The sequence below is a fragment of the Kiritimatiella glycovorans genome, from assembly GCF_001017655.1.
In the GTDB taxonomy this organism is placed as follows: domain Bacteria; phylum Verrucomicrobiota; class Kiritimatiellia; order Kiritimatiellales; family Kiritimatiellaceae; genus Kiritimatiella; species Kiritimatiella glycovorans.
The window spans coordinates 1,777,057-2,699,802 of record NZ_CP010904.1 but is presented as its reverse complement, the minus strand read 5'-3'; the positions used below and the strand labels follow the sequence as shown (position 1 = coordinate 2,699,802).

Genomic DNA, 922,746 nt, shown 5'->3' with positions numbered 1-922,746 from the left:
CGGGCATTCAGTTTTCCGTTTGGCGGTTACAACGCCGATACGCTGCATGCGCTGGAGGATGCGGGGTACCGCGTGATCAGCACCGGGATTCGCTTTACCCGAAAGCGCCGGATCTATAACCGCCTGGGGCGGCTGTTGCGCAGAAAGCACCTGGCGGGGCGCAACGTGGTCTATTTCGGCGCCGATGTGCCGGGGTACCGGTTCCGCGAATACCCCGTAGTGCTCAATCATACGGCGCGGCAGATCGATGAAGACCATGGCGAACAGAAGAGCGCGACGCGTCTGTACGACGAATGGCGGCGTCTCCCCTCCGGCATGGACCGGGTCGGTATTCTGACCCACCACCGCTTCACAGTGTGTTCGGATATGGATGAACTCGTCGCCTTTCTCGAACGCCTGCGTGAATCCGGACGCCGGTTCCATACGCTGAAGGAACTGAGTCATGCGTAAATGGATCATCTGCTGCGGCCCCGACTGGTACCGGCCCTCGGTGTCCAGTACGGAACAGCTCATGCAGCAGTTTCTCGATGACGGTTGGCGCGTGCTGTGGATCAACCCGATCGCATTCCGTTCTCCTTTCGGCGGGTCGTCGTCCTCCTCCTCCGTATCCGCGTGGCGCAAGATTCGCAATAAGCTGCGCACACACCTCAACTTTCTCCGGCATCCGAGTGCCCGGCTCTGGGTCTGCGTGCCCCTGTACATCCCCGCGTTCTCGCGACGCGGCGCGCGGATCAACCGTATGCTGATTCGGGGTCAGTTCCGCCTGCTGCGGCTGCTGTTCGGCATCAGGGTGAAACGCGCCGTGTTGTGGTGCACGCCGGGCGTCACTGCGCTCCCGCTGCTCGATCGTCCCTTTCGTGCCCGCGTCTACGAGGCCCACGATCTGCTCAGTGCATTCCGGACGGAGTCGGAATCCTTGCGCGCGCGGCTCCGCGATGCCGAGAAACAGTTGTGCATGGCGGCGGACGCCCGGTTTGCAGCTTCAGAACACATCCGGCAGGGGCTGCTCGAACTCGCGGAGCAACGGAAGGTCCATTTACTGCCGCACGGAGTCAACATCGATCGTTTCTCGCCGGAAGGCCCGGTCGCGGAGGCGGTAGAGCAGATCCGCCGCTCCGGGCGGCCCGTGGCCGGCTACTTTGGATCGCTGTCCGACGCCAACGATAAGGACGCCTTCCTCGCGCTGGCCGAGGACGGTTTTTCGGTCGTTGTGATCGGGAAAATTCTGGGGGACTACTCCGCGCTGGAAGCACATCCGCATATTCATTTTCCGGGTCCGGTCGCCTATGAAAGGCTTCCTGCATATGCCCGCGGATTCGACGTAGGGTTGCTGAACTGGCGCGCCGGGGAATGGATCACCAACTGCTTCCCCCTGAAGACGCTCGAATACCTGGCGCTCGGGCTTCCCGTGGTGGCCTGTCCCATTCCGATCGTCGAGAAGCGGTACGGGGACTGGGTCTACACCGCGCGATCGCCGCAGGAATTCGTCACGCAGGCGCGGCGCGCAATCGGCGAAGACGATGAAAAGCGAAGAGCGGCTCGCCGGGCGGCGGTGAAGGACCAGACCTGGGCCGCGCGATACGAAACCGTGAAGGAAGTGATCGATGAGCTGGCGATACCGGATCATTGATCTTGTCCGCCGGACCCGTTCGCTGGAGGGCTACCGGCGGCTCTGCGCAGGGGACGGATTGGGCGACTGGCGGTTGCGGCAAAGACGCGCCCTGGGCGAGCTGCTGGTATCACTGCAGAGGCACAACCCCTTTTACGGATCGCTGCTCCGGGGCGTTAAAGAGGCGACGCTGCGTGAGGAGCCGGAAGAGGCGCTGTATTCTCTCCCGGTCATGGACAAGACACGCGTGAGTGAACACCGGGATGAGCTGTACGCGCCGCCTTCGGGTTATCCGCCGCCGGCGCGCCGGCGCACGGGCGGGAGCACGGGCAGCCCTTTTGAGTATTACGTCGATGCCGATACCACCTGCAGGGCCCGGGCGTATCTGCTCTTCTGCTGGCATCGCTGTGCGGGATATGAACCCGGAGATCCCTACATAACGGTGGCAGGGCGCTCGCTGCAGGGCGAGGGAAGTTTCAGGCAGTCCGTGTATCGGTTCCTGCAGCATAATACCCTGGTTCAGGCCCATCGGATTGGCGAGGGTGCGTTGCCGCCCTCCCGCGCGCTCCGGCGCGCCCGGTTTATCTTCGCCTATCCCGGCGCGTTATGTGCGTTGCTCGAACAGGAACCCGGCCTGTCGAAGCAGATGGCTTCGTTAGGGGCCGTGTTTACGACCTCGGAACAGCTTCTTCCCGCCATGCGTCGCCAAATCGAATCGATGCTGAAGGTGCCCGTCTATGACATGTACGGCGCGAACGACGGAGGCCTCGTCTCGTGTGAGTGCGGAGAACATGCCGGATATCATTACGATCCGCTCAACACGTGGGTGGAGTCGCAGCGCACGGCGGAAGGGGAGAGTGAACTGCTGCTGACCTCGCTCAACACCCGGAGTTTTCCGCTCGTCCGTTACCGTGTGGGCGATGTGGCGGAAGTGCGGGACATGGACGACTGCCCCTGCGGCTTGCCCTGGCCCGGCATCGTGAACCTCAAGGGGCGCACACGGGATCTGATTCGCCTTCCGGACGGAAGCCGCGTGCACGGTTCGCTGCTGAATGCCGTCCTCGCCGATTTCCCGGAAGTGACGCGCTACCGTATTGTTCAGGAAAAATCCGGAAAACTGTCGGTGTATGTACGCATGACCCCCGACACCGGAGCCCGGGCGAGCGAACGACTGCGGAATAGCATACGGGAGGCGTGCGCAGGCCTTGAAGTCGAGATGCTTTCTTTTAAAGAACCGGGCGGTAGCGACGATAAATTCAGGGTGATTGAGAGCCATGCCGTTTAGTCTCTGCAGCGTGGGCGATGTAATGCTGGGTGAAAACACGCACCACTACCGGCGCGGTATCCCGTCGCGCTATAATGGTCGCTTCGACAAACTGATTGCGCCCGGGGTTCTTGACATCATCAACACCTCCGATCTTCTGCTGCTCAATTTCGAATGCAGCCTGATGCCCGACGAGCAGTGGCGGGCCGCCTCGCCGGAGGACTCGTGTTACCGCGCACCGCTCTCGGCGCTTCAGTTTTTCGGCCCGATCGAGGTCCCGATCGTGGCCAATGTCGCGAACAATCACTTCGCGCAGCACGGTCCGGCCGCCGCGCAATGGACGATCGAACGTCTTCGGGAACGCGGCATCCTCGTCGCGGGCGTGGATGGCGAATCCGTCGTGTCGGAAATTTGCGGCGTGCCGGTGCGCATCTGGGGAGCCTCACTGGTCCACGATCGGGTTTCGAGCGGGCCGGGGAACCGGACTGCAGCCGGAGATCTTCTGGTGCAGGTCAAAAAGGCCCCGGTCGCGGCTCCGAATGAATACCGGATCGTGAGTGTCCACTGGGGGAAGGAATATCGTCACCTGCCGGACCGCGAACAGAAAGATCTTTCACGGCAGCTGCACCGGAGCGGTGTAGATTTTATAGCGGGACATCATCCCCACGTAGTACAGCCGGTATCGGCTGAAAACGGGCGCGTCACGGTGTTCAGTCACGGCAATTTTCTCTTCGATCAGAATTTCTCGCGAACCACGACCCGCGGACTCATGATTCGCGGCGGACCCGGGGCGGAGACGGCTGTCTTCGAGACACGACAGCGACGGCACCGGGTCGATGCCCTGGAGCCATTTTCGATCGATGCTCTCGGGCGTCAGTGTGCGGCTGCGGACGATCCGCTGGAGCCGAATCGGATGAGGGTGCGGATGAAGCTCGAACTGCTGCGCAGCGGATATTGCTTTCACCCGGCAGTCATGCGATTTTTTCTCGGCCGGTTGTGGAAAAAGGGGAGAGGTCGGGCGAGAGGTCCGGGACGGGATTCGGGGGGCGTGCGATGACGGAAAAACGCGAAGAGACCAACTGGGACCATCATTACGGGAACGCCGCGCGGAGACTCGGCATACGACTGGGGCTCAAGGGAAATGTAGTCCTAAACGGTGTGATCGCGCACTACATTCGCTCCACGGCCCGGAAGCGCGGGTCCTGCCTGGAGATCGGTGCGGGTTCGGGTCGTCTTTCCGGGGCGTTGAGCAGGGACTTCGACGAGAGCACCATCCTGGACCGTTCAGCAGAGGCGCTTAGCATGGCGCGCCGGATGGCCCCCGCAAGCCGGGAGATCAGAGCCGACATCTTCGACTTCGACCCGGAACAGCGCTGGGATGCGGTTGTCAGTGTCGGACTTGCGGAACACTTCAAGCGCGAGATTATGCTTCGGCTTGTGGATCGGCATCTCGAGCTTTGCGTGCCGGGCGGAGACGTGTACATCGTAGTTCCCTCCTACAGCGAATCGCGCGCCACGGAGGTCAGTGAGCCTCATATGGTCGAACAGTACGGCTATCAGGACCCTGAAGCGGAATACGTGATCGGTGCACACCTTGAGGAAAAAGGGTATGACGTGCAGGCTTTTTACATGGACACGCTCCCGCGAGGCGGCGCCGGGGCTAAACTGTTGCGCGGTGTAAACCTGCTGTGCTGGAAGCTGACGCGGCTCAATCTTGAAAGACTGCGCGACCGTTCGTGGGGTCACTACCGGATGTTTCATGTACGAAAGGATCCCGAAGCATGAAGATCTGGATCGATCTCGATCACACGCCGCACGTTCCGCTGTTCAGGCCGATCATCCGGGAACTGGAGCGGCGCGGGATCGAGACGCTGGTTACCGCGCGGGACTTCGCCCAGACCGTGGCGTTGCTCGAGATGTGGGACATCCCCCACGTGACGATCGGGCGGCATGGAGGACGTCATAAGATCGGCAAGATCGTCAATCTCTTCGAGCGCTCCGCTCAGCTCATGGTGCACGCGAAAGGGAAGGGGATTGATCTCTCCGTCAGCCACGGGTCGCGGACGATGGTTACGGCCTGTCGCATGATGGGCCTCCCCGCCGTGACCATGATGGATTACGAATATACCGAAGTCGGCATCTACAACCTGTTCTCCAGATATATGCTGATCCCTGAATACATCCCGGAGGAGCGGCTGGCTCCCAACGGATTCCGGATGGAGAAAGTGGTGCGGTACGGAGGATACAAGGAACAGCTCTATCTCCCGCAGTTCACGCCGGATCCCGCCTTCCGGGAGAAAAACGGCGTCCCCGAAAATAAAATACTGGTCACGATCCGCCCCTCCGCCATGTATGCGAATTACCACGACCCGCGCAGCGAAAAGATCCTGTTGCGCGTGATCGAGCATGCCCTGGATCACGAAGATGTCTGGCCGCTTATCGTCAGCCGGATCGAACGCGATCGCAGGTTTATTCATGACCGTTTCGGCGACGGCGTCCATTTTCTTGAAAAGCCGGTAGACGGGTTGCAGCTGATCTGGAATTCGGACGTATTCATCAGCGGCGGCGGAACCATGAATCGTGAAGCGGGACTGCTCGGGGTTCCTGTTTATTCGATCTTCACCGGTCGCAAGCCTTACCTGGATGAGCACCTGGCCGAGCGGGGGCGGCTGACGTTTGTGGACGAGCCCGGGAAAGTGGATCGGGTCGAAATCCGTAAACGCGAAATTCCTGCGCATTTCAGCTATGAAGGACCCGACGTGGCGGGTGAGGTGGTGGATGTGCTTGCCGGATTGGCCGCAGGAAAGCGTCCGGATTGATTTCCCCCTTTCCATGAAGGCACCTGTTTTTGTGATCGGTCCCCCGCGCTCGGGGACCTCGCTCCTCGGCCAGATTCTCGGTCTCGCGCAGGATACGCGCTATCTCGGCGAGACCGGGATCTTCTCCCATATCTACTTTGCTTCGGCGCCGTGGGCGCGCAGCTTCCGCGAAGCGGCCGCTGCCGGTTTGCTGACCGGCCCGGCTTCGTGGGCGACGGGGCGGGCGAGGCACCTGCGCGACCGCGTGCGCCGTCGGGATCGGCTGGAGGAGCTGGCGCGAAACGTGATGCGCTTCTGCCGGGTTCCGGATGAGTACGATCTCATGCCGAAAAATCCCCTGCCTGACGCCGCAGGCGTGAGGTTGCGGGAAGGCGACGCGAAACGCATCAGCACCTGGGTTGCGGCCTGGCGCGAAGCGCTGGCCGAATCCCCCGGAGCGTTTGCGCGCGCGGTGTTCGCTTCCGCGCTCGAATGTACGGGCGACGAGCGCGTGGTGGAGAAAACACCCGCTCATGTCTGGTCGCTTCCGTTCATCAAGCACCATATTAATGAGACGCGCGTCGTTCTGATCCGACGCCGCGACACCCGCGCCGTATTGAGTTCGTACTACCTTCTGTGCAGCAGAAAGCGCAGCCCGGTGATACGGTTCGCGAAGAGGTATCGGACCATGATGGATCGCTGCAACGAATTCGCGGCTCTGCACCCGGAGGCGGTCAAGGTCATCTATGAAGATCTGCTGGCCGATCCTCCCGGTGAATCCGGACGGCTTTTCAGCGAACTGGGGATGCGGCCGGGTCCCGTATTTACGGGCAGGCTTAGCGAGATTCGACCCACCGCGTCAAAATATGATCAGCTGTCTTCCCGGGAAAAGGGCTGGATCGATACCCTGAGCGCGACCCTCAAATGATACGGTAGGCCCCTTTTTCTTGTCCTTCGCGGATTTGAACGGAAAACTGGAAGTACTATTTGAAATGCATATGAGTACGGGAGAGTCGAAATGAAAACAGCTTTAGTCTGCGGCGCCGGCGGGTTTATCGGCGGCCATATGGTGAAGCGCCTCAAGGATGAGGGTTATTGGGTCCGCGGCGTGGACATCAAACAGCATGAGTTCTGCGACCTGCCCGCCGACGATTTCGTGCAGGGCGATCTGCGCGATCCGGAGGTCGTGGCGCGGGTTATCGACGAGGGGATGGACGAGATCTACCAGTTTGCGGCGGATATGGGCGGCGCAGGCTTCGTCTTCTCGGGCGAGAACGACGCCACAATCATGCACAACTCCGCACTTTGCAATCTGAACGTGGTCCACGAGGCCGTCCGTAAGAAGGTCGGGAAGATCTTTTACTCCTCTTCCGCATGCGTGTATCCGGAGGATATCCAGATGGAGACGTCCAACCCCGGATTGAAGGAGTCGGATGTCTATCCCGCGAGGCCGGACTCCGAGTACGGCTGGGAAAAGCTGTTCTCCGAGCGCATGTATGCGGCCTATCACCGCAATTTCGGCCTGGAGATCCACATCGCCCGCTTTCACAACATCTTCGGACCCGAGGGAACGTGGACGGGCGGGCGCGAAAAGGCCCCCGCCGCGATGTGCCGCAAGGTCGCTGAAGCAGAAGAGGGTGGCGAAGTCGAAATCTGGGGCGACGGTGAACAGACCCGTTCGTTCCTCTATATCGATGAATGCATAGAAGGGGTACGCAGGCTCATGGAATCGGATGTCATGGGGCCGCTCAATATCGGCTCGGATGAAATGATCTCGATCAACGACCTCGCGCTCATGGCGGCGGAGATTGCCGGCAAGTCGATCAGACTCAAACACGTCCCCGGTCCGCTCGGTGTCCGCGGCCGCAATTCGGAAAACACGCGCATCGAACAGAAACTCGGCTGGCGCCCGGTGCAGCCCTTGCGAAAGGGCATGGAAAAGACGTACCGGTGGGTCGGGGAACAGGTGAGGGAGAGTTGAAGCGGATGCGCCGGTTTCGCGAGCCGGTAGGGCGTGATATCCGAGCGCGCCGCCGGAGATAGGGCGTGATCGGTCCGCCTTCAGCACTTTGCGCTTTCGGCGGACAGGCTTTCTGCTGCCCGGCAGAACCACCGCAGAAGGAAAAGAAGGCGGGAAGAAGGATCGTTTGTTTTTGGGTATTTCGTGCGGTTCGTGGTTGCTTCCGATCAGCGGCCTGAGCTTCCATAGCCGCGTGTGAGCGGTTTTTCAGCAGAAATGATGCATAATCAACCGAAGGAAAAGTGATGAGAAAAAAGATTCTGGTCACCGGCGGGCTCGGTTTTATCGGCTCGTATTTTGTAGAGGCGGCGCTGCAGGCCGGCTATTACGTGATCAATCTCGATAAGCGGACCTATGCGGCGCGTGATGATCTCGACTTCGACTCGCGCGATCATTACGAGTTCATCGAGGACGACATCAGCGAAATCAAGCACCTGCCGGTGAACATTGACTACATCATCAATTTCGCTGCGGAATCGCATGTCGACAACTCGATCATGGCGAACGAAGACTTTTTTCACAGCAATGTACGCGGGGTCTACAATCTGCTCGAGCTGGTCCGGTCCAAGGACGAGACCGACCGACCGAAGTTGATCCACGTCTCGACCGATGAGGTCTACGGCACCATTTTTGACGGATGCTTCTCCGAAGTCGACCCGCTGAATCCGTCCAATCCCTACTCCGCGACGAAGGCCGCCGCGGAACAGCTTATCCTCGGCTGGCGCAATACCTACGGGCTGCCGATCATGGTCTGCCGCACCTGCAACAACTACGGGTTCGGGCAGTACCCCGAGAAACTCCTGGCGAAGACGATCGAGTTCCTGCTCAGCGGGAAACCGATGACGATCCACGGCGACGGCAGTTACCGGCGCGAATGGCTCTACGCGGGCGATCACGCGAGGGCGATCCTGCTGCTCATGGAGAAGGGCGAGCTGGGTGAGGTCTACAACATTTCCTCGAACGAAGAACACTCCGTACTGGAAGCCGTACAGATCGTTCTCGATGAGATGGGCCACGACAAGGATTCGCTGGTCTATGTCGAAAACCGCGTCGGCCAGGACCGGCGCTATTCGGTGGACTGCAGCAAGATCCGCGCGCTGGGTTGGGAGCCGACCACCACCCTGCGCGAATATATGCCCGAGTATGTGAAGCTGTATAAGAAGTACCTCAAGGCCAAGGGGGAATGCTAGTGACGCGGCCGCTCTACCGCGTCCTCACGTTCCCGCGTCGTCGCAGTCGCGGCGGCGCATCGCTGGTTCAGTTCCAGCCGGGGGCGGGGCCGGATAACGCGCTCCCGTTCCGGATCGGCAAGGTGCTCTGGACCTCGGGCATGGATGCAAGCGACCACCGGGGCGGCCATGCTCATTTTGAGACCGAGGAAATCCTGGTCTGCCTTCGCGGCGGCTGTACCGTGATCCTCGATGACGGGAAAGGCGCGGAAGATAAGGTCCGGCTGGTCGGGGATCGCTCCACGGATTCGGGATCTGCCGAGGAAAGGGCCTCGCGCGTCGTCGCGAATGACGGGGAATCTATCCATGCCCTGCTGCTCTTCCCGCACATCTGGCGCACGCTGACAGAGTTCGCGCCCGATTCCCAGTTTCTGATTGTCGCGAACATGGAGTACGATGAGGCGGATTATATACGTGAACGCGACGAATTCGATCGTCAGGCCCGTGCGTGGGATCACCTCAGGGGATCCTCGTCGAAGGGAGCCGGCCATGCGTGACGTATATGTCCATCCTCATGCCTTATGTGAATCGGAACACATCGGAGAGGGAAGCTGCATCTGGGCGTTTGCCCACGTCATGGAAGGCGCGACCATAGGGCCCCGTTGCAATATCGGCGACCACGCATTCATCGAATCGGGAGCGAAGATCGGCGATGGCGTTACGATCAAGAACGGGGTCATGGTCTGGAAGGGTGTGGAGGTGGCCGATTCCGTCTTTATCGGGCCGGGGGTGGTATTTACCAACGATCTGTTTCCGCGGAGTCAGAGGATGCCTTCGCAGGAAGGATCCCGCCGCGATGAAGCGGACTGGCTTGTAAGGACCCGTGTGGAGGAAGGGGTTAGTATCGGCGCCAACGCTACGATCCTCCCCGGCATCGTCCTCGGCAGTTACTGCATGATCGGCGCCGGGAGTGTCGTCACAAAAGATATCGAACCCCATCGCCTGGTTACCGGGAATCCGGCATCTCCCGCGGGATACGTGGACTACGACGGCACGCGGTTAACGGAGGAAGACGGGCAGATCGTGAATCCGCAGAGCGGGATGCGATATCGGATCGAAAACGGCCGTTTGTGCCGGGTCTCCAGCTGAAGAGTACGCCACCGAAGGATTCAGCCCCGCCGGCTTCGGGGAGTCAGCCGTCCGCCTGCCCCGTGAGAATCACGAAAACGGTTCCGAAGATGATGTAGAGATCCATCAGCGGGTTCATGTTCCTCGAGTAGTAGAGGTCGTACAGGCAGGTCTGGTTGAATGAGGTATCGCGCTCGCGGCTGGCGTAGAGCTTCCACAATCCCGTGCACCCCGGTTTGATGTCGAAGCGACGTTTGTGCCACTCCTCATTTAAATTGAATTCATCCGGCGGGACGGGGCGCGGACCGACAAGGGACATGTCGCCCCTGATTACGTTGAAAAGCTGGGGGAGTTCGTCGATCGCCCACTTGCGGATGAAGCGTCCCACCGGGGTCACATAGGCCGTATTGACCACCTTGCTCTGCTGACCTTCGCCGTTCGCGATATACCGGGCGATATCATTCGCCCGCTGTTCGTCCTTATCCGCTCCCACGGCCATGGAGCGGAACTTGTAGAACTTGAAGGGCCTGCCGCCACTGCCGACGCGCTCGCGCACATAGAAGACCGGGCCGGGGGAGGTCACCTTGATCGCGATGGCCGTGCCGATCATGACCGGGGAAAGGATCAGCAGGCCGAGCGACGAGGCGACCACGTCAAACATACGCTTGTACCCGAAGTAAAGCGGATTGTCCGGGATGCTGCGTAAGCGCACGAACGGGATGTCGAAGAGCAGGTCGGCATTCAGTTTCTCATGCCAGACCGCCGATTTCGCCGAGTGGACATCCACCCAGCCGAACAGCCCCACGCATTCCTCGATCAGATCCATGAGCTGCTGATGCGTAAGGCCGGGTTCCGCGATTACTGCCCCCTCGATCTTGTGCAGATCGATCAGTTCGCGCAAATCAGCCACATCGCCCAGGCGGGGGATGTCCTTTAACGCCCGCTCCTCTTCCCCGCGTCCCGTAAGCTGGCCGAGGACCTCAATGGTCGAATACCGCCCCGCGTTCCATTTCCGGACGAAATCCTTTGCGAGCGGGCCGTCGCCGATGACCACGACCCGCCGCTGCAGCCCGGCTTTCGAGGCGTAGCGCAAAATGAGCGGAAACAGGATCAGCCGGTGCGCACTGAGCGCCAGCAGCAGCAGCACACCCCAGTTGAAGGTTACCAGACGGGACTCCAGAAAGATTGCGCTCTTAAATATGGATTTGAAGAGCACGTAGATGAGGATAAACACCACGGTGCTTTCGATGATCCCGAGCTGATGCCATCGCAGCGAGATCCACGTCTTGCGCTTGTAAAGGTTGAACGCACTGAAGAGGCCCAGCCCGAAGAAGGCGTAGAAGAAGACAAACGCCGCCTCGGGGACGATCTCGCCGTGAGCGAGATCGATGATGTTCATGCCGAAGGCGTAATGCCGGAACCGCAGGGCGACCCCAAAGGTGCCGACGATCAGGAGATAATCTATGAGCAGCAGATAACTCGCACTCCGGCCGTAACGTTTGAGCAGTTTTCTCATCTACGCGGTTTTCCCCTTGCCCCCGAAAACAGACCGGTGACCATAAGGGCGGATTTTTTAAAGTATATTAGCTCGCTGTGCAATGTTTGATTAAGGGTCGGGCCCTGAGGTCTGCCTTCTTCCTCCGCCCTGTGCGTCTTGGTAGGGCGGTTTCTCCGAAACCGCCGCAATCCGGACGGCTGCGGAGAGCCGTCCCTACCTTTCGCGCCTTGCGTCAATCTTTGGGAAATTTCTTCAGCCGGCACAACTGCAGCAAGGCCTCGACCGCGAAACGCGGGTTGTCGCGCAGATAGCGCGACCACAGCCGCGGATCGGTCAGTGCGCGGTGCAGCCACTGGAATCCGCTGTGTTTGATCCACTCCGGCGCGTCTTTTTTGACCCCGGCATGGACATCGAACGCGTACCCGACCGGGCAGATGATTCTCGCCGGGATGCGGCCCCGGTACTTCCCCATGAAGTAGAGCTGGCGCGGAGTGCTGATCCCCACCCAGAAGATATCCGTTCCGGCCTCGCGCACCCGCGCGAAAAGCCCCTCTTCTTCCTCTTCCGTCAGTTCGCGGAACGGAGGACAATACGTCCCGGCGATCTCGATGCCGGGATATCTCCGGCGCATCTCGTCGGCGAGCTGATCGGCCACGCCCGGCGCCGCGCCGTAGAAGAAGTGCCGCCATCCGCGTCCCGCGGAATACGCACAGACCTCATTCAAGAGGTCCGGCCCGTAGACCCGCCGGATGTTCCGGTAGCCGTGAAGCTTCCCCAGCCATACCAGCGGCATCCCGTCCGGCGTATTCAGGATCGAGGCGTTCAGAATTCGCCTCATCTCCGGGTTGCGCCGCGCCTCCATAATCCCCGCCACCCCCAGCGCACAGGCATAATCATGCCCCCCGCCGCGCTCGATCGCCTCCTCAAAGACTCTCAGCGCATCGCTCATATCGATCGCGTCCACGCCCACGCCCAGGACATCAAAACGCGGCGGCCGGCTCTGTTGTGTAGGCTTCATAAGCATTCAAGGGGGGGTCAGTACGCGCCGCGTTTCATCATCACCGCGGATACGGTGCGCGCGAGAACCACGAGATCCAGCCAGACCGACCAGTTGCGCACATAAAAAGTGTCGAGTTTCTCCATTTCCTCCAGGGCGGCCTCACTGCGCCCGGAGACCTGCCACAGCCCCGTGATTCCGGGCCGCACCCGGTAACGCGGGGCCAGCACCTCTTCCGAGAGCGAGGCGTGATGGTACTCGGGGAGCGGACGGGGGCCGACCAGGGCCATCTGCCCGGCCAGCACGTTCAAAAACTGCGGAAGCTCGTCCAGCGACCAGCGCCGGAGATAACGGCCCAGCGGCGTGATGCGCGGGTCTTCGCGCAGCTTGAAGTGTTCGTTCCATTCCTCGCGCAGGGCCGGATTCTCCTGCAGGGCCTGTTCGAGCCGCGCCTCGGCGTCGGACACCATCGTCTGCAGCTTGATCGCGCGGAACGGGCGGTTGAACCGCCCGCGGCGCAGTTGCAGATAGAACGGTTTGTGACGGTCCACCGCCAGCACGAGCAGCGCCGTCAGCACCGTCAGCGGAAGCCACAGCGGCAGCGTAATCAGTACGAACCCGTATTCGAATCCCAGCTTGATGGCGCGGGAACTGGATCGGAGCAGGTTGCTGGTGACTTCCAGCCCGATCAGGCCGCCGAAATTGCGCGGGACCACCCAGGAAAAGGCGTTCTCGTGGATCGCCGGCAGCAGGATGACCCGCCGGTAGCGGCTCAGCGTCTCGTCGACGAACGCCGTCAGCCGCCGTTCGGGGAAATGGGCCAGCGAGGCGATCGCCGTCCCGGCGGTCGCGGTCGATTCGTCCGTGCCGCCGAGCACCGGGATTCCCTTCAAACGCGAACCCCAGGCCAGATCGTCGGAAAAAATCGCCGTCGGCCGGTATCCGAGTTCCGGTTCCCGCTGCAGCGCGTCGATGATGCGCGGCACCGTATCGGCATTCCCGTACACGGCAGTCGCCGTGCCCCACCACCCCGGAATCGTCAGCAGCTTACGCATGCCGCAGCGAAGAAGAGGTATCAGCGCGGCGCTGGAGAGGTAGGAGGCGATGTAGACCACGCGGCTGGGCAGCACGTGTTCGCGGCTGAAGAAATAGGCGACACCGGCGAGCGCGAATACCGCCAGCAGCAGCAGTTCAATCCTCCGCAGCTCTTCGACCGGACCCAGCCCCCAGCCGGGTACGAGGCCGATAAGGATCGCCGCCGCCCACCAGGTGGGAATGATCATAAGGGAATAGCGTACCGAGATCGGCACCCCCTGCATGCAGAACAGGATGAGATTGCCGAGCAGGAGACCGATCAGAAGCACCAGCCCGTCGGAGAACATCAGGGAGAGGGCGTTTGTTGCGAGCCGTGCCCCTGAGGGCGCCCCGTCCGCCTGTGACCGATCCTCTCCGCGACACGCGTTCATGCGCCCTCCGTGGTTTCGCCGGAGGATTTTCCGCGCACCGCAGCGGCCACTTCGCTCACCTGTTCACGGGTCATCGTCGGGAACATCGGCAGCGAGAGCACCTCGTCCGCGGCCCGCTCCGCCTCCGGGAAGGCGCCTCTCTCATGCCCCAGGAACGCGAACGCCTTCTGCAGGTGGACGGGTACGGGGTAGTGAATGAGGCAGCCTATTCGGCACTCGCCGAGCCTGCGCATCAGTAAATCCCGTCTTTCACTGCGCAGCACATACAGATGGTAGACATGCCCTGCCGGTTTTTGTTCACGCGGCAGGATGAGGCCCTCCGCACCGGCCAGTTCTTCGGCATACCCCCGCGCCGCGTTCCGCCGCCCCTCATTCCAGGCGTCCAGTCGCGCGAGCTTCACGTTCAGCACCGCCGCCTGAAGGGTGTCGAGCCGGCTGTTTTCACCCAATTCCTCATGGTAGTACTTACGGCTCGATCCGTAATTTCGCAGCGTCTTCACCCGCTCGGCCAACGCGGCGTCGTCGGTCGTTACCATCCCGCCGTCGCCGAAGGCCCCGAGGTTCTTGCCCGGGTAGAAACTGAACGCCGCCGCGTCGCCGAGACCTCCCGCCCGCCTCCCGCCATAGGATGCGCCGTGCGCCTGCGCCGCGTCTTCGATCACCTTCAGCCCATGATGGCGTGCGAACGCGACGACCGGGTCCATGTCCGCCGTTTGACCGTAGAGATGCACGGGGATCACCGCCCGCGTACGCGAGGTTACCGCCGATGCCAGGGCCTCGGGATTGATCGTGAAGAAGTCCGGTTCGATGTCAACGAGTACAGGACGCGCACCCACCGCAGATACCGCCAGCGCCGTGGCGACGAAGGTGTGAGCCGGGACGAGCACTTCATCGCCGGGTCCGATCTCGTACGCCCGCAGAATGAGTTTCAGCGCGTCCAGCCCGGAGGCGACTCCGACCGCGTGTCGCGCGCCGCAGTAGTCGGCGAAGGCGGTCTCGAACCGTTCCAGTTCTTCGCCGAGGATAAAATCAGACGAGGCGCACACCGCTTCGATCCGACGCATCGCCTCCGGCATTACCTCGTCTGTCATGGCCCGGAGATCAAGAAACGGAACGCCCATACGAAGCTCCACGCGTGTTCATGTCGTTAAACGGTTTCGGACGCATTTTCGCTCTATCCTTCGGAAACAACCTATAAAGTTACGCCATAGGAGTCGATTCCGAAAAAACGCTTCGGGGTCGAAATCGGCATTCACCACAGAGATAGAGAATGCGATTCGTACTCGGAGCGGTGGGCAGGGCGCGATCTCCGAGCGCGCCGCAAATGGAAAACCGTGGGGAAAGATTGGGATTAACCATGAAGGGCATGAAGAGCAGAAGAGGGGAGGGAGAACAGAGCCACAAGGGGAACACAGAAGAAGGGAGAGAAAGAGCAATAGCCACAAAAGGGCACAAGGGGGACACAGAAGAGGGAGAGAAGGAAAAAAGGCAGGTGCGATGCCATATTCGGTCTGAATATGGCAATTCCGATGCCATAATTAGTTGCTAACTTGATCTACGGCGAATCCACGTCCGGTGCGATCGAGGTGAAGAACAGCCGACGTGTAGATCGCAGGGACCTCCGGGGCTTGAAGAGCTTTCGTGAAGATTACCCGGGGTGCGACACGATGTTGCTCTATCGGGGCAGCGAGCGCCTGCGCATCGACGATATCCTCTGCCTGCCCTGCAGTGATTTTCTCTCCGGACTTGAGCCCGATCGCGCCGTGTGCCCGTGATGCGGGATGAAAAAAACCGGGGGGAAAAATATGGGATCAACCATGAAGGCCATGAAGGCCATGAAGAGCATGAAGGGGTGAACATAATTCGTACTCGTACAAACGTTCGTAGTAGCGCCGCAAGCCTGCCCCCGGCAGGCCAGGCGCGTGAAGGTAACGGCCCTGGCCCTGCTTCGCAGGCCTGCGGGCCTACTACGAACGTAAGAGGGAACGCACCATTTCTTTGCCTGTGCTCTTCTCATTTATCTTTTGGGATCGCGCCTTCGGCGCTCCGAGTACGCGTACGAGTACGATATTCGCCCGGGTATCCCAATGTTGATCTCAGGAGATGGAAATCGAGGGGAAAGAGTGGGATTAACAAACCTTCTCCCGTCCCCTCCGGAGGTTACCGATAGATGTCTTTCCGGTGGCCGGCTTTTACCACGCAGACCACGAGCTTTCCGTCGTCGATCTCGTAAAGGATCCGATAGGCCCCGCAGCGCAGGCGGTATTTTTCATCGCCCGAAAGCTTCCGGGCCTGCGGGGGACGCGGATTCCCGCCCAGGGCGCGGATGGCTTCGACGATCCGCGTTGCATCCGCGGCAGGGATGCGCTTCAGATCTTTCGCGACGGACTTGCGGACAAAGATGTCATATTCTGCCATGACGCTTCAGATCCCTGACGAAATCTTCGAAACGGATGGCGGGTTCGTTCTTTCGCTCATCAAAGGCCGCAAGATCCGTGGCGTCTTCCGCGAGTTCCTCGCGCACGGCGTCGTTCACGAGTTTCGAGACCGAACAAGAGGTCTCGGCGGATTTCAGCCGCAGGGCCTTGTGCAGATCGCTGTCCAGATAAATGGTCGCTCGCCTGGCGGATGCAGTCATTGTTCACCTCCAATGGCAAAGTTAACGCTATGACGCTATAACGTCAAGACGCTGCGGCTTCGTGGTTCAGCTTCCGTGTGTATGGGATGTGGAAAGTGGGTTGTGGGAAGTAAGATTTAATCGGCAAAGACGGGTTCAGGGGTTTAGTTCCGTCTTGAATTCCGACATCGGCGCCATACCATGACGTTTATGGATCGTGTGTCTGACAGGGTTGTTCAGGAGATCACCTCCCGGCTTGTTTCCGCCGGGGTTGAAAAGGTCGTTTTGTTCGGAAGTCGGGCTCGAGGTGCCTCAGGTGAAGACAGTGATATTGATATTCTGGTAGTGACGACGGATGATTTTATCCCGCGCAACTATGATCAGAAGAGCGAGGTCTATTTAAGGGTAGCCAACAGAATAAAAGATATTCGGCGTAAATATCCTGTAGATATAATTGTTCACACGCGACCTATGCATAAAAGGTTTTTATCTATGAATAGCGTTTTCTGCGGGGATATACTTAGAGAGGGCAGGGTTCTTTATGAAAAAGACCACGCAGGCCTGGCTCGATGCCGCTCTGGATGATCTCAAGGTCATGCAGCAACTGGAGGGGCGGGCGGACCTAACCCATATGCTTGCTTTCCACGCTCAGCAATGTGTGGAGAAATCGTACAAGGCGTTGATGGAAGAGCGGGCTATATCTTTCAAAAAGACACACAGCATTGAACAGTTAACGGGCCTTATATTAGATAATAAATTGATGGATGTAGATGAAGAATCTGTTGTGCCCGCTTTGCTGGATCAGCTTTATATAGACGCACGTTATCCCGGTGACTTGGGGCTTCTGCCCGAGGGCAAGCCTTCAACGCACAAGGCGGAAGAGTTCAGAGCTTATGCCAGGTCCGTTTATGACGCAGTGAATAGATGCCTGGGTGCTTAATGGGTGCATGACCTTTCGCGCGGCTGTTTCTGCTGCCGGCGTTCGCCGTCGGCGTGTTTTTCGCTTCCAGTATGGTGTTTCGGGGCTGGTGCGCTGCGCGGACGACCGCGCGAAAGGCGCTCAAGAATTATCGCCACACCGATCCCCCCCCCCTTCTTCTGTGGTCCGCTTGTGCCTTTTTGTGGCCCCTGTGTCGTCAAGACGCTGCAGCCTGGCGATAGATCGCGCGGGTGCGCTCCGCGGCCTGCGCCCACGAAAACCGCTTCACGTTTTCGAGACCCGTTTCCCTGATCCGGCGGTAGTGCGCAGGATCCGTCATCAGCCGCTCCATCTCCGCCGCCGCAACGGCGGGATCGTTGTGATCCACGTAGACCGCCGCCGCTCCCCCTACCTCCCGCAGCACCGGGAGGCCGCTGCAGATCATCGGAAGCCCCAGCGACTGGGCCTCCAGTACGGGCAGACCGAACCCCTCACAGGCGGAAAACAGGAGCGCGGCATCGGATTCCGCGTAGATCTCACGTATCCCGGCATCGGCCTGGTATCCGAGGATCTCGATATCCTCCCGCGCGCGACTCGATTCGATACGCCGGCGCAACTGATCGTAGTAATCGCGGTCGTTTTCGAATCCCCGGAACAGCAGGCGCGGTTTGTCCGGCCCGGTGATGCTCTGATGCAGGTGTTCAAACGCGCGGAGAACCTTGTCCTGCCCCTTGTAGGGCATGAACTTGGCGACGCAGATGAACGTGAAGGGAGCGCCTTCCCGCGGACGGGGCAGGGGATCGGGGGCCGGCGCGCCGTGCGGCACGGTCCGGATGCGGTCGGCGGCCTTCGGGAAGAGGGTCCGGGCTTCTTCAGCCACCGCTTCGGAAACCGTGATGATCCGCGCGCCGGTCGCGAAACACCGCCGCTCCATGAGATCGAAGTACGCCCTGTTCAGCCGTTCCCGGAGGTGCGTCAGCGGAGGCGGCATTTCACGGAACAGGAAACGGTAGAAGAAATCGTGCACCGTCGTGACGCCCGCCGCCGGAGACCGCCAGGGCACTTCCGTCGCGAGCTTGTGCAGCACGTCGATCCGCTCATTGCGGCAGATGCGCGGGAGCCGGCGGTGCACCCAGTCGAGCCGCGGCAGGATGCCGGGCGGGAATTCGGGGACTTCAAGGATGTCGGTGCGGCCGGGGTCGGGAAGCAGCGGGCGCTGCTCCGGTCGCACAAGACAGAGGATCTCCATGTCCCCGGCGTCCGGAAGCGTGTCCAGCGCCTGCAGCAGCTCGCACGCATACGTCCAGATCCCGCTCCCCGTCCCGCCTTTACCCGGACGCATCGGGGCCAGATCGATCGCTACGCGCAGGTTGTCGCCCTTCATGTCGACACCCCCTCACGTCCCCGTTCAGGCCAGCGCCACGTTCCCGTGCGCGCCGTAATGCGTCGGCGTTCGTCCTCATCGTCGAGATAGATGGAATAGGTCAGGGGGAAGCGCTGCCGATAGCCGCCGCGCACGAACTTTTCGGTCCATTTCAGCGCGCGGATCGGTCCCGCGCACAGGCGAAGCGGCCGCGGATTATCGCGCTGCAGTGCGGCCAGCTCATCCCATGCCCTCGGGCTCAGCGACAGATTGTGTTCCCGCAGGAAAAACGCGGCGCGGTAGCCCGGGAGGTGGCGCGCCCGAAACCCGTGCTCAAGCGCCCGGAGCATGAATTTGTGGTCCGCCGTGCAGCGCATCCGGGGATCAAACTTCACCGCCTCAAAGACCCGCCGCCGGAAGAACAGCGCGCACGAGAGCGTGTAAAGATGTCCCGTGCGGAGGTAGAGACGACGCGGAGGCAGCGTCTTCCGCCATGCGAGCAATTCGCCGCCATCCTCCACAACGAGGTAATCGCCCGCGACAAGGTCGATGCCGGGATGTCGTTCAAAGAAGTCGTGCACGCCCCGCAGCGCTCCGGGAAGATACTGCTCGTCGCAGTTGAGCCACGCGAAGATCTCCCCCGTCGCGCGGCTGAACCCCCGGTTCAGCGCCTCGTACATCCCGCCGTCCGGTTCGGACACACCGAGCAGTCCGTGCTGAGACTTGAGCCATTCGGCAGTGCCGTCGGTCGATCCGCCGTCCTGCACGAGGTGCTCGAGTTCCACGCCTTCCTGATCCGCCACCGACACTCGGCATCGGCGCAGGTCTTCCAGCATGTTCATGCTCGGGGTGACGATCGAGAATTTCATCACATCCCTGTGTAGCGTCCCGGGGCGGAAAATTCGAGGGATTCCCGAACCCGGTAGATCTTTCCGAAGGGGTGCGAGGCGACCGGTTCGACCGCAGGGCGGAGCCTCTCCGCAAAACGCTTCAGCTTTGTGCTGCGACCGGGGAAGCGGATTCCCATCGATTCAGGAGGAGCGAACACATCCCCGTAAACATACGTATACCCTCCGGGCGGGGGAGCGGGATCGAAGGCGTCCTCCGCGAGGCGTTGCAGCGAGACGACGCGGGCCGGCGCGTGGTAGCGCAGGTAGAAGAAGAACACGGGATTGTCGGCCGTGAGGACCTTATCCTGCGAATCCGTGTTTTCCACGACCCACTCCGCCTTGCGTGCGTGGTAGTCCCCTTCGCCGCCGGCGATCCATGCCATCCCGCCGGTCCAGTTGTGCAGGGCGAGCAGAGCGATCAGGGCCGTTCTCGTCCCCCGGCGGCGCGGCGTGGCGGCGGGAAGCACCAGCCCGGCGGTCATCCACAGCGGCGGCAGGACGGCCGTCCAGAGTTCGGGGTTGCCCGGTTCGAAGACGCAGACCGCGCCGGAGGCGCCGGTGAGCCACAGGATGACCGCGCCCGCGGCGGCACGGCGGGGCGCGGACCACGGGGCGCCCGCCCCGCCCCGTTTGGAGCGCACCTCGGTGAGCAGGGCGAGTGTTGCCGCGACCGCGAGCGCGACCAGCGTACCCGCGGCGGCGAACCGCAGCCCCGCCGGTCCTGCGCGGCCCATGAAGATCTCCTCGCTCAGCGCGCGGTAGGGAAACATCCGTTCGATGGCCGAAGCCGCCCCGGGGAAGGCGAAGACGAAATTGCCCGCGACCAGGCTCTGGCCCGCGCCGACGATCCCCTTGAGCAGCGACGCCACCCGGAGGCCGCCTTCGGGCTGCCAGCTTCCGGCCGTGAAGAAGAGTCGGCCGGTCGCGGCCGTGGTTCCGTATACGGCGGCGATGCCCGCAGCCGACCCGAGCAGATGGATGAGCGCGCGGCGTGGTCGGCGCCGGAGCAGGTGGTATACGGGGAGGCAGACGAGTACCGCCCAGCCCTGCAGCACGTGAAGCGAGACCGCCAGGATCGAGAAGCCGACGGCGGCCGCCTGGAGGCGCGCCCCGCGTTCATCACGAACGGCGCAGCCGAACGCCGCCAGCGCGGCGAGCGAGGCCGGGACATACACCTCCGCCTCGCAGGCATACCGCCAGAATCCGTACGAGAACGTCAGCCCCGCCGCGGCGAACAGCGCCACGCCCGTGTCCCGCAGGCGGCGTACGACCAGAAACAGCGCCGCAACCGCCGCCGCGCCGCTCAGCAGGCTCACCGCCGCCATGACCGGATACGCATGCAGTTCTGTGGAGAAAGGCCGGATGAATCCCCGGAGCGCGCGCATGAGGGGGAGATAGAGGAGGTGAAACGAGTGAAACAGGGCCTCCCCGCCCCGTTCCACGTTCCACGCGTAGTCGTACGCGTCCTCCGCCTCCGTGTGGTTCTCGGGGAAGGTCAGCAGAAACAGCAGGAGCGTCGCGGCAAAAAGGATCCGCGCCTGAATAGAACCCCTCCGCCACCAGGGGCCTGATGCGTCTTCCGGCTTCATGAAGACGTGGTGTACCGCGATGCCGGGGCAAATTCGAGGGATATTTGATTCCGAACGGAACCTGAGAGACATGCGAACACCCCGGAAACGCATGCCCCGCGGCCCGGTGCCGGCCGCGCTTCCTTTTCTTTCTTCAGGCCTTCGCGTCATCCATAATGCCGGACCATGAACCCCATCAGAAACATCCTCTTCGATCTCGGAGGCGTGCTGATCGATATCCACCGGATGCGCGGGCTCCGGCGCCTGACCGCGCTGGGACTTCACGGCATGGTGGGCCTGGCGGGCGAGTTCGAGCGCGGGGTCATCGATGAGGCGCAGTTTCGCGATCGTGTACGGGAGGCGGCGGGGCGGGACCTCGGCGACCGGCAGATCGACACGGCCTGGAACGAGATCATCGGCGCGGTCCCGCCGGGGCACATCGCCATGCTCGACGAGTTGAAGGAGCGCGGATTCCGGCTCTTCCTGCTCAGCAATACGAATGCCATCCACTACCGCGAATGCGAGCGTACATTCCGGGCTGTGTCCGGCGGCGTCCCGATGAGCGGGTTCTTCGAACACATCTTCCTCTCGTATGAACTGGGAATGACCAAGCCCGATCCGGCGATCTTCCGCCACGTGGCCCGACGGGCCGCCATCGATCCCGGAGTAAGCCTGTTCATCGACGATGACGTGCGGAATACGATTGCGGCCGCGAAAGAGGGATTCCGGGTGCATCGCCACGATCCCGCGCAGGGCGCGCTCACGGTCGCGAACGTGTTGGGGGTGACGGAATAAAGCCACAAAGAGGCACAAGGGGACACAGAAGAGAGTGAGCGGGAAATCCAATCTGCTGACTTCCGAGGAGGTCAGAAAAGTTGTCGTAAGTCCTTGAGCGGCAAGGAGGGTGTTGCGGATTCGGGGGTCCCGATTCGGAAGTCAGGAGGAAGCGGTTCGATTACGTGTATCCGGGTAAGTGTTGCGGTGAAGAATGCGGTTAAGGGTTCGTGGAAGGGCGCAGTCCACACTTCAGCGGACCCTTCGTCGCCCACTTAACCGCCACCTTTACTCGGATACGCTTAATCGATCCGTCGTACTTCTGACACGGTCTTTTCAAATATGGTTCTTTGTAGATTTTTGTGGAACTACTGAAATCGTAGCGGCTGGATTAGAAATCCGCTCGCGTCACAACGTACGCGTACGAGTACGAATTATGTTCACCCCTTCATGCTCTTCTTGTCCTTCATGGTTAGTCCCATTCTCTCCCCCACGGTTCGGAATCAGCACCACAAAAGTATTGCAAATTTAACGCGACGCATTAATATTGCTCCATGTATTTAGCTCGTCATACGGAATCCTCTTTGCTGGAGGCGACCTCGCAGTTTCCGGCTGTGGCCCTTTCGGGCGTCCGTCAGGCGGGTAAATCCACGCTGCTGAAGCATCTTTTTCAGGCATCTTACGATTACGTGACGCTTGATGATACCACATTGCGCACGCAGGCGAGGCGCGATCCGGTTACCTTCCTGCGCAACTATGATCAGCCGCTTATTATTGACGAGGTACAGTACGCGCCGCAGCTTCTGCCCGAGATCAAGCGTCGCATCGATGAACACAACCGGACGGGACAATTCATTCTTTCCGGCTCGCAGCCCTTTCATCTGATCCGGAATCTTCAGGAGAGTCTGGCGGGGCGCGTGCTTCTAATGGAGCTGTTCCCGATGACCGTATGGGAGCGCTCAGGCCGGGGCAGCGCAAAGCACTGGCTCCCCATGCTGCTTGAAGAGGGGAGCCTGACCCGCGCCGATTTCAGCGAAACCGAAGACCTGAGGCGGCCCGAGGCCATGATCAGGCTCGGGGGGCTTCCAGGCCTTCTGGGGAAAAAGGAAAAGTTTGTCGGTCCCTTCTTCGAGAGTTACTTGCGGACCTACATCGAACGTGATCTTTCTCTGGCCGTCCAACTGGAGGATGCCTCCCGCATGATCGACTTCATGCGTTTGCTCGCCCCCCTGACCATGCGGGAAATCAACAAGAGCCGTCTCGGTCGTGACATTGGGATGTCGCCCCCCTCTGCGCAGCGGTGGCTTCAGTCACTGGAGACCGGAGGGGTCTGGCATAAACTGCCGGCCTATTCGGGGAATCAGATCAAGCGTATCGCGAAGAGAGCGAAGGGAACCCTCTTTGATACGGGGTTGATCTGTCACCTTCTTCAGGTCGTTTCGCGGGAGTCCCTCTTGACCCACCCCATGCTCGGGTTCCTGTTCGAGTCCGCCGTCTTCCTCGAGATGCGGGCGTTGGTTTCGTCGACGCTTTCAAATGTCCGCTTTTATCACTGGCGCAGCCAGCAACAGGAGGTGGATCTCGTCCTCGAATGCGGAGGCAAACTCTTTGCCTTCGAATGCAAATGGAATGCGCTTTTGCGAGGTGATGAGCACAGGGGGCTGCTCAGATTCCGCGAGACCTATGGCGACCGGGTGGCGTTTGCCGGGATTATCACGTCCACGGGCCACTTTGCGGAACTGGAGCACCACGTCTACCAGATTCCGTGGATACCGGCGGGCGGGTGAACCGGGCCACAACAAGGCCACAAAGAGGCACAAGGGGACACAGAAGGGGGGAGAGAATGGGATTTACCATGAAGGACATGAAGAGCATGAAGGTTGGTTCGGGGGGAATAGGAATCAGAATCGGGATCGGGATTCACCACCGAGACCACAGAGGATACCGGGTTCGGGATGGGAGACGACAAACGTTCGTAGTAGCGCCGTAAGCCTGCCCCCGGCAGGCCAGGCGCGTGAAGATAACGGCCCTGGTCCGCTGCGCGGGCCTGCGGGCCTGCTACGAGCGGGAGAGTGAACGCACGATCTCTTTGCCTGTGCTCTTCTCATTCATCTTTGTGCCCCCTTGTGCCCTTTAGTGGCCTTTGACGGGCTCCTCTTCTCTCTTGTCTGTACCGCCCGATGGCGGGTAAAAAGTGCGAATCGATGATGAACCGCGACAGTGAAAACAGCGAGGCCGGGGTCATTCGCGTGCTCACGGGGCTGGTATGGTGCCTGCTCGCGCTGCCCCCCCTGGGCGCGCCGGTGCTCTTCGGCGGATCCGACACGCATATCTGGTCGGTGGCGCCGTTCGTGATGGCGTCGATGCTGGGCGTCGCGCTGTTTTTTCTCTCGCGCCTGCGCCGGGATCCGGAGCAGATCGACGAGGTGTTCCGCGTCCCGCCCGCCGCAGTCGTGTGGACCGCGCTGTTCCTGGTCAGCGGCCTTTTCCTGTTCACCTCGCGCATCCCGTACGAGACGCAGATCGGCTATCTCCGCATCGGGACCTTTCTCGGGGCTTACTGGGCATGGACGAACCTGCTGCGTGATTTCCGGCGCGGACGCTGGATGCTATTCCTGCTGATGGCCGTGGCGGTTGGAATTTCCATCTATGGGATCGTGCAGGATGTAACCGACGGCAACATGGTCCTCTGGGAGGAGACGCAGTACGGCGAGCGCGCCAACGGGACCTACCGATGCCCGAATCACCTCGCGGATTACCTGAGCCTGCTGCTTCCCTTTGCGCTGGTGCTGCCTTTCCTCAGAGCGGCGGGCTGGCCGCTGCGCCTGCTCGCGCTGGGTGCGCTCGTGCCGTGTACGTGGGCCCTGCACCTCACGCAGTCGCGTGCGGGCTGGCTCGGCGCGATCACGGCGGTCGTCGCGACGCCGTGCTTCCTGATCCTCCGCCGGAGCTGGAAGGGATTCATCCTCGCCGCACTCCTCGCGCCTTTCCTCATGGGTGCGGGACTCTACGGGCTGTGGCAGGTCTCTCCCGAATTTCGAGAGCGCGGCGGAAAGGTTGTCGCCTACGCCACCGACCTCTATGAAGCCTGGCAGACTTCAAAAGAAGCGGAGGAGCATGTCGGCGATGCCGAAGGTTCGGACGAGGATATGCGTTCGATCGCCGCGGCGCTGGTGTCTCGCGAGCATGTATTTCGCCCCATGCTGATAGCCGACACCCTGCGGATGCATGCCGATCACCCCTGGGCGGGTCACGGTCTCCGCACGTATGAATGGATCATCCCGGACTATCGCCATTACTGGGATCGCGGGACGGGATCCCAGCCCAAGATGGCCCGCTTCGCGCACAGCGAGTACTTCAACCTGATCGCCGAGTGCGGCTGGATCGGTCTCGGGATCTTTCTCTTCGCGATCGTCTGGGGGTATGCCGCCTTCATCCGTCTCCTGCGCCGCGCGCCGCCCGGCGCGCCCGCCGCGCTGATCGCCGCGGCGCTGGCGATGCTCTCCGGCACGCTGGTCCATGCGATGTTCGATTTCAATTTCCAGATGTACGCCAATCCGCAGGTCATGGCCCTGCTCGCGGGCATCGCGGCGGGCCCCGCGCTCGCGCTCCGCCGCCGGAGCCTTCCGAAGCTGGAACGGCGCATCCTGCTCGCTGCGGGGATCGTCGCTTCGCTGATCGGACTCTTCTTCGCCCTCCAGTACGGCGTCTCGGGGCTGGTGCGCCATGCGGGTGATCGCGCGGCCCGGGCGCGGGAGTACGAGACGGCGGTGAAACACTACCGGACCGCGAGCACCATCTCACCCCGGAGCTGGCGCGCGCACTACGCGCTCGGAGAACTCTACCACGAACGGCGCACCTCCACGCTCGACCGCGGGCAGAAGCGTTACTGGGCGCAGTTCGAGCGCGACGCGCTGTTTGAAGCCCACAAGGACAACCCGCCGAACGCCGAGATTCTGATGGACCTCGGCCGCGTCCATGTCTTTCTCGGCAATAAACAGCGCGGCTTCGAATATATGGTGGAGGCCGCGGAGATCAAGCGCGTCGAAAACGAGCACTATTACAAGGAACTCGGCATGGAACTGAAAAAGGCGGGCCGCTACCGCGAGGCCCTCGAAGCGTTCCTCCGCGCCGCCGACGCCCGTCCCTCCCGCTCCATCCGGCGCAATATCAAGTGGCTCAGGGAAAGGACCGGGGAATAACCGCCGGCGGGAAAGATAGGGATTCACCATGAAGGTCATGAAGAGCATGAAGGGGTGAACATAATTCGTACTCGCACTCGTACTCGGAGCGCCGCAGGCGCGATCCCACTCCCCCGGTTCAAGGAACTCGAGTACGAATTATGTTCTCTCTGCATCCCGATTTCGACTTCGATTCGGATTTCGAAATCCCATCCGCCTCATCGGCGTAATCCGTGGTCGGAAACACAAGAAAGGTCTCTCGCCAAGGCGCAAAGATCGCAAAGATGAATGAGAAGAGCACAGGCAAAGAAATGGTGCGTTCTCTCTTGCGTTCGTAGTAGGCCCGCAGGCCTGCGAAGCAGGGCCAGGGCCGTTATCTTTCACGCGCCTGGCCTGCCGGGGGGGCAGGCGTGCGGCGCTACTACGAACGTTTGTCGTCTCCCCTCCCGACCCCGGCATCCTCTGTGACCGCTTCGGGTATCCGACCTCTTCCCTTGCAGTATCTCCGCTTTGATCCGAAAATGAGGGCAAAGGGAGATGAAGCATGAAACGCTGGATGATAGGGGTCATGGTGGCGAGCGGGATGTTCGCCGCCGCGGTTGCGGCTGAACCGATCGTGGTCGGCGGCAAGAATTTTACGGAGCAGTTCCTGCTGGCCGAGATGGCGGCGCTCCTGCTGGAGGACGCGGGGTACGAAGTGGATCTGCGGACGGGGGTCGGATCGTCGCTGGCGCGGAAGTCGCTGATCAACGGGGCCTTCGACCTCTACTACGAGTACTCGGGCACGGCCTACACGGTTTATTACAAGAAGAAGGACCGCTCGGTCATGACCGACCGCGAGCGGGTGCTGGAATGGGTCCGCAAGCATGACGCGAAGAAAGGGCTGGTCTGGCTCGATCCGCTCCCGTTCAACAACACCTATACGCTGATCATGCGCCGGGCGGAGGCGGAGGAGAAGGGGATCGACACGATTTCCGCCCTGGCCTCGCACGTGCAGAACCACCCGCAGGACCTGGCGTTCGGGATGAACAGCGAATTCTGGGAACGACCCGACGGATTCAAGCGGCTGATGAAAACCTGCGGGTTCCGCGTGCCCTACGGACAGATCCGGAAGATGTCCACCGGCCTCGTCTACAAGGCACTCCGCGACGGCCAGCTCGACGTGGCGATGGGGTTCGCCACGGACGGCCGCATCGCGGCGTTCGATTTCGTTACCCTGGAGGACGATTGCGATTTCTTCCCCGTGTATAACCCCGCGCCGGTGGTGCGCGAAGCGGCGCTGGAACAGTACGGCGGCATTCGCGAAGCCCTCGCCCCCCTTGCGGAGCATCTCGACACGGAGACCATCCGCGAACTCAATTCCGAGGTCGATATCCATCATCGCGACGAGCGCGCCGTGGCGCGGGAATGGATGACGAAAGAGGGGATTTTGCCGTGAGTGAGCTGTATCCGCTGAAATTCAGGCCGGTCTACAAGGACTACCTATGGGGGGGCGACCGCCTCGCCTCGCGATTCAACCGTGATCTGCCGGGCGGCCGCGCGGCGGAGTCGTGGGAGATCTCGGCGCATCCGGACGGCCTGAGCGTGGTCCGCGAGGGTCCGCTGGCGGGGCGCGGGCTGGACGAACTGGTCGCCGTGTACGGCCGCGACCTGCTGGGAAGCGCCGCGCCGGAGGACGGGTTCCCGCTGCTGATCAAGCTGATCGACGCCCGCGACGTGCTCAGCGTCCAGGTCCATCCCGATAACCGGAGCGCCGCGCGCTCGGGCGGCGACCCCAAGACGGAAATGTGGTATTTTTTCGAGGGCGATCGCGAGGCCGGCGTGTACTGCGGGCTGGCCCCCGGGACCGGACGCGAGAACTTCCTGGCCGCCGTGCGGGAACAACGGCTCGCCGACGTGCTGCGCCGCGTGCCCGCCGCCGCCGGCGAAGCCGTATGGGTCCCCGGCGGACGGGTACACGCCATCGGCCGCGGCTGCCTGCTGCTCGAGATTCAGCAGAACAGCAACACCACCTATCGCGTCTACGACTGGGACCGGGTGGGGCACGACGGCCGCCCGAGAGAGCTTCACCTCGAACAGGCGCTGGAGGTCATCGACTTCGGGGACGAAGACGATCCGCGCTGCACTTCGCGGCCCTTCACCGAACACGGCACCGCCGGCGACAGGATCTGCCGCTCGCCCTACTTCCGTCTCGACCGCTTCAGGCTCGACGCCGAGATCACGCTGCAGACGGACGGGACGACGTTTCACGCCTGGTTTCTTCCGGACGGGGAGGCCCGCGTGAGGACCGCCGGCGGGACGACGCGCTGGCACGGGGGCGAATCGCTGCTGATTCCCGCCTCGACGGGGACCTACACGATCCAGCCCCTCGAGGGGGGCGGTCAGGCTCTGAGGACCACGCTGCCCGGGGCGGAAGGGGATTGAGCGGGACGCATAATCCTGTATTCTGATCCCGATTCTTAACGGAACCGTCACGGGCCGAGAGGAGATTTCCGACCCATGCGTATCTGCATGTTTACAGACAGTTTTCTGCCGCGGGTGTCCGGCGTGAGTTTCGCCGTGATCAATCAGGCCAATGAGCTGGTCAAGCGCGGCCACGAAGTGACGATCTTCAGGCCGCGGCCGATGAAGGATGCCGGCGGAGATGCGCTCAACGAGATGCATCCCGAAGCGCGCATCCACGATCTCCCGATCAGCATCCCCACGCGCAAGTTTCCGGACCTGAACATCGCCGTACCCTCGTTTTTTCCGGCCTACCAGACCGTGCGCGAATTCCGTCCGGAACTGATTCATGTGCACACCGAGTGGGGCTGCGGCTGGGAGGGGCTTCTCCAGTCCCGGATCCGGAACGTCCCCGTGATCGGTACGTTCCACACCTTTTACGCCGAACCGGGATACCTGCGCCACTTCTACATGCCCGATACGAGGCTCACCAAGGAGATGATGTGGAAGTACTCGATCACCTTTTTCAATCGCTGCAACGCGGTGATCAGCCCCTCGCGCACGGTCAAGCGGTTCCTGATGCTCAAGGGCCTCAAGTGGGAGCCGACGGTGATTTCCAACGGCATCCGCGAACCCGAACTGCGCGCCGATGAAGAGATCGCCGCACTGAGAGAGCAATACGGGATCCGGGATACCTTCAACTTTATCTACATCGGAAGGGTCTCGGGTGAAAAGTCGCTCGATGTGGCCGTAGAGGCCTTCCGGCAGGTGTACCTGAAACATAAGCACGCCCGATTTGTGATTGTCGGCGACGGCAGCGCGAACCGGGAACTCGACCGGCTGATCCCGCGGGCCGGGATCGAATCCGCCGTCGTGCGCGTCGGACGCGTGACCCACGACCGGCTGATCGCCGATAATATCCCGCGGCTGGGCGATGCCTTCATCACCGCGAGCAAAACCGAGAACCAGCCGGTCAGTCTGCTGGAAGCGATGGCCTTCGGCCTGCCGATCATCGGCCCGCGCTCGCGAGGCATCCCGGAGCTGGTCGAACACGGCGTCAATGGATATCTGTTCCGTCCGGACGACGCGGGCCGGATGGCCGGACTGATGAACGCACTCGTCGAAGACCGCGCGCTGATGGATTCGATGCGGCAGGGCGCCGCGGAAAAGGTCCGGCCGCACGCGATTTCCAACGTCGCGGAGCGGCTGGAGACCATTTACCGGAACGCCATCGATACGGCCGATGCCTCCGGACGGACGGCGGCGAAGTGAAATCCGCCCGGAGAGATCCGGGTGCAACGGTCGAAGTCGGGGATACCGGCGTGAAAGAGGAACCTGAACGACGCAGGAGCTACCGGCCCGATTACTGGCGCATGCAGCGGGAACGCCTGCGGATCAGCGCGCCGCGGCCGCCCGAACCGCTCCGCCATACCAAGCGCGTCGATGAAGTGCTCGCGCCCGTACTCGGCGGGATGGGGCTCGAGGACGCCTTTCGCGTAAGCCGGCTGCACGAGGACTGGGCGGAAATCGCCGGCCGCCCCGTGGCGGATCATACCCGCCCCGGCCGCCTGGAGGGCGACCGCCTCGTAGTCTATGTCGACCACCCCATGTGGATGAGTGAGCTGTCGAGGTTCGGCAAGGGACCGCTGCTGGAAAAGGTGCGGCGTTACGTGAACGACGGGAGCGTGCAGGACCTCGTGCTGAAAATCGATCCGGGCAGACGCCCGGGTTCAACCTCCCCCTGAGCTGTGCGCAAACGCTACGCCAGCAGCTCGCGGAAGTATTCGATCGTCCGCTCCAGACCCGTGTCGAGGTCGACTTCCGGCTCCCAGTCCAGAAGCTCCTTCGCCAGCGAGATGTCGGGCCGGCGTTTCCGGGGATCGTCGGCGGGCAGGGGGTGCATCCGGATTTCCGATTTGGAGCCGACGGCGGCGATAATCTTCTCCGCGAGCGCGAGGATGGGGGTCTCGACGGGATTGCCGGCATTGACCGGCCCGGTGACTTCGTCCGGGGTGTCCATCAGCCGGATCATCGCCTCGACCAGGTCGTCCACGTAACAGAAAGAACGCGTCTGAGACCCGTCGCCGTAAATCGTGATCGGTTCGTGGTGCAGGGCCTGGACGATGAAATTGGAGACGACGCGCCCGTCCTGCGGGTGCATGCGCGGTCCGTAGGTGTTGAAGATGCGCAGGATCTTGATCGGCATCGAATATTCGCGGCGGTAGTCGAAGAACAGCGTCTCCGCACAGCGTTTGCCCTCGTCGTAGCATGCGCGCGGACCGACCGGGTTCACGTGGCCCCAGTAGGATTCGGTCTGGGGGTGAACCTGCGGATCGCCGTAGACCTCGCTGGTCGAGGCCTGAAGCACCCGGGCGCCGACGCGCTTGGCGAGACCCAGAACGTTGATCGCGCCGTGGACACTGGTCTTCGTCGTCTGCACGGGATCGAACTGATAGTGGATCGGCGAGGCGGGACAGGCCAGGTTGTAGATCTCGTCCGCTTCGAGGTAGAGGGGGAAGGTGATGTCATGGCGCATCAGCTCGAAGAGCGGGTGGTCCATGAGGTGCAGCACGTTGTCTTTACGCCCCGTGAATAAATTGTCCACGCAGAGTACGTCGTGCCCCTCGTTCAGCAGCCGCTCGCAGAGATGCGAGCCCAGAAAACCCGCCCCGCCGGTCACCACCACGCGTTTGCGGGTGAGTCTTTTCTCGCTCATGATCCGTGTCCCTTCGTATCAGCCCGCCCCCCGGCCGTCCGGTCCGGCCGGCAACGCGAGCCGGAATACCGTTCCCTCTTCCTCGGTCGACGTGAAATCCACTTCGCCCTTCAGGTACGACTCGGTGAGGAGCCTGATACTGTAGGTGCCCAGACCGCGGTTCAAGCCTTTCGTGGAGAAAGAGCGCTTGAAGACCCCGGCCTTGACCTCTTCGGACATGACGGCGGGGTTGCGCACGCTCCAGCAGACCCCGCCGCCGGGCGCCGCGGACAGTTCGACGCGTACGGCGTCCCCGGCGCCCGAGGCCTCCAGGGCGTTCTTGGACAGGTTGGTGAGGACCCGTCCCAGCAGCGAGGCGTCGGAGACGATCGCCGGAACGTCCTCCGCGAGCTGCAGATCGAACGTCTTGTCGGCGGCGGGTTCGCTCTGTGCGAGACGTCTGTGGACGCGGCGCGTCACCGCCCCCGGATCGAGCCGCGCGAACTCGGGCTCCAGCTCGCCCCGCTCGGCCGCGGTCAGCGTCTTGTAGGCGCGGATCTCCTCCAGCAGGTCGTCGGCGGATTCGCACAACAGGTGTGCCAGCTCCTCCAGTTCGGCGTCCTGCAGCGGCGACTCCGCCAGGGCCGCGGCCACGCCGCGCAACCCCCCGGCCGTGTTGAGGATGTCGTGGAAGAAGATGCGTTCGAGGACCCGGCGCCGGTGCTCATCGCTGATGTCGCGGGCCGAGAACAGCGTGAAGCGTTCGTCGTCGACCACCAGCGGGCTGGACCAGACCCGCAGATCGACGGCGACCTCTTCGCCGTTGCTGCGCCGCAGGAGATGACACTCCTCGACCGCCTCCGCGTTTTCGGCGTCGCACCGCGCCATCGAGCGCGCCGCGCCGCAGTAGCGGCAGAAGGAGGAGGTGCCGCACCCGTCCGGACCTTCGTCGCGGTGGATGCAGCCAAGGATCTCCCCGGGGCGCCGCCCCCGGAGGGCGTCGGGGTCCCCGACTTCATCCGCGAGAAAATCACGGAAGGCGCGGTTGGCGTGCAGACACTGGCGTCGGTCGTTGACCACCAGGATCATGTCCGGCACGGAGTCGAGCGCGCGCAGAAGACCGGGATGGTCGACCAGCCGCTCGCGCTGGTGCCGCCATTCGGCTTCCGCCAGGCGCTGGCGCGGCAGCGGTACGGGGGAACGTTCGACACCGTTTATCATTCCTCTTCGTCCTTTCCGCCGCCGTCCTCGAAATCGGGGCAGGTGTCCGTGGCCTCGACCTCCCGGCGGTGTTGTGCGCACCACTGGAGGAAGGGGTTCACGGTGTAGTGGGCGCAGTGACGGCATAACCGGCGGGTCTCGTCGCCGTCAAACACATCCGCCGCGGGCGAGCGGTCGGATTCGTCGAACAGTTCCGGGGTCTGCGGGGCGCTCTTGTAGGGGATTTGGCTCTCGTCCGCAAACAGGTGGCCGCAGGACGCGCAACTCAGCGCTTCGCCGGTCTTGCGCAGACCCTCGAAGCACGGTTCGCGCCGGAGCAGGGTTTCACGCCCGCAGGCGGGGCAGTTGATTTCCACCGCAGCCATGACGGATTCAATATAGCCTTCTGTCTTCTTGCTGACAAGGGGACGTCCTGTTACCGTCCGTCGCGGAGGTCAGCCGTGCCGAGAATATCCAACTGGGGCCGCTATCCGTCGGTCGAAGCCGCGATGCACGAGTTCGAGGACGCCGGGCAGCTCGCGGAGACGCTGTCGGGTCTGGACTCGGCGATTCCCCGCGGCAACGGGCGCTGCTACGGCGACTCCGCCCTCGCGCCCGCCATGATCTCCACCCTCCGCTACAACCGGCTGCTCTCCTTCGATGAAGCCACCGGTGAACTGCGCTGCCAGTCGGGCGTCCTGCTGTCCGACATCCTCGACGTCTTCGTGCCCCGCGGCTGGTTTCTGCCCGTCACGCCCGGCACCAAACGGATCACGGTCGGCGGCGCGATCGCCGCCGATGTTCACGGCAAGAGCCACCATGTCGACGGCAGTTTCAGCCGCCATGTGCGCGAACTGGAGATCATGCTTCCGGACGGTTCCGTGAAGCGCTGCTCGCGCAGCGAGAACGCCGATCTTTTCCGGCTGACCTGCGGCGGGATGGGGCTGACCGGGGTCATTCTCTCCGCCTCGTTCCGCCTGCGGCCGGTGGAATCGGCCTACATCCGCGAGGAGACGATCCGTGCTCCGAACCTGGCGGCGATCATGGACCTCTTCGAGGAATCATCCGGCTGGACGCACTCGGTCGCCTGGATCGACTGCCTGAGCACGGGAGCCCGCCTGGGGCGGAGCCTGATGATGCGCGGGGAACACGCCGGCGCCGCGGAACTGCCCACCGAGCGCGAACGGCGCGCACCGCTGTCGCTCAAACCGGGCCGCGAGATGAATGTGCCGTTCACCTTCCCGAATTTCGCCCTGAACCGGCTGACGATGAAGGCGTTCAATTTTGCCTATTACCATCGCATGATCGCCAACCGCCGGTTGCGGATCACTGATTATAACCGCTTTTTCTATCCGCTCGATGCCGTCCGCAACTGGAACCGCATCTACGGCTCGCGCGGCTTCACCCAGTACCAGTTCGTCCTGCCGAAGGCCGCGGGGCGCGCGGGACTGGAACGCATCCTGCACCGCATCGCGAAGAGCGGGATGGGCTCGTTCCTCGCCGTGCTGAAGCTTTTCGGCCCGCAGGACGACCCGCTTTCGTTCCCGATGGAGGGCTACACGCTGGCGCTCGATTTCGCGATCCGGCCCGCGCTGTTCCCGCTGCTCGACGAACTCGACGCCATGGTCGCGGAGTACGGCGGCCGGCTCTATCTCGCCAAGGATGCGCGCATGAGCCGCGCCATGTTCATGAAGACGTATCCCGCCGCGGCTTCGTACCGCCGGGCGCTCGCGATGCTCCACGAAGGGGGTACGCGGCTTGCGTCGCTGCAGTCGGACCGGATCGGGTTGACGGATTAAACACCGGAAGGCGGACACCATGAAGAACGTGCTGATCCTGGGGGCGACCTCCGACATCGCGCGGGCCCTCGCCCGCGCCTGTGCCGGGCGCGGATGCCGGCTGATGCTCGCCGCGCGCGACCCGGCGCGGCTGGAGGACGACGTGAAGGACCTGCGCATCCGCTCCGGCGCAGAGGTCGATGCCGTGCAGTTCGACGCCCTCGACCGCGAGGCGCATCCGGAATGGTACGCCGCGCTGCCCGTCGCGCCGGATACCGCAGTCTGCGTATTCGGCTGTCTCGGCGACGAGGACGCCGCGGAAAACGATCCCGCCGAGGCGCACAGGATCGTGGATACAAATTACGCCGGAGCCGTGTCGGTGCTGGACCGCGCCGCGGCGTCGATGAAAGAGGCCGGAACGGGAGCGATCGTCGGGATCAGCTCGGTGGCCGGTGACCGGGGGAGGGGCTCGAACGCCCACTACGGCAGCGCCAAGGCCGGATTCAGCGCCTACCTCTCCGGCCTCCGTAACCGCCTCTTCCCCGCCGGCGTGCGCGTGCTCACCGTGAAGCCCGGCTACGTGCGCACCCGGATGACCGCCGGAATGGACCTGCCCGATGCGCTTACCGCAGACCCGGACGACGTCGCCGACGCGGTGCTCAAAGCCCTCGACGGACGGCGCGACGTGATCTACGTGAAGTGGATCTGGAGGTGGATCATGCTCGTGATCCGGATGATCCCCGAGCCGGTGTTCAAGCGACTGAGACTGTAGGGGGGCAGAGGAAGCCTGACACCTGCGCAAGAATCCCTGCGGGGATCGGGATAGAGAACGTGTTTCGTAGTGACTCCCCGCCGGCGGGCATAAATATTCGCGTCAGTTCGCGGTTCAGGAAGAAGGAGAACCGCTGATGGGCGCTAATGAAATCGAATCACGCCCTGGTTCGGCTTGCGTCTCCCGGGCAGGGCGTGCTCTCCGAGCGCGCCGCTCTTTTGCGGACGGCCTTCTGCTGTACATCGGAACCGCCCCACCTTGCGTGCGCCAACAACCCGGCGACTCGGAAACCCATTACCGGACAACCGGATACCATCCGCGGTCCCTCACTCCGAAGTCCACGCCAGGTACAAGCCGATGAAAAACACCGCCAGCCCGAGCATGCTGTAGATAAACAGGTACGGGAAATACTCGGGGCCGAAGTACTCGGACATGAAGTTTCCCCCCATGCGCAGAGCGAAAAGGTAGGCCAGAATCAGTCCGAATCGGCTCGCCCGGAAGAGCAGACAGACCGTCATGCTGAGCACGAACGCGATGACGACTGCGGTCGACATCTCGAGGTGCGCGTAACGCACGAACGTGATGAAATCGTGCATTCTCGCCTCCTGTTTATTCGGTGCCGGTTCTTGGTCAGTCGGAGGGGCCGGTCGAGGCCTCGACGAGCCGCTGCCATTCCACGTCACTCATCAGACCCTTTTCCGAAACCAGTTCGGACATCGGGCGACCGGAGGCCACCGATTCGCGCACCAGTTCGCATACGCGGTCGTAGCCGAGCACCGGGTTGAGCACCGTCGCCAGCCCCGCGCTTTGCTCGAAATTGCGGCGGCAGACCGCCTCGTTGGCTTCAATGCCCCGGATGCAGCGGTCCGCCAGGGCCGTGCAGATCCGCCGGATGATGCGGGCTGAGGTTATGAGGTTGGCACCGACCAGCGGCATATGAGTGTTGAGTTCGAGCTGACCGGCGCCGCAGGCGAGCGATACGGCATGGTCCAGTCCCAGCACCTGCATGCAGGCCATGTTCGCGGCTTCGCAGATGCTGGGGTTCAGCTTGCCCGGCATGATCGAGGATCCCGGCTCCACGGCCGGCAGGGTGATCTCGCCCAGCCCGGTGCGGGGGCCCGAACTCAGCAGGCGCAGGTCGTTGACGATTTTCAGGAGGTCGTGCGCGAAGGCGCGCAGCGCGCCCGAGAACGCCCCCGCGTCGGTCAGGAACTGGGTCGCCTCCACGCCGTCTTCCGCGACCGCGAAATGCCCGCCGGTATCTTCGTTCAGCGCCGCCAGGATCTTCTCCCGGAAGGCGTGCGGGGTGTTGAGTCCCGTGCCGACCGCGTTGCCGCCGACGCCGAGTTCGCGCAGCGGTTCCGCCGCCGCGTCCAGCCTTCCGCGATCCTTGCGCACGGCGCGCGCCCAGGCCGCGAATTCCATGCCGAGCGTGATCGGCACCGCATCCTGCAGATGAGTGCGGCCGCTCTTCCTTACGCCCGCAAAGGCCCGGGCGCGTTCTTCGAGCGCCTCTTCGAGGTGCTCCGCTGCGCGGTCGAGCTCCGGAAGGCCCAGGACCACCGCCACGCGGATCGCGGAGGGGAAGACATTATTGGTGGACTGCCCCCGGTTGACGTCGTCGTTGGGATGGACGCGGTCGCGGTCGCCCGGCGCGCCGCCGAGTTCGATCGCCGCGAGGTTGGCGAGCACCTCGTTGAGGTTCATGTGCGAGGAGGTGCCGGAGCCCGCCTGGAAGACATCGACCGGAAACTGGTCGTCGTGCCCCCCCGCCAGCACGGCGTCGCAGGCCTTCTGGATCGCCTCCGCCGTGTCCTTTTCCAGAAGACCGAGACCGCGGTTGGCCCGGGCGCAGGCCCGTTTGATGCGCGCCATGGCATAGATCAGTTCGAGCGGCAGCTTCGCGCCGGCGGAACCGAAGTTTTCCATCGAACGCAGCGTATGGATGCCGAAGAGCGCATCGTCCGGCACCTCCCGGGTTCCTAAACCGTCTTTTTCCGTCCGCATGGGTATGCTTTAGCACGTTGCGGCGACGATGTGAAGGTGCGGGATATCGTTCGTAGTAGCGCCGCAAGCCTGCCCCGGCAGGCCAGGAGCGTGAAAGATAACGGCCCTGGCCCCGCTTCGCGGGTCTGCGGGCCTACTACGAACGCAAGAGAGAGCGCACGATCTCTTTGCCTCTGCTCTTCTCATTCATCTTTGCGATCTCTGCGCCTTGGCGAGAGTCATGTCTTGTGTATTTGTCAGCGGCGGCACTCCGTCCGCTGAAGTGACTTCAACCCGTTTTTCTCTCGCCAAGCCGCCAAGGTCGCCAGGTAATTTCTTCCTTCGAGGGAGCACGATCTCTTTGCCTACGCTATCCTCATCCATCTTTGCGATTCCGGCAGTTTCACAAAAATCCAGGAATAACCCTCCTTCAAGTCTTTCGCGCGTTGCGTTATAGTGCCCGCATCGAATGGAGCATCACATGAGTGGACGGCGAGGAAAGAGTACTCTGGGACTTTGGATCACGGTGGCGATGCTGGCCTTTTTTCTGCTGATGAGCGGCGCCGTGAACCTGGGGCTGCTGGCGGGGATGAGCGCGGGCGGAGGCGAATCGCTGACGGCGAAGTATCCCGTCGACCAGGAGCCTCGATTGCGCGAACGGTGGTCCTACGGCTACGGCGAGACCAAGGTCGCGCGTATTCCCCTCATGGGGCCGATCATGCGCGGGGGACAGGGGGGGCTGTTCGAAGCCGCGGGCATGGTCGAATCGGTGCTGGCGCAGATCAGGACGGCGCAGAACGACGGGGATGTGGAGGCGATCATCCTCGAGGTGGACTCACCGGGAGGCGCGGTTACCGCGAGCGACGAGCTGTACATGGCCCTGCGACGTTTCCGCGAAAGCACGCCGGAGAGAAAGGTCGTGATTTTCGTCCGCGACATGGCGGCTTCGGGCGCCTACTACGTGGCCATGGCCGGCGACCGTCTGATCGCCGAACCCACCTCGATCGTCGGCTCGGTCGGGGTCCTGTTCCAGAGTCTGAATGTGCGCGGCCTGTCCGAGAAGATCGGGGTGGAGGACGTGACGATCACCTCCGGCCGGCACAAGGATCTTTTGAACCCGTTCCGCGAGGTGCAGGAAGAGGACGTGGAGATCCTTCAAAAGCTGGTCGACGACGCCTACCGCCGCTTTGCGGGGATCGTCATGGAAGCGCGCGGATTCGAGAATCTCGACCTTCTCGACGGCCGCGTCTTTCCCGCGCGCACGGCGAAAGAGAACGGGCTGATCGACGAGATCGGCTACTGGGAGCACGCCGTGAACGCGGCCGCCGGACTGCTGGGCGCGGAGGAACTCTACGTGGTGCGTTACGAGATGCCGCGGGGGCTGGCGGCCCTGTTCGGCCGGATGGAGTCGCGGCTGGGCATCGACCGCCTGGCCCGGATCAGCTCCCCGCGGCTCTATTATCTCTGGAACCCTTAAACGAAGGAGCGAAGCGTGAAGCACATACGGGTGATGATTCAGGGAAGTCTCATAGCCGCCGCGGTCATTTCGCTGGCCGGGTGCCAGACCTGGGAGGCGTCGCCGGCTCCGGCGCCGCGAGCGAACTCGGAAGTGCATTCGGCGCGTTTCCGTGAGGACCTGCGCCTCATGGATGAGCGGGTCCGGCGTCTCGAAGGACAGATCGAGTCGCTCGAGATGGAGATGAACCGTCTCCGGCAGGATATGCAGACCACCGCGGGCACGGCTTCGGCTTCCACCCGACGGCGGATCGCTTCGCTGGAGTCCAGGATCGATCAGCTGGAGGCGGCTCGTGAGCGCGACCGGGAGGCGATCGTGAAGAACGTGAGCCGCGAGATGGAAACCATCCTCGAGAAGCAGCCGCAGAACGGGGGCGGCGGGACGGACGGCTACGGGTACGAGCACGAGGTGCAGAGCGGCGAGACGCTCTCGGCCATCGCGAAGGCATACGGCGTCACGGTCAAAAAAATCGTCGAGGCGAACAACCTCAGGAATCCCGACCGGCTGCAGGTCGGACAGAAGCTTTTTATCCCCGAGTGATCGGGGCGGGGAGGTGCGCCATGGTGGAAACCGCATCGACCATGATGGAGCTGGGCGAAGAGGCCCCCGGATTCAACCTTCCGGACGTGCGTACCGGCGAACAGGTTTCGCTGGAATCGTTCCGTGACTGCGAGGCGCTGCTGGTGATGTTCATCTGCCGGCACTGTCCCTTCGTCAAGCACGTCGAAGGCGGACTGGCCCGTATCGCGAAGGAGTACCGGCCGGAAGGACTCGGGGCGGTGGCGATCAGCGCCAACGATCCGGGCACGCACCCGGATGACCGCCCGGAAAGTCTCAAGGAACAGGCGGAAGAGCAGGGGTTCGATTTCCCCTATCTCTTCGACGAGACCCAGGAAACGGCGAAGGCGTACCGCGCCGCCTGCACGCCGGATCTCTACCTCTTCGACGCCGGACGGAAGCTGGTGTATCGCGGTCAGCTCGACGACAGCCGCCCCGGCAGCGGCAGGCCGGTGACCGGCAGCGACCTGCGCGAGGCGGTCGATGCCGTGCTCGAAGGACGTGAAGTACCCTCGAATCAGCGTCCTTCCACCGGCTGCAACATCAAGTGGAAGCCGGGCAACGAGCCGCCGTACTTCGGGTAGGGTGCGAATTACCTTGAACTCCGCACCGTTTCCTGAGTTCAACATGGGGACACTCGGGGGAATATCGTACTCGTACTCGTACTCAGCGAAGCGGTACTCGTGCTTGAATTCCTTGAATCGATGGATGGGATCGCGCCTTCGGCGCTCCGAGTACGCGTACGAGTACGAGTATATGTCCCCCCCTCAACCAACCTTCATGCTCTTCATGTCCTTCATCGTTCTCTCTCTCTCCTCCGATCTGCCGCATCCCACCTTTCCCGGGAACCCTTCCATAAAAATCCACGAATAACCCTTTTTTCCGCCGGGACACCCTGATTCAAAACTCACTTCAATGTTCACAGGGGGATTCGAGCGCTTCTTCGGGCAATGTTGAAGTCAGGTGGCGGCCTGGCGAGAGAAAAACAGATCCCGTTCGGATCCGCTTTCAGGGCATTTCAACCGGCACGTACTGTGCGCCGGTGCCGCGGTCGCCCATCCGTAACGGTGCCGACGTTCCTTTGCCTTTCTCGAAAGGCTCCTTGCGGAACGATTCGTACCACTCGTTAAAGGCCCGGTCGAACGCACGGGCGATCTCGGGGTGCTCGTCGACCACGTTCACCGTCTCGGTGCGATCGCGTCCCAGGTGGTGCAGTTCCCAGGGCTCACCGTCGACCGAGACCAGCTTCCAATCGCCGCGCCGCACGTAGCGGTGATCGACCATATACGCCATGGTCCGGTAGTCCGGGCGCGACTGTTTTCCGGCGCGCAGGGCGGCGGAGATGTCCTGGCCCTCGATGCCGGGCGGGCGGGCCGTGCCGCCCGCGAGCGCGTGAAAGGTCGGCAGAAAGTCGAGCACATGGACCGGCATGCGCGCGAGCGAACCCGCCTCGTAGCCCGCCTCCGGCCAGTGAAGAATCATCGGTCCGCAGATCCCGCCTTCGTGCATGTTGCGTTTGTACATCCGGAACGGGGTATTGGAGACGTGAGCCCACGCCGTCCCGAGCGACCAGTGTGAATCCGGGCCTCCCGGGAGAATTCCCGCTTCGACCATCCTGCGCGAGCCGCGGTCAAAGGGATTCGCGCCGTTGTCGCTTATAAACACGATCAGCGTGTTCTCCAGTTTGCGATTTTTTTCGAGCCACCGCAGGACGCGCCCGATCTGGCGGTCCATCCGGTCGATCATGGCGGCGTAGGTCGCCATGCGGCAGTCCTCCATGTCCTTCTGCCCATCGGTCAGTTCGTCCCAATGCGGGAGGTTTTCCGGCCATGCGGTCATGGCCGCGTCTTCGGGAATCAGCCCCATCTGCTTGATTCGCTCAAAGCGCCGCTGCTTGAAGTATTCCCACCCCGCGCGGTATACCCCGCGGTATTTTCCGATGTCCTCCTCCGGAACCTGCAGCGGGTCGTGCGGCGCATTGTAGGCGAGATACATGAAAAAAGGCTGTTCCGGAGTCTCGTGCTGTGCCTCATCGAGAAACCGGATCGCGTAGTCGGTAAAAGCGTCCGTCGTATAGAATCCCTCCGCGGGAACGGGGAATTTCGTTTTGCCCAGCTTGATGCGCCCCGATCCCGTATAGTAGTTGCAGGCGCCCTCTTCGATTCCGAAGAACCGCTCGAAGCCGCGGTCCGTCGGATTGCGCGACACGTGCCACTTCCCGGCCATCAGCGTGCGGTAGCCCTGTTCGCGCAGGAGGGCGGGAAGGAACGATTCGGCGCGCTCGCCGTAGCACCCGATCTCCGGCGTGTTGCGATGCCCGGTCATCAGCGCCGTACGCGTCGGTTCGCACTTGCCGTAATTATAGAACTGTGTAAAACGCACGCCGCGGTTCGCGAGACGGTCCAGATGGGGCGTGTCCACCTCGCCGCCGTAGCAGCCGAGGTCCGAGTACCCCATATCGTCGGCGATGATAAAAAGGATGTTCGGCCGGCGGGGTTCCTTCGCTCGTGCGGCCAGAGGGGCCGCCGCGAAAGCCGCCCCCGTCCTGAGAAAATCCCTCCGCGAAAACGACATGCTGCCCATCGTGACTCCCCGCCTTGATGATGATAAATTGTAACTACTCAGGTAGCCCCACCATGGCGCTACCACTGAAACAATCGTAGTCTACCCCCCCCCGAGCGCAACAGAAAAAAGTCGCGGTTTCTGCTGGACTCGGATCGCGTGGTCTTCTACGCTGCTGACCATGGCACAGGCTATGGTCATTCAGGGGCGGAAGATCACGGACGGCGAGATCGCCTTGATCCGGGATTTGATGGCAGAGCATCGGGACTGGGGGCGTACCCGCCTCAGCGGGGAACTGTGCCGCTGCTGGAACTGGCGCAACGCGCAGGGCCGTATCAAGGACATGGCGGCGCGCTCCCTGCTGTTGAAGCTGGAGCGGCGCGGATGCATCGAGTTGCCGGCGCGTCAACGCCCGTCTTCCAATCATTTCCGCAACCGGTGCGTGCCTGCCGTAGAACCTGCCGCCGAACCGATTCGCTCTGACCTGAGCGCATTGCGGCCCCTGTCGGCAGACCTTGTCGCCCCACGTTCGGATAACTCGCAGTTGTTCAAAGGGCTGCTGGGCCGATACCACTACTTGGGCCATCGCAACACGGTGGGCGAGAACCTGCGCTATCTGATCCGCGACCGGCACGGTCGGCTCGTGGCCTGTGCGCTGTTCGGTTCGGCGGCATGGAAATGCGCGGATCGGGATCGTTTCCTCGGCTGGGATCGGGCCTGCCGTGAACGCAATCTCCAGGCATTGACCAACAATACGCGTTTCCTGATCCTGCCCTGGGTCGAAGTCCCGCATCTGGCCAGCCACGTCCTCGGCCTCATTGCCCGGCGCATCCGGGATGACTGGCAGGGCAAGTACGCTCATCCCGTGCATGCCTTGGAAACGTTCGTGGACCGTTCCCGATTCAAAGGCACCTGCTACCGGGCCGCGAACTGGATGCGCCTGGGCGCAACGCAGGGGCGGACCCGCAACGATCGAGACCGCCGCATCCAGGCGCCGGTCAAGGACGTGTATCTGTATCCGCTCATCCCGGAGTTCCGGCGGGAGTTGTGCGCACCCGCCTGCTCCCGAACCGAAGGGAGGGCGGGCAGGTGATGACACGCCAAGAGGCCGAAGCGATCTACGACGCCGGCAAGGAAACCGTCGTGCGGGTACTGTTGATGATGGATGCGCGCATCCGTGCTCTGGAAGAACGCGTTCAGTCTCTTGAGAACCAACTCGCCAAAAACTCGCGCAACAGCAGCAAACCGCCCTCCAGCGACGGCTTCAAGAAACCTGCGCCCAAAAGCCTGCGCAAGAAGGGCAAGCGCAAGTCCGGCGGCCAGCCCGGCCATACCGGCCATACGCTCGCGATGGCCGACAAGCCCGAGCACACCGAAGTGCACCGTGTGAAGGAATGCGAACACTGCGGCCGCTCTCTAGCCGATCAATCCGTCGAGGGCATCGAAAAGCGTCAAGTCCATGACCTGCCACCCCTGCGGCTGATCGTCACCGAGCACCAGGCTGAAACCAAAACCTGCGCCTGCGGCCATCTGAACAAAGCCGCGTTCCCCGAAGGGGTCAACGCTCCGGTGCAATACGGCGAGGGGATCAAGGCTGCGGCCGTGTACCTGAAGAACTATAAATTGACAATATACGATACCAATCATTAACATAAACGACCGTTTGTGCTCAAGCTTTGATGGTTTAGCGGAGGTGCGTTTTAAGGGGAGTATCATGAAGAAGCGTGTTTTTCTGACCGCGCTGGCGGGAACTTGTGCCGTAGTGCTCACGGCCCGGGCGGGCGGCCGGGTCACGGAAGCGGACGGGATCGATCCGGCGGGTTTTGCCGATCCGCCGGTGACGGCGCGGGCGATGGTCTACTGGGACTGGATCAACGGCAACGTCAACCGCGCGGCGATCACGCGCGATCTCGAGCACATGAAGGCCGTCGGGCTGGGCGGAGGGCTGCTCTTTGACATCCCCAACCTGCACCAGCATGATCCCGGGTACGTTCGTCCCGGCCCGGTCGCGTTCATGAGTGAAGAGTGGCTCGACCTCGTCCACTTCGCCGCTGAAGAATCGCAGCGGCTCGGCCTCGACTTCGGGATCGTCCTGTGCTGCGCCTGGAACACCGGCGGGCCGTGGATCGGGCCTGAGGACAACAACCAGCTTAACGCCTCTGCGGAGATGCGCGTGTCCGGCCCGCGCAAAGGACCGCTGAAGCTGCCCGACGCCTCCGTCGATCCCCGTTATAAAGATATCGCCGTGGTCGCCTGGCCGACCCCGGATCGCATGGACCGGCTCATGCACCGTCATTCCCCGGAGATCCTGATCAACGGCGAACCCGGCGACGCTTCCATTTCCGGGAGGATGATGGACGGCAATCGTCATAACGCGGCTTCCGTTCCCGCCCCGGAACCGGAACGCCCCGTCACGGTGGAGTTCGTCTTTGACCGCCCGGTGACCGCGGACGGTCTCTATATTCAGGAGAACCCGCGTTTCGGTGTGCGCACAGGGCGGATTGAGGCACGCGTGGACGGTGCCTATAGTCCGGCGGCCAGGTTTTCAACCGACGGTTATTCGCCGGTAAAGGTTTCGTTCGAGCCCGTGACCGCGCGGCGGTTCCGGCTCGTCGTGACCGACGCGCAGCCGATTGCCGCCGCCCGCGGTGAGCTTCGCCTGTACGAGGTCCAGCTTCTGAAGCCGGGGAGCTGGTCTCCGGACGTGCCGGCGCCCCGCAATTTCGCGTTGAAGCGCGGTTATTTCAATGCCCGCGGCATGCACCGGGGAGGGGACCCGCTGCCCGCGCGGCACCTCGCGGCCACGCCCGCGGCCGGGCGTATTCCCGCGCTGGAGCCCCGGCGCACCACCCATCTGACCGCGCGGCTGAACGGCGACGATACGCTGGACTGGCGGGTGCCGGAGGGGGAATGGACGATTCTCCGTTTCGGCATGACGCCCGCGTATGCGCACACGTACAACGCCGGCGGCCGGGCGGGCAATGAAGGCGCGCTGGAAGCCGACAAGATGAGCGCGGCGGCGATTCGAAAACACTATGAGGCGATGGGCGAGGCGATCCTGCAGCACCTGAGTCCGCGCGGCCGCGAGGCGCTCGACTTCTTTCACGTCGACAGCTGGGAGCAGGAGGGCAACCTCTGGACCGGGGCCTTTCTCGACGAGTTCAGAAAGCGGCGCGGCTATGATTTGACGCCATATCTGCCCGTGCTTGAGGGCCGGATCGTCAAAGATGCCCTGACCACTGATCGCGTCCTTTGGGACTACCGCCGCACCATCGGTGATCTGCACATTCACAACCATTTCGCCGAACTCGCTGCCCTGTGTCACGAACACGGGATCAGACTTTCCGCTCAGTCCGGGCACTTTTTCCAGGCGAACATGGACACCATCGGGTCGGTTGCCCGGGCTGACTATCCCAGCGGCGAATTCTGGAACCGGGGACGCGAAAGTGCGGAGCCGGATCTCCGCAACACGGTCAGGGACGCGGCATCGGCCGCGAATGTCTATAACCGCGACTTCACGCTGATCGAATCCTATACCTGTAATCAGTGGCATCGGAACTGGATTTCGCCGCTCGACATGAAGAAGCAGGGTGACTACGCGTTCAGCGAGGGCGTGCGCCGGATGTTCATCCACGGCCTGTGGATGGATCCGGAGGTCGGCAACCGCCCGATCGGTTTTTCGTGGGGGCCTACCGGGATCGACGTCGGTCCGGACATTACCTGGATGCCGGACGGACGTCCGTTCTTTGACTACCTGGCCCGCTGCCAGTACCTGCTTCAGGCGGGCGTGGTCGACAACGACGTGCTCTACTTCTATGGCGACGGCTTTCCGAACATCACGCCCAGGCGCGACGAGCTTCCGCTGGCCCTGCCGACGGGCCGGGACTACGATGCCGCAGACGGGCGCGCGATTCGCGAACGCGCCCGCGTCGAAGACGGCATGATCATCATGCCGCATGGAGCGACGTATCGCGTACTCCTCCTGCCGCCGCGCGACACAATGCTCCCCGAAACGCTTGAAGCCGTGTACCGGCTGGTCCGCAGGGGCGCGATCGTCGTCGGCCCGAAACCGCTCCGCTCCCCCAGTCTCTCCGATCAGCCCCGGGCTGATGCCGTTATCCAGGAACTCACCGACCGGTTATGGGGGCCTGATCCCGAGCCCTCGGGGTCGAAGCGAACCGGCCGGGGGAGGGTTCACTGGGGCGTCGAGCTGGCGGCGGTCTTTGAAGAGCATGGCATCCCGCCCCAGGTGAAGATCCGGGGTGCCGGAGAGGCGGAAATCGCCCATGTCCATCGTCGCATGGGGGACGGGCGCGAGGTTTACTTCCTCGCCAACCGCAGCGGTCGCGGAGTCGAACTGGAGGCGGCCTTCCGCAATACCGGCGGGACGCCCTGCCGATGGGACCCCGGCACGGGTGCGCGTTTCCGGCTGCAATCCGTCGGCGAAGACGCGGTCCGTGTCGATTTGCCGCCCTGGGGCTCGACCTTTGTAGTCTTTGATCCGCATGCAGGCGAACTCCCGCGGGAACCTTCAACGTCGGTCGAGGACAGGATGGTGCTGAGCGGTCCGTGGCGGATCACGTTTCAGGAAAACCGCGGCGCACCGGCGGAGTACGTCTTCGATGAACTCAAGTCATGGACGGAGGCGAACAGGCCCGGGATCCGGTATTTCTCCGGTTACGGGACGTATCACAAGGAGTTCGAACTTGAAGACCCGGTGGACGGAAAGACCTATACGCTCGATCTGGGCGACGTCGGGGACGTAGCGCATGTGAAGCTCAACGGACACGATCTCGGTACGCGGTGGAAGCCGCCTTTTCGCGTGGACCTTACCGATGCCGTCCGGAACGGGAAAAACAGGCTGGAAATCGCCGTGGTGAACACCTGGATGAACCGGCTGGTCGGCGATGCGCAGTTCCCTCCCGACAAAGCCATCGTAAACACCTTCGTGCGCGGAGAGATTCCCGAGTCGGAATACGGCCTCGAGAAGTTCCCGTCCGGGTTGCTAGGACCGGTCGCCGTGGAGGTGCGGCGCGCGCAGAAGAACGCACCCCTCGAATACGGCATGGCCGATCCGAACGCATCTCTGACGCGGATGCCCGATTCGGTGCGCCCGCTCCTGGATACCTTCATGCGCGACCCGCAGGTCTGCGCCGGCCCCGACGGATGGTATTACATGACGGGTACGACCGAGGCCCCGGGAATGGATCCCTGGCATATCAACGACGGCATCCGGCTCTGGAAATCGCGCGATCTTAAACACTGGACGCCGATGGGGTTGGTCTGGGATCTGGACGAAGCCAGGGGGTGGCAGCGATTCTACTACGTCTACGATAAGGACGGCTCCACGCCGGGCCGACTCGTCGCGCCGGAAGATCTCACCGCAGAAATGCGCTCGACCCTCCGGGTCCGCCGCGCGGTCTGGGCGCCGGAGATCCATTACCTGAAAAGTCAGGGAACCTTTTTCCTCACCGCCTGCATCAATCACAACATCCACCTTCCCCGTGAACAGTGGGCCGGACACAAACACTGGGGTGCGACTTTCGTCCTGCGCAGCACGAGCGGGCGGGCGGACGGCCCCTACGTGGACCCGCATCCCTCCGCGCCGCTTACTGGCGGGATCGATTCCAGTCTGTTTGAAGACGACGACGGAACCGTGTACCTGGCCTGCCAGGGAAGCTCGATCGCGCGGTTCCGGGAGGATATGAGCGGATTGGCCGAAGGCCCGTGGGATCCGCGCGAGACGCCTTTCCCGCGCGAGGCCTACGCCGAAGGCGCGTTTCTGTTCAAGGCCCGCGACCGGTACCGCCTCGTAAAGACCTACTGGAGTTTCGCCGAAGGGGATCGCTTTACCTACGCCCAGCATCCGGCCCCGAAAAAATACAGTTACGATCCCCTGCTCGCCACCGCGGACTCGATTCGCGGTCCCTACGGTCCGCGTCACAACACCATTACGGGCGGGGGTCACGGTAATTTCTTCTGCGATCATCAGGGCCGGTGGTGGGCTTGCGTCTTTTTCAACCCCGCCAACAAACTCGCCGGGAATGAACGCTATGCCTGCCGTCCGGCGCTGGTGCGGATGCAATGGGTTGACGACCGGCTCGTTGTCGATCGCGAGGCCAACGACGCATTTTATGCCTCGAGAGAAGGTTTCCGGATTTCGGAATAATATGAGGATGCGGCCAGGGCACCTTGCGAAGGGTGGATGCGAACAGTGGTCATGCCCCGTCGTTGAGCACCTTCTCCGCCCAGGGCGCGAGTGTATCTTCGCATCCGCCGCGGACGATCCAGACGGTTACGGGCTCGCGACCCTGCGCCCCGGTCTTTTCGGTCGTAAGCCGCCCGGCGGCATAATCGAGGTAGTGCAGGCCTCCGTCGGGGGCGGGGGCGTAGCCCTTGATACGGTAGAGATCGTCCGCCCCGGTCTTCAGCGCTTCTTCGAGTGCGGCGGGATCGACGGGTTTTTCCGCGCGCACCTCGAACGTCGCGTAGTTCGGATCGCGGCACTTCGCGTATTCACCGTGAAACTCGAGAGCCGAGGCGGGCGACTCGAAGATCGGAATTTCCGCTCCGGTGCGGACGCAGCGTACGATCTCCGCCTGCGTGCCGGTTTCACGGACCGCATGTTCGACGGCGCGGAGCTGTTCTTCTTCGTGGAGGTCCGTCTTATTGACGAGTACCGTGTCCGCGGACTTCACTTGGGTGGTGATATTGGGGAGCGTCCTGACGAGCTTCAGGAAGGTGCCGGGATCGACGATGCTGATCACGCGGTGGAGTCTGTAGACGCGATCGAGCTTCGTCTCCGCCAGCATATCGCCGATCACTCCCGGGTCCGCCATCCCGCTCGCCTCAATAATCACGCCCTCTGTTTCGGGCCAGCGTTCGGGCACGTTTTTCAGCTGTCCGATGAACTCGGTCACCAGACAGCGGCAGAAGATGCTTCCGCCGGGGATGGACACCACGTCCGGGTTCTCCTCCGAGACCAGCGCGCCGTCGATATCGCGCGGGTTGAACTCATTCACGAGATAGACGAACCGCCGCTCCCCGTAGCGGCGGACCAGACTTTTCATGAACGTCGTCTTTCCCGCGCCGAGGAAGCCTGTGACGAGGCAGACCGGGATCATGAGTTCGGATCTCCTCCGTTTTTCGAAACGTAATTCTTGTCGACCGCCTTGTTTTCGATCGCTTCGACCAGCGTGTTGTGGTCGGGAATGATCGACGAGAACGCGATCTCGCCGTCGATACAGATCGTGGGGAGGTTTTTCACCCCCAGTCGCGCCATCATGCCGATCCCGTCGCGGACCATGATCTTGTGTTCATTCACATAGGTCTTCACGAACGCGTCGTCTGCCGCGCGTCGCACCGCGTCCATCATATACTGGCAGGGTGCGCACGAGGTCGAGTCGAGGGTGATGACATCGAGCGTCACCGCTTTCTGCGCGTCGTAATCGGGCAGTTCGATGTCGTCGTACGTTTCTTCCTCCTTTTCGCCCCGGGCCGCAAGCACCTTGCGCGCCACTTCGCGGGCGTACTCGTCGTGCACCATCTCCGCCACGGCCTGCAGGTTGGCCGGCGGGGTGTGGTACGGGAGGTCGCAGCCGGGCGAGAGCACGAAGCCGGTGCAGCCGCTGCGGTCCATGATGTTCAGGGTCTCCAGCTTCGCGTCGTCCTCGTCCCCGAGCAGCAGCACGGACGTAAGGCGGATATTCCCTCCGAACGCCTTGCCGTTCTTCTCCGCCAGCTCACGCAGGCGGGTCATATCGATCTGTTCGTCGACCGAGATGTGGTCCGCCTCCGTCCCGCACATCACGTCCAGGTTGCGGCTCACGTCGCCACAGACGAAGATCGAGGAGTACGATCCGCGTCCGCGGATATAGTCAAAGACCCGGTTCATGGCGGGGGTGACGAAGCCCGTGAAGTGTTCCGCCGAGATCTGGCTGGTCATGGGATCGACGACGGCGATCACGTCCGCCCCGTGGTCCAGATAGAAGCCCGCCGACTGAATCGCATAGTCCGCGCAGCGTTCGACCAGTTTGCGAACCTTGGCTTCGTCGTCGTACATATCAATAAAGATCTCGTTGCCCGCGAGGTGGAGGGCGAGCGTGAACGGGCCGCAAACCAGCCCGTAGAGGGCGGTTTCATCGCCGATCTCCTCCCTGAGCCGGTCCAGTGCGGCGAGGACGACCGGAAAGCGTCCGCCGTCCTCGCTCAGGTCCGGCAGGTCCTCCAGCGCCGTGCCGCCTTCGAGCGGATGGGTGGTGACCGACGGGGGGACATTGCTGTCCCAGTGCAGGTCGCAGCCCAGCACCTCCGCCTCGATCTGCAGGTCGAATGCCACGGGGATGCCGTCCGGGCGGTAGAGTTCGTTCGCCCTGCGGATCCCCTTTACGATCGAATCACTCGACTTCAGATAATCGTCCGCGCGTTCGCCGATCAGGTTCCCGCCGTGCACGCCCACGAAAGGCACCCACGCCGGCCGCTCCGTCGTCTCGCGCCCGAGCGCGCGCAACAGCACATCTTTTCCCTTCATCGCCTCGCTCCTCCGCCGTCTGACACGGCACTGGCTGCATCTCAGCCCGTAAACTAGGGCAGTCCGCGGCGCCTTTATAGAAGATTAGACAGTGAAAATATAAAAATGTTGCGATTAAGGGGTCGAAAAGTGGCGCGATACCTTGCGGGGAGCCGGCCGATATTAGGCGGATGCAGGGAGAAGTGTGCGAGGCCCGGCCGGATGAAAGGATTGTAGCTAAGTATGACGATATTGCGGAGAGGGGTCAGGGGGGTGCGGTCGGGTTCGGTTCGGGGACGGAAGTTCAGCGTCTCTTTTCAGGTTCGACGAGTGCGTAGGCGCTGTGGTTATGGATGCTTTCGGCATTTTCGCTTTCCACGCGGTACCAGTCGATGCGGGGGTCTTCTTTCAGGCGCACGCCCACGCCGCGGACGACATCTTCGACGAAGCGCGGGTTCCGGTAGGCCTGTTCGGTGACGGCTTTTTCGTCCTCGCGCTTCAGCAGCGAGTAGAGGGGGGCGCTGGCCTCGGATTCCGCGATTTCGATGAGGTCTTCGATCCACACCATGGCCTGGCTGCGGATCTGGATACGGATGGAGGAGCGCTGGTTGTGCGCGCCGTCCGTACTGATCGCTTTGGAGCAGGGGCAGAGGGTACAGACGGGGACGTCGACTTCGACGACCAGGTCGGGGGGGTGTTCCTCGCCGTTGGTATCCAGTGAGGCGATAAAGGCGCAGTCGTAATCCATCAGCGACACGGCGCCGGAGACCGGCGCCTGTTTTTCGATGAAGTAGGGGAACCGTATTTCGAGGTGGGCGGTGCGGGAGTCGAGGGTACGGATCATGGCGCGCAGGATGCCCTCGAGTTTATGGATCGAGATGCGGCCGTGGTACTGGTTGAGAATCTCCACGAACCGGGACATGTGCGTGCCTTTGAAATGGTGCGGCAGGTCCACGTACATATTCACGCGGGCCACGGTGTGCTGGGACTCGTACTGGCGATCCTTGACGATGATCGGGTAGCGCAGTCCCTTGATGCCCACCTTGCGGATGGGCATGTTGCGGAAGTCCGGAGAGTTCTGTGTGTCTTTCATATCGGCCGCGGTGCGGATTGGTGGGCCCATGCTAACGCACTCGGCGCGGTTGTCCAGCGGAAGAAAGGGGGGGAAGGGGGGAGAAAGAAAAGAGGTTAACCATGAAGGGGGGAAGGGCATGAAGGGAAAGGCAAGGGAAAGGCAAGAGATAGGCATATAGGAGAGGCTCAGGAGTTTAAGATTTGATTACAGGGAGAGGCTCTTGCAGAACCCTTCGCGTCGCCCGCCTGCGGCGGTCGCCACGAGGGGTTCTGTACGTGAACATGGCGCGCCCGCGTACGTTTCGGTGCGTTCGGACGTGTGAGGGTCCGAAAAAGGCTTTTTTGGGATTCTTCGCAGATTTTTGTGGTGGAGCCGTTCGGGGAAGAGGCGGGATGGAAGACGACAAACGTTCGTAGTAGCGCCGCACGCCTGCCCCTCGGCAGGCCGGGTGCGTGAACGTAACGGCCCTTTATGCCTTCGGCGGACAGGCTAAGCGCGCCGGTTTTGCGGACGGCCCGGAGGTCCGTCCCTACCCTCACGCATGGGTTCGGCTTGCACCTCTTGGGTAGGGCGCGATCCCACTCCCCCGATTCAAGGAATTCGAGTACGAGTACCGCTTCGCTGAGTACGAGTACGCGTACGTTGCGACGCAAGCCGTCAGGCGCCGCGCTGCGGGGTGTTTTGCAAGAGGCTCGGTTAATATTTCCGCCTCCTTTTCCCTCATCCTGTCAATTTTTTGCCTTTCCCTTCATGCCCTTCCCCCCTTCATGGTTAACCTCTTTCTTGTCCCCCTCTTTCTTCCCGTTTCTCTCTCCTCCTTTCCCTTCCATACAATTCTAACTACCCCCTAACTATCCCCTAACAGTCATCGTGTGCATTGTCTTTCGTTTTCATGAACGCAGCTGGATACGCCTTTCAGGGGGGGGGCACGATGGCAAACGGATGCCGTGCCACGACGAGCCGGGAGCGCCTCGGCGGCGCTGTTTTTGCGGCGTTCTCCCTTCCCTTCGATTTAACCCATATTTCAGACGGACCTAACTTTTTCTTAACGGGCATACGTGTGAATGCCCTGCGTCGTTCATCGCTGGCGGGCGGGGAACAGAAGGGAGGGCGGCCTGCCGGAGTTTGAATGACGAGCAATCGTGTCCTGCTGCACAGCAGGGCGGAGCAAGGCGGCGGGAGGTCCGTCGCCCGGTGGAGGAGAGCAGAGAACCGAAACCGAAAAAGAGAGGACGAGGAGTGAGTACGAAGAAACATATGATGACTGCGGCGGCGGCCCTGTTGCTGTCCGCGCCGGTCGTGTTGGCCGGGGAATGGGTCGGCTACAATGCCACCACGATTCCCGCCGGTGCCGACGTAATGGTCTCGGTGCCTTTCAGCCAGGACTATGCGTTGGAAACGACGGTCGACACGAAGACGGCGACGGGCGTGACGGTGTCCGACACGCTGACCGCTGGTGACTATGCGGATGATTATTACATCCGGATGACCAGCGGCACGGGCGAAGGCCTGTGGACCACGATCAGCGACAACGGGACGGATGGATTCACGATGGAAAACACGAACGTGCTGACGCATATCAGCGCGGGCGATGCATTCCAGGTGATCCCGCATCACACCGTGGCGTCGCTGTTCCCCGAAAGTCATTTCGGGATCAGTTACACGAACGACGTTTCGCTGAAGTTCTACAACAGCGCCACCGTGGGTGTGGACGACGCGCCTTCGGATACGGTGAGTTACGATGCATTCGGCGGAAACTGGAATACGCCCGCCACCATCGTGCCGCCGCTGACGCAGATGATCATCCGCAACGGTTCCGGCGAGGAGCTGACGTTTGCCTGTGCCGGCGATGTGCCGCAGGTGAAGGCGGCGTTCATCGTCGCGGCGGGTGTGGAAGACGACTACCACATCGGATCCGGCTTCCCGGTCGATGTAACGGCCGCCTCCGTTTCGGCGAACACCGGTCGTTCGCTGAAGCTGTATGACAACGGTGCGACGGGACAGAACAAACCGCCGGCGGAGTCGGTCAGCTACAACGCATTCACGGGCGACTGGAATACTCCGGGCAAGACGCTTGATGAGGGCGAAGGATTCGTCCTGCGCACGGGCTCGGGCGAAGTCGGCGGTCTGGTCACGGTCCAGAAACCCTACTGATGAATAACAAGGGAGATACGATCATTATGAAAAAGGTGCTTCTCACGCTTGCCGCGATCGGTCTTACGGCCGGGGCGGCGATGGCCGATGTCTCGTTTGCCGGGATCTCGGGCTATTACAACGACGTTGACGACAACAGGGTTGAGCTCGGCGATAAGTTCTGCGTTTTCATCGACATCGATGACGACGGGATCGACGGCGCCGGCCTGTCCAACTACGAAGACAACAACGCCACCTGGCTGAGCGTGCTCGCGACGGATACCTTCGAATGGGACTCCGACGACCTGCTCGTATGGGACGGCGCAATGGATGGTTCGGGCGATGGCGTTTTCGATCTGACCACGTCCAACGGCGGTTCGGACCCTCAGGTCGCGACGGGCGATATGCCCGCCGGCTACGATACGGGCGATCCTATGTACGTGCTGTATTTCCCCGGCCTGAGCGGTTCGGCCACTTCGCCGGGCAGCATCACGCAGGTGGGATACTACACGCAGGACGACTGGGATGCCCCCGTGGATCCCGGCGGAAGCGAGGACCTTAATGCCGTTGATTTCGACGGCCTGCAGAGCGCGATTGCTGTGCCCGAACCCGCGACGGGCGTGATCGCCATCGTCAGCGGTCTCGGTCTGGCATTTTTCCGCCGCCGTACAATGATGCGCAATCGGATGATTGGCTGAACAGAAGAAGAATAAGGAGATACTGAATATCATGAAGAGTAGTCTTAAAAAACTGAGCATCGCGGCGGCTGCCGCGGCTGCGCTGGGCTTCGGCCTGACGCAGGCGGACGCCGCCGACGTGGTGGTCGCCAGCGACATCACGACCAGTACGACCTGGACCTCGGACAACACGTACATCCTGTCGAATATCGTCTTCGTCGCGGACGGCGCGACGCTGACGATTGAAGAGGGTACCGTCATCCGCGGTCTGGACGACGACGAGACGGTCGGGGCGGACAACAATCCCGGCGCGCTCGTGATTGCGTCCGACTCGTACATCGAGGCGATGGGTACGGCGACGAACCCGATCGTATTCACCAACGAGGAAGATGACAACGTTCCGGGCGGGGCGAAGACCAGCCCGTTCTACAACGGGACCTCCGTGGCCGAAAACCAGATCTCCGAGGAATGGGGCGGAGTGATTGTGCTCGGCGACACGTATATCGCCAACGACACGGCCGGCGGCCCGGTTTCCAACCGGACCGAGCAGATCGAGGGGGTCACCGATCTGGAGGGTCAGTTCGGCGGCTGTGATGACGATGACTCCTCGGGTGAGATGCACTACGTCTCGATCCGCTACGGAGGATTCGGTCTCAAGGCCAATGAGGAAATCAACGGCCTGACGATGGGCGCGGTCGGCCGCGGCACCGAGCTGGATCATATCGAAGTGGTCAACAACGTGGATGACGGCTTTGAATGGTTTGGCGGCACGGTCAACTCGAAGTACCTCATCACCTACAACATCGGGGACGATGCCTTCGACAGCGACCGCGGATACCGCGGAAAGTCGCAGTTCGGCCTCGTGGTGAAGGGCGCCTGCAAACCCGGGCTGGCCGAATCCGGCGGCGGGGTTGCCAACCGCGCGTTCGAAATGGATGGCGGCAAGAGCCCGGACGAGTCGCAGCCCTACGCTCTGTCGCAGTGGCACAACTACACGCTGATCGGGCTGGGCGAGAACTCGGACGCCTCCTGGGGCGGCGGCTGGGCCGATGATACCGGCATCGAAATCCGGGATAACGGCCGCCCGCAGCTCTACAACTTCATCGTCATGGACATGGGCGGTGACGGCGTGGACATTGAGTACAGTTCGGAAGGGGCGAGCTCCGCGGACGGCTGGACGACCGTATGGTCGAACTACCCGGCGGCGGATTACAGCTCGGCGTGTCACTCGAATGACTCGTACTTCTACCGGACGCAGACGCAGGGGTACCAGACCGAGATCGCCGATTGCCTGTTCTACAATATCGGCAAGAGCGTCTCGACGGACAAAGGCGATGTGGATCTGCTGGACGCCTCCAAGCGTAACATCGTGCTCTCGCAGAGCCCGATCCGGAACATCGGCCGGAAGGCGCACCAGAGCTACGACACGGCCGGTAACACCATCATGGTCGTGACGAATCTGGATCCGCGCCCGACCTCGGTCGCGCTCGGCACCCCGCGTACAGCTCCGGCGGACGGGTTCTTCACGCCGGTCGACTACTACGGCGCCTTCAGTCCCAGCTATGACTGGACGAAGGGCGGCTGGTCGCTGGTCGGCAGCGAGATCATGGACACGCCCGCCAATCCGACCGCTCCGGCGAGCGCCACCTCGGAACTCACGTTCTCCACGTTCTTCCAGACGGAAGACGGGGTGGCCTACGTGGTGGAAGCCTCCACGGACGGCAACAGCTGGTACCCGGTCGGTACGGTGCTCGGCGACGGTTCGACGAAGGCCGTTACGGACCTGAGCGAGTTCGAAGAAGGCCTGCTGTATCGCGTCAGCGTTCAGTAAGGAATTCGGGAACCGCTTAACTCACGTCTGGTGGCGGGCCGGAAGGCCCGCCACCGGACTTTTATCTGAAACAGCCCGGTACGGAATAAAACCCATGGCGAAAAAAGACGGATGCCGCAGAAACAGATGTCTCGCAGGTCTGACCCTGCTCCTCCTTGCGGGTGCCGTCGCGGTGACCGGATGCCGCGACCGCGAACATAAGGCCGCCTCCTGTCAGCCGCCGCAGATCCCCGCCGAAGAACTTGAGGTTCTCGACTGGGGCTTCCGCTTCGCTACCGCCATACCGACCGTGCGCTCCTACCTCGTGACCCGGAGCGACGCACAGTACGAAGTGCTCAAAACCTACCTCCATCACGGACTGGCCGACGAAGTCGAATCGCGGCTTAAGGACGTCGGCAACTGGAGGCGCGGCCAACTCTACACCGATCTCGCCGCGCATTACGCCCGCGCGGGCCGCAGGGCGGCCGCGGAAAAAAATCTCGATCTCGCACGTCAGTTCCGCGATGCCATCGACGGGTGGCAGAAGACCCGCATCACGGCCCACATCGGACAAGTCCACAGCACGCTGGATCACACGGAAGAGGCGGGCCGCCTCGAGACCGACCTCCCCGAAGAGGAATCGATCCGCGTCACGAAACAGCGCATCGAGGACCTCGCGCAGCGCGAAGGCGTGCAGTCCGCCCTGGATCACATGAAGGCGCGCGAAGATACCGAGAGCTTTGAAGTGCGGCATGCCGTGGTCAAGGGCTACGCGGATCTCCTCGGCCATCCTGATGCATCCTCCGGCACGGAGGCCTTTTCCGAGATCACCAACCGCATCGAAGGCCTGATCGCCGAACTCCCCCCCCTGATGCGTCAGCAGAGCCTGCGCCGGATGGCGATGCGGGCGTTCGAAGGCGGTTCGGCTGAGGCGGGGCGGGCCGTGCTCGAACGCGCGGAAGAGGACCTGAAATCACTGCCCCTCAACGCACGGTTCGATATCCCGCTGCTCGTCGGACTGGCACAGGTCTGGAGCGAGGAGGCCGACAGCCCCGAGCGCGCCGCGGTCCTTATGGAGGACGCGGCCGAAATACTCGAACAGCAGGCGCAGAAGATCCGCCCGATCTATCGCATGGAGGCGATCACCGCACTGGCCGGAGGATTCGCCTCCATCGGCCGGGAAGATCGCGCCCGGGACTACTACGGGCGGGTGCTGGATCTCGCGGAGAAGCAGAACAACGGCCGCCCCCGGGCGCGTATCGTGGCCGAACTGTGCGCCTCGATGGGGCATTACCGGCTGACGCTGACGGAAGAATTTGAGGGCAGGCTGGAGCGGATGTTGGCAGGTCTGGGCGAGCCCTGGTGAGGGACACGAGCATGGGGCGCGGTTTTTTCAGTTTTATTATCACGGGCATTGTCCTCCTCGTCCTCGGCGGCGGGTTCGAGGTACGGGCCGCACCTTCCGGGGGGATTCGCGGCCGGGTGCTGGATCTCGAATTCGAGGTCCCGCTCGACGGGGTTCCAGTGCGCGTCTCGGAGACGGGCGCGGAGACGGAGACGGTCGACGGCGGACATTTCGTGTTCGAGAACCTGACCCCCGGCACGTACGCCCTCGTGTTTGACAAGGCCGGGTTCAAGCGGGTGATCGAAAGCGGTGTCGTCGTGACCCCCGGAACGCTGGCCGAGGTTTCCGTCTCCATGCCCGGAGAGTACGTGGACATGAACGAGATGGTGGTCCGTCCGCTGGAACTGGGCGGCAGCACCGAGATCGGCCTGCTCAACCTTCGCGCGGAGAACATCGGGATCATGGACGCCATCGGATCCGACCTGATGAGCAAGGCGGGTGCGGGCTCGGCCGCCGAGGCCGTCAAACTGGTCTCCGGCGCCTCGGTACAGGACGGCAAGTACGCCGTGATCCGCGGACTCTCCGACCGGTTCGTCAATACCCGCCTCAACGGCGTCGCCATGCCCACCGCCGACCCGGATGTCCGCGCGGTGCAGCTCGATCTTTTTCCCAGCGCGATGCTCGACAGCGTCCAGGTCCACAAGACCTTCACGCCCGACCTCCCGGCCAACACCTCGGGTGGAATGGTCGACATCGTCACGCGCTCGATTCCCGACGGGGAGATTTTCGAGGTCAAGGCGGGAACGGCCTATAACAGCCAGGCTACCGGGAACGACGACTTCCTCACCTACAGGAACGGGGGCGTGGATTACTGGGGGGTCGACGAGGGCAATCGTGAAAAGACGCTCGAATCCGGCGAGGTGCTGCCGCTCATCTCCAAGCCCCGCGGCGGTCATCCCAACTTCGACAATCCCGACCCGACCCCGGCGGAAGAGGAGCGGTTCAGACACAGCGACGCCCAGGTGCGCAGTTTTAACGATACGATCGGAACCTCCCGCGACACGGCGCCCGTGGACCACAGCTGGGAATTCACGTATGGCGACCGCCTGGACCTGGATTCCGGGGCTTCGTTCGGCTGGCTGGGTACGATGAATTACAAGAACAGCTTTTCCTACTTCGATGACGGGCAGGACAAATTTAAGGTCTCGAACGGCGGATTCACCGGATTCGAGATCCCCGTCGAATCGGGAGAGGGCAATGAGAGCCCCGATCCGGACCAATGGAAAATGCAGGAGGGCACCGAGACCGTGCGGTGGGGGGTCGGAGGCATGGTCGGGTTCGAGAAAGACGAGCATGAACTCACGCTCTCGTACCTGCGGACCCAGCACGCCGAAGATACCGCGAGTGTCCGCTGGGATGATGAAACCAATGAGAACCTCTACTGGCACAACCAGTCGCTGATCTATCGCGAGCGCAGCATGGACTCGCTTCAGCTCCGCGGCGAAAACCCGCTCACGTTTATGCCTCAGGGTTCCTTCCTCGGAGTCGAATGGATGGAACCCGTGATCGACTGGTCGCTGGCGGACAATGCTTCGGAGCAGAACGAGCCCGACCGCCGCTTTTTCCTCGCCGCCTATAACCCGAGCACCGGTCAGTGGGGCGGGCCGCGCAAGCCCAAGAACTTTGCCGAGCGCGCCTGGAGAAAGATCATTGAGGAAAACCGCTACGCCGACCTGAACCTGAGATGGCCGTTCCGGCTCGGACCGGAGCGTGAAGGGGAATTCAAGACCGGTCTCGCCTGGAACGACGTCGACCGGAGCTATACGCAGGACTCCTTTTACTACACGGCACCCAGTATTATGGGTGCTCGCACCCCGTATGCCGTGTATACCAACGCCACGTTCGACGATCTCTGGAGCGATGTCTTCCTTGAGGACATACGGCTGGGATATCCCCCGCCGTACGGGGAGGGACGGGAATACTCCCGTTTCTTCGGCTACGACTCCATGACCAACGAAGTCAACTGGATGATCAAAGAGTTCTCGGATGACGTGGACTACACGGGAACCATGGACGTTCACGCAAAGTACCTGATGGGCGAAATGCCCGTCACCCCGTGGCTCAAGGTGATCGGCGGCGCGCGCTGGGAACACACCGAACTGCACACGGAGGTGCACGCCGCGGACGGCAACGATCAGCAGGCCACCGTGCTCAACGTGCGGCTGGATCCGGAAACCCCGGACTTCGTTTCTCCCGATTCCATGAACACCACGCTCGATGAACTGGCGAACGCGGACATCGAGCAGCTGGATATTCTGCCCTCGCTCGGGTTCATCCTCGGCCCTTTTCACGACGTCAAACTGCGGGGGACCTGGAGCCGGACGATCGGCCGGCCGACCTTCAAGGAGATCACTCCCGTCTCGCAGCAGGAAAGCCTCAACGGGCAGCAGTTTGCGGGGAACCCCGGACTTGAGATCAGCCAGCTCGAGAACTACGACCTGCGGCTCGAGTGGCTTCCCTCCGACGGGCAGGTGCTGTCGGTAAGCGGCTTCTACAAGGACATCCAGGATCCGATCGACTACGCCCAGCGCCCCGCACAGGGCAGCACGCCGTATATCATCCCCTTCAACTTCGACGAAGGCGAAGTGCTCGGTGTGGAATTCGAGATCCGCCAGAACCTCGGCCGGTGGTTCGAGTGGCTGGAAGGGTTCTCGATTGGCGGGAACGCGACTTTTCTCGACGCCACCGTCGCGGTCCCCGACCGCGACGTGCGCAAGGTCACCGAATTGCTGGAGCTGCGCGGCAAGGATCCCGGCAAGTACGAGATCGACGAGCGCCCGATGAAGAACCAGCCGGAATATATCTTCAACGCCTACTTCCTGTTCGAGAACCGGCACACGGGCACGTCGGCGGGGATCTTCTGGAACCGCAAGGGAGATACGCTCATCGCCGGCGACGATGCGAACGGCGCCGACTACATTGCCAGCCTCGTACAGCTTCCGCACAACAGCATGAACATCAGCTTCAGCCAGAAATTCCGGGAGCACTGGAAGCTCTCGCTGAAGGCGGAAAACATTCTGAACCCGACGATCCGCGAAGTGTGGCGTTCGGATTACATTCCGGAGGATGCGGTAGCGACTTCGTACAGGGAAGGCGTGACGTATTCGCTGAGTCTGAGCCGGAAATGGTGAGCGGGAGAGAAACTTGAAAGACAGGATGAACGAAACAGGGAGGACACAGCTATGACACTTCGATCCCGGATAACGCCGCTCGTGGCCGCGGCGGCCCTGGCCATGCCGCTGTACGCCGGGCCGGACCCTGACATGGCCACGGCCCGACAGGCGCTCGATCAGTACGTCGAGACGCAGCGCCTGATCTCGGAGGAGAAGCAGGCATGGCGCGAGGCCGAGCAGATGCTCCATGAGCGCATCGAACTCGTGCAGGAGGAAATCGAGAGCCTGCGGAAGAAGATCGGGGAAGCGCGCTCGAACATCGGTCATGCCGACGAGAAACGCCGCGAACTGCAGGACGAAAACGAGACGCTGAAGCAGGCCACGGAGACCGTGCGCGGCCGCATCGGTCCGCTCGAGGCGCGAGTGCGCGAACTCGTCGTCCGGCTGCCCCAGCCCCTGCGGGATACCGTCAAGCCCCTCAGCCGTAAGATCCCGGACAACCCCGGCGATACCAGTCTCTCGCTGTCGCAGCGCTATCAGAACGTCGTCGGTCTGCTGAACGAGGTGAACAAGTTCAACCGCCGGATCGTCATCGCCAGCGAGGTGCGTCCGCTTCCCGACGGCGAACAGGCCGAAGTGGAAACGATGTACGTCGGCCTCGGGCAGGCCTGGTACGCCAACCTCGACGGTACGCGCGGCGGCGTCGGCCGCCCCGGTTCCGAAGGCTGGACCTGGGAGCCGGTCGGCGGGCTCGGGCCCGAGGTGAAGGAGGCCATCGCGATCTATCGCAATGAGAAGCCGGCGGTCTACAAGCCGCTTCCGGTGCATATCAGCGGAGGAGAAGCAAAATGAATAGGAGCAGGATGATCCGCACGGGAATCGGACTGGGCGCGGCGGCGCTGCTGTTCGCGGCGCGGCCGGCCGTCGCGGCGGAACAGGGGCCCGCGGAGGCGGCGACCGCGAAGCTGGAACAGAGCCAGCGCGAACTCGCGCAGCTCCGCAAAGAGATCATGGATCAGAAAATCCCGCTGAGCAGGGAGTTGAGCGGGCTGGAGGAGAACCTGCGCGCCGTCCGGGCGGAGTACGAGGACGTGCGCCGCACGCTCGACACGCGCAATCTCGACCTCAACAATCTCCGCGAGGAACTCAAAGCGAGGCGCGACGAGAAAAACTACCTCGCCAACCTCCTCGGCGAGTACGCGCGGAATTACGAGACGCAGCTTCATATCGCCGAACTTCAGCGCTACGAGGACGTGCTCGAGGATGCCCGGCTCGCGCCGGAAAACAGCAACCTCTCGCCCGGCGAGCAGTTCGCCGATCAGCTCGAGCTGGTGACCTCCTCCGTCGCGCGGCTGGAGTCCATGCTCGGCGGTACGCGCTATCCCGGCACCGCGGCCGGCGACGGCGGCCTGGTCGTCGAAGGGACGTTCGCCCAGGTCGGGCCCGCAGCCTACTTCAGCGCGGATGAAAGCGACCTCGCCGGCCTGGCCGAGCAGCGGCTCGGATCGATGCAGCCCACGGTGCTCGGGTTTGAAGATCCCGCCATGGTGGAGATGGCGAGAACGCTGGTCGAGAGCGGCAACGGACACATGCCCTTCGACCCGACGCAGGGGAACGCCCACAAGATCGAACAGACCAGACAGACGGTCTGGGAACACATCCGCAAGGGCGGCGTGGTCATGTTTCCGATCCTCGGCCTGGCCGCGGCGGCCCTGCTGGTCGCACTGGTCAAATGGGTGCAGCTCGCACGCGTGCCCGTGCCCGACGACCGGAAAATCGAGCCGCTGCTGCGCGCGCTCGGACGCCGCGACGTCGCCCAGGCCAAGGGGCAGCTCGCCAAAATCAGGGGCCCCGTGAGCGAAATGCTCGCGGCCGGCGTGGATCACCTGAACGAGTCGAAGGAACTGATCGAGGAAGTCATGTTCGAGAAGGTGCTTCAGGCCCGGCTCAAGCTGCATCGCGCACTTCCGTTCATAGCCGTGACCGCAGCCTGCGCCCCGCTGCTCGGGCTGCTCGGCACGGTGACCGGAATCATCAATACCTTCAAGCTCATCACCGTGTTCGGATCCGGCGACGTGAAGATGCTTTCCGGCGGGATTTCCGAGGCGCTGATCACGACCGAGTTCGGCCTGATCATCGCCATCCCCTCGCTGCTGCTGCACGCGTTTCTGGCCCGCAAGGCCAAAGGCATCGTGGACCGCATGGAGAAAGTGGCCGTCTCGGCGCTCAACCAGATCAGCCGCCGGAATACGGATGCATCGGCGCATGCCGAAGGAGGTGCCTCATGATGGAATTATGGGATAAAGCCGTCGAAATCTGGATCTCCGGAGGCTGGGCGATGATCGCCATCGCGGTGAACGCCTTCTTCCTCTTCGCCGTCGGACTGCACGTGAAGATGAAGCTGGCGAACAAGGGGTACCGGGAGGACGCCGGCCGCTTCTGGCGGCGCTACCACGACGGAAATCACAGGCGTCACGTGCCCGTGGCCGGCCTGCTGGAGTACGTGCTCGGCGCGGAGAACACCGAGGACATGCGGCATCACTTCGACGAATTCCGCAGCACGGAGATGCACCCCTTCCAGCGCGATCTTCAGGTGATCGGCGTATGCGTGGCCGCTTCGCCGCTGCTCGGACTGCTGGGCACGGTGACCGGCATGCTGACCACGTTCTTCGCGCTCTCGACCGGCGCCGGCGGCGACAAGACGATGGACATGGTCGCCGGGGGGATCTCCGAGGCGCTGATCACGACCGAAACCGGCTTGATCATCGCGCTCGCCGGACTGCTCTTCCAGTATCACCTCAACCGCGAGCACGAGCGCTACGATGCCTTTCTTGCTCACATCGAAACCATGTGCACCCAGGTGCTGCACCGGAAGCAGACGCAGCAGGCCGCGGTGACCGTCTGAAGATGAGTGATGCGCCCGCCAGAGTTTTAGCGGTCCTTCTCCCCGCGTTCTGCGCGGCGGGGACGGCGGAGGCGATCCATGACTGGGACCGGTACCGTCCGATCGTGGAGCGCGCGCCGTTCGGTGCCGCGGCGGCGGAAGGCGGAGAAGAAACCGGGCATGGAAAAGCGGTCATGGACGACCGGTTCGCAAAGCACCTGCGCATATGCACGTTGTATGAAGGCTTCGACGGCCGGCCGCAGGCCGGGCTGGTCGACAACACCAGCGATAAAAGCGTATGGCTCAAGCCGGGAGAACGTTACCAGGGGATCGAACTGACCGGGGTTGATGTGGCCGCCGGCACCGTGACGATGCGCAGGGACGGGAAGAAAGCCGTACTCAAGCTCAAGCCGCTGGACGCCCCCGCGACTCCGCACAGGCCACCGGAACCGGTCACCGCGGAAAAACGCGAAGAATCCGCAGCCCGCGTGGTGGTCAGCAATGCGAAGGTCGATCCCGAACGCTTTGGATTTGAAGAGGAAGTGAAAGAAGACAGTCGCCGCGGCCGCAGATCCGTGGTCGCAGGCCGCCGCCGCCCGAGGGTGCGGAAGAGAGACGAGGATCAGCCGGCCGGCGGTGCCGGAGGGAGTCTGCGCGAGCAGGCCGCCGCCGCCCGGCGGCTCGGCGGCGCGGCCGGCATGGGGTCGCCGATGGCGATGGCGCCCCCGAACGCCGGGAGCGGCGAGGCGGACGCGGGCCGGGCGCCGCGCCCGATCCATGAACGCCCCATTGAGTCGCGCACCGTGCATAACCCTGAAATCGAGGAACGTCTGAGAAACTGAATCGGGAGGACTGCTCATGAGCAGATTCAGATCATCCATGCGCGAGGATACGCAGGAGGCGGATGTCAACATCTCGCCGCTGATCGACTGTGTGTTCATCCTGCTGATCTTCTTTATCGTGACGACGACCTTCGTCGAGGAGACGGGGGTCGAAGTCGACAAGCCGCAGGCCGCCTCTTCCGTGAACCTCGAACGGAACAGCATCCTCATCGCCATCACCGGCAACGGCGAGGTCGTCTACGGCGGAAACCGGATCGGCCTCGGAGGTGTGCGCCCTCTGGTCAAGCGCATGCTCCAGAAAGAGGACGTCCCGGTCATCATTCAGGCCGACCGCGAGGTGCAGTCGGGCATCCTGGTGCGGGTGATCGACGAGGCGAAACTGGCGGGCGCGGAAAAGGTGAGCGTCGCCACGCGCAAGCAGAAGTCCTAGCAGCGGGGAGCAAGACACGGTGGTTCACGGATACCATAAGAAGCCGTCGGCGATGTGGACAAAGATGCTCCGCCCGCTGCTGCTCGTCGCGGGTGCGCTGCTCATTACGCTGGCCTATTTCATGATCCTGCCCGTGCTGCAGACGATCGGTCAGATGCAGCAGGACGACATGGAGCTGCGCACCGTGCAGACCGCCCAGCTCGAGCCTCCGCCTCCGCCTCCCCCCGAACCCGAGCAGGAGGAGCCGCCGGAAGAGCCCGAACCCGAACTGCAGCAGGAGTCGCAGCCGCTCGACCTCTCCCAGCTTGAGCTGGCGCTCAATCCGGGTATGGGCGGCGACTGGGGCGGCGATTTCGCCGTGAACCTCGATCTGGGCTCGGCGCAGAAAGCAGAGATGGACGCCATTTTCAGCATGGCCCAGCTCGATCAGCGCCCGCGCGTGCTCTACCAGCCTGCGCCGCGTTACCCCCCCGACCTGCGAAGCAAGGGGGTGGAGGGTACCGTTTACGTGATTTTCGTGGTCAACACGAGCGGCCGCGTGGAGCAGGCCAGGGTGCAGAAATCCACGCACCCCGCCTTCGAGGAGCCCGCGCTCAAGGCGGTCAAAAAATGGAAATTCGAGCCCGGAAAGCGCAAAGGCAAGCCCGTCCGGTTCAGGATGCGCGTCCCGATCAGTTTTGCGGCAGGATAAGATGCGGGAGGCTCTACATGAGGGAGGGAAGGACATGAAAAGTTTTCACCATGGCGCGGACGGCGTTCAGCGCAGACGGATCATGAAAAGCCAACAGCGGAGCAGGACGATGAAATATCTGGCGATGATGGTGACGATGCTTCTGGCGGGAAGCGCGATGGCGGCTGCAGAGGAGCCGCCGGAACTCAACCTCTGGAACGATCCCGGTTTCCGGCAGCGCTTCCTCGGTTCCTACGCGGTAAACCAGGAGACCGAGCCGCGTGTGAGCAGCGTGGAGCGCGAAAAGCTCGAGAAGGTTCTGGAGTTCATGAGCGCGGAAGAACCCGAAAAGGCGCGCGCCTTTCTCGAAAAGCAGACCGGAGAAGCCTCCACGGCGATGTTCGATTTTACGCTCGCCAACGTCTGCTTCCAGCTCGACGACCTCGGGGCCGCGGTTCGGCATTACGAGGCGGCCGTCGAAAAATTGCCGAGCTTCCTGCGCGCCCAGAAAAACCTCGGCATGATTTATGTCCGCAACGGCGAGTACGAAAAAGCCCTCAAGCCGCTGAGTGAGGCGATCGCCCTCGGCGCGGGCGACGGTCTGACCTTCGGGTTGCTGGGGTACGCCTATATGAGCGTCGGTGAACAGGTTCCCGCCGAGACGGCGTATCGCCGCGCCGTGCTGCTGCAGCCGGATACGGTCGACTGGAAGCTCGGACTGGCCCAGAGCCTGTTCAAACAGGAGAAGTACGAGGAGTCCGCCGCGCTGGCCTCCACCCTGATCGGGGACGATCCGGAGCGTAAGGACTTCTGGCTGCTGCAGGCCAATGCCTATCTGGGCATGAAACAGCCGCTGCAGGCCGCGCGCAATTTCGAGTATCTGCGCATGCGGAACGAGGCCGATGTACGCGCCCTCAATACGCTGGGCGATATCTATGTGAACGAGAAGATGCTCGCCGCCGCCGCGGAGGTCTACCTCCGCGCCCTCGAAAGCGAGCCCGGACAGCCGGTCGACCGGCCGCTGCGCAACGCCGAGGTGCTCGCAGCCCGCGGGGCGCTCGAAGAGTCGAAGCGGCTCATCGGACGCGTCCGCGAGGTGTACGGAAAAACCCTGGCGGACGAGAGGGCGACGCGCCTGCTCAAACTCGAGGCCCGCATCGCCGTGGCCGAAGGCCGGGGCGGGAAACAGGCGGAGATCCTCGAACAGGTCGTCGAACGCAACCCCACCGATGGCGACGCGCTGGTCCTGCTCGGCCGGCATTACGCCTCGGAAGACCAGGCCGAGAAGGCGATCTTTTATTTTGAGCGGGCTGAAAAACTGGAGGAATTCGAGGCCGAAGCCAAACTCCACCACGGACAGCTCCTGGTCCGGCAGTCCAGATTCGAAAAAGCCCTCCCGCTCCTGCGCCGCGCCCAGAGGCTGGATCCGCGCGAGGACGTCCAGCGCTATATCGAACAGGTCGAACGGATCGCGCGATCGAGGGGATAGGGGGTTCCGGACGCGGGCATGCACACGCCCCTTCGGCTTCCCGCCCTGAGTCCGCCGGTTAAAGCCCTGGACCAAGTTCACGATGGATCGTCCTCGCGGCGTCCACGGGTTCTTTGCCTGTGCTGTTCTCATCCATCTTTGCGGTCCCGGCGCCTTTGCGAGAGACCTTTCTTGTGTTTTCGACCACGGATTACACCGATCACACGGATGGGATCTCGAAATCCGGATCGAAGTCGAAATCGGGATTCAGAGAGAACATAATTCGTACTCGTACTCAGCGAAGCGGTACTCGTACTCGAGTTCCTCGAATCGGGGGAGGGGGATCGCGCCTTCGGCGCTCCGAGTACGAGTACGCGTATTGCCATAAAAACCCACGAATAACCGTTTTCGAAGGGACGTTTACACGGATGCGCTCCCATCCTATACTCCCGCGGATCAACACAGGGAGCACGCATGGAACTGGACGAACTCAGACAGCACGCCGACGCGTTCCGGGCGCGGCTTGAAGAGATGCAGGGCTACCTCGGACTCGAGGAGAAACGGAAGGAACTGGCCTCCGTCGAAGACGAGGCCGCACAGCCGGGGTTCTGGGACGACCCGGACCGCGCGCAGAAACGCATCGCCCACTCCAAGAGCCTGCGCAGCGTAATCGAGCCCTGCGACGCCCTCGCGCAGAAGCTGGAGGATGTCGATGTCATGCTCGAGCTGGCCGAAGGCGAGGACGAGGGCGAAGAGCGCCATACGGCATTGGCCGACGCCGAACGGCTGCTGCACGAACTGGAAACCTCGTTCCGCAAGCTCGAACTGCAGTCGCTGCTGAGCGGTCCGATGGATTCGAAGAACGCCTACGTCAGCATCCACGCCGGAGCGGGCGGCACGGAATCCTGCGACTGGGCCGACATGCTCTGCCGGATGTACATGCGCTATTTCGAGCGCCACGACTACAAGGTCCAGACCCTGCACTACCAGCCGGGCGACGAGGCGGGTCTCAAGGGCGCGACCCTGCTGGTCGAGGGACCCTACGCCTACGGTTACCTCAAGGCCGAGCGCGGCTGCCACCGGCTGGTCCGGATCAGCCCGTTCGACAGCGCCGGACGCCGGCACACCTCCTTCGCCGCGCTCGACGTGATGCCGGAGTTTGACGAGGACATTGACGTGGAGATCGAGGACAAGGATCTCCGCGTGGACACCTACCGCTCGAGCGGAGCCGGCGGCCAGCATGTGAACACCACCGACTCCGCCGTGCGGATCGTCCACGAACCCACCGGCACGGTCGTCCAGTGCCAGGCGGAACGGTCGCAGCACAAGAACCGCGCCGTCGCGATGAAGATGCTGAAGGCCAAACTCTACGAGATGGAGGAGGACCAGAAGCGCAAGGACATCGAGAAGCTCTACGGCCAGAAGGGCGAAATCGCCTGGGGCCACCAGATCCGCTCCTACGTCATGCAGCCCTACACGATGGTCAAGGACCACCGGACCCACGTGCAGGTGGGGAATGTCCAGGGCGTGCTCGACGGCGACCTCGACGAGTTCATCGAGGCGTACCTGAAAAAGAAACAGCAGGAATCGGCGTGAACATTCTCGAGGAGATCGTAGCGCATAAACGGCGCGAGATCGCGGAGCTGCGCGAACACGTCCCCGCGGAGACGATGCGCGAGCAGGCCGGGGCCGCGGATGCGCCCGCGCCGGACTGGACCGCTTCGCTCTGCGCCGAAGGGTTCGGGTTTATCGCCGAGATCAAACGCCGCTCGCCCTCCGCAGGCGTGATCCGTGCGGACTTCGATCCGGCCGCCCTCGCGCGCGCGTACGAAGACCGCGGCGCGCAGGCCGTATCCTGCCTCATGGACTACCGCTACTTCGGCGGGGGCGAGGACGATTTCGAGGCGGCGCGCAAGTCCACGCGCCTCCCCATGCTCTACAAGGAATTCGTGGTCGAGGACTGGCAGGTGTATCACGCGCGCATGTCGGGCGCCTCCGCCGTGCTGCTGATCGCCGCCGTGCTGGAGCCCGATGAACTGAACGGGATGGCGGAGCGCTGCCGGGCGTGCGGACTCGAGCCGCTGGTCGAGATCCACTCCGCGGAGGAGGCCGCCGCCGCGGTCGACAGCGGCGCGCGCTGGATCGGGATCAATAACCGCGATCTGCGCACCTTCGAGACCCGCATCGAAACCACGCTCCGGCTGCGGCCGGGGCTGCCGGATAATGCGCTGGTCGTCAGCGAGAGCGGAATCCGGTCCGCGCAGGATATCCGTACACTCCGGGAGGCCGATGTCGCCGGCGTCCTGGTCGGCGAGCACCTCCTGCGGCAGCCCGATCCCGGCGCCGCGCTGGCCGCGCTCCGGGAGGGTCTGCGCCCGTGACCTCCATGGACTGGATCGAATCCGGCCTGGAACGGCTGCGGACCGGTGGCCGCCTCCGGCGAACGCGCGTGTTTCCCGCCGCGGGCGGGAAACTGGAGCTGGACGGACGCGAGACGCTCAATTTCTCCTCGAACGACTACCTCGACCTGGCCCGCAACCCCCGCGTGATCGCCGCGGCACGGGAGGCCCTGGAACAGTACGGGGCGGGGGCCACGGCCTCGCGGCTGGTCTGCGGCACGCTCCCGCCGCATGAAACCCTGGAGCACCGGATCGCGGCCTGGAAGGGGCGCGAGGCCGCGCTGGTCTTCGGGAGCGGTTATGCGGCCAACGCGGGGATCCTTCCCCGGCTCGCGGGACGGGGCGATGTGGTGCTCGCCGACCGGCTCGCCCACGCCAGCCTGCTCGACGCCGCCGTGCTCAGCCGCGCCCGGCTCATCCGGTTCCGTCACAACGATCCGCAGGACCTCGAGCGCCGCCTGAAATCACTGCCGGGGAAGACCCGCCGCATCCTGGTCGTCACCGAATCCGTGTTCAGCATGGACGGCGATCTCGCCCCGCTGGAGGAACTCGCAGGCCTCGCCCATGCTCACGGGGCCATGCTGCTGGTCGACGAGGCCCACGCGTCGGGCGTATTCGGTGAACGCGGCCGCGGCCGCCTGGCGGATCAGAACGGGGCGGATGCGGTTACCGTGGACATGGGTACGCTCAGCAAGGCGCTCGCGAGCTGCGGCGGATTCGCGGCGTGCGACGCGAAGCTGCGCGAGTGGTTGGTGAACGGCTCGCGTTCATTCATCTACAGCACCGCCCCGCCGCCCGCCGCCATGGGCGCCGCGCTCGGCGCGCTGGACGTGGTCGAAGCGGACCCCGCGCCGGGGCCGGAACTGCTCCGTCGTGCGGATCTGTTCCGCGCCGCGCTCCGCGCGCAGGGGGTGGCGGTGAAGGATTCCGAAAGCCAGATCGTTCCCGTGATCGTCGGCGAGGACCGGGCGGCGGTCGGCCTTTCCGCCGCTCTGGAGAAAAAGGCGATCCTCGTTCCGGCCATCCGTCCGCCCACCGTGCCGGAGGGCACCGCGCGCCTCCGCTTCTCGCTCACCCTCGCCCATCAGGAGGACGACCTCCGGCGCGCGGCGGCGGTGTTGGGGGAGACGATGAGGCAGGATTCAAATCCGGACCGGGAGCGGGGTCGGACCGTCATGCCCTCCGACTCCGCACGCCGCATTCTCCTCCTGTCCGGGTGGGGTTATCCGGCGGCGGAACTTGACCCCCTGGCAAAGGCTCTGCGCGACACCGGTCATGAGGTGGTACTCTCCGGGCCGGAGGACCTGTGGGGCCGGGGCGGGGGCGGGAAGTCGGAACAGCCTTTCGTCGACGGCCTTGAGTCGCTGATCGCGGAGCAGGGTCCGTTCGAGCGGCATGCCGGCTGGTCGCTGGGTGCCATGCTGCTTCTCGAAAGGGCGGTGCGTGAAGATGGCCCCGCGGGCGGGCTCGTGCTCTGCGGCGTGACGCCCCGCTTCTGTTCGGGGCGCGGCTGGCCCTGCGGCGTTGCGTCTGCCGAGGTCCGGACGATGCAGCGTATGCTTCGGAGTGACCCCGAGCCGGTGCTGCGTGAATTCTACCGCCGCTCCGCCGCGCCGCGCGCCGCGGAGGGTGCGGAGGTCCGGATCGAAAAGGTGTTGAGTGCGGGGGTCGAAGTTCTGTCCGCCGGGCTCCGGTTCCTTCAGTCTTTTGATATCCTCCCCCTCCTCGCCGGGGTGCGCGGCCGGGTGCATCTGCTGCATGGATCGTGCGACGGCATCGTGCCCGTCGCAGCCGCGCGGCGGCTCGAGGCCGAGCTTCCGGCGGCGCGACTCGAAGAGATGCAGGGGGAAGGTCACGCCCTGCCCCTCTACTGTGTGGACGAGCTGAGCCGCAGGATCGCCTTATGAGCGGAAACGTGAGCAGAAGATTCTCCGCCGCCGCGGCCGCGTATGAATCGGGCGCCGCCGTGCAGGCGGAGGTCGCGCGCGAACTGGTGCGCTGGATGGAGCTGCCTGAAGAGGCCGACCGCGTGCTGGAGCTGGGGTGCGGGACCGGACTGCTTACGCGTCAGCTCTGTGCTCTGAACCCGCGGCCCGCCGTTCACGCCATCGATGCCTCCGCGGCCATGATCGACGTATGCCGGGCCAAGACGGCGGGCGGTCCGAAGCTTACGACCGAAGTTCGCGACATGCGGGTCTCTCTTCCGGAAGGGCCCTTCAGCCGCGCGGTCAGCAGTTCGGCGCTCCACTGGATTCCCGATCTCGCCGCGCTGTTCCGCGCCCTCGCGGCATGCCTGGAGGACGGAGCCCGCGTCACCTTCGCGCTCATGCTCGAGGGTACGCTCGAGGAGCTCTCCGCGGCGCGGTGTGCGGCGGCGCCCGGCGTGGAGCCCCCCGTGAGCCTGCCCTCCGAGGGCGGGGTCGGCCGGGCCCTTGCGGAGGCCGGCATGAACGCCGATCGCGTAAAGACTGAAACCCGCACCGTGTACTACCCCTGCGCGGAAGATCTCCTCCGTGACCTTCACGAGCGGGGCGTCACCGGATCGCCCTCCGCAAGACGGCGCGGACTGACCCGCGGCGAGCTGAGGAAGCTGAAAGAAATATATCGGCACAGACACGCCGGACCGGCGGGTCTGCCGGCGACCTACCGGGTCGGTTTTTTTGATACAGGGATGGTTTAATGCAGCCTGTATTTGCTTTTTGTTTTGACAGGTTGCGCAGGTGAGCATAGATTCGCCCATCCTTGAACTGCTTCTATTCGCGTTTCGGGACAACCTGAGGAGGGCGCAAAATGAAAATCGTTATCGGAAGGAGCCTCACGGCCCTGGGAATCGTCACAGCCCTCGTTCTGTCCTTCAGCAGCACTGCGGCCGAGGCGCAGGAGGTCGGATTTGAAATCGCGGAAGTGGAGGTTTTCCCCGACACCGCGCCCAAGACCCCGGATTACGACGTCAGTTCCGCCGGGTTGAATATCCGGGACGAAGCGAGGAAGACATGGTTCCGCATGGTGGTCGAATACGAAACCATGCCCGAGTGGATCGATGAGCTTACGTTCGATTACTATGTGCTGATGCGTCCTCCTGAGATGGAAGGCCGGCAGGAGAGCCCGCAGCCCGTGGTGTTCCACAAAAAAATTGATTATGTGTACATCTACCAGGGCGACGAGCATTTCAGCGAAGTCTTCATGCACCCCAATTCGCTCCGGCGTTTCTACGACGGCGATATACTCGAGTGGGCGGTGCTTGTGAGCTATAAGGGACGTGAGATCGCCGGGGAGAGCAGTCGCCAGGGTCAGGGCCGCTGGTGGGAACAGTTCTCCGTGCGTGAAGGGGTGCTCCGGAACCGTCTTGAGACGCCTTTTGCCTTTATCAACATTGAACAGTACGAAGAGATCAAGCCGGCGGCGCGGTAAACTGTAACGGTCGGGGACGAGACGGATGATGAAATCCAAACGCATTCTCGCGGTGGACATCGGAGCCGCAAGCGTCAAGCTGGCGGAATTTATACGTAGCGGGGAAGGCGGGATCCGGCTGCACCGGTTCGGCATGGCGCCCATCGATCCCGGAGCCGGGGAAGAGGCGAACCGCGAACTGCAGATCACCCGCACGCTCAAGAGCCTGATGAGCGAACACAGAATCGCCGCGGGCACGGCGGTGGTCAGCGTTGCCGGACAGTCGGTTTTTTCGCGTTTTGTAAGCTGCCCGCCGGTTGAACAGGACAAGATCCAGCAGATCGTCCAGTACGAGGCCGTCCAGAATGTGCCCTTCCCGATCGACGAGGTAGTCTGGGATTACCAGCTCGTCGAGCGTGGCGAGGAGGACGTCCGGGTCATGCTGGCCGCCATCAAGGCGGACATGGTCGAGGGCATTTCCTCGGCGGTGGAGCAGGCGGGGCTGGATCCCGACGTGCTCGACGTGGCGCCGATGGCGCTCTACAACGCCGCGCGCTACAACTACGGGCTGCCGGAAGAGAGCACGCTGGTGATCGACATCGGGGCCCGCTCGACCGATCTCGTGTTCATGGAGGCGGATCGCGCCTTTATCCGGAGCGTCCCCGTCGCGGGCCATACCATCACCCAGCAGATCGCGCGCGAACTCGAAGTGGAGAACGCCGAGGCCGAACAGCTCAAGCTTGCCCACGCAAAGCTGGGCGGTACGCAGGAGTCTTCCGGAGACGAGCAGGCGGCCAAAGTCCGGCAGTGCGTGCAGAATACGGCCAACCGGCTGCACATGGAAATCAACCGTTCGATCAATTTTTACCGTACTCAGCAGAACGGCAACCCCCCGAAGCGCATCATGCTGGCCGGGGGGACGGCCCGTATCGAGGGTCTCGCCGAGTTCCTGGGTCAGAAGCTCGGCGTCCCCGTCGAAAACCTCGACGCCCTCAAGGCGGTGGAGGTGGATTCCGGCATCGACTCCGCGCAGCTCGAAAGCGACCGGGGCGCGCTGAATGAGCTCGTCGGCCTGGCCTTGCGTAAGGTTCAGCCCTGCCCGCTGGAAATCAACCTTATGCCGGCGCGGCTGGTGCGCGAAAAGACGTTCCGCCGCAAGGAACCCGCACTCGTGGCGGCGCTTGCGCTGCTGGTGCTCACGGTCGCGGCCTGGGGCTACTACTTTTCCACGACCGCCAGCCTCAATCAGCAGGCGCTCGAAGGGGTGAGCGATCGCGTGCGGCATCTTGAGCAGATCGAAAAGAAACTCGAACTGCAGGAGCGACAGGCAGAAGTCCTCAAGCGCTATCAGTCGAGACTTCTGGGACTCGTGGGCCGTCGCGACACCTGGATGAACGTAATGAACCGTCTCGTCTCGGCGATCCCCGAGGGCATGTACGTCTTTAAGACGGAGTCGATGTTCGCCGACTCGGAACAGCAGGCGCAGGCCGGGGGACGCTCCCGCATGCGCGGCATGCCGCAGCCGCAGAATGGGGGCGGCGGGCTGATGGACCATCGGCAGCTTACGGGCGTGCGGATATCGGGCTTCGGCTACCTGGATAAGGTCGACGAAAATTCGGTGACCGAGTTCTGGAACCGGCTCAAGGCCATGGAGCCGTTCGGCGAGGGCACAAAAATCGTAAAGCAGCCCCTCCCCGGAACCTTCGCCCAGGAATACGTGATCGAGATCGCCTTCAAGGAGCCGTTTGAACTATGAAGTGGCGCAAACACATGCTGTTGATCGTGGGCGGCGGCATACTGGCCGTGCTCCTCATCGGGACGCTGGTCTACACCGTTCGCGAACAGGTAAAGGCTCTGCGTGTCGGCGGCGAACTCAAGCAGCAGCAGGAGCGCCTCCGGGAGCTGAATCGCCGGGACCCGTTCCCCAGCAAAGAGAACGTGGCGCAGATGAAGGAGAACGTAAATCAGCTTCAGGACCACATGGTTGATCTGATCGAGCTGATGCGGCGCGAGCAGCGGCCCAACGAGAATATCGCCCCCGTGGCCTTCGCCTCGCTGCTGGGCCGCACCCGTGAGCGGATGGTCGGATGGGCCGAGGACGCACGCGTTGCCGTCCCGGAGGATTTCAGTTTCGGGTTCAGCCGCTACGTGCAGGGGACCATTCCCCAGGATAAGTACGTCGACCGCCTCGTCAATCAGCTCTACGCCGTGGAGACGCTGTTCCATGTGCTCTGCGTGTCGGGAGTCCGTGAGGTCACCGACATCAAACGCGATGTTTTCGAACAGGCGCTCCGCGCGGCGGCGGAGCCGCGGACAGGCCGGCGCGGAAGCCGGGGGGGCGATCAGGGCCAGCCCGCCGAAGCGGGCTCGCTCGAGGCCAGCCATGTCGACCCCGACGACCTGTTTACCGCGGAGCGCGTCCAGATGTCGTTCAACACCAAGGAAGCGCCGATCTGGCGCATCCTGCACGCCTTGAGCCACAGCGACCGCTTCTCGGTGGTAAAGATCGTCAACACGGACACGCAGTCGGATATTCTCGATTTCGACCCCGAATCGGCCAAACAGGAGGCGGAGCAGGGGCAAGGCGGCGATTCGGGTTCGCAGGATCAGACGGTCGAGGCCGAAACCGAGGCAAGCCGGGAGGCGCGCAAGATCGCCGGTGACGAGACGATCACGGTCACTATGGTGGTGGATGTCTACCGGTTTGCGTCCAACATTGCCCTGAAGGAGAGCGAGTGAGGTCATGAAAGGGAACTTCGGCTGGATCGCGCGACATTATGAAAAAGCGGCCCTCGCGGCCGTCATTGTACTCCTGGCCGCTTCCGCGCTCTACGGCGTCATGCGTATCCGCGGCCTCCGGCAGGAGGTCCGGGCGGCCGCATGGGAAACGCCGCCGGCGGAGGTCAGTGCGGCGGCGGCGGTGTCCCAGCAGCGGATCCGGAACGCCATGGAGACCATGACGCGGGACGTGGAATTCAAGGAGAGCGGCCGGCCGCTGTTCACAAGCCGCACCCGAGTCCGCGCGGTCGGCTCAGGATATCCCATCCCCTATATGGCCGAAGTCTGCCCCTTTACCGGGGCCGAACAGCCGGCGCTGAAGGATCCCGAAAAAGTGGACATCGATGGCGACGGCATGCCGGATATGTATGAACGGGAAAACGGGTTCGACCCCACCGTGGCCGCCGACGCGACGCGTGACGCGGATAACGACGGCTTCACCAATTATGAGGAATACACCGCCGGCACCGACCCGCGGGACAGCAGCTCCTTCCCGCCGCCCGTGGCCAAGCTGCGGATGGTGCGCCGCATCGAAACCCCCTTCAAGTTCCTCTTCAAGTCTGTGACGCGCATCCCGGACGGGAGCAGGGTATTCGCACTCAACCTGCGGGAGGGCGGCCGGACGCACTTCGTTGAAATCGGGCAGAGCGTTGCCGGGATCGAGGTGAAACGGTACGACGAAGACAAACGTACGCTCTACCTCGAACAGGCCGAAAAGATGATCGCACTCGAACAGGGCAAGGAAATCAGTTCCTTCGAAGTCAAGGCGGGTATGATCTATCTGGTGGACAGCCGCAAGCTCGTGAAGCGCGTGGGCGAGACATTCACGCTCAAAGAAAAGCAGTATGAAGTCGTTGAAATCCGGGACGAAGAAGTCACCGTGAAGGCCGTGGAGACCGGGCGCAAGAGTACGGTGCCCAAGCTCACCGACGCGGAACGGCGGCGTCTGCTCACCGGGGAATAGGGAAGAGCTTCGCCGGCGGGGGGCCGGGGAGCGGTTCGTAGAAGAAAAGGGTCACTAGTGCAGAACAGTCGACCAGGGAGATAAAAATGGAACGGAAAACTGTTGCGGGAATCACGAGCGATGCCTATAACGCCCTTTTTGAGATGCGAACAAATTTGTCACGAAAACATAGGAGCAGCGCGATGTTCAGAAAACTGAGTATGATAGTCGTCGGTGTGATCACCATTGCGGGATTTCAGGCCGTGACGGCGCAGGAGACGATGGAGTCGATTTTTGAGGACCTCCCCGGCGGTGAGACTTCGTCCGAAGAAGAAGTGAAAGCGCCGGAAGCGAAGTTTGAGGTCGAAAAGCCGGCCGAGAAGGCCGAGCCTGAGGCCCCCGCAGTGAAAGCCGCACCGGAAAAGAAGAAAGCGGCAATGAAGGCTGAGAAGAGCGAAGCGGAAGCGAACGCTGCGGCGGAAGCCGAAGAAAAGGAAGCGGCCGAGCAAGCCCGCAAGAAGGCTGAAGAGTCCGAAAAGCGCGCCAAAAAGGAAAAGAAGGTCAAAGAGGTCAATGAACTCGATCAGATGATCGACCGTGGCCGGGACTATTTCAAGAAGGGAAAATTCGACCAGGCGCGCGTCATGTTCGAGACGGTCGTATCCAAAGACCCTTACAATAAGGAAGCTAACGAATACCTGCGCAAAATTGCGGATCGGCGCAATGCCTCCTACGAAGACAAGACCAGTGCGTCCCGGGCCGACATGCTCGCCGATGTCGAGAAGGCCTGGAACCCCCCTCTGCGCGAAGCGCTCCTTCCCAGAGAAGAGGAAGAGGAAGGGAAGGTTTCCGAAGAGGCGCAGAAAATCGAGCAGCTCCGACAGAAGCTCGAAGATATCATCATTCCCGAACTGGATTTCCGGGAAGCCAATATCAAGGACGTCGTAAACTTTCTCTCTGATATGTGTCAGCGGCAGGGCAAGCCCGTGAACTTTATTCTGCTCGGACTCGACAGCGCGAAGGCCCGGTCCCAGCAGGGTGGCGGAGATGACGAGGACGAATTCGGTTTCGGCGGCGGTGGCGGCGGCCAGCAGAGCGGCGGCGCTGAGGATATCACCGTCACGATCAGTCTGCGCGATATCTCCGTGCTTGATGCCCTCAAGTACATCACCGAAATGGCGGGCCTGAAGTACGAGGTCAATCCGAACGTGGTTACGATTACGCCCGTCGGCTACGTGGCGCGTGAAAAGCTCGAATTGCGCACGTACGATGTCATCCCCGCCATCGGCCAGGAAATGGAAGCCCAGGCGGGTGATGGCGAAGATACCGGCGGCGGCCGCGGCGGCGGCGGTGGCGGCTTCGAGCTGTTCGGCGAAACGACCGGCGGTGGTGGCGGCGGTGGCGGCGGCACCAGCGGCGCGATCGACGTAGCCGGTTTCTTCAGCGGGGTCGAATTCCCGCAGGGCGCGACAGCCGTGTACAGGCCGAAATTCAACACGCTGACGGTCCGCAACACGCCGCAGAACCTCGACATGATCGAAAAGCTGATCGAGCGTCTGACCCAGAAAGCGCGCGAACAGCTTTCCGCCCAGGTGGAAATCGAGGCCAAGTTCGTGGAAGTCAATGAAGGCGCGCTCTCCGAACTCGGGTTCGACTGGACCTTGAATGATGTCATTACCGCCGGCGGCGGAGACTACCAGATCGGAAGCGACGGTACGCCCGGCGACCCGACGGACGGCACGCCGCTCTTCAGCGATGGTCTTCGCAACAGCGGCGATCCTAATGCTCAGCTTCCCCAGGATTCCCCCTATCAGGACCAGACCGGCAGTCTGGTGCAGGATTTCTTCAGTACGGCTACCTCCGACTTCCTGATCTCAAAGATCGACGGGACGCAGGTGGATGTCCAGATTCGCGCGCTGGAGCAGAGCGGCGCCGCCGACCTGCTATCCGCGCCGAAGGTGACCACGAAGAGCGGCGAAGAGGCCACGATCAAGGTGGTTATCGTCCGCCGGTTCCCGATGGACTTCGATACCGAAGAGATCAGTGTCAGCGGCGAAGGCGCCGTGCAGGGCATCCCGCTCGCTTACATCGAGCCTACGGATTACGAGGATAAGGAACTCGGTTATATCCTCCGCGTCCGTCCCGATGTCGACACGGAGAGCAACACGATTAATCTGGAACTTGAGCCCCTGATCCGTGAGTACCTCGGCGAGGACGAACCCCGCACCGTGTACCCCGCCTTCCAGGACTCGGATCCGCTCACGGTCACGATGCCGGTATTCCGTGAACGCACCGTCACCACGCAGCTCTCCGTCGCCGACGGAAGCACGGTGGTCATGGGCGGACTGATCAATGAGTCCACCAGTTCCTTTGAGGACAAGGTCCCGCTGCTCGGCGATGTTCCCTACGTCGGGCGCTTCTTCCGGTCGGAAGGTGAGCGGAGCGAAAAGAAGAACCTGCTCATCTTCGTGACCGCGAACCGGGTCGACGCCTACGGGTACAAAACCCAGGATCGGCAGTCGGTTGAGCAGATGACGAAGTCGATGCAGCGGTAAATCGTAGACTCCCCGAAGCCCTGGCGGGCGGTCCTGCTGAACAGCAGGACCGCCCGTTTTTTTTCGCGCGAAGCGTGCGTATCAGATGGCCGGTTTTTATAGTGGCGGCTCTACGAGCCTCCTGTTCCTCCGTCAATCAGCGAGTCCCGGTGTTGAGAGATCATGGGATCGGCCTCAAATCGCCGACAAAGAACGCTAATTTTGAGAAGACGAAGGCGGAGAGGGAGACTTGTCGCTTGACGGGCGCTGAGATCGTTGTCCTGTGATGAAAGCATATACGAGACTGACTACAGTTGTCCCCGCGATTCCGCCTCCAACCCAGTCGTGACCCATGGTGGCAACAATTGCACCGGCAGTGATCCCGAACAGGCCTATGAGAAGGCCGAACAACTGGCTGCGTCCGCTCTGGGAAGTCTGACTCGTTACAATTATCCGTTCCATGTTGCGTCGATGGTCTGACTGTTTCTCGGCCATTGACATAATTCTGTCGGCCCCATTCGTGATATGCCGATTGTAGAGCGCTATATCTTCCGGTGGTGGTAGCGGACCGCGATGGCTCTTCATCACCATATGTGATGTGACGATGTGAAGCAGCTATACCCGCTGCTCCTTGGGCAAACCAGAGAGAATTTCTGGCGCTTCGATCTCGAGACGTGCAAGAACTTGGGAGCAAGGATCTTCTAAGTTCTCACCGTCTGCGGAAGACGAATCGTCAGCATCAACAGGCTGCGGCGGTTCTTCTCTCGGCTCTTCTGTCATCTAGAGCTTCCACTCAGCCATATTCATTATCGGCGAAAACCGGCTGGGAGAGACGACATGCAGGAGGAGAAATCGTTGCCGACAGCCTTCCAGTCAGAATGCAGGGCGGACATGTCGGTCAGCCTCCGGGGCGTCGATTGATCGAATCGGTAGTAATTGCCACCTACGGAAATTGCACTGCCGAATCCGGACAGCGTGTTTGATTGCGGCACGGAAAACCCCATATTATTAAAATCCATATCCATTTCGATCTTCCTTCTGCTGGCCCACAGCACAATTCCATATCCCAATGTATAGCTACGGAGCGCGCTTCAAAAAACCCCGACATGAATACAGACTCCCAGGGGAAACGGCAAGCAGAAAAAGTGGGGCATTCGCCGGTTGAGAAGTGTAATGTGAAATGCCGCAGGTATAGGAGAGAGCGTTCCATGCCGTGGTTCGCTATCCTTTGTGGTCTTACAACAGGACAACAGAGGAAGGAGACGGCATGGAACAGAATCAGAATAGCAGGAAGGGCAAGCACTTGACGAGGGTGGAGCGCATGGTGATTGAGCGGATGTCCCGTGGGGGGATCCCCCCACGGGACATCGCGGCCGCCTTGGAGCGTCACCCGCGTACGATCCAGCGTGAGCTCAAGCGCGGGACGGTGACCCACCGGGACTCGGAGTGGCGGGAATACCGGACCTACAGCAGCGATCGCGGCCAGGACCTCCATGATTACCACGCCACCGCAAGGGGGCCCGGTCTGAGGCTGGGCCGCAACTATGCGCTGGCCGAATTCATCCGTTGCCGCATTGTGGAACATAAGGAATCGCCCGATGTAGTCGCCTTTCGGATGCGTCAGGCCGGTCTGGAGGAGGTGGTGTGCACCAAGACGATCTATAACTACATCGATAAAGGCGTCATTTTCGGGCTCAGCAACGAGTCACTGTGGGAGAAGCGTAAGCGAGCCAAGCGGCGCAAACGCGGCGCTCGGCGGTTGGCGAAGCGGATTTCCAAAGGCAAAAGCATCGACCAGCGTCCCGAAGGAGCCGAGACGCGCGAGGAGTTCGGACACTGGGAGATGGACCTGGTGACCGGCCCCACGCGCGGGTCCAATGCCGCCCTATTGACCCTGGTGGAACGCAGACATCGGATCACGATCATTCGCAAGCTGCCTGATAAGAGCCAAGCCAGCGTGCTCAAAGTTCTCAGAGGGCTCGAGCGTGAACATGGCTCCCGCTGCTTCCGTCAGATTTTCAAGACCATCACGGTCGACAACGGCAGCGAGTTCCTGGACTTCGAAGCCTTAGAAGCCTCTTCCTTCTCGAAGCAACAGCGAACCCAGATCTTCTACGCCCACCCATACTCATCCTGGGAACGCGGATCGAACGAGAACGGCAACAGGATGATCAGACGGTTCGTGGCCAAGGGCCGGGATATCGCGCGCTTTACCAAGCAGAAAATCCGCGACATCGAGCTATGGATCAATAACTACCCGCGCCGGATCCTCGACTTCATGACCCCTCACGAACTCTTCACGAACGAACTCAAAACGATCTCATAAATGAAACAAGACCACTACATGCGGCATTTGGGTTTACAACCTACCGGGGCATTCGCCGGTCTCCTTCGCCATTTTCGAACGTGGCCATCTGCGGCGGCGACCAGCCGCCGTAGCATGAGGTCGTTGGAATCCGTGTCGATTCTCCCGCAGAGGTGCAGAGGGTCATTCTTCGAGACAGGGTGATTGGTCACTTCACATCCCGCAACCCACAACCTACAAAACACCAACCACATTTCACGCCCCACAACGCACAATCTTCAGGCGAGCGCGCCGCGGATCTTATCGGCGAGATCCGCCATCTCGGAGGGATCGCCGTAGCTCTTCGCATCCCAGTTCCAGTGATGCCCGTCATCGCTGTAGCGGGGGATCACATGGACGTGGATATGAAATACGGCCTGCCCGGAGCAGCGCCCGTTGTTCTGAATAATGTTGATTCCCTCGGCGCCGAGCGATTCGCGCTGCGCGGCGGCTATGCGCTTGGCCGACCGGAACAGCGCGGCGACGATCTCGTCCGGCGTATCTTCAATCGGGTCGTGGTGGACTTTGGGGATCACCAGTGTATGTCCCCTGATGATCGGGCCGATGTCCATAAAGGCGAGCAGCGCTTCGTCCTCCCAGACGATTTCCGCCGGGATCTCTCTCCGTACGATCCTGCAGAATATGCAGTCTTCCATGAGGGCCCTCCTGGGTCTAGTTGCTTGTTGGTGGTTGATGGGGGGTGGCGCCGGACTCCGGACTCCGGAGACGATGGGGTGGGGGCTGGTGGCGGAATTCGCGCACGAGCAGGCCCAGCAGGGCCAGCGCCAGAATCGTCGCGACCAGTTTCCGCTCGCGCGGTGTGAGTTCGAACCAGGGGCAGAGCGCGAGCCGCCACCATTTCAGCAGGAGAGTCATGCGGATATTAAACCATGAGGAGCGAAAGACCCGGAAGTGTGTTCATGATTAGAATCCGCTTCATGCTCTTCCTCCCTTCATGGTGAATTCCATTTTCGCAGCATCTCCCTCCTCAGGAGGCGGCGATGTTTACCAGCCTTCCGGGCACGACGATGACCTTGCGCACCGTCTTGCCCTCCGTCCACCGGGCCGTCTGGGGGTGATCCATGGCGACCTGCTCGATGGTTTCGCGCGGGGCGTCGGCATCGACCTCGAGCTGCCCGCGCACTTTCCCGTTCACCTGCAGCGCGAGCTGAATGCGGTCGCGCTTGAGCGCCTCGCGGTCCAGTGCGGGCCATTGCGCCGTCAGTACGCTCTCCCCGTGGCCGAGCTCCCGCCACAGCTCCTCGGCGATGTGCGGAGCGAAAGGCGAAATGAGCAGGATCACGTTTTCGATGGCATGACGATAGACCGCCTTCGCGGAATCGGTGCTGTCCGGCGCGATCTTGAGGTCGTCCGCGGCATTCATCAGCTCCATCACCTGGGCGACGGCGGTGTTGAAGTGGAACGCGCCGTCCAGATCGCGGGTGATCCGTTCGATGGTCTCGTGGACCTTGCGGTAGAGGTTACGTTCGGGCTCTTCCATCGCGTCGAGAGCGGGGAGGTCCGCCGGGCTGGAGTCGAGCAGGTCATGATGATCGTACACACGCCGCCAGAGCCGGTTCAGGAAACGGAAGGCGCCCTCCACCGCGTCGTCGCGCCATTCGGCCTCCTTTTCCGGCGGGCCGATGAACAGCGTATAGAGGCGGACGGTGTCCGCCCCGTATCTGCGGATGAGTTCGTCCGGGCTGACCACGTTCCCCTTCGACTTAGACATCTTGTAGAGCTTGCCGTCGACTTCGTTTTTACGGCAGATCATGCCCTGCGTGAACAGGTGCGCGAAAGGTTCGTCAAAGTCGAGGAGGCCGAGGTCGCCGAGCGCCTTGGTGAAAAAGCGGGCATACATGAGATGCAGGATCGCGTGTTCAATGCCGCCGATGTACTGGTCGACGGGAAGCCACTGGTTGCAGCGCTCCGTATCCACGGCCTTCTCCGCATCACCCGCGTTGAGGTAGCGCAGAAAATACCAGCTCGAATCGACGAAGGTGTCCATCGTATCGCTCTCCCGCCGCGCAGAGCGGCCGCATCGCGGGCAGGTTACGTTCATGAACGTATCGGACGTCTCCAGCGGCGATTCGCCGGCGGGACGGAATTCGACATCCTCCGGCAGCCGCACGGGAAGCTGATCGTCGGGCACGGGCACCGTGCCGCATGCATCGCAGTAGATGACCGGGATGGGGGCTCCCCAGTAACGCTGACGGCTGATCAGCCAGTCGCGCAGCCGGTAATGGATCGTGCCCCGGCCGAACCCGTGTGACTCGGCGTGGCGGATCATCGCCGGGATGGCCTCGCGGTTATCCATGCCGCTGAACGGACCGGATTCGACGCATACGCCGTCCCCGGTGTAGGCGTCGTCCATCGATCCCGGATCCGGCGTTTCGTCTTCCGGCCGGATGGAGACGCGGACGGGCAGGTCGTATTTGCGGGCGAAGGCCCAGTCGCGCGTGTCGTGCGCCGGCACCGCCATCACCGCTCCGGTGCCGTATTCCATCAGTACGTAATCGCCGACCCAGAGCGGGATGCGTTCTTCGTTATACGGATTCACGACGTAACGCCCGGTGAAGACGCCGTTTTTCTCGACCTCCTCCGAGGTGCGGTCGATCGCGCTCAGTTTGCGCGTATCGTTCACGAACGCGCGGACGTCGTCCGCCTCCGGAAGCCCGTCGATCAGCCTGTCCAGATCCGGATACTCGGGGGCGAGCACCATGTAGGTGCAGCCGTAGATCGTGTCGACGCGCGTGGTGAAGCAGGGGACGCTGCCGCACGGGTCGTTCCCGCCGTCTTCACGCGCGACCAGCGGGAACTCGATGCGCGCGCCCTCGCTGCGTCCGATCCAGTTTCGCTGCATGGTTTTAACCCGTTCCGGCCAGCCTTCCAGCTCGTCGAGATCTTCGAGGAGACGGTCGGCGTAATCGGTGATTTTGAAAAACCACTGCGAGAGCGCCTTCTGCTCGACCGCGCTCTCGCAGCGCTCGCAGCGGCCCTCCACGACCTGCTCGTTCGCCAGTACCGTGGCGCAGGACGGGCACCAGTTCACGTTGGCCCGCGCCTTGTAGGCCAGGCCGCGCTCGTAGAGGCGCAGGAAGATCCATTGCGTCCAGCGGTAATACTCCGGCTCGCAGGACGCCAGCTCGCGGTCCCAGTCGTAACAGCATCCCCACGAGTCGAGCTGACGCTTCATCACCTCGATATTGTTCATCGTGTTATCGCGCGGCGCGACGCCGGTCTTGATCGCCGCGTTTTCCGCCGGGAGTCCGAAGGCGTCCCAGCCCATCGGCGTGAAGACGTTGAACCCGCGCATCTTCTTGTAGCGCGCCACGGCATCGCCGATGATGTAGTTGCGTCCGTGTCCTACATGCAGCCGTCCCGAGGGGTACGGGAACATCATCAGGCAGTAGTACTTGTCCTCCGTGCGCTCGAGATCGGCATGGAACATCTTCTCGTCGTTCCAGAACTTCTGCCAGCGCGGCTCGATCTCGCTGAAGGGATATTTCGCTTTCACTTCCTTCGTCTCCTCATTCCTGAACATCATAAAGCGACCAGCATAAGCGATTTTGCGCGATTGCCAAGCGCGCGGGAGGAAGATTAGGGAGAAGGGTTGTTGGGTTGTTGAGTTGTTGGGGGAAGAGGCGGGAGTTTCCCTTTTGCGTATCGCCGATGCAGGGAATCTCCTACAGCCCTTTCCCCTCCCACCGTCCGGGCGGGCGGTCACGGCGTGAGCGGAGTACGCGAACCAAGGGGCCGAAGGCGCGCCGCAACTTACGCGCGAGGACTTTGAGGTAGCCGCGCTCGGTTTCGGTGTGGCCGCACAGGAGTACGGCCTTGCCGCGGCCCGTGGCGGCCAGCAGGTCGTGGTGCTTCATCTCACCGGTGATCAGGACATCCGCGTCGGCGTCGAGCAGCACGTCCGCACCCGCGCCGACGCAGATCGCGGCCGTGCGGCAGAGCGGATTAGCGGAGGGAGAGGCGATGTGGACGGCATCGATACCCAGGAAGTCCCGAAGCCGTGCGGCCAGGTCGCCGGGTCGTGTGCCGGATTCCAGCTCTATGCGGCGTCCCATGCCGTGGTCCGGGTCCGCCGCCGAGGGCCGCAGGACCTCGGCCGCGCCTTTCCCGATCCCCCCGGCCAGCCAGTCGTTTGTGCCGCCGCGGACGGCGTCGAGGGCGGTGTGCGGCGAGTAGAGCGCGACCTCGTGTTTCACCAGCGTCATCACCGCCGCGAGTTGCGGATCGCGCGCGTCCAGCCGATGCGTTCCGCCGAACAGGACGGGGTGATAGCTTACGACCGCCTGAGCCTCCTTCGCCACCGCCTCTTCCGCCACCTCGCGGGTGAGGTCGATCGTCAGCAGTACGGTGCTCACGTCGCGGGGCGATAAAGGCCGCAGCAGCAGCCCGGTGTGGTCCCACGGTTCCGCGAGTTCGGGCGGGGCGAGGCGCTCCATCGTCTCTATGAAAGATTGCAGTTCCATCGTCGCCAAGGCTAGGCCGTCCGCCGTTTCCGTGCAAGAAGGCAATCGAAATGCGACCGATGAACACGGACTTAACTTGAGAACGTCAGGGATCCTGCTAGAATACGACCCATCGAGCGTACGGCATCAAAACGAAAGGGGATGCGAAGATGAAGAAATGGAAATGTCAGGTCTGCGGGTACATCCACGACGGTGAAGAGCCGCCCGAAACGTGCCCGCGCTGCGGTGCGAAGAAGGAAAAGTTCGAAGAACTCGACGACGAGACTGCGAGTAAGATCGAGCGTGCACGCCACTCGAACGCGCAGCACGCCCGGCTGATCGATCTCGCCCGCCAGATCGAATACTGCTGCAACGACGGCATCGAGGATAATCTCGATCCGGGCTGCGTCGGCGTCTTTACGAAAACCCGCGAGATGTGCTGGGAAATGATGAAGATGTCGATGGCCGAAATCGAAGTGCACGTCGGCAAGAAGAAGTGGGGCTGACCGGACGACGCCGACCCTGTCCTGCGGGGGAGCACCCCCGCAGGAATCAGGGTCGCCCAAACTGGCAGAGATAATCTTACTCGTGCCCGGCTTTGTCACCGATCAGCCTTCATGCCTTTCCCTTCTTCACGGTTTATCTCTTTCCTTTTTCTGCTTCCCGCCCCTCTACATCCTGCTTCATCCTGCTTCGCCACTTTCCCCTTGCATTCATTCGTCCGGCGCTATATTAATATATCCGAATATACGGATATATGACGGAATCACTGGACATATTCAGGGCTTTGGCGGACGAGGCGCGTTTGCGCATGGTGCGGTCGCTGGGGATTGCGGAACTGTCGGTGGCGGAGTTGACCTCCGTACTCGACATGCCCCAATCGTCGGTGAGCCGACACCTTAAACCCTTGCGCGAGACGGGGATCGTTGAACTGCGCCGTGACGGGACTTCGAATTACTACCGGCGCGGGCCGCTGTTCGAAGACCAGGCCTTTGAGCAGTTCATGGGTCGGCGGCTGGCGGAGCTTGCCGGCGGCGAAGGCGACCGCGAGCGCATCCGCAGGGTTCTGGAGCAGCGGCGCAACCGCAGCCGCGAGTTTTTCGACCGGATCGCCGGACGCTACGAGACGCTCACCGAGCCCGGAGGCGGGTGGCGGGCGCTGGCCGCGGCTCTCGCCGTGGGATTCGAAGGATGTCGCGTGGCCGATCTCGGGTGCGGCGAGGGCGAACTGGCCCTGCTGCTGGCCCGGTTCGCGGAACGGGTCTACGCCGTCGATATGTCCCCTCAAATGCTGGAGGTCTTCCAGCAGCGTGCGCGCGAGCGCGGGGTGGAAGAGCGGATCTCCGGACGCATCGGCGACCTGGAGCATCTCCCGCTGGAGGACGGATCGCTCGATGCGGTGTTCGTGAGCCAGTCGCTGCATCATGCGGCGCGTCCGGACGCCGCGCTGGGGGAGGCCGCGCGCGTGTTGCGGGAAGACGGGAAGCTGGTGTTGCTCGAACTCGCCCGCCACGAACAGGAGTGGACCCGCGAGGAATGGGCCGACCAGTGGCTCGGATTCGAAGAAGACCAGCTGCGCGAGTGGTTCGCCGCCGCCGGCTTCGACACCGACCGCATGGAAAGAATTTCGGGGATGACCCCCGATATCGATGTCCTTCTCGCCGTTGCGCGGAAGGAACAGTCGCAGGAAACGGAGAACGGAACCTACAGGAGTACAGCTGAACATGGCTAAAAAAACGACCCGAAGCAGAAATACAAAAAGCGGCGACTACCACGTCGCCGATATCTCGCTGGCCGATTTCGGCCGGGAAGAGATGAAACTCGCCGAGCACGAGATGCCCGGACTGATGAACCTCCGGGAGAAGTACGGCGAAGAGAAGCCGCTCAAGGGCGCGCGCGTCATGGGTTCGCTGCACATGACCATCCAGACGGCCATGCTGATCGAGACCCTTCAGGCGCTCGGCGCGCAGATCCGCTGGGTGAGCTGTAACATCTACTCGACCCAGGACCACGCCGCCGCGGCGGTGGCCGCCACCGGCACGCCGGTTTTCGCCTACAAGGGCGAGACGCTGGAAGAATACTGGGCGTTCACGGACCGGGCCCTCGACTGGGGCAACGGACGCGGACCGAACATGATCGTCGACGACGGCGGCGACGCGACCCTCTTCATGCACCTCGGTTACAAGGCCGAGCAGAATCCGTCGATCCTCGACAGGAAGCCCGGAAGTGAAGAGGAAGAGGTCCTCTACAACCAGCTCAAAAAGGCGTTGAAGAAGGATCCGAACCGTTTCTCGCGCACCGCGAAGAATATCCGCGGCGTCAGCGAAGAGACGACCACCGGCGTCCACCGCCTCTACCAGATGCGCGACAAGGGCGAACTGCTCTTCCCCGCGTTCAACGTCAACGATTCGGTCACCAAGTCGAAGTTCGACAATCTCTACGGCTGCCGCCATTCGATGGTCGACGGCCTGATGCGGGCCACCGACGTGATGCTCTCGGGCAAGGTCGCCGTCGTGGCCGGCTACGGGGATGTCGGCAAGGGCAGCGCCCAGTCGCTCCGCGGCCAGGGTGCGCGCGTGATCGTGACCGAGATCGATCCCATCTGCGCCCTGCAGGCGGCCATGGAAGGCTTCGAGGTCATGCCGATGGACGAGGCCTCTCAGATCGGCGATATCTTCGTGACGGCCACCGGCTGCTGCGACGCGATCACCGAGCGCCATATGCGCAGGATGAAAGACATGGCGATCGTCTGCAACATCGGGCACTTCGACAGCGAGATCCAGGTGGCGAAGCTGAACAAGTACCAGTGGACGAACATCAAGCCGCAGGTCGACAAGATCACCTTCCCGAACAAGAAGAGCATTATCCTGCTCGCGCAGGGACGGCTGATGAACCTCGGCTGCGCCACGGGCCATCCGAGCTTCGTGATGTCCAACAGCTTCACGAACCAGGTGCTCGCCCAGATGGAACTGTACTGCAATCCCGGCAAGTATGAGCTGGATGTGTACACGCTCCCGAAACTGCTCGACGAGGAAGTCGCGCGGCTTCATATCGAGCGACTCGGCATTGAGACCGACAAGCTCAATAAGAAGCAGGCGAAGTACCTCGGCATCCCGCAGAACGGACCGTTCAAGCCGGCGCACTATCGGTACTGATCGTAGATAAGTTCGTAGTAGCGCCGCACGCCTGCCCCTCGGGCAGGCCAGGCGCGTGATATCGTTCGTAGTAGCGCCGTACGCCTGCCTCCGGCAGGCCAGGCACGTGAAAGATCACGGCCCTGGTCCCGCTGCGCGGGTCTGCGGGCCTACTGCGAACTTTTTCCGCTATCCGGAGTTCGCCGGTCAGGGAACGAATCCGTTCCACGCCCCGGCGTGCGACACGCTCCAGATCGTCCTCCCAGTCCGTGCGGTTGAAGGTCCTGGGCGACAGCGGGCCGCGGTAACCGATCCGGCGCAACCCTGAAGTTCATTTCCTGAGGCGATTCATGAAAACGTAATGTCGCACGGCGCACATATAAACGCACACTCGGATCGCAGCTTCAATAGATCGTCGTCCAGCGTGATCAGTTGTGCGCCGGTTCTGTGCGCCAGGAAGTGTCCCGTTGACTGTTGAAACTTGAAGGCGGTCTCCTGAGGAGCGTCCATGTTGGACGCTCGGGGCAAACCAACCCGAAAGGAGACCGCCATGAGTGACAATAGCGTCCTTGAAGCCCGTGGACAAGTTGAACCCAGCGATTCTCATTATGGCTTCACCCTTTTCGGTCGGGGTGGCACCCGACCCTCCCAGTGCCCGAAAATGCGTCGGATATCGACTCGGGAGGGACGGCTGCCACGCCGTCCGCGGTCGGAATGCGGCCATAATGAGAACTGCTGAGTTGAACCGTCTGCAGCAGGAGATGTTTTCCGTGACTGGCTGCGTGGTGAAATGCGAACCCTGATCGCCGATATTCTGGCTGAAGAGGTCACAGAACTGTGTGGTCCGGCCTACAAGCCGGCAGGGGACAGAGGCTGCCGACGTGCCGGCGGAACCCGCGTAGGACTTCGAATTGACGGTATTGATGAGGAGATCCGCAAGCCGCGTGTACGTCGCCATGAGGCAGACACATCGAAGGAGGTCAGGCTTAAAAGTTACGACGCGGTCAACAGGGCCGACGATCTTCGTGACCGTATCTTGCGTGCCACAGCTGCCGGAGTCAGTTCACGTGATCAGAAAACCTTGTATCCCGATTCAGCGCCCGGACGCAGCAGGGTTTCCCGCGCCTGGATTGTCGAGGGCCGACAGCGCATACAGAAGCTCCGTGACCCAGCAGTTCTCATTATGGCCGCATTCCGACCGCGGACGGCGTGGCAGCCGTCCCTCCCGAGTCGATATCCGACGCATTTTCGGGCACTGGGAGGGTCGGGTGCCACCCCGACCGAAAAGGGTGAAGCCATAATGAGAATCGCTGTCCGTGACCGCGACCTGAAGTCCGAGAGGTTCAGCGGTGGTCCCGGAAAACGGAGCCAGTGAGGGGCGGATAGACCGCATCGGGTTCTCCCGGTAAAAAGGAGACCGAAAGGAGAACCGATGAAGAAGCCGAGACGAAATCACAGCGCGCAGTTCAAGGCGCGTATCGCGATGGAAGCGTTGCGCGGCATCAAGACCGTGGCGGAGATCGCGGCGGAAAACAACGTGCATCCGACCATGGTGACTCGATGGAAGACGGAGCTCACAGAGGGCGCAGCCGATCTCTTTGAGCGCAAGAACGCGCCGGACCTAGAAAAGCGCGGGCTGGAAAAGAACTGCGAGCGGCTGGAGCGAAAAGTAGGTCAGCTGGTGATTGAGAAGGAGTGGATGGAAAAAAAATGCGTCGAGTTGGGGATCGATCCGTGAGGAAGGCTCTGGTGGATCCTTCTGATGCTCAACGCTCGCTGCGGCGCCAATGTGCTCTGCTGGGCGTCAACCGGAACCGGTTGACGCCGCCGGAGCCCAGGGCGACGATCACGGACTTACGGGTTATGAGGATGCTCGACGAACTTCATCTGCGTTTCCCGACGTTCGGCACGCGGGGGTTAAGGCGCTTGCTCAAGCGCGAACAGGGGTTGAACGTGGGGCGAAAGCGGCTTCGCCGGCTGATGAGGCTCGCGCATATCTCGGCTCTCCGCCCGCGGCCGCGGACCAGCGCACCGGGCAAGGGGCATCGCATCTATCCGTATTTGCTGCGTGGAGTGGCGGTTACGCGGCCGAATCAGGTCTGGTGCGCCGATATCACCTATATCCCGATGCCGAGAGGGTATTGCTACCTGGTGGCCGTGATGGACTGGTACAGCCGGAAAGTGCTCGGGTGGGAACTGAGCACCACGATGGATACCGCGTTCTGCCTGCGGGCCTTTCGATCGGCGGTGGCCACGGCCGGGCGGGCGCCGGAGATCATGAATACCGATCAAGGCTCGCAGTTCACGTCGACGGATTGGATCAGGGAGATGAAACAGCACGAGGGCTTAAAAATCAGCATGGATGGGACGGGCCGCTGGGTGGACAATGTGTTCATCGAGCGGCTGTGGTGGAGCCTGAAGTATGAGGATGTTTATCTGAAAAGCTATGAAACGCCCCGGGAAACCGGGCGCGGCGTGGGGGCGTGGCTGGAGCGCTACAATACCGAACGTCCGCATTCATCGATCGGGGATCGAACGCCCGATGAGGCGTACTTCGGAATCGAGGCGGAGTCGAAATGGAGAGCGGCATGAAGAGGCGAGTTGCCCACAGCCATGCGACCGTCTCCGACGAGTTCAATGACCCATTCTCGACGGCCGCAGGCTATGGACAACTCGCCGGAGTTGTGGCAGAACACTCGCAGGAAGCGGGAGCCCTGATGCTGACTTAAAGTTCGAAAAAACTGGCTCCGCTATCGGGACCACCGCTCAGGCGTCGGCTCCCGAAGCGGCTGAACGGTAGCGTTCTCTCCGGAACAACGGATCACCTGTTGACTCGAGTAGTATCGCCGTAGTACTATACTTCCGTGCCAAGGAAGATACGTGAGCTGATTCGGGACCTGAAGAAGGCTGGTTTCGTGGATCGCGGCGGCAAGGGTAGCCACCGCAACTTCACCCACGCCAAAGGGGCGAAGATAACGCTCAGCGGTGGCCTTTCGCATGATGCGAAGCGGTATCAGGAGCGAGATGTTGAGAGAGCAGTTCGCGAGGTGACAGAATGAAGACGAGTGATCGATACCTCAAGATTGTTGAGTGGTCGGAAGAAGACCAGTGCTACGTTGGGACGTGTCCGGGCCTCATGCTCGGTGGCATTCACGGAGATGAAGAGGCCAAGGTGTATCGCGAGCTCTGTCAGGTGGTCGAAGAGTGGATCGACATCTATGAGCAGGATGGTGAACCCCTGCCCGAGGCGACAGCAGGAAGAGAATACTCAGGGAAATTTGTTGTTCGCGTCGGCCAGGATCTGCACAAAGCCTTGGCCATCGGTGCCATGCGCCACGGAGAAAGCCTTAACGAGCACTGTGTGCATTTGCTGCGGGAGGAGAGAGCCCGGTATGGAGAGAACAAGCGGGCGCAACGTATTTCTGGAAGGGCGCGCCCTTCCAGAAAACGCTGACCCGCGACGTTCTGCTGATAGACCGGAGGATCTTCCATGAGACCGACATTCATCCTTTTGTGCTCGGTGTGTATCTTCGTCAATTGCGCGGTTGCCCAGGGCGGCTCCCGCCTGCGGAAAGGGTTTGAGCGGCTGGACGCCAACAAAGACGGTCAGCTGTCGGCGACTGAACTCAAAACCGTCCCACGGTTAGAATCGCGTCTGGAGGGGGCTGACCAAGACAACGACGGTTTGCTCAGCTTCCGGGAATTCGCCGGTGCGATCGCGCGATCCATGCGTCGTCCTGCGCAGCCCGAGGAAGCCGGGGGCGCCTTCGGAGCGGGCGATCGCATCCGGACCATTGACGTAGAAGGACAAGAACGCCGCTACCAAGTCCACGTTCCTCCTAATTACACGGCGGATCGAAAAACGCCAGTTGTAGTTGCATTTCACGGCGGCGGCGGCAATCCGCAGAGTATGATCCGACTTAGTGGTCTTAATGAGAAGGCGGATGACGCCGGATTCGTTGTCGTCTACCCGTTCGGCAGTGGGGCCGACCAAGACAAGAATCTGACGTTCAACGCCGGCAACGTCGGTGGGTATGCCAAGCGGAAGAAGATCGACGACGTGGGGTTCACAAAGGCTTTGCTCGGCGACCTGGAAGCAGTCGTGAATGTGGACAAGGAACGGGTCTTCGCAACTGGCATCTCCAACGGTGGGATGATGGCGTACCGGGTAGCGTCCGAACTGGCCGACCGGTTCGCCGCGATCGCTCCGGTCGGCGGGCCGATGGGCACCGCGGAGTGCAACCCGGCCTCGCCGGTATCGGTCATTCATTTCCACGGCACCGCCGACGAACTGGCTCCGTTTAACGGCGGGCGGGGAAAAGGCACTTCAAATGTTCCGGCATCCATGCGACCGGAGTTTTTTTCGGTGGAGCATTCGATCAACTGCTGGGTTGAAGCCAACGGCTGCGCAAAAGAACCAACCGTTACCCCAATGCCCGACACGACAGATGACGGCATGCGGGTGATCCGCAAGGTTTGGGGCGAAGGGAAGAACGGTTCAGAGGTGGTGTTGTATGAAATTGACGGCGGCGGCCACACCTGGCCCGGTATGGAACCGCCCGTTGCCATGCTTGGCGCATCCACCACAGATATCTCCGCCAATGACCTCATGTGGGATTTTTTCCAGAAGCATGCGAAGCGTGCGCACAAGGTCAAGAGCGCCGACGCTGTCCACACGGGGCTCACCGAGGAGGGATTGTCCGGCTCGGTCAACCCACGCGGCAATGTGCTGATGTATCACGGTCCGGGAGGTGCCATCTTTGAATTTGTGGAGTGGCGGCAAAACCAGCAGACGGGGTCTGAGCTGACCCGTCCAGAGCGCCTGTTCCAGCGACTCGATGCTGACAACGACGGCAAGGTCACCCAGGCCGAACCGGCCGCCGAGCCCGAGGCCGAAGCCGTCGAGGCCGAAGCTGCCGAACCGGAGCAGGACCCGACCGAAGACCGGCAAATTTGGACTGCCTTAACAGCGTCTCCTAGCGTGGAGCCGGCCGCAAACCGGTCGCCGGTGCCGGCGGCGCAGAAAAAGGAAGCCGCTCCCGAAAGCCTCGACCTACCCGCTTTGCTGGCGGCCGAAGCCCTGCAAACCAGCGTAGTGGTCAGTGATCTCGAAAAGGCCCGGCGTTTCTATGCCGAAGGCCTCGGACTGCGTTCGTTCGCCCAACCGCGGCGGATGCCGGACTCGTCCATGATGCACATCTACCGCGCCGGCGCATCCGCCATCAAGCTGCGGGTCTACGCCACGCCTCCGCCAAATCGCGGCCGAGCGGTGGCCGCGGTCAACGGCATCCGTTTTATCGGTGTGCCCGTTGCCGGCCTGACTCCGGTGCTGGACCAGCTGAAAAGACTCGGTTTTACCGTTGAACGGGAAAGCGAACGCGATGGCGCGCGCGTTGCGGTGGTCGCCGATCCGGACGGCAATCGCCTCGAGCTGATCGAGGCCGGCGAAGGCGCCACCAGACGCGGCATCGAACTCGGGCTCGTTGTCGATGATCTCGCGGCCGCCAAATCGTTCGCCGGCGATGTACTGGGCCTGACACCGCTGCCCGGGATCGAGTCGATCGTGCTGCCCGGGCAGAGGGAAGTGTGCTATGGGCTGGGGCAATCGGTCATCCGTTTCCTGGCGCCGCCGGGAGAACGCCAGACATTCGAGGGGCGCCCCGCCGACGCCATCGGCTTCCGCTACATCACGCATACCGTCCGGAATGTGACCGCGGTCTTCGAGGCCATGAAGGCCCACGGAATCAAACTCGCGGGAACCGGAAAGCCGGTCCGCTACCGGCAAAACGCTGTCCTCATGGCTTACGGACCCGGCGGTGGCATCTTCGAATTCGTGGGGCCGGAGAGGAAAAACACCGGGAGTGGGATGCCACCCGCCCTGCCGGACAACCGCATCGAAAGCCTCTTCCGCAATGCCGACCGGAACGGCGACGGGAAGCTCTCCGGCAACGAACTCACGCAGTTTCCCAGCCTCGCCAGGATACTCAGATTCGCGGACCGCGACCAGGATGGAGCTTTGTCGATCGAGGAGCTTCGCACGGTATCGGCACGCTGGCCCGGCAGGGAGGCTTCACCTGGCGGAACGTCCGAAGCCAAGCCTGCCCCCGCCGGTTCAGACAAACCCAAAGACGACGCGGACAAAGCCGCCAACAAGGCGCTGAACCTGAGGTATCACGCCATGGACTTCGACGGAGACGGCGTGGTAACCCAACGGGAATTCCCCAACCAAACCATCTTCAAGGTCTTCGACCAGGATCGCAGTGGGGAGATCACCCGGACGGAATTCGTCGCCAAGCTGGGGAAGAGCGCGGAGCGCGGGCCGATCACGCCGGAATCGGCGCTCGTTCCCATCGGCGAGCAGGTCGATTGGTTCACTTTCAAGAAGGACTACTTCCCCGGCACGCGCGACCCGAACGGGCAGCTTCTCGGCGGCACTGAACTGATGTGGCTCACCGCCCACGAGGGCAAGCTCTTCGCCGGCACCAGCATGTTGAAGAGCGATGTTACCGTGAAACCCTACCCCGGCTATCCCGGACCGCAGATTTTGCGCAAGGACCGCGGCGACGGGCCGTGGATCGCCGAGGAGTCCTTCGGCCGGGACCACCTGCGCATCAACTGCCTGGAAGTGCTGCGGTTCACCGAAGATCCTGACGGCAAACCGTTGCCGAAGCCGGTCTCGCTCCTGGCGGCCGGACTTTACGACATCCGCAGGGGAGAGAAGTGGCTCACCGTCGCGGTTCGCAATGACGAAACCGGCACGTGGACCCTTTCACGGATCGCGCCCCTTCCAGAGGATCAGCCCGGTTATGCAGGCATCCGGGACCTGATTGTGCACGACGGCGAGGTTTTCGCCGCCGCGGACTTCGGCGGCATCTATCGGGGCGTCTACGATCCGCAAGCACCAGGGCGGCTGCGCTGGACCCCGGAAAACGAGATGGCAGGTGGCCCGTATGGCCGTCCGCAGCGCATGGAAATTTGCGATGGCGTTCTCTACGCGGCTTTCGGTTACTCGAATCAACGGCAGCGGGGCAAGCAAGGCGGGCTGTTTCGGCGCATCTCCGGAGCGAAACCGCGCTGGGAACGGGTCTATTCCTGGTTTGAAAATGAGGGTCCGTTCGAATTCCTGATGCGCGGCCTGACCACGGTGACCGGAAGCGATGGCAAACCGGCGCTGCTTGGTGCCCTGGAGCGCCCGCCGCTACCGGTCATCCGGCGCATCGAACCCACGAACGAGTTCGCCGCCACGGACGAAATCAACTACGAGAACTACTTCGCGAACGTGTTCGATGCCTGGCCGAACGTCGGTGTCTTCATGACTGGCGCCGCGTTGAACCGGTTCACGCCGTTCACCCGCCCGGATGACGGCCGGGCGGTTTATCTGGTCACCACTTTCGTCATCCACCCGCGCAGTCCGCAGGCGGGCTCTAACGGCGCCTACTTCCTGGTGCGCAACGGTCCCGGTTCCTATGATTGGGGCGCGATCAACGATCCCGCGAACCAGCCCGATGGCGTCCGGCTTCAGGGGGTGCGCACCATTGAACCGTCGCCCTTTCCGGACGAAAAGGGTAAGGTCTGGTATTTCGGTGGTTTCGCCGCCGATTTCGCTTACGTGCGCGACACGGCCTGGATCTACAAGGGCACGCTGCAAAAAGGCGAGGAGTACAAGCCATGAAGGCGCTCCGGGCGGCTCAAATCATGGGCAATGAAATCTCCGCCGTGGCGGCAGGGTCGCCCTGTATGAAGGGGCTCGTCACCATGAAAGTAATCATCACCATCGGCTTGACCATCATACTTGCTTCCGTTCCCCCAATGCCTTCCCTGGAGACGCTATGAAGTCTGTCCTAGCACTCGTCTGTTTCGCGGCGATGCTGCAGCCTGGCCCGGTCTATGCCCAAGCCGCCGGTGATCGTCTCGACCGCGCCTTCAAACGTCTCGACTCCGACCGCAACGGCAGTTTGTCGCACGAGGAGGCGCCCCGCTTTGCCCCGGTTGCCGAACGCTTGGCGGGAGCCGATGCCGACGCAAACGGCGACGGCACAATCACCCCGGATGAAGCCCGCAGCTGGCGACGGGAGGAACGTCGCCAGAACCGGCCGGCGCCCGCGGCCATGAACGGTGCATTGCCAGAGACGGAGTCTGAGGTGACCCGTCAAGAACGCCTGTTCCAACGACTCGATGCTGACAACGACGGCAAGGTCACCCAGGCCGAAGCCGGTGGCCCAGATTGGTTCGACAGGCTCGATCGCAATGGCGACGGGGTTATCGAGCAGAACGAACTGCCGGGCAACAACGCGGGGCCGCGGAATCGCAGGACGGAAACGGAACGAAATGCGCCTGCGATGCCGCCGGAACCCCCGCACACCGCCCATCTCGATCTCCGCTACGACGAGATCGAGGGCGTCGACCCGAACCTGCTGAGCTTGGACCTCTACGTGCCGGAAGGCAAAACGACGCAAACGGGGCGCCCAGTTCTTGTCATGATTCATGGTGGCGGCTGGCGGGGAGGCGACAAGGCCAATCGAGCCATCGTCGGCGGCAAGATGCACCATTTCGTCAGTAACGGCTATATCTACGCCTCGATCAATTATCGCTTGTCGCCGCAAGGGCCGAACGACGCGGGCGTGCAGCATCCGGTTCACGCGCAGGACTGCGCCAAGGCGATAGCCTGGATTCACGATCACATCGATGACTATGGGGGTGATCCGGCTGGCATACATTTGATGGGGCACTCTGCCGGAGCGCACCTGGCCGGCCTGATCGGCACGAACGATCGCTTCCTCAAGGCCGAAGGCAAATCTCTGGCGATCCTCAAGAGCAACGTGTTGCTGGACACCGCCGCACTGGACATCGCGGGCTACCTCGAGGCGCAAGACGGCAAAGGCATGACGGCACTCTATCACAACGCTTTCACGGACAAACCGGCCAACTGGCGCGACGCCTCGCCCCGATTGCACGTAAAGCCTGACAAGCAGATTCCGCCCACCCTGATCTTCTACGGCGGCACGCGGATGCTCCTGAACCGCTTCGCGCCGGACTTCGCACGCGCGCTCCGGGAGGCTTGCACGCCGGCGCAAGCCATCGATGTCGCTCCGCTTGATCACGGTCAGATCAATGCCTTCATTGGCACGGTGGACGATCCGATGACAGCGCTGATCATGCGGCTGCACGCTGGCGACGATGCTTCGCGATTTCCCGCCCGGATCACCGCCTACGCTGCGGAACCGCCCGATCGTGAGGGCGCGGGGAGCCAAAATAGCGTGACCTTCGAACATAGTTATCTTGCGGGAACGCGCGATCCCGAGGGGCATTTCCTGGGCGGCACCGAGACCATGCATCTGGTTGCGCACGAAGGAAAATTGTTCGCCGGTCTCGGCTACTGGACCGATCAACCCGGCAGCGACCCACGGCCCGGCGCGCAGATCCTCCGCAAGGATGGGCCCGACCAATTGTGGCGCCTGGAACACAATTTCTCGGGGGCTCTTCGAATCAACGCGATGGACTCGGTGACCTTCTCGGTCGATCACCGTGGCGAGAAACTGGGATCGCCCGTTACCCTGCTCGTTGCCGACGCCGGGCTGATTCGTTCCCGGGGGTCGGGCGCGCTCGTGTGTTTCGTCAGAAACGACGGATCGGGCGGGTGGGACGAAAGCCGGATCGTGACGAATGCGAACCGGGCCTACATCCGCGCCTTCGGCTTTCACCGGGACGCGAAGACCGGCGTCGAATACCTGTTTGCGGGCACCGGCGCCGGCGAGGTCTACCGCGGCAGCTACGACGCTACCGTGCCCGGGCGCATCCGGTGGGAATCGACGCCGGAGTATGCGAACCCCGATTTTGATGACAGCCCGTTTAAGCGCTGCCAGGGTTTTGCCGTGGCCAACGGCCGGCTCTACGCCTCCGTGTCGCCGCGATTGTTGGTACGTCGCGACGGCCCCGAGCCGAGGTGGACGGCGGTCTTTCGCTGGAAACCGGAACAGCGGCCCGGCGCTGGCTTGCGCGGAATAACAGCCGTAGCCGCGCCCGACGGCACCCACGAGGTCATACTCGGCTCCAGAGAACAGGAAGGCCGCATCCTCCGCATCGACCCTGAAGATGGGCACAAGGTCACCGATGAACTCAACTCCCAGCAATTCCTCAAAGAGCAGCTCGGCAACTTCCGCGGCGGCAGGCTGGTCGCCTACAACCGCCTCGTTCCCGGCCGGCATCCGGTTACCGGCCAACCGATCCACTGGGTCACCGTGGCGGGAATCAAGCCCAACGACACCCGCGCCGCCTGGCTGCTGATTCGGCACGCCGACGCCACCTACGACACGGTCCGCGTGTTCGATCCGAACCTTGATCCGCATCCGCTGCTTGTCTCCACCCGCACCCTCGAGTTCGCGCCCTGGAATACCCGCGAATTCTACACCGGCGGCTACGACGGCGCGGCCAACGATCGCAAGAACCACAACACCGCCTGGATATTCAAAGGCATCATGAAATAGGAAACTGAACAAAATCATTCACCTTGTTGTCGTGTAGGCACCCCAAGAGGTGATTGTTGTCGTTCTGGCGATAGACAGGAGGAATCTTACATGAGACAGACATCCGTCCTTTTATGCTTGCTGTATTTCTTGGTCTGTTGTGCGGCCGCTCAGGACGGCTCCCGCCTGCGGCAAGGGTTTGAGCGGCTGGACGCCAACAAAGACGGTCAGCTATCGGCGACTGAACTCAAAACCGTTCCACGGTTAGAATCGCGTCTGGAGGGGGCTGACCAAGACAACGACGGTTTGCTCAGCTTCCGGGAATTCGCCGGTGCGATCGCGCGATCCATGCGTGGTCAAACGCAGCCCGGGGAAGCCGGGGGCACCTTCGGAGCGGGCGATCGCATCCGGACCATTGACGTAGAAGGACAAGAACGCCGCTACCAAGTCCACGTTCCTCCGAATTACACGGCGGATCGAAAAACGCCAGTTGTAGTCGCATTTCACGGCGGCGGCGGCAATCCGCAGAGTATGATCCGGCTGAGCGGGCTGAACGAAAAAGCAGACGAAGCCGGATTCGTTGTCGTCTACCCGTTCGGCAGTGGGACCGACAAAGACAAGAATCTGACGTTCAACGCCGGCAACGTCGGTGGGTATGCCAAGCGGAAGAAGATCGACGACGTGGGGTTCACAAAGGCTTTGCTCGGCGACCTGGAAGCAGTCGTGAATGTGGACAAGGAACGGGTCTTCGCAACCGGCATCTCCAACGGTGGGATGATGGCGTACCGGGTAGCGTCCGAACTGGCCGACCGGTTCGCCGCGATCGCTCCGGTCGGCGGGCCGATGGGGACCGAGACGTGCACCCCCTCCCGGCCAGTGTCGGTCATCCACTTCCACGGGACGGCGGACGAACTGGCTCCGTTTAACGGCGGGCGGGGAAAAGGCACTTCAAATGTTCCGGCATCCATGCGACCGGAGTTTTTTTCGGTGGAGCATTCGATCAACTGCTGGGTTGAAGCCAACGGCTGCGCAAAAGAACCAACCGTTACCCCAATGCCCGACACGGCAGATGACGGCATGCGGGTGATCCGCAAGGTTTGGGGCGAAGGGAAGAACGGTTCAGAGGTGGTGTTGTATGAAATTGACGGCGGCGGCCACACCTGGCCCGGTATGGAACCGCCCGTTGCCATGCTTGGTGAATCCACCACAGATATCTCCGCCAATGACCTCATGTGGGATTTTTTCCAGAAGCATGCACGCAAGGCCGACAGTCCACAGAGCAAGCAGAAGGCCCCCGAGAACGGCGCAATGGAACTGCTGCGCACTCCGGATGAACACTTCGCCAAGCTGTGCGGTTATCCATTTGAGCCGCATTATCTCTATGTGGATGATCCGAATCTGCCAGACGGCAACCGCCGAATCCGCATGCATTACGCGGTCTCCGGCCCGGCCAATCGGCCCACCTTGCTGATGCTCCACGGAAACCCGTCATGGTCGTATCTCTTTCGCAAGGTTGTACCGCTGATCAACGAAGCGGGTTATCGGACGATTATGATTGATTATGTCGGCCACGGGAAATCCGACAAACCGGCAACAGAGTCCGACTACACGTATGATCGCCACCTTGAGTGGATCCGGCAGGCGTTCAAGCAACTGGACGAAGACCCTGAACTCGCTCTCAAAGAAGTCGTTCTGTTCGGTCACGACTACGGCCATCCGCTGGGCGCGCGCCTGATGGCGGAGCATTACCCGGATCGTTTTGATGGATTCATCAATGGGAATGCGGGACTGAACCGAGGGCGATGGGGAATCGCAAAGCGCCATGATCGCTGGCGAAGTTTTGTCCGTTCGGTTCCTAAGGTTCCTATCGGCGCGGTGGTCTTCCGTAATGACGCCCGGCAGAACATGGGCTTGCCTCCCGGCACGAACGCCGAGAAAGGAGGCTACGACGCTCCTTATCCAACGGGGGACTATCAGGCTTCGATTCGCGCATTTCCTGAAATGGTCCCTGAAGATGCCACCTGGCCGGAAGCGAAGGCCAATCAGAAAGCCTGGGATTTCCTGACTTCCTCCTATGACAGGCCCTATCTGGTCATCTGGGAGAGCATGGACATGCCCGATGAGCGGAATCGGCGAGACGAATACATTTCAAGCATCCCAGGCGCATTTGGTCTGGAGCAACCGCAATTCAAGACGGGTCACTATTCACCTGAAGATGATCCCGAAGGAGTGGCCGGCGCCGTCATCCGGTTTCTCAACGATATCTACATTCCAAACCAATTCGATGAAATACGCCGCGCGACATTCACCGAAAACCTCGAAGGGTTTGCTTGTGAAGGCAATCACTGCTCCCTCGATCTTGAGAAAGAGGCGGTCAAAATGAAGCCAGGTTCCGAATTGGTACTTCGGGAACCGATAGACCTTTCCTCCAGCGAGGAAATGAAGATTGCATTTCGCTACCTGCCAGAGGGAGTGGCATCAGGCGGAACACTCTTCGTCGATCTTTGGTCGGATGGGGACTGGGTGAATCTGCGGAAATTCGAGCGAGGACACGGACCTGGCAGGGGAGATTTCAACAATCGCTCGACCGACTACGGATATATTCGGGTCGAACACAATCCTGAAACATTCTCGACTGATGCTCGGGTTCGCTTTCGCTTTGTCTGCGAAGACGAGAAGGCTGCGATCTTCATCAGGGAGGTCGGGATTTATAGAAAGACATGTCTGCACCCTACTGGTTTACTAAACCAGATTATTAATCAGGGGCGGTGTGGCCAGCAGTTCTCATTATGGCCGCATTCCGACCGCGGACGGCGTGGCAGCCGTCCCTCCCGAGTCGATATCCGACGCATTTTCGGGCACTGGGAGGGTCGGGTGCCACCCCGACCGAAAAGGGTGAAGCCATAATGAGAATCGCTGCGGTGTGGCAAGATAAATCCACGAATAATCGTCATTAAGCTTCCCCGAGACTCAGGTCGCCGGAGATATGCAGGCGCGATCCGTAGCGTTCGACGCTCAGGGTCTTTCCGGGGAAGCTCTGCGGAAGCTTCTTTTCGAGCCGCTCGCGGACTTCATCGAAGAGCTTCTCACGGAACTCGTCCGTGACGTCTTCCCGTGTGGCGGTGCGGATCTCGACCACGTACCCGGGGCCGCGGCCTGAGCTGTAGCCCGGCGAGAACTGCGCGCCGATGTTGAACAGTCCGTCGGCGGAGGGGTCCGAGGTCTCGCCCGCGCCGGGCCGGCCGGCATAGCGCCGGTAGCGGTCTCCGTACGTCTCTTCCAGCTCGGCGTCGATCTCGTCGAAGACGTCCTCGAGCCGCTGTTCCCACTCGGTGGCGCGGTGGTGTCGCATTTCAGCCCTCCAGCGAAAGAAGCATCGGTTCTTCCAGCGCATCGACGACCCATTTCAGGAAGCGGGCGCCGTCGGCGCCGTCGATGATCCGGTGGTCGTAGCTCAGGGAGAGCGGGAGCCGGAGCCGGGGCCGACAGAGATTCTCATCCCGTCCCATGCAGGGTTCCAGCGTGGCGCGGCCGACACCGAGAATCGCCACCTCCGGCGCGTTGATGATCGGCGTGAAAAAGGATCCGCCGATCCCCCCGATGTTCGTGAGCGTGAAGGTGCCGCCCTCCAGATCCTCGCGGCTCATCTTCCCCTCGCGCGCCTTCCGGGCCAGCTCCCCGGTCTCCACGGCGATCTGCTTGATGTTCTTCCGGTCCGCGTCGCGGAGCACCGGCACCAGCAGCCCGCGATCGGTGTCGACCGCGACGCCGATGTGGACGTAGTCCTTGTAGATGATTTCCTCGTTCGCGGGATCGATGCTGCAGTTCAGCCGCGGGAAGACCTTGAGCGCGCCCGCCAGCATCTTGATGAGGATGGCGGTCAGGGTGAGCTTGCCGCCCTCCTTCTCCACGTTCGGCTGAAACTTTTCACGGAGTTCCTCGAGCCGCGTGATCTCCGCGCGGTCGTGCTGCGTCACGTGGGGAATCGCAAACCACGCCGAGGTCAGATGCTCCATCGTCGCCTTGCGGGTCTGGCTCATCCGCTCGCGGCGGACCTCGCCCCAGCGGCTGAAGTCCGGAAGGGGCATGGCGTGGTGGAGCGAGGGGCGCGCGGGTGAAGGCCCGCCGCCGCGTTCGCGGTCCTCGAGCAGGGAGCGGGCGAAGTTCTTTACGTCCTCTTCGCTGATCCGCTCGTCGGGTTTGGAGGCGGGAACCTCATGGATGTCGACGCCCAGTTCACGGGCGAGCCGCCGCACCTTCGGCGACGCGGCTACCGCCTTGCCGGCCGCCCTCTTCTCCTGCTTTGCCGGTCCTTCAGGCGCTTCCCGTTTCGGCGGCGGCTCCGGTTCCTGTTCCTCTTCCGCCGACGCCTCCCCCGATCCCGACTCTGCCTCTAACTCTGCCTCTGCCTCTAACTCTGACTCTGATTCTGACTCTGACTCTAACTCTGATTCTGCCTCTGTCTCTGCCCCAGTTTCCGACTTCACCGACAGCACGACATCGCCGACCGAGACGGTCTGGCCTTCCTTGATATGGACCTCTTCGATCTCGCCTTCGACGGTGGAGGGGACCTCCATGCTCGCCTTGCCGGCCTCGATCTCCAGGACCGGCTGGTCCTTCGCAATCGTGTCGCCGGGGCTCACCATGACCTGTACGATGTCGCCGTTTTCAACATTTTCGCCCAGCTCGGGCAGCATCATCTTCGTACTCATTGTCTCACCGTCCGTTTTTCGTGATCTTCCGTGCTTGCGTTAAATTCGCGGTCATTCATTCACCGGGTTCGGTTTATCTCCGTCGACATTCCACTGTTTGCGGAGATCCTGCAGCCGTCCGGCCTTCATGGTCCCGGCCCGGACGAGTTCGGTCGCGGCGGTCCACGCAATGGCCGCGGCGTCCACCTCGAAGAACTCGCGCAGCGCCTCGCGTCCGTCGCTGCGTCCGAACCCGTCCGTGCCCAGCGGTACGATCTTCCGGGGCGTCCACGGCCCCAGCGACGCCGGCAGCGTTTTCAGATAGTCCGAGGCGCCGATAATCGGTCCGGCCGTCTCTTCCAGGCACTGCGTCACGTACGGTTTGCGCTTGCTCGCCTCCACCCCGGCCTTCCGGCTCTGTTGGCGCTCGCAGTCCTGTGCGTCCATGAGCAGGGCCTTCCAGCTCGTCACCGACCAGACCGTCGCGCGGACGCCGGCGTGTTCTCTGAGTTCATCTGCCGCCCTGCGCGCCTCATTGACGATCGCGCCGCTGGCGAGAAGCTGCACCTCGGGTCCGTCGTCCCCTTCGGGTTCCTGGAGCATGTACATCCCTTTCAGCACGCCTTCCTGCGCGCCCTCGGGCAGGGCCGCCTGGGGGTAGTTCTCATTGCCGAGGGTGATGTAGTAGAAGACCGGTTCGTTCTCGACGTACATCCGCCGCAGCCCGTCGCGGATGATCACCGCCAGTTCGCACGCGTAGGCCGGATCAAAGGCCGGCAGGTTGGGGATCGACAGGGCGTAGACGTGGCTCTGTCCGTCCTGGTGCTGCAGCCCCTCGCCCGGCAGCGACGTGCGCCCGGCGGTCGCGCCGAGCAGGAACCCCTTGCAGCGCGAATCCCCCGCCAGCCAAGCGAGATCGCCGACGCGCTGGAAGCCGAACATGGAGTAGAAGGCGAAGAACGGGATCATGTTGATCCCGTGGGTCGCGTAGGCGCTCCCCGCCGCGATGAACGACGACATGCCGCCCGCCTCGGTGATCCCCTCCTCGAGGATCTGCCCGTCCTTCACCTCCTTGTAGTACAGGAGGTTTTCCTTGTCCACCGGCTCGTAGAGCTGGCCGGGATGCGAGTAGATGCCGCACTGCCGGAAGAGCGCCTCCATCCCGAACGTGCGCGCCTCGTCCGGGACGATGGGGACGAGGTGGCGCCCGATATTCTTGTCGCGCAGCAGTTTCCCGAGCAGCCGCACGTAGACCATCGTGGTCGAGGCCGGCCGGTCGGTTCCGCCCAGGAATTCCTCGAACACGGAGTCGTCCGCCCCGCCCAGCGGCGGCGCGTCCTCCGTCCGCTGCGGAAGAAACCCGCCCAGTTCGTTCCGGCGTTCCATCAGGTAGCGGAGTTCGGGGCTGTCTTCGGGGGGGCGGTAAAAGGGTACGGTACTGAGCTGGTCGTCGGAGATCGGGATGCCGAAACGGTCGCGGAATTCGCGCAGCGCCTCCTCGTTCAGCTTTTTCTGGGCGTGTGTGATGTTCTGCCCCTCGCCCGCGCGTCCGAGCCCGTAGCCCTTGACCGTCTTGGCGATGATCACCGTCGGCGCGCCGGCATGCCCGGTCGCGGCGCGGTAGGCGGCGTAGACCTTTTCCGGGTCGTGCCCGCCGCGGCGCAGACGCCGGAGCTGATCGTCGGAGAGATGCTCGACCCGTTTCTCCAGCCGGGGGTCCGCCCCGAAGAAATCCTCACGGATGTACGCGCCGTCCTCGACCGTGTACTTCTGGAACCGGCCGTCGACCGTCTCGTTCATCCGCCTGACCAGTACGCCGTCCTCGTCGCGCTCGAGCAGCGGATCCCAGTCCGCGCCCCAGATGACCTTGATCACGTTCCAGCCCGCGCCGCGGAAGTCGGCCTCGAGTTCCTGGATGATCTTCCCGTTGCCGCGGACCGGCCCGTCGAGCCGCTGCAGGTTGCAGTTGATCACGAAGGTGAGGTTGTCGAGCTTCTCGCGCGCCGCCAGCGCGATGGCGCCGAGCGTCTCGGGCTCGTCGCATTCGCCGTCGCCGAGGAAGGCCCACACGCGCTGTCCGGCGGGTTTGCGCATCCCGCGGTCCTCCAGGTAGCGGATGAAGCGCGCCTGGTAGATGGCCGTGATCGGCCCGAGGCCCATCGACACGGTGGGAAACTGCCAGAAATCGGGCATCAGCCAGGGGTGCGGATACGAGGAGAGGCCGGGCTTTTCGTGCAGCTCGTGGCGGAAGTTGTCGATGTCGTCGACCGAGAGCCGCCCTTCGAGGAACGCGCGGGCGTAGTTGCCGGGGGAGGCGTGACCCTGGAAATAGACGAGGTCGCCGGGGAAGGTTTCGGTGCGTCCGCGGAAGAAATGGTTGAACCCGACCTCGTAGAGCGTGGCCATCGACTGATAGGTTGAGATGTGACCGCCGATCCCGTCCTCCTCGCGGTTGGCGCGCACGACCATCGCCATCGCGTTCCACCGGATCAGGCTCTTGATGCGGCGTTCCATCTCGCGGTCGCCGGGATAGCGCGGCTGCCGGCTGACGGGGATGGTGTTGATGTAGGGCGTGTTGGCCGAGTAGGGGAGGCGGACCTCGCGCTGGTGGGCGCGGACCTGCAGGTCGTGCAGGATGTCCTTCACGCGCTCCGGCCCGGACGTGTCGATCAGCTCGTCGAGCGCCTCCAGCCAGTCCTGCTTTTCGAGATCCTCTCGCGGTCGCGGGTCATCGTCCATAGCTGCCGTCTCCCCTTGCGGATGTGTACTGTGCTGCGCTTCGACGCCGGACAGTCTACCGGTAAAGACCGGCGAATAAAAGCCCGCGGACCTGCGGGCCGCAGCCGCGCCGCCAGCGTTCGAAGGGCCAAGGCGCGTGATATCGTTCGTAGTAGCGCCGTAAGCCTGCCCCCCGGCAGGCCAGGCGCGTTATAAGATCACGGCCCTGGCCCCGCTGCGCGGACCTGCGGGCATGATCGCATCATGGGGCCGACGGTCTCGCGCTCGATCAGTTCCGGGCGGACGAGCCGGTGAAGCCCGGAGGGGGTCTTGCCGGCCCTGCATTGCTCCAGCAGATCGAAGGCGATCTCGACATGGCGGTCGAGGTGAGGATTAACACCCGTGCGCGGCGGGTTGAACAATTCGCTGCGCGGCGTCCAGGCGTATTCCATAATTGACATATCGTCCGGTACGGATCGTCCCTTGGCCCGGCAGGCGGCGAGGGCGGCGGTGGCGAGTTCTTCCGTCAGGCACAGCAGGGCGGTGACAGAGTCCGATTCCGCGGCGCGAAGGTATTTTTTTAACCGGTTGAAGGTCTCGATCAGTGCATGTTTGGCGTACTGGCTGTCAAAGGCGATACAGTGTCGACGCATCTCGTCTTCATTCATTACATCGCACACCGCCTCACGCCACGTCTCGATCTGAACGGAGAGCACGGAGTGGGCCGGATCGATGTTCGGGGCGATGAGCGCGATCTTTTTGTGCCCGGCTTTCCTGAGATGGTCGACGGCCATCTTTACGCCCCGTCGGTCGTCGCAGGTGACCGTCGGCACCGGATCGCCCTCGATGCGCCCCGCGATCAGTGCGACGTGATCGCCGGCGTTGCGCACGGCCCGTTCGAGTCTGCCGTAAGGCGAGATCTCCTCCGGCCACCCGAAGATCATGGTGGGGTTGCCGACCTTCAGGGCCTCGAGCATCGGTTTTTCATCGTTCTCCATCACGCGGATGACCCGCACCCCGTAGTCGCGATCCTCCGCCTTCTGCAGCACCAGCCGGATCGTCTCCTCCGTGATCGAAAACGGTGCGGCCGAACAAAGTAACGTGAGGGTGCGCGCTTCCCGGTTGAGATCGTCGAGCACCGTCGTGCCCCGCTGTCCGTTGCGCCGGACCAGCCCCCGCTCTTCGAGGTCGGACAACGCCCGCCGTGCGGTCAGCCGCGCCACCCCGTACTCGGCGGCCAGGGCCCGTTCGGAGGGGAGGCGCTCCCCGGGCTTCAGCTTTCCGGCGCGGATCCTGCCGAGCAGTTCGGCGCTGATGACACGATGTTTGCTTTGAGTGCGGGTTCCCATGGGCTGAAAACCCTATGACGACCCCCGTCGCGAAAATCAAGCGGATTCCGGGCCGGAAAAAATATAGATAAAAAATCTGGACAGCCGCGTCCGGATGCATGTATGTCCTATGGTATAAGACCACGATGCGGGGATTGCCTTTGAATGGTGTGAGGGGAGACAGCAAACACAAGGAGGTACGAGAATGAAGAGGTTTTGCGTAATGGTTGCGCTGATCCTGTTTGCGGCGGGCGCGCAGGGGGGGGATAACTTCGTCTGGATCGGTAACGGCACACAGTGGACGAACGGGGCGAGCTGGAACCAGGGGGGATCGCTCCCCGGCGTGGGAGATAATGCGCTGTTTACCCAGGACGGTAAAGGCGGTTATCTCAACGACGACGTCGGCACGATTCTTAATATCCAGGTGGCGCGGGGGAAGGACGATCCACCGGCCAACAGCTTGACGATCAATTCGGGGGGCGCTGTTGAATGCGCAGCCAAAGTGTACGTCGGGTATGAGGGTGTCGGTACGCTGACCCTGGACGGGGGTTCCGTGGGTATGGGACAGGATCTCTTCATTGCGTCTGACTTGGACGCCGACGGTGTCGCAGAAGACGGATCGACGGTAAATCTCAACAGCGGTTCGTTGACGGTAGACCGGAATGCGTTCATCGGCCATCGCGGCCGGGGATATATGAAGGTAAGCGGCGGCTCGTTGACCCTGAACGGCGACGGCAATATGTGGCTGAGCGACTGCTCGTTTCAGGTGCTTGACGACGATGCTTCAATCCGCGTGAACAATGCGGTGTTTGCATGGGGCGATACGAACCATACCGGTTCCGCGGATGTCTCGTTCCGCCTCTCGGATTCGGCCGGGGTATCCACGATTTCGGCTCAAGGGCTCACCGTCCGGGACGATGGCGATGACATTGGTTTCACCATTGATGCCGGCGACGCGCCTGATGGTGCGTTCTCGGTAACGTTGTTTAAGACGACCAATGCCATTACGCTGGATGCGTTCAATGCGCTCACCGGTGTGCTCCAGACGGTGAATATTGAGGACTGGACGCTGAGCCGTGAGGCCTCGAATAAGGAACTGGAATTTTCGGGGACCGTCATTCCGGAGCCGGCGACGTTCGGTCTGCTCGGTCTGTTCGGCCTGCTGATGGTCCTGCGTCGCCGGATCATGGCCTGATCCGGGTCGTACGCGCTGAATGCCCCCTCCCCGCGAGGGCAGGGGGCTTTTTCAATTCACGCGCATGAGCGAGCTTCGGAGCGCGGTTGCATCGCCTTTTCAACCCGCGTTTTCCCCGGCGCGGACTGCTTCACGCCCCGCCGGAGGAAGCCCACGCCCGGAAAAGCGCGAAGGACACAGGGCGTGCCATGGATCGCATGCAAAAAACCGCGGATATAAACGCACGGGGAGACCGGATGCAATCGGAACGGACAACGGTTTGGCAGGGGGAGTGGATACGGTTCGGGTGGAATCCGACGGTGCCGTTGCTGAGGAGGGCCTTCGAGGCGCCGCGGACGCTCGCGCAGGCCCGCCTGCGCGCGACGGCGCTGGGGATCTGCGAATTGTGGCTCAACGGGGAACGCGTGACCGACGACCTGTTCCGCCCGGGGTGGAGCGATTACCGCAAGCGCGTCTATGTTCAGGAGTACGACCTCACCGGCCGCATCCGGCCGGGCACGAATGTCCTCGGCGCCGTGCTGGCCCCCGGCTGGTACGCGGGGTACATCGGGCCTTTCGAGGACAAGGGGTTTTACGGGCCCGAGGCCCTCTTCTCCTGCGAGCTGCACCTCACGGGCGCGGACGGCGCCACGGAGACGATCGTCTCCGATGAGTCCTGGATCGGGCGCGCGAGCCCTGTCCTTCGCGCCGACCTGCTGATGGGCGAGTGGTACGACGCGCGCGAGGAACCCGGGGACTGGAGCGCGTCGGAATACGAGCCCGAATTCGATCCCGGCATGCTCACCCCGCCGGGAAAGTGGGGCCCGGTCGCGGTGCGGGAGCCGCCCGCTACGGTCACAGTCGAGCCGTGTCCCGGCATTCCGGTGCGGGCGGTCGACGAACTCCCCGCGGTCGCAGTCCACGCCCTCCCGAACGGAGATCATGTTTTCGATTTGGGCCAGAACATGGTCGGGGCATGCCGGCTGAAACTCAACGTCCCGCGCGACACCGAACTCGTGCTGCGTCACGGCGAGATGCTCGAGGCGGACGGATCGGTGTACACGGATAATCTTCGGGCCGCGCGGGCGGAGGACCGCTACACCGCGAAGGGGGCGACGGACGAGACCTGGCAGCCGCGTTTCACCTTCCACGGCTTCCGGTATGTGCAGATTGCCGGTCTGCCCGTCGCGCCGCCGTGTGACACCGTGACAGGCGTCGTATTCTCCTCCGTTCATAACCGCACCGCGGAGTTTCAGTGCTCCGACCCGCGCGTGAACCGTCTCTTCGAAAACGCCTGGTGGGGGTTTCTCGGCAACTACCTCGAGGTGCCCACCGACTGCCCGCAGCGGGACGAACGGCTGGGCTGGACCGGCGACGCGCAGATCTTTATGAAGACCGCCACGTATCTCTCGGACGTGCGCGCGTTTTACGAAAAGTGGCTGCAGGACCTGCACGACGCCCAGCGTGCGGATGGCGCGTATCCGGATGTCGCGCCCGATCTCGAGCGGCTCGGCCACGGCCGGGCCGCGTGGGGTGATGCGGGGATTATCTGTCCGTACATGCTGTGGCGCACGTACGGGGAACTTCGCTTCGCCGAACGCTGGTGGGATGCGATGAATCGCTACATCGACTACCTGTTTACGCCCGGCAATACGCATAACGGCCCGAACGCATGGTCCTACGGAGACTGGCTGAACCTCGACAGCCCCACCCCCGACGAATACATCGGCAAGGCCTACCGCGCTTACGATGTGCGGCTGATGCGCGAGATGGCGCAGGCACTCGGGTACCACGACGACGAAGCGCGGCTCGCCGGGCAGGAGCGGAGGGCGCGCGACGACTTCAGGGAACGGTTTCTCGACGCGGACGGCCATCTCGCCGTCCGCACCCAGACCGCCGCGGCGCTGGCGGTCGCGTTCGACCTGCTCGAGGGTGACGCATGGCAAAGTGCGGCGAACGACCTCGCCGCCGATGTCGAGCAATGCGGCCACCTCACCACCGGATTTGTCGGTACGGGCCTTCTCTGTCCCGCCCTGACCCGCTCCGGGCGGCATGACCTCGCCGTGGAGCTGCTTTTGAGAGAGGACTATCCCTCGTGGCTCTATGAAGTGAAAAACGGGGCTACCACGATCTGGGAACGCTGGAACTCATGGTCGCACGAACACGGCTTCGGCGACGCGGCCATGAACTCGTTCAACCACTACGCCTTCGGGGCCGTCTGCGAGTGGATGATTGAATCGCTCGCCGGGCTTCAGCCCGCCGCGCCCGGGTTCGGCAGGCTGCGGGTCGTTCCGGGATGCACGCCGTCGCTCGACCGGGTGAAGCTCTCGTACGAATCGCCGCACGGTCTCATCGGCGTGGCGTGGGAACAGACCGACAGCGGATATCATCTCTTGATCGCGACGCCGGTTCCGGCGGAGGTTCACCTCCCGGACGGTGTTCAGGAGGTTGACCCGGGCGAGCACGATTTTGAGTTCGGGAGCTGACGGATACATGGAGGGAGATCGATGCCGGGTTTAAAAGGGGCGACCCCGATCAGGCGGGTGTGGTGCATGCTGGCCCTGGCGGGCGGGATCGCAGCCGCCGCGCGGGCGGCGGGCGGCGCACCCGCGCGGCGGCCGAATGTGCTGCTCATACTCACCGACGACCAGTCGCACCATCTCGGGATGCTCGACGTGCCCGGGCTGGAGACGCCGCACATGGACCGCGTCGCGCGCGCCGGCATGTTCTTTGCCCGCGCGTATTCCGCCGCCGCCTCCTGCGCTCCCTGCCGCAGCGCCCTCCTGACCGGCACGATGCCGCACACCAACGGCCACTGGCGCAATACCGAGGGGCCCACCCTCGACGATCCCGACGTGGCCTTCACGCGCCGGAGCCGCAAGGTCGATCCGGTCGGCGTGCACGAGCATATTCCCACGCTGATTGAAATCCTGAACGGGCGCGGGTACGTGACCGGGATCACCGACAAGTTTCATCTCAGTCCGCCCTGGAAATTCCCGTTCGATCACCGCTACCCGGTCGGGCTGACGCCGGAGGCCAGCGGCCGCGCGACCGCCCGTTTCCTGGAGGAGGCCGGCGACGCGCCCTTCTTCCTCATGGCGAACATACGCCATACCCACCGCCCCTTTCTTCAGCACGTCCGCGCCGCCGGGACGCCGCGCGTCGATCCGGGCGAGATCGAGATCCCGCCGAACTGGCCGGACACGCCGGCCATGCGCCGCGACTACGCCGCGTACCTGTCCTCCGTGCAGGCCGCCGACGCAGTCGCGGGTGCAGTGCTCGACGCGCTGCGCCGGTCGGGACGCGGCGGCGATACGCTGATCATCTTCAGCAGCGATCACGGCTTCTGCTACCACCGCGCCAAGGCCACGACCTACGACTGGGGCGTACACGTGCCGCTCGCGATCGCGGGTCCGGGCATTGCGCCGGGGCGGCGGACCGAAGAGCCGGTCGGTCATATCGATCTCGTCCCGACCCTCCTCGATTATGCGGGGATTCCCGTTCCGGAAGAGGTCCAGGGGCGTTCCCTGCGCCCGCTGTTGTCGGGACGCGCGCGGGAACTCGACCGGCGCTACGTCGTTTCCGAACATCATGCGCACGGCCCGCACCCCGATGAATACTATCCCACCCGCGGCATCACCGACGGACGCTGGCGGTATATCCGCAACCTGCGGCACGAAAAGACGCCCGGGTATCCGATGGAACGGTTTGTCGAGGATGCGGCGTTCCGCGACAGGCCCAAGGCCCTCGCGTGGATGCCCTGGGACGCTACGCCCGGCGGCCCCTGGGGGAACCGCGCCTTTGAGACCATCGTGAAGCACCGCGAGGAATATCCCGAACCCTACCGCCTTTTGAAGGCCGCTTTTTACCGTCCCCCGGAGGAACTCTACGATCTCAGGAACGATCCGTATGAAATGCACAACCTCGCGGACGATCCCGAATGCCGCGAGGTGCGGGATCGTTTCCGGAAGGCGCTGGACGCCTGGATGGAACGAACGGGAGATCATCCGAATCCGCATGACAAGATGCTGCAATGAAAAAACCTTAAAAGACTGCCGGTATTCGTAATGGTTCAATGTCCTGTTCCAGGGGTAAAACAGGAGGGAAGTGATGCTGAAAAAGATTATGGTGGCTGCGGGGGTTCTGGCCTGGATACCCATGGCCGGGGCTGCGGGCCGGTCCCTCTTTGATCCGCCCAACGTGGTCGTCTTTTTTACCGACGATCACGGGTACGCCGACCTCGGCGTTCACGGGCAGTGTGACGATGTGCGCACGCCGAACCTCGACCAACTCGCCCGCGACGGGGTGCGGTTCACCGACGGGTACGTCACCGCGCCGCAGTGTTCGCCCTCGCGTGCGGGACTGATGACCGGACGTTACCAGCAGCGGTTCGGTTTCGAGCACAACGCCGCCGGCCCGCTGCCGCTGGACGAAGTCACGCTCGCCGACCGGATGAGCAGAGCGGGATACCGTACCGGGATGATCGGCAAGTGGCATCTCGAGCCGAACTGGACGATGCGGGACTGGACCGCGCGCGTCCTGAACGAACCCGACCCGAAACCGGGCCTGCGCATCCCGTTCAGGAAGATACTTCCTTATTATCCGGGGGCACGCGGATTCGACGACTACTACAAGGGGGAACTCAAGCGGTACTGGGTCAATTACGGCCTCGACGGAGCCGAACGCGCGGACGACGGGGAATGGGTCAATAAGAAGGGCTACCGGCTCGAACTCCAGACCGAAGCCGCGCTGGAGTTCATCGACCGGAATCACGAGAATCCCTTCTTCCTCTACGTGGCCTACTTCGCCCCGCACGTTCCGCTCGAGGCGACGGAACAGTACCTCGCGCGCTTCCCGGGCGAGATGCCGGAGCGGCGGCGCTATGCGCTGGCGATGATCTCCGCCGTCGACGACGGCGTGGGGAAGGTGCGGGATAAACTGGCGGACCTCGGGATCGAACGCGATACGCTCATCTTTTTCATCAGCGACAACGGCGCGCCGCTGAAGATCGACATGAAGGACCTTCCCATCTCTTTCAGGGGCGGCGCGTGGGACGGGTCGATGAACACCCCCTGGACGGGGGAGAAGGGCACGATTATGGAGGGAGGCGTGCACGTCCCGTTCCTGGCCGCCTGGCCGGGCACGATCCCGTCCGGCCAGGTCTGCGAAGACCCGGTTATCTCGCTCGATGTGGCTCCCACCTGCCTGGCCGCCGCGGGCGAACCGGAGGCTGCGGAACTGGAGGGGGTCAACCTGCTCCCGCGCCTCAGGGGAGAGATCGATGCGCTGCCGGACCGCGAGCTGTACTGGAAGTTCTGGCGGCAGGCCGCCGTCCGGCGGGGACGCTGGAAATACCTGAGGCTGAGCGACGGCCGCGAATACCTCTTCGACCTGGAGAGCGATCAGCACGAACATCGCAACCTGATCCGGACCCACCCCGAGCGTGCCGCCGAACTGCGCGGGAAACTCGAGGACTGGGCCGCCGGGAACCGGCCCGCCGGCCTTCCCGACGAACCCCTCAACTCCCAGGAGGAGAAGTGGTACGCACACTATCTGGACTGAACATCCATGATCGTGGTGTCGAATTATGAAAATTAAGCCTGAAGTCAGATGGATAAGTCTCTGGCTGGTGCTGACCGCCGCGGCATGCCCCGGGGGCCGCATGGGCGGGGACGCAACCCGCTTCTCGTTCCGGGGCGCGCCGGGGGCGGACGCCTGGGTGAATACCTGCATCCGACGGTTCTTCACGAACCGGGTTGATGAGGGCGCGACCTATGCCCTCGAGTACCAGGCGATCGCCGACTCCTGGCTCCACGACGCCTTCATGGGTGGCCGCCTTATCCAGGAGCGCAAGCGCACGCGGCTGCTCGACACCCCCCTCAGTGTCGAGGGATACGTCTCCGCGCAGCAGCATATCTCGAGTTCGCAGGACGACGGCTGGCCGTTTCCCGTCTGGCCGCAGGTGCCCGGCGAAACCGGGTACGAGGGGACCACCTTCGGCTGGCATTTCTATGATCAGCCGCAGGAGTGGGAGATCGTGCTCCGCCATCATGTGAACCCGGCGCCGGGTTCCCCGCCGTTTCTGGGGAAAGGGGCTCGCGCGGCGTGGGAGCTGACGGACCTCGACGATCACGGACTGGATGCCGGCCGCCACGCCTGGACGCTCGCTCCGGCGGGCAAGCTCCCGACCCTGACCGGGCCGGAGGAGGTGAAACTCGATGCGTTCAATTGTCCGTATATCCAGATTCGCATGAAGGCCGCAGGCCTGCGGGACGCCTGCATGGATTGGCGGCGGGCGGGCGACGAAGACTGGAGCGCGTCGCGCCGCATGTACTTCCGGCCCGAGACGACCCCGCACAGCGCTACGACCGGCATGCGCCACGCCGAACTGCCGCTCCACCGGCACCCCGCCTGGACGGGCACGATCGAGCGCATCCGTTTCCGCTTCCCCGAAATCGCGCAGGACCGGCCGTTCTTCATCCGCTCGATCTTCACCCACTGGGACACGCGCCATCTGGTCAATAACGCCATCTACATCAAGGCCGCATGGGAACACTTCCGGTGGACCGGCGATCTCGATTTCCTGCGCGTCATGCTGCCTCGGATGCGGCGGGCGCTGCGGTTCATGATGGACGAGGGCCATGCGCGCGAGCTGAACCATATTCGCTGTACCTGGCCCGGACACGACGGACGTCCGGGGTTTACCGTGCATGACGACGGGTCCAAGACGCCCCACCCCGGCCACGGCAAGGGCGGCAGCTACTGGGATCTGCTCCCGTTCGGCTGGGACGACCTGTACACGACCACCCACTACTATGCCGCGCTGCGGGCCATGGCCGAACTCGAAGAGGCCGCCGATGCGCATCCCGGATGGGCGATCCCGGACGGCTTCGCGGCGTTCGACCCCGCCGCGCTGCGCACGCATGCGGCGGCGGTGAAGGAGACGGTCAACAGGAAATTCTGGGATCGCGAAGACGGGCGGTTCGTAGGGTGCATCGACCGCGACGGGGTGGCGCACGACTACGGGTTCACGTTCGTCAACCTCGAAGCGATCCATTACGGCATCGCCACTGAACCGCACGCGGAGCGGATCATGACCTGGATCGAAGGCGATCGGATCGTGGAAGGCGACACGGCGACCGGCGAAGACATCTACGCCTACCGCCTCGCCCCGCGCGCCACGACCCGGCGGAACATCGACTGGTACACCTTTTCGTGGTTCTCGCCCGAGGTCAATCCCTTCGGCGGACAGATCCAGGACGGGGGCGCCGTGCTGGGGTTCTCGTTTTACGACATCATGAGCCGTATCCGGACGCTCGGCGCCGACAACGCCTGGACGCGCCTGATGGAGATCCGCGCCTGGGATGAGGAGGTGCAGGCGTACGGCGGGTACCGGAAGTACTACGCCGAGGGCAGGGGAGGGACCACGCTGCAGGGCGGCGGCACCGCGGGCGGAATCGGCATCGACTTCGAATTCACCGAAAGCAGCATGCTCGCCGCCGTCGTCCCGCTCGGCTTCATGGGGCTGCAGCCCGACGGAGACACGCTGCACATCGAACCGCGGCTGCCCGAAGCCTGTCCGGCGATGCGCGTGCGCAACCTGCGTTACCGCGGGGTGCCCCTCGACATTACCGTCGCCCCCGGACGCGCCGCGGTTGAATTGCCTCGTCATCCCCCTAAACCGATCCGGATCACACTCGGGGAAACAACCAGAGTTTTGACGCAACCGGGAATCGCGCGGTTCAGCCGGTAGGGCGTCGCCGGGATGCCGGCGTAAAAAAAGGTTATTCGGAACCTAAAAAAAGGAGTGAGACGCATGATCAGGAAAATGCTGCTGTTTGTGTGTACGACGCTGTTCGCGCTGGCCGGCGAGGCCCGGGAGCGCATGAATGTCATCTTTATCCTGGCCGACGACCTCGGCTGGGCGGATACGACGCTGTACGGGCACACGGATCTGTACGAGACACCGAATCTCGAACGGCTCGCGAAGCGCGGGATGACCTTTACCCGCGCCTACACCGCCAGCCCGCTCTGTTCGCCGACCCGGGCCACGATCCTTACCGGACGTACGGCGGCGCGTACGGGGCTGACCGCGCCCTGCTGTCATAGCCCCGCAGTGCGCCTGGAACCGTCCGTGGTCGAGGCCGTCGAACCCGGCGACAAATCGCGCCACTGCGTATCCGTCAGTCGCCTCGACACCCGCCTGCCCACGCTCGGCAAACACCTCAAACAGGCGGGATACGCGACCGCGCACTTCGGGAAGTGGCATCTCGGCCACGAACCCTACAGCCCGCTCGAGCACGGGTTCGAGGTCGACATCCCCCACTGGCCCGGCCCGGGTCCGGCCGGGAGCTACGTCGCGCCGTGGAAGTATCCGGAGTTCGAGGCGAATCACCCGAAGGAGCACATCGAGGACCGCATGGCCGAAGAGGCCGTGGCCTGGATGAAGTCACTCCCCGACGATCAGCCGTTCTACATGAACTACTGGCAGTTCTCCGTGCACGCGCCCTTCGACGCCAAGCAGGAGCTGATCGAATACTACGAACGGAAGATCGAAGAGGAACTCGATCCGGACGACCCGCAGCGCTGCGCGACCTATGCCGCCATGGTCCATTCGCTCGACGACGCCGTCGGGACGCTGCTCGACGCCGTAGAAGAACGGGGGATCGCCGACCGGACCGCGTTCGTGTTTTTCTCGGACAACGGCGGGAACATGTACGACGTGGTCGAAGGCCGTCCTCCCACGAGCAACAAACCGCTCCGCGGCGGTAAGGCGACGGTCTTCGACGGCGGGATGCGCGTCCCCTGCATCGTCGCCTGGCCGGGACTGACGGAGCCGGGCAGCCGGACCGACGCCATGATCCAGAGCACCGACTTCTACCCCACGCTTCATCGTCTGCTCGATATGCCGCTTCCGGAGGGGTACGAGTTCGACGGCGTGGACTTCACGCCCGTGCTGCGCGGACGTTCGTTCGACCGCGGCCCGATCTTCGGCTATTTCCCCCACGATCCCAGGGTGCCCGACTGGCTGCCGCCGTCGATGACCGTGCACTACGATAACTGGAAACTGATCCGCACGTTCCATTTCGGCGAAGACGGGGGGCACGAGTACCGGCTCTACAATCTCGCCGAGGACATCGGCGAGACCCGCAACCTCGCCGAAGCCTATCCCGAAAAGGTTGCCCTGCTCGATCGCATGATGCAGCGGCATCTCGAGGAGGTGGATGCCGTAACGCCCGAACCGAACCCCGACTTCGATCCCGAACAGTTCGAGCCGGAGAAGATCGGGGTCGGGCGCGACCGCAGCAAGCCGAGGAAAACAACCGGCCCGAAGGCCGAAGGTCATCGCGCGGCGGGCGGCTGGAGGTCCAAAGGACGCACCGTCGGGCTCGAAGTCCTGGACGGCGCGCTGGTAATCCACTCCACCGCGGGCGACCCGTGGATCGAAACGAACATCGATCCGGAGGTCGACGGACCGGTATCCGTCTCGCTGGAAGTCCGCGCGGAAGAGCAGGGCGCCCTGATGGTCTTCGCCGGCTGGGATCACGCGCCCTATGTGCCCGGCAGCTACGAGGTCGCCGCCGTCCGCACCACCGACCGCTGGGTGCCGGTGCGGGTCGAGTTCGATAAGGCCGGCCCCCTGACCGCGCTGCGGATCGATCCGCCCGGCGCGGACGGCTCGACGCGTATCCGTTCCATTCGGGTGCATAACGATGACGGCTCGCTGCTGCGCGAATGGAATTTCGACGGCAAGAGGAAGAGACAATGAGTCCGCAGCGCGGGCCTGTCGCCAAAGGGCGGTGCTGAGGGCGCGTAAAAACCCATGATCATGAACAGCTGGGACCACAACCCGGGGGCTAGAGGAAAGGGTGCGCTGACGGAGGCGGGGCGCAGCGGCGTGGCCCTCGTAATGGTTCTCGGGTTTCTGGCGCTGTTGATGATTATGGCCGTGGCTTTTGCGATCTCAATGCGGACGGAACGGCTGGTCTCGAGGGCGGCGTTGCATGAGACGCAGACGAGCCTGATGCTGGATGCGGCAGCGAGCAGGACGATGTTCCTCGTCGACACGTTCATGAACGATGAAGATCAGTATTTTCCGGATTTCAGACTCGTGAGCGGGGACCCCGATGTATGGGGCGTATCGGGGACGGGTGCGGACAGGGTCATGATTCCGGATTGCTTTTATTACGATGAGTGGATCCCGTCGGATCTGTGGGATGCCGTGGATGAGCAGTCGGAACGGATGGGATGGACTTCCGTGACGGCGGGGGGGGAAGTCGTCGGACGCTGGGCCGGCCTGGTGATCAACAATTCAGGGCTTCTCGACGTGAACCGGATTTTCAGCTACGAGCGCACGAACGACGTCCAGCGGAAGAACCTGTATCTGAGCAAGGACCTGCTCGACGAGTTTCGTCAGGACGAGGATGAAGAGGATCTGGAAAAGGCGTTCGTCTACAACCGTGACAGGGCCGAAGACCGGTGGGTGCGGGCGGTCAATCTCGGCGAGGTGAACAGCTTTAATGCGGGGCTGTTCGATACGGCCGCACGCCATTTATTTACCTGTTCCTACTTTCCGGAGGAGACCTTTTCCTATGGGGATTCGGTGGACGTTCAGCCCCTGATCCTGAAGAACTGGTATACGGACGTTCGGTGGAATGGGTGGGACGTCCTGTACTCGGTCTGGCGGGATGACCAGCGGACGGAACTCCGGAACAGGCTCAGGCAGATGCTTGAGGACTACGTCGCGGAGGGCAACGAACTTACTTCCGTGGCGGATTCAGTCGAGTCGGTGCAGGAGTATATGGACCGCTTTCACTATATTAGGCCGCACGGCGCGCCGGACAGCCCCCTGGCCGACCGCTACGCCTATTTCTCGCAGGTGGATTCCAGCGAAAGCCCGATGCTCAACGAGATCGGCGTGCGGCGGACTGTAACCCGGGTGGTGGATAAATACACGGTGAAGTTCGAGGTAGACCTGGAGATGGTCATCCCGTATCTGGCCGTGGACAGGGATGAATGGGGTTACGCGGAGATGGGGGGGCGGGCTGCCGAGTTTCATGTGGACTGGCGTCCGGTCAACAATTCGGAGGGCTGGGATTTCGGAGACACCTCGAAAGACTTCGGGTACAAGAATTTCCGGTACCATCATCTCGACGAAGTCGGCGGTCCCGATGAGGCCTCCCGCCTCTATCACGCAAGCCTGGATTTTGTTTCGGACACCAAAACGCTCGCTGAGGCCCCCGCGGAGCTTCCGGGTCTGGAGATCGTGTGTGCCTATGTGCTTTGGCGACGGGACACCGGGGGGGCGATACAGAATTTTTTTTATGATGCCATTCCGTTTCGCAACGGGACGCTCGACACCGCCGTCGAGGTGTTATCACCCGGCAGCGGGGATGAGAGCGCCTTTTACGAATGTGTCGATCCCCGATTCAACCATCTCTGGAATGAATCGTGGAGGGAGGTGGATACGCCGTCACCCGGTGCAATGAACGAAGAGGCGCGCCGGCTCTACTCCGATCTGGCGGGGGGGAAAGACGGCCACTGGTCCATGCGGCGCGGCAGTCGAGTGAACGACAATGGGGCGGGGGAGATCCGTTATACCCGTTTTGAAAACATATCCGGGCTCGGGGGGGCGGCCTATGATGTGAATCGCCCCTGGGAGACCGTGCCGCTGGTCGGTGAACGCGCGATGCCGGTCTTTGAATACCTGCGCCTGTGTGAGGATGAAGGCCGCTACCATCGCCGGGTCACCAACGGCGTCGCGGTTCCCGATGATAAAGTCAGCCTGCTGACCCGTCGGGAAGGGGTGCTGGGCAGCGCCTTCTATAACCGGGGCGCGGATAGGGTTCAGGACGAGATGCGTCTGCCCCGGTTCGGCACCAACACGATCAGTGCGGCGGAGGCAAGGGCGCTCGCGCGTGTAATGATCAACCGCATCGCGGAGGCGGAGGAGCCCCCGGCGAACACCTTTGAGGCCTTGCGTCTCGTCTCTTACGAAGACCTCATCGAGGCCCTTCCCCCGGACAGTATCGCCCGCAATAAGCACTCCATCGACCGCCTGATAGGCCAGATCTATGATCTTCTCCACGTCCGGCAGAACCTGTTCACGGTCCTGCTCGGAGCGCAGAAAGTCGAAGACCGCAACGGGACCCCGGGAATCCAGTCCGAAGAGATCCTGGGTGAAAAGTGGGCCCTCGCGGTGATCTGGCGGGATCCTCTCAAGACCGACGAAGACGGGCACGTGGACGAGAACGGCCTGAATCGCATGAAGCCTCTGTTTTTCCATTGGCTGGATTCCTGACGGGAAGGGCAAGATGAAAAAAGCGATCACGATAGCGGTGTTGGCGGTTTCGAGCTGCGCTTTTGCCATGGCTAATTCGAACAATACCATGGTGCGCATCAATCAGAAGGTTCAGCGGCACAAGACCCGGCTCCCGCCCTTGAGCTATCGGGCCTTCAAGATCCTGACGATGCCCGGCGAGCAATTGAAAATCGCGGACCGTGTGGTGTCCGACGAGGTGACGGCCGGGATGCTCGGATTCCGCCCGGGGGAGAAAGTTATCGGCTGCAACAGCTTTCGCACCGGGGCGGTGCTCTATTCAAACTACGCGATCTATTTTATCGGTGAGAATAATTTCCGGGAGCACAGGGGCCTCGACCCGGCCCCTAAGGCCACGATGGAGAGCAGGGAGGCCTATGCGTTCCGCACGAAGTTTTACTGCGTCATGCCCCTGAGCTACATCCCCGAAACACGGTTCCGCGAGGTTCAAACCCCGTACGGGGAAGAGGGGGATCTCTCCTGGGAAATGCAGCTGCCTGACGGCCAAAAGATTATCCTGCCCTCCCGTACGATCAAGGTCTTCGCGGAGATGGTTGCGGACATCATCGAAAATCACGATTACTACGAACGCTACGTCGAAGAAGAAGAAAACAATCCGTGAAATGGGGCTTTTCTGAAGGACCGCATTCAAGCCCGAAGGGAAAACCGCAATGAAATCATTCGCTGTCAGTATCATGGCCTTTGGTGCCGTTGCCGCATCATCCATAGCGACTGCCGGGCCGGTCGAGCTGCAGACCGGGAGCCGCGTTTTTCCTATCAGGGCTTCCGCTACGCCTAGATCTCCGGCTTGAGCGGGAAACCGGAGGCGGGAGATTTCACGGGCTGGCTGGTGCGCAGCGATGTCCCGAGGATCGGCACCTTCGCCTGCTCCGATCCGCTCCTCAATCATTACTACGAAGTTTCCCTGCGCACGATCGAAGGCAACCTGCAGGGCTACCTCACCGATTGCCCCCATCGCGAGAAATGCCAGTGGACCGGCGACCTCCACGCCGTGGCCGAGGCGGCCTCCTACAACTTCGATCTCTCCAAATTCTTTCCCAAGGCCGCCCGCGACCTGCGGACGACCCTCGGCATTGTACACCCGCACCCGCAGAGCAGCCTGCCCCGCGACCCGAGGGCACCCGCCAACGTGGCGGGCGGCAGACGGCTGCCCCATCAGGCCCGGCCGGACTGGGGTGCCGCCACCGTCCTCGTCCCCCACACCGCCTGGCTTTTTTACGGAGACACCGGGATCGTCCGCGAAAACTGGCCGGTGATGGAGGGCTGGATGGCCTTCCTGCGCGAACACGCCGTGAAGGAGGGCATCATCGAGGAGGGCTATGGCGACTGGTGTCCCCCCGGCAGCAACTCCGAGATCGATACCCCGGTGGCTTTGACTTCGACCGCTCTCTATTACAAATCCCTCCATGCCATGCGCGATATGGCCAATGCTCTGGGCAAAAGTGGATCGGCGGAGACATACGCGCGGGAGGCCGAAAGGATCAAGGCCGCCTTTATCGACCGTTTTCACAACCGGCAGGCCGGTCACTTCGGCACCCAGACCGGCACCGCCATGGCCCTGCAACTCGGACTCTACCCGGAGGCTCGGCGCGCCCGCGTGGCGGACGGCCTCGTCCGCTTGATCATGGAAAAGGCGGACGGGCGCTACACCACCGGCATTTTCGGCCACCGCCCGCTGTATACCGTTCTCAACGACAACGGCAAGGCGGACGTCACCGCCCACCTCTGGCAGCAGACCGGATTTCCCTCGCTCCGTTTCCTGACCGAGAAGCACGGGCTGACCACCTGGCCGGAGGTGCCCTACGACTGGCCGGAAGGGGAGCGCTACCGCCGCAACTCCTTCAATCATCCCATGCACAGCGGCTTTGCCGCCGTGTTCCATGAAAGCCTCAGCGGCATCCGGCCCGATCCCGCTCAGCCCGGCTTCAGGCACTTTATCCTCCAGCCCTGCTTCCTGCCCGGGCTCGAGTGGGCCCGGGCCGACCACCGTTCGCCCTTCGGAACAATCTCCAGTCATTGGAAACGCGACGGCGGGCGAATCGTCTGGAACGTCACCGTTCCGGACGGTTGCTCCGCCTCCGTCCGCTTGCCGCAGGCCTCGGCGGTTCGCGTCAACGTTCAGCCCGCCCCCGCACCGTTCGTTGAATTAACAGCCGGAGACCATACCATCGAGTTGTTGTGAGCTTGGCACGCGGGCTCGAACCCGCGCCCGAATCATGACGGGCGAAACCGCAAGAGTGAAATACAAAATCCAGCGGAGCTGGCGACCGCTTATGTCCGCTAATAAACGCTTATGAATGAACTCCGCGAAACAACCTTTTTCTGACCGGATTCACGATACTGATGGCCCTCTGTCCGTTCGGGCCGTTCGGTTTGTGTGGTCCGGCGGCCGCGGCAAGTGGACAAGCCCTGCCGGCCGGCGATTACACCATTCCCGGCCACGTCCGGACGGTCGAGACACTGGAGCCGGAACGGGTCCTGCGGGACGCCACCCTGATACTCGACGGGTCAGCAGGAGGGAAAGGCCTCGGGTGAAGTGACCGCCGGAATTGCTCTGCCGCCGCGACATCGTCGATGACGAAATCAACGGTCGCCGCACCCCGATCGAACGGTACTGGAATCCCGGTGGAGATCAGATGTACCTGTTCTCCGAGGGCGTGCCGGTCGACTTCGAGCAAGTGCGCATACGATCGCTCCACGAGGGACTTGCCTCAGATGAACCCATGCGGAATTATAGATCCCGTTATTTTACCATCCCGTTATGAGGAGAAAACCGATGAAAGCCGCCTATATCGTATTGGCCGGATTGTGTGCAGTGACGCTGCGGGCCGATCTGGAAACCTCCGTGACGGTCGATTTCGCCGTGCCGCAGGAAGTGGTGTCCCAGTGCGGCATCCTGGAGGGCCGCGATGCGGACGATGCGAAGTATACGCCGCTGATTTCGGGCACGGAATGGGCGCGCAATTTTTCGTCGTACAACAGCCGTGTGCAGAAGATGCTTGATCTGGGGTGCACGGTCATGGTCCGGCTGGATGATTTCCCGCGCCGCAACGGCGGGTTGATGCCCTACGAGAACTGGGCGCTGTGGGAATCCTTTGTGCTGGACCAGGCGCAGACGTGGGGCACCAACGTGGTCTACGACGTCTGGAACGAGCCGAACCTGAGCATGTTCTGGCCCGGCACCGACGCGCAGTACTACGAGGCCTACCGCCGGGCGCATACGGTGATTAAAAATGAGCTGGGATCCAGCGCAAAAGTGAGCGGCCCGAGCGCCCACCGCTGGTACACGACCTACATCGAGGATTTTCTGGACTACTGCGTGGGCGAGGGCTTGACGGTCGAGGTGCTGCAATGGCACGAACTCAACGAGCGCGACGACGATATCCCGTCGATCCAGTCCCATCTCGAATATGCCCGCACCCACTGGAAAGACGATCCGGCCTATGCCTCGCTCGGCATCCGGCAGATTGTCCTCGGCGAAACCGTCGGCAATGACCGCACCTACCTGCCGGGTTCGACGCTGGGATATTTCCACTACGCGGAGCAGGGCGGCTCCGACGGGGCGTGCAGCTCGTGCTGGAACAGCGACTGCGAAAACGGCAGCATCAGCGGGCTGTTGAACGGCCCCAACGGCGACCCGCGCGCCGTCTGGTGGACCTTCAAGTCCTACGCCGACGGCGTTGCCGGGCGGGTGGAATCGACCACCCTCGATGAGCGGGTGGTTCCCCTCGGCAGCCGACAGGTTGCCGGTTCGCCCGGCACGGCCCAAGTGCTGCTCGGCTATTTCGAGTTCGGATCCACGCCGGATCGCGCCGACGTTACCCTCACCCTGAACAATCTCGATTCTGTCACGGGGTTTGAAGCGAACGGTGCCGTTTGTATCCAGGTCGAAACAATCCCGGATACGGGGAGCAGCAGTCTGTTGGAGCCGGTGTATGTCGGCGAGGCGACCGTAGACTTAACCGGCGGCAGCGCCGCGGTGCTGCTGCCGGATCTGGGGCTGGAGGAGGTCGCAGTCCTCACCCTCTCGCCCGCCGAGTCGACCTTCCGGCTGCACGTGACCGATCCCGATCCCGCCGCCTTTTCCTTTGCGTGGCCCTCGACGACGGGAGAGTTTTTCAACATCCATCGCAGCACGAATCTGGCGGAAGGGTTCCCCCCGCCGCCTCTGGACGAAAACCATCCTGCCGCAGCCGGTGACGAAACCGAATACAGTGATACCCGGCCCCCGCCCGGCTCCGCCGCCTTCTACCGGGTGGCGAAGACCTCGGGGGCCATTTTTGAGGACGGATTCGAAAGCGGAGTCCTCGACCCGCAAAAATGGACGACCGAGACCACGCTCGAAGGCCGGGTGCGCGTGAGCGATGAGTATCCCGGAACCGGCCGGTTCGGTGTGCTGCTCGACGACGAGGTGTACGGCAGCATCAAGTCGATTGCCGCCCTCATTACCGCTCCGCTGGACCTCACCGCGATTCCCACGCCGACGCTCTCGTTCCAGTGGAAGGATTTCAGCGACAACGCTGATCCCGAGGACGGGGTCTTCATCTCCACCGACGACGGCGCCACCTGGCAGCAGCTCTTCAGCTTCAACGACGGCCCCTCGGAATACACCTGGAAGGACATCCCCCTCGACGCCTACGCCGCCGAGAGCGCGGTGCGCATCAAATTCCAGTTTTACGACAACTATCCGATCCCGTCCGACGGCTTCGGCATCGACAGCATCTTCGTTGCCCCATCCGCCACGCGGATTTCGTGGCCGATTCTCCCGGCTCCGTGACCGGGGTTTCCCGGGATGCAGACTGCGGTGAAGCGCATCTGGCATGCCTGTTTCCTGACTTCCGAATCGGGATACCCGATCAATGGATCAGGTCGTAGAGCGGCTGTTGCAATGTTTTCGGGCCGAACATATCAAGGAATTGGCCGGGAAGTTCCACTACATGGGAGAAGGACATGCCGGCGGGGATACCATGCGGTTGGTGGAGGCCTATGGTGAATGGATGGCTTTGTTTCTCTGGGGGTCAGCGGCCTATCGGCTGAAGGATCGCGACGCCTATATTGGCTGGAGCGGCCCTCAACGCGCCCTGCGTCAGAAGCTGATTGTGCAGAATCGGCGTTTCACACTGCTGGTTGATCGTGGGGCGCATCCGAACCTGGCTTGAACTCATTCGCGGACACTGGGGGGGGTATCGAAAGCCGCAACCCCTGGCGCAAGGATGCCTGTCTGCTCGAAGACAAGACCCGCAGTCGAAACCCTGCCATCGTGGCATCGCTTGCCATGCTCAGAAATCTGGCGCTGTTCTTCTTCAATGAACAGCAAGCTCACTCCACCCTTACCGGATTCGTTGAGGGCGTCGCTGCCGACCCCTCCAAAGCTTACTCCATGCTCACGGCCCGTTCGTGACCACGCCGTGACAGGCCGTTTAAGACGGGTCGATTAAGCGTATCCGAGTAAAGGTGGCGGTTAAGTGGGCGACGAAGGGTCCGCTGAAGTGTGGACTGCGCCCTTCCACGAACCCTTAACCGCATTCTTCACCGCAACACTTACCCGGATACACGTAATCGAACCGCTTTCTCTGACTTCCGAATCGGGACCCCCGATCAATGGATCAGGTCGTAGAGCGGCTGTTGCTCGAATAGGGGTGACCCTAATGGGGCCGGCGCATCCGGTGCGCCCGGAGGACGCGCTTTGCCCTGAGTCCGATGAATGCTCAGGGACGCGCAGGAGGAGCGGCTATTGGAACAGGGCGTGAGCCGGGGTTTCGAAAAACTCCCGGACAGGCATTCCGCCGGTCCCGATCACCAGGGTCCGGTGTGGCGTGAATTGCGCGTTAAACTTTTTCAGCCCGTTCAGTGCATCTCGTTTCCGGCCGCTTTTGACTTCGATGGCGAGGTGCCGCTTTTCGCGGGTGAGAACAAAGTCGACTTCATCATTCCCGTGTCGCCAGTAAAAAAGGCCGAGCCCGTGTTCAAAGGCCATACGGGTTAAATGCGCCCCCACCGACGATTCGAAAAAATGTCCCCACCGGTCGGGGGTTTCCCGGACGGTTTCAAAGGGATCCGGATTCAATGCCGACATTAAGGCCGTGTTGTGTACCTGAAGTTTTGGGCTCGATCCGCGCGTACGGATCGTGTTTGCCGTGAATTTCTGCAGTCCGCAGAGCAGCCCCGCGGTATCCAGCAGTTCCAGATAGTGGGCGAGCGTAGTGGTGTTTCCGGCGTCCTGGAGCTGCCCCAGCAGTTTGGTGTAGGAGATCACCCTTCCGGAGTTGACGGCGCCGAGATGAAACAGTTGGCGAAGCAGGGCGGGTTTGTCGATGCGCGTCATGAGCAGGACGTCCTTCGTGATGGCCGGTTCGATGAGCGCATCGCGCACATATTGCTTCCAGCGCGATTCGTCGGAAAGCAGCTCCGCCGGCCCGGGATAGCCGCCGAAATAGATGTACTGATCCAGCGTGATGCCGAACGCCGAACGCATTTCTGAATACGACCAATGCGGAACGCGGATCAGTTCGAATCGTCCGGCGAGCGATTCCGACATTCCCTTCTGGAGTAGCAGGGCGGATGAGCCCAGCAACACCGGCTGAATGGCGCAACCGGTCCGCGAGTCCTCATCCCACATCTTTTTGACGGTTTCGCTCCAGTTGCTGATTTTTTGAATTTCATCCAGCACGAGCAGGATGGTCTGGTCGGGATGCCGTTGCGCCTTCAGCCGAGCCCGTTCCCATTGCTGGGCCACCCATAAGCGGTCTGCACGGGCCTCGGCATCGGCTGCGGCAAAAACGAACGATCGGTCCGTCGCCTCAAGGACCTGGCCGATGAGGGTCGTTTTCCCAACCTGACGCGGACCGAACAGGATCTGAATGAAACGGCGCGGACCCTGCAGCCTTTCCAGCAGGACGTCAAAATAGGCTCTTTTATATTTAATCTTCATGGTGAGTAAAATTACTCAATATAGTGAGTAAGTAAAGAATTATTCGGCGGTTCGGGATCTGACATTACAGTCGAAGGCGACCTTGGCGGCCTGGCGAGAGAAAAGTTGGTTCGAACCCGTCACTTCAGCGGACGAAGTACCGCCGTCGAGTCCAACCGTTCTCTGTGCCCTGGGGTGAAGCTCGGTTCCGATCCGGGTATACGTCCCGACAAGAAGGCTCTCGCGTCGCGAGAGCCGGATGTGATATGTCATCAGGGTCCGGAAGGAGAGGGGAATGTGAAGATGTTCTTGCGTCTGATCGGTATATTCGCGCTGGTGCTGATCGTGCTAATGGCGGCGGCGGTACTGTTCCTGAAATACGGCTTGACCGGTACCGTGCGCGACCGGGTGCTGCCCGAGGTGCAGCGGAAGACTCAGGCCGAGCTTTCGCTGGAGCATGCGGCGGTCGCCCCGCTGGCCGGGCGCATAACACTGGAAGAAGTAGCGGTCCGCAATCCGCCCGCCTTCGTCGGCGGCGATCTGCTGACGGTCGAACACGCCGAGGCCGCCGTCGAACTGTTTTCGTTCCTGGGCGATGATACCCGCCGCATTCACCGGGTGGTCCTCACGGATCTGCAGCTGAATCTCGTCCGCGACCGGGAGGGTCGCCTGAACGCGGTCGAGTTCATTCGGGACCTTCAGCAGGCGACGGCGGCAGGGAAGCCGGACACGCCGGCCCCGGAAGAGGAAGGGGAGGACGGGAAATCGGTCGGAGCGGCGTCCCCGCCGCTGGCGCTGGGTACGCTGGAAGCGGATGGCGCGGTGACCCTGGAAGACCGCGCGGGAACTAACCTCCCGCCCCTGGCCTTCGATTACCGGATACGCGGCCGGAACCTCTCGACCCGCCCGGCGAAGGAAACGCCCCCCGGCGAGATCTACCTCATGGGCGACCTCCGCGTCGGCGATAAGGTGTCCGAGGTCAATGTCAATGCGACCGTGGAGCCCCTCGTCGATCCCGCCGCACCGACCTTCAGTCTGGAGGGCCGGATCGCCGACCTCAGTCCCCAGTTGATCGACCGATGGCTGCCCCGGGCCGGTCTGAGTACGGCGCCCTTTACCGTCACCATGAAGGTTGCGGCGCAGGAGGGCGAGTTCGAGCCCGGCTCCACCCTGGGGCTGGAACTTGCGGACGTGTCGTTCAGCGGGAAGTTAACGGGAGGAACCCCGCTTCACCTCTCGAAGGTCCGGCTCGACCTGCCCGTGCGCGGGAGTGTGCGCAAGCCGGTCGTCGACTGGAAATCCTCGGTCCAGCGGCTCGTGCGAAATAATCTGCGGCAGATTACGACCGACACCGCGCGAAGCATTCTCGGTGATCGGATGGGTGACGCGAAGGACCTGGCCGACCGGTCCGGGCGCGGGGTGCTCGAGGGTATCCTCGGCCTCGCCCTCGGCACGAACCGAACCGTCGAGACCGGGCAGCAGACGAATGCGGCACCGTCCGCGGGCGGAGAATCCGAAGCGCGTACGAATACGTCTCCGGATCAGGCCGCCTCCGACGGATCGGGGACGCCCGCCACAGCCGAAGCGCCGGCAGGGGAGGGCCGGGAAGCGGAGCCGGAACCGGAGACGGTGGAAGAACAGTTGCTCCGCACAGTGCAGAAGACCGCGCAGGCGACCAATCGCGAGGAGGCGGTCAGGCAGGGGGTCCGGGATTCCCTGCAGTTCCTGCTTCGTAAGGCCGCCGATGACCGGCGCGAGCGGGAGTCCGGAACGCGCACGAATCGCACGGACGGCGAGGGGGGCGGCTGATGGCCACGGTGCCGGGGATTGCTCTGCTGCTGATCGCCGCCTATCTGCTCGGCGGCGTGCCGTTCGGTCTGCTGGTGGCCCGGCGGCGCGGGGTCGATCTCCGCGCCGCGGGCAGCGGCAATACCGGCGCGACCAACGTGTTCCGTTCCGTGGGACGGAAGTGGGGAGTGCTGACCTTTCTGCTCGATGCGCTGAAGGGATTTCTGCCCGCGTTCCTGTTCCCGCTGTGGACTGCCCAGTCGGGGGCATGGGGAATCATTTTCGGCGCGGCCGCCGTGCTCGGACATAATTTTTCGCCGTTTCTCGGGCTGCGCGGCGGCAAGGGGGTCGCGACGAGCGCCGGGGTACTGCTCGGCGCGGCGCCTGCGGCGATGCTGCTCGGACTGCTCGCATGGACCGCCCTGTTTTTCGGCTCGGGCTTCGTTTCGCTGGCCTCCATCGGCGCGGCCCTGACGGTGGCGCTGGCGGGGTGGTTCCTGTATGCCGGCAGCGGGCCGGCGCTGCCCGTACTGCTCACGCTGCTCGCGGCGCTCGCCGTGTGGCGTCATCGATCCAATATCGCCCGGCTGCGCAGCGGGACGGAACACCGCTTTCACCCGTGGCGGAGCCTGCGGAACAGGACCGCCGGACCGGAAGATTCGGGAGGCCGCTCTTGAAGGCCTGCGTAATCGGGGACGGCGGCTGGGGGACGGCCCTCGCCATGACGCTCGCGTCCAACGGTCACGACGTCACCGTCTGGGGACCGTTCGAAGAGAACCTCCGTGCCGTCCGCGAGAAGCGTGAAAACGTCACGTTCCTGCCCGGCGTTCCCGTCCCGCCCGAAATCCGGTGGACGTCGTCGCCCGGCGAGGCCGCGGCGGAGGCCGGGCTTGTCCTGGTGGTCGTACCCTCGCGCTATTACCGCGACGTGATCCTCCGTTTCCGGGAATGCCTTCCCCCGGGCAGCCTCGTGGTCAGCGCCACGAAAGGACTCGATGAGGAGACCTACAGCCGAATGACCCGGGTCGCGGCGGAACTGCTGGACGGCCGCTTTGTCGCCGCACTCTCCGGTCCCACGCACGCGGAGGAGGTGGCGCGCGGCTACCCCGCCGCCGCCGTGGTCGCCGGCGCGGACCACGCCGCGGTGGGGGCGATCCGCGATGCCTTCATGAACCGGCGCTTCCGGCTCTACACCAGCGAAGACGCGGCCGGCGTGGAATACGGCGGGGCGCTCAAAAACGTGATCGCGCTCGCCGCCGGGATCAACGACGGCATGGAACTCGGCGACAGCGCCAAGGCGGCGCTGATGACGCGCGGGCTGGTGGAGATCGCCCGCCTGGGCGAGGCGCTGGGGGCGCGTCGCGAGACCTTCGGCGGGTTGAGCGGAATGGGCGATCTGATCGTGACCTGCACCAGCCGGCACAGCCGGAACCGGGCAGTCGGCGAGCGGCTGGGCCGCGGGGAAAAGCTCTCCGAGGTCATGGGCGCCATGAAAATGGTCGCCGAGGGCGTGTGGACCTGCGGGGCGGCCGTCAGCCTCGCCCGAAGCCAGGGCATCGAGATGCCGGTCACGGAGGAAGTCCGGCGCATCGTGCACGAAGGCAAAGATCCGCGCCGGGCGATGGAAGATCTGATGGGGCGGGAGGCGAGGAATGAGTGAAGAGTTGAGTGGGAAACCTGAGACCTGAAACCTGAGTGAAGAGACCTGAGACCTGAGTAAGAAATGAGTGGGAGACCTGAGTGAAGGGGTCTCTTACTCAAGTTTCAGGTCTCAGGTCTCTCACTCAAAATACTCACCTCCCTCACGCCGCCGCCGCTTTTTCTCCGCCTGGTGTTTTTTGTTCTGAAGCATCCGTTCTTTGGCCCGGCGTGAGCGCCGCCGCTTCGCGCGGCGTATTTTTTCGATCTCCCTGCGTTTCTCGCTTTTTTCGCCCTTACGTTGTTCCTCGATCTTGCGGCAGAGTTCGCGGCGCGCGAAATACCGGTTGTCGGCGCGCGATCTGGACCGCTGGCAGCGGACTTCGATCCCGCTGGGGATATGGCGAAGCTGCACGCACGAGGAGGTCTTATTGATTTTCTGCCCTCCGCTTCCGGAGCCTTTAATGAAACTCTCCTCGAGGTCGCTCTCCTCGATACCGAGCGACGTCATCTCCCGCTGCAGGGCTTCCCGTTTGGCTGGACGTATCATGGGAATGAACGTATAACGAACCGCCCGATGTTTGAAGACTCCATTCTGATCACGGCGCTCGCGAGCGGATCCGGCCCCCGTGTTCCGGTCGTGGCGGGGTGCGTCTTCGGCATCCTCCTGCTGGCGGGGGTGCTTATCGACTTGTACTGGCTCCGCACCCGCAAGCATGCGGGGTTGAACGTGCGCTGGATGAACCGGAGGATGATCAACCGCGCCTGGCCGCTGCGCGGATTCCTCGGTCTCCTCCTGCTGCTGGCCGCGTGTCACGTGCTGGGCTGGATGGTCACCGTAGCCGCAGGCCGATGGGGCGGGGGGCTTTCCGAACCCGCGGCCGTGCTGGTGCAGAGCGTGTGCTTTCACGGCGCCGGGCTGCTGTTGATCGGCCTCTACATGGTCCGGAGCGGGCGGGGGCTGCAGGAGTGCTTCGGGATGGGGCCCGTCCGGCCGGACAAGGTGTTCCTGCGCGGCCTGCGCTACTATCTCGCCGCGATGCCCCTGATCTGGGCCGGCGGCCTCGCCTACCAGTTTCTGCTCCGCGCCGCGGGAACGCCGGTCAATCTGCAGCCGGTCGTCCACATCATCCGCGCCGCGGAACACCCGGGCTGGATGGCGTACTTTATTCTGCTCGCCGTGGTCGTGGGCCCCCTCTTCGAGGAGCTTTTCTTCCGCGGCATCGCTTTCCCCGCGGCGGCACGCTATCTGGGCGTGCCCTGGGCGATCGCCGCCGTCTCCGCCGCCTTTGCCCTGCTGCATATGCACGGGCCTACGCTGGTCCCGCTCTTTCTCGTTTCGGCGGCGTTCTGTCTGGGGTACTGGCGCACGGGCTCGCTCTGGGTCTCGATCGTCATGCACGCCTGCTTTAACGGAGTAAACCTGGTGCTGCTGCTGGGTTCCGGATGAATCCGGAAAGAAAAACACCATGGAGAACGACGGATGACGATCTCGAGCATGAAAAACGGGAGGCGACGGGATGGCAATTGCAGGCATTGATATTGGCGGGACCAAAACAGCGGCCGCGGTGGGCGACGAGCAGGGCACGCTTCTGGATGCCGTGCGGGTGCCGACCGACCCCGGGGACGGCGAGGATACCCTTCGCAGGCTCACGGAACTCATTGACCCCCTGATCCGCCGCCACGCGCCGGACGGGCTGAAGGCGGTCGGCGTCTCCGCGCCGGGCCCGCTCGACTGCCACGGGCAGCGGATGCTCACAAGCCCCAACATGGACTGGTCCGGGCTGCACCTCGGTTCACTGCTCAGGGAGCGCTTCGACGCGCCCGTCTACATGAACAACGACGCCAACGCCGCGGCGCTGGCGGAGTGGATGTTCGGCGCGTGCGCGGGAGCCGATCCGTTCATCTACCTGACCATGAGCACCGGCATCGGCGGAGGCATCATCTCCTCCGGCCGTATCCTGCAGGGAGTCAACGACAACGCCGGAGAGATCGGTCACATCACGCTGGAACTCGACGGTCTGCCCTGTTCCTGCGGGCTGAAAGGGTGTTTCGAGGCCTACTGCGGCGGGCGCGCCACGGCCGACCGGCTGCGCGCGGAGATCGTCGACCGCCATATCGATACGCTGATCCTCGAAGAGGCGGGCGGGGATCCGGCGCGCATCTCCATGCGCGAGTTTTCCGCGGCCGTGCGCCGCCGGGACCCGTACGCGCTCGAGCGGTGGGACGAGTACATGGAACGGATGGCCCAGGGCGTCGGTTCGATCCTGATGGCCTTCAACCCGGCCGCCGCCGTGCTGGGCACGATCGCCATGCATGAAGAGGATCTGGTGATGGACGACCTGCGGGCCAGGCTCAAGGCGTATACCTGGAAGCCCGTCTACGACGGGTGTCGGCTCGAGGTCACCCGCCTCGACCGGCTGGGTGAACGCGGCGCGCTGGCCGTGGCCCTGGCGGGCCTCTCCGGGACGCAGCATGTCTGAGCATCTTGCGGAACTCGAACTCGTGCTCGCGAGCGGTTCGCCCCGGCGGCGCCGTATGCTCAAACAGCTCGGCCTGAACTTCAGGGTCGCGGTTCCGGCGATCGACGAGGCGGCGCTCGCCGGAGAGGGGCCCGAAGCGCACGCCCTCCGGCTCGCCGCAGAGAAGGCGCGCGCGGTCGCGGCTCCAGGGAATGCGGTCGTGCTGGCGGCGGATACCGTGGTCGCTCACCGCGGAGATATCCTCGGCAAGCCCTCCGGCGGGCGGGAGGCCGCGGCGATGCTCCGCCGGCTCTCCGGCCGCACCCATCGCGTGATCACGGGCGTGTGTATCCTCGCCGGAGCACGCGAACAAACATTCTCCGTGTCTACGGAGGTCGAATTCAAAACCCTGACGGCGGCAGAGATCGAGCGCTATGTCCGCACCGGCGAGCCGATGGACAAGGCGGGGGCGTACGGCATTCAGGGCGGCGCGGCGCCGATGGTCCGCGCGATTCGCGGATCGTATACCAACGTCGTGGGCCTCCCGCTCTGCGAGGTCGTCGAAGGCCTCGAAGAGGCGCAGAAAAGGGACGGGCCACGAAAAGGCACAAAAGGGTTCTTCGCAGATTTTTGTGGTGGAGCCGTTCGGGGAAGAGGCGGGATGGAAGACGACAAACGTTCGTAGTAGCGCCGCACGCCTGCCCCTCGGCAGGCCGGGCGCGTGAGCGTAACGGCCCTTGTCCGCTGCGCGGACCTGCGGGCCTACTACGAACGTAAGAGAGAACGCACCATTTCTTTGCCTGTGCTCTTCTCATTCATCTTTGCGATTTCCGGGTGGGGCGCGATCTCTCCGCCTTCGGCCCTTTATGCCTTCGGCGGACAGGCTAAGCGCGCCGGTTTTGCGGATGGCTCGGAGGTCCGTCCCTACCTTCACATGAAGAGCATGAAGGTTGGTTGAGGGGGGGTGAACATAATTCGTACTCTTACTCGTACTCGTACTCGTACTCGGAGCGCCGAAGGCGCGATCCCCCTCCCCCGATTCAAGGAATTCGAGTACGAGTACCGCTTCGCTGAGTACGAGTACGCGTACGTTTTGACGCGAGCGGACTTGCCGCCGCTCACCATAAAAATTACGAAGAACTCACAAAAGGCAGCGATTCTCATTATGGCTTCACCCTTTTCGGTCGGGGTGGCACCCGACCCTCCCAATGCCCAAAAAGGCGTCGGATATCGACTCGGGAGGGACGGCTGCCACGCCGTCCGCGGTCGGAATGCGGCCATAATGAGAACTGCTGCACAAAAGGCTCAGAGGAGATAGAGAGCCACGAAAGGGCACAAAAGACTCAGAAGAAATGGAGAAATGCCGGGAGACGGGATCAGAGGTGACCGGCCCTGTTCCTCTTCTGCTCTCCTGAGTAGCCCTGTCCTATAGCTCTTCTGTGCTTTATGTGCCCTTTCGTGGCCGGTTTTGTCCCCCGTCTACATTTTTTGTGCCTTTTCGTGGCCGCGCTTTTACTCGCCCCTTTTTTATGTTCTCCTGAGGCCGTGGAAATGGATAGAGGACTGTACATTATAGGGACGCCGATCGGGAATCTGGACGATTTCTCGCCCCGCGGGTGCGAGGTGCTGGGGGCGGCGGACGTGGTCTTTGCCGAGGACACGCGGCGGGTGCGGAAACTGCTGTCACGCTTTGAGCTGAAGACCCCCGCCGTGAGCTGCCACCGGTTCAACGAGGCCTCCAGGGTCGAGGCGGTGCTGGGTCGCATTCGGGACGACGGCGAGGCCGTGGCGCTGGTCAGCGACTCCGGGATGCCTTCGGTCTCCGACCCGGGCGCGCGCGTGGTCCGCGCCTGCAGGGAGGCGGGCCTCTTCGTGACCTGCATCCCCGGGCCCACCGCCGTGAGCACGGCCCTGGCCCTGAGCGGGTTCGGCGACCGCGGACACGTGTTCGCGGGATTCCCGCCGCGCAAGCCCGCGAAGCGCCGGCGCGAGCTGGAACGCTGGAAGGATACGGAACTTCCGGTGGTGTTCTACGAATCGCCGTACCGGATCTTCTCGCTTCTCAAGGACGTGGCCGCGGTGTGCGGCGATCACCGCACGGTCTTTTTCGCCCGCGAACTGACCAAGCTCTACGAAGAGACCCGGCTCGCCGAAGCCGCGGAACTGCGCGACGCACTCGCAGACCGCAAGCTCAAGGGTGAGTGCGTACTCATCCTGGGGCCGGAAAATTCATGAGTCCGCGTACCGGCCCGACCGGCTTCCGGACCCCGTGAGCGGAAGGGGATCCGGCCGGGGAAAACGGGGCGGCGAACATTTTTAGTTGCCGATGCGCCGCGCCATGCTGTTAGTATGCGTCCCGGCGATAAGGCCTGCCCGGACGGCTCGTTTTATGAATTCCGAAACCGCGAAAAAAAATGACGAGATACTGGCGTGCGTGGAGGGCGACCAGGCGTGTGTCGAGGTGCGCGGCCGCGGGACGTTCAAGGTGAGCGGAAGCCTCAAGCGTTTCGTGGACAAGGAAGTACGTGAAGAAGGCGTGCGCCAGGTGCTGATCGATTTTTCGCACTGCGTGAGCATGGACAGCACGTTCATGGGTGTGCTCGCGGGGCTTTCACAGCGGCTCCGGGCGAACCGGGGCCACCTCATCCTCTTCAATCTGTCCCGGAAGAATCGCGAACTGCTCCATACCCTCGGCATCGATCGCGTCCTGGAGCTGGTCGAACCCGAACAGGTTCCTTCGCAGAGCTGTTCCATAGATTCGGGACGTCCCATTTATCTCAACGGCAACAACGAAGGCCGCGAGGAACAGGCCCGGATCATGCTGCGCGCGCACCGCACGCTGGCCGAGCTGAACGAGCAGAACCGCGACCGCTTCCGTAACGTCATAAAATTCCTCAGTGAAGACCTCGACCGGATGAATCATTCCGGATAGACCCCGCAGGGTACGGCGCCGGCACGCGAACAGGAAAAGCGAATGAACGCGGAACTTGTGTCCATCTGGTTTTATCGCGTGTTCTCCCCGCTTCTGCTCGCCGCTCTGCTCTTTCTCGCCTATCGCCTCTACCGGCATATCGCCCGCCTGCGCGGCCAGCGCGACGAACTGCTGCAGAGCAAGAACACCGTCTACGAATTTCTGCACGACATGGGCGACATGTTTTCGGATGCGGAGCGCTACGACATCCAGGAGATGATGGATAAGGCGCTCTACTACGCCACGCGCACCTGCAAGGCCCGGTCCGGGGCCGTCTACCTCCTGGACGAGGATCGCGACCTGCTGAAGGCCCGGGCACAGGCCGGGGTTTTTCCCCCGCTCCACGATGAACACGGCATGGAGGGGGGGCAGGCGATCCTCAAGTCGCGGCGCATCGAGGAGAGCGTCCAGTCCTATGCGTTCGCCCTGGGCGAGGGCCTCGTCGGAGATGTCGCCGTCCGGGGTCACAGCATCCTGCTCGAAGACGCCGAGCTGGACGAACGGGTGCCCCGGCACCGGATCGATTTTCTCCGTATCCATACCCTCATGGCCGTTCCGATGCGTTTCGGGCGCAAGACGGTGGGGGTGGTGGTGCTCGCGAATCGCGTCGACGGAGCCGCCTTCACCCGCGCCGATCTCGATCTGCTGCAGTCGCTCGCGGATCAGATCGCCATCCCCCTGCACTACATGGGACTGAACGAGCAGCTCGAACAGAAGCGGCAGCTCGATCGCGACCTCGACGTCGCCCACGAAATCCAGCGCATGCTGCTTCCGCAGCGCCTCCCCGATATACCCGGCGTGAAGCTCGCGGCCTTCAACCACCCGGCCCAGGTCATCGGGGGCGATTACTACGACTTCATCCGCATCGACGACCGGCACCTGGGCATCGTGATCGCCGATGTCTCCGGCAAAGGAATCGGCGGCGCGATGATCATGTCCATCTGCCGCAGCGTGCTGCGTGCGAAGGCTTCGCTCTACCTCTCTCCCGCGGAGACGCTGGCGGAGCTGAATCGCCTGGTCACCGCCGATCTCGCCGAAGACATGTTCGTGAGCATGCTCTACATGGTGCTGGACCTCGATACGCGCGAACTCGTGGTCGCACGCGCGGGCCACGAGCGGCCGCTCCTGCTCCGCAACGGCGAGAGCCGCTGGATCGACGGACCCGGCATCGCCATCGGATTGACCAACGCCGATATCTTCGAGACGGCGATCCGCGATGTGCGCGAGCAGCTCCAGCCCGGCGATCTGCTGACGGCGTACACCGACGGCATCACCGAGGCAATGGATTCCGAGGATAACGAGTGGGGTGTGGAACGGCTCGAAGAGGCCGTCCAGACCGCCGGTCCGAACGGCCCCGACGCCCTGCTCGAGAATATCCGTCAACGGTTACTCCGGTTCGTCGGGGATCGCCCCCAGAACGACGACATGACGCTGCTCGCGTTCAGGGTGGACTGAGGCTGAGCGTGAGCGCTGAACCCTGAGTAAGAAAGGCGTTCTCCGTACCAATGGATTTTGGTTATTCGTGACAAAAATCCAGAAGAACCAGAAAATAATTGAATCCCCCCTCCCTTAACCGGTCTAATGGCGGGTCCGCCGATACCGCCGGGGAACCGGCGCGGATTTAAACGCCCGGAGTGAGTCTATGACCGCTAAAAAGAAGACCTCATCGAAAAAGAAGAAAGACGCGGAAGAGGCCGTGCAGGAAGAGGCGCGCGCGGATGCCGGGCAGGCATCCGCTGCCGGGGAACCCGCCGCGGACGCCGCGGAACAGGGGGATGCGGCCGGGGCGCAGCAGAAGGAAGCCGAAGAGATGCGCGACCGCTATCTGCGGCTGCAGGCCGACTTCGAGAATTTCCGCAAACGCACCAACCGCGAGCGGGGCGAGATGGTTCGCCGGGCGAACGAGGACCTGCTCGGGGAGCTGCTCCCCGTGCTCGATCATTTTGAGATCGGGCTCAAGACCGCACGCGATCACCAGTCCGACGAAGCGGTCGTCGAAGGGTTCCAGCTCGTCTACGATCAGTTTCAGCAGACGCTCCGCAAGTTCGGCGTGGAGCCGGTCGACGCCGAAGGAGAAAAGTTCGACCCCGGCGTGCACGAGGCCATGAGCCACCTGCCCTCGCCGGATCACGAAGAGGGTCAGGTCACGCACCAGGTGCGGCGCGGCTACCGGCTCGCCGACCGCGTCATCCGGCCGGCCCAGGTGGTCGTCTCCAGCGGCCCCCCTGAAGAGAAGCCCGAAGAGGAACCGTAAAAGAACGATCGCGATACGACATGGCTGAGACCAAAAGAGATTATTACGAGATCCTCGGCATCGACCGCAACGCCTCCGCCGACGACATCAAGAAGGCGTACCGCAAGCTCGCGGTAAAGTATCACCCGGACAAGAACCCGGGCGACCATGAGGCGGAAGAGAAATTCAAAGAGGTCTCCGAGGCCTACGAGGTGTTGAGCGATCCGGAGAAGAAACGCCGCTACGATCAGTTCGGTCACCGCGCCTTCCAGCAGGGCGGCGGTCCCGGCGGCGCCGGCGGCTTCGGAGGATTCGACTTCGGGGGGATCGATCTCGAAGAGGCCCTGCGCACCTTCATGGGCGCGACCGGCGGCGGGGGAGGCGGCGGCATCTTCGAGGAGTTCTTCGGCGGCGGAGGCCGACGGCGGCGTCGACAGGAGGCCGCGCGGGGCGCCGACCTCCGGTACGACCTGGAAATCGATTTTGAGGAAGCCGTGCTGGGTTCGCGGCGCGATCTGAACCTGAGCCTCATGGATACCTGCGAGCACTGCCGGGGCGGGGGCGCCGAGCCGGGCAGCTCGCGCAAGCCGTGTCCCTCCTGCGGCGGCAGCGGTTTCGTGACCTCGGGCGGCGGACTGATCCAGTTCCGCCAGACCTGCCCTTCCTGCGGAGGAACGGGACAGGTGATCTCGAATCCCTGCCGCGAGTGCGGCGGGGCCGGGCGCGTGAAGACGAATAAGCAGGTCGACCTCCATATTCCGGCCGGCGTGGAGACCGGGTCGCGGCTGCGGCTGACCGGAAGGGGCGAGGGCGGGACCCACGGCGGCGGGTCGGGCGACCTGTACATCATTCTCCATGTGCGCGAGCACGAATTCTTCCGCCGGCACGGACAGGATATCTATTGCGACGTGCCGGTACCGTTCCATGTGGCGGCCCTCGGAGGGCAGATCGACGTCCCCACGATTCACGGCATGGGCAAGCTCAAGATCCCGGCCGGTACGCAGAGCGGCAAGGTCTTCCGGCTCAAAAACCGCGGGATCCAGGACCTGCGCGGGCACACCTACGGCGATCAGCACGTCCGCGTCTACATCGAGATCCCGGAAAAGACCGGGAAGGACCAGGAACGGCTTCTGCGTGAACTCGGCGATTCGATCAAACCCCAGCAGTTCACCGAAACCCGGCGCGTGCAGAAGATCGCCCGGCGCTTCTTCGAGCGTAAAGACAAACTCGAAAAGGGGTAACCGTGCCCATGCGTATTCACTGCTTCGCCGAACCCGCGGAGTGGGAAAAGGAGCGCTGCACCCTGCCGGACCGCGCCGCGCATCATCTGTCGACCGTGCTTCGCGTTCGACCGGGCACACGGGTGACGGTGTTCGACGGCGGGGGCCGCGCCGCGAAGGCGGAAGTGATCGAGAGTTCCGGATCTTCGGTGGTCCTCCGGGTGGGCGAACGCTGGACCGTGCCGCCGCCCGCCACGCGCATCACGCTCTACCTGGCCCTGCCGAAAGGCGCCGCCCTGGAACTCGTCCTGCAGAAAGCGGTCGAACTCGGAACGGCGCGGGTCGTGCCCTTCGAGGCGCGCCGCTCCGTGGCGCGCCTCAAACCGGAACAGCGCCGGCGGAAGACCGGCCGCTGGCGCACCATCGTGCGCAACGCGGCGGAACAGTGCGGGGCGTGCAGGCTGACGGACGTCGCCGAGCCGGCGGGATTCGAGTCGGCGCTCGAATCCGCGCGCGGCGAGGACCGGCTGCTGATCGGGGCGCTGGAGGAGGAGCGCCGCCCCCTCAGGGAAGTCCTGCGCGAGAGTCCGGCGCCGGAGTCCGTCGGACTGATGATCGGCCCGGAGGGTGATTTCACCGGCGAGGAAGTCCGCGCCGCGATCGAAGCAGGGGCGGTCCCGGTCTGTTTCGGCGATCGCATCCTGCGCACGGAGACCGCCGCGCTTTTCGGTCTCAGCGTCCTCGCCTATGAATTCCTTCACGGTTAGCAGTTCAAATAACACCCGCGGGTGTGGCATGGTTCGGCCATGAGCGCTGAGGGGCATCCCGAGGAATCTCCGCTGGCCGTGATCGCGGGCAGGGGCGCCTATCCGTTGCTGCTGGCGGAGTCGGCACGCAGACAGGGCGTGCCGCGCATCGTCGTCATGGCCTTCCGGGGAGAGACGCCGCGTCGCATCGAACGCTCAGCCGACGAGACCGTCTGGCTGCGCGTGGGCGAACTGGAAGCCCTGCTGGAAGCCCTCCGGTCCAGCGGGGTGAAACGCGCCGTGATGGCCGGACAGATCGCGCCCCGCAACCTCTTCCGCGTGCGCATGGACCGCCGGGCCCGCGAGCTGCTTCAAAGGCTCCCGGCCTGGAACGCCCATACGATCTTCGGTGCGGTCGTCGAAGAGCTGCGCGCCGCGGGCATCGAGGTCGAACCGGCCGCCCGCTACATGGAAGCGCACCTCGCCGGGCGGGGTACGCTGACCCGCCGCGCGCCCGGGGAACGGGAAGCCCGCGATATCGAGCTGGGATGGGAGGCGGCCGGCCGGATCGGCGAGCTGGACATCGGGCAGACCGTGGTCGTAAAGGACGGGACAATCCTCGCCGTCGAGGCGTTCGAGGGCACGAACCGTACGCTCCGGCGCGCGGGCAGACTGGGCGGGCGGGGCGCGGTCATGATCAAACGCGCCAAGCCGGGCCACGATATGCGGTTCGATATCCCGGTGCTCGGCGTGCGGACCATTCGCGTGCTCCGCAGGATACGGGCCGGGGCGGTGGCCCTCGAGGCCGGCCGCGCGATTATGCTGGAGAAGGAAAAAGTGTGCGCCGAAGCCGACAGGGCCGGTCTGGCGATCGTGGTTCGCTGAGGTTCCGGCGCGGGAGTCTGAAACGGGGATGCGGATTGAATCGCGGATGCGGGAGGGACCATGGATAAGGTGCGGGTGGGTGTGATCGGTGTGGGGAGCCTGGGACGCCATCACGCCCGGATCTATTCCGAAATGGACGAGGCCGAGCTGGTCGGAATCTGCGACGCCGACCGCGAAAGGGCCGCGGCCATGGCGGAGAAACTGGGCACTCAGGTTCTGGACGGAGTGGACGGGCTGGCGGAGGCCTGCGATGCCGTCAGCGTGGCCGTGCCCACGGACCTTCACCGGCAGGTGGCCGGACGCCTGATCGAACAGGGGTGCCATGTGCTGGTGGAGAAGCCGATCGCGGCCTCCACCTCGGAGGCCCGGGAACTCGTGCGCCTCTCCCAGCAGCACGGCGTCATGCTGCAGGTCGGCCACATCGAACGCTTCAACCCGGTGCTCGGATATCTCGAACAGCAGCTCGCCGAGACCCCGCCGCGGTTCATCGAAGCCCATCGACTCGCGCCGTATCCCCCCGCGCGCGAGGGCGCCGTGCCGCGCGGGACGGAGGTGAGCGTGGTGCTCGACCTGATGATCCACGACCTGGAGGTCATCCTGCACCTCGTCCGCTCTCCGCTCTCCGATCTGCGCGCCGTGGGGGTTCCGGTGCTGAGTCCCACCGAGGACATCTCCAACGCCCGGCTGGAATTTGAAAACGGTTGCGTTGCCAATGTCACCTCGAGCCGCATCAGTCCGGAGCAGATGCGTAAAATCCGTGTCTTTACGTCCGACAGTTATATTTCGCTCGATTATAAGAAGCAGGCAGGCGAGATCTACCGCCGCGGGGAAGGTCGGATCGAGCGCGAGTCCGTTCCCGTCGAAAAGGGCGACCAGCTGACGCGGGAACTGCGCGCCTTCACCGCATGCGTCGCCGCGCGCGGCCGCCCGCAGGTGAGCGGGGAGGAGGCCTACGAGGCGTTGAAGCTGGCGGTGCGGGTGATCGAAAGCGGACAGCGGACGGAGATGTCACGCGCCCAAACGGAGAGCCCTGATCGTGGCCGAGGATAACCTGCTGGTAGTGACCGGCGAAGAGTCGGGCGATATGCACGTCGGACGGGTGCTCAAGGCCCTCCGGCGGCGCGGTGCGGACTGGACGCTCTGGGGGGTCGGCGGTGAATCGTGCCGCGCCGAAGGGATGGAGTGTCTCTACGACGTCTCCGACATGGCGGTGCTGGGGATCTCGGAGGTGCTGGAACGACTCTCCTTCTTTCGCCGGGTCTTCCGGCACGTACTCGACGAGGTCGAGGCCCGCCGGCCGGAGGCCGCCCTGCTGGTCGACTACCCCGGCTTCAACCTGCGCCTCGCGCGGCAGCTCAAACGCCGCGGCGTGAAGGTCTTTTACTACATCTCCCCCCAGGTCTGGGCCTGGAATCGCGGACGTATCGGCCGGATGGCTGAAGCGATCGACCGGCTGATGGTCATCTTCCCTTTCGAACCCGACGTGTTTCGCGGAACGAGCCTGAATGTGGATTTCGTCGGGCACCCGTTCGTCGAGGAGATCTGCGAACACCGGCAGAGCCGTCCGGTTCCGATGCCGTGGCCCGGCGAGCGAAGAATCGCGCTCCTGCCGGGAAGCCGCCGGCAGGAGCTGCGCTACCTGCTGCCGGTGTTTCGTCAGACCGTGCTGCAGCTCCGCCGTCGCCGCCCCGAAACGGGATTCCTGATCTCCGTGCCCCGGTGGCAGCAGGAGACCGCGCAGCAGATCTGGGACGCGCTGGGAGGGGCGGTGCGCGGCGCCGAACTCGTGGCCGGCTCGACCCGCGAGGTGCTGCGCCAGGCCGACGCGGCCCTCGTGGCGTCCGGTACGGCGACGCTCGAGAGCGCCCTGTTCGAGTGCCCGACCGCCGTCGTCTACAAGACCCACTGGCTCAATTACCTGCTCGGCCGGATGCTCATCCGCGTGCCCTATCTCGGTATCGTCAACCTGGTCGCAGGCCGCGAGGTGTGTCCCGAATTCATCCAGAAAAAGGCCACCCCCGGCCGACTGTCCGAGGCGGTCGAACGACTGCTCGACGATGACGACCTGCGCGGCACCATGCGCGCGATCTTCAGGGAGATCTGGACGGTGCTCGACACCGCCTCGCTGCCCGAAGAAAACGTCGCACGGCTGATCATCCGGGACGTGGGCAGATGAAGAGGGGATTGGATATTGAGTGGGAGGGCTGAAACCTGAGACCTGAGTAAGAGGGGATCAGGGGTTGAGTGGGAGGGCTGAAACCTGAAACCTGAGTAAGAGGGGATCAGGGGTTGAGTGGGAGGGCTGAAACCTGAAACCTGAGTAAGAGGGGATCAGGGGTTGAGTGGGAGGGCTGAAACCTGAAACCTGAGTAAGAGGGGATCAGGGGTTGAGTGGGAGGGCTGAAACCTGAAACCTGAGTAAGAGGGGATCAGGGGTTGAGTGGGAGGGCTGAAACCTGAAACCTGAGTAAGAGGGGATTGGATATTGAGTGGGAGGGCTGAAACCTGAAACCTGAGTAAGAGGGGATCAGGGGTTGAGTGGGAGGGCTGAGACCTGAGACCCGAACGCTAGACGTTCCGCTTCAGCATTTCTTCCGCGAAGGAGTGCAGGACGGCGGTGTCGCGGTGACGGATCCGGCCCAGGGCGGCGAGCGCCGCGGCGGTGCGGGCCTCGGCGGCCTCGCGCGCCTCCGCCTTTCCGTGCACCTTGACGTAATCCGCCTGTTCGCCGTCGCGCTTCGTGTCGAGCAGGTCGTCTATGATCTGGAATGCAAGTCCGAGTTCGCATCCGTATTCGGAGAGCGCCTCGAGATCGTCGGCACGGGCCCCTCCGCACATGGCTCCGATGCGGACCGCCGCGCGGATCAGGGCCGCGGTCTTGTGCAGGTGGATGTAGTCGAGCTGCTCCGCGTCCGGCGGGGTCTCCGCGGCGGCCAGATCCCCGGCCTGTCCCCCGGCCACGCCGCGGCTCCCGCCCGCGGAGGCGAGTTCAGCGACGAGCCGGCCCGGTCCGCAGGGGTCCTGCGGCGCGCAGCCGGCGAGGACTTCGAAGGACAGGGTCTGCAGCGCGTCTCCCGCGAGCACCGCCAGCGCGGGGTCAAAGGCGCGATGGACCGTCGGCCGCCCCCGGCGCGTATCGTCGTCGTCCATGCAGGGAAGATCGTCGTGCACCAGCGTGTAGGTGTGAAAGAATTCAAGCGCGCAGGCGGCGTGGAGCGCGGTCCCGCCGACTTCGCCGTAGAGCTCCGCGGCCGCGAGGCAGAGCATCGGACGGAGGCGCTTTCCGCCGGGAAAAAGGGCGTGGCGCATCGCCCGGTGCAGGCGTCCGGGGCGGACGTCCTCCGCGGGAGCGAGGTGTTCGAGGGAACGCTCCAGTTCTTCGCGCCAACGCGCCATAAAGCGGTCGTGCGGAGCAGCCGCCGGATTCGGTGTGGTTTCTGCGTTCATGTCCCGGTCAGAATGTGCAAAAGTCAGGCCATGGTGTCCATTTCATTCGGGCGATACGGGAGATATAACACAACCATCGAAAGGAGCACGAGATGCAGCGCAATGCTTTCAAAATGAAACTGAAGCCGGGATGCGAGGCAGAGTACAAGAAGCGCCATGACGAGATCTGGCCGGAACTGGAAGCCGAGATCCGGCGGGCCGGGATCTCCGATTACAGTATTTTTCTGGACGAGGAGACGCTGACGCTCTTCGCCTTTCAGAAACTCTCCGACGATCATACGGCCGATGATCTCCCGCAGAAGGAGGTCGTGCGCAAGTGGTGGGACATGATGGCCGACCTGATGGAAACCGAGCCGGACAACGCGCCGGTCGTGACCCCGCTGCGCGAAATGTTTCATATGGACTGAAGACGGACGGAATTCATACTCGAGGGGGATGGGATGACATCGAGAGAGAGGGTGCTCACGGCGCTGAATCACGAGGAACCGGACCGCGTGCCGATCGATCTGGGCGGCAACCAGACCGGGATTCACAAGGACGCGTACCGCGATCTGATCGAGCACCTCGGGATCGACGACGAGGTTACGATCATGGATCCGGTGCAGCAGCTTGCGCGGCCCTGCGAGGAACTGTTGCAGGAGTTTCAGGTCGACACCCGCTACATCGCCGCCGGCGCGGCCTCCGACTTCGACGGAACCATCGAACGCAATGAGCGCGACGGCAAGGTGTGGCACGATCTCGTGGACGAGTTCGGGGTGCGCTGGTCCATGCCCGACGACGCGCCGCGTTACATGGACATCACGCATCATCCTCTCGCGGAGGCCACCCTCGACGACGTCCGCGATTATCCTTTCCCGAAAGGCGACGACCCGGGCCGGTTCGAGGGACTTCGCGAGCGCGCACTGACGCTGCGCAACGAGACCCCGTATGCCGTGGTGAGCGGCATCTCCGGCGTGGTGTACGAGACGTGCTGGTATCTGCGCGGGCTCGAGCAGTGGTTCTGCGACCTGATGACCGAGCCGGAGTTCTGCGAGGCGGTGATCGACCGGGTCTGTGACTTCTGGATGGATTTCTTCCGCGTGTTCTGCGACGAGGTCGGCGACGTGGTGGACGTGATCATGATCGGCGACGACCTGGCCGGCCAGTCGGGTCCGCTCTTCGACCCGAAGATCTATCGCAGCATCGTGAAGCCGCGTCAGCAGAAGGTGGCGCGGTACATCCGGGAACACGCTTCGGCGAAGCTGTGGTATCACACCTGCGGCGACTGCCGGGAGTACATTCCCGACCTGATCGAAAACGGCGTCCAGGCGCTCAACCCGGTCCAGATCAGCGCGCGCGGCATGGACCCCGAAAAGCTCAAGAGAGAGTGGGGCGACCGCATCACGTTCTGGGGAGGAGCCTGTGATTCGCAGCACGTGCTGCCCGTCGCCTCTTCCGAAGACGTCTACGAACACGTCCGCCATAACGTGGACATCTTCAAGCCCGGCGGCGGCTTCGTCTTCAACAACGTGCATAATATACAGGGCGGCGTCCCGCCGGAGAATATCGTGGCCCTCTACCGGGCTGCGCGGGACGGAGGGGCGTATTAGATCCCGCCGCGCGGCTTTGACTTGAACACCCCCTCCCGCAACGGGTCTAATGCGTCGGACCAAAGGGAGGGTGCACGATGTTTTTCTTCGATCCGCTGTACATGCTGTTTCTGCTGCCGGCCCTGGCCCTGGCCGGATTCGCGCAGTTCAAGACGCAGCACACGTTCAAGAAATACAGCCGGGTTCGGTCTTCGAGCGGCATGACCGGCGCCGAGGCCGCGAGGCGGATGCTGGACGCGCGGGGGCTGAACCAGGTGGAGATACGCCGCACGCGCGGTTTTCTCAGCGATCACTACAACCCCGCCAACCGCACGCTCAACCTCTCGCCGGACGTCGCCGATTCCGACTCGCTCTCCGCCGTCGGCGTGGCCTGTCATGAAGCCGGACACGCCCTGCAGCACGCCGCCCACTACGCGCCGCTGCAGTTCCGCACGGCCATGGTGCCGATGACCCAGCTCAGCAGTAACGCCGCCTATATCTTCATCCTGATCGGCATCTTCTTCGGAGCGATGTCGATGGCCAAAATCGGCATCGTCCTGTTCGCGGTGACGGTGCTGTTCTCGCTGATCACCCTGCCCGTCGAATGGGACGCCACCGCGCGCGCGAAACAGCAGATGGTGGCCGCCGGTGTCGTCTCGCCCTCCGAACGCGATCAGTCGGGGCGGGTGCTCAACGCCGCGTTCCTCACCTACCTCGCCGCCGCGGTCTCGGCGATCATGACACTGCTCTACTTCCTCGTGCGCACCGGCCTGCTGGGCGGCGACGAATAGCTCCGGCTAAAGCAGCACCCCGTCGGGCGAATCCTCGTCCGTCTTCCACCAGCGGCCCGGTTCGGTGGCGATGCGGTCGACGGGTTTGGTCGTCATCCGCTTGCCGCGTGCCCGGGCGCCCTTGCGGTCGAGCCCGGTCAGATCGAAGGCCTGCTGGTTGATCCGCTGTTTCTTCCGTTTGCGGTACTTTACGTAGATCCTGTCCGGCTCGCCCGGCTCGAACAGGATGACCTTCGCGCCTTCCGGGGCAAACCGGTAGTCGCGGTTCATGATCGCGCCTCCGACGGCAAAGCGCTTCACGTACGTGTTGTCCTCCTCGGTATACACCGCAGTGAAGACGGCCTCGCGATCGTACTTGCCGCAGTAGGAGAGCTGGTCGTCGACGAACAGCGTGTCCGGAGGCGGCATCACCCGGTAGCGGCCGTCGCCGAAGAAAATCATCAGTTTGTCGAGCGACGAACATTCCAGCACGGGGTCCCCCTTGACCTGGCTGCCGAGATACCCCTTTTCCGTGTCGAGATGGATCTTCAGTTCGCGCGAGGTAAGTTTGCGCACCTCGATCTCCTGGAACGTCGTCTCCTCCGCACGGCGGGGGAAGCGGGTCCGGTACTTCTTGATCAGGGCCTTGATATAGCGGACGGCGTAGGCCTTGAGGTTGCGGAGGTTCTTTTCGACCTCCGCCAGCTCCTTCGCCAGCTTCTCGATGTCCTGCTGGTTCTTTTCAATATCGAACCGCGAGATGCGCCGGATGCGGATCGCCAGCAGCATGTCGACGTCCTCGTCCGTCACGTCGCGCGTGAGCCGGTCGCGGAACGGCGTGAGCCCCTTGAACACCGCCTTGCGTACCGCGTCCCAGGTTGTGCACTCCTCGATCTTCTTGTAGAGGCGGTTTTCGATGAAGATCTGGGCGAGGGTTTTGGCGTGGATCTCCTCGGTCAGTTTATGCCGCCGCAGCTCGAGTTCCTGTTTGAGCAGGTCAAGCGTGCGGGACGTGTTCTCCCGGAGAATCTCCTCCGTATCCATTTCGCGCGGTCGCCGGTGATGGATCACCACCGGGCGGCACGAGAGCGAGACCTCCGCGTGAGTGAACGCGTACAGCGCCTTGATCGCGCGGTCCTGGTCCGCGCCCTGGTTCAGCACCAGCTCTACCTCGATCTTCTCCGAGGTGTAGTCGCTGATGCTGCGGACGGGGACCTTTTTCTTTTTCACGCCGTCTTCGATGGAGGAGATCAGCGATTCGGTGGTCTGGCCCGCCGGCAGTTCCGTGACCGCCAGACGTCCCTTGCCGCGTTTTTCGATGCGTGCCCGCAGCTTGAGTTTGCCGCGCCCCTTTTCGTATTCCGAGGCGTCCATCAGGCCGCCCGACTGAAAATCGGGCAGGAGGCGAATTGCGGCGGGGGACGATTTCTTCTCGTTGAGGATTTCGATCTGGGCCTCGAGCAGCTCGATGAAATTGTGCGACGGAATGCGGGTGGAGAGGCCCACCGCGATGCCCTCCGCGCCGAGCATCAGCAGCAGCGGGACTTTGGCCGGCAGCGTGACCGGTTCCTGTTTGCGTCCGTCGTAACTCGGCACAAATTCGGTCAGGTCCGGGTTGAAGACCTCCGCGCGCGCCAGCTCGGTCAGCCGGCACTCGATATAGCGGGGCGCCGCGGCGGGATCGCCGGTGAACGGATTCCCGAAGTTGCCCTGGCCCTCGATCAGGTATTCCTTGTTGACCAGCCCGACCAGCGCGTCGCCGATCGACATGTCGCCGTGCGGGTGGAACTGCATGGTGTGCCCCACGACGTTGGCGACCTTGATAAAGCGCCCGTCGTCCATCTGGTGCAGGGCGTGCATGATGCGCCGCTGGACCGGCTTGAGCCCGTCCATGAGATTCGGGATCGCGCGTTCGCAGATGACGTAGGAGGCGTACTGGAGAAAATTGAAATCGATCAGGTCCGTCAGGGGACCGTGGGGATGGTCCACGGGGATGTGATCGCGCGGCGGAGGTTTGCCGTTGCCGCCTGCGGAGCCGCCGGAGGATGCTACGGTTTCCGGCTTGGGCTTTGCCGCGGCGTGAGCGGAGGTTTTATTCCGCGCCGGCTTCCGCTTGGCCGTGCGTCCGGCGCTCTTTTTTTTCGACGCCTTCCGGGTCTTCTTTTTCTCGTCGCTGCTCATCGTGTCCGTTCGGCTTGGCTCTTCGGGGGTGTCTTCCGGCTGCACCGTCTTTCGCTCCGATTCCGTTTCGGAGGTCGGTCTGGCTTCCGGTTCCGGCTTTTCGGGTTCAGTCTCCGGTTCCGGGTCCGGTTCCGGCTCGGGTTCCGGGTCGGGCCGCCGCGGCGGTTTTTCCGGCCTGTTCTCCTCCGGTTTTCCGCTGAAGAACATTTCCTGCTGACCGCCGGGACTCATCGCAGCACCTCTTCGTCGATCACGAGGTGATTCATGATGTACTCGCGCCGGTCCGGCGTGTTGCGTCCCATGTAGAAACTCAGGGTCTCCGCGATCGAGTGCTCGCCCTTCATCCGAACCGGCGTCAGGCGCATGTCCTCGTTGATAAACCCCTTGAACTCGTCCGGCGAGATCTCGCCCAGACCCTTGAACCGGGTCACTTCGCACTGCCTGCCCAGTTCCTCCACCGCGCGGTCGCGCTCCTCCTCCGAGTAGCAGTAGAGGGTCTTCTTCTTCGTCCGCGCGCGGAAGAGCGGTGTCTCGAGAATCTCCAGATGCCCGTCCTGCACCAGTTCGGGGAAGAATCGGAGAAAGAAGGTGAGCATCAGGTTGCGGATGTGCAGGCCGTCGACATCCGCGTCCGTGGCGAGGATCACGTGCTGGTAGCGCAGGCGGTCGATCGATTCCTCGATGTCGAGGCTCTTCATCAGGTTGAAGATCTCCTCGTTTTTGTACAGGGCGTCTTTTTTCAGGTCGCAGACGTTGAGCGGCTTGCCCTTCAGCGTGTAGATCGCCTGGGTATGCACGTCGCGGCAGCTCACCAGCGAGCCGGCGGCGGACTGCCCCTCGGTGATGAAGATCATCGTGTCCGTGTGCTTTCCGGCGGTCTTGTCCAGGTGTTTCTTGCAGTCCTTGAGCTGCGGAACGCGAATCGAGATCGCCTTCGAACGCTCCCGGGCGAGTTTCTTAACGGCGTTGAGTTCCTTGCGGAATTTCTGCGTCTCGACGATCTTGTTGATCATCTTCTCCGCTTCGGGTTTGTTGCGGTGCAGGAGTTCCACCGCGCGCTGCTGGATCTCGTTGACCAGGTCGGAGCGGATTTCGGTGTTGCCGAGGCGGTTCTTGGTCTGCGACTCGAAGACGGGGTCCTGCAGGCGTACGGAGATCGCGCCCAGCATCCCCTCGCGTACGTCGTCGCCGGAATACCGGCCCTTCGAGTATTCGTTGACGGCGCGCAGGATCCCCTCGCGGAAGGCGCTCAGGTGTGTCCCGCCGCCCGTCGTGTACTGTCCGTTGACGAACGAGAAGTAGTCCTCGCTGAACCGGTTGGTGTGAGTGAAGGCGAACTCGAGTTTCTTGTCGCGGTAGTGCAGGGGGCCGTAGAGCTTCTCATACGAGGTTTCGTCCTCGATCAGATCGAGGATGCCGCCCTCCGATTCGATCCGCGCGCCGTTGTAGATGAGCTTGAGGCCCGCGTTGAGATACGCATAGAAGCGCAGGCGGCGTTCGAGGTGTTCTTCGCGGAAGGCGTAGGTTCCGAAGATCTCGGGGTCGGGGGTGAAGCGGATAAACGTGCCGTCCGGTTCATCCGTTTTACCCTTCTTTTCGTTGACCGGTTCACCGCGCTCGAAGTCGGCCTGGAAGAAGCGTCCCTCGCGGTGGCTGCGCACCGTGAATTCGGTGGAGAGGGCGTTGACCGCCTTGGTGCCCACGCCGTTCAGCCCCACGCTGAACTGGAATACGTCGTTGTTGTACTTCGCGCCGGTATTGATCCGCGAGACGCATTCGACGACCTTACCCAGCGGGATGCCGCGGCCGTAATCGCGGACCGATACCGTGGACTCCTCGATCGTCAAGTCGACCTTGCGGCCGTACCCCATGATGAACTCGTCGACCGCGTTGTCGAGGACCTCCTTGAGCAGGATGTAGATGCCGTCCTCGTAGTTCGAGCCGTCGCCGAGCCGCCCGATGTACATACCGGTGCGGGTACGGATATGCTCGAGCGAGGAGAGGGTCTTGACCTTGTCTTCGGTGTACTGGTGCGCCTGTTTCTTCGCCATCGTCGTTCCGGGTTCGCGCCCCGCGGACCGGGGCCGCAGGGCCGTTGAAAATGATCGGGGCAGGATATCAGGCGCTTCGCCTCCGCGCAAAGGAGAAAGGGAGGAAGACTGCCATCTTTGACAAGAGATGAGGACAAGAGAAGTTCTTCGTAAATTTACGAAGAACTGAAATTGTAGGATTGAGTGGGAGGCCTGAGACATTCTTGAGTGTGAGACCTGAGACCTGAAACCTGAGTAAGAGTGAGTGAGAAACCTGAGACCTGAAGCCTGAGTAAGAGTGAGTGAGAAGCCTGAGACCTGAAACTTGAGTAAGAGATCATCACTCAGATTTCTTACTCAGGTCTCAGGTCTCAGCCCTCCCACTCAGCTCTTCACTCCCACTCAGCTCTTCACTCAGGTCTCAAACTCTGACTCTCATGCTCCCTCCCCGATCCCCGCGAGATCGGGTACGGCGGAGAGAAGCTTTTTCGTATAGGCGTGGCGGGGGCGGTCGCAGACCTGGTCGGCGGTTCCGGTTTCCACGATTTCCCCGTCTTTCATGACGGCGATCCGCTCGCAGACGGCGCGCACCACGGCGAGGTCGTGGCTGATGAAGAGCATGGCGATGTCGCGTTCGGCGCGGATGCGGCGCAGGAGGTCCAGGATATTGGCCTGGACGGAGACGTCGAGGGCGGAGACGGGTTCGTCGGCGACGAGGAATACGGGGTCGAGTGCGAGGGCGCGGGCGATGCAGATGCGCTGTCGCTGCCCGCCGCTGAATTCATGCGGATAGCGGTCGGCGAACGCGGGTTCGAGGCCGACGTCGTCGAGCAGCTCGCGCACCCTGCGCCGGCGCGCCGGGTTGTCCGCGCCGAGTCCGTGAATATGGAGCACTTCCTCGATCGCGCGCCCCACCTTGAGCCTGGGATTCAGCGATCCGAAGGGGTCCTGGAAGATGATCTGGGCGCGACGGCGGAACGCTTTGAGGGCCGCCCCCCTCAGCCCGGTCACGGGGGAACCCTCGAAGAGCACTTCGCCGGAAGACGGATCTTCCAGTCTGAGCAGCGCACGTCCCAGTGAACTCTTACCGCATCCGCTCTCGCCGACCAGCCCCAGCGCCTCGCCGGGGGCGATCGCCAGATCGACGCCGCGAACGGCGCGGACCTTTTCCCGGCCCGTGCCGTAGGTGACCTCAAGCCCCCCGGTCTCCACCAGCGGGATCCTTCGGTCCTTACGCCCTGATGTATCCTCCATTGCGTTCATTCTCATTCTCCCGCCGGATGAAGACGGGGTATGGCGTCGATGAGCCGCCGGGTATACGCATCCCGGGGGTGCCGGAGCACTTCCCCCGTGGGCCCGTGCTCGACGATCCGGCCCGCGTTCATGACGTAGAGGCGTTCCGCGATGCCGGAGACCAGGCCGAAGTTATGGGTGATCAGCAGGATCGACATGCCCGTCTCCCCGCGCAGCCGGACGAGGAGTTTGAGGATCTCCTCCTGCACCGTGACGTCCAGCGCGGTGGTGGGTTCGTCGGCCACCAGCAGTTCGGGATCGCAGGCCAGCGCCATCGCGAGCATCGCGCGCTGCTGCATGCCGCCGCTCAGTTCGTGGGGGTAGGCGCGCCGCACACGGGACGGCAGCCGCACGCGTTCGAGCAGGCGTTCGATCTCGGGACGGACGGCCACGTCGCGCCGGTGAAGTTTTATCGCTTCGGCGATCTGCCATCCGATGCGGAAGACGGGATTGAGCGCCATGGCGGGTTCCTGGAAGATATAGGCGAGGCGGTTCCCCCGCATCCGGCTCAGTTCCCGTTCGTTGGTGTGTTCGAGCCGCTGATCGCCCAGGCGGATGCGCCCGGCCTCGACCCGTCCGGGCGGCGGAACGAGTCCGCCCAGGGCGAGGGCGGTGACGCTCTTCCCGCTCCCGCTTTCTCCGACGAGCGCGACGGTTTCGCCCCGTCCGACGGAGAAGGAAATCCCGTCCACCGCCCGGGTCGCTGCGCCAGCCTGCGAAAACGTCACGCGCAGGTCTTCGACCTCGAGCAGGGGGGTGCCGGCGGCCATCCGTTACATCTCCTCCGAGAGGAGCCCGGTCCAGGCCTCCCGCGCCTTGTGCAGGGCGCGGGCGCGGTGGGACACCCGGTTCTTTTCCGCGGCGTCGAGTTCCGCGAACGTGCGCGTGTCGCCCCGGAGTACGAACAGCGGGTCGTAACCGAATCCGCGCATCCCGCGCGGTTCCTCCGTGATGGCGCCTTCGCATGAACCCTCCACCGTGCGGACCGTGCCGTCGGGGTCCGCCAGCGCCATCACGGTGCGGAAACGGGCGGTGCGGTCCCCGGCGCCGGCGAGGGCGGCAAGCAGCTTGCGATTGTTGGCCTCGTAGTCCGCCTCCGGCCCGGCGTAGCGCGCCGACCATACGCCCGGCGCGCCGCCGAGGGCGTCGACCTCGAGTCCCGAGTCGTCGGCCAGAGCCCGCAGCCCCGTCCACCGCGCGATTTCGACGGCCTTCTTGATCGCGTTGCCCTCGAACGTATCGCGGTCCTCCTCCACCTCCGGGGCGTCGGGAAAGGCATCCAGGGCGACGATATCGAGACCGGGGCCATCGAAGATCGCCTCGATTTCTTCCCGCTTATGGGGATTGCGTGTCGCCAGTACGAGTTTCATCGGTAGAAGTGGCGGAGGGTGAGGGATTCGAACCCCCGAGGCGGGATCAACCGCCTACACGATTTCGAGTCGTGCGCAATCAACCGGACTCTGCCAACCCTCCTTTAAGTATGCAGCGCGGCGCAGTGTAGCGGAGCGCGGTCGGGGCGTCAATCGCCCGCCCCCCCCGTTCACGGTCATCTCCGTAAGGAAAAGAAGGCATCCCGATTTCCACGACTGCCACGATTTCCACGATCTCCGTAAGTAAAAGGAACCATCCCGATTTCCACGACTGCCACGATTTTCACGATCTCCGTAAGGAAAAGAAGGCATCCCGATTTCCACGACTGCCACGTTTTCCACGATCTCCGTAAGCAAAGAGACCATCCCGATTTCCATTGCCTCGGGGGGTGTCCGGCGCGATACTGCCGACCATGAAAATCGGAAGTCGCAAACTCGCGGTAATCACGGCGCTCCTCCTGGCGGGCGCCTTCGTCTCCACCGTTCCCGCGGAATGGTACGAAGTGGTCGATGTGAAGGCCTGGAATCGTGTAGTGCTGAAGCGGCAGGACGCGGATGCCTCGCCCGTCACGGTCCGCATCGGCAACCTGCGCTCGGATCGCTTCGATTCCGACGGCGAGAAGGTCTTTCTCACCGGGAAGGATCCGAACCGATTCACCGCGGCCGCCTTGAAGGGCGAGCTGGTGTGGGCGGAGCATTTCCGGGTGGACGACGGCGAAAAGGTCGCCGATCTCTATTTTTCCTACGAACAGGCGATGGAGACGTTCACGCAGTTCCACGTCACCGCCACCAACGCGGTGTCCCCCTCCGTGCGCAACACGGCGCGTGACGTCATGATGCGCATGCTCCAGCAGATCGTCGTACGCCGAGTCGACGAAGACGAGTTTCAGAAGACCTTTTTCACGTACGAGGCGCTGAACTGGTTCAAGAATACCGGCCAGTACCAGCCACCGAAGGTGCAGGAGGTCTTCGTCGACCTCATCAAAAGCTATCAGAACGCCGCCCCGCAGGATCAGAAGGAGCTCAAGGCCAAGATTCAGCACCTGATGGATAACTACGAGCTGTACCGCGACTTCCTGATGCCGGACGGCTAGCCGGCGCCGGCCGTGAACCACCGGCGTCAGATGATCTGCCGGTGGACCAGTTCGTAAAGCAGCCGGTCCGCCTCCGTGCGGGCCCGGTCGACGAATCCCTGGAAGTCCTCCGCTTCGCGCCCCGTCGGATCGGGCATGTCCAGGTCCCCGCCGTCCTCCTCCCCCCAGCCGTAATCGGCCAGCCGATACACTTTGCCGCCGTCCGTCTCCGGCCAGTTCGCCAGGATTTCGTCCCGCTGCCCGGCGCTCATCGTGAGCACGAGATCCGCCCACTTCAGGAGCCGGTCGGAGAGGGGGGTGGAGCGGTGACCGGTGAGCCGGAATCCTTCGCGGCGCGCGATGAACTGCACCACGGCGTGCGCGGAATTGCCCTCGGAGGCCTGGACGCCCGCCGAACGGAGTGCGATCTTTCGAAGGGCGCGGGGACGGTACCGGCGCAGGTAATGGATAAGATAGCCCTCGAAGAAGGCGCTGCGCGTCACGTTGTTCCGGCAGACGATCAGGATGTGAAAGCGGCGCTTAAAAGGAAACATGCTTTACTCTTCAACCTTTCTCATGGACATAATCTAGCCGCAGCGGCGGTTCGACGCAACCGCAACCCCGGCCCGCCAACACGAACCGGAAGGAGTGTCATGGAAACGTCCAAGGTGTTGAACCCCGTGCTGCCGGCCCCGGTGCTGAGGTGCGTGTGCGTGCCGTGAGTGAAAGCGGAGCCGGGATCGCTGAGCCGTGGGCCCGTATGCTGGTCCGCCGCCTGGTCCCGGAGGGCTCCGACCCCGCCGACTCGGAATATCGCACCCGCATCGGGTGGTGGGAAGGGGTGGTCAGCACCGTCTTCAGCGCGCTGTTGTGCCTGGTCAAGCTGATCTTCGGGTTCGCGGCCAACAGCGTGGCCCTGATCGCCGACGGGTTGAACAACCTTACCGACGTGGGAAGCAGTGTGGCCGTCGCCGCGGGGTTCCGCATGGCGCGTCGCCCCCGGGATCGCCGCCACCCTTTCGGCTACGGCCGCGCGGAGTACATCAGCGCCCTCGTCCTGGCGATCGCCTTTATCATCGTCGCCATTGAACTGGCCCGCGGCGGAATCCTGCGCCTGCTGCAGCCCGAGCCGATCCGCGTGACCCCGCAGGTGCTGGCGGTGGTGGTCGCGACCCTGGCCGTGAAGGCCTGGCTGGCGTGTTTTGCCCGGGCGCTCGCGCGCGTCACCCGGTCACGGGTCCTTGAAGCCGACGCCTGGAACCACGGATTCGATATCGCCAGCACCGCCCTTGCGCTGGTGGCGCTCGGCGGGGCGGTGGTCGGCTGGCCGGCTGTGGACGGCTGGGCGGCCATCGGCGTCTCGTTGTTCATCGCCGCCATCGGCGTACGCTACGCACGCGACGCCTTACGCGCACTGCTCGGCACGGCGCCCTCGGGGGAAGAACTGCTGGACCTGGAACACAAAATAAAGTCCGTGCAGGGTGTGCGCGATGCGCACGATATCGTGGTGCACAGCTACGGCGATATCGCCCTGGTCTCCTTCCATGTCGAGGTCTCCGGGGCGCTCACCGTCTACGAGGCCCACGAAATTGCGGAGCGGGCGGAGGAGGCGGTCGAAAGGACCGGTCGCCGCGCCGTGGCGCACGTCGATCCGGTCGACTTCCGCCATCCCGCCTACGAACCGGTGCGTGCGGCGCTGCAGGAGATCGTGGACGCCGACGACCGGCTGCGCGAGGTGCACGACATCCGGGTCAGCGGCGGGGAGGGCGATATGCGGCTCGCGTTTGATGTCGTCGTGCGCATCGAGATTCCGCCCGATCAATACGGCGCGGTGTTCGGCGAAGTCCGTGAGCGGGTGCGGGAAAAGCTCCCCGCCGTGAAAAAGGTCGAAATCGGCGTCGAACGGGAAATGGCCAGCGAACCGATGCGGAGGAAGAGTTATGATGTGTCGGGAGACGGGCCACAAAGAGATGCGGGGGATTCGCGGAAGAGCGGAAGGGAATAAAGGGGCCACAAAAAGGCACAGGGAAACACAGAAGAGAAACTCAGATCTCAGGTCTCTCACTCCCTCTTACTCAGGTTTCAGGTTTCAGGTCTCTCACTCCCTCAGGTCTCTCCCTCTTACTCAGGTCTCAGGTCTCAGGTTTCTCACTCCCTCTGACTCTGACTCTGATTCTGACTCTGACTTCTAATTCCCCCGCCCAACCCCTCACTTCCTTCTTCCGGCATCCCGTCTGCTTCCCACTTCCCGCGCCTGGCTCCGGTCGCCACGCGAAAACGCTTGATTTTCGGCAAGATTGTTGTATAACGCGCGGATTGATCGCGTGTCTGCAGGGCCGTTGACGGTCGGTGCATGTGCTCGAAGCCGCTTCCGGCGTCCCGTGTTGCGGGGCCGGAGGGGGCTGACTGTTTCCACGCTCAGTTTTTTGATGGGGTGAAACGCGGGTGCAGAGCGGGCCGGAGGCGGCGGGGAAGAACGAGGAACAGGGAAAGGAGAATAAACTATGCCTATGAGGCAGTGTTTAATTGCATTGATGACGATGATGGTCGCGGGTTCCGCACTCGCGGCGGATGCGCTCTACGCGGGCCCGGTGCGGGTTGGCGGAGCGGCGCGGGTGAACTACCAGTGGCGTGATTGGGACGACACCTACGAGGGCGGCGAGCTGACCATGGATACCGTCCGGCTGAATCTCGATCTCGACACGAACAACGTGATCGGATCGCTGGAATACCGCTACTACAACGGCGGCGTCGTGTTCACCGAAGGGCTTCAGGATTTCGACTGGAGCGACGGCTACAGCATGCTGCACCACGGCTGGCTGGGGTACCGCTTCAGCGACCAGTACCAGGTCCAGCTCGGCGTGCACCAGGTTCCCTTCGGGATCCAGCCGTACGCCTCGCACAACTGGTTCTTCCAGATGCCTTACTACGTGGGGCTGGAAGACGACTATGACACGGGGATCAAGAGCATCTACCAGAACGGTCCCTGGAACTTCAAGCTCGCATACTACATCGCCGATGAAGGGCACTGGACCGGCAATTCCGAAGATTCGGCCCGCTACTCCTACGACCTCGTCAACGAGGACTTCAACGGCAACCAGGAGAAGCACCAGGGTAATGCGCGTCTGACGTACACCATGGAGCACGGCTCCAATGCGACGACCGAGATCGGAGCCTCTCTGCAGGCCGGCAAGATTGAAGTCGACGTGGACGATGACGACGGTGACCGTTATGCGGGGTGCCTGCACCTCAACGGCGACTACGGCCGCTGGAACCTCCAGCTCGAGGCGATCCGTTACGAGTACAGCCTCGAAAACGCCAATGGCTACACGATGGGTCCGAGCACCTACGACAGCGGCAGCTACGTGATGATGGGCGCGTACGACGCCCCGTACCTGATCGCCTCGAAGGGGCAGATCTACTGCGCGGGTCTCGCCTACACGCTTCCGATCGCCTGGGACATGATCGATTCGCTGACCTTCTACGATGATTACAGTATTCTCGTGAAGGACGACGGGGCGTTTGAGGATTCCGAGCAGAACGTGCTCGGCTGCATGATCGCTTCCGGGCGCTGGTTCACCTACGTGGATGTGGCTTCGGGCCGTAATCAGCCGTGGCTTGGCGGCAACTGGGACAACGGACTGGCCTCCGGTGCGGGGACCACGGAAAACGAGTGGCAGACTCGTTTTAACGTTAACGTCGGATTCTACTTCTGAGTCCGGCCGCTTGAACGCGTCCCGCGCCGCCTCAGGGCGGGGCGGGACGTTATTCCCCCCAACAGGGAGGCGTGTATGGCGGGCGAAGCCTGCATTGAATGCAAAGGACTTTACAAGATCTTCGGTCACCGGGTCCCCGCGGCCAGAAAGCTCGTGGACAAAGGGGTCGCCAAGGAGGAAATCCTCAAGCGGACCGGATGCACCGTAGGCGTGAACAACGCCGAATTCACCATCAACAACGGCGAAGTTTTCGTCGTGATGGGTCTCTCCGGGAGCGGCAAATCCACGCTCCTGCGTTGTCTCAACCGGCTCATCGAGCCCAGCATGGGCTCCGTCATTCTCGACGGCGAGGATGTCCGCCAGGTTTCGAAAGAACGCCTGCGCGAGATCCGGCGCGTCAAGTACTCGATGGTCTTCCAGCACTTCGGGCTCCTGCCCCACCGCAACGTGACCGACAATGTCGGCTACGGCCTCGAAATCCGCGGTGTGCCGGAGGCGGACCGCAAGGACAAGGTGATGGACGCCATCCGCCAGGTCGGCCTCGAAGGCTACGAATCAAGCCCGGTGCAGTCGCTCAGCGGCGGTATGCAGCAGCGGGTCGGTCTGGCCCGGGCACTGGCCACCAATCCCGAAATCCTGCTCATGGATGAGGCGTTCAGCGCACTCGACCCGCTCATCCGCACGCAGATGCAGGACGAGCTGCTCGATATGCAGGCGGAGATGCACAAGACGGTGGTCTTCATTACCCACGATCTCGACGAGGCACTCAAGATCGGCGACCGGATTGCGATCATGAAGGACGGCGTGATCGTCCAGATCGGGACGCCGGAACAGATCATCACCCTGCCGGCGGACGAATACGTGCGGGCCTTTGTGGAAAACGTGGACCGCTCCAAGGTGATCACCGCGCGCACCATCATGCGCCGGCCCGATACGCTGGCACTGCATAAGGACGGTCCGCATCAGGCGATGCGCCATATGCGCCAGTCGGGTTTGTCGACGGTGTTCGTCACCGATCAGGACCGGAAACTGCAGGGGTATGTCAGGATCGACGAGGCCGTGGGCGCGTCGAAGGAAGGCAAGACGGACCTCAAGGAGATCCTCGTCAAGGACGTGAATACCGTCAAGCCGGACACCTCGATCGCCGACATGGTCGCGGACGCGTCCGGAAGCAGCATTCCCTTCGCCGTGGTCGGCGATGAGGGCCGCTTCCTGGGCATCGTCACCCGCGCCGATCTGCTGTCCGGCATCGCCGGAGAAGGAGGAGCGGAATGATCCCGTTTACGTTTCATCTGGGACCGTATTTTGAGAAAGGGGTCGACTGGCTGCTCGATAATTTCGAGGGTCTGTTCAACGGCCTCCGCGCGCTCATCGACGCCACGATCGGCTTCATGGAGATGCTGCTGAACCTGCCGCCGGCGCTCATCATGATCATCATTATCAGCGCCATCGCCTGGAAGGTGGGGAGCCGCAAAATGGCCATCTTCACGTTCCTCGGCCTGTTCCTGATCGCCCTCATGGAATTGTGGGCGGCGACGATGCAGTCACTGGCGCTGGTGCTGGCGGCGACGTTCTTCGCGCTGCTCATCGGTATCCCGCTGGGGATCGTCTGCGCCTGGAAGGACGGCGTGGAGCGCGTGGTGCGCCCGATTCTCGACTTCATGCAGACCATGCCGGCCTACGTGTATCTGATCCCGGCCATCCTGTTCTTCCAGCTCGGGAACGTCCCCGGCGCCGTGGCGACGGTGATCTTCGCGATGCCGCCGGCCGTGCGTCTGACCAACCTCGGTATTCGCCAGCTACCGTCCGACGTGATGGAGGCGGCGGAGTCGTTCGGGTCGACCCCGATGCAGCAGCTGGTCAAGGTTCAGCTCCCGATGGCGATGCCCAGCATCCTCGCGGGCGTGAACCAGACCATCATGCTGTCCCTGTCCATGGTGGTGATTGCCGCGATGATCGGGGCCGAAGGCCTCGGTAAAGAGGTATACAACGGCATCACCCGAATGGAAATCGGTCAGGGGTTCGAAGCGGGAATCGCGATTGTGATCCTCGCCATGATCCTCGACCGGATCACCTATTCCCTCGGCAGCGGCAGCACGTCCTGACCGTTCCCGTGGGAGCGCCTTCCCCGGAGGAGGGCGGAAAGAGAGCACACACAACCGCAAAAGGAGAATATTATGAAGCGTTTCATCAACGGTATGCTGATCGCGACGGTGTTCTGCGCCGCGCTCACGACGGCCACCGGATTCAAGTGGCCCTGGCAGAAGGACTCCGGTCCGGCCAAAAAAGAAGTCAACATCGGCTACGTGAACTGGGCCGAAGGGGTTGCCGTTGCGCACCTCGTGAAGTCGATCCTCGAGGACGACATGAACTACAAGGTGAACCTCACGATGGCCGACGTGGCCCCGATGTTCACCGCCGTGGCGAGCGGTTCGCAGGACGTCTTTGTGGAAACGTGGCTTCCGGTCACCCATAAATCGTACATGAAGAAGTACGGCGACGACATCCAGAAGGTCGGCTGCTGGTACGATTCGGCCCGCATCGGCCTCGTCGTTCCGCAGTACGTGAAGTGCGACTCGATCGCGGAGATGAACCAGTACAAGGCGCAGTTCGACGGCGAGATCATCGGAATCGATCCGGGCGCCGGCATCATGAAGACCACCGAGAAGGCGATCCCCGCCTACGATCTCGACTACAAGCTGGTCTCCTCGAGCGGCCCGGCGATGACGGCGTCGCTGAAACGCGCGGTCGACAAGAAAGAGTGGATCGCCGTGACGGGCTGGGCTCCGCACTGGAAGTTCGCCCGCTGGGACCTGAAGTTCCTGGACGATCCCGAAAAGGTCTACGGGGATGTCGAAACCGTCCAGGCGGTCGCCCGTCTCGGAATCGAGAAAGACCTGCCCGAGGTCTACGCGCTGTTCAAGGCGATGAAGTTCAACGATCAGCAGATCGGTACGCTGATGAACAAGCTGCGCAACAACAAGGAAAACAAACTCGAAGCCGCCCGCCAGTGGAAAGAGGAACACATGGACCTCGTCAACAGCTGGATCGGCGGATAAGTCCGTTCATAACACGGACGTCGATGAGGCGCGCTCTCCGGAGCGCGCCTCGTTTTTGGGTTCTTTTCTCCCGATCCCGCTTCCCGCCGAACGGGATATCCGCTTAAATGGCGCGCATGTCGACACGACTCACAGCACTGGCCAATCAGAAGGGCGGCGTGGGCAAGACCACGACCGCGGTCAATCTGTCCGCCTGTATCGCCGAACAGGGCAAACGGGTGCTGCTGGTGGATCTGGACCCGCAGGCCAACGCCACCAGCGGGCTGGGCGTCGAATCGACCCCCGGACAAAGCATCTACCGCGCACTGCTTGGCGAAACCGGCGCGCAGGAGGCGGTCCACGGCACGGGGATCGAAAACCTCGACCTGCTCCCCTCGGAACTCGACCTCGCGGGCGCGGAAGTGGATATCGCCCGCACGGAACGCTACCTGCACTGCCTTAAACGATGCCTCACCCCGCTGGTCGACGACCGCCGTTACGACTATATCTTTCTGGACTGCCCCCCCTCCCTCGGCATCCTCTTCATGAACGCGCTCGCCGCCGTGCAGCAGGTGATCGTGCCGATCCAGTGCGAATATTACGCCCTGGAGGGGCTGAGCGTGATCACCGACATCATCCGCCGCCTGGCGGACGGCGCCAATCCGGAGCTGCGACTGGACGGGATCGTGATGACGATGTTCGACGCGCGAACCAACCTCTCACGTCAGGTGGTCGAAGAGGTCCGCACACATTTCGGATCTAGCGTCTATGAGACGCTCATTCCGCGCAGCGTCCGCCTCAGCGAGGCGCCGAGCTACGGTCGGCCCGTGACGGACTACGATCCGCACAGTCCCGGCAGCGAAGCCTACCGTCGCCTGGCCGGTGAATTTCTGATGCGGCACACGCCCGGCACGGACATGACCACCCCCTGAGAGAGCGGGGAGGGGAAGGTTAATCCAAAAAGATATTGTCAACGCCACCCCAGTCGCTATCTTGGGGCATAAATCGGTGGACGCCGGCGGGCGCGTGGTGAAACTGGTAAACACGCGAGATTTAGGATCTCGTGCCGCTCAGGCCTGCGGGTTCGAGTCCCGCCGCGCCCACTAGAGGAACACGCTTTTTCTGCAGGGTGACAAGGGGATAGACCGGATGAATCGGGTGGATGGTCAGGTGGCTATGAAAGTCACCCCGAATTACAGTCTCTGGTGGCTGGCGCTGCTGATTCTCCTGCTGGGCGGTCTGGTGACCACCTATCTTGCTCAGGGTGTGCAGGAGGGGGATGCAACCAGCCGGCAGCCGGTTTGCCTCGCGGCGTGCGTGACCGCACTGCTCGCGGGTTTGTGTATGATCGCTTCCTTCGCGCCTTTCCTCTTCGGAGTGTTGCGCGGCCGGGACGGATTCTGAGAGGCGGAGTAATGAGAGACGCCCCATGCGTATGAACTCCGCCGGCAGCGGCAAAGTGGCCATGTTCCGGCTGCGGCCTAATTACGGGCTGCTGCTGTTCGCCCTCATCGTGCTCCTGCTGGGACTGTTCGGTTATGCCGAAATGCAGCGTGAGGCGGAGACGGGCAATATCGACGCTCAGGGGCGCGCGCGCCTGATCCTGGTGATTACCGTGATTATCTGCGGCATTTCCGTCATTGTCGCAACCGCCCGCCTCTGGTTCCGCCACCTGTGGGGCGAGGCCGACTCCCGCCTTTTCAGGCCCCGGAAGCCGCGTCGGTCTTCACTGTCGCACCGCAAACGCCCGCACCGCAGCCGCCGGCATCACCGTTCGCAGGGAGAAAGGGCGCAGGGGCGTGGAGAAGAGAGAGTTCGAAAACACGAGCAATGACTCCTGAGTTCCACATGGGGACACCCGGGGAAATATCGTACTCGTACTGTACCCGTGCGTGAAGGTAGGGACGGACCTCCGGGCCGTCCGCAAGCGATCGGCGCGCTTAGCCTGTCCGCCGAAGGCATAAAGGGCCGAAGGCGGAGAGATCGCGCCTTCGACGCTCCGGGTACACATCCTGTGGTGATCACTCCGACGGCGGGGCGGATTCCGGCCCGGATTCAAAGCAGCGCCCTTTTTCCTCTTTGCGGCAGCCCTCGTCGCAGCAGCGGTAGCAGATCTCGTTTTCCAGCGGCCGCCCCTCGAAGTAGTCGCGGATATTGCCGAGCGTCGTGTCGGCGATATTGGTGAGCGCCTCGCGTGTGAAAAAGGCCTGGTGCGAGGTGATCAGCACATTGGGAAAGGTCAGCAGGCGCGCGAGGACGTCGTCGTCCAGCCCCCGGACCGAGAAATCCTCGAAGAAGTACTGATCCTCTTCCTCGTAGACGTCCAGTCCGGCCGCGCCGACCTTGCGGTCTTTCAGGGCCTCGGTGAGTGCCGGGGCGTCGATCAGCCCGCCGCGGCCGGTATTGATGATCATGACCCCGTCGCGCATCTGCCCGATGGTATCGGCGTTGATCATGTGATGGTTGTCGGAGGTGAGGGGGCAGTGGAGCGTGATGAGGTGTGAGCGGCGGTACAGTTCCCCCATGTCCACGTAGGTCACGCCCGAGCGCTCCGCCCATTCGAGGTCGGGGTTTACGTCAAAGGCGAGCACCTCCATGCCGAACCCGCGCAAAAGCTGTGCCGCACAGCGGCCGATACTGCCGGTGCCCACCACGCCGGCGGTCTTGCCCGCCATGTCGAACCCGAGCAGTCCCTCGATCGCGAAATTCCCGTCGCGGGTCCGGTAATACGCGCGGTGAGTCTTGCGGTTCAGCGACAGGATGAGGGCCAGGGTGTGTTCCGCCACGGCATGCGGGGAATACGCCGGCACGCGTACGACGTGAATGCGTCCGAAAAAGGAGCGGAGGTCGACGTTGTTATACCCCGCGCAGCGCAGGGCCACCAGCCCGATCCCGCTGTCCGCCAGTGTGTCGGCCACCTCCGGCGAGAGGCGGTCGTTGACGAACGCACACACGGCGTCGTGCCCCTCCGCCAGGCGCGCGCTCTCCCCGGTCAGCCGATGGCCCAGAAACGTGAGCTCGTACCCGAAATTCCCGTTCGCGGCCTGGAAAAATTCGCGGTCGTACGATTTCGCGTCGAAGAACAGGATCGAGGGCGCGCTCATCGGGTTTTCACCGCCTCGGCGATCGACTCGCATACGTAATCGATATTGTCGGCCGTGAGTCCGGACACGTTGATCCGTCCGCTGCGCACGATGTAGATGCTCTTTTCGTCGCGGAGGAAGTCGACCTGTTCCCCGTTCAGCCCGCTGAACGAGAACATGCCCTGCTGCCGTTCGAAGTGATCGCATTCGAGCGGCACGTCGCGCGAGCGCAGACCGTCCGCGAGCTGACGGCGCATGGCGTGGATCCGCCGGCGCATCCCGGCCAGTTCCTCTTTCCACTGCGCGGCGAGGGTCGGGTCGTCGAGGATCGTGGTGACGATCCGCGCCCCGTGGGCGGGCGGGTTGGAGTAGAGCACGCGCGCCGTCTTCTTGAGGTGGCTCTCGGCGGTGGCGGCGTCGTCCGCGGTGTGGGCGGTCAGCGTCAGAGAGCCGGCCCGTTCGCAGTAGAGGCCGAAGTTCTTGGAGAACGAGCCGGCGATCAGACAGTCCGGCCCGGCCTCCGCCATCGCGCGGACCCCCCGCCGATCCGCCTCCAGTCCTTCCGCGAATCCCTGGTAGGCGAAATCGAGGAACGGGATCCACCCCTTTTCGCATGCCGCCGCGGCGAGCGCTTCCCACTGCTCGGGCGAAAGGTCTTCGCCGGTCGGATTGTGGCAGCAGACGTGCAGCAGAACGATGTCGTTCGCGGGCACGTCCTTCAGGGCGGCGAGCATCGCGTCGAAATCCAGCCTGCTGTTTTCGCGGTCGTAGTAGGGGTAGGATTGGATCTCGAATCCCGCTGCCGCAAAGATCCCGTGGTGGTTCGCCCAGGTGGGGTCGCTGACCCAGACGGTCGACGCGGAGCGGAACCGCTGCAGGAGGTCGGCCCCCAGCCGCAGGGCGCCGGTGCCGCCCGGGGCGTGTGCGGTCACCGCGCGTTCCGACATCGCCCCGGCGTTTTCGCCGAAGAGCAGCCCGCGGACCGCCTCGCCGTAGGCCTCGGACCCGGTGATGGGCAGGTAGGTCTTTTCCTCTCCGGCATCCAGAATGCGGCGCTCGGCCTCGCGCACCGATTCCAGTACCGGGGTCCGGCCGTTGTCGGCCTTGTAGATGCCTACGCCGAGATTGACTTTATTCGGGTTCCGGTCCTTTTTGAAGGCCTCGGTGAGTCCCAGGATGGCGTCCGGGGGCGCGGGGTCGATATTCTTCCACAGGCTCATCGTCTCATCCCTCTTTTTTGGGTGTTTCGTAGTACGCCTCGTACCAGGACCGGATGGTGTCTTTTTCCACGCGGATAATATTCAGTTCGCGTGCCGCGTTATCGGGCGAGTCGGAGGCGTGCGCGGCGTTGACCATGATATCGCGGCCGAACTCGCGCCGGACCGAGCCCGGTTCCGCCTTGTCGGGGTCGGTGGGGCCGAGGATCGAGCGGATGCGGTCGATCGCATGGCGTCCCTTGTAGACGATGGCCAGGCAGCGTTCCCTGCCCGGCAGCGAGCGGTCCTTCTCCGGCACGTCCGGAACCCACATGCCGGTCATGAACCGGATGATCCGGTAAAACTGGTCGTCGGCATAGAGGGGGCCGAGTTCATCGGCCAGCCGGCCGCGGACTTCGTCGGGGATCGTGAACCCGAGTTCATGTTCCACGGCGGAGGAGGCCAGCTCCGCGGCCTTTGAGCGCAGCTTTTCGCGCAGCACCTCGCGCACCGGTCCGTAGAATTCGAGGGCTTCGGACACCGTCATCCGGTGCACCTGTGCGCCTACGATTCTCAGACCGGAGCGCGAGAAGAGGTCGATGATGTTCCCGGGGCGGCTGCTGGGGAAGCGGAAGTTGTCGGGCTTGATGAGCACGAGCGTGGTCTGGACCTCGTCGCCCGCGTCGACGTCGCCGGCGCGTTCCTGAAGACCGCCGTCGCGCGCGCTGTATTCCGCCCAGAGGCCCAGCGTACGGGCGACCGACTCGCGGGAGGTCTCGATCATGACGGCGGGTTCGAGGTAGATCAGTTCGCCGGAGTCGTCGACCACGTAGTCCCCGTAGGTTGCGCGCACGGTTTCCGCGGAGCCGGTATCCTGCCGCAGACCGCCCGTGGCACGCCGGATCTTTCCGATGGCGTCTTCGCCGCGGAAGAGGAGCATCATCACCCGGTGCCCGCGCCCCGTCCTGGGGTCGGGCGTGTAGGCGTGTTCGACGTAATCGGCCAGGATCGGCCGACTGGCGGGATCGACGTCCTCGTTCTCCCTAAGCAGTGCGGCGTAGCGTTCCGCCAGCTCCTGCGACGGGCAGAAGATGCGGGCCGCCACCAGCTCGAGGCCCGTGAGGGTAATCAGGCGGGCGATCACCCCGCCGGTGCGCGACTTGCGCAGGGTGTACGGATTGATCAATGCAAATGCCAGTTCATCCGCCACGGGGCGTCTCCTTATCAAGCTTGACCTTGGTGTCGGCCGGGCCACGATGTAGGTTGGGGGGAACCTAAACGGAAAAGAGGCCCATGACAAATACCAATCCGTCCGAAACGAGGCGCGCATCGATTGTGCGTCGGCAGGCCGAAGTGCTCCGCGAAGTCATTGAACGCGCGGAGGATGAGGTGATCGACGGAGGCCGGCCGGCCGATACCATGCTGCGCGGGCTGTTCCGCTCGCGGCGCGAGCTGGGGTCGCGCGACCGGCGCCTGATCGGCGATACGGTCTTCGCCTTCTTCCGCTGGCGGGGGTGGACGCGCGAGCGGGGGCTCGATCCGGCGGCGAGCTGCGCGGTGGCGTGGAGGCTCGACGGCGAAGCCCCTCCGCCTCCCGTGGAGCGGTTTGCGGCGGAGTGCGGCAGCGACCCGGGCGGCCGGGTTGTGCCCGGGACGCTGGAGGAGCGGCGCGCGGCGCTGCAGGAGACCCTCCGGGCCAATCCCCCGCTGGACGTGACCGAGCTGGTGCCCGCCTGGGCGGGAGAGCAGCTGGGCCGCATCGCCCCGGAAGGGGTCGCGGAGATTATCGAATCGTTCCAGGACCGCCCGCCCACCTGGTTGCGGGTGCGCCCGAACCGCGCGGACCGGGTCCGGGAGGCCCTGGCCGCGCAGGGCATCGAGTTCGCCGAGGGGCCGTCGGAAGCTCTGGCGATCGAGGGCGGGTTCCATCTGGGCGAATTGCGTAAAAAGGCGGGCCGCACATTCGAGGTCCAGGATCTCGCCTCGCAGTGCGTCGGGGCGGTCTGCGATCCGCGGCCCGGAGAGGCCTGGTGGGACGTATGCGCAGGGGCCGGGGGCAAGGCGCTCCACCTCGCCGACCGGATGGAGGGGCAGGGCCGGGTGCTGGCCACCGATCGCAGGGAAGGGATCGTGCGCAACCTGAAACAGCGCGCCCGGGCGTCGGGGATGAAGTCCGTGCGGGCTGCCGTGCTCGACGCCGCCGCCCGTGTGCCGGAGGAGCGGTTCGACGGGGTGCTCATCGATGCGCCCTGTTCCGGTATGGGAACGTGGTCGCGCAATCCCGACGCGCGGTGGCGCACCGACGGATCGATGCCGGAACGCAAGCGGGAGATCCAGCGCGCGCTGCTGCAACGCGGCGCCGAAGCCCTCCGCCCCGGCGGCATCCTGGTCTATTCGGTATGCACGCTCACCTCGACCGAAACGATGGAGGTCGTGCAGGATCTGCTGGAGGCACGGGACGATCTCGCGCCCGAAGCCTTTCCCCATCCGCTCGGCGGCGGGAACACCGACGGCGCCGCCTGGGTCCTTCCGCAGGACGGCCCGTGCTCCGGGATGTTCATCGCCCGGCTGAGAAAAGAGAGTTTTTATGAGTAAGCGCCGGAAAAAAGCCGTCTTTGCGCTGACGGCGCTGGCTTTATCGGGCCTGCTCGGCGTCCATGCCGGAGAAACCGGGTCGACCCGGCGTTGCGGTTATGTCGGCCTCCGCCCGCTGCCCCGGTACGAGCGCGATCTGAAATCGAATCACGGCGGGTCCTGGGCGGGTCTGCCTACCTTTGACAAACAGACGGGACATTATCCCTTCGTCGCCGAACACCTGGATGTGGTCAAGGGCTGGCTGGACGGCGACTTCGAGACCCGGCGCGTCTTCTTCGAGTATTACTGGGGGCTCAGCCGGGCCCGCGACGATCTGGATCCGGAAAAGAACCACCTCGTGAAACAGATCCGGAAATGGGAATCCCGGGGTGGAGTGATCGAGCATATCCTGATCTGTCGCGAGTACAGGCTTGCCATCCATAGAGGGCATCCGGATGCGGAGCCGGGTCCGTTCAAAGAAGACACCCGGATTCTCTTTGCTGAAGACGTGGACGCTATCCGCGCCCTCTTCCGCCGCGCCCATGAACGGGGTCTGATCAGGCACGCCGACTATTCGCTCATCCAGATGGTGGAGCATCCCGTGTTTTTCGCCGCGAACCGGAAAGCGCAGCGCATCATAGATAAGATGGAGGGGGTTGCGTACGAAGCGCACCAGTTCAACCGGCACTGGCCGCTGGAGACCGGGTGGTCCGGGCCGGCGAAAGTGGTGCGGGGCGCCAGATGGACGCTCGCCCGCGACAAGGAATATATCTTCTACTTCGGTCCCGTAATCTGGAAGTCAGACCGGTACTACCCGTTTATCGAGCGGGACTGGCTCAAAAAGTACTGGGACGCCGGCCTGCCGAAGCATCATCCGCGCATGCACTATTATCTGAATACCTTCCCTCACGGCTCCGGTCGCGGGCGTCCGGTCGGTCCCGAATCCAACCCCCACTCCGTTCTGGGCTTTACGAAATGGCTCATCAGGGAAATCAAAATGAACCCGCAGTGAATCAGAGGTTATTCGTGGATCATTATGGAAGGGTTCCCGGGACAGGTGGGATGCGGGAGATCGCAGGGGGAGAGAGCATCGGATTCACCATGAAGGATATGAAGAGCATGAAGGGGTGAACATAATTCGTACTCGTACTCGTACGCGTACGCGTACTCGGAGCGCCGAAGGCGCGATCCCACTCCGCCTGTTCAAAAAAATCGAGTACGCGTACCGCTTCGCTGAGTACGAGTACGCGTACGTTGTGACGCGAGCGGATTTCTAATCCAGCCGCTACGATTTCAGTAGTTCTACAAAAATCCGGTTTTCCGCAGATTTTGCGGTGGAGCCGTTCGGGGAAGAGGCGGGATGGAAGACGACAAACGTTCGTAGTAGCGCCGTAAGCGCCCGAAGGGCCAAGGCGCGTGATATCGTTCGTAGTAGCGCCGCAAGCCTGCCCCCGGCAGGCCAGGCGCGTGAAGATAACGGCCCTGGCCCCGCTTCGCAGGCCTGCGGGCCTACTACAAACGTTAAGGACGCGCGTGAGATGAAACGTTCGTAGTAGCGCCGCAAGGGCCCGAAGGGCCAAGGCGCGTGAAAGATAACGGCCCTGGCCCCGCTTCGCGGACCTGCGGGCCTACTACGAACTTTTTCCGCTGCGCGGACCTGCGGGCCTACTACGAACGTAAGAGAGAACGCACCATTTCTTTGCCTGTGCTCTTCTCATTCATCTTTGCGATCTCTGCGCCTTGGCGAGAGACCTTTCTTGTGTTTTCGGCCACGGATTACACCGATGACACGGATGAAATCTCGAAATCCGAATCGAAGTCGAAATCGGGATTCAGAGAGAACATAATTCGTACGCGTACTCGGAGCGCCGAAGGCGCGATCCCATCCATCGATTCAAGGAATTCGAGTACGAGTACCCCTTCGCTGAGTACGAGTACGAGTACGATATTCCCCCGGGTGTCCCCATGTTGAACTCAGGAAGGAGATGGTCTTCCGGCTGAGTGCACGGGCGGAAACCAGCGCCTCCCGAACCCGATCTTCGCCGTAGAATGCCCAGGCGAGCATGACGTCCTTCAGCGTACCCCGTTCCATGATACGCGTAATCAGAAAGCGCCAAAACGAAGAACTACGAACCGCTGCTCTCTTTCCGCAGGATCTCCACGAAATCGCGGCACAATCCGTCCAGGACCTCCTCGTCGATGATCGTCGGCGGCATGAGGTAAAAGACATCGCCGAGCGGTCGCACGAGGATGTCCCGTTCGAGCAGCGCGGCGCGGATGCGGTCGGCGCGCGCGCGGCTGTCGGGCGCGGGTTCGAGTTCGGCCACGGCGATCATGCCGAGCGTGCGTACGTCGCGGACACCGGGCCGCCCCTCGAGTTCGCGAAAGTGTTCCGTCATCCGCGCCCCCCGTTTCGCGGCGCGGGCGGCGATATCCATTTCGCGGTAGATCTCCAGCGCCTCCAGCGCCACGGCGCAGGCGATGGGGTGCCCGCACCACGTGTGGCCGTGGTAGAACGTGCCGTCCTGCTCGCGTTCGTCATCGAACGTCGCAAAGAGTTCATCTTTGACCACCGTCGCGCTGATGGGCATGTAACCCGAGGAGAGCGCCTTGCCGAGGCAGACGATATCGGGGTCGATGCCGGCGTGCTCGAACGCGAAATTGCGTCCGGTCCGGCCGAACCCCATTGCGATCTCGTCGCTGATCATCACGATCCCGCGTTCGCGGCAGGCCTGAGCGAGATCGGCCAGGTACTGCGCCGGATACATCCGCATCCCGTTCGCGCCCTGGCAGAGCGGTTCGACGATCACCGCCGCGAGCGTGTCGCCGTGTTCCTCCATGAGGCGGCGGGTGGGCTCGAATCCCGCGCCGGTTTCGTAGTCGGGAAGCGGAACGCGCAGCTCGCGCGGGATCACCCCGTCGTAGGCGCGGTGGAACTGCTCGAGATAGCCCACCGAGAGCGCGCCGATCGTGTCGCCGTGATAGTCCTGCTCAATACTCATGAAGCGGGTCCGGCCCCGCGTGCCGCGGTTGTAGTGGTATTGCACCGCGATTTTCAGCGCCGCCTCACAGGCGCTCGCGCCGTCGGAGGCGAACATCACGTGGCGTTCCGGCGTGGGCATCCAGCGGGCGATTTCATCGGCCAGTTCGACGGCGCGCGGGTGGATCAGGTTGCCGAGGATGCTGTGCTGGAGCGTCTCCGACTGACGTCGCATCGCCTCGAGCAGACGCGGATGTCCGTGGCCCAGCGCGCACGCCCACCACGACGATACCGCATCCAGGTAGCGGCGTCCCTCGCGGTCGAACAGATAGACGCCCTCTCCGCGTTCGATGACCGGCAGCCCGGCGCGCTGGGCGGAAAACCGGGTATAGGGGTGCCAGAGATGTTGAAGGTCGAGCTGCTGAAGTTGTTCCGTATTCATGTGCGGCTTACTGTTTCTCCCGTTCGGAACGCGTATGAGATGAGGTAGAGCGACAGGAACCAGGCGATCACCAGTTCGCGCAACTCCGACTGGTCGTGCAGCTCGAAGAAGGCTCCCGGCAATACTTCCGCCACGTGAAGCAGCACGAGGTAGCCCGCCGCCGCCCAGCATAAACCCGGCGCGACCAGCCAGGGGACCAGATCCGGGCGCGGCAGACGCCGGAGCAGGTCTCTCTTCTTCCGGAGAGCGGCCGGGAGCAGCAGGCCGCCCACGACTATGAACACTTCCACAGCCGCGCGCGGCTTCTGATCCATCCATGAACTCATGTTATGAAGATTTGTTTCCGACTGATCGTTGACCGCGGCGAGGGGATCGGGCGTTCCCCAGCCGAAGTACCACTGCCCCCAGCTGGCCTCCTCGCCCGCGAAATATACGCATGCCAGGGTCCATGCCAGCAGCCAGAGACGCAACCCGCGCGAGGGGAGCCGGCTGCGGCGCCGGAGCAGCACGTACCCGGCCGTCAGGATGCCGGGGACGAGCACCAGCACCGTAAGATTTTCCGCCAGCCCTGTCATGCCGGGGTTGTCTTTCTGGAGGATCTGCCGGCAGAGCGCAGGATTCACGAGCGCCATCGCCGCGAAGAGGACCGCCCACGCGATCGTAATGAGGCTCGCCGACGACGTGGCCCATCGCGGAACCGTCCGCGGAGCGGTGACCGGGTGAGTGCTGGATGACGATGCGGTTCTTTCGGTCAAAGACATATTTTCAATGGGCCTGAATCCGAAGTCTTTAAGAAACTGTTTCGCGCAGTCGTACTGTTCCCTGTCCCCGACATCCTGCAGGGAATGGAGCCAGCGGAGGGAGTCGAACCCCCGACCAACTGATGACAAAAGGACGCTTTTAAAACTATAACTTCTTTATTCTGTTGCGTTTAGGCTATTTGCAAAAACCCCTGAAACAACCGGACACGCGCAGACGACCCCTGAACCGTAACAAAAACCGTAACAAAGGTCAGCACCTACTGCGAATTCCGTTCCGCACACCCGATCCCGCCCTCAAACCCATCCAGCCCGATCTGCCGCAAACGCATTCAGAATCAGGATGCGCAGGTTCCACCTTATTTTCAGCGATCCGTGGTCCAAAGATGGGGGTAACCCGTCTTTCGCTGTTCGCGGGCAAAACCGCCATTTTTATTCGAGTTCGACTCAAAGGTCTTCACTACATTTTTTGAATCGGCTGAATCGGGGTCTGAACCCCGTAAGCGGTTCAAAGAGAATGAGTAAGCGTGCGTTGGAATCGCTTGTTTTGTCTTAGGGGGTCAGTTAGGGCCCCAAAAACGGAGTTTTAAGCGCGAATTTCTGTTTCGTTTCGCGAGAGTCCGAAGGAGGTATGGTCGGGGAATGTGCGACGCTTCGTGAGGCGCGAGGAGCTTACAACATCTTTTCCGGCGATGGAATCGAGGCCCTAAGCGGCAGGAAACCGATTGCTGTGGGATGTAAGTCCTTCATAATGAAGAGTTAGAAAGGGTCAGACCCGCCACCCCAATGTGCGACGCTTCGTGAGGCGCGAGGAGCTTACAACATCTTTTCCGGCGATGGAATCGAGGCCCTAAGCGGCAGGAAACCGATTGCTGTGGGATGTAAGTCCTTCATAATGAAGAGTTAGAAAGGGTCAGACCCGCCACCCCAATCATATTTCTCCAGGACCCCCCTGAGCGCAGCACGCACAGTACCGGGGAGAACCCATTGAACCCCGGGTTCCTTCCGGTCCGGATGCTTTTCACGTGGTTGAAGGTCGACCGCATATACTTCGCTCATGTGCTTCGCATTATAACGATGCCGAGCAGATTGGCCAGCGCATAGTCTCGGCCGGGCCCTGCATCTGAAGAGCGCAAAGCCCCAAAACTGAATGGAGCCAGCGGAGGGAGTCGAACCCCCGACCAACTGATTACAAATCAGTCGCTCTGGCCACTGAGCTACGCTGGCCTGAAACCTGGAAGACCGCAGGCTATATAGAATCAAGGCGCTTGTCCAGACCGTGACCGCCGAGGCAGCAGTTCTCATTATGGCTGCATTCCGACCGCGGACGGCGTGGCAGCCGTCCCTCCCGAGTCGATTTCGAACGCATTTTCGGGCATTGGGAGGGTCGGGTGCCACCCCGACCGAAAAGGGTGAAGCCATAATGAGAATCGCTGACGCCGAGGGGAGTCGGATCCCTTTGTCTCTATATGCCGCATACGTTAAGTTAAATTAACGTCAAGTATTTTGTTTTTTTGTTGCATGCTGCGTTTTATTGTCTCTAACATGGCCTTGAGAATCGATGTGGCTATGGCGGTGAAGGGTCATTGCCACCGGACGGGTTGAGAGCAGGAAAGGGAGGAGATAGCGATGAAAAAAATGATGGGATGGGTTGTCGTATTATTCGCCCTCGTGGCCGTAACGGCTATGGGCGCGGATAAATATAACAACGTATGGACCGGCGATGCCGGCGACAACGACTGGAATAACGACGGGAACTGGTGGAATTCGGTGAGCAATAACGCTCTTGCCTTTTTGCGCGGCGATAATGTGGATGCGACGCCCTCGGTGACCAACGTGAATCTGTCTACGGCGGACACGGTGCTCGGAATGAGATTTCAGGAAACCACTTCTACCTCATCCTCGAATGTGTCGTATCGATTCGGCGGAGCTGAACTGACCCTCGACGGCAGCGGCACCGATGCTGGGCTCACCGAATTGATCAGCTGGACCGGAGGAGGAGCGGGGACCCAGACGTTTGAAAACTCGGTCGTGCTCAATACGATCAACAACGCCAACCATCAACACATCGCGAGTTCAGACGGCGGTGGGAATCTGGTTTTTGCGGGCGGTCTCGCGCAGGCAGGTTCCTCATCGAGCTTGGGGATTTACCTCTATGCCGGCGATGTCGAAATCAGCGGTGGCTATGACGGATCCTCGAAGTTGACCAAAATTCATGACAGAGCTGGTGCCGGCATATTGAAGTTCACGGGAACCGGTGCATGGAGTGGCGGCGGCACGGTGCAGGTTGGGACGGATGCCACGGTGTTGCTAGCCGGCGACAACACCGACAGCACCCGTTTCGCTCCGGGCATTCTTCATCTCTTAGGCGGGACACTCCGGCTTGGCAACGATGAACAGGTGGCGAACGGGATCAATGTAGCGTTTCGCGACGGCGACAGCGTGTTCGATCTCGACGGAAACACCGAGACGGTCGCCTCGATCGCCCCCTTTCAGATTGCAAATTTCGACTCCGCGACGATCATGATGGGCGACGGCGGCGTGTTGAATCTCGGCAATCAGACGTCGGGATCCATTCAGACCAACCTGACGATCATGGAGTGGAACAACGGGTCGGATCACATCTACGTGACCGGATCGATGAGTTCGAACGACCTGGCGTTGATCACGTTCGACGGATACGACTCGGGCGCGTTCATTAACGACAGCGACGAACTGCTGCCGACCGCCATTCCCGAGCCGGCCACGCTCGGTCTCTTCGGCGCGACGCTCGGCCTGTTCTACCTGCGTCGCCGGATGAGAGGATGACGCCGGTGACGGGTCAGCACGATTCGACCCGTTCGAAAAACCCGACCGGCTTTGCCGGCCGGGTTTTTCTTTTATGGCTCCTTCTCGCCGTCTCTCCGGCGGGGGCGGAGGTCACCCCCTACGTCACGGATGCGGACACGTTCGCGCTCTACCATCTCGACGAGCCGCCCGGAACGGCGAGCACGACGTCGGGCGTGGTGGCGGATTCCTCCGGAAACGGAAACGATCTGTTCACGACGCCCGCCTCGCCGTTCCTCGACTTCTTCGGTCCGGCGGGACTCGATGGCGCGGCGTCGCTCCAGACCGACCGGCAGTTCTACCGGACGAGCGGCGTGGACTTCAGTGCGTTCAACGAACAGTCGTTCACGCTCGAGTGCTGGATTCACGGGCACGACGAGAGCGACGGGTATCAGCGCGGATTGATGCGGCTTCAAGCCGACGGAGAGGCGATCCTCTTCGGCCTCCAGGGGGGCTCCCTGCGTTTCGGCGCCGTGGTCGGAGGAAACTATCGCGCGATCACCTCTGATACGTACGATTTCGACGAGGATCAGTGGTACCATCTCGCCGTGACCTATGAGGGAGACGGGGGCGGCGACGACAGCGTGGTGCGCTTCTATGTCGATCCCGCGTCCGAGTACGGCGAGCCGGGCCTGCGTGCGGGAACCCGCCTCGGCGGTGACCACTCGTATCGCGACCTCAACAGCTTCACCGGCGCGACCACGAACGAGATCCATGTCGGTTCATGGGACGGCTCGCAGTACTACCTCCGCGAACTCGACGAGGTGCGCATCTCCTCCGCCGCGCGCGACCGCTTTGCGCTAGCGACCGAGCCGCCCGGTGAACCCGGGATCTATGACGTGACCGATTACGGCGCGGCGCCCAATGATGACACCGACGACAGTGCGGCCTTCCAGGCGGCGCTCGACGGCGCGCTGGCGTACGGCGGCGGGATCGTGCACATCCCGGCGGGCGATTATCACGTCGGCACCTGCGCCTCCCGCCGGATGGATAGCTGCCGGCTCACATTGCGCGGTCAGGGAATCGGCGTGACCACGATTTATGCCACGGGCACGGGCGGCGTGTTCCGGGTCGTTTCCGACCGGCGCGGATCACAGATCACGGTGCGCGATATGACCGTACTCGCCGACCGCCCCGGCGCGGGGACGGCGTTCGACTTCTGGTCCGCACCCGGCGGCAATGTTCATGCCCGTGCCCTGATCATGGAGGCCGTCGATATTCGCAGTGCGGATCCGTCCGAGGATTATTTCGACATCGGGATCAATGCCTTCGGGGTCTGGCGCCCGCTGCTTCAGGGAGTGAATGTCGCCGGCCCCTACGGCCCCGGGGTCAGTACCAACCTCACCGACAGCTCGCCGTTGTTCGCGATGCAGAAGGGGATCGTCTACGACAACTGTTACGGTCCCGCAATGCAGGACTGTGAGGTCTACTCCGCGCACACCGGGATCTCCTGCGACAATTCCGATCCCGCCGGCGCGCCGGAAGGCGGGACGTATATCGGCTGTTCGGTAGAGAGCTGTCGCATCGGACTGCATATCTACGACAAAGGCCATGAACCGGGGCTGATGATCGATGGTTGCCGGTTCCGGTGCCGGGATACCGGGATTCTCATGGAGCACCGCAAGCTCTATCAGATTACGAGCTGCCAGTTTGTCGGAATGACCGGGAACAGCGCGTATCCGTACGTCGACCTCGACATGGATGAAACCTACTGGGGCATCATCTCCGACTGTGTGTTCGGTACCCCGACCCACGGGAACCGCACGATGATCCGTATGCGTAACGGGTGTTACGACACCCTGATCGTGGACAACCGGTTTGTGGAGCCCGAGGGCCAGGCGCTCGACATCGACGGTTCCTGCTTCCGGATCACCACTGCGGACAACGCGTTCGAGTAGGCGCGTCTCCCGTTCCTCTCACCGAGGTCTTCCTGAGTTCAACATCGGGACCCCCGGCTAAATATCATAATCGTACTCGTACTCAGCGAAGCGGTGCTCGTAGTCGATTTCCTGGACTGGAAAAAGGATCGCGCCTGCGGCGTTCCGAGTGCGCGTACGAGCGCGAATCATGTGTTCTGTGACCTGTGGTGAAGCCCGAGTCCGATCCCGATCGTGATTTTAAACATATCCGTGCTATCGGTGCCATCCGGTGCGCCAAGCAAAGCTTGGCTGTTTCTAACTGAATGAAAGGAGTCAGTCGTGTGAATTGATCGTTGCATATGTAGCCGACCCAGCGGTGATCGGGGGTAACCCCGGCGTCGAAGCCTGGGAAGGCGAACGCGCGAGCCGTAGCGAAAGCGAACTTGATTCAGCCTCGTTACACAAGCCGAGGGCGGCCAGCCTATCGGATATGATGAAGCCAGCACTTGTCGGGAAGGAACGGTCATATGCACCGGCAAGGCCCTCCGGGGTAACAAGAGACGGCGCGCGCAGAAAGAACAGCCAGGAACTTGGGAGGCCCGCCGTGATGTCGGGTAAGCCGACAAGCCCGTGGGGGAATCAATAACCTCGGGGGTGATCGCGTGCGGGAGTCGGAGAGGCTCGTAGTAGTGATGAAGCGGGGTAATGCCCGTGGAGCGAAGGGGTCTCGGCGGAAGACGAGCTGAGTAAGAAGCGCGGGGGACTGATTGGTGAAACCTATGACAGAAGAAGCGACGGAGTACTATCGCATTGACGACAGACTCTTGCCGCCGAAACTCGCCGCGCTGAGACAGAAGCTGAGTCAGAAGGCCAAACAGGAGAAGCGGTTTCGCTTCTACAGTCTCTATGGCCACATTGGCCGGGCCGACACTCTGCTGGCGGCATGGAAACATGTACGCGCTAACGGCGGAAAAGAAGGCCCCGATGGTGTGACCATCGAGGACATCGAACAGAGTCAAGGAGGAGTCGAAGCCTTCTTGGCGGATATTGAACGCAGCCTGAAGGATCGAACCTACCGTGCTGGAAAAGTGCGGCGGGTCTACATCCAGAAGGTGAACGGGAAACTCCGTCCCTTGGGAATACCCTCGGTGCGGGATCGGGTCGTGCAGACCGCTACGGTTCTGATATTGGAACCGATCTTTGAAGCTGACTTCAAGGACTGCTCCCATGGGTTCCGGCCTGAGCGCTCGGCGCATGATGCGTTGAAGGCGATTGGACAGGAGCTCCGGCAAGGGCGGTGTGCGGTGTATGATGCGGATCTGGCCGGCTATTTCGACAGTATTCCACACGACAAGCTCATCGCTTGTGTGCAGATGCGTGTCACCGACCGGTCCGTGCTGAAGCTGATCCGAATGTGGCTGAAAGCGCCGGTAGAGGAAACGGAGAAAGGCAAACCGCCGACCGTGAAGCGCAACGACAAGGGCACGCCGCAAGGCGGGGTCATTTCGCCGCTTCTGGCCAACATCTATCTGCACTGGTTCGATGCGGTGTTTTACCGCAAAGACGGACCGGCACGGTGGGCGAAGGCCAAACTGGTGAGGTACGCCGATGACTTCGTGGTCCTCGCCCGGTATATCGGTCCGCAACTCGAAGCGTTCATCGAAGCCAAGATAGAAGGGTGGCTCGGGCTGAAGATTAACCGGGAGAAAACCCGGATACTCGATGCTCGGGAACCGGGGCAGACGCTGGACTTTCTCGGATATAGCTTCCGCTATGACCGGGACCTCGGCGGACGCCCGTGCCGGTACTGGAACCTGACACCGTCGCGGAAAGCGCTCCAACGGGAACGTGATCGGCTTCGGGAGATGACCGGACCGGAACAATGCTTCAAACCTCTGCCGACGGTGATCGACGAACTCAACATGCAAATGCGAGGATGGGCAAACTACTTTTCGCTGGGTTATCCGCGTGTGGCATTCCGCCACGTCAATGGATACGTGCGACAGCGTCTCACGCGACATGCGAAACGACGCAGTCAGCGCGGCTACTGGCCCCCTGAAGGTATGAGCTACTACGCGCATTTCAAGAACATGGGACTGATCTACCTGTGAAACCATCCAACAAATGCCTTCCGCGAGAGCCGGATGCGGGAAATCCGCATGTCCGGTTCGACGAGGGGGAGGGCAGTCCGCGGTCATTGGCTCTAAGCCTCTCATCCCGTGGCTCCCTCTCTACTCTACTGGTCGAAAAATAGATTTCGAATTTGCGGCGCGCTCGGAGAGCACGCATCCCTCCGTTCTTCTCACCGATGTCTTTCCCTCCACCGGGCCGGGGTCGTGCCCACGCGACGGCGGAAAGCGGTGATGAAATACTTTTCGCTTCGGTAGCCGCAGGCGGAGGCGATGAAGGCGATCTTATACGAGGTCTTGCGCAGCAGCTTACAGGCGCGTTCGAGCCGGAGGCGGGTGAGGTATTCGATCGCCGACACGCCCATCTCGCGTCGACAGGCCCTGCGCAGCGTGTCGGGGCTGACCGCGAGATGCGCGGCGGCCTCCGTCACCCCTTCGCAGCGGTACTCGGTCTCTTCCATGACGCGCCGCACCTGTTCGGCGTAGGGGGGAGTGGATCGCCGTTCATCCGCAGGCATCATCCGGTCACGCAGGATCTCCCCGATCCGCATCAGGCGTGCGGCGAAGAAGAAGGGGTGATCGCGCCGACCCCCGTGCATACCGGAGAGCAGCTCATGCATCGGGTAGTAGATCTCCTCCGGCGCCCCCGGGCAGAAGGGTGCTTCCGGCGTGAACCCGCAGGCGCGCAGGAAGGGAACACATCCGTCGCCGCGAATCGAGAGAAAGAGATAGCGGAAGCGACCCTCGAGCATGAACAGACGATCCGCGAACACCGCCAGCAGATCACCGCGCTTCAGCGTGCGTGCGCCGAAACACTCCGCGCGCACGGCGTACGATCCCTCCAGAATGTAATGGAATCCGCTGTGCAGCGGGATTTTGACCCCCGGGGTCCACTCGCGGTCTGTGGATATCCCGACGTTGATGTATTCCAGATCGCGGAGTGGATCGGGCATGGCCATCCTCAACCCGGAGAGGGAGCCTCTGTCCTCGCGTTCAGCGCTCGCTCAACCGCCGCCGCCTGTTCGACCACCGCCGGGCCGTAGGTCAGGACTTCGTCCTGCGTATGTCGGATGGTCGGATACTGAACCGTCAGTGAAGCGATCGCGCGTCCGGCGACGCGGATCGGGGCCGCGAGCGCCATCACGTCCTCCTCGAACTCGCCCGGATTAAAGGCGAATCCCCGCTCGCGCACCTCTTCAAAGATCGCCTGCAGCGTCTTTTTCGAGGTCACGGTTCTGGACGTGATCTTGCGGAAGGAAGCCTGGTCTAAATAGCGATCCAGTTCGCGTTGCGGCAGATAGGCCAGGATGGCGCGTCCGGCGGCGGTCACGTGCATCGGGAATTCCGGGACAGGTTCGATCCCGATCCGCATCACGTGACGCGAGGTCAGGTGTTTGATGAAGATGACCGAGTGCGCCTTCGGATAGCCGAGCAACACGTTCTCGTTGAACCGGGCGTGCAGCTTTTTCATCGGCTCCTCCGCGCACGGGACGAGCCGGTGCACGAGGCCTTCGCCCGCGGTTCTAAACTGTTCGATCGCCTCGGGCGCGATGCAGTAGCGTTTGTTGACCGGATCGCGCAAGGCGACCCCGGATGCCACCAGCGTGTTGAGATAGAGCGTCACGTTCGAGGCCGGAAGCTCAAGCCGGTCCGCGATATCCTTCAGCCTCACGCCGCGCGGTTCCGCAGCGATGCACTCCAGAATACGTATTCCCTTCAGAAACGAGGGCAGTATTCTCATGTCACTCCCTTACCATCCGATGTTTTCAGGCACCTTTCAGGACGAATGCCCGCAACCTAATCCGTTTTGCCTTGTGATCCCACCTGAACCAATCTATAAAGGTTTCACTATATAGTTCAGCATTTGCATAAAATGCAAATATAAAACCCGCACTTCCTCTCAGGAAAGCGCGGATTGTGAGCATCCATATACTATGCGCGCAGAGCGCACTGCAAAAAAGGATTTCCGGTATGAAGCGCAGTATTTCAGCGGGCGGGCTCGGACTCCTGCTCCTGGCGACCGCCGTTGAAAGTGTAAGGGCGGACGCCGTGTTCGCGGGTTTCTACCGCGGCGGCGAGGCCCCGGAGGGGATCTACACCTTTACCGATCCGGAGCACCCGTTCGAGACCTCGAAGCGGGTGGGTGAATGGCCGTTCCCCGGGGTGAGCTGGCAGGGCCTCGGATTCGATGGCGATCACTACTTCGTGATCAATCGCGGCACGAGCTTCGGCGGGACGGGGCTGCACGAGTACGACGGGGCGACGTCACTCCCGCTGATCAGCGGGACGGACACCTACAGTGACTGGCACGGGATCGGGTATGCCCACGGGGTGTACTACGGCCTCTATCACGGCTCGAGTCTCGAAGGGCCCGGGCTCTATATCTTCTGCGATCCCGCCGACGCGGGCCGGACCTGCGTGCGTATCTGTACGAAGCAGACTTTTCCCGAATCGGTCTGGAGCGATGTGGGAACCGACGGCGAGACGCTTGTCTTCCAGCGTACGGATGCCGGGGGAGGGATGCCGGGGCTCTACACCTATGATCCGGAGGGGGACCGGTTCACAAGGATCAGCGGTGACGAGACCTATGAGGACTGGGAGGATATCGGACTCTACGATGCGGACGTCGCCCCGCTGCGCAACCGGACGGTCTATCTCGTGCTCTTCGGCGGACAGTCGAATGCCCTCGGATGGGGTTATCACCAGTACCTGCTCGATCGCGGCGATCCGCTCGCGGAGGTCCAGAACGATGTCTATCTGCTCTACGATATTGCCGGGACCGGATACCTGCCCGAAAACCACCTCATCAAACTCCAGTCGGGCACGGCGAACACCGTCGTCAAACCCCACGGCCACTATCCCGAATTGACCAACACCCCCATCTGCCGGTTCGGACCCGAGTTGAGCCTCGGCCGCGAGGTGCGCGACCGGATTTCGATTCCCGGTGTCGAGGTGGCGGTGACCAAGTTCGCGCACGGTGGAACCAGCCTCTACGATCCGGACGACTGGAAGGCGGACGGGACGGCCGATCGTTCCGCCGACGGCAACATCTACCGCATCTTTCAGGAGACCGCCTGGCGGGCGATTGCCGCGCTGCGTCACACCTATCCGCGGCACGACGTCGAGGTCCTCGGCATGGGCTGGGTCCAGGGGGAATCCGACGCGCTGGAGAACCGGGGCCAGGAGTATGCGCAGCACCTGACCGACTTCATTGCCGATGTGCGCGCCACCTTTGGATCCGACGTGACCTTCGCGCTCTCCAAACTCTCGCCCAACCAGGTCGCGGGCAGTACGGATACCAACCGCCTGGCGCAGTGGGACCTTGTCCTCGCCGCGCAGGAGTCCGTCACCGCCGCCGACCCCAACGCTGCAGCGACGTCGACGACGGGGGCGGTCTACTCCGTCTCCGCCGGATACGATGAGGGGAAACTGCATTTTACGAGCGGAGCCCTGCTGCAGATCGGTCGCGACCTGGGCGCGGCGATCGTCGCCACGAGCGGGATCGACACGGACGGCGACGGACTGCCCGACGCCTGGGAACACGGCTTTGCGCCCGGGACGGCCGGGCTGAGCCCCGAGGCCGATTTCGATGGCGACGGCGTGACGGACGGCGAAGAATACCGCACGGGCACGGATCCCGCCGATCCGGATGATCGGCTGCGGATCCGGCGCGACTCCGCCTCGACTGGATCATGGTAAGCCCTCGACGGGATCGAATACCGCGTGGCGGTCTCGACCGATCTCGTGAACTGGGCGGATACCGGTTGGTCCGTGCTCAGGCGCAGCGGGACGGGGCGGGAGACGATGGACTGGTCCCCGTATATGGAGAACCATCGGCGGGCTTTTTTTCGGGTGACGGTTGAGTGAGATTCGCTAAAGGCAGGGAGTGTGATGTTATGCTGATGAGGATATCGTTGCTTATAACAGGAGTCCTGCTCGCGGCCGTGCCGGGGGCGGCGGCCTTCGGGGCGGCGCTGACCGGGGCGCCGGGTGCGGTCATCGAGGTGCGGGGGGATTTCGATCCGGCGACCGGCGTCGCGGTCTTTGAGCCCGGGGCCGTGATTTTCACCGACCGCAACTACACGGTCGCCGAGTGTCCGGACAGGCTGCGGGGACTGAAATTTCTGCGCAATCCGATCAGCAGCGATTCGATCGTGGTGGCGGAAGACGGTCTCCTCTTTGCCCTGACCCCCGAGTCCGATGCGTACAACAGCGCGCGATACGAAGAACTGGAGGCGCGGGGATTTGCCCGAGTGGAGAATCCCGGACTCTTCCAGCTGTTCGGCGACATGAGCGCCAATCGGGTGCGCATTTACCGGAAGGCGGTGAAGGTCGGCGAACGCTATGATTTCTCCAAATGGACGGTGCTGCTCGGATTCCGGAGCGCCGTAGCCTGGCAGCGGCCCTCGTGGGAGGACAACCGCGGCGAAATGCTCTACAACGGCATCCGCCTTCCGGAGGAGTGGCCGCCTTCGTATGTCGATCCGAGATCGACCGATCCCATGCCGGTGCCGTACCTGGATCATCCGCCCGCGGTCGTAGCCATCGATCTCGGCCGCCAGTTGTTCGTCGACGATTTCCTGATCGAGGATACCGATCTCGAACGCACCTTCCACTATCCGGAAAAGTATGCCGGTAATCCCGTGCTCGAGCCGCAGAACGACCTCGAGGCCGGGCCGGGGAACGGTCTCGCCGTGGCCTCTCCGAAGAGCGGCGGGCTGTGGTGGAACCCGGAACGGGAGATCTTTGAACTGTGGTACGAGGCGGGCTGGCTGGGCACGGTCTGTTACGCGACCAGTACGAACGGGATCGACTGGCACCGGCCGGAGCTGGACATCCTGCCCGGCTATAATCAGGTGATTCCGATGGGACTCAGGCCGGATTCATGGACGGTGGTGCGCGACTGGTGGACGGACGACCCGGACGCGCGCTACAAGATCTTTGTCCGTGAACCCGGCGGCGGGATGGAGCTGGGTGCGATGTGTTTTACCTCGCCCGACGGGATTCATTGGGGCGAGTTCGATCGCAGCGGTCCGACCGGGGATCGCAGCACGATGTTCTACAATCCCTTCCGTAAAAAATGGGTCTTCAGTATACGTTCCGCCTTCCGCGGTCGGTCGCGGCACTACTGGGAGGCGGACCGGTTCATCGAGGGGAACGACTGGGATCAGGCGGAGTACCGCACCGGACTCAACTGGCAGCCGGGACAGCCGGTGGTGTGGGCCGGCGCGGACCGGCTCGATCCACCCGACCCGGAGGTCGGCATGACCCCCCAGCTCTATAATCTGGATGCCGTGGCTTACGAGAGCCTCATGCTCGGGTTCTTCCAGATCTGGCGCGGCCCGCATAATCATCAGTGTGAAGGCGCTCCGAAGATCACCGAGTTGAACTTCGCCTACAGCCGCGATGGATTTCATTGGCACCGGCCCGACCGTACGACCGCCATCAGGGCCGAACGCGAGGCGGGAAACTGGGATCGAGGGTATGTCCAGTCGCTCGGGAATATCTGCGTGGTGCGCGGCGATGAACTCTGGTTCTACTACACCGGGTTCGCGGGCAACGAGGATCGCGCCGGGGAGGGCGGCATGTACGATAACGGGGCGATGGGGATCGCGAAGCTGCGCCGCGACGGGTTTGTCTCGATGGACGCCGGGGAGGTCCCGGCCACCCTGACCACGCGACCGGTGCGGTTCGATGAGGGATGCCGTCTGTTCGTGAACGCCGACGTGCCGGAGGGTGATGTGCGCGCCGAAATCCTGGACGCCGGCGGAGAGCCCATCCCGCCGTTTACGCTTGCAAATAGTGAGGCGTTCCGGGGAGATGAGACCCTGCGCGAAATGACGTGGGCCGGAGCGGAAGATTTTCGCGCCCTGCGGGGCCAGGCCGTGCGCTTCCGGTTCACCGTGACGGACGGCGCGCTCTACGCCTTCTGGGTCAGTCCGGATGACGGCGGACGCAGCGACGGATTTCTCGCCGGGAGCGGCCCGGGCTATACCGGCCCGACCGATACGGTTGGCGCCGCCGGCCGGCCCTCCGATTGAGTCAGGCGGGACAGAGGGAGAGCGGCGCGCTCGGAGATCGCGCCCTACCCGGGAACGCAGGACAGGCTCACACGTGAAGGAAGGTAGGGACGGCTCTCCGAGCCGTCCGCCCAGCCGTCCGAAAAGCGACGCCCCGCCCCTTCATGATTCCGGATATGTGAACCTCGCGGGGAAATTGGGGCGGGATTCCGTTGAGTCCGGGGCGCGACTGATTCAGTCTCCCTGCATGTCGTTGAGTTGACGCAGCCATTGACCAGGGAGAGATCATGCGCATTTCAGGCCTTCTGTCCTTCGCTTTCATCCTCGCCGTCCTTGCGCCCGGAACACCGGCTCGCGCGCAGGAGGCCGCCTTTGAACGCCTTCCGGCGGGGTCGGTGAGGCCCTCCGGCTGGTTAAAAGCCCAGATCGTGCGCGATGTGGAATCCGGGTTCGCCGGACATATGGATGCCCTGACCGATCGCTTCGAGCTGGAGACCTTCGACAGCGATGCACGCGATTCACTGGATAAGCCGAAAATCGGTGCCCCGTGGTGGAATGCGGAGACGACGGGCAACTGGCTGGAGGGCTTCATCCGCATGGCGTGGCTCTCGGAGAATCCGGAGGCCATGGCCCGCGCGGAGCGCTATGTCGAATCGATCCTCGCCATGCAGGAGGAGGACGGGTATCTCTGCTGTTATCCGCCACATCAGCGGTATCCTTCGCCGATCCGCGGGCACTACGGCGAGCTCTGGGCGCAGACCTGTCTGCTCCGCGGTCTGCTGGCCTATCATGAGCTGACGGGACGCGAGGACGTCTTCCGGGCGGTCGAGAGGGCGGTGCGCCTTTCGATGGTGCAGTACGGTCCCGACCGCCCGTTGTGGAACAAAGCGATCGGGCGCGGGGGCCACGCCCACAGCCTGATGTTCGTGGATCTCTGCGAGGAACTCTATCGCCATACCGGCGATCGCGCGTACGTCAAGTTCGCTCAGTTCCTCTACGATAGCTACAACGAACGCGAGGATGTGTTTGAATACGACGTTCTGCTCCGCAACCTCGCCGACATGGATCAGCTCTTTAACGGGCACGGTGCCCATGTGATGGAGCACATCCGCGTGCCGTTCTTTCTTTATTACGCGACCGGCGATGAGCGGTACCGTGTCGCCGTCGAGAACTATATGCCCAAAACAGACCGCCACATCACCGCCGCCGGCGCGTGCATCGGCGACGAAGACATCCTGCAGCGCATGGCCAGCCCCTACATCGGCTGCGAGTACTGCACGATGCAGGAACTGCTCGGCAGTTTGCAGTCGATGATCCAGAAAACGGGCATCGCGGAATACGGCGACCGCATCGAGACCCTCGCGTTCAACGCCGCCGAGGGTGCGCGGCTCCCGGACGGAAGCGCCATTCAGTACCTGTCTACGGACAACCAGCACGAGGCTACGGCCGGGCGCGGTCACGGCGGACGTTTCAAATTCTCACCGACGCACGAGGACGTGGCGGTCTGCTGCGTGCCGAACGCGACCAAATTCTTTGCGTACTATGTCGACCGGCTCTGGATGAAGGACGCAAACGACGGCGGGCCCGTCGCGATTGCCTATGGCCCGTCGATTCTGACTACGGACGTCGACGGAGTGCCGGTGACGATCCGTCAGGAGACGGGTTACCCGTTCGAAGACACCGTGCGCTTCACGATCACGCCCAAACGCGCCGCGGAACTCACACTTCGTTTTCGCGATCCCGGCTGGTCGAAGGACACCGAAGTCGACGCGCCGCAGGGCACGCGCATCGCACGCGAACACGGGTATCTCGCCCTGACGCGGACGTGGAAAGCGGGCGACCGCGTCGCGCTCCGATTCCATCCGGACGTGGAGCGTCACACCATGCCCAACGGCGAGATCTACTGGCGCCGCGGCCCGCTGGTCTACGCGCTCGAGATTCCCGTCGGGGATAGGGTCGTGACCAAACAGTACGACGTCGAAGGATTCGCCGACTACGACGTGCACCCCGCCGAGGGGGGGCACTGGAATTACGCCGTCGATGAGGGATGCGGCGGATTCACGTTTGCACCCCGCGCCGTGACCGGCGAGGCCAATCCCTGGAAGACAGCCTCCGTCGCCCTCCGGGGGAAACTGCTCAACCGCGAGACCGAACGCATCGAAACAGTCGATCTAGTGCCCTTCGGGTGCACGCGGCTGCGCCGCACGGCGTTCACCGATATGGCTCCGATCCGCATGCTGCAGAGCGAGGGTAACCTGGCGCAGCGGGCGCGTGTGAAGGTTTCATCCCTTGCTGCGGGCCATGCCCCTGAAGCGCTGGTTGACGGGGTTGCCGAAGGCTGGCCGCAGAACCGCGAAGCGGAATGGGCGAGCAAGCACGGGACAACGGGCGAAAAGGTGGTGCTGATCTGGGAGGACCCCGTGGTCGTCGAAAACGTCTGGCTCTTCGACCGGCCGAACGTCGCGGACCATGTCAAAAATGCGTGGATCAATTTCAGCGACGGGTCGAGCAAGCTGGTTGAGGAACTGCCCAACGACGCCTCCGCGCCGTACAAGCTCAACTTCCCCGAAAAGACGATCACGTGGATGGAGGTGATCATTACCCGCGTCGGCCCGCGCACGCAGAACAGCGGGTTTTCCGAGATCGCCGTGTTCAGGGAGGAGCCGGAACTCGATCGCTGAGTTCCGGAGGTCGGCGGTTCGTGGAAGGGGCCGCGGTCCCGCTCCGCGGAAACTGCGGAACACCCGGAAAGGCGCGGAAACGGGTGTCCGCGCCATCCGAATGATCCGTGCTTATACCCCGCCGGGTCCCGGTGTCTTCTTTATCCCCTGCCCGCAAGCCGGGCGGTGACTTCGCGCTCGTAGGCGTCCCAGTCGAGCGCGGGGAGGCGTGCGACGCCGCTGCGGACGGCGGCTTCGGCGACGCCGCGTGCGACGGCGGGCACGACGCGCGGATCGAAGGGTTTGGGGATCACGTAGCGGCTGCCGAGCGGCGCGTCGCCGTCGAACATACCGGCGGCCGCGTCTTCCGGGTAGACGGCCGCGAGTTCTTCGCGGACGTCTCCGGGGACTTCCGCGCGGGCCAGATCCGCGAGGGCGCGGGCCGCCGCCCTCTTCATCTCCTCATTGATCGCCGAGGCGCGGACGTCGAGTGCGCCGCGGAAGATGCCCGGGAAGCCCAGTACGTTGTTCACCTGGTTCGGGTAGTCCGAGCGCCCGGTGCCGACCACCGCGGCCCCGGCCTCCCAGGCCGCGTCCGGCGTGATCTCGGGGTCCGGGTTGGCCATCGCGAAGACGATCGGCTCGTCGTTCATCGACCGGATCATGTCCCGGTCGACGCAGTCCGCGACGGAGAGGCCCATGAAAATGTCGGCGTCCTTCAACGCATCCGCCAGCGTGCGCGCGTCCGTTTCCGCCGCCAGCCGTTCCTTCTCCGGCGTCATTCCTTCTTCGCGTCCCCGGTAGATCACACCCTTCGAGTCGCAGAGGACGACGTTTTCGCGGCGCGCGCCCGCGGAAATGCAGAGATCGATGCAGGCCACGCCCGCGGCGCCCGCGCCGTTCACGACGAAGCGAGTCTCCTCGATTCTGCGGCCCGTGAGTTCTAGGCTGTTAAAGATGCCCGCCATGCAGATGATCGCCGTGCCGTGCTGGTCGTCGTGGAAAACGGGGATCGGCATCGTCTTTTTGAGCTGCCGTTCGACCTCGAAGCAGGCCGGCGCGCCGATGTCCTCGAGGTTGATCCCGCCGAAGGTCGGCTCCAGCCGTTCGACCGTCTCAATCAGCCGGTCGGGATCGGTGCGGTCGCCGCGGTGCACGCCCGAGAGACAGATCGGCAGCGCGTCGATATCGGCGAACCGCTTGAAGAGGACGGCCTTGCCCTCCATGACGGGCAGACCCGCATGCGGGCCGATGCGGCCGAGGCCGAGGACGGCCGTGCCGTCGCTGACCACGGCCACCGTATTCGCCTTGCCGGTATAGCGGTAGACGGCTTCGGGGTCGGCCTCGATCTCGCGGCAGGGCCACGCCACATGGGGGCTGTACGCGAGCGAGAGGTCCCGCTGGGTCGCGCACGGTTTGGTCGAACGTACCTCGAGCTTCCCGGGCCGCGGTTCGGAATGGTACTCCAGGCTGTCGCAACGGTTCTGATCCTGCTTCATGATGACTCCAGTCAAATCACAATTAAAACACTCAGCCTATACGGATTGGCTTGTGCTGACAAATGCCTCCTGCGAAATTCGGATCTCAGTGGTACAGAGGCTTCATCAGCTTACATGAAACGGAGGGCATCTATGAACAGACGCATGATCGCTACCCTAGCCGGCGCCTGGCTTGCACTTCAGTGTCATGCCGCGCCCAGGCCGGAGCGGCCGAACATGGTCCTGTTTGTCGTCGACGATCTCGGATGGAGGGATACCGGTGCGTACGGGAGCCGCTATTACGAGACCCCGACCATTGACCGCCTCGCGGAAGAGGGGGTGCGGTTTACCCGCGCCTATGCGGCGGCGGCGATGTGCAGTCCCACCCGTGCAGCGCTGATGACGGGCCGGAACCCTGCGCGCCTCCACCTCACCAACTGGATTCCCGGCTGGAATGCCGGGCGCGCGCTTCCGCTCCGCGAACCCGATTGGACGCCTTTTCTCAAGCTCGACGAAACCACCCTGGCCGAGGTCTTTCATGCGCACGGCTACGCGACCGGCCACATCGGCAAGTGGCACCTCGGCGACGGCGCTGCGCGGACCGCCGATCACCATGGGTTCGAGGTCAACGTCGGCGGGTACTGGGAGCCGGGCGGCGGCGGACGTCCCTACACGTATTTCTCGCCTTACCGGAATCCGATGCTGCCCGACGGGCCGGCGGGTGAATACCTGACCGATCGCCTCACCGACGAGGCCCTGGCGTTCATGGACGCTCACGCGCAGGAGCCGTTCTTCCTCCATCTGTCGCATTTCGCCGTCCATGCTCCCCTGCAGGGTAAACCGGAACTGGAGAGGAAGTACTACGCCAAGCCGCGTCTCGATCAGCGCGCGGGCGACCGGACCGCCCGTTATGCCGCGATGATCGAGAGCGTGGACGAAAGTCTTGCGCGCGTGCTGGCGAAGCTCGGTGAGCTGGGCCTCGCGGAAAAAACCGTGGTCGTCTTCACCTCCGACAACGGCGGTCTGCATCTCGCCACGAGCAACGCCCCGTTGCGCGCCGGCAAGGCGACCGCCTACGAGGGCGGCCTGCGCATCCCGCTCATATTTCGCGCGCCGGGGACGGTTCGTCCCGGGACCGTCTGCGACGAACCCGTCATTACCCACGATCTCTATCCGACCCTGCTCGGCCTGGCGGGTCTGGAGGATGCGAAGGGCCATGAAATCGACGGCTTGGATCTGACCCCCCTCCTGCGCGGGACCGGCGGGCTTGCACGTGAATCCCTGCACTGGCACTTCCCGCACTATCACCCCTACAGCCCCCCCTACAGCGTCATTCTTCGCGGGCGGTGGAAGCTGATTGAGTATCTGGAGGACAACGCGCTCGAGCTCTACGACCTCGAGAACGATCCGGGCGAGGAACACAACCTGGCGCGCTCGCACGCGGAGAAGGCCGAAGCGCTCCATCGCCGCCTCGCGGCGTGGCGTGAAGAGGTCGGCGCACAGATGCCGACGCCCGATCCCGCCTTCGATCCGGAACAGGGCGAGTCGGTGCCGGTCATGGGGTGCACGCCCGTACCGAAGCCGTCGCCCGATGTTTCGGGGTCAGCGCCCCGCCGGGAACGCCTCCTGAATCGCGGATGGACGTTCACCTACGGCGAGGGTCCGGAAACGGATGTGCTCAGCCGTTACGTCAAAGCCCGCCGGTTCAAGGGGACCTCCGCGGATGTCGGCTACGACGATTCGGACTGGCGCGCACTGGACCTCCCGCACGATTTCGTCGTGGAGGGCAGGATCGGAGCCGAACACAATTTCGTCCGCGGCGGGCTCCCTTACGGAGTGGGCTATTACCGCCGGACGTGGGTTCTTCCGGCGGAGGCTGAAGGACGCCGGATCGCACTTCGCTTCGACGGCGTCTACCGCAACGCCCAGATCTTCGTCAACGGCTTTCGCGTGCATGAGGAATTCAGCGGCTACACGCCCTTCGAGGTCGACATCAGCGATTTCGTCTTCTTCGGCGGGACCAATGCCGTGCTCGTGCGCGCTGATGCGTCGGTAAACGAGGGATGGTGGTACGAGGGCGGCGGAATCTACCGCGACGTGCACCTGATCGAAACCGATCCGGTCCACATCCCGATGGGCGGGATTTTCGTCCATGCGACGCCTGAGGAAGACGATACCTGGGCCCTGGACCTCCGCACCGAAGTCGCCAGCCGGCGGCATGAGGACGCGGAGGTCGCCGTGCGCTGGCGCATTCTCGATCCCGCCGGTGCCGAAGCCGGAATCGTGGAGGGCGCCGTTGTGGTGCCGGCGGGGGGAGACGCGGAGAAAGTCGCGAAAACGGAATTACATGCTCCGGTGCTCTGGGATCTGCGCGACCCGCGGCGCTATACGCTGATCACCTCGATCCACGATGCGAAGGGGCGTGTGCTGGATAAGGTGCGTACACGATTCGGGGTGCGCGATATCCGGTTCGACGCCGAGCGCGGGTGTTTTCTCAACGGCCGCCCGGTCAAACTCAAAGGCGCCTGCCTGCACCAGGATCACGCCGGGATCGGAATCGCCGTCGACCGCGCAGTGTGGCGCTATCGGCTCGAACGGCTGCAGTCGATGGGCTGTAACGCCGTGCGAATCCATCACTACCCGCCGCCGGATGTCGCCGAACTGGCCGACGAGATGGGGATGTTCCTGTACGCGGAAAACCGCATTCTCAGCTCGGCTTCGCAGTATCGCCACGATCTGGCCGTGCTGGTCCGCACCCTGCGCAATCACCCGAGCGTCCTGCTCTGGTGCGTCGGCAACGAGGAAAACCGGCCTTTCGGAACGGACCTCTTTCCGCAGCGGATTCTGAAGGAGCTGATGTTCGAGATCGACCGCCACGATCCGTATAGGCCGGTGATCGTAGCGCGCAACAACGGCGGGTTCGACTGGCCGTCGTTCCGGCTCGTGGATATCGCCGGATTCAACTATTTCTTCGATCAGATGGCCGCGTACGAACGTGACGGGCAACCGGTGCTTTCCGCGGAGAGCGGCAGCGCCGTAGCGACGCGCGGCGTCTATGCCGACGACCGCGAGCGCGGGCTTCTGGCCTCGTACGACCGCAAGGGGGTGGCCTGGGGCGACTCCTCGCAGCGCGTGATCGAGTTTGCCATGAGCCATCCGTTTGCCGGCGGTACGTTCATCTGGACCGGACTCGATTACCGGGGCGAACCGACCCCGTTCGGCTGGCCGAATGTCAGCTCTTCGTTCGGCGTGATGGATCTGTGCGGATTCCCCAAGGACGCCTTTTACCTGTATAAAGCCTGGTGGGATGACGAACCCGTGCTGCATCTGCTGCCGCACTGGACGTGGCCGGGCCGCGAAGGGGAGCCGATTCGCGTTTGCGCCTACTCGAATTCCGAAGAGGTCGAACTTTTCGTCAACGGCGAGTCCTGCGGCCGGAGAGCTGTGCCGCGGTACGGTTATCCCGAATGGGAGGTCGCCTACGCCCCCGGCGTGCTGGAGGCGGTCGGGTACCGGGATGGAGAAGAAGTGCGGCGCGAGCGCGTATCGACGGCGGGGGAGGCGACAAAGATCAATGCGCGCGCTTCAAAACTCAATCTTGCGGGCGATGGCCGGGATGCCGTGGTCGTCGAGCTGCGGATTTTCGATGAGGCCGGAACGGTGGTGCCGCGAGCCGATCACGAGTTGTTTTTCGAGACCTCGGGACCGATCGAGCTGATCGGCGTCGGCAACGGCGACCCGACACGCCACGCCTCCGACCAGATTCCGCGTTGCCGCGCCTTTCACGGCTGTGCACAGGTCATCCTCCGCAGCCGGGTCCACGACGGCGGGGAAGATGCCGAAGCCGTGCTGACGGTCGCCGCAGAAGGGCTCGCCACACGCCGCGTGCGGTTTCGCGTCCATCCGGGTGATCTGTCCGCCCGGGTGCCCGCGCACGTGACCGATACGCGCAACCTCTTTTTCCGCGCACGCGAAGCCCCGGGATCCGCTCCCGCGACGGGGCCGCAGACGATCGAGGAAATGATGAAGGAAACCGCCGGAATCGAGCAGATCGAACCGGAGTGACGGGGGGCATGTTGTCCCCGGCAGAGCGGCTGGAACGCCGGCTCCCGCTTTTTGCGTCGGGGTTACCTGCGGGCGAGCCAGACGGTCTGGCGCGGGGCGAGTTCGATTTCTTTGGCACTGCCGCTGAAGCGGGTTCCGCTGAGCAGATCGACGCAGGGCCGGGGGCCGTTGAGTTCCGGGACGGCGGGATCGAGCCGCACGGTAATCGTCCGGGCGGTGAGGTTGGACAGGGCGGCGACGGGCGGGCCCTTCCCGAAGGGACCGCGCACGAGTGCGAAGCATTCGGGGCCCAGATCCACGACGCGCTGCGGCGAGTCGGGGTGGAAGGCGGGCTGGCGGGCGCGCAGCTTGAGGCGACGGCGCAGTTCATCGAGCACGCGCGTGGTGCGTGAACGCGGGTCGGCAAGCCGTTCGGTGAGATCGTCCTCGTCCCAGCGATAGCGGTTGATGGTGCGCGCGCGCCCGGTGGCTTCGACGCCTTCGGTATAGTTGCGGGTGGCGGTGAAGCTGTGGAAATAGAGGGCCGGCACGCCGCGCAGGGCGAGCGGGAGGGTCTGCGCACAGAGAAAGGCCCGGATCTGGGCCTCTTCGTCGGGCCGGTCCGGGTCGCCGAGCGCGTCGTAGAGCGCGATGTTCAGTTCGTAGGGGCTGTCCGTACCGTCCTCCCGTCGGCGGGTGGATACGTGGCCGCCCAGCCGGCGGATGTCGTCGACCAGCAACGCGAGTTCGGCGTCGTCGAGCAGCCCCTGCAGCGGGCGGAGGCCGATTCCGTCGTGCGACGCCGTGAAATTGAAGAACGTCTGTCCCTCCGGCAGCTCGGGCAGACCCGCCGCCCAGGCGGTGAGGTGTTTCCCCGTCTCGCGGCGGAGGGCGTGGAGCAGGAGCGGCGGGAGGCTGAACTGGTAGACCATGTGCGCCTCGTCGCCGTCCCCGAAATACGAGAGGTTCTCCTCGTGCGGGACGTTCGTCTCCGTGAGGATCAGCGCTTCCGGTGCGACCATGTCGAGCAGGTCCCGGATCAGTTTGACGGTCGCGTGCGTCTGCGGGAGATGGATGCAGGGCGTGCCGGGCACTTTCCAGAGGTAGGCGATCGCGTCCAGGCGCAGGATGCGCGCGCCCTGCGAGAGGTAGAAGAGCACGAGGTCGAGGAATTCGAACAGGACGTCGGGGTTGGAGAAGTCGAGGTCGATCTGGTCTTCGCTGAAGGTGGTCCAGACATGCTTTTCTCCGTCCACGGTCTTTACCGGGTGCAGCAGGGGCTTGCTGCGCGGGCGGACCACGGCGCTCAGGTCGGCGTCCGGATCGCTCTCGATGAAGAACTCGCGAAGGGGCGCCACCCCGTTGCGGTAGTCGCGGAACCACTCGCTCTTCCGTGATACGTGGTTGAGCACCAGATCGAACATCAGTCCGTAGTCGCGGCCCAGGGCGCGGAGGTCTCCCCAGTCCCCGTGATCGCGGTGGACCGCGCGGTAATCGGTGATCGAAAAGCCGTCGTCGGAGGAATAGGGAAAGAACGGGAGGACGTGTACGGTGTCGATCGCTTCCCGCAGGTGGCGGTCGAGAAAGTGCTTCAGCGTTTTCAGCGGGGCTTCGTCGGCGCGCCGCACCGTGTCGGCGTACGTGATCAGCACGCTCGTGCGTTCGCTCCAGCGCTCCCGGGAGGCCGGGGGGATGCCGTAGCCCACGCCGTAACGCCCGACCATCGCCGCGATACGCTCCAGACAGTGGTCGGCGCGCGCCGGCCCGTAGAGGCGGTTGAATCGCTGCCGCATGCGCAGCATGGTCGCGGTGCACAGTGACTTGATCATGCGTCGTCCTCCGTGCCGGTGATGTTGGTGATCAGCATCCGCAGACAGCGGCGCAGTTCGGCGTAGCTGAAGAATCGCCGGGCGACGGCGTAGTTGTGTTCGACGACCTGCCGGCGGTAGTCGAGATCCTCGAGAAGCCGCTTAACTTCGCGCAGTACATGCCGCGTCAGGTAGCCCTCCATGGTCGGGACGCGAAACCCCTTGGGCTCGATATCGCGCGCGAAGATCGCGTAGCGGTTGATCAGGATCGGGAGTTTGAAATAGACGGCTTCGAGGAAGGCGTTGCCGAACCCTTCGTAGAGGCTGGGGTAGGTGACGAACTCGACGTGCGGATAGAGGTCCCAGAGCGTGTAGACCTTCTTGCCCTCCTCCGTGACATGACGCATCTCGCTGATGCGGGTCGAGATGAAGTGCAGGTCGACGCCCGCTTCGTGCGCCATCTCGGCAAGAATATGACGGTACTCGAAGCCCTCGTCGCCGGCTTCGTGCGAGATGATCAGTTTGCAGCGCGGATCTCCGAGCTGCTCGACGAGCTGGATGGCGTGTTCGATGCCCTTGCGCGGGACGATGCGCGTCGGCTGCAGGATAAGGATGTCCTCGTCCGAAAACCCGAGGTCCTGCCGGACGTTCTGCGTGAACTCGTCGGGTTCGGGGGGCGGACGCTCGAAGTCGAAGACGTTCGGGATGAGCTGCGAAGAAAGACCGCGCCGCCACGAAAGCTCTTCGCGCGCGGCCTGATTGATCACGACATGCTGGATCTGGGGGTCGCGCGGAGGGAAGACGGAATCGAGGTAGTCGGAGATGCAGTTGACCGAGAAGCGCATCCGTTCCCAGTAGAAGTCGTGGTGGTGGGCGACGGCGGGCATGCGCGTCTCGGCGAGAAATTCCGTGAGTGCGATACCCAGCGGCACGTGCATGGGTATGGTAAGCGCGTTCTCCGCGATCAGGACCTGAAGATCGAATCGTCGCCGGAAGTCGTAGAGCGTGGCTTTGAGATAGGCGGCCGCGTCGCGCAGCCGTTCACTGACCAGCGGATCACGTTCGGTGTGTCCCCAGAGCCTCGGCTCGAACCAGACCGTCTCCGGGTGCTCGAAGTGCGCCTCGGGCACGCAGTGGCTGACCGCCGGCTCGCGGTCGATCCGTCCCGCGTACCAGAAGATCCGGTGGCCGTAGGATTCGAGCACACGCGCCCACTTGGCGCTCTCGAGCGAAACGCCGTCGGTGCCGGCGAAGCGGGTGGACACGAATCCGACGTTGAGGTTCATGGCCGGAAGTATGAAGGATTGCGTAGAGGCGGGGAAGCGTTTTTGGGTCGGGGGGAGAGGGGGAACGTGAAAACGGCGCTGCGCGCCTCGGGGGAGGGGGACGTGGCAACGCTTCGCTCGTGCCAACGGCGCTGCGCGCCTCGGGGGAAACGGCCTTCGGCCTCGGGGGAACGTGAAAACGGCGCTGCGCGCCTCGAGGAAACGCTGCGCTCGAGGAAACGACATTTCCCCCGATTGCCACGAGGCCCGTAAGGGCCGTTGCCACGATCTCCCCCGATTGCCACGATCTTCCACGCTGCGCTCGAGGGAACGTGGAAACGGCGCTGCGCGCCTCGGGGCAACGGCGCTACGCGCCTCGAGGAAACGGCCTTCGGCCTCGAGGAAACGCTACGCTCGAGGGAACGACATTCCCCCCGCCTGCCACGAGGCCCTTGGGCCGTTGCCACGATGAGAAGAACGCTGCGCTCGTGGAAACGGCGCTACGCGCCTCGAGGAAACGGCCTTCGGCCTCGAGGGAACGTGGAAACGGCCTTCGGCCTCGGGACAACGCTGCGCTCGTGGAAACGGCCTTCGGCCTCGAGGAAACGGCCTTCGGCCTCGAGGAAACGCTGCGCTCGAGGAAACGACATTTCCCCCGATTGCCACGACTCTCCTCCCGACTGCCACGAGGCCCTTGGGCCGTTGCCACGATCTCCCCCGATTGCCACGATCTCCCACGCTGCGCTCGAGGGAACGTGGAAACGGCGCTGCGCGCCTCGGGGAAACGCTACGCTCGGGGCAACGACCTTCCCCCCGATTGCCACGAGGCCCGTAAGGGCCGTTGCCACGGTTTCCCCCCGATTGCCACGAATTTCTCCGCTCGTGCCAACGGCGCTGCGCGCCTCGGGGGAACGTGAAAACGGCGCTACGCGCCTCGAGGAAACGGCCTTCGGCCTCGAGGGAACGTGGAAACGGCCTTCGGCCTCGGGACAACGCTGCGCTCGTGGAAACGGCCTTCGGCCTCGAGGAAACGCTGCGCTCGAGGAAACGACATTTCCCCCGATTGCCACGACTCTCCTCCCGACTGCCACGAGGCCCTTGGGCCGTTGCCACGATCTCCCCCGATTGCCACGATCTTCCACGCTACGCTCGAGGGAACGTGGAAACGGCGCTGCGCGCCTCGGGGAAACGCTACGCTCGGGGCAACGACCTTCCCCCCGATTGCCACGAGGCCCGTAAGGGCCGTTGCCACGGTTTCCCCCCGATTGCCACGAATTTCTCCGCTCGTGCCAACGGCGCTGCGCGCCTCGGGGGAACGTGAAAACGGCGCTACGCGCCTCGAGGAAACGGCCTTCGGCCTCGAGGGAACGTGGAAACGGCCTTCGGCCTCGGGACAACGCTGCGCTCGTGGAAACGGCCTTCGGCCTCGAGGAAACGCTGCGCTCGAGGAAACGACATTTCCCCCGATTGCCACGACCTTCCCCCCGACTGCCACGAGGCCCTTGGGCCGTTGCCACGATTTCCCCCCGATTGCCACGGTTTTCCCCGACTGCCACGATCTCCCCCGATTTCCCCGATCACCCGAATTTCGCGCAGGACGGCTGTGGTCTCGATTCCGGCCGTTTCGCAGGGTTCTCTGCATCCCGTTCGAGTAGCAGGCTCAGGGCCTGTTCCCACCGGCTGTCGCGGGCGCGGGCGAGGGCGCCGGAGCGGAGCGTTTCGTAAAGCTCGCGATCGCGGAGCAGGGTGCGCATGGATTGCGCGAGGGCGTCCGGGGTGTGGGTGTCGACAATGATCCCGGAGTGGTGCGAGCCGACGATCTCCTGCGGCCCGCCGCAGTCGGATACGATCGCGGGCAGCCCGGAGGCGTGGGCTTCGAGCACGGCGTTGCCGAAGGTGTCGGTGCGGCTGGGGAACACAAAGGCGTCGGCGCTCGCGTAGGCGGCGGAGAGCCGGTCGCCGGTGAGCGTGCCGGTGAAGACGATGCGGGAGTCATGGTAGCGCCGGCGCAGTTCCCCGGCGAAGGGGCCGTCGCCGACGACGGCCAGGTCGGCGTCCGCGCCCTCGTCGCAGAGCATGCGGAAGGCCTCCAGCATGACATCCAGATTCTTCTCCCTGGAAACGCGTCCCACGTAGAGAAAAGTGAACCGGTCGCCGGTGTCCCATTCCCGCCAGAAATCCGGGTCGCGGCGTTCCGGGTTGAAATCGTGCAGATTGACGCCGCGGGGCAGCACCTTGAGCCGGTCGGCCTCGAAGCCGCCCTCCATCAGGGATCGACGGTACTGGTGCGTGGGCGCGTAGACAGCGGTCATCCCGCCGTAGAACCAGCGCATGTACTTCCAGGTGATCTCGCCCAGCGCGTCGTCCTCGGTCATGTTCCGCACGTACTGGGGGAAGTCCGTGTGGTAGATGCCGCGCACCGGGATGCCGAGCAGGCCCGCGGCCCACAGGGCGCACAGGCCCAGCGTTCCGGGCGTGGAGATGATGACTTCGTCGAAGCGCTGCTCTTCGAACCACGCGAGACATTCGAGGAACGGCGGAAAGCTGACGGACTGCGATTCGTATTCCGGGAGATCGACGGCCCCGACCGGCTTGAAGTTCTTCACCGGGAAGGCCGCATCCGGCGGATCGGCGAGGCAGGTCACCACGGTCAGCGATTCGTCCTGCCGGCAGGCGAGATCGGCGAGGGTGCGGATGGTGTGGCTGACGCCGTTCACGTCGGCGAACGTATCGGTGACCCAAGCCCTGCGTGCTCCCTGTGCGCGGGCCGGGTCGGTGACGGAGAAACGATCGGCGACGGCGCGCAGAAAGCCTTCGTCCTTGTGCTGCGAGGAGAAGGCGGTGAAGTAGGGGGCCAGTCCGAGCAGCACGGGCCCGAGCGAGGAGAGCGACTGCAGGCTGTCGATCAGGTTGCCCTGCCGGATCTTGTCCGCGAACTTGGTCATAAACCGGAAGGCGAGCTGCTGGCTGATCTCGCAGACGGCGTAGAAGTGAACATTGTCCTCGTGGCGCCGCCCCCCGCCCAGCCCGTCCGCCGAGGACCGGTCTTCGAGTACGCGGGTGAACTCGTCCACGATAAGCCGCTCGACCTCCCCGAGCTGCCGGCGACGGCGGCGGGTGAAGAAGCGCGTAACCCGGGCGGCGGCGACCTGCTTCCAGCCCCCGCCCGCGACGGGCGGCGGAGGGGCCTCGCCGGAGAGCCGGCGCAGCACGCTGCCGACCACCGAGTGGTCGTCGCCGCGGTCCGGCATGAAGCGCGAGCGGTAGTACGAGTAGGCGATCTTGTAGAGGCTGTTCGCCAGCCGGATGCTCGATCCGCCGCGCCCTCCGGGTTCGTGCTGCCCTTCACGCAGAAACTGAAGAAAATCGAAGACGTTGGACGCATGCGGCGTGACCGTGTGCGCGCCGGCGATATAGAGCCCGCTGTGGTCGTCGCTGCCGCCGGTGAAGACCTTGTTCCACGGTTCCAGCCCGACGGGCGTGATGCCGTGCCGGTCCGCCATGGCTTCCATGTCGGCGGGGGTCAGAGCGCGCAGGATCGCCGCGGCCAGATCGCAGGCGCGGGGGTCGCGCGAGCCGTTGATCGTCTCGAAACGGTCGAACAGCAGGATCAGCTTCTCGAACAGCTCTACGTCCAGCTTGTCGTTTACCCGGAAGAGCGGGTGGGCGACCGTATGCACTATGTTTTTGTGCCGCAGGAAATCGCGAAGCTCGTAGATGTTGGCGCGCAGTTCCCGGATCTCGCCGAAATCCCGCTCGGTAATGCCCGATACGACCATGTGAATCTTACATTCGTTTTCCGGGAAATAGGTCGTGATCTCGCTCGAAAGAAAGGTGCCCGGGAGGTCGGCGATCTCCAGCGCGCCGCGGATGCAGTTATGGTCGGTGAGGGTGACAAAGTCCATCCCCGCCGCACGGCAGCGGTCGTACACCGTCCGCGGCTCGGAAAAACTCTCCGGAGCCCCGATTCGTCGCAGAAACCACTCGCTCGGACGATCGGAGTAACGGCTGTGCACGTGGAGATCGGCGCGGCTGGCCGGTTGTGTAGCGTTCATGCTCCCTTCCCCCATATATGGCGGCATGGGTATTATCTGGAACATGAACGGTTAGAAGTAAGTCAGCGCCGGGTTAGCATAAGGTGAAAAGATCCCGGATGTGGTAATGATGAGTAAGATGTTGTGAAAGATCGCTGTCGGGTCGCATCCGAGCTCGATGTCGACGGCGAACCCGATAAGAACCCCGCAGGATCCGCCTCTTACGGCAATACGGTTTGTGGTGCCGTTTCGGGCTCGGCGTCGATTTCCGGTTCCGGGTTTGCATCCCCGGGCTGTTCCAGGAATTCCTTGGCGTTCAGTGCGTGGCGGCATTTCTGGAGTTGACTGTAGTAGTACTTGATCTGTTCCTCGTCTTTGGTCTGCATCCGGGCGAGGGTGAAGGCTTGGCGGGCGCTGGCCACGGCCTTTGTGTATTCCCCCTTCATCAGGCGCGCCTCCGCGAGCGTGCTCCAGACGTGGAAGTCGTCGGGCGCCTCCATCAGTGCCTTCAGCCCGTAACGGACGGCGCGATCCCCGTCGCGGACCTCAGGATCTTCGGCCGTGGCGTAGATCCACCCGAGATTGTTCATCAGGCGGTAGTCGTGCGGCCGCTCGGCGAGCAGTTCGCGGAACATGCGCTCCGCTTTCTCGTATTCCCCCGTTTCGGCGTATACGGTGGCAAGTCCGAACCGCGCGCTGAAACTGTCGGGCTGGAGTTCGAGCGCCGCGCGATACGCCTCCACGGCTTTCTCATTTTCCCCGCCCGACCGATACCGATGGCCTACGCGGAGCTTGATCTGGAACGGACTCAGTACGGGCTCGAATTCCTCTTCCCCTTCCGGGGCGGGTGCGGCGTCCGTGTCCGTGTCAGCGTCGGTTTCCTCCTCCCCGGGTTCGATCATCGGGCCGGCGGGCAGGGACTCTTCGGCTGAACTTTCCGGCGTCTCCCGGTCTTCAAGCAGTCCGGCGCGCGGTTCCACTTGCAGATCGGGCTCAGCCGGCTCTTCTTCCGACCCGAGGGGCGCATCCACCTCGTTCAGTACTTCTGTTTCAGCGTCCCGGGCGTACACCGTAAACACGGCGGCGAGCAGCAGCGCGGCAAAAATTCGGCTGTAGAGATTCATGGTTTTGTCTTCCCGGTTTCGCAGATGACCCGGACGGCATCCGGCACGGTTTCGACCTTTTCTATCCCCGCGGGAAGGTCGGTTTCAATGGGTAATTCATAGGTGGCCGCTTCGTCGATGCCGGAACAGTCGACGTAGAGTCGCATGCGTTCGGAGTTGAGGCTCTCGATACGCCCCCCGGACCCGCGCACCGACAGACGTGCCGTGGAGGGGTGTACGCTGAACGTGAAGCGGCCGTCGCCGCCGTGCAGAATATAGATCGGAATCCGTTCGAACGTGCGGGTCATGATCCGGTTGGCAATGGTGATCTGGACGCGCGCCCGGGCGGGTTCCAGTTCGGCATCCCACAGTCGTCCCGGCAGGACGACCGGCACATCGGTCGCGAAGGAGCTGACGTGCCCTCCCAGTTCAATCGGTTCAGTGCGGAGGTATTCGACCTGGTCGAGCCGCGAGCGGGGGCCGCGCACCGTGGCCGAGGCGGGTCGGCAGACGGTCTGTTCGACCGAGAGTCCCTCGGGCAGGTCGCCCTTCAGCCGGGGCTTGATCGGGAGCTGGCGCGTGATCTCGTGATCGAACTCGACGCTGACCCGTCCGGGTCTGACCTGTACGGGGCGGGCGTCGGAGGTGGTGACGATCTGGTCCGGTGTAATTTCGAGTTCGGCGCTCAGGTCTTCGGGGACTTTCTGCAGCCTGAAGCGCACCTCCACGAATCCCCCCGACAGCTCGCGAATGTCGGAACGCGAACCGCGGAACCGGATGTCCGCCGTTTCCGAGGAGCGGCGCAGCACCGACCACCCCGGCGGGACCTCGATCCGGATCGGAACGTCCGACACCCTCGTCTCGTAACTGGTGGCCTCCCGGACGCCCTGCCATGCCAAAAACGCCAGCAGCAGCGAGACCAGCTTCAGTCCGAAGTGGGGGATCCTCAGACGGCGCAATTTTTTAAGGCGTTCTTTCATCGGTGCGCCGGGATTCACTCCGTGCTGAATCCCGTTTCCTCCTCATCCTCATCAAACGCGAGATCCGACGCGGCGCTCGCGCGGAATCCGGCCCTGCGCCGCTGGCGCAGCAGCGAGTTCAGCACCCTGCGAAGCTGCGGTTCCTCCAGTCCCCTGCGCAGCCGGCCGTTGTACGCCACGGAGATCACGCCCGTCTCCTCGGAGACCACGAGCACCACGGTGTCGGTCTCCTCCGTCAGTCCGATCGCCGCCCGATGGCGCGTGCCCAGCTTGCGGCTGATCTCCTCGCGCTGGGAGAGCGGGAACAGGCAGGCCGCGGCCGCCAGCCGCCGTTCGGCGATCACCACTCCGCCGTCGTGCAGCGGGGTCTGCGGGAAAAAGATCGAGGCCAGCAGCTCAGGGGTCAGATGCGCATCCATGCGGATGCCGGTCTCCTGGATCGCCCGCGTCCCGATCTCGCGCTCAATCGCCATCAGGGCGCCGATCTTGCGGTCCGAGAGCATGGCCGCCGCCTGGATCACGGTGTCCACGACCTCGCGGTTCGAGCCCGTGTTCATAAAGGCGGACCGGCGGCCGAGCTGCGCCAGCGCGCGGCGGATCTCGGGCTGAAAGATGACCACCAGGGCCACGGCCAGATAGACCAGCATGCGCTGCACCAGCCAGTTGAGCACGTCGAGATCGAACAGGCGCGTCAGGAAGATCGTGGCGACGAAGAAGATGACGAGACCGGAGAGCACCGCCGCTCCGCGCGTACCCCGGAAAAAAAAGAGTATATAATAAATGGCTGCGGCGAGGATCAGGATTTCCACGATCCCGACCCACTCCGGCCACTGCAGATTCTCCAGCACCTTTCGCCCCGGTTTCCTGTTTCGCCTGTCCCGCCGCGGCGGGACTTACTCCTTGCCCTCGCGGGCCAGTGTAGCCCATATGCGGAGCGCATCGCAAGTTTCCCTGACGTCGTGCGTGCGGATAATGCGGGCGCCGCGGGCCGCGGCATGCAGCGCGACCGCGAGACCGCCCGCCATGCGCTCGCCGGCGGGGCGGTCGAGCAGGCGGCCGATGAAGCTCTTGCGCGACGCGCCGACGAGCACCGGCCGCCCGGACTCGACCAGCCGGGGCAGGGCGCGCAGCAGCGTGACGTTCTGTTCCGCGGTCTTTCCGAATCCGATTCCGGGGTCGACGGCGATTCGCGTCTCGGCAATGCCGGCTTCGCGCGCAGCGTGAACGCGCCGCTCGAGATGCGCACACACCTCCCCCGCCACGTCCGTGTAGCCGGTTTCGCGCTGCATCGTCTCCGGCGTGCCGCGCATGTGCATCAGCACGACCCCGGCCTCGAACTCCGCCGCCGTTGCGGCCATGGCGGGATCGTGCCGCAGCGCGGAGACGTCGTTGACGATGTGCGCGCCCGCGCCGAGTGCCTCTCGGGCGACCACCGCGGACCGCGTGTCGATGGAGATCAGGGCGTCCGTCGCGCGCGCCAGGGAACGGAGTACCGGCAGGGCGCGGCGGATCTGCTCATCGGCCGGGACCTCCCGCGCGCCCGGCCGCGTCGATTCGGCGCCGCAGTCGATGATCTCCGCGCCGTCCGCCGCCATTCGCAGCGCATGCTCCACCGCCGCGTCCGGGTCGAGATAGCGTCCGCCGTCGGAAAAGGAGTCGGGCGTGACATTGAGCACGCCCATCACCAGCGGCGGACCGTCCGTCCGCACCCGGCGACCGCGGCAGATCCATTCAGCGGGGGGGGTCATGGGGCCCTCCTTGAAAAAGGGCGCATTACCCGGGATGCCCGTCCCCGGGCTTGTCCGGGTCCTCGGACGTCGAGGGCTCCCCGGGCTCCTCGACGGGCTGCGTCTCTTCGTCCGAAGGCTCCTCCGCCGGCAGCTCGCCCTTTTCGATCAGCGTCTCGACCGTCTGGCCGTCCAGCGTCTCACGCTCGATCAGCGTCTCCGCGAGCGTGGAGAGTTTCTCGCGCTCCGCGGTGAGGATATCGATCGCGCGCTGCTGTGCCTCGTTCAGGATGCGCGAGATCTCGGCGTCGATCTCCCGGGCGGTCTTTTCGCTGTAGTTCTGGCTGCGGTTGATCTCGCGCCCGAGGAAGAGCACCTCCTCGTTGGCGCCGAAATTGCGGGGGCCGAGCGTCGAACTCATGCCGAATTCACAGACCATCGCCCGGGCGAGCTGCGTCGCGCGCGCGATGTCGTTCTGCCCGCCGGTGGTCACTTCGCCGAACACGATTTCCTCCGCCGCCCGTCCGCCCATCAGGCCGGTGAGCATACCCAGCAGGCGCTTGCGGCTCTCCGTGTAGCGGTCTTTCTCCGGGAGCTGCATCGTCGCGCCCAGCGCGCGCCCGCGCGGCAGGATGGTGACCTTGTGCAGCGGCTCCGTCTGGTCGGTGCGGTAGAGCACGATCGCATGGCCGGCTTCATGGTAGGCGGTCAGCCGCTTCTCCTCTTCGTCGAACACGTGACTGCGCCGCTCGCGCCCCCAGCATACCTTGTCGCGGGCCTCCTCCATGTCCTGCATCTCGACCGCCTCCGCGTCCCGGCGGGCCGCCAGCAGGGCGGCCTCGTTCACCAGGTTGGCGAGGTCTGCGCCGGAGAACCCCGGGGTTCCGCGCGCGACGAGCCGCAGATCGACGTCCGGGGAGAGATTGATTTTCTGCGTATGAATGGCGAGCACCTTGGTGCGCCCCTCGAGCTTGGGCAGATCGACCACCACCTGCCGGTCGAAGCGGCCCGGACGGAGCAGGGCGGGGTCGAGCACGTCCGGCCGGTTGGTGGCGGCGATGATGATCACGCCCTCCTGGGTGTCGAAGCCGTCCATCTCGGCCAGCAGCGCGTTCAGCGTCTGTTCGCGCTCGTCGTGCCCGCCGCCGATCCCGGAGAACCGGCTGCGCCCGACCGCATCGATCTCGTCGATGAAGATGATACACGGGGCGTTGCCCTTGCCCTGCTCGAACATGTCGCGGACCCGCGAGGCCCCCACGCCGACGAACATCTCGACGAAGTCGGAGCCGCTGATCGAGAAGAAAGGCACCTCGGCCTCGCCGGCGACGGCCTTCGCGAGCAGGGTCTTGCCCGTACCGGGCGGTCCGGAGAGCAGCACGCCCTTGGGAATCTTGCCGCCGAGCTTCTGGAATTTCTTCGGCGCACGGAGGAAGTCGATGACCTCCTTGAGTTCCTCCTTGGCCTCGTCCACGCCGGCGACATTATCGAAGGTGATGCTGACCCGCTCGCGCCCCAGCATCTTGGCCTTGCTCTTCCCGAAGCTCATGGCGCCTTTGCCGGCCATCTTGACCTGGCGGGCGAAGAGGAAGTAGAGCAGGCCGAGGACGAGGATAAACGGCAGGACGCCGGTCAGGATCTGGAAGATCAGCGGGTTCTGCTGCTCGTAGCGGAATTCCACCCCGTTCTCGCGCAGCCATGCGGGGTCGGGCACGTTTTCGGCGACGATCACATCGACGCGGAAGCGCTCCGGCTTGCCCGTGTCCGGGTCGGTACGCGTCAGTTCGCCGCGGATGTATTCCTGCCCGGAGACCTCCTGTACGATGACGCAGCGGGCAATCTCCCCGTCTTCCACCATCCTGACGAAGTCCGGGTAATACGAGAGCCGCTCGGCTTCTTCAAACCCCTTCGAAAAGACCTGGAAGAGCATCAGGAACATCGCGAGCAGCAGGAACCAGACCGCAAAACCCTTGAACGGGCTGCGGGGCCCCGCCTTCTTCTTGTTTCCTCCGCCGCCTCCGCCTTCCGGAGCCGGGGTCTTTTTGTCGGGATTATTGTTCATGACACTCCGTTTCCATCGCTGAATAATCGGGCCAGACTAGCAACAGGGCGGGGGTTTGACAAAGCATTCTCTTTCCTCAGCCGTCCTCTTCCGGCCCTTTGCGGTCGATGGAGAGCCACACGGCTTTCTGGCGCGGGTCGTGTAGTTTCCAGTTTTCGGCGATGCGAAAGCCCGGGATCCATACGATTTCGCCGCGGCATTCGACGAGCGGGATCTGCGTCCGCTCCTCGCGCGGGACCCTGGCGTCGGTGAAGATGTCCTGGAGCTTGCGCGTGCCGCCCGAGCCGAGCGGGCGCATGCGGTCGCCTTCACGGAAGGAGCGGACGGTCAGAGGGTGCCCGCCCACCGCCTTGCGGCTGATCGAGGCCCGCGCGGGGAATTCGCCGATGCGTCGGGCGCGGTCGCGCTGAATGCCGCGCCCGAAACGCGCCGCCACATGCAGCCCGGGACCGGGCAGCCAGGTCTCCCCCTCCACCTGGATCTCCGTCCGGAACCCGGCCCTGCGGCGCTCCCCGCGACGCGCGACGCGCAGTTTGCCGTACTGGTTGACGACCCGCAGCGTCCCTCTGAGCGGGACGGAGCGCGTGCCGCGGTCGTGGGCGCAGAGCGCATCGATGCGCTCGAGGGTCTCGAAGGACAGTGCGTCCACTTCGACTTCACATTCGTGCAGCCAGGCCTGCAGCATGCGGCGGCGGGCGGCGACCGGGTAGGCGCGCAGGCGTTCGGCCAGGAGCTGTCCGCGGCGCGGTGCGGTGACGGATTTCATGAGCCCGAGCGCCATGTCGGAGAGCCAGGCCTCTTCTTCGCGGAGGATGTCGAGACTGCGCAGGACGTTTTCCCGGAAGGCCGGATGGAGCCGTTGCTCGATCTCGGGCAGGATGCGGTGGCGAACCATGTTGCGCGGAATCTTCCGATCGCGGTTGGTGGTATCCTCGCGCCACGGGATGCGGTGTGCGTGCAGGACGGCGACCAGTTCCTCGCGCCGGACGTCGAGCAGCGGGCGGAGCAGCGTAAGCGCATCCTCGCGGTGTACGGGCCGCATGCCCGCCAGCCCGCGCAGTCCGGTCCCGCGGCTCAGTTTCAGCAGCACCGATTCCACCCGGTCGTCGGCGGTATGCCCGAGTGCGACGGCGTCGATCTCCAGCCGCCGGCCGGCGTCGGTGAAGAAATCCCGCCGCGCCCGCCGTGCGGCCATCTCGATGGAAAGGTTTTCGGATTCCGCAAGGGCGGGGACGTCGCGCCGCGCGCTGAAGCAGGGGATGCCGAGCCGCCAGGAGAGCGCCCGGACCAGGCGGAGATCCTGTTCCGCCCCGCGCGGCCGGATACCGTGATGGAGGTGCAGCGTGCAGAGGCGCAGGTCGAGCGGCGCGGCCAGAAAATGGAGGGCGTGGAGAAGGAAGACCGAGTCCGCTCCGCCCGATACGGCCAGCGCGATCGTGGCCCCGCGCCCCGCAAAACCGCTCTGCTTCAGGGAGGCGCGCACCTGATCGAAGACCTTCATGCGCGCTGCCCCGCACGTACGAGGCCGGCGTTCGACCAGCGGTGCTGGCCGGTGATCTCCTCGCCGACCCACGCCGGAAGGGACCCGACGGCCTCCTCGCCGGGCCTCGTCTCCAGTTCCGCGATCATGAGTCCCTCGTAAGCGCCGTGAAAGCAGTCCAATTCGATGATCCTGCCCGCGTGAGGCAGGCGGTAGCGCGTCTTATCGATCCACGGCGTCTCGCAGAGCCGTTCCAGCATCTCCCGCGCGTCGTCCGGCGGCAGCGGGTATTCGAATTCATGATGCGTGCCCGCCTCTCCCGGACACTTCAGCGCCAGGTACGCCCGGTCGCCGCCCGCCAGCCGTACCCGCCCGACGCCGCGGTCGAAATAGAAATATCCCTGCACCACGCGCTCGCCCGCCGTCCCCGCGAGGTCGGGCAGCCGCTCCACAAGAAATCTGCGTTCGTATTGCTCCATGATGCGGGGACACTCAGGTCTCAGGTTTCCCACTTTCTCTTACCAGGTCTCCCACTCTCTCTTGCCAGGTTTCCCACCCTCTCTTACTCAGGTCTCAGGTCTCAGGTTCCCCACTCTCTCTTACTCAGGTTTCAGGTCTCAGGTTTCACACTCTCTCTTACCAGGTTCCCCACTCTCTCTTACTCAGGTTTCAGGTCTCAGGTTTCACACTCTCTCTTACCAGGTTCCCCACTCTCTCTTACTCAGGTTTCAGGTCTCAGGTTTCACACTCTCTCTTACCAGGTTCCCCACTCTCTCTTACTCAGGTTTCAGGTCTCAGGTTTCACACTCTCTCTTACCAGGTTCCCCACCCTCTCTTACTCAGGTTTCAGGTCTCAGGTTTCACACTCTCTCTACTCTGACCCTGTTCCCCGCGTTCTCCATCCCCTTCCAGCCGTCGCACCACGTCTTCCTGCACATGCTCGAGTTCGGCGAGGCGGAGTTCGGGATCTTCCACGACGAAGGATTCGCCGGTTTTGCGATGTTCGTAGCAGCGCAGCTTGCGGCCTTCCTCTTCCCGCACCGCTTTTTCGACGAGCAGCTTTTTGCGCTCGAGCATAATCGCCAGTACGAAGATCGCCGCTTCGGCGCCCGCTTCCTCCTCCTCGATCAGTCGGCGGAGCAGGGATTCGGCGCTCTCGCGCCGCACCGGTTCGGGCTCGGGCGGGGGAGGGGGATGAAACACCGTCTTCCAGTGGCTGAAGGGGTCCGACGCATCGGGCGCCGGCGCGCACTGCGGGCAGTAATCGCGCCGCTCGTACCCTTCCGCGCCCCGGAACAGGCGGGTGTCCACCGTGTCGCCGTCCTCGAACGGCCGCTCACACGCCGCGCACTGCGGAGCGCGTTTCCGGATCGAATAAGCGGTATCGCCGGCCATGAGTATTCGTCTCCTGTTGAAAGAGGCCGACAGCCTACGAAATACCGGGCGGGGGCGAAAGGACGAAGCGCGGGCTCTTCGCCCGCCCCGTCAGCCCGTATCCGCGTACAGCGCGCGGTTTTTCCATACGACTTCGGCGCCCGAGGCCACGGCGGCGAGGACCGCGCCGTACCATGCGACCAGGGCCGGCAGGAGCAGGAGCTTCGGCGCCGGGGCGTGCGTCGGGGTCCACTCCGGAACGGCCAGCACGAGCATGAAGAGCGAGGCGGCGATCATCTGAAAGGTGGTTTTGAGCTTTCCGGACCAGGCGGCGGAGAGCAGTACGCCGCGCCCCGCGGCGAGCAGTCTCAGGCCGGTGATCAGGAATTCGCGCGCCAGCACGACGATCACCAGCCACGCCTCCACCATACCGTGCGGGATGAGGGCCACAAAGGCGCCGGCGACCAGCACCTTATCGGCGAGCGGATCCATGAGTTTGCCGAAGTCCGTAATCGACCCGGTCTTCCGGGCGATGGCCCCGTCGAGCCAGTCGGTGAGCGAAGCGGCGATAAAGAGGATCAGCGCGGCAGTGCGCGCCAGGGGGAAATCGAGGCTCAGCCCCGCCACCATGAAGGCGGTCATCACGAAGCGGGCGACCGTGAGCCGGTTGGGGAGGTTCATTCGGGAGCCTCCCCGCCTTCGCGCGTCCGGATGTCGGTCCGCACGGTGTCCGGTCCCTCGAGATAGACCTCGGGGGGCGGAGCGATCAGGTTCGATCCGCGTTCGGCAGGCAGGGCGGTCTCCGCCGGAATGCCCCGCGAAGCACCGCAACTCGAAAGGATCAGCAGCAGGAGGAGGACCAGCACGGCCGCGGCGGACGCGATGATGAGCGTGAGGCGGAGACGCGGGGTCAGCTTCTTCTTCGCAAAGCGTCCGAAACGGATGTTCGCCGGGAGGTTGCGGATCCAGGGGGGGAGCCTCCAGCGGCGGCCCGCGGACGGTTGCTCGGGGGTTTCCCGCGTTTCCGCGGGCTCCTCCCCGGCCCATTCCGCAAGCATCGCCTCCGGGTCCAGGCCCAGGTACTCCGAGTAGATCTTGATGAATCCTCTCGTGTACATGGGCGCGGCCATGCGTTTGAAATCGTCCTTTTCCAGGTCCTCCAGGATCTGGGGAAGGATCTTGGTCTTGTGCGCCGCCTCGGAGATCGTGACGCCTTTGGCCTCGCGAGCTTTTCTGAGTTGTGGACCGATCGTTGCCATAAACGTGTTATTCCGCGGGCGGGGTTTCCGCAGATTCCCTGTTCTGGGGGATTTCGCCGTCGAAATCGATCAGAATCTCCCTCGGACCGGTGTCCGAAGGCGGCCCGACCACGCCGCGTTCCTCGAGCTGGTCCATCAGGCGCGCGGCACGGTTGTACCCGATGCGCAGGCGGCGCTGGAGCGACGAGGTCGAGGCGCGCTTGGTCTGGCGGATGATCTCGATCGCCTGCTCGAGCACGTCGTCGTCCTTGCTCTCCTCTTCGCTCTCCAGTCCGGTGGGTGCGGAGGGGTTGTCGAGTTTCTTGTGGATCTCCTGCACGTATTCGGGCTGTCCCTGCCCGCGCCAGTGTTCCGTGATCTTCTCGATCTCCTCGTCGGTGGTGAAGGTCCCCTGGGCGCGCACCAGCCGGCTGGCGTCGGGCGGCGCGAAGAGCATGTCGCCGCGCCCGAGCAGTTTGTCGGCGCCGGAGGCGTCGATGATCGTGCGGCTGTCGACCTTCTGCGCGACCTGGAAGGCGATGCGCGCCGGGAAGTTGGCCTTGATCGTGCCGGTGATGACGTTTACGGAGGGGCGCTGGGTGGCGATGATCATGTGGATGCCCACCGCGCGCGAGAGCTGGGCGAGGCGGGCGATGCCGCCCTCGATCTCCGCCTGCGCGACCATCATCAGGTCGGCGAGTTCGTCGATCACGATGACGATGTACGGGAGCCGTTCGGGCAGTTCGGAGGTCTCGTCTTCGCCCTCCTCGAAGAGCTGGCCCTGCCGCACCTTCGGGCGCGCGTTGTATCCGGCGATATTCCGCACGCCCGCTTTCGAGAAGAGCTGGAAACGACGCTCCATCTCCTTGATCGCCCACCGGAGGCCGAAGATGACCTTCTTGGGGTCGGTGATGACCGGAACGACGAGGTGGGGGAGGTTCTGGTAGTGCTGGAATTCGACGATCTTGGGGTCGATCAGCATCAGCTTGAGTTCGTCCGGGGTGCGCGACATCAGCAGTCCGGCCAGCAGCGAATTCATGCAGACGGTTTTTCCGGAGCCCGTCGCGCCGGCGATCAGGATGTGGGGCATGTCGGCGAGGTCGGCGATCAGGTTCTTGCCGCTGACGTCTTTGCCGAGAATCAGGGGGAGCGCCGTCTTGGCCGAGCGGAAGGTTTTGGTCTCGACGAGCTGGCGCGCGACGACCATCGAGGTCTCGGGGTTGGGGATCTCGATGCCGACCACGTCCTTGCCCGGGACCGGCGCCTGAATGCGTACGGTGCGCGCCTTCAGCGCGCGGGCGATATCGTTGGAGAGCTGCGAGATGCGGCCGACGCGGACGCCGGGCGCGGGCCGGACTTCGTAGCGCGTGACCACCGGCCCGACCTCGGCGTTGGTGACCTGGGCCTGCACGTTGAATTCGGTCAGCGTGCTCTGGAGCACCTCCGACTCGCGGTCGGTGTCGGGGTTGCCGCCCCCGGCCTTTCCCGCGGCGGGCTGTTGAAGCAGGGTGAGGGGCGGGAGGGCATACTCGGAAGGGCCCTTCGACACCGGCCGCGGCTCGGGCTCGGGTTCGGGCTCCTCGCGGGGCGGCTCGGCGGGTTTCGCCGGCTTCTTTTTCCGCGGCTTCTTTTTGGGCGGCGATTCGCGCTCCCCGGACGCCGTGGGCGCGGCAGGGAAAAGACCCTCATCGTCTCCGCCGAAGGACGCAGGTTGCGGGTCTTCATCGACTTCCGGCGTCGCGGCCGCCTCGCGCCTGCGCTGCACCGCCGCCTGAACACGCGCCGCTGCGGCGGCGAGCCCGGCCTTGAGCGCGCCGCCCCACTTGCGCAGGTTGCGGAACAACGTTCCGGACCCGCGCAGGAGGGCGAGCGGATAGATGTCCGTGAGCCCCGCGAAACAGACGATCAGGCCCGCCGCGGCGAGAACCCCCGTCCCGGCCGCGCCGAACCACGCGCCGAGCGTGCGGTGGGCGATCGCCTGGCCCAGCACCCCGCCTGAGGAGGGAAGGTTCAGGCGGTCCACCAGCCCCGCCGCCATAGCGCCGCTCAGATCCAGCAGGGTCCCGAGACAGAGCAGCGCACCCAGCGCCCACGCGATCCGCGGCCACAGCCGGCGGTCCGAGCGTACGATGGCGAGCAGCCCGATCAGAAGGCAGGCTATCGGAATGCCGTAGCCCGCGAGACCGAAGAAGAGCATCCCCGTGTAGGCGAACCAGCCGCCGACCGGTCCGACCGCATTGTGCGCCGGACGCACCGGCGGCGACTGCAGCGCTGAAATGTCGCCGGGGTGATAAGTGATGAAGCTCAGACAGGCGATCAGGAACAGCGCGAGCCAGACGACCCCCGCGAGTTCGCGCGGACCCGAGCGGGCCTTCGGTGTGTTGTCCTTCCCCATGAGCGACAGGTTAGACATCCCGCGCCTGATGCGCAAGGGGAGAGGGAGAGGAAGGTCAGAGTAAGAGAGACGTAAGCCGGCCCGGGGGAGCGGAACCCCGGGCCCGGAGTACTGAGGCATCGCTTCACTCAGGGTTTACACTCAGAACGACCCTCCGCCCCTCCATCCGGAGCCGGTTCTCCGCGAGCCGCTGAAGGGCTTCGGGGTAGGCGGCATGCTCCTGCTCAAGGATGCGGGCGTGGAGGCTCTCCGGCGTGTCGTCGTCGTGTACCTCCACGGCGCGCTGCAGTATGATCGGTCCGGTATCCATGCCGGCGTCGACGAAATGGACGGTGCAGCCGGCGACCTTGGCGCCGTAGTCCAGTGCCTGTTTCCAGGCCTCCAGCCCGGGGAAGGCGGGGAGCAGGGCGGGGTGGATATTGACGATCCTGCGCGGATAGGCATCGAGCAGACCGGACTTGACGATACGCATGAACCCGGCCAGCGCGATCGTGTCGGCACCGTGCTCCGAGAGCAGTTCGATCGCCCGCTGCTGTGCTTCGCCGTCGAGCTTCGTTTTAAAGGGAGCGCAGTCGAGATGGACGGCGGGTATGCCGGCCGAGCGCGCCCGCTCCAGGATATACGCGTCCGGAACGTCGGAAATCACGCAGCGCAGGCGCGCGTCGAGACGGCCTGCACGAATGGCGTCGAGGATGCTCTGCAGGTTGCTTCCGCTTCCGGATCCGAATACGGCTAGGTTTAGCATGGGCGTCTCCCTGTGGCTGATGCGCTCCGCCATGCATACTCCCGCGAGGCCCGGTGATCAAGAACCCGTTTGGGCAAGAAAAGCGGGAGGGTCCCGGCGCCAGCAGTTCTCATTATGGCCGCATTCCGACCGCGGACGGCGTGGCAGCCGTCCCTCCCGAGTCGATATCCGACGCATTTTCGGGCACTGGGAGGGTCGGGTGCCACCCCGACCGAAAAGGGTGAAGCCATAATGAGAATCGCTGTCCCGGCGCGTCCGCCGCTTGACGCTTTCCGGCGTCTGACCTACCCTGATCGGCCGATGCAGAGGACGGGCGGTTAGCTCAGCTGGTTAGAGCGACTGGTTTACACCCAGTAGGTCACAGGTTCGAATCCTGTACCGCCCATGCAGATTTCGGAAATTCAAACAGACGGGTACTATGCAGTTGGCTGCAGCTCTGAGCCAACGACCTTGTCGGCCAGAAAACTCCAGTCTTGATTGTCCCGAACTTGGCGAGGATCCACAAACTGCTCGGAACGCTCTTTTCGGACATGCTCCATGACTTCCGCATGAATCGTGCAGGAATCAGAGTCTTTGAAGAACTCCCCAGGGTCTAGGCAGAAGCCATCCAATATCTCTTCTTTGTCACTCATATCACGCTTTCTCCCAGGTTGTGTCGATAAAGAGGGAACACCTCGCGTGCACGCTCAACGTTCTTCTCCTCTTTCTCCGCCGTCGAGAAATCACTGCCTACTCGCATGTACAGGAGGCCATCCTCTTCGTGGCCAGACGTTGATCAAACACTATTTCTGACACGCAAAAGCCCTTCTTGTACAGCCACAAGGGAACAATTTCAGCAGTTCTCATTATGGCCGCATTCCGACCGCGGACGGCGTGGCAGCCGTCCCTCCCGAGTCGATATCCGACGCATTTTCGGGCACTGGGAGGGTCGGGTGCCACCCCGACCGAAAAGGGTGAAGCCATAATGAGAATCGCTGGAACAATTTGCATCACCCAAATGAAATGCGGGAGTCTGAAGTTCACAATCAGAACGTCAATTTGATCTGGCTGTCCCTTATTGCCAGTTGCTTCGCGCGCCTTTCTTTTATCCATGGAGCGAAGCGACGATGGATCGATGCCGTGGAACGATGGTTGGTCGAGGGCGTGGATTGGGGTTCCGCTTGCGGGGAGTGGAGCGCTTCAGGAGCGGATAACGGCGGGCGCTGACCAAGGGGCGCGCAGAAGGCGGCGTTGCGGCGCGGCTTCGGAACGGGGCGGCCCGGTGAAGGGGCCAATCAAACGCACGCCACCCGTCTTGCAAACATTTCCAGTTCGGGGTCGCGCGCGCCCATGCCCAGCAGGATGGTGTCCCCGGCGCCGGGTCCGCCCGTCAGTTCCCCGATGCGGGCGTGGAGCGCTTCGTACGAGCCCGCAAATTCAGCCGGAACGCCGCGGGCGGCCAGCCGTTTCACGAAGTCGTCCGTCTTCAGCCGTCGGCGGGCCGTGCCGCCGGCGTAGAAGACGGGGAGGACCAGAAGCCGGTCATCGGGGCGGCAGACCTCCGCGAAGGTATCTTCCAGCGCTCCGGCCAGGTCGGCCAGCGGGCCGTAGCCGTGCGGGCGCCACCATCCGACCACCCGTCCACACCGTTCGCTCAGCGTCCGCCATGCCGAGCGGATTTTCAGAGGATTGTGGGCATAATCGTCGTAGACGGGAAGGCCGTTCCGCGTCCCGACGCGTTCGAGCCGTCGGGCGATGCCGCCGAAACATGCGAGGGCGTCGCGCACCGACTCCGCTGCGAATCCCATCGCCTCACAGAGCAGGATCGCGTTCACGGCGTTTTCGACGTTGTGCCGCCCCGGCTGCGGAAGGGTGTACTCCATGCCCCGCCAGGTGAAGGCCGTTCCCGCGCCGCGGGCGCGCGTTTCGATCGACGCCGCTTCCCGTGCGCCGTCCGTAACGAGCGTGCGCCGGGTTGCGGCTGCGAACCGGTCGAACAGCTCGCGGACCTCGTCGAGGTCGAAGTGATCGCGGCCGAGATTGGTGATCACGGCATGATCGGGGCTGAACTTGAGCAGCGAGCGATCGCTCTCGTCGGTCTCGACAATCCAGAGCGGCTCCGAGCCGGGCAGGAAATTTCCGAGCCGCCGCCCGTTTTCCGCGAGCATTTCGCCGCCGCAGTACACGTTCGGGCTGCGGCCCAGATGGCGGAAGATATGACCGAGCATGCCGGTCACCGTGGTCTTGCCCGCGGTTCCCGCCACGGCGACCAGCTCCGACCCGCGACAGAAGTCCGCGAGCAGTTCCGCGCGGCCGCGGACGGCGACGTCCAGGCGCCGCGCCGCCGTCCATTCCGGATTGTCCGCTTCGATCGCGGAGCTGATGACCAGCGCGTCGGTCTCCGGGGTTACGCCCGAACCGTCCTGCGGGAAGAGGCGTGCGCCTTCGGATTCGAGCGCCTGCAGCAGGGGCGTCCTCACGCCGCGGTCCCGTGTCCGGTCGGAGCCGCTGACGGCATGGCCCAGATGCAGGGCCGCGCGGGCCAGCGCGCTCATGCCGACCCCTCCGATTCCCGTGAAATGAAGCCTGCTCATAGTCCCTTCCGGTGTCTTTTCAGACTCATACCATTTATTTCCGGCGCGGCGCAGGGTATAAACGGGCTTACGGACCCAACATCCGGACGATGGAATGCGGAAGTCTTTTTCATTATTTCTCGCGCTGAGGTACCTGCGTCCGCGGAGGAGCTTCTTCTCTGCGGTCACGGTGATCTCCGTGCTGGGGGTGACGCTCGGATGCGCGGTGCTGATCGTCGTGTTGTCCGTGATGACGGGATTCGACGAGATGTGGCGGGACCGGATCCTGGATTTCAACGCCCATGTCTCGGTGTCCCGGTGGGGCGGCGAGATAGACGAGCCCGGCCCGCTCATGGAGCGGATTCGCGGGATCGAGGGCGTGACGGGGGCGGCCCCGGCGCTGGAAGGCGTGGTTTTTGTGCGCCATCGCGGCCGGGTCTTCACGCCGCTTCTGATGGGGGTGGACGCGGAACTCGAACCCGGCGTGAGCCGCATACCCGAGAGCGTGACCGCGGGCCGCTTTGATCCGGGCTACGGGGAGGCCGTGCTGGGCGCCGACCTGGCTTCGCGCCTCGGCGTGGGGGTCGGCGAGGTGCTGGTGGTGATCTCGCCGCAGAGCTTCGCGATGGAGGACGAGATCATGCTCCCGGTCGAGCTCACGGTCAGCGGCATCTTCGATGTCGGCATGTACCAGTTCGATGCCGGCTACATGCTCACCTCGCTCGCCACCGCGGGCGACCTCTACGGCGTCGAACGGGGGGTGCACCGCGTACGGGTGCGCACCCGCGACCCGTACCGCGCGCCGGAGGCCGCGGCGGAGATCGAGGAGACGCTGGGGGGGGCGTACTCCGCCGTTACCTGGATGGAACAGAACCGCCAGCTCTTTTCCGCGCTCAACGTGGAGAAGAACATGATGTTCTTTCTCCTCATTTTTATCACCATCGTCGCGGCCTTCGGCATCACCAACACCCTGATCACGCTGGCGGTGCAGAAGACCCACGAGATCGGCCTGCTCAAGGCGCTCGGATTTTCGGGCGGGCGCATCATGCGTATCTTCGTGTGGCTGGGGTGGATGGAGGGCGCGGCGGGTTCGCTGCTGGGGCTCGGACTCGGGTCGCTGATCCTCCGCTACCGGAACGGACTCCTGCGGGCGCTCTCCTCGCGGTTCCGGGTCGAACTGCTCCCCGAAGAACTCTACCAGCTCGCGGAGATCCCGGCCCGCACGGTCTGGACGGATGTGGTGGCGGTGGTGGCGCTCGTGATGGCGATCTGCACGCTCGCCGGGCTGCTGCCGGCCTGGCGCGCGGCGCGTCTCGATCCCGTGGAGGCGATCCGGTATGAATGAGACGCGGCAGGGGACCCCGGGGCACGGCGACGCGGTACTGCGGGCGGAGGGGCTCTCCCGGCTGTTTCGCGCGGGGTCGCGCACGCTGACGGTGCTCGACGGCGTGTCGCTCTCGGTGCAGGCCGGCGAGTCGCTGGCGATTACCGGTGCGAGCGGAGCGGGCAAGAGTACGCTGCTCTATCTGCTCGGCGGGCTGGACACCCCCTCCTCGGGCCGGGTCCTGTTCCGGGGTGCGGAGATCGGAGCGCTGAGCGCCGCGCGGCGGGCGCGCTTCCGCGCGCGGTCGCTGGGTTTCGTATTCCAGTCCTACCATCTCCTGCCCGAGATGAACGTGCTCGAAAACTGCATGCTTCCCGACCTCGCGCTGGAGCGGCCGGACCCCGCCCGGGCGCGCGAGCGGGCCGCGGAGCTTCTCGAGCGGGTGGGGCTGCAGGATCGGATGGATCACCGGCCCGCCGAACTCTCGGGCGGGGAGCGCCAGCGCGCCGCGGTCGCGAGGGCGCTGATCAATGAACCGGACATCCTGATGGCGGACGAGCCCACCGGCAATCTCGACTCCGGGGCGGGTCGCCGCGTGCTGGACCTGCTGCTCCAGCTCGCGGAAGAGCGGAACCGCACCCTGCTGCTGGTCACGCACGACCCCGCCGTGGCGGCGTACTGCGGCCGCAAACGGGTCTTGAAGGATGGTGTGCTGGAAGGATAACGTGGACGGTCAGGTGTTTCGGTCCCGGCGAGGAAAGGCGGACGGTATGCAGATTTACATGAACGGCGAGATGGTTCCGGAGCAGGAGGCGCGCGTCTCCGTGTTCGATCACGGGCTGCTGTACGGCGACGGGGTGTTCGAGGGCATCCGCGCCTACAACGGACGCGTGTTTCTGCTGCGCGAGCATGTCGACCGGCTCTATGATTCGGCGCGCGCCATCGCGCTGGAAATACCCATGACGCGGGAGGCGATGCGCGAGGCCGTGCTCGAGACCTGCCGCGCCAACGGCATCCGCGACGGCTACATCCGGCTGGTAGTGACGCGCGGGTGCGGCACCCTCGGGCTCAACCCCTACAACTGCGAAGACCCGCAGGTGATCATCATCGCCGCCGCCATCCAGCTCTATCCGAAGGAACTGTACGAGACCGGGCTCAAGATCGTGACCGTGGGCACGGCGCGCAATCACGTGGAGGCCATCAACCCGCGTATCAAGAGCCTCAATTATCTCAACAACGTCCTGGCCAAGATCGAGGCCATCAACGCCGGAGTGATGGAGTGCCTGATGCTGAATCCGCAGGGGTACGTGGCCGAGGCCTCCGGGGATAACGTCTTCGCCGTGCGCGACGGCGTGCTCGCCACCCCCCCCACGTGGTGCGGAGCGCTGGAGGGCATTACGCGCGGCAAGGTGATGGAGATGGCCCGCGAAACCGGGTATCCCGTCGAGGAGCGCGTGATGACGCGCTACGATCTCTACACGGCCGACGAAGTCTTTCTGACGGGTACGGCCGCCGAGCTTATTTCGGTGGTGGAAATCGACCGCCGCCGGATCGGGACGGGAGAGCCGGGGCCGGTCACCGGCGAACTGCTCGAGCGGTTCCAGCGGGTGATCGCGGACAGCGGCGATCCGATATGAAGTGTGAATTCTGTCATCAGAAGGAAGCGACGATCCACCTGACCCAGGTGGTGAACGGCGTCGTGAAGAAGATCCACATCTGCGAGTCCTGCGCGGAGAAGAAGGGCTGGGACGTGCAGAGCCCGATTTCGATCACCGACATCCTGTTCGGTCTGGGGCAGGGCGAATCGGCCGGCGGCGAAGAGGCGTCCCCTCCGGGCGGAGGCGAGGAACTGGAGCTGGCCTGTCCGGACTGCGGCATGCGGCGGTCCGACTTCAAGCGGATCGGCCGCCTCGGCTGTCCGCGGTGTTACGATACCTTCATGGGCGAAATCATGTCGCTGATCAACGCCATGCATCACAGCAATCAGCACGCCGGCAAGATCCCGGCGCGCGCCGGGGCGGCGGCCCGCAGGAACGCAAAGCTGGCCCGCCTGCAGAAGGAGATCGAACGGGCGGTGGCGCGCGAGGAATACGAGAAGGCGGCCGAGTTGCGCGACGAAGTGCGCGCGCTGGGTTCGCAAGAGGGGAGCGAAAGCGAATGAATCCGGAGGAACTGATCGGCCGCCGCGAGGGGTGGTTCGAGACGGGCCTCCGCGAGGGCCCCGTCATAAGCAGCCGGGCGCGCCTTGCGCGGAACCTGAAGGGGGAACGGTTCCCGGACTGGGCCGGGGAGAAGAACCGCGTCCGCCTATGGGGCGGTCTGCGCGAACTCTTTCTCAGCCATGAATGGATCGCCGGCGCGGCGGCGTGGGAGATGGGCGAGCTGGATGACGTCGACCGCGAACTGCTGTACGAGCGGCATCTCATCAGCCGGGAACAGGTGGCGCGCGCCGCGGGCAGCGGAGTGCTGATCAGCCCCGATGAAAGGACCTCGGTCATGATCAACGAGGAGGACCACCTGCGCATGCAGGTGATCCGCCCGGGGATCGCGCTTCACGAAGTGTGGCGCGAGGTCAATGAGCTCGACGACGGCGTGGAGGGCGAAGTCACCTATGCCTTTTCGCCGAAGCTCGGGTACCTTACGGCCTGCCCGTCGAACGTCGGCACCGGAATTCGCGTCAGTGTCATGCTCCATCTGCCCGGCCTCGTGTTGATGGAGGAGATGAACCCGGTGCTCAAAGGGGTCTCCCGCATCGGGCTGGCCGTGCGCGGCCTGTGGGGCGAAGGGACGGAGTCCGCCGGCCACATGTTCCAGATTTCCAACCAGATCACGCTCGGCAAGCGCGAAGAGGACATCGTCGACCATCTTGAACAGATTACGCTGGAGCTGGTCGAACACGAGGAAAACGCCCGCAAACGGCTTTTCGAGACCCGCGAGACGGTGCTCGAGGATCATATCGGCCGGGCCTACGGGATCCTTTCCCACGCCCGCATCCTGGGCTCCAAGGAGGCGCTGGATCTGCTGTCCGCCTTGCGGCTCGGTTGCGATCTGGGTATGATCGATTACGCGCGCCGCGAGCAGATCGACCGGCTTCTCGTGCATACGCAGCCGGCGCATCTGCAGCGGATCGAAAAGCAGACATTGCCCTCCGGCGAAAGGGACAGGGTACGCGCGGGGCTGATCCGGAGTATGCTGCGCGGAGAGGAACAGACATGAATAATTTTACCCCCAGAGCCCAGAAGGTACTGCAGGCCGCCCGCGCGGAAGCCGAGCGGTTCAACCACGGCTATGTCGGCACCGAACACATCCTGCTGGGACTGATCGGCCTCGACCAGGGCGTGGCGGTCAGCGTGCTGAAGTCGATGGGCGTCGAGCTGGAGACCCTCCGCATGGAGGTGGAAAAGGCCGTCGGCACGGGTCCGGAGATGAAGACGATCGGCAACATCCCCTTCACGCCGCGGGCGAAGAAGGTGCTGGCCCTCGCCGGACGCGAGGCGCAGTCGCTGGGGCATACGTACGTCGGCACCGAGCATATCCTGCTCGGCCTGCTGCGCGAGGGCGAGGGCGTGGCCGCGCGCGTGCTCGAGAGCCTCGGCATCGACCTCGAAGAGAGCCGCATGGCGGTGATGAAGGAACTCGACCCGAACTATGAGCCGGGCGACGAGGAGGAGGCGCCGGGTCCCGAACTCGGCACGGCGCGCAAGGAGAAGAAGGGCAAGTCGAAGACCCCCGCGTTGAACGCCTTCGGCCTCGACCTGACGGAAGAGGCCCGCAAGGGCGAACTCGATCCCGTGATCGGGCGCAAGGAGGAGATCGAGCGCGTCATCCAGATCCTCTGCCGCCGGACCAAGAACAACCCCGTACTGCTGGGCGAGGCGGGGGTCGGCAAGACGGCGATCGCGGAAGGTCTCGCCCAGAATATTGTCGAAGGCGAAGTGCCCGACCTGCTCACGAACCGCAAAGTCGTCAAGCTCGACCTGGCGCTCATGGTCGCGGGCACGAAGTACCGAGGTCAGTTCGAGGAGCGGATCAAGGCGGTGATGGATGAAATCCGCCGCATGGGCAATATCATCCTGTTCCTCGACGAACTGCATACCATCGTCGGCGCCGGCAGCGCCGAGGGCGCCATGGACGCGGCCAACATCATTAAACCCTCGCTCTCCCGCGGGGAGCTGCAGTGTATCGGGGCCACGACCCTCAAGGAGTACCGGCGGTTCGTCGAGAAGGACGCCGCGCTCGAACGCCGGTTCCAGTCGATCACGGTGAAAGAACCGACGATCGAGGAGACGGTGGAGATCCTGCGCGGGCTGCGCTCGAAGTACGAGGAGCACCACCACGCCCGGTTCTCGGACGAGGCGCTCAAGGCGGCCGCGGAACTCTCGGCCCGCTACCTCCCGGACCGCTTCCTGCCCGACAAGGCGATCGATCTGATCGACGAGGCCGGCGCGCGCGGCCGGATCACCACCATGACGCGGCCCCCGGAAATCAGGAAGCTGGAGGACGAGATCGAAGAGGCCCGGCGGAACAAGGATCAGGCGATCCAGGACCAGAATTTCGAAGAGGCGGCCTCCTGGCGCGACCGGGAGCGCGGCGCCAAGGAGAAGCTGGACGAGGTGGTCAACGAATGGCGCCGGGAGCGCGAGGAGAATACGATCTCGATCGACGACGAGGAGATCAAGGTGGTGGTCTCCAAGTGGACCGGGGTGCCCGTCGCCAAAATGGGCGAGGCGGAGATGAAGAAGCTCCTCGAGATGGAGGACACCCTCTCCCGCGTCGTCATCGGGCAGGACGAGGCCATCACCGCCATTGCCCGCTCACTGCGTCGTTCGCGCGCGGACCTCAAGGATCCCACGCGGCCGATCGGATCGTTCATCTTTCTCGGCCCCACGGGTGTGGGCAAGACGATGCTGGCGAAGGAGCTGGCCCGGTTCGTGTTCGACGACGAGGACGCGCTGATTCAGCTCGACATGTCGGAGTACATGGAAAAGTTCAACGTCTCGCGGCTGGTGGGTTCGCCCCCGGGCTACGTGGGCCACGAGGAGGGCGGACAGCTCACGGAAAGAGTCCGCCGCCGGCCGTATTCGGTGGTCCTCTTCGACGAGGTCGAAAAGGCCCACCCCGACGTGATGCATATGCTGCTTCAGATCCTCGAGGAAGGCCGTCTGACCGACAGCCTCGGGCGCAGCGTCGACTTCCGGAATACGGTGATCATCATGACGTCCAACCTCGGCGGCGAGCTGGTCAAAAAGGGCGGGGGCATGGGATTCGGCCAGATCTCGGGCGAGATGGATTACGCGAAGCTCAAGGACACGATGCTCTCCGAGGCGCGCAACGTCTTCAAACCGGAACTGATCAATCGTCTCGACGATATCGTGGTCTTCCGCAAGCTCAACCGCACGCACATCGAGCGGATTCTCGATAACGAGGTTGAGCGGGTGCGCACCCGCCTGGCGGGACGCAAGGTCGATCTGCGGCTGGCGGATTCGGCGAAGGAATACCTCATCGAAAAAGGGTTCGACCCGACCTATGGTGCGCGCCAGATGCGACGCACCGTGGAACGCGAGGTCGAGGACCGGCTGGCCGACGCCATCCTGCGCGGCAGGCTCGAGGACGCCGAGACGGTGGAAGCCCGCGCCGGGAAAGAGGGTATCGAGTTTGTTCCGGTGGGGTGAAGACGGGGCGGGGCTGAGCAAGAAACCTGAAACCTGAGTGGGAGAGCCCCGCCCCTCAACCGGCCTTCATGGTCTATTCCCCCTCGTAGTCCGCAAACTTCATCGACACGATGCGTGAGACGCCTTTCTGCGGCATGGTGACGCCGTAGATGGTGGAGGAGGCGGCGATCGTCTGCTTGTTGTGGGTGATGACGATAAACTGCGACGTTTCCAGGAATCCCTTCACGACCTTCACGAACCGGCCGATATTGGCGTCGTCGAGCGCCGCGTCCAGTTCGTCGAGCAGGCAGAAGGGGCTGGGCTTGACGAGGTAAAGCGCGAACAGCAGCGCCACGGCGGTCATGGTGCGCTCGCCCCCGGAGAGCAGCGAGATGCTCTGGAGTTTTTTGCCGGGGGGACGGGCGATGATCTCGATGCCGGATTCGAGTACGTCCTCTTCGTCGATCAGTACCAGCTTGGCGCTCCCGCCGCCGAAGAGCTGCTTGAAAGTCTGCTGGAAGTTCGCGTTCACCGCGTGGAAGGTCTCCGTGAACTTCTCGGTCGAGGTCTTGTTGATCTTCCGGATCAGCTCCATCATCTGTTCTTTGGACGAGGTCAGATCCTGCTGCTGCTGCTGCAGAAACGCGTAGCGCTCCTCGAGTTCGCGGTGTTCCTCGATGGCCACGAGGTTTACCGGCCCCATCGAATCGAGTTTGGCGCGCATCTCCGCGACTTCGGATTCAAGCGCCTCCTCGTTCGGTGTTTCTTCGGTGTCCCATTCCGGCGGGGGTTCTTCGTCCATCTGTTCCGCGGTGATATGCCAGTCGGAGGTGACCCGTTCGATCAGGTTGTCGAGTCGCATCTGCTTTTCGGCGCGCTGAAGGTCGTGTTTTGACCGCTGCTCCTGGATTTCCTCCAGCTTGCGTCCCAACTCCCGCTGCGCCTGCTCCACGCGCCGTGCCTCGGCCGCGATCCGTTCGCGCTCCTCCCTGGCCGTCTCCCATTCCCTGCGGCCGGACTCGATGAGTTCGCGCAGCTGCACCTGGCGTTCCTCTTCCGCGGTCACCTCCGATTCCAGCTTACGGGTCCGGTCTACATACTCGCGGCTCCCCTCCGTCCGGTTGCGGATGAGTTCCTCGAGTTCTCCGATGCGGGCCTCGAACTGGCGCACGCGTGCGCGGCACTGTTCGACATTCTGCCGCGCCTGCGCGTGGGCGATGCGCCGCTCGGTGGTCTCCTCCATGGCCCGTCCGCGCTCCTGTTCGATCTCATTGAGCGATTCGGAGGCGGCGCGGATGCGCTCCACGAGGTGTTCGCGGTCCGCCTCGCGTGCGCGCATGCGTTCCCGCAGGTCTGCGCGTTCGGCCTCGGCGGGCGTACTCTTCGACTGGAGCTGTTCCAGTTCGGCCTCGACCGTCTCGTGTCGGCGGCGCACTTCTTCGGCTTCGCGATCGATCACCTGTTTTTCGCCTTCCTGGACCGAAAGGCGGCGGCGGCTCTCTTCGAGGGTATGTTCGAGGCTTTTGAGACGTTCGCGCCCCGCGGACTCCTCCTCTTCCAGGCCGCGGATCGAGGTCTCGTGGCCGGCGATCGCCGTTCGGTGTTCCTCCCGTTCGCGCTCCAGCGATTCGCGCAGGTGGCGACGCGCCACGGGCGAGGCCTGGTCGTCACGCGGCATCCAGAGTTCGGCCTCGCCGCGGCCGGAGACCAGGCGCCCGTCGGAGGTCACCGCCACCGCCCCGGCGGGGAGGTCGCGGGGGCGGTCCGGCAGTTCGTCCACCAGCCGGATGCCGCGGAGCAGGCGCCGCAGCAGCGGCAGGGTGTGCGGTTCGCAGGTCACGCATTCGCTGAGCGGGCGGCCCGGCAGTCCGGGGGGTTCGGGCGGCGCCTCGGGGCCGTCGACGCAGAGCAGGCGGGCCGAACCGTGTTCGCCGCGGCGCAGCCAGCCGATCATCGCCGTCGCCGATTCCGGGTCGCGCACGACCAGTGCGTCGAGCCAGGGCCGCAGCGCGGCCTCGAGGGCGTGCTGAACCGCGGGGTCCGTACGGACGAAATCGGCCAGCGGGCCGAGCACCTCGCCGGGCGGTTCCGCGCCGTCGGGCGGGTGGAGCAGGGCGCGGCATCCCGCAGGGTAGTCCTCGCCGCCGGACTCCGCTTCCTGGATCATTTCGAGGCGGGCGTCGATGGCGGCACAGCGGGTCAGGGCCTCCTGTCGCCCGGCTTCGATTTGACTCCTCTGTTCGCGCCGCGTTTCCGCCTCCCGGCGGGCCTGTTCGAGTTCGGCTTCGGCCCTGCCGACCTCGTTGCGCAGGTGTTCGAGCGTCTGCGCCATCTCTTCGCGTCGCTCCCGGTGGGCCGCAAGGCTGCGCTCGTGCTCGCTCTTCTCGGCCGTCAGCCGCTCCCGGCGCATCGTCTCGCGCCGGTCCCGTTCTTCCAGTTCCTGGAGGTGGTTGCGCAGGCGCGTGGCCTCGCTCTCGCACTCCATGCTCTGGTTGCGGAGTTCGCCGAGCGTCTCGCGCTGACTCTCCAGCCGACGGTCGATCTCGGTCTGCCGGCCGCGCGCCGCTTCGAGTTGTCCGGTTTCGCTGCGTTCGGTTTCTTCCGCCCCGCCCAGTTCCCCTTTCGCCGTCTCCAGCGCTTTGCGGTGTTCTTCAAGCCGGTTTTGCGCGTCGTCGGATTCGCGGTTCTGCTGTTCGGCGAGCGACCGCAGTTCGGAAATTCTCTCCCGGTTCACCCGGACCGTTTCCAGCGAGCGCTCGAGGTCGTGGCGCGCCTTCAGGTAGGCGTCATTCCGTTCGGCCACCTGCTGTTCGGCCCGATCGAGCTGTTCCCGGAAGCCGGCGGACTGCTCCTCGAGTTTGCGCTGTTCTTCGTGTTTCGCCTCCAGCGCTCCGTCCAGTTCCTTCAATTTTTCGTGCAGCTCTTCCAGTTCGCGGGCCAGACGGTCCCGGCGGAGTCTGGAGAGGTGGATATCGCGCGCGCGCAGCTTCGTGCGCAGCTCCTGGTACCGGCGCGCCTTGCCCGCCTGGCGCTGCAGCGAGATGATCTGGCGTTTGACCTCGCGAATGACGTCGGCCAGCCGCATCAGGTTGGCCTCCGTGCGTTCGAGTTTGCGGAGGGCCTCCTTCTTGTCGTTCTTGAACCGCGTGATCCCGCTGGCCTCCTCGAAGACGGCGCGGCGGTCCTGGGGGCGCGAGCTCAGTACACGGTCGATCTTTCCCTGTTCGATGATCGAGTAGGCGTCCGTGCCGACGCCCGTATCCATGAACAGGCGCTGAAGATCCTTCAGTCGGCAGGGCTGCCTGTTGAGGAAGTACTGGCTTTCGCCCGAGCGGAAGACGCGCCGGGTCAGGCATACCTCATCGTACTCGAAATTCGGTTCCGTCCGGCAGTCACCGATCGTGAGGCTGACCTCCGCCATGTTCAGCGCCTTGTGGGAGTCGGTGCCGTTGAAGATGCAGTCCTCCATCGACTGTCCGCGCATCATGGTCGGGCGCTGCTCGCCGAGGACCCAGCGCACGGCGTCGGCCACGTTGCTCTTGCCGCAGCCGTTGGGGCCGACGACGGCCGTCATGCCGGGTTCGAAGTCGAGGTGGGTTTTTTCGGCGAAGCTTTTGAATCCGAACAGGTCGAGCGATTTCAGATACACGGGTCGTTATCCTCCGGAGTGCGGATCGGAAGGCCGGGGCGTGCGTGCGGTTCACGCATCGCCGAGCGCTTCTCTGATATAGTTGAGCATTTCAGCGAGGTCGAACGGTTTTCCGAAGGTCCGGTCGGCGCCCAGTTTTCGGGCGAGCACCAGGTAGTCCTGCGAATCGATGCGTCCCCCGCCCGAGATGGCGACGATCGTCATCTCCGGGTACATGCGGCGCATCTCGCGGATCGTCTCGATCCCCTCGCGATCCGGCATGATGATATCGGTGATGACCAGGTCGGGAGGGTTTTCCAGATAGATCTGTTCGGCCTCCGCGCCGGTGGAGGCGGTCAGGATGTTATAACCTTCCCTCGCCAGAAACTGTTCCAGCAGCCGCCGGATGTCGGGATCGTCGTCAATAATGAGTATGTTCCGCGCTTCGTCCCCCATGTATGCCCCCTTTACGCGTCTGCGTTTTTTCCCTCGTCCATGTGATCCGGCGGCCGCTCGGGAAGCAGCACGGTAACCGTGGTTCCGCGGCCCTCTTCGCTCTCGAATTCGATCCGCCCCCCGTGGCGGTCGATGACCTTTTTGGTGATGAACATGCCGAGTCCGGTTCCCTTCTGTACGCCCTTCTTGGTGGTCTTGAACGGCTCGAAAATCCACTCGAGCGTTTCGCGGGCGATTCCGCAGCCGGTGTCGGCGATCACGATCCGGATCTGTCCGTCGCCGTTGCGGCTGCAGTGGATGTCGACGTTCCTGACGTCGCGCCCCTGGAGCGACTGGACGCTGTTGTTGACGATGTTCTGCAGGGCCCGCTGAAGCTGGATATGGGCGGCACGGCAGGTGAGGTCGTCTTCGGGGGACTCGATCTCGAGCCGGATCGCGGCCTCGGGATCGACCGCCTGCGCGTTCTCGACCACATCGCGCAGCAGCCCGGGGATCGCCACCGGCTCGACCGAATCGTGCTCGCCGCGCCCCAGCATATGCCAGTCCTCGGCCAGCTTGGCGCAGTAGCGCGCATTTTTTTCGATCGCACCGAGATACTCGGAGAGATCCTGCGAGTCGCGTTCTGAATCGCCGGTGCTCAGTTCGCCGAGCTGGTGCATCATGAGCTGGACGTAGCCGAGGACGACCGTGAGCGGGTTGCGGATATCGTGCACCAGTTCGGCGGAGGCCACGCCGAGCGAGGCCATGTTGTCCTTCACGCCAATCTCGGACTGCAGTCGCTCGGTCAGCGACTCCAGCTCGTGTTCGGCACGGTTCCGGCGGCGGTTGAGCCGCGTATGCGCCACATTGGTGTCGACAATTTTTCTGATGTTGTTGATGTCGAAGGGTTTTTCCAGGTAGTCGTTGGCGCCGAGCCGGATCGCCTGCTGCGCGGTCTCGAGCGCCCCGTAGCCGGTGAGCATGATGACGGCCACTTCCGAGTCCCGTTCGCGGATCTCTTTGAGCGCCTCGATGCCGTTGCGGCCGGGCATGCGGATGTCGAGGATCACCAGGTCGGGGTTTTCCTCTTCGAATTTGCGCAGGCCCTCATCCACGTGATCGGCGGTGACGACCTCGTAAGGCCCCTTGAGAACCATCTTGAGGCTTTCCCGCGGTCCCTGCTCGTCGTCGATCACGAGCACTTTGCCCTGTGGTTCCCCGGTGGCCATGAATCCTCGTGCTCCCGCTGATCAGAAGGTGTAGGCGTAGGTCAGGCCGAGCAGATCGGAGTCGTACTCGTACTCACCTTCGTAGAGGGGGTTTTCCGTGTTGGTGTTCACGTCGCGTTCGTCGTAGAGGCTGTAGGCGTAGGCCAGATCGATCCGGTGCCCGCCCGCACGGTACCCGATGCCGGTGCTCAGGACGTGACGATCCTCCTCAAGGAAGAAAGGACTGTAGGTGTGGTCCGGGACGGGACTCTCTATGTAGGCGTACCCGAACCGGGCGGTCCAGTGGTCGTCGAGCGACCAGTCGGCGCCGAGTGCATAGGTGAACGTATCTTCCCAGTCGTAGTTGACCGGCAGGGAACCGTTGTTGCCGAGGTCGAACACGGCCTCGTCGTTACTGCTCCAGTTCAGCCACTCCACGTTGCATTCCAGGTTCATCCGGTCGGTCACGCGGACGCCATAGCCCAGCGCGAAAGTATCGGGGAACTGGATGTCGGTGGAAAAATCGCTGGAGGCGGCCGCGAAGTACCCGCCGGGCTGGAAATTGCCGACATGAAGGTCGCCGTCGTATTCGATCTGGAAGCGGGAGCGGTACGTAAAGGCCATGCGCTGGCGTTCCGTGATCAGCCAGGTCATGCCGGCATTCCCGCCCAGTCCCATGCCGTCGCTTTCAATTTCGCCGGTGCTGTCGGGACCGGTAAACGGCGGAGAGGGCAGATCGCTCCACGGCACGTTCTGGTCGAGGTCGAAGGTGGAGTACATGATGTTGACGCCCGCACCGAAGAAGAGGTTGTCATTCAATTTCCACGCGGCCGTGGGCGCGAAGTCGACCATTTTCATCTCCGCGCGGTAGAGTGACGGGGTCATGGGAGCGTAAAACGCATCCCGGTCCCACTCCACCGACTGCCCGTAGGGCGTGGAGATGCCGAGGCCGAAGACGAGGCCGCTCTCCGGCATCGGCCAGGCGGCGAACACGTTGGGCATCGCCTGCCACGGGTCCTCGGATTCGCGGGATCCCGCGAGGTTGTCGGGGTCGAAGTCGCCGTGAGCGCGGGCTATCGTGACGCCGCCCACCACTTCGGGGCGCTCCAGGAACATCAGGTTCGCCGGGTTGTAGAAGATCGCCGAGGCGTCGTCGACAAAAGCGCGGTTCGCGCCCCCCTTGCCGATCCCCTCCGCCGTCGGAGGAGGATTGCGGTAGCCGTCCCCGAAAGCGGACCCCGCCGCGATAAGCGCCGCGACACACAGCAGAACACGGACCATTCGGGGGGTCGTCGACCATCTGGACGCGTGCAAATAAAACATTGTACACCTCTCCCGGGTTGCTTAGGCTTCGGGCTTGACCGTTCCGACGGGGGTTTTGATAGCACAGGCGGGATGATACGGACAAGCCGTAAAATGTTTCCGCCAGGGGGCGGTGGTTTACGGTCCGGAGGCTTCGCTGCCTTTAGGGGAGAAGGGCTTGGTCGACGCGCGACGAGTCGTCATCACGGGAATAGGGGTTCTTGCGCCGAACGGTATCGGCGTCGAGGACTTCTGGTCCGCCCTCCTCGAAGGACGGAGCGGCATCGGGCCTATTTCATTGTTTGATGCATCCGAACATTTTGTGGGGATTGCCGGCGAGGTAGACGGATTTGATCCCCTGATTCATATTCCTTTTCCTGTTAAGCCGAAGCGCATGGGGCGTCACACGCAGTTTGCCCTTGCGGCGTCCTGCATGGCGATCAAGGACGCACGGGTCGGGGAATCGGCCGATCTCCAGAGCGGCTCGCTTCTTCCGATCTATGTGGGCGTAAGCACCAGTGCCATTGAGGTGATTGAGCAGGGTAAGGAACAGATGTCGCGCCGCGGCCCGAACAAGGTCAGTCCGCATATCGTCGGAGCTTGTCAGCCGCATGCCGTGGCTACTGCCATCTCCGAGCACATGGGGCTGAACACGCGCGCCATGACGGTTTCGACGGCGTGCGCAGCCGGGATGGACGCGCTCGCCGAGGCGGCGTCGGTCGTCCGGGAGGGGCGAAGCGACCTGGTCCTGGCCGGGGGGGTCGACGCCCCGATCAACCCGTTGACGGTTGCGTGTTTCGGCCGCACCCGCATGGTGCCCGGGGGGGTCGTGAATGCGGCCACGCGAAGCTGCCCGTTCGACCGGCGGCGGGAGGGTGGTGTGATGGCCGAGGGAGGAGCGTTTTTCGTGGTCGAGTCGCTCGTCCACGCCATGGCGCGGGGCGCGGAGCCGCGCCTGGAACTCCTGGGATGGGGAAGCCGGCTGGATCGCTCGGCGGAGGCCGTGGGGTCGGGGTTCGAGGACGCGATGCGCGAGGCCCTCGACGCCGCCGGGACCGCGCCACGGGACGTGCACTATATCTGCGCGCACGGCCCCAGCGACCCGGAGCTGGATCAGCGCGAAACGGAGGCCATCAAGGCGGTATACGGTCCATGGGCTTACCGGATACCGGTGAGTTCGATTAAAGGGGTCACGGGCAACCCTCTCGCGGCCGCGGGCCCGCTGGAGCTCGCCGCCTGCGCGGGGGTGTTTCGGGACGACCTTGTTCCCCCGACGGCGAATTACAGGGAGCCCGATCCCGCCTGCGATCTGGATTACGTGCCCCTGCGACCGCGTCGCTACCGCGCGGATTGTGCCATGCTCAACGTGCACGGCATGGGCGGTATTAACAGCTCCCTGGTGGTAAGCCGCGTGACCCGACCATGAACTTTTTTCACTTCTCCATTCTAAGTGCGACGATCACCGTTTTTGCCCTCGGGTTGCTGGTGTTTTTCACCAACAGCGGGCGCAGGGCGAATCGGCGCTACCTGCTTTTTTCGGTGATCATCGCGCTCTGGCTGTTTTGTCAGTGGATGGTGCTGAATGCGCAGGAGGCGGAGGATGCCGAATTCTGGATCCGTCAGGCCTCCCGGGTCTGCATTCTCGTGCCTACGGCCTTTTTCCTGCTGCGACTCTCGCTGCTCGACGAATCGGAAGGCTTCTGGCATAGCGTGCGCCGCTCCGGAATTTTCATCCTCGTCAACCTCCTGGCGGCCCTGCTCTGCGGAACCGACCTTTTCATCCGCGAGGTAGTGCTGACACGCGACACCGAATTGAACGTGGTGTTTGCCGAACCGCGTTACGGGCCGCTGTTCCACCTGTTTTCCCTGATGTATATCGCACTGGTGGCGGTGCTGATCCGGCACTTCATCCGGGATATCCGCAGCACGAAGTCGATCCGGCAGGTGGAACTCAAGTTCGTATGCCTGGGCGCCATCGTGGGGATCAGTACCGGGATCACGCTGGGAATTATCATACCCGCGATCAGTGGGAGTTCGAAAACCGCCCCGCTGGCACCCTACGGCGTAATTCTGCTCAATGTAATCATCGCCTACGGGATCGCCACCCACCGGATCATGGACGTGTCACACCTCCTGCAGCGGGCCTTGGGCTATATCGTGCTCTCCGCCTATCTCGCGGTGATCTTTCTCTTCTCGTGGTGGGTCGCCGACCTCCTCTTTACCGGCTGGTTCGCGATGCCGGATATCGTGGCCTGTTGCGTGGCGGCGGTGGTCACGGCCATTTTCGCTCCGCCCCTCAAGGACCGTGTTCACCGGATGACCGGTAAGCTCTTCGACGACGCCGGAAATATCGACACGGCGGAACTGATGCGGCGGGCCTCGGACCTGCTGCGGACGGTGTCCACACTGCCCTCGCTGCTGAACCAGGCGTCAGGGCTGGTGCTGAGGACCATGGATGCGGAGCGCGGCATGTTCCTCTTCCGCCAGCCGGACGGGTTCTACCGCCCCCCGCCCGAACTGAAGGAGGAGAACCCGCTCGAGCTGGCCGAGGATTCGCCGGTCGTGCGCGTGCTCTCCCAGCAGCGCAGACCGCTCGTTCCGGAGATCGAGGGACGGCTGCGCACCACGGAACAGCGCGCCGCGGCCTGCGCGGAGCTCCAGGCCCTCGGGATGGCGATCGGCATCGGCATCTACTCCAAGGGGTACCTGCGCGGGATGCTGCTGCTGGGGCCGCGACGATCGGAACGCATCTACGGCTCCCCCGAACAGAATGCCCTGCAGAGCCTCTGCAACCAGTTCGCGGTGGCGGTGGAAAACGCCCAGCTCTACACGGAGGTCCAGAACAGCAAGATCTACAACGACTTCCTGGTGGAACACCTGGTCACCGGCGTGGCGGCCACCGATTCGCGGGGCCGCGTGAGTATCTTCAACCGCGAGGCGGAACGGATCACCGGGGTCCCCTCGAGCGCCCTGCTCGGCTCGCCCTGCTCCGAACTGCCCGAACCCCTCAACGAGTTTATGGAGGAGACGCTGGCCACCGGGAAGGGGCGCCGCGACTGCGATACCCTCATACGCTCGACGGCGGACGAAGAATACCACCTGCGGCTCGGGGCCGCCGTGATTACCGGGCGCGGCGAAGCCCGGCTGGGCGGGCTGCTGGTCTTTCACGATGTGAGCGCCGTGCACCGCCTCCAGCAGCAGGTGCGCCGGTCGGACCGCCTGGCCAGCGCAGGTACGCTCGCCGCGGGCATGGCCCACGAAATCAAGAACCCGCTGGTGACCATCAAGACCTTCACCCAGCTCCTGCCGGAACGCTACGAGGACCCGGACTTCCGCCGCAATTTCTCGGAACTCGTAGGGCACGAGGTGGGCCGGATCGACAATACGGTCAATCAGCTGCTGCGCTTCGCCCGCCCCCAGCCCCCCCATCTGGTCCCGGTGCACCTGCAGGAGATCCTGCAGCGCGTGCAGAGCCTCGTCGCGGAAAACATGAAGCAGAAAGGCATCGAATCGCGCACCCGGTGGGAGGCTTCCAACGATCTGATCCGCGGCGACGCCTCGCTTCTCATTCAAGCCTTCCTCAATTTCTGCTTGAATGCGATCGAGGCTATGGAAAAAGGTGGGGTATTGAGCATGGAGACGCGCAACGAGCGGCGGGACGGACGGCCAGCGGTCCGCGTGGAAATCGCGGACACGGGGTGCGGTATACCCCGGGAGGATGTCCCGCGTATCTTTGACCCCTTCTTCACCGGAAAAGATGAGGGGACCGGACTCGGTCTTCCGGTGGCCCACGGGATCATCAAGGACCATCAAGGCGAGGTCGAGGTCCGCAGCGCGCAGGGCGAGGGAACCAGCTTCTTTATCTCGTTCGAAACTGTAAACGAGGGGGATCCGGATTCATGAAACAGCGCCCCTCCTGTTTTCTCTACTGCGCGCAGGACGAGGTCCGCGTGCGGGTGACCGGAAGCCTCCACGAGCTGGCGGAAGTCCGCGCCGCGGGCAGCGCCGCCGAACTGAGCCGCGCCCTCTACCGGACCCCACACCGCGTCGTGGTGCTCGACCTCCGCGCCCCCGAGGCGCTCGATGTGCTTCGCGAAATCCGCGAACGGCATCCCGATGCGCCGGTCATCACGCTCGGCGAGGCCCGCTCGGCGCCCGTGCGCGAGGCGCGCGAACTCGAGGTCTTCGCCGTTTCGCCGCTCGAGTTCGAGCCCTACGAATTCCGGCGGATCGTGGAGGATGCGCACCGCCGACTGGAGCTGCAGCGCGAAAATCGCGTATTGCGCGAAGAAATCCGCCGCCGCGAGACCCCGGCCGCCGGGCCCGGCCCGGAGGAGACCGCGCCCTCCTCGGATATCCTGCGCCACCTCTCGCGGGCGATGGGCGATTTCGAGAACCCTGCGGCTCTCTACGACAGTCTGATGGACGGGCTGGCGTCCGCCCTTAAGGTCACGCGCGCCGGCATCTTCTGCGCCCTGCGCGACGGAGGTACCTACTGCCTGCGCGGCGGCCACCGGTGTTCCGATCATCTGCGAAGCCTCCACTTCTCCGACCGCGACCGGTTTGTGCAGTGGCTGGACTGGAACGGGAGGGCCGTCCTGCGCTCTTCGCTCGAGACGATCGAAGACCCGATGGATCGCGAAATGGTCGCCGAGGCCCTCCACGAAATGGGCGCGGAGCTGATCATGCCGCTCTCGGGCCGGAGGAGAGTCAAAGGGTGGCTCTTCCTCGGCGCGCGGATCACCGGGCGGCCGTTCAGCGCCGAGGACCTGGAATACCTGTCCACCTGTACGGACCATATCGGCGCGACGGTCGATAACGCGCTCCAGCACGAGGACACCCGCATGCGCGAGGCGCTGGGCGAAACCCTGCTGGAGTCGATCCCCGCCGGGCTGATCGCCATCGGCGAGGACGGCGAAGTCCGCTGGTGCAACGGGGCGGCCCAGACCGCGCTGCGCGTCGAGGCCGGGAGCGTGTGCGGGATGCCGGTCGAAATCTTCGGCAGCCGGCTCTCCGATATCCTCCGCCGCGCGCTCGACGGCGAGGAGATCCACCACCCGGTCGAGTGGAGCGATCCGGCCACGCAGCGCCTCTTCTCGGCGGAGACCCGGCGGCTGCTCGACGACGGCCGTTGCGTCGGCGCCGTGGCGCTGATCAAGGACCTCACCGAAGAGCGCCGGCTCGAGGAGAAAGAGGAGCAGCTCGAGCGCGTCGCCTTCTGGAACGAACTCGCCGCCAGCATGTCGCACGAGATCCGTAATCCGCTGGTCGCGATCAAAACCTTCGCCCAGCTTCTCCCGGAGCGGTACGACGACCCCGAATTCCGCGATCAGTTCAGCCTCAACGTCGAACGGGAGGTCGACCGGCTCAACCAGATCATCGATCAGATCAACCATTTCGCCAGCCCCCCGAATCCGAAGTACGAGCCCTTCGCCCCGGGGCCCGTCGTGCAGACGGCCGTGCGGCGCGCCATGCAGGACCGTAACGCGGAAGGCCTGAGCCTGGACCTCTATGTGGACGACCATCTGCCCGTGCTCACCGGCGACGCCTCCGCGATGAGCGAATGTCTGCGCCACCTGGTCGTCAATGCCGTCGAGGCGGTGGAGTCGGGCCGGGACGCGCGCATCGGCGTGACGGCACGCCGGATGTCCGCCGGCGAGTCGGGCGAGTATGTCCTGGTTACGGTGCAGGACAACGGCGCCGGCATTCCCGAGGAACTCCGCGCCAAACTCTTCTCCCCCTTCTGCACGACCAAGGCCCGCGGTATGGGACTCGGCCTGCCCATCGCGAAAAGAATCGTCGTCGACCATAACGGTAAGATCGAGGTGGATTCCGGGCAGGAGGGAACGCGGGTGTCGGTCACGCTTCCGGTCGAGCGGGACGTCCCCGGATCAGACGGGAACCCGAAGACCGCCCCGGAAGACGCCCTCGCACGGGAGACCGGCTGAGGCGGCCGTACAATCGCCGCGGGAGGTGTCGCATGAATCGTTGGACCCGCTGGTGGCGGAAACTCACGGGTGCCGGACACAGGACCAGCCGCGGGTGGACGTCGGTCAAACCGGACTCCGCCCGGAAACGCGGCGGACTTCCCGCCGCGGGCGGGGGGGAGGCCTCCGGAGAGACGGACCGCCGGATGGCCGAGCTGGTGGAGTCGGTGCAGTCCCACCTGCGGCGCCAGCGCGAGTTCCAGGACCGCGTGGCGGAGAACCTCGACCGGATCCCGGCCGCGCTCGAATGTCTCGAACATATCCGCGGCCAGCTCGACGAGCGCAGGCGCAGCGAGGAGGCCATGGCCGCCCGGCTGCGGCGCTCGGAGCGGACCCTCAACCTGCTGGCGGTCCTCATCGTGGTCCTCGCCGTCATGGCCGCCGCAGGCTGGCTGGCGATGACCCGCACCCCCCCGCCGGAGCCGGCCGCGCGCCCTTCCGGAACCGCAGAGCCGTCGGCGACCCGACCGGTGGAACTGTTCGAGTCGTTTGAGGGCGTCACCAGTCCTCTGACCGCGGAAGAGGTGGAATACGCCCTCGATCTCGACCGTGAATCCCGCAGCGAAGGCCCGTGATCGTATCCTGCCCCGACGATTTGGAGCGGATTTTGACGTGGACACCGGTTCGGGGGGAAGGGAGTATCGCGCCGCGATGGAGCCGATGAGTCAGCGTAAAGCCGATCATGTGCGTATCGCGGCGGAAGAGGCCGCGGCGGACCGCAGTGCCGGTGCGTTCGCCGCCCTGCGCCTCGATCATCGCGCCCTGCCGGAACTGGACCTCGACGAGGTGGATCCGTCCTGCGAGTTCCTGGGACACCGCCTCTCGTTCCCGTTCATGATGGCTTCCATGACCGGCGGAGCGGACGGGCAGCTCCGCCGCATCAACCGGAACCTCGCCGCAGCGGCGCGCAGGGAACGGGTCGCCATGGCCGTCGGCTCCCAGCGCGTCATGTTCTCGGACCCGCAGGCGCGCGCGGCATTCGATCTGCGGCCGCTGGCCCCGGAGGTGCCCCTGATCGCCAACCTCGGCGCCGTGCAGCTCAGGCAGGGGATGGGGATCGAGGAATGCCGCGCAGCCGTGGACGTGCTCGCGGCCGACGGCCTCTACCTGCACCTCAATCCGCTTCAGGAAGCAGTGCAGCGCGAAGGCACCCCCACCTTCGGCGGACTGGCCTCCCGGATCGGGGCGGTCGCCGAGGCGCTCGACCGGCCCGTACTGGTCAAGGAGGTGGGGGCCGGTCTGCACCCCGACGACCTGCGTGCGCTCATCCCCGCAGGCGTCCGCTACTTCGATGCGGCCGGGGCCGGGGGCACCTCCTGGAGCTATGTGGAGAGTCGCCGCGGCGACGATGCCGAGCGCCGCGCGCGGGCCGCGGCCTTCGCCGACTGGGGCGTACCCGCGCCGCAGGCGCTGCGCCGCCTCTCTCCGCTTCGCTCGGAAGGCGCGACGCTGATCGGTTCCGGCGGCATCCGGTCCGGTGTCGATATCGCCCGGGCGATGATTCTCGGCGCTTCGCTGGGCAGCGCGGCGCGCCCGCTGCTGGCGCCCGCGATGGAGTCGGAGGACGCGGTCTGCGCGGTCATCCGACGCTACCGCGAGGAGTTCCGTCTGGCCCTCTTCCTGCTCGGCTGCCGCCGCCCGGAATATTTGATAGGACAGGAACAGTGGATTGTCGGAGACGGTGAATATGAAGCCGGTCCCCGCGGAGGCATACATCCGGCATGAATATCGGCATCGACAGCATCAGTTTCTACACCGCGCAGTACGCCTTCGATCTCGAGAAACTGGCGGAGGCGCGTTCGGTCGACCCGAAAAAGTACCTTCAGGGCCTCGGGCAGGAACGCATGAGCGTGGCGCCGCCGGATGAGGACGCCGTGACGCTCGGTGCCAGCGCGGCCCACCCGCTGCGGCGCGACGGGAAACTGGACGACATCGACCTGCTCCTGTTCGCCACGGAGAGCGGTGTGGACCAGTCGAAGGCGGGCGGCCTGTTCATCCACGGCCTGCTGGATCTTCCCTCCCGCTGCCGCGTCCTGGAAGTGAAACAGGCCTGCTACAGCGCGACCGCGGCGCTCCAGCTCGCCGCAGCCCACGTGCGGGGGAGCCCCGGCCGCAAGGCACTCGTGATCGCTTCCGATGTCGCGCGCTACGAGCTGGAAAACCCCGGCGAAGCCACCCAGGGGTGCGGGGCCGTCGCCTTTACGGTCGCGGCCGACCCCGCGGTTCTCGCCCTGGACCCCGAAGCGGGATATCATGCCGAGGACGTGATGGATTTCTGGCGGCCGAATTACCGCCGCGAGGCGCTGGTCGACGGCAAGTACTCCACGCGCGTCTATATCGACACGATGCTGCACTGCTGGCGGGACTACGCCGGTCAGAGCGGCCGCGGGCTGGAGGACTTCGAGCGGTTCTGCTACCACCTGCCGTTCAGCCGCATGGCCGAAAAGGCACAGGTCCGGCTCGCGCGCGCGCTGCATGCGGAGGCGGACGGGAAGCGGATCGAGGAGTGGCTGGAAGGCACGCGCGAGTACGCCCGCGTCACCGGAAACTGCTACGCGGCCTCGCTGTATGTCGCGCTGACCTCCCTGCTCGACGCCCCGGGAAAGGATCTCGCGCAGTGCCGCCTGGGCCTGTTCAGTTACGGTTCGGGATGCGTCGGCGAGTGGTTCAGCGGCGTCGTGCAGCCGGGCTACCGGCAGGCGCTCTACACGCAGCAGCACCGCGCCATGCTCGCGAACCGCGAACCGCTCACCTATCGCCAGTACGAGGATATCTACCACTTCCTGCTCCCCGAGGACGGTGCGGATCACGTGCTGCCGCAGTACCGCACCGGACCGTACCGCCTCGCCGGCATCAGCAACCATAAACGCACCTACGAGGCTGTGGATGAAGGTACGCCGAGCCTGTGATCACCGCCCCGTCCCAGCGATTCTCATGATGGCTTCACCCTTTTCGGTCGGGGTGGCACCCGACCCTCCCAATGCCCGAAAAGGCGTCGGATATCGACTCGGGAGGGACGGCTGCCACGCCGTCCGCGGTCGGAATGCCGCCATGATGAGAACAGCCGGCCCCGTCCGCGGCAACCTTGACATGCGGCGGGGTGCGGTTGAGGATGGGGCAGGGTGCCGCGGTCGCGGCATCGGGAGGAAACGATGAAAGCGGTGGCTCCCGGAAAACTGATCCTGAGCGGTGAACACGCCGTGGTCTACGGCGCGCCGGCGCTGGCGATGGCGATCGACCGCAGCGCACACTCCGTGCTGCTCCCGGGGCGCGGCGAGGGGGTGTCGTTCGACCTCCCCGGCGAGGGGGCCGGCGACTCTTTCACCCTGCTCGCGCTCGAAGATTTCAAGAGCCGCGTGATGAAGAACTACCGGTTGTTTCTGCGCGGAGATCTGGGTATCCGCGACGTGATCGCCAAACCCGTGGATCTCTTCAAGTACGCCTTCATCATGGTGCTCGACGGACTTCACTACCAGCTCGACAGCGGTCTGTGCCTGCAGGTCCGGTCCACCATCCCGATGGGCTGCGGACTGGGCTCGTCCGCCGCCACGGTGCTCAGCGAGATCCGCGCCCTCGGCCACTACTTCCGCGTGGAGTTCCGCCCGGACTGGTACTACGACTTCAGCCTCGAGGCGGAGCGCATGCAGCACGGGCGGCCCAGCGGTGTCGACAGCTATATCTCGCTCCACGGCGGCTGCGCCCGCTTCCGGGAGGGGCGCGCCGAATCCCGTCCGCTGCCGCGCATGCCGATGTATCTGGTCGAGACGGGGGTGCCGCAGAGCACCACCGGCGAATGCGTGGAGGCGGTGGCGCGGGAATTCGCTGCAAGTTCGATCTGGTCGGAGTTCGCCGGGATCACGGAGGAGGTCGACCGTGCCGTGCTCGACAACGATCCGCTGCGCCTCCGCGCCGGCGTCAGGGAGAACCACCGCAAGCTGGTGCGGCTGGGGGTCGTTCCCGAAAAGGTCGGACGGTTCGTCGATGCCGTCGAGGCCCGCGGCGGCGCGGCCAAGATCTGCGGCGCGGGCGCGGTGCGCGGCGAGGCCGGCGGCGTCGTGCTCGTGCTGGCCGACGAGGCCCCCGCGGAGCTGTGCCGGGAGTACGGCTACACGGTCTCGCCCGTGCGCGGCGATCCCCTGGGTACGCGGATGATCGGCTGATGGACCGGCGTTCCATCAGGGTCTCCGCGCCGGGCAGCCTCATGCTCTTCGGCGAACACGCCGTCCTCCACGGACGCCCGGCGCTGGCGGCGGCGATCGACCGACGCATCACCGTGTGTCTCCGCCCGCTCGATGAGGACGTGCTGCGGATCGTATCTTCGGCCGGCCGGTTCGAGGGGACGTGGCGCGACCTGCCGGAGCAGGGACCGCTGCGCTTTGTCGCGGCCGCCCTGCGCCCGTACGCTGAAGTATTCCGCGGCGGCCTCGCCGTCGATATCGAATCCGCCTGCCGCTCCGACGTGGGGTTCGGCACGTCCGCCGCGGTGACCGCCGCGCTTCACGGCGCGTGCCTCCGCCGGACGCGCCCGGAGGAAGCAGAGCGGCCGTGGCGCGCGGAAGTCTTCCGGCGGAGCGTGGACACCATTCGCGCAGTACAGGGCAGGGCGTCGGGGACGGATGCCGCGGCGAGCGTGTACGGCGGGCTGACCGCCGTGGGGCCCGGCGACGCCGCGCCGCGCCGGTTCGGAGTAACGCAGGCCCTGACCGCGGTGTACTGCGGGTACAAGCGGCCGACGCCGGAAGTGATCGCCGAGGTCGAGCGGCGCCGCGCCGCGGAGCCGGCGCGCGTGGAAGCCTGCTTCGATGCGATCGGCCGGACCGCCGCGGCGGCGGAAGCGGCGCTGCGCGAAAACCGGCCTGAGCGCATCGGGCCGCTGATGGACGAAGGACAGGAGGCCATGCGCGCGCTCGGGCTGGAGACGCCCGAACTCGCGGAGATTACGAAGACGCTTCGCGCGTCGCCGGGCATTTTCGGGGCCAAGATCTCGGGCTCGGGTCTCGGAGATTGCGCGGCAGGGTGGGGGCGGGCGGAACGGGCGCCGGATTTCCGCTTTCCGGTGTTCCGGTTGAAGGTGGATAATACGGGTGTGACCTGCACCCTGTCGTGAGGTCGGGAGGCGACGGCGAATACGATGCATCGGCGGGAATACGTACATGAGGTTCTGCGGGATGCCGCCCGCGCGGAGCAGCCGGAAGGACGGGCGTTCGCGCCGGTGAATATCGCGCTGTGTAAATACTGGGGCAAACGCGAGGAGGAACTGAACCTTCCGCAATGCTCCAGCCTGTCGATATCGCTCGGCCCGCTCGGAACCGAAACCGTCGTCCGCCGCGCGGACGCGGGGGCGACGGAGGACCGGGTGGAATTGAACGGCGCATGCGTGGACGCCTCGACGCCGTTCGCCCGCCGCCTGTGTGCTTTCCTCGATCTCTTCCGCCCGGACCCCGGGGCGCGGTTCGAGGTGAGCACGAAAAACAACGTACCGACCGCCGCCGGGCTGGCCTCCTCGGCTTCCGGGTTCGCCGCGCTCACACTCGCGCTCGACCGCCTCTTCGGGTGGAAGCTCGCCGGACCCCCGCTCTCGCAGCTCGCGCGTCTCGGCAGCGGCAGCGCGGCGCGCTCGGTGTATGACGGCTTCGTCCTGTGGCACGCGGGCCGCGATCCCGGAGGCGCGGACTGCCTGGCGGAACGGCTTCCCGAGGTATGGCCCGAACTGCGGGTCGGCATTCTGACTGTATGCGCGGAGGCGAAGGAGACCGGTTCGACCGGGGGAATGAACCGTACCGCGGCCACCTCCGTTCTGTTCCGTGAATGGGCGGAACGCTGCCGGGTCGACCTGCAGTTGCTGCGGGATGCGATTCGCGCCGGCGATTTTACCCGCTTCGGAGCGACGGCCGAGGCGAACGCGATGTCGATGCACGCCACGATGCTCGATGCGCGCCCGCCGCTGCTGTACTGGCGGGCGGAGACGGTGGCCGCGCTGCACGGGGTCCGGGAGCTGCGCGACGCCGGCACGGAGGTGTACGCCACCATCGACGCCGGCCCGAACGTCAAGCTGCTCTTCCGGGAGCGGGACGAGGCCGGCGTGCGCGGGCGGTTCCCGGACATGGACGTGATCGCCCCCTTCCGTCAGCCCCGAAACGACTCCTGCTCCCCGAGATAGCGCCAGCGTCCGGAAGGCAGGCGGCCGAGGCGGACCCGGCCGATCCGCACCCGTTTCAGGTTCAGCACTTCGAGGTCGACGAGACCGCACATCCGCCGGATCTGGCGTTTGCGGCCCTCGCGCAGGACGAAGCGCAGCGAGTCGCCCCGCAGCCTCTCAACCCGGGCGGGTTTCAGTTTACGCCCGTCCAGGCTGAGTCCATGGCGCAGCTTCTCCAGCGTCCCGTCCGTGACGCGGCCCTTCACGCGCACCCGGTATTCCTTGTCGACCTCCGAGTCGGCGCCGATCAGCCGTCTCGCGACCCGTCCGTCCTGCGTGAGCACCAGCAGGCCGTGCGAATCGACGTCCAGCCGGCCCGCGGGGGCGATTCCTTCCAGGTGGGCAGGCGAAAACTTCTGCGTCGAGGGATCGCATTTCCACCGGTTCGCGGGGTCGATCAGGGCGACGGCGGGCGGATATTTTCCTTCGGGCTGACCGGACACGTATCCGACCGGTTTGTTGAGCAGGATCGTCACGCGTGTTTCCTGCCTCGTCCGCGCCTCGGCCGCCAGTTCGATCCGGCTCTCCGGATCGATCTTCGTCCCGAGCCTGTTCACGCGTGCGCCGTCGACGAAGACCAGACCCTGTTCGATAAAACCGTCCGCTTCGCGGCGGGAGCAGAGTCCCCGGCGGGCCATGATTTTGGAGAGACGTTCCGGGTTCATGGGATCAGAAACATAACCTGCCCGATTGTATAAAATCGAGCGCAGACATCGGCACGGCGGGATTGACACTGAGCCGCCAATAGTTGAGGGTGGCCGTTTTCATTTGCGGGGCGAAAACCGCGGCCAGCAACGGACTATGAAATGCGACTCGACCCCCCGGCCATAATACAGGGCGGCATGGGTGCCGGTGTATCCCACTGGCGTCTGGCGCGTGCGGTCTGCCGGCGCGGACAGCTCGGCGTGGTCTCCGGCACGGGACTGGATCAGATCATGATCCGGCGGCTCGAGCTGGGCGATCCCGGCGGCCATGTGAGGCGGGCGCTGGAGCATTTTCCGCTCCGCTCCATCGCACGGCGGATTTTCGACACCTTCTACATCCCCGGCGGCAAGGAAGAGGACGCGCCGTTTTCGACGCCCGGAATGCACACGGTCGAGGGCAACCGGCCGATCCAGGCGTTGTGCATCGCCGCCAATTACGTGGAGGTCTGGCTGGCCCGCGAAGGCCACGGGCACCCGGTCGGAATCAATTATCTCGAAAAGATTCAGCTCCCGCACCTGCCGTCGCTGTACGGCGCCATGCTGGCCGGGGTCGGCGCGGTGATCGTGGGCGCCGGCATCCCGACTCAGTTTCCCGCCGCCATCGAGCGGCTCAGTCGCCATGAACCCGCGGAATACGTGGTGGATGTGGCGGGTTCGGGCCGCGGCGCGGAGGATGCGCGCATGAAGTTCGACCCGCGCGACTTTCAGGATCCGGATGCCGCGCCGCTCGCGCCGCTGAACCGGCCGGAGTTTGTGCCGATCGTCTCTTCCCATGCGCTCGCCAACATCCTGTTTCGCAAGGCGGGCAAAGACGCCATTTCGGGATTTATTCTCGAAGGGTCCCGGGCGGGCGGGCATAACGCGCCGCCGCGCGGGAAACTGCAATTGAGCGCGAACTCGGAACCGGTCTACGGTCCCCGCGACGTGATCGATCTCGATGCGGTCCGCGAAATCGGCCTCCCGTTCTGGCTCGCCGGATATTACGGCTCGCGGGAGGGCGTCCGGTCCGCGATCCGGGAGTCCGCCGCCGGGGTTCAGGTGGGCACGGCGTTCGCGCTGTGCCGCGAGTCGGGTATCGACCCCGGGTTCCGCCGCGCGCTCCTGGACAAGGCGCTGGCGGGCGAGGGCGAGATCTTTACCGATATCGCCGCTTCGCCGACGGGGTTCCCGTTCAAGGTCGCCGCGCTGGAGGGTACCCTCTCCGACCCGGAGGTCTACCGCCGCAGAAAACGGGTCTGCGATCTCGGATTTCTGCGCCGGCCCTACCGGCGCGAGAACGGTACGATCGGGTACCGGTGCCCCTCCGAACCGGTCGAAGCCTACACGGCCAAGGGCGGTCTCCGGGAGAAGACGGAGGGCCGCAAATGCCTCTGTAATGCACTGGTCGCGAATATCGGCATGCCCCAGCCCCTCGGCGGCGGGGAAGTGGAGCTGCCGCTGATTACGCTGGGCGATGATTTTTCCGGGGTAGCGCGGTTCTGCCCCGAAGGTGAACGGGATTATGGCGTCGATGACGTGTTGCGCGTGCTGCTCGGTTAGGGCATCGGTCCTTAATTCCGGCTGGGGCGTCTGGCGGGGGCTGTGCTAGATTGCGCGACGTGGGGGTGATCCGATGCGCGGCGTCATCTACAATTTTTCCGGGGAACTGGACGAGGTCTCGCACCTCTTCCCGAACGAACGCCTCGCCCGCCTCGCCGCGTCCCTCGAACGAGCCGGACATGAGGCGGTGGTGCTCGACCGCGCCAATTTCGCGGACCTGATTTCCCGGGGTGCCGACTTCATGCGCACACTCGGCTCGGTCGGCTTTTTTGATGACGATCCGGACCTCACGGCGGCGGCCGCCGCTGAAGCAGAGGCGGTGCTGGCCGAACGGCCGCAGATGGTCCTGATCAACCTCTGGCACGGAAGCGGATTCAAGTTCTCGCGGGAACTGGCGGCCGAACTGAAGCGGCGCGATCCCGCACTCCCGTTGTACGGCGTCGGCCAGAAGGTCGACTGGTTCCGCGAGCATATCCTCAACCTCCCCGGGAACCGTCTGGACGGACTGGTGACGGGGCTGGGATACGAAACCGTGCCGCGTCTGGCGGCGGGCGAGGATGCGGGTACGGTGCCCGGCATGATCACGGGCGGGGAGGAGGGCTTGATCATCAATCCCGCACCGGTCACCGAAGGCGGAGCTGTCCCGAAACCCTCCTATGACGGCCGTGTGTACCGGTCCATCGAAGAGAAGATCCCCGTGTTCTCGCTCGCGCTCTCCAATCTCGCCTGCCCGAACCGCTGCGCGTTCTGCGTCCGCCCCGAAAACTACGGGCGCACCCTGAGCCCCCGCCCGGCGGAGGCGGTGTTCGACGAACTGCGGTCGCTGCACGAACGGTTCGGAGCCACCCATTTCCGCGTCGAGGACTCGACGCCGCCGCCGAAGGCGCTGACCGCGCTGGCGCAGGCGATCAGGGAGTCGTCGCTGAAAGGAAAGGTGCGGCTGAGCGCGTTTTCGCGCGTCGATCAGAATGCCGAGGAGGATTTCGAGGCCATGAAGGATGCGGGGTTTATCTCGCTGTTCTTCGGCATGGAATCACTCGACGACGCCGTGCTCGCAAACCTGCGCAAGGGGTTCACCCCCGGTGAGGTGCGGGATACGGTCGAGCGTGCGCACGCGGCGGGCCTGTTCACGGTGGGGAGCTTCATCTGTCCCACGCCGGGGGAGACCCGCGAGAGTATGGAGCGTACCCTGGAGCGCATCGCGGAGATGCGCGACGTGCTCGATTCCGTCCTCAGTCTGCCGGCCGGGGTCTATCCGACCACCGCGTGGGGGCGTGATCCGGACGCCTTCGGCATTCGGCTCAGGGAGAACTATATCCAGGAACTGCTCACGTACCCGATCAAGTACGAGGTCCCGTTGCGCCACTGGAAGCCGTTCCCGTTCTCGTACGCCATGATGGGCCGCCCGGCGGAGGAGGTCGAATTCGGGGACATCGCCGCGGTGCAGGAGGAATTCGCCCGGCGGGTGCGCGAGGACCTCGGCATTCCACGCGTGCCCGACTATTATAGGCTCCTGGCCGACCGCGCCGGTCGCCCGCCGGAGGAGACGGCCATGCGGATCGTGAAAGGCATCATGACCCGGGACTACCGCGCCCTGAGGGATTTTCTGCGGATCGGCGCTCCGGCATGATTTATGGATGAACAGGGCAGCCCCGCGCCGGGCTGCCGGGACAGGGAGGAGAACCAGGATGGCCATGAAACATTTCTGTATGCCCGCGGACTTCAGGAAAGAGACGATCGATGCCTACGCGCGTCTCAACGAGCAGTACCCCGAATGCGCCGTGGTCGAGACCTACGGCAACGTCACCGTCGAGAATTGTTTCGGCTCGGGACGCGACCTCGACAAGCTGCCCGAAGTCGATCTCGAGACGCTGGCCGACTACGCCGCCTATTCACGCTCCAAAGGCATCGAGTTCGCGTACACGATCAACGCCCCGTACATGCAGAACCGCGAGTTTACGCCGGAGGGCGTGGCGGAGATCCGCCGCTTCCTCGGTAAGCTCCACGACGCCGGCATCCGCTGCCTGATCATCGCCATGCCCTCGCTGATGGAGGTGGTCCTGCGCAGCGGTTATGAGTTCGAGATCAAGGCCTCCGTCATCGCCCAGATCACGAACCCCAACAAGGCCATGATGTTCAAGAAGCTGGGGGTGAGCCGCCTGACGGTCGACGAGAGCATCACCCGTGAATTCAGCCGGCTGCGCCATATTAAAGAGACCTTCCACGGGCCGGTGGAGATCATCGTCAACTCGATCTGCCTGCAGGACTGTCATTTCAGACCCTTTCACTACAACCAGATCTCCGGCGACTCCGTGGACCGCGCGAATCCGGTGAGCTGCAATTACTTCACGGGCCGCTGCATGAAACGGCTGTTCGACGATCTGTCCAACTACTTCAAGGCCTCCTGGATCAGACCGGAGGATCTCCATTACTACACCGACGCCGGGATCGAGCACTTCAAGATCCAGGGGCGGCAGAGCGTGCTGAACGGCGATCCCGTGCGCGCGGTGGAGTGCTACTTCAACGAGCGCTACGACGGAGACCTCACCGACCTGATGTTCCTCTTTTCCCCGCGCGAGTTCTTTCCCTTCAAGGTCGATAACCGCGCCCTCGACGGATTCCTGAAGCCGTTTACCCGCAGCGACGATTTCTGCCCGCGCGACTGTACCCGCTGCGACTACTGCGAGAAGTATGCCCGCCGCATCTTCGGAGACCAGAACCCGGAACAGGTCGTGGCGATGATCCGCGAGAAGATCGGGGCGAGCGACCCGTTCACAAAGATGATGTCTTCGGCCGGAGAAGGGGAATGACGGCGCCGGCGATCGATGAACGGCGCGCGGTCGATAACCTGCTCAGCCTCCTTGCGGTCGAGGGATTGAGCGGACGCGAGACCCGGGTGGCGGAGAAGGTCGCGAATCTTCTGGTCGAGGCCGGGTGCCGGCCGGAATGGATCGCGCACGACAGCGCCCACCGCAAGGCCGGCGCCGGCTTTGAATGCGGCAATCTCATCGTCCGCCTTCCCGGAAAGAGGGGCCTCCCGCGGGTGATGTTCTCCGGGCACATGGACACCGTACCGCTGTGCCGCGGAGCGGAACCGGTGCGCCGGGGCGGGAGGATCGAATCGAAGGGCGAGACCGGCCTCGGCGCCGACAACCGGACGGCGGTCGCGGCGATCGTCACGGCGGCGCAGCACCTGCTCGGGCACGGTATCCCGCGCCGCCCGCTCACGCTGCTTTTCACCGTCGCGGAGGAAGTGGGGCTCTGCGGAGCGCGGTACGTGACGAAGAAAGACCTCGGCCATCCGTCGATGGGATTTAATCTCGACGGCGGCGACCCGGCCAAACTGATCGTCGGCGCGATCGGTGCGACGCGCTGGACCGCGGAGATACGCGGGCGGTCCTCACACGCCGGAGTGCATCCCGAACAGGGAATATCCGCCGGACTGATCGCGTCGCGCGCGGTGGCCGACCTGGCCGAACGCGGCTGGTTCGGCGCCATCGGGAAGAGCGGCGGCCGCGGCACCGCCAACGTGGGCAAGATGAACGGCGGGATGGCGAACAACCAGGTGATGGACCACATGACCGTGACCGGCGAGTGCCGGAGCCACAGCAGGAAGTTCCTGGCGCGGATCACCTCGGCGTGGCGCACGGCGTTCGAGCGCGCCGCCGTGAGCGTGAGGAACCACGAAGGGCAGTGCGGAAGTGTGTCGTTTGAGTTCGAGGACGACTACGAGGCCTTCCGCCTGAATAAATCCGCGCCCGTCGTCCGCGAGGCGCAGCGCGCGGCCGACGCTACGGGCCTGACCCCCGAGACCGTGATCATGGACGGCGGGCTCGACGCGAGCTTCTTTAATCAGCGCGGCATCCCGACCGTGACCCTCGGCGCCGGCGCCCACGCCATCCACACCACCGACGAATACGCGGACCTCGACGAATACCTCGCGGGCTGCCGCCTGCTGATGGAACTCGCCCGGGCGTAAGCGGCCCGTTCTGTGAGCGCGATCTCTCCTCTTGTCGTTCGATGACAAGGCACAGTCGGCGGTGTTCTGTACCGTAGAGCCATTCTCCGTTGCTCATGGGGCCATCGCCCGAAATGTTGAACCACGAAAATTCGCCGATTATTGTGGTGGAGCCGTTCGGGGAAGAGGCGGGAGGGGAGACGACAAACGTTCGTAGTAGCGCCGCACGCGCCCGAAGGGCCAGGCGCGTGAAGATAACGGCCCTGGCCCCGCGGCGCGGACCTGCGGGCCTACTACGAGCGCAAGAGAGAACGCACGATCTCTTTGCCTGTGCTCTTCTCATTCATCTTTGCGATCTCTGCGCCTTGGCGAGAGACCTTTCCTGTGTTTTCGACCACGGATTACACCGAGGACACGGATGGGAACTCGAAATCGGTATTCAGAGAGAACATAATTCGTACTCGAGTTCCTTGAACAAAGGGAGTGGGATCGCGCCTTCGGCGCTCCGAGTACGCGTACGAGTACGAGTAAGAGTACGAATTATGTTCACCCCTTCATGGCCTTCATGGTGAATCCCCTTGCGATCTTCCGCATCCCGTTTCCCGCGTTTCCCAGACCGGGAGCGTCGGATCAGCCGCCGAGCTTCTTTTTCAGGATCTCGATCACGGCGGGCGGGTTGGCCTTGCCCCGGCTGAGTTTCATGACCTGGCCCATGAGGAAGTTAATCGAGGCCTCCTTGCCGTTGCGGTAGTCTTCGGCCGGGCCGGGGTTTTCGGCGATGACCTGATCGGCCCACGGTTCGAGGGCCGAATCCTCGCTGACCTGCGCCATGCCGCGTTCCTCGACGATCGCGCGCGGATCGCCGCCCTCGCGGAAGAGAGTCTCGAAGACCTCTTTGGCCGCGCTGTGGCTGATCGTCTTTTCGTCGATCATCCGGATCAGTTCGGCGAGGTGTTCCGGGGTGACCGACGCGTCGCCGATCGTCCGGTCCTCTTCGGAGAGCAGGCGGAGCATCTCGCCCATGAGCCAGTTCGAGGCCGCCTTCGGCGCGGCCCCCGCCTCCAGTGCCGCGTCGAAGAAATCCGCCACGGCCTTGTCCGCCGCCAGCACCCCGGCGTCGTATTCGGGCAGCCCCAGCTCGGAGACGTAGCGTTCCCTGCGGTGGGCGGGAAGCTCGGGGAGGTCCGCGCGCCAGGCCTCGATACCCTCTTCGCTGAGTTGCACCGGCAGCAGGTCGGGCTCGGGGAAGTAGCGGTAGTCGTGGGCTTCCTCCTTGGTGCGCATCGCCGAAGTGGTCGCGCTGTCCGGGTCCCAGCGCCGCGTCTCCTGCCGGAGTGTGAGCCCGCGTCCGAGTTCGTCGATCTGGCGGCGGATCTCGTATTCGAGGGCGTTATGGACGCCCTTGAACGTGTTCATGTTCTTGATCTCGGCCTTGATGCCCAGTTTCGTCTCGCCCTGCGGGCGGACGCTGACATTGATGTCGCAGCGCATGTTGCCCTTCTCGAGGTCGCAGTCGCTGATCCCCCCGTACTGGAGAATCTGCTTCAGCCCGGTCAGAAAGGCCATCGCATCGTCCGGCGTCTGCATGCAGGGTTCGCTGACGATCTCCATCAGCGGGGTCCCCGCGCGGTTGAAATCGATCAGGCTGGCCGTCCCGACGTGGGTGTTCTTGGCGACGTCCTCCTCGAGGTGGATGCGCGTGAGCGGGAAACTGCGGTGTTCGCCGCCGACCTCCGCCTCCACGCGCCCGCCGAGGCAGAGCGGCAGGTCGTACTGCGAGATCTGGTAGTTCTTGGGCATGTCGGGATAGAAGTAGTTCTTCCGGTCCCACTTGCTGATGCGGTTGAGGGTGCAGTCGAGCATCAGCCCGGCGCGGCAGCAGAGTTCCACGGCGCGCGCGTTGAGCACCGGCAGCGCGCCGGGGTAGCCGAGGCAGACGGGGCAGACGTGCGTGTTCGGCGCGGCCTCCTCGTCGTGCACCCGGCAGCCGCAGAAGATCTTGGTCCGGGTCCTGAGCTGGACGTGCACCTCGAGTCCGATGACCGCCTCGTAGTTCATGCGGCACCTCCCGCAGCGTCCGTCCCGCCGAATCCGGGCGGCCGGCGGGTGTGCCATTCCGTGCTCTGCTCGTAGGCATGCCCGACCCGGAGGACCGTCTCCTCGCCGAGCTGCGGTCCCAGGATCTGCAGTCCGACCGGCAGGCCGGCGTCCGTGAATCCGCACGGGACCGAGAGTCCGCAGATGCCTGCCAGCGAGGCCGGCGTGGTCAGCACGTCGTCGAGATACATGGCGAGCGGATCGTCCGTCTTCTCCCCGATCCGGTAGGGCGGGGTGGGCGTGCACGGCGTCAGCAGCGCGTCGCACTGGCCGAAGGCGTCCCTGAAGTCCTCGCGCACCAGCGTGCGGGTTTTCTGCGCGCGCAGGTAATAGGCGTCGTAATACCCGCTGCTCAGCACGTAGGTGCCGAGGATGATCCGCCGCTTCACCTCGGGGCCGAAACCGGCGGCGCGCGTGCGCCGGTAGAGTTCGATCGGCGAGGCGCCTTCGACGCGGTTTCCGTAGCGGATGCCGTCGAAGCGCGCCAGGTTGGCCGAGGCCTCGGCCGGGGCGATGATGTAATAGGCCGAGATGGCGTAGCGGGTGCGGGGGAGGCTGACTTCGCGGATCTCCGCGCCGAGGGTGCGGCAGTGGTCGACCGCCGCGCGGACGGCGGACTCGATCTCGGGGTCGAGACCTTCGACAAAGTATTCGCGGGGCAGGCCGAGCGTCATGCCCTTGAGGTCCGTCCCGGACGCCAGGGCTTCCGTGTAGTCGGGGACGGGCGCGTCGAGCGAGGTCGTGTCGCGGGGATCGTGGCCGGCGATCGCCCCCAGCAGGAGCGCGGCGTCCTGGACGCTGCGGGTGACGGGTCCGACCTGGTCGAGCGAGGAGGCGAAGGCGGTCAGGCCGTAGCGCGAGACGCGGCCGTAGGTGGGTTTGAGTCCGACGCATCCGCAGAAGGCGGCCGGCTGGCGGATCGATCCGCCGGTGTCGGAGCCGAGCGAGGCGACGGCGAGGCCGCCCGCGACGCCCGCCGCGGAGCCGCCGCTCGATCCGCCCGGGACGCGCCCGGGGTCCCAGGGATTGCGCGTGGTCCGGAGCGCGGAGTTCTCCGTGCTCGAGCCCATCGCGAACTCGTCCATGTTCACGCGCCCGAGCAGGACCGCGCCCGCTTCGCGCAGCTTCGCCACGCAGGTCGCGTCGTAGGGGGCCGTGTAGCCCTCCAGGATCCGCGAACCGCAGGTGCACGCTTCGCCGCGCACGTTGAGCACGTCCTTGATCGCGACCGGCACGCCCAGCAGCGGGGCGGTCTCGCCCGCCGCCCGCCGTTCGTCCGCCGCCCGCGCCTGTTCGAGGACCCGTTCGCGGTCCACGCGCACATAGGCGCCGAGGCGCGCGTCGCCGCGCCCGATTGCGGCGAGCACGGCTTCTGCCGCCTCCGCCGCGCTGCAGTCGCCCGTGGCCAGACGGGTGCGCAGTTCCGACAGGGTGAGCGTGTGAAGATCCGCCATCAGCTGTTCTCCAGGATCTTGGGCACGCGCACCTGATCGCGGGTGGCGGCGGGGGCGTTGTCCAGCATGGCGCGCCGGTCGATCGACGGTGCGGGTTCATCCGCGCGCAGGACATTGTAGCGCGGGACCGCGTGCGCGGTGGGGTCGATGCCTTCGACGTCGAGTTCCTCGAGGTGGCGCACGTAGTCGATCACGCGGTCGAGCTGATCCTGAAAAACCGTTTGCTCTTCATCGGTCAGATCGATCCGCGCCAGCTCCGCGACGTAGGCGATGTCTATTTCGGAGTTGTTTCCGGGTCGGGACTTCATGTCGGTGCTTCCGTAAAGGATTCAAATCTCCGCCGTTCGAAAGGGGCGATACTAAGAATGCGCGCGGCGAAATCAAATGGAATTGTCCCGCTGATCGAGATAACCGAGCATGAACAGCGGCCGCTTGAGCCCGTCGGTGTCCCCGCCATGGGAGAGGATGATCTTGCGGCCGGTCTCGACTCCCTTGAACTGTTCTCTTCCCTTGCCCCTGCCTCCGATCTCGATCACGGTTTTTTTCCACGATGGGTCGTCTATGAGAAAGTCCGGGGTCTTTTTGCCGCGCGTGCTTTTGAGGTAGGCGAAGGATGTCTCCGTCTGCTCCATGGCCCCGGCGAAAAAATCCTCCCGGAGGCCGCCCAGGGCCTCGCGCCATGGGCGGAAGAGAAGGCGGTACGGGAGCGCCATCAGCACTTTGGGTTCGCGCAGGACATTGGTTCCCGCCGGGAATACCTGGTGCAGGATGAAGGCTTTTTCAAGAAGCTGCACGTACTGTCGGGCCTTGTACTTGGTGATCCCGGCATTCTTTGAAAGGGAGCTGTAGTTGATTCCGTCCACGGGAGATTTCCCGATAAATTCCAGCATGCTGCGAATCCGTCCCGGCTCATCGGTTTTCAGGCTTGCGACGGAGGGGATGTCTCTATTTAAGGAGGCCGCGATAGCGAGCGGGAGCGCGATCCGGATGGGGTGTCCCGATGGCATACTCAGGGGGGCGTGTTTCAATCGCGATCGCGGCCGGTCTCGTCTTCTCTCCATACCCTGGCGGGGCGGTCGGGGGCGGTGAGTTCCACGGCCACACGGGAGTGGCCGGCGTCGTCGAGGGCGCGGCGCATGTGTTTCGCCGCCTGTTCGGGGCGGTTGCATTCCGCGCTGAGGTGGGCGAGGTAGACCCGTTCCAGGCGGTCGTTTTCTCCCGCCACGCCGCTGATCAGTTCCGCAGCGGCCTCGTTGGAGAGATGGCCCTGGCGGCCGGCGATCCGTTTTTTCGTATGCCAGGGACGCTGGCTGTTCCGGAGGAGGAGGGGATCGTGATTCGATTCGCAGACGATCACCCGGCACTGCTTGAGGCGTTCGCGGATGAGGTGTGTGGCCACGCCGAGATCCGTGGCGATCCCGATGCGCGTCGCGCCGCTGGTGATCGTGAACCCCACCGGCTCGCGGGCGTCGTGGGAGACGGAGAACGGCTCGATCACGAGGTCGCCGATCCCGAAGGCGTGGCCGGTGGAAAAAAGGTTCCAGGGCAGTACCTTGTGTTCTCCGAGCCCTTCGAGCGTGCCGCGGTTCGTGAACAGGTCCATGCCGAAACGACGGTGCAGCACGCCTACGCTCTGGATGTGGTCGGCATGTTCATGGCTTACGCAGAGGGCCTGGATCGACGCGGGATCGATGCCCGCCTCCTCGAGCCCCTGAACGATGCGGCGTCCGCTGATCCCGGCGTCGATCAGCACGCGTGTCTGCTCCGTGCCCACGTAGAGGCAGTTGCCGGTGCTGCCGCTTGCGATGATGGAAAGTTCCAGCGCCATGGGTCTCCCCGCCGTCCGGTCCGACCGCGTGTATCGACGAACCGGGTCTTCATTAAGATTGTTCCCGGACCTTCTCTCTATTAACCTTTCGCCGGGATCCAATCAAATCGGAACTGATTTTCGCATGGCGCAGCAGGTTCTAACTCAGAGTCAGACTCAGCAGCTTCAACAGGTGCTCGCCCCCCACCTGCGCCAGTCGCTGGAGGTGCTGCAGGTTCCGGTGCTGGATCTTCGCGCCCTGATCCGCCGCGAGATGGAGCAGAACCCCACGCTCGAGGAGCCCCCCGCGGAGGAGACCGAGCAGGTCGAGGTGGAGCCGGGGACCAGCGATATCGAGCGGGAGCTGGAAGAAGATTTCGCCGACGAATTCGCGCAGCTCGCGCAGCTCGACGACGAGTGGCGCGACTACTTCCGCCAGAACCGGGCGGTGATGCCCTCGTCGCAGGACGCCGAGGAAAAGCGGCAGTATTTTCTGGATTCGGTGACCGAATCGCTTTCGCTGCAGGAACACCTGATGCACCAGCTCACGCTGTCCGATGTGGACGCATCGGAGCGCAAGGTCGGCGAGCTGCTGATCGGGAGCATCGACGACGACGGTTATCTCTCCAGCGATCCTGAGGAGTTCGAGAGGAATACCGGGGTGGCCTGCGACCGTCTGGAGCGCGTCCTGAAGGTGATCCAGGATTTCGATCCGCTCGGCGTGGGGGCGCGAACCGTACAGGAATGTCTCCTGATCCAGCTCGACCGGCTGGGGAAAAAGCCGGGCGATCCCGTATGGACGCTGGTGGAGCATCATCTCGATCTGCTGGGTGCACATAAGTATGACGAGATCGCCAGAACGATGGATATTTCTGCCGCGCGGGTCGACTCGCTGGCCCGCTTTATCTCCACGCTGGAACCCAGGCCGGGGAGGAAGTTCAGTTCCGAGCGCGCGGAATACGTCGTGCCGGAACTGAGCATTCAGAAGGTGGACGGCGAGTACGTGGTCCGGCAGAAGGACGAGTACATCCCTCCGGTCCGTATCAGCCGCTACTACCGGAAGCTGCTTGAAGATCCGTCGACCGCGCAGGACGTAAAAAAATACGTCCGCGAAAAGATCAGGGGCGGGATGCTGCTGATCAAGAGCATCGATCAGCGCCAGCAGACCCTCTACAAGATCGCGCTCGAGATCGTCCGCGTTCAGCGCGACTTTTTCGAACACGGCGTGTCGCACCTCAAGCCGCTGCGGATGTCGGACGTCGCCGCGAAACTGGGTGTGCACGAGACCACCGTGAGCCGCGCGACGTCGAACAAATACATCCAGACGCCGCTGGGGACCTACGAGATGAAATTCTTCTTCCGCACCGGCTACCGCCGCGCGGACGGGACGGAGGTCTCGAACGAGGGCGTGAAAGCCGCGCTCTCGCGCCTGGTGGAACAGGAGGACCCCGCCCGCCCGCTCTCCGACCAGGCCATAGCGGAGAAGCTCAGGGAGCAGGGTTTGGAAATCGCCCGCCGCACCGTCGCCAAATACCGCGAACAGCTCAACATCCTGCCCTCCAACCTTCGGCGCAAACGATAAGCCTTGCAGAAGAGTGCGAGCCGGAAGCCTGAGTGAGACCTGGTGTGCATCGCTATCGGGTTCGAGGTGGGGGCAGACCATGAAGCACATGAAGAGCATGAAGGTGGGTTGAGGGGAGTGCTGCCTCCTCCTGTGTGGGTCCATCCGGACCATCAAGTATTACCCGTCCCTCCGGGCGGGGTCAGAACCCGTCCGTGAACGTGCGCGCGATGATGGAGATCGACTTAATGATCCAGTAGAGGCCGAACAGCGCCGCCGGCAGGATGATAAGTACGGCGCATCCGATCCCTGAACCCGCGTCTCCTCCGGCCGGGGCGACGGGACGTGAATTGCTCCTCATGATTTTTTGTTCTGCTTTGCAATGCGCCGCTGATCTCTGCGCGTCTTGCGCGCCTCGTTCGCGACATAGAGGCTGAACCAGTCCATTGCGCCGTCTCCTTTCCTCAATATTCATATATATATAAAGATATGTGCTTGACACAGCCCATGCAATTCATATATTCATGAATAATGAATTCAAAATCCTGTCAGAGCATAGGAGAAAACGTGCGCGCGATCCGGAGGAGACGACACTTGAGCCAGGTCGAGTTCGCGCGCCGTCTCGACATGCGTCCGGGCCCGGTCAGCAATATCGAGCGCGGGCACAATCTTCCGTCGGCACCGGTGCTCTGTAATATGGCGGAGGTGCTGGATGTGCCGGTGGATGCGTTTTTTGAATCGGGGGGGGGCGCGAAGATGATGAGCGGCGAAGCTGCGGGAGGCCCTGGAGGGTATGTTGCGGCAGCTGCCGATGACTCTCTCGGGCCGGCGGCGGAATTGGTCAGGAGTGGAAGTGAAAGGGCAGAGATTGCGGACGAAACACTGAGAAAGCTTGGTCGACTTACGGACAGTGTGTTGGCGCTGGAAGACCTGGCGGGAGCTCGCAAGTCGGCAACCGTCCCGCTCCGGCTGCCCTTTGTTTTTTCCGTGGAAGGACTCAGGGAGCTGGCCGGTTCGGTGCGGCGAATACTTGGAGTGAGCGAGGCGGTAATTTTTGATTATCTGGAGCTTCTTGAAAACGCGGGGTTGCGCATTATTTTCTGTACGCTGGAGGAGGACGGAGGGCAGAGCTTTTCCTGTTACGATGCCGCCAATGCGAATGCAGTGATTTTTATACATTCCGAGCTGAATGCTGAGCGCCAGCTTTTTCTTCTGCTCTACGAGTTGGGGCGAATTTACTGTTTCACCCGGTTGCGCGATTTGAAGACGCCTTGTCAAGCTGATGAAGTTGTTGACAGACGCGGGAAACCGCTTAACGAGCATCGCGCAGCCCGATTCTTTGCAGGCCAGTTTTTGATGCCTGCTTCCGCAGTCCGGAATAGCGTGCACCAGCTTGCCATAAAGCCGCAGGAGTGGACGTATACCTTGCTGCTCCGACTCAAGCATCGATTTGGTGTTTCCGCCGAAAGTTTTCTGTATCGCCTTGGCGAGCTTGAACTGATCAGGCCAGAGTTGGAACGCGATATCAAGCATCGCATTGAGCTTCATTACCGCGAAACAGATTACTCGGAGCCCGACTCAAGCCAACGAATACTCACCCCCAATGGTCGTCTTGGCGATTTGCTTGTGCGTGCAAAAGAACGGTGTCCGGGTGCGGAAGAGATTTCGGTAATAGAGAGGACATTTAAATCTTTAGGGGTCACCTGCTGATTAATATTTTGATTTGGCGAAAAGCTGAAAACGCACGGGGGTAGTGATGTACCTTCTCAATACAATCGAAGCCGGGAGTACAGATGACTTCCGTAAAGACTTTTTACGCGATGAAAAGGCAGGGGAGTGGCTGCCCAGAGCAATCCATGTCGTGCAAGCAATAGCAGGAAACGAAATCGCGGCTGCTTCAAATGAGAGCTATCGGAGCGAAACATGTCTCGCTTCAGTGTGAGTGCCGGAAATGCGGATTCCGCAGGAAAGGCTGCCCGAAACTATCCTCTGGTTTTAGGGCGAGATTGGTACGCTAAATCTTCGACTGATGGCGGTGCCGGCATGTCATTATTTGATCACTGTGTAATCAGTGGTTACGTGGCGGCGCGTTGCTGCTCAAGGTTGGGGTTTGAGTTTTTCAGGAATACCTACCTCCCTTTTCTTGTCTCTCTTCATGACGTGGGCAAGGGGTCTCCCGGCTTTCTCAAGCATTGCTCTAATACGGCTCTGCAGGGGTTATGTCCCGCTCTAGCCGAAATGGATACAGAGGCTTCGGGGTGGACGAGAAATCATGCGGAAATCGGCGAGGCGGCTTTTCGGGCCTGGGCAAAGCAACGGGGTAAGTCCGAGAACTGGCTGGCGTGGGCTGAATCAATCGGCAGTCATCATGGGACCAGAAGCTATCCGCAGAACGAGGGGTGTGAAGTCTACGGTGGTCCGGGATGGGCTCGGGAACGAAAGAAATTTATCGACACGCTTTTTGGTCGCTTTGGGTCGCGATTGCCCGATGAACCGCCTCTTCCCGCACAGATCAAACTTCTTGCGGGCTTGACCTGTGTTTCGGACTGGATTGCCTCGAATGATACTTTTTTTCCCGAAAGGGGCGAGGTTGGGCGGGAGGATTTGAACCGGCGGGTAGAACAGGCCCTGGATGAATGTGGCTGGTCGGACTTTCGGCTGCGGTCAGATCTGGAATTTTCCGACGTATTTCCATTTTCACCTAATGCAATGCAGCGAGCTTTTATTGACTGCGTAGACGAGCGCGGTGCTTATGTGCTGGAAGCGCCGACGGGGTTAGGCAAAACGGAAGCCGCGTTATACGCGGCCTATAAACTAATGAGTACCGGAAAGAATAGGGGACTCTATTTCGGCTTGCCGACACGGTTGACCAGCTACCGGATTCATAAGCGGGTCCAGTCTTTTATGGGGCGGATTCTGGACGGTCACGGCTTTGTGAACCTTGCTCATGGTCATGCCTGGATGAATCTCGAGTCCAGAGCAATAGCCTTCAGGGCAGGGAAGAGCTGGTTTCATCCAAGCAAGCGTGCATTGCTCGCGCCGTTCGGGGTGGGAACAATTGATCAGGCGCTGATGAGTGTACTGCGGGTCAAACACCACTTCGTACGTACCTTCGGGCTGGCCGGCAAGGTGGTTATTCTTGATGAGGTCCACAGTTATGACTCTTATACCGGAACATTGTTCGACTGCCTCGTAGACGAGTTATTGAATATAGGGTGCTCGGTCATAATTCTCTCGGCAACGTTGACGGCCGAACGCCGCAAGGCCTTCAGGGTGGCAGGTTCGTCGACAGAGGCTTACCCGGTGGCATCTACTGCGCATCGCTCCTTTGTGTTGCCTGGAACTGAGGACAGATCCTTGGCCTTGCGATATCGCGGTTCCGAAAAGGATCAACTGGTTGCAGAGGCCGTAAAGGCGGCCGAGGCGAAAGCTTGTGTGCTTTGGATTGCCAATACGGTCGCACATGCCCAAGAGATTTTCCGAAAAATTAACGGAGAAAGGCGGGAAGATTCATTTGAGACGGGTTTGCTGCATTCTCGGTTTCCCGCATTTCGACGCGCCGAGCTCGAAGATAAATGGATGGAAGCTTTGGGTAAAAACGGTCCTCGTCCCCGAGGCTGTATACTGGTAGCCACGCAGGTTGTTGAGCAGAGCGTCGATATCGATGCCGATATGCTGGTCACAGAGCTGGCTCCTACGGATATGCTGTTACAGCGTATGGGGCGAATTTGTCGCCATGAGCGAAAGGAGCGCCCGGAGGGTTGCGGAAAGGTATGGATTTATGGTCCGAATATACTCGAGTGGGAGAAGGCTGAGGATTTCTGTGAAGATGTGGGTTCCAGTCGGTTTGTGTATGCTCCCTACATCCTGTGGAAGACGCTTGAGGTGTGGCTTTCAAAGTCCTCCGTATCGCTGCCTGGCGATGTGCGTGCTTTGCTGAAGCAAACCTACGACGACTCCGCTCTCTGTCCGGAGTGGGCTACGGAATTGAAAGGCGAACTGGACGAGAAGCGCCGAAAACTGGCTGAGGCAGCCCTCGGGGCCACCACGCTGTATTGCGGAGAGGACGATGAAAATCGAGCCCCGACCCGTTACAGTGAACGTCCGACCCTTCCGGCACTCATTCTGCGCCAATGCGATGATTTAGGGAACGCTGCCGATCTGACCCTGTGCAATGGCGAGAGAATCAAAGTACATTCAGGTGAGCGAGATTACGGTAAGGCCGTTCTCCTTCATCAAAGTATCGTGGCGCTTCCGGCCCGACACGGATTCAGACCGATGCCGCCTCCCTGGTTGAGATCGTTGGTATACGGTCCGCTTTGGGTGCTCATTCTTAAGAACGGCGAAGAAGACAACGTGGTAGTCGATTTGAGGGGAGCCGAAGTGCCGTGGGGATACCGCAGAGACGTAGGGGTATACAAGCGGCCGTGCAGAGGATCCGCGTTATCGTATTCGACCGAAATGGAGGATGAAAATGAATCTTATTACTGATCCCTGGATACCCATCATATTTGCAAACGGGCAGTCAGAAATGATTTCGCTGGATGCGCTTTACCGCGACGCTGAAAAGATTCATGACCTGGGTGTTAATCCCCCGCAGCGCATAGCATTAATGCGAATGCTTCTGTGCATTACTCAAGCGGCTTTAGCGGGACCGGAAGATGAACAGGAGTTGCGAACATGTCGTAATCGCATCAGATCCGAATCCCGTCATTATCTGTTCTCACGCGCTGGAATATTTGATCTGTACGGTCATCACCCATTTCTTCAAATACCCGGCTTGTCGGCAGACAGGGAAGCGTCACTAGATAAATTGTTCGAAACATCGATCGGTGAGAATCCCATATTTCTGGGACAAAGGGCTGAGGAGGGACGAAGGTTTACGGATGCGCAAAAGGCTTTGGCGTTGCTTGTATTCCAGAATTTCTCAGCGGGCGGAAAGATCGGGCAGTCGGTGTGGGCTGGTGTAAGAAGCTCTGAGTCTACGTTTGCCGCTCCATGCTTCAATAATCTTTACCTATATATCAGGGGTGAGAATTTACTTGGAACTCTCTGGCTTAATCTTTTACCGAAGTCGCAGATTTCCACGGAATGGGGAACGCCCGTATGGGAATTTATGCCGAAATCTCCAAATGATGACAAGGCGTTCTATAATGCCTATTCTTCTTATTTGGGGCGAACCACTCCGCTGACCAGGCTCGTTTTGCTTCATGGCGATGGTGAGGATACGTCCTGCATAATTGGTCCGGTCCCGAAAAAATATGTGTATTCAAATGAAGCAGGTTCTTTCCGGGATCCCTATGTGCCCATAAGATATTCAGCAAAAGGTTCTCATCGGTACATAAATGTCGAACCCTCGAAACACGTCTGGCGGGAGCTGGCAAGCATCTTGGCTCTTCACAATAAAACAGAAAGCTTGCCGCCATGTAACCTGCTCAATCTCGAGCATGCAGGAAACTCGACCGTCGATATCTGGTGCGGGGGGCTGGCGATGGGCGCACGCGCGGCTAAAATATACGACATGGCCGAATGGACCTTTTCGTTTCCCGCCTCATTCCTCGGGAAGGCGGCTCTTGCGAAATATGCCCAGGGAACGGCTCTTGCATCCAAAGGCGAAGCGACACTCAAAAAGGCGGTTCAAGGTAATAAGTACAGCTATGCAAAGATGCTAAACTCAAGTTCCAGGGGTTATTTTAAGACGGCGGCTCTGCGCTACTGGAGTGTTTTGGATTCGAAATATCAGATGCTTGTCTCTATCGCTTCGGCCAGTGAGCAAAATCTTGATGCATGGAAGAGGTTGCTGCATCACGCCATGCATTCCGCGTTTAAACAATCCTGTCCCCATGAAACACCACGTCAGATTCAGGCATACGCTCGAGCAATAAAATTATTGAAGCTTGAAGACCGTGAAGGGTGATCATGAGCGTTAGATATAAAAATTGTATCCGCAGATCATTTTCTTGCGTGAGCTATACTGACAAGACGCAAGGAAGGGCCTTGGATTGCAGGCTCCGGTATCCGCATTAATAAAGACCGACGGAAGGAGGGCATATGAAAACCGTGCAGGAGAAGTCTGAGGGTCTGATGAACTTTTTACGAAGCAACAGGAAGGATCGTGGACTTATGGCAGACCTGCGCTGCGGATTCAGTCGCGCAAAACAACATCGCGCATGGCCGCACATCGCAGGGTATTGTCAACTGGATGAGGATAAGAGCCGCACTCCTGTGCAAACGGTATGTGCCGCGTACGCCACGCACCCCGAGGAAGCAGTATACGGAAATATGGGGACAGTTATGCGTCAAATAGCGATTGGGATGAATGGTAAGGACGGTTTGTCTTCTTTTGAGGCAAGGTTTCGGCGTTTAATTTCCTGCCAGACTACGGAAGAGATATGCAACTGGATGGCCGGGTTTGTTCGTGCGGCAAAATCCAGCAATATACCCGTAAACTACAAACAGCTTTATTGTGATCTGTTTTGGTGGGAGGGCGAGTATCCGCCGAAGTTAAAATGGGCTTCGTCCTACTGGGGGGCAGAAGGAGGTCGGAAATGAGTGTCCTGACGCGTATTCGAATTGATTTTCGCACTGCGGTGCGGCTGCGAATCAAAGACAGTTATTCGTGGCACCGTGCCCTTTGGAAGGTCTTCCCTCAGAACGATACAAGGGATTTTCTGTATCGCGTAGATTCATGTGACGGCGGATTCAGGCTTTACCTGCTTTCTGAAAGCGTACCCCAAATTCCGGATTGGGGAGCGTGGGAGACGAAACGCGTTCCCGAGTCTTTTCTCGGCCGTCCCGTCTATAGGTTTCAGTTGTGCGCAAATCCGACTGTTAAGCGAAAGCGGGAGGGTCGCAAAAATGGTACACGCACTGCGATATATGAGGAATCCGAACTGAAGGCCTGGCTGAACAGAAAAGCAGAGCAGGGTGGGTTTGCTGTAAACTGGCCAGCTACGCAGATAGGCCCTCCGATTAATCAGCCTTTTATCAAAAAGGGACGCCGCGGTAATCACAAGCGTGTCGATTATCAGGGCTTACTGGCCGTTGAGAATCGAGAGCGATTTAAAGAATGTTTCAAAAAAGGCATAGGCAGTGCCAAGGCGTTCGGCTTCGGCCTGCTTGTGCTGGGTCCGGCGAACTAAACAATAAAGAGAAAAGGAGAATAGACATGAAGACGCTCGAACTTCACATCCTGCAATCATTCCCCGTGAGTTGTCTGAATCGCGACGACGTGGGAGCACCGAAGACAGCCGTTTTCGGCGGCGTACAGCGTGCCCGGGTCAGCTCGCAGTGCTGGAAGCGCGCCATTCGAATGATGGCAAAGGAAACTGCTTCGGAGTTCTTTGGAGGAGACCGGACTCGCTATATTATTCCGGCTCTCAAGGATGCACTTGTCAAAGAGGGATTTGACGAAGATGCCGCCGCGAAAGCGGCGGAAGACTTGGTGAAAGGCGGATTGGGTAAAAAGGATAAAAAACACGAGGGCGCGGTAAAGACGCTATTTTATATCACGCCCATGGAGGTTGAAGCGCTTGCGAGCGCCTACTGCAAAGAGCAGGACGTCAAAAAGAAGGTCAGGACGGCGATCCAGACCCTGAGAGGCCCGGTTCGTGACAAGGATGATACATCGATACCGGTTCATGACAAGGCTGATATATCGATATTTGGGCGAATGGTGGCCGACGATCATTCGCTTACACTGGAAGGCGCCGGTATGTTTAGTCACGCTATTTCTACGCACCGCGTAAGCAACGAGATCGATTTTTTCACAGCGGTCGACGATTGTAATCCGGAGGATATCGAAGGCGTCGGACACATGGGGGCGAATGAGTTTAATTCGGCCTGCTATTATCGCTATATGGCCTTGAACCTTGATCTCCTCAGAAGTGAGTCGCATCTGGGTTGTCTGGCGGATGAGGAGTTCAGTCAGGTTATAGAGTCCTTCATTCGGGCAGCGCTTCTCGCGGTTCCCCATGCGCGAAAGAATTCTATGATGGGCTTTAACCCCCCGGAGTGTGTGCTTGGCACCGTCAGGGAAGGTCAACCTGTCTCACTGGCAAACGCGTTTGAAAGAACCGTTGACGCCGGGGGGGACGGCTATATCGAAAACTCTGTGAAAAGGATGAAGGAAAAATTCGAGTGGATGCGGGATACCTATGGCTATGAACCTGTGACGGCGCTGTGGATTCCGGAGAAATCACTGGATAACTTCTGCAGGGGGCTGGTTGAGAATGTCTGATAAATGCCTGTTACTCTATCTGGATGCTCCCATGCAGGCTTGGGGGTATTCCAGCCGTTATAATCGAAGAGCAAGTGCAAGCTGGCCCGTCAAGAGCGGAATTGTCGGTATGCTCTGCGCTGCGTGCGGTATTGAGCGCGATGATGAAAACGGGATTGCCCGGCTTGCGGGATTGAGAATGAGGGTATACACCTTGAGGAATTCCGGAGAGCGTATGATTGATTATCATACGGTAGGTGGCGGATATGATTTGTCTAAGAATCCAGGGTGTTCTTTTTCGGGCAAAAGTGAGCAATCCATCGCAATTCTCACCGATCGGGAATATTTGCTGGACTGCAAGTTCGGGGTTTTGCTTTCCGGAAGTATCGCGACACTTCAGTTCTGCGAGAATGCTCTTCAAGATCCGAGATGGGGGATCTGGTTTGGTCGGAAATGTTGCCCGCCAGCCGCTCGTGTCTGTGAGGGTATTTTCAGTTCGCAGGAAGCAGCGGAAGCTCGTTTGCGCGAAATGGTTCCGGAAGGAGATACGGCAAATAGGTGGCGTGTGGTACGCGATGCAGATTCGTTCGAGGATGGATCAGTATCCCTTATGGATTGCCCCGTGAATTTTTTCGAGCGAGAATTTCGAACCCGTAGGGTTGCGGATGAAGTATTGGATTGATCCATGCCTATCTTTGAAAGACCCCCGAAAGAGACACTGGCTCCTTCGAAAGAACGCTGGACGCCGATCTATTTCGAGCATGGAAGAATAGAGGTGGATGACTCCAGCGTGAAGTGGATCGGAGCCGATCGTACGGTTTTGCGCGTGCCCGTTGCCACGGTGAGTGCAGTTTTGCTCGGCCCCGGAACATCCATTACTCATGCCGCGATAAAGGCATGCGCTGATTGTAATACGCCTGTATGCTGGGTGGGCGATGAGTCCATTCGTTTTTATGCTGCAGGGATCACGCCCACCCATGATAACAGTCGAGCCCGTCTCCAGAGTCGCCTTCATGCATCGAAATCTCGAAGCGCGGAAGTTGCAAGGCGCATGTTTAAAAAACGATTTCCCGATGTCGATTTAGAAGGCAAAAGCGTTCCTGAACTTCGCGGCATGGAGGGGCATCGAGTTCGTGCACTATATAAAAAAATGGGTGCCAGATACGGTATTTCCTGGAAAGGGCGTCAGTACAATCCCGACAACTGGGACGTGGCGGACAATATCAATAAAGCGGTCTCTGCTGCGAACGCAGGTCTCTACGCTTTAACCGCTTCTATCGTGTGTTCCATGGGATATCTCCCGAGCCTTGGATTTATACACACATCCGGGACTTGGCCGTTCATCTTCGATGTTGCGGATGTGTATAAGCCTGTGACTTCACTTCCGGCTGCTTTTTCTGCAGTCAGCAAACATCCGGAGGCCGGTAGCTCAGAAGTGCTGGCCGAACTTAAGAAGGAGATCGAAGCGAAGAAGCTTTTGCAATGCATCCCTCGCGACATAGAGGAATATATGCGATGACCGTAATCATATGCAACAACACGCCGGATCGCATTCGGGGGCATCTTAAGCGCTGGTTCATCGAGCCAAAACCAAACGTATTTGTGGGTTCAGTCAACATGAGAACCCGCGAAAAGACCATCCAGTATATTCGGCGTAATTCCCCAGGGCTGGGGATGCTCATTATCGCACCAGAAAGATCAAGCCAAGGGTTCAAAATCAGAACATTCGGAAAAACGTGTCGCAAAGAATGCCAGTACTCCGGCCTCTATCTAATCGCGGAAGAATGGAGTGATTCGCGAGATGATGATCTTTGAAAAACGAATATGTTGTGTAAATAGATAAACGGCGATACAAAATGTCGCTGTTCTCCCCACACGCGTGGGGATGATCCGAAACCCGACTTGTCCGCAGGCCCTCCCATGCCGTTCTCCCCACACGCGTGGGGATGATCCGTCACTTACAACACCACGGAAGCACGCTTTGAAGTTCTCCCCACACGCGTGGGGATGATCCGGAAAGAGACATGAATAAAAATAACACGGGCCAGTTCTCCCCACACGCGTGGGGATGATCCGTAAATTGTCGTGTCTGTCTGTAGTAATAAATAGTTCTCCCCACACGCGTGGGGATGATCCGACTTCAGCGTGCCCTGTTCCGCCCCCGCCTTTGTTCTCCCCACACGCGTGGGGATGATCCGCTCCACCCTTTCTTTGCGCACACGCGAGAGACGTTCTCCCCACACGCGTGGGGATGATCCGTTCTGCCATACCGTTCCGACGTGGCGCTTGGCGTTCTCCCCACACGCGTGGGGATGATCCGGGCAAGCACGTTTGCGAGAAGCCGCTGGCGATGTTCTCCCCACACGCGTGGGGATGATCCGGCTATGGACAACAACGTGCCGTTCATCTTTTAGTTCTCCCCACACGCGTGGGGATGATCCGCGCGCATCTGGATGTCTGTCGCTTTTAGAACAGTTCTCCCCACACGCGTGGGGATGATCCGATTTATCTTGAACGCATCGAGAATGTTGTGCAGTTCTCCCCACACGCGTGGGGATGATCCGAATGCTGGGTAGTCGATTAGGTCGCGGTCAACGTTCTCCCCACACGCGTGGGGATGATCCGCACCTTCGCCCGGTATGGTTTCGCCTGTCTCCGTTCTCCCCACACGCGTGGGGATGATCCGTTCCCTCTTAGACAGTGAGAGAAAAACCCACTGTTCTCCCCACACGCGTGGGGATGATCCGCTGCACCCGCCGACGGCCGCGTGATGTGTGTTGGTTCTCCCCACACGCGTGGGGATGATCCGTGTCTTAAACCCGATGCCTGCCTGCTTAGCAGGTTCTCCCCACACGCGTGGGGATGATCCGACATTGATTGGCAGTACGTCGGCGCGATGCTAGTTCTCCCCACACGCGTGGGGATGATCCGTGTTTACGGTCTATGGCGGACCGCAGGGTGTAGTTCTCCCCACACGCGTGGGGATGATCCGTCAGATGACCCTGTACACCGCGCCGCTGCCGAGTTCTCCCCACACGCGTGGGGATGATCCGGAGGACGGAGAGATGATGATGAGCACCACAACGTTCTCCCCACACGCGTGGGGATGATCCGGCAAACTCACCCTATCTGGAGCACTTGCAAACGTTCTCCCCACACGCGTGGGGATGATCCGTTCTTTACCAGCACTTCCGCGGATCTGATCTGGTTCTCCCCACACGCGTGGGGATGATCCGAGATCGAGTTCGACAGGGTTGCAATTCGATGCGTTCTCCCCACACGCGTGGGGATGATCCGGCGCAAAATGAAGGTGCGGAACATAGAGGGCAGTTCTCCCCACACGCGTGGGGATGATCCGCCAAGACCTTGGCAACCCAACGGCAAATTAGGGTTCTCCCCACACGCGTGGGGATGATCCGACAAAACATGGCGTCGTCGCAAGTCGCTGTTCGTTCTCCCCACACGCGTGGGGATGATCCGAGTGAGCATTGACGTTGGCCTCATGCTGCTCCGTTCTCCCCACACGCGTGGGGATGATGGTCGGCTTTTATTTCCCCAAGAAAACAACCCCCCGTTCTCCCCACACGCGTGGGGATGATCCGTTGGAACCGCAAGAAGCGACCGACCTGAAAGAGTTCTCCCCACACGCGTGGGGATGATCCGCATATACCGCGTTTCGTCGTAACAATTGTGGAGTTCTCCCCACACGCGTGGGGATGATCCGAACAATCGGGTTTATTCATTAAATCATGGTGGGTTCTCCCCACACGCGTGGGGATGATCCGTTTGTCGGTAATAGCGTTGCGCCTTGGCGTGGGTTCTCCCCACACGCGTGGGGATGATCCGAACCAAGTTCGACTTAACAATCCAATTGAGGAGTTCTCCCCACACGCGTGGGGATGATCCGATATTTGTTTTCCTTGTAACTTCCGAAAATATGTTCTCCCCACACGCGTGGGGATGATCCGTACAGCGACAACGCCGACAAAACCCTGTGGGAGTTCTCCCCACACGCGTGGGGATGATCCGACTTTACTTGGAATGACACCGCTTTTAGTTTCGTTCTCCCCACACGCGTGGGGATGATCCGTCACTGCGCGTGTCTTGTCGATTTCCGCTAGCGTTCTCCCCACACGCGTGGGGATGATCCTCTTCATGCAATCGGATAACCAACCAAAGAAAAGTTCTCCCCACACGCGTGGGGATGATCCTATATCCTCAGCCTCATGGCGCTAGCCGCGACCGTTCTCCCCACACGCGTGGGGATGATCCGTGCCGCTGTAGTGAAACGGGGTCTGACCCCCGTAAGCGGTTCAAATAGAATGAGTAATCGTGTGTTGAAATCGCTTGTTTGGTCTTAGGGGATCAATTACGGCCCTAAAAACGAAGTTCTAAGCGCGGGCGCGTTGACGACAAGGGGGGCAGGTGGCAAGGTTACGCCATGGTCCGCCCCCACCGCTTCTACCTTCCCGGTCACACCTGGCACCTGACGCACCGGTGTCACAAGCGCGAATTTCTGTTTCGTTTCGCGAGAGACCGACGGCGTTGGATGCACTGGTTGTTTGAGGCGAAAAAACGATATGGGCTTCAGGTGCTCAATTACGTGGTGACGTCAAATCACATCCATCTTCTGGTACACGGTTCCGGCAACCGGATGGCCATTCCCCGCGCGATGCAGCTTATGGCGGGCCGTGTGGCGCAGGAATATAACGCGCGTAAGCATCGCCAGGGAGCATTCTGGGAAGACCGCTATCACGCGACGGCCGTGGAAAATGGCACCCACTTGAGGCGCTGTATGACCTATATCGACCTGAATATGGTTCGGGCCGGAGTGGTCAGGCATCCCTCGGAATGGTCCTTTGGCGGGTACCATGAGCTTGAGCGCAGACCGAAGAGATACGGGCGAATTGACCGAAGCCTGCTGGTGCAACTGGCGGGGTTATCTAATCAAGAGGAACTGAGCGCCTGGCGAAGGGAGCGTGTGGATGCGGCAATCCGCGAACGAGGTTCGTTGCTGAGCCGTGAGTATTATTGGAGCGAAAAACTGGCGCTCGGAAGCCCTGCGTACATTGCGCGGGTAAAACGGGAGTTCGGGATCGATGTGGACGCCTGTCGTATAGAAGAGGCCGAGGAATGTGCGACGCTTCGTGAGGCGCGAGGAGCTTACGACATCTTTTCCGACGATGGAATTGAGGCCCTAAGCGCAGGAAACCGATTGAGGTGGGATGTAAGTCCTTCACAATGAAGATGTAGCGGGGGTCAGACCCGCAGAAGCATGTAGCGGGGGTCAGACCCGCAGAAGGTAAGTCCTTCACAATGAAGATGTAGCGGGGGTCAGGCCCGCAGAAGCACGTGTTCGGGGCCGTCGCATTCACATGCTCTTCAGGCCCGCTCGAGATTCCGCATGGCGAAGTCCCAGTTGATCAGCTTGTCGAGGACGGCGGCCACGTAGGCCCCGCGCCGGTTCTGGTAGTCGAGGTAGTAGGCGTGTTCCCACACGTCGATCGTCAGCAGCGGGGTCATGCCGCGGGCGAGCGGGGTGTCGGCGTTGGCCGTCTTGAGCACGTTAAGCGTGCCGTGGCCGTCGACCGCCAGCCAGGCCCACCCGCTGCCGAACTGCGATCCGGCCGCGTCCGCGAGCTTTTTGCAGCAGGCCTTCACGCCGCCGAAGACATCCTGCATCATCTTCTTCAGCTCGGCGGGCGGCTCACCGCCGCCTCCGGGTCTCATGCTGTTCCAGTAGAAGGCGTGGTTCCAGGCCTGAGCCGCGTTGTTGAACACCGCGGCGTATTCCGGGTTGTCGGCGGTCTGTACGACGAGCTGATCCAGCGGCATTCCGGCCCAGTCGGTGCCTTTGACCAGCTCGTTTACGTTGTTGACGTACCCGCGGTGATGCTTTCCGTAGTGGAAACTCAGGGTCCGTGAGGTGATCACGGGTTCGAGCGCGTTCTCGGAGTAGGGAAGGGGAGGCTGCCTGTACGGCGCTCCCGCAGCGGCGGCGGCAGGCCCGCCGGCCGCCAGCGCCGCCGTGGCGCCCGCCGCGCCGATGAAGCCGCGTCGGTGGATGGTGCCGGAACTATGCGTGGAATGTGCGGTCTTCATGAGGATCCCCTCCGGTTATGCTGGTCTCGTATGACTTGCGTGTTCATAGTCTAGCCGAAAATGAAGTGGAAGCAAAGCATGGAGCGCCGGCGATGAGACGCGCCCTGGTTCCGAATACGATCAGCGCGTTCAGGATCGGATTATCCCCGCTGCTGGCGGCGGCGGGGTTCGCGGAGGCGCGCGGATTTTTTCTCGTCCTGCTCGGCCTGCTGCTCGCGAGCGATTTCGCCGACGGCCTGTTCGCGCGCATGTGGCGCCTGCAGACCCGTCTCGGCGCGCACCTGGACACCTGCGGGGATGTCCTCATGGGTCTTTTCGGCGTCTGGGGGGCGGTGATGCTCTGGCCCGACCGGCTGCTGCGGGAGGCGCCGCCGATCCTCGCCGTCCTGGCCCTCGGACTCGTCTCCGGCGCGGTGGCGTACACGAAACACCGCCACCTGCCCGCGTACCACACCTGGAGCGCGAAACTCGGCACGGCCGCGGTCAGTGTCGGCGCGCTGATCCTCTTCGCGGGATGGACGCCGCTGGTCTTCCGGGCGGCGCTGGCGGTCATGATGGTCTCCGCGGTCGAGGAGACAGCGATCACCCTCGTGCTGCCCGAATGGCGCTCCGATGTCCATTCGATTTTCGATGCCTTCCGCGTGCGGGAGGCATCGCGCTGAGAGGCGGGAGGAAGAGATCACGCGGGATCGGGGTCGAACCCGATCCCGATAGCGCTCCCGATTTTGTCAAACTCAGATCTCAGGTTTCAGGTCTCCCACTCTCTCTTACTCTGATTCTGACTCTGACTCTGACTCTCGTCCTCCCGCCTCTTCCCGGGCGTTCCGGCGCGATCAGGCGGGTTTGCGGAAGGTGAAGATCCCCCAGGTGAGGTACCCGGCGTTCCCGCCGTCGACCCAGTGCCGGAGTCCCTTCTTCATGCGCTCGATGTAATCGTCGCTGACCTTGTCCTTCAACTCCGCTTCGCGCGACATCAGTTCTTTCAGGACCCGTCCGTAATGACGGGCGATCTGGTCGGCGTGTTCCTCGAACTCGACGAACTCCAGCCCCGCTTCTTCGCCGGCGCGCCGGTAGAAGCCGGGCGAGGCGAGCGACTCGAGGTGGATGCGGTCGTAGATCGGCTGCAGGACCCCATCCGGACAGTCGTCGGTCTGCATGGGGTCGGTGAAGACGAACTTCGCGCCGGGGTTGAGCACGCGCGCCGTTTCCCGCACCACGCCGGTGCGGTCGTCGGAATGCAGAATCGCGTCCTGCGACCACGCGCCGTCGAAGGACCCGTCGTCGAACGGGATGTTTGCGAAGTCGCCGTCGATCACATCGATCCGGTCCTCGCATCCCTGCTCGCGGTTCATCTGCCGGTCGCGCTCGTTCTCGACCTCCGAGATATTCAGGACCGCCGCCCGGCATCCGGTGGTGCGGACGAGATGGCGCATGGCGCCGCCGTAGCCGCCGCCGATATCGAGGATCGATGTGTGCTCATCGAGGCGGCCGAGTTTCCGGGCCATCTGCTCGACCGTCCTTCTGGACGCGTCGAAAATGGCCTCCTCGTCGTGCTGATACAGTCCGACGTGGATGTCCTCGCCTCCCCAGATGTGGAAGTAGAAGTTGTCCGCGTCGTTGCTGTTGTAATAGTCCCGGGCCGTGTTCACGGCCTGTGTATAGCTTTCCGTCATAAAGGTGAATCCTCCTCAGATCATGCCGCGGGGTCTCCGCTGTTTCCCGGAGCCGCCGCTTATTCGGCGTTCTTGGCGGCGACGTGGATGTAGAAGTCCGGCGACTCCTGCCGATGGGTCTCTTCGAAGTCGGCGTAGGTCGTGACCTTCTGGAAGCCGGCCTCCGCCATCAGGCGGCGGGTGTAGTCCTTGCGCAGCGGAAACATGTTCAGCGTATACTTCGAGCCGTCTTTGAACGAATAGCCGAAGCGGGCGAGGCCCTCGTCGACGTGATCCGGTTCGGCGACGACGTCCTCGCCGCAGTAGTAGAATTTGTGTTTGCAGGAGAACCCTTCGTCCAGAAGCTGATCGTAGTTCCGCTGGTCGAGGATGAGGATGCCGTCGTGGTTGAGCGCGGCATAGAATTCCGCCAGCGTTTTCCGCCGGTCCTGTTCCTCGAACAGGTGGGTGAACGAGTTGCCGAGGCAGATGATGGCGTCGAACGTGCCGGGCACGTCGCGGTTGAGCCAGCGCCAGTCCGCCTGGATGGTGCGCAGGATGTGGCCGCGCTTTTTGCCGTTCTCGAAGGCGGTCGCGAGCATCGCCGGACTGCCGTCGGCACTGATGACGTTGAATCCGGCCTCGATCATACGTACGGAGTGGAAGCCGGTTCCCGTGGCGACGTCCAGAATGTTTTGTGCGCCGTGTTCGCGCAGCGTCTGGATGAAGAAGTCGCCCTCGCTCTTCGCCCGGCCGTCCCAGTCGATGAGCTGGTCCCATTTTTCCGCGAATCCGGGGACGTATTCATTCTGGTACTGACCGGTCTCGCGGACCTGGACCGGATCTTCGGCGTAGTGCTGTTCTTTCTGTTGCGTCATACGCAGCCTCCTTTGAGGTGTTGTGCAGCGGGTGCGCCCTTTTCCGGCGGGCGTCCGCATGGCGTCTCGGCGGTCTCCCGTACGGGGAGATCCGCGCTGTGGAGGCGCTAAAGAACCAGATATCTGCGTAATGTCAAAGGTCGATCGGAAATAATCGGAAAGATTTTCAGGGATGGCGGGCCTTGCTCCGATGAGGTTTCTTCTCAGGAGAGGAAAAGGCAGGGACCGATTACGCGTACGAGTACGCACACGGCGGACGGTCTTCTGCTGTCCAGCAGAGTCCCTGCCTTCACGCATGGGTTCGACCTGCGTCTCTTGGGTAGGGCGCGATCTCCGGGTTCTTCGTGGATATTTGTGGAACTACTGAAATCGTAGCGGCTGGATTAGAAATCCGCCCGCGTCACAACGTACGCGTACTCGTACTCAGCGAAGCGGTACTCGTACTCGAATTCCTTGAACCGGGGGAGTGGGATCGCGCCTTCGGCGCTCCGAGTACGCGTACGAGTACGATATTCCCCCGGGGGTCCCAAGGTTGAACTCAGGGAATCGGGATTCACCCCACCGTCGATGACCGGGCCGGCTTCGCCGCGCAAAGCAAAGGCCCGGCGTCCCGTCCGGACACCGGGCCTTTGCGGAGCTTCGCCGCGGCCGCGGTTCAGCCGCCGTATTCGGCGTCCGCCTCGAGCATTTCCTCGATGCGGAGGAGCTGGTTGTACTTGGCGATGCGGTCGGAGCGGCTCAGGGAGCCGGTCTTGATCTGACCGGAGTTCGTCGCCACCGCGATATCCGAGATCGTGTGATCCTCGGTTTCGCCGGAGCGGTGCGAGACCACGGCGGTGTATCCCGCCTTGTGGGCCATGGCGATCGCGTCCAGCGTCTCGGTGAGTGTGCCGATCTGGTTGACCTTGATCAGGATCGAGTTGGCGCAGCCGGTTTCGATGCCCCTGGCGAGGTACTCGGTGTTCGTGACGAAGAGGTCGTCGCCGACCAGCTGGCAGCGGTCGCCGATCCGGTCGGTCAGGATCTTCCAGCCGTCCCAGTCGCCCTCGTCCATGCCGTCCTCGATCGAGTCGATCGGATACTTGCCGATCAGTTCCTCGAGGTAGTCGGTCATTTCCTCGGAGCTTTTCTTCTCGCCCTTGCCGGCCTTCTTGAAGTCGTAGACGCCGTCTTCGAAGAATTCCGAGGCGGCTACGTCGAGCGCGAGCGAGATATCGCCGCCCTCTTCCTTACGCCCCGGCTTGTACCCGGCGTCCTTGATCGCCTGGATAATCACGTCCAGCGCGTCTTCGACCCCGTCGAGCTGCGGGGCGAACCCGCCCTCGTCGCCCACGGCGGTCGAGAGCCCGCGGCCCTTGAGCACCTTTTTCAGGGCGTGAAACACCTCGGCACCCATCCGCAGGCCTTCGCGGAAGCTGGGGGCGCCGACGGGACGGATCATGAATTCCTGGAAGTCGATCGGGGCGTCGGAGTGCGCGCCGCCGTTGATGATGTTCATCATCGGCACGGGCATGACCTTCGCGTTGGTTCCGCCGATGTAGCGGAAGAGCGGGATGCCCTGCTCCTCGGCCGCCGCTTTGGCGACGGCCAGCGAGACGCCGAGGATCGCGTTGGCGCCGAGCTTGCCCTTGTTGGGGGTGCCGTCGATTTCCATCATCACGCGGTCGATCACCACCTGCTCCGCGGCCTCGTAGCCGAAGAGCTGGGGACCGAGGATGTCGTTGACGTTGTCCACGGCCTTCGTCACGCCCTTGCCGAGGTAGCGGCTCTTGTCGCCGTCGCGCAGCTCAAGCGCTTCGTTCTCTCCGGTCGACGCCCCGGACGGCACCGCCGCCTGACCGCAGGCACCGGATTCGAGTGTGACTTCCACCTCGACCGTAGGGTTACCGCGGGAATCCAGTATCTCCCGCGCCGTTACATCAATAATATCCGACATGATCCACTCTCCTTGTGCGTTTACAGGTTACACCGCGAAAAAACAGGGGAACTCTATCGGAGGGAACGGAGGGAGGGAAGGGAGAAAGAGGCTTCATCCTCATCTTCATCGTGCGCGCGCTACCAGTGAATCACGTACATGGCCTCCATCGAGTAGAGGCAGGCTTCTTCGGCGGTGATCCAGCGTTCGCGGTATTCGGGGCCGTAAGAGTCGGAGAAGGCGATCTCGCCGGTCTGCTCGTTGTATCCGATCACAAGACAGATGTGCCCGTACTCCGGTCGCCTGTTGCGCGGTTCGGCGTCCTCCGCCGCCTCGCGCCGGGATGTGAGCTGCCTGGCCCAGGCATCCCAATTCGTGACGTCGCGCCGGGCGACGGTGCGGTCGTGGGCGGTCTGCTGAAAATCCGGCGTCGCGTTCAGCACCCACATCAGGGGCAGGCCCTCGTCGATGTAACGTCGGATATCATCGATTTCGGGGTGCTTCGAGATGTCTTTCAGCCGCCGTCCGTTCTGGCTGACCAGTCGTTCGGCGCCTTCGATCATGGGTTCGAGCTGCGAGCCGCCGCCGGGGGCGGTTTCACCCGCCATGGCGAGGATGTACATATCGGCAGGGATGTGCATGTAGCGCAGGTAGCGCTCGAACGTCGCCGGCACACAGTACCCCTTCGGCCCCTGGTCGATCATCGGGATGTCGCGGATCACGACGTCGCCGTTCGACCGGCGCTCCACCCGTTCCGCCAGCCGCGCGCGGATCTCCTCGTCGCTGATCTTCTTCGCACGGCCCGCGCGATCGGCGACTTCGGGCGGGACCACGCGAAACGCGACGTATTCGCCTTCCTGGATCGAGAGCAGCAGGGCGTGTCCGTGCCAGTCCCAGCGCCACACCTTTTCCCGCGCGCGGTCGTCGCCGTAGCGGTCGCGTTCCGGTTCGCCCAGCAGCGATTGGAGCCGGCGCCGCGCGTTTTCGCCGCAGCGCTCCACTTCTTCTTCGATCCGCTCGCGCGCTTCATCGCCTGCCATCAGCAGGCGGTCGAAGGTGCTGTCGGAATCGATGCGCTCCGCGATGACATCGCCTTTGTTGACCAGTACGGCGGAGAGGCTGCGCAGGTGATGTTTATCTCCGTAGAGTGCGAGCGAGTAGACCGGCTCGCCACACAGTTCCCACTCGCCGGAAGGATAGGCCCGAAAACTCTCCTGGTACCCGGTTTTCGATTCGCGCGGCACCGAGAGCCGCTCCGCGGTCGCGGCCGTGGCATCGTCCCACAAGGAACGGTCTCGCCAGAGTTCCATCCCCAGCGTCGCATTGAGTTCTTCCCGGCCGGGGCCCGGGGCCGCCAGCCGCGACTCCAGGAATCGGCGGTCTTCGGCGCCGAAGGCGGAGAAGGGAATCGTCCGCGTGGCGCCGTCGGAAGAGCGCAGGGTCACGGTGCGGTCGGGCGCGACTTCGACAAGTTCGGCCTCGATGCGGTTCCCGCCGCGGTCGGTCCATGTGCGCGCGGAAAGAGACGCTCCCGGAAGGATCGTCGTCAGCAGCATCCACACTGCCAGCCATGCGCGCATGATGAAAACGTAGTTTCGGGGAGGTGTGGCGTCAAGGCCGTGCGCGGTACGGGAGTTCCGACGGAAATGTATCGTCAGCGGACCCCCCTATCCGTGAAACCCGGTCAATCCGTGGTGGTCCCCGTAGGGCATGGATCCATCATGTGTTCCAGGTCAGGCACGGGCGGGTGCTTAACGCGGGCTAATTTAGATTTTGTCTAAATAAGCCTTTATCAAAGATGAGTGTTCCGGTAGGGATAGACCTCCGGAACGAAGCGGGGGGTGGCGGACCTCCGGGGGGACGATTGAAGCGGCATTTCATTATCGCGATTGCGGGCAACCCGAACTCGGGCAAGACCACACTGTTCAATGCGCTGACGGGTTCGCGCCATCGGGTCGGGAACTGGCCGGGCGTGACGGTGGACCGTGTCGAGGGCTATTACGAGTGCGGCGGGTGCTCGGTGCGCGTGGTCGACTTGCCCGGGATCTATTCTTTTTCCGCCAGCTCGGTGGATGAGCACATCGCGCGGGAATACGTCCTGCGCGAAAAACCGGACGCCGTGATCAACATCGTCGACGCCACCAACCTCGAGCGGAACCTGTACCTCACCACCCAGCTCATCGAGATGCGGGTTCCGGTGGTGGTGGCGCTCAACAAGATGGACGAGGCCGGACGCAGCCGGCTGGAGATCGAGGTCGAGCACCTCGCCCGCCACCTGGATTCGCGCGTCGTGCCCACCGTCGCGCTGCGCGGCGAGGGACTGCACGACCTGCGGTCGGCGGCGGTGGAGACGGCCCGCGAGGCCCGCCCGCCTTCGGTGCACGTGCATTACGAGGACGCGGTGGAAGAGGGGGTCGCCGAGCTGGTTCCGCTCATCGAAGCGGAGGCCCGGGAACACGGAGCCGACGCGCGCTGGTGGGCCGTTAAACTCCTTGAAGGCGACGACGACGTGCGGAAGTGGTCTTCGGGCGGGGCGGAAGAGGTGCTCGAGCGTGTAAGGACGCACACCCGCCGCCACACGGGCGACGAAGCCGATATCGTGATCGCCGACGGTCGCTACGGGTTCATCCACGGTCTGGCGCGGGACGTGGTGAAGCGGCATGAACAGTGGCGCCGGGCGGTCTCCGATCACCTGGACGCCATCGTGCTCAACCGCGTGATCGGCGTCCCGATCTTCCTCGCCGTCATGTATCTCGTCTTCCTGTTCACCATCAAGGTCGGCGAACCGTTCATTCACTTCTTCGACCGTCTGTGCGGCGCGGTCTTCGTCGAGGCCCCGGCGGCGTGGATGAACTCCGCTGGCGCGCCGGAACTGCTCACCGCCGTGCTGACGGACGGGGTGGGCGGCGGACTGCAGATCCTGGCGACGTTTATCCCGCCGATTTTCTTTATCTTTCTCTGCCTCTCGCTGCTCGAGGAATCGGGTTACATGGCGCGTGCGGGGTTCGTCATGGACCGCTGGCTGCGCGTGATCGGACTGCCCGGCAAGGCCTTCATCCCGCTGCTGATCGGCTTCGGCTGCAACGTGCCGGGCATCCTCGCCACCCGCACGCTGGACCGGCGGCGCGACCGGATCATGACCGCGCTGATCAACCCGTTCATGTCCTGCGGCGGGCGGCTTCCGGTCTATACGCTGTTCGCGGTGGCGTTCTTCCCCGGCAACCCGGCGGGCGTCGTGTTCGCCCTCTACCTGACGGGCATCGCGCTCGCGGTCGTGACCGGTCTGCTGTTCAAGCGGACGATCTTTCGCGGCGAGGCAGGCACGTTCGTGATGGAACTGCCGCCGTATCACCTCCCCGCGATCGGCGGCGTCCTCCAGCACGCCTGGCGCAGGCTTCGCGATTTCATCGTGCGCGCGGGCCAGGTGATCCTGATCGTGGTGATCATACTCAGCGTGCTGAGTTATCTCCCCTCACCCGGCGCGGATGCGGAAGGGGCGGGCCCGCAGAACTCGCTGCTGAGCGAGACCGGCCGCGCGCTCACCCCCGTGTTCCGGCCGATGGGGATCCGCGACTAGAACTGGCCGGCCGTGGTCGGACTCTTCACGGGCATCTTCGCCAAGGAGACGGTGATTGCCAGTCTCGACGCCCTTTACGCGGCGCCGGCGGAAGAGGCCGCGGAAGGCGATGCCGAAGCGCCGCCCGCGGAGATCCTGCGGGCGGGGGCGTCCGGGGCGTGGGAGGGACTCGTTCAAGGCTTCCGCAATTTCGACGTCGACCTGGTCGATCTCCCGGCAACGGGAGAGGCCGCGCCGGAAGCCGCGGCGGAGTCGCTCGGCGTGCGCTCCGCGACGTTCAGGGCGATGAGGCAGCGGTTCGGCAGCAGGGCCGCCGCCTTCGCGTACATGCTCTTCGTCCTGATCTACGTGCCCTGCTGCGCCACCCTCGCCGCCATCCGGCGCGAGGCGGGCTGGAACTGGATGTGGTTCGAAGTGGTCTATCTCACCGGCCTGGCCTGGGTGACGGCCACGATCTTCTACCAGGTGTGCACCTTCGGCGCGCATCCCGTCGCCTCGTCCGCCTGGATCGCCGCCGCCGCGGCCCTCGCGGCGCTGTTCGCGTCGGCGCTGAAAAGGTTTGCCGACCGCCGCGAAAGGATGCGAGAAGGGGAGTCATGAGACGCGGACGGGGCTGGTTCAGACGAGGCCGGAGGCGCAGACTGCGGCGGTGCGATGCGCCGCAGCCTCTGGCGGCGTGCGAGCCCGGAACGCATGCGACGATCTGCTCGAATCCCGACCGCAAGACCCTCGAAATGGGTCTCTGCCGCGGCGCGCAGACGGAGGTGCTGCGCAACGATCCCGGAAACCCCAGCCTGCTGGTGCGCGTGGGCGACACGCGTTACGTGATTCCCAGGGATGTGGGGGAGCGGATGCAGGTTCGCACCGGGCACTGAGCCGGATTTCCGGCCGATGCCCCCGAATCGGGGCTTAGCGGAAGAGTTCCATGTTCCAGTGGCGTTAAATTTTGCGAGACATGACACTGTCTCGGTTCAGGAGGAAAACACCGCCACGTCGTCTCCCTCGAACTCCAGCCCGCAGCCCCATTGCGCCGCGATCCATTCGAACGTGGCATCGGCGAAGAAGCCGACGTGGGTGGGATCGTTTTTGTAGTGCCACGTCGCGAAGCGCTCGCGGTCGAGCACGCGCTTGGTCATCACCGCCAGCACCCCGCCGGGGCGCAGCATCCCGAACAGCCGCCCGAACTCCCGGCCGGGATGGTGGAGGTGTTCGACGACTTCCGTCGCGGTGATAAAATCATAGCGTCGCCGCAGGGCCTCCGGGTGATCGGCGAAAAAGGGGTCGTATGTCCGCATCGGGTGGCCCGCCTCCTCGAACATCAGCGCCAGCGTGGGGCCGGGACCGCAGCCGAAGTCGAGTCCCTCCGCGCCCGGCGCGACGCGGCGGAGGACGGGATCGAGGGTGCGGTGCAGAAAAGCCCGGTACCCCTCGTCGTAAGGGAGATTGCGGTGCTGCTCGTAGCGGCGCCGTTCCTCTTCGGGGGGGAGCACGTATCCGGGCGGGACGAAGACCAGTCGGCATTGCGGGCACTGGAGATATTCGCGGTCCCGGTCGCGATGGAATGCGATCGGCTCGCCTTTCCCGCAGAGGGGGCAGGAAGGAGGAGTTGTAAGAGGGATACCCATAACGCAACGTTCCTCAGGGTGGGGACGGATCTCCGAGCCGTCCGCCCGTTCGCCGGACTTTGGAATTCAATGCTCGAGCTTAATGTGATGTAATAACCGCCGTTTTCCAATGCGGATACTAAAGAAAAGGAATCCACATGAACAACCGTCGTCGTTTCCTGGGACAGCTCGCCACCACTTCAGCGCTCGCCCTGCCGACCGTCCGGGCCGCGGCGCCCGTGAAGGCGAAGCGGCCGAACCTGCTGTTCATCATGGCCGACGACATGGGCTTTTCAGACGCCGGCTGCTACGGCGGCGAGATTCACACGCCCCACCTCGACGCCCTCGCGTCGAACGGCGTGCGCTTCACGCAGGGCTACAACTGCGGCCGCTGCTGGCCGTCGCGCTCCTGCATGCTCAGCGGGTACTATCCGCAGCAGATCGGCATGGACGCGCTCCCGGGCGTGAAGCGTCATCAACCCCAGGAGTGGGCCCGCATGCTGCCCGAACGGCTCAAGCCCGCCGGGTACCGGAGCTTCATCAGCGGCAAATGGCACGCGTACGGACAGCCGAACGAGCAGGGGTTCGCCCGCTCGTACATCCTGAATGATCACAACCGTTTTTTCTCGCCCCGCGCCCACGCAGAGGACGGGCAGAACCTTCCGCCCGTCGAACCCGGCGACGATTATTACGCCACCACCTTTATTGCCGACAAGGCGATCGAGTACCTGCGTCAACACAAGCGCCAGGCCCCGGACCGGCCCTTCTTCGGCTACATCGCCTTCATCAGCCCGCACTTTCCGCTGCACGCGCCCCAGAAGGACATCGACCGCTACCGCGGGCGTTATGACACGGGCTGGGACCGCGTCCGCGAACAGCGCTACCGCCGCCAGCGCGAGGCGGGGATCGTGGACTGCCCGCTCTCGGAACGGATCGAAGATTTCGCCGCCCCGCACATGAAGCAGGAAAAACTGAAGAAGGTGTACGGCGAAGGTGAGACGCGTTACGCCGTCGCGTGGGATTCGCTTGAAGAGAATCAGCAGGCCTACCAGGCCGAAAAGATGGCGATTCATGCGGCGATGATCGATCGCATGGACCGCGAGATCGGGCGCATCCTCGATGAACTCAGGGCGCAGGGCGAATTCGAGAACACCTTTATCGTCTTCTGTTCCGACAACGGCGCCAGCGCCGAACTGCTCGAGCGCGGCGGCGGTCACGACCCGGAGGCCGTGCCGGGGTCGAAGGATACCTATCTCTGTCTCGGTCCGGGCTGGTCGACGGCCGCCAATACGCCGTTCAAGTATCATAAGATGATCGTCCACGAGGGCGGGATCGCGACGCCGTGGATCGTCCACTGGCCCGCCGGACTGGAGGCCGCGAACGAACTGCGCCATCAGCCCGTGCACCTGGTCGACATCCTCCCGACGTTTCTCGCGCTGGCCGGACTGGACGCCTCGAAGGCGCACGACGAAGGCGCGCCGGCTTTTCCGGGACGGAACTTCCTCCCGGCGCTGGAGGAGAACCGCCCGATCCCGCGCGATTATCTCTACTTCTCGCACTGGGGGAATGCGCTGCGTCAGGGCGACTGGAAGATCGTGCGGGGCGTGCCGCGCGATCACAAGGGGTTCAAACTCTACCACATGGCGGAAGACCGCAGTGAGACGACGGACCTCGCCGACCGGTATCCCGAACGGCTCAACTCGATGCGCCGCGCGTTCGAAAGTATTGAAGACGACTTCCGCAGACTGAACCGGAAGTGGCTGGGCGATGAGTGGAAGGCCGGGGGGAGCGAAAAACCCGGGTTGCGCGGGGTCGAACCCGACGCGCACGGAGTCTACCACTTCAGCGGCAGGGGCTACGCGCTCCTGGGCGAGGTGCCGGAGCTGAAGCCCGCCTCGGACTTCACCTGGTCGGTGGAGGCGTGGGTGGATAAAGACTGCGGGGGCGGGGCGGTGATCATGGGGAACCGCCACACGCCGGGCCCGCAGGCGAATGGCTTTATGAAAATCGTGCCGGACCGCGGCGTGCAGTTTCATGACGGGAAACGGATTGTTCGGCTCCCGCTGAGTGTTCCCAAAGAGCAATGGGCGCAAATCAGGGTGGTCAAGCAAGGCCCCGCCGTGGACGTATTTCTGAACGGCCGCAAGGTCGCTTCGGATGAAGTTCCCTTTACCATTCCCGCGCGCCCCTGTTATCTCGGGGGCGATCCGAACAGCGCGGAAATGATGAAGGGAAAAGTGCGGAATCCCCGCGTGAGCGAACGGAACCAGCAGGAGTGAATGATGGAGAAGACGCAGGCTTTTAATCCTTCCGCCATGGTGGAGTACCAGGAGGGTTCGGTCGTCAGCCGGACGATTGCTGAGAAGGATACCGGAACCGTGACGCTGTTCGCCTTTGCCGAAGGGCAGGGGCTCAGTGAGCACACGGCGCCGTTCGATGCGCTGGTCATGGTCCTCGACGGCCGCGCGGAGATTGCCGTGTCCGGAACGGATCACACCGTCCGCGCCGGTGAGATGCTGCGTATGCCGGCCAATGAACCCCACGCCCTGCGTGCGGATGAGCCGTTCAAGATGATGCTGATCATGATCCGGTCCTGAGGCCGGACGGAATAGGTCATGATTCGACAGGTGGAACAGGCGATACGCGACCGCGGCGCGGTGACGCGGGAGGAGCTGGCCCGCCGTTTCGACATGGATGCGCAGGCTTTGCAGCCGATGCTGGATCGGCTGGTGGAACGCGGCAGGATCCGGCGTTTGACGGGCGGCTGCGTTACGGGTGCCGCCCGCTGCCGCGACTGTCCGGTGTCGCGACGTCGACAAACCGTCTTTTACGGGGTTTGTAAAGACGCGGGAACGGAGAGTGAGCACGGTGACGTTAACGGCTGATTTTTTACGCGAGATGTGGGCGATCATGAATGAGATGTCGCCTTACCTCCTGTTCGGTTTTGTCTCGGCCGGGGTGCTCTCCGTACTGATTCGGCCTTCTATGGTCGAGCGGCATCTCGGGGGGCGGGGATGGAAGCCCGTGGTCCGGGCTTCGGTGCTGGGGGTGCCGATGCCTCTGTGCTCGTGCGGTGTCATTCCGGTGACCGCCGGTCTCCGGCGGCACGGCGCAAGCCGCGGCGCCTCGGTCTCCTTTCTGGCCTCCACCCCTCAGACGGGCGTGGACAGCATCGCGGTCAGCTACAGCCTGCTCGGCGGGGTGTTCACCCTGATCCGTGTCGTGGCCGCTTTCGCCGCCGGTATCTTCTGCGGGTTCGCCGTCGACTGGCGCCGACGCGACGAGCCGATGCAGTCCGGAGAGGAAACGCTGGGCGATGCGTCCGGCGGCGATGAGGATCATGCGGTTCCGCGCGGCGGGATGGCGGTCCGCGCACTGCGCTACGGGCTGGTGAGCCTTCCGCAGGAGATCGGGCGGGCCGTGCTTCTCGGTATCCTGATCTCGGCCGCGCTGGGCGTCCTGCTCCCGGAGAACCTGCTCGCCGGACGTTTCGGCACGGGTTTTACGGGCATGCTGGTGATGCTGGCCGTCGGCATACCCATCTATGTCTGCTCCACGGCCTCCGCGCCCGTCGCCATGGCCCTGATGCACGCCGGCGCTTCACCGGGCGCGGCGCTCGTATTTCTGATTGCCGGGCCGGGAACCAATGCCGCGACGGTGACGACGCTGTGGAAGACCATGGGCCCGCAGAGCCTGATCCGCTATCTCGCGGCGCTCACGCTGTGCGCCCTGGCTTTCGGCTGGCTGACGGATGCCCTGCCGCTGGGCGAGCTGATCCGTTCGGCGCTGGGCGAGCGCGAAAAGCATGCCGCCGCCTGGCGGACGGTCTGCTCCATCGCGCTGCTGGTGGTGCTGGCGCAGGGAGTGTTCCCCGGCACGATGGCGCGCCTGGGCTCGGCCCTGTCGTTCTCGCGCGACTCTTGATCGGCAGGATGCGAACGGCCTTTTGAAGAGTCGGAGGTTACGATGGAAAATGCCGACGCGGCCGGGATGTTTGAAGAGATTGCGGACCTGGTCGAGATTCAGGGCGGAAATCCGTTCCGCGTGCGGTCCTACCGCAACGCGGCCCGTACGATCAAAGACCTGTCCGGCAGGGTCGAGGATCTGGTGGAGCAGGGCGAGGATCTGAGCGAGCTTCCCCATATCGGCTCCAGCATCGCCGACAAGATCCGTGAGATGGTAGAGACGGGCACGTGCGCGAAACTGGAGGAACTGCGCGGGCAGGTTCCCGGACACCTGACGGATCTGCTCGACGTCCCGCGCCTCGGACCGAAGAAGGCGCAGAAGATCCACGAGGAACTGGGAGTGGACAATCTCGACGACCTGCGCCGTGCCTGCGAGCAACACCGCGTTCGCGGTCTCGAGGGCATGGGCGGGAAGACCGAGGCGCAGATCCTGAAGGGGCTGGATATGCTGGCGGCCTCGGAGGGACGCATTTTGCTGAAGGAGGCCTCGGAGCAGGCGGGCATGATCGGCCGTCTGCTGGACGGGGAGGAGACGGTGGACCGCTGGGAAGCGGCCGGGAGTTTCCGGCGCGGTTGTGAGAGCGTCGGCGACCTCGACATCCTGGTGCATTCCACCGACCGCGCCGCGACCACGGACCGCATTGTGGACAGCCTGCGGCCGGCGGAGGTGATCGGCCGCGGCGGGGAAAAAGTTTCGGTCCGGCTCTCCGGCGGGCTGCAGGTGGATTTCCGCTTTTTCGAGGAGGCGTCGTTCGGTTCGGCGCTGATGTACTTCACGGGTTCGAAGGCGCACAATATCCGTCTGCGCCGCCGCGCCCGGGAACATGACTGGAAACTGAGTGAATACGGCCTTTTTTCCGGCGACACGCGGCTTGCGGGTCGCAGCGAGGAGGCGGTTTACGGAAAACTGGGCCTGCCGTGGATCGCCCCCGAACTGCGCGAGGATCGCGGCGAAATCGAGGCTGCGGAAGAGGGCGGGCTGCCCGCGCTGATCGAACCGGACGACATCCGGGGCGACCTGCATGTGCACTCCACGGCGACCGACGGCGTGCACACCATCGAAGAGATGATCGAGGGCGCGCGAAAGCTGGGCTACGACTACCTGGCCTTCTGCGATCATTCGCAGGCCGTTCGCGTGGCCGGCGGTCTGGACGCGGAGGGCCTGAAGAGACATGCCGACGCCGTCCGCGAGGCGAACGATCGCTATGACGATATTCTCGTGCTGGCCGGTGTCGAAGTGGACATCCTCCCCGACGGTTCGCTCGATCTCGATGAAGAGCTTCTGGCCGGGCTCGACTGGGTGACGGCGAGCATCCATTACAACTTCAACCTCGATTCAGACAGGATGACGGAACGCCTGGTCCGGGCCCTCGGAAGCGGCGTCGTGCACGCGCTCGGACACCCGCTCGCCCGGCACATCGGGAAGCGGGAGCCGCTCGCGTACGACTTCGACCGCGTGGCCGCGGTCTGCGCGGAACACGGCGTGGCGATGGAGATCAACGCCCAGCCCGAGCGTCTCGATCTTCCCGACGAATACGCGCGACGCGCGCGTGAGGCGGGGGCGAAGCTGGTGATTGACACCGATGCGCACAGCACCGACGACTACGCATTCATGCGGTTCGGGGTCATGACCGCGCGGCGCGCGTGGCTTCGTAAACAGGACGTCGTCAATGCCGCGTCCCGCCGCGAGATGGAGAAGAGGGGAAGGTTACGTCCTCCACCGTGAACTTCGTCCTCGCACCGGACAGCGGACGGATCATGTCGAGATTTTTGACGATCCAGAGGTCGTCCCGGATTTTTTTGATGGTGGAGATGCGAAGCGAGCGCAGCAGTTTTTCGTTCCGGTCGTAATAGTTGACCTGCAGCAGCAGTCCGAGGTGGCTGTCGATCCAGACGCGCACCGTCTGTACTTCATCGTCCGGGTCCGGCGCGGCGAACTCGACCAGGGCCGCCTCGCGCCCGCGTTTCATGACTTTGCCCTGGTAGGTCCCCTCGCGCCACCACAGGAAGGCCAGCGTGAGATCGCTCCAGCTCACGTCGGTCTTCCCGATCGGCTCGAGCAGGTCGGGGGCCGATACCGGATCGGCTTCGGGGCGGGGGCGGAAGGTGTAGCGCGGGGAGGCGTCGCGGGGGTACTCCGCGCGAAGCTGTCCGAGGTATCGGCCGCGCTCGTCCAGCACGGCGCAGCAGGCCTCGCGTTCGCCCCAGTTCAGCAGCCAGTCGACTTTGTAGGTCGCGCGCGTGAAATGATTCGGCGCTTTCGCCCTGAGGGTGCCCTCCACGCGCATCGGCTCCCGGGGCAGGCGTGACCGCGCGAAGGCCAATACGTCTCCGGCCGATCCGAACTCGGCCGCGGCCGCGGTGAGCGCGCCCGCGAGGGCGGCCGCGAGGGCGGGAAGCGCGGTCCGCGGGCGAGGCCTCATTTCGAACCCCGTTTCTTCTGCGCGGAGGAGCGGGTTCCGCTCTCGCGCGATCCGGTTTCGCTCAACTCAAAGGCGTAGCGCAGGGCCTGATCCAGAGAGTTGACGAATTTGAACGTGATGCGGTCGCGCACCTCTTTCGGGATCTCCTCCAGATCCTTCCGGTTTCGCCCGGGCAGCATGACGTGGCGGATCCCGCCGCGCGACGCCGCAATGACCTTCTCCTTCACCCCGCCGACCGGCGTGATGCGGCCGCGCAGCGTGATTTCGCCGGTCACCGCAAGATCGGGCCGTATCGCCCGGCGCGTAAACAGCGAGGCCAGCGCGAGGAGCATCCCGATGCCCGCGGAGGGGCCGTCCTTCGGAATGGCGCCGGCGGGGACGTGAATATGGATGTCGTGCTTGTCGTCCGCTTCCGTATCCGCTCCGTAGCGCGCGCCGCGCGAGCGCAGGTAGCTGAGCGCCGCACGCGCCGACTCCTTCATCACGTCGCCGAGAGAGCCGGTGAGGATAAGGCGCCCTTCACCCGCCATGCGGGTCGCCTCGATAAACAGGAGTTCTCCTCCCACGGGGGTCCAGGCCAGGCCGGTGACCACGCCCGCGATGGCGCGTCGTTCGGCGGCGTCCTGCTCGTAGGGCGGCGGGCCGAGCAGGGGCTTGAGGCGCCGGGGGGCGATCGAGGCCGACCGCCTTTTGCCCTCCGCGCGGCGCCGAGCCGTCTTGCGGCACAGCGCCGCCAGGACGCGGTCCAGCTCGCGCACCCCCGCCTCGGCGGTGTAGCGGTCGATCAGCCGATCGAGCGCATCGGAGGCGAGATTGAGGTCGTCGGCGCGCAGGCCGTGGGCCTCGATCTGCCGCGGCAGAAGGTGGCGTCGCGCGATCTCCCGTTTCTCCAGGTGCGTGTAGCCCGGCAGGTGGAGCGTCTCCATGCGGTCGAGCAGCGCGTCGGGGATGGTGTCGGGCACGTTCGCCGTCGTGATGAAGAGTACGCGCGAGAGGTCGAAATCCAGGTCGAGGTAGTTGTCGCGGAAGGCGTGGTTCTGTTCCGGGTCGAGGACTTCGAGCAGCGCGTCGGACGGGTCGCCGCGGAAATCCGCGCCGACCTTGTCCACTTCATCGAGCATGAACACCGGGTTGCGCGTCCCGGCGCGTTTCAACCCCTGAATGATGCGGCCGGGCATCGCGCCGATATAGGTGCGACGGTGGCCCCGGATCTCCGCCTCGTCGTGGATGCCGCCGAGCGACATGCGCACGAACTTCCGCCCGAGCGCGGCGGCGACGGAGCGTCCCAGCGAGGTCTTGCCCACGCCGGGCGGGCCGACGAGGCACAGGATGGGGCCTTTCAGGTCGCGCTTCAGCTTCAGTACCGCGAGGTACTCCAGGATGCGATCCTTGATTTTCTTCATCCCGTAGTGGTCGCGGTCGAGGACGCGCGCTGCGGCGCGGAGATCGAGCCGGTCTTCGCTCTGCGTATTCCAGGGCACTTCGGCGATCCACTCCAGATAGGTGCGGATCACGCCGTACTCCGGAGAGGCCGTGGGGATGCGGGCGAGGCGGTTCTGCTCCTCATCCGCCGCCTTTTTCGCCTCTTCCGGAAGGTCGGCGGCCTCCAGTTTCTCCTTCAGCCGCTGCAGCTCGCGCTGGGCCGGCTCCTGTTCGCCGAGTTCGCTCTGGATAGCCTTGACCTGTTCGCGCAGGAAGTTCTCGCGCTGGGAGCGGGAAAACGTCTCGCTGACCTTGCGCTCGATCCGGTGTTCGACCTCGAGGACTTCGTGCTCGCGGTTGATCAGCCGTGTGAGCGCCTGCAGGCGGCCGCGCGGGTCGGCGTCGGCGAGCAGGTCCTGCCGCTCTTCCAGGGAGAGGTTGAGATGGGCGCCGATCAGGTCCGAGAGCCGACCCGGTTCCGGGGTGTTGAACGCCGCGACCTGAAGCTCGTCGGCCAGCGCGGGCGACATGGCGACCACTTCCTGGAAGCGCTGCGACACGTTGCGCGTGAGCGCCTCCAGTTCGACGTCGGACGGCGCCTCCAGGTCGGAGATCATGCGGTAATGGGAGAGGAGGTAAGGGCCGGACGGCACCAGCCTGGTCAGTTCGCAGCGGCTGAGTCCCCGCACCAGGACGTGGGTGGTGTGATCGGGAAACTGCAGCGTCTTGAGCACGTGGCCCACGCAGCCGATCGTATGCAGGTCGGCGGGATCGGGGGGCTGCGCGCCGGAGTCCGGATTGCGGCGCAGCGTGCCGATGAAGTGCCGGTGACCGGTGCGGATGTCCTCGATCAGTTTGCGGGTGCTTTCGTCCGCGACCATCATCGGCGCCGTCATGCCGGGGAAGAGCACGAAGTCGTCGAGCGGCAGCACGGGCAGGACCTCGGGCACGGTGTCCGAGACGACCGGCGGTGCGGCCGCGGGGTCCGCGCCGAGCGCGGGATCGTCGGCGAACTGGTCGGGAAGGGCATGGTGGTATGAATTCATCATGACGGTTCAGTCGCAGTCCCCGTACCCCTCCGGATGGGCTCGGTGCCAGTTCCAGGCGTCCGCCACGATCGACTGCAGGCCGGGATGTTCCGGGGTCCATCCCAGCTCCCGGCGCGCGCGCGAGGCGTCCGCCACCAGGCGGACACAGTCGCCGGGTCGCCGCGGCCGCACTTCGGCGGGAACAGGGTGGCCCGTGACGGCGCGGGCGGTCTCGATCACTTCCCGCACCGAATAGCCGCTGCCGTTGCCCAGGTTGAACGCGCCCCGGGTGCCGGGGTTCAGCGCGAGCAGGTGGGCGCGCGCCAGGTCGCGGATGTGAATGTAGTCGCGGATACAGGTGCCGTCCGGCGTATCGTAGTCGTCGCCGAAAATGAAGATCTTGTCGCGCCGGCCGAGCGGAACCTGCAGCACCAGCGGGATCAGGTGCGTCTCCGGTTCGTGGGCTTCGCCGAACTTTTCCGTGGCGCCGGCCGCATTGAAATAGCGCAGGAATACGGGTTCGATGCCGTGAATGGTTTCGGCCCATTCGAGCATGCGTTCAAACATGAGCTTCGATTCGCCGTAGACCGACTCCGGGCGCCGGGGGAGCGACTCGTCCATCGGGACCCGCTCCGGAGTGCCGTACACGGCGCAGGTGGAGGAGAAGATAATCTTCGACACGCCGGCTTCGAGCACGGCCTCGAGCAGATTCAGTCCGCCGGAGACGTTGTTCCGGAAAAAGGGCACCGGCTGTTTCATCGATTCTCCGACCTCGATGTAAGCCGCGAAATGCATGACCGCATCGGGACTGAACTCCATCATGGCGCCGCGGATTTCGTCCGCGCGGCGCAGATCGCCCTGCACGAACGCCGCCCGCTCGTCCACCGCCGCGCGGTGACCGCGCTCCCCGTTGTCGAAGACGCACACTTCGTGCCCTTCATCGCAGAGCAGCTGCGTCGTCACGCTTCCGATGTATCCGGCTCCGCCGGCGACCAGGACTTTCATAGGGACCTCTTCACTCCGCCAGGGTCAGTTCACTTACGGATTTCATGTCGTGTCGCATGAGATAGTCGCGAATGCCGGCGACGACCCGTTCCGCGGTGCCGGGGTCGGTGAAATTGGCGGTTCCGACGGCCACGGAACTCGCGCCGGCGATCAGCAGTTCCAGTGCGTCTTCGGGGCAGGTCACGCCTCCCATGCCCATGACGGGGATTGAGACGGCGCGGGAGGCGTCGTGAACGAGTTTGACGGCGACGGGATGGATCGCCGGTCCGGAAAGCCCGCCGTGGCGGTTGGAGAGCACGGGGCGCCGCGACTCGATATCGATGGCCATCGCGGGGAGGGTGTTCATCACCGAGATCGCGTCGGCGCCATGTTCCTGGGCGGCGCGGGCGAAGACCCCGATATCGGGCACGTGCGGGGCGAGCTTGGGCATCAGCGGTTTGCGGGTCTTCGGCCGCACGGCGTCGAGCACGGCGGCGAAGAGTTTGGGATCCGTGCCGAAGGCCACGCCGCCCGCCTTCACGTTGGGGCAGGAGACATTGAGTTCGAGCGCGTCGATGCCCTCCACGTCGTCGAGCTGTTCGGCGATGCGCCCGTATTCCTCCGCGTCGAGTCCCCATAGATTGACGATCACCGGCACCTGGTAGCGGTTGAGAAACGGCAGGTGGTCGCGCAGGAATCTTTCCACGCCCGGGCCGGGCAGGCCGATGGCGTTGAGCATGCCCGAGCGGACCTCGTGTGTGCGCGGCGGCGGGTTTCCGATCCAGGGGGTTTCGCGGAGGCCTTTGACGACGATGGCGCCGAGGTGATTGAGGTCGATGAGTTCCGCGTATTCCGAGCCGTACCCGAACGTTCCGGAAGCCACGGCGACGGGATTCGGCATTTCGAATCCGCCCATATCCACCCGCAGGTCGGGTTCTTTTCCGGCGGGATGGGTCATGCGGGGTTCTCCCAGAGGACGTCCTGTGCTTCGAATACGGGGCCTTCCCGGCAGCACCGCGCCCAGCGCCATCCCTCGGGGCGTGTGGTGTCGACCACCCGGATGACGCAGGTCTGGCAGGCGCCGACCCCGCAGGCCATGGTCCGGTCGAGCGAGACCCACGCGGGACAGGCGGAGGCGGCGGCGAGTCCGGCCACGGCGCGCATCATCCCGATCGGTCCGCAGGCGAAGATTTCGGAGGAGGCGGCCGATCCGGATTCGAGCGCATCGCGGAGGAGATCGGTGACCAGCCCTTTGCGGCCGGCGGAACCGTCTTCCGTCGCGGTGTGAACCGTCCACCCGAGCTGTTCGAACTCCCGGGCGGCGACCAGTTCGCGATCGGTGCGCCCGCCTAGAAAGACGTCGCCCGGAGCGGGTGCGCGCTCCGCGAGCCTATAAAGCGCGGCGCCGCCGTACCCGCCTCCGGCGAGCAGCGTGCGCCGATCCCCGGACGGGGACGGAAAGCCGTTGCCGAGGGGTCCGAGGAGATCCGCGATGCTTCCCGGTTCGAGCCGCCGCATCGCTTCGGTGCCGCGGCCCACCGGCTTGTACAGCAGATCCAGCCGCTCCCCGTCCGTGCGGAAGATGCTGAACGGCCGCCGAAGCACGGCGTCGTGGAGTTCGGGTATGCGCAGGTGGACGAACTGCCCCGGCGCGGCCCGCGCTGCGATTCCGGGCGCGCGCAGCCCCAGCAGACGATACGGGCTGTCGCCGTACGGCTCCTGCAGACAGACTTCTGTGTGCTCCTGTAACATGAGCGTGGCATTCTGCTTGGAAACGGCGCCGGGGTCAAATGCTGAAGTCGGCGGAGGGATGGGGACGGCGGGAGAGGCTTGTATATCCGGCACGCACGCAGTATAATCTCCGCTTTTCCAGTTCGTACAGGGAGAAGACGAATGAGCGAAGAGAATGCATGTGACGGATGTCCTTCGGCGGCGTCGGGCGAGTGCGACGGCGCGCAGGCCGATCCGCAGGAGATGGCGCTGAAATGCGCGATGGCGCGGATCCGGCACAAGGTGCTCGTGCTGTCGGGAAAGGGCGGAGTCGGCAAGAGCACCGTGGCGGCGAATCTCGCGGCCGCTCTCTCGAAAGACGAGCGCGTAGGGTTGCTGGACGCCGACCTCCACGGTCCGAGCGTGCCCCGGCTGTTCAATCTGTCCGGGTCGCAGGTCCTGGGTTCGGAGGGCCGTATTCTGCCCGTGCCGGTGACGCCGCTGCTGCATGTGATGTCGATCGGGTTCCTGCTCGAGGCCCCCGAGACCCCCGTGATCTGGCGCGGCCCGCGCAAGCTCGCCGCACTGCGGCAGTTTCTCTCGGAAGTGGACTGGGACGAGCGCGAATACCTGATCGTCGACTGCCCCCCGGGCACGGGGGATGAGCCGCTGGGGGTGATCCAGACGATCGGCGAGGTCAGCGGCGCGGTCATCGTCACCACCCCGCAGGAACTGGCGCTCGAGGACGTCCGCAAATCCGTTTCCTTCTGCCGGCAGCTCGAGACTCCGGTGCTCGGCGTGGTCGAGAACATGAGCGGTTTCGCCTGTCCGAACTGCGGGGAAGTCAGCCCGATCTTTGAACAGGGGGGCGGCGAGGAAATGGCGCAGCAGATGAATGTGCCGTTTCTCGGCCGCATCCCGATCGATCCCGGCGTCGTGCGCGCCTGCGATCGCGGGGAGCTGACGCGTTACCAGCAGTCCGCCGGCAGCGCTTCGGCCCGCGCGTTCGACGAGGTTCGCGAGGCGTTGAAGCGGAATCTGTCCTCCGCATCGTGAGGCCTGATGCCCCCGGCCTGTTCATCGACCTTTCTTCACTCAGGGAAGCGGAGGTCGAGGAGGCATCGAATACTGAATGTGAACGATGACTGAACATCGGCACCACTCCCATCATCACGAGCACGCGCATGACCGTGAAAGCGGTATCGGCGTGGCTTTTTTCCTGAACGCCGGGTTCACGGTTCTTGAAATTGCGGGAGGGTTGTGGACGAACAGCATGGCGATCCTCGCCGATGCGGTACACGATCTGGGCGACAGTTTCGCGCTGGCGTCGGCATGGTATTTCGAACGTCTTTCCGGCCGCGGGCGCGACCGCTACTATTCATACGGCTACCGCCGCTTTTCGCTGCTCGGCGCACTGATCAGCACCATTGTGCTGATTGCCGGGGGCATGGCGGTGCTCTGGCGCGCAGTTCCGCGCCTCCTCAATCCCGAGCCGGTGCACGCCGAAGGCATGATCGCATTCGCGGTGCTCGGCGTGATCGTCAACGGCCTGGCCGCTTTGCGGCTGCGCCGACAGAAGGGGATGAATGCGCGCGTCGTGCTGCTGCACCTGCTCGAAGACGTGCTCGGCTGGATCGCGGTGCTGTTGACGGCCGTCGTGCTCGTCTTCCGCGATATCCCCGTCCTCGACGCCGGCCTGTCGATCCTGATCACGATCTGGGTCCTGCGCCGGGTCTGGATCAATTTCCGGCGCATCCTGCAGGTTTTTCTGCAGGGCACCCCGGAGCATCTCGACCCGGTCGCGATCGAGTCGGAACTAACCGGCATTGAAGGAGTGCGCTCGCTGCATCATGTCCACCTCTGGTCGATGGACGGGGTCCGCCATATATTTACCGCCCACGTGGTCATCGATCCCTCGTTCAAGGGAGAGCGGCGGCGCGGTATCCGCGAGGAAGCGCGTGAAATACTCGACCGATATGAGATCTTCCATTCCACGCTCGAACTCGAGCCCGGCGACGAACCCTGCGGGATGGAGGATGTGCCCTGCGGCTCGCCGCGGAAGTAGCGCGCGCGGTACGCATGCGGCTTGATGCCCCGACGGCGTGCAATAAACGGCCACCCCCTGCGTTCTGTGCACCGGAAGAGAGCACGGACGGGCCGGCTCTCGACGGGTTCCCCTCAAACAGGAGGATGTACGATGAGGACGGGAGTAAAAATGCTGACGGCCGTATGCGCCGGACTGATCGCTACGGCGGCCACGGCGCAGGACTGGGATGGACCGCCCCGGGGCGGGCGGCGCGGAGAGGAAGGAGCGCGCGGCGATCGGGGCAAACAGGCGATGGACCGTTTTCGCCAGGTGGACCGCAACGGTGACGGTGTGCTGTCGCTCGAGGAATTCCGCGCCGTTCATAACCGGCGCCGGGCGAAAATCGAAGAGCGGCTGGGCGACCGGATCGATCCCGAGCGGATCGCGAAGATGCCTTCGTCCACGGAAATCTTCCGCCGGATTGACGCCGACGAGAGCGGGGGACTCGACCCGCGTGAAATGCATGGAGCCCATCGCCGGATGCGCGAGAAGATGCAGCAGCGACGGGCGCGGCGTGGCGGTCCGGACGGGGACCGCGACCGCGGCGGGCGGCGTCCGTGGGCCGAGTAGCCCCGTGGGCGAGCGTCATGAAAGGCGGCCCCTGCGGGGCCGCCTGAGTTCCACATCGGGACACGCAGGGAAATACCGTATTCGTGCTCGAGCCTTCACGCTCTTCATGTCCTTCATGGTAAATCCTGATCCGCATTTACGATGCAATCGTAAATCTCTCACTTAAATTCAGGCCGAATGAGCTTCACCGGGCCGGGGGTCTTCGTCAGAATGGCCGCATGAAACTGACCGGCAAAAAGGGCTTTATCTGCGACATGGACGGCGTGATCTATCACGGCGACCTGCTGCTCTCCGGGGCGCAGGATTTTCTGCAGGCGCTGAAGGACCGCGGCAGGCATTACCTCTTCCTCACCAACAGCAGCCAGCGATCGCCGCGCGAGCTGAGCGAGAAACTCCGTCGGCTGGGACTCGACGTCGACGCGGAACACTTCTACACGAGCGCGATGGCGACGGCCGCTTTCCTGGCGTCGCAGTGCGAGGGCGGGTCGTGCTACGTGATCGGCGAGCCGGGACTCACGAATGCCCTTTACGACGCGGGGTTTTCGATCGATGAGGTCTGTCCCGATTACGTCGTGGTCGGCGAGACGGGCAGCTACAATTACGAGCGCGTGCGCCACGCGGCTTCGCTCGTGCTGAAGGGCGCACGGCTGATCGGAACCAATCCCGACGTCACCGGTCCGGCCGAGGGCGGCCTCGTACCCGCCACCGGGTCGCTGATTGCGCCGATCGAGATGACCTCCGGCCGCAAAGCCTATTTCACGGGCAAGCCCAATCCGCTGATGATGCGCAGCGCGCTGAAAAAACTCGGCTGCCGGCGGGAGGAGACGGCCATCGTCGGCGACCGCATGGACACCGACATCATCGCCGGCATCGAGGCCGGCATCGAAACGGTCCTCGTCCTCAGCGGCGTAAGCTCCCGTGAAGACCTGCAGAACTATCCCTACCGCCCGGGCCATGTGCTCGAGGGGGTGGGGGATATTTTCGGTCCTGAAGCCTGACCCGGCCGGCTTCGTTCTTCCCCCCCCGGTTGTCCTTCGTATTCTTCGGTGCGCCAAGCAAAGCTTGGCTGTTTCTAACTGAATGAAAGGAGTCACCCATTAGAGGTTCCGGTCAAACACAAAAGTCCCCTTCGTGCCGCTGATCAAGCGGCTTCCCTTCATGCCTTGTTTTGATCGGATTCAACCGTCGCCTCAACCGTTGCGTTCCGTACCGTGGTTTTCGTTTGCGGTTGTTTCAGTCACCCATCTGGTTTTTAGGTGAGGGCGAATCTTTTCCAGATCCATGGCCGCCACCCGTTCTCGTATTGGAGCCAGAAAACCGTTTGTTCCCGCTCGTTGCCTATTCAGTCACCGTGGTTCATCTGCACGCAGACTTCCAGACCCTTGAAGGCTGACGACAGGACAGACCGCAAAAGCTGAAGCGATGCCGCCGGTTCCAATCAGTCCGCTGATTTAAGCAGACCCCTAGCCGGTTCCCGGCAGCATCGGGTTTTAAAACAACATTCCCATTACATATTCCTCCCCGTTCATGACATGCCAAACGGCTTTGGACAATTTTGCCGCCAAGGCCTTCTTCGCCACAATCGCGTTGCGCTTTTTCTTCTTCCGGTCATACCAGGATTGAATCTCCGGATAAAAGCGCGGAGCGAAGCTCGCGGCTTCAACGAAAGCCCATGCGAGAAACGGATTGCCGTTGCGCTTATTGTTCTCACCTTTCTTCCTGCTGTTGGAACTTCGCTCACTTTTGACGGCGCGGCAGTAGGAGGCGTAGCATCCCGCGTTCGGGAAGCGGGCGAAGTTGCCGCTTTCAAGCACGATGGTCATCCCAAGCGCCTTCCCGATGCCCGGCACGGTCTGAACCTGTTCAAACGATGGGTTGGGCTCAATAAACCCCAGCACCGCTGATTCGATCTGTCCGGCCAGCCGCTCACTGCACTGGACCGCCTCAAGCAACGTGCGGAGTTGAAGCTGTACGAACGGATCAAGGCCCGTCGCCTCGACATCCGCCTGCGTCCACTGCTGAAGAGCACGCGATCCCGGCGCCTTGAATCCGTAACGCTCCAGCAGGCTTTGCAGGCTGAGCATAACCTGGGTGCGCCGCCTGACAAACAGCTGTCGGCGTCGAAGCGCGTCGCGAATCGAACGAACCTCCTTCGGATAAATGTAGCTCTCCGGGAAAATATCCAATCGGAGCAGTTCGGCCAGCCAACGAGCATCCGATGCGTCATCGGCATGTTTCAACCCCTTGTACTGTTTCATCTTCGCCGGATTCCCCAATCGCACGTCCCGGTTCTGCTCACGCAAGCCGTCCACCAGCCAGTACCAGTTGAACGTGGACTCAATCCCCATCGCCTGAACCTGCGGCCAGTAGGGATCCATCGCCTCATTGACTGCATCGAGCGTGGTTCGTACCCGCCGCCGGAAGACTTCCGTGCCTTCCCGGTCGCAAATCGAGAGAAAAACATTGTTTCCATGCAGGTCGGCTCCTGCGTACAATTCCTTTGCGCTGGTCGTTTGCATATCCGGTACTCCTTTCGTTTTTGCTTAAACAAAGAGTACGTTGCATTCGACCAGCGTCTATTTCAAAGAACCTCTATATGGTTATCATCCCAAATTAGGCCGTTTAAGACGGATCGATTAAGCGTATCCGAGTAAAGGTGGCGGTTAAGTGGGCGACGAAGGGTCCGCTGAAGTGTGGACTGCGCCCTTCCACGAACCCTTAACCGCATTCTTCACCGCAACACTTACCCGGATACACGTAATCGAACCGCTTTCTCGAGCCCTTTATCCTGTCCGTCATAGTAGACCGGCACTCCTGACTTCCGAATCGGGACCCCCGCAGAACTATCCCTACCGCCCGGGCCATGTGCTCGAGGGGGTGGGGGATATTTTCGGTCCTGAAGCCTGACCCGGCCGGCTTCGTTCTTCCCCCCCCGGTTGTCCTTCGTATCCTTCGTGGTGAGTCCCGATTCTTCATCCGCATCCGTGCCGGCGGTTCCCAACCCGAACCCGGCATCCTCTGTGGCCTCAGTGGTGAATCCCGATTTCGATTTTTACTGATTTTTACTCAGTAATCCTTGCAGATGAAGGCAAAAAGTGCCATCATAGCAGGCATGAAAAAGAGGCATAAAATCCAGTATACGATTCGCGATGTGCCTCCGGAGGTGGACCGGCGTCTGCGGGCGCAGGCCGTCCGGGAAGGGCGCAGCCTGAATTATGTGGCGGTGGAGGCTCTGTCGGCGTCGGCGGGGGTGGGCGAGGAGCCGATCGAACACCATGATCTTGATGCGGTGTCGGGGAGCTGGGTGGAAGATCCCGCGTTTGACGAGGCCCTGAAGGCGTTCGAGCAGATCGATGAGGACCTGTGGAGATGAACCTTTTAATCGACACGAACCGATACTGTGATTTCTGTTCCGGAGATCGGGAGGCCCTGCAGGTGGTGCGGCGCGCCCGAAATATATTCATGCCGCTGATTGTGCTGGCCGAACTGAGGGCCGGGTTTCTCTGCGGGACGCTCGCACGCCGCAACGAGCGGGGGCTGACGACGTTTCTCAACTCGGAACGGGTCGCCGTGTTGAGGCCGGATGAAGATACCAGTCATCACTACGGACGCATTTTCGCGCAGCTGCGCATGCTCGGAAGACCGATCCCGACGCACGATATCTGGATCGCGGCGCTGGCCGTGCAGCACGACCTGATCCTCTACTCCCGCGACGACCACTTTTCGCTGCTGCCCCAGATCGTCAGGGTGTGAGAAGACGTCATCGCGTTGCGGTTCCGCCGCGGCGCCGCATCAGTTCCTCGCGCACCCGCCGCCGCGCGCGGCCGCGTTCCAGCAGTCCCGCGGGCATCTCGTCGCCCCTGCTCAGTACGACCGGAACGATGTCCCTCTGCATCTGGTCCATCTCGTGCAGGGCCTCGCCGAGATTGCGCCCCGATTCGACCGTCGTGTCCGCCGCACCCGCCACGTCGCCGATCAGGAGCCAGTCCAGGCATCCCGGTTCGCAGAGTGCCTCCTTCAGCCCGTGAAAGGTCATCAGCCCCTCGAGATTCCCGTTGCGACCGATGACCGGACACGCCGAGGCATCGGTTTCGGCGAACAGGTCGTAGGCGCGCCGGAGGGGCACGTGCGAGGGCAGGGGCTCCATGTCGGTGTTCATGACATCGGCCACCGTCATGGCGTCCATGACGTCCTCCTCCGTCACATTGCGGCCGGTCTCGTCCGCGCGCTGCACGGCCCACCTCGTCACGGGCGGGCCGACGAGCTGAACGATCAGGGTCGTGGCCGTGACCGTGAAAATAATCATATCTCCGACATTCATCCCGTTGCCCAGCGGAATGCCGGAGAGGTGGTGGCCGGCCATGATCGAGAGTCCCACCGCCACGCCGCCCTGCGCGAAGATGGCCGATCCGAGGCCGTTGCGTACGACGGGTTCCGCGCCGGACAGGGTTCCCCCGAGCCAGGCGCCGGCCATCTTGCCGATGCTGCGGGCGATGACATAGACGGCGGCGAGCGCCCAGATCCAGAGGGGCATCGCGGCGAGCCCCAGTCTCGCGCCGACCAGCACGAAGAAGAGGATATAGACCGGGGCGCTGAAGGCACGCACCGCATGGAACAGTTCGCGTGAACGGTGCGGGACGAGATGGATCAGCGTGACCCCCGTCGCCATGGCGGCCAGGACGACATCGAGTTTCAGCGTCAGCGAAATCCCGACCGCGAGCATCAGGACCGCCAGGGTCAGGGCCAGGGTCCGGTCTTTCTGCACCCCGGCGCGGATACCGCGGCTCAGACCCCAGCCCGCCGCGACGCCGAGCACCACGGCGCCCCCGAGTTCGACGACCGTGTGCACGACCTGCGGCCAGATCGATCCTCCGTGTCGCGTCAGGATGCGTGCAACCCCCGTGCCCAGCCCGTACAGGGTCATCGCCAGCGCATCATCCAGGGCCACGATCGCGATGATCGCGGTCGTCAGCGCCCCCGCCGCGCGGTATTCCCAGAGCACATCCATCGTCGAGGCCGGGTCCGTCGCCGAAGCAATCGCTCCGAAGACCACCCCCGAGGAGACCGAAACCATCATATCGCCGGTAATCAGGTAGACCAGCAGTCCGCACGGCACCCCCACCAGTGCGAAGGCCAGCAGGCCTTCGCCGAGGAGGATCGCGACGAATTGCTTGCCGTACTTGCGGAAGATGTCCGCGTGCAGCTCGCCCCCGACCAGAAATCCGATAATTCCCAGCGCGAACATGTTGAACGGCTCCAGCGTCTCCTGTGCCGCGCCGTCCACCAGCCGCAGACCGCTGCGGCCGATGACGAGTCCGATCACGATGTAGCCGACCACCTGCGGCATGCGCAACCTGCGGAACAGCGCCGCGCCCGCCAGCCCCGCGAGCACCGCCAGGCCCAGCGTCGACAGCACCTCAAGGTCGAGCGCACCCATCAGCCCTCTCCCTTGAGCAGTCGACAGACTTCCTCGGGCGACCCCGCGCGGCAAATGCGTTCGCGTGCCTCGCCGTGCTTGAGTACTGAACTGATCGCCCCGAGCGTTCGTATGTATCCGGCGTGCTGATCGCGGTGCGCCGCCACCATGCAGACGATCCTCACCGGCGCGCCGTCGAGCGATTCGTAATCCGGAATCCCGTCCGGACAGACCGCCACGGCCATCACCAGATCGCTGACGCCGGCGATGCGCACGTGCGGCACCCCGACCTCGAACCCTATGCCCGTGCTCATCATCTCCTCGCGCCGGAAAATCGCCTTCTCCAGCTCGTCCCCGTCCCGGATTTCCGGGGCCGTCGAAAGCACTTCAACCAGCGTCTCGAGCACCCCCTGTTTGGTGTCCGCATCAGGGAAAATCACCCGTTCCGACGTCAACACCCCGCCCAGACCCGAACGCCTCGCAGAACCCGCGCTCTCCTCCGATGCAGACCCCAGTCGGCGGTTTACCCAGTCCTCGATATCCGCACGCCTGAACCTCCACGCCGTGCCCAGCTTCCCGCCCGGCAACACCCCCTTCTGCGCCCAGTCATACACCGTCCGTTCCGATACGCGCAGATATTCAGCCACTTCCTCCAAAGTCATAATATTGTGAGGCATAATCATCTCCTGCTTAAATAAGGACGAAGATGCAATGAATGTAAATATATGTCAACATCAAGTAAAAAAAGATAAAACTGAAGCTTGAGCAGGAGAGCCTCTTGCAAAACCCCGCGCAGTGCGCCGCCTAACGGCTTGCGTCGCGGCCATGAAGAGCATGAAGGGGTGAACATAATTCGTACTCTTACTCGTACTCGTACTCGGAGCGCCGAAGGCGCGATCCCACTCCCCCTGTTCAAGGAACTCGAGTACGAATTATGTCTGTGAATCCCGATTTAGAGTTCCCATCCGTGTCATCGGTAATCCGTGGTCGAAAACACAAGAAAGGTCTCTCGCCAAGGCGCAAAGATCGCAAAGATGGATGAGAAGAGCACAGGCAAAGCAATCGTGCGTTCTCTCTTACGTTCGTAGTAGGCCCGCAGGTCCGCGCAGCGGGGCCAGGGCCGTTATCTTTCACGCGCCTTGCCTGCGGGGCAGGCGTGCGGCGCTACTACGAACGGTGTCACGCGCCTTGGCCCTTCGGGCGCTTCCAGCTTCTCGCTCACGCTCACTTCCTTTCCCTCAGGCTTTCCTCCAGTCGCAGCCGGTGGCGGTCGTCGAACAGTCTGCGGGCGGTGAGGTGGACGGCGGCGAGGGCGCCGAATCCCGTCCCGGAGGCGATGAGGAACATGATGAGGATCTGGTATTTGACGGCCTCGACGGGCGGGGTTCCGCCGAGGATCTGACCGGTCATCATTCCGGGCAGGCTAACGAGGCCTGCCGCGGCCATGGAGTTCATGATGGGAATGATGCCGGTGCGGACGCTTTCCCGGCGGATGTCGCCGACGGCCTCGTCGCGGGTGTGTCCCAGCGCGAGCCGCGCTTCGATCGCTTCGCGCTGTTCGACGACCGAGCGGGTGAGGTGGTTCATGCCCAGTGCGATGCTGTTCATGGTGTTGCCCAGCAGCATGCCGAGCATCGGGATCGCGTATTGCGGGCGATACCACGGTTCCGCCTGTACGATGACCGTCAGGGCGAGCACCGTGACGGCGAACGACGAGATGAACATGGCGGTCAGTCCGATGCCGTAGCCCCAGGGTCCGCGCAGTTTGCGTTTCTGGCGGGCGATGACCTCCCGACCCGCGGCGAGCAGCATGATCGTCGCCATCAGCAGGACCCAGCCGGGCGCGGCGTAGGCGAAGAGGGCCTTGAGCACGAGTCCGACGAGCAGGAGCTGGATCACGGTGCGCCCGGCGGCGATCAGCAGGGTGCCGTGCACGTTCAGTTGCAGGGCGCGACTGCAGGCGGCCAGGGCGAGGACGAGGCCGGCGGCGAGCATCAGGTCGAGCGGACTGAGGGCGATCACGCTCATCCTTTGCCCCCTTCCGTATGCAGCTTGCCTGCGCGCAGCTGATACCGGCGCGCCCCCAGTCGTTCGGCCTGTTCCGCGGTATGCGTCACCCAGAGTACCGGCGCCCCGGTGCCGCGGGCGTACTCGCGGACGAGACGTTCGACTTTTCCCGTACTCACGGGGTCGAGCCCCGCCGTGGGTTCGTCGAGCAGCAGGGCCTGCGGGCGATTGCGGAGTACGCGGAACAGGGCCAGCCGCTGGCGTTCACCGGTGGACAGGGGGGGCACGGGGGATTCAAGGATCGCGTCGTCGAACCCCAGTTCCGCCAGCGCGTGCCGGTCGAACCGGTTTTCGAGGGGCGGCCGGGGCAGGTGCGCGCCCACCGTGTCCGCCCACCAGCGGCTCTCGGCGGGGAGGAACGCGACGCGTCTGCGCCAGGCGGGGCCCTCGATCTCATGGCGTGCCATATCGCCGAGCCGAACCTCGCCGCCTTCCGGCGGGTCGAGATCGGCGATCGCCCGCAGCAGGGTGGTTTTGCCGCTTCCCGAGGCGCCGGAGAGCGTGACGCACTCACCGCCGCGCAGTGTGAGTTCGAGCGGTCCGCCGCAGACCCACTCGAGGGCTTGCAGATACAGCGTCGACATAAACCAAAGCCCTCCCGCTCTGTTAGTCCACCACGATTCGAATTCGCGTTCCAGTTTTTTAAGCAGTCGAGCGTGACGATCGTTTTGCAGCGCGTCACCATGGTCGGATGCACGTCGTTTTCCGCTGCGATCTCGTCTCAGCTTCTTTGTCGGCTCTCCTTTCGGTCTCCTTTCTCGAGCGGACGACCCGCCTGAGCCACGCCGGCGTAGCGCTCCAGGCGGATGTTCGGCGCCCTCATCGCCCGAGAATGACGTCAATTCCGTTGATGACGGCAGTCACATGCCGGGGCGCCAGTTTCCCAACTCGCTCTGCGATTTGGCTGCGGTCTAAGGCAACGATCAAGGAGACCTTCGCAACGGAGTCCTTCGGGAGCCCCGTCGCCGACGACTTCAGCAACACATTGCCGGGAGCTGAGGCCCATTTGGTGTCGCTTGTGAGGGGGACGCAGACAACCGTGCCGATTCGGCTTCGATTGATGGCATCGCATTGGACCACCAAGACCGGGCGGCTGAAACCCGGGCCTGAGCCCGTTGGCTCGTCCAGTTCTGCCCAGCACACATCGCCTTGGCTGACTACCATTCGGAACGCCGCAACGTCTGCCGTGCGGCCCTCCGGGTGAATTCGTCAGGTTCTGCCCCGACCTCCTCCAGAACGGTGTTCATGGAGGAGGTGATTTTGTCGTCCTCGTGCTGGACGACGAAATCGGCCAGCGCTCGCGCGTACAACTGACTGCGCGACGTGTGCAGGCGGCGGGCAAGCCGCTCTCCCTGCTCGAATACGTCATCCGGAATAGATACTGCGGCTTTCATACCCGTAGTATTACCTCTGAATGCGATGGCGTCAACTCGCTTTCCTGCCGCCGAACGGCTGCGCTAAGGCGCGCGGTTTACCGCGTCGCCTTCAGCTCCTTGTTGGCCACGATTTTCCCCGGGTTCCTCACAAATTCATCCGCATTTAATACAGCTCGTACCGGCCGAGCACGCCTTCCAGTCCGCCGTTATTCAAATCCTGTCTCCACTCCGGTTTGAGGCCGATCTTCCTGAGCAGCCGGCGGTCCCCGGCGTATATCAGGGCCGTACAGCCCGTGCAGCGCTGCTTGAGGAAATCGCCCAGTTCCTTCATGCGCTGCTCGGCATCCTCGCGTTCGCCGAGGCGGACGCCGTAGGGGGGGTTGATCACGATCAGGCTGTCCCGGATCCGCTCGATCGACCGGAAGTCGCGCACCTCCCAGCTCGCCCGGTTGCGGCATCCGGGCAGGCGATCGAAATTCTCGCGGGCGGCCGACACGGCTTTCGGATCGAGGTCCGAGCCGCGGATCAGACCGGGCGGGAGCGGACGCATGGCGCCGTCCGCATGGGCCTTCACATTTTTCCATGCGCGCGGGTCGAAGTCGGGCAGCGACTCGAATCCCCATCGTTTACGGAGGAAACCGGCCGGAATCCGGCTGCAGTGCATGGCCGCTTCACAGAGGAGCGTACCCGAACCGCACATGAGATCGACCAGCGGTTGTTCGCCGTCCCACCCGGACAGGCGGATCGCCGCCGCCGCGAGTGTTTCGGCCATCGGGGCCTGTACGCGGGCGATCCGGTATCCGCGCTTGTGCAGGGATCCGCCGGAGGTGTCGAGACTGATCGTGGCGTGGTTATTCTTCACGAAGAGGTGGATGCCCACGTCGGGGTTGCGGACATCCACCCGGGGGCGGCGGCCGGTTTCATCGCGGAAATAATCGCACAGGGCGTCCTTGACCTTGAGCGCGGCGTAGTTCGAGTTCTTCAGGCCGGGGGTGTCCGCGGTGATCGCCTGCACGGCGAACGACCGGTCGGGATCCATCAGCGCGCTCCACTCGAGGCCTCTGACCCTGCGGTAGAGGTAGCGGTCGCTGTGACAGTCGAAGCCCGCCAGGGGCGCGAGCACGCGGACGACCGTCCGGGCCTCGTAGTTCATGCGATAGAGGGTGGTCAGGTCCGACGCCACATGCATGCCGCGGTAGGCCGGTTTGATCTCGCGCGCGCCGAGTTCGGTCAGTTCGCCGCGCGCGACTTCGTCGAACCCTCCGGCGATCTGCACAAAAAAACGCTGCGTCTGCTGATACAGGAACATGGACGCCGCCGGCGGGTTCAGCGCGAATCGACGCGCGCTTTGAGCTTGTAGTACCCCGAGGAATGCTCCTGGCGGGCCGTGTCGATGAAGACCCCGCCGGGAACGTCGTTCGACAGCAGCACGAAGCTGTCCGTCAGATTTTGCGCCCAGTACACGTCGTAGCGCCGCCCCGGTATTTCGTCCCAGCACAGTCCGCGGCGGTTGCCGCCTGGCGGCCGTGTGTGAAAGGGCTGACGCCGGTCCGGGCGGACGCCGGCGATGAAGGCCTGGCGGAAGGTGAGCCCTCCGTTCGAGGACAGGGCGCCGGGGTTGCAGTTCGTGACGCCGCCGGAGAACTTCTGTTCCCACCAGTCGGGGAGCCCGTCCCCGTCCCGGTCCGGGGCGTCGGCCGGCGCCCTTTGCCGGTCGGAGACGTTGATGTTATCCACGTAAAGCGATCCGCCGTTTTCGCTCCCCACCCTGAGTGCGTCTACGTGCCGGTGGGATGAGTAGAGCGGAAGCCCGGCGGCGATGTTGGTCCCGTTCATGCTCAGGTTCCAGATCAGGTCCTCGTAGTCACAGAACAGATCGAAGCGCGTCCATTCGCCCAGGGGCATCCTGGCGTCGAGTTTCAGGGGGGTGGTGTTGCTGTAGACGACGAGACAGCGGTTGGTATCGACGAAAAAAGCCGCGCTCGTGTTTGCGTCGGTCACCCCGGCATGATCGGCGGGCAGTGTGTCGATTCGGGCATGAAAACGGAGCCATAACGTTGAACCGGCGCTGGAAAGCGCATGCGCAGCCGAGGAATCCTCGATTCTCAGCGCCTGACTCCCGCCCGCCGACACGGTCGACTGCACTTCGGCGATGCCCGAATTCGTGGCGATCCAGCCGCCCTGGCCGTGGACCGGGCCGTTCGTCATCCCGCCGGCGGGTTCGAACGTCTCATCCAGAATCGTCGCGGCCGCCGCGCCTCCGCACAGGACCGCGAGCACCGCTGGAATGATTACGTAAATCCGCATCGTTGTACCCTCTCATGCCCGGCGTTACGGCGCAACTCGAATTCAGGCGAAAACCGCGAATTGAGCGGGTCGCCCTTGTTTCCTGTATAGAGAACCGCGAATAGAGGTGAATGGGCGCGAATGTCATCAAAATATCGTACTCGTACCCGAAATCCTGTAAACACCGGACCCGTATTGCGTAGATGGGGCATTCGGACCGGGAAGTTCGAAGTGCGGTGTCCGGTCAACTCAGGGTTCACGCTCAATGATTTTTCTACGGAACATATTGCTGGTCGGATGCGGCGGGTTTGCGGGGGCGGTGTTGCGTTACCTGGCTGCGGTGTGGGTGCAGCAGTGGGCGCAGGGCACCCGTTTCCCGGTCGGGACGCTGGCGGTGAACGTGACCGGCTGCCTGGTCATCGGACTGCTCGGCGGCTGGGCGGACCACATCGAGGCCTTCCGGGCGGAGACGCGCCTGGTAGTATTCATCGGCGTGCTCGGTGGATTCACCACGTTTTCATCGTTCGGTTACGAGACTATGGTCCTTCTGCGCGACGGATTCGCCGTCGCGGCCCTCGCCAACGCAGGGCTGCAGTTGTCGCTGGGGATGCTGGCGGTATGGGCGGGCTACACCGCCGCAAGCCTGCTGTGAGGTGATCAGGAAGCCCCGCAATCTCGCAATCGACGCTTCCGCCGGTCAGGGTTCATATTTCATCGGACAGTCCTCCGCGGCTTCTTCTTGCCGGGGCGCAGTGGAATAGGGTATGCGAGAGTCGGTCATGCGAGACGACCCATGATGATACACACGGCATTATTCCGGCTTTCCGCCCCGGTTTTTGTCCTCCTCGCCGCAGGTGCGGCGGCGAGGACGCTTCATGTCGACCCCGCCGGCGGCGCGTACCGCACACCGGCCGCGGCGGCGGCGGAAGCGTCGGCGGGCGATGTGATCGAACTCGCGCCCGGCGTCTACGGGAGCGGGGCCCAGACGGCGGAGGACGGGATTCGCTCCCGCGTCCGGATCCCCGCCGGCGTCACGCTGCGGTCACGGGAGGGCGCGGAGGTCACGGTGATCGACGGAGCGCGGGAGGTTCGGGGCGTCCGGATGATGAGCGGTTCAAGGCTCATCGGAATCACCGTCAGGAACGGCACCGCGTCCGCCGGCCCCGAGGCCCCGGTCACGGCCCGAAGCGGCGGCGGCGTCTACGCCGCGGAGGACGCGCGCATCCTCGACTGCGTGATCGTCTCGAATGCGGCGGGCATGTACGGCGGCGGCATCTACGGCGGCGGAATCGAGCGCACGATCCTGAGAGACAATCACGCCAGACGCGGCGGCGGCGCGGCCTATGCCGAACTCATAAACTCGGTGCTGTACGCGAACAGGGCGGAGCACTTCGGCGGCGGCGCGTATCGCTGCGACGGCGTGCACTGCACGGTGGCCGGAAACATCGCGGAGTTCGGCGCGGGCGGGGTGTTCGAGGGCACCTGGGAGAATTCGATTGTGATGTACAATCGGGGAGCGCACGGGTCGCGCAACAGCCTCTGGGCGGCGTTCGTCTATTCCTGCAGCGATCCGCTTCCGCGCGGAAAGGGCAACATCGATGAAGCGCCCGGATTCCTCGACCCCGCGCAGCGCGATTACCGGCTCATCTACCCCTCGCCCTGTATAGACCGCGGGGCCTTCCGGGATCGGGTCATGGAAGATTGTAACGGTACCCCGCGCCCTCTGGACGGCAATAACGACGGGGTTGCCGATCACGATATGGGGGCGTATGAATATCTGCACCCCAGCGCGGATACGGATAACGACGGCGTTCGCGACCGGGTGGAATGGGGGGCGGAACAGTGAAGCCATGGATTTTCGACGCGGCGGCGGTCCTGATCCTGCTGATCTTTATCGTCCGGGGGTTGAGGCTGGGCGGTCTCGCGGCGCTGCTGCGGTTCGGCGCCCCGGTCGCCGGGATCGCCGCCGCGCTCTGTTTCGCGGGCCCCGTTGCGGCGGCGATCCACGACCGGGCGGGCTTTGCGGCGTGGTGGGTCCCGGTCGTGACGAGCCTGGCCCTGTTCATGGTGGTTCTCGTGGTGTTCGGGGCGGCCTCGAACAGCCTGCGGCCTCAGAGCGGGGCGAAGAAGCGGGGCCGCGGATCGTCGATCCGTTTCCTGAACCGGCTCCTGGGCGCGGCGGCGGGACTGGTCGTCGGAGCCCTGTTCGTGGTCGCCGTGTTCTGGATGACGGATGCCTTTCGCGGCGCGCTTCAGGCGGGCGAGTGGCCCGCGTTCCACCGCTCGCGCGCGCGGGCCTGGTCGAGCGAGGGAGTGCGGCGTGGCGTCTACGCGGCGGTCCGGCCGCGCGTCGGACGCGAGCGTATGGCGGTCGGGGTCGCGGGACTCCTGTCCGAACCGGGCCGCACCTGCGAGACCTGGCGTCGACTCTGGCGCGACGAAGACGTGCAGCGGCTGATCCAGAGCGAGCGCTTTGCGCGCGATCTTTTCTCCGGGCGTTCGGCCCGTATCGCCACGAATCCCGAGCTGCATGCCCTGCTCCGCAACGAAGAGGCCGTAGCCGACCTGGAGGCGCTCGGAATCCTGCCCGGGCGGATGGCCTCCCCGCTGCACAGGCAGGCGCTGGCCGCTGCGCTCGCGCAGCGAGGCGAGGCGTTGCGGAGCGAGCTGGATTCGAAGGGATACGAGTCGTTCCGTATGAGATGGGCGCGGTGGCTCGACGGGGAGATCGGCTTTACGAAAATCGCGGTCGATCCCCGCTTCTGGAAACTCACGCGCATCTTTTTTAACGGAGGATAATGTGGCGGCGGAGCGTGAGCAAGGGGCGTTCATCCCGCCCCTGTATGTCGATCTCGACGGGACCCTGATCCGGAGCGACGTCTTTCTCGAGGCCGGGCTCCAGTTTCTCAGCCGACGTCCGTCCGGAATCGCGGAACTGGGGCGCCGTGCCCGTGCGGGCCGCCCCGGTTTGAAGCGCTGGCTCGCGGAGGTGGCCGAGCTCGATGTGGACGCGCTTCCCTGGCAGACAGAGTTCATCGCGTGGCTGCGGGCGGAAAAGAAGCGCGGGCGGCGCCTGGTGCTCGCCACGGCCGCCGACGGGCGGATCGCGCACGCGGTGGCGGATCATCTCGGTTGTTTCGACGCTGTGTTGGCCAGCGACGGCGAGGTCAACCTCAAGGGCGCGGCCAAGCGCGACCGCATTCTCGAGCACTGCGGCGGCGGTCCTTTTGCGTACGCCGGCGACAGCAATGCGGACCGTCCGGTATGGAAGGCGGCGGCGGAACGGATCGCGGTCCGGCCGTCCCCGGGACTGGGCCGCTGGCTGCGGCGGCACAGTGCGCGCGTCTTTGCCGAGGAGACGGTCCCGCGTCCGAGTCGTTCCTGGCCGAGGGCACTGCGCGTCTTCCAGTGGATGAAGAACCTCCTCGTTTTCGCGCCGATGATCCTCGCGCACCGGCTGGGCGATCCCGCGCTTTACCTCGCCGGCATTACGGCCTTCATCTCGTTCAGCCTGCTGGCCTCGTCCGTCTACGTCATGAACGACCTGGCCGACCTGGAAGCCGACCGCCGACATCCCCGCAAGCGCCGCCGGCCATTCGCCTCCGGGGCGCTCAATCCGGGCTGGGGGCTGCTCGCCGCGCCGCTCCTGCTTCTGGGGGCGCTGCTGACCGCCCTCGCGCTGCCGCCCGCCTTCGCGGGATGGGCGGGGCTCTACGTCGTGCTCAACCTCGCCTACTCTTGGGGGTTCAAGCGCATCTTTCTGCTCGATGTCCTTACCCTGGCGGTCTTCTATACGCTGCGGTTCGCCGCGGGGAGCGCGGCCACCGGGGTGCCCTGTTCGCTGTGGTTCGTCGCCTTTTCACTGGCGGGATTCATGAGCCTCGCGTTTGTCAAACGCTACGCCGAACTGCGCGAGGTGAAGGAGGCGAACACGCACGACCGGGTGAAGGGCCGGGGGTACCGCGTCCGCGATCTGGGTCTGCTGCTGGGGTGCGGGGTGGCGATGGGTGCGGCCGCGGTCGGCGTGTTCTGCGCCTACCTGGCCAGTGCCCAGGTTTCGACGCTGTACGCGCGGCCCTTTGTGCTCTGGGGCGTGGCGGCCCTGATGGTGGGCTGGCTGGGCCGCATCTGGCTGCTGGCGAAACGCGGCGTGCTGCGCGACGACCCCGTGGAGTTCGCCCTGACCGATCGCGTAACCTGGGTCCTCGCCGCCCTCGCCGCCGCGCTCGTGCTGATCGCGGCCTAGGGATCCCGCCTTCTTTATCCCGCTGCGCGTGAGGGTAGGGATTCTGCTGTACAGCAGAAGTCCGTCCGATTCCTGAGTTCCACATGGGGACACCCGGGGGAAAATCGTACTCGTACTCGTACTCGTACTCGTACTCAGCGAAGCGGTACTCGTACTCGAATTCCTTGAATCGGGGGAGTGGAATCGCGCCTTCGGCGCTCCGAGTACGAGTGCGAGTACGAGTACGAATTATGTTCACCCCTTCATGCTCTTCATGTCCTTTTTTATCCCCTCCGAATCTCCCGCATCCCACCTTTCCCGGGAACCCTTCCATAAAAATCCACGAATAACCTTTTTTCCGCCGGGACACCCTGATTCAAAACTCACTTCAATGTTCACAGGTATCGATTTCGACTTCGATTTCGATTTCGACTTCGGGTTCATTTCCGTATCTTCTTCACCAGAACCCGGAACCCGGTATTGAAAAGGAGAGAAGATCGTATGAAACCGACACTGGTGATTATGGCCGCGGGCATGGGCAGCCGCTACGGCGGGCTGAAACAGGTCGACCCGATGGGTCCGAACGGGGAGATCGTGCTGGATTATTCGGTCTACGACGCGATCCGCGCCGGGTTCGGCAAGGTCGTGTTCATCATTCGACGCGATATCGAAAAACCCTTCAAGGAACATATTGGCGATAAACTCGCGGAGAAGATCCCGGTGGAATACGTGTTCCAGTCGTTGGAGGACCTTCCCGATCCCTACGCGGTGCCGGAAGGGCGCGAGAAGCCCTGGGGCACCGGCCAGGCCGTGCTGTGCTGCCGCGAGGTGGTGTCCGAGCCGTTCGCGGTCATCAACGCCGACGACTACTACGGGCGGCAGGGGTTCGAGCTGCTGGCGGAGGAACTCGGCGGCATGGACCCCGAATCGGGCGACAGCTGCATGGTCGGGTTCCGCATTCGCAATACGCTCTCGCCGAACGGGCCGGTTACGCGCGGGGTGTGCGAGGTAGAGGACGGCTTTCTGAGGCGCGTGGTGGAGACCTTCAAGATCGAAGAGGACGAACAGGGGCGCGTTCACAGCACCGAGGAAGGTCAGGTCCGGGAGCTCTCCGGCGATGAGATCGCCTCGATGAATATGTGGGGGTTCACGCCGCAGATTTTCACGGTGCTGGAGGATAAGTTCAAAACGTTTCTCGGGGAACACGGGCAGGAGATGAAATCGGAGTATCTGATCCCCACCGTGGTGGATGAGATGATCCGCGAAGGGCTGACGCGCGTAAAGGTGATGCGGTCGGAGGACGAGTGGTTCGGGGTCACCTATCCCGAGGACAAACCCACGGTCCAGAAGGAGATCGCGCAGCTCGTCGACGAAGGCCGCTATCCCTCGCCGCTGTGGTCATGAAGATCGCCACCTTCAACGTGAACTCGATCCGCACCCGGCTGCCGATCGTGCTGGACTGGCTGAAGGAGCACGAGCCGGACGTGCTGGCCGTGCAGGAGACGAAGACCCCCGACGACCAGTTTCCGGCCGGAGAGATCGAAGCCGCCGGATACCGCGTCGGGTATCGCGGCTTCAAGGGCGGGGCGGGCGTGGCCGTCATCTCGCGCGACGAGCCCGAAGAGGTCCGGTTCGGGTTCGACGACGGCGGACCCGCTGACGAGGACCGGTTGATCGAAGCCCGCTGGCCGGGCCTGACGCTGATCAACACCTACGTTCCGCAGGGACGGTCCATCGACCACGAGATGTATGCCTACAAGCTGGAGTGGCTGGGCCGGCTCAGGCGCTACCTCGCGCGCCGGCACGATTCTGAAGAGCCTCTGATCTGGGTCGGCGATTTGAATGTCGCGCGCGGCCCGAACGACGTCGCGAAGCCGGAGAATAAAAAGAAGCACGTCTGTTATCATGAGGACGTACGCGCGGCGTTTGAGGAGGTGCTGGAATTCGGGTTCGAGGATGTCTTCCGCCGGCACCACCCGGACGAAAAGCTGTTCTCGTTCTACGACTACCGCGTGAAGGACGCGCTGGGGACCAACCGCGGCTGGCGCGTCGATTATATTCTGGCGACGGAACCCCTGGCCGAGCGGTGCACCGGTTGCGCCATCGATCTCGAACCGCGGCGGCGGGAGCGCCCGTCGGACCATACCGTGGTCCATGCCGATTTTGACTGTCCCCCCGGGAGGACAGGGGGATAGAGGGACGGGGATCACCATGAAGGACATGAAGAGCATGAAGGGGTGAACATAATTCGTACTCTTACTCGTACGCGTACTCGGAGCGCCGGAGGCGCGTATACCGTTCGTAGTAGCGCCGCATGCCTGCCCCCCGGCAGGCCAGGCGCGCGAAGATAACGGCCCTGGCCCTGCTTCGCAGGCCTGCGGGCCTACTACGAACTTTTTCCGCTGCGCGGACCTGCGGGCCTACTACGAACGTAAGAGAGCGCGCACGATCTCTTTGTCTGTGCTCTTCTCATTCATCTTTGCAGCCCCGCGCTTTTCGCTCGCCTTTTCCCCCGGCTGGGCTATCTTCTCCGCTCATTTTATGTACCCGAGCACGGAATCCATGCCTATGAACGAATTAAGAAATATCGCGATCATCGCCCATGTCGACCACGGCAAGACGACGCTGGTCGACCAGATCATGCGCCAGGTGCGGTTGTTCCGCGAAAACGAACAGGTACGCGAGTGTTTCCTGGACAGCAACGACCTCGAGCGCGAGCGCGGGATCACGATCCTGTCCAAGAACATCAGCGTTCGCTACGAGGGCGTGAAGATCAACCTGATCGACACCCCCGGCCACAGCGACTTCGGCGGCCAGGTCGAGCGCGTCCTCAAACTCGCCGACGGCGTACTGCTGCTCGTCGATGCCGCGGACGGTCCGATGCCGCAGACGCGGTTCGTGCTGAAGAAGGCACTGGAGCTGGACCTCCAGCCGATTGTCGTGATCAATAAGATCGACAAGCCCGACGCGCGTCCCGACGTGGTGCTCGAGCGGGTCTTCGATCTCTTCGTGGAGCTGGATGCCAGTAACGAGCAGCTCGACTTCCCGCACTATTACGCCAGCGGGCGCGACGGCTGGGCGGCGCAGGAGCTCGAGGACGCACGCGAGAGTCTGAGGCCGCTGCTGGACGGGGTGATTGGGAAGATCCCCGCCCCCGAGGTGCACGAGGGGCCGGTTCAGTTTCAGGTGGCGTCGATCGACTACAACTCGTTCGTCGGTCGTATCGGCATCGGCCGGGTCTATCGCGGGACGCTGCGTACCGGCATGCCGCTGACGCTCATCCGCCGCAACGGCGATACCGAGCCGGCGCAGCTCAAGCAGCTCCTGAGTTTCGAGGGACTTGAGCGGCGCGAAACCGAACGGGTCCCCTGCGGCGAACTGTGCGCGGTGGTGGGGATGGAGGATATCGACATCGGCGACACGGTGGCCGACGCGGAGCATCCGGAGTCGCTGCCGTTCGTGGAGGTCGACGAACCGACGGTGGCGGCGTGTTTCGGGATTAACGACTCCCCGTTTTTCGGCCGCGACGGCACCTACGTGACCAGCCGCCACCTGCGTGAGCGGCTAATGACGGAGGTGCAGAAGGATGTGGCGCTGCGGGTGCGGCCGCTCGCGGACGACCGGTTTGAGGTGTCCGGCCGCGGGACGCTGCACCTGTCGATTCTGATCGAAAACATGCGGCGCGAGGGGTACGAGATGAGCGTCTCGCGCCCGGAGGTGATCTGGCACGAACGCGACGGCGTGCGGGAGGAGCCGTTCGAGGTGCTCACCGTGGACGTGCCTTCAGAGCTGTCCGGAAAGATTATCGAGCAGGCGGGATCGCGGCGCGGCGAGATGGTGGCGATGGAACCGGCCGGGGCGCGGGTTCTGCTGACCTTCCACATCCCGACGCGGGGATGCATCGGGCTTCGCAGCCGCCTGCTCACCGCCTCGAGCGGCGAGGCGATCATTGCGCACCGCTTCTCGCACTACGCCCCGTACGCCGGCGAGGTCCCGCTGCGCAACAGCGGCGTGCTGATCAGCATGCAGAACGGTCCGGCCGTGTCGTTCGCCCTCGACGCGCTCCAGTCCCGGGGCGAGTTTTTTGTCGAAGCCGGCGAGGAGTGCTACGAGGGGATGATCGTCGGCGAGCACTGCCTGGAGACGGACCTGATCGTCAACGTCCAGAAAACAAAAAAACTGACCAACGTCCGCGCCGCCGGATCGGATCGCAATATGAAAATCGCCCCGCCGCGCAGGCTCAGCCTCGAGGAATCACTCGAGTACATCGCGGCGGACGAATTGCTCGAGGTTACCCCGAAGGCGATCCGGATGCGTAAGAAGCTGCTGAAGGAACACGAACGCAAACGCGCCGTCTCGCGCTGACGGGAGCAGGGCACCATGCCTCTTGCGGCTATTAACGTGCGTTTTATAACGTGCGTTATAAACGGGAGGTAACGGTGAGTGCTTTGACGCCCACGCAGTTGAGGAAGGATCTTTACGCCCAGCTTGACTACGCCCTTAAGGGGGTGCCTGTGCACATTCACACACGGCGGGGCAATGAGGCCGTGTGCGTCGCTCGCCCCGGCCCTCGCGCTACGGCGCCGTCACTTTCAGGCGGTAGAAGACGCGGTTGAATTCATGGTCCGGCGTCACCGATATTTCCTCCCCCGTGCCGGGCATGTTCGTATCGAGCGGCGACCACGAGACCGGCAGCCGGTTGGTGGTGTAGAGCAGGCCGTAGTTCCGGTCGGACACGCTGTTGAAGTGCAGCTCGCATCCGGACGGGCTGTGTCCCGGGACGATGCGCAGGACCAGCTTCGAGGCCTGATCGCGGGGGTCGGTTCCGGCGACATATTCATGCCAGTTGTCGCGTCCGTCGTCGTCGGAGTCGACGGACTCCCCTGCGAGGCCGTTTTCGATCTCCTCCTCGCTGAAATGCGTCTGCTTCCAGGAGCGGGGCAGCAGGTCGTCGGTCAGCGTCCGGATCAGTCCGGCCCCGTCGAGTTGCGGCGCGATATTCGGTGCGCCGGATCCAGAACCGCCCCAGACCCCCGGAGCGGCCCAGGTTTCGCCGCCGTCGAACGAGACGGCGTGCACCGCGGCCGTCCCGCTGAACGCAAGATTGAAGCGTGCGCCGGAATCCACCGATACGGTGAGGTCGCGGTTTATCCGGTTGGTGGAGATCGTGAGCGTACCCTCTTCGATGCGGGTTGCGCCACTGAGATCGAGACCGCTCTGCACGAGCATTTCGCCGCCGCCGGTCTTGCGGAACGTGCCCTGCTCGCCGGGCTTGTCCGTGAGTATCACTTCCGGAAGCACGGTCAGATTCTGTCCGGCGGACACGTCGACGATATGCGAGCCGGTTCCCGCGAAGTAGACGTTTCCCGCATAGCCCGGGGCCTTCCAGACGTAATTGCGGTCGCGGCTCGCCCAGGTGCCCCCGTTGAATTCCAGGCAGGACGTATCGCCGCGTAAGTACAGAGTGAAAGAACAGGTGCCGCCGTCGAGGATATAGCATCCCGCACCGTTATTGTTCCCTGCCATGAGCGACCAGTCGGTGTTGTCGCAGTACACCGTCCCGCCCGTCTGGCGGAATTCGACGCGATTGGCGGGGTTGTTCGCCATGCTCAGGCCGATGGTCACCGACGTCCGGATCTCTCCGGATTCATGGGTGTAGTACGAAGTGCCCCCGTAGGTGGAGACATCGAACCCGCGGCCGGTGAAGCTGTGAAACTCCAGAATATCCGCGGCCCCGCCCGCGTCGTGGTTGTATACCCTCAGGTGGGCCCCGCCCATGTCGATGGCCCCGAAGCCGTCCTTGACCGTGAGCGAGCCGTCGGTGGTGTCCCAGTTCTCGACATAGAGTCCGAGCGAGTTGTTTTCGGTTTCGGGGGTCTCCTTTTCGACGACCAGGTCGGCGATCCGGACCGCGTTGGTGATCCGCAGCACGGGACGGTTGCTGCTGTAGGTCCAGACGGCGCCGGCTTCCGGGGGAGGCACGGCCCCTTCGACCCAGTTGGTGGAGATGTCCCAGTACCCGCCCGCCCGGGGATTTTTCCAGTGGTAGTAGGGATCGACCATCTCCAGCGTTCCGGAGCCCGTGAAGCGGGGGTGGGTGCTGTCGAAGCCGCCTGTCGAAGTCCAGTTTTGGCCGCCGTCGAAAGAGACGCGCCGCACCGAGGCCGTGCCGGGGTAGTCCAGGTCGACGGTTCCCTCTTCGTCGACGATCAGACTCAGCATCGGGTTCAGCGCCCGGGTCTGGAGGGCGAGGGTTCCCGCCTCGACCCGGACGGTTCCGGAGAGGTCGAGGACCGTACCCTCCGCGAGACGCAGCGTGCCGTCCCCGTTTTTGAGAAAACTCCCGGCGGCACGGGGGTTGTCCTCCATGCGGACCACGGGATTCACGGTCAGGGTCCGCCCGGCGCGGACCGAGATTTCACGCGTACCCTCTCCGGCGAATTGTACGGTGCCGGTCGCACTGGCGACCCCGCCCCAGATCACATCCCGGTCGCCGCTGTCCACGCGCCCGGCATTGAATTCAAAGACCCCGTTTGTATTTCCGAACGACAGGCCGCTCGAAAGAATCCCGTGGTCCAGAATGAACCGGCCCGGCTGGTTGGCGTTTCCGATCAGCAGCGGATAGTCCCGGTGGCCGACGAAGACCTGTCCGCCGGTCTGGCGGAAGACCGCCTCGTTCGTCGTCGGGCCGGAGGCATCGCCGAGGGTCAGATCGAGCTGCATGCCCAGGTAGCCATCCTCGTGCGTGTAGTAGCTGTTTCCGCCCGGAACGGCACCGAGCGTGAAGGAGTCGAGATCGATGGTCGCGGCCTCCACTACGGAGGCGGCCGCGTTGGAGTCGGCGTTGGCCACATAGAGCTGTGCCCCGTACCAGTCATCGACGTGCATATTGATGAGCCCCTCGCCGTCGTCGACCGTAAGCGAGCCGGCATAGGTTCCGTAACGGAGCACTCGCAACCCGCCGTGGCGGTTGTCGTAAAGGTTCGTGGTGGAGCGTTCGGCCCGGATCTGAAATGTTTCCACGGGGGTAGTGACCGAGAGGGCGGGATCCCCGTCGTCGTATCGCCAGAGCACCGAGGAGGACGCGTCGGGTGTCGCGGCGGGGTTCCAGTTTTCCGCTTCGTTCCATTCTCCGCCCGCGGCGGGATCGTTCCACTCCACCGTGGCTGCATGTTTAAGCGGCATGTGCAGGACGAGGACTTCCGGCACGTTGAGTCGCGCCGTGACCCGGTACTCGTCGCCGTCCTCCACGATGCTGATGTTGCCCCTTTCGGAGACCGGGCGGAGTGTCAGCGAGTGCTGCCAGAAGCGTTCGTAGCGAGCGCGGTTTTCACCGACATAGCTTTCGCCCTCCCGCGCGCCGTCGTCCCGGGCCATCTCCCGCACCGAGCCGCAGTACTGGGGGCGGGTCTGGAAGTACGAGGTCAGCAGGCCCTGGTCGCGCAGGTCGCGGTGGATTTCATCGTGAAGCGCGGTGTCGCGGTTCAGTGCGACGAAGCGCATGCGGTCGGTGTCCAGCGACGCGTGGTTGTTCGGAATCCGGAACGTGACGTCTTCCGCCGTGTACTGCGAAGGATTGGTGTTGTAGGCCGAGAGAATGAGGAAGGCTTCGCTTCCCTTTCGGACGTAGAAACCCAGGTGATCGGTCCCGACCGAGCTGGACCCGGTGGGATAGAGCGTCCATGAATCGCCTCCCCGTGCGTGCTCGAAGATGGAATAGAGCCAGGCGTCGCCGATCAGAAACCCCTGCAGGACATTGTCCTGGTCGCGGAACTTGTCGAGCATCCACCAGTGCCAGAGCTTATCGAGTCCCCGTGCGCGCAGCCGCATGATCATCTGGGCCGTCATTGCGCCGCCGAGCGCTCCGGGTTCCTGGTGACTGTTGTTCAGGATGCCGAACTCGTGAATCTCGCGCGAAGGCGGGGGCATGGCGGGATAGCGGCTCTCGAATTCATCCCAGACCTCGAAGAGACCGCTGAGGCGGCTTGCGGTGGACTGGCCCGGACTGTAGTACGTCGAGGACGAGGCCCAGTCGAAAGGCGCGGCGGGATCCTTTTCCTGAGGGATGAGCAGCGAGTTGACGTTGTGGTCGCCGCCGTGGGTATCCATCTGGGAGACGCTCGGTGAATAGAAGTTGTACGGTCCGAAGCTCGCCTCAGGGAGGACGTTGGAGACGCCGCGCCAGCAGCTGTTGTAGAAATCCATGAATTCCGCTTCCGTCCCGTGGAATCGATCGAGCGCGTGGAATTCGGTCCCCGTGCGGAAGCGCAGGCCGGCGGTGTTTTCCGCTCCGATGAGGTCGACGAAATTGGAGCAGAACGTGGTCACGAAATCCGTCCAGTCCCCGAAGTCGCGCGGGACGCCGACCTGACCGTAGGGCCCCGTACGGGGTTCGTCAGTGAAATCCCACGGGATGTTGTCGAAGACGACCGTAAAGTTCGTGTAGCCGTTGTCGAGATAGGGACTCAGCCGGTCCTCCAGCAGGTCGGAGCGGAACAGGTAGTCGCCGGCCGCATTGGTGTAGACCAGGTCAAGGGCCCGAACGACCGGGTCGCTGTCGCCGCCGGTGAACCCGCCCAGAATGCGCACGAGGCTCAGGTGATCAGCGAACATGTTCTCTTCGGGGTAGGGACGCTTAGGGTAGGGGAAGTCGTTGTTCCTTATGAGATGATCGGGCACGACCTCCAGCCCCTGACCGCCGGAATGGAAGTCATTGCCGTTGTAGCCGCCGAGTGCCGCGCTGTAGCGCCAGAACGGTTCGAAGGTGCCGATATCCGTGTAGTCCTCCTGCGCCGGCGCGACGGTCGCGGCGCAGACGGCCAGCCATAAGATCCGTATCCATCGGTTTTTCATCAGGCCCCCAGCGTGTGGTGGACATGGTCGGAAACAATCCCGACATGGTAAGGGAAACAGGACGAAACACAATCTTCTTTCGCGTTTGCTTTTTTTGCGCAAGGCACGCTGTTCTGATCCGCGCCATCTGTGATGGTATGAGTTTTGTCGATGGTTGGAAAATGCAGGGTTGCGAAGTATCGTTCGAGCCTGTGGGCATTGGTTAAACCGACGGCCCGTCAGCCGGAAGCCGATTGAAGTCGAATCATCGCGTTTTTGCGGCGCGGAATTCACTGATCGCGTTCCATGCGTCCCCGGCGGTATCGCAGAACGTGACCAGGTCGAGGTCCTGAGGATCGATGAGCCCGCAGTCCGCGAGGTAGTCCCAGTCGACCACCCGTCGCCAGAAGTCGGTGCCGAAAAGGATGACGGGCAGCGGGGGTATTTTTCCGGTCTGGACGAGGGTCAGCACCTCGAAGAGTTCATCGAACGTCCCGAATCCACCGGGGAAGATGGTCACGGCGCGGGCGCGGGCCAGGAAGTGCATTTTGCGGATGCTGAAGTAGTGGAAGCAGAAGACGAGGTCTTCGCTCACATAGCGGTTGGGTTCCTGTTCGCGGGGGATGGTGATATTGAGTGCGATCGACTTGCCGCCCGCTTCGCTCGCGCCGCGGTTGCCGGCCTCCATGATTCCGCCCCCGCCGCCGGTGATGATCACGTACTCGCGGCGGTCTTCGATCTGGCACGTACTGCTGGCGATGCGGGCCAGCTTGCGGGCTTCGTCGTAGAACGGCGCGAATTCGGCGATCTTTTCATGTTTCTTTTCATCGTACTCCTCGGGAGAGGGGATGCGCGCGCTGCCGAAGAGCACGATCGTCGACTCGATGTTCTGTTCCTGCATGGTCACTTCCGGGTGCAGGAATTCGAGCTGCAGCCGGATCGGCCGACAGGGGTCGCTCTTCATAAACGGGATGTTCTCGTAGGCTTTGGGCGGGTTGTTCATGGCGGATCCTTTCAGATGTGGGCGACTCATCCTGAATTCCCCTCTCTCCGGAAGGCGGTCGGGCTTCTGCCCATGGCCCTGCTGAAGGCCCGCGAGAAGTTGTGGACGTTCGCGAATCCCAGCGTGTGGGCGATTTCGGATACGTTCAAGCTTGAATAGATCAGGTAGTCGCAGGCCGCGCGCATCCTGACTTCCAGCTGAAAGGTGCGCGGGCTGCGGCCGCAGTGGGCGCGGAACAGCCTCCGGAAATGGGATGGACTCAGCCGTGCACGCCTCGCGAGGGCCTCGACCCGCAACGGTTCGCGGAAACCGCGCTGGATGTGATCCATGGCCTCTTCCACAGCACGAGCGTGCCGCGCGTCCAGAAGAGGGGAGTCCGCCCGGCGTTCGTGCAGCAGGTGACCGATGAGCTGGGTCATCAGCCCGGAAACCCGCAGACCGCAGACCTGGACCTGATTGTACTCCAGCACGACCCGCCTCAGAATGTCCTCCACGATGGCGGTGTTTCTGCAGCGAAGCCGTCCGCACCAGTGGCCGATCACGGGATCCTCCACGGGAGGATGAACCCGCTCGCGCCAGGGCGAGAGATCCGCGACGCCCCCCGGCAGGTTGGCGCTCCAATGACTCCGGGCAGGATCATATTCGAGGTCGAAATGCGTGTACTGGAGCCGCGTGCCCGGAGGCGGACCCCGCATGGCGTGCGGCGTGTCCGGAGGCACCCACACCAGGTCGCCGGCGCGCGCAGTGAACCGACGGTCCCCGAGCTTGAAACGGATCTCGCCTTCGAGCACATGGATCAGCAGAAAGTCGAAAAGACGCCGCGTGCCAATCCGCCACGCAGGACGGAAGCCCTCGTGCGCCTGACGCACATAAGGCCTGAACCGACTCAGCCGCTCCTGCTCGGCCGCAGCGGGCGGACGGTGCGGACGTCCTCCGGGTATCTCCGGGGTAGTACCGTTCATCATGATCATTTATGATACATATTTGAGTGGTTATGCTAAATACATACGTGGTTATTATCAGCGATTCTCATTATGGCTTCACCCTTTTCGGTCGGGGTGGCACCCGACCCTCCCAATGCCCGAAAAGGCGTCGGATATCGACTCGGGAGGGACGGCTGCCACGCCGTCCGCGGTCGGAATGCGGCCATAATGAGAACGGCTGGGTTATTATGGGATAAAAGATTGGTAATGATAAAAAGGAGAGGGTTGATGAATCATACGTTTGAACCGGATTACCGTCATCTGGTAGACGCGGCGTACAACCGTGAGGCGGCGCGGCTTCCGCTTTATGAGCACGGATTCAGTGTCGAAGTGATGGAAGCGATTTTGGGCAGGGAGGTCGGCGCGCTTTTTGAGGGGGACCTCGCCGACAAGACGGAGGGCTTCCGGCGGATGGCGGAGTTCGCGAGGATGCACGGGTACGACGTGGTTCCGTTCGAGTGCAACGTGGTCAGGATCGTGCAGGATGGACGCGGTCTCTGCGGGCTGGAGGGGCCGCTGTTTGAGTCGAAGAGGGACATCGACGCCTATCCCTGGGACGAAAAGCCCGCGGAGTTCATCAATCGGTTCAGCGGATATTACGACGCCCTGCGCGCGGCGTTGCCGGAAGGGATGAAGGCGGTCGGCGGCGTGGGCAACGGCATCTTCGAGGCGGCGCAGGATTTCGTGCCTTTTGAAAAGCTCGCCTATCTGCAGGTCGACGATCCGGAGGCTTACGAAGCGCTCTGGCAGCGGGTCGGCGACCTGCAGTTCACGCTGTGGTCGTGGCTGCTCGAAAACCATGCCGACAGCTTCGCCGTCTGCCGGTTCGGCGACGATCTCGGATTCCGGTCCGCGACGCTGCTGCAGCCGGAAGAAATCCGCAAACACGTCATTCCCCAGTACAAAAGGCTCATCGATCTGGTCCATTCGAAGAACAAGCCATTCCTGCTGCACTCCTGCGGGAAGATCTACGAGGTGATGGATGACCTGATCGGGAACGCGGGCATTGACGCCAAACACTCCAACGAGGATGCCATCGACCGCTTCGATGTCTGGGTCGAGCGTTACGGCGACCGGATCGGCAATTTCGGGGGGGTGGAGATGAACGTCCTGTGCCTGCGCACGCCGGACGAGATCAGGGATTACGTACGCGCAGTTCTGGAGCGGACGGCGACGGGACACGGCGGCGTCGCCCTGGGTTCCGGCAACCAGATCTCCTCCTATGTGCCGCCCGAGGGATTTATTGCAATGACTGAAACGGTGCGCGAATGGAGAGGAGAAGGGTGAGGCCGGGGCGGAGTCAGAGTCAGAGTTAGAGTCAGAGTCAGACTTAGAGTTAGAATGAGAGTAAGAAGCAGAGTTGGAGTCAGAGTGAAGGCGGCGGACTGCCGGCCGGTCGGTCATGAGCGGAGGATTGAATGGCGGGAGCGACGGGACTCGAACCCGCAACAACCAGATCGACAGTCTGGGACTCTAACCAATTGAGCTACGCCCCCGTCGTCAGAGTGAACGACGCAGGGTACTTAAAGCCGTACTGTTTGCAAGAGAAAAAAACTCACTCCCGGATCTGGCCTTTGCCGGTGATCACGTACTTGTAGGTAGTCAGTTCCTCGAGCCCCATGGGACCGCGGGCGTGAAGTTTATCGGTGCTGATGCCGATCTCCGCACCCATGCCGAACTCCCCGCCGTCGGTGAAGCGGGTGGATGCGTTCACGTACACCGTGGAGGAGTCGACTTCTGCGAGAAACGTTTTCCGCGCTGCGTCCGAATTCGTGATGATTGCATCGGAATGGCTGGATCCGTAACGGTTGATGTGTGCCACCGCCGCCTCGACGTCGTCGACCACGGCGACCGACAGGATCATATCGAGATACTCCTCGGACCAGTCCTCTTCCGAAGCCGCGGCGATATCGGAAAGGATGCCGCACGCCGTTTCATCGCCCCGGAGTTCCACGCCCCGAGCCTGCATCCGCTCCGCGATACGCGGCAGGAAGGTCGGCGCGAGGTCTTTATGGACCAGCAGCGTTTCCATCGCATTGCAGACCCCCGGACGCTGACACTTCGCGTTTTCGCAGATGCTCAATGCCATTTCGGGGTCGGCTTCCGCATCCACGTAGGTATGGCAGATCCCCTTGTAATGCTTGATCACCGGGACCCGGGCCATCTCCGTGACCGCGCGGATCAGCGCTTCGCCGCCGCGCGGAATGACCAGGTCCAGGCAGTCGTCGAGCTGCACCAGTTCGCGCACGGCGTCCCGGTCGGTCGTCTGGATGAGCTGCACGGCCCCGGGCGGCAGGCCCTTTTTCTGGCCGCCCTCCTGGAGTGCGGCGGCGATGGCCCGGTTGGAGTGGATCGACTCCTTGCCTCCGCGCAGGACCACGGCGTTCGAGGTCTTGATGCACAGGCCGGCGGCGTCGGCGGTCACGTTCGGGCGGGACTCGTAGATGATGCCGATCACCCCGATCGGAACCCGGATTTTCCTGATCTCGAGGCCGTTGGGACGAATCCAGCGCGAGATCTTGGACCCCACGGGATCTTTGAGCGCCGCCACGTTGGTCAGACCGTTGACCATGCCGTCGAAGCGCTTGTCGGTGAGTTCGAGGCGGTCGAGCATGGCAGAGGAGAGTTGCCTTTCCTTCCCCTCATCCAGGTCGCGCCGGTTGGCTTCGGCGATCTCCTCCCGGCGGTTCGCCAGTTCGTCGGCCATCGCCTCGAGGATGACGTTTTTCCGCCGGGCGGTGAGTTTGGCCAGCTGGCGCGAGGCCGCCACGGCGGCATCCCCCACAGCGCGGATTTCTTCATGCAGGCTCATAATGCCGCTCCTCCCCCCGATCCAGAACCACCATATGGTCGCGATGGATCGCTTCGTTGTAATAACTCGACCCCAGCGCCTCGGCGATCTGCGCCGTCTTCATGCCCTTGACCCGTTCCAGGTTCTCGCTGCCGTATTCCACCAGGCCCCGGGCGATCAGCGCCCCCTCCCGATCGACCACGTTCACCATCGCGCCGACGGGAAACCGCCCCTCGACCCGCAGGATGCCGATCGGCAGCAGGCTTCGGCCGCCGGTGCGGATCGCCTTCGCCGCGCCCTCATCGACCACGATCCGGCCCTGGGCGCGGTTGAAAAAGGCGATCCACCGTTTACGTTTCGACAGCGTCGCCTTGCGGGGCAGCAGCAGGGTTCCGACATCCTCGCCCGCGAAGATGCGCGTCACCGTGTCGCGCCGCCGTCCGTCCGCAATGATCACCGGGATGCCGTTATGCGCCGCCTGCTCGGCGGCGCGGAGCTTGGAGGCCATGCCGCCGGTAGAGAGTCCGTCGCCCGTGCCGCCGGCCAGCGAGAGGATGTTCTCGTCCACGGCCTCGACCGCACGCACCCGGCGCGTCTTCCCGTCGGCTCGCGGCTCGCGAAGCCCGTTCGTCGTGGTCAGCAGGATCAGTACGTCGGCGTCGATCAGAATCGCCACCAGCGCCGCCAGCAGATCGTTGTCGCCGAACTTGATTTCTTCGTTCGAGACCACGTCGTTTTCGTTGACGACCGGAACGATGCCGTGATGGAGAAGCTGAAGCAGCGTGCTGCGCGCGTTGAGGTGCCGTTCGCGATCCTTGAGTCCGTCGTGGGTGAGCAGGATCTGCCCGACCCGGCAGCGGCGGCGGGCGAAACTCTTCTCATACAGGCTCATGAGCCGGGTCTGCCCCACGGCCGCGGCCATCTGAAGTTCGGGGAGCGATTCCGGCCGGGTCTTCAATCCAAGCGCCTCGATCCCGGCCCCGATGGCGCCGGAGGAGACGCCGACGACCTCGCGCCCCTCGCGCCGGAGCGCCGCGAGCTGCGAAACCAGCGTGTCGATCCTCCGGCTGTCCGGCCGCCCGCTGCGCTGAACCAGCGTACGCGTGCCGGCCTTGACGACCACGCGCCGCGCTCCGGCGACCAGGTGCATCCTCTGTTCATCGCGCTTCATGGTGGGGTTCCGGGTCAAGTTTTCGTTCGTCATTACGGCGACAGGTCTGCTATCACATTCCGACAGCATTGTCGAGCCGCGCACCCGCGGCCCCGGAAGGAGGAATGGCGACCATGGACGAACTGCTGCGCCTGTTACAGGAAAATGCGCTGGAGACCCCCGAGAATCTCGCGCAGATGCTGGACACGAACGAAGAGGATGTCCGGCAGAGAATCGCGGATTATGAGCAACGCGGGATCATTCGCGGCTATCAGGCCGTGATCGACGAAGACCGGCTGGACGTCGATGTAGTGACCGCCGTGATCGAGGTCAAGATCACCCCCCAGCGTGAGCACGGATTCAACGAGATCGCGGAACGGATCAGCCGCTTCCCGGAGGTGCAGTCGCTGTTCCTGATGTCCGGGGCCTTCGACCTGCTCCTGTTCGTCACGGGCCGCACGCTGCATGAGGTCGCGCTGTTCGTGAGCGACAAGCTGGCCACCATCGAGGGGATCAACTCCACCGCGACCCACTTCATGTTGAAGACGTATAAGCAGAACGGTGTATTAATGCATTCCGAGGACGAGTATGAACGACTCCAGGTCTCCCCGTGATCGGGTGGGGCGGGTCGTGCGCGACCTGCCCCGCTCCGGCATCCGCGATTTCTTCGAGCTGGTTGCCGCCCGCGACAACGTGATCAGTCTCGGCGTGGGCGAGCCCGATTTCGCCACGCCCTGGCGTGTGCGCGAGGCCACCATCTTCGCGCTCGAACACGGGGCGACGAGCTACAGCTCGAATCTCGGTCTTCCGCAGCTGCGCCGCGCGATATCGTCGTACGTGAAACGGCGTACCGGCGTGGAGTACGACCCGAAGACCGAAATCCTGGTGACGGTCGGCGTCAGCGAGGCGCTCGACCTGGCGATGCGCGCTCTGCTGGAGCCGGGCGATGAGGCCCTCTACCACGAGCCCTCCTACGTCTCCTACAATCCCGTCATCCGGCTGGCCGGCGGCACGCCCGTCGCCGTGGAAACCGGAAGCGAACACGGGTTCCGCGTGACCCGCGCCCGACTCGAGGAATGTACCGGTGAACGGACGCGGCTGCTGCTGCTCAACTATCCGAACAATCCGACCGGCGCCGCCCTGGAGCCCGCGGATGTGGCGGAGATCGCGGCGTTCGCCCGCGAACGCGATCTGCTGGTGCTCAGCGACGAGATTTACGGTGAGCTGACCTATGATCGCGATCACTGTTCGCTGATCTCGCAGCCCGGAATGAAAGAGCGCACGGTCTATCTGCACGGCATGTCGAAGGCGTGGTCGATGACCGGCTACCGGCTCGGCTTCGCCTGCGCGCCGGCGGAATTGATCGAGGCCATGATGAAAATCCATCAGTACACGATGCTCTGCGCCCCGACCCCCAGCCAGAAGGGCGCCATCGAGGCGCTGGAGAACGGTGATGAGGATGTGGAATCCATGCGCGCGGAATACCGTCGCCGCCGGAATGTGATGCACTCCCGCTTCGAGGCGATGGGGCTGCCGTGCATGAGGCCCGACGGCGCTTTCTACATGATGCCGTGGATCGGCGATACGGGTATGACGTCGAAGGAATTCGCGGTGCGCCTGCTGGAGGAAAAGGACGTCGCCGTGGTCCCCGGCACGGCCTTCGGCGAATGCGGCGAGGGGTACGTACGCTGCTGTTTCGCCGCTTCCATGGACCACATCCGGGCGGCGCTGGAACGGATCGAGGCGTTTCTCGCTTCTGAAAAAGTTTCTCAATAGTGAGGCGCCCACCGATCGGATGCGCCCTCCCGAGCGCAGCCGTTCGTAAATGACCGGTATACTCATGTTTCCGGTGTTCGCGTCGGCTTCGGCATATGATCTGCTCCTCTCATGATTGGGCGTGCGCGCGTTCAGGAAGGAGATCGTATCCGTAATGGTCGGGACGCTGACCAGAAGGTTGCTGCTGTACCAGTTTCTCGTGGCGCTGATGGCCATGCTGCTCATCGGTGCATGGGTTTTTCTGGCCTCGCCGGACGGTGTCGAGGCCGGCACCGGCACGGCGGAGCTGAGGCAGTGGATGCAGGAGGGCATCCCGGCCGTCGTCTTTCTGCGGCGGGGTTCGCTGGTGCTCTTTACGGGTGCGGTCGTCTTCGCGGTCACCGGTGCCGTGTCCTGGTTCATGCTTCGCCAGATCACCGCGCCCGTCCATGAACTGGCGCGTGTGGCCGGGGAGGTCGCCTGCGGCAACTGGGACACGCATGCGGATGTGGAGCGGGAGGACGAATTGGGTGCCATGGCCGAGGCGCTCAATCTGATGATCTCCCAGCGCCGCGAGTGGGAGCGGCGTATCGAGGAGAGCCGCAGGTGGTTTCGGCTGCTTTTCGACCGCTCACCGGAGCCGATTCTCGTGCAGGACCCCGCCGGCCGGATCCGGGAGGCCAATCCCGCGGCCTGCGCGCTTTGCGGCAGGACGGCGGAGCAGCTGGTCGGCCGCACCCTGTTTGATTTCGTGCCCGTGTGTGAGCGCGGCGCGGTCGCCCGTCGGTTCAAGGAGTGGTTCGACGGATCGCTGCAGTGGATGGAAATGAAGATAAACAACGCCTCGGGTACGTCGATCGCCGTGGAGGTGAGCGGCACCGTCATCCGCCATCAGGGCGAAGAGGCCGTCGTCCTGCACATGCGCGACATCAGTATGCGCAAGCAGGCTGAAGAGGATATGCGCACGGCCAAGGAGCGGGCCGAGAAGGCGAACCGCCTGCAGCAGGACTTCCTGGCGAACATGAGCCACGAGGTGCGTACGCCGATGAACGCTTTGATCGGCCTCACCGATATGCTCGAACGCACCGAATTGAGCGAAGAACAGCATGAATACGTACACCTCCTCCAGGACTCCGGACAGAACCTTCTGGACCTGTTCACCGATATCCTCGAGCTGTCGAAACTGCAGAGCGGCCAGGTTCAGATCCGGCGGGAGGAAGTCAACCTGCGCGAAACCGTGTGCACGGTACTCGCCGGTTTCCGCGAGCGCAGCGCGGGCAAGGACGTGCGGCTTCGCTGGCGCTACGCGGAGGATATGCCGGAATGGTTCGGGTGCGACTCCGGCGCGCTCACGCTCATCCTGCGCCATCTCCTGCAGAACGCCGTCAAATTCACGGATTCCGGCGAGATCGCGGTAAGTGTCGATGCCGCGGGAGGGCTCCCGGAAACGTCCGGAAAAACCGCAGTGCAGATCCGCGTCAAAGATACCGGCATCGGCATTCCCGCCCGGCAGCGGGAGGAGATCTTCCACTGCTTTTCGCAGGGCGACAGTTCCTCCACGCGCGCGCACGGCGGAGCCGGCATCGGCCTCGCCATCTGCCAGCAGCTCGCAGAACTGATGGCAGGCCAGATACGCCTCGAAAGCCGGGAGGCCGAGGGATCGGTTTTCACCGTCCGGCTCCCCCTCGAACCGCTGACGGATGTCCCCGGAACCTCCGGAGTCGAACCTCCGGCGAGCCGGTTGAACGGTTGATGAAATCGCTTGCTTGCATCTCGCTCGCCTAATCGGGATGCTGACGGGGATATGACGATCGCAAAAATAGTCAGCGGCGGGCAGACCGGGGCCGATCAGGGGGCACTGGAGGCCGCGCTGTATTGCTCGCTGCCCCACGGAGGCTGGGTCCCCGCCGGGCGCAAGACGGAGAAGGGAGGACGGGTCCCGGATCGGTTCGACCGGATGCGGGAGATGAAGTCCGGGGTCTATGCCGCGCGGACGGAGGCCAACGTGGTCGATTCCGACGCCACCCTGGTCTTCACCTTCGGCAAACCCTCCGGCGGAAGTCTGAAAACCCTCGACCTCGCGGACGCTCACCGAAAACCCCGGCTCCATATCAATCTCCGGCAGACGGAGCGGAAAGCCGCCGTCCGGCAGGTCAAACGATGGTTCGACGGACCGTCCGGCGCGGAGGGGCCGCCCGCGGAGTGCGTTCTGAATGTGGCCGGCCCGCGCGAGTCGACCGCACCCGGAATCCAGCAGTCGGTCATGATCCTCATGATCGACATCGTCAATGCGGTCAACGGATTCTGCGCCTATCCCCCCAGCGCTGCACTGCCCGGGATGCTCCGCAGCCGGTGATTCCGCGAGGTAGATCCGCATCCGTGCGGTCGGCGTAATCCGTGGTCGTCCCCCAGCCCGAACCCGGTATCCTCTGTGGTATCTGTGGGTTACGCGGAACACAGGTCCGGGCGGCGTGCGGCGCCGGTCTCGTCCGGGCGGCAAACCGCGGTGTTGCGCGGTGCGGCCTGCAGCGATCCGGGGTCTTCTTTCGCGCGCCGCGCCAGCGCGCGCATGACGTCGATGAACCGATCCAGCGTGGGACGGTTTTCCGTCTCCGTCGGTTCGAACATCATTGCCTCCTCGACAATCAGCGGGAAATAGACGGTGGGCGGATGAATGCCGGCCTCGATCAGACCCTTGGCGATGTCCGTGGCGTGAACGCCGTTCGCGGCCTGTCTCGAAGCGGAAAGCACGAACTCGTGCATGCAGGGATGATCGAAGGGAAGCTCGTAGTCGTCCTTCAACGCCTGCCGCAGGTAGTTGGCATTCAGTACCGCCGCCTCGCTCACCGCACGCAGTCCGTCGCCGCCGAGCAGCTCGATATACGCCAGCGCCTTGAGGCAGACCCCGAACTGACCGTAGAAGGGGGCGACGGGGCCGATGGATTTCCCGCCGGCGTCTTCCAGTCGTATTTGCCCGTCTCCGCAGCGCACGGGGCGCGGTCCCGGCAGAAACGGCTCCAGCCGTCCGTTCACGCCGACGGGACCCGCGCCCGGCCCCCCGCCTCCGTGCGGAGTTCCGAAGGTCTTGTGGAGGTTGACGTGCACCACGTCGATGCCCGCATCGCCGGGGCGGAAGCGTCCGAGCACCGCGTTGAGATTCGCCCCGTCGTAGTAGACCAGCGCCCCCTGCTCGTGCGCACAGGCCACGACCTCCCGGATATGGGCGTGGAAAATGCCCAGCGTGTTCGGATTCGTGAGCATGACCGCCGCCGTGCGTTCGCTGAGGTGTTGCTTCAGGGCGGCGAGGTCCAGCATACCGGTCGAGGGATCGGTGGGGATCGATACGACCTCGAGTCCGGCGGTCGCGGCGCTGGAGGGATTGGTTCCGTGTGATTCGTCGGGAATCAGCACTTCGGTGCGCTTGGCATCGCCCCGGGCGTGGTGATAAGCGGCGACCAGCAGCATGCCGGTCAGTTCCCCGTGCGCCCCCGCCAGGGGCTGCAGGGTATAGGCGCCCATGCCCGTAATTTCGCACAGGCGTTCTTCGAGCGAGGCCAGGACCTCGAGCGCACCCTGGGCGTAGGGTCCGCCTCCGGCAACCTTTGCGAGGAGCGGGTGGAGTCCGGCGAATCCGGGCCGGCGGGCGATCGCTTCGAGCACCTTGGCGTTGTATTTCATCGTGCACGAGCCCAGCGGGTAGAAGCCGCTGTCGACACCGAAATTACGGGTGGACAGCTCGTGAAAGTGGCGCGCGATTTCGGGCTCGGAGAGTTCGCAGAGATGCGCGTCCTCCGCCCGTCTCAGGCTGTCCGGAATGGCGGGCTCGTCGGGGACGTCGCACGGGGGCGGGTTCACGCCGCGCGCGCCGCGCCGGCATTTGTCGAAGATCAGGTTCACAGCAGGTCCTCCAGGTGGGCGGCCAGCAGATCGATGTCCTGCTTCGACCGCTTTTCGGTGACGGCGACGAGCAGCCGGCGGGGATGTTCCGGGTCGTAGAGCTTCAGCGGAACGCCGGCGATGACTCCGCGGGCGGCCAGGGCTTCGACCGCCTCCCCGGCGTCGCGGGGAAGCCCGATCGCGAATTCGTGGAAGAAGGGTTCCGGCGTGACGGTTTCGATGCCGTCGATCGCCGTCAGCCGGCGGTGCGCATACCGCGCGCGCCGGTGGCAGAGCAGGGCGGTCTGTTTCAGTCCTTCCCGGCCCAGGAGGCTGAGATAGAGGTGCGCCCGCAGCGCACAGTGCGCCTGGTTGGTGCAGATGTTCGACGTCGCCTTCCGGCGGCGGATGTGCTGTTCGCGGGCCTGAAGCGTGAGGACGAAGCAGTCGCGCCCGTCTCGGTCGGTCGTGCGCCCCGCGAGCCTGCCCGGCATGTGGCGCACGAGCTTTTGGCGCGCGGCCATGAAGCCCAGGGACGGGCCTCCGAACGACAGCGGATTGCCGAGGCCCTGACCTTCCCCGACGGCGATGTCGGCCCCGGTTTCGCCCGGGGTCTTGAGGAGGGTGAGCGCATGGGGGTTGACCGACTGGATGAGCAGGACTTTGTGTTCCCGGCACCGGGCCGCGATGTCGGAATGATCGTCGATCGCCCCGTAGAAATTCGGGTTCTGCACCACGACCGCCGCGGTGTCGCCGTCCACGCGCGCCATCAGGGCCTCGCGGTCGGCCGGACCGGGATGCGCCGGCAGGACGTCCCATTCCACTCCGAGCCGTTCGGCGTGCGTGCGGACCATCCGCACATGCTGCGGGTGAACGCCGCCGTCGACCACGATCCGGTTGCGTTTCCCCTTGCGGAGAGCGATCCGGCAGGCCTCGAAGAGCGCCGTCCCGCCGTCGTAGAGCGAGGCATTGGCCGCGTCCATGCCGGTGAGCCGGCAGATATGCGTCTGGTATTCGTAGATCGCCTGCAGCGTACCCTGCGAGAGTTCGGGCTGATACGGGGTGTACGCGGTGAGGAATTCGCTGCGGGAGGACAGCTCGTCCACCGCGGCCGGGATGTAGTGATCGTAATATCCCGCGCCCATGAACGAGGGCGGGGTTTGTTCGCCGGCGGCCGCCAGCCCGGCGAACGCCCCGGCGATCTCCTGCTCGGATTTTCCCTCGGGAAGGTTCCACGAGGCCGGACGGAGCGATTCGGGGATCGCCGCGAACAGGGCGTCCGCGGACTCAAGCCCGCAGGCCTCCAGCATCGCCGCGCGATCATCGTCGGTATGAGGTATATAATTCATAGATACAATCCGCTCAGAGTGACTCGACGTAGGCCGCGTATTCCCCGGCGTTCATCAGCTCCGCGGAGCCGGCATCAAAATCCGTGAGCGTGAAGATCCATCCTTCCTCGAACGGGGACTCATTGAGTTTTTCGGGGGCGTCCTCCAGGGCCTGGTTCACCTCGCCCACGGTGCCGGAGACCGGGGCGTAGAGTTCGCCGGCGGCCTTGACGGATTCGATCTCGCCGCACTCGTCCCCCGCGCTTACGGATGTTCCGGGTTCCGGGAGTTCGACGAACGTTACATCCCCGAGCGCCTGCTGGGCGTGATCGGTGATGCCGACGCGCGCGAGGCCGTCTTCGGTCCGGACCCACTCGTGACTCTTCGTGTACTTTCTGTCTTCGGGTGCCATAGGGATCTCCTTACGGGTTGGTGTCCGACGGAACGGGTGATTCCCCCGCGCTCAGGCCGGTGCCGTTTCGAGGAACCGCTGCAGGGGCTGGCGAGCGGTGCCGCCGCGGTAGAACGGCGTGTCGCACCGCTCGGCAGCGATTGTCTTCCGCCCGGCGTCCAGCTTGAATGCCGAGTGCCCGTCCGCGGCGCGACGGTCGATGTAGGCCAGGGCGACCGCGTTTCCGACGGAAGGGGCGAACGAGCCGCTGGTCACGGTCCCGACCTGTGCTCCGCGTGTGTCGAGCACGGCGGACCCTTCGCGCGCCGCGCGGCGGCCGTCGAGTTCGAGGCCGCAGAGGACGCGGGAGGGGGTGCGCTTCCGGATGGCGTCCGCGCCGATGAACGCTTTCGAGTCGTCGATCGCGAAATGGAATCCGCTCTCCCCGGCGTTGCGTTCTTCCGTGAGTTCGTGGCCGTAGAGCGGCAGTCCGGCTTCGAGGCGCAGTGTATCGCGCGCTCCGAGCCCCGAGGGTTCGGCGCCCTGCCGGAGGCAGGCGTTCCAGAGCCGGGGGGCCGCTTCGGAGTCGATATAAAATTCGAAACCGACCTCCCCGGTGTACCCCGTCCGGCTGACGAGCAGTTCATGTTCCCGGAAATGCGTGCGGGTGAAGGAGAAAAAACTGAGCGAGTTCGGTGCGGGATCGAGCAGCGCGCAGGCGATGCGCGGCGCGTCCGGTCCCTGCAGGTCGATCTTCGCGGTGGAGTCGGAGCGGTCCTTCACCTGCGTCTCCGCCGCGGTGTGGCCGCGGATCCATTCGAGGTCGCGCACGCGGGTTCCGGCATTGACGACCAGCATGAACGCTTCGTTGCCGAACCGGTACACGATCAGGTCGTCGAGCACGCCGCCGTCGGGGCGGCACATCAGCCCGTACCGGCAGCGGCCCGGCTTGAGCGACGAGATGCGGCAGCTCAGCAGGCGCTCCAGATCCGCGATCGCCGCGGGGCCTTCGATCATGATCTCGCCCATATGGCTCGTATCGAACAGTGCGGCGCCTTCGCGCGCCGCGCGGTGCTCGGCCAGGATGCCTTCGTAGGTGACCGGCAGCAGATAGCCGCCGAACGGCGTCATGCGCGCGTCCGCTTCGACATGGCAGTCGTAGAGCGGGGTGAGCTTTTCTGTGCGCGTCGAGATCATGCGGTCACCCTTTCGTAGCTCCGCAGCCCCAGCGATTCACAGATGTTCGCGGAGGCGTACGAATTGTTCAGCGTGTAGAGATGGATGCCCGCCACCCCCTGGTGCAGCAGGTCGCGGATCTGCTCCGTGGCCCAGTGGATGCCCACGTTGCGCACGTACTCGCCGCCTTCCGCCCACTGCAGGCTTCGGAGCAGCGGGGCCGGCACGCGCGAACCGGCGGCCAGTTCGGCCATCTTTTCGAGATTCTTGTGCGAAGTGATCGGCATGATCCCGGCAATGATCGGCACGTCGATGCCTGCGAGACTGCAGCGCTCGCTGAAATCGTAGAAATCACGGTTTTCGAAGAAGAGCTGTGTGATGATGAAATCAGCGCCGCATTCGACCTTCTCCTTGAGATGCTCGATTTCGCGGAGCCGGTTCGGGGTCTCGGGGTGACCTTCGACGAACCCGGCCACACCCACGCTCATCTCCGGGTGGCGTTCCTTGATGAACGACACGAGATCGGAGGCGTGATCGAAGCCGTTCTCCGGCGTGACTACGGGCTCGTCCGCGTCGTTCGGCGCGTCGCCGCGCAGGGCCAGGATATTCTGCACGCCGTTGGCCGCATAGTTGTCTAGGATCTCTGCGATCTCGTCGCGCGTGGAGCCCACGCAGGTCAGGTGGGCGAGCACCGTGAGATCGGTGTCGTGCTGCAGCCGCGTCACCAGCTCGTGCGTGTGGGAGCGGGTCGATCCGCCCGCGCCGTAGGTCACGCTCACGTACGCCGGGTGCAGCGGCACCAGGCTGGAGATGTTCAGGAACAGATTGTCCCATCCCCGCTCCGTCTTCGGCGGAAAGAACTCAAAACTTATCGCCGTGCTCGTCTCGTCCAGTATGTCTCGTATCAACATGATTTCACTCCCGGGTTTCGGGGCAGGGGTGGTCGGTAAAGATGTTCGCCGACTCCTCCATCTCTTGCTCTGATTCTGATTCCGCCTCTTACTCTGCCTCTGCCTCTGACTCTGATTCTGACTCTGGTTCTGATTCTGGTTCTGCCTCTTCTTCCCTCTTTCCCATCTTACTCAGGTCTCAAGTTTCAGGTTTCCCACTCAGGCAGGTTTCCCTCCCTCAAATTTCCCCTTCCCTCGCCGCGGTAATGAACTGCATCCCGAAGTCGTCCTGACCGGTAAGCAGGTCGCGGGCGAGGCGGAAGGGCGTTCCTTCCGGATCGAGCGCGTCCAGCGCGCCGGAGTTGATGTGCGCCGGGTCCACGATGCCGCCGTCGGCGCCCGCCTCCACGCACAGCCGGGCGAACACGGTGTTCACCAGCCTGCGTTTCGGCAGACCGAAGGAGACGTTGCTGAACCCGCCGGTGATATGGATCTCCGTTCCGAAGCGTTTCCGTGCGCCCCGGATTGCCTCGAGCACGGCCGGCCCGTGGCCCGCGTCGGTGGCCACCGGCATCACGAGCGGGTCGAGATGAATGCGTTCATCCCCGATGCCCCTGTCGTGAAGCGCCCGCACCAGGTTCTCAAAATTATTCAGCCGGTCTTCCGCGGTTTCCGGCATCGTCTCGCTCCCGGCGGCCGAAGCCACCACCTCCGCGCCCGTCTCCGCGGCCAGGTCCGCCGCATCCATCCGCTCAAGCGAGACGGAGTTGAGCATCGGCCGCGCCCGGTCTTCGTCGCAGGCGCCGAGCCCTGCGCGCAGCACACTTTCGCTCGATGAATCGATCGCCAGCGGAAGGCCGGAGGCCTCCTGCGCGATTCCGCACAGCCAGACCATCGCCTCGCGCCGCTCTCCGTCGTCAGAGGCGTATTCGTCGACATTGAGATCGAGAAAATGCGCGCCGTCCGCTTCCTGGGACTGTGCCAGCCGGCGCAGATAATCGACGCCCAGCCCGGCCGCCTCTCCGGCACCGCGCATCCCCTGCGCGATGGCCACCGCACACTGCCGCACCCTTCCGCGCTGCCACAGATCCCCCTCCGTCACTCCCGCCGGGATCGGCAGCAAACGCTCCCCGTCCCCGCCGCGGTAACGAATATAGTGGTCTTCTCCGTCTTTCTTTACGAATTTTCCGTCCGTGCGGTACACCCGCGTGCAGTGCAGCTTCTCGCCGATCAATATCAGCGCATCACGCCCCCCGGTCCCCGATGTCTTCTGTTCCGCCACTTAAAAACCTCCTGTGCAGCAATATATGATTATGCGGCAATATAGTTTCATATAAAATAGAAGTGCTAAAGATGTAACTATATTGCCGAATATAGAGATCTTGGCAACAGGAAAAAGGGGATAATTTTAGTTCTTCGTAAATTTTTATGGTGAGCGGCGGCAAGTCCGCTCGCGTCACATCGCACTCTTACTCGTACTCAGCGAAGCGGTACTCGTACTCGAATTCCTTGAATCGGGGGAGTGGGATCGCACCTTCGGCGCTCCGAGTACGCGTACGAGTACGAGTACGGATTTCGTTTCCCCCCCCTTCAACCAACCTTCATGCTCTTCATGTCCTTCATGGTCTCTCCCCCTCCGATTCTCCTGCATCCCGCCTTTCCCGGGAACCCTTCCATAAAATCCACGAATAACCCTAAAAATCCGGCAGATCCTTTTTTTTCGCCGGGTCAAGGGTCCAATAGAGGTCTGACTTGCGATTAAGATTGGTGTGCGGTCCGCAATTTGGTGAAATAAGGGCCATGCACGAGCGCAAACCCATGCAGGGGCGGCCGGTCGTAATCGGCGAGGTGTTATTCGACTGTTTCCCGGACGGGACGGAGGTTCTGGGCGGCGCGCCTTTCAACGTGGCGTGGCATCTGGCCGGGCTGGGGCTGGAGCCTCTGCTCATCAGCCGGGTCGGCGCGGATGAGCGCGGGCGGCGTATTGAAAGCGCCATGCGCGAGTGGGGAATGGATCTTTCCGGGATCCAGCGCGACGACATCGCTCCGACCGGGGAGGTGCGCATCACCCTCGATCCGGACGGCGGGCACAGCTTTGAAATCCTTCCCGATCAGGCCTATGACGCGATCGACTGGGGTCGCGCGGTCGGCGACGCGGCCGGAGCGGGGGCCGCGCTCTGTTGCGCGGGGAGTCTCATACGGCGGTACGGGCACAACGCGCGAGGACTCGACCGTCTCCTCGAAGAGGCCGGTGCGCCGCTGTTTCTCGATGTCAATCTGCGCGCGCCCTGGTGGGACCGGTCCTCGGTGCGTCAGCAGGTTGCGGAAGCCCGCTGGGTCAAGCTCAACGACGAGGAGATCGGGGTGCTCGGCGACCGCGGGACGGAGTCACCGGAGGACATGGAGGCGGAGGCGCGCGCGTGGATCGACCGCTTCGGGCTCGAGGCCGTGATCCTGACGCGCGGCGGCGAGGGGTCGTCGCTTGTGACGGCCTCCGGGGTCAGCCGGTGCCCGGGTTCGGGCAACGAGGGGCTCGTAGATACGGTCGGGGCGGGGGACGGATTCAGCGCGATGGTGATCGAGGGTCTTATGCGCGGGCGCAGTGCATCGGATTTACAGCGCCGGGCGGCGGAGTTCGCTTCGAAGATCTGCCGCATACGGGGCGCGACGGTTTCGGATACGGGTTTGTATGCCGGACTGGAGGAGTGACTTGAGCGCGAAGCAATCGGACGGCGGGCTCTACATCGTCATGCTGAGCGTCCACGGTCTGATCCGCGGACACGATCTGGAACTCGGACGCGATCCCGATACGGGCGGGCAGGTGACGTATGTCGTCGAACTGGTGCGCGCCCTCGCGAAGCATCCGGAGGTGGGCCGCGTCGACCTCTTCACGCGGCAGGTCGCGGACAAGCGTGTCGGGGACGAGTATGCGCAGCCCGAGGAGGAGCTTTCGGAGTGTGCCCGTATCGTGCGCATCCCCTGCGGTCCGCGCCGCTACCTGCGCAAAGAGAACCTCTGGCCCTATCTGCCGGTCTTTGTCGATCACGCCCTCGGTCATTTCCGCCGGATGGGGCGACTGCCGGATGTCGTCCACGGTCATTACGCGGACGCGGGGTATGCGGGTTCGCAGCTCGCGCGTCTGCTCGGGGTGCCGTTTGTGTTCACCGGTCATTCGCTGGGCCGCATCAAGCGGCGCCGGCTGCTCGAGCAGGGCGCCGATCCCGAGCAGATCGACCGCAAGTACCGTTTTATCGAGCGTATCGAGGCCGAGGAGACCGCACTCGACACGGCTGCGCTGGTCTGCGCCAGCACCCGGCAGGAGGTGAGCGAGCAGTACGAGGAGTACGATTTCTACCGGCCGGACACGATGGAGGTGATCCCCCCCGGCGTCGATCTGAGCCGGTTCCGGGCTCCGGAGGAAAACTTCCGCTGCCGCATGGAGGGAGAGGTGGAGCGGTTTCTCCGCGATCCGGAAAAACCGGTGATCCTGGCGATGGCGCGTCCCGATGAGCGCAAGAACATCGAGACCCTGGTGCGCGCGTACGGAGAAAACGAAGCGCTGCGTGAACAGGCGAACCTCCTGCTGATCCTCGGAAACCGCGAGGACATCCGCAAATTCCCCGCGGCTCAGCGCAAGGTGCTGTTCCAGATCCTCTACCTGATCGATTACTATGATCTGTACGGCCACGTCGCCTTTCCCAAGCAGCACGATGCGGAGGACGTGCCGAATATCTACCGGATGGCGGCACGGCGGCGCGGCGTGTTCGTCAATCCCGCCTGGACGGAACCCTTCGGGCTTACCCTGATTGAAGCGTCCGCGAGCGGGCTGCCGATCGTGGCGACCAACGACGGCGGTCCGCGCGACATTATCGCCGCCTGCCGGAACGGGGTGCTGATCGATCCCTTCGACCCCGACGCGCTGAGCGAAGCCCTGCTGGAGGCGATCGGCGAACGGCGGCAATGGGAGACGTGGTCGAAAAACGGGATCAAGGGTTCGCGGGAGACCTTTTCGTGGGAGAGCCACGTGGAGCACTACCTGGCCGAGGTCCGTTCGCTGGTCAAGGGCGAGGGCAGGCGCGGCAGGATCTCGCTCCGCCGCCGGAGCCGTCTGCCGACGATCGACCGCGTGCTGATCACCGATGTGGATAACACGCTCACCGGCGACGAGGAAGGGTGCCTTGAACTGGTGCGCCTGCTGCATGATGCGGGCGATTACGTGGGGTTCGGGATCGCCACGGGACGTACCCGTAAAAGCGCGCTCAAGCTCCTCAAGGAGATCGGCGCGCCGACGCCGGATATCCTGATCACCTCCGCCGGATGCAACATCTACTACGGCGAGGACCTGCGCCCCGACCGCTCATGGCACCACCACATCGACCACTACTGGAACCCGGATCTCGTGCGCGCAATACTGGATGAACTGCCCGGAATCTATCCGCAGAAAAAAGGCGAGCAGGGGCGCTACAAGGTCAGCTACACGCTCGATCCTGAAAAAGGCCCCTCACTCAAGGAGCTTCGAGGTTTGCTCCGCCAGCGCAGGCTGCGCGTAAAGGTGATCTTTTCACTCGGGATGTACCTTGATATACTGCCGATCCGCGCGTCGACGGGTCTGGCGATTCGTTATCTCGCCCTGAAGTGGGGTCTGCCGCCGGAGCGGTTGCTCGTAGCCGGGGATTCGGGGAATGATGAGGAGATGCTGCGCGGGGAGACGCTGGGCGTCGTGGTCGGCAATTACAGTCCGGAACTCGAGGGTCTGCGCGGCGCGCCCCGAATCTATTTCGCCGAGGCCTCTCACGCACGGGGAATTATCGAAGGCCTGGAACACTACAGGTTCCTGGAGGAAATCGTCATACCGGAAGAAGAAGGGGATACGAATGTTTGATGAACTCAAGGCGTATGTGGAGCAGCATCGCCATCTGGTCTACCAGTGGCTCAAGCACCTGTTGAGTCTCGAAAAGTCGCACCTGCTCCGCACGGAGCTGATCGACGGTTTCGACGAGGTGACCGGCTCGGAGAGTATGCACGAGCTGCGGGGGACCCCGCTGCACGACATGCTGGTCGATGCGCAGGAGGCGGTGGCCCGCGAGGGGTGGCTCTATCTCGCCATCCGGCCCGCGATCGCGGAGTGGCATTACCTGCGGCTCCAGGTCGACAGCGTCATCTGCGAAGAGATCGGCGTGCGCGAGTTCCTCCAGTTCAAGGAGCGACTGGTCGAACCCCGCGAGGAAGAGGATCAGTGGGCCCTTGAACTCGACCTGTCCCCCTTCGAACGCGGATTTCCCCGCATGAAGGAAGTCTCGTCGATCGGGCACGGCGTGGAGTTTCTCAACCGCCAGCTCTCCTTCAGCCTGTTCAAGGAACACCGCGAACGGCTGCTCGATTTCCTGAAGCTTCACCAGTACAGCGGCGTTCAGCTCATGCTCAACCAGCAGGTCTCTTCGCTGGAGCAGCTCCAGAAGGCCGTCCGGCAGACCCGCCGTTTCCTTAAATGGGAGCACGACGATGCCGAGTGGGCTGATTTTGTCGACCGGCTTCCGGTGAAAGTCTTTGAACCCGGCTGGGGCCGTACGGCGAAGCAGGTCCACGAGATGATGGGACTGCTGCTCGAAATCCTCGAATCGCCGGCGCCGGACACGCTGGCGGAGTTTCTCAGCCGGGTGCCGATGGTCTCGCGCCTCGCGATCCTCAGCCCCCACGGCTATTTCGGCCAGTCCGGCGTACTGGGGCTGCCCGATACGGGCGGGCAGGTGGTGTATATTCTGGACCAGGTGCGCGCGCTCGAAAAACAGATGCGCCACGATCTCCATGAGCAGGGGCTGGACGTGGAACCCCGCATTCTCGTGATCACGCGCCTCATCCCTGAGGCCGGCGATACCACCTGCGATCAGCGGCTCGAGCCGATCATCGGGACCGAGAACGCGGCGATCCTCCGCGTCCCGTTCCGGACTTCGAACGGGGAGATCGTGCAGGAGTGGATCTCGCGGTTCGATATCTGGCCGTACCTCGAGCGGTTCGCCACCGACGCCGGGCGCGAAATGGCTTCGGAGTTCGGCGGGAAACCGGACCTGATCATCGGCAACTACTCCGACGGAAACCTGGTCGCCTCACTCCTGAGCCGGCGGCTGGGCGTTACCCAGTGCAACATCGCCCACGCGCTGGAGAAGACGAAATACCTCTATTCCGCGCTCCACTGGCGCGAACACGAGGAGAACTACCACTTCTCCTGCCAGTTCACCGCGGACCTGATCGCGATGAACACCGCCGACTTCATCATCACGTCGACGTTTCAGGAAATCGCCGGCACGGAGGAGGGTACGGGCCAGTACGAGAGCTATCACGCGTTCCCGATGCCCGGCCTCTACCGCGTGCTGAGCGGGGTCAACGTCTTCGATCCGCGCTTCAATATCGTGTCGCCCGGCGCCGATGAGGACGTCTACTTTCCCTATACGGAAAAGAAGCGCCGGCTGACCCGGCTTCACGATGAGATCGAAACCCTGATCTACGGGGAATCCGGAAACGGCGCGCGCGGCGAGCTGGCCGACCGCGATAAGCCGATCATCTTCGCCATGGCCCGGCTGGACCGGATCAAAAATGTGCCGGGACTCGTCGAGTGGTATGCCCGCAACGAGGACCTGCAGAAGGAGGCCAACCTCTTCCTCGTGTCGGGCAATGTGGACCCCGGTCACACGCCGGATCGCGAACAGGGCGATGAGAGCCGGCATATGCACCGGCTGTTCGACGAGTTCGAGCTGGATGACCGCGTACGGTGGGTCAACGCGATGTCGGACAAGAATTTCAACGGTGAACTGTACCGCTACGTCGCCGACCGGCGCGGAGTCTTCGTCCAGCCGGCGCGCTTCGAGGCGTTCGGCCTGACCGTGATCGAGGCGATGACGTCCGGCCTGCCCGTGTTCGCGACCTGCTACGGCGGCCCGCTCGAGATCATCGAACACGGACACTCGGGATTCCATATCGATCCCAACCACGGCGAGGCGTCGTCGCACCTCATGGCGGATTTCTTCCGTAAATGCCGCGAAGAGCCCGGGCACTGGGACACGCTCTCAAAAGGCGCCATCAAGCGGGTGGAGGAGGCCTACACCTGGTCGCTCTACGCCTCGAAGATGCTCTCGTTCGCGCGCATCTACGGGTTCTGGAAGTACATCACCCACCTCGAGCACGAGGAGACGTGCCGCTACCTGGAGATGTTCTACGGCCTGATGTACCGCCGGCTCGCAGAACAGATCGAGCCGCACCCGCCGGAAGAGGTGCCCGACACGGCCTGACCGCCTGAATTATCGAACCTCGCCGGTGGCCGCCCACTCGGTACCGCGCCGGAGCAGCCGGCCGAAGCCTTCGTTGCGCATGGGGTGCGCGTTGTGGCCGAGCAGCAGGACGAAGTTCCGGCCTGCGCCGAAGTCGTTGACCATCGCCGAGGGTTCCCATTCGCCCGTGCCGCGCTGATCCTTTGAGGAATAGGCCTCGGTCAGCACCGTCACGCCGGGCTGGACGCCGGGCCGGTGCCACAGCTCGTCCTTTGTGGTGAACCCCTCCATCCCGCGGGTGACGGGGTGGTCCGGGTTGGCGATCCTGACCTCGAATTCATGCACCGGACCGTGCCCGGTCTGGCCGCGCTTCCAGGTGGCGCCGTAGAGCTTCTGGAATTCGGGGTCGTCGTAGAAACTGGACGATCCGGCATGCACCACCACATGCCCGCCGCCCTCGCGCACGAAATCGAGGTAGGCCCGTTGGGTCGGCCCGGGCCAGTCCGTGACCTTCGCGCGCGGTCCCCAGCCGTTCCAGTGACTGATCAGTACGTCGTACGGCTCGAAGTCGCCGGGCTCGAGATCCTGCGGCCGGAGGGTCACGTCGACAGCGAAGATCCCGCCGGACTTCAGGATGTCGAGCAGCACCGGCAGGGAGGCTTCCCACTGGTGATTGTTCTGACCGCTCACCAGCAGGACCTTCACGCGTGCGCCGTCGGGCGCGAACGCCGTCTCAACGACCGGTCCGGGGTCGCCGCCGCCGATCAGCCGGGCGATGAACGACCAGCGCCCCCCGATCTGCACCACCTTGACCCGCAGCTCGTTCGCCCCTTTCTTCAGCGCCAGCGGGACTTCGTCCTGTCCGAAACGGCAGGCGCGCGACACGTCGACCTCGTGCACCAGCTCCCCGTTCAGCCAGACCTTCACCCCGTCGTCGCTGCCCAGCGAAAGCGTGGCGGCCCCGGCCTCATCGCGCTCGATGACGGTTCTGAGATACACGGCGCGGTTATGGCCGGGCATGGAGTTCATGAAGTTGATCATGTAGGGGTTGGCGCGGTCCATGTCCCGGTCGGTCACGGGGCGCCACTGCGTGTTGCCCGCTTCCTTCTCAGGGGCGAAGGCCGTATCGAACTCGTCGCCGCCGGCCTCGTAGGGTCCCGACAGCTCCCAGTCGAGCCATCGCCCGCGCCGCTTCCCTTCGATCTCCTCCACGGCGAGGGTGGCCTCGGGGATCTCGAGTTTTTTCAGCGCGGCCTGCAGCATCTGTTTCTCCTGTTCGCGTTCGACCGCTTCGAGGGCCTTCATCGCGGCGTCGACGGCCATGCGCTTCTCGGCGCCCGTCTCGCACCGTCCCATCAGACGGGTCATGGCGCGTACGGCCGGGACCTGGTCGCGGAGCTCCGAGTACGGGGCGGTCACGATCTCGCTCAGCACCGGCAGGGCATTGGGCCGCGGCCAGGCGTGCAGCACCTTCAGCGCCGGTTCGCGGACCTCGGCTTCGGCGGAGCGGGCGGCTTCGGCGACGGGCTTCAGGGCCGCGTCCGTGCCGGTACGCATCAGTGCCTGGAACAGGAGCGCCTTGCGGCGGGGTGTGGAGGCGTCGGAGAGCAGCGGCGTGAGCATCTCCGCGAAGCGGTTCTTGTCGTGTGCGGCGTCGATCACGGCAATCAGGGCCCGAAGCGCGTCCTGCGCGGCGGAGGCATGATCCGTCCCGACCATGAATCCGGCGATGCGGGAGACATCTTTTGAGGTCGCCGCCTGCTTGAGGGCGTCGGCCGCCGCGCGCGCGATGGCGTCATCGCCGTCGGCGGCGTAGTCGAGCAGGGCGGGGACATCGAGTTGCCGACGTCCGGCCAGTACGGTGATCGCGCGGGCGCGCTCGTCCGGAGTTCCGTCCTCCAGCTTGCGCTTCAGGGCGGCGTCGACGCCGGGGGCGTCCATGCGCATCAGGGCCTCGTTCAGTTCCGCGCCGTCCGGCAGGGCCAGGAGCCGATCGAGGTGCCCGGCGCCGCCGATGGCGCACAGGGTGACGGCCGCGGCGTTACGCAGTTTTTCGTCGTCCGTGGAAAGCAGCTTTGCCACGGCCCCGGCTTCTTCGGCGGTCCCTTCGTCGCGAAGGGCTGTGAGGGCCTGGATCTGCAGGGTGGGGGCGAGGCGGTCGAGCGCATTACCGACCCGCGAGATCAGTTCGGCGTCTCCGGTCTGCGCGGCGGCCTCAATCACCGCCATGCGCAGTGCGTCGGGACCGGACGCCAGCGCCTTGCGTGCCTCGCCGCCCATGGCCGCGGGGCGGGTACGGAGGGCGCCGAGCAGGGCGATCGCCCGCACGTGTTCGGGTTCATCCGCGCCGTAAAGCCCGGTATAGACTCGCGCCGCAACGCGGGTTTCGCCGGCAGCCTCCATGCGCCCTGCGCCGTCGAACAGCGCGTCGGTCAGGGTTGCCCGGCGCGTTTCCCCGGCGGTTTTCCGGGCTTTTAAAAGTGCATGGAGCGCATCCATGGTGCCGGTTCGCGCCAGCCCCTTAGCCGCGGCCTCGAACACGCGCGGGTCTTTATGGCGGAGGTATGGCGCGAGGACGCCCGTCGTGCCCGGTTCCGCGCGGCATCCGATCGCGAAGACGAGTCCCGCGACCCGGCGCGCGTCCCCGCCCTCCTTCAGAGCCTCGCGCAAGGCTCGATCCGCCTCCGGCGAGGGATTGACGGCGAGCGCCTGGCGCGCGGCCTCGCGGAGGTGCCGGTCCGAGTGATCCATCAGGGCGGCGAGGGTCGATACCGATTCCCCGCGCCCGAAGCGCGCCAGCGTCCGCACCAGTTCGGTTGCGGCGGGTACCGGGGGACGCTGCTGGAGCGCCGCGCAGATATTCTCGCAATAGGCTTCGCGCTCCGCCTCCGCTCCGGGCCGCGCGGCATGCGCGGCCTCTTCCAGCAGGGTGTGGCGGGCCTGCTGCCGGGTGTCGAGGTCCTCCGACGCGAGTTGCGGGAGCAGTTCGTTCACCGAGGCCTCGAGAGGGGCAAGGCCGAGGGCGAATGACAGGACAAACAGGATGGCGGGAATCAGGCGGGTTTTCACAGTCGAGTCCTCCGGTTCATAATTAAATCCTCAGAAGTTCGAAGTTCAGAGCGTGTACGGCGCGCGCCGCGGACGGGCCATCCATCGCGAGGCCTCGCGGTTGCCGAGAATCGCCTCCCGGTCCGGGTCCCACTTCAGCGTGCGGCCGAGCCGCTCGCTGATCGCGCTCAGGTGACAGATCGTCGCCGTGCGGTGTCCGATCTCCACGTCGGCGATCGGATGGCGGCGGCTCCGTACGCACTCGAGGAAATTCTCCCGGTGGTTATCGGAGACGTACAGGTGTTCATCCGAGGGGGACAGCGGGAGCGTGGCCAGGTGCGCCGGTTCGGTGATCAGGACGTCCCGGCGGCTGACGGCCACGACGCCGTCCTCGCCGATGAAGTGGATCATCTGGCCGGAGGGGGCGGGATGATCGCGCAGCACCGTCGTTCCGTCGGCGTACCGGAATCCCTGGTGCTCGGAGCCTTCATGCCCGACCGGGAAGAAGAATTCGGGTCCGGAGTACTGCATGCCCAGCGCCCACTGAATGATGTCGTAATGATGCGCGCCCCAGTCGCCGTTCTTGCGGCTGCCGTAGTCCCAGAACCGCCGCCAGCCACGGCTGAAGCTGCCGCTGACCCGTTCGGGATGGTAAGGGTGCCACGGGGCGCGGCCCAGCCAGCGGTCGTAGTCGAATCCCTCGGGCACGGGTTGTTCGGGCAGGGCGAGGGGGGGCGGGAACGTTCCCAGCCGCGCGTAGATGGTGTGGACTTTGCCGATCCAACCGTTGCGCACGATCTCCGCCGCCCTGCGGAAGGCCGTATTCGACCGTTGCTGACTGCCGACCTGCAGCACGCGCCCGTAGCGGCGCACGGCGTCGGAGAGCATGCGGCCTTCGCGGATGGTCAGCGACATCGGCTTCTCGCAGTACACGTCCTGGCCCGATCGCACAGCGGCCATGGCGATGGGTACATGCCAGTGATCGGGGGTCATCACGAAACAGGCGTCGATGTCGTCCCGCTCCACGATCCGCTCGTATTCGTTGTACGCATCCACGCCGCGCCAGGTGCCTGAGGGCCGGTTCTGCGCGTAACGGCTTTCCGCCGCGGTTTTTTTGTCCTCGCGCTTTGTACGGTCGACGTCGCATACGGCCGCGATCTGCACGCCGGGATGGTTCAACATGCTGCCGAAGTGGCCGCGGGAGATCTTGCCCAGCCCGATCAGGCCGAGCACGATTCGCTCGCTTGGCGGAACGATGCCGTTCAGGCCCAGGGCGGACGACGGGATGACGTAGGGTGCGGCGGCGGTCGAGGCGGCGGCGAGGGTGGATCGGCGCAGAAATCCGCGCCGCGAAACGCTTGAAGGTCGATCATTCATCGCTGGCCTTCTCCTGTGTACAGTTAGTATCCGAAGATGATGCCACGATAGTTTCGCAATATCCGCTCCGTCTTGTATGAGATGCCTTTTTTCTTGTAAAAAATCGGCAGGGGTTGCTTTGGGAAAATAGCGGGATATCGCGCCCCTCCTATTTGGTGGAACGACTGGAATCTTAGTGGCTGGACCGGAAATCCGCTCGCGTCCCATCGTACCCGATTTCTTGAATTGCAAAAAGGGAACTACCGGGACCCTGGTGGCTGGAACGGTCCGGCAGGATATCCTTTAAGGGCGCGATTGCTCCTTCCAGGAAGTGTCCCGTTGACTGTTGAAACTTGAAGGCGGTCTCCTGAGCGTCCATGTTGGACGCTCGGGGCAAACCAACCCGAAAGGAGACCGCCATGAGTGACAATAGCGTCCTTGAAGCCCTTGGACAAGTTGAACCGTCTGCAGCAGGAGATGTTTTCCGTGACTGGCTGCGTGGTGAAATGCGAACCCTGATCGCCGATATTCTGGCTGAAGAGGTCACAGAACTGTGTGGTCCGGCCTACAAGCCGGCAGGGGACAGAGGCTGCCGACGTGCCGGCGGAACCCGCGTAGGACTTCGAATTGACGGTATTGATGAGGAGATCCGCAAGCCGCGTGTACGTCGCCATGAGGCAGACACATCGAAGGAGGTCAGGCTTAAAAGTTACGACGCGGTCAACAGGGCCGACGACCTTCGTGACCGTATCTTGCGTGCCACAGCTGCCGGAGTCAGTTCACGTGATCAGAAAACCTTGTATCCCGATTCAGCGCCCGGACGCAGCAGGGTTTCCCGCGCCTGGATTGTCGAGGGCCGACAGCGCATACAGAAGCTCCGTGACCGCGACCTGAAGTCCGAGAGGTTCTTCTGCATGCTGCTGGACGGCATTGTACTGTCCGAGGATCTCAGCGCCATTGTGGGGCTGGGCATTACGCTGGACGGCCGCAAAGTTATGCTGGATTTTGAAATAGGCGCACAGGAATCGACAGAAGTGTGTGACGCATTGCTCGACCGCAGCCGTTCTCATTATGGCCGCATTCCGACCGCGGACGGCGTGGCAGCCGTCCCTCCCGAGTCGATATCCGACGCATTTTCGGGCACTGGGAGGGTCGGGTGCCACCCCGACCGAAAAGGGTGAAGCCATAATGAGAATCGCTGGCTCGACCGGCTTGTCCACCGCGGTCTTGAGTTCGAGGGCGATCCGTTGGCGGTTCTCGACGGTTCTCGGGCACTTCATAACAGCGTCTTGAAGCATTTTCCGCGAGCGCGCATTCAACGATGCCTGGTGCATAAGGAACGAAATATTAAGCGTTGTCTCTCCAGGCGTCATCACGGCAGCGTGAGCGACGTTTTCAAGCGTCTCCGCTCCGTGGAAGGCGAAGAAGCCGGACGTGAAGCACTCGCCGATCTGGAACGCTTTCTGAGCCGGCACAGCCACAAGGCCCTGGAATCCCTGCACGAGGCCGGTGAGGAGCTCATTACGGTTCACAAGCTGAATGCGCCGTCCACTCTACACACCACGTTGACGAACACAAACTGCATCGAGAACCCGTTCCGAAACACACGCGCAAAAATCGGGCGGGTGAAGCGTTGGCGCGCAGAGACGGATCAGGCGGAACGCTGGCTGGCCTATTCGCTTCTGAGGGCCGAGAAAGGGTTCCGTCGAATCAAAGGCTATCGTCAGATCCCGGTGCTTTTGAAATCCCTGGGCTGGCCATCGGAAGCTGTTGAGGCGTCGCTCCGCTCCGCCCTTGGCCCTCCGGGCCATCCCGCCTCCGGCGGGAACGGGCTCCACTCCACGACGCCTCACCCCCAGGCAGAGAGCGAAGCGAACTGCCGAACAGGGACTGGACAAGAGAATGACAAGGAACTACATCGAAATGAAGACCGAGACCGCCAACGAGTTTCAACAGGATTCGGGACATCCCCGTCGGAATACGCGGCATGCTTTACGAACCTCGACGTCCTGCTGCAGGTGCTCGGCACGGGGCGTCGGATAGGTGCCTTTGAACTCGGGTTCTTTCGTTCCGAAGGAGACGGACTGTATCGCATAGGCCAGACGGGAGTACGGGCGTCCAAAGAGAGCAGGCTCTATATCTACCCGGACGAGGAGAACCGCATCGTCTACATCCTGAGGATTGGCACCAAAGAAACGCAACAGAACGACATCAACGAGGCAAAAAAGACCATCGGGAGAATCAGGGCCTCTGAATAGTTAAGAGGAAGCACAATGAGCACGAAGTACCAATCGGCGTCTGAGGCGGCGGCCTTCCTGGCTGATGACCCCGAAGCGAAGGAGCGGATCGACCTGGAGACCGCACGTCGCACGCTTGTAACAGCGCTCGTCCGTGAGCGAGTGCGGAAGGGGCTGTCCCAGAAAGATATCGCACAGGCGATGCGCTGTGATTCGAGCAAGATCTCAAGGATCGAGGCGGGGAACGATCTGTCGCTGAAGTGGGGCGATATCATCGGGTATCTCGCCGCGATGAAGATGAATGTGAGTCTTGTGATGGACGACGCGACGCTGCCCGCGGCGGCGCGAATCAAGCAGTGTGTGTTCCGCACCCATGAGTTGCTTGAGGACCTCGTTCAACTGGCCAGGGAGGTCGATGGCGACACCGAGATCACGGACAAGATCCATCAGTTCTACGGCGAGGTGCTCTTCAATTTCGCGATTAAGTTTGGCAGCAGCTACGAGCAGTTGAAATCGGTTCTGGCGATTCCGGAATCGGAGACTCTTCAGGCGCTTTTCGCTGACGACCAGGAATCGAGGCAACGGAACAAAAGGGCGAAAGCGGCCGGCGAGAAGAATCTGAAGGCCTGCTCCTGACGCGCCCCGCGTGCCTGCGATGGCATCCTGTCGCCTTTGCGGAGGTTCCTCTGTACTCTCCCCCTCCACAAATCTCTTCGATAATCCGACCCGTTCGGAGCCGCGGGGGACGTGGGGTGATCTGACGGCGCAGCAGCAGTAAGTTGTGTCCGAGTCCGGGGGCCCGTTTCGCGGCGGTCTGCCCCCGCAAGGCGTGATTCGGGCTAATTCGGCTGCCGTGAGTTCAGCACTCGCTTCCCCTTGTGTACCCGTCCGGGGCTGCGATGAATCGGGGCGTGCCGGCACGGTCGTGAGATACGAGCCGACCAAAAGGGTGGATCCGAATCAACGTGTACCATGTCGGCCGCCGCCCCACCCTGAAACAGCTCCGTGCCCAGAAGGTTGGCGAAAGAACCAAAATAACTGTGAATCAGCACAGCGAAAAGACTGCTTATCCCCAAAGGACCGATTGATGCCGGCCGGAAAATAAGACGCCCCCTTCGATGAAGAGGGCGTCATGGAGGCCCGCAGGCCTTTACCTTCCGGACTAAAGTCCTTGCTGTAATTAAGCAAAATCAATAGCCGATCAGATACGTTGACAGTCTGTATATCTTTGCTATGATACGAGGTCAACTCGAAAATATAGGATATGTCATGAGTGATTCGTCATATGTTCTTGGTCTGGACCTCGGAACCAATTCAATTGGCTGGGCATGCGTCCGATTAAACAAGGGAAAACCTGATGGGCTGCTCGCGCAAGGAGTTCGCATCTTTGAAGCCGGTCTGGAAATTGATGCGTATGGCCGGGGCACCCCGCTGAATACAGAACGACGAAATGCCCGGCAACGTCGCCGCCTGCATGACCGGCGCAAACGCAGAATTCTTAAAGTGCGCCGCATCCTTCAAGAGGCTGGAATGCTTCCGGCCAACAAACCCGATCATAAAGATGCCGAATGGAAAATGCTGCTTGCCAGAAATCCTTATCGTCTTCGTGCGAAAGCACTGGATGAACAAATAGATCTTAAGGAGATCGGCCTATGCATTTATCAGTTTGCTCATCGCAGGGGGTTCCTTTCAAACAGCAAAATACTCAAGAAAGATGATGACCGCGGCAAACTGAAAGATGCGACAAAGGCTTTTGCAGAAGATATGGAGCAAAAAGGAGCCCGGACGTGGGGCGAATACCTAAGCCATCTTGACCCGCACGAGCAGAGAATCCGCACCAACTACACATTAAGGGAATGGTATACCTCCGAATTCGACCTCATTTGGGAAAAACAGCAAAGCTTCTACCCTCATGTGTTGACCGATGACCTTTACAAACGTGTCAAAGAGGCCCTGTTTTATCAGCGCCCGCTCAAATCGCAGGCGCATCTGCTCGGGCAATGCGAGCTGGAACCCGGTCGGAAACGTGCTCCCTTTGCGCTGCTTATGGCGCAGGAATTCCGCCTGCTTCAATCGCTCAACCATTTGAGAGTGGTTTCTTCCACCGGAGACGAGCGCCTATTAACAGACGAAGAGCGAAAGCAGGCACTTGCCCTGCTCCGCAGCCGTGGCAACCAGAAGTTCACAACGTTGCGCAAGGTACTGAATCTGAGAGGAACCAAATTTAACCTGGAACGCGGCGGCGAAAAAACCATTCAAGGGAATAATACCGCAGCCGCTCTCGGCAACCTGTTCGGGGAGGCCTGGGATCATTTTTCTTCTGAACAGAAAAATCAAATTGTTGAGGACCGTCTGACCATCGGCGACACAGATGCCCTCATTCGACGCATGAAAAAAACATGGGGTCTGGACAGTGTAACGGCTGAAATGTTCAGCGAGACTGAACTTGAAGACGGATATTGCGGGTTTTCACGAAAAGCACTCGAAAAACTGCTGCCTCTGCTGGAACGGGGGCATGCCCTCATGGAAGCCGTTCAAGCGGCTTATCCGGATTATCAGAAGAATCTTCCGCGTACAGACACCCTGCCTCCACTGGAAAATCTGCGTAATCCGATTGTCCAGCGAACCCTTTCTGAACTTCGCAGGGTTGTAAACGCCATCATCAAGGAATACGGGAAATCAGACAAAATCCGTATTGAACTTGCCCGCGACATGAAACAAACCGCTAAAAACCGCGAGAAATCATGGGACAGAATGCGCGTACGTGAACGCCAGCGCAAAGAGGCGGCAAAAAAAATTCTGGAAGAAACCGGAAATCCTGCGCCCCGCCGTCACGAAATTGAAAAAGTGTTGCTAGCGGAAGAATGCAATTGGGAATGTCCGTATACCGGCAAACGCATCTGCATGAATACGTTGCTTGGCGACGCCCCGCAATTCGATATTGAGCACATCATCCCGTTCAGCAGGTCGTTTGATAACTCGTTTTCAAACAAAACGCTTTGTGATGTGAACTATAACCGCAATGTGAAGGGAAACAAAACGCCGTATGAATCGGCATCCGAGACGGAACACGAAGAAATGGTCTGTCGGGTCAAACGCTTCACTGGCGATTACAAAGAAATCAAGCTGGATCGTTTCAATACGCGCGAAACCGATTCCAGAGCCGATTTTATTGAGGAATTCTCTACATCTCAACTCAACGACACCCGTTATGCCTCCCGGCTGGCTGGAGAATATCTGGGTAAACTATACGGCTCAGAGTGGCGCAAACACATTCAGATTGCAAAAGGTGGAACAACCAAATATCTGCGCGATGCATGGGACTTAAACCGAATTCTGTCAGACGGCGGCACCAAAAGCCGTGATGACCATCGGCACCATGCGGTAGATGCTGTCGTCGTTGCGCTGACCACGCCGCAAACGGTCAAAGCGTTAAGCGATGCCAATCAGCGGGCCCCTGAACATCGGCGATACGCTTTTTCTGACATGCCTTTGCCTTGGGAAACGTTCCGGCAGGATGTTGAGCAGGCAATCAACTCAATTACGGTGTCACATAAAGTATGCCGCAAAGCCAACGGACAGCTGCACAAAGAAACATTCTACGGCCTCATTAAAGACCGGAAAACGGGCGACACCCGCACCGTACTCAGAAAGCCGCTGCACGAACTGACCGACAAAGAGATTAAAAGAGCCGAGATCGTCGATTCTTCAATCCGCAAACTCATTGAGCAAAAGCTCAAAGATCTGGACCAGCCGCCCAAAACCGCATTCAAAGACCGAAACAACCATCCCTTTATAATCGATAAAAACGGCAACAAGCGCTTCATTCATAAAGTTCGGGTTTATCAGGATGCAAAACCGGTTAAGATTGCAGAAAACCGCCATGTCAAACTGGGTGGCAACCATCATTTGGAAATTTTTGAAGTAATCGACAAAAAAGGCAACCCTACTTGGAAATGCGAAGTAATCTCCTTGTTTGACACCCGGCAGCGGGTAAAAGAAAAACGACCGGTCATCGTCCGGCAGGATCAGAACGGCAACCCCTTGAAATTCTCCCTATCCATCGGCGAAGCGGTCCAACTGGACTGGAACGGAGGGCGAGAAACTGCTGTTGTTCAAAAAATGTCAAAAACTCCAAATACCGTAGAGTATGTATTCCGCAAACATAACGATGCACGCAAAGCTGCCGACATACCCTATAAAGAAACCATAACGGTAAAATCAGATTCAGCTTTATTCGCAAGCAACCTCCAAAAAATCGTCATCACACCGACCGGTCTAATACGGAGAGCCAATGACTAACCGGATTCTAGATGTCTCGAAAGAGGGAACGTCATTGAGTATCCGCCATGAACAGCTGGTTATCCGGCAGCGGGGTCAAGACAAAGAAAAAACGGTTCCTCTGGAAGACATCGCCATTCTGGTTGTTTCAAACGCTCAAACCACCTACACGCACCCTGTTTTAACCGGTCTGTCAAAACACGGAGCGGGACTGATTGTATGTGATGACAAACACCAGCCTTCCGGCATGTGTCTACCCCTGGGCGGGCACTCACTTCAGGCGGAACGGGCAGCAATACAAGCGGGGGCATCCCAGCCTGCAAAGAAACAACTGTGGAAACAGATTGTCTGCGCAAAAATCCGCGAACAGTCCACCCTTCTGAAAAAGCTGCACAACAGGGACTACGGCCTTGACCGCCTTCAGAAAGAAGTCCGCTCCGGCGATTCCGACAACCGGGAAGCGCGCGCCGCCAAAATATATTGGCGACATCTTTTCGGCCGCCCGTTTCACCGTAACCGGTACGGTGAGCCTCCCAATAACCTGCTCAACTATGGATACGCCGTCCTTCGCGCAATAATCAGCCGAGGTATTTGCGGAGCGGGGCTTTATCCGGCTCTGGGGATTTTCCATCACAATCGGCAAAACAGTTTTTGTCTGGCGGACGACTTGATGGAACCGTTCCGACCCATTGTGGACCGGGCCGCCGAAACGATCGTTAAAAGCTTCGGCCAAGCACCGCCGGAATTAACACCTGAAACCAAGGGCGAGCTGATCAGACCGCTGTTGGAACGGTATCGATTCAAAGGAGAATTTCGAACTCTTTTTGATCTCGCAACCATATCTGCAAACTCTCTGATCGATGTTTTCCAGGGCAGACAGAAAAAACTTCTTTTGCCGATGTTCCTTGAAAGAGAAGAAGGCGTCTGAACCTATCGGAATATCGCGGCGTGTGGATGATCGCACTTTTTGACTTGCCGGTTGTTACCAAACGGCAACGTCAAAAAGCCACGCGCTTTCGCATCCTTCTGCTGAAAGACGGTTTTTGTATGTTGCAATACTCGGTCTATGCCCGTTATTGCGCCAGTGAAGACGTGGCAAAAGTTCACCGCAAGAGAATCAGTTCGCATCTTCCGGATGAAGGACAAATCCGCATCCTTTCGTTAACCGACAAACAATTCGGAAAAATGGAGGTCTACTGCGGGAAAAAACGCGAAAAAACCGAACCCGCCCCTGCACAGCTTGAGTTTTTATAGCAATCTTATCATAGAAAAACCCCTTTAAGCTCAACAACTTAAAGGGGCTTCCAACGTATCTGATCGGCCATTGGAGGTCAATTACAGCCGTTCCAGCGCATTCCGTCGCTGTTGCCGTAACGTATCTGATCGGCCATTGGAGGTCAATTACAGCGGCCGCACTTGTACCCGTGACGGTCGGGCTAACGTATCTGATCGGCCATTGGAGGTCAATTACAGCCATGTGTTGGACTCACTGCAACGCCCTACAAACGTATCTGATCGGCCATTGGAGGTCAATTACAGCGACTTGCCGGTAGGCGTGCACAAGCGGTTCAACGTATCTGATCGGCCATTGGAGGTCAATTACAGCGCGTACATAATCCATCCGTCACCATAGTCCAACGTATCTGATCGGCCATTGGAGGTCAATTACAGCGACTTGTCAGCCACCACCGATTTGACTTGAACGTATCTGATCGGCCATTGGAGGTCAATTACAGCGTGGCACCTGAAACGCGCCGCCATCGCCAAAACGTATCTGATCGGCCATTGGAGGTCAATTACAGCCCCGACCGATGTCAGATTCCTCGGCGTTGAACGTATCTGATCGGCCATTGGAGGTCAATTACAGCATTGTGATACTCATCTCTGTTCCTCCGTTTAACGTATCTGATCGGCCATTGGAGGTCAATTACAGCGGACTGTGCGACTTGTCCCCGGCTACGCTCAACGTATCTGATCGGCCATTGGAGGTCAATTACAGCTCATCCTCCGCAACAAAAAACCCGGTACCCAACGTATCTGATCGGCCATTGGAGGTCAATTACAGCTCACACGCCGCGTCATGGACGAGCCGATCTAACGTATCTGATCGGCCATTGGAGGTCAATTACAGCATAAATGCAATCGCCTATGCCATACATACCAACGTATCTGATCGGCCATTGGAGGTCAATTACAGCAATCACTCACGGTCACGTCGTCAACTCCTCAACGTATCTGATCGGCCATTGGAGGTCAATTACAGCTGTCGGAGTTGTCAGTATATATATATATTGAACGTATCTGATCGGCCATTGGAGGTCAATTACAGCACTCACCCATGGTGGCCTTGGTAGGGTCGAACGTATCTGATCGGCCATTGGAGGTCAATTACAGCGAGCCTGTCGGAACTGTCGGAGTGCGCAGCGACAATTACACTTCCCCAGTGACGACAATTAGACTTCCCCACTAACCGGGGGTGCTGGAGGCTCTCTTTTTGGAAAGAAAGGAGGGCCGATGGTCACCCCGGACCGGAAAGTGAGGAAGCTGATGGAAGAATACGAAAGGACAGGGAACGTGTCCAAGGCTGCGTTGCGGGCCGATCTGGACCGTAAGACGGCGCAGAAGTACCTGAGGTGCGGGAAACTGCCCTCAGAGATGCCGGTTGAGCGCAGGTGGCGTACCCGGGAGGACCCGTTCGCGGAGGACTGGGAAGAGTGCCGACTGATGTTCGAGGGCTGCCCGGAGCTGGAGGCCAAGACGGTGTTCGAGTGGCTGTGCCGGGAGCGGGCGGGTAAGTATCAGGAGGGTCAACTGCGGACGTTTCAGCGGCGGGTACGTGAATGGCGAGCGCTTTCGGGGCCCGAGCAGGAGGTGTACTTCGCGCAGGAGCACCGGCCGGGCGTGCGGATGTCCACAGACTTCACGCACATGGACCGGCTGGGGATCACGATCGCCGGGGAACCGTTCGACCACCAGTTGTGTCACAACGTGCTGACCTACTCGAACTGGGAATGGGCCAGCATCTGCCATAGCGAAAGCCTGGTGGCGCTGCGTACGGGGATTCAGAACGCGCTGACGCGGCTGGGCCGTGTGCCGGCGGAGCACTGGATGGATCATTCGAGCGCAGCGACCCACCGGCCGGCGGAGGCCAGCGGAGAACCGCGGGCGTACAACCGCGCCTACCTGGAGCTGATGGATCACTTCGAGATGGTTCCCCGTCTGATCCAAGTGGACAGTCCCCATGAGAACGGGGATGTGGAGTCGCTGAACGGCGCCCTGAAGCGTCGGATCGAGCAACACCTGTTGTTGCGCGGGTCGCGGGACTTCGCCAGCCGGGCGGCGTATGAGCAGTTCCTTCATGGCGTGCTTCAGCGGGTGAACGAGACGCGGCGCGTCCGCCTGGCCGAAGAGTTCAAACACATGCGGGCGCTCGACGTGGACCGGCTGCCGGAATACACGGAGTATCGGTGCGTTGTACGCAGTTGGGGCACTATCAACGTGAAGCGCCGGATCTACTCGGTACCCAGCCGGCTGATCGGGTACACGGTGACGGTGCATCGCTACGCGGAACACATCGAGGTGTTCTACGGGGGCGTGCGCCAGCTCACTGCGCCATGGCTGCGGGATGAACACGCGCACCACATCAACTATCGCCATGTGATCGGTTCATTGGTGCGCAAGCCCGGGGCGTTCCGGAACTACCGGTTCCGTGCTGACCTGTTTCCGTCCTCCGCGTTCCAGTGGGCGTACGAGACACTGTGCGCGGCGGTCAACGATCGGACTGCGGAACGGGAATACCTGCAGATCCTCAAGCACGCGGCCACCACGATGGAATGTGAGGTGGAAGCGGCACTGTGCGGCTTGCGCGACCGCGGGGAGATCCCGCGCCTGGACGTGGTGCTTTCGGCGTGTCCGCGTCCGATGCCGACGTTGTCGGAGCATGCGCCGTTGCCGGTGGATCTGGCCGCCTATGACGAACTGCTGGCGCCGGAGGAGGTGTGCGCATGACCACGCCCGCCTCTCTGGCCATGACATTGCGTGCCCTCCGGTTGCCGGACGTGTTGAACGAATACGAGCGACTGGCTGCGGAGGCCACGCAGGAACAGTGGACGTACGAGCGCTACCTGGCCGCGGTGATGGAGAGCGAACTGCATGCGCGGGGCGAACGGCGCACGCAGCGGCTGCTGAAACGCTCCGGCCTGCCCGACGGCAAGTCGCTGGACACGCTGAACCTGAAGCTGCTTCCGACCAAGGTGCAGCGTCAGATCCCGGCGCTGGTGGACGGCGGTTTCGTCGAACGGGCCGAGAACGTCCTGGCGTTCGGCTTACCCGGCCGCGGCAAGACGCATCTGCTGACCGCGATCGGGCGCGAACTGGTGCTGCGACACGGCACGACGGTGTTGTTTACCACGGCGTTCCACCTGGTGCAGAAGCTACTCACCGCCAAGCGCGACTTGGCGATCGAAGCGCTGCTGAAGAAGCTCGACCGCTTCGAGGTGGTCATCCTCGATGACATCGGTTACGTGCAGCAGAGCCGTGAGGAAATGGAGGTGTTGTTCACCTTCCTGTCCGAGAGATACGAGCGGCGCAGCCTGATGATCTCATCCAACTTGGTCTTCAGTGAGTGGGACAAGATCTTCAAGGACCCGATGACTACTGCGGCGGCCATTGATCGGGTGGTGCATCATTCCACTATCCTGGAACTCAACGGCGAAAGTTACCGCGCCCGGAAGGCGGGCGAACGGAATCGAAAACGATGAAAATCGCAATTGTGAGAATCGCGCACCCCCCATGGGGGGTGCCCCTGCGGGGTGGGAGGGGGAAGGCTCGGGCCTATCGGCCCATCGCCCTCAAACCCCGGAAACCCGGGGCCCACCAGCCCCGTCAACATGGGGAAGTGTAGTTGTCGCCGACGGGGCCATGTAGTTGTCGTTGACGAGTCGGAGCCTGTCAGAACGTATCTGATCAACCATTGGAGGTCAATTACAGCCCCTAGAAGCACGGCAAAACCGGAGGGAAGAACGTATCTGATCGGCCATTGGAGGTCAATTACAGCAAAGGGCTGCTCAATGTTGTCGAAGCAGAGAACGTATCTGATCGGCCATTGGAGGTCAATTACAGCGGTAAGTCAACCCCCGAACGCAACTTTTTTAACGTATCTGATCGGCCATTGGAGGTCAATTACAGCCTTGGCGTCGCGTCGCTCACACCGTTTGCAAACGTATCTGATCGGCCATTGGAGGTCAATTACAGCAGGTGCTCCATCACGTACTCAAACGACTCAACGTATCTGATCGGCCATTGGAGGTCAATTACAGCATTGGTTCGCGGTGCCATGACCCTTGCAAAACGTATCTGATCGGCCATTGGAGGTCAATTACAGCGTCCCGGCACAACTGGCATGGATCGTATGAAACGTATCTGATCGGCCATTGGAGGTCAATTACAGCCAGTTGCCCGTGTTCCGGTCGCCCGTGTTCAACGTATCTGATCGGCCATTGGAGGTCAATTACAGCTCGCTGATACAGCGACGTTATGGAAACGTGAACGTATCTGATCGGCCATTGGAGGTCAATTACAGCGCATTATCGGCGGGGCGTGACCGATCCCGTAACGTATCTGATCGGCCATTGGAGGTCAATTACAGCTTGCACCTTCCGGCACGTTGGTGCTGATCAACGTATCTGATCGGCCATTGGAGGTCAATTACAGCTTCTTGCTTCACCTATCGCAGAAGGACTAAACGTATCTGATCGGCCATTGGAGGTCAATTATTTGAGGCGGGGTCTGACCCCCGTAAGCGGTTCAAAGAGAATGAGTAAGCGTGCGTTGAAATCGCTTGTTTTGTCTTAGGGGGTCAGTTATGGCCCCAAAAACGGAGTTTTAAGCGCGAATTTCTGTTTAAATGAAGAATTAGAAAGGGTTATCAGACCCGCTGCCTCACCCGCCGCCTTGCGTCCAAGTCCGGTGAGGCGTAACACTGTAACGTGCCCGTAGGATGGGTTGCCATAGAGAGGTATTGACCGCATGTCGAACGACCGTTTCACAGCAAACCGAACCTTTCTCAAGGACTCCATTCGGCTAGAGATCGATTTCTCTCGTACGGACCAGAACCAGCGCTTGCCTGCCCCGCCTCTACAAAAGCCTTGCCCTCCGGATGCGACGCGCATCGATGTGCCGGACGGGGCAACGGCATTGGCTCGGTTGAGCTGCCTGTCGATGGGCGAAGCCATCCTCCGCCGAGAAAGCGTGCGCAAGTACTCATCTGACGTTCTGACGCTCGAGGAACTGGCCGCCCTCCTGTGGGCGACACAAGGCGTCCGAACGGTGTTGAGCCCGGAGTGCGCATTGCGTGTCGTGCCCTCCGCGGGCTCGAGACATGCCTTCGAAACCTACTTGGCGGTGGATCGGGTTGAAGGCCTGACTCCCGGCATTTACCGCTATTTACCCTTCGACGGCCAATTGGCACAACTGGCTTCCGACCCGCAGATCGGTCGCAGCGCAGCATCCTCTTGCCTGAACCAAGGCTTCGTCGCAAATGCCGCCGTGACGTTCTTCTGGACAGCTGTTCCTGCACGCATGGAATGGCGCTACGGCCTGGCAGCCCACAAGGTGATCGCTCTCGATGCCGGGCACGTCTGCCAGAACCTCTACCTAGCTTGCGTGAGCCTGGGTGCCGGAACCTGTGCCATCGCCGCGTATGACCAACACGCGTGCGACTAACTCCTGGGAGTCGACGGAGAGGAAGAGTTCACCATCTACATTGCGCCTGTCGGAAAGCGGAAACAAGCGGATCAGTGAGAGAGTCGCCAACAAGCCGGGTGGCGATATCGGTGCTGTTGCTCCTGTGCTGGGGTGCGGGTCGGGTTGCTCTGAAAGAACCCCTGACGAAGATACTGAAACCAATGGATCAGACATGACGACCCCGAGACATGACGGTACGGGAGAGGCGGGGTCTGACCCCCGTAAGCGGTTCAAAGAGAATGAGTAAGCGTGCGTTGAAATCGCTTGTTTTGTCTTAGGGGGTCAGTTATGGCCCCAAAAACGGAGTTTTAAGCGCGAATTTCTGTTTAAATGAAGAATTAGAAAGGGTTATCAGACCCGCTGCCTCACCCGCCGCCTTGCGTCCAAGTCCGGTGAGGCGTAACACTGTAACGTGCCCGTAGGATGGGTTGCCATAGAGAGGTATTGACCGCATGTCGAACGACCGTTTCACAGCAAACCGAACCTTTCTCAAGGACTCCATTCGGCTAGAGATCGATTTCTCTCGTACGGACCAGAACCAGCGCTTGCCTGCCCCGCCTCTACAAAAGCCTTGCCCTCCGGATGCGACGCGCATCGATGTGCCGGACGGGGCAACGGCATTGGCTCGGTTGAGCTGCCTGTCGATGGGCGAAGCCATCCTCCGCCGAGAAAGCGTGCGCAAGTACTCATCTGACGTTCTGACGCTCGAGGAACTGGCCGCCCTCCTGTGGGCGACACAAGGCGTCCGAACGGTGTTGAGCCCGGAGTGCGCATTGCGTGTCGTGCCCTCCGCGGGCTCGAGACATGCCTTCGAAACCTACTTGGCGGTGGATCGGGTTGAAGGCCTGACTCCCGGCATTTACCGCTATTTACCCTTCGACGGCCAATTGGCACAACTGGCTTCCGACCCGCAGATCGGTCGCAGCGCAGCATCCTCTTGCCTGAACCAAGGCTTCGTCGCAAATGCCGCCGTGACGTTCTTCTGGACAGCTGTTCCTGCACGCATGGAATGGCGCTACGGCCTGGCAGCCCACAAGGTGATCGCTCTCGATGCCGGGCACGTCTGCCAGAACCTCTACCTAGCTTGCGTGAGCCTGGGTGCCGGAACCTGTGCCATCGCCGCGTATGACCAACACGCGTGCGACCAACTCCTGGGAGTCGACGGAGAGGAAGAGTTCACCATCTACATTGCGCCTGTCGGAAAGCGGAAACAAGCGGATCAGTGAGAGAGTCGCCAACAAGCCGGGTGGCGATATCGGTGCTGTTGCTCCTGTGCTGGGGTGCGGGTCGGGTTGCTCTGAAAGAACCCCTGACGAAGATACTGAAACCAATGGATCAGACATGACGACCCCGAGACATGACGGTACGCGGACACTGCCAACTCCCGAGGAGCGCGCGGCGCTCCCTCCTGACGGAGGACAGGGATTCAACCGCCTCATCCACGAGCATAGTCCCTACCTCCTTCAGCACGCCCGCAACCCGGTTGACTGGTATCCATGGGGAGAGGAAGCGTTCGCGAAGGCGCATTCGGAAGACAAGCCGGTTTTCCTGTCGATCGGGTACGCCACGTGCCACTGGTGCCACGTCATGGAGCACGAGTCGTTCGAGAACGCCGAGGTGGCTGACCTCATGAACAAGGCCTTCATCTGCATCAAGGTAGATCGCGAGGAAAGGCCGGACATCGACGGCGTATACATGACCGTCTGCCAGATGCTCACGGGCTCCGGAGGATGGCCATTGACCGTCGTAATGACTCCCGACAAGAAGCCGTTCTTCGCCGGAACCTATTTCCCGCGCGAGGGCCGGTTCGGGCGCATAGGAATGCTGGAATTGGTACCGCGACTGAGCGACGCCTGGTCCTCACAACGCCAGAAACTGGGTGCATCGGCCGACGAAATAACGACCGGCCTTCAGCGAATAGGACAGCCCGAACCCGGGGAGGACCTGGAGACCGCACAGTTGTCGGTGGCATTCCAGTCTTTTGTTTCCCGCTTCGATACCGAATACGGTGGGTTCGGCCGCGCTCCCAAATTCCCCGCTCCGCACAACCTGATGTTTCTTCTGCGGCATTGGCACCGCACCGGTGAAGAACAGGCATTGCGGATGGTCGAGGAGACACTACAAGCCATGCGTCGCGGCGGAATATGGGATCATATCGGCTTTGGCTTCCATCGCTACTCAACCGACCGCGAATGGCTGGTTCCACATTTCGAGAAAATGCTCTACGACCAGGCCCTGCTCGTCATGGCCTATACGGAGGCGTGGCAGGCTACAGGTAAGAGCGAGTACGAAACGACGGCCCGGGAGATCCTGACCTACGTCCTGCGCGACATGACGGATCCTGCGGGTGGCTTTTACTCGGCCGAAGACGCGGACAGCGAGGGAGAAGAAGGGAAGTTCTACGTCTGGACCCTGGCGGAACTGGAGAGCGTGCTCGGCGCCCGGGAGTCCGCCTTTGTGGCGGACGTGTACAACGTACAGGCGGGTGGGAACTTCACCGACGAGATCTCCGGACATCGCACCGGCGCCAGCATTCTTCATCTGCGGCTGCCACTGGCCCGGATCGCCGGCCACACTCAACAGACGGAGCAGGAGCTCCGGCAACGACTTGAAAGCTCCCGCACCAAGCTCTTAGAGGCCCGGGAGAAACGCGTCCAGCCGTTGCGGGATGACAAGATCATGACCGACTGGAACGGGCTTGTGATGGCCGCACTCGCCAAGGCGGGGAGCGCATTCGAGGATCAGCACTACACTGAGGCCGCCCGACAGTGTGCCCACTTCATCCTGAACGAGATGCGGACAGACGGTCGGCTACTGCACAGGTTTCGGAAAGGGGAGGCAGCAATCGGAGGTCATCTCGACGACTACGCTTTCCTGGTCTGGGGTCTGCTGGAACTGTACGAGGCAACCTTTGACCCTGGATGGCTGCGGGAAGCTCAGGATCTGCACGCAGTCCAGGTCGAGCATTTCCTGGACAAGGAGTCGGGTGGATTCTTCTTCACGGCCAACGACGCCGAGAAACTGCTCGCACGACGTAAGGAGATCTACGACGGCGCAATTCCGTCAGGAAATTCCGTTTGCATGCTGAACATGTTGCGACTCGGCCGCCTTACGGGCGAACCGGAGTACGAAGCACATGCCGCGGCACTTGGACGCGCATTCTCCGGTTCCGTGGAACAGCCGTCTGCACACACCATGTTAATGTGCGCTCTGGATTTCGCGACTGGACCGACGTTCGAAGTCGTCATCGCCGGAGACCCGGCTGCCCCGGACACGAAAGCCTTGGTCGCGGGTCTCCGACAGAGGTTCATTCCAAACAAGGTCGCGATGCTGAGACCCGTCGGCGGGGCTTCCACCGACGAGCCGCTTCCGGATCACGTTTCAGCGTACAGTCCCGTAGATGGTAAAGCGGCCGCCTATGTCTGCCGTAAGTTCCAATGCCTGCCGCCGATAACGAACGGGGCGCAGATGGTAGAGATTCTCACAGGGGAGGTTGACTGATACCTTTCAATGAATCCACTACTTTGCCGACTGAAGGAAGGTGACGACGTCACATTCCTGGTGGTGCAGGGTGACAAAAACCCTGTGGCGCAAGATATGGAAGACGCGGAAAACTGAGATGCGAACAACCATTAAGCCCGGCGGTGGGCAACACAAAAACGCCTCCGTAGCGGATTTTCTGTTCTCCGTCTCTTCTGACTCCGAATGACGGGTTCCGACTTGAATTCGGTTGGCGGGTCTTCCGACCAAACAACCATGCGGGCTCCGTAGGGATGGAGTCAGGCTCGGCCGATAGATGACGCGTGAGCGTCGGGATCGGCGTCTGTCCGGCTCGTCTCATGGCTGCCTCATCAAACGCGCGACAGCGGCCCAGAAAACACTCGGGTTCGCCCTGGCCCCACCCATTCAAACGCGAATGCGGGCTTGTCCCGATGCGCGCGAGGCGCTCGGCGGTCCCAGTTTTTTGCGGGCTCGGGTCAGGGGCGGATGACCTCATCGTTCGAAGCTCTGTAGAAGCCCGAGACGGAGCGGCCCATTCAAGAGCGCGGGGCTTGCCTGCCTTCCCACGAGAACGAGCGGGCTTGCCGCCCGTGAGCGGGATCCCAGTGATGCGGGGTCTGGGTCTGACCCCCGTAAGCGGTTCAAAGAGAATGAGTAAGCGTGCGTTAAAAGCGCTTGTGACTACTCAGGTACCCCTCTCCCAGAGGACGGTTGACGATAACGGGCGACGAGAGCGGTCGACGATAGGCGCTTCCAACTCGTGAGCCGTTCTCGTCGCCCGTTATCGTTAGCCGATTCCAGATGGGCTATACGGGATCGAGACGATGGCGGCAAGTCGGGATGGCTCCGCCTGGATTTGCGAGGGGGCGAGTGCGAGTAGGATCGGCGAGGTCCGTTCATCCGCGGCAGAGGCTACGAGGTATTGAGCGCCGGAACGAAGGGGTTTCCGCTGAACAGGCGGGTCAGCGCATCCATCGCGCCGACGGCATTCTTGCGGGCGGTTGAGATGTAGCTTCGAATGCGGCAGAAGGCTTTGGCGCCATCCTCGGTTCGGAACATGCCCGAGATTTTCTGCTGCACCTTCATCATGCGTAGATCGCGCTCGGCCTGATTGTTGTCGAAGGGCACATTGAAGTCGTACATGAACGCGAGCGCTTCGTCGCGGTGCTCGTCGAGCCGTTCGAGCAGGTTGCGTGCTTTGGTTTTCTTGCGGCGGCCCCGTCGCTTCTTCGCGTTGCGCGGCAACGGCGGCAGCGGATTCTGGGCATAGCCTTCATCGAGGATTTGCTGGTAGCGGACTTCGAAGGTGTGTAGCTGCCGCCGGTCAAGATGATCGGTCGACTGTTTGGCGAGATCGACGGCCTCTTTGATGTCGAGCAGGCAGTCGATCATGTGGTCGGCCCAGTCCTGCTGGTGCTGCTCATGCGCAAAGATCAGTTCCCGCAGGTGATGGGCGTTGCAGAGGCCATGGAGGCAGTCGTAGCCGAAGTACGGTTTCCAGAAGTCGTGAACGGCGCGTCCGAGGAAGTCGGGCAAGATGCCGATGTCATCGATCGCTTCGCGGCCGCGTTTGCGATGGATGTCATAATAGGTTGCCTGTGCGGTCGAGGCCGAATGCAGCCACCACAGCTTGCCGTCTACCCGTGAGCCGGTCTCGTCGAAGTGTGCCACGGCGGCCTGCTCGATCAACTCCTTGATCTTCTCGACGGGGTCGGCGGCCAACGTGTGGGATTGGGTGATGATATTGCAGAGCGTGCCTTCGCTCATCGGGCAGCCGAAGAAGTCATTCAGCAGTTCGCAGGTTCGGTCATAGGGCAGGAACTGATAGTTCTTCAGGTACACGGCCGCAGCCTTGATCCCCTCGCCGTATTGCACGGGAGCGTTGACCCCTTCGGGGAACGCGGCTTTGTTCAGATGGCCGCAAGCGCAGGTTTTGGTTTCAGCCTGGTGCTCGGTGACGATCAGCCGCAGGGGTGGCAGGTCATGGACTTGACGCTTTTCGATGCCCTCGACGGATTGATCGGCTAGAGAGCGGCCGCAGTGTTCGCATTCCTTCACACGGTGCACTTCGGTGTGCTCGGGCTTGTCGGCCATCGCGAGCGTATGGCCGGTATGGCCGGGCTGGCCGCCGGACTTGCGCTTGCCCTTCTTGCGCAGGCTTTTGGGCGCAGGTTTCTTGAAGCCGTCGCTGGAGGGCGGTTTGCTGCTGTTGCGCGAGTTTTTGGCGAGTTGGTTCTCAAGAGACTGAACGCGTTCTTCCAGAGCACGGATGCGCGCATCCATCATCAACAGTACCCGCACGACGGTTTCCTTGCCGGCGTCGTAGATCGCTTCGGCCTCTTGGCGTGTCATCACCTGCCCGCCCTCCCTTCGGTTCGGGAGCAGGCGGGTGCGCACAACTCCCGCCGGAACTCCGGGATAAGCGGATACAGATACACGTCCTTGACCGGCGCCTGGATGCGGCGGTCTCGATCGTTGCGGGTCCGCCCCTGCGTTGCGCCCAGGCGCATCCAGTTCGCGGCCCGGTAGCAGGTGCCTTTGAATCGGGAACGGTCCACGAACGTTTCCAAGGCATGCACGGGATGAGCGTACTTGCCCTGCCAGTCATCCCGGATGCGCCGGGCAATGAGGCCGAGGACGTGGCTGGCCAGATGCGGGACTTCGACCCAGGGCAGGATCAGGAAACGCGTATTGTTGGTCAATGCCTGGAGATTGCGTTCACGGCAGGCCCGATCCCAGCCGAGGAAACGATCCCGATCCGCGCATTTCCATGCCGCCGAACCGAACAGCGCACAGGCCACGAGCCGACCGTGCCGGTCGCGGATCAGATAGCGCAGGTTCTCGCCCACCGTGTTGCGATGGCCCAAGTAGTGGTATCGGCCCAGCAGCCCTTTGAACAACTGCGAGTTATCCGAACGTGGGGCGACAAGGTCTGCCGACAGGGGCCGCAATGCGCTCAGGTCAGAGCGAATCGGTTCGGCGGCAGGTTCTACGGCAGGCACGCACCGGTTGCGGAAATGATTGGAAGACGGGCGTTGACGCGCCGGCAACTCGATGCATCCGCGTCGCTCCAGCTTCAACAGCAGGGAGCGCGCCGCCATGTCCTTGATACGGCCCTGCGCGTTGCGCCAGTTCCAGCAGCGGCACAGTTCTTCGCTCAGGCGGGTACGGCCCCAGTCCTGGTTCTTCGCCATCAAATCCCGGATCAAGGCGATCTCGCCGTCCGTGATTCTCCGCCCCTGAATGACCATAGCCTGTGCCATGGTCAGCAGCGTAGAAGACCACGCGATCCGAGTCCAGCAGAAACCGCGACTTTTTCCTGTTGCGCTCGGGGGGGGGTAGACTACGATTGTTTCAGTGGTAGCGCCATGGTGGGGCTACCTGAGTAGTTACACAATAAGTTGGCTTTATCAGAAGGAATAACGCCAGACGGATAGGATTGTTGCCGCAAATTTCGTGTGAACGGATAAAGTTTATAGGCAATGCTTCCTCCATGGGCGCAAAATTTAACGTAGCGGGCTGCGCATGAACAATGAGCGCCAGAGAAAAAGCAAATCCGGCTCCGGCATGAAGTATCTGTTTTGTTCGCATTTTTTTCCTAAAGAGTTCGGAAGCACATTTTATTATTTAAAGAAATCCCCGCCACCCGAAGGTGGCGAGGCAAATGAATCACTTAGAACGCCACGTTAGCCGTCAGATAAACGGTACGCGGCAACCGGGGGCCATACACATAACCTGAGTCACGATTTGGACCTTGATCCAGATCATCCTGAAACTCGTCAAAGTTGAATAACGCGACAATCTCATGACCGGATTTCCTTGCCAGATGACAGGCATAAAAACTGTCTTTGCCGCCGCTCCAAAGTCCTACAACTTTCATAAAATCATATCCCTTCCTGCAATAAAAATCGAAACCAACAACATGAGGATTGCGCTTGCATACGACACCCGGATGCTTTGATAAATATGCCGGATAGATAACAGCTCGATTTCATCGCCAATCTGCGCTTTCTTAATCGGAACACCTTTATAAAAGTTCATTCCTCCCAGCCTAACACCAAGCCCTGCGGCCATAGCCGGCTCCGCTGTGTCGCCGTTTAATTCAGGACCCTTGAGCAACTGCTTTCCTGTCCAGCGCCATGCTCCTAAAGCATAAGGTGAAAAACCGAAAGATAAGCTGATAAGAAAAGCTGTTATCTTCGACGGAACCCAGGTGAGGAATCCGAGATCGAAGACGAGCGCCACGAAGAAGATGATGGTCATCATGCTGAGGGCAACAACGATGCTGACGTTCCCGCGTTCGTCACGGAGGAGTCGGCGCAGCAACTTCTGAAAGGAGTGCTGTCTTGCGATTTTCTTTGTAAACTACTTCCATAAATCTTCAGTCTTGATGACTTTACCTTTGCTTTTTCTTGATTCCTGAATTTCCTTAACAAAGGATTGATTGTAAGGGCTCTGTGATTCTTGCGTGATGGTTGTTGGTTCAATATGAACTACCTCGTTCATTGCTTTTATGAGGTTAAGTAAGCTTTTCCCTTTTTTTGATTTTTCGTCAATTGTTAAAGTATATGTTGCCATTTGTGTCATTTTTTACAAATATACAAAAATATGAATCGAGTTTTAATCATACATTATTAAGGGGTTATTGAAAATATTGTCAAAAAAGAAAAGGTAAGCTTATGCTTACCCTTTCATCATATTCATTATTCCTATGGTAAGGCCTTTTATTTCGGCCAGGTTTTTCATCCTGCCGTAAAGGCTGTATCCCGGGTAATTTTCTTTACCAACATCGTCGAGTATTTGGTGGCCATGGTCAGGTCGAACAGGCAACTGAACATGTTCGCCGGTTTGTGCATGGCGGTGTTGCATTTCTTTTACCAGAACTTTTACAACACCAATCATATCGATATCGCCTTCAAAAAATGTTTCTTCCTGAAAGTTGAGGCTACTGTCGCGAACAACATTCCGCAGATGCACAAAATGGATGTGCGGAGCCAATTCGGCAGCAATTTTTGTAAGGTCGTTAAAATGTCCAACGCCTAATGAACCGGTACATAATGTAATACCGTTCGATGGTGAGTCGATCATATTTACAATTTCTTTCAAATCGTCGCAAGTGCTAACAATTCGTGGTAAACCAAGCAGGTTCCATGGTGGATCATCGGGGTGTACAGCCATTTTTATCCCCACTTCTTCGGCAACAGGTACAATTTCGTTCAAAAAGTAGCTTAGATGTTCTTTTAACATCGTCCGGTCAATGCCCTCGTAGCTTTTCAACATTTCTTTAAATGCTTCGGGGGTGTATGTTTCCATCGATCCTGGAAGACCATAAAGAATGGTGTCTTGTAGCTCCTTAACTTTTTCCTTTGGAAGGTTATACAGGTAATCTTGTGCTTTTTTAACCACTTCTTCAGGGTAGTCATTTTTTGCTCCTTCGCGTTGAAGTATAAAAAGATCGAAGGCTGCAAAAATATGATATTGAAAACCCGAAGTGTAGGTTCCGTCGTCGAAGATATGTTTCAGGTTGGTGCGCGACCAGTCCAAAATAGGCATAAAATTGTAGCAAACCGTTTTGATGCCACATTCCGAAAGGTTACGCAGCGAGTGTTTGTAGTTTTCGATATGTTGAAGGTAATTACCACTTTTCTTTTTAATGTCTTCGCTAACAGGCAGACTTTCAACAACAATCCAAGTAAGCCCTGCGTCTTCGATCATTTTTTTTCGTTTCAAAATGGCTTCTTTTGTCCATACATCGCCTACTGGTATTTGGTGTAAGGCATTTACAATGCCACTGGCTCCGGTTTGCCGTATTTGGTTTAATGTAATACGGTCGGTTGGGCCAAACCAACGCCATGAGTAAAGGAAAGAATAATTCCCCGCCCCCCCAGAGGGGGAGGAGTAAGCTGCATTATTGTTAAAATTGTTCATTTTTTTGCTTGTGTAAAGTACAAAGTTTTAAAATGGTAGTTTGCCAGTCGCTTTTAGCACAAAAGCTATGGGGTTGGGGAGACTAAACACCGCTGAAAGTGCTGAAACCACCATCGATAGGTAACACAATGCCGGTAACAAACGATGCTGCGCTATCGCTGGCAAGGAACATAATAGCGCCAACCAACTCACGTGCTTCGCCAAAGCGCCCCATAGGGGTTTTGTTGATTACCTTATTGCCTCGATCGGTATAACTGCCGTCGGGGTTGGTGAGCAGTGCACGGTTTTGGTTGCCAATAAAGAAGCCTGGGGCAATGGCATTTACCCTAACGGTTCCTCCAAATTTCATGGCCATTTCCATGGCCATCCACGCTGTAAAGTTCGAAACAGCTGCTTTTGCAGTTGAGTAGCCCAGTACACGTGTAATCGACTGCATGGCAGCCATCGACGAAAAGTTGATGATATTGCCCGATTGTTGCTTTGCCATTACTTCGCCAAAAACCATCGAAGGTAAAACAGTACCATTAAAATTGAGGCTGGTAACTTTGTCGAGGTCGCTGATGTTGAGGTCGAAAACGGTTTGCTCAGGCGAGATGGTTGCGCCCGGCATGTTGCCTCCTGCAGCATTTAGCAGAATGTCAACTTTCCCGTATTTGGCCAATACCTCATCGCGGGTAACTTTCAGTGCGTCGAGGTCGAGTACATTGGTTTTTAGCCCAATGGCATCGCCGCCTTTTTCGTTTATGCGTGTCGCTGCTGCTTGTGCCGCTTCTTCGTTAATATCGAGAAAAACGATTTTAACTCCGGCTTGCGATAAGCCGCTTCCTATTTCGTAGGCAAGCACACCGCCGCCACCGGTTATAACGGCTACTTTGCCGCTTAAACCAAAAAACTGATCTAAATAACTCATCTTATATTTTCTAAACTACTAAACTATTTATTGGTTTATGCCGGAATTATATACCCGGCACAAATAATCTTTTCTTGTTTTGGTAGTATTCCAACGGTTTTTCTGGTTTTTCAAATTCCGAAGGAATAGGCATTATTGAGAATTGTTGGAAGTACAAAACGCATGAGTTTCGCCATTCAATGGCATCCTGCCTTTGCATTTCGAGCAATTGTTTCACATGGTTGAACCTTTCAAAATCGATGTGTCTTTCAACGCTGTTCCATTTTTCTTGCATCCAAACAACTGAATCGGCGCCAGTGTAATATTTATATACCATTTCATCCCAAAGTGTGCGGCCCGAATTCATTTTGTAATCCCAAGGCAAATGGTGAAACCAAAGCAGGAATTTTTCGGGGCAAGTTTCGGTCGAATTGTATATTGATAAGAAATCGCTTTTCAGGCGGCACGGACACCCGCCCGCTGGAACCGGTCTGAAGGAGCGTTTTCATGTCGGGAAAGTTAGCAAACCGAGGCAGGATCGGTCAAGTCGGTGCAGTCGGTGCAAAAACGGGCTGCGAACGCGATCAAGCCGTGGATGGAACAGCCTCGTGACGGCAAAACGGCCCGATGAAACGCATACGGCGGTGTTCGGGGACGCACCGCACCTGTCGCGATGACTCAGCCGTTCGCGTACATCATCACCGGTTCGGTGTCGTAATCCGGGAATGGGTCATCGAAACAGGGCTCGATGACCCGGTCGGCAACTTCAGGCGGCGCCCTCGCCGGTAGGACGCGCACACCCTGTTCCCAGAGGCCCAGGTGGCGGAGGATGCGCTCGATCACCGCCCGGTCGTCGATCAGAGAAACGATACGCATCTCTTTCTGGCATTTCGGACACAGCAGCGGATCGGCTTCCCAGACTTTCTTGATGAGTTCGCGCCATTTCGGTGACGGGATGCGTCGCGGCTTGTGGTCGGATACATCGATGATCTGCACGGCCTGGCCTGGCGCCTTTGCCTCTTCGGCGGCCTGTTTGTCGCGCTGGCCGCGCATCTTGTTGCTGTACCACCCGTAGTAGCGGACAAGCTGGAAACTCTTGTCGGGGATGTGTTGTGTGATGGCCGCTATGAAGTCGCACGGGCTGAAGACCTCGAAGTTGCGCTGTATCTTCGGGTTGAGCCCGGAGCGGTAGATGATCGAGCCGTCTGCCTGTGCGTGTCCGCACGCAGACAGGTCTGGGTTGGATGGGTTGGGCTCGGCAACCTGTATCTTTTCGACGGCGAAAGGGTTGCGGATGATGTACTGGGCGAGGCGCTCCAGATCCTCACGCTCGTCGGGCAGCACGCGTCGGCTGCGGTGCACGTTGAAGCCGGAATGGACCCAGCCGCGCAGCATGTTCGCCCGCTCGGGCGGCAGAAGCCCCTTGTCCACCAGAAACGTGATGACCCGAGCCCGGAACAATTCCTCCAGCGGCTTGAGGCTGACATCGGGCAGGACATAGAACAGGCCCGAGCGCACGAACAGGCCGTCGGCAACGAGTGCGTGCAGGTGCGGGTGGAAGTCCAGGTATTCGCCGAAGGTGTGGATCGCCATGACGATGCCGGGCAGGCCCTCGGTTAGATTGAGCGTGGTGCGCAGGTATTCGAGCAGGCACTCGTGCGCCAGACGGCACAGGTCCTTGAGCAGGTCGCGGTTGTGACGGAAATAGGGGCGCAGCATCTTCGGGATGCCGAAGGTGAAATGCCGGTGCGGGACGGGAAAGAGGACCGCCTCGGACAGGAGCGCGCCAAAGAGCTCGACTTTCTTCTGGCCTGCCTGCCGAAGCCGCTTCGGCGCAGGCAGGTGGCACGACGGGCAGAACCAGCGCCCCTTGCAGGAGAACGCCAACAGGTACTCGTGCTTGCAGTGATCGCAGCGTACGCGGGCGAAGCCGCGTTCGAGGTCGCCGCAGTCGATTGTATCAGCTATTCCCAATGTGCTCCATGAGCTAAGGGCCAATTATGAGCTGCGGTCTTTCGAATGCCGAAAAATGACCCTGGACGACTTATTTGTATCCATGACCGGACGAAAGCTAAGTGACTAGTAAAACAACAAATTATATTTAAACCTGGAAATCAAATCAATTGTGAGACATCCGCTATTAAAACTTATTGCCATCCGATACAAGGAATTTATCCGGGAACCCGGTATTGTGTTCTGGACCATTATATTCCCCATTCTCATGGCCTGGGGTTTGGGCATGGCCTTTACCGGCAACAGCGATTTACCCACCTCCATTGCACTGATTGAAAGCCAACATACAACCAATAATACTTTCCAGGAATTTTTGGAATCCGCATCGACACAAACCAATGAAGAAGGCAATACCTTTTTTGCCAAAAAACTGGATAATGAAGAGCTGGGCGCATCCACCTTTCATTTCTACCCGACTGATTCGGCCGGTGCCGTGCAGATGCTAAAACAGGGCAAATCGCAACTAACCCTTAAAGAGAAACCCGATTCACTCATTTATATATTCGACCCGCATAACAGCGAAGCCAAACTGGCGTATTTGGTATTAAACGCAGGCATTGAAAATAAGCAAACCAGGCATACCATGGCCGAAATCCGGCCGCTTACCACGGTGGGAACGCGCTATATCGATTTTTTGGTGCCGGGATTGCTTGCGCTGGGTGTTATGAATTCTTTTTTATGGGGTATTAGCTATGCACTGATTGATATGCGCGTGAAAAAACTCATGCGCCGACTGGTGGCAACACCGATGAAAAAATCACATTTTCTCATTTCGCACTTTTTTGCCCGCATCAGCCTGGCGTTTGTGGAGGCTTTTATTTTGATCGGCTTCTCCAAATATTTTTTCGATATTAAACTGGAAGGTAGCTGGGTCGCTTTTTTCCTCATTTTCCTGGCCGGAAACCTGGCATTTACCGGCATTGGCGTTCTAATTTCATCAAGAACATCCAATTCACGCGTTGGCACCGGGTTAATCAATGTTATTAGTCTGCCCATGACCATTTTGTCGGGAATTTTCTTTAGCTACCATAACTTTCCCGATTCAATCGTGAAAATAATTGAACTTTTGCCGCTTACCATACTGGCCGATAACATACGCAGTGTGTTTATTGAAGGGGCCGGTGTAGTCCAGGTTCTACCGGGCACCATTATTTTAACCTCATTGGGATTGGTGCTTTTTACAATCGGCTTAAGGATATTTAAGTGGTATTAAAAAATATGCTTTAGCAATGCTTCCGCCAATATCAAATCCGTTGGCGTTGTTATTTTAATATTTTCCCGATTACCTTCTGTTAAAGTTACCCTGTTTCCGGCCGATTCAAAAACAACGGCATCATCGGTAAAATCTTCAGAATATTCCTGTTCATAAGCCGCTTTAATCATTGAGGTGATAAATACCTGTGGTGTTTGCACGGTGTAGTATTCGTTTCTGTTCACTGTTATGCTTTTCCCATCAGTTTGATGGCGCAATGTTTCATGTACAGCTAAAACCGGAATGGCACCACCCCGTTCCCGCGCTTTCTCAAAACAGAAACGTATGGTTTGCATAGTCACCATCGGACGAACACCATCGTGGATAGCCACCACATCTTCGTCGGTTAAACATGCCAAACCCTTTTTAACAGATTCGAAGCGATTATTGCCCCCCGTTGTGGTTACCAGCTCAGTAGTTGACAGAAACTCCTCTTTGATTTGATCCCATCGTTTAATTTGGGCCTCAGGAATTACAATTATTACGGTAATGGCCGGATCAAATCGTAAAAACCGGTTAATGGTATGCACAATTACAGGTTTTCCGGCCAGGTAAAGAAATTGTTTGGGCGTGGAATTATTCATTCTGCTACCCGTTCCTCCTGCTACAATAATTACTGCTTTACCCATTTGTTAGAAATAAAATTGTGGTAACTTGTCCGAAAAATAACAAATTTTACGTCATGCCGGATAAACCAAATGATTAATAATAACCATCATGTTTACGAAAGAAACCTTTCAATTCCTGACAGCGCTCAAAGAAAAAAACTACAAGGAATGGTTCCATGCCAATAAAAAGCGTTATGAAGCCATTAAAAAAGAAATGGCTGCTATTACCAACGATTTAATAGCCGGTATTGCCTCTTTCGATGCCAGTGTGAAAGACAATACTGCCAAAGATTGTACTTTCCGGATCAATCGGGATATACGTTTCTCAACCGATAAATCGCCTTATAAAACCAACCTGGGTGCATTTATTGTTGAAGGCGGAAAAAAATCAGGCCTTGCCGGGTATTACCTGCATGTTGAACCTGGCAACTGCTTTATTGGTGGCGGGCTACACATGCCTCCTTCACCAACACTTAAAGCAGTAAGGTCCGAAATTTATAACTACACCGATGAATTCCTGAAAATCATAAACGATCCCAATTTCAAAAAATATTTTGGAGAAATATATGGTGATAAACTTAAAACAGCCCCAAAAGGATTCGATAAGGATTTTGAGTACATTGATTTATTAAGATACAAGAGTTATACAGTAGCCTTAACAACTACCTCAGAAGAATTAATGAAGCCCGATGGATTTGAAAAAACGCTGGATATTTTTGAGGCCATGCACCCATTTATTGCCTATTTAAATCGGGGGATAAAAGAAAACCAATCGTAGTGATAAGCATTATATCATTTTTCGCAACTCCAAAACTTTGACAATGGTCGTTGCAATTTCTTCAATAGAAAGGGTCATGGCATTGAAAGTAATATCAAACCAATTGTAGTCGGTCCCTTTACCGCCGAAATATTCCCGAAATTGTTTTCTTTTATGATCGGTATCCGTAGCATATTCCCTGGCTTTATCAATGGAATAATTCATTTTTTCACTTATCCGTAATGCCCGCCATTCAAGCGGCGCCTCCAGATTAACATGCAGCGATTTTGGAAAATGTTTGGTAATGGCAACTCCTCCCCGCCCCACAATTACCACATGCCCCTCATAAGCTATGTTGTGTATTACTTTACCAATGGCGGATCGGATGCTCCGGTCACTTTTATAATATTTAATGGATTGCGCATTTAATATTTCATCGATAAGCGACTTTTTTTCATAGTCGAACACATATTTAATTTGATCCGGGTCCATTTGAAGTTCTTTGGCCGATTCAGCCATGATCTCCTTACTGATCCATTTCCATGAATGACTAAGGTTGTTAGCTTCAGCTTTGCAATTGAGCATTTCAGAAAGCCTGGCCGCTACTTTCTTGGCAGGACAACCGTTTAATCGCGAGATCGTTACAACCGGTCCGGGCTGCTGAACTTTTTTGCGTTCCTGTTGCATCCGGTCTGACATATACTTGATAAGGTCGACTTTCATGGCCCTGTTTGTTTGATGATAAATGGATTGTATTCTTCTAAAATTAACATTTTATATACAAAGAATCAATATAAATTCTATTTTAGAATCGTTAAACATAATTTACCGATCAGCCGTTTTATCTATACATCAAAATCAGCTACAGTGAATCAACAAGCAAGCAACATCATTGAACAATACAAGATGGAAAAACACCCGGAAGGGGGTTATTTTAAAGAAATTTATCGTTCCAATCATTCTATCGATCACAGTTGCCTGGAGGATATAAATGACGAAAGACAGTTGGCAACAAGTATCTATTTTTTGTTGCATGACGGGCAGATTTCATCCTTTCACCGGCTTACTTCCGATGAAATATGGTATTTTCATGCAGGCGACCCGGTGCGGGTTCATCTGTTTGATAAATTCGGCGTATATAAGCAGAAACTATTAAATTCACCGTTAAACAGCCATGGCGACCCGCAAGTCATTATTCCGGCTCAATCCATTTTCGGTGCTGAACTGATAAAGCCTGACGGCTTCTGCCTTATGGGATGCATGGTTGCACCAGGTTTCCATTTCGATGACTTTGAGCTGATAGAACGTCAGATGCTCCTGAAGAAATACCCCGATCAAAAAGACATAATTGAAAAACTGACATTACAGTAATATGAGCGAATCGAAAATTATTGAAGAATTAAAAGCCTCCATCCGGAATATCCCCGATTTCCCAAAGCCGGGTATTCAGTTTAAGGATATAACCACACTGCTGCAAAATCCGGTGTATTTGCAAACACTTATCAATTTGTTGGTGAAAAAATACCAAAACCTGGGCATTACTAAGGTATGCTGCATCGAATCACGCGGGTTTTTTATTGGCAGTATCGTGGCATATAAATTAAATGCCGGCATTGTGCCCATTCGTAAGCCGGGAAAACTACCCGCCGAGACCATCTCAAAAAGTTTTACGTTGGAATATGGAGAAGATTCTCTTGAAATACATACCGATGCACTCACCAAAGATGATGTGGTTTTAATGCATGATGACTTACTGGCAACGGGTGGAACAGCTGAAGCAGCTCAGAATCTGGCATTGGACTTCCGGATAGCTGAATTATACATGAATTTTATAATTGAGCTCGATTTTTTGAAAGGACGTGATAAACTAAACAAGAATTACGATATTCACACCTTAATTCATTTTTAATATGCAAAAATACCTCATCGGATCGGTCATCATTGCCATTATTGCTGTCACCTTTGCGCTTCAAAATTCAGTTACCGTACCTATTACATTATGGTTCTGGAAATCGGAAGGTTCCCTGGCCATTATTATCATGCTATCGCTACTGCTGGGCGTAATACTGGGTATTATGTTTTCATGGGTTGGGAACAGAAAAAAGCGGAAAATGGATAAAGACAGGCAACAGGATGATATGGTTATGGAATAAAAAATGACTATTGACCAGGTAAATGTGATTTATCACTTATAATAATAACTGGTAATAACGAATGGCTTAAACGTTTGATGTGTCAACGATACTTTAATTCGCATCATTTATTTATTGATACAAAATAAGCCGAATATTGCTATTCGGCTCATATTGAATATATAAAATGTCTGTTATTTCGATTTTCCCTGATTAGCCACTGCATCCATTGCAGCCTTCACCTTGTCTTCATCTCCTAAATAGTATTTATTAGTAGGTTTCAAATTTTCATCCAACTCATAAACCAACGGCATACCCGTGGGAATATTTAGTTTTAGTATCTCTTCCTCGCTCATATCCTCCAGGTATTTTACCAATGCACGTAAAGAGTTACCATGTGCTGCAATTATTACATTTTTCCCTGTTTTAATAGTAGGAGCTATGGTATCATGCCACATAGGCAGGAAGCGGGCTACCGTATCTTTTAAACTTTCTGTAAGTGGTAATTCACTCTCAGGAATATCTTGATAAACCCGCAATTTACCCGGATATCGCTCATCGGTTTTTTCCAATGGTGGTGGCGGTACATCATAGCTCCGACGCCAGATTAACACCTGCTCTTCGCCATGTTGTGCTGCGGTTTCAGATTTGTTCAGGCCTTGTAATCCGCCGTAATGACGCTCATTTAAACGCCATGACTTTTCCCAGGGTATCCAAAGCTGATCCATCTCTTCCAAACAAAGCCATAACGTGCGTAATGCTCTTTTTAATACGGACACGAATGCGATATCAAATTCAAATCCTGCTTCTTTTAGTGCTTTACCGCCTTCACGGGCTTCCTGCTGGCCTTTTTCGGTCAAATCAACATCTGTCCAGCCGGTAAACCGATTTTCTTTATTCCACTGGCTTTCGCCATGACGTAACAATACCAATTTGTACATGATAAAATGTTTTGTATGTGTTATTTAATTATTCAATGCAAATTAACGCAAAATTGTTTGATGGCAAAGTGTTTTTGAACAGTGAAAATTACTTTTTACCCCCGTATTGGTATCCTATTTCTTCAACGGCTTGTTTTACTTTTTCGTAATCCACCTGCTCACCGGAAAAGGTAACTTCGTTCAGATCAATGTCTGCGCGAATATCCTTTATGCCTTCAATTTTACCCATGCTATCCTCAACATTTGTTTTGCAATGACTGCAAGTCATGCCTTTTACCTCTACTTTGTGCTGATTCATGTATACCGGTTTTACATTTGAAAATTTCTTTTGGGGTCTTAGCTTTTTCCAATATTTCTGTATATAAATATTAACAATGGCTCCTGTCAGCAATATTGCCGAGGCTACTTTTAGCCAATAGGGCAACACATCATGCTCATGATCATGAAACTGTTGTAACGCACCTGTAAACCAGGATGCCGGCAATAAATAATCAATTAAAACCCCGAAAATCAATGCCCCGCCAATAATGGTTGCCATGTAGGAGAATAGCGAACGGCGGCCCATAGTTTGAATTGATAAGAAATCGCTTTTCAGGCGGCACGGACACCCGCCCGCTGGAACCGGTCTGAAGGAGCGTTTTCATGTCGGGAAAGTTAGCAAACCGAGGCAGGATCGGTCAAGTCGGTGCAGTCGGTGCAAAAACGGGCTGCGAACGCGATCAAGCCGTGGATGGAACAGCCTCGTGACGGCAAAACGGCCCGATGAAACGCATACGGCGGTGTTCGGGGACGCACCGCACCTGTCGCGATGACTCAGCCGTTCGCGTACATCATCACCGGTTCGGTGTCGTAATCCGGGAATGGGTCATCGAAACAGGGCTCGATGACCCGGTCGGCAACTTCAGGCGGCGCCCTCGCCGGTAGGACGCGCACACCCTGTTCCCAGAGGCCCAGGTGGCGGAGGATGCGCTCGATCACCGCCCGGTCGTCGATCAGAGAAACGATACGCATCTCTTTCTGGCATTTCGGACACAGCAGCGGATCGGCTTCCCAGACTTTCTTGATGAGTTCGCGCCATTTCGGTGACGGGATGCGTCGCGGCTTGTGGTCGGATACATCGATGATCTGCACGGCCTGGCCTGGCGCCTTTGCCGCTTCGGCGGCGCGCTTGTCGCGCTGGCCGCGCATCTTGTTGCTGTACCAGCCGTAGTAGCGGACGAGTTGGAAGCTCTTGTCCGGGATGTGTTGTGTGATGGCCGCTATGAAGTCGCACGGGCTGAAGACCTCGAAGTTGCGCTGTATCTTCGGGTTGAGGGCCGAGCGGTAGATCACGGACCCGTCGGGGTTGGCCCGGTTCGGGGCGCCAACCTGCATCTTTTCGACGGCGAAAGGGTTGCGGATGATGTACTGGGCGAGGCGCTCCAGATCCTCACGCTCGTCGGGCAGCACGCGTCGGCTGCGGTGCACGTTGAAGCCGGAATGGACCCAGCCGCGCAGCATGTTCGCCCGCTCGGGCGGCAGAAGCCCCTTGTCCACCAGAAACGTGATGACCCGAGCCCGGAACAATTCCTCCAGCGGCTTGAGGCTGACATCGGGCAGGACATAGAACAGGCCCGAGCGCACGAACAGGCCGTCGGCAACGAGTGCGTGCAGGTGCGGGTGGAAGTCCAGGTATTCGCCGAAGGTGTGGATCGCCATGACGATGCCGGGCAGGCCCTCGGTTAGATTGAGCGTGGTGCGCAGGTATTCGAGCAGGCACTCGTGCGCCAGACGGCACAGGTCCTTGAGCAGGTCGCGGTTGTGACGGAAATAGGGGCGCAGCATCTTCGGGATGCCGAAGGTGAAATGCCGGTGCGGGACGGGAAAGAGGACCGCCTCGGACAGGAGCGCGCCAAAGAGCTGGACTTTCTTCTGGCCTGCCTGCCGAAGCCGCTTCGGCGCAGGCAGGTGGCACGACGGGCAGAACCAGCGCCCCTTGCATGAAAAGGCGAGCAGGTATTCATGCTTGCAGTCGTCGCAGCGCACGCGGGCGAAGCCGCGCTCCAGGTCGCCGCAGTCGAGGAACTTGTTGACGACCTCCGGGATGATGGGGCGCAGGAAGCCGTACCGGGGCTGGTATTGTTCCTCGTATAGCTCCAGAAACGCGTCGAAATGCCCGGAAAGGCATTGCCACAGGGGCGATGCCTTGGGCCGGCGCGGACGATAGACTTGATCCACCATGCCGCCCAATGTATAAAAGAGGGTGTGTCATCTAACGGCATACCCCTGAAGAAAGTTTGAGAAAAATGAAGGCAGGCTCCAGACCCCAGTATTACCGCATCCGGCGCATGGTCCAGATGGTGCGCGAGGGCGCAGAGACCGGCTATCTGCCGAACAGCAGCGACTTCATGAAGGAGTTCGAGGTGTCGCGCCGGACCGTGGCGCGGGATCTGGACTTCCTGCGCGACGAGGAGAACGCCCCGCTGGCCTACGACGAGGCCCGGCATGGTTTCCGGCTCACGGACGAAACCTACATGTTGCCACCGGTGCGGATCAGCCGCCGGGAGGCGTTCAGCTTCGCGCTTGCCCGCAAGCTCCTGGCCCATTACGAGGACACACCACTCCACCTGGACATGCGCTCGGTGCTGGATAAAATTGCCGAGTCGCTGGAGGGCGATGTGACCATCGAACCCGACTGGCTCAGTGAGCACGTCGGCGTCCTGCCCGAGGACCGGGTGCGGATCGATCCCGATGTATGGGCGAAGTTGGCTGGATGCGTGGAACGCTGCGAGGCGGTCCGGGCGACGTACCAGACCTTCGACGGGCGCGTATCCGAGTACGAACTGCACCCCTACCACCTGCTCGCCTACCATGGGAACTGGTACCTGATGGCGTGGAACGCGGAGAAGGGGCGTGTGGCGACGTTCGCCCTGTCGCGGTTCCGGCGGATCGCGGCGACGGGACAGGGTTACACGCGAGCGGCCGAGTTCAGCCCCGAGACATACGCCCGGCAGGCGTTCGGCATCGTGGGCGGCGAGAAGCCGATCAAGGTCCGGCTGCTTTTCGAGCCGAAACTGGCCGTGTACATCACCGAACGGCAGTGGCACCCCACCCAGGAGTTCCGAACGCGCCGGGACGGCCGTGTCGAGATGCGGCTGGAGACGACAGGACGCAAGGAACTGGTACGCTGGGTCCTGTCCTGGATGCCCGACGTGAAAGTGCTCGCCCCGAAGAGCCTGCGGGACCGGATCACGGAGAAATTACAGGATGGACTCCGGACACAGCAATGAGACAGAATGGCCCAACAACACGCTACTCACCTACACCTTGCCCGCGGACGGGCAAGGTGAGGGAGAGCGTGGACGTGTGTGCCGGGCACGGCACGTAGTTTGCGGGGTGAGAGTCCCCGCGCCAGGTGAAGGAGAAGCCGAAGGGAAGCGAAAGGGCAAGGGCGTCGTCGCGAGACGGGGTCTGAAGGAAGCCCAACGCGAAAGCACGGGACGACGAACAGGAACCGGATACGAGGTGTGGCAGGCTCGGGACCACCGGGCACGTGACTAGGGAAGTCCTCCATTCTCCAGTAGGGCCTGCTTTATAAATCCGGCGTCTACGTGCGGAAGGTTACGTGTCTTACCCCGGGAGGCCTGTACGCTGTTCGCAAGAACTGAGGTCGGAGAGATCCGGCCTGACCGACGTGCAGGAGTCAGCAGAAGGCAAAGTAGGCGGGCCGTCAGGCAAAGCTAGTGAGGCACCCCAAGGGCGAAAGCCGGGGCAACAGATAGGCTAAGCCGTATCGCCGCCGCCGAAGGCCCGAACCGAAACAGGAGCAGTACGTGCAGCGCGACACAACCGGAAAGTCGTCCCAAGGCTGGCTGTCTCTCGACTGCGAGAGCGATCTGGGCGTGTACAACCTGTCCACGGAGACTCCAACGCAGAACATGGAGATGATGGAGCGGATTGTTTTGTCATATCAGCTTCTCCATGCTTTGGGTTTGAGACGCAGCAAAACCGGGATAATCCCAAATGTTACGAGCCTTGGCAATCGCGCAATAAGAAATAATCTGACAGGCAAGTCGGACTGGTCGGACAAGTCCGACTTGTGTTTTAATCAACGTATCCACCGCGCCAAATTCATTATTTGTGGCTAGCGTCCCAGCGAGACGCTCGCCGTCCATATCCATTCGGACTGCATAGATTTGCTTCAACAATTTTTAACGACTTTCAACGATTTTTAACGACTTTTAACGATCTCCCCACATCTCCATTACCCATCAACCATCTACCATTACCCATCTCCCCTGCCCTCTTCCAGCACGGCATGGGCGTGGCGGGCGAAGTGGCCGCGCAGGTCGCGGCTGTAGGCCTCCAGCGTGGCGCGTCCCCGTCCTTGAAGGTCCCCGCAGCGGTAGAGGGCGCGTGCGAGAACCAGCTCGCGCGAGGCGTTGCTGCGCTCGGTGGTATCGTTCCTGTGGGGCGGCGTTTGGGCCTGCGCCCTGGCAATGGTTGTGGCAGCGTATCCTCCAATTGACGGATTGTCGAGCAGTGCGGCCAGCACCGGTGCGGCGCGGCGGTCGCCCAGCTCCTCCAAGGCCACGGCCACGGCGCGGAAATGCGAGAAGGCCTGCTCGGGTTTCAATGTCTGCGCCTTCTCAAGTATCGGTTCCAGCGCCAGATCGCTGCCGGTGTGGCCCAGGGCGATGATAAGGCTGTCGAGCCGGCTCATGCTGGCGCCGTACTGGCCCATTCCGCGATAGGTCCAGCCTTTGTCCCAATCGGAAGTTCTTACCGCATGGGCCAGCGTCTCGGCCCCGGAGGGATCCCCCAGCATGGCCAGCACATGCGCGTATATCAGACGCGCCTGCGGACTTTCGGCGTTCTCGTAGGCATCCCGCAAATGTGGAAACGCGTCGGCGGGCTGGGCCAGTACCAGATCGATGCCTTCGTAATCCTCGGGCAGGCGCCCGACTGCGGCAATGATCTCCGCCGCCGGACGCGGGAAGCTGTCCTTGTGACTGGCAACCTCCTCGGTCAGGATATCCTTCTCCACCAGCCGTCGTTGGATAGCTTCAATGTCCACATCGCGCAGGTTCTGCTGATTTTCGGCTGCTGTAGCGGCGATCATGCCGGCGGCATAGCCCTGGTTCTGGACACAGGGCTGCATGCGCAGCACCGGCATGGCGTCGCGATGGGCGCTGATGCCCAGTCCTGTCACCAGAACGCCTTCCAAGCCTCGCGGCAGCAGGGCGCGATAAGGGATATAGGCGTGAAGTCCACGCTTGTCCATAAACTTGAGCGTGAAGCGCGGATGAACCGAATAGCCGTGTGAATCGAAGTTGCTGCGCGCGATATTGATGGTGTCGGGATAGGTGCGCCGGTTGATGATATCGAGCGGAGAGATGGCGAAATCCCCGACGATGCGCCGTCGCTCGCGGGTGTCGGCCAGCACGCCGAGATCATAGGCGCCGTCAAACTTCTTGCGGCCCAGCACGAAGCTGCGCCAGAGGTCGAGCATATCGGTGTCGTCGATGATGGTCCAGTCGGTATTGACATACTTGTCTCCCGGCGGGTGCGGGGGCAGGCCCGATCCCTGCATGGCCGCATGGTCGGCGCCGGTATACATGATCTCCGCACCGGCGGCCGCGGCGATGTCGGCCTTGCCGGTGGAATCGACGACCATATCCGCCAGCACCACGCCGCGCCCCTGCGGCGTGGCCACCACGACACCCTTTACGCGGCCGTCTTCGAAAAAGGCGCCACAGCCAACACAGCCGAACCAGATGTCGGCCCCGGCCCGGCGCAGTTCGCGCCGCCACCACTCCATCTTGCGCTCCGTGGCCGAGACAGCCTCCATCGCCTTAAGGCCCTCCTCCACCTCGGCTGTGAAACCTTTTCTGTAGCCGTAGTAGTACTTCCCGATCAGACCCGAGGTCCCCACCCCGCCGAGGTCGTAGAGATATTCCAGCACCAGGGTGCGGGCGCCGTCGCGGGCCGCCGCAATCCCGGCCGGGGCCCCGCCCGTGCCGCCGCCCACCACCACGACATCGTATTCGCCCAGAACCGGCAGAGAGCGCTCTTCAGCAGGCACTCGCCTGCCATCGCGATCGATCCCCGGCCGGATGCCGTTCAGGAACTCGCGCGTGTCGCCGGCAACGGCCGGCTGGCGGCTGTCCCCGGCCAGATGGACCCCCTGCGGCTCCGGCCTGGATTTGGCCAGCCTTGCGGCCGCAACGCCGACGCGGCCGCCCACTGCCATCAGTACCGGCGGTTCAAGCATTTCGGCGGCCGCCGCGCGCGATACATGGGCACATCCGCCGAGGACATATATGCCGGGGATGCCAGCCGGCTGCAAAGCCGCCAGATCGAGCCCATCCCAGCCCGGCCAAGGGCCGGATTCGCGCGCCCGGCCTTTGATATGGTCGGGCGGGATCTGGAAGAGGAACTCGGAGGCATCCATCTGACCCGCCTGCCAGGTGCGGTCGCGGGCCACATTCTCGGCTTCCGCAAAGGCCGCGAAGGAACCGTCCGGCATATCGATCTCCAGCTCGTGGCGCAAGCCCTCCAAACCGGGGCCAATCTGGGCGGGCATCCGCGTTTGCCGGCCGCCTTCAGACACCTCCTGCAAATCTTTGCCCACTATTATGCGTGTAAAATTCTGCGATCCGGCTGGATAGGGCGTGAACTGCGCCCCGGCCATCCGGGCGACTTCGGCGCGCTCGGTGGCATCGATGATCGCCTTCGCCAGCACCGCCTGGCGGCCGGCGAAGTTGGCCATCACGATCCCGGCCGGCTGGCCGCCTCCGTCGCGCAATATGTCGGAGGGATGGCAGGAGTAGAGGAATTCGACACTGCTCGCGATCAAGGCATCGTCCAAGGCCTTCTTGACATGCATGGGGCGCGGCGGATAGCGCCCCTGCTGGTCGCCCTCGACAATTATTTCGCTCAAAAGAATGCGCTCGGCATCTGCGGTCTTGGATATGTTCAGCCGCAGATATCGCGCTGGCTCTCCCAAGGGAATTGTCAGAATCAGCGGTTGGTTTTCGAACTTGCCCGCGCGCAGCTGCTGGTTTGCAACGGTCCCGGCCGGCTGCCAGTGCTCGCCGTCTTTGCTGGTGGCAAGATCGATTTTCGCCACCTCGAACTCGCCCGGACGCTGGAATGCGGCGACGCTGACGCTGCGCGGCTGCGCAACCTCGCCCAGATCCACAACGATATTCACATCCTGATCGTATTGAACGCTTTGCTTGACGGCACTACGCAAAACCCCATCGCGAAGGCGCGTCGGCGGATCAGTGTCTGGATGAGCCTGTGCCGAAGGCTGGTCTGCCGTGTAGGTGAAATCGAGGCCCTGGCGCGGCTTTTGGTCGCCAGTAAAAATCTTCTCCGCAAGCGGGGTGAACAGCTCCTGCCCGGGATCGAGCCAGTAGCGGTAGGTGGCGCAGATGTCCTCGCCCAGATAGGGGCGCGGCGCCAGCAGAAAGACCTTGGCGCCCTGGCGGGCGGCCGCGAGCGCGGCCTCCACCGCCCCGGATGATCCGCCTACCACCACGACATCGCATTCGGCCGCGACCGGAATCTCGCGCGCAGATTCAGGGACAACCTTCTCGTTCGATGCGGAAACCGGCCTTGATAGAAGAAGCAGAACGAGAACTACTATGGCGCCACGTGGAACTTTCTTTATTGCTATCATATCATTCCAATCTGATTTTATTTCAAACGGTCGCTCACCGCTATGCGGTGCCTCAAGGAAAACTGATAAGAAATCGCTTTTCGGGCGGGCCGGGGCTGCCCCGGCCCGCCCGGAGGAGGCGAAAACAGGGTCAGAGACACCGGCGAAGAACAGACCTCCCCCGCCGCGAGCGCTCAGGCGTTCGCGTATATCATCACGGGCTCGGTGTCGTAGTCGGGGAATGGGTCATCGTAGCAGGGCTCGATGACCCATTCGGCAATCTCAGGCGGCGCCCTCGCCGGCGACACGCGCACGCCCTGCTGCCACAGGCCCAGGTGACGGAGGATGCGCTCGATCACGTCGCGTTCGTTGATGAGGGCCACGATGCGCATTTCTTTCTGGCACTTTGGGCAGAGGAGCGGATCGGCTTCCCACACCTTCTTGATGAGCTCGCGCCACTTGGCCGAGGGGATGCGGCGGGGCTTGTGTTCGGACACGTCGATGACCTGCACGCCCAGGCCCGCGCCTTTGGCCTCTTCGGCGGTGCGCTTGTCGCGCTGGCCGCGCATCTTGTTTGAGTACCAGCCGTAGTAGCGGACGAGCTGGAAGCTCTTGTCCGGAATGTGCTGGGTGATGGCGGCGATGAAGTCGCAGGGCGAGAAGACCTCGAAGTTGCGCTGAATCTTCGGGTTGAGGCCTGAGCGGTAGATCACGGAGCCTTCTGGATTGGTGCGCAGCGACAATTACACTTCCCCAGTGACGACAATTAGACTTCCCCACTAACCGGGGGTGCTGGAGGCTCTCTTTTTGGAAAGAAAGGAGGGCCGATGGTCACCCCGGACCGGAAAGTGAGGAAGCTGATGGAAGAATACGAAAGGACAGGGAACGTGTCCAAGGCTGCGTTGCGGGCCGATCTGGACCGTAAGACGGCGCAGAAGTACCTGAGGTGCGGGAAACTGCCCTCAGAGATGCCGGTTGAGCGCAGGTGGCGTACCCGGGAGGACCCGTTCGCGGAGGACTGGGAAGAGTGCCGACTGATGTTCGAGGGCTGCCCGGAGCTGGAGGCCAAGACGGTGTTCGAGTGGCTGTGCCGGGAGCGGGCGGGTAAGTATCAGGAGGGTCAACTGCGGACGTTTCAGCGGCGGGTACGTGAATGGCGAGCGCTTTCGGGGCCCGAGCAGGAGGTGTACTTCGCGCAGGAGCACCGGCCGGGCGTGCGGATGTCCACAGACTTCACGCACATGGACCGGCTGGGGATCACGATCGCCGGGGAACCGTTCGACCACCAGTTGTGTCACAACGTGCTGACCTACTCGAACTGGGAATGGGCCAGCATCTGCCATAGCGAAAGCCTGGTGGCGCTGCGTACGGGGATTCAGAACGCGCTGACGCGGCTGGGCCGTGTGCCGGCGGAGCACTGGATGGATCATTCGAGCGCAGCGACCCACCGGCCGGCGGAGGCCAGCGGAGAACCGCGGGCGTACAACCGCGCCTACCTGGAGCTGATGGATCACTTCGAGATGGTTCCCCGTCTGATCCAAGTGGACAGTCCCCATGAGAACGGGGATGTGGAGTCGCTGAACGGCGCCCTGAAGCGTCGGATCGAGCAACACCTGTTGTTGCGCGGGTCGCGGGACTTCGCCAGCCGGGCGGCGTATGAGCAGTTCCTTCATGGCGTGCTTCAGCGGGTGAACGAGACGCGGCGCGTCCGCCTGGCCGAAGAGTTCAAACACATGCGGGCGCTCGACGTGGACCGGCTGCCGGAATACACGGAGTATCGGTGCGTTGTACGCAGTTGGGGCACTATCAACGTGAAGCGCCGGATCTACTCGGTACCCAGCCGGCTGATCGGGTACACGGTGACGGTGCATCGCTACGCGGAACACATCGAGGTGTTCTACGGGGGCGTGCGCCAGCTCACTGCGCCATGGCTGCGGGATGAACACGCGCACCACATCAACTATCGCCATGTGATCGGTTCATTGGTGCGCAAGCCCGGGGCGTTCCGGAACTACCGGTTCCGTGCTGACCTGTTTCCGTCCTCCGCGTTCCAGTGGGCGTACGAGACACTGTGCGCGGCGGTCAACGATCGGACTGCGGAACGGGAATACCTGCAGATCCTCAAGCACGCGGCCACCACGATGGAATGTGAGGTGGAAGCGGCACTGTGCGGCTTGCGCGACCGCGGGGAGATCCCGCGCCTGGACGTGGTGCTTTCGGCGTGTCCGCGTCCGATGCCGACGTTGTCGGAGCATGCGCCGTTGCCGGTGGATCTGGCCGCCTATGACGAACTGCTGGCGCCGGAGGAGGTGTGCGCATGACCACGCCCGCCTCTCTGGCCATGACATTGCGTGCCCTCCGGTTGCCGGACGTGTTGAACGAATACGAGCGACTGGCTGCGGAGGCCACGCAGGAACAGTGGACGTACGAGCGCTACCTGGCCGCGGTGATGGAGAGCGAACTGCATGCGCGGGGCGAACGGCGCACGCAGCGGCTGCTGAAACGCTCCGGCCTGCCCGACGGCAAGTCGCTGGACACGCTGAACCTGAAGCTGCTTCCGACCAAGGTGCAGCGTCAGATCCCGGCGCTGGTGGACGGCGGTTTCGTCGAACGGGCCGAGAACGTCCTGGCGTTCGGCTTACCCGGACGCGGCAAGACGCATCTGCTGACCGCGATCGGGCGCGAACTGGTGCTGCGACACGGCACGACGGTGTTGTTTACCACGGCGTTCCACCTGGTGCAGAAGCTACTCACCGCCAAGCGCGACTTGGCGATCGAAGCGCTGCTGAAGAAGCTCGACCGCTTCGAGGTGGTCATCCTCGATGACATCGGTTACGTGCAGCAGAGCCGTGAGGAAATGGAGGTGTTGTTCACCTTCCTGTCCGAGAGATACGAGCGGCGCAGCCTGATGATCTCATCCAACTTGGTCTTCAGTGAGTGGGACAAGATCTTCAAGGACCCGATGACTACTGCGGCGGCCATTGATCGGGTGGTGCATCATTCCACTATCCTGGAACTCAACGGCGAAAGTTACCGCGCCCGGAAGGCGGGCGAACGGAATCGAAAACGATGAAAATCGCAATTGTGAGAATCGCGCACCCCCCATGGGGGGTGCCCCTGCGGGGTGGGAGGGGGAAGGCTCGGGCCTATCGGCCCATCGCCCTCAAACCCCGGAAACCCGGGGCCCACCAGCCCCGTCAACATGGGGAAGTGTAGTTGTCGCCGACGGGGCCATGTAGTTGTCGTTGACGAGATTGGCTCGGTTCGGCGGGCTGACCTGCATCTTCTCCACGGCGAAGGGGTTGCGGATGATGTACTGGGCCAGGCGCTCCAGGTCTTCACGCTCGTCGGGCAGCACGCGTCGGCTGCGATGCACGTTGAACCCGGAATGTACCCAGCCGCGCAGCATGTTCGCCCGCTCGGGCGGCAGAAGCCCCTTGTCCACCAGAAACGTGATGACCCGAGCCCGGAACAATTCCTCCAGCGGCTTGAGGCTGACATCGGGCAGGACATAGAACAGGCCCGAGCGCACGAACAGGCCGTCGGCAACGAGTGCGTGCAGGTGCGGGTGGAAGTCCAGGTATTCGCCGAAGGTGTGGATCGCCATGACGATGCCGGGCAGGCCCTCGGTTAGATTGAGCGTGGTGCGCAGGTATTCGAGCAGGCACTCGTGCGCCAGACGGCACAGGTCCTTGAGCAGGTCGCGGTCGTGGCGGAAGTAGATGCGCAACATCTTGGGCAGGGCGAAGGTGAAGTGCCGGTGGGGTACTGGGAACAGGATGGTCTCGGTGACAAGCGCGCCGAAGAGCTGGACTTTCTTCTGGCCTGCCTGCCGAAGCCGCTTCGGCGCAGGCAGGTGGCACGAGGGGCAGAACCAGCGCCCTTTGCAGGAGAAGGCGAGCAGGTATTCATGCTTGCAGTCGTCGCAGCGCACGCGGGCGAAGCCGCGCTCCAGGTCGCCGCAGTCGAGGAACTTGTTGACGACCTCCGGGATGATGGGGCGCAGGAAGCCGTACCGGGGCTGGTATTGTTCCTCGTATAGCTCCAGAAACGCGTCGAAATGCCCGGAAAGGCATTGCCACAGGGGCGATGCCTTGGGCCGGCGCGGACGATAGACTTGATCCACCATGCCGCCCAATGTATAAAAGAGGGTGTGTCATCTAACGGCATACCCCTGAAGAAAGTTTGAGAAAAATGAAGGCAGGCTCCAGACCCCAGTATTACCGCATCCGGCGCATGGTCCAGATGGTGCGCGAGGGCGCAGAGACCGGCTATCTGCCGAACAGCAGCGACTTCATGAAGGAGTTCGAGGTGTCGCGCCGGACCGTGGCGCGGGATCTGGACTTCCTGCGCGACGAGGAGAACGCCCCGCTGGCCTACGACGAGGCCCGGCATGGTTTCCGGCTCACGGACGAAACCTACATGTTGCCACCGGTGCGGATCAGCCGCCGGGAGGCGTTCAGCTTCGCGCTTGCCCGCAAGCTCCTTGCCCATTACGAGGACACACCACTCCACCTGGACATGCGCTCGGTGCTGGATAAAATTGCCGAGTCGCTGGAGGGCGATGTGACCATCGAACCGGACCCGTCTTCGCCTTCGGCTACGCCGTGGCAGGCTGGCTCAGTGAGCACGTCGGCGTCCTGCCCGAGGACCGGGTGCGGATCGATCCCGATGTATGGGCGAAGTTGGCTGGATGCGTGGAACGCTGCGAGGCGGTCCGGGCGACGTACCAGACCTTCGACGGGCGCGTATCCGAGTACGAACTGCACCCCTACCACCTGCTCGCCTACCATGGGAACTGGTACCTGATGGCGTGGAACGCGGAGAAGGGGCGTGTGGCGACGTTCGCCCTGTCGCGGTTCCGGCGGATCGCGGCGACGGGACAGGGTTACACGCGAGCGGCCGAGTTCAGCCCCGAGACATACGCCCGGCAGGCGTTCGGCATCGTGGGCGGCGAGAAGCCGATCAAGGTCCGGCTGCTTTTCGAGCCGAAACTGGCCGTGTACATCACCGAACGGCAGTGGCACCCCACCCAGGAGTTCCGAACGCGCCGGGACGGCCGTGTCGAGATGCGGCTGGAGACGACAGGACGCAAGGAACTGGTACGCTGGGTCCTGTCCTGGATGCCCGACGTGAAAGTGCTCGCCCCGAAGAGCCTGCGGGCTCGGATCGCGGAAAAGCTTCGGGATGGACTACGAGCACAGCAATGAAACAATAAGCGGTGGTCCCGATAGCGGAGCCAGTGTTTTCGAACTTTAAGTCAGCATCAGGGCTCCCGCTTCCTGCGAGTGTTCTGCCACAACTCCGGCGAGTAGTCCATAGTCTGCGACCGTCGAGAATGGGTCATTGAACTCGTCGGAGACGGTCGCATGGCTGTGGGCAACTCGCCTCTTCATTGGAAACGGCAAACCCGTCATCATCGACTACTCCAGCCCCAACGTCGCCAAGCCGATGCACATCGGCCACATCCGCTCCACCGTCATCGGCAATGCCATCGACCGCCTCTATCGCGCCCTCGGATACAACGTCATTGCCGACAATCACCTCGGCGACTGGGGCACCCAGTTCGGCCTCATCATCCTCGGCTACCGCGAATTCGCCGATCAGGAAGCATTAAAGACCGCGCCGGTCGAAGAGCTCGAACGCATCTACGTGGAAAGCTACAACCGCTCCAAAGACGACGACACCTGGCGCGACCGCGCCAAAGCCGAGCTCGTAAAACTCCAGAAAGGTGACCCCGAAAACCGCAAACTCTGGTCAACATTCATCGAACTCACCCTCGGCGAATTCAACAGGATCTACAAACGCCTCGACGTCTCCTTCGACCTCTACCGCGGCGAAAGTTTTTATAACGACGACCTCGCCAAAGTCATCGAACAGCTCGAAGAGAAAAAACTCTGCGGAGAGTCCGACGGAGCGCTCATCTGCAACCTCGAAGACGACGGCCTCGCCGTGGCCATCGTCCGCAAATCCGACGGCGGCTACAACTACACCACCACCGACATCGCCACTGTCATTTCACGCACCGAAGAGTTCCAACCTTCGGAAATCATCTACGTCACCGACGAACGCCAGCAGCTCCACTTCAAACAGTTCTTCCACATCTGCAAACAGCTCGGCATCGAAACCAAACTTACCCACGTCTGGTTCGGCCTCATGCGCCTGCCCGAGGCCACCTTCTCCACCCGCGAAGGCAACGTCATTAAACTCGAAGCGCTGCTCGACGAAGCCGAGGCCCGCGCCCTCGACGTCGTCAAAGCCTCCAGCCCCGACATGGACGAAGCGCAGCAGAAAGAAGTCGCCCGCGCCGTCGGCATCGGCGCCATCAAATACACCGACCTCAGCCAGAACCCGCAGAGCCTCGTCACCTTCACCTGGGAAAAAGCACTCGCCATGGACGGCAACTCCGCGCCCTACCTGCAATACGCCTACGCGCGCATCGCTTCGGTTCGTGACAAGTACGCCGAAAAATTCCCGGAGACGAATCCCGACGACTTCCCGATCATTCTGACCGAAGAGCAGGAACGCCGCCTCGCGCTCAAACTCACGCGCTTCCCCGCCGCCGTTGCAACCGCCGCGCGGCTGCACCGCCCCAGCGTCATGGCCGACTACCTCTACGATCTGAGTCAGGCCTACAGCTCCTTCTACCAGAACGTCCCCTTCCTCAGAGCCGACGAAGGCCCGCGCGAAAGCCGCATCCGCCTGTGCACCCTCACAGCCGCCATCCTGAAAAAGGGCCTCTCGCTGCTCGGCATCGAAACGCCGGAAAGAATTTAGGGGTCAACCTTCCCTGAATTAAAATTGCTCAGTCGCTTTTATTCAAATCCTCGGCGATGGTGGCGAACTGTTCCAGGGCGGCTTCGAGGTCTTCGGTGATTTCGAGGGCGATCACATCGGGGTCCGGCAGATTGGCGGAATCTTCGAGCGATTCATCCTTGAGCCAGAAGATGTCGAGGTTGGCCTTATCGCGTTTCACCAGTTCGTCGTAGCTGAAGCATTTGAAGCGTTCGGATTCTTTGCGGTCATGTCGGTTGTCGGAATTGAAACAATTCACGAAATCATCGAGGTCGGCGCGCTTGAGCGGATTGGTCTTGAGGGTAAAGTGCATGTTGGTGCGCAGATCGTAGATCCACAGCTTCTCCGTCCACGGCTTTTCCTGCGCGGGTTTGCGGTCGAAGAAGAGCACATTGGCCTTTACGCCCTGGGCATAGAAAATCCCGGTGCGGTCATTTTTTATCGGGCCAGCGACATCGTAAACCTGAAACAAGCCTATGACGCAAGTGGGAACATTTATACAGTCACAGCGTGGGAATCCGCCAAAATCATACCGTTTTAATTTGGCAACGCTCTACGACATCAATTTGGTCGGTAACACCAAATCGCACAACCTGCTGCTCATCGCCCAGCCCCCGCTCATCCACAAACTGCGCCTCGGCATTAACGACGACATCCGAAGCCGCATCACCTACTCGGTGCACCTCAAGCCCCTCGCGCCCGACGACGTTAAAACCTTCATCCGCGATCAGCTCGACCGCTGCGGACTGCCGCACGCCGTCTTCACCGACGATGCGCTCGCACTTGTCGTACGCACCTCCGAAGGCGTCCTGCGCCGCGTGCGCAACCTCTGCGTCGGCTCCCTGCTCGAAACCGTCCGCGACCGAAAACGCGAAGTCGGCCTCGAACAGGTCAACCGCGTCCTCATGCAGCCGCATTGGAGGAAAGAACATGACGTTACGCAATAAATGGACCGACGAACAAATCCGCACAGCCCGGCGCGTCGCACTCGCGCCCCTGCTCGAACAAATGGGTTATCCCATGCAGGAGCTCACAAACGGCAACTGGAGAGTTTACGACCTGCCCGCAGACATCGTCATCAAAGAAACCTACTGGGTCTGCCCGGACACCGGAACCGGCGGTAACGCCATCGACCTGCTCACCCGCGTCATGGGCATGAGCTTCAGCCAGGCCATGGATAAACTGGAGGCATTCAAACAGCCTGTCTGCGTGCGACGCACAGGCAGGCCGCAGGCATCGTAAACCCCGGAAAACAATACGACCGCACCGGCAAAAACCGGTGCGGTCATTTTTTATCGGGCCAGCGACATCGTAAACCTGAAACAAGCCTATGACGCAAGTGGGAACATTTATACAGTCACAGCGTGGGAATCCGCCGAAATCATACCGTTTTAATTTGGCAACGCTCTACGACATCAATTTGGTCGGTAACAGGTTTCCAAGAGCGTCATAGATAAATTGCTCGGTTGCGCCGGGTCGATCGGGGTTCCAAGGTTTGGTGAAACCTGACACTCTTTTCCTAAAACTCATTGAACTCGCCCTCTGGCTTGCGCAGAACTTCTTCAAAAGTAGGTAGCCTATCCTCCTTATTTACCTTTTCCATGGGGTAGAATTTTACGTTGAAAAAGACGTAGATTGAAAAAAAGAACCCAACCAGAACGCATCTCCATGGCAATCGAAGCTTCGAAAATATCCACCATACAAAGAACCCAAAAATAAAAGCAATAGGGGCTGTTATGAGAAAGGTATAAAACGTAACCGCTAAGCTATTGATAGCATACAAAGATGAAAACACGAGGGGTATAACAAGAACATTCAACAGTGATATAAGTCCGAGTAAAACAGCCCCAGCAATCAGAGATTCCATTAATAATTTTTTCATTTTGCAGGCCTATTCATGTAGTTTCCGACGGCATCAGCACCCACGCGTCCTGTGAGATCAAGGTGTGTTTGTACCCATCCAGAAGAGTGCTTTGTTTCAATGTTATGGGCACCACTAAATGTACGACCTGCCGGACCTGCTTCCTGGAAAAAAGGCTGGAACAAACCGCCACCTGAAACCTGAACCTTGTCCCCATGGGAATAGACATTGTACCACTCACCAATATTGGACTCGTTCGGATTGTGAGTAAATGTCCTTGCTGGGGTTCCTAGCGTAACCAGATTGTCAATGCCAGCTCGTTTACTGGCCTCAAATGCAACATTTCCTCCGTGACTATGGGAAACAATGGTTATGGGTTCATTTGGATACTGTGTGCGGTATTCGTTAATATTTCCTGCCAGTCGCCGCCCTGCAATTTTTCTTGCAAGGGTGTTGTTCATGCCGCTCCACTCAAATGAAATTTGATTTTGATCATTAAATGTTTCCGCATAAATATTTCTCGTAGCCTGATTAAACGTCGAGCTGTCCGAATAGGTTCCATGAACGAAAACGGTCAACAACCCAGTTGGGTCTACGCCAAACAAAGGATTCAGGTTCCCGTAAACATAGAGGTTGGCAAAACTGTCGATGCCAGCGGGGTCGATCGAAAGGAAGCGGCGCTGAGAAACGGAGTAGTAGCGATTGAGCATATAGTATGTGTCGCTGTTTTCAGCACGTACGCCGAAGCCGCCAATGAACGTATAGGGCGTTTCAACTGAACCGGTTTTCTGAAGAATTTCTCCGTGCGGGCTGTAGGCATACTGAGCAACAACGGCTGCATTGGTATCGGTGAGCGCCAATGTGGAACCCTGCTCGTTTTGGTGATAATAATAAACCGCGCCGTTTGCCTCAATGTGCGCCAATAATCCGGCGGGTCTCCAGATATAATATTGTGTGATAGTTCCCGCACCATCTACCTCGGCAAGCGGTCGTTTCAAGGGATCGGCATAGTCGAGCACGAAGAAGTTGGTTGTTCCATTTTCGACGCGTTCAACCCGTCCACCGGAAGCATCATAACTGTATTCCGTGTGGCCGAAACGGAGCAGGCGGTTGTCATAATCCCATTCATACGTCGTTCCGCTGGCGTTGGTGAGGTTTCCATTCGCATCATAGGCGTAATCTTCATCACCTGCCGAAAGAAGCTGATCGGCATCGTTGTGCGCACGAGTCTGGCGCAAGCCATTCGTAAAGCTTGGAATCAGTCCGGCATAAATATCCTCACGGGTTTTGAAACCTCGCAAATCACGAGTAATTACGTGGTTCAAAACGGTTCCGTGAACATAGTTGGTGACGCGGCTTTCTGCATCATAACCAACCGTTGCATTGATTCCGTTCGGATAGGAAATGCCGGTCAACCGCGATGCTCCATCATATCCGAAAGAAAAGGTGTATGTGCCATTCGCATTTTTAGCGGAAGCCGATGTCAGACGATTATCCTCATCAAATGAGTAACTGACAACAAGGCCACCCGGATAGGTGATGTTTGTTCGATTGCCGTTCAAATCGAACGAATTTTGAACCACAAAATTCACAGAAGACACAGATTGGGTCGAAGCGGCGAGTCGGTTCATCTCATCATATGCAAAAGCAACCTCTGCATTCTCATTGAAGAAGAGTGTTACGTTTCCGTTGTTGTCGTGGTCGAAACCGGCCTGTGTTGCATTCGGATAATCAATCCGAACCATCCGGTTCATGTCATCAAAAACATAGCCGGTGGAACGGCTCATGGAATCAATTCGATTGGTTGGGTTCCCGTTATTATCAAACTGATAGCGGGTTCGACTTAACACAGTCGTTCTCCTTTTTCCTACGGCCAAATTTGAAAAGGGTAATCACTTCCACGAATCTGCTCAACCCGAACAACTCGAAAATCATCATTGTTTTTCGTATTATTCCAATGTACGCGAACCCTTATTTCTCCCGTATCACCAGACACATCAAAACAATAGAACCCCTGAATCCCATCTTTTCTAAATGACACTTTTGCTGCGGCTTGTTTTCTATAGTCAACGGATTTAACAGACCCAATAGACGTTGGAAAAATATTCTTCTGTTTGTTTAAAAAAGCTTTGCAGTATTCTATTTCGGGTCTTTTGTAAACATGCATATTTAAAATTGTTGTCACCAAAACAGCACCGCCGAAAACACAGATTATTATGAGACACCAGCTTTTTGGAGATAATTTAATCATTTCAAATATCCTGTTGTTGTGTGTCCATGGGTTGTACTTGGGGAACTACCCTGCGGGGGCTTGCTTTGCCAAGAAGTACCCCCAGTGATCCCTCCAAAAACCATAGCTCCAAATCCAAAACTGGTCGGCTCTGGACTTGCTTCCAAAAATGAATCGGAAGTCTTCTGAGAAATATTTCCTTGAACAACAACGTCAGCAGATCCATTAGCATTGATAATTGTTCCCGGGATGGTTAGCGAACCAATCAGTCCTCCTCGGCCTTCCACATTAGTTGCATCATCGGCATCCACACGTACCCGAAGGCCTCCAGAAACATCAAGTGCATTTAGGAGTTTGGCACCTCCTGAGACTTCAACGCCAACATGAGATGCTTCGCCTTGAGAAGCGAATGCGGGAGCACTATTTCCCGGAGCAAAATCAATCATAGCACCAAGGCCATATCCAACAGCACCCCCCACATTCCACCGGCCATTATTCTTCCCAAACGTAACACGTCCACCATAGCCATATGCAGCACCGATTGTGACCTGCCATAATCCGAGGGGGTCTACGAACGCCAATGGATTAATATCCGCATAAGCATAGAGGTTCGGGAAACTGTCGATACCTGCGGGGTCGATGCTGAGGAAGCGTCGCACGTCAGCCGAGTAATAGCGGTTGAGCATAAAATATAAACCGCCGCCTTCGTTGCGAACGGCAAGACCTCCAATCCACTGGTACGGCGTATCTGTGGTGCCGGTTCGTCCGAGAACCTGTCCATATGGCGAATACGCAAACCGGTCGGTAACGCTCCCGGTTTCATCAGTAAGTGCGAGAACGCTTTTTTGCTCATTCGCATGATAGTAGCGAGTTGATGTGATCGCGCCGGTGGCGGGGTTGCGGTCAAAATGCGCTAACAGCCCGTGTGACGACCAAACATAGTAGCGTGTAATGCTCCCATCAGCATTCGCCTCGGCTAACGGCATCTTGAGCGGAGCGTGGTAATCCAGAATAAAGTAGTTTGTAACCCCGCCCCAAATCCGTCCAATCCGCGCACCCGACGCATCGTACAGGTATTCTGTTCCATTGACGGATGTAAGATGATCGTTGTAATCCCACTGATATTCAGCTCCAGCGGTATTGGTAAGGCATCCGTTATTGTTATACGCATAGCTGTCCAAACCGTCTGAAACAAGCTGATCGGCGTCATTGTGCGTAAGGGTTTGGTGAAGATTATTCGTGAAGTTGGGAACAAGCCCTTCGTAAATATCCTCCCTTATTTTAAAGCCACGAACGTCCCGCTGAATTGCATGCTCACAGAAAGTTCCGTGAGTGAAGCCCACAATCCGGTTTTCGGCATCGTATTCAAAAGCTGAAACCACGGAGTTTGGATAGACGATGTTGGTGAGGCGCGAAGCTCCATCATATCCGAATGAAAATTCATTCGCGAAATTCGCGTGATTCGCGGTCACACTCTCCAAGCGGTTTTCTTCGTCAAAACTGTACGAAACGCTCAATCCGCCGGGATAGAGAATGTTGGTTCGGTTTCCATTCAGATCGCAGGAGTTTGTAACCGCGAAAGAACTCAAAGAACGCAGAGAAACATCTGCCTCAGAAAGTCGATTCATCGTGTCATACGCGAAAGTAATTTCGGCATTTTCATTGGAGGAAAGGATCAGATTGCCGCTCGCGTCATGGTCGAAAACAGACTGTGTCATGTCAGGATACTCGACCCTGTCGATCCGGTTCATCCCGTCAAAAATATACGCCGTTGATCGGCCTGCCGCATCGGTGCGATTGGTCAGGTTTCCGTTATTATCAAACTGATACCGGGTCACGTTGCCGATGGCATTGGTGATGGAAGTAACTCGACTTTGCGCATCCACACCAAAGGAAATGACGTTGCCTTCGGCATTGCGGAACTGCGTCCGGAAGCTGAGCGCATTATAGTCGCTTTCCTCACGCGCGCCGGAGGGGCGCACGGACGCGATGGGGCGACTTAGCGGGTCAAATTCAGTTTTCCAATGTTTGGAAATCTGATCAATCCGATTGGTCATCCGTCCAAGTGGGTCATACTGAAACGTCTCCGTTGCCAGCGGCGTGGATTTGGAAACCGGGCGGCTGAAATCATCATATGCCGTATGATCCCAAAGATTAAGCCCTGAAGGATCAATTACAGAGTTCGTGATGTTTCCTGCCTTATCGTATGCGAACTGCCGGGTGGTGAGCGTTGAATAACTGGCAATTGTTCTTCCAACGTCATCCAGCAGATTACTGACAACATTTCCTTTTGCATCCGTAACAGAAACGAGGCGGTCGGCGGCATCATATGCGTTGGAGACGACTCCTCCATCCGGGGCGGTGATTGTTTTCTGTTTGTAGGCCGGAGTATAGGTGTAGTGCGTGGTATGTCCTCTCGCATCGGTAACCGTTTTGAGAAGCCCGTTGTTCCAATAGCTGTTGCTGACGGTGGTGCCGTCAGAAAATTCGGTAAGCAACAGGTTTCCGCTGGCATCATAGGTGGTTTCCGTTGTCTGCCCTCGGCTGTCCGTATGCTGGAGCAGTTCTCCTCTGGCATTATAAAGGAAATCATTCGTTCCTGAATCTGTGGAAATGACGGTGTCAGGGTTTCCGTATGAATCGTACGTGTATGACGTGACACGCAAGCCGTTCCCTTCACTCTTTTGCTGAAGCAGCCCGCTGGGGTAATAAACAAAGGTTGTTTCGTTGCTGAGGGCATCTGTTGTTTTTGTCACATGGTGTTCGGAATCGTACTCAAAACGGGAAACCTGCCACTCTGTGGCGCTGAGCTGATTGCTGATGCAGACCAGCCGATTGCTTGCATCATATCCATAAACCGAAACCCGCTCTTCGGATGTTCCGGCAGATTCCCGCTTTTCGACCAGGTTCAGGCTGTTGTCATATACGAGGAGATTGGTCACACCTGCGGCATTAACAGAATTTGTAACCTGATCGCGTTCGTTATATCTGCGGAATGTGCTGTTGCCGTCTGCGGCCTGTGTTTCAACGGTGCGGCCCTTTAAATCGAAACGGTAGATTGTCTTTCGTCCAGCGGGATCTTCTTCGATGCTCTGGGCATTGGATGTGTGAAATTTCCAAATATTGGATGTTGCGGATATCTGCTGAGTCACAACACCAAGGGAATTGTAAAAGTTCTGAATAGTGGTAATGCCTTCTGGATCGGTTAGCGAAGTAATTGCGCTCGGATGGTTTGTGTCGCTATAGGCGATTCCCCAGTCAAACCCGACGGCATCCACAAAGTTCGTCAGGTTGTCGCTGGAATCATATTGGTATTGAATGGTGCGGGTCGGCGTCGAGTTATCGCTCACGCTCGTCAGCAACCCGCCGGTATAACTGAAAGAGAGGGTCGGCCCAAAACTGCTGACAACGCTTTGCAGGTTGGTCTGTGCATTGTAAGTAAACGTAAGCGTGTTTCCGTCTGTATCCGCAATTTCGGCAATCAGATTGTTGGTGTTGAACGTATACTTGTTGGCATTCCGTTCCTGTAAAATATAAACGCCGTTTGTTTGTATCAGTTTATCTGTTGATCCAGGGGGCGGATTGAATTCCCCATCAGGCAGGCGCGTGAATTGTCTTCCGGATTCGCCGATTCGAACGGTAATTGTATTTTCCACGGCGGAGTCCAGAGCCCATTTTGCAGCAATGGCAGCCGTCGTCCAGCCTTTCGCGTTGTCTTCATTACGCATCAGATCCAACGCGATCATTTGGGCGGCTAAAACGGCGGCGGCATCAGCCGTGTCTCGTTCGCCAAAAGCAAAATCGCCGCTACTGTGTTCGTCGATTTCGATTTGAAGTGAATGGCACCAGCCCGGCCCCATCACTCCATCTGCGGCAACCTGCCCACTGTTATAATGACGGTTAAGAATCAACGGTAACGGGCCGGATAATGTTAAGTCCTTGTGATCCAGAAGATAGTCGCCGGAATAGAGATCAACCGGCTCGATGCTTTTGGGGCGGAAAAGCTGAATAGGAGGCGGCGGGGGCGGAATGTACGTGGTTCGAGTGACCGTATTAACAACCGGCGGCGGCACATATCCCTGATAACCTGAATAACCCCCGTTCTGGGTGCCGTAGGCTCCTGAAATAATCGCACCCAGAGCCTGTGAATAAACCTTGAAATAAGTGATTCCCGTCCAATTACCGACCGTCACTGCATTTCGTGGAAGCACCATCCTGTATCCCTTATTGATTTCAGTGCCTAAATCGGTTTTTTGAGCCGGAGTATAGCCGGAAAGCTTGGACTTAACGTTCAGGCCGGAGGTCCAGTTTGCAGAGGTCGCATAATACGTGTGCTTCCCGTTTGCATTATTCAATGCAATGCCCTTCGTTGAAGAAATTCCCGGACGCTCAGGTCCCATGATCTGCTCCAGCATCCCATGCTCCAAACCGCTGGCCATGAACGACGAGGCTTGAAACAATGACGAGGAATCCGGCATCTGCATTACGTAAGACATTCCAAGCAACGGCAGGTCAATATAATAGCCTTCCTCCTGAGCCACAACTCCGCCCTGGAAAAGCCCCAGCGACGGAATTCCGGTCAGACGACTCAGAAGCTTGTTTTGCAACGTGTTCTGACGACAGTAAAATAGATTCATCAGGTGCAACGTGGTTCCAAGCACTTCTTCCGAAGCGTCGCTTAAGCCCTGTGACCGGAAAGCCGCCAGTTTACGGCTCTCTCGCGCCAGCACTTTTGGAGAAGCCATTAGGAGGTCTGAAACCACACTATAGCTGTAACCAACGGTCAAATCACATGGCTTGTTTGCATTGGCCTTCTCATACATTCCAAAAAACGAAGGCAGAAGTACTTTAAGGGTGAGATTCTTAACATACCCAACCGTTAATGCCGTTGTTCCGCGGGCCTTTTCCTCTCCATCCAGTCGAAGAACCGGCCTGTTCCCATCATCGGAATCATAAAAAATCGTGATCCGTTTCCCTGCCAGCTCATACCCCTTCAAAGCAACAGAACTGAAACCCGATTCATGCGTCAGCTCATAGCGGGCAAACATATTGTCTGGTAAGCTGCCCAATACACTGGAGGACGCAACCCGAACCATGTCCGGTGGCAGATTCGTGCTGAGAACCGAAAGAGGTTCACTTTGAGGCATGCGCTGCCCGACAAGTTGTTCAACCTCAGAATCGCCATCATTTTGGGCCTGATGAACCTGCGCCACGTAGCCACGCAAAAGATTTTCGACTGCTGTCTCATTTACATTTTGGACCTGTTCGGAAGTAAAAACAGTGGCTCCATTCGATGCGGTACTTAAAAAATTGGTTCGCGTATAGCCAGTGACTTGTGCCAGCACAGTTTCCGCATCCTCGGGAGCGGACTCATGCGGTACAAACGAAGGATCCAGCTGATAGGTTGTTCCGTCAATCTCCGCCTGAAGCCAGTAATGTTTATCGAATTCCCACCCATCAGCTCGCTGTACAGGCGCATGAATCAAAAACCATGGGTTCAAATGTTGGAAATGGTTCGTTGGGCAACCCGTGAGATTCGTTAAAAACTCACCCGTATAAATTACATTTCCGCGAACATAACTGACATCAATCGAATCGTCCGCCACCTTGAGCAAAGATCCCAGCAAAGCGCATTGATCCAAATCATTTCCAAACCCGCTCAACAGCGTTCCTTCTGCACCTTTAAAACAACCGTAATAAAGCTCGTAGCCAATCCGGTTGCGAACAAACTCAAAAATTTCAACAGGATCATTATTTAATGCTGCAGCCTGGGACCGAATGGCCTCCGTGATTGCCATTTCCGGAAGTACGCTGCCGCCACTTTCCATGGTGGATAACACCATTGGTTCAGCCAAAATCTGAGATGCCGCATTACTGACAAAACAAGAGTTGTCACTGCCAACGGCATGCCATCCTCCGATAGAATCCATCCCGGCATAGGCCGTGCCGAGAGAAAAAACCACTCCGAGAATAGTGAGCATTCGGTTATTCATTTAGGTTCTTTCGCTAAAATTGTGGGTCACTGAGTTGCTCGAAGCTGGGTAGGGCTCCAGTTGCATTGAGTATTTTGAGGAAGAAGTAGTGCTCATCGTGGAAGCCATAGCTCCTGCGTTTGAGTACTTTGATTTTGTTGTTGATGCCCTCGGCCACGCCGTTGGTGATGCGATATTCGAAGTAGGAGAAGATGCCGTGCGACCACCGGACCAGGCGCTTGGCGAGCTTGATGAATGGCTCCAGCCGGCTCTGCTTACACCGCTTGATCCACCCCTTCAGGAAGGCTTCGGCCTCTTCGCGTGTCGAGCACGCGTAGAACGCCTCGAAGTCCTCCTTGAGCAGGTACGCTTTCTGTAATTGTCGGTTGATTGCCATGATCTGTTCGAGAGTCTGTTTGTGTTTGCGCTTCAGGTTGCGTGAGGCCCTGAGCCAGAGCCAGCGCGTGCCCTTGATCAGCTTGCCCTCTTCGTCAGAGCATATGGACTGCTCGTGGCGACGTACGGCCTCAATGGCATCACTGAGGTACTTGTAGACATGGAACTTATCGAAGACAACGACGGCGTTCTTGCAGTGCCGTCGGACGCTGTTCAGGAAGGGCTGCCAGAGGTCCATGCACACGGCCTCGACAGCCTTGCAGCGCTTGCGACCGAAGCAGCGGAAGAACCCGCCCACAGCGCGCTCCTTGCGTGTCTTTACCAAGCCGATCACCTCCTTGCGCTCCAAGTCATAGAAAACCGTGGCGTAGCGGTGCCCCTTGCGCAGCGAGATCTCATCGATCCCCAGATATCGCACCGTGCGCTCCTCTCGCTTGGCATCACGCCGTTGCAGCCACTTCTTGTCCATTCGGTAAACGGCATCTTTACTCAGGCCCTCCAGGGCGGCCACATCGCTGACTGGCAGCAGATCGCACAAGCCTGCCACGTACTTCTCATAACGGACGGTCTGGCGAGCATACCGTTCAACCCAGTCCAAGCCCTCGATGACCACGCCGCAACGAGGGCAATCCACACGGACGAACTCGACTTCCAAGTAGCACTGTCGGCCCCAGATCGGGAAGTCCCGGATCCGTCGCGGTGGCTGCGTGTCGTATGTGAACAACAGCCCCTCCCCGCACTGACCACAGCTGTAACCAACACTGCGTCGATCGATTCGAACCGTCACACTGCCATCTTCCTCGATACGAATTCCACCGGCGACTACGCCCCATCCTTGAATCCCGAGCAAATCTGTGAACAATGACTTCTGAGACATCGCTTCCTCCTGCTGTATATGATTGCGTTCACAACCATTTGCGCAGATCTGGGGCGATGTCTCACGCTTTCATCCACAAAATTCGAGAAAGAACCTTCATTTATATGTACCTCTCAATCAGTTGCTTGTAGAAAAAACATTCAAGTTCGTTACGTTATGTGCCGGGGTCAGTGTGTACAGTTCGGACGAACTGTTGTTCAGGTGCGATTCGATCAGTCGCCCGTCATCATCGTAGCGGAAAATCAGGCTTCCCTGAGAACCGCCGGGAGGCGAGACGTTAGCAATTTGCGGATGAGTCCCGCCCTGATATTCAGCCAGATTGTTGACTCCATCGCCGTCCGGGTCACCGTTTGTATCGTCGGTCAACGGATCAAGGCCTCCGGCAACTTCCCAGCCATCAGGCATACCGTCATCTTCCGAGTCTGTGTCGTTGGGGTATGTTCCGTTTAAATATTCGTCGGCATTGATCAGGCCGTCTGAGTCATAGTCGAACCCGCCGTCGGCATAATAAAGAGGATTAAATCCGTACTGAACTTCCCATCCGTCCGGCATTCCGTCCCCATCGCTATCGGAGTTCTGATAATCCGTGCCCAGATCGTATTCTGTGACATTGTCGAGGCCGTCAGAATCGGTATCGACATCAGAACTGGCTGAGGTGCGATAGAAAATGACTCCTCCACCGATTGCGGTGGAGTTTGTGACGACAACCAGAGTCTGATTGGTGCAGGTCTCTCCGGGCATCGTGTGGTTCGGGCAGTTCACCCAATTCGTCGAAATCGTTGTTTCGTAAATTAAATTAGGGATATTGGCCTTGATAAGAAATTGCTTTTTAGGCGGTTCCCGGTGAGGGGCCGCTGTTGAGGTCCGAGGCTGGCTGATCGTGTCGCTTTCATGGTGCGAGGGTGGCAAAATCGGGGGTGGACGTCAAGCTCCGGGGTTTGGCTGCCTCCGGTCGGTCCGGCCCCGGGGCCGGACCGACCGGAGGCAGCACGTTTGGGATGTTTTCGGGCGGAAAGATATAAACCTCCCCCATCACGATGGCCTCAGTTCGCGAACAACACGGGTACGGTGTCGTAGTCGGGGAACGGGTCATCGAGCCAGGGCTCGACGACCGTGGCCGTTGGCGGATCCGCGCCGGTATGCACCCGGACCCCTTCTTCCCACAAACCGAGGTGCCGGAGGATTTGTTCGATGACGGCGCGGTCGTCGATAAGCGAAACAATCCGCATCTCGTGGGCGCAGCGCGGACACAGCAGCGGATCGGCTTCCCAGACTTTCTTGATGAGTTCGCGCCATTTCGGTGACGGGATGCGTCGCGGCTTGTGGTCGGATACATCGATGATCTGCACGGCCTGGCCTGGCGCCTTTGCCTCTTCGGCGGCCTGTTTGTCCCGCTGGCCGCGCATCTTGTTGGAGTACCATCCGTAGTAGCGGACGAGTTGGAAGCTCTTGTCCGGGATGTGCTGGGTTATCGCCGCTATGAAGTCGCAGGGGGTGAAGACCTCGAAGTTGCGCCGGATCTTCGGGTTCATGCCGGAGCGGTACAAGATCGTCCCGCCGGACGGGTTGACCTGCATTTTCTCGACGGAGAAGGGGTTCCTGATGATGTACTGGGCCAGACGCTCCAGGTCTTCACGCTCGTCGGGCAGCACGCGTCGGCTGCGATGCACGTTGAACCCGGAATGTACCCAGCCGCGCAGCATGTTCGCCCGCTCGGGCGGCAGAAGCCCCTTGTCCACCAGAAACGTGATGACCCGAGCCCGGAACAATTCCTCCAGCGGCTTGAGGCTGACATCGGGCAGGACATAGAACAGGCCCGAGCGCACGAACAGGCCGTCGGCAACGAGTGCGTGCAGGTGCGGGTGGAAGTCCAGGTATTCGCCGAAGGTGTGGATCGCCATGACGATGCCGGGCAGGCCCTCGGTTAGATTGAGCGTGGTGCGCAGGTATTCGAGCAGGCACTCGTGGGCGATCCGGCACAGGTCTTTGAGCAGATCGCGGTCGTGGCGGAAGTAGATGCGCAACATCTTGGGCAGGGCGAAGGTGAAGTGCCGGTGGGGTACTGGGAACAGGATGGTCTCGGTGACAAGCGCGCCGAAGAGCTGGACTTTCTTCTGGCCTGCCTGCCGAAGCCGCTTCGGCGCAGGCAGGTGGCACGAGGGGCAGAACCAGCGCCCTTTGCAGGAGAAGGCGAGCAGGTATTCATGCTTGCAGTCGTCGCAGCGCACGCGGGCGAAGCCGCGCTCCAGGTCGCCGCAGTCGAGGAACTTGTTGACGACCTCCGGGATGATGGGGCGCAGGAAGCCGTACCGGGGCTGGTATTGTTCCTCGTATAGCTCCAGAAACGCGTCGAAATGCCCGGAAAGGCATTGCCACAGGGGCGATGCCTTGGGCCGGCGCGGACGATAGACTTGATCCACCATGCCGCCCAATGTATAAAAGAGGGTGTGTCATCTAACGGCATACCCCTGAAGAAAGTTTGAGAAAAATGAAGGCAGGCTCCAGACCCCAGTATTACCGCATCCGGCGCATGGTCCAGATGGTGCGCGAGGGCGCAGAGACCGGCTATCTGCCGAACAGCAGCGACTTCATGAAGGAGTTCGAGGTGTCGCGCCGGACCGTGGCGCGGGATCTGGACTTCCTGCGCGACGAGGAGAACGCCCCGCTGGCCTACGACGAGGCCCGGCATGGTTTCCGGCTCACGGACGAAACCTACATGTTGCCACCGGTGCGGATCAGCCGCCGGGAGGCGTTCAGCTTCGCGCTTGCCCGCAAGCTCCTGGCCCATTACGAGGACACACCACTCCACCTGGACATGCGCTCGGTGCTGGATAAAATTGCCGAGTCGCTGGAGGGCGATGTGACCATCGAACCCGACTGGCTCAGTGAGCACGTCGGCGTCCTGCCCGAGGACCGGGTGCGGATCGATCCCGATGTATGGGCGAAGTTGGCTGGATGCGTGGAACGCTGCGAGGCGGTCCGGGCGACGTACCAGACCTTCGACGGGCGCGTATCCGAGTACGAACTGCACCCCTACCACCTGCTCGCCTACCATGGGAACTGGTACCTGATGTCGTGGAACGCGGAGAAGGGGCGTGTGGCGACGTTCGCCCTGTCGCGGTTCCGGCGGATCGCGGCGACGGGACAGGGTTACACGCGAGCGGCCGAGTTCAGCCCCGAGACATACGCCCGGCAGGCGTTCGGCATCGTGGGCGGCGAGAAGCCGATCAAGGTCCGGCTGCTTTTCGAGCCGAAACTGGCCGTGTACATCACCGAACGGCAGTGGCACCCCACCCAGGAGTTCCGAACGCGCCGGGACGGCCGTGTCGAGATGCGGCTGGAGACGACAGGACGCAAGGAACTGGTACGCTGGGTCCTGTCCTGGATGCCCGACGTGAAAGTGCTCGCCCCGAAGAGCCTGCGGGACCGGATCACGGAGAAATTACAGGATGGACTCCGGACACAGCAATGAGACAGAATGGCCCAACAACACGCTACTCACCTACACCTTGCCCGCGGACGGTCAAGGTGAGGGAGAGCGTGGACGTTATGTTTGATTAAAACAATAAGGTGACTACTCAGGTACCCCTCTCCCAGAGGACGGTTGACGATAACGGGCGACGAGAGCGGTCGACGATAGGCGCTTCCAACTCGTGAGCCGTTCTCGTCGCCCGTTATCGTTAGCCGATTCCAGATGGGCTATACGGGATCGAGACGATGGCGGCAAGTCGGGATGGCTCCGCCTGGATTTGCGAGGGGGCGAGTGCGAGTAGGATCGGCGAGGTCCGTTCATCCGCGGCAGAGGCTACGAGGTATTGAGCGCCGGAACGAAGGGGTTTCCGCTGAACAGGCGGGTCAGCGCATCCATAGCGCCGACGGCATTCTTGCGGGCGGTTGAGATGTAGCTTCGAATGCGGCAGAAGGCTTTGGCGCCATCCTCGGTTCGGAACATGCCCGAGATTTTCTGCTGCACCTTCATCATGCGTAGATCGCGCTCAGCCTGATTGTTGTCGAAGGGCACGTTGAAGTCGTACATGAACGCAAGCGCTTCATCGCGGTGCTCGTCGAGCCGTTCGAGCAGGTTACGGGCTTTGGTCTTCTTGCGGCGGCCCCGTCGTTTCTTCGCGTTGCGCGGCAACGGCGGCAGCGGATTCTGCGCGTAGCCTTCGTCGAGGACTTGCTGGTAGCGGGCTTCGAAGGTGTGTAGCTGCCGCCGGTCAAGATGATCGGTCGACTGTTTGGCGAGATCGACGGCCTCTTTGATGTCGAGCAGGCAGTCGATCATGTGGTCGGCCCAGTCCTGCTGGTGCTGCTCATGCGCAAAGATCAGTTCCCGCAGGTGATGGGCGTTGCAGAGGCCATGGAGGCAGTCGTAGCCGAAGTACGGTTTCCAGAAGTCGTGAACGGCGCGTCCGAGGAAGTCGGGCAAGATGCCGATGTCATCGATCGCTTCGCGGCCGCGTTTGCGATGGATGTCATAATAGGTTGCCTGTGCGGTCGAGGCCGAATGCAGCCACCACAGCTTGCCGTCTACCCGTGAGCCGGTCTCGTCGAAGTGTGCCACGGCGGCCTGCTCGATCAACTCCTTGATCTTCTCGACGGGGTCGGCGGCCAACGTGTGGGATTGGGTGATGATATTGCAGAGCGTGCCTTCGCTCATCGGGCAGCCGAAGAAGTCATTCAGCAGTTCGCAGGTTCGGTCATAGGGCAGGAACTGATAGTTCTTCAGGTACACGGCCGCAGCCTTGATCCCCTCGCCGTATTGCACGGGAGCGTTGACCCCTTCGGGGAACGCGGCTTTGTTCAGATGGCCGCAAGCGCAGGTTTTGGTTTCAGCCTGGTGCTCGGTGACGATCAGCCGCAGGGGTGGCAGGTCATGGACTTGACGCTTTTCGATGCCCTCGACGGATTGATCGGCTAGAGAGCGGCCGCAGTGTTCGCATTCCTTCACACGGTGCACTTCGGTGTGCTCGGGCTTGTCGGCCATCGCGAGCGTATGGCCGGTATGGCCGGGCTGGCCGCCGGACTTGCGCTTGCCCTTCTTGCGCAGGCTTTTGGGCGCAGGTTTCTTGAAGCCGTCGCTGGAGGGCGGTTTGCTGCTGTTGCGCGAGTTTTTGGCGAGTTGGTTCTCAAGAGACTGAACGCGTTCTTCCAGAGCACGGATGCGCGCATCCATCATCAACAGTACCCGCACGACGGTTTCCTTGCCGGCGTCGTAGATCGCTTCGGCCTCTTGGCGTGTCATCACCTGCCCGCCCTCCCTTCGGTTCGGGAGCAGGCGGGTGCGCACAACTCCCGCCGGAACTCCGGGATGAGCGGATACAGATACACGTCCTTGACCGGCGCCTGGATGCGGCGGTCTCGATCGTTGCGGGTCCGCCCCTGCGTTGCGCCCAGGCGCATCCAGTTCGCGGCCCGGTAGCAGGTGCCTTTGAATCGGGAACGGTCCACGAACGTTTCCAAGGCATGCACGGGATGAGCGTACTTGCCCTGCCAGTCATCCCGGATGCGCCGGGCAATGAGGCCGAGGACGTGGCTGGCCAGATGCGGGACTTCGACCCAGGGCAGGATCAGGAAACGCGTATTGTTGGTCAATGCCTGAAGATTGCGTTCACGGCAGGCCCGATCCCAGCCGAGGAAACGATCCCGATCCGCGCATTTCCATGCCGCCGAACCGAACAGCGCACAGGCCACGAGCCGACCGTGCCGGTCGCGGATCAGATAGCGCAGGTTCTCGCCCACCGTGTTGCGATGGCCCAAGTAGTGGTATCGGCCCAGCAGCCCTTTGAACAACTGCGAGTTATCCGAACGTGGGGCGACAAGGTCTGCCGACAGGGGCCGCAATGCGCTCAGGTCAGAGCGAATCGGTTCGGCGGCAGGTTCTACGGCAGGCACGCACCGGTTGCGGAAATGATTGGAAGACGGGCGTTGACGCGCCGGCAACTCGATGCATCCGCGTCGCTCCAGCTTCAACAGCAGGGAGCGCGCCGCCATGTCCTTGATACGGCCCTGCGCGTTGCGCCAGTTCCAGCAGCGGCACAGTTCTTCGCTCAGGCGGGTACGGCCCCAGTCCTGGTTCTTCGCCATCAAATCCCGGATCAAGGCGATCTCGCCGTCCGTGATTCTCCGCCCCTGAATGACCATAGCCTGTGCCATGGTCATCAGCGTAGAAGACCACGCGATCCGAGTCCAGAAGAAAATCGGGTTTTTTCTGTTGCGCTCGGGGGGGGGTAGTCTACGATTGTTTCAGTGGTAGCGCCATGGTGGGGCTACCTGAGTAGTTACAAGCGCTTATTTTGTCTTAGGGGGTCAGTTATGGCCCCAAAAACGGAGTTTTAAGCGCAAATTTCTGTTTCGTATCGCGAGAGTCCGACGGAGGTATGGTCGAGGAATGTGCGACGCTCCGTGAGGCGCGAGGAGCTGACAACATCTTTTCCGGCGATGGAATTGAGGCCCTAAGCGGCAGGAAACCGATTGCTGTGGGATGTAAGTCCTTCAAAATGAAGAATTAGAAAGGGTTATCAGACCCGCCACCAACAGGCCCGCCACCAACGCGGCCCCCTGGACTGAGAAGCTCATCCGAGGACATTCGCGCAGGGAGAAGATGGGAATGGAACCTATAGGACTGATTCACACACCGTTTACCGATCTGACGGGCATGCCAATCCAGCCTGCCGGCGCAGCCGGAGTGAGCGGGACGGTTGAGGTCTTCGACGAGTACCAGCCCGGGCTGAAGAATCTCGACGGATTTTCCCATATCGTGCTCCTTTACCTATTTCATCGCAGTCAAGGGTTCAAACTGCAGGTCGTTCCATTCATGGACACGGAGGCTCGGGGGCTTTTCGCCACTCGTGCTCCCAAGCGACCGAACCCCATCGGCCTGTCGGTAGTCCGACTCGATCGGGTCGAAGGTGGCACGCTTCATATCCGCAACGTTGACATGCTCGACGGAACTCCGCTTCTGGACATCAAGCCCTATGTGCCGGAATTCGACGCGCAAATGAAGGTCCGAACCGGTTGGCTTGAAACAGCCAGGAAGAGCGTCTCAGACCGGAAGTCGGATCATCGATTCACATAGGAACGCGAACAAATTGCTTCTGCGGACGTCGCAAGCGTCTCCGCAGAGCATTGCGCTCGAAAACAGAAGAGCCTCTTGCAAAATCCCCCGCAGCGCGGCGCCTGACGGCTTGCGTCGCGGGGCGTTTTGTAAGGTGAAACGTCCCGCCGCCCCGCGTGGGCAAGCACGACGCCTCAGCCTACGCGCCATCGTTAGCCGTAATAGACGGAGTGCGCTCAAAAAAAGTTCTTCGTAAATTTTTATGGTGAGCGGCGGCAAGTCCGCTCGCGTCACAACGTACGCGTACGCGTACGCGTACTCAGCGAAGCGGTACTCGTACTCGAATTCCTTGAATCGGGGGAGTGGGATCGCGCCTTCGGCGCTCCGAGTACGCGTACGAGTAAGAGTACGAATTATGTTCACCCCCCCCCTCAACCCACCTTCATGCTCTTCATGTGAAGCTTGGCGAGAGGAAAAGGTATGAAGAAGTCACTTCAGCGGCTCGAGGGGAACTTTTGTGTATGACCGGAACCTCTAATGGGTGACCCCTGGATGACCCCTGTACTAAGGACATGACGGCAAGCTGGCAGGAGCCTAACCAAGAAATGCATCGTACAAAAGGACCGCGCAGCGTACGGTCACTGTGCCGGTGATTTCGACCGTTGGGAAGGAGGAGAAGATTGACACGAACTGTCTGACGCCTATGGCACGGGACTGCATTCGTCTTGCGGATGAAGCCGTTCACACGCTCTCATCTGAACTGGGTGCCGCATGCAGCCAGTACCGCAGCGAGGACGCATACCTTGAAGGCATCCTGTTGGACGTGAAGGAAATCGAAGAAGACCCGGAAGACTATCTCGACTGGTGGAACATGATTGAGGAAGTGGACGTGCAGCCCTTGCGAGAAAAGTTGCGGATCTTGCGGGAACATATCGAGAAGACGATCAGGACTCCCATCGAAGAACGTGGTGAGCCGGAGCTGTGAATGGATCGCAAGGGGGGGCAACATCAGCGTGCGCGTTAGTGCCGCTGGCGCCGGCAAAACGTGACGCCGGGCGTTCGCAGCTTGATCTGCCGGTCTTCATGCTGCATAGTGGCACTATACATAAAGGAGGCCCTGCATGCAGGCAACAGTAGTCGATTTGCGATACCACATGAACGATGTGCTCAAGGCTCTCGACCGAAATGAAGATGTCGACATTCTCTATCGCGGTAAGACCAAAGGAGTGCTGATGGCGAAGGTAGACCGGACCAGGGCAAAGGTTGAGGAGCACCCCTTCTTCAACATGCGTGGCTCCCGGGAATCCGTCGGAACGGAAATGGAGCGTCTTCGAGGAGGGCGCTACCGTGATATTTGATACCGACATCTTCATTTGGATCGAGCGGGGCAACAGCAAGGCGGCACGTCTTGTCGAGAAAGAGCATGAGCCCTTCATTTCTGTGCAGACTTATCTTGAACTGTTGCAGGGCACGGACAACAAGGAGCAACACAACTACACGAAGCAGTTCCTGAGAGATTTCGGATTCAGGACGCTCCCCCTCTCTGACAACATCGGCCACCGAGCCGCCGTATACATCGAAGAGTACTCGTTGTCTCACGGCCTCAGAGCCGCCGATGCTCTCATCGCGGCGACGGCCACAGAGAACAACATGATGCTCTGCTCAAGCAACCCCAAGCCCTTCAAGCCCATCAAGGGCCTGAAACTCAAAGTGTTCCGCCCATAGGCGGTCTGCCAAAACCAGGCCCGTGGACGGTACGACTTACACCCACCCGTTACCGCCGGCGTTCGGAGCGAGAAACCTCGGTTGACCGCGGAACCTGATTATCGTACTATCTGATTATCAGATACACGGAGGCGCCAATGAACGCGAAGGTATTGAGCGTGACAGAGGCGGTACGACATTTCTCAGAGTACGTGAATCGTGTCGCATATCGGAACGAGGCGTTTGTTCTTCGGAAGGGGAGGAAGTCCGTGGCGGAACTTCGTCCGCTGCCCCATGGCCGGAGGCTCGGCGATCTGCCTGAAATTCTACATACAGTCCCGCGCCTGTCGAGATCTGACGTGTCCTCATTCGGGAGGGATGTTGACTCAGCGCGCAAGGAGTTGAACTCCACCACGTTGAGGGATCCATGGGCGTCCTGATAGACAGCAGCGTGCTTATCCACTTCGAGAGATCCGATGCGGATCTCTCGGCCTATATCCAGGGTCGTGAAGAGGAAGAGGCCTTTCTCTCTGTCATCTCGGCCAGCGAACTGCTCCACGGAGTCCACCGCGCCAAAGACAAGCGGATCAAGGCCAAGCGCCTTGCGTTTGTGGAGGGAGTGCTTGACTCGCTGCCGATCCTTGTCATCAACCTGGCAACCGCCCGGTCCCACTCACAACTGTGGGCTGATCTGGCACGACAAGGCAAGATGATCGGAGTCCACGACTCTTGGCTCGCCGCGACGTGTCTCGCTCATGGCCTGCGCCTCGCCACCAGCAATCTGCGAGAGTTCGACCGGGTGCCCGGTCTTGATGTCGAGAAGTGGGAGTAGACAGCTCCGAACAAGACGCATGGACAGCTACAAATCAACCGCGCGAACTCGGTTGATTTGAGCGTCATGCGCGACGTTCGAAAAAAGAAGCAATGACTCTCGCAAAGGCGCCGGGATCGCAGAGAGGAATGAGCATAGCACAGGCAAAGAAATGGTGCGTTCTCTCTTACGCTCGTAGTAGGCCCGCAGGTCCGCGCAGCGGGGCCAGGGCCGTTATCTTCACGCGCCTGGCCTGCCGGGGGGGGCAGGCTTACGGCGCTACTACGAACGTTTGTCATCTCCCATCCCGACCCCGGCATCCTCTGTGACCGCTGTGGTGAATCCCCATCCCGTCTCTTCCCCGAACAACTCCACCACAAAAATCTATGAAGAACCTAAAAAACAAAATGACGTATGAGGCGGACCCCTATATGATGCTATGGGATACGTTGGCGAAAAGTGATTGATGGCAAAACGGAAGAAAAACCTGTCGTCGAAGTATCAACCGTGGGTTGATGCGCGGAAGCGTTTCCACCTCTCCCACGCGCATGTCCAAATGGCGCGCGAACTCGGCATGAATCCGAAGAAGCTTGGCGGCAAGGTGAACCACAAGCAGGAGCCGTGGAAACTCCCTCTCCCCGAATTCATCGAGGAACTGTATGAGAAGCGTTTTGGGAAAACACGACCGGACAATGTCCGATCCATCGAACAGATGGTGAAGGACAAGAAGCAGAAGCAGGCTGAGCGGAAAGCTCGCAAGCAAGAAGAGCAGGATCGCCGACAAGAGATAGGCGGGGACTGACCCCCGTAAGCGGCTGTCAGAAGGATTTACTTGAAGGTGTTATGAACGAAGATGATATACTGTTCCTGAAGCCGGTAGAACTTGAGATATCATCGCTATCCTTCGATGGGTATGTCCTCGATATTGGCGGAGGTGGTGAAGGCGTAATCGGACGGCTGGAGGGCTCTCAAGTTGTCTCAATTGACCGCCGACGGGACGAGCTCGAGGAAGCACCCGAAGGCCCGCTGAAGATCGTAATGGACGCGAGACAGTTGCAGTTTCTTGACGACACGTTCGCCGCGGCAACGGCATTCTTCTCCCTGATGTATTTTGATCACAGCGTCGATCTTGAAGCAGCTCTTGCCGAGATATACAGGGTGCTGAAACCTGGAGGGCTCTTCCGTATCTGGGACGTCGATACTTCTGCCCTGCCAAGGACGAAGAAGCCGTTGTTTGCGGTCCGCCTTAAATACATCGTAAAGGGGATCGCCTCTGCGACCTCCTATGGTCGACCATGGCCCACACAGACGAGAGACCGGAGTTACTATCGTGACTGCGCAAGAGCAGCGGGGTTCATCCACGTCGATACGGAGATTATCGAGTACACATTCTGTTCAACCTTCAGAAAACGCGAACCATAGCGATCTCCAACAAGCCGGATGCCCGCGACGGCTTACAGCCGCGCGAGAACGGCGACGTCGAAAACACAAGCAATGACTCTCGCCAAGGCGCCGGGATCGCAAAGAGGAATGAGCATAGCACAGGCAAAGAAATGGAGCGTTCTCTCTCACGTTCGTAGTAGGCCCGCAGGCCTGCGAAGCAGGGCCGGGGCCGTTATCTTCACGCGCCTGGCCTGCCGGGGGCAGGCTTGCGGCGCTACTACGAACGTTCGGAATGCCGTACGAAGGTGAATATCGCAATGGTCGTCAACAAGCGACGATCAGCACCGCCATCGCTGAACAGGAGCAGGGAGATGATCCGAGCTGTAGTAACGCCCGCTACCGGGAAGCGGTTGATTGCCAGAGCGCTTGTGCGGCACCCTGCGATGCATACGGCACTTGAGTCTGGCACCGTAGTCATCATCGCGGGAACAACAAACGGATACGTGGCCGAAGAGTTGCTGTCGGCATGCGGGGATGCGAATGGATTCTCACGTCAACGGTTCTTCCGCGGAATCACACGGCCACCATGCGAGAAGACGACGGATACCGGTCGGTTGCCTGGCGAGAGCCCATTCCCCGGTGATGTCGTCATCCAGAAAGGGGCGTGGTTAACCGGCAAGACGATATTTGACGTTCTTGATGACCTGAAGGAAGGCGATGTCATTTTGAAGGGGGCGAATGCCGTTGACCTCGCGCGCAAACAGGCCGGCATCCTGATCGGGCATCCGAAGGGGGGCACAATCGTGGCGGCACTGCAGGCTGTTGTAGGAAGGCGCGTGCGCCTCATCCTTCCGGTCGGGCTGGAGAAGCGTGTCTCGACCGACTTGAACAGCATCGCCGCACATCTGAATGCACCGGGCACAGGTGGTGCGCGGATGCTTCCCGTACCGGGCGAGGTTGTGACGGAGATAGATGCCATTGCGATCCTCACGCGCGCGAACGCTGAATTGATTGCCGCTGGGGGCGTTTGCGGTGCAGAAGGCGCTGTGTGGCTGGCCATTTCCGGAACAGCCAAGCAAGAGGAGACGGCCCGGTCGATCCTGGCCGACTTGGGCGGAGAACCGACGTTTACCTTGGAGTAGAAGTCGAACAAGCCGGATGTCCGCGACGTCTTACAGCCGCGCGAGATCCGCGGCGTTCGAAAACAGAAGAAATGTCTCTCGCAAAGGCGCCGGGATCGCAAAGAGGAATGAAAAGAGCACGGGCAAAGAAATCGTGCTCCCCGAAGTGAAGGCCCTGCACATTGTGTCATTTTCCCTTGGATCGGCAGGATTTCTGGTGGGCGGCAAGCCTCACGGATCAGGAGGCCGGGTGGGCGAAAAGGGGCAAGGGTGTATATGATGCGCAGCTGTGCACACGTCGAGCGGGGGCGGGATTGCAACGGTCATGGACCGGCGCCGTGCAGGGCGCGTCGGGCCCGGTCGGCATAGCTTAAAAACCGATCGAGGTTGATCTCTTCAAGATCGCCGGGGTCGGTGAGTTCGACGAGATGGAGCCCGCGCGGCCCGACGCGGCCGACGCGGTCCATGATGGATCCGAGCCGGTCGAGCTGTTCCCGGGCCTCCGGGGTGAGGCTGTTACGGATTTCGTCGCAGAAGAACGCGTAGCAGACCGGGGGGCGGCCCACCTCGAGCCGGCACCCGCCGGGACCCAGCCATCCGAAGCGGGGATCGAAATCGCCGGGCTGGTCGAAATGCTCGCGCACGCGGCACAGAAATACGCTCTCCAGGGCTTCTTCGCAGATATCCACGCGGCAGCACGAGGTCGCGCAATGCGCGCAGACCCCGCCCCACCGACGGGTGATGCGCTGCTGCACGCGCCGCTCCAGATCGCCGTACGCTTCAAGGATGGAATTCAGTGCGCTCACAGCCGTCCATCCTTCCGGAATTTGCGCCGCGTGGCCATACATCCTTTTCATTTTCGCGTCGTCGCGGGCATACTCCCAATTTATGTCGATGGTGTACCACTCTCCGCAGGCGGACGTATGGCGCAATCTCGCGCTGGAGGCGCATCTGCTCGACCGCGCGGACCTCGACCGCCCGCTGCTGCTGACGTGGGCGGGATGCGAGGCCGTGGTGCTGGGGCGCAATCAGAATCCTTGGAGAGAGTGCGATCCGGAGGCGCTCTCCGCGGCGGGCGTGCCGCTGGCGCGGCGCGTCTCCGGCGGCGGGACGGTTTATCACGACCCCGGCAACCTGAACTATGGCGTGATCACGGACCGCACCCGCTACGAACCCGAACGGGTCTACGCGGTGGCCGAACGTGCGCTGGCCGGATTCGGTGTCCGGCTGGAACGGGTCGAGAAAACCCGTCTCTACGTCCGGGGCCGCAAGTGTTCGGGGCATGCCTTCGCTTTTCGCCGCGGCCGCGCACTGCACCACGGCACGCTGCTGGTGGAGGCCGATCTCGAACGGCTGGAGCGGATGCTGACCCCGGCGCTGCCCGCCCTCGAGACCGCCGCCGTACCCTCGGTCCGTGCGCCCGTGGCCAACCTGGCCGAATTTGCGCCGGGACTGGATATTCCGTCGCTGCGCGACGCGCTGGAACGAGCGTTCATCGAACTCTTCGGCTCCGGTCCTCGGCTTCGTCTGTCCCTGAACGACGCGGAAGAGGAAGATTTGACGCTCCGCGAAGCGCAGCTGCGCGCCCCGGAATGGCTCTACGGCCGGACCCCGCCCTTCAGCGCCGATCTTCCCGGAGGACGCCGCGTTCGCGTGCGCCGCGGGCGCCTTGACGACGGTCGCGGCGACTGGTTTCGCCCGGAGATTCCCGAGCCGTGAGGTGAAGCGTTCGCGCCAGGGGCCGGGAAGAGTGTGAGTAAGAAACCTGAAACCTGAAACCTGAGTGAAAATATCAAGATCCATCGCATATCCTCTTACACGTAATCCTCTCTCTTCTCTGCGCTGAGTTCCTTCATTTCCCCCGCCAGTTTTTCAAGGCGGCGGCTCGACACACCGGGGATTAAGCGCGAGAATCCCGGATTTTCAGAGAGGGGCGGCGACGGCGCATGATCGGCATTATCGATTACAACATGGGCAATCTCGGCAGCGTGTCGAACGCCTGCCGCTATCTCGGCGCGGAACCGCGGCTGGTGCGGCAGCCCGGGGATATGGAGGACTGTGCCGGTGTAATCCTTCCGGGAGTCGGCGCGTTCGGCGACTGCATGCGCCATCTGCGCGCGAACGGTTTTGTCGACCCGATCCGCGACTGGATCGGTGCGGGCCGCCCGTTTCTCGGCATATGCCTCGGCCTGCAGGTACTGTTCGAAGGCAGTGAGGAATCTCCCGCCGAACCGGGACTGGGCCTGCTGTCCGGCGCCGTCCGCCGTTTCCGGTTTGAACACGGTCAATGGGAGGGCCACACCCGGCTCAAGGTTCCCCAGATCGGATGGAACCGGGTGCGCCAGGCGAAGTCCGGCGACCCGATGTTCGCCGGCATCGGCGACGACGCGTTCTTCTACCTCGTCCACTCCTACTACGTAGACCCCGAAGATCCGGCTCTCGCGGCGGGATGGACGCACTACGGCATCGAATACGCCAGTGCCGTAAGACACCGGAACGTCTTCGCCGTCCAGTTCCACCCCGAAAAATCGCAGCAGGCCGGGCTGGCGATGCTCCGCAATTACTTGAAAACCTGCAATGAAGGTCACGCCGCTGGCCGCCATGGGCCGGAAAAGGAGTGAAGCGCTATGGTGATCTACCCCGCCATCGACATACGGAACGGGAAGTGCGTGCGGCTGCTTCAGGGGCGCGCCGAGGACGAGACGGTCTACGCGGACGATCCCGCGGAAATGGCGCGCCGGTGGGTCGGCGAGGGTGCGCAGTGGCTGCACGTGGTTGATCTGGACGGCGCGTTCGAGGGCGCGCCGCGCAACACGGAAGCGCTGGCGCGCATCTGCGCGGCGTCGCCGGTCCCGGTCCAGACGGGCGGCGGGCTGCGTACGGACACGGATCTCGAGCGGGTGTTCGCGGCGGGCGCGGCCCGCGCCGTGCTGGGTACGCGCGCGGCGGAACGGCCCGAAGACCTCGCGCCGCTCGCGGCGCGGTTCGGCGGCGACCGGCTCGCGCTGGGGCTGGACGCCCGCGACGGGAAAGTCCGCACCCGGGGCTGGGTCGGGACGTGTGACGCCGATGCGCCGGAACTCGCGCGCCGCGCCGCGGAGGCGGGGGTCGGGACGCTGGTCTATACCGACATCTCCCGCGACGGCATGATGCGGGGGGTGAACGTGGACGCCATGGAACGGATGTGCCGTGCCGTGGACTGCGGGGTTATCGCCTCCGGCGGGGTCTCGACCGCGGACGACGTCCGTGCGCTGGCCGCGCTGGGCTGCGCAAACCTGGTCGGCGCGATCGTCGGCAAGGCCTTGTACGAGGAGACCGTAACGCTGTGCGGGATGCGCGCGGCGGCGGGGGAACCATGACCGGCAGGGAGGCGTCGCAGGACGCACCGGAACGAAGGAGATTACGGATATGAACGAGGAAGAACGACGGAACCTGGAAACCATCACCGAACTTTCGACGGAGTTCGGCGGGGAGGAATATGTGAAGGGCGGGGGGGGGAACACCTCCTGCAAGAACGATACGACCCTCTGGGTCAAGCCTTCCGGGACGACCCTGGACGGCATGAGCCCCGGGACGTTCGTCGCGCTGGACCGGAAGAAGGTGGATCGTCTCCACGAGGCCGAGCCGCCGGAGGACGCCTCTGCGCGCGAGACGTGGGTCAAGGACCTGATGGCGGAGACGGTGCTTCCCGGGTACGAGGGCCGGCCTTCGGTCGAAGCCCCCCTGCACAATGAGTTCGACGCCGTGTTCGTGGTCCACACCCACCCGCCGATGGTCAACGGCATGACCTGCGCGCAGCAGGGCGAACAGGCCTGCCGGAAGCTTTTCCCCGACGCGATGTGGTGCGAGTACATCGATCCGGGGTATACGCTCTGTACGGTACTCCGTGAACGCATCGGCGAGTGGAAACGGGAACAGGGCGCTGAAACCCGCCTCATCTTTCTGCAGAACCACGGCGTGTTCATCGCCGGCGACAGCGCGGAAGAGATCCGCGAACAGTACGGGAAGGTCATGCAGGCCCTCCGCGGCGAAATCGAGTCGGCGGAAATCGCCCCCGAACTGGACGAGCGCGAAGCGGATGAACAGGCGTGCGACAAGGCCGCGGATCGCATCCGCGAAGCGCTGGGCGACGATGCGGCCGGGCTGGCGCGCGGCGGCGTATTCGCCGCGCCGGGCGGGCCGATCTCGCCCGACCATATCGTGTACGCGAAGTCCTTCCCGCTGATCGGGCGCTGCACGCCGGAGGCGGCGGAGACGTTTCGCAAAGAGTACGGGTACGCGCCGCGCGTGATCAGCGAAGAGCCCGCCGTGTTCGGCGCGGGACCGTCGCAGAAGGTCGCCGGCCGCGCGCTGGAACTGGCGCGCGACGGCGCGCTGATCGTGCAGTACGCCCAGGCCTTCGGCGGGATCCGCTACATGGACGACCGCGCGCGCGAGTTTATCGAGAACTGGGAGGTCGAGGCCTACCGCAGCAAGGTGGCGGAGGGAAATGGATGACCGGCGGCATTTCGTGATTTCGATCCTCTCTCGCGACCGCGTGGGGATCGTGGCCGACGTGACGGGGGTGATCCGCGATCTGGGCGGCGATCTGGCCGACCTGAGCCAGACCGTGCTCTGCGGGTATTTCACGATGATCCTCGCCGCGCGTTTCCCCGCGGGCGTCGAAGCGGCGCAGGTGCGCGAACGTCTCGAGGCCCGCGGCGCGGAGACGGGGGAGGCGTTTGACGTGGGTATCCGCGTGCTGGAGGAGGAGCTCCCGGCGGACGCGGCGGCCCGCGACTCGGGCGGCGAGTATGTGCTCACCGCGGTCGGACCGAACCGCAGCGGGCTGGTGGCGTGCGTCTCGTCCTTCTGTCGCGAACACGGGATCAACATCCTCGATCTCGCCACCACGCTGGCCGGCGAAAACTACACCATGATCCTGCTGCTCGACCTGTCCCCGGTAGACGATCCCGCCGCGCTGCGCACCCGGCTTGAGGCCCTCGGCGAAGAGGCCGGGCTCTCCGTAGTGCTGCAGCACCGCGACATCTTCAAGGCCACGCACGAAATCCGGGAGTACTGGCGATGATCCGTTCCGACCAGATTCTCGACACGGTCGAGATGATCCAGAAAGAGAACCTCGACGTCCGGACGGTGACGATGGGGATCGACCTGCGTGACTGCCGGACCGGCGATGCCGAGTCGACCTGCGCCGCCGTCGAGGCGAAGATCCGCGCGTCGGCGAAGGATCTGGTCCGGAACTGCGACGAGATCGGGTCGCGCTACGCCGTGCCCGTGGTGAACAAGCGCATCGCCGTGACCCCGGCGGCGGAGATCGGGGCCGGCATGGACGTCGCCGGGTTCGTACGGCTCGCGGCGGCGCTCGACCGCGCGGCTGAGGGTGTGGGCGTGGACATTCTCGGCGGGTTTTCCGCCGACGTCTGTTCGGGCGTCAGTCCCGCAGCCCGGACGCTGATCGACGCCCTTCCGCGCGCGATGGCCGGGACCGGGCGGGTGTGTGCCTCCTTCAACGCCGCCGACAGCCGGCACGGGATCAACATGGACGCGCTCAACCTGCTCGCGGAGCGCATCCTGGGCGTCGCCGCCGCCACGGCCGAACGGGACGGGTTCGGGGCGGCCAAGTGCGTGGTCTTTGCCAACCAGCCCGGCGACAACCCGTTCATGGCCGGGGCCATTCACGGCGCGGGCCAGCCCGAAAAGGTGCTGCACGTGGGGGTCAGCGGCCCGGGGGTCGTGGCCCGCGCGCTGGAGCGGAGGCTCGGGGAGACCGGCGGCGCGCGGCCTCGGCTGGACGACCTGGCCGAGGAGATCAAGCAGGCCGCGTTCCGGGTGACCCGCTGCGGTGAGCTGATCGGCCGCGAGGTCGCCGCCGCCCTGGACGTGCCGTTCGGGGTGGTCGACCTCTCGCTCGCGCCGACCCCGGCGGTGGGCGACAGCGTGGGCGATATCCTGCGCATCCTGGGCGTGGACGCGATCGGCGCGCCGGGCACGACGGCGCTGCTGGCGATGCTGACCGACGCGGTGAAGAAGGGCGGGGCCTTTGCCAGCCATGCCGTCGGGGGGCTGAGCGGCGCATTCGTGCCGGTGATGGAGGACGCCGAGCTGGCCGCCGCCGCGGAGGCGGGTCACCTCTCGCTCGAGAAACTGGAGGCGATGACCAGCGTATGCTCGGTGGGGCTGGACATGGTGCCCGTGCCGGGCGACACCGACGCGGCCACGATCGCCGCCCTGACCGCCGATGAGCTGGCGATCGGGGTGGTCAACCACAAGACCACCGGTGTGCGGATCATTCCCGTGCCCGGCAGGGAGGCGGGCGAGCGGGTATCCTTCGGCGGACTCTTCGGCGCCAGCGCGATCATGACCATCCGTGAACCCCGCCGTTCCGGCCGCATGGCCGCCTTCGGCGGGCGCATCCCCGCGCCGATTCACAGCCTCAGGAACTGAACGACGCTCTTGTTCATCCTTCAGGTTTCAGGGTTCTCACTCAGGCTCCATCCCATAATCCCATAATCCCATAATCCCGCCCTCATCTTGACATGAACGCGCGAGTTCATAAATATGGCCGACTTAAGCGGTCGGCGCGGCGGAACTCATTTTGCGCGAACCGGAAAGCCGGGGTCTGGTGCGGCCGGGACCCCGGTGCAACGAAACGTAAGCGGAGGAGAATCGGACATGGCGAAAAAGTACGTCTATTTCTACGGACTCAGTGAAGAGCAGACCGAGGGCGATCGCAGCATGAAAGCGATTCTCGGCGGCAAGGGCGCGAACCTCGCCGAGATGTCGAACGCGGGGCTGCCGGTCCCGCCCGGGTTCACCCTCAGCACCGAGGCCTGCAAGTATTACTCGGAGCACGGCGGCAAGTATCCCCAGGGCCTTGAGAAGGAGATCCGGGCTCACCTCGACCAGCTCGAGAAGGGCATGGGCAAGAAGCTCGGCGATCCCGACAATCCGCTGCTCGTTTCTGTGCGCTCCGGCGCCGCGATTTCGATGCCCGGCATGATGGACACGGTGCTCAATCTCGGTCTCAACGACAAGTCGGTGCAGGGGTTCATCAAGCAGACCGGCAGTGAGCGCGCCGGCTGGGACTGCTACCGGCGGTTCATCGACATGTTCGGCGACGTGGTCATGGGCCCCTACACCGGGCTCAAGCACGAGCACTTCGAGCACGAGATCGAGAAGCTGAAAAAGAAGTACGGCGCGAAGGAGGACACCGACCTTACCGCCGAGCAGCTCAAGGAACTCGTCGGTATTTATAAGAAAGTCTACCAGGACAAGGTCAAAAAGCCCTTCCCGCAGGATCCGGAACAGCAGCTCGACCTCTCCATCCGCGCCGTGTTCGGGTCGTGGGACTCCGATCGCGCGGTCAAGTATCGCCAGATCAATAAGATCAGCGGCCTGCTCGGCACGGCGGTCAACGTCTGTACCATGGTGTTCGGAAACATGGGCGACGACTGCGGAACCGGCGTGGCCTTCACGCGCGACCCGTCCACCGGCGAATCGGTGGCCTACGGCGATTACCTGAAGAACGCGCAGGGCGAGGACGTCGTGGCCGGCATCCGCACGCCGAAGCACATGAACGACATGGCGAAGGACAAGTCGCCGGCGTGGCGCAAGACGCACAAAGAGCTGATCCAGATCATGAAAAGGCTCGAGAAGCACTACAAGCACCCGCAGGACATCGAGTTCACGGTCGAGCGCGGGAAGCTGTGGCTGCTGCAGACCCGCAACGCCAAGCGCACCGGGATCGCCGGCGTGCGCTGGGCGGTCGAGATGGCGACCGGCAAGGACGTCTTCACCGGAAAGAAGCAGACCAAAATTCTCAGTCAGAAGGACGCGCTGATGAACGTCGGCGGCTCCGATCTCGAACAGCTCCTCTTCCCGGTCTTCGACATGAAGGAAGAGAAGAAGGCGAACGTCATCGCCGAAGGGCTCCCGGCCGGGCCGGGCGCGGCGAGCGGCACGATCGTGTTCGACGCCGACGACGCCGAGGCGGCGGTCGAGAAGGACAAAAACGCCCGCGTCATTCTCGTGCGCCGCGATACGAGTCCCGAGGACGTCGGCGGCATGTGGGCTGCGCGCGGCGTGCTCACGTCGACCGGCGGCATGACCTCGCACGCGGCCGTGGTGGCTCGCGGCTGGGGCAAATGCTGCATCTGCGGCGCCTCTGCGCTGAACATTGATTACAAGAAGAAGCAGGTCACAGTCGGCAAAAAGGTCTACAAGGAGGGCGACAGCATCAGCCTCAACGGATCGACCGGCAAGGTGTATGAGGGTGAGATCCCGCTACAGTCGAGCCCGGTGGTCGAGGCGGTGATCGGCGGAAAGGCGGCCGCGAAGAAGCACCCTTATTACCGCATGTACGAGATGCTTTCGGGGTGGTCGGACACGCACCGCAAAATGAAAGTCCGCACCAACGCCGATGCGCCGAAGGACGCCGCGGCCGCGAAGGGCTTCGGCGCCGAGGGCATCGGCCTCTGCCGTACCGAACACATGTTCTTCGAGGGCGACCGGATCTGGTCGATCCGCGAATTCATCCTGGCCGAGGACAGGGAGGGGCGTGAGAAGGCGCTCAAGGATCTGCTGAAACATCAGCAGAAGGATTTCGAGGGCATCTTCAAGGAGATGGATGGCCTGCCGGTGACGGTGCGGCTGCTCGATCCGCCGCTGCACGAGTTCGTGCCGCATGAAAAGAAAGAGCAGCAGGAGATGGCGCGCCGCCTGGGCGTGAGCGCCCGCAAGGTCGCGGACCGCGTCCGGCAGCTCCACGAATTCAACCCGATGCTGGGCCACCGCGGTTGCCGGCTGTCGATCACCTATCCCGAACTCTGCGTCATGCAGACGAAGGCGATCATCGGAGCCGCCTGCAAGGTCTCGAAGCTCAAGAACGCCGTGAAGGTCCATCCCGAGATCATGGTTCCGCTGGTCGGCAGCAAGACGGAACTGGACTACCTCGAGAACGTGATCCGTACGACCGCGGACGAGATCATCGAGAGGACCGGGGCGAAGGTGAAGTACATGGTCGGGACGATGATCGAGGTGCCGCGCGCGGCGCTCACCGCCGATCAGATCGCCGACCGGGCCGAGTTCTTCAGTTTCGGTACGAACGACCTGACGCAGATGACCTTCGGGTTCAGCCGCGACGACGTCGGCACGTTCCTTCCGGAGTACACCAACCGGAAGATTCTGGACGTCGATCCGTTCCAGCACCTGGACCAGGAGGGCGTCGGGCAGCTGGTGAAAATGGGCGTCGAACGCGGCCGCTCGGTTCGCGGGGATCTCAAATGCGGAATCTGCGGTGAGCACGGGGGCGATCCCGATAGCGTCAGGTTCTGCTACGAGAGCGGACTGGACTACGTGAGCTGCTCGCCTTACCGCGTGCCGATCGCGCGGCTGGCGGCGGCGCAGGCCGCGATCGAAGAGTAACCGGACCGCGCGCTCGCAAGCCAACGAGACACCCGGTCCGCCGGGTGTCTTTTTTGGTGCGCCCGGGGAGTTGTGCGACGGCCCCGGGTTTCGCCTGTGCAGCCGGCCCGGATGAGTTTATGGTGGGACTGCTGTGAGTAAAGGGGACGACAACCGGACGCCGCCTGCGGAAGGCCCCCCGGACGCCGAGCTGGTGCGACGCGTCCAGCAGGGGGATGCCGGGGCGTATGAGGATCTGGTCCGGCGCCATCATGCCCGGATTTACGGACTGGTCTACAACATGACCAGCAACCGCGAGGATGCCGAAGACCTTACCCAGGAGATTTTTCTCAAGGCCTACCGCTCGCTCTCGAGATTTCAGGGGCGTTCCTCCTTCTACACATGGCTCTACCGCATCGCGCTCAATATGACGATCAACTACCGCAAAAAGCGGAATCGCAAACAGGCGCTCAGCCTCGACGAGATGGTCGGCGAGGTGAAGACGGACCCCGCGTACACCAGGCTGCACGCCGACGAGTCCCCTTTCCGGAACGCCAACATCTCCGAGTTCCAGAAAAAATTGAACAGCGCCCTGCAGTCCCTGTCTGACAAGCACAGAACGGTGGTGGTGCTCCATGACATCCAGGGACTGCCGCACAACGAGATCGCAAAAATTGTAGGATGTTCGGTGGGGACGGTGCGATCCCGTCTCTTTTACGCGCGTCAGATCTTACAGGGCAAACTGGCTGAGTTCGCACCATGAACTGCATTCGAGCACGGAAATTAATGCGGCGGGAACTCGACGGCGATCCGGGTCCCGAGCTGAAACAGCACCTCGAAACCTGCGGCGGTTGCCGCGACCTCTGGCATCTTCAGTCCCGGACCAGGGCCTGGTGTTCGCTGAAGGCCTATGAAACTCCGCGTAGGGGTCTGGAGGACCGTGCGGCCGCGCGGATCATGTCCGTCGTGCGTGCGGAGACCGAAAAGGGCCGGGAGCGCGAGCGGCGCTGGATGTGGTTTTTCGCGGAGCCGCGCTACGGTCTTGCACTCCTTTTCATCCTCTTCCTTGCCCTGAACCTTCTCGGTTCGGGCGGGGGAACCGGCCGTCACCTCGACGGCATGGTGATCGAAGCCGACCGCGTGATGGAAAACGCGGGCGGCGAACAGCTTCTCTCCCGGATGGTGCAGACCAACGAGACGGCGGAGGAGGAAATCGATCTCACCCCGGAATCCCCGTATATCGTCCCGGACCGGCCTGGCGGGAATTTCAGGTACGTGGGCTTTGAGGAGTAGCGGCAGCGGTTTTCAGCCGCTGTTCTCCCAGCCCTTCGATCCGCAACACCATTTCATCGCCCTCCGCCAGGGGTCTGGGCGGGTCCTGCGCCGCGCCGATGCCCGGCGGCGTGCCGGTGGCGATCACGTCGCCGGGTTCGAGCGTGATTCCGCGGTCCAGGGTGATGTACTCGATCAGTCGATCGGGCGGGAAGATCATCGTTCGCGTGTTCCCGCTCTGCATCCGTGCACCGTTCAGCTCTGATGCCAGATCGAGTTCGGGTGTACACGGAAGCTCGTCCCGGGTGAGCAGGAAGGGGCCGAGGGGCGCGAAGCCGTCGTGTCCCTTCGCGGCGAACCACTGGGAACAGGTCCGCTGGGCCCGGCGGTCGGTGAGATCGTTCAGGATCGTCCATCCGGCGATGCAGTTATGCGCCTCCGCCGCCGGGACATTTTTTGCCCGCGCACCGATCACCATTGCCAGTTCGACTTCCGCATCGATCTCGGCGGGTTTGCCGGGAAGTTTCAGGAGGTCTTCCGGGCCGGCGAGGGCCGAGGCCGGTTTGGAAAAGAGGATGGGCTCGGGGGGCGGCGGCCTGCCGAATTCCGCGGCGTGGTCTGCGTAATTCTCGCCGACGGCGATGATCTTACCCGGCCGGGCCACGGGCGGCCCGAGGCGGACCTCGTCCCGACGCACCGTGCGCCCGGGTTTCTCGCGTACGAGCGATTCAAGCCGGGCGATTCCGTAGTGTGAGAAAAAATGGGCATCGTAATCCTCGATGTCGAACACCGCGGCCCTTACATCGAGAATGACTTCGTCCTCCAGCAGCACCCCCGGCCGCTCTTCGCCCGCATTTCCGTATCGTACAAGTTTCATGGATTTCCGCTTTCAGATTTTCCGTTTTCAGAACTCAAGCTCCGCATCTCCTCCCCGCACGCCTCCAGCACGCGGTCCGTGGTGCGGAAGTGGCATTTCGCGGTTTCGCGAAGCACCTCCGGTCCGTTGGCGCGCACGAGCTGCTCGGCCGCCGCGCGCACCTTTCCGGAGGCGCCTTTCGGCAGGGCGACGCCGCAGGTCTTCCCCAGACCTTCAAGCCGCGAAAGGAATTCGTCCCGGGCCAGGACCGAGGCGGCCGCCACCGCCGGGTCGTCTTCGGCGCGGACCCGCTGCTCGACCCGGATGCCGCGGCCGCGCTTCATGAGGGCGCGCTCGACCCGGTGCGTCGGCCCGAATTTGTCGAGCACCGCCCGGGGGCAGTCGGGGACCTGTTCGAGCAGGTTTTCGATCGCCCGGGCGTGACCCCAGGCGACGAGGCTGTTGACGTTCCGCATCTTGTCGTAGAGGCGGTTGTAGGCCGAGGGGTTTACGGGAACCAGCGCGTACCGGCCCTCCAGGAGTTCGCGCACCTGTTCCGCCGATTTGCGGAGTGCGCGGTCCGAAGAATAGTTCTTACTGTCGCGGACATTCAGCCCGCGCAGGCCGTCCACCAGCTCGGCGTTCACGTAGGCCGCGGCGACGACCAGCGGACCGAAGTAATCGCCCTTGCCGCTTTCATCGACCCCGAGGTGCGGTTCTCTGAGTGCGGGGTCGAGGGCGTCCTCGTAACCGACTTCGGCCGTGCGGAGGACCTCCGGCTCCAGGGTGAACAAGACCCAGTCCTCGGCCCCCCGGCCCTGAACCACGCACTTCCCGCTGCGGTACAGGTTGATATTGCAGTCCCGGCCCTTTACCGCCCGGATGGTGTGAGGGGTCTCCGCCGGACGGTAATTACCCGTGTCCAGAATGCGCACAAGGCACTCCTGTTGCTCGGGTGTCAGCTTGCGTGTAAAACTCGTCTTTTTCATGAAATTCAAACCTATAATTCTTTGACGTATGAGAGACAAGAGCGTTTACTGTACATGCTTGGTTCGGTCTTGAATATGATGAACCCCATCGAAAAATGGATACTGGGCGCCACGGTCTCGGGCATGCTCTGCCTGATGTGCACGGCGGCTCCCTCAGGCGGCGGTAACCCGCCGGAGGAGCGGGTCACCTACGCCGTGGCCGCGACGGTACTCGCTCACGGCACATTTCACCGCTATGTGGACCGCGAGGCCGGCCTGAATCAGTGCGTGCAGTTTCTCAACGCGCACGGCATACACATCGACTCCGCCGGGCTGAGTGAACCCCTTCCGAAGAAAGAGCTGGCGCGCCTGGTAGCCCAGTCGGTTCTCGTCCGGACGGGGGAGGCGGAATACGAATCCGGACGTGTAATTCTGCCCCCGGACGCGGATTCATGGGTTGACTATTGCCTCCTGTACGATATAAACGTTGATCACGCATGGGCGAAGCTTATGGATTTCGTTCGAGAGAATGCGTCGTATGTCCGGCGGTTGAACGGTGAGGAGATCCCAAACAGAAGGGAAGAGCAATGAAAACAGCTGTTATTTTAGAGAGCATTCCCAAACGCATCAGCATTTCAATCATGCTTACGGCAGGTCTGCTGTTCGCGACCGTCTCCCACCTGCAGGCCGCCGAGTCTATGGGGCAGTTCAAGAGCGCGATCCAGAGCGACGACGCGCGCAAGGCCGGCCATGAAGCGGCCGCGATCGTTAAGTCGCGTGTCGAAGGCGACGTCAGCGAGGAGGCCGTCATGGAACTGGCGGCGGAACTCGTCGAGCAATCCATGCAGACCGGCGATGAACGCACGGTCAAGTGGGTTTCGGCCGGAGTACTGAAAGGCGGCGGCCCCGAAAATTTCAAGGCGACGGCGCTCGGCATCGACGTGGTTACCGAAGGCACGAAATTCGAGGAGACCGGGCGGCAGGTCGTCGCGGAGGTCGGTCGGCTCATGAACGGCGACTTCAGGATGGCTGCGGCTGCTGAGGACTCCGAAGAAGAGGAAGGCAAGGCGTCCCGCAAGAAACGCAAGACCTCGAAACCGAAAGCGGGCGGCAAGACGGAATGGCAGCTTCCCGGGTACATTACCGAACTCTTCACCGCGGGGTCCGCTTTCTGGGATCTCAGCAACCGGATGTATGTCCGGTGGGACGACAATCTCTACACGGATGACGACAAGGACGATGGCTGGAGTTTCAACGAGAGCTTCACGCTTTCGACGAGAATGGGTACGGACCGTACAGACTTTTATCTCCACTACCGACCCACGTACCGGTACTCGCCCGAGAAAGACGACGACCAGCAGCTCTTCCACGAGTTCTCCGGCCAGGTCAACCATTCGATCTCGCCGCGCACGATGCTGCGTCTTTCGGATACCTTCCAGTACAAGGAGCAGCCGGAGCGGGTCGTTTCCGGTCGGAATACGGAGAGCACCTACTATCGGAATAAGGTGAACCTGAGCGCCGATCACGCCCTGCACTACAACTCTCGTCTCAACCTGAGCGTGGGCAATGAAATACTCCGCTACGACGAGGATTTGCTTTCCGACCGTCACGACATGGACAAGTACCGGATCGGCGGCTCGCTGTCGCGCCAGATCGTTCCGAACAAGACCGTGGGCTTCGTGAACGCGAGCTTCCAGCGGGCCGAATACGTGGGGGCCAACCGCAATGCCGGCACCGACACCATGCTGATGACGCTCGGTATGAGCCACGTGTTCAACCCGGACCTTACGATGGAGGGCTATCTCGGGGCTTCCCAGACCGAATTCGAGAACAATGTGCGGGGCGACGACTATCTCGCGCCTTATGCACGCGCCAAAGTGTATTACCAGTTCTCGCCGCGTACCACGGTTCACGCCGGGGCGGGGTATTCGTTCAACGAGGAGTCCACCGAATTTACCTACGCCAGCTCGCTCCGGCAGGACTATGCGCTCGGCGTGAAGCACGAGCTGACCGGCAAGCTGACCTTTGATCTGACCGGATCCTACTATATCGACGAGTACGAATCCGAGTTTCTCATTCCCGGTACAGGGATTCCGATCGGGGTGGACGGCCAGACCTATTACTCTCAGGTGCGTTCACGTCTGACTTACGACCTCAACCGGATGCATTCGTTCGACGTCGGATATCGGTTTACGGACCTGCAGTCCGATATAGCCACCCGGGATGACTGGGACCGTAACCAGGTCGAGTTCGGATGGCGCATGAAATTCTGAACACACAGGGTGCCCCGGCGCACTAATCCGGGGAGACTCAGGCAGGCGGGTGAGGCTCAAAAGGCCTCACCGTCTCTATTACGGGGGTAAACAATCATGGATCAACCCAACCCGAATCAGCAGCAGAAGGACTCTGACGGCGGTCTTCACTTCCTCGATTACTGGCGCGTCATCCGCGCCCGTAAGGAAATCATCCTGGCCGTCGCGCTTCTGGTGGTGCTGGTCGGCACCGCATACACATTTACGCTCCCGAGGATCTATCGCTCCACGGCGACGATTAAAGTTAACAACGAGGGCACGGATGTCGACGTCTTTCGCAACGAAGGCGGCCGCTCGCTTTACAACCCCTACTTTCTCAGGACACAGCAGCGAATCATATCTTCGCGCCCCGTTCTGTACGAGGTGATTGAAAGACTGAATCTTCGCAAGGTCTGGGGCAACGAAGACCGTAAAATTCCCGAGGATGTCGCACTCAATATTCTCCGCCGAAGTATCAATCTGTCGGCTGCGCCCGACACCTCGCTTATTTCCATCATCGCAGAGCGGGAAAAACCCGAGGAGGCCGCGCGCATAGCCAATCAAGTGGCCGAGGTCTACCGGGATATGCGCCGGGATGTGAAGCGCAAGGAAATGCGTAACGCTATCGAGGAACTTCGGACACAGCTTCAGAAACAGCAGACGAAGGTGGATGAGGCGGAACAGGAAATGGAGCGCATCCGTCAGGAACTCGATGTAACATTTGTGGGCAATGAGCAGAGCGGCGTGAGCGTCGATAAGATGCGCCTGCAGCAGCTCGAAGGCGACCGCATCCAGGCGCGGGTGGAAATGCTGGTGCGCAAGGCGCGTTTCGAGCAGATGCAGGCGCTCGAAGGCCCCGAACTTCTCAACGCCTCGGAATATGTCGTCAAGGATCCCAATCTCAGCGACCTGCGGAAACAGATTCTGGATACCGATGTCTCGCTGAGCCTGATGTCGGAGAATTACGGGCAGAACCACCCGGAAGTGAAGCGTCTGCGTGCGGCCCGTGAGGAACTGATGGGCAAGCTGGAAGAGGCGCTGGATGGTCTGATCAAGGGGCTGAAGGCCGATTACGAGGTTGCCCGGGCGAATTATGAGGCGCTCGAAAAGGAGCTGGCCGGAATCAGGGAAGAGGAGCGACAGACGCAGCGCGAGAGCCTGCTTCCCTTCAATAAGGCCCGTCGAAATCTTGAGATCCAGCGCTCGATCCTGGATGCGTTGAAGGCCCGGGTGACGCAGGAGGGGATTACCCTTGAAATCCCGCGCACCGCCGTCGAAGTTATTGAACCCGCGGAACCCGGCTCATCGCCGGTGAGCCCCAACCTGTTTCTCAATGTGCTCATGAGCGTCTTCCTCGGGCTCGGCGCCGGCGTGGGCCTCGCCTACTTCATTGAATATCTGGACACCTCGATCAAGACAGCGGACGATGTCGAGCGCTATCTCAGCCTCCCGGTGCTGGGGCTGGTCCCGCAGAAGGTGCGGCCGATGATCGAGGAGGGGCCGGACAGCGAACACGCGGAGGCCTACCGCGTGCTGCGCACGAACCTTACCTTTACCAACGAAGGCCAGACGAAGGGCACGTTCCTGTGCACGAGCGGGGGAGCGGGCGAAGGGAAGTCGACGACCATCTTCAACCTCGCCTATATCTGCGCACAGCGGGGAGAAAAGGTTCTCCTGATCGACTCGGACCTCCGCCGCCCGGTTCAGCACCGTATCCTGGATACGGACAACCGGTTCGGGCTGACTAACGTGCTCCTGCGCGACGTGCCGGTCGAGGAGACGATCAAGCCGACGAGCGTGCCGAACCTCCACTTCCTGCCGAGCGGGCGGCTGCCGCGCACCTCCCTGGGCCTGCTCGAATCGCAGCGGATGAAGGAACTGATTCACAACCTCCGCAGCAAATTCGACGTCATCTTTCTGGACAGTCCCCCGGTGATCGGGATCAGCGACGCCTCGATCCTGGCTTCAGCCGTGGACCGTGTGATCATGGTCTGCCAGTACCGGAAATATCCGCGGGATATGGCGATGCGCGCCAAGCAGCTTCTTGAATCGAGCAATGCCCGCGTCTCGGGTGTGGTGCTCAACAACATCAATGTGATGCGGGACGATTACTACTACTACTATCACTCGTATTACTATAATTATTACTACTATCGTTCCGGCGAATCGGCGCCGCAGGAAACAGAAACGGCTGAGGGTTGAGAGGTGGCTCGATGAAAAGTTGGGTTGGCGCAGGATTGTGGTTGCTCGTATTGCTGGCGGCGGCGGGATGTCTGACCTATACGCAGTCGTCCGGGGACGAGAGTTCACGTGACGTGGGAACCTACCGGCTCAAGCCGCTGGATCCCATCAATGTCGTGCTCAGGGGCATTCCGGAAGGCGAACGCGTGATCGAAGAGACCATCGATGAGTCCGGCCGAATCAACCTGATGTATCTCGATTCCATCGAGGCCGCCGGGAAGAGTACGGCGGAACTTGAAGACGAGATCGAGCGGGCGTATATCGACAACGATATCTACCGCGATGTCACCGTCCACGTCATGATGTACGCCAAGAGCTATTATGTGCGTGGCGAAGTGAAAAGTCCGGGACAGTACCAGATCACCAAAGGCACCACGCTGCTCCAGGCCATTGCGGCCGCAGGCGGCTATACCGAGTACGCCAACGAACGGAAAATCCAGATTACCCGAGGTGGCGAGACCTATTTCTACAATGCGAAGAAACTCGAGAAGAATCCGGGGCGCGATCCCATGATCGAGGCCGGCGACGTGATCAGGGTCTGGCGCAGCATTTTCTGAGGCGGCTCAAACCAGGGACGCCCCCTTTATGACAGGCACACATGTCCAGCGAATCGGACTCTTCGGCGGCACCTTCAATCCTCCCCACCTCGGACACCTCATCATCGCCCAGGATGCCCTGGAACGCTTCGAGCTGGACCGGATGATCTTTATCCCGGCGCATGCCCCGCCTCATAAATCGATCGGGGACGAACCCGGACCCCGACGGCGTCTGGACATGGTTCGCCTCGCTGTCGACGGACACCCCGCTTTTGAAGTGTCGGATGTGGAGATCAACCGCGCCGGCGTCTCCTACAGCATCGACACCCTGACGGCAATGCGGGATCAATATCCGGAGGCCCAGCTTTTCTTCCTGGTGGGCGGAGACAGCCTTCCCGAGCTGCATAAGTGGAAAGCGGTCCGCGATCTGCTTGAGCGATGCACCCTGATCATCGCCCGCCGTGCGGAGGCCGAATGCGGCGAAGTACAGCTCGAAGAGCCATGGAAGCGGCGGGTTATGCGCGGGGTGTTCGAATCGCACCGGATCGGCATCTCGTCGACCGAGGTGCGGACCCGCGCGGCGGAGGGACAGTCGATTCGATTCCTCGTGCCGCCGGTCGTGGCGGATTACGTCGCGGAACATCATCTGTATGAGCGAGGGAGAGCAGATTCATGAGCGGAGACACGCAGCAGACGCACCCCGGTTACGTCGGCGAGATTTGCGCGATTCTGGAGGATAAAAAGGCCGAACACGTCACCGTTCTCGACCTGCGCGGCCTCTCCGATGTCCTGGATTATTTCATCATCGCCAGCGGCACCGGCGTTCCGCATCTGAAGGCCCTTCAGGATGAAATCGTGACCGCCCTCAAACGCCGTGCCGGCGGCGGCATCCGCTCCGCCGGCCAGCCGGAGAGCGGGTGGGTGGTCGTGGATTACCAGGACGTGCTGGTGCACCTGTTCAGCCGCGACATGCGCGAATACTACGACCTCGAGGGTTTGTGGAACGACGCCCCCCGCGTGGGGAGAGCATGGGATTCACCATGAAGGCCATGAAGAGCATGAAGGGGTGAACATAATTCGTACTCTTACTCGCACGCGTACTCGTACTCGGAGCGCCGAAGGCGCGATCCCACTCCCCCTGTTCAGGGAACTCGAGTAAGAGCACGAATTATGTTCTCTCTGAACCTCGATTTCGACTTCGATTCGGATTTCGAGATCCCATCCGCGTCATCGATGTAATCCGTCGTCGAAAACACAAGAAGTGACTCTCGCCAAGGCGCCGGAACCGCAAAGATGAATGAGAAGAGCACAGGCAAAGACATCGTGCTCCCTCGAAGGAAGACATTCCCTGGCGGCCTTGGCGGCTTGGCGAGAGAAAAACAGGTTCGACCAATCCCTTCAGCGGATGGAGTGCCGCCGCTGGGTTCAACCGCTCTCTGGTGAAATCCCGATCCCCACAGGGATTTTACGTCGGCCTGTAAGTCTCGATCACATATTCCCGAAAAAAACTTGCACCCGGTCAAATATAGATGTAAGTGCATCATATGCAAACGATGGCGGTTTGCATGAAGAGCCGTAAAGAGCCTAACCCGTCTTTCCCTGTTCGGCGGCGAAAACGCCTTTTTTCTTCGATTTCAGTTCAAAGGTCTGCCCCACATTTTTTCTTCAGCTCTTCAAGCCGAGGGGGTGGTTGTTCCGGAAGCGTCAGGTTGAGCTGGTGCAGCAGAAGCTGAAGGTCTTTCTCCGGTTGCGTGTAGCGCGGCAGGATCAGGGTGCGCCCGTCGGTCGTGGGCAGGTGCACATCGATCATCTGCACGGCTTTGAACTTTTCCAGGATGGCGCGGGGGGTCAAGCCCGGGGCCCTGGCTTTGGCCCGCTGTTTCAGCGTGACTTGCAGAGCGTAGCTCAAAAATGACACGAAGATGTGCGCTTCGATCCGCTCATCCTTCTGGTGATACACCGGGCGGATATCCAGATCATTCTTCAGCTCCTTGAAGGCCTGCTCGACCTCGTTCAGGACCATGTATTGCTTCCACAGCTCTTCGGGCTGTTCGGCCGCCAGATTGGTGCGCAACAGGTAGGTGCCTTCACCTCGACGGGCTTTACGCAGTTTTTTGCGGTTCAGCCGGAAGTGAAAGCTCTCCGGCGTAACGGCCTCGCGGGGTTGGGGAAGGCGGAGGTCCACCAGACCCCAGGCTTTGCCCGCTTCCTGTTTGGCGGCACCCAGTTTCAGCAAAAGTTCGTCGCGCTTGAGGTTTTTCATGCCCCCCAGTTGATGCAGGCGCTTCCAGAGCTTCTTGAGTTTGCGCTGTCGCATGGAGCGCTCTTTATCGCAGCGACTTCCGCTGCGGGTGAGGACGTAAAGATCCTCCCCGTCGCGGGCCAGCTTGACCTCGATCTGCTCCTGCACCTGCCTCCACGGTTGACCGAAGAGCTGGTCCTCGAGCTTGCTGAGCCGCCCGCGCGGCGTGCCCACCAGATAGCTCGCGCCTTCTGCTCGCATCTGTTCGAGCGCGTCCTCGGTCGGGATGCCCCGGTCCATGATCCAGAGCCGGTTCATCTTCCCGTACTGCGCCTCGATCCTGCGCAGGAAGTCCGGCAGGGTCGTTTTATCCGAGGTGTTCCCGGGCATCACCTCGTAGGCGACCGGAAAGCCCTCGGGCGTGACGATCAGCGCAATGACCACCTGCACGCAGTCGGATCGCTTGTCCCGACTGTAGCCGAACTTGCGCAGCCCTTCGCGTTCGGGCACGTCGCATTCAAAATAGGTGCTGGTCAGGTCATAAAGCAGCACCTCGTAGGAAGCGTCGAACAACAGGCGCCACTGTGTCTTTAGAAACGAAAACAGATCGGCTTTGTGTTCACCGAGTTTATCGAGACAGCGGTAGAGCGTGTTTTTGGCCGCGATGGACTCATCTTCGCCGAGCAGGTCCGCCATGGCACTGGCCTTAAACCAGTCGCGGTGCAGCCGCCACTCGCTGCCCGGATCGAGCAGACGATAGGTCACCAGCGTTTTGAGCACGTGGAGCCAGCCGGTGCCCTTGCGGCTCGCGGGAAGACGGGGGCTCCAGAAACGGTCCAGATCCAGCTCGTTCCACAACTCCATGGCCAGCCAGCATCCGCCCCACTGACGCGGATGATGCAAGCTCAGCCGGGAAAGCCGGATCCGAACGGGATGGGACACCTCCGGCGGCGGCGTGCGGTCTTCCGGGAACAGGCTTATCTGTCGAACCGAATCGGTCGATTCATCCAGCACGTCGAGTGCCGAGCACCATTGAGCCTTCTGGCTGTCGTTGAGTTCGCCCAGATAGAGCAGCGGACGCTTCATGACGCCGCGCCGGGTCCGCACACTTTCAACGATGCTCCAGTAGCGGTGCTCTTTGCCGTCTTTGCGTCGCCTGTGGCACTTCAAATACACAACCCGATTTTTTCACAGAAAATCAAGTCGTCAACCGGCAAGGTCTGCCCCACAGCCCCTTTTGGAACGTGACCCCTTGAAAACAAAGGACGAAACGGAGGTCACACCCCCGAAAAAAGACGTTTGGGCCGCCGAACGGGGAAAGACGGGCTAACCGAAGGAGAGGACGATGAAGGCGATGAGAGTGATGGCCGTGCTGATCGGCGTGGCGGGTCTGGCGATGACCGCGCAGGCGACGAATTATCTGTGGCAGGGCGGAACGTCGACGAATTTCGGCGACGCGGGAAACTGGACACCGGCGGGCACCTCGTTCGCCACCGATGATAATTATCGGTTGACGAACCAGACCAGTATTACCACCGCCGACGGCAATTTCAGTGTCGGCGGATTCGAACTCACGGACGATAGCTCGCTGCGGATAACGTCCGGGTCGACGTTCACAATAAACGAGAATAACGTAACCAAATTCTATGAAGGTTCGCTTATCGTCGACGGTACGTTCGACGCAGGCGGAAACCGGCTCGAACCCATCGGTGCCGCGGGTAAGACCGTGGATATCACCGTGAACGGGGACTGGATCAACCCGGGCAACAGTTTCTGGGGAAAACAGGTGTTTGTGAATATCGATGTAAACGGTGACTTTTTGTTCAAAGGGAGCGGAATGGGATCGGATTACAGCACCTACAGCCATGTGGTTTCCGTGAACACCGGCGGATTATTCGATGTTTATTTCGACATAATCATGAAGTCGGGTACCGATAACGAAACGGCGATCTACCTCAACGGCGGTACGCTGAATTTCAATAACCGGCTGGCGGGGCTGGATGGGTACGATTATTCCAACCTGACCATCAACGGCGACGACGGGATCATCTTCACGGCGCCGGATTCGAAGATCACGCTTGATAGCAACCGGGTGACCGAGGTCAACGGCTGGATCAGCGACGGCGCGCTCTCGTCGACCGTCGGCGATCTGCAGGTCAGCTACGATGCGGACAGCGACCTCACGACCGTCATTCCCGAACCGGCGACCATCGGCCTGCTCGGCGCGGCGATGGGCGGTCTGATGATCGTGCGGCGGCGTCTGCGGTAAGGGTTCGCGCGAAGATGGATCGCACGGAAGCGGCAGACCGGCGACGGTCTGCCGCTTTTTTTGTATAGCGCTACTACGAACCTTCTTTCTTAACGCGCCCAGTCGATCTCGAACACATGCATGCCGGGGAATTCGACGGTGACGTTCAGCCGGTAACTGGCGCCGTCGCGGATGAACGCGCTGTTCGTGTCGTCCTCCAGCATCAGCAGATCACGGTTCATAGTGTGGACGGTTTCGATCAGCGTGGCGTCTACGTGATCATAGGCCTCGTTGATCCGCGCATTGACTTCCTCATCCTCGCGGCGGGTGGCGCGTCCCTTGCCGCCCATCATCTGGTACCAGCCCCCGACGGCCTGCGGCGTCTCCGTCATCGAATCGCTCAGCAGTCCCCAGGAGGCGAGCTTATGACGCAGATAGCGGTAGACCGCGGTGTTCGAGGTCAGCGCCGTGGACCGGATCGATACGGTGCCCGCGGGGTCTTCGATCAGGAGAGCGGGAATCCGTATGGAGACGGATTCCCGGCGCAGGTGCTCTTCGGGAATCGCCCAGCCGGTATCGGGCGCGGGCGGCTTTTCATCGAACTCGGAGGCGGCGACCCCGATCAGCAGCCGGTCCTCCGCGGGGAAGTACGCCATCAGGGCCTCGACCCCGCCCGCCGTACCGGTGCGTTCTACGGGAAGGATGTAGCCATATCCGTCCTCCATGTGCGTCATCACGATGCGCACAAAGCCGTGTCCGGTGAGGGCGCTCCCGAGCACGGTATGAGACGGGGTGTCGCCGTATTCGTTCACGGCACCGATCTCCTCGAACTCCGGCGCGCCCCACTCGCCGCAGATGCCGTGACGCAGGCCGCGGAGGGCGGAACGGAATCGGTACGCCGCTCCGTACGCCCCGGTCTCCCAGCTGTCCGCCTCGCGGTAGAGCGAGCGGAAGTCGCTCTCCATCATCTCCAGCGTGATATCGCGGTAACGGTCGGCGTCGATATCCATCAGCTTGTTTCGGAGTGACCGGAAGTCGCGTTCCAGTTCGGCGACCGAGGAATTCTCCTTGTACCACGATCCCCCGGCAAAATCGTACGGCGCCCGGCGCGCTTCGGCGCCCGCCCGACCTTCGAGCCAGGCGAAGTTCTGCGGAAAACGTCCCCGCCCCGCGCAGTGTTCGGCCACGCTCCAGATCGTGCCCAGCTCGTCGGGCGCCCCTGCGGTCGGATAGCGCGTAAACAGCTCGGCCGCGGCCATCTGGTTGAAGGGTCCGATCCGGGCTTCGGGAAGCACATCGCGGATCGCGGCGGCCGTGGTGTCGTAGTAGCGCAGGTAACTCTGCTCCCGGTTGCGTCCTGCGGCTTCGTCGCCTTCCGACAGCGTGTAGCGCGCTTCACTGCCGATCCTGAACCGCAGTCCGCGCACGAATTCCGGCTCGTAACGGTCAAGCAGGGTCTGGCACAGCCAGTGGACGAATAGGTACCAGGCGTCCATGTCCTCGGGCGCACCGCGGTTGCCAAACGATGCGTTCGGGGTCGGCAGCGACGAGAAATCCCACGGGATGGTATCGATCACGATCGTGTAGCGCAGGAAGTCCTGTACGTCGGGCTGGTCGACGCCCAACTCGTCGCGGACCGGGAACCAGATGTCGAACCGCTCTTTCACCTCTTCGGGATCAAAGTAAAATGCGCCGTCCTGCAGGTAGGCGATGTCGTTGGTATGCAGCTCTCCGCTATTAAGCTCGTACTGCCCCCCGTATCCGCCGAGAGAACGCACGAAGTAGAGGTGGTCCTTGAAAAGAAACTCAGGTCCGTGATCCGCGCGGCGGTGCAGGTAGGGAAGATCCACTTCGGCATCCGGGATGCCTTTCGGAAGTTCGCGGATATGCGAGCCGCGTTTGATCTGGAGGTCGACCACCCGTTCGGAGGCGTAGGGGCTGTGCAGAGCCCCGACCGGCAATGCGCCGGTTACCTCGCCATCGGCCGACTCAGCGATCGGTCTCGATTGAACCCGGAAGAATCCCGGGTTCATCGAACCCGGAAGCCGCCACGAGGTATGTCTTCTGCCTCCGGGAAGCTCTTCCGTGGAGGCCCTGAAGTCCGGGACGCGATCGGAGGTCCACCAGGGAAAGCACGCGCTGTGACTGTCGTAGTCGATCGGCGTCCAGCGGCGAAGATGGTTCGAGTAGTAGAGGATCGCTTCATGCGTGTTCAGGCGGCACTCAGTGCACAGCGATACCGTGGTCCGGCGCTCGCCGGTGGACGGATCACGCGTGCGGCGGAGAGCCAGCTCCGGCGATCCGGCGTCCTCCTGCGTCTCAAAGGTCACGATCAGCGCGGGCGCTTCATTTTCCGGGGTGGCCGGGTCGTCCGCGATGGAACACGAGACGCCGGCGTAGCGGCCGTCCTCTACCCCGACGACGAGCCCGTGATTCTCTGCCGGACGGCGGATCCAGTCCGCAACCCATCCGGTCATCTCGATCCGGTCGTCCATGACCCAGTGTGCGCCTGTATCGCCCGAGTAGAATCCCGCGGAATCGAGTCCCCAGCCGAACTCATAATACCCGCCGATGGTCTGCCACGTCGTCCGCTCCTGGGTGAAGACGGGGTATTGGCCGGGACTGTCGGCCCACGGGGCCTCGACGCGCGCGATCCGTATCCCGGCCGCGGCGATCTCGATGTCTTCGACGTGGTAGCGGGTGAGGTCGTGGCGCCGACCCCGCTGGTGCAGGCGGAGGCAGGCCGATTCGATGTGCGCGAGGTCGCCGGTGGAAAGCGCGGAGAGGTCGAAGCGGAGGAAGAGGCGCGCGCGCTTGTCGCCGTAACAGGCCTCTTCCTGCGAAAAGGGGAAATCGGGGTAGTCGGCGGCCATTTCATGAAAGGTGTCGTAGTCCGCCTTGCGGAAATTAAAGGTCTCGCGTGCATAAAGTTCGCCCGCCTCCGGCCAGTCCTGTGCCGCGGAATCGGATTTGAGCGATTCCGTCGATTCGGTCGAAGCGACGACGTATGCCTCGAGGGGGATCTCGAGGACGCGCCGGTCCGGCGAGGCGGCCCCCGTATCCGCCGGATGGTCGTCGGGATCAGCGGGGTCGGTCAGGAAGTGGTGGATCTCGGCGTAGTCATCGACCCCGTCGCCGTCGGAGTCGGCGCGGTCGGCATCGGTGCCCGGATCTGAAGGACCGCGGTAGGTTCCCGTGCCCGTTTCCATGCGGTCGGGAAGACCGTCGCCGTCGACGTCGGAATCGCGCACGGCGTAGACACGGGTGCGGGTTCCGTCAAAAGAGGCCTCCGGCTTGTAATCGTCGAGTGCGGGGCCCGCGCGCAGCGCGCCGGCGGTTATCGCGTCCGTGACCGCGGCAGTGAAATCGCCGCCGTCGATCTGCATCTCCGCGTCGGTGGAGTGAAAGAGGATCCCCCCGGCGGGCGTGCCGTCTTCGGCGTTGAACTCGACTCCCGTGTCGCCCCGCACCCGGAGCTGTCCGCCGTAGAGGTTGAGCGTGATCTCGCTGGTTGAAGATTCGCGGAGGGTCAATCCGCGGTCCCAGGTATCCATCGTACCGCCGCGGTAGAGATTGAAGGTGATCGACTGATGATCGGCATCGGGATGACCGATGGCACCGATCCGGGAGATGAATTGACCGAAGATATCGGTTTCCGTGTGAAGGTGGGAGGAGTGGGGGAAATCGCCCCAGCGGGAGGTGTAGTTGCGTGAACGGAAGATGCCGTCGGCGCCGATGATCATGCGCAGGGTTCCGGTGCTGATGATCGGACTTCCGCCGAATGCGTCCCACAGCCCCTCGATGCGTGCCGTGAGATCGACGCCCGGATCGAGGTCCAGACCCTGGCTGTCCAGCGTAGCTCCGTGGGCGATGTAAAGGGTTGAAGTTCCCTCGCCGACGAAGAGGTTCCGGACGCCGGTGCCGGGGGAGAGGTCGAGTGTGTCCGAGTCGATGTGCAGGGACGCACCGCCGCGGAGGCGGACGGAGCCTGCGTGGTTGGCGGGCTGTGCGCAGGTGACGGTTACGCCCGCGGCGATTTCCACATGCTGGGTGGCCGACGGGACACCCAGGCTCCACGGCGCCGGATCGCTCCATGTTCCGTCGCCGCCCAGCCAGGTGTTGGTCTCAGTCGCGCGGGCCGGAGGCGTCGAAAAGAGCAGGGCGATCAGCGCCCCCGCGAGAAGCCCCATTCGGCCCGCATCGACCCATGTTTTCTGACCCCTCATTCCCGTCATCATGCGGGCTGCGCAGCACGCGGACAATGTTAAATGCAATCGCTCGCATTCGGTACGGGTTGAGATAACGGCCCTGGCCCCGCTGCGCGGACCTGCGGGCCTACTACGAGCTTTTTCCGCTGCGCGGAAAGAAATCGTGTTCCCCGAATGAAGACAATCCCTGGCGACCCTGGCGGCCTGGCGAGAAAAAAACAGGTTCGAACCAGTCCCTTCAGCGGACGGAGTGCCGCCGCTGAGTTCAACCGCTCTCTGGTGAAATCCCGTTCCCCGCAGGAATTGTACGTCGGTCTGCAACTCTCGATCAAATATTCCCGAAAAAAAACTTGCACCCCCTCAAATATAGATGTTAGTATATCGAGTGCAAACGATGGCAGTTTGCATAAAGTCGAGGGTGCGAATTAAACGGAAGGAGGAACGATGAAGGCGATGAGAGTGATGGCCGTGCTGATCGGCGTGGCGGGTCTGGCGATGACCGCGCAGGCGACGGATTATCTGTGGCAGGGCGGAACGTCAACGAATTTCGGCGACGCGGGAAACTGGACGCCGGCGGGCACCTCGTTTGCGACCGATGACAACTACCGGTTGACGAACGAGACCAGCATTACCACCGCCGACGGCAATTTCAGTGTCGGCGGATTCAAACTCACGGACGATAGCTCGCTGCGGATAACGTCCGGGTCGACGTTCACAATAAACGAGAATAACGTAACCAAATTCTATGAAGGTTCGCTTATCGTCGACGGTACGTTCGACGCAGGCGGAAACCGGCTCGAACCCGCCGGTGCCGCGGGTAAGACCGTGGATATCACCGTGAACGGGGACTGGATCAACCCGGGCAACAGTTTCTGGGGAAAACAGGTGTTTGTGAATATCGATGTAAACGGTGACTTTTTGTTCAAAGGGAGCGGAATGGGATCGGATTACAGCACCTACAGCCATGTGGTTTCCGTGAACACCGGCGGATTATTCGATGTTTATTTCGACATAATCATGAAGTCGGGTACCGATAACGAAACGGCGATCTACCTCAACGGCGGTACGCTGAATTTCAATAACCGGCTGGCGGGGCTGGATGGGTACGATTATTCCAACCTGACCATCAACGGCGACGACGGGATCATCTTCACGGCGCCGGATTCGAAGATCACGCTTGATAGCAACCGGGTGACCGAGGTCAACGGCTGGATCAGCGACGGCGCGCTCTCGTCGACCGTCGGCGATCTGCAGGTCAGCTACGATGCGGACAGCGACCTCACGACCGTCATTCCCGAACCGGCGACCATCGGCCTGCTCGGCGCGGCGATGGGCGGTCTGATGATCGTGCGGCGGCGTCTGCGGTAAGGGTTCGCGCGAAGATGGATCGCACGGAAGCGGCAGACCGGCGACGGTCTGCCGCTTTTTTTGTATAGCGTGAGGAAGAGTTCGTAGTAGCGCCGTAAGGCCCGAAGGGCCAAGGCGCGTGATATCGTTCGTAGTAGGCCCGCAGGCCTGCGAAGCAGGGCCAGGCGCGTTTAACCCGTCTTTCCCTGTTCGGCGGCGAAAACGCCTTTTTTCTTCGATTTCAGTTCAAAGGTCTGCCCCACATTTTTTCTTCAGCTCTTCAAGCCGAGGGGGTGGTTGTTCCGGAAGCGTCAGGTTGAGCTGGTGCAGCAGAAGCTGAAGGTCTTTCTCCGGTTGCGTGTAGCGCGGCAGGATCAGGGTGCGCCCGTCGGTCGTGGGCAGGTGCACATCGATCATCTGCACGGCTTTGAACTTTTCCAGGATGGCGCGGGGGGTCAAGCCCGGGGCCCTGGCTTTGGCCCGCTGTTTCAGCGTGACTTGCAGAGCGTAGCTCAAAAATGACACGAAGATGTGCGCTTCGATCCGCTCATCCTTCTGGTGATACACCGGGCGGATATCCAGATCATTCTTCAGCTCCTTGAAGGCCTGCTCGACCTCGTTCAGGACCATGTATTGCTTCCACAGCTCTTCGGGCTGTTCGGCCGCCAGATTGGTGCGCAACAGGTAGGTGCCTTCACCTCGACGGGCTTTACGCAGTTTTTTGCGGTTCAGCCGGAAGTGAAAGCTCTCCGGCGTAACGGCCTCGCGGGGTTGGGGAAGGCGGAGGTCCACCAGACCCCAGGCTTTGCCCGCTTCCTGTTTGGCGGCACCCAGTTTCAGCAAAAGTTCGTCGCGCTTGAGGTTTTTCATGCCCCCCAGTTGATGCAGGCGCTTCCAGAGCTTCTTGAGTTTGCGCTGTCGCATGGAGCGCTCTTTATCGCAGCGACTTCCGCTGCGGGTGAGGACGTAAAGATCCTCCCCGTCGCGGGCCAGCTTGACCTCGATCTGCTCCTGCACCTGCCTCCACGGTTGACCGAAGAGCTGGTCCTCGAGCTTGCTGAGCCGCCCGCGCGGCGTGCCCACCAGATAGCTCGCGCCTTCTGCTCGCATCTGTTCGAGCGCGTCCTCGGTCGGGATGCCCCGGTCCATGATCCAGAGCCGGTTCATCTTCCCGTACTGCGCCTCGATCCTGCGCAGGAAGTCCGGCAGGGTCGTTTTATCCGAGGTGTTCCCGGGCATCACCTCGTAGGCGACCGGAAAGCCCTCGGGCGTGACGATCAGCGCAATGACCACCTGCACGCAGTCGGATCGCTTGTCCCGACTGTAGCCGAACTTGCGCAGCCCTTCGCGTTCGGGCACGTCGCATTCAAAATAGGTGCTGGTCAGGTCATAAAGCAGCACCTCGTAGGAAGCGTCGAACAACAGGCGCCACTGTGTCTTTAGAAACGAAAACAGATCGGCTTTGTGTTCACCGAGTTTATCGAGACAGCGGTAGAGCGTGTTTTTGGCCGCGATGGACTCATCTTCGCCGAGCAGGTCCGCCATGGCACTGGCCTTAAACCAGTCGCGGTGCAGCCGCCACTCGCTGCCCGGATCGAGCAGACGATAGGTCACCAGCGTTTTGAGCACGTGGAGCCAGCCGGTGCCCTTGCGGCTCGCGGGAAGACGGGGGCTCCAGAAACGGTCCAGATCCAGCTCGTTCCACAACTCCATGGCCAGCCAGCATCCGCCCCACTGACGCGGATGATGCAAGCTCAGCCGGGAAAGCCGGATCCGAACGGGATGGGACACCTCCGGCGGCGGCGTGCGGTCTTCCGGGAACAGGCTTATCTGTCGAACCGAATCGGTCGATTCATCCAGCACGTCGAGTGCCGAGCACCATTGAGCCTTCTGGCTGTCGTTGAGTTCGCCCAGATAGAGCAGCGGACGCTTCATGACGCCGCGCCGGGTCCGCACACTTTCAACGATGCTCCAGTAGCGGTGCTCTTTGCCGTCTTTGCGTCGCCTGTGGCACTTCAAATACACAACCCGATTTTTTCACAGAAAATCAAGTCGTCAACCGGCAAGGTCTGCCCCACAGCCCCTTTTGGAACGTGACCCCTTGAAAACAAAGGACGAAACGGAGGTCACACCCCCGAAAAAAGACGTTTGGGCCGCCGAACGGGGAAAGACGGGTTAAGATAACGGCCCTCGCTCCGCTGCGCGGACCTGCGGGCCTACTACGAACTTTTTCCGCTGCGCGGATCTGCGGCGAACGGGATCGCGGCGCTGCCGCCATCGTGTTCCTTGATATTCCTGAACAAAAAAACTTGACGGCCGCGTGGGTGTAGTCTTACAAGGCAATCGAGTGCATTAAACAGAGGAGGAGGCATGAAGAGACTGAGTATTATGATGCTTGTTCTGGCGGCGGCTGCGCTGACGGTTCAGGCTGCGGAGAATCACTGGGACAACGACGCCGGTGATAATCGCTGGAACAACCCGCTGAACTGGGAGAACGACACGTTGCCGCTGCAGAGCAACGCGGTGATTGAGGGCGGGGCGTATGTAATCGCCGCCGACCCTACCAACGCGGCTCCGGGCGGGATCAATATCCGCAACTCGGACATGCTGATCTCGTCGAATTTCGCGCCCGCCGGCGTTCAGGACTGGCGCGATACCACGATCATCGTGACCAACGGCGCGGTGGTTAATGCCGCCTTAGGGCAGACACGGGCGGTGACGCTCAACGGGCTGAAAAATTCTTCGGCTACGCTGACGATCACGGGATCCGGATCGTCTTGGCAGGGAGGCGGCCTGGGGAATTATCCGTTCTATGCCGCATCGGCGGCCAATACCAACAACGGATTCACCCTCAATGTGATGAACGGAGGGGAGTATCGCGGAAAGTTTTTCATGGGCACCGACAATCTCGGGACCCCTGAAGCAATTGACGCGACGGTACATGTGAATGTTTATTCCAACAGTCTGGCGGGCACGGGATCGCTGGGCCAGTGGGATTTCGGCGTCGTCAGCGGAGAGGCCAAGGTCAATCTGCTCGGCGGGGAGCTGTATTTTACTTCGAGCAATGCCCTGAACTTCTATTCCGGACCTACCGCGACGGAAGGCATTTTCTTCGATGAACTGGGATCGAAGATCGTGTTCGGCGGCGATGCCACCAACGCCGTGCAGGGATGGATCGACGACGGTCTGTTCGTCGACAATGCCGGAAGCGGTTTGACGTACAGTTACGACAGCATCAGCGACGAAACGACCGTCATCCCTGAACCGGCCACGATCGGCCTGCTGATCATGTCCTGCGCCGGACTCGCGATTCTGCGCCGCAGAGCGAGTTGACCGGCAGTAGCGAATCGGATTCAACCCCGCGGAAGCTGAGGCTCCGCGGGGTTTTTTTGTCGGCGGTTCTGCTGGACAGCAGAAGACCGTCCGCCGTTTTCGTACTCGTACGCGTACGCGTACTCGGAGCGCCGAAGGCGGAGAGATCGCGCCGTACCGGGGACGCCCGGGGCGGGTAAAAACGTGAAGGCAGGGGCGGGAAAGCTATTCCTGCGTCGTGTTTGCCGCGTCGATTGAATGCGAGCCGGGGAGGCTGTACGACCGCGGTTCGCGGAAGACGTTCCCGATGACTTCGATATAATCCAGCTCGCCGGACTCGTGCCGGATGTACGCGTCGGAGTGATTATCGAGAAACACGCTGCCGTACAGGTACACGCCGTCTGCGTTCCCGTTCAGGTAGTTGTAGTCGTTCACCGCGCGGAATATGTTGCCTTTAAAAAGGATGTTGGCCGTCGCAGGCTCGTCGTAATCGAAAAACAGTCCCCGGTCGTGAAGGTCGAAGTAGCTGTTGCGGATGATGGCGCTCTGGTCGAAGGCGGTCGGATGAGTGAAGTGCAGCGCCGCGATATTGCCCGGCCTGCGGGTGTGGTCGATGTGCGAGGTGTAGATCCGCGTGAATCGCGCATCACCCGTGAGCCGCACCCCGCAGAAGGAACCTTCCAGCTCGTCGTAGTACATCCCGCCGCCGGCGTAGACCGAGGCGATCGTGGTGCCCGCGCCCTCAACGACGAGCTGCGTGTCGGCGCTGTGGATATTGCAGGAACGGATCAGATTCCCGTCGCAGCCCTCCGGAACCACGATGCCGTGTCCGGGCAGGTAACGTACGTCGACGCGATCCAGCGTGCTGCGCCGCAGTCCATCCAGCCGGACGGCCGCGGCCACGTTGGTATTGTTGCCCGAAAGGGTCAGCGAGCTGATCAGGACATCCTCCAGAAAGCCGGACTCCGGGGCGCCGCGGATTATGCAGTCCATGGGGGCGTCGGCCACGATGTATGTGGCAGCGTACTCTCCGAGCAGGGTGATGGAGGACCTGATTTCAAGCGGTTCGGTGATCATGTAGCGCCCGGGCGGGATATAGACGATCGACCCGTCCGGCGCGGTGTCCAGCGCCGCCTGCAGCGCGGCGGTGTCGTCATCGCTCTTGTTCCCGGCGGCGAGGTAGGGTGCGTCCTTCACGTTGATATCGCACGGGACGTCTCCCGGCACGATCGGCGGCGGACCGATTTCAAGTCGCTCAATGCCTTCGAATTCACTTCCGGTGAGACCGAAGACGTTCTCAGTCCGGACGCTTTTCGCGCCTTCGAGCGATTGCGAGGAGCGTGCGAAGCGGTTGCCGGTGAGGGCGACCGAGTCCACCGTGCCCGGCTCCATGAAAATCGCGTCGCGGGGCAGGGCCGATTGGAACTCGTTGCCCCGGATCGCCAGGCAGGAAGCGTCCTGCAGAAAGATATCGCGTTCGCCGTTGTCCCGGAAGACGTTCCCGTTGATTACGATGTGTGCCGGAGCGGCGTTGGTTACCGCAAGGCCGTAGTCGACGTTGTCCCGGAAAATGCTGTCACAGACTGAATTTGCGTGTCGCCAGTCGGCGCCGTCGGCAAGGACCATTCCGGTCATGCAGTTCGAGACCACGCAGTTGCGATAGAGATTCGCTCCGCCGTCGATCTCGAGGATGCCGACGTCCGCGCCGCTGATCCTGAGATCCGCCAGGTGGCTGTCGCTGTCGCCGTGAATAAAACCGGTCCCGGAATGATCCCGGATTTCGATCTCGATGTTCTCATAGAAATTCACCCAGCAGGGATCGCCGTCCGAGCGGAGCTGGCGGATCCCGCCGCCGCGGACGTTCTCGATGCGTACATTGGCGATACGCAGATTGATGGCGTCCTCGAAGTCGATGATCCACGGGATCTCCAGCCCGGCGCCGTCGAAGGTGAGATGCTCAATGCTCAGGAACCGCACCGCCGGGTCGCGGCCCCAAAGCATGGAGGTGAGTTCGGCCGACGGCGCGGCACGCAGGACAGAGCCTCCCGCTTCGCCGGGCGTGCCGGCGCCGAGCAGGCTGACGAAGATCCGCATCTCCAGCGGCCGGGTGATCGTCGTGACACCGGGCGGAAAATAGACCGTCCCGTTCCAGCGGCTGGCGGCGGCGGCATCGATCGCGGCCTGAACCGCGTCCGAGTCGTCGAGCCCGTCGTTGAGAACCGCCCCGTAGTCGCGGATGTCGTGGTACGCATAAGCCGGGGCATGGGCTGCCGTCTTTCGGACGCGGTAGAAACGTCGATTGCCCTCCGCTGTGTTTGTGACCGCGCAGAATCCCCCCGCGCCGACAAGGTTCGTGGCTTCGGGGCCCCAGGTGCCTCCGACGAGGTGGGTCGTGGACTCGACCCTGTACACGGATCCCTGCACGCCGGGCCACCGGAGGGCGAGCCGGTCCGACGCATCGGCGAGTCTCGTCAGTCGGGGGAAACGCCGCGCGGAATCCCGCTGCCCCGCATTCCTGAGTTCGCCGTACAGCTTGACGTGAGCGAACTGAAGGGTGGTGTTGAGGGCGGAACCGGGTGCGGCATGGGCGCACTCGATCCGGAAGACCAGCGAGGTGGAGGCCGGTACCGCATCCAGGTCGAGATCCCGGATCGTGTCCCGCAGAGAGCTGTTGCTCGCTCCGCCCAGAGTGGCCGCCTCCCGGAAACCTTCGCCGGCATCGACGTAGATCACGAACGAGAAGTCGTCACTGAACTGGTTGAACCGCAGCTCGGCGTGATCGGGATCTATCAGCCGGTTCGTGTCGGCCGTGCGGACCGTGAACGTCAGGTAATCGCTGGAATTCATAGGATGCGTATCGAGCGCGTTGCGCTTGATGTTCAGCGAATAGCCCGCGAAATTGGCCAGCTCCGGCGAGGTCCCGCTGGCGTCCGGGTCGCCGTATTCGGTGATGTCTGTGGCTGCGAGATCGGGATCGATATACTCCGCGTCCATCTTCGACGGCGTGGGATCGTCGCTGAAGTTGTATTCGAGCAGCAGTGCCCCTTCGCCGCGCGCAAGAAGTGCTGCGCACGTGAAGACCGCAAAGATCCAGAACCATCTGGGTTGAAGTGTCCTCATGTTTAAAAGACATAATCTCACAGTTTCCGGTTTTCGAGAAAGTGCAAACGATAGCCTTTCCCGTTGAATCCCGGAAACGAATCGATACGATCAGCGGGTGAGTTGCGGAGGGATGAGGTGAAGCGAAGTGATTTCCTGCACATGGCGTTCGGGGCGGGCGCGCTCGGTGTTCTCCGTACGAACGCGGCAGAGAAACGTCCCCCGAACATCGTCCTGATTCTGGCGGATGACCTGGGGTGGGCGGACACGGGATGCTATGGCAACACCTATCATCGGACGCCGAACATCGACCGTCTCGCGGCGCAGGGAATGCGGTTTACCGACGCCTACGCGAACGCGGCCAACTGCGCCCCGACCCGCGCCTGTCTCCTGACCGGCCGGTACGTCCCGCGCCACGGCGTGTACACGGTCGGTCCGCCGGAGCGGTTTGACGGCCACGAGCAGTTTCTCGAGTACGGCGAGCGTAAGCTGCTCGCCTGCGCGAACCCCGAGGCCGTTCCGGAGGACGCGATCCTGCTGCCGCAGCCGCTGCGGAGGGCGGGTTACGCAACCGCGCTCTTCGGAAAGGTCCACGCCCTCTTCCGCCGCGGACACGTCCCCCACATGCATCGCATCGCCGCGGAAGACGTCGAATACATCCGGCGAAAGGGATTCGATGAGGCCGTCGTCGCACGGTCGTTCGACCACCTGCACGCCTCCGTCGTGACGGAAGACGGCCCGGCCCACTCCGGCGAGCTGATGTCCGAAGTGCTGTCCGGTCGTGCGGCCCGGTTTATCGGCGATCACCGCAACCGGCCGTTCTTCCTCTACCTGGCTTCGATCCTTCCGCACAGCCCGCTCAAGGCGCCGGCGGAGCGGGTGGCGAACTATGAGCGGATTCCGGCTTCGGAGACGCACGACAACCCCACCTATGCGGCGATGGTCGAACTGCTCGACCGCGCGGTCGGCCGGGTCCTCGACGCGCTCGAGGAACACGGTCTGGCGGAGAACACCCTGGTGATCTTCACGTCGGACAACGGCGGAGCGACCGGGGTGTACGGGAAACCGTGGACCGTCAACGGCCGGATCACAAGCAATGCTCCGTTGCGGGGACAGAAGGGACAGTTCTACGAGGGCGGCATCCGCGTGCCGTTCATCGCGCGTTGCCCGGGAAGTATTGAGGCGGGGGCGGTGTGCCGTACACCGGTCGCGCTCACGGATCTCTATCCGACCTTTCTTGAACTGGCGGGATGCGGGATCCCCGGAAGACTGGACGGGCGGAGCCTGCGGCCGCTGCTGGAAAGCCGTCCGGAGCGGTTTCCGGAGCGCCCCCTTTTCTGGCACTTCCCCGGCTACCTGCCTTTGCGGGCGCGGCCGCACAGCGTGGTGCGCCGCGGCGACTACAAGCTGATCGAGAACTTCGAGGACGGATCGCTGGAGCTGTACAACCTGCGTGAGGACCTCTCCGAAAGACAAAACCTCGCGCCGTCGCAGCCCGAGCTGTGCGCGGAACTGGCCGCGCTGTTGCGCGACTGGCGACGTCGCACCGGCGCGCGCATCCCGGAACCGAACCCCGATTTCGATCCCGCTGACGAAGGGGTATGGTAGAGATCCGGCTGTCCGGCAGAAGGCTGTCCGGATGGCGGCGCGCTCGGAGATTGCGCCCTACCGGGGACGCCTAGGGCGGATGAAAGCGTGCAGGGTAGGGCCGTTTTTCCGAAACCGCCGCAAAACCGGCGCCTCTGCAGAACCCTCCCGCCCATTCCCTCGCACTATTCGCCTTCGGGCGTGCAGGTCAGCGTGTGCAGCACGACGGCGCCGTCGCGGGGCTCGACCTGCAGCCGGATCGAGGCCGGGCGTTTGAGGCGGATCGGGATCTCGCAGGCCGATACGCGGGTCGCTCCCCCTGTTGAGTGGCCCAGAGTAATCTCGCGCCTGACGTCCGTTTCCCCGCCGGACAACCGTGAGACTTCCTGCCAGTCCTCGCCGTCATCGGACACCTTCAAGGTGTAGCGGTAGGAACGCGACTCGCCCTTGTACCAGGCAATCTTCACGGTTTCGAGGGGTTTGCCGGGATCCAGGGGAACCTGGATCCAGTGATCGCCCCGCGTGGCCCAGCGGGTCTCGTCGTCGTCGTCGAGCACCGCCTCCGGGGGATAACCGTCGATGGAGTCGCTGGCCGTGACGGCCGCGGTATCTTCGCGATCGAGGGCGTCGGCCTCCAGTTTATGGATGCTGTTCCAGTCGCCGGTCCCGTACCCGCGGCATTCGATCCGCAGGAACCGCGCCCGAACGGGTTCGATCCGCACCACGTCCGGGTCGGAGGGGCCGGAGGTGACCCGGAGGCAGCACGAGGCCGTTTTGTCGGCGGGACTGAGCCAGACGCACACTCGATATGCGCCGGGGGCGAGATCCCGGAAGAAGTCGACCATCGGTGCGACGGTCAGGGTCGCGGGCCGGTCGATCCGGACCCCTCGGCGCAGAAAGGCCTCCTCCGGCGCGGTCCCGCCGTTCGGAGCGGGCTGTGCGACGACGTCCGGTACCGTCACAGCCGGCAGGCCGGTCTCCCGTTCGCCGAGGACCGACCAGTACCGGCGGCTCCGATCGATATGATAGGTGTAGCGTCCCGCGCCCATGCTGAGCGGCTCGTGGCGGGTAGGGCCGTAGTGGATTCGAACCGCCCCGAGGCCGGCGGCCTGGGACGCGGCGATAAAGTCCGTGAGCCAGCGCGTACCCAGCGAGACGACCATCGCCTCCTCGCCGCGATCCGGGCGACCGATCTGAGACAGCTCCGCGTACTGTTCAATGGTGCCGACCGGGTCCGCCGTATTCAGGAGGGCGCGGGCCCGTTCGTACTCGCCGCGCTCGATCGCCTCGCGGGCCGGGCTGTAGGCGAGTTCCTGGTCCCGGCAGAATCCGATGATCACTTCTTCCAGCGTCCTGAAGTATTCGAGGCGCTCACGCTGACGCGCGGTCATCCCGGAGGTGTCGGCGGACCGAAGCCGCTGAAGGCGCTCCCGGCACTCGCGGATGTTCTCTTCCGGTTCGGGGATATACTGCTCCTCCGTGAAAAAGTGATTGCTCGTGACCCGGCCGAAAATCGGCCCGTCCTCAACCCAGCGCAGCAGGTGGTCGCCGAGGGTCTGCGCGTGTTCCGGGCCGAAGTAATGACGCGCCATGATCCGGCACGTACGCGACAGGGCCTCGTTGCGCGACCGGTCCCACACCTGGCGGACGTGGTTTTTGAAGTAGAGGTCCAGCGGTCGGTTCATCCAGTGCAGGATGCCGAACCCGCCCGCCTCCAGGTCGGAAAGGGTGTCGTTCAAATCCTCATGCGGATCGAGCGGCCGACCGATGTATTCCCCGTCGTCGTGATGCGCCCAGACGATCGGCGTCACCCGTCCGCGCGCGCTTTCAAGCACCTTGCGGGGCCGATCCCGATAGAAGAACGAGCCGCCTTTATAGCGATTCATACTCTGCGAGTCGATCGGCATCATGGTGAATTCCTCAGGAAAGAATTCCAATGCCGAGGGCATCCAGTCCGTGTGCCAACTGCCCGTGCTCAGGCGCACGTCCTCCCGTCCGAGTTTCACGAACGCGCGCTGGAAGGCGGCGGCCACCTTGCTCAGAGCGAAGGCCGGCAGAACCCGCTTGATGTCCATCTCGGCGACATGAGAATGCTCCCGCACATGGGCCTCGTATTCTTCCCGCCATGCCGAGGGCAAATGGCCGACCTCCTGGAGTTTTCCCCATTCGGCGGCACCGGGGCGTCGCCAGAGAGAGAGCATGTCGATCTGCGGGTAAAGTTCCAGCAGCGCACGCACTTGCGCCAGGTAGAATTCATACCCTCCGGGGGTGTCCGGCCGCGGCAACCAGATATCGCCATTGCTGAAGCGCTCATCCTCGTCCAGGGCCGTGATCATCTCCTGCGGCAGCACAGATGCGGTGTCGATATCCAGAGCGAAACAGACGCGCATCTCCCGTCGCCCGGCGTCGGCGAAGGCCCGCTGCATCATGGACTGCTTGGCCGCGATCCGTCGATCTTCGGGGACGAGGGCAGCCTCGCTTCCGAATTCGGCGGAATCGAAGATCTCCCCGCCGGGGAGGCGGCGGACGTCGTTGACGTGCTGATTGCCCCAGTCCCGTCCCCGTCGGGTCGTGGCGACGTACCCCGCCGGCTTCTCCATGCCGCGGAAGGTGTAGGTGAACATGGGGTTATTGCCGTAGGCGTGGACCATAATCGTGTTGTAGCCCATCTTCTGCGACTGCTCGATCCAGCTCAGCCAGTGCTCTTCGTCCCATCCCGAACAGCCGGAGAGGAAGTTATGCCAGTTGAAGACGATCCGGTCGTGCACCAGCGGATGGTCCTCGAGGTCCCAGGCCTCGAAAGAAAAGGATTCGCGGGGGGCGGGGAAGGTTGTTTCGCTCAGGTAGTGGCCGCATCCGAGCGCCTCGGTGAGGCGGTAGACCCCGAAAAGCGCGGCTCGTCCGGTCGCTCCGGCGATGAGCCCGGCCGGCCGCCGGTCGCGCACGCCGTGCCGGACCACGAAGTGCTCCTCGCCGTCGAGGGCTTCGGGTCCGATCCATGCGCGGACGTCAGGCAGCGAGTCCGGGGTCCCGACGAAGATGCGGGCGTCCGCGTCGCCGGATGTCCCGGACAGGGCAAAGGACGTCGCCGGGTACAGCGCGGACAGGGCCTGTTCGAGGTACGCGCCGGCGATCTCCTCGGCGGGCGAGGGGCGGTCGGGGATGACGATCGCCGCGGTGCGGACGGGATCGTCATCCGCCCGTGCGGTCAATTCGGCCGCGAATCCCGCCCGGCCGAACATGGGGACGGCGGCGATCAGGGCGGCCATGACGGTCTTCGTGTTCCACTTCATGGAGTGCTCCTCTGTGTCAGGCGTACTCGCGCCACGCGTCGCGGAACCAGACGATCTGTTCCCAGCGCGCATTGATCGGCGTGTTGCAGCTTGCGGAGAACATAAAGCGGTGGCGGTACGGGGTCAGGCTTCTGAAGAGCTGTTTCACGTACTCGAAGACCGCCTCGCGCGTCTGCAGCGACTCGAATTCGATCGCGCTGATGCCACCGGTGATGAGGAACCGGTCGCCGGTCATCTCGAAGGCCTCGGGCAGGGTCACGTCGCCCAGCGGCGGGAAGGCCACGCCCTCGAGGCCGTCCACTCCGAGCGAGGCGATCAGCTCGAGGTTGGCGCGCTGGCTTCCGCAGGCGTGGATCCAGAAGGTTGCATCGTACCGATGGCAGAGCGCCGCGGCCTCTTCGTAGAACGGGGCGCTCCAGCGTTCGACGTAATGCGGCGGGTGGAACATCGTGTCGAGATTGTCCATCGCCATGACCGCGCGTACGCCCGACTCGAGCATCGTCCGCAGGCCGTCGATCTGCCGGCGGTGATGGGTGTTCATCCACGCCTCCGCGCGTTCGGGCAGATCCGTCAGCAGAAAGGTCGTCTGTTCCGGACCCATGAGGAGGTGCAGCAGCTTCAGCGGCGAAAAGACCTCGCCCGCGCAGAGCACGTCGCCGTCGTCGAGCCGCCCCGTCTCGCGCTCCCAGCGATCCCGGTCGAATCGGAAGGTGCGGTGCTCGAGCCATGCCTCCAGCGCCTCCGCCTGCTCCTCGTAGTCCGTGATCGGAAATTCCTCCTGCACGAGGGTGGACTCCTCCCATACGTAACGTCTGCGCTCGTGGAGCGGACCGGCGGGGGTCTGCCAGTGCTGTTCCAGGACGAGATCGCGGCCGTCCTGTTCCTCGTGTTCAGCGGCGGTGACCGGTGCGCTCCAGACCGGGTTCAGCAGGCCGCCGAACCAGCCGCGCCGCTGATCGCAGTAGAGATTGCGGCTGAAGACATCCAGTCCGAGGTGTCGGATGACCTCGAGCTGGGTCCGGGTGTCCGCCAGTTCCGGGGGGAGCGTCCCGTGATGGCGGTGGTGCGCATACCACTGCCAGTAGTTCGGGGCGTAGACCACCCGCCCCGGATCACGACGCTCCAGTATTCCCTGCACAGCTCCGCTCATCAGAACCTTCCCTTCGGTGTGATGTTCAAATCGTCAGGATGCTTGTTTATCATCGGTATACTCCACCGTTTCGATCGGCATTACTTCAGCGCCCAGTCCAGCAGGTTGGACAGCAGACGTTCCGCCAGCGGATCGGTTTTCCACGCGGATGCGCGCAGTTCGCAGACGAGTGCTTCGCCTTCGCCCGACCTGTACAGGAAACACGGATAGGTCTTGGGTCCCTTCCATCCATAGGCGTGCGTGCGGATGTCTTCCGCGAGCGGGACCAGGTTCGGCGCGTCCCATTCCAGTTCATAGGTGCCGAGGGCGACCTTCGGCCCCGACCACTCCGAGTTCCACCATTTCAGATCGCCGTGGCGCAGGCCCTTGTAGAGGGGATGCTCCGTCTCCTCGATATTAGCCTGTTCCACGTTGCGGGGGATATATTTGAGAATGCCGTCGTCCGGAAACAGGTCGGCCGCGTCACCGGTTTCCAGGAGAACGAGGCGGCCGCCCGTGCGCACGAAATAGTCCAGAATCCGTCCGCGGTTGGTGTCGTGCCGCGGCGCCGGGGGTCCGCTGATGAGCATCACGTCCTTCTGCGGATCCAGCCGGGGACCCTGGTGATGGGCGGTGGATTTCATGCCGGTTCGGAACCGGATCCCGCGGCGGTTGAGATACTCGTTCAGGGGGCTGTTCTGCAGCACGACCAGCTCCCTTCGCTGCCCTTCAAAGGGCCGGTCGATGCGTTTCGGGCCCACGAGTATGCGGTAGTGGTTTCGTGCCACAATCCGGTCGCCGCTGCGCAGGGACAGTTCGAGCCGGCAGGGGCCGCGGTCGGTTTCCCGGTCGCGGGCGATCGGGAAGGAGAATTCAGCGGTACTTTTCCGGAAGTAGGGACAGTCGGGCAGCTCGAACCGGCGGCGTCCCAGCCGCCGCCCTCCGGCGTCGCGGAGCTCCATGGTGCAGGTCAGCCGGGAGAGGTCCCGGAAGCGGTTGGAGTCGTTGACGACCACCAGTTCGCCCCGGATCCCGTTCCCCGCGTAGACGTGGCGGTTACGGAAGCGGGCGGAGATCAGCACGTCCGCGTAGGCGCTGCGGGTGTACTCTTGGACGGGGTAGGGGGCCAGGTGTTCCGCCGACCAGGCGTTGCGGAACCAGTTGAAGTTGCTGAACATCATCCATCCCGCCGTTCGGCGGGTGCGCCGTACGTCTTCGATCCACTCCTTGGTCACCACGGCCTGGTGACGCAGAAAGCGGTCCGGGTTCCGGTCGGGAAACGCATCGTCGCCCACCCAGATCTGCGGGACGAAGAGCTTGATGTAGTGCAGCTCGGAGGTGCCCGTATCGTCGTTCGGATAGCCGGTCGAGGCCTCCTGGCTGAGGATCGGCTTGCGGGTGGCCGGAAGGTAGCGTCCTTCCGCGTACTGATCGGAGAACACGCTGGGCGTGTACCATCCGCTGTAGAGGTGCGGGTCGGCCAGATCGCCGTCATCGAATCCGTGCGCCTCGACGTATTCGGCCTGTCCCGGGTGGGCTACGTACCCGGAGGTGAGGATGACCGGACGGGTGCCGTCGTACGTGCGGTAGAGGTCGAGCAGTTCCTGGAAGTACGCCCACTTCTTTTTCTTCCGCTCGGGATCGCGATCATCCATGAAGTATTGCTCGTTCCCTACGGTCCACACGAGGATGCCGGGATGATTCCGCAGCCGTTTGATGATCTCGATCGTCTCCCGCTTGTGTTGATCGAGCAGGGCCCGGTCCGGGATCTCGGAGTTGCGGATCATCAGCCAGGGCCAGACGCCTTCCGATGAGAGGCCCACCCCGTACCGGTCGGCGGCCCGGGCCCAGGTTTCGGTCGGCGGGAAGCCGTGCGAGCGCATAATGCGCTGGTTGGCCTCGTGCATGTGCTTCAGAAAGCGCCGGGCCAGTGCGGCGTCGTTCGGACGGTAGGCCAGCGGTCCCATGTTTGCGCCGCCCAGCCAGTAGGGTCGTCCGTTCATATGGATCTGCGTGCCCTCCACCTCGATCGTCCGGAAGCCGACCTCCCGGGTGTCCTGCGCCAGGACCGATCCGTCACGGAGGGCGCGGACGGTCGTTTTCAAGGTATACAGATTCGGGTCGTGGGGGAACCACGGCTCGATGCCGTCCGGATCGAGAGAAAGCGTCACTCTCCGGGTCTGATCGGGCTCCACCTCCGTGCTGCGCGTGAAGGTCCGGCCGGCCACTTCGGCTTCGATCTGCAGGGATTCGCGCGAGCGGCCGGTGTTGCGCAGGTCGAGCTGCAGGTCCGCCCCGTCGGTGCGCGGTTTGAAGAAGAGATCCTCCAGCCGGACGCGGCGCGATACCCGCTTCAGGCGTACGGGCTGCCAGAGGCCGATCGGGCGGTCCGTCACCCGGCGCCCCATGCCGTCGTAGGCGGGATGGTAGAACCCGCGGGGAAGAGACTTGAGCATATCCTCGGTCACCTCCACGGAGACCGCCACCGTGTCCACCTCCCGGCTGAACTGGCGGGTGTTGCTGGAGACGTAGACCGCCAGCAGATTGGTTCGGCCCCACTGCACGAAGGGCGTGAGGTCCGCCTCAAAACGCCCGAACATTCCGGAGTGCCGGGTCACCGGCTCGCCGTTGCAGTAAACGGCGGCGTTCATGGCCGCCGCGTCGAACTCCGCGATCAGCCCGTCCCCGGATCCTCCTTCCGGGAGTTCGAACCACTGGCGATACCAGCCGGACTGCAGGTCGCGGACGTCGAAGGTGAGGTCTTCGACGCGCCGCATCTCGTGATGCCTGAATCCGTAGGCCTGTCCGCGGTTTCCGGTCAGACACCAGAAGGAGATCGGATTGAGAAAGGCGGGCACGTCCACCACATGCCAGTCCTCGTCGGCTTCGGCCGGCGCCTGCGGCCGGTCCGCCTCTCCGGTCTCCCGCCCCGGCAGAAACAGCCAGTCGCCGTCGAGGGTCAGGGTGTCGGCGTCCATGCTCCGAGCGCGGTAGCCTTGACGCCGGCGAAGCCGTTTCTCCTGCTGCTGTTTCAGCCGACGCCGCTCCGCAGCGGCTTTCTCCTCTTTTGAGGCGAGCTTATCTTCCCCGACGTCCTTCCAGGGTTCGATAATCAATTCGGACAGGAACAGCCCCTGTTGACCGTCGGGGTGGTTGGACACGAAGGTCAGCGCGAGTTCCCCGTTCGTGACCTCGACCGGGAACCCCCGCCGCAGGAACTCGTTGCGCGCCAGTTCCTGTTCCAGCACGCGCTGCTCGTCTATTCGCACCTCCGCGCGGGAGGGATACTCCACGTCGCCCAGCACGGGGGTCACCCAGTAGCGGCCGTTTTCAAGCCGATAGCGAAACGTCGCGCGATCCAGACCGTGGGCCACGCACACCCCCGACAACTGTTCCGCGGGCACGTCCTCGCGGTCCTTTCGAGCGCGCGTGTACCGCCGGACATCCCGGTTCCAGCCCAGCCCCGCGGCTTCGTTGAAGGCACTTCCGTCGGATACGAGATCGCCGGAGGCGGCGGGGTTGGTCGGGGTGACGAAATTGATCCGGATCGCCTCGTCTGAGAACCGGCCCGCAGTGCGGGGTTCGACGGGTTCGATCGAGAGATCCCGGAATTCACAGCGGTGCCAGCTGCCGCCGACGGCGATGCCGCCGCGGGTGAGCCCCCCGGTATCCTCGAAGACCATCTGGGGTTCGGCGACATCCCCCGCCCTGATGGTGATGGAGGGGCCGACGACCCGGATCTCAAACGGAATCCATTGTCCGGGCTTGAGGTCAAAACCCAGCGGCGCGAAGTGTCCGAGGTGGATATCGGGGCTGGAGCCGTCCGATTCCCGGTAGCGGTACAGAATCAGGTCGTCCATGAGTCCGCCGCGCAGCGCCACCGCGTAACGGTTCCAGGGGTCGCGGTAGCGGAATGAGAGCCAGATCTGCGCCACCCCGTCCCGCTCGATACAGCGGGCCTCTCCCCGAAAAACGTAGTCGTGCGCATCCACGTCCGCCGTCAGCGGACGGTCTTTGCCGGTCAGGGTTTCGTCCTCGACCCGCCAGTCGCCGCCCGGTTCCGGCGCCCAGGAAAAGTCGGTAAGGCGGGAGGACGACTGCGCCCCCGCGGCGGCGGTCGACAGCAGCAGTATGAGGCCTGTAAGTCTGACGGATCGTTTCTGTAGGGCATGCATGTTCCGATCTCTTCTGTAAACTGAAGGGGGCGTCGCCCCGCTTTAGTATCGGTCCCGGCGCGGGTCAACACGCGCAGGGAGCAAAAAAGAGCGACTCGAAGAGCCGCTCTACGGCAGATTCACCGAGCACGCCGCGCGTCTCGATCCTTTAAGATCGCACTCTGCGGAGAAGCAGCGCCGCGACGCCCAGCCCCATCAGTCCCAGGGCGGCCGGTTCGGGAATGACCGAAATGCTCAGATCATCGTAGGCTGACTGGCGTCCTCGCAAATCATCGTTCCAGGATTTTCCGAGGGCGATTTTGCTGAAGTTTTTGGCGTTTGCGTTCGTGAACTGAACATCATCGTTCAGTGACATCACGCAGGTGCCCTCGGAATCATACTCGAACGTAAATTTGTTCCAGAGTCCGCCGTTGGAATCGTGGTCCGTAACGTCGTCGGGAGCCGTGACATCACCCGCGCCATTGAGATCGTAAATCAGGCTTCCGTTGCTCGAGTTGATCTTCAGGTACATATAAGTGCCGTCATCCGCGTAGAGGCGCATCCAGCTGTCGGCTGAATTCAGGTAACTGATATTCCGGTGCATCAGGTAGAACTCTACCGTCGCGTTGGTGACTCCGCCGGCAAAGTACGTCTTCTGCACGATATTGGGTTGATGGTTCGAGGGTGCGAGCAGGCAGTACGTACCGGAGCGAGGCAGGCGGTTGTTGACGTTCTCGTCCGCCATAACCATGTCCCCCTGGTCGCCATAGAGGTGTGACCATCCCGCGTCGTAAAGCTCCGTAGTATTGGTATACTCGAATCCTTCAGTGATGTTGGTAATGAGGCCGGCATGCGCCGCTCCCGTAATCAGCCCCGTGACGATAAGGGCGAGCATGGGCCTGAATAAACCTGTACCTGTCATCGCTCTCCTCCCTGTCTGTTTTCTGCATTTCGCAATCCACAAGTCTTGCCGCTGTGAATTACCCTCGTATATGCTATGCATATTAGTCCGACTTCAGTCTGCATGCATAATTAACCTTCAAAAATAAAATAATGCACATTTGCGCCAAAAAAAGGGGGGGTGCGGAAGATCAGGGGGAGCGTAGAATCGCGATCGTGGGGAGAGAGAATGGGATTCACCATGAAGGACATGAAGAGCATGAAGGGGTGAACATAATTCGTACTCGTACTCGGACCGCCGCAGGCGCGATCCCATCCGTGTCCCCGGTGTAATCCGTGGTCGAAAACACAAGAAAGGTCTCTCGCAGAGATCGCAAAGATGGATGAGGACAGCGTAGGCAAATAAATCGTGCCCCCCTCGAAGGAAGAAATTCCTTGGCGACCTTGGCGGCTTGGCGAGAGAAAAACGGATTGAAGTCACTTCAGCGGACGGAGTGCCGCCGCTGACAAAAAACACAAGACATGACTCTCGCCAAGGCGCAGAGATCGCAAAGATGAATGAGAAGAGCGCAGGCAAAGAGATCGTGCGCGCTCTCTTACGTTCGTAGTAGGCCCGCAGGCCTGCGAAGCAGGGCCAGGGCCGTTATCTTCACGCGCCTGGCCTGCCGGGGGCAGGCCAGGCGCTACTACGAGCAGGATTTTTAGTGGATGGCGGGCCTTGCTCCGATGAGGTTCCTTCTCAGGAGTAGAAAAGGCAGGGACCGATTACGCGTACGAGTACGCACACGGCGGACGGCCTTCTGCTGTCCAGCAGAATCCCTGCCTTCAGGCGCGGGTTCAGTACGAGTACGATATTCCCCCGGGTCTCCCAATGTTGAACTCAGGGGTCGGGGGTGTTTTCCGGAGTGGATTTGAAGAACCGCGAGGCGCGTGCGATCACGCGTCCGCACCTCGCGGCCCGCTGCGGGTCTGTGAGCAGAGGCGGTCGGACCTACTCGATCACGCGTTTCCCGTCGCAGTGCGGGTACAGGTAGGGGAAGTTGCCCTCGAACCTCTCCTGCTCCTGGTAGTCGAAGATATGCTGTCTGCGCGGCCGCGTCGGAGGCGGAGGCTCGCCATTCAGCCGGGCCAGCAATACCCGTATCCGGTCGCGGCTGTCCTCGACGTTCACCTTGCCGTCGCCGTAATACCAGGTCGTCCAGCGGCCCGATTCGGCCTCATGCATGGATTCGATAATCCTCTCGCACGCCGCGAGCGCCTGTTCGGCGCAGGCGACGGCGCGGGCGGTGTCGTTCCGATCGTACGCCTCCAGCGCCAGGCAGTATTGTTCCAGCATGATGAGGCCCTGGAGATGGAACTGGATCTGGGCGAGCACATGCTCCTGATAAAATGCGCGCCGCGGCTCGGGCAACCGATCGAGAATCGGCTCGGCTTCGGCCGCCAGTTTTTTCACGTAGGCGATATTGGATGCGGCAAAGGCCCGCAGTTCCTCCGCATTCGCGAGGATCTCTTTTGTTAGGGGTTCGCCCGCGGCCAGCAGAGGCGCGGCGGGGCCGTCGAGCTGGCGCCTGAGAACGGTGTGATTGGCGTTGGCGCCGCGGTGGGGTGGTTTGCGCTTGTAAGGAATATTGAAGTAGCCTTCATAGACCTCCGCAATTTCCTCCGCCACTTCCTCCCCGAACTCGCGCCGGCTCCACTCGAGCAGATACGCGTCCCCGTTCTGCTCGTCCGTCCGGTCCAGGTAGGGATCGGCGTTCCACGCGAAGCGCATCGCGCATTCGGTGGAGAGCGGGACCGGTTTAACGTCGCTGACGTTGACCAGCAGGTAACTCGTGCCCCCGGCCCGCGCGAAGCGGCCGAGTTCCCGGTAGATCCGGCTCGGGGTAACCAGCTCGGTCAGCTGGTTGCGCATACTCCCCATCATGGCGGTGTGATAGTAGATGCCGTCTCCGGCCCGGGCGGCACCGTCGTCGTCGATGACCCCGCCGCCGTTGTCGGCCCAGACCCGCACCACGCCCTCCGGCAGTGTCACGTGCCCCTCGTGCATGAGCTGACTGCCTTCCTCCCAGAGGTTGGCTATGATCATGCCGTCCGGGTCCACCTCGCGGATGAGTTCCACCTGGCGGGCCATGGCCTCCGTGATGACGGCTCCCCGTTCCTCTGCGGTTTTGACCTCCGTCTCATATTCCCAGAAAGGACGATCATGTTTGCCGCGGTATCCGACGGTCCAGACCGTTTCAAAGCCCTCGAAGGCGGAGATACACTGGCGCCAGTAGCGCTCCATAATCTCCGGATGCTTGCGGTAGGAATAGGGCACATCCTCAGGCCAGCGCCAGGTGAGCAGTCCCACCACGGAAATATGGTGCATGTTCAGCGCCAGACCTCGGCGGGAGGCGAATTCCCAGCAGCGTTCGTCGGGAAAGTTGAAGGTGCCCGGCACGATCATGTTGCCCCGCAGGCGCAGAATCGTCTCGCAGATGCGGTCGAGCATGTCGAGCGAATAGACGGTCTCGCGCAGCGGATCGGGCGAGTAACGGCCGAGCAGATCCTCGTCGTTGATGAAGAATCCGCGGTAACGGAAGGTCGGAGGGCCGAACGTCTCGTTCAGCGTGGCCGGGACGTCGATATGCCGCCGCGCCTCGGGTTCGTGACCGGTCCAGAAATACCACGGGTTCACACCGAGGATTTCTTCCGAGAGGGCATAGGCGGCAAAGATGAGTCCGCGGGTGTCGTTTCCGTTGACGAGGATGCGCGGCCCGCCGGAATCTCTTTGCACGCGCAGGGCGAAACTCTCGGGCCCCCGGGGGAGGTCTCCGTCCGGGGTTACGCCGAAGACGATCATCGGACCGTCCCAGTTCTGCGGCGCCCGGGGCCGTACGACGGGGCGGTGACCGAACACCTTGTACCAGTCGCGCTTCACGTCTTCCAGCGCCCGCATGACGGGCTCGTTGCCGACGGTGACCTGCCGGCGATAGGCGTCAGGAACGATCCACGGCGTGTCGGCATGGATGCGGACACGCCCCTTCGCGGCGGCTTGCGTTGGACGGGCGGGCTGCTCCGCCGGCTCAGCAGGGGCCGCAGGGGCCGCCGCGGAGGGCAGTACGGTCGTCGTGTTCCCGGCGGGATCGTATCGGCTCGTAAGCGAGCCCACCTCCGAGCGGAGGGCGCCGTCGTCGATCCAGGCCTGAACGCGATCCCTCCGATCGCCGCTCAACCGGAGGGTCGAGTCGGCATCCCGGAAGATGATCCCGTTATCCTCGTCCGAGAGATCCAGCTTCTCGTATTCGTAGGTCTCGCCGCCCATATCGAGCGTCCCTCCCGTCAGGCGGATGGAGGCGGTATGACCGTGGGCGGCCTGCAGCGAAAGGGGTTGCTGCATCGTGACGGTGCCGCCGGGGTAGATGCTGATGCGATGATCCCGCTGACCGCCCCCGGCTACGCGGCCGAAGCTGTGGCGGATCCCGAAATCCATGGAGCCGTTGACCTCGAAGAGCACGTTGGCGTCGTCGGTAATCCCGTTGTTGGCGGGGGCTGCGTCCCAGGTTCCGTTGACGGCGATCTTGACCGTACCCGACTGTCCGCGGATATCGTAACGCTGCGAACCGGTCGAGAGCGTCCCGTCGATCGTCACCGTCGAAGACGCATCGATCTGGGAGATCGTCCCGCTGGTCGAGTCGGCGATGGAGAGCGCCGCGCCTTCTTCAATGGTCAGGCTCCCTTCGCTTCCGTACAGCCGGATGGACCCGACCTCCACCGTCCCGGTGACGTTCACGGACGATCCGTCGCCGATCGCGTAATCGTCTCCCGTGGTGAACGACGACCCCGCCGGATTCCAGTTCCCCGCATCGCCGAAGCTTGTGCCGTCGCCTCCGCCGTCCCAGCTGTACGGCGCCGCCCCCGCCGGTATGACCGCCACGGAAAGCAGCAGCATGCAAACCAGCCGCGCGCTGAATGATTTCATGAGACCTCTCCCTGCCGCGATAATGTACTTATCCGTGTACAAAGACCCCGGCATGTTTCCATGCCGGGTATGAATGGAACGCTCCGCTGCGTCGCCGGGCTATCGAATGCGCCGACGGAGCAGCATCAGGCCGCCCATCGCCGCGCCGAGCAGACCGATCGTCGCCGGTTCGGGGATGACGGTCGTGAGGTCGCTGCCCGCATCGTATCGGACCTGGAGGTCCCCGACCGTCGACGAGAGCGCGCCGTCGTCGATCCAGCCCTGAACGGTGTTCGTCTGGTCCCCGTCCATGAACACGGAGGATTCGGCGGACTGAAAGATGATCCCGTTATCCTCGTCCGAGAGGTTAAGGTCGCCATAGAGGTAACTCAGCGTACCCATATCCAGATCCCCCCCGATCAGACGGACCGAGGCGGTATGACCATTCGTGGCCTGGAGTTGGAGGTCCCTCTGCATGGTCACTACGCCGTTGGTGAAAATGCTGATGGTGTGATCCCGCTGACCGCCCCCGGCTACGCGGCCCATTGGACCTACCCCAAAGTCCATGGATCCATGGACATCGATGAGCATATTGCATCCCGTGCTCATCAGGTTGTTGGCGGGTTCGCTGTCCAGGGTTCCATTGACGATAATGTTGAGCGTACCGCCGTTCCCCCGAAGGTCGTAACGATAGGCGCCCGTCGAGAGCGTCCCGTCAATCGTCAGCGTAGAGCTCGAATCAATATGAGTTTCTGCGCTCTTGTTGATGGAGACCGACGCTCCCTCCTCGATGGTCATGCTTCCGTCGTTTCCAGCCAAAAAGAAGGACTGGATATCCAGTGTTCCGGTGACGCTGACGGCCGATCCGTCGTCTACTGTATAATGATCATTCGTGGTGAATGCGGACCCCGCCGGAGACCAGTTTCCCGCGTCATCAAAGGTCGTACCGTCGCCGGTACCGTCCCAGGTGTAATCCGTGGCCCACGCCGTGGCGCCGAGCGCAAGCGTCAATACAAACACAAACATGATTCTCAGTATCTTCATCGTTCTTTCTCCCTTTGCTTGGTTTACCTCTCCCCCGTCCATTGCTCATGCGCTGAAAGCGCGAGCAATCGATTTCCCATTAAGACGTCGGTCAGTGTGATCTGCTCTGAGGTTAATTCCTAGATGTAAATTCTGCCAAAAAAGTATGTACAATCGCGCCATAGTCGGGCAGCATGGCCGGCCATGGACAGACTGATCAGGCATCGGCGGGTTCTGCTGGTGATGGGCGAGCGGTACAACATGCGCGTCCATCGCGGGGTGGCTCAGTATGCGAGCGGGAACCGCTGGCACCTGACCAATCTCTTCGGAACGGACCCCGGTCCCATCCGCAGGCGGGGGTGTGACGGGATCGTGGCGGTGCTGGATCCGGACGATCCCCTGACCGGCGCGGTGCTTCGTCGCCGCGTTCCGAAGGTCGATCTGTCGATCATCCGCGATCGTCTGGCAATGCCGCACCTGACCGGCGACAACGAGGCGATGGGACGCGAGGCCGCGCTCCATTTTCTTGATCGCGGATTCAGGAGCTTTCTCTGGTTCTCGGCGCGGGACCATGCCCCCGCCCGTAAACGTTGTGAGGGCTACACGGCGGAGCTGGCGCGTCATGGGTTCAACTGTCGACGGCTGGTCGTCGATGCGCAGTTCGGCACCCGGACCCCTCCGTGGGAGAAGCTGGAGGCATGGATCCACGACGAGCTGGCGGTCGCCGCCCTGCCGTGTGCGGCGTATGTCTACAACGACGTTCAGGCGGCCGATCTTCTCGATGCCTGTGTCTCCGGCGGCATTCAGGTTCCGCATGAAGTGGCCGTACTCGGCACCGACAATCATCCGCTGATCTGCCCGACGGCCGCGGTGCCCCTGTCGAGCATCAATCACGACCTCGAAGAGCTGGGGAGGCGGGCGGCGGCCGAGCTGGACCGGCTGATGAGCGGGGAGCCCTCCGCGCGCAGGATCATCACCATCCCGCACCGGGGCATTACCGTACGCCAGAGCAGCGACATTTTCGCGATCAACGATCCCTGCATGGTGCGTGCGCTGCGCTACCTCCACGCCAACTTCCATCGCGACCTGAGCGTCGAGGACATCGTAGAGGCTTCGGGGACCTCGCGCCGCTCGCTGCAGCGCTGCTTCAAGGCCCGTCTGAACCAGACCATTCACGGCGAGCTGATGCGGTTGCGGGTCAACCGCGTGTGCCAGCTGCTGCGCGAGACGAGTTATTCGGTCTCCGATATCGCCGCCGTATCGGGATTCAACACGCCCGAGTATCTTCACCGCATCTTCCGGCAGCGTTTCGGGATGACCCCGCGCCAGTACCGTATGAAGGAAAAAGAACGTTCGTAGCAGGCCCGCAAGCCCGCCTTCGCCTCCCCCAAACCAATCTTCATGCCCTTCATGTTCTTCATGGTCTATCCCCGCATCCTGCCGGAAGGCGTGCAAACGATAGCAATTTCCCGTTGACTCCGGGGACGGGGGGATCATAATGAAACGGTTATGAGAGGAGGATGAGATGCGGCGGAATCACGGTGCTGAGACGAGACTGGGCCGGCGGGATTTTCTGCGGATGGCCGCGGCGGGCGCGGGGATCGCGGCCGCGGGACCGGCGGCGGGATTGACGGCGAAGGCGGAGGGCGGGCGTAAAAACGTCCTCTTTCTCATCTCGGACGACCTCAACACCGATATCGGCTGTTACGGACACCCGATCGTGCAGACCCCGAACCTTGACGCGCTGGCCCGGCGCGGCGTCCGTTTCCACCACGCCTACTGTCAGTTCTCCGTCTGCAATCCCAGCCGGGCGTCGTTCCTGACCGGCCTGCGGCCGGAGACGCTGGGGGTCGTCAACAACAAGGACAACTTCCGCGACCTGAACCCCGACGTGGTCAGCCTTCCGCAGTTCTTCCGCGAACAGGGCTACTATACCGCCACGATCGGCAAAACGTTCCACGTCGGCGAGAAGGATCCGAAGAGCTGGGATTTTGCCGCCGAGTGGTGGCTCGACGAGCTGCGCAGTACGAAAGGTCCGTTCGACAACCCCACCCGCAATCACGAGCACCAGCTCGGGTGGTGTCTCTGGAAGGAGGTCACGGAGGGCGATACGTACGACGACAGCATTTTGCGTCATACCCTGGATCAGCTCGACGTATGCGCGCAGAAGGAAGAACCGTTCTTCCTCGCCTGCGGCTTCATTCGGCCTCACAACCCCTATTTCGCGCCGCAGCGGTTCTTCGAACCCTACCCCGTCGAAAAGCTGCGTCTTCCCGAAGAACCCGCCGACGCCGACGACCCGCCCGCCGGCGCGTTCCCGATCGGGCAGTGGGGGCAGGCCTACGAACAGCTCACGACGGTCGAGAAGAAGGAGCTGCTCCGCGCGTACTACGCCTGCATATCGTATGTGGACGACTCCGTGGGCCAGGTCCTCGACCGCCTCCGCGAACTCGGCCTCGAAGAGGACACGATCGTCGTGTTCCTGGGCGATCACGGGTACCACTGCTGGGAGAAGGACTGGTGGGGCAAGACCACGGTCTTCGAGCGGTCCGCGCGCTCGCCGCTGATGATCGCCTATCCCGGCATGCCCACCGCCGGCCGGACCTGTCACCGCGTCGTGGAATTCCTCGATCTCTACCCGACGCTCGCCCGCATGGCCGGATTTGAACGGCCGGAGGGACTCGAAGGTCGAAATCTGGTGCCGCTGCTGCGTGAGCCGACGATGGCTTGGGATGAATGGAGCGGTGCGGCCTATACACAGTTCGGCCGCAACCTGTGGTCGGTGCGCACCGAACGCTGGCGCTACTGCGAGTGGACCGGACGGGAGGGCGGCCGGGCGCTTTACGATCATAAGAACGACCCCGAAGAACACCACAATGTAGTGGATCACCCGGAGTATGCAGAGACCGTGGAGCGGCTCGAGACGATGCTCGCGGCGAAAAGGTAGGGCGTGCTCTCTCCGCCTTCGGCCTTGATGCCTTCGGCGGACAGGCTGAGCGCGCCGTTATTGCGGCGGTTCGGGTATGCAGCCGAACCGCCCCGTCTGAAGAAACTGACAGGGAGAACCGTCATGAAACAGAACCGCAGAGGATTTATCGCTCAGCTCGGCGTCGCCGCCGGTGCGACCGGCCTGACGCCCTTTGTCACCCGCGCCTACGACGGGAGCGGCGCGGGATCGGCGCGCATCCTCGAGCCGGACCGGCTCGTGGCCGGGACGAAAACCCGCGTGGTCGTCGAGGTCGCCGTCGGCGCGGGCGGCATCCCGGTCGGCGGCGGGATCTGGGTCGGCGTCCACCACGCCGCGCTCTGGAACACCCGCACCGGTCATATCTCGAAATTTCAGGTCGATAACCCCGACGCCCCGAATTATATCGGCGTCGAGGGGCCGGACGGCGTGAAGCTTGAAAACCACTGGTACGGATGGGCGCCGAACGAATCGATGCACCGCGCCCCCGGCGGACCGCCGGCGATGGACTGGTCGGGCTCCACGCCGCTGATCTATCACCAGTGCATCCAGACAAAAATCAGCGGCCGCGCCCTGCGCGAGGGCGAAAAGGTGCGCGTGATCTTCGGCGCGAATCGCCATAAGGCGCGCGTGCCCAGTACCGCCGACCCGAACCACGAGTTCTTTGTCGCCACCGACTCGGACGCCGACGGCGTGTTCGAGGGAATCGGCGAGTATCCGGCGCGGGATATCGAGCCCGCCGCGGCGGATCACCTGATCGCTACGGCCCCGATGGTGCAGGTCCGCGGCGAGCCGTTCGAACTGCTCGTGCGCGCCGAGGACGCCTTCTACAACACCGCCGTCGATTTCGAAAAAGAGGTGGAGGTGCGCGACGAGGACGGATCGGTCCTCAGGCGCGGCGTGCGGCTGCGGCGCGGGATGGCGCGCATCCGGATCGAGCTGCGCGACGAGGGTCCGCACCGCCTGCGGCTGCGCGGCGGCGGACTCGAGGGACGCGGCGAGCCGATCCGCGTCTTCAACGACCCGCCCGCGAACCGGATCTGGTTCGGGGACATCCACGGTCATACGCGCGTCTCCGACGGCTGCGGCACGATGGAGGAATACTACCGCTTCGGGCGCGACGAGGCCAATCTCGACGTCTGCGCGCTGTCGGATCACTGGCACTACGACTGGCCGGGGACGCAGCAGATCGTGCGTGATTTCTATGAGCCGGGCCGTTACGTGACGCTGCTCGCCGAGGAGGCCGGGACGCACTTCGACCACATCAACTTCTATCACCGGACCGTGGAGGCGCCCCACTCGGAGTACTACACGCCGAAATACGGGGGATGCCTGAAACTCGCGTGGGAGCAGTATAATCGCGGCGGGCCCGTGATGGCCGCCGGGCCGCATCATTTCGCCTACGACCGCGGCGAGAAGACCTATCCCTGGGGCGAATGGGATCCGCGCTCCTGCCGGTTCGCCGAGGTCTATTCGTGCCACGGAACCGCCGAGTACGCGGGCAATCCGCGCAGTCTTCCCAACCTCGATCCGGATAAAACGCTCCAGGCGGGGCTCGCGCAGGGCATCCGCACGGGCGTGATCGCCTGCTCGGACACCCACGTCTCGCGTCCGGGACGCTGCGAATGGATGGTGACCAAGAACGGCATGACCGCCTTCGTCGCGCCGCGGCTCGACCGGGAATCGATCTGGGACGCGCTGTGGAACCGCAGCGTCTACGCCACCACGTTCGACCGGATCTACCTCGATTTCAGCGTCAACGGCACCCCGATGGGGCAGGAGACGGAATCGGGCGGGAGATGCCGACTCGCGGGTGAGGTGGCCGGCCGCGACGGCGGTATGGATGTCGTGTTCCTCCGCGACAACGAGGAGATCAGGCGCGAACGCAGTGAGAACGGCGTCGTCGAGTTCGAGTTCGACGACGATCCCGGCCCCGGCGAACACTTCTATTACGTGCGCGTCGAACAGGACAACGGCGAACGCGCCTGGTCCACCCCCGTATGGGTGAAGGCGTAGCGCTTTGCTGAGTACGCGTACGCACACGGCGGACGGCCCGGAGGTCCGTCCCTACCTTCCCGCACGGGTTCGGCTTGCACCTCTTGGGTAGGGCGTGCTCTCCGAGCGCGCCGCTCTTTTGCGGACGGCCCGGAGGTCCGTCCCTGCCCAGCGATTCTCATTATGGCTTCACCCTTTTCGGTCGGGGTGGCACCCGACCCTCCCAGTGCCCGAAAATGCGTCGGATATCGACTCGGGAGGGACGGCTGCCACGCCGTCCGCGGTCGGAATGGGGCCATAATGAGAACTGCTGATCCCTGCCTTCACCCCGATTCAAGCAATTCGAGTACGCGTACGCGTACGATACTCCCCCGGGGGTCTCCATGGGGAACTCAGGTCATGGTGAATCCGATCCTTTCAGCGGATGCGGATTCGATATGTTGACCGTGCGAGTGGTGCCGCGCCTCATCATTTATGCTTCTGCAGATCCTTGCTTCGCTGCACCAGAAAGCGCTTGTGCAGGGTTTCCACGACTTCAGGGTGGGTGGCGGCCACGTTGTTCTTTTCTTTCGGATCGTTCTTGAGGTTGAAGAGCTGCCATGCGCCGGCATGGGTGGGTTCATCCCGTCCGTATTTCACGATCTTCCAGTCACCATAGCGCAAAGCCCATCGATTGATCCGTCGGTTCCAGATCCAGTAGAGATCCCGGCTTTCAAGGGGTTCGTCGGCAAATATAGCCTCTGAAATATCGATGCCGTCCCACGGTATGGACTCTTCCGGTTGATAATCCATGATCGAGGCCAATGTAGGAAACCAGTCGATGATGTGTACGTAGTCCGTAAGCTCTCCGGGAGATATCCTGCCCGGCCAGTTGGCAAAGGCGGGCACATGGATGCCGCCTTCCCAGACGTCGAGCTTCTTGCCTTTCATGGGAAGGGGCTGGTTAAAATCGGTCAGCTTAAGATCGTCCGGATAGGCGTTCCCTCCCCAGTTGACCTGGGGGCCGTTGTCGGACGAAAAGAGTATCAGAGTGTTTTCTCTTTTTCCGCTGCGCTCAAGAGCATCGACGATTTCGCCAATCGCATGGTCGAGGTGATAAGCGGCTGCCAGCAGGAGGCGTTTCTCGGGATCCGGTTCGCTTTGTATCCTGCCCTCGGGATCGTTGAACCACTTGATCCTGTCTTCGTTGATCCAGCGGTTGGGATTATTCGGGTCCGGTTTCGTGGGCTGATCGACAAACGGTCCCCGTTCATCCAGCGGGGTATGAACGGCATGGAAGGCAAGATACAGGAAGAAAGGCTTATCACGTTTCTTCTCAATAATGTCTACCGCCTCCCGGGTAACCAGATCTGTCGCATGAACCCCGTTCTCGTGTCCTTCTATGAGCTGATGGTCGCGATGCCAGGTGTCACTGAGCGGTCCCTCGCGATAGCGGTGGTCATACATCCCTATGGCGCCGGCGAGCGATCCGTAGCTGTGGTCAAACCCGTGGAAATTGGGTCCATGCTTCGGGGAACAACCAAGGTGCCATTTTCCGCATAAGAAGGTGGCATAGCCGGATTGCTTAAACATGCTCGCGATCGTAGGGGTGCCAATGGGAAACGCGGGGCCGTTGTGGGCCTGCAGAGCCTGAGTGCCGAAGCGTCCGGGATATCGTCCCGTCAGTAAGGCCACACGGGTAGGGGTGCACTGCGGCATGACGTAATGGTTGATAAAGGTTACCCCTGTCCGGGCCAGGGTATCGAGATTCGGTGTGTAGACCTTCGGATTGTTGTAGCCGATGTCCGCCCATCCCTGATCGTCACTGATGATAACGAGCACATTGGGCCGATCGGCACCCCTCAGCAGAGAGGGGATGAGTGCGATCTGGAAGGCCATTCCCGTAATAAGCGAACGGAGTAAATGTGGTCTTTTCATGTATGTTCTCACCTTTTCGTTGTGTCCTGCTCAGATCTCCTGCCGGACCACGGCGACCACGTAGACGGCATGCGTTCCCGGCGCGGCCGGGGAACCGAGGGCTACGGGTCCGGCCGGGAACCTTTTACGGTAGAGAATCAGGTCCGAGGGCGTACTGGTGGAGGTCAGGCGTTCGCCGGTGTTTTCCCAGTCGGCCAGCCAGTCCGGAAGATCGGTGCAGCGGTGATCGTAGGCGACGTACACGGTGGCCGGGGTCTCAATGCGGAAGCGTATAAACGGTTCGTCCCCGCCGATGGCGCGGTCCTGCATGACCCCCTCGAGATACGTGTGTCCCCATACGCCGTCGGGCACTTTCACAAAGGTGTAATCACGGTCACTCGTCCACACCGCCCCTGGAACCAGTCCGGCGGGATGCACGCGCCACGTGCGCGGGGAGCGGACCTGCAGGTCGTGGATTTCGACGACGAGGGAGGTGAACAGTTTCTTTTCCTGCTCCCGGCGCGCGATCGCCGCCGCGGCCTCCACCACTTCGCTCCGCCGTTCCCCGGCCGGTTCGGGGTTGTTCTGCAGCAGCCGGTGGCAGGCGCGCAGGGCGAGTACATGATGCGTCAGGCTGTCCGTGTCCGCCGCGATCTTCAGCAGCGGGTTCAGGGCCTCCGGTCGTTTCCAGGCACACAGCGCGCGCACGGCCGCGTCCCGCACCCGATCGTCCTCGTTGCGGCTCGCCTGCACGACGGCCTCCAGGGATGCCTCGCCCCCGATTTCGGCCAGGATCCTGAGGCGCATCGCCCGCTCCTCCGGTCCGCTTTTGTCGAGGCCGTCCCGTACGCGTTGCGCGGCCTCATCCGCCGGCAGGCGCTCTGCGATGGACATCACGGCGGCTTCCACGGCCGGACGCGACGTTCCGGGAAAGTCCGGGCTGCCCGGCATGCCGAACAGGAGGTCCAGATCCGACGCCTCGCCCAGACGTCCCAGCGCCTGTCCCGCGTACCGGGCCACCTCCGGGGAGGGGTGGCGGATCCATGTGCGGAACAGGGGCCGGTCGGCGGGATCGTTCCGCGCGGCCAGGAGGCTGCAGATCCCGGGCTGCCGCTCTACATCCGCGCGACGGAAGGCCTCGGCCAGCCGACGGCTCACGTCGCGTCCGGGCAGACGCGCCAGCGCGCGTCCGGCCGCCTTGCTCACGTCGCCGTCGCCGGACAGGGCTATCTCGAGGAGCCGGCCGGTATCTTCGGGCGCCCCGATCGTTTCCATCGTCCGCAGGGCGGCCAGCCTCACGTCGTCGTGGTTGTGATCCAGTATGGCCAGCACGGCCGGCCGGGCAGCGGGGTCGCCGCGCTCGCGCAGGGCCGTGAGCAGCCGGACCTTAAGCCGGTCCGGTACGGAAGGCAGGGCTTCCGTGGCCGCGTGCAGGGTGGCTTTCACCGGCAGCCCGGAGACGAGGGCCACGCCCGCCTCCCGTACGGGCCTTGCGGGGTCCCGCAGCGCTTCGGCAACCCGTTCCGCCGCCGGGTCGGGGGCGCAGTGCGCCAGCGAGCGCAGAGCCGCGGCCCGGCAGAGGGGCGAGGGCGCCTCCCGCCAGAGATGGAGACACAGCTCCGCGGCCATCTCCCGCCGATCGTCCGCGGTCAGCGTGTCCGCGCATAGAATCAGGGCGTGGCCGACCGGCCCGGACGGCGTCCGCGCGAACTCCTCGCGCAGGACGGCGAGGGCGCGGTCCGACGCGATTCGCCCGAGCGCGGTCAGGACCGCATGGCGCAGCGCCGGATCGCCCCCGTCGTCGCTCAGCCGCTGCGCCAGGACGGGAACGGCGGCCTCGACGCGGCGGGTGCCCAGCGACGCCGCCACCCCGGTCGTGAGGGGCGCCGGGACGCGATCCAGTGCCGTCGTCAGAGCGCGATCGGCCTCGGGACAGGCCAGCGCCTGCAGGGCGTAGCGGGCGTCATGGGAGAGCTGCGGATCGGTGAGCAGGGCGGCCAGCGCCGGCACAGACTCCGCCGTACCGATCCGGCTCAGGAGGTGACAGACCGTTCGTTTGCTGCGGCACGAAGCGTCGGGATCCTCCAGGAGCGCGACGCTGTGCGTTTCAAACTCCCGCTGCCGGTCCGCGGGCGCGTCCGTGATCAGTTCGACGATCCGGGCCAGCGCGGCGCGGCTCTGGCCGTACTCCGATTCCGCGGCCCTGGAAAACAGGGCGTCCCGATTCCAGGGGGCGATCAGGCGGCGCCAGGACCTTATCGAACGGCGCAGATGTTCGCGGTCTTCCCCGGGCACGTTGAAGCACTGCAGGCCGATGGGACCCTCATAGCCGACCTCGTCCAGCGCGGCCAGCAGGCGCTCGACCGGGAACGTTCCCTCTCCGAGCGGTTGAATGAGCCGGGCCCACCCCATCGCGTGCGTGTCCCCGCGGTCCGCGCCGTTGATGGACACGATCCGCAGTTGCGGCGCCGCTTTCCGGAGGACCGCCTTCAGGTTCTGGTCCGATCCGGTTTTGAGGAAATGGCAGAGGTTGAACGAGACGCCGACATTCGGGCGGTCCACCTCGTCCGCCATCCGCAGCGCGTCCTCGACCGTTTCCACATGACAGCCGGCGTGCGGGTAGAGCGCCACCTCCAGTCCCACTTCCTCCGAGATCTTCGCCACTTCCCGAACCATGGCGACGGCCGACTCATCCGTGCCGCCTTCTCCGCTGAGCAGCGTCAGCCACACGATCGTGTCCCGGCCTTCCAGAGCGCGCAGCTCGTTTTTGATCCGGTCACTCAGGGGCAGGGGGTCGGCCCCGACGCGCAGACTTACATAGGTGCTGACCATCTTCAGGTCGTGCCGGTCCAGCACCTTCAGCATAGCCGCGGTCTCGCCGTTGGGACGCCAGCCTATGCCCGAATAGCCCAATTCCTTCAGCGTCTGTGCCTTGGCCTCCAGCCCCTTGATATCCTGCAGACCGTTGTCGAAGGCGAACAGCTCATCGGTCAGGGCACGGGCCGCCTGTCCGGCTGCGAGCAGGCATGCGCCGACCAGCACAAACTTCACCAGTGTGACCGTCCGCGATCCTCTTTTCATTTTCATGGTGGCTCCTCTCATTAGATGACCCATGGCGCGCGGCGGGGACGATCCAGCATGCGGTTGGCCTCCGGGTCGTCGGGGAAGACCTCCGCATCGGGGTCCCAGCGAAGCCGTCGGCCGACCTGAATCGCGATATGTCCGAGATGGCAGACCGTCGTGGTCCGGTGCCCGATCTCGGCCGTTTCCATCGTCGCGCCGCGCGTCTTGACCGCGTCGATGAAGTCGCGCTTGTCCGTCTTGGCGGGGAGATGGATATCTCCCGCCCCGATGGGGGCGTTCAGAATGGCGGGGGAACTGGCGGTCAGGCCGCGGCCGCCCAGGTCCGCCTGCACCCATCCCTCCGTGCCCTCGAAACGCACGTGCGGGTGGCTGTAGGTGTAGAGCATCTCCACGCCGTTGGCGTAGCGGTAGGTGACTTCAAATCCCGTCAGGACATCCCAGAGCCCGTCGTCCGGGTACGTGCCCGTCCCTTCGATCTCGACCGGGCCGGTGGTCTGCGTGCCGTTGCCCCACTGGGCGATATCATTGAGATGCGTGCCCCAGTTGCTGATCATTCCGTCGCAATAGTCCCGAACCCGCATCCAGCCCGGACGTCCGTATCCCTTGCGCGGATGCACCCTTTTCTCGGTGTAGGGGGTGCGGGGCGCGGGACCGAGCCACAGGTCGTAGTCCAGTTCTTCCGGAACCGGCTGCGCGGGCTGCGGGGGGCAGGCCCGGTCCGAGGCGGGGGCGCCGGTACGGATACGGCGCAGGGTGCCGATGCGTCCGTTCAGTACCAGTTCACAGGCCCGGCGAAATCGGTCGCGGGAGCGGAACTCGCTGTCGGTCCGGAACACGCGCGAATAACGCGCTACGGCATCGCACAGCAGGCGCCCCTCGCGGATGCTCACGGTAATGGGTTTCTCGAGGGAGACGTCCTTGCCCGCCTCGATCGCGGCGAGCGACATCGGCACGTGCCAGTGGTCCTGCGTGGAGATCATCACGGCGTCGATATCGGGTCGCGCCAGCATCTCCCGGAAGTCGCGGTAGACGGCACATCCCCGGTATCCGCCGGAGGGCCGCTGTTCGGCGTAGTGGGTCTCGACCCGTTTACGCGCGTTCTGCAGCCGCCAGTCGTCCACATCGCAGACCGCCACCACCTGAACGTCCGGCATATGCAGGAAAGCCGGCATATTGGCATGGTAGGCCTGACGCCCGACCCCGAGCATGCCCACGGTTATCCGGTCGTTCGCGGACGGCCGCGCGCGGACCCGTCCCGGCAGCACCAGCGGGGCGGCCCCGGCGGCGAGACACGCCCGGCTGAACTTGCGTCGTGTCAGGGGTGCGGTCTTGGGGTTCATAGCATCTCCATGGTTTGGTTGTGCGTGCACCGGAACCTTCCGGCGGCGAATTAAACAAAGTCCGGGGTACAGTTCCTCTTTATCCTCCCAGCAGGGCCAGCATGGTCCAGAGACTGGCCATGCATAATCCGAAGAAGGCCAGGAAGCCGACCCAGCTCTGACGGGACGGCTTCACCACAAACAGTCCGCCGGCGGTCAGCCAGCGCCGATCGGCCGGCACCGCCTCGTCGAGAGACTGCCCCAGTTTGTCCTCCTGCCCGACGGGGGTGTAGATTTTGGTGAAAAAACGGTCCACTTTCTCCCGGTCCGGGGGTCGACTCAGCAATGAGCCGACAATGCCGCCGATTACGCCGGCCGCGATGGGTGCGCCGATGGCCAGACCCGACGGCAAATGGAATACGTTCAGCCGCGTGCCCGCGAACACCGCCACGGCCAGCAGGGTCGCGGTCATCATCCCCGTCTGATTCATGCGCCGCCACAACATGCCCATGGCGGTCGAAATCCCGACCAGGGCCAGGATGGTGAAGTAGGTCATAATCGTCTGGACCACATCGCGCATCAGAATGGCAACCAGTACGGCGAGCAGGACATAGATCAGCCCGACCGTTTTAGTCACCCTCAGTTTCTGAAGGTCGCCGGCGGAGGGGTTGACATAGCGCTTGTACAGATTTTCGCTGAAGAGGCCGGCAACCGTGACCTGGAAGGCATTGCCGGAAGACATGGCCGCAGCCAGGATGCAGGCGAGCATCACGCCCTGGAGCACCGGGGGCAGCAGGGCCCGGATGGCATCGCCGAAGGCGGCGTCGGCGACCGCGGCATCCACCACCACGCCCTGCGAGATCAAATGCGCCAGCCAGGCCATGCCGAGGAGGGCCCAGCCGATGGTACAGAAACGCTTCAGCATATTGCCGCCGGCGAAGCCCATGCGTCCCTGCCACTCCGTCTTCCCGGCCCCGCATACCGTGGCCAGATGCGGCAGCGCCATCGCACTCAAAGGCGCCTGCATGCACAGCATCAGGACGACCCCCAGGTTGAAACGGTCGGGTCCGAAAATAGAGAGCAAATCTGTCCCGTGCTCCCGGGATGCGGCCGCCAGCGTCGCCTGCATTCCCTTTATGCCGCCGACGGTCTCCAGGTTCAGCGCAACCGGGACCACCAGGAAAGAGAGGACGATCATCATCAGCCCCTGGATGAAATCGGTTCGGATGGCCGCTACGATGCCGCCCCAGTAGCTGTACAGCATGAACGTAAGCGTCGTAACGATCAGTATTCCGTAAAACCACAGTTCCGCATCCGGGGTTCCCACCCTGCCCATCATGCCCTGCACGGTCTTGGTCGTCGCCAGAAGGACACTGGCAAGACAGACCACCATGGCCGACGCGGAGACCAGGATGTACAGGGCGCTGGCGGCCCCTCCGAAGCGTTCCTCGAAGTAGTCGGCCATGGTCAGGCAGCGCATCCGACGCACCATCGGCGCAATCAGCCAGTAGAAAGGGGTTCCGTACATCCACAGCCACGACACCCAGACGCCCGAGGCCCCCGCCTGGGTGCTGCCGCTGACGACGCCGGCGGCATCGCCCGGATTCGTGCCGGCTCCGAAAGAGTGCATGATCATCATCGGGGTATTGAATTTTCTTTCCCCCATCAGATAGCCGTCCTGGCTCGAGGCCCTGCCACGACTCCACCAGCCGAGCGCCAGCATGGCCAGCAGGTAGATCAGCACTACACACCAGATGGCATAATCAAGGCCCAGCCACATAATGATCCTCTCCGATGTTCAGCGTTTCTTTTCGCCGGGATGTACGAGCGGGAACCCCGCTGTGTGCGGTCAATGGCCCCCCGCTTCGGCGCACATCTTTTTAAACCTCATCAGGGCGTCCGTGCCGGTATCGAGGGATACGCAACCGCAGCCCCACACAAAATTATTCATGCCCCTTTTCTTCCGGGCCAGTCCGTCAATCGATTCTTGGACCCCCTCCCACTGCCCGCGCTCAATCATTTTGGGGTCGGCGCAGCCCCGCACGATCATCTGGAGATCCCGGGTTTTCTCCTTCATGAGTTCCAGGTCCGTCATGTAGTCGGCGACGACCAGCGAGGTGCCGACGTCGATAAAGTGGTCCATCAGCATGGCCGTATCGCCGCCCATGATGACTGCCGGCGGCGGCACCTCATAATCCCGCTTGATCATCTCGATGACCTTCTTGTTGTAGGGCACCACGTACTCGGCGAAGATATCCGAGGTGATCAGCGGGATGGTGGCCCACGATTCGAATATACTCACGCCCGCGCCGACTTCCGAGATGCGCCGGGCCTGCTGAAGCGACAGCTCGGTCGTCAGGTTCATGAGTTCATGCACCCGCTCCGGGGTGTCCACCATATCGCAGATGAGGTTTTCGAATCCGCGCAATTCCGCGGCCTGCGAGAACGGGCCGGACATCGTCGCCAGAACCCATACCTCATCGCCTGCCTCGTCGACCACCCGTTGCGTCGCGTCCACGATCAGCTGTAAGCGATTTCCCTCTCCCGGCGCAGGGATGTCCAGTCCGCCCGCATCCAGGGCGGTCGAACCCGCCAGCGGATGGGATTTTATGCCCGGAATATATTTTTTCGGGTCGAAGGAGAGTTCGCAGCCGAAGGCCTCGGCCTCGACGTTGTAGATATCGATGCCGACGGTCACCAGGTCGTGTCCGTAGATCTCGTATGATTTCAGCGCCGCTTCAGCGGTAAGCGCCGCCGATCGGCTGGTCTCGTAGGGACTTCTGCCGATAACCCTTGCACCGTGTTCGTAAATGGACGGGACGAAAGGGACCCGGTCGGGCGGTTCGTGGTTCAGCACCGCGTTCATTCGTTCTCTGCCGTTCATGATAGATCCCCGCAGGTCATAAGCCCATAAGTAGGAAGCTCGCGATTCCTGCGGCGATCTTTACGGGGCGGGACCCATAAGGGCAACCTCTCTCAGTGTCTTTTTACCTTCATTGTGTGCCATTGTGCTTGACGGGCCTGCGTGTCCGGCTACGGTTCGGGGGAGGATGTCCGGAGCCAAGCGCAGAGTCATACTATTGGTGGATACCGCGCGCGCCTATGAGCGCGGGCTGGTGCGGGGGGTCCTTAATTATTCCCACCTGCACGGCCCGTGGACATTGTTGCGGCGCACCCCGTTGGCCTCCGGCGGTAAAAGCCGGGTGTCGCCGGATGATCTCGCGAACTGGGATGCCGACGGGGTGATATGGAGAGAATCGGACGTATCGCCGGATATCGGTAAACTCGATATCCCGTGTGTCTATGCGCCCAATACGAAGGTCTCATCGTGCTATCCCAATATTCTGACCGACGATGCGGCGATCGGCCGCATGGCTGTGGAGCATCTGCTCGGGCTCGGATATCGTCATCTGGCCTTCTATGGGCTGGAGCAAAAGTATCATTGGTCAAACGGGAGGAGACTTGGATTTACCGGGGCCGCGCAGGGGGTCGCTGACTGCACCTGCGCCGTATACGATCTCGATTCAAAGCGGATGCGGATGGACCGTGCCGCGCGGCAGCGCAAATTGCGGGACTGGCTGGCTTCGCAGCCGACTCCGTTCGGTCTGATGGTCTGTACGGACGATTGCTGCGTCGACTGTTTTGAGGCCTGTCACAATGCGGGCCTGCGCGTTCCTGAGGACGTGGCCGTGGTGGGCGTGGGTAACGACGAGCTGATATGCGATTTCGTGGATCCGCCCTTATCGAGTATCTACTGGAATACGGAACAGACCGGCTATGATGCCGCGGAGCTGCTGGCCGGCATGATGGACGGAACCATCCCGCGGGAGGGCTACGATGTCTGCGCCGAACCGCTTCATGTGGTGCGGAGGCAGTCGACCGATATCGCGGCCCCGGGCGACCCTCATTTCGCCGCAGCGTTGCGGTTCATCAGGGACCACGCCACGAAAAATATTCATGTGGAAGACGTTTTGAGGCATGTGCCGGTTTCGCGGCGCGTGTTGTATCGCCGGTTCAAGGCCCGGCTCGGCAGATCGATCTATGCCGAAATACGAAGGGTCCGCGTGGATCGCGCCTCGACCTTTCTCATTGAAAGCAACCTCCCGATCCACGAGATCGCCCTCAAGCTGGGCTGCGAGGACTCAAAAAACTTTTCCCGCCTGTTCCGGCAGGAGAAGAAAATGAGCCCCGCTCAGTACAGGAAGAAGTACGCCGTGTATCGCTGAGTCGCAGACCCGCGCAGCGGAAAAGGTTCGTAGTAGGCCCGCAGGTCCGCGAAGCGGAGCCAGGGCCGTGATCTTCACGCGCCTTGCCTGCGGGGCAGGCGTACGGCGCTGCTGCGAACGATATTTTAAGGCTTGAAAAACGCCCGCCGATCAGCGAAAAACCTCTTTTGGCAAACGATTTCACGATATGAGAATTGAACAGGAATGCAGGGACACAGACGGGAGAGTTTTTGATGGCTGCCGCAGAACCGCCTTATGATATGCATCTGATTATCAATACGCACTGGGACCGCGAGTACCGCTGGTCGTTCCGCGAGACCCAGATGCGGCTGCGCGAAGCGGGCGATATCCTGGTCGAGACCATGGAGAACGATCCGCGCTTCGCGTACTTTCACGCCGACTCGCAGGCGTCGTTCGTCGACGATTACCTAGAACTGCGGCCCGAAAACCGCGAACGCGTGAAGAAACTCATGGCCGAGGGACGCCTGCTGGCGGGGCCGTGGTACACGCTGCCGGCCGAATACCTCGTCAGCGGCGAGGCGCTGGTGCGCAACCTGCTCTTCGGCCACCGGATCGCCGGCGAACTCGGCGGGGTGATGAAGACGGCGTACAATATCTTCTCCTGGGGCCAGGTCTCCCAGCTCCCGCAGATCTACCGCCAGTTCGGCATGGATACGATCCTCTTCTACCGCGGCATCGACCAGTCGAACCTCGAAAAACTCGAGTTCTGGTGGGAGGCGCCCGACGGGACGAAGGCGCTGGGCCTCACCTTCGGCGAGTACCATCGGCTCAACTTCTGGGTCTTCGCCTACCGCCCGTATATCAACGGCGGGCTGCCCGCGCTCGATTTCAAAAACACCACCGAACACGGCGGCTATCTCCTGCGACGCTGCACGCCCGGTGCGGACGACCTGAACCACTTCGTCCGCAACCAGCCCCACGGCGAGGACCTCGATGCGGCCATGGAGGGCATGGAACGGCTGATCGAAAGCGTGCGCCATAAGTCGTCGACCCGCCACCTGCTCTTCCTGCAGGGGTTCGACCAGGAGAACCCCGACCCGATCGTGCCGGACCTCGTAGACAAGATCAACGAACGGCTCGACTGCGGGAAGCTGCATGTGAGCAGTCTCCCCGAGTACGTCCGGCTGGCGCGCGAGGACATCGAGTCGCGCGGCGCGGGCGAGTCGTTCAAGACCTTTACCGGCGAGATGCTCTCGGTCGAAAAAAGCGGCGACCCCTTCGCCCCGCTCTACATCGGCGTGTTCTCCGCCCGGATGCCGCTCAAAATGATGAACGCCGCCGCGCAGACCCGCCTCGAGAAATGGGCCGAACCCGCCTCCGCCTGGAACGCCTGGCTCGGCGGCGAATATCCGCGGCTCTTTTTGCGCAAAGGATGGCAGGAACTGCTCCAGAACCAGCAGCACGACGGGATCGGCGGGTGTCATGTCGACCGGATCAGCGAGGCGATGGAGGAGCGCTACCGCAACGTGCGGGATATCGCCGAGGTCGCCATGCGCGACGGGCTGTTCCCGGTCGTCGACCGGATCGATTTCAGCGGGCTCGATGAAAAGGAGATCGGACTCACGGTCTTCAATCCCACCGCGCAGCGGCGATCCGAGGTCGTCGAGGCCGTCATCGACGTCCCCCACGAGTGGGGCCTGCGCATCGATCCCGGCACGCACTACGTCCGGCCGATGGCGGTCAAGCTCGCGGACGCCGACGGCAACCCCGTCCGCGCCCAGATCTCGCACCTGGAGGACGAGACGGCCTTCGCCTACCTGCGCTACGGTTCGCACATGGACCTCGACGTGACACGCCTCCGGATCGCTTTTCATGCCGACGACCTGCCGCCGATGGGCTACGCATCGTTCACGGTCCGTCCCGAACAGTCGCAGGATCGGCCCGTGGATCTGCTCTCGCCGGTGCCGCGCCGGCTGGAGAACGACCATCTGCGCGCCGAAATCCTTCCGGACGGGTCGCTGGATCTCTTCGACAAGGCCAGCGGCGAGACCTACGCCGGGCTGCACGTCTTCGAGGACGAGGGCGAGTGCGGCGGGCCGCTGACGCACGACCGGCCGGAGAGCGATCAGACCTGGACCACGAAGGGTCTGCCGGCGCGCATCGCCTGTATCGAAAACGGGCCGGTACGGAGCCGTTACCGGATCGAACGCGAGTGGGAACTGCCCGAAGGGCTCGACGCCGAAATCCGCGTCCATGTCCCCCACGGCAACCGCTGGATCTACAAGGGCCCCCTGCGCCGCTCGGAACGGAAAATCGCCATGCGCATGGTGACCGAGGTTTCCCTGCGCAGGGACGCGCGGCAGGTGGAATTCGAGACCACGATCGATCATACCGTCCGGGACCATCGCTTGCGCGTGCTCTTCCCGACCGGCCGGGCGGAGGCGACGACCTGTCGGGTCGATTCGGCGTTCGACGTCGTGACGCGCGATTTCACGATCCCGGATTCGAGCGGGTGGTATGAGGCCGCGGCACGCACGCTGCCGACGACGTCGTTCGTGGATGTGGAGGATGCGAAGGGCGGTCTGCAGGTCATGCACCGGGGTCTTTCGGAGTATGAGGTAAGCGACGACGCCGACCGCGCGGTGGCGCTGACGCTGCTGCGCGCGTTCGGGACGGCCGGGAACAATTCCGAGATGTACGAACCGCAGCCGCTGGCGCAGTGTCCGGGTACGCATGGGTTCCGCTACGCCGTGGCGCCGCACGACGCCGGCGAGGGCGAACACGAGCTGGCCAACCGCGCCATGCGGTTCGTCGTCCCGCCCGAGACCGTGAGCAGCACGCGCCACGAGGGTACGCTCCCGATGCGGCACTCGTTCCTGCAGTGGGACAGCGAGCGCTTCGTGTTCAGCGCGCTCAAGCAGGCGGAGTCGGGCGAGGCGATGATCCTGCGCGGATACAATCCCACCGGCGAGGCGGCGGACGTGACCCTCACCGTACCCGACTGCGTCACGGCGGCGCGGATGCTGACCCTCGAAGAGAAGGTGGATGCCGAGCTTGAACTCGAGGACGGCAGGGTGCGTTTCTCCGCCGGCGCGGGGGCGATCGTCACCATCGAACTGACCGGAAAGGGTGGGGCATGAGCCGGTTCTGCCGGGGGTTCATCCTGCTCGCGGCGGGGCTGGCCTTCGCCGCGGTATCCGTGCGGGCCGTGGAGGATCCGGAGACGCGCTATCTCTGCTTCATGCGCACATGGACCCCCGGCTCGCCCCAGTCGCACGAAGAGGTGCTCAGAGAGATCGCCGCGAACTTCGAGGGGCACGACCGCAACCCGGAAGTCATGCTCGGCGTCGGGACGATCTTCTCCTATCTCAATGCCGAGCCCGCGCAACTGGAGCAGTCCCTGCGCGAACTGCTCGCCGCCTCGCGGGAAACCGGGGTCCCGGTATGGATCAAGCTCGACGGCGAGCAGTGGTGGGGAGCGCGGCCCGACCTCTGGAACTGGTGGGATCCCTCGCGGCCCGGCTACGATCCCGACAATCGGCGTAACGTCGAATGGACCTGGTGGTCGCCCGATCACGCGATGAAGATCGCCTGGCGCAACTGGGGCCGTCAGATCCGGGTCCTGCCGCCGCCGAACCTCGCCAGCCCCGAATACCGCCGCGCATGTCACGAGCAGATGCGGCGGCTCGTACCGATCATCGCCGAGTGGTACGAAGCGTTGTGGGACAGCGAAAAGCATCTCTTCGTGGGCCTGAATGTCGGCTGGGAGAGTTCGATCGGAACCAGCGCCTACTATTATCCCAACGGGAACGAGTGGCTCGACCGGCCGCCCCGGCGCGATCCGAGCCGTGAGCTGGTCACCGACGATTTCCTCAGCCGCGGCATGGTCCAGCAGGGCTACGCCGCCCTGTCCACCGCGGGTCTTCGAACCGAAGGCGACATTACGGAAGAGGATCTGTACGAAGTCGTGCGGCTCCATCTGCGCGATCTCTCGCGTGCGGCCGCGGAGCTGGGGATCCCCCGCGACCGGCTGTTCACACACGGGGTGGGGTATCGCGAGGGCGAGCGGCTCTATGACGCGGCCCTGAATGAATTCGCCTGTCCCGGCTGGAGTGTGTACACCCATGCGGGGAATCCCGAAAAGGACGAGGGGATCATGCGCGGGGTCGCGGCGACCGACGCCCCGTACTGGGGGGCTGTCGAGTGGCTGCTGCTCGAGCCGATGGCCCATGACCCCTGGCGGGAGGCTTTCAGAAAAACCCTGTACACCGAAGGCTGCCGGCTGTTGTGTCTGTACAACTGGGAGATGGTGACGGATCATGGCGGAGTCCTGCGCGCGGCGCGCAGGCTGCTGCTGGAAGAACACGAAGGAGGCGGACGTGAGTAAAACCGCGAGGCAGTCCGGTGCCGGAGAGGCGCTGCCGACCATCGGCGAGAAGATGTCGTACGGCCTCGGCGCCGTCTCGGACGTGATCATGGCCAACGTGGTGTTCCAGCTCGCCATGCCGCTCTACAACGTCGAACTCAAGGTCCCCGCCACGCTGGTCGGGCTGGCGGTTTCGCTCCCGCGGCTGTGGGACGCCTTTACCGACCCGTTCATGGGCAACATCTCCGACAACACCCGCACGCGCTGGGGGCGTCGACGCCCCTACCTGGTGGCGGGCGGGATCCTCGCGGGCCTTTTCTGCGCACTGATGTGGATGCCGCCGCGGGACTGGTCCGAGATGCAGCTCTTCTGGTATTTTCTGGTGGCCTCGCTCCTGTTCTTCACCGCCTATACCGTCTTTTCCGTCCCCTTCAACGCCCTCGGCTACGAGATGACCTCCGACTACGACGAACGCACCAGTGTGATGTCGTACAAGACCTTCTTCATGAACATCGGCAGCGCGCTGTTCCTGCCGTGGCTGTGGAAGATGATGAACATGCCGATGTTCGGGAAAGATCCCATCGAAGGCGCGAGAAATGTCGGCATACTGATCGGGGTGATGGTGATGATCTTCGCCTTCCTGCCCGCCTGGCTCTGCCGCGAGAAGGCGCGCGGGCAGTCGCAAAGCAAGATCCCCTTCTTTCACGCGCTGGCGGTCACCTTCCGCAACCGTCATTTCCTGATGCTCGCCTCGATCGTGTTCACCGTCATCATGGGGATCTTCCTCGTCTTCCCGCTCATTCTCTACCTCAACCTCGCCTGCATCTACGACGGGGACAAGGACGCCGCCTCGCAGATGTTCGGCCTCTACAACACCGTGTACGGCGTGCTGGGGATCGTGTCGGTGCCGCTGATCAACTACGCCAGCCGAAAGCTGGGCAAGCGGATCACCCTGGTCGCGGGGCTGTGCATCATAAGCTTCGGATTCGTCATCAGCCCGCTGCTCTTCAGCCGCGACATCCCCGAACTCCAGCTCATCTTCCCCGTGCTGGCCTCGCCGAGTCTCGGCTGCGTCTGGATCCTGACGGCCTCGATGCTGGCCGACATCTGCGATCTCGACGAACTCAATACCGGTTTGCGGCGCGAGGGCATGTACGGCTCGGTCTTCACCTGGCTGGTCAAGGCGGGGCTGGCGGCCGTGATGGCGCTGAGCGGATTCATCATCGACTGGTCCGGCTACAATCCCGACCAGGCGATGCAGGGGGTGCAGACCCAGATGTTCCTGCGCGGCTTTTTCGCGCTGGTCCCGCTCGCCTTCCTCGTGGCCGCCCTGCTGCTCACCCTGCGCTTTCCGCTCACGCGGGAACGGGTCAGCGAGATCCAGCTCGAACTCGCCCGGCGCAAAAGCGAACAGGAAGGCGATCCCCAGCTGCAGGGGAATGTGTGAGGGCAGGGATTCTGCTGGACAGCAGAAGGCCGTCCGCCGTTTTCGTACTCTTACTCGTACTCGTACTCGTACTCGTACGCGTACTCGGAGCGCCGAAGGCGCGATCCCACTCCCCCTGTTCAAGAAACTCGAGTACGAGTACCGCTTCGCTGAGTACGAGTACGCGTACGTGGTGACGCGAGCGGATTTCTAATCCAGCCGCTACGATTTCAGTAGTTCCACAAAAATCTGCAAAGAACCCGGAGTGCACGCTCCGTCCGGAATGCGCAGAGGGTGACTTCCAGAAAACATGTGCCTCTTGTGCCTTTTTGTGGCTTATTTACCGTCGAACAGCGAATGGACCGGAGGGGGGTGCCATGCGTCATTCAAGTTGGCTCTATGGGATCATCGCAGTCGCCGCGCTCCTCCTGTGCGGCGGATGTGCGACGACGGATTACGTGACCGGGGCGGAGACGTACAATTTCTACACGCTGGAGGACGACGTCCGCATCGGCAAAGAGGTCTACTCGCAGACCCTCGAACAGATGCGTACAAAGGGGATTCCCGTAAACGAAGACCGTGAACGGGTTCGCGAGCTTCAGACCATCGTGGACCGCATTGTCGCCGTCTCCGATATCCCGCAGTTCCCGTACGAGGTCGCCCTGATCCACACCAACGTCGCCAACGCCATGGCCGCGCCGGGCGGGAAGATCATGGTCTTTGAAGGACTGTGGGATCGTGAAAAGGGGCTCGTGAGCGACCGCGACGAGCTGGCCGCCGTGCTGGCGCACGAGATCGCGCACGTCAACGCGCGCCATTCCACCGAGGCCATGACCCGCGACATGGGTCCGAGCATCCTGTTCGCGATCGGCGCCGCCTACGCGCAGTCGCAGGAGAAGGAGGAATTCGCGCGCATCCTCGCGGGGACGTTCATGGTCTACCAGGGCGTGGTGGTCACCCACTATTCTCGCAGGGCCGAGTACGAAGCCGACCGCGTAGGCATGATGTACATGGCGCGGGCGGGCTATGATCCGGAGGCCGCCGTGCGCATCTGGCGGCGGGTCGTCGAGGAACAGGGTCGAAATCATTCGCCGCTCAGCTTTATCTCCACCCACCCCTCCGCTCCCCAACGCGTCCAGCAGCTCGAGGCGCTGCTCCCGCGGGCCCGGGAGCTTTATTTGAGCGGGACGCCCGAACCCTGAGTGGACGATCTCCTCTGGATGGACGGGTTCCACCCCGTCCTCTTTGCGGTGGGCGTGGAGGGATGGGTTCCACCCCGTCCTCTTTGCGGTCGGTGTGGAGGGACGGGTTCCACCCCGTCCGTTCCCGCGGGGTCGGCGTGGAGGGATGGGTTCCACCCCGTCCTCTTTGCGGTCGGTGTGGAGGGACGGGTTCCACCCCGTCCGTTCCCGCGGGGTCGGCGTGGAGGGACGGGTTCCACCCCGTCCGTTCCCGCGGGGTCGGTGTGGAGGGACGGGTTCCACCCCGTCCGTTCCCGCGGGGTCGGTGTGGAGGGACGGGTTCCACCCCGTCCGTTCCCGCGGGGTCGGTGTGGAGGGACGGGTTCCACCCCGTCCGTTCCCGCGGGGTCGGTGTGGAGGGACGGGTTCCACCCCGTCCTCTTGTGGAGATCTGTGTTCACTCGTACCGCAGCGCATCGATCGGGTTGAGCCGCGAGGCTTTGCGAGCGGGCCACAGGCCGAAGATCACCCCGACGACGGCGGAGAAGGTAAACGCGAGCCCCACCGTGAGGGGGGTGATGATCGTATTCCAGCCGGCGTAACGTGTCATTGCCAGCGACGCGCCCCATCCGGTTAAAATCCCGAGAAAGCCGCCGAAGATCCCGATCACTGCGGCCTCGATCAGGAACTGCGCGAGCACATCCGAACGTTTTGCTCCGACGGCCTTGCGGATGCCGATCTCCCGGGTGCGTTCGGTCACGCTCACGAGCATGATGTTCATGATCCCGATCCCGCCGACGAACAGCGAGACCCCTCCGATCCCGGCCAGCAGCAGCGCCATGGTCTTGCTGGTGGCGGTGATGGCTTCCCGGAGGTCGCCCATGTTGAATACGCTGAAGGCCTCGCGTTCCGGATCGATCCGATGGCGTTCTTTCATCAGTCGGATCACGGCCTTTTCGGTGTATTCCATGTGATCCCGATCCACGACCCGTATCTCGACCGTGTTAATGTATGTTTTGCCGAACAGGCGTTTCATGGCCGTAGTGACCGGAATGATCACCATATCATTGGGGTCGCGGCCGAAACTGGCGCCCATCTCGGGGAGGATGCCGATCACTTCAAACCGTACGCGATTCATGCGCAGGGTGCGGCCGATCGGGTTGCTTCCATCGAACAGTTCGCGTACGAGCGTGGTGCCGACCAGGGCGACTCGAGCGCGGTTTTCCACCTCGGCGGCGGTGAAGTTTCGTCCGTAGAGCAGCTCATAATCATGTATGCGGAGATAGGCGGGAGTCGTGCCCGTAATGCTTGTGCGCCAGTTGTGGCCCTCCCAGGTGAGCTGGGCCATGCCGTTCACCACGGGTGCCGCGGCATCGACCGAAGGCAGACGCCGCGGCAACGCTTCGGCGTCCTCGAGCGTCAGCCGCGACGTCGCCCCCGCCGCCATCCTGACCGCCCCGCGCTGGCGCGCGCCGGGGCGCAGAACCAGCAGGTTGGCGCCCAGTCGGGAAATGCGCTCTTCAACCGCTTCGCGCGCTCCCGTTCCCAGCGCCATCACGGCGATCAGCGCGGCCACTCCGATCAGCACCCCCAGCATCGAGAGCGCGGTGCGCGTCTTGTTGGCCATCAGGGCCCGGACCGCCTGGCGGAACATCGCCCCCGCCTCGTCCAGTTTGCGCCCGATCCAGCCGAGGGGGTGGGTTCGCGCGTCGTGTTCGCCGCCGACGCGGAAATCAAAATCCGTGTCCTTCGCCACACTGCCCGATGCCGAATCCGCCGGAACCCGGCCGCGGTCCTCGGTGACGCGTCCGTCGCGAATGGAGATCACGCGCGAGGCGACGGCCGTGACTTCGGGGTCGTGGGTGACGACGATCACCGTGAGTCCGGTCTCGTTCAGTTTTCGCAGGATGGTCAGTATCTCCCCCGAGCTCGCGGAGTCGAGATTCCCGGTCGGTTCGTCCGCCATCATGACCGACGGGCGGTTGACCAGGGCGCGCGCGATCGCCACCCGCTGCTGTTGTCCCCCGGAGAGTTCGCCGGGCGTGTGCTCTTTCCGGTCGCCGAGACCGACCCTCTTCAGCAAATCCTCCGGGTCGGCGGGGGAGGGGTGGTCGCGATAGATCAGCGGCAGGGCCGTGTTTTCGAGGGCCGATACACGCGCCAGGAGATTGAACTGCTGAAAGACGAATCCGATCGAACGGGCCCGGCGTATCGCGAGCTGATCGTCGGTGAGTCGACTCACCTCATGTCCTTCCAGCCGGTACGAGCCGGAGTCGGGGGTGTCGAGCAGGCCGAGGATATGCATCAGCGTCGACTTCCCGGAGCCCGAAGGGCCCGTGATCGCGACGAATTCACCGCGGTCGATGCGCAGCGAGCACCCGCGCAGCGCGCGCACCTCCACGTCGCCCATCCGATAGGTTTTGACGATATCGCGGACTTCGATCATGGCGTGATTTACTTCTTTTTTCGTTTGGGCATGAAGGGGCTGCCGCTGCCCCGGTCCACCGCCGGAACCTCGAACGCGGGCCGTACCACGCGTTCATCTCCGGTCAGGCCGGAGAGGATCTCCACCCGCCCGTCCCCCGAGAGACCGGTCCGCACCCCGCGGGGCTCAGGCGGCGTCGCGGGGTCGTCGTCGGCATCCACGAGCACGAGTTTCTTTTCTCCGCGGTGCTGGACGGTATCGACCGGCAGGGTCAGTACGTCGTCGGCCGCGGCGACGATGAACCGCAGCGAGGCGGTCATCCCGCTCTTCATGCAGTCCGGTACGCGGACCGGCACGACATCGACCTCATAGATGGTGACATTGTTCACCGTGGTGGCCTCGTACGCGATCTGGCGCACGGTTCCGGTGACCGCGATGCCGGGGTAGGCGTCGAGCGTGATTCCCGCATGCTGCCCGGGTTCGACCGAGCCAATGTCCGTTTCATCGACCTGTGCCTCCACGATCAGCCGGTCGGACAGGACGAAGACGGGTTCGGCGGTGGTCACGGTCTGGCCGGGCTCGGTGTTACGCGCGATCACGGTTCCGGCGAGCGGGGAGATCAGCGGGGTAGGCTTATAGATGTCTTCCCATTTACGAAGCTCGTCTTCGCCCTGAGCGCGCGCGGCGTCGAGCAGTGCCGCGCGCTCGGTCGAACTCATCCAGGATAGGATCTGCCCCTTCTCGACCGTATCGCCTTCCTCGATCAGGATCTCTTCCACCCGCCCCCCGATCGGCGGTTTGATCTCGATCCGGTTCTGAGGCTCTACGATCCCCGTCGTTTCAATCGTTGATTCAATGCGGCCGCGCATCAGCTCCACGGGTTCGTACCGCGTGCGGTCCGCCGTCTGCTCCGGTTCACGAAACCGGAACCACCACGTCGCGAAGCCGATTCCTCCCAGGACTAGGATCCAAAGAATTTTCTTCATGTCCGTTTCCCTGATGTGTGTTCAGCCACGGGGCCGCAAATAGGTCCGGGCCCTTGCCCGGGGCGCGACGCTACGGCCCCTCCGTCCTCTGCGCAGGCCGCGCCTCCCGCCGGTCGTACGATTCCTTCCGCCGAACGGCAGCGCGGTCGAAGGCGTTGAGACCCCGGACCCTCGTCCACTGTGCGGCGGCGATCAGCGCCGTGCGCTGACTCTGGAGAAGCTGTTTGCGGTTCTGGATCAGGTTGCTCTCGATGATGTCCCAGTTCTCGAAACTGAGCAGTCCGCTCTCGTACTGGCGGCGGGCGATCGAGGCGCGCAGTTCGGAGGCCTCGAGGAAACGGGTGCGTACCTCGACGTTTTCCGCCGCGTCCGCGTAGGACCGGTAGGCGTCGGCGAGTGTACGTGTGAGCGCATCGAGCGTATTGCGCACTTCGGCCTCGGCCTGCAGGAGCCCCGCCTCGGCCTGCCGGATTCTATGGCGTTCGCGTCCGCCGGACCAGAAGGGGAACGAGAGGCGTACTCCGGCCGACCAGCTGTATTCGTCGAGATAGAGGTCCTCGCCTGCCCGGCCGGCCGAACCGGTCAGATCGAGGTCGGGCCGGAGGCCGCTTTCCGCGGAGCGAAGGTCGGCCTCCGACTGATCGAGCAGGGCCAGGCGGCGCGAGAATTCAGGCGTGGCACGGGCGAGCTCGCGCCCCCCGCTCCAGACCGGGGTGCCGTCGACCTCGAACGCGCCCGTCACGGCCAGGGCGGGCGGCACGTGGTCGAGTCCGATCGTGCGGGCGAGGTTCTCGCGGGCGATGCTCCGCTGCCGCTCGGCCTGGGCCAGGTCGGTGCGTCCCTCGTAGGTGGTGGCACGGCTCAGGGCCAGCGAGCCCTTGTGTTCGCGGCCGCCCTCGTAGCGGAGTTCCACGAGCTTCTCGTTTCCGATCAGGCGGTCGAGGATGCCACGGTTGAGCGCCACCTGCTGCTGCGCGTAGAGGAGCTCGATGAAGGCGCGGCGGAGATCGAGGGTCACCTCGGCGGCGGTGATTTCGTAAGAGCGGATCGCGGCCTCGAGCCCGGCGCGCGCCGAATCGATACGCGCCCGGTTTTCGCCGCCGCTGTACAGGTTCTGACTGACGCCGAAATCGGCGCCGTAGGATTCGCGGCCGGTGGCCGGAACCCCTGCGCCACCCGATTCACTGTACCGCCCGCTGCCGCTCACCGAAAGCTGAGGCAGGGTTGAAGATTCGGCGATGTCCGTGCCCGCCTGCGCGGCTCGCACAGAGGCCTGTGCCGCCACGAGCCGGGGGTGGTGCTGTTCCGCGAGTCGTACACAGGCCTCCCAGTCCAAGGAATCACGGCCGGCCGCACAGGTCGCGACGGACATGATAAAAAAAACGATAGATCTGATCATCCGGCTCGCGTCCCCCATGCTTCTCCCGGTGTAATTTTGATGTTCTCCCGCTTTCGACTCGATCCGGGGTGGACGCCGAAAAGCCCTCAGGGTGACGGTAGTGCAGATTGAATCCGCAGCCACCCGCGATGCCCGGAGTTTTCCCTGACCCATCATCACGCCCAACGAATTATCCTGCGGTTTATTGTAATCTTTCAAGGACCGCCGCTTACCCCTCCCGGCCGAGTTGCGACCGGAAATCCTCAATCCATGCGCGCTCGTATTCGCCGGCGAAGGTGCCGTTCAGGTACCGCTCGTATCCCTCGTCGATGAAGCGCCGCCAGCTCTCCGCCTCGCGGCCGGGCAGGATCGGGAAGAAGAGCGCGCCGGTCTCGCGCGCGGCACGCAGGTCGCCGGGGGCGTCGCCGAGCACAAGGACGTGCCCGGGAGCATAGTCCCGATCCGCCTGGCGGAGGATGTCCGCCTTTTCCCCGCGTTCCTGGCCCGCGATCGCATCGACATGCCCGTGCAGCCCGCTCGCGGTCCATTCGCGTACCAGCGCGTCTTCGGTCGTGCGCGAAATCACGACGGCATCCGAACGTTCCGCGATCAGCCGCAGCGCCTCCGCCGCGTGTTCAAACGGCGGGAGCGGTTCCATCTCCTCCGCCATCCGGCGGGTCACTTCGCGGCTCCAGTCGAGCACCTTCTGCAACTCGTGGTCGCCGCTGCGCCGCGCCTCGCGCTCCAGCGCCTCGTTGTTCAGAGGATGACCGGCCTCGATGAAGGCGCGCAGTGCATCGACGGGCGGCAGGGTTGCGCCGGAACGACGAATCTCCCGGTCCTCACGCATCGCCAGGAAGAGGTGAAGCAGGTTCGCGATCCGGTTGCCGCCGCGGTGCGTGGAGTGCAGGTTGATGTGATCCGCCAGCTCGCGTACGCGGTCGGCCGCCGCTTCGAGCCCCCAGTATTCGATAATCAGCGGCTGGACGTAGACGTGCTGCTTGTGCGCCACGGTGTCAAAGACGCAGCCGTCGGAGTCGATGCCGACCAGCGTGTCGTGACACCTTCGGAACGTCGATAGCGGATGCGGATTTTCAGTCATGGACCGAGCATGCGCGAAACGGCGCGCGATGAAAAGGGGAGTCTGTTCATCCATGTCCCCTGTGCCTTTTTGTGGCCGATGGAAAAAACCTCTTCTGTGTCTCCTGTGCCTTTTTGTGGCCTTCCATACTCCCAGATCACTTCGTGGCCCGGAATATCGGGTTTCCTTCCCGGACTCCCATGGCCATAATGCCCGCCGGAACGAACGGGGGAGAGGATGAATACGGGCCTCGGGAACAACACGACCATCGCCGCGATCGCGACGCCGCCGGGCGAAGGCGGGGTGGGCATCGTGCGCATTTCCGGCCCGGACGCGCTCGGCACGGCCGGCCGCGTGTTCCGCCGCGCCGGTCGCGGCGAGGCACCCGCGGCGATGGAGGCCGGAACCTTCGCCTACGGCCGATTCGTGGCGGGGGACGGGACCGAACTGGATCGCGGCCTCTGTCTGGTGATGCGTGCGCCGCACAGTTTCACGGGCGAGGACACCGCCGAGCTGCACGGACACGGCGGTGCGATCAATTTGCGGCGCATCCTGCGCGCGGTGCTCGACGCCGGCGCGCGCGGCGCGGAACCGGGCGAATTCAGCCGCCGTGCGTTTCTCAACGGTAAGGTCGACCTCGTGCAGGCCGAGGCGATCTGCGATCTGGTCCGGGCGCAATCCGACCGCGCCGCCGGCGCGGCGACCGAACAGCTGGAGGGGAAGCTGAGCCGGTCGTTCGACGGGCTCTACGATCATCTCATGGATGCGGCGGCGGATGTGGAGGCGACGCTGGATTTCGAGGAGAACGAACTTCCGGCGCGCGTGCTTGAAGAACTCGACGCGCGGTTGAAGCACGGGCTGGACGAGGTCGACCGCCTGCTTTCGACCTGGGACGAGGGCCGGCTGCTGCGCGAAGGCGCGCGGGTCGTCATCCTCGGCCGGCCCAACGCGGGCAAGTCGACGCTGCTCAACGCGCTGCTCGGATACGAGCGCGCGATCGTGACGGAGGTCTCCGGGACCACGCGCGATACGATCGAAGAGGGATACGTGCTCGACGGGTTTCCCGTGCGACTGGTCGATACGGCGGGGCTGAGGGAGACGGACTGCGCCATCGAGCGCGAGGGTATCCGGCGCGCGGAAGAGACCCACCGCGCCTCCCATTTCGCCCTGTATGTGGTGGACGTCTCAGGTCCGCTCGAGGCCGAAGACGAGACGCGGCTCGGGCTGCTCGATCCCGGCTGCACGGTCGTCGTGCTCAACAAGAGCGATGTCCGCAGTCCGGATTTCCATTTTCCGTTCAGCGAGTTCGAGGTGGTCGAGACGAGCTGCGCGCAGGGGCGGGGTGTGGAGGACGTACGCCGCGCCCTGACCGAGTTTCTCGAGAGGAACATCGACCGTCACGCGCCGCCGCATGCCGTGATCGGCGAGCGCCACCGGGCGCTGCTCGACGAAGCCCGCCGTGAGATCGAGGCGGCCTGCGCGCGCTGGAGCGAGGGTGGCGAGACCCGGGCCGACCTCGCGGCGGAACACCTGCGCGCAGCGCTCGAGACGCTCGGCGCGATCACCGGCCGCGCCTTTCACGAGAACCTCCTCGACCGCATCTTCTCGCGCTTCTGCCTGGGAAAATAAACGTCGGGCCGTCCTACGGTTCTTCGATCGCCGGGGTCCCGCGTGTGGCCGGCAGGCGGTTGAAGTCGGAGGGATTGAGCGTCAACAGGAGTTCGGCCTTCGCCTTGCACGCCGCATGATGGATCAGGGCGTCGTAACATACGCCCCCGCTGATGTCGGCTTCCTCCAGACGGGCTATCACCCGGTAATAATCCCGTGCGGAGAGCGTAACGATCTTGGCGTCCCTTGTGTTTTCCTCGATCAGGCGGCGCGCGGTGGAGGGACGGATGCGGGGGCGCAGCGGAAGCCGGGTCAGGACCGCATAGAGTTCAGCCAGCGAATGTGCGCTGACCATGATCGTGTCCCCGGCACGCCGGGCCGCGGCCAGCCGCTTCAGCGCGGGGCCGTGGGCGGTATGGGTATCGACAAAAGCCGCGATCAACACCGAGGTGTCGAAGAGGATATTCACGCCTGCCTGCCGCCCGTCTTGTCCATGCGCTCCCGGCGCGATCGCTCAAGGGCCTTGTCCAAATCTCCACAGGCATCGCCGGCAAAGACGAGGACGCCATTCTCCCTGTGCAGCGGCTCCTCTTCCGTTTCGGGACGGAGGATAATCGCCCGGCTTTCTTCGTCGACGTAGAGCCGGCTCCCCGGGCGCAGGTTGTAGTCGCGCCGCAGCGATTTGGGCAGCAGGACGCGTCCGAAGCGATCGAGAACAAGTTCCATTGGAGATCCCCCTTTGAGACTATATTGCCAAATAACATAAAATTGCCACAACTGCAAGCGGTAGATGAAAAACGGAAACCCTTTGTGCCCCTTCCGCTCTCTGTTACACTGTCTTCAAACGAGGAGGGCGACATGACCGAAGTAACATTCAAGGGCAATAAAATGAATACGAGCGGGGAACTCCCGTCTGTCGGGGATACCGCACCCGATTTCCAGCTGACCCATACCGATCTCGAGGATATCGGGCTCGGCGCTTTCGAGGGCAAAAAGAAAGTCCTGAGCATCACACCGAGCCTGGACACCTCCGTGTGCTCGACGATGGCGAAGAAGTTCAACGATGCCGTTGCGGATCTCGACGACGTGGTCCTGCTCAACGTATCCGCCGACCTCCCGTTCGCGGCCGGACGCGTATGCGAATCGATGACCGAGGTCGTGCCGCTGTCGACCTTCCGGTCCTCGTTCGGGCGCGACTACGGCGTGGAGATCGTCGACGGGGCGCTCAAGGGCCTCACCTGCCGGGCGGTCGTCGTGTTGAGCGCGGAGAATAAAGTGCTTCACACGGAACTCGTATCCGAGATCACGGAGGAACCGGACTACGAGCGCGCGCTCGAGGCCGCTCGCTCCGCCTGACCGGCCGGGCCCCCGAAGTCGCCGGGGGAAGCATGCCTCAGTCCTCCCGCTCGATCACGGCTCCGAGTGAGCGCAGGCGGCCGTCGACGTCCTCGTAGCCGCGGTCGACCATGGCGGCGTTTTCGATTACGCTCGTCCCCTGCGCACACAGCGCAGCAATGATCATCGCCATCCCGGCGCGGATGTCCGGCGAGGTCAGCCGCGTGCCGTGCAGCGGGGCGGGGCCGGTGACGACGACGCGGTGCGGGTCGCACTGCACGATGTGCGCGCCCATGCCGAGCAGGTGGTCGATGAAGTACATCCGGCTCTCGAAGAGTTTTTCGAAGAAGAGGATGGTGCCCCCGGCCTGTGTCGCGAGGACGATCGCCACGCTCATCAGGTCGGAGGGGAAGGCGGGCCAGATGCCGTCCTCGATCTTCGGAATCGCGTTGCCGTAGTCGTGCTCCACCCGAAGCGTTTCCGGGGCGGGCACCCGTACGGTCCCGTCCTGCTGCGGCACGAAACGCAGGTTCAGTTTGTCGAACGACTTCTGGATCACCCGCAGCGTGACGGGGTCGGAGGGCGCGGTCACGTCGAGCGTCCCGCCGGTAATGGCCGCGGCCGCGGCGAAACTCCCGAGTTCGATGTGATCCGGGCAGATCGCGTGTTCCGCGCCGTGCAGCGCCTCGACGCCCTCGATCGTCAGCCGGTTGGCGCCGATGTTCGAGATGCGCGCGCCCATCTTGTTCAGCATGCGGCAGAGGTCCTGCACGTGCGGCTCGCAGGCGGCGTTGTAGAGGGTGGTCGTGCCCGGCGCCAGGACGGAGGCCATGACGATGTTCTCCGTCGCCGTCACACTGGCCTCGTCGAGCAGCAGGTCGGCGGCGCGCAGCCCGGTGTTCCGGAAGCGGTACCGCTCTCCGGCGTCTACCTCGATGCCGAGCTTGCGGAGACCGTAGAAGTGGGTGTCGAGCCGCCGCCGCCCGATCACGTCGCCGCCGGGCGGGAACAGCGTGGCCTCGCCATGGCGCGCGGCCAGCGGGCCGGCGAGCAGGATCGAGGTCCGCACCCGGCGGCAGAGCGCTTCGGGCACCTCGGTGTGCCGCACCCCCGCCGCGCGGATTTCCACTTCGCGTTTATTGCGGTGGACTTCCGCGCCGAGCGACTCGACCAGTTCCAGCATCACCGCCACGTCGCGAATGTCCGGTACGTTGCGGAGGTGCAGCGGTTCGTCGGTCAGCAGCGACGCGGCGATCATCGGCAGCACGGCGTTCTTGTTGCCCAGCGGCGCGAACGACCCGCCGATCCGGTGTCCTCCTTCGATCACTAATCGTGACATCGGCCACTCCTTTATCCCGTAATGACTCCGTTCTTCAGAAAGACTTCGCGGGTCACGGTTTCTTTGAACACCACGGGGCGGTGCGACGCGATGACGAGCGCGCCGTGCCAGTCGCGGAGAATGGTGCGCAGGATCTCGAGCCCCGCGGCGTCGAGCTGCGCGGCGGGTTCGTCGAGCAGCAGCACGTCGGGCTTCATTGCGAGCAGCCCGGCGATGGCGATCCGTTTTTTCTCCCCGCCGGAGAGCGTGTGGATGCGGCGGTCCTCGAATCCCGGAAGACCGACTTTTTCGAGGGCCTCCTGAACCCGCTCCTCCGCCGCCGCACGGCGGCACCCCTGGTTGAGCGGGCCGAAGGCCACATCTTCGAGCACCGTGGGACAGAAGAGCTGGTCTTCCGCGTCCTGGAAGAGCAGGCCGATCCGCGGGCGGACGTCCTGGAATTCGGCTTCCGTGGTGCGGGGTTCGCCGAAACAGATGACGCGCCCCTGTCCGGGAAATTCGAGCCCCATGATGAGGTGGAAGAGCGTGGTTTTTCCCGCCCCGTTCTCGCCGTAGAGTCCAAGCCGGTCCCCCTGATCGATCCGCAGGTTCAATCCGCTCAGCACGGACGGGCCGCCGGCGTAATGGAAGTGCAGGTCGCGGACTTCGATCATGGCGTCACTCCGGTTTCCAGCAGAACAAGGGTGATGAACAGCGCGGCGGCGGTGAGCGCGGCATAGAGATCACGCCGCCGGAATTCGAGATCGTCGAGCGGATGAAAGACGCCGTTGAAGCCCCTGCAGCGCATGGCCTGCAGGATGTGTTCGGCGCGGTCGTGCCCCCGGATCAGGAGCTGGCCGGTGAGCATCCCGTAACAGCGCAGCGTATGAAGATTGAGTGCCGGCCTGAACCCGCGCGACCGCATCGCGTCGTAGATCCGGTTGTACTCGCGATGCTGGATCAGTTCCAGGTAGCGCGAGCTGAAGAGCAGTACCTGGACCGCTTTGGGCGACACGTGACAATGCTGCAGGGCGTGCGCGAGCGTGAAGATGTCCATGCTGCCCATCAGCAGCACGATGTTGAGCATGATCGCATTACCCTTGATGTAGATTTCAGCCACCGTGGCCGCCCCGCCGGCCCCGCTGAATACGACCGTCAGCGAGACGAACAACAGAAAGACATTCAGCGGAAGAAGACGCCGCATCAGCGACGGGAGCGGAAATTGTTCCGCGAGGGCCAGCAGGACGAAAAAGGACAGCATCACGGCCGGCGCCAGCGTGGAGTCGCACACCGCCGCCGTCACAGCGAACGCCGCCGCCGCCCCCAGACGGAGCCGCGGATCGATCCCGGACAGGCGCGGGGGCCGGTGCCATGGGGTGATACAACTCATCACCGGTGAGCATGCAGGATCGAAGGCCGCGGATCAATCCGGGAGCGGGGGCGGGGGGATCGTGGGAATCGTGGCAGTCGGGGGGAGCGGGGAAAGATCGTGGCAGTCGTGGAAATCGGGGGGATCGTGGAAATCGTGGCAGTCGGGGGGAGAGCGTGGCAATCGGGGGATCGTGGAAATCGTGGCAGTCGGGGGGAGCGGGGAGAGATCGTGGGAATCGTGGCAGTCGGGGGAGCGGGGAGAGATCGTGGAAATCGTGGCAATCGGGGGGATCGTGGAAATCGTGGCAGTCGGGGGGAGAGCGTGGCAGTCGGGGGAGCGGGGAGTCGTGGAAATCGGGGCAGTCGGGGGAGCGGGGGGAGAGCGTGGCAATCGGGGGAGCGGGGAGTCGTGGAAATCGGGGAGAGAGCGTGGCAGTCGGGGGATCGTGGAAGTCGTGGCAGTCGGGGGGAGAGCGTGGCAATCGGGGGAGCGATTTTGCCGAGCACCGCCGCCAGGCGGGGCGTTGCCACGATTGCCACGAATTTCCCCGGGTTTTCCGACAACGCCGAGCCCGCCGCCAGGCGTGGCGTTGCCACGGTTGCCACGATTTTCCCCGGGTTTTCCGACGACGCCGAGCCCGCCGCCGGGCGGGGCGTTGCCACGGTTGCCACGAGTTTCCCCGGGTTTTCCGACGATGCCGAGCCCGCCGCCGGGCGGGGCGTTGCCACGGTTGCCACGAATTTCCCCGGGATTTCCGACGACGCCGAGCCCGCCGCCAGGCGTGGCGTTGCCACGATTGCCACGAATTTCCCCGGGTTTTCCGACGACGCCGAGCATCGCCGCCGGGCGTGGCGTTGCCACGGTTGCCACGAGTTTCCCCGAGTTTTCCGACGACGCCGAGCCCGCCGCCAGGCGTGGCGTTGCCACGGTTGCCACGAGTTTCCCCGTTTTCGCGTTATCGCCTTGCACGCGCGGCGGCGGGCGGAGAAAATAGGCCGCTTTTACGCACGGGACGTTTGATGATGAAGAGCATACGACAGATGCGCGAGACGCTGGGGCTGTTTGCGCGGTTTCACCGCGAAGGGTTGCCTCCCTACAGGGGAAAGTTCTACGGGATCTGGGTGCTGCACGTGCTCTTTGCGATCCTCCTCGTTCTGCCGCCGCTGGTCGTGCGCGCGGTGATCGACCGTGCGATCCCGCAAAAGGACATCGGCCTGGTTTGGCTTGCCGCGGGCGCGCTGATGGCCATCTTCGCCCTGGCGGCGGTGATCGACTGGTTCCGCCACTACATCGGCCACATGGTCGCGCAGCGGGTCACCTACCGGCTGCGCAACAATCTCTACTGGCACCTGCAGAAGCTGTCCTTCTCCTTCCACGACAACATCAGGGTCGGGGAGCTGGTTTCGCGGCTGATCGACGATCTCAACCGCGGCGAGGAGGTCCTGTATCACGCGCCGCAGACGTGGGTGACCAATACCGTGACGCTGGTGCTGACGGCCGCGCTGCTGCTGATGCTTCATCCGTCGCTGGCGGCGGTGTGCATGGTCATTGTCGCCCTGGTCGCCTTCGTGGCGTGGTGGGTCTCGCGGCGCATGTTCGGCGCCGAACGCCGGGTGCGCGAACACAAGGCCTCGTTGTCTTCGCAGGCTGAGGAGAACCTCTCCGGCGTGCGCATCATCCAGTCGTTCGTGCGCGAATCCCATGAGATGGACCGCTTCGAGCAGGAGAACCGGGGCCACTATCGCAGCCGCATGAAGGCGATCTTCTGGTGGTCCTGGCTGTTTCCCACGTCCATCCTGATCCTCGGGTTCGCCCTGGCCCTCGCGCTGGGACTCGGAGGGCGCACGGCGATCCTCAATCCCGACGCGATGACCGTGGGTACGCTGGCGGCGTTCGTCATGTACCTCCAGCGTCTGATGTTCCCGCTGCTGATGCTGTTCCTGATCAACGAGGCCCTGATCCAGTATTTCGCGGGCGTGGAGCGCTATTTCTCGTTCATGGACCGCGAACCGGACATCACCGACGTGGAGGACGCCGTCGATCTGGGCCGGGCGCGGGGGGAGGTCGAATTCGACGGCGTCTGGTTCCGCTACGACACGACGCCCGTGCTCAGGGATATCCGCCTGAAGGTGCCGCCCGGCGAGACCGTGGCGCTGGTGGGGCCGAGCGGAACGGGCAAGACCACGCTGACCCGGCTGATCCCCCGGTTCTACGAGCCTTACGAAGGAACGCTCCGCATCGACGGTGTGGACGTCAACCGCATCAAGCTCCCGTCCCTGCGCCGGAATGTGGGCCTGGTCATGCAGGACGATTTTCTGTTCTCGGACACGCTCTACAACAACATTGCCTACGGACGGCTCGAGGCCACGCCCGAGGAGATCAAGGAGGCGGCGCGGCAGGCGAACGTCGACGAGTTCGCGCAGCGGCTTTCAGACGGATACGACACCGAACTCGGCCAGCGCGGGGTGAAGATCTCCGAAGGACAGGGACAGCGCATCTCGATCGCGCGCGCGATCGTGAAAAACCCGCCGATCCTGATTCTCGACGAAGCCACCTCGTCCGTGGATTCCGAGACCGAACGTCTCATCCAGGAGGCGCTGGAGCGGGTGATGAAGGACAAGACCTGTTTCGTGATCGCGCATCGGCTCAGCACCATCGTCAATGCCGACCGCATCTGTTTCATCGAAGACGGGCGGATCATTGAAGAGGGGACGCACGACGAGCTGATCCGCCTCGGCGGCCACTACGCGCGGTACTACGAACTGCAGTCTTCCGGCTCCGACGCTTGACCGCTCCGCGAGTCGACCGCCGCGCGCACGGCGCGAATGTGGTCGGGTCCGGTCCCGCAGCAGCCGCCGATGATCGACGCGCCGGCGTCGAGCAGCGCGGGAACCTGGCGGCCCATTTCCTCGGGCGTTTCCGGGAAGATCGTCCGGTCGCCCTCCGTCCGCGGGATGCCCGCATTGGCGTGGATGAGGATGGGCGCTTCCGGGTACGATTCGCGCAGACTGCTTACGATTTCGACCATGCCGGCGATGCCGTTGCCGCAGTTGGACCCGATGACCGCCGCACCGGCGTCGAGCGCCGCCTGTGCGGCCTCCGCGGGCGCGACGCCCATCATCGTGCGGTATTCGCCCTGCACCGACTTCTCAAACGTGAATGTGGAGATGATCTCGAGGGCGGTGTTCTCGCGCACGGCCCGTATCGCGAGGGCGGCCTCCTGCACGTCGCTCATCGTCTCCACGCAGGCGGCGTCGGCGCCCCCGCGCTCGAGGGCCACCGCCTGCTCGCGGAACGCCTCGTACATGTCCTCTTCGGTGATATCTCCCATCAGCAGCATGCGGCCGGTCGGTCCCATCGACGCGATGACCCAGTGATCCTCACCGGCGGCCTCGCGGGAGAGCGCGGCGCCGCGCTCATTGATTTCGGCGGCCTTTTCGGCGAGATCGTAGTGTGCGAGCTTGAGGCGCGTCCCGCCGAATGTGTTCGCCTGAATCATGTCGGCGCCCGCCTCGATATAGGCGCGGCCCGCGTCGCGGACGTCGTCGGGGCGGGTCAGGACCCAGCCCTCCGGGCATTCCCCGGCCTGAAGTCCGCGCTGCTGGAGCAGGGTGCCCCAGGCGCCGTCCGACACGAGGCGCGTTCCGGATCGGATGGTTTCGGCAATGGCTGGACGTGTCATGAATGAATCCTCCTGTCTCTCGGTAAGTCCATTTCGGGCGAGAACGTTGCAGGGTAGGGGATACGGCGCGGTTTGTCGAAAGGTTATGAGGAAGGGATCAGGTCTTCCCGCCCCGCGCCCTTCTCCGCGTACTCCAGAAGTGAGCGAGGCCGGCGAGGCCGGCGATAGTGCCGAGCCCGGCGATCACGTCGCGGAGGCGTATCCCCTGCTCGGGGGCGGATACGGCCGACTCGGAGGGGGCTCCGCCGGGGACGGGGTTCAGCGCGCGTTCCGCGCGGTGGCCGTCGTCAGTCACCGCTTCCACGCGTGTCACCTTCGTGTCGAGTCCGTCGAACCGGAAGGTGCCGTTCTCCGAAGTCTGCGTCCGCGCTGCGAGGTCATCCGCTGCATCGTACAGGCGTACGTCCGCGCGGATTCCCCGCCCCGAAGAGGAGTAGACACGCCCTTCCACGTTCGGGCCTTCGCGCGAGGCAAACACGTGTATACGGTGCGCCGCCGCGCCCGAAACGAAGAGGAAGAGGATCAGGATGGAGATCCATACGGTTTCAGGTTTCATGTTCGCCTCCCGGAGGTGCCCCCAGCATTTCGGGGCGGACGCGATAGAGGTAGAGACAGGCGGAGGCGGTGACGAACCCTTCGACGATCATCAGCGGGACATGGCCGGCGACGAGGAGCGCGGCGGCGGCCCGGAACTCGCGGCCGGAAAGCCCCAGGCTCAGCGCGGCCAGCAGGGTGCTTCCGGCGAGGGCGAGGGCGCCTGCGGCAAATCCCGCAGCGAAGACGGTCCGCAGCCCGCGCGGATTCCTGAGGGGGAGACGCAGGAGCGTGCCGAACAGGGCGGCGGGGAGAGCCAGGTTGAAGGCGTTGACTCCCAGGACCGTGACCCCCCCGTATCCGAACAGCAGCGCCTGCAGGAGCAGGGCGGTGAGAATGGCGGGGAAGGCCATCCATCCGAGCAGGAGGCCGCAGAGCCCGTTGAGCACGAGGTGGGCGCTGGCGGGCCCGAGCGGCACGTGAATCAGCGAGGCGGTGAAAAACGCGGACGTCAGTACAGCCGTGCGCGGGATGTCGTCCGGTTGCATCGCCTTAAGTCCCGCCGCGGTGCCCGCCGCCGTCGCGGCGGCGCCGCAGGCGAGGACCGGGGCGCTCAGTATGCCTTCGGCGAGATGCATGAAGCCTCGTGACTTTCGCGGCAACGGCGTGGGCGATTCGTGGCAGGCGCGGCGAAAATCCAATACCCTTCCCGCACTTCAACTCTGATTCTAACTCTGATTCTGACTCACTCTCTAACGTAGTGAATACCGATTCTTCACTCTCACTCAGGTCTCAGGTTTCATCCCTCAAACGCACATTCCCCTCACTCCATATCGTCCGCATAAATCCAGATCAGCCCGCCGAGTTCTACGTCGACGTTCTCCCCCTCCGGATTGAGCATGGGTTCCTCCCCGTCCAGGAGAGCGGCGAACCCCCACCAGCCGGAGCGCGGCATGGCGTAGGCGAACACGCCGTCGGCGTCGGCATGAATCACCTGGGTGATGTAGGGTGCGGCAGGCGGTTTTACTGTCCCGTCCTCGTTCCAGTACTCGACTTCGATTTCCGCGTGGGGTACGGGTTCGCCTTTGTGCAGGACCACGCCGCGGAACAGATTGCCGGCCCAGATGCCATAGGGGCGGGTGAGCGGCCTGATTTCCACCGGCAGTCCCGCCGTGCGGTTCCAACCCTGCTCCAGGCCGTACGCGTTGACCACCACTTTGGTGTAATGAATGATCATCTTCTGCTCGGCGGGTTCCCAGTAGGGAGCGGGTTCGAGGTAGAAGATGTGATCGCCGGGTTCGCGCATCGGGACGCGCGCCGAATAACGGGTTACTCCGTCCAGTTCATGGGCCTGCAGGTCCTCCGTGAGATCCCGGCGGCCGGAGGGCGTGAGTACCCCGAAGAGCCGTGGCGGCTTCATATCCATGACCGGCCCGCCTTCCATCGGATGGGTGAACCGGATGTCGAACCTGACCTCGTTCGCCTCCGAGACCAGGGCCGGCGCGGGAAGCAGCGTCTGAAAGTGGGCCCCCGCGTTCGCCGCCGCCCCCGCTGCGATCCCCAGCGCTATCAGAAAGCGCGCCCGCGAAATCGCCCGTCCGATTTTTGATTCAGCTATATAATACTTCACCGCTCCACTCCTCTGACTCTTCCTCTTCCTCTGACTCTGATTCTTCCTTCTTCCTTCAGAATCGTTTTGACCTATACAGGTATCGCAACAGCGCTTATATTGAAAGCCTGCAAGTCACGGGGGAGGGCCGATGCAAAGGCGATATGCGGGATTTACGTTGATCGAGCTGCTCACGGTGATGGCTATCATCGGGTTGCTGGCGGGGATCGTGCTCGGCGTTTCGGGGTATGCATCCCGAAAGGCGGCCGAGGCGCGTGCGCAGGCGGATCTGCAGGAGATCGGCAACTATCTCGAAGAGTACAGAATCGAGCTGGGGCGCTACCCGGAGAACAGCGGAAACTACATAAATCTCACCTTGGAATTTCTTCGCAAGGATGTGGGGGACAGCGAGGGCGAAGCGGATGGCAAAGGACTTCTCCGGCTGTACCGCATGCCGATGGCGCTGACCTGCACCAATCAGGTCGGAAATGAAATCCGGCTCATCGATCCGTGGGGCAGCCAGTACCGCTACAACCGGCTGAGCCGTTACAGCTACGAACTCTGGTCCGTCGGACCGGACGGCGACGACAGTCCCAATCAGGACCGGGACAGTCTGAACAACCGCGACAACATCTACGTGAATCAGTGAGGGAGGGGCCGATGATGGAAGAGCAGAGCAAAAAACGTCGTGACGGGTTTACACTGATCGAGCTTCTGACGGTGATCGGGATTATCGCGATCCTGATGGCGATCGTGGTGCCCGGTGTCTCCAAGGTGAAGGAGAACGCGCAGAAGGCCAAGGCGCGCACGGAGATCAAGTCGATCGAAATGGCGGTCAAGGCGTACGAGAGCGAGTACGGGAAGTATCCGAATCAGACCGGCGCGTCGGACGGCACGTTCAGTACGGACGAGCAGCTCGTCAATATCCTCCGCGCCGATGACGATGCCGATCTCAGCGAGGATAACCCGCGGCGCATCGTCTTTCTCGAAGTGGGCGAGAAGAGTCTCGACGACGGTGATTTCGTCGATCCGTGGGGCGAGGAGTATCAGGTGGCGTACGACGGCAATTATGACAACGAGATCACGGCGGGGCCGTCCGTGAATCTGAAAGGCCGCTCGGTCGCGGTCTGGTCGAGCGGTCCGAACCAGAACGATCAGGGCGGGGGGGACAATACCGACGACCTGAATTCCTGGGACTGATTGATCGGAATCATGGCGTAAGGTCGGGGCCCTCACAGGCCCCGGCTTTTTCATTCGAGCAGAGCAATGTCAGACATGGGAGGCAACGATGGCCGACTGTCCGAATATTGAACGCAACAAGGCGGAATGCACCTGCACCTATCCATGCGGAAAGAAGGGGCTGTGCTGTGAGTGCGTCAGGATGCACCGCGCCGCGGGCGAGATCCCCGGCTGCTTTTTCAGCGCCGAAGGGGAGGCGACCTACAACCGGTCCGTCCGCGCGCTCTGCCGCGATCGGGGAGCGTAGAAGTGGATTGAAAAAGCGATGAGGGAGTCAGCGCACTCCAGACTGCGAGAAGGGCGGCGATGGGAATCGAGAAGTGTCCTGGAGTGCGGTGACTTACGTCACCGCTCTGAAAAAAGCGCTGACGGAGTCAGCGCACTCCAGACCGCGAGAAGGGTGGCGAGAGAATCGAGAAGTGTTCTGGAGTGCGGTGACTTACGTCACCGCTCTGAAAAAAGCGCTGACGGCGTCAGCGCACTCCAGACCGCGAGAAGGGTGGCGAGAGAATCGAGAAGTGTTCTGGAGTGCGGTGACCTGCGTCACCGCTCTGAAAAAAGCGCTGACGGAGTCAGCGCACTCCAGACCGTGAGAGGGTGGCGAGAGAATCGAGAAGCGTTCTGGAGTGCGGTGACCTGCGTCACCGCTCTGGAAAAAGCGCTGACGGCGTCAGCGCACTCCAGGCCGCGACAATCAGAACTCATCCGCGACATGAATGCGATCGGTCTTGATCCGGCTGAGTGTATGCACAAAGGCCCGGTTCGCCTTCTGCTCAAGCCACGCCTGCGAGCACCACCGGTAGCTGGCAGCATGGTCCGTGAGCCCGTGATGAACCGGATTTTGATGAATGTACCGCAGTCTCGCCAGCCACGATGTCTGAAATGTGACATGCGTCTCGCGGTAATTGTGCCAGACCCGGCGGCCGCGCATACCATCGATTCGGTTCAGTTCGAGGGCGGTCCACTTATGGATCGAGGAAATCATCCGGGTCAGATTGGAAGGATCCTCGGGCGAAAGGGCGGCAAAATGGTAGTGATTAATCATCACGGCCCACGCCTGCAGCCTCCATCCGAAATGGTTCGCAGATTCGAACAGCTGTTTCATCACGAGTGTACGCTTCTCCGGCGTATTCAGGATCGGCCGTTTCTGATAGATACCCGCCGTGACCATATAACCGCCTTTCTCAGAGAGACGATGCATGGGAGCGTGAGGCCAGTAGTCGGCGGGAGCGTTCATGAAGAGCAATTATCAAGCGGTGCGATGAAAGGATCAAGCACGCGGCATCATGCAAGGGATGGTTAACGGAATTCTTATGCGCAACACCGCAGGATCGCTGAGGACCGCGAGAAGGGTGGCGAGAGAATCGAGAAGCGTTCTGGAGTGCGGTGACCTGCGTCACCGCTCTGGAAAAAGCGCTGACTCAGTCAGCGCACTCCAGACCGTGAGAGGGTGGCGAGAGAATCGAGAAGCGTTCTGGAGTGCGGTGACCTGCGTCACCGCTCTGGAAAAAGCGCTGACTGAGTCAGCGCACTCCAGACCGCGAGAAGGGTGGCGAGAGAATCGAGAAGCGTTCTGGAGTGCGGTGACTTACGTCACCGCTCTGAAAAAAGCGCTGACGGAGTCAGCGCACTCCAGACCGCGAGAAGGGTGGCGAGAGAATCGAGAAGCGTTCTGGAGTGCGGTGACCTGCGTCACCGCTCTGGAAAAAGCGCTGACGGCGTCAGCGCACTCCAGACCGTGAGAGGGTGGCGAGAGAATCGAGAAGCGTTCTGGAGTGCGGTGACCTGCGTCACCGCTCTGGAAAAAGCGCTGACGGCGTCAGCGCACTCCAGACCGTGAGAGGGTGGCGAGAGAATCGAGAAGCGTTCTGGAGTGCGGTGACCTGCGTCACCGCTCTGGAAAAAGCGCTGACTGAGTCAGCGCACTCCAGACCGCGAGAAGGGTGGCGAGAGAATCGAGAAGCGTTCTGGAGTGCGGTGACTTACGTCACCGCTCTGAAAAAAGCGCTGACGGCGTCAGCGCACTCCGGTGTCAAAGATCCCGGTTTCCGGCGGACGGCATCTCGTCCCGTACGCGGCCCTTATTCTTCTTCGTCTTCTGCGTCCGGTTCGCGCGCCTTGAGCGCGAAGGTAGCCTCAATGCGGCAGACCAGCCTGATGCGGTCGGCATCCGTACCCGAATAGCGCAGCGGGATCTCCATGTCGCGTTCGAGGCTCCTGCCGTGATATTCCGCGCGGAGCCGGGTGATACCGCCCGGATCCCGGCCCACTTCGGCCGCCATTTCACCCGCGCGGGCGCGGGCCTCCTCCAGGGCTTCCGCACGCAGGGCCTCCTCGGCGGAGGCCGCGTCGCGCAGCCCGTAGACGACGAGATTATGCTTGTAGGTACTCACGCCCGGCTCGCCTTCCTGCGGAGGCGCGGGCAGTTCCATGCGCGCCCCGGCGTACATGGCGTCGTCGATCATGCCGAAGATCGCGGTGCGCTCGGGCGCGGTCTCCAGCAGGATGCGGCGGATGACCTGCGGCTGCGAGAGGGCGTCCTGCGGCACGGGCGTGAAGTAGTCCACCGGCTGCGCGCCCGTCCACACATCGAAGACGGTGCGCTCGCGGACCGTGTTCCCGCCCGCTTCCGGGAGGGCGTCCAGCACGTCGCGCAGACGCATGTCAGCGTCTTCCGCCGCCGTGCTCATGTCTTCGCCCGTGCCGATGACGTACATGGAGACAAAGGCCGTGTCGGCCGGCTCCAGTGATTCGGCCCGGCCGCTGACGGTAATCGTCTCCTGCGCGGATACAGGCGCCGCCGCGGCCGCGATCAGCACGCATGCTGCAATCCATCGTCCTCTCATGCTATCGCCTCCTCGTGTGATCTGCGGGCGAAGTCTATCACGGCCGCGCCGGGAATACGAGGGAGAGAAAAAGGGGCCACAAAGGGGCACAGGGGACACAGAAGATGGAAGGATGAGTAACGTCCTCTCGCGCAGCAGTTCTCATTATGGCCGCATTCCGACTGCGGACGGCGTGGCAGCCGTCCCTCCCGAGTCGATATCCGACGCCTTTTCGGGCATTGGGAGGGTCGGGTTCCACCCCGACCGAAAAGGGTGAAGCCATAATGAGAATCGCTGCCTCTCGCGGGCGCGGATTGACATACCGCGTGCGGGTCTTTTAGTATGCCGTCTTACATGATGCCCCGCGATCTGTTCTCAAATCGTTCACAATCAGCAAGATAAAGCCTCGGCAGGGGCGCGGGGCCAACCGGGAGAACGTTCGATGGCGAAGAAGAAGGAAGAAGAATCCGGCGGCGCGCAGCAGCTCAGCACGGTGATCGCGCAGATCCAGAAGCAATACGGCGACGGAGCGATCGTCCGCCTGGGGGACGAGGGTCGGCGCAAGCCGGTAGAGTCCATTCCGACCGGATCTCTGACGCTGGACATGGCGCTGGGCATCGGCGGGGTTCCGCGCAGTCGCGTGGTGGAAATTTACGGCCCGGAGGCCTCCGGCAAGACGACGCTCGTGCTCCACATTATCGCGAATGCGCAGAAGCAGGGCGGGACGGCCGCGTTCGTCGACACCGAGCACGCGCTCGATCCGGCGTACTCCGAGCGGATCGGGGTCGATCTGGACAATCTGCTGGTCTCTCAACCCGATTCGGGCGAAGAGGCGCTGAACATCTGCGATGCGCTCGTGCGCAGCAATTCGCTGGACGTGGTGGTCGTCGATTCGGTAGCGGCCCTGGCGCCGCGCGCGGAACTCGAAGGGGAGATGGGCGATTCGCACGTCGGTCTGCAGGCCAGGCTGATGTCGCAGGCGCTCCGCAAACTGACCGGCGCCATCAACCGTTCCCGCTGCACCTGTATTTTCACGAACCAGATCCGCGAGAAAGTCGGCGTGATGTTCGGGAGCCCCGAGACCACGCCGGGCGGCCGCGCCCTTAAATTCTACTCCTCGGTGCGGATGGACATCCGCCGCATCGGCGCGCTCAAGGACGGTACGGGCCGGCATTACGGAAATCGCACCCGCGTCAAGGTGGTCAAAAACAAGGTGGCCCCGCCGTTCACGGAAGCGGAATTCGACATCCTGTACGCGGAAGGCATCTCCTACGCGGGCAGCGTGATCGATGCCGGGTTGCAGCACAACGTCATCGAGAAGAAAGGCTCCTGGCTTTCGTGGGAAGGGACCCAGCTCGGTCAGGGGCGCGACGCCGCGCGCGAGACGCTGAAGAACGATCCGCAAATGTCCGAGAAGATCATCGCCGCCATCCGCGAGGCCGCCGCGGGGTGAGGTCGTTCACGGGCTTGGTGAGCGATAACGCGGTTCCCCGGCCTCAGCGTCAGCTCCCGCCCTCCGTCAGCTCGGACTCGTTCCTGAGATGGATGGTCTGGGTGGGGAACGCGAACTCGATGCCCTCGGCTTCGAAGGCCCGCTTGATCCGCAGGTTGATCGCCTGCTGAAGGTCCATGTACTTCACGTAGTCGGCGCCGATCACGTAGTACACGGTTTCGACGATCAGGTTGAAGTCGCCGTAGGCGGAGAAGTGGCAGCGGTCGAACTGCGTGTCCTGCTGATCGCGGATGATCGATTCGATCATACCGGGGATTTTTTCCAGTTTCTCTGCGGGCGTATCGTAGGTGACGCCCAGCTTGAACACCACGCGCCGGCGCTGCATGGTCATGTAGTTGCGCACTCGTGAATTCAGCAGGTCGGTATTCGAAAAGATCAGTTCCTCGCCGCTCAGGCTGCGGATTCTCGTCGTTTTAATTCCGATGTGTTCCACCGTCCCCAGCAGGTCGCCGATGATCAGGAAGTCGCCGAGCTTGAACGGGCGGTCGAGCAGGATCGCGTAGTAGCTGAGCAGGTCGCCGAGGACGGTCTGCACCGAGAGCGCGAGGGCCACGCCGCCGATCCCCAGACCTGCCACGAGCGAAGAGACCTGGAATCCGAGGTTATCGAGCAGGAAGAGGATGCCGAAGACCCACACCAGGATGCGTGCGATCAGCATCAGCCCGGACGTCATCTCGCGGGTGAGTTTGCCTTTGCCGACGTAGAACTTCTCCATCGCGATCTGCAGGGCCATCAGGATGAACCGGATGGCGAGAAAGGTCAGCAGCGCCGCCGCGGCGACCTCCAGGGTGCGGATCACGGAAGGACCGGGTTCGAGGGCGCGTACGGCGATGGAAACGACGCTGAAATAGGCCAGCGGAAACGCGATTTCGAAGACCGCCCGCCACGCCGTGCGTCGTGCGGAGGCTTCTTCGGCGCCGGCGAGCTGATCGAAGCGGCGGCGCAGCAGGTAGTGCAGTCCGCCGGTGATGCCCAGTCCGATCAGCAGGGTGAGGGTAGCTCCGATCCAGTGTTCGGTATTCAGGCTGACGGCGAGTAGCGGGGTCATGGCGTTCTCCTTTCGTGAGCGTTCATGGAGTCCAGCATTTCGCGTACGGCCTGTTCCATGCCGGTCATGACCGCGCGGCACACGATGCTGTGGCCGATGTTCAGCGTGTCGATGTGGGGTATTCGGAGAATACCTTCCATGACGCCGGTGTGGATTCCGTGCCCGGCGTTCACCCGCAGGTCCAGTCCGTGCGCGTACTCCGCCCCGCGGATGAGCGGGTCGAGGAGGGCGGGTTTGCATGATTCCGCGGCGTCACAGTACGCCCCGGTGTGCAGTTCCACCACGGGCGCGCCGAGGGCCGCGGCGGTGTCGAGCGCTTCCGGGTCCGGTTCCACGAACAGGCTGACCTCGATCCCGGCTTCGCCGAGTCTGCGCACCGTCGGCTCCAGCCGGTCGCGGTTCGCGATCACGTCCAGCCCGCCCTCCGTGGTCAGCTCCTCGCGCCGTTCGGGTACGAGGCAGACCTCGGCGGGTTGGAGCTTCAGGGCGATATCGACGATCTCCGGCGTATTCGCCATCTCGAGATTCAGCGGGAGCACCGCCGCCTCTTTCACTCGGAACACGTCGTCGTCCCGGATGTGGCGGCGGTCTTCGCGCAGGTGCATGGTGACTCCATGCGCCCCCGCCGCGGCGCAGAGCCGCGCCGCCTCCAGCGGGTCGGGGTAGGGCGTACCCCGCGCGTTGCGCAGCGTGGCCACGTGGTCGATGTTGACGCCGAGTCTGAGCATGAGTCTCCGAGTTCAACGGTTGGGCAGCGAAACACCCAGTTTATAGAAAGCGGCCGGCCGGTTCGAGGGATTATGCGAGAAGTCGACCACGCCCTCCTCGGGTTGGCCGCGGTAGACCTCCCGCCACGGGCCGTTCATCGAATCCGAGGCGTAGACGCGGTATACCCGTCCCGTGTGCGCGTTCCAGGTTAAGCGCACCTCAGTATCGGACGCACGGTTGAACCCGTGAATGGCCGGGAAATCGTCCCCGCGGCCGGGGTCCGTCGCCGCGATAAATTCGGCCCGGTTGTCGAACCCGTCGCCGTCCCCGTCCCCGTCCGGGGCGGCGTTGGTCGAACCGCCGAAATACGCCGCCTCCCAGTCGTCCGGCATGTCGTCCCAGTCTCCGTCGTCGAACGTGCGCGTCAGCCGGACCAGCTCCCAGCCGCCATCAGGCTGGTCGTCGTCCGGGTCGGTCATCAGGTTGAACGGGTTGGCCATGCCCAGGTAGAGGCTGTTCGAGTCGACCCGCATCGTACGGATGCCGTAGTTAGAGTAATTGCCCACGCCCTCGCCGCTGACCTTGGCCGCGGGATTGGTCGGAGTGGGGAAGCAGTACAGTTCCGCGCCCTCGTAGGGCTGAGCATCGCCGGGCTGCCCGTCCTCGGTCAGCCCCGGAAAATCCATCGTGCCCACGTAGAGCTGTTCCTGGTACACGCCCATCGTCCACGCGTAACGGTTTCCCGCGTTTCCGAAGCCGCTTTCCCCGAAGAGAGGCGCGGTGCCGAGGGCGTTCTCATTGGTCCGCCAGTTCTTTTTGGGGTGTCGGTAGATGTCTCGCCACGCCAGTTGTTCGCAGCCGTAGAGCAGCTCCGCGTCCATATCCGGGTCCGAGAAGGGCGGAAAACCCTGATCGAAATTGCTGCCCCGGAAAATCATGAGGGACCGTTCGCTGTTCTCGAACTGGCGCTGCGCCTCCACGGCGTTGGTGGGGGCACCGTAGACCTTGGTGTGGGCGAAGTCGCCGAGGCCGGGAACGTGTACCGTGCCCCAGAAGAGGTAATCGCCGAACGAGGCCATCGCGCCGACCCCGTAAACGGCCCCGGTCACCAGGTCGATCTCGTAGTCGTAGACGTTCCAGACTTTGTACCATTGATCCCGGTGTTTTTTCTTGAGTCCCTGGTCCGGGATGGTGCGGCTCATCCAGAGGCCCGGCGATTCCTGCTCGATCTCGGGAAGGTCTTCCTGCGTGAACTCCTTCTGCCCCAGGATTCCGGGCCAGGTGCCGACGAACAGCCGGTTTTCATGGACACAGAGTTCCGCGCCCCCGTTGTCCAGGTTGCCGACGTTCTCGAAAGCGAGAGGATAATCGGGATCCTCGGGATCGTTGATCCAGCGCAGGACCTGGCCGTCGCCGTCGTTAAGCGTGACGGTGGTGTAGAGCACCCCGTCATGGAGTTTCCATTTGCGGATATTCGCATAGTCCGTGAGGCGCCGGGCGTCGATCAGGTCCTTCGTGGCGGCGTCGAACGCGAAGGCGACGATGCCCCCGCCGTTGGTCGCGGTCAGGCTCGGACCGGCGAGAATCACGACGCCTTCGGAGTGAACGGCGTTGGATGCGGACGCTCCGGCGGACCTCAGTCCCTGGGTGTGATGCAGCAGGTTGGTGGCGTACGGCGGGAGTGATGCATCCAGATTGGTCGGCGACCCGGTATTCAGGTCGCAGGCGAAGATATCGGGAACCCGCCAGTCGCCGAGTTCCGGCGGCACCACGCCGGCTTTCGCCAACCGGCTCTCCCCGTATTCATGAACGTGTGTGGCGCGGTGGACGACATCGGTGTGGCCCATATAGGTGCCGGCAAGCAGCGCGCGGATGTTCGGGCCGGTCCCGAACCAGAGCGTATCGCCGCTCCGCGTCAGTCCCCAGACGTGGGCCTGGTTTACCTTGGGCCGGGCGTGGGTGGACGGAGGGTGGTCGAGATCGATGCCGGCATCGACGTAGGTGTTGCTTGGATGGCCCTGTCCGTAGAACCACTCGTCGGGCTGCGCTTTGGCGAGGACTTCACGCTCAAAGCTGAGCGAGAGTCCGGCGCAGGCTGCGTGGGTCAGCAGCAACAGGCCGCACGCCGCGAGCGTTTTTTTCATAATCCGGGCCTCCTGATGTTTATGGTTTGTTTCGCTGGATCAGAAGGCGTATTCGACGCCGAACTGGATCCTGTGCTCCAGAAGGTACCCGAATTCCGTGTCCTGGTCTCCACTGAACAGGGTCGAGTGCAGGAAGGCGGTCGCACGGTCGGTCAAAGCGTAGTCGGCCAGCAGCAGACCCGCGCCCGAGGTGTCGTCGGCATTGAGTATATAGCGCAGGGTCAGGTCGAGGTTGTCGTTGATCATCGGGTCGGTGAACTGGAGCAGGACGTAGTGGCGGCGGAAGAAGACTTCCCGGTTTGAGGCGTCCTCCGCCGGGGGGAGGGCGTTGCGGTAATCGCCGTCGCTCTCGCCGCTCTGGTTGTAGAAATACTCGGCGCTGACGCTGTTGCCGTTCGCGAACGTGCAGGTCAGCCCGCTCAGCCACTCGGCGTCGCCGGAGGTGAACCCGGCCTCGTTGTACTGCAGCAGAGCGTCGTTCAGGTTCCAGGTCGTATAGAACCCTGCGCGGGGGTCTTCGGCTTCGCGCCGGGAGGCGATCAGGCCGAGCTGTCTGCCGTAGAAGGTCCAGTCCAGTTTCAGCGCGTACGCGGGATCGAAAGGTTCGTACGGCTCCGACCGACGGCCGGGGTCCGTATGGGCGATCGCCTCGGCGGCGAACCGGCCCGGGGGGGTCCAGTGCAGCATCGCGTACTCCGCGGCGCGGACTTCCGTTTTCGGGCTGTTCTTCCCGTTTTCGGCGAGGAACGGGTTGGACGGGGAGAGGAGGTACGACGGTCCCCACTGCATGTTTTCACGTCCGTAGGCGATCGCGAGATCGGAGGGAAGGTGCAGGCGCACGAGCCACTCGTGGAGGTAGAGGTCGGCATCGCGGTCGTTCGCGCCCGCCCGGTCGCCCGTTTTCCATTCCTCGTGAAAGACGTCCAGCCGCGGTTTGAGCAGCACGTCCAGCCGGTCCGAGCGCCACTCGGCATCGAGGCGCAGGTCGGTTTCGGCGCGGAGACTGCGAAGGTCGATCCGCGCGGCCTCCGGCCCGGTCAGCGCGGTGTCCTGCATCGTCCCGAACGTGAGGATGCGCGGCCGCAGCTCGACCTCGCCGGCGACGCGCTCCACGAGCGAGGTCGTTGCGCCGTACTCAGCCTCAGTTTCGTCCGCGATGCCCTGCAGTGGTTGGAGGGCGAGCGCGGCGGCAAAAAGCGGAAAAACGAGAGCGGCGGGACAGCGCATAATGATCTCCCTTTATTCTCCGAGCCGGTTCACGCTGAGGGTCGCGGCGTCGATCTCCTCCAGGCGCGGGTCGGCGAATTCCAGAATCGTGTCCTCGCCGCCGGTCAATTCATCGTGGATGGTCATTTTTGAAATAAACGGCCGCGACCCTGTCGGTCCATCTTCGACGCGATGGCCGTACTCTATATCCGCGGATTTGAAGAGCTTGCCGGAGACCGTGTAGTACTCGGCTTTGAGTCCCACCCGCCGGTCGCGCTCGATCCAGTAGCGGATCCGGTCGTAGGTCACGTGGCTCCCTCTCGCCTCGAGATCGAGAACCCAGCAGGGAATGCCGTCGAGACGCGCCGGTTCGCGGGACACGGTTTCGTAATCCTCCGAGTAATTGGTGGCGGCTATATCGCCGTAGGCGGCGTTGCCCATCAGTTTCTGACGACGGGAGATCGGCACGGGCTTGCTGAGGTCGGGTTTGTAGAACCACATGTTTCCACGGGTCTGGAGCAGCCGGTAGCCCCGGCGCCGCGGCGGGGCGACGCACTCCGCCAGGAAGTCGAAATCCCGGGCCGCGACGCGGTAGGTGCGGCCGCGCGGTGCGTCCTCCCCGCCCGTGATCAGGGTCACCGTCCAGCGGACGCCTTCGAGATTGCCCCTGGAGCGGTCGGCCTGTTCCAGCAGGTGCGCGGAGTCCGGTTCCGCATCCGGGGTCGCACCGGCCGCGATCAGGGGCAGGGCGATGGAGGCGAGGGCGAGCCATATCGGTGGTGCACACTTCATGGCCGACATGATGCTAGATGTGGCCGAGGGCATCAATGATTAACATCCGGGAAGCGCGTCGGGCGGGAAGGACCGCGGCGGCGACGGCCAGCAGCACGAGCAGTCCGAAGGTCGTCAGGAGATAAGAGGGTACCAGCAGGACCTCCCATACCACGCGCATCGGCATGTTGGGCGGGATCCAGGTGGGCTGGATTCCCTGGATCGCGGCCCAGACCGCGACCGTAATCACGATTCCAAGCAGGCAACCCAGTACACCGAGCAGCGCGCTCTCCGTGGCGAACAGCGTCGCCACGCCCGCACGCCGGAGTCCGAGCGCGCGCAGCGTGCCGATCTCGCGGGTGCGTTCGAGCACGGTCATGCTGAGCGTGTTGATTACACTGAGCACGACGATGACGAAGACGACGACGAAGACGAACATGAAGATCGCGTTGAACATCCTGCGGGTGCGCAGGTAAGAGACGCGCAGTTCATCCCACGTTTTGATTTCGGTTTCGATGCCCCGGGCTGACAGCGCCTGCCCCAGGTCCCTGCGCACCGCGGAGGGCGCGGCCTTATGGTCCAGGAGCACGGAAAAGCGGTCGGACCGTGCCGTGTCGTAGAGTTTCCGGGCATAGCCGTCGGTCGTGTAGACCGTCTTGTCGTTGAGCAGCTCCAGCGGCGCGTCAAACGTCTGACGCACCTCCCCGTCGAGCGCGTTCATCTGCCCGTCGATCGTCGTCGCCATCAGGATCACCCGGTCATTGGTGCTCACACCCAGCCGCTCGGCCAGGCCGGAACTGAGGCCGACGCCGTAGACCCGGTTGGTGGTCAGCGGGCGGCCCCGGAACATGGTGACGTCGGCGATGGAGCTGCGGGCGGCGTTACGGATACGGTCGCAGGCCTCCGGATCCCGCCCGGCACCGACGAAGATGGTGGAGACGTCGCCGTTGCTGATCAGCCCGGTGAAGTGCAGTTCGGGCGTTACCAGCTCGATGCGCGCATCCTTCGCGCAGACGGCGCGTATCGTCTCCGCCTCTTCCGGAGTGAAGAGATACCGCCCGGGCTCCGCGAACCCGCGCTGCAGAAATCCCTCCCTGAAGATCTTCAGGTGTCCGTTCCCGTGCGCGTAGACGTAGGCCTCCTCCAGTCCCCGGAAAATATACGTGGTGAATCCGCCGAACAGGTTCACCGCCGCGTAGCCGAAGGCGATCGCGCAGAGGGTGAACAGCGAACGCCTCCGGTTCTTCCAGAGATTGCGCCAGGCGATTTTGATCCAGAGGTTCATGCCGTCGCGTCTTCATCCGTTTCGATGCGCCCGTCCCGGAGGTGGACACGGCGGTCCACTTGGTCGAGCAGGCGCTGATCGTGCGTGGCGAATAGAAAGGTCGTACCCTGTACGTGATTGAACGAGCGCATCAGTTCGACGATCCGGTACGCGGTTTTCGAGTCGAGGTTGGCGGTGGGTTCGTCCGCGATCACGAGCCGGGGCCGGGTCACCAGCGCGCGGGCAACCGCCACGCGCTGCTGTTGCCCGCCGGAGAGCTGCGCGGGTCGATGATCGATCCATGCCTCCAGGCCGACTCCGGCCAGGGCCTCGCGCGCCCGCTCCCGGCACTCGCCGGGTGGGGTTCCGCGGATCTGGAGCGGGAGCATCACGTTTTCAAGGGCGGAGAGTACCTCGACGAGATTGAACTGCTGAAAGATAAATCCGAGGTTGCGGCGGCGGTGGTCCGACCGCGCGTCGTCGCTGAGGGCGGCCACATCGCTCCCCTCGAAGAGCACGCGCCCTTCCGAGGGCGTGTCCAGAGTTCCCGCAAGGTTGCAGAGCGTTGATTTGCCCGAACCCGAGGGGCCCCAGAGCGCGACGAACTGGCCCGCGGGCACCGCGAAATCCACGCCGTGCACGGCCGTGACCTCCGTTTCGCCCAGCACGTAGCGGCGGCTCAGTTGCTCGAATTGGATCAGGGCCATGATGGGTCCGGGATGCCTGGCGCCCCGGCGCTCCTCCTCTCGGACGCCGATGATGGGCTTGCGGACGGAATAGAGTCAATGCGATAGTCTCCGCCACCATGAAACTGGAAGGGCGTACGATCCTGATCACCGGAGGCGCGACGGGCATCGGCTTTGCGATGGCCGGTCAGCTGGCCCGGCGCGGCAACCGGGTGGCGCTCTGTGCTCGCACGCCGGAAGCGGTAGAGGCGGCCGCGGGCGCGATTCCCGGCGCCCGCGGCCTCGTCTGCGATGTCGCGGTCGAAGACGATCGACGCAAACTGCAGGACCGTTTGACGGCGGAAGGCTGGCGTATCGATGTGCTCATCAATAACGCGGGGGTCGGCGAGGCTTATGATTTTGCCCGCACACCCGACGCCGGCGAGCGCGCCCGGCGCGAGATCGAGATCGATCTCATTGCCCCGGTGAGAATGACGCATCGTTTTCTGCCTGTGCTTATGGAGGCCGGCGAGGCGGCGGTGATCAACGTGACCTCGGGGTATGCGCTGCGTCCCGCCCCCGTGGCTCCCGGCTACACCGCCGCCAAGAGCGGGCTCCATTTCTTCACCTGCAGCCTTCGGGTGCAACTCGCCGGGACCGGGGTTGAGGTGTTCGAGGTGTTGCCGCCGATGACGGATACGCGCATGACCCGCGGGGCGGCGGTGCACAAGATGTCCGCCGCCGCGGTGGCCCGGAAGGCTCTGAGGGGAATTGAACGGGGCCGGAAAGAGATCTGCATCGGCGAGGTCCGCTGGCTGAAGGCGGCCACGCGCTGGGGCCCCGGCTGGGCCGACCGCGTACTGCGCCATTACCCGGTCCCGGTGCGCGAGGTGCTCGCGGACGCCGGGGATCCATGAGGCGCGCGGTGCGGTTACTTCCGGTAGCCCAGTCGCTCCATGGCCTCTCCGCAGATCGCCTCGATCTCCTCAAACCGCCCGTAGCCGCGGTTGGAGTGGTGAATGCATCCGACCTCCTCAAGGCGCGACCGGAAGGCCGGATTTGAAGCGCCCGCTGCGGGCAGTTCGCAGAAGTCGAGGAGGCGGGCGACCTGTTCGCCCGGGTCTGCCAGGAAGTCCTCATAGCGGAGCGTCATGACCTCCGGCACCGCCCTGAGGCGCTCGTCCACGTAAAAGGCGGCGTCTCGCCACAGACCGGCGGTCGTGCGGATGTCCTCCGGTCCGTACTCGCGGAGATACTCGGTGAGGCGCGGCAGCCGGGGGTAGGGGATGAAGGGCCGGTCGGGGAAGCGGCGCCGGCGTCGACGTGACATGCCGCGCCGTTGTTCCTCGCAGCGGCGGTAGAGTTTGATCAGCGAGTTGGCGGCGGGCCTCGGGTCGCGCACGAGATATACGATCCTGGCCCCGGGAAAAAGGCGGGGCAGCAGGTCGATATGCGGGAGCAGGGCCGGATTCTTTGAAAAAAACCGTTTCTTCCCGGGGCCGAAACACCACAGGCAGCGCCGGATATCGAGATACATGCGCGCGCGGTCTTCCTCGGAAAAGTCCTCCGCATGCCGCTCGCAGTACTCGGTCGACCACGGGTCGAGTTCCAGCCAGTCCGCCCAGACCTGTACGGGGTCGGCGGGCGTGCCTCCGGAGATCTTCACGCTGTCTCCGATGAACCGCTCGCCGCGGATATCCAGCCCTAGCCGCCTGCGCAGGATCTCCGCCCCGCAGAACCGCGGCCAGAAGGCGTGCATCATCTGGGTGAAGTACCCCGCGTCACGGTGTGAGCACAGCAGGTCCTGCAGCATCGAGGAACCCGCGCGCGGCAGGGAGACGAGAAAGACCGGGCGGTCGGGAGGTCCGGACTCGCGCGGCATACGGGCCGGAAATTCGGAGGAACGCAGCAGGAGGGAAAAAAGCCGGCCGGGCCCTGCGGGCAGAACCCACTGGTCGCGGAAGGCGCGGCCGAAGAGCAGCCGGGAAATGATATTCGCCTGATGGATGGACGGCTGCATGGGCGCAGAATTTCACGGAATCATGGCTCGGGCAAACCCTATCATGCACGAATCGCAGGCGCCGCTCCGCCCGCTCTATTATTTAGCGATTGACTCGACCGCCCGGCTCATTTAATAGAACGCGAACAAAAAGACAGGCAGATCCCCCCCTTTTCACTCGGACGTCAGTCAAAGGCAGGTCCTTCCTTGAGATATATGAACCATATACAGGTGTTTCAGCGTCCCCTCACCAGAATCGCGGGGCTGGGGATTCACCTTCCGGAGAAGATCGTCGACAACGAAACCCTGGCGGAGCAGGTGAATGCGCCGGAACGGCTCAGAAAACGCCTTCCGGGAATCATCGACCGCACGACGCGCGTGCGTTCGCGGAGACATGCCGGCCCCGGCGAATACCCTTCCGACCTGGCGGCAGTTGCCGCCAAACGCGCGATGGAACACGCCGGGATCGCGCATTCGGACGTCGATACACTGATCTACGCCAGCACCGATATGGACCAGCTCGAACCGGCCACGGCCAATATCCTGCAGCAGAAACTGGGCTGGCCGGTCATCAATTCCTTCGATGTGAGCAACGCCTGCAACAGTTTTCTGCAGGCGGTCAATGTCGGCAACAGCCTGATCGCGACCGGGGGCGCGCAGTGCGTGGTGGTGTGCGCCGCGGAACTCGGCAGTCACTGGATTAATTATGACATCCGCCGGAAACAGGATCTCAGAACCAAGATGGGCGGACTGACCCTGGGCGATGCCGCCGCCTCCGTCGTGCTTACACCCGCCGACGACGACGGGGCCGGAATCCAGGAGATCAATCTCGTAACGCTGGGCGAACACTGGCGGTTGTGTCACGTGCCCGAAAACATCGACTGGCGGGCCGCCTCGCCGCGAAGTATCCACGGATGGTTCTACCTGGACATGAGCGCGCTGGCCAGAATTGTCAAGGATCTCAGCGTAAACTACTTTCAGGAATACCGGCAGCACAGGCGCGAGTTGTTCGGCGAAGAAGATTTCGTCGACGGATTGAAAAAGGTGGTCCCGCACCAGATTTCGCGCCGCCTGATCGAGGAAGTAGTCAGTAATCTGCACGCGGATATGGACATGGTAGCCATCACGGCGGATGAGTTCGGAAATACGGCCGCGGCCGCGATACCCCTGACGCTCCACATGCTGATCGAGAGCGGAGAGACGCGCTGGGGCACCGGCGATGAAATCCTTCTCTTCGGTGCCGCCAGCGGGCTTGGGATGGGTCATATCCGCATCCGGCTGTAGGCCGGAAGATGACTTTTTACCGATTTTTTAAGAGGGTTTTGGCCGTTATTAATCAGTTGACAGAGGACGCAGAGGGAAGTCAGAATAAGCACGAACATTGGGTGATCGGCCGCGGCATAAGGGTTGTCGGCGCACCGGTCAGGGGGAGGGTTTCCGAACCGGATAGGGAACGGGGAGGATGCCCGGAAAAGAGGGAAAACCATGGAGGAGACGATGAAAAAGGTACTGTGTGTTGCATTTGCAGCCATCATGATGGCGAGTGTGGCGACGGCTGCCCAGGGTCCGGAAACCAGCCCGTACGGGATTGGTTACCAGGGTCAGTATGCGGGCGAGTTTCTGAGCCACGCGAGTTTGCGCATGCGTCCGATGCCGATCGGTGGTCAGCTGATGCTGGGTCACTGGAGCGGCGATTTTTCGGACGTCAATATCGGCGAAGGCGATCTCTACTCGATCACGGGTAAGATCCTCTATTCGCTGGTTGAGAATAACTATTCCGACTTCTACGTCGGAGCCGAACTCGGTTACTGGGATCTGGACGCCGAACAGGGCGGTAATGATCTCGACGCCGACGACTGGCTGTACGGCCCGCTGATGGGCGCGGAATGGTTCTTCTCGGAAAACTCGCAGGTCGGGTTCAACTTCGAAGTCGCGTATATGTTTAACGACATCGAAGTCGACACGCCCGGCGGCTCTGCCGATGTGGACCTGGACGGCGTGAACGTCACGATGGGTATCCACTACTACTTCTGATCGGCTCCAAAATGGTCGATGAAAACCGTCCGCTCGCAAGAGCGGACGGTTTTTTTGTGGATTCGGAGCAGGCAGCACGTATAATGAGCGGCGGTGCAGGCGGCATCGGGGCCGCCCCGGCTCGACGTGATGTGGGAGTTTAATGAAAGGAACCCAGCCAATGAAGCTGCAGTCATTTCTGATCGTAATGCTCATGGTGCCGATGCTCGCGGCCGCTCAATATTCGGATGACTTTGAGGACGGCACCATCGACTCCTCGCTCTGGAGTACCTTCAAAGATGCGCCGCTGGACTACGCGGAGCAGAACGGACGTCTTGAACTGATCGCCCCCGCCGACCAGGACGATCTCAGCGCCGGGGTGACCTTCGTTCATACGGTCAGCTCCGGAGACTGGGCCGAGGTTTCAGTGAAATTCAATTCGTCTGAATGCACGAACGAGACCTTTCTTAACATCAATGTCGAGAATCTCGGCCGCGAGGATGACTTCCTCGTTTTCGGGAACGGACACAGCCTGCAGACCTTCGGCGTGGATTCTCGCGTCTGGGTAGCGACCAAGTTCACCAATGATGTCCAGGTGGCGGGGGCGGCGAAGGTCGAGACGACGACGGAGGATTCGGGCACGTTCTACATGACCTACACGAACGACCTCTTTTATTTCAGCTCGACCGGGTTCGGCCCGGGGAATGCGTTTTGGACGAATGATGCGTCGGGATGGCTCGACCCCACGGAATTCGAGTTTTCCATGGAACTGGTCGTCTGGAGTAACAATCCGGCGATAGCAGGTTCGGGGGCGTACTTTGATGACTTCCAGGCGGTGCCGGAGCCGGCATCGATGTTCTTGTGGTGCGGTGGGCTGCTGGGCCTGGGTTTCCTCCGCCGCCGGATTCGGATGAGGTACACGACCTACTGATCCGATCCTCAGGGATGCTGCCTTCAGTTTACGAGGGTCTGGCGGGATGAATGGCCGAACACCTCGCACATGGATCCGCCGCGTTCGACGGCGGTCCGGTACGCGGCATGAGCGGCGCGGAAGAGCCGGGGAATATTCTTGCCGTGCTCCGGGCAGAGTGAGACGCCGATATTGATCGAGACCTGGAGGCGGCGCCCCTGCCATTCCACCCGCTCCCGTCGCACGGTCTCGTGCAGCCGGCGGGCCACGCCGGGGGCCGCGTCCTGGGAACAGAGGAGAAGCACGAGGAAGTGATCGGCGTCGAAACGGCCGAGGATGTCCTCCTCGCGCAGCGCCCGTTTCATGATGTCGCTGAGTCCCTTGCGTACGGCGTCGGCCGCTTCCTCTCCCTCGAATTCTTCGATCTCTTCCATGTTGTTCAACCCGAGGAAAAACAGGGCGAGTTCCGTTCCCCTGCGCTGCTGGCCGAGAAACTTGCGCATGAAGGAGGCCACTTTATCGGGACGTAAGACCTCGGTCAGCGGATCCAGCATGGCCCTGTCCGAGGCCGCCAGATCTTCTTCCTCCGCGTCCTCCGGCTCATCCCGCCCGGGCGTGGATGGGAAGTTGTCCGGCTCATCCAGCGCGCCGGCTGCGTTGTCGATCAGCGCTTTTGAGTTCCGGCCATGCACGGGACAGGCCGCCGCGCCGATGCGGAGTTTTCCTTCCCCGTCTGTGAGGGTGTATTCGCGCCGGATCACACGGTCGAGGCGTTCGATACAGCGGCGCATGCCCTCAATGCCGGTTTCCAGCAGGATGCCGATGCGTCCGTCGGGGGACACGGCCAGATCGTCATTGCTTCGGATGTGTTTACGGAGTCCGTCGGCGAGCCGTTCGAGTTGTTCACCGGCAAGGGGCGTCGGATCCATCAGCAGGAGCCCGAAATGCCTGGATCGGTCCGTCAGCGCGCCAACCCGGCGGGCCACCATCAGACGAAGCGGATCTCCCTCCAGGTCAGGAAAGCGCGGCGCGGCTTCACCTTCGGACGAGGAGCGCTCCATCAGCGTCTGGTAGCGGTAGAGACTCATCAGCACGGTGAGCACCGCGAAGGAAATCGCCACCACGATCAGCACCTCGCCCGCACGAGACAGGAGGAAATCCCAGTTTACGGTGACGGCGAGAAGTCCCATGAGGAGGCGCTCAGTAGTAGAGCACCAGCTCCGCGCGTCGATTCTTGCTCCAGGCCTGCTCGTTGTGGCCCATGGCCGCCGGCTTTTCCTCGCCGTAGCTCTTGGTCTGGATGCGGGCGGGTTCGATGCCGAGATTCACCAGATAGTCGCGGACCGCCAGGGCACGCCGTTCGCCGAGCGCGAGGTTGTATTCGCGGCTTCCCCGTTCGTCGCAGTGCCCCTCGACGATCAGGGCGTGTTCGGAATGGTTCCTGAGGTGTTCGGCCGCCTCCTCAATCGTCGCGCGCTCGGAGGCGCGGACCGCAGAACTGTCATAGGCGAAATGAACCGGGCTGAAGACCTCGCGGTGCTCCTCGCCGCCGGTGAACCGGGATCCCAGCGGGATGGCGCCCTCCTCGCCGATCATCGATCCGGAGTAGGCCGAACCGGGGTAATCACCCGAAGGAGTCGATCCGTAGACGTCCCAAGAAGGTTTACGGCTGCGGCATCCCCCTGCGAGCAGTCCGCAGATCACCAGTCCGAGCCACAGCATGTGTACTTTGGTCGACATTACGCCTTATCCCCCGGTTGTGTGTCATGATTTTCAAGGCGACCAGGCCGGTGTGTACCAGTCTCCCGAAATAGTGACTAAAGGTATCGAACGGCCGGTTACAGTGTCAAGCCGGTACAGCGCGGATCGATAGCCGCTCGTCCGCGTGCAGACGATATGCCGTCCGTCCCGCGCCCAGGAGGGTTCCTCGTAGTCGGCCCCGTCGGCGGGACCGGCCTCGCGCCGTTCGCCGGTGGAGGGATTCGCGAGCGCGATGCGGTAACGTCCGCCCCGGCGGCTCGACCACGCGATCCAGCCGTACTCGCCCCAGTCGGGGGCCACGTTTTCCGTGCCCATGCTGGTGAACCGGCGCGGACGCCCTCCGCGGGCGGGAATAATGTAGAGATGGGGGCGGCCCGAGTGGTCGGAGACGTAGACGAGGTGTTTGCCGTCCGGCGACCACGAAGGCGAGGCCTCGGCGGCGTTGGCGGTGCGCGTCAGCCGGCGCAGAGCGCCGCTTTTCATGTCTTTGACGTAGAGGTCCGGATTGCCGTCCTTGGACAGGATCAGGGCGATATGCCGTCCGTCGGGTGCGAGATCGGCGCCGGTGTTCAATCCGCCGTACGAGGCGATGACGCGGCGGCGGCCGCTCGCCAGCTCCAGCAGATGGATGTCGGGAAAATCGCGCGCGTATGAGGTGTAGACCAGCCGGGAGGCGCGCGGACCCCAGTTCGGCGCCACGCAGATCGCCCCGTCGCGGGTGATCCGCCGGACCCCGGCGCCGTCGGCGTCGCAGAGATAGAGTTCCTTGGCCCCCGAACGGGTGCCCACGAAGGCGATGCGCGTGGAGGCAATGCCCGGACGGCCGGTGAGGCTTTTAACCACGGCGTCCGAGACCCGGTGCGCCAGCCGGCGCGCCGCGGAGGCGCCGGACTGGTAGCGTTTGGCGAAGACCGTCTGTCCCGCGGCGTCGCGCACCGTGCAGCGCGCTTCGACCCGTTCGCCGTTGTCCGCCGCCGCGCCCGTCAGGCGGAACTCGGGGGCGGAGCTGCGCAGGTCGAACCAGCCGGAAAGCTGGAGATCGCGGATCAGGGTCTCGCGGAATGTGGACGCCGCGGCTCCGCGGGCGCTGAAGCCGGAGACGTCAAGCCGCGTGGTTTCGCCCGCCGATTTGACGACGCGGACCTCGGCGGCCGGCGCCGTACAGGCGAGTGCGGAGAGAACCGTCAGGGTCAGAGCGATCCTGTATCTGCATCGATTCATGCCAGAGCCTCCTGTTCGAAATCGGCATACGCGCGAATGAGGTCTTCGTAGACGGCGGCGGATTCCGGTCGCGGGTTCGCCGCGAGTTCGGGGTCGGGGTCCAGGAACGGAGCGGTCAGCGTTTGCCAGTCGCAGGCCTCGCCCGAGGCGGCGGCGAAGGCATGGGCGCCGCGGAGCGCGGCGCCCAGCGCCGCGCTGTTCCCGGCGCGGAACCGGGTCACCAGACACCCGTGTACATCGGCCATCACCTGGAGGATCTCCCGGTTCGCCGAGGCCCCGCCGGTGGCGTAGAGTTCGCGGGGGCGGCTGCCCATCCAGGCGGAGTGCAGGCGCATCGACATCATCTGGGCCTCCACCACGGCACGGCAGTTCGCATCGGCGTCGTTCTCGTCCAGCCCCTTCCGGCGAATCCCCGCCCCGGCCACCCGCGGTACGATCTCCGGCTCGAAGTAGGGCAGCATGATCCGGCCGTGGTTTCCGGGCGGGGTCCGGCGCAGTGCGGCCGAGAAGGCCTCCCAGTCGTAGCCGAAGGCGTCGCGCACGCGCTCGCGGGCCAGGGAGCCGTTCTTGAAGCAGATCAGGCTCATGTAGTCGCCGGTCGGTGCGCCGAAGATATGCCCCTCGGCGCGGGGGTCGGTATGGCACTCGGGCATGAAGCCGAAATAGGTATCGCTGGTCCCGCAGCTTACCGCGTGCCGTCCCGTCTCCACGAGACCCAGCCCGGCCAGGCTGCACGGGTTATCGCCGGACCAGGCCACGACCTGTGCGTCCGAAGGCAGGCCCGCGGTCCGGCTGAAATAGGGATGCACGGGTCCGAGTACCGCATCGGGAGGCGTCAGCGGCGGCAGCTTCCGCTCGAGATCCGGCGCGGTGGCCGCGAGGGCCTTTCCGTGCCAGCGTCGTTGCCGGATGTCCATCAGGTTCATGCCCGCCCCGTCCCCGTGATCGATCGGCGCCGGGCGGCCGAGCAGCAGGGAGGCCATGAAGGAACTCACCAGCGCGATGTGCGCGGTCTTTTCGTAGGCCTCGGGGTCGGTCTTGTGGAAGCGGCGGATCTGCGGCCCGGTGAACCGTTCGAACGCGGCCGATCCCGTGGCCTCCGCCACCGCCGCGGCCCCTCCGAGCGCCCGCGTGATCTCTTCGCACTCCGCGGCGGTCGAGGAGTCCATCCAGACCGGGGCCGTGGTGCGGCTCAAGGTTCCTGAAATTGATCCCGCCAGACCCCGCTGCCGGTCCAGGCCGTTCAGGGCTTCGGGAAACCGCTCCGACCCGTAGACCGAACCGTGCTGCTGGCCGGAGCCGGAGACGGCGGCGATCCGGTCCAGCGGCGCCCCTTCGTCGTGGAGGCGGCGGAAGACGAGGTCGAGGGCCTCCGCCCACATCAGCGGGGGGGCGTGGACGACGCGCGGGTCAGCGTCGGGGAGTACCCCGTGCCGGGTTCCGTAGCGGGGCAGCTCGCGGTCATAGACCACAGTGGTTTCATGGACGACCGACCCGGCGGCGGGGTCGATGATAAGGGCCGTGAGACTCTGCGTGCTGGAGTCCAGTCCGAGAAAATACCGTGGCATGGGGCTCCTGTTCCAACGCGTCAGTGGCGTTCGAGTTCCTTGTCCGTCAGCGTCAGTGCGGGGTAAAGTTCGGCGATGACCGGCTTGAGCTGTTCCTCGTAGTCCCGCGAGTCCTCCTCGCGCACGCCGGCCACGGAGATGTAGGCCCACTTGTGGGCCACGCCGTGAACCACGCGGTCCCAGGCCAGCCAGAACATGCGCGCGTAGTGCGAAGCCGTCTCGCGTCCGCGGCCCGCGAACCAGTACGCGTAATAATGAGGCGTGGCCGCGGCCGTCTCGCCCGGCACGGGCACCACGCTCTCGATCACCCGCACGTTGAGCGGCTTGCGGCGGTCCTCCACGGGCACCGAGATGTCGTGTTCTTCGAGCGCCTTGTGGCCCTGGCCGGGCAGGCAGCGCTGCGGGCGGTGAATACTGCTGCGCTCCCGCCCGCTCAGCACGATGGAGACATAGACCGTCCGGTCCGTGTCGTTCGTGTACTCGTACTTCACGAACTCCGTATCGTCGGGGAGCTGCTCCTTCTCCGGCCAGCTCATCGCGTAGAGCGGTTCGCCGCAGTCCGGGCAGATGTCCGGCACGTCGAGCTGGTCCATGGTGCCCGACCATTCACAATCCTTGTTATGACAGAACAGGCGCTGACTGCCGGTATACCCCGCGATCTCGCGCGGCAGATCCGTGCGGACCCCGGGCTGGTCGATCAGTTCCACGTCGACCGTGAAGGCCAGCAGGAACGAAGTCACGATCATCAGTCCGATGATGATCAGGTACGGGCGAAAAGAGAACTTTTCCATTTTTCGAACTGCTCCCGGTAGTTCATGTTGAACAGGCTTCCGAGCGCCACCATCAGCGCGATCGCGGCGGCGAAGAGAATGTAGCCCGAATAGTCGTGGTAGATACCCAGCGCCACCTGCTGCCCGAACGCTTCGGCCATCATCGCGATCGTCGTGATGCGGGCCACGTTACCGAATACCGCCAGCGGAATGGAGCACAGGAAGAGAAGCCACTTCTTGAGCAGCGTCTTTTGCGTGAAATAGGCGTACACCGCCGTCAGGGCCGTCATCGCCAGCAGAGACCGGAGGCCGCTGCAGGGGTCGGCCACATCGAACTCGAAACCGCTCGCCCCCGAGAAGATCGCGCTCCCGCGCTGGACCGCGGCGATCCCGATGGAATTGAGGAATTGCGCGGAGGTGGTCGAGGCGAACATGCGCAGCGGAAAGGCGAGCGTGTCGAGAAAGTTCAGCGGGATACAGAAGATGAGGTAGGCGCAGGGGAAAATGAGGAGCTTCGCGGTCTGCCATCCCAGCAGATAGAAGGGAATGCCCCAGAGCAGCAGGATCAGGCTCATCAGCGAGATGCGCGTCTGCTGCATCTTGGCCCCCAGCCAGTGCATGGCCAGGGCCATCACGACGACGCCGAGACCGAGGTAGTTGATGCGCCGGGTCGCGGCGAACAGCTCTCTGCGTTTATACCAGAGCACGCCCAGGCTGACGAAGGGGATGAGATAGCCGTGCGAATAGTCCGCGCCGAACGAGATCTTGTCCCTCCAGCGCGCGAACATCCACTGAAACGCGGACCGGCTCTGGACGTTCTCCACCGTGTTGCCGAGGAAATGAAACATCACGTAGAGGAGTCCGACCATCACCGATACAAACAGCAGCCGCAGCATCTCCTCGCGCGGAATAGCCGCCAGCCGCCAGCGCTCGCTCCAGATGCCCGGCGCGGCGCCCCCGGGGAGGCCTGTTGAAAGCGTATGACCGTTGCTCACGTCTCCGAAAACTCCCTTGAAGCATTCCACCTGCCGCGATTTTTTTCGCACAAAAGACGCCAACGTACAAGCAGACAACCGCGGATGTCCCGTGTTCGGTCAGACATGAACACGGGGTTCGCGTTCAATATGAATGGAGATGGTGGAGCGGATGGGGATCGAACCCACGACCTCCAGAGTGCGATTCTGGCGCTCTCCCAGCTGAGCTACCGCCCCTTCCAAGGACGCGTACCCATAGCATGCAGGCCTACGCGAGGCAAGATCTTATCCCGGGTCCTACACGCGGATCCTACCGAGTCGGATGAACGGCAGGCCGAGGTTATCACGAAGCGGGATCCGTGGTAGACTGACCCTCAGGTATGAATCCCTGGCGCCGACAGCAGAGCGCGGACGCGGCACCGGTCGAACGGGCCCTGCAGGATTACGTGCTGGCCAGCCGCTATGCACGGCACGACCCGCAGCGCCGCCGCCGCGAGACGTTCGAGGAGGCCGTCAACCGCGTCCGCGCCATGCATCTGCGCCGGTATCCTTCCGCGGGGGGTGAGATCGACTGGGCCTTCGACCGCGTACTGGAGAAACGCTGCCTGCCGTCGATGCGTTCGATGCAGTTCGGAGGCGAGGCGCTCGAACGCCATCACGCGCGCATGTACAACTGCGCCTTCAGCGTCTGCGACCGGCCGTCGTTCTTCCGCGAGGCGCTTTTCCTGCTGCTGTGCGGCGCCGGGGTCGGAATCAGCGTCGAATACGAACATGTGAGCCGGCTGCCCGCCCTGGCGAAGGGCCCCGGGGGTGCGCCGGACCGTTTCACGGTTCCGGATTCGATCGAGGGATGGGCTGACGCCCTGGACCGGCTGGTCCGGGCCCGGATCGAAGGACGGGCGGTTGAGTTCGATTACGCGCAGATCCGTCCGCGCGGCGAACCGCTGCGCGTCACCGGCGGACGCGCGCCGGGACCCGAACCGCTGCGGTACGCGCTCGAACAGTGCGACCGTATACTGGAGGGCGCGGCGGGACGACCGCTCGAGCCGATCGAATGCTACGACATCATGATGCACGCAGCCGACGCCGTGCTCGCGGGCGGGGTGCGCCGCAGCGCCACCATCTGCCTGTTTTCTCCCGGCGACGAGGCCATGATGAACGCCAAGCGGGGCGACTGGATCGAGACCCACCCGCATCGCGCGCGCTCGAACAACTCCGTAAAACTGCTGCGCGGGGCGACGTCGCGCGAGCAGTTCATGGCGATCTTCTCTCGCGTCCGGGAATGGGGTGAACCCGGCTTCTACTTCGCCGAACGGCCGGAGTACGGAACAAACCCCTGCTGCGAGATCGGTCTTAAGGCCTGGACGCGCACGCGCGACGGCCGACGCGGCGCGTCCGGGTGGCAGTTCTGCAACCTCACCGAAATCAATGGCGACAAGCTGCACTCGGAAGAGGACTTCCGGATCGCCGTGCGCGCCGCGGCGATTATCGGAACCTGCCAGGCGGGCTACACGGACTTTCCGTACGTCGGGTGCGAAACCGGGCGCCTGTGCCGCGAGGAGTCCCTGCTCGGCATCTCGATCACGGGCATGATGGACCGTCCCGCGACGGCCCTGGAACCGCAGCTGCAGCAGCGGATGGCTCGCTATGCCGTAGACGTCAATCGCGAGACCGCGGCATGCCTCGGGATCCGTCCGGCCGCGCGCGTGACCTGCGTCAAACCCGCCGGTTCGACCTCCCTTCTCCTCGGTACCGCCTCGGGCATCCATCCGCGACATGCCCGCCGCTACTTCCGGCGTATCCAGGCCAACCGCGAGGATCCGGTGTACGCTTTTTTCCGCGAACGCAATCCCCACATGTGCGAAAACTCGGTCTGGAGTTCGCGCGGGACCGACGAGGTGATCACGTTTTGCGTCGAGGCGCCGGAAGACGCGCGCGTCCGCTCCGAGCTCTCCGCCGTCGAATTTCTCGATCTCGTCCGCGCCACGCGGCGGAACTGGGTCGTGCCGGGCACGGCGCGGCCGGATTCTTCGCCCGGTCTCATGCACAACGTCTCGAACACCGTCACCGTCGAGGACCACGAATGGAGTGCAGTGGCCTCCTATATATGGGAACACCGGGAGGAATTCAGCGGCCTCACACTGCTCGCCGCAAGCGGCGACAAGCAGTATCCCCAGGCGCCGCACGAGGAAGTGCGGACGGAGGAGGACGAGGCGCGCTGGCGCGAGATCTGTGAAAAGTTCCGGCCGGTGGATTTCACGGAAATGCGCGAGGAAGAGGACCAGACCGACCTGCGGGCCGCGCTTCCCTGCGGCGGTGACACCTGCGACGTGGTCAGCGCGTGAAGAAGGTCTCGTCCTTCTGTTCCCGGGTGTGGCAGCGGCCCGCGCGCACCATGTCCTCGAGCAGCTCCCGCACGGCCTCTTCGGGATGACCGATCATCTCCGCGAGCTGTGCGGCCGTCGCGGGATGGCGCTGCAGGATGCCGGTCAGCGTCTGCGCGCTCAGCGGCAGCGAGACCGTGCCGCCGTGGGCCCGGGGCGCGGCAATCTCCGCCGGCGGATCGAACAGCGCGGCGAGTCGCTGGAGCTTGTCAGGCGACGCGGCACGAACGCCCGCCTCTGCGGCCGGACGAACCGCCGTGTTGAGCTGTACCCGGTCGGGACGGATCTCCTTCGCCCGGGCGGCGATGCGCTTCACCTGCTCCTCGCCGCTGTTGAGTCCCGGTACGACGAAGACTTCAAGCCATAGTGCGCCCCGGTAAAGGCTCCGGAAATCCCGGTAACCCTTCATCATAGGTTCGAAGTCGAGGTCGGGGTGGGGGTGGTGGATGCGTTCGAACGATGTGCGGTCCCATGCGCTGAGCGAGAGCTTGACCACGTCGGCATGAGCCGCGCCGCGCCGCACGGCGGGATCCGTAAACAGGGTGCCGTTGCTCAGCAGCGCCGTGCGGAAGGGATGCGGTTCGAGGAATTTAAGGACGCGGTCGAAGTGCAGGTGAAGCGTCGGTTCGCCCGATCCGGCCAGCGTGATAAAGTCCGTCTCGCCTCCCGCCCGGATCCAGGCCCTGAGTTCCGCGATGACCTGCTCGGTGGGCACATATTCACGCCGTTCGAGGGTGGGATTCCGCGTGGGGCCGAGCTGACAGAAGATGCAGCTGATCGAACAGGTCTTGGCGGGAATGAGGTCCACGCCCAGCGAGCGGCCCAGCCGCCGCGACACCACCGGTCCGAAAAGATAGCGACAGGAATCGTTCACATTACACGCTCCATCCGTGCGTTAGGATGATATGTGCGGCCCTGCTTGGCGCAAGGCTCGCCTTCGCGCAGGACCACGTCGGCCGTGAAGTCCCAGTGACCGCGCATAAGCGAACTGCCGACCCCGTAGGCATCCACCGGGACAGCCATGTCCTCGAACATTCGGATGCGGTCGGGGTGGAAGCCGCCGGAGACGATGATCCGGACGTGCTCGTATCCGTGCCGGTCCAGCTCCCTGCGGGTGCTTTCCACGAGCTGAGGCGTCACGCCGGTCGGGGGTTCCTCGCCCATCCGCGGGATCATGGACCGGTCCACCATGGTTCCGGCCGTGTCCAGCCGGACGCCCCAGAGGCGGTCGCCCAGCGCCTCGCAGCACTGGAGCGAGGTGCCGACGCAGTCGTTGTCGAAGTCCACCAGCGCGACGAGGTTCACGTCCGGGAAAGAATCGTCGAAGAGTTTCACGGCCTGAACGGTGTCGCCTCCCACGGCCGCGATCAGCGCATGGGGAACCGTGCCCTTGGCGCTTTCGCCCCACCACTCCCCCTGCGCGTCGGTGGACACGCCGCCGGCCCCGCCGATATGGGCCGCATAGCCGTCGCCGCCCTGTACCGCCCAGTGGTCGAACCGCGCCGGGAAAAAGAGCACGACCTTGTCGCCCGCGGCGTCCACGGTGCGGCGGACGTTCGTCGCGATGCGGGTCCGCCGCGCGAGTACCCCGAGGTATACGGTTTCGAGGTGCGCGAACAGGCTCGCGTCGCCCGTGATATGCATCACCGTTTCCCAGGGAGCGATCCTGTCGCCGTCGTGGAGAGCCTCGAGCACCAGATCCTCGTAATGCGGTGTCCACAAATCATCCAGCCGGGCCGAAATCTCCGTCTTCTCGCGCACGGTCGCCATGTATTTTTCCCGGTCGGTGAGAAAATGTTTACGCGCCTCGTGTTTGAGCTCCAGGTAGCGGTCGAACAGCTTGCAGGCTTGGTCGAAGTCCCTGTAGGTCCCGCTTCCGAGTTTGAGCACGGCGATGGCCTCGTCGATGCCGCAGAGGATGGCATCCTTCTTCTGAAAGACCTGCAGGGTCACTTCGGGATGCATCCCGTGCTCCTCCAGCGCGCGTTTTTCGCGCCAGAAGTAGATGTCGCTGCGATAGCCCCGGCGGATCTCCTGAACAGGGAGATCGAAGATGTGACTGGGCAGGCGTTGTTTTCCGTTTTGACCTGTTGGTGGCATGGCGGGGGAGGATCGTGCGTGGGTTGTTGATTGACGACGATTATGCCTGAGCGAGCCGGTTTTTGCAATCCTCGCGCGTTTATTGGGTGAGCATGGAAGACGGGTTTTTGGATTGTCGCGTCTGCTCGGGCATTGTTACTATGACGGTGTATTGTGTTTGAGGCTTTCAGGCCCGAGAGGGGACACCCAGAAAAAGGAGGAGTATGATGAAGGCCAAAGTGGATGCCGATTTGTGCACGGGTTGCGGGCTCTGCCCGGATATGTGCCCGGAGGTTTTTGAGCTGACCAGCGACGTCGCCGAGGTCAAGGTGGATGAGGTCCCGGCGGAAGCCGAGGATACCTGCCGCGAAGCGGCGGAGAGCTGCCCGGTCGAAGCCATTTCGATCGAAGAGTAAATTTCGGATCAAACGGAGAGCGGGAGGGGACGGCTGGGCCGGATCCTCCCGTTTTTTTTCGCCATGCCGCGCAGGAATAAAGGCGCCAACTGGTTCGTCGGAACCTCCGGATGGACGTATGACCACTGGCAGGGGATCTTCTATCCCGATGATCTTCCCAAAAGCCGGCGCTTCGAGTTCTACGCCTCGGTTTTCAATGCGGTGGAGGTCAACGCCACGTTTTACCGCCGCTTCAGGGATTCGACCTATGAGAAATGGCGTGACCGGGTACCCGAAGGTTTTGCCTACGTAATGAAGGCTCCGCGCCTGATCACGCATCGGAAATATCTCAGGGATTGCGATGACCTGATCGATGAATTCCGGCGGTCCGTTCATATCCTGGGCGACCGGCTCGGTCTCATCCTGCTTCAGCTTCCCCCGAAAATGCCCTATGAGCCCGACCGGCTGGGGCACGTGCTCGAACGGTTCGACATGCCCGGAAGGATCTGTGTCGAATTCCGCCACGAACGCTGGATGCGCGACGAGATTACACAACGGCTCGATGAGGCCGGGGCTGTGTCCTGCTCCGTCGATTCACCCGACATGCGGCCCTCAGGCCTGCTCACCGGCGGGAAGGGATACGTCCGACTGCACGGGAGACGGAGCTGGTACGACGACAAGTACGAGGAAAAGGAGTTGAAGGAGATCGCGGAACTGGCTCGTGATTACGCGGATCGCGGAGCGGAAGAGGTGTACATCTTTTTCAACAACGACGCTCACGGATATGCGCCGACCGAAGCGCAGCGCGTGCAGACCTTACTGCGATAGCGTCTCATCCAGAAAGCGTTCCGCTTCGCGGATCGCTTCTTCGATATCGGGGTCGTCGGGCAGCAGCGCCCGGACCCGGTCCACGACCCCCTCTTCGCGCGCATGACGGAGCGAAGACGGATAGTGAAGATCGTAGAGCCAGGAGAGATGCAGCAGGACCATGTCCGTGCGTGAATGCACGTGGCCGTAATCCACGGTCTCGCGGCGCAGCAGTGCCTCGAGCGCTTCCGGAGTGGGGGGATGCCCCGGACCCGCATGGAGCAGGAGCTCGGGATAGCGGTCGGCTTCGCCCGAGGTGATCGCCCGATAATGCACGCCGAAGTTGTCGAGCTTGTCGGCGTCGCGGACGAGATGAAGGATCGGACGGTGGCCGTCCGGCACGTGCGCGGGAATCTCGCGGCGGTTGTGATAGCGCACCGCATCGAGCAGCAGCGCGCGCAGCCCGTTGCCGCCCGCGCAGTTTGTAAACCAGGCGAGTTCACTCAACACGCGAAAGCCGTGTTCCCCGTGATTGACCGATTCCTTGTCCCTGAACGTCCCGTAGCGGTTGATCTGATCGAAGCGGCCCGTGTCGTGCAACCAGCCGGCCGCCTCTCCGATCGTGCAGTTTCGTTCCGCCCAGCCCTCGCGTTCCGCGATGCGACGGGCGTGGGCCGCCACCCTGCACGAATGCTGTTCCTTCAGCTCGTGCAGCGGCTGGCGTTCTGCAGTCGCCGCGGAGCGCTGATCGCGGACATAGGCCAGAAAGTGACCGCGCAGTGCATCGAGGCCCTCAGCCGTCATCGGCCAACTCCCGCGCCGCGGCCGAGGCGGCCTCGTAGACCGTGCGGACCGGGACGTCGTGTTCGGCCGCCCTCATTTCGCAGTCCTTCAGTTCGGGGGTGCATGAACAGATCTCGTCGCCGCGTCGTCCGATTTTGATGGCGATCCTGCCGTAGGGGGTCTCCGCCTCGCGGCGCTCGCGTTCCAGTACATGCCGTTTCGCCTCGGTCTCTCTCACCCCGAACGTCGTGGAGTGACGGAACAGAAGTCCCACGCAGGCTGCGCGGTCTTCTGGGCGACAGATCACCGTCACGTTCACACCGGGCCGGCCGCGTTTCATCTGGACCGGGGTGCAGAACACGTCCAGCGCCTCATCGCGAAGCCGGTCGCAGAGCACGGCGGTCAATTCCGGGGTCAGGTCGTCGAGAGTGCTCTCCAGGACCAGGCAGGTGTCGGGGCGGCCGGAATCGGCCGAACCCTCCAGGAGCGTGGCGCGCAGGAGGTTGGGACGGTTTTCCAGCGCCCGCGATCCGAACCCGTATCCCGAGCGCAGCGCCCGGCCCCCGGCCGGGGCGGGCATCGACTTCGTCCAGGTCTTCAGCAGCGCGGCGCCCGTGGGGGTCACCAGTTCGTGGGGTTCTTCCGTGGCGACCGTCGCCATGCCCTGCAGCAGTTCGACCGTGGCCGGTGCGGGACAGGGCATCGTGCCGTGGGCGCATTCGATCGTGCCGCAGCCCAGCGGGAGCGGCGCTGCGCTTACGGCTTCGACGCCGAGTTCGTGCAGCGCCCAGCAGGCGCCCGCGATGTCGACCATCGCGTCCACCGCGCCCACTTCATGGAAATGGATTTTTTCCGGCGTGGTGCCGTGCACCTTCGCTTCCGCCTCCGCCAGCGTTCCGAAGACCTTCAGCGTCATTTCGCGCACCGGCGCCGGGAGATCGCTCCCTTCGGCTGCTTCGCGGATATGGCGCAGATGCCGGTGGGCGTGATGTTCGTCGGGCACGACGACCTCGACGCGCCGTCCGCGGAATCCGCCGCGATGCTCCCCCGAAGTCTCAATAGAAAACGCATCCGGCGCAAAACTGCGCAGTGCCTCCTGCATGCGCCCGGCGTCGGCGCCGAGATCGATCAGCGCGGCGAGGATCATGTCGCCGCTCGCGCCGCCGGTGGAATCGAATCGCAGCCATTTCATAAAGCGTCACTCCGGTTTCCGTCATCCGCGGTAGCAGCAAAGGCTCAGTACGATCAGGGCGAGGCCGGCCAGGAGTTTGAGCGCGCCGCCGACGCGCAGGCGCGGATCGAAGGAGGTCCACCATTCGAGGTGTTTGCGGAACCAGTACGGGGCGCAGAGCAGCAGCAGCCCGTAGGCGATCCAGAGGTAGGCGAGAACGGCCATCACCAGCCGCCAGGGCGAGGGGTCGGCGGCCGTCGGGAACCAGCGTACGGCGTCGAGGATGGGTGCAGCCACGAGCAGCAGCAGTCCGCCGAGCGCGCGGGCCGCGAGCAGCTCGTCCATGTATTTGATGCACAGAAAGATCAGCAGGGGGGTCAGAATCCAGAGCGCGGGTTTGAACCGGTCGAACGTGCCCAGGTACATCCTGTTCAGCTCGATCGCGGCCCAGGCCAGGTCGACCGCGGTCAGGACGGCCGCCGCCTTCGCGTCGCGCGGGAAGGCCTTGAGCGCGCCCAGCATCTGCTCCGGACGCGCCAGGGCCCATGCGCCCGAAAGCGCCGCGATCGCGCCCACCGTTAATCCCGCTATCAGAAGTCCGCTCATGGCTCAGGCCCCCGTTCCATTCAAAATCGCCCGGAAGCTTACTTCAAATGGGCTTGCTCAACAACCCAACAACCCCAAAACCCCAAAACCCAACAACTCAACAACTCAACAACCCAACAACCCGACAACCGGCCACCCGTAACGAGCCTCCCCCGCCCGGTTACCGCACCCGATCGCCGCGTCCGCGGCCGGGGACGCGGCCGATAGCGCGCAGCCGGCGTTTGAGCTCCGCGTCGAAGGTGGCCGGGTCTTCGGCGAGGCAGGACTTGGCGGGATAGATCTCGTAGAGCCGCCGGTAGCGCATGGGGGTCAGGTTGGGCATGATCACGTTGGCGCCGCGCTCGAGGCCCAATTCGCGCCCGTGTTCATCGAGCGTGGAGATGGCGGTCGTGCTCGGGATATTGGCATCGGGCCGGACGAGGCGCGTCAGGGCGAGCACCTTGTAGGCCATGCGTTCCGAAGGGGGCACCTGGTCGCTCTCCGGCGCGGGCGGACAGTCCGCGGCCCCGCGTCCCAGATCGGTGTCCGGGTGCGCGATAAAGGGTCCCACGCCGATCATGTCGAGGTCCAGTTCGGCGAACCGGGCAAGACTGCGGGCGAGGTCGGCGAAGGTTTGTCCCGGGATGCCGATCATGACCCCGCTGCCGGTCTCGTAGCCCAGACGCCGGAGTACGGCCAGCTGCTCGAACCGGTCGACCGAGTGCGGGCCTCGCGGGTGGATGCGCTCGAAGAGGTCGCGGCGCGAGGTCTCGAACCGGAGCAGGTAGCGATCGGCCCCCGCTTCGCGCCAGGCCGCCAGGTCCCCTTCGTTCCGTTCGCCGAGGCTCAGGGTCACTGCGAGTCCGAGGTCCTCTTTCAGGCGGCGGATCACGTTCGCGATAAAGGGGCGGTCCAGCGCGGGATCCTCGCCCGCCTGCAGGACGACGGTGCCGTATTTGAATTCGGCCGCTCGCTGCGCGGCTTCGAGAATCTCCTCCGCCCGCATCCGGTAGCGCGGCAGGGTGCGGTTGTCCGCATGAATGCCGCAGTAGCGGCAGCGGCGCGTGCAGTGGTTCGAGATCTCGACCAGTCCGCGCAGATGGACCTCGTCGCCGACTTCGCGGCGTCGTGTTTCGTCGGCCCGCTGCCATAAATCGGCCAGCCGGTCCGCGCGCGTTTCACGCAGCCGCTGCTCGATTGCGGGGCGATCCATGGAGTTATCGCTATGCATCCCGCATCCTAGAAGTACAGATCCCGCGCGCCGGCCGCGGTCCTGTGGTAGTGCTCCATGAACTTCTCGTACACCTGCGGAACTCGCTCGCGGATTTCCGCGATTTCCTGTTGAACCACGGGTTCGCAGAGTGTGCGGGCCTCCTCGCTTGCGAAGTCGTCGAGCCACTCGCGGAAAGTGAGTACGGCGTTGAGCTTGCAGAACCTGCCCTCCTGTCCGGTGCGCAGCAGGTCCATGATGCACTCGCCCGTGCGGCCGCAGCGATAGCCTGCGGTGCAGAAGGAGGTGATGATCCCCTTTTCCGCCAGCGCGACGATCAGTTCCTCGAGGCTGCGCGTGTCGCCCAGCATGAACTGCTGGCGTTCCTCGTGCTGGTCCTCGTCCGTCTCGCTGTATGCGCCGATCCCGATCCGCGTCGAGGCATCGGTCTGCGTGCAGCCGTGCACCAGCACCTCGTCGCGCAGCTCCGCCGATTCGCGCGCGGTGATGATGAGTCCCGTATAGGGCACCGCCAGCCGAAGCACCGTAACCAGCCTGCGGAAATCCTCATCGGATACGCGGTGCCGCGGATGGCGGGTCAACGGCGAGCCGCCGGCCGGCTCGAGCCGCGGAAACGAGATGGTGTGCGGTCCTATGTTGAATTTATCCTCCAGCTCGCGGGCGTGCTGCAGCAGCCCCATCACCTCGAAACGCCAGTCGTACAGGCCGAACAGTGTGCCGATGCCGACGTCGTCCACGCCGGCCTCGAAGGCCCGGTGCATGCAGTAGAGCCGCCAGCGGTAATCGCCCTTGATCGTGTCGGCGGGGTGCAGCGAGGCGTAGGTGTCGTGGTGATAGGTTTCCTGGAAGACCTGGAACGTGCCGATGCCGACGTCGTGAAGCATCCTGAGGTCGTCGATCGACATCGGGGCCGCATTGATGTTGACCCTGCGGATGCAGCCCTTTCCGTGACGGACGGGGACTTCGACGTCGTAGACGGTACGGATGGTGTCGGCGATGTACTCCGCCCCGGTTTCGGGATGTTCCCCGTACACGACGATCAGCCTTTTGTGCCCGATCTCGCCGGCGAGCGCTTCGGTCTCGCGGCGGACTTCGTCCATCGATAGCTTGCGCCGTACGGCGTCGGGATTGCCCGTTCGGAATCCGCAGTAGGCGCAGTTGTTGACGCACAGGTTGCTCATGTAGAGCGGGGCGAAGGTCACGATGCGGTTGTCGTAGACCTTGAGTTTGACCTCGCGCGCGGTCTGGCGCATCTCCTCGAGCAGTTCCGGGTCTTCGACGTGCAGCAGCACCGCCGTCTCGTCCGGGGTCAGCGTCTCGACGGCACGGGATTTGGCGAGGATGTCGCGCACCTGCGTCGGATCGGGGTCGCAGTGTTGGGCTAGGGTCCGCTCAATCGCGCCGTCGTCGATGAAGTCGCGATCGCCGTCCATGTACTTCGTAATCTCGTCGGGCTTGATGATCTTCTCTTTCAGTGTGCTCATGCGGTTTCCCCGGTTTGCGGTGGTGTGTTCGTTCGATCCCGTTCGCGTTTCCAGGCGAGCAGCGCGGCGGGGAAGGGGGTGAGGACGCGCTCGAGCACGCCCTGTGTGGAGGCGATAGCCATCCCGTAGTTGGTGACGGGTACGCGGGCCTCGGCGCATTTGGCGAGGCGCGAGAGCATCTCGCGCCGGTTCTGCATACAGCCGCCGCACTGGACGACGAGGTCGTACGAGTCCAGGTCGTCCGGAAAATCCCGGCCCGCGCAGACTTCGAATTCGAGCGCCGCTCCGGTGTACTGGCGCAGCCAGCGCGGGATCTTCACGCGCCCGATGTCGTCCTCGAGCGCATGATGCGAGCAGGATTCCGCGATCAGCACGCGGCTGCTCCCCGTCAGCCGGTCGATCGCGGCGGCGCCGCGGGCGAAGGCGGACAGGTCTCCCTTGAGCCGCGCGAAGAGGATCGAAAACGTGGTGCAGGGCACCTCCGGCGGGGTGTCGGCGGTCATCTTGAGCACGACCTGCGAATCGCAGAGGACCAGGTCGGGCGGGGCGGAAAGCCGATCGAGAAGCGCCCGGTATTCGCGTTCCTTGACCACCAGCGCGGCCGCGTCGCTGTCCAGCGCGTCGCGGATCGTCTGCACCTGCGGGAGGATCAGGCGGCCTTTGGGCGCCTGCAGATCGATCGGCACGATCAGTGCCGCCAGCCCGCCCGGCGGGAGCAGATCGCCGACCAGCGGCGGGGGGCGGACGAAATCCTCGGGGCAGATTTTCAGCAACTCGCGCTTCAGCGCGTTGAGAACCCCGGTGCGCGAACCCGCGTCGACCGAGCAGCAGGCGATGCCGTCATGATCGGCAGGGGGGCGGTAGAGATCGGCCTTGTTGTGGATCCGCAGCACGGGCGTGTTCCGTTCGGCCGCCTTGTGCTCCACTTCCGATTCGAAATCCGTCTCGCGTCCGTGTTCGGTGATCAGCAGGATCACATCGGCCCGGTCGAACACCCGTTCGGTCTTGTCAATCCGCCGTTCGCCGAGCGCGGATACGTCATCGAGCCCCGCCGTATCCAGAAACACCACCGGCCCGACCGGCAGCAGTTCCATCGGTTTCTCCACCACATCGGTGGTCGTGCCGGGCACGTCGGAGGTGATCGCCACATCCTGACCGGCCACGAGATTCAGGAAACTCGACTTCCCGGTGTTCGTGCGACCGAAGATGGCCAGGTGCAGGCGCAGGCTTTTAGGTGTGGTTTTCATAAACTTTTTCCGCATGCCCGTGTCTCAGATAACGGTGAAGTTTCCAGGCTGTGCTGCGGATGGTGTCGCAGAGTGCAAAGATCTGCTTGTCGTCCATCTAACGTATTTTGTCTGTGCCCCTTTGTGGCCCGGTTCAGTATTTTTTCCGAGCCTCCTGGTGGCCCAGGGCGGTCAGGGCCTGTGGGGAGAGCCTCTCCCTTACGGCATCGTCGCCCAGTTTCTCCTTAAGGAACGCCCGCATATCCCCGTGGTCCGTGCACTTCCAGTCCTTCACCAGACCGGCACAGCGGTCGTAGCCCAGTTCCGGGACGAAGGCGGTGATCAGTTCCGGGCTGCGGTCGAGGTGTTCGCGGCAGCGCGCGGCGTCCGCTTCGATGCCGTCCGCGTGAACGGCCAGGCTCTGCGCCGCGTTCGCGAGCAGTTCGATCGACTCCAGCAGCGCGTCGCCGAGCAGCGGCAGGAACTCGCAGATCTGCAGCGAGGCCCGGGAGGCGCCGTCGGCGACCGTTCCGTGGTGGGCCCGTACCCGGATCGCGGCCTGGATCACGGATTCGAGGATCACCGGGTTGACTTTGCCCGGCATGATGGAGGACCCCGGCTGCACGGCGGGGAGCCGGATTTCGCCCAGCATGGAAAGCGTGCGCAGATCGTCGGCGATCTTGATCAGGTTCGAGGCCGCGGCGTCGAGCACGCCGGAGACCTCGACGAAGGCGTCGGCGTTGGCGGTCTGGTCGACCATGTTCTCGCCGCGGCTGAGCCCGACCCCGGTCGCGGTGCGCAGTTTCTCGATGGCCAGAAAGATGTAGTCGCGCGGGGCGGTCAGCCCCGTACCGACCGCCGTGCCGCCGAGATTGACGACCCGCAGCCGCTCCTCGCATTTGAACGTGCGCCAGCGGTCGCGCGCGAAGGCCCCCGCGAACGCGGAGAACTCCGCCCCGAGCGTCAGCGGGACCGCGGCCACGCGCTCGGTGCGCCCGAGGGCGACGATATTCGCGAAGGCCTGTTCCTTCCGCTGAAACGCGCCCTGCAGCTCCGCGAAGGCGGCGCTCAGTTCGCGCAGGCCCCGGATGGCCGCCACCCGCAGTGCCGTGGGCACCGTGTCGTTGGTGGACTGGTGGAGATTGACGTGGTCCAGCGGGTGGACCGTGCCGTAGTCCCCGGATGCGCGGCCAAGCCGGGCGAGGGCGCGGTTGGCGACGACTTCGTTGACGTTCATGTTCAGCGAGGTCCCCGCGCCGCCCTGCAGCGCATCGACCGGGAAGGCCTCGTGCGTGAAGTCCGCGATCAGGTCCTCGCACGCGGACACGATCGCCTCGCCGACACGGTCCTCGAGGTGGCCCAGCTCCCGATTGGCCTCGGCGCAGGCGCGCTTCACGTCCAGAAGGGCGAGGATGAATGCGCGGCGTACGGGTCGGCCGGTCAGCCGGAAATTGTCCCGCGCCCGTTCGGTATGAATCCCCCATGGAGCCTGCGCGGCGATCCGGCGTTCGCCGAGCGCGTCCCGCTCCGTCCGCGTTTCCTGAGCTCTTTTCGTGGCGGCGGTCATGAAGGCAGACCCTCCCCGCAGCCTTCCCGATCGGCCGTCGGCGCGTGTTTGCTGAGCATCGACTTCACGGAGACGCCGTCGATGCGTCCGAGCTGTCCGGTGAGCTTGCCGAGTTCGTCGGTCGTGGCGTCGACCACCAGTGCGATGACCGCGCAGTGGCGGCGGTGGTAGGGCACCCCTGTGCGGGATACGATCAGCCCGCCGTATTCCGTAAGCAGGGCATTGACCGCCGGGGCCGCGTGCTCGCGGTCTTCCAGTACGATACCGATAAAGCCCAGCCGTCGTTCCATGACACCCTCCCGCAAAAAAACTCCGTCAGCCTCAGGCTGCGGAGCGGCGTCCCGCGCGCGTTCCTCGAATGACGGGAGAGCTCCGCTCTCCCGGGTCTCAGATCGCACACTCAGCGGTCGGGTTGTACCCTCGGGTTCGGATGCCGCTCCTCACCTCAGGTGGACCCGTGCGTAACACAGGAATGCGCCCGGTGCAAGCCCCGGTTTCCGCGGGCTAGATGAGCGGGTACTGGGACGTCATGTGCAGGACCTTTTCGCGCACGTGCGCGATGGTCTTGCGGTCCGACGCGTTCTGCAGCAGGTCCGCGATCAGCCCGGCGATCTCCCGCATCTGTTCCGGACCCATGCCGCGGGTCGTCACCGCGGGCGTGCCCAGCCGGATGCCGGAGGTCACAAAGGGGCTCTTGCCGTCGAACGGGATCGAGTTCTTATTCACCGTGATCGACGCCTTATCCAGCGCGTTGGCGGCGTCCTTTCCGGAGATCTCGACCGAGGTCAGGTCGGCGAGCATCAGGTGATTGTCAGTCCCGCCGGACACGATCCGGATACCCTGTTCCTGGAGGGCGGCGGCGAGTTCCTGCGCGTTGCGCACCACCTGCTGCTGGTAGGTCTTGAACTCCGGCTGCAGCGCCTCGTGGAAGCAGACGGCTTTGGCCGCGATGGTGTGCATCAGCGGCCCGCCCTGGATGCCGGGAAAGACCTGGCGGTCGACTTCCTTCGCGAAGGCCTCACGGCACAGCACCATGCCGCCGCGCGGCCCGCGCAGCGTCTTGTGGGTCGTCGTCGTCACGAACTCGGCATACGGCACCGGGTTCGGATGGCAACCCGCGGCGACGAGTCCGGCGATGTGCGCCATGTCGACCGTGAGGTACGCCCCGACGTCGTCGGCAATCGCGCGCAGCCGCTTGAAGTCGATCAGCCGCGAATACGCACTGGCGCCGGCGACGATCATCTTCGGCTTGTGTTCGGAGGCCAGCTCCGCCAGGCGGTCGTAATCGATCTGCTCGGTCTTTTCGTCGACCCCGTAGGGGACGATATTGAAGAACCGCCCCGAAAAATTCATCGGGTGACCGTGGGTGAGGTGGCCCCCTTCCGCGAGGCTCATCGCCAGCATGGTGTCGCCGGGTTCGAGCACGGAGAAATAGGCCGCCATGTTCGCGGCGCTGCCGCTGTGGGGCTGGACGTTGACGTGTTCCCCGCCGAAGATCTCCCGGGCGCGGTCGATGGCGAGGCGCTCGATCTCGTCGACGCACTCGCATCCGTTGTACCAGCGCTTCCCGGGATAGCCCTCGGCGTATTTATTGGTCATGCGCGAGGACTGCGCCTGGCGCACGGCGCGGGAGGCCATGTTCTCGGAGGCGATCAGTTCCAGGTTCTCCTCCTGGCGCCGGTCTTCGGCGCGCACGCCGCTGTAGACTTCCGGATCCGTGTCGTAGAGGGCGATCAGTTCCGCGAGCGTCGTTTCGCACTGGGATATCTTGTCCACGCGGCGCTGATGCCGCCCGCCTTCAAACTCCGCCGCGAACCAGGCCTCGAGGATGCCCGGCACGGCCTCGCCTTCGACGGTGGTCGAGCCCATGCACAGGACGTTGGCTTTATTGTGCCGGCGGGCCATCGTGGCCATGTGCGGCGTAACGCACAGCGCGGCGCGGACGTGGGGAAATTTGTTGGCGGTCATGGAAACGCCGACGCCGGTCGTGCAGACCACGATGCCTTCGTCGACCGAGCCTTCCGAAACTTTTCCGGCCACGTCGCGGGCGTAGTCGGGATAATCCACCGACTCCCGGCTGTGGCAGCCGCAGTCTTCAATCTCGAGGCCTTTGCGTTTCCCGAGTCGTTCGATGATCTCCTGTTTCAGCTCGTAGCCGCCGTGGTCGGCGCCGATAGCGATCTTCATGCAATCTCCTTACCCATTCTTTCGTTCACACGTAATCAAGCAGATAGAGTATCAGATCCGAGAGCGCGCTGTCGATACGGTCCCTGACCTGCCGGTAGGCCTCTTCATCGCCGCCTATCGGATCGTGAACATCCTCGCCGCCGCCGTTTACGTGGAACGAGGTCAGCAGTTTGACCCGGCTCGCGCATTCCGGGGCCAGCCGGCAGACTTCCTCCCGCTGGGCGGCCGTCATCGTCACGATCAGATCCGAATCGCGTACGAGGGCGGTCGTCAGCCGCCGGCTGAGGTGGCCGGACATGTCGATCCCCTTCTCCCGGAGCACATGGACCGCGTTTTGCGTCGCGGGCATGTCTTCGGCCGCACTGATGCCGGCGGACTGCGCGGACCATTCGGCGCGATCCCCCAGCCGTTCGCGGAACAGGTGTTCGGCCATCGGGCTGCGGCACGTATTTCCGGTGCAGACGAAGAGGATGACCCGTCGTCGCGCCCCCGTGCAGGCGGCTTCAATCCGGTCGAAGGGAATCGTGCCCTCGCGCAGCAATTCGGGATAGCCGTGTGCGAGGCTGACCACGGTGCTCGGCGTGCCGCTGGAGGGTCCCGCGTCCAGCACGAGCGCCGGCTTGATGTCCAGTCCGGCGACCGCTTCGTCCGCAGTGCAGGCCGGCGGCTGTCCGCTGCGGTTGGCGCTGGTCAGAGCGACCTGGGGCCCGAGCCGCCGCCCGACCCCCTGGGGTACGGCATGATCCGGGGCGCGATACCCCCGCGGCGCCCATTCCGTGGGCAGAACGAGCGTAAGCGGGCCGGGCCAGAAGGCGTCCGCCAGCGACCGGGCGAATTCGCCCACTTCGGCGCCGTCTTTTTCCACCTGATCGATATCGACCGCGAGCCGGGCGAAGGGTTTCCCCGCCGGCCTTCCCTTGGCGGCAAAGAGCCGGCTGCGGGCCCCGGGCGCCCGCACATCCGCCGCCACTCCGTACACGGTCTCCGTGGGCAGGACCACGAGTTCGCCGTCGTGGAGAAGACGCGCCGCCCGGTCCAGCAGGGCCGGGTCCGGATTTACGGGATCAATGACGGCGTGTTCACTCATAATTCACTGGCTGGACTTCTCTTCTGTGCCCAGGGTGCCTCTACGTGGCCCAAAGAACTTTTCTGTGCTTCCTGTGCCCTGGGGTGGCCGGACAACTCTTCTGCGCTTCTTCGGGGCCCTAGGAGCCGTCCAGTTCCTCATTGAGGCCCCGATCGGCATGGCGCGTTTCTTCGGCCATCCGGTCGCGATGTTCTTCGAGCTTCAGCTGAAGCGTGTCGTCTTCGAGGGCGAGAATCCGGATCGCGAGCATGGCCGCGTTGATGGCGCCCGCCTTGCCGATCGCCAGCGTCCCGACCGGGATGCCTTTCGGCATCTGCACCGTGGAGAGCAGCGCGTCCATGCCGTCCAGCGCCCAGCCCTGCAGCGGAATGCCCAGCACGGGCAGCGAGGTATGCGCCGAAACGACGCCCCCGAGGTGGGCGGCTCCGCCCGCGGCGGCGATAATAACTTTCAGGCCGCGCTCCCGCGCGGTGCGCGCCCATTCGGCGGCGTCCTCCGGCGTCCGGTGCGCGGACATGACCCGCACCTCGCACTCGAGGTCGAAGGACTGAAGCGTGGAGACGGTGTGCTCCATGGTCTTCCAGTCGGAGCGGCTTCCCATCACAATTCCGATCTTCTTTCCGTTTTTCTGCGTCATGGTTCCTCCCTTTCCAGTTCGCGGTGGGCTATGTCGGTTCGATAAAAAGCATGATCCCAGGAGATCTTTCCCGCCCCGCGGTAGGCGGAGGCGACCGCGGTCTTGAGCGTCGCGCCCAGGGCGGTGACGCCCAGTACGCGGCCGCCGGCGGTGACGACCCGGCCTTCGGGATCCGCATCCGTCCCGGCGTGAAAGACGATCGTCCCGGCTTCTTCGGCCGCGTTCAGGCCTTCGATCGGGAGCCCTTTCTCGTAAGGCCCCGGATAGCCGCCCGAGGCCATGACCACACACACGCAGGCCTCGGATTTCCACTGCGGCTCGACCGAGGCCAGATCTCCATCGACGCAGGCCTGCAGCGCGGGGAGAAGGTCGCTATCGAGGCGCGGAAGGACGACCTGCGTCTCGGGATCGCCGAAGCGGCAGTTGAATTCGACCACGCGCGGCCGACCGTGTTCTATCATCAGTCCCGCATAGAGCACGCCCTTGTAGCGGATGCCGCGCCGCCGGAGTTCGGCCAGCGTGGGGCGGTAGATGTCGTCCATGACCCGGCGCCATACGTCCTCGCTGACGACCGGCGCGGGCGAGTAGGCTCCCATTCCCCCCGTGTTCGGACCCCGGTCGCCGTCGTACGCGCGCTTGTGGTCCTGCGAAGAAGCCAGCGGCACCACGGTCTCGCCGTCGGTGAGGGCCAGGATCGACGCCTCTTCGCCGCGGAGGCAGTCTTCGATCAGGACGCAGCCCCCGGCGTCCCCGAAACGCTTCTCCTCGAGGGCCTCACGCACCGCGCGCTCGGCCTCGTCGATCGAGGCGCACACGGTCACGCCCTTGCCGGCGGCGAGGCCGTCGGCCTTGACCACGACCGGCGCTCCGTGTTCGCGCAGACAGGCGCAGGCGGCCGCGGGGTCGTCGAACGACTCGGCCCGCGCGGTGGGTACGCCGGCGGCCTGCATGATTTCCTTGGCGAAGATTTTGCTCCCCTCGAGGCGGGCGGCCTCCTTCGAAGGGCCGAAGACCGCGAGTCCTTCGGCCTCCAGCGCATCGGTGAGCCCGGCACAGAGCGGTGCTTCGGGACCGATCACGGTAAGGTCGGGTCGTTCAGCGCGGGCGCACGACACCAGGCCGTCGAGGTCGGTCGCTTTGACGGGAAGATTGCGGGCGAGACGGGCCGTGCCGGCATTTCCGGGGGCGCAGAGGAGTTCGGGCTTCCGGGGCGAAGACGCCAGCGTCCGCACAAGCGCGTGCTCGCGTCCTCCGCTTCCCACGACCAGTACTTTCATCCGCGATATCCTCCGCCCGCCGTTTCGTGAGCCCATATGACGTAATGCAATGGGCGGCGGGAATCAAGGTTGGAAATCTGAGTGAAGGTATGAGTGAGAAAGCTGAAACCTGAAACCTGAGTAAGAAAGGAGAGTCAGAGAAACCACGGGGGGGGATCGGGATTCACCATGAAGGACATGAAGAGCATGAAGGTTGGTGAGGGGGGTGAACATAATTCCTGCTCGTACTCGTACTCGTACGCGTACTCGGAGCGCCGAAGGCGCGATCCCTTTTCCAAACCGGCAAATCGAGGACGAGTACCGCTTCGGTGAGTACGAATACGATGTGACGCGAGCGGATTTCCCGTCGTACACCCCAAAAAAGTTTACGTCGAACCTTCCACTCAGGGTTCCCACTCACAGATAGCTTTCGGAAGCCGACACTGGTCGCAGACGCCGCGCGCGGGCAGGCAGTAGCGGTCGTGCAGCTCGATCAGGCCCTGTCGCGCGAGTGCGGAGGCGCAGAGCGTGGACGGGTGGTCGGGGCCGAGGACGAGACGCGCCGCGCGGCGGAGGGTGCTGTTCCAGGGTTCGGCGGGCATGGTGCGGAAACAGGTTTCGCATTCCGAGCGGGGCTCCGGACCGGCGAGCCGCCAGGGGATGACGCTGTTGATCAGCAGGGTTCGGGCGCGGCCCGGACCGATGAGCGCCGTCGGCGCCTGCCGCGAAGCCGAGGTCCACGTCCAGTGCCGTTCCCAGAACGGGTCGCGCGGCGCGGTCAGCTCCTCCATCGCCCTGCGTATGAATCCCCCGGCATCGGCGGCGGGCGCCGCAGCCAGTCGTTCCTCGAGTCCCGGGGAAGGTCCGAACCACAGCGCGGCGGCGGCCAGGCGGCGGGCGGGCTCGTTGGCCGGTCTACGCGAGGCCGCGCACCAGTCGTCCCGTCCGGGCAGCGGCGGGGTCCAGACCGGTTTGCGCACAAACCAGAGGTCCCAGAGGATCCGTGCGCGGCGGCGCGATTCCTCCGTCAGACGCGGATCGGCGGGATCGGGGAGCAGTCCGGCCGCGCCGGTCAGTACGGCCGTCGCCGCGAGAGGGCCGCCGGCGGCGCGTAGGCGCTCGAGCGAAACGGCCTCGGCCACCCGGCGGAACGCGCTTTTGTTCACGCGGTAGCCGAGACCGGCCATGAGTTCGCGGTACAGCGTCTCGGCGGCGCCGTGCCGTTCGCGGAGCGCGGTGAAACGATCGATGCGCCTCCGCATCCGCTGCCGGCCGGCCGCCTCGAGCAGCGCGCTTTTGAACTCCGGGGGGCGGCCGGAAAGGAGTTCTCCGCAGCGGGTCGGCGACGGGAGCTTGAGATAGGGATAGGAGTGGACGTCGATGCGCTCGCAGATCCGCTCGAGGTCTTCTTCCAGAAAGGAGGCCAGGGCGATCTCCTCGCAGCCCGGTGGAAGCGGGAGCCGGGGGGCGCTCCCGGCATGGAGCGTCACGTGAACCCGAACCTTTGAGTACCGGGGGTCGGCGTCATGACCGTGCCGTGCCCAGTCCGCCGCGCGGAGGTGCACTTCCACGTCACCGGCCACGGGCCGCGGCGGGTCGCCGATCAGGACCCGGGCATCCATGAAGTCCGGCCCCGCCTCGAGGTTCCAGCGTCCCGGATGAACCACGCGCACAGGGACCCCCGCCGTTGTGGTCAGACGGTCCGGGCGCAGCGCCCGGTCATACCAGATCGCCTGCAGGTGGCGCTCGGTGACCGGCCATGCATCGTCGGGGTGAAGGGCAGGGGTGATCATGGGGGAATCGGGGCAGGCGGGGAGGTCGTGGCAACGGCCCTCACGGGCCTCGTGGCAATCGGGGGGATCGGGAGATGTCGTGGCAGTCGGGGGGATCGTGGCAATCGTGGCAGTCGGGAAAGCCGCCGTTTTCACGAGCGGAGCGTTTTCTCGAGGCCGAAGGCCGTTGCCTCGAGCGTAGCGTGGAAGATCGTGGCAGTCGGGGGGGTTCGTGGCAATCGGGAAAGCCGCCGTTTTCACGAGCGGAGCGTTTCCTCGAGGCCGAAGGCCGTTGCCTCGGGCGTAGCGTGGAAGATCGTGGCAGTCGGGGGGGTTCGTGGCAATCGGGAAAGCCGCCGTTTTCACGAGCGGAGCGTTTCCTCGAGGCCGAAGGCCGTTGCCTCGAGCGTAGCGTGGAAGATCGTGGCAGTCGGGGGATCGTGGCAATCGAGGAAATCGTGGCAGTCGTGGCAGTCGGGGGATTTCGTGGCAGTCGGGAAAGCCGCCGTTTTCACGAGCGGAGCGTTTTCTCGAGGCCGAAGGCCGTTGCCTCGGGCGTAGCGTGGAAGATCGTGGCAATCGGGGAAATCGTGGCAACGGCCCTCACGGGCCTCGTGGCAATCGGGGGGATCGGGGGATTTCGTGGCAGTCGGGAAAGCCGCTGTTTTCACGAGCGGGGCGTTTCCTCGAGGCCGAAGGCCGTTGCCTCGGGCGTAGCGTGGAAGATCGTGGCAATCGGGGAAATCGTGGCAACGGCCCTCACGGGCCTCGTGGCAATCGGGGGGATCGGGGGATGTCGTGGCAGTCGGGAAAGCCGCCGTTTTCACGAGCGGGGCGTTTCCTCGAGGCCGAAGGCCGTTGCCTCGAGCGTAGCGTGGAAGATCGTGGCAGTCGGGGGATTTCGTGGCAGTCGGGAAAGCCGCCGTTTTCACGAGCGGAGCGTTTTCTCGAGGCCGAAGGCCGTTGCCTCGGGCGTAGCGTGGAAGAGTCATGGCAGTCGGGGGGTGCGGTTTTTTTTGCGCTGGGCCGGGAGTTCGGGACGCTGCCGGAATGGGCTGATTGGAACCTCTGTCTGTTTGATGCTGATGAGGAAAATGCGAGGGTGTGGTTCGGACTGGGTTTTAATGTCCTCGCGCGCCGAAAGCCCGGTGCTTTTGGGTTGCATTGGCCCGGTAAATCCGGTTAACAGGCGGGGATATTCCGGGGGACGGTATGGCACGGATCGTACAGAAATACGGCGGATCTTCGGTCGCGGATGCGGACTGCATGCGCCGGGTGGCGCAGCGGATTCACGAGACCCGCGAAGCGGGGAACGACGTGGTCGTGGTCGTGAGCGCGATGGGCGACACCACCGACGAGCTGATTCAGCTTGCGCAGGAGGTGCATGCGAGTCCGGACGACCGCGAGATGGATCAGCTCATGGCGGCGGGCGAGCAGATCTCCAGTTCAGTTTTGACCATGGCGCTGCATGCGATGGGCTGTGAGGCGGTCTCGATGACCGGGCCCCAGGCGGGGATCCGCACGGATGCGGCCCACACGCGGGCGAAGATCACGGGCATCGATCCCGCGCGCGTGCACCAGGCGCTCGGATTCGGGCGCGTGGTGATCATCGCGGGATTCCAGGGGCTGACGCCCGCCTCGGACGTGGCGACGCTGGGTCGGGGCGGCTCGGACACCACCGCGGTGGCCCTGGCCGCGGCCCTGGAGGCTGACAAATGCCAGATTTTCACGGATGTCGACGGGGTCTACACGACCGACCCGCGCATCTGTTCCGGTGCGCGCAAGCTGGACCGGATCACCTGCGATGAGGTGCTCGAACTGGCGAGCCTCGGCGCCAAAGTTCTGCACTCCCGTTCGGTGGAGATCGCCAAGAAATACGGCGTCCGGCTCGAAGTGCTCTCCAGTTTCAAGCGAAGCCCCGGCACGGAGATCGTGGAAGGAGATAGTTCGATGGAAGATGTAGTCGTACGCGGAATCGCGGCGGATAAAGGGCAGTGCAAGGTCACCCTTCACGGCGTGCCGGACAGTCCCGGCGTCGCCGCCCGGGTGTTTCACCGGCTGGCGGACCATGATGTCAACGTGGACATGATCGTCCAGAACGTGAGCGAGGAAGGGCATACCAATATCTCGTTCACGATCCCCGTCTCGGACATGAAGCGCGCAAAGACCGCCGCGGACGAACTGTCCCGGGAACTCGAGGCGCAGGGCGTCGATTTCGACGAGGACATCGCCAAGGTCAGCATCGTCGGCATCGGCATGAAGAGCCACTCGGGCGTCGCCTCGCGCATGTTCTCCGCGCTGGCCGAACACGGAATCAACATCGGCATGATCTCCACCTCCGAAATCAAAATCTCGATTGTCATCGCCCGGGATTCCGCGGACGAGGCGGTGCGCGTCCTTCATAAATCCTTCGAACTCGAGTGACCCGCCGGAGGAGTTGAATCTTTCCAGTCGCGCCGTGTGCGCGGCGTCCCGTGCCGCTGTTCTGCGACAGGGCGGCGGGGAAGCGGTCCGGGACGGCCGATGCGTCGGGAGGGTGAGTCGATGAACAAGCAACGCATTGAAATCTATGACACGACGCTGCGCGACGGCGAGCAGGCCGCCGGCGTATCGTTTTCGCTGGTGGGCAAGCTGCGCATCGCCCGCCGCCTCGATGAATTCGGCATCGATGTGATCGAGGGCGGGTACGCGGCGTCGAATCCCAAGGACATGGAGTTCTTCCGGCGGCTGCGCGAGGAGGGCTTGAGTCACGCCCGCCTGGCGGCGTTCGGGAGCACGCGGCGCGCGCATACCGCCGCGTCCGAGGACCGCGGTCTGCAGGCGCTGATCGAGGCGCAGACGCCCGTCTGCACGATTTTCGGCAAGAGCTGGCTGTTGCACGTGCGCGAGGTCCTGTGTACCACGGAGGACGAGAATCTGGCGATGATCCGCGACTCGGTCCGCTTCCTCAAGGAACAGGGCCGCGAGGTGATCTACGATGCCGAGCACTTCTATGACGGGTACAGGGACGATCCCGGGTACGCCCTGAAGACGCTCAAGGCCGCGGAAGAGGGCGGGGCCGACCGTCTGGTGCTCTGCGATACGAACGGGGGGTCGCTCCCCGAGGAGATCCATGCCGTCACCGAGGCGGTGGCGGAGGCCTGCACGACGCCGCTGGGCGTGCACGCGCATAACGACGCCGAACTCGGTGTGGCCAACAGCCTCGCCGGGGTGCGCGCCGGAGCCACCCACGTCCAGGGAACGATCAACGGGATCGGCGAGCGGTGCGGCAACGCCAACCTCGTATCGATCGCGCCCGCGCTGTTCTACAAGATGGGCTGCGACTGTCTGTGCGGCGAAGCATCGCTCCGCCACCTCAAATCGCTGGCCCGCTTCATGTGGGAAGAGGCCAACATGCGTCCCTATCCCAAAGCGCCCTACGTGGGCGACGACGCCTTCGCGCACAAGGCGGGGATGCACGTCGACGGCGTGCGCAAGGTCCCGGCGAGCTTCGAGCATATCGAACCGGAAAAGGTGGGGGCCCAGCGCCGCGTCCTGATCTCCGAGCTCTCGGGCGCGAGCAACGTCTTTCTCAAAGCCGTGGAGATGGGGATTGATGTCGACCGCAAGTCGCCCGAGGTGCGCGAGGTGCTCAAGCAGCTCGAAAAGCTCGAACGCGAAGGCTACGAATACGAGTCGGCCGATGCCTCGTTCCAGATGCTCATCAAGAAGGTGCTCAAGTCGCACAAGACCTTTTTCGATCTCGAGGCCTTCCGGGTGATGGTCGAGAAGCGGAGCAAGAGCGAGCCCTGCATGTCGGAGGCCACCGTCAAGGTGAACGTCGGCGGGGAGACGGAGTTCACCGTGGGCGAGGGCGACGGTCCGGTGGACGCGCTCAACCAGGCGCTGCGCAAGGCGCTGATGCGTTTCTACCCTTCGATCGCAGACGTGGTGCTCAAGGACTATCGGGTCCGCATCCTCGATCCGGAGGAGGCCACGGCCGCGCGCACGCGGGTGCTGATCGAATCGGGCGACGGCCGGCGCGTCTGGGGTACCGTCGGGGTCTCGGAGAATATCATCGAGGCCTCCTGGGAGGCGCTCGTGGACAGCGTGGAGTACAAGCTCTTCCTGGAGGAAGAGAGCGGCCCCGAGGGCGGCGGCGGAGCGTGAACCTCTGTTCCGCTCCGAATGCGTGCGGGGCGGGCGAACTTCAGCGGGATGATGGCTATGACCGAAATGGCGAAGACGTACGATCCGAAGCAGGTGGAGCCCAGGTGGTACCGTCACTGGCGCGAACAGGGGCTGTTCGAGGCCGGTGCGGGGCAGGGCGATCCGGCCTGTATCGTGATCCCGCCCCCCAATGTGACCGGCATTCTGCACATGGGGCATGCGCTCAACAATACCATCCAGGATGTCCTGATCCGCTGGTGGCGCATGCAGGGTCGCGCGGCGCTCTGGGTTCCGGGTACGGACCATGCGGGGATCGCCACCCAGAATGTGGTGGAACGCAAGCTCCACAAGGAAGGTAAAACGCGCGAGGACCTCGGCCGCGAACGTTTCCTCGAAGAGGTCTGGAAATGGAAGGATCAGTACGGCGGCACGATCGTCAACCAGCTCAAACAGCTCGGCGCGTCCTGCGACTGGAGCCGGGAACGGTTCACCATGGACGAGGGCCTGAGCCGCGCGGTGACGGAGGTGTTCTGCCGGCTCTTCGAGAAAAACCTGATCTATCGCGGCCACTACATCATCAACTGGTGCCCCCGCTGCCGGACCGCCCTCTCCGACGAGGAGAGCGAGCATCGCCCCGTCAACGGCAAGCTCTATCATCTCCGCTACCCGATCAAAGGATCCAAAAAGCGGCTGCGGGTCGCCACCACCCGGCCGGAGACGATGCTGGGTGACGTCGCCCTGGCCGTGAACCCGCGCGATGAACGCTACGAGGGACTCGTCGGACAGACCGTGCTGCTCCCGGTCCTGAACCGCGAACTCAGGATCATCGCCGACGATTTCGTCGACCCCGAGTTCGGCACCGGGGTCGTCAAGGTCACGCCGGCGCACGATCCCAACGATTTCGAGATGGGGGTGCGGCACGAGCTGGAACCGATCGATGTGATGGAGGACGACGGGACGATGGCGGAGACCGCCGGCCCGTATGCGGGCATGGACCGTTTCGCGTGCCGCGAGCAGCTCCTGAAAGACCTCGAGGAACAGAACCTGCTGGAGAAAGTCGAAGAACACGATCACTCGATCGGGCACTGCTACCGCTGCGATACGATGGTCGAACCCCGCCTCTCCCCGCAGTGGTTCGTGCGGATGAAACCGCTGGCGCGTCCCGCGATCGAAGCCGTCAAGGACGGCCGCATCAAGTTCACCCCCGAACGCTGGACCCGGGTCTACCTGGACTGGATGACGAACATCCGGGACTGGTGTATCTCGCGCCAGATCTGGTGGGGGCACCGGATCCCGGTGTTCTACTGCGACGACTGCGACCACGTCTGGGCCGACCGCGGCACGCCGGAGGTCTGCCCGAAGTGCGCTTCCGGCGCGATCCGCCAGGACCCGGACGTGCTCGACACCTGGTTCTCTTCGTGGCTGTGGCCGTTCAGTGTGTTCGGGTGGCCCGAAGAGAGCCGGGACCTGGAGCAGTTCTATCCGACCGACACGCTGGTCACGGCCTCGGAAATCATCTTCTTCTGGGTCGCGCGCATGATTATGTCCGGTCTCGAGTTCATGGACGATATCCCCTTCCGCCGCGTCTATATCCACGGGACGGTACGCGACGACGACGGCGTGAAGATGAGCAAAAGCCTCGGCAATTCCATCGACCCCCTGGATATCATCGACCGCTACAGCGCCGACGCGCTGCGGTTCAGTCTGATCATGCTCACCGCCACCGGCCAGGACGTGTACCTCTCGGACGAGAAATTCGAGATCGGGCGCAATTTCGGCACCAAGATCTGGAACGCGGCGCGTTTCATGAAGATGAATGACGACGGCGCCGCGTTCGATCCGCGCCGTCCGCCGTTCGACGAGATGGCGCTGGAGCCGGACGATCAGCATATCATCGCCCGGCTCAACGAGACGATCGCCTCGGTGTCCGAGAACCTGGAGCGTTTCCGGTTCAACGATGCCGCGCTCTCGCTCTACGACTTCCTCTGGCATAATTTCTGCGACTGGTATGTCGAATATTCGAAATCCGTGTTCTACGGGGAGGACGAACAGCGCAAGCAGGACGTCATCCGCGTCATGCACTACGTCCTCTGCGCCTCCCTGCGGCTGCTGCACCCGATCATGCCGTTCCTTACCGAAGAACTCTGGCACGCCATGGGCTACACCGCGATGTCTTCAAGCATCATGACGGCCGAGTGGCCGGAATCGTTCGGATACGAGGAGATGAAGCCCTGGGGCGTCCGGCGCGCGACGGTCGAGTACGTGGAGGCGAAACACGATCTCATCCGCGTCGGCCGCACCCTGCGCGCGGACTACGATCTCAAGCCGAAGCAGAGACCGGCCTTCCGGGTGCGCCCGTCGCAGGAGCGCTTCGCGGACATGCTGCACGAGGACCGCGGATCGGTGGCCGACCTGCTCCCGGCGGCTGAAGTGGTCGTCGACCGCGAATTCCATCCCGAAAGCGCGATGCCCAGCGGAATCAGCCGTCTCGGCACGGTCTATATGTCGATCGAGGGACTCGTCGATGTCGAGGCCGAGATACAGAAACTCCATAAGCAGCTGGAGACCGTTGAACAGGGGCTCACGGCCGTCAACCGCAAGCTGGAAAATGAAAACTTTCTGAACAAAGCGCCGCGCGAAGTGGTGGACACCCAGAAACAGCGCAAAAGCGAGCTGCAGGAGAAGAGCCGCAAGCTGAAACGGCTGATCGGCACGCTGCGGAACGCCTGACCGGGACGGCCTATGACGCGTAGCACCAGGCAGGAAGAGACCGGGCACGGGCGGCTGCCGGAGTGGTTCCGGCGTCCGCTGCGCACCGCGCACGCCTACCGGGGTGTGAGTGCGGTCCTTAGTGAACTCGGACTCCATACCGTGTGCGGGAGTGCGCAGTGCCCGAACCGGCACGAGTGCTGGAGCGGAGGCACGGCCACGTTCATGATTCTCGGGGACCGCTGTACGCGCAACTGCAGATTCTGCGCAGTGGCCCACGGGCCGGAGTCGCCGCCGCAGGCTGATGAACCGGAGCGCGTGGCGGAGGCGGCGCGGCGCTTGAACCTGCGCCACGTGGTGGTGACCAGTGTGACGCGCGACGACCTCCCGGACGGCGGCGCGGATCTTTTCGCGCGTACGATCGAGCGGCTGCACGAGCCCGGCGGCGTCACCGTGGAAGTGCTCACCCCGGATTTCGGAGGCGACCGCGCCTGCGTGGACCGCGTCATCGACGCCGGCCCCGAGGTCTTCAACCACAACCTCGAGACGGTCGAACGCCTCCAGCCCGCCCTGCGTCCGGAGGCCTCTTACGGGTGTTCACTCGACGTGCTGCGCGCGGCCGCGGAGCGCGGAGGCGAAGCCGTGCTCGTAAAGTCGGGCCTGATGCTCGGGCTCGGAGAGACCGACGCGGAGATCGGGCAATCGCTGCGCGACCTGCACGCCGCAGGCTGCCGGGCGCTCACGCTGGGCCAGTACCTCGCGCCGACGCGCGGGCACGCGCCGGTCCAGCGGTTCGTGCCGCCGGAGCGTTTCGAGGAATGGGCCCGCCGCGCGCACGAGTGCGGTTTCGAGGCCGTGGCCTCCGGGCCGATGGTCCGGTCCTCCTACCAGGCGCGTGAGATGTGGGAGACCGTCTCCCGTGCGCGCAGAGAGGGACACTGATATGGTCCGCGCCCGCACACTCGAACATGTGTATGCCGTGATCTGCGCCTTCCGCGAAGAGCGGCGCATCGCGGAGGTTGTGGAAGGTGCCCGGGCCCGCGGTTTGAATGTCATTGTGGTCGACGACGGCTCTGAAGACGCCACCTCGCGCCGGGCGGAGGAGGCCGGGGCCGAGGTGATCCGGTTCGAGTCCAACCGCGGCAAGGGCGCCGCGCTGCGCGCGGGGTTCGACCGTATCCGCGATGCGGAGTGCGACGCCGTGATCACGCTCGACGGCGACGGGCAGCACGATCCGGGCGAGATCCCGCTTTTCCTCGAGGCGTACCGCCGGACCGGTATCCCCGCGCTGATTGGCAACCGCATGGCGGCGCCGGGACCGATGCCCCTCTATCGACGCACCGTGAACCGTTTCATGAGCCACAGCCTGCGTAAAACCACCGGCGTGTATCTGCCGGATCCCCCGTGCGGGTTCCGCTTCTACCGTGCCGATGTACTCCCCTACATCCAGTCCGAGGACGACCGCTTCGGTGCCGAATTCGAGATGCTGCTCAATATGGCCTCCCGCCGCATCCGGATGGACAACGTGCGGATCAGTTCTATTTACGAGGGCGAACCCAGCAGGGTGAGACCCGTGCGGGATACGCTGCGCTTCTTTTCGATCGTCCAACGCCACCGCCGGCGTCAGAAGGGCTTCGCGCCCGGCGAAACCCTCTGGAGTTCATGATGCGCGCGATATGGCTGGCCTTATGCCTCGTGTGCGCGGCCCTGAGTACGGAAGCCGCGCCTTCGCCGTCCGGGGAGCACGCGTCGATCGGAGAACGCCTGGCCCTCGGCCTGGAGGAGGCGGGGCTGCCGGAGGAGGTCGTGATCTTCGGTATCGCGACGCTGCCGATCGTGGAACTCCGCGGCGCCGTGCCGGCGGGCCACGTCCTGATGGACGTCCCGTCCCTCGCGGGGCCCGCGCGGGCTGCGGCTTCCGTCAAGATCTACGCGCTGTCGGTCGCCGGCAACATGCTGCCGGTCCCGTTCATCCTTCTCCTGCTGGGACCTGTATCGCGGTGGCTGATGCGCTTTCCCGCCGGGAAGACCTTCTTCGACTGGCTGTTCGCGCGGACCCGGCGCAAAAGTGCGTCGATCGAGAAATACGAGACGCTGGGGCTGACCGTATTCGTGTCGATTCCCCTCCCGGTGACCGGAGGATGGACCGGGGCGGTCGCGGCGTTCCTGATGGGCCTCTCGTTCCGTCACGCCATGCTCTCGATCTTTCTCGGTGTGCTCATCTCCGGTATTATCATGACTACGCTCTCGCTCATGGGCTGGTGGGGGGCGGTGATCGCCGGCATCGCATTGCTCGCCCTCGCCCTCGGCGCCCTGCGCAGGAAGCTGAACGGGTTGAGTGAGAAACCTGAGCAGGCAGGAGAGAGTGAGAGACCTGAAACCTGAAACCTGAGACCTGATGGCTGAGTAAGAGGGGGAGAGGTTTGAGTGAGAGACCTGAAACCTGAGACCTGAGTAAGAGGGGGGAGGTTTGAGTGAGAGACCTGAAACCTGAGACCTGAGTAAGAGGGGGGAGGTTTGAGTGAGAGACCTGAAACCTGAGACCTGAGTAAGAGGACAGGGGGAGGCAGAGTCAGAATCAGAGTCAGAGTCAGAGTCAGAGGCAGAGGCAGAATCAGAATCAGAGTTAGAGTAAGAGGCAGAGGCAGGGGGAGGGGGAGAGCGATTTCCCCCGACCATGGCAAGCGGGAGGTATTATGACCGACGAAGAAATCTATGAAAAGGTGCAGCAGATCAACCGCGAGACGATCAACCCTTCGCTGGGCATGCACGGAGGCGGCGCGAAGATCGTTAAAGTTGAAGACGGGAAGGTCTACGTCGAACTGCTCGGCGGCTGCAAGGGCTGCATGGGCGCGCGGATGACGATGAAGGGCGGGATCGAAAAGATTCTGCGCGAACAGATCCCCGAGATTACCGAGGTGATCGACGCCACCGATCACAAGCATTGAGCTCTAAGTCAGTTTCCTGCGTATGTCCTCGCACCCGAGGCCCCGCACAAGGATGCGTTTGGACCGGCCGCGCTCTCCGGATCGCAGCTCAAGGCACCCCGGCGCCGTGCCCAGTTTTTCCGCCAGGAATTTGAGCAGGGCCTTGTTGGCCTTGCCGTCCACCGGCGGCGACTGAAGGCGGATTTTGAGTTCATCTCCGTATTCGCCCTGTACGCCCGTTTTAGAGGACCGCGGGCTTACGCGTACACGAAGCACGACCCCGTCGTCCGTCTGACTCAGCCACGGCATACGGGCACTATAGGAGAGCCCCCGGTGTTCACTCAATGAAGGTTCTTCGCAGATTTTTGTGGTGGAGCGCGGACGGCCTTCTGCTGTCCAGCAGAATCCCTGCCTTCACATGAAGAGCATGAAGGCGGGTTGAGGGGGTGAACATAATTCGTACTCTTACTCGTACTCGTACTCGTACGCGTACTCGGAGCGCCGAAGGCGCGATCCCACTTCCTCGATTCAAGGAATTCGAGTACGAGTACCGCTTCGCTGAGTACGAGTACGAGTACGATGTGACGCGAGCGGACTTGCCGCCGCTCACCATAAAAATTTACGAAGAACTTCAATGGTTCTATTTTCTTCGCGAGACCCAGCAGTTCTCATTATGGCCGCATTCCGACCGCGGACGGCGTGGCAGCCGTCCCTCCCGAGTCGATATCCGACGCATTTTCGGGCACTGGGAGGGTCGGGTGCCACCCCGACCGAAAAGGGTGAAGCCATAATGAGAATCGCTGCGCGAGACCAGCGTCGTCTTGTCTGCGTGAGGGTCAGGGCGTATAGTGCGCCTCACGTCGGTTACGGTACGGAGTCAACAGACAGCAGGGGGAGATCATGAGCGCGGACATTCTCGACGGCAAACAGATCGCGGCCGACATACGCGAGGAACTCAAACGGCGCGCGGCGGAGCTTACTTCAGCGGGCGTCACGCCGGGACTCGGCGTACTCCTCGTGGGAGACGATCCCGCCTCCCGGTCCTACGTGACCGCGAAGGAACGCGCCTGCGAAAAGGTGGGGCTTCACTCGCAGGAGACCGTCCTGCCCGCCTCGGCGAGCCGGGAGGAGATCCTCGAGGTCGTCAGGGGATACAACGCGGATGAGCGCATCCACGGCATTCTGGTTCAGCTCCCGCTCCCCGACAGCGCCATGGAGGCGGACGTGATCGAGACGATTCTTCCGGAAAAGGATGCCGACGGGTTTCATCCCGTCAGCGTCGGACGCATGATGCTCGGTCTGCCCGCCCCGCTTCCCTGCACGCCGCACGGTATACTCCAGATCCTGAAGCGTTCGGGGGTCACGATCGAGGGCGCCCACGCCGTCGTGGTCGGACGCAGTAACATTGTGGGCAAACCCGTCGCCAACCTGCTCAGCCGCAAATGGGAGCTGGGCAATGCGACGGTGACGGTCTGCCACACGCGGACGAAAGACCTGGGCGCGATCACCCGCCAGGCCGATATCCTGATCGCTGCGGCAGGCAAGCACAACATGATCTCGGCCGACATGGTCCGTGAAGGCGCGGTCGTGATCGATGTGGGCGTCAATCGCATCGAGGATCCCTCGGCCAAACGCGGCTACAGGCTGAGAGGCGACGTGGACTTCGAGGCGGTCCGGGAAAAGGCCGCCGCCATCACGCCGGTGCCCGGCGGAGTGGGGCCGATGACCATCACCATGCTGCTGCAGAACACGGTCGAAGCCGCGGAGCGCGTCGTTGCGAATTCTTGACCGATATGTGGGTCGCGATTTCCTGGTGACCTTTCTGATCACCGTGCTGGTGGTGACCTTTGTATTATGTGTCGGTGCGTTGCTCCGCTCGGTCGATCTCATGGCCCGCGGGATCTCCATCGCCCTGGTCGGCCGTTTTTTTCTGCAGAACATCCCGAAACTGCTCATGTTCACCATCCCGGTGGGCATCCTGATCAGTACGCTGCTGATGTTCGAGCGCGTGTCGTCCGACGGCGAGATCACGGCACTCAAATCCTGCGGGGTAAGCCTGTGGAATGTCGTCGCCCCCGTCCTGCTGTGGGCGCTTTTGTTTTCGGGGGTGTGCTTTCTCTTCAGCGGCTGGCTCAGTCCCCGCAGCGCCCACGCGAACCGGCAGCTTCTGCGCAGCGTCGGACTGGAAAACCCGGTGGACCTGCTCGAGGAAGGGCGTTTCGTCAGGGAGCTTCCGGGGCTGATGATCTATATCGGCAGCAAGGACGGGCGCGACGTCGAGGATGTGCTCGCCTACGAGCTCGCCGGCGAGCGCGTCCGGCGCAGCGTGCGCGCCGAACGTGGATCGATCCGGGTCGACGACCAGCACGGCATCCTGCGGATCGAACTCGAAAACGTCCGTATCCAGCTTCACGGAGAAGAGGAGGGCGGGGGGGATACGAAATACATCAGCGCGCGACGCTATCCCCTGCGGGTCGATATCGCCGAACTCACACGCCGCGGCGAGGTGAAGACGAAAGCGAACAACACGGCCTTTCCCGCACTCGTAGAGCGCATTTCCAGCCTGCGGAAGGAAGACTATCCCGGTGCGCCGCAGGCCTATCGCATCGAACGCATGGAATTGATCACCGAAGCCAACCGGCGTCTCACGCTGCCGCTCTCGTGTCTGACCTTCGCGTTGCTCGGGACCGCGATCGGGGTCCAGGGACAGCGCAAGGACTCCTCGCTGGGTATCGTATGGGGCGTGGTCGTCCTGGTGCTCTTCTACGCCTTTCTGCTCCTCGCCGACGGTCTCGGCGACCGGCCGCAGTTGCGGCCCGACCTGGTGATCTGGACACCTGTCGTGCTCGGCCAGGGGCTCGGTTGCCTGTGGCTGGCGCGACTAAACTGAAAGGACCGCAATGCACGGATCCGGTAAATGTAATGAACTCATGGTGTGGGCGCTCCCCCTGGCGTTACTCGTCGTCCTTACGGCGCTCTTCCGGGTCACCGGCCTGGATGTCCTGATTCTCGAATTTTTCTACGATCCGGACACGGGAGCCTGGATCTATAAACGGAATCCGGCTCTGAATGTGTATAACGACGCCGCCCAGTGGCCGGCCCTTGTCCTCGGGATCGGCGGACTGCTGGTTGCGGCGGCCGGCTTTTGGGTCGTCCGCCTCCGGCGCTGGCGCCGGTCCGGTTGCTATCTTTTTCTGGCCCTGGTGTTGTTTCCCGGACTGGTGGTGAACACCGTGCTCAAGGACCGGACCGGACGCCCGCGCCCGGAAGACACCCGCCCGTTCGGCGGGGAGCGGGAACTGCTTAAGGTGCTGGAGTTCGACTTCGAAGGGGGCCGCGAGGCGGGCCGCTCGTTTCCCTCGGGGCATGCCGCCTCCGGCTTTTTCATCCTCACGCCGTACTTCATCCTCCGCGAGTGGCGCCGCTACCGGCTGGCCCGTCTCTTCCTGGCGGTCGGCCTTGTGCACGGTCTATTGACCGGTCTCTGCCGGGTCGCGCGCGGCGAACATTTCCCGAGCGACGTGCTGTGGTCCTGGGCCGTGGTCTACTTCGGAGGGTACCTCCTCGCGAAGCTGTTCCGTTTCGGCTCGCGTAGAGACGTGGAGGATGAAGCCGGCGCGGCCGCAGCGTCTTGAGGGGGCTCGGGACGGGCGGAATCGGCCGCGGCACATAGAGCGGATAAAGACGGGTCCGTTAAGGAGGCAGACCATGGAGCATCAACAGAACCGGACCGGCGCCGGCGACGACCTGGAACTCTCGGTCGTCGTGCCCGTATACAACGAGGAACCCAACGTCCGCGAACTGAGCGAGCGTATCCTCGCCGTCGGCCGCGAAATGGCGGTTCCGTTCGAGGTGATCCTGGTCGACGACGGAAGCACGGACGGCACACCGGATCTGCTCCGATCCATCTGCCGCGAACAGCCTGAATGCCGCGCGGTGCTCTTCCGGCGCAACTTCGGACAGAGCGCCGCCATGACCGCCGGCTTTCACCACACGCGCGGCCGCGTGGTGGTGTCGATGGACGGCGACCTGCAGAACGACCCCGCCGATATCCCGGAACTGGTGAGCGGTCTCCAGGAAGGATACGACATCGTGTGCGGATGGAGAAAGGACCGCCAGGACCGGCTCCTGACGCGCCGGATTCCGTCGCAGTGGGCCAACCGTCTCATCGGACGTCTCACGGGCGTGCGGCTCCACGACTACGGGTGCTCGCTCAAGGCCTACGAGGGCGACCTCGTCCGCGACCTCGTCGTCTACGGAGAGCTGCACCGCTTCATCCCCGTGCTGCTCCACCTGCGGGGCGCGAACATGAAGGAGGTCGTGGTGCGCCATCACGCGCGCACCCGGGGCGAGAGCAAGTACAACCTCAGCCGGATGCCCACCGTCGTACTCGATCTCATGCTGATGCTCTTTTTCCAGCGGTTCCAGACCCGGCCGCTCCAGTTTTTCGGGCGCGGCGGCGGGCTGATGCTGGGGATCGGTGTGCTGATCGAACTTTACCTCACCGTGCTCAAGTTCGGCTTCGGACAGGATATCGGCGACCGTCCGCTGCTCCAGCTCGGCGCGCTGCTGATTATCTCGGGGTTCGTGGTGCTCGGCATCGGGCTGGTCTCGGAGATCGTCATGCGCGCCTACTACGAGACCTCCGGCCGCACCATCTACTCGATACGCGAGGTGGTGGAGTGACCCGCGAGATGCGGCGCATCGTATCGGCCGCCGCGCGGCTGCTGATCAGTGCCGGCGTAATGGCCGTGCTGCTGACGCGCATGGACCTTTCCGCACTGCGCGCGGCCTTCGCGCAGGTCCGCCCGGCCCACGTCCTCGCCGCCGTCGCGGTGTACACCGCGGCCCAGCTCGTCAGCAGCTTCCGCTGGTACGTGCTCGGGCGAAGCCTCGGTTTCCGCGCGCCGTGGCGATTTCTGGCCGCGACCTATTTCGCGGGGATGTTCTGCAATCTGTTTCTCCCCACGAGCATGGGCGGCGATGTACTCAAGGCCTGGCGCGTATGGCGCAGCGAACAGAAGGGCTGGATGTCGCTGGTCAGCGTGCTGGCGGATCGCGGCTTCGGCCTGCTGGCACTGATCTGGATCGGCGGCACCGCCGTCTGGCGGGTCCCGGCCGCGGCCACGGTGCCGGGACTCCGTTCCCTGTTTGCCGCGCTCGGAGCCGGCGCCCTGTGCGCGGTGATGCTGGCCCCGAAGCTGGCGGTCCCGCTGGAGCGGGTCCGGCACATCCGGGGGCTGGCGGAGGGGACGCGAATGATCTACCGCCGCCCGCTGACGCCCCTGATCGTGGCGGCTCTCTCCCTGCTGATCCAGGGCGCCGGGGTCGCCATCGTAATCCTCTACGCCCGGATGCTGGGCATGGAACTGCCGCTCCCGCTCGCGGCGCTGGCGTTCAGCGCCGCTACCGTGCTGACCCTGCTCCCCGTCTCACTGAACGGGATCGGGGTGCGCGAGGCCGGCTACGCCGCCATGCTGGGGATCGGCGGTGTCGCGCCGGAGCAGGCGTTTACCTTGAGCCTGCTCGTCTTCTTTACCCAGTCCGCCGTCAGCCTGGCCGGCGCCGTCCCGTTCGTGCTGGCCGGGGGGATGAAGAGGGAGCCGGGGTCAGAGTCAGAGTTAGTGTCATGATTAAGCACGGGCCGCAACCGCATGCTCCCCGTCTCTCACCACAAAAATCTACGAAGAACCACTTTTCCGAAGATCGGTGTTCTGAGAATCTGGACCCAGGCTGTGGGGTGAAGCGATGACGGAAAAACAGTACGAACTGAAGCGCAAAGATCTTCCGCCGTCGGTCACCGGGGCGCGGGCGGCGCTGCTGCTGCTGGCGGTGCTGGCGCTGCGCGCGGCGTATACGGCCTGGTGCGGCCTGCCGCTCTCTCCCGACGAGGCGTACTACTGGGACTGGAGCCGCCGCCTGGCGTGGGGCTACTACAGCAAGCCTCCCATGATCGCCGCGCTGATCGGCGCCTCGACCTCGCTCTTCGGCGCCACCACGTTCGGGGTCCGCATCGCCGCCGCCCTGCTGGGCACGGTATCGCTCGCCGCCCTCTATCGGTTCGCCGCGCGCCTGTTCGGCGCCCAGGCGGCCGGATGGACGCTGCTCGCGCTCCTGCTGATGCCGGCCAACGGGGCGCTGAACCTGATCATGACGATCGACGCGCCGCTGATGTTTTTCTGGTCGTTTGCGCTCTGGGCCCTGTGGGCGGCGGTGTCCGCGGAAAACGCCGCCCCGGGGCGCTGGCTCCTGGCGGGGCTGGCCTCGGGTCTGGCGCTGCTCAGTAAACAGACGGCCGTCGCGCTGCCCGCGCTTGCCGGTGTTCTCCTCGTCATGCATCGCCCGTACCGTCGCCACCTGGTCCGCGGGTTTCCGCTTTACCTGCTGACGACCTTCCTGTTCGCCGTCCCCGTCCTGGCCTGGAACGCGCAGCACGGCTGGATCATGTTTCAGCACACGGGAAGCCACTTCGAGGCCGAAACCGTGAAACTCGGGGAAAAGCTCAGTCATTTCGCCGAGTTTGCGGGATCGCAGATCGCCCTTGTTTCTCCGGTGACCTGGGGGCTGGCGGTGGCGGCGGCCCTGGGGGCGGGACTCCGCTGGAGGCGCGCGCCGGCGGCGGAGCGATTCCTGCTCGCTATGGGGCCCGCCCCGCTGGCGGCGATTTACGCGCTCGCGCTCGTACGGGAGATCAATCCGAACTGGCCCGCGCCGTTCTATATCACCGCGGTCATACTTGCCGGCGGATGGCTTTCCGGCGCGCTGGCGACCGCGCGCCGGCCCCGCCGCGCCGGAGGGTGGGGGCGCGCCGCGCTGTGGACGGGCCTGGTGCTTTCGCTGCTGACCTACGCCTCCCCCGTCGTCGTCCGCCTCGCAGGAGGGGCGGGAACGGATCTCGACCCGGCCGACCGGCTGCGCGGGTGGCCGCAGCTCGCGCAACGCATTCAGGAGGTCCGCGAAAGTGAAGCCGTCCCCGAAGACTCCATTCTGATCTCGGCAACGCACCGCCGGCCGGTCAGCCTGACGGCCTTCTACCTTCCGGATCAGCCCTTTATCCATCGCTGGAAGAGCGGCGATAATATCAGTTCCCAGTACGAACTCTGGCCGGGTCCGGTCGACCGCATCGGGGACGACGCCCTGATCATGGCCAATCACACGCCGGAGGCATTCCCGGACGAGCTTCGCGGGGTATTCGATGAACTCCGGTTTCTGGAGGAGATCGAAGTTCCGTACGGCCCCGGCAAGGTGCATCGTTATTTCCTGTACCACGGCCGCCGTCTGCGGCAATGGCCCCCCGGCGCGCAGTGAGCGGGTTCTTCAATTCAGCAGCACCAGCCCGAGGTTCAGGCCGGTGGCGAATAGAACCCACAGCAGATAAGGAATCAGCAGGAATCCCGCTGCGCGTCGCGTATGAAGGAATCGGTGGATCAGCGCTATGAGCGTTCCGTCCAGCAGCAGGATATTCGCAAGGGCCGCCTCCGGGGAATGCAGGCCGAAGAAGATCCAGGGCCAGGCGAAATTGGTCGCCAGGTGTACCGCGAGCAGGATCGAGGTTTGCACGACGTACTGGCGCCGGGGTGCGGTGTAGTAAAGGATCACCGCAATGGCGATCATGGTGTAAAGCACGGTCCACACCGGAGAGAAGACCCAGCCCGGTGGGGTCAGCGCCGGCTTGTTCAACGTGTCATACCACCCGTTCATAACGATTTGTGGAACTGCTGGAATTTTAGTGGCTGGACCAGAAATCCGCCCGCGTCACATCGTGCTCGTACTCAGCGAAGCTCTGCCCGTGCCCGATTATTTGGATTGTAAAAAGGATCGCGAGGGAACTCCAGTTGACAGGTGTAGCCAGGCCAGTCTGGAAGGGGTGTGCCTGGACTGCGAAGAATTCTTGCGACAACAGAAACGGCCGGTCTGAATCCGAAAATTAATCCGAATCACTCTCACCAGTCCGTTGTCTCGCCTCCTGTCCGTTCCCCGGACTAGACGGTCCACGGCGTGCGCATCGGACGGTCGAGGAACTTCTCCGCCTCGGGATCACCGATGATCTTTTCGCGTTCCGGATCCCACTCGATCGAACGGCCGGTCCGGGCGACGATATCGGTGAGATGGCTGATCGTGTCGGACCGGATCGCCGCCTCGATCGGACACACCGTCTCGCCGCCGGTCCTGATCGCCTGCACGAGATCGCGTCCGGGATGATCGCTCGCATGCAGCCGCGTGTCGCCGTTCTTGAGTTCGATCTTCGTGTATTGGTTGCGTCCGGAGGAATAGAGCGCGTTGCGGTCGACACTGATCCATCCCTCCGTCCCGTGAAAGGTCGTGCCGTGATTGCGGAAGGTGTAGTGGTACTCGCGCACCAGGGGTTTCGCGACGCGACAATCCATGAACCGCATCGGCAGCCCGCCGGCGTAGGTGCAGGTCATGTCCCACGATTCGGTGGTGTCCCAGAGTGCGCCGCGCGGGGGCTGATGGCCGGTGCCTTCGTAGCGCACCGGGCTGGTGTGATCCCGCTGCAGCCCCCACTGGGCGATGTCGAGCGGGTGGGCGCCCCAGCCGGCGATGAATCCGAGCGCGTAGTCATAGATATGCCACTGGCCGCCGCGCACGCAGCGGTCCACCGTGTACGGCTTCATCGGTGCGGGGCCGAGCCACATGTCGTAGTTCAGATCGTCCGGCACCGGCGCCTCCATCGTCGATCCGTACGGAGGATTGTGCGGCACCCCATACTGGGTCGACATGTCCGGCGACCAGGCCTCCACGCGCGTAATCTCGCCGATATAGCCGTTGAGCACGAGTTCGCAGGCCCTGCGGAAGTGGGGCTGGGAACGCTGCTGGGTGCCGTAGAGGAATTTCACGCCGCTGCGGCGGATCTCGTCGCGCAGCCGCCAGGCGAGTTTCATCGACGTGCCGAGCGGCTTTTCGACGTACATGTGCTTGCCCGCCTGTGCGGCGAGGATCGCCAGCGGGACGTGCCAGTGATCGGGCGTGCCGATGATCACGCCGTCGATGTCGTCGCGCGCGAGCACCTCGCGGTAATCCGCATAGGGGGTGCAGACCCGCCCCCCCTCCATCTCGTCGATCTCGGCCGCGAAGCGTTCCCGCCGACTCTTCCAGCAGTCGGCCGCGGCGACGACGCGTACATCCTTGAGTCCGGCGAAATAGCCTTTGCTGATCCCGGCGCCTCGATTGCCGACGCCGAGCGCGGCGAAGGTGAGTTGATTCGATGGCGCCTGCGCTCCGAGAACCGAGGAGGGAATGATGGCCGGGGCCGCCGCGGCAGCGGTCGCGGCTCCGAGAAAGGCGCGGCGCGAGGTGTGCGGAGATTGAGATTTCATTTCCTTCATCCGGTCTACTCCTTTTTTAAGGCAAATTCTGCGAACTCGGCCTCGAGCCTCTCAGTATCCGCTTCGTGCGGAACCACGAGTACGCCGTACGTCAGGGTCATCGTCTCGCCCGCCTTCAGGCTGCGGTCCTGTGCGTAGAGCAGGGCGGGGTTGAGGTAGGTGAACGGGCCGTGGCCGAGGGCGCGGTTGATGACGAACCACCGCGTGGGATGACCCGGGTTCGAGGGATGGTCGAAAATTGCGACGGCCGCCTCACGTCCGTCCACGGCCCCCGCCGCAACCGCCCACGGTGCCCGCTTTCCATGGATCTCCCCGTCGGTCCGGCCTTCGGCGTCCTGCAGCGTGACCGGCACAAAATCCTTCGCCCCGCGGTAGGAGAAGCACCCGTATCCGCGTCCGGGATTCGGATTGCGTCCGAACTCGAGATCCTGCAGGGCGGTGCACGCCATGGCCCAGTCAATGCGATAGCTCCCGTCCGGGCGTGGCGTACCGATCCGGATCGTGCGCGTCTCGCGCATCCAGGGTTTCCCCTCGTGTTCGCGCGGTGCGTATTCGAGCGTCATGCGCACCACGCCCGCCTTCCGGTCGGCCTGCACGATCTTCGCGTTGCGGATCGTCGTTCGCCCCGCGATCTCTCCGGTGTCGCGCTGAAATTCCCAGAAATTGACGTGATTGATGTATTTCCAGGAGAACCACAGGCCCCAGTGCCAGGGGTGGTCCGGCGGGCTCAGCCACGTCAGTCCGCGGCCGTCCGAGGTGTTGAGTGGGTGGATGTACGGTTTCGGTTCGCTCGCATCGAAGTTCAAACGGCAGACCACTCCGGACGGGCCCATCAGGGTCAGGCTTTTGCCCGGCGCTTTTTCCCAGCTCCACGGCGAGGCCTGCAGCGTCGATCCGGCCGTTACCGCACCGGTCAGTAAGGTTGTCGTAATCAGCGTAACCCGTAGAGTTTTCATACGCCTTGATCCTTCAGGAATTCCGCGCTGCGCACGAGCACGTCGTCGCCGCCGATAATCTCCAGCGTCGAACTCTCGATGTCGCACCCCCTGAGCACTTCGCAGACGCCCTGGAGGTCGATGACGCCGTCCCCGAGCGCGATGTTCGAAAAACCGCATCCGAACATCGTGCCGCGCTTCGGCTCCCATTCCGGTCCCAGATCCTTCCAGTGGACATGGTGGATCTTCTCGCGGAACACCCGCGCCATTTCCACCGGATCGGTGCCGCCTAGCCACGCGTTGCCCGTGTCGAGGTTTACGCCGAGGGCGTCGGGATTGCCCAGCCTGTCGAAGATGTCCTGCATTCCGCGAATCGTGTCGGTGATCGGGCCGTGCGGTTCGAGCAGGATCCGTACCCCGTAATCACCCGCCATCTGTACCGGGGTGTAGAGTTTCTCGGCCACGGTGAAGATGCTCTCTTCGTAGGTGAGCTGCTGCGCCCACTCGGAACGGGCGTCCGTCTCCGTCGTGACCACATCCCTGATGCCGATCGCCGCGGCGAACCGTATGGCCTTCATGATCTCCGCCGTCCCGTACTTGCCGGGATTGCTGGGTTCCAGCAGCAGAGCGTGGGCGCAGACGGCGCTCGGCGTGATGCCGTGGCGCTCGAACAGGCGTTTTACCTCGAAGGGGTTCTCGTCCAGGCTCACCGTCGGCGAAAAGCCCGCCGAGCCAAGCATGCTCCCGCCGGCGTTCGTGTCGGTGATGTCCGCGCGCCTGAAGCCCAGCTCCTTTACCCGCTGAAGCTGCGTCTCCACGCTCGCGAAAGGCTCGATCAGAAGAAACAGTCCCACATCCATAATTCGACCTCCCGGTTCGATGACTTTGTTCTATGGTGCGGCATCATCGCACCGGATGACCGCGTTTGTCGTTCGAATTCCGTTGTTGAAAGATATTATACAAATGGGGAAGATGAGGTTGGGGCGAATGTTGCGTCGGGACGCGGGACGCAGCGGGAGAGAGAGGCGGATCATGATCGGCGGTGAAGTTCCATCCTATCATGCCGGGCGGCGTACGTATCACGCCGACACCTGCGCGCCGATGGCGGAGGCGGCGCGCGGCGGCGAGATTCACATGGAGGCCCTGGCGCGCGGCACCTATCCGGGCCGGCGTCTCAGGAGCGGCGACCTGGAGGGGTTGCGCAGCGTCGGATTCTGGGACGCCGCGCGCCCGCAGAGCTGGGGGCTTCCGTGGCACCGCAACGAGGGCATCGAGATTACCCTGCAGGAGACCGGCGGGACGGCTTTCCGGGTCGGGCGCGCGCGGCGAAACCTGGAACCCGGCGATATGGCGATCACGCGTCCGTGGCAGGCTCACTGCCTCGGCGATCCCGCGGTGGGGCCGGGGCGGCTGTACTGGCTGATTCTGGACGTCGGGGTCCGGCAACCGCACCAGGCCTGGCACTGGCCGGACTGGCTGGTGATGGCGGGACCGGATCTGCGTGAGCTGACCCGTTACCTCCGCCAGAACGAGGAGCCGGTGCGCAAGGCCTCGGTCGAGATGCGCCGATGTTTCTCGAAGCTCGGTGATACGGTGTCCGGAGCGGGTGGGGAGAGTACGGTTTCGCGCGCAGCAATTTATGTGAATGAACTGCTGCTGCTTCTGCTCGAATCGCTGCGCGAGAGCCGACTGCGGCTGAGTCCTTCGCTCAGCCATGCCTCGAGATCGACGAAAATGTTTCTCGAGCGGCTGGCGGAGGATCCCGCGGAGCCGTGGACGCTGGAGACCATGGCGGCGCATTGCGGGCTGGGGGTGACACGGTTCACGCATTACTGCCGTGAGATCACCAACCAGACCCCGATGCAGTATCTCAATCACCTGAGAATCGAACGTGCCAGGAACCTGCTTCGCGCAGCGCCCGATCGAAGCATTACCGAGATCGCCATGGCCTGTGGGTTCTCGACCAGCCAGTACTTTGCGACGGTTTTTCGTCGCTGCGTCGGGGTTTCGCCGAAATCATTTCGCGCGCGCGGGTAGCGGGCGCCGCCCCGGCCGCGGGTCCGGCGGAGGGGCGCGGCGTCAGGGGTGCGGGGATTTCGTGTCCTCCATCAGGTCTACGGTTCTGTTTCCCGGCCGAAGCGCACGAATTCGGCCTCGAGCACCTCGTCCTCCGCTTCGTGCGGAACCACGAGTACGCCGTAGATCAGGTCCATGGTCTCGCCCGCTTGCAGCGTGCGGTCCTCCTCGTAGAGCAGGGCGGGGTTGAGAAACGTGTACGGTTGTCCGTCGCCTATCTTGCGGCTTCTCACGAACCAGTGCGCGGGGTGGTCCGGATTGGAGGGGTGGTCGAAGATCGCCACGGCGGCGGTTTTGCCGTCGACCGGACCCGACGCGGAGGCCCACGGCGCGCGCTGGCCGAAGAGGTCATTCCCGGGCCGGCCTCCGGCGCCGCGCATCGTGACCGGGAAGAACCCTTTCGCGCCGCGAAAGGAAAAGCCCCCGTATCCGCGTCTCGGTTTCGGGTTGCGCCCGAGTTCGAGATCGCTCAGGGCGGTGCACCGCATCGCCCAGTCGATCCGGTAGCTCCCGTCCGGCCGCGGCGTGCCGATGCGGATCGTGCGCGTCTCGCGCATCCAGGGCTCGCCCTCGCGGTCGCGCGGCGCGTACTCGAGCGTCATGCGCACCACGCCCGCCTCCCGGTCGGCCTGCACGATCTCCGCGTTGCGGATCGTCGTCCGGCCCGCGATCCTTCCCGTCTTGCGGTTCATTTCCCAGAAATTGACGTGATTGATGTACTTCCACGAGAACCACAGGCCCCAGTGCCAGGGGTGGTCCGGCGGGCTGAGCCACGTCAGGGTACGCCCGTCGGTCGTATTGAGCGGATGAATCCAGGGTTTCGGTTCGTCCGCATCGAAGTTCAGTCGGCAGACGACCCCGGACGGGCCCGTCAGCGTCAGGCTCTTCCCGGGGTCCTTGTCCCAGCTCCAGGGGGATCCGTCGAGCGTGGACCCGGCTGTCCCGGTGCCGATGAGAAGGCCCGCGGCGGTCAGCGTCATCAGTAGCGTCTTCATATCTCCTGCTCCTCCTGCGGGGTCCACGATGACGGGAAAGCTATTGAGAGATCAAGAATCTTCGTCGTTTGAACTCGGTTCTTCTTTTTACGTGCATCGCGCCGCCGGGGACGCTATCAAGAGTCCGTGCGCAACGAAAAAGAGCGAGGTGGGGCGATGAACCGGATTCAGCGAGCGATCATCAGTGTGTCGGATAAGGCGGGCGTGGTGGAATTCGCCCGCGGACTGGCGGAGATGGAGGTGGAACTCTATTCCACGGGAGGGACCTCGCGCGTGCTGCGTGAGGCCGGACTGGAGGTCCACGACATATCCGAACTGAGCCACTTTCCGGAAATCCTCGACGGGCGCGTCAAGACGCTCGTCCCGCAGGTGCACGCCGGACTGCTCTATGTGCGCGACAACGCCGACCACACCGACACGATGAAGGCGCAGGGGATGAAGTCGATCGATCTGGTCTGTGTGAATCTCTACCCGTTCGAGTCGACCGTCGAGAAGGAGGACGTCGATTTCGACGAGGCGATCGAGCAGATCGATATCGGCGGGCCGACCATGATCCGCTCGGCGGCGAAGAATATGAAGTACGTCACCGTCATCACCGAACCCGGCGATTACGGCCGGGTGCTCGAATCGATGCGCGAGCACGACGGGGCGACGACGGAGTCCCTGCGCCTCGAACTGGGCCGCAAGGTGTTTGCGCGCATGGCGCAGTACAACGCGGCCATCGCCTCCTGGCTCTCGGATCGTCTCGATCCCGAGGGTGCGAGCGGGGGACCGTACGCCCGCGCCTGGCCCGCCGGCGAACGCCTGCGGTACGGCGAGAACGCCCACCAGCGCGCCTGGCTGTACCGCGACCCGTCCGCCCCGGACGGTTCGATCGCCCACGCCGAGGTCCTCCACGGTAAGGCGATGTCCTACAACAATTACGTGGACGGCGACGCCGCGCTTGAGGCGGTCAAGGAACTGGCGGGACGCCCCGCCGTAGCGGTGATCAAGCATACCAATCCCTGCGGGTATGCCACCGCCCCGACCCTCCACCGCGCCTTCGAGTCGGCCTGGTCGGGCGACCCCGTCTCGGCGTTCGGAAGCGTGATCGCCGTCACGGAAACGGTCGATCTCGCCACGGCCGAACTTTTGCAGGGACGCTTCGTGGAGGCGCTGATCGCCCCGGACTTCGAGGCGGACGCGCTGGAATACCTCCGGAACAAGAGCAAAAACATCCGTCTGATCCGGTTGACGAAACCGATGACGGGTCCGGCGCCGCGAACCATGGTCAAGCAGGTCAACGGAGGAGTGCTGCTCCAGGATGTCGACCTCGGACTGGTCGATCAGTGGCGCAGTGTGACGCAAAAGGAATTCCCGCCCCCGATGCGCGACCTGGCGGAATTCGGCCTGTGCGCCTGCAAGCACGTCAAATCAAACGCGATCGTCCTCGTCCAGGGCCGCGGGGAAGGCGACTTCCGCGTCCTCGGCATGGGCGCGGGTCAGCCGAATCGCGTGGACGCCCTGCGCAAGCTGGCGCTGACGAAGGCCCGCGAAAACCTGCTGCTCGAAAGTCCGGACATGACGGAGGAGGATCTCGAATCGGCGTTAAGCGAATGCGTGATGATCTCCGACGCCTTCTTCCCCTTCCCGGACACCGTCGTAGAGGCCGCGGAGGCCGGAGTGCGTTACGTGATCGAACCGGGCGGATCGAAACGCGACGAAGAGGTAATTGCCGCGTGTGACGAGCGCGGCGTGGCGATGGCCTTCACCGGCATGCGTCACTTCCGGCACTGAACCGGCTTCGGGTGGGGATAGACCATGAAGGTTGGTTGCCGCACGCCTGCCTCCGGCAGGCCAGGCGCGTGAAGATAACGGCCCTGGCCCTGCTTCGCAGGCCTGCGGGCCTACTACGAACTTTTTCCGCTGCGCGGGCCGGCGTCCAGGGCTTCCCTGAGTCGCGCGAAGACGCGGTCGACCGTGAGGGCCTTGAGGCAGACGTTGTCGCGGCAGGGACTCTTGCGGTGATTGTAGGCGCTCAGGCAGGGCGAGCAGGCGAGGCCGGAGTAGAAGACCTCGCCCTTACCGAGCGGGCCGTACAGGTTCGGGGTCTCGGGTCCGAACAGGACGTAGACGGGCATGTCGGTGATCGAGGCGAAATGCGCGGGACCGGAATCGTTGGTCAGCATCAGCTCTGACAGCGAATAGAGTACGGGAAGCTCTTCGAAGTCCACGGCCCCCGCGAAATTAATGCAGCGGGGGCTGGCGACTTCGCGCGGAACAAAATCGACCCCCTCCCGTTCCGCCGGGGCGCCGGTGCAGAGGATGAACACGTCCGGAAAGGATTCGACGACCCGCCGCGCCGTCTCCGCGAACCGATCCGGCATCCAGTTCCGCTGCGGGACGAGGTCGCTGCAGTTGGCATTGAAGAGCACGAGTCGATGGCGCGCAGGGTCGAAGCCGGGTGTCGCCGCGCGAATCTTGTTCAGCACCCCCTCGCGCTCCGCCTCCGTGACCGGCCGTTTCACGGGCCGGATTTCGTCGTCGCTCACGACGCGCTTGGTAAAAGGGCGCTGAGTGCCGGGTTTTTCTTCCAGCGCCTTTACAAGCGCCAGGTAGTTTTTCGCCACGTGCTGGTGCGGACTGTACATCACGCGGTGCGTGAGCAGGCGGCCGCGATAGAGCCCCTCCTGGTGGAAGGCGTCGAAGCCCGCACGCCGTACGGCCCCGCTCAGCCAGCTCAGAAGCATCGAGGCGCGGGCGAAGAGTTCCAGATCGACCGCCGCGTCGATTTTCATCCTCCGCGCCCATGCGGGAAAGCGCAGCGCATCCGCCAGCAGCGCTCCCAGGCGGTCGTCGCGGATCGTGAACACATGATCGGCGGGCACGGTATTCAGGAGCCGGAGCGTTCCCGCGGTGCTTTTGAACGCGACGAAGTAGAGTTCCGAATTCAGTTCGTCGCGCGCCCGCCGCATGGCCCGATCGGCGATGATCGCGCTGCCCATCTCGGAGAGCAGGATGAAGAGTGTGCGTTCGGGGCGGCGGTCGCGCCGCGGCGCGACGAGGTGCCGAAGTCCGCGGAGCAGCGTCGCCGCAAAGCACAGCGGCACCCCCGCCAGCCGGTCGATCCGGCGCATGACGTCTGCGTTCAAATAATCGCTCCTTCCGGTGAGGTGAGTGTACCCGGCTCACCGCGCAGCGCAATGGAAAGAGGCGATTCTTAGAAAGAAGGGTATTCCGACAGCCCCGTCGGACTTGTCTGGCCTTCTGAAGGAGGCTAGGATCGGCCGCGAACCGGGAGGGACTGCATGAGCCGACGCGTCGAGATCGCGGGATGGATACTCTGTCTGCTGCTGGCGCTGCTCCCGCGCCTGTGGAATCTGCCTGCGCGGACGTTCAATCTCGACGAGGCCTATTCATTCCGCTTCGCGGAGCGCGCCTCCCTGCGGCAGGTGTTCGATCCGCTCTCCGAGGTCAACCGCAGCGAGCCGCACCCCACGCTGTTTTACACGATGACCTGGGGGTGGCTGCGCAGCGGATACGCCCTGCTCGAATCGTCGGGCGCCACGCGGGAGACGGCGTTGCGTGCGATGACGGTGCTCGTCAGCCTGGCCGGGGTGGCGGGGGTGATGGCCGCCGCCCGCGCGTGGGCGGGCCGGCGGGCCGGTTTGGCAGCGGGGCTGCTGGCCGCGCTGAGCGTATACTCCGTGCTGCTGGCCCGCGAGGCACGCATGTACGCCCTGCTGGAGTGCGGCGGGGCTTGGCTCCTCTTCTTTCTGTTCAGGTGCCTGCGCGACGACCGTCCACGCGCCGGGGCGTTGACCGGGCTCGTGCTCGCGGGGTGGTTCACGATGGCGAGTCATTACCTCGGGATCGTCTACGCCGCCTGTGCGTGGGCGTGTCTGGCGGCCTTTCGCCCCCGCGCCTGGCCGCGCTGGGGCGCGGCGGGGCTGGTGCTCGCCGGACTGTACGCCTACTGGCTGACCGGCTTCCTGCTGCAGGCGGCGGCGAAGGGCGGGGGGAGCGCCTGGTACCCCTCCACGGGACTTGTTATCCCCTTCACGTTCTTCGCTTTTGCGGGGGGACACGGGCTGGTCGAACTCGCGGGGCGCGCGGAGGCGCTCCGCGCCGCAATCCCGGGGCTGCTGCTGGCGCTCTTTCCCCTCGCGGCGCTGGGTGTGCTGTGGCGGCGGCGCGGCGAACGCGCCGCCGCCGCGCCCGTCGTCTGCGCGGCCGTGCTGCTGGCCGCGCCGCTCGTGCTCGTCTGGCTGGCCTCCTTCCGGATGGAAGGGCTCTACGACGACACCCGCTACGTCGCCGCCGGCGCTCCGGCGCTGTTCGTCCCGCTGGCCGCGGGACTGACGCTGGCGCGGGGAAGGGCGCGTCCCCTGATCTTCGCGGCCGCGGCCCTGTTCCTGGCGGTCAATACGGCGGGCCTCGTGCGCGTCGCGCGCGCGGAGGCGCGGGCGCAACCCGACTGGCGCGCCGTGGCGGCGGAACTGCGCGCGATCGATCCCGACGCCGTGGCCGTCTACTGCGATTACATGACGCTTCCGCTCGGATTCTACGCACCGGAACTCGAACTTACCGGACTGCCCGACCGCCGCATCGATGCACGCGAGTCACTGTTCGAGGCCTGCCCGGACCTGCGTCAGGCGGATAGCGTGGTGCTCATGATCAGCCACCCGCGCGGGCATGAGGACGACTACCGTCGCCTGTTCGGAGAGATCTACGGCGGACTCGAGCCGGCGGGACGCGGATTTCACCGGGTCGAACTCCTGGTGGCCGGGGAAGCGGAGTGAATCGTCTTGGCCCCGTCCGGCATCGCGGATATTCTGTACGTTTTGGCGACAGGAGCAGGACGTGACCGAACAGACGGTACGCATCGAGGCGGGACTCAGGGAAGAGGTTCCGGACGCGGCGGGTCAGGGGATCGCAGCCCAGGCCCGGCAGTGGTTCGGATTCGACGTGCGGCGCTGCCGGTGCCGGGAGGTCTACCGCATCCGCGCCGAACTGGACCCGGATCGCGCCGGGATGGTCCGCGCGGCCTTCGGCGACCCCGTGGTGGCCGAGACGGCGCTCGACCGTCTTCCGTCGCCGGAGGGGTTCGACTGGCTGATCGAGATCGGCTACAAGCCCGGCGTGACCGACAACGTCGGGCGCACGGCCCGCTGCGTGCTCGAAGACCTGATCGAGCGGGAACTGGACTGGCGCGAACAGGTGTTCACCTCGCGGCAGGTCTTTCTGTGGGGGGCGCTCGAACGCGGCGACGCGGAACATCTCGGCCGCGATCTGCTCGCCAATCCGCTGATCCAGGACGTGCGCGTGTTCAGCCGGCAGGAATGGGTGAACTCGGACATCGACCGCTCGGTGCCGGTCTTCACCGACCGTCCCGCCCTCGAGGTCCATACGTTCGATCTGTCCGGCGATGACGAGGACCTGATGCGGATCTCCCGCGAGGGGATCCTCTCGATGAGCCTCGCAGAGATGCGCTCGGTGCGCGACCACTACCTCAGTGAGCCCGTACGCGCCCACCGCCGTGAACTCGGCCTCCCCGACTGGCCGACCGACGTCGAACTGGAGTGCATCGCCCAGACCTGGTCGGAGCACTGCTTCCATAAGATCTTCGCGGCCGAGGTGGAGTATCGCGACGAGGAGACGGGCGAGGAGGAGCACATCCGCTCGCTGTTCAAGACGTACATCCGCGCCGCGACCGAAAAGGTGGCCGAGCGCGCCGACTGGCTGGTCTCGGTGTTCTCCGACAACGCGGGGATCGTGCGGTTCGACGACGAGGTCCACGTGGCCTACAAGGTGGAGACGCACAATAGCCCCTCCGCCCTCGATCCCTACGGCGGGGCGATGACCGGGATCGTGGGCGTGAACCGCGACCCGATGGGTACCGGGATGGGGTGTGCGCTGCTGACCAACGTGTGGGGCTATTGTCTCGGATCGCCGTTCTTTGACGGCGAGCTTCCGGAGGGCCTGATGCACCCGCGCCGCATCCGCGACGGCGTGCACCAGGGCGTGATCGACGGCGGCAACCAGAGCGGCATCCCCTGGAGCCGCGGATTCGAGTGTTTCGACGAACGGTATCTCGGCAAGCCGCTCGTGTACTGCGGGACCGTGGGCGTGACCCCGGTGGAGGTCGCCGGTGGGCCGGCCGAGCGCAAGGAGGTCGAGCCCGGCGACCTGGTGGTGATGTGCGGCGGACGGATCGGCAAGGACGGGATCCACGGGGCCACGTTTTCCTCCGAGGAATTGCGGATGGAGTCGCCCGCCCAGGCCGTGCAGATCGGCGACCCGCTTACGCAGCGCAAGCTGTACGAGTTTCTGCTCGAGGCGCGCGATCGCGGACTGTACCGCTGCATCACCGACAACGGGGCGGGCGGCATAAGCTGTTCGTTCGGCGAGATGGGTCGGCTCAGCGGCGGCTGCCGCTGCGAGCTGGCCGACGCCCCGCTCAAGTACGAGGGACTGCAGCCCTGGGAGATCCTGCTCTCCGAGGCGCAGGAGCGGATGACGCTCGCCGTGTCCCCCGAACACAGAGATGAACTGCTCGAGCTGGCGCGGCGGCGCGATGTCGAGCTGGCCGTCATGGGGGCGTTCACGGACGATGGCTACTTCACGGTGATGTGGCGGGGTGAGACGGTGGCGTCGCTGGACATGGATTTTCTCTACGAATCGGGCTGCCCGCGCATGACGATTCCCGCGCGCTGGACGACGCCGGAGATCTCCGCGCCGCCGCGGCCCGAGGAACGCGATCTGACGCCGCGCCTGAAGCGCGTGCTCGCCGATCTGAACCAGTGTTCGCGCGAATACAAGTCGCGCATGTACGACGGCGAGGTGAAGGGTCTGAGCGTCGTCAAGCCGTTCATGGGTGTCTGCGCCGACACGCCCTCCGATGCCACCGTACTGCGTGTGCGCTATGACTCCGACCGCGGCATCGTCCTCTCCGAGGGCATTCATCCGTGGCTTTCCGATCTCGATACGTATGCGATGACGGTATCCGTCGTGGACGAGGCGGTGCGCCGGGCGGTGGCCGCGGGCGCGCGGCCGGACCGCATCGCGCTGCTGGATAACTTCTGCTGGCCCGACCCGGTCGAATCCGAAAAGACGCCCGACGGCGCCTATAAAATGGCGCAGCTCGTGCGCTCGAACCGCGCGCTCTACGACCTCTGCACCGCGTGGGGTACGCCGCTCATCTCGGGTAAGGACAGCATGAAGAACGACTCCACCCGTGGCGGCCGCAAAATCTCCATCCCGCCGACGCTGCTGATCTCGGCGCTGGGGCAGATCGATGACGTGCGCACCGCGGTGACCACCCCGTTCAAACGGGCCGGCGACGCGATCTTCGTCGCCGGCGTGACGATGGACGAGACCGGGGCCTCGGCGTGGGCGCGGTCGCTGGCCGCCGATGCCGGGTCGCCGCTGGCCTGCGGGGGCCGCGCCCCCGGCGTGGATCCGGCGTCCGCCTGGAGGCGGTTTGAGGCCGTTCACCGTGCGGCGGAATCCGGGCTGCTCCGTTCCGCGACCACGCCGGCCCGGGGGGGGCTCGCGCTCGCGCTGGTCATGGGATGCCTCGGCGGGGCCTGCGGCGCGGACCTTGAACTGGGCGCGCTGCCGGTAGAAGGTGAACTCGACGACGCCGTGCGCCTGTTCTCGGAGACCAACAGCCGGTTTGTGCTCACCTGCGCGCCGGAGGATGAAGAGGCCTTGAAGGATCGGTTCGCCGGCACGCCGTTTGCGCGGATCGGCACGGTGCGCGGCCACGGGCGGCTCACGGTGCGCGGCCACGACGGCGAGGCCGTCATGGACGCCGACGTCGAAGACCTGCGCGCGACGTTCAAGGGAACCCTGGAGGGGGTGTGATGAGACACCTTCGCACCATCATTCTGGCGTTATCGGATGCGGAGGTCGACTATGTCATCGGCGGGGGCGTGGCCTGCGTGCTTCAAGGCGTCGAGCGGTTCACCCTTGATCTCGATGTCGCCGTGCGATTCACCGAGGGAAACATGAGACGGTTCATCAAGGTGATGGAGGACCTGGGACTGAAGCCTCGTGTGCCCCTTGAGCCCGAGACGCTTCTGGATCCGGAGACCATCCGTATGATCGTCGAAGAGAAGCACGCAGTGGTATTCAGTTTTCTCGATCCGAAAGAGCCGGCGCGACACCTCGACCTTTTTCTGAAGGAGGAGCTGTCTTTCGAGGCCTTCGATGAAGATGCGGATGAGGTGGATGTTGAGGGGCGCAGGGTGCGCGTAGCCTCAAAGAGCAGACTGCTGTCTTTGAAGCAGCGCATCGATCCGCCGCGGGACAAGGACCTGCTCGATATCGCCGCCCTTGAACATCTCCTGGCTGGAGGCCGCGAAAATGGATGAACGCACCGTCAGGATCATTAGAGAATCCCGCCCGCAGGATTATGACGGCCATACCGGGTTCCGCGAGATGACGCCCGATCAGCGCCTCCACTGGCTGGAAGAGGCGAACGAGACGTTTCGGGCGTTACACGGACTCGTCGAACGGCGCCGGACAGACCGGAAACCCCATGTGCACAGGAAGGGACGTCGATGACCCCGAGCGTACTGATCATCACGGGATACGGCGTGAACTGCGAGGCGGAATCCTCGCTGGCCTGGGAGCGCGCGGGCGCGCGCCCCGTCCGGGTTCACCTGAACGATCTGCTTGCGGCCCCGGGCCGGATCCACGACTTCGGGGCGCTGATGTTTATCGGCGGATTCTCCTACGGCGACCACATGAGCAGCGGCCACGCCATGGCGGTACGGGTGGGGCATCACCTGCGCGACGAGCTGCGACGGTTTGTCGAGGACGGTCACCTGATCCTGGGGGTCTGCAACGGGTTTCAGGTGATGGCGAAGATGGGGCTGGTCCCGGCCGCCGACGGCGAGCTGCTCAACCCGTCGGTCACCGTGATGCGCAACGACTGCGGCCATTTTCAGAACTACTGGGTCGACCTGCGGTTCGAGCCGGACTCGCCGTGCGTCTTCACGCGCGGGCTGGAACGCATGGAATTGCCGATCCGCCACGGCGAGGGCAAGGTCTTCACGCCGGACGCCGCGGTGCTGGAGGGGATCGAAAAGGCGGGCTGCGTGCCGGTGCGCTACGCGGACGCCGAAGGCCGGCCGGCGCAGGACTATCCCGCCAATCCAAACGGGTCGCTGAACGCCATCGCCGGACTCTGCGATCCGACCGGCCGCCTCTTCGGCCTCATGCCGCACCCCGAAGCGTACCTTTTCCCGGAGAACCATCCGCGCTGGGATCACAGGAAGGGTGAGGGGCGGTTTCCGGAATACGGGGAGGGACTCAAGCTTTTTCTCAATGCCGTGGAATGCATGCGGCAGGCCTGACGCTGCATTTCCGCTCGCACGCTCAGCGATCGAAGCAGAGGCGGAAGTTTTCGATGCGGTGAAACGTGAGAAAGTTGGCGTCGTGATAGTTGTGTGCACCGCCCATGCCGTCGTCGAACGCCGTCCTTGAAACCGCGATGATATCGTGCCCCTCGAATTGCCAGTCCCAGTACTGGAACCCGTGACGGTAGACATCGCGGTGCTGCACGACGGTTTCGTGAACCGTCCAGTGCTTCAGGTCCGGAGAGGAAATCAGAACGGCGCGGTTGCGCACCCAGCCCGGATGGAGGGTGCGCACCCGGTCGTACCAGCGCCCGTGGTTGGTGATCGACCAGTATCGGCCGCTGTGGGGATCAAAGCGGATCGTGAATTTCTTGGCGCTGCCGGGCAGGCGGATGTAGTCCGTGTCGGGGTCGAACCGGGCGTCCCGACCGTCGTCCGAAACGTGAATCACGGCGGCCTTTCCCTGAAGCCGGGCGACACGGAGGATGTTCAGGACTTCCCCGTCGGGGGAGGCGACGGCATTGCCCTCGATCCATCCCATGCCCTTCCAGTGCTTCTGATCGTACGAGAGCATTTCCGAACAGCGCCAGTGTTCCGCATTAAGAAGATTCGCGTCGACGGGCACCGACATCATGAAAGCGCGGGATCGTTCGGCCCACGTGCCGGAATCCTCGAAACACTCCATCGCCCGCCAGAGCCGGCCGTCGTGCTCCAGTACGGGGACGGGTGCGCAGTGGATGCGGCCACGGAGAAGGATGCCCGAACGCCGGTCGACGGGTGTCGTCCAGGTCCGGCCCCCGTCTTCCGACTTCCGGATGACGGCGCGGGCGGCCTCCGCATCGCGGCCGATCAGATAGAGTGTTCCGCGGTGGACAAAGAGCGTGGAAAAGAACTGGCGTAGCGTCGAGACGTGCTGCCAGTGTTCGCCGCGATCTTCGCTTCGGTAAATCCGGGTATCGTGAACGTCGGGGCCGGAACCGAAGAAGTCGTGGGCCGCCACATAGGAACCGTCGGGAAGCAGCGCGATGGAGGGGCTTCCGATGTACTGGCCGCTTGAGGCGGGGCTGTGATGGATCACCGTACCGGGCACATCGGGAAACAGCTCATCGCCGGCACATACGCAGGACAGGTGCCCCACGAGAATCAGAGCGAGGAGGCCCCGGTTCTCAAAGAAACGGATCATCGGATTCCCTCCGCCCACTCGAGCAGCCGCGCGCCCACCTCCGTGTTGTCCAGCACACCGCGGAACGCCTCGCTTCCCGGACCGAAGGCGAAGAGCGGGACCATCACGGCCGTGTGATACCCCGTAGTATAGCCGCATTCGGTGACGGTACGGTCTTCGACGGAACCGTCATGGACGGCCATCCCGCCGCATTCGTGATCGGAGGTCACGAGCACCAGGGTATCCCCTTCCGATTCCGCGAAATCGAGACAGGCGCCGACGGCCCGGTCGAAGTCAAGCATCTCGCTCAGAATGAATTCGGTGTCGTTCGCGTGACCGCCCCAGTCGATCTGCGAGGCCTCGACCATCAGGAAGAATCCCGGGCCGGACTCCTCCAGGATCAGGAGTGCGCGACGCGTGAGTTCTTCCAGCGGCACCCGGCCTTCGGTGATGCGCGGCGGATGCTTCTCCGCCAGGAACGCCGCGGCACGCGCGGGAGCGCCCATCACATTCCACGCCTCCTCCGTCGTCACAATGGTGAATCCCTCCCCGCGCATCGACTCGAAATGCGCCCTGAAGAACTTCGCGCCGCCGCCGAACAGGACATCGACCCCGCAGGCGGCCACCTGTTCGGCGATGCGGACGTCCCTGTCGCGGTCCGGAACGTGCGCGCCGAAGGCAGCGGGGGTGGCGTGCGTCAGCGAACAGCTCGTGACCAGACCGGTCTTCAGCCCCCGCTCCTCCGCGGCCTCGAGCACGGTGCGGAGCGGTTTTCCGTCGGGCGTCTGCGCAAGGACCCCGTTGTCCGTCTTGTGCCCGGTCGCCAGCGCCGTCCCGGCCGCGGCGGAATCGGTCACCAGGGCGTTCGCCGAGTGAGTGGTCATCAGCCCGAGCGTCCGGATCCGTTCCATCTCGAGTTCGCCCGCCGCGATCTTTCCCGCGGTGAGCTGGGCGACACCCATGCCGTCGCCGATCATGAGGATGACGTTGCGGGGCGCCTGCGCCGCACGGGCGGCGCAGGTTGTGAGAAGCAGGGCCAGCAGGGCGATCCTGATGATCGGCTTGTTTATGGTCATGGTGCAGTTACTCCATGTTCGCGGTTTCTTTCGCCGAAAGCATAGTCTTCAAGGCGGACTCGTCGAGCACGCGCACCCCCAGCCGCCGGGCCTTGTCCAGCTTGGATCCCGGGTTCGCGCCGGCCACGACGTAGTCGGTATTGTTCGAGACGCTGGAGGTGACGCGACCGCCGCGCTGTTCGATGGCGTCCGCCGCCTCGTCGCGGGTCATCGATTCGAGCGAACCCGTGAGCACGAAGGTCATCCCCCCCAGGAACGATGAGTCCTCGCGCGGCCCTTCGCGCTCCATGCGTACCCCGGCCTCGCGCAGGCGCTCGATGCATTTCCGATGCTCATCCCCGGCGAAAAATTCCGCGATGCTGCGCGCCATGATCGGGCCGATGTCCGCGATCTGCTCCAGACGTTCCTCGGAAGCTTCGGCGAGTTCGTCGATCGAGCCGAACTCGTCGGCCAGCACGCGCGCCGTGCGTGCGCCGACCATCGGGATGCCGAGCGCGAACAGCACGCGGTCAAAGGGACGCTTTTTGCTCTCTTCAATGGCCCGGAGCAGGTTATCCGCCGACTTGTCGGCCATCCGGTCCAGCTCCAGGAGCCGGTCCTTCGTGAGTTCGTAGAGATCGGCGGGGGAGCGGACCTGCTCGCGGTCGACGAGCTGTCCGATGAGCGCTTCGCCGAGTCCGTCGATATCCATCGCATTGCGCTGCGCGAAATGCTCGAGCGCGCGCTTCACCCGTTCCGGCTGATGCCCGCCCGCGAGACGCCAGGCCACCTCGTGCTCGTTTTTTACCGGCACGATGCCTTCGCGCCGGCACGCCTCGTTCATGTCGAAGATTGGTTCATCGCCGTCGCGGGCGTCTCTGTTGACGCCGACGACGGCGGGAATCACCTCGCCCGCCTTTTCCACGATCACGCGGTCGCCGATGCGGATATCCTTGCGCGCGATCTCGTCGGGGTTGTGCAGCGTGGCGCGATGGATCGTGGAGCCGGCGACGGTGACCGGCTCGAGTTCCGCGACGGGCGTAAGTACGCCGGTCCGGCCGATCCGGATGCGGATATCCCTGAGCGTGGTCTCCGCCTGTTCGGCCTCGTACTTGTAGGCCACCGCCCAGCGCGGACTTTTCGCGGTGGTGCCGAGCGTGTCGTAGAACCGCCGCTCGTTGACCTTGATGACCCCGCCGTCGATCTCGAACGAAAAGTCATGCCGCCGCTCCCGCAGTTCGTCCAGGCGCTGAAGTACGGCATCGAGATCGGGGCAGACAGGATGGAACGGCAGGATCGGGATTCCGAAGTCCTTCAACTGATCGAGCAGTTCATGATGCGTCGCAGGCAGGTCGAAACTGGTCGCGCCGACGCCGTAGAAGACCGCGCCGAGGGGACGCTCGGCGACGACCCGCGGGTCGAGCTGCTTAAGGGAACCGGCGCAGGCGTTGCGCGGGTTGGCGAAAGGGTTCTGCCCGGTTTCTTCACGGGTTCGGTTGATCTCCGCGAACCCCCGCCGCGTCATGTACGCCTCCCCGCGCACCTCAAGCACTTCGGGAACCCGGCCGGAACCGGACAGGCGCAGCGGGATCGAGGCGATCGTGCGCAGGTTCGCGGTAATGTCGTCGCCGGTGGTCCCGTCGCCGCGCGTGGCGCCGAGCGCCAGCCTTCCGTTTTCGTAGCGCAGAGCGACGGCGACTCCGTCGACTTTCGGTTCAAGCGCGTAGGTGAACTCCTCTTCAGGGATCAGCCGCCGGACGCGGCGGTCGAAATCGCGCAGCTCGTCTTTGCTGTAGGTGTTGGCAAGGCTGAGCATCGGGATGTGGTGGCGCACGTTTCTGAATCCTTCGAGCGGCTCGCCGCCTACGCGCCGGGTGGGCGAATCGGGGTCGGCGTATTCCGGGTGCTCCGTCTCGAGTTGTTCGAGCCGGTCCATCAGCCGATCGTACTCGCGGTCGGAGATCTCCGGCGCGGCCTCGACGTAGTACCGTCGGTTGTGCCGCTCGATCTCGCGCCGGAGGCGCTCGATTTCGTCACGGATTCCGGTGGAAGAATTCATGGTCGTCATACTAATCCATGCCGCGCGGATGATGAAGGGGGAAGGTGGAGTCAGAGTGAGAAACCTGAATCCTGAGTGAGAGACCTGAGACCTGAAACCTGAGTAAGAGAGTGAGAAACCTTAATCCTGAGTGAGAGACCTGAAACCTGAGACCTGAGTAAGAGAGTGAGAAACCTGAATCCTGAGTGAGAAACCTGAGACCTGAGACCTGAGTAAGAGAATGGGGTAGAGTGAGAGACCTGAGACCTGAGTAAGAGAAACCTGAGTGTCCCGTGTTACGCTCAGGTTTCACACTCAGGGCCGTCGGGATGCTCAGCCTTCAGGTTTTCCGTTCCCTCATGTCTTCTTTCCCCGGTTGAATCTTCGTCCCTTTCCCTGTAGCCTGAGGCGCCTTCACCATGAGGAGTTAGATTATGACCGAGAACGACCAGGCTGGCAATCCGGACGAGTATCGCGCCCAGCGCGAGGAGAACATGCAGAGGCTGAAGGAGGCGGGGTATGCGCCCTACGGCGCCGGCTTCGAACGCACGGATACGCTCAAAGGCCTGGCGGCGAGCTTCGAGGAGGGGAGACGCGTGCGGGCCGCGGGCCGGCTCGTGACCGTGCGGAAGATGGGCAAGATGGCCTTCGCGCATCTCGACGACGGCTCGGCGCGTCTGCAGCTCATGGTCAAGCGCGACGGGGTCGGCCCCGACGCCTTTCAGGCGTTCAAGTGGCTCGATCTGGGCGATTGGATCGGGGTCGAAGGCGAACTCTGTCTGACGAAAACCGGCGAGAAGACGATCCGCATCGACCGCTGGGAACTGCTCGCCAAAGCTTTCCGCACCCCGCCGGAAAAGTGGCACGGGCTGCAGGACGTCGAAACCCGGTACCGCCGGCGCTATCTCGATCTCATGTCGAACGACGACGTCCGCGAACTCTTCCGGAAGCGGACGGCGATGATGGACGCGTTACGGCGGATGCTGCGCGACCGCGGGTACCTCGAGGTGGAAACGCCGATGATCCAGCCGCTGGCGGGCGGCGCCGCCGCGCGCCCGTTCAAGACCCGTTACCAGGCGCTCGGCGCGGACATGTACTTCCGGATCGCGCCCGAACTCTACCTCAAGCGCCTGATCGTCGGCGGCCTGGACCGCGTGTTCGAACTCAACCGCAATTTCCGCAACGAAGGACTCGACCGCACCCATAATCCCGAGTTCACCGCGCTGGAGCTGTACGAGGCCTTCGGCGACCGCAACACGATGCAGCGGCTCGCGCAGGACCTGATCGCCGGAGTCGCGGAGGAGATATTCGGATCGCTCACCACCGAGTGGTACGGCCATGAGATCGATCTCACTCCTCCGTGGCGTGAAGTGACGTTCGAATCGCTCCTGGAGGAGGAGATCGGCGGAAAAGCGCTGGAGCGCCCGGCCGAAGAGCTGCGCGCCGAGGCGGAGAAGCGCGGGATCGAGGTCGAGCCGGACTGGAGCGTCTGCAAAATCGCGCAGGAGATCTACGAACACGAGATCGAACCGCACCTCACCGCGCCCACGTTCGTGACGCGGCTGCCCGCCGAACTGGTCCCGCTGGCCAAACCGTGCGACGACGATCCGCGTTTTGTCGACGTATTCGAACTGGTCATCGGCGGACGGGAGATCGCACCCGCCTACAGCGAGCTGAACGACCCCGCCGAGCAGCGCCGGCGCTTCGAGGCGCAGGCGGGCGGAGACCCGTCGAAGATCGACGTCGACTTCCTCGAGTCGCTCGAATACGGCATGCCGCCGACGGGCGGCATGGGCATCGGAATCGACCGCCTGTTCATGCTGCTCACCGGTTCGGAGGCCATTCGGGACGTTATCCTCTTCCCGCAGATGCGGGCGAAGTGAGAGAATCGGGAGGATGAAAAAGAAGGAAATAAACAGGCTGTGCCGGCTCTACCGCAACGAGGACCCGCATACGAAGTATGTGGCGAGGCTGGCCCGGACCCTCTTTGACGCCGCCGCCCCGGTGTTCGGGCTCGAGGCCGGCGACCGGGACGTACTGGAAACCGCGGCGAGGCTGCACGATATCGGGTTCGCCCTGAATCCCCCGCAGCACGAGGTCATGAGCGCCGAGATTATCCTTCGCGAGGGAATCGGCGAATGGGAGGAGAGCCGGGTGCGGCGCGTGGCCGCGGTGGCGGCCTCTCATCGCGGAACCCCGGAAGCGGCATCGTCCATGCTCGCGGACCTGGCCCCGGAACTCGAAGATCCCGGCGTCCGGCGTCTGGCCGCGATTCTCCGGGTCGCGGACGGACTCGATCACGGACACATTCAGGACGCGAAGATCCGCGCGATGTCCTTCCGGGAGGATGCGGTGCGGCTGGACGTCAAGACGCGCTGGTACCGCGCGAACGCGGATTGCGCGCAGCGCAAGGCCGACCTGTGGGACGAGGTGTTTCCGCTCCCGCTCCGGGTCTGCGGCGGGGAGGGGAAGCAGAAGACGTCGAACTTCAAAGGCGTGCTTCGCGGGAAGGACGATGCGCTGCCCGCGGCGCGCAAACTGCTCTGCGCACTCTACGATCTGATGCGCGACAACACGCCGGGGATGCTGGAGGGGAAGGATCCCGAATATCTCCACGACTACCGGGTATCCGCGCGGCGGTTCCGGATGGTGCTGCGTCTGTTCCGGGGGCCGCTTAAAACAACCGCCGCCTCCCGCGTCGAGCGCGGCATCAGGGAAGCGTGCAACCAGCTCAGCGAGGCCCGGGATCAGCACGTCTGGGTGCAGATGCTCGAGTCGGACGAGTTCACGTCCGCGGCGGCCGGCGATCCCGAATATCCTCCCTATCTCGACCGTCAGCGTGCGCGCAGGGACGAGCTTGAAAAGAAGCTTCCGGAGATCCTGGAGACGGAGTGGTACGCGGAACTGGTCGAGGATCTGGTGCGGTTGACGCGCGTCGAAATCCCCGAGCGGATACGCGAAGACAAACCCCGCTCCGCCGCCGGAATCATGTCGAAGAAAATCCGCAAGCTGAACGGGGAGATCGCCGCCACGGAGACCGGCCCGCTGCGCGACGCCCCCGAAGCGCTGCACCATCTCAGGAAACGGGTGCGCCGGCTGCGCTACTTCGCCGAATTCGCGGCCCCCGTCTTCGGCGGTGGCATGAAGGACCTGGCCGATCGGCTCGACGACCTGGCGACGGCGCTCGGCGACATCCACGACTGCGACGTGCATCTCGAGGCGTTAACAAAAGACGAACACCGGCCCGCCAGACTGTGCGAACTGCTGGGGCGTAAACGCGAAGAGGCGTGGGCGCGATTTGAGGAACTGTGGGCGGCCTACACGTCCGAAGAACATCAGAAAAACCTCCACGGGATGACGTAGTATCTTGAAGCAGGGATCCACAGAGCAGGTGGAATACCGGGTGCGGGCCGTGATCGATATCGGGGCAACGTCCGTGCGCATGGCGGTCGCGCAGATCGCCGGAGACGGATCCGTCGAGATGCTCGAGTCGCTCCAGCAGGGCGTCGGTCTCGGACGCGACACCTTTACCACCGGACGGATCCGGCTCTCGACGACCGAAGAGTGCGTGCGGGTGCTGCGCAGTTTCCGCGAGGTGCTCCGCCAGTACCGGATCGATCACCCCGACTGCCTGCGCGCCGTCGCCACCAGCGCCGTCCGCGAGGCGCGCAACCGCGACGCCTTCCTCGACCGCCTCTACATCGCCACCGGCATCCCCGTCGAGGCCATCGACGGGGCGGAGGTGAACCGGCTGACGTTCTTCAGCGTCCAGGCCCTTTTGCGCGAGCACGAAGCGCTCCTCAGCGACCAGCTTCTGGTGGTCGAAGTGGGGGGCGGCAGCACGGAAATCCTCGGGTTCCGCCAGGGGCGCGTGGCCTTTGCTCACACCTACCGCATCGGCGCGTTCCGGCTGCGCGAGATGCTGGAGGACTACCGCCAGCCGCAGGCGCAGCTGCGCGAGATCCTCGACTCCGAGGCGCGTACCGGCGTGCGCCAGATACGCGAGACGTTCCGCGGGCGGAAATCCCCGGTTATTCTCTACCTGGGCGGCGAGGCGCGGTTCGCCGCCGCGCGCCTCGGCGCGAAACAGGGCGGCGCCGTGCAGCGCATCGCCGTCACCCGGCTGGCTAAACTGGCCGACGAGATGCTCGGCTATTCCGTGGACGAGCTGGTGCGCCGTTATCATCTTTCGTACAGCGACGCGGAGACGCTGGGTCCCGCGCTGCTCACCCAGGTGCGCCTGGCGGAGGCGTTGAACCTCCGTTACGTGTACACCGGCACTCCTACGCTGCGCGACGGACTGATTGCCGAGATGGCCGCCGGAAGCGCGTGGACCTCCGATTTCGTCGAGCAGATCCTGGCCTCGGTCCAGGAGGTCGGGCGCAAATTCGACTACGACTACGCGCATGCGGAAGTGGTGGTTACGGCCGCGCGCAAACTCTTCGATGCGCTCCGTGACGAGCATCAGCTTTCCTTTCATTACGAAGTGCTGCTCATCGTGGCAGGTTGGCTGCACGACATCGGCACGTACATCAGCAACCGCAGCCATCACAAACACACCCAGTACCTGATCGAGAACAGCGACATCTTCGGACTGAGCGGCGAGGATCTCAAACTGGCTGCGCTGGTGGCGCGCTATCACCGCCGCGCCGTTCCGCGGCCGACGCACGAGGACTACATGCAGCTCGACCGGAGCCGGAAGCTGACGGTCAGTAAACTGGCCTCGATCCTTCGCGTAGCCGACGCCCTCGACCGGGGGCACGCCCAGCATCTGCGCGATATGAGTGTGACGGTGGAGCCGGACCGGGTCGTGATCGAGGCCGCCCGGCCGGGGGATGTCACCCTCGAGAACATGGCCCTGCGTGAAAAGGGGCGGTTTTTCGAGCAGATTTACGGACGGAAGGTCGTGCTGCGGCCTTCCCGCAGAGGGGAGTAGATACCATGGCGCCCGATCGTTCGCATTTCATCAATCGGGAGTTGAGCTGGCTCGATTTCAACGACCGCGTCCTCGCCGAGGCCCGCGACCCCGGGACGCCGCTGCTCGAACGGCTCCGGTTCCTGTCCATCACCGCCTCGAACCTCGACGAGTTTTTCATGGTCCGCGTGGGCGGACTGCAGCTCCAGCGCCGGGAGGGCAAGCGCAAAAAAGACCCCTCGGGGCTGACGCCCGCCGGCCAGCTCAAGGCGATACTCAAGCGGGTGCGGTCGATGGTCGAAACCCAGTACGCATGCTATCGCGAGGACCTCGAACCCGCGCTGGCGCGCGCGGGCATACGCCGCGCGCGTCCGGAGGAAGTGGAAAGCGAGCCGCGCCGCTTTCTCCGCTCCGCCTTCGAGGAACAGCTCTTCCCGCTGATCACGCCGATGTCGATCGAAGCCGAGGGGCCGATGCCGCTGATCCATAACCTGGAACTGCATATGGCCGTCCTGCTCTCGGGCGGAGAAGACGGCGGCACGGAACTGGCGGTGATGCCCCTGGGAAGGGCCACCCACCGCTTCTTTTCGCTGCCGTCCCGCGATGAACTCTACCACTACATGACGCTCGAGGATGTCGTGCGCATGCACGCGGCCGAGTGGTTTCCCGGCCGGCCGGTGCAGGAGGCCGCGGCGTTCCGGGTCACGCGCAACGCGGACCTGGCGGTCCAGGAGGACGAGGCGCCGGACCTGTTGAGCGGCATGGAGGAGGTGCTGGAGGCGCGCAAACAGAGCGGTCCGGTGCGGCTGGAGATCGAAGGCGCGGCTTCCCATGAACTCCGGTCCCGCCTGCAGGATCGGCTCGGACTGAAGCGCCCCGAAGTGTTTCCCGTCCACGGTCCCCTGAACCTGAACGATTTCGGCGCATTGGCCGATATGGAGGGCTTCGACGAACACAAGTTCGAGCCCTGGCCGCCGCAGCCTTCGCCGGAAGTGGATCCCGGCAGGCCCATGTTCGACCAGATCTCGGAGCGGTCCCTGCTGCTGTATCATCCGTACGAATCCTTCGACCCCGTGGTCCGTTTTATCGAGGAGGCGGCCGCCGACCCGGACGTGCTGGCCATCAAGCAGGTCCTCTACCGCACCAGCAGGAACAGCCCGGTCGTCGAGGCCCTCAAACGCGCGGCGGAGTCGAATAAATACGTGACGGCCGTGGTCGAACTGCGCGCGCGGTTCGACGAGGCCCGCAACATCGAGTGGGCACGCCAGCTCGAACAGTCGGGCGTCCAGGTGATCTACGGCGTGCGCGGACTCAAGACGCACGCGAAAGTCTGTATCGTCATGCGCCGCGAGCCGGACGGAATCGTCCGCTATGTCCACTACGGGACCGGAAACTTCAACGAAGTGACCGCCCGGGTCTACGGCGATCTGAGCTACATGACGTCCGATCCGAACCTGGGCGCGGACGCGTCATCGTTCTTCAACGCCGTCTGCGGCTATTCGCAGCCCCGGCATTTCAACGGCCTGCTGATGGCGCCGATCCATATGCGCGACGGCCTCGTCGCGCTGATCGAGCAGGAGATCGAGCGCAGCCGGCAGGGACAGAAGGCGGCGATCGACGCCAAGATGAATTCGCTCGTCGATCCCGGCATGATCGGGAAACTGTACGAGGCGTCAAAGGCGGGCGTCCGCATCCGGCTGAACGTGCGCGGGATCTGCTGCCTGCGACCCGGCGTGAAAGGGTTGAGCGAGAACATTACCGTGCTGAGCATCATCGACCGCTTCCTGGAACATGCGCGGGTCTTTCGCTTCCGCCACGGCGGCGAACACCTCACGTATATCGGCAGCGCCGACTGGATGCCGCGCAACCTCGACCGGCGGGTCGAGGTGCTGGTGCCGGTCGACGATGCCCCCTCCCGGAAACGGCTGCGAAAGATCCTCGATGTCCACTTCAGCGATTCGGAAAAGAGCTGGACGCTGGGACCCGACGGGAACTGGAGCCGTACGAAGGCGGCGAAACGCAAAAAAGTGCGCAGCCAGGCCGAACTCCACCGGCGGGCATGCGAGGCCTTCCGCACCGCCCGGCAGGCGAACCGCACCGTCCTTCAGCCGCACCTTCCGCAGGAGGGCGATCGCGGGATGAACCGGTAGACCGCGGGTGCTTTGGACGCTGCGCTATCCTGTCATTCGCGTTCCGGACTGCAGGTCAGCGCGTGCAGGAGGACGGCTCCGTCCAGGGGATCGACCCGCAGCCGCAACTTCGACGGGTGGTCCAGGCGTACGGGGAGATCGGCCGCCGTCACGGTACGGCTCCCGTCCGCGGGGCGGTCCAGACGGACTTCACGGGCCGGCCCGATATTTTCGCCCGCATCCGCCACGGAATCGGGAAGCCGGGTCACTTCGCGCCACTGCTCGCCGTCATCGGAAACCTTCAGGGTATAACGGTAATTGCGCGATTCGCCCTTGTACCAGGCGATCTTCACGCTCTCGAGCGGTTCGCCGGGATCGAGGGGAACCTGGATCCACTGTTCCCCCTGCGCGGCCCAGCGGGTCGTCGGGTCGTGGTCGAGAACCGCTTCCGGCGGGTATCCGGGCGTATGCGTGCTGGCCGCTGCGCCGCCCGGGGCCGCGCGGTCGATGGCGTCGGACCGGATTTCATAGATGCTGTTCCAGTTGTCCGCCTCGTAACTATGGCATTCGACCCTCAGCAGCCGGGCCCGGACCGGCTCGATCCGCACCGTATCCACGTGGGGGGCGGAGACGAGGGCGTTGATCCCGAGCCTGCACCGCGCCGAACCGTCGGCGGCACTCAGCCAGGCCCGCACCCGGTACGCGCCCGGGGCGAGTTCCTCGAACAGTGCGACCATCGGTGAGACGGCCAGTGCGGCGGATTCGTCGATGCAGATTCCGCTGCGCAGGATCGCCGCGTCCGGCGCCGCGTCGGCTGCGGCGGGATCCAGGCGTGTGCCGGAGGCGAGGGTCATCACGGGATGGGAGACCTCCCGTTCCCCGCGTACGGACCAGTACCGTCCGCCGGTGTCGATATGATAGGTGTAGCTCCCCGGATCCATGGCCAGGTCTTCGTGCCGGGTGGGGCCGTAATGGATGCGTACCGTCTCCATCCCGGCGGCCTGCCGCGCCGCGATGAAATCCGTCATCCAGCGCGTACCGAGAGACGGCACCAGGGCCTTTTCGCCGCGGTCCGCTTTCCCGATTTGGGACAGCTCGGCGTAGCGTTCGATCGTGCGGGCCGGGTCCGCCCGGCGCAGGAGGGCGCGGGCGCGGGAATAGTCGCCCCCTCGGATCGCGCCGTAGGCGGGACGGTACGCGAGCGCCTGGTTTTCGCAGAATCCGATGATCACCTGCTCCAGGGTCTTGAAATAGTCGAGTCGTTCTTTTTGACGCGGATTCATGTCGGACGTATCGACGGAGCGCAGCCGTTCCAGGCGTTCACGGCATGCGCGGATTTTGGCTTCGGGCTCGCGGATCCGGTTCTGGCTCAGCAGAAAGAAGTGGTCCCGGGTTACCCGTCCGAGCGAGGGCGCATCGTGAATCCAGCGCAGCAGGTATTCGCCGAGGTTTTCCTCGTGCGACGGACCGAAAAAATGGCGCGCCATGACCCGGCAGGTGTGCGCGAGGGGCTCGCTCCGGCGCAGGCTCCAGACCTGGTTGATCTGGTTTTTGAAATAGAGATCCATCGGGCGGTTCATCCAGTGCAGGACGGCGAATCCGTCCGCCTCCAGGTCGGAGAGCGGCTGGAGCAGATCGTCATGCGGAAGAAACGGACGTCCGATATAGCCCTGGCCGTCATGGTGCGCCCAGATGATCGGGATGATCCGTCCGCGTGCCTGCATGAGATCGGCCCGGGAATCGTCCCGGTCGAAAAATGATTTATTCCCGGGGGTGTTCGTACAATCCAGCGGCATCAGGTCGACCTCTTCCGGAAAGAACTCCACCACCGCGGGCATCCATTTCGTGTGCCAGCTCCCGTAGCCCAGGCGGATGTCTTCGCGGCCCATCTCGTCGAGGGCCCTGCGGAAGGCGGCGCAGACCTTGCTCAGCGCGAAGGCGCCGATCGACTGCTCCAGCCCGGCGGCGTCGGGATGTTCGCGCACGTGCTCGCGGTACTCGGCCCGCCAGGGTTCGGGCAGCTGGTCGACCTTCTTCAACAGGCCCCAGTGCGCGCCATTGGGGCGCTGATAAAGCGCGATGCGGTCGATCTGGGGATACAGCTCCAGCAGACCGCGCACCTGCGCCCGGTAGAATTCGTACCCTCCCGGGGTGTCCGGCCGCGGCAGCCAGATATGACCGTTCCTGAAGCGCTCGTCGGCGTCCAGGGCCGTGATCATCTCCTGCGGCAGTACGGAACCGGTGTCGACATCCAGCGCGAAGGTGACCCGCATCTGCCGCCGTTCGGCTTCGGTGAAGACCGTCTGCATGAGTCGTTGCTTGGCCTCGATCCGGCGTTCCCCGGAAACGAGCGCGGTCTCGCTGCCGAATTCGGCGCGGTCGAAGATAGGCCCCCCCGGCAGGCGGCGGATATCGTTGACGTGCTGATTGCTCCATTCGCGGCCCCGGCGGGTCGTGACCGTATAGCCGACTTCCTTTTCCATGCCGCGGAAGGTGTAGGTGAACATCGGGTTGTTGCCGTAGGCGTGGACCATAATCGCATTGTAGCCCATCTTCTGCGACTGCTCGATCCACTCGAGCCAGTGCTCTTCATCCCACCCCGAACAGCCCGAGAGAAAGTTGTGCCAGTTAAACACGATCCGTTCGCGCACCAGCGGGTGGTCTTCCATGTCCCAGCCTTCGAATGTGAAGACCTCGCGCGGAGCGGGCATCGTGGTTTCAGTGATGTAATGTCCGCAGCCGAGCGCCTCGGTCAGGCGGTAGGCGCCGTGGAGCACGGCGCGCCCGGTCTTTCCGGCGATCAGACCGGCCTGCCGCCCGCCGCGGCTCGCGTGGCGGATCACAAAGTCCTCCTCACCCTCCAGGGTTCCGGTTCCGACCCAGTCGCGCACGGTCGGCAGCGAATCCGGGGTTCCGACGAAAATGAGCGCCCCGGCACCGGCGTCCGCGCTCGATACGGTGAAGTTCGCGGACGGGTACAGGGCGGTCAGGGTCTGCTCGAGATGCGCGGCGGCGATCTGCTCGGCGGGGGAGGGGTGGTCCGCGAGGACGATCGCGACCGTCTGATCCGGTGCGTCGGTTGTCCGGGCTTGCGGGGCGGCCGGGGTTTCCGCCCGCCCCGCCGCGACGGCCGCAGTCATCAGTAAGGCGATAAGAGCTGGTGTACCCGTGCGCATTATCCCTGTCCTCCTCAGCGGGGCGTCCCGCTTTATGACGCATCCCAACCTCTCCGTTACCACGAAGTCGAGCACGCATAATGTCCCCGGTGTCCTGTCCGCATATTATCCAATATCAGGTTTGATAAAATATACAAACGCGCCAGTTCGCGACGGGTAAAGAGGGTTCTTCGCAGATTTTTTGTGGTGGAGCCGTTCGGGAAGAGGCGGGATGGGAGACGACAAACGTTCGTAGTAGCGCCGCACGCGCCCGAAGGGCCAAGGCGCGTGATATCGTTCGTAGTAGCGCCGCACGCCTGCCCCCCGGCAGGCCAGGCGCGTGAAAGATAACGGCCCTGGTCCCGCTTCGCAGGCCTGCGGGCCTACTACGAACGTAAGAGAGAACGCACCATTTCTTTGCCTGTGCTCTTCTCATCCATCTTTGCGATCTCTGCGCCTTGGCGAGAGTCATTTCTTGTGTTTTCGACCACGGATTACGGATGCGAATGGGAACTCGAAATCGGGGTTCAGAGAGAACATGATTCGTACTCGTACTCGTACGCGTACTCGGAGCGCCGAAGGCGCGATCCCACTCCCCCGATTCAGGGAATTCTAGTACGAGTACCGCTTCGCTGAGTACGAGTACGTTGTGACGCGAGCGGATTTCTAATCCAGCAGTAGTTTTTCCTTCTTGCTCAAGTTTCAGGTTTCAGCCTTCTCACTCACACCTACAGCCCGTACTGCCGGTCCAGGCTGCGGTACTGGATGGCTTCGGAGATGTGCTCCGGTTTCAGGTCCTCGCAGCCCTCGAGATCGGCGATGGTGCGTGCGACCTTGAGAATGCGGTCGTGCGCCCGCGCGCTCAGGTGCTGCTCGTCCATCGCCATCCGCAGCAGCGCCGCGGCGCCGTCGTCGGGCCGGCAGCTCCGGCGCACCAGCCGGGCGGGCATGGCGGCATTGCAGCGTACGGGGGGCGACGCCGCGAAGCGGCGCTGCTGCCGCTGCCGCGCCGCCACAACGCGCCGGCGTACGGCGGAGGAAGATTCGCCGTTCTGTGACGACTGCAATTCGCGCGCGGAGACGGCGGGGACTTCGACGTGCAGATCGATGCGGTCGAGAAGCGGTCCCGAGAGGCGGTCGCGGTAGCGCCGGATCTGGCGCGGCGTGCAGCGGCACGCGCGGCGCGGGTCGCCGTAGTACCCGCAGGGACAGGGGTTCATCGAGGCGACCAGGATAAACCGGCTGGGAAACGTCACGGTCGCCGCGGCGCGTGCGATGGTGACTTCGCCGTCTTCGAGCGGCTGACGCAGCACCTCGAGCACGGCGCGCTGGAACTCGGGCAGCTCGTCGAGGAAGAGCACGCCGTGATGCGCCAGGCTGACCTCGCCCGGCGCGGGATGCGTGCCGCCGCCGAGCAGACCCGCGTCGGAGATGGTGTGGTGCGGCGAGCGGAAGGGACGCCGCCTCAGCAGCGGACTCGAACGGGGGAGTGTGCCGGCGATGCTGTGGATCTTGGTCGCTTCGAGCGCCTCGTCCAGGGTCATCTCCGGCAGAATCGAGGGGATGCGCCTCGCAAGCATCGTCTTGCCGGTGCCCGGCGGCCCGATTACCAGCAGATTGTGTCCGCCCGCCACGGCCACCTCGACCGCCCGCCGCGCCGATTCCTGCCCGCGCACCTCGCCGAGATCCTCGTCGTAGGCCGTGCCCTCTTCAAACGCGCGTTCCGGCACCCGCCGCCGCTCAATCGCGATCCGGCCGTCGATGAAATCCGCGGCCTCGCGCAGCGTCCGTACGGGATAGACCTCGAGATCCTCCACGACCGCCGCTTCATCGGCGTTGTCGGCGGGCAGGAGCAGCGCGCGATGCCCCCGCTCCCGCGCGCCCAGCGCCAGCGGAAGAGCGCCGCGTATCGCGCGCACCTCTCCGCTCAGGGCCAGTTCGCCCGCAATGCACAGGGTGTCCAGCCGGCCGGCGGCGAGATCGCCCTTGGCCGCGAGCACGCCGAGCGCGATCGGAAGATCGAAAGCCGGACCCTCCTTTTTCATGTCCGCCGGGGCCAGATTGATGATCGTCCTGCCGCGGTGCGGCATGAATCCCGACTCGATCAGCGCGGACCAGACGCGGTCCGTGCTCTCCCGCACCGCGGTGTCGGGGAGCCCCACGATGACGACTCTGACCTCTTCGCCGTAAGCGGTGTTGACCTCGATCTCGACGGGGACCGCGTCGACGCCATACAGGGTGCCGGAATGAAGGTTGGCGAGCATGAGAGAGGAATGGGAAAGGTTCGCGAACCATACGTCCCCCGCGTGCGTCCCGCAAGTTAGAGTGTCGTTAATAGACCTCGTGTTCGCGCAAACGCCCACAGATCGGGGGGAGTGGCTGCGTGAATATCGCTGTCGCGGGGAGAGAATGGGATTCACCATGAAGGGCATGAAGAGCATGAAGGAGCGTGAGGAAGAGTTCGTAGTAGCGCCGTAAGGCCCGAAGGGCCAGGGCGCGTGAAGATAACGGCCCTGGCCCTGCTTCGCAGGCCTGCGGACCTACTACAAACTTTTCCCGCTGCGCGGACCTGCGGGTCTGCTGCGAACGTAAGAGAGCGCGTACGATCTCTTTGCCTGTGCTCTTTTCATTCATCTTTGCGGTCCCGGCGCCTTTGCGAGAGACCTTGCTTGTGTTTTCGACCACGGATTACCGATGACACGGATGAAATCTCGAAATCCGAATCGAAGTCGAAATCGGGGTTCACAGAGAAGAGGCTCTTGCAAAACCCCTCGCGTCGCCCGCCTGCGGCGGTCGCCACGAGGGGTTTTGTAAGTGAACATGGCGCGCCCGCGCACATTTCGGTGCGTTCGGAAGTGTGAGGGGCCGAACAGGGCTTTTTTCGAGCGCACTCCGTCTATCCCGGCTTTCGCGACCGGGCTTTTCGATGCCCTGCAGCACGCGAAGGAGCTTCCCGAGCATTCTGAACCTCTGCTCGGCGGCGATGACGAGCAGGCCGAAGGCCAGGTGGGCCGCCACCTTGACCGGGGCCGCGCACTCGAACGTGCCGCCCTCCGTGTTTCTCGTGCAGATGGCTGTTGACCCGTTCGACTGCGCTGCGCTCGTTCTAGCGCAGCGCTTTCGCCGGGGAGAACTCGATCTTCTCGCCCCGGCGGCGGCTATAGGATCTCCCCGGCCCACATCATCCGGAACGACGTCGCCCCGGAACGCGTAGAAACGTTCATCGACCTGTGCCGGAAACACGGGGATTACGCGGGACGCTGAATACGGGTCAACGGCGCCGCGGGTCTCGTGTCACGATTTCGACGAGTCCTGCTGCCCTGTCGCGCGGCAGGACGTCTCCGCGGTGAGGACTCCCCGCCTTCCCGCATCGTCCGAACCCGTTACCGAAACACCGAGTACAGCCCCATCGCTTCGCGTCGCATGAATTTCGGGACGAGCCGCGCGACGAGCGGGTAGAGCAGGAGCAGCACGCGCAGGGTGAACAAGCGGTCGAGGCGGCGGTACCCGCTGCGGCGGCGCAGCATGATTTTCAGGATCGCCTTCATTCGCGACCGTTTGAGCGCGAACCGTGAGAAGTCGGTGTGCACCTTGTACCGCGGTTTCGGCCAGCGTCGTTTGTAGTCCTTCTTGAGCTGCTCGATGCGGTCCCGGATTTCCGCGGTGAACGGGCGGAAGTAGTACTCGCGGGCGGCGGCGATGATCCGGAACGTATCGTACTGGAAGCGGAGGTCGTCGGACGGAAGCCCGAGCTGTTCCGCGAGTTCGATCATTCTCTCGATTTTTTCCAGCGCGATATAGCCCTGGCGCACTTTTTCCTCCCCGCGCCGGACGAAGCATCGCATCAGCTTGCGCACCGGGTGGTTGATCAGGATGCGGTCCCAGTATACGGCGAACAGCGGCGGCACGCGCAGCCGGCGGAAGAAGATATTCCGCGTCGCGAAGTCGTCGATGTAGAGCAGATCGCGGATGACTTCGTCGGAGAGCTGAAGCAGCTCGCGGAACGGTCCCCAGTGCACGTCGCCGAACCGCTGCTTGTAGAAGAGCTGGACGGCGCGGTCGGCGGAGATGTTGTCGCGGAAGATGCGCAGCGCCGTGTTCGCATTGACCTCCGCCCAGAGCGCCGAGTCGTCCAGGTAGGTCAGCCGCCTGAAGCCGCTCCACCCTCCCGTCTGGCACCAGACGGAGAGGCCTTCCACGTTCACGGCGCCGACCAGTTCCGAGGCGTAGCGCTCGTAGTCCCAGCCGGTAAAGGAGGGGTATTCGCCGAATCCCTCGTATTCCCGCCGCGCCTGCAGCTCGACGATTTTGCGGTGGTTGCTGTGGAAGAAGAGCGGGTTCAAAGGAAGGAAGCGGAAGAAATCGGACTCTCCATACTTCATCGAGATGATCAGTCTCCCGCTGTCCAGGCCGGCGAAGACGCGATCGAAAGTGTCGGGGTTCCAGATCAGGTCGCCGATGAAGTGCGCGCCGACGGTCCACGTCCGGACGATCATCCAGCGCTCGTTGCGCTCGAATACCGGCAGCATGCGCTTCAGGAATCGCCGCGCCTGACCGGGAGTGCGCAGGGCGAGCCGACTGCGGAACTCGTGCCGGACCTCGTCCGCGTCCGCCTCGCCGAGCCGGAAGATCATGCCGGCGACTTCGGGAAACTCGCGCAGGACCGCGTCGCAGGCCCGGCCGAGAAACGCCGCGGCGCGACGCGGACCGCGTCCGGGCCGGGGTTTGTACCCGGGCGGCTCGAAGACCACGTCGGTCGTAATCAGCACGCGCAGTTCGTGGGACGCGGCGATCCGGAACAGGCGGCGGTAAAACGCACGCCAGCCCGCGAGCCTGCGTCGCAGCGCGGGCGGGTAGCCGGGGAGGTCGGCCAGGTGCGCGAGGTCGTCGAGCGTGACGGTATTGAATCCCTCCTCCGCCACGCGGCGCGCAAAGGTGCGGAAGGCGGCCTCGACCGCGGCCAGCCGGCGGGGATCGGGCAGCCCGCTGTGTTCGAGGATTTCGAAGGGCGCCTTCGACCAGTTGATGCGTTTCCGCCGGTCGCAGGTGAAAAAGGGCCCGATGCCGTCGATGATGGTCCAGTTCATACGGGGGCTCACCGTAAAGGATTTTGATTTAATTGTCCCCCGATAATTAGTACATCTGCCCGCTCGGGAGCGGAGCACAGAAAAAGGACGAATGGATGACCGAGCCCTTACATTATTACGTCACGACGCCGATTTATTACGTCAACGACCGGCCGCACATCGGCCATGCGTATACGACGATCCTCGCCGACGTGCTGGCGAACTATCACCGCCTGCTCGGGGTCCCGACCTGGTTCCTGACGGGCACGGACGAGCACGGGCAGAAGGTGCAGCAGGCGGCGGAGAAAAAGGGCATTACGCCGCAGCAGCAGTGCGACGATACGGTCGTCCGCTTCAGGGAACTGTGGGAGCGGCTGGAGATCACGCACGATGACTTCATCCGCACCACGGAGGAGCGCCATACGACGATCGTGCAGGCCGTGCTGCAGGATCTCTACGACCGCGGCGAGATCTACCGCGCGGAGTACGAGGGCTGGTATTGCGTCGGCTGCGAGCGGTTCTACACCGAAAAGGACCTCGTCGAAGGACGCTGCCCGGAATGCGACCGTGCGGTCGACCCGATTCGCGAGTCGAACTACTTCTTCCGGATGAGCCGCTACCGGGACTGGCTGATCGAATACATCCAAAGCCACCCCGGCTTCATCCGCCCCGACTTCCGCGCCAACGAGACGCTCGGGTTCCTCAAACAGCCGCTGCAGGATCTGTGTATCTCGCGGCCGAAGACCCGGCTCACCTGGGGCATCGAGCTTCCGTTCGACCGCGATTTCGTCACGTATGTGTGGTTTGACGCCCTGCTCAATTACGTCACCGCCGTCGGGTACGGGAGCGACGACGAACGGTTCCGCCGCTGGTGGCCGGCCTCCTGCCACCTGATCGGCAAGGACATCCTCACCACGCACACCGTGTACTGGCCTACCATGCTCAAGGCGATGGGGCTGCCGATGCCGGAGAGCATCTTCGCCCACGGATGGTGGCTCACGGGCCGGACGAAGATGAGCAAGTCGCTGGGGAATGTCGTCAACCCGATGGAGATGATCGAACGCTACGGCGTCGACCCGTTCCGCTATTTTCTGATCGCCGAAATGAAACTCGGTCAGGACGCCTCGTTCACGGAGGAGGCCTTTATCACGCGCTACAACAGCGATCTCGCCAACGACCTCGGCAACCTGCTCAGCCGGGTGCTGAATATGCTCCACCGTTACTGCGGAGGGACGATCCCCGCGGTCGACGCGGAGGCGCTGGAGGGAGATGAGGAGCAGGAGGTGTGGGCCTTGACGCAGAAGGCGGTGGACGCCATGGAAGCCGCCGTCCCGGCGATGGAACTCGATTCGGGACTCGCCTCCGTCATGGAGGCGGTGCGGGGAGTGAACCGCTATCTCGAACGCAAGTCGCCCTGGACGCGCTGGAAGGAGGGCGCGCAGGAGGACGTGGCCCTGACGCTGTACGCGGCGGCCGAGTCGCTGCGCGTGGCCGCGGCGCTGCTGTACCCCGTAATGCCCGCGAAAATGCTCGATCTGCGCGCCGCGCTGGGGATGGAGCGCCGCGCGCCGGAGGTCAGACACCTGCGCAACCGCCGCGAACTCGAGCCGGGCAGCGCCGTGGAACGCAGGGCCGTACTCTTTCCGCGCGCCGAAATGGCGGAAGAGACCGGGGCCGCTGCCGGGAAACCGGCCGCGCCGCCGGAGAAGAAGGAAGGGATATCCATGGAGACGATTACGATCGACGATTTCGCGAAGGTGCAGCTCAAGACCGCGCGGATTGAATCCGCCGAGCGGATCGAAGGCACGGACAAGCTGATGAAGCTGCAGGTCGACCTCGGCGATGAACCGCGCCAGCTGGTGGCGGGGATTGCAGCGCAGTATGCTCCCGAGGATCTGCCGGGGAAAACCGTGGTGGTGGTCGCCAATCTGAAGCCGGCCAGGCTGCGCGGGGTGGAATCTCAGGGGATGGTCCTGGCCGCCAGCAAGGGAGACCGATTATGCCTGCTCTCGCCCGAATCGGATCTGGGCCCGGGGGCCGACGTGCGCTGAGAACCGGGGCGGCGGTCCTGATGCTTCTCGTGTCGCCGTTCTTCCTGTCGGGGTGTGCGATGCTGGACCGATCCCCGCAGCGCATCGACGGGGCACGCCTGCTCTACCGTGAGTCCTTCGAACGGGCGCGGGCCCGCTGGCGCTGGACGGTGGGGCCGGGGGGCGAGGTCGGATACGACCGGGAGGCGGGCTGCCTGGATGTCCTTGCTCCGGAAGGGGCGACGGTCTGGTTCGAAACGGAACTGGTCGCGCCGCTTCGAATCGAGTTCGAGGTGGAGGTGCTTGACCTCGAAGGGGAGGGCCGCACCGATCTCTCGTTCTTTGCGCCGGCCCGGGATCCGGCGTCGCCGAACGATCCCCCCTTCGCGCCGCGCGATCCCCGCGCACTGGAGCACTTCGGTGATCTGCGCTCCTACTTTCTGGGATACGGCATGGCGGACAACAAGGTGACCCGTTTCGCCCGGCTGGCGGGAGGAGATCGCACCGCCGATGTGCTGGGGCAAAAGAGACACGAGCTGTACCTGCTCGAGCCCGGCCCGCGCTACCGCTTCGCCCTCGTGATCCATCCGCCGCGCGTCGCGGTGTACCGGAATCGCACGCTCCTGTTCGAGGATGTCGATCCCGAGGCGCTGAGCCGGGGCTGGTTCGGCATCCATTTCGGGGGGATGCACGCGCGCCTCAACGATGTCCAGATCTACCGCCTCCCGCCCCTGAAGAAATGATGGGGTGAGGCGGCGGGCATCATGTGCCGGAACCGGATGTGCGTCGTCGATATGCCCGGACGTTGCCGAACCTGCTGGCACTGTACCGACCCCTCGCCGACACCCTGCATTGCTTCGACAATTCCGGCGTGGAGCCCGAACTGGTTTTCAAGGATGAGGCCGAAGAGACGACCGTATGTAACCAAACCATGGTGAGCGGCGGCAAGTCCGCTCGCGTCACATCCAGCGATTCTCATTATGGCTTCACCCTTTTCGGTCGGGGTGGCACCCGACCCTCCCAGTGCCCGAAAATGCGTCGGATATCGACTCGGGAGGGACGGCTGCCACGCCGTCCGCGGTCGGAATGCGGCCATAATGAGAAGTGCTGCGTCACATCGTACTCCTACTCGTACTCGAATTCCTTGAATCGGGGGATGGAATCACGCCTTCGGCGGTCCGAGTACGCGTACGAGTACGAGTAAGAGTACGAATTATGTTCACCCCCCCCACCTCAACCAATCTTCATGCTCTTCATGTCCTTCATGATGAATCCCATGCTCTCTCCCCCTGCGATCTCCCGCATCCCACCTTTCCCGGGAACCTTTCCATAAAAATCCACGAATAACCGAATTTAAACGCCTTGTCGCGCGCGGGGGCTTCTGTCATCGTCGAGCCCGGCGATGCGTACCCTGATGTTCATTCTGATCCTGTCGACCGCGGGCGCGGCGGTTCTGCTCTGCGGGGCGAATCTGTGGCTGGGCGATCTGAACCAGGACGAGGGCTGGTATCTCCTTGCGGCGCGTTCGGTGGCGGAGGGGCGGATCCCGTACGCGGATTTCGCGTTTACGCAGGGACCGGTCCTGCCGTTTGTGTACGCCGTGTTCGCCCCGCTCGTCCGCGCGTGGGGCGTGGCGGGCGGACGGCTGATCACGGCGTGTTTCGGCGCGGCGGCGGCACTGCTGGCGGCGTGGACGGCGTTCCGCTCGGTGCGCGAACGCACGGCGGGCGGAAAGGACTATGCGGCGGTCGCGGCCTGCGCGACGCTGGCGCTGATTCTGCTCAATTGCTACCAGAGCTATTTCACGACCGTGGTCAAAACCTACGGGCTGGCCGCGACATGGATCGCCGCGGGATTCCTCGCCCTCACGTTCCGGCGCAGCCTCCGGTTCGGCGGTATGGCGTGTTTCTGGTCGGGGTTCTTTTTCGCGCTCGCCGCCGGTACGCGCCTGTCCGCAGGGATCCTGCTCCCGGTCGTCGGCGTCTGGCTCATCTCCCGGAGCGGCGAGGCGGAAGCGAACCGCGAGCGGTTCAACAGCCGGGGGCAGTACCTCGGACGGCAACTCAACTGGGTCTGCTTCGGGATCGGCGGGGCATTCGTGCTCGCGCTGTGGATGCTTCCTTTCCTCCTGATCGCACCGGAAGAGTTCCGGTTCGGGATGCTGGGCTATCATTCGGGCCGTGAACCCGGGGGCCTGATGGAGGCCCTGGTCCTGAAGGCGGGGTTCGTCTCCCGTTTCGTACAGGCGTATTACCTGTGGGCCGTCCTGACGCTGGCGTCGATGCTGCTGCGGTTCAGACGCGACCGGGAGCGAAGCGGGACGTCGGCTCCGGCCTGTTCGCCGGGCGTGCTCTGGGCGGGCGGGGCGGCGGTGACGCTGGTGCACCTGATCGCGCCGTTTCCGTACGACGACTATCAGGCGATCATCTACCCGGTGCTCGCGGTCGCGCTGGTGGTCGCGCTGGTGCCGCTCATCCCGCGCCGCCTCCTTCCGGGATTGGCCGTGCTGGTGGTGCTCGCTTCGCTGGCGGGCGCGGGTTCGTCGCCGATCAATCAGCAGTGGTTCGTGCGCGGACGCGACCGGATCTGGTGGAAGTTCAAGGAGCGGCCGGACCTGGTCAAACTGCGCGACGCGGGCGCGTTCATCCGCGCACGCACCCCGGCCGGCTCGATCCTGCTCACGCAGGACGCCTATCTCGCCGTCGAAGCCGACCGCCGCGTGCCGCGTGAAATGGAAATGGGGCCGTTCAGTTACTATCCCGACATGGAACGCGAAAGGGCGGAGCGGCTTCACCTGCTCAACCGTGCCATGCTCACCGAACGGCTCCGCACCGCCGACGCCCCCATGGCCGCGTTCAGCGGGTACGGGCTGACCATCGCCTGTCCCGAAATACAGCCGCTGCCCGCAGAGGAGACGGAGCGATTCTATGAGCTGGTGCGGGAACGCTTCCGTCCGGTGCGCGAGATCGAGCATTTCGGGCAGGGGCATACGCTTCTGAGAATCTACACATCAATATATTGACATATTTAATAGGTCACCTTAGATTTTACAGTAAATATTAAGGTGATGTTATGAAATGGCGGATTCTGGAAGCGGGGATTAACCGGCTGAGGGAGGAGCCTTACGTGCTCATTCTCTTCGGCGCCAGACAGGTAGGCAAATCCACGCTTTTGCGCTCGGCGTTTTCCGATGCCGATCTCTGGATCGATCTTTCAAGCCCTGCGGAGCGATCGGCGTATCTGGCATCTCCCGAAAAATTCGAGCAGGAATGCAGGGCCCTGGGCGGCGGGAAGCGGACGACGGTGGTCGTCGATGAGGCCCAGAGTGTACCGGAGATATTCAACGCGGTGCAGCATCTGTATGATGAGGACGCTTCGCGGTGGAAGTTTGTGCTCTGCGGAAGTTCGGCCCGCAGACTTCGCAAAACCGGCGCCAATCTTCTCCCGGGGCGCGCGATCTATCGGCGGCTCGTGCCGCTCACCACGCTGGAACGTCCGTTTCCCGAGGGGTCGGGCGGGGAGACCGTGCCGTTTGAAACGGAACGGGATTCATCGAATCCTCGTTTCGATCCCGTATCGCTGGAAGACCGGCTCCTTTTCGGGGATCTGCCGGGGATTGCCGAGGCGGCCCGCGAGATGAAGGGCGAACTTCTCCGGAGTTACACGCAGATATACCTGGAGGAGGAGATTCGGCGCGAGATGCTGGTGAGGGATTGGGGCGCCTTTGTCCGGTTCCTCGAGCTGTCCGCTTCAGAATCGGGTTCGATCGTCAACATGTCGAGCCTCTCCCGTCAGATCGGTGTGGCCCTCCCGACGATCCGGTCCTATTACGAACTTCTCGAGGACATGTTCATCGCGTTCCGGATACCGGCTTTTTCGAGCAGCCGACGCAAGGGTCTGTGTTCGACCCCGCGGATGTGTTTCATGGACACCGGGGTACGCAATGCCGCCGCCCGCCTCGATTTTTCCGAGTCGACGATTCGCCATGACGCGGGGGCGATTTTCGAGCAGTGGGTGGGGCAGGAGTTGATCAAGAGGCTTCACTATCTCGGCCGGGGCAGGCTTTTTCACCTGCGGACGCGGAGTGGAACGGAAATTGATTATATCGTGGAACTGGACGGCGAACAGATGCCGGTCGAAGTGAAGTGGACGGACAGGCCTTCGGGTAAGGATGTGCGCCATCTGCGGACCTTTCTCGCGACCGCCGGACCGCAGGCCCGCAGGGGGTTTGTCGTGTGCCGTTGTCGGAGGCGGATGCAGCTCGGCGAAAACATCCAGGCGATACCCTATTGGGAACTCTGATGAACGAACGGAAGGCGCGTGGAACTATGAGAAGCCGTCTCCGCCGCGTGCGGGACCGGTGGGACGGCGATCACCTGCTCTATCACAGCCTGATCCTGATGGGGGTCGGGCACGCGGGCAGTGTGGCGAATCTCCTCTTTCACCTGCTCATGGGCCGGACCTGTTCGCGGGCGGAGTACGGGGTCCTGGCGGCGATGCTCAGCGCGTTTCTCGTCTTTTCCGTCCCGCTGATGGCGCTGCAGAGCACGCTGGCCCACTTCTGCGGCCGGCTGGAGAAGGAGGGCCGCGAGCACGAGATACGTCGCCTGCTGCAGAGCTGGCTGAAACGGGTTTTACTCGTGGCCGGCCCCCTCCTCCTGTTGCTGCTCCTGGCGGGCGGGCCGATCCGGCGGGCGCTGTATCTCGATTCGGCCCTGCCGGTGGCGCTGCTGGCGGCGGTGCTTTTCGTCGCGGCGTTTCGTCCGGTGCTCAGCGGGGTGCTGCAGGGTCTGCAGCATTTCTTCTGGATGAGCGTGACGGTGAACGCCTGGACCTTCCTCCGCCTCCTGTTCGGGGGGATCGCGGTGGGGCTGGGTTTTGCGACGGCGGCCGGCGGGTTGACGGCGCACCTGCTGGGGATGGTCGCGTGCATCGCGATCGGCGGCGCGGTACTGGCGCGCCGGCTGCCCGCGCCCGCCGGCGACCCCGGCAAGCCGGTCGCGACGAACCGTTATTTCCTGCTCTCGCTCGCGGCGCTTTTCGGCTACGCGCTGCTGATGAACGGCGATAACGTGCTGGTCAAACTGTTCTTCCCGGCGGAGATCGATTTCGGCGACTACGCCCGCGCCTCGGCCGTGGCGCGGATCATCGTCTTTCTATGCCAGCCGGTCGGGTTCGCGCTGTTCCCGAAGGTGATCTCGACCGGCGCGAGTGCGGCGGCCGACCGCAAGACCCTGTTCAAGGCCCTGGCGCTGACCGGATTGCTGATCGCGGGCGTCGTGGCGGCGGTGACGCTGTTCCCCGCCGTACCGCTCCGCATCCTGTTCGGGGTGATCGACCCCGCTCCGGGGCTCGTGCAGCTCCTCCGGGGTGTCTGCGTGGCCATGGCGCCGCTGGGATTGATTTTCGTTTTACTCAATTATGAACTCGCCCAGCATCGTTTCGCGTGCATTCTGTGGGTGGGAGGCGCCGCCGCGGTATTTATTGCCGGGGTCGCACTCTTCCACGAGACGACCGGCCAGGTGGCCATGGCGCTGGCCGCGTCGACCTACGGTGCGCTGGCGGGACTGGTCATGCTGCTGACGCGGCGGGAAGCATAGATCGTATATGGATCGAGGATGAAACTCTCCATCATCATACCGGCGTTCAATGAGGAGTGCAGGCTCGGGCCGGCGCTGGAGCGGTATGCCTCGTACTTCTCGCCGCGGTACGGCGATGATGTCGAACTGATCGTGTGCGTCAACGGCTCGACCGACCGCACGGCGGAGGTGGCGCGCGAAGCGGGAAAGCAGTATCCGCAGATAAAAATTCTGATCGAACCCGGCCGGGTAGGGAAGGGCGGGGCGGTGATGATGGGATTCCGCGAGGCGCGCGGGGAACTCGTGGGGTTTGTGGACGCCGACGGCGCGACGCCGCCGGAGGCCTTTCAGGATCTGGTCGACCGGATCGGCGACGCGGACGCGATCATCGCTTCCCGCTGGCTTCCGGCTTCGCGCGTCGAGCCGAAACAGCCCCTTTCGCGCCGCGCCGCGTCGCGCGTGTTCAATGGGCTGGTACGGCTCCTGTTCGGACTCGCGCTCCACGATACCCAGTGCGGGGCCAAACTGTTTCGCGGGGCGACACTGCAGCGGGTGCTTCCGAAGCTCGGCACGACCAACTGGGCCTTCGACGTCGATCTGCTCTACCAGGTACGGCGCGCCGGCGGGACGATCCGCGAGATCCCCACCACCTGGAGCGACGCCGCGGGGTCGAAGCTGCGGATGGGCAAGGCGAGTACGGAGATGGCCGTGGCGCTGGTGCGGTTGAGGCTGGTGTATTCGCCCTTTCGTTTTCTCGTCCCGGTGCTGGGCCGCGCGGTGAGCCGGGTCATGAGGTGGGGGTCATGAACGCCGGGAGCCCTTCATCGCCTGCTTTTATCGTGCCGGGCGGAGAGAAGTGCGGAACGACCTCGCTCTATCGCTATCTTCGTGCCCATCCCGGATGTTACGTGCCCACCAAGGACACCTATCTGTTCAACCGGGATGCCGTGCGGAGGCTGCCCGGATTCCGGGGGCGGATCTATACCGAAGCGGAATACAGGGCGCTGTTCGGAAGGGTCTCCGGTGAACGTGCGCCCGTGTCCGGCGAGGTGGCGAGCAGTTATCTTTACACGCACCGCGAGTCCGCGCCGACGATCCGTGACCTGGTGGGCGACGTGCGGATCCTGATTCTGCTCAGGAATCCGGTGGACCGGGCGTATTCCAATTACATGCATTATGTGCGCGATATGAACGAACTGCGCACGTTCGAGGATGCGGTCGAGCAGGAACTCAGCGGAGGCGCCGACGCGATTCCCTGGAACCGGCATTACATCGCGATGGGGTATTACGCGGATCCGGTGCGAACCTATCTGGAGCATTTTTCCCGGGTGAGGGTGGAACTGTTCGAGGACATGATACAACGTTTCGACCCTTGGATAGCCGGCGTCTACGAATGGCTCGGTCTCGATTCCGCTTTCCGCCCTCCCGATGTCGCGGCACTGAACCGTTCCGGGGTTCCCGTAAATCGATGGATCCAGAAAGTTTTTTTCAAGCCGTCGCCATGGAAACTGAAGCTGAAAGATCTCATAATCCGGGCGGGTTTGCCGGAGGACACCGTCTCCGGGTGTATAGAGCGGTTGCGGAGCCGTAATCTTCGCCCCGTGCGTATGTCGGAGGCGATGCGTCGGCGGCTCTGCCGCGTGTATCGGGAGGACGTCGGGGTGCTGGAGCATTTGACGGGGCGCGACTTATCGCACTGGCTCGAAGCGGATCAGCGGAAGGCCACGGAATGATCGGGTTTGTGAAGAATCTGCGCGACCGGTATCGGTTTGCATGGGACAGCGGGCTGCTGATCGGTACCGGAGCCGTGACGGGTTTTTTCTATCTGCTCGTGCACGTGGTGCTGGGCCGAATGATGCCGGGGGTGGACTACGCAGCCGTCGTCGCGTTGCTCGGCCTGCTCAGTGTGCTGGGGCTGCCCGCGGCCGCGATGCAGATTACGATCGCGCGCTACATCGCCGAGCACGCGCACCAGAACGCGGTTCAGGTATGGGTTACCATTTTCAAGCGCGCCATGCGGCGGGTCAGCTTCTGGGCGTGCGGAGGGCTCGCGGCCTGGATCCTGTTCTCACCCTGGTTGCGACGGCTTTTCGAGGCGCCGAGCATCTGGTCGATCATCCTGCTCGGAACTATCGCAGTGCTGATGCTCTACCGGCCGATCATCGGCGGCGCCCTCCAGGGTTCCCGGAATTTCGGCTGGCTGGCCGCCTCCAATTTCAGCAGCGGTTTTTTCAGACTGCTGCTCTGCGCGCTGATCGTCTGGTGGGGAGGGAGCGTCGACGGGGTTATGACCGGCGTCCTTCTCGCGACCTTCCTGAGTCTCGCCATCGGTAATATTCCCTTCCGTCGCGTGGTCAGGGAAACAACCGCCATACCCGATTACGACACAGGCCCGATCTACCGATACCTCTGGCCGGTACTGCTGGGGCAGGGCGCCGTCTTTCTCCTGATGCACGGCGATATCATGATGTCGAAGCGGTTTCTGGAGGGGGAGGCGCTGGCGGTGTACGGCAAGGCGGCCACCCTTTCACGAACCGTGCTCTTCCTCGCCCAGCCCGTGGCGCTGGCCATGTTCCCCCGTGCGGTGACCTCTGCGCGGCGGGCCATCTTCTTTGCGCCTTTTCTGTTCGCGCTCCTGAGTTCACTCGCGGCCGCCGTGCTGATCGCGCTTGTCCCCGCCGTTCCCATGCGCCTGATGTACGGCATCGACGGCGGCGCCTATCTCGACTGCGCCCGCCTCTACGTCTGGGCTGCGCTTCCCATCAGCTTGGTCGGTATCGTGTCCAAGTACCTCTGGGCGCGTCATCTGACCGGCCGCACGCTCGGCCTGCTTCCGCTCGTGACGGGTTATCTGATGGCCCTTTTCGCTTTCCATGAGACTCCTCGTCAGATGATCGCCTGTGTGGCGGCAGGGGGGTGGCTGTCGATCGCCTTCCTTATGATCTCGATGTTCGGCGGACGCGGAAAGCGCATACTGCAGAAGGAAGCACGATCGTGAAGATCGCCGTCCTCAACTGGCGGTGTTTCCGGCATCCCCAGGCCGGGGGGTCGGAGGTGTATCTCCACGAACAGGCGAAACGCTGGGCGGCGCAGGGGCATAGCGTCGACTGGCTGGCCGCGCGGGTCCGGGGCGCGCCGGCGGAGGAGGTGCACGACGGGATCAGCTTCCGCCGCGTCGGGGGCAAATACACCATCTACATGAAAGCGCAGGCCGCCCTCCGGCGGCTGCGTCCGCGCCCCGAGGTGGTCATCGATGTGGAAAACGGCATCCCATTCTTCTCCCCCCTGTACGTCTCATGCCCCGTAGTCCTGCTCGTTCACCACGTCCACACCGAGGTCTGGCGGCGTGAACTGACGCCCCCGCTTGCCCTGCTGGGAAGATTTCTCGAAAGCCGTGTCATGCCCAAGGTATATCGCGGCCGCCCGATCGTTACGGTGTCGCCGAGTTCCGCTGAAATGATACGCGGGTTGTTCGGCGCGCAGACGGCGGTAGAGGTGATCTATAACGCCTTTTCCGGCGACCTGACGCCCGGAGATAAGGCGCAGCGGCCGGAGATCGTCTACCTCGGACGGCTCAAACGCTATAAGTCCGTGGACGTGCTGCTCGACGCGGTCCGCCTACTGCATGCCCCTGAGGTGCTCTTCAGACTGATCGGTCACGGCGATGACGAACCCCGCCTGCGGGGGATCTGCCGCGAGTACGGGATCAGCGACCGCGTCCGGTTCGAGGGCCGGGTGAGCGAGGAGGATAAACGCCGGTTTCTTCAGCGGGCGTGGATCGCGGTCAACCCCAGTATGATGGAGGGATGGAGTATCACGAACCTCGAGGCGAATGCCTGCGGAACCCCGGTGCTCGGGTCGGACGTCCCCGGCATCCGCGATTCCATCCGGCCCGGGGTGAACGGGGACGTGTTTCCCTACGGGGCGGCGGACGTGCTGGCGGATAAGATACGGGGGCTGTTGGATGATCCGGACCGCCGCGCGGCTTGGTCCGAATCTTCCCTGGCGTGGGCGGCGGAATTCTCCTGGGACCGCTCGGCCGACAAATGGTTGTCGCTGCTGCAGAAGGTGTGTAGAAAGGAGCCATGATGCGAAACCTGTCACGTGAAACCCTGCTGGTGTCGTTGCTTTTTCTCTTGCTCGCGTCGGTCTTCTTTCTCCCCGCCCTGGTTCCGGAATTCCGCCCCGTACTCGGGGTCGACGGAAATTTCTCCATCCGGAGCGTACGCGACGGATGGATCGATGACGGGTTCGAGGGCTGGTGGACGCCCTACTGGCTCGGCGGATCGGGGGTGTTCGGCGTCCAGACGTGGACCCTCGCGTCCCGGCTGCTCGATCCGGGGGGGATGCTGTACGGGCTGTGCATCGCCTCCTGGGCGACGGCCATGCTCTTCACGTATCTGCTGCTCCGCGAATACCGGCTCGAACGCGGCCCCGCGGTCATCGGGGCCGCGGCCTTCGGGTTCACGCCGCATTTCGTCACGCTGATCTACCCGGTTCACCTCACGGTGCTGAGCGCCCCCGCCTTCATTGCCGCGCTGTTCTACTTCATCACACGCTGGACGGAGCGGGGGCGGGGGGTACTGGACCGCGCGGCCTCGGCGCTGGCCGGCGGCTGTGCCTGGGGGATGCTGATGAACGAAGACCCGCAGCGGGGTCTCTATTTCTCCTTCGCGGCGGCGGCCTACCTGCTCTTCCGGGCGTGGAGCGACTGCCCCGACGGAATAAACTTCCCGTCGCGGTTGCGGGCGGCTTTCGGGGCGGGTTTCTGGCTGCGTGCGGGACTGGCCGCCGGTGTGATGCTTTCGGTGTTCTCTTTCGAGCTGCAGCGTCAGGCGGGCGGAAAGAATATGGCCGGCGGCGTCACGACCGCCGGAACTCGGACGGAGGAGGCGAAGTGGCAGTTCTCGACGAGCTGGTCCCACCATCCGGCGGAGTGGATTGATCTGTTCGTCCCCGGCTACCACGGGGAACTCAGCGGCGATCCCGCGCGCCCCTATCACGGAACCAAGCCGGTCTCGCACAACAGCGACGCCGCGGGATTCACGGTCTGCTTCTGGGCGGCCGTGGCGATCCTCACAGGCGTGAGGCGGGATTCGAGGGTGCGCTTCTTCGCCGTGCTGTCCCTGCTTGCACTGCTGCTCGCGTGCGGACGCTTCTGGCCGGGTCGCCCGCTGTTTCAGCTCTGGTTTCAGCTGCCCCTCATGGACCGCTTTCGCGCCCCGGTCAAATTCATGAGTGTGGCGACCTTTTCGCTGTCGCTCCTGGCGGGGTTCGGTGTTCAGTACTTTAGCGAGGCCTTTCGCCGGGACCGTACGCGGTTTCTCGCTCTTCTGCGCAATGGTCTCGTCGCAATTGCGGTCGCGGGTTTCGTAGGGCTGCTCGGCACCTATGCCTTCCAGCCCGACCTCGCGCAGGGGTTCGGCGCGCAGCTAGGGTCCGCGGAGGCGGGGGCGGCCGCGGCGAAGGCCCGAACCGCGTCGCTGTTACGCATGGTCGTGTGGGCGGTCCTGGTGCTGGGGGCGGTCTGGATGACGATCCGCTTTCGCGATAGGAAATGGGCTCGGTCCGCGGGGGTCGCCCTGATCGGAGTGGTGCTGGTGATCGAGCTGTTTGCCGTGGACGGGTTTTACCTGCGGCGGGCACTGTTCAAGCCCGACGACTTCTATGCGCAGGGTACGGTGCTGCGCTTTTTGAATACGCAGAAGGAAGAACAGGCGCCGTTCCGCGTCGCGGCTTCGCTGAAGGTGTTTCACGGCGGTCAGGCCATTCCGCTTCCCCTGACGCCCTATCGAGGCCGCTACGTTACCTATCATTTCCCTTATTACGGGATTGAAACGATGGAGAATACCCCGCAGTCACGTGTGGCTGCCGAGTATCGCTCCTTTTTCCGCGCGGTCCTCCCTGGCGCTCCGCAAAAAGGGGGCCGTGAGATGTTCCGCGAACTGCTCGAGCGCAATATCCGGTTCTGGCAGTTGTGCAATGTAAAGTACGTGGTGACGGACGGATACCTCTACGGCCTCTCCCGGCAACCGGTGCGTCTGGAACCGCTGCTGAATGAAAATCCGGCGCTGGAAAAGGTGGCGGAGGGTGAAGATCTCGGAGGCCGCGGTCATTACGTATACCGGGTGCAGGGCGCGCTGCCGCGCTTTGCGGTATTTGAAAACGTAAGGGTGCAGCCGGGACCCGAGGAGGTGCTGAGCCGCCTTGCCGATGAGGCCCGGCATCCCGCCCGGACGGTGCTGACGGAAACGCCGCTGACCTCGGCCGGTGCCGTAAACGGCACCGCGGAACCGCGGGCGGGCAGGGTGATCGAATCCCGGAGAGGATACGCCCGGGTAAGGGTGGACGCAGACCGGCCCTCACTGTTGCTGCATAATGCGCGATACAGCCCCGACTGGCGGGTGCATATTGACGGGGTGAGAGCAGGGGCTGTCCGCGCCAACTACCTGATGCGCGGCGTTCTGCTCCCCGAGGGCCGGCATGAGGTGGAATTCCGGTTCGCCCCGCGCCCGGCGTTCAGAGGCCTGGCTTCGGGAGCCGTGTTCGTCAGCCTCGCGGCGGCCATCCTGCTGGGGGGCGCCGGCGGGTGGCTGGATTCTCGGAATCGGAAAAATCGCTCCGGGTGATTCATGGATGCAGATTTCTACAGACAAAAGTTCTGCGACGAATCGGAGTATGCGAAGGGCACCTACAGGCTGGATGCCCTCTTCCGCGGCCGCGCCATGCGGAACTGGCTCCGCGTGCGGGGGGACAGCCCGATCCGGATCATGGATGCCGGCTGCGGTCGCGGGGTTTTCCTGCGTGACCTGGTTGCGGAATTGGAACGCAGAGAGCTGGCGGTCGAGACGGTCTGCGGGACGGATGTGGTCCCCGTCGACGCGGATTTCGCGTACCGGGGAAAACCCTTCACCTTCCACGTATGTGATTTGAATAAAGACCCCGTTCCGGCACCCGATCGGAGCTTTGACCTCGTTTTCTGCAATCACGTCATCGAGCACGTTTTTCATACCGAACACCTGGTGCGCGAGCTTTATCGAATCGCCGCGGACGAAGCGCTCGTCGTGATCAGCACCCCCAATCTGACCTCCTGGCTGAACCGGATCATGATGCTGTGCGGAGGCCAGCCCCTCGGGCCCGAGGTCGGCGACGAATCGATCACGTACGGTCTTCGTCCGGGTTTTCTGAAGAAGAAGGTGGCGCCGTTCGTTCCGGCCGGCCATATCCGCGCGTTTTCCCCGCCGGCACTGAAGGATCTCTGCGAGTCGGCGGGATTCAGCGTACGCGGCTGGTGGAACCAGGGGCGGGGTCCGGCGGAATTCAAGGGGGCGCGAACATTCGGCATTCTGCTGGGCCGGGCAGGGGCGAAACCCTGATGCCTCAAGGCCGTTCAGCGATGATGATACGTGCTGAGGTCCAAGGGGGTCATGTATGAGGTTGATCCACTTTGATCTGGCCTATACCTCAGGCATGTCCGGCGGCGATCGATGCACGCTGGAGACCGTGCGCTATCTGGCGGGACAGGGGGTCGATAACGAGGTCCTGCTGCCCGGCAGCGCCGTGCCCAATTATGCCTCCCTCGGTCTGGATTGTCATCCGCATTGCAGACTGCACCCCGTGCCTTCCTGTGGCGGAGCCGAGGGCGCCGTCGATATCATGCAGGCGTACATGCGTCGGGTCCGCCACGCCCTTCGGCTGATCGAGCGCCTCGAACGGAAACCCGATACGGTACTGCTCTGCCATAACGAATTTTTTCCCAATCGCACGCCGTTTTTTCGTCTGGCCGACCGATGGCCGGAGGCGGCGCTGATCGCCTGGGTTCATATGCTCGCCCCCGACCTGTGGCGGGGATACAACGGGCAGTACACGGGGTCTGTCCACCTGCCGGACCCGAGGCTGATTCGCTACAGGCTCGAACAATGGCGATATCGCAGCCGCATCCCGAAGCGGGCCACCCTTCTTACCAACAATCCCCTCTACGAGCGACAGCTCCGGCAGTGGTTCCCGGCACAGCGGATACATGTGGTCTCGCGCTACAGCGGGGCGGATGTACCCGAGTTCAATGTGAATAAGAAGTACGACGCGGCCTGGTGCGGACGCTTCCACGCCCAGAAGGGACTGGAGGATCTGGTGAACGTGTGCGCGAGGATCGGACGACAGCGCCCCGGTTTTCGAGCCGTGATTATCGGTTCGGGAGACCGCACCCTGGAACGCCGGTTCAAGCAGCAGATCAAACGCGAAAAGGCGGACGCGCACATCGACTGGAAGGGGTTTCTGGACGGCGATGAGAAATGGCGCGTACTCCAGAGTGCCCGGCTTTTCCTGATGCCCAGCCGGTTTGAAAGCTTCGGCCAAGTGAATCTCGAGGCCATGAAGTGCGGCCTGCCGGTCGTGGCCTACGACCTCCCCGTATACGCGGTCTTCGAAAAGGGGATGGAAACGGTTCCGGTCGATGATCCCGAGGCCCTGGCCCGGTGCGCGGCAGAGCTTTTGGACAATCCCGGGGCGCTGGAACAAAAGGCGGCCGAGGCTTTGGATTACGCGTCGGGGTTTTCCTGGGAGATCACCGGGAGAGAGACCCTCGATCTGGCGCGATCGCTGATCCGTGATTGAGCCCCCCGCGGTTTATCGCCCCCGAAGATGACCCATCAGCACCCCGATGCCCCCCGCGACTAATTCACAACACTTCATGAAGAGCATGGCAGTCGTCAGAAACGGAGTGCGCGCAAGCCGTTTCCGCTCGTGCCAGAAGTAGCCGCGAAACGGGTTGCCCTGCCGGCGGAAGGCCTCGGGATGCTTGCGGGCATAAGCCGGCGAAAGGCGGCCATAGCGGTACTTCTTGCCCATCTGCTCAAGGAAACGGATGCGGCCTTCATGATGACGGATCGGCGTTGCGCTGTACCCGATCGCATACTGTGCGGCGCAACGCTGGTGCAGATCGAGATCTTCCAGCCCCGTGAGTCCTTCGTCGAATCCTCCCAGCGCATCGAAGACGTCGCGCCGGTAGAAGCGCGCGGCTTCCACATAGGCGCCGGGCGGGTAACAGCTCCGCTCGAGTACCTTGCACTGCGACCAGAATCCCTCGCCGAACGATTCCTCGGGAATGACCACCGCGCCGACCGCCGCATCCTCCATCTGTGCCAGGCATTCCCGAACCATCGTTTCCGGGCAGATCATGTCAGCGTCGAGGAAACAGACGAATCCGGCGTCCGACACCGCGGCGCCGTGATTGCGCTGCGCGCTGCGCTCAGGCCCCCGGTCCTCCACGCGTACCCCAAGCCCGCGCGCGATCTCCGCCGTGCGGTCGGTCGACGCGTTGTCGACCAGGATGACTTGCTTGTTCACGTAATCCTGCGCGAGCAGGCTCCGCAGGCAGTCGCCGATATCCGCCTCTTCGTTCCGTGCGGAGACGATCAGGGCCACGCGCGGTTGTTCTGAAAGCTCATTCTCCGCCATCAAGATCTCCTCAAGACAGGATTGGATAGCCACAAAGAGGCACAAGAGTCACAGAAAAGACTTCTATGTTTTTTATGGCGGGAATCATGTATACGTCAACGGGCTTGATTACATTCTATGGATCTTACTGGATCCTGTCCGGTTGAAAGGCGGTTATTATGTCGAAGGATCTTCGATCTTCCATGCTCAAAACGGCTCTTTTTTCGTTTGTGATCGCCGGCCTGTTTCTGTCCGCCGGTTGTGGATCGCAGGAACCTCAGCACCGGCCCTATGCCGAAGTGGTTCACGAGGTGCTTTCGAGCGCCGCAATCGATGCTCCGGCACAGCCTTGCACGACACTCGAATCCTCCGTCGATCCCACCGGCGGAAACGACGACTTCAATCACTTCGCCGGACCGGCTCCGGACGGATGGAAGCTGGTCGCCGATCTCGAGGGGCCGGGCGTGGTGACGCGTTTCTGGATGACCGGGATCCAGCCCGATCAGGAGATCCGCTTTCTGTTCGGAAGGGAGCGCAGGCCGCGCATCGTCCTCACGCGCCGCAAGGCCCTGGAAGGAGAGTTCCCGTTCACCGCCCCGCTCGCGAACTGGGAGCAGAGCTGCCTCTATTCCTACGTTCCCATCCCGTACCGCCAACGCCTGCGGATCATGGTTCGTGATCGCGGCTACTCCGGCAGAGGATTCCCGCGCCTGTTCTACCAGATCAATCATCAGTCGCTCGACGAGGCGCCCGATTACCCGAAAGAACTCTCCGCCGAAGACGAGTCGGCGCTGCGCGAGGTCCTGGAACGCTGGAAAAAAGGACCGGCGGTTTCAAAAGAGCAGGAGCAGGTCGCGGCGGAGGTGGCCCCGGACCGACCGCTCGTCCTCCATCTCGATGCCGGGCCGACGAAGATCGATGAATTGGTGGTCGAGCCGGATCTCTCCGGATTTGAGTCGGCCACGGCCGCTGAAGCGGCGCTGTCGTCGCTTGAACTCCGCATGACCTGGGACGGTGCGTCTTCGCCTTCCGTCCACGTGCCGCTGGCTGCGTTTTTCGGCAGCGGGTGGCGACGGGTGCGCTACGAGTCTCACTGGCTGGGCATGGAAGCGGATCGTTTCATCTGCCGGTTCCCGATGACTTACCGTTCATCGGCGGAGATCGAGGTGATCAACAGAAGCGGGCCGGTTGTGCCGGTGCAACTGGCCTGCCGCCGCACGGTGCCGGACGACGGTGAAACTGCGCGGGCATACTTCCACGCGGTCTACCGCCGCTCCACGCCGGAAGATCTCGGGACGCCGCATACCGTGCTCGACGCGAAGGGCCGCGGACGTTATGCGGGGACCATGCTCTACGTCGACAGCCGCAAGGACAGCTGGTGGATCCTCGAGGGCGATGAGACCATCACCCTCGACGGCGCCGCCCGCCCGCAGTGGCGGGGCACGGGACTGGAGGATTACTTCAACGGCGGATGGTATTACAAATATGCGGCGGCCCGTCCGATGCACGGACTGCTTATGCGCGAGCCGTTCCGGACCGTCCAGTATCGCTTCCACGGGCCGGACCCGGTGACCTTCGACGAGTCGATCCGGGTGCAGTTCGAGCGCGGCCCCGGTCATGACAGCCCCGGCACGATGGAGAGCGTGGCGTATTATTACCTCGACGCGCCCGCCCCGGTTCCCCCGCCGTCCGGGCCGGACGCGCGCCCGGTGCCCCCCGGCCGTTACGCCGAACAGACGCTGATGACTTCGCTGATCAACCACGAATGGCTGGGGGATTTCGAGGGCGCGCATGATTACCTGCGCGCGTTCATGGAGCGTCATCCGGACTTCGAGGCCATGGAGATGCTGGAATTGCGCGAACTCGCCTACCGGATCCGCCGCGACGGTCTCGCGGCGCACGCCGACGAATTGAAGGCCGTAATTGCGAGCGGGGAGGGTGCGGTCCGCGAACAGGCCCGGCAGCTCAAGTGGTTTCATGCGGATGAGCGTCGCGCCCTGCTGGGCGTGTACGCCAACGCGCTGACGAAGGTGTTTCTCGACGGCGAGCAGGCGGCGCGGATCGATCATCCGGCCGTCTTTCATGCCTGGCCGGTCGAACTCGATGCCGGGGGCCATGCGCTGGCCGTCGAATCCGAACGGACCCGGCGGATGCCCTGGGTGCAGCTCTGTCTAAGGACGCACGCCGGCAATGTGACGACGCAGGCGGGCTGGAAGTATGCCGATGACGTCGAATCGGGGTGGACGGAACGCGGATACGACGATTCCGGATGGGACGTCTATGCGCACCGCGGCGTCAAAGGGCCTCCCGAACTGCCGTTCATCACGATCGCGCCGAACCCGTGGGTCGGCATGCAGGCCGGGGCGGTGGGAATACGCGTACCCGCCTGGAAGCCGGACGGGAAAAAGGTTTATCTCCGGCACAGGTTTGAGATTTCTCCCTGACAGGGGGCAAAGACGACGGGGCGTGAGGGTAGGGATTCTGCTGGACAGCAGAAGGCCGTCCGCAAAAGAGCTTAGCCTGTCCGCCGAAGGCATAAAGAGCCGAAGGCGGAGAGATCACGCCCTACCCGGGAGACGCAGGCCTCTTCACTCAAACGAGATCGACCGGATCAGCAGCGGGCGCGTGTCGCCCGTTGCCGGCGAGGCATCGGTCAGCGTGACGCGGTTCGTGCCCGGCGCGAATTCGATCGCTTCGGTCACCCATTTTCCGAGCGCCCGGTTTTCGAAGGTAAATTCCGCGCCATCGGAAAGAGTGATCGTCTTCATCCCGCCCAGCGGGACGGCTTCGATGGAGAGATTTACGCGCCGCGGCTGATCTCCGCCATTGAGAACCCGGAGCGTGGCGCGCGAACCCAGTATCGCCCAGTCGCGCAAATCGCGTGTTTTGACGTACGACCAGCCCTCGCCGTAGAGCGGCAGCAGGGAAGTCTCTTGCGCTGCGGCCCGGTGAGCCAGATCTTCCGCTTTGTTGTAGTGGATGCGGGTGATCATGCCCTCCGTGCCCTCGCCGTAGAAGTCGGGCCGCGGCGCGACGCCCCATCGCCGGAGAGTCAGGGCTTCGCGGTTGGTGAAGACGACGGTATGGGCGAAGAACTCCCGCGGGTTCCAGGTCGATTCGCCGGGGTGCTGCATCTTTGCGTGGTCCAGGTAGTCGACGTACATTGCCGACGGGAAACGGTCCATCATTTCGCGCAGCCGCTCCCGTCGGAACGCCTGGACTTTGCGGCGCTGTTCCGGGTCAGACATCCTGCCCTGTGGTGAAAGGAACGTCAGATACGCCTTTTCCGGTACGGCGGCGCTCATCTGGATCGCGGTCAACTGGTCGGCGACCACCAGCGGGGTCTGTTCACGGGCGTTTGATTCGAACCATCGCTCCACGTATCGGAACATTTTGGTTTTGCCCGGGAGGTTTACGTTGGCGCGGACGGGTACGAGCCACAGCGCGACGCAGACTGCGGCGAGTGCGACGGCCACGATGCGGCCGTCTGTTTTACGGCTCGCGGTCAACCATGACCCCCATCCCGCGATCCCGATGGCCGTCAGCACTGCAACGGGCGCGAAAAGCGGGGCACAATAGGTGTGTTTCAGCGGATATCCTTTTCCGAGCACGGTAAAAACGCTCAGCAGGGCGACGGCCTGAAACGCGCTCAGCAGGAGCAGACGGCGCGTGTGAGGGCGTACCTGTTCGCTTCCCCGCCACACCGTCCACACAACGCCGGACACGGGTACGAGCAGCCACAGCAGGGCGAACCACTGCGTCCCGAACGTCATCACCGGTACGATCCCGGCCACGGACGCGAGCCACTCCACAAAGCGTGCTTCGTGACCGGGCGGATGGAGGCGGGAGGCGGTAAAGAGGCGGTAGATCCAGGGGGAGAGCACCACCGCTACGAGCAGCGGGGTGAGAACCAGCGGTTTGGACCACTGGAGAAGCAGATCGCGGTCGGCGCGGTGGGTTTTGAACGCGGACCAGGCCAGCATCAGCCACTGGACCCCGAACACCGGCCAGACGGACATGTGGGTATGCGCGGCCAGAAGGCTCGCGGCCCACCACAGCCCGAAGGCTCTCCAGTCGGGGGGTTCGGTGCGAAGGGCCCTTGTCCACACCGGCCAGAACGCCCACAGCGCGAGGGCCGAGGTCAGCACGACCCCGGCGTAGTAATACGCTTCCCGCGAGAGGTAGACGTGATAGGGCGCGAAGGCGCAGAACAGGGCCGCGAGCAACGCCGTGATCCGGCCCCAGCGCGGGCGCACGAAATAATAGAGCACGGCGACCGCCCCGATGCCGATCAGGGCGAACGGCAGCCGGACCGTGAAATGGTTGACGGGGAGCTGGAAGACCTTCAGAAACGCAAGCATGAACGATTCCGTGAACGGGACCTGGTTGTGCCAGGGATAGTCCCTCCAGATCTCGAACACGCCGGTGCCGGCCGCGGCGTTGCGGTAATAGTTGATCGTGTCGCCCTTGAAGGCGCAGCGGCCCAGCCGGAACAGGCGCACGAATGCCGCCGCCAGAAGGACCAGGGCAAAAAAGGCATGGTCCGTGTACTTTAGGGTCTTGTGCTTCATCGCGCCGTCAGACTGAGGTTTCCGGGGATGGGCGACAAGTCTTTATCGGCGAGGATCATGGTTGGCATTCCCGTGCCGCCACCGTATAAAGTGGGCCCGTATCATGGCTGATCAAAACAAAACCGTAGCGTTGGTGGTTCCGTTCCTGAACGAGCGCGAAAATCTGCGCACACTCTACGAGCGTACGATCCGCGTATTCGAATCGGAGCCCGAAGAAGTCCGATTCATATTCGTGGACGACGGAAGCACCGACGACGGCCCGGATGTACTGCTCGAACTGAGGGAAAAAGATCCACGCGTCGGGCTGCTCCGGCTCTCGCGCAACTTCGGCCACCAGGTGGCGATCACTGCGGGCATGGACCACGCCGACGCCGATGCGGTCGTCATTATCGACGCCGATCTGCAGGATCCCCCCGAGGTGATTCCGGATCTTCTGCGCCGCTGGCGGGAGGGATGCGAGGTGGTGTACGCCGTCCGGCGCAGGCGGGCGGGAGAGTCCTGGCTGAAAAGGACGCTCGCCGCCGGTTTTTACAAGCTGTTCCGACGACTGGCGCGCGTGGATGTTCCGCTCAACGCCGGGGATTTCCGGCTGCTGGACCGCCGCGCGGTCGAGTCGCTGCGCGGCGTTCGCGAGCAGCACCGGTTCATGCGCGGGCTCACCTGCTGGATCGGCTTTACCCAGGGATCGGTCGAATACGACCGCGAGGCGCGCCACGACGGCGAGACCAAGTACCCCGTCTGGAAGTCGCTGCATTTGGCGTTCGACGCCATCACCTCTTTCTCCTCCGCTCCGCTGCGTCTCATCTCGTGGCTGGGCATCATCACCTGCATCCTCGGCGTCCTCTGGCTGCTGCGGATCGTGATTATCAAGTGGGTCGATCCGGCGGCGATGGTGCCGGGCTGGACGTCCCTGATGGCGGCCGTGCTGCTGCTGGGCGGAGCACAGCTTTTCGCCATCGGTATGCTGGGCCAGTACGTCAGTCGGATTTACGAGGAAGTGAAGAAGCGGCCTCTCTACCTGCTGAGCAGAAAAGAACTCTGAACGGAACGGCCTATGCGCATCGTCACCGGCATGCACCGGAGCGGGACCTCGTTCATCACCCACCTGATTCAGGCGCTGGGAGCGGACTGTGGAGACCCCGACCTGCTGCTCGAACGTGATCGGTGGAACGAGCAGGGGTACTTCGAAAACCTTGAAGTGCTGCGGCTCAATAACGAGATGATTCTCGGTCATCTCCCCACCTCTATGTACTTTCGCGTGCTCAGAAGCGGTCTTCCCGAACGGCTCGAGAACGGGCTGAGAAGTGCGCTGAATATCCCCGCCTTCCTCAAGCCCGACCCCGCCACCATCGAGAAGCGCGGACCACGGCTGGAACGTGAGCTGCGGCGGACCGCCGGCCAATACGCTGGGAAATATATCAAAGAAGTCCGGTTCACCCTGACCCTGGGGGTCTGGCGGCAGTACGCCGACATAGAGCGCCTGCTGCTCTGTTTCCGCCACCCCGCCGAGGTCGCCCGCTCTCTTCAGCGTCGGCAGCATATTCCCCGCCGATTCGGGCTGTGGCTGTGGCGCCTGCACCACGAGCGCTTTTTCGCCGCCGCGGAAGGCATCCCGCTCGTTGCCGTCCGCTATGAACGGTTCATGGACCCGGACACGCGCATGGACGAAATGAAGCGCCTGTTCGCTTTTCTGGAGGAGCCGTGGGATGAAGAGCGTGCCGTGGAGGCCACCGGAAAAGTGCTGCGGGGCGATCTCCGGCATCACGTCTGTGATGAAGAGGCGGTGCCGGAAAAAGTACGCGATCTGTGGGTCCGGCTGGAAGATATCCACCGAACCCACGAGGTGCTGCGCCCCCTGGCGGAGTCCTGATGTTCAGGGACCATCCACTGTTTCCTGCGGCGGGCTTGACCGGGGTCCGTGTTCTGAAACGGAATGTACTCCATAATAGTAACGCTAAAATGGAATGCACTCCGGAATGGTAAAGCTCAAAGCAAGGCCGGAGCGGGGAGCTTGTCAGGTGAGGGTCTCGCCCGCGGTCAGGGCGAAGTACGCGGCTTTGCGCGGCGCGGCGGGGAGTTCGAGGTGGTATTCGAGGAAGGCGCCGAGCAGGGCGCCGATCGTCTCCCGCTGGCGGGGGCGCGTTCGGGTGCGCGCCGCCTGCCCGGGCTGCGCAGCCCGGGCCCAGGCGCGCATGAGCGCCAGTACATCCGGGGCCACAGGCTGCGCGGAGTCCCCGCCGCGGCGGCAGGCGGTGTGAAGGACGCCGCCGCGGGCGACGTCGAAGCCAAGCTCATCCCCGTCCGCGATCGGGCTGCCGCAGGCGGCGCAGCACTCCAGCCGCGGGGCGCGCCCCTCCCGGATGCAGCACTGCAGCTCAAACCAGAGCAGGAATTCCGCGGCGCGCTCCGTCACGAACCGGGCGTGATCGAGCGCCCGCTCAAGAAAAGCGAACAGCTCGGCCGACGGAGCGTCGTCCGGCGTGAGGCGGTCGGCGACGGCCGTCACGTAGGAGGCGCACACCCCGCCGCGCCAGTTCGTTCTCAGCTCGGGGCGACGCTCCGTCATCGTGCATTCCCGCGCGATGTGCAGCCCCTCCTTGCGGCGCTCGTAGTAGAGCAGCTCGCTGGTCGCGAAATAGTCGTACTGCCCCAGGAACCCCCCGCGCGGACGCAGCGCTCCCTTGATCAGCGTGCCCAGCCGGCCCCGCTCCGGAGTCAGCCAGCGCACCACCCGCGACGTGTTGCTGTACGGCGTGATCCGTAACGGGATGGCGGGGGTTTTGAGGATCATGGGTAAGCGGCGGGTTATAGTTTGCGGGTTGCGGGGTAGGAGGTCATCCGTGCATCGCCAGCATCAGCAGCGTGACCAGATAGTAGATGATCAGCGCGATCACGTCGTTGGAGGCCGTCACAAAGGGACCCGATGCCACCGCCGGGTCGGCCTTGCTGCGGTCGAGCAGTATAGGGGCGAGCGCGCCGAACACCGCCGCGAACGACATGGCCGCGAACAGCGCAATGCCCACGGTAAACGACAGGTAGAAGGTCGAAAACGCCATCGCATCCGTCACGGTGCGGTCGATCATCAGTTTCGCCCACAGGCCGATGATCAGTCCGCAGCAGATTCCCATCAGGGCGCCGGCGATGATTTCGCGCGACAGCAGCTTGAGGATTTTCTGGTTGCGCACCGTGCCCACCGCGAGGCCGCGGATGATCAGTGTCGACGACTGGATGCCGGTGTTGCCGCCCATGGCCATGATGATCGGCACGAAGAAACTCAGCGAGAGCACCTCGGCGGTTGTAATCTGCGCGATAAAGTGTTTGAGAATGACGCTGCTCAGGAACCCCGTTGCCAGCGTGATCAGCAGCCAGGGCAGTCGTGCCCGGCAGGCGCGCAGCGGCGAATCGTATTCCAGCTCGGATTCGTTCGATCCCGCGAACTTGAACAGATCCTCCGACGCCTCCTCCTGGATGACGTCCAGCAGGTCGTCCATCGTGATGCGTCCCACCAGCCGGTTTTCTTCGTCGAGTACCGGCAGCGAACTCAGGTCGTACTTCGCCGCCACCCGCGCCGCCTCTTCCTGGTCCGTGCTCACATGCACCGGGATCGCGTCGTGTTCGACCAGATCGACCACGCGCTTGTTGCGGTTCGAGGGCTTCAGCAGGTCCCACAGCTCCACCCAGCCCACGAGCCGGTCTTCCCTGTCGACCACGTAGGCGTAGTAAAACGGCTCGTCCAGCTCGAGCGAGGCGATGTATTCGACCGCCTCGCCGGCGGTGATGGTGTTGCGCACGGCCACGAAGTCCGTGGTCATGATCCCGCCCGCGGTGTCCTCCTCATACTGGAGCAGCTCGCGGACGTCGCCGGATTCCTCCTCCTCCATCAGCTCGAGGATCTCCTGGCTGCGTTCCTCCACTTCCCCCAGGATGTCGGCGGCGTCGTCGGGGGCCATGTCTTCGACGAAGTCGGAGATCTCTTCCGAACTCAGCGACCGCAGCACGTTCTCCTCCGCCGCGCCTTCGAGTTCCACGAGCACGTCCGGCTTCAATTCGTCGTCGATCTGCTCGAAAATGGGTCCCTGCGCTTCCGGCGGGGCATCGGCGATGATTTCGGCCAGGTCGGCGGGGTGGAGGTCCTGCAGGAAACGCGGAACCTGCTCCCACAGGTCGCCGCGGGCACAGAACGAGATCTGCTGCTTGAGACGGTTCAGATCGGTCATGACGTGCCCCCGTCCTTTTTGAGGCCCCTGGCATGGGCCCAGGTGTCCAGCAGGTCGATCAGGGTGGCCCCCTTCTGCTCCGCTTCGTCGCCCGGAAAGACCGCGCCGCCGGAAATCACCAGCTTCATCGCTTCGGATACGGTGATATCCAGTTCGACCAGCTCCGAGCGCGGGGCGACGATCAGCACGCCGGAGGTGGGGTTGGGGGTGGTGGGTACGAACAGCGTGACCAGTTCATCCCCGGGCAGTTCGGCCTGAGCGCGCCGGCGGAAAGAGGCGGGCACGTTGGCGGTGACGAAGGCCATCGAGTAGATGCCGCGGCGCGGGTATTCCATCAATACCGCCGAGCGGAAGAGCGTCTGGCGCTGCGTAAAAAGCGCGGCGGTGAGGTCGCGTGTGGACACATAGATTTTATTGATCAGGGGCAGGCGGCTCACGGCCCGGTCGGCGAACCGGTAAAATCGCCTGCCCGCGACATTGCGGAAGAAGAATCCGAGCAGGAACAGGCAGAGCATGCCCAGCCCTATCGCCGCGAGCACGAGCAGCGGCTGCATGACGGGATGGCGCATGGCCTCGGGCAGCAGCGTGCTCAGCGGGCCGTGTACGATGTTGTACAAAAACCGGATCAGGAACAGAGTGACCGCCAGCGGAGTGACGAGCAGGAGCCCGATCAGGATGTTTTTTCGGATGGAGGCCCAGACGGTATTCATGGCGGCACCCTTCTTCGCGGGACAACGGTACGAGGCTTCTGTGCGCCGACGATAACGTTTTCGCGCTAAAATGAAAACCTGCATTATGGTTCCTCCGTTTCCCTGTTGCCGCGGTTTCGGGGGCGGTGTAGGCTCGAACCCATGAAATCGAATGACGCAGTGTCGACCCGCGTACCCCTGGTCCTGTTCGGCGTCCCGTTCGATAATGTGAATTTCGAGGAGGCCGTGGGGTGGGTGGCGGAGCGGATCCGCTCGGGAAGGCCCGCCTGCGTGACGACCCCCAACCTGGATTTCCTCAGCCAGGCGTGGCGCGATCCGGAGCTGCAGCGTATTCTCATCGAGTCCGATCTCGTGATCGCCGACGGGTGGCCGATCGTGGCCGCGTCCTCCCGTTTCGGCCCCCGGCTCAAGGAACGGGTGACCGGCAGCGACCTCACGCCCCGGCTCGCGGAACGTGCCGCGCGCGAAGGATGGCGCGTCTACCTGTTGGGCGGCAGAGAAGGGGTCCCCGAGCGCGCGGCGGCGGCGCTGAAAGCGCGTTACCCGAAACTCAAGGTCGTCGGCACCTTCTCCCCGCCCTACGCCCCGCTGCACGAGATGAACCATGAGGACCTGCGCCGGCGTCTGCGCGAGGCTGCCCCCGATCTGCTGCTGGTCGCCTTCGGCGCGCCCAAACAGGAGAAGTGGATCAATATGCATTTCCGCGATTGGGATGTCCCGGTCGCGATCGGGGTGGGGGGGACCTTCGACTTTCTGGCCGGAACCCAGCGCCGCGCACCCCGGGCGTTTCAAAAGCTGAGAATGGAGTGGTTGTGGCGCATGCTCAGCGATCCCAAACGCCTGGCGGGCCGTTACGCCCGCAATGCCGCCTTTCTCCTCGGCGCCTCGCACCGGATCGCGAAGGCGCGGCGCACCCCCGATGCGGAGGTGCCGCCCGCGGAATCGAAGCTGCCATGGGACCGCGTGGGCGCGGTCTTTCGCATGATGCCTTCGCTGGCCCGGGAAAGGAATGCCGCGGCGTGGGTGGCCGAAACGGTAAAGGAGATTACGCCCGCCAGACCTTCGGTCGTGATCGATCTCGGCGAACGCCCCTGGCTCTCGAGCCTGGAGCTGGGGGCGATGATCGAGGTGCGCAAAGGCTGCCGGGAGGCGGGCGGCGAGTTTGTCGCCGTGCGGCCCCGTCCGAAAGTGCACCGCGTGCTCTCCACCTGCCGGCTCGACCACTACATGGAGGTGCTCGCCGATGCCGCCACCGCCTGTTCCCTGCTCGAAAAGCGTGCCGCCTGGAAGACGGGCGCCGGAGTCGAGGTCGAGTCGGGCCGGATGCGCGTGCGGCTGCCGCGGGAACTCACCGCCGTGGAGGTCCCCGGACTGCGAAGCCGCTGCGAGGCGATGTGGGAGCAGTGGCGCCCGCTGGAGTCCTGCGAGATCGATGCGTCCGGCCTCGACTTCCTGGATTCAGCGGCCGTCGGCATGCTGGCGGGCCTGAAGAAACGCGCCGACGTCGACGGTGTGGCCTGGTCGTGTCACGGGTTCGGCGAAAAGCCTCTCCGCATCCTGCGCGTGGCCCGCGTGGAGAAGATCCTCGTCACGGGGTGACCCGCTCGCCGGTGAATACCGTTACCGCGCCGAAGGTCAGCGGATTCACACGTACGTTTCCGAATCCCGCCGCTTCCATGGTGCCGCGGAAGCGGTGCGCGTCAAACGCCGCCACGGACCGGTCGAGATAGCGGTAGGCCCGTGCATCGCCGGCGAGTATCCTCCCCGCCAGTGGAACCGCGCTGTGGCAGTACAGGGCGTGCAGCCCGCGGAAAACCGGCGCCCGGGGACGGGTGAGTTCGAGCACGACGAGTCTCGCCTGCGGGCGGAGGACCCGCCGGAGTTCCCTTAGCGCGCGTGGCCGGTCCTCAAAATTGCGCACTCCGAACGCACAGGTGGCGGCGTCGAATACCGCGTCGTCGAAAGGCAGTCCCTCCGCCGCCGCGACCTGAAAGGATATCGACGACAGGCCGGCGTCCGCCGCCTTCCGCCGCGCGCGGTCGAGCATCTCCGGCGAGGGATCCACGGCGTCCACCCGTCCTCCCGGACGCGCCCGCAGATCGGCTATCGCCTGATCCCCCGTACCGGCGGCGAGGTCGAGCACGCGCGGACAACGTTCCGGCAGCGCCGCGGCCGCCCTGCGCCGCCAGACCCTGTCGAGGCCGAGCGAGAGCAGCCCGTTCAGCAGGTCGTACCGCGGGGCGATGCGGCTGAACATGGCCGCACCGCCGGGGCGGGGCGGATGGGGAGCGGACGGCATGTCATTTCATCCCGCCGGGCTTCATTTCACCATTTCGCAGGCCGTCTCGTAGACGTGGTCCACGGTGAATCCGAACTCCTGTGCGATGCGCGCGGCCGGGGCCGAGGCGCCGAAGTGATCGATGCCGATCACGCGGCCTTTCGCCCCCGTATACCGCTCCCAGCCGTATGTCACGCCGGCCTCGACCGCCAGGCGGCACTCGACTTCGGGCGGCAGGACGCTCTTCCGGTACGACTCGTCCTGGGCTTCGAACAGCTCGCGCGAAGGCATGCTCACCACGCGGACGGCCGTGCCCTCGTCCGCCAGGCGGCGGCCCGCCTGCAGCGCGAGATCCACCTCCGAGCCGCTGCCGATCAGAATGATCTGCGGCGTGCCGTCGCCGCTCTCCCACAGCGTGTAGGCGCCGCGCTCGAGGTTCGCGGCCGGCGCGCACTCCTCGCGGTCGATGACCGGCAGCCCCTGGCGGGTGAGCAGCAGCGCCGTCGGCCCTTCGCGATGCTTCAAGGCCTGGACCCAGGCCGCGCCGGTCTCCGTGGCGTCCGAGGGACGGATCACCGTCATGTTCGGAATGATCCGCAGGCTGGCCAGGGTCTCGATCGGCTCGTGCGTGGGACCGTCCTCGCCGACGTAAAAACTGTCGTGCGTCAGGACGTAAACCGCGGGCTGCTTCATCAGCGCCGCCAGCCGGATCGCCGGGCGCATGAAGTCGGCGAACACCAGGAAGGTCGCGCCGTAGGGGCGGAAGCCGCCGTGCAGGGCGAGGCCGTTGAGGATCGCGGTCATGCCCAGTTCGCGCACCCCGAAGTGCAGGTTGCGGGGTCCAAAGCAGCCCGCCGCGACGTCGCCGCCGTCATCGATCAGCGACTTGTTGCTCGGCGCCAGGTCGGCGGAGCCGCCGACGAGGGGAGGGTAGGCGGCGGCCATCTTCTGGATCACCGCCCCGGAGGCCTTGCGCGTGGCGATCTTGTCGCCCGCCTTGAATTCGGGGAGGTGCGCGGCGAGATCGGCGGGCACGTCGCCGCTCATGTGCAGATCCCAGAGCGCGGCACGCTCGCCGTCGGCCTTACGCCACTGCGCGAAGCGTTCGTTCCATTCCCGCTCCGCCGCGGCGCCCTGTTCCGCCACTTCGGCGAAGGCGGTGCGCACCTCGTCGGGCACGTGGAAGAGTTCGTCCGTCGGCAGTCCCAGCGCCTTCTTGGTCGCCTCGACCTCGTCTTCGCCGAGCGCGGCGCCATGGGTCGCCTCCGAGCCTTCCATGTTCGGACTGCCCTTTCCGATGCGGGTATGGCAGATGACGAGCGTGGGGGCGTCCACGCAGGCGCAGGCCTTCTCCAGCGCGGCGTCGATCTCGTCGTAATCGTGGCCGTCGATCTCGAGGACGTTCCAGTGATAGCCCTCGAAGCGTTTGCGGACATCATCGCTGTAGGACAGATCCGTATCGCCCTCAATGCTGATGTTGTTGTCGTCGTACAGTACGACCAGCCTGCCGAGTTTCAGGTGGCCGGCCAGCGCGAAGGCTTCGTGCGAGGCGCCCTCCATCAGGTCGCCGTCACTGGCGATCACCCAGGTGCGGTGGTCGACCACGGAGGTCTCGTCCGTGTTGAACCGCGCCGCGAGCATCTGCTCGGCCAGGGCGAATCCGACGGCGTTGCAGCATCCCTGGCCGAGCGGGCCGGTGGTGGTTTCGACGCCGGTCGTGTGGCCGTACTCGGGGTGGCCGGGCGTCCGGCTGCCCCACTGGCGGAACTGATTGAGCTGGTCGAGCGGAAGATCGTATCCGGCCAGATGCAGCAGCGAGTAGAGCAGCATCGATCCGTGACCGGCGGAAAGCACAAAACGGTCGCGGTCCGCCCAGTCGGGGTTGGCGGGATTGTGCCGCAAATACTTCGTCCACAGCACCGTGGCGACGTCCGCCATCCCCATCGGCATTCCGGGATGACCCGATTTGGCCGCCTCCACGCCGTCCATCGAAAGGCCCCGGATCGTGTTCGCGATAAGTTCTCTGTTCAAAACGACCTCCTCGTCGGTTGAAATGATCTGTGTGCCGCGGCCTGACGCCGCGCGGATACAGCGGGAAACACTACCGGGACTTCGCGCGCGGGCAAGAATAAAGCGCAGGAGAGCCCGGAGGTGAGCGGAAAAAAGGGGAGCATCTCCGGTGGAGTGCCCGCGGGCTGAACGGGCCGCGACGCGTCAGCCCGTCACGGACGCAAAGAGGGTTCGTCTCCCTCCACCTCCGACAGACGCAATAGGGCGAGGGCGGTATCGATCGCACAATTGTCCCAGTTGTTGCCCTTGTTCGTCCCGTCGGAGTACCAGAAGGTGCGGTATTGACCTGTTTCGGGATCGGCGGCGGCGACCTGGGTGTTGGCGAGGGAACGCGCCTTTTCGAGATAGAGCGCATCGCCGATGGCTTCATAGGCCTCGATGAACCCGTGGATAATGTGGGCGGCGGAGGCGTTGATCGGACGGTAGCACCAGTACTGTTCGAGGGCGCAGGGGGTCATGGCGTTGCTCCAGCGCAGGGTCGGCGGTTCCCAGATGATGAACTGGTCTTCGGCGAAGCGCAGCAGCTCCCGGGCACGTTCGACATTTCCGGGACGTTCTTTGCGATGACGCAGCAGGTAGCGTGCGTAATCCACGGCGGCGTAATGAGAGAGATTCAGGTAGGGGGCACAGCGCGGGATGTCCTCGAATTGCCCTTCCCAGTGAAAATTCCGCATGGGATGGGTTTCGATCCATGCCACGGCGCGGTCGCGCATCTCGACGAATTCCTCCGCTTCGTAATCTTCGATGAGCCGGTCGAGCAGGAGAATCAGGCGCGCCGGGATCATCCTGTTTGCGGCATCGGGTGTTCCGGTGGCATGGAGCACGCGCAACGGCCATGTTCCGGAGGGAAGCTGGGTGCGGCGATAGGTTCTCATCATGCGCCATACGGCCTCGCGATATCGTGCGTCGCCGGTGAACTCGTACAGATCGAGCAGCGACGAGGCGCTGTCGACCGGCTCCGTCAGCATCAGGCGCCCCTTCGCGCGGTCGTCCCACCAGTCCGAATTTTGCGCCACACGGTGCTCGTCGTCGTAGGTGGGAACCAGTCCGGCGAATGGAGTCCCGCCGGGAAAGGCCATGTCCAGCAGCAGATCGGCGACGAAAACGGCCGCGGCGCGCGCTTCCCTGCGAACCTGTGCGTCTTCCGTATGTTTCGCCAGGGTTACCATGCCGCGTACGGCAGAGCCGAACGTCTTGGAGGGATAACACCCGTAGTGGTAATAGCCGGGCTCGCCCCGGCGCCAGTGCCGGTAGTGCGGCTGGTTGTACTGGAACATCAGGGCCTTCCGTGCACTCTTGGCGTAGGGGGTGTCTGCGGGGCCATACGGCCCGTTGTAGCTCGGGGCCTTAAAGAAGGTTCGCTCGCCGACCACGCGGACCACGCTCCCCGTTGCCGTCAGGGATTCAACCGTGAGGGTGGTCTGTCCCGTAGGAAGCTCGTCCCAGAGCGGGGTCAGAGGGGCGTAGGGAACCCGGGCTTCAAAGGTCCACCTTTCATCCATTCCCGCCGCACGAAGCGTATAACGGTATCGTTGGTGAACGGGTGAAGGGTCTGCCTTGATGTAAAAGGCGGGGGGATAGATGAACCGTGACGAGTACTCGTTCCAGAAAAATTGTTCGCCCGGGCTGCCGGGACGGATCGGTTCACTCGCGGGTTCTGCGATCCCCCACGCCGTCATCCATAACACCGCCCACGCCACCCACCAGCGCATCATCTCATACTCCCTTGTGAAGTGTACCTGATTCCACACACCTCACGGCTAAAGATAACGAAATGTAAAAGGGGGGTCAAGTCGATCGATTCCTCGGGGCTGCCGGGTGGCACGAACCCATGTGTTGACACATAAAATGTGTAGGGTGTATAGAGAAGTGTATGAGAACCAATATAGTTCTGGACGATGCGTTGGTGCAGGAGGCGATGCAATACTCCTCGGCTCGGAGCAAGCGGATGCTCGTTCATGAGGCCCTGGCTACTTTTGTGGTCGTGAAGCGCGAAGAACAGAAGCGGGCTTCGTATCAGGAACGGCTCGCCGATGTGCGCCGGCGCGTGGGCGAACGGCGCATGAGCCTGTCGGCGGTGGAGGCGATACGGGCGGACAGGAAGCGTGACGCATGAGAATCGTTCTCGATACGAGCGTGGCCATCGCCTGGTACCTGAATGAGCCGTTCTCGTTTGAGGCGCGCCGCTGGCAGACCCGTTGTGCGGAAGGACGGGATAGGGTGATGGTCCCGACGCTGCACTACCAGGAGTTCGCGAACGTTCTTCGAACGTACACAAAACGCGGTGAGCTTGACCCGGAACTGGCCGAGGACATCTACGGGCTTCACTGTGAAGCCCCCCTCGAGGTCACGGATCCCCCGCGTGCCGGACTGCTTAAGACGGCGTATGACTATGATGCGACCGCTTATGATGCTGCGTACATCCTGTTGGCCCTGACCGTCGACGCCCGGCTTCTCACCGCGGAACGAACCACCACTCCGTGGGTGGTGAAGCTTGGTGAGCGCGTCACAATCGTCGGGTGACCTCCGGTCCCCCTCCTGAATTCAACATCGGGGCACTCAGGGGAATATCGTACTCGTACGCGTACTCGGAGCGAAGAAGGTGCGATTTTTTTCCAGTCCAGCAAATCGAGTACGAGTACCGCTTCGCTACGTACGAGTACGAATTATGTTCACCCCTTCATGCCCTTCATGGTTGATCTATCCTCTCTCCTCTTTCCCCCGGATTTGACTTGCCTCGCCGGGGCGCTGCGGGGCAAAGTGACGGTTCGCGACTTCAGGATAGGGTGCGATTCCCGACCGGCGGTGAAAGCCCGCGACTCCCGAGAGGGACTGACGCAGTGAGATTCTGCGGCCGACAGTAAAGTCTGGATGGTAGAAGCGCGGCTGTTCCGCCCCGGAGGGCGCGGCAAGATCCTGAAGCGCGAAGGCGTTTCAGGATTTTTTTATGAAGCGCCGGAAGGGAGCCCCTGTATATGAGTGCTGAAGGAACGGAACGAGAAGCCCTGGTGCCGGACCCGCTGCCGGAAGTGATCGAGGATATCCGCGCCGGACGGATGGTCATCGTGGTCGACGATGAACACCGCGAGAATGAAGGCGACCTGATCTGCGCGGCGGAACACGTCACGCCCGAAATGCTGAATTTCATGGTCGCCCGCGGACGGGGCCTGGTCTGCGTGCCGATGGCGGGCAGCGAGCTGTCGCGGCTGGGGCTGACGCGCATGATGCCGCTTCAGGAGGAGGGCGATAAGTATAAGACCGCGTTCATGGATTCGGTCGACGTCAAAGAAGGCACGACCACCGGGATCAGTGCCGCGGAACGCGCTCTCACCGCCCGCGCCCTGGCCGACCCCGAAGCGGCTGCGGACGATTTTCTGAAGCCCGGCCATATGTTTCCGCTCAAAAGCGCGAACGGCGGCGTGCTCGAGCGCGCCGGGCATACGGAGGCGACGGTGGATCTGGCGCGCCTGGCGGGGTGCCGCCCCGTCGGGGTGTGCTGCGAGATCCTCAACGACGACGGCACCATGGCCCGCAGAGACGACCTGGTCACGTTCGCGCGCGAACACGGGCTCAAACTTACGACGCTTGCAGAAATCGCCCGCCACCGATTTATCCACGAGGATCTCGTCGAACTGGAACGCGAGGTCAGAATGCCGACCGATTACGGCGACTTCAGGATGCGCATGTACGTTTCGGAAGTCGACCCGCTGCCCCACCTCGCCCTCATCCGCGGGGAACCGACGGAGGAACGCCCGCATCCCATGGTTCGGGTCCACAGCGAATGTCTCACCGGCGACGTCTTCGGGTCGCAGCGCTGCGACTGCGGTCCGCAGCTCAGGACCGCGATGCGCCGCGTCAGTGAGTACGGCTACGGCGCGATCGTCTACATGCGCCAGGAGGGGCGGGGGATCGGTCTTTCCAAGAAGATTCACGCCTACGAACTTCAGGAGAAGGGCATGGACACCGTGGAGGCCAACGAGCACCTCGGATTTCAGCCCGATCTGCGCGACTACGGAATCGGCGCGCAGATCCTGCGGCACCTCGGAATGCGCCGCATCCGGCTGCTGACCAACAACCCGGCGAAGATCGAGGGACTCGATAAATACGGAATCCGGGTCGAGGAGCGCGTACCGCTCATCCTTCCGTGTTCCGAGTACAATGCGCGCTACCTGAAGACGAAGAGGGAAAAGCTACGGCATATGCTGTGAGCTGTCGCCGCGCACGCGCCGACAGGAGCATGACGGCGAAGACGCCGTGAAAACAACAGGGAATGGGATGGTTCAAACGTGAACCGGGCCTTCCCGCAAGGGGAATCGTACGTATGAACGAGCAGAAGGGCATGGCGGAATCATTCGAGGACCTGCCGGCACTGGCGGCGCAGACACGCGACGGGCGCGGAGGCGCGCAGGGTCTGCGCTTCGCGATCGCGGTCAGCCGGTTTAACCTCGCCCTGACCGGCGAACTGGCGCGCAGTGCGGTCGACGCCCTCCGCGGCGCGGGCGCCCGCCAGGAGGACCTTACGGTATGCTGGGCGCCCGGCGCCGGCGAACTCCCGGGTGTTCTCGCCGCACTCGCGGAACAAAGCTCCTTCGACGCCCTGATCGCGCTCGGGGCGGTGATCGAAGGCGAGACCTCCCACGCGCGGATGATCATCCGGTCGACCGGCTTCGCCCTGCAGGAGCTGGCGCGGAGCACCGGCACCCCGGTGATCAACGAGATCGTCGGCGCGCCCTCCTGGGCGCATGCCGAGGCGCGCTGCCGCTACGGTGAAGGCAGCCGCGGGTGGTACGCAGCGGAGGCGGCGGTCGAGACCGCGAATCTCTACCGGCGGATCCGGGCCCCGCACCCCCCGCCGGTCTCGCCCCCTCCGCCGGTTGAACCGACCCCCTCGCCGGAAGTCCCGGAAACGGGTGCGGCGGAGCCGGAGATCTGGCAGCCCTCGGCCCGGCCGGATCGCGGGGAACCGCAGCCCGGCGACGAACCGTCGCCGCCACCTCCTTCCGAAGAGCCTGAGCCGGAATCCCGGCCGGCCCGCGGACGGCGCGAAGCGCGTCGCTGGGCCGTGCAGATGCTCTACCAGGCCGACCTCAACCCGTCGCCGATCGAGGAGCTGTTCGCCTCCTTTTTCGAAGACAAGCGGCCGGTGGCGCGATTCCGGACTTTTGCGGAGAAGACCGTGCGCGAGGTCATGGCGAGGCGCGGGGAACTCGACGCGCGGCTGCAGTCGTTCACCCCCAACTGGGAGGTGGAGCGCATGGGATGTGTGGACCGGAACATCATGCGCGTGGCCCTCTACGAAATGTTTTATCGCGACGATATCCCCCCGGTGGTCTCCATCAACGAGGCCATAGAAATCGCCAAGGATTTGAGTTCGGACGAATCCGCGCGCTTCGTCAACGGCGTTCTCGACAAGGTGCGTAAATCGATCAGCCGCCCGGCACGGACGGTGCGTCCGGGGCCGGTGACGGGGGAGGAAGAGGAGTGATGGCGTCTTGGCGTGAAGCCCTGCGCAAGACCCGCCGCACCGTACGCCGGGGTCTCGGTACGCTGTTCGGGGGCGGCCGGCCCTCCGAAGAGGCGGTCGAGGAGCTGGAGGAAAACCTGCTGGCCGCCGATCTCCCGGCGCGGCTGGCGATGGAGCTGGTCGAGACGGCGGAGGCGTCGGGCGGAGACGGGTTGCGTGAGGGAATCGAGCGGCGCCTGATCGAGGAACTGGGACCGGCCGCGCCGGTCTCCTGGGCGGAGGCGCCGCGCCCGATGACGGTGCTGCTGGTGGGCGCGAACGGTTCGGGCAAGACGACCACCGCGGCAAAGCTGGCCCGGCGGGCGGCGGGAAACGGCCGCAAACCGCTGCTGTGCGCGGCCGATACGTTCCGGGCCGCCGGCACCGAACAGCTCGCACTGTGGGCGGAACGCGTCGGCTGCGACGTGGTCCGGGGGCAGCGCGGGTCCGATGCCGCCGCCGTGGCCTACGATGCCCAGCAGGCGGCGCTCGCGCGGGGGGCGGACACGCTGCTGGTGGATACCGCCGGCCGTATGCATACCCGCGAACCGCTGATGCGCGAGCTGGGCAAAATCTCCCGCGCACTCGAGAAGGGGCGGGAGCACGCGCCCGAAGAGACCTGGATCGTGCTCGATGCCTCGATCGGCCAGAACGCCGTGGCGCAGGCGAAGTTTTTCCATCAGGCCGTGCCGCTGACCGGTGCGATCCTGACTAAACTGGACGGCTCGGCGAAAGGCGGGGCGGTCTTCGCGGTGCGACGCGAACTCGGGATTCCCCTCCTTTACGCCGGACTCGGCGAGGGCGAGGAGGATCTCGCGCCCTTCGATCCGGAATCGTTCGTACGATCGATATTTGAAGAGGACGACGAAGGCGTATGAAGGACGGCCGGGCCATGGAACGCGCACTGGAACTCGCGCGGAAGGGCGAGGGGCTGACGCGCCCGAACCCGCCGGTCGGCGCCGTGCTCGTCCGGGGCGGCGAGGAGATCGCCGCGGGATACCACCGACGCGCCGGCGGCCCGCACGCGGAGGCCGCGTGCCTCGCAAGCGCCCCCCGGCTGACTCCGGCGCAGTGGTCGCAATCGACCCTCTACGTGACCCTGGAGCCCTGTTCCACCGAGGGCCGCACCCCGCCCTGTACGCGCGCGATCCTCGAACACGGGGTGGGCCGGGTCGTGGTCGGAACGGAGGACCCCAATCCCTCCCACGCGGGCGAAGGGCTGCGGGAATTGCGCGCGGGCGGGGTCGACGTCGAGTGCGGCGTCCTGCGCGACGAGGCCGAGGCCCTGATTGCGCCGTTCGCGAAATGGATCGTGAGCGGCCGCCCACGCGTCACCCTGAAACTCGCGATGACCGCCGACGGCCGGATCGCGGATCGTGACGGTCGTTCCAGATGGATCAGCGGGCCGGAGGCCCGCACGTGCGTCCAGGCCCTGCGTCGCAGGGCGGACGCGATCATGGTCGGCTCGGGCACGGTGGCGCACGATGATCCCTCGCTGCTGCCGCGCCCCGCGGAAGGACGGGAACCGTACCGGGTGATCCTCGATGCGGACGGCCGGCTCCATCCCGGCGCACGGGTGTTTCAGGACGAGGCCTCCGCGCGGACGCTGGTGTTTACGCCGGAAGGCGCGCCCCGCGGCGAGCTGCCGGTCGAGCCGATCGAAGTGCCGGAGACGAACGGAGGCTGCGACCCCGGAGCCGTGCTGGACACCCTCGGCGAAAGAGGGCTGCTGCACGTCCTCTGCGAAGGCGGCGGGGAGATCGCCGCCGCTCTCGCCGGTGCGCAGCTGGTGGACGAGTATATCTTTTTCATGGCTCCCCGGATCCTCGGCGGAGACGCCCGCCCCGCGTTCGCCCCTATGGGGCTCGGCCTCGCGGATGCACGCGCGCTCAAGTATGAGGAGATTTGCCGCGTGGGGGAGGACCTGATGATCCGGGCCGCAAAGGGACACGGCGATAACAGAAGAGAGTGGCCGCAAACAGGCACAGAATTCACAGAAGAGGGCGGCCGCAAAGAGGCGCAGAACAAGGGAGGCAGACATGTTCACGGGAATCATTGACCGGCTCGGCGAAGTGAAGTCGATCGAGATGGAAGGCGAGGCGGGAAGAATCACGCTGCGACCGGACCGGCCGTGGGAGCGCCCGGTGAAGGTCGGCGACAGCATCGCCGTCAACGGTGCCTGTCTCACCGTTGCGGAAATGGACGGCGAGTGGCTGATGTTCGATGTGCTCAAGGAGACCTTCGACAAGACCTGTCTCGGCGAAAAGAAGGCGGGGGACCGGTTGAACCTGGAGCGCGCCCTCGCGCTGGGCGACACGCTGGGCGGCCACATGGTCACCGGCCACGTCGACGGGCTGGGTGAGATCGCGGCGATCGACCGCGTCGAGCGGGACTGGAAGTTTTCCGTTCAATGCTCGCGCGAGATGCAGATGCTGCTGGTCTACAAGGGTTCCATCGCTCTCGACGGGATTTCGCTGACGGTCGCCGAGCTGCGGCCGGACGGGTTTGTGGTCTACATTATCCCCCACACCATGGAGCAGACCGACATGTCGGATTTCGAGGCGGGCACCAAAGTTAACCTGGAAGCCGATATCCTCGGGAAATACGTCCGGCGCATCCTCGAGTTCGGCGGCGGACAGACCTACCGCATGGGGGTGGAGGGCTGAAGAGCGCTCGGCCTCCGTCTCTTTCTCCCTACGCGTCGCGGAGTTTCGCCAGTCCCTCGTTGGGGCCGATCAGGATGAGCGTATCGCCGCTGCGGAAGGCATAGTCGGCATCCGGCACGGTATGCGGTTTTTCCTGGGCCTCATTGCGGACGGCGACCACCTGGATGCCGTATTTGTGAGGCAGGTCGAGGTCGCGAAGCGTCTTGCCGATAAAGCTGTCCGGCACCGCGAACTGGCTGATGCTGTATTCCTCGCTGAATTTCAGCCAGTCGAGCACGTTGGGATTGTGCAGCTTCTCCGCCAGGGTGAGCGCCAGATCCTTCTCGGGGAAGAGCACCTCCGAGGCGCCGACCCGGGCCAGGATGCGGCCGTGGGGTTCGCTGATCGCCTTGGCGTAGATTTTACGCACGCCGAGTTCCTTGACGTTGAGCGTGATCAGGATCGACTGGCTGACCAGGCTGCCGACCGCTACGATCACCGCGTCCATCTCGGCGATGTCAAGCTGCTCCAGCGCTCTGCGGTCGGCGCCGTCCGCCACGACCGCGCGGCTGGCCGAATCCTTGAAATCCTGAACCCGGGCCGAGCTGCGGTCGATCGCCAGAACCTCGTGTCCCTTCTGGTAGAGTTCCGCGGCCAGGTAAGTCCCGAAATTTCCCAGTCCGATGACGGCGAATTGGCGCATGGGCCTCTCTCCCTTATCCGATCATGATGGTCTCTTCGGCGTAGCGGTAATATGCGGGGCGTGAACGGCTGATCGCAAGGGCAATTGCGAGGGGGCCGAGCCGGCCGACGAACATCAGGATCGTGATGACCCCCTTGCCCGCGGCGGACAGCGAGGCGGTGAGTCCCGTGGACAGACCCACCGTTCCGAACGCGCTGACCGCCTCGAAGGCAAGCTCAAGGAAGCGGCCGTGCGATTCGGAGTGGGGGACGCCGGCGAGTTCGGTGATCTGCAGGGCGACCGTACCCGCGGCGACGACCACGATACCGACGATGAAAAGACTGAGCGCGCGGTAGACGCTTTCCTCGGGGATCGTCCGGCGGAAGACCCGGGGGGAGGTGCGCCCGCGGAGACTGAACCACCCCAGCATGACCAGTACGGCTGCGGTGGTGACCTTGATCCCCCCCCCGCACGAACCCGGAGCCGCGCCGATGAACATCAGAATCATCAGCGAGAAGAGGGTCTCGTTGGTCATGCCCCCGATATCCAGGGTGTTGAATCCGGCCGTGCGGCAGCTGACCGCCTGGAAGAACGAGGCCATGAGGCGGTCGGCGGGTTCGAGCGGAAGCAGCGTGTTGCCCCTTTCCATGGAAAAGATCAGGGTCGTAGCGGCGGCGATCAGGACCGCGGTCGAGGTCAGTACCAGCTTCGTGTGCAGGCTGAGCCGCCGCCAGCGGTGCGGCTTGCGGCGCGCGCCCGCCTGCAGCTCCGCCACCACCAGGAACCCGAGACCGCCCGCGATAATCAGGCCCGCAAGCGTGAGGTTTACGACCGGGTCGTCGACGTAATTGATGAAGCTGTCGGAAAACAGCGAGAAGCCGGCGTTGCAGAAGGCGCTCACCGAGTGGAACACCGAGAGATAGAGGGCCTGGTGCGGCGGGTATCCGTTCATGAAACGGCCGTAGAGGAGCAGGGCGCCGAGGGTCTCGGCCGCGAAGGTGAATTTCGTGACGTGGATCAGGATCGCCTTCGAACTGTACTCCCCCGTGTGGGTGTAGAAGTCGCGCAGCACGACCCGCTCCGTCATCCCCGTGCGCCGGCGGACCAGCAGCAGGAAGAGGGTGGAGATCGACATGATGCCGATGCCGCCGACCTGAATCAGCGCCAGGATCACGAGCTGTCCGTACAGGGTGAAATCGAGCGCGGTATCGCGCACGACCAGTCCCGTGACGCAGACCGCGGAAGTCGCGGTGAATACCGCGTCCTCCAGCGCGAGCCGACCCTCCGCGAGCGTAGCCGCCGGGAGGGAGAGCGCCAGGGTGCCGAGGACGATCAGGAGCGCAAAGCCGGCTACGGGGACCCGCGAGGGCGTCTTGAGAAACCGCTGCCAGAGCCTGAGTGCGGGATTCACGGATGTCAGCTCCCGATTCGGTCCTTGACCTCTTCGGCGATCATGCGACCCAGCTCCGACGTGGAGGCGGATTTGGATTCGGGCGTCCGCAGATCGGCCGTGCGGTAGCCCGCCTCCAGTACGCGGTCCGCGGAGCGCCTGACCGCGTCCGCCGCATTCGCCTCGCCCAGATCGTCGAGCATCATGGCCGCCGAAAGGATCATGGCCAGCGGGTTGGCCTTGCCCTCGCCCGCAATATCCGGCGCGCTGCCGTGCACCGGCTCAAAGAGCCCCGTGCCGCCGCCGAGACTGGCCGAGGGCAGGAGACCGAGCGAGCCGCCGAGCGTCGCGGAGGTGTCGGAGAGGATGTCGCCGAACAGGTTGCCGGTCAGGATGACGTCGAACTGCGCGGGACGCAGCACGATCTGCATCGCCGCGTTGTCGACATACAAATGATTGAGTTCCACGTCGGCGTATTCGGCTTCATGCAGGGCGCGCACCGTGTCCCGCCACAGGCGCGAGACTTCGAGCACGTTGGCCTTGTCGACGCTCGTCACCACGCCGCGCCGTTTGCGCGCCCACTCGAACGCGACGCGGGCCACGCGCCGTATTTCGTCCGCGGAATAGAGCATGGTGTTCCATGCGCGCTCGTCGTCGCCTTCGCCCTCGCGCCCGACGGGCTGCCCGAAGTAGATTCCGCCGGTCAGCTCGCGCACGGTCAGCAGGTCGACGCCCGCGATGCGGTCACGCTTGAGCGGCGAGTGGTCCGCGAGGCAGGCCGGGATCGATACGGGGCGGAGGTTCGCGAAGGCGCCGAGGGCCTTCCGGAGTTTGAGCAGGCCGGACTCCGGCCGCATGGGGCCGGTCAGTTCGTCCCACTTCGGCCCGCCCACGGCACCCAGCAGTACGGCATCCGCCCCCGCACATTCCGCGAGCGTGTCGTCCGGCATCGGGTCTCCGTCCCGGTCAATGGCGACGCCGCCGGCGTTGTGTTCGGTGAATGCGAACGCGGGTCCGCCCGCTTCCGTGCAGGCCTTCAGTACACGGACTGCTTCGGCGCAGACTTCGGGGCCGATGCCGTCTCCGGGCAGCAGGACGATACGATAATGGTCAGCCATGCCAGCTCCCTTCATGGGTTTGAAAAGGATGAAATTCGTAGCAGAAGGGCGGGCACAGCGGAAGATAATTCGGAGTACGTCTGCGCTGTAGTGATCCGGCGCGATACCGGAATCCATCCCCCATCATCGTAATCGTAATCCTGCTCGTACTCGCAATCGCGCCTCCTCACGCATACGCGGAACGCGAAATAATCCCGCGCCGTGGCGGCGCGGCGATTGTTCCGCGACCCGCCCCGTGCTATCATCACGGCCATGTTGCTCGACAAGACCATCCGGTTGTTCCTCGACGGCATCGGCCGCCGGGAGGAATACGAGTTCTACCTCGAGAAATTCCGCTCGGCCGGGGGGCGCTGTTTCGCCCTGCTCGTGCCCGAACCGCGGCTGATCGGGGAAGCGGGCGAGATGCTGGCGTTCGACCTCCATTTTCTCACGCGTCTCGAATTGATGCCCGCGCTCCTGCTGGCCGGACCCGGAGCCGAAGAGGCCTGGTCGCGGCTCGAAGGCCACGGCGAGCCGCCATTCCGGCGCGTCGGGGACCCGGCGCAATTCGATGCGGTGGCGGCGGAAGGTCTCATTCCGGTTTTCGTGCGCGAAGAGGCCGGGATGGAGGAGGCGATCGGAGAGACGCTGACCTCTTCGGCCACCCGGATCCATTTCCTGCGCAGTGCGGGCGGGCTGCGCGACGCGGGCGGGCGCGAAATTCTCTACCTCTATACCGCCCGGGAGAACGGCGTACAGGTGAGCGAGAGCGACCAGCCGGCGGCGCGGACGGCGACGGAGCTTCTGGAGCGTCGTCCGGACCTGCACATTTCATTCACGTCCCCTATTCATCTCCTGCCGGAGATCTTTACCGTGCGCGGTGCGGGCACGGTCGTCCGGCGCGGGAGCGTCATCGTCCGGCATGAAGGACTGGAAGGCGTGGACCGCGCCCGTCTGGCGGCCCTGCTCGAGCAGAGCTTCGGGCGTCCGCTGCGCGATCCCGCGATTCTCGATCAATGCGCCGAGTGCTACCTCGAACAGGACTACCGAGGCGCGGTCGTGCTCGAGACGCTCCCCGAAGGATGCTACCTCTCCAAGTTCGCCGTCGGCGCGGAGGCCCGGGGCGAGGGGATCGCACAGGAACTGTGGCGCGAGGTCCGGCGCAGCCATGCGGCACTGTTCTGGCGCTCGCACCGGGGCAATCCGGTGAACCAGTGGTATGACCGCCTCGCCGACGGACGTCATGCGGTGGAGAAATGGCGGGTGTACTGGATCGGCTTCGATGCGGAACGCATCCCCGGCCTGATCCGGCGGGCGACGGACCGGCCGCCCGATTTCATGGAGGACACTGCAGCCGGTTGAAAAACAGGAGGAAAACCCATGAGACACGAAGACAGCAAAAGCGCGTTTGAATGGTGCGGGAACGGATGTACGTCTGCCGGTTCACGCGGGTCGGGGCGGAACGGAACGGAACGGGTGCGCAGGAACGTTAAGCTTTTCGTACGGCTGTTCGGCACGCTCGCATCGGTGGTTCTTGTGGCATGCCTGCTCAGCGCCTGCGAGTACACCGTATCGCTTTCGGACAAGCCTTCGAGTGCAAGAGATCCCGGCCTGACCGGTGCCTGGGAATCGGTGAAAGCGGGTGGCGACGTCGACCGGCTGACCGTCCTGCCGTTGAATGAAAAGACGTACCTGGTGGTGTTCGATCCTTCGGGTTCTGACGCGATCTATGCCCGCGCTCACCACGTGGAGCCCGCCGGGGTGGAGCTGGTGCAGCTTCGCTGGCTCGGCGCGGCCGACGGGTCGATGCCCGAGGGAGGGCGGGTGTACCAGTACGCCGCGTATGAGCTTGTGGAAGGCAAGCTGCAGGTCCGGCTGCTGAGTAAAGATGCGGTGCCGACGGACGTCGACTCGGCACGCAAGCTGCGGGCAGCCATCGCTTCGCACCGGAACGGCGCGGAACTCTTCCGCGACCCCATGGTCTTCGCGCCCCGCCCGTAGAAGATGGAACTACCGGAATCCTGTTGGCTGGAACGGTTCTCAGTATCCCCTTTGAGGGCGCGATTTGCCCTGGTGATTCGCGGCTTTTTGTGGTGGAGCCGTTTGGGGAGGAGGCGGGATGGGAGACGACAAACGTTCGTAGTAGCGCCGCAAGTCTGCCCCCCGGCAGGCAAGGCGCGTGAAGATAACGGCCCTGGCCCTGCTTCGCGGGTCTGCGGGCCTACTACGAACGCAAGAGAGAGCGCACGATTTCTTTGCCTGTGCTCTTCTCATTCCTCTTTGCGATCCCGGCGCCTTGGCGAGAGACCTTTCTTGAGTTTTCGACCACGGATTACCGATGACACGGATGGGATCTCGAAATCCGGATCGAAGTCGAAATCGGGATTCAGAGAGAACATAATTCGTACTCGTACGCGTACGCGTAATCGGTCCCTGCCTTAAGGAATAAATCCTGTAGATGCTAAAAGATTGACGACTGCGGCCGGAAATCCTTACGGTGTCGACCTTTGGCGCGCCGCTTGCCACGGTGCGTTTTGTGTTGTGGGAATCGAATCAGCGAGGAGAGGGCATACCGATGAAAGATATTCCGGTGACGGACGTTCGCAACGTGGCATTCATGGGACACACGGGCTGCGGTAAGACTACACTCATCGATTCGATTCTGGCCGACATGGGGGTCGTCGAGCGCGCCGGCTCGCCGGAGGACGGCACGAGCAACGCCGACTGGACGGAAGAGGAAAAGCGCCACGAGATCAGCATCTGGGCCAAGCCCTTCGACGGCACCTTTCAAGGGAAAAGCGGCCGCACCCGCCGTCTGGTCGTGGTCGATACGCCCGGCTTCGCCGATTTTACCGGACAGCTCCACTCCGCGGCCGCCGTGACCGATGCCGCCCTGATCGTCATCGATGCCGCCTCGGGCATCCAGGTCGGCACGACCCGTGCCTGGCGGCTGTGCGAAAAGCAGAACAAGCCGCGCGCGATCGTGGTGACCGGGCTCGACAAGGAGAACACGGATTTCGAACAGACGCTGGCTTCGATCCAGGAGGTCTGGGGCGAGCGTTGCGAGCCCGTGGTCCTGCCCGTGAACGGGATGGAAGATACGATCGACGTGCTGGATGCCGATCCCTCCTCGCTGCCCGATGAGGTGTCCGGACGGGTGTCCGATCTCAAGGGACGGCTGGTCGAGAGCGCGGCGGAGACCCGGGACGAACTGATCGAGAAGTATCTCGCCGACGAGCCGCTCAGCGCCGAAGAGATCGGCGAAGGGCTGCGCTGGGCCGTCGCGCACGGAGGGGTGATCCCGGTGCTGGCGGCCTGCCCCAAGACGGGCAAGGGCGTCCATGCGCTGCTCGAGACGATCGGGCGGCTCTTTCCCTCGCCGGAGGATATCGTGGTCCACGACGCTGAGGGTCATGAGATTCCGACGGGGGAAGACGCGCCGTTCGCGGGCCTGGTGTGGCGCTGTGTCAACGATCCCTACGTGGGCCATCTCAATTTTCTCCGCGTCTACAGCGGGACGTTCAAACTCAATGCCGAGGCGCTCAACGTGGCCAAGGACCAGAAAGAGCGGCTCGGATCGATGCTCTATATTAACGGCCGCAAGCAGGACGCGGTGCAGGAGGCGAAGGCCGGGGACATCGTAGCGCTGGCCAAGCTCAAGAATACGGAGCTGAACGACACCCTCTGCGACCCTGCGCACAAGGTGACCTTCAAGCCGATCGAGTTCCCCCATCCGGTGGCCGCCTACGCCCTGTTCCCGAAGAACCGGGGCGAGGAGGATAAACTGGGGATCGCCCTCCAGCGCGCGGCGGAGGAAGACCCCTCGATCTTCATCGAGCGCACGCGCGAAACGCACGAGACCGTGATGTGGGGCATGGGCGATATGCACCTGGAGGTCACCCTCGAGCGTATCCGCGACCGCAGTAATGTGGAGCTTGATCACCACACGCCGAAAGTGGCGTACAAGGAGACGATCACAGGGAACGGTGAGGGCCACTACCGCCACAAGAAACAGTCGGGTGGACGCGGCCAGTTCGGCGAGTGCTATGTGCGCGTCGCGCCGCGCGACCCCTCCGACGAAGAGTGGTTCCATAACGCGATCGTCGGCGGCGCCATCCCCAGTAATTTCGTCCCCGCATGCGAGAAGGGATTTGTCGAGGGCCTGCAGCAGGGACCCATGGTCGGGGCCGAGGTGATCAATGTGAAGGTCGAGTTGTACGACGGATCGTATCACGACGTGGACTCTTCGGAGGTGGCGTTCAAGATCGCCGGCTCGCGTGCGCTGCACGAGGCCCTCGAGAAGGCGAAGCCCGTGCTGCTCGAACCCATTATGCATGTGCGCGTCATGGTGCCCGAGCAGTACATGGGCGATATCACCGGCGTGCTCAACAGCAAACGCGGCCGGATTCTCGGCATGGGCGCCGAGGAAGGCATGCAGATCATCACCGCCGACGTGCCCCAGGCCGAGATGTTCAAGTTCTGCTCGGAACTGCGGAGCCTGACCGCGGGGCAGGGCACGTTTGATATGCACTTCGACCGCTACGAGCGCGTTCCGGGCAACGTGGCCCAGCAGGTCATTGAACAGGCCCGGCAGGAGAAGGATCAGTCCGCCTGATTCGGTATGTACGCGGTGTGACGAATCTGTTCCGGCCTTCGGGGAGCGGCGGGGGCCTGAAGCAGGCGGACCCCGTTTTCCGCTTACCCTCTATAGTCGTTGACCATCGGCAGCCGGCGGTCGCGTCCGAAGGCCTTGGGCGTGATGCGCGTGCCGGGCACACCCTGCCGGCGCTTGAATTCGCTGCGGTCCACCAAATCCACCACACGCTCCACGAGCGCCCGGTCGTATCCCTGCTCGACGAGCGCATCGATCCCGAGATCCTGTTCGACGTAGCCCTCGAGGATCGGGTCGAGTTCGTCGTAGGGCGGCAGCGAGTCCGAATCCTTCTGGTCCGGGCGCAGCTCCGCGGAGGGCGGCCGGGTGAGGATGGATTCGGGCAGCACCGCTCCGTGCGTCCGGTTGCGCCAGCGCGCGAGCGCGTAAAGCATGGTCTTGGGCACGTCCTTGATCGGCGCGAACCCTCCGGCCATGTCCCCGTACAGCGTGCAGTAGCCCGTCGCCAGTTCGCTCTTATTGCCGGTGCTCAGGAGCAGCCAGCCGAACTTGTTCGACAGGGCCATCGCGTAGACCGCGCGGATCCGCGCCTGCATATTTTCTTCGGCGATGTCCGGTTCGCGTTCGCCCCACACCCCGCGCAACGTCTTTTCACAGCACTCGAAGGCCTCTCCGATCGGGATGCGGAAGAATTCCGTGCCGAGGTTTTCCGCCAGGGCGGCGGCGTCCGATTGCGTGCCTTCGGAGGAGTAGGCCGACGGCATGGTCAGTGTTTTGACCCGATCCGCGCCGAGAGCGTCCGCCGCCAGCACCGTGGCGAAGGCGGAGTCGATCCCGCCGCTGGCGGAGATCAGTACGGCATGGAATCCGTTTTTGTCGACATAGTCCCGCAGGCCGGTGGCCAGCGCCCCGTACACTTCTTCGTGTTCGTCGAGTTCAGGGGCGCATTCGCCCCGGATCCGAAGCCCCTTCCCGCCGCGTGATTCGAGTTCTACCAGGCGGAAGTCCTCGTGGAAGAGGGGGGCGCGGCAGCGAACTTCGCCGCCGGGTTCGAGCGCCAGCGATCCGCCGTCGAACACCAGTTCATCCTGTCCGCCCGCCAGATTGCAGCAGATCAGCGGCGCCCCGAGTCGCTGCGAGACGGCCCGGAAGGTGGCTTCGCGTTCGCGGTGTTTGCGGCGGTGATAGGGGGATGCCGAGCAGTTGAGCACCACGTCCGGCCGCCGGTCGGCGAGCCGCGCCACCGCCGCCCCGTCCGGGAACCAGGAGTCCTCGCAGATCTGCACGGCGGCCCGCAGCGGGCCGAGATCGAAAAGCAGCGATGCCTCGCCGGCGGTGAAGAGCCGCTTCTCATCAAATACCGCATAATTGGGCAGCAGGTTTTTCCGGTAGATGCCGAGCACCGATCCGTCGCGGAGGACCGATACCGCGTTGTAGATCGCGTCCCCTTCGCGCACCGGCGCCCCGACCAGCGCGGTGATGCCGGCGGGGAGATGCTCCCGGACCCGATCCGTCTCGCGGGCGCAGTCGCGGAGAAAGTGCGGCTTGAGAATCAGATCCTCGGGCGGATAGCCGCAAACGGCGAGCTCGGGGAAGAGGATGGCCTCCGCTCCCGCTTCAGCCGCCCTCCCGGCGTACTCGAGCACGCGATCGGCATTGCGGCGCAATGCGCCTACCGTCATATTGATCTGAGCGATCCCGATTTTCATGCAGCCGGGAGGGGATTGTGGGAAGCGGGTGGCGCGATCCGGCTTGTGCCCCTTTGTGCCTTTTTGTGGCGATTCCCCTCTTTAATTCTCCTGTGCCCTTTTTGTGCCTTTTTGTGGCGATTCCGCTCTTAAACTCTCCCGTGCCCTTTTGTGGCTTCAGCTCCGGTAATTCGGGGCTTCCTTGGTGATCTTCACATCGTGCGGGTGGGCCTCGGTGACCCCGGCGGGCGTGATCCGCAGGAACCGTCCCCGTTCACCCAGTTCCGCCGGGTTGCGGCAGCCGCAGTATCCGAGACTGGAGCGCAGGCCGCCGCAGAACTGGATCATGACCTTCTGCACGGTGCCGGCGTAGGGAACCATACCCTCGATGCCCTGGGGAACGAGTTCGTCTTCCTCCGCATCCCCGAGGCCGTAGCGTTCGCGGCTGCCCGCGCGCGAGCGCATGGCGTCGAGACTGCCCATGCCGCGGTAAATGACGTACTGACGTCCCTGGTAGAGAATTTTTTCACCGGGGCTCTCCTCCGTGCCGGCGAGCAGCGAGCCCATCATCACCGTGTTTGCGCCCGCCACGAGCGCCTTCGCGATATCGCCGGAGTGGCGGATTCCGCCGTCGGCGATCACGGGGATCTCGCCGTCCAGTTCGCGGGCGACCTCGTAGATGGCCGAAATCTGCGGGACCCCGACCCCCGCCACCACGCGCGTCGTGCAGATCGATCCCGGACCGATCCCGACCTTGACGGCATCCGCTCCGGCGTCGCACAGGTCGCGCGCGGCTTGGCCGGTGGCGATATTGCCTGCGACGACCTCGATATGCGGATAGTGTTTTTTGATCCAGCGGGTCATGGCGACCACGCCCTCGGAGTGTCCGTGGGCCGTGTCGACCACGAGGGCGTCGACATCCTCTTCCGCCAGCTGCTCCACCCGGAGTTCGTCGCCGGGGCCCACGGCCGCGGCGGCCCGCAGCCGGTAATGCGAGTCGCGGTTATAGAAGGGGCGTTCATTTTCGACCAGACTCTGCACGTCCGCATAACTGTAGAGCCCGACCAGATGTCCGTCGTCCTCCACGATCGGAAGCTTGCCGACCTTGTTCCCGCGCATGATGGCATAGGCGTCCTGCAGCGACGTGCCGCGGGGGGCCGTGATGACTTCGCGGGTCATCAGCTCGCTCACGTTCGCGTTCGGGTCGGAGGCGAATTTCATGTCGCGGGAGGTGAGGATGCCGGCCAGCCGGTCTTCGGCGTCGAGGATGGGGAAGCCGCTGAACTTGTACCCTTTCCGTTCCCGTCGCTCGCGCACCTCCCTGAGCGTGTTCGAGTCGCGGAAGGTGATCGGTTGATTGATCAGGCCGTTGAGGTAATGCTTGACCCGCGAGACCTGGGCGGCCTGTTCCGCAGGGTCGAGGTTCTTGTGGATGACGCCGATTCCGCCCTGCATCGCCATGGCCGTGGCCATCGGCGCCTCGGTGACCGTATCCATCGCGGCGCTGACGAACGGAATGTTCATGCGGATATGGCGCGTGAAATCGGCGCCGAGCCCGGTTTCGGCGGGAAGGAAATCGGCGTATTGCGTCACCAAGGTGACGTCGTCGAACGTCAGCCCCATGTATTCGAAAGACTTCATGAAGGAGTCGAGATATGTGTTCCTGCTCATGGTCACCTCTTTTCAGGGTTACCATGTTCGAGCCCGCCGCGCGAGTCAAGAAGGGACAGACCCTTCGCTGTGTTTATGGAAGGGTTCCCGGGAAAGGTGGGATGCGGGAGATTCAGAGGGGGAGAGAAAATGGGATTCACCATGAAGGACATGAAGGGGTGAACATAAAAAATCTACGAAGAACCGAATCGTTTGAAGGGAGTCGTTATGGTTTCTTCTCCCGTTTTGCGTTCCATGCAGTTTTGCGGTGTGATCCGCGGATTGTTCCTGATGCAGAAATCGCAGAAGCTGATGTACTCCGCAGGCGACATCCGTTTTTTCCGGGGTTCCCGGACGCCATGCATGTCGGGATGCCTAATCATGGTCGAGTTCCTTTATCCGAGCAGCAAGTTTTGAGTAAATCCCTTCGTCCGCGAACCGTTCGCAGAGGGGTTTGAGGTCCTGTTCAGGGTCCAGATTGTTTTCAGCCGCCAGATGGGCAATGTCGGGGAAGTCCTTTTCCCATCGTTCAGCAGTTCCGTTTTTCAGCGCGAAGAGTTTCATCGAAATCAGGTCGTTCAGGCTGGGGACCTTGATCGTTGATCCGCCATATTCGACCGCATGGGCATCGGAGAGCAGGGCCCTGATGGTGTCGGCGTCAACCTGCAGGAAATCGACCCGAACGGGCGTGCCGGGTTTGTTGAAGAAAACCACATTTTCCGACTGGGAAATATTCGAGAATCCGGCCTCTTTCATGACGGTGCGTACCGTCCCCATATCCTCAGCGGCCACTATGAAGTCTACATCGATGGTCGCGCGGCTGAATCCATAGTAGTTGACGGCGTGGCCGCCGATCATGAGGAAGTCCACGCCCGCGTGTGGCAGCTGATTTCCTGCGACATCAAAAATGTATGAAATGCTGTCGCTGCGCATAGTTCTCTATTCCCAATGGTTCCGCGGAAAAGTCTAACAAACCCGGTTTTTCATCCGAGTAAAAACCGTTGCGGGCTTTTCCCGTTCCCCGTGAGGGTAAGACGGGTCCGCATCGATTCCTTCCCCGCCGCGGCGTTTCGTGCGAGGCTGGTCCGATGAAGCCGCTGATTCATAATTACAGCCGGGACGAACTCGCCACGCTGTGCGAAGAGATGGGCGAGCCGGGGTTCCGGGCGAAGCAGCTCTGGAACTGGCTGTACGTGCACCGGGCCGGATCCTGGGATGCCATGGCCAACCTGCCGCAAGCGTTGCGGAGGCGGCTGGCAGACCGCCTCGAGCTTCAGGCCTTCGCGGAGGTCGAGGTCCACGGGGAGGCGGGCGATACGCGCAAACTGGTCGCCGACCTGCGCGACGGACACCGGATCGAGTCGGTTTTGATCCCCGCCCGCGGACGCATGACGCTCTGCCTGTCCAGCCAGGTCGGGTGCCGCTTTGCCTGCGCCTTCTGCGCGAGCGGCAGGGCCGGCTTCATCCGGGACCTGGAGCCGGGGGAAATCATCGCGCAGTGGCGGACCGCCGAACGGATCTCCGAGGACGGGTCGGCGGAGCGCAAGGTTACCCACGTGGTCTATATGGGCGTCGGGGAGCCCCTGGACAATCTCGAAGCGGTGCTGAAGTCGGCCCGTATTCTCAACCACCCCGACGGCGCGAATATCGGCGCGCGGCGGATCACCTTCAGCACCTGCGGCGTCATTCCGGGAATCGAACGCCTGGCCCGCGAGCCGGAACAGTTTGAACTCTCGGTGTCGCTGCACGCGCCGGAGGACGAACTGCGCAGCCGGCTGATGCCGGCCAACCGGCGCTGGCCGCTCGACGCACTCCTCACGACCTGCGCGGACTATACCGGGAGGACCGGCCGGATCGTGACCTTCGAGTATACCCTGATCGCCGGCGTCAACGACACGCCCGCCCACGCCCGCGAACTTGCGCGCCGGCTTTCCCGCTTTCCTTCCCGCGTCAACCTGATCCCGCTCAGCCCGGTCGAAGAGTACGAAGGCTGCGCGCCCGACCCGAAACAGGCCGAACGGTTTATCCGCGAACTGGACCGGGCAGGGGTCCATGCCACGCTCCGCCGCTCCCGGGGGGTCCACCACGGCGCCGCCTGCGGCCAGCTTAGGGCCCGCGCGCAGCATTGAGCGCTCCCCGCTTTCCCGGCGCGTAAACCCCTGCGTCCTAAATCATTGCACCGGAGCCCGTCTTTCGCGCACACGGGGTCCTCCGTGGGGTGACGTTCTCTAACTCCCTCTTAACAAATAAGAAAAAAGTTTATTGACACAAGGTGGGGCGAAGTGTCACAAAGTGGGGCGAAAGGAAGGACCGTGGGAGGCAGTGCAGTCTGATGGACGGAATGGAACAGGGCGTCTTTGTAGGGACGTACCGGCACGCTTTGGATCCGAAGCGCCGGCTGACCATTCCGTCCGAGTGGCGCGCACTGATGGCGGAGACGAACCGCGTGTACGTGATCCCGGGCATCGAGGAAAGATGTCTCTATGTCTACACGGCCCAGGAGATGACCCGCCGCATGCAGAAGGTGCGCGACCTGTCGGTGGCCGACGAGAAGGCCCGCACGCTGCTGCGCCAGGTGGCCTCCCAGGCGAGTTCGGCGGTGTGGGATTCCCAGGGCCGCATCCGCATCAACGACGCCCTGCTCGAGCACGCCGGAATCGAGGCGCAGGTCGTCCTTTCGGGGGCGTTTTTCCGGTTCGAGGTATGGTCGCCCGGGGAGTTCGACCGTGTCTCGAGGGAGAGCGCGGAAGGCGGGCTGGCGGAGGCCGCCCGCTACGCCGGATTCTGACCGGATCAATTGAGAGGAGTCGCGAAATGTTCGCCTGTCCCGCAGAGCCCGCGGCTGAGCCCGACCCGGACTGCAACGAGCACGTGCCGGTGCTGCTCGACGAAGTGCTGGAGTACTGGATCACGGATCCCGACGGCATTTACGTGGACGGCACGATCGGCGGGGCGGGGCATGCCGCCGCCGCGCTGGCGGAACTCGGAGCCGGGGCCCGGCTGATCGGGATGGACCGCGACCGCGAAGTCCTGGCGCGCGCGCGCCGTCGGCTTTCAGCTTATGGAGACCGCGTCGATATGATCCATGCGAATTATGCGCAACTCGAGCACGCGCTTGACCCCTTGCTGCGGGGGAGGATCAGCGGCGTGCTGCTCGACCTGGGCGTCAGTTCGTTCCAGATCGGCGATGCGGAGCGGGGCATGAGTTTCATGCACGACGGGCCGCTGGACATGAGAATGGACCGCAGCGGCGGCACCACGGCCGCGGATCTCGTCAACGGCGCCGATGTGGAGCAGCTCGCGGAGTGGTTCCGCCGCTACGGCGAGGAGCGCGAGGCGGGCGCGGTCGCGCGCGCCATCGTTCGCGAGCGCACGTCGGGGCCGATCACGCGCACCGCGCGGCTCGCGGAAATCGTCTGTCGCGCCCGGCGGCGTCACGAACGGCGGATTCATCCGGCCACGCGCGTCTTTCAAGCGCTGCGGATGGTCGTGAACCGCGAACTGGAACACCTGGAGGCGGGGCTGGAGGGGGCCCTGTCGGTGCTCGCGCCCGGCGGACGGCTGGCGGTGATCAGTTTTCACAGCCTGGAGGACCGTTGCGTCAAGCACACGGTCGGGGCGCACCGGGTGCGCTGGCTCAGCCTGCAGGAGGGCGGGGTCCGGCGCGAGGGTCTGATGCCCCCCGTCAAGTGGATTACGAAGAAACCGGTCATGGCCGGTGATGAGGAACGGCACGCCAATCCGCGCGCGCGCTCGGCCAAGCTTCGGGTCGCGGAGCGCGAACCGGGAGAAGAGGAATGAAAAAGAAACGCAGAAACCGGCGCCGGTCGTCCCGCCGCAGAAGCGGGCCGGTATGGGTCGTCTCGCTCGCGCTTTTCCTCGTCGCCGGGGCGGCCCTGGGATTCGTCTATCTGTGGCTGAATCTCCGCTGCGATTCGCTGGGCAGCCGCATAACGCGGATGGAGACCCGGTACGAGACGCTGGCCAAGGAACTGAGCAACGAGCAGGACCGCTGGGCCAACCTGATCACACCGGCGAATTTCCAGCGTATTCTCCACAGTCACGACCTGCGGATGGTGCGGCCGCGGGCGGACCGGGTGGTCCGCGTGATCCATCCGTTCGACGGCGATCAGCGGGTGGTTTCGCTGGCGCGCTCCGACGCGGGATCCGGCCGGCGGATGCAATATGAATGAAGAATCGACGGGGTAAAACACGGGTAGTGCTGTGCACGATCTTCTTCGCGGCCGCGTTCACCGGCCTCGGGTTCCGCCTTTACCTGCTGCACTTTCACCTGGAAGCGCCCTACCAGCAGACGATCCGCGGTTCCCAGCAGATCAACGAGGAGGTCGCGGCACGCCGCGGACGTATACTGGACCGCCGCGGGAATCTGTTCGCCCTCGATCTGGCGCGTAAACACGTCTGCGCCGATCCGGCCTATATTCTCGGCCACGGTGCGGTGGACTCGGTGGCCACCCGGCTGGCCGGCGTTCTGGGGACCGACGCAGCCGAAATCGCGGAAAAACTCGACCGCCCGAAACGGCGTTACGTCCGTCTGCGCAAGTATGTGAGTTCCGAGACCGCGGAGTCCGTGACGGCGCTCGAACTGCCGGGCGTTTTTCTCGAGGAGGCCTACCGCCGCCATTATCCCAAGGGGCCGCTGATGGCCCACGTCGTCGGATTCGCCAATACGCTCAACGACGGCTGCGCGGGCGTGGAACTGGCGATGGACCGCTACCTGAAAGGGACGCCGGGACGCCGCGTGGGCGAGCGCGACGGATCGGGCCGCGAGATCTATTCGCGGCGCGTGCTCGAGCAGCCCCCCGAATCGGGGGCGGACGTCTACCTCACTCTCGATCAGCAGATCCAGTACATCGCCGAACGCGCGGTCCAGAAGGCCTTCACCAGGCATCGCGCGGCCGGGGCCTGGGCCGTCGTCCAGCGGGTCCGGACGGGTGAAATTCTCGCCATGGCATCCGCTCCCTCCTACGATCCGAACCGCTACGGCGACGCGAGGCCGGAATGGCGCCGCAACCGGGCCGTGGAGTTCGTCTATGAACCGGGTTCGACCATGAAGGCCGTCACCGTCGCCTCGGCGCTCGACGCCGGAGCGGTCAGGACCGATGAGATCATCGACTGCGAGGCCGGACGGTGGTACTACGGCGGGAGGTCGCTCAGCGAATACCACGGTCACGCGTACGGCCCGCTCACGGTGGCCGACGTGCTGAAGAAATCGAGCAATATCGGCGCGGCCAAGATCGCGCTTCGCCTCGGGGAAGAACCGCTGGAACGGTACTTCCGGTCTTTCGGCTTCGGCGAAAAACCGGGTACGGAACTCCCGGCCGAGGAGGGCGGGCTCTTCGCCCCCGCCGAACGGTGGTCGAAGATCAGTATCACGCGCCTCGCGATGGGACACGAGATCGGCGTCACCGCCCTGCAGATGCTCAACGCCGTCTGCACGATCGCCAACGACGGGCGCAGACTGCGTCCGAGCGTGATCAAGCGCGTCACCCGCGGTGGAGAAGATGTAGTTCTTGAAAACCGCCGCGAACCACTCGACCGGGCCGTCTCCCCGCGCGTGGCGCATCAGATGCGCGCGATGATGGCGCGCGTGACCGGAGAGGGCGGCACGGCGCCGCAGGCGGCGATCGAGGGGTTCGAGGTGGCAGGCAAAACCGGCACGGCCCAGAAGATCGGACCGGACGGCCGCTACCTGCGCAGCCGCACCGTCGCCTCCTTCGTCGGATTCGTGCCCGCCGACCGGCCGGAGATCGGCATTATCGTGGTCGTGGACGATCCCGAGGACGGGGGAACCGGTGGACGGGTCGCCGCACCCGCGTTCGCGGAAATAGGCGAAGAGACGCTCCGCTTTCTCGGCATCCCGGCCGACGGAACGGAGGAGTTCTATACGGCGGAAGGATTCTGAGGGGATCAGAGTCAGAATCAGAATCAGAGTCAGAATCAGAGTCAGAGGGAGAGTCAGAGTCAGAGTCAGAGGGAGCGGGAAACCTGAGACCTGAGTAAGACATGAAACTGAGCGAGCTTCTAGAACACGTCGAACTGCGGGGCGGGCGGCCGCCGGACCGGGAGATCACGGGCGTGAGCCATGACTCCCGCCGGGTCCGTCCGGGGCATGTGTTCGTCGCCGTGCCGGGCCAGGAGCACGAGGGGGCGGATTTCATTCCCGAGGCCGTGGCGCGGGGCGCCGTCGCGGTCGTCGGATCGGGCGAAGAGCCCGGAGAATGCGGCGTGCCCTACGTGCGTGTGGACGATGCCCGCCGCGCACTGGCGGCCCTGGCCCGGGCCTGCTTCGAGGGGCCCTCCGCGAATCTCGAACTGGTCGGCATTACCGGCACCAACGGCAAGACCACCACCGCGTTCATGGTGCGCACGATTCTGCGGGCGGCGGGACAAAAGACGGGACTGATCGGCACGGTGCGCTACGAGATCGGCGAACACCGGATGCCCGCGTCGAGGACGACCCCGGAGGCCACGGAACTGCAGGGTCTGCTGCGGCGGATGGTCGACCACGGATGTACGAGCGCGGTGCTGGAGGTCTCCTCCCACGCCCTCGCCCAGGATCGGGTCTGGGGGATCGAATTCGATGCGGCCGTCTTCACCAACCTGAGCTCGGAACACCTGGATTACCACGGTACGGAAGAGGAGTATTTCGAGGTCAAACGACGCCTCTTCACCATGCTCGGACAGCAGCGCAAACCCGGCTGCGCCGTGATCAATGCGGACGATCCCCGCGCGGACCGGCTCCCGGCGGGGGCCTCGGGCCGGATCGGATTCGGATGTTCACCCGGCGCCGATGTGCGCGGGGAGGTCGTCGATATCCGCCGCGAGGGCACGCGGCTCCGGCTGTGGACCCCCTGGGGCGACGGTGAACTGATGCTTCCGCTGCCGGGACGCTTCAATGCCTGCAATGCGCTGGCCGCCATCGCCACCTGCGGCGCGCTCGGCGTGGACCCCGCCGCGGCCGTGCATGCGCTCGAGCGGATGCGTCCCGTGCCGGGTCGCCTGGAACCCGTCGCGGGCGACCGCCGCGTATGGGTGGATTACGCTCACACGGACGATGCGCTCGAGAACGTACTCGGTGCCCTGCGCGAGTTCCGCCGGGGCCGGCTGTTCGTCGTCTTCGGCTGCGGCGGCTGCCGCGATACCGCCAAGCGCGGGAGGATGGGGCGCGTGGCGGCGCGCCTGGCCGACGGGGCGGTGATCACGACGGACAATCCCCGGCGCGAAGATCCCGCTCAAATCGCGGCGGAGATCGCAAAGGGTTTTGATTCGGAGGACCAATATGAGATCGTGCTCGATCGGCGCGACGCGATCCGCCGCGGGATCGAACGGCTCGGCGAAGACGACCTCCTGCTGATTGCGGGCAAGGGACACGAGACCGTACAGGAGTTCGCGGACACCCGGATCCCGTTCGACGACCGTGAAGTCGCCGCGGAATACCTGGCGGAGAAGAAAAAGCGATGACGCCGATACCGGAATTCAAAGCGGAAGACCTGGCCCGCTGGAGCGGGGGGGCGTGGAAGGGCGCTCCGCCGGTGGTCCTGCGCGGCGTGGTTCACGACAGCCGGTGTGTGACGCCGGGGTCGATGTACGTGGCGCTGAAGGGGGGGCGCTGCGATGGGCATGAATTCGTCCCGGACGCCTTCCGCCACGGCGCGGCGGCCGCACTGGTCTCCGGCGACTATCGCCCCGCACCCACGCCCCGCCGGGGCGAGTCCGGTCCGTTGCTGAAGGTGGCCGACCCGCTGTCGGCCATCCGCGATCTCGCGGCGGGGTACCGCCGCCAGTGGAGCGGCACGGTGTTCGGAATTACCGGGAGCGTCGGCAAGACCACGGTCAAGGAGATGCTGGCCTCCATGCTCGCGGTGCGGGGCGAGGTGTTCCGGTCGCCGGGCAACTGGAACAACCATATCGGCCTGCCGATGAGTATGCTGAAGTGTCCCTCCGACGGCCCGGCGGCGGTATTCGAACTGGGCATGAACCGCCCGGGCGAGATCCGCATGCTCAGCCGTACGCTCCGGCCGGACGCCGCGCTGCTGACCCGGATCGGGCCGGTCCACATGGCGCATTTCAATTCCGTGGAGGATATCGCCGAAGAGAAAGCCTCGCTGCTCGCCGAACTGGCCGAGGGCGGGTGGGCGCTGCTGGACGCCGACAGTCGCTGGTTCAGGCGCTTCCGCTCGCTGCTGCGCGGACGCTGCGTCACCTGGGCGGAGCGGGCCGACGCGGATTACCGCGTACGGGTCGGCGAGGGCGGCATCACGGTGAACGGTCACGATTTCAAAATCCCGGTGCCGGGCCTGCATACGGCGGGCAACGCCGCCCGGGCCGCGGCGGCCGCGCTGGAACAGGGTATCGATCCGCACGACATCGCGGAGGCGCTGGCGCGATACCGCACCGCGCCGATGCGGTGGGAGATGACGGATCGCGGCGGGGTCCGGCTGATCAACGATGCCTACAACGCCAACCCGGTGTCGATGCGCGCCGCTCTGAGCACCCTCGCCGGGATGGCGGACGGGGGCCGGTGCTGGGCGGTGCTGGGCGGAATGAGCGAACTCGGGGACATGGAGGGCGAACAGCATCGCGCCATCGCGGAGGTCGCCGCGGAACTTCCCCTGGCGGAGGTGATTACGGTCGGCGCCCGGGCGCGGATGATTCATGATGCCGGTCCGGGTCACTGGGTCCACGCGGATACGCCCGAAGAGGCCGCGCGGCTGCTGTGCGAGCGGGTTGCGCCCGGCGATTGCGTGCTCTTCAAGGGATCGAGAAGCGAGCGGCTGGAGACCGTGCTGGACCGGTACAGGACGCTCACGGAGTAGGAAGGCAAGCGAGGACACCCCGCGGGGTGGTGGAGGGGATTCGTCGGATATGCTCTATGATCTGCATGAGTGGACCGAGGTCTGGTCGGTGCTGCGGATTTTCCGCTACATCACCGTGCGGACCTTCGGGGCGGCGGGTACGGCGTTCGTGCTGAGCCTCATCTTCGGCCCCCTGGTGATCCGCAGACTGAGCCAGTGGAACATAGGCCAGCAGATCCGCGGCGACGAGGTGATGCGCGGCCATCGCGTGAAGGCGGGGACGCCGACCATGGGGGGAGTGCTGATCGTGGGCTGCGCGGCGGCGGCGACGATCCTCTGGGCCCGCCCCGGAGAGCCGCTCGTCTGGTGCTGCCTGGCCACGATGGTATTCATGGGTGCGGTCGGGGCGATGGACGACGTGCTGAAGATCCGATGCCGCAATTCGACGGGGCTCCGGGAGTGGGGCAAACTCGGGTTGCAGGGCCTCTGGGCGCTGGCGCTGCTGTGGTACCTGTGGCAGGACGAAGCCAATCGCGAGCGCACGCAGCAGCTCTTTATTCCTTTTCTCAAAGATCCGGTCGTGCCGGCGATGGGGTTCGTGTTCACGCTGGTTTTCGTGTTCGGCGTGATGGCCGGTTCGTCCAACGCCGTCAACCTGACCGACGGCCTCGACGGACTGGCGGTCGGCTGCGGTAACGCGGCGGTGCTCGCGTACCTGGTCATGGCCTATGCGACCGGACACGCCGTGTTCGCGGAATACCTGCAGATTCCTCACGTCGCGGGAGCGGGTGAGCTGGCGGTCTTCTGCGGCGCGCTGCTGGGCGCCGGGCTCGGATTTCTGTGGTTCAACTGCCATCCCGCGCGGGTGTTTATGGGCGACACCGGCAGCCTGGCGATCGGGGGTTCGATCGCCGCGGTGGCCCTGATCGTGAAACAAGAGCTGGTGCTGCTCATCGTGGGGGGGGTCTTCGTGCTCGAGGCCCTCAGCGTGATTCTGCAGCGCGGGTGGTTCAAGTACACGCGCCGGCGTTACGGGGAAGGCCGGCGCATTTTCCGGTGCGCCCCGCTGCATCATCATTTCGAACAGCAGGAACTCGCCCGCGCGAAGGCGGAGGGCAGAACGCCCGATTCTATCGAGAACAGGATCGTGGTGCGGTTCTGGATTCTCGCCATCATCTTTGCGCTGCTGGGCATTGCCACCCTCAAGATCCGATGAATGCGCCGTACCAGACCGCCCTCGTACTGGGATGGGGCCGCAGCGGCCGTGCGGCCGCCGCCCTGCTCGAAGCAGAGGGCGTGCGCGTCACGGTCGCCGCCGGAGAACAGGAGCCGCCGCCCGCGGAGCTGCGCGCCGACGTGGCCGTAGTCAGTCCCGGCTTCGAACGCTCCCATCCGTGGGTCGAGGCCTGCCGCCGGGCGCGGGTGCCGGTGATCGGGGAACTGGAACTCGGGGCTCGATTCGCGCACGCGCCGATCCTGGCGGTGACCGGCTCGAACGGCAAGAGCAGCGTGGTGAAGTGGCTCGCGGAATCGCTGGACCGCGCGGGACTGAAGGCCCTGCCGTGCGGCAACTACGGCCGGCCGCTCAGCGACGCGGTGCGGGAGTCCGCCGACTGGCTGGTCGCCGAGGTCAGTTCGTTTCAACTCGAGACCGTCGACCGCTTTCGCCCGCGGGTGGCGGTGGTGCTGAACGTGCTGCCCAACCACCTTGACCGGCACGGGGACATGCGGACCTACCTGGCTCTCAAGGCGCGGATCTTTGAGAACAGCGGTCCGGAGGACGCCTGTCTTGCCCCCGCGGCGCAGGCGGCCCGGCTGTTTGCGGCCGCGCCCGGCGCCCGGGGGCGCCGGGTGAGCTTCGGAGAGACGGAGGCGGATTACGTGTATGCGCAGGGCCGCGTGGAAGGTCCGGACGGGTTCCGGATGGATGTGCGGGGGACGTGGTTCGAGGATCCGGTCCGCGGCCCCGGAGGAGCCGCCCCCGTCGCCGCCGCCCTGGACACGCTCGGCCTTCCGCCCACCGCCGCGGAAGACGCCGCCCGCGATTTCGCGCCGCTGCCGCATCGCACGGAAGTGGTGGCCGTGCGCGGGGGGGTCCGGTTCGTGGACGATTCCAAAGCGACCAACCTCGCCGCGCTGGAAGCGGGCGTGCGCGCACAGCCCGGGCCGGTCCGACTCATTGCGGGGGGGCGGATGAAGGAGCACGGCGCGGACGGACTGGCATCGCTGATGCGTGCGCGGGTGGCGGCCGCCTATCTGATTGGAGAAGCCGAGGAGGCCTTATACGCGGCGTGGCGCGAATCCTGCCCGTGCCGCCGGTGCTCGACACTCGACGAGGCGGTGCGGGCGGCCGCGGGGGAGGCCCGCCGCGGCGATACGGTACTGCTCTCGCCGGGCGGCACGAGCTTCGACCAGTTCAGCGATTTCGAGGAGCGCGGCGATCGATTCAGGGCTTTGGTCGAGAAAAGCATTGAACCGGAGGGGGTGTCATGAATACAAATAGAGCGAAGCGCTCGGGGCACCGGGCGTCACACCGAACGGGAGGCCACGTACTGATGAAAGCTCTTTTCTGGGTCATGGCGGCGCATCTGCTGGTAGCCGCGGGAATTTTTTTGGTGCAGGGGTGCTCAACAACCCCGGAATGGATGGAAAACGTGAGTGTGCCGCGGCATGTGGATCCCCCGCCGCCGACCGACCTGCCCCCGGAAGTGAGCGAGCCCGAACCCGTGGCTCCCGCGGAACCGATTTTCGAGAGCGACATGGCCCCGGAGCCGGCGCCGATGCCCGAGCCCGAGTACAAGCACTACACCATCCGCAAGGGCGATACCCTCTCTGCCATTGCGTACCGGCATGACATCAGTGTGTCTACGCTGGTCGAACTCAACGAGATTCAGAACCCCGACCGGCTCGTGGTCGGCCAGGATCTGCTCCTTCCTCCCTATGCGGCCGAACCCGCCGCCCGGCCGTCGGCGCCTTCGCCCGGCGCGGTGCGGGAGTCCGGCGCGGAGGCCGGCGACGGAGAGATCTACGTGGTCAAGAGCGGAGACACGCTTTCGCAAATCGCGCAGCGTTTTAACGTGGCCCTCGACAGACTCCGCGACGTCAACGGCCTTCGCGGCGACCGGATCATCGTCGGCCAGGAACTGGTGGTTCCGGGCGGAACAACAACGTCTGCCGCGGAGCCGCCTGAACGCGAAAGACCGGAAGACGGCGAAAAAGAGTCCACCCCGGCGATGACGCCGGAACCGGCGGCTCCCGCGGCTCCCGAAGGGGAGGCCCCCGCCGAGGAGGAAGAGGCGGAGTCCCCGGCCGCGGCCCCGACGGTCATGGAACACGTGGTCTATCCCGGTGAGACGCTCGAGGAGATCGCCCGCCAGTACGCGACCACCGTCGATAAACTCAGGGACCTTAACGAGCTCAGAGGCCCGGTTCAGCTTCAGCAGGGGCAGACCATCCTCGTACCCGTCGGAGATTGAGGCGCATGGCGTGGTCTTCGACCGATCAGGATGCCGCGCGCGGTCAGGACGGATCCTATGCGCTGCGGCTTCTGGTCGGGGCCGTGCTTATTCTCGCCACCTTCGGATTCGTAATGCTGGCCAGCGCGAGCAGCGTGAGCGCCGCCCACCGCTTCGGCGATCCTTATTTTTTTGTCAAGCGACAGGCGATATGGCTGGTCCTTGCATTCGCGGCGGCGCTGATCACCGCCCGTATCCCCGCGGATTATCTGCGGCGCTGGGCCCTTCCGGCCTGGGGGGTCTCGCTGCTTCTGCTCCTCGCGGTCTGGTTTCCCGTGATCGGCCACGAGGTGAACGGCAGCCATCGCTGGATTAAAGTGGGCGCGGTCACGTTCCAGCCCTCGGAGGCCGCCAAGCTGGGATCCATCCTGCTGATCGCCTGGTGGATGTCGCCGCGGTGGAGGAAGGGAAGCGAGATCCGGAAGGGATTCCTGATGCCGCTGGCCTGCCTGGGGCTCACCGGCGTGCTCATCCTGTTTGAACCGGATTTCGGCACGACCATGCTGGTCCTGTTTTCGGGACTCCTGCTGATGTATGCGGCGGGGGCGCACGTGGGATATATCATCATTGTGGGGCTGCTCGGCATGTCGGCCCTGAGCATCCTGATCATGCACAACCCGGAACGGATGGGCCGCATCCTGGCCTTTCTCAATCCGGGTGAATATGTGCGCAGCGACGCGTGGCAGCTCGTCAATTCGCTGTGCGCCTTCAGAGAAGGCGGGCTCTGCGGCGTCGGCCTCGGGGAGAGCATTCAGAAGCGGTTCTACCTTCCGGAGGCCCATACGGATTTCATTTTCGCGATCATGGCGGAGGAATTGGGGCTCATCGCCAGCGGCGCCGTGCTCCTCCTGTTCGTGGTGTTCTTTCTCTGCGGCATGCGTGTGGCGACGGCGGCCGGCGACCGGTTTATGCGCCATACGGTGCTGGGCGTGGTTTTCATGATCACCCTTCAGGGCCTGATCAACATGGGGGTGGTCACCGGCTGTCTTCCCACCAAAGGTCTTCCGCTGCCCTTTATCAGCTACGGCGGATCGAGCCTGATCGTCACCGGCGCGATGATCGGACTGATCCTGAATGCGGGGCGCGGACAAAAGGGCAACAGAGTTTAACCGGATTCTGGTCGTCTGCTTATCCGTCTCGAACTTTTCCCGAGTCCACTCCCGGTTTTTCACCCCCAACCAGGAGCCGTCCCATGTCCGGAAAACCACGCACCGACGGAGGATACCGCCGCACCCGCAGCTTCCAGACCGCCACCCTCATCTACGACGCCACGTACCGGTTCGGCAGAAAACACCTGGAATCGGAATCCGGGGCCGCGGAACGGATGATCCGGGCCGCGCGTTCGGGGCGGCTGCACATCGTGGGAGCGTGCCGCCACTCCGCGTCCTCTCCCCGGACGGAACTCCGGCGGATGAATGCGGCGCGTGCGAGGCTGGAGGAGCTGCTGCTCGACTTTGAGGACATCCTGCGGCGCCGGCGCCTGCCGCTCTGGGAGGACGAGGGGTCTGAAGCGGCTGCTGTGCAGGCCGTGGAGGGATCCGGTCGGTCGGATCTGACCGACCAGGAGCGCGAAGCCCTTTACGCACGCTGGCTGGAACACGACGATCCGGCCGTAACGGCCAACGCGGTGATCTGCCTGATCGAACGGGTAAACGACCTGCTCGATCGCCGGATCGCTTCGATGGAAAACAAGTTCGGGGATCAGGGCGGACACCGCGAAGGACACGCGCTGGCGCGGGCGGGGGATGGCGCGCGCCCGCGGGAGAACTCCGGGTCCGGTGACGGCGGCTCCGGATCACCGCCGGACTGTCCCAGGTGCGGCAAGCCGATGATCAAACGCACCGCGAAAACCGGGAATATGGCCGGGAAGCCCTTCTGGGGCTGCTCCGGTTACCCGGCGTGCAAGGGAACAATGAAGATCAGTTCATAAACATAAGCAATGAATCTCGCAAAGAGGAATGAGAAGAGCACAGGCAAAGGAATCGTGCTCCCCCAAAGGAAGAAAATCCTTGGCGACCTTGGCGGCTTGGCGAGAGAAAAACGGGTTGAAGTCACTTCAGAGGACGGAAGCCGCTGCTGAGTTTAACCGGGGAGTTCGTTACCCTCCGGGCGGTCGGCCCAGCGGCCGACATTGCTGAGGACGAGTTCCGGGGTTTCGAACTGGTCGGCGAGGACCTTGTGGTAGGCGCATTCTTCCGGGGAGCGCAGACGGTGTCCGGACTGCGAGCGGCTGTACTCCGCGGCCGTCTCCGGACGAATGAAATGGCGGATGCCGCGCTCGATGATATCCACCGTTCCGCTGCCTTCGTCGAACTGTTCCTTGCCGCGCCAGACGATTTCCTCCGGGAGCAAATCCTCGAACGCCTTGCGCAGAATCCACTTCTCCACCGGCTGACCCTGCTCGTCTCTCCAGAGCTTGAAGCGGGCGGGAATCCGCTGGGCCAGTTCGATCATGTCCAGATCCAGAAACGGCACGCGGCCTTCGAGTGAGTGGGCCATGGTGAGGCGGTCGACCCGCTGCAGGTTGATGTTATGCAGCGCGGTCACGCTGCGGTAGAGTTCGTTGTGCAGGTCGTCGTGATGATCGATGTCCTTCACATAGGTATATCCCGCGAAAAGTTCGTCGGCGCCTTCTCCCGTGTGGATGACCTTCACATGCTGCGCGGCGAGGCGCGAGGTGAAGTAACAGGGGATCGCGCTGCGCACCAGGTCCTGGTCGAAGGATTCCAGATGATAGAGAATCTCGGGCAGGGCGTCCCGCACTTCCTCTTCGGTGAAGACGTACTCGTGGTGGATGCTGCCGATGTGGCGGGCCACGAGGCGGGCGGCCTGGATATCGCGGCTGCCCTCGACCCCCACCGAGAACGTGTGCAGCTCCTCGACCTGCCGACGGATGATCGCCGCGATCAGGCTGCTGTCGAGTCCGCCGGAGAGGAACGCGCCCACGGGTACGTCGCTCATCATGCGTTTAGTCACGGAGTTCGTGAGGGTGGTGCGGATTTCCGAGCACCAGTCCTCCGTGCTCCGGCCTTCTTCGGGTTCCCTCTCGGGGATGGGGGCGAAGGTCCGCCAGCCGTGTTCCGTGTGATAACAGGTGCCGGGGGGGAATTCCCTGACCTCCGAGGTGAGCCCGTCGAATTGTTTGAGTTCCGAACCGAAGACCGGTCCCTCCGGCGTCCGGCCCAGGTACAGCGGCTTGATGCCCACCGGATCGCGCGCGGCATAGAGCTGCTCGTCGTCGGCCACCACGAAGGCGTACATGCCGTCCAGCCGGTCCGCGGCGCGGTCGGCGAGGTCCTCATAGAGATGGAGCGGAGCCTCGCTGTCGCTGCGCGAACGGAATCGGTGCTCCTTCTCCAGCTCCGGGCGGAGCGACGGGAAGTTGTAGATCTCCCCGTTGGCGATGACGGCGCGGCGGCCGTCGCCGGACAGGATCGGCTGGTGTCCGCCCTCCGGATCCATGATCGAAAGACGCCGGTGGCCGAGCGACCCGCGGCGGTTGTGGTGCGTCCCGTGTTCGTCGGGCCCGCGGTGAACCACCCGCTCGAGCATGGCGTCGAGCATGGCGTCGTTGCGCTGATTCCAGAGAGCGGCGATTCCGCACATGGCTATTTCCCCGTTTTGTCGATTTCGAACACGCCCACGAGGCCGTGCGAGCAGCCCTGTCCCCGCTGGAGGCCCATCTCCAGCGAGCGGAGCGCGTACCCGAGCTGGGGCTCGATGATGTTCTCGCGGGGCAGGCCGGCGTGCAGCCACCCGACGCCTTCAATGATCCGCCGCATGCGTTCCAGCGCGGTGCGCAGCACCTGGGGGTAGGAATTGGGGATGGGGGGCGGTTTCTCCATGTATTCCTGGCGGTCCGGGTTGTAATTGACGAGCTGCTTCATCGCGTCCTTGACCACCGTGTTCCAGCAGAGCTGGAGGTTTTCGAAGTAGTCGTTGATGGTTTCGAACCCCTCGCGCGGGCAGTAGTTGATCAGCAGCGTGCTGAGGTCGGTTCGCTGGTTCGGTTCGTGCAGCGAGTTGACCGCGGCGCGGATCGGCTGCGCGTGGGGATTGTACTCGCCGGTGTCGAGGTGGCGGCCGACGAAGACCGAACGGTCGAAGAAGCGCGTGGGCTTGATCTCGACCTTCGCGCGCTGCGACGCCTGGGCGATGAGCTTATCGATCTCCGGACGGCTCATCAGCCGCAGGTTCAGGTGCTGGAGTTCATCGCGCCGCTGCTCGCGTTCCTCCTTGTCGTAGATGTACGAGACCACGTAGTCCATCACCCGGTTTTGTGAGGGATCGTTGGTCCAGAGCGTCTGCCATTCATACGAATAACGCCCGAGCCAGTCGCAGACCACCACCGCGTAGCTCTCGGTCTTGCGCGCGATATCCGTCATCATCCGCACGAAGCTCCGGTCGTCGGTGTGGTGCGAGCAGGTTCCGAACGACGTGAAGTACAGGTCGTAGGGCTTGTCGCCTTTCTCGATCGGGATGCCCTGAGAAAAGTCCGCCTGGGAGAAGCGCAGCTTGGGATCGTTCCCGTAGATCGCGCGGCCCTGGTCGAGCAGATCCTCGTTCAGGTCCGTGCCGTGATAGAGTCCGAGCACATCGGGGTCGAGCAGGTGCACCTCGTCGTCCTGCAGGTCGGAATCCCGGTCGCGGATGCCGGCCAGCAGCTCGTAGCCGTCGGCGCTTCCGCAGCCGAGGTCCATGATGCGCAGCCGGCGCATCTCGCAGCGGCAGCGTTCCACCGCCTGGTGGATGGGGCGGTAGAGGAAATGACGCGTGATCTCGTCCTCCCAGTAGCGCCGCACGTTGTCGTACTTGCCGGTGAGCCCGCTCTTCTTGGCGTAGAGTCCGCTCTTTACGGCCTCGCTGTAGGCGGGCATCTGGTCGTCGGCTTTGTAGTTCGGGGCCATGATGTCGCTCCTTGTCGTCGTTGGGGATGGGTCGCTTCAGCTCTTGAGCGTCGCGTCGAGAATGCCGGGCACTTCGTCGCGCAGCCGTTGCAGGATATCTTCCGGAAGCGGTTCCGCGGGCTCGGCGAGGATCTCGCGGTAGCGTTCCTGCGCGGCCTTGAGCGGTCCCTCGTCGCCGTCTTCGTAAGGGTAGGCGACGTAGACGGGTTCCTCGGTCGGGAGGGGGAGGTGGTAGACGTAGGACTTGTGGTCCGAGTCCATGACCTCGCGGATCGTATCGCGGACCTCGTCGTACCGCTCTTCCGACACGTCCGGTTCGGCCAGGGCGCGCTTCGCGATGCCGATCTGGGCGTCGTCGAGGATCGCCTGTTCGGGCGAGAACGTGTTCGTGCGCTCGAGCAGCCCGAAGGCGTAGTGGATATACTGCGCACCGCCCTGAGGCACCGTCATGTAGGTCAGCATCTTTTCGACGGTGGCCTGGATGCCCGGTTCCGACGTGTCGGCCACGCCCGCGGTCGAGTAGCAGGGGAGGCCGTAGTGGCGGGCCATCTGGGCGCAGTCGAGGTTGTAATGGACGAATTCCGGAGCCCCGTACATGTCGTTCAGGTTGTCCAGCCGCGTGCGCACCGGAACGGCCCCGTAGAGGACGGGGGCGCCGGGGTTCGCGCACTGGTTGATGCAGACGCCGGCGAGCAGCTCGGCGTTGATCTGCGCGACCATGCCGAACTCGTCGAACGGCCCCGTCGCGCCGCCCATCGGACAGCTCGAGATGACCACCGGCGCCCCGGCGCGTGCGATGGCGATCAGCTTGTCCGCCGTGTCGTCGGTCACCTGCATCGGGCTCTTGATGACGCAGGTGATGAACGAGAGCACGGGGTTCTCGCGAAAGGCGTCCTCGCCGCCCGCGATGATCCGGCCGATGTTGAGCACATCCTCGAGCGCGTCCAGCGACGTGAGGCCCGCCTGCACGTGTTTGGTGATGTTATTCAGGCTGGCGAGGAACTTGTTGACGTCCTTGTTGGTCTCGTCGATGTCCCGGTCACGGATATTGATGCAGCGGATAAAGAAATCGAGGTTTTCGAGCCGGTCGCAGAGCCGGGCGGTCCGGCAGAGCTGTTCGATCGATCCGGGTTTGCGCGTGAAGACAGGCTTGCCGTTTTCGAAATCCAGATCGAGCCAGAAATTGGTTTCCGACCCGCTGCCGAAGCGTACGCGCGGCTCGTGCGCGTCGAGGACCAGCCGGTTGTCCGGGTTGCGGGCGCCGAGGGTGACGGTTGAGGGCGCACTTTCGACGACGCGGTCGATCAGGCTCGAGGGGATGCGGATGCGGGTGTATTCCGAGGTCTCCTCCTGGACCTCGGCCCCGGCCTCTTTCAGCAGTTCGGCCGTCTGCGCATTGTAGCAGATCAGTCCCGGGTTTTCGAGAAGTTCGCGGGACATCCGGTCGATCTGTGCGATCTGGTCTTCCGAGAGCCGGCACTTCGGTTTAACCAGCACCCCTTCGCGTTGCTTCGTGGCGTTCGTCATCGTCATCTGCTCCTGTCGTTTCGTGGTAGGATCGTGCCCCCGCAGGTGCAGGGGCACGGACTGCTCCGTTTTGCTCTGTGACGGTTCGCGCTATACGTCCCGGATTTCCGGAAATTCCGTGCGGATCTGCGTCCGGAGATTCTCGTCGAGCAGATTCCCGGGCGGGGTCTCGCAGAATTCCTGCACGTACTTGCGTGCGCGGGCGAGGGCGCTGTTCCCGGCGTCGTAGTGCTCGCGCTTATCCCGGTTCGCGAGCTTCGGGACGAAGAACTCGTCGCGCATGTGCTCGATGGTATGTTCCTCCGTGAGGTAATCCTCCGTGGGTCCCTTTTCGATGATCAGGTCCTTGGCGAGGGTTTCATCGTTGACCTCCACGCCGCGGAGTACCCGCTGGCACATGCCGAGGATCTCGTTGTCGAGCACCAGCTTGTCGTAGGCCACGGTGAGGTCGGCCTCCATGAGACCGGCGATGTCGTGGATGTAATTCGCTCCCGACATGGCCACGAGCAGGCTGGACATCGAGGTTTCGTACGCGGCCTGGACGTCGACCTCCTTCGCGTCCGAGGTGCCGCCGGTCGAATAGAGCGGGATCTCGAAGTGCTGCGCCATCTGCGAGACGGCGGAATTGATCATGGCCCGCTCGATCGATCCGCCGAGATGGTCCATGTTGCTGAGGTTGGTGGTCGATCCCACGCTCCCGCAGATGCCGGGGGCGCCCCGGCTGACCGACTGCACGAGGGTGATGCCTGCGAGCGTCTCGGCCGTGTGCGTCAGGACGTTGCCCGCGAGGGTGATCGGGGCGGTCGTGCCGCAGATCGGCTCTGTGGGCACCACCACGGGGAGGTGCTCCTGCGCGAGGTAGCAGGTGATCTCGCCGTAGCTGTCGTCGATCTTGAACGGGCTGATGATCAGCGTGATGAACGAGACGAAGGGTTTGGCCCGCAGCGCGCCCTCGCCGCCGGCGATCATCTCGGCCATTTTGACCACGCTGCGGCAGCCCTTCATCGAGTAGATGCCGCCCATGACGTGCTTGCGGGTGTGATTGAGGGCGTGGAAGAAGCGGTTGGTGTCGATCAGATCGGGATCGGTGATCTCGTTGGGAAAGACGTTGATCGTGAAGACATGGATGTGATCGAGCGCGTCGACCATGCGCGCATTGAGCGCGACGTCGGAGAGATTCGACTGGCGCCGTTCGCCGGTGATCGGGTCGATCACATAGATCGCGGTTCCGCCGGTGCCGTAGTGAACCCGGTTCTTTTCCAGTACGGCATTATATTCGGGGTCGCGGGCGTGAAGCGTGACGGAGGAGGGATTGGACGCAATCGCGTCCTCGACCATCGACCGGGGAAAGCGGACGGTCCGGGAGGCGGAATCGGTCTGCGCGCCCGCGGCTTTGAGCGCCTCGAAGGCGGTCTCGGAGTAGACGGCCATGCCCGATTTTTCGAGCACCTCGAACGCGGCGTCGGCGATGTTCTCCACGCCGCCTTCCGTCAGAGGACGGTAGAGCGAAGAGGGCAGCCCCGGCTTATCGTGTTTGAGTTTTTCCAAAACGTTTCTCCTTTCGTATTAGTGGCGCGCGAACGATTCAGCTCCTTTCGCGCATCTGCAGGCCGCGGCGCGCGTCCGGTAGACGCCTGCGCCTTTCTGCGGCGGAAATATCGGGCGACTCGCGGACGGTGCGGGAGCGCAAGGTCTCCGCGCAGGACCGTCCGGCAAGCGAACAGCGTACCGCCTGAGCGATCCGCGTTCCATCAGCCGTTAGCCGTTAAGGAAAGAAAGGGTAGCGGAGCCGAAAAACAGAGTCAAGCCGGAAGTGCGGGAGGGCTCGGAGCGGCGATCAGGAGGACACCTTGGTCCGGTCTTCCGTTCCCGACCCGGCGTTCTGCGGGGCGGTTTTTTCGTCGTTACCGGCCCCTTTGGATTCGCCTTCCTCAAGCTCGTCCTGGGTCTTATCCTCAAGGCTGCTCAGGGATTCGTTGCCTTCTTTCTGGCCGCGTTTGAACTCGCCCAGGCTCTTGCCGAGCGAACGCGCCAGTTCGGGCAGCTTCTTGCCCCCGAAGAGCAGCAGGATTACGAAGAGAATGATCAGGATTTCCGGTCCGCCCGGCAGACCGCCCATAAAGCCGACAGTGTTCATATGTCCTCTCCCGAGTCTTCGGGCGGCGACGCGCCCTCATCCGTTCCGGTCGTATCGGGCGCCGTCTCCGGCTCCGCGTCTTCCGTTTCCTGCTTTTCCCCCGTAAACCAGAGTAACCATATACAGCACTCGTAGAGCACGATCAAGGGCAGAGCCATCAGCACCTGGGTCGTGATGTCGGGCGGGGTGAGGATCATGGCCATGACGAGCAGGCCGATGATCACGTGTCGGCGGTAGCGTCTGAGCTGGCGCGAATCCACAATCCCCATTTTGCCCAGGATGAAAAGGATGACGGGCAGCTCGAACGCGAGCCCGAACCCGAGCAGGAGCTGGAGCGCGAACCCGATGTAGCTGTTGATCGTCCACATCGGCCCCACATGAATCCATTCATGGATCTTGAGCATGACCCGCAGGGCGAGGGGGAGGGTGACGAGGTAGCCCATCGCCACGCCGACGGCGAACAGGACGCCGGAGGCGGCGATGAAGCGCAGGACCCATTTGCGCTCGGTCTCCTTGATTCCCGGGAGCACGAACTCGCCGATATAGAAGAGGAGCACCGGGGCGCCGAGAATGATCCCGCTCGCGAAGACCACCTTCATGGTCAGCGTAAACGCACCCGCCACCTGCATCGAGATCAGTAGCGAGCTGGGATCCTCGATCGACCGTTTCAGCGGGCGCTGCAGGGTCCGGATAATGAACGGCGCGAGCGGGATGCAGATCAGCATCGTCACCACGACCGTGATGACGCACCGGATCAGGGTCACCCGGAAGGCCTCGAGATGGTCGAGAAAGGGGCGGTCCTCCTCGTCATAGGCGAACCGCTCCGTCCACTTTTGCTTAATCTTTCTCATCGTGCGGCCCGGCCGGGGGTGGTGTGTCGGACGATTCGGGCGGCGTAGAGGGGGCGCGATCCCGCCCGTCCGGTTCGGGTTCGCTCCCGGATCCGTGTCCGGTATCTTCGGGCGCCCCGCCCTCCGGTTCAGGCGATTCAGGCCCGGGTTCCGGATTCCACCCCTCCTCGCCGTCCTCGTACTCGAGAAATTCGGCGTCTTCGTAGTCTTCGGGGAGGGTGTGATCTTCCGCCGACCCCGCGCGGTCTTCGTGGAGGTCGCTGTACATCATCTCGTGTCTGAAGCTGTTGGCGATCCGGCGCACGTGGTCGAAGAAGTCCTGAATCTTGCGCAGTACGCGCGGTGCATCCTTGGCGCCGAACAGCATGATCAGCACCAGCATGATGATAACCAGCTCCGGGCCTCCGGGGGCCAGAAACGCTATGGGATTTAGTACGGACATACCTGTATCCTCGAACGATCCAAACGCGCATAATCCTCGAAAGCAGGACCGGTTTCAAGCGTGATGTGCTCTCCCGAAATGCCGTGAGATGCTGCCGCAACCCCCCTCTTTTCATTTGAAGTCGCGGACAAATTGTTGCAGATTAACGGGCTGAATTATTAAATTATCTACAAATGAGGGACGTGGACGATGGCGCAGGTTAGGCTGGACAAGGTCTGGAAGGTTTTTCCGGGAGAGGTGGAGGCGGTCAAAGATGTCGAACTGGACATCCGCGACCGGGAATTCATGGTTCTGGTCGGCCCCTCGGGGTGCGGAAAATCGACCACGTTGCGCATGGTGGCGGGATTGGAGGAAATCACGCGCGGGGACGTGTATATCGGCGACCGGCACGTGAACGACGTGCCGCCGAAAAACCGCGACATCGCCATGGTGTTCCAGAATTATGCGCTTTACCCCCACATGTCTGTGTACAAGAACATGGCCTTCGGGCTGAAGCTGCGGAAGTATCCCGGTGAGGAGATCGACCGCCGCGTGCACGAGGCGGCGGAGATCCTCGGTCTGACCGGATATCTGGAACGGAAACCTAAGGCCCTCTCCGGCGGACAGCGTCAGCGTGTGGCTGTGGGGCGCGCGATCGTTCGCAAACCCGCCGCATTCCTCTTCGATGAACCGCTCTCGAATCTCGACGCGAAGCTGCGTGTTCAGATGCGCACCGAGATCAGCAAGCTGCACACGCGGCTGAACTCGACGATGATCTACGTGACCCATGACCAGGTGGAGGCGATGACGCTCGGCGACCGGATCTGCGTATTGAAAGACGGCCTGATCCAGCAGGTCGCGGAACCGATGGAAATCTACCGTAACCCCGCCAATAAATTCGTCGCCGGATTTATAGGCAGTCCGCCGATGAACTTTTTCGACGGCGAGCTGGAACAGACCCCGGAAGGCCTGATGTTCAACGGCTACGATTTCAAACTCGCGCTCTCATCCCGCCAGGCAGCGGAACTGCAGTCGCATGCGGGTCGGGAGGTGACGTTCGGAATTCGCCCCGAAGACATCAAGGATGCCGTATACGCCTCGGGTGAAAGCGAGGCGCAGCAGATCACGGCGCGTGTGGAAGTCGTGGAACCGATGGGATCTGAGACCATCCTCTACCTCTCCACGGAACGCCATTCGTTTGTTGCGCGCGTGGAGGGAACCGAGAACCCCGGGGTGAATCAGGATATAAAATTGTCCCTGATGATCGACCGCGCCCACATCTTCGACCGCGAGAGCGAGCAGGCGCTGATCTGAATCGGTCTCGTAAATATCGACACGGCGACTCCATGACAGGCACAAAAAAGGCCCGGCCTTTCAAGCCGGGCCTTTCGCGATTCCGGGACGGGATCAGTCCTTCTTTTTCACCACGACCTGCTTGAGCCGGCCCATCAAAGGAATTTCACCGAGTAGCGGGCGGGCGTAGTCGATGAAACGCTTCGTCACGTCGTTGCCGTCTTTGTTGATGAACGAGTCAGGCATGTGCCGGGTCTCTTTCGCCACACTTTTGAGCGGAACGCGCCTGTACTCGACGGCGTAGCGCTTGCTGTTTTTGCGCTTGATGGCGATGCTGCCGCTCTTCCCGCCGGTGGCGGCGCACCGGACGGCCTCTTCGCCGACGCGCCGGGCTTCGGCGGCGTCGACTTCCGACACGCAGCCGGCGAACGAGCGCTGCAGGTAGCCGAACGTGTCGGCGCGGACGCGCTTGATGGGGGTCTTGTCCTTGATCTCCGCGGCCAGAATGTCGCCCAGTGCGCCGGTGCCGCTGAGCTGTACATTGCCGTGCGAGTCCTTTTCGCCGGTCTTGAGATTTTTCTGCACGATCGGCGTTCCATTGCCGTCGGCGATCCCCTCCGAGACCGCGACCACGCAGCGGCCGTACTGCTTGACCGTCGCCTTCACGTCCCGGACGAACTGCGTCATCCGGAACGGGCGCTCGGGCAGGTAGATCAGGTGGGGACCGTCGTCCTCGTCCTGCCGCGCCAGCGCGGAGGCGGCGGTGAGGAATCCGGCGTGACGGCCCATGACGACGTTGATCTTGACGCCGGGGAGGGCGCGGTTGTCGAGGTTGTCGCCCATGAACGCCTGCGCCACAAATTTAGCGGCGCTGCCGAAACCGGGGGTGTGATCGTTCTGGCGCAGATCGTTGTCGATCGTCTTGCAGATGTGGAAGCAGTGCAGGTCGTATTTCGCCTTGCGCGCTTCCTCGTTGATGATATGCGCGGTTTCGGCGGAGTCGTTGCCGCCGATGTAGAAGAAGTAGCGCACGTCATAACGCTGGAGGACGTCGAAGATCTTCGCGCAGTCTTCCGCCGTCGGCTTGCGGCGCACGGAACCGAGTGCGGACGAGGGCGTCTGCGCGACCTGTTCGAGCACCTTTTTCGGCTCACGTTTCATGTCGATGAAATCTTCATTCAGGATGCCCTGGATGCCGTGGCGCGCACCGTAGATGCGCTGGATGCAGTCCTGGTTTTTCGCTTCCAGCACCGCCCCGACCAGGCTCTGGTTGATGACGGCGGTCGGACCGCCGCTCTGCGCGATCAGCATGTTCCCGGTAATCTGTTCTTTTTTCGCGGCCATGACTGAAACCCTTCCTTTGTTGATGACCCTCGCCCGCAGGCATTTCCTTAAAAGAGCGCCCTACATTGGGGAAGCTAACGAATCAGGGCAAGAATTTCTTTGAACTCCGGCCGCTGCGCGTCCCCCAGCATTTCAAGCAGTGCCGCCTCCGTGCAGGTGATCCGGGCGCCCTCGTCGCGCATCGCCTGCAGGGCGAGGTCGCGGTCGCGCGTCCTGCGCGAGGAGACGGCGTCGGCGACCACGTGCACCGCGAATCCCCGGTCGAGCAGGTCGCGCGCGGTCTGCAGGATGCAGACGTGCGTCTCGATGCCGGCGAGCAGAATCTCGGGCCGGTCGGCGGCGCGGACGGCCCGGGCGAAGGCCGGTTCGCGCCAGCAGCTGAAGGCGCTTTTGGAGGCCGTCGCCGGTTCCGGCAGCAGCTCCCGCAGCGGCTCCACCGTGGGGCCGAGCTTGTCGGGCAGCTGTTCGGTGTAGAGCAGGGGGACCCTGAGCGCCCGCGAACCCTGCGCCAGGATGCGGAGCCCGCGCAGCAGCTCATCGCGCCCGGCCATGGCGTCAAAGAGTTTTTCCTGAACGTCCACAATAACGGTCAGCGTCCGGTTTTCATGCAGCATAATCTCTGTTCCTCCGCGGTTTAATTCTCCCCGGCTTCCCGGTCCTTCCTGAATCCGCGCAACCTGATTATCCGGCCGACGACGGTTGACACGCATGCGCGATCATACTTAAATGCGCGGTCTGCCTCAAGGCGGCGTCCCCGCGACGCGGCCGGGGCGGGAGGATTCTCGCATACGCGCGAGCGCCGAAGACGAATCGGAGAGCCGATCGGCGGCCGGAGGGGTTCCGGCTTAATCCCGCGACGGTCCGGCGGGCGGCGGAAGGAAACTCAAACAAAGGAATCGGACAGATCATGAACAAGCCGAAGATCAAGGTCTCGCGGAGGCTCGGCGTGGCGCTCACGCCGAAGGCGCACAAGTACATGGAAAGGCGGCCGCACCCCCCCGGTATGCACGGAACGGCGCGGCGCAGGCCGAAGCTCTCGGATTACGGACGGCAGCTGCTCGAGAAACAGCGGCTTCGTCACCAGTACAACCTCCGCGAACAGCAGCTCGCCAATTACTTCGAAAAGGCCGTGCGCCGGCCGGGCAACTCGGGCGAAATCCTGATGCAGCTTCTGGAGTCGCGGCTCGATGCGGCCGTGGTTCGGGGAGGGTTCGCGCGGACCATCTTTCAGGCGCGCCAGCTCGTCAATCACGGCCACTTTCGGGTCAACGACCGTAAGGTCGATATCCCGTCCTACCATCTGCGTGAAGGCGATGTCGTCACGCCGCGCGAGAAGAGCCGCGAAGTGGATGCCATTCGCGGGGCGCTCGATTCAACCCAGTCCCCCGAGTATCTGCGCGTGGATCCGAAAAACATGAGCATCACGTTCGAGCGCGTGCCGACGCGGGAAGAGATCCCGGTGATCTGCGAAGTGCCGCTCGTGATCGAATTCTACTCGCGCTGAATCGCGGCCGCGGTCGCGAAACGCAAAAAAACCGCGCCCTTTCAGGAGGCGCGGTTTTTTTGTGGCGAGGAAGTGGCGACCCCTACGGGAATCGAACCCGTGTTTCTGGGATGAAAACCCAGTGTCCTGGACCACTAGACGAAGGGGTCACCGAAAAATGAGCGCATAACCTAGCAGATTCCCTACCAGGCTCAAATCGTTTTTCGTGAAAAGTTTCCCTCGGGTTTTGTGTTAAGCTGTCGCTGAAAGGGAGGTCGCGATGAAAACGCGTATAAAGGTCCTGTGCGCCGATATCACCACGCTGGAGGTCGACGCGGTGGTCAATGCCGCCAACACCCGCCTCCTGGGCGGAGGCGGGGTGGACGGTGCGATCCACCGGGCCGCGGGCCCCGAACTTCTGGAGGAGTGCCGGAGACTCGGCGGCTGCCCCACCGGCGAGGCGAAGATCACCGGCGGGTACCATCTGCCCGCGAACCACGTGATCCATACGGTCGGGCCGGTATGGAAAGGCGGGCGTTCTGGTGAAGCGGACCTGCTCGAATGCTGTTACCGCCGCTCGCTGGAAGTGGCGGCCGAACGCGGCCTTACTTCCGTCGCCTTCCCATCAATCAGTACCGGCGCCTACCGTTTTCCCGTCGAAAAAGCCGCGGGGATCGCGGTGCGGACGATCGGGGATTTCCTGTCGGATCATCCCCGCATGGAAGTCATTCTCTGCTGCTTCAGCGAATCCGACCGAGACGTGTACCGGAACGCCCTGGAGCGGTGGGAGAAGCAGGAAGCGTCAGCGTCAGAAAGAGAGTAAAGCGGCCCTCGTGCCCGAGATCCCGGAATCGGGGAACAGGATCGTACCTTCGGCACTCCGAGTACGCGTAGGAGTACGAATCATGTTCTCTGTGATCTGTGGTGAAGCTCAATTTGGATCCCGATCCCGATTTCAATTCTCTTTTACTCTGATTCCTCCTTCCCCCTCAAACAACCTTCATGTCCTTCATGGTCTATCCCATTTCGAACCCGACAGCGAATTTGAATCCACATGCCCGCATGTATCACCGAGCGGCGGTCTCCGAAAAAGGAGCCCGTTGTGCCGAAGGTGAGGGCGTTCGGCAAGAGAGACTGATTTACTTACCCCTCTATTCTGATAGCATGCAGGCATGATGCAGAGAGTCATATCGAAGCGAAGCTTGCGTGATCAATCCGGACATGAAGATCTGTCCTATTGGATGTCGCGGAGCCCTGAGGAGCGCGTCAGCACGGTTGAACTGCTGCGCCGTCAATACCATGGAAGTACAACCAGACTTCAGAGATCTGCTCGAGTTATTGAACGCGCACAAGGTTGAATACCTCATCGTGGGTGGATACGCGCTGGCCTTTCATGGTGCACCACGTTTCACAGGTGATATCGACGTATTTGTGCGTCCTGCACCGGAGAACGCGGAGCGCATTTTAAGCGCCCTCGTTGCTTTCGGTTTTCAATCCTCCGATCTCGACACTGAGGATTTTCAGAAGCCTGAGAAGGTGGTGCAACTAGGCGTTCCACCGGTTCGGGTGGACCTCATCACGTCTATATCCGGGGTCACATGGGAGGAAGTGCAGGCTCACAAGGAGCTTGGCGTATTCGGTGACGTTCCCGTGGCCTACATCGGCAGATCAGAGTTCGTGGCAAACAAACGCGCCTCCGGCCGGCAGAAAGACTTGGCTGATCTCGAAGCCCTGGGCGAGGCCTAATGGCCGATCTCCAGCCTTTCCAGAAGCCGTTCGTAATGCGAGCCCTTCCAGTAGATCTTTCCGCAGGACCGGCAGCGCGAGAAGTCCCGGTGATACTTCCGGGTGAGCGGTTGCAGACGATGGGCGATTTCTCCTTTGGCCACGGGTTCGATGATCCCGTTGCAGACGGCGCAGCGGTGGAAAGGCTTGATCCGCGCGGCAAGGTCGAAACGGCGCACCACTTCGCGGACCTGCCGCTCGGGCCGCGTGGATCGCACCCAGTACCCGCGGGTCACGGCGCGGTGAAAAAGCAGCCGGCGATCGCGCGTCAGAAGAATCCGCCCCTCTTCGACAGAGATGCGTACGAGTTCAGGGTCGCCGTAGTCGTTTCGGTAAAGGGTGTCAAACCCCAGCAAGCGAAGGTACCGCGCCAGTTTGCCGAGGTGGACATCGAGGACGAAACGCGTCCGCCGCAAAGGTCCCGGCCGGAGGCGGATCAGAGGCGCGAGGTCCAGCGACTCGAAGACCGGGTACACCGAGACGCGGTCGCCGTCGCACAGCCGGTAGTCGAAGCCCCGGGAAATTCCGTTCACGAGGATCAGATCGACTTCCGTATGAGGCACTCCGAGCGCCTCAAGGGGATCTTTGATCCCCGGCCGGCCGCCGAACGCATACCGGATATCGCGCTTCCGGCTCTCCGGCGGAAGGAAGTCGTTCAGTTCCTCGTAGAAACGAAAAACGGCCTCGTTCTCGGGCGGACTGTTATTAGGACGACGTCTGTTCTGACCCATGCGGCATCGCGACAAGCGTAGGAGAGAAACCGTGGCAGGTAAACGGGTTTTCGATGCGCCCCGCTGATCCGCATCCGCAGTCGGCCCTTTACTTTGAAGCCTCCGGCAGCTACCCTCGGCGGCGTACTTGAAACGGGGTGCCCCGGCGCGGGCCGGAGAGCTGAGATCATACCCGATGAACCTGACCCGGATAATGCCGGCGCAGGGAGCGTTGGAGCATGATAAGGGACGCCCGTTAAACGGCGTCCCTTTCGCGTTTCGGAGGAGCGGACCATGCACCTGACGGTGAACGGCGAATCGTGGGAGATGAAGGACGGAGCGACCGCAGAGGAGCTGGTGCGCGCCTTCGGCGCCGCCGAACGCCGTGTGGCCGTGCTGCGCAACGGCGAAGTCGTGCCCTCCGCCGAGCGGGCTTCGACCGTGCTGGAAGATGGCGACGGCGTCGAGATTCTCGTGTTCGCCGGGGGCGGGTAGGCTGTCCGGTCAAGGGAGCGTATCGTATGAAGGATGAATGGAAAATCGGGCCTCACAAGTTCAGTTCGCGCCTGATCCTCGGCACGGGGAAGTTCGCGGACGGCGACAGCATGTGCGCCGCGGTGCGCGCCTCGGCCGCGGAACTGATCACCGTGGCGCTGCGCAGGTTCAATCGGGAGAAGACGGAGGACGATCTCTATGCGCCGCTCGCGTCCCTCGAAGGCATCGCGCTGATGCCGAACACCTCCGGCGCGCGGGACGCGGACGAGGCGTGCCGCGCGGCCCGGCTGGGGCGCGAGCTGAGCGGCAGCGATATCGTCAAGCTCGAGATCCATCCCAATCCGCACCACCTCATGCCCGATCCCGTCGAGACGCTGGCCGCGGCGGAAAGGCTCGTGAAGGAAGGCTTCCACGTGATGCCCTACATCGCGGCCGACCCCGTGCTGGCCAAGCGGCTGGAGGAGGCGGGCTGCGCCTCCGTGATGCCCCTCGGCGCCGCGATCGGGTCCGGGCAGGGATTGACGACGATGGCCATGGTGCGGCTGATCGTCCGCGAGAGCCGGATTCCGGTCATCGTGGATGCCGGGTTGCGCGCGCCGTCGGAAGCTGCCGCCGCACTGGAGGCGGGCTGCGACGCCGTACTGGTGAACAGCGCGGTCGCCGCGGCGGAGGACCCCGCCGCGATGGCGGCGGCCTTCGCGGACGCCGTGCGCGCCGGCCGCGCGGCGCGCCGCGCCGGCCTCATGGCGCAGGGCGCCTCGGCGGAAGCGACCAGTCCTCTGACCTCGTTTCTCGGGGCGGAGCACAGGGACGAATGAACGAAGTGCCTGAACAGATCGACCCGCGGCCGTGGCTCGCTGCGGCCCGCGGCGGAGCACGCCGCGAGGATGCGATGCGCGCCCTCGCGTCGGATGAACCCGGGCCGCGGGAGCTGGCGGCCCTGCTTTCGCCTGCGGCCGGGGCGCTGCTCGAACCGATGGCACGCAGGGCGCAGGCGCTGACGCGGCGTCACTTCGGCCGCACCGTTCAGCTCTATGTTCCTCTTTACCTTTCCAGCCATTGTCCCGGCGGCTGCCTCTACTGCGGGTTCGCCTCGGACCGCGCCGCGCCCCGTCATCGTCTCGAGCCGGAACAGAGCGAGGACGAGATGGACGCGCTGAAATCGATGGGGTTCGAGGAAGTGCTGCTCCTGACGGGGGAGCGCTGTCCCGGCGCGGACTACGCCTATGTGCGCGACTGCGTCGCGCGGGCCGCCCGCCATTTCCATAACGTCAATGTGGAAGTCTTCCCCATGGAAACCGGGGAATACCGCGGCCTCGCCGAAGCCGGCTGCTCGGGCCTGACGCTCTACCAGGAGACGTACGACCCCGGGCGATACGAGAGATTTCACCGCTGGGGGCCGAAACGGGATTATCGCGCGCGACTCGACGCGCCGGAACGGGCGCTGCGGGCGGGTCTTCGATTCGCGGGCCTCGGCGCTCTGCTGGGCCTTTCGGATCCCCGTTACGATCTGCTCGCGCTCTACCGGCACGCCGCGGCGCTCCGCAAACAGTACTGGCGCAGCGGTATCTCTATATCGTTCCCCAGGATCCGCGACCAGGAGGGTGGGTTCCGGCCGGACTTTCCCGTGTCCGATCGCGAGCTGGCCCAGTTCATCTATGCCTTCCGACTCTGTCTCCCGGATGTCCCGCTGGTGCTGTCCACCCGGGAGCGCCCCGCCTTGCGCGACGGCATGGCCGGCGTGGGGATTTCGAAAATGAGCGTGGCCAGCCGGACGACGGTCGGGGGCTACAGCGGCCGGACGCAGTACTCCGAGGGGCAGTTCGAGGTGAGCGACGGACGCGGCATCGACGAGTTCTGCGCGATGCTCCGGGCCGCGAACCTCGAGCCGGTCTTCAAGAACTGGGAGGCGGTCTACCGGTGAACTTCGAAGCACGCTACCGGCGTCAGCTCGACCTGCCCGAGATCGGGCCGGAGGGGCAGCGGCGGCTCGCCGCCGCTGCCGTACTCGTCGCCGGCGCCGGCGGGCTCGGTTCCCCCGCGTTGCTCTACCTCGCCGCGGCCGGGGTGGGACGGCTGCGCGTGGCGGACCCTGACCGCGTGCAGGAGAGTAATCTTCAGCGCCAGGTGCTGTACGCGGCGTCGGACGTCGGGCGGCTCAAGGCCGAAGCGGCCGCGGAACGGCTCGCGGCGCTCAACCCCGGCATCCGGGTCGAATCCGAACCGCGCGCCCTGGACGAGGCTGCGGCGCCTTCATTGATGGAGGGGGTCGATGTCGTGCTTGCCGCGGTGGACCGCTTCGCGCCGCGCGCCATCCTGGCCCGCGAGGCGCACCGGCTGGGGCGGCCCTACGTGCATGCCGGACTGGCGGGGTGCGAAGGCGAAGTGATGACCGTCCGCCCCGGCGAAAGCCCGTGCTATCGTTGCGTGTTTCCCGAACTGCCTCCGGACGGAAACGACCGCCCTGTCGGTCCGCCCGGCCCGCTGCCCGGCGTGCTCGGTGCGCTGCAGGCGATGGAGGCCATCAAGCTGATCTGCGGGTTCGGGACGCTGCTGACCGGCGTGCTGCTCAGGATGGACCTGGCGGAGATGTCGTTCCGCCGCCTACCCGTAAAGCGGAACGCGGATTGCCCGGTCTGCGGGAGGAGATCCTCATGACGGCGCGGGGCGGGTTTTCCGAAGGCCTCTACCTTATCCTCACCGAACCCGTCGCGGGATATGAGGCCTGCGCCGAGGCTGCGGTGGCCCGGGAGGTGCCCTGGCTGCAGTACCGACCCGTGCGGGAGTGCGCGGAGGGGCGGCTCGCGTGCGCCCGCAGGCTGCGCCGGATCACCCGGAACAGCGCGACGCGTTTCATCGTCAACGACGACGTGGAACTCGCCCGCGAGTGCGCGGCCGACGGAGTCCACCTCGGCCAGGACGACATGGATCCGGAACGGGCGCGCAGGCTCTGGCCCGATCCCGGCGCATGGATGGGGATCTCGACGCACAACGCGCGCCAGGTGCGCGATGCGGAGATGCGCGGTGCCGACTACATCGGCGTGGGGCCCGTCTTTCCGACGCGCACCAAAGTTGTGCGCGATCCCGTACTGGGGGTTGCCGGCGCGGCGGAACTGATCCGCGCCTCCGCGCTTCCGTGCGTGGCGATCGGGGGCATGGATGCCGCATCCGTGCCCCGTATCTGCGCCGCGGGCATACGCACCTTCGCCGTCATCGGCGCCGTCTGTAACGCCCGCGACCCCGGTGCGGCCATCGACGGGCTCACGGCTGCGGCCTGCGGTTGATCCCCGCGCTCAATCTTCCGCGGTCTGCTCGCCTTCCGCCTCGCGCTCGGCGCGGTAGTCGCGGAACCCCGCCTCCTCGAGCGTATAGCGGCCCGCCTCCGTGAGCAGCCGGTTGATCCGGTCGCGGCGGAGGAAGGACACCAGTTCGGGACGCAGCCCGGGCAGCGTCCCGCTTTCGTCGCCGGGCGTGTAGGCGGCGACATGGGCGATCAGGTAGCGGTCGCCGCGGAAGGGCAGCGGCGAAGCGATCTCGCCCTCGCCCGCGCGCGTCGCGGCGGTGCTGAGCCAGGGGGCGAGCGGATCGTCCTCCGGACCCTGCATGGGGCTGAACGGCGGCGTGCGTTCCGGGGTGAGGCCGAACGGCTTCAGCGCCTCCGCGAAGGTCCTGCCGCCCGACACGGCCTCCGCGACCCGGTCTCGGATGAGGTCTGCTCTGGCTTCAAGAGCCTCGCGTCTCGCTTCACGACGTACCGCCGCCCGAACCTGTGCCTCGACCGTGTCGAAAGGCGGTACGAACGACGGCAGGCGTTTTTCGAGGGCGATGACATACACCGCATCCTCTCCCGCCACGGCGTCGCTGAAATAGCGGTCCGCGGTGTTCTGCAGGCTGAACGCCGCTTCGATGAACGCGCGGTCCGACGCGATCGGTTTGAGGTCCGCGTCGCGCGCGAAGGCGGGCAGGGTGCGGATTTCGAGGCCGCGGCCCTCCGCCGCCTGTTCGAAGGCCGGCGCCTTTCCCTCGCGGCCGGGGGTCAGGTCAATGACCAGCTCGGTGGCTTCATCCGCGGCGAGGTTGAGCGCGCGCCGGCGGCGCAGTTCCGTCTCGATTTCCCCGCGCACCTGCTCGAAAGGAAGATAGGCGGGGGCGTCGTTGGTCGAGGCCTCCTCCTGTCCGGATTCGGCGCGGTACTGTTCCAGGTTGCGGTCGTAGAAGCGGCGAGCCTCTTCTTCCGCGACCTCCACCTCGTCCAGGTAGGGTTCGACCGGGAAGCGGACATACTGCACGCGGACCTTTTCCGGCATTTTGAACCGGTCGGCATGATTCTGATAGTACGCGCGGACGCGGTCCTCCGCCACGGTCACCGGTTCCTCCAGTTGATTGGTCGTGACCAGCGCATACTCCAGTTCGTATTCGTCCGCATAGCTGTGGAACGCCTGCCGTACCTCGCCCGGGGTCACCAGCGCCGCCAGGGCGGGGCGGAACCGGAGCTTCTGGAGCCGGACCTCGTCCCGGAACAGCGATTCCAGCGCCGAGACGCTGTAGCCCATCCGGGGGAGCATGGCGTTCACGAAGTTGTCGTAGCGGGTGCGGTTGAACCCCTGTTCGCCCCGGAACATCGGCTGGCTCCGGATCGCGGCCCGCACCTCCTCGTCGCTCGCGCGGATGTCGAGGCGGTCCGCCTTGCGCAGCATGGCGAGCCGTTGCCAGGCCGCCTCACGGAGGAGCGTATCCATGCGTTCGTCGATGCTGAGCTCGCGACCGAACATCAGGATGTAGCGCAGGTACACGTCGTGGTAGGCGCTGCGGAATTCCCGGGAGCTGATCTCCTTCCCGTACAGTTCGCCCGCGGCACGGGAGCGTTCCCGGCCGCCTCCCGAGCCGCCCATCCCCGGGGCGAAGAAACCGAGAAACGCGATACAGATAAGTATGCAGATCGCCGTCCAGACGGCTTTGGACTGGATGATCTTATGGAAGCGGGCAAGCATCATGATGGGTCATTCCTTTGTTGGGCGTACTCAGAGAATCTTCATCTTCGGCAGGTCCTGGATATCCACCATGCCCGCCAGGCGGTCGTCGTCGTCGACGACGATCACGTCGTCGATATTGTGTTGTTCATAGATCTGCAGCAGGTCCACCGCAAGCCCCGACGCGCGCACGGTGACCGGGTCGGGGGTCATCAGTTCCGCCAGCGGCTGTTCGGGAAGGTCGGGCGTCTCCACGAGGTGTCGGCGGAGGTCGCCGTCGGTAAAGATGCCCACCACCCGTTCGTCGTCATCGACCACCGCCAGCGAGCCCGAGCGGGCTCCGGTCATGGCCACGAGCGCCTCGCGCACTCTGGCGTCGCGGTGCACGCGGGCGAGGCGTTTGCCCGAGCGCATGACATCGGAGACGCGCAGCAGGAGCGAGCGTCCGATCGCGCCGCCGGGGTGGAGTTTGGCGTAATCCTCGCGCTGGAATCCGCGGGCTTCCAGCAGCACCATGGCGAGCGCGTCCCCGAGAGCCAGCGCGGCGGTCGTGCTGGCCGTCGGGGCAAGATTGAACGGGCACGCCTCGCGGTTCACTTCGACGGAGAGCACGAGGTCCGCGTGCCGGGCGAGGGGGGAATCGGCGAATCCGGTTACGCCGATGATCGGATTGCCGTTGCGCCGGATGGCCGGGATGAGGTTCAGCAGTTCCTCCGAGGCGCCGCTGTAGCTCATCGCCAGCACCACGTCGGGTTCGCACAGCAGGCCGAAATCGCCGTGCATGGCTTCGATCGGATGCATCGGCACGGCGGGGGTGCCGACGCTGGTCAGGGTGGCCGCGATCTTGCGGCCGATATGGGTATTCTTGCCGACGCCGGTAATGACGACCTTGCCCCCGGCCGCGACGCGTTCGAGGATCAACTCCACGGCCTCGCGGAACGAGCCGTCGAGCCGCGCTTTCAGGCGCTCCAGCCCTTCAATCTCCGTGTCGATGATTTCGCAAGCGCGTTGCACGTAATTCAACGGTCTGTCTCCCGGCGGTGCGTATCTGTTTCGCGCAAAGTGGAAGAGTTTGGGTTCGGCCTCGTGCGCGGTCAAGTCTAACCCGTGGTTCCTCAACTCAATTCCCGGAGCTGCTCCAGTTTACTCATCGCCGCGCCGGAGTCGATCGATTCGGCCGCGAGGGGGAGCGCCTCTTTCGGGCTGTCCGCCTTTCCGGCGGCGGCGAGCGCGAAGGCGGCGTTGAGCAGCACGATATCCCGGCGCGGGCCGCTGTCGCCCTCGAGCACCTGGCGGATCATTTCCGCGTTCACGGCCGGGTCGCCCCCCGCCAGGTCCTCGGAGCGGGCGGGCGTGAGGCCGAACGCGGCGGGTGCGATCTCGTAGGATTCGATGCGTTCGCCGCGGATTTCGCGCACGAAGGTGGGGGCCGTGGTGCTGATTTCGTCGAGTCCGTCCTGTCCGTGGACCACGTAGAGGTGCCGCACGCCGACATGGGCCGCGGCGTCGGCGGCCACCGCGACCAGGTCGGGGCGGAAGACGCCGAGCACCCCGTAGGCCGCGCGGGCCGGGTTGCATAGCGGTCCGAGCACGTTGAAGAGACTCCAGAAACCCAGTTCCCGGCGAGGGCCGACCACGCGTTTCATGGCGGGATGGAGCGAGGGGGCGAACAGGAACGCCAGCCCGATCTCGCGCAGGCCGCGCTCCATGGTCTCGGGCGGATACTTGATGTTCACGCCCAGTTCCGCCAGGACATCCGCGCTGCCGCAGCGGCTCGAGACCCCGTAACTGCCGTGTTTCGCCACCGTCACCCCGGCGCCGGCGGCCACGAAGGCCGCGGTGGTGGAGATATTGAACGTGTGCGACCCGTCGCCGCCGGTGCCCACGATATCGACCGTCACCGGGTCCGGCGATGCCACCGGCACCGCCCGTTCGCGCATCGCCCGCGCGGATCCCGCGAACACCGGCGAGCTGAGTCCGCGCAGCCGTAGCGCCGCGAGGTAGGCCCCGATCTGGGCATCCGTCGCGCGGTCCTCCATGATATCGCCCATGGTTTCATACGCCTCGGGCTCCGAGAGCGCTTCGCCCGCCAGCAGTTTATGGACGCATTCGCGGATCATCTGAATTTCCCCTCAATTTTTTCGTCTTATAGGTTGACAGTCTTGCTCATTAAGGTATGTTTTTCGCTCTTTATTGGCGATGGCGGCTTGTGTTTCGTCGCGCATCGGAAAAAAGACACTTATCGTCGGCGGAACAAAATGTAAAGCCGCGTGTGGTCCCGGCCTCCCGTTGCGGAAAAGCGGGCGGCCTGCAGGGGCGGACGTGGGCATGAAGCGGGATGCGAGTCGGATTCGGCCCACGTAGCTCAGTCGGTAGAGCGCATCCTTGGTAAGGATGAGGTCAGCGGTTCAAACCCGCTCGTGGGCTCCACGTTGAGCGGCAGGAAAGAACGGAAAGAGTCAGGAGGAACCTGAGATGGCTAAGGAGAAATTCGAGCGGACAAAACCTCACGTGAACGTCGGGACCATCGGTCACGTCGACCACGGGAAAACCACGCTGACGGCGGCGATCACCGCGGCGCAGGGCGCCAAGGGCATGGCGGAGTCCATCACGTACGACCAGGTGGCGAAGGCTTCCGAATCTCAGGGTCGTCGCGATGCGACGAAGATCCTGACGATCGCCACGTCGCACGTGGAGTATCAGACCGATAACCGGCACTACGCGCACGTCGACTGCCCGGGCCATGCGGACTATGTGAAGAACATGGTGACGGGGGCGGCCCAGATGGACGGCGCGGTGCTCGTGGTGAGCGCGGCGGACGGACCGATGCCGCAGACCCGGGAGCACATTCTGCTCGCGCGCCAGGTGGGCGTGCCGCGGATCGTGGTGTTTCTGAACAAGTGCGACCTCGTGGACGACGAGGAGCTGCTGGATCTCGTGGAGCTGGAAGTGCGCGAGCTTCTCGACAAGTACGAGTTCCCGGGCGACGACACGCCGATCATCCGCGGTTCCGCGCTGCCGGCGCTGGAGAATCCCACGGATGAAGAGAAGACCAAGTGCATCCAGGAGCTGCTGGACGCGCTGGATTCGTTTATCGAGGAACCCGAGCGCCTCGTGGACCAGGACTTCCTGATGCCCATCGAGGACGTCTTCTCGATCGAGGGTCGCGGAACGGTCGTCACGGGTCGCGTCGAACGCGGCATGGTGCACACCGGCGACGACATCGAGATCGTGGGCATTCACGATACGCAGAAGACGACGGTCACGGGCGTGGAGATGTTCCGGAAGATCCTCGACGAGGGACAGGCGGGCGACAACATCGGCTGCCTCCTGCGCGGGGTCAAGAAGGACCAGGTGGAGCGCGGGCAGGTGCTCGCCAAGCCGGGTTCGATCACGCCGCACACCCACTTCAACGCGGAAGTCTACGTGCTGAGCAAGGAGGAAGGCGGACGGCATACGCCGTTCTTCCGGGGATACCGTCCCCAGTTCTACTTCCGTACGACCGACGTGACCGGCGACATCACGCTCCCCGAGGGCGTCGAGATGGTGATGCCGGGCGACAACGTCCAGATGGAAGTCAAGCTCATCACGCCGATCGCCATGGAGCAGTTCATGCGCTTCGCGATTCGGGAGGGCGGCCGCACGGTCGGCGCCGGCCGGGTCACCGAGGTGGTCGAGTAAATCCAGGCGGCAGGGCGGTCCGCGGCACAGGCCGCGGACCGCGCGTCTTAACGGCCGGGGGATCGAACCATGCCCAGGGAAATCATCACGCTCGCGTGTACGGAGTGCAAGCGGCGCAATTACACGACGACGAAGAACCGGCAGAATTCGCGGGGTCGGCTCGAACTCCGGAAGTACTGCCCGTTCGACCGCAGGCATACCGCGCATCGTGAGACCCGGTAGTTTTTAATAGTGAAGGCCAGTAGCTCAATTCGGCAGAGCACCGGTCTCCAAAACCGGTTGTTGGGGGTTCGAGTCCCTCCTGGCCTGCCAGGTCCGGTAAGGATGACAGGATGAAACGCGTTTTCGGATGGGTTGAAAAACTGCGGACGTATCTCACGGAGGTGAGGGCGGAGCTGAAGAAGTGCGCCTGGCCCTCCCGGCGTGAGCTGGCCGGTTCGACGGGCGTGGTGTTGCTGACGGTGGCCCTGCTCGGGGTGTTCGTCGGACTGAGCGACACGGTGTTGATGTGGGCCATCAGGCTGGTGCTCCGGTGAGCGGAACGGACGGCGTCGAGGCCGGGACGGGGATTATGGAAAAGCAGTGGTACGTATTACATACGCTTTCCGGTCATGAGCAGAAGGTTCGCGATAATATATCGAGCCGCGTGGCGCAGGAGGAGATGGAGGATTACATCGGCGAGGTCGTGATCCCGACGGAGAAGGTCTCGGAGGTCAAACAGGGCAAGCGACGGACGACCACCCGTAAGTTTTTTCCGGGCTATGTGCTGATCAGTGTGGCCCTGTACGATGAGAACAACCGTCTCGATCACCGCCCCTGGTATTTCCTTCAGCAGACGCCGGGCGTCATCGGATTCGTGGGGGGCGAGAAGCCGGTACCCCTCCGCCCCGACGAGGTGGATATGATTTTCCACCAGGTCGAGGAGAAGAAGCAGAAGGTGCAGCCGAAGGTGATGTTCCAGGCGGGAGAGACCGTCAAGATCACCGACGGCCCGTTCGTCAATTTTACCGGTGTGATCGAAGAAGTGGATTCGGATCGGGGAAAACTGAAGGTGTCGGTCTCGATATTCGGGCGGACCGCCCCGGTGGAACTGGAATTCTGGCAGGTCGAGCGTACCTGAGCGGAGGCGCGCATGGGCAAGAAGGTTACAGGACTGATCAAGCTGCAGATCCCGGCGGGGCAGGCAAACCCCGCGCCGCCGGTCGGACCGGCGCTGGGTCAGCACGGTGTGAACATCATGGAATTCTGCAAGGCCTTCAACGCGGCCACGCAGGAGCAGACGGGCACGGTGATCCCCGTTGAGATCACGGTCTACGAAGACCGGTCGTTCTCCTATATCACGAAATCGCCGCCGGCCGCGGTGCTGCTGAAGGAAGCGGCGGGGATTGCCAAGGGATCGGGCGAACCGAACCGTGAAAAGGTTGCGAAGGTCACCCGAGCCCAGCTCGCGGAGATCGCAGAGCGGAAGAAGGACGATCTGAACGCGCACGACACGGACCGGGCGGTACACATTATTGCGGGTACCGCGCGCAGCATGGGAATTGAGGTGACGGACTGACATGGCTACACACGGAAAGCGATACCGGGCGATCAAGGCGGAACTCGATCCCGGCGAGGTGCGTCCGATCGAAGAGGCCGTGGAGTTCTTCCGCGGTCACCCCGCCGCGGAATTCGACGAGACCCTCGAACTGAGTTTCCGGATGGGCGTCGATCCGACCAAGTCGGACCAGGCGATCCGTTCCACGGTCGGGCTGCCCCACGGCACGGGCAAAAAGGTGCGCGTGGTGGTCTTCGCGACCGGCGAGGCGGCCAACGCGGCCCGCGAAGCCGGCGCCGAGGAAGTGGGCTTTGAAGACCTCGTGCAGAGAGTTCAGGACGGGTGGCTCGACTTCGACATCGCCGTGGCCACGCCCGAGACGATGAAGGAGGTCCGCAAGCTGGGCCGCGTGCTCGGCCCCCGCGGCCTGATGCCGAATCCGAAGACCGGCACGGTCTCGGACGACACGGCGGCGGCGGTCAGGGACGCGAAGGCGGGGCGCGTCGAGTTCCGCATGGACCGGCACGGCAATATCTCGGTGCCGTTCGGGAAGCGTTCGTTTTCGAAGGAGGCGCTCGTGGACAACGCCAACGCGGTGGTCGACGCAATCATGGCGGCCAAACCCGCCGCCGCCAAGGGTGCGTACATCCGGCGCTGCACGATCGCCACCACGATGGGCCCCGGAATACAGGTGGCCCTGCGAAGAGTCGCGGCGTAAGGAGATGGATCATGAGTGAGAGGGAACGCGAGATCAGGCCGGAGAAAAAGGCGATGGCGGGTGAGGTCGGCGAGGAAGTCGCCGGTTCGCTGTTCGTCATTCTGACCGACTGCAAGGGCATGGATATGCCCCGGACCACGCAGCTGCGTCAGCAGCTCCGCGAAGCGGACGCGGGATGCCGCGTCGTTAAAAACCGGCTGTTGCGGTACTCCGGCGAGTGGGGCGGGGAACGTCTCCGCGACGAGTGGCTGCAGGGACCGACCGCGCTGGTCTACGGTTCGGGTGACGTGGTGGAGGTCGCCAGAATCCTGAAGAAATTCGCGAAAGAGCATGAGCGCCCGGACGTCAAGGGCGGGCTGCTCCGGGGGGCGCCGGTATCGTCGGACGATGTGAAGATGCTGGCGGATCTTCCGCCGAAGCAGGTGCTGCAGGGCAAGCTCGTCGGCACCCTTGCGGCGCCGATGACGCAGCTCGCGGGCGTGATGCATCAGAAGGTAAGCAGCCTTCTCTACGTTTTGAAGGCGGTTGAAGATAAGAAGAAACAGGCGGGCGGTGAAGAGTAGCCGACCCGCGATCGGAGGTGGAACGATGAGCGAAGAAGAACAGCAGGAAGTCCAGCAGCAGGAAGAAGTCCAGCTCGAAGGCAAAATGGCCGAGTTCGTGGACTGGATCGAGGGCATTTCGGTTCTCGAACTCTCGCAGCTGGTCAAGGCGCTTGAGGACCGGCTCGGCGTGAGCGCGGCCGCACCGGCCGCAGTGGCGGCCCCGGCGGCGGCCGAGGGCGGCGGCGAAGCGGCCGCCGAGCAGACGGAATTCGACGTCGTGCTCACGGAAGCCGGCGGACAGAAGATCCAGGTCATCAAGGAACTCCGCGGTATTACGTCGCTCGGGCTGAAGGAAGCGAAGGCCCTGGTCGACGGCGCGCCCGCTCCGGTGAAGGAAGGCGTGGCCAAAGAGGAGGCCGATCAGATCAAGGAAAAGCTTGAAGCGGTCGGCGCCTCGATCGAGATCAAGTAGACGGGTGTCGCCCCGACTACGATCCGAACACAGGACAGCGCGCGCGCCCCATTCGGGGTGGGGCGCGCCCTGTCTGTATTGTCTTTAATCCCGAACCGGGGGAAGCGGCATGGCGCAGCGCACGAATTACGGCAAACTCACCGACGCAATCGAGGCTCCCGATCTGATCGAGATCCAGCTCAAGTCGTACCGCGACTTTCTCCAGGACGAGAAGGCGCCGTCGAAACGCGAGGATAAAGGCCTCCAGGCGGTGCTCAAGGAATCCTTTCCCGTGGAGAGCTACGACGGGCAGATCTCACTCGATTTCGTTCGCTACGACATCGAGACGCCGCAGCTCGCCGACCTAGAAGCGCTGCGTGCGGGTGAAACCTACGCGGCCCCGCTCTACGTCACCTTCCGGCTGAAAGAGGGCGGGGAAGAGCGCGAGGACACGCTCTACATGGGCGAGATCCCGCTGATGACCAGGCGCGGGAGCTTTGTGATCAACGGCGCGGAACGGATCATCGTGAGCCAGCTGCACCGCTCGCCCGGGATCTGTTTCGAGAGTACCCGGCATCAGAACGGCTCGATCCTTCACTCGTTCCGCATTATTCCGGACCGCGGGTCCTGGATCGAAGTCCAGTTTGACGCGCACGACAGCCTGCACATCTATCTCGACCGGAAGCGCCGGCGCAGGAAGTTCCTGATCTCGACCTTCCTCCGCGCGCTCGGCTACGGCACCGACGAGGAACTGATCGGCCTGTACTACGAGGTCAAGCCGCTCTCGCTCAAAAAGAGCTACTCCGAAGAGGATCTCGAGTGCCTGGCGCTGAAAGAGGACATCATCGACGCCGACGAGCAGTCGATCATCGGGCGCCGCTTCGAGTACATCACCCCGGATATCCTCGAACGCATGCGCGTGGCGGGCTACAGCTCCGTCGACGCCGTCGACGTCTCCTGGGACAACGGCCTGTATTTGCGCACCCTCGAGCAGGACCAGACCCGGTCCACCGACGAAGCGCTCAAGGAACTCTACCAGAAGCTCCGGCCCGGCGATCCGCCCACGGCCGCCAGCGCGCGTCAGCTCCTCAAGCGCCTCTTCTTCGATGAGAGCCGGTTCAACCTCAGCAAGGTCGGCCGCTACAAGATGCAGCAGAAGCTGGGCCTGGAGAAGAAGAGCCTCGCGCTGGAAAATGAGGATATCGTCGAAGGCGTACGCTACCTGATCAAAGTGCGCCTGGGCGAAGGGACCCTCGACGATATCGACCACCTCGGCAGCCGCCGGGTGAGGACGGTGGGCGAACTGCTCGAGGCCCAGTGCCGCGTCGGCCTCGCCCGCATCCAGCGCCTGGTCAAAGAGCGCATGACGATTTTCGACGCGACGGTGGAAACGCTGACCCCCCAGCGCCTGATCAACCCGAAGGCCCTCTCCGCGGTGGTCAAGGATTTCTTCGGCCGCGGGCAGCTCAGTCAGTTTATGGACCAGACCAATCCGCTCTCCGAACTGACCCATAAACGCCGCCTCAGCGCCCTCGGACCGGGGGGACTGAACCGCGAACGGGCCGGGTTCGAGGTCCGCGACGTCCACAGCAGCCACTACGGAAGGATCTGCCCGATCGAGACGCCGGAGGGACCGAACATCGGCCTGATCTCGTCGCTGAGCATGTTCGCCCGCGTCAACGATTACGGGTTCATCGAAACCCCCTACCGGCAGGTCTCCGGCGGACGCGTGACCGGGAAGGTCGAATGGCTCGCCGGCGACCGCGAAGAGAACTACATCATCGCGCAGGCCAATGCGCCGCTCGACGATGCCGGCCGCTTCACCTCCGATACCGTCATGGCCCGCTACCGCGGGGAATTCATGATGGCCGACGCGGAGACGGTCCAGTACATGGACGTCTCGCCCAAACAGGTCGTCTCGGTCGCGGCGAACCTGATCCCGTTTCTCGAGCACGACGACGCCAACCGCGCGCTGATGGGCTCGAACATGCAGCGCCAGGCCGTGCCGCTGCTCAAGACCGAGCGCCCCCTCGTGGGCACGGGATCGGAAGGCCGCATGGCGCGCGACACCCGCGTGCTCTGCATTGCCGAAAAGGCCGGGACCGTCGCGTACGCCTCGGCGGACAAAATAATTGTGACCGCCGACGGTTCGATGCCGAAGAAGAGCACGCCCAAGAATGATGTGCAGGAGTACGGGCTGATCAAGTTTATGCGCTCCAACGCGGGAAGCTGCATGATCCAGAAGCCCATCGTAAAGGCCGGCGACAAAATCAAAGCCGGCGATGTGCTCGCCGACGGCGCCTCGACCGACGAGGGCGAGATGGCCCTCGGACGCAACGTGCTCTGTGCGTTCATGCCCTGGTGCGGCTACAACTTCGAGGACGCGATCCTGATCAGCGAAAAACTGGTCCGTGAGGATGTGTACACCTCGATCCACATCCAGGAGTTCGAATGCGGCGCCCGCGATACGAAGCTGGGGCCCGAGGAGATCACGCGCGATATCCCCAACGTGGGCGAAGAGGCGTTGAGTCACCTGACCCACGACGGCATCGTGCGCGTGGGCACCGAAGTGCATCCCGGCGATATCCTCGTCGGCAAGATCACGCCCAAAAGCGAAACCGAACTCGCCCCCGAGGAGCGGCTGCTGCGGGCGATCTTCGGCGAGAAGGCCGCCGACGTGCGCGACACCTCGCTCCGCGTCCCGAGCGGTACCGAGGGGATCGTCATGGATGTGCGGGTCTCCTCCAAGAGCCAGATCAAGGCGCAGGAGGAAGAGAGCGAAGATACCGCTCACCAGAAACGTCAGATCGAGGAACAGCACCGCAAAAAGGCGCAGGAGATCAGCGAGAGCCTGACCGAGGCGCTGAGCAATATCCTGCTCGGCGAGAAGATCCCGCTCGACGTGGTCGATATGAGCACCGGGGACGTCATCATCCCCGCGAACCGTAAAATCACCAAGACGCTTCTGCGCAAGCTGGCCACCAACTACGACAACATCGAGATCGACCAGAGCCCGATCCGGATCAAGCTCATGGAGATCATCGACCAGTACCGCGACAAGTTCGCCGAAGCCCGGTCCGAAATGGACCGCGAGATGGAGCGCGTCGGCAGCGGCGAAGAGATGGACGCGGGCATTATCAAACAGGTCAAGGTCTACATCGCCGAGAAGCGCAAGCTTTCGGTGGGCGACAAGATGGCGGGCCGCCACGGGAATAAGGGCGTCATCTCGCGGATCGTCGCCGAAGAGGATATGCCCTTCCTCCCCGACGGAACCCCCGTGGAGATCGTGCTCAACCCGCTGGGTGTGCCGTCGCGCATGAATGTCGGGCAGGTTCTCGAGACCCACCTCGGCTGGGCGTGCAAGCAGCTCGGGTTCCACGCCACGACCCCGATCTTCGACGGGATCAGCGAGGAGTCCATTCACGAACTGCTCAATGAGGCCGAGGAGGCCGCGGGCGAGGAAAAGACCGTCGGCGGCGACGGCAAGGCGGTGCTCTACGACGGCCGCACGGGCGATCCCTTCGCCCAGCGTGTCGTGGTCGGCTACATCTATATGCTGAAGCTCCACCACCTCGTGAGCGAGAAGATCCACGCGCGGGCCGTCGGCCCGTACTCGCTGGTCACCCAGCAGCCGCTGGGCGGAAAGGCGCAGTACGGCGGACAGCGCTTCGGCGAAATGGAGGTGTGGGCGCTCGAGGCCTACGGGGCGGCCCACGCCCTGCAGGAGATCCTGACGGTCAAGAGCGACGACATCTCCGGCCGCACGAGGATCTATGAGTCGATCGTGAAGGGCGAAAACGTGCTTCAGGCGGGCCGCCCCGAATCGTTCAACGTCCTTATACGCGAGATGCAGGGTCTCGGTCTGGATGTCGAAGTGGAAAACGACACCGCGGCCGCCGAGTGACCGCACCCGTCGGAACCGGATGAATTACATGCAGGAGGATCACCGTGGATAACCGAAGCGCGGAAGACATTCTGGGATTCGATGTACAGGGCGCCCACGAGAGCGTGCGTATAAGGCTGGCCTCTCCGGAGAAAATGCGCTCCTGGAGTTCCGGCGAGGTCAAGAATCCGGAGACGATCAATTACCGGACCTTCAAGCCGGAGAAGAGCGGGCTGTTCTGTGAGCGCATCTTCGGCCCGACCAAGGACTGGGAGTGCAGCTGCGGGAAGTATAAGCGCATCAAGCACAAGGGCGTGGTCTGCGACCGCTGCGGCGTCGAGGTAACGGTCTCCCGCGTGCGGCGCGAGCGCATGGGCCATATCGACCTAGCCGTGCCCGTCTCGCATATCTGGTTCTTCAAGACCGCCCCCAGCCGCATGGGCCTGGTCATGGACATGACGGCGCGCGACCTGGAGCGCGTGATCTACTTCGAAAACTATATCGTCACCGATCCGGGCAATACCCCGCTCGAAGAGAAGCAGCTGCTCAACGAGATGGAATACCGCGAGGCCCTCGAACAGTACGGCGACGGCTCGTTCCAGGCGGGCATGGGCGCGGAAGCGGTGCGCGACCTCATGCGCAAGATCGATATCGAACAGAGGATCGAGGAACTCGAAGAGGCGATAAGCCGTACCCGCAGCAAGCAGACCCGCAAGAAGCTCGTCAAGCAGATGAAGGTCTTCAACGGGCTGCTCGACAGCGGGGCGCGCCCGGAGTGGATCATCCTCGAGGTCCTTCCCGTCATCCCCCCGGACCTCCGCCCGCTGGTGCCCCTCGAGGGCGGGCGCTTCGCCACCTCGGATCTGAACGATCTCTACCGCCGGGTGATCAACCGCAACAACCGCCTGAAGAACCTTATGGCGCTCAAGACGCCCGAGGTGATCATCCGCAACGAGAAGCGGATGCTGCAGCAGTCGGTCGACGCGCTGCTCGACAACGGGCGCCACGGGCGCACGGTGAACGGGTCGGGCAACCGTCCGCTGAAATCGCTCAGCGACATGCTGCGCGGGAAGCAGGGACGGTTCCGCCAGAACCTGCTCGGCAAGCGCGTGGACTACTCCGGCCGCTCCGTGATCGTGGTCGGGCCGGAACTCAAACTCAATCAGTGCGGCCTGCCCAAAAAGATGGCCCTGGTGCTCTTCGAGCCCTTCATCATCCGCCACCTCAAAGAGCGCGGTCTCGTCCATACCGTGCGCAGCGCGAAGAAGATGATCGAGCGCGAGGAAGACGTGGTCTGGGATATCCTCGACCAGGTCACGCAGGGGCATACGGTCATGCTCAACCGCGCGCCCACGCTGCACCGGCTGAGTATCCAGTCGTTCGAGCCGATCCTGATCGAGGGCGAGGCCATCCAGCTGCACCCGCTCGTCTGCGGAGCCTACAACGCCGACTTCGACGGCGACCAGATGGCGGTTCACGTCCCGCTCTCGATCGAGGCCCAGGTCGAGTCGCGCGCGCTCATGCTGGCCCCCAATAATATCTTCTCGCCGTCGAGCGGCAAACCGATCGCGACGCCCAGCCAGGACATCGCACTCGGCTGCTATTTCCTGACCAGCGAGTCGCAGGCACGCCGTATGCACCGCGAGGGCGGCGCCGGCGGCGAGCACGAACACCTCCCCATCTTCAACGATCTGCACGAAGTGCACGCCGCCTTCGATGAAAACGCCGTGAAGATCTGGTCCCGGATCCGGTTCCGCAACCCGGACCGCGGGATGGAAACCATCTACGGAGACTCCGCCGCCGCCGTCATCACCACCACGGTGGGGCGCGTCTTCTTCAACGAAATCTGGCCCGAAGGACTCGGCTTCGTAAACCGGATGGTCACCAAGAAAGACCTCGGCAAACTGATCTGGCAGTGCTACCAGACCGCGGGCCACACCCGGACGGTGGAGGTGCTCGACGCCCTCAAAAACCTCGGCTTCCACTATGCGACCGTGGCGGGCGCCTCGATCGGTCTGGACGACATGATCATCCCGCCCGCTAAGCAGAACATCATCGACGACGCCTTCGCGCAGGTGCGCCAGGTGACGGCCCAGCACCGCAAGGGCCTGATCACCGAGGGCGAGCGGTACAATAAGATCGTCGATATCTGGACGCACGCCAACGAAGAGATCACGCGGGTCATGTTCGAGGCCATCGAGGCCAATGACGAGCGCGAGGACCTGAACCCCGTCTTCATGATGGTCGACTCCGGCGCGCGCGGAAGCCGCCAGCAGATCCGTCAGCTCGCGGGCATGCGCGGACTGATGGCGAAGCCCTCCGGCGAGATCATCGAACAGCCGATTCTCTCGAACTTCCGCGAAGGACTGACCGTGCTGGAGTATTTCGTAAGTACGCACGGCGCCCGCAAGGGCCTCGCCGATACGGCGCTCAAGACCGCCGACTCGGGGTACCTCACGCGGAAACTGGTCGACGTCTCCCACGACATCATCATCACCGAAGAGGACTGCAACACGCTGAACGGCATCGAAGTACGCGCCATCAGCGAAGGCGACGACGAACTCGTGTCGCTCGCACAGAGGATCACCGGCCGCTCGGCGCAGGAGGATATCGTGGACCCGCGCACCGACGAGGTGATCGTCCCGGCGGGCGCCGAGATCGACGAGGTGCTGGCGGCGAAGGTCGAGAATGCCGGCATCGAAACGGTCGGAATCCGCAGCGCCCTCACCTGCGAGGCGCGCCGCGGCATCTGCGCACGCTGCTACGGACGCAATCTCGCTACCGGCCTCCCCGTGAGGCTGGGCGATCCGGTCGGTATCATCGCCGCCCAGTCGATCGGAGAGCCGGGCACCCAGCTGACGATGCGGACCTTCCACATCGGCGGTACGGCCAGCTCCGTGTTCAAGCATCCGCGCATTACCGCCAAAAAGAGCGGAACGCTACGCTACGAGAACCTCCGCTGCGTGCAGATCGCCGAGGGCCATATCGTCCTCAACAAGAACGGCGCCGTCCGTATCGTGGACGAGAACGACCGCGAACTCGAACGGTACTCGACCGTGATCGGCGCCGTGATCTCCGTCGAGGACGGCGGGACGGTCGAGGCGGGCAAGACGTTCGTCGAGTGGGACCCCTACAGCGTTCCCGTCATTTCCGAGCACAGCGGTGTCGTGGCGTTCGAGGACTTTATCGAAGGGATCACCGTCCGGCGCGGACGCGATGAATCCACGGGTGTCGAGGGCATGGTGCTTATGGAGCACAAGGAGGATCTCCACCCGAGGATCGTGATCCGCGATCCCGACACCGGCGATCCGCGCGGATACTATCCCGGCCCCGCCGGCGCGCACGTCATGGTCGAAGAAGGCCAGAAAGTCGAGGCCGGCACCAGCCTGGCCAAGACGCCCCGCAAAGCCACGCGCACCAAGGACATCACCGGCGGTCTGCCGCGGGTGGCCGAACTCTTCGAGGCGCGCACGCCCAAAGACTCCGCCGAGATCGCCAAGATCGACGGCGTGGTCGAACTGGGCGGCATGGTTCGCGGGCGGCGTCAGCTCATGGTCAAAGACCGCAGCACGGGCGCGGAAGAGGAGCACCTCATCCCGATCGGCAAGCACATCATCGTCTACCCCGGCGATTTCGTGCACAAGGGCCAGCAGCTCACCGAAGGACCGATCGTGCCGCAGGAGATCCTCGACGTGTGCGGACCCCAGGAACTGCAGGAATACCTGGTCAACGAAGTCCAGTCCGTCTACCAGCTGCAGGGCGTCGAGATCAACGACAAGCACATCGAGGTCATCGTGCGGCAGATGCTCCGCAAGGTGCGCATCACCGAACCGGGCGACACCGAGTTCCTGTGGGGCGAGCAGGTGGAGCGAACGCGCTTCCAGGAGGTCAACCAGTCCGCCATGGCCGAAGGAAAGCGGCCGGCCGAAGCGACCCCCGTGCTGCTCGGGATCACCAAGGCCTCGCTCGAAACCGAGAGTTTCATCTCGGCGGCCTCGTTCCAGGAGACGACCCGCGTACTCACGGAGGCGGCCACGCTCGGACGCGAAGACGGCCTGCGCGGGTTCAAGGAGAACGTGATCATGGGGAACCTGATCCCCGCCGGGACGGGCTTCCCGATGTACCGCAATATCCGGCTGGCGAAACTCGGCGAGGAACTCTCGGCCGAAGAGGCGGTCGGAGAACACCTCCTGGCGGAAAAACCCGAGGAATTCTGACATTGATATCTTGCGGGGGCATACGGGCTCTGATACATTCCCGCCCCTTGTCCATAAAAAAGTAAGGAACAGGAATGCCGACGATTAATCAGCTCGTGAAAAAGCGGCGCAAGGCGCCGACGAAGAAGACGAAAGCGCCGGCGCTGCGCAAGTGCCCCCAGCGTCGCGGCGTCTGTCTTCAGGTGAAGACGATGACGCCCAAGAAGCCGAATTCGGCTCTGAGAAAGATCGCCCGTGTGCGGCTGACCAACGGGTTCGAAGTCACCGCCTACATTCCGGGCGAAGGGCATAATCTGCAGGAACACAGTATGGTGCTGGTGCGCGGCGGACGCGTGCCGGATTGTCCGGGGGTCCGCTACCACGTGGTGCGCGGATCACTGGATGCGCAGGGTGTGGACGGGCGCAAGCGCGGCCGCTCGAAATACGGGGCCAAACAGCCCAGGACCTGAACAGCGGACGGCAGGTAAGAAACTATGGCCAGAAGGCGAAGAGCAGAACGACGGGACGTGGCCGGGGATCCCCGGTACCACAGCACGCTGGTGGCGAACTTTATCAATAAAGTGATGAGCCGCGGCAAGAAGAACACGGCCGCGCGTATTGTGTACGGCGCCATGGACGAACTCGGCCGGCAGACGGGCGAGGAACCCCTGGAGGTGTTCGAACAGGCCATCGACAACATCAAGCCGCGGCTCGAGGTGAAGTCGAGGCGCGTCGGCGGCGCGACCTATCAGGTCCCGATGGAAGTCAAGCCGGCCCGCCAGGTCGCACTGGCGCTGCGCTGGCTGATCCAGTACGCGACCGGCCGCCGCGGCATTCCGGTGCAGCGCGCGCTGGCGAACGAACTGCTCGACGCCTACCGCAACCAGGGCGCCGCGGTCAAGAAACGCGACGATACGCACAAGATGGCCCAGGCCAACAAGGCATTTGCCCATTATCGATGGTAACCGACCCCCAGGGAAAGCACGGGAAACGTGGTGGCAGCAACCAAAAGGACGGCGGAGGCAAAGGTATCCTCGAAGGATGAGGATCCCTCGCGTCCGTACGCCCTCGGTGATGTCCGCAACATCGGGATCGTCGCGCACATCGACGCGGGTAAGACGACCACCACCGAGCGCATGCTCTACTACTCCGGACGAGTCCACAAGATGGGCGAGGTCCATGAGGGCAGCGCCGCCATGGACTGGATGAGTCAGGAACAGGAACGCGGGATCACCATCACCAGCGCCGCGACCACGCTCTTCTGGCAGCAGGCCCAGATCAACTTGATCGATACCCCCGGCCACGTCGATTTCACGGTGGAGGTCGAGCGCTCGCTGCGCATCCTCGACGGCGCCGTGGGCATCTTCTGCGCCGTGAGCGGCGTGCAGCCCCAGTCCGAGACCGTTTGGCGGCAGGCCCGCCGCTACAATGTCCCCTTTGTCGCGTTCATCAATAAGATGGACCGCACCGGCGCGGACTTCGACGGTACGGTGCGCGAGATCCACGAGCGCCTCGCCGCGCCGGTCGTCCCGGTCCAGATGCCCTGGGGTGCGGAAGACGGGTTCGAAGGTGTGATCGACCTGATCCGGATGCAGGCGGTCACCTTTGACGCGGCGTCGCTGGGCCGCAAAGTGGATTTCAAATCTATCCCCGAATCACTGGCCGCGGAGGCCGAACGCCGCCGCGCCGAAATGATCGAGCGGGTCGCCGAGAAGGACGAGGCGGTCCTGGAAACGTATCTTGAGGACGGACGCGACGTCTCCGCGGAATTGCTCCGGGCCGGCATCCGCCGCGCCGTGATCAGGGGCGAAATAGTTCCCGTCTTCTGCGGAACGGCCCTGCGCAATCGCGGCGTCCAGCCGCTGCTCGACGGCGTCGTGGCCTATATGCCCTCGCCCGCGGATGTGCCGCCCGTCGAGGGCCGGCACCCTAAATCGGAGGAGACGCTGACCCGCGAGGCCGCCGACGGGGCGGCGCTCAGTGCGCTCGTATTCAAGATCGCCACCGACGAGTACGTCGGCAAGGTCGCGTTTACGCGCGTCTACTCGGGCACCCTTAAAAAAGGCAAGAACGTCTTCAACCCCCGCACCGGCCGGCGCGAGCGGATCGGGCGGCTGCTGCGCGTCCACGCCAACCAGCGCGAAGAGGTCGATACGCTCTATGCAGGCGAAATCGGCGCGATCGTGGGGCCGAAGGAGGCGACCACCGGCGACACGCTCTGCGCGGAGAACGACCCGATCGTGCTCGAACAGATCGTATTCCCCGAACCGGTCGTCTCGATGGCCGTCGAACCGCGCACCAAGGCGGACAGCGACGACCTGCAGGACGCGCTTCGCGCGCTCGCGGAGGAGGACCCCACGTTCCGGGTCTCCGTGGACCCGGAGACCGGTCAGACGCTGATCAGCGGGATGGGCGAGCTTCATCTCGAAGTCATCCGCGACCGGCTGCTGCGGGAGTTCAAAGTGCAGGCCAAGGTCGGACGGCCCTCGGTCGCCTACCGCGAATCCGTTAAATCCGGCGGCGAGGCCGAAGAGGTCTTCGAACGCGAATTCGGAGGCCGCGGGCATTTTGCCCGTGTGCGTATCCGCGTGTCCGCACGGGGGAGGGGCGAAGGCAATCAAATCGGGATCGAGGCGCCGGAGAACGAAGTGCCCGCCGCGTATCACGACGCCCTGCGCAGCGGGCTGGGCGACGCGCTTTCGACGGGGGTGCTCGGCAACTACCCGCTGGTGGATACGGACGTCGCCGTCACCGGCGGTGCGTTCCACCCGGTGGATTCCTCCGACGTAGCGTTCCGGTCCGCGGCGATCATGGCCCTGCGGCGCGCCGCGGCCGAGGCGGACCCGGTGCTCCTCGAGCCGATCATGGCACTGGAGATCGTGACCCCGGAAGATCATATGGGTGATGTGTTCGGCGACCTGAACGGGCGCCGTGGACAGGTATGGGAAAGTCGATCGCGGGACGACCTGCAGATCATCGAGGCGGGCGTACCGCTCTCGGAGGTCTTCGGGTACGCCACGCATCTGCGGTCGTTGACCAAGGGACGGGCGAGTTACACGATGGAGCCTCACAGCTTTGCTGAAGTTCCCCCGTCGTTGCAGGAGGAGATTTTACAACGATGAGTGCGGCCATGAACGGACAGAAGATCAGAATACGGCTTAAATCATACGACCACCGGGCGCTGGACGCCTCGTCGGTGGATATCGTCGAAACCGCCCGGCGGACCGGTGCGCGGGTCGCGGGCCCGATCCCGCTTCCGACGCGGATCGAGAAGTTCACGGTCAACCGCAGTCCGCATGTGAACAAGAAGTCGATGGATCAGTTCGAGATGCGGACGCATAAGCGGCTGCTGGATATTATCGATCCCACGGCGAAGACGGTGGACGAACTGAAGAAACTGAATCTCCCCGCCGGGGTGGATATCACCATTAAGATCTGAGGATGGGCCGATGAAGGGTTTGATAGGACGCAAGGTGGGCATGACGCAGATCTTCACCGAAGAGGGTCGCGCCGTGCCGGTGACGGTCATCGAAGCCGGCCCCTGTCCCGTAGTCCAGGCCAGGACCGCGGAGAAGGAGGGGTACCCGGCCGTGCAGCTCGGGTTCGGCCCGCAGAAGGAGACGCGGGTGACGAAACCGCTGCAGGGCCACTTCAAACGCGGCGGCGCGGCCCCGCACCGCGTACTGCGCGAGTTCCGCTTCGCGGAGGGCGACGACCTCCCGGGCGAGGGGGAGACGCTCACGGTCGATATGTTCGAGGACGTGGACTTTATCGATGTGGTCGCGCTCAGCAAGGGGCGCGGTTACCAGGGCGTAGTGAAGCGGCACGGGTTCTCCGGCGGCCGCGCATCGCACGGCTCCGGGATGCACCGCATGTCCGGATCGATCGGCATGTGTGAAAAACCGGCCCGCGTGATGAAAAACCGCAAAATGCCCGGACAGACCGGGGCGCGGCGGGTGACGACGCAGAACCTCAGGGTCATGGGGGTCCGGACCGGGGATAACGTACTGCTGGTGCGCGGCGCCGTCCCGGGGCCGAACAACGGCATCGTCGAGGTCCGCGAGGCCCGCAAGAAACAGGGACGGAAGGCATCATGAAACTTGCAGTGCACAATTCAGGCGGCGAGCAGGTCGGCGAAGTCGAGTTCGTCGAGGACGCCCTGCTGCGCGAAGGCGAAGAGCATCTCGTGCACGACGCCGTGGTGGCGCACCGCCGCGCGGCGCGGACCGGCACGGCGTCGACCAAAACGCGCGCACAGGTCATCGCATCGGGCGCCAAACCCTGGCGGCAGAAGGGTATCGGGCGCGCCCGTGCCGGTTCGCGCGGATCTCCCATCTGGCGGGGCGGCGGCGTGGCCTTCGGACCCCATCCGCGCAAATACAAGGCCCGGCTCTCGAAGAAGGAACGGCGGCTCGCCTTCCGGCGCGCGCTCAGCGACCGCCTGCTCTCGGGGGCGGTGACCGTGATCGACGAACTGTCGGTTCCGGAACCGCGGACCCGTCACGCGGCGGCGCTGCTCAAGGCCCTCAAGCTCGAGGCGCCCGTGCTGTTCGTGGCCGAGCGGCCGGAGGACGCCCTGCTGCTGGCGGCCCGCAACCTGCCCGGCGTCGAAGTGACCTCGTCGGAATCGGTGCACACCTACCAGGTGCTGCGCTACCCGCGGATGCTGGTCGACTCGGGGGCCCTCGGGAAACTTCAGGAGCGGATCAGTAAAACGGGGCGCAGATCATGAATTCGTATCATATCATTCAGAGGGTGTTGCTGACCGAAAAGGGGACCCGGCTCTCGGAGACGGAGAACAAGTATATCTTCCGGGTCCACCCGAAGGCCAACAAGCCGGAAATCAAGCGCGCCGTGGAGGACGTCTTCGGGGTGCATGTGGAGGAAGTGAACACCATGAACCGCAAGGGTAAGATCAAGCGGGAGCGCGGACTCCATTTCGGCCGCACTGCCGCCTGGAAGCGCGCCGTGGTGACCCTCCGCGAAGGCGAACAGATCGAGATTATCTAGACGGGCAGGAAGTTCGAGGAGTACGCGATGGGACTCAAAAAATATAGACCGGTTACGCCGAGCCGCCGATTTATGGTGCTCTCCGATTTTCAGGAGGTCACCAAGGACCGGCCGGAACGCTCGCTGCTGGTATCCAAGAAACGCGGCAGCGGCCGCTCCCGTTCGGGACGGATCACCGTGCGCCACCGGGGCGGCGGACACAAGCGCCGGCTGCGGCAGGTGGATTTCAAACGCGATAAGCACGGGATCCCCGCGAAAGTGGCGGCGATCGAATACGACCCCAACCGCTCCGCGCGGCTGGCGCTGCTGCACTACCGCGACGGCGAAAAGCGCTACATTCTCGCACCCGCGGGATTGAAGCCCGGCGCCGAGATTGTGTCCGGTCCGGGTTCGGAGCCCGCCGCGGGTAACGCGCTCCCGCTCGCCGAGATCCCGATCGGTATGCCGATCCACAACATCGAACTCAATCCCGGCAACGGCGGAAAAATCGTCCGCTCGGCCGGGGAATCCGCGCGGATCATGGCCCGCGAGGGTCGGTACGCGAACGTTAAACTGCCCTCCGGAGAAATCCGGAAAGTGCCCGTCGAGAGCCTGGCCACCGTCGGCGCGGTCGGTTTCGCCGAGCACGAAAACCTCATGAGCGGCAAGGCCGGCCGCAAGCGCTGGAAGGGTGTGCGGCCCACCGTGCGCGGCGTGGTCATGAATCCCGTCGACCATCCCATGGGCGGCGGCGAGGGGCGTACTTCCGGCGGCGGCCATCCGACCTCCCCGTGGGGCCAGCTCGCCAAGAGCGGAAAGACCCGGCGCGGCAAGAAGGCCACGGATAAGTTCATTGTAAAGCGGAGATCCTGACATGGCGCGATCACTGAAAAAAGGTCCCTACGTATATCCCAAGCTGCAGAAGAAGGTCGACCGCATGAACCAGAGCGGCGCCAAACGCCCGATCAAGACCTGGTCCCGGCGTTCGATGATCCTGCCCGATTTCGTGGGCCACACTTTTCTGGTCCACAACGGCCGGAACTTCATCTCCGTGTTCGTCACCGAGAACATGGTGGGGCATCGGCTCGGCGAGTTCGCGGCCACGCGGGCCTTCCGGCGCCACGGCATGGCGACGGACAAGAACGTCTCGCTGAAGTAGCCGCGGCGCGGTACGGGATTTCCGGAACTTTTTTACAGTAGGTTCTGGTACTCAACGGTGAAATATGTAGACTGTCCGCTTTCCCCTGAACGGGACCCGCGGACGAAAAGGGAAAACGAGTTATGGAAGTATCGGCGACAGCGAGGTTTGTGCGGATTTCGCCCTCCAAGGCGCGGGATCTGGCGCGCACGATTCAGGGGATGCCCGTCCCCGAAGCGCTGAAGATTACGGAATTCAATGCGCGCAAGGCGGCGACGCTGCTCGGGAAGACGCTGAAATCGGCGGTCGCCAATGCCGAGAACAACGAAGAGCTGGACGCCGAGCAGCTGTTCGTCAAGACGGCGCGGGTGAACGAAGGTCCGCGCATGCGGAGGTTCTGGCCGCGCGCCCGGGGCATGGTCAGCCCGATTCAGAAGAAGATGAGCCATATCACGGTGGTACTCACCGACGAGCGGCCGAAGCGCCGCTGAGGGAGGTTTCGTTTTGGGACAGAAAGTAAATCCGATCGGGCTCCGGGTCGCGGTGAACCGCAACTGGGATTCACGCTGGTACTCGGACGCGAAGGGTTTCGGCGGGCTGCTGCACGAGGACCTCGCCGTCCGTGAGATTATCGGCCGCCGGCTTCGGGATGCGGCGATCTCCGCCGTCAGGATCGAACGCTACGCCAACCGCATCCGCATCACGCTGCGGACGGCGCGGCCCGGGCTGGTGATCGGGCGCAAGGGCGAGGAGATCGACAAGCTTCGCGACGAACTGGTCAAGCAGACCGGCAAGGAAGTCTACCTCGAGATCCAGGAGGTGAAGAGCCCGGACGTCGACGCCCAGCTCGTCTCTGAAAACATCGCGATGCACCTCGAGCGCCGCGTGTCGTTTCGCCGCGCCATGAAACGCGCCATCCAGCTCGCCATGGACCTCGGGGCGGACGGGATCAAGGTCCTCGTCTCCGGACGGCTCAACGGGGCCGAGCTCTCCCGTTCCGAATGCTACAAGCAGGGCAAGGTGCCCCTGCATACGCTGCGCGCCCCCATTCATTACGGGCATGCGGAGGCGGACACCAAGGCGGGCAAAATCGGCGTGAAGGTTTGGATTTGCAAGGAAGACGAAGCAGTTCAGGAGTAGACTCATGCCTCTGATGCCGAAAAGGACAAAGCACCGCAAGGTGCAGAAGGGGTCGCGCCGCGGGGTGGCGCAGCGGGGACGGGAGCTGTCCTTCGGTGCGTACGGTCTCCAGGCGCTCGACCGGGGATGGATCACGGGCATCCAGATCGAGGCCTGCCGCGTGGCGATCAACCGTTCGCTCAAGCGCAAAGGCAAACTCTGGATCCGCATCTTTCCCGACAAACCCATTACCGAAAAACCGCTCGAAGTGCGCATGGGCAAGGGCAAGGGCAACGTCGAGCACTGGGTCGCCGTCATCAAGCCGGGACGCATGCTGTTCGAGCTGGACGGCGTGAGCGAGTCGCTCGCAAGAAACGCCATGCGACTGGCCGCGGCGAAGCTGCCGATGCGCACGCGTTTTGTGCACCGGGACGGACACGCCTGAGTGCTTCCGGGGGTAAACCATGAAGACAGCTGAACTCAGAAATATGACGCCGGAAGAGCTCCGGCACCAGATGGAGGACACCCGCAGGGAGCTGGTGAACCTCCGCATCCAGCAGACCGCCGGACAGCTCGAAAATCCGGCCCGTATCCGTGAACTGCGCCGTACGGCGGCGCGGATTCTCACGCTGCTGGGCGAGCATCAACGGGCGGAGACGGAATCATGACGGAGACGCAGTCACGGGGCAATCGCAAGGAACGTATCGGCCATGTCGTCCGGAATTCCGGCGACAAGACGATTTCGGTATCGGTGGAACGCCATGTCCGGCACCCCCTGTACGGAAAAGAGATGCGCGTGAGCCGCAGGTTTCTGGTTCACGATGAGGACAACGCCGCGAAGGTGGGCGACAAGGTGCGCATCATGGAAACAAGACCGGTCAGCCGCCGGAAGCGCTGGCGGCTGGTGGACGTGGTCGGCGGCGATACGGAGCCGCGGCAGTAAGGAGTTCGCGCAATGATTTCGGAGCAGTCGAGACTACAGGTGGCGGACAACACGGGCGCGCGCAGCGTCCAGTGCATCCGCATCCTCGGCCACCCGCGGCGCTACGCGAAGGTGGGCGAGATCATCCGCGTCACCGTCAAGGAGGCTCAGCCGGATGGGATGCTCAAGAAGGGAGCGCTGGGCCTGGCCGTGATCGTGCGGACGAAGAGTCCCGTGCGTCGCCCGGACGGTTCGTACCTCTCTTTCGATCACAACGCCGTCGTGATGATCGACGAGAACAACAATCCGCGCGGCACGCGCATCTTCGGCCCCATCGCGCGGGAACTCAGGGAACAGAACTTCATGAAGCTGGTTTCGCTGGCGCCGGAAGTGCTGTGAGGGAAGAGACGATGAAGTATCGATGTCATGTTAAAAAAGGCGACACCGTAGAGGTGAGCACCGGTGAGGACGCGGGGAAGCAGGGCCGCGTGCTCGAAGTCTACCCGAAGCGCGAGCGCGCGCTGGTGGAGGGCCTGAACCTGATCAAAAAGCATATGCGCAAGACCCAGGATAACCCCCAGGGCGGGGTCGTGGACAAGGAAGCGCCGCTCCACGTGTCGAATCTGAAGGTCGTGGAGCGCAAGTCTTAGGGCGTTGCCCCGGAGGAATCGGACCAATGGTACCGCGTCTAAAGGAAGAATACTGGAGCCGGATTGTTCCGGAGCTGAAGAAAAACCACGGGTACGAAAACCCGATGCGGGTGCCGTCGCTCGTGAAGGTGGTGCTCAACTCGTCCGTGGGGATGGATCACGACCGCGACGTGCTTCAGGCCGTGGCCGAGGACATGGCGAAGATTGCCGGACAGCGGCCCGTGCTTACCCGCGCCCGCAAGAGCGTCTCCAATTTCAAGCTCCGCGAGGGAACCAATCTGGGAGCCAAAGTCACGCTGCGGGGCAACCGGATGTATGAGTTCCTGGAGCGATTTATCGATGCGGCGCTGCCGCGGATCCGGGATTTCCGGGGGGTGTCGGCGAGCGGCTTTGACGGGCGGGGCAATTTTTCAATGGGAATCCGGGAGCAGACCATTTTTCCGGAAATCGATCCCGACCGGGTGAAACAGATTCATGGAATGGATATAACCATCGTCACCACGGCGGAGAGCGACGAGGAGGCGCGCGACCTGCTGCGCCTGATCGGAATGCCCTTTGCCGCAGCGGCGGCGGGCTGAAGCGGAGGTATAGAGACGTGGCACGGAAATCACTGGTCGTAAAGGCGAACAAGCCGCCCAAGTTCAAGGTGCGGGGCTATACACGCTGCCGCCGCTGCGGTCGGCAGCGCGCCTATATCCGGAAATTTGAACTGTGTCGTATTTGCTTCCGGGAACTGGCCCTCGAAGGGAAGATCCCGGGTGTGGTGAAATCGAGCTGGTAAGGCGGTACGGATGAGTCTGAATGATCCCATAGCGGATATGTTGACGCGGATTCGCAATGCGAGCACCGCCGGCAAGGAGTCGGTGCTGATCCCCTTTGCGAACATGAATAACGCCATTGCGGAAATCCTCAAGGGGGAGGGGTACATCTCCGACTTCGTGAAGGAGAACCGCGACGGCAGAGGCATGCTCACCCTGTACCTCAAGTACCGGGGCGAACGGAGGCAGCCCGTGATTCAGGGCATCCGGCGCGTGAGCCGGCCCGGCCGCCGCGTGTACGTCAATAATCGTGAAGTGCCCCGCGTCTATGGCGGTATCGGCACCGCCATCCTGACGACCTCGAGCGGGCTGATGAGCGACCGGGAAGCGCGCTCGTCCGGCGTGGGCGGGGAAGTGCTCTGCTATATCTGGTAAAGGAAACGGAGGAACGAATTTATGTCGAGGATCGGCAGACAACCGGTAAAGGTGCCGTCCGGCGTCGAAGTGAACGTGGACGGTTCCGTCCTGCGGGTCAAGGGCCCGAAGGGCGAGCTGTCGCTCGAACTGTCGGATCGGGTCGCGGTGAAGGTTGCGGACGGCGAGGCCGTGGTGACACGGCGCGACGACGACAAGCGCAGCCGGGCGATGCACGGCACGGCGCGCAGCCTGATCGCCGGCATGATCGAGGGTGTGACGAACGGCTACCAGCGCGAGCTGGTGATCGCAGGCGTCGGGTACCGGGCTCAGCTCAAGGGGAACACGCTCGTGCTCTCCGTGGGCCTGTCCCACGACGTGGAATATACCATTCCCGAAGGGGCGACGGTGGAAGTGCCCTCTCAGACGGAAGTCAAGGTCACCGGTCTCGACAAACAGATCGTCGGCCAGGTAGCCGCCCGGATCCGGGGTTTCGCGCCGGCGGAACCGTATAAGGGTAAGGGCATCTGCTACAAGGGCGAGCGGATCCGGCGCAAGGAAGGCAAAGCGGTGGCGTAAAGACGATGAAGATCAAAACCAGAAAAGATTACCGGAAACGGCGGCATCTCCGCCTCCGCAGGAAAGTGCACGGTACGGCGGAACGCCCGCGTATGAGCGTGTTCATCTCGAACCGCGCGATCTACGTGCAGCTGATCGACGACGAACGGGCCGCGACGCTTTTTGCCGCGGACTCCTCCGGAAACGGGGGCAAAGATGCGGACACGGCGCGGAAGATCGGCAAGAGCTGCGCGGAAGCCGCACTGGAACAGGGGATCAAAGGCGCGGTGTTCGATCGCGGCGGATTCCGTTTCGGCAAACGGATGGCGGCGATCGCCGACGGCGCCCGCGAGGCGGGTCTCAATATCTGAATCAAGGCTCAGGAGGGCACGAGTGGCCAATCCGAAGAAGAGAGAAGAACAGAAGAGCGAATTCGAGGAGCGGGTGGTCAATATCAACCGCTCGTCGAAAGTGGTCAAGGGCGGACGCCGCTTCAGCTTCGGCGCCCTCGTCGTCGTGGGCGACCGCAAGGGCCGGGTTGGGTATGCGCTGGGCAAGGCTAACGAGGTCGCCGACGCGATCCGCAAGGCCACCGAAATGGCGCGACGCGACATGGAGCCGGTGGCGATGAACGGCGATACGGTGCCCCACGACCAGATCGGGGAATTCACGGGCGCACGCGTGCTCATCCGTCCCGCCTCGCCGGGTACCGGCGTGATCGCCGGAGGGGCCGTACGCGCGGTGCTCGAACTGGCCGGCTACAAGGACGTCATCGCGAAGTCGCTCGGCAGCAGCAACCATCTCAACGTGACCAAGGCCGCACTGTGCGCGCTCCGGAAAATGAGAACCCGGGAAGAGGCGCTCGCGGCCCGGCAGCTCTGAAGAGGAACGGGAGACATTCTGATGAATCTGCACGAATTGAAACGCAGCGAGGGATCGACGCATCGTCGCAAACGCGTCGGGCGCGGCCGCGGTTCCGGTGTCGGCAAAACGTCGGGCCGCGGACAGAAAGGCCAGATGTCGCGTTCGGGCAGCGGGCGCAAACTCGGGTTCGAAGGCGGGCAGATGCCGCTGATCCGGCGCATCCCGAAGCGGGGCTTCAACCACGCTTCCGCCCCGGTCATACGCCCGGTCAATGTCGGCGACCTGAACCGTTTTGATGAGGGTCGGGTCGATGTGGAGGCGCTGCGAGCGAGCGGTCTCGTGAACGGGAACTGCGACGGCGTCAAAATACTGGGCGAGGGGGACCTCGACCGGAAACTCACCGTCGAAGCCCACGCCTTCAGCAAGTCCGCCCGCGAGAAGATTGAAGCGGCGGGCGGTCAGTGCGAAACCATCCAGTGAGAATTGAGGCCGGCCCATGCTTTCCGCCTTCGCCAACAGCTTTAAGATTCCGGAGCTGAGGCAGCGCATCCTTTTTACGCTGGGCCTCATCTTCATCTGCCGCCTGATTGCCAACGTGCCCACGCCGGGAGTTGACGCCAGCGCGCTCCAGCGGGTCATACAGGAACTGCAGCAGACGTCCGGCGGCAGCTTCTTCGGGCTGTACAACCTCTTCAGCGGGGGGGCGCTCCAGCGGTGTGCCGTCGGAACGCTGGGGATCATGCCCTATATCTCGGCCTCGATCATCTTTCAGCTCCTGACCGCCGTGGTGCCCCAGCTCGAACGGCTGGCCCGCGAGGGCGAGGTCGGGCGGCAGAAGATCACCCAGTACACGCGCTACGCCACGGTCGGCCTCTGCCTCTTCCAGGGCGGCCTGATGGCGCGCACGCTGCTGAACCCGCAGGCGATCGGCATCAGCCGCCAGATCGTCAGCGCCTCCTTCTCGCCCGTCGGCTTTATCCTGCTGACGATGGTGACGATGACCACGGCGACGATGCTGCTGATGTGGCTCGGTGAACAGATCACGGAACGCGGTATCGGCAACGGGATCTCGCTGATTATCACGGTCAATATCGTCAGCCGCCTCCCGCAGGCCATCTATGCGCTGGGCAATAAGTTCCAGACCGGGGAATACGGGTTCTTCCATCTCGTTTTCTTCGCGGCCATGATGGTGGCCGTGATCGCGGGCGTCGTCGCGGTCACCCAGGCCCAGCGTAAAATCCCGGTCCAGTACGCCAAGCGCGTGGTCGGGCGCAAGATGTACGGCGGACAGAACACCTATATGCCGCTGCGCGTGAATTACGCCGGCGTGCTGCCGATCATCTTCGCGCAGGCGATCCTGATGTTTCCCGCCAAGATCCTGCAGTGGGCGCCCGGCGAGTGGACCAACCGGCTGGCGGCGGCGATCAGCTTCGGCACGGTGCCCTACATGGTGCTGTTCGGGCTGATGATCCTCTTCTTCTCCTACTTCTGGGTGGCGACCCAGTTCAATCCGGTACAGATCGCCGATGACCTGAAGAAGTACGGCGGGTACGTGCCCGGAATACGTCCCGGCAAACCGACCGCGGAATACCTGGACAACGCGATGAGCCGTATCACGCTCGCCGGCGCGCTGTTCCTTACCGTGATCGCCGTGCTACCGACCGTGATGGCGATCCAGTTCCGGATTCCCTTCGTGATCTCGTCCTTCTTCGGCGGCACCAGCCTGCTGATCATGGTCGGCGTGATGCTCGACACCATGCGCCAGGTCGAGTCGCACCTGCTGATGCGGCACTACGACGGATTCCTGAAGAAAGGCAAACTCCGCTCGCGGAGGTAGAGGCGATGGACGCGATCATACTTCTGGGTCCCCCGGGGGCAGGCAAGGGCACGCTGGCCCAGCAGCTCCGGGATGAGCGTGAGCTTCAGCATGTGGCCACGGGCGATGTGCTCCGCGAGGCGGTGCGCGCCGAGACGCCGGAGGGTCTGGAAGCAAAGCGGTATATGGACCGCGGCGAACTGGTCCCCGACGCAGTGATCCTGCGTATCATCCGCCGGAGGATGGAATCGGACCCGGCCGACACCACCTATCTCTTCGACGGTTTTCCGCGCACGGTGGAACAGGGCCGCGGGCTCGACCGCCTGATGGACGAACTGAACGGTACCATTCAGGCCGTGCTCCTGCTTCAGATCGACGGGGAAAAAGTCGTCGAACGCCTGGAGGGCAGGCGCGTCTGCCGCGCCTGCGGAGCGGTGTACCACGTCCGTAATAATCCGCCCTCAACGGAGGGGGTCTGCGATCGCTGCGGCGGTGAACTGATTCAGCGCGACGACGACCGCCGGGAGACCATTCTCCACCGGCTCGAGGTCTACCGCGAACAGACCGATCCCCTGCGCGACTACTACCGCAGCCGCGGCATCCTGTACGAGATCGAGGCCGGCGGCACGGCCGGGGAAACCTTTGAAGAGGTGCAGCGGGCGTTCGGGGCGTCCCCATGATTCCCGTGAAGTCCCCCGCAGAGCTGGACGCCATGCGGCGCAGCTGCCGCGCCACGGCCGGCGTGCTGGAGGCCGTCGCCGGCCGCGTCGCACCGGGCGTCACCACCCGCGAACTCGATGAACTCGCCCGCGAGATGATCCGCGATACCGGCGGCACCGCCGCCTTCTACGGATACCGCGGCTATCCCGCCCACCTCTGCGTCTCAATCAACGAAGAGGTCGTCCACGGGATCCCGGCCGCCCGCCGCATCAACCCCGGCGATATCGTCAGCATCGACATCGGCATCGTCCTCGACGGATTCGTCGGCGACTGCGCCACGACGGTGGCCGTGGGGGTGGAGGATCCGGACGTGCGCCGCCTCTGCCGCACCACCCGGGAGGCCCTGAAGGCCGGCGTGGCCCGGGCCGTGGAAGGCAACCGCCTCTCGGATATCTCCCATGCGGTGCAGTCGCGCGCGGAGGAGGAAGGGTTTTCAATCGTGCGCCAGTTCGTCGGCCACGGGATCGGCCGCGAGATGCACGAAGAACCGCAGATCCCCAATTTCGGTCCGCCGGGCAAAGGCCCGCGGCTCAAAGCGGGCATGACCCTGGCCATCGAACCGATGGTCAATATGGGCGGATCCGCGGTGCAGGTGCTCGAGGACGACTGGACCGTGGTCACGCGTGACCGCCGCCCCTCCGCGCACTACGAGTACACGGTGGCGGTGGGCCGCGACGAACCCGAGATCCTGACCCCGGTGCCGGACTTCTGATGAGCCGCGCCGAAGAGAAAAAAGAGACAATTTTACTGGACGCGCGTCTGCAGGCCGTGATAGACCGTAACGCCTTTCGTGCGCAATTGCGTAACGGTCATCGCGTCGTGGCGTTTATCGGGCGTACAGAATGCGGACCGCGGAAGTGGCGGCCCGGAGACATGGTCACGGTGGAGATGTCTCCCTACGATATGTCGAAAGGGTGTATCGTCGCTTCAGCAGAGGAGCGTAAATCATGAAAGTCCGGCCTTCAGTCAAGAGAATGTGTGAACAGTGCAAGGTGGTGCGGCGCAAAGGCGTGGTCCGCATCGTCTGCAGCAACCCCCGGCATAAACAGCGCCAGGGCTGAACGAGGAGCAGAACGTATGCCGCGAGTAATCGGAGTGGACATCCCGGGACGCAAGCGTCTGGAATACGCGCTGTGCTATATTTACGGCATCGGCCCCACGATGGCGCGGCAGGTGACCCGCCAGGCCGAACTCGATCCCGCCAAGAAGGCGGACGAACTGACGGACGAAGAAATTACCCGGCTCTCGAACGTGCTGCAGTCCGGGTACCAGGTGGAGGGGGACCTGCGCCGCCAGGTCTCGCAGAATATCCGCCGGCTGATCTCCATCGGCTCCTATCGCGGGTTGCGGCACCGGCGCGGACTTCCCGTGCGCGGGCAGCGCACCAAAACCAACGCACGCACCCGCAAGGGCGGCAAGAAGACGGTCGGCGCCATCCGCGGCAAAGAGGCCCGCGCAGCGGCCAAACAGGCGACCCGCTGACCGCAGACCCCGCCGCTTTTGACTCGATAAGCAACCATCCGGAGGCGAGAGACCATCATGGCTGACGAAGAAAAGAAACAGTCCGCCGAGGCGGAAGAGCCGCAGGCCGAGTCCACCGACACGAAGCCGACCGAGGCGCAGCCGCAGGCTTCGGAGCAGGAGGCATCCGGCGGGTCCGCGACGGCCGCCGATCTGCTCGGCGAAGAGGAACCGGCGCCGGCGAAGCCGAAAGGACGCGGCAAGGGCGGGCGCCATATTCCGTCCGGGGTCGCCTTTGTCAAGGCCACCTTCAATAACACGATCGTGTCCATCACCGACAAGCGGGGCAACGTGGTCGCATGGAGCGCCGCCGGCCGGTGCGGGTTCAAGGGTTCGCGCAAGAGCACGGCGTTCGCGGCCACTACCGTGGCGCGTGAGGCCGCCCGCGATGCCATCTCAAAGGGAATGAACGAGGTCGAGATCCGAGTACAGGGGCCGGGCGCCGGGCGCGAGTCCGCGATCCGCGCCCTGCAGGCCGCCGGACTCAATATCTCCGCCATCAAGGACACCACCGGGGTGCCCCACAACGGATGCCGCCCTCCCAAGCGGCGCCGGGTGTAAACGAGAACCAAGGGACGAAAACCATACGGTTCGGGTAACGGCCGGGCCTGGGAGGACGTCATTATGCCAGTACGACTTGCACGATTTGAAATGCCCAAGCGGGTGGTCCGCGACGAAGCGGTCTGCACCGATACCTACGGCCGGTTCCATGCCGAACCTTTTGAAGCCGGCTACGGGCGCACGATCGGAAATTCGCTCCGCCGCGTGCTGCTCTCCTCGATCGAAGGCGCCGCCATTACCTCGGTGAAAATCGAGGGCGCGCCCCACGAGTTCTGCTCGCTGCCGGGCGTGCTCGAAGATGTCACGGACATCATCCTGAACCTCAAAAAGGTCCTGCTTAAAGTCTACACCCGCGAAACGCGCCGTCTGCGGATCGATAAGAAAGGTCCGGGGCCGGTGACGGCAGGCGATATCCAGACCGACGGGATGAGCGAAGTGCTCAACCCCGATTTCACGATCGCCACGCTGGCGGAAGACGGGCACTTCCAGGCGGAGCTCGAAGTCCGCGTCGGCCGCGGGTACTGCGCCGCGGAATGGAATAAGAAAGAGGAGCAGGAAATCGGCCTGATCCCGATGGACGCCCTCTTTTCGCCGGTGCGCCGGGTCAAGTACATGGACGAAAATACCCGTGTCGGACGCCGGACCGACTACGACAAGCTCGTGCTGGAGATCTGGACGGACGGACGCGTGACGCCCGATGAGGCGCTGACCATGGCGTCGGCCATCCTGCGCCACCACCTCGACGTCTTCGTAAGCTACGATAAGGACTTCATCGAGTTCGAGGAAAGCGAGAAGCAGGTCGATCAGGAGCGCGAGGAACTGCGGCGCAAACTGAACATCAGCGTCAACGAGATCGAATTGAGCGTGCGCGCGGCGAACTGCCTCAACAACGCCAATATCACCACGGTCGGCGAACTCGCGACCAAGACGGAATCGGAGATGCTGAAGTACCGCAACTTCGGCAAAAAATCCCTCAACGAGATCAAGGCCAAGCTCGCCGAAATGGGCCTCTCGCTCGGAATGTCGTTCGATCCCGAGCTGCTGCAGCATAAAAGCGAGGATGCCGGAGAATAAGGACAGGGGACCGCGATCATGAGACACCGGAAGAGAAATGTAAAACTGGGGCGCTCCTCGGCGCACCGCAACGAGCTGCTCGCCAACCAGGTGTGTCACCTTATCCGGCGCGGCAGGATCCGGACGACGCTCACCAAGGCGAAAGCCCTCCGCCCCGTGGCGGAGAAGATGGTGACGCTGGGCAAAAAGGGCACGCTGGCGCACCGCCGCCACGCGCTGTCTGAGCTGCACCAGGAGGATGCCGTTAAACAGCTCTTCGATGAGCTTGCTCCCCGCTTCACCGATCGCTCCGGCGGGTATACCCGGATCCTCAAGCTCGGAGCCCGCTCGAGCGACGGATCCGAAATGGCCCTCATCGAATGGGTGGAGGCCGCCGAATCCGTCGGTCAGACCGGCTGAAGTCCGGTTCACGTCCTCCCCTTAAGCCCGGTGCGTGAGCCCCGGGCTTTTTTCGTCCACCCGTTCATCGCGACCCCGGTACAGCGATTCTCATTATGGCTTCACCCTTTTCGGTCGGGTTCGGTCGGGGTGGAACCCGACCCTCCCAATGCCCGAAAAGGCGTCGGATATCGACTCGGGAGGGACGGCTGCCACGCCGTCCGCGGTCGGAATGCGGCCATAATGAGAACTGCTGACCCCGGTATTGAAAAAATCGCTGAAATCGGCGATGGTGTCTCCCATATGCACCTCGGGCCGCAGATCCAAAAGGGAGGATTCCTTGATGCGCACCTTTCACGAAAGGGCTGAATCCACACACAGGGCTGTAATATTCACTTCCGCATGGACGCTCGTTCTCGCCGCCGCGCTCTCCGCCGGCTGTATGCACACGGGCGGCGGCTCCGCTTCCCGGGAGGCTTCGGCGGCCGAATCGCGTCCCGAGATCACCCACGAGGAAGCGGCGGGTATGATGGAGCAGGCCAGAGCGCTCTATGAACAGGGCCGCTACCGACGCGCCCTGATGCGGTGCGTCGATATATCTTACACCGCTCCGGAGACCCCCGGCCTCCGCACCCTGCGCGCGGAGGTGCTCGAGGCCCTGCAGGCGCAGCGCGAAAAGGAACTGGACGCCCAGCAGGAAGCCACCACCCGCGCGCTGGCACAGGACGCGCGGGAGCGATGGGATCTACCCGGCACCTACGGAATGCGTCGTTTCGTCGACCGCGACGAGGTCGAAAACCTCGAAGAGGACTATCCCCTCCTGAAACAGCTGAACAAGCCGGTTACCATCCACCTCAAGAACGCCTCGCTCAACCAGTTCATGCGGGTGATATCCGAAGACCGCAACCTCAACGTCATCGCCGACCAGAACCTGTCCGTGAAGGGAGGACTGGACGTCGAAGTCAGCAACACTCCGCTCTCCGAGGTGCTCGACTATATCGCCCGCAATTTCGGCGTGGAGTTCTACTTCGGAAAAAATATTCTCTGGATTACCAAGCCGAACCCGAAAGACGGGCCGATGTTCCAGACCCGCATCTTTAAACTGCAGCGCGGACTGCTGCTCCACGCTTCGGACTGGAAAGGGACGGAGAAGGGCAAGGAGGATCAAATCGCCGGGCTCTCCTCGCTCTCCACCGTACTCCCCGACGGCGAAACCTCCGTTGAAAAGGTAATCAAGCAGTTCGTACCGCAGCCCAAGGGAGCCGCGCTGCTGCTGGACCGCGACGCCCATTCGCTGGTCGTGAAGAACACGCCCGTCAACCTGAAAAAAACCGAAGAGATTATCCGCACGCTCGATACCTATCCGCCGCAGATTCTCATCGAGGCCCGCTTTATCGAGACCACGCTCTCGGACCTGAGCGAGCTGGGCGTCGAATGGATTCTGAACGATGACTTCAGCACGTTTCACTCCGACCAGGTCATCGTGGGGGGCGGGCCGAACGATCCGCTCGTGTCCTTTGACCGCTTCACGGGACAGGACGAACTCTCGCCGGTCGATGTGTTCAACGATTCCGACCAGAGCTTCAGCCTCGCCGACCAGGGTCTGAATATGACGTACCAGGGCATTCTGAACAACGCCCAGTTCCAGGCCGTGCTTCATGCCCTCGACATCTCGGGGAAGGGCCGCACGCTCTCGGTCCCCCGCGTGACGACCCTGAACAACACCCCGGCGAAACTGCGCAATGGCCAGGACTTCCGGTTCTATGATGAATTCAAGGCCCAGGCATTCGCGCTGGTCGACGCGAACAACCGGAAGTATACGGTGACCGCCCTGATGCCCTCGGGCGCGCCGAAGATGGAGGAACTGGGCATCACCCTCGTCGCGGTCCCCAGCGTCGGCGCCGACCTCCGTACCATCAATCTGCTGCTCCAGCCCACGATCGCACAGTTTGAAGGCTTTGAGAGCTACCAGTCCACGAACGTTGTCGCCGGTGCGCAGCAGGTCCAGCAGATCGAGGTCAAGCTGCCCAAGTTTTCCCGCAAAGAGGTCCAGACCCGCGTGGTGGTCGAAAGCGGAGAGACCGTCGTCATGGGCGGTCTCATCGACGTGGTCGAAAAAGACACCGAAAACAAGGTGCCCCTGCTCGGGGATCTGCCGTATATCGGCAAGGCCTTCCGCCAGGAGCACACCTCGGAGCAGACGCGCAACCTGCTCATTTTCGTTACGGCGACCGTCCTGTCCGAGCGCGGCGAATCATTGCTGCCCGCCAACCGGTTGAGCCGTTCGTCGATTAACCGCCCCGCCGCCGGGGAGCAGGCCGCCCCCCGTGAGCCACGGGCCGCCGCCGCTCCGGTGACGGAAGATCAGGCCGTCGTGAAGGAAACGCCGGCTGAAGAATCCGCTCCCGCGAAGAAGCCCGACGAAAAGTCGGCCCCGGAGAAGGACAAGGCCGACGAGAAAAAGCCAGCGCCGAAAGCCGAAGGGAAATCCGGCTAGCCCGGTCCAGTATGCCCGCGTACACCGAAGCTCTTGGACTTGATATCACCTCGCAGGGGGTGGCGGTGGTGCGCGCCCAGCGCCGCGGCCCGTTTCTTAAGCTGCAGACGGTGGGGTTTCTCCGTCTCGCCGGGGACGAAGAGGCGGAAGGCGATGTATTGCGCCGCTTCCTCGAGAGCAAAGGCGTGGCCGGTCGTCCCTGCGTGGCGGGCTTGAGCGGCGACGCGCTTCTGCTCCGCCTGATCCAGGTCGAACCCGATGATCCCCGCGGAACGCGGGAAATCGTCGAGGAGCAGGAGGAACACTTCGAAGGGGTCGGCGGCGAGGGGACGGTGAGCACCAGCCGGACGCTCAAAAAACTCGGCCGCCGACGTCGGCTCCTGTTCTCAATGACGAGAGAGGAATCGGTCCGCCGCGCGCTGGAACTGCCGCGCAACTCGCGCCTGAAGATCGTCGGCCTCGCCCCGCGCCCCGCGGCGGCGTTCAACGCGGCAGCTCTCCTGCTGGCCGGACGGGACGAGGCCTTCGCCACGGCATGGATTTCGGAGCAGTATACGGAGGTCATCTTCGGACACGGCCGGGAACCGCTGTTCAGCCGGCGATTCCTGGTCGGTCACGCCGAACTGGAACAGGGAGGCGAGGACGGTTCGCCCGAGACGGCTTTCGAGGAATGGTACTCGGAACTCCACGCCTGCCTGACGTCGTTCCGCACCCGCTACCCGGCCCGTAAATTCTATCCCGGCCGCCTTGTCATCAGCGGCATGAGCGAATTTCCGCGGCGTTGGCAGCAGCGGATCTCCGACGGCGCGGAACTGGAATGCACGCTGTTCCCCAAGTCCTGGCGCGCGCCGGGGCTCAAGGAGCCGACCCGGTATGCCGCCGCGGCGGGCCTGGCCCTGCGGGGTATCGGCAAGGCCCCCCTGGATCTGGATTTCCTTCCCGAACCGCTGAGGGAAAAGATCAATCTCCAGTGGCAGATGAAATACTGGATCCTCTCCGGGCTCCTGGCCGTACTCGCCGCCATGATTGTGATCACCTCCGAGGGCAACACGGTTGAACGCCTGCAGTCCTCCCTGCACCGCAAACAGAAACGCCTCGAACAGTTCAGCCAGCTCGAACAGGAAATCAAACGTTACCGCCAGCTCAACAGCCGGCTCCAGCGACGGGTGAAACCGCTCGAAATTGCAGTGCGTAACGGGCGCGTACTGCAGGCCGCGCTGGCGGCCGTGTCGGGATCCAAGCACGAGAACGACTGGATTACGCTGGTCTCCGACCTCGGCTCCTACCGGAAAGCGCGCGGGGTCGACGAGGATGACGAGGCGCAGGATCAGGACGCGGAGCTGCAGGAAAACACGGAAATGGGACCGCGCATCCGCCATCTGGTGGTCGAAGGCTATACCCCCGTGGCCGATCTCTCTACGGTGAGAGGCATGATCGAGAAATTGCGCAGTCATCCGCTGGTGGCCGACGTGGACCTGCTCCCCGACGACCAGGTCAGAGAGAGCGAAACACGCGAAGAGCGCTGGTCGTTTGCCGAGGCCACGCTGTTCGCCCTTGAAATCGAGATGATGCAGCCGTGACGGACCGGAGACCATTCAGCGCAAGTGTGTGGGAACGACGCGGGATCGTAGCCATCGTGCTCGTCACGCTCGTCGTGATCGCCGTCCTGCTGCTGGCGGTCTGGCGGCCCATGCGCAGCCGCAAGCTCCAGCACCTCGAACAGATCGTGGAACTGGAATCAAGGCTCAGTCCCTATACCGAGGTGCCGGAAGAAGAGAGCCTGCGCTACCTCGTGTCGTGGGAACGCAACCGCTACCAGCGCCTGCGGAAGCGCTGGGAGAGGCTTCAGGCCCACGTCCGGACCTTCGGCAAAGGGGTGACGCTCGCCGATATTCTCTCGACGACCGAAGAGGGACTGATCGATTACAAGGTGGCGCTGTACGCCGCCCGCGAACGGATCGCGGCCCGTGCCGCTGAAAAGAAGGTTGCGGTTCCGGCCGATCTGGGGATGAGCGAAAATATCGGCGCCGAAGAGAGCACCGAGACACGCCTGTGGCAGCTGGCGTCCACCACCGTGCTCATGGACCGTTTTCTCGAAACGACCATTCCGGAGGTGACTGCCCTCGAACAGGATCAGCCGCGACAATTCGTGATCGGCCATACCAACCAACAGGCCCTCGTGGAGTACCCCGTTTCCGTGGAGGCGGTGGCCGACTATCCGGGCACGCTGAAACTTCTCGAAGACCTCTCCTCGACTAATAACTTTTTTGCGCTGCGCCGCTTCTGGGCCGAACGGCAGGGGACCACCAACGGGCCCGTGCTCAAGCTCCGCATGATATGCGGCGCCGAACGGTTCAAGAGTACCCGCACGGAAGAGGAACTGGAGGAGGAACTCGATACACCGGAAGAGGAGACGGAGCCTGAAAAGAACGAAGCGGTCGGTGCCCGCCGGCCCGAACCGGAGCCGGAACCCGAAGCGCCCGAACCCGCGGAGGAGGCGGAATGATGGCCGCTTTCTGGCAGCGCCTTCAGAAACTCGACGTGCGCTGGGTCGCCGCCGCCGCCGCCGCCATGTTCTGCGCGGTGCTGATCTGGTGGGGACAGCGCGAATCGAGGGCCTACGAACGGGCGGGAGAGGTCTCCGGGCCGGACCTGCAGGCCGAAGCGGAAAGGCCGTCGGATGATTTCGCCGGGGCAGGGCGCGCCTATGCGCGGATCGAGGTCGACCCGGCGCAAAACCCCTTCCGGTCCGCGTACCTGACGGAGAAGATCAATCAGTGGATGGAGGCGCTGCGTAAAAAGCGCGAGGCGGAACGCAAGGCGCGCGAAGCCGCCGAAGCACGCAAAAAGGCGCAGCAGGAAAAGAAACAGGAAGAGAAACAGGAAAAGAAGGAGCCCCCGCCACCTCCGCCGAAGAAGACGATGACCCTGATCTACCGGGGATACCTGCAGCGTACCGACGGCGTCGAACGGGCGCTCATCGAGAAACAGGGCTCCGGCAGCGCGTTCTACGGCGAGGGGGCCAAAATTGACTGGGTGGAGGTCCGCGACATTATGAAGTCGGGCCTGGTGGTCGTCTCCGGCGACCACAAAAAGACACTCCAGCGCGATCATCCCGTGAAATTCACGGAGCCCTGACGGTCATGAGCAAGCGGTCGACATCCTCATCCGCCGGCCCTTCCGCCCGCTCCGACCTCCAGGAGCGGCTGGGGGAAGCGCTCGTCCGCCGCGGCACAATCAGTGAGGCGCGCCTTAAGGAATACCGCGACCGCGCGGCGTGGCTTAAACAGCCGCTGGACCGGCAGATCCTGAGAGACGGGGTCCTCGCCGAGAGCGAACTGCTCGAGATCCTCTCGGAATTGACCGGCATCCCGGTGCTGGCGTCCGCGGACCACGAGATCCCGCCGGAAATCGTCGATCAGGTTCCGCCTAAGGCCGTCGTCAATTTTCGCGTCATGCCCGTATCGCTGGAACGCGGCGTCCTGGTGCTGGCGACCGACCGCGTCCGCTCGGCGGCGGAGGAGGAACACCTCCGCGTGCTGCTCGGCTACTCGCTGCGCTGGGTCTTCTGCACGTCGGAGGAACTCTCGGAGTTTATCAAGCACTACTACGGGGTCGGAATCGCCACCTACCTGCGGATGGAGGGAGGATCCGGACGCAGGTCTCGGAGCGACGCGGAAGGAGACATGCCCGCCCTCGTGCGTGAAATCCTGCACGACGCGATCCGCTGCGGTGCGACGGACCTGCACCTCGAGCCCGAGGAGGACGGGTTCCGCCTGCGGTACCGGATCGACGGCGTGCTCTATACGGTGCCCACGCCGCGGGGGCTGAACAAACACGCCCGTGCGCTGATGTCCAGCGTCAAGGTCATGGCGCAGCTCAATATCGCCGAAAAAAGATTGCCCCAGGACGGACGGTTCAGCTTCGATCTCGACGATCAGAATATCGACGTCCGCGTCTCGGTGCTGCCCGCCACCGAAGGGGAGACGGTCAACCTGCGCATCCTCAACCGCCAGTCCCGGTTTATCAACCTGGACGAACTGGGGCTTTCGGAACGACAGCGGAGCTGGGTCGACGATATGCTCGCCCAGCCGCACGGCGTGATCCTGTTCACCGGCCCCACGGGAAGCGGGAAGACCACCAGCCTCTACGCGGCACTCGACCATCTCAATAATAACGAACGCAAAATCATCACGCTCGAGGACCCCGTGGAATACCGGATCCCGGGGATCTCCCAGCTCCAGGTCAACGGCGGCATAGGATTTACCTTCGCCAGCGGATTGCGATCCATCCTCCGCCATGATCCGGATGTGGTTCTCATCGGCGAAATCCGCGACACCGAGACTGCGGAGATCGCCGTCAGTGCGGCCCTGACCGGACACCTCGTGTTCAGTACCCTGCACACCAACGATACCGGCGGGGCGGTGACGCGGATGATCGAGATGGGTATCGAACCCTATCTCGTGGCTTCAGGACTGCAGGGGGTCATCGCCCAGCGCCTCGTGCGCAGCCTGTGCCCGCGCTGCGCCGTGGAGTGCGAGCTGCCCGCGGGCGTCAAACAGGATCTGAGGGAATCCGGTCTGGAGGGGATCGACGACGCGAACTGCCGTCAGGCACCCGGCTGCCCGTACTGCCGCTTCACCGGCTACCGCGGCCGTCGCGCGGTCTTCGAGATTATGGTGCTCACCGACGATCTGCGCTCGCTGATCTCCCGCCGCCTCTCGAGCGGCGAGATCATGGAGCGCGCGATCGAACAGGGTATGATCACCCTCTGGAACAGCGCCTGGGAACTCGTCCGCCGCGGCGAGACCTCGCTGGATGAAATGCTGCGCGTTACCAAACCCCTGCATAAGAAGGGATATTGATCCTCGGGAGAGTTTGAAACCTGAGGCCTGAGACCTGAGTCAGCCGGAATAAGAGAAGGCGGCCGCCGACGGGATCCGGCAACTCGACAACCTGACAACCCGGCAACCCGAAAACCCATCCCCAACCCCTGAACCCATTGTCCAACCCCCGACATACCATCGCGATCGGACTCAGCGGCGGGACGGACAGCGCTGTGGCCGCCGCATTGCTGCTCGACGAGGGCCGGGAGGTACTGGGCCTGACGGCGCGGTTTGTCGATCCGCCCGGCGGGGGCGGGGACGACGCCCGCCGGGCGGAGGAGATCTGTGAACACCTCGGCATCAGGCACGTCACGGTCGATGCGCGCGAGAGGTTCCGCACGAGCGTGATTCTTCCGTTCGCCCGCGAGTACGCCTCGGGCCGCACGCCTTCCCCCTGCATCGTCTGCAATGAGACCATGAAGTTCGGGTTCCTGATGGACGCCGCCGCGGAACACGGCTGCGGGCTGCTGGCCACGGGTCATTACGCCCGCCTCGAGGATCGGAAAGGGGAGGTCCGGCTGCTCCGCGGCGCGGATTCGCACAAGGATCAGTCGTATTTCCTGCACCGGATCGACCGCCCCCGCCTTCCGAAGATCCGCTTCCCGCTGGGCGCGTGGCATAAGGAGGACGTGAAGGCCGAAGCGAGACGGCGCCGCCTGCCCGTCCGGCCCAGCCGCGAGAGCCAGGACCTCTGTTTCACCGATCACGTATCGCGGGGCGCGCTGGTCGCTTCGCTGCACCCCGATCTTACTGGGGAGGGCCTCGTCCGCGATGAGACCGGGGCGGTGATCGGAAAACACGGTGGATATCACCTCTACACCCTCGGTCAGCGCACCGGCATCGGGGTCGCCACCGGTGAACGCCGCCATGTGGCGCATATCGACCCCGCGAAAAACGAGATCACACTCGCGCCCCGGTCACACCTCCTCCATTCCTCGTGCACGGTTCGCGCGCTCAACTGGCTGGTCGATCCGCCCGCGGAGGGAACGTTGCGATGCCGCGTTCAGCCGCGCTACCGCCACCGCGGCGGGTTCGCGCAGGTGAAGTACGCAGGCGGGGAAGCCGAGGTCCGCTTCGACGAACCGCAGTTCGCCCTCACCCCCGGCCAGGCCGCCGTCTTCTACGACGGCGACCGCGTCCTCGGCGGCGGGTGGATCGCCGCATACAGGTCGGACCTTCCTGCCTGACAAAGGGCCTGAGTTCAACATGGGGACACCCGGGGGAATATCGTACTCGTACTCAGCGAAGCGGTACTCGTACTCGAATTCCTTGAATCGGGGGAGTGGGATCGCGCCTTCGGCGCTCCGAGTACGCGTACGAGTGCGAGTACGAGTATATGTCCCCCTCCTCAACCAACCTTCATGTTCTTCATGGTTCTCTCTCCCCTCCGATCTGCCGCATCCCACCTTTCCCGGGAACCCTTCCATAAAAATCCACGAATAACCCTTTTTTTCCGCCGGGACACCCTGATTCAAAACTCACTTCAATGTTCACAGGGGGATTCGAGCGCGTCTTCGGGCAATGTTGAAGTCAGGAAAGGGGACCGCCGGGAAAGGCGGGTCGGTGGCGGCGTCATGCGTCGGGGTGCTTCCTGCGGTAGGCCGTCGGCGTCATCCCGTACGTGCGCTTGAAATACTCGCAGAAGCGGGAGGCGGAGGGGTAGCCGGTCCTCCGGGCGATCTGCCTGACGGGCAGTCGGGTTCGCCGCAGCAGTTCCTCGCCTTTCTCCATGCGGAGATTGCGCACGTAGTCCTTGAATCCCGCCCCGCACTGCTGCCGCATCAGACGGGAGAGGTGTCCCGGGCTCGTAAAGGCCACGTTGCGCGCGATCTCCCGGAGATCCAGCGGACGGTGCAGGTGGTAGGAGAGATAGGACCGTACGCGCGGCAGCGGATTCTCGGGTTCGGCCGGCGGAGCGGCATAGCCTTCGTAAATACGGAACCAGAGTGATTCCAGATGATTATGGATGGCGTCCTGGATGGCTACGGGATCAAACGAGCAGAGGACTTCGATCAGGTATTCCTGCTCCTCCACCAGGATCCGCAGATTCGGCCAGTACTCGCGGAGCCGGTCGCGGTGCAGCCCGGCGTGGACTTCCCATACCGCCTCCCAGTTCTCCACCAGCACCGGAAGGCCGGGGAGTTCGACCAGCGTGTGGTGGAGCCGGTAGTCCGTTCGATTGAAGGCCTCGTAATCCTCCGCCTTCAGGGCGCGTCTGAAATCGGTCGTCAGGGCGCTCAGTGCCCCGGCGGCCTTCTTCTTTAACGCCGCGCTGCGCATGATCTCGCCCGCCGCGAACTCCTCCAGCGCGATGCGCAGTCGGGTGACCGATTTAAAATAGTGCTCCGTGTTCATCGGGGGTCGATATATACAATAACGAACCACGGACTATACGGAAGAGCACATTCTGCTTCAAGAGAACGGAAAAAGGTTCCTGCGCGGCTCCGATTCCCATATACAGGCCGGAACACAGCACACGCATGCGGCCACGCCGCGGTTCTTGACGGGACAGGTTTTCAGTATGGGTACAGGAGCGAACACGGGAGTCCGCCTTCCGGCGGTGACCCCGGACTGGGACGGTTTTATGCGGACCGTACGACGGGAGGGTACGCCCGACCGCGTCCACTATTTCGAACACGGCATCGCCGATCATGTCATGGCGGAGATCGCCGGGCGGCTGGGGTTGTGGGAGGGAGGGTCGCCGGACGATCCGGATCAGGACCTCGAGCGAAGGCTGGCGGTCCATCGCCACCTGGGTCACGAGCTGTTCCGGGTCTTTCCGGAAAATGCGCGCATGACGGCCCCGAAGCTGGAGGGCGAGTGGTCGCAGGAGGGAAAGGGGGCGATCACCACCTGGGAGGAATTCGAGTCGTTTCCCTGGCCGGATCCGGGGGACGCGGATTACGCCGTGCTCGAAAAGCTGGACGGGATCAGACCCGACGACATGCGCGCGTTCCACGTGCTCGACCTGTGGGAGGTGGTCCGCGATCTGTTCGGATTCGAGTCGCTCTGCTTCGCGCTCTACGAAAACCCGGAGCTGGTCGGGGCGGTGTTTGAAAAGGTCGGTTCGTTCGTGGTGTCGGTGGCCTCCTGCCTGTGCGATTTCGATTCGTTCGGCGCGCTCTACATCGCCGACGACATGGGGTACAAGTCCGGCCTGATGATCGATCCCGGCTCGCTGCGCCGCTACCTGCTGCCGTGGCACCGGCGGCTGGCGGCGCTGGCACACGAAAAGGGGAAGCTGTTCTTCCTTCACGCGTGCGGAGACATGTACGAGTTGATGGACGATTATATCGACGACGTGGGCATCGACGCCAAGCACTCGTTCGAGGACAACATCGTGCCGGTGGAGCAGGTGAAGGCGCGCTACGGCGACCGCCTGACGCTGCTGGGCGGGATCGATGTCGATCTGCTCGCGCGCGGCAGCGAAGAGGCCATCCGCGCGCGCACCCGGACGGTCCTCGACGCCTGCCATCCCGGCGGCGGCTATTTTCTCGGAGCGGGAAACTGGGTCACCGCCTACATCCCGCCGGACTCGTATTTTGTGATGCTCGACGAAGCGCGACGGTACGATATCGCTAAAGCTGAAACGAGGAGCCGGTCATGAACCTTACCCGAAAAATCCTGGGCACACTGGCGGGCATCGGGCCGGGGCTGTTCGCCATCGGCTATACCGTCGGCACCGGCAGCGTGACCTCGATGAGCAAGGCCGGCAGTCAGTTCGGCATGCAGCTTTTGTGGGTGCTGGCCCTCAGCTGTTTCTTCTCGTGGATCCTGCTCGAGGCTTCCGGGCGCTTCGCGCTGTGTTCGGGGGATACGGCGGTCCACGGCTGCCGGCGGCACATGCCGGCCGGAAACGTCCTGGCCGTCCTGGTGGTGATCGGGGTCGTCGTCGGCCAGTGGTGCTGTCTCTCCGGCCTGGTCGGCCTCTCCTCCAGCGCGGTCTACGAGGCGTTGCGGCTCTTCATCCCTTCGCTGCCCGAAAACGCCTACTGGCCCGTACTGGGCATCGCGGCGGTCGTGATGGCGACCATGTACGCCCTGCTCTGGCACGGCGGCTACTCCTTCTTCGAGAAGGTGCTGATCTTCTTCGTCACCATCCTGGGACTCTCCTTTATCGTCTCCATGTTCATCGTCTTCCCGCCGGCCGGCGAGGTGGTTCGCGGGTTTGTGCCGACGGTGCCGGACGTGCCCGGCGCGACGCTGATGATCGCCGCGTTTGTGGGCACGACCATGGCGGCACCGACCTTCGTCGTCCGCCCGCTGCTGCTCAAGGCCAAGGGGTGGGGGGCGGAGGATCACCGCCGCCAGTCGATCGATGCCTTCAGCGGCGCGGCGCTGATGTTCGTGGTCAGCGGTTCGGTGATGGCCTGCGCGGCCGGGGCCCTGCACCGCCGGGGCATGGAGATCCACCATGTGCTGGACATGGTGCAGAGTCTGGAACCGGTGGCGGGGCGCTACGCCGTGGCGCTGTTCCTGGTCGGGACGCTCAGCGCCGGGCTCTCGTCCGTATTCCCGGCCGCGATGGTCGCCCCGCTGCTGATCAGCGACTACCGCAACGGGGTGTTCGACAGCAAGTCGAAGCTGTTCCGCATCCTGACCGCGGTGGCCTGTGTGCTGGGCCTGGTCGTGCCGGTGCTGGGCGCCAATCCGATCGCAGCCCAGATCGCCACGCAGGTCTCGCAGGTGTTCATCCTCCCACTGGTGGTCGCGCTCTTTATCGTGCTCTGTAACAAGCGGTCGATCATGGGCGAGCGCAGGGCCGGGTTCTGGCTGAACGCCGGCATGGGGACCGCCCTGATCTTCGCGCTGGTCATGTCGAGAAACGCCGTGGTCGCGCTGATGGAACTGATCGCGTCATGAGGAAGGGTGATTCGATGATGTGGAACGATGACGAGGAGCTGTTCGCGCTCGCGCGCGGGGAGCTGTACACCGCCGTGGTAGGCGATATCATGGATAAGATGGGGCTGCTGCACCAGTTCCTGCCGCCGCGGATCAAACCGCTGCGGAAGGATATGGTGGCCGTCGGGAGGGCGATGCCGGTGCTGGAGGCGGATGTGCCGCCGATCGCGGAACCCGCGGAGCGCAACCCGCTGCTCGGACGACCGTTCGGCCTGATGCTCGAGGCGCTCGACGACCTGCGCCCGAACGAGGTCTATGTCTGCAGCGGTGCATCGCCGTCGTACGCCCTGTGGGGCGAGCTGATGAGCGCGTGCGCGATTCAGCGCGGGGCGACCGGCGCGGTCGTAAACGGCTATTCGCGCGATACGCGCGGTATCCTGGCGCAGGACTTCCCCTGCTTCTCCTACGGGCGCTACGCCCAGGACCAGGCCCCGCGCGGCAAGGTCCTCGATTTCCGCGTCCCGCTGGAGATCGAGGGCGTGCGCGTGGCGGACGGCGATATCGTCTTCGGGGATATGGACGGTGTCTGCGTCGTTCCCCGCGAGATCGAAACCGAGGTGTTCGTCCGGGCGATCGAAAAGGCCCGCGGCGAAAAGACCGTGCTGAAGGCCATCCGGGGCGGAATGGGCGCCCGTGAGGCCTTCGATACGTACGGGATCATGTGATCCCGCAAACAGGAGATGCCATGAAAAAGACGATAAAAAAACTGACCGCCCTGACCGTCCTGCTGTCCGCACTGTCGCTGCCGGCCGCCGACTACAGCGACCCGGAGCAGGCCCCGCGCTGGCCGCATATGCCCTATGTCGTCACCGATCCCGGTCCGGAGTACGATGCGGAAAACCGCATGTTCGTCTGCTCGTTCGGGATCAGCGCCGCCCCCAACGGACGCCTGTGGGCGACGTGGGACTCGGGCGACACCGGCGAGGGCTGGAGCAATATCGTGATGCTGGCCACCAGCGGCGACGGCGGCCGCACGTGGTCCGATCCGCAGATGGTCATCGATCCGCCGTTCCGGGCCTCCTATGCCGGGCTCTGGATGGATCCGGACGACCGCATGTGGTTCACCTTCAGCATCTGGCCGATCCGCTATACGACTGATAACGCCGCGGATATGAAAAAGCGCTTCGACGATATCCGTTCCTACCGGACCTTTGTGCTCGAGAACCAGTGCCGCGGCATGCAGCTGTGGGCGATCACCACCGATAACCCCGGCGACCCGTCGCCGGAGTGGGATTCGCCGCAGCTTATCGCCACCGACTACGGCCACATGAACAAGCCGACCGTGCTCTCCGACGGCACCTGGGTCTGGCCGGTGGGTACGCTGACCCGTGCCGAGGGCGGTGGACGGCTGCCGTTCCGGCCGCTGTTTTCCACCGACAAGGGCAGGACCTTCGAGTTCCGCGGCCATGTGCCGATGCCCGAGGGGCGTAACTGCGACGAGAACCAGGTGGTGCAGCGCGAGGACGGTTCGCTGTGGCTGCTCAGCCGCATGAACTACGGCATCGGCGAGAGCTTTTCCCGCGACCAGGGAAAGACCTGGACCCCGATGGAGCCCTCCGACATCGAGCACACCGTCGCCCGCTTCTACATCGGCCGTCTGCAGTCCGGTAAGCTGCTGCTCGTCAAGCACGGAGAACCCGGCGAGAAAACCGGGCGGCGCGAGCGCCTGATGGCCTTCCTGTCCGACGACGACGGAGAGAGCTGGACCGGCGGCCTGATGATCGACGAGCGCTCCCATGTTTCCTACCCGGACGCCACGCAGGCCGACGACGGCACGATCTACGTGATCTACGACCGCGAGCGCCACCACGCGAAAGAAATCCTGATGGCGGCCTTCACCGAGCAGGACGTCGCGGCCGGCGAGCCGGTTTCCGGAAAGGCCCTCTTCCGGCAGGTGATCGACAAGGGGCTGGCCCGCAACCCGCGCCATCAGGGCGCCCGGGAGGCGACGCCGCAGTGGAAGCGGGACGAAAACCCGCCGCGCGACAACGCCGACGGAGCGGCGCTGCGCCGCTCACCCGTCGGCGCGTTCGCCGCGGGCGAAGTGCAGGTACTCGCGTTCGATCCGGGCGCGAAGCTCTTCACGGACCGCGGCTACGCGCTGTCCGAATGTCCCGAGGCGCTCAAGGGAGCCCGCTTCCTGCAGGTGCCGATCGACGGCGATAAATCGGTGACCGTTTCCCGGGCGGGGGTGGTCTATTTCGCCACGCCTTTGCCCGACCGCAATCCGAGCGGAAGCCAGTCGGCGAAGCTCGAAGCCCAGGGCTTCGAGAAAGTCGCGCTGTCCGAATTCAACCTCTTCGAGCACACGTCCTATCCCGCCAACCTGTGCTCGCTGTACCAGAAGACATGCGCGGCCGGAGAGGTGATCGAATTCGGAAAATGGGCCGTGCCGCTGTTCGCGGCTGAATGAGCGGTGCCGGGAAGGGCAGGTCGGCCGAGACCTGAAACCCTAGTAAAAAATCGGTCATTCGTGGGTCTTTATGGAAGGGTTCCCGGGAAAGGTGGGATGCGGTAGATCGGAGGGGGAGAGAGAATGGGATTCACCATGAAGGACATGAAGAGCATGAAGGGGTGAACATCATTCGTACTCGCACTCGTACTCGTACGCGTACTCGAAGCGCCGAAGGCGCGATCCCAAAAGATGAATGAGAAGAGCACAGGCAAAGAGATCGTGCGTTCTCTCTTACGTTCGTAGTAGGCCCGCAGGCCTGCGAAGCAGGGCCAGGGCCGTTATCTTTCACGCGCCTTGGCCCTTCGGGCGCGTGCGGCGCTACTACGAACTTCTTCACGCTCGTAGTAGGCCCGCAGGTCCGCGCAGCGGACAAGGGCCGTTATCTTCACGCGTCTTGGCCCTCCGGGCCTTGCGGCGCTACTACGAACGGTTGTCGTCTCCCATCCCGACCCCGGCATCCTCTGTGACCGCTGTGGTGAATCCCATTCTCTTCCCGGGAACCCTTCCATAAAAATCCACCCATAGCCCCTTTTCAACTTGATCCGTCGGCCGCGATTCATTATCAGTGTATATTATCTTTTCGTATGTTATATAATATGCAATAGTATATAAGGGGGGTGAAATGGATCGGTTCAGGGAGCTGCTGGCCGGGCAGCGGATTATCGCGGTGCTGGTGATCGACGAGGCGACGGATGCGGTCCCTCTGGCGGAGACGCTGCTCGAGGGCGGGGTGGGGGCGATGGAGCTGACGCTGCGCACGCCGGCCGCGCTCGAGGCGATGTCCGTGATTCGTGAACGCGTTCCTGAGATCCTGGTGGGGGCGGGTACGGTACTTACGCGGGAGCAGGTGCGCCGGGTCGGGGATGCGGGGGCGGCCTTTGCCGTCGCTCCCGGACTCAACCGCGACGTCATGGAAGAAGCGGCCTCGGCGGAACTCCCGTTCGCGCCGGGCGTCATGACCCCGTCGGAGATTGAGGCGGCCGTGGAGCTGGGGTGCCGCACGCTGAAGTTCTTTCCGGCCGAACCCTGCGGCGGACTCAAGTATCTCAAATCGGCCGCCGGACCGTACAAGCACCTCGACCTGCAGTTCATCCCGCTGGGCGGGCTCAACCAGGACAACCTGCCGGGCTGGCTGGAAAGCCCCCTGATCTGCGCGGTCGGGGGATCGTGGATCGCCCCGCGCGACCTGATCCGTGAACACCGCTGGGAGGAGATCGGGAAACGGGCCGCCGCCGCGGCGGCCGTGGCCTGAGCGAAAAAGGAAAGGCGCCGCATTCGGAGAACACGCCCTGCCGGAGATGCAAAAGATGACGCACAACAGAAAGGAAAGCAGAAGCATGAAGCCGGTTGTCGGATTCGGAGAGATAATGGGGCGGTTGGCCCCGGAGGGATTCTACCGCTTCAGCCAGAGCTGCCCGGGCCGGCTGGACCTTACGTTTGCGGGCGCGGAGGCCAACGTGGCAGCGTCGATCGCCATGCTGGGCGGATCGTCCGCTTACGTCACCGCCCTGCCGGACCACGCGATCGCCGACGCCTGCGTCCGCTCGCTGAAGGCGCTGGACGTCGAAACCCGGCACATCGTGCGAACGGACTCCGGCCGTCTCGGACTGTACTTCGTCGAGACCGGCGCCAATCAGCGGCCGAGCAACGTGATCTACGACCGCGAACACTCGGCGGTGTCGCGGACCCCCGCCGACGCCTATGACTGGGACGCGATTTTCGCGGACGCCGGCTGGCTGCACATTTCCGGCATCACGCCGGCGCTCTCGCGCTGCGCGGCCGAGGCGTCGCTCGCCGCCGTGCGCGGGGCGAAGGAGGCCGGACTGACGGTTTCGTGCGATCTCAACTTCCGCAAAAAACTCTGGAAATGGGACGAAACCCTGTCGCCGCGTGAGCTGGCCGGGCGGACGATGCGCGACATCCTTCCGTTTGTGGATGTGGTGATCGGCAACGAGGGTGATGCCGAGGACGTGCTCGGCATTCGCGCCGGGGACTCGGACGTCGAGTCGGGGGAACTGGCGATCGACAAGTATCCCGAGGTGGCCGGTCAAATCGCCGGGCAGTTCCCGAACGTGCGCAAGGTCGCGATTACCCTGCGCGAGAGCATCTCCGCCAGCCACAACAACTGGGGCGCGATGCTCTACGACACCGAAAGCGAACAGGCGGTGTTCGCGCCGATGAGGGACGGGGAATACCGCCCCTATGAAATCCGCAACATCGTCGACCGCGTCGGCGGCGGCGATTCCTTCGCGGCCGGACTGATCTTCGCGCTCCACAGCGGGGAATATACTGAGCATGCCGACGCCATCGCCTTTGCCGTGGCCGCCTCCTGCCTGGCCCACTCGATCAAGGGCGACTGGAATCACAGCCGTCGCGCGGAGGTCGAGGCGCTGATGCGCGGCAGCGGGTCGGGGAGGGTGGTGCGATGAGGATGTTTGCGACGGGCGTCGCGTTCGCGGTCCTGTTCGGCGCGGGATGTGTTTCGAATTTTTCACCCACGGAGTCCGAAATGAAGATCGGCTATACGACCCAGAACTTCATCCCGACGGTGTCGGTTTCGGTCGAGACCGCCCGCCGGCAGCTGGATATAGCGCGCGAACTCGAGTTGTCGTGGATCGAGTTGCGCGACCCGGACGCAACGCTGTCGAAGGCCGACTGCGAACGGATTGCCGCCGACGCCCGCGAGCGGGGGCTGGAGGTCCTGTATTCCATGCAGCGCGGTCTGCTGGCCGAAGACTTCAAACCGGTGTTCGAACGGGCGCTGGTCAACGCCGCCTGCTTCGAGGGGCCCAGCCGGATGCGGGTACTGGCGCTGCTCGGGGAAGGCGACACCGGCTGGAGCCGGGCGGAGTTTGAACAGGTGCTGGCTTCTGCGCGCTGGGCCGCGGAAAAGGCGCAGGCGAAGGGACGCCGGCTGATGATCGAGAATGCCGACGTCGTGCTCGAAGGAAGCGCGGACGGCGTCATCGGGATGCGTCGGCTGCTGGACGAACTGGATCCCGCGGTCGAACTGCAGCTCGATACCGGCAACCTGTTCACCGGCGATCATCCCGCCTCGCCGGAAGAGGCCGCCGCGTTCATCCGGCGCTATGCCGACCGGATTTCGTATCTGCACCTCAAGTCCGCCCGCGACGGCGAGGCCCTGCCGGTCCTCGACGGCAATCCGCTGTCGTTTGAAAAAATCGCCGATCTTTTGGGCGACCGCGCGGAACCCGTGTATGCCGCCATGGAACTCAACTCCGGATCCGCGTCGGAGGAGCAGGTTGTCGAAAATATGAGGCACAGTCTGAAGCACCTCGAGGGAACGGGATGCATCGATCCGCGTTGATCAATGGAAGAAATGACCAAAATTAAGAGAGCTCCAGTCGCAGCCTGCCTGATCCTGATCGGCTCAGTTATCTTTGCCTCTCCCGCATACGCCGATTCCGGCGCTTCGCTTCAATTCCGCGGGAAGGGCGAGGTCGCCCGCTTCGAACCGGGCGTCAAACTCTTCACCGACCGCGGCTACACGCTCACCGACCAGGTGCCGGAGGACCTGCACGGCCTGCCGTTCCTGCGCAACGGCATCGCTCAGCCGGAGGACTGGCTCGTGCTGGATCCGGGGTCGCTGACGGTGTTGACGCCGGTGCCCGGTGCCAAATACGGATCGCAGGCCGAGGCGCTGGAAGCGGCCGGGTTCGAGCGGGTGCCCGACTCCGCCTCGTTTCAGTTGTTCGGCGACGAGGCGTGGAACCGGGTGGCCGCCTACCGCAAACAGGTCCGCACGGGGGAGCGATTCGTATTCAACAAGTTTGTCGTGGCGGTGGGGCTCGGGGAGGCCATTCAATACGAAGAGAAACCCTGGAGCGCAAATACCGGCGAACGGCTCTACAACGGCATCCGGCTGCCCGAGGAATGGCCGCCGCGGAATATCGATCCTTCGGACACCAGCCCGATGCCGGTGCCGTACCTCGACCATCCGCCGGAGGTCATCCCGATCGACGTCGGCCGCCAGCTCTTTATCGACGACTTCCTGATCGCGGAGACCTCGCTCGAACGGACCTTCCACCGGCCCGAGAAATACGCGGGCAACCCGGTGCTCAAGCCCGAGACGCCGGTCGAGCGGGGCGAGGTCGAGCCGGAGGGGCACTCCAAACCGTCCGGACACGGCAACGCCGGGGCGGTCCCGAAGAGCGGCGGGTGCTGGTGGGATCCGGACGCCGGGCACTTCAAACTCTGGTACGAGACCTCGTGGTTCGGGCCGATCGCCCTAGTGACCAGCCGCGACGGGATTCACTGGGAACGTCCGAACTATGATGTGTGGCCCGAGCAGGGTAATCTCGTTCATCCCGAAGGAATTACCCCGGACTCCTGGACGGTGGTTCGCAACTGGGACGCTGCGCGACCGGCGGAGAAATGGACGCTCTTCATCCAGCCGCCCGGCAAGCCGCAACCCGGATTCTGTCTGACCTCGGCGGACGGCATCCACTGGGACCGGCGGACCGAATCCGGCACGGCGGGCGATCGCAGCACCCACTTCTATAATCCCTTCCGCCAAAAATGGGTCTACAGCATCCGCGCCGGATTTCCCGGACGCGGCCGCGCACGCAAATACTACGAATGCGACGACTTCGTCGCGGGCGCACAGCGGACGGACGCAGAGGAAGTCCCGTGGTTGACCGCCGACGAGAACGACGGCGACATGCTCGACGAGGATCGGGGCGTAAAGGTGGATTACCTCACCGGACGTCCCGCCCAGCTCTACAACTTCGACGCGGTGGCCTACGAGAGCATCATGCTCGGCCAGTTCCAGCTCCACTGGGGGCCGCCGAACGAGATCTGCCACAAAGCGGGCCTGCCGAAGATCACCGAGCTGCAGTTCGCCTACAGCCGCGACGGCTTCCACTTCCACCGCCCGGACCGCCGAGTCCATATCCCCGCCGAACGCCACGATGCCTGGGCCCGCGGGTATGTGCAGTCGCTGGGGAATGTGTGTACGATCATGGGCGACAAGCTCTTTTTCTACTACACCGGTTACCGGGGAAAACCGGGCAATAGGATGGGTACTTACGATAACAGCGCGACCGGTCTCGCCGTTTTGCGCCGCGACGGGTTCGCCTCAATGGACGCCGGGGCGGATCCCGGCACACTGACCACCCGCCCGGTCACCTTTTCCGGCAAACGCCTCTTCGTGAATGTCGATGCGCCCGGCGGTCGCCTGCGCGCCGCCGTGCTCGACGAGAACGGCGAGCCGATCCCCCCGTTCACCCTCGAGAACTGCAAACCGCTCTCCGTCGACAGCACGCTCGCGGCGGTCAGATGGAAGGGCGGCGCCGATCTCTCGGAACTGGCCGACACACCCGTCCGCTTCCAATTCGAGCTGACCGACGGCTCACTCTACGCGTTCTGGGTCAGCCGGGACCGTTCCGGCCGCAGCGACGGCTACCTCGCCGGCGGCGGCCCCGGCTACACCGGGGCGACGGACACCGTGGGCCGCGCGGCGCTGGAGCCGTGAGAAAGAACACGGCGCCCCTGGAATCGAGATCGGCGCCCGCCGTGAGGACGGGAAGGACATGAAGTGTGATCGGGCCGGGGGAGGGCACGGATAGCACGGATGTGGATTAAAATCGGTGTCGGGATCGGAATCGGGATCGAGATTCACCACAGATCAAAGTGAACAAAGAGAATACAAAGTGAATAGAAAAACGCGGTGTCCTCAATGACCTGAAGAGAGTGAGCACGGGAACGATGTTTGATCGCAAAAATGCGTGGGCCTGGGCGGTGATCGTTATCGCGATCGTCGCGCTGGCGTGGATGAACTGGCAGCGTCGCGCGGCGGGCGGGAGCTTTCCGCAACGGCCGGTGACCCTGATCTGTCCGTTTTCGCCCGGCGGCGGCACGGACCTGCTCTCGCGCAAGCTGGCGCACGAGGCGGAGAAGCGGCTCGGCGTGCCGGTGCTGGTGAGCAACCTGACCGGCGGGGGCGGGGCGATCGGTCACGCCGCCGGTCGGGTGGCGCCCGTGGACGGCTACACGGTGCTGATGACCACGTTCGAGCTGATCTCCCTCCCGGTGCAGGGGCTCGCGCCGTTTACCCATGAGGACTTCGATCTGCTGATGCTGCTGAACATGGACCCCGCCGCAGTGGCGGTGCGCAGCGATCATCCGGCGCAGACGCTGGAGGAATTCGTGCGCGGGGCGAAGACGGGCGAGCCGCCGAGTATCGGGAACTCCGGGGCGGGCGCGGTGTGGCACCTCGCGGCCGCGATGCTGGCCGATCGCACGGACATGCCGGCGGTGCACGTCCCGTTCAACGGTGCCTCCCAGGCCATCACCTCACTCATCGGCGGGCATATCGATGCGGTCACCGTCAGTCCCGCCGAATTGAAGACTTACGTGGAGTCCGGCCAGGTCCGGCTGCTGGGGGTCATGAGCGACGGGCGGCTGGAGGGATTCCCGGACACGCCCACCTGCCGCGAGCAGGGCTACGACCTGGTGTTCGGCACCTGGCGCGGGCTGGCGCTGCCCGAGGGCGTGCCGCCCGACCGGCGCGCCGTGCTCGCCGGGACGTTTCGCGCGGTCGCCGAATCCGACGCGTTCGAGACCTTCGCCGCGCAGTCGGGCATGAATCTGCATGTCGCGGGTCACGAGGACTTCCGGGCCCTCGCGGAACGCCAGTCCGAAGAGGTGGCCCGGACCATGCGTAAACTGGGGCTGGTGGAATGAAGCGGCGAACGACGATTGAACGTATGGCGTATCTCGTCGTGTTGATCATCGGGGCCGGAACCGTCGGGCTCTCGCTGACCTTTCCGCGTCCGGAGGACGCCCATTCGGGACCGGGCAGCTTCCCGCTCTTTCTGGGCGTGCTGCTCGCGGCGCTGGCGCTGGGCGGACTGATCGGGACGCTGAGGAATCCGCCGGAGTCCGGCGCGGCGGAGGAGGCGGGGGACGGGCGGCGCCTCCCGCTGCTGGGCGGACTGACGGCGCTGTACCTGGTGCTGATGCCCTGGCTGGGGTTTATCAGTTCGACTGCGCTGCTCTTCGCGGCCGCGCTGCGTGTGCTGGGTTACCGTAACCCCGTGCGGGCCCTCGCGGCCGGGTTCATCGCCGCCTTTGTACTGTACGCCGTCTTCGAACGCCTGATGAACGTGGCCCTGCCGGAAGGATGGATAGGCTGATGATGGAGATCATGACAGGCTCGCTCGATCTGATGCTCGTGCCCGCCGTATGGATCTGTCTGCTGGCGGGAGTCGTCTCCGGGATGCTGGTCGGCGCGGTGCCGGGGCTCTCCGCCACGATGGGGGTCGCGCTGCTGGTGCCGTTCACGTTCGAACTCGACATCATGCCGGCCATCGCGCTGCTGGTGGGCATCTACTGCGGCGCGATCTACGGCGGGACCGTGCCCGCGATCCTCTTCCGCACCCCCGGGACGCCCGCCTCGGCGGCCACGCTGATGGACGGCTATCCCATGATGCAGCGCGGCGAGGCCGGCCGGGCGCTGGCGCTGTCCGCCTGGTCGGCGCTGATCGGCGGGGTGATCGGGACGCTGCTGCTGATCTTCCTCACGCCGCAGATCTCGCGCTTCGCGCTCAGTTTCGGACCGGCCGAGTTCTTCGCGCTGGCCGTGCTGGGGCTCTCGCTGATCACCGCGCTCTCGGGCGAATCACTGCTCAAGGGGGCCATCGCCACCCTGGCGGGACTGCTCTGCGCGACGGTGGGCATGGACCCCGTCTCCGGCTACCCGCGCTTCCTGTTCGGAAGTGTCAGCCTGATGGAGGGCATGCCGTTCATCCCGGTACTGATCGGGCTTTTTGCGATAGCCGAGGTCTTTTCTCCGGACCGCGGCGCACCGCAACTTCCGGCCGGAAAGAAGATGAAACTCTTCGAGCTGCCGCACGGGCGCGACATGAAGCGCTGCGGATGGATGAACCTCAAGGCCTCGCTGATCGGGACCTTTACGGGCAGCACGCCCGGGGCCGGGGCGGATATCGCGGCCTTTCTCTGTTACAGCGCGGCGAATCAGCAGTCCAAGCCGGACGACCGCTACGGGGACGGCGAGCCGAAGGGGATCGCCGCGGCGGAATCGGGCAAGACCGCCGCCACCTCCGGGGCCATGATCCCGCTGCTCTCGCTGGGCATTCCGGGCGACTCGGTGACCGCCGTGCTGATCGGGGCCTTTATTCTGCACGGCATCCAGCCCGGCCCGCTGCTGTTCCAGGATCACGGTCCGCTGGCGTATTCTATCCTGGCCATCATGCTCTTCGCCCACCTGGCCGTGTTCGTGACCGCCCTCTCGACCGCGCGGCTGGTCATGGGCGCGCTCAAAATCGATCGCCGTTTCCTGAACGCCGGCATCCTGCTGCTCTCGCTTATGGGGGCCTACGCCCTGCGCGCCAATCCGGTCGATTGCTGGGTCGCGCTCGGATTCGGCGTCCTGGGCGTCGGGATGCGCAAAACGGGATTTCCCGCCGCCCCGTTCCTGCTGGCGCTGATTCTGGGAGGCATGGCCGAGACCAACCTGCGCCGCGCGCTGGTGCTGGGGGAGGGGAGCTACGCCTTTTTCGGCGGGCGCCCGATCGCCCTGACCCTGCTCCTGCTGGCTGCGTTCTTTGTCGCCCTGACCCTCTGGAAGCGCAGAAAAGCCGCATAGCCGCGTCCTTTTTTATTGGTTATTCTTGGATTTTTTTTTGGAAGGGCTCCCGGGAAAGGTGGGATGCGGGATATCGGAGTGAGAGAGAGAACGGAATTCACCATGAAGGACATGAAGAGCATGAAGGGGTGAACATAATTCGTACTCTTACTCGTACTCGTACGCGTACTCGGAGCGCCGAAGGCGCGATCCCAAAAGAGGAATAAGAAGAGCACAGGCAAAGAAATCGTGCGCGCTCTCTTACGTTCGTAGTAGGCCCGCAGGTCCGCGCAGCGGAAAAAGTTCGTAGTAGGCCCGCAGGCCTGCGAAGCAGGGCCAGGGCCGTTATCTTTCACGCGCCTGGCCTGCCGGGGGGCAGGCGTGCGGCGCTACTACGAACGATACCACGCGCCTTGGCCCTCCGGGCCTTGCGGCGCTGCTACGAACGTTTGTCGTCTCCCATCCCGACCCCGGCATCCTCTGTGACCGCTGTGGTGAATCCCCATCCCGCCTCTTCCCCGAACGGCTCCACCACAAAAATCTGCGAAGAACCTTTTTATTCGAGATCGGCCGGATCCTTCTTCCGGCCGGAGGCGCTGCGCGATGCGGCGGTGGAGGATTCCGATGCCGTGCAAGAGTGTCGGGCCTTAATCTTACTCTTCATTGAGCAGAGAGACGCGCGTACGCGTCAGTCTGCGGCGGCTGGTTTCCTTGATCCCGCGACCGAGTCGCCACAGGACCGGGCGGGGACGGAGGGGGCGGTAGACGAGCCGGAGGTGCGGGACCACGTCGGCGCCGAGATAGTCCTTGAACTGCGCCAGGCTGATCAGCGGCGATCCGCCGAGGTTGCAGGCCAGGGGTTCGCCCCACTGCTGCAGCCAGTGCTGTGCGGCATGCCAGTAGAGGGCCGGGACGATCGTATTGCCTTTGCGGGAGGTGTCGTAGCCGCAGCGCCAGAGGTAGATCGTGCGGTCCTCCTCGCTCACCAGGACGATGACCGCGCCGCACAGCGCGCCGTTTTCGTCCCACGCGCCGTAGACCGCGCCCACGTCGTGGTCCCAGAGCCACTGCAGGCGGTCCTGCAGGTCGCGGCTCCACTGCTCGCCCGGCAGCCAGTCGAACTTCTGCATCAGCCGTTTGTAGAGGGGTACGAACCCCTCCGCCACGTCGTCGGATGTGAGCAGGCCGAAACGGAGGGACTCGTCGGCGCGGCGGATCAGCCTTCGGCGCTCCCGGTTCATCTTCATAAAGACGTCGTCCGGGTTTCCGAAATGCCAGATGTGGGTGTAGAGGGTCTGGAGCTCGAACCCGGCGTACCAGAGCCCGCGCGCGTCGACAAAGCGCGGATGCCCCTCGGCCTCGATCAGGTGCAGCTCCCGGGTCTGGGCCTGCGCCAGCGCGTGCAGCACGTCCAGTCGTTCGCGGCAGACGTGGACGGAGCCGGTCTCGAGGTCGGGGGCGAGCATGGGGCCGGCGTAGAAGAATTCGAAGTAGGTCGACGCCCGGATGCCCATGCGCTGCATGGTCGGCAAAGCCCAGCCTCCGCGCAGCGCGCCGGCGTCGTCGAACACCCCCACGCGCCGGAAGCGGATGCCCAGCGAGTCGGTCTCCTCCAGCATGCGGAGACAGTCGCTGCGCAGGAAGCGGTTGGCGGTGGGAGAGGACGCCACCAGGGCGTCCCAGGCCTCGTCCTCGTGCGGTTCCACGACGCGGGCCGCGATCCCGGAACCGTTCGAACCCATGACGGTATCTCGCTTCCTCCGGCGCCGGCCGGTCGATGTACCTCTCGTATGGTCGTTCAGCCGCATACTAGCGTCCGGTCCGTTCAGGGCAAGCGCGGGGCGCCGTATTTTTTGCCGGCGGTTCCGGCAGACGCCGGGTTAGGCGGGGTCGCCGACGATGTAGAGGATCGCTTTTGTGTAGGGGTCGTTACGGTCGAGTATTTTTTTGTAGATCAGTTTCCAGGCCTTTTTCATAGCTATTGAGCGGACGAAATTACCGCGGTAGCTGCCGACTTCGAATTGACTTCGTTTCACCTTCTCGCGTTTCCAGAACGGTGCCGCGTCGTATTCGATCCAGCCGGCCATAAGGCTGGCGACCGCATAGCAGAGCTCAGACCGGGTTACATCGGCTTCCTTGAGATCCTTCGCCGAGATGTCGTGGAACTTCAGTGGATCGCCCTCTCCCTCAGGCATATCCAGCCAGGTTTGGACCAGGGAACTCGCATTGGCCCGGCGGTTGCTGCTGCGGTGTGCCTCCATGGCCATGACGGTTGTGCAGAGCAGCGAGAGAAGAGACAGAGCCACTGCAACCAGTGAGAATAAGGGTGCGCATTGTTCCATAGGATACCTCCTTATGTGATAGGGGTGGAGCCAGCCACGTCCAATTTCAGGGAACGACCGGGACCCTGGTGGCTGAAACGGTCGGCGGGATTCCCTTTAAGGGCGCGATTGCTCCTTCCACCCGTGGTTCCCGTGTTCGTCATCATAATCGTACTCGTACGCGTAATCGCTCCCTGCCTTTTCTACTCCAGACCCGCCCGCCGGCAGGCGGGAGCGGGCCCTCTTTGGCAACGCGCCGTCTGTCGCCCCGTCTCAACCATAAAGAGCACGGAATCCCGGATTCCCTCCAGATCATCGTCCGATCAGAGATCGGGATTGCGATTTCGACGATTATCATGCCGTCAGGGGCTCGGTCTCTGCGGAGATCTTGCTCAGACGGGCGGCTGTTCTCCGCCGCTCAGATAGGCCCTGAAAGGCGCGTCTTTCAATTGTCAGGTTCAGGTGATTGTTCTGCGAGTTCCTGTTTATTTATTGTCCCGGGCAGAAATGCCGCCATCAGACTGCCGGCAGTGAAGAAGAGTATTCCGAATCCCGGAAGGAACCATGATTGTCCTTTCACGCCGGGTTCCAGCAGACATTCTTCTGGATTGCCGGGCATGTAATGCACGGTAACGCTCTTGCCTTTCGGGTAACGGTTTACTATGCGGCGAGCACGGGACGGGCTGCTGGAACTGTAGTCTCCGTACGCAACACGGTCACCATTGAAGAGGGTGTCTTCAACGGTGAATTCATACATTATTTCCGCATGATAGGTCGTGCTGCTCCCCCCCTTGCGTCCGCTGCTGCGACGGCGTTCAACAGAAGACTCTACCACTTTGCCTTGAGTGGAAGGCCAGTCCACACTGGCTTTGGCCCTGATGAGACCGCGTATGCCAAGGAAGGCAGTGCCGGCTCCTATGACAACAAAAACGAGGGGGAATATCCGTGAGAAAAAGAATTTTTTCCCGGGCGACATTTTCCTTGATGATGATGTTCTCATTATTCTCCTTTCAGTTCGGAACCGCTGGAATCTCAGTGGCTCGACCGGTACCCTTCACGGCATACCTCGTCACGTATATCACACGCGATCCAATATCTCACGGACCTTGTCTGCAAGTTGATCGTGGGTAATCGGCTTGGACAGGAAGTCGACACCGTCTTCGAGTACACCCCGGTGTGCGATGACGTTCGCCGTGTAGCCGGACATGTAGAGTACACGCATATCGGGATGGTCGCCGGTCAGGCTTTCCGCCAGTTCCCGCCCGCTCATTTCCGGCATGACGACATCGGTGATCAACAGATCGGGGGAGCCGGCGAGTTCTCGCACAAGCTCAGCGGCCTTCTTCGGATCTTCGGCCGCAAGCACCGTATAGCCGAGCTTCTCCAGGAACAGGCGCATGGTCAGGCGGATGGACTTCTCGTCTTCCACCAGCAGGATGATCTCTTTGCCCCCGAGTGACTCCGCCGCCTTTTCGCGCTCCGCATGTTTGTGCTCCCCGCCCTCGAAGCGTGGCAGATAGATGCGGAAGGTCGTGCCCTGTCCGGGCTCGCTGTAGACGTTGACAAACCCGTCGTTCTGCCTGGCGATGCCGTAGACGGTCGCCAGTCCCAGCCCGGTTCCTTCTCCGATGCCCTTCGTGGTAAAGAAGGGCTCGAAGATATGATCGAGGGTGTCTCGATCCATGCCGCACCCGTCGTCGCTGACTGAAAGCGTCGTGAAGTCGCCCGGTTTGAAGCCCTCGTGTTCCGCACAGTAATCGGCATCGATGGCGACGTTCCCGGTTTCGATCGTCACTTTGCCGGCACCTTTAATGGCGTCGCGCGCGTTAGCGCAGAGATTCGCCAGGATCTGGTCGACCTGCCCCGGGTCGATATGCACCGCCCACAGGCCCGCCCCCGGTTTCCATGCCAGATCGATGTCCTCGCCGATGAGGCGGCGCAGCATTTTGAGCATGTTCCCCACCGCGTCGTTCAGGTCGACGGCTTGCGGGGCAACGGTCTGCTTGCGGGCAAAGGCGAGGAGCTGCCGCGTCAGGTTCGCGGAGCGCTGGGCTTCCCTGGTGATTTCGTCCAGCCACGGGCGGATCGGGTGGTCGGCCACGATGCCGTCGCGGCAGAGCTGTGCGTAGTTGAGGATGCCCATGACGATATTGTTATAGTCATGGGCCACGCCCCCCGCCAGCCGCCCGACGGCCTCCATCTTCTGCGCCTGGCGAAGCTGTGCTTCAACGGTCTTGCGCTCGGTGATATCTCTCACCCACTCTACAAACGCTTCCGCGTCACCGCTTTCTTTCAGCGCAGGCATGATTCTCAGTTCATACCAACGGCCATCGGGCAACTGCACTTCCCGATGAATCATCTCGCCGCTTTTCAAGGCGGCAAGCGCCTCACAGTCGGGGCACACCCGCTCGTATCCGCGATAGGTCCTGTAGCATTTCGTGTTCAGAGCCCGCTGTTCTTTCGGAATACAGCCGAACCCGTTCCAGTTGCTGTATAGGATGTTCATGTCCGCGTCTTGCACGGTAATCAGGTCCGGCACGAGAGAGAGAATCTTCTGAAAGCGCGCCTCGCTTTCCTGCAGGGCCGCATGTGCTTCCCTTCGCTCACTGATATCGGCGGCGATGCTCAGGATGGCCGGCCGGCCCTCCCATTCGATGCGTTTGGCAAGGACTCCGAGCGGGAAGGTCGAGCCGTCCCTGCGATAGTGTTCGACCTCGAATCGGGCTTCGCCGCGCTCGGCGATGTGCCGGATTCGTTCGGCCAGCCGCGCCTCGCTCTCCGGCACGTCGAGCTGGTGGAGATTGATGCCGAGGAACTCGTCTTCACTTTCGTAGCCGTGCATGAGCCAATTCTGGCGGTTGGAGAAGAGGAAATGGCCGTCGGTGTCGTGGATGGTGATGGCGGCCGGCGCGTCGTCCAGCATACCTCCCAGCAGCGCGATGCGCTCTTCACGTTCTCTGCGCTCGGTGATGTCCTCGACAAAGCCCAGGAAACGATCCGGGCCGATTCGGGTCGCGGCCACGGTCCAGCGGCCGGTGCTGCCGTCGGCGCGCACAAAGGCCACTTCGGTGTTGGCCTCGCCGGTTTCGGTCAGGCGCCGAAAATGGGCCGCGGCCGTTTCCCGGCTTTCGGGCGGGATGAGGTCGGGAATGCTCATCGTGGTCAGCTGCTCGGCGGAGTAGCCGGTGATGCGTTCCGAGGCCGGATTCACATCGACGTATCGGCCCCGGCCGTCAGCAACGAACACGCCGTAGGGGGAGTGCTCGACATAGCTTCGAAACCGTGCTTCGCTCGCGCGCAGCGCAGCTTCAGCCTGCCTGCGCTCGGTGATGTCGCGTGCGAAAACCGCTACGGCCGTCACATCCCCGGCATCATCGAGCACGGGGTACAGGCTGTGGTGCATCACGCGCCCCGCGCGCTCATCCTCTTCCGTCAGGGGACGTCCGCTGCGCACGACGCGTTCGACCCATTCCCTCCGGCGGGCGGCGGTCTCCGGCGGCAGCAGGCTGTAGATGTTCGTTCCGATCATAGACTGCCTGTCCTGCCCGAGACGTCGGGCCATCTCCTCGTTGGCAGCCTTAATCGTCCCCGAGTCGTCGATAAGAAACGCGGCATCGGCCGTGGCGTTCAGCAGAGCATGTGTGGTTTGTTCACTGGCGCTCAAACTCCTGGTGAGGTCTTCAAGTCGCCGTCGTTCGGCGTTCAGTCGTCCCAGCGCCAGCGTCGCCACCATGGTCGCGGCCGAAAAAAGGGCCACCAGTAACGACTCGATCAAGAACGGCTGTGTGCGCCAGCCATCGAGGATGCCCGCTGGAACCGGACGATCCTCGACCATGGCGACCACCCCCCAGACCGCGGGTGTCGTAAACACCTGATAGCAGAACAGCACCAGGACCACCCAACCCAGTCCGAACCGCCACCCCGCCCCCCAGCGCCGCAGCATCCAGGCCGCCAGCGCCCGGATCGTCAGCAGTGCCGGAACCGCATAGAGCATATTGCCGCCGAAACCGACCCAGACCGGAATGTCCGGGGTTCCATACGGATAGGAAAGCAAGGCCGCCAGCGCCAGCGCCGCCCGCCATCGGCGCAACAGCGCAAAACCGATGAAGCCGAAGGCCCAGCGCCCGTCGATCAGAACGTCCGTATGGGGAATGTGGACATGGAGCAGCGCCGCCGCGACCCCCGCAACTGCAAGCACGGCGAACAGCGTCCCTTCTCGGTACGTATCATGGTCGTGCATCGTGTACGTCTCCGTTTCGGGTCGCTGTGCGGTCCTTCGTGATCCATGTCCCATGCCGGTTTTGCAGCCGCAGACGATGCCGACAGATCCCGACGCGAACCGCGGTCGTACGGATCGCGAGGATCAGCCCCCTGACATTATAAAACCGCCCGCTTCGGTATCGACACTAACCCTCTAAGCCTGTGAAAGCAATGACCATACACCCCATCTATCTCGTCACGAGTACTGCGGAGGTCAGACCCCTGACCCAACACAAACTGCGGTAACGATGATCTGCGCGCACGTGCCGCAGCAGGGCCGCCAGGGGATGAGAGTCCACCCGACGACTGAGGGGGGGCAGGCTCTGCCGCGAGCGTCTGATTTGTTTGCCACCCCGCTTAATGATCGCGTAATATACGCCGGATTTTTGCGAGCGGTAGAGGCATTCGCCCACTCGATCGAGCCGATCTGCATCACGCTTTTATGTCGTCATGAACAGAAATTATGGGGTTACAACTCAGGGGCATAAGCCGAAAACAGCGCCGAAATGCCTTTTTGTATAAAAAACTAATAACCAACAACTAACCACTTAACACCCCGGTAGCTCAGGTGGACAGAGCGGCGGATTCCTAATCCGTAGGTCGGAGGTTCGAGTCCTCTCCGGGGTACCAGTCTACGCTCCTTCGGAGCTTCGATCCTGCGGGTAACCTAAAAAAACGGAATTCTACTTGCGTAGAATTCAGTATTGCGGTACCAAAATACCATGAGCGGTATCATAAAGGTTTCGGAGGCGGTCTCGCTGGCGCTGCACAGCGTGCTCTATCTCGCGCGGCGGGGTCAGGGGCCCGTGCGCACGCAGGAGATCGCGGACACGTTCGGTGTTTCGGTGCACCATCTCGCAAAGGTGCACCAGCGGCTTGTGCGGGTCGGCATCCTTCGCAGCAACCGCGGTCCGCGCGGAGGAGTCGTGCTGGATCGGGACCCCGCCGAACTCACCCTGCTCGAACTTTATGAAAGTATGGAGGGAAGACTGGAGAGCGGCCCCTGCGTGTTCGGCCGCCCCGTCTGCGACCGGCACGAATGCCTGTTCGGCGATCTCGTCAGTTCCATCAACCGCCAGGCCCGGGAGTATTTCGGGACGACCACCATCGGCGACCTGGCGAAAGGATGGAAAGGGAAGGAAGAGGAATCTGAGTCAGAATCTGAGTCAGAGTCATAATCTGAGTCAGAATCAGAGTCAGAGTCAGAGTCAGAATCAGAGTCAGAATTAGAGTCAGAATCAGAGTAAGAATCAGAGTCAGAGTTGGAAAACGGAACCCGAAACCACAAGGAGAACGACCATGAATATGTTCTGTTATCAGTGCGAACAGACGGCCCAGGGCAGCGGATGCACGGCCCACGGCGTGTGCGGCAAGGACCCTGAAACCGCATCGCTTCAGGACCTGCTTGTCCACATGGCCAAAAGCATCTCGGTTTACGCGCATGCCGCCCGGCAGGCAGGCGAAAAAGATGAAGACGTGGACCGCTTTATTCTGGAAGCCCTGTTTACGACCGTCACGAATGTCAACTTCGATCCCCGGCGCGTCGCGTCGGTGATCGGTCGCGCGGCGGAAGTCCGTGACCGTGCGCGGGGTCTCTGCGAGGCGGCCGGTGCACTCGATCCCGCGGTCGTCGAGCGGGCGCAGGATACCACACCGGCCGATGACATCGACGGGATGATCGATCAGGGAGAGTCGGTGACGATCCAGAACCGGATCAATGAATTCGGCGACGACGTGGCCGGACTGCAGGAATTGATTACCTATGGGCTCAAGGGCATGGCCTCCTACGCCGATCACGCCCGTCTGCTCGGAGTCGAGGAGGACGGAGTCTACGATTTCTTCCACCGGGCGCTCGATTACCTCGCCGGCCGTCCGTCCGATGTCGACGAGCTGACCGGCATGGTCCTGAAGGTGGGCGAGGTCAATCTCCGGGTCATGGAGATGCTCGACGAGGCGAACACCGGCGCGTACGGCCATCCCGAGCCGACGCAGGTGCGCGTGACGCCGGTCGAGGGCAAGGCGATCTGCGTGTCGGGGCACGATCTCAAGGATCTCGGGATGCTGCTCGAGCAGACGAAGGGCACCGGCATCAAGGTTTATACCCACGGTGAGATGCTCCCGTGCCTCGCGTATCCGGAGCTGAAAAAATACGACCACCTCGTCGGCAACTACGGTGGAGCCTGGCAGGACCAGCGCAGGGAATTCGACGAATTTCCGGGCGCGATCCTGATGACCACCAACTGCATCCAGAAACCGAAGCACAGTTACAGGGACCGCATTTTCACCACCGGTCTGGTGGCCTGGCCCGAAGTGACGCACATCCCGGAAGACGAAGACGGGAGCAAGGACTTCTCGCCGGTCATTGAGGCCGCGCAGAATGCACCGGGATTCGCGGAGGACGCTGAAGATCATCAGATCACGATCGGTTTCGCCCGCAATGCCGTGATGGAGAACGCGGGAACCGTCGTGGATGCGGTGAAAAGCGGCGCGATCCGCCACTTCTTCCTGATCGGCGGCTGCGACGGCGCGAAGCCGGGCCGCAACTACTACACGGAAATGGCGAAGAGCGTACCCGAAGACTGCGTGATCCTCACGCTGGCCTGCGGCAAGTACCGGTTCAACAAGCTGTCCTTCGGCGATATCGGCGGTATCCCGCGGCTCCTGGACTGCGGACAGTGCAACGACGCCTACTCGGCGATCCGGATCGCCCAGGCGCTGGCGGATGCCTTTGACTGCGGCGTCAATGATCTGCCGCTCTCGATGATCCTGAGCTGGTACGAGCAGAAGGCCGTGTGCATCCTGCTTACCCTGTTGCACCTCGGTATTCGCGACATGCGTCTCGGCCCGAGTCTGCCGGCCTTTGTGGGCCCGAACGTCCTGCAGGTGCTGGGGGATAAGTTCGGTCTCAAGCCGATCTCGACGCCCGAAGAAGACCTGAAGGCGATCCTGGGCTGAGGCGGACGAAAAGGGGGGCTCATGCCGACGTATAAAGTGCGCTTCGAATCATCGGGCACGGAGGTCGAGGGCGACCCGGCCTCCAACCCCTTTTCAGGCTCCCGAATCGGATGCAGGGGGATATCCCGCCGATGGCATCTGAGGACAACGGCATGTCACGTTTGGACCCGTACCTCGACATCCCCTTTGACGATCGCCTGACAGGCCAGGCGCATAGCGCCGCCCTTGCCGAAGGTCCTGAGCGTATCGCGTTCGTCCTCATCCGGCGCGGTCAGGTTTTCGGCCCCTGCGAGGATCTTCACCGCGCACATCCCGCACGCGCCCATGCCGCCGCAGCCGTGTTCCATTTCCACGCCGTTCGCCAGCGCGATATCGAGCAGACTGCCCGGCTCGCCCGTTCCGGAGAAGGGCGCGGAGGCCGGATCGATCCGCACCTCCGTACCCGATGGTTCGTACCGCACTTTATGCACTGCCATGCCGCCCCCCTTTCGTGTTACTCCATCATCCATGCTATGAGACGGCCCCGCCGGATGCAAACGGCTCTCAGTCTCTAATTCCCGCTCCTGCCTCTGCGCGCGAGAAGCACCACGTCGCGAATGCCTTCGGTCCCGCGGGCGTCCAGCCAGCGCTTCTCGAAGTCGCGGTCCTGGACGACCTGTGCGAGGGCGGCCAGGGCGCGGAGGTGGAAGTTGCGCTCGTCCTTTGTGCCCGCCAGCACGAAGACGGCGTGGATCGGTTCCTCGCGCTCCGGGAATCGCACGCCGCCGCGGGCGCGGATCAGGATCATGCGGAATCGCTGTTCGCCGGGCACCACGATGTGCGGCACCGCGAGAAACGGGGTCAGTGCGGTGGAACTCTCCTGCTCGCGTTCCATCAGCATACGAAACAGCGTCTGCGGATCGATGCCGAGTTCGGGCGCGAGCTGTTCGGCGGTCTGGCGGAAACACGATTCGTAGTCCATCTCCTCTTCGATATCCAGGACGCGTGCATCGCCGACTTCGCGGTCGAACCGGTCCGCGGTCAGCTCGTCGCGCTCGCGGATGATCGACTTCAGCTCGCGTTCCAGTGTGCCCGTCACCAGCGCCTTCGAGGTGATGCGTTCGATCAGGTGCAGCAGCGCGTATTCGCGGTCCGCCTGTTTGCGGCCGAAATGATGGTAGGTCACCAGCGCGATCAGCAGCAGGACGGCGCAGATGAGGTAGGCCTCGCGTCCCAGCTCGAAGAGCAGGAACCCGTAACAAAGCAGGGCCGTGATCTGGAGCCAGGGATAAAACGGGGCGCGGAACCCGGGGCGGTAGTTCTGGACGCGCCCCTCGCGCAGTACGATCACGCAGAGCGCAGACATGATGAAGCCCAGCAGGATGACCAGCGACGCGGATTCCACCAGCAGTTTCAGCGGCAGGAACAGCGAGCCGATGATGAACGCGCCGGTCATCAGCAGCGCCGCGCCCGGCGTCCCGGTGCGCGGCGTCAGTTTCGAAAGCCCCGCGGGGAGCAGTCCGTCGCGGCTCAGCGCGAACAGGTAGCGCGAAGCCGCCAGGATGCCCGCGTTGGCCGTCGAAATGAACGCCAGACAGGCCGCCAGGCCGATCGCGGCGACGCCCGGCGCGGACAGGAACGCCCGCGCCCCGTCCGCGATCGGCGTCAGGGAGGCGTCGAGCTGTTCATCCGCAAGGACCCCTGCCGTGACCCAGACCATTAATACGTAGAGCAGGACGGTCAACAGGAGCGAGGAGAAGATCGCGCGCGGGATGACGCGCGACGGATTGCGGATCTCCTCGGCCATCACGGCGATCTTGATCAGACCGCCGTAGGCGACGAAGACGAAGCCGGCGGTGACGATGACGCCCCGGAACCCGTACGGCATCAGCGGCATCACGTTCTCCACGCGGACGTGCGGGATTCCGCGCGCCACGTAATAGCTCATCAGCGCGATCAGGCCGACCACCAGTCCGATCTGTATCCGGCTCGAATGACGGGTTCCGGTCAGGTTGATCGCCGTGAAGACCAGCGTCAGCGCCGCCGCCGTCCAGCGCGGATTCAGGTCCACGTAGATCGACGCGAACGCGGCCAGGCCCACCAGCGCGAACGCGCTCTTGAGCGAGAGCGCGAACCAGTTCAGCAGTCCCGCGATCGAGCCGGGCAGGGGGCCCAGCGCGCGGGTGATGAAGAAGTAGTCGCCGCCCGCCCGGGGCATGGCCGTGGCCAGCTCCGCCGCGCTGACCATCCCGATCCCCGTCAGCACGCCGGCGATCACGTACGAGAATACGACGCCCGGCCCCGCCTGCGCGTGGGCGAGTCCCGGCAGGACAAAGATCCCCGAGCTGATCATCGCGCCGGTCGCGATGCAGAACACCGCCCCCGGACCCAGTTCGCGTTTCAGTTTCATGCCCGGATCGTAGCCTGAATCGCGCCGGGGAGGAAATCCAAACCGTCGATAGGATGGAAGCGCCGCAAGGGCCGGCCGCGGAGAGGATCAGGGCTTAAAGATCCCGATTCCGGCTTCCTCCGTCGCGCGTCCAGCCTCTACGGGGCGTAGACCACGTTACTCGCCACCCGATTCAGACTCACCTTTAACTTTCTTCATGAAAGACGTGAGCAGGTCGATGGGGAAGGGGAACATCACCGTGGTGTTGTTCTCGGTGCCGATCTCGATCAGCGTCTGCAGATAGCGCATCTGCATCGCCTGGGGATAGTCCTGGATCACCTTCGCGGCCTCGCGGAGCTGTTCGGCGGCCTGGAACTCGCCCTCGGCATGGATCACCTTCGCCCGCCGTTCGCGTTCGCTTTCGGCCTGTTTGGCCATCGCCCGGGTCATGTGTTCGGGCAGCTCGACGTACTTGACTTCGACCATGGAGACCTTGACGCCCCAGGGGTCGCTCTGCTGGTCGATGACTTCCTGGAGTTCCTGGTTGATCTTGTCGCGTTCGGACAGCAGTTCGTCGAGCTCCGCCTGCCCCAGTACGCTGCGCAGCGTGGTCTGACAGAGCTGCGTGGTCGCGTAGAAGTAGTCCTCAACCTTCAGCACCGAGAGCATCGGATCGATCACGCGGAAATAGACCACGGCGTTGACTTTCACCGAGACGTTGTCGCGGGTGATGACGTCCTGCGAGGGTACGTCCTGCACCATCGTCCGCAGCGTTACGCGGTCCATCCGGTCGATCGGCCAGAAGACGAAGCAGATGCCCGGTCCCTTCGGCTCGGGGAGCGCACGCCCCAGCCGGAACACCACGCCGCGCTCGTACTCGAACAGAATGCGGATACAGGAGAGCAGGTAGAAAATGACTATGGCAATGACGATACCGACCGGTTGCATGGCGACCTCCCTGGTTTATGGGGCTTTGACGTACAGCGTAAGACCCTCGCGTTTCTCAATCTTCACATTCTGCCCGGCGCTTACGGGCGTTTCACACACCGCACTCCACCACTCGCCGTTCCAGTAGACATGACCGCGGTACGCGCCGCCGTGCGGCTGAAAATCGTCGCGGGCCTCCACCGTCTGCTCCGCGGCTCCGGGGTCTCCGGTCAGCGGCCTGCGGCGGTGGCCTTTCACAATGCTTCCGACCAGAAAGAGGGTGATGCCTGCGGTGGCGGCGGCGGCCGGAACGATCACCTTCAGCGAGACCTTCATGAATCCCTGCGGCGAGTCGATGAGCATGACGCCGCCGAGCACGAGACACACCGCGCCCCCGATCGTCAGCGCGCCGAAACTCGGAACGAACGCCTCGGCGGTGAACAGCGCGACGGCGGCGATCAGCAGCGCGAGCCCGGCGTAGTTGACCGGCAGGATGGACAGGCCGTAGAAGCCCAGCAGGAGGCAGAGTACGCCCACCACGCCGCCCACGCCCCAGCCGGGCGAATAGAATTCGAACAGAATGCCGTAAAAGCCGAACATCAGCAGCAGGAAGGCGATGTTGGGGTTGGAGATCGCGGCGAGCAGTTTCTCACCCCACCACCGGGACACGTCGCGGACCGGCGCGCCGGCCGTCGCGAGCGTGCGGGTGGTGCCGCCGGCTTCAACCTCCATGCCGTCGATCCGGGTAAGCAGCGATTCCGTATCTTCGGCGATCAGGTCGATGACCCCCAGTTCGAGCGCTTCTTCGGCGGAGGCCGATTTGCTTTCCGCGACCGCCTTCTGCGCCCATTCCGCGTTGCGTCCGCGCAGTTTCGACAGCGAGCGCACCCACGCCTTGGCATCCTCGACCTGCTTGGCCGTCATGATATCGGACTGCGCGGGCGGACGGTTGGTGTCGGCCTCTCCGTCTCCGTTCGCCGCGCTTCCGTCCTCGTCCGGTGAGTCTCCCTCGTCCGGCCTCGGGCGCTCGGGCATGCCGGGCTTCTGCGGGGAGGGGGAGGGCATGCCGGGCGGACCGAGCTGCACGGGGTGCGCGGCGCCGATATTGGTGCCCGGCGCCATGGCGGCGACGTGCGAGGAGAGGGTGATGAAAAGACCCGCCGAGGCGGCGCGGGCGCCGGAGGGCGCGACGTAGACCACGACCGGGACCCGGCTGCCCGTGATGTCCTGAACGATGTGGCGGGTCGAGGTTAACAGCCCGCCGGGCGTATCGAGTTCGATCACGAGGCACTCCGCCCCGGCCTCTTCGGCCTCTCCGAGGACGCGCCGCACGAAGCGCTCCATGCCGGGGGTCACGGCCTCGTCCTCGATCGTGACGCGCCATACCTCGGACGGCACGTCCTGTTGAGCGCCGGCGGCCGGCACGAGCAGAACGAAGACCAGCAGGAACAAAAGACGCCGGATCATTGCGACTCTTTCTTCAGCTCATCCGCGGCACGGTCGTAGGCCTGCTTCAGCTCTTCGGCCGCGGCGGCGAACCCCGCCTGCATCTCACCCCAGGCCTCCGCGCCTTCCGCCTGTACCGTCTTCCATTTCGATTCCAGCGCTTTCATCCGGTCCTGCAGATCGGACTGGAGCTGCTCGATGTCCTCTTTGCTCTTCGCCGTGGCGGAGGCGGTCTTGTCCTCGAGCTGCTGCTTCATGTCATCGACGTTCCCCCGCCATTGATCGACTTTTTCACCGGCCGAGTCCACCGCCTCCTGCTGTTTCTGCTGCAGGTAGCGGGAGGCCGTACGGCCCGCATCCCCCACCTGTTCTTTCAGGTCTTCGGTTGTGGGGGGAGGGGACGGTTCCTCCCTGCGGTCCGATTCGCCGCAGCCGGTCAATAGAGAAACAAGACCGAGGGTCAAATACACTCTGATAACCGTCGTCTTCATAACGCGCTCCTTTCCGCATGTGCCCGCTTGATGCGGAAATAAGTGTACTAGCAGGAGCGGAGGACGTCGATGCCTTTGTGTGCATTTCCGGGTGAGGAAGAGTTCGTAGTAGCGCCGTAAGCCTGCCCCCCGGCAGGCCAGGCGCGTGAAGATAACGGCCCTGGCCCTGCTTCGCAGGCCTGCGGGCCTACTACGAACGTAAGAGAGAACGCACGATCTCTTTGCCTGTGCTCTTCTCATTCATCTTTGCGATCTCTGCGCCTTGGCGAGAGTCATTTCCTGTGTTTTTTTGTCAGCGGCGGCCTCCGTCCGCTGAAGTGACTTCAACCTGTTTTTCTCTCGCCAAGCCGCCAAGGTCGCCGAGGAATTTATTCATTTGGGGGAGCACGATTTCTTTGCCCGTGCTCTTCTCATTCATCTTTGCGATCCCGGCGCCTTTGCGAGAGACCTTTCTTGTGTTTTCGACCACGGATTACACCGATCACACGGATGGGATCTCGAAATCCGGATCGAAGTCGAAATCGGGATTCACAGACATAATTCGTACTCGTACTCAGCGAAGCGGTACTCGTACTCGAGTTCCTCGAACCGGGGGAGGGGGATCGCGCCTTCGGCGCTCCGAGTATGAGTACGAGTACGAGTGCGAGTACGGATTATGTTCACCCCTTCATGCTCTTCATGGCCTTCATGGTGAATCCCATTCTCTCCCCACGATCGCGATTCTTCCGCACCCCGTCCTTTCCCCCCAACGACTTTCCATAAAAATCCACGAATAACCCATTTCCAAGCATGTCCTCAGCATGCCACGTCCATCCGCGGCAGGGCCAGCCGGCGGCGGGCACTTTCGCCCCGCAGCAGGTGGGCCTTGCGCCAGGCGGGGTCCTCACGGTCGTTGCGGGGTGCTTTCGGAAGGTAGAGGGAGGCGCCGAGCGCGACTTTGTGTTTGCCGTAGCGCGCGTTGACCCGGTCGACGGCCTTCGTGAGCCTGCGGGCGCGCTCGACCTGCAGCGGATCGTCGAACAGCTCGAACTGGTCGTGTGCGTCCGGTTCGAGGCGGGTGAGCACCACGGTGGTCGCGCGGTATTCCGTTCCCGGCTGAAAGAGCTGGTCGAAGACCGCGCGCACATGCGGCACGGCCTCGCGCGTGAGACCGGTGGCGCGGTTGAGCCGTACCGACCAGCCCCGCTCGTGATAATCGCGCCGGCGCAGAAAGACGGCGATCTCGCGCGTTTTCATGCGGTGCCGGCGCAGCTTGATGAACGCCGACTCCAGGTTGCGCAGCAGCCGCGCGCGAACCTCGTCGGCGTCCGCCGAGGGTTCGGTGAAGGTCTTGCACTTACTGATCGAGCACCGCCGCGGCTTCGCCTCCGTCTCCACCGCGCAGACCGCCTCGCCGCGCAGTTCCCGCCATATCTCGCGTCCCGCTTTTCCCATCATGCGCGCCGCCCATCGCTCGGGGCGCTGCACGAAATCCCAGGCCGTCTCCAGTCCGTGTTTGCGGAACAGCTCGACCGTATTTTTGCCGAACCCCCACACGTCCTCGAGCGGCACACGCGGCAGGAAATGGTGGATGTGACGGCCCGCGACCGGGGTCAGACCTTCGGGCTTGCGGTAGTCGGAGGCGATTTTGGCGAGCGACTTGGAGGGCGCGAGGCCGAGTGAGACGGTGATGCCCAGTTCGCGCCGGACCTGTTCCTGGAGCATGGCGGCGATCTGGGGGTAGGAGGCGCGGAAGACGCGCCGCACGCCGGTCAGGTCTGCGAACCCCTCGTCGATCGAATACTCCTCCACCGCGGGGGAGTACTGCCGCATGATCGCGAACATCCGCTTCGAGAACAGGCTGTAGGTCTCGTAGTCGCTGGGCAGGACCACCAGCTCGGGACAGCGCCGCCGCGCCTCGTGCAGCGCCACGCCGCGCCTGATCCCCAGGGCCTTCGCCTCGTAACTCGCGCAGGCGATGATCCCGCGCTCCCTGCCGCTCACCACCGGCCGTCCGCGCAGCTCCGGGTGCAGCGCCTGTTCGACCGAGGTGAAAAACGCGTCGCCGTCCACGTGCAGGATCGCGCGCGGAAATGATTTCAGCATGAGGGGTTGTTCGGACGGACTCATCGGTACCTCCTGACCGCGGCGCGGACGACGCCGCCGATTTCAAAGGACTGTTCGGGGCGGATGCGGTGATAGTTGCGGTTGGCGGGATCGAGGTAGACGCCTTTGCGGTCGCGGCCGTAGTACTTCAGCGTCCACTCGCCGTCCACCTGCGCGATCACCACGTCGTTTTTCTTCGGCTCGCGGCCCTTCTCCACGAGCACCAGGTCGCCGGGCTGGATCCCGGCGTCGATCATCGAATCGCCCTGTACCGTCAGCATGAAGGTACATTTCGGGTCGGCGACGAGGAACTCGTCGAGACTGATCACGTCGACCAGCTCCTCCTCGGCGGGGGAGGGGAATCCGGCCTGCACCGCGCCGAGCAGCTTCAGCGAGCCCGTCAGCCGCGGCGTCGGTACGAGCTTGCCCGCCCGGTCGCGCTCGACGTAACCCAGCCCCGCCAGCTTTTCCACCAGCCGGTAGACCGCGTTCTTCGAGCGGTAGCGGAACAGCGCGAGCATCTCCGCATACGTCGGCATCCGCCGCTCTTCGCGGCAGAACTCGCGCAATAGCTGAATTTTGTGGTGCAGTTTCACCGTGCGTTCGTCCATGAGCCCATCCCCTTTTTCAGTGCGGGGATCAGGTATAGTGAACGTTCGTTCACATGGCAAGAAAAAACAGGACCTCCCTCAGTCGCGGTCGCGATCGGCACCGGTCCTGAACCCGATATCGAAATTCATCCTGCAGCACCTTAATCGTAATCCTGCTCGTAATCGTCAGCAGTTCTCATTATGGCCGCATTCCGACCGCGGACGGCGTGGCAGCCGTCCCTCCCGAGTCGATATCCGACGCATTTTCGGGCACTGGGAGGGTCGGGTGCCACCCCGACCGAAAAGGGTGAAGCCATAATGAGAATCGCTGCGTAATCGTAATCCCCCCTTCACGTTTTGATCTACAGCATTTATAGTGGCCGAACAGGCCTGAAAACCGTTATTCCCAGCCGGAAGATGACCCGGCGTTATGCCGGAGGTGAAGGAGCATGAAGAACCCGCGGAGGAATAGGGCGGCGGGCCGGCGCCCCATGATTTCGGCTTCTTCCCCCGGGCCCTCCGGCCGGGTCGCATTCCGGGAGGAGTAAAGAGTGGCGCCCGATAGCGATATTGGAATCCGCGCGGCGACGATCGACGATCTGGCGGCGATTTTCCACCTGGGCGAGAAGGTGTTCACTTCGCAGGAGGTGTCGAACCTCTACCGCACGTGGGACGAGTACGAGGTGACCGCGCTGTTCAACAGCGAACCGGAACACCTCGTCGTCGCGGAGGCGAAGGGAAGGGTCGTCGGTTTCGCCATGGGTACGACGATCGAGAAAGCGCGCTCGGCCTGGAACTACGGTCACCTGCTCTGGCTGGGTATCGATCCCGACTTCGCCCGGCAGGGTATCGGCGGCCGGCTCTTCGAGCGCTTCCGTGAGGTCATGGAGTCCGGGGGGGTGCGCATGCTGCTGGTCGACACCCAGGCCGACAATCATGCCGCGATCGATTTTTTCCGCCGCCGCGGGTTTGAAAACCCCACCGACCACGTCTACATGACGCTCAACCTGCGGAAGGACGAAGCATGAGCGGTTCGGCGATCCGTCGCGATCGTCTCTTCGCCCTGTTCGGCGATATGGTCGATCTCTACAGCCCGTCGGGCAAGGAAGACGAACTGACGTCTTTTCTGGAAGACTACCTTCGCGCGTGCGGGCTGGCGGTCGAATCGCAGCCGGTCGACGAGACGCGCCGCAACCTGATCGTCTCTGCCGGCGCATCGCCGTCGCTTCTCTTTCTCGGCCATATTGATACCGTTCCCGCCTGCGATATCGAGCACTACGGGTTTTCGGCGTGCGGCAGTCTCTGCAGAGGACTGGGCACCGCCGACATGAAGGGCGGTTGCGCGGCGATGATCGAGGCCTTCGCCGCCGCTGCGGAACAGGGCACGCTCGGCGCGGACGCCGCGCTCGCACTGGTGGTGGGTGAGGAGGAAACCGGCGACGGGACGCGTGCGCTGCTCGAATCGCACCGCTTTCGTGAAGCGCTGGTCGGTGAACCGACGGCGTTGCGCCCGTGCCTCGCGCACTACGGCTACGTGGAGATGTTCGTGCGCGCGTTCGGCGCCCGCCGTCACGCGGCCATGTCCACGCGCGACACCAACGCCATACGCGCACTTCTGCGTCTGCTGCTGCGGATCGAGGAGCGCGTGGAGCGCGACGAACCGGACACCGTGCTCAACATCCGCGACCTGCGCAGCTCCGAAGCGGGGTTCGCCGTGCCCGACCTCTGCGCCGCCGGCGTGGACCTGCACGTCCCGCCCGACACCCGCGCCGGGCCGTACGCGAAGGAACTGCGCCGCTTCGTCGACGCGACGCTCGAGGAAAGCCGCGCCTCGCGCTACGAGATCGAATTTCCGACGCTGGCCGACGGGTTTCGCGTCGATCCCGCCTCGGAATTGCCCCGAACGCTCCGGCGCGTGCTGGAGGGCTCCGGCCGCGCCTGGTCTCCCGCCGCCTTCGCCAGTCACTCCGACGCCAATCTGCTCTACGACGCCGGCTGCCGCCCGGTCGTGCTCGGCCCCGGCCGGCTCGCCGACGCCCATACGCGCGATGAGTGCATCGATTTCGAACAGGTCGTCGCGGCCTCGGAGATCTATGCCGGGGTGTTGAGTGAACTGTACGGTGAAAACTTTTGACCCGCGGCGGGTTGCGCCGTACAGTGCCTCGTTTGTCGAGCATAATACGGAACGGGGTTTGCGCCGGAGGCGGCGGGGCCCGGAGAACAGCAACAGGAAGCAAGGAGAGACGGGCGATGGCGACCATCGATTTCGGCGGAGTCAAAGAGACCGTGGTGACGCGGAAGGAATTCAATCTCACCAAGGCGCGCAGCGTCCTGAAGAACGAGACGATCGCGGTGATCGGCTACGGCGTGCAGGGCCCGGCCCAGGCGCTCAATCTCAAAGATAACGGGTTCAACGTGATTATCGGCCAGGCGAAGCGGTTCAAGAAGGACTGGGACCGCGCGGTGGCCGACGGGTGGAAGCCGGGCAAGGACCTCTTCGATATCGAAGAGGCCGTGCAGCGCGGCACGGTGATCCAGATGCTGGTGACCGACGCCGCCCAGAAGGCGATCTGGCCGACGGTGAAGAAGAATCTGAGCGCGGGCGACGCGCTCTACTTCTCGCACGGGTTTGCGATCGTCTACAACGACCTCACCAAGCTGATCCCGCCGGAGGATGTCGACGTGATCATGGTCGCCCCCAAGGGCTCCGGTACCTCGGTCCGCCGGAACTTCCTGGACGGCAACGGCATCAACTCCAGTTACGCGGTCTACCAGGACGCGACCGGTAAAGCCGAGAAGCGCTGCCTCGCGCTGGGCGTGGGCATCGGCTCGGGCTACCTCTTCCCGACGACGTTCGAGAAAGAGGTCACCAGCGACCTGGTCGGCGAGCGCGGCGTCCTGATGGGCGCGCTGGCGGGCGTCATGGAGGCGCAGTACGACGTGCTCCGCAGGCACGGCCACTCGCCCAGCGAGGCGTTCAACGAGACGGTCGAAGAACTCACGCAGAGCCTGATCCGGCTGGTGGACGAGAAGGGCATGGACTGGATGTTCTCCAACTGCTCGGCGACGGCGCAGCGCGGCGCGCTCGACTGGCGTCCGAAGTTCAAAAAGGCCGTCAAGCCGGTCTTCAAGGAACTCTACGACTCGGTGGCCAGCGAGAAAGAGGCCGCCCGCGTCATGCGGATGTGCGGGCGTCAGGACTACCAGGACCGCCTGGCAAAGGAACTCGGCGAAATCCACAACTCCGAGATGTGGAGCACCGGCGAGAAGGTGCGCGAACTGCGTCCTCACCAGCGGGCGAAGAAAGTCACGAAGTCGACGAAGGGCGTCAAGGGCCGTTCGGCTTAGTATATAGGGGTTTACAACCGGCCGGAACCGGCGTATAAAGTTCCGCCTTATCGAACGAAATACACATCCGGTCAACGTACGAGGACAGAGCATGGATCAGTCGGTCAAAGAACAGGTCAAAAGCGACTACCGGCAGCACGATCGCGACACGGGTTCGGTGGAGGTACAGACCGCCATCCAGACCCGTCGCATCACCGAGCTTACGGAACATCTGAAGAAGCATAAACAGGATCACAGTTCGCGGCGCGGCCTGATTATGCTGGTGAACAAGCGCCGCAAGCTGCTGGATTACCTGGCCCGCAAGGATGAGGGTCGCTACCGCGAACTCATCCAACGGCTGGGACTCCGCAGGTAAGTCATCAAGATGCGGTCGGCGAGCGGGAGTGGTGCGTCGGATCAGAATCCGATGGGCACCACTTTCGCGTTCAGGGCGCGTGCGACAGGAGAAAAGGTGGTGCGCGACCGCGCGACGGCTCGGTAAGCCGTTTTTGCCTATCCGCCCCGCATCGAAGCGGAAAAGAGAGAAAGAAGGAAGAGAAGACAGGACATGGATAATACGACTAAAGTTGAATTTCAGGCAGCCGGCGCGACGATGTGTTTCGAGACCGGCCAGCTCGCCCGGCAGGCCGACGGCGCCGTAATGTGCTCGGTGGGCGACAATGTATTGTTTTCGGCCGTGAGCAGCGCAAAAGAGGCCCGCGAGGGCACCGACTTTTTCCCGCTGCAGGTCGAATACCGCGAGAAGTTTTACGCCTCGGGTCGATTCCCCGGCGGCTACTTCAAACGCGAGGCGCGCCCCTCGGAAAAAGAGGTCCTTACGATGCGCGTCACCGACCGCCCCATCCGCACGCTGTTCCCGGACGGGTTCTACCGCGAAGTGCAGATCAACAACACGCTGCTGAGCTGCGACGGCGAGACCGAGACCGATGTCATGAGCATCAACGCCTCGAGCGCGGCGCTGACGATCAGCGAACTCCCGTTCCAGGGCCCGATCGGCGCGGTGCGCGTCGGACGGATCCACGGCGAATTCGTGCTCGCGCCTACGCACAAGCAGCTCGAGGAGAGCGATCTCGATCTCACCTACGCCGGAATGCGCGATCTGCCCCTGATGATTGAGGGTAACGCCAACGAGGTCAGCGAAGAGGACTTCGTGGCGGCGATGAAGCTCGCCCACGCCGAGGTCGTCAAGATCATCGACGCCCAGCTCGAACTCCGGAAGAAACTCGGACTCCCCGAGAAGAAGGTCGAAGCCCCCGAGAGGGAGACCGCGCCGCTGGATCACGCCCGCGAACTGGCGGCACAGGACCTGGACGCGGCGATGGATATCGCCGGCAAGCAGGAGCGGCAGGATAAGCTCAACGAGATCAAGGCCCGCCTTCAGGAGGATATGATCGAGAGCTTCCCGGAGATGGCCGACGGCGCTTTCGAGCAGATGTTCGACCAGCTCGAAGTCGAGATCGTCGAAAAACGCGTCGTCGAGCGCAAAGCCCGTATCGGCAACCGCGGACTCGACGATATCCGCGAACTCGAGGGCTTCGTGGGTATCCTCCCGCGGACGCACGGTTCGGCCGTATTCCGCCGCGGCGACACGCAGGCGCTGGCCATCACAACCCTGGCCGGCAAGAAAGAGTCGCAGAGCCTCGACGCCGTCACCGGCGGCGCGCAGGAAAAGACGTTCCTGCTGCACTACAACTTCCCGCCGTACTGCGTCGGTGAAGTCGGGCGGCTCGGGACCACCAAGCGCCGTGAGATCGGTCACGGCAACCTGGCCGAACGCAGCCTGAAGCCGATGCTTCCCGAAGATTACCCGTACGCCGTGCGCGTGGTCTCCGAGATCATGGACTCGAACGGCTCGTCCTCGATGGCCACCATCTGCGCGGGCACGCTCTCGCTGATGGACGCCGGCGTCCCGATGCGCAGTCCCGTGGCCGGGATCTCGGTCGGACTCTTCGGCGGACAGGGCGACCGCCCGGTGCTCGTCACCGATATCCTCGGCGCCGAGGACCACTGCGGCGATATGGACTTCAAGGTGGCCGGTACCCGTAACGGCATCACCGGATTCCAGGTCGATCTCAAGATCCCGGGCCTGCGCTGGGAACTCGTGGAACAGGCCTTCGCCAAAGCGCGCGAAGCCCGTCTGAAGATCCTGGATGCGATGACCGCCACGATCGCCGAGCCGCGGGCGGAGATCTCTCCGTATGCGCCGCAGGTAAAGACGGTCCAGATCGATACCGAGAAGATCGGAGCACTGATCGGTCCCGGCGGGAAGAATATCCGCCGCATCACCGACACCTACGATGTCCAGATCGATATCGAGGAAGACGGGACGGTCAATCTCTACAGCGCGGACAAGGACGCGATGGAGAGCGCGATCAAGGAAGTCGAAATGGCCACCGCCGAAGCCGAGGTCGGAAAGATCTACGAGGGCCGCGTGGTCACCGTGCGCGAATTCGGCGCTTTCGTAGAGATCCTGCCCGGCAAAGAGGGCCTGGTCCATATCAGCGAACTCGCCGACTACCGCGTGGGCAAGGTCGAGGATATCTGCAAGGAAGGCGATGCCATGCGCGTGAAGTGCATCGATATCGACCAGCAGGGCAGAGTCCGCCTCAGCCGCCGCGCCGCCATGGAAGAAGAGGGCGGGGAGAAAGAGTGAGCGTGGTTTGAGTGAGAGACCTGAAACTTGAACCCGGGCTGAAGAGAAGAGCCGCAGGAAACGGAACCCCCGTTTTTTGCGGCTTTTTTAATGACAATCTCGGCGCCGGACTCAATCATCGTGGCGATGCTCTATGGAGGGGCTTTCGATGGCACGCAGTCTTAAGCGCAAAGTCGTCCTGAAGGCGGCCGTCGCGGCGGTGACGGCCGCGATGCCGCTCCTGTCCGGTTCCGCGGAGTCTGCGCCCGGTGCGGACCTGTTTGCCCTGGGACTCGAGGAGCTGATGCAGGTCGAAGTGACGACGGTCGCCCGGCAGCCCGAGCATTGGTTCGACACCCCGGCCGCCGTTTACGTAATCACTTCCGAGGAGATCCGGCGGTCCGGCGCCACCACCATACCGGAGGTCCTGCGCCTTGCACCCGGGGTGCAGGTCGTGCGCATGGACGCGAACAAGTGGGCCATCAGCGCACGCGGACTGAACGGCCGCTTCGCGCGGTACATGCTCGTGATGATCGATGGCCGCAGCGTGTATCACCCGCTGTACTCCGGCGTGATGTGGGAGCTGCAGGACCTGATGCTCGAGGACATCGAGCGGATCGAAGTCATCCGCGGTCCGGGCGGGACGCTCTGGGGGGCGAATGCCGTCAACGGCATCGTCAATATCGTCACGAAATCGGCCGAAGAGACTCAGGGCGGCCTGGCCGGGATTACCGCCGGGACCGAAGAACGCATCAACCTGCGCACCCGCTACGGAGGACGGATCGATTCCAATACCTTCTACCGCGTGTATGCCAAAGGCTTCGAGCGCGATTTGGCCCCCGTGGGCGGTGACGAGGGGCACGACGACTGGCGCATGGGGCGCGGCGGGTTCCGGATGGACTGGACCGGGGGCGAGGCGGATCGGTTCATGATGCGCGGCGACTACTACCGCGGGCTGCTGGGGCAGAGCGTGACGAGCCCCGACCCCGCGTTCTGGCCGTTCCCCGTTACCCGCGAGGATGCGGAGGACGCACGCGTCAGCGGCGGAGATCTCCTGTTCCGCTGGACCCGTACGCCGGACATCACGCAGGAATTCCAGCTGCAGACGTTCATCGATCACCGGCACCGCGAAGAGTCCACGCTCGAGATGGAGGTGAACACCTTCGATCTCGATGTTCAGCACCAGCTCCGGGTTTCGCCGCGCCGCGAGCGGATCTGGGGGTTCGGATACCGGCTGGTGGACGACGATCTCGACGAATCGTTCAGTTACCGGTTCGATGAGGAATCGCGCACCACCCAGCTGTTCAGCGGATTTATTCAGGAGCAGTACGAACTCCGGCCGGATGCGCTCACGCTCTCGCTGGGCACGAAGCTGGAGCACAACGATTACACCGGATTCGAATGGCAGCCGGGGGCGCGGCTCGCCTGGACGCCTACCGACAGGGATACCTGGTGGGCTTCGGTAACGCGCGCGGTCCGGACGCCTGCACGGGTGGAGCACGACTGGACCCTGCGCCAGGTCTGGAACGGGGTCCCGCTGGTGATCCGCGGAAATTCCGATTACGGCACCGAGGACCTGGTCGCCTGGGAACTCGGCTACCGTACGCGTCCGCATGAGAATGTCATGCTGGATATCGCAACGTTCTACTTCGACTACGACGAGATGCAGTCGCTGCAGCTCGTCGATACCGGTCCGCCCGCGGTGCTTGATATCGATAACCGCGTGCGCGGGGAGTCCTACGGGTTCGAGACTTCAGCGCGCTGGGACGTCTGCGATCGCTGGACGCTCGACGCGAGCTACAGCTTTATCGAGATGCATCTTCATCCGGAAGAGGGGAGCAACGATCCGTTTACCGAGAATTTCGAGAACGACGTGCCGCAGAATATGGCCCACCTGCTGTCGACCGTGGATCTGACGGAGCGCCTGGCGTGGGACGCGTGGCTCCGGTACACCGGAAACATTAACAATTATGCGGGCTACGATATCGACCCCTATCTCACCATGGATACGGGCTTGCGCTGGCAGGTGAACGACCGGCTCAATCTTGCCGTTGTGGGACGCAACCTTCTGGAGCCCGCCCACCGCGAATATGCGTCGTCGCTCATCCTGAACAGCGAAAGCACGGAGGTTGAACGGAGCGTGTATGTGCGGGCGACGTGGACCTTTTGAGAGTGCGGACAGGGGTGATTATGGGGAGAATGTCCTTCAGATCGACGATGAAACGAGGGGGGGCGGTGCTGATGCTGCTGATCGGCATGGTCACTCCCTCCCCGGCGCAACCGGAAACAAAGGCGGTGAGCCGCGAATACCAGGTGAAGGCGGCCTTTCTGTACAACTTCCTTCTGTACGTGGAATGGCCGGAGACCTGCTTCAAGGATGAACAGACCCCGTTCAGGCTGATGGTCTGCGGGGAAGACCCGTTCGGGGCCGTGCTGATCCGCGCGGCGGAGCGGGGCGTGAAACAGAGACCGTTGCGCATCCTGCACGGGCGTCAGCGGCCGGAGGGGTCCCGGGTGCACGCGGTGTTCATCGCCCGCTCGGAGGCGGTGCGGATGGAGACCCTCCTCGAAGAATTCGGCCGGCGCGGTGTGCTCACCGTTTCCGACGCGCCGGGGTTCGTGCTGCGCGGCGGGATGATCGAGCTGGTGGTCCGCGAGGGCAAAGTGAGGTTCCTGGTCAACAGAGAGGCGGCGGAGCACGCGGACCTCGAATTCAGTTCGCACCTGCTGCGGCTGGCGATGGAGGTGCGCCCGTGAAACATCAGAGCGGCGATTCCCCGTTGGTGATGCGCTGGCGGCCGTTCTGCGACATCCCTCTGCGCGACAAGCTTACCCTGCTGATGGTGGCGGCCTGCACGGTCGTGCTCTTCGCGGCGACGGGGGCATTTTTCTTTCACGATTACCTCATGATGCGGCGCGCGTCGGAGGAGGAACTCTCCTCGCTGACGGATATCCTCGGCGCCAACTGCGCGGCGGCGCTGCTGTTTGAGGATCCGGGCGCGGCCGAAGAGACGCTCTCCTCGCTGGACGCGAACCAGGAGATGGTGGCGGCGAGGGTCTACGACGCCACGGGCGGCGTGTTCGCCACCTACCTGGATCAGGGCGCTGTGCGCTGGGCGAAGGACGCGGAGTCGCCCGAGGAGCAGGGCGACGCGCAGGGTCTCGTGTGTTACGACCGGGAGATCCGCGTCGACGGGCGCCGCGTCGGGAAGCTCGTTCTCTGCAAAGGCACCGGGGAGCTGCGCGGGCGCATGGTGACCTATGCGCAGATCGCGGCGGCCATCCTGCTGGGCGCGCTGCTGCTGGCGGTGGCCCTGTCGCGCATGCTGCAGCGGGTCATCACCCGTCCGATCCTGAGACTGACGGATATGGCCGGGCATATCACCCGTGAGAAGGATTATTCGATCCGCGAGGAGAAGCGCAGCGGGGACGAGATCGGAATCCTTGTGGATGCGTTCAACGGGATGCTCGATGAAATAGAACAGCGCGACCGTCAGCTGGAGGCGCATCGCCGCACCCTGGAGGCAGAGGTCCGCAAACGCACCGCCGAGCTGCGCGAGCGCGAAGCGCATTATCGCAATCTCTACGAGACCGCGCATGTGGGGCTGTACCGCACCCAAGCCGACGAAGACCGCTTTCTCAACGCCAACCGCGAACTCGCCCGCATGTTCGGCTACGGATCGGTAGAGGAACTCCTCCGTGAGGGCCGGCCGTCTCAATGCTATGAACATTCCGCCGACCGCTGGACGATGCTGGAAAAGAGTCGCCGCGAGGGCCGCGTGGAGAGTTTTGAATTCGAGGGCCGCCGCCGGGACGGGACGAGCTGCGACTGTATCCTGAGCGGCCGCTATTACGCGGAGACGGATACGCTCGAGGGCGCGGTGCTCGACATCAGCGAACGCAAGCGCGCCGAGCGTGACCTCGAACGCGCGCGCGACGAGCTGCAGGTTGTGAACGAAAAACTGCGCGGCTCCATGGAGCAGGCCCAGCGCGCGGCCGAAGAGGCGGCCGAGGCCAGTCGTGCGAAGAGCGATTTTCTCGCCCGCATGAGCCATGAGCTGAGGACGCCGCTCAATGCGGTGCTGGGCATGACGGAACTGCTGATGGAGGCCGATCTCCCGCGCGAACACAGGGATTCGCTGCAGACGGTGTTTTCCAGTGCGCGCGCCCTGCTCAACATCATCAACGACTTGCTCGAGGTCTCGCGGCTGGAATCCGGAAAGCTCGAACTCGATGTGGACAGCTTTGATCTCAAGGGATGTATCGAAAGCGCCTTTGACATCGTACGATCGCGTCGGGCGCCGGAGCAGGTGAAACTCCATTTTTCCGTCGCCGACGAAGTCCCCGCGCATCCCCGCGGGGATGCCGACCGCCTCCGTCAGGTGCTTCTGAATCTGCTCAGCAACGCCGTCAAGTTCACCCGCGAAGGCGAAATCGAACTCAGGGTCTGGAAGAGCAGGGAGGAGGAGAACCGGGTCACACTGGCGTTCGCCGTACGCGATACCGGGATCGGCATGACGGAAGAAGAGCTCGAAAAGATCTTCGATCCGTTCGTGCAGGCCGATCCGGGGACGACGCGGCGGTACGGCGGCACCGGCCTCGGACTCACCATCTCCCGCGAACTGTGTCGACTGATGGGCGGCGATCTGCAGGCGGAGAGCACTCCCGGCGAGGGTTCCACGTTTACCTTTACCGTGCGGGTGCAGCGCGGCGAGAAAAAAGCCGGCGCATCCATGCAGGCCGAGCCGGCGGAGGTTGCCCCGGACGACGACCTCGGACGGCGCCATCCCCTGCGCATCCTGCTGGCCGAAGACAACCCGGTCAACCGCATGGTGGCGATGCGCATGCTGGGCCGTCTCGGGTACAGCGCCGAACTCGCGGAAAACGGGCGCGAGGCGCTTGAAAGGGTACAACAGCGCCGCTTCGACGTAGTCCTGATGGATATCCAAATGCCCGAGCTCGACGGGCTCGACGCGACCCGGAAAATAAAAGCGCAGTTCGGCGCCCGTTCGCCCTACATTATCGGAGTGACCGCCCACGCCTACGAAGAGGATCAGCGTGCATGCTTCAACGCAGGGATGAGCGATTACGTCGCCAAGCCCATCCGCCTCGCCGAGCTTGCCGAAGCACTGCGTCGGGCACCGGGAGGGGAGGCGGAGTCAGAGACAGAATCAGAGACAGAATCAGAGTCAGAATCAGAGTAAGAGACAGGGTCGGAGTGAGAGTAAGAGGGGGAGCCTGAATGCTGAGTAAGATTCTATTTTTTCAGCTTGCTGTAACGGGCCTTCCTGGTTGAGGACGATTCGTTTTTCAGGAGCAGCTTTTTCCATGCGAGGCCCGCACCGAAACCGCCGGGGCCGTGCGCGGCGACCACGCGGTGGCAGGGGATGAACAGCGGGAGAGGATTGCGCGCGCAGGCCGTACCCGCGGCCCGGGCGGCGCCCGGGCATCCGGCGTCGGCCGCAACCCGGGCATACGTGCGGACCTCGCCGCGGGGAATGGTCCGCAGGACGTGCCATACCTGCCGGTAGAAGGGCGCGCCTTCGGGCAGAGGGAAGGGCGGGGGCTGCATCTTTTCACCCCTCAGCAATGCGGAGGCGTAGGTCACGAAGACGCGGGATGCGCCGGAGGGGTTCACGGGATCTCCAGCTTCAAAAGGGATGTCGATAGGTTCCCCGACGACGGGTAGCCGACAAACAACCGGAAATCCGGACCGGATGGAGATCTCAATGGGTCCCCAGCTCGTGGGGAGGGTAAGGTCCTCGTTCATTTCAGCTCGAGGTCTCATTCATCCGGCGGTGGGAGGGTCAGCACCTGGCCGATCTGGAGGTCGCGCTCGCTTTTCATGCGGTCGCGGTTGGCTTCATAGATCAGCCGCCACTGGGCGGCGTCGCCGTAGACCCTGGCGGCGATCCTGGAGAGCGTATCGCCCCCGCGGACGACATACGTCCGTTTTTTCCGGGCGGATTTTGGGGACGGCCGCGCCGACTCTTTTTCCGGGCCGGATCGGGAGAGCGTTCCGCGTTCAGGAGGGGCGTTGTCTTCCGCGGGCGCTTCCCCGCGGGCCAGCCGCGCTTTCAGGGCGCGGTTTTCGCGTTCGAGCACTTTGAGTTTCTCGATCACCGGGGGCGCGGCCTCCGAACGCATCATCTCCCGCACGAAATCGGCACGAGCGGTCTCGATCCAGTTCTCGACCAGCGGCTTCTTCTGTGCTTCGGGCCGCTGTTCGAGATAGCGGCGGTAGTGGTGGATGGCCCGCGCATAATCAGAGCGCTGTTCGTGAAAGATACGGGCCAGCTCGAGGTGCGCGCGGGCCATGTCCGGGTGCTTTCGCAGGGCCGTGCGGAGGAGGGCGATCGACTCTTCGGTGCGCCCCGCCTCTCTTGCACGCACCGCCTTGCGGAAGGCGGGCCGGCGCTCGTCGCGGGCATCGGGATTTTCGGGGGCGGGACCGCAGGAGGCGAGGAGCAAAAGCGCCGGAAGCACGAGTGCGGGCAGGAGAAAGCGCCGATGCGCGGCGGAGCGGGGGCGTACGGGGGGTAGACCCTCAGGACGACTCGTTCTGCTTTTCATCGTCCTCCGCCTCCGACCCGGTTCCCTGTACGATCTCGCGGAGAATGGTGTTGTAGCCCTTCCCGGTCTCCATCTCCTGCTGAACTTCCTGCAGGATGGTTTCCGTCCCCTTGCCGGGTTTTACGTCGACCAGGATCCGCGTAGGTCCGACCGTGATCACATCATTGGGATTCAGCTTGGCGATGTCCCGGATCCGTTCGCCGTTGAGATAGGTCCCGTTCTTGGAGTTGAGGTCCTTCACGTAGACATCGTCTTCCCAGCGGCGCACCCCGGTGTGCATCCGCGATACGCGGTCATCCACGATCTGAATATCCGCATCCGGGCTGCGTCCGATCGAAATCGGGCTCTCTCCGAGTTCCACCGCCACGCGCTTCCCCTCGTCGTCCTTGTAGATCAGATACATCTCCCGCACTCCTTTCGCAGACTTGTATCACAAAAGCAGGCTTGCGTGAAAGGGAAAGAGGGGGTGGGCTAGTTCCCCGCCAGGGCCTCGTCCTCTTCCGTCACGCGCAGCACTTCTTCGATGGTGGTCTTCCCTTCGAGCACTTTTTCCCAGCCGTCGTGCCGCAGCGATTTGAGTCCTTCGCGTCCGGCGGAGGATTTGATCCGGGCGGCCGAGGCGCGGTCCACGATCAGCGGCCGTACGCGTTCGGTGATCGGGAGGACCTCGAAGATGCCGGCGCGGCCGAGGAAGCCGGTGTGCAGACAGGCTTCGCACCCCGCGGCCTCGTAAATCGTGTGGTCGGAGAGCCTGTCCACCGGGAACCCCTCGCGCTCGAGCATGGACCGCTCGCCCGTCCACGGCCTGCGGCAGTGAGGACACAGCGTGCGCACCAGCCGCTGGGCCACGATGGCCTCGACCGAGGAGGCGACGAGAAAGGGCTCGATGCCCATGTCGAGAAGCCGGGTCACGGCGCCGGCGGAATCGTTGGTGTGCAGCGTGCTGAAGACCAGGTGACCCGTGAGCGCGGCGCGGATCGCGATCTCGGCGGTCTCCTTGTCGCGAATCTCGCCGACCATGATGACGTCGGGGTCCTGGCGCAGGATGTGACGCAGACCGCGGGCGAACGTCAACCCGATCTCGGGACGGATCTGGATCTGGTTGATCCCCGCCATCTCGTATTCGATGGGGTCTTCGACCGTGATGATGCGTTGGTCGACGGAATTGATCGTGTGCAGCCAGGCGTAGAGCGAGGTGGATTTCCCGGAACCGGTGGGACCGGTCACCAGCAGGATGCCGTGCGGCCTGTGGATGAGACGGTTCAGCAGCTCCTCGTTGCGGTCGTCCAGACCGAGTTCGGACATGCGGATCATCGACCCGCCGCGCTGGAGCAGCCGGAGGCTGACGCTCTCACCGTAGACCGTCGGCATGGTGGACACGCGCACGTCCAGATCTTCGCTCCGGACCCGCAGGCTGATCCGTCCGTCCTGCGGCAGCCGCTTCTCGGCGATGTCCATGTTCGACATCACCTTGATCCGCGAGATGATGGCGGACTGGAACTGCTTGATCTGCGGCGGGACCGGGGTCTGGTGAAGCACGCCGTCGATCCGGTAGCGGATCCTCAGATCGTTTTCCATCGGCTCGAGATGGATGTCCGTGGCGCGCTCCTGGAGGGCCTCCCAGATGATCTGGTTGACGAATTTGACGACGGAGGCCTCCTGATCGAGTTCGCTCAGGTCCTGCTTGAGCAGCGGTTCCTCCGCGGTCACCTCGATCCGGTCTTCCTCCATCATGCTCTGCATCGTCTCGGCGCCCACGCCGTAAAAAGCCTTGATCGCCTGGGCCAGGTCGGGGGACGGACACAGGGCGAGTTCGATGCGGGATTCGGTGGCGAGGCGCAGGGCGTCGATCAGCCCCGGCTTGAGCGGGGTATGCGTGGCCACCCGAAGGAGATCCTCCTCCGCCCCTACGGGCACGACATGATACTGAACCGCCGCCCGGGCGGGGAGTCGACTGAGCAGATCTTCGTCCAGCTTCCGGTCGCGGAGCCGCAGAAACGTCAGACCCATGGCCCCGGCCAGCGCCTCGAGGAAGTCCTCCTCGTCCGCCAGTCCCAGCGCCGTGACCGCCTGGGCGAGGCTCTCACCCTCCGTCCTGCGCCGCTCCAGTATAAGGCGGATCTGGTCTTCAGAGAAGAGACCCGTCTCGCCGAGCCAGTGCGCCGTGATGTCTCCGGTCCGTACCATAGGCGTCCAATATCACCGGAAAAGCACGTGTTGGCAATAGGGTTCTGATATTCATTCACCCCTTGCATTCGCCTGCCCGCCACCTGTATTATCATAATTGCAAAACCGGATGGGGTCCGGTTCATGGCTGCTCGGCCACATCGATTTTTAGAGGCGTTGCGAATCATGAAGACAGGCAGAACATGGATTGTACTGGCGTTGACGGCACTCATCGGTGCCGGAGCGGTCGCGGCTCCGGATCTCGTCTGCGAGAATCCTCACTGGCGCTTTGACTACGCCTCAGACGCGGAAGTGCTGACCCACTCTTTCGTGCTGCGCAACACGGGCGATCAAACCCTGGTGATTAAGGAGGTGCAGGCGGATTGCGGCTGCACCCGGGCGAGAGTCGGTTCCAGGGAGATTCCCCCGGAAGGAAGCACAGACCTCGAGGTTCGATTCAATCCCTCCGGGCGTAGCGGTGAACAGCACAAGCAGGTGACGGTGATCTCGAACGACCCGGAGCAGCCCCGCTTCGAGGTCACGATCGAGGGCTTCGTTCAGCCGCCGATCTGGGTCAATCCGGAGCAGCTCTGGCTGCCCCTTTCGGACGGCGATGAGGTGGCCCGGCGGATTACGCTCGAGTTCGACCGCGACACCGCGGTCGGCGAGGCCTCGACTTCGGTAGGATTTCTGGACCTGAACGTGCTCGAACTCAAAAGGTCGCGCATCTACGTCGTGGAAGTTACCGCGGCACCGCCGTATCCCGAGGGCCGTATCGACGGGGCGATCAGGATCGACGTGGACCATCCGGACCGCAGCCGGATCGTCATCCCGGTAAAGGGTTATGTACAGTAACGGCGCGCCGCAAAAAACGAAAGGAACACTTCCATGGCAGGGATCTTCAAGGCCTACGACGTACGGGGCATCTACGGCGACACGCTCACCGACGACACGGCCTATAGGATCGGCCGCGCCTTCGCCACGTACCTGAAACCCCGGAAGGTCGTGGTCGGCTACGATATGCGCCCGCACTCGAAGGCGCTGTTCGACAAGCTGACGCTCGGCCTCCGCCAGCAGGGCGTGGATGTGATCGATATCGGTCTCGTCTCAACCCCGATGTGTTACTACGCCAACGGGGAACTCGGCGCCGACGGCAGCGTCATTATCACCGCCTCCCACAATTCGCAGGAATGGAACGGATTCAAGATGTGCCGGCACGCCGCGATACCGCTGAGCGGACCCGAGGGCATCGAGGATATCGAGCGCATTGTAAACGAAGACGCCTATGACGATCCCGCCGCGGAGATGGGCGCACTCAGCACCCATGACGTGAAGGCCGATTATATCGCGGCCATTCGTGAATACGCGGATGTGAAGAAACCGCTAAAAGTGGCCGTCGATTACGCGAACGCCATGGGGATCGCCGAAGGTGACGTACTCGAGGGACTGTTCGAAATCGTCCCCCTCTTCAAGGAGTACGACGGCCGTTTCCCGAACCACGAGGCGAACCCGCTCAAGCTCGAAACCATGGAGCCCCTGCAGGCGAAAGTGCGCGAAGAGGGGTGCGATTTCGGGATCGCCTTCGACGGCGATGCCGACCGTGCGGGGTTTGTGGATGAACACGGCGACGTGGTGTCGATGGACAAGATCACCGCGCTGATCGCCGAATCGCTGCTCAAGCGCAAGGGCGGCGGCGTGATTTTCTATGACCTGCGCAGCAGCAAGGCGGTCAAGGAAATCATCGAGGAATCCGGCGGGGAGGCGCGCATGTCGCGCGTCGGCCACGCCTTCATCAAAAACCAGATGCGCGAGGCGGACGCGCTGTTCGCGGGCGAACTGTCCGGCCACTACTACTTCCGCGAAAATTACTTCGCCGAATGCTCCTCGCTCGCCGCGATCCATATCGCCAACCTCATCGCCGATACCGGAAAGACGCTCTCACAGCTTATCGAACCGGTGTCCCGCTACTGCGCCAGCGGTGAAATCAATTCCCGCGTCGGCGATCCCGACGAGGTGCTGGAACGGCTGCGCGCCGAGTACGGTACCGGCAAGGTCATCGAACTCGACGGGCTCTCCTTCGAGTTCGATGATTTCTGGTTCAACGTGCGCAAGTCGAACACCGAACCGCTCGTGCGACTCAATCTGGAAGCCCGCACGGCGGAGATGATGGAACAGAAACGCGACGAGGTCCTCGCACGTATCCGCGCGTGAACCAAGGCCCTGTTCATTCCCATCTGCAGTTCGGGACGGTGACGGCCGACCCGCCGGTGTTCCTCGCGCCGATGGCGGGCTACACCGATCCGGTTTTCCGCGCAATCTGCCGCGAATACGGCGCGGGGGCGGTCGTCTCCGAACTCGCCAGCGCCGAGGGGTTCGTGCGCGGGTCCGGGGGCACGGCGCGCATCCTGGAAACGTTCGGCGAGGTCCACCCCGCGGCGGCGCAGATGTTCGGCGCCGAGGCACACAGCGTCGCGCGGGCCGCGGCCGAAGTCGAGAGGTCCGGGGCGTTCGACTGGATCGACCTCAATTGCGGCTGTCCGGCGCGGAAGATTGCGGGGCAGGGCGCGGGCGCCGGTCTGCTGCGCGACGTCGCGGGGCTGCGGCGCTATGTCGAGACCGTGCGCGCTTCCGTCCGGGGTACGCTCAGCGTTAAGACCCGCATCGGCTACTGCGAACAGGACGATCCCGCAGCCGTGGCGTGTGCGGCAGAGGAGGGCGGGGCGGACCTGCTGATCGTGCACGGACGGCCGGCGACGAAACGGCATGCGGGGCCCGTCCATCTTGACCGCATCGCGAAGATGAAGGCGGCGGTGCGGATCCCGGTGGTCGGCAACGGCGGCATCGCGGGCAGGGAGGATGCGGAGCGCATGATCCGGGAGACCGGGGTCGACGGGGTGATGATCGGCCAGGCGGCGATCGGTCGTCCCTGGATTTTCCGCGAACTGCTCCCAAACCGTGAACCGCCGGTTTCAACCGGGGAGCGGTGCGCCGTGATCGAGCGTCACCTGCGCGGTTTGCGGGACCTGTACGTGCGCAGCGGTCTGGATCGCGACCGCGCGGAGCGTAAGGCCTGTTCCGCGGGACGGGCGCATCTCGCCGGGTACCTGCGCGGAATACGCGGCCGCCGCGAGCTGATGCGGAGGATTCAGGGGGTGCGGCGCGTGGGAGAGATGCTCGAAGAAGTCAGACGTACCGTGGATTGAACGTCTATGCGTGGTCCCCTTCGGGCGGGGTCTCCTCAAGGAGTTGCCTGATGCGCGATCGGGGCACCGTCTCCTCCTCGAGCAGTGTCTGGGCGAGCGCATCCAGACGGGCGCGGTTTCGGCGGAGCAGGTCCACGGCGCGCTCCTCCATTTCGCTCACGATCCGGCGCACCTCGTCGTCGACCCGTTTCGCGGTCTCTTCGCTGTACTCTTTCTGCTGGGTGATCTCGCGGCCGAGAAAGACGTTCGACTGTTCACCGCCGAGGGTCATCGGCCCGATTTTCTTACTCATGCCCCAGCGGCAGACCATGTGGCGGGCGATGCGGGTGACCTGGTCGAGATCGGACGCCGCCCCGTTCGAGGTGTCGCCGAAAACCACTTCTTCGGCGGCGCGTCCGCCCAGCGCTGAGCAGATCCGGTCGAGCAGGTAGTCTTTCACATACTGGTGGCGCTCGATTTCCGGCGACTGCTCGGTAACCCCCAGCGCCCGGCCGCGGGGGATGATGGTGACCTTTTCCAGCGGGTCGGTATGCTCGAGCAGCTCGGCGAGCAGCGCATGGCCGCTCTCATGCCAGGCGATGCGTCTCTTCTCCTCCTCTTCCAGCGTCTCCTCGCGCCGGGCGCCGAGCATGAGCTTGTCGCGCGCGTCCTCGAAGTCCTCCGTGGTCACCTGCTTGCGTTCTCGGCGGCCCGCCATCAGGGCGGCCTCGTTGACGAGGTTCCGCAGGTCGGCCCCGGAAAAGCCCACCGTGCGCGCGGCGACGTTACTGAGATCGACTTCCTCCGCCAGCGGTACCTCGCGGGCGTGGATGCCGAGGATCTTCTCCCGTGCCTCGCGCGCCGGGGGTTCCAGGACGATCCGGCGGTCGAAACGGCCGGGTCGCGTCAGGGCCGGGTCGAGCACGTCCGGCCGGTTGGTCGCGGAGATCACGACCACGGACTCATGCGGCTCGAATCCGTCCATCTCCGAGAGGATCTGGTTCAGCGTCTGTTCGCGCTCGTCGTGTCCGCCGCCGAGCCCGGTGCCGCGCGACCGTCCGATCGAGTCGATCTCGTCGATGAAGATAATCGCCGGTGCGCTGTCCTTGGCCTGCTTGAACATGTTACGCACGCGTGAGGCGCCCACACCGACGAACATTTCGATGAATTCAGAGCCGCTGATGCTGAAAAAAGGCACTTCCGCCTCGCCGGCCGTCGCCCGCGCCAGCAGGGTTTTGCCGGTCCCGGGCGGGCCTGTGAGCAGTACGCCCTTGGGGATGTGCGCGCCGAGCGCGGTGAACTTTCCCGGGTCTTTCAGGTAGTCGACGATCTCACGCAGATCGCGTTTGGCGTTTTCGTTGCCTGCCACGTCGTCGTACCGGTCGCGGCACATCGACTTCTGCACGCGGCGCGCTTTGGACTGGCCGATATTGAACAGGCCCGCGGGACCTCCCCCGGCGCCCCCTCCGCCCATCTGCCGGCGCATCTTCCGGCCGGCGTAGACGAAATAGCCGATCAGCAGCAGCCAGGGAAGCATCAGCAGCAGCATGCCGATCCATTCCTGCTGCTTCACGGCCTTCGCCTCGATTCCCACGCCCTTTTCTTCAAGAAGCGGGATCAGGTCGGGGTCTTCCACGGGCGGGCGGGTGGTCCGGAAGCGCCCGAAGCCCTCTTTTGTCCGTTCGGTGTCGGCCTGTTCGGGAGCCGGGGGGTGGTACGGCGACTCGAATTCGCCCCGGATTTCGGGTCCTTGAAGGGTGACGCGTTCCACGTTGCCTGTGCGCACCTGCTGCTTGAACACGGTGTAGGAAACAGGAACCCGTTCCGCCCGGCGGGCCATCATCCGCTGAAAAACGGACGTGACCGCCCAGATGAGCAGAAAGGCCAGAATCCAGCGCCAGAGCCCTAAGTTGCCGACACCGGACGGTGCAGGAGGGGATGGGTCCTGGTTGTCCTGCTTTTTTCGTCTGTGCTGCTCTTTCTGTTCTGCCATACCCGGGCAGGGTACCGGATGACTCTGCTTATGTCCACCCGCTCCCCGCCCGCACGGCCATGAACTACATCCTACCGCTCCATCCGCTTCTCTGTTACCGTGACGGCTCATGGATCAACTTGTGCGGAGGACCACGTAATGAACGGTAACACGGAACTCAGATACATCGTCACCGGTGGAGCGGGCTTCATCGGCTCCAACCTGGTGCGGGCGCTGAACGAACGCGGCGAGACGAACATCCTGATCGTCGACCGGCTGGGCAGCGGCCTGAAGTGGCGGAATCTCAACGGACTCGAATTCGAGGATTTCATCGACAAGGATGCCTTCCTCGAGACCCTGCCCGATATCCCCTGGATGGGGCTGGAGGCGGTGTATCACCTGGGCGCCTGCTCCTCCACCACGGAGGCCGACGCGGACTACCTGATGCGCAACAACTACGCGTACACCCGTCAGCTGTGCGAGGCCTGTCTGCGCGCGGGGACCCGCTTCGTCTACGCGTCCAGCGCGGCCACCTATGGCGACGGATCGCGCGGTTACTCCGACCGCCACGAGAGCACGCCGGCCTATCGCCCGCTCAATATGTACGGTTATTCAAAGCACCGCTTCGATCTATGGGCCCTGCGCCACGAAGCGCTCGATCGCGTGGCCGGCATCAAATACTTCAACGTCTACGGCCCCGGCGAGGCCCACAAGGGCGATATGCGCTCGATGATCCACAAGGCGTGGGGGCAGGTGCGCGAACGGGGCGAGGTGCGGCTCTTCCGGTCCCACCGTTCGGAATACGCGGACGGGGAGCAGGTGCGCGATTTCGTGCATGTCGGCGATGCGGTGGATCTCACGCTCTGGCTCGGCGATCATCCGGAGATCAACGGCCTCTATAACTGCGGTACCGGACGGGCTCGGAGCTGGAACGACCTCGCGCGCGCGGTGTTCGAGTCCATGGGGCGTAAACCGCATATCCGCTATATCGACATGCCCGAATCGATCCGGCCGAATTACCAGTATTACACGGAGGCGGACCTGACCAAGCTGCGCGAAGCGGGATACCGGCAGGCGTTCACAGCGCTGGAGGACGGGATCCGCAGCTACGTGCGGGACCATCTTGAGTCCGCCGGTGCGGAGTAGGGACACGGCTCATGAAGCTCACGTTTCTGGGGACGGGGACTTCGCACGGGATCCCGATGATCGGCTGCCACTGTCCGGTCTGCAGCTCGAAGGACCCGAGAAACCGCCGGCGGAGGTGCAGTCTCCACGTGGAGGCGGGCGACCTCTCTATGCTCTTCGACACGCCGCCGGATCTGCGCGAGCAGGCCCTGAGCTGCGGGGTGGAGCGCGTGGATGCCGTCTTCATCACCCACGCGCACGCCGATCACATATTCGGTTTCGACGACCTGCGCCGCTACAGCCAGATGCAGCGCCGGCGCCTTCCCGTCCACGCTTCGGCCGAAACGCTTCGCCTGCTGGAGAGAAGATTCGAGTATGTGCATTCGGAAGGCCATTCGTTCGGCGCCGTGCCCTGGGTCGATTTCCGGCCGATGGATGCTCCCGTCCGGCTGTCCGCCGGATCGGGCGAGGCCGTAGTGCGCCCGCTCCCGGTCCTGCACGGCCCGGCACAGATCTACGGGTACCGGATCGACGCGGACCGCGCGGCGGTCGCCTATATCCCGGACTGCAGCGGCATCCCGGACGCAACCGCGGCGCTGCTGGACGATCTGGACGTCCTGATCCTCGACACCCTGCGCCCGGAGCCGCATCCCACGCACTTCGGGCTGGAGCAGAGTCTCGCCGCCGCGCGCCGTCTCCGGCCGCGGGTGTTCTGCCCGACCCACATCACGCACCATTTCGATCACGACGAGCTGCAGTCGCGGCTCCCGGAGTGGGGGGTCGTGCCCTGCGACGGCATGGAGGTCGAGCTGCCCTTTACCTGAATCCCCGGACCCGGCAGCGGGGACGGAATAATCGCGGGGAGACCTCTTCTCCTGTTGATCTGAACCGGTCTCCGCTTCATCATTCCGCGCATGGTTTCCTGGCTTCAATTTCCGGCGGTCCTCGCGGCCGCGTTTGTGCTGACCGCGGCCGTCGTGGTGCGGGCGGGCGTGCGACTCAGCCTGTACGGCGACGCGCTCAGCGAACGCACGAAAATCGGCGCCGGGCTGATCGGGCTGATTTTTCTCGCGGCGGTGACGAGTCTTCCCGAACTGGCGGTGTCCGTGGCCTCCGTCGTGCGGGCGGGCTTCAATGCGCAGGGACTTGCCGGCGCCGACCGCGTACGGGCCCTTTCCGCCGGGGCCGACCTCGCGACGGGAAATATGCTCGGCTCCAACGTGTTCAACCTGATGATCCTGGTCGTGCTCGACGCGATCCGGCGCAGTGAACCTGTCCTTGCCCGCGTCAACCCGCGCCACCTGAGGTCGGCCTTTTCGGGACTGATCCTGCTGGGGCTGTTTGCCGCCGCGTTCGCGTTCGACCGGAGAAACGGTCTCGCGATCCCGCTGCTCGGCACGGGATGGCTTATACCGCTGCTTCCGCTCGCGTACGTATACATGGTTCGCGGCTACCAGCGGCGCGAGCCGCCCCGGCCGCCCGAAATGAAGGCGGTCGAGTCGCGCCTGATCGGAATGCCGGCCGCCGCGTTTTATGGCCGACTGCTGGCGCTGGCGCTGGTGATCGTCCTCGGCGGCGCCGTGCTCTCGGCGCTGGCGGACCGCATGGCCCTTCCGCCGGAGCTGGGCGGCTTCGGTCTGAAACAGAGTTTCATCGGTACGCTTTTTCTCGCGATCGCCACCAGCCTCCCCGAGCTGGTGGTGTGCGCCGCCGCGGTGCGCTACGGTTTCGTGGATATGGCTGTGGGCAACGTGCTCGGAAGCAATATGTTCAACCTGCTGATCCTTTTCGTCGCCGATATCGCGCTGCGGGGCGAGGCGCTGCTCTATTACGCGGCAGGCGATCACTGGCTGACCGCGCTCGAAGTATTGCTCCTTACCCTCCTGCTCATCGCCGCCGTCCGCCGCCCCGGCCGCCGCACCTTCCTCCGGCTGGGTATCTATTCGTGGTTGATGCTCGTGGTCTACGTGGTGTTCGCGGGGATGCTTTATTGAGTGTGAATGCTGAAACCTGAGACCTGAGTAAAATTCAGGTAGAACCCGTTTTACTCAGGTCTCAGGTCTCAGGTTTCGCACTCAAACTCTTCCTCCTCCTCCACCACCCGGTACTCGACCATCCGCTCTCCCTCGAAAATAAACCGGCCGGAGAATCTGCGTCCGGCGAGGAGGTGGGGGAACCAGACGGGGTCGTCGGCCCACATCCGCTCAAAGGGCAGGGCGTCGGTCTCGCACCAGAGCGGGATCGCCTCGTCCGTCTCCACAGGCGTGCCCTCGAAATCCGCGGCTCGATAGACGTGGCCGCGGATTGAAAAGCCGTCGACGAACTGAAACTGAAGCAGGCCGGCGTAATCCACGTTCAGAGGACGGATGCGCAGTTCTTCTTCAACTTCACGCAGCGCACATTCTTCCGGAGTCTCGCCGGGTTCGATGCGTCCGCCGGGTCCGTTGATCTTGCCGGCGCCGAATCCGCGCTTTTTGTGAATCAGGAGGATCCGCCCGCCGCGGATGACGAACAGCAGGGTCGCGTCCTCCACCGGCGTCCAGTGTTCCCAGTCAATGTCCTGCAGCGTCATCATGGTCGTAGGCCTGCCGTTCGTGCCCCGGCGCGGGATCCTTAATCCGGCTTGCGGGCTTGGTTCGATTTCTGCGCGACGCGTTCCCGCAGCCATGCCAGCAGCTCTTCGCGCGAGGCCGCCTCGCCCTCAAGCTGACGCTCGAAGGCCTCGTCCAGCAGCTCCCCGATCCCCGGACCCGGTTCCAGTCCCATCGCGATCAGGTCGCGTCCGTTGACCCAGGGTTCGGGGAGTACCGGTTCGCGGCTGATCTTTTCGCGCAGATCCATCACGCGCCGGTAGCAGCTCATGTCTCCATGACTCCCCTCGCAGTCGAGCCGGTGCAGTTCGAGTTCCAGCGGAAAGACCGGCTCCGCCATCCAGCGGCGCAGTTTCGACTCGCGCATCTCTTCGACATGCATGAAACGCATGTGACGATCAATGGCGGTGACCACGTTCCGGATGCGCTTCGCGGGCATTTTCAGCCGGCGCATGACCGCCTCGGCCATGTCCGCGCTTATCCGGGCGTGGCGGTCGAAACGAAGCCGCGGTCTTCCGTCGGGCCACTGCGAATGGACGCAGGCGGGCGGCTTGCCGACGTCGTGCAGCAGTAGGGCCCAGGCGAGTTCGGCCCGGTCGACCCCCGGCTCTTTCACACCGGCTCCCATCCGGTCCAGCATGAGACAGGTATGGGTAAACACGTCGCCCTCCGGGTGAAACTCAGGAGGCTGCTCCTGGCCGACCATGGGGACCGCCTCGGGGATCACCTCGGCGAGCAGCCCGGTATCCAGCAGGGTGCACAGGGCCCGGCCGGGGCGCGGCGATTCGGTCAGGGTGCGGGTCAGCTCGATTTCGATCCGCTCGGCGCTGATGCGGTCGATCCGCCCCGCCAGCGCTCGAATGGCTTCACGCGTCCGCGTTTCGATCTCGAATTCCAGCGTCGCGGCGAAGCGGACGGCGCGCAGCATGCGCAGGTGATCTTCGCCGAACCGCTCCCCGGGGTCTCCGATCGCCCGGACCAGGCCGCGTGCAAGGTCTTCGCGTCCGCCCACGTAATCGATAACCCTGTCCGCGACCGGGTCGTAGAAGAGGCCGTTAATCGTAAAATCGCGCCGCTGCGCATCCTCTTCCGGCGTCGTCGGCGTGACGGAGCCCGGCCGTCGGCCGTCCTCGTACTGGTCTTCGCTGCGGAACGTCGTGACCTCGATCTGGATGTCGTCTTCGACCACGGCGATCACGCCGAACGATTTGCCGACGGCCACTGTGCGCGAGAAAAGTTCCTCCACGCGCGAGGGGAGGGCGTCCGTGGCCACGTCGTAGTCCTTGGCTTCGCGGCCGAGCAGGCGGTCGCGCACGGAGCCGCCCGCGAACCAGGCCTTATGACCCGCCTCGCGCAGCGTCGCGAGCACGCGCAACGCCGTCTCATAAGCAGGATGTGTCGGCTCGTTCATGGGTTCACCGGTCACGCGGCCTCGTACTCGATTTCCTGGAGTCGGCCGGCAGGATCGTGCCTTTGGCGCTCCGGGTACTCTTACGAATTGTAATGGACGCAGATACGATCCTTTCTCTACCTGTAGGCGTCGCGCCGATTATCGACTGAGAGCATGAAAATAACGCGTTCAGCCTGGTCAACCATGAAGAACAGCCGGTACTTGCCGATGCGATACCGCCAGGTGGCGGGATCGTATCCTTTGAGTTTTTTGATATTGGGGCCGAGGAAGGGGTTCTGGCGAAGCTGGGGGTAGACATGCTCCGTCAGCTTTCTCTCGACAAACCGGTTTGCATCGGGGGGGAGCTTGCCAAGCTTCTTCTGGAATTCCCCGGTCTCGAATATCCGGAAATCAGACAAACCGCCCTCGACCGGCCTTGGCATCCTTGATTCCGCGCTTCAGACTGCGGTTCAGATCGACGTTCGCTTCAATTTCCTCCATTTCGAACTCGTCCACGAACTGCTCTGTCTCGATATAGCGCGACGCCGCAGTCTCGATGAAGTTCGAGAGGGGCCGATTTTCACGCTGGGCCAGGGTGCGGAACCGCTCGTAGGTCGATTCGGGCAGTCTCAGGGTTACCGTCTTTGACATCGCAAACCTCGCATCTTTTGTATATATATCGAATACATTAGAATACGAGCGCTCGTCAACCGTATATTAGGAAAGAATCTTCCCGGGATAAAATGTTGAACACCGGAGCCCGAGCGTTCATCATCAATATGATACCAAGGAGGTAGCTTATGAAACACATGCCGCTTTTACTGATGATCCTCGCGGCGGCGGCCGGTCACGCTCAGCCGCAGGTGCCGTTCGAGGCGGAGGGCTCTGTGACGCGCCGCGACGGCGAACGGGCGGTACGGGTCGAGATCACCATACCTGATGGACATGTCTTATACGCGAAGGAGTTCGCGGTTCGGGAGAGGGGCGGCGCGGCGCTCAAGCCGCTGGAGGCCCCCGACCCGGTCATGGCTGAGGACCCGTTCACGGGCGAGCGGAAGCGCGTGTACAAGGAGTCCTTCAGCCTGACGGTTCCGTATCCGGGGAGCGGCGCTCTGGAGGTGGATCTGTTCGGCTGTAATGACAAAGTGTGTTTCCCGCCGGTCACCGTCGATCTCGCACTGGAGGGCGGGGCAGATCCCGCCGGGGCGCCGGCGGAGGCGGGGGCGGATGACGGAAGCCCGTGGCGCGCAGCGCTCGAACAGTTTCGCGAACGGGAGCGCGCGGTGGGCTACATGAAACCGGATCCGTTTCTTGAATTCCTGCGCGAAGAAGGGGCGCTGGCGGAAGAGGAAAAGGGGGCCTGGGGGACGTTTCTTTCCTCGCCGCGGTCGTTCTTCGAGACGTTCGGCTGGGGATGGACGCTGGTGTTGATCCTGGTCGGGGGGGCGGCGCTGAATCTCACCCCGTGCGTGCTGCCGGTGATCCCGGTCAATCTCGCCATCATCGGTGCGGGCGCCCGGGCGGGTTCCAGGCTGCAGGGATTTCTGCTCGGCGGAACCTACGGGCTGGGGATCGCCCTGGTCTACGGCGCACTCGGGTTGCTGGTGGTGCTGACCGGTTCGCAGTTCGGCACGTTGAACGCTTCGCCCGTGTTCAATGTCGCGATCGCCGTGCTCTTCCTGGTGCTGGCCCTGGCGATGTTCGATGTGTTCACCATCGATCTCTCGCGTTTTCAGAAAAGCGGGCCGGCGGCGGGCGGACGCCACGGCGCGGCGCGCTATTTCGCCGCCCTCGGCATGGGGGCCGTGGCCGCGCTGCTCGCGGGGGCGTGTGTGGCCCCGGTCGTGCTGGCGGTGCTGCTGCTGGCCGGCGATCTTTATGCGGGCGGGATCGGAATCGGCCTGTTCCTCCCGTTCGCGCTCGGACTCGGTATGGCGCTGCCCTGGCCGTTTGCGGGCGCCGGCCTCTCGTTCCTTCCGAAACCGGGGGGATGGATGACCGTGGTGCGCAACCTGTTCGGCGTCCTGATCCTCGGGCTGGCGCTCTACTACGGGTACACGGGGTACCGGTTATGGCAGCAGCGTGCATCGTCGCTGGCGGCGGCGGAGACGGGTGCGGAAGCCGCACCGGCCGCGGAGAACCGCGCCCTGGCTGAACAACTCAGGACGGCCCTGCGCGGGGGTCGTCCGGTCCTGATCGATTTCTGGGCTACGTGGTGCAAGAACTGCACGGCGATGGAGGAGACGACGTTCAAAGAGGAGCGCGTGGAAGAGGCGCTCCGGAGGTTCGAGATGATCCGTTACCAGGCGGAGGACCCCTCGGCGCCGGCCACGAAGGCGGTGCTGGACGAGCTGGACGTCAAGGGGCTGCCGACGTACGTGATACTCGAACCGCGCTGAGGGGCGTCGATCTCAAAAAGAGTCCTGCTGATGATCGTATTCCCGATGAACCGCTACGACCTGCGCCAGGCCGGGCTGTTGCTGCTGGCCTCTGTTCTGTGTGCCGTGGTGTCGAACGCGGTACGCAGCGAACCGCTTTCTCCGGTGCGGGACGAAGGACCGGTGGACCGCCGCGCCCTGGACGCGGGTCTCGACGTCGTCGGCGTCGAAGAGGTGCAACGTTGGATCGGCCGCGACGGGGTCACGTTCGTGGATGTCCGTCCATGTGAGGACGGGCGCCGCGGGCACCTTCCCGGCGCGGTTCCGGTTCCCCGGCAGCCGGAAGGGAAACTCGCGTTATGCGCCTCCGGAGACCGGCTGGTGTTTTACTGCTCGGGGTCGCGGTGCGAAGATGCCCTGCGTGCCGCGCTGGACTTTCGCGCTTCCGGCTGTACCCGTGTCGCGGTTTTCGCGGGGGGCATGGAGGCGTGGGCGGAGCGGGGAGGGGAGGCGAAGAGGATGCCCGGAGCCGGGGATGAAGAAGATTAAGAGGATGCCGGAGGGAACAGGCGCGGCAGGTCGGATGGCGGTCCTGGTCGCGTGGATCATGGCGACGCTCTTTCTTTACTCGGGGGTGGTGAAGATTGCGGACCCTCCGGCCTTTGCGCGCGCCCTTTTCCGGTACCGGCTCCTGCCGGATGCGGCGGTCAACCCCGCCGCGCTCTGGATTCCCTGGATCGAAGTCCTCGCCGGCGGCGCTCTATTTTTTTCTCACACCCGGCGCGCCGGGCTGTTCCTGCTGCTCGGTCTCATGACGGTGTTCACCGCGGCCGTCACCGTCCTGCTCGTGCGCGGCAAATCGATCCCCTGCGGGTGTTTCGATCCCACGGGCGGGATGGAGACCGGATGGGTGCTGCTGATCCGCAACGCGGCGATCATGATCGTGCTGGCGGGCCTGTTCTTTCGGGGGGAGCGCCGAACCCGTGCGTGAAGGTAGGGACGGACCTCCGGGCCGTCCGGAAGAGCGGCGCGCTCGGAGATCACGCCCTACCCAAGAGACGCAGGCCGAACCCATGCGTGAAGGTAGGGATTCTGCTGGACCGCAGAAGGCCGTCCGCAAAACTCCTTTGGTGAACCGCTGCCGGGGCGCTCTACTTGGTCACCCTCGCGCTGCCGTCACCGGCGGTCAGCACCCGCACGCGTTCGCCGGGCGAGAACTGGACGTCGGCCTCCTGAACGACCGTCACGTTTCTGCCCGAGTCGAGTTCGACGGTAATTTCCAGCCCCTTCTTTTTCGTGAGCTGCTGCTCGGCCGCCGCGCCTGCGGCCGCGCCGCCGACGGCACCCGCTGCCGTGGCCAGATCGCGTCCGCCGCCCGAACCGATATTGCGTCCGAGCGCGCCACCGAGTACGCCGCCGGCAATGGCGCCCACGGGCGTGCGGCTGCCTTCAATCGTCACCGGCCGGACCGCTTTGACCGTGCCCTCTTCCACCTGATGGATCTGCCGCGCCTGATCGCGCGAATAAACCTGCCCGGAACGGCTGGAGACAAAGCAGCCGCTCGTGAATGCGAGTACGGCCGCAAGTCCCGCGGAAACGATCACTGACTTCTTCATGCTGCCCTCCGTGGGGTTTTGGGTTGCTGGGTTGCTGGGTTGTTGGGTTGCTGGGTTGTTGGGTTGTTGGGTTGTTGGGTTGTTGGGTTGTTGGCTGCTATTATGCGATTGTGCCGCATTAAATCAACCGCGAATCAGAGATGGCATCCCCCGCCGTGTTTTTCCGTGTACTGCTGATGATATTCCTCGGCGCGGTAGAAGGGTCCCGCCGGCTCGATCTGCGTGACGATGTCCCGACGCGTATTACGATCCTCCTTCTGAAGCGAGCGTTGCGCTTCACGTTCCTGCTCGGGGGAATGGGTGAAGATGGCCGACCGGTACTGGGAACCGACGTCCGCGCCCTGCCGGTTGAGGGTGGTGGGATTGTGAATCCTCCAGAACACGTCGAGCAGATCGCGGTAACGGACCCGGGAGGAGTCGTACCACACCCTGACCGCCTCGGCATGGCCGGTATCGCCGCGACAGACGTCGCGATAGGACGGGTTCTCCGTGTGCCCCCCGGTATAGCCCACCTCCGTATCGACGACGCCCGGAATCCTGCGGAATTCGGCCTCCACGCCCCAGAAACACCCCGCGGCGAATGTGGCGATCGGATTTTCTGCCCGGTTCATCGTATCCTCCTCGATCCTTTTTTCCTGTGGGGATGAGCCGGTCAGAAGAAACAGGCACGCAAGCAGAAGCAGCACGACCGGGGCCACCATCGGATGGATGTTTTTTGCGCTCATGATCTGTTCTCACTTCGACCCCGCGTACCGGGCCGGGGTTCGTTTTTTTTATCATTTGTCTCTTGATTCATACTCATAATAAGAATAAATCCTAATCAGTACAAGTTCGAAACACTCGGAACGGGGCAGGATGACGGCAGGTACGGAAAAACGGGAGCGGGGGATCCAGCGGTTGCGCGAACACTGCCGCCGGACCGGATGGAGGCTGACGCCTCAGCGCGAGGCGGTCTATCGCGCAGTTGCCGCCTCGGACAGCCATCCGGATGCGGACACGCTCTACCGGCAGGTCAGGCGCGGTATGCCCGGCCTGTCGCGGGATACGGTTTACCGGGTGCTTGCCAATCTTGAACAGCGCGGGCTCGTGCAGCGGATCGATACCCCGGACAGCCGGTACCGATTCGATGCCGCAGTCGCTCCGCACGGTCATTTCGTGTGTGAACAGTGCGGATGTATCCTGGATGTGCCGGACGTCGGGGCCCCCGACATGAAGTCCGTCCCGGACGGGGTCGGCGAGGTGCATTCGGGAAGGGTGGTTTGGAGCGGCCTGTGCCGCGGTTGTGCGGACGCAGGCCGGACAGGTGAAGCAAGAAAAAGGCAATGAGCCGAAGGAGGAAGAGAGAATGGACGGAGATATGTACACGATGCCGACGCTGGGCGAGCGGTTTCCCGCACTGAGCGTGAACACGACGCAGGGGATGATGCATCTGCCCGATGACCTGGAGGGAGAATGGTTTGTGCTGTTCAGTCATCCCGCGGATTTCACGCCGGTATGCACCACGGAATTCGTGGCTTTTCAGAAGCGGATCGACCGGTTCCGCGAGATGAATTGCCGCCTGATCGGGATGTCCGTCGACCAGGTCTTTTCGCACATCAAGTGGGTGCAGTGGATTAAAGAGAAGCTGAACGTGGAGATCGAGTTTCCCGTAGTGGCCGCCACCGAGGACATCGCCCTGCGGCTGGGGATGATGCATCCCGGCAAGGGCGCCAACACGGTAAGGGCCGTATTCGTGGTCGACGGCGAAGGCATGGTGCGCACGATCCTCTACTATCCCCAGGAGGTGGGCCGCAATATCGACGAGATCGTCCGAACGGTCCGCGCCCTGCAGACCTCGGATGCGCAGGGAGCCCTGCCCGCCAACTGGCCGGACAACGAGTTGATCGGTGATCGCGTGATCGTGCCGCCCGCCAAGGATGTCAAGTCGGCGGAAGAAAACGCCGGCCAGTTCGAGCATTACGACTGGTGGTTCTGCCACAAGCCGCTGCAGGACTGAATCCGGTCCAGCTTCAGAGACCTCGCGCTTCTGCGATGACGAGGTTAAGGCGCCAGATCGTCATCAGAAGCGCGAGTTCCATGGTCTCTTCGAAGCAGGGCAGCAGGTAGGCCTTGAAGCCTTCGTACCAGATGGCGGCCTCCAGCATTTCCGCTCCGGACACAAAGATGAAAAGCGCCCACGTGAGGGTGAGCATGCGCCTCGCCCTGCGGCGCGGTCCGCAGTTGGGAAGATGGCGGATGAGGCGGCGGTAGACGAGGGAGAGGAAAACGAGGGCGGTAAGGGCGAGGGGGATGTAGATCAGCACCCACGTGAATCCCATGCCGTAGAGCGGCGTATTGCGGCCGAGCCCCGCATCGACTTCCAGGCGATAGCCGAGGTATTCGTGGATCGCGAGGATTTCATCCGCCGAAAGGAACAGCATCACCACTGCGCAGAAGCGCAGATACTCGCGCGATGCACGCTTCAGGCCGGTCTCCGGGGAACGGCCGATCAGGTACCAGCCCGCCCCCGCCGCGATGAAGAGCAGACTCTGGAACCAGGTGCCGATGGTGCGTTCCTCGCGCAGTTCGAGCCGTTCGAGCAGGAAGCGCAGCCATTCCGGCGCGTCGGTGGACTGCGCGAAGGCACTGAGAAAGGTCAGCGCCGCGAAGAGGGCCGAGACGGCCAGGGCGGGCACGAACAGTGCGCGCATCAGTTCACGAACTTTCATCCGGCTCCCCTTTCAGCTCCCTGCGGAGCGTAATCCGTTCCAGGGTCAGTTCCCAGGCGAACATGAACAGCAGCGCCGCCGCCCACAGCTTGGCGAGATCTTCGAAGCAGATTCGCCAGAGCAGCATCCGGGGAACGAACAGGTCGGTCAGCATCATGATTCCGAACGCGCCGACGGCCCCGACGAAGCAGTGTACCGCGCGCCGCGGCCACTTCGCCACGTCGGCCAGCAGCAGCACCAGTGCGGCTTCGGCCAGCGCCGCCGATCCGAACCAGAAGATCTCATGAATGCCTGTGATCCAGGCGAAATGCTCATGGGCCATCAGCCGGTCGTCCAGCGCCAGGAACGCGAAGAGGTAACACTGTCCGAGCGCGAAAAGTGCCCGGCGGTCCCGGCGGCCGCTGCGGGGCGTCGCCGACCACTGGAAGAGGAACAGGAGGGAGGCCGCGCCCAGAAAGAACGTGCTCAAGCTGGTATTGATCGCGTAGTAGGGCACCGGCCCCTTGATGTCGGTCATGAAATGATAGACCGTCTCGAACGACGTGAATTTCTCGACGGCGAAAAGTGCGACCGTATACATTATCAGCGCGCCGAATCCGATTCTGTGCAAATGGTTCATGCCGATCCGATCGTACGGGGTTTGCGGCGCACCTCTATCACCGGAGCGCAACATCCGGACAGCATTAAACATGAATCGCGACGAGACGACAAGATCCGCCGAAGCGGGGAGTGGGCGCGGCTGCTGGCACATCTGGCGCGCGCCGCTGGACTGCGGGACTCCGCTCAACGGGCTTCGGGAACCGTTGTCGGAGGATGAGCGCGGGCGACTCGACCGCCTGCGCGTGCCCGCCGTACGCCGTGCGGCCGCCTGTTCCCGCTTCCGGTTGCGCACCGTGCTCGGGGAGATTCTCGACCGCGCACCGGCGTCATTCCGGTTCAAATACGGCCCGGACGGGAAGCCCTGCCTCGCAGGGGAGGAGGTCTATTTCAACCTCTCCCATTCGAGCCGATGGTGGGTGATGATCGCGAGTTTCCGTGATCCGGTGGGGATCGATATTGAAAGGGTGCGGCCGGAACTCGATACGGATCGTCTTGGACGACGCCTGTTCGGTCCGGAGGCCGGGGGCGGAGCGTGGTCCGGGCGGGCGTTCTTCGAGTGGTGGGTGCGTTGGGAGGCCCTGACCAAGGCGCGGGGACGCGGGCTGTGGGCCAACCGCCCGGGCGATCCCTCCGCGATCATGAAGGCATTCCACGGGCCGGATGCCGGGGGCGCCTTATGGTGGTGTCGCACACTGGCCGGTTCGCCGGGCTATGCCCTGGCCGTCGCGGGAAAGTCGGAGGGAGAGGTGCCGGATATCGTGGAACATCCTTTCCCGGAAGAAAGCGCAGCCCGCGATTTTTAGTTTTTTGGGGTTTGTTCGGCAGGCTTTTCATCCTATTTTCAGGCTGAGTGAGTTTTTGTAAGGACGCGGGGGGCCGCATGTCGCGGACGCATCCCGCTTTGAGGGGGGCATCCATGTACCGGGAACGAATCGAGGTCGAGACGTCGGGTGAGGGAGACATGCACGATCTCACCCCCGAGGTAAAGCGGATTGCCGGGAATTCGGGTGTCCGGGAAGGTCTGATCCATATCTTCAACATCGGGAGCACGGCCTCGGTGGGTACCGTCGAGTTCGAGCCCGGACTGCAGGAGGATCTCCCGGCGGTCTGGAAAAGGCTGGTCCCGCCCTCGCGCCATTACGGGCACGAGCGCGCCTGGCACGACGGCAACGGTCATTCACACCTCCAGGCGACGATGCAGGGCCCGTCGCTCACGGTGCCCCTTTCCGGCGGGGTCCCCGAACTCGGAACCTGGCAGCAGATTTTTCATCTGGAGTGCGACGTCAAACCCCGCCGCCGAACGGTGGTGATCACGGTGAGCGGGGATGAATGATGCTTGAGACGATCCGCATATGGACGGTGATCCTGCTGCTGATCGACGGATCCCTGGGGGTGCTGATGTCGGATCGCTGGCAGGAGAGGATCCCCATGATCCGCCTTGCGCGCATGGGGTGGATCGAAATCGCGGCGGCGATGGTGCTGCTGCTGATTCATATCCGGGTGACGGCATGAACGTTCTGATGACGGGCGGCAGCGGACTGATCGGGAGTGCGGTGACACGCGCCCTGCGTTCACGCGGCGACCGCGTCATGCTCATGAGCCATCGCGCTGGAAGCGGCGACCTCACCTGGTCGCCGGAAGAGGGGGCCGGTCCGGGCCGCTGGCCGGAGGCGGACGCCGTGGTACATTTCGCGGGCACCCCTGTGGCGGGGCGATGGACGAAGAACCGGAGGCGGAGCATCCGGGACAGCCGTGTCAACGGCGCGCGCCTGCTGGCCGCGGCCGTGGCGGAGGGCTCCCTGAAGACCTCCCGTATCGTGTCGGCCTCCGCCGTCGGATATTACGGCGACCGGGGCGACGAGGAACTGGATGAGTCCGCGCCGCCCGGAGAAGGCTTTCTTGCGACCGTCTGCCAAGAGTGGGAAGACGCCTGGGCGCCCGCCGAAGACGCCGGCGTCGCCGTGGCCCGCATGCGCTTCGGCATCGTGCTCTCGGGACGGGGAGGGGCCCTGCCGCCGATGCTGCGGGCGGCCCGGTTCGGCCTTCCCGTCCGCCTCGGCTCCGGGAGCCAGTTCATGAGCTGGATCGGGCTGGCGGACGCCGTGCGCGCCGCCCTCTGGCTGCTCGACCACCCTGAAGTCGGGCCGGTGGTGAACGCCGCGGCCCCGAACCCCGTTCGAAACACGGAGTGGGCGGAACGGCTCAGGGAACGCACCGGCGGCCCCTTTGTCACCTCGGCGCCCGCCCCGCTGCTGAAACTTGCGGCCGGCGACATGGCCAGGGAAATGCTCCTCGCGAGCGTGCGGGCCGTACCGAAGACGCTGGAAGACGGGGGGTTCACGTTCGGCACCCCCGGACTGGCGGAAGCGCTGGATGCCGATGAATGAGCCGGACGTCATTGTGCACGAGACGCGTATCGAGCTGGTGCGGGAGATCGCCGAAGGTGCGATGAGCGCCGTCTACGAGGGGTTTCAATGCGGCGGCGAGGGGTTCCGCAAGCGCGTCGCCGTCAAGAGGCTGCGCCCGGCGCACGAGGGCGATGAGCGTATGATGCGCCTTTTCCTCGAAGAGGCCCGACTGGTGTGCGACCTCGTCCATGAAAATATCGTCCAGATCTATCACTTCGACCGGCTGGACAACGGCGACTATTTCATGGTGATGGAATACGTGCACGGTCTGTCGCTGCGCGACTGGATGGCCTGTCTGCGTACGGAAGAAGAGCGGATTCCGGAAGATCTGGCCGTCCACACCGCAAGCCGAGTCGCCAGGGGATTGGCCTACGCCCATGAGTTCCGCGACCGCCGCGGCAGAGAGCTGGACATCGTCCATCGCGATGTCTGCCCGCGGAATATCCTGGTCAGTTCCGAAGGGCTGGCGAAACTCACGGACTTCGGCATCGCCAAGGCCAGTTCGAACAGCGTCATGGGCGACAACTGGATCACGGGGAAGGTCCCCTACATGTCGCCCGAGCAGGCCGCCTGCCATCCCCTCGATTTCCGCTCCGACCAGTATTCGCTCGGCGCGGTACTCTTCGAGATGCTTTCCGGTTTTACCGTGCGGCCCGGGAACATGACCCCCGCGCGCGACGATTTTCTGCGGGTGGAGCCGCCCTGGAACCGTCTTCCTCCCGGTACGCCGGCGGCGCTGGAGTCGATCCTGCGGCGCCTCCTCGCCCCGGACCCGGAACATCGCTACGCGCGGACGGCCGATGCGGCGCGCGCCCTCGAGGAGTTTATTTACGCCGACGGCTACGGCCCGACCATTCAGACCGTGGAGGCTCACCTGCGGGAGCAGGTTCCGGATCTGTACAGGCCCGTCGAGGATGCTCCCCCGAAAAAAACCGTAACGCGCCGTATCGGGGAATGGAATCTTCCCACCCGGGCCGAGGAACGTTGAACCCGAAAAGGGCGGTCGTATCGGACCGGTCAGGATTCCGGGTCGGAGGGGACGTCCACGCGGAAGCGCGTGCCCTTCGCCGTTTCCTCCCAGGAGACCGACCCTCCGTGCGCACGGACCAGGGACTGAACGATGGCGAGACCGAGTCCCTGCCCGCCGGTTTTCCCGCGTGTGACGAACGGGTCGAACAGGTGCTGGCGCAGTTCTTCCGGAATGCCCCCGGCCTCGTCTTCAACCCGGATGGTGTAGCCCCATGCGCGTTTGCGGGCATTGATTTTCACTGCGGTTCCGGAAGGCGAAGCCTGCAGTGAATTGGAGACCAGATTCTGAACCGCACGCCTCAGCTTGCGCTCATCGCCGCGCACTTCGACTTCGGGCGCCTCCACGTCCAGCGTCACTCCGCACTGCTCCGCCCGGCTGCGGTAAGTCTCCGCCACCGAATCAAGGAACGGTTTCAGCCGGAAGGATGTAACCGTCAGCCGGTGTTCACCGCGCGCGAAGTCCATGAGATCCTCGATCATGCTGTGAATCCGCTCGGAATTTTCGACAATCGTTTGACCGTAATATTCGTTTTCCCCGCCGTCCGCGGATCTGAGCAGGCATTCCGCCGCCATGGAGATTGCGGCGAGGGGGTTGCGCAGATCGTGCGCGATCATGTTGAGCGTCCGCCCCATCATAGCCAGCCGCTCCTCGCGGATACGCTCCCTGAGGTAATAATCGTTGGCCGTGCGCAATTTGCGGGTCAGGTGGGTCATGAGGTCGAGGGCCGTCGCGGCGGACGATTTGCGGACGGCGTCGAGGACGCATTCCCGGTCCAGGACCCCGACGCAGGAAGACACGATAACGGCGGCCCGGGCGCTGCGGGGGGCGCCGTCGAACACGCCGAACTCCCCGAAATACTCTCCGGGTCCCACCTCGGCCAGGATCCACGCCCGCCCGTTTTGGTCCTGCTTGGAGAGGTGAATATGGCCCGAAAAGAGGAGATATAATTCCGTCGCGACCTCTCCGTCCTCGAAAAGGGTGGTGCCTTCCCTGAGATTGCGGACGCGCATGGCGTGGGCCAGCTCCTCCCGGCGCGGCGCTTCAAATAGGTCGAAAAAAGGGTGGCTCTGCTGCATATGCTCCCGTAACCCCGCAGGTTGAACTGTTTTTCCCTTGGCGTGGCTGAGTGGATTGAATACATTATGAGCCGAATCTGCAATTGCATTTTTCGGGACAGCGTGTACGGTCGAGTCAAACTGAGGAGGGTACGATGAAATTGTGGCGAGCAGGAATGGTTCTACTGGCGGTGGCCCTGGCGGGGTTCACGGTCGAAGCGGCTGAGGTCATCGGGTATGTTTCCAAAATGCAGGGCGAGGCGGAGGCGATCAGCGACGGCGGGACCGCGCGCGAACTCAGGCCGCAGTCGAACGTCAATCTCGGCGATAAGATCAAAACCGGGCGCAATGCGAAACTGCTGATCATCCTCAGGGACGGTACTGAGTACCGGCAGGGCATGAACAGTGTGTCGGTGCTGGATGAATATGTCTTCAAGCCCGCGAAGCCGGAAGCCAACAAGTTCCGGGCGAAACTCGATCAGGGATACTTCCGCGTAAAGACGGGCCGGATTCCGGAACTGAACCGGGACGGGTTCACGCTGAAGACGCCGCGGTCCGTAATTGCCATCCGCGGTTCGCACGTCGGGGTGAATGTACTGGACGGCTTCGATCATATCTTTCCGTTCGAACTCTCGCCCGGTCACGAAATGCTCGTGAACGGAAGACCGCTGCTTCAGGGTAACGGTCTTCAGGTCGATGACGGCGGAGGCACGGATCCGCTCGAGGGCGATGAATTTGACGCGCAGGGGGACGAAAACCGGCAGCGCACCGACCCGGGCGGCGGTGGCGGACGGCCTCCGGAAACTCCCTTCCCGCAGCAGGGATTCCCCGATATCACGAATGACGATGAGACCCAGGACGAAGACGACGTTACGCCTTCCTGATCGGGGAAAGACCATTCACGGAACCGAGCGACGGCGTCCTTCACGGGCGCCGTCGTTTTTTTTAACCGGAGCCAGCGAGTGAGACGCATACGTCCATGGTGGGCCGGCCTGGCGGCTCTGGGGATCGGACTGGCGGTCATGATCTGGAACCCGGCCGCGCTCCGGGCGTGGGACCGCCTCGGGTGCGACCTGCTTTTCCGGCTGACGGCCCGCCCGGAGTGGACCGGTGGTGTCGTGGTCGTGGACATCGACGAAGAGGCGCTCGGGAAGTACGGGCAGTGGCCCTGGCCGCGCACCCGGCTGGCCAGGCTGGCGGATCGGTTGAACGCCGCCGGTGCGGCGGCGGTGGGGTGGGACGTGCTGTTTCTCGACGAGGAACGCAAGGAGGACACGTCCGGAAGTCCGCGTGAACTGCACGAGGCCCTGGCGGGGGGGCGGCACGTACTGGGCTGTTTTCTGGATTTCGCGCCGCCGCCGGGAGCGGAAGCCTCTCTCCCCGAGGGGTACGTGGGGCGCTACGTCCTGAGGGGCGGGGCCCGGGTCGAACCCGTCCCGCACGCTCCGCTGGTCCGTTACCCGGTGCCTTCCCTGGTCGGTAAGGCCGCCGGGGTGGGATTCGTCAACGCCTTTTCCGGAGAAGACGGGGTGTTGCGGCGCGTGCCGCTGCTGGCCGCGGATCGCGGGCAGCGCCTTTATCCCGCTCTGACTCTCGAGATGCTGCGCGTCGCGTTCGACGCGCCGAACGGGGTGCTGGAGAGTCGCGGGGATACCGGCCGCCTGCGCGGGATTCGGCTCGGTTCCGCTTTTTTTCCCACCGACCGGGAGGGTGTGGTCGGCGTCTTTTTCCGCTCCGTTCCCCCGCCGACCGTCCCGGTGGAACGCCTGCTGGCGGGTGAACTGCCGAATGAGATGCTCGAGGGTCGGATCGTCCTGATCGGCAGCAGCGCGGCGGGGCTTTTCGACCGCGTAGCCACGCCGGTACGCGGGGAGATACCCGGGGTCGAGGTCCACGCCAACGTGCTCGACAACCTTCTCGCCGGCGACGGCGTATTCCCGCTTCCGGGGGGGCGCAGAACCACGGCTGCGGCCACCGCCCTCCTGGGGCTGCTCTGGCTGATTCCCGTCGCGCGCTGGCGGATGCGCTGGGCTGTTCTGCTCGTGGTCGCGGTCTTCCCGGCCGTGACTGTCGCGGCCTGGGTGCTGCTCACCCGGTTCGGAATGATCGCCCATCCCGCCCCGATGATCTCGACCTGGGCGCTGCTGTTTGCCGCCGTCTTCGTCGTCCGCTACCGCAACGAGGAAGTCGAGCGCCGGCGGCTGCGCTCCATGTTCGGGCGCATGGTCTCCGAGTCGGTGTTGCGCTACCTCGACGAACACCCCGAAAACCTGTCCCTGCAGGGCGTGCGCACGGAGGCCACCGTGTTCTTTTCGGACGCCGCGAATTTCACGTCGATCGCCGAATCGCTCGAACCGGAACAGGTCGCCGAAATCCTCAACCGCTACTTCACCCGCGCCACCGAAGTCGTCACCGAATCGGGCGGCTACGTCGATAAATTCGAGGGCGATGCAATGATGGCGGTGTGGAACGTCCCGTACGCCACGCCCGATCACGCCCTGCGCGCCTGCGAGTCGGCCCTGCGGCAGCAGGGCGTGATCGACGAACTGCGCGACGAATTCCGCCGTGATTACGGGATCGACTGGCATGTGCGTATGGGTATCAATACCGGTCCGGTCGTCGCCGGCAACATGGGGTCGGAAACCCATTTCGAGTACACCGTGCTCGGCGACGCGGTAAACCAGGCGTCGAGATACGAACCGTTGAATAAAAAATACGGAACCCGTATTATCATCGGCGAGGAGACCAATCGGCGCGTGTCCCGCGTGCTGGAGACCCGGTTCATAGACCGGGTCACCGTGCGGGGCCGGAGCGAACCGGTGGAGATTTATGAGTTAGTGAGCCCGCAGCCCGGCGGCCGGAAAGCGGAAATCAGCAACGGCAATCCAGCACTATGAATATAACGTTTTACGGCGTGCGCGGGGTGTATCCGCGCGAGGACCAGATGAACTGCGCGCTGGTCGAGGTGTCCGGTGGACGTTTTTTCGTCGACCTCGGGTCGCCGCGGATCTTCGACGATGCCTCGTTGATCCATGAAGTCGACCACGTGCTGATCACCCACCTCCACCCCGACCACATCGCCATGCTGGGCAGCTACATCATCGGCCGCATCTCCATGCACGCCGCAGGCGAGACGGGCTCGAGCCGCTGTACGTTCGTCGCCCCCGAATCGATCCGCGACTACATGGTCTTTTCCGAACTCGGCGCGATCGAGAGCTACGACCAGACCTCGGAGGTGCCGGAGATGTGGATGGGCGCATCGCTGTCGGCCGTGGTGACCAACCACCCCAAGCTCACCTATGCCTACCGGATTGAGGACGGCGGCCGTTCAGCGGTCTTCTCCGGAGACACCTCCTACTCGAAGGCTCTCGCGGAATTCTGCGCCGGCGCGGATCTCGTCGTACTGGAGTCTTCGTTTCGTGAGGAACACCGCGAGCTGGCCGAGGAGTGGGGCCATATGTGCCCCTCGCTGACCGCGCAGCTCGTCCGCGAGGCCCGGCCGCGCAAGCTGGTGCTCAACCACTTTGTGGAGATGTCCGGCGAGGAATACCGGCAGGAAGTTCTCTCGCGGCTCGACGAACCCATCCCGATCGAGATCGCCCGCGAAGGCCGGACGTTTCAGGTGTGAGGCGCGGTTACGGTCCCGGCCGCAACTTCCCCGGTGTTTTTGGATCGCGGACGGCCAGGGCGCATGCTGCAGGTGCCGCAGGAAGTAGAAGAGCGCCGCGAGCACCGTGATCGTGGCCGTCTCCGGCGTCTGACCCGTCAGTTCGGAAAGGGTCTCGACCCCGGCCTCGCCCCGGGAGATCGCGCCGATAACGACAAAGATCGCGGCGAGCACCGCCGCCGTGCGCCAGCGCAGCATCCGATTCTTTTTCAGCACCAAACATTCCGCCGTCGTGCCGGGCACGAAGTCGGGATGTTTGCTGCTGAAAGAGCCTGTGGGGAGCCTGCTGAAGACAGGAAGAAGTCGAGCGTCCCGGCGTGCCGGCCGAAGCTCCGCAGGAGCGCAGGCTGGCGGAGACTCCTTCCGCTCGTGCGAACCTCCGTCCTGGGCGATGAGTAGGCCATAACCGGGACCGCGTTTCAAGGTCGTTGTCCTGGTCGAGCGTGGGGACGTGTACACGGCCCCACGCTCGACGCTATCGCGGCTCGCGGTACGTGTCCCGGTCGTCGCGTCGCTGGTGTTGTCCTACCCCGCAGGAACCGTTCCCCGGTCCTGGCGTGGTCGGTGATGCCCTACCCGCACCCGCCGCGCCAACGTTCCCGTTGGTCACGTTGTCACGGCGGCTGCTACCCCGCTCCGCTCCACGCCGTCCGCGTCCGGCAGGGATCGTGCCGCCGGAGGCGTCACGCTCCCTGCTTGGCCGCTCCCGTCGTTCCGCTCCGCTTCCCCCCTCGCTACGGGCTTGCTCATGCCGCGTGCTTGTCCTCGAAGACTCGGACGGCACGCGGCCTGCCAAGCCCTCCGCTCGTCCCGTCAGTCGCAGGCTCCGCCACTCTGCCGTTGCCGGGCCGTCGGTGTCCGCGATGGTCAAGCGCGTGTCCACCGGCAACGGCAGGCGGCTTCGCACTGCTCCTTCCTCCGCGCCCTCCTGAACGTCGGGCGCGGCAAGGTGCGGCGCTGGGCCGCGCCGCTTGTGCTTGCCCCGCTGGGGCGGGGCTGCGCTTTCCGCCTCCGGCTGGGCCGCCGTCGGCGGTCTGGCCGTCCTCTCGCTTGCCTCGCCAGAGGCTCGGCGAAGGCGGGTCCGGCCTCTGGCGTCACGCTCTTTGACCGGCGCTCTTTCTCTCGCTCCCATCATCACGCCTTCCGCCAGCTTCCCGAACTGCCCGCCGTTGGCGGGCCTGTCGGTCGCCGCCTCCCGGCGGCTCCGGCCTGCGAAGCAGGCTCCGAATCCCAATCCCGGCGCGCGCGAAGAGAAGAAAGACATTGCGGCGGCCAACGGCTCCGCCGTTGTTTCCGCCGCTCACGTTCACACCCCGACAAACCGTCAGGCTACCTTCACGGAATCAGGAAGCCTGCCGGTCTGCTTTCTGGCGCTACCAGAACGGGAGAAGACCCCCGCCACTTTCCGAGTGCCGTTTCTTTGCGCCGTCCGTTCGCGTCGCCTGTCCTCCATGCCGGTCAACCCCGATGCAAGCACTCACACCATCCGCGTATCCCTTCGCTTGCGCCTGTGCGCGGCCATTGCGGTCTGTCGGCTGCCGCCGACGAAGACGCCGGCGTCATCCGCGCAGAACCGCAATCGCCGCTGCGAATGCACTGGCGCAGCCCCAGGAGGGGCACGCTCAGGCAAACGCGGCTGGTGTTCGCCCTTCACCCGTCGCCGCCGAAGACGGCGTCGCCGGGTTCGGGTCGGGGTTGCCCAGCATTCCGGCCAGTCGGCCGCTTCTCTCCCGTCGCCGCAGAACCGTCACTCCGAAAGTGTCGCCCCAAGAGCCGCCTTCAAGAGCGCCTTGTTCTGCATCGCCATCCCGGAAGCCGGGTTGTCGCCGCAGATTTCGCCAAAAGGCCAAGGCCCTCTTGATCCGCCTACGGCGGACCGGCGGCCAGAGCCCCCGGCGCGCCTTTTTCTTTTGAGACGGCGCGCCGGGCCGCGCAGCCTGCGCAGGCTTGTCTGCGCTGGGGTCGCGCTTCGCGCTCCGTGGTAGGAATCTACGAGTCCTGACAATACAACCAACATCCAAACCCATCTACCCCAAGACAGACAAGACCCCCATCACCACAGATCAGACCCGGACCCCGACGCTGCGCCAGGCAACGGCGTTCACTCCGCGCTGCACCGGTCGCGCCACCGCGCGGACACGGTGTCACGCCCGCTGCTGGGCGCTCTGTTCACCACATTCACCGACCTTCGGTCTCTTCCATCCGCCACTTTTCACCCCGAAGCCCGGAAGGAAGTGGGGGCTTCGGTTCGAAAAGTGCTTTCCTGCACCCGCCGTTTTCAGGATGCCAACCATGTTGTCCACTTCAACGGAGAGCGGTTTCTCGGGCCTTATCCCGATACGGTTCTTGCCTGAACGCCGAAGCGGCCAAGTGCACGGCCCGGCTCTTTCGCTGAGCGCGCTTCGCGCCCTACGCTCATTCACCGCACCGGCCACATGGCCTGTCCTTCCGGGCTCCGCGCCGCCGTGCCCCTCCCTGCCTGAGCGCCCTTGCTTCCGCATTCCTGGCCGTCGAAACGGTCGGCGGCTACCCAGCGAAGCGCCGGGCCGCCTCTGCGCCGGTGGCGCAGTTCGCTTCTCCGGCCCTCCATGCGGCGGGCGCTACGGCAGTTCCGGGGCATCGCCGCCATCCGTGTGTCGCGAGGTTGCGGGAATCCGCCGCCTCAATCCCTCCTTGAGCCTTCTCGGCGTCTGATGGGGGTGAGGACGAGATAGGCGTGAAGCTGATCCAGAAAACTGAGGTATTCGGGCTTGGCAAAGGTCTTCTCGGGACCGCTGAATCTCAGAACCATCAGGCAGTCGCGTTCCACCCGGCCCAGGAAGTCCTGACTGAACCTGACCGTCACTTGCGCGTTCGTCTCCACAACGAGGATATCGGCGGCTTCGTCTTCGCCGATGCGCACGCCATGCGCGGCGGTGATGTGCTTGGCCATGCTCACGTCGGCTGGGCCTTGCGGGGCCTGCTCGGCCGGTTGTTGCGGCATGCAGCCGGCGACAAGGAGCATCAAGCCTATCGGTAGAGCAATACGTAGTCGCGCCATATCATCCATCCTCTGTGCGCCAGTACGGCGAAGCAAATCAGAGCCGCGACGCCGTACGCCAGCCAGTCGGGAATCTTCTTCGTCAGCTTGTCGGTGGGGAGAAGTCGGAGCGCCCCGGCAATCGCCATGACCGTGGTCGTGACTCCCAGCCATACCGTTGTCCCGGCAGCCAGCAGGTTCTCGTGTGCTCTCACCAGCATCGGGCTGATTGCCACGAGTCCGAGAACATCGCTGCACGGGATCACTCCGACGCTGAGGCCCGTCAGGAACGGTCGCCTGTGCGCGAAGTCCAGGCGAGCATCGGCCGCAGCGTGCTCCCAGGGCTCGTTCCGGCCCTGCGCTTGCCTCATGTTGCGTTGTCGCATGCCTTTCCACGCCTTGACGGCGAAATGCAGCCCCACCAGCAACAGAATGGGCAAGTACAGATTCTTGATCAGCAGGCCATGGCGGCCGGCCAAATGGGCAAGCCGGTCGGCAAGCAGGAGCCCGGACATGGCGGCCAGGCCCATCATGATGCCGTGGGACAGGCTGTAGCCTGCCGCGACCCGCAGCAGCCGCAGGCGCGGCCCGCCGGAGATACAGACGGCGACCAACAGTGTCTTGCCGTGTCCCGGCAAGATCACGTGCCAACACGCGAACAGATACAGCGTTGTCAGTTGCTTCAGATCCATGTCCATAAGGTCTTGCCTTATACGCGATTATGTTTGCCAAGGCAAACACGTTTCGTTGAACGCAACTCAGAATTGTGCCCCGGAAAAGAATCAGAAAATGGCTGTTGACAAGTGCGCTCGGGCGTAATATGTTTGGCGGCGCGAACTCCAGAAAGGAATGAGATCGGAAGATGGCCGCCATGACGGAAGCGTTGAGTATTAGCATCGAGAATTACCTGGAGACGATTTTTCTCCTCATCCAGGAGCATACGGTGGCGCGGTCGAAAGACATCTCGGAGCGCCTCAGTGTGAACCGATCCTCCGTGACCGGTATGTTGCAGACGCTACGGGACCGGGGGCTGGTGAACCATGAGCGCTATGGTTATGTGACGCTCACGAAGGAGGGGGCCGACATCGCCCAGCGCGTTCGGAGACGACACGAGGCGCTGCGGGACTTCATGGTGAACGTACTGTCCATCGATGAGGTGGCGGCCGACGAGGCGGCTTGCAACATGGAGCACGGGATATCCAACCAAATCGTGGATCGCTTCGTGGATTTCGCCGAGTTCGTGAAGACCTGCCCCGAGGCGGCGCACGTCGAGTGGGTGAAGGACTTCGGCTACCGCTGCGAGCGTCACGCGCAGAACGAGGAGCCCTGCAAGCGGTGTGGCTCCCATGCGGATGCAAAATCGGAATGAACAGCGCACAAGACCGCGCGGGCAAGAGCTTCCCCCTCGCCGAGGCCGAGGACGGCGCCCGCCTGACCGTATTGGCGTTGCGCGGCGGGGCGGGGTTCCAGGAGAGGATCAGCAGCATGGGGCTGTACATCGGGTGCAAAGCGGACGTGCTCATCGGCGGGGACGATGGCCGCATGGTTCTGGCGGTCGGCGATACGCGTATCGCGCTCGGACATGGCATGGCGCAGAAAGTCATCGTCAAGCGACGGGGTGACGAACGATGAAGATCAGGGATATGCAGCCCGGGCAGACGGGAAAGGTGACGGCGTTTACGGGCACGGACAAGGCCTACCGGCACAAGCTGCTGCGAATGGGCCTGCGCAAGGGCGTGGAATTCAAACTTGTGCGCAAGGCCCCGATGGGAGATCCCGTCGAGGTGGAGATCAACGGGTCCAACCTGACGCTGCGCAAGGCGGAAGCCGACGTCGTGGACGTCGAAGTGGTCATTGGGCATTAGTCATGCGGCACGAATGACCAATGACCAATGACCAATGACCCGGCCAGAGGGAGTCATGATGTGGATAAGCTAAGGATAGCGATCGCCGGCAATCCGAACTGCGGCAAGACGACGTTGTTAAACGCCTTGACCGGCTCGCGGCAGCATGTCGGCAACTGGCCCGGCGTCACCGTCGAACGTATTGATGGCCACTACATGGAAGGCGACACCCGCGTCGAGGTGACGGATTTGCCGGGAATCTACTCGTTTTCCGCTTATTCCATCGACGAGTCCATCGCCCGCAAGCACATCCTGATGGATACGCCCGATGTGGTCGTCAACATCGTTGACGCGTCCAACCTCGAGCGCAACCTCTATCTGACCACGCAGCTCCTGGAGATGCGCGTGCCGGTGCTGGTGGCGCTCAACATGGTGGACATCGCCAAGAAGCGGCGCATCCACATCGAGACCGCGCACCTGGCCCGGCATCTGGGGTGTCCGGTGGTCCCGATCGTGGCCTCGAAGGGCACGGGGCTTCCCGAGCTGCGCGCGGCGATCGTCGAGGCGGCGCGGACGAAACAGGTCTCGGCGGCGCACGTCGCGTATGACGCGGAGCTGGAGAAATCGCTTGCCGCGCTGGAGGACAAGGTGCGGCCGGTAGCCGCGCAACGGGGCGTCAACGCTCGCTGGCTGTCCATCAAGACCTTCGAGCAGGACGAGCTGGCGCTCGGCATGGTGAAAGACGCCGGGGTCGAGCGCATGGTCGCGGACGAGACCGCGCGCGTCGAGAAACACACGGGCGAAGACCTCGATATCGTGATCTCCGACGGCCGCTACGGGTTCATCCATGGCCTGGTGCGCGACGTGGTGCGCCGCGACAGCGAAGTGCGCCGCACGGTGTCCGACGCGATCGACCGCGTGGTGCTCAACCGCGTGGCCGGCATTCCGATCTTCCTGGCGGTCATGTATCTGGTCTTCGTGGCCACGATCAACCTCGGCGGGCCGTTCATTGACTTCTTCGATGGGCTCTGCGGCACGATCTTCGTGGACGGATTCGGACATCTGCTGGGCGCAATGAAGACCCCCGAGTGGTTGATTGCGCTGCTGGCCGGCGGGATCGGCGGGGGCATCCAGACCGTGGCGACGTTCATTCCCCCGATCTTCTTCATCTTTCTGTGCCTCGCTTTCCTGGAGGATTCGGGGTACATGGCGCGCGCGGCCTTCGCCATGGACCGCCTGCTGCGCGCCGTGGGGCTGCCGGGCAAGGCGTTCATCCCGATGCTGGTCGGCTTCGGCTGCAACGTGCCGGCCATCATGGCAACCCGAACACTCGAGAACAACCGCGACCGCATCCTGACGATCATGATGAATCCCTTCATGTCGTGCGGGGCGCGACTGCCCGTCTACACGCTCTTCGTCGCGGCGTTCTTCCCACGTCACGGCGGAACCGTCCTCTTCGGGCTGTATTTCACCGGGATCGTGCTGGCCGTGCTGACCGGGTTGCTCTTCAAGCGGACCATTCTGCACGGCGAAACCTCGACCTTCGTGATGGAATTGCCGCCCTACCACATGCCGACCTTCCGCGGCATCCTGTTCCACACGTGGAACCGGCTGAAGAGCTTCATGCTTCGGGCGGGACGCGTCATCATCGTTGTGGTCGTGGCGCTGAGCTTCCTGAACTCGATCGGGACCGACGGCAGCTTCGGCAACGAGGATTCCGAGAACTCGGCCCTGAGCGCGGTGAGCAAGAAGGTCGGCGTCGTTTTTCGCCCGATGGGGCTGACCGAGGAGAACTGGCCGGGCGCCGTGGGGCTTTTCACCGGGCTCTTCGCCAAGGAGGCGGTCGTGGGAACGCTGGACACGCTCTACTCGGCCATGGCCGAGCAGGAGGCCGCCGCCGAGGCCGCCGCGGCCGGCGAGGAAGCCGAAGCCGAAGAGGCATTCGACTTCTGGGGCGGTATCGCCGCTGCCTTCGCGGCCATCCCGGCCGGGTTCGAGGGTTTCGGCGAAGGTCTGGCCGACCCGCTGGGGGTCGGGATCGACGACGACTTGAGCGATACGAAAGCCGTGGCCGAGGAGATGGAGATCGAGTCGGGCACCGTGACGGCGATGGCGAAGTACTTCGACGGCAAGGCCGGGGCCATCGCCTACCTGTTGTTCATCCTGATCTACGCGCCCTGCGTGGCCGCCATCGCGGCGATCTACCGCGAGACCAATCTCAACTGGGCGGCCTTCTCGGTGGGTTACCTCACGCTGCTGGCGTGGGTTGCCGGAACGTTGTTCTATCAGTGTGCGACCTTCTCGCAACACCCGGGGGCTTCGGCGGGCTGGATTGCCGCATGCCTGACATCACTGGCCGCCCTGTACGCCGGTCTGCGCGCCCGGGCGCGGACCCTGACCGTGGAGGCATAGCCGTGCTGAGGGAAACAAAACAGCTCTTGGCGAAACACGGCAGGTTGACCCTGCGTGAGTTGGCCCGACACTTCGACATGGACGCCGGCGCGCTGGAGAAGATGCTGGAGACGCTGGTGGATAAGGGGCAGATCCGCCTGGTCGCGGGCGGTTGCGCCAAGCCCTGCGCGGGCTGCACCTCGGCCTGCCGTGAAGACATGCTCATCTACGAGCTAAATGGGAATGCGGAAAAACGCGGCGAAAAGGATCAAGTCGAACAACCGGGCTGGGCGGGTTTGCCCGGTCAGGCGGGCCGGCGGCCTGGATAACCGGCTGCGGCGCTGGCTCCAGAACCCGATCACGGGCCGCAAGAACTCACCACGGAGGCACAGAGTCACGGAGTGTCGGGCAGGAGAGAGACTGCGGGTTATCCCCTTTCCTCCCTGGCGAGTGGTGCGCGTATTTTCCGCGCAACGGTTGAACCGGAAGAGGGCACGGAGGATCGGCGCCTTCTCCGTGCTTCCGTGCCTCCGTGGTGAGTGTCGCTTTCCCGTATGGAACGATAGTGAAAAAAACGTTTGACGGAGTGCGGCGGGGCGTATTATGTTTGGCGCGACGAACATGAAAGGCGGAAAGGACATGGTACGGCGCAGGCGTGTTTTTTGGCCCCATGAGTTTGTCTGGCCGCACTCTATGTGCGGCGGCAAACTCGCGGCGGCGGCGGAACGGAGCGCCTCTTGCAATGGGGAATCTGGGTGGCTGATTGACTCAAGCGATGCGAGGATTCACCACGGAGACACGGAGGCACGGAGTTCCGGATGGGAGCGGGCCAGCGGAGCTTCCTCTGCCGCCTCCCCGCCGTGTGTTGCGCGGATTTGCCACGGCGTGCGGCAGATGGGAAACAGACTTCCGCCCCAAGGATCCACCGCGCCCCGTGGCAAATCCGCGCAACGGTTGGGCCGGAAGAGAGCACGGAACGGAGGAGTCTTCTCTGTGTCTCCGTGCCTCCGTGGTGAAGCTCCCCGTCCGTTCATCCGTCATTTGAGTCAATCAGCCACCCACGTTGGAAAAAGCCTGTTCGTCAGATGGATGCACGAATGACTAATGACCAATGACAAATAACTAGCTAGCGAGAAAGGAAGTCAGAGATGAAGAAGATCACGGTGTTCTATGGATCCACGACCGGCAACACAGGTAGTGCTGCCAAAGCGATCGCGGCCGCCCTGGGCGATGGAGCAGAGGCGCGCGATGTCAGCGGCGCGGACGCTAACGCGTTCAGCGAGCCGGACGTACTGGTTCTCGGCACGTCAACATGGGGCGTCGGCGATTTGCAGGACGATTGGGTGGGCGCGCTCGACGCGCTCAAGGGCGCGCGCCTCGCCGGCAAGAAGGTTGCCGTCTTCGGCCTCGGCGATCAGAACGGATTCGGCGACAGCTTCGTTGACGGCATGCGCGACCTCTACGACGCGGCCATTGCGGCCGGAGGGACCGTCGTGGGCGCATGCGCCACGGACGGATACGAGTTCAGCGAATCGCGAGCCGTCGTCGACGGCCAGTTCGTCGGGCTGGTCCTCGACGACGACAACCAAGCCGGCCAGACGGACGCGCGGATCGCGGCCTGGGTCACGCAACTCAAGCAGGAACTGGGGATGAGCTGATGAAGGTCTTCCTGCACCACATCTACGAATACAGGAAGGGACTGCGCAATCTGGTGCTTTTCACCGGGGCTGCCGAACAACGCCAGTTCATGGAAGCAAAGCTGCGGAAATGCGGCATTGACTACCTCGTCTGCCCGGTCGGACAGACCCGCGTGAACGTGTTCTTCGGCAATGCGGCTTGCGTAGATGTGGTGCGGCGGATCGGTTGCGAAAATCTCTCCAGCCTGAGCCCCGAACATGACTTCATGCTCGGGATCATGCTGGGCTACGACCGCATCAAGCAGTGCGACCGCTATCTCCAGCGGGCGCGCGCCGGCGGCGAACCGCCACGGAGTACGCCCCAGGAAGCCCCATTCGTGGAAAGGATGATCGCATGACCCACGCGAGAGCGCAGGATGTAGAAACAGTTGAACCACGGAGACACAGAGACACGGAGAACGCGCGGTGGGCGGAGGCGAGTTTTCTGTGCCTCTGTGCCTCCGTGGTGAGTCTTCGCGGATTCGAGGATATTTCTTGGGCTGCGGTCCAGCGGCCGCAGGCCGCGTTGGGCTGATCGCATGAGCAACGACAATCAACACATCTGGTCGCTGGACTGTATTGCCATCTGCACGGTCCTCGGCTTCGCTCTGGATGCAAAGAACGTGGGCAAGCTCTGCCGCAAGTTCAATCTCTCCAAGCAGGGCAAGCGTGTTGATTCGTCTTTCGGCTTCTACCTGCTGCACAAGGCCTGTCACGAGCAAGGCGGCCTGCTGCCGAAGCGCCTGACCAAACTCCTCAACGAACGGTACACGCGGATCATCCAAATCGTCAGGGCTACGGAGGAGGGATCGGAGGATCGGATCCTGGCGCAGCTCGAAGACTGGATCAAGCAGACGCCGGCAGGAATCATGTGGGCGTTGCTCACCGATCCCCGCGAGTCGTTCCAACACCTGGGCGTGTATCTTGTTCACCAGATCGCCTACGGTGCTTTCCGCGATTCCCGTCAACGCTCTCTGGAATCGCTGCGGGAAGCGGAACAGGCGAAAGCCGCGGAGATGGCGGAGAACAAGGCGCGGGCAAGTTTGGCGAAGCAGAAGGCGGCGGCCGACGCGCTCCGGGAGCGACTCCGGCAAACTGAGCGCGAATCGGACGATCTCAAGGCCGCTTGCCGCCGTCACGAGCAGCGCATCGCCGAACTGGAGGCGCAACCGGACCGCGAGGCGGCACTGCTCAGGCGCATCCGCATTCTGGAGCATGAGTTGGAGGAAGTGCGGCAGCAACCTGCGGTCATGACGTCTGCGGGAGCACCGGCCGAGTCCGATCTGTTGGACTTGTCCGACAAGTCCGGCGCGCCCACGTTCGGCGAGGAGCCGCCGCCGCCATGCGCCGTTCCAGCCTGCGAAACCGAACTGGCCCATTGCGCCGCCTCGGGAGCAGATCCCTGTCCGCTCGATGCCATGCACGTTGCGGTAATCGGTGGTCTGGATCGCTTGGAGCCGCATTACCGCCGCGTGGTCGAAGCCATGGGCGGCCAGTTCCTCTTCCATAACGGCGACTGTCAAGGCGGCTGTCACAGGTTGAGGACGGCGGTGTGTCAGGCGGACCTGGTGATCTTCATCACCCGCGTCAACAGCCACTCCGCACTGAAGGTCGTAAAGGGACTGTGCAAGAAGACGGGAAGACAATTCATGGCTCTGCGAGAGACGAGTCCGACGGCGCTGGAAGCGGTGCTGATGGGGGCGGCGTAGGGGAGGTCATTAGTCATTGGTCATTGGTCAGTAGTCAATGGTCATTAGTCATTGGTTGCGGGTCATTGCTTTCCGTTGGCTGCCAATGACTGATGACTGTGGGCGAAGCCCGCAAATGACCAATGGCCAATGACCAATGACGCAAACGCAGCGGTCGAAAAAAGGTGAAAAAAAGTTGTTGACGTAGTGTGGCGGGGCGTATTATGTTTGGCGCGACGAACATGAAAGGCGGAAAAGATGCTGGTCGGCGCACGCGCCTTTTTTTGGCCCCGCGAGTTCGCCTAGCCGCACTCTGTGTGCAACGACGAACTCGCGCGGCGGCGCCTAGCGCCTTCGGGAAGGTCATCGGGAGATTGGATTGGCGATGCAGGAAACGAATAACAGCGTGAGCGGCAGTCAGGAGGACTACCTGGAGGCCATCTTCGCCTTGACGCGGGAGCGTTCGGTCGCGCGGTCCAAGGACATCGCGGCCCGGCTGAACGTCAGCCGGTCCTCGGTCTCCGGCGCGCTGCATGCGCTCCAGAAGCGGGGGTTGGTGGAACACGAATCGTATGGCTACGTCACGCTGACGCCCGAAGGCGAGCAGGTCGCTGGGTGCGTGGCGCGGCGGCACGGGGCATGGAAGGCATTCCTCACCGGTACGCTGGGTGTTGAGGAGGAAGAAGCCGATGCCACGGCCTGCCGTCTGGAGCACGGGGTCTCCAAGCAGGTCACGGACCGGCTGCTCGAGTTCGTCGCGGCCAATGACAAGAACGGAACGCCCATGCGCGAGCCTGGTGGATCAGGGGGCGACGCATGACTTTGATTTGCAGGAAAGGAGTGGGAGCCCATGCCATCGTCGCATGACGCCGTGCTGGCGCGGATCGAGGAACTCTATCGCATGTTGTTCGCGCACAGCGGATACGGCGACATGAGCATCGAGATCCGTTTTCTGCGCAAGCACGAGAAGGAAGTGCTGATCAAGTGCGGCAAGCAGTACCGCTTCGTCGTGCCGTGCGATTGCCCCACGGGCGAGGAATGCCCGTGCCACGAGTCGCCGCGCAAAGAAACCGGGCCGGGGAGAAAATGAGACCTACCACGGAGACACGGAGGCACGGAGAACAGGAGAGAAGCTCTGCATTTCTCTCCGTGCCTCCGTGTCTCCGTGGTGAATCTCAAGGATGTAATACAGAGCGGGCGTGGCGCCCGCCAGGGTTGAAGAATACAGGCGAAAACGAACGCCGGTGGAAGGCCGGCCCCGCGAGGCGCGGGGCGGCCATGACCGGAAAGGAGCTGCGTATCGAGTGAGACATCGGTTGCGGGAGCGGTTCCCGCGCCATTGAACTCGCAAGACATATCGGGCGGGCTGACCGAGCGGGAGCCGTCCACAAGAACGAAGGCGCCATGATGGTGCCGAGAAAGATGAAGGAAGAGAACAGAATGAGTACGAAAAAGACGAAGAAGGGTCAGGGTGGTTTCACCTTGATCGAGCTGTTGATCGTGATCGGGCTGATGGGCGCGCTGGTCGCTCTCGTCCTGCCCAAGCTCACGGCGGATCGGGAAGAAGCCATGGGCGACGTTTGCGACTACAACCAGGCCGGAACGGTCCGCGTGCTGAATCAGTACGCGGACATGTTCGGCAAGTACCCCGACGGCATGCACAACGGGCTGGATGGCACGGGTTCGACGGCGTCAGCTATTAAAGGGCTGCCGGAAGCGCAGCATACCAACATGATCGGTCAGATCGACTCGACCCGCTATGGGCTATCGACGAACGAAGTGGCCTCGCTGAACGCGGCGGGTATCGACACGGTTGCCTATGGTACTGGCTATCAAGTCACAAACTTGGCTGCCGGCGTTCACGTTGCGCGATGCACGACCAACTGGCTGGATGATACGCCGGCGCAGTACCAGTTCGACGGCGTCACTGTCGCGGATTGGGAAACCGCCACCGGTACGCCTGGCTGGGATACGACAAATGGCACAGTGGTGTGCCTCTGGATCACGCCGACGATTGACTGGTCGGGCGGTGCCGGCGACAACCTCGACTGGACCAAGGGTGCGGTCAATTACGGCATCAGCCTCGAAGGCCAGTGCCCGATTCCGGTCTCCGCGGCCAGCGGCGAAGAGGTGGAGTTCGCCTACTACATGGCCTACTTCAAGGTCTACGACGAGGCTCCAGCAGTAGCGGCCCGACTGATCGGCACCTCATGCCCTGAATGCGGCGTGCTGAATCCGTAACGTAAACCCAAACCCGGCGCCGGGGGCTTCCACGCCCCCGGCGCCTCTCCTGATTGGTCATTGGTCATTTGCGCCTGCGGCGCGTCATGGGTCATTAGTGATTGGTCATTGGTCATTGGTCATCGGTAAACAGAGGAAAGAACAGAATGAATACGAAGAAGCGAAACAAGAAAAGCGGGTTCACGCTCATTGAACTGTTGATCGTGATCGGGTTGATGGGCGCGCTGGTCGCTCTCGTCCTGCCTAAGCTCACGGCCGATCGGCGGGAGTCCATGATGGATGTGAGCCAGTACAACAAGGCGGGCACGATCCGCACGCTGTACCAGTACGAAGAGATCACGGGCAAATATCCCAACGACATGCACAGTGGTCTGACGAATGCGGCCAGCGGCGGACGCATGCCCGGCATGCAGAAGTCCATGGCGTTCAACATCAGCAACGGGGGCGGGCCGAAGCCAGCATCGATTCAGCCGTTGACCACGAACATGGTCGCCTCGCTGAATGCGGCCGGAATTACCAGCCTCTGCTATGACAGCGGCTTCAATTCCCGAACGCTGGCGGTTGGCGACTATGTGGTTATGTCCTGCAATCCCGACGGCGAGCAGTGGCTGCACAAGCACTTCACGCCGCACGTCGGAAGTACCGGCAAGGGCAAGATCACGTTCGAAGGACGTGCGCTGGACGAGTGGGTCACGGACATGAACGGCGGGGCCAGTGACGGGGTCATCATTCCCTGCTGGGTAACGCCCACCATCGACTGGCAGGCCGGCAGCGGTGACAATACCGACTGGACCAAGGGCAACGTCGAACTCGGTATCTCCATGGAGGGCCAGGCGCCCGTGCCGACGGAGGATGCCGAAGGCGGCAATGAGGTCAACTTCGCCTACTACACCGCGCACTTCCTGGTGGACGACGACGATACGGACGGGATCCAGCCCGCGAAACTGATCGGAGTAATGTGCGGAAAGCCGCTGAACCCATAGATAAACCAAAGGCGTTGGCGGGGCGGCCGCCGCGGGCCGCCCCGCTCGCTCAACCACTTGAAAGAATGGAGACTAAGGTGCTGAAACCATACAAAAACACGGGCAAGGGAATACTTCGCCGAGGCCTGCCGTTGCTGCTTCTGGCCATGCTGGCCGCGACAGCGTACGCCCACAAGCCGCTGATGATGATCGAGGACCACGAGAATGGAACGTTCACGGTCACCGTAGGCTTTTCGGACGGCGAATCGGGGGCGGGCGCGCCGATACTGTTGAAATCAAAGACCAATGGCGAAGTCCTGTGGAAGGGTTCGTTGAACGCGGAAGGCGCACTGCAGTGCCCGAAGATGATGGAGCCCTATGTGGTCCGCTTTGTCGACGATGAACCGGGACATTCCGTTGAACGCGATGGGATCGTGCTGAAGGCCGGTGAGTCCGCGCCCGAGTTGTCCGCTCTGGCAAGCCCGATTATCCCGGCCGGTGCCGCGGACGCCAAATTCGGTGAAACTGCGTCCGAAAGTTCTGATCTGATTTTGCATCCGCAATGGACGCTTCCGTTGAAGGCGCATTTCACGGAGGAGATTAAACGGTTGCTGGCGGACAAGACGGTATCGGTCAGGAACGTCCTCGGTATGGTGCGAACCACCTCCCTGATGCAATGCCTGCAGTACCATGCCCAGAGTAAAATGGGCGCCCTCGTGGCCGTGGCAGAGGAAAAGGTCAAGGCCGGCAAGAGGGTGGATTTCGAACTGCCTCAGGCGGGGCTTTGCCCTGGCGCACTGAGCGGATTCCTGGCCATGGATTTCGCCATTCGCGAGCTGTACGGCGACGAAGTGCCGCTGATGGACGATCTGCGCATCGAATGCAAAGGAAAGATGGGGGGCATCTGGGATGCGTTTGAACTGATTCTAGGCCGTCGGCTTTCCCGCGAGCGTGGCGTTCTGGGCCCCTCGCCGAAGGCGATGGTCTTTTTCGCCGAACGGCTATCTGACGGGAAGCGAATCGTTTTCACCTACGATGACGACACCAAGGCCCGTTTGCAACGTTTCTTCGAAGGGAAAACGAACCCCGGAACGCTTCCAAAGGACGAGATGAGCCAGATTCGGCAGGGACTCGTCAAAGACCTCCTGGGGCGCCATGCCCGGAAAGACTACAGTTATTTCATGATCCTGAATGGCGGCCCGGAAAAGCCTGAGAGTTTGTGAGTTGATGAAATGACAACGAAGAAAAGCATCCTGTTCCGCGCCGTCCGCATCCTCGTGATCACGGCGGTCGCCTTCGCGGTGATCGTCGTTGTGCAGTTGCACCGGCAGAAGGCCGCGCGCGAGGTGGTTCCCAGTGCGCACGTCGTGGAGCTGGCCGAAGACGCGAATCTGGACGATCTGCTGACCGGTACGCCCCTTGTATTGGTGAGCTATGGGGGCGAAGCATGTGGCCATTGCCGGGCGTTGAAGCCGAATCTGCATCGCCTGGCCGACGCCTTGCCGGGCACCATGCGTGTTGTGTTGGTCGACACGGACACTCACAGGGCTCTCGCCCGCGAAAGCGGTGTGGAGGCCATACCGGACACGCGCCTCTATGTCGGCGGCAAGTCCACTGATCGACGCTTGGGCTACCAGGACGACAACGCTTTGAAGGAATGGCTGCGGCCTCACATCGCGGCGGCCGCCTTCATCCACACGGACGATCACCATGGACACGGACATGAGCATCATTGAACTGGTCATTAGTCATTGGTCATTAGTCATTGGAAGGGACTGCCAGAGGTCCTACAGAACAACTGAAGAGAAGATTCACCACGGAGGCGCGGAGACACGGAGCAGAGATTGAACTCTGTGCCTCCGTGCCTCTGTGGTGAAATCCAGGTTTGGAGAAACTCATGATAGCAGAGAGATACGATAGCGAGCGCGAGCCCGACGGGAAAGCGCCGGACGACGATCACCGCGATCACCACGACCATCGGTGCGACGGAGGCGGTCGCTGCACGGGCTGCCTGACGGGCAATCCCTGTCCCGCGTGCATCGCGCGGATGGCAAAAGCAGAAAGAACAGCGTTGCAACAATGGAGGCAAGACCATGAACAAGACACGAAACGCACTGGGCTCTTCACGAATGACGAATGACCAATCGCCAATGACGGCGCGAAGCGCCTCTTCCGGCTTCACGCTGATCGAGCTGTTGATCGTGATCGGGCTGCTGGGCGCGCTGGCCTCCCTGATGCTCCCCTTGCTCAAAGTCGACAAGGAGAAATCGATGGAATCCGTCGTGCAGAGCGAGATGTACGACATCCAGCGCACGTTCATCCGGTTCTACAACCATTGCGAGTTCGCTACGGGAGGGCCAACCAACATGGCGGACTGGGCCGCCGTCGATCTCGCGCCGCTCCTGACGCAAACGGACACCAATTCACCTTCGCTCTTTAGCTATGAAGAGTGGGACTTGGCGAAGAACCGCGGCTGGCGCGGACCCTATGCCGTGTCCGAAGGAACCAACGCTGCCGGCTACCGCGCATTGCTCGACCCGTATGGGGATCCGTATGAGGTGGTGGTGAGCAACGACTATCCGTCCGCCGGATTCACGAACCTGTTTCTGTACCCCAGCACGAACAGCGGGAGGTTCAACGCCGAGAAACGCGAAGAGCTGAAACGGCAACTGACGTTCGACGAGTAATCCGGTTGGAGGGGCAGAAGATATGAAAGAACTCACCACAGAGACACCGAGGCACGGAGGGCCGCAGAGAGAGCGGAAGCGCAGAGTCTTCTCCGTGTTTCCGTGCCTCCGTGGTGAGCGTCCGCTTTCCAAAGAACTCACCACGGAGACACCGAGGCACGGAGTGCCGCAGAGGGCGAGGAATAGCAAACGCTTCTCCGTGCCCACGCCCCTGGCGTGGCAAGGTCCGTGTTTACCACGCCGGAGGCGTGGCCTCCGTGGTGAGCGTCCGCTTTCCGCCGATGCTGCACCGGCGTCAGACCCGCGCGCGGGCATGACGCTGATCGAGCTGGTGGTCGTCCTGGCCCTGATGGCCGGCCTGGCGAGCATGATGCTGGTTGGCGCCAGCGATCTCGCCAACCGGGGCCGCTACGACGAAACGGTCACGCGCATGCGCCTGATCCGCGAAGCCGTCGTCGGCAACGGCGTGGAAGCCGGCCGCTTCGTCCGCGACATGGGGAGGTTGCCGAATTCGCTGGGTGAACTCGTTACCAGCACCAACACGTTCCAGCACCTTTCGTATAGTTTCGATGTGCCTGGCTATGCGCCCATTACTGCCGGTTTACACGCGGGCTGGGCCGGACCCTATGTGGTTGCTTCGGACACCAATTTCTACGACGGATTCGGCGAGCCGATCGAGTTGATCAACGGAACACAGCTCGTGGCGAGAGTGAAAGACCGTGCGGGTTGGCTGACCAATGACGTGGAATACTCCTTTGCGAGCGTTTCGAACTGCTGGCTACGGGTGGAGGTACGTGCTCTGCACAGGAACCCACGACTCGCTCTCTGCGCATGGATGAGCCCCAACACGAATGCGCCATCCCTCTGGTCGTCCACCACAAACTACTTTCCGGGCGACCTGTGCAGCACCAACGCGGATGTCTATGTCTGTATGTCGACGAACAGCAATGAACCTCCGTCCGTGACCGGTACAAACTGGTATGCATTGCCCCAGCACGAGTTTCTGACTGCTGGAAACGTCCTCCTGGCCGTTCCCAATACAACGGGGCCTCTGTCAAAATCGCTCACGGCAGGAACCCCGGTTGTGTTCTCGAACCTGTTTCCGGGGATCAGGCAGGTCTTTGCGTACGGGTTCAACGCAGGCGGCGGCACAACGAATAACGCGTGGCATTCGGGAGCCCAATCCGTTGAGATCCGGCCCGGCGCGAACTTCATCACCCTCTATCTAGCGGAGCAACTCCAAAGGGAGCCGTAGCATGATGATGCCGTTGAAGAGAGAACAACCACGGAGACACAGAGGCACAGAGAGAATCCCCTTCATCTCTCCTCCGTGCCTCCGTGTCTCCGTGGTGAGCATGAATAACAGGTCAGAACAGCCATGAGATTACCCGGACAGAGCAAATCGCTGGTGGTCGCCGTCCATGACGGGCTGGCGTGGCGGGCGTATGCCCTGAAACGCGGGCATGGCGAATGGACGTGCGTCGATCGCGCGGAGGAGGCGTCGCGCGCCGGGCGCGGGTTGCCGAAGACCATTCTGGATTTCATTGCCCAATCCCGGGCAAAGCGCTTGCGCGTGCTGCTGTCGGGTGATGTGCATGCGCTTCTGGCGGAATTGCCGGAGGACGCCTCGGACGAGGAATTGCAGACCGCGCTGGCTTACGAGGCGCAGGGCGAGGCGGGACTGGAAGCGGCCGGGCATCGGCTGGCGGCGGCGCGGGCGCATCTTTACGAGATGGGCGGCGACCGCAAGGCGCTGCTGGCCGCGTCGTTCGAGATCGAACGGCTGAATCGCTTCGTGGCGGACGCGGAAAGCGAGGGCGTGGCGTTCGAGGGCGCGGGGTCGCTCGAACTGGCAATACTGGCCGCGCATGCGCATCGCGCGCCGAACCGGCGGCTGCTCATCGTTCGCGAGCGTACGAGCTTCTACGCCGTGCCGGCCAACGATCCCCAGCCGTTCATGACGGCGACGATCCCGCTGGGGCTGGACGCGGCATCGGACCCGACGGCGCGCGAACGCGCGGAGCGCGCACGGGAGCGCTTGAGTGTACACGATGCCGTGCCCATGACGGTTGTGTTGCCGGGCGAGGTCGAACAGCTTCAAGGCCGAATTGCGCCCTACATCGGCTCGTGCGCGGATGTCGAGTACCTCGCGCTGCCGGAGCTTGAGGAAGCGGCGTTGCGCGGGACTGCGGGCGGGCGCGTCGGTGGCGTGGAAGACGCCTGTCCGTGGATCGGGCTTCCGCCGCGTCCGCGCGATCCGCACCGGCACGGGACGGTGCTGCTCTTCATCATTCTGGCCTTCTCGCTGGTCTGGGTGGGATGGCGGCGGCAGACCCTGCACCACGACCTGTGCCGCGCGCAGGCCAACCTCAAGGCGTGGGAGACGCTGGAGAGCGCGCGGAAGAAGGCGGCGGGCGAGAGCGAAGCGCTGCGGAAGCGCCAGACCGCGATCGTGACGAAGAAGGAGATGCTGGCCGGGCGGCGCTGTCTGCCGCACGGACTGCTGCCACTCTTGGAGACGCTGGCCCAGCACATGCCGGCCTATTCGTGCCTGGGATCGGTCAAACAGCGCGAGGGCGGCGGATTCGAAATCGTGGGCCTCACCCGCTGGCAGGACGGACTGACCCAGCTCGACGCGGCGCTGCGCGAGATGGGGCGGCGCGAGGGGCTGCGCCGCGAGTTCGGCGGCTTGGAAACGATCGAAGGCCAATACGCGCAGCGCTTCCGCTATACGGTGGTGCCGGAATGAAGAACTCACCACGGAGACACGGAGGCACGGAGCAGTGTTTGGGGGCGCGGAAGAGGAGATGGAATGGGCATGGTGGAAGCAGAGCTGACGGAGCAGATCATCGGGGCGGCCATCGAGGTGCACAAGCACTGGGGTCCCGGTCTGTACGAGGAGATTTACGAAAGAAGCCTATGCCACGAGTTGCGCCTTCGCAGCGTAGCGTCCGAGACCCAGGTGAGATTGCCCCTGCTGTACAAGGGTGAGCGAGTCGGCGAGGACTTGCGCCTGGACCTCGTCGTGCACGGGAAAGTGGTTGTGGAACTGAAGGCCGTCAAGGAACTGGAGCCCATTCACGAAGCGCAATTGCTCACCTACATGAAGCTGACCGGATGCAGAGTCGGGTTGCTTATCAATTTCAATGTTCCCGTGCTCAAGCATGGCATCAAACGGATGGTTCTATGAAAATCTCCTCTCTTGTCTTCTCTTCTCCGTGCCTCCGTGCCTCCGTGGTGAGTCCCCCTCTCCCGTCGTCAAGTTCACCACAGAGACACGGAGACACTGAGTTCATTGCTGAAGCTTTGAACAATCAGCCTATTCCCAGCGCGTCGGCTCCGTGCCTCCGTGCCTCCGTGGTGAGTCCCCCTCTCCCGTCGTCAAATTCACCACAGAGACACGGAGACACTGAGTTCATTGCTGAAGCTTTGAACAATCAGCCTATTCCCAGCGCGTCGGCTCCGTGCCTCCGTGCCTCCGTGGTGAGTTCTTTTCAGCCAACAGGAGTGGCATCATGATGCGGGCATTAAGGCGCGCACTGCGCCAGTGGAAACGCGAGTTTCTGACGTTCTGGCAACGCTTCACGGCGTTTCACCGAATCATCATCGGCATCGTGCTCGCCATGGGCGTGGTAATCGCCGCCCGGACGAAAGTCCTCGACCCGCTGGACCGCGAGTTGGCCGCGGAGCGCAAGACCCTGGCCGATAAGGGCGTGCCCGTGACTGTGCCCGCGCCGGCGGACGACCCGGAGATCCAGGAGGAAGAACTGCGCGCCGAAAACCTGCAACGCAGTCTCCAGGACCGCGCCGCCGAGCTGGCGGAGGTCGAAAAGACCAGCGCCTACCGGCTGGACGCCGGCAAGGCGGACGCGAATGCCGCGCTGCTGGCGCTCGCGGGCCGGCACGGTCTGCATGTGTTGAAGAATACGGCGGTGGAGAGCCCCGGCGACGCTCCGGTCCCGACGGTGGCCTCGGCGTACGAGCTGGCGGGGCGGTTCGGCGCGATCTACGGGTTTCTCGACGAGGCGCGCCGCGAGCCGCTCCTGTGGGAACTGCGCGATGTCTCGATCGGACTGTTGAGGGAGAGCGACGGGTTCGGCGGCGCCACCGCGCCGCCGCTGGTGCTGCGCTTCACGCTCGTGCTCCATCTGTACGGAGGGGGCGGCGCATGAGCGGGCAACAGACAGTCGATCTCTCCAAGGTCGCCATTGCGGAGGCGGCCCTTGCGCGGGTCCCGGCGCGGCTGGCCCGGCGCTACGGGCTGCTGCCGGTGGCGCTGGAGGGCGAGACGCTGACCGTGGCGCAGGCCAATCCCGACGATCCCATCGGCGTCATGGAACTCGAAAGCCGGCTGGGCATGCGCGTTCGGACGGTGACCGCCTCGCGCCCGGAAGCGGTTGCCCGCGCGATCGAGCGATACTATGCCGGAGCGGCCGGCGACGAGACGCCGACGGCGCTGGCCGCGCTGGAGCGGCTGGTCAACCGGGCGATCCAGATTCACTGTTCGGACATCCATCTCGATCCCGAAGAAGGCATGGGCGTGGCGCGCATGCGCGTGGACGGCATGATGCGCGTCGTGAGCGAATATCCCCCCGCCTTCATGGCGGATTTGATCTCGGCGGTGAAGGTGGCGGCGCGGTTGGACATTTCCGAACGGCGCGCGCCCCAGGACGGCCAGATCGTGATGGACAGCCTGGGCGAGTCCATTGCCATGCGCGTGGCGGTGATTCCCACGACGCACGGCGAGAAGGTCACGCTGCGCATCCTGGCCACGGCGGCCGTATCGGAAGAGCTGGACCGGCTGGACGCGCTCGGCATGAGCGAGATGCACTACGGCATGATGCGCGCCGCGCTGGAACAGGCCTACGGCGTGATTCTGCTGTCCGGGCCGACCGGCAGCGGCAAGACCACGACGCTGTACGCCGCGCTGCGCCATCTGCGCGAACCGGGCACGCAGCATATCCTGACCATCGAGAACCCGGTCGAAATCCCGCTCAAAGGCGTGAACCAGATTCAGATCGACGGCGAGCGGGTGTCGTTCGCCAAGGCGCTGCGCAGCGTGCTGCGGCATGACCCGGATATCGTCATGATCGGCGAAATCCGCGACCCGGAAACGGCGGACATCGCGGTCAAGAGCGCGCTTACCGGGCACATCGTGCTGGCGACGCTGCACGCCAACACGTCGGTGTCCGTGATCACGCGCCTGCTGAATCTCGGCGTGTCGCGGGAACTGGCGGCCTCGACCCTGCGGCTGGTGGTGGCCCAGCGGCTCGTCCGGCGCCCCTGTCCGCATTGCGTCGTTCGCGAGCCCGCAACCGAAGCGCAATGCGCCGAGTTCGGCTGGAATCCGGCCGCGCCGCCGCAGGTTGCCCGCGCGCGCGGTTGCGCGTTCTGCGGCCAGCTCGGGTACGCGGGGCGTCTCGGGCTCTACGAAATGACGCCCGTGGACCGCGCGCTGCGCGACCTGGTCGTGGCCGATGCATCGGAGGATAGCATGGCCGATTTCGCATTCGAGCAGCGCAAGCTGCCGACCCTGGCGCAGGACGGGGCGGACAAGGTGGCGGCCGGGCTCACCACGCCGGAGGAAGTGCGGCGGGTGACGTTCGTCGGGGAGGTTGACGTCTGATGCCTGGATTCCGCTACATCGTTTTGCAGGGCGGCATACGGCGTGAAGGCACGCTGGAGGCGGCATCGGAACGCGAAGCGGCCGAACGCCTGCGGGCCGACGGCGCCAGCGTGCTGTCGCTGGCCCCGGCGCCGGCCGGCCATACGGGTTCGGGGAAATCGAAGTTCCTGGAACGGCTGCTGGACCGCATCACGATCCGATCCAGCAGCGTCGAGCTGGTGTTGCGGCAACTCGGCTCGCTCCTGCGTTCCGGCGTGCCGATCCTCACGGCGCTGACCGCCCTGGCGCGCACGGCCCCGCCGCCCATGCAAAAGGCGCTGCGGCACACGGCGGAACGCATTCGCGAAGGCAAGTCGTTCAGCAAGGCCCTGGCCGAGAATCTGCCGGGGATCGACCGGGTGACCATCGGTTTGCTGGGCGTGGGCGAGGCCAACGGCACGCTCGACACCATGGCCGTGCATGCGGCGGGGCTCAAGGAGCGCGCGCGCAAGACCCGCGAGCAGATTCTACAGGCGTTCAGCTATCCCACCGTCGTGCTCGTGGCGGCCATGGGTATTGGCGCGTTCATGGTGCGCAAGGTCTTTCCGGCGGTGATGAAGTTCATCGAATCCAGCCGTAAAGGCGTCGAATTGCCGCTGCCCACGCGCATGGTCATTGCGCTTGACGGTTTCCTGACCGAGTACGGGTTGTATGTCCTGCTCGCCCCGGTGGTGCTGGTCGTGCTTGTGGTGGCCTTGCGGCGCACGGCGCGTTCCGGCGAATGGGTGGACGCGATCGCGCTGCGGGTTCCGCTGCTGGGCGGTGTGTTGCGCTTCCATGCCAACGCGATGTGGTGTTCCACGATGGGTTCGCTGCTGGGCAGCGGCCTCGACGTGCTGGCGGCCGTGGATCTCGTGCGGGGCACGATGAGCAATTGGATTTACGCGGCGCAGTTCGAGCGCGTGCGCGCGATGCTGCGCGACGGTTCCAGTTTGAGCAAGAGCATCGAGGCCACGGAGTTGTACCGGCTCACGCCGATGGCGCACACGCTGGTCAGCGTCAGCGAGGAAGGCGGCCACATGGACGAGAGTCTGCTGGAGGTCGGCCGATTTTCGGAGGATCAGCTCACCCGCCGTGTGACGTTGCTCAGTAAACTGGTCGAACCCGCCGTATTCGTTGTGGTGGGGGGCTTTGTCGGGCTCGTATATTTCGGGTTCTACCTGGCCGTGCTGACGGCCACGCGGGCGGCGAGGTAGGACATGGTCATTGGTCATTAGTCATTGGTGATTGGTCAATAGTGATTGGAGAAGACGATGAAACAAGCGATATGGTTTCTGTGGCTATGGGGGGCCGTTGCCGTTCCGGCGATGGCGCAGGACGGCGTGTCCGCTGGCGTCGCGACGAATGCGGTAGAGAAGGCTGCGCCGGCGGGAACCGCCGCGGCGGAGGTTACGCCTCCGCCCCGGATGCCGACCGGCGACCCGTTTGCGATGCGGGGGCTGACGGATGACGAAGGCTTCGTCAGCGCCGGACCTGCCGCGCTTCCGCCAGGCATCCGCGTAGTGGGAATTCTGGCCGTGGCCGGCAAAGAGCCAGTGGGTGCGATATCCATCCCCGGCGTGAAGAACCTCTACTTCGTCCGCGAAGGCGACATCGTTCAGGTGGACCGTGCCGCCGGAGGCGGCGCCGCCGCGGGGGCGACCGATGCGCAGTTATACCTGCTGGTGAAATCGGTGACCGCCAGTCAAATCGAAATCGCGCCGCGCACCCGGCCGCAGGATGTGAGGATATACCGATGAAGAGTCATTGGTCATTAGTCATTGGTCATTGGTTGAACCGACTTTCTCGGTTCATGCATAACGCATTGGGAATGAGTGCGAACGCCCAACATCGAACGTCCAACATCGAACGTCCAACAGCCGGACAACCTCTGACTTCGATGTTCGATGTTCGGTGTTCGATGTTCGATGTTCGTTCCCTCTCTTCAACCCCACACACACCCATACACTTCCCACACACCATCCTCCCCGCTCTATGCGTCGCGCTGCTCCTGGCGGGGTTGCCGGTCGCTTCGACGCAGGCCCAGGACACGAACGAGGCCATCGTCATCGAATCGGTTTTCGTTCGCGACATGGCGTTGCGGGATTTCGCCGAGCTGATGACGCGCGGCTGCGAGGCGGACTGGAAGGTGCTGGTCAGCGAGAAGGCGGGCGAGAAGCGCATCAGTTTCTACCTGTCCGATACAGGCATCGACGAGACCCTCCGTTCGATCTGCGCGACGTACGGGCTCTGGTATCGCCGCTCGCGACGATCGGACATCATCCAGATCGAAACCATGGAGGAATACCGAGAGGGTCTGAATCTCTATGCCGACGAGGCCGTCGAGGTCGTCCCGGTGATGTATCCCGCGCCGGAGGAGATCGGCGACGCCCTGGCGCGACTGTTCCAGGACCGGGTGGTCTGGGACCCGCCGCCCGAAGACATCGCTGACGACATGCCGCGCATCGAAAGCGCCCTCGACCGCATGGACACCATGGCTGACCGTGCCACGCTGGTTGACTCCGAGAACCTCGGCGGTACGACGACAGGCTATCGGGATCGATACGACGGCTCCTCATACCGCCGACGGACCGGTGACACCTGGGATCGAACCGGCCGCTACGGCAGTCGGTCCGGTCGTGCGACGGAAGAGCAGACCGTCGAAGAAGTGGTCGAGCAACAACAGCGCTCGCTGGAAGCGCAGCAGGCCGTGCGGGGGATACCCGAGGACATCGGCGGACGCAACGACCGGCCGGGACTGGTCTACATCTCCGCCTCGCCCTCCGCCAACGCGCTGATCCTGCGGTCCAGCGACGCGGCGTCCGTAGAGACGATCAAGACCGTGATCCAACAGCTCGACAAACCCAAGCCGCAGGTGCTTCTGGAAGTCAAGGTGCTCGACATCCTGCTCGACGACGAGAGCGCGCGGGGAGTGGATTGGCTGTTCCAGAACTCCACGGGAGACGGACAGATGCTGAGTGGCGGCCGGGCCACCGGCATTACGGCGGAACCCGGCAACAGCATTCGATCCTCGGATCCGTTCAGCCTGGTCCCGCAAGGCACGGGCATCGACCCGCTCGCTTCCGTGTTCTCGTTTGTCAGCGCCGATGTGCGCGCGCGTATCCAACTCCTTCAGGATGAACAGCGCATCCATTCGCTGGCCACGCCCAGCCTGCTGGTGGCCGACAACGAGGCCTCACGCGTTTTCATCGGGAGCGAAGTGACCATACTCAAGAGCGTTGAGCTCAATGCCGTACGGGATATCGAGACGGGCCTGGTCCTCGACTACGAAACGGAGCCTCAAACAGAGGAGGAGCGCATTGGAACCACGCTCCTGATTACGCCCAAGATTCACGCCGACCGGACGGTGACCATCCGGATACTCCAGGAGGAAACCAAACTGGGTGACGAGCGGACGATCGAGTACGGCGACGTAGGGGAGCAGTTCAGAACCCAAGACATCGACGAACGCTCCGTTACGACAACCGTGCTCGCGAAGGACAAGCACACCGTCGCCATCGGCGGCCTCATTCGGGAGCGGCAGGCAGATCGCGAGACGGGCGTGCCGTTGCTGATGAACATTCCGTTGCTCGGGAACCTGTTCAAGCGCACGGTCAAGAGCGACGAACGCAGCGAACTGCTGGTTCTGATTCGCCCGTACGTCGTGCTTGCACCCGGCGACGCGGAATCGGCGTCAAAACAGTTTCTCGAAACGGTCGGCTCGGATGGCGCCACGCTTGAAGGAGGGGTTAGGGAGAAGGCGTTAGGCGTTAGGCATTAGACGGGAGTGCAGGATGTTGAAGCAAGTTGAACCACAGAGGCACGGAGAGTGCGCGGAGCAAGGAGACGAATTCTCTGTGTCTCCGTGTCTCCGTGGTGAATCTTCGCGACAGCCTTGGGAAGATGACAGATGAACATTGATCTGGATCGTTGGCTCGACGAGCTGGCCGTGCGCGGCGGCAGCGACCTGCACCTCGCCGCCGGCAATCCGCCCGTGCTCCGTCTGCACGGCCGCCTGGAGCGTGTCGGCGAGGGGGATGCCGCGCTGAGCGCCGAGGCGATCGCCGCCGTCATCGCTGGCGCGGTCGGCGACGAGGCGCTGGACCGGCTGCGGCACACCGGCGAGCTCGACGCCGCCTTCGAGCGCCAGGACGGAACGCGCCTGCGTATTAACGCCTACCGCCAACAGGGCGACTTCGCCGCTGCCATTCGATTGCTGCCCGATCGCTTCTTCGCGCTGGACGAGCTCGGTCTGGACGTGAAACTGCTGAAGAGCATCTGCGCGATGCATTCCGGGCTGATCCTCGTCACGGGAACGACCAGCAGCGGTAAGTCCACCACCATCGCCAGCCTGGTCAACGAGATTAACAAGACACGGCCCTGCCATATTCATACCATTGAGGATCCCATCGAGTACCGGCACAGGAGCCTCCAGTCCTTCGTCACGCAACGCGAAGTCGGTCGCGACACCGCCAGCTTCGCTGAAGCGTTGCGGCGCAGCATGCGTCAGGACCCGGACGTGATCGTTGTGGGCGAAATGCGCGACCTGGAAACCATGACCGCGGCGCTGACCCTGGCCGAGACCGGACACCTCACCTTCGCGACGCTGCACACCTCCGATGCCGTGCAATCCGTCTCGCGCATCATCAGCGCCTATCCCGCCGCGCATCAGGCCCAGGTTCGGGTGCAGCTTGCATCGACGCTTCAGGTGGTGCTGAGCCAGAAGCTCGTCCCGTGGGCGAACGGCGGGGGACGGTCGCTCGCCGCCGAAATCCTGGTGGCGACCCCGAACGTTCGCGCCATGATCCGCGAGGAGAAGACGCACCAGATGCGCACGGCGATGCAGACCGGCGGCGAACACGGCATGCAGACGCTCAACCAGTCGCTGCTGGCCCTGCTGCAACGCCGCAAGATCGACCGCGCCACGGCTCTCGAATACAGCGAAGACAAGGCGAATCTGCTTGAAGAACTCGATCGCCACGCCGGCCAATCGCCGAAACGGAAAGGTACACGATGAAACGACACCATCTGATTCTGATAATACTACCGCTTATATTGCTGTGCGCGGGTTGCGAGCCCGATGACGACGAGGTCCGCGGCGAGCTGCCGGTGACGCCCGCCACCACAACCCTGACCGGCGACGAGAAAACCGTGATCCTCACGGCCGACGTCTCCATCGGTGATACGAATCCCGAACCGATCGTGTATCCTCTCGAATGGTCCGTCAGCGACTCGTCCATGGGCAGTATCGTGGCGCAGTCGGCCGACAAGGCGACCTACACGCATACGTCGCGCGGGACCGGGGGCAACACCATCATGGTCCGGGACGGGCTGGCGCGCGAAGGCTTGGCGACCGTCTTCTGGGACTCCTCGATCGCGAATGCACCGTCGATCGCGAATGATACTGGTCAATAGCGTGCCCTCCATAGCTCGGAGAGTGACGGAGGGTCATTGGGCATTGGGAGCTGGCGGGCACGCCAATGACTGATGACCGATGACTACTGACCATGCCCACCGAGGGAGAGAGATGCGAACATGAAGAAGTCTTTGCCGTCAACAACCTGTGATTCATCCGCCTTGTTGGACTTGCCGTACGAGGCGGTGAAGTGGGAACTGCTCAAGACGGCCATCGAGCTGAACCTGTTTGACCGGACAGTCGAGCCCGCCACGGCGGACGAGATTGCCGGGGCGTTGGCGCTTCACCCGGCCAACACGGAGTATGTGCTCAACGCGCTGGTGGCGCTCGGCTGCCTGACGAAAGCGAACGGGCGATTTCAGAACACCCCGCGGGCAGAGGCGCTTCTCGCCAGCGGCAAGAAAACGTCCCTCGGCGCGGCCATGTTGTACATGGCGGGCTGGAACGAGCCGCTGCTGAACGGCGGCCTGAAGAAGCTGCTCCAGGACGGCCCGCCGCCCAGGGAGGACCTGGCCGACCCGGCCATCTGGGAGCAGGGCGCACGAGCCGGCATCGCCTTGACCCGCGCCGGGCGGGCACAAAGGCTCGCACGCCTTGTCGCGGCGTTGCCCGAGTTCCCCTCGTTCACGAAGATTCTCGACATGGGGGCGGGCCCTGGCCTTATCGGCATCGCGGTCACGGCGGCCCACCCGTCGCTGCAATGCGTTGTCTTCGACCAGCCGCCCGTGGCCAAGGTGGCCGAGGAGGTGGTCGCCGAGTATGGCATGGGCGACCGCGTTACCGTGGAGGGCGGCGATTACATGACCGACGACTTCGGCACGGGCTACGAGTTCGTCATGGCGAACTTCACGCTGAATTTCTACCGCGACCGTTTGGGCGACATCATGCGCAAGGTGCTCGACGCGCTGACGCCGGGGGGCGTTTTCATGGTGACTTCCGACGGGATGAGCGTGGACGGCACGGCCCCGGCAGCGAGCGTGATCAGTTGGCTGTCGACCAAGGTGACGGGCCACGACATGTCGTTTCTGACCGGACAAGTCGCCCGCGCCATGCTGGACGCCGGATTCGTGTCGACCGAGATGCGCACCCTGACCGACCTCGACGCGCCGGCCTTCGGGCCGGTTGAAATGACGATTGGAAGAAAAGGGAGCTAACGATGGAGAAAGAGACGTATTGGTCTCGTTTTGCGGAAGACTTTGAAAAAAAAAGGAAGATGATGGAAACAAAGGATCGCTCATGAGCGATAGTCATGCAGCAGCACAACTATTTGATCACTGGGCAACGGGTGACCGCGCACGGCCAATGTGGCAGAACCACCTGCCTCGCGTCCGGCAGGTATGGCAAATGATTCCGAACTCCGACGGGAACTATCTGGAGGTCGGCTGCGGGTGCGGACTGGGGCTGCGGCATATCGCCGCGAACCAGTACCGTGACGGCCAATGCGTGGGCATCGACGTGAGCGAGGGCATGATCCGTCTGGCCAGAGAGACCACGGCCGGACTGGGCAATGTCCGACTGGAAGCGGCCGATTTCATCAATTGGGAACCGGGTGAGGGGCTGACCTTCGATGCCATTTTCTCCATGGAAGTCTTCTACTACTTCTCCAGTATCCAGGAGGGGCTGGACCATGCCGCGCGCCTGCTGGCACCGGGCGGCTGGCTGTGGGTGTTGGTGGATCTCTATCATGAAAACGCCGCCAGCCACGACTGGTCCGAAAGGCTGGGCGTGCCCATGCAGATGTGGTCAAAAGCCCGGTACGCGGACGGCTTTGCCAAGGCCGGGCTTAGCGAGGTCCGGCAGATCATCTTGCACAATCCCAATGATGGGGGCGCGTCGGAAGCCCCAACCCTTTGCACCTGGGGAAGGAGATTACAATGAGCACCGGACGATACACCATAGAACCCATCGGACATATTCATTCCCCTCACAGAAAACCGAAAGAAACGCCGATTCAGCCGGTCTTCGCCAGGGGCATACGCGGCACGGTCACGGTAGAGGAGAGGTATGCAGACGGTCTCCTCGACCTGGAAGGTTTTTCTCATATTTACCTGGTTTATCGCTTTGACCGCGCGGACAAGGTGAAGCTTCGGGTCCGTCCGTACCTGCAGGATCAGGAACGCGGCGTGTTTGCCACGCGCGCCCCGTTCCGCCCCAACCATATCGGATTCAGCGTCGTGCGCCTGCTCTCGGTCGAAGGGACCACGCTGCACGTCGAGGATGTCGACATCCTCGATGGAACGCCTCTCCTGGACATCAAGCCCTTCATTGCCCGCTATGACCTCCGCGAAAACGTCCGTTCCGGCTGGCAGGACGAAGTGGCGGACGACACGGCCCGGGAACGCGGTATACGCGACTATGCGCCTGAACAAGGGAGGGATCAAGAATGACCGCAAAACTAAGCGGCATCCCTGAGACACTCCTTATCCCCCTGTGGGCGCGGGCCGTCGAGGGCGAGGAGCCCGACCCCATCGTGCGCGACGACAAGGCGGCCGAGATGGTGCGGCAAATCGAGTATGACTTCGCCAAGTTCGCCAAGGCCCGTCTTTCTCAACTCGGCGTCGCCATCCGCACCATGCTTCTGGATCGGGCGACGAGCGACTTTCTGCGGCGCAATCCCGACGGCGTGGTGGTGAATCTTGGCGCTGGCCTGGATACGCGCCGCCATCGCCTTGGCGTCGAGACGGACTGGTATGAACCGGACCTGGCCGAGTCTCTGGAACTCCGGCGCCGCTTCTTCGAGGAGACCGATCGCTACCGCTTCCTCACCGCTTCGGTGTTCGATACGGAATGGATGGAGAAGGTCGACGATGCCGGCCGCCCGGTTCTACTGATTGCCGAAGGCCTCTGCATTGTCCGCCTGCCCTTTATCCGGTCCCGCATTGCCCCGCGCATCGCGCGCCTGCGATTCGAGCAATCTACCGAAGGCGGAGACGAATCATGAAGAAGAAACCCGAAGGCGTGGGAAGGCTGCTTGAGATCGCGGGCGAGCGCAAGGGGTTGCTCGTTCTCTCCTGCGCGCTCTCGGCCGTCAGCTCCATCCTCATGCTTGTTCCATACTTGGCGGTCTACTTCATATTGGCCGAACTCCTGCGCCATGCGGGAGCGCCCGCGCAGGCCGACGGCGCGCTCATGGCGCGGTGGGGATGGATCGCCCTGGGCGGGTTGGTTGCGGGGTTCGTGGTGCTCTACGTCAGCTTGATGGCCTCGCACGTTGCGGCGTTCCGCATCCTCTACGGTCTGCGCGTGCGGTTGGCGAATCACATTGGCAAGCTGCATCTGGGGTATCTCTCCCGCACATCCACTGGGGCGGTGAAGAAGACGCTCGAACAGAACGTGGAGAAGATCGAGAGCTTTGTCGCGCACCAAGTCCCGGACCTCGTCGGCGTTGCGGCTACGGTTGTCGTAATGTTTGCCGTCATGTTCTGGCTGAACGGATGGATGGCGCTGGTCTGCGTGCTGGCCCTCCTGGCCGGCGTGGCCGTTCAGGCATCGATGATGTTTGGCGAGGGCGCCAGGGAGATGATGGCCAAGTATCACGACGCGCTCGAGAACATCAACGCGTCCGCTATCCAGTATGTACGCGGGATGCCGGCGGTGAAGCTGTTCGGCCAGACGGTCCGCTCCTTCCGGCGCTTCCACGGCGACATGATCCGCTATCGCGATATGGTCACCGCGTGGACCGATTCCTTTCAGAATGGCTACATCGCGTACAAGACGATCCTGGCCTCTTTTCTGACGTTTGTGCTGCCGGTAGGCGCCCTGCTCTTGAGCCGAGAACCGCAGAACATGGCCCTGGCGCTGACGGTCCTCTTCTTCCTTGTCATGACGCCCGGCACGGCCGCGCCGCTCTACAAGCTGCTCTTCATGTCGTCGCTTCTCAAGGACATCGGCGAAGGCGTCAGCCGGATCGACGCCATCTTCTCCGAGCCCGAAACCGTGGAGCCGGCGCAGTCCCGGCGGCCCGAAGGGTACGACGTTGAGTTCGACGGCGTCTCCTTCTCCTACGACGCGCCCGACGCCTCGACGCGGACGGAGGCGCTCAGTGCCATCTCGTTCCGCGCGCCCCAGGGCGGCATCACCGCACTGGTCGGCCCGTCGGGGTCGGGTAAGTCGACTGTCGCCAACCTGATCCCGCGGTTCTGGGACGTGTCCGAAGGCCGCATTCGCATCGGTGGCGTGGACATCCGCGAGATGCGAGGGGAAGACCTGATGAACACGGTGTCCTTCGTGTTCCAGGACACGTTTCTGTTCTATGACTCCCTGTTCGAGAACATCCGCATCGGCCGGCCCGGCGCCAGCCGCAAAGAGGTCGAGGCCGCGGCCCGGGCGGCACAGTGCCACGACTTCATCGCGCGCCTGCCGAGCGGGTACGACACGAAAATCGGCGAGGGTGGCGTGTACCTCTCCGGCGGCGAAGAGCAGCGCGTGTCCGTGGCCCGTGCGATCCTGAAGGATGCGCCCATCCTCGTACTGGACGAAGCGACGGCGTTTGCCGATCCGGAGAACGAGCACAAGATGCACGTGGCGTTGCGGGAACTGATCCGGAACAAGACCGTCATCGTGATCGCGCACCGCTTGTCGACCGTTCGCCATACGGACCGGATCGTCGTTCTGGAGCAAGGCCGTATCGTGGAACAAGGGCGACACGAGGCGTTGCTCAAGGGAGGCGGACTCTACAAGCGCATGTGGGACACGTACAGCGATGCGTCGATGTGGGCCTTTCGACAGGGGGAATCCGCATGATCGCCCGATTTCTGAATCATGTGACCGTCGGTCATCCCGACAAGCTGCGGAAGCCGGTTGCGTTCGTCCTTCTGTCCAACCTGGTCAATCTGATTCCCTTCGTGCTGGCGCTTCAGGCGGTGCGAACGATCTTCGGCGCATACGCGTCCGGCGCCCCGCTGGATACGGCAAGCCTCTGGTGGACATGCGCCGCCCTGGCGGTCTCGCTTCCCTTCATTTTCCTGGCCGAACGCCCGGCTTACCGGGCCTGCTTCCGTCAGGCCTATTCCGTGTCGGCGGAGGGGCGGACGGAACTGGCCGAGCATCTGCGCAAATTGCCGCTGGGCTACCTCACCGGACGTGACCCGGGGAATCTCGCGAACATGCTGATGGGCGATTTTGCACTGCTTGAGCAGAGCGTTTCGCATTTCGTGCCGCAACTGATCGGCGCACTGGTCATGCCCGTTCTGGCGGTGATTGGTCTCTCCTTTCTGGATTGGCGCATGGCCGTTGCCATGTTCTCGGCGTTGCCGGTGGCGCTGGTGATCTTCGCGGGTTCGACAAAGATCGTCCGCGCCCTTGGCCGCCGCCACATGCGCGCCAAGATCGACGCCGGGAACCGCCTGCAGGAGTACCTGTACGGCATCCGCGTCATCAAGGCCTACAACTTGACCGGCACGCGCTTCGCGCGCCTTGAGATGTCATTCCGGGAGTTGATGAAACAGAGCATCCGGCTGGAAGGATGGGTCGGACCTTTCCTCATGCTCGCCATCGCCTGCATGCGCGCGGGACTGACGATCATGGTGCTGGTGGGCGTGCATCTGCTGATCGGCGGAACGTTGGATCTGCTCGTCTTCGTCGCGTTCCTGATCGTCGGCTCGCGCATCTTCGATCCGCTGACGCTGGCTCTCATGCAGTTCGCCCTGGTCCGCTACAGCGAGCAGGCGGGCGAACGCATCCTGAACCTGTACCGCGAACCGGAGATGGACGGAACGCAAGCGCCTCCGGAGTCCGCGGATATCGAGTTCGACAACGTCTCGTTCGGCTACCACGACGAACCGGTGTTGCATGGTGTTTCGGCGCGGATGGAGCCGGGAACCCTCACCGCCCTGGTCGGTCCCTCCGGCAGCGGCAAGAGCACCATGCTCAAGCTGGCGGCCCGTTTCTACGATCCGGGCGAGGGGACGGTTCGCCTTGGCGGGGAACCCATGACCGGCATGGATCCCGAGCGACTGTTCCGCCGTCTGTCCATGGTCTTCCAGGACGTCTATCTCTTCCAGGATACGATTCGCAACAACATCCGCTTCGGCCGGGAAGGCGCAACCGACGAGGAGGTCGTGGAAGCGGCGAAGGCAGCCTGCTGTCACGAGTTCATTGCTGCTCTGCCGCAAGGGTACGACACACCGGTCGGCGAAGGCGGGTGCACTCTCTCGGGCGGCGAGAAGCAGCGTATCTCCATTGCCCGTGCGTTCCTGAAGAACGCGCCGATCGTGCTTCTGGACGAAGCGACTGCCTCGCTCGACCCGGAGAACGAGCGGGACGTGCAGAAGGCGATCGATCGCCTGATTGAAGGTCGCACGGTGATCGTGGTTGCACACCGCCTGAAGACCATCTGCCGCGCCGACCGGATCATCGTGCTCGACAAGGGCGCCATCGCCGAGTCGGGAACCCATGAGGAATTGCTGGCGGTGGACGGGCTCTACGCACGGATGTGGAAGCTGCAACAGGAATCCGCCGGATGGAGCATCAGTGAGAATGTCATTGGTCATTAGTCATTGGTTGTTCCGACCACTGACCATTGACTGATGACCAATGACGCGCCGCAGGCGCAAATGACCAATGACGGCGGCGCAGCCGCATATGACCGACAGAAGGAAAAGAGATGACGGTTTGGGGAATAGGCGGCAAGTGGTTGCTCTGGAGCCTGCTGGCGTCCGCGCCGGTGGTCGTCTGCGCGGCCGTGTTCCGCGAATCGCTGGTGGTGACAGCCATTTCACCGTGGTGGTTCTATGGCGCGGGCATCGCGATCCTGCTGGCCGGCATTCCGTTCTGGTTCATCTCCGCTATCACGCTGAGAAAGGCGCACCAGGCCGAGACGCTCTGCACGAGCGGTGTTTTCGCCCTCTGCCGCAACCCGATCTACGCGGCGTGGATTCTGTTTCTCGTGCCGGGCTTCGTCCTGTTCTTCCGCAACCCGCTGCTCCTGGCGATCCCGTTCATCATGTATGTCGTGCTGCGGCTTGTGCTGCCCGGCGAGGAGGCATGGCTTGCAGAGAAATACGGCGAAGCGTACCGAGACTACTCGAAACGCGTGGCGCGGATTCTGCCATACGCGCGGCGGAAGTCGCCAATGACCGATGACTGATGACCAATGACCAATGACCAATGACCAATGACCAATGACCAAGGATAACTGGACATGGAAATGGAACAGAATAGCGAGAAACCAAGCAAGCGCACTCCTATCTGGAAGCTGGATTGCACGTCGATCTGCACCATGCTCGGGATCGGCCTGAGTACGGATGAACTCGAAAACGCCGTGATCCCTCGCGCGTGCCCTTGCTTTGGGTCGCGCCTGGCCGAAGACCGGGGCTTGCTGCTGCAGGCAGCGCACCAGGGCGCCCATCATGAAAACGAGTTCAGCCGGGAAGTCAGCCATCTCTTGGACGACAAGTTCCGGGAAGAAGTGGCGTGGGTGTCCCGGGCATCGTTGGACACGGTGCGGGAGCGCCTCGACAGCCTTGCGGCGGAATCTTACGAGCTTCCGGGGATCCTCTGGGGATTGCTCACGGATCCCTGCGAGCAGAAGCTCACGTTGGGCAGGACGGTCGCGCATGCCTGCCTGCATCGCGGTCTCAGTGCGATCAGACCGCGCTGTGACGTTTCCCTGACTGATATTGCGCCACCGGACAGCACCGTGCCCACGGAGGATCTCTCGGTTGGGGAATTGAGGGCCAAGGTCACGGAACAGGCCGCGACCATTGAGCGGATGCTGGATTACATCAGTCGCACCCGGCCGGAGGGAATGGTCATTGGTCATTAGTCATTAGTCAATGGCAAGAGGGTACCGATGACCCATGACTAATGACCGATGACTGACGAAGAAGGATGTCATCATGAGAAGGCGCCAGCCCCGCCACCTGTTGCTGTTGTGTCTGGCTCTCTTTGCCGGCTGCGGTCGGCGGGACGTACACCACGAAGAGCACGGACATGGTCACAGCCACGCGCACATGATCGAGCACATTGCGGAAGGTCATGGCATCCGGATTGGCCGCGAGGCGGACGCGGACATCATGGTAGAGATGGGGAGCAATACCGTTTCGGTCGTGCTGAACGAGAGTCTGCTCAAGGCTATGCCGAACGACTTTCTACCCGTGCTGCGTTTCACGGGGCCCAGGAAGGACCTGCCCGCACGGGAGTTCGATCAGTTCCTGAACGACCTGCATGATTACCTGTTGCTGACCTACGGCGAAGGTAAGGGCCCCGAACTGCGGGACGGTTCCTGATGGGTTTGTCGAAGCCGGTACTACACCAACGACCGATAGTAAGGAGCCGACACATGACAGAAGGAAGAAGCACCAAGCCATCCGCCCTATGGCCCCGCATCGTAATCATCATCCTGGCCGCCGCAGTTGCCGCTGCCGCTGTGTACCGCATCGTCATAGCGAGGGGCGAGCCCGACGCCGCACAGACAGAGTTGCACGACGGCTGCGACCATGGAGCATGCAAGCCAACCGCGACAAAGAATGACGGCAATGATCAGGAGGAGACCTGCGAAGACGACCACTGAGAAACTGTAGACCATAGGGACTATGAGGACGATTCTTCAAATGGGGCCAGCGCCCCACCGCCGAGGCTCATCAGCGGAATCGAAAGCAATGACTGCCCCCTCTCCCCTTCACGGGTGAAGCCATGACGACGGGACGCACTCATGAATCGGATCGCCACACGCATGCTGGAGGGATGGATGAACTCCTGCAGTACCGCTCCCTTTCGCAGGCGCGCCTGTTGTGGTCGATGGCGATTACGGTGACGGGCATGGCGATCGAGATCGTGGGCGGCCTGCTGACCGGCAGCCTGGCGCTGCTCAGCGATGCCGGCCACATGTTCACGCACGTCTTCGCCTTGGGCATCAGCGCGATTGCCCTGCGCATGGCGTCATCAAAGCCGTGCCATCACCGCACGTTCGGATTGCTGCGGGCCGAAGTGCTCGCGGCATACACCAATGCGCTCTTCCTCTTCGCCGTCACTGCGACGATCGCCTACGAGGGCGTGGCGCGGCTGCTCAATCCGCAGGAGGTGCTAACGCGGGAGATGCTTGTCGTTGCAGCGATCGGCCTCGCCGTCAACGTCGCCAGCATCCTGCTGCTTCATGGCCACGGTAAGAACATCAGCGTCCGGAGTGCGCTCGTGCACATGGCGGCCGATACCGTGTCGTCCGTCGTCATCGTGATTGGCGCACTGGTGATTGCCGTCACGGACTGGACCTGGATCGACCCCCTCCTCAGTATCGGTATCGCGATGGTGATTCTCGCGTGGGCGTGGGGGCTTTTCCGGGATACCTCCCGCATCCTGCTCGAGATTGCTCCGAGCCGCATCACGACTGCTGACGTCGAGCGTTTTGTCGCGGCCGAATGCCCGCAGGTGGAGAGCCTCAAGCGTGTCAGGATCTGGTCGATCACGGACGATGTCACCGCCTTCACGGCCGAGTTGGTCATGGCGGAAGGCGTTCGCGTGACGGATTGCACCGAGATCACGGATCAACTCGCAAAGGAGCTCCGGCACCGTTTCGGCTTTAGCGAACTGACACTGCAGACGACGGCATCAGGGGAAGGGCAGTCGCAAGGAAGCCGCGAAGAGTGACTGCGACTTTGTGGAAAAGCAAAGCGCCGGCACCCGTGAGGGCGTCGGCGCTCACGACTTTCCGTGGTTTGGCTTCAGCCCGCGCTGATCGCCTCGACGGGGCACTCGGCCTCGCAGGCTCCGCAGTCGGTGCAGATGTCCGGGTCGATCGTGTACTTGGGGTCACCTTCCTTGATCGCCTCAACCGGGCAGACGTCCTTGCAGGAACCGCAAGCAGTACACTCATCCGATATCTTGTAGGCCATGATGGTACCTCCTTCGGGTTGTTGCTGCCGGCACGATGCGAGCGTCGCACCTTGCCGCAACACCAATACCGTAGATCTCCATGGCCGAGTTTGTCTTCACTAACACGTTACTGAATCATTCTTTAGATCTGGTCTGAATAGGAGGCACGTTGCCCCCAGGCAGTGCGCGGAGAAGAGAGGATGGCAGGGCAGAAAAACCCATTGACCACGGGCAAGGCTTGGCTCGTGTTCGGCAACTACCTGGATGAGTCGGGTCTGCGGGTCACTCAGCCACGCCGGATTGTTTGCGATCGCGTGTTCAGAGGCGACGGCCATTTCACGGCCGAGGAGCTTGCCATGGATCTGAGCAATGCCGGCCCGGCCCGTGTGAGCCGTGGCACCGTGTACCAGACCTTGGGCCTGATGGTTCGTGCCGGTCTCTTGCGCGAGATCCGCGAAGCCGGTCGCGAGGTGCACTACGACCGGACCCTGGGATTCGAAGACCATGAGCACCTGATCTGTGAGCAGTGCGGGAAGTTCATCGAGTTCCTCGACCCCAAGATCCACCAGCGCATCGCCATCGCCTGCCGCAAGGCGGGTTTCAAGCAGCGAGCGCACCGGATCACCGTGCTGGGTGTTTGCCGGGAGTGTAATCAGTAGTCATTTGGCCGCCCGCCTACATCGCTTTGCGGAGCCTGCCCGCAGTCGCTACGCGCCAGCGTTGCGGGCGGGCAATGCGGGCAGGCTGCGCGGCCGTCATTGGTCATTGGCCAATGGTGGGAGGATATGGGAGTGCGATTGAATGAGTGAGAGGCCCACAAAGGAAACGGCCCGGAATGGGATACCCATGACCGATGACGCGGCGAAGCCGCAAATGGCCAACGAGATGCGAGATTGTCCTTGCATAAAGGGACGGGAGTATCTATATTGTCGCTATGAACAGTTACAATCTGAAGTATGTGTTGCGCCAGTTCATCGAAGGCGAATTGCCGGTTTGTCGTCCTCGCGATAGATCTCTCCCGGCGGACACCGGCAAAGTGGTGGGGCTTTCGGGGCCGCGCCGCTCCGGAAAGACGTTCCTGCTGTTCGACGCCATGCACCGGCTCGTCCGGCAAGGCGTGGACCGGCGACAGCTCGTGTACTTGAACTTCGAGGATGATCGCCTGCACCCCGTGCGCGCCGAAGAACTGGATCTTGTGCTTCGCAGCCTGAACGAGTTGTACCCCGATACGGCCTCCGGCAAGACCTACCTCTTTCTGGACGAGGTGCAGGACGTACCCGGCTGGGAGCGTTGGGTCAGGCGGCTTAAAGATACCGAGGATATATCGATCTTTGTTACCGGTTCGTCCTCCCGGCTTCTGGCCCGCGACCTGTCTGCCGCAATGCGGGGACGCAGCATCACGTTGGAGGTGTTTCCCCTGAGCTTCAGGGAGTTTCTCTCGTTTCGAGAGGTGGAGATATCCTCGTTCAGCGCTCGCGACGAGAGCCGCGCGCGCGCGGAGCTTGTCGAGTATCTGACATGGGGCGGCTTCCCCGAGATCGTGCTCGCCGAGGCGCCGCTGCGCCCCTTGATCCTGGAGGAGTACGCCTCGCTCATGTTGTTCAGGGACGTGGTCGAGCGTTATGGAGTACGGAACGAGAAGGTCATGCGAACCCTGTTAAGGTACTGCTTTCGGAACACGGCATCGCTGATCAACGTCAGCAAGCTACACCGTGACTTCAAATCGCTGGGGTTGGCGGTGTCGAAGAACACGCTGCACGAGTACCTCGGCTGCCTGAAGGATGCGTCTCTGGTCTTCATGGTGCCGAAACGCGACGAGTCGTTGCGCAAGCAGGAGCACAATCCCAAGAAGTTGCATGTGATCGACCCCGGTCTCGTCGCGGCTTTCAAGGCATACCCCCAGCGCGACGTCGGCCACAAGCTGGAGACGGCCGTCTTTCTGGAGGCTCGCCGACGCCGTCGGGACCTCTACTACTACTCGAATGCTCATGAAGTCGACCTGTGCGACGGCGAGGGCGCCTGGTTTGCGAACACGTGCTGGAGCCTGGCCGACGATGCCGCATTCGAGCGCGAGAAGAACGTCATGGAGTTCGGAAGGACCCTTTGGCCCGAGGCACGGGGACACCTGGTTTACCACGAGTATGCGCCGGGTTTGTCCGAGGCCGAACCCAACTCCATTCCCGCCTGGCGTTACCTGCTGTCAGGTTGTGAAGAGGCGCAGAGATCATGAATGCGCGTGTCCGTTTGAGAAGGCAGGCAGCCTTGACGGTGTTGTCTGGCGTCGTCTCGGCGGTGTACCCGGGCCGACATGTTTTTTCCCGGCAAATCAGCCAGGTGACAGAACACGACCGGAGGGAAGATGTAGCATGGTCCGGCAGATCCAGGCTCACATAGCTATAAGCAGGAAACAGCCGTTGGACCAAGGAAGTCTTGCCTGTCTGTCGGGCACCCGTCAAGACGACCACCGGGCGCGTTCGCGCGCGGTGCTTCCGCCTGGCTCAGTTGCCGGAGTGGAGTGCCGTGTCTGTTGGGCCGCCGCATGCACGGACGAGATCGACCTGGCGCAGGAGGACTTCCGCATAACGGACGCGCATCGCTTCTTCGGAGGCGAGCCAGTCCAGCTTCGCGCGCTCGACGGTGGGAACCGGCACACGTCCTTGCTCGAACTGGCGCTTGAAAGATTCGAACGACTCCCGCAGGCGGTCGGCGGAGACCTGCGCTGCACGCCATGCCTGTTCAGCGTGGAGTCGGCGCGCGTAGGCCTGACGGATGTCCCGAATCGCCAGGGCCACGGTCTCTTCGAACAGAGCCTCCTGGATGTGTGCTTCTTCCCGCCGGATGTTTACCTGGGCTGAACGACCCGGCGCCAGGACGGGAAGGGACAGGCGCACGCCCGCCCAGGCAGTCCAGGCTTCGGGTTCGTCAACGGGGGACGGGCCCTCGCCCTCGGCCGTTACGATGGCGGACACCGTCGGCAACCGGTTGCGCGCGGCGCCGCGCGCCCCTTCCCCCGCCGCCTGCCAGAGGGCGTGCGCGGCCAGGACATCCGGGCGATTCACCGCATACGCATGGATCGCCGTCTCCGGCGGAGCGGAAACAGGCTCGGCGGACGAGAGGCCGCCAAGCGAGTGCAGATCCGGCGCCTCGTATTCCGGCACGAGGTAGCGCCACCGTGCGTCGAGATCGGATATCTCTTCCTGCGCATGTACCCGTTGCTGCCTGGCGGCCTGTCGCTCGGCCTCGAGACGGTCGCGCTCGGCCGGCAGGGCCAGGCCTACCTTCATTCGGCCGTCCGCGTACCTGACCAGGGCATCGTGCGCCGCCACGGCCTCGTCACGGATCCGAAGGCGGTCGTTCCAGAGACGCCCCAGCACGTACGCTTCCGCCATGTCGGCTGCGAAGGCGATCCGGCGGTCACGCCGCCTGTGGTCGGCGGCCAGCTCCGCGAAGCGCGCGGCGCCGACTTCGGCGCGCACTCGCCCGAAGACATCGAGGTCCCATGCGGCCGACGCGCGGGCGGCCACGGATTCGACGTCAAGCGTCTCTCCGCCGGTCATCGCGGTATTCCGCCGGCCGGCGCGCAGGTCGCCTTCCAGCGTGAGATCGGGCCAACGCCCGGAACGCGCCGCCCTGCCGCCCGCGGCCTCCACGCGTACCGCTCGCTCCGCGGCGTCCAGTGAAGGCGCAGCCACCATGGCGGCCGCGATCCACGCGTCCAGCTCGGCCCTACCGACCGCCTCGCCCCAGGTTGGAAGGGACGGGACACGGTTTGTGCTGCTTCCCTCGGCTGGCGATAAGCATACGGTCAGGAGCGCGATGGCCACGAATGTGCGGGTTTTTGTCATTGGTCATTTGGCCGCTGCGCGGCGGTCACTGGTCATTAGTCATTGGTCATTGGTCATTTGTGGCCTGCATCACTTTGCGGGGCAGCTCGGGCAGGTTGCGTGGGCGTCTTTGGCTTCTGGTTGGTTGCTTGCTTCGGGCTCCACGTACAACGACGCGGCGTTGACGACGAATGCGTTCGTCGTCGAGTGTGGCGCCACGGCGCCGGCGACGGTCACGCGACTCAGTTCCTTGAGGCCGTTCACGCCCTTGAGGCCCTGCTCCAAAACCTCGCCCGTATCGTCCAGCACCTGTATCGCCGCCGTGCCGGCGGCACGCACCTCGAGCGGATCGCAGCAGGCGTCCCAGGGCATGGAGCAATGGTCATCGTCTTTGGCGTTGCACGGCGTGATCGTGGCTTCGTCGCCGAGAATGAACAGGGCGCGGCCCTCGACAAACGGACTGCGCACACCCATGACGAGCCCTTTGAGAAGCACATCCGTCCCCGGTGGCAGCTTGCGTGCTTCAGGGATCGGTGTCGGCTCTCCGGCCGGCTCTTCACTGACAAACGCCTTGGGCACGGCTACCGGCTCGACCGAGCCCTGCTCCGCCTTCTTCCCGCACCCCACGCCGACGACCATCGCAGCCACTACCATCAATCCAAGCCATCTCTTCTTCATCCGCCTATCCTCCATGTTCCTGTCTTCTCTTTGCCGCACCAATCACCAATGACCATGGACCCATGCCCCTTCCTACCCCGCCGACCGCAACGCCTCATGCACCGGCGGGAGCAAACAGCGCAGTCCGGGCGGGATCGCTCCGACCAGGCCAAGACCCAACCCTGTACCGAACCCAACCGCCGCCACGACCGGCGTGACGCGCAGGACGAAACTTCCGATCGAGAACGAGACCGCAACCCCTTCCAGGAACAACACGGCCGCCGTCGCCGCGACCACGGCGCCGCACAGGGCGGCAAGGGTCGCTTCCTGGATGAGCGAGAACAGAATCGCCCCGCGTCCATACCCGATGGCCTGCAGCGTCGCGATCTCGCGGATGCGCGGCGAGAACGCGGCGTAGAGCGTGTTCAGTCCACCGAGCAACGCGCCGGTCGCAATCAGGATCGCCGTCATCCAGGTCATGCCGCGAATGGGTGCATAGAAAGCGGACAGCCTCGCGAAGTAGTCGCTCTCCCGTAGCGCCGCGAGCTCAAGGTCGAGACGCTGTTTCGCGAACAGGTCCACATCGGGAAACGCCCCGCCATCCAGGCGCAGGACGACACAGCTCAGGTTCTTCCGCAGCGACAGCGATCGGAGGTCGTTCAAATCCATCCAGATCTCGGACTCCATGACCGTGCCGGGCGCGGCGAAGACGCCCGCTACCGTCATGGTCACATCCTCGACGACGATCTCCCGGCCGGGTCCAAGGGCGTCCTTCGGCAGGCCGAGCCTCCGCCACGCAAGGCGGCCGACCATGACGCCGCCGGGCCGCGCGAAAGTCCCCTCGGTGACGGTCATCTTTGTGTACACCAGTGGCGCGCGTTCCGTCACGCCGCGAACAAGGGCCTGCCGCTGATCCGACCCGGCGGCCGAGACCAGGGTCATTTGATGGATCTCCGGCGAGACCGCGCGGACACCCGCGATCTCCGCCAGTCCGTTCAGGCTCGACTCGGCAATGCCGGCCGCGCGTTCGGAGATCTCGCTACGAAGCACGCTGTCCTCGCTGCCGGCGCCCAGCAGGATCGCGTTCCGCGGCGAACCGGATGCCGATAGCACACCGGCCATGCCGTCGTTCAGCGCGGCGGCGACCATCACCATGAGGACAACCAGCGCGCTCCCGAGCACGGCCTGGAAGAGGCTCTTCGGATCGCGAAACAGGTTCCTGACGGCATAGCCAAACGGCAACATAGCTCAGCTCCTCAAGCTTTCGACAATCGGTCTGCGCATGGCGATCCAGGCCGGCCCGAGCGCGGCCGTCATCCCGAGAACGAGCGCCAGCCCCAGTCCGGTCGCCATAACCGACGCGTCAGGAACAAGCGCCAGCGTCTGCCCCTCGTTGCCGAAGGTCAGACCGCGCCACGCCAGAAAACCGGACGCCAGTACGATCCCTATGCAGCTCCCTACAAACCCCAGCACCGCCCCCTCGGAGACCACGACAAAGCCCACTGCGCTTTCGGGGAAGCCCACCGTCTGGAGGATGGCGTTCTCGCGGACGCGCCCCCGAACCACGAGCAGAACGGCGTTGGCAATGAGCCCCACGACGGCAAGCACGGCGCCATAGCCGATCCAGCGCGTGAACCCGATCAGGTCAATCAGCTCGCGCGCCGTCTGGGCGAAAAACGCCTTCTCCGGCTGCGTCACGGTCGGTTCGGTCTCGCTCTTGAAGCGCTTGTCGATCGCCGTGGCCACGCGCTCGATATCCTCGCCGGGCTGCACGCGTACGTTGAACTGCGTCACGACTCCCAAGCCGTGTCGCGAGGCCTGCTGCAGAAACGGAAGGTGGACGTAGGCCACGGCGTTGTCCTGCGGCAGGGGCGAATCGATGATGCCACTCACGATCACCCGGACACCAACCGCCTCGAAGGCGTCGCCCGGCTGCAGTCCGCGTTTGTCGGCCAACTGCTTCCCCACGAGGGCGCCGTCGTCACGATTCTTCCAGTCGTCGTACGACCCCCGGATCACGGCGATCTCCGGAGCATATCGCGCCAACTGGCCCGGCGGAACGCCGCGGAAGGTAATGACGTCCAGGCTGGCCCCGCAGTTGTTGACGGTGACCTTGATGGGGATGACTTCCCGGACGCCGGGAATGGCCCGGATCTCGTTCTCGTAGTACTCCGGAAGCCGGCTGGTCTGCGGACAGAACCGGTTCTCGCGGTAGACCACCAGCGTCGTGTCCGCGGCCTGCACGCGCGTGGCGCGGTCAAGGGTCGTCTGCATCGTCTGCACGGTCGTGAACAGGAACATCCCGGACGCCACGCCCAGCAGTGTCAGCGACGTTCGGACCGGATGGCGCCAGAGCTGCTTCGTTGCCAAAAGGGCAAGCCGTCCCGCTTTGCTAAGCATGCTGCGCCTCCAGGAGTTGTCCTTTTTCCAGGTGCAGAACCCGGGCCGATGCGTCCGCGGCGTGCGGATCGTGCGTCACCATCACGATGGTCTTATTGTGCTCGGCGCGCAGGTTCTGCAGCAACGCGAGAACGGCATCGCCCGCCTCGCGGTCGAGGTCGCCGGTCGGTTCGTCGGCCACCAGCAGCTCGGGCGACGCGACCAGCGCCCGCGCGATGGCAACACGCTGTTCCTGACCGCCGGATAGCTCGCGCGGGTAGTGGTGCATGCGGTCGCCCAACCCGACCATCGCCAAGGTCTGCTCCACGCGTTCGCGCCGCTCGCGTCGCGAGATGTCGTCGAGCAGCAACGGCAGTTCGACATTCTCGAATGCCGTCAACACTGGCACAAGGTGGTAGAGCTGGAAGATGTAGCCCACGTGGTGGGCGCGCCACCGCGCCAGTCGGCCGCGCGATAACCGGGTAATATCCTCGCCGCAGACTTCCAGCACGCCCTCGCTGGGCGTATCGATCCCGGCGATCAGGTTCAGCAGCGTGGTCTTGCCGGAGCCGGAAGGCCCCATAAGCGAGACGAAGTCCCCCCGTTCTATGTCGAGGTCCAGCGCTTCGAGCGGGGTCACGGTGCGGGGCCCCTTCCTGTAATGCTTGGTCAGCTTGTGGCAGTGAATCAGGACGTCGCTCATGGTGAATCCTCCTTGTTGCGCGCGATGACACGGTCGCCGGCTTCGAGTTGAGCCGCTCCCGACGTGACGACCGTTTCGTTCGGACGCAGCCCGTCGAGGACGCGCCGGTAGCCGTCACGACGCGAAGGCCCCAGGCGTACCGCGCGCCGCTCGGCCCGGTCCGAGATGGGATCGATGACCCAGACGTCCTGTTCGGAGCGTGAAGGATCGCCCAAGGCTTCCTCCGGAATCCACAGGGTCTGTCGGCCTGTGTTGGCCGACGTTTGCGCATTCCCCTGGCTGCCGCTGCTCCCCCGGAACTCGACTCGACACAAGACTTCCGGCCGCATTCTCGGATCCGGATCATGGACCTCGACCTTGGCCTGCAGCGTGTTGCGTTGCAGGTCGGCTTCGCCCACGATGCGCGTCACCCGCCCGGTGAAGACCGCGCCCGGCAGCATCGCCGTGGAGATGCGCGTCGGCTGTCCCACGAACAGCCGACCGGCCTCCGCGAGAGGCACGTCCACCCGCACCTGGAGCCTGGCGGGATCGAATAGCGACACGATGGTCGTACTTTCCGGATCGTCGCTCCCCGCCCGCCGTTTCAAGCCCGGATGCGCATACAGCCGCTGCACGATCCCGTCTATCGGGGCGCGCACGACCGTCCGGTCAAGGGCGAGTTGAGCCATGTCCCGTTTGGCTTCCGCCACGGCCAGCTCCGCATCCAGTTCCACCACGGCATTCTCGGCCGCCACGCGTTCCGCGGGGGTGGTGTCGCGCGCGGGCAGCGGCTCGATCCGCGACCATGTATCCCGCGCCGTCTCGACACGCGCGCGGGCCGCCCTGACGGCCGCCGCGGCGACCCGCAGGCCGAGTTCCGCGTCCCCCGGGTCGAGACGCGCAACTATCTGACCGTTCGTGACCGCTTGGCCTTCCTTGACGTAGACATCCAGGACAAAGCCGTCCACGAGGGTGAAGGCATCCACGTGCCACGGATCGGGCTCAATCCAGCCCGAGGCCTGGAAGAGCAGCTCGTCGCCCGCAACCGGTGACGACGCGCTATCCGTATCGCCGGCCAGCAGAATGACTCGGCCGGTCCCGACCGGCTTGGCGGGCGTGAGCTGATCTCGGAAGATGAAGACCAGGACGGCGATCAGCCCGCCGAGAAGCAGCACGGCCAACACAACGGGTTTCCATCGAGCCCCGCCATACCTTCTTGATTGTCTCTTGTCCGTTCCGGGTTCCATATCCTTCGATATCCTGCATGTTGAGACAGCAGTCCCTGGGGGACTGTCACAATGGGGGATCCGCCGCAGGTAGAACGGCAAATCAGATCAGCAGGACTTTGAGGGCAAGATAGATCGGCGGACCGGACGGTCGCACGATTGGCGTGTGGACGCTGGAATGGGATTCGCGGGGCCGGATCGTACCATCCCGAACGGGGGCCGCGCCAACAACGGTGGAAAGCCTGACCGTGTCATGGTTCGCCGTGACGGCGGGCGCGGAGCTTGCCGTCTTGCAGACGACACAATCGCAAGCATCGGGTTCGGTTTCCTGTTCAGGCGCGGATTCCCCGTGGCTGGCGCAGCATGAGCAAGGGGCTTCCGTCGTCGGTGCTTCGACCGCGGATGCGCTCCGCATACTGAAACACTCCGGCCCGCACATACACGGCATCTGCCCAAACAGGGCAAGCACGATCAACGCTGAACAAACGATCTTCATGTCACGCGGCATAAGTATATCCACGCCGATAGTCTTGTCAAGCAAGTATGGCGGGAAGCGCGGGCAATGTCTGATCGAGAGGACAGACCTGGATATCCCCCTCCTGGCGGCGGTCATGCCCGCCGTACAGCAGGAAGCAGCGCGCGGAGGGGTAGTCGCGTTTGAAACTGCGCAAGCCGCTCAAGTCCTTCGCGGTGTAGCGGGCGGCTCGTTTGACTTCGAAGGCAAGAATGCCGGCCTTGCCGTACAACACGAAGTCGACCTCCGTGCCGTCGCTTGTGCGCCAATAGTACAGGTCATATCCCAAGCCGAGCGCGTCGTTGACGCCTCGCAGCTCCTGATAGCACAGCGTCTCCAGGCAGGCGCCTTCCGCTTCTTCGGGACTGTCCAGAGGCCCCATGGGGCGTATCGAGCGATACACGCCCGCATCGAAGAAGTAGAACTTGGGATGCGACGTCAGCCTGCGTCGCGCGCGCTTCGTGAATGCCGGCAGCCGATGACCGATGAGCAAGTCTTCCAGGATGCCGAAGTAGTTGTTCACAACCTTCCTGTCAAGGGCCGCTTCCCGGGCCACGGCGGAGACGTTGAGCGGGGAGCCCTGAGAGAAACTCGCCGTTTCAAGAAAACGGGCAAAGTTCCCCAGTCGACGCGTCAGACCTTCCTCCTGGACTTCTTCGCGGAGGTAGGTGCGGAAATAGGACGCAAGATGTGCATCCGGCGCCGCACTCTTCAGTGCGCCCGGAAGCTGTCCGAACCGAATGGCGCGGGCGAGGTCGAAGTCCTCGCCCTGTTCCGCCGCGGCCAGCGGGTGCATGTGAAACGTAAGAGCGCGCCCGGCCAGTAGATTCGTGCCCCTGCGTCTCAGGCTTCGGGCGCTGGAACCCGTCATGGCGAAACGGAGTCCCCGGCTCTCGATGAGCCGGTGCACTTCATTCAGCAGCGCGGGAACGCGCTGGATTTCGTCCAGCACGACCCAGTCCCAGCGCCGATCGCCAACCAACGTGTCCAGCCGGTGCGGCCGAGCCAGCAGCTCGGTATACAGGTCGTCGTTCAGCAGGTCGAGGTAGAGACTGCCTTCGGCATCGAGACCCCGATGCAGCCAGGTCGTCTTTCCTGTACCTCGCGGGCCAAACAGGAAGAAACTCTGTCCAGTGGCCCATGGTTGCTTCAGTAATCTGGTGTACATAATGGTCAGAATACAGATATATATGACCTTGTCAATACCCAAATCGCTCGGTCATGAGCCATGTGCGGCTTCGCCGCGTCATTGGTCATTGGTGACAGTTCCTTCCTCTGCCGCTTGCCACACGGTAGGTTGTAAACCAAATGCCGCATGTAGTGGTCTTGTTTCATTTATGAGATCGTTTTGAGTTCGTTCGTGAAGAGTTCGTGAGGGGTCATGAAGTCGAGGATCCGGCGCGGGTAGTTATTGATCCATAGCTCGATGTCGCGGATTTTCTGCTTGGTAAAGCGCGCGATATCCCGGCCCTTGGCCACGAACCGTCTGATCATCCTGTTGCCGTTCTCGTTCGATCCGCGTTCCCAGGATGAGTATGGGTGGGCGTAGAAGATCTGGGTTCGCTGTTGCTTCGAGAAGGAAGAGGCTTCTAAGGCTTCGAAGTCCAGGAACTCGCTGCCGTTGTCGACCGTGATGGTCTTGAAGATCTGACGGAAGCAGCGGGAGCCATGTTCACGCTCGAGCCCTCTGAGAACTTTGAGCACGCTGGCTTGGCTCTTATCAGGCAGCTTGCGAATGATCGTGATCCGATGTCTGCGTTCCACCAGGGTCAATAGGGCGGCATTGGACCCGCGCGTGGGGCCGGTCACCAGGTCCATCTCCCAGTGTCCGAACTCCTCGCGCGTCTCGGCTCCTTCGGGACGCTGGTCGATGCTTTTGCCTTTGGAAATCCGCTTCGCCAACCGCCGAGCGCCGCGTTTGCGCCGCTTGGCTCGCTTACGCTTCTCCCACAGTGACTCGTTGCTGAGCCCGAAAATGACGCCTTTATCGATGTAGTTATAGATCGTCTTGGTGCACACCACCTCCTCCAGACCGGCCTGACGCATCCGAAAGGCGACTACATCGGGCGATTCCTTATGTTCCACAATGCGGCAACGGATGAATTCGGCCAGCGCATAGTTGCGGCCCAGCCTCAGACCGGGCCCCCTTGCGGTGGCGTGGTAATCATGGAGGTCCTGGCCGCGATCGCTGCTGTAGGTCCGGTATTCCCGCCACTCCGAGTCCCGGTGGGTCACCGTCCCGCGCTTGAGCTCACGCTGGATCGTACGCGGGTGACGCTCCAAGGCGGCCGCGATGTCCCGTGGGGGGATCCCCCCACGGGACATCCGCTCAATCACCATGCGCTCCACCCTCGTCAAGTGCTTGCCCTTCCTGCTATTCTGATTCTGTTCCATGCCGTCTCCTTCCTCTGTTGTCCTGTTGTAAGACCACAAAGGATAGCGAACCACGGCATGGAACGCTCTCTCCTATACCTGCGGCATTTCACATTACACTTCTCATGCCGCTTGCCACACGCCATTTGGGATTGACCCCTGCCGTAGCTGGTTGTATGTTAGGCGCCCCAAACTTGGTTGAGATAGAGCGCGTTTGTTTTGTGTATGACAGAGAGAAGACAACTGGCAATCGGTGGCTTGCTCCTGTTCGTGGTGGGGACACTGCTTGTTCCCGCCATGCACAGGCTGGAGCTGGCCTGTGCCGACGACGACATTGCGAAAGGTGTCCGTCATTCTTGTTGCTCGCACGACCACTCGCGGGAGCACGCGAACGGCCACGAGACGCCCGAGCGTTCGCGCGACTCTCACCCGCAAAGGAAGCCGCACGACCCGTCAACCTGCTCGATCTGTCAGCTCGCGAAGACTCCTGTCGATACGGCGGTTGTGGCAATCGCCTTGCCGCAGTTCGCACCTGTCGAGATCGCCCTGCCGGCTGTACCAAGTCAGCCGGATTTCAAGACCCCGCGCCTCCTGCCCTTCTCCTGCGGACCTCCCGCCTGAGGCGGCCTTCGGCCGCGTCATTAGTCATTGGTCATTTTGCGGGCTTCGCCCGCAGTCATCAGTCATTCGCGGCAATGACCCAGAACCAATGACCAATGACGCGCCGCAGGCGCAAATGACCAATGACTATTGACCAATGACTATTGACGCGCCGTAGGCGCAAATGACCAATGGCCAATGACCGATGACCAATCACCAATGACGGCCGCGCAGCGGCCAAATGACCAATGACCAATCTACCAACAGGGGAGAATTTCAAGATGAAGAGTATGTCCATATTTGTCGCAGCCGCGTTGTGCTGCGCGTCGTTTGTTTTTGCCCAAGAGACCGTCACGCTCACCGATGTGGTCGTGACACCGACCGGAAGCGAGAAGGAGTCGTTCGACACGTCACTGCCCGTGAACCTACTGGAGTCTCGTGATCTTGACGAGAAGATCGCGGTGACGGTTGCCGAGATCTTTTTGAAAGAACCCGGCGTGGATGTCGTAACCGCCGGACCGGGCAGCGTGCATCCGATCATCCGCGGCTTGAGCGGTGAGCGCGTACTGGTGCTCGTCAACGGTGTGCGTCTATCCGAACAGCGCCCCGGCGGAAACCATGTGTTCTCGCTCGATCCGGCCCAGATCCAGCGAGTGGAGGTTGTCCGCGGCCCGGCGTCGGTGCTGTACGGCTCGGACGCGATCGGCGGGGTGATCAACTTCATCACGAAGGGAGCCGACGAGGAGACCGGGCCCGAAGCACGGTTCGGCGGCGAGGCCGATGTGCAGTACGAAAGCGCCACTGATGGCTGGAAGGAGTCGGCGCACCTACGGTTCGGGCAAGGCCGGTTCAACGGCTATGTCGGTGGAACCTACAAGGATGCAGGCAATATCGAGACTCCCGAAGGCGAACTGGCGAACAGCTTCTACGAGGGCTACACCCTCTGGGGTGGCGGCAACTATATCGGCGACGGATGGAAGACCTATGCCGACTACTCCTTCATGGAGGCGGATATCGGGATCCCCGCTCCCGCTGCTTTTGCCGAGGACTACTTCAAGGGCGAGAAACACCATCGCCTTGCGCTCGGCTTCGAGGCCGACGACTTCACCGGTGCAACAGAGCGTTTCAGCATCGACTTCGGCTGGCAGCGGCATAACCGGCATCGCTACCGCCGCAAGGTCGATGGGCTTCCGCCGCCGATTCAGGCCAGTGGAGGTGACCTGGATGTCAACATCTGGCTCGATATCGACACCTATACGCTCAAGCCGCAGGTCGTGCTCGTTCCCAACGATACGCACCGCGTGACGTTCGGTCTGGACACGTTCTATGAGGACGCAACGTCTGACCGCACGATCCAAGACAGCGCATCCTCGTGGGCGCATCCAAAGTTCGACGGCGTGCCGGTCATCCCGAACTCTACACGCATGGGCGTTGGGGCATTTGTGCAGGACGAGATCGCTCTGGGCGACCGCTGGGTCGTCACACCGGGGCTCCGCGCCGACTGGATAGAGGCGCAGACGGACGGGCACCCGCGTCACCAACTCGCCGGCGAGGAGACCTCCGAAAGCAGCGCGGTGAGCGGCAACCTGGGCCTGCTGTACAAGTTGAGCAACGAAATCAATCTGTACGGCAACGTGGGCCGGGCATTCCGCGCACCAACCCTGTTGGAGTTGTACTTCGACGGGCCGCACGACGTCGGCAGCGATTTGGGAGACCCCGACCTCGATTCGGAGACGAGCTGGAACTTCGACATCGGACTGAAGACCCGGACCGACCGGCTGCAAACGATGGTCAGCGCCTTCTACAACATGGTCGACGACTACATCGTCAAGGAGAACCAGGGCGATGGCAACTACCTCTACATGAACTATGCGGAGGTCTCTCTGTACGGCGCGGAAGCCGGCGTGGACTACGACGTGGGCGGCGGATTCTCGACCTTCGCCTCGGTGTCGTATGTGCGTGGCGAGAACGACGATACAGGAGAAGACCTTCCGGGCATCCCGCCGCTGAAAGGCCGCTACGGTGTGCGCTACGACGCGACACTGGGCGCGGAAAACGGGCTATGGGTCGAGCTGGCGGGGCTGACCGCATCGGATCAGGACAAGACCGGCCCCAACGAGCGCGAGACCGACGGGTACACGCGTGGCGATGTGCGCATGGGCGTCGATCTCGGCGAGACGTGGAGCTTCGTCGCGGCGGTCGAGAACTTCACCGACGAGCTGTACCAGGATCATCTATCTTCGGTTTGGCAGGGATTCGGCCTCAACGATCAGCCCGGCCGCAACGTGAAGGTAATGGTCAAAGCGAGATTCTGAAAGGAGGGGTGACGGATAACAACCGGCGACAGGTAACAGGACAAGAAACAAGAGCTACTTCAATTCGCCGCTGGGAAGCATGCATTACGCGCCGCGGATGCTGCGGCGCACTTGCGTATTTCTGTTGCCGCTGCCACGTGCCTCCTCGAAGATCTCGTCGAGTCAGGCACGGCGGAGCTGTTGCGGCCAATTGGCTGTGACCATTCTCGCTACGATCACTATCGCCTACTCGTGAGCGTTGCGCCGCCGCAAGAACGGGAGGGCCGCACCTCGCGGCGGAAACACGTGGTTCTGCCTTGTGGGGCGTTTCCGCGCGAGCGGCTGCCCCTGCTTCGGTGGGCTGCCGCATGGCTGGCTGCCGTATTGTCGGCACTCGTGGCTGTGGCTCACGCGGCTGTGGTCTCTGGCGTGCCATCGTCAAGTGACGAGAGCGGAGCGAGTGCATGACCAATGACAACTGACTACTCAGAGAATCCATCTGCCAGCCCCAATGGTAGCAGCGATGCTCATCGGCCTGCAGCTACGCTGCGGACCGTCGTTCTTCTCTTTGGCGGCATGCTGCTGCTGGCGGCTCTGATTGCGTCGCGGCTCTTCGCGCACCCGTTCCACGCGGACATCGTGGCAATAGCGGCCGCCGTCGTACTGGGTCTTCCCTTAGTGGCAACGGCCATGCGCGACCTGGCTCTGAGCCGACCCAATCTGAACGTCATGGCGGCGCTGGGAATCGGTGCGGCGTTTGCTGCCGGGGAGCATCTCACTGCCGCCGCTGTGGCGTTCTTCGTGCAGATCTCGAACATGATCGAAGACCGCTCGGCATCCGGCGCGCGAAGGAGCATTGAGGCGCTCATTCGCCTCCGCCCCGCATCGGCGCGCCGCATCACGCCATCGGGAGAGGAAGCGGTGGAAGCGGCTGCGCTCAGCGTCGGAGAGCGTATCCGCGTTCGGCCTGGGGAATTGGTGCCGGGAGACGGAATCATCGTGGCAGGACGAAGCACGCTCAACGAAGCGACGATCACCGGCGAGTCCCTTCCCGTTGAGAAGGGAGAAGGCGATTCCATCTTTGCGGGCACGGTGAACGTAACGGGCGTCTTGGACGTTGAGATCGGACGGGCGGGGCAGGACACAACCCTCGAGCAAGTGCGCTCGCTGATCCTGGAGGCCGAAGCCACCCGCACTCCTGTCATGCGTCTGGTCGACCGCTACGCCGGCTGGTACACGCCGCTGGTGCTCATTCTGGCTTCCATCGTGCTCTTCTTCACACGCGACATGGATCGGACGGTTGCCATGCTGGTTGTGGCCTGCCCCTGCGCGATCCTCCTCTCCGGCCCGACCGCGGCCGTTGCGGCGCTCAGCGCCGCCGCGCGCCTGGGCATTCTGATCAAGAACATTGCCGATCTCGAAATCGCCGGGAGGATCAAGGCTGTGGTGTTCGATAAGACGGGCACCATTACTCGCGGGCGTCTGCATGTCGTGGGCCTGCAACCTGCCGACGGAGTTACCGAGGACGAGCTACTGCGTTTCGCGGCAGGCATCGAAGCGCATTCGAACCACCCCGCTGCACAGGCCATTGTGCGCGCCGCGCGAGAGCGAGAGATACACCCAGCCGACATCCGGAACTGTGAGGAAGAGCCCGGCAGGGGCGTCCGTGGCGTCTTGAGTGGTAACACGGTGTTGGCTGGTCGCCGCGAGTTCTTGATCGATGCAGGCGTCAAGATGGCATCTGAATCCGACGAGGACGACCGTCAGGGCAGCGTGGTTCTCATCGCAAAAAACGGGAACCTGCTCGGACGGGTAGTCCTGGAAGACGAGTTGCGGCCCGGTGCCTCCGAGGTCGTCGGCCAGTTGAGGGATGAAGGCGTGTCGCATTGTGTCATGTTGACGGGAGACCGCCGGCCTGTGGCGGAGGCGGTCGCCAGGCATCTGACGTTCACGGATGTGGTCGCCGAACTGCTCCCAGGACAGAAGATGGATGCGGTGAAGCGTCTTCGTGCCGACGAGGGGCTTGTTGCCGCCGTCGGAGACGGGATCAACGATGCGCCGGCGCTCGCCGAAGCCGATCTTTCGATTGCCATGGGTGCGGCTGGTAGCGAAGCCGCGATCCATGCGGCACGTATGGCTCTGCTGAACAACGAACTGAATCGTATTCCCTTCCTTTTCCACCTGGCACGCCGCCTGACCTCCGTGGTGCGGCAGAACCTAGTGTTCTCGAGCGTGTACGTGGTCGGCATGCTCGCCTTGAGCGCAACAGGTATCATCCATCCCGTCGTCGCGGTCCTGCTGCACACGGCAAGCACGTTCATCGTGATCGTCAACTCCGCTCGCCTCGTTCGGGAAGGCGAGGATCTGGAGGATTTGGAGGTCAGTGGTCATTAGTCATTGGCGCCTGCGGCGCGTGATGCAACCAATGACCAATGACCCGAACGAAGTGAGTAAATGACACGAGCAAAGCGAGTACATGACCAATGACCAATGACACGAGCAAAGCGAGTATGTGCGCCACGCGTTTCGTGACGATCGGCGCCGCGCTTCAGTTTGCGCTGGCCGTGGCATGGTTGTCCGTCGGCCGAAAGACGGGCGCGGCCGGCTGTTTCCCGGGCGCCGTTCTGGCGATTGCGGGCGGGGCTCTATGGGGGCATGTAGCCCTCATGCTGCATTGGCGGCGGAAGGTGACGGGCCTGGAGGCCGATCTCGCGCGCAAGCCCGATGTGACCGCGAACAGATGGGGCGATTCGGACAACACGACGGATCCGGCGCTGCTCATCAAGGGAGCGCGCGAGTGGGCGGAGCTCATGCAGCGCATTGGGCAGCCCGTGCTCAGCGCACTCGCGGGTGGAACGTTGCTGTACACCTCGCGTTCGTTGATCGGTGACATGAGTTCGTCTGGCTTCCCGATTGCCCACTCTCAAACTGTGGCGGGCCTCGTCGTCAGTGCCGTTCTTGCGTTGCTCTGCTTTGCCGTGCTGGTCTTTATGTCACATGTGGCACGCAGTGGAGAAGGCCCGCGGATACGTGACGGGCTAGGCTGGTGGCATGTACATGTCTGGGCTGGCGTGTTGTTGTGCGCAGGCTTCGCCGGGCAGCTCGTGGGATGGCACCTGCCGCATCGCCTCGCGGCAACTGTAGCGAACGTCGCCGCTGCCCTCATCGGGATAGAACTGCTGGCGGGTGCTGTACTGGGTTGCATTCGTCCCCGATCGAAGAGCGTCGAACCGCCCCCCGCCTTCTCCTCGCGGCTGTTAGTGGCCGTGACAGGTGCAGAAGGATTGCGTGCGGGCATCGTGGACGCACTGGACTATCAGTTCGGCTTTGCGGTCTCCCAAACCACGTTGCCGCGTTTGGCTGGCCGCGCCGCCGGCCCTCTGTTCATCGGCCTCGGTTCTGTTCTCGTGCTGCTATCCTGCATTGTCATCGTGGAGCCCTCAGAGCATGCAGTGATCCTGCGGTTTGGGAGATACCGCCCTGGCCTGCTTGGCCCCGGGCTGCACCTGAAAGCGCCCTGGCCGGTTGATGTCGCTGTTGTCGAGAACACCGGCCGTATCAGGCGGACCCATGTGGGCTCGCATTCTGCTGAAGCCGGCCAGGATGTGTACCGGCCCGACGTTCCCATCCTGTGGGCCAATCTGCACGGATTGAGCGAAGAGAGCCTCATGATCGTGGCACCGCCGGCTGACATCGCGGGCGGTAGCGCCCCCCCCGATTCGACCGGGTCGCCGACCGACAGAAAGCGTCCGCCAACCGTTTCGCTGATTGGCGGCGATGTCTGTGTCGAGTACCGGATTCGCGATCTGGGGCTGTATGTTCGCAGCTTTCGGGATCCGGAGGCCACGTTTCGGGCGGTGGCGGAGACGGCTGCATCCCGCGAGCTCTTTCGCCACGAAATCGACAGCCTGCTGGGAGCAGGCCGCAATGAAGCGGCGGAGCGCATGGCTGCGTCCATACAGGATGAGGTCGACGATCTGCAGCTGGGGATCGAGGTGCTCCATGTCGGCATGTCGGGGATCCATCCGCCGCAACAGACGGCATCGGCTTTCCACGATACCGTGATCGCCCGCCAGCGCAGGGAAACGTCCATTCAGAACGCAGAGAGCCACGCAACGCACCTGCTGGTCGAGGCCTTCGGCGACGAGCAAAGGGCGAAGGACCTGCTTGCTTCGATGGTGAATTCGGAAACGCAATCCCGGGCGGACGTTCCCGAGCAATCCGGCAACGCGTTGCCGAGCGCCGGCAGTCAGGAGGCTCTATTGGAGCAGGGCGGCGGACGGGTCGCCGGCATCTTTGCCGACGCTCTCGCCTATCGCTGGGGCCGCGAGCTTGAGGAGGCGGGCAAGGCGGAACGCTTTCGCCGTGAAATCGCCCTTCTTCGTATCGGCCCCACGATGTATCCGGTGTGGCGCACCATGACCACGATGGAGAACGGCATGCGCAACAGCCGGAAGTACGTTCTACTCTCTCAGCGCGATCGCAGCGTGCTGCGGTTCAACTTCGCCGGATTCGAAGACGGGGTCGGATGGCTGGACGAGGCTGCTGAGTTTGACATCCAACGTGGCGGGCCTGGGCGATCGTCGAGTCCCGAAACCGATTTAGATGAGGAGATGTACGACAGATGAAAACGAACCGTGTTCTTCGATGGTTGCTGGCCCTTTGTGTGGTTGCCGGACTGGTGCTCTACGCAACGAGCTTCGTTGTGCGATTCGACCAAACGGCCGTCGTCACCACTTTCGGTCGTGCCGACGAGGCGGATGTTCGCAATCGCGACGGCCAATCGGCCGGATTCTACTTCAAGTGGCCCTGGCCTATCCAGCAAGTGCGGTTCTTCGACACAAGGCTGCGCTTGATCGAAGATCGTCTGGAACAGCAGGAAACCAAGGACAAGCAGATCGTGATTCTGAAAACCTACCTCGTGTGGCGCGTAAGCGATGGTCTTGCCTTCATGCGCTCCATGCAGGACGACGAGAACGCCACGCGCTTTCTCGTAGACCGCCTACGTACCACGCGGTCGGAGGTAGGCAACTACACCTTGGACGAGTTGGCAAACACGGATCCCTCCCGGCTCAAGCTCCAAGAACTCGAAGAGCGCATTCTGGTGCGGCTGCGCCAGGATCTGGCCGGCAAGGATTATGGCATCAGCATCGCCCGGGTGGGCATCAAGCGCCTGCAGTTCCCCGATCAGATTGCGAACTCGGTGTACGAGCGCATGCGCCAGACGCGCCGCCGATTGGCTCAGAACGCGCAATCCGAGGGACAAGCGATCGCGGCCGGGATCGAGGCCAAGGCGAGAAGCGACCGCGACCGCATCCTGGCCTTCGCGAACCGCAAGGCACAGGCCCTTCGGGCGGAGGGCGACGCCGCCGCGGCCCGCTACTACGAGGTGTTTGCCCGCAACGAGGAGTTTGCCGTGTTCGTGCGGAAACTCGAAGCGCTCGAAACCATGCTCTCCAACAACTCCACGTTTCTGATCGATCCCCAAACCCAGCCGTTCGATCTACTCCAGACGCTCATTCCCGCGCAGACGAACGCTCCCGCGGGTCATCAGGAAGGGGCGACGCATGAGTAGTACGCCCCGCCATACGGACGCGGCACAGAAATCCGCCACACTGCAGGCGGTCGAGGCGTCTCTGCTGCGCGTATTCGCCCTGCTGAAGTGGTTCGTCGTCCTGTTGCTCGCTGCGTTTGCCTTGAGCGGTGTCTTCTTCGTGCCTGAAGGCAAGGTCGCCATCCGGACGCGATTCGGACGGATTGCCGACAGCGGTCCATCGCGCGTCTTCACGCCCGGCGGCCCCTATTTCTCGTTGCCCCGCCCGCTGGATGAGGTGTTCTTCATCCCCACGACGCTGCAGCAAATCGAACTCGATACGTGCTTCTGGGCCGAGCAGAGCGAGTACGCCTATCCGTATCGCACGGCGTCTTCGGCATGGGACGCATCGCTGGTCACGGGCGACAAGAACCTGGTGCACCTTCGGTTGTCCGCTGCCTATCGCCTCGCGTCGCCGAGCGAAACCGTGGGCGGGTCCCCCGCGCTGCGCTTCGTGAAGACGGCGGGGTCCATGGACCGCGCTCGGACTGTCGTTCGCAACGCACTCGAACAAGGCACTGTTCATGCGCTCGCCCGGACCCCGATCGAGGCTTTCTACAAAGGCGATCTTTCCGGCGAACAGATTCGCGCCACGGCGCAGGCCGCGCTTGAGGCCATGGATACGGGGCTTGTGATAGCCAACGTTTCGGTGAACGCCCGCGCGGTTCCGCCTTCCGTGTCGGCAGCCTTCCAAGCCGTCAACCTGGCGCAGAGCAAGAAGGCACAGCGGATCGAGAAGGCGGAACAACAGCGCACTGCGCTGCTGAACGAAGTCGCGGGCATGGGCGCCCCTGCCATGTTGGAGGCTATTGCCGCATACGAGCAGGCCAAGGCGGATGGCGACGCCGCTGCAATCCGGGCCGCCGAAGAGCGCGTCGAAGGCGTACTGCTCAGTTCCGAGATGAGCGGGCAGGCGGCAGCCATCATCCAAGCCGCTCTTGCTACGAAGACCCGTGGAGTCGAGTTTGTCCGGGGCGCATCGGAGCGGTTTCTGGTGATGCTCGAGTTGTATGAACGCAACCCCGCCTTCTATCGCGACCGCCAGATCCAGGACGCGCTGCAAAGGATCTTCGCCGGACGCGTCGAGACCTTCTTCTTGCCGCATGGCGACGACGACACGCTGTATCTCGAGATGGGGAGACGACGATGAACGACATGTTTGCCATCGAGCCTATCGGACAAATCCATTCACCTCACAAGAACCCGAAAGAGACGCCTATCCAGCCCGTGTTTGCCAGCGGGATTCGCGGCACGGTCACGGTGGACGATGCGTACGCGGATGGTCTGCTCGACCTTGATGGGTTCTCCCATGTCTACTTGCTGTATCGCTTCCACCGCGCAGAACAGGTGAAGCTCCGAGTACGCCCGTACCTTCAGGATGAGGAACGGGGCGTGTTTGCCACGCGCGCCCCGTTCCGTCCCAACCATATCGGTTTCAGCGTCGTGCGGTTGCTGTCGATAGAAGGCACCACGCTGCACGTGGAGGATCTGGACGTTCTGGACGGCACCCCTCTGCTGGATATCAAACCCTTCATTGCCCGCTACGATCTTCGAGAAAACGTCCGCTCAGGCTGGCAGGAGGAGGTCGGGGACGACACGGCACGGAGGCGCGGCGTGCGCGACTACAGAAGTGGTCATTAGTCATTGGTCATTGGTCAATGGAGGAGACAACCGATGACTAATGACTGATGACCGATGACGCGAACAAAGTGAGCAAATGACGCGGGCAAAGCCCGCAAATGACCAATGACGAGCAAAGCGAGGACATGACCAATGACACGAGCAAGGCGAGTAATGCTGGCGGGGATGATATTGCTTCCGTGGCTGGCGCGGGCAGATGGAGGAGATGGCTCGCTGAACCAGCTCGATGCGCTGGTCGGCCGCTGGATGGCACTACGCACAACCATTGCAGAAGAGAAACGCGATTGGGATGCACGGCGGGAGCAGTGGGAAGAAGAGATCGCACTCCTCGAACAGGAATCCAAGACGCTCAAGGAGGAGATCGACGACGGCGAAACGTTCGCCTCAACGGTCGAGAGGAAGCGTGCGGCAGCGTTGGCGCGCAAAGAGCACATGGACGCCGAGCTTCTGAAGCTTCGCGCTGTATTGGATCGCGCCGAGGCCGATTTGCGCCGATGGCGCACACGGATACCGTCGGGATTGATGGCGTCGGTCACCGGGTTCGACGCACTGCCTTCGACGCAGACGGAAGCGGAGAGACTGCCGCTGACGAAGCGAGCTCAGACCGTGGCGGCGCTCTACACGCAGATCGAGACACTCCAGAACCAATTCCATGCGACACGCGAGACACTGGATGTCGAGGGCGAACGTCGACGGGTGGACGTGCTCTATGTCGGGCTGGCACGAGCGTTCGCGGTTTCCCCGGGGAACGATTGGGCTGCGGTGGGAGTACCCGCCGATGCGGGCTGGACATGGACGCCATCCACTGGAGACGGGCAGTCCGTTCGACGTGCGATTGACACTCTGAACCGGCAGGAGACCGCGCAGCTCGTAGTGCTTCCCATGCAGGTCGCCGAGGAGGTGGAGCCATGAGAGGAGTCATTGGGCATTGGGCATTGGTCATTTGGCGGCTCCGCCGCAGCCTTGGCGAAGGCAGGTCATTGGCCATGTGTGGGTTTGCTTTTCTCGCGCTTCTTCACCCGGTTTTGGCGGATGGAGCGGTTTCATCGGAACCCGACACGGTGTCGTCCGCCGTTCTTCAAGCGAAGGCCGACATTGAGAGGGATACCCAGGAACTGAACGAGCTTCGCGCGCGAATCGCGGAGCAGCGGCGGCCGTTGGCGGAGCGACTGGAGGCCCTGCAAGCCACCGTCAAACAACGCCGCGCCGACGTGCAACGAATCCGGCGGCTCAGGACCCAGGGGGAGAAGGAGCAGGCCGCGCTGGAAGCGGAAGCGACTGCGGTGGAAGAGGAATGCCATTTCCTGATCGCTCTCTTCGTCGAATATGCCCGTGCTATGGAAACGCGGGTCGGAGCAGCCGAAGGCGCGCGGCTTGTCGAACGACTGCGTCCTGTACAGACGACGTTGGCAACAGAAGAGACGACGGACGGTTTCGCTAAGGCCATCGGCGATCTGCTCGCGCTGTCGGAGGATTGGAATGCCGAGCGGTTCGGGGGATGCCTGTTTGACGGGGTCGCCCTGGATGGCAACGGGATCGAACGACAGGGACGCTTCGCGACGCTTGGCCCGGTGGCCTGGTTCGACGCAGATGGCGACGGCCCCACGGGTCTGGCGGTGACCCAGTTCGGCGCGACGCAACCCGCGATCTACGATCGCATCCCGGACACACAGACGGCCGCTATCCGGGCCCTGGTGGCCGGTGACGCTGCACGCGTGCCGATAGATGTCACCGCTGGTGATGCAATCAAGGTCGCCGATGCAAAACCGACATTTCTGGAGCATGTCAGGAAGGGCGGCTTCGTGATGATTCCGTTGCTGGTCGTGGCAGTGATCGCTGTCGCCCTGGCAATCTGGAAAGCCGTGGAGCTTGGCGGCATCCGAGTGCAACCCGGCAAAGATGTTGCTGTCGCTATTGAAGCCGCAAGACGGGGCGATACGGCTGCGGCCCGCGAGGCGGCGTCGGGAATCAAGCCGCCGTTACGGTCGCTCGTCGAGGAAGCCATCGAGCACCGCGACTCGCCGCGCGATCATCTCGAAGAGATCATGCATGAACATGTCCTCACATCGCTGCCCCGGCTCGAACGGAATCTGGGCACACTGGCCGTACTCGGCGGCATTGCGCCTTTGCTGGGCCTGCTCGGAACCGTGACGGGCATGATTCATACGTTCCAGCTTGTCACGATCTTTGGATCGGGTGACGCGAAGCTTCTCTCCGGCGGCATCTCTGAAGCGCTTGTCACGACCGAGACGGGCCTTGCCATTGCGATCCCGGTCTTGCTTGTGCATGCCTTCCTGGCACGGCGGGCTCGCGGCATTATCGGTGCGCTTGAACGCGCAGCCGTGGGCATCGTGAACGATATCAAGGTGCGAGGCATCGACGGATGAACGAATGGCTCGAACAGACGGTGGCGTACTGGGGAGCGGGCGGGCCGTTGCTGCTGCCTATCGGGATCGTGTGCCTCGGAATCTGGGGGCTGTTCCTGCGTTCGCGCGAGTTGCTGGCCCGAACGATTCGTGATGGCAAGGTCGTGAGGAACGCGCTACACAGTGGCGCGTTGGGCGGGCCCGCGCGCCCTCTTGTCGAGGGGTTGCGCGCAATCCCCGGCGGAATCGCGACCATGGTTTCGGCGGCGGTGACCGACGTGCTTGGCGGGGCAGCGCCCCGAGAAGCATTCGCGGCACGCGAGAACGAATGCATGGAGCTTATGCGGCGGGATGTTCTTGTGCTGGCGGCTTTGACTGCCATCGCGCCATTGCTGGGACTGCTGGGAACGGTCATGGGCATGATTCAAACCTTCGATGCGGTTGCGGCTATCGGCGGCAACACGGGGACACGCGTGGCTGCCGGTATCAGCCAGGCCTTGATCACGACCCAGTTCGGGCTTGTGGTCGCCTTGCCCGGCGTATTCGGACTGGCCCGCTTGCAGCGCATGCTGCGGAACGCCCATGTGGTCATCGCGGAATGTCGAAGCCATGCGTTACAGACTCTGGAATATGAGACAGAAGGTACGGAACGATGAAACGCGTCACGTTGAGCGAACAGGCGGAACGTGGGGTCGAGGTCAACATGTCGCCCCTTATCGACTGCGTGTTCCTCCTGCTGATCTTCTTCATCGTGACGACGGTTTTCGTTGAGGAGACCGGCGTCGAGATCCAGAAGCCCCAGGCGGCGAGCGCTCAGGACATGGACAAACACAGCATCATGATTGCGCTGACGGCTGACGGAAGGGTCGTGTTCGGGGGACGCGAGATCGGCGTCAACGGCGTACGCGGCGTTGTGGCACGTCAACTCCGAGAGAAGGAATCGCCTGTGATTATTCTGGCCGATGGCGACGCTCGTACCTCGCCGCTGGTGGACGTGATCGACGAATGCAAGCTGGCCGGAGCCAAGCAGGTTAGTATTGCCGCTTCGCGGCGGGATTAGTCATTGGTCATTTGCGGGCTCCGCCCGCGTCATTGGTCATTGGAGGGAGGATATGGAAATGCGATTGGAAGAACTGGAAGTGTATCAAGAGGCGATGCGGATTGGGGAAGTGGTGTGGGGTATTGTCGCGAAGTGGGATTTCTTCGCAAAGGACACAGTGGGGAAGCAGTGGGTTCGGGCGGCAGACTCGATGGCAGCGAATCTGAGCGAAGGCTTCGGACGTTTCCATCACAAGGAGAACAAGCAATACGGCTACTACAGTAGAGGTTCCCTCTTTGAAGCGAAAACATGGCTCAACAAAGCTCACCACCGATCCCTGATCGAGAAGGAGGCATTCCAGGAACTGAGTAGCGCTTTGGATACGCTCGGCCGCAGACTCAACGCCTACATCAAGTCGATCGGTCCGACAACAGTCCGCGTAAAGGAATCCGGCCCCGAATGGGATACAAATGACGCGACGAAGGCGCAAATGACCAATGACCAATGACCTCTCCAGTTTTTTCGCACCTCGCTGGACGTGGCGCTCTGTAGTGCTGGCCGGCACGGTATCACTCGGTGTGTATCTCCTTCTGCCGTATCTTGAAACGCTCTCCGCGCCTCCCGAGAAAGCGGCCTCCGTCCGGTCGGTAACCACGGCCAAGCTGCCGCCACCACCGCCTCCGCCGCCACGTATCGAGAAGAGAGCCGCCGAGGCGAAGCCGCAAACGCCAAAGCCGGAGATGCAACAACTCCGCCGTCGGCTTGCCCCAATGCAGGCGGCCATGGACCTCGGCATGGCCATCGGCGATGTTGGCGGGGACTTCAGCGTGGATTTCGGGATATCCGCTGATTCACTGGGCGAGCAAGTCAGGCAGCTTGTGTTCGAGATCAGCGATCTGGACGAACCGCCACGACCGCTTGCACGTCTCAAGCCCATCTACCCGCCTCAGGCCAGGATGCGCCGGATCGAGGGGGAGGTCGTCGTCGAGTTCATTGTGAATGCGGAAGGTACGGCGCGGGACATCGTTGTGGTTTCATCGCGACCGGGCGACATCTTTGCGACGGCGGCTGTCCGCGCAATAGAACGCTGGCGCTTCACTCCCGGAACCAAAGACGGGGATGCGGTGGCCACGCGCGTGCGGCAGAAGGTCGCATTCAAACTGGACTAAAGAGGTCATTGGTCATTTGGCCGCTACGCGGCAGTCATTGGTCATTGGTCATTGAAAAGAGAGGGATATGTGAAAGCCAGGAAGAGATACGTGTTTGGTGTCATGCTGATACTGATGAGCGGTTGCACGATGGCAGTCGCCCGTGATGGTCACGGGTATCAGCACGGGAACGATCCGTTCGAGCCGACGGTCACGCGAGAAGAAAGCACCTTGCTCAATACAGCAATGCGTGTTGCTGGGACCAATGTCACTCAGGCGATTCGGATGCTGCAGACCAAAGAGCTACCCGAAGCCAGCCCAGCGTTGGATTTTGCGATAGGCAATCTTCATTTCCAGAACGAACGACTTGACGAAGCCGCGGCAGCCTACAAGGCGGCAATCAAGAAGCTGCCGAAGTTCCGCAGCGCGATCATGAACCTTGGGCGTGTCTACCTGATGCAGGAGCGGACCGAAGACGCCATCACACTCTATCAGCAACTCGTCTCGGACGGCCAGGCCGATGCGGATATACTGCTGTTGCTCGGGCATGCGCTCCTGATGGAGAACGCGCCGGTGTCAGCCGAATCGGCCTACCGGCAATCGCTGTTGCTGCGTCCCAAGCACGCCGATGCGATGCTCGGGATGGCAAAGGCCCTCATGCAACAGGAGCGCTATGCGGAAGGGCTGGCGCTTGTCGGTGAGATTCTTCAGCGCGACCCGGCGAATCGGGAGCTTTGGTCGCTCCGGGCAAACGCCTACCTGTCGATGGGCAAGCATACCAAGGCCACGCGGACCATTGAAAAGGCACGACGCCTCGGGTGCGCAGACGCGGAAATGCTGGCGACGCTGGGCGATCTCCTGTTGAACCAGGATCAACCTGAAGACGCGCTTCGCGCGTACGAGGCAGCATTCACCGGCGATACACCCTCGATTGCGCGAATGCTCCGCGCCATCGAGGGTTTCCTGATGGTGGGCGACGGGCAGCGAGCGTCCAGCATGATTGCCCGAGCCGAGAGCAACCTCGAACCGGATACCGAAAGCGTTGACGAAGCGCAGCAGATAAAGCTACTGCGTCTCAAGGCGGAACTCGCACAGCAGGAAGCACGCTTCGACGACGCGATGGCGCTGTGTGACGACGTTCTGAAGCTCGACCCGCTTGATGGACGCACGATGCTTGTGCTCGCCGAGCTTCAGCAGGACAGTGGGCGGCTGGAGGATGCCGCCATGACATGTGAGCGGGCCGCCCGCGTCAAGGGTTACGAAGCAGACGCCCTTATCCGCCACGCGCAGATTGAGGTCGCGCGCGAACGGTATGCCCGTGCGGCATCCCTGCTCGAAGCGGCACAGACTTTCGAGAATCGCCCGCACGTTGGCCGCTATCTCGAACAAGTCAGGTGGATGGTGAAGTGAGTGCTTGACGTTGTGACGAAATGCAAGATCAGAGCATGTGTGCGGGAAAACGCACGCCACAAAGAGAAATATGGAGTGCGAGGTTTTGGTTCGGCATCGGTTTCTCGTATTCAGGGCTTCCTGCCGGGCTGGCCGACGGCATCGATGGCTACTACTCTTTCGAGGCGGAAGGTGCATTTTTCGAAGCATCCATGGGCGGAGAGTACGAAGTCATGGACCGGCTCACCCTCGCGCCATCCGCGGTTCTGGGTTGGAACTCGGGCTATATTGCCGACGGCCATGATGGTGCAAATCACTTCGCATTATCGCTGGAGGCCATCACGCCCCTCAAGGACGGACTCGATCTGGTTGCGACCTTCGCCTACTCGTGGGCGATTGATGCCGATCCTGAGCCATATCCCGGTGACGAGGCACTGGAGAACTTCCCCTTCGCTGGCGTGGCCTTGCGCGCCACATTCTGAACATGGCCAGCGACCAGTGCTGCAGACGTATAGGAGTCGACGAGCACACCGCCAGCGCGGGACACACCGACCGTCACATGGCACGACGGAACCCGATCGCTCTCTGCCGGACTGCTCAAGTACGCCGTAGCCGTGGGTATATCCGAAGCGGTCAAGTGGCTGAACGCCACTTGGTAACTTCCCGCCGCTCCGCCGGTTGCGCCCCCTCCACGCCAGAGCGCGCTTGTTCCCTCGCCCCAGCCGGCAAGACCGGTCGCCCAGTACGCGCAGGGGCGCGAACCGGGCTGCCCGGAGGACCGGGCACCGGTCTTGCCGTCCGTTGCTCGGCGCGCGGCTACGGCGTGTCCGGGGCGCAACCGGCTACGTGGCGTCAGACATCCAGAACAGGAGGGGAGAGAAGAAGCGCGCGCCGGGATTGGGATTCGGAGCCTGCTTCGCAGGCCGGAGCCGCCGGGAGGCGGCGACCGACAGGCCCGCCAACGGCGGGCAGTTCGGGAAGCTGGCGGAAGGCGTGATGATGGGAGCGAGAGAAAGAGCGCCGGTCAAAGAGCGTGACGCCAGAGGCCGGACCCGCCTTCGCCGAGCCTCTGGCGAGGCAAGCGAGAGGACGGCCAGACCGCCGACGGCGGCCCAGCCGGAGGCGGAAAGCGCAGCCCCGCCCCAGCGGGGCAAGCACAAGCGGCGCGGCCCAGCGCCGCACCTTGCCGCGCCCGACGTTCAGGAGGGCGCGGAGGAAGGAGCAGTGCGAAGCCGCCTGCCGTTGCCGGTGGACACGCGCTTGACCATCGCGGACACCGACGGCCCGGCAACGGCAGAGTGGCGGAGCCTGCGACTGACGGGACGAGCGGAGGGCTTGGCAGGCCGCGTGCCGTCCGAGTCTTCGAGGACAAGCACGCGGCATGAGCAAGCCCGTAGCGAGGGGGGAAGCGGAGCGGAACGACGGGAGCGGCCAAGCAGGGAGCGTGACGCCTCCGGCGGCACGATCCCTGCCGGACGCGGACGGCGTGGAGCGGAGCGGGGTAGCAGCCGCCGTGACAACGTGACCAACGGGAACGTTGGCGCGGCGGGTGCGGGTAGGGCATCACCGACCACGCCAGGACCGGGGAACGGTTCCTGCGGGGTAGGACAACACCAGCGACGCGACGACCGGGACACGTACCGCGAGCCGCGATAGCGTCGAGCGTGGGGCCGTGTACACGTCCCCACGCTCGACCAGGACAACGACCTTGAAACGCGGTCCCGGTTATGGCCTACTCATCGCCCAGGACGGAGGTTCGCACGAGCGGAAGGAGTCTCCGCCAATTTGGAATCCGGCGATTTTCGGCGACGACGGACCACGGGGCCGGGAACCGGACATGCAAGACGGGATCGGTCTTCGAGCCGAGCGACCGGAAGAGCGTGACGGACTGACCGCCCGCCGCCTGACTGCCTCCTGACAGGGACGCCACATCCGCCGGAAGGATCGGGATGAACTCCGACCATTCGCCAGACGCCGCCGCCGCGACCGTGACGCCGACCGCCGAGGGCTGCGAAATCGCCTTGTTTTCCTCGATTCTTGGACTCTCCACCCGCTTTCCAATGTCGGGAGAAATCGGCGAGCGTGCGGCAGAGCCGCCGCGAAGCCCTGCGATGGGATTCCCGCCGTCGCCGAGGCTATGGCGGGCAAGCCGGGACGGGGCATCCGTCAGACTCGGACTCTGACACGCGCTCCGGCTTCCGTCGGTCTCGGTCTCCTGACCGTCCGCCGACCCGGACACGCCGCCGCCGGACAGAATCGCCGCCGCCAGAAGCAGGTTTGGGGCGCTCCGCGCCAAGGAACCCCGGCGGCAAACTCGCCCCACGGCGCGGGCTTGGCGGCTCCTGGCGTCGCCACGCACCCGCTTGCGGGGCGAGCCTGCCGCTCCCTTCACTAATCTTCACGAACACCATACCGGCCCGACGACCGCCGCCACCACTCCGCGCGCACCGGGCGCGCCACCGCGCGGCGCGGTGTCACGCCCGCTGCAATGCGCTTCGTTCCCTGTTCCGCCTCGTCAACGCCCCGTGTCTCCACTTCAGCGACAACAGCCCGGCATTTCCGATCCGCTTCACGCTATGCTTCTCCCATAGGATGCCGGCTGCTCTGGTCTTGTTGGTTACACTCGCAAAGCAGCAACCAACCGCCGCGCCCCGTCACCGCCACCCACTCCGCGCGCATCGGTCGCGCCACCGCGCAGACGCGGTGTCACGCCCGCTGCGAGGCGCTCCGTTTGCCGCCTGCATCACGCCGGGAGGGTCCCCCTGCAAAGAACGCAGAAACCTGTTGCATCACTTCGCCCGCCGGTCTATTGTCTCCCTATCGCGTAAGAGACGCTTACGACGTCGGGAGGCATATGCACTATCAGATAGCGAGGCTTTCATCGAAGGGGCAATTCGTCATCCCGGAGAACGTGCGGAAGATGCTTGGCCTACGGGCAGGCAGCAAACTGGCGCTGTTCACCGACGGCGAACACATCCTGCTCAAACCGATTCCAACCCCGGACGTATCGGCGTTTCGGAAGATGGCCAAAGAGGCTACGAAGGTAGCGGAAGAGGCGAAGGCCAAACGGAAGGAGGCGAAGCCGTGAAGTTCTTCATCTACGCCCGGAAGTCCACCGAGGACGACAGCCGGCAAGTGCTTTCGATTGACGCACAACTCGACGAACTCCGCATGCTGGCAAGCAAGGATCGGCTCGACGTGGCGCACGAGTACCTCGAAGCGCAGACGGCCAAGAAACCGGGACGCCCGGTCTTCAACGAGATGATGCAGGCGATTGAAGACGGCGACGCCCAGGCAATCCTTGCTTGGCACCCCGACCGGCTGGCCCGGAATTCCATTGACGGAGGACGAATCATCTACGACTTGGACACCGGTAAACTGGCCGCCTTGAAGTTCCCGACGTTCTGGTTTGAGAACACCCCGCAAGGCAAGTTTATCCTGCAAGTGGCATTCGGGCAGAGCAAATACTACGTGGACAACCTTTCGGAGAACATCAAGCGCGGCATACGGAAGAAGCTCCGGGAAGGCATCTATCCGAACATGCCGCCGCCCGGCTACGTGAACGACCGGCGAACGCGCATGATCGTTTTCGACGAAGAGCGAGCGCCGCTTCTCCGTCGGATGTTTGAGACCTACGCAACCGGGCAGTACACGGTTACGGAGATCGCCGCCATGATTCAGGACTGGGGGCTTGTGGGCGTCAGGGGCAAGCCGCTCTCGATGAGTCGCGTACACGCGATTCTCGCCAATCCGTTCTATGTCGGCGTCTTCCGGTTTAGCGGCGAGGTGTACGAAGGCAAACACCCGCCGCTTGTCTCGCGGGAGGTGTTTGACCGCGTGCAGAAGGTTCGCAAGAACCGGGGACGCGGACGCTACACGCGGCGCGCCCGCTACCCGTTCCGGGGCTTGATCCAGTGTCACCATTGCGGATGCGCCATCACCGCCGACGAGCAGAAGGGCCACTCCTACTACCGATGCGGCAAGCGGCGCGGACCTTGCGAGTTGAAGACGATCCGGGAAGAAGCCTTGACGCAGTACCTACGCGCCAGCATCCGGCTTGCCTCGATTCGCGATGACTGGGCCGATGCGATGCTTGCCGAGGTTGAAGCGTGGAAACTCGCCGACACCGCGAGGCAAGCCGAATTGCTGGCGCGGCACAGGGCGGACCTCTCCCGCGCGACCGACCGCTTGAACCGCCTCCTTGACGTGTTCATCGACGGCACCATCACAAAGGAGGACTTCACGAGTCACAAGGAAAGACTCGTTCAGGAAAAGGCGACGCTTGCCGATTCGGTGGCCCGGCTTGAGGGTCACGGGGCCAATCGGTTCAAACCTCTGGCCGACTTCATAACCGCTTCCCGTCAAGCGAAGTACGACGCCGAGACGGACGACCTTGAGGATCTGCGGAACTGGCACAAAAAGACCGGTTCAAACCTGCTTCTGGCGGCGGCGATTCTGTCCGGCGGCGGCGTGTCCGGGTCGGCGGACGGTCAGGAGACCGAGACCGACGGAAGCCGGAGCGCGTGTCAGAGTCCGAGTCTGACGGATGCCCCGTCCCGGCTTGCCCGCCATAGCCTCGGCGACGGCGGGAATCCCATCGCAGGGCTTCGCGGCGGCTCTGCCGCACGCTCGCCGAATTGTCCCGACACTGGGAAGCGGCTGGAGAGTCCAAGAATCGAAGAAAACAAGGCGATTTCGCAGCCCTCGGCGGTCGGCGTCACGGTCGCGGCGGCGGCGTCCGGCGACGTGTCGGAGTTCATCCCGATCCTTCCGGCGGACGTGGCGTCACTGTCAGGAGGCAGTCAGGCGGCGGGCGGTCAGTCCGTCACGCTCTTCCGGTCGCTCGGCTCGAAGACCGATCCCGTCTTGCATGTCCGGTTCCCGGCCCCGTGGTCCGTCGTCGCCGAAAATCGCCGGATTCCAAATTGGCGGAGAGGGGGGGATTCGAACCCCCGATACGCCTTTACGGCGTATACCGGATTAGCAATCCAGCGCATTAAGCCGCTCTGCCACCTCTCCCGGTCGAAGGGCTGAACCTTATAGCGGATGCGCGGGGGCGGAAGCAAGGAGGAACTGGGTCTTGAACCGCGGAAGGTGTTGAGAGAAGGTGTGCGCCATCAGGCGATCCGCAGGAGGTTCTCATGAGCATCGCAGGCAGCGACAAAGGAGCAGGGACCCGTCCGGCGGCCGTGTTTCTCGACCGCGACGGAACCCTTATCGAAGACCGCGGCCACCTGAGAGAGCCGTCGCAGGTGGTTTTCTTTCCCCGTGCCGTCCAGGCGCTGGCCGCGCTGCAGCGCCGTTTCCGTCTTTTCATCGTGACCAACCAGTCGGGGGTGGCGGGAGGCATGGTGGCCATGACCGAGGTCAGGCGGGTCAACCGGCATGTGGTCGATACCCTGCACGCCTCGGGCGTGACCCTTGCGGAGGTGTACGTCTGCCCGCACCACCGGGACGACGGCTGCGCATGTATCAAGCCGAATTCCTACTTTCCGCAGAAGGCCGCGCGCGAACACGGGATCGACCTGTCCCGCTCATACAGCGTCGGAGACCATCCCTGCGATGTCGAACTGGGCACGCGTTTCGGCGGGCAGGGCCTCTACGTGCTCACGGGTCACGGACGCAAACACCGCAGCGAACTTCCGGACGGAACCGTGATCGTCGAAGACCTGCAATCCGCCGCGGACTGGATCCTTTCGCACCGTCCGGCCGACGACGGCCGCGAATGAAATCCCGGCTGAAATCCGCTACATCGGGGTTGACTTCGACCCCAGATCGTTTATCTTCTCCCATCCCTTTTTTACGGTTCCGGCGTAGCTCAATGGTAGAGCGGATGGCTGTTAACCATTAGGTTGTAGGTTCGAGTCCTACCGCCGGAGCCAAAATTCTATCCGCTGAAATCAGCGGTTCTTATTTAACACAAGACCCTGTGGGTTGATCCCCACGGGGTTTTGTCATTTCTGCCCTGCCTTCGCCGACTTACGCCGCCAGCCACATCCTTCCCGATTCTCCATTTCGACGCTCTCCGCCCGGGGTTGCGATGCAACCGTGGGGGGTCAGCCTCGGTTTTCACAAATGTCCTTTCCTGATTCTCCCATTCTCCGTTTTTTGAATCCGGCTATTTAACAGTCCGGTTCCCCAAAGCCCCTGCGCCGACATCAAACGCCATCCTCCGGTAGGTATCAGCCGGAAGCCGAACCAAGTGGTTCGGCGGCAAGTTGATCACCAGACAGCGGATGCGGCCGTGAGAACGGAGACCGTTGTGGGTGCCGGCGAAATCGCTCTCGAGCGATATCGGACGGGCTCCAACGGTTCCTGACCAAGGTCGTTCATCCCGCGGCATCCACAACGGTCCTTCCAGCGGCCTTCCGCGAAGGAGGACCGGATGCAGGCTGAAACCAACATCCCCGACACGATTGAAGCGTTGACCGCCGAAGTCGTCTCAATCCTGGCCCAGGGCTACATGCGCTACCGGAAAGGCCGAAGACTTCCCTCTGATTCCCAAGATTCGGAGGGGAATGTGGCGCAAGTCCAAGAATCTGAGGCGTTTACGGAGAAACGCCTTGATGTTTCGGGCCACCGAAGCCTTCATTCATTCACGAGTTAACGCCCCGAGATTGCGGTGCGGGAGGACCGCACGCGACGGGTGAAACGTGAACCAAGGAGGTTTCGGATGGAAACAACCACATATCAAGAAATCCAGGGGCTCGCCCGGATGACGGTCGGCGAGCTTCGAGAGAAGTATCTCGATGTGTTCGGCGAGGAGACGCGATCCTACCACAAGGAGTTCCTACGCAAACCTTTCACCTGGCGCTACGCCATGATCTTCATCGCCTCGACCGGCGGCAACGACAGTCTCGGTCTGGGTTACTCGGACGACGGGTTGGACTGGCGACTGTATGGAAACGCGCCGATCCTCTCCGGCCTGATCGACGCTCAGGATTGGGAAGGCGCGAACGGCTACGTCTCCTCCTGCCATGCGGAGCGTTTGGCAGACGGCCGATGGTGGATGCTTTACTCCGGCGGTGAAGCTGGAAACGCCTGCATCGGTTATGCCTGGTCCTGGGACCGCATCCATTGAGCGGTGGTCCCGGAAAACGGAGCCAGTGAGGGGCGGATAGACCGCATCGGGTTCTCCCGGTAAAAAGGAGACCGAAAGGAGAACCGATGAAGAAGCCGAGACGAAATCACAGCGCGCAGTTCAAGGCGCGTATCGCGATGGAAGCGTTGCGCGGCATCAAGACCGTGGCGGAGATCGCGGCGGAAAACAACGTGCATCCGACCATGGTGACTCGATGGAAGACGGAGCTCACAGAGGGCGCAGCCGATCTCTTTGAGCGCAAGAACGCGCCGGACCTAGAAAAGCGCGGGCTGGAAAAGAACTGCGAGCGGCTGGAGCGAAAAGTAGGTCAGCTGGTGATTGAGAAGGAGTGGATGGAAAAAAAATGCGTCGAGTTGGGGATCGATCCGTGAGGAAGGCTCTGGTGGATCCTTCTGATGCTCAACGCTCGCTGCGGCGCCAATGTGCTCTGCTGGGCGTCAACCGGAACCGGTTGACGCCGCCGGAGCCCAGGGCGACGATCACGGACTTACGGATTATGAGGATGCTCGACGAACTTCATCTGCGTTTCCCGACGTTCGGGACGCGGGGGCTGCGCCGATTACTCAAGCGCGAACAGGGGCTGAACGTGGGGCGAAAGCGGCTTCGCCGGCTGATGAGGCTCGCGCATATCTCGGCTCTCCGCCCGCGGCCGCGGACCAGCGCACCGGGCAAGGGGCATCGCATCTATCCGTATTTGCTGCGTGGAGTGGATGTTACGCGGCCGAATCAGGTCTGGTGCGCCGATATCACCTATATCCCGATGCCGCGAGGGTATTGCTACCTGGTGGCCGTCATGGACTGGTACAGCCGGAAAGTGCTCGGGTGGGAACTGAGCACCACGATGGATACCGCGTTCTGCCTGCGGGCCTTTCGATCGGCGGTGGCCACGGCCGGACGGGCGCCGGAGATCATGAATACCGATCAGGGCTCGCAGTTCACGTCGACGGATTGGATCAGGGAGATGAAACAGCACGAGGGCTTAAAAATCAGCATGGATGGGACGGGCCGCTGGGTGGACAATGTGTTCATCGAGCGGCTGTGGTGGAGCCTGAAGTATGAGGATGTTTATCTGAAAAGCTATGAAACGCCCCGGGAAACCGGGCGCGGCGTGGGGGCGTGGCTGGAGCGCTACAATACCGAACGTCCGCATTCATCGATCGGGGATCGAACGCCCGATGAGGCGTACTTCGGAATCGAGGCGGAGTCGAAATGGAGAGCGGCATGAAGAGGCGAGTTGCCCACAGCCATGCGACCGTCTCCGACGAGTTCAATGACCCATTCTCGACGGCCGCAGGCTATGGACAACTCGCCGGAGTTGTGGCAGAACACTCGCAGGAAGCGGGAGCCCTGATGCTGACTTAAAGTTCGAAAAAACTGGCTCCGCTATCGGGACCACCGCTCCCCATTGCTCAGGCGCACACCTCCTCGACGGTCATCCGGAACGGCAGACCGCGCTGAATCTCGATGCACGGGATCACGCCGTCGCCCAGCGCCTCCAACTGGGCGAACAGGTCGCGGACCTGGGCCTTGAGAGTGAAGTCAGCCTTGGCGACTTCGGGGCGAGGCCCGTTGTCGCTGCCGAACTTGATCTCGCGGACGACGCGCGGCGGTGGGTCCATGACCGGCTGGCCGTTGCGCACCGGCAGATCAAAGATGCGGCCGAAGTTGATCCGCTGCATCAGCTCAATGAGCCGGACCTGCGAGTCAGACAGACAAGACTTGGTGGGAATGGATCGAGGTTCCTGCATAGCACTTCTCCAACACGGGTGTCACTCGTGAGCAGCGCCCGTTGCGTTGCTCGACACCCTGGGGAGAAATTGCAGGAAACGATGGCCTGAAATGTTTCGGTGCTCGTAACAGGCTGCCATCACGTCGGTTACGGCGAGAGATTTCTGGATTGCAGTTGCAGCAAACGGTGGCAACTGCAATTCCGCACGTTCAGCGGGAGTACTTCCGGATCAGGTTTTCACTCTCGATAGTCTGGAGCATGATTTCCAACTCGCGATCTCCGCTTTCGTTGATTGCCCGCGTCACCGACGATTCGCTTACCTTGATCGCGGCAGCCAGTTGCTTCTGGGTCACGCGAGGCAGATCGAACAGCGAGCCCGTGTCGTCGGCGCTGCGGATCGCGCTTTTCATCGACAGAATCCGCTCGTGCAATTCTCGCTTCAATGCGCCGACCGTGGCGTCGCGAGGACTCTGCTTCTTCTGTTGCCTTTTGCTCGGCGGTGCTTCAACGTCCACCAATTGGACCTCAATCGCATCACGGTCTACAACGATACTGCCGTCGAGATGAACAACCGTTCGCAGTTCGATGATCGACTCACGGGGAATTCCCAGCAGGCCATCGTCTGCCGCCTGGCCAAGATAGAAGAGGACCGGTGACCGGCCCTTAGGTATCGACTGAGCAAGCTGTCCGGCATCAGGCCAGGCCAGCCCTCGCGCTACCCATACCGGTTTGGACTTGCCCGCCAAGGCCGCACGTCCAAGATTCCAGACGCGCCCCGGCACGATCTCGGCTGGCGAACCCTTTGCCGACAGCGCGGTCGCCAGACCGGTCAGGATCGGCCCAAAATGGACAGTCCACTGAAAGAGACGCTCGCGCGGAACCTCAACCCGCCCGTTCTCCGGGCAGTGAATGAAGAACCGCGTTGTCTTGTCGGGATACTGGATCGGCGTGACCTTCTCGACATGATGGTCGAAGCACGCATCGCAGACTACGTGCGTCGCCGTCGAGGACGGGCGCAGGATTTCCAGTTGCGTCAACCGCGTTCTGATCTGCGGCGGCATACCGTCCAGGTCCTCAGCGGCAAAGACCGAGCGCGGGTTGTCAGCCGCTCGCCAGATGATGTCCAAGGGGTCATGCCACATCGATTTCCCACCTCTTGAGATACTTCTCGCCCAGCAGCCTCTGGTCTTCGCGCTTACTCTTCAAAGAGCAGCCGTTCGGGTACGTCACGTCGAAGGTCAGCGACCGACCGTGCCCGTTGCCGTTCAGCTTGAAATTGATCGTCGCCTTGGTGACGTGCAGGATGGACTTGGGCAAGCGGCGGCGATTCAGGTCGTCCTCCAGCATTTCATAGATTCGATCCCGCCCATCTTCCGGGTCGGGTTCCAACGTGATGCGTCCGCGCTTGCGGCCCAGGATTGACAGCCGCATCGCACGCAGCGTTACCTGTTCGATTCCATCTTCGGGATCGGTCTGGAACGTGAAGTTGCGGTCCATCAGGCCATCGAGCTGGTAGGGGTGGACGCCCGGTTCCTCGGCGGGAAGCGGCTCGTCCAGGATGATCCGCGAGAAGATACGCTGCAGCGGCTCGACGACCTTTTTGCCGCCCTTGGCGTACATCTCCAACGTGCAGGTGTCCTTGTCGTAGGCGAAAACGATCTCGAACGCACGCCGCTCCGGCGTCCGCTGAAAATGACCGGCGTCGTCGAAGTTGATGTAGGTGTCGGCGTAGTCGCTCAGATAAACGAAGTAGTAGTGCAGGTCGCCGCCTCGCGGGAAATGCTCGACCTTGCAGTGATGGCCCCGTCCCTGACGGTCACGGTAGAACGCGGACATGGCCTCCTGGAACTCACGTAGGGCTTCCCCGTCCGACTTCGGATCGGCGCAGGGCATGTTGCCGCGCTTCACCCACGACCGACCGCCCCAGAGCGTGTCAGCCTTGGCGAATCGAACCCCCGCGTCCCAGACCGCCGGGCGATTCATGAAGGTCCAGAGCGCCTTGTCGTACCGGCTCTCCATCGGTTCGAGCAGGGGCGAAAGGTCCTCGCCGTGGTACTGGCCTTCCTCGATGATGACGCGCGTGCCGTCCTCGTTCGCCATCTCGTGGACGTCATGGAAGGCGATCTCGATAGCCTTGCGGTCAGCGTCGGGCAGACGCTGCCACGCATCGAAAACGTCGTCCATCTGGGTGTTGCTCAGCTGATCCCATTCCACATCAAGCGGATGGCCTTGCTGCTCGAAGAAATCCTTCAGCAGGGGATTGGAGATCTGCCGCAACACACGCTTCGGGTTAAACTGCTGAGCCATCGATTCGGACTCCTTTCCAGGCCAGCGTAGCGCGTCGCCTAAACACTAAACGCTTGCCTCAAAAAAGAATATGGACCGAGTCATCCTGTGAACAGATCGGGCGCGGGCACCTCGGTCCTGATAAGGCCCAGTCCGATCAACCGTATCTGCATCGCCTGCCCCGACACGTTGAATTGCCGGGCCAGGTCCTTTGCGATATCCACCGTGGGCTGCTCGTCTTCCGCCAGTCCCCATTTGGCCGACAGGTCGGCCATCTCATCCTTGGCGATGTACGGGTCCAAGCTGCCGCACCGCGATTCCCACGCCGCGAAGATCATGTCCTTGGGCATGAGCAGGTAGCCGGAGAACATGTCGGCCTGCCACTCCATCGGTTCTTTCCGCGAACTCGTGCGGCAGACGATGGACGGCTCGGGCTTGTCGCCGAACAGCGACGACTGACCTGCGTTGGCCAGAAAGTGATGGCGGTGAAGTTCCCAGTGCCCCAGCTCATGCGCGAGCGTGAACCGATACCGGCCTTCCTTGGTCGGGTTTTCTTCCGGGTCCAGCGACTGATCGACGAGCACGAGCTTGTCCTGAATCCACGTCGCCCCCAGCACATCGGGCACGCCGATACGCTTGCCCAGGTCGTCGAAGTCGAGCGTCAGCGCGAGATGGGCCTCAAGAATCTCCTCGACCGGCACGGGCGGCTCGACCACGTCCCCGTACTTGCGGCCGTACTCGGCCAGCAGGCACAGGGCGGCGTTCTCGATCTCGCTATGTCGGAGGTATTTCACCTTGGCCATGGTCGCCCCGCGTGTCAGTCCTTTTGTTTGCGTGCCCGGTCCGTGAGCTTGCGAAGCTCCTCTTCCGACATGCCCCGCACGGTGCGGAGCAGATCGGGCAAGGCCTTCGGCCGTTCTTTGATGATCTTCTCGAGTTCCGGATCGACCTTGTTCGCCAGCGACAGCAGTTCGTCCGGGTCCACGTCCAGCAACTGGGCCATCTTCATGATGTTCTCCGCCTTGGGCGGTTTGAATTCGCCGCGCTCGGCCTTGCTCAAAAACGTGGGGCTTATCCCGACCGCCTCCGCGAATTTCCGGAGCGTAAATTTCGGGTCCGTCTTGAGCTTCTCCTCCCGCAGCTCCCTTATCCGTTTTCCGAATGCCAAATTGTCGGTCATCTCATACTCCAATTAGTCTGTGCCTGGTCAGCGACTCCACTGCCAAAGACTGTTTAGTTTACACTAAACGGCAGTGCTGTCAAACCATTTCTTGTCATTTGGGGGAATTTCCTTGAAGTCCCAGTGCTGTTTGATATATTGTTGTTCTGTCTCTTCATCGGAAATGGTGCCGGACAGGAGTAAATGAGATGACAAATCAGGAAGCGTGGGTCGACGCAGATCAGGTGGCCGCCCATCTGGGCGTTCAGAAACCCTCAATATATAGATGGGTCGAAAAAGAGGGCCTGCCCGCGCAGCGTGTCGGCAGGCTGCTTCGTTTCAAGCTGTCGGAGGTGGATGAGTGGGTCCGGCGAGGGGGCGGGGAGAGTTCAGGCGGAGACGCCGAACCCGGGAATGCCGACAAGATGCGCAAGGAGTAAAAAAGGCCATGGAAAACGGGCAACTGAATTGGATTGCTAATTTCATCTGGGGCATTGCGGATGACGTGCTCCGCGACGTCTACGTGCGCGGTAAGTATCGCGACGTGATCCTGCCCATGACGGTCATCCGCCGTCTTGACGCCTGCCTGGAGTCCACTAAGCAGGACGTCCTGAAGATGAGCGAACAGCTCGACAAGGCGGGCGTCGCCAACAAGGTCGGCGCTTTGTCGAAAGCCGCCGGTCCCGACGCCAACCACGCCTTCTATAACGACTCGCCGTTCACGCTTCGCGACCTCCAGGCCCGCGCCAAGCAGCAACAGCTCAAGGCCGACTTTGAAGCCTACCTCGATGGCTTCAGCCCGAACGTTCAGGAGATACTCGACAAATTCAAGTTCCGCAACCAGATTCCCACGCTGGTTGACGCGGATGCGCTTGGTCCGCTCATCGAGAAATTCCTTAACCCCGACATCAACCTCAGCCCGCACCCGGTCCGCGACGCCGAGGGCACCGTCCGCCTGCCCGGCCTGGACAACCACGCCATGGGCACGATCTTCGAGGAGCTGATCCGCCGCTTCAACGAGGAGAACAACGAGGAGGCGGGCGAGCACTTCACACCCCGCGACGTCGTCAAGCTAATGGCCAACCTGATCTTCTGGCCCATCGCCGATGACATCCAATCCGCCACGTATCGCGTCTATGACGGCGCGTGCGGCACCGGCGGCATGCTGACTGTCGCCGAGGATACCCTCCGCGACCTCGCCAACAGTCGCGGCAAGGACGTCTCCATCCACCTGTTCGGCCAGGAGGTCAACCCCGAAACCTACGCCATCAGCAAGGCCGACCTGCTGCTCAAGGGCGAAGGCCAGGGCGCGGAGAACATGAAGTTCGGCTCGACGCTCTCCCGCGACGCCTTCCCCTCCGGCGAGTTCGACTTCATGCTCTCCAATCCGCCGTACGGCAAGAGCTGGAAGACCGACCTCGACCGCATGGGCGGCAAGAAGGACATGTCCGATCACCGTTTTGTAGTCCAGCACGACGGCGACGAGCTATCCCTCATCACCCGTTCAAGCGATGGCCAGCTCCTGTTCCTCGTTAATAAGCTAACGAAAATGGTCGAGCCCACTGACCGCAGCCCCCTCGGTAGCCGCATTGCAGAGGTCCACAACGGATCGTCCCTGTTCACCGGCGACGCAGGCCAAGGCGAGTCCAACATCCGCCGCTGGATTATCGAGAACGACTGGCTGGAGGCGATCATCGCGCTGCCAAACAACATGTTCTACAACACCCAGATGGAGACGTTTATTTGGGTGCTCACGAACACGAAGCCGATGCACCGCAAGGGTAGGATTCAACTCATCGACGCGACAGAAATACACCAGCCCCTCCGCAAGAGTCTGGGAGCGAAGAACTGCGAGTTTTCCGACCAGCAGATTAAGCAGATCTGTGAGATATTCCTCGCCTTCGAGGAAACCGAGCAGTCGAAGATCTTCCCCAATGCCGCGTTCGGCTACTGGAAGATTCGCGTCGAACGCCCACTTCGTCTGCACAGCCAGTTGACCCGCAAGGCAATCCAGGGCCTGCGATACGCTTCAGGCGACGAGGACATCCGCCAGGCCCTGCACGAAGAATACGGCGATGCGCTCTTCGAGAACTTCTCGTCCGTGCGCAAGCAGGTCGAGCAGACCCTCCGCGATTGGGGCGGCAACGGGGACGAGGACTCCGACGGAGATGAAGACAGCGATGCGCCCAAGCGAACGGCCATCCCGGAGAAGAAACGCAAGAAGCTGCTCAAGGCCGACACCTGGAAGCGGGACAAAAAACTCTATGACGCCGCCCGTGCCCTGCGGGACGAACTCGGTGAGAATGTCTTCACCGATCACAACATCTTCCGCAATGCCGTCAGTGATGCGCTGAAGAATCTTGGCATCAAGCTGTCCGCCGGTGAGCAGAAGATCATCCTGAATAGCGTGAGTTGGCGGGTTGAGGATGCACCTCCGGTCATCAAGAAGGTCCACAAGCCCGGCAAGGCCGAAATCGATCCGCTCTACGGCCTCTATGAGATCGAGAGCGACGGCAACCCAATGGTTGTTGAGTACGAGCCGGATTCCGAACTCAGGCAGCATGAGAGAATCCCGCTGATGTACCAAGGCGGCGAACCGGCATTCTATCAGAACGAGATTCTACCCCATGCATCGGATGCGTGGCTCTCAGTCCCACGTGTCTTGGGATATCGCATTCCATTCAACAAGATCTTCTTTAAGCCCCCGCGCATTCAGGACATCGATAGCCTAACGGCTAAAACTGACGCCTTGCTGATTGAAGCAAATAATAGAACACATACCAGAGAGCAACTGCTGCCGGGTGTGCGACAGGCGATCACCCAGGATACCCCGATATCGCTGGAGGATAATGGGCCTGATATTGACAACATCGGCACGCGGTGGATGGGGCGGGTGCCTTCACATTGGGAGATTGAGAAGGCCAAGCATGTATTTCGGGAAGTCGTAGACAAGGGCCATCCGGATGAAGAGCTATTGTCGGTCACACAGTCGCAGGGGGTCGTGCCTCGCTCTGCGCTGGATATCAGTGTTGTGATGCCCGGAGGCGATGTATCCAGCTATAAGCTGGTGCAGCCTGGGGACTTCATTATAAGCCTCCGCTCATTCCAAGGGGGGATAGAGTACTCAGCTTGTAGGGGCATCGTGAGCCCAGCCTACGTTGTCATGCGGCCGAAACGCCGTATTCATGAGGCGTTTTTTACATACTTGATGAAGACCCCGCGATTCATAGCCGAACTTGCAACCGCCGTGTCGGGAGTTCGGCAAGGGAAGAACATCACATACGAGGACTTCTCAGAGATTCTGGTACCCATTCCCCCCATTGAGGAGCAGGTTCAGATAGCCGATCGCATCAGATCCCTCATCCAGCTGGCAGAAACGCATCAACAGCTAAGCCAATCGATACGAGAGGAGGCTGCTATCGCGGCGAATGAGCTTGTAGCGGGCCAGTTGCCATGTGTTGCGGAACGGTCAGAGGATGGAGTGAATTTGTCATGACTGCATGGACCGACACTAGCGAAAAAGGGCTGGAAACGCTGATCGTCGAGTCACTCGTCAACGATGCGGGCTACGTCCAGGGCAGCAATGCCGACTACGGCCGCGAGCATGTAATCGACCTGGCGAAGCTACGCGAGTTTCTGGAGGCCACCCAGCCCGAGACCGCCGAGACCCTGGCGCTGGATCAGGATTGCCCAAAGCGGACACAGTTCCTGCATCGCCTCGACGCAGAGATAGCCAAGCGCGGCGTCATCGATGTGCTGCGCAAGGGCGTCAAGCATGGGCCGGTGAGCTTGGACCTGTTCTACGGGACCCCCACGCCGGGCAACACCAAGGCGGCCCAGTTGCACGCAGCCAATATCTTCAGTGTGACGCGGCAGCTTCGCTACAGCCAAGACGAGACTCAACTCGCCCTGGACATGGGCATCTTCATCAACGGTCTGCCGGTAGCAACGTTCGAGTTGAAGAATTCGCTGACCAAGCAGACGGTCGATGACGCCGTGCGGCAGTACAAGCGGGATCGCAGCCCGAACGAGCCACTGTTCAAGTTCGGTCGATGCGTGGTGCATTTTGCCGTGGACGACCACGAGGTGCAGATGTGTACGCACCTGAAGGGCAAGGACTCGTGGTTCCTGCCTTTCAACCAGGGCTGGAATGATGGGGCCGGAAACCCGCCCAATCCCAATGGGCTGAAGACGGACTACCTCTGGAAGCGCATTCTCACCAAGCCCGGCCTGACAGATGTGCTGGAAAACTACGCCGAGATCGTCGAAGAGAAAGACGAACGCGGCCGCAAGAAACACCCCAAGCAGATATTCCCGCGCTATCACCAGCTCGACGTGGTCCGCAAGCTCCTGGCCGACGCGGCCGCCAAGGGCGCGGGTGAGAAGTACCTCATCCAGCACTCGGCGGGCAGCGGCAAGAGCAACTCCATCGCCTGGCTGGCCCATCAGTTGATCGGCCTGGAGGATGGGGGCAAGGCCATTTTCGATTCCGTCGTGGTCATCACGGACCGGCGCGTGCTCGATAAGCAGATCCGCAACACGATCAAACAGTTTGCCCAAGTATCCTCGGTGATCGGGGCGGTAACGGGTGACTCCGGCAGCAAGACGCAACAGCTCAGCAGCTTCCTGAAGGCGGGCAAGAAGATCATCATTTCCACGGTGCAGACGTTCCCGTTCATCCTCGACGAGATAGGAGACGAGCATCGCGGGAAACGGTTTGCCATAATCATCGACGAGGCTCACTCCAGCCAGGGCGGGAAGACTTCGGCGAAAATGCACATGGCGCTTTCTGATAAGGGCGGCGAAGAAGAAGATGAGACCTTCGAGGACAAAGTCAACAAGATCATGGAATCGCGAAAGATGCTGGGGAATGCCAGCTACTTCGCATTCACGGCCACGCCCAAGAACAAGACGCTGGAGATCTTCGGCATCCCCGGCAAGCCGGTGGACGGGAAGATTCCGCACCAGCCGTTCCATAGCTACACGATGAAGCAGGCGATCCAGGAAGGATTCATCCTGGATGTTCTTGCGCATTACACCCCCGTCGACACTTGGAGTCGTCTGGCCAAGGAAGTCGAGGATGATCCGGAGTTCGATACAAAGAAGGCGCTGAAGAAGCTGCGTCGCTACGTGGAGTCGCACGATCACGCCATCCGGACGAAGGCTGAGATCATGGTCGACCACTTTCACGAACAGGTGATTGCTCGGCGGAAGATCGGCGGGCGGGCACGGGCCATGATTATCTGCAGCAGTATCAAGCGGGCGATCCAGTACTACGACGCCGTCACGGCGTACCTCAAGGAGCGAAAGAGCCCGTACCACGCAATCGTAGCGTTCTCCGACTTCGAACAGGATGGCAAGAAGATCACCGAGGGCTCTATGAACGGGTTCCCGAGCGGCAAGATCGAGGAATACATCAAAGCGGGCGAGATCAAGGGCATACCCGGCAAAGACCCGTATCGATTTCTGATCGTTGCGGACAAGTTCCAGACCGGCTACGACGAGCCGCTGCTACACACAATGTATGTGGACAAGGTGCTTTCCGGCATCAAGGCGGTGCAGACACTGTCGCGACTGAATCGCGCGCATCCGCAGAAGACCGACACCTTCGTGCTGGATTTCATGAACGATGCGGACACGATCACCGACGCGTTCTCCGACTACTACCGCACGACGGTGCTGAGCGAAGAAACCGATCCGAACAAGCTGCACGACCTCAAAGCGGCTTTGGATGGTTACCAGGTGTATGCCGATGAACAGGTCGACCAACTGGTCCGGCTGTTTCTCGACGGCGAAGATCGGGACAAGCTGGACCCGATTCTGGACGCATGCGTGAGCGTCTACAACGACGAACTTGATGAGGATGGCCAGGTTGATTTCAAGGGCAAAGCCAAGACGTTCACTCGGACGTATCAGTTTCTGGCCTCGGTTCTGCCATACACCAACGCCGCGTGGGAGAAATTGTCTATCTTCCTGAATTTTCTGATTCCCAAGCTCCCAGCCCCTGTTGAGCCGGACCTTTCAAAAGGCATTCTGGAAGCCATCGACATGGACAGCTACCGCGCCGAAGTGCAGCAGACAATGCAGCTCACGCTTCCGGATGCGGATGCCGAAATCGGCCCTGTTCCGACAAGTGGCGGCGGACGCAAGCCGGAACCCGAATTGGACGCGCTAAGCAACATCATCAAAGCGTTCAATGACCGGTTTGGCAACATCGAGTGGGAAGACGCAGACCGCATCCGCAAAGTGATCACCGAAGACATCCCAGCCAAAGTGAAAGAGGACCAGGCATACCTGAACGCGATCAAGAACAGCAGCAAATCGGCGGCGCGGCTGGAGCACGACCGAGCCTTGGAAAAGGTGGTGATCGGGATGCTGTCCGACCACACGGAGCTGTTCAAGCAGTTCAGCGACAACCCCGGCTTCAAGAAGTGGCTGGCGGACACGATTTTCGGTGTGACCTATGACGACAGCGCCGCATGAGACGCAGAAAGGGCGAAACATGAACTACGACCCGGTGCCAACATCGCATAACGGCGTCGCGCCCGAGTTGGGAGACTGCTCCAGTTCAAACTGCCCGAAGTCGATGAGTCGGTGCGTGATTGTGGTGGCGATAACGAACCAAAAGCACAATCGAATGATGGGCGCTAGTTCAACAAGGATCGTTACCATCCCGGAGAGTATGTCATGAATAGTGACCCCCAAAAACAAGTTGGATATTTGCAGCAATGCCTATCGAGCGACAAGAAACCTCTGGGCTTATTTCTGGGCGCTGGCTGCCCGGTGTCTGTGCGAATCGAAGATGGCAAGAAAGCATTGATACCGGACATAGCGGGATTGACGGAAGTCGTCCGCAAGAGACTGTCTGATGGCAAAGAAACCAAACCACTTCTGGGCATCTTGGATAAGCACTTCAAGGAAGATTGCCGAAATGACACAACCGTGGAGGACATGCTTAGCCATATCCGCGCCCTGCGTGTGGTTGCCGGTGGCTCAAAGGTTCGGGATCTCTCTGCTGACGACCTCGACAAACTCGACGCGGATATCTGCCAGATCATCCATGAGTTGGTGGACCAAGCCCTGCCTTCCAGTGAAACGCCATACCACAGCACAGCCGTGTGGGCGGATGCCGTTCCTCGGGAAATACCTGTCGAGATATTCACAACCAATTACGACCTCTTGATGGAACAGGCGTTTGAAGACCGCCGCGTTCCATACTTCGACGGCTTTGCGGGTTCCTTGAGTCCATTCTTTGATATACGAGCGATGGAGGAGGACAAACTTCCACCGCGCTGGGCCCGCCTATGGAAACTGCACGGCTCTGTCAACTGGTTCCAACACGTGGAGAAGGGAGTTCTCCGGGGTTCCTCGGGCAAATCAGATCTCCCCCGGGTCATACACCCATCGCACTTGAAGTACGACGAGAGCAGAAGAATGCCTTACCTGGCCATGATCGATAGGCTCAGGGCATTCTTGAAACAGCCTTCTTCAGCACTCGTGCTGTGCGGTTACTCATTCCGAGACGACCATCTCAACGAAGTAATCATGCAGGGGCTGCAAAGTACTCAGACCGCTATCGCCTTTGCTTTGCTCTACGACAAACTTGAAGAGTACAAAAAGGCCAAGGATCTCGCTCTCGGGCGACCAAACCTCTCTCTCCTGGCAAGGGATGGAGGACTTGTTAGCGGTCAAGAAGTCCAATGGCCGGAGAAAGACTCGGAGTCTGTCCCTACCAATAACATGACTGGCCTGGATTGGCCTCCCATTGATCCGGCGGATGAGCAAGGCAAACGGATCACACACTTCACGCTTGGTGACTTCGCCGAATTGGGTAAGTTCCTGCGAGAACTTGTCGGGCAGAGCCGCCAGTCATTGGAGGCTACCAATGCCGAATAGCCCAACCTATCTCGGAACGGTTCAGGACGTTCAAGGCGCAACCATCAGCATCGCGCTTGACAAGGACACAGTATCTGGGTTGGCCTTCATCGATGGTCATGGTTATCGGATCGGACAGATCGGGAGCTTTGTCCGCGTGTCGATCGGCTTCACCGACCTCTTCGGGATTGTGTCGCAGGTCGGCGCGGGTGCCGTACCCGAGTCATTAGCACAGATCGAGCCTTACGGTTATCGATGGATGAAGGTTCAGCTTGTCGGAGAAGGTCATCGGTCAGGCGAGTTCAAGCGCGGCATTTCGCAATATCCAACCATTGGTGATAACGCACACCTCGTTACAGAGCAAGACCTGCGTAGCATTTATGGTCCAGGCGAACCCGATGATTTTGTTTCAGTGGGCCACTTGGCAAGCACCGAGGCAATTCCCGCCCTTGTCAACATCAACACACTAATCACCCGCCATGCGGCAGTAGTTGGCACAACTGGATCAGGAAAGTCGACCACCGTCGCTGGACTTCTTACATCTCTCGCAGATTCGAATCGCTATCCTTCAGCGCGCATTCTTGTGCTCGATATTCACGGGGAGTACGGCAAGGCGCTCGCGGATTGCAGCACAGTGTTCCGTGTCACCGCTGCTGATGAGGATAAGGGCGAACGCCCCCTGCATATCCCTTTCTGGGCATTAAGCTTCGATGAATTGATCAAGGTTGGCTTTGGAGGTCTTGACGGACAAAAGGCCGCCACACTTACTGACTCTGTGCTTCTCCTTAAGAGAGAGTCATTAACACAAAGCCCGTGTGAAGGAGTAACCAAAGAGACAGTTACCGTTGATTCCCCTGTGCCGTTCTGCGTTCACAAATTATGGCTTGAGCTTCATAAACGAGAGCACTTGACTGTTGTCCCGAAGCCGGGCGGAAGTGCGGGTGAGCTGGAGCCAGCCTACGTCCTGGATTCGAGTGGCCAACCGGAGCAAACTGGGGATGCCATGTCTGTTACGCCTCCTGCATACCGCACTGTAAAAACAACTGGGCCAGCGGAAGAACGCGTCCAACACGGAACAGGGGGCATTGGAATTCGCCAGCAATTGGCCAGCTTGGCGTCGAAACTTCGCGACCCTCGTTTTGGTTTCTTGTTTAACCCGGGCGATTGGCTACCAGACGTTGAGGGAAAGACAGTAAAAGATCTCGACGCCCTGCTACAGGATTGGATTGGTGGAGATAGCCCAATTACGATCTTGGACCTCTCCGGTATTCCGTCCGCGGTACTTAATGACTTGGTCGGAGCATTGCTGCGGATCATTTACGATGCTCTTTTTTGGGCAAGAAAACTGCCCGAAGGAGGCCGAGAACGCCCACTCCTCGTTGTCCTGGAAGAAGCTCATGCATACTTGAGCGCAGATAGTTCCGAAGCAGCTTCTATGGCGGTGCGGCGTATTGCAAAGGAAGGACGGAAGTATGGTGTTGGCCTGATGCTTGTTAGCCAACGCCCATCAGAGATTGATTCCACAATCTTGTCGCAATGCGGCACCATCTGCGCCATGCGATTGGCTAACGAGACAGACCGAGGCCATGTGACCAGTGCCGCATCGGACAGCCTCAAAGGCCTGTTCGATATGTTGCCAGTGCTTCGTACAGGTGAAGCTATCATTGTGGGCGAAGCTGTCTCTCTTCCAATCCGCACATTGATTGATCCTCCCGCCAAGAACCGGAAGCCAGATAGTGAAGACCCCCGAGTGGTTGTGCGCGGAAGTCTCCAACTGGATGGATTTGATGGTGCGGGTGGTTGGAATCAAAAGCGTGACGTACCAGACTACGGGGCAGTCGTTCGCCTGTGGCGGAAACAGAGTCCCCATTACGAACACAAGAAGGCCCCTCCCAACACTGTTAACCCACCGCAAAACGACAAGGAGACATAACCATGACAAATTGGACCGAATCACCGGAATCGTCAAACATTACCCGCTTCGGATACGATGAAGCTAGCCAAGTGTTGTTTGTTGAGTTCAAAAACGGCAGTGTCTACCAGTACTTCGACGTGCCCAGTACTCTTTTTGAGCAAATGAAGGCGGCTCCATCCAAGGGGGGCTTCTTGGCACAGAACATCAAGGGAACATATAGATATGCACGCACATAACGCACACATGTTGTATGGCTGCGGATGCAAACACTGAGATTCTCGATAGCGGCGATCTGGAGAAACCACACGTGACTCGATTTCTACATACGAGTGACTGGCAACTGGGTATGACTCGCCACTTCCTTTCGGAAGGGGCACAGGAGCGCTACAGCCAGGCGCGCTTCGACGCGATTCGAACCATGGGCCGCATTGCCAAGAAGGAACACTGCCAGTTTATAGTGGTGGCTGGCGACACATTCGAGTCGAACCAGGTGGACAGAAAAACGGTTGCCCGCACGCTGGAGGCTCTGAAGGACGTATCTGTTCCGGTTTACATCCTGCCGGGCAACCACGACCCACTGGACGCGGCGTCTGTCTACCATTCAAGCGTTTTCATAGACCGCAAACCGTCCCATGTTCACGTGATCGAAGATACCACCACTCTCAATCTCGGTGACGGCATTGAAATAGTCGGCGCGCCGTGGATGTCCAAGCGACCGTCGGCCAATCCTATCGTGGGAACTCTCGAATCTCTGACTCCCGCAAGCGGAGTTGTTCGTATTTGCGTTGCGCATGGGGCCGTCGATCAATTCACCCCCGACAAAGATTCCGCTCTGGTCATGAAAGTAACCGAACTCGAGCGGGCTATCGGAGAGGGCAAGGTTCAGTTTGTGGCCCTTGGAGACCGCCATTCCCTCACAAAGGTAGGCGGCGACTATATCTGGTACTCCGGCACACCTGAATCCACGGATTTCACCGAGATGCATTCAGGCTTTGCCAACCTGGTCGAGATTGCCGATGGGGAGATTTCCACCAAGGAAGTGCAGGTTGGCCAGTGGCATTTTGTCGAGCATCAGCGTGAACTGAATACTGCCGAGGATGTGGAATCGCTTCGGAAACTGCTCGAAGACGTTTCGGATAAGGAGCGATCGGTCATTCGTCTGAATCTGCTTGGCTCGCTTACCCTTTCCTTGCACGCCTTACTTCAAGATCACCTTGCTTCCGCTGCCGACGTGTTCGGCGCTTGTGATGTGCGGGATGAGAACGTAATTGTGATTCCTGACGACACGGATTTCACCGACCTTGGATTTTCCGGATTCGCGGATGCGGCAGTGCAACGGCTCCGAAGCACCATCGAGGAAGATGGCGACGACAGCGCCACGGCACGGGACGCGCTCATGCTCCTTCTTCGGCTTGGGAGGGGTGTGTGATGAAATACATCCGGCTTCGAATTGCCAATTATCGCGGCATTGACGCTTCCGAGATTACGTTCGGCGCATCCGGCATCACACTCGCCCAGGGACCCAATGAAGCTGGAAAAACGAGCCTCAGCGAGGCTTCCTGGATACTCTTTGAGTTTCCGGATAATTCCAAACACAAGAAGGTCAAGGCGATCTCTCCTGTCCATCGCGACGTTGGCCCCGAGATCGAACTCGAAGCGGAAAGCGGACCTTACGCATTCACCTATTCCAAACGCTTTCTCAAGAAACCGGAGACCAAACTTGTTGTCACAAAGCCGAAACCCGAAAACTACACGGGGCGGGACGCTCATGATCGTGCCGAGACCATTCTCAAGGAAACGCTTGACGTTAATCTGTGGAAGGCACTGTCGATCCAGCAAGGCGATGCCATTGACCAGCCGAAATTGACGGATCAAACATCCCTGTCTGCCGCCCTTGACAAGACAGCAGGCGGCCAACCCGCAGACCCGGAAGAAGAGGATCTGTTTGAAAAGGCTCGTGAGGAGTATGCCCGTTATTACACCGGAACCGGTCAGGAGAAAAAAGATCTCCAGGAGGCGCGAAACTCCCAAGAGTCTATCGAAGCTGATATTGCCGAAGTCGAACGCAAACTCGGTGATCTGTATCACGACATTGACCGTGTGGACACGCTTCAGCATGAATTGGAGGGTCTAAAGAACAGAGAGGAAGAATTGAAGAAGGAGGTTGCCGGACATACTGCTTCTCTTGATGAGATAGGAAGATTTGAGGCAGCCCTTGAGACAGCTCAGGCAAAGTTGGAATCCGCCAACAAGACTGTGGAAGCGGCGCGCCGTGACAGAGATGCCCGCGAGGATCTCATCAAGGCTTCAGACCAAGCCGCCAAGGAACATGGTGAACTCCAGGAAAACAGCAAGATGGCTTTTGCCGCATTGAACCAAGCAGAGGAGAACTTCAAGAAGGCCCAGAAAGCCGCCAACAAATCTGAGCAGAACAAGAAGACGGCCGATGCGCGGGCATCCCTTCGGCGAGCGGATTACGAATACTACACAAACAAGCTCTTTCTCGATCAGCTCCGCGAGCGCAAGGAAAGGATCGACCGGGCCAGGGAAAGTGCGGGCAAAGCGGAAGAAACGCTGGCGCAAGCCAAGATCGACCCCAAGGCGCTGAAGGCAATAGAGAAGGCTGAGCTGGACCTGGCGACCGCCAAAGCGCACCTGGACACTCGTGCCCCGAGCGTCTTGCTTCGCGCACTGAGCAAGAGCACGCTCCACATCGACAAAGCCGAAACAGTTTTGGACAAAGACGAGGTCCAGACACTATCCGTTGCCGACAGGTTGCGGCTGACCGTTCCTGATATGCTCGACATTGAAATCACGGCAGGCTCAAGCTTGGAGGAACATGCCAAGAAGGTCGACGCTGCTCAGAAGAACCTTGATGACGCATGCCGCTCTGTGGATGTTGCCGACCCCGAACAGGCAAGGCGGGCCATGGAAGCGAAGAAGGATGCTTCCCGCCAGGTCGAGGAAAAGAATCGCGTCGAGAAGGAGAATCTGTTTGATCTGACCTATGAGGATCTCTCGAAGAAACTACGCAGCCTTGAGCAAAGCGTCCCTGAATATCTTTCCAAGCGTGATAAAGAACCTGCCATCAGCCCGGACATGGGGACCGCCAAGGATGATCGTGCGAAGGCGGAGTCAGCCCTGGAAGAGGCAAACGAGCAATCGGAATCATCTCGCACGTCTTTGGATGCAGCGCGAAATGTGCGAGACGACTTGAGCGCAAAACACCAGGAGGCTCGTGTTCAGATTGATTTACTGAAGAAAGATGCGGAACGAAAAGGAGAAAGCCTTGCCAGGGCTAGAAAGGCCGCCGCCGACAAAGACCTGAACGCTGCCGTTGAAAAGGCCGCCCAGGATGTGGCTGGCGAGGAGAAGCGCGTTCGTTCAGCAGAGGAGGCCCTCAAAGCAAAGAACCCCGAGCGAGTGAAAGCGTTGGCAGAAACGGCCGAGGGTTCTTTGCAGACGACTCGCAATCGAAGGAATGATGCCCAAACAGAGCTGACGCAAGCACAAGAGCGGCTGCGCATTCATGGTGAAGAAGGCCTTCATGAAAAACTGCACGCGGCGCAGACCAGCTTGGAACGGATCGAGGCCAGTAATCGGGCTCTGAATCGGCGTGCCGCTGCCGCACGGCTTCTCTTCGAAACAATGCGGGAGGAACGCGACAAGGCTCGGCAGGCTTATGTGGCTCCGCTAAAGGAAGGGATTGAGCATCTTGGCCGTCTGCTCTTCGACGACACGTTCCAAGTAGAGATCAGCGAAGACCTTCAGATAGCCAGTCGAACGCTGAGCGGAATCACCGAGCCATTTGAATTCCTAAGCGGCGGCACAAAGGAACAGCTTTCCCTGATCTTTCGATTGGCCTGCTCTGTTATCGTGGCCAAAGACGGCGGCATGCCACTGGTCTTGGACGATGCACTGGGATACACGGACCCAGATCGCTTGCGTTTAATGGGCGCGGTCCTGGCAAAGGCGGCTAAGAACTGCCAGATAGTGATCTTTACCTGCGTACCCGAGAGATACGCCCATATTGGCGAAGCAAACGTGATTCCGATTCGGTGAACGTAGCGTTGAACCGCAACCCGCTCTTTGACAATCGAATTTGACTGGCATAATGATATGAGTAGCCGCTGCGATGGTTTCGACAGGGGTTGCTTTCGGGGAGCCAGACAAATTCACCGCGTAGCTGCGGTCACAATAGGTTAACGCAAGGGCCCGAGACGATAAGTCTCGGGCCTTTGCCGTATCCGCCTGTCATTGAACCACTTGCGCGCTTCACGACATGTCCCGTTACTCTCTGTTTCGCAACCACATTTCCGGCGGCCCGGGCACAACAGGGTCATTTACACCCGGTCTGCGAAGGCAACCTCCGCGGAACTCTGAGATTCTCGGATTAACACCCCGAACGGGTTAAGAACCCTTTCTCGCTCGCTTATCGGGTGCAACCCATGCGAAATCCGTTGCGGAGATCAGGCGCGATTGACTAAATCAATGGGATTGACAACAAGTCCAGGGAGTACGTAAAATCGCCACGCTATGACGACGCACCTCGAAAACCTCATGCGCGTGGCCGAAACCAAAGGGCTGATCCGCGCCCGTGACCTCGCTGACCACGGTATCCCGCGTCAGTATCTATCCATCGCTTGCGAGCGGGGGCTGCTGGAGCGACGGGATCGCGGCCTCTATGCGCTTCCCGGCGCCATTCAGACGGAGCACCGCAGTTTGGTGGAGGTCTGCACGATCGTGCCCCATGGCGTGATCTGTCTGATTTCGGCGCTTCAGTTTCACGGTATGACCACGCAAAGCCCTTTCGAGGTCTGGCTGGCCATTGGCGAGTCGAAGGAGATTCCCCGGATCGGCCTTGTCAAGCTTCGCATCGCGCGGTTCTCCGCAGAGTCGCTGAAGGCCGGCGTCGAATCGCACGATGTGAATGGCGCAGAACTGCGGGTATTCTCCGCCGCGAAGACCGTCGCCGATTGCTTCAAGTACCGCAACAAGATCGGGGTGGACGTTGCCACCGAAGCGCTCCGGGATTACCTGCGCCAGCGCAAGGGGCCAATCGACGACCTGACGAAATACGCTCGAGTCTGCCGCGTCGAGCGCGTCATGGAACCCTATCTGGAGGCGCTTCTGTGAGCACGTCCCGATCCCATTCGATTCAGGCCCGGCTGCTGAACTACTCGCGCGAGCATCAGGTGAACCACAACCACACGCTGACGCGCTATGGAATCGAACGCCTGATGTACCGCCTCTCCCGGTCGTCTTACGCGGACCGGTTCGTTCTGAAAGGAGCGATGCTGTTCGTCCTCTGGCTGGAGGACTTGCATCGTCCGACGCAAGACCTGGATTTGCTCGGCTTCGGCGATCTCTCCTCCTCCAACTTGAGAAACATTTTCGAGGATGTTTGCAAGTTGCCTGTCGAAGACGATGGGATCGAGTTCTCCAAGGACGGAATCGAGATCGAGGAAATCAGGGAGGCGGAGGTCTATCAGGGGCTTCGGATCAAGATTCCGGGACGACTGGGAAACACCAGGCTCAACGTCTCGGTCGATGTTGGATTCGGCGACGCCGTCGTTCCCGATCCGGAGAAGTCCGATTACCCCGTACTTCTCGATCTTCCACGTCCCGAGATGAAGACATATCCCAGGGAAACGGTCGTGGCGGAGAAGGTCGACGCCATGATCGTGCTTGGGCTCCTCAACAGTCGAATGAAGGACTACTACGATCTCTGGACGCTGGCCCAGCGATTTCCCTTCGATGCCGCTTTGCTCGCCAAGGCGATTGATGCCTCTCTCAAACGGCGTGGCCGGGAACTGCCGTCGCAAACACCGCCCGGCCTTCAGGATGAATTTGTGGCGAACCCAACCAAGCAGACACAGTGGAAGGGATTCCTGCGCCGTACGATTCCCGACCAGGCGGACCTTGAACTCGGCGAGGTCGTTCCGGCGATTCGCGAGTTCCTCGCGCCGGTCCTGAAATCCATCGTCCTCGGCAAGGCGCTTCGCCTTCACTGGACTCCAGGGAGCGGCTGGTCGGCAAACAGGTCGCAATGATGCGCAGACAACGCTGCGCCATCTATACCCGCCAGTCTTCCGAGCCCAGTCATCGGGAAACCTCCTGCAAAGCCCAGTTCGATACGTGCCTGAAGTTCATTGCCTCGATGAAGCCGATCGGCTTGGAGTTGACTGGAACACGATATGACGATGCGGGATACGGCGGCGCTACGTTGGATCGGCCTGCTCTTCGGGAGTTGATTCAGTCGGTGAGGACGGGCTGTGTCGACATTGTGGTCGTCGAGTATCTCGACCGCCTCTCGCGAAGCGTTTTCGATGTCCTTACGCTGATGGAATCTTTCCGCGATCACGGCGTGGATCTACGCATCGTTACCTGCCCGGACTTGACGATATCGCCCAGCGACAACTTCATGATCAATCCGCTTGCCTCCTATCTGGGAGTGAAGCTTAGTAATTGACAAAGCATTTGAATGACACCACATTGGTGTTGTTATGATTACACGTGAGGCAGATTACGCACTGAGGGTGGTTCTCCGGCTCGTGCAGCAGGGGGCGACGAATCCGACGCAGGCGGTTTCTTCGGCGGAGATCGCGGAGGCGATGGGGATCCCGTACCGGTTCCTGCGCAAGATCGTCCGGCGTCTCGTCGGTGGCGGTCTGGTCAGAAGCCGGCGCGGTCAGGGCGGCGGCATCTACCTGGCGCGCGCGCCGGAAGGATTGTCGCTCTATGATGTGCTTCAGGTTATGGACCCGTCCGGAAAATCGATCAACGCCTGCACGCCCGGCGGACCGGGGTGTCCGCGCGAGGACCACTGCCCCCTGAGCGCGGAGATGAAAAAGATTCAGCGGGGGATCGATCGGGCGCTGCGCGACACGCATTTCGGTGACTGCGTCGAGGTGGAGAGGGTGCTCGACGGGGGAGTCTCCGCAGAAACATGACACCCGGAACCGGGGGGCAGAGGTCCGCGTCCCGCTCCGGGGCGCCCCGCAGCGTCGCTCTCAATCCGCTTGCTCCGCGACGCCGATGATGCCCCAGTCCGCCTCGTCTTCCACCAGCAGGTAGTTCTTCCGCCGGAAGGGTTCTTCGATTTTACGCGTTTCAATGATGATCTGGCCGCGTCCGATATTACGCACCGCCGTGATCATCCAGCCCGGCTTTTCGTACCGTTTGACCTTCTCCCAGTCGAGCTGTGCGATCTCCAGGGCGTCCGGCTTCAGGCCCTCTCCTGAGGGCTGCTCGGCATCCGGCCCCTTCGCCTCCTCGCCGAACTCGTTGATCCTCCACTCCATCGGCGGTTCCGACGAGCTTTCCTCGAGGCGGATAATGCGCACCTCGCCGATCGGGATGCGTTCGCTGCGGTCCCCGGCTTCCTCCGTTGGCGCCGTATCCTCCTTTTCTTCGGACGGGGCGGCGGGGGCGGTTTCCCCGGTTTCCTGTTTCGGCGGCCAGATATAAATGACCATGACCGCCAGAAAAACCAGAATGACGATACCCGCGAATCTTCCGTGTGTTTTCATAACACCGCACCTCCTCCTGCGATCCGATCATAACGCCGCGGCCGGAGGTGTACAAGGCGAAGTGCACCGCGAGAGCTTCTCTCCCCGCCCCCTGCGAATCGATATGCCGCGCGCAGACTTCTGAATAGTTTTTATGAATAGGTGTTCCTTCGCGGTTCGCCTGATCGGCGGGCAGGCGTTATAGTGCAGCCATGACACGGAGCGCCGCAGACCTGGAGACGCGCTGCCCGGACATCCCGGCGGAATTCGTCCGGGAGTTTGAAGCGCGGATGGAACCGGAGTATTTCGACCGGTTCGACGGACCGCGCCGGGCCGAACACGTGCGCGCGCTCCATGCCGTCTCTCCGCAGCATCCGGTGGACGTGCTCGTGGCCGAGGGCGGCGGGCGGATCGAGTGCACGGTGGCGGGGTACGACGCCCCGGGGGTGTTCTCGCTGATCACCGGTGTGCTCGCCTCGCTGGATTTCGATATCCTTTCCGGCGACGTCTTCACCTACCGCCGCCAGAGCGAAGAATCGTCAGCACCCCGGCGCGTCCCGGCCGGGAGGAAAAGACGGGGCGGGGCGACGCGGGCCGCCCGCCGCCGTATCCTCGATCATTTTTCAGGGGAAACAAACTCCCTCATGGAATTCGATCTGTGGGCCGGCGAGGTCCGGCGGCGCATGGAATGGATGTTCGGTCATCTCGAGGACGGCGGCCGCCGGGCCGCCGACGAGGTGCGCCAGCAGGTGAACGAGTGGGTCACCGGCGCCCTGCGCCGCCGCAAACGCAGCGCGCAGCCCCCGATGTATCCGGTCGACATCGAGCTGTCTCCGGGCGAGCGGGCCACCGAACTGCGCCTGGTATCGCAGGACACCCCGGCTTTTCTCTACGCCGTCAGCACAGCGCTGACGATGCAGCGCGTGTCGATCGAGCACGTCGACATCCGGACTTCGCCCGAAGGGCGGATCGAGGACGTCCTCCGGGTCACTGACCGCGCGGGCCGCCCGATTCGCGAGGACTCCCGCCTGAACCGGCTGCGCCTGTCCGTAATCCTCACCAAACAGTTTACCTATCACCTCGACCGCGCGCCCGACCCCTACACGGCGCTCGTGCGCTTCGAGCAGATCGCCGAAAACCTCTTCGGCGGGGAGGCGCCGGGCGGCGAATGGGCGCAGCGCCTCTCCGACCCCCGCAGCATGCAGAATCTCGCCCGGGTGCTCGGCACGAGCGATTACCTCTGGGAAGACGTCATCCGCCTCCATTACGAGTCGCTGGCCCCGGTGCTCGAACCGTGGAAACACATGGACGGCCCCGAACCGGGCGACTGCGAGAGCCGCCTGCGCGCGGCGATGGAGGATGCCGGATCCTTCGAGGAAAAGGCCGAACGGCTCAATCGCTTCAAGGACCGCGAACTGTTCGACGCGGATCTCCGGCACATCCTGCACGGCGAACTCGACGTCCGGAAACTCTCCGCCAGCCTGACCCCGCTCGCGGAGGCGATCGTCAAGCTTGCCACGGAGACGGCGCGGGACGAGCTGACGCGGCGGCACGGCACCCCCCGCACGGTCGGAGGGCTGGAAGTCCCGTGCGCGGTGTTCGGACTCGGCAAGATGGGCGGACGCGCGATCGGCTACGCCTCGGATATCGAACTCCTGTTTCTCTACAGTGATCGGGGGCGCACGGACGGGGAGGACCCCCGGCCCAACGCCGAATTCTTCAACGAACTGGTCGATCTGGCCTGCGGTATGATCCGCACCAAACGGGAGGGCATCTTCGAGATCGACCTCCGCCTGCGCCCGCACGGACAGAGCGGACCCAAGGCGGTCAGCCTCGAAAGCTTCTGCCGCTATTACGGCCCCGGCGGGACGGCCCACGCCTACGAACGCCTCGCGCTCGTCCGCCTGAGGGCCGTGGCCGGCGAGCGCGAACTGGGCGCCCAGGTCGAGCGGCTCCGCGATGAATTCGTCTACCACGCCGGCGCCATCGACCCGGGCGAACTGCGCGAATTGCGCAAAAAGCAGTTCGAGCAGAAGTGCCGGCCCGGATGCATGAACGCCAAATTCAGTCCCGGCGGGCTCGTCGACCTCGAATACACCGTTCAGCTTCTGCAGGTGGCCGCCGGTGTGCGCGATTCGAATATGAGGACGCCCTACCTGCATCGCGCGCTCGACGCCCTGCGCGACAGCGGCGAACTGAGCGCGTCCGAACACCAGAATCTCGCCGAGGCCTACCGGTTCTTCCGCGCCCTGATCAACGGCCTGCGCATGCTCCGGGGCTCCGCGCGCGATCTCTATCTCCCGGAACAGGACTCCCCCGAGTTCGGTCACCTCGCGCGCAGGATGGGATACCGGAGCGAAGCGGGCCTCGAGGCCGCCGACCGGCTCACCGTCGACGTCGAACGCCACAGCGCCCGCGTGCGCCACTTCGTCGAAGTGCACCTCGGCCGCGAGGCGCTGCCGGTCCCGACCTCGGGCACCCTGGCGGACCTGATTCTCGACGGCGATTCGCCGGAGGAGGTGCGGCGTGCGATCCTGGGGAAGTACCGGTTCACCGACCCCGACCGCGCCTTCCTCAACCTTCAGCGTCTGGCGGGTGCCGGCGGGCGTCGAGAGATCTTTTTCGAGCTGGTGACGCTGGCGGGCGACGTCCTCCGACGCGAACCGGACCCCGATCGCGCGCTGAATAACTGGGAGCGCTTCCTCGACGCGGCCGGGGGCGACCCGTGCGAGCACTACGCCATGCTCTTCGCGCAGCCGCAGCGCCTGCGGTTCATGCTGGGCATCTTCTCCCGGAGCCAGTTCCTGGCCGAGGGACTGATCCGCAGCCCGGAGGAACTCGAACACGTCACGTCGCCCGAGATCCTCTACCGCCGCCGTGACACGGCGGAAATGGCCGAGGATGTGCGGACGAGACTGGAACGTGCGGAGGAGGGACAGAAGGGGGCCGTCCTGTACGACTTCCGCTTCCGCGAGATTCTCCGCATCGGAACCCGCGACATGATTCTCGGCGTGCCCGTCAAGGACGTGACCCGCGACCTGTCCATGCTCGCCGATGCGGTCATCCGGACGGCGCTCGAAGAAGAGGACCGGGCCGGCGAGGACTTCGCGGTGTTCGCGCTGGGAAAACTGGGCGGACGCGAGCTGAACTACAGCTCCGATATCGACCTGCTCGCCGTCTGCGACCCCTCGCGCCCCGGCGCGGAATCCCGCGAACCGGGTGAATATGAAAAGATCCTGACCCGTCTGCGCGCGAAGCTCGGTGCGCACCCCGGTTGCGGATACGTCTACCGGGTCGACCTGCGCCTCCGCCCCCACGGGCGTTCGGGACCCGTGGTGCCGACCCGCGACGGACTGCTGCAGTACTACCGGAACGCCGCCGCGCTGTGGGAGCGGCAGTCGCTGCTCAAGCTTCGCTGCGTCGCCGGCTCCGCGGCGCTCGGCCGCGAGGTGGAAGCGGCCGTCCGCGACATCCTGCTCGAACCCGTCGCGGAGAAAGAACGGGTGTTCGCGGAAATCGAAAAGATGCGCGGCCCCCGTACGTCCGAGGATGAAGACGGGTTCGATATCAAACAGGGCAGGGGAGGTATACGCGATATCGAATTTCTCGCCCAGGGCCTGCAGCTCGTCCACGCCCCCGACTGCCCCGACCTCCCCGACGGCAATACGCGCAACGCCCTCGAAAAACTGGCCGCCCACGGTCTGCTCGACCGGAACGAAGCCGCCACCCTGCAGTCCGACTACGCCTTCCTCCGCCGCGCCGAACACTACCTCCAGATCCTCGAGGATCGCCAGATCCACCGCCTCCCCGAAAACAGAGACCAGCTGGCCTCTTTCGCGCGCTGCCTGCTGGGTGCGGACGCCGCCGTCGAAGACCTGATCCGCGAGCTGAACCGAATCAGACACAGAGTTACGGAATCGTATCAAAGACATATCTATAGCTAAAACAAATATGTATCATGATGGGGCTTACATATACATTAATGTATTATAATGATTTGGAGGAAATGGGGATTAATTTTTTATATCTTTGCAGGAAAGGTACTTGTGAATGATCGATGTTGGAGTGGCATGGGCATTGCTTAGCTCTTTGCCAATGAAGAACGGAAGGTCGGCGGATGATGTGCCGGGGGTGGAGCATCCTGCGGCGGACGCCGGTGAAATGAAGCCAAGCGGAATGGAGGAAGGACAATGAAGACGCCGAGAGACGTACTGGAGTTTGTGAACAAGGAGAACATACGGGTCATCGATCTTCGGTTCATGGATTTTCCCGGGTTGTGGCAGCACTTTTCGGTGCCCGCGCACGAGATCGACGAGGACGCGTTCGAGGAGGGGCTGGGGTTTGACGGATCGAGCATCCGCGGCTGGCAGGCGATCAACGAGTCGGATATGCTGGTGAAGCCGGTGGCGGAGACGGCGTTTGTCGATCCGTTCTTTGCGGAAAAGACGCTGGTGATGATCTGCAACATCTGCGATCCGATCACGGGCGAGGAATACACGCGCGATCCCCGCAACATCGCGCGGAAGGCGGAGGCGTTCGTTCAGGGGTCGGGGATTGCCGACACGGCGTTCTTCGGTCCGGAGGCGGAATTCTTCATCTTCGACGACATCCGGTTCGATCAGAACGTGCAGTCGGGCTACTACTTCATCGATTCGGTGGAGGGGCGCTGGAACACGGGCCGGCAGGAGGACCCGAATCTCGGGTACAAGCCGCGCTACAAGGAGGGCTATTTCCCGGTCCCGCCGACCGACAGCATGCAGGACATCCGGACGGAGATGATGCTGACGATGGAGGATCTGGGCATCGACATCGAGTGTCAGCACCACGAAGTGGCCTCCGGCGGTCAGGCGGAGATCGATATGCGTTTCGCCCCGCTGGTCGAGATGTCCGACAAGATGCTGAAGTATAAGTACGTCATCAAAAACGTCGCCAAGAAGCACGGTAAGACGGTGACGTTCATGCCGAAGCCGCTCTGGAACGACAACGGCACGGGCATGCACGTCCACCTGTCGCTGTGGCGCGACGGGGAGAATCTGTTCGCGGGCGACGGTTACGCCGGGATGTCCGAGCAGGCGATGTACGCGATCGGCGGGGTGCTCAAACACGCCCCGGCGCTGCTGGCGTTTACCAATCCGACGACCAACAGCTACAAGCGCCTGGTCCCCGGGTTCGAAGCGCCGGTGAACCTGGCCTACTCGAGCCGTAACCGCAGTGCGGCGGTGCGGATCCCGATGTACTCGAATTCGCCCAAGGCGAAGCGGTTCGAGTTCCGCTGTCCGGACCCGAGCTGCAACCCGTACCTCGCGTTCTCGGCCATGCTGATGGCCGCCGCGGACGGGATCGTCAACAAGATCGATCCGGGCGAAGCGCTCGACAAGGACATCTACGACCTCCCGCCGGAGGAGATGGCGAAGGTCGACAAGACGCCGGAATCGCTGCACGCGGCGCTCATGGCGCTCAAGGCGGACCACGAATTCCTGCTCAAGGGCGATGTCTTTACGCAGGACGTGATCGACACGTGGATCGAGTACAAGATGGAGAACGAGGTTCAGGCACTGGCCCTCCGTCCCCATCCGTGGGAATTCGCGCTGTACTACGACATCTGATCGCAATCGGCCGGTCCTCCTGTCCGGGAGGGCCGGCCCCGTTTCCCGCGCGTGAGGGTAGGGATTCTGCTGGACAGCAGAAAGCCGTCCGCCGTTTTCGGGCCATGTTGAAGTCAGGTGTAGTTCGATCCAGACAGCATCTTACTCAGGTCTCAAGTCTCAGGTTTCCCACTCCCTCTTACTCTTACTCTGACTCTGACTCTGACTCTGATTCTGATTCTGATTCTGATTCAAACTCTGATTCCGACTCCCTTTCCCGACCGTCAGTTTCGCGCGTCGGGCGGGCGGATCGCGGCGATCCGCCGTCCGATCGACGGATGCGAATGCAGCAGGAACTCGATCCAGCGCGGCGGCTCGCGGTCGGCGAGATTCTGGTCGGCGAGCTTGTCGAGCGCGCGCGCCAGCGCCTCGCCGTTCTCCGTCCTGCGGGCCGCGAAGGCGTCGGCGGCGAACTCGCGCTTCCGCGAGTAGGCGTTCGACAGGGGCATGGAGACCACCGAGAAGAGCAGCAGGCAGAAGAGCAGGACGGGCAGCCCGGCGATATCGTACACGGCGCCGATGGCGAGCTGTTCGAGCAGGTAACTCAGCGCGAGGTCGGCGAGGTAGAACCCCGCCGCGGCCAGCACCGTGCCCGCCGCGATCAGGCGCGTGGTGTCGCGGCCCCGGTAGTGGCCCAGCTCATGGGCCAGGATCGCGAGGATCTCGTCCTCGTCGTAGTGCTCCAGCAGCGTGTCGCCGAGGATGATCCGGCGCGAGCGGCCGAGTCCCGCCAGTGCGGCGTTCGCGGCCCGCGTCTTCTCCGCCAGACCCCAGGTGTAGACGCCGATCACATCCAGCCCCTCCGCGGCCATCATCGCCTCGATCTTCCGGTTCAGCTCCGGCCGGTCCAGCGGTTCGTACTTGTAGAAAAGCGGGAGGATCAGTGCGGGCGCCACGGCGGTGAGGACGACGCTGAAGGCCACGTAGACCGCCGTCGCCCACACCCACCAGAGTTCTGGAGTCCAGCGCAGCAGGGCGTAGAGGATCTCGAAAAACACCAGCGCGAAGACGAGATCGATCGCCAGCGACTTCAGGTAGTCCGTCATCCACGAACTGAATCGCTGCCGCGACATCCCGAACTGGTGTTCGAGCACGAAATCGCCGTAGTAGGAGAGCGGGAAGAGGATCGCCGCCATGCCGAAAACCGAGATGAGGATGTAGGCGCCGTTGACCACCGGCCACGCGCCGAAACGGAGCCGGAGGCCGGCCGCGAGCGTTTCCGACATGCCGCTTAACTGGTAGGCGGCGAGCAGCGCGGCGCCTGCGATGATCTTGACCGCGAACAGCGTGTGCTGCATGCGCTCGTACTGGCGCGCCTTTTCCGGATCGGCCGGCTGGGGATGCTCCTGCGTCATACGTCCTCGGCCATTCCGAACGTCTGCAGCAGCCGGTGCAGGTCGTCATTGCCGTAGAACTCGATCTCGATGCGGCCGCTCTGCTTGCGTCCGCCGGGCAGGGTGCGGCTGGGCGTGAGCCGCACGCGGGTGCCGAAATGGCGATGCAGACGGTCGGAGAGGTCGCGCGCGTGTTCTTCCGGGAGATCGGTTTCTCCGGCCGGGGGCTTGCGCCGCCGCGGGGCTGCGCGGCCGCGGCGCAGGATCTTCTCCAGCGCGCGTACCGACAACCCCTCGCGCACGACCCGGGCGGCCATGTGTTCCCGCTCCTGATCGGCCTCGAGTCCCAGCAGGAGCTTGGCATGCCCCTCGGAGATTCGCCCTTCAGCGAGCATCCGTTTTACGCCGTCGGGCAGGTCGAGCAGTCGCAGGGCGTTGGTCACCGCCGCGCGCGAGCGGCCCACCCGGCGCGCGGCCTCTTCCTGCGTCAGCTCGAAGGCGTCGATGAGACGGCGATAGCCCTCCGCCTCTTCGACGGGGTTGAGATCCTCGCGCTGCAGATTCTCGATCAGGGCGATCTCGAGCGAATCCTGCGCCGACGTCGATGCGCGTACGAGACAGGGCACCTCTTCGAGCCCGCACATCCGGGCGGCGCGCAGGCGGCGCTCGCCGGCGACGAGTTCGTATCCGTCGTCGAGCGGCCGCACGATCAGCGGCTGGAGCACGCCGTGCTCGTGGACCGAGCGGACGAGATCCTGCATGGCCTCCTCGCCGAAGACGCTTCGGGGCTGGGACGGGTTGGCCCGGATCGCGGCTACGGCGACCGCCTCCGCGCCCCGCGCCGTCACGGCGCCGCCCCCGGAGGCCTCCGGTTCGTCCTGCATCAGAGAACTGAGGCCGCGGCCCAGTCCGCGTGGTTGTTTCGCCATGACTCCTCCTCGTCCGACGACGGAGCAGTACGCGCTCCGCCGACTGCGATTCCGGAGGAGTGTGTCGAATTGATGAGCGCCGTTCCAGTATTTTCTTCCATTTCGTGTTTGCGTTGACACGCTGCTTATGACAAAAGCACGCGCAAATTTCGGGGGGTCGCGCACGGGTGTATCCGCCCCGCGGCATCGCACGGGATCACGGAAACGCAACGCAGAAGGAGCGCCAGATGGAGCCAACACACGCAGACCTGCTCAAAAGCAAAATGAGCGAAGACAGTTATCGAAAACTCACCGCGCTGGAGAACGAGAAACTCTTCAATTTCATCGGTGAGTACGTGGAATTGTGCGAACCCGATTCGGTCTACATGTGCGACGACAGCGACGAGGACGCGGAGTACGTGCGTCAGCGGTCGCTGGAGATCGGCGAGGAGTCGAAACTCGCCCGCGACGGACAGACGATTCACTACGACGGCTACGGCGACCAGGCGCGCGACAAGGCCAATACGAAGTTCATGGTGAGCCGCGAGACGCTGGGCGACATGGGCAATCTCAACTGCGTCGAATACGAGGAAGGCATCGCCGAGATCCGCGACATCGCGAAGGGGATCATGAAGGGCAAGCAGGTCATCGTGAAACTCTTCTGCGAGTGCCCGACGATGAGCCCGTTCTCGATCGGCTGCGCGCAGATCACCGACTCGTGCTACGTGGCGCATTCCGAGGATATCCTCTACCGCCGCGGCTACGAGCACTTCATGAATATGAAGGACGACGAGAAGGACGACTTCTTCCGCTTCTGCCACAGCGCGGGCGAACTGGATGAGCGCGGATGCTCGGTCAACCTCGACCAGCGACGCATCTACCAGGACCTCGACCACAACATCGTCTACTCGATGAACGCCCAGTACGCCGGGAATTCGGTCGGGCTGAAAAAGCACTCCATGCGCCTGGCGATCAAGAAGTCCGGGCAGGAGGGCTGGCTCTGCGAACACATGTTCATCATGGGCTGCCGCAACGCCAACACCGATCGCACCACCTACTTCGTCGGCGCGTATCCCTCCGCCTGCGGCAAGACGTCCACGGCCATGATCCCGGGCGAGACGATCGTCGGCGACGACATCGCCTACTTTCGGAACATCGACGGCGAGTTCCGCGCGGCGAACGTGGAACGGGGCATCTTCGGAATCATCCGCGATGTCAACGCCAAGGACGATCCGGTGATCTTTAATACGCTGCAGATGCCGCGCGAGATGATCTTCTCGAACGTCCTCACCGGTCCCGACAACCTGCCGTACTGGCAGGGCATGGACGTGGAGACGCCCAAAGAGGGCTTCAACCACTCCGGCGAATGGTTCGAGGGCAAAAAGGACCAGAAGGGGAACGAGATTCCGCTCTCGCACGGCAACGCGCGCTACACGATCCGTATGCAGTACCTGGACAATCTCGATCCCGCCTGGAACGACCGCAGCGGCGTGCCCGTCGGCGGTGTGCTCTACGGCGGACGTGATTCAGATACCTCCGTGCCGGTCGAGGAGTCCTTCGACTGGGAGGACGGGGTCGTCATGAAGGCCTGCACCCTGGAGTCGGAGACTACGTCGGCGACGCTGGGACAGGAGGGGGTGCGCAAGCCGCAGCCGATGGCGAACCTCGACTTCGTCAGCTACCCGCTCGGACGCTACATCCAGAACAACCTGGATTTCGTCAAGGATATGAAGGCGGCGCCGAGCATCTTCGCGACGAACTACTTTCTGCGCGATGCGGAAGGTAATATCGCGACGAGCAAGCTCGCGAAAAAGGTCTGGCTGCACTGGGCCGAGAAGCGGGTTCACGGCGAGGTGGACGTGTACGAGACCCCCACGGGCCGTATCCCGAAGTACGAGGACCTCAAGCCGCTGTTCGAATCGCTGATCGGCGAGACGTACACGGAAGAGGACTACCGGTACCAGTTCACCTTCCGCTGCGACGCGTGGATGGCGAAACTGAACCGCGCGATCGACTACTATAAGGCGAACGTGCCGGACTGCCCGCAGCATGTCTACGACCGCTGGAACGCCGCGATCGGGCGGATCGAAGCGGCGAAGGCACAGTACGGCGCGATGATCGAACCCGGGGCCTACAAGGGCTGAACGCTCCTCCCGTCCGGGAACGCCGGAGGCGCAGGATCAGGCGATCCTGCGCCTCTTTTTGTTGCTCATTCCCCGGAATGTTCCGCGGCCTCTAATGGGGGACCCTCTCTTCCATTTTGAGCCTCATGCGCTGCGTTGGAAGCGGTAGGTTGTAAACCCAAATGCCGCATGTAGTGGTCTTGTTTCATTTATGAGATCGTTTTGAGTTCGTTCGTGAAGAGTTCGTGAGGGGTCATGAAGTCGAGGATCCGGCGCGGGTAGTTATTGATCCATAGCTCGATGTCGCGGATTTTCTGCTTGGTAAAGCGCGCGATATCCCGGCCCTTGGCCACGAACCGTCTGATCATCCTGTTGCCGTTCTCGTTCGATCCGCGTTCCCAGGATGAGTATGGGTGGGCGTAGAAGATCTGGGTTCGCTGTTGCTTCGAGAAGGAAGAGGCTTCTAAGGCTTCGAAGTCCAGGAACTCGCTGCCGTTGTCGACCGTGATGGTCTTGAAGATCTGACGGAAGCAGCGGGAGCCATGTTCACGCTCGAGCCCTCTGAGAACTTTGAGCACGCTGGCTTGGCTCTTATCAGGCAGCTTGCGAATGATCGTGATCCGATGTCTGCGTTCCACCAGGGTCAATAGGGCGGCATTGGACCCGCGCGTGGGGCCGGTCACCAGGTCCATCTCCCAGTGTCCGAACTCCTCGCGCGTCTCGGCTCCTTCGGGACGCTGGTCGATGCTTTTGCCTTTGGAAATCCGCTTCGCCAACCGCCGAGCGCCGCGTTTGCGCCGCTTGGCTCGCTTACGCTTCTCCCACAGTGACTCGTTGCTGAGCCCGAAAATGACGCCTTTATCGATGTAGTTATAGATCGTCTTGGTGCACACCACCTCCTCCAGACCGGCCTGACGCATCCGAAAGGCGACTACATCGGGCGATTCCTTATGTTCCACAATGCGGCAACGGATGAATTCGGCCAGCGCATAGTTGCGGCCCAGCCTCAGACCGGGCCCCCTTGCGGTGGCGTGGTAATCATGGAGGTCCTGGCCGCGATCGCTGCTGTAGGTCCGGTATTCCCGCCACTCCGAGTCCCGGTGGGTCACCGTCCCGCGCTTGAGCTCACGCTGGATCGTACGCGGGTGACGCTCCAAGGCGGCCGCGATGTCCCGTGGGGGGATCCCCCCACGGGACATCCGCTCAATCACCATGCGCTCCACCCTCGTCAAGTGCTTGCCCTTCCTGCTATTCTGATTCTGTTCCATGCCGTCTCCTTCCTCTGTTGTCCTGTTGTAAGACCACAAAGGATAGCGAACCACGGCATGGAACGCTCTCTCCTATACCTGCGGCATTTCACATTACACTTCTCACGCTGCGTTGGAAGCGAGAGAAAGACTTGACGCAAAAGTGTCACTATAGTATCACTTCATTATGAAAACAGAACTTGTCACAACGCTCAAGCGCCAAGCGACTCGCGTTTTGTCGGACCTCCATGACACGGGTGAACCGGTGCTCATCACGGAACACGGGAAACCCTCGGCCTATCTGGTTGACGTGGATTCATACGAGTTCATGCAGGATCGGATGCGCATTCTTGAGGGCATCGCGCGCGGAGAGCGCGCGATGCTGGAAAAGCGCACCTTCTCGCATGCCGAGGCTAGACGAAAGATGAAGAAATGGCTCGGTTGATCTGGACCGAACCCGCGTTGCTGGATCTTGAGGAGATCGCCGAGTACATTGCGCTCGACGATCCTCTTGCCGCATCCCGATACGTCCAGAGAGTATTTGATCGCGTCGAACGACTCGAAGCCCACCAGAAATCGGGGAAGCGACCACCTGAGCTGCCACGCTCGCCTTACCGGGAAGTCGTCGTCCCGCCGTGCCGCGTGTTCTACCGTATCGAGGGAGATGCCGTGTACATTCTGTGCGTTATGCGATCAGAACGGTTGCTCCGGACGTACCTGCTCGATCAGAGAAACCGGGAGAAGTAGCAGAAAGAGAAAGGCCCGCACATTGCGTCATTTGGAATGACGAAAAGTTTTTCGTTCCGGTGATAGCTTTCTCCCATGTCAAGGTCGAGGAGTCGTCATGAGCGGTGAGGTGTGGTGTATCATGTGATGTGCGGGGGGAATAACGTAAAAAAGGTTATTCGTGGATTTTTATGGTGAGCGGCGGCAAGTCCGCTCGCGTCACATCGTACTCGTACTCAGCGAAGCGGTACTCGTGCTCGATCTCTTGAGTTGGAAAAAGGATCGCGTCTTCGACGCTCCGAGTATGCGTACGAGTACGAAGGCGAATCATATTCACCCTGGTCCCTTTTCGCTCACCTGGCCTCCTGATCCGTGAGGATTGCCGCCCTCTAAAAAACCTGCACATCCAGGGATAAAATGACGCAATGTGCGGGCTGATAACCCTCTCTTCCCGTTAGGTGAAGCGTTCCCCGGACGCCAGCGTCCGGGGAATGGCCGCGTTGATTGCGACGCGGCCGTTCGGCGGCAGGAAAGCGAGTTGACGCCATCGCATTCAGAGGTAATACTACGGGTATGAAAGCCGCAGTATCTATTCCGGATGACGTATTCGAGCAGGGAGAGCGGCTTGCCCGCCGCCTGCACACGTCGCGCAGTCAGTTGTACGCGCGAGCGCTGGCCGATTTCGTCGTCCAGCACGAGGACGACAAAATCACCTCCTCCATGAACACCGTTCTGGAGGAGGTCGGGGCAGAACCTGACGAATTCACCCGGAGGGCCGCACGGCAGACGTTGCGGCGTTCCGAATGGTAGTCAGCCAAGGCGATGTGTGCTGGGCAGAACTGGACGAGCCAACGGGCTCAGGCCCGGGTTTCAGCCGCCCGGTCTTGGTGGTCCAATGCGATGCCATCAATCGAAGCCGAATCGGCACGGTTGTCTGCGTCCCCCTCACAAGCGACACCAAATGGGCCTCAGCTCCCGGCAATGTGTTGCTGAAGTCGTCGGCGACGGGGCTCCCGAAGGACTCCGTTGCGAAGGTCTCCTTGATCGTTGCCTTAGACCGCAGCCAAATCGCAGAGCGAGTTGGGAAACTGGCGCCCCGGCATGTGACTGCCGTCATCAACGGAATTGACGTCATTCTCGGGCGATGAGGGCGCCGAACATCCGCCTGGAGCGCTACGCCGGTTCCGCTGCGCTCCACCGGCGAGGCTCAGGCGGGTCGTTCCCCAGACAGTAAAGGGGTCCGCCTAATGCATGACTGGCGATTGGAAGGGATCATTGATTGTTTTCTGTTTAGTTTTGTTCATTCCCCGGAACGTTCCGCGGCCAGCTTTTCGAGCGCGCGACGGAAGCGGTCGGCGTCGAACTCAAAGCTGCTCCAGGTGCGCGTCTTCAGGAGCCCGTCGGCGGCGTGGGTCCCGGCCATGACGCGGAAGTCCTCCATCGCGGAGAAGAGATCCCGGAGAGGCGCTGTTGTCGTGGCGGCCCGGGCGAAGGCCGGCGAGAGCATCGCGCCGTAGTCGGTGTACTGGATCAGGGTGCTCTCATCCGGAAGCGCGGCCCGTTTTTTCCGGAACCACTCGCGGTCGTTGAGCACCTGCGCGGAGGCATCGATGCTCTCCGCGAGGAACGCCCGGTCGGCCGAGATCAGGAGACGGTCGCCGCCGGTGTAATGCCAGTGGACCGCCTGGCCGAACGAGGTGATGCCCCCGCGTTCGGTCAGCTCCGCGTTTTTGAGCGCCGGAAGATGGCGCAGGAAATCTTGCATCGCGGGGGGATCCTTGAGCCCGAGGACGAAACACATTCTGGGCTGTTGGAGATTCGCGGGGTTGGTGCCCTGCCACAGTCCGATTTCGCCGTTCCAGAGGGCATCCAGGTCCGCAAGCCTGAACCCGGCCAGCGCCTCGAACGCGGCCACCGGCGCACCCGGGATCTTGGTCTGCGGTCCGGCGATTTCGCGCATCCTGCGGAAGGCCTCCCGGACGAGTCCCTCCAGTTTTTCCCGGGCCAGTACGGGGTCCGAAAGACGCCAGAACTGCACGCGGTAAGCCGAGGCCGGTACGCGCGGAAGCTCGATCGTCCCGTCGGGCTCGAGCAGGCGGTAGAAGGGATTGTCGGGATCGACTTCGCTGCAGGAGGTCACCTGGTGGAACGGGGCGTCACTTACCGATATCCCCGGACCGAAGTCTTCCAGCCGGAAGATGTCGCGGATGATCGACAGACCCTGCTCGCGCAGCGTCTTGTTCATGAAGCCGAGCCCCTGCTGGCCGGTGGGGAAGGGCAGGGCGGTGAGCGCGGCGAAGAGTTCGTCAATGTAGCGCTGCGTATCGACGTACTGGACCATGTCGGCCTTCCCGGCGCCGACCTCGCGGTAGAGACGTTGCAGGGCCTCGCTGTCGGCGAGCGACGGTCCGCCGTCCTCCATGCGGTCGATGATTCCCTTCACGGTCTCGAGGCTCAGGCCGACGACCACCCGGTTTTGGTGCGGTTCGGTGATGAATATCCCCAGTTCCCCGGGCGCATCGGCGGGCATATCCACCGAGGTGATGCCGACTTCGCGGTAGGGCTCGAGCGGCTTCAGTTTTTCGGCAGCCTCTTCGGGGAGCAGCGGCACGGGGGAGGTCTCAAAGCTGCCGTCCAGCACCAGCGCCGCATGTACCGCCACGGGCGCGACAGCGAACGATTCCACACCGAAATGCACGCCGCGAATCCGGTCGATCCAGCTTTCCCAGGCCTCCGCCTCCGCGGTGTCCATGTCGAAGGTCTCGCTCAGTCCTTCACCCTGATCGGTCATCGCGAGGTAAGCTCCCATGCCGGGAGCGTTCTGCATGCCGAAATAGTAGAAGGTATTCGGCGCGTATAGCGTTCTGCCGGGAGGCAGCGCGGGCCCGGCCATCCGGCGCACCGCGAACTCCGCGACAAAGATGGCAACCGCGATGATTATGATAATGGGAATCAGCTTTTTCATCTCCGGGCTCCTTTCGGTGTGAGGCGCGCTTGTGCGGCACCATGCAACGGTGCCACCCTAAACCGGATCAAAGCTGAAGAGAAGCTTCATCGCGGAGTTTGCGAAACCGGGGTGCCGCGCGGATAATGAACGTCCGTCGGCTGCGAGGGCTCGAAGCATAGGGGTGTAATAGCATCAACCGGAGGATGAAGATATCATGGTTCGACTGGGCTGCCTGTCGCTGATCCTGTTTTTCGTGCTTATCCTGCTGTTCCCGCTCTTTCTGGCCGATATCATGTCGACCGCCCTGATGCGGCTGGGACTGAGTCCGCGCACCTCGCTGCTGCTGGTGGTGGGCATCTTCGTCGGCGGGATGATGAATATCCCCGTGAAGAAGATCCCGCGTGACGAGGTCTATGAAATCAATCCCTCCGGCCTGCTCGGCCTCGACCGCCTCTTTCATCACTCGGCCGCGCTGCGCCCCTATACCCTCATCGCCGTCAATGTGGGCGGGTGCGTCATTCCCGTACTGATCGCCGCCTATGAACTGCTGCGGCTGGCGGGACTCCCGGGCGGCGTTCTGATGACCGGTCTGGTCGGCATCGCGCTCAATACCGCGGTGTGCTACTACCTCGCCCGCCCCGTCTCCGGCATCGGGATCGCCATGCCCGCCTTCGTGCCGGGCCTGGTCGCCGCGGCCTACGCGCTGCTCTTCGCGCCGGAGGCTGCGCCCGCCGTCGCCTTTACCGCGGGCGTGCTCGGTCCGCTGATCGGCGCCGACCTGCTGCACCTGCGGGAGATCGGCCGCGTCAGCACCGGGTTCGCCAGCATCGGCGGGGCGGGGACGTTCGACGGCATCGTCATCTCCGGCCTGCTGGCCGCGCTGCTGGCGTGATCCGGGCGGTCCGGTGCGGTGTCTCATTGCTGTTGCCGGACCCGAAAAACCCGAGTACAATGATCCTGTTTAACCGAAGGGGCTATGAATCACAGTGTAGTCATACTTTTGGTCGAAGCGATCGCGGTCTATCTGCTCGTGCTCTGGACGCATTCGCTTCGCGCGCGCGTCGGGGGATGTCCCGAATCCTGTTGAAACTCGTTGGCGGTCTCGGTCTTCATTTCGATGTAGTTCCTTGTCATTCACTTGTCCAGTCCCTGTTCGGCAGTTCGCTTCGCTCTCTGCCTGGGGGTGAGGCGTCGTGGAGTGGAGCCCGTTCCCGCCGGAGGCGGGATGGCCCGGAGGGCCAAGGGCGGAGCGGAGCGACGCCTCAACAGCTTCCGATGGCCAGCCCAGGGATTTCAAAAGCACCGGGATCTGACGATAGCCTTTGATTCGACGGAACCCTTTCTCGGCCCTCAGAAGCGAATAGGCCAGCCAGCGTTCCGCCTGATCCGTCTCTGCGCGCCAACGCTTCACCCGCCCGATTTTTGCGCGTGTGTTTCGGAACGGGTTCTCGATGCAGTTTGTGTTCGTCAACGTGGTGTGTAGAGTGGACGGCGCATTCAGCTTGTGAACCGTAATGAGCTCCTCACCGGCCTCGTGCAGGGATTCCAGGGCCTTGTGGCTGTGCCGGCTCAGAAAGCGTTCCAGATCGGCGAGTGCTTCACGTCCGGCTTCTTCGCCTTCCACGGAGCGGAGACGCTTGAAAACGTCGCTCACGCTGCCGTGATGACGCCTGGAGAGACAACGCTTAATATTTCGTTCCTTATGCACCAGGCATCGTTGAATGCGCGCTCGCGGAAAATGCTTCAAGACGCTGTTATGAAGTGCCCGAGAACCGTCGAGAACCGCCAACGGATCGCCCTCGAACTCAAGACCGCGGTGGACAAGCCGGTCGAGCCAGCGATTCTCATTATGGCTTCACCCTTTTCGGTCGGGGTGGCACCCGACCCTCCCAGTGCCCGAAAATGCGTCGGATATCGACTCGGGAGGGACGGCTGCCACGCCGTCCGCGGTCGGAATGCGGCCATAATGAGAACGGCTGCGGTCGAGCAATGCGTCACACACTTCTGTCGATTCCTGTGCGCCTATTTCAAAATCCAGCATAACTTTGCGGCCGTCCAGCGTAATGCCCAGCCCCACAATGGCGCTGAGATCCTCGGACAGTACAATGCCGTCCAGCAGCATGCAGAAGAACCTCTCGGACTTCAGGTCGCGGTCACGGAGCTTCTGTATGCGCTGTCGGCCCTCGACAATCCAGGCGCGGGAAACCCTGCTGCGTCCGGGCGCTGAATCGGGATACAAGGTTTTCTGATCACGTGAACTGACTCCGGCAGCTGTGGCACGCAAGATACGGTCACGAAGGTCGTCGGCCCTGTTGACCGCGTCGTAACTTTTAAGCCTGACCTCCTTCGATGTGTCTGCCTCATGGCGACGTACACGCGGCTTGCGGATCTCCTCATCAATACCGTCAATTCGAAGTCCTACGCGGGTTCCGCCGGCACGTCGGCAGCCTCTGTCCCCTGCCGGCTTGTAGGCCGGACCACACAGTTCTGTGACCTCTTCAGCCAGAATATCGGCGATCAGGGTTCGCATTTCACCACGCAGCCAGTCACGGAAAACATCTCCTGCTGCAGACGGTTCAACTTGTCCAAGGGCTTCAAGGACGCTATTGTCACTCATGGCGGTCTCCTTTCGGGTTGGTTTGCCCCGAGCGTCCAACATGGACGCTCAGGAGACCGCCTTCAAGTTTCAACAGTCAACGGGACACTTCCCGGCGAAGAGGTGGTCCATGCGCTGACCACGCGGCGCGATATCAACAGCAGCGGGGTGGTGGTCGGCGATTCCACCGTGGCGGAGGATCAGGGCCACGCCTTCATCTGGCAGAGCGGCACGCTGACCGATCTGGGCACGCTCGGCGGCGCGGAGAGCGACGCCTTCGGCATCAATGAGGCGAACGTGGTCGTCGGCACCGCCAATACCGCCGACGGGTCCTCGCGCGCCTACGTGTACAGCGGATTGACGGGGATGATCGACCTGAACTCGCTGGCCCCCGCCGCCACAAACGCGGGGTTGACGCTCGAAGTGGCTTACGACATCAACGACCGCGGGGCGATCGTCGGCCAGGCGAGGGAGAACGCCACCTCGGACCAGAAGGGATTCCTGCTCAAGCCCGGGGCGATCCTCGAGGGCGCGCTCGCGGACGGCACCTTCAACGCGGAGGGATACAGCGAACTCGAGTTCGGTGTCGCCGGACTTCCTTCCGGAGCCATCAGCCTTGGACAGACCATCGCGCTGGAGAATTTTTCGCTCCTTACCAATAACGCGACATTGAGGCTGCCGTATGAAGAGGCCGATGTCGCGGAGGCCGGGCTTTCCGAAGACGATCTCCGGCTCTACTGGTATGACGAGGACAACAGCACCTGGGTGAAGGCCGGGCCGGACAGCAACGTATCGCCCGGAGGGCAACTGGTGCTCGGAGCGCCGACCGATGTGACCGGGGACTACGGCGTGGATACCGAACACAATCTCGTCTGGGCGAATATCGATCATGCCTCCACCTACGGGGTTTTTGCGATTCCCGAGCCCGCCACCGGCGTGCTGACGCTCGCCGCGCTGGCGGCGGGGGTAATCGTGCGCAGACGGCGCGGGAGGCGGCTGCCCGCCGGGGAATGCGGTCTTCCGTACCGCGCGCCGGAACGGGCGAGCGCCCCGGTCGCTCGCAGTGCCGTGCGTCCCGCCCGTGGCGACGTGCTCGGCTCCCTGCTTCTGCGGTTTGACGACCGGACGCGGATCCGATTCCGGAGCGGGGCGGATGAGCGGGCGGGAGGCTCGTCTCGCGACGTGCTGGGCGACGTCCTCCTGCGCGCCGAGCATGCGTGGAACACCGTGTGGTCGCGGCGGATCAGCCGGTAGGCCCGGCCCCTGACTCTGTGTTCGCTGCGGTGAAACCCGATTTCGATCCCGATTCTGAGGGCGCAGCCGTGGTTGTCCCCCCCTGTCGGATCAACCTTCATGGCCGTCCCCACTTCGTGGAGGGGACCGATTTCGCTTCTTCTCTCTTTCCATTTGCTCCCGCCCCTTCCGCGCCGTAAGCTGGGCGGGATGATCGCACCGCGAAATCCCGACACCCCTGAACACCCGCTTTCCGCGCGCCTGGAGACGGAGGCCTTTTTCCGTCCGGGCGGACGGCTTGAGCAGCAGGGCCTCGACTCCGAGCTGGCCTACGAACACCGCCCCCAGCAGGAGGAAATGGCCTGCGCGGTCGCCGAAGCGTTCACCGGGGGGCATCACCTCGTGGTCGAGGCCGGCACCGGCGTGGGCAAGTCGTTCGCCTACCTCGTACCCGCCGTGCTCGCGTCGATCGAACACGACACGCGCACCGCGATCGCCAGCTATACGATCGCGCTGCAGGAGCAGCTTATGCACAAGGACATCCCGCTCGTGCGCCGCTACCTGGGCCGCGATTTCCGCGCGGAGGTCCTCAAGGGCCGCACCAACTACCTCTGCCTCCGGCGGCTTCGTCTCGCGGCGGGGATGGGCGGCGATCTCTTCCGCCCGTCGCGCGCCGCGGAGCTGGAACGCATCCGCGAGTGGGCGCAGCAGTCCGACGAGGGCAGCCTGCAGGATCTCGACGAGCAGCCTCCGGGCGACGTCTGGAGCGCGGTCTGCGCCGAGCACGGCAACTGCCTCGGACGCCAGTGCGAATATGAGGGCCGCTGCTTTCTCCAGCGCGCGCGCCAGCGGGCGCACCGCGCGCACCTGCTGATCCTCAATCACCACCTCTTCTTCTCCGACCTCGCCATCCGCGCCCGCGGCTCCTCGCTCCTGCCCGACTGCGCCGCCGTCGTCTTCGACGAGGCCCACCAGGTCGAGTCCGTCGCCTCCGACCACCTCGGTCTGCGCCTCTCCGAGCAGGCCTGGCGCTACTGGCTCAACCGCCTCTACCGCCCCGAACAGCAGAAGGGCCTGCTCGCCGCGCAGAAGGACTACGACGGCCAGCAGGCCGTGGTGCGCGTCGGCGAGGCGGTCGACGCCTACTACGAATCGGTCAGGCGCGCCTGCGCCCTCGGCCCGAACCAGTCGGAATGCCGCCTGCAGGAACCGCTCAACCTCCCGTGCCCGATCCACGACTCGCTGCCCGCGCTCCTCTCGCGCATCACCGAGACGGAGAAAGGGGCAAAGGACAACGAGGACCTGCGCGCGGAATTCACCTGGGCGCGGATGCAGGGGGCGGCGCTGGAGGAAGAACTCGCCGCGTTTGGCGATCAGAGCCTCGAGGACCACGTATACTGGACCGCGCTGGAGGGACGCCGACGCAGCACGGTGCTCCACTCGGCGCCCGTGGAGGTCTCCGGCGCACTGAGCGAGATGCTCTTTGACACCCATGGCTGCGTGGTAATGACCAGCGCGACGCTGGCCGTGGGCGGGAAGCTGGACTACTTCCAGTCGCGCGTCGGTGCGCAGTCCGCGCGCGGGCTGGCCGTGGGTTCGCCGTTCGACTTCGCGCGCCAGATGCGGATCCGCATTCCCGACGACATGCCCCTGCCGGCGGACGACGCGTACGAGGAGCGCCTGACCGGCGCCGTGAAGCACTACATCGAGACCGGGGGCGGCCGCGCGTTCGTCCTGTTCACCAACGCGTCGATGATGCGGCGGGTGGGGGAACAGCTGCGGGAATTCTGCGACGAGCGCGGCTACGGGCTGTTCATCCAGGGCGGGGAGTGGACCGACCGCGTGATGCTGAACCGGTTCCGCGAACACGGCGCCGGCGTGCTGCTCGGCGTCGACCGCTACTGGATGGGCGTCGACGTCCGCGGCGCGTCGCTGAGCAACGTCATCATCACCCGTCTGCCGTTTGCCGTGCCGGACCGGCCGCTTTTGCAGGCGCGGTTCGACCGCATCCGCGAGCAGGGCGGTTCGCCGTTCCGCGACTACTCGCTGCCCGAGGCCGTACTCAAGTTCCGGCAGGGCGTCGGACGCCTCATCCGCACCGGCACGGACGAGGGTACCATCGTCGTGCTCGACCGGCGCGTGATCGCCAAAAACTACGGCAAACTCTTCCTGCGCTCGCTGCCCGACTGCCCCGTCGACGTCGAGCGTATCGGTCTCGGTGACTGAACGGCGGATGAATCACGGAGGTTGCCGCGGTCACGAGAGTTTGGAAGTAAAAACTTTTCGAACAAAATCCCGATCCTTATGGTTCCCTGCATGAACTCAACGGGGGGTGTATTATGCGAGCAGTGCGGCGGGGCCTGATACGGTCTGCGGGCGGTTTTTCTGTGTGGGCGATGGTGATGGCGCTTTCGGTCGGGGTGGCACCCGACCCTCCCAATGCCCGAAAAGGCGTCGGATATCGACTCGGGAGGGACGGCTGCCACGCCGTCCGCGGTCGGAATGCGGCCATAATGAGAACGGCTGCCGCGGTGACCGCGGGCATTGATTTCGCGGAACGGGCCGTTATAATGCCGTTATGGATGGCGCGCGTACGATCGGAGTGATCCTCGGGGGCGGCGAAGGCAGCCGGATGCAGCCGCTGACCCTGGAGCGCGCCAAGCCGGCGGTGCCCATCGCGGGCAAGTTCCGGCTCGTCGACCTGCCGCTCAGCAACTGTATCAACAGCGGCATCCGCGAGATCTACCTGCTCACCCAGTACAGCAGCGCCTCGCTCCACCGGCATGTGCAGGCGACGTACAACTTCGACCAGTTTTCGCGCGGCTTCGTGCGGCTGCTGGCCGCCGAACAGACCATGCGCTCCAACGGCTGGTTCCAGGGCACCGCCGACGCCGTGCGCCAGTCGATTCACCACTTCATGCGCGCCGAACCGGATCTCGTCGTCATCCTCTCCGGCGACCACCTCTACCGTATGGATCTGCGCGATATCATACACACCCATCTGGAGACCGGGGCCGACGTGACCGTCAGCACCAAGCCGGTCGAGCGGTCCGAGGCCGGCTCGCTCGGCATCATGCAGGTCGACCGGTCGCAGCGCATCGTCGAATTCTTCGAGAAGCCCGGCGACGGCGATTCCCTGACGCAGCTTCGCGCGCCGATGTATGAGGAGGAGCGCTACCTCGCGAGCATGGGGATCTACGTCTTCAACGTGGATGCGCTCTGCGATCTGCTGAGCGATTCGCGGGGTGACGATTTCGGCAAGCAGATTATCCCGAAGGCCATCCGCAACCGTCGGGTGTACAGCTATGTCTTCGAGGACTACTGGAAGGATATCGGTACGATCCGTGCCTACTGGGAGGCCTCGCTCGCGCTGACCGAGGATTTCCCGTCGTTCACGCTCTACGATATGAACGCCCCCATCTATACCCGTATGCGATTTCTCCCGCCCACCAAGATCAATCATGCGGCCGTCGCGCGCTGTCTGCTCGCGGAGGGGAGCATCATCGACGCCGATTCGATCGAGCATTCGGTGGTCGGCCTGCGTGCCGTGGTGCGGGAAGGTACGCGCATCTCGGATTCGATTCTGCTCGGTGCGGACTACTACGGGCACGAGCGGGGCACCCCCCCGGACGCGCCGGCAGTGGGCATCGGCCGCAACTGCCGGATCGAACGCGCGATCATCGATAAGAACGTGCGCATCGGCGACAACGTGGTCATCTCGCCGGAAGGGAAGGACGAGGTGCGCGAAGATCTCTGCTGGGTGCGCGACGGGATCATCGTCATCCCGCGCGATACGATCATCCCGGAGGGTACCGTGCTGTGAAGGCCGCGGAACGCAACCCGCTCGTCGAGCAGATCCATACGTCGGGGCGGACGGCGGTGATCCTCGTCTCCGGCGGAGGAACCCGCGCGATCGAAGCGCTCATGAGCCGCCCCGGCGCGTCCCGCTTCGTGGCGGAGGTCGGCATCCCGTACTGCACCGCCGCGCTGGAACACTGGATCGGCAGCCTCCCGCCGCAGATCGCGGGGGAGGAGGCGGCGCGCGCGATGGCGCGGGCGGCGTACGAGCGGGCGCGGTCGTACGCCGAAGAGCGCAGGCCGCTGGGATTGAGCTGCACCGCCGCGCTGCATACGCTACGCGAACGGCGCGGCGAGGACCGCGCGCACCTGGCGGCGAAGGGATGCCGCGGCGAAGCCCATGTCGAAGTCCGGTTCGAATCCGCAACCCGCGCCGCCCAGGAACGCGAACTGGAAGAGGTCATCCTGCGCCGGTGGCAGGAGTTTATCGGGCGGGTATGAAGCACGGCGCGGACAGGTTCCTTCGCGGTGAGGCCGGCCTCCTGCGCCTCGCGCGCGACGGGGCGGTCGAGGGCCACGACCCGCCGCAGGGCGAGGTGCTGCTCCCCGGCTCATTCAATCCCGTCCATGCAGGCCACCTGAAGATGCTCGCGGCCGCGGAGGAGCGGACCCGGCGCCCCGGCCGGTTCGAACTCTCGGTCGTCAATGTCGATAAACCGCCGATCGGCGACGAAGAGGTTCGCCGCCGCCTCGAAGACATGCGCGGTCAGGCCCCCGTCGTGCTGACCCGTGCGCCGACCTTTGTCGAAAAGGCGCGCGCCTGCCCCGGAAACATGTTTCTGATCGGGTTCGACACCGCCGCGCGTCTTCTCGACAGGCGCTACGCCCCGCCGGGGATGGACGTCTGCGGCGTCCTGCGCGATATCGCCCGCCGCGGCGGACGTTTCCTGGTCGCCGGACGCCTCTTCCGGGACCGGTTTCACACCGCGGAGGACCTCCGGATCCCGGACGGATGGGGCTTCCTCTTCGACGGCCTCCCGGAGCGGGGGTTTCGTGAAGACGTCAGTTCCACTATACTGAGAGCAAAAGGAGGTACCCATGAGTGAAGCCTGTGATCTCACACAGAAAAAATGCCGGGCCTGCGAAGGCGGCGTCGAGCCGATGACCGAGGAACAGATCCGGGAGATGCTCAAGAGCGTCGAAGGCTGGGAATACAGGGACGGCGCGATCGAAAAGACCTTCGAGTTCAAGAACTTCTATCGCACCATCGCGTTCGTCAATGCCGTGGCCTGGATCGCCAACCGCGAAGACCATCACCCCGACCTGCAGGTGAGCTACAAGAAATGCACCGCGCGGTTCTCGACCCATTCCATCGGCGGAATGTCCGAGAACGACTTCATCTGCGCGGCCAAGGTGAATGCGCTGGTCATGTAGGCCGGATTTCTTACATCTCTGTTCATGCGCGGCCCGGACTAGAACATAAATGTATGCGCCTCGCGTTCATGCTCCGCTGCGATAAAATTATCGTAAGGCGTTGCGGGTCAACGGCAAGCATGCGGTTCAGCGCCTGCTCTCTCCCCGCTGGCACGATCCGTGCATAAGAGGATTCCGTCGAACGGATAAGGCGGAACTCTTACGGAAAGAGGGAGGGAGACATGCGTATGAACAGGCGGGTGCTGGGGCTCGGGGCGCTGGTGACGGCGTTTGCGGCGGCGGCTCACGCCGGGGAGGGTGGTGACGCGGCGGACGCGGCGCTCTTCACGGCGAACAATGTATGGATGATGGTATCGACGTTTCTGGTGTTCATGATGCACCTCGGGTTCGCGAGCGTGGAGAGCGGGCTGACGCGGGCGAAGAACACGGTCAACATCCTCTTCAAGAACACGGCGATCATCTCGATCGGGCTGCTCACCTACACGGTGATCGGATTCAATCTCATGTATCCGGGCGAATCGTGGTTCTGGAACGGGGTGCTGGGGTGCAGCGGGCTGGGACTGGTGATGCCCGCCAACGGTCTTGGCGTAGAGTACGCGGGGGGCGGGTACACCTACTGGACCGATTTTCTTTTTCAGGGGATGTTCGCGGCGACGGCGGCGACGATCGTTTCGGGTGCGGTGGCGGAACGGATCAGGCTCGGGCCGTTCATGATATTCAGCATTCTGTACGTGATGTTCGTGTACCCGGCCGTCGGTTCCTGGAAGTGGGGCGGGGGCTGGCTCGCGGAGCGCGGGTTCCACGATTTCGCGGGGTCGACTCTCGTACACAGTGTCGGCGGCTGGGCCGCGCTCGCCGGCATCATGCTGCTCGGTCCCCGGGCCGGAAAATACGTCAACGGCCAGGTGAAGCCGATCATGGGGCACAACATGCCGCTGCTGACGATCGGCGTCTTTCTCCTCTGGCTCGGCTGGTTCGGATTTAACGGCGGGTCCGTCCTTTCGGGGAATCCGGGTGAAGTGTCCTACGTGCTGGTTACGACATCGCTCGCCGCCGCCGCGGGGATTGCGGGCGCAATCGGCTGCTCCTGGACCGTTCAGCACAAGCCCGATGTCTCGATGGTGCTCAATGGCTGCCTGGCGGGGCTGGTGGGCATTACCGCCGGCGCCGACGTGGTCGGTGTGCTGCCGGCCATCCTGATCGGTCTCGCCTGCGGCGTGGTGGCCGTGCTTTCGGTGATCGGGATCGACCATCTGCACCTCGACGATCCCGTCGGCGCCACCACGGTGCACCTCGTCTGCGGGGTGCTGGGCACGCTGTTTGCGGGGGCCTTCGCCCACGGCCATACGACCACGGCCATGGGGACCGAACTCGGCTACACGATCTCGTTCGGTACGCAGTTTCTCGGCGTGATCAGTTATGCTGTGGTCTGTTTCCCGATGGCGTGGCTGATCTTCTACGGCCTGAAAAAGACCGTCGGCATCCGGGTGAGTCTTGAAGAGGAACTCAAGGGGCTCGACATCGGAGAGCACGCGATGGATGCCTACGGTGGATTTCAGATCTTTTCCACGATGTGAGCGCAGGCCGATCCGCCCGGCGGTTCATTCGGGAAACAGATCGCCGAGCCGCGGGGACCGGAAGGGTTTACGGCGCCGGCAGCGGCGGACGGCGTCCCGTTCCCGCTGCCGGCATTCCTCGAGCCAGGCGGCACAGCCGAGGACATGGGCTCCGGCGGCCCGCACGCTGTCCTGCTCGGCGAGGTCGTCGGTCACGACCACGATGCCTTCCGGCCGGGGGTCCTGGTGCACCAGCCGCTCGATCTCGCCGTCCGCGCTCCGGCTGCCCGACGAGTAGAGGATGTCCATCGGGCCGCGCGTCTCGCGAACCGCGGGTTCCTGCGCCGCCGCCCGGCCGTCGAACACCAGCGTCGCCCGGTGCGCGGTCAGCGGCGCCAGCTTGGCCACATGCGAGACGAACTGAGTGCGCCGCGATTCAAAGGTGCCGCCGCGCCGGTCCCGGAAATCGGGATCGGCGTGCATCAGGTTGTATCCGTCGATCAGCAGCCACCGGAACATAAGCGCACTCCCTGAAGGAGAGGTCAGGCTATCACCGCCGCCCCGCCCGCGGCAAGAACCCGGCGTCCTCAGCAGCGATTCTCATTATGGCTTCACCCTTTTCGGTCGGGGTGGCACCCGACCCTCCCAGTGCCCGAAAATGCGTCGGATATCGACTCGGGAGGGACGGCTGCCACGCCGTCCGCGGTCGGAATGCGGCCATAATGAGAACTGCTGCGTCCTCAGGAAATGCGCATCCCGAAGTTGCGCTCCCCGCTGATCGACGATACATGTCGGGTTCGATGAAGCTCTTTGACGCGCATACGCACCTGCAGGACGACCGGCTTTACCCGGAACGCGAAGCCGTGTTGCGTGCCGCGGCGGAGGCCGGCGTTGCGGGCATCGCCGTGAAGGGCCGGACGGAGCGCGACTGGGAACGTGTGGCCGCGCTCGCGGATCAGTACCCCTGCGTTCATCCGTCGTTCGGCCTCCATCCGATGCACGGCGGCGGGCGAACCGGAAACTGGCGCGCGACGCTGATCCGGTTTCTGCTGCGCTACCCGGCGGCGGGGATCGGCGAGACCGGGCTCGATTTCACCAAGGAGGTTCCGGACCACGCCGACCAGGAAAGCGTGTTCCGCGACCATCTGAGCGTGGCCGCCGAACTCGGACGGCCGGTCACCATTCACTGCCGGGGGGCCTGGGACAGGCTGACCGCCGTGCTGCGGGAGGTATCCGTTCCGGGCGGGATGATGATCCACTGCTGCGCGGCGCCGCCGACGGCGCTGGAGGCGCTGCTGGAGATGGGGGCATTCATCTCCTTTTCCGGCACGGTCACGCGGCCGGACGACCATCGGGCCTCGCAGATTGTGGCGCGGGTTCCGCTCGACCGCCTGCTGATCGAAACCGACGCGCCCGATCATGTTCCCTGCTCGCCCTCCGCGGAGAAGCAGCTCAAACCCAACGAACCCGCCCGACTGCCGGATGTGCTGGCCTCGGTGGCCTCGCTGCACGGCTCGGCGCGTGAAAAGATAGCTTCCGCCTCGTCAGGCAATGCCCGGCGGTTTTTTGGCTTTGAATCGTGATGGCAAGATGGGAAGCTCCCACCCGAGGGGGGAGCTAAATGAGCATGCGTATCTTCACGGCACGGGCGGGGGCGCTTGCGCTTCTGGCGGGGCTGTGTCTTCCGGCCGATGCGATCGTCGTTGAGACCTACGGTCCTTTCGATGTCAGCTTCTACGAAGAGGGTGATGTCTACGGGACGACCACGAACCAGCAGGACTGGACCGCGGAACAGATGGCCGACGTCGAATCCGCGATTCAGGCCTGGGATGCCGGCATCCAGAACACCGCCGGCCGCCAGATCTCGCTGCACCTCCTCTGGGACGACCTCCCCTCCGGCGTGCTGGGATCCTCGGGCAGCAGCCAGGTCTACGGAGGCGGGCAGCGCTGGCAGAGCGGCGAGTTCATATGGCGCGAAGAGGACGATCCGGCGAATTACGGCATTGAAATAGACGTGGATTCGCTGATCCGGTACGACGTGGACGCCGCGGGCGTGGGCTGGAATTTCGGAGAGGACGGTCCCGGTCCCGGCCAGATTGATTTCCGCAGCGTCATTACTCATGAATTGGGCCACTCCGTCGGCGTCACCAGCAGTTACCTTTCGGAAGAGGACTTCTTCGGGTACGTCGGTCGGGACGCAATGGGAGACCCTGTCTACGAGGGCCTTACGGCCTGGGATGTGAACCTTGTCGATTCGGCGGGTAATCGGCCCGCGGTCGGGACCAACGGGGTGCCCGATAACTTTGATGAACTCGGAAATCCGGTCTACTGGGATGGCGACACGGCGACCAATCTCTACGGCGGGC

The 922,746-nt window shown here is 63.0% G+C and carries 779 protein-coding genes, 12 tRNA genes, 6 pseudogenes, 3 CRISPR repeat arrays and 2 riboswitches (2 of these 802 cut by a window edge); of the genes and pseudogenes, 500 read left to right on the top strand and 297 right to left on the bottom strand.

The window, feature by feature from the left end; translation table 11 throughout:
* The 11 genes from L21SP4_RS11230 to L21SP4_RS11180 form a co-directional block, all read left to right on the top strand.
* Positions 1-450: the 3' portion of a polysaccharide deacetylase family protein gene (locus tag L21SP4_RS11230; RefSeq protein ID WP_052882737.1), read on the top strand. 336 nt of this gene lie to the left of the window's left edge; only the last 450 of its 786 coding nucleotides appear in the window; its start codon lies beyond the left edge, outside the window; its stop codon occupies positions 448-450.
* Entirely contained in the window at positions 443-1,630 is a 1,188-nt protein-coding gene (locus tag L21SP4_RS11225) for a glycosyltransferase (protein ID WP_052882736.1), read from the top strand. The genes L21SP4_RS11230 and L21SP4_RS11225 overlap by 8 nt, the downstream gene beginning before the upstream one ends.
* Positions 1,605-2,894 carry a phenylacetate--CoA ligase family protein gene (locus L21SP4_RS11220; protein ID WP_052882735.1) on the top strand — a complete coding sequence of 430 codons (1,290 nt, stop codon included), beginning with the start codon at positions 1,605-1,607 and terminating at the stop codon, positions 2,892-2,894. Before L21SP4_RS11225 ends, L21SP4_RS11220 begins: the two co-directional genes overlap by 26 nt.
* Positions 2,884-3,930, top strand: a complete 1,047-nt coding sequence (locus tag L21SP4_RS11215) for a CapA family protein (RefSeq protein WP_082116725.1) — start codon at positions 2,884-2,886, stop codon at positions 3,928-3,930. Before L21SP4_RS11220 ends, L21SP4_RS11215 begins: the two co-directional genes overlap by 11 nt.
* Positions 3,927-4,658: a class I SAM-dependent methyltransferase gene (locus tag L21SP4_RS11210; RefSeq protein WP_052882733.1), complete on the top strand. Its 732-nt coding sequence runs from the start codon at positions 3,927-3,929 to the stop codon at positions 4,656-4,658. Before L21SP4_RS11215 ends, L21SP4_RS11210 begins: the two co-directional genes overlap by 4 nt.
* Positions 4,655-5,692, top strand: a complete 1,038-nt coding sequence (locus L21SP4_RS11205) for a DUF354 domain-containing protein (protein ID WP_052882732.1) — start codon at positions 4,655-4,657, stop codon at positions 5,690-5,692. The genes L21SP4_RS11210 and L21SP4_RS11205 overlap by 4 nt, the downstream gene beginning before the upstream one ends.
* Before the next feature lie 13 nt (positions 5,693-5,705).
* Positions 5,706-6,599, top strand: a complete 894-nt coding sequence (locus tag L21SP4_RS11200; protein WP_052882731.1) for a sulfotransferase family protein — start codon at positions 5,706-5,708, stop codon at positions 6,597-6,599.
* 90 nt (positions 6,600-6,689) lie between these two features.
* Positions 6,690-7,652: an NAD-dependent epimerase/dehydratase family protein gene (locus L21SP4_RS11195; RefSeq protein ID WP_052882730.1), complete on the top strand. Its 963-nt coding sequence runs from the start codon at positions 6,690-6,692 to the stop codon at positions 7,650-7,652.
* 284 nt (positions 7,653-7,936) lie between these two features.
* Positions 7,937-8,881: a dTDP-glucose 4,6-dehydratase gene (locus tag L21SP4_RS11190; RefSeq protein WP_052882729.1), complete on the top strand. Its 945-nt coding sequence runs from the start codon at positions 7,937-7,939 to the stop codon at positions 8,879-8,881.
* Positions 8,875-9,417 carry a sugar 3,4-ketoisomerase gene (locus L21SP4_RS11185; protein WP_082116723.1) on the top strand — a complete coding sequence of 181 codons (543 nt, stop codon included), beginning with the start codon at positions 8,875-8,877 and terminating at the stop codon, positions 9,415-9,417. The genes L21SP4_RS11190 and L21SP4_RS11185 overlap by 7 nt, the downstream gene beginning before the upstream one ends.
* Entirely contained in the window at positions 9,410-10,009 is a 600-nt protein-coding gene (locus tag L21SP4_RS11180) for an acyltransferase (RefSeq protein ID WP_052882727.1), read from the top strand. The genes L21SP4_RS11185 and L21SP4_RS11180 overlap by 8 nt, the downstream gene beginning before the upstream one ends.
* Before the next feature lie 43 nt (positions 10,010-10,052).
* On the opposite strand, the gene L21SP4_RS11175 is transcribed toward L21SP4_RS11180, so the two are convergent.
* From L21SP4_RS11175 to L21SP4_RS11150, 6 genes are all read right to left on the bottom strand, one after another.
* On the bottom strand, positions 10,053-11,504 hold the full coding sequence (locus L21SP4_RS11175; protein ID WP_052882726.1) for an exopolysaccharide biosynthesis polyprenyl glycosylphosphotransferase: 1,452 nt from the start codon (positions 11,502-11,504) through the stop codon (positions 10,053-10,055).
* A 214-nt stretch (positions 11,505-11,718) separates the two neighbouring features.
* Positions 11,719-12,504, bottom strand: a complete 786-nt coding sequence (locus L21SP4_RS11170) for a WecB/TagA/CpsF family glycosyltransferase (RefSeq protein ID WP_052882725.1) — start codon at positions 12,502-12,504, stop codon at positions 11,719-11,721.
* 17 nt (positions 12,505-12,521) lie between these two features.
* The gene (locus L21SP4_RS11165) at positions 12,522-13,949 is read right to left on the bottom strand and encodes an exopolysaccharide biosynthesis polyprenyl glycosylphosphotransferase (RefSeq protein WP_082116722.1); all 1,428 of its coding nucleotides are present in this window, start codon (positions 13,947-13,949) and stop codon (positions 12,522-12,524) included.
* A complete protein-coding gene (locus L21SP4_RS11160; protein ID WP_201774635.1) occupies positions 13,946-15,040 on the bottom strand; it encodes a DegT/DnrJ/EryC1/StrS family aminotransferase in 1,095 nt (364 codons plus the stop codon). Before L21SP4_RS11160 ends, L21SP4_RS11165 begins: the two co-directional genes overlap by 4 nt.
* 1,069 nt (positions 15,041-16,109) lie before the next feature.
* Positions 16,110-16,367 carry a type II toxin-antitoxin system RelE family toxin gene (locus tag L21SP4_RS11155; protein ID WP_052882722.1) on the bottom strand — a complete coding sequence of 86 codons (258 nt, stop codon included), beginning with the start codon at positions 16,365-16,367 and terminating at the stop codon, positions 16,110-16,112.
* Positions 16,354-16,587: a hypothetical protein gene (locus L21SP4_RS11150; RefSeq protein ID WP_052882721.1), complete on the bottom strand. Its 234-nt coding sequence runs from the start codon at positions 16,585-16,587 to the stop codon at positions 16,354-16,356. Before L21SP4_RS11150 ends, L21SP4_RS11155 begins: the two co-directional genes overlap by 14 nt.
* Before the next feature lie 180 nt (positions 16,588-16,767).
* Here L21SP4_RS11150 and L21SP4_RS12595 point away from each other — a divergent pair, with 180 nt between their 5' ends.
* Both L21SP4_RS12595 and L21SP4_RS11145 read left to right on the top strand, forming a co-directional pair.
* Positions 16,768-17,151 (top strand): nucleotidyltransferase domain-containing protein, encoded by a 384-nt coding sequence (locus L21SP4_RS12595; RefSeq protein WP_082116721.1) that lies wholly within the window; start codon positions 16,768-16,770, stop codon positions 17,149-17,151.
* Positions 17,108-17,506, top strand: coding sequence for a HEPN domain-containing protein (locus L21SP4_RS11145; RefSeq protein ID WP_052882720.1), 399 nt, complete (start codon positions 17,108-17,110; stop codon positions 17,504-17,506). The genes L21SP4_RS12595 and L21SP4_RS11145 overlap by 44 nt, the downstream gene beginning before the upstream one ends.
* Positions 17,507-17,702: 196 nt before the next feature.
* Here L21SP4_RS11145 and L21SP4_RS11140 read toward each other — a convergent pair whose 3' ends face one another.
* Genes L21SP4_RS11140 through L21SP4_RS11130 form a run of 3 tightly spaced genes read right to left on the bottom strand, consistent with a single transcriptional unit; the run spans position 17,703 to position 21,327 of the window.
* Positions 17,703-18,869, bottom strand: coding sequence for a glycosyltransferase family 4 protein (locus L21SP4_RS11140; RefSeq protein WP_052882719.1), 1,167 nt, complete (start codon positions 18,867-18,869; stop codon positions 17,703-17,705).
* Positions 18,866-19,717 carry a glycosyltransferase family 2 protein gene (locus tag L21SP4_RS11135; RefSeq protein WP_052882718.1) on the bottom strand — a complete coding sequence of 284 codons (852 nt, stop codon included), beginning with the start codon at positions 19,715-19,717 and terminating at the stop codon, positions 18,866-18,868. The genes L21SP4_RS11140 and L21SP4_RS11135 overlap by 4 nt, the downstream gene beginning before the upstream one ends.
* Positions 19,717-21,327, bottom strand: a complete 1,611-nt coding sequence (locus L21SP4_RS11130; protein WP_052882717.1) for a DUF2723 domain-containing protein — start codon at positions 21,325-21,327, stop codon at positions 19,717-19,719. Before L21SP4_RS11130 ends, L21SP4_RS11135 begins: the two co-directional genes overlap by 1 nt.
* A gap of 165 nt (positions 21,328-21,492) precedes the next feature.
* Between L21SP4_RS11130 and L21SP4_RS11125 the strand changes: the two genes are divergently transcribed.
* The 7 genes from L21SP4_RS11125 (at position 21,493) to L21SP4_RS11095 (ending at position 30,448) form a co-directional block, all read left to right on the top strand.
* On the top strand, positions 21,493-22,101 hold the full coding sequence (locus L21SP4_RS11125) for an HAD family hydrolase (RefSeq protein ID WP_052882716.1): 609 nt from the start codon (positions 21,493-21,495) through the stop codon (positions 22,099-22,101).
* A 563-nt stretch (positions 22,102-22,664) separates the two neighbouring features.
* Positions 22,665-23,867, top strand: coding sequence for an ATP-binding protein (locus L21SP4_RS11120; RefSeq protein ID WP_052882715.1), 1,203 nt, complete (start codon positions 22,665-22,667; stop codon positions 23,865-23,867).
* A 417-nt stretch (positions 23,868-24,284) separates the two neighbouring features.
* Positions 24,285-26,282 (top strand): O-antigen ligase family protein, encoded by a 1,998-nt coding sequence (locus L21SP4_RS11115; RefSeq protein ID WP_160300817.1) that lies wholly within the window; start codon positions 24,285-24,287, stop codon positions 26,280-26,282.
* A gap of 523 nt (positions 26,283-26,805) precedes the next feature.
* A complete protein-coding gene (locus L21SP4_RS11110) occupies positions 26,806-27,699 on the top strand; it encodes an ABC transporter substrate-binding protein (protein ID WP_052882713.1) in 894 nt (297 codons plus the stop codon).
* On the top strand, positions 27,696-28,685 hold the full coding sequence (locus tag L21SP4_RS11105) for a type I phosphomannose isomerase catalytic subunit (protein WP_052882712.1): 990 nt from the start codon (positions 27,696-27,698) through the stop codon (positions 28,683-28,685). Before L21SP4_RS11110 ends, L21SP4_RS11105 begins: the two co-directional genes overlap by 4 nt.
* 75 nt (positions 28,686-28,760) lie before the next feature.
* Positions 28,761-29,975, top strand: coding sequence for a glycosyltransferase (locus L21SP4_RS11100; protein WP_052882711.1), 1,215 nt, complete (start codon positions 28,761-28,763; stop codon positions 29,973-29,975).
* 50 nt (positions 29,976-30,025) lie between these two features.
* The gene (locus tag L21SP4_RS11095; protein WP_201774634.1) at positions 30,026-30,448 is read left to right on the top strand and encodes a DciA family protein; all 423 of its coding nucleotides are present in this window, start codon (positions 30,026-30,028) and stop codon (positions 30,446-30,448) included.
* 14 nt (positions 30,449-30,462) lie between these two features.
* On the opposite strand, the gene L21SP4_RS11090 is transcribed toward L21SP4_RS11095, so the two are convergent.
* The 3 genes from L21SP4_RS11090 to L21SP4_RS13175 are packed head-to-tail and all read right to left on the bottom strand — an operon-like array spanning position 30,463 to position 32,984.
* On the bottom strand, positions 30,463-31,419 hold the full coding sequence (locus tag L21SP4_RS11090; protein ID WP_052882709.1) for a UDP-glucuronic acid decarboxylase family protein: 957 nt from the start codon (positions 31,417-31,419) through the stop codon (positions 30,463-30,465).
* Positions 31,420-31,437: 18 nt separating this feature from the next.
* A complete protein-coding gene (locus tag L21SP4_RS11085; RefSeq protein ID WP_052882708.1) occupies positions 31,438-32,619 on the bottom strand; it encodes an ATP-binding protein in 1,182 nt (393 codons plus the stop codon).
* The gene (locus L21SP4_RS13175; RefSeq protein WP_052882707.1) at positions 32,616-32,984 is read right to left on the bottom strand and encodes a hypothetical protein; all 369 of its coding nucleotides are present in this window, start codon (positions 32,982-32,984) and stop codon (positions 32,616-32,618) included. Before L21SP4_RS13175 ends, L21SP4_RS11085 begins: the two co-directional genes overlap by 4 nt.
* A 75-nt stretch (positions 32,985-33,059) precedes the next feature.
* On the opposite strand from L21SP4_RS13175, the gene L21SP4_RS11075 reads away from it, so the two are divergent.
* Together L21SP4_RS11075 and L21SP4_RS11070 are read left to right on the top strand one after the other, a co-directional pair.
* A complete protein-coding gene (locus L21SP4_RS11075) occupies positions 33,060-34,397 on the top strand; it encodes an FAD-binding oxidoreductase (RefSeq protein ID WP_096335079.1) in 1,338 nt (445 codons plus the stop codon).
* 19 nt (positions 34,398-34,416) lie between these two features.
* Entirely contained in the window at positions 34,417-35,148 is a 732-nt protein-coding gene (locus tag L21SP4_RS11070; RefSeq protein WP_052882706.1) for an SDR family oxidoreductase, read from the top strand.
* A 326-nt stretch (positions 35,149-35,474) separates the two neighbouring features.
* Here the strand turns inward: L21SP4_RS11070 and L21SP4_RS11065 are convergent, their stop codons facing one another.
* Together L21SP4_RS11065 and L21SP4_RS11060 are read right to left on the bottom strand one after the other, a co-directional pair.
* Positions 35,475-35,744, bottom strand: coding sequence for a hypothetical protein (locus tag L21SP4_RS11065; protein WP_052882705.1), 270 nt, complete (start codon positions 35,742-35,744; stop codon positions 35,475-35,477).
* A gap of 34 nt (positions 35,745-35,778) precedes the next feature.
* Complete coding sequence (locus L21SP4_RS11060; protein ID WP_074041483.1) at positions 35,779-37,155, bottom strand: aspartate ammonia-lyase; 1,377 nt, start codon at positions 37,153-37,155, stop codon at positions 35,779-35,781.
* A 460-nt stretch (positions 37,156-37,615) separates the two neighbouring features.
* Between L21SP4_RS11060 and sppA the strand changes: the two genes are divergently transcribed.
* The 3 genes from sppA to L21SP4_RS11045 are packed head-to-tail and all read left to right on the top strand — an operon-like array spanning position 37,616 to position 39,792.
* Complete coding sequence (gene sppA / locus L21SP4_RS11055; RefSeq protein WP_160300816.1) at positions 37,616-38,611, top strand: signal peptide peptidase SppA; 996 nt, start codon at positions 37,616-37,618, stop codon at positions 38,609-38,611.
* A 15-nt stretch (positions 38,612-38,626) separates the two neighbouring features.
* Positions 38,627-39,190, top strand: a complete 564-nt coding sequence (locus tag L21SP4_RS13235; RefSeq protein WP_201774633.1) for a LysM peptidoglycan-binding domain-containing protein — start codon at positions 38,627-38,629, stop codon at positions 39,188-39,190.
* Between the two features lie 20 nt (positions 39,191-39,210).
* On the top strand, positions 39,211-39,792 hold the full coding sequence (locus L21SP4_RS11045; protein WP_052882701.1) for a thioredoxin family protein: 582 nt from the start codon (positions 39,211-39,213) through the stop codon (positions 39,790-39,792).
* A 424-nt stretch (positions 39,793-40,216) separates the two neighbouring features.
* On the opposite strand, the gene L21SP4_RS11035 is transcribed toward L21SP4_RS11045, so the two are convergent.
* Positions 40,217-41,791, bottom strand: a complete 1,575-nt coding sequence (locus tag L21SP4_RS11035) for an arylsulfatase (protein ID WP_052882699.1) — start codon at positions 41,789-41,791, stop codon at positions 40,217-40,219.
* Positions 41,792-41,951: 160 nt separating this feature from the next.
* Between L21SP4_RS11035 and L21SP4_RS11030 the strand changes: the two genes are divergently transcribed.
* The 3 genes from L21SP4_RS11030 to L21SP4_RS11020 all read left to right on the top strand — a co-directional run bounded on the left by L21SP4_RS11030 (position 41,952) and on the right by L21SP4_RS11020 (position 47,939).
* The gene (locus tag L21SP4_RS11030; RefSeq protein WP_082116585.1) at positions 41,952-42,863 is read left to right on the top strand and encodes a Druantia anti-phage system protein DruA; all 912 of its coding nucleotides are present in this window, start codon (positions 41,952-41,954) and stop codon (positions 42,861-42,863) included.
* Positions 42,863-43,420 (top strand): DUF6444 domain-containing protein, encoded by a 558-nt coding sequence (locus L21SP4_RS11025; RefSeq protein WP_144413850.1) that lies wholly within the window; start codon positions 42,863-42,865, stop codon positions 43,418-43,420. The genes L21SP4_RS11030 and L21SP4_RS11025 overlap by 1 nt, the downstream gene beginning before the upstream one ends.
* Before the next feature lie 64 nt (positions 43,421-43,484).
* The gene (locus tag L21SP4_RS11020) at positions 43,485-47,939 is read left to right on the top strand and encodes a glycosyl hydrolase (RefSeq protein ID WP_052882697.1); all 4,455 of its coding nucleotides are present in this window, start codon (positions 43,485-43,487) and stop codon (positions 47,937-47,939) included.
* 49 nt (positions 47,940-47,988) lie between these two features.
* Here the strand turns inward: L21SP4_RS11020 and L21SP4_RS11015 are convergent, their stop codons facing one another.
* The 3 genes from L21SP4_RS11015 to folE2 form a co-directional block, all read right to left on the bottom strand.
* Positions 47,989-48,894, bottom strand: a complete 906-nt coding sequence (locus L21SP4_RS11015; RefSeq protein WP_052882696.1) for a CobW family GTP-binding protein — start codon at positions 48,892-48,894, stop codon at positions 47,989-47,991.
* A complete protein-coding gene (locus tag L21SP4_RS11010) occupies positions 48,891-50,300 on the bottom strand; it encodes a uroporphyrinogen decarboxylase family protein (RefSeq protein WP_074041482.1) in 1,410 nt (469 codons plus the stop codon). The genes L21SP4_RS11015 and L21SP4_RS11010 overlap by 4 nt, the downstream gene beginning before the upstream one ends.
* A gap of 283 nt (positions 50,301-50,583) precedes the next feature.
* Complete coding sequence (folE2, locus tag L21SP4_RS11005; RefSeq protein WP_052882695.1) at positions 50,584-51,372, bottom strand: GTP cyclohydrolase FolE2; 789 nt, start codon at positions 51,370-51,372, stop codon at positions 50,584-50,586.
* A gap of 1,221 nt (positions 51,373-52,593) precedes the next feature.
* On the opposite strand from folE2, the gene L21SP4_RS11000 reads away from it, so the two are divergent.
* From L21SP4_RS11000 to L21SP4_RS10900, 21 genes are all read left to right on the top strand, one after another.
* Complete coding sequence (locus L21SP4_RS11000) at positions 52,594-53,508, top strand: TIGR02597 family protein (RefSeq protein WP_144413849.1); 915 nt, start codon at positions 52,594-52,596, stop codon at positions 53,506-53,508.
* A gap of 26 nt (positions 53,509-53,534) precedes the next feature.
* Positions 53,535-54,185, top strand: a complete 651-nt coding sequence (locus L21SP4_RS10995) for a hypothetical protein (protein WP_144413848.1) — start codon at positions 53,535-53,537, stop codon at positions 54,183-54,185.
* 31 nt (positions 54,186-54,216) lie between these two features.
* Positions 54,217-55,995 carry a hypothetical protein gene (locus L21SP4_RS10990; RefSeq protein WP_144413847.1) on the top strand — a complete coding sequence of 593 codons (1,779 nt, stop codon included), beginning with the start codon at positions 54,217-54,219 and terminating at the stop codon, positions 55,993-55,995.
* A 94-nt stretch (positions 55,996-56,089) separates the two neighbouring features.
* On the top strand, positions 56,090-57,340 hold the full coding sequence (locus L21SP4_RS10985) for a hypothetical protein (protein WP_052882691.1): 1,251 nt from the start codon (positions 56,090-56,092) through the stop codon (positions 57,338-57,340).
* Entirely contained in the window at positions 57,337-60,510 is a 3,174-nt protein-coding gene (locus tag L21SP4_RS10980; protein WP_144413846.1) for a TonB-dependent receptor, read from the top strand. Before L21SP4_RS10985 ends, L21SP4_RS10980 begins: the two co-directional genes overlap by 4 nt.
* 51 nt (positions 60,511-60,561) lie before the next feature.
* Entirely contained in the window at positions 60,562-61,344 is a 783-nt protein-coding gene (locus L21SP4_RS10975; RefSeq protein WP_082116717.1) for a DUF3450 family protein, read from the top strand.
* Entirely contained in the window at positions 61,341-62,780 is a 1,440-nt protein-coding gene (locus L21SP4_RS10970; RefSeq protein WP_082116716.1) for a MotA/TolQ/ExbB proton channel family protein, read from the top strand. The genes L21SP4_RS10975 and L21SP4_RS10970 overlap by 4 nt, the downstream gene beginning before the upstream one ends.
* A complete protein-coding gene (locus L21SP4_RS10965; protein WP_052882687.1) occupies positions 62,777-63,397 on the top strand; it encodes a MotA/TolQ/ExbB proton channel family protein in 621 nt (206 codons plus the stop codon). The genes L21SP4_RS10970 and L21SP4_RS10965 overlap by 4 nt, the downstream gene beginning before the upstream one ends.
* 2 nt (positions 63,398-63,399) lie before the next feature.
* Positions 63,400-64,218: a hypothetical protein gene (locus tag L21SP4_RS10960; RefSeq protein WP_052882686.1), complete on the top strand. Its 819-nt coding sequence runs from the start codon at positions 63,400-63,402 to the stop codon at positions 64,216-64,218.
* A 16-nt stretch (positions 64,219-64,234) separates the two neighbouring features.
* Entirely contained in the window at positions 64,235-64,648 is a 414-nt protein-coding gene (locus tag L21SP4_RS10955) for an ExbD/TolR family protein (protein ID WP_052882685.1), read from the top strand.
* A 52-nt stretch (positions 64,649-64,700) separates the two neighbouring features.
* Positions 64,701-65,339 carry an energy transducer TonB gene (locus L21SP4_RS13170; RefSeq protein ID WP_052882684.1) on the top strand — a complete coding sequence of 213 codons (639 nt, stop codon included), beginning with the start codon at positions 64,701-64,703 and terminating at the stop codon, positions 65,337-65,339.
* A gap of 34 nt (positions 65,340-65,373) precedes the next feature.
* Entirely contained in the window at positions 65,374-66,807 is a 1,434-nt protein-coding gene (locus L21SP4_RS10945) for a tetratricopeptide repeat protein (protein ID WP_052882683.1), read from the top strand.
* 453 nt (positions 66,808-67,260) lie between these two features.
* Positions 67,261-68,382, top strand: a complete 1,122-nt coding sequence (prfB, locus tag L21SP4_RS10940) for a peptide chain release factor 2 (RefSeq protein ID WP_052882682.1) — start codon at positions 67,261-67,263, stop codon at positions 68,380-68,382.
* On the top strand, positions 68,379-69,167 hold the full coding sequence (trpC, locus tag L21SP4_RS10935; protein WP_052882681.1) for an indole-3-glycerol phosphate synthase TrpC: 789 nt from the start codon (positions 68,379-68,381) through the stop codon (positions 69,165-69,167). The genes prfB and trpC overlap by 4 nt, the downstream gene beginning before the upstream one ends.
* 5 nt (positions 69,168-69,172) lie before the next feature.
* Complete coding sequence (gene bioF / locus L21SP4_RS12590; RefSeq protein ID WP_074041481.1) at positions 69,173-71,092, top strand: 8-amino-7-oxononanoate synthase; 1,920 nt, start codon at positions 69,173-69,175, stop codon at positions 71,090-71,092.
* A gap of 8 nt (positions 71,093-71,100) precedes the next feature.
* Complete coding sequence (locus L21SP4_RS10925; protein WP_160300815.1) at positions 71,101-71,865, top strand: methyltransferase domain-containing protein; 765 nt, start codon at positions 71,101-71,103, stop codon at positions 71,863-71,865.
* A gap of 110 nt (positions 71,866-71,975) precedes the next feature.
* Positions 71,976-72,596 (top strand): Amuc_1102 family pilus-like protein, encoded by a 621-nt coding sequence (locus L21SP4_RS10920; protein WP_052882679.1) that lies wholly within the window; start codon positions 71,976-71,978, stop codon positions 72,594-72,596.
* Between the two features lie 25 nt (positions 72,597-72,621).
* Complete coding sequence (pilM, locus tag L21SP4_RS10915) at positions 72,622-74,331, top strand: type IV pilus assembly protein PilM (RefSeq protein ID WP_052882678.1); 1,710 nt, start codon at positions 72,622-72,624, stop codon at positions 74,329-74,331.
* Positions 74,328-75,314 carry an Amuc_1100 family pilus-like protein gene (locus tag L21SP4_RS10910; RefSeq protein ID WP_052882677.1) on the top strand — a complete coding sequence of 329 codons (987 nt, stop codon included), beginning with the start codon at positions 74,328-74,330 and terminating at the stop codon, positions 75,312-75,314. The genes pilM and L21SP4_RS10910 overlap by 4 nt, the downstream gene beginning before the upstream one ends.
* A 4-nt stretch (positions 75,315-75,318) precedes the next feature.
* Positions 75,319-76,317, top strand: coding sequence for an Amuc_1099 family pilus-like system protein (locus L21SP4_RS10905; protein WP_052882676.1), 999 nt, complete (start codon positions 75,319-75,321; stop codon positions 76,315-76,317).
* 182 nt (positions 76,318-76,499) lie between these two features.
* Positions 76,500-78,851, top strand: a complete 2,352-nt coding sequence (locus tag L21SP4_RS10900; RefSeq protein WP_052882675.1) for a hypothetical protein — start codon at positions 76,500-76,502, stop codon at positions 78,849-78,851.
* 195 nt (positions 78,852-79,046) lie between these two features.
* On the opposite strand, the gene L21SP4_RS13560 is transcribed toward L21SP4_RS10900, so the two are convergent.
* Both L21SP4_RS13560 and L21SP4_RS10895 read right to left on the bottom strand, forming a co-directional pair.
* On the bottom strand, positions 79,047-79,415 hold the full coding sequence (locus L21SP4_RS13560; protein ID WP_417999900.1) for a DUF2335 domain-containing protein: 369 nt from the start codon (positions 79,413-79,415) through the stop codon (positions 79,047-79,049).
* Between the two features lie 221 nt (positions 79,416-79,636).
* Complete coding sequence (locus tag L21SP4_RS10895) at positions 79,637-79,855, bottom strand: hypothetical protein (protein WP_052882674.1); 219 nt, start codon at positions 79,853-79,855, stop codon at positions 79,637-79,639.
* Between the two features lie 242 nt (positions 79,856-80,097).
* Between L21SP4_RS10895 and L21SP4_RS10890 the strand changes: the two genes are divergently transcribed.
* Positions 80,098-81,156 carry an IS30 family transposase gene (locus L21SP4_RS10890; protein ID WP_052880849.1) on the top strand — a complete coding sequence of 353 codons (1,059 nt, stop codon included), beginning with the start codon at positions 80,098-80,100 and terminating at the stop codon, positions 81,154-81,156.
* 257 nt (positions 81,157-81,413) lie between these two features.
* On the opposite strand, the gene L21SP4_RS10885 is transcribed toward L21SP4_RS10890, so the two are convergent.
* From L21SP4_RS10885 to L21SP4_RS10870, 4 genes are all read right to left on the bottom strand, one after another.
* The gene (locus tag L21SP4_RS10885) at positions 81,414-81,830 is read right to left on the bottom strand and encodes an HIT family protein (protein ID WP_052882673.1); all 417 of its coding nucleotides are present in this window, start codon (positions 81,828-81,830) and stop codon (positions 81,414-81,416) included.
* A gap of 16 nt (positions 81,831-81,846) precedes the next feature.
* On the bottom strand, positions 81,847-82,050 hold the full coding sequence (locus L21SP4_RS12995; RefSeq protein ID WP_144413844.1) for a hypothetical protein: 204 nt from the start codon (positions 82,048-82,050) through the stop codon (positions 81,847-81,849).
* A 112-nt stretch (positions 82,051-82,162) separates the two neighbouring features.
* Entirely contained in the window at positions 82,163-84,718 is a 2,556-nt protein-coding gene (leuS, locus tag L21SP4_RS10875; RefSeq protein ID WP_052883029.1) for a leucine--tRNA ligase, read from the bottom strand.
* A gap of 142 nt (positions 84,719-84,860) precedes the next feature.
* On the bottom strand, positions 84,861-85,658 hold the full coding sequence (locus tag L21SP4_RS10870) for a Nif3-like dinuclear metal center hexameric protein (protein ID WP_052882671.1): 798 nt from the start codon (positions 85,656-85,658) through the stop codon (positions 84,861-84,863).
* A 149-nt stretch (positions 85,659-85,807) separates the two neighbouring features.
* On the opposite strand from L21SP4_RS10870, the gene L21SP4_RS13395 reads away from it, so the two are divergent.
* The 10 genes from L21SP4_RS13395 to L21SP4_RS12550 all read left to right on the top strand — a co-directional run bounded on the left by L21SP4_RS13395 (position 85,808) and on the right by L21SP4_RS12550 (position 102,141).
* Entirely contained in the window at positions 85,808-86,143 is a 336-nt protein-coding gene (locus tag L21SP4_RS13395) for a rubredoxin-like domain-containing protein (RefSeq protein ID WP_052882670.1), read from the top strand.
* Positions 86,144-86,394: 251 nt separating this feature from the next.
* Positions 86,395-87,369: an ArsR/SmtB family transcription factor gene (locus L21SP4_RS10860; protein ID WP_052882669.1), complete on the top strand. Its 975-nt coding sequence runs from the start codon at positions 86,395-86,397 to the stop codon at positions 87,367-87,369.
* Positions 87,362-88,792, top strand: coding sequence for an adenosylhomocysteinase (ahcY, locus tag L21SP4_RS10855; protein WP_052882668.1), 1,431 nt, complete (start codon positions 87,362-87,364; stop codon positions 88,790-88,792). The genes L21SP4_RS10860 and ahcY overlap by 8 nt, the downstream gene beginning before the upstream one ends.
* A 1,411-nt stretch (positions 88,793-90,203) precedes the next feature.
* Positions 90,204-91,363 (top strand): IS3 family transposase gene (locus L21SP4_RS10840; protein WP_096335078.1). Its coding sequence is split into 2 segments (ribosomal slippage): positions 90,204-90,485 and positions 90,488-91,363, totalling 1,158 coding nucleotides; the frame shifts between segments, so codons are not numbered across the junction.
* Between the two features lie 272 nt (positions 91,364-91,635).
* Positions 91,636-91,830: a type II toxin-antitoxin system HicA family toxin gene (locus tag L21SP4_RS13555; RefSeq protein ID WP_074041478.1), complete on the top strand. Its 195-nt coding sequence runs from the start codon at positions 91,636-91,638 to the stop codon at positions 91,828-91,830.
* On the top strand, positions 91,827-92,225 hold the full coding sequence (locus L21SP4_RS10835; RefSeq protein WP_074041477.1) for a type II toxin-antitoxin system HicB family antitoxin: 399 nt from the start codon (positions 91,827-91,829) through the stop codon (positions 92,223-92,225). Before L21SP4_RS13555 ends, L21SP4_RS10835 begins: the two co-directional genes overlap by 4 nt.
* Before the next feature lie 36 nt (positions 92,226-92,261).
* Positions 92,262-96,443: an extracellular catalytic domain type 1 short-chain-length polyhydroxyalkanoate depolymerase gene (locus L21SP4_RS12575; RefSeq protein ID WP_074041476.1), complete on the top strand. Its 4,182-nt coding sequence runs from the start codon at positions 92,262-92,264 to the stop codon at positions 96,441-96,443.
* Positions 96,440-96,604, top strand: a complete 165-nt coding sequence (locus tag L21SP4_RS13165; RefSeq protein ID WP_160300814.1) for a hypothetical protein — start codon at positions 96,440-96,442, stop codon at positions 96,602-96,604. The genes L21SP4_RS12575 and L21SP4_RS13165 overlap by 4 nt, the downstream gene beginning before the upstream one ends.
* Complete coding sequence (locus tag L21SP4_RS12770) at positions 96,601-99,255, top strand: carboxylesterase family protein (protein WP_082116713.1); 2,655 nt, start codon at positions 96,601-96,603, stop codon at positions 99,253-99,255. Before L21SP4_RS13165 ends, L21SP4_RS12770 begins: the two co-directional genes overlap by 4 nt.
* A 90-nt stretch (positions 99,256-99,345) precedes the next feature.
* Positions 99,346-102,141 (top strand): extracellular catalytic domain type 1 short-chain-length polyhydroxyalkanoate depolymerase, encoded by a 2,796-nt coding sequence (locus tag L21SP4_RS12550; RefSeq protein WP_074041475.1) that lies wholly within the window; start codon positions 99,346-99,348, stop codon positions 102,139-102,141.
* 46 nt (positions 102,142-102,187) lie between these two features.
* On the opposite strand, the gene L21SP4_RS10810 is transcribed toward L21SP4_RS12550, so the two are convergent.
* The 4 genes from L21SP4_RS10810 to L21SP4_RS10795 form a co-directional block, all read right to left on the bottom strand.
* Positions 102,188-102,586, bottom strand: coding sequence for a hypothetical protein (locus tag L21SP4_RS10810; RefSeq protein ID WP_052882664.1), 399 nt, complete (start codon positions 102,584-102,586; stop codon positions 102,188-102,190).
* A gap of 1 nt (position 102,587) precedes the next feature.
* Positions 102,588-103,946, bottom strand: a complete 1,359-nt coding sequence (locus L21SP4_RS10805) for a 2-oxo acid dehydrogenase subunit E2 (RefSeq protein ID WP_052882663.1) — start codon at positions 103,944-103,946, stop codon at positions 102,588-102,590.
* A 51-nt stretch (positions 103,947-103,997) separates the two neighbouring features.
* Positions 103,998-106,664 (bottom strand): pyruvate dehydrogenase (acetyl-transferring), homodimeric type, encoded by a 2,667-nt coding sequence (aceE, locus tag L21SP4_RS10800; RefSeq protein WP_052882662.1) that lies wholly within the window; start codon positions 106,662-106,664, stop codon positions 103,998-104,000.
* A gap of 197 nt (positions 106,665-106,861) precedes the next feature.
* Positions 106,862-107,992, bottom strand: a complete 1,131-nt coding sequence (locus tag L21SP4_RS10795) for a LacI family DNA-binding transcriptional regulator (RefSeq protein WP_052882661.1) — start codon at positions 107,990-107,992, stop codon at positions 106,862-106,864.
* Positions 107,993-108,194: 202 nt separating this feature from the next.
* On the opposite strand from L21SP4_RS10795, the gene L21SP4_RS10790 reads away from it, so the two are divergent.
* From L21SP4_RS10790 to L21SP4_RS12985, 13 genes are all read left to right on the top strand, one after another.
* Entirely contained in the window at positions 108,195-109,166 is a 972-nt protein-coding gene (locus L21SP4_RS10790) for a PEP-CTERM sorting domain-containing protein (RefSeq protein WP_052882660.1), read from the top strand.
* A gap of 236 nt (positions 109,167-109,402) precedes the next feature.
* The gene (locus L21SP4_RS10785; RefSeq protein ID WP_160300813.1) at positions 109,403-111,631 is read left to right on the top strand and encodes an alpha-L-rhamnosidase; all 2,229 of its coding nucleotides are present in this window, start codon (positions 109,403-109,405) and stop codon (positions 111,629-111,631) included.
* Between the two features lie 21 nt (positions 111,632-111,652).
* Positions 111,653-113,182: a sulfatase family protein gene (locus L21SP4_RS10780; protein ID WP_082116712.1), complete on the top strand. Its 1,530-nt coding sequence runs from the start codon at positions 111,653-111,655 to the stop codon at positions 113,180-113,182.
* 73 nt (positions 113,183-113,255) lie between these two features.
* Positions 113,256-114,707: a sulfatase family protein gene (locus L21SP4_RS10775; RefSeq protein WP_052882657.1), complete on the top strand. Its 1,452-nt coding sequence runs from the start codon at positions 113,256-113,258 to the stop codon at positions 114,705-114,707.
* 25 nt (positions 114,708-114,732) lie between these two features.
* Positions 114,733-116,898 (top strand): glycosyl hydrolase family 65 domain-containing protein, encoded by a 2,166-nt coding sequence (locus L21SP4_RS10770; protein ID WP_052882656.1) that lies wholly within the window; start codon positions 114,733-114,735, stop codon positions 116,896-116,898.
* Between the two features lie 63 nt (positions 116,899-116,961).
* The gene (locus L21SP4_RS10765; protein ID WP_074041474.1) at positions 116,962-118,914 is read left to right on the top strand and encodes a sulfatase; all 1,953 of its coding nucleotides are present in this window, start codon (positions 116,962-116,964) and stop codon (positions 118,912-118,914) included.
* A 54-nt stretch (positions 118,915-118,968) separates the two neighbouring features.
* Entirely contained in the window at positions 118,969-121,446 is a 2,478-nt protein-coding gene (locus L21SP4_RS10760) for a hypothetical protein (RefSeq protein ID WP_160300812.1), read from the top strand.
* A 13-nt stretch (positions 121,447-121,459) separates the two neighbouring features.
* Positions 121,460-122,086: a hypothetical protein gene (locus tag L21SP4_RS10755; RefSeq protein ID WP_052882654.1), complete on the top strand. Its 627-nt coding sequence runs from the start codon at positions 121,460-121,462 to the stop codon at positions 122,084-122,086.
* Between the two features lie 186 nt (positions 122,087-122,272).
* Entirely contained in the window at positions 122,273-123,667 is a 1,395-nt protein-coding gene (locus L21SP4_RS10750) for an alpha-L-rhamnosidase-related protein (RefSeq protein ID WP_052882653.1), read from the top strand.
* 161 nt (positions 123,668-123,828) lie between these two features.
* Positions 123,829-124,020 carry a hypothetical protein gene (locus L21SP4_RS12990; RefSeq protein WP_144413840.1) on the top strand — a complete coding sequence of 64 codons (192 nt, stop codon included), beginning with the start codon at positions 123,829-123,831 and terminating at the stop codon, positions 124,018-124,020.
* Positions 124,021-124,261: 241 nt separating this feature from the next.
* Entirely contained in the window at positions 124,262-126,262 is a 2,001-nt protein-coding gene (locus tag L21SP4_RS10740; protein ID WP_052882651.1) for a GH39 family glycosyl hydrolase, read from the top strand.
* An 82-nt stretch (positions 126,263-126,344) separates the two neighbouring features.
* Positions 126,345-126,644, top strand: a complete 300-nt coding sequence (locus tag L21SP4_RS10735) for a Druantia anti-phage system protein DruA (protein WP_052882650.1) — start codon at positions 126,345-126,347, stop codon at positions 126,642-126,644.
* The gene (locus tag L21SP4_RS12985) at positions 126,641-126,886 is read left to right on the top strand and encodes a hypothetical protein (RefSeq protein ID WP_144413838.1); all 246 of its coding nucleotides are present in this window, start codon (positions 126,641-126,643) and stop codon (positions 126,884-126,886) included. The genes L21SP4_RS10735 and L21SP4_RS12985 overlap by 4 nt, the downstream gene beginning before the upstream one ends.
* A 330-nt stretch (positions 126,887-127,216) precedes the next feature.
* On the opposite strand, the gene L21SP4_RS10730 is transcribed toward L21SP4_RS12985, so the two are convergent.
* Complete coding sequence (locus L21SP4_RS10730) at positions 127,217-128,416, bottom strand: ATP-binding protein (protein ID WP_096335077.1); 1,200 nt, start codon at positions 128,414-128,416, stop codon at positions 127,217-127,219.
* 276 nt (positions 128,417-128,692) lie between these two features.
* On the opposite strand from L21SP4_RS10730, the gene L21SP4_RS10725 reads away from it, so the two are divergent.
* The 3 genes from L21SP4_RS10725 to L21SP4_RS10715 are packed head-to-tail and all read left to right on the top strand — an operon-like array spanning position 128,693 to position 131,843.
* Positions 128,693-130,204, top strand: a complete 1,512-nt coding sequence (locus tag L21SP4_RS10725) for an AsmA family protein (protein ID WP_052882649.1) — start codon at positions 128,693-128,695, stop codon at positions 130,202-130,204.
* Complete coding sequence (gene plsY, locus L21SP4_RS10720; protein WP_052882648.1) at positions 130,204-130,860, top strand: glycerol-3-phosphate 1-O-acyltransferase PlsY; 657 nt, start codon at positions 130,204-130,206, stop codon at positions 130,858-130,860. Before L21SP4_RS10725 ends, plsY begins: the two co-directional genes overlap by 1 nt.
* Positions 130,857-131,843 carry an NAD(P)H-dependent glycerol-3-phosphate dehydrogenase gene (locus tag L21SP4_RS10715; RefSeq protein WP_074041473.1) on the top strand — a complete coding sequence of 329 codons (987 nt, stop codon included), beginning with the start codon at positions 130,857-130,859 and terminating at the stop codon, positions 131,841-131,843. Before plsY ends, L21SP4_RS10715 begins: the two co-directional genes overlap by 4 nt.
* A 120-nt stretch (positions 131,844-131,963) precedes the next feature.
* Here the strand turns inward: L21SP4_RS10715 and L21SP4_RS10710 are convergent, their stop codons facing one another.
* Entirely contained in the window at positions 131,964-132,371 is a 408-nt protein-coding gene (locus tag L21SP4_RS10710) for a peptide chain release factor family protein (RefSeq protein ID WP_052882647.1), read from the bottom strand.
* A gap of 27 nt (positions 132,372-132,398) precedes the next feature.
* Between L21SP4_RS10710 and L21SP4_RS10705 the strand changes: the two genes are divergently transcribed.
* The 12 genes from L21SP4_RS10705 (at position 132,399) to lpxB (ending at position 144,514) form a co-directional block, all read left to right on the top strand.
* Complete coding sequence (locus L21SP4_RS10705) at positions 132,399-133,271, top strand: CPBP family intramembrane glutamic endopeptidase (protein ID WP_052882646.1); 873 nt, start codon at positions 132,399-132,401, stop codon at positions 133,269-133,271.
* Positions 133,272-133,341: 70 nt separating this feature from the next.
* Entirely contained in the window at positions 133,342-134,304 is a 963-nt protein-coding gene (locus L21SP4_RS10700) for an ROK family protein (RefSeq protein ID WP_074041472.1), read from the top strand.
* Positions 134,297-134,968, top strand: a complete 672-nt coding sequence (locus tag L21SP4_RS10695) for a Maf family protein (protein WP_074041471.1) — start codon at positions 134,297-134,299, stop codon at positions 134,966-134,968. Before L21SP4_RS10700 ends, L21SP4_RS10695 begins: the two co-directional genes overlap by 8 nt.
* A gap of 866 nt (positions 134,969-135,834) precedes the next feature.
* Positions 135,835-136,518: a 16S rRNA (cytidine(1402)-2'-O)-methyltransferase gene (rsmI, locus tag L21SP4_RS10685; protein WP_052882643.1), complete on the top strand. Its 684-nt coding sequence runs from the start codon at positions 135,835-135,837 to the stop codon at positions 136,516-136,518.
* A 154-nt stretch (positions 136,519-136,672) separates the two neighbouring features.
* The gene (locus L21SP4_RS10680) at positions 136,673-137,215 is read left to right on the top strand and encodes an STAS domain-containing protein (protein ID WP_052882642.1); all 543 of its coding nucleotides are present in this window, start codon (positions 136,673-136,675) and stop codon (positions 137,213-137,215) included.
* Positions 137,216-137,257: 42 nt separating this feature from the next.
* Complete coding sequence (locus L21SP4_RS10675) at positions 137,258-138,709, top strand: PP2C family protein-serine/threonine phosphatase (RefSeq protein WP_052882641.1); 1,452 nt, start codon at positions 137,258-137,260, stop codon at positions 138,707-138,709.
* Between the two features lie 187 nt (positions 138,710-138,896).
* Positions 138,897-139,508, top strand: coding sequence for a nucleotide exchange factor GrpE (gene grpE / locus L21SP4_RS10670; protein ID WP_052882640.1), 612 nt, complete (start codon positions 138,897-138,899; stop codon positions 139,506-139,508).
* A 20-nt stretch (positions 139,509-139,528) separates the two neighbouring features.
* Positions 139,529-140,728, top strand: a complete 1,200-nt coding sequence (gene dnaJ, locus L21SP4_RS10665) for a molecular chaperone DnaJ (protein ID WP_052882639.1) — start codon at positions 139,529-139,531, stop codon at positions 140,726-140,728.
* A gap of 8 nt (positions 140,729-140,736) precedes the next feature.
* On the top strand, positions 140,737-141,474 hold the full coding sequence (locus L21SP4_RS10660; protein WP_052882638.1) for an RsmE family RNA methyltransferase: 738 nt from the start codon (positions 140,737-140,739) through the stop codon (positions 141,472-141,474).
* Positions 141,475-141,513: 39 nt separating this feature from the next.
* Positions 141,514-142,338 carry an LpxI family protein gene (locus tag L21SP4_RS10655; RefSeq protein WP_052882637.1) on the top strand — a complete coding sequence of 275 codons (825 nt, stop codon included), beginning with the start codon at positions 141,514-141,516 and terminating at the stop codon, positions 142,336-142,338.
* Positions 142,339-142,398: 60 nt separating this feature from the next.
* Positions 142,399-143,388, top strand: a complete 990-nt coding sequence (locus tag L21SP4_RS10650) for a Gfo/Idh/MocA family protein (protein ID WP_052882636.1) — start codon at positions 142,399-142,401, stop codon at positions 143,386-143,388.
* Positions 143,375-144,514, top strand: coding sequence for a lipid-A-disaccharide synthase (gene lpxB, locus L21SP4_RS10645; protein ID WP_052882635.1), 1,140 nt, complete (start codon positions 143,375-143,377; stop codon positions 144,512-144,514). The genes L21SP4_RS10650 and lpxB overlap by 14 nt, the downstream gene beginning before the upstream one ends.
* A gap of 392 nt (positions 144,515-144,906) precedes the next feature.
* Here the strand turns inward: lpxB and L21SP4_RS10640 are convergent, their stop codons facing one another.
* Positions 144,907-145,785, bottom strand: coding sequence for a polyprenyl synthetase family protein (locus L21SP4_RS10640; protein ID WP_052882634.1), 879 nt, complete (start codon positions 145,783-145,785; stop codon positions 144,907-144,909).
* Between the two features lie 92 nt (positions 145,786-145,877).
* Here L21SP4_RS10640 and rhaM point away from each other — a divergent pair, with 92 nt between their 5' ends.
* The 3 genes from rhaM to L21SP4_RS10625 all read left to right on the top strand — a co-directional run bounded on the left by rhaM (position 145,878) and on the right by L21SP4_RS10625 (position 148,144).
* The gene (gene rhaM / locus L21SP4_RS10635) at positions 145,878-146,192 is read left to right on the top strand and encodes an L-rhamnose mutarotase (RefSeq protein WP_052882633.1); all 315 of its coding nucleotides are present in this window, start codon (positions 145,878-145,880) and stop codon (positions 146,190-146,192) included.
* Between the two features lie 33 nt (positions 146,193-146,225).
* Entirely contained in the window at positions 146,226-147,374 is a 1,149-nt protein-coding gene (locus L21SP4_RS10630; protein ID WP_052882632.1) for a uroporphyrinogen decarboxylase family protein, read from the top strand.
* A 77-nt stretch (positions 147,375-147,451) separates the two neighbouring features.
* Positions 147,452-148,144, top strand: coding sequence for a zinc metallopeptidase (locus L21SP4_RS10625; protein WP_052882631.1), 693 nt, complete (start codon positions 147,452-147,454; stop codon positions 148,142-148,144).
* Positions 148,145-148,150: 6 nt separating this feature from the next.
* On the opposite strand, the gene L21SP4_RS10620 is transcribed toward L21SP4_RS10625, so the two are convergent.
* The 6 genes from L21SP4_RS10620 to L21SP4_RS10595 form a co-directional block, all read right to left on the bottom strand.
* Complete coding sequence (locus L21SP4_RS10620; RefSeq protein ID WP_052882630.1) at positions 148,151-150,535, bottom strand: DNA topoisomerase IV subunit A; 2,385 nt, start codon at positions 150,533-150,535, stop codon at positions 148,151-148,153.
* On the bottom strand, positions 150,532-152,355 hold the full coding sequence (locus tag L21SP4_RS10615) for a toprim domain-containing protein (RefSeq protein ID WP_052882629.1): 1,824 nt from the start codon (positions 152,353-152,355) through the stop codon (positions 150,532-150,534). Before L21SP4_RS10615 ends, L21SP4_RS10620 begins: the two co-directional genes overlap by 4 nt.
* Before the next feature lie 414 nt (positions 152,356-152,769).
* Positions 152,770-153,597: an ATP-binding cassette domain-containing protein gene (locus tag L21SP4_RS10610; protein WP_052882628.1), complete on the bottom strand. Its 828-nt coding sequence runs from the start codon at positions 153,595-153,597 to the stop codon at positions 152,770-152,772.
* Positions 153,598-153,599: 2 nt separating this feature from the next.
* Positions 153,600-154,397: an ATP-binding cassette domain-containing protein gene (locus tag L21SP4_RS10605; protein WP_052882627.1), complete on the bottom strand. Its 798-nt coding sequence runs from the start codon at positions 154,395-154,397 to the stop codon at positions 153,600-153,602.
* Between the two features lie 3 nt (positions 154,398-154,400).
* The gene (locus tag L21SP4_RS10600; RefSeq protein WP_052882626.1) at positions 154,401-154,997 is read right to left on the bottom strand and encodes an XTP/dITP diphosphatase; all 597 of its coding nucleotides are present in this window, start codon (positions 154,995-154,997) and stop codon (positions 154,401-154,403) included.
* Positions 154,998-155,006: 9 nt separating this feature from the next.
* A tRNA-Ser gene (locus L21SP4_RS10595) sits at positions 155,007-155,100 on the bottom strand.
* Between the two features lie 310 nt (positions 155,101-155,410).
* Here L21SP4_RS10595 and L21SP4_RS10590 point away from each other — a divergent pair.
* Positions 155,411-156,091, top strand: coding sequence for a hypothetical protein (locus L21SP4_RS10590; protein ID WP_052882625.1), 681 nt, complete (start codon positions 155,411-155,413; stop codon positions 156,089-156,091).
* Between the two features lie 26 nt (positions 156,092-156,117).
* Here the strand turns inward: L21SP4_RS10590 and L21SP4_RS10585 are convergent, their stop codons facing one another.
* Positions 156,118-156,624, bottom strand: coding sequence for an arsenate reductase/protein-tyrosine-phosphatase family protein (locus L21SP4_RS10585; protein WP_052882624.1), 507 nt, complete (start codon positions 156,622-156,624; stop codon positions 156,118-156,120).
* A 164-nt stretch (positions 156,625-156,788) separates the two neighbouring features.
* On the opposite strand from L21SP4_RS10585, the gene L21SP4_RS10580 reads away from it, so the two are divergent.
* The 9 genes from L21SP4_RS10580 to L21SP4_RS10540 all read left to right on the top strand — a co-directional run bounded on the left by L21SP4_RS10580 (position 156,789) and on the right by L21SP4_RS10540 (position 164,658).
* Positions 156,789-158,075 carry a cation diffusion facilitator family transporter gene (locus tag L21SP4_RS10580; RefSeq protein WP_144413836.1) on the top strand — a complete coding sequence of 429 codons (1,287 nt, stop codon included), beginning with the start codon at positions 156,789-156,791 and terminating at the stop codon, positions 158,073-158,075.
* A 499-nt stretch (positions 158,076-158,574) separates the two neighbouring features.
* A complete protein-coding gene (locus L21SP4_RS10575) occupies positions 158,575-159,786 on the top strand; it encodes a hypothetical protein (RefSeq protein WP_201774629.1) in 1,212 nt (403 codons plus the stop codon).
* Between the two features lie 75 nt (positions 159,787-159,861).
* Positions 159,862-161,061 carry a quaternary amine ABC transporter ATP-binding protein gene (locus tag L21SP4_RS10570; RefSeq protein ID WP_052882621.1) on the top strand — a complete coding sequence of 400 codons (1,200 nt, stop codon included), beginning with the start codon at positions 159,862-159,864 and terminating at the stop codon, positions 161,059-161,061.
* The gene (locus L21SP4_RS10565; RefSeq protein WP_052882620.1) at positions 161,058-161,891 is read left to right on the top strand and encodes an ABC transporter permease; all 834 of its coding nucleotides are present in this window, start codon (positions 161,058-161,060) and stop codon (positions 161,889-161,891) included. The genes L21SP4_RS10570 and L21SP4_RS10565 overlap by 4 nt, the downstream gene beginning before the upstream one ends.
* A 72-nt stretch (positions 161,892-161,963) precedes the next feature.
* Entirely contained in the window at positions 161,964-162,845 is an 882-nt protein-coding gene (locus L21SP4_RS10560) for a glycine betaine ABC transporter substrate-binding protein (RefSeq protein ID WP_052882619.1), read from the top strand.
* Between the two features lie 107 nt (positions 162,846-162,952).
* On the top strand, positions 162,953-163,756 hold the full coding sequence (locus tag L21SP4_RS10555; RefSeq protein ID WP_335334112.1) for a ParA family protein: 804 nt from the start codon (positions 162,953-162,955) through the stop codon (positions 163,754-163,756).
* Positions 163,757-163,844: 88 nt separating this feature from the next.
* A tRNA-Leu gene (locus L21SP4_RS10550) sits at positions 163,845-163,927 on the top strand.
* Positions 163,928-163,973: 46 nt separating this feature from the next.
* Entirely contained in the window at positions 163,974-164,228 is a 255-nt protein-coding gene (locus L21SP4_RS10545; protein ID WP_052882618.1) for a hypothetical protein, read from the top strand.
* 25 nt (positions 164,229-164,253) lie between these two features.
* On the top strand, positions 164,254-164,658 hold the full coding sequence (locus tag L21SP4_RS10540; RefSeq protein ID WP_052882617.1) for a hypothetical protein: 405 nt from the start codon (positions 164,254-164,256) through the stop codon (positions 164,656-164,658).
* 187 nt (positions 164,659-164,845) lie between these two features.
* On the opposite strand, the gene L21SP4_RS10535 is transcribed toward L21SP4_RS10540, so the two are convergent.
* The 3 genes from L21SP4_RS10535 to L21SP4_RS10525 are packed head-to-tail and all read right to left on the bottom strand — an operon-like array spanning position 164,846 to position 168,313.
* Positions 164,846-165,928, bottom strand: coding sequence for a 2-hydroxyacid dehydrogenase (locus L21SP4_RS10535; protein WP_052882616.1), 1,083 nt, complete (start codon positions 165,926-165,928; stop codon positions 164,846-164,848).
* Entirely contained in the window at positions 165,925-167,121 is a 1,197-nt protein-coding gene (locus L21SP4_RS10530; protein WP_052883024.1) for an amino acid aminotransferase, read from the bottom strand. Before L21SP4_RS10530 ends, L21SP4_RS10535 begins: the two co-directional genes overlap by 4 nt.
* A 10-nt stretch (positions 167,122-167,131) precedes the next feature.
* Positions 167,132-168,313, bottom strand: a complete 1,182-nt coding sequence (locus L21SP4_RS10525; protein WP_052882615.1) for a nucleoside-diphosphate kinase — start codon at positions 168,311-168,313, stop codon at positions 167,132-167,134.
* Positions 168,314-168,396: 83 nt separating this feature from the next.
* On the opposite strand from L21SP4_RS10525, the gene L21SP4_RS10520 reads away from it, so the two are divergent.
* A complete protein-coding gene (locus L21SP4_RS10520) occupies positions 168,397-169,698 on the top strand; it encodes an RsmB/NOP family class I SAM-dependent RNA methyltransferase (protein ID WP_052882614.1) in 1,302 nt (433 codons plus the stop codon).
* On the top strand, positions 169,691-170,689 hold the full coding sequence (locus L21SP4_RS10515) for a hypothetical protein (RefSeq protein WP_201774627.1): 999 nt from the start codon (positions 169,691-169,693) through the stop codon (positions 170,687-170,689). Before L21SP4_RS10520 ends, L21SP4_RS10515 begins: the two co-directional genes overlap by 8 nt.
* Before the next feature lie 882 nt (positions 170,690-171,571).
* Here L21SP4_RS10515 and L21SP4_RS13550 read toward each other — a convergent pair.
* From L21SP4_RS13550 to L21SP4_RS10500, 4 genes are all read right to left on the bottom strand, one after another.
* Positions 171,572-171,907 (bottom strand): DUF6922 domain-containing protein, encoded by a 336-nt coding sequence (locus L21SP4_RS13550; RefSeq protein ID WP_417999889.1) that lies wholly within the window; start codon positions 171,905-171,907, stop codon positions 171,572-171,574.
* Positions 171,804-173,099, bottom strand: a complete 1,296-nt coding sequence (bioA, locus tag L21SP4_RS10510; RefSeq protein ID WP_052882613.1) for an adenosylmethionine--8-amino-7-oxononanoate transaminase — start codon at positions 173,097-173,099, stop codon at positions 171,804-171,806. Before bioA ends, L21SP4_RS13550 begins: the two co-directional genes overlap by 104 nt.
* A complete protein-coding gene (locus L21SP4_RS13160; RefSeq protein ID WP_160300811.1) occupies positions 173,096-173,722 on the bottom strand; it encodes a hypothetical protein in 627 nt (208 codons plus the stop codon). Before L21SP4_RS13160 ends, bioA begins: the two co-directional genes overlap by 4 nt.
* Before the next feature lie 1,286 nt (positions 173,723-175,008).
* Positions 175,009-175,084 (bottom strand) — tRNA-Thr (locus L21SP4_RS10500).
* A 402-nt stretch (positions 175,085-175,486) separates the two neighbouring features.
* Here L21SP4_RS10500 and L21SP4_RS10495 point away from each other — a divergent pair.
* From L21SP4_RS10495 to ltrA, 3 genes are all read left to right on the top strand, one after another.
* Positions 175,487-176,665, top strand: a complete 1,179-nt coding sequence (locus L21SP4_RS10495) for a PEP-CTERM sorting domain-containing protein (RefSeq protein ID WP_052882611.1) — start codon at positions 175,487-175,489, stop codon at positions 176,663-176,665.
* On the top strand, positions 176,662-178,581 hold the full coding sequence (locus tag L21SP4_RS10490; protein ID WP_052882610.1) for a LamG-like jellyroll fold domain-containing protein: 1,920 nt from the start codon (positions 176,662-176,664) through the stop codon (positions 178,579-178,581). The genes L21SP4_RS10495 and L21SP4_RS10490 overlap by 4 nt, the downstream gene beginning before the upstream one ends.
* A gap of 740 nt (positions 178,582-179,321) precedes the next feature.
* On the top strand, positions 179,322-180,653 hold the full coding sequence (gene ltrA, locus L21SP4_RS10485) for a group II intron reverse transcriptase/maturase (RefSeq protein WP_052882609.1): 1,332 nt from the start codon (positions 179,322-179,324) through the stop codon (positions 180,651-180,653).
* A gap of 191 nt (positions 180,654-180,844) precedes the next feature.
* Here the strand turns inward: ltrA and L21SP4_RS10480 are convergent, their stop codons facing one another.
* Both L21SP4_RS10480 and L21SP4_RS10475 read right to left on the bottom strand, forming a co-directional pair.
* On the bottom strand, positions 180,845-181,624 hold the full coding sequence (locus tag L21SP4_RS10480) for a helix-turn-helix transcriptional regulator (RefSeq protein ID WP_160300810.1): 780 nt from the start codon (positions 181,622-181,624) through the stop codon (positions 180,845-180,847).
* Positions 181,625-181,632: 8 nt separating this feature from the next.
* The gene (locus L21SP4_RS10475; protein ID WP_052882607.1) at positions 181,633-182,412 is read right to left on the bottom strand and encodes an IclR family transcriptional regulator; all 780 of its coding nucleotides are present in this window, start codon (positions 182,410-182,412) and stop codon (positions 181,633-181,635) included.
* A gap of 230 nt (positions 182,413-182,642) precedes the next feature.
* Here L21SP4_RS10475 and L21SP4_RS10470 point away from each other — a divergent pair, with 230 nt between their 5' ends.
* The 4 genes from L21SP4_RS10470 (at position 182,643) to L21SP4_RS10460 (ending at position 189,372) form a co-directional block, all read left to right on the top strand.
* Positions 182,643-184,370 (top strand): sialate O-acetylesterase, encoded by a 1,728-nt coding sequence (locus L21SP4_RS10470; RefSeq protein WP_052882606.1) that lies wholly within the window; start codon positions 182,643-182,645, stop codon positions 184,368-184,370.
* A 24-nt stretch (positions 184,371-184,394) separates the two neighbouring features.
* Positions 184,395-184,538, top strand: coding sequence for a hypothetical protein (locus tag L21SP4_RS13155; RefSeq protein WP_160300809.1), 144 nt, complete (start codon positions 184,395-184,397; stop codon positions 184,536-184,538).
* A gap of 29 nt (positions 184,539-184,567) precedes the next feature.
* A complete protein-coding gene (locus L21SP4_RS10465; protein ID WP_144413835.1) occupies positions 184,568-186,712 on the top strand; it encodes a glycosyl hydrolase family 32 in 2,145 nt (714 codons plus the stop codon).
* Positions 186,713-186,978: 266 nt separating this feature from the next.
* Positions 186,979-189,372: a DUF7402 domain-containing protein gene (locus L21SP4_RS10460; RefSeq protein WP_052882604.1), complete on the top strand. Its 2,394-nt coding sequence runs from the start codon at positions 186,979-186,981 to the stop codon at positions 189,370-189,372.
* 140 nt (positions 189,373-189,512) lie between these two features.
* Here L21SP4_RS10460 and L21SP4_RS10455 read toward each other — a convergent pair whose 3' ends face one another.
* Positions 189,513-190,850, bottom strand: coding sequence for a malic enzyme-like NAD(P)-binding protein (locus tag L21SP4_RS10455; protein ID WP_052882603.1), 1,338 nt, complete (start codon positions 190,848-190,850; stop codon positions 189,513-189,515).
* Between the two features lie 132 nt (positions 190,851-190,982).
* On the opposite strand from L21SP4_RS10455, the gene L21SP4_RS10450 reads away from it, so the two are divergent.
* Positions 190,983-194,894 (top strand): sulfatase-like hydrolase/transferase, encoded by a 3,912-nt coding sequence (locus tag L21SP4_RS10450; protein ID WP_160300808.1) that lies wholly within the window; start codon positions 190,983-190,985, stop codon positions 194,892-194,894.
* A gap of 62 nt (positions 194,895-194,956) precedes the next feature.
* On the opposite strand, the gene L21SP4_RS10445 is transcribed toward L21SP4_RS10450, so the two are convergent.
* The 15 genes from L21SP4_RS10445 to purN form a co-directional block, all read right to left on the bottom strand.
* Positions 194,957-196,702: a sugar phosphorylase gene (locus L21SP4_RS10445; protein WP_052882601.1), complete on the bottom strand. Its 1,746-nt coding sequence runs from the start codon at positions 196,700-196,702 to the stop codon at positions 194,957-194,959.
* Positions 196,699-197,967, bottom strand: a complete 1,269-nt coding sequence (locus L21SP4_RS10440) for a glycosyltransferase family 4 protein (RefSeq protein ID WP_052882600.1) — start codon at positions 197,965-197,967, stop codon at positions 196,699-196,701. The genes L21SP4_RS10445 and L21SP4_RS10440 overlap by 4 nt, the downstream gene beginning before the upstream one ends.
* A gap of 1,556 nt (positions 197,968-199,523) precedes the next feature.
* Positions 199,524-202,001: a glycosyltransferase gene (locus L21SP4_RS10435; RefSeq protein WP_052882599.1), complete on the bottom strand. Its 2,478-nt coding sequence runs from the start codon at positions 201,999-202,001 to the stop codon at positions 199,524-199,526.
* 200 nt (positions 202,002-202,201) lie between these two features.
* On the bottom strand, positions 202,202-203,104 hold the full coding sequence (locus L21SP4_RS10430) for a tetratricopeptide repeat protein (protein ID WP_052882598.1): 903 nt from the start codon (positions 203,102-203,104) through the stop codon (positions 202,202-202,204).
* Positions 203,101-204,063: a CdaR family protein gene (locus tag L21SP4_RS10425; RefSeq protein ID WP_052882597.1), complete on the bottom strand. Its 963-nt coding sequence runs from the start codon at positions 204,061-204,063 to the stop codon at positions 203,101-203,103. Before L21SP4_RS10425 ends, L21SP4_RS10430 begins: the two co-directional genes overlap by 4 nt.
* A gap of 14 nt (positions 204,064-204,077) precedes the next feature.
* Positions 204,078-204,911, bottom strand: a complete 834-nt coding sequence (gene cdaA, locus L21SP4_RS10420; RefSeq protein ID WP_052882596.1) for a diadenylate cyclase CdaA — start codon at positions 204,909-204,911, stop codon at positions 204,078-204,080.
* Positions 204,912-204,956: 45 nt separating this feature from the next.
* Positions 204,957-205,811 (bottom strand): dihydropteroate synthase, encoded by an 855-nt coding sequence (gene folP, locus L21SP4_RS10415; RefSeq protein ID WP_052882595.1) that lies wholly within the window; start codon positions 205,809-205,811, stop codon positions 204,957-204,959.
* A gap of 25 nt (positions 205,812-205,836) precedes the next feature.
* The gene (gene ftsH / locus L21SP4_RS10410) at positions 205,837-207,849 is read right to left on the bottom strand and encodes an ATP-dependent zinc metalloprotease FtsH (protein ID WP_052882594.1); all 2,013 of its coding nucleotides are present in this window, start codon (positions 207,847-207,849) and stop codon (positions 205,837-205,839) included.
* Positions 207,850-207,925: 76 nt separating this feature from the next.
* Entirely contained in the window at positions 207,926-209,350 is a 1,425-nt protein-coding gene (gene tilS, locus L21SP4_RS10405; protein WP_052882593.1) for a tRNA lysidine(34) synthetase TilS, read from the bottom strand.
* Positions 209,347-209,808, bottom strand: coding sequence for a CYTH domain-containing protein (locus tag L21SP4_RS10400; RefSeq protein ID WP_052882592.1), 462 nt, complete (start codon positions 209,806-209,808; stop codon positions 209,347-209,349). The genes tilS and L21SP4_RS10400 overlap by 4 nt, the downstream gene beginning before the upstream one ends.
* Positions 209,809-210,175: 367 nt before the next feature.
* Positions 210,176-210,724: a hypothetical protein gene (locus tag L21SP4_RS10395; protein ID WP_052882591.1), complete on the bottom strand. Its 549-nt coding sequence runs from the start codon at positions 210,722-210,724 to the stop codon at positions 210,176-210,178.
* Positions 210,725-210,814: 90 nt separating this feature from the next.
* Entirely contained in the window at positions 210,815-211,384 is a 570-nt protein-coding gene (pgsA, locus tag L21SP4_RS13150; protein WP_052882590.1) for a CDP-diacylglycerol--glycerol-3-phosphate 3-phosphatidyltransferase, read from the bottom strand.
* A complete protein-coding gene (locus L21SP4_RS10385; RefSeq protein ID WP_052882589.1) occupies positions 211,381-211,962 on the bottom strand; it encodes a helix-turn-helix domain-containing protein in 582 nt (193 codons plus the stop codon). The genes pgsA and L21SP4_RS10385 overlap by 4 nt, the downstream gene beginning before the upstream one ends.
* A 7-nt stretch (positions 211,963-211,969) precedes the next feature.
* The gene (locus L21SP4_RS10380) at positions 211,970-214,354 is read right to left on the bottom strand and encodes a DNA translocase FtsK (RefSeq protein ID WP_074041470.1); all 2,385 of its coding nucleotides are present in this window, start codon (positions 214,352-214,354) and stop codon (positions 211,970-211,972) included.
* 106 nt (positions 214,355-214,460) lie between these two features.
* A complete protein-coding gene (purN, locus tag L21SP4_RS10375; RefSeq protein ID WP_201774626.1) occupies positions 214,461-215,114 on the bottom strand; it encodes a phosphoribosylglycinamide formyltransferase in 654 nt (217 codons plus the stop codon).
* Between the two features lie 278 nt (positions 215,115-215,392).
* Here purN and L21SP4_RS10370 point away from each other — a divergent pair.
* Positions 215,393-215,466: transfer RNA gene (locus L21SP4_RS10370), tRNA-Val, on the top strand.
* Between the two features lie 31 nt (positions 215,467-215,497).
* Here the strand turns inward: L21SP4_RS10370 and L21SP4_RS10365 are convergent.
* Entirely contained in the window at positions 215,498-215,713 is a 216-nt protein-coding gene (locus L21SP4_RS10365) for a hypothetical protein (RefSeq protein WP_052882587.1), read from the bottom strand.
* Between the two features lie 642 nt (positions 215,714-216,355).
* Positions 216,356-217,654, bottom strand: coding sequence for a Mur ligase domain-containing protein (locus tag L21SP4_RS10360; RefSeq protein WP_052882586.1), 1,299 nt, complete (start codon positions 217,652-217,654; stop codon positions 216,356-216,358).
* Between the two features lie 94 nt (positions 217,655-217,748).
* Between L21SP4_RS10360 and L21SP4_RS10355 the strand changes: the two genes are divergently transcribed.
* Genes L21SP4_RS10355 through L21SP4_RS10330 form a run of 6 tightly spaced genes read left to right on the top strand, consistent with a single transcriptional unit; the run spans position 217,749 to position 224,629 of the window.
* Positions 217,749-218,978, top strand: coding sequence for an ABC transporter permease (locus L21SP4_RS10355; protein ID WP_052882585.1), 1,230 nt, complete (start codon positions 217,749-217,751; stop codon positions 218,976-218,978).
* Positions 218,971-219,681, top strand: coding sequence for an ABC transporter ATP-binding protein (locus L21SP4_RS10350; protein WP_052882584.1), 711 nt, complete (start codon positions 218,971-218,973; stop codon positions 219,679-219,681). The genes L21SP4_RS10355 and L21SP4_RS10350 overlap by 8 nt, the downstream gene beginning before the upstream one ends.
* 46 nt (positions 219,682-219,727) lie before the next feature.
* Positions 219,728-220,594 carry a branched-chain-amino-acid transaminase gene (gene ilvE / locus L21SP4_RS10345; protein ID WP_052882583.1) on the top strand — a complete coding sequence of 289 codons (867 nt, stop codon included), beginning with the start codon at positions 219,728-219,730 and terminating at the stop codon, positions 220,592-220,594.
* A complete protein-coding gene (locus L21SP4_RS10340; protein ID WP_052882582.1) occupies positions 220,591-221,118 on the top strand; it encodes a UvrB/UvrC motif-containing protein in 528 nt (175 codons plus the stop codon). Before ilvE ends, L21SP4_RS10340 begins: the two co-directional genes overlap by 4 nt.
* Positions 221,115-222,173, top strand: a complete 1,059-nt coding sequence (locus L21SP4_RS10335; protein WP_052882581.1) for a protein arginine kinase — start codon at positions 221,115-221,117, stop codon at positions 222,171-222,173. The genes L21SP4_RS10340 and L21SP4_RS10335 overlap by 4 nt, the downstream gene beginning before the upstream one ends.
* Positions 222,170-224,629 (top strand): ATP-dependent Clp protease ATP-binding subunit, encoded by a 2,460-nt coding sequence (locus tag L21SP4_RS10330; RefSeq protein ID WP_052882580.1) that lies wholly within the window; start codon positions 222,170-222,172, stop codon positions 224,627-224,629. The genes L21SP4_RS10335 and L21SP4_RS10330 overlap by 4 nt, the downstream gene beginning before the upstream one ends.
* Before the next feature lie 73 nt (positions 224,630-224,702).
* Here the strand turns inward: L21SP4_RS10330 and smc are convergent, their stop codons facing one another.
* The 4 genes from smc to L21SP4_RS10310 are packed head-to-tail and all read right to left on the bottom strand — an operon-like array spanning position 224,703 to position 231,202.
* Positions 224,703-228,257 (bottom strand): chromosome segregation protein SMC, encoded by a 3,555-nt coding sequence (gene smc / locus L21SP4_RS10325; protein WP_052882579.1) that lies wholly within the window; start codon positions 228,255-228,257, stop codon positions 224,703-224,705.
* Positions 228,258-228,308: 51 nt separating this feature from the next.
* Positions 228,309-228,692: a response regulator gene (locus L21SP4_RS10320; protein WP_052882578.1), complete on the bottom strand. Its 384-nt coding sequence runs from the start codon at positions 228,690-228,692 to the stop codon at positions 228,309-228,311.
* An 11-nt stretch (positions 228,693-228,703) separates the two neighbouring features.
* A complete protein-coding gene (locus tag L21SP4_RS10315) occupies positions 228,704-229,900 on the bottom strand; it encodes a hybrid sensor histidine kinase/response regulator (RefSeq protein ID WP_052882577.1) in 1,197 nt (398 codons plus the stop codon).
* A 21-nt stretch (positions 229,901-229,921) separates the two neighbouring features.
* A complete protein-coding gene (locus tag L21SP4_RS10310; protein WP_082116700.1) occupies positions 229,922-231,202 on the bottom strand; it encodes an OmpP1/FadL family transporter in 1,281 nt (426 codons plus the stop codon).
* 157 nt (positions 231,203-231,359) lie between these two features.
* On the opposite strand from L21SP4_RS10310, the gene L21SP4_RS10305 reads away from it, so the two are divergent.
* The 9 genes from L21SP4_RS10305 (at position 231,360) to mvaD (ending at position 243,328) form a co-directional block, all read left to right on the top strand.
* Positions 231,360-232,607: a beta-ketoacyl-[acyl-carrier-protein] synthase family protein gene (locus L21SP4_RS10305; protein ID WP_052882575.1), complete on the top strand. Its 1,248-nt coding sequence runs from the start codon at positions 231,360-231,362 to the stop codon at positions 232,605-232,607.
* The gene (locus L21SP4_RS10300; protein ID WP_052882574.1) at positions 232,604-235,084 is read left to right on the top strand and encodes an ATP-binding protein; all 2,481 of its coding nucleotides are present in this window, start codon (positions 232,604-232,606) and stop codon (positions 235,082-235,084) included. The genes L21SP4_RS10305 and L21SP4_RS10300 overlap by 4 nt, the downstream gene beginning before the upstream one ends.
* Positions 235,081-237,129 (top strand): ATP-binding protein, encoded by a 2,049-nt coding sequence (locus L21SP4_RS10295; protein ID WP_052882573.1) that lies wholly within the window; start codon positions 235,081-235,083, stop codon positions 237,127-237,129. The genes L21SP4_RS10300 and L21SP4_RS10295 overlap by 4 nt, the downstream gene beginning before the upstream one ends.
* A gap of 32 nt (positions 237,130-237,161) precedes the next feature.
* Positions 237,162-237,743, top strand: coding sequence for a hypothetical protein (locus L21SP4_RS10290; RefSeq protein ID WP_052882572.1), 582 nt, complete (start codon positions 237,162-237,164; stop codon positions 237,741-237,743).
* A gap of 85 nt (positions 237,744-237,828) precedes the next feature.
* Positions 237,829-238,893, top strand: coding sequence for a type 2 isopentenyl-diphosphate Delta-isomerase (gene fni, locus L21SP4_RS10285; protein ID WP_201774625.1), 1,065 nt, complete (start codon positions 237,829-237,831; stop codon positions 238,891-238,893).
* Positions 238,890-240,077, top strand: a complete 1,188-nt coding sequence (locus L21SP4_RS10280; protein WP_052882570.1) for a hydroxymethylglutaryl-CoA synthase — start codon at positions 238,890-238,892, stop codon at positions 240,075-240,077. Before fni ends, L21SP4_RS10280 begins: the two co-directional genes overlap by 4 nt.
* Positions 240,078-240,320: 243 nt before the next feature.
* Entirely contained in the window at positions 240,321-241,328 is a 1,008-nt protein-coding gene (locus tag L21SP4_RS10275; RefSeq protein WP_052882569.1) for a mevalonate kinase family protein, read from the top strand.
* Positions 241,328-242,275 (top strand): mevalonate kinase family protein, encoded by a 948-nt coding sequence (locus L21SP4_RS10270; protein ID WP_052882568.1) that lies wholly within the window; start codon positions 241,328-241,330, stop codon positions 242,273-242,275. The genes L21SP4_RS10275 and L21SP4_RS10270 overlap by 1 nt, the downstream gene beginning before the upstream one ends.
* Positions 242,276-242,299: 24 nt before the next feature.
* Complete coding sequence (mvaD, locus tag L21SP4_RS10265; protein WP_052882567.1) at positions 242,300-243,328, top strand: diphosphomevalonate decarboxylase; 1,029 nt, start codon at positions 242,300-242,302, stop codon at positions 243,326-243,328.
* Here the strand turns inward: mvaD and L21SP4_RS10260 are convergent.
* Positions 243,295-244,032 carry a pseudouridine synthase gene (locus L21SP4_RS10260; protein WP_052882566.1) on the bottom strand — a complete coding sequence of 246 codons (738 nt, stop codon included), beginning with the start codon at positions 244,030-244,032 and terminating at the stop codon, positions 243,295-243,297. The genes mvaD and L21SP4_RS10260 overlap by 34 nt on opposite strands.
* A gap of 177 nt (positions 244,033-244,209) precedes the next feature.
* Between L21SP4_RS10260 and L21SP4_RS10255 the strand changes: the two genes are divergently transcribed.
* From L21SP4_RS10255 to L21SP4_RS10240, 4 genes are all read left to right on the top strand, one after another.
* A complete protein-coding gene (locus L21SP4_RS10255) occupies positions 244,210-245,610 on the top strand; it encodes a nitronate monooxygenase (protein WP_160300807.1) in 1,401 nt (466 codons plus the stop codon).
* 73 nt (positions 245,611-245,683) lie between these two features.
* Positions 245,684-247,240, top strand: coding sequence for a B12-binding domain-containing radical SAM protein (locus L21SP4_RS10250; protein WP_052882564.1), 1,557 nt, complete (start codon positions 245,684-245,686; stop codon positions 247,238-247,240).
* 58 nt (positions 247,241-247,298) lie between these two features.
* Positions 247,299-248,420 carry a U32 family peptidase gene (locus L21SP4_RS10245; protein ID WP_052882563.1) on the top strand — a complete coding sequence of 374 codons (1,122 nt, stop codon included), beginning with the start codon at positions 247,299-247,301 and terminating at the stop codon, positions 248,418-248,420.
* Complete coding sequence (locus L21SP4_RS10240; protein WP_052882562.1) at positions 248,417-249,589, top strand: M20/M25/M40 family metallo-hydrolase; 1,173 nt, start codon at positions 248,417-248,419, stop codon at positions 249,587-249,589. The genes L21SP4_RS10245 and L21SP4_RS10240 overlap by 4 nt, the downstream gene beginning before the upstream one ends.
* Positions 249,590-250,198: 609 nt before the next feature.
* Here L21SP4_RS10240 and gatB read toward each other — a convergent pair.
* The 5 genes from gatB to L21SP4_RS10215 form a co-directional block, all read right to left on the bottom strand.
* Positions 250,199-251,626 carry an Asp-tRNA(Asn)/Glu-tRNA(Gln) amidotransferase subunit GatB gene (gatB, locus tag L21SP4_RS10235; protein ID WP_052882561.1) on the bottom strand — a complete coding sequence of 476 codons (1,428 nt, stop codon included), beginning with the start codon at positions 251,624-251,626 and terminating at the stop codon, positions 250,199-250,201.
* Positions 251,623-253,119, bottom strand: a complete 1,497-nt coding sequence (gatA, locus tag L21SP4_RS10230; protein ID WP_052882560.1) for an Asp-tRNA(Asn)/Glu-tRNA(Gln) amidotransferase subunit GatA — start codon at positions 253,117-253,119, stop codon at positions 251,623-251,625. The genes gatB and gatA overlap by 4 nt, the downstream gene beginning before the upstream one ends.
* Positions 253,119-253,427: an Asp-tRNA(Asn)/Glu-tRNA(Gln) amidotransferase subunit GatC gene (gatC, locus tag L21SP4_RS10225; protein WP_052882559.1), complete on the bottom strand. Its 309-nt coding sequence runs from the start codon at positions 253,425-253,427 to the stop codon at positions 253,119-253,121. Before gatC ends, gatA begins: the two co-directional genes overlap by 1 nt.
* 72 nt (positions 253,428-253,499) lie before the next feature.
* Positions 253,500-254,009, bottom strand: a complete 510-nt coding sequence (locus L21SP4_RS13230) for a hypothetical protein (RefSeq protein ID WP_074041469.1) — start codon at positions 254,007-254,009, stop codon at positions 253,500-253,502.
* Between the two features lie 134 nt (positions 254,010-254,143).
* Entirely contained in the window at positions 254,144-254,947 is an 804-nt protein-coding gene (locus L21SP4_RS10215) for an MBL fold metallo-hydrolase (RefSeq protein WP_052882558.1), read from the bottom strand.
* A 124-nt stretch (positions 254,948-255,071) separates the two neighbouring features.
* Here L21SP4_RS10215 and rpoN point away from each other — a divergent pair, with 124 nt between their 5' ends.
* Positions 255,072-256,508 (top strand): RNA polymerase factor sigma-54, encoded by a 1,437-nt coding sequence (gene rpoN, locus L21SP4_RS10210; RefSeq protein ID WP_052882557.1) that lies wholly within the window; start codon positions 255,072-255,074, stop codon positions 256,506-256,508.
* 181 nt (positions 256,509-256,689) lie between these two features.
* Here the strand turns inward: rpoN and L21SP4_RS13145 are convergent, their stop codons facing one another.
* Positions 256,690-256,848, bottom strand: a complete 159-nt coding sequence (locus tag L21SP4_RS13145; RefSeq protein WP_160300806.1) for a hypothetical protein — start codon at positions 256,846-256,848, stop codon at positions 256,690-256,692.
* Positions 256,849-257,018: 170 nt separating this feature from the next.
* On the opposite strand from L21SP4_RS13145, the gene L21SP4_RS10205 reads away from it, so the two are divergent.
* From L21SP4_RS10205 to L21SP4_RS10180, 10 genes are all read left to right on the top strand, one after another.
* Positions 257,019-258,197, top strand: coding sequence for a helix-turn-helix domain-containing protein (locus L21SP4_RS10205; RefSeq protein WP_074041468.1), 1,179 nt, complete (start codon positions 257,019-257,021; stop codon positions 258,195-258,197).
* 213 nt (positions 258,198-258,410) lie between these two features.
* The gene (locus tag L21SP4_RS10200) at positions 258,411-260,978 is read left to right on the top strand and encodes a CRISPR-associated helicase/endonuclease Cas3 (protein WP_082116693.1); all 2,568 of its coding nucleotides are present in this window, start codon (positions 258,411-258,413) and stop codon (positions 260,976-260,978) included.
* On the top strand, positions 260,956-262,404 hold the full coding sequence (gene casA / locus L21SP4_RS12535; protein ID WP_082116692.1) for a type I-E CRISPR-associated protein Cse1/CasA: 1,449 nt from the start codon (positions 260,956-260,958) through the stop codon (positions 262,402-262,404). Before L21SP4_RS10200 ends, casA begins: the two co-directional genes overlap by 23 nt.
* A gap of 134 nt (positions 262,405-262,538) precedes the next feature.
* Positions 262,539-263,039 (top strand): type I-E CRISPR-associated protein Cse2/CasB, encoded by a 501-nt coding sequence (casB, locus tag L21SP4_RS12530; protein WP_074041465.1) that lies wholly within the window; start codon positions 262,539-262,541, stop codon positions 263,037-263,039.
* The gene (gene cas6e / locus L21SP4_RS12525) at positions 263,036-263,629 is read left to right on the top strand and encodes a type I-E CRISPR-associated protein Cas6/Cse3/CasE (protein ID WP_074041464.1); all 594 of its coding nucleotides are present in this window, start codon (positions 263,036-263,038) and stop codon (positions 263,627-263,629) included. The genes casB and cas6e overlap by 4 nt, the downstream gene beginning before the upstream one ends.
* Before the next feature lie 26 nt (positions 263,630-263,655).
* Positions 263,656-264,726, top strand: coding sequence for a type I-E CRISPR-associated protein Cas7/Cse4/CasC (cas7e, locus tag L21SP4_RS10195; RefSeq protein ID WP_052882554.1), 1,071 nt, complete (start codon positions 263,656-263,658; stop codon positions 264,724-264,726).
* A complete protein-coding gene (gene cas5e / locus L21SP4_RS12520) occupies positions 264,719-265,387 on the top strand; it encodes a type I-E CRISPR-associated protein Cas5/CasD (protein ID WP_074041463.1) in 669 nt (222 codons plus the stop codon). The genes cas7e and cas5e overlap by 8 nt, the downstream gene beginning before the upstream one ends.
* A 3-nt stretch (positions 265,388-265,390) precedes the next feature.
* Complete coding sequence (gene cas1e / locus L21SP4_RS10185) at positions 265,391-266,224, top strand: type I-E CRISPR-associated endonuclease Cas1e (RefSeq protein WP_052882552.1); 834 nt, start codon at positions 265,391-265,393, stop codon at positions 266,222-266,224.
* Complete coding sequence (cas2e, locus tag L21SP4_RS13545) at positions 266,188-266,520, top strand: type I-E CRISPR-associated endoribonuclease Cas2e (RefSeq protein ID WP_082116690.1); 333 nt, start codon at positions 266,188-266,190, stop codon at positions 266,518-266,520. Before cas1e ends, cas2e begins: the two co-directional genes overlap by 37 nt.
* Before the next feature lie 49 nt (positions 266,521-266,569).
* Positions 266,570-268,978: a CRISPR direct-repeat array (repeat unit 29 nt; unit sequence GTTCTCCCCACACGCGTGGGGATGATCCG).
* Between the two features lie 168 nt (positions 268,979-269,146).
* Positions 269,147-269,950, top strand: a complete 804-nt coding sequence (locus tag L21SP4_RS10180; RefSeq protein ID WP_052882551.1) for a transposase — start codon at positions 269,147-269,149, stop codon at positions 269,948-269,950.
* Between the two features lie 137 nt (positions 269,951-270,087).
* Here L21SP4_RS10180 and L21SP4_RS10175 read toward each other — a convergent pair whose 3' ends face one another.
* Positions 270,088-270,807 carry a superoxide dismutase gene (locus L21SP4_RS10175; RefSeq protein WP_082116689.1) on the bottom strand — a complete coding sequence of 240 codons (720 nt, stop codon included), beginning with the start codon at positions 270,805-270,807 and terminating at the stop codon, positions 270,088-270,090.
* Positions 270,808-270,899: 92 nt separating this feature from the next.
* Here L21SP4_RS10175 and L21SP4_RS10170 point away from each other — a divergent pair, with 92 nt between their 5' ends.
* Positions 270,900-271,469 (top strand): CDP-alcohol phosphatidyltransferase family protein, encoded by a 570-nt coding sequence (locus L21SP4_RS10170; protein WP_052882550.1) that lies wholly within the window; start codon positions 270,900-270,902, stop codon positions 271,467-271,469.
* A 171-nt stretch (positions 271,470-271,640) separates the two neighbouring features.
* On the opposite strand, the gene L21SP4_RS10165 is transcribed toward L21SP4_RS10170, so the two are convergent.
* The 4 genes from L21SP4_RS10165 to L21SP4_RS10150 all read right to left on the bottom strand — a co-directional run bounded on the left by L21SP4_RS10165 (position 271,641) and on the right by L21SP4_RS10150 (position 276,832).
* A complete protein-coding gene (locus tag L21SP4_RS10165) occupies positions 271,641-272,480 on the bottom strand; it encodes a methyltransferase domain-containing protein (protein WP_052882549.1) in 840 nt (279 codons plus the stop codon).
* Between the two features lie 59 nt (positions 272,481-272,539).
* Positions 272,540-273,337 (bottom strand): glycine/sarcosine N-methyltransferase, encoded by a 798-nt coding sequence (locus L21SP4_RS10160; protein ID WP_052882548.1) that lies wholly within the window; start codon positions 273,335-273,337, stop codon positions 272,540-272,542.
* Between the two features lie 655 nt (positions 273,338-273,992).
* Complete coding sequence (gene eno, locus L21SP4_RS10155; RefSeq protein WP_052882547.1) at positions 273,993-275,273, bottom strand: phosphopyruvate hydratase; 1,281 nt, start codon at positions 275,271-275,273, stop codon at positions 273,993-273,995.
* 119 nt (positions 275,274-275,392) lie between these two features.
* Entirely contained in the window at positions 275,393-276,832 is a 1,440-nt protein-coding gene (locus L21SP4_RS10150) for a hypothetical protein (RefSeq protein ID WP_144413833.1), read from the bottom strand.
* A gap of 284 nt (positions 276,833-277,116) precedes the next feature.
* Between L21SP4_RS10150 and feoB (L21SP4_RS10145) the strand changes: the two genes are divergently transcribed.
* From feoB (L21SP4_RS10145) to L21SP4_RS10135, 3 genes are read left to right on the top strand one after another with little or no spacing between them, the layout of a single operon-like run.
* A complete protein-coding gene (feoB, locus tag L21SP4_RS10145; protein WP_052882545.1) occupies positions 277,117-278,829 on the top strand; it encodes a ferrous iron transport protein B in 1,713 nt (570 codons plus the stop codon).
* Positions 278,830-278,841: 12 nt separating this feature from the next.
* Complete coding sequence (locus L21SP4_RS13415; protein ID WP_052882544.1) at positions 278,842-279,429, top strand: nucleoside recognition domain-containing protein; 588 nt, start codon at positions 278,842-278,844, stop codon at positions 279,427-279,429.
* On the top strand, positions 279,426-279,704 hold the full coding sequence (locus tag L21SP4_RS10135; RefSeq protein WP_052882543.1) for a FeoA family protein: 279 nt from the start codon (positions 279,426-279,428) through the stop codon (positions 279,702-279,704). Before L21SP4_RS13415 ends, L21SP4_RS10135 begins: the two co-directional genes overlap by 4 nt.
* Positions 279,705-279,800: 96 nt before the next feature.
* Here L21SP4_RS10135 and L21SP4_RS10130 read toward each other — a convergent pair whose 3' ends face one another.
* Positions 279,801-280,454 carry a class I SAM-dependent methyltransferase gene (locus tag L21SP4_RS10130; protein WP_052882542.1) on the bottom strand — a complete coding sequence of 218 codons (654 nt, stop codon included), beginning with the start codon at positions 280,452-280,454 and terminating at the stop codon, positions 279,801-279,803.
* A gap of 137 nt (positions 280,455-280,591) precedes the next feature.
* On the opposite strand from L21SP4_RS10130, the gene L21SP4_RS10125 reads away from it, so the two are divergent.
* From L21SP4_RS10125 to polX, 5 genes are read left to right on the top strand one after another with little or no spacing between them, the layout of a single operon-like run.
* Positions 280,592-282,712 (top strand): arylsulfatase, encoded by a 2,121-nt coding sequence (locus L21SP4_RS10125; RefSeq protein WP_052882541.1) that lies wholly within the window; start codon positions 280,592-280,594, stop codon positions 282,710-282,712.
* Positions 282,713-283,030 (top strand): cupin domain-containing protein, encoded by a 318-nt coding sequence (locus tag L21SP4_RS10120; RefSeq protein WP_052882540.1) that lies wholly within the window; start codon positions 282,713-282,715, stop codon positions 283,028-283,030. It abuts the gene before it with no gap.
* A gap of 18 nt (positions 283,031-283,048) precedes the next feature.
* On the top strand, positions 283,049-283,318 hold the full coding sequence (locus L21SP4_RS10115; RefSeq protein WP_052882539.1) for a FeoC-like transcriptional regulator: 270 nt from the start codon (positions 283,049-283,051) through the stop codon (positions 283,316-283,318).
* 25 nt (positions 283,319-283,343) lie between these two features.
* Positions 283,344-284,357, top strand: a complete 1,014-nt coding sequence (locus L21SP4_RS10110) for an SO_0444 family Cu/Zn efflux transporter (RefSeq protein WP_160300805.1) — start codon at positions 283,344-283,346, stop codon at positions 284,355-284,357.
* Positions 284,358-284,399: 42 nt separating this feature from the next.
* The gene (polX, locus tag L21SP4_RS10105) at positions 284,400-286,124 is read left to right on the top strand and encodes a DNA polymerase/3'-5' exonuclease PolX (RefSeq protein WP_052882537.1); all 1,725 of its coding nucleotides are present in this window, start codon (positions 284,400-284,402) and stop codon (positions 286,122-286,124) included.
* Here polX and L21SP4_RS10100 read toward each other — a convergent pair.
* The 5 genes from L21SP4_RS10100 to L21SP4_RS10080 are packed head-to-tail and all read right to left on the bottom strand — an operon-like array spanning position 286,066 to position 292,007.
* Positions 286,066-286,821, bottom strand: coding sequence for an outer membrane lipoprotein-sorting protein (locus tag L21SP4_RS10100; protein ID WP_052882536.1), 756 nt, complete (start codon positions 286,819-286,821; stop codon positions 286,066-286,068). The two genes, polX and L21SP4_RS10100, sit on opposite strands and share 59 nt — an antisense overlap.
* A complete protein-coding gene (gene lon / locus L21SP4_RS10095) occupies positions 286,818-289,292 on the bottom strand; it encodes an endopeptidase La (RefSeq protein WP_096335076.1) in 2,475 nt (824 codons plus the stop codon). The genes L21SP4_RS10100 and lon overlap by 4 nt, the downstream gene beginning before the upstream one ends.
* A 6-nt stretch (positions 289,293-289,298) precedes the next feature.
* On the bottom strand, positions 289,299-290,276 hold the full coding sequence (galE, locus tag L21SP4_RS10090; RefSeq protein WP_052882535.1) for a UDP-glucose 4-epimerase GalE: 978 nt from the start codon (positions 290,274-290,276) through the stop codon (positions 289,299-289,301).
* A gap of 10 nt (positions 290,277-290,286) precedes the next feature.
* The gene (locus L21SP4_RS10085; RefSeq protein WP_052882534.1) at positions 290,287-291,213 is read right to left on the bottom strand and encodes a dihydroorotate dehydrogenase; all 927 of its coding nucleotides are present in this window, start codon (positions 291,211-291,213) and stop codon (positions 290,287-290,289) included.
* Positions 291,210-292,007 (bottom strand): dihydroorotate dehydrogenase electron transfer subunit, encoded by a 798-nt coding sequence (locus tag L21SP4_RS10080; protein WP_052882533.1) that lies wholly within the window; start codon positions 292,005-292,007, stop codon positions 291,210-291,212. The genes L21SP4_RS10085 and L21SP4_RS10080 overlap by 4 nt, the downstream gene beginning before the upstream one ends.
* Positions 292,008-292,148: 141 nt before the next feature.
* On the opposite strand from L21SP4_RS10080, the gene L21SP4_RS10075 reads away from it, so the two are divergent.
* From L21SP4_RS10075 to L21SP4_RS10060, 4 genes are all read left to right on the top strand, one after another.
* Positions 292,149-293,021: an Mrp/NBP35 family ATP-binding protein gene (locus L21SP4_RS10075; RefSeq protein WP_052882532.1), complete on the top strand. Its 873-nt coding sequence runs from the start codon at positions 292,149-292,151 to the stop codon at positions 293,019-293,021.
* Positions 293,022-293,106: 85 nt separating this feature from the next.
* Positions 293,107-294,030, top strand: coding sequence for a cation diffusion facilitator family transporter (locus L21SP4_RS10070; RefSeq protein WP_052882531.1), 924 nt, complete (start codon positions 293,107-293,109; stop codon positions 294,028-294,030).
* Positions 294,031-294,162: 132 nt separating this feature from the next.
* Complete coding sequence (locus tag L21SP4_RS10065; RefSeq protein ID WP_201774624.1) at positions 294,163-294,621, top strand: EF-hand domain-containing protein; 459 nt, start codon at positions 294,163-294,165, stop codon at positions 294,619-294,621.
* A 218-nt stretch (positions 294,622-294,839) separates the two neighbouring features.
* The gene (locus tag L21SP4_RS10060; RefSeq protein WP_052882529.1) at positions 294,840-295,619 is read left to right on the top strand and encodes an HAD-IIA family hydrolase; all 780 of its coding nucleotides are present in this window, start codon (positions 294,840-294,842) and stop codon (positions 295,617-295,619) included.
* Between the two features lie 492 nt (positions 295,620-296,111).
* Here the strand turns inward: L21SP4_RS10060 and L21SP4_RS10055 are convergent, their stop codons facing one another.
* Positions 296,112-297,140, bottom strand: a complete 1,029-nt coding sequence (locus L21SP4_RS10055; protein ID WP_052881618.1) for an IS110 family RNA-guided transposase — start codon at positions 297,138-297,140, stop codon at positions 296,112-296,114.
* A gap of 593 nt (positions 297,141-297,733) precedes the next feature.
* Here L21SP4_RS10055 and L21SP4_RS10050 point away from each other — a divergent pair.
* Complete coding sequence (locus tag L21SP4_RS10050; protein ID WP_052882528.1) at positions 297,734-297,994, top strand: FitA-like ribbon-helix-helix domain-containing protein; 261 nt, start codon at positions 297,734-297,736, stop codon at positions 297,992-297,994.
* Positions 297,991-298,374, top strand: coding sequence for a type II toxin-antitoxin system VapC family toxin (locus L21SP4_RS10045; RefSeq protein WP_052882527.1), 384 nt, complete (start codon positions 297,991-297,993; stop codon positions 298,372-298,374). Before L21SP4_RS10050 ends, L21SP4_RS10045 begins: the two co-directional genes overlap by 4 nt.
* Before the next feature lie 7 nt (positions 298,375-298,381).
* On the opposite strand, the gene L21SP4_RS10040 is transcribed toward L21SP4_RS10045, so the two are convergent.
* From L21SP4_RS10040 to L21SP4_RS10005, 8 genes are all read right to left on the bottom strand, one after another.
* A complete protein-coding gene (locus L21SP4_RS10040) occupies positions 298,382-300,058 on the bottom strand; it encodes a cation:proton antiporter domain-containing protein (RefSeq protein ID WP_052882526.1) in 1,677 nt (558 codons plus the stop codon).
* On the bottom strand, positions 300,058-300,714 hold the full coding sequence (locus L21SP4_RS10035) for a PTS sugar transporter subunit IIA (RefSeq protein ID WP_052882525.1): 657 nt from the start codon (positions 300,712-300,714) through the stop codon (positions 300,058-300,060). The genes L21SP4_RS10040 and L21SP4_RS10035 overlap by 1 nt, the downstream gene beginning before the upstream one ends.
* Positions 300,715-301,261: 547 nt before the next feature.
* Positions 301,262-302,065: an ABC transporter permease gene (locus L21SP4_RS10030; RefSeq protein ID WP_052882524.1), complete on the bottom strand. Its 804-nt coding sequence runs from the start codon at positions 302,063-302,065 to the stop codon at positions 301,262-301,264.
* The gene (locus L21SP4_RS10025) at positions 302,062-302,688 is read right to left on the bottom strand and encodes an ABC transporter ATP-binding protein (RefSeq protein ID WP_052882523.1); all 627 of its coding nucleotides are present in this window, start codon (positions 302,686-302,688) and stop codon (positions 302,062-302,064) included. Before L21SP4_RS10025 ends, L21SP4_RS10030 begins: the two co-directional genes overlap by 4 nt.
* 235 nt (positions 302,689-302,923) lie before the next feature.
* A complete protein-coding gene (locus tag L21SP4_RS13540; protein ID WP_052882056.1) occupies positions 302,924-303,268 on the bottom strand; it encodes a type II toxin-antitoxin system PemK/MazF family toxin in 345 nt (114 codons plus the stop codon).
* Complete coding sequence (locus L21SP4_RS10015) at positions 303,262-303,498, bottom strand: ribbon-helix-helix domain-containing protein (RefSeq protein WP_052882057.1); 237 nt, start codon at positions 303,496-303,498, stop codon at positions 303,262-303,264. Before L21SP4_RS10015 ends, L21SP4_RS13540 begins: the two co-directional genes overlap by 7 nt.
* 145 nt (positions 303,499-303,643) lie before the next feature.
* On the bottom strand, positions 303,644-304,789 hold the full coding sequence (locus L21SP4_RS10010; RefSeq protein ID WP_052882522.1) for a THUMP domain-containing class I SAM-dependent RNA methyltransferase: 1,146 nt from the start codon (positions 304,787-304,789) through the stop codon (positions 303,644-303,646).
* Positions 304,790-304,806: 17 nt separating this feature from the next.
* Complete coding sequence (locus tag L21SP4_RS10005) at positions 304,807-305,787, bottom strand: hypothetical protein (protein ID WP_052882521.1); 981 nt, start codon at positions 305,785-305,787, stop codon at positions 304,807-304,809.
* A gap of 244 nt (positions 305,788-306,031) precedes the next feature.
* Here L21SP4_RS10005 and crcB point away from each other — a divergent pair, with 244 nt between their 5' ends.
* From crcB to typA, 7 genes are all read left to right on the top strand, one after another.
* Positions 306,032-306,418 carry a fluoride efflux transporter CrcB gene (crcB, locus tag L21SP4_RS10000; protein WP_074041461.1) on the top strand — a complete coding sequence of 129 codons (387 nt, stop codon included), beginning with the start codon at positions 306,032-306,034 and terminating at the stop codon, positions 306,416-306,418.
* Positions 306,419-306,559: 141 nt separating this feature from the next.
* Positions 306,560-307,612, top strand: a complete 1,053-nt coding sequence (locus L21SP4_RS09995) for a right-handed parallel beta-helix repeat-containing protein (RefSeq protein ID WP_052882520.1) — start codon at positions 306,560-306,562, stop codon at positions 307,610-307,612.
* Positions 307,609-308,565 carry a CvpA family protein gene (locus L21SP4_RS09990; RefSeq protein WP_160300804.1) on the top strand — a complete coding sequence of 319 codons (957 nt, stop codon included), beginning with the start codon at positions 307,609-307,611 and terminating at the stop codon, positions 308,563-308,565. The genes L21SP4_RS09995 and L21SP4_RS09990 overlap by 4 nt, the downstream gene beginning before the upstream one ends.
* 1 nt (position 308,566) lies before the next feature.
* Entirely contained in the window at positions 308,567-310,012 is a 1,446-nt protein-coding gene (locus tag L21SP4_RS09985) for a UbiA family prenyltransferase (protein WP_082116686.1), read from the top strand.
* 480 nt (positions 310,013-310,492) lie between these two features.
* Complete coding sequence (locus L21SP4_RS09980; protein WP_052882518.1) at positions 310,493-311,395, top strand: nucleotidyltransferase family protein; 903 nt, start codon at positions 310,493-310,495, stop codon at positions 311,393-311,395.
* Positions 311,392-312,186 carry an exodeoxyribonuclease III gene (gene xth / locus L21SP4_RS09975; protein WP_052882517.1) on the top strand — a complete coding sequence of 265 codons (795 nt, stop codon included), beginning with the start codon at positions 311,392-311,394 and terminating at the stop codon, positions 312,184-312,186. The genes L21SP4_RS09980 and xth overlap by 4 nt, the downstream gene beginning before the upstream one ends.
* A gap of 373 nt (positions 312,187-312,559) precedes the next feature.
* Positions 312,560-314,356: a translational GTPase TypA gene (typA, locus tag L21SP4_RS09970; RefSeq protein WP_052882516.1), complete on the top strand. Its 1,797-nt coding sequence runs from the start codon at positions 312,560-312,562 to the stop codon at positions 314,354-314,356.
* Positions 314,357-314,566: 210 nt separating this feature from the next.
* On the opposite strand, the gene L21SP4_RS09965 is transcribed toward typA, so the two are convergent.
* The 3 genes from L21SP4_RS09965 to L21SP4_RS09955 form a co-directional block, all read right to left on the bottom strand.
* The gene (locus L21SP4_RS09965; protein ID WP_052882515.1) at positions 314,567-318,844 is read right to left on the bottom strand and encodes a hypothetical protein; all 4,278 of its coding nucleotides are present in this window, start codon (positions 318,842-318,844) and stop codon (positions 314,567-314,569) included.
* A gap of 244 nt (positions 318,845-319,088) precedes the next feature.
* Positions 319,089-319,826 (bottom strand): LOG family protein, encoded by a 738-nt coding sequence (locus L21SP4_RS09960; protein WP_052882514.1) that lies wholly within the window; start codon positions 319,824-319,826, stop codon positions 319,089-319,091.
* Between the two features lie 26 nt (positions 319,827-319,852).
* Complete coding sequence (locus L21SP4_RS09955) at positions 319,853-320,791, bottom strand: helix-turn-helix transcriptional regulator (protein WP_160300803.1); 939 nt, start codon at positions 320,789-320,791, stop codon at positions 319,853-319,855.
* Positions 320,792-321,037: 246 nt separating this feature from the next.
* On the opposite strand from L21SP4_RS09955, the gene L21SP4_RS09950 reads away from it, so the two are divergent.
* Positions 321,038-322,096, top strand: coding sequence for a uroporphyrinogen decarboxylase family protein (locus L21SP4_RS09950; RefSeq protein ID WP_052882512.1), 1,059 nt, complete (start codon positions 321,038-321,040; stop codon positions 322,094-322,096).
* Positions 322,097-322,228: 132 nt separating this feature from the next.
* Here the strand turns inward: L21SP4_RS09950 and L21SP4_RS09945 are convergent.
* The 3 genes from L21SP4_RS09945 to proB form a co-directional block, all read right to left on the bottom strand.
* A tRNA-Asp gene (locus L21SP4_RS09945) sits at positions 322,229-322,305 on the bottom strand.
* A 59-nt stretch (positions 322,306-322,364) separates the two neighbouring features.
* A complete protein-coding gene (locus tag L21SP4_RS09940; RefSeq protein ID WP_052882511.1) occupies positions 322,365-323,621 on the bottom strand; it encodes a glutamate-5-semialdehyde dehydrogenase in 1,257 nt (418 codons plus the stop codon).
* A complete protein-coding gene (gene proB, locus L21SP4_RS09935) occupies positions 323,608-324,771 on the bottom strand; it encodes a glutamate 5-kinase (RefSeq protein ID WP_052882510.1) in 1,164 nt (387 codons plus the stop codon). The genes L21SP4_RS09940 and proB overlap by 14 nt, the downstream gene beginning before the upstream one ends.
* A 104-nt stretch (positions 324,772-324,875) precedes the next feature.
* Between proB and L21SP4_RS09930 the strand changes: the two genes are divergently transcribed.
* From L21SP4_RS09930 to L21SP4_RS09915, 4 genes are all read left to right on the top strand, one after another.
* Positions 324,876-325,364, top strand: a complete 489-nt coding sequence (locus L21SP4_RS09930; RefSeq protein WP_201774622.1) for an Lrp/AsnC family transcriptional regulator — start codon at positions 324,876-324,878, stop codon at positions 325,362-325,364.
* The gene (locus L21SP4_RS09925) at positions 325,339-326,526 is read left to right on the top strand and encodes a pyridoxal phosphate-dependent aminotransferase (protein ID WP_052882509.1); all 1,188 of its coding nucleotides are present in this window, start codon (positions 325,339-325,341) and stop codon (positions 326,524-326,526) included. Before L21SP4_RS09930 ends, L21SP4_RS09925 begins: the two co-directional genes overlap by 26 nt.
* Before the next feature lie 154 nt (positions 326,527-326,680).
* Positions 326,681-328,258, top strand: a complete 1,578-nt coding sequence (locus L21SP4_RS09920; RefSeq protein ID WP_052882508.1) for an ATP-binding protein — start codon at positions 326,681-326,683, stop codon at positions 328,256-328,258.
* A gap of 51 nt (positions 328,259-328,309) precedes the next feature.
* Complete coding sequence (locus L21SP4_RS09915; RefSeq protein ID WP_052882507.1) at positions 328,310-328,861, top strand: putative molybdenum carrier protein; 552 nt, start codon at positions 328,310-328,312, stop codon at positions 328,859-328,861.
* Between the two features lie 89 nt (positions 328,862-328,950).
* On the opposite strand, the gene gcvPB is transcribed toward L21SP4_RS09915, so the two are convergent.
* From gcvPB to L21SP4_RS09885, 6 genes are all read right to left on the bottom strand, one after another.
* Complete coding sequence (gene gcvPB / locus L21SP4_RS09910; RefSeq protein WP_052882506.1) at positions 328,951-330,402, bottom strand: aminomethyl-transferring glycine dehydrogenase subunit GcvPB; 1,452 nt, start codon at positions 330,400-330,402, stop codon at positions 328,951-328,953.
* The gene (gcvPA, locus tag L21SP4_RS09905; RefSeq protein WP_052882505.1) at positions 330,399-331,730 is read right to left on the bottom strand and encodes an aminomethyl-transferring glycine dehydrogenase subunit GcvPA; all 1,332 of its coding nucleotides are present in this window, start codon (positions 331,728-331,730) and stop codon (positions 330,399-330,401) included. Before gcvPA ends, gcvPB begins: the two co-directional genes overlap by 4 nt.
* A 13-nt stretch (positions 331,731-331,743) precedes the next feature.
* Positions 331,744-332,121 carry a glycine cleavage system protein GcvH gene (gcvH, locus tag L21SP4_RS09900; protein ID WP_052882504.1) on the bottom strand — a complete coding sequence of 126 codons (378 nt, stop codon included), beginning with the start codon at positions 332,119-332,121 and terminating at the stop codon, positions 331,744-331,746.
* A 51-nt stretch (positions 332,122-332,172) separates the two neighbouring features.
* On the bottom strand, positions 332,173-333,297 hold the full coding sequence (gene gcvT, locus L21SP4_RS09895) for a glycine cleavage system aminomethyltransferase GcvT (protein ID WP_052882503.1): 1,125 nt from the start codon (positions 333,295-333,297) through the stop codon (positions 332,173-332,175).
* A complete protein-coding gene (gene metF / locus L21SP4_RS09890) occupies positions 333,294-334,187 on the bottom strand; it encodes a methylenetetrahydrofolate reductase [NAD(P)H] (RefSeq protein ID WP_052882502.1) in 894 nt (297 codons plus the stop codon). Before metF ends, gcvT begins: the two co-directional genes overlap by 4 nt.
* Before the next feature lie 217 nt (positions 334,188-334,404).
* Complete coding sequence (locus L21SP4_RS09885) at positions 334,405-335,448, bottom strand: dihydropteroate synthase (RefSeq protein ID WP_052882501.1); 1,044 nt, start codon at positions 335,446-335,448, stop codon at positions 334,405-334,407.
* A gap of 518 nt (positions 335,449-335,966) precedes the next feature.
* On the opposite strand from L21SP4_RS09885, the gene L21SP4_RS09880 reads away from it, so the two are divergent.
* From L21SP4_RS09880 to L21SP4_RS09870, 3 genes are read left to right on the top strand one after another with little or no spacing between them, the layout of a single operon-like run.
* Complete coding sequence (locus L21SP4_RS09880) at positions 335,967-336,875, top strand: PfkB family carbohydrate kinase (RefSeq protein ID WP_052882500.1); 909 nt, start codon at positions 335,967-335,969, stop codon at positions 336,873-336,875.
* 1 nt (position 336,876) lies between these two features.
* Positions 336,877-339,048, top strand: coding sequence for an HAD-IIB family hydrolase (locus L21SP4_RS09875; RefSeq protein WP_201774621.1), 2,172 nt, complete (start codon positions 336,877-336,879; stop codon positions 339,046-339,048).
* Complete coding sequence (locus tag L21SP4_RS09870; RefSeq protein WP_052882498.1) at positions 339,041-341,449, top strand: sucrose synthase; 2,409 nt, start codon at positions 339,041-339,043, stop codon at positions 341,447-341,449. Before L21SP4_RS09875 ends, L21SP4_RS09870 begins: the two co-directional genes overlap by 8 nt.
* A 9-nt stretch (positions 341,450-341,458) precedes the next feature.
* Here the strand turns inward: L21SP4_RS09870 and L21SP4_RS09865 are convergent, their stop codons facing one another.
* Positions 341,459-344,497: a ThuA domain-containing protein gene (locus L21SP4_RS09865; RefSeq protein ID WP_052882497.1), complete on the bottom strand. Its 3,039-nt coding sequence runs from the start codon at positions 344,495-344,497 to the stop codon at positions 341,459-341,461.
* A gap of 45 nt (positions 344,498-344,542) precedes the next feature.
* On the bottom strand, positions 344,543-345,853 hold the full coding sequence (locus L21SP4_RS09860) for a Gfo/Idh/MocA family protein (RefSeq protein WP_052882496.1): 1,311 nt from the start codon (positions 345,851-345,853) through the stop codon (positions 344,543-344,545).
* A gap of 398 nt (positions 345,854-346,251) precedes the next feature.
* Between L21SP4_RS09860 and L21SP4_RS09850 the strand changes: the two genes are divergently transcribed.
* The 11 genes and pseudogenes from L21SP4_RS09850 (at position 346,252) to L21SP4_RS09800 (ending at position 362,595) form a co-directional block, all read left to right on the top strand.
* The gene (locus tag L21SP4_RS09850) at positions 346,252-347,013 is read left to right on the top strand and encodes a transposase (RefSeq protein WP_074041416.1); all 762 of its coding nucleotides are present in this window, start codon (positions 346,252-346,254) and stop codon (positions 347,011-347,013) included.
* A gap of 42 nt (positions 347,014-347,055) precedes the next feature.
* Positions 347,056-348,090, top strand: a pseudogene (locus L21SP4_RS12510) (transposase); the annotation flags it as partial.
* Positions 348,091-348,105: 15 nt separating this feature from the next.
* On the top strand, positions 348,106-348,705 hold the full coding sequence (locus tag L21SP4_RS09840) for a helix-turn-helix domain-containing protein (protein ID WP_052882493.1): 600 nt from the start codon (positions 348,106-348,108) through the stop codon (positions 348,703-348,705).
* A 633-nt stretch (positions 348,706-349,338) separates the two neighbouring features.
* Positions 349,339-352,371: a type II CRISPR RNA-guided endonuclease Cas9 gene (cas9, locus tag L21SP4_RS09830; RefSeq protein ID WP_160300798.1), complete on the top strand. Its 3,033-nt coding sequence runs from the start codon at positions 349,339-349,341 to the stop codon at positions 352,369-352,371.
* Positions 352,364-353,278 carry a type II CRISPR-associated endonuclease Cas1 gene (gene cas1 / locus L21SP4_RS09825; protein WP_052882490.1) on the top strand — a complete coding sequence of 305 codons (915 nt, stop codon included), beginning with the start codon at positions 352,364-352,366 and terminating at the stop codon, positions 353,276-353,278. The genes cas9 and cas1 overlap by 8 nt, the downstream gene beginning before the upstream one ends.
* A 26-nt stretch (positions 353,279-353,304) precedes the next feature.
* The gene (gene cas2 / locus L21SP4_RS12505; protein WP_074041457.1) at positions 353,305-353,604 is read left to right on the top strand and encodes a CRISPR-associated endonuclease Cas2; all 300 of its coding nucleotides are present in this window, start codon (positions 353,305-353,307) and stop codon (positions 353,602-353,604) included.
* Positions 353,605-353,656: 52 nt separating this feature from the next.
* Positions 353,657-354,745: a CRISPR direct-repeat array (repeat unit 36 nt; unit sequence AACGTATCTGATCGGCCATTGGAGGTCAATTACAGC).
* 152 nt (positions 354,746-354,897) lie between these two features.
* Positions 354,898-356,358 carry an IS21 family transposase gene (gene istA / locus L21SP4_RS09820; protein ID WP_160300627.1) on the top strand — a complete coding sequence of 487 codons (1,461 nt, stop codon included), beginning with the start codon at positions 354,898-354,900 and terminating at the stop codon, positions 356,356-356,358.
* The gene (istB, locus tag L21SP4_RS09815; protein WP_052881065.1) at positions 356,355-357,110 is read left to right on the top strand and encodes an IS21-like element helper ATPase IstB; all 756 of its coding nucleotides are present in this window, start codon (positions 356,355-356,357) and stop codon (positions 357,108-357,110) included. Before istA (L21SP4_RS09820) ends, istB (L21SP4_RS09815) begins: the two co-directional genes overlap by 4 nt.
* 194 nt (positions 357,111-357,304) lie before the next feature.
* Positions 357,305-358,128: direct repeats of the CRISPR family, unit length 36 nt; unit sequence AACGTATCTGATCGGCCATTGGAGGTCAATTACAGC.
* Between the two features lie 249 nt (positions 358,129-358,377).
* The gene (locus L21SP4_RS09810; RefSeq protein WP_082116681.1) at positions 358,378-359,073 is read left to right on the top strand and encodes a SagB/ThcOx family dehydrogenase; all 696 of its coding nucleotides are present in this window, start codon (positions 358,378-358,380) and stop codon (positions 359,071-359,073) included.
* A gap of 473 nt (positions 359,074-359,546) precedes the next feature.
* Positions 359,547-360,320, top strand: a complete 774-nt coding sequence (locus L21SP4_RS09805) for a SagB/ThcOx family dehydrogenase (protein WP_052882489.1) — start codon at positions 359,547-359,549, stop codon at positions 360,318-360,320.
* 115 nt (positions 360,321-360,435) lie between these two features.
* A complete protein-coding gene (locus L21SP4_RS09800; RefSeq protein ID WP_082116680.1) occupies positions 360,436-362,595 on the top strand; it encodes a thioredoxin domain-containing protein in 2,160 nt (719 codons plus the stop codon).
* A 912-nt stretch (positions 362,596-363,507) separates the two neighbouring features.
* Here L21SP4_RS09800 and tnpC (L21SP4_RS09795) read toward each other — a convergent pair.
* Both tnpC (L21SP4_RS09795) and L21SP4_RS09790 read right to left on the bottom strand, forming a co-directional pair.
* Complete coding sequence (gene tnpC, locus L21SP4_RS09795; RefSeq protein ID WP_074041585.1) at positions 363,508-364,947, bottom strand: IS66 family transposase; 1,440 nt, start codon at positions 364,945-364,947, stop codon at positions 363,508-363,510.
* Positions 364,947-365,858 (bottom strand): Druantia anti-phage system protein DruA, encoded by a 912-nt coding sequence (locus tag L21SP4_RS09790; protein ID WP_201774603.1) that lies wholly within the window; start codon positions 365,856-365,858, stop codon positions 364,947-364,949. Before L21SP4_RS09790 ends, tnpC (L21SP4_RS09795) begins: the two co-directional genes overlap by 1 nt.
* 146 nt (positions 365,859-366,004) lie before the next feature.
* Between L21SP4_RS09790 and L21SP4_RS13535 the strand changes: the two genes are divergently transcribed.
* A complete protein-coding gene (locus L21SP4_RS13535; RefSeq protein ID WP_417999899.1) occupies positions 366,005-366,124 on the top strand; it encodes an ASKHA domain-containing protein in 120 nt (39 codons plus the stop codon).
* 144 nt (positions 366,125-366,268) lie between these two features.
* On the opposite strand, the gene L21SP4_RS12970 is transcribed toward L21SP4_RS13535, so the two are convergent.
* From L21SP4_RS12970 to L21SP4_RS09770, 7 genes are all read right to left on the bottom strand, one after another.
* Positions 366,269-366,475, bottom strand: a complete 207-nt coding sequence (locus L21SP4_RS12970; RefSeq protein WP_144413831.1) for a hypothetical protein — start codon at positions 366,473-366,475, stop codon at positions 366,269-366,271.
* On the bottom strand, positions 366,472-366,861 hold the full coding sequence (locus L21SP4_RS09785) for a cobalamin biosynthesis protein (RefSeq protein ID WP_052882487.1): 390 nt from the start codon (positions 366,859-366,861) through the stop codon (positions 366,472-366,474). Before L21SP4_RS09785 ends, L21SP4_RS12970 begins: the two co-directional genes overlap by 4 nt.
* 99 nt (positions 366,862-366,960) lie before the next feature.
* Positions 366,961-367,173: a DUF2683 family protein gene (locus L21SP4_RS12965; protein WP_144413829.1), complete on the bottom strand. Its 213-nt coding sequence runs from the start codon at positions 367,171-367,173 to the stop codon at positions 366,961-366,963.
* 105 nt (positions 367,174-367,278) lie between these two features.
* Entirely contained in the window at positions 367,279-368,523 is a 1,245-nt protein-coding gene (gene uxuA, locus L21SP4_RS12500; protein WP_082116679.1) for a mannonate dehydratase, read from the bottom strand.
* An 82-nt stretch (positions 368,524-368,605) separates the two neighbouring features.
* Entirely contained in the window at positions 368,606-369,433 is an 828-nt protein-coding gene (locus L21SP4_RS09775) for an SDR family oxidoreductase (protein WP_052882485.1), read from the bottom strand.
* A 46-nt stretch (positions 369,434-369,479) separates the two neighbouring features.
* Positions 369,480-369,851 (bottom strand): hypothetical protein, encoded by a 372-nt coding sequence (locus L21SP4_RS12495; RefSeq protein ID WP_256381206.1) that lies wholly within the window; start codon positions 369,849-369,851, stop codon positions 369,480-369,482.
* 239 nt (positions 369,852-370,090) lie between these two features.
* Positions 370,091-371,386: an IS91 family transposase gene (locus L21SP4_RS09770; RefSeq protein ID WP_052882484.1), complete on the bottom strand. Its 1,296-nt coding sequence runs from the start codon at positions 371,384-371,386 to the stop codon at positions 370,091-370,093.
* Positions 371,387-371,537: 151 nt separating this feature from the next.
* Here L21SP4_RS09770 and L21SP4_RS09765 point away from each other — a divergent pair, with 151 nt between their 5' ends.
* On the top strand, positions 371,538-372,638 hold the full coding sequence (locus tag L21SP4_RS09765) for an ABC transporter permease (RefSeq protein WP_144413828.1): 1,101 nt from the start codon (positions 371,538-371,540) through the stop codon (positions 372,636-372,638).
* Here the strand turns inward: L21SP4_RS09765 and L21SP4_RS12490 are convergent.
* The gene (locus L21SP4_RS12490; protein ID WP_074041454.1) at positions 372,635-373,306 is read right to left on the bottom strand and encodes a 2-C-methyl-D-erythritol 4-phosphate cytidylyltransferase; all 672 of its coding nucleotides are present in this window, start codon (positions 373,304-373,306) and stop codon (positions 372,635-372,637) included. The genes L21SP4_RS09765 and L21SP4_RS12490 overlap by 4 nt on opposite strands.
* Before the next feature lie 88 nt (positions 373,307-373,394).
* Between L21SP4_RS12490 and L21SP4_RS12485 the strand changes: the two genes are divergently transcribed.
* Positions 373,395-374,063 (top strand): DUF2461 domain-containing protein, encoded by a 669-nt coding sequence (locus L21SP4_RS12485; RefSeq protein ID WP_074041453.1) that lies wholly within the window; start codon positions 373,395-373,397, stop codon positions 374,061-374,063.
* Positions 374,064-374,072: 9 nt separating this feature from the next.
* Here the strand turns inward: L21SP4_RS12485 and L21SP4_RS09760 are convergent, their stop codons facing one another.
* Positions 374,073-374,765, bottom strand: coding sequence for a cytidylate kinase-like family protein (locus L21SP4_RS09760; RefSeq protein WP_074041452.1), 693 nt, complete (start codon positions 374,763-374,765; stop codon positions 374,073-374,075).
* A 144-nt stretch (positions 374,766-374,909) separates the two neighbouring features.
* On the opposite strand from L21SP4_RS09760, the gene L21SP4_RS09755 reads away from it, so the two are divergent.
* From L21SP4_RS09755 to L21SP4_RS13530, 3 genes are read left to right on the top strand one after another with little or no spacing between them, the layout of a single operon-like run.
* Complete coding sequence (locus L21SP4_RS09755) at positions 374,910-375,413, top strand: cupin domain-containing protein (RefSeq protein ID WP_074041451.1); 504 nt, start codon at positions 374,910-374,912, stop codon at positions 375,411-375,413.
* Position 375,414: 1 nt separating this feature from the next.
* Positions 375,415-375,951, top strand: a complete 537-nt coding sequence (locus L21SP4_RS09750) for an adenine phosphoribosyltransferase (protein ID WP_052882480.1) — start codon at positions 375,415-375,417, stop codon at positions 375,949-375,951.
* A gap of 1 nt (position 375,952) precedes the next feature.
* Positions 375,953-376,195 (top strand): LapA family protein, encoded by a 243-nt coding sequence (locus tag L21SP4_RS13530; RefSeq protein ID WP_052882479.1) that lies wholly within the window; start codon positions 375,953-375,955, stop codon positions 376,193-376,195.
* Positions 376,196-376,368: 173 nt separating this feature from the next.
* On the opposite strand, the gene gpmA is transcribed toward L21SP4_RS13530, so the two are convergent.
* The 3 genes from gpmA to L21SP4_RS09735 form a co-directional block, all read right to left on the bottom strand.
* Positions 376,369-377,115, bottom strand: a complete 747-nt coding sequence (gene gpmA, locus L21SP4_RS12480) for a 2,3-diphosphoglycerate-dependent phosphoglycerate mutase (protein ID WP_074041450.1) — start codon at positions 377,113-377,115, stop codon at positions 376,369-376,371.
* Between the two features lie 88 nt (positions 377,116-377,203).
* Positions 377,204-377,653 (bottom strand): heavy-metal-associated domain-containing protein, encoded by a 450-nt coding sequence (locus L21SP4_RS12755; protein ID WP_160300794.1) that lies wholly within the window; start codon positions 377,651-377,653, stop codon positions 377,204-377,206.
* 275 nt (positions 377,654-377,928) lie between these two features.
* The gene (locus L21SP4_RS09735; protein WP_144413827.1) at positions 377,929-379,335 is read right to left on the bottom strand and encodes an IS91 family transposase; all 1,407 of its coding nucleotides are present in this window, start codon (positions 379,333-379,335) and stop codon (positions 377,929-377,931) included.
* Between the two features lie 65 nt (positions 379,336-379,400).
* On the opposite strand from L21SP4_RS09735, the gene L21SP4_RS09730 reads away from it, so the two are divergent.
* Positions 379,401-380,384 (top strand): helix-turn-helix transcriptional regulator, encoded by a 984-nt coding sequence (locus L21SP4_RS09730; RefSeq protein ID WP_052882476.1) that lies wholly within the window; start codon positions 379,401-379,403, stop codon positions 380,382-380,384.
* Positions 380,385-381,059: 675 nt separating this feature from the next.
* On the opposite strand, the gene L21SP4_RS12960 is transcribed toward L21SP4_RS09730, so the two are convergent.
* The 3 genes from L21SP4_RS12960 to L21SP4_RS09715 form a co-directional block, all read right to left on the bottom strand.
* Positions 381,060-381,275, bottom strand: coding sequence for a hypothetical protein (locus tag L21SP4_RS12960; protein WP_144413826.1), 216 nt, complete (start codon positions 381,273-381,275; stop codon positions 381,060-381,062).
* A 104-nt stretch (positions 381,276-381,379) separates the two neighbouring features.
* Positions 381,380-384,781 carry an FAD-dependent oxidoreductase gene (locus tag L21SP4_RS09720; protein ID WP_082116674.1) on the bottom strand — a complete coding sequence of 1,134 codons (3,402 nt, stop codon included), beginning with the start codon at positions 384,779-384,781 and terminating at the stop codon, positions 381,380-381,382.
* 173 nt (positions 384,782-384,954) lie between these two features.
* Positions 384,955-385,473, bottom strand: coding sequence for a transposase (locus L21SP4_RS09715; protein WP_160300792.1), 519 nt, complete (start codon positions 385,471-385,473; stop codon positions 384,955-384,957).
* Between the two features lie 114 nt (positions 385,474-385,587).
* Here L21SP4_RS09715 and istA (L21SP4_RS09710) point away from each other — a divergent pair, with 114 nt between their 5' ends.
* Complete coding sequence (gene istA, locus L21SP4_RS09710; RefSeq protein ID WP_052881066.1) at positions 385,588-387,081, top strand: IS21 family transposase; 1,494 nt, start codon at positions 385,588-385,590, stop codon at positions 387,079-387,081.
* A complete protein-coding gene (gene istB, locus L21SP4_RS09705; protein WP_052881065.1) occupies positions 387,078-387,833 on the top strand; it encodes an IS21-like element helper ATPase IstB in 756 nt (251 codons plus the stop codon). The genes istA (L21SP4_RS09710) and istB (L21SP4_RS09705) overlap by 4 nt, the downstream gene beginning before the upstream one ends.
* A 90-nt stretch (positions 387,834-387,923) precedes the next feature.
* On the opposite strand, the gene L21SP4_RS09700 is transcribed toward istB (L21SP4_RS09705), so the two are convergent.
* Positions 387,924-388,889, bottom strand: coding sequence for a transposase zinc-binding domain-containing protein (locus tag L21SP4_RS09700; RefSeq protein ID WP_144413825.1), 966 nt, complete (start codon positions 388,887-388,889; stop codon positions 387,924-387,926).
* Positions 388,890-388,954: 65 nt separating this feature from the next.
* Here L21SP4_RS09700 and L21SP4_RS13130 point away from each other — a divergent pair, with 65 nt between their 5' ends.
* The 3 genes from L21SP4_RS13130 (at position 388,955) to argS (ending at position 391,537) form a co-directional block, all read left to right on the top strand.
* Positions 388,955-389,569 (top strand): helix-turn-helix transcriptional regulator, encoded by a 615-nt coding sequence (locus L21SP4_RS13130; protein ID WP_052882471.1) that lies wholly within the window; start codon positions 388,955-388,957, stop codon positions 389,567-389,569.
* The gene (locus L21SP4_RS09690; RefSeq protein WP_160300790.1) at positions 389,458-389,970 is read left to right on the top strand and encodes a helix-turn-helix transcriptional regulator; all 513 of its coding nucleotides are present in this window, start codon (positions 389,458-389,460) and stop codon (positions 389,968-389,970) included. The genes L21SP4_RS13130 and L21SP4_RS09690 overlap by 112 nt, the downstream gene beginning before the upstream one ends.
* A 136-nt stretch (positions 389,971-390,106) precedes the next feature.
* Positions 390,107-391,537 (top strand): arginine--tRNA ligase, encoded by a 1,431-nt coding sequence (gene argS, locus L21SP4_RS09685; protein ID WP_052882469.1) that lies wholly within the window; start codon positions 390,107-390,109, stop codon positions 391,535-391,537.
* A gap of 28 nt (positions 391,538-391,565) precedes the next feature.
* Here argS and L21SP4_RS09680 read toward each other — a convergent pair.
* Positions 391,566-391,982, bottom strand: a pseudogene (locus L21SP4_RS09680) (N-6 DNA methylase); the annotation flags it as partial.
* Between the two features lie 139 nt (positions 391,983-392,121).
* On the opposite strand from L21SP4_RS09680, the gene L21SP4_RS09675 reads away from it, so the two are divergent.
* Entirely contained in the window at positions 392,122-392,502 is a 381-nt protein-coding gene (locus tag L21SP4_RS09675) for a hypothetical protein (RefSeq protein WP_160300788.1), read from the top strand.
* The gene (locus tag L21SP4_RS09670; protein WP_052882466.1) at positions 392,486-392,797 is read left to right on the top strand and encodes a hypothetical protein; all 312 of its coding nucleotides are present in this window, start codon (positions 392,486-392,488) and stop codon (positions 392,795-392,797) included. The genes L21SP4_RS09675 and L21SP4_RS09670 overlap by 17 nt, the downstream gene beginning before the upstream one ends.
* A gap of 636 nt (positions 392,798-393,433) precedes the next feature.
* Here L21SP4_RS09670 and L21SP4_RS12465 read toward each other — a convergent pair.
* The 6 genes from L21SP4_RS12465 to L21SP4_RS09645 form a co-directional block, all read right to left on the bottom strand.
* Positions 393,434-395,203: an RHS repeat domain-containing protein gene (locus L21SP4_RS12465; RefSeq protein WP_082116673.1), complete on the bottom strand. Its 1,770-nt coding sequence runs from the start codon at positions 395,201-395,203 to the stop codon at positions 393,434-393,436.
* Positions 395,204-395,283: 80 nt separating this feature from the next.
* The gene (locus L21SP4_RS12955) at positions 395,284-395,667 is read right to left on the bottom strand and encodes a hypothetical protein (RefSeq protein ID WP_144413824.1); all 384 of its coding nucleotides are present in this window, start codon (positions 395,665-395,667) and stop codon (positions 395,284-395,286) included.
* Complete coding sequence (locus tag L21SP4_RS12460; RefSeq protein ID WP_082116672.1) at positions 395,664-401,639, bottom strand: RHS repeat domain-containing protein; 5,976 nt, start codon at positions 401,637-401,639, stop codon at positions 395,664-395,666. Before L21SP4_RS12460 ends, L21SP4_RS12955 begins: the two co-directional genes overlap by 4 nt.
* A gap of 13 nt (positions 401,640-401,652) precedes the next feature.
* On the bottom strand, positions 401,653-402,891 hold the full coding sequence (locus tag L21SP4_RS09655; RefSeq protein ID WP_052881331.1) for an ISL3 family transposase: 1,239 nt from the start codon (positions 402,889-402,891) through the stop codon (positions 401,653-401,655).
* A 117-nt stretch (positions 402,892-403,008) separates the two neighbouring features.
* Positions 403,009-403,632 carry a hypothetical protein gene (locus tag L21SP4_RS09650; protein ID WP_052882463.1) on the bottom strand — a complete coding sequence of 208 codons (624 nt, stop codon included), beginning with the start codon at positions 403,630-403,632 and terminating at the stop codon, positions 403,009-403,011.
* A gap of 302 nt (positions 403,633-403,934) precedes the next feature.
* The gene (locus L21SP4_RS09645) at positions 403,935-405,314 is read right to left on the bottom strand and encodes an IS91 family transposase (RefSeq protein ID WP_144413823.1); all 1,380 of its coding nucleotides are present in this window, start codon (positions 405,312-405,314) and stop codon (positions 403,935-403,937) included.
* A gap of 65 nt (positions 405,315-405,379) precedes the next feature.
* Here L21SP4_RS09645 and L21SP4_RS09640 point away from each other — a divergent pair, with 65 nt between their 5' ends.
* Positions 405,380-406,363, top strand: a complete 984-nt coding sequence (locus tag L21SP4_RS09640; RefSeq protein WP_052882461.1) for a helix-turn-helix transcriptional regulator — start codon at positions 405,380-405,382, stop codon at positions 406,361-406,363.
* Between the two features lie 333 nt (positions 406,364-406,696).
* Here the strand turns inward: L21SP4_RS09640 and tnpC (L21SP4_RS09635) are convergent, their stop codons facing one another.
* Both tnpC (L21SP4_RS09635) and L21SP4_RS09630 read right to left on the bottom strand, forming a co-directional pair.
* Positions 406,697-408,136 carry an IS66 family transposase gene (tnpC, locus tag L21SP4_RS09635; protein ID WP_074041580.1) on the bottom strand — a complete coding sequence of 480 codons (1,440 nt, stop codon included), beginning with the start codon at positions 408,134-408,136 and terminating at the stop codon, positions 406,697-406,699.
* Positions 408,136-409,047: a Druantia anti-phage system protein DruA gene (locus tag L21SP4_RS09630; protein ID WP_201774603.1), complete on the bottom strand. Its 912-nt coding sequence runs from the start codon at positions 409,045-409,047 to the stop codon at positions 408,136-408,138. The genes tnpC (L21SP4_RS09635) and L21SP4_RS09630 overlap by 1 nt, the downstream gene beginning before the upstream one ends.
* A gap of 454 nt (positions 409,048-409,501) precedes the next feature.
* Here L21SP4_RS09630 and tsaA (L21SP4_RS09625) point away from each other — a divergent pair, with 454 nt between their 5' ends.
* From tsaA (L21SP4_RS09625) to L21SP4_RS09585, 8 genes are all read left to right on the top strand, one after another.
* The gene (gene tsaA / locus L21SP4_RS09625; RefSeq protein ID WP_201774620.1) at positions 409,502-409,969 is read left to right on the top strand and encodes a tRNA (N6-threonylcarbamoyladenosine(37)-N6)-methyltransferase TrmO; all 468 of its coding nucleotides are present in this window, start codon (positions 409,502-409,504) and stop codon (positions 409,967-409,969) included.
* 682 nt (positions 409,970-410,651) lie between these two features.
* Positions 410,652-410,933, top strand: a complete 282-nt coding sequence (locus L21SP4_RS09620) for a hypothetical protein (RefSeq protein WP_052882458.1) — start codon at positions 410,652-410,654, stop codon at positions 410,931-410,933.
* A gap of 136 nt (positions 410,934-411,069) precedes the next feature.
* A complete protein-coding gene (locus L21SP4_RS09615; RefSeq protein ID WP_052882457.1) occupies positions 411,070-411,306 on the top strand; it encodes a hypothetical protein in 237 nt (78 codons plus the stop codon).
* On the top strand, positions 411,296-411,673 hold the full coding sequence (locus L21SP4_RS09610; protein ID WP_052882456.1) for a PIN domain-containing protein: 378 nt from the start codon (positions 411,296-411,298) through the stop codon (positions 411,671-411,673). The genes L21SP4_RS09615 and L21SP4_RS09610 overlap by 11 nt, the downstream gene beginning before the upstream one ends.
* Positions 411,674-412,079: 406 nt before the next feature.
* Entirely contained in the window at positions 412,080-412,484 is a 405-nt protein-coding gene (locus L21SP4_RS09600; protein WP_052882454.1) for a type II toxin-antitoxin system VapC family toxin, read from the top strand.
* 445 nt (positions 412,485-412,929) lie between these two features.
* Positions 412,930-413,265, top strand: coding sequence for a hypothetical protein (locus L21SP4_RS09595; protein WP_052882453.1), 336 nt, complete (start codon positions 412,930-412,932; stop codon positions 413,263-413,265).
* 41 nt (positions 413,266-413,306) lie between these two features.
* Complete coding sequence (locus tag L21SP4_RS09590; protein ID WP_052882452.1) at positions 413,307-413,885, top strand: class I SAM-dependent methyltransferase; 579 nt, start codon at positions 413,307-413,309, stop codon at positions 413,883-413,885.
* Positions 413,886-414,217: 332 nt separating this feature from the next.
* Positions 414,218-414,988: a hypothetical protein gene (locus tag L21SP4_RS09585; RefSeq protein ID WP_052882451.1), complete on the top strand. Its 771-nt coding sequence runs from the start codon at positions 414,218-414,220 to the stop codon at positions 414,986-414,988.
* A 302-nt stretch (positions 414,989-415,290) separates the two neighbouring features.
* Here the strand turns inward: L21SP4_RS09585 and L21SP4_RS09580 are convergent, their stop codons facing one another.
* Positions 415,291-415,773 carry a hypothetical protein gene (locus L21SP4_RS09580; RefSeq protein WP_144413821.1) on the bottom strand — a complete coding sequence of 161 codons (483 nt, stop codon included), beginning with the start codon at positions 415,771-415,773 and terminating at the stop codon, positions 415,291-415,293.
* Positions 415,774-415,855: 82 nt separating this feature from the next.
* Between L21SP4_RS09580 and L21SP4_RS09575 the strand changes: the two genes are divergently transcribed.
* The 9 genes from L21SP4_RS09575 to L21SP4_RS09535 all read left to right on the top strand — a co-directional run bounded on the left by L21SP4_RS09575 (position 415,856) and on the right by L21SP4_RS09535 (position 425,662).
* A complete protein-coding gene (locus tag L21SP4_RS09575; protein ID WP_052882449.1) occupies positions 415,856-416,686 on the top strand; it encodes a lipoate--protein ligase family protein in 831 nt (276 codons plus the stop codon).
* A gap of 227 nt (positions 416,687-416,913) precedes the next feature.
* Complete coding sequence (gene hisH, locus L21SP4_RS09570; RefSeq protein ID WP_052882448.1) at positions 416,914-417,588, top strand: imidazole glycerol phosphate synthase subunit HisH; 675 nt, start codon at positions 416,914-416,916, stop codon at positions 417,586-417,588.
* Positions 417,589-417,594: 6 nt separating this feature from the next.
* Complete coding sequence (gene hisA / locus L21SP4_RS09565) at positions 417,595-418,326, top strand: 1-(5-phosphoribosyl)-5-[(5-phosphoribosylamino)methylideneamino]imidazole-4-carboxamide isomerase (protein ID WP_052882447.1); 732 nt, start codon at positions 417,595-417,597, stop codon at positions 418,324-418,326.
* Between the two features lie 49 nt (positions 418,327-418,375).
* On the top strand, positions 418,376-419,464 hold the full coding sequence (locus L21SP4_RS09560) for a class II aldolase/adducin family protein (protein WP_052882446.1): 1,089 nt from the start codon (positions 418,376-418,378) through the stop codon (positions 419,462-419,464).
* Positions 419,457-420,035 carry a glycine cleavage system transcriptional repressor gene (locus L21SP4_RS09555; RefSeq protein WP_052882445.1) on the top strand — a complete coding sequence of 193 codons (579 nt, stop codon included), beginning with the start codon at positions 419,457-419,459 and terminating at the stop codon, positions 420,033-420,035. Before L21SP4_RS09560 ends, L21SP4_RS09555 begins: the two co-directional genes overlap by 8 nt.
* The gene (locus tag L21SP4_RS09550; RefSeq protein ID WP_052882444.1) at positions 420,032-421,411 is read left to right on the top strand and encodes a PFL family protein; all 1,380 of its coding nucleotides are present in this window, start codon (positions 420,032-420,034) and stop codon (positions 421,409-421,411) included. The genes L21SP4_RS09555 and L21SP4_RS09550 overlap by 4 nt, the downstream gene beginning before the upstream one ends.
* A gap of 228 nt (positions 421,412-421,639) precedes the next feature.
* Positions 421,640-424,390, top strand: coding sequence for a pyruvate, phosphate dikinase (ppdK, locus tag L21SP4_RS09545; RefSeq protein ID WP_052882443.1), 2,751 nt, complete (start codon positions 421,640-421,642; stop codon positions 424,388-424,390).
* Positions 424,391-424,523: 133 nt separating this feature from the next.
* A complete protein-coding gene (locus tag L21SP4_RS09540; protein WP_052882442.1) occupies positions 424,524-425,132 on the top strand; it encodes an RNA polymerase sigma factor in 609 nt (202 codons plus the stop codon).
* Positions 425,129-425,662: a phospholipase D-like domain-containing protein gene (locus L21SP4_RS09535; RefSeq protein ID WP_144413820.1), complete on the top strand. Its 534-nt coding sequence runs from the start codon at positions 425,129-425,131 to the stop codon at positions 425,660-425,662. The genes L21SP4_RS09540 and L21SP4_RS09535 overlap by 4 nt, the downstream gene beginning before the upstream one ends.
* Here L21SP4_RS09535 and L21SP4_RS09530 read toward each other — a convergent pair.
* Together L21SP4_RS09530 and rnhC are read right to left on the bottom strand one after the other, a co-directional pair.
* Positions 425,637-426,518 (bottom strand): fumarylacetoacetate hydrolase family protein, encoded by an 882-nt coding sequence (locus L21SP4_RS09530; RefSeq protein ID WP_052882440.1) that lies wholly within the window; start codon positions 426,516-426,518, stop codon positions 425,637-425,639. The genes L21SP4_RS09535 and L21SP4_RS09530 overlap by 26 nt on opposite strands.
* Positions 426,515-427,486: a ribonuclease HIII gene (gene rnhC, locus L21SP4_RS09525; protein WP_082116784.1), complete on the bottom strand. Its 972-nt coding sequence runs from the start codon at positions 427,484-427,486 to the stop codon at positions 426,515-426,517. The genes L21SP4_RS09530 and rnhC overlap by 4 nt, the downstream gene beginning before the upstream one ends.
* A gap of 75 nt (positions 427,487-427,561) precedes the next feature.
* Between rnhC and L21SP4_RS09520 the strand changes: the two genes are divergently transcribed.
* The 6 genes from L21SP4_RS09520 (at position 427,562) to rsfS (ending at position 433,577) form a co-directional block, all read left to right on the top strand.
* Positions 427,562-428,056, top strand: a complete 495-nt coding sequence (locus tag L21SP4_RS09520; RefSeq protein ID WP_144413819.1) for a hypothetical protein — start codon at positions 427,562-427,564, stop codon at positions 428,054-428,056.
* Between the two features lie 50 nt (positions 428,057-428,106).
* Complete coding sequence (locus L21SP4_RS09515; protein WP_160300786.1) at positions 428,107-429,738, top strand: outer membrane beta-barrel protein; 1,632 nt, start codon at positions 428,107-428,109, stop codon at positions 429,736-429,738.
* A gap of 96 nt (positions 429,739-429,834) precedes the next feature.
* Entirely contained in the window at positions 429,835-431,958 is a 2,124-nt protein-coding gene (locus L21SP4_RS09510) for a GumC family protein (protein WP_052882436.1), read from the top strand.
* 11 nt (positions 431,959-431,969) lie between these two features.
* Complete coding sequence (locus L21SP4_RS09505) at positions 431,970-432,554, top strand: polysaccharide biosynthesis/export family protein (RefSeq protein ID WP_082116671.1); 585 nt, start codon at positions 431,970-431,972, stop codon at positions 432,552-432,554.
* A 28-nt stretch (positions 432,555-432,582) separates the two neighbouring features.
* On the top strand, positions 432,583-433,209 hold the full coding sequence (gene nadD / locus L21SP4_RS09500) for a nicotinate-nucleotide adenylyltransferase (RefSeq protein ID WP_052882434.1): 627 nt from the start codon (positions 432,583-432,585) through the stop codon (positions 433,207-433,209).
* Positions 433,206-433,577 carry a ribosome silencing factor gene (gene rsfS / locus L21SP4_RS09495; protein WP_052882433.1) on the top strand — a complete coding sequence of 124 codons (372 nt, stop codon included), beginning with the start codon at positions 433,206-433,208 and terminating at the stop codon, positions 433,575-433,577. The genes nadD and rsfS overlap by 4 nt, the downstream gene beginning before the upstream one ends.
* Positions 433,578-434,172: 595 nt before the next feature.
* Here rsfS and L21SP4_RS09490 read toward each other — a convergent pair.
* Positions 434,173-435,951: an IS1634 family transposase gene (locus L21SP4_RS09490; RefSeq protein WP_052881116.1), complete on the bottom strand. Its 1,779-nt coding sequence runs from the start codon at positions 435,949-435,951 to the stop codon at positions 434,173-434,175.
* Positions 435,952-436,120: 169 nt separating this feature from the next.
* On the opposite strand from L21SP4_RS09490, the gene L21SP4_RS09485 reads away from it, so the two are divergent.
* Positions 436,121-437,044 (top strand): PEP-CTERM sorting domain-containing protein, encoded by a 924-nt coding sequence (locus tag L21SP4_RS09485; protein ID WP_052882432.1) that lies wholly within the window; start codon positions 436,121-436,123, stop codon positions 437,042-437,044.
* An 89-nt stretch (positions 437,045-437,133) separates the two neighbouring features.
* On the opposite strand, the gene L21SP4_RS09480 is transcribed toward L21SP4_RS09485, so the two are convergent.
* Positions 437,134-441,249, bottom strand: coding sequence for a hypothetical protein (locus L21SP4_RS09480; RefSeq protein WP_160300784.1), 4,116 nt, complete (start codon positions 441,247-441,249; stop codon positions 437,134-437,136).
* A 426-nt stretch (positions 441,250-441,675) separates the two neighbouring features.
* On the opposite strand from L21SP4_RS09480, the gene L21SP4_RS09475 reads away from it, so the two are divergent.
* Positions 441,676-442,599, top strand: coding sequence for a PEP-CTERM sorting domain-containing protein (locus L21SP4_RS09475; RefSeq protein WP_052882430.1), 924 nt, complete (start codon positions 441,676-441,678; stop codon positions 442,597-442,599).
* Between the two features lie 225 nt (positions 442,600-442,824).
* Here the strand turns inward: L21SP4_RS09475 and L21SP4_RS09470 are convergent, their stop codons facing one another.
* Positions 442,825-444,603: an IS1634 family transposase gene (locus tag L21SP4_RS09470; protein WP_052881116.1), complete on the bottom strand. Its 1,779-nt coding sequence runs from the start codon at positions 444,601-444,603 to the stop codon at positions 442,825-442,827.
* 345 nt (positions 444,604-444,948) lie between these two features.
* On the opposite strand from L21SP4_RS09470, the gene L21SP4_RS09465 reads away from it, so the two are divergent.
* Entirely contained in the window at positions 444,949-445,911 is a 963-nt protein-coding gene (locus L21SP4_RS09465; protein WP_052882429.1) for a PEP-CTERM sorting domain-containing protein, read from the top strand.
* 204 nt (positions 445,912-446,115) lie between these two features.
* Here the strand turns inward: L21SP4_RS09465 and L21SP4_RS09460 are convergent, their stop codons facing one another.
* Entirely contained in the window at positions 446,116-449,010 is a 2,895-nt protein-coding gene (locus tag L21SP4_RS09460) for a glycosyl hydrolase family 28-related protein (RefSeq protein ID WP_052882428.1), read from the bottom strand.
* 117 nt (positions 449,011-449,127) lie between these two features.
* Here L21SP4_RS09460 and L21SP4_RS09455 point away from each other — a divergent pair, with 117 nt between their 5' ends.
* Entirely contained in the window at positions 449,128-450,597 is a 1,470-nt protein-coding gene (locus L21SP4_RS09455) for a sulfatase (RefSeq protein ID WP_144413817.1), read from the top strand.
* Between the two features lie 164 nt (positions 450,598-450,761).
* Here L21SP4_RS09455 and L21SP4_RS09450 read toward each other — a convergent pair whose 3' ends face one another.
* From L21SP4_RS09450 to L21SP4_RS09425, 6 genes are all read right to left on the bottom strand, one after another.
* Positions 450,762-453,869 (bottom strand): discoidin domain-containing protein, encoded by a 3,108-nt coding sequence (locus L21SP4_RS09450; protein ID WP_052882426.1) that lies wholly within the window; start codon positions 453,867-453,869, stop codon positions 450,762-450,764.
* Between the two features lie 16 nt (positions 453,870-453,885).
* On the bottom strand, positions 453,886-455,019 hold the full coding sequence (locus L21SP4_RS09445; protein WP_052882425.1) for a uroporphyrinogen decarboxylase family protein: 1,134 nt from the start codon (positions 455,017-455,019) through the stop codon (positions 453,886-453,888).
* An 80-nt stretch (positions 455,020-455,099) separates the two neighbouring features.
* Complete coding sequence (locus L21SP4_RS09440) at positions 455,100-459,173, bottom strand: glycoside hydrolase family 2 protein (RefSeq protein ID WP_052882424.1); 4,074 nt, start codon at positions 459,171-459,173, stop codon at positions 455,100-455,102.
* Positions 459,174-459,321: 148 nt separating this feature from the next.
* Positions 459,322-460,074 carry a PEP-CTERM sorting domain-containing protein gene (locus tag L21SP4_RS09435; protein WP_160300782.1) on the bottom strand — a complete coding sequence of 251 codons (753 nt, stop codon included), beginning with the start codon at positions 460,072-460,074 and terminating at the stop codon, positions 459,322-459,324.
* A gap of 969 nt (positions 460,075-461,043) precedes the next feature.
* Positions 461,044-464,013 (bottom strand): glycosyl hydrolase 115 family protein, encoded by a 2,970-nt coding sequence (locus tag L21SP4_RS09430; RefSeq protein ID WP_052882422.1) that lies wholly within the window; start codon positions 464,011-464,013, stop codon positions 461,044-461,046.
* A 99-nt stretch (positions 464,014-464,112) separates the two neighbouring features.
* Positions 464,113-465,036 carry a PEP-CTERM sorting domain-containing protein gene (locus L21SP4_RS09425; RefSeq protein WP_160300780.1) on the bottom strand — a complete coding sequence of 308 codons (924 nt, stop codon included), beginning with the start codon at positions 465,034-465,036 and terminating at the stop codon, positions 464,113-464,115.
* Between the two features lie 183 nt (positions 465,037-465,219).
* On the opposite strand from L21SP4_RS09425, the gene L21SP4_RS09420 reads away from it, so the two are divergent.
* From L21SP4_RS09420 to L21SP4_RS09410, 3 genes are all read left to right on the top strand, one after another.
* On the top strand, positions 465,220-466,374 hold the full coding sequence (locus L21SP4_RS09420; RefSeq protein WP_052882420.1) for an AraC family transcriptional regulator: 1,155 nt from the start codon (positions 465,220-465,222) through the stop codon (positions 466,372-466,374).
* Positions 466,375-466,540: 166 nt separating this feature from the next.
* Positions 466,541-467,962, top strand: a complete 1,422-nt coding sequence (locus L21SP4_RS09415; RefSeq protein ID WP_052882419.1) for a sulfatase — start codon at positions 466,541-466,543, stop codon at positions 467,960-467,962.
* A gap of 123 nt (positions 467,963-468,085) precedes the next feature.
* Positions 468,086-469,996 (top strand): CehA/McbA family metallohydrolase domain-containing protein, encoded by a 1,911-nt coding sequence (locus tag L21SP4_RS09410; protein WP_052882418.1) that lies wholly within the window; start codon positions 468,086-468,088, stop codon positions 469,994-469,996.
* Between the two features lie 447 nt (positions 469,997-470,443).
* Here the strand turns inward: L21SP4_RS09410 and L21SP4_RS09405 are convergent, their stop codons facing one another.
* From L21SP4_RS09405 to L21SP4_RS09385, 5 genes are all read right to left on the bottom strand, one after another.
* Positions 470,444-471,892: a sulfatase family protein gene (locus L21SP4_RS09405; RefSeq protein WP_082116667.1), complete on the bottom strand. Its 1,449-nt coding sequence runs from the start codon at positions 471,890-471,892 to the stop codon at positions 470,444-470,446.
* A 30-nt stretch (positions 471,893-471,922) separates the two neighbouring features.
* Positions 471,923-474,958: a HEAT repeat domain-containing protein gene (locus L21SP4_RS09400; RefSeq protein ID WP_052882416.1), complete on the bottom strand. Its 3,036-nt coding sequence runs from the start codon at positions 474,956-474,958 to the stop codon at positions 471,923-471,925.
* A 14-nt stretch (positions 474,959-474,972) separates the two neighbouring features.
* Positions 474,973-476,295 carry a Gfo/Idh/MocA family protein gene (locus L21SP4_RS09395; protein WP_052882415.1) on the bottom strand — a complete coding sequence of 441 codons (1,323 nt, stop codon included), beginning with the start codon at positions 476,293-476,295 and terminating at the stop codon, positions 474,973-474,975.
* Between the two features lie 79 nt (positions 476,296-476,374).
* The gene (locus L21SP4_RS09390) at positions 476,375-478,054 is read right to left on the bottom strand and encodes a sodium:solute symporter family protein (RefSeq protein WP_052882414.1); all 1,680 of its coding nucleotides are present in this window, start codon (positions 478,052-478,054) and stop codon (positions 476,375-476,377) included.
* Positions 478,055-478,123: 69 nt separating this feature from the next.
* Positions 478,124-479,158, bottom strand: a complete 1,035-nt coding sequence (locus tag L21SP4_RS09385; RefSeq protein ID WP_082116665.1) for a uroporphyrinogen decarboxylase family protein — start codon at positions 479,156-479,158, stop codon at positions 478,124-478,126.
* Between the two features lie 166 nt (positions 479,159-479,324).
* Here L21SP4_RS09385 and L21SP4_RS09380 point away from each other — a divergent pair, with 166 nt between their 5' ends.
* The 5 genes from L21SP4_RS09380 (at position 479,325) to L21SP4_RS09355 (ending at position 487,455) form a co-directional block, all read left to right on the top strand.
* Positions 479,325-480,500 carry a XylR family transcriptional regulator gene (locus L21SP4_RS09380; RefSeq protein ID WP_082116664.1) on the top strand — a complete coding sequence of 392 codons (1,176 nt, stop codon included), beginning with the start codon at positions 479,325-479,327 and terminating at the stop codon, positions 480,498-480,500.
* A gap of 233 nt (positions 480,501-480,733) precedes the next feature.
* Positions 480,734-483,601 carry an alpha-mannosidase gene (locus L21SP4_RS09375; protein ID WP_052882411.1) on the top strand — a complete coding sequence of 956 codons (2,868 nt, stop codon included), beginning with the start codon at positions 480,734-480,736 and terminating at the stop codon, positions 483,599-483,601.
* Complete coding sequence (locus tag L21SP4_RS09370; protein WP_052882410.1) at positions 483,598-484,848, top strand: hypothetical protein; 1,251 nt, start codon at positions 483,598-483,600, stop codon at positions 484,846-484,848. The genes L21SP4_RS09375 and L21SP4_RS09370 overlap by 4 nt, the downstream gene beginning before the upstream one ends.
* Positions 484,781-486,274 (top strand): MFS transporter, encoded by a 1,494-nt coding sequence (locus L21SP4_RS09365; protein WP_052882409.1) that lies wholly within the window; start codon positions 484,781-484,783, stop codon positions 486,272-486,274. The genes L21SP4_RS09370 and L21SP4_RS09365 overlap by 68 nt, the downstream gene beginning before the upstream one ends.
* Before the next feature lie 356 nt (positions 486,275-486,630).
* The gene (locus tag L21SP4_RS09355; protein ID WP_052882407.1) at positions 486,631-487,455 is read left to right on the top strand and encodes a M48 family metallopeptidase; all 825 of its coding nucleotides are present in this window, start codon (positions 486,631-486,633) and stop codon (positions 487,453-487,455) included.
* Positions 487,456-487,891: 436 nt separating this feature from the next.
* Here the strand turns inward: L21SP4_RS09355 and L21SP4_RS09350 are convergent, their stop codons facing one another.
* The 4 genes from L21SP4_RS09350 to L21SP4_RS09335 form a co-directional block, all read right to left on the bottom strand.
* The gene (locus L21SP4_RS09350; RefSeq protein ID WP_052882406.1) at positions 487,892-489,880 is read right to left on the bottom strand and encodes an ABC transporter permease; all 1,989 of its coding nucleotides are present in this window, start codon (positions 489,878-489,880) and stop codon (positions 487,892-487,894) included.
* Between the two features lie 8 nt (positions 489,881-489,888).
* Complete coding sequence (locus tag L21SP4_RS09345) at positions 489,889-490,845, bottom strand: efflux RND transporter periplasmic adaptor subunit (RefSeq protein WP_052882405.1); 957 nt, start codon at positions 490,843-490,845, stop codon at positions 489,889-489,891.
* 70 nt (positions 490,846-490,915) lie between these two features.
* Positions 490,916-492,244 (bottom strand): TolC family protein, encoded by a 1,329-nt coding sequence (locus L21SP4_RS09340; protein WP_160300778.1) that lies wholly within the window; start codon positions 492,242-492,244, stop codon positions 490,916-490,918.
* Between the two features lie 208 nt (positions 492,245-492,452).
* Complete coding sequence (locus L21SP4_RS09335; RefSeq protein WP_074041579.1) at positions 492,453-493,325, bottom strand: HAD family hydrolase; 873 nt, start codon at positions 493,323-493,325, stop codon at positions 492,453-492,455.
* Between the two features lie 216 nt (positions 493,326-493,541).
* Here L21SP4_RS09335 and mnmE point away from each other — a divergent pair, with 216 nt between their 5' ends.
* Positions 493,542-494,933 (top strand): tRNA uridine-5-carboxymethylaminomethyl(34) synthesis GTPase MnmE, encoded by a 1,392-nt coding sequence (mnmE, locus tag L21SP4_RS09330; protein WP_052882402.1) that lies wholly within the window; start codon positions 493,542-493,544, stop codon positions 494,931-494,933.
* A 13-nt stretch (positions 494,934-494,946) separates the two neighbouring features.
* On the opposite strand, the gene L21SP4_RS09325 is transcribed toward mnmE, so the two are convergent.
* Together L21SP4_RS09325 and L21SP4_RS09320 are read right to left on the bottom strand one after the other, a co-directional pair.
* Positions 494,947-495,381, bottom strand: coding sequence for a PIN domain-containing protein (locus L21SP4_RS09325; RefSeq protein ID WP_052882401.1), 435 nt, complete (start codon positions 495,379-495,381; stop codon positions 494,947-494,949).
* Positions 495,378-495,638, bottom strand: coding sequence for an AbrB/MazE/SpoVT family DNA-binding domain-containing protein (locus L21SP4_RS09320; RefSeq protein WP_052882400.1), 261 nt, complete (start codon positions 495,636-495,638; stop codon positions 495,378-495,380). The genes L21SP4_RS09325 and L21SP4_RS09320 overlap by 4 nt, the downstream gene beginning before the upstream one ends.
* 132 nt (positions 495,639-495,770) lie before the next feature.
* On the opposite strand from L21SP4_RS09320, the gene tpx reads away from it, so the two are divergent.
* A complete protein-coding gene (gene tpx, locus L21SP4_RS09315) occupies positions 495,771-496,268 on the top strand; it encodes a thiol peroxidase (RefSeq protein ID WP_052882399.1) in 498 nt (165 codons plus the stop codon).
* Between the two features lie 37 nt (positions 496,269-496,305).
* On the opposite strand, the gene murA is transcribed toward tpx, so the two are convergent.
* Genes murA through L21SP4_RS09300 form a run of 3 tightly spaced genes read right to left on the bottom strand, consistent with a single transcriptional unit; the run spans position 496,306 to position 498,955 of the window.
* A complete protein-coding gene (gene murA / locus L21SP4_RS09310; RefSeq protein ID WP_052882398.1) occupies positions 496,306-497,586 on the bottom strand; it encodes a UDP-N-acetylglucosamine 1-carboxyvinyltransferase in 1,281 nt (426 codons plus the stop codon).
* An 11-nt stretch (positions 497,587-497,597) separates the two neighbouring features.
* A complete protein-coding gene (locus L21SP4_RS09305) occupies positions 497,598-498,239 on the bottom strand; it encodes an energy-coupling factor ABC transporter ATP-binding protein (protein ID WP_052882397.1) in 642 nt (213 codons plus the stop codon).
* A complete protein-coding gene (locus tag L21SP4_RS09300) occupies positions 498,236-498,955 on the bottom strand; it encodes an energy-coupling factor transporter transmembrane component T family protein (protein ID WP_074041578.1) in 720 nt (239 codons plus the stop codon). The genes L21SP4_RS09305 and L21SP4_RS09300 overlap by 4 nt, the downstream gene beginning before the upstream one ends.
* A gap of 1,001 nt (positions 498,956-499,956) precedes the next feature.
* On the opposite strand from L21SP4_RS09300, the gene L21SP4_RS13125 reads away from it, so the two are divergent.
* Complete coding sequence (locus L21SP4_RS13125) at positions 499,957-501,726, top strand: ABC transporter ATP-binding protein (protein WP_052882394.1); 1,770 nt, start codon at positions 499,957-499,959, stop codon at positions 501,724-501,726.
* Here the strand turns inward: L21SP4_RS13125 and L21SP4_RS09285 are convergent.
* The 4 genes from L21SP4_RS09285 to L21SP4_RS09270 form a co-directional block, all read right to left on the bottom strand.
* Complete coding sequence (locus tag L21SP4_RS09285; RefSeq protein ID WP_074041443.1) at positions 501,693-502,619, bottom strand: homocysteine S-methyltransferase family protein; 927 nt, start codon at positions 502,617-502,619, stop codon at positions 501,693-501,695. The genes L21SP4_RS13125 and L21SP4_RS09285 overlap by 34 nt on opposite strands.
* Positions 502,620-502,716: 97 nt before the next feature.
* Entirely contained in the window at positions 502,717-503,175 is a 459-nt protein-coding gene (locus tag L21SP4_RS09280) for a carboxypeptidase-like regulatory domain-containing protein (RefSeq protein ID WP_052882393.1), read from the bottom strand.
* Positions 503,165-503,791 (bottom strand): cobalt transporter CbiM, encoded by a 627-nt coding sequence (gene cbiM, locus L21SP4_RS09275; RefSeq protein ID WP_052882392.1) that lies wholly within the window; start codon positions 503,789-503,791, stop codon positions 503,165-503,167. Before cbiM ends, L21SP4_RS09280 begins: the two co-directional genes overlap by 11 nt.
* A gap of 185 nt (positions 503,792-503,976) precedes the next feature.
* A complete protein-coding gene (locus L21SP4_RS09270) occupies positions 503,977-504,783 on the bottom strand; it encodes a DUF4198 domain-containing protein (RefSeq protein WP_201774619.1) in 807 nt (268 codons plus the stop codon).
* Positions 504,784-504,913: 130 nt separating this feature from the next.
* Between L21SP4_RS09270 and L21SP4_RS09265 the strand changes: the two genes are divergently transcribed.
* From L21SP4_RS09265 to L21SP4_RS09255, 3 genes are all read left to right on the top strand, one after another.
* Complete coding sequence (locus tag L21SP4_RS09265; RefSeq protein ID WP_074041442.1) at positions 504,914-505,411, top strand: prepilin-type N-terminal cleavage/methylation domain-containing protein; 498 nt, start codon at positions 504,914-504,916, stop codon at positions 505,409-505,411.
* A gap of 11 nt (positions 505,412-505,422) precedes the next feature.
* Positions 505,423-505,962 carry a prepilin-type N-terminal cleavage/methylation domain-containing protein gene (locus L21SP4_RS09260; RefSeq protein ID WP_052882390.1) on the top strand — a complete coding sequence of 180 codons (540 nt, stop codon included), beginning with the start codon at positions 505,423-505,425 and terminating at the stop codon, positions 505,960-505,962.
* Positions 505,963-506,050: 88 nt separating this feature from the next.
* Positions 506,051-506,248 (top strand): DUF6485 family protein, encoded by a 198-nt coding sequence (locus L21SP4_RS09255; protein ID WP_052882389.1) that lies wholly within the window; start codon positions 506,051-506,053, stop codon positions 506,246-506,248.
* Positions 506,249-506,695: 447 nt separating this feature from the next.
* Here the strand turns inward: L21SP4_RS09255 and L21SP4_RS09250 are convergent, their stop codons facing one another.
* Positions 506,696-507,172, bottom strand: a complete 477-nt coding sequence (locus tag L21SP4_RS09250; protein WP_160300775.1) for a transposase — start codon at positions 507,170-507,172, stop codon at positions 506,696-506,698.
* A 910-nt stretch (positions 507,173-508,082) separates the two neighbouring features.
* Positions 508,083-508,847, bottom strand: coding sequence for an SIMPL domain-containing protein (locus L21SP4_RS09245; RefSeq protein ID WP_082116661.1), 765 nt, complete (start codon positions 508,845-508,847; stop codon positions 508,083-508,085).
* Positions 508,848-509,268: 421 nt separating this feature from the next.
* On the opposite strand from L21SP4_RS09245, the gene recA reads away from it, so the two are divergent.
* Positions 509,269-510,279 (top strand): recombinase RecA, encoded by a 1,011-nt coding sequence (gene recA / locus L21SP4_RS09240; RefSeq protein WP_074041440.1) that lies wholly within the window; start codon positions 509,269-509,271, stop codon positions 510,277-510,279.
* 49 nt (positions 510,280-510,328) lie between these two features.
* On the opposite strand, the gene L21SP4_RS09235 is transcribed toward recA, so the two are convergent.
* Genes L21SP4_RS09235 through L21SP4_RS09205 form a run of 7 tightly spaced genes read right to left on the bottom strand, consistent with a single transcriptional unit; the run spans position 510,329 to position 518,187 of the window.
* Positions 510,329-511,387, bottom strand: coding sequence for a mechanosensitive ion channel family protein (locus L21SP4_RS09235; protein WP_052882386.1), 1,059 nt, complete (start codon positions 511,385-511,387; stop codon positions 510,329-510,331).
* On the bottom strand, positions 511,384-512,115 hold the full coding sequence (locus tag L21SP4_RS09230; RefSeq protein WP_052882385.1) for a pyridoxine 5'-phosphate synthase: 732 nt from the start codon (positions 512,113-512,115) through the stop codon (positions 511,384-511,386). The genes L21SP4_RS09235 and L21SP4_RS09230 overlap by 4 nt, the downstream gene beginning before the upstream one ends.
* A 12-nt stretch (positions 512,116-512,127) precedes the next feature.
* Positions 512,128-514,239, bottom strand: a complete 2,112-nt coding sequence (locus L21SP4_RS09225) for a hypothetical protein (RefSeq protein WP_052882384.1) — start codon at positions 514,237-514,239, stop codon at positions 512,128-512,130.
* A gap of 39 nt (positions 514,240-514,278) precedes the next feature.
* Positions 514,279-515,466 (bottom strand): hypothetical protein, encoded by a 1,188-nt coding sequence (locus tag L21SP4_RS09220; RefSeq protein ID WP_052882383.1) that lies wholly within the window; start codon positions 515,464-515,466, stop codon positions 514,279-514,281.
* A gap of 12 nt (positions 515,467-515,478) precedes the next feature.
* On the bottom strand, positions 515,479-516,237 hold the full coding sequence (locus L21SP4_RS09215; protein ID WP_074041576.1) for an outer membrane lipoprotein-sorting protein: 759 nt from the start codon (positions 516,235-516,237) through the stop codon (positions 515,479-515,481).
* A 13-nt stretch (positions 516,238-516,250) separates the two neighbouring features.
* The gene (locus tag L21SP4_RS09210) at positions 516,251-517,501 is read right to left on the bottom strand and encodes an ABC transporter permease (protein WP_052882381.1); all 1,251 of its coding nucleotides are present in this window, start codon (positions 517,499-517,501) and stop codon (positions 516,251-516,253) included.
* On the bottom strand, positions 517,498-518,187 hold the full coding sequence (locus tag L21SP4_RS09205; protein ID WP_052882380.1) for an ABC transporter ATP-binding protein: 690 nt from the start codon (positions 518,185-518,187) through the stop codon (positions 517,498-517,500). Before L21SP4_RS09205 ends, L21SP4_RS09210 begins: the two co-directional genes overlap by 4 nt.
* A 98-nt stretch (positions 518,188-518,285) precedes the next feature.
* On the opposite strand from L21SP4_RS09205, the gene L21SP4_RS09200 reads away from it, so the two are divergent.
* Positions 518,286-519,062 carry an SDR family oxidoreductase gene (locus tag L21SP4_RS09200; protein WP_052882379.1) on the top strand — a complete coding sequence of 259 codons (777 nt, stop codon included), beginning with the start codon at positions 518,286-518,288 and terminating at the stop codon, positions 519,060-519,062.
* Positions 519,063-519,076: 14 nt separating this feature from the next.
* Here L21SP4_RS09200 and L21SP4_RS09195 read toward each other — a convergent pair whose 3' ends face one another.
* The gene (locus L21SP4_RS09195) at positions 519,077-520,165 is read right to left on the bottom strand and encodes a sulfotransferase family protein (RefSeq protein WP_052882378.1); all 1,089 of its coding nucleotides are present in this window, start codon (positions 520,163-520,165) and stop codon (positions 519,077-519,079) included.
* A gap of 195 nt (positions 520,166-520,360) precedes the next feature.
* On the opposite strand from L21SP4_RS09195, the gene L21SP4_RS09190 reads away from it, so the two are divergent.
* The 3 genes from L21SP4_RS09190 (at position 520,361) to L21SP4_RS09180 (ending at position 523,088) form a co-directional block, all read left to right on the top strand.
* The gene (locus tag L21SP4_RS09190; protein WP_052882377.1) at positions 520,361-521,428 is read left to right on the top strand and encodes a 3-oxoacyl-ACP synthase III family protein; all 1,068 of its coding nucleotides are present in this window, start codon (positions 520,361-520,363) and stop codon (positions 521,426-521,428) included.
* Positions 521,429-521,641: 213 nt separating this feature from the next.
* The gene (locus tag L21SP4_RS09185) at positions 521,642-522,178 is read left to right on the top strand and encodes a hypothetical protein (protein WP_144413815.1); all 537 of its coding nucleotides are present in this window, start codon (positions 521,642-521,644) and stop codon (positions 522,176-522,178) included.
* Between the two features lie 160 nt (positions 522,179-522,338).
* The gene (locus L21SP4_RS09180; RefSeq protein WP_052882375.1) at positions 522,339-523,088 is read left to right on the top strand and encodes a PEP-CTERM sorting domain-containing protein; all 750 of its coding nucleotides are present in this window, start codon (positions 522,339-522,341) and stop codon (positions 523,086-523,088) included.
* Positions 523,089-523,111: 23 nt separating this feature from the next.
* Here L21SP4_RS09180 and L21SP4_RS09175 read toward each other — a convergent pair whose 3' ends face one another.
* From L21SP4_RS09175 to L21SP4_RS09145, 7 genes are all read right to left on the bottom strand, one after another.
* Positions 523,112-524,257: a GGDEF domain-containing protein gene (locus tag L21SP4_RS09175; RefSeq protein ID WP_052882374.1), complete on the bottom strand. Its 1,146-nt coding sequence runs from the start codon at positions 524,255-524,257 to the stop codon at positions 523,112-523,114.
* A gap of 10 nt (positions 524,258-524,267) precedes the next feature.
* Complete coding sequence (gene pal, locus L21SP4_RS09170; RefSeq protein ID WP_096335074.1) at positions 524,268-524,807, bottom strand: peptidoglycan-associated lipoprotein Pal; 540 nt, start codon at positions 524,805-524,807, stop codon at positions 524,268-524,270.
* 33 nt (positions 524,808-524,840) lie between these two features.
* The gene (locus tag L21SP4_RS09165; protein WP_052882372.1) at positions 524,841-526,049 is read right to left on the bottom strand and encodes a DPP IV N-terminal domain-containing protein; all 1,209 of its coding nucleotides are present in this window, start codon (positions 526,047-526,049) and stop codon (positions 524,841-524,843) included.
* Entirely contained in the window at positions 526,046-527,617 is a 1,572-nt protein-coding gene (locus L21SP4_RS09160; protein ID WP_052882371.1) for a xylulokinase, read from the bottom strand. Before L21SP4_RS09160 ends, L21SP4_RS09165 begins: the two co-directional genes overlap by 4 nt.
* Positions 527,618-527,637: 20 nt before the next feature.
* Entirely contained in the window at positions 527,638-528,408 is a 771-nt protein-coding gene (locus L21SP4_RS09155) for an exosortase-associated EpsI family protein (RefSeq protein WP_052882370.1), read from the bottom strand.
* The gene (locus tag L21SP4_RS09150) at positions 528,378-529,382 is read right to left on the bottom strand and encodes an exosortase/archaeosortase family protein (RefSeq protein WP_144413813.1); all 1,005 of its coding nucleotides are present in this window, start codon (positions 529,380-529,382) and stop codon (positions 528,378-528,380) included. The genes L21SP4_RS09155 and L21SP4_RS09150 overlap by 31 nt, the downstream gene beginning before the upstream one ends.
* A 140-nt stretch (positions 529,383-529,522) precedes the next feature.
* Positions 529,523-529,598 (bottom strand) — tRNA-Ala (locus L21SP4_RS09145).
* Between the two features lie 143 nt (positions 529,599-529,741).
* On the opposite strand from L21SP4_RS09145, the gene L21SP4_RS09140 reads away from it, so the two are divergent.
* Complete coding sequence (locus L21SP4_RS09140) at positions 529,742-531,706, top strand: glycyl radical enzyme family protein (RefSeq protein WP_052882368.1); 1,965 nt, start codon at positions 529,742-529,744, stop codon at positions 531,704-531,706.
* On the opposite strand, the gene L21SP4_RS09135 is transcribed toward L21SP4_RS09140, so the two are convergent.
* Entirely contained in the window at positions 531,696-532,619 is a 924-nt protein-coding gene (locus L21SP4_RS09135) for a radical SAM protein (protein ID WP_052882367.1), read from the bottom strand. The genes L21SP4_RS09140 and L21SP4_RS09135 overlap by 11 nt on opposite strands.
* A complete protein-coding gene (locus L21SP4_RS09130) occupies positions 532,616-533,845 on the bottom strand; it encodes a nicotinate phosphoribosyltransferase (protein ID WP_052882366.1) in 1,230 nt (409 codons plus the stop codon). Before L21SP4_RS09130 ends, L21SP4_RS09135 begins: the two co-directional genes overlap by 4 nt.
* 206 nt (positions 533,846-534,051) lie before the next feature.
* On the opposite strand from L21SP4_RS09130, the gene L21SP4_RS09125 reads away from it, so the two are divergent.
* Both L21SP4_RS09125 and L21SP4_RS09120 read left to right on the top strand, forming a co-directional pair.
* Positions 534,052-534,240 carry a ferredoxin gene (locus L21SP4_RS09125; RefSeq protein WP_052882365.1) on the top strand — a complete coding sequence of 63 codons (189 nt, stop codon included), beginning with the start codon at positions 534,052-534,054 and terminating at the stop codon, positions 534,238-534,240.
* Positions 534,241-534,303: 63 nt separating this feature from the next.
* Positions 534,304-535,047 (top strand): DUF72 domain-containing protein, encoded by a 744-nt coding sequence (locus tag L21SP4_RS09120; RefSeq protein ID WP_052882364.1) that lies wholly within the window; start codon positions 534,304-534,306, stop codon positions 535,045-535,047.
* Here L21SP4_RS09120 and L21SP4_RS09115 read toward each other — a convergent pair.
* The 13 genes from L21SP4_RS09115 to L21SP4_RS09055 all read right to left on the bottom strand — a co-directional run bounded on the left by L21SP4_RS09115 (position 535,036) and on the right by L21SP4_RS09055 (position 550,033).
* On the bottom strand, positions 535,036-535,830 hold the full coding sequence (locus L21SP4_RS09115) for an HD domain-containing protein (RefSeq protein ID WP_052882363.1): 795 nt from the start codon (positions 535,828-535,830) through the stop codon (positions 535,036-535,038). The genes L21SP4_RS09120 and L21SP4_RS09115 overlap by 12 nt on opposite strands.
* Positions 535,820-537,001, bottom strand: coding sequence for a nickel pincer cofactor biosynthesis protein LarC (gene larC, locus L21SP4_RS09110; protein ID WP_052882362.1), 1,182 nt, complete (start codon positions 536,999-537,001; stop codon positions 535,820-535,822). Before larC ends, L21SP4_RS09115 begins: the two co-directional genes overlap by 11 nt.
* Positions 537,002-537,022: 21 nt before the next feature.
* Positions 537,023-537,586 carry a hypothetical protein gene (locus tag L21SP4_RS09105; protein WP_052882361.1) on the bottom strand — a complete coding sequence of 188 codons (564 nt, stop codon included), beginning with the start codon at positions 537,584-537,586 and terminating at the stop codon, positions 537,023-537,025.
* Between the two features lie 160 nt (positions 537,587-537,746).
* Positions 537,747-538,796 carry a [FeFe] hydrogenase H-cluster radical SAM maturase HydE gene (gene hydE / locus L21SP4_RS09100; protein WP_256381188.1) on the bottom strand — a complete coding sequence of 350 codons (1,050 nt, stop codon included), beginning with the start codon at positions 538,794-538,796 and terminating at the stop codon, positions 537,747-537,749.
* A gap of 8 nt (positions 538,797-538,804) precedes the next feature.
* The gene (gene hydG / locus L21SP4_RS09095; protein ID WP_052882359.1) at positions 538,805-540,280 is read right to left on the bottom strand and encodes a [FeFe] hydrogenase H-cluster radical SAM maturase HydG; all 1,476 of its coding nucleotides are present in this window, start codon (positions 540,278-540,280) and stop codon (positions 538,805-538,807) included.
* Positions 540,277-541,527 (bottom strand): [FeFe] hydrogenase H-cluster maturation GTPase HydF, encoded by a 1,251-nt coding sequence (gene hydF, locus L21SP4_RS09090; RefSeq protein ID WP_052882358.1) that lies wholly within the window; start codon positions 541,525-541,527, stop codon positions 540,277-540,279. The genes hydG and hydF overlap by 4 nt, the downstream gene beginning before the upstream one ends.
* Positions 541,528-541,660: 133 nt before the next feature.
* Positions 541,661-543,073, bottom strand: coding sequence for an aspartate ammonia-lyase (locus L21SP4_RS09085; protein ID WP_052882357.1), 1,413 nt, complete (start codon positions 543,071-543,073; stop codon positions 541,661-541,663).
* Positions 543,070-543,363, bottom strand: a complete 294-nt coding sequence (locus L21SP4_RS09080; RefSeq protein ID WP_052882356.1) for a TM1266 family iron-only hydrogenase system putative regulator — start codon at positions 543,361-543,363, stop codon at positions 543,070-543,072. Before L21SP4_RS09080 ends, L21SP4_RS09085 begins: the two co-directional genes overlap by 4 nt.
* 214 nt (positions 543,364-543,577) lie before the next feature.
* Positions 543,578-545,260 carry a ribose 5-phosphate isomerase B gene (gene rpiB / locus L21SP4_RS09075; RefSeq protein ID WP_052882355.1) on the bottom strand — a complete coding sequence of 561 codons (1,683 nt, stop codon included), beginning with the start codon at positions 545,258-545,260 and terminating at the stop codon, positions 543,578-543,580.
* Between the two features lie 25 nt (positions 545,261-545,285).
* A complete protein-coding gene (locus tag L21SP4_RS09070) occupies positions 545,286-546,347 on the bottom strand; it encodes an arsenate reductase/protein-tyrosine-phosphatase family protein (protein WP_052882354.1) in 1,062 nt (353 codons plus the stop codon).
* 118 nt (positions 546,348-546,465) lie between these two features.
* Positions 546,466-546,984, bottom strand: coding sequence for a 5-(carboxyamino)imidazole ribonucleotide mutase (gene purE / locus L21SP4_RS09065; protein ID WP_052882353.1), 519 nt, complete (start codon positions 546,982-546,984; stop codon positions 546,466-546,468).
* The gene (gene purD / locus L21SP4_RS09060) at positions 546,981-548,261 is read right to left on the bottom strand and encodes a phosphoribosylamine--glycine ligase (protein ID WP_052882352.1); all 1,281 of its coding nucleotides are present in this window, start codon (positions 548,259-548,261) and stop codon (positions 546,981-546,983) included. Before purD ends, purE begins: the two co-directional genes overlap by 4 nt.
* A gap of 383 nt (positions 548,262-548,644) precedes the next feature.
* Positions 548,645-550,033 (bottom strand): DUF2851 family protein, encoded by a 1,389-nt coding sequence (locus tag L21SP4_RS09055; RefSeq protein ID WP_052882351.1) that lies wholly within the window; start codon positions 550,031-550,033, stop codon positions 548,645-548,647.
* A gap of 772 nt (positions 550,034-550,805) precedes the next feature.
* Between L21SP4_RS09055 and L21SP4_RS13120 the strand changes: the two genes are divergently transcribed.
* From L21SP4_RS13120 to L21SP4_RS09020, 8 genes are all read left to right on the top strand, one after another.
* Positions 550,806-551,198, top strand: a complete 393-nt coding sequence (locus L21SP4_RS13120) for a hypothetical protein (protein ID WP_160300773.1) — start codon at positions 550,806-550,808, stop codon at positions 551,196-551,198.
* A 26-nt stretch (positions 551,199-551,224) separates the two neighbouring features.
* The gene (locus tag L21SP4_RS09050) at positions 551,225-552,436 is read left to right on the top strand and encodes an aspartate kinase (protein WP_052882350.1); all 1,212 of its coding nucleotides are present in this window, start codon (positions 551,225-551,227) and stop codon (positions 552,434-552,436) included.
* 120 nt (positions 552,437-552,556) lie between these two features.
* Complete coding sequence (gene cimA / locus L21SP4_RS09045) at positions 552,557-554,161, top strand: citramalate synthase (RefSeq protein WP_052882349.1); 1,605 nt, start codon at positions 552,557-552,559, stop codon at positions 554,159-554,161.
* Between the two features lie 57 nt (positions 554,162-554,218).
* The gene (locus tag L21SP4_RS09040; protein WP_201774617.1) at positions 554,219-556,891 is read left to right on the top strand and encodes a valine--tRNA ligase; all 2,673 of its coding nucleotides are present in this window, start codon (positions 554,219-554,221) and stop codon (positions 556,889-556,891) included.
* A 12-nt stretch (positions 556,892-556,903) separates the two neighbouring features.
* On the top strand, positions 556,904-557,812 hold the full coding sequence (lipA, locus tag L21SP4_RS09035; protein ID WP_052882348.1) for a lipoyl synthase: 909 nt from the start codon (positions 556,904-556,906) through the stop codon (positions 557,810-557,812).
* The gene (locus L21SP4_RS09030; protein ID WP_144413812.1) at positions 557,790-558,536 is read left to right on the top strand and encodes a glycosyltransferase family 2 protein; all 747 of its coding nucleotides are present in this window, start codon (positions 557,790-557,792) and stop codon (positions 558,534-558,536) included. The genes lipA and L21SP4_RS09030 overlap by 23 nt, the downstream gene beginning before the upstream one ends.
* On the top strand, positions 558,533-559,255 hold the full coding sequence (locus L21SP4_RS09025; RefSeq protein ID WP_052882346.1) for a COG2426 family protein: 723 nt from the start codon (positions 558,533-558,535) through the stop codon (positions 559,253-559,255). Before L21SP4_RS09030 ends, L21SP4_RS09025 begins: the two co-directional genes overlap by 4 nt.
* Positions 559,256-559,566: 311 nt before the next feature.
* The gene (locus L21SP4_RS09020) at positions 559,567-559,818 is read left to right on the top strand and encodes a NifU family protein (protein WP_052882345.1); all 252 of its coding nucleotides are present in this window, start codon (positions 559,567-559,569) and stop codon (positions 559,816-559,818) included.
* Positions 559,819-559,821: 3 nt separating this feature from the next.
* Here L21SP4_RS09020 and L21SP4_RS09015 read toward each other — a convergent pair whose 3' ends face one another.
* Positions 559,822-560,142, bottom strand: coding sequence for a DUF167 domain-containing protein (locus L21SP4_RS09015; protein WP_201774616.1), 321 nt, complete (start codon positions 560,140-560,142; stop codon positions 559,822-559,824).
* A 555-nt stretch (positions 560,143-560,697) separates the two neighbouring features.
* Between L21SP4_RS09015 and folD the strand changes: the two genes are divergently transcribed.
* The 6 genes from folD to L21SP4_RS08985 all read left to right on the top strand — a co-directional run bounded on the left by folD (position 560,698) and on the right by L21SP4_RS08985 (position 567,105).
* The gene (gene folD, locus L21SP4_RS09010) at positions 560,698-561,585 is read left to right on the top strand and encodes a bifunctional methylenetetrahydrofolate dehydrogenase/methenyltetrahydrofolate cyclohydrolase FolD (protein ID WP_052882343.1); all 888 of its coding nucleotides are present in this window, start codon (positions 560,698-560,700) and stop codon (positions 561,583-561,585) included.
* Positions 561,572-562,687 carry an LptF/LptG family permease gene (locus L21SP4_RS09005; RefSeq protein WP_082116660.1) on the top strand — a complete coding sequence of 372 codons (1,116 nt, stop codon included), beginning with the start codon at positions 561,572-561,574 and terminating at the stop codon, positions 562,685-562,687. Before folD ends, L21SP4_RS09005 begins: the two co-directional genes overlap by 14 nt.
* Before the next feature lie 40 nt (positions 562,688-562,727).
* The gene (locus L21SP4_RS09000) at positions 562,728-563,432 is read left to right on the top strand and encodes a phosphatase PAP2 family protein (protein WP_160300771.1); all 705 of its coding nucleotides are present in this window, start codon (positions 562,728-562,730) and stop codon (positions 563,430-563,432) included.
* Between the two features lie 73 nt (positions 563,433-563,505).
* Positions 563,506-564,483 (top strand): glycosyltransferase family 2 protein, encoded by a 978-nt coding sequence (locus L21SP4_RS08995; protein WP_052882340.1) that lies wholly within the window; start codon positions 563,506-563,508, stop codon positions 564,481-564,483.
* On the top strand, positions 564,480-565,430 hold the full coding sequence (locus L21SP4_RS08990; protein ID WP_052882339.1) for a lysylphosphatidylglycerol synthase transmembrane domain-containing protein: 951 nt from the start codon (positions 564,480-564,482) through the stop codon (positions 565,428-565,430). The genes L21SP4_RS08995 and L21SP4_RS08990 overlap by 4 nt, the downstream gene beginning before the upstream one ends.
* Before the next feature lie 115 nt (positions 565,431-565,545).
* Positions 565,546-567,105, top strand: coding sequence for an ArnT family glycosyltransferase (locus L21SP4_RS08985; protein WP_082116659.1), 1,560 nt, complete (start codon positions 565,546-565,548; stop codon positions 567,103-567,105).
* A gap of 9 nt (positions 567,106-567,114) precedes the next feature.
* On the opposite strand, the gene L21SP4_RS08980 is transcribed toward L21SP4_RS08985, so the two are convergent.
* The 4 genes from L21SP4_RS08980 to L21SP4_RS08965 all read right to left on the bottom strand — a co-directional run bounded on the left by L21SP4_RS08980 (position 567,115) and on the right by L21SP4_RS08965 (position 570,939).
* The gene (locus L21SP4_RS08980) at positions 567,115-567,498 is read right to left on the bottom strand and encodes a TspO/MBR family protein (RefSeq protein ID WP_052882338.1); all 384 of its coding nucleotides are present in this window, start codon (positions 567,496-567,498) and stop codon (positions 567,115-567,117) included.
* 281 nt (positions 567,499-567,779) lie between these two features.
* Positions 567,780-569,144 (bottom strand): Gfo/Idh/MocA family protein, encoded by a 1,365-nt coding sequence (locus L21SP4_RS08975; protein ID WP_052882337.1) that lies wholly within the window; start codon positions 569,142-569,144, stop codon positions 567,780-567,782.
* Between the two features lie 5 nt (positions 569,145-569,149).
* Positions 569,150-570,100 carry a DUF6807 domain-containing protein gene (locus L21SP4_RS08970; protein WP_052882336.1) on the bottom strand — a complete coding sequence of 317 codons (951 nt, stop codon included), beginning with the start codon at positions 570,098-570,100 and terminating at the stop codon, positions 569,150-569,152.
* Entirely contained in the window at positions 570,097-570,939 is an 843-nt protein-coding gene (locus tag L21SP4_RS08965; RefSeq protein ID WP_052882335.1) for a sugar phosphate isomerase/epimerase family protein, read from the bottom strand. The genes L21SP4_RS08970 and L21SP4_RS08965 overlap by 4 nt, the downstream gene beginning before the upstream one ends.
* Positions 570,940-571,111: 172 nt before the next feature.
* On the opposite strand from L21SP4_RS08965, the gene L21SP4_RS08960 reads away from it, so the two are divergent.
* Positions 571,112-572,116 carry an AraC family transcriptional regulator gene (locus L21SP4_RS08960; protein ID WP_052882334.1) on the top strand — a complete coding sequence of 335 codons (1,005 nt, stop codon included), beginning with the start codon at positions 571,112-571,114 and terminating at the stop codon, positions 572,114-572,116.
* Positions 572,117-572,193: 77 nt separating this feature from the next.
* Here L21SP4_RS08960 and L21SP4_RS08955 read toward each other — a convergent pair whose 3' ends face one another.
* On the bottom strand, positions 572,194-573,150 hold the full coding sequence (locus L21SP4_RS08955; RefSeq protein ID WP_052882333.1) for a DUF6807 domain-containing protein: 957 nt from the start codon (positions 573,148-573,150) through the stop codon (positions 572,194-572,196).
* 156 nt (positions 573,151-573,306) lie between these two features.
* Between L21SP4_RS08955 and purH the strand changes: the two genes are divergently transcribed.
* Positions 573,307-574,926 carry a bifunctional phosphoribosylaminoimidazolecarboxamide formyltransferase/IMP cyclohydrolase gene (gene purH, locus L21SP4_RS08950; protein WP_052882332.1) on the top strand — a complete coding sequence of 540 codons (1,620 nt, stop codon included), beginning with the start codon at positions 573,307-573,309 and terminating at the stop codon, positions 574,924-574,926.
* A 113-nt stretch (positions 574,927-575,039) separates the two neighbouring features.
* Here purH and L21SP4_RS08945 read toward each other — a convergent pair whose 3' ends face one another.
* Positions 575,040-576,281, bottom strand: coding sequence for a glycosyltransferase family 9 protein (locus L21SP4_RS08945; protein ID WP_074041439.1), 1,242 nt, complete (start codon positions 576,279-576,281; stop codon positions 575,040-575,042).
* A 156-nt stretch (positions 576,282-576,437) separates the two neighbouring features.
* On the opposite strand from L21SP4_RS08945, the gene L21SP4_RS08940 reads away from it, so the two are divergent.
* The 5 genes from L21SP4_RS08940 to L21SP4_RS08920 all read left to right on the top strand — a co-directional run bounded on the left by L21SP4_RS08940 (position 576,438) and on the right by L21SP4_RS08920 (position 582,494).
* Positions 576,438-577,931, top strand: coding sequence for a glycosyltransferase family 39 protein (locus tag L21SP4_RS08940; RefSeq protein ID WP_052882330.1), 1,494 nt, complete (start codon positions 576,438-576,440; stop codon positions 577,929-577,931).
* Positions 577,932-577,992: 61 nt separating this feature from the next.
* On the top strand, positions 577,993-580,998 hold the full coding sequence (locus L21SP4_RS08935) for an AIR synthase-related protein (RefSeq protein WP_052882329.1): 3,006 nt from the start codon (positions 577,993-577,995) through the stop codon (positions 580,996-580,998).
* On the top strand, positions 580,998-581,507 hold the full coding sequence (locus L21SP4_RS08930; RefSeq protein WP_052882328.1) for a hypothetical protein: 510 nt from the start codon (positions 580,998-581,000) through the stop codon (positions 581,505-581,507). The genes L21SP4_RS08935 and L21SP4_RS08930 overlap by 1 nt, the downstream gene beginning before the upstream one ends.
* Positions 581,500-581,700 carry a hypothetical protein gene (locus L21SP4_RS08925; RefSeq protein ID WP_052882327.1) on the top strand — a complete coding sequence of 67 codons (201 nt, stop codon included), beginning with the start codon at positions 581,500-581,502 and terminating at the stop codon, positions 581,698-581,700. Before L21SP4_RS08930 ends, L21SP4_RS08925 begins: the two co-directional genes overlap by 8 nt.
* Positions 581,697-582,494 (top strand): phosphoribosylformylglycinamidine synthase subunit PurQ, encoded by a 798-nt coding sequence (locus tag L21SP4_RS08920; RefSeq protein ID WP_052882326.1) that lies wholly within the window; start codon positions 581,697-581,699, stop codon positions 582,492-582,494. The genes L21SP4_RS08925 and L21SP4_RS08920 overlap by 4 nt, the downstream gene beginning before the upstream one ends.
* A 22-nt stretch (positions 582,495-582,516) precedes the next feature.
* On the opposite strand, the gene L21SP4_RS08915 is transcribed toward L21SP4_RS08920, so the two are convergent.
* From L21SP4_RS08915 to ligA, 3 genes are read right to left on the bottom strand one after another with little or no spacing between them, the layout of a single operon-like run.
* Positions 582,517-583,680, bottom strand: coding sequence for a sialidase family protein (locus tag L21SP4_RS08915; protein WP_052882325.1), 1,164 nt, complete (start codon positions 583,678-583,680; stop codon positions 582,517-582,519).
* A complete protein-coding gene (locus L21SP4_RS08910; RefSeq protein WP_052882324.1) occupies positions 583,677-584,735 on the bottom strand; it encodes an alkaline phosphatase in 1,059 nt (352 codons plus the stop codon). Before L21SP4_RS08910 ends, L21SP4_RS08915 begins: the two co-directional genes overlap by 4 nt.
* Positions 584,736-584,742: 7 nt before the next feature.
* Entirely contained in the window at positions 584,743-586,773 is a 2,031-nt protein-coding gene (gene ligA, locus L21SP4_RS08905) for an NAD-dependent DNA ligase LigA (RefSeq protein ID WP_052883012.1), read from the bottom strand.
* A 413-nt stretch (positions 586,774-587,186) separates the two neighbouring features.
* Between ligA and lysS the strand changes: the two genes are divergently transcribed.
* From lysS to ppk1, 4 genes are read left to right on the top strand one after another with little or no spacing between them, the layout of a single operon-like run.
* Positions 587,187-588,635 (top strand): lysine--tRNA ligase, encoded by a 1,449-nt coding sequence (gene lysS / locus L21SP4_RS08900; protein ID WP_052882323.1) that lies wholly within the window; start codon positions 587,187-587,189, stop codon positions 588,633-588,635.
* 13 nt (positions 588,636-588,648) lie between these two features.
* The gene (locus tag L21SP4_RS08895) at positions 588,649-590,115 is read left to right on the top strand and encodes a CHAD domain-containing protein (RefSeq protein ID WP_052882322.1); all 1,467 of its coding nucleotides are present in this window, start codon (positions 588,649-588,651) and stop codon (positions 590,113-590,115) included.
* Positions 590,116-590,119: 4 nt separating this feature from the next.
* Positions 590,120-591,688 carry a Ppx/GppA phosphatase family protein gene (locus L21SP4_RS08890; RefSeq protein WP_144413811.1) on the top strand — a complete coding sequence of 523 codons (1,569 nt, stop codon included), beginning with the start codon at positions 590,120-590,122 and terminating at the stop codon, positions 591,686-591,688.
* 5 nt (positions 591,689-591,693) lie between these two features.
* A complete protein-coding gene (ppk1, locus tag L21SP4_RS08885; protein ID WP_052882320.1) occupies positions 591,694-593,817 on the top strand; it encodes a polyphosphate kinase 1 in 2,124 nt (707 codons plus the stop codon).
* Between the two features lie 32 nt (positions 593,818-593,849).
* On the opposite strand, the gene L21SP4_RS08880 is transcribed toward ppk1, so the two are convergent.
* From L21SP4_RS08880 to L21SP4_RS08860, 3 genes are all read right to left on the bottom strand, one after another.
* Positions 593,850-596,936, bottom strand: coding sequence for a discoidin domain-containing protein (locus L21SP4_RS08880; protein WP_052882319.1), 3,087 nt, complete (start codon positions 596,934-596,936; stop codon positions 593,850-593,852).
* Between the two features lie 743 nt (positions 596,937-597,679).
* Positions 597,680-599,215 carry a YifB family Mg chelatase-like AAA ATPase gene (locus L21SP4_RS08875; RefSeq protein ID WP_052882318.1) on the bottom strand — a complete coding sequence of 512 codons (1,536 nt, stop codon included), beginning with the start codon at positions 599,213-599,215 and terminating at the stop codon, positions 597,680-597,682.
* Between the two features lie 1,119 nt (positions 599,216-600,334).
* On the bottom strand, positions 600,335-602,038 hold the full coding sequence (locus tag L21SP4_RS08860) for a hypothetical protein (protein WP_052882315.1): 1,704 nt from the start codon (positions 602,036-602,038) through the stop codon (positions 600,335-600,337).
* A 95-nt stretch (positions 602,039-602,133) separates the two neighbouring features.
* Here L21SP4_RS08860 and metG point away from each other — a divergent pair, with 95 nt between their 5' ends.
* The 12 genes from metG (at position 602,134) to L21SP4_RS08800 (ending at position 618,239) form a co-directional block, all read left to right on the top strand.
* Positions 602,134-604,068, top strand: coding sequence for a methionine--tRNA ligase (metG, locus tag L21SP4_RS08855; protein ID WP_052882314.1), 1,935 nt, complete (start codon positions 602,134-602,136; stop codon positions 604,066-604,068).
* 20 nt (positions 604,069-604,088) lie between these two features.
* Entirely contained in the window at positions 604,089-604,790 is a 702-nt protein-coding gene (locus L21SP4_RS08850; protein ID WP_052882313.1) for a DUF6250 domain-containing protein, read from the top strand.
* 671 nt (positions 604,791-605,461) lie between these two features.
* Positions 605,462-607,069, top strand: a complete 1,608-nt coding sequence (locus L21SP4_RS08845; RefSeq protein WP_160300770.1) for a hypothetical protein — start codon at positions 605,462-605,464, stop codon at positions 607,067-607,069.
* A gap of 50 nt (positions 607,070-607,119) precedes the next feature.
* Positions 607,120-608,349, top strand: a complete 1,230-nt coding sequence (locus L21SP4_RS08840; RefSeq protein WP_052882311.1) for an ATP-binding protein — start codon at positions 607,120-607,122, stop codon at positions 608,347-608,349.
* A 26-nt stretch (positions 608,350-608,375) separates the two neighbouring features.
* Entirely contained in the window at positions 608,376-609,647 is a 1,272-nt protein-coding gene (locus tag L21SP4_RS08835) for a polysaccharide biosynthesis protein (RefSeq protein ID WP_052882310.1), read from the top strand.
* Positions 609,648-609,665: 18 nt separating this feature from the next.
* On the top strand, positions 609,666-610,433 hold the full coding sequence (locus L21SP4_RS08830; RefSeq protein ID WP_052882309.1) for a dolichyl-phosphate beta-glucosyltransferase: 768 nt from the start codon (positions 609,666-609,668) through the stop codon (positions 610,431-610,433).
* The gene (locus tag L21SP4_RS08825) at positions 610,430-611,359 is read left to right on the top strand and encodes a sulfotransferase family protein (RefSeq protein ID WP_052882308.1); all 930 of its coding nucleotides are present in this window, start codon (positions 610,430-610,432) and stop codon (positions 611,357-611,359) included. The genes L21SP4_RS08830 and L21SP4_RS08825 overlap by 4 nt, the downstream gene beginning before the upstream one ends.
* Positions 611,356-612,624, top strand: coding sequence for an oligosaccharide flippase family protein (locus L21SP4_RS08820; protein ID WP_052882307.1), 1,269 nt, complete (start codon positions 611,356-611,358; stop codon positions 612,622-612,624). The genes L21SP4_RS08825 and L21SP4_RS08820 overlap by 4 nt, the downstream gene beginning before the upstream one ends.
* A complete protein-coding gene (locus L21SP4_RS08815; RefSeq protein WP_052882306.1) occupies positions 612,621-613,715 on the top strand; it encodes a glycosyltransferase family 4 protein in 1,095 nt (364 codons plus the stop codon). Before L21SP4_RS08820 ends, L21SP4_RS08815 begins: the two co-directional genes overlap by 4 nt.
* Entirely contained in the window at positions 613,712-616,255 is a 2,544-nt protein-coding gene (locus L21SP4_RS08810) for a YfhO family protein (protein WP_144413809.1), read from the top strand. Before L21SP4_RS08815 ends, L21SP4_RS08810 begins: the two co-directional genes overlap by 4 nt.
* Before the next feature lie 3 nt (positions 616,256-616,258).
* Entirely contained in the window at positions 616,259-617,002 is a 744-nt protein-coding gene (locus L21SP4_RS08805; protein ID WP_052882304.1) for a class I SAM-dependent methyltransferase, read from the top strand.
* Between the two features lie 55 nt (positions 617,003-617,057).
* On the top strand, positions 617,058-618,239 hold the full coding sequence (locus L21SP4_RS08800; protein ID WP_052882303.1) for a glycosyltransferase family 4 protein: 1,182 nt from the start codon (positions 617,058-617,060) through the stop codon (positions 618,237-618,239).
* Between the two features lie 12 nt (positions 618,240-618,251).
* On the opposite strand, the gene L21SP4_RS08795 is transcribed toward L21SP4_RS08800, so the two are convergent.
* The gene (locus L21SP4_RS08795) at positions 618,252-619,082 is read right to left on the bottom strand and encodes a glycosyltransferase family 2 protein (protein WP_052882302.1); all 831 of its coding nucleotides are present in this window, start codon (positions 619,080-619,082) and stop codon (positions 618,252-618,254) included.
* Between the two features lie 158 nt (positions 619,083-619,240).
* Between L21SP4_RS08795 and L21SP4_RS08790 the strand changes: the two genes are divergently transcribed.
* Complete coding sequence (locus L21SP4_RS08790) at positions 619,241-621,505, top strand: glycoside hydrolase family 172 protein (protein ID WP_082116655.1); 2,265 nt, start codon at positions 619,241-619,243, stop codon at positions 621,503-621,505.
* A gap of 144 nt (positions 621,506-621,649) precedes the next feature.
* On the opposite strand, the gene L21SP4_RS08785 is transcribed toward L21SP4_RS08790, so the two are convergent.
* Positions 621,650-623,632 (bottom strand): ArnT family glycosyltransferase, encoded by a 1,983-nt coding sequence (locus L21SP4_RS08785; RefSeq protein WP_052882300.1) that lies wholly within the window; start codon positions 623,630-623,632, stop codon positions 621,650-621,652.
* A gap of 103 nt (positions 623,633-623,735) precedes the next feature.
* Between L21SP4_RS08785 and L21SP4_RS08780 the strand changes: the two genes are divergently transcribed.
* Entirely contained in the window at positions 623,736-624,674 is a 939-nt protein-coding gene (locus L21SP4_RS08780) for a glycosyltransferase family 2 protein (RefSeq protein WP_074041437.1), read from the top strand.
* 12 nt (positions 624,675-624,686) lie between these two features.
* Positions 624,687-625,502, top strand: coding sequence for a sulfotransferase family protein (locus tag L21SP4_RS08775; protein WP_052882298.1), 816 nt, complete (start codon positions 624,687-624,689; stop codon positions 625,500-625,502).
* A 144-nt stretch (positions 625,503-625,646) separates the two neighbouring features.
* Here L21SP4_RS08775 and recO read toward each other — a convergent pair whose 3' ends face one another.
* From recO to L21SP4_RS08760, 3 genes are read right to left on the bottom strand one after another with little or no spacing between them, the layout of a single operon-like run.
* Positions 625,647-626,423: a DNA repair protein RecO gene (gene recO / locus L21SP4_RS08770; protein WP_052882297.1), complete on the bottom strand. Its 777-nt coding sequence runs from the start codon at positions 626,421-626,423 to the stop codon at positions 625,647-625,649.
* A gap of 43 nt (positions 626,424-626,466) precedes the next feature.
* Positions 626,467-627,849 (bottom strand): magnesium transporter, encoded by a 1,383-nt coding sequence (gene mgtE, locus L21SP4_RS08765; protein WP_052882296.1) that lies wholly within the window; start codon positions 627,847-627,849, stop codon positions 626,467-626,469.
* Positions 627,846-628,559 carry a DUF502 domain-containing protein gene (locus tag L21SP4_RS08760; protein ID WP_052882295.1) on the bottom strand — a complete coding sequence of 238 codons (714 nt, stop codon included), beginning with the start codon at positions 628,557-628,559 and terminating at the stop codon, positions 627,846-627,848. The genes mgtE and L21SP4_RS08760 overlap by 4 nt, the downstream gene beginning before the upstream one ends.
* A gap of 141 nt (positions 628,560-628,700) precedes the next feature.
* Here L21SP4_RS08760 and L21SP4_RS08755 point away from each other — a divergent pair, with 141 nt between their 5' ends.
* A complete protein-coding gene (locus tag L21SP4_RS08755; protein WP_082116653.1) occupies positions 628,701-630,158 on the top strand; it encodes a WecB/TagA/CpsF family glycosyltransferase in 1,458 nt (485 codons plus the stop codon).
* Here L21SP4_RS08755 and L21SP4_RS08750 read toward each other — a convergent pair.
* From L21SP4_RS08750 to L21SP4_RS08740, 3 genes are all read right to left on the bottom strand, one after another.
* On the bottom strand, positions 630,148-630,858 hold the full coding sequence (locus L21SP4_RS08750) for a ubiquinone/menaquinone biosynthesis methyltransferase (protein ID WP_201774615.1): 711 nt from the start codon (positions 630,856-630,858) through the stop codon (positions 630,148-630,150). The genes L21SP4_RS08755 and L21SP4_RS08750 overlap by 11 nt on opposite strands.
* A 21-nt stretch (positions 630,859-630,879) precedes the next feature.
* A complete protein-coding gene (tkt, locus tag L21SP4_RS08745) occupies positions 630,880-632,868 on the bottom strand; it encodes a transketolase (RefSeq protein ID WP_236682491.1) in 1,989 nt (662 codons plus the stop codon).
* A 191-nt stretch (positions 632,869-633,059) separates the two neighbouring features.
* A complete protein-coding gene (locus L21SP4_RS08740) occupies positions 633,060-634,622 on the bottom strand; it encodes a glycoside hydrolase family protein (protein ID WP_052882292.1) in 1,563 nt (520 codons plus the stop codon).
* Between the two features lie 158 nt (positions 634,623-634,780).
* On the opposite strand from L21SP4_RS08740, the gene L21SP4_RS12455 reads away from it, so the two are divergent.
* The 7 genes from L21SP4_RS12455 (at position 634,781) to L21SP4_RS08710 (ending at position 641,076) form a co-directional block, all read left to right on the top strand.
* Positions 634,781-635,023 (top strand): type II toxin-antitoxin system VapB family antitoxin, encoded by a 243-nt coding sequence (locus L21SP4_RS12455; RefSeq protein ID WP_074041435.1) that lies wholly within the window; start codon positions 634,781-634,783, stop codon positions 635,021-635,023.
* On the top strand, positions 635,020-635,430 hold the full coding sequence (locus L21SP4_RS08735) for a type II toxin-antitoxin system VapC family toxin (protein ID WP_052882291.1): 411 nt from the start codon (positions 635,020-635,022) through the stop codon (positions 635,428-635,430). Before L21SP4_RS12455 ends, L21SP4_RS08735 begins: the two co-directional genes overlap by 4 nt.
* Positions 635,431-635,675: 245 nt before the next feature.
* Positions 635,676-635,793: riboswitch (FMN riboswitch) on the top strand.
* Between the two features lie 122 nt (positions 635,794-635,915).
* Positions 635,916-637,115, top strand: a complete 1,200-nt coding sequence (gene ribB / locus L21SP4_RS08730) for a 3,4-dihydroxy-2-butanone-4-phosphate synthase (RefSeq protein WP_144413875.1) — start codon at positions 635,916-635,918, stop codon at positions 637,113-637,115.
* Between the two features lie 113 nt (positions 637,116-637,228).
* Positions 637,229-638,392, top strand: a complete 1,164-nt coding sequence (nusB, locus tag L21SP4_RS12745) for a transcription antitermination factor NusB (protein ID WP_160300769.1) — start codon at positions 637,229-637,231, stop codon at positions 638,390-638,392.
* Complete coding sequence (gene ftsY, locus L21SP4_RS08720) at positions 638,392-639,288, top strand: signal recognition particle-docking protein FtsY (protein WP_052882288.1); 897 nt, start codon at positions 638,392-638,394, stop codon at positions 639,286-639,288. The genes nusB and ftsY overlap by 1 nt, the downstream gene beginning before the upstream one ends.
* Positions 639,285-640,469 (top strand): bifunctional diaminohydroxyphosphoribosylaminopyrimidine deaminase/5-amino-6-(5-phosphoribosylamino)uracil reductase RibD, encoded by a 1,185-nt coding sequence (ribD, locus tag L21SP4_RS08715; RefSeq protein WP_052882287.1) that lies wholly within the window; start codon positions 639,285-639,287, stop codon positions 640,467-640,469. The genes ftsY and ribD overlap by 4 nt, the downstream gene beginning before the upstream one ends.
* Entirely contained in the window at positions 640,450-641,076 is a 627-nt protein-coding gene (locus tag L21SP4_RS08710; RefSeq protein WP_052882286.1) for a riboflavin synthase, read from the top strand. Before ribD ends, L21SP4_RS08710 begins: the two co-directional genes overlap by 20 nt.
* Before the next feature lie 28 nt (positions 641,077-641,104).
* Here L21SP4_RS08710 and L21SP4_RS08705 read toward each other — a convergent pair whose 3' ends face one another.
* The 3 genes from L21SP4_RS08705 to leuB are packed head-to-tail and all read right to left on the bottom strand — an operon-like array spanning position 641,105 to position 644,245.
* Positions 641,105-641,758, bottom strand: coding sequence for a potassium channel family protein (locus L21SP4_RS08705; protein WP_052882285.1), 654 nt, complete (start codon positions 641,756-641,758; stop codon positions 641,105-641,107).
* Positions 641,759-641,771: 13 nt separating this feature from the next.
* Positions 641,772-643,148, bottom strand: a complete 1,377-nt coding sequence (locus L21SP4_RS08700) for a TrkH family potassium uptake protein (protein ID WP_052882284.1) — start codon at positions 643,146-643,148, stop codon at positions 641,772-641,774.
* Between the two features lie 5 nt (positions 643,149-643,153).
* Complete coding sequence (leuB, locus tag L21SP4_RS08695) at positions 643,154-644,245, bottom strand: 3-isopropylmalate dehydrogenase (RefSeq protein ID WP_052882283.1); 1,092 nt, start codon at positions 644,243-644,245, stop codon at positions 643,154-643,156.
* Between the two features lie 201 nt (positions 644,246-644,446).
* On the opposite strand from leuB, the gene L21SP4_RS08690 reads away from it, so the two are divergent.
* From L21SP4_RS08690 to fusA (L21SP4_RS08680), 3 genes are all read left to right on the top strand, one after another.
* Complete coding sequence (locus tag L21SP4_RS08690) at positions 644,447-645,586, top strand: hypothetical protein (RefSeq protein ID WP_160300768.1); 1,140 nt, start codon at positions 644,447-644,449, stop codon at positions 645,584-645,586.
* An 18-nt stretch (positions 645,587-645,604) separates the two neighbouring features.
* Positions 645,605-646,225, top strand: coding sequence for a hypothetical protein (locus L21SP4_RS08685; protein WP_052882281.1), 621 nt, complete (start codon positions 645,605-645,607; stop codon positions 646,223-646,225).
* 574 nt (positions 646,226-646,799) lie between these two features.
* Entirely contained in the window at positions 646,800-648,839 is a 2,040-nt protein-coding gene (gene fusA, locus L21SP4_RS08680; protein WP_052882280.1) for an elongation factor G, read from the top strand.
* Between the two features lie 83 nt (positions 648,840-648,922).
* On the opposite strand, the gene L21SP4_RS08675 is transcribed toward fusA (L21SP4_RS08680), so the two are convergent.
* From L21SP4_RS08675 to L21SP4_RS08665, 3 genes are all read right to left on the bottom strand, one after another.
* The gene (locus L21SP4_RS08675; RefSeq protein WP_052882279.1) at positions 648,923-650,545 is read right to left on the bottom strand and encodes an NAD+ synthase; all 1,623 of its coding nucleotides are present in this window, start codon (positions 650,543-650,545) and stop codon (positions 648,923-648,925) included.
* A gap of 156 nt (positions 650,546-650,701) precedes the next feature.
* Positions 650,702-652,195 carry an IMP dehydrogenase gene (gene guaB, locus L21SP4_RS08670; RefSeq protein WP_082116651.1) on the bottom strand — a complete coding sequence of 498 codons (1,494 nt, stop codon included), beginning with the start codon at positions 652,193-652,195 and terminating at the stop codon, positions 650,702-650,704.
* 354 nt (positions 652,196-652,549) lie between these two features.
* Positions 652,550-653,107, bottom strand: coding sequence for a nucleotidyl transferase AbiEii/AbiGii toxin family protein (locus L21SP4_RS08665; RefSeq protein ID WP_052882278.1), 558 nt, complete (start codon positions 653,105-653,107; stop codon positions 652,550-652,552).
* 155 nt (positions 653,108-653,262) lie between these two features.
* On the opposite strand from L21SP4_RS08665, the gene rlmN reads away from it, so the two are divergent.
* The 12 genes from rlmN to L21SP4_RS08605 all read left to right on the top strand — a co-directional run bounded on the left by rlmN (position 653,263) and on the right by L21SP4_RS08605 (position 666,435).
* Complete coding sequence (gene rlmN, locus L21SP4_RS08660; protein WP_052882277.1) at positions 653,263-654,303, top strand: dual-specificity RNA methyltransferase RlmN; 1,041 nt, start codon at positions 653,263-653,265, stop codon at positions 654,301-654,303.
* 203 nt (positions 654,304-654,506) lie between these two features.
* Positions 654,507-654,962 carry a division/cell wall cluster transcriptional repressor MraZ gene (locus L21SP4_RS08655; RefSeq protein ID WP_052882276.1) on the top strand — a complete coding sequence of 152 codons (456 nt, stop codon included), beginning with the start codon at positions 654,507-654,509 and terminating at the stop codon, positions 654,960-654,962.
* A 26-nt stretch (positions 654,963-654,988) separates the two neighbouring features.
* The gene (rsmH, locus tag L21SP4_RS08650) at positions 654,989-655,975 is read left to right on the top strand and encodes a 16S rRNA (cytosine(1402)-N(4))-methyltransferase RsmH (RefSeq protein ID WP_052882275.1); all 987 of its coding nucleotides are present in this window, start codon (positions 654,989-654,991) and stop codon (positions 655,973-655,975) included.
* A complete protein-coding gene (locus L21SP4_RS08645; protein ID WP_052882274.1) occupies positions 655,972-656,367 on the top strand; it encodes a hypothetical protein in 396 nt (131 codons plus the stop codon). Before rsmH ends, L21SP4_RS08645 begins: the two co-directional genes overlap by 4 nt.
* Positions 656,364-658,097, top strand: coding sequence for a peptidoglycan D,D-transpeptidase FtsI family protein (locus L21SP4_RS08640; RefSeq protein ID WP_082116650.1), 1,734 nt, complete (start codon positions 656,364-656,366; stop codon positions 658,095-658,097). The genes L21SP4_RS08645 and L21SP4_RS08640 overlap by 4 nt, the downstream gene beginning before the upstream one ends.
* A gap of 101 nt (positions 658,098-658,198) precedes the next feature.
* On the top strand, positions 658,199-659,656 hold the full coding sequence (locus L21SP4_RS08635) for a UDP-N-acetylmuramoyl-L-alanyl-D-glutamate--2,6-diaminopimelate ligase (protein WP_052882272.1): 1,458 nt from the start codon (positions 658,199-658,201) through the stop codon (positions 659,654-659,656).
* Positions 659,653-661,011: a UDP-N-acetylmuramoyl-tripeptide--D-alanyl-D-alanine ligase gene (locus L21SP4_RS08630; RefSeq protein WP_052882271.1), complete on the top strand. Its 1,359-nt coding sequence runs from the start codon at positions 659,653-659,655 to the stop codon at positions 661,009-661,011. Before L21SP4_RS08635 ends, L21SP4_RS08630 begins: the two co-directional genes overlap by 4 nt.
* A gap of 49 nt (positions 661,012-661,060) precedes the next feature.
* A complete protein-coding gene (gene mraY, locus L21SP4_RS08625) occupies positions 661,061-662,206 on the top strand; it encodes a phospho-N-acetylmuramoyl-pentapeptide-transferase (RefSeq protein ID WP_052882270.1) in 1,146 nt (381 codons plus the stop codon).
* Positions 662,203-663,483 (top strand): UDP-N-acetylmuramoyl-L-alanine--D-glutamate ligase, encoded by a 1,281-nt coding sequence (murD, locus tag L21SP4_RS08620; protein WP_052882269.1) that lies wholly within the window; start codon positions 662,203-662,205, stop codon positions 663,481-663,483. Before mraY ends, murD begins: the two co-directional genes overlap by 4 nt.
* A 62-nt stretch (positions 663,484-663,545) precedes the next feature.
* Positions 663,546-664,466, top strand: a complete 921-nt coding sequence (locus L21SP4_RS08615) for a LysM peptidoglycan-binding domain-containing protein (protein WP_160300766.1) — start codon at positions 663,546-663,548, stop codon at positions 664,464-664,466.
* Between the two features lie 5 nt (positions 664,467-664,471).
* Positions 664,472-665,614 (top strand): putative lipid II flippase FtsW, encoded by a 1,143-nt coding sequence (ftsW, locus tag L21SP4_RS08610; RefSeq protein WP_052882267.1) that lies wholly within the window; start codon positions 664,472-664,474, stop codon positions 665,612-665,614.
* An 83-nt stretch (positions 665,615-665,697) separates the two neighbouring features.
* Positions 665,698-666,435, top strand: a complete 738-nt coding sequence (locus L21SP4_RS08605; RefSeq protein ID WP_052882266.1) for a topoisomerase DNA-binding C4 zinc finger domain-containing protein — start codon at positions 665,698-665,700, stop codon at positions 666,433-666,435.
* Between the two features lie 152 nt (positions 666,436-666,587).
* Here L21SP4_RS08605 and asnB read toward each other — a convergent pair whose 3' ends face one another.
* The 7 genes from asnB to L21SP4_RS08570 form a co-directional block, all read right to left on the bottom strand.
* Entirely contained in the window at positions 666,588-668,111 is a 1,524-nt protein-coding gene (asnB, locus tag L21SP4_RS08600; protein ID WP_052882265.1) for an asparagine synthase B, read from the bottom strand.
* Between the two features lie 2 nt (positions 668,112-668,113).
* Positions 668,114-669,412: a class I SAM-dependent methyltransferase gene (locus L21SP4_RS08595; protein ID WP_052882264.1), complete on the bottom strand. Its 1,299-nt coding sequence runs from the start codon at positions 669,410-669,412 to the stop codon at positions 668,114-668,116.
* A 36-nt stretch (positions 669,413-669,448) separates the two neighbouring features.
* On the bottom strand, positions 669,449-670,945 hold the full coding sequence (locus L21SP4_RS08590) for a trimethylamine methyltransferase family protein (protein WP_052882263.1): 1,497 nt from the start codon (positions 670,943-670,945) through the stop codon (positions 669,449-669,451).
* Between the two features lie 84 nt (positions 670,946-671,029).
* On the bottom strand, positions 671,030-672,487 hold the full coding sequence (locus L21SP4_RS08585; RefSeq protein WP_052882262.1) for a trimethylamine methyltransferase family protein: 1,458 nt from the start codon (positions 672,485-672,487) through the stop codon (positions 671,030-671,032).
* A gap of 289 nt (positions 672,488-672,776) precedes the next feature.
* On the bottom strand, positions 672,777-673,076 hold the full coding sequence (gene tatA / locus L21SP4_RS13525) for a twin-arginine translocase TatA/TatE family subunit (RefSeq protein WP_052882261.1): 300 nt from the start codon (positions 673,074-673,076) through the stop codon (positions 672,777-672,779).
* Positions 673,073-673,927 (bottom strand): twin-arginine translocase subunit TatC, encoded by an 855-nt coding sequence (gene tatC, locus L21SP4_RS08575; protein WP_052882260.1) that lies wholly within the window; start codon positions 673,925-673,927, stop codon positions 673,073-673,075. The genes tatA and tatC overlap by 4 nt, the downstream gene beginning before the upstream one ends.
* Positions 673,914-674,369, bottom strand: a complete 456-nt coding sequence (locus L21SP4_RS08570) for a twin-arginine translocase TatA/TatE family subunit (RefSeq protein ID WP_052882259.1) — start codon at positions 674,367-674,369, stop codon at positions 673,914-673,916. Before L21SP4_RS08570 ends, tatC begins: the two co-directional genes overlap by 14 nt.
* A gap of 189 nt (positions 674,370-674,558) precedes the next feature.
* On the opposite strand from L21SP4_RS08570, the gene L21SP4_RS08565 reads away from it, so the two are divergent.
* Positions 674,559-675,662: an ABC transporter ATP-binding protein gene (locus tag L21SP4_RS08565; RefSeq protein WP_052882258.1), complete on the top strand. Its 1,104-nt coding sequence runs from the start codon at positions 674,559-674,561 to the stop codon at positions 675,660-675,662.
* 93 nt (positions 675,663-675,755) lie between these two features.
* Here L21SP4_RS08565 and L21SP4_RS08560 read toward each other — a convergent pair whose 3' ends face one another.
* Together L21SP4_RS08560 and L21SP4_RS08555 are read right to left on the bottom strand one after the other, a co-directional pair.
* Positions 675,756-676,985 (bottom strand): 6-phosphofructokinase, encoded by a 1,230-nt coding sequence (locus L21SP4_RS08560; RefSeq protein ID WP_201774614.1) that lies wholly within the window; start codon positions 676,983-676,985, stop codon positions 675,756-675,758.
* 74 nt (positions 676,986-677,059) lie between these two features.
* Complete coding sequence (locus tag L21SP4_RS08555) at positions 677,060-677,599, bottom strand: hydrolase (protein ID WP_052882257.1); 540 nt, start codon at positions 677,597-677,599, stop codon at positions 677,060-677,062.
* Positions 677,600-677,892: 293 nt separating this feature from the next.
* Here L21SP4_RS08555 and rpsD point away from each other — a divergent pair, with 293 nt between their 5' ends.
* Positions 677,893-678,489: a 30S ribosomal protein S4 gene (rpsD, locus tag L21SP4_RS08550; RefSeq protein WP_052882256.1), complete on the top strand. Its 597-nt coding sequence runs from the start codon at positions 677,893-677,895 to the stop codon at positions 678,487-678,489.
* Between the two features lie 73 nt (positions 678,490-678,562).
* Here the strand turns inward: rpsD and L21SP4_RS08545 are convergent.
* A tRNA-Glu gene (locus L21SP4_RS08545) sits at positions 678,563-678,638 on the bottom strand.
* A gap of 110 nt (positions 678,639-678,748) precedes the next feature.
* On the opposite strand from L21SP4_RS08545, the gene L21SP4_RS08540 reads away from it, so the two are divergent.
* Both L21SP4_RS08540 and L21SP4_RS08535 read left to right on the top strand, forming a co-directional pair.
* Positions 678,749-679,291, top strand: coding sequence for an O-acetyl-ADP-ribose deacetylase (locus L21SP4_RS08540; RefSeq protein ID WP_052882255.1), 543 nt, complete (start codon positions 678,749-678,751; stop codon positions 679,289-679,291).
* Between the two features lie 452 nt (positions 679,292-679,743).
* On the top strand, positions 679,744-680,214 hold the full coding sequence (locus L21SP4_RS08535; protein ID WP_201774613.1) for a nucleotidyl transferase AbiEii/AbiGii toxin family protein: 471 nt from the start codon (positions 679,744-679,746) through the stop codon (positions 680,212-680,214).
* Here the strand turns inward: L21SP4_RS08535 and L21SP4_RS08530 are convergent.
* Positions 680,211-680,984, bottom strand: a complete 774-nt coding sequence (locus L21SP4_RS08530; RefSeq protein ID WP_052882254.1) for a Mut7-C RNAse domain-containing protein — start codon at positions 680,982-680,984, stop codon at positions 680,211-680,213. The genes L21SP4_RS08535 and L21SP4_RS08530 overlap by 4 nt on opposite strands.
* Before the next feature lie 123 nt (positions 680,985-681,107).
* A riboswitch (TPP riboswitch) is annotated at positions 681,108-681,210 on the top strand.
* A 47-nt stretch (positions 681,211-681,257) separates the two neighbouring features.
* Here L21SP4_RS08530 and thiS point away from each other — a divergent pair.
* From thiS to thiE, 5 genes are read left to right on the top strand one after another with little or no spacing between them, the layout of a single operon-like run.
* The gene (thiS, locus tag L21SP4_RS08525) at positions 681,258-681,458 is read left to right on the top strand and encodes a sulfur carrier protein ThiS (protein ID WP_052882253.1); all 201 of its coding nucleotides are present in this window, start codon (positions 681,258-681,260) and stop codon (positions 681,456-681,458) included.
* A 26-nt stretch (positions 681,459-681,484) separates the two neighbouring features.
* Positions 681,485-682,276, top strand: coding sequence for a HisA/HisF-related TIM barrel protein (locus tag L21SP4_RS08520; protein WP_052882252.1), 792 nt, complete (start codon positions 681,485-681,487; stop codon positions 682,274-682,276).
* A complete protein-coding gene (thiH, locus tag L21SP4_RS08515; protein WP_074041434.1) occupies positions 682,273-683,382 on the top strand; it encodes a 2-iminoacetate synthase ThiH in 1,110 nt (369 codons plus the stop codon). Before L21SP4_RS08520 ends, thiH begins: the two co-directional genes overlap by 4 nt.
* Positions 683,379-684,116 carry a HesA/MoeB/ThiF family protein gene (locus tag L21SP4_RS08510; protein WP_052882251.1) on the top strand — a complete coding sequence of 246 codons (738 nt, stop codon included), beginning with the start codon at positions 683,379-683,381 and terminating at the stop codon, positions 684,114-684,116. Before thiH ends, L21SP4_RS08510 begins: the two co-directional genes overlap by 4 nt.
* Positions 684,113-684,742: a thiamine phosphate synthase gene (gene thiE, locus L21SP4_RS08505; RefSeq protein WP_144413807.1), complete on the top strand. Its 630-nt coding sequence runs from the start codon at positions 684,113-684,115 to the stop codon at positions 684,740-684,742. The genes L21SP4_RS08510 and thiE overlap by 4 nt, the downstream gene beginning before the upstream one ends.
* Positions 684,743-684,751: 9 nt before the next feature.
* Here the strand turns inward: thiE and L21SP4_RS08500 are convergent, their stop codons facing one another.
* The 3 genes from L21SP4_RS08500 to trpD form a co-directional block, all read right to left on the bottom strand.
* Positions 684,752-686,452 (bottom strand): SurA N-terminal domain-containing protein, encoded by a 1,701-nt coding sequence (locus L21SP4_RS08500; protein ID WP_052882249.1) that lies wholly within the window; start codon positions 686,450-686,452, stop codon positions 684,752-684,754.
* A gap of 27 nt (positions 686,453-686,479) precedes the next feature.
* The gene (locus L21SP4_RS08495) at positions 686,480-687,442 is read right to left on the bottom strand and encodes a KpsF/GutQ family sugar-phosphate isomerase (RefSeq protein ID WP_236682509.1); all 963 of its coding nucleotides are present in this window, start codon (positions 687,440-687,442) and stop codon (positions 686,480-686,482) included.
* 101 nt (positions 687,443-687,543) lie between these two features.
* On the bottom strand, positions 687,544-688,548 hold the full coding sequence (trpD, locus tag L21SP4_RS08490; RefSeq protein WP_052882248.1) for an anthranilate phosphoribosyltransferase: 1,005 nt from the start codon (positions 688,546-688,548) through the stop codon (positions 687,544-687,546).
* 234 nt (positions 688,549-688,782) lie between these two features.
* Here trpD and L21SP4_RS08485 point away from each other — a divergent pair.
* The 44 genes and pseudogenes from L21SP4_RS08485 to rplQ all read left to right on the top strand — a co-directional run bounded on the left by L21SP4_RS08485 (position 688,783) and on the right by rplQ (position 718,942).
* A tRNA-Thr gene (locus tag L21SP4_RS08485) sits at positions 688,783-688,858 on the top strand.
* Between the two features lie 45 nt (positions 688,859-688,903).
* Positions 688,904-690,109 (top strand): elongation factor Tu, encoded by a 1,206-nt coding sequence (tuf, locus tag L21SP4_RS08480; RefSeq protein WP_052882247.1) that lies wholly within the window; start codon positions 688,904-688,906, stop codon positions 690,107-690,109.
* Between the two features lie 69 nt (positions 690,110-690,178).
* A complete protein-coding gene (gene rpmG, locus L21SP4_RS08475) occupies positions 690,179-690,331 on the top strand; it encodes a 50S ribosomal protein L33 (RefSeq protein WP_052882246.1) in 153 nt (50 codons plus the stop codon).
* Positions 690,332-690,344: 13 nt separating this feature from the next.
* Positions 690,345-690,421, top strand: a tRNA-Trp gene (locus tag L21SP4_RS08470).
* Positions 690,422-690,441: 20 nt separating this feature from the next.
* Positions 690,442-690,645 carry a preprotein translocase subunit SecE gene (gene secE, locus L21SP4_RS08465; RefSeq protein ID WP_052882245.1) on the top strand — a complete coding sequence of 68 codons (204 nt, stop codon included), beginning with the start codon at positions 690,442-690,444 and terminating at the stop codon, positions 690,643-690,645.
* Positions 690,642-691,229 (top strand): transcription termination/antitermination protein NusG, encoded by a 588-nt coding sequence (gene nusG / locus L21SP4_RS08460; protein ID WP_201774612.1) that lies wholly within the window; start codon positions 690,642-690,644, stop codon positions 691,227-691,229. The genes secE and nusG overlap by 4 nt, the downstream gene beginning before the upstream one ends.
* A 12-nt stretch (positions 691,230-691,241) precedes the next feature.
* Positions 691,242-691,667: a 50S ribosomal protein L11 gene (gene rplK, locus L21SP4_RS08455; RefSeq protein ID WP_052882244.1), complete on the top strand. Its 426-nt coding sequence runs from the start codon at positions 691,242-691,244 to the stop codon at positions 691,665-691,667.
* Position 691,668: 1 nt separating this feature from the next.
* The gene (gene rplA, locus L21SP4_RS08450; protein WP_052882243.1) at positions 691,669-692,364 is read left to right on the top strand and encodes a 50S ribosomal protein L1; all 696 of its coding nucleotides are present in this window, start codon (positions 691,669-691,671) and stop codon (positions 692,362-692,364) included.
* Positions 692,365-692,375: 11 nt separating this feature from the next.
* On the top strand, positions 692,376-692,927 hold the full coding sequence (gene rplJ / locus L21SP4_RS08445; RefSeq protein WP_052882242.1) for a 50S ribosomal protein L10: 552 nt from the start codon (positions 692,376-692,378) through the stop codon (positions 692,925-692,927).
* An 85-nt stretch (positions 692,928-693,012) separates the two neighbouring features.
* Positions 693,013-693,381, top strand: coding sequence for a 50S ribosomal protein L7/L12 (rplL, locus tag L21SP4_RS08440; RefSeq protein WP_052883004.1), 369 nt, complete (start codon positions 693,013-693,015; stop codon positions 693,379-693,381).
* Between the two features lie 109 nt (positions 693,382-693,490).
* The gene (gene rpoB, locus L21SP4_RS08435; protein ID WP_052882241.1) at positions 693,491-697,264 is read left to right on the top strand and encodes a DNA-directed RNA polymerase subunit beta; all 3,774 of its coding nucleotides are present in this window, start codon (positions 693,491-693,493) and stop codon (positions 697,262-697,264) included.
* A gap of 38 nt (positions 697,265-697,302) precedes the next feature.
* Positions 697,303-701,460, top strand: coding sequence for a DNA-directed RNA polymerase subunit beta' (rpoC, locus tag L21SP4_RS08430; RefSeq protein WP_082116647.1), 4,158 nt, complete (start codon positions 697,303-697,305; stop codon positions 701,458-701,460).
* A gap of 74 nt (positions 701,461-701,534) precedes the next feature.
* Complete coding sequence (rpsL, locus tag L21SP4_RS08425) at positions 701,535-701,909, top strand: 30S ribosomal protein S12 (RefSeq protein WP_052882239.1); 375 nt, start codon at positions 701,535-701,537, stop codon at positions 701,907-701,909.
* A gap of 24 nt (positions 701,910-701,933) precedes the next feature.
* Positions 701,934-702,404: a 30S ribosomal protein S7 gene (rpsG, locus tag L21SP4_RS08420; protein WP_052882238.1), complete on the top strand. Its 471-nt coding sequence runs from the start codon at positions 701,934-701,936 to the stop codon at positions 702,402-702,404.
* A 30-nt stretch (positions 702,405-702,434) separates the two neighbouring features.
* Positions 702,435-704,561: an elongation factor G gene (gene fusA, locus L21SP4_RS08415; protein WP_052883003.1), complete on the top strand. Its 2,127-nt coding sequence runs from the start codon at positions 702,435-702,437 to the stop codon at positions 704,559-704,561.
* Between the two features lie 8 nt (positions 704,562-704,569).
* Complete coding sequence (gene rpsJ / locus L21SP4_RS08410; protein ID WP_052883002.1) at positions 704,570-704,878, top strand: 30S ribosomal protein S10; 309 nt, start codon at positions 704,570-704,572, stop codon at positions 704,876-704,878.
* 10 nt (positions 704,879-704,888) lie between these two features.
* Positions 704,889-705,536: a 50S ribosomal protein L3 gene (rplC, locus tag L21SP4_RS08405; protein ID WP_052882237.1), complete on the top strand. Its 648-nt coding sequence runs from the start codon at positions 704,889-704,891 to the stop codon at positions 705,534-705,536.
* A complete protein-coding gene (rplD, locus tag L21SP4_RS08400; protein WP_052882236.1) occupies positions 705,533-706,171 on the top strand; it encodes a 50S ribosomal protein L4 in 639 nt (212 codons plus the stop codon). The genes rplC and rplD overlap by 4 nt, the downstream gene beginning before the upstream one ends.
* Positions 706,168-706,449: a 50S ribosomal protein L23 gene (gene rplW, locus L21SP4_RS08395; RefSeq protein WP_082116646.1), complete on the top strand. Its 282-nt coding sequence runs from the start codon at positions 706,168-706,170 to the stop codon at positions 706,447-706,449. The genes rplD and rplW overlap by 4 nt, the downstream gene beginning before the upstream one ends.
* A gap of 27 nt (positions 706,450-706,476) precedes the next feature.
* Positions 706,477-707,301 (top strand): 50S ribosomal protein L2, encoded by an 825-nt coding sequence (rplB, locus tag L21SP4_RS08390; protein ID WP_052882234.1) that lies wholly within the window; start codon positions 706,477-706,479, stop codon positions 707,299-707,301.
* Position 707,302: 1 nt separating this feature from the next.
* Positions 707,303-707,587 carry a 30S ribosomal protein S19 gene (rpsS, locus tag L21SP4_RS08385; RefSeq protein WP_052882233.1) on the top strand — a complete coding sequence of 95 codons (285 nt, stop codon included), beginning with the start codon at positions 707,303-707,305 and terminating at the stop codon, positions 707,585-707,587.
* Positions 707,588-707,709: 122 nt separating this feature from the next.
* Positions 707,710-708,057 carry a 50S ribosomal protein L22 gene (gene rplV / locus L21SP4_RS08380; protein ID WP_052882232.1) on the top strand — a complete coding sequence of 116 codons (348 nt, stop codon included), beginning with the start codon at positions 707,710-707,712 and terminating at the stop codon, positions 708,055-708,057.
* A gap of 13 nt (positions 708,058-708,070) precedes the next feature.
* Positions 708,071-708,706 carry a 30S ribosomal protein S3 gene (gene rpsC / locus L21SP4_RS08375; protein ID WP_052882231.1) on the top strand — a complete coding sequence of 212 codons (636 nt, stop codon included), beginning with the start codon at positions 708,071-708,073 and terminating at the stop codon, positions 708,704-708,706.
* Positions 708,707-708,710: 4 nt separating this feature from the next.
* Complete coding sequence (gene rplP, locus L21SP4_RS08370; protein ID WP_052882230.1) at positions 708,711-709,130, top strand: 50S ribosomal protein L16; 420 nt, start codon at positions 708,711-708,713, stop codon at positions 709,128-709,130.
* Positions 709,131-709,149: 19 nt separating this feature from the next.
* Entirely contained in the window at positions 709,150-709,353 is a 204-nt protein-coding gene (rpmC, locus tag L21SP4_RS08365; protein ID WP_052882229.1) for a 50S ribosomal protein L29, read from the top strand.
* Positions 709,350-709,628 carry a 30S ribosomal protein S17 gene (gene rpsQ / locus L21SP4_RS08360; RefSeq protein WP_052882228.1) on the top strand — a complete coding sequence of 93 codons (279 nt, stop codon included), beginning with the start codon at positions 709,350-709,352 and terminating at the stop codon, positions 709,626-709,628. Before rpmC ends, rpsQ begins: the two co-directional genes overlap by 4 nt.
* A gap of 12 nt (positions 709,629-709,640) precedes the next feature.
* Positions 709,641-710,006, top strand: coding sequence for a 50S ribosomal protein L14 (gene rplN / locus L21SP4_RS08355; protein ID WP_052882227.1), 366 nt, complete (start codon positions 709,641-709,643; stop codon positions 710,004-710,006).
* 11 nt (positions 710,007-710,017) lie between these two features.
* Positions 710,018-710,254: pseudogene (rplX, locus tag L21SP4_RS08350) on the top strand (50S ribosomal protein L24); the annotation flags it as partial.
* Between the two features lie 29 nt (positions 710,255-710,283).
* Complete coding sequence (gene rplE, locus L21SP4_RS08345; protein WP_052882226.1) at positions 710,284-710,835, top strand: 50S ribosomal protein L5; 552 nt, start codon at positions 710,284-710,286, stop codon at positions 710,833-710,835.
* 17 nt (positions 710,836-710,852) lie between these two features.
* Positions 710,853-711,038, top strand: coding sequence for a type Z 30S ribosomal protein S14 (locus L21SP4_RS08340; RefSeq protein ID WP_052882225.1), 186 nt, complete (start codon positions 710,853-710,855; stop codon positions 711,036-711,038).
* 10 nt (positions 711,039-711,048) lie between these two features.
* Positions 711,049-711,450, top strand: a complete 402-nt coding sequence (gene rpsH, locus L21SP4_RS08335) for a 30S ribosomal protein S8 (RefSeq protein WP_052882224.1) — start codon at positions 711,049-711,051, stop codon at positions 711,448-711,450.
* A gap of 21 nt (positions 711,451-711,471) precedes the next feature.
* Complete coding sequence (gene rplF, locus L21SP4_RS08330; RefSeq protein WP_052882223.1) at positions 711,472-712,008, top strand: 50S ribosomal protein L6; 537 nt, start codon at positions 711,472-711,474, stop codon at positions 712,006-712,008.
* 5 nt (positions 712,009-712,013) lie between these two features.
* Positions 712,014-712,358: a 50S ribosomal protein L18 gene (gene rplR, locus L21SP4_RS08325; RefSeq protein ID WP_052882222.1), complete on the top strand. Its 345-nt coding sequence runs from the start codon at positions 712,014-712,016 to the stop codon at positions 712,356-712,358.
* Positions 712,359-712,380: 22 nt separating this feature from the next.
* Complete coding sequence (gene rpsE / locus L21SP4_RS08320) at positions 712,381-712,869, top strand: 30S ribosomal protein S5 (protein ID WP_052882221.1); 489 nt, start codon at positions 712,381-712,383, stop codon at positions 712,867-712,869.
* A gap of 21 nt (positions 712,870-712,890) precedes the next feature.
* Complete coding sequence (rplO, locus tag L21SP4_RS08315; RefSeq protein WP_052882220.1) at positions 712,891-713,331, top strand: 50S ribosomal protein L15; 441 nt, start codon at positions 712,891-712,893, stop codon at positions 713,329-713,331.
* Between the two features lie 16 nt (positions 713,332-713,347).
* Positions 713,348-714,688, top strand: coding sequence for a preprotein translocase subunit SecY (gene secY, locus L21SP4_RS08310; protein WP_052882219.1), 1,341 nt, complete (start codon positions 713,348-713,350; stop codon positions 714,686-714,688).
* A gap of 5 nt (positions 714,689-714,693) precedes the next feature.
* Positions 714,694-715,347, top strand: coding sequence for an adenylate kinase (locus L21SP4_RS08305; RefSeq protein ID WP_052882218.1), 654 nt, complete (start codon positions 714,694-714,696; stop codon positions 715,345-715,347).
* On the top strand, positions 715,344-716,099 hold the full coding sequence (gene map, locus L21SP4_RS08300; protein ID WP_052882217.1) for a type I methionyl aminopeptidase: 756 nt from the start codon (positions 715,344-715,346) through the stop codon (positions 716,097-716,099). Before L21SP4_RS08305 ends, map begins: the two co-directional genes overlap by 4 nt.
* Complete coding sequence (gene infA / locus L21SP4_RS08295) at positions 716,099-716,338, top strand: translation initiation factor IF-1 (protein ID WP_052882216.1); 240 nt, start codon at positions 716,099-716,101, stop codon at positions 716,336-716,338. Before map ends, infA begins: the two co-directional genes overlap by 1 nt.
* The gene (gene rpmJ / locus L21SP4_RS08290) at positions 716,335-716,448 is read left to right on the top strand and encodes a 50S ribosomal protein L36 (RefSeq protein WP_052882215.1); all 114 of its coding nucleotides are present in this window, start codon (positions 716,335-716,337) and stop codon (positions 716,446-716,448) included. The genes infA and rpmJ overlap by 4 nt, the downstream gene beginning before the upstream one ends.
* A gap of 16 nt (positions 716,449-716,464) precedes the next feature.
* A complete protein-coding gene (rpsM, locus tag L21SP4_RS08285; protein WP_052882214.1) occupies positions 716,465-716,869 on the top strand; it encodes a 30S ribosomal protein S13 in 405 nt (134 codons plus the stop codon).
* A gap of 57 nt (positions 716,870-716,926) precedes the next feature.
* Positions 716,927-717,469: a 30S ribosomal protein S11 gene (rpsK, locus tag L21SP4_RS13520; RefSeq protein ID WP_074041430.1), complete on the top strand. Its 543-nt coding sequence runs from the start codon at positions 716,927-716,929 to the stop codon at positions 717,467-717,469.
* A gap of 63 nt (positions 717,470-717,532) precedes the next feature.
* Positions 717,533-718,543 carry a DNA-directed RNA polymerase subunit alpha gene (locus L21SP4_RS08275; RefSeq protein WP_052882213.1) on the top strand — a complete coding sequence of 337 codons (1,011 nt, stop codon included), beginning with the start codon at positions 717,533-717,535 and terminating at the stop codon, positions 718,541-718,543.
* An 18-nt stretch (positions 718,544-718,561) separates the two neighbouring features.
* Complete coding sequence (gene rplQ / locus L21SP4_RS08270; RefSeq protein WP_052882212.1) at positions 718,562-718,942, top strand: 50S ribosomal protein L17; 381 nt, start codon at positions 718,562-718,564, stop codon at positions 718,940-718,942.
* Positions 718,943-719,035: 93 nt separating this feature from the next.
* Here rplQ and L21SP4_RS13115 read toward each other — a convergent pair whose 3' ends face one another.
* On the bottom strand, positions 719,036-719,248 hold the full coding sequence (locus L21SP4_RS13115) for a hypothetical protein (RefSeq protein ID WP_052882211.1): 213 nt from the start codon (positions 719,246-719,248) through the stop codon (positions 719,036-719,038).
* A gap of 115 nt (positions 719,249-719,363) precedes the next feature.
* Between L21SP4_RS13115 and L21SP4_RS08260 the strand changes: the two genes are divergently transcribed.
* The 6 genes from L21SP4_RS08260 to mnmA all read left to right on the top strand — a co-directional run bounded on the left by L21SP4_RS08260 (position 719,364) and on the right by mnmA (position 727,491).
* The gene (locus L21SP4_RS08260; protein ID WP_160300763.1) at positions 719,364-721,418 is read left to right on the top strand and encodes a type II secretion system protein GspD; all 2,055 of its coding nucleotides are present in this window, start codon (positions 719,364-719,366) and stop codon (positions 721,416-721,418) included.
* A gap of 11 nt (positions 721,419-721,429) precedes the next feature.
* Positions 721,430-722,998: a hypothetical protein gene (locus L21SP4_RS08255; RefSeq protein WP_052882209.1), complete on the top strand. Its 1,569-nt coding sequence runs from the start codon at positions 721,430-721,432 to the stop codon at positions 722,996-722,998.
* Complete coding sequence (locus tag L21SP4_RS13110) at positions 722,995-723,924, top strand: hypothetical protein (RefSeq protein WP_160300761.1); 930 nt, start codon at positions 722,995-722,997, stop codon at positions 723,922-723,924. The genes L21SP4_RS08255 and L21SP4_RS13110 overlap by 4 nt, the downstream gene beginning before the upstream one ends.
* Positions 723,921-724,556, top strand: a complete 636-nt coding sequence (locus tag L21SP4_RS08245) for a hypothetical protein (RefSeq protein WP_144413805.1) — start codon at positions 723,921-723,923, stop codon at positions 724,554-724,556. Before L21SP4_RS13110 ends, L21SP4_RS08245 begins: the two co-directional genes overlap by 4 nt.
* 5 nt (positions 724,557-724,561) lie before the next feature.
* Positions 724,562-726,283, top strand: coding sequence for a GspE/PulE family protein (locus L21SP4_RS08240; protein WP_052882206.1), 1,722 nt, complete (start codon positions 724,562-724,564; stop codon positions 726,281-726,283).
* 137 nt (positions 726,284-726,420) lie between these two features.
* On the top strand, positions 726,421-727,491 hold the full coding sequence (gene mnmA / locus L21SP4_RS08235; protein ID WP_052882205.1) for a tRNA 2-thiouridine(34) synthase MnmA: 1,071 nt from the start codon (positions 726,421-726,423) through the stop codon (positions 727,489-727,491).
* Positions 727,492-727,876: 385 nt separating this feature from the next.
* On the opposite strand, the gene L21SP4_RS08230 is transcribed toward mnmA, so the two are convergent.
* Entirely contained in the window at positions 727,877-728,659 is a 783-nt protein-coding gene (locus L21SP4_RS08230) for a helix-turn-helix transcriptional regulator (protein ID WP_052882204.1), read from the bottom strand.
* Positions 728,660-728,825: 166 nt separating this feature from the next.
* On the opposite strand from L21SP4_RS08230, the gene L21SP4_RS08225 reads away from it, so the two are divergent.
* The 11 genes from L21SP4_RS08225 (at position 728,826) to L21SP4_RS08175 (ending at position 742,290) form a co-directional block, all read left to right on the top strand.
* Positions 728,826-729,911 (top strand): uroporphyrinogen decarboxylase family protein, encoded by a 1,086-nt coding sequence (locus tag L21SP4_RS08225; protein ID WP_096335072.1) that lies wholly within the window; start codon positions 728,826-728,828, stop codon positions 729,909-729,911.
* Positions 729,908-731,167 (top strand): Nramp family divalent metal transporter, encoded by a 1,260-nt coding sequence (locus L21SP4_RS08220; RefSeq protein WP_052882202.1) that lies wholly within the window; start codon positions 729,908-729,910, stop codon positions 731,165-731,167. Before L21SP4_RS08225 ends, L21SP4_RS08220 begins: the two co-directional genes overlap by 4 nt.
* A gap of 14 nt (positions 731,168-731,181) precedes the next feature.
* Positions 731,182-731,871, top strand: coding sequence for an RraA family protein (locus tag L21SP4_RS08215; protein ID WP_096335071.1), 690 nt, complete (start codon positions 731,182-731,184; stop codon positions 731,869-731,871).
* A 20-nt stretch (positions 731,872-731,891) separates the two neighbouring features.
* Positions 731,892-733,619 carry a sialidase family protein gene (locus L21SP4_RS08210; RefSeq protein ID WP_052882200.1) on the top strand — a complete coding sequence of 576 codons (1,728 nt, stop codon included), beginning with the start codon at positions 731,892-731,894 and terminating at the stop codon, positions 733,617-733,619.
* Between the two features lie 664 nt (positions 733,620-734,283).
* Positions 734,284-734,913: a bifunctional 4-hydroxy-2-oxoglutarate aldolase/2-dehydro-3-deoxy-phosphogluconate aldolase gene (locus L21SP4_RS08205; RefSeq protein ID WP_052882199.1), complete on the top strand. Its 630-nt coding sequence runs from the start codon at positions 734,284-734,286 to the stop codon at positions 734,911-734,913.
* Positions 734,914-734,998: 85 nt separating this feature from the next.
* Complete coding sequence (locus L21SP4_RS08200; RefSeq protein WP_052883000.1) at positions 734,999-736,090, top strand: sugar kinase; 1,092 nt, start codon at positions 734,999-735,001, stop codon at positions 736,088-736,090.
* Between the two features lie 80 nt (positions 736,091-736,170).
* Positions 736,171-736,989 (top strand): sugar phosphate isomerase/epimerase family protein, encoded by an 819-nt coding sequence (locus L21SP4_RS08195; protein WP_160300758.1) that lies wholly within the window; start codon positions 736,171-736,173, stop codon positions 736,987-736,989.
* A 12-nt stretch (positions 736,990-737,001) separates the two neighbouring features.
* A complete protein-coding gene (locus tag L21SP4_RS08190) occupies positions 737,002-739,155 on the top strand; it encodes a glycosyl hydrolase family 32 (RefSeq protein ID WP_144413804.1) in 2,154 nt (717 codons plus the stop codon).
* A gap of 233 nt (positions 739,156-739,388) precedes the next feature.
* Positions 739,389-740,366, top strand: a complete 978-nt coding sequence (locus L21SP4_RS08185) for a tripartite tricarboxylate transporter substrate binding protein (protein ID WP_052882196.1) — start codon at positions 739,389-739,391, stop codon at positions 740,364-740,366.
* Positions 740,363-740,818 carry a tripartite tricarboxylate transporter TctB family protein gene (locus L21SP4_RS08180; RefSeq protein ID WP_082116642.1) on the top strand — a complete coding sequence of 152 codons (456 nt, stop codon included), beginning with the start codon at positions 740,363-740,365 and terminating at the stop codon, positions 740,816-740,818. Before L21SP4_RS08185 ends, L21SP4_RS08180 begins: the two co-directional genes overlap by 4 nt.
* Positions 740,806-742,290 carry a tripartite tricarboxylate transporter permease gene (locus tag L21SP4_RS08175; RefSeq protein ID WP_096335070.1) on the top strand — a complete coding sequence of 495 codons (1,485 nt, stop codon included), beginning with the start codon at positions 740,806-740,808 and terminating at the stop codon, positions 742,288-742,290. Before L21SP4_RS08180 ends, L21SP4_RS08175 begins: the two co-directional genes overlap by 13 nt.
* Before the next feature lie 632 nt (positions 742,291-742,922).
* On the opposite strand, the gene L21SP4_RS08170 is transcribed toward L21SP4_RS08175, so the two are convergent.
* The 4 genes from L21SP4_RS08170 to L21SP4_RS08155 all read right to left on the bottom strand — a co-directional run bounded on the left by L21SP4_RS08170 (position 742,923) and on the right by L21SP4_RS08155 (position 748,830).
* Entirely contained in the window at positions 742,923-744,011 is a 1,089-nt protein-coding gene (locus tag L21SP4_RS08170; RefSeq protein ID WP_052882193.1) for a GNAT family N-acetyltransferase, read from the bottom strand.
* A 138-nt stretch (positions 744,012-744,149) separates the two neighbouring features.
* Positions 744,150-744,611 carry a hypothetical protein gene (locus tag L21SP4_RS08165; RefSeq protein WP_052882192.1) on the bottom strand — a complete coding sequence of 154 codons (462 nt, stop codon included), beginning with the start codon at positions 744,609-744,611 and terminating at the stop codon, positions 744,150-744,152.
* Positions 744,612-745,035: 424 nt separating this feature from the next.
* Positions 745,036-745,590, bottom strand: coding sequence for a DUF3592 domain-containing protein (locus L21SP4_RS12440; protein WP_082116641.1), 555 nt, complete (start codon positions 745,588-745,590; stop codon positions 745,036-745,038).
* Between the two features lie 78 nt (positions 745,591-745,668).
* Positions 745,669-748,830: a PAS domain-containing hybrid sensor histidine kinase/response regulator gene (locus tag L21SP4_RS08155; protein WP_052882190.1), complete on the bottom strand. Its 3,162-nt coding sequence runs from the start codon at positions 748,828-748,830 to the stop codon at positions 745,669-745,671.
* A gap of 573 nt (positions 748,831-749,403) precedes the next feature.
* Between L21SP4_RS08155 and L21SP4_RS08150 the strand changes: the two genes are divergently transcribed.
* The 3 genes from L21SP4_RS08150 (at position 749,404) to hcp (ending at position 751,805) form a co-directional block, all read left to right on the top strand.
* Positions 749,404-749,480: transfer RNA gene (locus L21SP4_RS08150), tRNA-Arg, on the top strand.
* A 92-nt stretch (positions 749,481-749,572) separates the two neighbouring features.
* Entirely contained in the window at positions 749,573-750,028 is a 456-nt protein-coding gene (locus L21SP4_RS08145; RefSeq protein ID WP_074041569.1) for an RrF2 family transcriptional regulator, read from the top strand.
* A gap of 127 nt (positions 750,029-750,155) precedes the next feature.
* Complete coding sequence (hcp, locus tag L21SP4_RS08140; RefSeq protein ID WP_052882999.1) at positions 750,156-751,805, top strand: hydroxylamine reductase; 1,650 nt, start codon at positions 750,156-750,158, stop codon at positions 751,803-751,805.
* 155 nt (positions 751,806-751,960) lie between these two features.
* On the opposite strand, the gene L21SP4_RS08135 is transcribed toward hcp, so the two are convergent.
* The 8 genes from L21SP4_RS08135 to L21SP4_RS08105 all read right to left on the bottom strand — a co-directional run bounded on the left by L21SP4_RS08135 (position 751,961) and on the right by L21SP4_RS08105 (position 759,733).
* On the bottom strand, positions 751,961-752,281 hold the full coding sequence (locus L21SP4_RS08135; protein ID WP_052882188.1) for a 2Fe-2S iron-sulfur cluster-binding protein: 321 nt from the start codon (positions 752,279-752,281) through the stop codon (positions 751,961-751,963).
* A gap of 74 nt (positions 752,282-752,355) precedes the next feature.
* Positions 752,356-754,194: an amino acid permease gene (locus L21SP4_RS08130; RefSeq protein WP_052882187.1), complete on the bottom strand. Its 1,839-nt coding sequence runs from the start codon at positions 754,192-754,194 to the stop codon at positions 752,356-752,358.
* Between the two features lie 156 nt (positions 754,195-754,350).
* Complete coding sequence (locus tag L21SP4_RS08125) at positions 754,351-755,121, bottom strand: slipin family protein (RefSeq protein ID WP_052882186.1); 771 nt, start codon at positions 755,119-755,121, stop codon at positions 754,351-754,353.
* A gap of 15 nt (positions 755,122-755,136) precedes the next feature.
* Positions 755,137-756,567, bottom strand: coding sequence for an NfeD family protein (locus L21SP4_RS08120; RefSeq protein ID WP_052882185.1), 1,431 nt, complete (start codon positions 756,565-756,567; stop codon positions 755,137-755,139).
* The gene (locus L21SP4_RS08115) at positions 756,564-757,037 is read right to left on the bottom strand and encodes a sll1863 family stress response protein (RefSeq protein WP_052882184.1); all 474 of its coding nucleotides are present in this window, start codon (positions 757,035-757,037) and stop codon (positions 756,564-756,566) included. The genes L21SP4_RS08120 and L21SP4_RS08115 overlap by 4 nt, the downstream gene beginning before the upstream one ends.
* Positions 757,038-757,329: 292 nt before the next feature.
* Positions 757,330-757,455 carry a hypothetical protein gene (locus tag L21SP4_RS13355; protein WP_256381185.1) on the bottom strand — a complete coding sequence of 42 codons (126 nt, stop codon included), beginning with the start codon at positions 757,453-757,455 and terminating at the stop codon, positions 757,330-757,332.
* Positions 757,456-757,832: 377 nt separating this feature from the next.
* The gene (locus tag L21SP4_RS08110; protein ID WP_074041428.1) at positions 757,833-759,146 is read right to left on the bottom strand and encodes a DNA polymerase Y family protein; all 1,314 of its coding nucleotides are present in this window, start codon (positions 759,144-759,146) and stop codon (positions 757,833-757,835) included.
* The gene (locus L21SP4_RS08105; protein ID WP_052882183.1) at positions 759,143-759,733 is read right to left on the bottom strand and encodes a LexA family protein; all 591 of its coding nucleotides are present in this window, start codon (positions 759,731-759,733) and stop codon (positions 759,143-759,145) included. Before L21SP4_RS08105 ends, L21SP4_RS08110 begins: the two co-directional genes overlap by 4 nt.
* A gap of 530 nt (positions 759,734-760,263) precedes the next feature.
* On the opposite strand from L21SP4_RS08105, the gene L21SP4_RS08100 reads away from it, so the two are divergent.
* The 8 genes from L21SP4_RS08100 to L21SP4_RS08065 all read left to right on the top strand — a co-directional run bounded on the left by L21SP4_RS08100 (position 760,264) and on the right by L21SP4_RS08065 (position 770,896).
* Positions 760,264-760,740: a GNAT family N-acetyltransferase gene (locus L21SP4_RS08100; RefSeq protein WP_052882182.1), complete on the top strand. Its 477-nt coding sequence runs from the start codon at positions 760,264-760,266 to the stop codon at positions 760,738-760,740.
* Positions 760,737-761,846, top strand: a complete 1,110-nt coding sequence (locus L21SP4_RS08095; protein ID WP_052882181.1) for a M20 family metallopeptidase — start codon at positions 760,737-760,739, stop codon at positions 761,844-761,846. The genes L21SP4_RS08100 and L21SP4_RS08095 overlap by 4 nt, the downstream gene beginning before the upstream one ends.
* A 116-nt stretch (positions 761,847-761,962) precedes the next feature.
* Positions 761,963-763,060: a ketol-acid reductoisomerase gene (gene ilvC / locus L21SP4_RS08090; protein ID WP_052882180.1), complete on the top strand. Its 1,098-nt coding sequence runs from the start codon at positions 761,963-761,965 to the stop codon at positions 763,058-763,060.
* A 91-nt stretch (positions 763,061-763,151) separates the two neighbouring features.
* Positions 763,152-763,415 (top strand): 30S ribosomal protein S15, encoded by a 264-nt coding sequence (gene rpsO, locus L21SP4_RS08085; protein WP_052882179.1) that lies wholly within the window; start codon positions 763,152-763,154, stop codon positions 763,413-763,415.
* Positions 763,416-763,607: 192 nt separating this feature from the next.
* Complete coding sequence (locus L21SP4_RS08080) at positions 763,608-765,713, top strand: polyribonucleotide nucleotidyltransferase (RefSeq protein ID WP_052882178.1); 2,106 nt, start codon at positions 763,608-763,610, stop codon at positions 765,711-765,713.
* Between the two features lie 148 nt (positions 765,714-765,861).
* Positions 765,862-767,862: a TOL_0244 family TonB-dependent receptor gene (locus tag L21SP4_RS08075; RefSeq protein WP_052882177.1), complete on the top strand. Its 2,001-nt coding sequence runs from the start codon at positions 765,862-765,864 to the stop codon at positions 767,860-767,862.
* Positions 767,863-767,909: 47 nt separating this feature from the next.
* Positions 767,910-768,449, top strand: a complete 540-nt coding sequence (locus L21SP4_RS08070) for a TOL_0243 family YfiR-like periplasmic protein (protein ID WP_160300756.1) — start codon at positions 767,910-767,912, stop codon at positions 768,447-768,449.
* Complete coding sequence (locus L21SP4_RS08065; RefSeq protein WP_052882175.1) at positions 768,446-770,896, top strand: ATP-binding protein; 2,451 nt, start codon at positions 768,446-768,448, stop codon at positions 770,894-770,896. The genes L21SP4_RS08070 and L21SP4_RS08065 overlap by 4 nt, the downstream gene beginning before the upstream one ends.
* 53 nt (positions 770,897-770,949) lie before the next feature.
* On the opposite strand, the gene L21SP4_RS12830 is transcribed toward L21SP4_RS08065, so the two are convergent.
* The 4 genes from L21SP4_RS12830 to L21SP4_RS08045 form a co-directional block, all read right to left on the bottom strand.
* Positions 770,950-771,330, bottom strand: a complete 381-nt coding sequence (locus tag L21SP4_RS12830; protein ID WP_052882174.1) for a methylated-DNA--[protein]-cysteine S-methyltransferase — start codon at positions 771,328-771,330, stop codon at positions 770,950-770,952.
* 146 nt (positions 771,331-771,476) lie between these two features.
* Positions 771,477-772,265: a tetratricopeptide repeat protein gene (locus tag L21SP4_RS08055; protein ID WP_082116636.1), complete on the bottom strand. Its 789-nt coding sequence runs from the start codon at positions 772,263-772,265 to the stop codon at positions 771,477-771,479.
* Positions 772,240-772,668, bottom strand: coding sequence for an FHA domain-containing protein (locus L21SP4_RS08050; RefSeq protein ID WP_052882172.1), 429 nt, complete (start codon positions 772,666-772,668; stop codon positions 772,240-772,242). The genes L21SP4_RS08055 and L21SP4_RS08050 overlap by 26 nt, the downstream gene beginning before the upstream one ends.
* A 68-nt stretch (positions 772,669-772,736) precedes the next feature.
* Positions 772,737-774,452 carry a GspE/PulE family protein gene (locus L21SP4_RS08045; protein ID WP_052882171.1) on the bottom strand — a complete coding sequence of 572 codons (1,716 nt, stop codon included), beginning with the start codon at positions 774,450-774,452 and terminating at the stop codon, positions 772,737-772,739.
* Between the two features lie 165 nt (positions 774,453-774,617).
* On the opposite strand from L21SP4_RS08045, the gene L21SP4_RS08040 reads away from it, so the two are divergent.
* Genes L21SP4_RS08040 through L21SP4_RS08030 form a run of 3 tightly spaced genes read left to right on the top strand, consistent with a single transcriptional unit; the run spans position 774,618 to position 777,634 of the window.
* Complete coding sequence (locus L21SP4_RS08040) at positions 774,618-775,286, top strand: DUF1573 domain-containing protein (RefSeq protein ID WP_160300753.1); 669 nt, start codon at positions 774,618-774,620, stop codon at positions 775,284-775,286.
* A 33-nt stretch (positions 775,287-775,319) separates the two neighbouring features.
* Entirely contained in the window at positions 775,320-776,642 is a 1,323-nt protein-coding gene (locus tag L21SP4_RS08035) for a phosphomannomutase/phosphoglucomutase (protein WP_052882169.1), read from the top strand.
* A complete protein-coding gene (locus tag L21SP4_RS08030) occupies positions 776,639-777,634 on the top strand; it encodes a tRNA dihydrouridine synthase (RefSeq protein WP_052882168.1) in 996 nt (331 codons plus the stop codon). The genes L21SP4_RS08035 and L21SP4_RS08030 overlap by 4 nt, the downstream gene beginning before the upstream one ends.
* 4 nt (positions 777,635-777,638) lie before the next feature.
* Here the strand turns inward: L21SP4_RS08030 and ftsH (L21SP4_RS08025) are convergent, their stop codons facing one another.
* Positions 777,639-779,606 (bottom strand): ATP-dependent zinc metalloprotease FtsH, encoded by a 1,968-nt coding sequence (ftsH, locus tag L21SP4_RS08025; RefSeq protein WP_082116634.1) that lies wholly within the window; start codon positions 779,604-779,606, stop codon positions 777,639-777,641.
* Between the two features lie 138 nt (positions 779,607-779,744).
* On the opposite strand from ftsH (L21SP4_RS08025), the gene rfaD reads away from it, so the two are divergent.
* From rfaD to L21SP4_RS08010, 3 genes are all read left to right on the top strand, one after another.
* Positions 779,745-780,731: an ADP-glyceromanno-heptose 6-epimerase gene (rfaD, locus tag L21SP4_RS08020; RefSeq protein WP_052882167.1), complete on the top strand. Its 987-nt coding sequence runs from the start codon at positions 779,745-779,747 to the stop codon at positions 780,729-780,731.
* Between the two features lie 11 nt (positions 780,732-780,742).
* Positions 780,743-781,534 (top strand): MBL fold metallo-hydrolase, encoded by a 792-nt coding sequence (locus tag L21SP4_RS08015; RefSeq protein WP_052882166.1) that lies wholly within the window; start codon positions 780,743-780,745, stop codon positions 781,532-781,534.
* 90 nt (positions 781,535-781,624) lie between these two features.
* Complete coding sequence (locus L21SP4_RS08010) at positions 781,625-782,704, top strand: sodium:calcium antiporter (protein ID WP_052882165.1); 1,080 nt, start codon at positions 781,625-781,627, stop codon at positions 782,702-782,704.
* Positions 782,705-782,772: 68 nt separating this feature from the next.
* On the opposite strand, the gene L21SP4_RS08005 is transcribed toward L21SP4_RS08010, so the two are convergent.
* The 4 genes from L21SP4_RS08005 to L21SP4_RS07990 form a co-directional block, all read right to left on the bottom strand.
* Positions 782,773-783,285, bottom strand: coding sequence for an 8-oxo-dGTP diphosphatase (locus tag L21SP4_RS08005; protein ID WP_052882164.1), 513 nt, complete (start codon positions 783,283-783,285; stop codon positions 782,773-782,775).
* A gap of 38 nt (positions 783,286-783,323) precedes the next feature.
* A complete protein-coding gene (locus L21SP4_RS08000; protein ID WP_052882163.1) occupies positions 783,324-784,712 on the bottom strand; it encodes a CCA tRNA nucleotidyltransferase in 1,389 nt (462 codons plus the stop codon).
* A gap of 116 nt (positions 784,713-784,828) precedes the next feature.
* Positions 784,829-785,134 (bottom strand): type II toxin-antitoxin system RelE family toxin, encoded by a 306-nt coding sequence (locus L21SP4_RS07995; RefSeq protein ID WP_052882162.1) that lies wholly within the window; start codon positions 785,132-785,134, stop codon positions 784,829-784,831.
* Positions 785,103-785,342 (bottom strand): CopG family ribbon-helix-helix protein, encoded by a 240-nt coding sequence (locus L21SP4_RS07990; protein ID WP_052882161.1) that lies wholly within the window; start codon positions 785,340-785,342, stop codon positions 785,103-785,105. Before L21SP4_RS07990 ends, L21SP4_RS07995 begins: the two co-directional genes overlap by 32 nt.
* A gap of 149 nt (positions 785,343-785,491) precedes the next feature.
* On the opposite strand from L21SP4_RS07990, the gene L21SP4_RS07985 reads away from it, so the two are divergent.
* The 3 genes from L21SP4_RS07985 to L21SP4_RS07975 are packed head-to-tail and all read left to right on the top strand — an operon-like array spanning position 785,492 to position 788,060.
* Entirely contained in the window at positions 785,492-787,090 is a 1,599-nt protein-coding gene (locus L21SP4_RS07985) for a protein-disulfide reductase DsbD family protein (protein WP_052882160.1), read from the top strand.
* 30 nt (positions 787,091-787,120) lie between these two features.
* Entirely contained in the window at positions 787,121-787,618 is a 498-nt protein-coding gene (locus L21SP4_RS07980; protein ID WP_052882159.1) for a rhodanese-like domain-containing protein, read from the top strand.
* Entirely contained in the window at positions 787,605-788,060 is a 456-nt protein-coding gene (locus tag L21SP4_RS07975) for a MauE/DoxX family redox-associated membrane protein (protein ID WP_160300751.1), read from the top strand. Before L21SP4_RS07980 ends, L21SP4_RS07975 begins: the two co-directional genes overlap by 14 nt.
* 160 nt (positions 788,061-788,220) lie before the next feature.
* On the opposite strand, the gene L21SP4_RS07970 is transcribed toward L21SP4_RS07975, so the two are convergent.
* Together L21SP4_RS07970 and msrA are read right to left on the bottom strand one after the other, a co-directional pair.
* A complete protein-coding gene (locus L21SP4_RS07970; protein WP_052882157.1) occupies positions 788,221-788,685 on the bottom strand; it encodes an outer membrane lipoprotein in 465 nt (154 codons plus the stop codon).
* 134 nt (positions 788,686-788,819) lie between these two features.
* Positions 788,820-789,296 (bottom strand): peptide-methionine (S)-S-oxide reductase MsrA, encoded by a 477-nt coding sequence (gene msrA, locus L21SP4_RS07965; protein ID WP_052882996.1) that lies wholly within the window; start codon positions 789,294-789,296, stop codon positions 788,820-788,822.
* A 244-nt stretch (positions 789,297-789,540) separates the two neighbouring features.
* Between msrA and L21SP4_RS07960 the strand changes: the two genes are divergently transcribed.
* Together L21SP4_RS07960 and L21SP4_RS07955 are read left to right on the top strand one after the other, a co-directional pair.
* Entirely contained in the window at positions 789,541-790,011 is a 471-nt protein-coding gene (locus tag L21SP4_RS07960) for a Fur family transcriptional regulator (protein WP_052882156.1), read from the top strand.
* A gap of 19 nt (positions 790,012-790,030) precedes the next feature.
* Positions 790,031-790,681, top strand: a complete 651-nt coding sequence (locus tag L21SP4_RS07955; RefSeq protein WP_052882155.1) for a peroxiredoxin — start codon at positions 790,031-790,033, stop codon at positions 790,679-790,681.
* Between the two features lie 13 nt (positions 790,682-790,694).
* Here the strand turns inward: L21SP4_RS07955 and L21SP4_RS07950 are convergent, their stop codons facing one another.
* Complete coding sequence (locus tag L21SP4_RS07950) at positions 790,695-791,393, bottom strand: hypothetical protein (protein WP_052882154.1); 699 nt, start codon at positions 791,391-791,393, stop codon at positions 790,695-790,697.
* Entirely contained in the window at positions 791,380-792,012 is a 633-nt protein-coding gene (locus tag L21SP4_RS07945) for a hypothetical protein (RefSeq protein ID WP_144413803.1), read from the bottom strand. Before L21SP4_RS07945 ends, L21SP4_RS07950 begins: the two co-directional genes overlap by 14 nt.
* 70 nt (positions 792,013-792,082) lie before the next feature.
* On the opposite strand from L21SP4_RS07945, the gene L21SP4_RS07940 reads away from it, so the two are divergent.
* The 5 genes from L21SP4_RS07940 (at position 792,083) to L21SP4_RS07920 (ending at position 795,389) form a co-directional block, all read left to right on the top strand.
* Positions 792,083-792,796 carry a 4'-phosphopantetheinyl transferase family protein gene (locus L21SP4_RS07940; RefSeq protein ID WP_052882152.1) on the top strand — a complete coding sequence of 238 codons (714 nt, stop codon included), beginning with the start codon at positions 792,083-792,085 and terminating at the stop codon, positions 792,794-792,796.
* 113 nt (positions 792,797-792,909) lie between these two features.
* Complete coding sequence (locus L21SP4_RS07935; protein WP_052882151.1) at positions 792,910-793,326, top strand: secondary thiamine-phosphate synthase enzyme YjbQ; 417 nt, start codon at positions 792,910-792,912, stop codon at positions 793,324-793,326.
* Complete coding sequence (locus tag L21SP4_RS13105) at positions 793,323-793,505, top strand: hypothetical protein (protein WP_160300749.1); 183 nt, start codon at positions 793,323-793,325, stop codon at positions 793,503-793,505. The genes L21SP4_RS07935 and L21SP4_RS13105 overlap by 4 nt, the downstream gene beginning before the upstream one ends.
* Positions 793,502-794,380 carry a TIGR01777 family oxidoreductase gene (locus L21SP4_RS07925; protein ID WP_052882149.1) on the top strand — a complete coding sequence of 293 codons (879 nt, stop codon included), beginning with the start codon at positions 793,502-793,504 and terminating at the stop codon, positions 794,378-794,380. The genes L21SP4_RS13105 and L21SP4_RS07925 overlap by 4 nt, the downstream gene beginning before the upstream one ends.
* Complete coding sequence (locus tag L21SP4_RS07920) at positions 794,367-795,389, top strand: serine/threonine-protein kinase (protein WP_052882148.1); 1,023 nt, start codon at positions 794,367-794,369, stop codon at positions 795,387-795,389. The genes L21SP4_RS07925 and L21SP4_RS07920 overlap by 14 nt, the downstream gene beginning before the upstream one ends.
* Positions 795,390-795,418: 29 nt before the next feature.
* On the opposite strand, the gene L21SP4_RS07915 is transcribed toward L21SP4_RS07920, so the two are convergent.
* On the bottom strand, positions 795,419-796,507 hold the full coding sequence (locus tag L21SP4_RS07915) for an ATP-binding protein (RefSeq protein ID WP_052882147.1): 1,089 nt from the start codon (positions 796,505-796,507) through the stop codon (positions 795,419-795,421).
* Between the two features lie 134 nt (positions 796,508-796,641).
* On the opposite strand from L21SP4_RS07915, the gene L21SP4_RS07910 reads away from it, so the two are divergent.
* The 3 genes from L21SP4_RS07910 to L21SP4_RS07900 all read left to right on the top strand — a co-directional run bounded on the left by L21SP4_RS07910 (position 796,642) and on the right by L21SP4_RS07900 (position 800,114).
* Positions 796,642-797,370, top strand: coding sequence for a FecR family protein (locus L21SP4_RS07910; protein ID WP_082116630.1), 729 nt, complete (start codon positions 796,642-796,644; stop codon positions 797,368-797,370).
* A 78-nt stretch (positions 797,371-797,448) separates the two neighbouring features.
* Positions 797,449-799,383, top strand: a complete 1,935-nt coding sequence (locus L21SP4_RS07905) for a CHASE2 domain-containing protein (protein WP_052882145.1) — start codon at positions 797,449-797,451, stop codon at positions 799,381-799,383.
* Positions 799,380-800,114 carry an MBL fold metallo-hydrolase gene (locus L21SP4_RS07900; protein WP_052882144.1) on the top strand — a complete coding sequence of 245 codons (735 nt, stop codon included), beginning with the start codon at positions 799,380-799,382 and terminating at the stop codon, positions 800,112-800,114. Before L21SP4_RS07905 ends, L21SP4_RS07900 begins: the two co-directional genes overlap by 4 nt.
* A 2,458-nt stretch (positions 800,115-802,572) precedes the next feature.
* Here the strand turns inward: L21SP4_RS07900 and L21SP4_RS12945 are convergent.
* From L21SP4_RS12945 to L21SP4_RS07890, 3 genes are read right to left on the bottom strand one after another with little or no spacing between them, the layout of a single operon-like run.
* Positions 802,573-802,773 (bottom strand): hypothetical protein, encoded by a 201-nt coding sequence (locus L21SP4_RS12945; protein ID WP_160300747.1) that lies wholly within the window; start codon positions 802,771-802,773, stop codon positions 802,573-802,575.
* A 42-nt stretch (positions 802,774-802,815) separates the two neighbouring features.
* Positions 802,816-803,193: a hypothetical protein gene (locus tag L21SP4_RS07895; RefSeq protein WP_144413801.1), complete on the bottom strand. Its 378-nt coding sequence runs from the start codon at positions 803,191-803,193 to the stop codon at positions 802,816-802,818.
* The gene (locus L21SP4_RS07890) at positions 803,163-803,870 is read right to left on the bottom strand and encodes a hypothetical protein (RefSeq protein ID WP_052882142.1); all 708 of its coding nucleotides are present in this window, start codon (positions 803,868-803,870) and stop codon (positions 803,163-803,165) included. The genes L21SP4_RS07895 and L21SP4_RS07890 overlap by 31 nt, the downstream gene beginning before the upstream one ends.
* 164 nt (positions 803,871-804,034) lie before the next feature.
* On the opposite strand from L21SP4_RS07890, the gene L21SP4_RS07885 reads away from it, so the two are divergent.
* From L21SP4_RS07885 to L21SP4_RS07710, 36 genes are all read left to right on the top strand, one after another.
* The gene (locus L21SP4_RS07885; protein ID WP_074041426.1) at positions 804,035-804,541 is read left to right on the top strand and encodes a metal-dependent transcriptional regulator; all 507 of its coding nucleotides are present in this window, start codon (positions 804,035-804,037) and stop codon (positions 804,539-804,541) included.
* The gene (locus tag L21SP4_RS07880; protein WP_052882141.1) at positions 804,538-804,804 is read left to right on the top strand and encodes a FeoA family protein; all 267 of its coding nucleotides are present in this window, start codon (positions 804,538-804,540) and stop codon (positions 804,802-804,804) included. The genes L21SP4_RS07885 and L21SP4_RS07880 overlap by 4 nt, the downstream gene beginning before the upstream one ends.
* Entirely contained in the window at positions 804,801-805,037 is a 237-nt protein-coding gene (locus L21SP4_RS07875) for a FeoA family protein (protein WP_052882140.1), read from the top strand. The genes L21SP4_RS07880 and L21SP4_RS07875 overlap by 4 nt, the downstream gene beginning before the upstream one ends.
* A 60-nt stretch (positions 805,038-805,097) precedes the next feature.
* The gene (gene feoB, locus L21SP4_RS07870) at positions 805,098-807,428 is read left to right on the top strand and encodes a Fe(2+) transporter permease subunit FeoB (RefSeq protein WP_201774609.1); all 2,331 of its coding nucleotides are present in this window, start codon (positions 805,098-805,100) and stop codon (positions 807,426-807,428) included.
* A gap of 2 nt (positions 807,429-807,430) precedes the next feature.
* Complete coding sequence (locus L21SP4_RS07865) at positions 807,431-807,736, top strand: FeoC-like transcriptional regulator (protein WP_052882138.1); 306 nt, start codon at positions 807,431-807,433, stop codon at positions 807,734-807,736.
* An 819-nt stretch (positions 807,737-808,555) separates the two neighbouring features.
* Complete coding sequence (locus L21SP4_RS07860; protein WP_052882137.1) at positions 808,556-809,065, top strand: flavodoxin; 510 nt, start codon at positions 808,556-808,558, stop codon at positions 809,063-809,065.
* Positions 809,065-809,442: a DUF2023 family protein gene (locus tag L21SP4_RS07855; RefSeq protein ID WP_052882136.1), complete on the top strand. Its 378-nt coding sequence runs from the start codon at positions 809,065-809,067 to the stop codon at positions 809,440-809,442. The genes L21SP4_RS07860 and L21SP4_RS07855 overlap by 1 nt, the downstream gene beginning before the upstream one ends.
* 180 nt (positions 809,443-809,622) lie before the next feature.
* A complete protein-coding gene (locus L21SP4_RS07850; RefSeq protein WP_052882135.1) occupies positions 809,623-810,792 on the top strand; it encodes a DUF2325 domain-containing protein in 1,170 nt (389 codons plus the stop codon).
* 364 nt (positions 810,793-811,156) lie between these two features.
* On the top strand, positions 811,157-811,591 hold the full coding sequence (locus L21SP4_RS07845; protein ID WP_074041425.1) for a metal-dependent transcriptional regulator: 435 nt from the start codon (positions 811,157-811,159) through the stop codon (positions 811,589-811,591).
* 30 nt (positions 811,592-811,621) lie between these two features.
* Positions 811,622-811,861, top strand: a complete 240-nt coding sequence (locus L21SP4_RS07840) for a hypothetical protein (protein WP_052882134.1) — start codon at positions 811,622-811,624, stop codon at positions 811,859-811,861.
* Between the two features lie 314 nt (positions 811,862-812,175).
* Positions 812,176-813,012 (top strand): type II secretion system protein, encoded by an 837-nt coding sequence (locus tag L21SP4_RS07835; protein ID WP_052882133.1) that lies wholly within the window; start codon positions 812,176-812,178, stop codon positions 813,010-813,012.
* Between the two features lie 146 nt (positions 813,013-813,158).
* Complete coding sequence (locus L21SP4_RS07830) at positions 813,159-813,995, top strand: type II secretion system protein (RefSeq protein ID WP_052882132.1); 837 nt, start codon at positions 813,159-813,161, stop codon at positions 813,993-813,995.
* Positions 813,996-814,072: 77 nt separating this feature from the next.
* On the top strand, positions 814,073-815,197 hold the full coding sequence (locus L21SP4_RS07825) for a hypothetical protein (protein WP_144413799.1): 1,125 nt from the start codon (positions 814,073-814,075) through the stop codon (positions 815,195-815,197).
* Positions 815,198-815,206: 9 nt separating this feature from the next.
* Positions 815,207-815,710, top strand: coding sequence for a thioredoxin family protein (locus L21SP4_RS07820; RefSeq protein ID WP_052882130.1), 504 nt, complete (start codon positions 815,207-815,209; stop codon positions 815,708-815,710).
* Positions 815,711-816,067: 357 nt separating this feature from the next.
* On the top strand, positions 816,068-816,661 hold the full coding sequence (locus L21SP4_RS07815; protein ID WP_082116628.1) for a type II secretion system protein: 594 nt from the start codon (positions 816,068-816,070) through the stop codon (positions 816,659-816,661).
* 22 nt (positions 816,662-816,683) lie between these two features.
* Positions 816,684-817,916, top strand: coding sequence for a type II secretion system protein (locus tag L21SP4_RS07810; RefSeq protein ID WP_144413798.1), 1,233 nt, complete (start codon positions 816,684-816,686; stop codon positions 817,914-817,916).
* A gap of 123 nt (positions 817,917-818,039) precedes the next feature.
* Positions 818,040-819,410 (top strand): hypothetical protein, encoded by a 1,371-nt coding sequence (locus tag L21SP4_RS07805; RefSeq protein WP_052882127.1) that lies wholly within the window; start codon positions 818,040-818,042, stop codon positions 819,408-819,410.
* 63 nt (positions 819,411-819,473) lie between these two features.
* Entirely contained in the window at positions 819,474-819,851 is a 378-nt protein-coding gene (locus L21SP4_RS07800) for a GxxExxY protein (RefSeq protein WP_236682490.1), read from the top strand.
* Positions 819,852-820,176: 325 nt separating this feature from the next.
* Positions 820,177-820,833 carry a hypothetical protein gene (locus tag L21SP4_RS07795; protein ID WP_052882126.1) on the top strand — a complete coding sequence of 219 codons (657 nt, stop codon included), beginning with the start codon at positions 820,177-820,179 and terminating at the stop codon, positions 820,831-820,833.
* Positions 820,830-822,287 (top strand): GspE/PulE family protein, encoded by a 1,458-nt coding sequence (locus L21SP4_RS07790; protein WP_052882125.1) that lies wholly within the window; start codon positions 820,830-820,832, stop codon positions 822,285-822,287. The genes L21SP4_RS07795 and L21SP4_RS07790 overlap by 4 nt, the downstream gene beginning before the upstream one ends.
* Positions 822,287-823,522 carry a type II secretion system F family protein gene (locus tag L21SP4_RS07785; protein WP_052882124.1) on the top strand — a complete coding sequence of 412 codons (1,236 nt, stop codon included), beginning with the start codon at positions 822,287-822,289 and terminating at the stop codon, positions 823,520-823,522. The genes L21SP4_RS07790 and L21SP4_RS07785 overlap by 1 nt, the downstream gene beginning before the upstream one ends.
* 57 nt (positions 823,523-823,579) lie before the next feature.
* Positions 823,580-824,065, top strand: coding sequence for a hypothetical protein (locus L21SP4_RS07780; protein WP_144413797.1), 486 nt, complete (start codon positions 823,580-823,582; stop codon positions 824,063-824,065).
* 260 nt (positions 824,066-824,325) lie between these two features.
* Positions 824,326-826,086: a type II secretion system protein GspD gene (locus L21SP4_RS07775; protein WP_052882122.1), complete on the top strand. Its 1,761-nt coding sequence runs from the start codon at positions 824,326-824,328 to the stop codon at positions 826,084-826,086.
* Positions 826,087-826,215: 129 nt separating this feature from the next.
* Positions 826,216-827,322, top strand: a complete 1,107-nt coding sequence (locus tag L21SP4_RS07770; RefSeq protein WP_074041424.1) for a type IV pilus twitching motility protein PilT — start codon at positions 826,216-826,218, stop codon at positions 827,320-827,322.
* On the top strand, positions 827,319-827,720 hold the full coding sequence (locus tag L21SP4_RS07765; protein WP_052882121.1) for a hypothetical protein: 402 nt from the start codon (positions 827,319-827,321) through the stop codon (positions 827,718-827,720). The genes L21SP4_RS07770 and L21SP4_RS07765 overlap by 4 nt, the downstream gene beginning before the upstream one ends.
* 120 nt (positions 827,721-827,840) lie before the next feature.
* The gene (locus L21SP4_RS07760; RefSeq protein WP_052882120.1) at positions 827,841-828,875 is read left to right on the top strand and encodes a class I SAM-dependent methyltransferase; all 1,035 of its coding nucleotides are present in this window, start codon (positions 827,841-827,843) and stop codon (positions 828,873-828,875) included.
* Positions 828,876-828,957: 82 nt separating this feature from the next.
* A complete protein-coding gene (locus L21SP4_RS07755; RefSeq protein ID WP_074041423.1) occupies positions 828,958-829,599 on the top strand; it encodes a class I SAM-dependent methyltransferase in 642 nt (213 codons plus the stop codon).
* Positions 829,596-830,108 (top strand): tRNA (N6-threonylcarbamoyladenosine(37)-N6)-methyltransferase TrmO, encoded by a 513-nt coding sequence (tsaA, locus tag L21SP4_RS07750; RefSeq protein WP_052882118.1) that lies wholly within the window; start codon positions 829,596-829,598, stop codon positions 830,106-830,108. The genes L21SP4_RS07755 and tsaA (L21SP4_RS07750) overlap by 4 nt, the downstream gene beginning before the upstream one ends.
* On the top strand, positions 830,105-830,662 hold the full coding sequence (locus tag L21SP4_RS07745) for a class I SAM-dependent methyltransferase (protein WP_052882117.1): 558 nt from the start codon (positions 830,105-830,107) through the stop codon (positions 830,660-830,662). Before tsaA (L21SP4_RS07750) ends, L21SP4_RS07745 begins: the two co-directional genes overlap by 4 nt.
* Positions 830,659-832,464 carry an ABC transporter ATP-binding protein gene (locus tag L21SP4_RS07740; protein WP_052882116.1) on the top strand — a complete coding sequence of 602 codons (1,806 nt, stop codon included), beginning with the start codon at positions 830,659-830,661 and terminating at the stop codon, positions 832,462-832,464. The genes L21SP4_RS07745 and L21SP4_RS07740 overlap by 4 nt, the downstream gene beginning before the upstream one ends.
* Positions 832,461-834,215, top strand: a complete 1,755-nt coding sequence (locus L21SP4_RS07735; RefSeq protein ID WP_052882115.1) for an ABC transporter ATP-binding protein — start codon at positions 832,461-832,463, stop codon at positions 834,213-834,215. Before L21SP4_RS07740 ends, L21SP4_RS07735 begins: the two co-directional genes overlap by 4 nt.
* Before the next feature lie 110 nt (positions 834,216-834,325).
* Positions 834,326-834,808: a methyltransferase family protein gene (locus tag L21SP4_RS07730; RefSeq protein WP_052882114.1), complete on the top strand. Its 483-nt coding sequence runs from the start codon at positions 834,326-834,328 to the stop codon at positions 834,806-834,808.
* A 54-nt stretch (positions 834,809-834,862) separates the two neighbouring features.
* Positions 834,863-835,486, top strand: a complete 624-nt coding sequence (locus L21SP4_RS07725; protein WP_052882113.1) for a hypothetical protein — start codon at positions 834,863-834,865, stop codon at positions 835,484-835,486.
* 73 nt (positions 835,487-835,559) lie between these two features.
* Entirely contained in the window at positions 835,560-835,949 is a 390-nt protein-coding gene (locus tag L21SP4_RS07720; protein WP_144413796.1) for a hypothetical protein, read from the top strand.
* 53 nt (positions 835,950-836,002) lie between these two features.
* Positions 836,003-836,233 carry a hypothetical protein gene (locus tag L21SP4_RS07715; RefSeq protein WP_052882111.1) on the top strand — a complete coding sequence of 77 codons (231 nt, stop codon included), beginning with the start codon at positions 836,003-836,005 and terminating at the stop codon, positions 836,231-836,233.
* Positions 836,234-836,406: 173 nt separating this feature from the next.
* A complete protein-coding gene (locus L21SP4_RS07710; protein WP_052882110.1) occupies positions 836,407-837,306 on the top strand; it encodes a cation diffusion facilitator family transporter in 900 nt (299 codons plus the stop codon).
* Positions 837,307-837,380: 74 nt separating this feature from the next.
* Here L21SP4_RS07710 and L21SP4_RS07705 read toward each other — a convergent pair whose 3' ends face one another.
* Positions 837,381-837,551, bottom strand: a complete 171-nt coding sequence (locus L21SP4_RS07705; protein WP_052882109.1) for a DUF362 domain-containing protein — start codon at positions 837,549-837,551, stop codon at positions 837,381-837,383.
* Between the two features lie 180 nt (positions 837,552-837,731).
* On the opposite strand from L21SP4_RS07705, the gene L21SP4_RS07700 reads away from it, so the two are divergent.
* Together L21SP4_RS07700 and L21SP4_RS07695 are read left to right on the top strand one after the other, a co-directional pair.
* Entirely contained in the window at positions 837,732-838,190 is a 459-nt protein-coding gene (locus tag L21SP4_RS07700; protein ID WP_052882108.1) for a Fur family transcriptional regulator, read from the top strand.
* 275 nt (positions 838,191-838,465) lie between these two features.
* Complete coding sequence (locus L21SP4_RS07695; RefSeq protein WP_052882107.1) at positions 838,466-839,761, top strand: ATP-binding protein; 1,296 nt, start codon at positions 838,466-838,468, stop codon at positions 839,759-839,761.
* A 268-nt stretch (positions 839,762-840,029) separates the two neighbouring features.
* Here the strand turns inward: L21SP4_RS07695 and L21SP4_RS07690 are convergent, their stop codons facing one another.
* The 8 genes from L21SP4_RS07690 to L21SP4_RS07655 all read right to left on the bottom strand — a co-directional run bounded on the left by L21SP4_RS07690 (position 840,030) and on the right by L21SP4_RS07655 (position 849,207).
* Entirely contained in the window at positions 840,030-841,226 is a 1,197-nt protein-coding gene (locus L21SP4_RS07690) for a TolC family protein (RefSeq protein ID WP_074041422.1), read from the bottom strand.
* 219 nt (positions 841,227-841,445) lie between these two features.
* A complete protein-coding gene (locus tag L21SP4_RS07685; RefSeq protein ID WP_144413795.1) occupies positions 841,446-842,033 on the bottom strand; it encodes a hypothetical protein in 588 nt (195 codons plus the stop codon).
* Positions 842,034-842,105: 72 nt separating this feature from the next.
* Entirely contained in the window at positions 842,106-843,257 is a 1,152-nt protein-coding gene (locus L21SP4_RS07680) for an ABC transporter permease (RefSeq protein ID WP_052882104.1), read from the bottom strand.
* A gap of 3 nt (positions 843,258-843,260) precedes the next feature.
* Positions 843,261-844,412, bottom strand: a complete 1,152-nt coding sequence (locus L21SP4_RS07675; protein WP_052882103.1) for an ABC transporter permease — start codon at positions 844,410-844,412, stop codon at positions 843,261-843,263.
* Positions 844,405-845,094 (bottom strand): ABC transporter ATP-binding protein, encoded by a 690-nt coding sequence (locus L21SP4_RS07670; protein ID WP_052882102.1) that lies wholly within the window; start codon positions 845,092-845,094, stop codon positions 844,405-844,407. The genes L21SP4_RS07675 and L21SP4_RS07670 overlap by 8 nt, the downstream gene beginning before the upstream one ends.
* Positions 845,091-846,257, bottom strand: a complete 1,167-nt coding sequence (locus tag L21SP4_RS07665; RefSeq protein ID WP_160300745.1) for an efflux RND transporter periplasmic adaptor subunit — start codon at positions 846,255-846,257, stop codon at positions 845,091-845,093. Before L21SP4_RS07665 ends, L21SP4_RS07670 begins: the two co-directional genes overlap by 4 nt.
* Before the next feature lie 575 nt (positions 846,258-846,832).
* Positions 846,833-847,981, bottom strand: a complete 1,149-nt coding sequence (locus tag L21SP4_RS07660; protein WP_052882994.1) for an ATP-binding protein — start codon at positions 847,979-847,981, stop codon at positions 846,833-846,835.
* Positions 847,982-848,148: 167 nt separating this feature from the next.
* The gene (locus tag L21SP4_RS07655) at positions 848,149-849,207 is read right to left on the bottom strand and encodes an IS30 family transposase (RefSeq protein WP_052880849.1); all 1,059 of its coding nucleotides are present in this window, start codon (positions 849,205-849,207) and stop codon (positions 848,149-848,151) included.
* A gap of 204 nt (positions 849,208-849,411) precedes the next feature.
* On the opposite strand from L21SP4_RS07655, the gene L21SP4_RS13515 reads away from it, so the two are divergent.
* From L21SP4_RS13515 to L21SP4_RS07585, 15 genes are all read left to right on the top strand, one after another.
* Positions 849,412-849,807, top strand: coding sequence for a DUF2946 family protein (locus L21SP4_RS13515; RefSeq protein WP_074041421.1), 396 nt, complete (start codon positions 849,412-849,414; stop codon positions 849,805-849,807).
* Positions 849,808-850,067: 260 nt separating this feature from the next.
* Positions 850,068-852,101, top strand: coding sequence for a TonB-dependent receptor plug domain-containing protein (locus L21SP4_RS13350; protein ID WP_160300743.1), 2,034 nt, complete (start codon positions 850,068-850,070; stop codon positions 852,099-852,101).
* 450 nt (positions 852,102-852,551) lie between these two features.
* Positions 852,552-854,474 carry a heavy metal translocating P-type ATPase gene (locus tag L21SP4_RS07645; protein ID WP_082116622.1) on the top strand — a complete coding sequence of 641 codons (1,923 nt, stop codon included), beginning with the start codon at positions 852,552-852,554 and terminating at the stop codon, positions 854,472-854,474.
* Between the two features lie 89 nt (positions 854,475-854,563).
* On the top strand, positions 854,564-856,708 hold the full coding sequence (locus L21SP4_RS07640; protein WP_052882098.1) for an SPFH domain-containing protein: 2,145 nt from the start codon (positions 854,564-854,566) through the stop codon (positions 856,706-856,708).
* Complete coding sequence (gene hflC / locus L21SP4_RS07635) at positions 856,705-857,655, top strand: protease modulator HflC (RefSeq protein WP_052882097.1); 951 nt, start codon at positions 856,705-856,707, stop codon at positions 857,653-857,655. The genes L21SP4_RS07640 and hflC overlap by 4 nt, the downstream gene beginning before the upstream one ends.
* Entirely contained in the window at positions 857,648-858,823 is a 1,176-nt protein-coding gene (locus L21SP4_RS07630; protein WP_052882096.1) for an SPFH domain-containing protein, read from the top strand. The genes hflC and L21SP4_RS07630 overlap by 8 nt, the downstream gene beginning before the upstream one ends.
* Complete coding sequence (gene tsaA / locus L21SP4_RS07625) at positions 858,820-859,314, top strand: tRNA (N6-threonylcarbamoyladenosine(37)-N6)-methyltransferase TrmO (RefSeq protein WP_052882095.1); 495 nt, start codon at positions 858,820-858,822, stop codon at positions 859,312-859,314. Before L21SP4_RS07630 ends, tsaA (L21SP4_RS07625) begins: the two co-directional genes overlap by 4 nt.
* A gap of 153 nt (positions 859,315-859,467) precedes the next feature.
* Positions 859,468-860,226 (top strand): DUF3450 family protein, encoded by a 759-nt coding sequence (locus tag L21SP4_RS07620; protein ID WP_052882094.1) that lies wholly within the window; start codon positions 859,468-859,470, stop codon positions 860,224-860,226.
* On the top strand, positions 860,223-861,701 hold the full coding sequence (locus L21SP4_RS07615) for a MotA/TolQ/ExbB proton channel family protein (RefSeq protein WP_052882093.1): 1,479 nt from the start codon (positions 860,223-860,225) through the stop codon (positions 861,699-861,701). Before L21SP4_RS07620 ends, L21SP4_RS07615 begins: the two co-directional genes overlap by 4 nt.
* Positions 861,698-862,336 (top strand): MotA/TolQ/ExbB proton channel family protein, encoded by a 639-nt coding sequence (locus tag L21SP4_RS07610; RefSeq protein ID WP_052882092.1) that lies wholly within the window; start codon positions 861,698-861,700, stop codon positions 862,334-862,336. The genes L21SP4_RS07615 and L21SP4_RS07610 overlap by 4 nt, the downstream gene beginning before the upstream one ends.
* Positions 862,333-862,740, top strand: coding sequence for an ExbD/TolR family protein (locus L21SP4_RS07605; protein ID WP_052882091.1), 408 nt, complete (start codon positions 862,333-862,335; stop codon positions 862,738-862,740). The genes L21SP4_RS07610 and L21SP4_RS07605 overlap by 4 nt, the downstream gene beginning before the upstream one ends.
* A gap of 52 nt (positions 862,741-862,792) precedes the next feature.
* Complete coding sequence (locus L21SP4_RS07600) at positions 862,793-863,227, top strand: four helix bundle protein (RefSeq protein WP_082116620.1); 435 nt, start codon at positions 862,793-862,795, stop codon at positions 863,225-863,227.
* Positions 863,217-863,888, top strand: coding sequence for an energy transducer TonB (locus L21SP4_RS12735; RefSeq protein ID WP_082116619.1), 672 nt, complete (start codon positions 863,217-863,219; stop codon positions 863,886-863,888). Before L21SP4_RS07600 ends, L21SP4_RS12735 begins: the two co-directional genes overlap by 11 nt.
* A 102-nt stretch (positions 863,889-863,990) precedes the next feature.
* Entirely contained in the window at positions 863,991-865,277 is a 1,287-nt protein-coding gene (locus L21SP4_RS07590) for a tetratricopeptide repeat protein (RefSeq protein WP_052882089.1), read from the top strand.
* Between the two features lie 20 nt (positions 865,278-865,297).
* A complete protein-coding gene (locus tag L21SP4_RS07585; RefSeq protein ID WP_052882088.1) occupies positions 865,298-865,738 on the top strand; it encodes a hypothetical protein in 441 nt (146 codons plus the stop codon).
* Between the two features lie 1,250 nt (positions 865,739-866,988).
* Here L21SP4_RS07585 and L21SP4_RS07580 read toward each other — a convergent pair.
* Complete coding sequence (locus L21SP4_RS07580) at positions 866,989-867,552, bottom strand: hypothetical protein (RefSeq protein WP_052882087.1); 564 nt, start codon at positions 867,550-867,552, stop codon at positions 866,989-866,991.
* A gap of 192 nt (positions 867,553-867,744) precedes the next feature.
* Here L21SP4_RS07580 and L21SP4_RS13510 point away from each other — a divergent pair, with 192 nt between their 5' ends.
* Positions 867,745-868,344, top strand: a complete 600-nt coding sequence (locus L21SP4_RS13510) for an AbrB/MazE/SpoVT family DNA-binding domain-containing protein (protein WP_082116618.1) — start codon at positions 867,745-867,747, stop codon at positions 868,342-868,344.
* Positions 868,341-869,237 (top strand): annotated as a pseudogene (locus L21SP4_RS13505) (recombinase family protein); the annotation flags it as partial. The gene L21SP4_RS13510 and the pseudogene L21SP4_RS13505, both read left to right, overlap by 4 nt.
* 57 nt (positions 869,238-869,294) lie before the next feature.
* Here the strand turns inward: L21SP4_RS13505 and L21SP4_RS07570 are convergent.
* Positions 869,295-869,672, bottom strand: a complete 378-nt coding sequence (locus L21SP4_RS07570; RefSeq protein ID WP_052882085.1) for a hypothetical protein — start codon at positions 869,670-869,672, stop codon at positions 869,295-869,297.
* A gap of 510 nt (positions 869,673-870,182) precedes the next feature.
* Positions 870,183-870,275, bottom strand: a tRNA-Ser gene (locus L21SP4_RS07565).
* Positions 870,276-870,397: 122 nt separating this feature from the next.
* Here L21SP4_RS07565 and L21SP4_RS07560 point away from each other — a divergent pair.
* The 5 genes from L21SP4_RS07560 to L21SP4_RS07535 all read left to right on the top strand — a co-directional run bounded on the left by L21SP4_RS07560 (position 870,398) and on the right by L21SP4_RS07535 (position 873,583).
* Entirely contained in the window at positions 870,398-870,985 is a 588-nt protein-coding gene (locus L21SP4_RS07560; RefSeq protein ID WP_052882084.1) for a D-glycero-alpha-D-manno-heptose-1,7-bisphosphate 7-phosphatase, read from the top strand.
* A gap of 78 nt (positions 870,986-871,063) precedes the next feature.
* Positions 871,064-871,138: transfer RNA gene (locus L21SP4_RS07555), tRNA-Asn, on the top strand.
* A 503-nt stretch (positions 871,139-871,641) separates the two neighbouring features.
* Positions 871,642-871,863 carry a hypothetical protein gene (locus L21SP4_RS07550; protein WP_052882083.1) on the top strand — a complete coding sequence of 74 codons (222 nt, stop codon included), beginning with the start codon at positions 871,642-871,644 and terminating at the stop codon, positions 871,861-871,863.
* Positions 871,864-871,929: 66 nt separating this feature from the next.
* On the top strand, positions 871,930-872,337 hold the full coding sequence (locus tag L21SP4_RS13220; RefSeq protein WP_052882082.1) for a glycoside hydrolase family protein: 408 nt from the start codon (positions 871,930-871,932) through the stop codon (positions 872,335-872,337).
* An 86-nt stretch (positions 872,338-872,423) separates the two neighbouring features.
* Positions 872,424-873,583, top strand: a protein-coding gene (locus L21SP4_RS07535) for an IS3 family transposase (protein WP_096335068.1) whose coding sequence is annotated in 2 segments (ribosomal slippage) — positions 872,424-872,705 and positions 872,708-873,583 — 1,158 coding nt in all. Because the reading frame shifts where the segments join, the coding sequence is not laid out codon by codon here.
* A gap of 184 nt (positions 873,584-873,767) precedes the next feature.
* On the opposite strand, the gene L21SP4_RS07530 is transcribed toward L21SP4_RS07535, so the two are convergent.
* The 5 genes from L21SP4_RS07530 to L21SP4_RS07510 all read right to left on the bottom strand — a co-directional run bounded on the left by L21SP4_RS07530 (position 873,768) and on the right by L21SP4_RS07510 (position 877,553).
* Positions 873,768-874,106 (bottom strand): hypothetical protein, encoded by a 339-nt coding sequence (locus L21SP4_RS07530; protein WP_052882081.1) that lies wholly within the window; start codon positions 874,104-874,106, stop codon positions 873,768-873,770.
* 190 nt (positions 874,107-874,296) lie between these two features.
* Positions 874,297-875,229 (bottom strand): hypothetical protein, encoded by a 933-nt coding sequence (locus L21SP4_RS07525; RefSeq protein ID WP_052882080.1) that lies wholly within the window; start codon positions 875,227-875,229, stop codon positions 874,297-874,299.
* The gene (locus L21SP4_RS07520) at positions 875,219-876,394 is read right to left on the bottom strand and encodes a hypothetical protein (protein ID WP_052882079.1); all 1,176 of its coding nucleotides are present in this window, start codon (positions 876,392-876,394) and stop codon (positions 875,219-875,221) included. Before L21SP4_RS07520 ends, L21SP4_RS07525 begins: the two co-directional genes overlap by 11 nt.
* An 80-nt stretch (positions 876,395-876,474) precedes the next feature.
* Entirely contained in the window at positions 876,475-877,176 is a 702-nt protein-coding gene (locus L21SP4_RS07515; RefSeq protein ID WP_052882078.1) for an ImmA/IrrE family metallo-endopeptidase, read from the bottom strand.
* Positions 877,177-877,190: 14 nt separating this feature from the next.
* On the bottom strand, positions 877,191-877,553 hold the full coding sequence (locus tag L21SP4_RS07510) for a helix-turn-helix domain-containing protein (RefSeq protein ID WP_074041568.1): 363 nt from the start codon (positions 877,551-877,553) through the stop codon (positions 877,191-877,193).
* Between the two features lie 188 nt (positions 877,554-877,741).
* Here L21SP4_RS07510 and L21SP4_RS07505 point away from each other — a divergent pair, with 188 nt between their 5' ends.
* From L21SP4_RS07505 to L21SP4_RS07450, 13 genes and pseudogenes are all read left to right on the top strand, one after another.
* Entirely contained in the window at positions 877,742-877,972 is a 231-nt protein-coding gene (locus L21SP4_RS07505; RefSeq protein ID WP_052882076.1) for a helix-turn-helix domain-containing protein, read from the top strand.
* An 8-nt stretch (positions 877,973-877,980) separates the two neighbouring features.
* Positions 877,981-880,293 (top strand): annotated as a pseudogene (locus L21SP4_RS07500) (type I restriction-modification system subunit M); the annotation flags it as partial.
* Between the two features lie 123 nt (positions 880,294-880,416).
* Positions 880,417-881,028: a restriction endonuclease subunit S gene (locus tag L21SP4_RS13500; protein ID WP_417999898.1), complete on the top strand. Its 612-nt coding sequence runs from the start codon at positions 880,417-880,419 to the stop codon at positions 881,026-881,028.
* A complete protein-coding gene (locus L21SP4_RS07495; protein ID WP_052882075.1) occupies positions 881,025-884,015 on the top strand; it encodes a type I restriction endonuclease subunit R in 2,991 nt (996 codons plus the stop codon). The genes L21SP4_RS13500 and L21SP4_RS07495 overlap by 4 nt, the downstream gene beginning before the upstream one ends.
* Before the next feature lie 204 nt (positions 884,016-884,219).
* Positions 884,220-885,428: an SIR2 family NAD-dependent protein deacylase gene (locus tag L21SP4_RS07490; protein WP_052882074.1), complete on the top strand. Its 1,209-nt coding sequence runs from the start codon at positions 884,220-884,222 to the stop codon at positions 885,426-885,428.
* Entirely contained in the window at positions 885,418-887,340 is a 1,923-nt protein-coding gene (locus L21SP4_RS07485; RefSeq protein ID WP_052882073.1) for an ATP-binding protein, read from the top strand. The genes L21SP4_RS07490 and L21SP4_RS07485 overlap by 11 nt, the downstream gene beginning before the upstream one ends.
* Before the next feature lie 2 nt (positions 887,341-887,342).
* Positions 887,343-887,558 carry a KTSC domain-containing protein gene (locus L21SP4_RS07480; RefSeq protein ID WP_052882072.1) on the top strand — a complete coding sequence of 72 codons (216 nt, stop codon included), beginning with the start codon at positions 887,343-887,345 and terminating at the stop codon, positions 887,556-887,558.
* Positions 887,559-887,572: 14 nt separating this feature from the next.
* Entirely contained in the window at positions 887,573-888,751 is a 1,179-nt protein-coding gene (locus L21SP4_RS07475; protein WP_052882071.1) for a metallophosphoesterase family protein, read from the top strand.
* On the top strand, positions 888,751-891,384 hold the full coding sequence (locus tag L21SP4_RS07470) for an ATP-binding protein (RefSeq protein WP_052882070.1): 2,634 nt from the start codon (positions 888,751-888,753) through the stop codon (positions 891,382-891,384). Before L21SP4_RS07475 ends, L21SP4_RS07470 begins: the two co-directional genes overlap by 1 nt.
* A 474-nt stretch (positions 891,385-891,858) precedes the next feature.
* Positions 891,859-892,458, top strand: a complete 600-nt coding sequence (locus tag L21SP4_RS07465; RefSeq protein WP_052882069.1) for a type IV toxin-antitoxin system AbiEi family antitoxin domain-containing protein — start codon at positions 891,859-891,861, stop codon at positions 892,456-892,458.
* A gap of 104 nt (positions 892,459-892,562) precedes the next feature.
* The gene (locus L21SP4_RS07460; RefSeq protein ID WP_256381205.1) at positions 892,563-893,375 is read left to right on the top strand and encodes a nucleotidyl transferase AbiEii/AbiGii toxin family protein; all 813 of its coding nucleotides are present in this window, start codon (positions 892,563-892,565) and stop codon (positions 893,373-893,375) included.
* Positions 893,372-893,794 (top strand): recombinase family protein, encoded by a 423-nt coding sequence (locus L21SP4_RS07455; protein WP_052882067.1) that lies wholly within the window; start codon positions 893,372-893,374, stop codon positions 893,792-893,794. Before L21SP4_RS07460 ends, L21SP4_RS07455 begins: the two co-directional genes overlap by 4 nt.
* A 34-nt stretch (positions 893,795-893,828) precedes the next feature.
* Positions 893,829-894,275, top strand: a complete 447-nt coding sequence (locus tag L21SP4_RS07450; protein WP_074041418.1) for an RrF2 family transcriptional regulator — start codon at positions 893,829-893,831, stop codon at positions 894,273-894,275.
* A gap of 60 nt (positions 894,276-894,335) precedes the next feature.
* Here the strand turns inward: L21SP4_RS07450 and L21SP4_RS07445 are convergent, their stop codons facing one another.
* Positions 894,336-894,854, bottom strand: coding sequence for a hypothetical protein (locus L21SP4_RS07445; protein WP_052882065.1), 519 nt, complete (start codon positions 894,852-894,854; stop codon positions 894,336-894,338).
* A gap of 191 nt (positions 894,855-895,045) precedes the next feature.
* On the opposite strand from L21SP4_RS07445, the gene L21SP4_RS07440 reads away from it, so the two are divergent.
* Together L21SP4_RS07440 and glnA are read left to right on the top strand one after the other, a co-directional pair.
* Positions 895,046-898,777, top strand: a complete 3,732-nt coding sequence (locus tag L21SP4_RS07440) for a [protein-PII] uridylyltransferase family protein (protein WP_052882064.1) — start codon at positions 895,046-895,048, stop codon at positions 898,775-898,777.
* 246 nt (positions 898,778-899,023) lie between these two features.
* A complete protein-coding gene (gene glnA, locus L21SP4_RS07435) occupies positions 899,024-900,439 on the top strand; it encodes a type I glutamate--ammonia ligase (protein WP_052882063.1) in 1,416 nt (471 codons plus the stop codon).
* Positions 900,440-900,702: 263 nt separating this feature from the next.
* Here the strand turns inward: glnA and L21SP4_RS07430 are convergent, their stop codons facing one another.
* The gene (locus L21SP4_RS07430) at positions 900,703-901,833 is read right to left on the bottom strand and encodes a M48 family metalloprotease (RefSeq protein WP_052882062.1); all 1,131 of its coding nucleotides are present in this window, start codon (positions 901,831-901,833) and stop codon (positions 900,703-900,705) included.
* Entirely contained in the window at positions 901,830-902,741 is a 912-nt protein-coding gene (locus tag L21SP4_RS07425; protein ID WP_052882061.1) for a ParB/RepB/Spo0J family partition protein, read from the bottom strand. Before L21SP4_RS07425 ends, L21SP4_RS07430 begins: the two co-directional genes overlap by 4 nt.
* A 227-nt stretch (positions 902,742-902,968) precedes the next feature.
* Between L21SP4_RS07425 and L21SP4_RS07420 the strand changes: the two genes are divergently transcribed.
* A complete protein-coding gene (locus tag L21SP4_RS07420; protein ID WP_052882060.1) occupies positions 902,969-904,864 on the top strand; it encodes a phosphoenolpyruvate carboxykinase (GTP) in 1,896 nt (631 codons plus the stop codon).
* 188 nt (positions 904,865-905,052) lie between these two features.
* On the opposite strand, the gene L21SP4_RS07415 is transcribed toward L21SP4_RS07420, so the two are convergent.
* Positions 905,053-906,111: an IS30 family transposase gene (locus L21SP4_RS07415; protein WP_052880849.1), complete on the bottom strand. Its 1,059-nt coding sequence runs from the start codon at positions 906,109-906,111 to the stop codon at positions 905,053-905,055.
* 166 nt (positions 906,112-906,277) lie between these two features.
* Here L21SP4_RS07415 and L21SP4_RS07410 point away from each other — a divergent pair, with 166 nt between their 5' ends.
* From L21SP4_RS07410 to L21SP4_RS13495, 4 genes are all read left to right on the top strand, one after another.
* Positions 906,278-906,535, top strand: a complete 258-nt coding sequence (locus L21SP4_RS07410) for a type II toxin-antitoxin system Phd/YefM family antitoxin (protein WP_052882059.1) — start codon at positions 906,278-906,280, stop codon at positions 906,533-906,535.
* The gene (locus L21SP4_RS07405; protein ID WP_052882058.1) at positions 906,523-906,837 is read left to right on the top strand and encodes a type II toxin-antitoxin system RelE/ParE family toxin; all 315 of its coding nucleotides are present in this window, start codon (positions 906,523-906,525) and stop codon (positions 906,835-906,837) included. The genes L21SP4_RS07410 and L21SP4_RS07405 overlap by 13 nt, the downstream gene beginning before the upstream one ends.
* Before the next feature lie 552 nt (positions 906,838-907,389).
* A complete protein-coding gene (locus L21SP4_RS07400) occupies positions 907,390-907,626 on the top strand; it encodes a ribbon-helix-helix domain-containing protein (RefSeq protein WP_052882057.1) in 237 nt (78 codons plus the stop codon).
* A complete protein-coding gene (locus tag L21SP4_RS13495) occupies positions 907,620-907,964 on the top strand; it encodes a type II toxin-antitoxin system PemK/MazF family toxin (protein WP_052882056.1) in 345 nt (114 codons plus the stop codon). The genes L21SP4_RS07400 and L21SP4_RS13495 overlap by 7 nt, the downstream gene beginning before the upstream one ends.
* 152 nt (positions 907,965-908,116) lie before the next feature.
* On the opposite strand, the gene L21SP4_RS07390 is transcribed toward L21SP4_RS13495, so the two are convergent.
* Positions 908,117-909,781 carry a hypothetical protein gene (locus tag L21SP4_RS07390; protein WP_052882055.1) on the bottom strand — a complete coding sequence of 555 codons (1,665 nt, stop codon included), beginning with the start codon at positions 909,779-909,781 and terminating at the stop codon, positions 908,117-908,119.
* Between the two features lie 196 nt (positions 909,782-909,977).
* Here L21SP4_RS07390 and L21SP4_RS07385 point away from each other — a divergent pair, with 196 nt between their 5' ends.
* Positions 909,978-910,655 carry a DUF1614 domain-containing protein gene (locus L21SP4_RS07385; RefSeq protein WP_052882054.1) on the top strand — a complete coding sequence of 226 codons (678 nt, stop codon included), beginning with the start codon at positions 909,978-909,980 and terminating at the stop codon, positions 910,653-910,655.
* A gap of 69 nt (positions 910,656-910,724) precedes the next feature.
* On the opposite strand, the pseudogene L21SP4_RS12405 reads toward L21SP4_RS07385, so the two are convergent.
* Both L21SP4_RS12405 and L21SP4_RS12400 read right to left on the bottom strand, forming a co-directional pair.
* A pseudogene (locus tag L21SP4_RS12405) lies at positions 910,725-911,588 on the bottom strand (transposase); the annotation flags it as partial.
* A gap of 30 nt (positions 911,589-911,618) precedes the next feature.
* Entirely contained in the window at positions 911,619-912,380 is a 762-nt protein-coding gene (locus tag L21SP4_RS12400; RefSeq protein WP_074041416.1) for a transposase, read from the bottom strand.
* A gap of 102 nt (positions 912,381-912,482) precedes the next feature.
* On the opposite strand from L21SP4_RS12400, the gene L21SP4_RS07375 reads away from it, so the two are divergent.
* From L21SP4_RS07375 to L21SP4_RS07345, 7 genes are all read left to right on the top strand, one after another.
* Complete coding sequence (locus L21SP4_RS07375; protein WP_052882052.1) at positions 912,483-913,613, top strand: HAF repeat-containing PEP-CTERM protein; 1,131 nt, start codon at positions 912,483-912,485, stop codon at positions 913,611-913,613.
* A 189-nt stretch (positions 913,614-913,802) separates the two neighbouring features.
* Positions 913,803-915,818, top strand: a complete 2,016-nt coding sequence (locus L21SP4_RS07370; RefSeq protein WP_144413791.1) for an ATP-dependent DNA helicase — start codon at positions 913,803-913,805, stop codon at positions 915,816-915,818.
* A gap of 352 nt (positions 915,819-916,170) precedes the next feature.
* Entirely contained in the window at positions 916,171-917,415 is a 1,245-nt protein-coding gene (locus L21SP4_RS07365; protein ID WP_052882050.1) for a glucose-1-phosphate adenylyltransferase, read from the top strand.
* Positions 917,412-917,891 carry a hypothetical protein gene (locus tag L21SP4_RS07360; RefSeq protein WP_052882049.1) on the top strand — a complete coding sequence of 160 codons (480 nt, stop codon included), beginning with the start codon at positions 917,412-917,414 and terminating at the stop codon, positions 917,889-917,891. Before L21SP4_RS07365 ends, L21SP4_RS07360 begins: the two co-directional genes overlap by 4 nt.
* Positions 917,888-918,496: a nucleotidyl transferase family protein gene (locus L21SP4_RS07355; protein ID WP_052882048.1), complete on the top strand. Its 609-nt coding sequence runs from the start codon at positions 917,888-917,890 to the stop codon at positions 918,494-918,496. The genes L21SP4_RS07360 and L21SP4_RS07355 overlap by 4 nt, the downstream gene beginning before the upstream one ends.
* Positions 918,489-918,824 (top strand): 4a-hydroxytetrahydrobiopterin dehydratase, encoded by a 336-nt coding sequence (locus tag L21SP4_RS07350; protein ID WP_052882047.1) that lies wholly within the window; start codon positions 918,489-918,491, stop codon positions 918,822-918,824. The genes L21SP4_RS07355 and L21SP4_RS07350 overlap by 8 nt, the downstream gene beginning before the upstream one ends.
* A gap of 221 nt (positions 918,825-919,045) precedes the next feature.
* On the top strand, positions 919,046-920,401 hold the full coding sequence (locus L21SP4_RS07345) for an ammonium transporter (RefSeq protein WP_082116614.1): 1,356 nt from the start codon (positions 919,046-919,048) through the stop codon (positions 920,399-920,401).
* 24 nt (positions 920,402-920,425) lie between these two features.
* Here the strand turns inward: L21SP4_RS07345 and L21SP4_RS07340 are convergent, their stop codons facing one another.
* The gene (locus L21SP4_RS07340; protein WP_052882046.1) at positions 920,426-920,899 is read right to left on the bottom strand and encodes an NYN domain-containing protein; all 474 of its coding nucleotides are present in this window, start codon (positions 920,897-920,899) and stop codon (positions 920,426-920,428) included.
* A gap of 281 nt (positions 920,900-921,180) precedes the next feature.
* Between L21SP4_RS07340 and L21SP4_RS07335 the strand changes: the two genes are divergently transcribed.
* Positions 921,181-921,963 carry a TatD family hydrolase gene (locus tag L21SP4_RS07335; protein ID WP_160300741.1) on the top strand — a complete coding sequence of 261 codons (783 nt, stop codon included), beginning with the start codon at positions 921,181-921,183 and terminating at the stop codon, positions 921,961-921,963.
* Between the two features lie 38 nt (positions 921,964-922,001).
* A protein-coding gene (locus tag L21SP4_RS07330; protein ID WP_052882044.1) for a hypothetical protein crosses the window boundary here: on the top strand, positions 922,002-922,746 show its 5' portion. It continues 605 nt past the right edge of the window; 745 of the gene's 1,350 nt are visible here — the first part of the coding sequence; its start codon is at positions 922,002-922,004; the stop codon falls past the right edge of the window.

Excerpts from the sequence above, each read along its gene's own strand:
- L21SP4_RS11225 (WP_052882736.1), top strand. The coding sequence starts at position 443 with ATGCGTAAATGGATCATCTGCTGCGGCCCCGACTGGTACCGGCCCTCG.
- L21SP4_RS11220 (WP_052882735.1), top strand. The coding sequence starts at position 1,605 with ATGAGCTGGCGATACCGGATCATTGATCTTGTCCGCCGGACCCGTTCG.
- L21SP4_RS11215 (WP_082116725.1), top strand. The coding sequence starts at position 2,884 with ATGCCGTTTAGTCTCTGCAGCGTGGGCGATGTAATGCTGGGTGAAAAC.
- L21SP4_RS11210 (WP_052882733.1), top strand. The coding sequence starts at position 3,927 with ATGACGGAAAAACGCGAAGAGACCAACTGGGACCATCATTACGGGAAC.
- L21SP4_RS11205 (WP_052882732.1), top strand. The coding sequence starts at position 4,655 with ATGAAGATCTGGATCGATCTCGATCACACGCCGCACGTTCCGCTGTTC.
- L21SP4_RS11200 (WP_052882731.1), top strand. The coding sequence starts at position 5,706 with ATGAAGGCACCTGTTTTTGTGATCGGTCCCCCGCGCTCGGGGACCTCG.
- L21SP4_RS11195 (WP_052882730.1), top strand. The coding sequence starts at position 6,690 with ATGAAAACAGCTTTAGTCTGCGGCGCCGGCGGGTTTATCGGCGGCCAT.
- L21SP4_RS11190 (WP_052882729.1), top strand. The coding sequence starts at position 7,937 with ATGAGAAAAAAGATTCTGGTCACCGGCGGGCTCGGTTTTATCGGCTCG.
- L21SP4_RS11185 (WP_082116723.1), top strand. The coding sequence starts at position 8,875 with ATGCTAGTGACGCGGCCGCTCTACCGCGTCCTCACGTTCCCGCGTCGT.
- L21SP4_RS11180 (WP_052882727.1), top strand. The coding sequence starts at position 9,410 with ATGCGTGACGTATATGTCCATCCTCATGCCTTATGTGAATCGGAACAC.
- L21SP4_RS11175 (WP_052882726.1), bottom strand. The coding sequence starts at position 11,504 with ATGAGAAAACTGCTCAAACGTTACGGCCGGAGTGCGAGTTATCTGCTG.
- L21SP4_RS11170 (WP_052882725.1), bottom strand. The coding sequence starts at position 12,504 with ATGAAGCCTACACAACAGAGCCGGCCGCCGCGTTTTGATGTCCTGGGC.
- L21SP4_RS11165 (WP_082116722.1), bottom strand. The coding sequence starts at position 13,949 with ATGAACGCGTGTCGCGGAGAGGATCGGTCACAGGCGGACGGGGCGCCC.
- L21SP4_RS11160 (WP_201774635.1), bottom strand. The coding sequence starts at position 15,040 with ATGACAGACGAGGTAATGCCGGAGGCGATGCGTCGGATCGAAGCGGTG.
- L21SP4_RS11155 (WP_052882722.1), bottom strand. The coding sequence starts at position 16,367 with ATGGCAGAATATGACATCTTTGTCCGCAAGTCCGTCGCGAAAGATCTG.
- L21SP4_RS11150 (WP_052882721.1), bottom strand. The coding sequence starts at position 16,587 with ATGACTGCATCCGCCAGGCGAGCGACCATTTATCTGGACAGCGATCTG.
- L21SP4_RS12595 (WP_082116721.1), top strand. The coding sequence starts at position 16,768 with ATGACGTTTATGGATCGTGTGTCTGACAGGGTTGTTCAGGAGATCACC.
- L21SP4_RS11145 (WP_052882720.1), top strand. The coding sequence starts at position 17,108 with ATGAAAAAGACCACGCAGGCCTGGCTCGATGCCGCTCTGGATGATCTC.
- L21SP4_RS11140 (WP_052882719.1), bottom strand. The coding sequence starts at position 18,869 with ATGAAGGGCGACAACCTGCGCGTAGCGATCGATCTGGCCCCGATGCGT.
- L21SP4_RS11135 (WP_052882718.1), bottom strand. The coding sequence starts at position 19,717 with ATGAAATTCTCGATCGTCACCCCGAGCATGAACATGCTGGAAGACCTG.
- L21SP4_RS11130 (WP_052882717.1), bottom strand. The coding sequence starts at position 21,327 with ATGAAGCCGGAAGACGCATCAGGCCCCTGGTGGCGGAGGGGTTCTATT.
- L21SP4_RS11125 (WP_052882716.1), top strand. The coding sequence starts at position 21,493 with ATGAACCCCATCAGAAACATCCTCTTCGATCTCGGAGGCGTGCTGATC.
- L21SP4_RS11115 (WP_160300817.1), top strand. The coding sequence starts at position 24,285 with ATGATGAACCGCGACAGTGAAAACAGCGAGGCCGGGGTCATTCGCGTG.
- L21SP4_RS11110 (WP_052882713.1), top strand. The coding sequence starts at position 26,806 with ATGAAACGCTGGATGATAGGGGTCATGGTGGCGAGCGGGATGTTCGCC.
- L21SP4_RS11100 (WP_052882711.1), top strand. The coding sequence starts at position 28,761 with ATGCGTATCTGCATGTTTACAGACAGTTTTCTGCCGCGGGTGTCCGGC.
- L21SP4_RS11090 (WP_052882709.1), bottom strand. The coding sequence starts at position 31,419 with ATGAGCGAGAAAAGACTCACCCGCAAACGCGTGGTGGTGACCGGCGGG.
- L21SP4_RS11085 (WP_052882708.1), bottom strand. The coding sequence starts at position 32,619 with ATGATAAACGGTGTCGAACGTTCCCCCGTACCGCTGCCGCGCCAGCGC.
- L21SP4_RS13175 (WP_052882707.1), bottom strand. The coding sequence starts at position 32,984 with ATGGCTGCGGTGGAAATCAACTGCCCCGCCTGCGGGCGTGAAACCCTG.
- L21SP4_RS11070 (WP_052882706.1), top strand. The coding sequence starts at position 34,417 with ATGAAGAACGTGCTGATCCTGGGGGCGACCTCCGACATCGCGCGGGCC.
- L21SP4_RS11065 (WP_052882705.1), bottom strand. The coding sequence starts at position 35,744 with ATGCACGATTTCATCACGTTCGTGCGTTACGCGCACCTCGAGATGTCG.
- L21SP4_RS11060 (WP_074041483.1), bottom strand. The coding sequence starts at position 37,155 with ATGCGGACGGAAAAAGACGGTTTAGGAACCCGGGAGGTGCCGGACGAT.
- sppA (WP_160300816.1), top strand. The coding sequence starts at position 37,616 with ATGAGTGGACGGCGAGGAAAGAGTACTCTGGGACTTTGGATCACGGTG.
- L21SP4_RS11045 (WP_052882701.1), top strand. The coding sequence starts at position 39,211 with ATGGTGGAAACCGCATCGACCATGATGGAGCTGGGCGAAGAGGCCCCC.
- L21SP4_RS11035 (WP_052882699.1), bottom strand. The coding sequence starts at position 41,791 with ATGGGCAGCATGTCGTTTTCGCGGAGGGATTTTCTCAGGACGGGGGCG.
- L21SP4_RS11030 (WP_082116585.1), top strand. The coding sequence starts at position 41,952 with ATGGCACAGGCTATGGTCATTCAGGGGCGGAAGATCACGGACGGCGAG.
- L21SP4_RS11025 (WP_144413850.1), top strand. The coding sequence starts at position 42,863 with ATGACACGCCAAGAGGCCGAAGCGATCTACGACGCCGGCAAGGAAACC.
- L21SP4_RS11020 (WP_052882697.1), top strand. The coding sequence starts at position 43,485 with ATGAAGAAGCGTGTTTTTCTGACCGCGCTGGCGGGAACTTGTGCCGTA.
- L21SP4_RS11015 (WP_052882696.1), bottom strand. The coding sequence starts at position 48,894 with ATGATCCCGGTCTGCCTCGTCACAGGCTTCCTCGGCGCGGGAAAGACG.
- L21SP4_RS11010 (WP_074041482.1), bottom strand. The coding sequence starts at position 50,300 with ATGAAGGGAAAAGATGTGCTGTTGCGCGCGCTCGGGCGCGAGACGACG.
- folE2 (WP_052882695.1), bottom strand. The coding sequence starts at position 51,372 with ATGAAAGACACACAGAACTCTCCGGACTTCCGCAACATGCCCATCCGC.
- L21SP4_RS10995 (WP_144413848.1), top strand. The coding sequence starts at position 53,535 with ATGAAAAAGGTGCTTCTCACGCTTGCCGCGATCGGTCTTACGGCCGGG.
- L21SP4_RS10990 (WP_144413847.1), top strand. The coding sequence starts at position 54,217 with ATGAAGAGTAGTCTTAAAAAACTGAGCATCGCGGCGGCTGCCGCGGCT.
- L21SP4_RS10985 (WP_052882691.1), top strand. The coding sequence starts at position 56,090 with ATGGCGAAAAAAGACGGATGCCGCAGAAACAGATGTCTCGCAGGTCTG.
- L21SP4_RS10975 (WP_082116717.1), top strand. The coding sequence starts at position 60,562 with ATGACACTTCGATCCCGGATAACGCCGCTCGTGGCCGCGGCGGCCCTG.
- L21SP4_RS10970 (WP_082116716.1), top strand. The coding sequence starts at position 61,341 with ATGAATAGGAGCAGGATGATCCGCACGGGAATCGGACTGGGCGCGGCG.
- L21SP4_RS10965 (WP_052882687.1), top strand. The coding sequence starts at position 62,777 with ATGATGGAATTATGGGATAAAGCCGTCGAAATCTGGATCTCCGGAGGC.
- L21SP4_RS10960 (WP_052882686.1), top strand. The coding sequence starts at position 63,400 with ATGAGTGATGCGCCCGCCAGAGTTTTAGCGGTCCTTCTCCCCGCGTTC.
- L21SP4_RS10955 (WP_052882685.1), top strand. The coding sequence starts at position 64,235 with ATGAGCAGATTCAGATCATCCATGCGCGAGGATACGCAGGAGGCGGAT.
- L21SP4_RS13170 (WP_052882684.1), top strand. The coding sequence starts at position 64,701 with ATGTGGACAAAGATGCTCCGCCCGCTGCTGCTCGTCGCGGGTGCGCTG.
- L21SP4_RS10945 (WP_052882683.1), top strand. The coding sequence starts at position 65,374 with ATGAAAAGTTTTCACCATGGCGCGGACGGCGTTCAGCGCAGACGGATC.
- prfB (WP_052882682.1), top strand. The coding sequence starts at position 67,261 with ATGGAACTGGACGAACTCAGACAGCACGCCGACGCGTTCCGGGCGCGG.
- bioF (WP_074041481.1), top strand. The coding sequence starts at position 69,173 with ATGGACTGGATCGAATCCGGCCTGGAACGGCTGCGGACCGGTGGCCGC.
- L21SP4_RS10920 (WP_052882679.1), top strand. The coding sequence starts at position 71,976 with ATGAAAATCGTTATCGGAAGGAGCCTCACGGCCCTGGGAATCGTCACA.
- pilM (WP_052882678.1), top strand. The coding sequence starts at position 72,622 with ATGATGAAATCCAAACGCATTCTCGCGGTGGACATCGGAGCCGCAAGC.
- L21SP4_RS10910 (WP_052882677.1), top strand. The coding sequence starts at position 74,328 with ATGAAGTGGCGCAAACACATGCTGTTGATCGTGGGCGGCGGCATACTG.
- L21SP4_RS10905 (WP_052882676.1), top strand. The coding sequence starts at position 75,319 with ATGAAAGGGAACTTCGGCTGGATCGCGCGACATTATGAAAAAGCGGCC.
- L21SP4_RS10900 (WP_052882675.1), top strand. The coding sequence starts at position 76,500 with ATGTTCAGAAAACTGAGTATGATAGTCGTCGGTGTGATCACCATTGCG.
- L21SP4_RS13560 (WP_417999900.1), bottom strand. The coding sequence starts at position 79,415 with ATGAAGAGCCATCGCGGTCCGCTACCACCACCGGAAGATATAGCGCTC.
- L21SP4_RS10895 (WP_052882674.1), bottom strand. The coding sequence starts at position 79,855 with ATGGATATGGATTTTAATAATATGGGGTTTTCCGTGCCGCAATCAAAC.
- L21SP4_RS10890 (WP_052880849.1), top strand. The coding sequence starts at position 80,098 with ATGGAACAGAATCAGAATAGCAGGAAGGGCAAGCACTTGACGAGGGTG.
- L21SP4_RS10885 (WP_052882673.1), bottom strand. The coding sequence starts at position 81,830 with ATGGAAGACTGCATATTCTGCAGGATCGTACGGAGAGAGATCCCGGCG.
- L21SP4_RS12995 (WP_144413844.1), bottom strand. The coding sequence starts at position 82,050 with ATGACTCTCCTGCTGAAATGGTGGCGGCTCGCGCTCTGCCCCTGGTTC.
- leuS (WP_052883029.1), bottom strand. The coding sequence starts at position 84,718 with ATGTTCAGGAATGAGGAGACGAAGGAAGTGAAAGCGAAATATCCCTTC.
- L21SP4_RS10870 (WP_052882671.1), bottom strand. The coding sequence starts at position 85,658 with ATGGAACTGCAATCTTTCATAGAGACGATGGAGCGCCTCGCCCCGCCC.
- L21SP4_RS13395 (WP_052882670.1), top strand. The coding sequence starts at position 85,808 with ATGAAGAAATGGAAATGTCAGGTCTGCGGGTACATCCACGACGGTGAA.
- L21SP4_RS10860 (WP_052882669.1), top strand. The coding sequence starts at position 86,395 with ATGACGGAATCACTGGACATATTCAGGGCTTTGGCGGACGAGGCGCGT.
- ahcY (WP_052882668.1), top strand. The coding sequence starts at position 87,362 with ATGGCTAAAAAAACGACCCGAAGCAGAAATACAAAAAGCGGCGACTAC.
- L21SP4_RS10835 (WP_074041477.1), top strand. The coding sequence starts at position 91,827 with ATGAAGACGAGTGATCGATACCTCAAGATTGTTGAGTGGTCGGAAGAA.
- L21SP4_RS12575 (WP_074041476.1), top strand. The coding sequence starts at position 92,262 with ATGAGACCGACATTCATCCTTTTGTGCTCGGTGTGTATCTTCGTCAAT.
- L21SP4_RS13165 (WP_160300814.1), top strand. The coding sequence starts at position 96,440 with ATGAAGGCGCTCCGGGCGGCTCAAATCATGGGCAATGAAATCTCCGCC.
- L21SP4_RS12770 (WP_082116713.1), top strand. The coding sequence starts at position 96,601 with ATGAAGTCTGTCCTAGCACTCGTCTGTTTCGCGGCGATGCTGCAGCCT.
- L21SP4_RS12550 (WP_074041475.1), top strand. The coding sequence starts at position 99,346 with ATGAGACAGACATCCGTCCTTTTATGCTTGCTGTATTTCTTGGTCTGT.
- L21SP4_RS10810 (WP_052882664.1), bottom strand. The coding sequence starts at position 102,586 with ATGCGACACCACCGCGCCACCGAGTGGGAACAGCGGCTCGAGGACGTC.
- L21SP4_RS10805 (WP_052882663.1), bottom strand. The coding sequence starts at position 103,946 with ATGAGTACGAAGATGATGCTGCCCGAGCTGGGCGAAAATGTTGAAAAC.
- aceE (WP_052882662.1), bottom strand. The coding sequence starts at position 106,664 with ATGGACGATGACCCGCGACCGCGAGAGGATCTCGAAAAGCAGGACTGG.
- L21SP4_RS10795 (WP_052882661.1), bottom strand. The coding sequence starts at position 107,992 with ATGGGAACCCGCACTCAAAGCAAACATCGTGTCATCAGCGCCGAACTG.
- L21SP4_RS10790 (WP_052882660.1), top strand. The coding sequence starts at position 108,195 with ATGGTTGCGCTGATCCTGTTTGCGGCGGGCGCGCAGGGGGGGGATAAC.
- L21SP4_RS10785 (WP_160300813.1), top strand. The coding sequence starts at position 109,403 with ATGCAATCGGAACGGACAACGGTTTGGCAGGGGGAGTGGATACGGTTC.
- L21SP4_RS10780 (WP_082116712.1), top strand. The coding sequence starts at position 111,653 with ATGCCGGGTTTAAAAGGGGCGACCCCGATCAGGCGGGTGTGGTGCATG.
- L21SP4_RS10775 (WP_052882657.1), top strand. The coding sequence starts at position 113,256 with ATGCTGAAAAAGATTATGGTGGCTGCGGGGGTTCTGGCCTGGATACCC.
- L21SP4_RS10770 (WP_052882656.1), top strand. The coding sequence starts at position 114,733 with ATGAAAATTAAGCCTGAAGTCAGATGGATAAGTCTCTGGCTGGTGCTG.
- L21SP4_RS10765 (WP_074041474.1), top strand. The coding sequence starts at position 116,962 with ATGATCAGGAAAATGCTGCTGTTTGTGTGTACGACGCTGTTCGCGCTG.
- L21SP4_RS10760 (WP_160300812.1), top strand. The coding sequence starts at position 118,969 with ATGATCATGAACAGCTGGGACCACAACCCGGGGGCTAGAGGAAAGGGT.
- L21SP4_RS10755 (WP_052882654.1), top strand. The coding sequence starts at position 121,460 with ATGAAAAAAGCGATCACGATAGCGGTGTTGGCGGTTTCGAGCTGCGCT.
- L21SP4_RS12990 (WP_144413840.1), top strand. The coding sequence starts at position 123,829 with ATGGCCCTCTGTCCGTTCGGGCCGTTCGGTTTGTGTGGTCCGGCGGCC.
- L21SP4_RS10740 (WP_052882651.1), top strand. The coding sequence starts at position 124,262 with ATGAAAGCCGCCTATATCGTATTGGCCGGATTGTGTGCAGTGACGCTG.
- L21SP4_RS10735 (WP_052882650.1), top strand. The coding sequence starts at position 126,345 with ATGGATCAGGTCGTAGAGCGGCTGTTGCAATGTTTTCGGGCCGAACAT.
- L21SP4_RS10730 (WP_096335077.1), bottom strand. The coding sequence starts at position 128,416 with ATGAAGATTAAATATAAAAGAGCCTATTTTGACGTCCTGCTGGAAAGG.
- plsY (WP_052882648.1), top strand. The coding sequence starts at position 130,204 with ATGGCCACGGTGCCGGGGATTGCTCTGCTGCTGATCGCCGCCTATCTG.
- L21SP4_RS10710 (WP_052882647.1), bottom strand. The coding sequence starts at position 132,371 with ATGATACGTCCAGCCAAACGGGAAGCCCTGCAGCGGGAGATGACGTCG.
- L21SP4_RS10705 (WP_052882646.1), top strand. The coding sequence starts at position 132,399 with ATGTTTGAAGACTCCATTCTGATCACGGCGCTCGCGAGCGGATCCGGC.
- L21SP4_RS10700 (WP_074041472.1), top strand. The coding sequence starts at position 133,342 with ATGGCAATTGCAGGCATTGATATTGGCGGGACCAAAACAGCGGCCGCG.
- L21SP4_RS10695 (WP_074041471.1), top strand. The coding sequence starts at position 134,297 with ATGTCTGAGCATCTTGCGGAACTCGAACTCGTGCTCGCGAGCGGTTCG.
- rsmI (WP_052882643.1), top strand. The coding sequence starts at position 135,835 with ATGGATAGAGGACTGTACATTATAGGGACGCCGATCGGGAATCTGGAC.
- L21SP4_RS10680 (WP_052882642.1), top strand. The coding sequence starts at position 136,673 with ATGAATTCCGAAACCGCGAAAAAAAATGACGAGATACTGGCGTGCGTG.
- L21SP4_RS10675 (WP_052882641.1), top strand. The coding sequence starts at position 137,258 with ATGAACGCGGAACTTGTGTCCATCTGGTTTTATCGCGTGTTCTCCCCG.
- grpE (WP_052882640.1), top strand. The coding sequence starts at position 138,897 with ATGACCGCTAAAAAGAAGACCTCATCGAAAAAGAAGAAAGACGCGGAA.
- dnaJ (WP_052882639.1), top strand. The coding sequence starts at position 139,529 with ATGGCTGAGACCAAAAGAGATTATTACGAGATCCTCGGCATCGACCGC.
- L21SP4_RS10660 (WP_052882638.1), top strand. The coding sequence starts at position 140,737 with ATGCGTATTCACTGCTTCGCCGAACCCGCGGAGTGGGAAAAGGAGCGC.
- L21SP4_RS10655 (WP_052882637.1), top strand. The coding sequence starts at position 141,514 with ATGAGCGCTGAGGGGCATCCCGAGGAATCTCCGCTGGCCGTGATCGCG.
- L21SP4_RS10650 (WP_052882636.1), top strand. The coding sequence starts at position 142,399 with ATGGATAAGGTGCGGGTGGGTGTGATCGGTGTGGGGAGCCTGGGACGC.
- L21SP4_RS10640 (WP_052882634.1), bottom strand. The coding sequence starts at position 145,785 with ATGAACGCAGAAACCACACCGAATCCGGCGGCTGCTCCGCACGACCGC.
- rhaM (WP_052882633.1), top strand. The coding sequence starts at position 145,878 with ATGCAGCGCAATGCTTTCAAAATGAAACTGAAGCCGGGATGCGAGGCA.
- L21SP4_RS10630 (WP_052882632.1), top strand. The coding sequence starts at position 146,226 with ATGACATCGAGAGAGAGGGTGCTCACGGCGCTGAATCACGAGGAACCG.
- L21SP4_RS10625 (WP_052882631.1), top strand. The coding sequence starts at position 147,452 with ATGTTTTTCTTCGATCCGCTGTACATGCTGTTTCTGCTGCCGGCCCTG.
- L21SP4_RS10620 (WP_052882630.1), bottom strand. The coding sequence starts at position 150,535 with ATGAGTCCCGGCGGTCAGCAGGAAATGTTCTTCAGCGGAAAACCGGAG.
- L21SP4_RS10615 (WP_052882629.1), bottom strand. The coding sequence starts at position 152,355 with ATGGCGAAGAAACAGGCGCACCAGTACACCGAAGACAAGGTCAAGACC.
- L21SP4_RS10610 (WP_052882628.1), bottom strand. The coding sequence starts at position 153,597 with ATGAACGCAATGGAGGATACATCAGGGCGTAAGGACCGAAGGATCCCG.
- L21SP4_RS10605 (WP_052882627.1), bottom strand. The coding sequence starts at position 154,397 with ATGGCCGCCGGCACCCCCCTGCTCGAGGTCGAAGACCTGCGCGTGACG.
- L21SP4_RS10600 (WP_052882626.1), bottom strand. The coding sequence starts at position 154,997 with ATGAAACTCGTACTGGCGACACGCAATCCCCATAAGCGGGAAGAAATC.
- L21SP4_RS10590 (WP_052882625.1), top strand. The coding sequence starts at position 155,411 with ATGAAAATCGGAAGTCGCAAACTCGCGGTAATCACGGCGCTCCTCCTG.
- L21SP4_RS10585 (WP_052882624.1), bottom strand. The coding sequence starts at position 156,624 with ATGTTTCCTTTTAAGCGCCGCTTTCACATCCTGATCGTCTGCCGGAAC.
- L21SP4_RS10575 (WP_201774629.1), top strand. The coding sequence starts at position 158,575 with ATGCCTATGAGGCAGTGTTTAATTGCATTGATGACGATGATGGTCGCG.
- L21SP4_RS10570 (WP_052882621.1), top strand. The coding sequence starts at position 159,862 with ATGGCGGGCGAAGCCTGCATTGAATGCAAAGGACTTTACAAGATCTTC.
- L21SP4_RS10565 (WP_052882620.1), top strand. The coding sequence starts at position 161,058 with ATGATCCCGTTTACGTTTCATCTGGGACCGTATTTTGAGAAAGGGGTC.
- L21SP4_RS10560 (WP_052882619.1), top strand. The coding sequence starts at position 161,964 with ATGAAGCGTTTCATCAACGGTATGCTGATCGCGACGGTGTTCTGCGCC.
- L21SP4_RS10555 (WP_335334112.1), top strand. The coding sequence starts at position 162,953 with ATGGCGCGCATGTCGACACGACTCACAGCACTGGCCAATCAGAAGGGC.
- L21SP4_RS10545 (WP_052882618.1), top strand. The coding sequence starts at position 163,974 with ATGAATCGGGTGGATGGTCAGGTGGCTATGAAAGTCACCCCGAATTAC.
- L21SP4_RS10540 (WP_052882617.1), top strand. The coding sequence starts at position 164,254 with ATGCGTATGAACTCCGCCGGCAGCGGCAAAGTGGCCATGTTCCGGCTG.
- L21SP4_RS10535 (WP_052882616.1), bottom strand. The coding sequence starts at position 165,928 with ATGAGCGCGCCCTCGATCCTGTTCTTCGACGCGAAATCGTACGACCGC.
- L21SP4_RS10520 (WP_052882614.1), top strand. The coding sequence starts at position 168,397 with ATGACAAATACCAATCCGTCCGAAACGAGGCGCGCATCGATTGTGCGT.
- L21SP4_RS10515 (WP_201774627.1), top strand. The coding sequence starts at position 169,691 with ATGAGTAAGCGCCGGAAAAAAGCCGTCTTTGCGCTGACGGCGCTGGCT.
- L21SP4_RS13550 (WP_417999889.1), bottom strand. The coding sequence starts at position 171,907 with ATGTCTTTTACCTCATGCCGCCGACGATCATCGACGAGGAGGTCCTGG.
- bioA (WP_052882613.1), bottom strand. The coding sequence starts at position 173,099 with ATGAATACGGAACAACTTCAGCAGCTCGACCTTCAACATCTCTGGCAC.
- L21SP4_RS10495 (WP_052882611.1), top strand. The coding sequence starts at position 175,487 with ATGAAAAAAATGATGGGATGGGTTGTCGTATTATTCGCCCTCGTGGCC.
- L21SP4_RS10490 (WP_052882610.1), top strand. The coding sequence starts at position 176,662 with ATGACGCCGGTGACGGGTCAGCACGATTCGACCCGTTCGAAAAACCCG.
- ltrA (WP_052882609.1), top strand. The coding sequence starts at position 179,322 with ATGACAGAAGAAGCGACGGAGTACTATCGCATTGACGACAGACTCTTG.
- L21SP4_RS10480 (WP_160300810.1), bottom strand. The coding sequence starts at position 181,624 with ATGCCCGATCCACTCCGCGATCTGGAATACATCAACGTCGGGATATCC.
- L21SP4_RS10475 (WP_052882607.1), bottom strand. The coding sequence starts at position 182,412 with ATGAGAATACTGCCCTCGTTTCTGAAGGGAATACGTATTCTGGAGTGC.
- L21SP4_RS10470 (WP_052882606.1), top strand. The coding sequence starts at position 182,643 with ATGAAGCGCAGTATTTCAGCGGGCGGGCTCGGACTCCTGCTCCTGGCG.
- L21SP4_RS10465 (WP_144413835.1), top strand. The coding sequence starts at position 184,568 with ATGCTGATGAGGATATCGTTGCTTATAACAGGAGTCCTGCTCGCGGCC.
- L21SP4_RS10460 (WP_052882604.1), top strand. The coding sequence starts at position 186,979 with ATGCGCATTTCAGGCCTTCTGTCCTTCGCTTTCATCCTCGCCGTCCTT.
- L21SP4_RS10455 (WP_052882603.1), bottom strand. The coding sequence starts at position 190,850 with ATGAAGCAGGATCAGAACCGTTGCGACAGCCTGGAGTACCATTCCGAA.
- L21SP4_RS10450 (WP_160300808.1), top strand. The coding sequence starts at position 190,983 with ATGAACAGACGCATGATCGCTACCCTAGCCGGCGCCTGGCTTGCACTT.
- L21SP4_RS10445 (WP_052882601.1), bottom strand. The coding sequence starts at position 196,702 with ATGATCAAGTCACTGTGCACCGCGACCATGCTGCGCATGCGGCAGCGA.
- L21SP4_RS10440 (WP_052882600.1), bottom strand. The coding sequence starts at position 197,967 with ATGAACCTCAACGTCGGATTCGTGTCCACCCGCTTCGCCGGCACCGAC.
- L21SP4_RS10435 (WP_052882599.1), bottom strand. The coding sequence starts at position 202,001 with ATGAACGCTACACAACCGGCCAGCCGCGCCGATCTCCACGTGCACAGC.
- L21SP4_RS10430 (WP_052882598.1), bottom strand. The coding sequence starts at position 203,104 with ATGAATCTCTACAGCCGAATTTTTGCCGCGCTGCTGCTCGCCGCCGTG.
- L21SP4_RS10425 (WP_052882597.1), bottom strand. The coding sequence starts at position 204,063 with ATGAAAGAACGCCTTAAAAAATTGCGCCGTCTGAGGATCCCCCACTTC.
- folP (WP_052882595.1), bottom strand. The coding sequence starts at position 205,811 with ATGACCCCCCCCGCTGAATGGATCTGCCGCGGTCGCCGGGTGCGGACG.
- ftsH (WP_052882594.1), bottom strand. The coding sequence starts at position 207,849 with ATGAACAATAATCCCGACAAAAAGACCCCGGCTCCGGAAGGCGGAGGC.
- tilS (WP_052882593.1), bottom strand. The coding sequence starts at position 209,350 with ATGAAGGTCTTCGATCAGGTGCGCGCCTCCCTGAAGCAGAGCGGTTTT.
- L21SP4_RS10400 (WP_052882592.1), bottom strand. The coding sequence starts at position 209,808 with ATGGAGCAATACGAACGCAGATTTCTTGTGGAGCGGCTGCCCGACCTC.
- L21SP4_RS10395 (WP_052882591.1), bottom strand. The coding sequence starts at position 210,724 with ATGGCCGGCGATACCGCTTATTCGATCCGGAAACGCGCTCCGCAGTGC.
- pgsA (WP_052882590.1), bottom strand. The coding sequence starts at position 211,384 with ATGAACCTCCCCAACCGGCTCACGGTCGCCCGCTTCGTGATGACCGCC.
- L21SP4_RS10385 (WP_052882589.1), bottom strand. The coding sequence starts at position 211,962 with ATGGCAACGATCGGTCCACAACTCAGAAAAGCTCGCGAGGCCAAAGGC.
- L21SP4_RS10380 (WP_074041470.1), bottom strand. The coding sequence starts at position 214,354 with ATGTCTAACCTGTCGCTCATGGGGAAGGACAACACACCGAAGGCCCGC.
- purN (WP_201774626.1), bottom strand. The coding sequence starts at position 215,114 with ATGGCGGAGCGCATCAGCCACAGGGAGACGCCCATGCTAAACCTAGCC.
- L21SP4_RS10365 (WP_052882587.1), bottom strand. The coding sequence starts at position 215,713 with ATGAGTGACAAAGAAGAGATATTGGATGGCTTCTGCCTAGACCCTGGG.
- L21SP4_RS10360 (WP_052882586.1), bottom strand. The coding sequence starts at position 217,654 with ATGAGCAGGCTTCATTTCACGGGAATCGGAGGGGTCGGCATGAGCGCG.
- L21SP4_RS10355 (WP_052882585.1), top strand. The coding sequence starts at position 217,749 with ATGCGGAAGTCTTTTTCATTATTTCTCGCGCTGAGGTACCTGCGTCCG.
- L21SP4_RS10350 (WP_052882584.1), top strand. The coding sequence starts at position 218,971 with ATGAATGAGACGCGGCAGGGGACCCCGGGGCACGGCGACGCGGTACTG.
- ilvE (WP_052882583.1), top strand. The coding sequence starts at position 219,728 with ATGCAGATTTACATGAACGGCGAGATGGTTCCGGAGCAGGAGGCGCGC.
- L21SP4_RS10340 (WP_052882582.1), top strand. The coding sequence starts at position 220,591 with ATGAAGTGTGAATTCTGTCATCAGAAGGAAGCGACGATCCACCTGACC.
- L21SP4_RS10335 (WP_052882581.1), top strand. The coding sequence starts at position 221,115 with ATGAATCCGGAGGAACTGATCGGCCGCCGCGAGGGGTGGTTCGAGACG.
- L21SP4_RS10330 (WP_052882580.1), top strand. The coding sequence starts at position 222,170 with ATGAATAATTTTACCCCCAGAGCCCAGAAGGTACTGCAGGCCGCCCGC.
- L21SP4_RS10320 (WP_052882578.1), bottom strand. The coding sequence starts at position 228,692 with ATGGGGGACGAAGCGCGGAACATACTCATTATTGACGACGATCCCGAC.
- L21SP4_RS10315 (WP_052882577.1), bottom strand. The coding sequence starts at position 229,900 with ATGGCCACCGGGGAACCACAGGGCAAAGTGCTCGTGATCGACGACGAG.
- L21SP4_RS10310 (WP_082116700.1), bottom strand. The coding sequence starts at position 231,202 with ATGTTTTATTTGCACGCGTCCAGATGGTCGACGACCCCCCGAATGGTC.
- L21SP4_RS10300 (WP_052882574.1), top strand. The coding sequence starts at position 232,604 with ATGAACTTTTTTCACTTCTCCATTCTAAGTGCGACGATCACCGTTTTT.
- L21SP4_RS10295 (WP_052882573.1), top strand. The coding sequence starts at position 235,081 with ATGAAACAGCGCCCCTCCTGTTTTCTCTACTGCGCGCAGGACGAGGTC.
- L21SP4_RS10290 (WP_052882572.1), top strand. The coding sequence starts at position 237,162 with ATGAATCGTTGGACCCGCTGGTGGCGGAAACTCACGGGTGCCGGACAC.
- fni (WP_201774625.1), top strand. The coding sequence starts at position 237,829 with ATGAGTCAGCGTAAAGCCGATCATGTGCGTATCGCGGCGGAAGAGGCC.
- L21SP4_RS10280 (WP_052882570.1), top strand. The coding sequence starts at position 238,890 with ATGAATATCGGCATCGACAGCATCAGTTTCTACACCGCGCAGTACGCC.
- L21SP4_RS10275 (WP_052882569.1), top strand. The coding sequence starts at position 240,321 with ATGAAAGCGGTGGCTCCCGGAAAACTGATCCTGAGCGGTGAACACGCC.
- L21SP4_RS10270 (WP_052882568.1), top strand. The coding sequence starts at position 241,328 with ATGGACCGGCGTTCCATCAGGGTCTCCGCGCCGGGCAGCCTCATGCTC.
- mvaD (WP_052882567.1), top strand. The coding sequence starts at position 242,300 with ATGCATCGGCGGGAATACGTACATGAGGTTCTGCGGGATGCCGCCCGC.
- L21SP4_RS10260 (WP_052882566.1), bottom strand. The coding sequence starts at position 244,032 with ATGAACCCGGAACGTCTCTCCAAAATCATGGCCCGCCGGGGACTCTGC.
- L21SP4_RS10255 (WP_160300807.1), top strand. The coding sequence starts at position 244,210 with ATGGGTGCCGGTGTATCCCACTGGCGTCTGGCGCGTGCGGTCTGCCGG.
- L21SP4_RS10250 (WP_052882564.1), top strand. The coding sequence starts at position 245,684 with ATGCGCGGCGTCATCTACAATTTTTCCGGGGAACTGGACGAGGTCTCG.
- L21SP4_RS10245 (WP_052882563.1), top strand. The coding sequence starts at position 247,299 with ATGGCCATGAAACATTTCTGTATGCCCGCGGACTTCAGGAAAGAGACG.
- L21SP4_RS10240 (WP_052882562.1), top strand. The coding sequence starts at position 248,417 with ATGACGGCGCCGGCGATCGATGAACGGCGCGCGGTCGATAACCTGCTC.
- gatB (WP_052882561.1), bottom strand. The coding sequence starts at position 251,626 with ATGAACTACGAGGCGGTCATCGGACTCGAGGTGCACGTCCAGCTCAGG.
- gatA (WP_052882560.1), bottom strand. The coding sequence starts at position 253,119 with ATGGCGGATCTTCACACGCTCACCCTGTCGGAACTGCGCACCCGTCTG.
- gatC (WP_052882559.1), bottom strand. The coding sequence starts at position 253,427 with ATGAAGTCCCGACCCGGAAACAACTCCGAAATAGACATCGCCTACGTC.
- L21SP4_RS13230 (WP_074041469.1), bottom strand. The coding sequence starts at position 254,009 with ATGCTGGAATTTATCGGGAAATCTCCCGTGGACGGAATCAACTACAGC.
- L21SP4_RS10215 (WP_052882558.1), bottom strand. The coding sequence starts at position 254,947 with ATGGCGCTGGAACTTTCCATCATCGCAAGCGGCAGCACCGGCAACTGC.
- rpoN (WP_052882557.1), top strand. The coding sequence starts at position 255,072 with ATGGCGCAGCAGGTTCTAACTCAGAGTCAGACTCAGCAGCTTCAACAG.
- L21SP4_RS13145 (WP_160300806.1), bottom strand. The coding sequence starts at position 256,848 with ATGAGGAGCAATTCACGTCCCGTCGCCCCGGCCGGAGGAGACGCGGGT.
- L21SP4_RS10205 (WP_074041468.1), top strand. The coding sequence starts at position 257,019 with ATGAATTCAAAATCCTGTCAGAGCATAGGAGAAAACGTGCGCGCGATC.
- L21SP4_RS10200 (WP_082116693.1), top strand. The coding sequence starts at position 258,411 with ATGTCTCGCTTCAGTGTGAGTGCCGGAAATGCGGATTCCGCAGGAAAG.
- casA (WP_082116692.1), top strand. The coding sequence starts at position 260,956 with ATGAAAATGAATCTTATTACTGATCCCTGGATACCCATCATATTTGCA.
- casB (WP_074041465.1), top strand. The coding sequence starts at position 262,539 with ATGAAAACCGTGCAGGAGAAGTCTGAGGGTCTGATGAACTTTTTACGA.
- cas6e (WP_074041464.1), top strand. The coding sequence starts at position 263,036 with ATGAGTGTCCTGACGCGTATTCGAATTGATTTTCGCACTGCGGTGCGG.
- cas7e (WP_052882554.1), top strand. The coding sequence starts at position 263,656 with ATGAAGACGCTCGAACTTCACATCCTGCAATCATTCCCCGTGAGTTGT.
- cas5e (WP_074041463.1), top strand. The coding sequence starts at position 264,719 with ATGTCTGATAAATGCCTGTTACTCTATCTGGATGCTCCCATGCAGGCT.
- cas1e (WP_052882552.1), top strand. The coding sequence starts at position 265,391 with ATGCCTATCTTTGAAAGACCCCCGAAAGAGACACTGGCTCCTTCGAAA.
- cas2e (WP_082116690.1), top strand. The coding sequence starts at position 266,188 with ATGCATCCCTCGCGACATAGAGGAATATATGCGATGACCGTAATCATA.
- L21SP4_RS10180 (WP_052882551.1), top strand. The coding sequence starts at position 269,147 with ATGGTCCGCCCCCACCGCTTCTACCTTCCCGGTCACACCTGGCACCTG.
- L21SP4_RS10175 (WP_082116689.1), bottom strand. The coding sequence starts at position 270,807 with ATGAAGACCGCACATTCCACGCATAGTTCCGGCACCATCCACCGACGC.
- L21SP4_RS10170 (WP_052882550.1), top strand. The coding sequence starts at position 270,900 with ATGAGACGCGCCCTGGTTCCGAATACGATCAGCGCGTTCAGGATCGGA.
- L21SP4_RS10165 (WP_052882549.1), bottom strand. The coding sequence starts at position 272,480 with ATGACGGAAAGCTATACACAGGCCGTGAACACGGCCCGGGACTATTAC.
- L21SP4_RS10160 (WP_052882548.1), bottom strand. The coding sequence starts at position 273,337 with ATGACGCAACAGAAAGAACAGCACTACGCCGAAGATCCGGTCCAGGTC.
- eno (WP_052882547.1), bottom strand. The coding sequence starts at position 275,273 with ATGTCGGATATTATTGATGTAACGGCGCGGGAGATACTGGATTCCCGC.
- L21SP4_RS10150 (WP_144413833.1), bottom strand. The coding sequence starts at position 276,832 with ATGCGCGCATGGCTGGCAGTGTGGATGCTGCTGACGACGATCCTTCCG.
- L21SP4_RS10135 (WP_052882543.1), top strand. The coding sequence starts at position 279,426 with ATGAGACGCGGACGGGGCTGGTTCAGACGAGGCCGGAGGCGCAGACTG.
- L21SP4_RS10130 (WP_052882542.1), bottom strand. The coding sequence starts at position 280,454 with ATGGGTATCCCTCTTACAACTCCTCCTTCCTGCCCCCTCTGCGGGAAA.
- L21SP4_RS10125 (WP_052882541.1), top strand. The coding sequence starts at position 280,592 with ATGAACAACCGTCGTCGTTTCCTGGGACAGCTCGCCACCACTTCAGCG.
- L21SP4_RS10120 (WP_052882540.1), top strand. The coding sequence starts at position 282,713 with ATGATGGAGAAGACGCAGGCTTTTAATCCTTCCGCCATGGTGGAGTAC.
- L21SP4_RS10115 (WP_052882539.1), top strand. The coding sequence starts at position 283,049 with ATGATTCGACAGGTGGAACAGGCGATACGCGACCGCGGCGCGGTGACG.
- L21SP4_RS10110 (WP_160300805.1), top strand. The coding sequence starts at position 283,344 with ATGAATGAGATGTCGCCTTACCTCCTGTTCGGTTTTGTCTCGGCCGGG.
- polX (WP_052882537.1), top strand. The coding sequence starts at position 284,400 with ATGGAAAATGCCGACGCGGCCGGGATGTTTGAAGAGATTGCGGACCTG.
- L21SP4_RS10100 (WP_052882536.1), bottom strand. The coding sequence starts at position 286,821 with ATGAGGCCTCGCCCGCGGACCGCGCTTCCCGCCCTCGCGGCCGCCCTC.
- lon (WP_096335076.1), bottom strand. The coding sequence starts at position 289,292 with ATGATGAATTCATACCACCATGCCCTTCCCGACCAGTTCGCCGACGAT.
- galE (WP_052882535.1), bottom strand. The coding sequence starts at position 290,276 with ATGAAAGTCCTGGTCGCCGGCGGAGCCGGATACATCGGAAGCGTGACG.
- L21SP4_RS10085 (WP_052882534.1), bottom strand. The coding sequence starts at position 291,213 with ATGACCCATCCCGCCGGAAAAGAACCCGACCTGCGGGTGGATATGGGC.
- L21SP4_RS10080 (WP_052882533.1), bottom strand. The coding sequence starts at position 292,007 with ATGTTACAGGAGCACACAGAAGTCTGTCTGCAGGAGCCGTACGGCGAC.
- L21SP4_RS10075 (WP_052882532.1), top strand. The coding sequence starts at position 292,149 with ATGAGCGAAGAGAATGCATGTGACGGATGTCCTTCGGCGGCGTCGGGC.
- L21SP4_RS10070 (WP_052882531.1), top strand. The coding sequence starts at position 293,107 with ATGACTGAACATCGGCACCACTCCCATCATCACGAGCACGCGCATGAC.
- L21SP4_RS10065 (WP_201774624.1), top strand. The coding sequence starts at position 294,163 with ATGAGGACGGGAGTAAAAATGCTGACGGCCGTATGCGCCGGACTGATC.
- L21SP4_RS10060 (WP_052882529.1), top strand. The coding sequence starts at position 294,840 with ATGAAACTGACCGGCAAAAAGGGCTTTATCTGCGACATGGACGGCGTG.
- L21SP4_RS10055 (WP_052881618.1), bottom strand. The coding sequence starts at position 297,140 with ATGCAAACGACCAGCGCAAAGGAATTGTACGCAGGAGCCGACCTGCAT.
- L21SP4_RS10050 (WP_052882528.1), top strand. The coding sequence starts at position 297,734 with ATGAAAAAGAGGCATAAAATCCAGTATACGATTCGCGATGTGCCTCCG.
- L21SP4_RS10045 (WP_052882527.1), top strand. The coding sequence starts at position 297,991 with ATGAACCTTTTAATCGACACGAACCGATACTGTGATTTCTGTTCCGGA.
- L21SP4_RS10040 (WP_052882526.1), bottom strand. The coding sequence starts at position 300,058 with ATGGGTGCGCTCGACCTTGAGGTGCTGTCGACGCTGGGCCTGGCGGTG.
- L21SP4_RS10035 (WP_052882525.1), bottom strand. The coding sequence starts at position 300,714 with ATGCCTCACAATATTATGACTTTGGAGGAAGTGGCTGAATATCTGCGC.
- L21SP4_RS10030 (WP_052882524.1), bottom strand. The coding sequence starts at position 302,065 with ATGAGCGTGATCGCCCTCAGTCCGCTCGACCTGATGCTCGCCGCCGGC.
- L21SP4_RS10025 (WP_052882523.1), bottom strand. The coding sequence starts at position 302,688 with ATGTCGACGCTGTATCTGCAAGCCCTCGAGTGGGTCTGCGGCGGACCG.
- L21SP4_RS13540 (WP_052882056.1), bottom strand. The coding sequence starts at position 303,268 with ATGGTAGTCAGCCAAGGCGATGTGTGCTGGGCAGAACTGGACGAGCCA.
- L21SP4_RS10015 (WP_052882057.1), bottom strand. The coding sequence starts at position 303,498 with ATGAAAGCCGCAGTATCTATTCCGGATGACGTATTCGAGCAGGGAGAG.
- L21SP4_RS10010 (WP_052882522.1), bottom strand. The coding sequence starts at position 304,789 with ATGTTCCTGTATCAGCAGACGCAGCGTTTTTTTGTGCAGATCGCCGGA.
- L21SP4_RS10005 (WP_052882521.1), bottom strand. The coding sequence starts at position 305,787 with ATGCGGATTTACGTAATCATTCCAGCGGTGCTCGCGGTCCTGTGCGGA.
- crcB (WP_074041461.1), top strand. The coding sequence starts at position 306,032 with ATGATTTTTCTACGGAACATATTGCTGGTCGGATGCGGCGGGTTTGCG.
- L21SP4_RS09995 (WP_052882520.1), top strand. The coding sequence starts at position 306,560 with ATGATGATACACACGGCATTATTCCGGCTTTCCGCCCCGGTTTTTGTC.
- L21SP4_RS09980 (WP_052882518.1), top strand. The coding sequence starts at position 310,493 with ATGAAACCGACACTGGTGATTATGGCCGCGGGCATGGGCAGCCGCTAC.
- xth (WP_052882517.1), top strand. The coding sequence starts at position 311,392 with ATGAAGATCGCCACCTTCAACGTGAACTCGATCCGCACCCGGCTGCCG.
- typA (WP_052882516.1), top strand. The coding sequence starts at position 312,560 with ATGAACGAATTAAGAAATATCGCGATCATCGCCCATGTCGACCACGGC.
- L21SP4_RS09965 (WP_052882515.1), bottom strand. The coding sequence starts at position 318,844 with ATGAAAAACCGATGGATACGGATCTTATGGCTGGCCGTCTGCGCCGCG.
- L21SP4_RS09960 (WP_052882514.1), bottom strand. The coding sequence starts at position 319,826 with ATGAACAACCCGCCCAAAGCCTACGAGAACATCCCGTTTATGAAGAGC.
- L21SP4_RS09955 (WP_160300803.1), bottom strand. The coding sequence starts at position 320,791 with ATGATGAACGGTACTACCCCGGAGATACCCGGAGGACGTCCGCACCGT.
- L21SP4_RS09950 (WP_052882512.1), top strand. The coding sequence starts at position 321,038 with ATGAATCATACGTTTGAACCGGATTACCGTCATCTGGTAGACGCGGCG.
- L21SP4_RS09940 (WP_052882511.1), bottom strand. The coding sequence starts at position 323,621 with ATGAGCCTGCATGAAGAAATCCGCGCTGTGGGGGATGCCGCCGTGGCG.
- proB (WP_052882510.1), bottom strand. The coding sequence starts at position 324,771 with ATGAAGCGCGATGAACAGAGGATGCACCTGGTCGCCGGAGCGCGGCGC.
- L21SP4_RS09930 (WP_201774622.1), top strand. The coding sequence starts at position 324,876 with ATGGCGACCATGGACGAACTGCTGCGCCTGTTACAGGAAAATGCGCTG.
- L21SP4_RS09925 (WP_052882509.1), top strand. The coding sequence starts at position 325,339 with ATGAACGACTCCAGGTCTCCCCGTGATCGGGTGGGGCGGGTCGTGCGC.
- L21SP4_RS09920 (WP_052882508.1), top strand. The coding sequence starts at position 326,681 with ATGGTCGGGACGCTGACCAGAAGGTTGCTGCTGTACCAGTTTCTCGTG.
- L21SP4_RS09915 (WP_052882507.1), top strand. The coding sequence starts at position 328,310 with ATGACGATCGCAAAAATAGTCAGCGGCGGGCAGACCGGGGCCGATCAG.
- gcvPA (WP_052882505.1), bottom strand. The coding sequence starts at position 331,730 with ATGAATTATATACCTCATACCGACGATGATCGCGCGGCGATGCTGGAG.
- gcvH (WP_052882504.1), bottom strand. The coding sequence starts at position 332,121 with ATGGCACCCGAAGACAGAAAGTACACGAAGAGTCACGAGTGGGTCCGG.
- gcvT (WP_052882503.1), bottom strand. The coding sequence starts at position 333,297 with ATGATCTCGACGCGCACAGAAAAGCTCACCCCGCTCTACGACTGCCAT.
- metF (WP_052882502.1), bottom strand. The coding sequence starts at position 334,187 with ATGTTGATACGAGACATACTGGACGAGACGAGCACGGCGATAAGTTTT.
- L21SP4_RS09880 (WP_052882500.1), top strand. The coding sequence starts at position 335,967 with ATGCACGAGCGCAAACCCATGCAGGGGCGGCCGGTCGTAATCGGCGAG.
- L21SP4_RS09870 (WP_052882498.1), top strand. The coding sequence starts at position 339,041 with ATGTTTGATGAACTCAAGGCGTATGTGGAGCAGCATCGCCATCTGGTC.
- L21SP4_RS09860 (WP_052882496.1), bottom strand. The coding sequence starts at position 345,853 with ATGAATGATCGACCTTCAAGCGTTTCGCGGCGCGGATTTCTGCGCCGA.
- L21SP4_RS09850 (WP_074041416.1), top strand. The coding sequence starts at position 346,252 with ATGAGTGACAATAGCGTCCTTGAAGCCCTTGGACAAGTTGAACCGTCT.
- L21SP4_RS09840 (WP_052882493.1), top strand. The coding sequence starts at position 348,106 with ATGAGCACGAAGTACCAATCGGCGTCTGAGGCGGCGGCCTTCCTGGCT.
- cas9 (WP_160300798.1), top strand. The coding sequence starts at position 349,339 with ATGAGTGATTCGTCATATGTTCTTGGTCTGGACCTCGGAACCAATTCA.
- cas1 (WP_052882490.1), top strand. The coding sequence starts at position 352,364 with ATGACTAACCGGATTCTAGATGTCTCGAAAGAGGGAACGTCATTGAGT.
- cas2 (WP_074041457.1), top strand. The coding sequence starts at position 353,305 with ATGATCGCACTTTTTGACTTGCCGGTTGTTACCAAACGGCAACGTCAA.
- istA (WP_160300627.1), top strand. The coding sequence starts at position 354,898 with ATGGAAGAATACGAAAGGACAGGGAACGTGTCCAAGGCTGCGTTGCGG.
- istB (WP_052881065.1), top strand. The coding sequence starts at position 356,355 with ATGACCACGCCCGCCTCTCTGGCCATGACATTGCGTGCCCTCCGGTTG.
- L21SP4_RS09810 (WP_082116681.1), top strand. The coding sequence starts at position 358,378 with ATGTCGAACGACCGTTTCACAGCAAACCGAACCTTTCTCAAGGACTCC.
- L21SP4_RS09805 (WP_052882489.1), top strand. The coding sequence starts at position 359,547 with ATGTCGAACGACCGTTTCACAGCAAACCGAACCTTTCTCAAGGACTCC.
- L21SP4_RS09800 (WP_082116680.1), top strand. The coding sequence starts at position 360,436 with ATGACGACCCCGAGACATGACGGTACGCGGACACTGCCAACTCCCGAG.
- tnpC (WP_074041585.1), bottom strand. The coding sequence starts at position 364,947 with ATGACACGCCAAGAGGCCGAAGCGATCTACGACGCCGGCAAGGAAACC.
- L21SP4_RS09790 (WP_201774603.1), bottom strand. The coding sequence starts at position 365,858 with ATGGCACAGGCTATGGTCATTCAGGGGCGGAGAATCACGGACGGCGAG.
- L21SP4_RS12970 (WP_144413831.1), bottom strand. The coding sequence starts at position 366,475 with ATGAAAGTTGTAGGACTTTGGAGCGGCGGCAAAGACAGTTTTTATGCC.
- L21SP4_RS09785 (WP_052882487.1), bottom strand. The coding sequence starts at position 366,861 with ATGATGACCATCATCTTCTTCGTGGCGCTCGTCTTCGATCTCGGATTC.
- L21SP4_RS12965 (WP_144413829.1), bottom strand. The coding sequence starts at position 367,173 with ATGGCAACATATACTTTAACAATTGACGAAAAATCAAAAAAAGGGAAA.
- uxuA (WP_082116679.1), bottom strand. The coding sequence starts at position 368,523 with ATGAACAATTTTAACAATAATGCAGCTTACTCCTCCCCCTCTGGGGGG.
- L21SP4_RS09775 (WP_052882485.1), bottom strand. The coding sequence starts at position 369,433 with ATGAGTTATTTAGATCAGTTTTTTGGTTTAAGCGGCAAAGTAGCCGTT.
- L21SP4_RS12490 (WP_074041454.1), bottom strand. The coding sequence starts at position 373,306 with ATGGGTAAAGCAGTAATTATTGTAGCAGGAGGAACGGGTAGCAGAATG.
- L21SP4_RS12485 (WP_074041453.1), top strand. The coding sequence starts at position 373,395 with ATGTTTACGAAAGAAACCTTTCAATTCCTGACAGCGCTCAAAGAAAAA.
- L21SP4_RS09760 (WP_074041452.1), bottom strand. The coding sequence starts at position 374,765 with ATGAAAGTCGACCTTATCAAGTATATGTCAGACCGGATGCAACAGGAA.
- L21SP4_RS09750 (WP_052882480.1), top strand. The coding sequence starts at position 375,415 with ATGAGCGAATCGAAAATTATTGAAGAATTAAAAGCCTCCATCCGGAAT.
- L21SP4_RS13530 (WP_052882479.1), top strand. The coding sequence starts at position 375,953 with ATGCAAAAATACCTCATCGGATCGGTCATCATTGCCATTATTGCTGTC.
- gpmA (WP_074041450.1), bottom strand. The coding sequence starts at position 377,115 with ATGTACAAATTGGTATTGTTACGTCATGGCGAAAGCCAGTGGAATAAA.
- L21SP4_RS12755 (WP_160300794.1), bottom strand. The coding sequence starts at position 377,653 with ATGGCAACCATTATTGGCGGGGCATTGATTTTCGGGGTTTTAATTGAT.
- L21SP4_RS09735 (WP_144413827.1), bottom strand. The coding sequence starts at position 379,335 with ATGGTGGATCAAGTCTATCGTCCGCGCCGGCCCAAGGCATCGCCCCTG.
- L21SP4_RS09730 (WP_052882476.1), top strand. The coding sequence starts at position 379,401 with ATGAAGGCAGGCTCCAGACCCCAGTATTACCGCATCCGGCGCATGGTC.
- L21SP4_RS12960 (WP_144413826.1), bottom strand. The coding sequence starts at position 381,275 with ATGGATATGGACGGCGAGCGTCTCGCTGGGACGCTAGCCACAAATAAT.
- L21SP4_RS09720 (WP_082116674.1), bottom strand. The coding sequence starts at position 384,781 with ATGATAGCAATAAAGAAAGTTCCACGTGGCGCCATAGTAGTTCTCGTT.
- istA (WP_052881066.1), top strand. The coding sequence starts at position 385,588 with ATGGTCACCCCGGACCGGAAAGTGAGGAAGCTGATGGAAGAATACGAA.
- istB (WP_052881065.1), top strand. The coding sequence starts at position 387,078 with ATGACCACGCCCGCCTCTCTGGCCATGACATTGCGTGCCCTCCGGTTG.
- L21SP4_RS09700 (WP_144413825.1), bottom strand. The coding sequence starts at position 388,889 with ATGGTGGATCAAGTCTATCGTCCGCGCCGGCCCAAGGCATCGCCCCTG.
- L21SP4_RS13130 (WP_052882471.1), top strand. The coding sequence starts at position 388,955 with ATGAAGGCAGGCTCCAGACCCCAGTATTACCGCATCCGGCGCATGGTC.
- L21SP4_RS09670 (WP_052882466.1), top strand. The coding sequence starts at position 392,486 with ATGACGTTACGCAATAAATGGACCGACGAACAAATCCGCACAGCCCGG.
- L21SP4_RS12465 (WP_082116673.1), bottom strand. The coding sequence starts at position 395,203 with ATGAGCCGTTCCACCGGCTATGTTTTTGATGACATGAACCGGATGGTT.
- L21SP4_RS12955 (WP_144413824.1), bottom strand. The coding sequence starts at position 395,667 with ATGATTAAATTATCTCCAAAAAGCTGGTGTCTCATAATAATCTGTGTT.
- L21SP4_RS12460 (WP_082116672.1), bottom strand. The coding sequence starts at position 401,639 with ATGAATAACCGAATGCTCACTATTCTCGGAGTGGTTTTTTCTCTCGGC.
- L21SP4_RS09655 (WP_052881331.1), bottom strand. The coding sequence starts at position 402,891 with ATGTCTCAGAAGTCATTGTTCACAGATTTGCTCGGGATTCAAGGATGG.
- L21SP4_RS09650 (WP_052882463.1), bottom strand. The coding sequence starts at position 403,632 with ATGCCCGGAGAGACCTGCACCAATCAGACTCTGGTTGTCGTCACAAAC.
- L21SP4_RS09645 (WP_144413823.1), bottom strand. The coding sequence starts at position 405,314 with ATGGTGGATCAAGTCTATCGTCCGCGCCGGCCCAAGGCATCGCCCCTG.
- L21SP4_RS09640 (WP_052882461.1), top strand. The coding sequence starts at position 405,380 with ATGAAGGCAGGCTCCAGACCCCAGTATTACCGCATCCGGCGCATGGTC.
- tnpC (WP_074041580.1), bottom strand. The coding sequence starts at position 408,136 with ATGACACGCCAAGAGGCCGAAGCGATCTACGACGCCGGCAAGGAAACC.
- L21SP4_RS09630 (WP_201774603.1), bottom strand. The coding sequence starts at position 409,047 with ATGGCACAGGCTATGGTCATTCAGGGGCGGAGAATCACGGACGGCGAG.
- tsaA (WP_201774620.1), top strand. The coding sequence starts at position 409,502 with ATGGAACCTATAGGACTGATTCACACACCGTTTACCGATCTGACGGGC.
- L21SP4_RS09620 (WP_052882458.1), top strand. The coding sequence starts at position 410,652 with ATGGCACGGGACTGCATTCGTCTTGCGGATGAAGCCGTTCACACGCTC.
- L21SP4_RS09615 (WP_052882457.1), top strand. The coding sequence starts at position 411,070 with ATGCAGGCAACAGTAGTCGATTTGCGATACCACATGAACGATGTGCTC.
- L21SP4_RS09600 (WP_052882454.1), top strand. The coding sequence starts at position 412,080 with ATGGGCGTCCTGATAGACAGCAGCGTGCTTATCCACTTCGAGAGATCC.
- L21SP4_RS09595 (WP_052882453.1), top strand. The coding sequence starts at position 412,930 with ATGGCAAAACGGAAGAAAAACCTGTCGTCGAAGTATCAACCGTGGGTT.
- L21SP4_RS09590 (WP_052882452.1), top strand. The coding sequence starts at position 413,307 with ATGAACGAAGATGATATACTGTTCCTGAAGCCGGTAGAACTTGAGATA.
- L21SP4_RS09585 (WP_052882451.1), top strand. The coding sequence starts at position 414,218 with ATGATCCGAGCTGTAGTAACGCCCGCTACCGGGAAGCGGTTGATTGCC.
- L21SP4_RS09575 (WP_052882449.1), top strand. The coding sequence starts at position 415,856 with ATGTCGATGGTGTACCACTCTCCGCAGGCGGACGTATGGCGCAATCTC.
- hisH (WP_052882448.1), top strand. The coding sequence starts at position 416,914 with ATGATCGGCATTATCGATTACAACATGGGCAATCTCGGCAGCGTGTCG.
- hisA (WP_052882447.1), top strand. The coding sequence starts at position 417,595 with ATGGTGATCTACCCCGCCATCGACATACGGAACGGGAAGTGCGTGCGG.
- L21SP4_RS09560 (WP_052882446.1), top strand. The coding sequence starts at position 418,376 with ATGAACGAGGAAGAACGACGGAACCTGGAAACCATCACCGAACTTTCG.
- L21SP4_RS09555 (WP_052882445.1), top strand. The coding sequence starts at position 419,457 with ATGGATGACCGGCGGCATTTCGTGATTTCGATCCTCTCTCGCGACCGC.
- L21SP4_RS09550 (WP_052882444.1), top strand. The coding sequence starts at position 420,032 with ATGATCCGTTCCGACCAGATTCTCGACACGGTCGAGATGATCCAGAAA.
- ppdK (WP_052882443.1), top strand. The coding sequence starts at position 421,640 with ATGGCGAAAAAGTACGTCTATTTCTACGGACTCAGTGAAGAGCAGACC.
- L21SP4_RS09535 (WP_144413820.1), top strand. The coding sequence starts at position 425,129 with ATGAACTGCATTCGAGCACGGAAATTAATGCGGCGGGAACTCGACGGC.
- L21SP4_RS09530 (WP_052882440.1), bottom strand. The coding sequence starts at position 426,518 with ATGAAACTTGTACGATACGGAAATGCGGGCGAAGAGCGGCCGGGGGTG.
- rnhC (WP_082116784.1), bottom strand. The coding sequence starts at position 427,486 with ATGAAAAAGACGAGTTTTACACGCAAGCTGACACCCGAGCAACAGGAG.
- L21SP4_RS09520 (WP_144413819.1), top strand. The coding sequence starts at position 427,562 with ATGATGAACCCCATCGAAAAATGGATACTGGGCGCCACGGTCTCGGGC.
- L21SP4_RS09515 (WP_160300786.1), top strand. The coding sequence starts at position 428,107 with ATGCTTACGGCAGGTCTGCTGTTCGCGACCGTCTCCCACCTGCAGGCC.
- L21SP4_RS09510 (WP_052882436.1), top strand. The coding sequence starts at position 429,835 with ATGGATCAACCCAACCCGAATCAGCAGCAGAAGGACTCTGACGGCGGT.
- L21SP4_RS09505 (WP_082116671.1), top strand. The coding sequence starts at position 431,970 with ATGAAAAGTTGGGTTGGCGCAGGATTGTGGTTGCTCGTATTGCTGGCG.
- nadD (WP_052882434.1), top strand. The coding sequence starts at position 432,583 with ATGACAGGCACACATGTCCAGCGAATCGGACTCTTCGGCGGCACCTTC.
- rsfS (WP_052882433.1), top strand. The coding sequence starts at position 433,206 with ATGAGCGGAGACACGCAGCAGACGCACCCCGGTTACGTCGGCGAGATT.
- L21SP4_RS09485 (WP_052882432.1), top strand. The coding sequence starts at position 436,121 with ATGAAGGCGATGAGAGTGATGGCCGTGCTGATCGGCGTGGCGGGTCTG.
- L21SP4_RS09480 (WP_160300784.1), bottom strand. The coding sequence starts at position 441,249 with ATGAGGGGTCAGAAAACATGGGTCGATGCGGGCCGAATGGGGCTTCTC.
- L21SP4_RS09475 (WP_052882430.1), top strand. The coding sequence starts at position 441,676 with ATGAAGGCGATGAGAGTGATGGCCGTGCTGATCGGCGTGGCGGGTCTG.
- L21SP4_RS09465 (WP_052882429.1), top strand. The coding sequence starts at position 444,949 with ATGAAGAGACTGAGTATTATGATGCTTGTTCTGGCGGCGGCTGCGCTG.
- L21SP4_RS09460 (WP_052882428.1), bottom strand. The coding sequence starts at position 449,010 with ATGAGGACACTTCAACCCAGATGGTTCTGGATCTTTGCGGTCTTCACG.
- L21SP4_RS09450 (WP_052882426.1), bottom strand. The coding sequence starts at position 453,869 with ATGAAGTGGAACACGAAGACCGTCATGGCCGCCCTGATCGCCGCCGTC.
- L21SP4_RS09445 (WP_052882425.1), bottom strand. The coding sequence starts at position 455,019 with ATGAGCGGAGCTGTGCAGGGAATACTGGAGCGTCGTGATCCGGGGCGG.
- L21SP4_RS09440 (WP_052882424.1), bottom strand. The coding sequence starts at position 459,173 with ATGCATGCCCTACAGAAACGATCCGTCAGACTTACAGGCCTCATACTG.
- L21SP4_RS09435 (WP_160300782.1), bottom strand. The coding sequence starts at position 460,074 with ATGACAGGTACAGGTTTATTCAGGCCCATGCTCGCCCTTATCGTCACG.
- L21SP4_RS09430 (WP_052882422.1), bottom strand. The coding sequence starts at position 464,013 with ATGAAATCATTCAGCGCGCGGCTGGTTTGCATGCTGCTGCTTTCCGTG.
- L21SP4_RS09425 (WP_160300780.1), bottom strand. The coding sequence starts at position 465,036 with ATGAAGATACTGAGAATCATGTTTGTGTTTGTATTGACGCTTGCGCTC.
- L21SP4_RS09420 (WP_052882420.1), top strand. The coding sequence starts at position 465,220 with ATGGACAGACTGATCAGGCATCGGCGGGTTCTGCTGGTGATGGGCGAG.
- L21SP4_RS09415 (WP_052882419.1), top strand. The coding sequence starts at position 466,541 with ATGCGGCGGAATCACGGTGCTGAGACGAGACTGGGCCGGCGGGATTTT.
- L21SP4_RS09410 (WP_052882418.1), top strand. The coding sequence starts at position 468,086 with ATGAAACAGAACCGCAGAGGATTTATCGCTCAGCTCGGCGTCGCCGCC.
- L21SP4_RS09405 (WP_082116667.1), bottom strand. The coding sequence starts at position 471,892 with ATGAAAAGACCACATTTACTCCGTTCGCTTATTACGGGAATGGCCTTC.
- L21SP4_RS09400 (WP_052882416.1), bottom strand. The coding sequence starts at position 474,958 with ATGAAAATGAAAAGAGGATCGCGGACGGTCACACTGGTGAAGTTTGTG.
- L21SP4_RS09395 (WP_052882415.1), bottom strand. The coding sequence starts at position 476,295 with ATGAACCCCAAGACCGCACCCCTGACACGACGCAAGTTCAGCCGGGCG.
- L21SP4_RS09390 (WP_052882414.1), bottom strand. The coding sequence starts at position 478,054 with ATGTGGCTGGGCCTTGATTATGCCATCTGGTGTGTAGTGCTGATCTAC.
- L21SP4_RS09385 (WP_082116665.1), bottom strand. The coding sequence starts at position 479,158 with ATGAACGGCAGAGAACGAATGAACGCGGTGCTGAACCACGAACCGCCC.
- L21SP4_RS09380 (WP_082116664.1), top strand. The coding sequence starts at position 479,325 with ATGTCCGGAGCCAAGCGCAGAGTCATACTATTGGTGGATACCGCGCGC.
- L21SP4_RS09375 (WP_052882411.1), top strand. The coding sequence starts at position 480,734 with ATGGCTGCCGCAGAACCGCCTTATGATATGCATCTGATTATCAATACG.
- L21SP4_RS09370 (WP_052882410.1), top strand. The coding sequence starts at position 483,598 with ATGAGCCGGTTCTGCCGGGGGTTCATCCTGCTCGCGGCGGGGCTGGCC.
- L21SP4_RS09365 (WP_052882409.1), top strand. The coding sequence starts at position 484,781 with ATGGCGGAGTCCTGCGCGCGGCGCGCAGGCTGCTGCTGGAAGAACACG.
- L21SP4_RS09355 (WP_052882407.1), top strand. The coding sequence starts at position 486,631 with ATGCGTCATTCAAGTTGGCTCTATGGGATCATCGCAGTCGCCGCGCTC.
- L21SP4_RS09350 (WP_052882406.1), bottom strand. The coding sequence starts at position 489,880 with ATGATCGAAGTCCGCGATATCGTCAAAACCTATCGGATGGGCGACGTG.
- L21SP4_RS09345 (WP_052882405.1), bottom strand. The coding sequence starts at position 490,845 with ATGAAGAAAATTCTTTGGATCCTAGTCCTGGGAGGAATCGGCTTCGCG.
- L21SP4_RS09340 (WP_160300778.1), bottom strand. The coding sequence starts at position 492,244 with ATGATCAGATCTATCGTTTTTTTTATCATGTCCGTCGCGACCTGTGCG.
- L21SP4_RS09335 (WP_074041579.1), bottom strand. The coding sequence starts at position 493,325 with ATGACTGAAAATCCGCATCCGCTATCGACGTTCCGAAGGTGTCACGAC.
- mnmE (WP_052882402.1), top strand. The coding sequence starts at position 493,542 with ATGAATACGGGCCTCGGGAACAACACGACCATCGCCGCGATCGCGACG.
- L21SP4_RS09320 (WP_052882400.1), bottom strand. The coding sequence starts at position 495,638 with ATGGAACTTGTTCTCGATCGCTTCGGACGCGTCCTGCTGCCCAAATCG.
- tpx (WP_052882399.1), top strand. The coding sequence starts at position 495,771 with ATGACCGAAGTAACATTCAAGGGCAATAAAATGAATACGAGCGGGGAA.
- murA (WP_052882398.1), bottom strand. The coding sequence starts at position 497,586 with ATGTCACGATTAGTGATCGAAGGAGGACACCGGATCGGCGGGTCGTTC.
- L21SP4_RS09305 (WP_052882397.1), bottom strand. The coding sequence starts at position 498,239 with ATGATCGAAGTCCGCGACCTGCACTTCCATTACGCCGGCGGCCCGTCC.
- L21SP4_RS09300 (WP_074041578.1), bottom strand. The coding sequence starts at position 498,955 with ATGAGTTGTATCACCCCATGGCACCGGCCCCCGCGCCTGTCCGGGATC.
- L21SP4_RS13125 (WP_052882394.1), top strand. The coding sequence starts at position 499,957 with ATGATGAAGAGCATACGACAGATGCGCGAGACGCTGGGGCTGTTTGCG.
- L21SP4_RS09285 (WP_074041443.1), bottom strand. The coding sequence starts at position 502,619 with ATGACACGTCCAGCCATTGCCGAAACCATCCGATCCGGAACGCGCCTC.
- L21SP4_RS09280 (WP_052882393.1), bottom strand. The coding sequence starts at position 503,175 with ATGAAACCTGAAACCGTATGGATCTCCATCCTGATCCTCTTCCTCTTC.
- cbiM (WP_052882392.1), bottom strand. The coding sequence starts at position 503,791 with ATGCATCTCGCCGAAGGCATACTGAGCGCCCCGGTCCTCGCCTGCGGC.
- L21SP4_RS09265 (WP_074041442.1), top strand. The coding sequence starts at position 504,914 with ATGCAAAGGCGATATGCGGGATTTACGTTGATCGAGCTGCTCACGGTG.
- L21SP4_RS09260 (WP_052882390.1), top strand. The coding sequence starts at position 505,423 with ATGATGGAAGAGCAGAGCAAAAAACGTCGTGACGGGTTTACACTGATC.
- L21SP4_RS09255 (WP_052882389.1), top strand. The coding sequence starts at position 506,051 with ATGGCCGACTGTCCGAATATTGAACGCAACAAGGCGGAATGCACCTGC.
- L21SP4_RS09250 (WP_160300775.1), bottom strand. The coding sequence starts at position 507,172 with ATGGTCACGGCGGGTATCTATCAGAAACGGCCGATCCTGAATACGCCG.
- L21SP4_RS09245 (WP_082116661.1), bottom strand. The coding sequence starts at position 508,847 with ATGAGAGGACGATGGATTGCAGCATGCGTGCTGATCGCGGCCGCGGCG.
- recA (WP_074041440.1), top strand. The coding sequence starts at position 509,269 with ATGGCGAAGAAGAAGGAAGAAGAATCCGGCGGCGCGCAGCAGCTCAGC.
- L21SP4_RS09235 (WP_052882386.1), bottom strand. The coding sequence starts at position 511,387 with ATGACCCCGCTACTCGCCGTCAGCCTGAATACCGAACACTGGATCGGA.
- L21SP4_RS09230 (WP_052882385.1), bottom strand. The coding sequence starts at position 512,115 with ATGCTCAGACTCGGCGTCAACATCGACCACGTGGCCACGCTGCGCAAC.
- L21SP4_RS09225 (WP_052882384.1), bottom strand. The coding sequence starts at position 514,239 with ATGAAAAAAACGCTCGCGGCGTGCGGCCTGTTGCTGCTGACCCACGCA.
- L21SP4_RS09220 (WP_052882383.1), bottom strand. The coding sequence starts at position 515,466 with ATGCGCTGTCCCGCCGCTCTCGTTTTTCCGCTTTTTGCCGCCGCGCTC.
- L21SP4_RS09215 (WP_074041576.1), bottom strand. The coding sequence starts at position 516,237 with ATGAAGTGTGCACCACCGATATGGCTCGCCCTCGCCTCCATCGCCCTG.
- L21SP4_RS09210 (WP_052882381.1), bottom strand. The coding sequence starts at position 517,501 with ATGAACCTCTGGATCAAAATCGCCTGGCGCAATCTCTGGAAGAACCGG.
- L21SP4_RS09205 (WP_052882380.1), bottom strand. The coding sequence starts at position 518,187 with ATGGCCCTGATCCAATTCGAGCAACTGAGCCGCCGCTACGTGCTGGGC.
- L21SP4_RS09200 (WP_052882379.1), top strand. The coding sequence starts at position 518,286 with ATGAAACTGGAAGGGCGTACGATCCTGATCACCGGAGGCGCGACGGGC.
- L21SP4_RS09195 (WP_052882378.1), bottom strand. The coding sequence starts at position 520,165 with ATGCAGCCGTCCATCCATCAGGCGAATATCATTTCCCGGCTGCTCTTC.
- L21SP4_RS09190 (WP_052882377.1), top strand. The coding sequence starts at position 520,361 with ATGAACCATATACAGGTGTTTCAGCGTCCCCTCACCAGAATCGCGGGG.
- L21SP4_RS09185 (WP_144413815.1), top strand. The coding sequence starts at position 521,642 with ATGAAAAAGGTACTGTGTGTTGCATTTGCAGCCATCATGATGGCGAGT.
- L21SP4_RS09180 (WP_052882375.1), top strand. The coding sequence starts at position 522,339 with ATGAAGCTGCAGTCATTTCTGATCGTAATGCTCATGGTGCCGATGCTC.
- L21SP4_RS09175 (WP_052882374.1), bottom strand. The coding sequence starts at position 524,257 with ATGGGACTTCTCGCCGTCACCGTAAACTGGGATTTCCTCCTGTCTCGT.
- pal (WP_096335074.1), bottom strand. The coding sequence starts at position 524,807 with ATGTCGACCAAAGTACACATGCTGTGGCTCGGACTGGTGATCTGCGGA.
- L21SP4_RS09165 (WP_052882372.1), bottom strand. The coding sequence starts at position 526,049 with ATGAATCGATGCAGATACAGGATCGCTCTGACCCTGACGGTTCTCTCC.
- L21SP4_RS09160 (WP_052882371.1), bottom strand. The coding sequence starts at position 527,617 with ATGCCACGGTATTTTCTCGGACTGGACTCCAGCACGCAGAGTCTCACG.
- L21SP4_RS09155 (WP_052882370.1), bottom strand. The coding sequence starts at position 528,408 with ATGGAAAAGTTCTCTTTTCGCCCGTACCTGATCATCATCGGACTGATG.
- L21SP4_RS09140 (WP_052882368.1), top strand. The coding sequence starts at position 529,742 with ATGAATCCCTGGCGCCGACAGCAGAGCGCGGACGCGGCACCGGTCGAA.
- L21SP4_RS09130 (WP_052882366.1), bottom strand. The coding sequence starts at position 533,845 with ATGCCACCAACAGGTCAAAACGGAAAACAACGCCTGCCCAGTCACATC.
- L21SP4_RS09125 (WP_052882365.1), top strand. The coding sequence starts at position 534,052 with ATGAAGGCCAAAGTGGATGCCGATTTGTGCACGGGTTGCGGGCTCTGC.
- L21SP4_RS09120 (WP_052882364.1), top strand. The coding sequence starts at position 534,304 with ATGCCGCGCAGGAATAAAGGCGCCAACTGGTTCGTCGGAACCTCCGGA.
- L21SP4_RS09115 (WP_052882363.1), bottom strand. The coding sequence starts at position 535,830 with ATGACGGCTGAGGGCCTCGATGCACTGCGCGGTCACTTTCTGGCCTAT.
- larC (WP_052882362.1), bottom strand. The coding sequence starts at position 537,001 with ATGAAATGGCTGCGATTCGATTCCACCGGCGGCGCGAGCGGCGACATG.
- L21SP4_RS09105 (WP_052882361.1), bottom strand. The coding sequence starts at position 537,586 with ATGAGCGGACTTCTGATAGCGGGATTAACGGTGGGCGCGATCGCGGCG.
- hydE (WP_256381188.1), bottom strand. The coding sequence starts at position 538,796 with ATGCATAGCGATAACTCCATGGATCGCCCCGCAATCGAGCAGCGGCTG.
- hydG (WP_052882359.1), bottom strand. The coding sequence starts at position 540,280 with ATGAGCACACTGAAAGAGAAGATCATCAAGCCCGACGAGATTACGAAG.
- hydF (WP_052882358.1), bottom strand. The coding sequence starts at position 541,527 with ATGAAAACCACACCTAAAAGCCTGCGCCTGCACCTGGCCATCTTCGGT.
- L21SP4_RS09085 (WP_052882357.1), bottom strand. The coding sequence starts at position 543,073 with ATGACCGCCGCCACGAAAAGAGCTCAGGAAACGCGGACGGAGCGGGAC.
- L21SP4_RS09080 (WP_052882356.1), bottom strand. The coding sequence starts at position 543,363 with ATGGAACGACGGCTGGGCTTTATCGGTATCGTACTGGAAGACCGCGAG.
- rpiB (WP_052882355.1), bottom strand. The coding sequence starts at position 545,260 with ATGAAGATCGCTATCGGCGCCGACCACGGCGGCTACGAGCTGAAACAG.
- L21SP4_RS09070 (WP_052882354.1), bottom strand. The coding sequence starts at position 546,347 with ATGAGTGAACACGCCGTCATTGATCCCGTAAATCCGGACCCGGCCCTG.
- purE (WP_052882353.1), bottom strand. The coding sequence starts at position 546,984 with ATGACGCAGAAAAACGGAAAGAAGATCGGAATTGTGATGGGAAGCCGC.
- purD (WP_052882352.1), bottom strand. The coding sequence starts at position 548,261 with ATGAAAGTACTGGTCGTGGGAAGCGGAGGACGCGAGCACGCGCTTGTG.
- L21SP4_RS09055 (WP_052882351.1), bottom strand. The coding sequence starts at position 550,033 with ATGATCACCCCTGCCCTTCACCCCGACGATGCATGGCCGGTCACCGAG.
- L21SP4_RS13120 (WP_160300773.1), top strand. The coding sequence starts at position 550,806 with ATGTCGTGGCAGTCGGGAAAGCCGCCGTTTTCACGAGCGGGGCGTTTC.
- L21SP4_RS09050 (WP_052882350.1), top strand. The coding sequence starts at position 551,225 with ATGGCACGGATCGTACAGAAATACGGCGGATCTTCGGTCGCGGATGCG.
- cimA (WP_052882349.1), top strand. The coding sequence starts at position 552,557 with ATGAACAAGCAACGCATTGAAATCTATGACACGACGCTGCGCGACGGC.
- L21SP4_RS09040 (WP_201774617.1), top strand. The coding sequence starts at position 554,219 with ATGACCGAAATGGCGAAGACGTACGATCCGAAGCAGGTGGAGCCCAGG.
- lipA (WP_052882348.1), top strand. The coding sequence starts at position 556,904 with ATGACGCGTAGCACCAGGCAGGAAGAGACCGGGCACGGGCGGCTGCCG.
- L21SP4_RS09025 (WP_052882346.1), top strand. The coding sequence starts at position 558,533 with ATGATGCGCGCGATATGGCTGGCCTTATGCCTCGTGTGCGCGGCCCTG.
- L21SP4_RS09020 (WP_052882345.1), top strand. The coding sequence starts at position 559,567 with ATGACCGACGAAGAAATCTATGAAAAGGTGCAGCAGATCAACCGCGAG.
- folD (WP_052882343.1), top strand. The coding sequence starts at position 560,698 with ATGAGCGCGGACATTCTCGACGGCAAACAGATCGCGGCCGACATACGC.
- L21SP4_RS09000 (WP_160300771.1), top strand. The coding sequence starts at position 562,728 with ATGGTGTGGGCGCTCCCCCTGGCGTTACTCGTCGTCCTTACGGCGCTC.
- L21SP4_RS08995 (WP_052882340.1), top strand. The coding sequence starts at position 563,506 with ATGGAGCATCAACAGAACCGGACCGGCGCCGGCGACGACCTGGAACTC.
- L21SP4_RS08985 (WP_082116659.1), top strand. The coding sequence starts at position 565,546 with ATGACGGAAAAACAGTACGAACTGAAGCGCAAAGATCTTCCGCCGTCG.
- L21SP4_RS08980 (WP_052882338.1), bottom strand. The coding sequence starts at position 567,498 with ATGAACGGGTGGTATGACACGTTGAACAAGCCGGCGCTGACCCCACCG.
- L21SP4_RS08975 (WP_052882337.1), bottom strand. The coding sequence starts at position 569,144 with ATGAAGGAAATGAAATCTCAATCTCCGCACACCTCGCGCCGCGCCTTT.
- L21SP4_RS08970 (WP_052882336.1), bottom strand. The coding sequence starts at position 570,100 with ATGAAAACTCTACGGGTTACGCTGATTACGACAACCTTACTGACCGGT.
- L21SP4_RS08965 (WP_052882335.1), bottom strand. The coding sequence starts at position 570,939 with ATGGATGTGGGACTGTTTCTTCTGATCGAGCCTTTCGCGAGCGTGGAG.
- L21SP4_RS08960 (WP_052882334.1), top strand. The coding sequence starts at position 571,112 with ATGATCGGCGGTGAAGTTCCATCCTATCATGCCGGGCGGCGTACGTAT.
- L21SP4_RS08955 (WP_052882333.1), bottom strand. The coding sequence starts at position 573,150 with ATGAAGACGCTACTGATGACGCTGACCGCCGCGGGCCTTCTCATCGGC.
- purH (WP_052882332.1), top strand. The coding sequence starts at position 573,307 with ATGAACCGGATTCAGCGAGCGATCATCAGTGTGTCGGATAAGGCGGGC.
- L21SP4_RS08940 (WP_052882330.1), top strand. The coding sequence starts at position 576,438 with ATGAGCCGACGCGTCGAGATCGCGGGATGGATACTCTGTCTGCTGCTG.
- L21SP4_RS08930 (WP_052882328.1), top strand. The coding sequence starts at position 580,998 with ATGAGACACCTTCGCACCATCATTCTGGCGTTATCGGATGCGGAGGTC.
- L21SP4_RS08925 (WP_052882327.1), top strand. The coding sequence starts at position 581,500 with ATGGATGAACGCACCGTCAGGATCATTAGAGAATCCCGCCCGCAGGAT.
- L21SP4_RS08920 (WP_052882326.1), top strand. The coding sequence starts at position 581,697 with ATGACCCCGAGCGTACTGATCATCACGGGATACGGCGTGAACTGCGAG.
- L21SP4_RS08915 (WP_052882325.1), bottom strand. The coding sequence starts at position 583,680 with ATGATCCGTTTCTTTGAGAACCGGGGCCTCCTCGCTCTGATTCTCGTG.
- L21SP4_RS08910 (WP_052882324.1), bottom strand. The coding sequence starts at position 584,735 with ATGACCATAAACAAGCCGATCATCAGGATCGCCCTGCTGGCCCTGCTT.
- ligA (WP_052883012.1), bottom strand. The coding sequence starts at position 586,773 with ATGAATTCTTCCACCGGAATCCGTGACGAAATCGAGCGCCTCCGGCGC.
- lysS (WP_052882323.1), top strand. The coding sequence starts at position 587,187 with ATGACCGAGAACGACCAGGCTGGCAATCCGGACGAGTATCGCGCCCAG.
- L21SP4_RS08895 (WP_052882322.1), top strand. The coding sequence starts at position 588,649 with ATGAAAAAGAAGGAAATAAACAGGCTGTGCCGGCTCTACCGCAACGAG.
- ppk1 (WP_052882320.1), top strand. The coding sequence starts at position 591,694 with ATGGCGCCCGATCGTTCGCATTTCATCAATCGGGAGTTGAGCTGGCTC.
- L21SP4_RS08880 (WP_052882319.1), bottom strand. The coding sequence starts at position 596,936 with ATGACTGCGGCCGTCGCGGCGGGGCGGGCGGAAACCCCGGCCGCCCCG.
- L21SP4_RS08875 (WP_052882318.1), bottom strand. The coding sequence starts at position 599,215 with ATGCTCGCCAACCTTCATTCCGGCACCCTGTATGGCGTCGACGCGGTC.
- L21SP4_RS08860 (WP_052882315.1), bottom strand. The coding sequence starts at position 602,038 with ATGAACTGGACCATCATCGACGGCATCGGGCCCTTTTTCACCTGCGAC.
- metG (WP_052882314.1), top strand. The coding sequence starts at position 602,134 with ATGACCGAGCCCTTACATTATTACGTCACGACGCCGATTTATTACGTC.
- L21SP4_RS08850 (WP_052882313.1), top strand. The coding sequence starts at position 604,089 with ATGCTTCTCGTGTCGCCGTTCTTCCTGTCGGGGTGTGCGATGCTGGAC.
- L21SP4_RS08845 (WP_160300770.1), top strand. The coding sequence starts at position 605,462 with ATGTTCATTCTGATCCTGTCGACCGCGGGCGCGGCGGTTCTGCTCTGC.
- L21SP4_RS08840 (WP_052882311.1), top strand. The coding sequence starts at position 607,120 with ATGAAATGGCGGATTCTGGAAGCGGGGATTAACCGGCTGAGGGAGGAG.
- L21SP4_RS08835 (WP_052882310.1), top strand. The coding sequence starts at position 608,376 with ATGAGAAGCCGTCTCCGCCGCGTGCGGGACCGGTGGGACGGCGATCAC.
- L21SP4_RS08830 (WP_052882309.1), top strand. The coding sequence starts at position 609,666 with ATGAAACTCTCCATCATCATACCGGCGTTCAATGAGGAGTGCAGGCTC.
- L21SP4_RS08825 (WP_052882308.1), top strand. The coding sequence starts at position 610,430 with ATGAACGCCGGGAGCCCTTCATCGCCTGCTTTTATCGTGCCGGGCGGA.
- L21SP4_RS08820 (WP_052882307.1), top strand. The coding sequence starts at position 611,356 with ATGATCGGGTTTGTGAAGAATCTGCGCGACCGGTATCGGTTTGCATGG.
- L21SP4_RS08810 (WP_144413809.1), top strand. The coding sequence starts at position 613,712 with ATGATGCGAAACCTGTCACGTGAAACCCTGCTGGTGTCGTTGCTTTTT.
- L21SP4_RS08805 (WP_052882304.1), top strand. The coding sequence starts at position 616,259 with ATGGATGCAGATTTCTACAGACAAAAGTTCTGCGACGAATCGGAGTAT.
- L21SP4_RS08800 (WP_052882303.1), top strand. The coding sequence starts at position 617,058 with ATGAGGTTGATCCACTTTGATCTGGCCTATACCTCAGGCATGTCCGGC.
- L21SP4_RS08795 (WP_052882302.1), bottom strand. The coding sequence starts at position 619,082 with ATGGCGGAGAATGAGCTTTCAGAACAACCGCGCGTGGCCCTGATCGTC.
- L21SP4_RS08790 (WP_082116655.1), top strand. The coding sequence starts at position 619,241 with ATGTCGAAGGATCTTCGATCTTCCATGCTCAAAACGGCTCTTTTTTCG.
- L21SP4_RS08785 (WP_052882300.1), bottom strand. The coding sequence starts at position 623,632 with ATGAAGCACAAGACCCTAAAGTACACGGACCATGCCTTTTTTGCCCTG.
- L21SP4_RS08780 (WP_074041437.1), top strand. The coding sequence starts at position 623,736 with ATGGCTGATCAAAACAAAACCGTAGCGTTGGTGGTTCCGTTCCTGAAC.
- L21SP4_RS08775 (WP_052882298.1), top strand. The coding sequence starts at position 624,687 with ATGCGCATCGTCACCGGCATGCACCGGAGCGGGACCTCGTTCATCACC.
- recO (WP_052882297.1), bottom strand. The coding sequence starts at position 626,423 with ATGATCCTCAAAACCCCCGCCATCCCGTTACGGATCACGCCGTACAGC.
- mgtE (WP_052882296.1), bottom strand. The coding sequence starts at position 627,849 with ATGACCGATCTGAACCGTCTCAAGCAGCAGATCTCGTTCTGTGCCCGC.
- L21SP4_RS08760 (WP_052882295.1), bottom strand. The coding sequence starts at position 628,559 with ATGAATACCGTCTGGGCCTCCATCCGAAAAAACATCCTGATCGGGCTC.
- L21SP4_RS08755 (WP_082116653.1), top strand. The coding sequence starts at position 628,701 with ATGAAATCGAATGACGCAGTGTCGACCCGCGTACCCCTGGTCCTGTTC.
- L21SP4_RS08750 (WP_201774615.1), bottom strand. The coding sequence starts at position 630,858 with ATGCCGTCCGCTCCCCATCCGCCCCGCCCCGGCGGTGCGGCCATGTTC.
- L21SP4_RS08740 (WP_052882292.1), bottom strand. The coding sequence starts at position 634,622 with ATGATGCGCTGGTGGGTGGCGTGGGCGGTGTTATGGATGACGGCGTGG.
- L21SP4_RS12455 (WP_074041435.1), top strand. The coding sequence starts at position 634,781 with ATGAGAACCAATATAGTTCTGGACGATGCGTTGGTGCAGGAGGCGATG.
- L21SP4_RS08735 (WP_052882291.1), top strand. The coding sequence starts at position 635,020 with ATGAGAATCGTTCTCGATACGAGCGTGGCCATCGCCTGGTACCTGAAT.
- nusB (WP_160300769.1), top strand. The coding sequence starts at position 637,229 with ATGAACGAGCAGAAGGGCATGGCGGAATCATTCGAGGACCTGCCGGCA.
- ftsY (WP_052882288.1), top strand. The coding sequence starts at position 638,392 with ATGGCGTCTTGGCGTGAAGCCCTGCGCAAGACCCGCCGCACCGTACGC.
- ribD (WP_052882287.1), top strand. The coding sequence starts at position 639,285 with ATGAAGGACGGCCGGGCCATGGAACGCGCACTGGAACTCGCGCGGAAG.
- L21SP4_RS08710 (WP_052882286.1), top strand. The coding sequence starts at position 640,450 with ATGTTCACGGGAATCATTGACCGGCTCGGCGAAGTGAAGTCGATCGAG.
- L21SP4_RS08705 (WP_052882285.1), bottom strand. The coding sequence starts at position 641,758 with ATGCGCCAATTCGCCGTCATCGGACTGGGAAATTTCGGGACTTACCTG.
- leuB (WP_052882283.1), bottom strand. The coding sequence starts at position 644,245 with ATGGCTGACCATTATCGTATCGTCCTGCTGCCCGGAGACGGCATCGGC.
- L21SP4_RS08685 (WP_052882281.1), top strand. The coding sequence starts at position 645,605 with ATGAGACACGAAGACAGCAAAAGCGCGTTTGAATGGTGCGGGAACGGA.
- fusA (WP_052882280.1), top strand. The coding sequence starts at position 646,800 with ATGAAAGATATTCCGGTGACGGACGTTCGCAACGTGGCATTCATGGGA.
- L21SP4_RS08675 (WP_052882279.1), bottom strand. The coding sequence starts at position 650,545 with ATGAAAATCGGGATCGCTCAGATCAATATGACGGTAGGCGCATTGCGC.
- guaB (WP_082116651.1), bottom strand. The coding sequence starts at position 652,195 with ATGAGCAGGAACACATATCTCGACTCCTTCATGAAGTCTTTCGAATAC.
- L21SP4_RS08665 (WP_052882278.1), bottom strand. The coding sequence starts at position 653,107 with ATGCGCAGCGACAGCATTTCATACATTTTTGATGTCGCAGGAAATCAG.
- rlmN (WP_052882277.1), top strand. The coding sequence starts at position 653,263 with ATGAAGCCGCTGATTCATAATTACAGCCGGGACGAACTCGCCACGCTG.
- L21SP4_RS08655 (WP_052882276.1), top strand. The coding sequence starts at position 654,507 with ATGGACGGAATGGAACAGGGCGTCTTTGTAGGGACGTACCGGCACGCT.
- rsmH (WP_052882275.1), top strand. The coding sequence starts at position 654,989 with ATGTTCGCCTGTCCCGCAGAGCCCGCGGCTGAGCCCGACCCGGACTGC.
- L21SP4_RS08645 (WP_052882274.1), top strand. The coding sequence starts at position 655,972 with ATGAAAAAGAAACGCAGAAACCGGCGCCGGTCGTCCCGCCGCAGAAGC.
- L21SP4_RS08640 (WP_082116650.1), top strand. The coding sequence starts at position 656,364 with ATGAAGAATCGACGGGGTAAAACACGGGTAGTGCTGTGCACGATCTTC.
- L21SP4_RS08635 (WP_052882272.1), top strand. The coding sequence starts at position 658,199 with ATGAAACTGAGCGAGCTTCTAGAACACGTCGAACTGCGGGGCGGGCGG.
- L21SP4_RS08630 (WP_052882271.1), top strand. The coding sequence starts at position 659,653 with ATGACGCCGATACCGGAATTCAAAGCGGAAGACCTGGCCCGCTGGAGC.
- mraY (WP_052882270.1), top strand. The coding sequence starts at position 661,061 with ATGCTCTATGATCTGCATGAGTGGACCGAGGTCTGGTCGGTGCTGCGG.
- murD (WP_052882269.1), top strand. The coding sequence starts at position 662,203 with ATGAATGCGCCGTACCAGACCGCCCTCGTACTGGGATGGGGCCGCAGC.
- L21SP4_RS08615 (WP_160300766.1), top strand. The coding sequence starts at position 663,546 with ATGAAAGCTCTTTTCTGGGTCATGGCGGCGCATCTGCTGGTAGCCGCG.
- ftsW (WP_052882267.1), top strand. The coding sequence starts at position 664,472 with ATGGCGTGGTCTTCGACCGATCAGGATGCCGCGCGCGGTCAGGACGGA.
- L21SP4_RS08605 (WP_052882266.1), top strand. The coding sequence starts at position 665,698 with ATGTCCGGAAAACCACGCACCGACGGAGGATACCGCCGCACCCGCAGC.
- asnB (WP_052882265.1), bottom strand. The coding sequence starts at position 668,111 with ATGTGCGGAATCGCCGCTCTCTGGAATCAGCGCAACGACGCCATGCTC.
- L21SP4_RS08595 (WP_052882264.1), bottom strand. The coding sequence starts at position 669,412 with ATGGCCCCGAACTACAAAGCCGACGACCAGATGCCCGCCTACAGCGAG.
- L21SP4_RS08590 (WP_052882263.1), bottom strand. The coding sequence starts at position 670,945 with ATGACGATGACGAACGCCACGAAGCAACGCGAAGGGGTGCTGGTTAAA.
- tatA (WP_052882261.1), bottom strand. The coding sequence starts at position 673,076 with ATGAACACTGTCGGCTTTATGGGCGGTCTGCCGGGCGGACCGGAAATC.
- tatC (WP_052882260.1), bottom strand. The coding sequence starts at position 673,927 with ATGAGAAAGATTAAGCAAAAGTGGACGGAGCGGTTCGCCTATGACGAG.
- L21SP4_RS08570 (WP_052882259.1), bottom strand. The coding sequence starts at position 674,369 with ATGTCCGTACTAAATCCCATAGCGTTTCTGGCCCCCGGAGGCCCGGAG.
- L21SP4_RS08565 (WP_052882258.1), top strand. The coding sequence starts at position 674,559 with ATGGCGCAGGTTAGGCTGGACAAGGTCTGGAAGGTTTTTCCGGGAGAG.
- L21SP4_RS08560 (WP_201774614.1), bottom strand. The coding sequence starts at position 676,985 with ATGGCCGCGAAAAAAGAACAGATTACCGGGAACATGCTGATCGCGCAG.
- L21SP4_RS08555 (WP_052882257.1), bottom strand. The coding sequence starts at position 677,599 with ATGCTGCATGAAAACCGGACGCTGACCGTTATTGTGGACGTTCAGGAA.
- rpsD (WP_052882256.1), top strand. The coding sequence starts at position 677,893 with ATGAACAAGCCGAAGATCAAGGTCTCGCGGAGGCTCGGCGTGGCGCTC.
- L21SP4_RS08540 (WP_052882255.1), top strand. The coding sequence starts at position 678,749 with ATGAAAACGCGTATAAAGGTCCTGTGCGCCGATATCACCACGCTGGAG.
- L21SP4_RS08530 (WP_052882254.1), bottom strand. The coding sequence starts at position 680,984 with ATGGGTCAGAACAGACGTCGTCCTAATAACAGTCCGCCCGAGAACGAG.
- thiS (WP_052882253.1), top strand. The coding sequence starts at position 681,258 with ATGCACCTGACGGTGAACGGCGAATCGTGGGAGATGAAGGACGGAGCG.
- L21SP4_RS08520 (WP_052882252.1), top strand. The coding sequence starts at position 681,485 with ATGAAGGATGAATGGAAAATCGGGCCTCACAAGTTCAGTTCGCGCCTG.
- thiH (WP_074041434.1), top strand. The coding sequence starts at position 682,273 with ATGAACGAAGTGCCTGAACAGATCGACCCGCGGCCGTGGCTCGCTGCG.
- thiE (WP_144413807.1), top strand. The coding sequence starts at position 684,113 with ATGACGGCGCGGGGCGGGTTTTCCGAAGGCCTCTACCTTATCCTCACC.
- L21SP4_RS08500 (WP_052882249.1), bottom strand. The coding sequence starts at position 686,452 with ATGATGCTTGCCCGCTTCCATAAGATCATCCAGTCCAAAGCCGTCTGG.
- trpD (WP_052882248.1), bottom strand. The coding sequence starts at position 688,548 with ATGATCCGCGAATGCGTCCATAAACTGCTGGCGGGCGAAGCGCTCTCG.
- tuf (WP_052882247.1), top strand. The coding sequence starts at position 688,904 with ATGGCTAAGGAGAAATTCGAGCGGACAAAACCTCACGTGAACGTCGGG.
- rpmG (WP_052882246.1), top strand. The coding sequence starts at position 690,179 with ATGCCCAGGGAAATCATCACGCTCGCGTGTACGGAGTGCAAGCGGCGC.
- secE (WP_052882245.1), top strand. The coding sequence starts at position 690,442 with ATGAAACGCGTTTTCGGATGGGTTGAAAAACTGCGGACGTATCTCACG.
- rplK (WP_052882244.1), top strand. The coding sequence starts at position 691,242 with ATGGGCAAGAAGGTTACAGGACTGATCAAGCTGCAGATCCCGGCGGGG.
- rplA (WP_052882243.1), top strand. The coding sequence starts at position 691,669 with ATGGCTACACACGGAAAGCGATACCGGGCGATCAAGGCGGAACTCGAT.
- rplJ (WP_052882242.1), top strand. The coding sequence starts at position 692,376 with ATGAGTGAGAGGGAACGCGAGATCAGGCCGGAGAAAAAGGCGATGGCG.
- rplL (WP_052883004.1), top strand. The coding sequence starts at position 693,013 with ATGGCCGAGTTCGTGGACTGGATCGAGGGCATTTCGGTTCTCGAACTC.
- rpoB (WP_052882241.1), top strand. The coding sequence starts at position 693,491 with ATGGCGCAGCGCACGAATTACGGCAAACTCACCGACGCAATCGAGGCT.
- rpsL (WP_052882239.1), top strand. The coding sequence starts at position 701,535 with ATGCCGACGATTAATCAGCTCGTGAAAAAGCGGCGCAAGGCGCCGACG.
- rpsG (WP_052882238.1), top strand. The coding sequence starts at position 701,934 with ATGGCCAGAAGGCGAAGAGCAGAACGACGGGACGTGGCCGGGGATCCC.
- rpsJ (WP_052883002.1), top strand. The coding sequence starts at position 704,570 with ATGAACGGACAGAAGATCAGAATACGGCTTAAATCATACGACCACCGG.
- rplC (WP_052882237.1), top strand. The coding sequence starts at position 704,889 with ATGAAGGGTTTGATAGGACGCAAGGTGGGCATGACGCAGATCTTCACC.
- rplD (WP_052882236.1), top strand. The coding sequence starts at position 705,533 with ATGAAACTTGCAGTGCACAATTCAGGCGGCGAGCAGGTCGGCGAAGTC.
- rplW (WP_082116646.1), top strand. The coding sequence starts at position 706,168 with ATGAATTCGTATCATATCATTCAGAGGGTGTTGCTGACCGAAAAGGGG.
- rplB (WP_052882234.1), top strand. The coding sequence starts at position 706,477 with ATGGGACTCAAAAAATATAGACCGGTTACGCCGAGCCGCCGATTTATG.
- rpsS (WP_052882233.1), top strand. The coding sequence starts at position 707,303 with ATGGCGCGATCACTGAAAAAAGGTCCCTACGTATATCCCAAGCTGCAG.
- rplV (WP_052882232.1), top strand. The coding sequence starts at position 707,710 with ATGGAAGTATCGGCGACAGCGAGGTTTGTGCGGATTTCGCCCTCCAAG.
- rplP (WP_052882230.1), top strand. The coding sequence starts at position 708,711 with ATGCCTCTGATGCCGAAAAGGACAAAGCACCGCAAGGTGCAGAAGGGG.
- rpmC (WP_052882229.1), top strand. The coding sequence starts at position 709,150 with ATGAAGACAGCTGAACTCAGAAATATGACGCCGGAAGAGCTCCGGCAC.
- rpsQ (WP_052882228.1), top strand. The coding sequence starts at position 709,350 with ATGACGGAGACGCAGTCACGGGGCAATCGCAAGGAACGTATCGGCCAT.
- rplN (WP_052882227.1), top strand. The coding sequence starts at position 709,641 with ATGATTTCGGAGCAGTCGAGACTACAGGTGGCGGACAACACGGGCGCG.
- rplE (WP_052882226.1), top strand. The coding sequence starts at position 710,284 with ATGGTACCGCGTCTAAAGGAAGAATACTGGAGCCGGATTGTTCCGGAG.
- rpsH (WP_052882224.1), top strand. The coding sequence starts at position 711,049 with ATGAGTCTGAATGATCCCATAGCGGATATGTTGACGCGGATTCGCAAT.
- rplF (WP_052882223.1), top strand. The coding sequence starts at position 711,472 with ATGTCGAGGATCGGCAGACAACCGGTAAAGGTGCCGTCCGGCGTCGAA.
- rplR (WP_052882222.1), top strand. The coding sequence starts at position 712,014 with ATGAAGATCAAAACCAGAAAAGATTACCGGAAACGGCGGCATCTCCGC.
- rplO (WP_052882220.1), top strand. The coding sequence starts at position 712,891 with ATGAATCTGCACGAATTGAAACGCAGCGAGGGATCGACGCATCGTCGC.
- secY (WP_052882219.1), top strand. The coding sequence starts at position 713,348 with ATGCTTTCCGCCTTCGCCAACAGCTTTAAGATTCCGGAGCTGAGGCAG.
- L21SP4_RS08305 (WP_052882218.1), top strand. The coding sequence starts at position 714,694 with ATGGACGCGATCATACTTCTGGGTCCCCCGGGGGCAGGCAAGGGCACG.
- map (WP_052882217.1), top strand. The coding sequence starts at position 715,344 with ATGATTCCCGTGAAGTCCCCCGCAGAGCTGGACGCCATGCGGCGCAGC.
- infA (WP_052882216.1), top strand. The coding sequence starts at position 716,099 with ATGAGCCGCGCCGAAGAGAAAAAAGAGACAATTTTACTGGACGCGCGT.
- rpmJ (WP_052882215.1), top strand. The coding sequence starts at position 716,335 with ATGAAAGTCCGGCCTTCAGTCAAGAGAATGTGTGAACAGTGCAAGGTG.
- rpsM (WP_052882214.1), top strand. The coding sequence starts at position 716,465 with ATGCCGCGAGTAATCGGAGTGGACATCCCGGGACGCAAGCGTCTGGAA.
- rpsK (WP_074041430.1), top strand. The coding sequence starts at position 716,927 with ATGGCTGACGAAGAAAAGAAACAGTCCGCCGAGGCGGAAGAGCCGCAG.
- L21SP4_RS08275 (WP_052882213.1), top strand. The coding sequence starts at position 717,533 with ATGCCAGTACGACTTGCACGATTTGAAATGCCCAAGCGGGTGGTCCGC.
- rplQ (WP_052882212.1), top strand. The coding sequence starts at position 718,562 with ATGAGACACCGGAAGAGAAATGTAAAACTGGGGCGCTCCTCGGCGCAC.
- L21SP4_RS08260 (WP_160300763.1), top strand. The coding sequence starts at position 719,364 with ATGCACACGGGCGGCGGCTCCGCTTCCCGGGAGGCTTCGGCGGCCGAA.
- L21SP4_RS08255 (WP_052882209.1), top strand. The coding sequence starts at position 721,430 with ATGCCCGCGTACACCGAAGCTCTTGGACTTGATATCACCTCGCAGGGG.
- L21SP4_RS08245 (WP_144413805.1), top strand. The coding sequence starts at position 723,921 with ATGATGGCCGCTTTCTGGCAGCGCCTTCAGAAACTCGACGTGCGCTGG.
- L21SP4_RS08240 (WP_052882206.1), top strand. The coding sequence starts at position 724,562 with ATGAGCAAGCGGTCGACATCCTCATCCGCCGGCCCTTCCGCCCGCTCC.
- L21SP4_RS08230 (WP_052882204.1), bottom strand. The coding sequence starts at position 728,659 with ATGAACACGGAGCACTATTTTAAATCGGTCACCCGACTGCGCATCGCG.
- L21SP4_RS08225 (WP_096335072.1), top strand. The coding sequence starts at position 728,826 with ATGGGTACAGGAGCGAACACGGGAGTCCGCCTTCCGGCGGTGACCCCG.
- L21SP4_RS08220 (WP_052882202.1), top strand. The coding sequence starts at position 729,908 with ATGAACCTTACCCGAAAAATCCTGGGCACACTGGCGGGCATCGGGCCG.
- L21SP4_RS08215 (WP_096335071.1), top strand. The coding sequence starts at position 731,182 with ATGATGTGGAACGATGACGAGGAGCTGTTCGCGCTCGCGCGCGGGGAG.
- L21SP4_RS08210 (WP_052882200.1), top strand. The coding sequence starts at position 731,892 with ATGAAAAAGACGATAAAAAAACTGACCGCCCTGACCGTCCTGCTGTCC.
- L21SP4_RS08205 (WP_052882199.1), top strand. The coding sequence starts at position 734,284 with ATGGATCGGTTCAGGGAGCTGCTGGCCGGGCAGCGGATTATCGCGGTG.
- L21SP4_RS08200 (WP_052883000.1), top strand. The coding sequence starts at position 734,999 with ATGAAGCCGGTTGTCGGATTCGGAGAGATAATGGGGCGGTTGGCCCCG.
- L21SP4_RS08195 (WP_160300758.1), top strand. The coding sequence starts at position 736,171 with ATGAAGATCGGCTATACGACCCAGAACTTCATCCCGACGGTGTCGGTT.
- L21SP4_RS08190 (WP_144413804.1), top strand. The coding sequence starts at position 737,002 with ATGACCAAAATTAAGAGAGCTCCAGTCGCAGCCTGCCTGATCCTGATC.
- L21SP4_RS08185 (WP_052882196.1), top strand. The coding sequence starts at position 739,389 with ATGTTTGATCGCAAAAATGCGTGGGCCTGGGCGGTGATCGTTATCGCG.
- L21SP4_RS08180 (WP_082116642.1), top strand. The coding sequence starts at position 740,363 with ATGAAGCGGCGAACGACGATTGAACGTATGGCGTATCTCGTCGTGTTG.
- L21SP4_RS08175 (WP_096335070.1), top strand. The coding sequence starts at position 740,806 with ATGGATAGGCTGATGATGGAGATCATGACAGGCTCGCTCGATCTGATG.
- L21SP4_RS08170 (WP_052882193.1), bottom strand. The coding sequence starts at position 744,011 with ATGGGTTCGAACGGTTCCGGGATCGCGGCCCGCGTCGTGGAACCGCAC.
- L21SP4_RS08165 (WP_052882192.1), bottom strand. The coding sequence starts at position 744,611 with ATGGAACAATGCGCACCCTTATTCTCACTGGTTGCAGTGGCTCTGTCT.
- L21SP4_RS12440 (WP_082116641.1), bottom strand. The coding sequence starts at position 745,590 with ATGAGAACATCATCATCAAGGAAAATGTCGCCCGGGAAAAAATTCTTT.
- L21SP4_RS08155 (WP_052882190.1), bottom strand. The coding sequence starts at position 748,830 with ATGCACGACCATGATACGTACCGAGAAGGGACGCTGTTCGCCGTGCTT.
- L21SP4_RS08145 (WP_074041569.1), top strand. The coding sequence starts at position 749,573 with ATGAGCGGTATCATAAAGGTTTCGGAGGCGGTCTCGCTGGCGCTGCAC.
- hcp (WP_052882999.1), top strand. The coding sequence starts at position 750,156 with ATGTTCTGTTATCAGTGCGAACAGACGGCCCAGGGCAGCGGATGCACG.
- L21SP4_RS08135 (WP_052882188.1), bottom strand. The coding sequence starts at position 752,281 with ATGGCAGTGCATAAAGTGCGGTACGAACCATCGGGTACGGAGGTGCGG.
- L21SP4_RS08130 (WP_052882187.1), bottom strand. The coding sequence starts at position 754,194 with ATGAAACTGAAACGCGAACTGGGTCCGGGGGCGGTGTTCTGCATCGCG.
- L21SP4_RS08125 (WP_052882186.1), bottom strand. The coding sequence starts at position 755,121 with ATGCAACCGGTCGGTATCGTCATTGCCATAGTCATTTTCTACCTGCTC.
- L21SP4_RS08120 (WP_052882185.1), bottom strand. The coding sequence starts at position 756,567 with ATGATCCGGCGTCTTTTGTTCCTGCTGGTCTTCGTTCTGCTCGTGCCG.
- L21SP4_RS08115 (WP_052882184.1), bottom strand. The coding sequence starts at position 757,037 with ATGAAGACGACGGTTATCAGAGTGTATTTGACCCTCGGTCTTGTTTCT.
- L21SP4_RS13355 (WP_256381185.1), bottom strand. The coding sequence starts at position 757,455 with ATGAATGAGAAGAGCACGGGCAAAGAAATCGTGCTCCCCCAAATGAAT.
- L21SP4_RS08110 (WP_074041428.1), bottom strand. The coding sequence starts at position 759,146 with ATGAGTCCGTCCGAACAACCCCTCATGCTGAAATCATTTCCGCGCGCG.
- L21SP4_RS08105 (WP_052882183.1), bottom strand. The coding sequence starts at position 759,733 with ATGGACGAACGCACGGTGAAACTGCACCACAAAATTCAGCTATTGCGC.
- L21SP4_RS08095 (WP_052882181.1), top strand. The coding sequence starts at position 760,737 with ATGAGCGGTTCGGCGATCCGTCGCGATCGTCTCTTCGCCCTGTTCGGC.
- ilvC (WP_052882180.1), top strand. The coding sequence starts at position 761,963 with ATGGCGACCATCGATTTCGGCGGAGTCAAAGAGACCGTGGTGACGCGG.
- rpsO (WP_052882179.1), top strand. The coding sequence starts at position 763,152 with ATGGATCAGTCGGTCAAAGAACAGGTCAAAAGCGACTACCGGCAGCAC.
- L21SP4_RS08080 (WP_052882178.1), top strand. The coding sequence starts at position 763,608 with ATGGATAATACGACTAAAGTTGAATTTCAGGCAGCCGGCGCGACGATG.
- L21SP4_RS08075 (WP_052882177.1), top strand. The coding sequence starts at position 765,862 with ATGGCACGCAGTCTTAAGCGCAAAGTCGTCCTGAAGGCGGCCGTCGCG.
- L21SP4_RS08070 (WP_160300756.1), top strand. The coding sequence starts at position 767,910 with ATGAAACGAGGGGGGGCGGTGCTGATGCTGCTGATCGGCATGGTCACT.
- L21SP4_RS08055 (WP_082116636.1), bottom strand. The coding sequence starts at position 772,265 with ATGAAAAGCAGAACGAGTCGTCCTGAGGGTCTACCCCCCGTACGCCCC.
- L21SP4_RS08050 (WP_052882172.1), bottom strand. The coding sequence starts at position 772,668 with ATGTATCTGATCTACAAGGACGACGAGGGGAAGCGCGTGGCGGTGGAA.
- L21SP4_RS08045 (WP_052882171.1), bottom strand. The coding sequence starts at position 774,452 with ATGGTACGGACCGGAGACATCACGGCGCACTGGCTCGGCGAGACGGGT.
- L21SP4_RS08040 (WP_160300753.1), top strand. The coding sequence starts at position 774,618 with ATGAAGACAGGCAGAACATGGATTGTACTGGCGTTGACGGCACTCATC.
- L21SP4_RS08035 (WP_052882169.1), top strand. The coding sequence starts at position 775,320 with ATGGCAGGGATCTTCAAGGCCTACGACGTACGGGGCATCTACGGCGAC.
- ftsH (WP_082116634.1), bottom strand. The coding sequence starts at position 779,606 with ATGGCAGAACAGAAAGAGCAGCACAGACGAAAAAAGCAGGACAACCAG.
- rfaD (WP_052882167.1), top strand. The coding sequence starts at position 779,745 with ATGAACGGTAACACGGAACTCAGATACATCGTCACCGGTGGAGCGGGC.
- L21SP4_RS08015 (WP_052882166.1), top strand. The coding sequence starts at position 780,743 with ATGAAGCTCACGTTTCTGGGGACGGGGACTTCGCACGGGATCCCGATG.
- L21SP4_RS08010 (WP_052882165.1), top strand. The coding sequence starts at position 781,625 with ATGGTTTCCTGGCTTCAATTTCCGGCGGTCCTCGCGGCCGCGTTTGTG.
- L21SP4_RS08005 (WP_052882164.1), bottom strand. The coding sequence starts at position 783,285 with ATGATGACGCTGCAGGACATTGACTGGGAACACTGGACGCCGGTGGAG.
- L21SP4_RS08000 (WP_052882163.1), bottom strand. The coding sequence starts at position 784,712 with ATGAACGAGCCGACACATCCTGCTTATGAGACGGCGTTGCGCGTGCTC.
- L21SP4_RS07995 (WP_052882162.1), bottom strand. The coding sequence starts at position 785,134 with ATGCCAAGGCCGGTCGAGGGCGGTTTGTCTGATTTCCGGATATTCGAG.
- L21SP4_RS07990 (WP_052882161.1), bottom strand. The coding sequence starts at position 785,342 with ATGTCAAAGACGGTAACCCTGAGACTGCCCGAATCGACCTACGAGCGG.
- L21SP4_RS07985 (WP_052882160.1), top strand. The coding sequence starts at position 785,492 with ATGAAACACATGCCGCTTTTACTGATGATCCTCGCGGCGGCGGCCGGT.
- L21SP4_RS07980 (WP_052882159.1), top strand. The coding sequence starts at position 787,121 with ATGATCGTATTCCCGATGAACCGCTACGACCTGCGCCAGGCCGGGCTG.
- L21SP4_RS07975 (WP_160300751.1), top strand. The coding sequence starts at position 787,605 with ATGAAGAAGATTAAGAGGATGCCGGAGGGAACAGGCGCGGCAGGTCGG.
- L21SP4_RS07970 (WP_052882157.1), bottom strand. The coding sequence starts at position 788,685 with ATGAAGAAGTCAGTGATCGTTTCCGCGGGACTTGCGGCCGTACTCGCA.
- msrA (WP_052882996.1), bottom strand. The coding sequence starts at position 789,296 with ATGAACCGGGCAGAAAATCCGATCGCCACATTCGCCGCGGGGTGTTTC.
- L21SP4_RS07960 (WP_052882156.1), top strand. The coding sequence starts at position 789,541 with ATGACGGCAGGTACGGAAAAACGGGAGCGGGGGATCCAGCGGTTGCGC.
- L21SP4_RS07955 (WP_052882155.1), top strand. The coding sequence starts at position 790,031 with ATGGACGGAGATATGTACACGATGCCGACGCTGGGCGAGCGGTTTCCC.
- L21SP4_RS07950 (WP_052882154.1), bottom strand. The coding sequence starts at position 791,393 with ATGAAAGTTCGTGAACTGATGCGCGCACTGTTCGTGCCCGCCCTGGCC.
- L21SP4_RS07945 (WP_144413803.1), bottom strand. The coding sequence starts at position 792,012 with ATGAACCATTTGCACAGAATCGGATTCGGCGCGCTGATAATGTATACG.
- L21SP4_RS07940 (WP_052882152.1), top strand. The coding sequence starts at position 792,083 with ATGAATCGCGACGAGACGACAAGATCCGCCGAAGCGGGGAGTGGGCGC.
- L21SP4_RS07935 (WP_052882151.1), top strand. The coding sequence starts at position 792,910 with ATGTACCGGGAACGAATCGAGGTCGAGACGTCGGGTGAGGGAGACATG.
- L21SP4_RS13105 (WP_160300749.1), top strand. The coding sequence starts at position 793,323 with ATGATGCTTGAGACGATCCGCATATGGACGGTGATCCTGCTGCTGATC.
- L21SP4_RS07925 (WP_052882149.1), top strand. The coding sequence starts at position 793,502 with ATGAACGTTCTGATGACGGGCGGCAGCGGACTGATCGGGAGTGCGGTG.
- L21SP4_RS07920 (WP_052882148.1), top strand. The coding sequence starts at position 794,367 with ATGCCGATGAATGAGCCGGACGTCATTGTGCACGAGACGCGTATCGAG.
- L21SP4_RS07915 (WP_052882147.1), bottom strand. The coding sequence starts at position 796,507 with ATGCAGCAGAGCCACCCTTTTTTCGACCTATTTGAAGCGCCGCGCCGG.
- L21SP4_RS07910 (WP_082116630.1), top strand. The coding sequence starts at position 796,642 with ATGAAATTGTGGCGAGCAGGAATGGTTCTACTGGCGGTGGCCCTGGCG.
- L21SP4_RS07900 (WP_052882144.1), top strand. The coding sequence starts at position 799,380 with ATGAATATAACGTTTTACGGCGTGCGCGGGGTGTATCCGCGCGAGGAC.
- L21SP4_RS12945 (WP_160300747.1), bottom strand. The coding sequence starts at position 802,773 with ATGCCCCGGAACTGCCGTAGCGCCCGCCGCATGGAGGGCCGGAGAAGC.
- L21SP4_RS07895 (WP_144413801.1), bottom strand. The coding sequence starts at position 803,193 with ATGGCGCGACTACGTATTGCTCTACCGATAGGCTTGATGCTCCTTGTC.
- L21SP4_RS07890 (WP_052882142.1), bottom strand. The coding sequence starts at position 803,870 with ATGGACATGGATCTGAAGCAACTGACAACGCTGTATCTGTTCGCGTGT.
- L21SP4_RS07885 (WP_074041426.1), top strand. The coding sequence starts at position 804,035 with ATGGCCGCCATGACGGAAGCGTTGAGTATTAGCATCGAGAATTACCTG.
- L21SP4_RS07880 (WP_052882141.1), top strand. The coding sequence starts at position 804,538 with ATGAACAGCGCACAAGACCGCGCGGGCAAGAGCTTCCCCCTCGCCGAG.
- L21SP4_RS07875 (WP_052882140.1), top strand. The coding sequence starts at position 804,801 with ATGAAGATCAGGGATATGCAGCCCGGGCAGACGGGAAAGGTGACGGCG.
- L21SP4_RS07860 (WP_052882137.1), top strand. The coding sequence starts at position 808,556 with ATGAAGAAGATCACGGTGTTCTATGGATCCACGACCGGCAACACAGGT.
- L21SP4_RS07855 (WP_052882136.1), top strand. The coding sequence starts at position 809,065 with ATGAAGGTCTTCCTGCACCACATCTACGAATACAGGAAGGGACTGCGC.
- L21SP4_RS07850 (WP_052882135.1), top strand. The coding sequence starts at position 809,623 with ATGAGCAACGACAATCAACACATCTGGTCGCTGGACTGTATTGCCATC.
- L21SP4_RS07845 (WP_074041425.1), top strand. The coding sequence starts at position 811,157 with ATGCAGGAAACGAATAACAGCGTGAGCGGCAGTCAGGAGGACTACCTG.
- L21SP4_RS07840 (WP_052882134.1), top strand. The coding sequence starts at position 811,622 with ATGCCATCGTCGCATGACGCCGTGCTGGCGCGGATCGAGGAACTCTAT.
- L21SP4_RS07835 (WP_052882133.1), top strand. The coding sequence starts at position 812,176 with ATGATGGTGCCGAGAAAGATGAAGGAAGAGAACAGAATGAGTACGAAA.
- L21SP4_RS07830 (WP_052882132.1), top strand. The coding sequence starts at position 813,159 with ATGAATACGAAGAAGCGAAACAAGAAAAGCGGGTTCACGCTCATTGAA.
- L21SP4_RS07820 (WP_052882130.1), top strand. The coding sequence starts at position 815,207 with ATGACAACGAAGAAAAGCATCCTGTTCCGCGCCGTCCGCATCCTCGTG.
- L21SP4_RS07815 (WP_082116628.1), top strand. The coding sequence starts at position 816,068 with ATGAACAAGACACGAAACGCACTGGGCTCTTCACGAATGACGAATGAC.
- L21SP4_RS07810 (WP_144413798.1), top strand. The coding sequence starts at position 816,684 with ATGAAAGAACTCACCACAGAGACACCGAGGCACGGAGGGCCGCAGAGA.
- L21SP4_RS07805 (WP_052882127.1), top strand. The coding sequence starts at position 818,040 with ATGAGATTACCCGGACAGAGCAAATCGCTGGTGGTCGCCGTCCATGAC.
- L21SP4_RS07800 (WP_236682490.1), top strand. The coding sequence starts at position 819,474 with ATGGGCATGGTGGAAGCAGAGCTGACGGAGCAGATCATCGGGGCGGCC.
- L21SP4_RS07795 (WP_052882126.1), top strand. The coding sequence starts at position 820,177 with ATGATGCGGGCATTAAGGCGCGCACTGCGCCAGTGGAAACGCGAGTTT.
- L21SP4_RS07790 (WP_052882125.1), top strand. The coding sequence starts at position 820,830 with ATGAGCGGGCAACAGACAGTCGATCTCTCCAAGGTCGCCATTGCGGAG.
- L21SP4_RS07785 (WP_052882124.1), top strand. The coding sequence starts at position 822,287 with ATGCCTGGATTCCGCTACATCGTTTTGCAGGGCGGCATACGGCGTGAA.
- L21SP4_RS07780 (WP_144413797.1), top strand. The coding sequence starts at position 823,580 with ATGAAACAAGCGATATGGTTTCTGTGGCTATGGGGGGCCGTTGCCGTT.
- L21SP4_RS07770 (WP_074041424.1), top strand. The coding sequence starts at position 826,216 with ATGAACATTGATCTGGATCGTTGGCTCGACGAGCTGGCCGTGCGCGGC.
- L21SP4_RS07765 (WP_052882121.1), top strand. The coding sequence starts at position 827,319 with ATGAAACGACACCATCTGATTCTGATAATACTACCGCTTATATTGCTG.
- L21SP4_RS07760 (WP_052882120.1), top strand. The coding sequence starts at position 827,841 with ATGAAGAAGTCTTTGCCGTCAACAACCTGTGATTCATCCGCCTTGTTG.
- L21SP4_RS07755 (WP_074041423.1), top strand. The coding sequence starts at position 828,958 with ATGAGCGATAGTCATGCAGCAGCACAACTATTTGATCACTGGGCAACG.
- tsaA (WP_052882118.1), top strand. The coding sequence starts at position 829,596 with ATGAGCACCGGACGATACACCATAGAACCCATCGGACATATTCATTCC.
- L21SP4_RS07745 (WP_052882117.1), top strand. The coding sequence starts at position 830,105 with ATGACCGCAAAACTAAGCGGCATCCCTGAGACACTCCTTATCCCCCTG.
- L21SP4_RS07740 (WP_052882116.1), top strand. The coding sequence starts at position 830,659 with ATGAAGAAGAAACCCGAAGGCGTGGGAAGGCTGCTTGAGATCGCGGGC.
- L21SP4_RS07735 (WP_052882115.1), top strand. The coding sequence starts at position 832,461 with ATGATCGCCCGATTTCTGAATCATGTGACCGTCGGTCATCCCGACAAG.
- L21SP4_RS07730 (WP_052882114.1), top strand. The coding sequence starts at position 834,326 with ATGACGGTTTGGGGAATAGGCGGCAAGTGGTTGCTCTGGAGCCTGCTG.
- L21SP4_RS07725 (WP_052882113.1), top strand. The coding sequence starts at position 834,863 with ATGGAAATGGAACAGAATAGCGAGAAACCAAGCAAGCGCACTCCTATC.
- L21SP4_RS07720 (WP_144413796.1), top strand. The coding sequence starts at position 835,560 with ATGAGAAGGCGCCAGCCCCGCCACCTGTTGCTGTTGTGTCTGGCTCTC.
- L21SP4_RS07715 (WP_052882111.1), top strand. The coding sequence starts at position 836,003 with ATGACAGAAGGAAGAAGCACCAAGCCATCCGCCCTATGGCCCCGCATC.
- L21SP4_RS07710 (WP_052882110.1), top strand. The coding sequence starts at position 836,407 with ATGGATGAACTCCTGCAGTACCGCTCCCTTTCGCAGGCGCGCCTGTTG.
- L21SP4_RS07705 (WP_052882109.1), bottom strand. The coding sequence starts at position 837,551 with ATGGCCTACAAGATATCGGATGAGTGTACTGCTTGCGGTTCCTGCAAG.
- L21SP4_RS07700 (WP_052882108.1), top strand. The coding sequence starts at position 837,732 with ATGGCAGGGCAGAAAAACCCATTGACCACGGGCAAGGCTTGGCTCGTG.
- L21SP4_RS07695 (WP_052882107.1), top strand. The coding sequence starts at position 838,466 with ATGAACAGTTACAATCTGAAGTATGTGTTGCGCCAGTTCATCGAAGGC.
- L21SP4_RS07690 (WP_074041422.1), bottom strand. The coding sequence starts at position 841,226 with ATGGTGGCTGCGCCTTCACTGGACGCCGCGGAGCGAGCGGTACGCGTG.
- L21SP4_RS07685 (WP_144413795.1), bottom strand. The coding sequence starts at position 842,033 with ATGAAGAAGAGATGGCTTGGATTGATGGTAGTGGCTGCGATGGTCGTC.
- L21SP4_RS07680 (WP_052882104.1), bottom strand. The coding sequence starts at position 843,257 with ATGTTGCCGTTTGGCTATGCCGTCAGGAACCTGTTTCGCGATCCGAAG.
- L21SP4_RS07675 (WP_052882103.1), bottom strand. The coding sequence starts at position 844,412 with ATGCTTAGCAAAGCGGGACGGCTTGCCCTTTTGGCAACGAAGCAGCTC.
- L21SP4_RS07670 (WP_052882102.1), bottom strand. The coding sequence starts at position 845,094 with ATGAGCGACGTCCTGATTCACTGCCACAAGCTGACCAAGCATTACAGG.
- L21SP4_RS07660 (WP_052882994.1), bottom strand. The coding sequence starts at position 847,981 with ATGTACACCAGATTACTGAAGCAACCATGGGCCACTGGACAGAGTTTC.
- L21SP4_RS07655 (WP_052880849.1), bottom strand. The coding sequence starts at position 849,207 with ATGGAACAGAATCAGAATAGCAGGAAGGGCAAGCACTTGACGAGGGTG.
- L21SP4_RS13515 (WP_074041421.1), top strand. The coding sequence starts at position 849,412 with ATGACAGAGAGAAGACAACTGGCAATCGGTGGCTTGCTCCTGTTCGTG.
- L21SP4_RS13350 (WP_160300743.1), top strand. The coding sequence starts at position 850,068 with ATGAAGAGTATGTCCATATTTGTCGCAGCCGCGTTGTGCTGCGCGTCG.
- L21SP4_RS07645 (WP_082116622.1), top strand. The coding sequence starts at position 852,552 with ATGACAACTGACTACTCAGAGAATCCATCTGCCAGCCCCAATGGTAGC.
- L21SP4_RS07640 (WP_052882098.1), top strand. The coding sequence starts at position 854,564 with ATGACCAATGACACGAGCAAAGCGAGTATGTGCGCCACGCGTTTCGTG.
- hflC (WP_052882097.1), top strand. The coding sequence starts at position 856,705 with ATGAAAACGAACCGTGTTCTTCGATGGTTGCTGGCCCTTTGTGTGGTT.
- L21SP4_RS07630 (WP_052882096.1), top strand. The coding sequence starts at position 857,648 with ATGAGTAGTACGCCCCGCCATACGGACGCGGCACAGAAATCCGCCACA.
- tsaA (WP_052882095.1), top strand. The coding sequence starts at position 858,820 with ATGAACGACATGTTTGCCATCGAGCCTATCGGACAAATCCATTCACCT.
- L21SP4_RS07620 (WP_052882094.1), top strand. The coding sequence starts at position 859,468 with ATGCTGGCGGGGATGATATTGCTTCCGTGGCTGGCGCGGGCAGATGGA.
- L21SP4_RS07615 (WP_052882093.1), top strand. The coding sequence starts at position 860,223 with ATGAGAGGAGTCATTGGGCATTGGGCATTGGTCATTTGGCGGCTCCGC.
- L21SP4_RS07610 (WP_052882092.1), top strand. The coding sequence starts at position 861,698 with ATGAACGAATGGCTCGAACAGACGGTGGCGTACTGGGGAGCGGGCGGG.
- L21SP4_RS07605 (WP_052882091.1), top strand. The coding sequence starts at position 862,333 with ATGAAACGCGTCACGTTGAGCGAACAGGCGGAACGTGGGGTCGAGGTC.
- L21SP4_RS07600 (WP_082116620.1), top strand. The coding sequence starts at position 862,793 with ATGGAAATGCGATTGGAAGAACTGGAAGTGTATCAAGAGGCGATGCGG.
- L21SP4_RS12735 (WP_082116619.1), top strand. The coding sequence starts at position 863,217 with ATGACCAATGACCTCTCCAGTTTTTTCGCACCTCGCTGGACGTGGCGC.
- L21SP4_RS07590 (WP_052882089.1), top strand. The coding sequence starts at position 863,991 with ATGCTGATACTGATGAGCGGTTGCACGATGGCAGTCGCCCGTGATGGT.
- L21SP4_RS07585 (WP_052882088.1), top strand. The coding sequence starts at position 865,298 with ATGCAAGATCAGAGCATGTGTGCGGGAAAACGCACGCCACAAAGAGAA.
- L21SP4_RS13510 (WP_082116618.1), top strand. The coding sequence starts at position 867,745 with ATGCGCTTCGTTCCCTGTTCCGCCTCGTCAACGCCCCGTGTCTCCACT.
- L21SP4_RS07560 (WP_052882084.1), top strand. The coding sequence starts at position 870,398 with ATGAGCATCGCAGGCAGCGACAAAGGAGCAGGGACCCGTCCGGCGGCC.
- L21SP4_RS07550 (WP_052882083.1), top strand. The coding sequence starts at position 871,642 with ATGCAGGCTGAAACCAACATCCCCGACACGATTGAAGCGTTGACCGCC.
- L21SP4_RS13220 (WP_052882082.1), top strand. The coding sequence starts at position 871,930 with ATGGAAACAACCACATATCAAGAAATCCAGGGGCTCGCCCGGATGACG.
- L21SP4_RS07530 (WP_052882081.1), bottom strand. The coding sequence starts at position 874,106 with ATGCAGGAACCTCGATCCATTCCCACCAAGTCTTGTCTGTCTGACTCG.
- L21SP4_RS07525 (WP_052882080.1), bottom strand. The coding sequence starts at position 875,229 with ATGTGGCATGACCCCTTGGACATCATCTGGCGAGCGGCTGACAACCCG.
- L21SP4_RS07520 (WP_052882079.1), bottom strand. The coding sequence starts at position 876,394 with ATGGCTCAGCAGTTTAACCCGAAGCGTGTGTTGCGGCAGATCTCCAAT.
- L21SP4_RS07515 (WP_052882078.1), bottom strand. The coding sequence starts at position 877,176 with ATGGCCAAGGTGAAATACCTCCGACATAGCGAGATCGAGAACGCCGCC.
- L21SP4_RS07510 (WP_074041568.1), bottom strand. The coding sequence starts at position 877,553 with ATGACCGACAATTTGGCATTCGGAAAACGGATAAGGGAGCTGCGGGAG.
- L21SP4_RS07505 (WP_052882076.1), top strand. The coding sequence starts at position 877,742 with ATGACAAATCAGGAAGCGTGGGTCGACGCAGATCAGGTGGCCGCCCAT.
- L21SP4_RS13500 (WP_417999898.1), top strand. The coding sequence starts at position 880,417 with ATGGGGCGGGTGCCTTCACATTGGGAGATTGAGAAGGCCAAGCATGTA.
- L21SP4_RS07495 (WP_052882075.1), top strand. The coding sequence starts at position 881,025 with ATGACTGCATGGACCGACACTAGCGAAAAAGGGCTGGAAACGCTGATC.
- L21SP4_RS07490 (WP_052882074.1), top strand. The coding sequence starts at position 884,220 with ATGAATAGTGACCCCCAAAAACAAGTTGGATATTTGCAGCAATGCCTA.
- L21SP4_RS07485 (WP_052882073.1), top strand. The coding sequence starts at position 885,418 with ATGCCGAATAGCCCAACCTATCTCGGAACGGTTCAGGACGTTCAAGGC.
- L21SP4_RS07480 (WP_052882072.1), top strand. The coding sequence starts at position 887,343 with ATGACAAATTGGACCGAATCACCGGAATCGTCAAACATTACCCGCTTC.
- L21SP4_RS07475 (WP_052882071.1), top strand. The coding sequence starts at position 887,573 with ATGGCTGCGGATGCAAACACTGAGATTCTCGATAGCGGCGATCTGGAG.
- L21SP4_RS07470 (WP_052882070.1), top strand. The coding sequence starts at position 888,751 with ATGAAATACATCCGGCTTCGAATTGCCAATTATCGCGGCATTGACGCT.
- L21SP4_RS07465 (WP_052882069.1), top strand. The coding sequence starts at position 891,859 with ATGACGACGCACCTCGAAAACCTCATGCGCGTGGCCGAAACCAAAGGG.
- L21SP4_RS07460 (WP_256381205.1), top strand. The coding sequence starts at position 892,563 with ATGTACCGCCTCTCCCGGTCGTCTTACGCGGACCGGTTCGTTCTGAAA.
- L21SP4_RS07455 (WP_052882067.1), top strand. The coding sequence starts at position 893,372 with ATGATGCGCAGACAACGCTGCGCCATCTATACCCGCCAGTCTTCCGAG.
- L21SP4_RS07450 (WP_074041418.1), top strand. The coding sequence starts at position 893,829 with ATGATTACACGTGAGGCAGATTACGCACTGAGGGTGGTTCTCCGGCTC.
- L21SP4_RS07445 (WP_052882065.1), bottom strand. The coding sequence starts at position 894,854 with ATGAAAACACACGGAAGATTCGCGGGTATCGTCATTCTGGTTTTTCTG.
- L21SP4_RS07440 (WP_052882064.1), top strand. The coding sequence starts at position 895,046 with ATGACACGGAGCGCCGCAGACCTGGAGACGCGCTGCCCGGACATCCCG.
- glnA (WP_052882063.1), top strand. The coding sequence starts at position 899,024 with ATGAAGACGCCGAGAGACGTACTGGAGTTTGTGAACAAGGAGAACATA.
- L21SP4_RS07430 (WP_052882062.1), bottom strand. The coding sequence starts at position 901,833 with ATGACGCAGGAGCATCCCCAGCCGGCCGATCCGGAAAAGGCGCGCCAG.
- L21SP4_RS07425 (WP_052882061.1), bottom strand. The coding sequence starts at position 902,741 with ATGGCGAAACAACCACGCGGACTGGGCCGCGGCCTCAGTTCTCTGATG.
- L21SP4_RS07420 (WP_052882060.1), top strand. The coding sequence starts at position 902,969 with ATGGAGCCAACACACGCAGACCTGCTCAAAAGCAAAATGAGCGAAGAC.
- L21SP4_RS07415 (WP_052880849.1), bottom strand. The coding sequence starts at position 906,111 with ATGGAACAGAATCAGAATAGCAGGAAGGGCAAGCACTTGACGAGGGTG.
- L21SP4_RS07410 (WP_052882059.1), top strand. The coding sequence starts at position 906,278 with ATGAAAACAGAACTTGTCACAACGCTCAAGCGCCAAGCGACTCGCGTT.
- L21SP4_RS07405 (WP_052882058.1), top strand. The coding sequence starts at position 906,523 with ATGGCTCGGTTGATCTGGACCGAACCCGCGTTGCTGGATCTTGAGGAG.
- L21SP4_RS07400 (WP_052882057.1), top strand. The coding sequence starts at position 907,390 with ATGAAAGCCGCAGTATCTATTCCGGATGACGTATTCGAGCAGGGAGAG.
- L21SP4_RS13495 (WP_052882056.1), top strand. The coding sequence starts at position 907,620 with ATGGTAGTCAGCCAAGGCGATGTGTGCTGGGCAGAACTGGACGAGCCA.
- L21SP4_RS07390 (WP_052882055.1), bottom strand. The coding sequence starts at position 909,781 with ATGAAAAAGCTGATTCCCATTATCATAATCATCGCGGTTGCCATCTTT.
- L21SP4_RS07385 (WP_052882054.1), top strand. The coding sequence starts at position 909,978 with ATGGTTCGACTGGGCTGCCTGTCGCTGATCCTGTTTTTCGTGCTTATC.
- L21SP4_RS12400 (WP_074041416.1), bottom strand. The coding sequence starts at position 912,380 with ATGAGTGACAATAGCGTCCTTGAAGCCCTTGGACAAGTTGAACCGTCT.
- L21SP4_RS07370 (WP_144413791.1), top strand. The coding sequence starts at position 913,803 with ATGATCGCACCGCGAAATCCCGACACCCCTGAACACCCGCTTTCCGCG.
- L21SP4_RS07365 (WP_052882050.1), top strand. The coding sequence starts at position 916,171 with ATGGATGGCGCGCGTACGATCGGAGTGATCCTCGGGGGCGGCGAAGGC.
- L21SP4_RS07355 (WP_052882048.1), top strand. The coding sequence starts at position 917,888 with ATGAAGCACGGCGCGGACAGGTTCCTTCGCGGTGAGGCCGGCCTCCTG.
- L21SP4_RS07350 (WP_052882047.1), top strand. The coding sequence starts at position 918,489 with ATGAGTGAAGCCTGTGATCTCACACAGAAAAAATGCCGGGCCTGCGAA.
- L21SP4_RS07345 (WP_082116614.1), top strand. The coding sequence starts at position 919,046 with ATGCGTATGAACAGGCGGGTGCTGGGGCTCGGGGCGCTGGTGACGGCG.
- L21SP4_RS07340 (WP_052882046.1), bottom strand. The coding sequence starts at position 920,899 with ATGTTCCGGTGGCTGCTGATCGACGGATACAACCTGATGCACGCCGAT.
- L21SP4_RS07335 (WP_160300741.1), top strand. The coding sequence starts at position 921,181 with ATGAAGCTCTTTGACGCGCATACGCACCTGCAGGACGACCGGCTTTAC.